This window comes from Methanosarcina subterranea, assembly GCF_055385895.1.
On the sequence record NZ_AP042426.1, the window covers coordinates 2,422,010 to 3,344,755 of the forward strand.

Genomic DNA, 922,746 nt, shown 5'->3' on the forward strand with positions numbered 1-922,746 from the left:
GCAAAGTTAAGATATCTTAAAAAAATACCGGAAAATGGGCTAGTTTATTTTACAGGAGTTGTCGATACCGGAGCTAACAGGACAAGTATGGTAAATGAAGTCCTTATTCCTACGGAACATGTTATAGATTACATATATCACTGTGATTCCGTTTTTTATCTTGAGCCTCTTGAGGAAATGCTAAGGGAGTGCAGTACTTATGGGCTTATACTTCTTGATTTAAGAGAAGCTACTATCGGAATGCTTGTAGGTAGGCAAATTGAAGTTACTAAACATCTCCATTCTACTGTCCTTGGCAAACAAAGAAAAGGTGGGCAAAGTGCACATCGTTTTGAACAACTCAGACGCATTGCTATTCATGACTTCTACAAAAGAATAGGGGATGCTGCAAGTAAGTCATTCCTTGAAGTAGAGCCAGCTGAACTTAAAGGCATTCTTATAGGAGGGCATTCTCCAACTAAAGAAGAGTTCAGTGAAGGTGGATTTCTACATTATGAGCTTCAGAAAAAGGTTCTTGGATTGTTCGATACAGGGTATACGGATGAATCGGGTTTTTCTGAGTTAATAAATGCGGCAGAGGATACTCTCCAGGATATTGACTTAATTAAGCAAAAGAAAGATATGGAAATATTTTTTAAAGAAATAGCTACTGAGTCTGGTAAAGTATCCTATGGAGAAGACAATGTTCGGGCGAATCTTGAAATAAAGGCAGTTGATGCGCTTTTACTTTCTGAAGACCTGCGATCTGAAAGAGTAACTATCAAATGCAGTGTTTGTGAATATGAGAACAAATGGATAAGAAAATGGAAGTCAAATGAAGCTGTTCCTGTGGCAGGAGATTGTCCTGAATGTGGTTCTGCACTTGAAGTCACGGATGTTACTGATATCGTTGACGAATTTTCAGAACTCGCTGATAAAGGAAATGCAAGGATTGCTTTTATATCAACAGATTTCGACGAAGGTTCTCAACTTCTGATAGCTTTTGGCGGAATTGCTGCAATCCTCAGATATAGCACAGGGGTGTAATTCAGCTCATAAGTTCTGGATTACATGATTTCCAGTTGTCAATAAGTATCATCTACTGTTACAAAGTTAAATCCCCTTTGCTGTAATTCCGGGTCCGTGTTGTCTAAAGCTGGTACAACCCCAAAAATGGTCGAGGAAAATTCCTGCGAAGAAAAAATGATAGGTGAATCGAAATCCTCTTTTACTTTTTCATTTCTACATTTTCCAGATAACCTTCTCCTAGCAGGGTTGGGAAATAGAGTATTTTTCCTTCCTCTTCCTTTTTTCGATATAGAAAGCACCTTCCAACATATTGAGGTGAAAATTTTCCATGTGGTCATTGAGGTTGAATTTCTCTTTTATTTCTTCAAAGGATTTTCTCTTACTCCCAATGTAAACCAGGATTTCTCTTCTCAAGGTATTCTGAAGGACCTTTAGCCCGAATTTATGACTTTCTGTCGGGTTTTTTGTCAGCTTACCTTCACGTTCCAATTTCTCAAGCCATTCTTTTTTCTTCTTGTAATTTCATCTGAGTTCATGTCCTGTCATCTTTCTAGTAGTAGCACTCATATTCCCAGCATTTGCCTGGTCAGTCTCTCTTTTCACCATATCAATTTATTCAATCATTGACTCAATTAATAAAGAGGTTAAGAATCAAATAATACAACATAGATCTCGTCCCCAATCTTTCTATCATTCTTTACAAGTTTCATCGAGAACTAAATGTTTGAACTATGATCCAAAATAGATCCCTACTTTTTTGCCTTAACCACTACTGCTCCTTCATAGCTTTGAGTTTCCACATAAAAGCCTGCTTTTTGAAAAAGCTCTTTCCATTCGATTTCAGAGAGGTGAGGTCCGTGGTGATATTGATGTTCCAGAGGTTCTACTACGGTTAATATCCCACCTTTTTTCAATACTCTCTTGATTTCCATTAGAGCTAGTTTTAAATCTTCAAGGTGATGAAGCATGTAAAAACAGGTCGTGGCATCCATAGAGTTATTTTCAAATGGCAAAGTATATGCACTTCCGGTCCTGAACTTAGCGTTAGTCACACCGAAAACTTCTGCATTCATTTGTGCCTGACCAGTATGAGAATCATGAATATCGATACCATAGATCTTTGAATCAGGGTTGTTTTTTGCAATTTCAAGAGTGAGCGTTCCAAACCCACTGCCTATATCCAGAATAGTTTCCCCTTTTATTTCTCGAAGCACAGAAGGAAGCACTCTTGATCTCACGAGGGATATCTGATCTTCAGGGAAGCTTGCTTTTTCCACTTTTTCCGCATCTACTGATGTAAAGGGAAGGATTCCATAGATTTTTGATCCATTAACTGCCATCAAACCTTTTACGTAAGCAATACCAGCTTTTACCGTAAAAAGTTCTACAATCGAAACTCCGAAATCTCTGCAAAACCGCCGGTTCCACTCTTTTCTATTTTCAGGATCTTTAAAGCTTAGAGGAGTATGTACCACCAGGTAATGGGAATATTCGGGTTTGAAGTATGCAGGAATTGACTCAGACTCATTAAGGAATATCTCGCTGATACTATCTCTGAAAAGTGCAAGGATTTGGGAGGTCTCATCAACTTTATTTCTAACGCCTCCAATTTCTCTGAACATATCTTAAATCATCTCCATGTAACGTGAGGAAAATTCCTCCGGGGAATTAATTGAGGCGTGTACTGAGGATATCCAAAGAGCATAGGAAATACCAGTATCCGTCCCTTCGGTAGATTCAGATATTCAAGGATAGACGGCTGCTCCTGAGAAGCTAATAAGACAGCTCCAACCCAACAAGTTCCTACACCAAAGGCTTGTGCTGCAATTTCAAAGTAAGTCAATGCAATAATCGCATCAATTATGGTCCTCGGTTTGTCCTCAGCAATATGGGCGATAATCATATGCGGGGCTCCTCGACAGATCATATCATTTCCTTTGTCCCACGCATCAACCATCATTGAGGCATAGGAAGAAAACATGGAATTACCGCTATTAGCCAATTCCCTATGCCAATCAATGGTACGTTCAGCAATCTCTCGCACCACATGGGGATCATGAATAACAAGCCATTCAACCAATTGACTATTTCCACCAGAGGGGGCATACCGGACAATGTCTAAGATCGACTCAATAGTTGTACGAGGTACTTCTGTCTGTTTATATGTCCGGATCGAACGCCGGCTTTTGAGAAAATGGCCAAAATTTTCGGGAGAGATCACTCCTTTTGGGATTACACTTTCATGAGCTTTATTACTCTCATCAGCAAGCATAAGCGCTCCGGATGGGCAAAATGCTTCACACTGCCCGCAGGAAACACAAATTGCATCCTTCCCCTCATGTACTCGGGGAAGCTGCATTTCATTTGCGGGATCGATAATACCATATGGGCAAACCTTAGAGCACACCCCGCATTGTGAACAGAGATTAGAATCAACGTTTATCGTCATAAATTACCTTCTAGAACTCATTTTATTCAAATGTTAATATTTTACCTATAAGGTAATATTTGACCTAAACATTTATATATTCATAAGGATTACTTTTGTAACTATATATCCAAAAAGTATGTATTGGTGAATTTTACATGAAACATGAAAATGAATCAAAATGTAACATAGACGAGTATGTTGAAGTGTTTGGAAGTAAGTGGAATCTACTTATAATCTCACATTTGCGGGAAAATACTCTTCGGTATACAGAACTGCAAAAAAGAATGTATGGAATCAACGCTAAAACGATAACAACTCATCTTAGAAAACTTGAGGAATATGCGATCATTGAACGAAAAATTTACGCGGAAGTTCCACCGAGGGTAGAGTATTCATTGACTGAACGTGGGAAAGCACTCCTTCCTGTTCTTAAGGCGATGTCGGAATGGAGTAAAAAGAATCCCTTATTAAAAACGGCTGATAATGAATCGAATGGTAAAAGAGAAATCTGATTCTCTTTTTAACTGGATTCTGAGAACTTTTCGGAACCAGTCGCCAAAAACTCATCTATCGTTACAAAATTAAATCCTGTTTGCTGTAATTCCGGTATTGCTCTGTCTAAAGCCAATACAATTCCGAAATTTGCATCATAGGTCCCACTGTGTCCATCGTGACATGAAATAATTGATCCACTCTCAGTATTTCTCATTATGTTATTGCAAATATCTACTGGCCCATGTTTGTATTTGAGAGATCCGTCAAGGGTAACAGCAGGTTCGGTGGAACTATCTGCTGAGCGACAACTCCATAAAACGGTTTTGAGGTCAAGCGCTTTTGCTATGTTATTTACTCTGTCATTAATCCTGCCATAAGGAGGACGAAAGTAGACAGGGGTTTTCCGATCAAATTAGTGATTATATTTTTGGTTCTGACCAATTCATTATTAAGAATTTCTTTATCAGTAAGTCCGGGAAGAGCTAGGTGATCATAAGAATGAATGGCTATGAGATGGCCTTCGTCATTTGCACGTTTGACAATTTCGCTGCCCGTTAGGTATTTGCCTGTATAATCCTGAAAAGCAATGTTTTTGTCAATACAGCAGCCAAGGCAAAAAAATGTAGCTTTAGCTCCGTACTTTCGAAGCACGTCAAGAATGTACGGGGTTACTCTGCCCGGACCATCATCAAAGGTCAGAGCAATGTTAGGGATGTCAGGATTACCTTTTACAATTATCTCGTTTGACATCATAAATACCTGTATAAGTTTTTGCTTGACTTTTCTTTTTTGCCAGTGCGCCCGATATCTGCCCACTTCGTGAGCACTCGGGCGTGGAGGAAGGTTTTTAGATGAATTTTTAAAAAGAAATTTGAAAACTAAGAGCCTGTCAGGTCGATAACGATATTGGCAAACACCCCCATTAACATCAGGTGTTTACTCCAATTGTACATATTGTCTATTTTGTGTACATCGCCTATTATTAGATATTTAGAGAACAACACCTTTTTGAGGGATTTTAAATTAAATTGACTGAGGTTAACTATAGACATATAGACCTATTAATGTTGGTTTCCGTCTTTTAAACAAATAAATAAACCGTATTGCACCGAATGATATTGGCTGTGAAGCCTTCAGTGAGCTACGCCTATTAATCTTGAGATTCTTCTACTAACTGATACTGTGTTTCAATATATTTTTAAATCAGTCATTACGAAACTCATTTAACTCTTTTTTATTCTCGGATAGCATTTCCCGGGTTCGGGTACACTTCTTGGAAAATCTCGATGTTACAGGAGGTCATATATTTTTCGATAGTTTTTTAATCAGTTTCAATAGGCTGAAAAATATAGAAATAAATATATAATGTCATCCAATACAAATATTGGAACTTCTTTATTATGAAGTTTCTACAGAGCCCAAATAAGTCCTTCAGTATAGCATCCAGCCCAAAGTAAGTGACCGGGTTCTGCAAAAGAAGAGCCTGCTATCAGCAAATCAGGCATAGTGAGGTATATAATATGATGTGGAAAGACCATGGAGAACTGTTCCAGAGGAGTAAGAAAAACCCTATACTTACCGTTGATGATTGGCCGTATCGAGCTCACTCGGTATTTAACCCTGCAGCAGCTATAGTTAACGGAACTACTTTATTACTGGTGCGTGTTGAAGATCACCGAGGCTTTTCTCACCTTACAGTAGCTAGAAGTGAGAATGGAGTTGACGGCTGGGAAATTGATACAGAGCCAACCTTTGCCCCAGACCCTGTAAACTATCCTGAAGAGATATACGGTATTGAAGATCCACGTATTACTTACATAGACGAGCTGGGAAAATGGGCTGTAGCGTATACGGCTTTTTCTGATTCAGGTCCATTAACAGCTCTTGCTTTTACTGAGGACTTCCGTAATTTTGATCGAGTAGGAGCTACCCTGCCTCCTGAAAACAAAGATGCTGCTATTTTCCCTGTCAGAATTAACGGAAAATGGGCAATGTTACACAGGCCTGTATCTGGTATGGCGGATGCAAAAGCAAATATCTGGATTTCTTTTTCCCCGGATATGAAATACTGGGGAGAACACGAAGTTCTGCTGTATGCCCGGGAAGGAGGATGGTGGGACGCTCGAAAAATCGGATTATCCCCGCAGCCACTGCGTACACCTGACGGATGGCTAATTATGTACCACGGAGTGCGCCAGACAACTTCTAAAGCAAGTTATAGGCTCGGGCTTGCCCTCCTCGATCTCAATAACCCGAGAAAAGTGCTCCACAGGTCAGAAGGCTGGGTTTTTGGGCCTCACGAGCTTTATGAACGCAGCGGGGACGTTAATGATGTTGTTTTCCCCTGCGGATGGGTCTTAGTAGATGATGAAATCCGTATTTATTACGGAAGCGCGGATACTTCCGTATCATTAGCTACTGCAAAAATGAATGATGTCCTGGCGTATATACATGGATGCCCAGAAACTCAATGCCCCGAGGAATACTGTAGATGGTTTGAAGAAAACAGTGGGCTTTCAATTGATGCAAAAAAAGGTGATGTTAAAATAAAAGAAGATTAAAACAAAATTAGTTAACAAAAATTATAAAACCTAACTGATAAACATATTATAAAATCAAATTGAGGGCGGCCACCTCAACTTAAATAATACACTTCGGGCCGCCCTTTATGACAGCTGCCGATTCTACTTTTCTTCTTTCTTGTCAGTGACTGCCAAGTATACTCACTTCGTTAGCACTCGGGCGTGGAGGAAGGTTTTCAAATGAATTTTGTGTAATTTTGTGTACATTGTCTGTTATTAGATACAGAGGGGACAACACTTTTCGGAGAGATCCTTAGTTGATTTTCTCAAAAAATTACATTGAAATTTGGATTTATATTATAATTAAGGTCTCAAAAAGCTTTAAATTCTATTGAAAGAGGTATAAAATCCTCTTCTGATGATTTTTGCCTAAAATTACTGTTTTTTAGTGTATTTTTAGTGAGAAAAAAATATAATTTACGTCATCAGGAACAGAAATCAGTTACAGGCTTCTCTAAGTAAAGAAATAAAGAGGATAATAGCAATTGTTAAATAATAATAAATATCATTTAGTAATAGATATCATGTATATCTGAATAAACCTGCTTTCACAGGTAATTTAGGTGGACGACAATGAAGCCCACAGAGAAAGCTGACATGAAATATACAAACCAGAGAGTCGAAATACTTGATTTCCTGCGCGAACACGACGGTCATCCCACTGTAGACGAAGTTTATGATGGGGTTAGAAAAAAACTGACGCGTATAAGCAAGGCTACCGTATATAAGAATCTTAAATTCCTTACGGAGAAAGGGTTACTGGAGGAGGTGAATGTAAAAGGGGTCTCAAGATTTGAAGCGAATTTCATTCCGCATCACCATCTCATCTGCCGGGAGTGTGGAATGATGGAGGATTTTAATTCGGAAAAATTGCTGGATTACTCGCTGAAGATAGCTGAGGAAATAGAAGGATTTACTATTGTTTCAACGAGCACCAACTTCTATGGCATATGTAAAAAATGTAAGGAGTGTAAGAAGGAAACATAACTTAAGCAGAATATCAAGGGAGAACAGTGTGCTATCCGGGTGTATAATGGTATTATCCTTCAGATGGTCAATGATAAAATCCGGTGACGTACAGCATTGTACTTCAGATTCTCGTTGATGAGACTAAGCATGAAGGTGATCTGCAAAGCAGTGACGAAAGGCGTCGACTTACTTCAGCGCAAATATTGATCGTGTGCAATGGTTTATGGACATATTATAGCCATTAACCTTATCTTTCCATTATAGTTGTGCATGTCTGCAAATCAACTGTATAAAATATAATTATAAGTGGAAATATAGTATTAATAATCCTTACAATTCGGAGCCTTTTCCGGGTCGTAATGATTACCTAATGTAAGTAAAAAAACGAGGGATAACGAATGGTTGAATTACTTTTATTGAGCCGGCTTCAGTTTGCCATAACAGTCGCGTTCCATTTCCTGTTCGTTCCACTAACACTGGGACTCGCATTGTTAGTGGCGTGCATGGAAACTGCGTACTACAAGAACAAGGATGAAACCTGGAGAAGGATGGCTGATTTCTGGGGTAGGGTTTTCAAGATAAACTTTGCAATAGGTCTGGTAACAGGTCTTTCAATGACTTTCCAGTTCGGTACGAACTGGGGTGCCTATGCGGAATTTATGGGAGATGTCTTCGGACCGCCTTTAGCGGTGGAAGCACTACTGGCTTTTTTCCTTGAAGGTACTTTCTTTGGCGCATGGATATTCCTGGACCGCTCCCGTCAGAAACTAAAGGCATTTTCCATGTGGATGGTCGCTCTGGGTACCAATATATCTTCATTATGGATTATCACTGCTAACGGTTTTATGCAGAATCCAGTTGGCTATGAGATGGCTGCTGATGGGAGCAGGGTGATTATGACAGATTTCTTTGCTCTACTTACAAACAGCTATATGTGGTACATGCTGGTACATACTCTGCTTTCAGCTTACCTGCTGACCGCATTCCTGGTCATGGGGATCTGTGCATATCATTTCCTTAAAAGGAACAACAATGAAGTGTTCAGGAAGTCTTTCAGAATAGCAGTTGCCATAGCACTCGCTACAGCGGTCATGCTTCCGGTTCTTGGTCACGGTTATGCACAATATGTTGCTGAGCTTCAGCCTGCTAAAGGAGCGGCAATGGATGCAATATGGGAAACGGGTTCCTCAGTACCCATGTATCTGATGCAGGTACCTGATTCAGGCACTGGTTCCAATAGTGTTCAGTTGCTGGGAATTCCAGGTCTTGCAAGTTTCCTGTATACCGGAAGTTTCAGCGGAACGATAACAGGACTCAACCAGCTACCTCAGGATGAACTACCGCCTGTAGGAATGGTATTCTGGAGCTTCAGGCTGATGACAATTCTGGGGTCCCTGTTCATCATAGAGGCTCTTGCAGGCTTATATCTTCAAAAGTCAGGCAAGCTGTACACGTCGGATAAGTATCTGAAGCTACTGATGTGGTCCATTCCTCTCCCATATATTGCCATCACTGCCGGCTGGATTGTAGCCGAGGTAGGAAGGCAGCCGTGGCTGGTATATGGTTTGCTGAAAACAGCTAATGGTATATCATCGGTTCCCGTATCGGATGTATTGTTAAGTGTTATCCTTATCAGCGCATTCTATCTGAGCCTGATGGTCTTTGAGATGTACCTCATAAAGAAAACCGTGGTCAATGCGACAGGAGCTGAATGAAGATGTTCGATTTCCTTACTCATGATATGCTTGCTGTTATCTGGTTCTTCCTGTGGTGTGTAATATGGGGAGTTTACTTCATTGTAGACTCATTTTCCCTTGGAGCAGGTCTTCTGGCACCCTTTATTGCCACAGATAAGGTGCAGAGGATACAAATCCAGAGATCCGTGGGTCCTTTCTGGGGCGGCAATGAGGTATGGCTCATCCTGGCTGCAGGCGGAACATTTGCTGCATTCCCTCTGGTGTTCTCGAAGATGTTTACTTTCCTGTATCTTCCTATGATGTTGCTGCTCATCGGCCTGATCGCAAGGGGCATTTCCGTGGAATATCTCCACAAGGACGATAATCCCCGTATACAGAAAGTCCTTACGTGGGGATGGTTCGTTGGAAGCCTGCTGATATCTCTTGTCCTGGGAGTTGCATTTGCGAACTTCTTCAAGGGGCTTGAAATCGCTTCAGGAGGAGTTTATAAAGGTACCCTTCCTGGACTTTTCGGCCCGTATGCATTGATAGGCGGTGTCTTATTCGTGCTTATGAGCGTTACTTCAGGTGCGCTCTGGATCAATATCAAGACCGAAGGTGCCATGGCTGCAAAAGCAGGTGATCTGGCAAAGAAGAGCACTCTTATTGTGCTTGTACTTGCTCTGGTCTATCTGGCATACTCCTTTGTGGGTATAGAAGGTTTTACAACAAACTATTCAACCACGCCGGCTCTGTACTTATTGCCGGTTCTTGCGGTAGTGGCAGCTGTCTTTGCCGTGTTATTTGCAAAAAAGGACAGGGGGTTTCCGGCCTTTTGCAGCAATCTCCTGGCGCTTCTTTTCGTTGTTCAAAGCGGGCTTGCAAGTATCTATCCTTATATGCTTAAGTCCTCTGTTTCTCTTGAGTATGGAATAGATATCTTTGAGGCAGCATCAAGCCACATGACCCTGAGCATCATGCTGGGAGGAGCACTGGTATTCGTGCCCATAGTCATCATCTACCAGCTGTGGGTATATACTCTGTTCAGGGAAAAGATAAAAGAAACAGGACAGGTCGATTACTGACCTGTTTTTTCTTATTTTTCACTTCTTCTGTCACTTTATCTACGAAGCATTAGATAACCGCAGACAGATATCATAATTAAAACAGCACACATAGCAAGTGTTTCTGGTTTTTTCCAACTCACACAGAGCCTCTACACTTTGTTAAAAGCAGCTTCCTTACCTCTTTTATTATGAAATAGTGCAAGTATACCCTCGACAGCAATAGAAAACCTATGTTTTACTTGTGTTTTATTAATTCTCTTTTTCTTCTGCGCCGAAACTAATTACAAATTCAGTCCCATTATCTCTTTTAAGCTCTACCTGACCGTCTAACTGTTCTACCAGGATATTTACAAGCTGCAGACCAAGAGTCTCCGTATTCTCTAAGTTTATTTGTTTGGGAATACCAATCCCATTATCTGAAATAATTAAGGTATATCTTTTACCTTTCTCGAAAAGCTCCCCTCTGGTATCCGGTTCACTGGTAGCTTCTTCACTAAAGAGTTTAATCTGGATTTCTCCTGTTCTTCTGTCTGGAAATGCATATTTTAGGGAATTGGAAACAAGCTCATTAACAATCATTCCTAACGGAACTGCAATATCCGTATCAAAGAAGATGTTTTCTTCAATATCCATATTTAAGCTGATATCGAGATTGCCAAGTTTATAAGTCTGGAAAAGGTTTTCAACAAGTCTTTTCAGGTATGGTGAAAAGTTTAGTTTATCGGTTCCTCTACCTTCGTGCAGCTCTTTGTGGATAAACGCAATTGACATTACTCTGTCCTGACTCTCCCTGAAAGCGTTAAGAACTTCCAGATCCTCAGCAGATCCTCTGCTTCTGAACTTTTCAGCCTGTAGATCAAGAAGGGAAGATATCACTTGCAGATTGTTTTTAATTCTGTGATGAATTTCTTTTTTTCTGGCTTCTTCGGCTTTTGCCAGTAGTCTTTCCGCATTTATTTGCTCAGTAATATCTCTTGCAATAGCTGAGATAGCCATCAGCTTTCCAGGAGCGTCAAAAACCGGAGAATAAGTTATTGAAACATTTATTATTGTGCCATCCTTTTTTTGCCGTAAAGTTTTGTAATGCTGGATTTTTTCTCCCTGTTTAACCTTTTCAATTATCTTTTTTATTTCTCCTTTAACACTTTCTGGTTCAAGGATTGAGACATTTTTCCCCAGAGTTTCTTCAGCTGAATAACCGTAAACATCCTCTGCCGTTTTATTCCAGCTGGTAATATTACCATCGAGAGACTCTGTTACAATAGCATCATTTGACGATTCCACAGCATCCGCTAATATCCTAATTTTCTCTTCTGCTTTCTTACGCTCAGTTATATCCTGCGTTGTTCCTTTTATTCTAATAGGAGTATTTTTTTCATCAATGACAACCTCTGCCTGTACGTGGATTACGCGGTTTTCCCCATTGTCTGAAACAATCCTATTATCAATGCTGTAAGATTTCCCGTTTAAAGCTTGTTTAACCGACTCATCCACATAGCATCGATCTTCAGGATGTATGTAATTTAAAAATTCGCTATAAGCTGGAGGTAACTCTTGAGGATTTAGTCCAAAAATTCTATAAAGCTCATTAGACCACCATATTTTACCGGTTACAAGATTCCAATCCCAATTTCCAAGATGAGCGATTTTTTGAGCTTCAGAAAGACTTTTTTCACTTTCCTTCAATGAGTTGTATGATTTCTCAAGTTCTGCTGTACGCTCTTCGACTAGTTTTTCTAAACTATCATGTGCTTTTTTTAGAGCTTCTTCTGCCTGTCTGCGCTCGGTGATGTCCCGCGCCGCTCCTATCAATCCTATGATGTTGCCCTGTCCATCATAGTACGGTGCTTTTACGGTCTGGAGGATGCGCCATCCATGTGATGTAAATATTCTCTCCTCTAAGGTTGTCCCTTTTCCGGCCTCCATGACTCGTTTGTCATCCTCCGCTAGCTTCCTGGCTATCTCAGGAGGGTGAAAATCAGCAGCGGTCTTATTGAGGACCTCTTCAGGGGATTTGCCAATAAGCCTATAGTAAGCCGGGTTTGCCAGGATCATCCGGGCTTCTCTATCCTTGACGAAGATGGCGTCCGAGACGTTCTCCATGATGTCTCGGAGGAAAGCCTCGCTCTCCCGGAACTCGTTCTCGATGCGACGCAGCTTCATAATCTTGTGAAGCTCATTAGCCACCAGTTGAAGCTGCATGACATCGCGGTCGTCGTACTCATCCACTTTGTTGCCCACACCGAAGATGATCCTCACCTTGCCGTTCTCGGTGACCGGCACGCTCATGAATCGCTTCAATGTAGCGTGTCCTGCAGGCAGCCCTTTTTGGTTCGGTGAGGAAGGAAAGTCGTTGTAGACCACCGGCCGCTTGAGCCGGACGCAATCAACCCAGTTACCTGCTTTTTCAATACGGTAGTGCCCTTCGTTCCCTGCCGTGCATGACCTCAATGCTTCCCGGTTCCAGGTGGTAAGGATGATCTCTTTCTCGTCCTCTGAGATGAGGTGGAAGAAGCCGATTGTGCTATCGGTTATCTTGACGGCTTGATTGAGTGCGAAATTGTAGAGTTCACGGTCTGATAGGTTCGATGATCGGGTATAGAGCTCGTATAAGCCGGTCGTTCGTGCCAGTTCGTTGCTGAGCTGGTGCTCCGCCTGCCTACGCTCGGTTATATCCTGGGTTATACCAAAACCGCTTACGACAGCTCCATCTTTGTCAAACTCAAGATATGCTTTTTCACGTACCCACTTGATCTTACCGTCCACGATAATGCGGTGCTCTATGTCGTATGGTTTCCCCTCCAGCCCTGCCTTCGACTCATTATCAACATATTCCCTATCATCCGGATGAACTGTTGAAAGAAAAGTCTCATAGGTCAAAGGAGTACCCTTTGGAATGCCGAATATACGATGATTTTCATCGGACCAGGTTAATTCGTTTTTATGCGCATTCAGACGCCAACTTCCTACATTTCCCACAGCCTGGGCACGGTCTAAATCATCAACCAGAGTATTGCGTTCCTCTAGCGACTGGGCTAACTTGATGTTACTGTGACTTAGCTGTGAGAGCATATTGGCAAGTTTCATGAAGAAGGACATGCTATTTTCAACAGTTTCTCTGCTCAGCCGTGGAACTTTTTCTAGAGCTGCTATGTATTCCTCTTCATTAAATCCATATTTTCTAGCCTGGGTTCGGAAGAGTTCGTAGTCCACAGACTCGTCGTCAAAAAAGAACTGACCTGAGAAGATGTTGCCAACATGCTGGCCGGCAACAATGATAGGAGTTACTATGTCCCACATGTTATTTTTGCACCTGTACAGCTTAAACTCTCCAGGAGGGACGCCTGCGGACAGCTTTGTATCACTTTCCGCACAGTGCTTGCAGGTTTCGGGGTGAACCCTATGGAACCTGGTGCAGATATCCTGCCATCCAACACCTATCAGAACATTGCCTTTGAGATCAAGTAAGGCCATGGTAATGTGAGCAAATTTATAAAAGTCATCCATGATGGACTGGACTGCCTGAATATCAATTATCTCTGCCAGCTCAAGGTTTTCTGCCTTTCTGGAAGTTGAGAGGTTATTCTCCAGCTTCAGCCCAAAATGTTGCTCATTCTGGCCCGATTCTTCCTCAGCCTTTTTGTGCTTGGTGATATCCCGGTTCAGTGCCATATTCTCGGCACGCAAGTCTTGATTAGCCTTTTCCAATTCAGTAATCCGTTTTTGCATTTGGATCTCTAGTTCATCCTTCTCTGGAAGGTTAGAAGCCCCCATAATTCCCCGATCCCTCTTTTAAAGCAGGAAGTTAGCGTTTATTAGACCTTCTTTCGTCTGGTCCTTTTGTTTAATAGAATTTGACATAAATGTAGTCTCAAGCAGATCTCTAATAATATCTTACAACAAGTGAATTCTTTACCTATTATTTATAAAATTGCTCTATAATTTTGTTTTACATACTAAGAAGCCATCTGGATACTATTTTTAACTCACACGAAATCTATGCACTCAATAAAAAACAGCTTCCTTACCTCTTTTATTACGAAAAGTTCAAGGCTTCACAGAGTCTTCGACATCGTCGGTATTGAATGCAGGCATCTCTACAGGCAATCTAACGTCCAAATTAACGCTAACTCGCCTATATAAATGTCCGCAAATATCCTGAAGAAATCAAATTAAGGGCGGCCACCCCACCCAAAAGGATGGGTATTCTTCAGGCCTCCCGCCCGATTATTCGGGAATAGTTCATAATATCCTTTCACAAGGTTTCCAAAAAGAGGCAAGGGTTCACTTCATCCCCTACTTTAAGGGCTGGGTATTCGTACCTTTCTGCGCTCCCTTAGTAATAAAATAGCTTAACAGTTTAAAGTATAGCTTTTTTTATTGTTTTAAGCTTTCTGTCAACATCTCAGGCTTACCAGGGTTTGTGCCTCCATTCCCGCAATTCTATGGCCAGGCCATCAGGATCGGTAATCTCGGCACGGATGGATATGCCCAGATCTATCGGCCCCCAGGTAACGTAGACACCATGGTCACGCAAGTAGTTGATAGCGTCTTCCATCGATTCGATTTCCAGGGCCATCGCACGATAGCCCACGGTCATCGAGGAGGGCATCGGGGCGGAATTTTCCATATGCAGTAATTCGATGACGGTATCGCCCAGCTGCAGGTAGGCGATCTCTTTCAGCTGTCCGGCCTGCACTGGCGTCCGCGACACCAGCCGAAACTCCAGTACATCCTTGTAGAACGCCATCGATCTATCGAAATCACCTGGTAGAATCTCCACATGGTCAATACGTTTAAACATTGCTTATTCCTCCCTTTATTCTCCTAAAACTGGCGAATTGCCCCGGCAATGGGTATAGTCTAGCATCTTGGCCGGAAAGAATTGTTGATGAGTGTATTATAAAGTTACCTTACCAGTGTTTAGTGAAATCCAGTGTAATAATAGTTTCATTAAAATGAATCTCATAAACATTTACATATGTCCTGCAGAAGGTAAGGGAGTTAGCCCGTTACCTTTACTGGCAAAAAGGAAAACTGGACTTTGTTAAGCCTGAGTAGAGATTGAGAGAATTGATTACGATATAAGGCAAAAATTTTCAATATTTCTTATGTTGATTGGAAGGAATTAGAGTTCTCTAAAGGCACTTTGCATTATATGAAGTAGAATGCCAAGTCAGATAAGCCGTTTACTCTTATTCATTTTATGGAAAGGGTAAAAAAGGAGGCATTGGTTTAAAGAGTTAAATAAAAAATTCTCTTGAAAAAGAGAATTTCTTAAAATTAACTTTTCGAATTTTGTATTTAATCTAGAGTTCCCTTATTCTTTTCTTTCCTTTTGCTTCAAATTATGGACCGAGATTTCTGCTGAGCCAGGTCCTCCCCGGAAATCATATTTCGTATTACCTTTAACGAAACCGCAGATGAATCCCGTCTCTGGAGAATACTCGATAAATGACCTGTCTCCCTGGATAGCGCCGATAATTGTTGTTTCGTCGGAAACGGAGGTCAGAGTATACCGGCCTGCATTTTCATCTAAGACAGTTAGCAGCCGGACGTGTTCCGATGTATCTTCGGTAATCCCGTCACTATTCAAAAAGGTGGCGTATTCCCGGGTCACCGTTCTGTTAGTTTTCGCCCATTCAGCCCCGTCCTCTGTCAGGGGTGAGGATGAGACTTTGCCAGTAGTGTAGAGAACATAAGAAATGGTTATGTTATGCGTGTTCTGGCTTATATTGCCCGAAATGAAGTTGCCTTTTTCACAGAGCATAACAAGCTCGGCTGTACCGTCTTCAGAAGCCTTTTCAATGTATCCGGCAAAAGGTGTGGATGTTGTTTTCCCATGTGCGGTGATTCGGCCGGAAAACACGTTTCCTTCCTGGCTCTCTATAAGGTAAACGCTGTTCTGGGCAGTTGACCACGTCCCGATGAGATCGGGGACCGGCTTTCTGTCATCGGGAACTGTTGGTCCGTCACGAACTGCGAGAGCCGTCTGGACCGTGACAACCCCACCTGAACTGACGATCATTCTCGTTGAGAAAACATCATCTGACTCGATGATACCGCTTCGGAATAATCTAGTATTCCCGTCACTTCCATAGCTGAAGAAATGCTTACCGTGTTTATCGTCAATGGCGAAGAACAGAGGAGAACCGGAGAAGTCTTCCTCGACTGTAAACAGCCGGTCATGCTGAGTGACGGTGTAAACTTCTCCTGAGTTCTCTGCGGAAAATTCGCCGGACGCAGAATCGTAGGTGATACCTGACACTGTTGTAAAAACACCGTTGATATCATATGGTACCTGCTTTAACCCGGTATCTGTTGCCGGGGGTCCGGGACTGACATAACCCGCGGTGGCTGTTCCTGCAATTAGAAAAAGAATTGCCAGGGAAAGACTCAATGCAATTGATGTTCTGTAAAATGCTTTCATTTCTCATTCCTCCTTATTTTTTCAATACATTTTACAGGAATTTCATCATTTTAAATGTTAATATGTTCGAATACGGGGCTAAATTCGAAGTTTGCCATTCGATAGTATAACAAGCTTATTTTCTTCCTTAGTATCCTCTTTCTTATTGTAGGGTTCCAGACAATTAAAGAAAATAGTGTAGTCTGGATGCTCATGCAGGCTTTTTGCATGAAATGACACCAAGAAAAAACAGTTTAGCCTATGATTTTCAGGAGCCTTTCAGGTTCCTTGTTGATTTGATAGTTATCAGTTTGATTGAAAGCGGATCTATGGAAACTAAGGATTTCATAAGGACTGAGAATTAACCTCAGACTTAAACCTACAGGAGCCAATAAGATTGTTAATGAGTTCTCCAACATGCTGAATAAAAAAGTAAGTTACCAAGGAAAAGAAAGCTCCTAGGGTCAGTTATCTCTTGAAGTTTTGTTAGGGCAACTTTTGAAAAATACGGTTGTGCAAATTCCTTACACATGCGTCGCGTTTTTTAGAGATACCTATATCTCATTATTTTGATGCGGGAGAAGGGATTCGAAACCCTGAACGTCTGCACGAACAGATCTTGAGTCTGCCACCGTTGACCGCTTGGTTACTCTCTTATATTGCCAAATTATCTGGTTGGTCTAAATATTATCTAGTATTCCTGGTTATATCTTAAGTATATAGAGCCTTTGTCCAATATGTGTAGCCGTTGCACATTGATTTTAGAATTCGAGTGTATAGTTTTTAGGTTAATATATTAATCTCTTAATATATAATTAATGTCCAGTCAAATTGTTCTAGAATATATCAATTATTCTTGATACTCGTCCTCCAGATTTTTAAAACTTGGATCCCTATTTTAATTATAGTCTTTAAACATTCAATGGAACAGGGTGATTGAAAATGAAAAAAGAGAGTAACGCAGTACCGGAAGAAGAAGGTTCTGAAAATAATCCTGAAAATGAAGAGGAAGACTTACTGTATACACATAAGCCCGAAAACCCAGGAAGCAGTATGCAATGGAACTCTGCTTTTTGCAGGAAACCAGGACGTTAAATATAGCATGATACATGAAAAACCTTGTCGTTCAGACTAAAAGATTAAAAAATGATTAAAGTCTTCTTATTAAACTATAAACGTTATATATCCGTTTCAATTGAAACAATTTTTAACTATAATTATAAATTATACTTACTCTAAATTAGGGGATAGTGAGATGTCATTTTTGAACGAGATGTTACCTGAGACTGCGGAAGCTTTCGGACAGATGAGAAATTCCATTTTCAAAGATGGTTTTTTAGATCTCAAAACCAAAGAATTAATCTCTGTCGCTTCTTCGGTTCTGATGCGCTGTCAGTTCTGTGTTGATACACATTCTCAAAGAGCAGTTGCTGCCGGAGCTGCAAAAGAAGAGATAGCAGAAGCCATTGCGGTTGCAATGTTTATTGCTGCGGGTTCACAGATAGGGTGGACGAATATATATGGGGAAAACGTATACGACAAAATTTTTGAAACGGACAAAGACAAGAAAGAAGAGGACTGTTGCTGCTGCTGCGAGGACTGAGAGCCATAGGGTTATTTTTTACATTTTTACCTTCTTAACAGCAGATTAAATATATTTTACTTCGATTTTTGTTTTATATTTGCGATATAATATTCAAAACACCTGCAAACTCAGGGTTCAACCTGTAAAACCGCCATTTTGAGCTGCTGTAAGCTTCGACGATTCCAGAATTTTTCATGATAGTGAGATGGTGGGAAACCAGATTCTGTCTCTCGTTTAACTTGAATACCAGTTCACAGACACAGTGATCTCTTTGAGATAAAAAGTAAGCAATTTTCAATCTTATCGGATGCCCGAGAGCACTGAATATTTCACTGGCTTTTTTAATATCGTTGTCCAGAAAATCTATTTCCTGGAGCATTTTCTCTTCCCATTCTTTTTTTTTCTCGGAGTCCGCAGGGCAGCAATAGCTCATGAGTAAAAGAAGTCAAGCTTTCTAAATAAGAGTTTTCATATCAATTTTGCTTGATATCCGAAGTATTGTTATTTATATCGGATTCTTTTCCGACTTTTGAAGCCCTCATAATCCGATATCAAGATTTCTTGATATCCACCTTACAGCTTTTTATAAATGCAAGTCCTGAACTCCATGAAAAATAATGGATTGTCTATTGAATGGAACAGCACCTGAATACCTCTAATAATTGCACAATTTTTCAGCCATAATCGTATCTTATTGATGCTGATAAACTTTTTACAAATTTCCTGCATCTATCTGATACGGGCAAGATTTTTATATCATTTGAAATACTTGAGTATATCAACATATCTTGATTCCTACAATCCTTCTCTTATATTGTATAAAAACCAGAACCCGATGATTTTAGGAGAATTATCATGAAACGATTGCATAGAATACAAGGTAAAAAACGAGTTTCTTTTTCCATTTTAGCTATTTTTTGCTTTATTCTCTTCAGCTCAGGCTGTACGGATATTAATAATTCCGGCAATAACGCAGAGCCTGCTGAAGTTATAACAGATGTTAATAATTCAGGCGTTGAAGCAGGGCTTGTCGAGGTTACAGACCTGAGCCAGATTGATGAAGCCCTTGTAAAAGGGCCTGTTGTGCTGAAACTTGGATCTAAGGGCTGCATTCCCTGTCAAAAGCAGGAAGAGATTCTTTCTGAACTTTTTCCAACGTATCAGGATAAGGCTTCAATTATGCTTATTGATCTCAACGAGTACCCTCAGTTTGCAACAACATTCGGAGTAAGGTCTATCCCGGATACCTGTATAATTACAGGCATCGAGGACGGTAAATACATGTACATGCGGCCGGACGGAAGCAAAAGTGCGGAAAGGGCCAGTGCAAGGTTCCTGGGCGTTGTCGATAAAGAAACCCTTTCAGTGACTCTTGACAAAGCTCTCGAATCCAGAAATATAAAGGAGTAAGTTATGTTTTCAGATTTTCTTCCGGTTGCTGCTTTCTTTGCAGGGGTGGTCAGTGTACTCTCCCCCTGCATTATCCCCGTAATTCCTGCAGTTTTTGCTTATTCAACTGAAAGAGGAAAGTTCAGGCCTCTTGCAATAGTACTGGGGCTATCTATTTCCTTTACCAGCATGGGGATTATCACTTCTCTTTTCGGAGCAACACTTACCGCTTATCTTGATTTACTTTATATCTTTGCCGAAGTTCTTCTTATCACAATGGGCATTTCACTGCTCTTTGACCTCAATATTTTCAATGTCTTTGGAAATTTTTCTTCACTTGCAAATTCCAAAAAGGAGGGGCTTTTCGGGGGCTTTTTGCTTGGTCTTTCTCTGGGGATTGTCTGGCTTCCGTGTGTGGGTTCAGTACTTGGGTCTATCCTGACAATGGTCGCAGTTTCAGGTAAAGTTACGTATGGAGCGCTGATGCTCTTTATCTATTCCATTGGCTTTTCCATTCCAATGCTTTTTGTTGCTTACTCTGCAAACTTTTCTTCTACCAGGCTTCAGAGCGTTTCAAAATATGGTTTCCCATTGAAAAAAGCAGCTGGACTTATTGTTCTGGGAGTTGGCTTTTATATGGTTTACCAGAACCACTTCACAGGTTTCTGAGTCTTCCAGACTTTCCAGACACTTATTTTTTGAATCGTGGAGTGTAGTGAAGATAGTACTCCCAGTAAACTGATAATTTCTACATTAGACATGAAGTTGTTTTTAGCCTCATAAATAAACGACTTCATGATCTTCAATGCTTTTTTGATTACACCTTACTTGTAAAACAGGTTTCGAAAATAAGGAGATTCGGAACTATTGACCATTAACTATATATTGATATATGCGCATATAATCATAGAATTATGCTTGATAATAAGGTAAAGTTTTTTAAAGCCCTTGGAGATGAAACAAGACTTACTATCCTCTCTTATCTGCTGGAGCACAGTTACTGTGCCTGTGATTTTTCTTCCCTTACAAAAAAGGATCAGACTACAGTTTCAAAGCATTTGAAAGTTCTCGTTGAAGCTGGAATTTTAAAGTACGAAAAGCAGGGAAGAAACATCATTTACAGCATTAAAAACGAAGAGATCAACTGTTTGCTTTTATCTCTTGGGATCCGGGATATAAAACCCTGTTGCGATGGGCAGCAGGCTTCAGGAGTATGTTCTGTTTCAGAATTATGTCCTGTGTGTAAAACTGAAAACAGAATCAACAACACTATTAATGAGAGTACTGAAAACCAGGTTGGAAACAAAGTTAAAAATAACTGACAGTAAGCTCAAGATCTATAGAAAAATATCAACGATAAGGAATGGGATATAAAAATGGATGCGAATGAAAAAAAAGAAGTTATCAAAAAAAAGTATCAGGAAATTGCAATTTTAGGTGGCTCCTGCTGTTCTGGTAGCAGTTGCTGTGGAGGAGACTCGAGTCCGGTAGATCTTTCTAAGTCTCTTGGTTACTCTGAATCTGACGTTCAGTCCGTTCCGGATGCTAATATGGGGCTTGGCTGCGGCAATCCTACCGCTTTTGCAGAACTGAAACCCGGAGATATTGTTCTGGATCTGGGATCAGGCGGAGGTTTTGATTGCTTCCTTGCTGCAAAGAGAGTCGGAAGTTCAGGAAAAGTTATAGGAGTCGATATGACTCCTGAAATGGTTGAAAAAGCGCAGGCTAATGCCCAAAAATATGGTTATTTAAATGTTGAGTTCCGCCATGGAGACATCGAAGCTCTTCCCGTTGAAGACAGTTCTGTGGACGTCATTATCAGCAACTGTGTGATTAACCTGGCTCCGAATAAAGAAAAAGTTTTCAGAGAGGCATTCCGTGTCCTGAAACCAGAAGGCAGAATGTATATTTCGGATATGGTTCTCCTTGAGGATTTACCTGAAGAACTTAAAGATGACAGTGGCCTGCTTGCAGGTTGTATTGCGGGCGCCGTGTTAAAAGAGGAATATCTGAGACTTTTGAAAAAGGCAGGGTTTTCGGTTGAAATCCTGGCTGAAGATTTGGACATAAGTGGAAGGCAGTATGGAGGTCTTCCAGTCGAAAGCCTGAAATTAAAGGCATGGGTATAAAAAGAGTTCGTGAATAACTGTGAGAAAAGAAAGTAGGAGAAGTGATATTTTTAGTTCCTTACTTTCTTTTTCGAATTACAGGCGTTCATTGTATTAAATCCAATAGCTTTCCACCTTTTAGTTCACCTGCTCTCCATTCTATAACTGCAAAATTTCCATTAGAATGTTTGGCAACCCTGTTTATCCATTCAATCTCGTTACTGGCCTTCGCTCTGAGCAGTTTATTTGTTGTTTCGGTTGCATATAAACTGGCATTGATCACCCACCATTTGCTGTTGATCCCGGCACGTTTCAGGTCAGATTCAAGCCTCATTGCTTCGTACACAGGTGTAGTTTCTGCCAATGTAATGATCAGAACCTCGGTTTCGTCAGCATTTCTTAACCTGGGTAACAGGTTTTTAACTGGCTCTGGGATATCACTTTGCAAACGGCTGATTTCCCTATGATAACTCTGGGTTGAATCAAGAAGCAAAAGTGTGTGTCCTGTGGGTGCTGTATCAATAACAACAACCTCATTTTTAGCTTTCTCTACAATTCGGGCAAACGCTCTGAAAACAGCAATTTCCTGCGTACAGGGTGACCTTAAATCTTCTTCGACATAGGCAATGTCATCCTCACTCATCGTTTCCCTTGCTTTGGTGAGTACTTCTTCTTCGTATTTAGCAAGTTCCTTCTCTTCGTCAATCCTGCTTGTTGTTATATTGCTATTTTTTTCCATAACAAATTCAGTTTGCGCTGCAGGATCTGTTGTTGTAAGGTGAACTTTAGTACCTTTTCGTGCCATACCCAGCGCAATTGCTGTTGCGATAGTCGTTTTGCCAACGCCGCCTTTGCCCATGGTGAATATTACCTTTTTTCCAGAAGCACACAGGTCATCTATCACATCTTTAAGTTTAGGGACCTGTTTAAAATTGACCTCTTCGATGCTAATATTAACGTTATCCCTGTGTAAGAATGCCCTGATGTTATCTATGCCGATAATATTATAGGACCTGAGAGGAATCTCATATGTTACAAATTTTTTTAAAGACGAGGGTATATCCCGTAAAGCTTCCTGTTGTTTTTCAAAAAGGCTTTGAGACACGGTATCATCATAGCTTTGCAGCACACCGTTGATTATAAGTATCTGATTATTAACACCTAAATCCTGAAGCTCCTGTGAAGCCCTTTCAGCCTCTTTAAGAGGCTCTTCTTCCGGGCGGGAAACAAGAACAAGAGTGGTCATATCTCTATTAGACAGTATCTCTACGGCTTGCTTATAAATCTCTTTTCGACTTTCAAGCCCGGAAAGCTGTCCTAAGCAGGACGCTCCATGTGTACTTTCGCTTATGAAATTACTCCAGGCTGAGGGCAACTGCATCAACCGAAGAGTGTGACCAGTAGGGGCTGTATCAAAAATGATGTAGTCATATTCTTTCCCTGTCTTTTCATCAGTTATAAACGCTGAAAACTCATTAAAAGCAGCTATTTCAACAGAACACGACCCGGAAAGCTGCTCCTCCATATTTTGAATCACTACATCAGGCAGCTTTCCTCTATATGGTGCGACAATGTTTTCTTTATATTCCCGGGCAGCTTCTTCAGGGTCAATGTTGACTACAATTAAATTGGGTACGCCTTCTATAGAAACTCCTTTGCTGTTCAATTCGGTATTAAATACGTCTTGAAGATTTGAGGCAGGATCAGTACTGATCAGCAAAACCTTTTTCCCTTCATCCGCCAGAATCACAGCAGTAGCACAGGCAGTTGATGTTTTCCCAACGCCGCCTTTTCCTGTGAAAAACAAATATTTAGTAAGTTCTATATTTTCAGGATTAAATGTTTCAGACAATATACTCACCTCGCTGGCTTAAGGTTAACAACGGCCATCGCTACATCAGGAGTCCTGTGCCGCAGGCTTTTCTTTTGCTTTTAAATAATTTTCTGGTACGTCCAGAAATTTAATCAACTCATCATTTGTAGGATATTTCCTAGTCTTGACTACTTTACCGTCAACAATAGTAACGGGTAATGCATCAACCCCATCCCGGTTCAGTATTTCGTTTATAGTTTTGTTATCTACAAAAGCTTGAGGATTGTTAGAAAGGCTATATCTTTCAATCTTCACACCATTTTTCTCTAAATTATTGATCACTGTAGATATCCTTAAAAGATCCGGATCAATTACAGGGCCACACAAGCCCGTGGGACAACACATTGCAGGATCAAAAATAATCATTTTTACCATAGAAACATCTCCCCCTGTTCTGGTAGTCTCCCCTTTGTGGTATTATTTTCACTGATGTTCTTTTGGCTTGACTTTTCAGGTATTGGAATCGGTTACTGAAACCGCAAGCTAAAGAGCCCACGAAAGGTTTTTTTAAAAGTACAGATACGTCCGTTTTTTCTGATCTGGTCGATAACTTATCCCCACGACCACTTTTTATTCAGCTTATAAATCTCTTTTTTATACGGTTTTATATTTTATAATATTTTTGCTATAAATTTACATTAGGCAGATATTCTGTATTCTAAAACCGTTGTGCTGGCTCTATAGAAATCTTCTGAAACAATAGATCTTCTTTAATTTAAACTGAGTCAGTCGAATCTGTTTTATATGCCTATTTTTTGGCTTTTACATATTGTTTAGACGTTTATTTTTTCATAATTGAGTGTTCAAGATAGTCCTTCTAATTCTGATTGTGCAGCAACTTTTATATAGATTATTTCAAATATCTTTGAAACAACTATTGGAGTTAGGCACCTGATTACCATAATAGTCAATCAAATTCGCTGCCTGCAAACTATTTTCTAAAGAAACAATTAAAGGTAGCAGTTCAAGATTGATTTTTGGTTAGAAAAACATAAATAATTATGTACAAATGAGTGAAATTAACTCCCTTTACTCTCATATCAAGAAATTCATAAGCTCAGAAAATAGAAAATTTTGCCCAAATTAAAGTTCTGATTGTATGGAAAAATGTGATAAAAATAAGGCACAGAGGTACAAAAATATGTCGAAACCAAAATCGGTCTGGGAAGAATTTTTCGCAGATAAGAGAAGTGGCGGGCACAGGTTTTCATCTCATGAATTTCTCTCCAAAGAAGCCAGGGAAAAGCTATACCATCTTGATGGAGGCAAAACACTTCTTGACTTTGGTTGCGGAGCCGGAGAGCTCCTTGTTTATTATGCACCGGAATACGAAAAGCTTGTAGGGGTTGATTTTTCCGCATCAATGCTTGATGAAGCAGGTAAAAGGATCAGGAAAAGAAGACATGAAAATATTGATTTAATCCTTGCTGACGATAAAACCATCTGGGGGAAGCTTGATTCTTCCTTTGACCGGATAACTGCGGCTGGAGTGATCCAGTATCTAACATATGAAGAAGTTGACAGTTTTATTTACAACTCCTCAAAATACCTTAGTAAAGGAGGTAAAATAGTACTTTTTGATTTGCTGGACCCTCGTTTATATCCGTTATGGAAAATAGGTTTATTTTCACGGGATACTGGATGCTGGAAAATCTTGCGCAAAATAAGCTTCGAAACTTTTGCTATTTTAGTAGCAATTTTAAGAAATCGTCCAAAAGATATTCTTGGATATGCTCATAAACCCTTTATGATGGAAAGTATCGCAAATAAGCATGGTTTTAAGATGGAATATGTGCAGTCCATGTACTATGAATACAAATATCACGCAATAATATCGTGATCACAGCTTATATGGTTATGTGCGAATCTAAAAGCTGGAGAAGATACACGAGCCTGCGATAAGATCTCTGGAAAATTTTCGGTAATAGGGTCGAGCAGGATAAATCGATAACATTCCGGGTTGAAAACAACTGTACTTACAGTGTATATTTTAACAATTTAAACCCATTTGATCACTTTTTCATAAAAACTATGACCTGTGGATAACTGGCTCGTAAATTATTATATGAGATTTCCATATTATGCGAGATTTCCTTACATTTCTCTATATCCGTTAAATTTATGACCTTTATTTCAAGTAAAATTTAAACAGATAGTTTTATATATCATTTCAATTTTATTTGAAATAATAACAGTATCTATGCGTTGAAGAGCAAAATCAGGGTTGTTCCCAACAATCGGAATTGGAGAAAAGTAATGATTAGTAATAATTTTGTCTTTGGATTTTTGAATGGGAAAAGTATATTTCTATTTTTTATTTCGGAGATGTATAGAGTACTGCCTGGTTTAAAGAAAATCCAAAAATTACTTTTTAAAACTCTTTTTTATTTCTTCAAAATTTCAATCCTCACAAAAATAGCGCTTTACTTTATCCCTGAGTCCTTAATTGTACATTATCTTGGAGCCAATCCTTGCTGGTATAATTTTGGAACCTCTTCACTTGCCGGGTCAATAGTTCAAATACCCGGTTTATTATTACATCCCCTGGCCTGTACTTTAGTTAAGCAAGGCATAGCACATGCTGTTATTGAAGTTATTATAGCTGCTATGATAATGGTAGGAATTATCGCACTTTATTTTCAAAATAAATATTCTGGTCAAGAACTGGCAATAGAAGGGAATGCCTTAAGTTTGAGAGGAATCAGAGGCATGATCAGGACTCACCTTGCAATTAAACGAAATCAGAACGATACGAGATATTTTGTTAATATAGAGAACGGAATGCTTCCTGAATTCCTGAGAATGTCGGAGAGTTCAAGGTTCTGCTGGATAGATATGTACGGTGGAAACATGTACGGGTCTATTTCTTGGGATGAAATATCTGATGAATCGAAAAAGATGCCTTGAAAAAAGAGGAAGACGCTGCTATGGAAACTAGAGGAAACTGAGGCTATCAATTTGGACTCATCAATTAAGTTAGAGTTTTTTACTCTTCTCCTTCTTTTTTCACCTTCTACTTTCTCTTCCCTATTTTTTTCTTTATAACCTTTTTATATTCTTTTTTCCCGTCAGAACTTGAATTTTTCCCTGTTCCTTTCCATGATTTTCACAAGGGAAAGCATCACAGGCACTTCTACAAGCACTCCCACAACGGTTGCGAGAGCAGCCCCTGATTCCATCCCGAACAGGATAAGAGCTACTGCCACTGCCAGCTCAAAGAAATTACTGGCGCCGATAAAGGTTGAGGGCGCAGCCTCACTATAGGGAATTTTCAGGTATTTTGCTCCTGCATACCCGATCCCGAAGATCAGGTAAGTCTGCAGCACCAGAGGGATCGCGATCAGGAAGATATGCAGGGGATAATTTATGATGTTGCTTCCCTGGAATATAAAAATCAGGACCAGAGTTATCAGAAGTCCGGCAGGGGTAATCCACTGCGTTTTTCGGATCAGTACATTTTCAAACCAGGTAATGCCTTTTTTCCTTATTACCACCTGTCTTGTCAGCATAGCAAGGCCGAGAGGAATTGCTACATAGAAAAGGACAGAGACGAAGATTGTCATAAGAGGAACTGGAAAGTCAGTTGTGACCCCGAGAAGAAATTTTCCTAGCGGAGCAAAAAGGACCAGGATAATAAGGTCATTCACTGAGACCTGAATCAAAGCATAATTAATATTCGCTCTTGCAAGGTAGGTCCAGACAAGTACCATAGCCGTACAGGGGGCGAGCCCCAGCAGGATCATGCCTGCAATGTACTGCTCCTGGAGGTCAGCAGGGATCAAGGATTCAAAGAGCACGCTTACAAAAAACCATGCAACAAAAGCCATTGTAAAAGGCTTAATTGCCCAGTTTACGATAAGAGTTAGAAGAAGGGGATTTAAGTTTGCCTTAACTTTCAGGATTTCTTCAAAATTAATTTTAAGCATTATGGGATACATCATAATCAAAAGTACGACAGCTACAGGTATTGAGACGTTTGCAATCTCAATACCTCCAAGGGAGTCCGCAAAGCCGGGAAAAACATAACCTATTACAGTTCCAAAAACAATGCAGATTGCAACCCAGATGGAGAGGTATTTACTAAAGAAATCGAGCTCCCTTTCTTCATTCTCTTCAGGCATATTCTTCCCCTTCATTCCACTCTTTTCCCTCGAACTCTTTGCTTGCAGGGATGATCAGCATGGGCTTTGTGGTTTTCCGTAGTACGCTTTCTGCCGTGCTTCCGAGCAGTAGGTCGCTCAAAACCCCTTTCCCGCGGGCAGTCAACATAATTAGGGTGACATCTTCTATGCTGGCAAACTTCACAATCTCATTGGATGGGATGCCTTCAACGACGAGGCACTGGCTCTTTATGCCTGCAAGCCGCTCCTTTATTCTCCTGAGCTTTTCTTTTGCCTCTGCTCTCTGTTCATCCAGCAGGTCCATATCTTTTATGTCATCTATTACATGCAGGAGCAGGGCATCTTTTACTATCCCTTCAAACGCTTGAAGCTGTTCTACCGCTCTCATTGACTCTTTTGAAAAGTCAAGAGGTACAAGAACCCGCGAGAAAGTTGCCCGGCATACCTTCTCATAAACCTCTTTTCCTTCTTTCAGAGCATCATATTTTTCAACCAGCAGTATTTTCTTTGAACTGCGTGCTATGTATTCCGTGGTCCTTCCGAGGAGCTTTCCCTTTATGAATCCTTTAGTGGTAGCTCCCATTATTATTGCGTCAACGTCTTTCCTGTCTGCAATCTCCGAGATTGTCCTTTTTATATCTCCAACCACTACCAGGCTTTCGGTCTCAAGCTCAAGTTCCCTGGCAAAACTTGCATAATCCTCAATCCTTTCCTTTGCATTCCGTTCAAACATAGGGGCAAGCCCCTGGCTTTTATGAATATCCACCACATGCAGCAAAATAACTTTCTTCAAGCCGGCGTTTTTAAGTTCCCCTACGCAGCTTAGCAAATCCTCCATTTCTATAGTAAAATCCGTAGGAATAAGTACCGTATTTATCATTCGATATCCCCCATTTTTAAATTCCCTCCTCGAATTGAGATACGCGGCCTTAAGCGTTTCATTGATCTAATCCATTTTCCACAGTGTATACAATTATAGAGTTTTTATTTATATTTCTCCAATTATTTTCTTAAACAATGATAATTTTTAATTCATCACTCTATAAGAAAGATTGTTATTTTTTGCATGCCTGTAGAAGGTGGAAATTTGTTAGCTTAAGTTTATTGAGTGAATTTTCACTTTTAAGAGAAAATTCAGATATCTTCAGCCTATAATCATTTTAAAATCTGGTTATTTAGGAATAACAAATATATAATTTAAAGTATTTTTATTGTCATATAATATTGATTAAAATCTGTTAGAAATGACAAGGAATTTACTTTAATGCTGCACACAAAATATTCTGAAAAAATTGAAAAACAGATGAAAGCGTTTTATAACACTTTAAATGAGAAAGATCGAAGAAGATATGCAGCCATAGAAGCAATGAAATTAGGACATGGGGGACAAAACTACATAAGTAGTGTTCTAGGCTGTCATTTTCAAACTGTTATGGCTGGAATTAATGAAATCACTAATGGTATAGAAAAACCAGGTAACAGGATTCGAAAGTCTGGCGGAGGAAAAAAGAAAATCATCGATACATTTGAGAATATTGATGAAGTTTTCTTTGACATTCTAAAACATCATACGGCTGGAAGCCCTACGGATAAAGAAATAAAATGGACGAATCTGAGTCTCAAGGGCATTTCAAAGGCTTTTGAAGCAAAAGGCATGAACATAAGTCCACATGTAGTAAAGCAGCTCTTAAAGAAACATGGTTTTGTAAAGAGAAAAATGCAAAAATCTGTCACTATGAAAGACTGTAAAGGCAGAAATGAGCAGTTTGAGAAGATTAACAAGCTCAAAGAAGAGTACGTAAAAAGCGAGAATCCGATAATCAGTATAGACGTAAAAAAAAGAAGTCATCGGTAATTTCTACCGTGACGGTAAAATCTACTGTACCCAGACAGTAAAGGTATATGACCACGATTTCAATACATTTTCAGATGGTTTTGTAATTCCACATGGTATTTATGACCTGAAACGTAACGAAGGATACATCACTTTAGGAACCAGTAAAGATACAAGTGAGTTTTGTTGTGACTGCATTAAATACTGGTGGGAAAAATACGGTAAGGAAAACTATCCTAAGGCAAATAGCATTTTAACCTTAGCAGATGGTGGTGGAAGCAACTCAAGCAGGCATTATATTTTCAAGGAAGATCTGCAAAAGCTGGTAAATGAAATTGGGATTGAAATCAGAATGGCTCACTATCCACCATATACTTCGAAATACAATCCAATAGAACACAGGTTATTCTGTCATGTTACAAGTGCCTGCAAAGGTACTGTTTTCAGCACTATTGATGTTGTTAAAAGCCTTGTTGATAGGACGTATACATGCACAGGATTGAATGTGTTTTCAACCATCAAAAATAAAGTTTATGCTACGGGAAGAAAAGTAAGTGAAAACTTTAAGGAAAAAATGAAAATTGTCTTTGATGATTATTTGGGAAAATGGAATTATACAGCTATTCCAGAAGTTAAAACTTGAAGTTATTTTTCAATCATTCCTTAAATATATACTTTCGATTTCAAGAATATTTGATTTGTGACTACTCCCATCACTGAAGTGACGGGCATCTATCGGGTATCCGAAGAGATTGTAATCCCAATCTCAAAATGTTAATAGCGGCATTATGATCTCGATCCAGAACAAGACCACAGAAAGGACAGTTATGCGTTCTTTCTGATAGTTCTTTTTTGACTATTTCACCGCATCCAGAACACATTTGGGATGTATTACATGGATTGACAAGCTCTACACGTTTACCAGCCCACTCTGCCTTGTAAGACGTGATGGTTACAAGCTTATTCCATGCAACATCAGCTATGTGTTTTGCTAGTTTGTGGTTTTTAATCATTCCTTTGATGTTCAGATCTTCAAAAGTAATCAAATCGTAAGTTCTGACAAGATCAAGACTTACTTTTTGCACAAAATCCTCTCTTTTGTTTGCGATTCTCTCATGCGCAAGTTGAACAAATTTCAAAGCTTTTGCTCTTCCAGGCGTTCCTTTTTCAAGTTTTGAAAGTTTTCGCTGGACTTTTGCAAGAAACTTTTCTTCTGCAACAAAGAATCGAGGATTTGGTATATAATTACCATCAGAAAGCGTTAAGAAACTCTTGATACCTACGTCTACACCTACTGATAACCCTGTCTTCTGCAATTCCAAAGGAGTATCAGTTTCAACAAGTAAGGAAACAAACCATTTTCCGGTAGGCATCTTACGAACATTGAGTCTTTTAATTTCCCCTTCCACTGGTCTGTGTAACTTGATCTTAATGTCCCCTATTTTTGAAAGAGATAATTTGTCAGAATCCAGAGAAAAACCTGATTGCGTATAAGTGAAGCTGTCATACCTTCCATATCCCCTGAATCGTGGATAACCTGCCTTTTCCCCGGTTTTAACTCTTCTGAAAAAGGCTTGGAAAGCAAGGTCTACTCTCTTGACTACTTCTTGTAATACCTGTGAGTGAATACTTTTCAATGTAGGTCTTTCTTTCTTCCATTCTGGAATCATTTTCTTAGAATCATAATAGCTTATGTTTTTTTGTTCTGATTCCCATGCATTTTTCCTGAGTGCAAGTGTTTCGTTATATGTCCACCTGCAAAGCTCAAGAGTGTTACTCATAGTTGTTTTTTGAGCCTTTGTCGGGTAGATTCTATATCGAAGCACTTTCAACATTCATTTCACCGCTAGAGTTTCAATATACATTTTTACAGTTTCTTTTGTAGTATCACCGCAAGTTCCAACATAATATGAAGGATTCCAGAGATGACCATTCCATAATCTGTTCCTTATTTCAGGATGTATTTCAAAGAGTTTCTTTGCGGTAATACCCTTAAATATTTTCACAATATCAGCAGGTGCAAACTTTGGATGCATGATGATGAAAAGATGCACATGATCCGGCATTACTTCTTGAGTGACAAGAGTTACACCTTTTTCTTTTGCTATCTTTTCGTGAAGCTCTTTCAAATCATCAGCTATTTTTCCTGTAAGAACTTTTCTTCTGTATTTTGTAGACCATACGAAATGGTAATTTGTGTTATATACACAGCCTCTTGCATTTATCCAATATTCTTTTCCTGCCATATTAGTAGATACATATGGTAACCATGTGTATATTAATTTAACGCTATTATGTTGGGAAGTTGACGGGCTGTATCCCACTATTGAAATGGCGGGGATTAGCCCTCACTTGCTCCTAAATCCTCTTTCATTCCTTTCCCGTAAGTAGAACTCATTTCAAAACTGCTCCTGTAGTTTTTCCCGGTAAACAAAGAATGGTTTTCATCATTTTTTACACATCAATTTTTCATATCAATTATCTTTGATATCAGGCTCATTGTTTTAAGATGTATTTTCCCAAACATTCTTACGGTTTTTTCGAGAAATCCGATGGTTGAAAGAAATTCAACTTTATCAGGTTAAATAGAAATTATATCTCAGTTGATAGCTCATTAAAAAAATTGAAAATTATCAAAAATGAACTAAAAACCATTTAACATGAGAAATTACTCAGAACAGGAGCTTTTACATGGTATGGCCTATAACTTCCGGTGATTATATAGTAGGAGATCCAGAATCTCCCGTGGCAGTAGTAACCCTTGCTTCTGACTATCAAAGCCTGAACCTGAAAAACTACGCCATCTGCGGGACCTGTTTTACGGAAAATTTCGGGATTGAGAAGGTGATAGTTAACGTGCTTTCGAACCCCCGCATCAGCTGCCTGATTGTCTGCGGGAAAGAAAGTGACCATTTTGCCGGGCAGTCCCTTCTGGCACTTGTCGAAAACGGCGTCTCGGCTTTCGGAGGGTCAAGAAAAATTGTCGGGTCCGAAGGAGTGATCCCTTACCTTGACGAAATCCCGGCAACCACAATCTCCCGCTTCCTCCGGGAAATTGAAGTCATCGACCTTGTAGGGACAACCGATCCCGCAGTCATCCAGCAGGCGATCGATTCCTGCAATGGAAAAGAAAGAAGTGAAGCCCCGGAACTTTCCATGCCCGAAATTGATGAACACAGCTGGAAGAAATATGAATCTGAAGTAAAGAAGAATGTAATGTCCAAAATAAAAAAAGGATAAGAATTCAAAGTTCAGAAGGAAGTTTTCCTAAATAAGGTTTTTCGCTTAATCGCAAAGGAAATTCCTCCTCCCCTTTAAGGAAATTTGCCTCCTGAAATACATATTGAAGAATGAAAAAGGAGGCAAATTTTTCTTTTTTAAACTTCACCAAACTCTATACTGATACTGCTTGCCTTTTTTACCAGGGATTTTGCAAGGAAGCCGCTTTCCATTCTGCAGAGGTTGAGTACTGCACAGGGTACAAGGCAATTTGATGAGCATTGCGCTTCCTGTGCTCTATCGATAACATAGTTGTTTTTGATATCGAGAATTTCCATCATGGGAACTTCCATGTGGGAAAATTTCTTTATCTTTTCACATGGGGTTTCTATGTCAACAATTATTTTGTTTCCTTTTTTGCTTCCACGTATTTTGTGAACGAAACCACATATAGTAGAATTTACAGTAAATTCGGTCAAGATGTCACCTTCATTTTTTATTCTCACTGTTTTTTCAGTTATTTTTCAGTCTGAATCATTTTGTAATTCTTTTTTATACTTCTTATTTTTCTATTTATATATTATACTACAGATCGATTTATGCCTTTTTTATAAGAATAAGCCTTGTTAAAATGATATTTTATGTGAAGAGTTATATCAAGCCTCTGAAGGGTATCAAATTTCATTGATATTTGACTTCGTGTATTTTATAAATCCAAACCATTGAACTAATCGGAGGAATAAAATGCCATTTATGAACGAAATACTTCCTGATACTGCGGAAGCATTTGGAAAATTGAGAGATTCTATCTTTGAGGGCGGAGAACTTGACCGCAAGACCAAGGAACTTATAGCCATTGCCTCTTCGGTCCTTATGCGCTGCCAGTTCTGTGTTGATGTACACTCCCAGAGAGCCGTTGCTCAGGGGGCAAGCAAAAAGGAAATTGCAGAAGCAATTGCTGTCGCCATGTTCATAGCTGGAGGTTCTCAGCTCGGCTGGACAAACGTGTATGGTGAAAACGTTTATGACATTGTCTTTGGTGAGAAAAAGCCAGAGGAGCCGGAAAAAGAAAAAGGGTGCTGCTGCGGAAACTGAAGAGAGGCTGAAAATCTGGCTCCAACGTGATGAGAGTATCTAAGGATTTTTCTTTGTTACTTTCCTTCTGTTCCTTTTTTAGCCATATCTCAGTTGAAGTTTTGTCACTAAATCTGTGTTCCAGACATCGTTACTGTAGAATGTAATATAATTGTTGCGAATGTAATATAATTGTTGCTTTCACTACGGCTTTGATCAGGAGACCCTTATTTTCGTATTTTCCGCTGACATACTCTTTTATGAGGTTAGTTACATCCAGCTCATAGTATATGTTGTCAGGAAGAGCATTGCCTTTAATGATGATTGTAGCACAGGGAGTGCTGCCCTGGAAGAACGTCATTTTTATCATACCAGTCCTCTCCTTATCAGGTATTGTCTCAGAGGTTATCCTGAAAGGGACGCATGGATAGTGTTTCCATACCTCCCTATGTTTATCCGGTTCCCGTTATCTTCCGGCTCATTCGAGTAATCAGAGGAAACAGATCCTGCATCAATGCATGGAGAACTCGTATTATCCTTTACCCATGAAGTCCCATTCCAGCGACCAACTGTTGATTTAAGATGGTAATCATGTGAACCTAAGTCTGCAAAGAGGGGAGCTACATAGATGTCAGTTGTTGAGTTTGCATTTTTATAATTTCCACCCACATTATTGTACAGACAGTTATTTTCCAGCACAAAGCTATGTGTTTTAGGAAGATAATTGATCACTGCGAATCCTGTCCCTTCCGGGTTTTCTGTGCGTTTCTGGGTGTTTACAATTATGTTGTTGCGGATAGTGGTTGTATATCCTGTACTCTGAGGTGAAAGATCTACAGGATCACTTGTGTCTGTAGAAACTGAAGGGTACATACTAAGAATAGCTGCATGATATATGCCATCAAATACGTTATTCTCAATGAGAGTATCATAAAACCCGCTGGTTACAATGCCTCCTACCCAGTCAATATTCGGGTTCATACCTGTGCTATAAAATATATTATGGTGAATATGGACGTTCTGCGCCTCTTTTCCTGGATAAGATTCTCCATAACCTATCAGCCAGATCCCAGGGCCATATGTGTTATGGATAGTATTATTGTATACCTCCACATCGTTCACGATACCTGTTGATTTCTCGATAAGTATCCCCGGGCCGCCTGCACTCCAGTGAGAAAAGGAGTCGATTACATTGTCATGGAATTTTACATAGTTCGAGTTCCATACCCTAAGACCGCTATTTGTCCTGCAGGTTATTGTGTTGTTCCAAGCTTCTATCTTCTGCGAGTTAATTGCGTAAAGACCGTCATGCCCTAATTTGTACACTTTGTTATTGTAAAGTTGAATATTGGATCCTTTTTCTACTTTCAGCCCGTCCCCATGCCCATCATGCAGATACATGTCATGAATCTGTATGTTCTTGGCATGAAGAAAAGAGATCATATTGTAGTATCCATCCCCTTTCTTTTTGTCCTGGTTATGGTCATGGTTTCCATTAATTTCAAATTCTTTTATAGTAACTCCATGGATTCCGGTGCTATCAACCTGAGTTATCAGTGGCTTCCCACTTTGCCAACCTGCTTTATCTTTGAGTTTAATTACGGCTGTAGAATCACCCTGAAATACTGTATTGCTTCCGATCAAAATACTGTCAGAGATAACGTATGTGTTTGGGCCCTTTAAATAAACGGTTGAATAGTGCCGGTTTTTTGCAACATACGCAAGAGCCTGATTTATCTCTACCTGATCGTCACGCCCATCACAGGTGAAGTTTCCACTCCCATCGCCAGCTACATATACAGTCTTATTTAACGGTATAAGGGAATAGTCGGACTGTACAGCATAAAGAATGAATACTCCCAGTGCGATCAGGAAAACAAGAACTACAATGGAAACTCCTATTTTTTTCCTATTTTGCCGTAAGTACCTAAGATGTTTTTCATTCATTTTACCTCTTACCTTTTAATTACAAACTTCAGTTTTGAGAGTCTCTTGAGAGTGACTTTTCTCTTATTCATCTTTCACGCGTGTAATTCTCTCATTCCAACTCCCATAACCAGCAGGTTTGTTTCCATAGGAGGATGGTTCCAGCCGTCAGGAGAAATGGTTTTTTTCTCAATAGAGATCTCAACCTGCTTTCCGCTAAGGCCGCAATCTCTCATATAATCAGTAACGAGCTCTTTTCCGAGTTCTATTGCTGCGTTAAGGGCTTCTGCATATGTATCAAACCTCAGCCTGCTGCCAGGTACAAAGACCAGAAAATCCTTGTCCGGCGATATGAGGCTTGCGGGTCTTATCAAAATTTCCACTCTTTTGATGCCTTTTCCAACAAGGGCCCCTACTGCATTTCCAACTTCGGCGTGTTCGGGAACGATAATATCAGCATCTATAAACTCTTCGAGTTCTTTCCTGTGTGCTCTCACAGGGCCTCCAAGCAGGACAACAGGTACTTCCAGCTTGAATTTTGCAGGATAATTTCCATCCAGGATTTTCTCAACGGCTGTGTACGGCACTCCTTGAAGGATATATGAGAGGAGATGAAGTGTCATATTCCTTGCAACCCTCCTTTTTACGGCGGTGCAGAACTCATGTGATGTCATGCGCATAAGTCTTGCAAGCCTTTCGGCTCCTATTCGGGATGCTTCTTCATTCCAGGCTGTGTATTCCCCGAGCACATGCAGGGCATCGGTTGGCGTAAAGCCAATTGCCTGAACAAGACGTTTTTTAATAAGGGAATCCAGGGTTTGAGGGTGAAGGTCCTTTCTGATAAGGGCTTTAATCTCATATACTGAAACTGGCTCCTCTCCTATTGCATCCAGCACTTCGGATTCAGCTTTGCTCAGTTCGCCTGCAGTGTATCCTGACCTGACGAAAAACTTTGTGGGCTGAATATTCTCACCCAGGTCTTCTCTGGCAGGCATGGGCGTCCTTTTGAGGTTATTCAGGAAATCCGGATATTTTACTGCAGCAACTGACAGGGGTATAACTCTTCGTGGTCCCAGAAATAACTCCCTGCCTACACTCCAGATATGACTATCCCCACCTGTGGCCGTAGTTTCCATCCTGATCACCCGGACTCTTGTCTGCCAGCCGCCCACTACTGCTCCTTCATTGCTCAGATCAGGGACACCCTTGCAAATAGAGGAGATATCCGTACTCGTCCCACCTACGTCAATTACGGCACAGGTTTCAAGTCCCGAGAGATAGGAAGCACCTACAAGGCTTGCTGCAGGTCCCGAAAAGATAGTTTCTATGGGCTTTTTCAGGGCATCTCTTATTCCAACCACAGAGCCATCACATTTGAGCATCAGCAACTGTGAGTTAATCCCACGCTCTTTGATCTCCTTGATTATGGCCTGTATAAATTGTCCTGTTATGGGGATCAGCTGGGCATTAAGAAAAGCTGTAACTGCCCTTTCATAAGCCCCCAGCTCCTGGGAAAGCTCGTGTCCGCAAACAGCAGGAAGACCTGTTAGTTCAAGGATTCGGTCCTTTACTTTCAGTTCATGTTCAGGATTCCTTGTGCTGAAATAAGAAGATATGGCAAAAGCTGAGACTTTATCCTTTATACGAAGGGCAAAGTTTTCAACAACCTCCAGGTCAAGAGGGGACACCTCTTCTCCATTGTGGTCATGCCCACCCCTGACAATGATCATATGAGAAGTGGGAAGTTCCTTTTCAAGAGGGTGATCCCCTATGAGGATCAGAGCTACGGGAAACCCTGTCCCTTCGAGTATGGTGTTTGTGGAAAGGGTTGTTGAAACCGAAACTAGCTTTATGTTTTTTAAATATTCCGGGTTCAGGCTGTCTATTACTTTTTTTATACCGGGGAGGAGGTCAGGGTAGGTGGTAAGCGCTTTGTTTGAGTCGACAATAACTCCATCCGTATCCCTTATAAGCACTGCATCGGTGTATGTGCCTCCCGCATCAATTCCAAGGCTGTATTGCATGCTGAGAACTCTCCTTTTTTTGCATAATAGGCAATAAAAAATAAGTAAATAAAAGATAAAGCCCTTAAAACCTTAATTTTTTAATCAAATACTATGCTGAGGCTGCCTGCCCTTTTTGCCAGAGATTTTGCAAGGAAACCACTTTCCAGCCTGCAGAGGTTGAGCACTGCGCAGGGAACAAGGCAGTTTGAGCAGCATTTAGCTTCCTGTGCCCTATCCATAACATAGTTGTCTTTGATGTCCATTATTTCCTTAATGGGGACTTCCATGTGAGAAAACTTCTCTATCTTCTCACAGGGAGTTTCTATATCAACGATGATTTTGTTTCCCTGTTTGCTTCCGCGAATTTTGTGGACAAAATCGCAGATCGTGGAGTTAACTGTAACTTCAGACATTTAGCTATCTTCTGGCTCATTGAGTTCTTCTCATTATATCGGTTTAAGGGCTTTTATTTTTTTACCAACAATTCGTATATTCACGTACGATTACAATTTTTTAATTTCGCATTACTCTGAACTTGGTTAACTCAATACTATTTTCCCTTTCCTAATTTTCAACGCCAGCCTGCATATTTCATGTCCATGCAAATTTATTTTTATTTTTCTGCATGATCTTAACTAACGATAGCATCACTGGTACTTCCACAAGTACTCCCACTACAGTAGCAAGAGCTGCTCCTGAATCCATCCCGAAAAGAACAAGGGCTACTGCCACAGATAGTTCAAAGAAATTACTTGCTCCGATGAACGTCGAAGGTGCTGCTTCCTGATAGGGAATCTTTAGTTTTCTGGCTCCCACATAACCTATAGCAAAGATCAGGTAGGTCTGGATTATAAGAGGAATAGCTATCAAAAGGATGTGTAATGGATAGTTGATAATTTTGTCTCCCTGGAAGACGAAAAGAAGAATCAGAGTAACTAGGAGTCCTGCCGGTGTTATCCATTCGATCTTTTTTATCAGCGTGTTTTCGAACCAGGTAATACCCTTATTCTTTATAACAAAGTATCTTGTCAGCATTGCGAGTCCGAGGGGTATTGCTACATAGAATAGTACAGAGACGAAGATTGTCATTAAAGGTACCGGAAAGTCAGTTGTAACTCCCAGAAGAAATTTTCCAAGCGGGGCAAAGAGGACAAGGATAATAAGGTCATTTACCGAGACCTGGATGAGTGCATAGTTGATGTTTCCCCTAGCAAGATAGGTCCAGACCAGTACCATTGCTGTACAGGGGGCAAGACCCAGCAGGATCATGCCTGCTATATATTCTGTTTGCAGGTCCACTGGGATGAGGGATGAGAAAACAACGCGCATAAAGAACCAGGCAATAAGGGCCATTGTGAAAGGCTTGATCGCCCAGTTTACAATGACTGTAAGTGTGAGAGGCTTTGAATTGCTTTTTACTCTCAGAATTTCTTCAAAATTAATCTTGAGCATGATAGGATACATCATGATAAGGAGAACGACAGCTACAGGGATCGAAACGTTTGCAATTTCGAGCCTGCCCAGGGAATCTGCAAAAGCTGGAAAGATATAGCCTGCCGCTGTTCCAAGAATTATGCAGACTGCAACCCAGATTGAAAGGTATTTACTGAAAAAATCAAGATCTCTTTTTTCTTCGGTCATTGAAACCATTCCCTTTTTTAAGTTTTATGAGATTCTCGATCTAAAAAATAAATATCCTGATCCTTGAAGGATCAGGATATCCATTTTCTTACTTCATTTTCCTCCGGAATCTTACCCACAAGTTTCACGTCCCCGTTGATAACAACAGCTGGGGTGACCATGACACCGTAACTTACGATCCTGTCAATATCTTCAACTTTTTCTATTTCGGCATTTACGCTGAGATCGTCTACAACCTTCTCAATGACTTTCATTGTTTTGCTGCAACATTTACAGCCGTTTTACAGTCGGCTGCCAGAACTTCATTTTCATGCTTTCAAACCTCTTTGCCAGAACTTCATTCTCATGCTTTCAAATCTCTTAAATCCTATTTTCGTCTAATTTACAGGAAATTTACTGTAATTTTTTAATATATCAAACAGGTTTTTCGAGACGTTGATTAAGTTTCTGGAGCCGGAATAAAATTTTGATAGGCGTTTTTCTTCTCTTTTTAGCCATTTTTTTGCATTTTACAACTTGGATTTTATATCATATCATTAACATCATATCATTAAATTGATATATGTGCATATGCTGATATAAATATTTCGAAAATTTGGTGGGGACCATAAAGATTAATAATTTTTATAAATGAGTTAAAGGTCCGATAAAAAAGTTAAATGAGATCAGTGGTGCCTAACATATATTGATCTGAATTCAAAAGGAAACTTTCCTTTATATAGTTGGAAAGCAGAACATCCTTAAATAGAGAAATCAGATATTTTGCACAGACTCTTTATTCATGTTTCCGATACTTTTGAAATTCTAAGTATTATGTTTTTTTCTCTTCAACTTCATCATCATAACCGCTCATGCTATGTTTATTCATGAGAATAACATAATCTGCAGAGTTCTTGAGTGCCGTGGAAAATCCGGGCTCAACTCCGAAGATAATGGTTTCTTTCCCATGTTCGTTTGCTTTGTTCAGGAGCGGTTTGAAATCCGCATCGCGGGTCACGATTGCAAGGGTGTCTATGTTGGGGTTGTAAACCAGTTCCATGCCTTCTACTGCGAGCCGCACGTCCACATCACTGGAACAGATGACGGGCTCAAGTCCATGATTTTCAATAGCCTCAACAAGCTTGTCAGAGGCATATTGGTTAAGGAAAACGCGTCCGATTTTGATATTTCCGTAGTCTTTCAGAACGTCCCTTATTTCCTCAAGATTTACATCAAATTCTTTTCTGAGGATATTCGGTCCGTCTACCAGAAGTCCTATTTTCCTCCTGCCTACTTCTTTATTAGTACGGAGATATCTGGAAATGGAATCAAGTCCGCTTTTTACAGGCTTCATTATCAATGTCCTCTTTGATCCTTATAGTTTTACTCAATCTGCATCTTAATACATATTCAGAAGAGTAGCCTTTTTAATAATTATCCGATATTCCATAGATGTATACAGATGTAGAATTTATTTGCCGATTTGCTCAATATTACCTATTAAAGGCAGGATAAACATTTGAAACTACTGTCGTATTGAGCAAATAAGTGGCATTTTTGTGGACGTGTCGGATAAGTCAGGGAGATTGCTCCCCCTTCTCCTTAGAACCGTACTTGAAAGTTTCCCTTCATACGACTCTTTGAGGAAAACAATAATTATACATATCTTTTGTGTAACATTAAATATTTTTAAGTTAAAAATTATGCGGTTAAGCGTAAAACCATGTAGCTCTCTCGAAATACCTAAAATTCAGTTGAGTCCGAGATTACTCGGACTGTAGAATCTCAAGGGTTTTTTCTAGAGCTCCTGAGATTTCGTTGTCCTTAAGCTCTTTATCTTTATTCTTTTTTATTCCCAATTCCGAAATTACGATATGTCGATCCACTTTGAAACCTGCAAGTTCGAGAGTTTTGCTTGCACAGTTCACCGGGCAGCCATTAATCGCAATGATCCTATCTGAAGCCTCGGCAGACTTCATGAGTCCGGGAGCTCGAGCTCCAATACCTGCAGTACACATCAGGTTTCCAATATTTTGTTTTTCGAGTTCAACTGCGATTTTATTTGAAAGCTGTCCTACATTTGAGGCCCCAACACATGGGAAGATTGCAACATTTGCAGCGCTACATCCGCATTTTACACTTTCTGCCATATTTATTTTCTCCTTATGAATCTATTTTTCTTATTTTTTAGTCCTGTGGATAGTAAATTATTCCCTGTTCTTTTATTGAGTAATCCATTTCCGGACTTCTTTTTCATCTGGAATCTTGCCTGCAAGCTTAACTTCCCCATCGATAACAGCTGCAGGTGTGACCATTACACCGTAATTGAGAATTGTCTCGATATCCTCAACTTTGGCAATTTCAGCTTTTTTACCCGATTCAGTAAGGACTTTCTCGATGATTTCTTTTGTTTTCTTACATTTTGCACATCCGGTTCCAAGAATCTCAATTTTCATTTTATCTCCTCTATTCTCTTTTATATTGATTTTATTATTGCTTCGCACGCGATTTAAAGCAGCAAATTAAACAGGTATCCTGTAAAGATAATCGACACAGCGACGATCGAAACAAAGATCGCAATCAGTTCTTTTTTCAGTACCTTCTTGAGGATGATCATTTCAGGCAGGGAAACAGCTGTAACCGACATCAGAAATGCCAGAGCAGTCCCTATGGGGAGCCCTTTCCCGATCAGGCTTTCTACTATCGGAATCATGCCCATAACATTGGAGTAAAGAGGCACGCCAATGAGGACAGCAATAGGCACTGCAAGAAGGTTGTCTTCACCTGCGTATTTTTCGAGAATGCCTTCAGGGGCATATCCGTGGAAAATGCCTCCTATACTCACTCCTATTATTACGTAGATCCATACTTTTCCCACTATCTCCTTTACGCCTTCAAAGGCGATACCTACTCTTTCTCTGACATTGAGTTTCTCAGGCTCCGAAGCCTTCTGACCCACCTTTATTTTATAGACGAATTCTTCTACATACTTTTCAAGCTTCAGGATACCTATCAGATAGCCTCCAAGGACTCCCAGTGCAATTCCTGACACAACATAGATCCATTGTTGCTTTAATACCGAGAGTTGCCCAGAGAACTGCTACTGCTGCTTCATTTACCAGGGGAGAGGTGATCAGGAAAGAAAAAGTGACTCCCAGAGGCACTCCTGCTTCCACAAATCCTATGAAAAGCGGCACGGACGAGCACGAGCAAAAAGGAGTGACTGTCCCGGTCAGAGATGCAAAAAGGTGATATCTGAGCCCTTTCTTGCCTCCCAGGATTTTCCTTGTTTTCTCAGGGGTTATGTACGTCCTGATGTATGAGATAGCAAAAATCATTACACCCAGCAGGACGAAAATTTTCATCACATCGTAAATGATAAAGTTGACGCTGGCTGCAAGGTGAGTATCAGGAGCAATCCCAAAAACTCCATAGGTCAGTTTGTCAGCAATCCATTGAAGGGGATAGAATATGTCAACCAATTTGGAATCCTTCTTTAATATGTTTCATTTTCTTTTTGGAGTATACTTATCAGTTCTTAATCATATCAGTATACATTGATATATTAGTTATAGGATATATCTTTGTCGGTAAAAGATTGAAAACTGTTTTCTGTTTAACATCGGGAGTATTTGTATATAGGGTGCTCCAAAGGCCAGTTAGCAAAATTTTCTGAAACCACCAGAGGTTTTAGATTACTTCAGGGTAAAAGAATAGAATCAAAGCCTTCGAGCCCTTAAGAGGGCACGGTTGATAAGGTTAATTGCCTGTAATATTTTTTATTTATATACCTTACTTTTTATGCCAGATAGTATCCTGAACTCCAACAGGGCAGCGGCAAAAAAAATCATTCCTCAAGGACTTCTAAAACTTTCCGGACTTTGTCGTTGTTTATGGAATATAGCCTCATCTTTCCTTCTTTCCTTACTTTAACGATGCCCCAGTCCTGTAACTTTGCAAGATGCATTGAAGTATTGGACTGAGTCTTACCAATAAGTTCCGGAATTTCACAGGCACAGAGTTCACCTTTATGGCATCCACATCTGTTTTCTTTGCATTTGCTTTCGGCTTCGAGGAGCGTCTTGATAATTTTGTATCTTGTATCTTCACTCAGGGCTTTGAAAAGCTGCATATTTTCTTCATCAGTCATATCAGCAATCATTGAATTTAAAATGTATATATACTTTCCTAAACCCAAAAGTTGAACTTACGGCTTATTATCTGGAGAAGAGGAGATACTTCGGATTTGGTGATCAATCTCGAAACATGCATTCCATGGTTTTGGTTGTGCATTTATTGGGCAATCTTTAACGGTTATTTTGAGGCTCTATTTTTATTGTCGCCATCTTTTTATATCATATCGACAAACATAAATATCAATGTTCTTTGATATGGGGTATACCTCGAAAGGAGACATGCTTAGATGAGTAAACTTGGAAAAAATTTGCTTGGAAAACTGGTTGGGGGCGGCAAAAGTTGCTGTTGCTGCGGCCCTTCTATTGTAAGTGTCAAAAAAATAAAAATTGACAACAAAGATATGGAGATTGCAGGATTAGACGAGGAATTTGAAAAATATCATGCTGCAGGCAAGACTCAAGAGAATATAGACCTCGAAGAACTTATTCGAAACCTTACAAAAATAAATGAAATTCCTGAAGGAGAACTGGAGAAATTCAAAATAGCAGTGCTGAAAGAATACGAGATATACTGGCAGGAAAATAGAGCATAATCATATCCATATAAATAGATACGGGTACTGCCAGCTCTTATGAGAATTATGTCACGAGGTCTCGGAAATGACCTTAAAATGCTCAATCTGCGGAAAAGAAGAAACCCCGTTACTCCGGGCAAATCACAGGGACCTGGGAGCCATAAAGCTTTGCGTGGGTTGCTGGTCAAAAGAACAGAGTAAGGACAGGCTGCTTCCATTAGAAAATGGGGGCAGTTGCTGCGGGTAAATCTATGGAAACTGAAAGTAAATCAGGTGTGGATAAAAGAAAGAGTGAAGTGGAAACTGAAAGATTGAAACGGTTTATTTTTGATAGGGACCAGTTAGAGGTAAGGACGCAGAAGCTCAGTTCTCTGGTAAATGGGCTGGACGAAGAAGCATTACATTCGGAAGCCAGGATTTTTAAAGCCCTTGCGGATGTCAATCGCCTTAAGATTGTAAAATTATTGAAAGAAGGGGAACTCTGTGCCTGTGAGTTAACGATTGCTCTTTCCAGCTCTCAATCGACTGTTTCTCACCATCTCTCAGTGTTGAAAAATACGGGCATGATCAAAGAACGAAAAGAAGGAAAATGGTCTTACTTTCGCCTATCGGATGGAGCAGTTATCGAAATACTTAACCAGGCAAAGCTGCTGACTGATAAGTGAACTTCCAGTAAAGTCCCCCTATTAAATGAAGAATTGAGGGGCGAAATCTAAGACTTCAAAAACGGTTTATTCTTTGAAATAATCAGGCTTTAAAGATAACAATTATGGTAGTTCTGGTTTCCAATAGCTGTGGCTTTCGGTGATTTAAAGAAATAGCAAATTTTGAAGGAAGATCAGATGTTCTGGAATAATTTAATTGTAGCGGCTAATTTCTTCGTTGAAATCGCCGTAGAGCTTGTTGTTCTATTCATAGGGATCACCTTTCTCGTGGGGTTGATTCAGGAGTATGTGCCAGAAGCAACTATAAAAAAAGCTATGGGGGGCCGGCACAAAGTTGTAGGCAGTATCCTTGGAGCAGGATTTGGTGCACTTACTCCTTTCTGCTCCTGTTCAACTATACCGCTTCTCCTGGGAATGCTCAGAGCAGGTGTACCCTTCGCTGCAGCAATGGCATTTCTTTTTTCATCGCCCTTGTTAAACCCGGTGATAATATCCCTGTTTATCATTTTACTGGGCTGGAAGATAGCAGCTATCTATTTTGCCATCACCTTTGTGGCTACTATTATTATTGGGCTCCTGCTTGATGGGCTCGGCTTCTCAAGTCAGGTTAAGTCAGTGGCCGTTATACGAAACAGTTGTGACTGTCAGCAGGCAACAGACGCGAAATCCAGGATACACAGGTCTGCAGTATTCGCATTCAGCCTGTTCCGTCAGCTAGTGCCTTATCTTCTTCTTGGAGCAGGTATCGGCGCATTCATTCACGGATTCGTACCCACTGAGATTATTACCCGCCTTGCCGGACCAGACAATCCTCTGGCGATTCCTCTGGCTGCAATTATCGGTATTCCCATCTATATACGGGCAGAAACCATGATCCCTATTGGACTGGCACTCATTGAGAAGGGAATGAGTGTGGGAGCCGTTCTGGCATTGATAATCGGCGGTGCAGGAGCCAGCATACCTGAGTTAACTCTCCTTTCAGCCATCTTCAAAAAGAGATTGCTAGCAGCTTTCGTGGCGACAGTCTTCTCTATAGCTGTGGTTACAGGATATTTGGCCAATATATTGACATTGTAAAAGCAGTCAGAAAAAACATGAATGATGCCATACTGACAGAGTAGAGACCTGGCATCATTCCCCAAATGTCCGGGAGATCCAGTCTTTTATCTCGTCTCTGACCTGGCGGAAGACATTGAGCCGCTCTTCCTCTGACCCCACAGCTGCAGCAGGGTCCTCAAAACTTCTGTGAATTACTTCCCTTGCTCTGGGAGATCTGGTTGGAAGCTCCAGATTTGTGCTGCAGATAGGACAGGCCTGTTTAGCCCGATCGCAGACAGTAACCGCCAGGTCAAAAACGGTATCCTGTAATTCTTGAGAAGTCTTGGAGTGCTGGCCGGATATATCGATACCAATTTCCTTCATGACCAGAACAGCGTAAGGATTAACAGTTGTGGCCTCTACACCGGCGCTGTAAGCCCCGTATCGATTTTCATAAATAGCTCTCAAGAAACCTTCAGCCATCTGGGACCTGGCTGAATTGTGGGTGCATAGAAAGAGAACCTTCTTCTTTTTTTGTGACCTGGTATTTGATTCTATCTAACTATTATTGCACATAATGATTGATTATCATTGCGCCTGTTCCTGTATCCGAATCTCGAGAGTATTCGGAATTCAAGGAGATCTCCTTATCAAATGCAGGATCTAAAAACCTTTTTGCGTTACCATCAGCAGCATCTGTTAAAATCTGTATGTGAGGTATCAGCGGTGGTTAAGAATTCCTTATCTTAGGCAGTTTTAAACTCTAAATCCCCTTGAGGAAAGTTTGAAAATTATGAATAATTCTGAATAGAGGAATCGTGTTATTGATATGAGAGTTTTATCTCATAAGGCGGGAAGCCCCCTTCCTCAGCACATCGGGCTTTCGCCCGAATGGGACAGGGAGGGGATGAGAGCCGTCAACTTCCCAGCATCATACCGGTAGTTATCCTGTTAATATTGATATAGTTTCCAAACGTATATAATGCCGATGAAAAGAGGAATCCGATACAGAATTTACCCTAATAAGGAACAAAAAGCCCTTATGGAAAAACACTTCGGTAGTACTCGATTTGTCTATAATAAACTTCTTGAAATAAAATCATTGATGTATAAAAAATTCAGAATAAGTATATCTGAATTTGAACTTAATAACCATATTCAAGTTCTTAAAGAAGCTTATCCCTTCTTGAAAGAAGTAAATTCTCAACCTCTGCAACAAACTAGCAAAAATCTTAATTCTGCATTCAACCATTTCTTTAAGGATAGGTTTAAATATCCACAAAAGAAAAGAAAAATACTTCAAATCTTCGAGCCTGACCAGAACATCGGATAGTTTTTCACTAAATTCCCTGCATTTTTCGTGGTCGCAGACTGCCTATTCATGCAGCCGGCTCACACGCTCCAATTCCTTAATAAATTCAGGTGGGAGCTTTTCGACCAAAGACTGTCCTATCAGGCGATTGTTAACTTATTGTCTGCTACTTCGTTTAAAATGTGTATGCACGTTTACAGTTCTCCATCATCATATCCTCTATAAAAACAGCATAAAAGTTGCCTGGAATTATAACCTTTTCTCGGCCGCTTATAGCTCTAGCCTCAAGATCTTCCTGACAGGCATAAACTGTGCACCCCGGAAGTTTCTGTATACCGGAAAGCAGGTGATAGATTCCATCTCCTGCAAGGTAAAGCCTGGCATTCCTGGAACGAACCGCCAGTTTAAGACACAGTTCCGACCGAGGGTTTAATGGAGGCTTTGTCAGCAGGAACACATCATATTCTTCTTGCACACTATTACCTCTTTTTTAAAATAAGATTACGGAATCTGAGTTTTCCATCTCTTTAAAAAAGTCCTCTTCATCGACAAGTTCTATGGTCTCTATAAGAGTTTCACCAAAAAGCCCCCTCTCGATCAGCGAGGGTTCATGCACAAGTACCCTTAACTCTCCATAAGAGTAGAGAATATCTGAAAGGTTTGGTACTCTAAGATTTGTGCTGTCCTGGTCAGCAGCTGCAAGATAAACCCCATCTCCGTAAAGGCCGAGAGTTACACTCATTCCATTAAGGCTTACTGCAGCTGCATTCAATGCTCCGAAGGCTTTTTCACTGCCGTATGGAGCAGTTTCCAGCAGATAGAAAACTGATTTCATCGTTTAAACCTCATTCAGGAAGCTTATCTTGACAGTGAGATTACTCTATCACTCTTTTTCAACATCTCCGCGAGTTCATAAAGACTGGAAATTTTTATTCCAGGGAGGTAGTCTTCGCAGTTACTTCCTTTGAGAGTGCCTTCTTCCGCCAGGTAGCCTCTTGCGGCAGCACAACGGGCACAAGCCCTGATCACAGCTCCTTTCTCTGCGAGTCCAGTAAAAAGTTCGCCTGCGCTGGTAAAAAAAGATGGGTTCTGACCTTTTTTGGGAATATGCACTGCGTCCAGGTACAGGAATATGTTCACCTGATATCGTTTAATTGCTTCCTCGGCGAGTTTGCAGGCAATTTCAGCATATTCGGAAATATAAGGGCCGTCGCTGAGCACTATGGTAAGGCTCTTCAAAGTTTCCTCCAAACAAGTTACGTTTTATTAATCGGGTTTAAATATTATCGGCCAAAACCTCTAGAAGCTCCTGATTAATTGCATACTCCGGTTCTTTAAGAAGCGTACACCTCTCCAGAGAAGCCTGTCTGGCCATAAGCTTGATTGCAAAACTGTAGCACCCTTGTTCGCCGCATTTGCCACAGTTGGTCTGGGGCAGATGTTTGTAGATCTCCATGAGATCAACCTTTACCTTTTCTCTGGGAGCTGGAGCTTCACCTTTTGCAATAGCCTCATTGATAATACTCTTCAGTCTTTCAAGCTCTTCTTGAGCTTTGTCCTCGTTTTCGACCATTCTGACGGAGACTTTTCCACTACCGTAAATAGTTGTAATGATTTCTCCTTTTTGAATTATCAAACTATCTTTTCTATCTGAATAACTACTTCTTGGGAAAAGGGGCTCAAGGAGTTTCAGGATTCCACCTAGAGGTGGAGTCATATTTGCACTCACCCTGAGTCTTGAGGAATCAGCTATACAGGGCAAAACCTGTCTGATCCTTGCAATATCTATTGGTCTTGCTTGAGAAAATTCTACAGTTTTTTCCTCACTCTTTTCGGTTTTATTCTTAAGGAAATTCTTGCCATATTCGCTTAGCTTTACAATTCCTTCTTCTAATTTAATCAGACCTGCCTGCTGCAAGATTCTGAGATGAAAGTCAAGCGTTGCCTTCCCAACTATCTCTCCTATTTCTCCGGTACTTTTAGATCCGTTCGCCAGGAAGTTAATAATTTTCCGTCGGGTGCCATTGGCCATAGCAAAGTTTACGAGTTTTGTTTCATTCGGGTTTCCCGACATCTTTAACACCGTCGAAACTATTCCTGCAAGGTAATCTCTTACAGTAACACTAATATATTCGGAAATATGGCATGGAAATGCCAGTGAACACTACGTTAGCGTCTTAAAAATCTCGGTTTAATGAATTTTTCATAAAAACCGGTTCAGATGTACGCAGACAGGACCTGCAGTTGCTCGAAATTGGTTGCATATTCAGGTTCTTTGAGAGGTGTGCATTTGTCCAGGGTGACCTCTCCTCCCATGAGTTTTATAGCGAAGGTATAGCAGCTCTGCTCACCGCACTTGCCACAGTTGGTCTGAGGCAGGTATTTGTAAATTTCCATAGGTTCGACCCTGACTTTTTCCCGCGGGGCTGGGACAACTCCTTTTGCTATGGCTTCATTGATAGTATTCTTCAAGTTCTGGAGAGATTCATTGGCTTCACCTTCACTTTTTATCATTGTCATGGTTACCTTTCCACTACCATAAATGGTTGTAATAACCTCTCCTTTTTGAATTATCAGGGCGTTTATTTTGTCCGAATATTTGCCTCTGGGAAAGAGTGGCTCAAGAACCTTGAGGGTTCCGCCCAGGGGAGGAGCTATGTTTGCAATTACCCGGAATTTTGAGGAATCAGCTATACAGGGCAATAGTTGTCTTACTTCAGTAATTTCTATTGGTTTTGCCTGAGAGAGATCTGTGGCTTTATCTGTACCTTTCTCTTCTTTCTCTTTAAGGAAATTCTTACCATATTCGCTTAGTTTCACAGTCCCTTCTTCGATCTCAATCAGACTTGCCTGTTGAAGAAGCTTGAGATGGAAATCAAGCATGGTCTTCCCTACTTCTCCTCCAATTTCTTCGGTATTTCTGTCTCCTGTCGATAAAAAGTTCATTATCTTTCTTCGAGTAGCGTTGGACATAGCGTTGTTTACAAGCTTTATCTCATTAGGATTGCCAGGCATCTTTACACCTACAAGAGTTATGAAAGTTTAACTCATTTTCTGATACAATTTCAGTTAGTATTTCCCTTAAAAATGAGGTTTAATTCTTCTAATCAATTATGGAATCTACTTCATAAAAACCCGCATGATGGGTATCAAGAAAGATTGATACGAATTTTAGAGTCTGGCTTATTCATCTGTCATTCATTTATCTATCAAGGTATCATTTTTTAACAAGCATCTTTTCCGTCAGCTATGCCAGAATCATCAAGATAATGTAAAATGAGTAAATGCAATATTTAGTTAAATGCAATATTTAGTTAGCTGATTCCAAAACTCAGATTATGTTCTTGAACCTAGAATTCGGAACAATCCATCCATATTCTGATTGAAAAATAGTTCTGAAACTTTATTAATGTGGAATTAGTCTCGCCTATTATGAAAAAGTCTGGATTTTTGTTAAAAATTCGATATATTGCCAAAAAGCTCTAAATACCAGTAGATCAGATCCCAATCGGTAAATTCTCCTTTATGGCCCCGCCTTTTCAATGCCGCAACTCATCTAGAAAACAAATAGTACTTAGAAACTATAACAGAAATCTTGATTGAACGAAAAAAGAATTAAGAATGAGTTTAGTGCGGGAGAAGGGATTCGAACCCCTGAACGTCTGCACGAACAGATCTTGAGTCTGCCACCGTTGACCGCTTGGTTACTCCCGCGCTTTTTGATCCAATTAGGTAAAGTTATAACTAGCATATAAAGCTAATCCTGTGAACAAGCTTATCCTGCTAATTTATGGGCAAGAGGCTGGTTTCAGATACTTCAATCTCGTTTTTCGGCTTCAAACTTTCCGTTTTTCCAGGCTTCAAATTTAGTCAGGTCTGGAATCCTTCAGACTTCCCTCATGAACTGTTTACATGTACCCAGTCGAGATACTCCTGTTCCCCTTTAACTTCCCAGAATTCAATGGCAGGCAGCTCGTAGGTGTGAAGGAATCTTACGGTTTCGATAATTTCGTCAAGGCGGGAAGAGTCGGTTTTAGCAAGCAGGGCTATTTCGTTCTGCTCCTCGACCTGTTCGTTCCACCTGTAGGTTGAAAATATCGGAAACATATTTACGCAGGCCGCAAGTCTTCTTGAAACCAGCTCCCTTGCAATTTCCGATGCATTTTCCATACTTCCGGCTGTAATGTATACGATCCCGATCATGAAACAGGCACCTCATAAGCTCATATAAAGCTATTATAACCACAAATGTATTGGGTATTTACCGAATATTATTATTCGTGTAATTATTATCTATTGCCTTTGGGCATAAAAAATAACTTTTAAAATGATCCGCAAAATGATCTTTAAAATGACCTTGAAGATAACCTTTCCGGCGAACCGAAAGCTGTAATTTCCATATATATTTTTATATAATTATGATGTATTATTTTGTGCCTTTTTAGAGAAAGGCATTTTCAAAAAAGATATTATTAAGAAACTGGACCTCATGCCATGTAAAGACGGACTAAAACATTTTTATAATAAGATATACAACCGAATTTAACAGCATTAATTAATTGAATGTATGCTGTCTCTCCCTGACTACTGCTTAAAATGGTGGCTTGAGATTTGCAAACCGCTCTCAATGGTTGCTAGCGCTAACTTCTTTATTAAAGGCATGTTCTATATACAGTTATAATCGATCAACAGAATAGATCAACAGTTAATCGACCGATATTTGATCTATCGACAGTTAGTTTATCAACAGCCAATTGTCAATAGACAATGAAATGTCAACAGACAACTAATCTTCAAGATTAAGATTAATATTCACAATCCAAAACCTATAATTGGTTCAGCTTAATTATTTCGGAGAATTTCCTTGAGTGGCACAAGCATTGCACTTGGTATTTTTTTAATGTACTGGTTCCTCATCTCCTTTCTTGATAGAAAGGGTATTCTGGAGAAGTATAACATAAGCACTTTCGGGCCTCTTCCTATCCTCATGATCAGGACAACAAAGGGTCTCAAACTACTGGACATTCTTGCCCGCCCGAAACGTTACTGGAAGATTTTTGCAAACATTGGGATCCTTATGATGTTTGCGGGCATGATTGCCATGTTCCTGGTTATTGCTATTTCGGACCTTGCACTTTATACCTCTTTCCTGAATAACAATGTGCCAGAGCCTGGGAAATATAATTCTGCCAGGAATATCCTGCTGATCCCGGGTGTAAACGAGTTTATTCCCTTTACCTGGGGAGTGATCGCCCTCGTAGTTACTCTTGTAGTGCATGAGTTTTCCCATGCAATCCTGTGCAGAGTTGAAGGCATCAGGGTCAAATCCATGGGAATCCTGTTTGCCCTTGTCCCTATAGGGGGTTTTGCGGAACCTGATGACGAACAGCTATTCGGCAAAAAAGAGGAAGTAAAAAAGGAGCTGCCGCTAACTGCGTCGATTGATGAAATCGAAGAATGGGAGCAAAGGGAAAGAAAAGAAAAAAAGCTAAGAGAGATACAGAACGGGGAAGCAGCCGTCCTTAAACCTGAAGAAACGAAAGCTGCACCGGAAGTAATCGCCACAAGGACCCAGAGAGCCCGTATCCTTGCTGCCGGGGTTATGGCTAACTTCTGTGTTGCATTTATCGCTCTTTTGCTCTTTTTCGGGCCTGTGCTCGGTGCAATTGCTCCTCTCAGTGATGCCATGATAGTGGGCATAAACGAAAGCTCTCCAGCTCAGCTTGCAGGGCTTCAGGAAGACATGGTAATTACGCAGGTTGATGGTACAAGCGTCACTACAGGAATGGATCTTCTCAACTATCTAGAGACAGTCGAACCCGGAGACTCTGTACGCATCCATGCCTCAAAAGATAGTGTCGTTTCAGTCTATGATTTAACAGTTCCTTCTTCTCCGGAGGAATGTTTCAATGGAGTGCCTGTAGGAGGAGTTGTGGAAGGGAGTCCTGCAGAAGCAGCAGGAATAGAGACAGGAATGACAATGCTCCGGATTAACGATACAAGGATAAGAAGCATTGCGACTTTCGTTGACTTTATGGAGGGGACCGAGGCAAACCAGACCATAGAGGTAGAGATGCTGCCTTCTGCAAATTATACTGGTGACCTTACCGAAAACGGCACTGCTGTCTTTAACGTCCAGCTGGCTCCTCACCCCTCGGAAGGTGAAAGTGGCTTCCTTGGAGTTATGTACGGGAATGACGGAATTCTCGAGTGTCCGATTCTCGGAGTTTCCATCTGGATGCCCCAGGCAAAGTTTTATCTTGAAGCGCTCAAACAGATCCCTTCCCTGCTTTCCGAGCCAGTAGGATGGATCATTCTTTTCGGGCTTCCGATATACGGATTTGCAGGTGAGGGGTTCCGCGGCTTTTCAGGCACAATAGCTCAGTTCTACCAGCCGGTTGGCTGGGCAGAACCTCTCGGAGTCGGGATTTTCTGGATTGCAAACTCTCTGCTCTGGATTGGCTGGCTGAACTTTTATGTAGGCCTGTTTAACTGCCTGCCTGCGGTGCCTCTTGATGGTGGGCATGTGTTCAGGGACTATACCTATTCCTTCATATACAGGTTTACGCGGAATGAAGGAGTTTCGGAAAGGATCTCGAACTCTATCACAGCAAGTTTCTCCATGCTGATCCTGTTCTCATTCCTCTTCATGATATTCGGGCCTTTCATAGGACAGTGGATCTGAACAGGTCGAATTGAGAATAGATCAAATTGAGAATAGATCAAATTGAGATAGATCAAATTGAAAATAGATTAAATTGAAAATAGATCGAAATGAGAACAACGTCATTAACTTAATTAAGTCGGAAATCTGCCGGAAAGCTGGAATTAAGACTTCTTTCTCCGGCCTTTCTGATTTTTTTGATTCAGGACTCCTTTTTTCTATTGCTCCTGTTTACTTTTCCTATCTCTCTTCGAGATTTCCTGTTCCTTTGTAGTAATATTCCGGGCTGTGAGAAGAAATTTTCAAGTAACCTTCAAGCTAAATTCTATGAACACATAGAGATATTAATAAAGATTATAAGGTATTTTCACTTAGTTCGGCAGCAAAAATAAGGCAGGGCACTGAAAATGTTTTCTTCAGAAAGAAAAAAGACGAAGCGCAAATCGATGTTCAGGAAAATAATGCGCAAAAGGCTCAATCTGGCATATAAAATTACAGCTCTTCTCTTACTTACTATCTATGTCCTGCTTTTCAAATATATTATGGTTCTTGAGAATCAATTAGAAAATGCAAACGCTATCACAGCTATTTATTGGGCTACAACTACCGTTGCGACGGTAGGATACGGCGATGTGGTCTTCACTTCGCTTCCGGGAAGGGTTTTTTCCATAGTGGTACAGGTCATGGGAATTATTCTTATCTCAGGCTTTCTTGCAACTTATGTTATCACTCCCTGGATGGACAAGGTGATCAAGTTCAGGATGCCCAGGAAAGTTCCTCCTGGCACGAAAGACCACATTATTATCTGTGGATACAACCAGCTGGTAGAAACCCTGATTGATGAACTGGCAGAGCAGGAGATAACGTTCATAATAATCGAAGACGAAGAAGACCTGATCAAAGAACTTGTTTACAGAGACATCCCCTGCATTTTCGGGACTCCAAGTGACAAACAGACCCTTATTAATGCAGGTATTGAAAAAGCCCGGGTTCTTATTGCCAATAAGTCCGACGAGAGAAACGCAAACATTGTACTGACTGCAAGAGAGTTTGAGCACCTCAATATTATTGCCATAGTTGAAGACCTGTCTAACTCTAAATACCTTAAATATGCTGGTGCAGACATGGTCGTTTCTCCTAAATCAATGTTCGGGCAGTTTATCGGGAGAAAGGCTATGGATAGGCTTGTAAGCAGGGTAACAGGGGCAACTGAAATCTTTAAAGGAGTGCATGTTACTGAATTTCCTGTCTATCTCAAGAGCCCTCTTATAGGCAAAACCCTTAAGGAAGTTTCCAGCCAGAAGCTGACAGACGCAAGGATAGTGGGAATCTGGAAAAGTGGAAACCTCTCTTTTAATCCTGAAGAACATGATGTCATTCGGGGAAACTCCGTCCTGCTGGCTGTAGGGACTCCTGAGGAGCTTTCGAAGCTAAAAAAACTCACACATTGATCCTCAGCCTGAAACTATGGATTGTGCTACAGCATAATACAGATCCAGCATAATATATGTCCAGTATAATATATATCCAGCGCAATATATGTATCCAACACAATACATGTATCCAGCATAATATAATCAATTTCATCAGTTTAAAATCATAAATTCCAAATAAAACTAACTATCGGATAAATAGTCAGATAACGCTAAACACCTAGCAAGTTAATCGCCGGATAATGTTTACTGTGAGTGATTTAACATTTACTGTAAGTGATATTATATAAATACTTATTCAAAATTTGTTTAAAGACGGGGAGATTCAAGATGGAGTCAAAAGGGCATCTTGTCGTACTTGGATATGGAGACGTTGGAAAGAGCATTGTGAGTGAACTCTCTGGAGGACTGTTCCGTTTTGTAGTTGTTGACTCTAATGAAAAAGTTTTTGAGAATATAGAGTTTGAACATCTTGTAGGCAACGGAGCAGATGAGGAGGTTCAGATCGCAGCAGGAGTAAAGACCGCATCCTTTGTGTTTGTAGCCCTTAATGATGATACTAATGTTATTTTCGCAACCCTTATTTCCAGAGGACTGAATCCTGAAACTACCATTGTGGCAAGGGCAAACTCTGTAAAATCAATAGATAAGATATATAAAGCAGGAGCTGACTATGTCGGGTCTCTTTCCATAGTTGCAGGACAGATGCTTGCTAAAATGAGTGCAAATTGCATCGGGAAAATCTGCAGGATTGATGAAGATATAATGCTTTACGAGGGCATAGAAATTGAAAAGCACCATATTGAGAAGGGATCTTTCTTTGACAGAAGATCAATAGAAGACCTGGACCTCGAAAATAAAATCGGATGCACAGTAATAGGTATTGAGCGTGGAGGTCTAGTCTCTACTACTATTAGCAAAGAAATTGTACTCCATGCAGGGGACATAATTGCAGTTGCAGGAAGCAGCAAGCAGATTTCGGAGTTTAAAGAGAAATATCTAGATTAATGCACCTGCATGCACTCAATTAGAGTCCGGTTTTAAGAAGTTCTGTTTTTAATATTTTCCTCTACTATCGATTTCCATATCCTGTATTATCAATTTCCACGTCCTGTACTATCAATTTCTAGTCCTGTACTATAAATTTCTGTCAGTTCCTATCCCACCAGCCCCCTTTACTTCAGTTTCTGTAATTTTTAAAGGTATTTTACTTTCTGTCAACTTATTTTAGTTTTTCAGGAAATAATATATTGGTTGAAACATAACATAATAAAAAGAAACTTACTTTTTATCTCATAAGGCGGGAAGCCCCCTTCCTCAGCACATCGGGCTTTCGCCCGAATGGGACAGGGAGGGGATAAGAGCCGTCAACTTCCCAACATCATATCGGTAGTTATCCTGTTAATATTGATATAGTTTCCAAACGTATATAATGCCGATGAAAAGAGGAATCCGATACAGAATTTGCCCTAATAAGGAACAAAAAGCCCTTATGGAAAAACACTTCGGTAGTACTCGATTTGTCTACAATAAACTTCTTGAAATAAAATCATTAATGTATAAAAAATTCAGAATAAGTATATCTAAATTTGAACTTAATAACCATATTCAAGTTCTTAAAGAAGCCTATCCCTTCTTGAAAGAAGTAAATTCTCAATCTCTGCAACAAACTAGCAAAAATCTTAATTCTGCATTCAACCATTTCTTTAAGGATGGGTTTAAATATCCACAGAAGAAAAGAAAAAGGGATAATCATTTCTCTTTCCAAATTCCACAACATTATATTATTAATTTTGCTACCTCTAAAATTAATTTACCAAAAATCGGTTGGATAAAAGTTAAGATACATAAGCAACTTTTTAAGGAAATGGAATTAGAAGGAAATATTATTAAAAGTGATTTTAATTCTGAATTTCTAAAAACAATAGCGGTATCGAGAACCCCTGCAGGAAAATACTATATCAGTATCTTAACTGATGATGGAGAGAAATGTCCTGAACCTGAATCATTTTCCCGTGCTACAATGATTGGAGTTGATGTTGGACTTTTGACTTTTGCTACTCTTTCTACAGGAGAAAAAATAGATAATCCTAAATTCCTGAAAATTTCTCTTGAAAGATTGAAATTCTTGCAAAGAAGAGTTTCCAGGAAAGTAATAGGTTCAAAAAACCGTAGAAAGGCAGCATACAAACTTGCTAAGTTGCATGAGAAAATTGCTAATCAGAGACATGACTTTCAACATAAAGTTTCAAAAAAGCTAATCAGCGAAAACCAAGCAGTAGCAGTTGAAACTTTAAATATTAAAGGAATGAAAAAGAACCACAAATTAGCACAGGCTATTAGTGATTCAGCATGGTATTCTTTCGTGCAAAAATTAACATACAAAGCTGAATGGTCTGGTAAAACAGTTTTGAAGATAGGTCAATGGGAATCATCTTCAAAAACTTGTAACGTTTGTGGTTATAAGCATCCAAATTTGACAGAAGATATTAGAGAGTGGCTTTGTCCTTCCTGTAATGTTTTGCATGATAGGGACATTAATGCAGCTATCAATATAAAGAAATTCGCCGTAGGGACTACGGTTTGAGCCTGTGGACCAGGAAAAAACGGCAACCGCCTAGTATGAAGCAGGAAGCACCTTCCTCAAAAATCTGAGTTTACGAAGATTTTAGGTAGGTGTAGTTCACTGGCTTTCAAATATCCAGAAGCATAGTTGAGGAAAAAATACAGCAACGGAAATAGTAATAGCCTGATCATTTCCGGGTGCAGGAGCACTAGTCTCTGCGTTTTCTCAGGACTTCAAGCAGTTCCTCTGCATTGATGAGCATTATCCCTGTTGCAGCATTTGAAAGTTCTGCGGAGCAGTAGGCTTTTGCAAAAATCTGTGGTTCTGAAAGCTCCTTCCAGAGAGGAGGCAGGAGATCTATTGAACCTGTCATTCCTCCTATAGGGTCAGAAGAAACGTAATATACTCTGTTAATACCTGCAGAAATTAGCCTTGTCAGGCACATCGGACAGGACTCGAGGGATGTATAAAGTGTATAACCTTTCAGGGTTGTTATTTGAGGATTCTTTTCTTCAAAATAATTTAATGCTACCATTTCTGCGTGCAGGTCACTTCGAAAAGATGGAGAATACACAAGGTTGTGTCCGAGAACAACAATTTTTCCTTCAGCATCGACAATTATACTTCCAACCCCATAATTTCCCGAATTTACGGATTTCAGTGCAAGCACATTTGTAAGCCATGCATAAGGGTCATCCGTATGCTCAGGACGGAAATCATACAATTGCAGCCAGTTTTTCCAGTTAATAACATTTTCGTTTTTGAAGCTATTTTTAGAAACGATTTTTCCCAGTATCTCTTCACCCAGACTTCTAATGTCTTTTATCATGAATTTTACCCCTGTTTTAGCTCAAATAATATTTAGTAAAGCTTTTTTAGCTCTAAAAGGTTATTAAAGTACACAAAGAACTCCCTTTGTACAGAATTCTAACGCTTAAATATATAAATTTATACTGCAAATCATCCTGATGGTGAAATATTATGGTAAAGTTAAATGAAGAAATGAAAACTGCTTTTTCAAAGGTAAAAATTTTCCCCGTTGCAACGGCTTCAAAAGAGGGAGTTCCTAATGTAGTGCCTATAGGCTTCTGCCAGCTCGTAGATGACGAGACTATCTGGATCGCAGACAACTTCATGGTTAAATCTCTGGCAAACTTGGAAGAAAATCCAAATGTCGCAATCTATGTCTGGGGTCCGGAAACCGGCGGATGTTTCCAGATAAAAGGAAAAGCTACAGTTATTGGTTCCGGTGAAAAATTCGACAAGATGAAAGCAATTGTGAATGCTGCAAAGCCAGGTCTTCCTGCAAAAACTCTCATAGAAGTCAACATAAGTGATGTCTTCCAGTGTGCTCCCGGTCCTGCAGCTGGAAAGAAACTCCTGTGACAGGAAATATACCTGAAATACAATAGTTCTATTAAAACATTCTTCATACCTGCACCCGGCAAATAAGTATATCAACGAAAATTACAGGTGTAGCATCTGGAGAATGTGAGTAGTCTGGAGTGAGGAAATGGTTGAAAATAAGGGAAAGCCCCCTGTTTTTTGTGAAAAACTCTGTATTATCTGCAAGGGTGCAAGATCAGGCAATAGCGTCTGCAAATCTATCCAGAACCTTGAACTGAAGATATTCGGGAAAAAAGGCTGTATCTGGGGAGCGGCAAGGACAAAATATTACGGAGTTACTCCTGACAAAAAGATTCCTGAGAAATTAAAAAATAAGTAAATACAGAAATTTATAATAGAAGGAAGTTTGTAGAAAGATAAGTTGAGGAAGGCTGTAAATTTATATTATTATCCTTATCTCTTTTTAAGGATCCCTCTGCTATCTTCTCTTACTTAGCTGTTGCTTTTGCTAACTCTATATAATTTAACCTGCTTTAGCCTTGAAAACTTAAACGACAAATGTAAGCCTGAAGTATCTGTAATTTTAAATATGCCTGTATTAGGTATTATTGCCTTCAGAATGCTCTAGTTGCCTTCAGAATGCTTAAATTGCCTTCAGAATGCTCAAATCGCCTTCAGAATACTCGAAGGAGTTTGTGCATGTGCTCTAAAGAGACTGTAAAATCAAGCGGCTATATTTGTGGAGAACAGGAATACTTTCTGGTTCCTTCACAAGCAGGTCTGAAAACTATATTCTGCGTATAGCCTCTCTTGATAAAGTTCAGATGCTTATCTAAGACGGATTTAGCCCTGATTTCAAAACTCTGACAAAGATTCTTGACCCTTTCTCAATTCTCGGAAAAATATGTAAGAAAATCGAATAGGAGGCAGGAAAAAGAGTGAAAAAAAGTAAGTGTGATAGTAACCTACGTTCCGCATTTTTAGGCGCATAAAGGTCCCCTGATGTTGAACTATGCGCTTAAAATATAAGCACATAATTTTTTGAACTGAATTTCAAAATCAGTATCAATTGAGATTATATATTTGTAAGAATGCTTCTTTTGTCATCGGTTAACGAATTTTATGCACAACTTCGAATACCGCATATAGCGATTTTCCAACAGAATTAGTTGATATGTTGCATAAAAAATAGCATTTTTTGGCGTTTTGCACCTTAACCGAATCCAAATGTAATCTACCTATCCTTAATATGTTTTTTCCATCCCATTCAGCCTTATACTGTAACTTTGTTACAAAGCTATTCCATGATGCATCACTAATTGATTGTGCTATATGATGATTCTTAATCATACCATCAACGTTTAATGTTTCCATAGCTATTGCTTGGTTTTCGCAGATTAGTCTAAAAGAGAGTTTATTCTGGAAATCATCACGCTGATCAGTGATTTTTGCTGCAAGAAAAATGATTGATGGAATCTGTGAAAAAAATGGTGTTTAAAATTGATACATCCTGTCCAAAAATGGTAAGGAAATGGACTTTAAATTTTTGATACCGATTATTTAAGTTCATTCTCACTTTTTTTCTGAAATTGTTGAATTTTATAGAATAAGTCAGTTTTATTTATATATAAATTTATTTAAGGTGTTTACTAACTTTTATATAGTTTCTCCTCTTTTAATATTAAATATATATAACCTTCAAGCTCCTCTTTATTTCTAAGCAGTTGGGGGTATCGTAATAGATATTAGCGAAAAAGTCCTTATAATCACCCTCTTAATTTTTGCAGTGCTTACAGCCTCATTTACATTTACACATAACATGCAGCTATCCAACTTTTTAGAGCTTGAACAGGTTGATACAACAGAGAATGTAGAACGAGTTCAAAACGCGGTTTCTGCCCGTCAGGGTTATATTGATTATGTTGTCCAGGACTGGGCTTGTTGGGATGATACCTATCAGTTTATCGAAGATGGGAACCAGCAGTACATTGATGTGGACCTTCAGAATGAGACACTTGCAGGGATTAGGATTAATGTAATGCTTTTTGTTAATGATTCCGGAGATCTGGTCTATGCAAAATCTGTGGATGTTAATTCTGCGGAAGAAAAGCCGGTTCCTCAAGGGCTTCTGAAAATGATAGAAGACGGAATTCTTCTTACAAAAGGAGAGGATGACTTAATAAGCGGTATTGTTTTGCTCGATGAAGGACCTATGCTTATTGCCTGCCATCCGATTCTTACAACAAAATACGAAGGACCTTCGAAGGGTACTCTCATTTTCGGGAGATTTTTTGATAACTACCTGCTTGAATCCTTCAAAGACGTTACGCGTTCTTCCCTTTCTATGTATAGGACCGATCAGGAAATGCCTCCCGATTTTCAGAAAGAGTTTCAAAAATTTTCGGAAACTCCTGATAAGATTCTTGTGGAACCTCTCAGTAAAGATAGAGTAGCAGGTTATTTTGAATTGAGGGATATTTCGGGCCAGCCTGCCCTAATTGTTAGAGCAGATTTTCCCAGAGAACTCTATTTGCATGGTGAGAGGACCCTCAACTATATGTATTTGTTTTTGCTTTTTACCGGGCTATTGACAGGTATTGGAGTCAAGTTTGCTTTTGACAGGTTGTTTATCTCAAGGTTAGTAGAAATCGATGATTTCGTTACAAAAGTTCGGTCGGAAAAAGACCTTTCCAAACGTTTGTCCCTGAAAGACAATGATGAGCTCTATCGCCTGTCAAGGGAAATAAACGGGATGCTAAATGAAATCTATCTGGCAGAGCAGGAGTTAAAGGCCCAGGAACGCGAAAAGAAAGTCCTGCTTGATTCACTCAATGAACTTGTTGTTTTTGTGAACCCTGAAATGAGAATAATATGGGCAAACAAAGCTGCCCTTAAACACATGCAAGTGAGTCTTAAAAAAGCGGTCGGGATTTTTCTAAAAGCTACTCCAGACACCAGCAGCCCGTTAGTTGAGTACCCCCAGCTTGAGCAGGTCTTCATAACAGGTGAGAAAAAGTCAGGAGAGTTCACTTCAAAAGACGGGAGAGTCTGGTTTTTCCAGGCAATTCCTGTGGCTGATGAAAATGGAAAGATTATAGGGGTCATGGAAACTTGCAGAGACATTACGGAAAGCAAGAAAGCCGAGCAGCTTCTCCATGAGAAACAGATTGCAGAGGTCGCAAATCGTACCAAGAGTGAGTTCCTTGCAAATATGAGCCATGAACTCAGGACTCCGCTTAACTCAATAATAGGCTTCTCAGACCTTTTGTATGAGAAGGTTTACGGGGAAATTAACGAAAAACAAATCAAGGCTGTAGGGAATATTTCAAGGAGCGGAAAGCACCTCCTAAATCTGATTAACGATATTCTCGACCTTTCTAAAGTAGAAGCCGGAAAACTGGAGCTCGATTATAAAGAATTTGAGCTTGCCGGTAAACTCAGTACAATAAAAAATCTGCTGTCTCCTATTGCAGACAGGAAAAGGATTGAGATTAAAATCGATGTAGATAAAAACCTTACCACAATCCGTGCTGACGAAGCTCGTTTTGTTCAGATCCTGTACAACTTGTTAGATAATGCTATAAAGTTCTCTCAGGAAAGTGGACTTGTGAAGGTAGAGGTAAAAAAGGAAGGAGACCTGGTAGAAATAATGGTTAAAGACAATGGAATCGGGATAAAAGCTGAAGACCAGCATAAACTCTTCAAGCCGTTCAGCCAGGTTGACCCGTTTTCTTCAAAAAAATTCCAGGGAACGGGGTTGGGACTTGCACTGGTTAAGCAAATTGTTAACCTTCACGGCGGCTCTGTCTGGTTCAGCAGCAAGATAGGGGAAGGAAGTACCTTTGCCTTTACAATTCCGATAAATGGAGATGAAAGAGACAGTGACAACAGCGAAGTAAAGTCACTTAACGGCACGGAAACGGTTGAAGATCCTGATTTGTAAAGGAAATTTAAAAAAGAATAGGGTAAGGAATCAACTGACTAAAAGTCGTTTGAATATATCGGCTTACCTAAGCCATAAGTTTTTCAGTCTCTTATTAAAATGTGGGCTCCTCAATTTCCTGACAGAAATCAACACAGTAACCTGCCACTTTTATCCTATGTATTCCTACCTTACTTGCTTCTTTCTTATATGCTTCTATATCATGCGTTTCTACTTTATACGCTTCCATATGGCCTTTCTGAAGGCTTAAAAGCTCTTCCAGAGTAAAAACAGCGTACTGACTTTTTCCTTTTCTGCATTTTCTTAACTGGTCATAATCAAAATAAAGGTCATCGTAGCTTACCACATGACTAAACCATTCAATCGGGATAGGAAGGCGGGACAAAAGGGGGATAGCGGATTTGAAATAGTTTCTACAAACTTTCTTTCTTGATAACTGGCACCAATTGTCTATTGTAAAGTTTACCTTTCTATCTTCAACCGTAAAAACGACAGGGTAAATTTTACAGATTATAGGTTTAAAATCCCGACATTCACATACCTCAGTTTCTTTACTCAAGAAAGGACATAACTCTCCAAGCTTTAATACATGAATAAGAGTTCCGTCTTCCATTTTCAAAATATCCAGATACCTTAGTTTGAATTCGGAAACGCTTATACCCATTTTTTTTGCCATATATTCTTTTTCTCCAGGTAGCAGAGTTCCTATTTTATTGTGCTCGCAAGCTCCTCCGCATTCCCTGCAGACATTGAAAGTATTCTGGTTGCTTCCACTAAACATTTTATGGAAGTTCTCGTACATATTCATGGATATTTTTTTAAATCTCAATCTAAAAACCTCGGCTATGTAAAACTGGGTATATTGCTTATATTTTTTTTAAGTCATATTTACATTTATGCATCTCGAAGCTTTTTTTGTCAGACTTAAATAATTATATAATAAGTTTGACTTACAAAGAAAAATATTAAAAGATTTATAGTTTTCAAAAGAGTAAATGGGTATAAAAAATTTACCAGCCTAACCTGAATTTTTTATGATTTAATCTGAAAGTAGCAAAAAATGTTATGCACAGGAGACATGTGGCTGTACCCGGAGGGCACTCAAAAAATTATTCTGGACAGCTCTACAGTAATTTACTACTTTTCTTCTCTCTGATTTTGCGTGCGTAGGTGTGCAATTTATAGATTTGGCACGGGCTCGAAAAACTATGTTCTTACGGGTTCTGCCCTGTATCCCGATTTTTCATATAATATTATAATTCAATATTGGCTTTTGTCTATTTTCGAAAAACTCTGCAGTCAGGGCGGAAAGTTTTACTTAATTCATAATTTTGTTTAAATTTATGGGTCTATCAATCAGATCTGCAGGAATCTAATATGTATTTCTTCTTCTTGAAGTGTAAAAATGATTTTATGAATTTTTTTCCAAAACAACTTTACTCTCAAATCAGTACAGTTTCAGAATCAGTTTTCGTTATCAAAGGTTCCATTGACCTCTCAAAATACAAGATTTAGAGACGCGGTTTGAGTTCTGGGATCAGTTCAAAAAGTGTACTGATAATTCAACAAGAGTACCAATCTTGAGTACCTGCCTTAATTGCACAGGAATTTCTGCTCTACTTAGCAACCTTTATATATTTTTTCACTTCATTTTTATAACAGATATCTGCACTTTAGCTTTTGAATGGATTATGTTTTATGCTGCACGGTTGCAAGTATGTGATTTCACTTCCGGCAGTTTGTTGGTGATGTGTATGGATGTTAGTAAAAAATTATTGGTAGTTACTTTCACAATGTTTGCTTTATTAACTGTTCTTTTAATAGTCGCATCCCATACCATCCTGTTATCCAGTTTTTCCAAGCTTGAGACCCGGGATACCCTCAAAAATACGGAGAAAATCGAACAGGCAATTGCCTGGGAGGCGCTGTCTATTGACAGAACTGCAAGAGACTGGGCTTACTGGGATGATACATACGAATTCATGAATACCCTGAATCCTGAATATATAGAGTCCAACCTGGAAGACAACACTCTATATGACCTGGATCTCAATGTTATGCTTTTTGTAAACAAATCTGGAGTCATGGTCTATCCCATGTCTGTAGACCTGATAAACAGGACAAATGTTCCGGTTCCTGCAGGGCTTCTGGAGAGGATTAACAGTGGGCTTCTCACGACTCGTGGAAATGCGGATTATATGCAGGGAGTCATACTGCTTGAAGAAGGGCCGATGCTTATCGTTTGCCGTCCTATCCTTGTAAATCTCGAAGAAGGTCCTTCTGCAGGGACTTTAATTCTTGGAAAGTATATTGACAGCTCTTACATCGCCTCTCTTGAAGAGCGTACACAGTCTTCCCTATCTCTCTATGCTTTAAACGAGGAAATGCCCCCGGACTTTCAGGATGCATTCAATAAAGCTTTCAGGGGAGAAGGGAATACTGTTAATATTCTTGGAGATGATAGGGTGGCCGGGTATTTCATACTGAAAGATACTACCGGGGAGCCCGTAGCCCTTATGAGAGCTGATTACCCCCGTGACCTCTACGCACAGGGCAAAAAGACTCTGACTTATATTTACGGTTTCCTGCTGCTCAGCGGGATAGTTATAGGAACCGCGACCAAGTTCAGCCTGGATCGTCTCCTTGTCTCAAGGCTAATTGCTATTGACAGTTTTCTTGAAAAAGTAAAAAGAGAGAAAGATATCTCAAAGCAGCTGGACGTCGATGGAGAAGACGAGATCCACAGGCTTTCAAAAGGTATCAATGAAATGCTTTCCAGTATCAAACTTGCTGAGCAGGAACTTAAGTCCAGGGAATATGAAAAAAAGTTTATTCTCGATTCCCTTGAAGAAATAGTGGTGCTCAGGGATCCTAACTTTAATATTCGCTGGGCGAACCGGGCTGCCCTCAAAAACAGGGATTTGTTAACGGTTAAGGTTAAAGAGATGACTTCTGATTGCCACAAGGCTGCGGACAAAGAGATTATCCAGAAACCACGGTATCCACAGGCTTCCGGCTGGACTGATCAGGAGTTCACCTCTTCCGATGGAAAGACCTGGCTTCTCAGGTCAAAGCCTGTGTGTGACGAAACCGGAGATATCATTGCAATTCTGGAAACAGGTGTGGAAATTACGGAACGGAAGAACTATGAAATCGAGCTCTTCAGAGCAAAGCATGACGCAGAAGTCGCAAACCATACCAAGAGTGAATTCCTTGCAAACATGAGTCACGAACTCAGAACTCCACTAAACTCAATAATAGGCTTTTCCGACCTTCTGTATGAGAAAGTCTATGGAGAACTTAATGCAAGACAGCTCAAAGCTGTCGGGAATATTTCAAGCAGTGGGAAACACCTGCTGAACCTGATCAATGAGATCCTTGACCTCTCTAAGGTAGAAGCAGGGAGCTTTGAACTGCATTACAGCACTTTCTGGCTGGCTGAAGCATTTGCTGAAGTTCGGGATATGCTGTTTCCATTTGCCGCCAGCAAAGGAATAAATATAAAATTTGAGATTGAAACTAGCCTGCCCAGAGTATCTGCAGACAGGGAGAGAATCATGCAGGTTCTCAGCAACCTGATGACAAATGCAATTAAATTTTCAAATGAAAATGGGTGTATAAGAGTTAAAGCAGCACAGAGAAATGACTATATAATGATAGCTGTCTCTGATGAAGGAATTGGCATTGCAGCAGCAGACCACGACAAACTTTTCAAGCCTTTCAGCCAGATAGACTCTTCCTCGTCTAAAAAATATCAGGGAACCGGGCTTGGTCTTGCTCTTGTAAAAGAAATCGTGCATCTCCACGGCGGAAGCGTCTGGTTTGAAAGTGAAGCCGGAAAAGGGAGTACCTTCGGTTTTTCGATCCCCTTTTCCGGCAGGAGTGAATGACTCTGAGCTCCTATTCTTCTTCATCCGAAGTATCCAGTTTGCTCAGATTCAATCCCAGTATTGAATTTTAAAATGAAATAAGGATTGAAAATGTCACTTTCGACCCGATCATATTTTTTGATAGCTTTCCGCTTTTTTGATAGCTTTCCGGTTTTTTGTTCCAAGACACTGGAGCATTTCCAATCTTCGTTCCTGAATCTATAAAATACTCGTTATTATAGTAATACCAGATTTCCACTGCCGGATATATGTTACTACTATATTTCTCATAGTCAATCTCCGATGCATTCGCAGACATCAATTCTGAACTTTCGTCATCATAGTAAGGTCCGTCAGTAGGGTCAAGGGGGAACCATTCTCCATCCTCGTAAACCTCTACCCAGGCGTGTCCGCCGCTAACATCCCCGAAATCGACTTTTCCTATTGCAACCCGGACTGTGCTCTCATTGTATTCTTCTGAAGCTATCAAAAGGGAAGCCAGGCAATTTGCCTGTTCCTCACAGTCACTCGCAGGTTCGCCATATACCGGGTTGCTGGAATAATCAGGAGTTTCTTCCAGGAATTCGGTCGGAGTAAGCCACTTTTCTTCTGCATTATTCAGAGTCTCGTCTGATACCCAGGTCCAGGAGAGAGCTGCTTTATAAATCCCGTACTTATCATCAAGACCGTTTTCTTCGATGTAAGAGTTTACAGCCTCAGAGTCCGGGGTGACATACGTCTGGTAATTTGATGTTATGTTTTTTCGTTGTAGCGGCTGTTCTTCCATGAAATTATTCAATTCATCTCTGTCAGGAATTCCCCTCCTTACAGGCTCTTCTCTGGTAGGAGCAGGAAGCAACCGTTCCGGTCTTTCCCTCCTGAAAACGGGCTGGTTATTTTGCACTATAAGTTGTCTATTTTGCATCATATCTACATCCCTGGCAGGCAGGCTGAACTCCAAATTCCAGTTTCCAACAGCATAACTTTTATTTTCAAAAATATCTATCAAATTTAGATACCGGCTTTCCGAAATCCGGCTCTCGATGGATGAACAGTAAGAAGTAATACTGTCTGCAATGAGCTCACTGGAAGTGAAACTCCCGGAAATGGTCTCATAAATACTGGTTATGCAGCAGGTTTCCCGGGAAGTTCCGGAATTTCCTGCCTCCAGGCTTTCGCAGGCACAGACAGATACTGCCAGTATAAAAACAGCCAGCAAAATTATAGCAATTTTTTTCATTCTGTTACCTACCATCCTGCTTTTCTTTCTATTCAATTTTCTTATGTTGAATTTTTTCCGCTTTATTCATGTAAGTTCATTTTTCATACTTCCGCAGGCTTCAGATTCCCACAGTCTTTCAGGTCTCTGCTTCGTAAAGACTCCGAAAACTCCTCATAATATCTGTACAATTCTTTTCCCCAATGCAAAGCCCCATCTTCAAAACAGATTATCAACTGACTGCTCAGTTTCCCGCTATTATGAAAAAACAATATTGCCATAAACCGATCTGTCACCATAAAGACAGGCAGGTTTACTTTCCTGCTGCAAACAAACAGTTTAGTGTTTTCAGTTTCCAGAAGTATTTTTGTTTCAATAGGGAAGTCATTGAATAATCTTTCAGCTATCGGTTCTGTCACACATAAAGAGAGCTTTAAGCCTGTTTTCGCAAATCCTGAATAAAGGAGTGGGATTTCCGGATGCAGGCAGGAGAAAAAAGCAAAAATCTCCCCTGATGCCCTTAAATGTCCTATAATTACCTGTGGGATTTGAACATATGTGATGCATCAGATTCAATTAGTTCAAACCTTCCCAGGTCTTCGAGCTTTCTCAATAAAAAGTCGGGAACCGGAGTCAGGTCATGTTTCTTCCAGTAACCCATATTTTCCTCAAAGAAAGCCAGTGAGTCCAGCAGTCCTTTCAGATTCTCAATTATCGGTATCGCCATGCACGATAACTTGTATTCTCCTCTTTTTTCCTCAAGAAGCCCGGAATCTAACAGTTTTTTTATATGGAGCCTTAATGAAGCAGAAGTTATGTCAAGTAAACTTTTAATTTCCTCAAAACTTCCGGGTTTCCTTTCTATAAGTAAGAGTATGTCTCTTCTTTTTTCAGGGAGAACTGCCAGGTCAATAAGATTCATTTTATCCCGTTCTCTGCTTTTTCCTTGGCAAAAAAATTAAGAAAGGTTTTATCCTTTCTTTTAATTCACTTATTTCCGGTTTCTTCCGGTTATTCGTATCTCAACGCATCTACAGGTTTCAGTTTTGATGCTCTGTAGGCCGGTACTACTCCTGAAGCCACACCTATTCCTACTGCCAGGATAAGCCCGAAAGCCATAAGGTCAGGGGCAAGAGATATGCCTGAAGAGCCTCCCCCTCCCATCATAGTCATGCCCAGAAGTGGGAATAGAGTTGAAACACAGGCTCCCAGCATAACTCCAAGGATGCCACCAACAAGGCCTACCATTGAGGAGTTAAAAAGGAAAATCATAAGGATATCCCTGTTTTTCGCTCCAATGGCTTTCATAGTTCCTATCTCCTTGGTCTTTTCAAGGACTGAGGTAAACATAGTGTTTGCAATACCCACAGCTCCTACAAGGAGGGATACAGCTGCAATTGCTCCGAGGAAGAGGGTCATCGAACTTGTCATTTCGGTGACGGACTCAGCCATTGACTTAGAGGCTGTCACGGAAAAGTCCCTGTCATCATCCCGGATAATATGCCTTGAAACCATGAGCTTATCCTCGATGTCTTCCATCAGTTCGTCAACCAGACCCTCACTCTTGGCTTTTACAGTGATGGTGTCATAAACATCTTCTTCTGCATCATCAAGCAGGTTTACTGCCCCATCGATTGGCATGTAAATGCTTCTGTCTCCCCCTCCTTCTTCTGCAAGAATGCCGACAACGCGCACTGCTTTACCGTTAATTGTTATTACTTGGTTCACACCTATATTCTGGTCATAAATTCCACTGGCAACGCCACTTCCAATGACTGCAGCATACTTGTCAGATGGCTCGAGCAATCTTCCTGATTGCGTCTCCAGAGTAGTCATATACTTCCAGACCTGAGGGTCCACGCCTGTGATTGAGAGAGTTGCATTTTGCGCTGCATAAATCACCGGTTCACTGCCGGAAATTTGGCCAGCTATATATTGTATACCGTCCAGGCCCTGAAGTGCATCGATATCATCATCTGTCAATTCGACATCCGTTGTCATGCCCCCTCCTCCCCCGGGCCCTCCGGGACCCGGCATATTGGATGATGCTTTAGTATACCCTGGAGATATGGTTATTTTTGTCAGGTCCATCTCGGCAAGCCTGCTCTGTACCTGCTCCTGCATGGCATCCCCGAGAGAGAGGATGCCAACAACAGACCCGATCCCTATAACTATCCCGATAATGGTCAGCCAGCTTCTCAATTTGCTGTGCAGAAGCATGTTCAGGCCCATTTTCAGGTAGGTTGAATTTCTCATCTTGCATCCTTCCGTTATCTGTGGATGTTGATTTTTCAGTCTCTGGGTGTCTTACAGCCGTATTTCTGTTCTTCAGGCTTTTTATCTCCTGATTTTTTCTCTCTCTTTACCAGCATTTTTTCCTGTATTTTCTTCCTGTATACGAATACTCCACCTGCAAGCACTATTACAGCAATATAGGGCAGGTATGAACTGATGCCACTTCGTTTACCTTGTCCGCCTGCCTGTGCAGTTATACTTCCGCCGGTAATTTCGAGTTCTACTTCCTTATCCACCGTGATTCTTTCTCCTTTCGCATCAGTATATTCAATCTGGACTTTTAGTGGATTGCCTTCCACAGAAGCAGCAGTTAAATTTCCCCCTTCAGCACTTGCTTTTGCAGTACCCGGTGCTCCTGAACCACCTTCAACCACTGCGGCATCCTGTACGCTCGTCACATCAAAGGAAGCGATTGTGTAGTCTCCTTTCTCAAGGTTTCCTACAATCGTTGAGGAACTTCCTGACACTTTGTAATTGTCCTGTTTCGGAACCGATACTTTTACTGAATATGCGATGTTGTTGCCTACGTTTGCAACTGAAAGAGAAATCTCTCCCGCATCACTTTCCGAGAAGGCTACATCAAAGTCAGTTTCTCCACCTACGAAAACTCCTGCTGTAGTCTGAATGATTTTTTCATTTGATTCGTAATCTTCCAGAGTGAGATTTATATCCAGAGTGTAAAGTCCCGGATCTGCATTTACATCTGCCATTACCGAGTAAGCAACGGTCACGGATTCCCCTGCATCCAGATACTTGATATATTTGGTATTGTCAGAGTATACCGGGAGGATCACGCCTTTAGGGTCTTTCCAGGAAACGACCATGTTCTTCAGAGAGGAAGTTCCGGTATTCGTTATGATGAACTCAAGAGTCTCTTGCTTTGCTATGTCAATATTCGCCTTATCTATGGTTACAATCTGAGCGTATTCTTTACCTCTCACATCGAGCTGGATTGTTTTTGTAGTGGTCATCGTGCTTGAGGAGGAACCTGATCCGCTTTTGTAAGTAGTAACGATGTCAATATCATACGTACCTGCAGATGCGTTGGAATCTGTCATAAGCTTGAATTTAAGGACGCCTCCCTCGTTGTCATCCTGCCGTGCATTCAGATAGGAGACCTTTTTTACAATAGATTGTCCTGAAATTTCTGTGAAGGGGTATTCCGGATTGACGGTGACAGTAATATCCTTTATATCCTTTGTACCAACGTTCTGTACGCTGACAGTGAGTTCAACGGGTTCTCCGGGGCGAGCAGAGTCCGGGTTCTGGTTAGTCAGGTTCACCTGCATGGATGAAGAGTTTATGTTTCCGTTTGATGCGCCAAGTGCTGTTCCAGCTCCAAGGCATATGAATGCAGAAAATAACAGTATTAATGTTAGTAAAGAGAATTTCTTCATTTCAATTCCTCAATTCATCTGGTTCATTTTTCTTGCGTTCCTCGATTTTTTCGATCTCACCGTCTCTTATGTACACAACTCTTGTTGCATATTTTACAAGCTCAAGGTCGTGGGTAACGATGATAATCGTCTTTCCTTCCTTTTCATGCAGTCCGTCCAGAAATTCCAGGATATAGTCTCCGGTCTTGGTGTCCAGGTTTCCTGTTGGCTCATCTGCCAGGATTATAGGCGGGTTCACAGCCAGGGAGCGTGCTATGGCAACCCTTTGCCTTTGTCCGCCTGACAGCTGAGAAGGCAGGTTTTTTCTCTTTTCCGAAAGCCCGACTATATCAAGCAGGTATGCTGCTTTTTTTCGGGCCGTCTGTATATCTTCTTCCTGGAATTCCAGAGGCAGTAGTACGTTTTCTTCCGTGCTCAAAGTGGGTATGAGGTTGAAACTCTGGAAAATAAAACCGATCATCTGACCCCGGATGCGGGCAAGCTCGGATTCAGCAAGTTCTGAGATATCTTCTGAGTTCAGGTAAACAGTGCCTTCCGAGGGTATGTCCAGGCAGCCCAGCAGGTTCATAAGTGTACTTTTACCACTTCCACTGGGGCCAAGTACTACCAGGAACTCACCTTCATAGATCTCCAGGTCTATTCCTTTGAGAGCTGCAAACTCGACTTCTCCCATCTGGTAAATCTTCCAGACATCAGTCAGTTTGATCAGTGGGTCTTTCTCACTCCGGGTGATTCGGGTAATTCCAGAACTTTTAACAGAACCGGTAGCTGAAATGCTGTACGGGTTATTTTTTAGATCCTTCCCGGAATCATTTCCCCCTGAACTATTATCAGATTCATCAGATCCATTAGATTCATCAGATTCATCAGATTCATCGTAGAAACTTGCCGTTTTTTCGAACGAATTCATAATTTTTGAGGGATTCAGATTATTTTTAAATGCTTCAATTATTTCAGTAAGTGTCATAGATTACCTCTAAAAAGCTAGTCATATCCGAGTTCAATTTTTCAGGTTGAACTGAATCTTTTCAGGGTAGCTTGAGTTTGAGCTCTTTTGGTTCGTCTGATTTCTATCTTTCTCACTACCAGTTTCGTGATCATATCTTGTGATCAAATCTTATGTCCTTGGACAGAGCATCCGATTGACAGTAAATTATAACTGGGAACATTTTTTTATATTTATTTATGGTGATAAATTTATTGTAATATTATTTATTGTGGTCTAAATTGAACCATATTATAAGGTCCAATTAGACCCGATGTGGTTTAATGGGTCTTGATAGGTAATGAGGCACTTGCAAGATGCATAGTGCCTCATCTTCTGGGGTGTAGGGTTTCTGTTTGACTGCTCCTTTCCTCTAGTTCTTAAACAGGTAACACCTGGAGATGTTGTGAAGAGTTTCCAGTTTTCTGGTGGCGAGGTATCCTTTCCAGGTGTTAGTCCCCGTTTACTCCCATCTGACTGAAGCACCTTTCAGACAGGTGCTCTGCCAGCTGACTGCTCAGGAGGGACTTGAGGCAGTCAACCTCATCATGGGCATTTAATAATAAAAGCATACTTAGCTCAAAAAAGGGAATTTAAGGAATGAATTTATCAATGAAGCTTTTCTAATGGGTTTCTGACTAATTTATTCTTTAATCAGCCTTTAATCAGCAATTATGATCCCTATAAAGTATTATTATCTGTCATTATTATTCGTAAGCATGCGCCCGCTTTCCCTTAGAGCTGTTTTCAATGGGAATAAACCGGGGGTTCAGGTATCGTACTAGTCCCTCTGTTCCTTCCCTGAAGCTCTTATATCAATAGACCTCCGAAATTTGAATACTGAATATACATCGCAGAAAGCAGCCGCTAAAGCTAATCAGACACAGGAGTTATCTGATACGGACCCAGCGTGTTTTTCCTTTATTACTCACCCTGGTTTTTATTTTCATTATGTATTCAACACGGATTTCAAAAAGCAGTGAATGACAATATAAATAGGATCTGGCTCTTACATCTACATTGTTGATGTTTTTGAGTAAAAAAATACACAGGCTGGTTTGCCCTATTTTCACTTCCCGAGTTTCGCTTCCCGAGTTTCGCTTCCCGAGTTTCGCTTCGGGAGCACGAGGTCCTTTTCGCTTCGCTCAAGAGGACTACCTGATGGGTTTAGCATGAGTTGAGCTCAAGAGAACTAATTTAGGGGTTATAGCAGTGATCTTTGCTCAAGAGTCCCAAAAAGGATTAGATTACAAATATTGCTGACCCGTGCAACCTTATTAACTATAATGAGTCGTTCCTGTCACGCTCGACGCGGGAGAGTGGTCTTACAAAATGAAGAGGGAGATTTCCCTCTTTCTACTCCTTCTATTTCTTTTTTGATTGGTACCAGACGGCTGGCGAAGGAATCTGGTGTCGTGTGGGTTAAATAGCATTTCTCGGGGTTAAGGAGATATTTCTCAGGCCAGGAAGAGTGTTTTTCTAGAATTTCTGTATAATTTAATTTTACCTGGTATATATAGGCTCGACAGCTATTTTCTCATGGTTAACAGGCTGAACGCAGTCGCATGAAAAACGGGAAAATAGGATTTGGAAGTACTGTTTTAGATATTCGGGAATTACATTAACCTGTTATAAGGATTACCTGATTTTGCAACCAATTTTTGTAAATAGTCAGAGAGTAGAGCTTAAAACAACTGTATCAAGGTTTAAGATCCAATATAAATAGTTAAATTAATTTGCCGCTTTCATATAGCTTAAAATCTAAAATTAATTTCTTTTTTAACTCTTTTTCTGCAAGTATCTTTATTTCTTTGTCTGGCAATTAGAAGATTGTACAGCGGTAGGCTGGAAAACAGCATGACTGTAATAGTAAAAGGCTTACGAATCAAAAAGTAACCAAAGGAATTGGTAATGGTACAAAGTCACAAAAATACAACAGAGACGTAGAAGTTACAATGGAGTAAAAAAATGAAAAGGATAAACTTAATTATATCGTGAATGTCGCCCTCTTCGCTCAATTTGTCCTGGTTGGCTATTCAGGACTTTTATTGTTTATCAACGACCATGGGACGTCCCATCTCTGGAAGTTAATCCATGAACAGCTTGGGATTCTAATGCTGATCTTCTTTATTGCCCATATTGCACTCCACTGGAACTGGATGGTGTTCACCACAAAGAAATTTTTCACAAGAGAAAACGAAACGAAGGCCGGTGAAATTATCGAGGCGAATTATATTTCTATGGATTAAGGTTAGTAGAAAAACTGGAAAAATTAAATTTATTTGGCAAATTATGGTCATCTGGATATGCCAAAAAGTCATCCAAATATATGAGCAGGTTGTCCGGGTATGCAGATAAGTTATCTGGATATACGAATAACTTGCCGTATTTGCAGCATTATGCCGGGTTAGCATGCCCGGCTATCACGGTTATATAGATATAAAAAAATTAAAGAGTATTGAGTCCAGGGGAGTTTATCTTTCCTCATCCCGCAGAATTACAACATTCCCACGTCCCCGTTTGAACTTCTCTATCAGCTCTCTTCTTTCCAGGTCTGCAAGCATGAGGCTGACTTTTCCTTCGGAATACCTCAACTTGCTGCGGAGATCTTTCTGTGTAATCCTACCTCCCTGGCCCCGGATTATATCCATGATCTCCTGGAGGTCTGCAGGGAGAGGGAGGTTCTTTTTGATAGCAGGGATTTCTGGCTCGAGAATCTTTTTGGGTTCAGGCACCTGTGCTGGTTCTTCAGGAGACTTTTCTTCAGGAGACTTTTCTTCAGGAGACTTTTCTTCAGGAGACTTTTCTTCAGGAGACTTTTCTTCAGGAGACTTTTCTTTATCCCCTTTTGCTTCCTGCTTGAGGTCTGCAGGTTTTATTTCAGGCATGTCATGTATGAGATACTCTCCTGTGATTTCGGCATGTTTTTCTTCTTCCCGAACTTCATAACCTGACTCTCCGAAGTCCGATTCTCCTGAAAGTCGGGTTTCTACAGGCTCGACAGGAAGTTCGTGTTCGGTCTTCGATTCAATTCGTTCATCAGGCACTTTTGCCGAAAAATCGGGTACACTTACAGGCACAGACAGTTTTTCTGAGAGTTTATCTGGAACAGTTTCATTTTTTATTTTTTCTTCCAGAAGTCTGCTTTTCTCCAGTTTATTTGTTTCCGGCTGGCTTTTTTCCGGTTTATCGGTTTCTGGCTTATTTTTCTCTATACCTCTATGTTTCTGGAATCTATAGCCACCAGCTAGAAGGAGAGACAGCATAAGAGCTGCAAGGAAGTAATATCCGGTTGAAGAGGAGGGTCCGTTTATTTCACGGGTTTCAGTGATACTTACATTATCAGCGCTTGAGTCATCGGAATCTGAGTTGTTAACAGCATCTGATTTATTATTCACTGTTTGTATGATAGTACTGGAATTTTCCATATCTTCCAGGTTTTTGGAAATATCTCCCACTTCATAACTGTCCATCAGTTCTTCGGAATATATAGGGAGGAGCAGGAGGTCAAACACATAGCTTCCTTCTCCTTTAATTTTTATCGACTTTTCGGCTGAATAGATAAGAGTGCTGTTCTGATAATAGCTGGCTGTGATAAGGTAATCTCCAGGCTCCAGTTCAAAAGAGTACACGCAGTATTTCGCCACCATTGACTGGGAGGGAGTGGAGTTTACCTCAATCACAGCATTTTCCAGAGGTTCGAAGGTATCCCAGCCGTATACCTCTCCGTGAATTGTGGCTGTGCTGTCTGCCGAGACAGGTACCGCAAGAAGCACTGCGGCAGCAACGCAGATAATGTAAACGTTCAGATTCATTTTTATCAGGAAACCCGGGTTACGGTTTGGATTCTCTTATCTTTTCAGACTTTATTCTTACATATTTTTCGTGACTTTATAGATTCTCTTTAATAAAGCTGATTCTATTCAATAAGCTAATTCGTTTCAATAAAGCTAATTCGTTTCAATAAAGTTTCTCTTATCCCGGTTCCCGGACCATGTGGGCCCATAGCAGTAACCTTACTCTCCATCTTTCCTGGTTCTTCCGGACCCATTTTTTCTTCAAAGAAAGAGTTTACAGCCCATCGTTCTTCTTTCTTTATTCCGCCCCTATCTTCAATGCTGTATGTCCCGTTTCCAAAGAAAGTCGCGTATCCTTCTCCATCCGCCGCCTCAACAGTTATATTTTCGCCATTAAGCAAGAGCATTTTGTGGGAACCGGAAATCTCCACATCCGCAGACTGTATATGGTAGACAAGTACATTTTCCTGCCGCCCTTCTTTAATTTCAAGCGTATAATTTCCTTTAACATAAACCGTAGAATCGGGGGAAATCTCCATAATTACTATTTCACCTTCTTGCAGATGTAGACTGAGATCAAAACCGCCTATTAAGGTAACTCTGCCTTCTCCTTTTGCACTGAGCCGGGCTGTTTCATTCAGTTCTCCACTTCCGGGCATCAGGCGCTTGAATTCTTCAAATATATCTTTAAGGACCAGATTGGCTCGAATCATGCTCTTCTGTGACTGGATCAGATATTCCTTTTCTGCGCTTTCAGCAGATAAACCGTCTTCTGAATTTTTGTACCCTGCAGAGCTGCTGTTTTTTTCGCCTGCTGAAGAAGCTGCAAGAGCTAGGTAATTTGCCTCTTCTACAAGGCTATTATACTCTTCAAGCAGGGCTTCAAGCCTGCTCACATCCTTTCCCTGCTCCCTTAGATACTGGACCCCAGACTCTAGCCTTGCAGATATAGCTTCTGCTTTTTCGATGTTATTGTCGAGCATGAGTGCTGCATCTCGCAGGGAACGGGCTGATCCCTGACTCTCATCAGGCATGCCTGGGGGCGGACCATGAGGACCTATATCCACGCCTGGCACCTCATTTCCTTTATTCAGGAGTCCGGCGTAGGGGGAAAAAATGCTCCTGTAGAGGTCTCCCGGAGCTTTATAAGTAGAAGGCTGTGCCTGTGAATCAACACAACCTGAAATTACGATAACTCCCATAAGTATAAGAATCAAGGACAAGAGTTTGATTTTCATGCTGGTCTACGCCTTCTGGTAAATATCACTGGACTCTACTTTTTATTTACATTTTTATATTTTAATATTTGCTTTAGATCCGGAAATCTTTCTTGAAAGCATGCCTGCGGCAATTTCATATCCCGGGTTCGCAATAAACCCCCGAAAACTCCTAAACATCCGATCCGTCCGGGTTTTTCAGGCTGTGCTGCCGGAGCATCGTTAATATAAGGGACATATCCGGACTTTTTTTCCCGGGCAGAAGGATAATTACTTTCTCGACTGCCTCATACACTTTTATTTCTCTTCCTTTCCTGCTCCACTTTACCTGCCTCACCCTTATTAACCCGACTTCAAGAAGAGAATCCAGGTTGTATTTGAGGGTATTCAGGCGTACTTCAAGTTCATCTGCAATATCAGCCGCAGACATCGATCTCCTGTCAAGCAGCTTGAGGATCCTGATCGAAGTCTTATTAGAGAGAAGCCGGGCAATTTTCCTGGAATCTTCGGAAAGCTGCAGGATCAACAATTTTTCCTCCGGGTTTTCAGGCATTTTTTGTCTCCGGTATGATCTCCGAATAATACGATAATTTATAATAACTTCTATGATAGCCTCTTTGAATCGTTTATGAGCTATTAGGAATACCCGAAGCCGTTATTTTGCAGGTATATGATACAACAACATATGGTCTCGATTATTTGTTTCAGCCGAACCTTTCATAATTGTACAGTACGAAATGGCACGGTGTGAAAGCATATATGAGGGTTTATTGGGTGAGGATTATAGTGGGTTGGACGGTGGATTATTCGGTATATTTCTGACTGCAGATGCTGTATCTGGATTTAAAGATAAAAGCATACTTACTCTCCCAGTTCTATTTAATTATTGAGTTTAATAATTATCCTTTAAGAGCGCTTATTTTTACATTTAATGCTTTATAACCCCTATATCTCAAGTTTTGAGAGTCAGGATTTCCTGAAATCTTTTAAGCAATCTTATTATCTATTTATATGTCATCTTTAGATTTGATAGATATCTCCAGTACATCTAATACATCTTTATCTCTGTCATTTAATGATGAACCCCAAAATAACCTCAGATAAACAATATTGTACAAATAGATAAAGAACAAAAAAATCTAAATTGATTCTGCTAATCGGATGGACTCTGTCTTTTTGCAGATTAAAAGTTCATTATTTCTCTAATTTCCTTCTGGTCTCTCTTCTTTTAATCTTAATTTTTATAACTCCCCTCTTAATTTCTATCTGGAAAATGAAACCTGGTATCATTAACAGGTATCTCCTTCTGTTTTTTCGATTATTTTCGATTACACAGAGCTGAGGCAGGTGCAGATTTATGGATAAGGAGCAATGCGGTTCTTAAGGTGCTGCAGTTCCGTGCCTTGAAGTTCTGCTCTATATCCCGGGCAAATTTCATACCTGAATCAGTATGAAGATTGCCTTTCTGCTGCACCTTAAAATCACTGAACCCTTATCAGGCAGGTCGTCTCTGACTATTCAAATAGCTAATCTATTACATACATTTCTTCAGTTACATGATATCGTTTTTTAGTGGTTTAATAAGTGTTAAGCTCAAAATTTAAGCTTAATTTAATAAACTAAGCTTAAAGAAAGCTTATTTGCTAAATAGAATTCCGATTTCTTTCTTATTTCTGAAAGTAAGCTTATATTTAAGCCAGCTTATTTCAGGAATGTCAAGCGGCGAAAAGTTGCTTGAATTAAACAGAATAAAGTAAACTAAATGAATAATTTACGGAGATATACTATGAAAAAACAAGTAGTAAGATCAGTTGCCAGTTTTGCGGTAGTGCTGATGTTCTTAAGCATCATCCCTTCTGGCGCTTTTGCTTTAGAAAATGGGACCAGTGTATATCAAGCAAATGAAAAAGAATCTGGAAAGATGATGCCAGGAGGTATGAGGCATGGGGGGGCAGGGCCCGATGGAATGCGTGATATGGGTTTCGGTCCTGCTGAAAATATAACCGAAGAAAATTTCACTGAAATCCAGACTGAGATGCTTGATTCAATTACTGAAAAAATTGCTGAGCTCCAGAGCGTGTACAGCAACGTAAGCGAGGCTTCGACTGCAGAGGAACTTCAAGCGGTTTTGCTCGCAGAAAGGCAGGCAAATGCTGAAGGTGCGGCCTCTGGTGAAAAGAATGGATTCCGTGGTGAAATATGTAGGCTGCGCCTCTTTGAAGCCGGGGATGTAACCGAGGAGAAATTTACTGATGTCCAGACTGAAATGCTTAATTCCCTTCAAAATATGACCGAAAGCCTCGAAAAAACACAGATCAAACTTACAGAAGCAGGTGAAGAAGACAGGGCTGAAGAACTCGATGAGAAAATCGCTGAGCTTCAAAATTTATATACTGAAGTGAGTGAGGCTTCAACCGCAGCAGAACTGAAGGAAATCATATTCTCTTACCTGCAAACACAGGCCGTTACATCTCTTGAAAAGGATATCGAATTCCTTAACGCCAGGATTACGGAGGGTGAAAACGCAACAGATGAACAATTCGAGGAAAGGATTACCAAACTCACTGCCCTGATTGCAGATCTCGAAGATGCTGAATCCCTTGATGAGCTCAAAGAAATTATGTCCACTGAAATGAAGGATGCAAAAGGCCCAATGCAGCAAGGCGGTCGAAGAAATATGCCCGGACGTCCTGACAGCATGCAGGTGAACAGTACCGAGGAAAACAGCACCGAGGTCTAATCTTCTGAAATAGTCATTTAAATTCTCTTGTTTGAGACCCAGTATAAGAAACCCACACTGAAAAAGAAACCTACACTGAAAAATTATATCAGGAGATCAGTCCACTAAAATCCATACCAGAAATCAATCCAGAAAAAATCGAAAAGGCTCCCTGAAGGAAGCCCCTCAAAACTACACCATATATGATGCCAGAACCCGATATAAAGAGGGTGGATGGGGAGATAGAGGAGCATACTCTACTCCTTTTCCTTTTCTGGCATCAGTTGCCTTCAGGATACAGGGATGGATTTTTTGTTTTTAGCTTATTCCGACTACATATTTCCAATTAGCTTGTTCAGATTACTTATTCCCAGATATTATCCGAATAGATTCATTAGAGGCTGTATACATGAAGCTTTTTGATTTGATTAAAATCTTTAACCTTAAGAAAATTTCCATTTTTTCTGTCTTATTGATTATCTTCAGCATTGTCCCCAGTTGTGCACTTGCTGAGGAGGAAACTGCACAACCTTCATTTCCGGAGGAAGATTTTGATACTATGCAGAGCCGGATGATCGAATCAGTCGATAGAATGATAGTAGCTCTTGAGAATTCCATAGAAGGTCTTGATACTGATATCCTTCAATCGGCTGAAGAAATGATAAACGGGCTTACCTCGATTAAGGAAGAAGTTTCCGAAGCCGAAACGGAATCCGATCTCCAGACAATAAGAGAAGAACTCGATACCCTGCTTGAAGAGGCTCCTGATGAATTGAAGAGCGTTTCCGGGTTTGGAATGGGTTTTGCCGGACAAGCTCAGAACGGAAGTAAGGCTCCTCCACGGGGCTATGGTAACATGTCCGAAGGGAGTCCCGAGATGCCACAGGGGGCTAATGTAATGGGTGACAATGCAAGTATGGAAAAACAGGGAATGCCTGGCAAAGCTCCCGGTGAGCAGGAAGAAGCAGACATTGCAGAAGATAGTAATACAGAGGCATCCACTGATGCCGGTTTCTTTGGAAAGCTTATTAACAGCCTTAAGTCTCTTTTCAGTTGATCCGGAAAACGGCATGAAGTTGAGATTATTTTAAAGCTTCAGGAGCAAAAATGGAAGGGTCTGTCCTTTCCTTTTTACAGTTCTTTTTTGCAGTTCTTTTTTGCAGTTTTTTCTGCTGTCGATTTTGAACTGCAAAATGATTGTTCTTGCAACTATGCGAACAGCACGCAGCCGGCTAATAGCCCTTGAAATGGATTTAAATAGTACCTGAGACATGACCGGGACTTCCTATCTGACAAATCTGATTAATGAGGATTTCACTCTGGCTAATGTTAAAGACAAAGGCTACACTGTCTACTATGACGCAGATAATAGCATAAATAGCTGGCTTGATAGCGAGATATATACTCTGATTGATGGGGGTAAACTAACCCTCAATCTCAGGTTCGGAGTAACCTCAGGGCAGAGTAACTCGTATAGAGTAATGGGCACCTTATTCCGAAATCTCGAAGCTTGACGACCCGAGGTTTTTCACCTTTTCCAGTGCAGTGCCGGATTTATTAATTTTTTCGAGAGCTTTTGATGCGGCTTTTCTTACGGAAGCGTCAGGATTCTCAAGTGCTCTTGCAAGACCTGAAACCGCTTCGGGAGTACCTATATTTTCGAGTGCGGAAATTACAGCTTTATGTATCAAAGCGTCAGGGTCTTCAAGGACTTTCAGCAGTTCAGGAACGGCTTCTTTTGCCTTTATCTCTCCAAGTGATGCAGCAGCAGCCTCCTGTACAGTACTTTTCGTATCGTGAAGAGCCTTCAAAAGCCCTGGAATAGCTTCTGTTTTTCCTGTCCTTCCAAGCCCCAGAGCTGCAGCCTCCCGGATCGAACTGTCAGCGTCATCAAGAGCTTTAACCAGACCTTCAACGGCTTCAGTTGTCCCTATCTTCCCAAGTGAGATTACTATCGTTTTCCTTACAGGACTATCATGTGTATCAAGGGCTTTAATAAGGCCAAGGGCAGCTTCAGGGGAAGCGATATCCGCAAGTGCATCCGCAGCCCGACTTCTCAAATACCAATCTGTATCATCAATTTCCTTCAAAAGAAAAGAAACGGCTTCAGGTGTGCCTACTTTCCAGAGGGCTTCTATTGAAGCCTTTCTTACATTTCTGTCAGAAGCATTCAGTGCTTTTACAAGAACTGGCACCGATTCTGAAGCACCGATTATTTTGCGGAGGGCTTCTGATGCCGCTTCCTGTACTGGTTGTCTTGAATCCGTGAGCACTTTCATAAGATCTGCAAGGATATCGGTTTTTGCTCTTTTTCCAAGAGTTTCTACAGCTTGCTGTCTTATCGTGTTATCCGGGTCTTCAAGTGCTTTTATAATCCCGCAGGCTGCTTCATAAGTATTTATTTTTCCAAGGGCAGTTATTGAAATCTTTTTCAGGGGACTATCCGAACAACCAAAAACTTTAGTAAGCCCTGAAACAGCCTCTGGAGACCCGATTTTCATCAGCGCTTTTACTGATTCTTTCTGTACGAACTTGTCCGAATCGCTGAACCCCTTAACAATTCCGGAAACTGCCTCTGGTGTGCCTATTTTTCCGAGAGCAATTATTGCAGTTTTTTTGACAGAACTTTCAGGTTCGTCAAGCATTTTTATCAAACCTGGCACAGCATCCGGGTCATTAATTTCCCCCAGGGCTTCCGAAGCAGCAGCTTTTACCTTCGAGCTGGAGTCTTCAAGTGCTTTAAGCAGAATAGGAACGGTATCAGGATCCCCGAGTTTTCCAAGCTCTTCTGCAGCAGCTGCCCTGTTCCCAGCGAAAACAGAACGTTCTACTTTCTTTATCAAACTCTTTGTGTTCTCATCCATCTCTTTCCATCCCCAATAAATATGAAAACTAATCCGGATATTCTTAAGCAGTTTCAGGGAGTCTTCAAAATTTTACAGTGTAAGCCTTAAAAAAACGATTTTTATGCAGTAATACTATATGGAGTCGTGTCTCATCGAGTTGAAGTCGTGTATTCATAACATCTGGCCTAATCCATAACATCTGGCCGGAATCATTAAAATTTGCAACTCCCCCTAATTTTTATATAATTTATCCCCTAACATGCTCTATTTTTTTATATATTACATTCGAAGATATATGAACTTTTAGATTGTCAGTCGGATAATTTAAAAAAATGCAGACTTTCAGTTCAGGCTCTCAGCTCAGGCTTTTAATTAAGGTTTTCAAGAACAAAAAGACAATTCTGGAATATTCTATCAGTAAAGAATAATGGAAAAATCAATAAAGTGCACTGGTAAACGAAGGAAAATAATAGTAAGCTCCGAGCAGGATAGATAAGCTAACAGCAGGCACTGTGATATTGTCGTCCACATTTTCTATTCTTTCTACAAATGAGCATACTATTCCTGCAAGAATTCCTGCAATTCCCATTTTTGCGCCGATAACTATACACAGCACAAGCATACCTGCAGTCCCTTCCCAGGCTTTTGTCCTTTTATTGTATTTCAGGTTCCTTATTATTCCAGTAATCCCATCCCCATACGCCATAAAAAGCACCGGAACCACTCCAAGCCAGAAAGTTCTGTCAATATACCATGTAAAAAATACTATCAGTCCCCAGCTCAATGTGAAATCCACATCATAAATGTTTTCCGGGTCCTGGAACCAGTACATTCGCCTATTGAGCTTATGCGGGATATACGTAGCAAAAGCAAGCCCGAAGGCCATCAATGCCGGCAGTATTGGTTCGTGAGCAACAAAAGGAAGAAGCATTGCTGTCAACCCGCCTGCTAAAAAATGAATTGCTTTTCTGGAGAAGTACATTGAAGAATTGATCGACCTTCCTTTTCTTAGAGCAAATTCATATACCTTTTTTGAGAGAACAAAAAGGACAAATAAATTCCAGACTGCAAGCCCTGCAAATACAGGCATGTCAGCATATATTGACTCCATGGGAACCTGAAGCACAACCTGCATGACATTCTCTACATCTTTAAAATATATGGCTTTTTGGATTTTTGGTGTTTTTGGTAAATCAGGCATACAGATTAACTATATGGGGAAAGTTTGCATTTCGAGTTTCCATATCAAAATATATTTACTTTTATTTTTTTATCTTTTTTTAAATAAAAATAGAAATGTCTATATAATTTATAATCTTCACACTGTTATGGAGGATTTCTATGAAATTTGACAGGATCTTTATGGTCCTTCTTCTATCCCTGGCACTCACCCTTGCGGGAAGCGGGTGTGTCTCGCAGGGCGAAGGAGCAGAAGAAGACGAAAATGTAGATTCAGGGGCTGAGAGAGAGGTATCGAATATCCGGGCAAACCCTGTAACTCCCTGGAATCCCGAACCAACCGAACCGGATATTGATCCCACTGCTTACATTCACCCTCAGGCATCGGTAATAGGGAATGTGAGAATAGGTGCAAGTGTAATGGTTTCTCCTATGGCTTCGGTCAGGAGCGATGAAGGTATGCCGATCTTTGTAGGAGACGAGACTAATGTCCAGGATGGTGTTGTACTCCATGCCCTTGAGACCATTGACGAGGAAGGCGAGCCTGTAGAGAAAAATCTGGTTGAGGTTGACGGCGAAAAATATGCGGTTTATATTGGAGAAAGGGTTTCTCTTGCCCACCAGTCTCAGATCCACGGCCCGGCTTATGTTGGAAACGAAACATTCATTGGCATGCAGGCCCTCGTTTTCAAGGCTAAGGTAGGAAATAACTGCGTACTTGAGCCGAAATCAGCAGCAATAGGTGTAACGATCCCTGACGGGAGATACGTCTCTGCAGGCACTGTAGTAACCTCTCAGGCTGAAGCGGACAAGCTGCCAAAAGTTACGGATGATTATGGATACAGGCATACAAATGAAGGTGTAGTATACGTAAATACTAACCTGGCTGAGGGATACAACGCGTAACAACACTACTGTGAAGGTAGAATAAAACAGAGAAGTAGAAAAATAAATAGAGTACATGGGACAGGAAATATCCAGGAGATAAAATTCCAAAAGATGAACCGTCTTTTAACCGAAAAAACCTTTAGAGAATCTTTTTTCTCTGCCCGGAATTGCCTGCCTTATTCTGCTTTCGGGCAAATTCTATATTTAACCTTCTTTCTCGCGCACGAGTTCTGGATTTATCCTTTCAAAAAAAATTTCATCTGTCTCGCCCGAATTGCGCCTCGCCCGAATTGCGCCTCGGGAGTACGCGTCCTTTTCGCTCCGCTCAAGAGGACTAAATTCTGGGTTATCGGAGTTATTTCCGCCCAATAGGGCTAAATTACAAATATCTCTGATCCATGCAGCGTTATTCGCTATATCAAGTAATTCTTGCCACGTTCGACGCAGGATAGAGACCTTTCTCAAAAAAGATGAGATAAAACAAAGACAAAACTTTGTCGTAATAACCTAAACTTACTGTAATAGTATAAATAGAGAATGTTTGTATTAACCTATCAATTAAAAAGCGGTTTCCTGGGTTAAGAGAGTATTCTTTTCGATCTGGGCATGTTTCTGGCAATGTTTCTCCTATAATGTTTATCTGGCAGGTTGATCTTATTAAACAAAGAATAAGTTCTGATCTTTACCGTGTCGTTCACCATATGGATTTTTCTTACTACTTTCAATGCAGAGAACGGTTTTTCAATAATGTGGTGCGGGTTAAACAGTGACTACCAGATTAGACAAGTACCTTTCAGGACGGAAAAATTATTTTTAACATATACCTAAAATCTGATTCTTTTATTTGACTGCTATAAGTTTAGACAATTTTTTCCGGATCATAAATAGTTAGCAACGCTTCTGGAGCATGAGAAGGAAGTCAGGAAATTTATCTCTGGTATTACGAAATAGTGCCGACTAATTAGCCCATGATTTTCAGAGTTTTCAATTTATGGTTATCTATTTCCTGAATTCAGTTAAAGAGGTATAATATGGACTAAGGTTTCGATACAATATATAATTAATCATTTATAATGATAAACTTAATTTATTTAAGTTAACGGTGAGGACTAATGGGAAAAATACTCAAAGATTTATTTTTGTTAATGTTCATTGTAACTTTTCTTCTGCCCGTAGAGGCAGTGCCCAATGAACTGTCCGAGTATGGTAACTTTACAGATGTACCGGGATCAAACGTAACAGAAAATGCTTCTAGAAATTACTTTGACTCCGATTCCGGCTTAATCTGTGTTGCCGCAGGAAAGACTGCAAATTATGGCGAAATTATTTCTGCAGAGGATCTTGTAGAAGAAATCACTTTTTTAACTGAGAGTCCCGAATCGGAACTCTATCCGGTCTGGACCCCGGATAGCGATTATATTCTGTACACTGTTAAAAGAAATGAATCGGATAATGAGTCTGATAATTTCGAATCATATAGAATGAAAGCAAATGGGAGCGAGATAGAACGAATCGGTATTGGGGAAGGAAATCTTACTGGCTTCAGCGATTTAAGCCTAGATGGAAGAGATCTGGTTCTTATGAAATCAATTGATTCTCAGCTTGATCTTTATCTGGCAAGCCTGGAAAACGGAACGGTAACCCCTGTTGCCAATGATCCGCAGGTCTCCGAAGGCTGGGGTGCATGGTGCCGCCTTGGAAAATTGATTACCTACACGCAGGAATCTGCAGGTATGCCATCTCAGTTGTGGATAGTCAACCGGGACGGAAGCAATAACACAAGGCTCGGGACTTCTGAAAATGTGGGGATTGGAAAGGACTGGTGTCCTCTTGGGCTGAGAATTATATACAGTGCGAAAGAGTTAAAAGAGACATATGATCTGTGGGTGGTAGACTTTTACGGTACAAACCAGGTCCAGTTAACGAATACATCATACAACGAATGGAACCCTTCTTTCAGTCCTGACGGAAAGTGGATAGTATATGTCTCAGATGAAGGGGGGAGCCCTGATATCTGGATCAGGGATATTGAAGGAAATTATAGAGCTAGACTTACAAACAACACTGGAAGCCCTGATTCTGTCCCCAAATGGAGCCCAGATGGGTCAAAAATCGTTTTCGCAGGATACAACCGGGGAAATAATTCTACTATTGATATAACAAATACTGATGCAATAAATGATTCGAACATTACCGGTTCGGATGTTGATTTGATAAACGACTCAGATGTTGATTTGATAAACGGCTCAGGTATTGATGTAATGAATGGCTCGAATGTGAGTGCAATAAACGATTCGAGCGTTGATCAGACAAATGGTTCGGATACAGCTACAGTTAATAGTTCCGACATTGTTGTCATCAAACTCTTATTTGAACCTTATATTCCACCTTCTCCAAAAATTACCAGTTTCAAAATCGATCCTCTAGAAGGAGTTTCTCAGGAAGGAAATGTCACAATTTCCTTAACGGTAATGAATGAGGGAGGAAATGCGAGTGAGGGGAATATCTCGATTTCCTTCCCTGGTAAGGAGAAGATCCAAGGAATAGAATGGACAGGCAGTATCATTAATATTTCTTCAGAAGGTAGTCCTGTTCAGGGAAAAGATGGGGAAATAACTGCGCAATACCCACTTGTTGAACTTGTGGAATATGAATGGAATGCAGGGCAGGAAGAAACTCTCAACGTGACAGTAATACCGAATAATGAAACAGAGGAGATTGTATTTTTCGTACGGACCGGGCTGAAAGACGACCGCACGGAAACTTACAGGAGAGATCCTTTATCCTCTGCAGACAAAGACCAGCAGGGATTTGACGCCTACAGGTATTTGTTGAATGTGTCCTGAGAAGCGGAATATTTCTTCTTAAAGTAGGATATTCGGTTATCAAATCAGGACATTTAATAAAATTTAATTATTGAAGCAGGGTATTTTGGCTTTTACACATTCAAGCCTGTACTCTTTATTTTTTATTTTTTATTTTTTGCCCTGAGTTAATTTTTGATATTTTTTTTCTCTTACGTAATAGTTTTTTCTCCCTTTTTTTCCTTTTTTCCTTCTCCTTTAACTCATTCGTCCAGTCCTTTTCTTCCGACGATATAATTTGCTACTCTAAGAGCATCCTTTTCTCCGGTCTCTTTTTCGGGAGAATCACTCAATTTCACCACCGGGATGCCGTTAATGCTGTGAAGTTTTATTACCATATTCAGAGGGGGACTTTCTCGGAAAAATTCGGAATTGTTAGTAAGGCTTGTGCCTATCCCGAAGCTGCAGTTAATTTTACCTTCACAGTATTTTTTGAGCCGGATTGCGGCTTCTGCATCGAGGGCATCGCTAAAAACGATTACCTTTTTCATGGGGTCAATGCCCATTTCCCTGTAATGCTCTATAACCCTATCCACAAAGATGAAAGGGTCTCCGCTGTCGTGCCTGACACCATCGTAGATTTTTGACAGCTTAAGATCCATATCCTTAAAGAAAGCCTCAGAGCCAAATGTATCCGTAAGAGCAATTCCAAGGTCTCCGTTATATACCTCTACCCAGTTTTCAAAAGCGAAGCGGTTAGCGTACCTGAGCCCTACAAGAGCAGAAGTGCCCATAATCCATTCGTGCCCTACCGTGCCTATAGGTTTTAAGCCGTACTTTTTTGCAAAATAAACATTGCTTGTCCCTGTCAGGGTTTTTATCTGCACGAGGCTTTTCATTACATGGTCCTGGAGTTCAAAACTTCTCCGTCGGCGGGTCCCGAATTCAGCAAAAAGGCAGTAATTTTCCTCAAGAGCCTTTCCGATTTCCAGGATTTTTTCTCCATAGGCTGAAAGTATGGACTCGGATGTGGCAGGACTTTTCGTGTTTCCGTTCCACTCCTTTTCTATATTTGTAAAATAGAGCTCGGAAACCGCAGCCATAAGGACAATCTCCCAAAGAATCGTGCTGTGCCATGGTCCTTTTATCCGCATATCCAGTTCTTTTTCCCCGGCAAGACAAACCTGTACCTCTTCTGGCTTGAAGCGGAAATTTTTGAGGTATTCCAGGTACATGGGTTTCAGAAAAGGACAGTGTTCACCAAGCCAGTTATATTCGTCTTCTGTCAGCATTAGTCCGGATATTTCTTCGTCTATGACCCGCCTGAGCTCTTCTACAAACTCTTCGGAAAAGCGCTGGGATCCCCGGTTAGTAAAACGATATTCTGCTTCTGATTTAGGAAATAATTCCAGTACAGCCATTTGCATGGTGAATTTATAAAGGTCATTGTCAAGTATGGATTTTATCACGGAAGGCCTTCCTTTAACGTTTTAGGTTGCTTCTGGCGCAACATCCGTAACTTCGTGGTAATATTGCGACTTTTTACTTCACATATAGTTTCACGTATATAGCCTGTTATATTTTTAAAATTTCTTTTTAAAATTTCTTACATCTTTGCATAAAGCAAGTTTTCTTTATTAAGTTCGGAAAGACCTTAAATCTTTTTCCTGCACGTCCCGCCAAACAAATAATTACCGGAAAGACAGATATCTATTTCGGACATCAATTTTAACAGGGGTTTTTGGGATATGGAAAGAGAACTTAAGTTCGCAACTAAATGCGTGCATGCAGGAGAAAAACCGGATCCGGTATTCGGAGCGCACACAACTCCTATATTTCAGACTTCGACTTTCATTTTTGAGAGCGTTGAGCAGGGGGCTTCCAGGTTTGCAGGAGAGGAAGACGGGTATATATACACACGTATCCCTCCGAACACACCCACACACGCGGTCCTGGCAGAAAAATTTGCTGCGCTTGAGGGAGGAGATATAGGGCAGACCTTTGCTTCAGGTATGGCTGCAATAACTGCAGTTGTGTTTTCTGCCCTGAAACAGAGAGATCATCTGATCTCAACGGATGTGGTATATGGCTGTACATACAGCCTGTTTTCGGAGGTTCTTCCCAGGCTAGGGATAAATGTCAGTTTCGTAGATACAACCGATATAGAAAATGTAAAAAGGGCCATCAAGCCAGAGACTAAAATGATCTTTCTGGAAACACCTGCCAACCCTACACTGAATGTGTGTGATATAAGGGAGATTGCCGGGCTTGCTAAGGCACAGGGAGCCATCTGCGTCGCAGACAATACCTTTGCCACGCCTTATTTTCAGAAGCCGCTTCTCCTCGGGGTGGATGTCTCCCTTAGCAGCTGTACAAAATATATAGGCGGGCATGCAGACCTGCTTGGCGGAGTTGTTGTAGGAAACAGGGACTTTATGAAGAGTCTGGCAAAAGTTGTCGGATATACAGGCGGAGTCATGGGTTTGCACGAAGCCTGGCTCTGCATAAGGGGGCTTAAGACCCTGCACATCAGGATGGAAAGGCATGCCGAAAATGCCATGAAGGTTGCTAGCTTCCTTGAATCCCATCCCGGAGTAGAATGGGTACGATATCCAGGACTCCCAGGCCACCCACAGCACGAGGTCGCAAAAAAACAGATGAGCGGGTATGGCGGCATGCTCTCTTTCGGAATAAAGGGCGGGGTTGAAGCCGGAAGCAGGCTAATGAATAGCGTCAAGCTCTGTTCTCTTGCAGTTAGCCTTGGGGCAACCGATACCCTCATCCAGCACCCTGCTTCTATGACACACGCCTGCGTTCCAAAAGAAGTAAGAGGGAAGGTGGGCATTACTGACGGACTTGTGAGACTGTCTATCGGAATTGAGGATCCTGAGGACATAATTGCAGACCTCGAACAGGCTCTTTCAAAAGTTTAATGCCGGACATGAAGAGAATTTCACCTCCTGGTGAATTTCACCTCCTAGAAGGTTTCACCTGCTTTATTTTCAGAATCAGACAAGATATATTTGCCTCCGGAATAATCTGTTGTCTGCATTTAAGTTCAGGATTAAAACCAAACACTAAAACTCGGGGGAATTTCATTATGAAAGCACTTGTATTCGGAGCCGATGGTTTTGAAGATACGGAACTTTTCTATCCTTACCACCGTTTGAAAGAGGAAGGAATAACCACACACGTAGCCTCTATGAAAAAGGGACCGATAACAGGAAAACATGGGTACCAGATAGATGCTGATGTTGCCTTTAAGGATGTGAATCCTGCAGATTATGATATCCTTGTAATATCCGGAGGAAAAGGGCCCGAAAAAATGAGGCTTGACAAAGACGCACTTGAGATTACAAAACACTTCTTTAAAGAAAACAAACCCGTTGCTGCAATCTGCCATGGTCCACAGGTCCTTATTTCGGCAGGCGTAATAAAAGGCAGGAAAGCTACCTGCTGGATAGGAATAAGGGACGACATTATAGCCGCAGGAGCACAATACGAAGATAGTGAAGTTGTCATTGATGGGAACTTTGTATCATCAAGGAGCCCTGCTGATCTTTACGCTTTCGGAAGGGAAATGATTAGAATTACTAAACATTTGTAACTAAACTAATTTAAGGAGTATGGGGTTTGGGGGTGGTAGGCAAAATCACTATTACAATAAAATTTAGTTTATAAAGTTGGTCATGAAATATTTCAAGACGTTTTTAAGTAAGCTAGCTTCAATATATTAGATCGTTTAGGAACCAGGTGACGTGGTGCCAGTCGTGGCACTTGTCGAAGAGATTGTCCCTCGGGATATGTGTAAAAATAGCTATTCTTTGGCTTAACCTGGCCTCTTATATACCAGTTTAAACAAAAAAGTCTTCTGCGTCATATTAAACTAGCTGGAATGGATCATTAGTCTCAGTTGACTATATTGGGGCTTACGCGGTTGAATTAAAAAAATCAATAAGTTTTAACCTAAAACTATCTGGGGCATGACTTTAATTTCAATGTCCCTTACGCTTGATTTAGTTTCTCAAGTGCGTAAGTCCTAATATTTTGCCAGATTTAATCACTAGCTCATCATATAATATTATAAATCATCTCTTATTTTATAAATTCCATCACTTATGTTCTATTTCTTGGTATTAAAAATTTCATGGAATCGGCAAACTTAGAAATATTCATAATATCTGAAGGAGAAACAGAACTATTTGTTGAATTCCATATAGTTATATTCTCAGAAGTTGTATTTTGCACCGTTGAATTCTCTGTAGTTGCGTTCCAATTGGTGATATCTGGCATATTCCATGCCGCAAACGTATTCCCTGTTAATGCCATACAAAGCAACACCCCAACAAATAGGGATATTGCCCTCATTCCTTTATATCTACTCATATTTTTGACTCCGCATAAGAATTTAGTTAATAGAACTTAAATCACAATTTCAGACAATTTTAGTTAAATTGATCAGCCTGAAACAAAGTGGGAGCGATGATGCAATACTGCAATTTGCCTATGAAATAACAAATAGAACTTTAAAACCCCCAGATACATGCATAAGAGTTCAAACAATATAATATATAAAGAAGTATAGATTAGAAAAGAAATATTTGATTAAAATATTAATATATTATCAATAATTAAACGAAAAAATAAATTCATAAAGACTTACGCATTTGAGGTACAAAATCAAGCACATGGACATATAAGATAATTTAATGAGCGTGTGACGTGGTGCCTGTCCTGGCACTTATCGAAGAGATTGTCCCGGGATATGTTGAAGATGGTATTGGGGTGTGGTGTTACCTTCTTTTATAGCTATTTATATACACTCATATAGCAGCAAAAATCAAGCCAAATATACAGGTACACACCTACAAAACTAATCAAAAACCGGGCTCGGCAATATAATTTAATAAGAAAAAGGAAAAGTTTGAGCAAGTACATAATATATACCATAAAATGTTTCAAAAATAGGTGTGTTATTTCGGAGTTGTCTTTGCGAAATAACAGGTTTATACCATAAAATGTTATTATGCATTAGAAATAGCGTACAGGTATATACCATAAAATATTGTTGTTAAGCCGACTTAGATTCACTACTCAGTTGCCTTATACGGTTTTCCATGCGTGATATATGTGTTTCCTTATCGAGCCCATGCTCTTCATCAAACGCTTTACCCATTTGCGTCATTGAATAATACGGCAGTAGCTGTTCAGGGAGTAAATTATAATCACTTCTCGTTTTTAGCTTACTACGAGGTGGATATCTACAGTAGGTCTCCATATGTTGAATTTCATCACTCACCCGATTTAGACTAACTCCCCGCCTGATTCTTTGCAGGTATGCTACATATGCCTCTATTCCCTTCTTTGTTATCTTGTAGCGGTAGGCTCCGTCAGGTCCTTTAGCCTCCAATCGTTGAATATAAGGTAACGTAATTATCTTACCACTTCTTTTGTGAATCTTCTGGTACCTCGACATTGCAGCGGAAATTGTAGCACGCTGAACGCCTAGTATTTCTTCAAGGTCGCGTGTAGTCAGTGGTTCATCTGTCCACATCAGAGCTTCTAATATTCTGAACTTCAAAAAATTATTCCCATGAGCAATTCCTAATGCAACTATGTTATCACCTATATGTTTTATGTGTAAACCAATATCTAGAGCCTTGATAATAAAGGTTTGTTCCATAGCATAAAATGTTTCAGAAAAAGAATAACAGAAAATGTTGCTTTCAGGATATGTTTGGTACTGTGCCGAATTCAATATATCCTGAACCCGTTTTATTGGCTTCCAATAGTTTGGGAGATATAAGTGTCCTAGAAAAGTGTTTACGATTGGCTACGAGGCTTAGCGTGGATTGTCACTATATGTACGTGCTTGGTTCCATCCAGTTCTTGCTTCCTTAGAACCATAAGAAAATTACGGGTATAATGAGAGCAGTGCCATGAACATACCCCATGCTTGCAGCGGGGTGCACCAGTGCAACTTTGATTCCTCTTTTTGCCATCATTTCCTTTAAATTTCTATAGCTCAATGGATATTTTAAGTACCATCTTACTGTTTGCAAAATGATTTCTCCTACAAAGTGTTTCCATTTAAAGGCATTTACTGGCATATTATATACTCTTAAATTCCTATTTATTTCATAATATTGATCTCATATTTTTTTGCAACGGAACCCAAGAAAGGAAATGTCGTCATAACTGTGGAGGAACACTCATGAAAGCGGTTGTATGCACAAAATACGGACCACCGGAAGTTCTTCAGCTCAAAGAGATAGAAAAGCCTGCTCCCAAAGACAATGAAGTGCTGATAAGGGTTCACGCGGCAACCATAACTCCGGCAGATGTCGCTTTTCGAAAGGGTGACCCCTTTATTTCAAGATTATTCACCGGCCTCCTTAAGCCGAAGTTCACACCGGGGGACGAGATAGCTGGGGAAATTGAGGCTGCAGGCAAAAACGTCAGGGGATTCAAGAAGGGAGACAAGGTTTTCGGATCAGGCGGTACTGCTTTTGGTGCTCATGCAGAGTACAAATGCCTGCCCGAGGAAGCGGCGCTGGCAATAAAACCGGCCAATGTGGACTATGGGGAAGCCGTTGCAGTCTGCTATGCCGGACTGACTGCACTGCCTTTCCTTCGAGACAAGGCAAATATTAAGAGCAGGCAGAAAGTCCTCATCAATGGTGCTTCCGGATCCATAGGCACTCTTGCGGTGCAGCTTGCCAGGTACTATGGGGCGGAAGTGACCGGCGTATGCAGTACAGCGAATCTGGAGCTGGTCAGATCGCTTGGTGCTGATAAGGTGATAGATTACACCAGAGAGGATTTCACCAGAAGCAGCCAGACCTACGATATCATTTTTGACGTCGTGGCTAGGAGCTCATTTTCACGATGTAAAAATGCACTAAAGCCAGGCGGGGTCTATCTTACCACTTTCCCTTCGCCGGGAATAATGCTGCAGGCGATATGGACCTCAAAGTTTAGCAGCAAAAAGGCAATGTTTGCGGCCACGGGTCTGAGACCGGCAAGCGAAAAGGTGAAAGATCTGCTCTTCCTCAAAGATCTAACCGAGGCCGGAAAGATAAAACAGGTTATTGACAGGCGCTATCCGCCGGAACAGATCGCCGAGGCTCACAGGTATGTTGAGAAAGGACACAAGAAGGGAAATGTAATTATAACTTTTGAACACAATGACAAAACCTGACAAACTTCCGGATTGTGCTTGGCCTGACCATATTCATCGGGGAAGTGTCATTTGTCACGTGGCTTTTGTTTAAGGGTTGAGCAATACCGGAAATGGGATGATGAAGTTGATTCGTTAAGTGTTTGAGAAGCAGGAGACAAAAAAATAAGGTATTGTCCTAATTTAAACAGCTGAATGTGGAACCTTCCAGAATATATTTGGTCCATCTGGCTACGAGCGATGGCCCTGGCCTTTGTACGTGGCTTCTAGGTATATGTGCGTGGGTAGGTATGTGAAGTCCATTACATGAAGCAAAACGCCAAAAGTGATAAGCCTTTTACCCTAAACAGCCACGCCATGGAGAGGGTTAAAACTTGGGAGATTAAGTTTATGGCATATTTATTAACATTAGTGCTTCCTCACAAGTATTAATAAGTATAGGGTCCTCCGTCTCTTTTCCAATTTCAATTGCTTCCTCAATACACTCAATTGCTTTTTTTAATTTATCAATATCCGAATAAGTTAGACCAAGGGTTAGAAGATTACGTGCTTCTTCGTGCTTATCCCCTGTTTCCCTTGCAATAACTAAAGCCTTCTTACTATATTCGATTACTTTTTCAAAATTCCCGTCACAAGAGTGCGCGACAGCAAGGTGTCCAAGTGCATCTCCTTCATCACTCTTGTTACCTTTTTCCCTTGCGATAAGTAAGGAGCGTTCGCAGTAGTGGATTCCTTTTTTTACTTCCCCAGTTGAGGTATAGGCAAAACCGATGCTTCTAAGAATTTTTCCTTCTTCATGTTTGTTACCTACTTTTCTCACAATAGTTAAAGCCTGATTATAATGTTCAAGCGCCTTTTTTGTCTCACCAAGCTGTAAACAGGTATCCCCAATATTGCACAAGTTCTTTTCTTCCATAAGCAAGTCTCCAGTTTTTTTTGCAATAACCGAAACTTGCTCGAAATATTCAATTGCTTTTTTCGCGTTCCCAAGACGCAGGTATGAATTCCCGATATTTATAAGGTTGTGACCTTCTCCTTGTTTGTCCCCAATTTTTTTTGTAATAACCAAAGCCTGCTCATTATATTCGATTGCTTTTTCAGTGTAACCAAGGTGTTGATATGCAGTTCCAATATTTCCAAGATAAAATCTTTCTGCATATACATCCTCTATTTCTTTTGCGATAGCTAAAGCCTGATAACAATATTCAAGCGTCTTTTTCGCATCACTACGCTGTAAATAGGCAGCTCCAATATTTCCAAGATCTGCAGCTTCCCCTTTTTTGTCTCCGATCTCTCTCGAAATGGCTAAGGCTTTTTCATGATATTCAATTGCTTTATCACAATTACCAAGTCGTAAATGGACACTTCCAAGGTCTCCAAGGTATGTTTCTTCCCCTTTCTTATATCCCAGTTCTTGTGTAATATCCAAAGCCTGCTCTAAATATTCAAGCGCCTTTACTGCATCACCAAGCTGTAAATAGACCATTCCAATATTACCAAGATTCCTTCCTTCGGACTTCCGGTCTCTGATAACTTTTGAAACAGCTAAAGCATTTTCGTGATATTCCAGTGCTTTTTTTGCATTTCCAATATTGCAATATGCTAGACCCAGCTGGTCAAGACGTCTCCCAACTCCATTTATATGCCCATATTTTCTTGCGATAGATAGAGACTGTTCGAGATATTTAATTGCTTTTTCAATTTCTCCAAGTTCCTTATAGGCAAGGCCGAGATTTCCAATAACCCAGCCATGAAGTGCTTTATCACTTAACAATTTTTCAGTTCCAAAGTGATTATTGGGCAAAATTTTCTCATAAATTTCAATTAGCGTTCTGTAACTTTTCGAATCTTCGAGGTAGTTGTGAAGTTTTAGGTCAAAAACGACATATGCAGCCAAATCATATTCTTTTGCCATGCATGCATGATAATGTGCTTCAATTAAAGTCTGAACATCTTCTTTTTTTGTAATATAGGATGGGAGGGGAATAGAGACATAGTATTCATAAGCGATTCTATTACGCTCGACCCTATCAGATAACCTATTCCCAGCATATTTACTAATCAATGATTCTTCCCAGTAATTGTTCCCAGTTTTTTGTAAAAGGGATTTACGAATTAATTTTAATGCAATTTTATTTACCCTTGGTTCGTTCCAATTTGGATCATTAGCTATTTCAAAAACTGCTTTTGCTGGCACTGGCTGACGGAAAAGAGACACATATTGCAGGAGCTTACGTTCTTCCTCGGAAAGTCTCTCATTATATACTTTATTTAAAATATGCTCTGCTACTTCTCCTTCTTCACCAATCCAGATTGAATCATCGTTTAGGAGAGTTGAAAGAGTATCTTCTCCAGACCTTACAAGTTGAGCTAGAAGGAGGAGGGCAAGAGGATGACCACCTGATAACTCTATGGCCTTTGTTAACTCTTCATCAGGTTCTTCTAGACCTTCTCGTCTTAGTAGATTGATTCCAGCTAATACATCAAGTCCCCTTACTTGATAAGAGTGTAATCTAATCCCGCGTTCGCTTGAGACAGATTCCCAGCTGGTAAACAGAATTTTGCTTTTAATACTATTTTCATTTGCTTTTTCTATTAAATCAGAAAAACTAGCTTCTAAAGGTTTGTTATTCACAGGATCAAGGAGAATTTCAAAATTATCGAACACTAAAAAATATGGTGCTTCATTTAGGAATAACAAATATATAATTTAAAGTATTTTTATTGTCATATAATATTGATTAAAATCTGTTAGAAATGACAAGGAATTTACTTTAATGCTGCACACAAAATATTCTGAAAAAATTGAAAAACAGATGAAAGCGTTTTATAACACTTTAAATGAGAAAGATCGAAGAAGATATGCAGCCATAGAAGCAATGAAATTAGGACATGGGGGACAAAACTACATAAGTAGTGTTCTAGGCTGTCATTTTCAAACTGTTATGGCTGGAATTAATGAAATCACTAATGGTATAGAAAAACCAGGTAACAGGATTCGAAAGTCTGGCGGAGGAAAAAAGAAAATCATCGATACATTTGAAAATATTGATGAAGTTTTCTTTGACATTCTAAAACATCATACGGCTGGAAGCCCTACGGATAAAGAAATAAAATGGACGAATCTGAGTCTCAAGGGCATTTCAAAGGCTTTTGAAGCAAAAGGCATGAACATAAGTCCACATGTAGTAAAGCAGCTCTTAAAGAAACATGGTTTTGTAAAGAGAAAAATGCAAAAATCTGTCACTATGAAAGACTGTAAAGGCAGAAATGAGCAGTTTGAGAAGATTAACAAGCTCAAAGAAGAGTACGTAAAAAGCGAGAATCCGATAATCAGTATAGACGTAAAAAAAGAAGTCATCGGTAATTTCTACCGTGACGGTAAAATCTACTGTACCCAGACAGTAAAGGTATATGACCACGATTTCAATACATTTTCAGATGGTTTTGTAATTCCACATGGTATTTATGACCTGAAACGTAACGAAGGATACATCACTTTAGGAACCAGTAAAGATACAAGTGAGTTTTGTTGTGACTGCATTAAATACTGGTGGGAAAAATACGGTAAGGAAAACTATCCTAAGGCAAATAGCATTTTAACCTTAGCAGATGGTGGTGGAAGCAACTCAAGCAGGCATTATATTTTCAAGGAAGATCTGCAAAAGCTGGTAAATGAAATTGGGATTGAAATCAGAATGGCTCACTATCCACCATATACTTCGAAATACAATCCAATAGAACACAGGTTATTCTGTCATGTTACAAGTGCCTGCAAAGGTACTGTTTTCAGCACTATTGATGTTGTTAAAAGCCTTGTTGATAGGACGTATACATGCACAGGATTGAATGTGTTTTCAACCATCAAAAATAAAGTTTATGCTACGGGAAGAAAAGTAAGTGAAAACTTTAAGGAAAAAATGAAAATTGTCTTTGATGATTATTTGGGAAAATGGAATTATACAGCTATTCCAGAAGTTAAAACTTGAAGTTATTTTTCAATCATTCCTTAGTAAATTACTTTGGGCATTCACAGTTTCTATAATTTCTGTGACGTTGAAGTGCATAACAGTAAAATAACGTTAGTCAATTAATACTTTTTTATTTTTAAACGTTTTGGTAGTGTCCGTGAGTCACTGAAAACAGTAAGTACAAGAAGCTCTCTGCATTTTACTTTAATGCAGGGATAGTACTCGTTTTTTCAGAATTTATCAATAACTTACGGACACGGCCAACGTTTTATCCATTGATTTAATACTCGATTTTTTGCAGTGATAGAAATAAAGGTAAAAGACTAAAGAATCTTTTTCTTTTGACTTTAATTTGGCGTGCTGTTCTTTAAATCTTCATGCGTTATTCTCCCTACTCCGCACACGCCGGATAGTCTCACCGGCAACTTTAAGCTAGTTAGAGCCAGATAGCGCCCTTCGGGCGCATGGCAGATTAACAAGCATAAAGAGCCGGTTCGACATGGAGCTGGCAGGATGCGGAGTGAGCTCCGAGAAGGGAAAATGACACCCATAAAAGAAGTTAAACAAGGACGGTAGGCGGTGAAGTTCCCAGGGAAGCTGGATTAAGAAGAGATTTAGCCAGGGAAACATATTCCTTTATACCGATATAGCGAATATTAGCAATTCGTCTGTATGAGCATTAATAAGGGGTTACTTACGTCCAAAGTTCATTCAATGATTCAAGTAAATCCAAAAATTCATTTACACATCTTCTTTGGGTACTTGGTTTAATGGTCTTTGATGGATATTTATTAGAAAATGCGTTTGCAAATACAGCATATAAAGATGTTCTAAGATCATCTTTTTCATTTTCTGAACTATAGTTAAGTACATGACTCAATTCTTTGAAGGAATATACCTCTTTTGACTCTAAATATATTTTAATCTCTTTTTTCAGTTCATCACTTTGCAAAAATCTACGTTCTTGTTGAGTAAGACTCTTTTGCATATCTGTTGACAAGTACTCAAAAATTTTTAGTTGATCAATAACATCTAAAATATTTATTGTGCTATCAAGAGTGGAAACTGCAAGTTTTTGTTCATCTTCAAGATAACCAGAACCAGAAGCTAAAGACGCAATGCAAGATGCAATGTCCAGATTTATTAACTGAAGCTTACAAGTCTTTTCAATTTCCTTATCTAAAATTCCAAAACTGTATTCTGAAGGACTAATTCTCAATACTATAAAACCTATATCTTTCCATTTAGTTTCATCAGTTAGATCTTTAGTCTCTTTCTCTAATAACTTTTCAATATCAGTAGTAATATCGTTAGCGAAAGTTGAAAACTCAATATCTTTATGCAAAATACCAATTCTAGTAGAGTTAGAATATTTAGTAAAATCATACTTTGGAATATGTGAACCGTCTTTTAAATCATAATACAGTGAAATGTGGTTTTCTTCTTCAAAATTATTAATATCTTCCTTGTTTTTAAAACTGCTAATTAGCAGATTTTCCACTACTTTGTCTATGAACTTCCCTTGTGATGAATTTGTAAGAATGAAATATACCGTAAAAAGACCTGCATCTACAGCTCTATCTAAAGTATTTATATTTACCTTCATAAAAATGTTCGTAAATGCTCTCTTAAATGCCTCAAATTTTTCTTTATTTTTTATTCTTTTAGATAAATCTTCGATCATTTTTTGCGTTATTATTTGACTCGATTCATGCCATTCACCTCGAGACAATGAGAGTTCCATATATCTAAAAATCTCTTTTTCTGCGTTATCATTTTCAATTTTCTCTTTAATCTCAGATGGTTTCTCTGCTTTAAATATATCTGACAGAGTGAAAGATTCATTTGTAGCTGCTTTCTGTTCACGCAGCTTATGATAAGCCATCAAAATGTATATGGAATTATGATTTTCAGCTGCTTTCTTGCATACTGTATCCCTAAATTTGATGTCAGGATTTAGAACAATTGCCATTAATGCAACTACATAAGCTTCTTTAATAATTTCATCTGAATCTAAATTTAACGATCTAAGGAGTTCTTTTGAAAAAATGCCAACAAAATTAGTTTCAAAATCTTTTTCAAAATCTGTCTTATTGATAATATTCTCGCAGTTTAATTGATTTCTCAAAGGAACCTTTTCTTCAACTAGTTTTTTGAAATAATTCTGGAGGGAACTGCATAAACGTAGATATAAAGATACATTGTCTTTTATCAAAATCAAGTCAAAATTTTGAGTTATTAGTAGAATATTTTCTAGGGTTTCTTCGCTAAATTTGGATTCATTTGAATCTAATTTTTTTGCAAAATCTAGTTTATCTAAGTTAAATAATTTGTTTGCAAGATAATGTACTTTATTAGGATCCTGCCGGACAGATTTCCATAATTTTTCAGTTTTCTTATCTTCATTATAGCAGTACACAAATAGATTCATTAATTGGATGTCTAAGCAGGTTTTTTCACACACATACTCGATAATTGAGTCGCTCAGAATTTCATCATTTGAACGCTTTTTTTCAATCATTGGTTTTTTCGCTAAAATGGTTAGTTCATTGCTTTGTGCTTTCAGCCCAAAATAAGTAGTTACTATTTTTAGTTTGTGGCATTCCAGATACCACTTCTCTTGGAATTTATGTAGATCATCAATTTCTTTACAAGTTCAGTACTTCGCTAATTTTGATTTCCTCATTACGGAAGCTTCTCGATACCTTTATATGTAATGAAAAATGCCTCTCTATGTCTTTTTTCACAAATAAGTTCAGAAATAGGTTTAAAATCGAATTAAAGTCAAAGTACTGTATTGATTCTGTATTACAACCTCTCACATCTCATGTAATCCTCAAGATCAATGGTTCACTTACAAGTGAAGACATTATTCGTACTGTTGTGAGTTTGGCAGTCGATAAGAGTTCAGTCCATTCTGTCTCAAAACAGTATTCTGCTGTTGCTTGTGAAACATCTTTACGTTACCATCTTAAGAAACTAAACATGGACGAATTGATCCTATCCAATGAAAAGATTCTTCTTCAAAATCCCCTAAAAACTCTCAAAACAGGTAAGAGCTATGAGTTTGCCATTGATTTAACCAACGATCCTTATTACGGGAAAACAGATTCGTCTAACGAGAAATATGTAATTCGTAGCCAAGCTAAAAAGTCAACAAACTCTTTTTACTCATATATCTCCCTCTACATCACTAACAAGAACGAAAGGTTTACTGTATCTGTTCTTCCTGTAGAAAAGAAAAAACCAATGGTTGAATACCTCTCCTATTTTCTCTATCTCATCAAAAGACTGAATTTTAAAATCAAGGTTCTCTGCCTTGATAGAGAGTTTTATTCTATAGATGTGTTTGAATTTTTGCAAAGTAATGGTGTTCCTCACATAGTTCCTGTTGTCAAGAAAGGAGAGAAGATGAAGCAACTTATGAATGGGAATAAGGCTCGAAGTACACAATATGTCATGAAGAATTCTAAGAAAAAGATTCTTTTAGACATTATCATTGATGTTAAGTATCTGAAAGGAAAGAGAGGTAAAAAGGGATGTGAGAACCTTGGTTTTGTTGTTTTTGGAGTTAAATGGTCTCCAAGAAAGGTCAGTACAGTTTACAGAAGAAGATTTGCTATTGAATCGTCATACAGGATGAGGAATGTGGTTAGACCAAAGACATCATCTAAAAACGCAACTATAAGGTACTTTTATGCATTGGTATCCTTTCTACTAAAAAATATATGGCTATACATTCAGAATAAACATTTTACTATTGTCAAAAGAGGACCTCAGGTCATAGATGAGGATAAGTTCAGATTTGAAGTATTTATACTTATTATTAAGGAATGGATAAGAAGAAAGTTAAGAGTGAGGACAACAGTGTGGTGTTTGAGATAAATGAAGGTAGAGTAAAAGTGGAGGAAAGATTTTAGCGAACTACTGAAGTTGGAATTAGATTGCGAACTATTTCATTTGTGTCTGCAAGTGAACTTTTGAATCCAGTAAAAATTTTGCTTATTTCCCCAATATCAGAGTCAATGGAACATTTCGTGTCATCTAGTTCTTTTATACCAGTATCAGTTTTATCATAATTGTTTTCATGGAATTTTTCAAATCCAGTATTAAAATTAGCTTTAGAATTCCAGACAGCAAAATGAATTGATACAATTTGAAGAATAAAAACAACGAACATTATGCCTGTTTTATAATATAAGGAAGATTGCTGATCCGCAAATCCCCAATCATATCCTAAAACAGCTATAGCTACGAAGAATCCAATGGTTATTACTCCAATAATCAATGTAAACAGTCTGCGGGTAAAAGAGTTTATATGATTATCAAACCAGTTTTTATATCCATCAACATGTACTTTACTCAAATTGAGATATCGATTCAAATAACTGTTTATTTTTGATGGGATGGATTTGTCTAACTTGGTAAGTTTAGCTTGATTTTCACTCCAATTGGTTTCAAACTTTTTGTCATTATCTTCAAGTACGAGAATAACTTTTTGATTAAACTCTTCACTTAAACTCGTATCATTTTCCATTGGACATCAGACTTCAATTTTAATAAAGAAGTCCTAAAGTTAATTAACATTTTGATTTATGTAAATATCAAAAGTAATAAATAATATCAAGCTCGGTTGTCAAATTCCTTTCTAATCTTTTCTGCTTCCTATTCAGCATATTGTTTTCGAAGGAAGTGACATTGAGAATTGGCACTTTTCCTCTTCTGGTTTGCGCTTATTATGTGTATCTGAAACACGCTCTTTTAACTTCTGTGTAGACCATCAATATTTGCATCTGAGCTTTTGAGTTTTTCAAGTAGATCAACAGGACTCTTACGATAATCCAAACCAGCGGAAACAGACACAACAAGCCCTCAGATATCGTTTCAACGTTATTCGATGTATGCCGAGCTCAATGTGACTTCTCAGGGTGAAACCCTTGAAGAAGCCGAGAAAAAAATATTAAAGAAGCTATAGAACTGTACACTGAGAGCTTCGGGACTGAAGACCTACCGCAACAGGTTTCCAAACCTTATCTGACCCTTGTGGAAATCGCCCATATCTAAATTACCAGTTGTATTCGGAAAAATCAAATTTCTTTTTAAAATTCATCTGAAAACTTCCCTCCACGCCCGCATGCTCGCGAAGTGAGCAAATATCGGGCGGTCACTGAAAACAGAAGAAAAGGATTAAAGAAGGTAAAATAACGCTTGCATTTTGTGCTTATAAGAAAAGCCCAAAGAACCAAATCTGACTGGATACCCGGACATATAGATTTATAGTACTGTTACAGCATGTCACTTTTGACTTTTTGGGAAGGTTCTTAGAGCCTATCCGGCTTGCAAGCATTTTTTAAGCTCCCGCACATTCTTCTTTTTTGCTTCTATTTCAGACTTTAAAAAAATAGTAATGGTAATCTACGGGATCTGAGATAAATTTCGGTAAGCTCCAAAGTTGTTAAGGAGGGTAAATTCGTCAACTAGACAGAGCCATTTTTAAGTTTTAATTTCTTGATTTTTTTCTTGTACTTCTTCGGGAAGCCTATAGACCCCATCCGGACATTTCACTATGCTAATTTCCCAGTCCTCTATGCTTCCACCATTTTCTTCAACTTTTTCCTTTACCGCCCGCGAAATTTTAATTATTGTAAAATCATTGTATTGTGGTTTGATCCGAACTATAATATTCTCTAAATTATTCTCATATTCTCTCTCAACCCACTTTTTAGCATCTGTTATAACCTCAGCCTCATCTTTTCCCGGTCTATAGATTGCATATCCTGTTGCAACTGCTATGTATATTTCTTCTGCTTCTGGTTTCGCTTCATTATGCATATTTATTTTTTGATTATTTCTTAGCGTGGATTTTATCGGAAATGTTGGCGGTACCTCAGCTACACTGCCCAGGTCAGATAATCAACAATTTTGAGATGATGTACTGAACTTTAAAATATTTTAAATTTAACATCACTTATTTTATGTTATAATCGGTTCTATTTTGTTACATATTATGCAATATGTAGGGAAATTAATTTTAAAAAAATTTAAACTAATATTAGGAATTTGTTTCCCGAAAAATAAGATCTTCCGCTAACTTATGGTAGATTTTCGTATAAAATTCTTTCTAAAAAAAATAATTATCTAGGAATTATATACTAGCTACGAATATGCTGGATTGTCATATCTAGAACGTATCCTATCAGCGGCAAAAAATCAGATATAATAAGGCTGTAAATCCGGAAGGAAAAAGGAGGAAACAGTGATGAAATTAACGACCGCACATTATCTGAACCATTCAGGTACAAATTACGAAATAGGCCAGCATCTAGGGAAATGGATTTTAGCGACGCCAGAAGCCGCAAGGAGACTGCAAGCGCCGCCAGGTATGTTTCCCGTTAGAACACAGGAAAAAACCGCCGCAATATTTGAAATGTTTGATCAGTATTGTCCCGGTATCAATGAAGAGATAAAGGGTTTTGCCGATACGGTCGGCGTTGACCCGGCGCAGGTGTTGTTCTATTCCATAAGCTTCTTTGCGCACGGATGTAATGTGATGGCGCTGAGGCCAGAGAAGAACCTGGAAGGACATACTATTTTGGCTTACACCTACGATTTTACCGACATATTGGAGGAGATGTGCCTGGCGACTACTTCCGTTACCGGTAAATATAGCCATACAGGTTCTCAATGCAATATATTCGGGCGGGCCAATGGCATAAATGAACATGGATTAGCTCTCTGTCAATCGTCCAATGGTATACCCGTGACGCCTATTGAAGGTTTAGGGATGGACCCTCAACTTACTGGCCTGAATTTCTGGTGCGTTATCCGTGCTTTGCTGGAAAACTGTAAAAATATCTCAGAAGCTTTGGAATATCTGGAAAAGATGCCTATTTCCTATAATATGAATTTGATGGTGGGAGATGCATCCGGTGATATTGCGCTATTTGAGAATCTCCACGGATTTAAGGCATATAAGATTATAACCGCCTCAGATCCCGAGGGATTCCTCTGCGCCAGTAATCATGTCGTTTTACCCGAAATGTTAGCACAGGAAAATGGCCGCTGGAAGGGTTCGGTAAAACGTTTTGGGGTAATCCGGAACACTTTTACTGCCAAACAGAAAATCTCCAAGGAAGATATCAGGCAACTGATTTCAACCAGCTATCCCCAGGGCCTTTGCACCCATTTTTATGATCCGCAGAATATGTTTGGAATGTTATATGGAGGCATCTTTGACATTGAGGAAAAGGCCATAGACATTACTTTTGGCACGCCACAGCATAATCCGTGGAGAAAATTTAACGAGGGGGTAATGGATACAGATCAGGTTTTCAAGGTTTCCTTGCCTTATGAGCAGCCGCCAAAGGACTTTTTTGAAATGATGGAGGAGATAATCTGAATAGTTAAACCGGAATGGAGTATTTCTGCAGAGATATTATTATAAAAACCCAAAACTACGGACTTTTTCCAATATCGGAAGACATCAAGCAAAGTACCTATGTGTTTCTTATCGTTTTTTGCATTTACCCCGTGTTTATCGAAGGAAATAAGTATATTCCTATATGCTTTAGAATGATCGAGAAAACAAGCGCACAGGCATTTCTGGAATATTTGTCCGGAATGGACAATTTTATTTGTAAAAAGATAAAAACTTTTATAATGTTGGCCCCGGCAGACTTCTTGGATCCTTTTTGACTTTTTTGACTGTTTTAATACTACTGAGATGTGTCAACCTGCAACATGTTTTAGTGTTTTTTTTGCTGGTCCTTCTTTTTTGTTAGCGACCGCACGATATCTGCCCACTATATGGGCATTCGGGCGTTGAGGAAGATATCTATTTGATCGCAGAGTCACACAAATTATAAATGATTTAATTCAAGACAGCCTCTTAGAGCATCATTACTTCTATTTCAAACTTTAAAAAAACGGTATTATGTAATCTACGGGATCTGGGATAAATTTTCGGTAAGCTCCAAAGTTGTTCAGGAGGGCAAAACCCATCAACTGCACAGAGCTCCTTCAGGCATGTTTTCACACAATCTCTATCTTTATGCTAACATTTTAGTAATCTCTTTTTCATAATTCTTTTTTAATAAGACCCGTTCGCGTCACCCGAAAGAGTATGCGAACGGGAACCACGCGAAGAGCTATTGCAAAAATGACAAATCCGGTTTACAGAATCAATCGGGGTTTACAGAAATTCCAGAACACAACACAAAAATCTCTTCAAAGTTTAAGAAACCGGATGGACTTACTGTTGTAAGACCTGAAGATTTTCAGGGTTTTGTTTTCCGTCTGCAGTCGCTGCAGATGCCAAATATGTTAAAATTCCATTCTCCAGCAGAAAAATTTGCTTCATTTGACATCCGATCCACAATTTCAGAAATCATGGGGTCTGTGCAGTCATTGATGATTTTGCACTGGAGGCAAACCAGATGCGCATGTAGCTCCATATTGGGATCAAATCTAGCCTGATCTTTCTCTAAATTCAATTCCTGGATCAAACCTGCCTCTTTCAAGATTTGAACTGTTTTATAAATTGTTGCAAGACTGACTGTTGGATAGACCTTCTTGACTTCGCTATAAATTCTCTGAGCCGTTGGATGTGTATGATTGTGGAGAACAAATTGACCGATCGCTATTCTCTGGGGCGTAGCCTTGTATCCTTTTCCGCGGAGAGCTTTGATTATGGATGAGTTTGAGTCCTGAAGGCTATTCATAACTCATTATTATGTAATAATCAATCTTAAATAGATATCTGTTTTATATAATTAAATATTGAACTGGAATAAGTTCTTCAAGGATTGTAAACTATCAGTAATGATTAAAGGGGGAAAATATAGCCAGAATCGAAGTTTTAATACCTTAAGCAACGAACTTACAGGATTGGAAAGGTAAATTCAACAAGAGGATGACGGTTTGGGAGAATAGCGGATGGACTTTACATGAGTTGTATTATGATGAAGCCTATTAAGAGGCTTATGTCGTTCATACCTTAAAAGATGACAAATTGGACATGGCAAAACAGCATGTAAGAATTTCAAGCTCATGGAAAGCGGACCGAAACTAAGCCCCTGGCAGTCGTCACTCAATTCTCCCAAAAGGAGACAAGATTGAAGAGATTGCATACTGGAGATTTGGTCTTGAATTTTTAGTCAATGGTAGGTAAAGTTATGACTGACGACAGAAAGAACCCTGTAACGGACAGAGCAAACAAACAAGAAACCGGTAGAGGCATGTCGAACCGCGACTGGTGGCCGAACCAGTTGAGGATCGAGATCCTGCACCAGCATTCCTCCAGATCCAACCCGATGGGTGAGGACTTCAACTACGCAAAAGAGTTCAAGAGCCTCGACATGGCGGCTGTGAAGAGAGATCTCGCGGCGCTGATGACCGATTCGCAGCACTGGTGGCCGGCGGACTTCGGTCACTATGGCCCTCTGTTCATTCGCATGGCGTGGCACAGCGCCGGCACCTACCGCGCCAGTGACGGCCGCGGCGGCGGCGGGAGGGGCCAGCAGCGCTTTGCGCCGCTCAACAGTTGGCCGGACAACTGCAACCTGGACAAGGCGCGTCGCTTGCTCTGGCCGATCAAGCAGAAATATGGTCAGAAGATTTCATGGGCTGACCTCATGATTCTTGCAGGCAACGTCGCCCTGGAAACGATGGGATTCAAAACGTTTGGTTTCGGAGGCGGTCGCGAGGACGTCTGGGAGCCGGATCAGGACGTCTATTGGGGCTCTGAGGACACGTGGCTGGGTGATAAACGCTACTCCGGCGACCAAGACCTCGAAAATCCGCTCGCTGCCGTGCAGATGGGGCTGATCTATGTCAATCCGGAAGGCCCGAACGGCAACCCGGATCCGATCGCGGCGGCCAAGGATATCCGCGAGGTTTTCGCTCGCATGTCCATGAACGACGAGGAGACCGTTGCGCTCATCGCTGGCGGTCACGCCTTTGGCAAAACCCACGGTGCCGGCCCTGCGTCCCATGTCGGGCCTGAGCCAGAAGCGGCCAATATCGAGGAGCAAGGCCTCGGTTGGAAGTGCAGCTTCGGCACCGGCAAAGGCTGTGACACGATCACCAGCGGCCTGGAGGTCACCTGGACCAACACGTCAACGAAGTGGAGCAACAACTTCTTCAGGATCCTGTTTGGCTACGAGTGGGAATTGACGAAGAGTCCGGCCGGTGCACATCAGTGGCAACCGAAAGATGGCGCAGGTGCCGGCACGATTCCAGATGCACACGACCCGTCCAAGCGTCACGCGCCAAGCATGCTGACCACTGACCTTTCCTTGAGGTTCGACCCCGCCTACGAAAAGATTTCAAGGCGCTTCTACGAAAACCCGGATCAATTAGCGGACGCATTTGCTCGCGCGTGGTTCAAGCTGACGCACCGCGACATGGGTCCGCGCGCAAGCTATCTCGGCCCGGAAGTTCCTGCCGAAGAGCTCATCTGGCAAGACCCCATCCCCTCGGTCAATCACGAGTTGATCGATGAGAAGGACATTGCCTCCCTCAAGGACAGGATCCTTACCTCAGGGCTGTCGATCTCGCAACTGGTTTCGATCGCCTGGGCGTCGGCGTCCACCTTCCGTGGCTCCGACAAGCGTGGCGGTGCGAACGGTGCACGAATTCGCCTCGCGCCGCAGAAGGATTGGGAAGTCAACCAGCCGGCCGAACTGGCGAAAGTGCTGAACATTCTCGAAGGTATCCAGAACGAGTTCAACAGCGCATCCTCTGGCGGCAAGACAGTCTCGCTTGCTGACCTGATCGTTTTGGCTGGTTGTGCAGGCGTCGAGCAGGCTGCGAAGAATGCTGGTCACGATGTAACGGTTCCCTTCTCGCCGGGGCGCATGGATGCATTGCAGGAGCAGACCGATGTTGTCTCCTTCGCCTTCCTCGAACCGATCGCGGACGGCTTCCGCAATTACCTCAAGGCACAGTACGCCGTACCGGCCGAGGAGTTGCTTGTTGACAAAGCGCAATTGCTGACGCTGACCGCACCAGAGATGACGGTGCTCGTTGGCGGCATGCGCGTGCTGAAAACCAACTTCGGACAGACCCAGCACGGCGTTTTTACCCAGAAGCCGGAAGCGCTAACCAACGACTTCTTCGTGAACCTGCTCGACATGGGCACGGAGTGGAAGGCGGTATCGGACGCCAAGGACATATTTGAAGGGTGTGATCGCAAGACTGGCGAAGTCAAGTGGACCGGCACGCGTGTCGATCTCATCTTCGGTTCGAACTCCCAGCTCCGGGCTCTGGCCGAGGTCTACGGAAGCGCGGATGCGCAGAAGAAGTTTGTCCAGGACTTCGTGGCGGCCTGGACCAAAGTAATGAACCTTGATCGCTTCGACCTCGCCTGACCGTATCATAAATGTCTTCAACAAAAGTAGTTCGAGGATACATTGAAATAAAGAAGGATACCCTCGAATTCTCTATTTTTTATCGCGGAATCGCCAATTGATTACTCATTCCAGGCCCCATTTCTTCCTGAACTCGAGCTTCTGCTGGCTGTTCATCCAGTGGCTTCCGTCACAGTAGGGCTTGTTCTCTGACTTCCCGCAGCGGCAGAGGGTTACTCTGTTCCGGGACTCGTACGTGCTGCCATCTGCAGATTCAATGGGGATACCGCCTCGAACCCAGAGGGGACCTTCACAACTTTTTTGTTTGTCATGAACCAGTACAATAGATGGTTCAAATTCTTTTTCAAAGGGTTTGCCTGTCTTCTTGTCCCACAGGACCAGCCGTCCCGACGGGCAGATCATGGCTTCTTCTATGGCGGTTTGTCGGGCTTCCGGGTCGTCTGATTTTTGTATGAGATCCCTTATTCCTCCAGCCCGCTGGCAGAAACGGGAATGATCGCAGAGCTCGTAGACATCAGTGAGTTTTAGATCAGGACCTTCAAACGTTTCCGCTTTTTCCAGGTAAGGTTTTCTGCTGGCTGTTTCGCTACCGTCAAAACCGGTCTTGCGGTGGGCCCCATCACAGAAGGGCTTGTTTTCGGATGAGCCACAGCGGCATAAAATATAGGCATCCTTCCGAGGGTATTCCTTTATATCAATCAATTCTCTGGCGTGGCCGGAGTCATCGGTGACAATTACTTGTTCGAAAAGCGGCACCCCACCTGTAATCCTATACGGTCCATCTTTGATTATCTTAATCCTCATTTCTTTCTCATTGACTGCCATAATCATAATCCCCCATTATCTCTTATAATGCAGTACTGGATGTTTAGCCTGACTATTCGCCTCTTTGATAATTTCCATAGTTTTCCGATTCATACTGTCTCCAATAAGAAAGCGTGTAATAGGATTGATCAAATCCTCAACCAGGCAATAAGATGGTTACTGCTGCGGACATATCCAATAGATATCAGCTCCCCTGACGGTTTCAAGACTGAGGGAGAGGGATCAGAGACAGACGATGATTACGGATTTCTAAGTCTCACTTCTCCACTGGAGATAAAATAAGGTTTATCAAGTCTAAGGGTGCTGGGTGAAACAAAAAATCTTTTAACTTTTTAAAACATATAAAGAAGCGTGAACAATGAAAGTGCAATCATTGGTTCTGGTACAGGAGAAATAGAAGTTACGAGTCATGCTGTAACAACGAGTCATACTGTAACATTATATGGGATACCGGTTGTTTACATTGTTATTGTAGCATTATTTGTATTATTTATTTTATATTTATACTGTAGGGTGACAAGAAAAGAAAGACACTGTATGAGTAAATCGAGTTACTTAAAATTGTTTTTTGCTTTATTTATCCCGCTATTTTTTTATAATCTGTATAATATGTATAACAGTTCATGGTTTTACAATGTCTATGCCAAATCGTGGTGTAATACTTTCTGGTTTACCCATACTATTTTTATTATTATGAATGCAAGTACTGTATCTATATTGGAATCTATCTTTCCGTATTTATTCATAACTCTTAGTATATTAATAATAAACTGTTATCGTAAACCAGCTTAGAGAGGGTCTTGAAATTAAACTTTTATTGCAAAAACGTTTGCTTAGTCTGTCATACACGGATATATAAAAGCTCTCCCTAAAGTTGTAAAATAAGAGTTCGTTATAATGATTTCTCTACGTATACGCGCTCAAAGACTATCCCGGTCTGGACTTCCGATATCTTCGTAATTAAGAGGACAGCCATGCAGCTACTTTCGGAGTTTATCGGAAGTCAAAAAATAAGGCTTGTGGGTGTAGGGGTTTCAAGACTGAAGGAGAAGGATCAGAGACAGACAATGATTACGGATTTTAGCAGCAGTAATGGAGCCGATCCCAAAACTTAGAACTACTTCTCTAAATTACGAATTTAGAATAATCAATCGAGTTTTTGAGTGCGAAAAACAGTTCTGAGATTCTTATTGATTTAGAGTAAACCTGTTTTGGGATGAGCTCATAATAAACGCGGTACAGACTGGCATATATCAGCAGCACCCAGAAGCTCGATAAGAATTCAGTATTAATCCATTGGTCATGATTACAGAGGAATCGTTATCAATTCCGTCGAGGATGAGAATTTTAAAGTTTATTTGTTAACTTGATGCAATATATTACCCAAAAGCCTTAAATACCGCCCGATATCTGCTCATTTCGTGAGCATTCGGGTGTTGAGGAACTATTTATTTGATTGTACACTCACGACTACTTATGTTTTGTATTAAATTTTAAGATCGTCTCTTAGAACCTATCCGAAAAGTAAAATAATCGGAATACAAGCTAATGTGCTGTAAAAACAAAACGAAAAATCGGACACAACTACTAAAATATGATAAGAAAAAATAGGATTATGCTTCTGTGCTCATTTCCGCATAACAATGTTTAGAGCAGTAGGGCTTTTCGGATAGGCTTTAAGCCAGCTTTTTAATTTCAAAACACCCTATTTATGTTAAGTGAAGCAGGATTAATAGAAGCGCAACGAGTTACACAACGGCGAATTTGTGAAATAAATGAAAGCAATGACAGAGTAAAATCCGAGCGCCTAAATACTGCTTTATTCAAAACGAAAAAGATAATATGAATAATTACATTTAGCGACAAAGGGGGAAATAAGTATGAGAAAAATCGTTGTTCTAACTTTCATAACACTCGATGGTATTATGCAGGCTCCCGGCGGACCCGAGGAAGATACTTCGGGAGGTTTCAGATATGGGGGTTGGACTGTTCCTTATTTTGATGAGTTTTTAGGTAAGATCATGGACGAGCAGATGAACAAGCCGTTTGACTTGCTACTAGGCAGAAAAACATATGAGATATTCGCTTCCTATTGGCCGCATCATAAAGACGAGTGGCCTGGGATTAACAAAGCAACAAAATATGTCGCTTCACATGGGGATATGCGATTTACATGGGATAAATCGATTTTGTTGCAAGGTGATATGGTTGAGGCAATAAAAAAACTTAAGGCACAGGATGGACCTGACTTACAGGTTTACGGCAGCGGCAATCTCGTCCAAACGCTTTTAAAACATGATCTTGTCGATGAATTATGGCTTAAAATATTTCCCATAACACTCGGCTCGGGAAAGCGCTTATTTGCTGAAGGCACGATCCCGGCGGCTTTCAAGTTAATCGATGGTAAGGTGTCGACAAGCGGAGTCATTATCGCCAGTTATGAGCGTGCAGGCGAGGTTAAGACAGGATCTTTTTGAGGAATATATCTCAGGGGAAAAACAGAAATACATAATGAATATCAGTAGAATGTCGGTTGGAAGACAGCATGGAGAAAACTAGTTGCTCAGTTGTAGAACCGATTTAAATTTAAGACACGCTCAAGACAATTATATAAAGACGTAAAAATAATGTAGCATTAAGCTTTTGCTAATTAGCTTTGAAAATTAGCTGGCGCCGTGGCAAACTTTAGTGTTTTTGCTAGTATTAAGAAAAAACTAGCATTCCGCCTGATGGCGAGGGATAGAAAGAGTAAATGATCCCGCCTTACAAACGGGTGATATTCTAACTATCCATGGATATTGTTTTTAAGTATATTATTAAAAGAGCATTTGTCAATCCTAAAATTATTTCGCTTTAAGATTCATTATCCTGAGATGAACTCTACTCCACCCCATATTCGGTGTTAGGTAACGCTAATAATTTCAACGGTGAAAAACAGGAGAGTTTTAGGTGTAAAAATCCCGCAGCGCCTTGTTGACTCTGAAGGAGTTACCAAATTTCTTTTTTAAATTCACTATAAAACTTCCCTCCACGCCCGCATGCTCATTTGTGAGCAGATATCGGGCGGCCACTTACAGAATAGAAGAAAAATAGAATCGATAACTTTATTCATAAGCCACCTGCTTCATCCAGAATCCATTTTCCCGAACTTTTCCGAGAGTATCTGTATATGTTTTTTTATCATTTGAAAAATTAGCAATTGATTCAGTTTGCGTATCAAAAAAGCAAAAATTTTGTTGTAGAACAATATTAAATTGAAGAAAAACAATATCAAATTGATATAGAAAAACAACAATGAATTGATAAAAAACAACAAAAATCGACCTCAGTAACCAGATCTTATTGTTAGAAAGTTCACAACTGATTCAATTTATGTGTCAAAAAAGCATTGGAGAGATCTATGAACTGGAGAGAACATATCGTTATTGACCCAGAAGTCCTTACAGGCAAACACATCATCAAAGGTACACCCTTGCAGTAGAGTTTATTATTGACCTGTTGGCTCATGACTGGACCGATTTGGAGATCCTTCGGAACTGCCCCGACCTGACCCATGAAGATATTCAAGCGTGTTTGGGGTACGCAAGCGATTTGCTCCGGACAGAATGGGTTTATCCTATCGAGATTTCTCAGGAAGTAGTCTGATGCGCCTGCTGGCAAATGAAAACATTCCTCTGAGTGCGGTGGGGCTCTCCGAACCTGTGGACACGACGTCCTGTGGATAAGAGAAAAATCGCCGGGTATCACTGATATAGAAGTTATGGAACTGGGCCAGAGGGAAAAACTTATTCTTGTTACTTTCGACAAAGACTTCGGAGAGCTGGCTTTTTCCACAAAGAAACCCCCAGCGCGTGGAATAATTCTTTTTCGCATACCCATGATCTCTTCAGCCTACATAGCGAAAGCCCTTGTAAAAGTTATAGATTCACATGATAATTGGGAAGGACATTTTGCAGTTGTTGAAGAGGATAGAATCAGAATAAGGTCATTGAAAAGAGATTAAAAACGTTTTTTGTGAAGTTCTGACCTTATCCCAAAACTAATTTTGTTCTCACATCAACAAGGATTTTAATACAATTTTCAGGATCAATAGCTCTGTCGATTCTATATTATTTAGGCTCAGAGAGATAAATTTTGAGTTTTAGGATGAGCTCAATAACTTCAGGGTTTGAAGCACATAAAGCAAGAATCTCTTCACGTTTCACAAGTGAAAAAAGGAATCATTTTATATACAATTTTTCCTCATTTCGAGGAAAAATTGTAGCCTTCACAAAAGCTACCTGAATAGTTACGAATTAAGAACATTATTAGAAAAAAGGATTACTGGACTAGAAAAGAAGTTCTGGAGCTAATAAAGGAAAAATATGATATAAAGTATTCACAGAAGCAAATAGGAGTTATACTGTATAGTTTTAACACGTACCACTCAAAACCATATACGTTTGAGTACGGAATGCCTGAAAACGCCGAAAAAGTTTTAAATAAGTCCGCAGAAACAATTCCAGCATATATTGGTCCAGATGAGCAATATATCATAGTTTTCTGGATGAATCTTCAACACAAATAAAAGGAAATACGCAACGATTATGGTCATTTAAGAAACCTTTAATGATAAAAAATACGGAGTATATAAAAGCAAATTATAAAAGCAAGTTATAAAAGCAAGTTATAAAAAGCAAGTTCATTTACATTTTATTCAATTAGCGGTCACTATCTCATCGATTTTATGGAAAGTTCGAAAGTAGAAAACGTACGTGAATTCGTGCTTAAAAGACAACGTATGATTATTTTCCATTCCAAACTTTAAGACTCGGCTTCAAAATCTGTTTTTAAGTAATAAAGTTCGAAAAGGCATAGCTATCCAATCGTTATCACCCCGAATACGGACATCTAATTACTCTTTTAATGACAGCAGGCGAATATTTTCACCTTTGTTGTTATCGGAATTGCGAAAGCAAAGGTGCTCCCTTTCCCCTGATCGCTCCTGAACCAGACATAACCCCCGTGAAGGTTAACAATCTGCTTAACCAGTGAGAGACCAAGCCCGGTGCCCTGGAATTTTTTTGAGGAGAATGAGTTAACCTGGCTGAAGGGCTTGAAAAGTTTGTGCTGGTCTTCAGCTTTTATTCCTATTCCGGTATCCTTAACCGTTATTTCAACCAGATCTCCCTTTTTTCTTGCTCCTATTTTTACAAGGCTATTTTCATAAGAGAACTTTATAGCGTTGTCTACAAGGTTATACATTATCCGGGTAAATTTATCCTCATCTGCACGGATTCTCGTAAGCTTGCTATCCATATCGATTTTAATTTCTATATTCTTTTTATCTGCTATGGGATATAGGACGTTTTGTATCAGATTAAGCTTAGTAGCAAGCTCAAATTCTCTATAATTAAGCTCCATTTTATTTGCTTCTATTTTAGAAAGATCCAGGATGCCATTGATCAGGTTCAGAAGATGCTTCCCGCTGTTAGAAATATTTCCTACGGCTCTCAATTGTCTTTTATTCAATTCTCCATATGCCTGTTCATAAAGCATGTCAGAGAACCCTATTATTGAGTTGAGTGGGGTCCTGAGTTCATGGCTCATATTTGCAAGAAAATCGTTCTTGGTAAGGTTTGCGACTTCAACCATTTGTTTTTCATAAAGCAGATTTTCTGTGATTTTCTTTTCCGTAATATCTCCTGCAATATTACTGATAGCAACAAGCTTTCCAGATACATCAAAAACCGGAGAAAGAGTTACTGAAATATTTAATATTGTACCATCTTTCTTCAACCTTAAAGTTTCATGATGCTTGACTTTTTTTCCCTGTTTAATTCTGTCAGATAATTGCTTTATTTCCCCTTTAAGATTGTCTGGTTCAAGTAGAGACATGTTTTTTCCCAGAACTTCTTCAGCTAAATAACCATAAACCTGCTCTGCCCCTTTATTCCAGCTGGTAATAGTACCATCAAGAGATTCGGTTATAATAGCATCGTTCGATGATTCAACAACGTTCGCAAGTGTCTGAATCTTCTCTTCTGCTTTTTTAAGTGCAGTAATATCACGGGCTGCAGCAAAGATCCCAATAACCTCACCGTCTTCATCCCGATAGACGGATGCGTTATATAAAACAGGTATAGTATGTCCATCCTGATGCTGTATTTCCAGAGCGTAATCCCTTACCAGTCCTTCCCTGAATACCTGTTTATATCCTTCCTTAGCTTTTTCAGATTCGGTAAAATAGTCCGAAAAGTCAGTGCCAATAAGTTCTTTCCGAGAATATCCGGTGACAGACTCCGTAGCTTTATTTACATCGGTAATTTTTCCATCAGGACCAATGGTAACCAGAGGGTCCAGGCTGGCTTCAATCAGGCTGCGGTTGTACTTGCTGGCAAGTTGAAGTTCCTTTTCTGCTTTTTTAAGTTCGGTGACATCGCGGGCTGCAGCAAAAATACCGATAACTTCTTCATTTTCACCCCGATAAACAGAAGCATTATACAGAACAGCGATCGTTTTTCTACTCCTGTGCTGGATTTCAAGAGCATAATCAAGAATTGATCCTTCCTGAAATACATGCTTATATCCTTCCCTGGCTTTTTCAGGCTCCGTAAAGTAATCCGAAAAATCAGTTCCAATCAATTCGCTTCTGTTGTAACCTGTAACCAGCTCGGTAGCTTTATTTACATCGGTTATCTTCCCGTCAGGACCTATAGTAACCAGCGGATCCAGACTGGCTTCAATCAGACTGCGATTATATGTATTAGCGAACTCCAGTGCTTTTTCAGTTTTTTTCCTCCCGGTAATGTCCTGAACTATTCCCATCATCCGGACAGGGATATTCCCGTCAAAAATAACTTCACCCTGTTCATGGACTACCCGTTCTTCTCCACTTGCCAGAATAATCCTGTGATCAATGCTGTAAGGTTTTCCATCGAAAGCTCCGTTTACGGCATTGTTCACATAATCTCTATCTTTCGGATGCACATAACTCAAAAATGCATCGTAAGTTGCCCCAAATTCCTGAGGACTGCGCCCGAAAATACGATAAATTTCATCAGACCAGTATAATTCATTGGTTACAATGTTCCAGTTCCAGTTTCCAAGATGTGCTATTTTTTGAGCTTCGGCAAGGCCTTTTTCACTTTCTTTTAATGATCCGTAAGCCTTTTCAAGCTGAGAAGTCCGGTCTTCAACCAGTTCTTCTAAGTTTTCGAGTGTTTCTTTCAGCTTAATTTCTGCTTCTTTTATGTCTGTAATGTCACGGGAAATAGCAAAAACAGAGGCAACTTTGCCGTCAACAAATTCAGGTACTATTCGTGTATTAAAGTAGTATTCTTTTCCCTGAGGCGATACGTACAGGTACTCCATTGTTTCGGGTTTGCCTGTAGTGAAAAGTTTTTTATTGTTTTCTTCCCAGAACTCTGCCTCCTCAGGGTCCATGCCCATCTCAGCGTGAGTTTTCCCGATAATTTCTTCTTGAGAACAATCACAAGTATCCGCAGCTGCATGATTGGCATATAAATGGCGGTATTGCCTATCAAAATGAGCAATCACATCAGGAGAATTTTCAGCCAATGTACGGAATTCATTCTCACTTCTCATCAATGATTTTTCGGCTTTCTTGCTCTCGGTAATGTCTTTGAAAAGGACAGCGACTTTTTGGCTGTACTCACCCTCAATGCGCGAGGCATAAATATCAAACAATCTGTCTATACCTTCCGCCAGATATTCGAACCGGACTGATTCGCCAGTTAAAGCGACCTGGCCGAAACTCTTGATCCAATTATTCTCTGTATCAGAAACAGGCTCATGAGCATGCTTGTTTACCACATTACGGAGTCCTATTATCATTTCGTGCGACTGGTCAGCCTCAAGAATCCGGTAGTCTACCGACTTTCCGTTGTCGTCGAAGATTATCTCTATAAGGAAGAAGCCCTCGTCAATAGAATTGAACAGAGTGCGGTATTTTTCTTCCGATTTGCGTACGGCTTCTTCGGAGCATGCGCTTTCGAGGATCTCGGCGCGTAAAGCTTGATTGGCTTGTTTCAGTTCAGTTATCCGTTTCTGCACTCGAACTTCCAGTTCTTCGGCACTCAGTCGTTCATAATCAATCATAAGTCCCCAACCCTGCCTTAAAAGAAGGCATTAATACCTCAATTAAATCCTCTTTTGTCTGATCTTTTTGCCTGATCGAATTCACGTAAGACAGAATTCACGTAAATATGATCCAGGCAAATCCCCAATAATATCATGCCAGAATTCTCTCCAAGCAAATTTTGTCTTTTTGACAATCGTTAATTTGCTTTTAGGCATATTTTATGAAACTTATCATATATTAATTTTTAAGCTAGTGTCTCGTCAATCCTCAATTGTCGGATAAAGACGTGCTAATTTTACCCTTGCATCTTCTGTTGTGAATTGCCAATTAACCTTTGCATTTTTGTTGTTTCTGAACTTTTGCCAGGCCAATGCCTCCTTCTTAACAGTGTCAATGTTATTCATTCTCCTTTTTAATCACTGACCTGTGAGTACATTCAATTCAATCTCTGCCATATTCAACCAGCTTCCATGTTTTGGTGTGTACACAAACTCAAACCTATCCCATATTGCCTTCGCCTTTGCTGGTGGAAATACTTCATAGAGAGATCCCGGAACATGTGTGTTTAGATTGTCCATTACCAGCGTAATTTTATCTGCATTTTCCTGTTGAAGTGCAATTTCTTCCAGAAAACAAGCCCAGTCCTTCTTGGTTTTTCTTTCAGTAATTTTCACCATTCTTTTTCCTGTCAATGGTTCACAGACAAGGAATATATTGCACATCCCACAACGTTTGTATTCGTAATCATACCTGGCTGGTTTTCCGGGTAAGCAGGGGACTGGAATCCTGGTTTCTCCAATAAGTTGTTTTGGGGATTCATCCATACATATAACAGGATTTCGTAGATCAAATGGACGCTTATAAATATCCAGAACCATTTCCATATTTGCAACAAAGCTACTGTTTTGTTCCGGAGGAATTACCCATTCTTTCCTTTGCCAGGGTTTGATTTCGTTTTTTTAAAGTACGACGTATTGTTTCATGAGAAATATTTTCGATATAGCCAAGATCTACAACCTTATCAGCTAACAATCTCAAAGACCATCTTGCAAAACCTTCAGGAGGTTCACTGCAACTCAATGCAACTAAATGGGCTTCTAAATCACCATCAACTTTTTTAGCATAAATCCGATCTCTTGTTTCTCCATTGAGGGCAACTTCAAGACCTTCTTCAACAAATCGCTTTTTAACACGATCAATTTTTTTCATACTGATATTCAGGACACGTGAGATTTCTTCGTTGATTGAATGGTTGACATTCCATTCACCTTTATCACAATTAAGTAAGATCAGAGCATTGAGAATTTTTTGGGAGTTGTGTTTACCCTTTGAGGTAAGTTCACAAAGAGTTTCACGTTCCTCTTTGGTAAGTGTCACAGTGTATCTATTCATAAGGAATCCCTGAGATTCTTTATGAATATTATACAATATAATTCTTACGACATTTTAATGCTGACGAGACACTAGTAATCTGAAAATCATTTGCAATAAGTAATCTATGTTTTATCTATCATACAAAAATTAAAAACATTCAATCGAGATTATATATCCCGGCAAAATAAATGTTGAAAATTCCTTAAAAATAAATCCTTGATGATCTGATATAATTTTCTTTTACCCGGATTTATCGTAAATTCAGAGGTTTAAAAATAATTCAGGCTCAAGGTTAATTAGAGTAATAATTTGTACGGAGGGAAATATTAAAAGTAAGGGATTTTTATTAATTTCTTTTTTCTTCTACATCAAAACTCTATGAGCTCATCCCAAAACCAGGTTTACTCTAAAATCAATAAGAATCTCAGAACTGTTTTCCGTGATCAAAAACACGCTTGAGTATTCAAAATTCGCAATTTAGAGGAGTAGTTCTGAGTTTTGGAATCGGCTCTATAATAAATTCAGTTCCATTCCTTTTTAGCTCGATCTTACCGTCTAATTGATCAACAAGAATGCTTACAAGCTGCAGACCGAGCGTATCTGAATTTTTCAGATCAATTTTTCGTGAATACCAGCTCCATTATCTGAAGCTATAAGAGTGTACCTGGTACCGTTCTCGCCATTACACACTGGATCCTGGAGCTACCGTAATGGTACATACTAAAAAGTGCACAAACTCAGCTACTATGCTTTATTAGAGATCGGACAGCTCCTCCGGAATAATGACGGAGACGCAGCATATTTCTATAATGAGAGTGGAAAGCTGGTCTCTACACTGGCGAGATGAAAGGGAGAAGCTTCTAAATTACTCTTGACCGAATTGAAGAAGGTATTGCAGTGTCGCTTGTAAGGGATAAAGAGTCAGTAAAAAAGGATCAGACAACTCTGGTTTTAAAGTAACTTTTTGTTCCAGGGCTGTGGGATAAAACCAGGAGGTAGCCATGAGGGGTGAATCGGATTTTGAATATAATAAATTATGTTCACTCTTGAACATCCGACTGGTTGAATCAATGCATAATTAGTGAGACCGTCCTGAAATAATAGGATAAGCGGTATGAATGATACGGTCATAGTCTATTTAATTTTTAAAAAACCAGTATTCATAATTAAATTTGATCAACCGACGACTTTACAGTCCGCTACTCCACGGCCCGCTACTTCACAGGTTTGCTCCACATTTTATACTTATTTCAAATTCGGTACCTCTATCCCTTTTTAAATGAATCTCACTATCCAACTGATCTACCAGAATATCTACAAGCTGCAGGCCAAGTGTATCCGAATTTTCCGGGTCGACTCTTTCGGGAATACCAATTCCATCATCTGATACGATCAGTGTGTATCCGGTACATGTTTCGGTAAATTCTTCTTCATTATTTCTCGGCCCATTTCTGGTTTTTTCTTCTCTAAGTAGCTTAATCTGGATTTCTCCTTTTTCCCTGTTTGGAAATGCATACTTGAAGGAATTGGAAACAAGTTCGTTAACAATCATTCCTAACGGAACTGCAATATCCATATCAAAGAAAACGTTTTCCTCAAGATCCAGATTTAAGCTGACATCAGCATTTCCAAGACTGTATGTTTGAAGAAGGTTCTCAACAAGTTTCTCAAGATATGCCGAGAATTTCAGTTTATCGACTTCTCCGCCTTCATGCAGTTCCTCGTGGATAAGGGCAATAGACATTACTCTATCCTGGCTTTCCTTGAAAGCTTCAAGAACTTCCCACTTCTCAATAGATTCCCTGTTGCTTAACTTTTCAGCCTCAAGATCCAGAAGGGAGGATATTACTTGCAGGTTATTTTTGATTCTGTGGTGAATTTCCTTTTTACGTGCAAGTTCGGCTTTTGCGAGGATCTCTTCATTCTTCTTCTGTTCCGTCAGGTCTGTGACCACTATGCACCAGGCGTTCGGAAGTCCCTCGGTCTGTAATGAGCTACTGGAAAGGTACACGGGCAAAGATATACCACCGCCAGTCAGGAGATTGATCTCTCCTTTGCCTTTCTCGTGCTCAAGAAATGATTTAAAGATTACAGCGTTCTCAGGCGCTATGTATCGATAGATAGATGTGCCTACAATGGTCGGTAAAGGCATTCTCAGAAGTTCTGCAAAATGACGGTTACAGTAAAGGATGATGCCGTCACAGGCGAGGGTAGCAGTGCCTTCATTCATAGTTTCCACCAGAACACGGTATGCGTGGTCGGCACTATCCACGGTAAAGATCATTTGCCCTTTGGATCCAGGTATCACCAGGGCATCCAGATCCCCTTCACTGATGGCTCTCTTGAGTTCTTCAGCCTCTCCCAGACGTGCCCTCAGACTTTCGATATCGTCCCGTAAGGCACGATTTTCATCTAACAGTGCTTGATACGATCTGGACTCCTGGTTTTCTGCCAATTTCGAACTCATGTTTACAACGCCCTTCCCCAAAAATCGACTCCTAAACGTTGATTATTTTTTATATTCATTATATTCTTTATTAGTTTTGGATTTCAGATCCATCCCAACCAGGACCCTTTCGGTGTCCGCCATGCTGCCTATTAATTTCCTTAAGGGTGGAGGAAGCTCTTTTACGAGAGTTGGAGCTGCCACTATCTGGCCGTCTATAGCGAAAACCGGATTTTGATATATGTCGATAACCTTTAACTGATGCTTGCCGGGCAGATACTCTTCACATATGCGCTTGATATTATCTATTGCCTGCACCGATTTGGGTCCCATCCCCACAACATAGAGGCGTAAGACATATTTGACATCTCCGGTTCTGGACAGGGCTTCCTCGAAGGCTGCTGTGGAATCCTTGATATCCAATATCGCGATCTCTTCGTTATTGGACATGAGATCTCTCCGCAGGGCGCAGATCCAGGCCTACAAGGACGCGCTCAGTATTCGAGAGATCCCCTACAATTCTCTTTATAGGTTGAGGGAGCTTTCTAACTAGCGTTGGAATAGCTAAGATCTGATCCCCTTTGGCTAACTGCGGGTTCTCCAGGAGATCTATGACCTCTATTCTATACTTGCCGCACAGATGCTCCTCACAAATCTTCTTTAAATTGGCGAAGGCTGTCAAACTCTTCTTGGTCTGGCCAGCCACATACAACCTCAAGACATACGCTTCCTCTTCAGGAGCAGTATCGGACTCAATAGAATCAGGTCCATCATAATTTTGTACTATATTTTTCATCAAATATCCGTCACTTTAATTTAAAAAGCTGTCTTTGCCTGGGCTGGAACTTCACTTATAGCCTTGGGGTCATCAATTATAGTAATGTTGACTGTACTTCACTTATAGACTTGGAAACCATCAGTTATAGTAATGTTGGCTATGGTACAAATAATGCTCATTTGTTCAGCTTCTTGGATATCCACGTGCATAAATACTGCCGTGTAAGAATAGTATTGTTTTTCGATCTTATTGTTTTTCGATCTTATTGTTTTTCGATCTCATGCTTTCAAGATACGGATTTTTAACTTTTCTGCGAAGATTCTTCTTTATAGAGCGTTCTCGTTAAAAATATTCATCAAATTAGATGTGTTAAAGCCCGGAACCTCAAGAAGCTTTCCGAATTTGATAGGTCCCTATGACATTTCCGGGGTAACTCTTTTCATGGGTGGAAACGACTGCAAATTGACCTATTATGGCAAGTCTTCTTTTGTTTTAGTAGAAATGGCAAAAATATATTCCCAGTACGCATCTCCAATAACATTGAATTAACCTTTCAGTTTTTCATTCAGTTAATATTTTTTGCCTGGCTATTAAATAATTTTAGAGTAAGAATGTTACAGGTAAGATTTAAAAAGACATTTTATAGTCTGTTAGTATATTTAATTTCCTACTATAAATAAAATTTATTGTATATTAATATTCTTACTCCGATACTGCTATAAATTCAACCAAAAAAACTATTTTGTAAAAAGCCAGCAACCAAAACTCACTGCATAAATAAGGCGAGAAGATATTATATAATTTATAAATAGAGAAATTTTTAACTAGTTTTCAATATAGAAATTTTTAAGTAGTCTTCAATAGAGAACTTTTTAAGTAGTTTTAATAACAGATCTGGACGTTTTTCAGTAAAGTAAGTGGTCATCTTAATTGAAAACCAGTAAAAACTCAATCCAAGAAACTTCAGGATTCCGTTTCTAGAATTGTATCTATTTTTTCCTCAATTTTCCTCGATTACGGAATAGCTTCTAAATAAAATTATGAAATTACGGAGACTGTTAATCCATTCTGTTAATGTATTTATATTACTTTTCAGGACTTGCAAGAATATATTAATCTAGCCTCATAATATCGTTTCATGCCTGTAGAAACAAGAGAAATTTCAGTCACTGGAAAAGAGGATTGCGGAATTGTTGATATCACTGAAACAATCTCAGAGGAAGTCAAAAATTCAAAAATAAGAGATGGAACAGTTACGGTTTTTTGCATCGGGTCAACAGGAGCAATAACCACAATGGAATTTGAGCCAAACCTCTCAAAAGATGTTTCAGAAACGCTTGATAAGCTGATTCCTCTGAATATGGACTATCATCACCATAAGACATGGGGTGATTTCAACGGGGGTTCCCATTTAAGGGCACTGCTTGTTGGCCCGAGCCTTACAATCCCTTTTGTTGAAAAAAGCCTGACACTCGGAACATGGCAACAGATTGTATGCATAAACTTTGATAGGATTGAGAAGGTGAGGAGAATTGTGCTACAGATTATCGGGGAATTTTAAAAGAGATTTTATTTTCTTTAAAGAACTTTGTTCTTTTAAAGGAATTTCATTTCTTTAAAAAAGCCTTGACACAATGCCAAAATCTAGTGATGAACTCAAAATTAAAAATCACTAGATTTTGAAAATGGTCACAATCCTTTGAACATGCCCTATTGATTGATGCCTGAAAATCCCGAATATTGAGTTTAGTCGAAGTCTGAATTCTTCCGGCAAATTCAGTGTTTCAATCAAAAAATGCAAAAATCACTGGATTTTGGACCAGAGTCAAAGCCTTATTTGTTATCTTTTATTTCATTGTCGTTATCCTTCAGGCTGCGGATAATGTCAGATGAAATTGCAATTCCCATGCAGGTATCCAGCGTCACCGAGGACATAAGTCCTATTATTTTCCCTGCCTGCGTGATAGGAGAACCGCTATCTCCGGGCTCCGGTATATTATAGCACTGGAAACCGAGAAAAAGTAGTGAAGCCCCGGCATTAACCACCCTGCATCTGATAGTATGAATATAATTGACAAGCACAGCTTGTTCCAGTTCAGCTGCCTTATCATCAAGTCCGGTAATTTCAAACATGCAGGCAGGGGTAAGCTCTAGCAGGGCTAAATCAAAATCTTTCAAAATGCTCGAAACAGCGAGTTCCATTCCGTCAACTGTTAAATGATCTCCTTTTCCACTACGAAATATATGAGAAACTGTGACCATGTAAGGCAATCCTTTGAGTAAGATAACAGCGCCGATTGTACAGCGTTTTCCCTTATAGAAAAAAGAACCGCCTGATTTTATCATGATCTTTCATCAACCTGCTGATTTGTTACCTGCTGATTCACTTAGTCATGGTTTATGGTATTTCAGGTGCTTATATTAAATTATTTCTTGATTATATTTAGTATTATATATAGGCTGAAAATTAGCTTGCAGTTTTACCAGGAAAGCAAAAAAGTTGATTTCGTTAGTCCTGAGTTTGGGGTTTTGAAGGTTAATTCTTAAAAAATCAGGCAAAAAGGTATGGTTGATTGAATTACTGGCAGGGCACCGGGGTCTTTAGCCTGTCCCAAAAGAAAAAGGACATTGTCGATGGAATCTCCGCTAAACTTCTTCAGTTCAACCTGAGTTTGACAGTTAGATAAAAATAAGTGCTCTTTGTTTTGTTTTATTCGGTCCAATGAACATCACAAAACAGAGAGCATTCCCTACAATTCCTAACAAGAATATATGTGTTCCTATCGGATCTATCCTTGCCGTCCAACTCTTTTATGAAAAACTTAATTTCTGTGATATTTTTAGTAAACATAAAAGCAAGGGTCTTGATCTCAATAGTTTACTGATAGGATTATTAAGCTACAAATTAACTGAGAATTTTAGCATCAAAGAAGCTGGCAAATGGTTAAATCAGGAAGAAATTCTTGAGATATTGAATCTTGAAAGGTTTCATGAAAGAGTTCTTTACAGAACTCTTGAACTGTTAGGACGTAACAGAGAGGAGATCCTCTCTGATATTCTGGAGTCTCTATTCTCTGTTTATGATTTTGAACAAACGAATCTAAACCTTGACTGGACAAGTATAGTCCTTTACGGAACTAAATCCAAACTTGGTAAATACGGATATAGCAGAGATCACAGACCTGATAAGCTGCAGATAACCGTTGGAATTAGTGAATTAGCTAACCCTATTAACATACCTATTGGAGTTACGGTGAATAGAGGAAATGTCCTTGATCTGGAGCATTTTTCAGACACTTATAATCAGGTAAAAAGTAGACTTAAAGAAGGCTCTCTTATTGTTTTTGATAAAGGAGCTAATACCATAGATAATATCAATATTATACAGGAAGATGAGATGGAATATCTCACTGCCATGAAACTGAATACAAGTGACGACAAAATAATTGAGAAATTTGATATGGAAAGAGCAGAACTGATAGATTCAAAAAAAGGTATATATGGAATAAAAATCGTTAAGCCTAGCAGCATTAAATATTTCTATTTCTCTGAAGCTCTACAGAAAAGGCAGTTATAATCAAAGGCAAGAGCTGTTATGAGAAAGTTAAAGGAAGCAAAAGAGATTCAGAAGGCCATCATAAACAACAAAAAGCTTCCTAAGAAATTCAGAGTAAATAATGAGTTGATTGAGATTGATTACTCTTTTAGAACTAAGCTCGAAGAGCTTAGTGACGAGGAAGCTATAGAACTCCTGAAAGCTTCACTGATTAACGGAAGAGAAGGATTTTTTTGTCTGAAATCAAACAGGGATTTGACACTTGAAGATGCATTGAAGATATACCGAAAAAAGGATTCTATTGAGAAAATATTCCATTCATTGAAAAACGAAATCCAGATTAAACCGTTGAGAGTGTGGTCGGATGATAGCATTTATGGAGCTATTATCCTTGGGTTTATCGCTCAATTATTCATATCGCTGATGCGATATGAATTTGAGGAGATTAAACACACGTCTACAAAATTCATTAAAAAAAGCTTGAGGAATTTGACACTTACAATCAAGTTTATGATAAATGGAGTCAAAAACTATATTTTTGCGAATTTTGATCGGATCAATAGTTTGATAGTAGCAAAAAGGAATGGAATTACATAGAATATATAATAAATTTTTATAAATTTAACCGAATTGTCAAGTCCAGTTGGGACAAAAAAGAACGGAAATGTCCAGTATCAATTAGTGGATGCTGTCAAACTTAGGTTCAAGCTCAAATCGATATGAAAAATCGATATGAAGATAGGTCGATACCCGTGAACTGGCAGTCCGGTCCTATAGTCCTCGAGACATCCATCTACTGTCGCTCTGTCCAGCATCCTGCATCAATAACAGAAGCGCCTTTCTATTTCCATTATCCTTATCAGTGCCTGGTCTTTCTGGAACTGGTGATCGCAATTCCGGTCTAACCTTTCGACAACAGTGATTATACATTATCAAATGACTGAAGTACGACTGCTTACACTCCGAGATTATGCCATTCTTTTATTGATTAATCATTCATGAATACTTTTCAAACATAGCGGACTTAGGTATAAATATTATAATGTTGTAGTATCGTCTGTATAACAATCTTAGTATTGTTTTCCAATTAAATTTCCACTCAAAAGAAGGCTGCGTGTATGTTATTTGGTTTAATCTCTAATTAAATGAGTATTTTTGAACATATCACAGTCCAAACACGAAGTTATACCGGGTACCTATTCTGGGGGTATAATGAAGTTGCAGCATACTAAAAAGGAAAATTCTCACTTTATTTATCAAAAAAGAAGCCTTTGCATTAGAATTGGAAAAGGGAGGCTTTTGAATCGCTGCATAAGAGAAAAACGTTTAATATTGTCTTTTAAAGGGGTCTGATCACGATGAAATTTCACAATTTAAAACCATATGTAAAATATGGATTATTTCTCATGGTTACAATTAGTCTGGTTGGCACTGCATATGCAGATACGGATCAACTTGTGTATTATAACTGGTGTGAAGACAATGGAAATACTATAGTTGATAATTCGGGACATGGAAATGACGGTATAAATGATGGCAGTACAACTTTTATTTTGCCAACCGGACAAATTGCGAGGCATTTTAATGGACAAAACAGAGTAACAATACCTGACAATGAACAACTGGCATTCACTGATCCATATATAACATTTGGGGTGTTTTTCCGTTATAATTATGACAATACAACTAATCCGACTAATTGTACATATTTAGTTTCTAAAGGCAATAACACATGCAGTATCAGTATTGATCATACGAATTCAATACTGGTTTATGAAATTTATGTAGATAGTCATGCTATTTCCGGCTATAGTGAGAGTCAGATAGAGCCTGATGAAGATTATGAGGCTATTGTGACATATGATGGTTCTCATGCTCAATTGTACATCAATGGAATTGCCAACGGAAAAGGTGTAGATTATACGGCAACTACTTTAAGTTCCAGCTATAACACGGATAGCTGGACAATAGGGTCATCTCCTGATATCACGTCCGGGCTAAATGGGGAAATTTATGCTTTTTATGTGTATGACAGAACGTTAGGTTCATCTGAAATATTAGATTTATATGTAAATGATATCCACAGAATAAGGGATTCAAATAAACCAGGAGGCATTGCTCTATCATGGGACGATGCCGGAAATATCCATACATGTTATCAATATCTGTCAATATTCCAGAAGTATAATGCTACGTGCACTATGAATATAAATAAAGTAAGCCACAGACCACAGGCTGTAATAAATGAATTAAATGAGCTGCATTCGGCTGGATGGGAAATAGCCGGGCATGGGTACAATCACGTAAATTCGGTTCAATTCTTAAGCAATAATACTTCTGCATCGTGGCTGGATCAGGAAATATTCCCGAACATTGTAGAAATCACCCGTTATGGTTATCCATCTTATACCTTAGCATATCCCTATTCGGCCAGAAATCCAACAACTGATGCAATATTATCTCCATATTTCAGGACTCTTAGAACAGGAGTCCCCTCGATCATCAATAATAATGTAAATGAGACAACGCTGGCTTATTACGATTGGGACAATGCTCGGCTCCTGTATGGTGTTGAAATAGACGACCAGAGGAATATTAGCTTACAATCTATAGAATATGGAATTGATTATGCAATAAGAACAGGTAACGTCCTGGTATTATACGGGCATACAATTACTCCAGTTGTTAATGGACCATATCAAACTTCAACATCCAGACTGGATTCAATTCTAAACTATACCAGCCAGAATGGTGGAGTATTTTATCACATGGGAGATCTGGGTAATTCGTCCTGGGTGCGACCCTCCAGGTTTTCTAATGTGACTGCAAATTATACAGTTTCTACAACTAATTTATTGGTCGGGGGAAGTGTGACATTTATAGATTACAGCGCCAACCAGACCACGGAACTGCTTGATTTCGGTGATGGTTCGCCTGCCAGCAGTACTGCAAATGTTATTCATACATATACAACACCAGGAACTTATACGGCTAATCTAACTGTAGCAAATGACGTTTCCAGTCAATCAATGACCAAAACAATTACGGTTATTCTGCCGGCAGCTCCAGTCGCTAATTTCACCAGTGATTTCACAGCTGGATTTCCACCACTGAATGTAGCGTTCACAGATACATCAACTGGACTTCCAACATCATGGTCATGGGATTTTGGGGACGGACAAATATCAATAAACCAGAATCCAACGCACACTTATTCTGCAGCAGGAAACTATTCTGTTAAGTTGAATGTGACTAATGACAGAGGATCAAATAATATTCAAAAAGTAAATTATATAACAGTACTGCCGCGGCCACCATCGGCTAATTTCTATTCAAATATAACATCCGGAAATATCCCATTAACTGTCCAGTTTAGTGACGCCAGTACCGGGTCTCCAACTTCATGGAACTGGGACTTTGGAGATGGACATACATCAATAAATCCGAATCCAGCACATACTTATTTCTCAGCAGGAAACTATACCGTTAACCTGACAGTAAGCAATGCAAACGGCACGAATTCAAAAACTGCTGTTATAACTGTACTGCAAGAGCAGGGAAATGAAAGCCCTGTGATGCCTGTAGCAGACTTCAGTATGAGTGCAACAGGTGGCTATGCTCCCCTTTCGGTGCTCTTTACTGACCTTTCGAAAAACGCAACATCGAGGAGCTGGGACGTTAACAATGACGGAACAGAGGATTCAAACGAATCAAGTTTTGTTTATGAATATGCTTCTGCAGGAATTTATACCGTTAAACTGACTGCAACCAACTCAAACGGCATGAATACAAAAACTGCTCAGATAATTGTGGATGGGAAGAACAACGGCGGAAGCAGCGGTGGCGGTGGCGGTGGCGGATCTCCTGAGCCTGCAAAAAATGTTGAAGTAAAGGAACTTTCCCAGGTCTTCATCACAAACGGAAAAGAGGTAAAATTTGACTTTACGAAGAATGCAACCTGCGTTGTGTATGTGGGCTTTGATGCAAAGAAGACTGCAGGCAAGACCACAACGATTGTCGAGCAATTAAAGAATAAGTCCGCACTTGTCTCCGAATTGCCCGAAGGAGAGGTATATAAATCCTTTAATGTGTGGGTCGGAAATAGCGGCTATGCAACCTCAAAGAACATCGAAAACCCGGTAATATGTTTCAGGGTTGTAAAATCCTGGATACAGGATAAAAAGATAGACCAGTCTTCCATTGGCCTGAACAGGTACAGCGAGAAAAAATGGACTAAGCTTCCAACCACCTTGCTAGCGGAAGATGATAAATACCTGTATTTCACTTCCAGCGTCTCAGGTTACTCATCCTTTGCAATAACAGGTGAAACGACAGCAAACGAAACAGAAAATGAAGTAAACCCAGCAGAAGATGTGATAACGCCTAAACCTGAAAAACAGGAAGATAAACAGAACAAAACCGCATCAGAAATTGAACAGAAGAAAAGAACAAGTATGCCTGGTTTTGAAATGATTTATTGTATTATCGGGCTGCTTGGAGTGTTCCTGCATAGAAGAAGATAAAATTGAATAAATTGCAGTTAGATGGTAGGGATAACTGGTCCCACCATCTAATTCCTTACCTCTTTTTAAGTTTGTTTAGGATTTTCAAAGTTTGTTTTTCAAAGGCAGTTTTAAAAAATATTATTAGCCCTGAATTTTGGGGTCAGAGGATTAATTCTCATGAAATAAGGCAAAAGATCCTGAGTATTCCTTATTGTGATTAGATAAAATTGGGTTTTTTAAGGGGACTTTACATTACGTGAAGCAAAACGCCAAAAGTGATAAGCTGTTCACCCTTAACAGCTATGTTTTTGAGATGATTAAGGCCTGGGAAATTTGGTTTTGGGAGGTCAGGTTAAAGCTTAAAGGGGTTAAGTTTTAAGGCTAGCAAGTATTAACGAGAAAAGGAAACAATAAAGACCTCTGTTTATTATTCACACTTTAGGCTAATTTCTGTAAACATAACGTATACAAGCGCATAAACTGGATAATTTACGTTCATAATTTCAATCCCTATGGCGTGTTAAAAACCTTTTTCTTTTTCTTTTTTTCTTTATCTTTATACTCAGACAAGTACTTGTTTTTTTGTGCATGATTGATATTTGAACTGAATAAATATTTATAGTAAGTGCAAAGTAGTTATAGTAAAGTAAAAATCTAACAAAATTTTCCAGTAAAGGAAAAACATAAAAATTAGAGTGATTAGCTCAAGAGATAAAATCTTTACACTTAACTCAAATCTTTACACCTAACCTGATGGTGTATTGTTCACCTGGCTTTCAGGCCTTCTACAAGGATATCTATGGATTGGTTGAAACTTGTCCGAAATTGTGGTTTAATCTCCAGTTAGATTTGAGACTTTTTTAGGATTTGCGCAGTTGAATTGAGGAACCAGTAAAATATGAATTCAAGGTGAAGATGATCTACGGGTGATAGAGTTGTTGAATCGAATGGTAAAAATATTTTTTTTTACAGGCTTCCTTATACTTACATGTGTTCCTGATGTCCTGTGTATGACACCTGCACCAGTAGTTTACGTTGCGGGAGACGGCAGTGGTGATTTCAACTGTTCTGGAGATAACGACCAAGTACAAATTAACGAGGCTCTTACATATGTTGCCGGAAACTTAGAATATACAACGGTCTACCTCAAGGGGCCTTTCACATACGATATAGATGATACTCTTCAGATTGGTAGTAACACAATCCTTGAAGGAGATTTCAATGCAACAATAAAGCTAGCAAGGAATGCTCGTTGGTCATCCACTAAACCATTGATTAAGGAAAAAAGTTCCAACAGTATGAACATTACTATACGCGGTTTTACTATTGATGGAAATCGAGGAGAAAATACCAATGTAATAAGCGGAGGAGGCTATTACAACCTTATCCACTTGAGCGATTGCCAAAATGTAAGTGTATATAAAATGCATCTGACCAATAACCACGGAGATGGCTTAAAGACTAACAATTGTTCTAATGTGAAATCCTATAATAATAAAGTATATTCGTTAGGGCATGATGCTCTATATGCCATTGACTGTTCAAACGTGGAAGCCTATAATAACACAATAACCTGTAGAACGAATAGTGGCCTGAGATTGTATAATACAAACCACGCAAGTTTCTATAATAACACTATTACCTCCGAAAATTCAGGAGGTGCAGGAATTGAAATCCAGAAGGAGGGATCGGATTCCGCAATGGATGATATTGAGGTATATAATAACGTAATATACAACACTGCGCTTTCGGGAATCTTTATTTTCGGATCAGGATCTTATCCCACGTCATCTGCAAATGTCCATGTCCACCATAACCAGATCTATGATACAGGAACTGATTCAAGCAGCAAAGTGATAGGCGGAATCTTATCCAATGGATTCAATGCTCTAATTGAAAACAACGTGATTGATGGTGCATATGGGGCTGGTATTGTGCAGAATAATGCATATTTCTTGGCTCCGACTGGCTCAGGGTATGTAATTACAGTAAGAAATAACATAATAACGAATACTCGCACATCAGCAGCCGGAGGAAAAGGGTATGGAATATATAACCTGCTTACAGACACACACTCCTTTGTCCTGCAAAATAACTCTTTCTATAACAATACAGGTAGCAATTATGCAGGTGTTCAGGCATCACTTTCGGATATAACAGCAGATCCTCAATATGCAGACAGGGATGGACACGATTACCACCTGAAGTCAAAAACAGGTCGCTGGAATGGGAGCAGTTGGGAGAATGACAGTATAAGTTCCCCATGCATCGATGCCGGATATTCTTTATCGGATTATTCTAACGAACCGGAACCAAACGGAAACAGGATCAACATCGGTCATGATGGGAATACGAGATATGCCTCAAAATCAGAATTGAGTATGTCAAACAATAGTAGTGAAAACAACAGTGATAGCAGTGATGATAGTGACAACAGCGACAATAGTGACAACAGTGACAGTAGTGACAGTAGTGACGGTAGTGACAACAATGGAGGTAGTAGCCACAGCAGCAGTGGTGGAAGCGGCGGCGGTGGTTCCCCTGAACATTCCAGAAACATTGAAGTAAAGGAACTTTCCCAGGTCTTCATTACAAACGGGAAAGCTGTAAAGTTTGATTTTACAAATAATGCAACCTGCGTAGTGTCTGTGGGCTTTGATGCAAAAAAGACAGTTGGTAAGACAACAGCCATTGTAGAGGTGCTAAAAAATAAATCTACTCTGGTTTCAGATCTACCTTCAGATGATGTATATAAATTCTTTAATCTCTGGGTTGGAAACGGTGGATATGGAACCTCAAATACTATAGAAAATCCGGTCGTCTGTGTTAAGGTTGAAAAGGCCTGGATACAGGATAAAAAGATCGACCAGTCTTCTATCACCCTTAATAGATACAATGATACAAAATGGAACCTACTTTCAACCGACCTATCAGGGGAAGATGACATGTACCTGTATTTCACAGCCAAAACCCCGGGATTCTCTCCCTTTGCAATAACAGGTAAGATTACAGTAAAAGAAGCTGTGATTGAAATACCACCTGAACCTGACACTCAGGATCTTGAACAAAACAATGGAAATACTGGGTCCGAAATTGAAACGAAGCCTGAGCAGACAGGAAACGCAAGTATGTCTGGAAAAGAAAACGTAGGTATGCCTGGATTTGAAATGATTTACTGTATTATAGGACTATTTGGAGCGTTCCTGTATAATAGAGAATAAAAATAGAATAAATTGCAGTTAGATAGTTGGGATAATTGACCTCACTATCTAATTTCTTACTTTTTTTAAGTTCGTTTTGGGTTCTTAAAGTTTCTTTTTTAAGAGCTCTTCCAGAAAAATATGATTTTTACTCAAATTTTCAAGCTTTTGTTCTTGTGAACTACCCCCACCTGCAAATCTGATGATTTGCGAGGAAGGGGCTTCTTGCTTCATTCCTCGAACTACTGTTCACAAGTCCACAAGCCCATCCCCTACGTTCCGTAGGTGTCAGATAACTATTAGATTTTGATCTTGAAGAGAGAATTTTTTGATATTGATAGCGGCGTTTATATCTCTGTCATGTTTTGTTTTACAATCAGGACATTCCCATTCTCTCACTTCTAAAATTAATTCTTTATTATAATAACCGCAAACATTACATATCTTACTAGATGGTTCAAACGTCCCTATCCTCAAAACTATTTTTCCGTACCATTCAGCTTTATACATTAGTTTTGTAATAAAGCTTGACCATCCAGCATCAGATATTGATTGAGCTAGACAGTGGTTCTTTTGCATTCCTTTTACATTCAGAGTTTCCAACGCTATAGCTTGGTTCTCGCTTATTAATCTAAAAGAGAGTTGATGTTGGAAATTAGTTCTCTGGCTAGTAATAATCTCATGAATTTTGGCAAGATGATGTCTTGCTTTATTTCTATTTTTAGAGCCTTTCTGTTTTCTTGACACTCTTTTTTGAAGAACTTTAAGCCTTTGAAATGAGTTTTTCAGGTATTTCGGATTCTCTATTTTTTCTCCATTGGAAAGAACTGCAAAATCCTTAATACCTACATCAATTCCTATGGTACTTGATTCTGATATTTCTTGTTTTTCAGGGGGTTCTTCTCCGTCATCTACAAGAATAGATATGAAGAACTTTCCAGTATTTGATCTTGAAATAGTTGCAGTTTTCATTTCCCCTTCAAATCTTCTATGAAAAACTGCTTCAACTTCACCCAATTTAGGGAGCTTAATTACATTTCTATCAAAATCTACTGTATAATGTTGTGGTATTTGATAAAACTGTACTGGATTTTTCTTAGATTTGAAATTGGGAAATCCAGATTTTTCTCTAAAGAATTTTGTAAATGCTGATTCTACATTTACCAAAGAGACAAGTAGAGCCTGAGAATTAGCTTTTTTCAACCATTCATTAGAAGGTTTGACTTCATGAACTAAAATCCTTTGTAAGTCAAACCTTGATATTGATTTATTATTTTGTTGATAAGTTTTAATTTTCTGTTCTAAAGCCCAATTATAGACAAATCTACATGCACCAAAATGAAGAGTTATTAGTTCTTCTTGATTTTTATTTGGGTAGATTCGGTATTTATAGGCTTTTAACATACTATATTATATGGTTTAAAGAGATATATAAATTCCGTTAAACCTATTATAATGAAGTTGACGGCTTTCATCCCCCACCTGTCGGGCTACGCCCTCCGAGGAAGGGGACTTCCCGCCTTAGAGTTAAAAATTTTTAATTTATGTTCAAATAGGCAAACTGCAGAAATGCAGATTTGAGCAGGAAACTTTTCGATGAGATCCCGATTTTTAGTTTGTTAAACTGTCCGCCGGAATTTTCCCGCAGAGCAGGAAGAATTATTTATTATATTCTTGCTATTAATTTAAGGGAGCGAAAAAATAAGACGGTACAAATGGATAAGCAATGGATTCTGGTTACATTCCTGATTCTTGTATTCATAGTCAGCACCGGAGCGGGGCTACCGGGAAAAAGCCCTGAAGTTGAGAGCTCCGAAACCGGTCAGGTTTGCATTAAGGATAGCTGCTTCTCAGTCGAGATTGCAGCAACCCAATTTCAGAGACAGTATGGACTCATGGATCGGGAACATCTCGATCCTGACAGAGGGATGTTATTTGTTTTTGAAAAAGAAGGATACCATCATTTCTGGATGAAAAACACCCTAATACCTTTGGACATTATCTGGATTAATTCAAGCCAGGATATTGTCTATATAGAGAGAAACGCTCAGCCATGTACTCCGGATTTTTGTCCATCTATCGATCCCGGGAAAAATGCCAGTTATGTCCTGGAAATAAATGGGGGCCTATCCGACAAATATGGTATAAATGTAGGGAATAAAGTAAACATAAGTTACGCAACCTCGTCAAATGTAACCTCGTCAAATGTAACCTTGTCAAATGTAACCTTGTCAAATGTAACCTTGTCAAATGTAACCTTGTCAAATGTAACCTTGTCAAATTCGAGAGATAATTTTCTAACTAGAAAACGTGCAGTAATTTATTACTCATTCTGGAAGTTTAAATGGGCCTTTTGAGTGTGTTCAATATGCTTGGATAAAGTACAGGTGGCTCACTTTGGAGATATTCTCGGAGGATGGCATCCCACCAATTATCTTCATCATCTACAATAATCATATTACAACTTGATTGAGAGGCAATTTCATTGATTTCCCTCTCACTCAATTACTACAATAATTTAGTTTATTTCTTGTTTCGGTGTGAGTTATTGTACCTTCGTTTCTTATCGTAAATTCTATAAGACACTGGAGACCGTTATCTGAGCGGTACTCTGCGAAGGACCTGGAACCTACTGGTGAGAAATCCAGATGCTTCAAAGGTCTCAGCGTGACATTTCGAGAAAGATTTCAACAGAGACGCTTTCGTCCCCTTTTCACTCACCAGTTTCATTGACCTGAAAGCCTGCCATACTGATGGCTGCCAGAGCATCGAAGAGTTTTACTGTTGTAGCTGCGGTCCACCACGGTTGTATGCCGTTGAATCCAGGCTAGCCAACCAGTCGAAGTCGGTGAAGCTTTGAGGAGTCAGTGGGAAGTAAGTCGGGTTCCTTATGCTGCCTGAGCGAGTAGGAAGATCTGCGATTTCCGAGGCTGAAAGCCCCTGACCTCTCTGAGTTGGAATGAATCGCACCGGCCCCGGCACTGCAGTCAGCCGCTCCTCAAGAGTGCCGGCTTCGGGATGGCCGATGCCATTAGCTTCAGAAACGCCCACTGCAGAGCCGATGACGGCATATCGCGAGCCGAATATCTCATTGAGGTGAGATCCTACCGGCCACCATATTAACAAATCATTGCCAAGTTGCCATTCTGCCTTTCCACGCTTCAGGTGGCTGTTGTGAGCAAAGACAAATACTTTCCCCCTGCCACTTTCACGGGAAACGATGTACTCCAGGTTATCCGCCATCATCACTTCACGGATGCCGAGGCCTTCAACAATCCGTTTCCCTGGCTCCGACTTTCGCGCCAATGTGGCGTGATAGTTTAGCAACTGCCGTGCAACCATTGCATAATGCACGGCTTCCAAATAGCGGCTTTCATCGCTCTTAGCCACCAGTTCGGGGCGGCGTACGTGCAGCTCTGTAATGAGATCCTCAGTCTCAATTCTCAAAGCAGTCGCTGCTGGTGAAAGGCCTATAGACTTTGTCGGATCCATCATTGCAGCAGGATTTTCCCAATTGGAGTCAAGGCCAAGAAGCGGGTCGATGCGTTCGCGATGCTCTTTTCCGCTGACACTATCAATCGAGACGAGGTAATCGAGAACAAAATGCAGGACCTGGCGCGGACTATCGGTGCAGGTCATTTCGGTCGGGCTGTCGAAGCCGTAAAACCGGAGTTTAACGCGATGGGAAGGATTGGCGTTATACCCCCGCATCCACTCCACGAGTTCTCTATTTGCATCGAGTCGGCCGAAACCGTGGCTAAATCCGATTTCCTGTACAGCCTCATACGATTCCGGCCCGCGACCGGCTACGTACTCGTTCACGATATGCGCCCGGGGGAAACTGCTCTCGATGGCAATGGCGCTGTAGCCATGCTTCTCAACCATGCGCTGGAAGAGCCGGTTGCGGAGTAGAAGAATGTCCTCGCCGCCGTGGAGTGCTTCTCCAAAGCCAAGCAGCTCCACAGAGTCGTCAAGTGAGGCGATGACCCTGTCGACGGAGGCGTTGAAGGTTTCGTACGAATCGACGGAGAATGGAATCGCTTCGTGCAGAATCCAATCGTCGAGTGTGGTATACACCGGGTCGAAACTTCTCTGAAGCGATGGATTTTCTTTCATTTTCCCAAGACCTCCTGGTAATTAGACCATTCATACATTTTTTACATTAATCCTTTTCCGTTTAAGCCAACGACTTTTAATTCTTCCGGTGCCGGGTCTTTGGGGTGTAACTCTGGGTTTTGTGACCAGCTCATCAAATACTATTGGGAAATAAAGAATCTTATGGAGAATGGCAAAATCTCAGGTAATAAAAAGATAAGTGATGGTGTGAATGCACCACCATTTATTAAATAACTATTAATTTTTCACCCCGCATAATAACCCTTTTATCCTCTTCCTACTGGTAACTTCCATTTTCTTCAGCGACTGTCCAGATGTCATGATCCCAGTATTCTCTATCTCCATTCTTATTGAGTATTGTCCATCCGCTAATCTCATGGTATGTCTCTGTATTGGCATTAATCGCTACTCTTAGACTTTCATCGTTATCTGAAATGGCTTCCAGATTAACAAATGTAGCTATCCAGAGAGCATCATATGCGGTCAATGCTTAAGATTCAGGTAGCCTTTCCAAGTCGTTCTTCTATTTTGAGTTCAATCGCCTGACATCTGTCACTCTCACCCACGTATCCGTATATGGGTGCACTTACATTGGTTGTTGCAGCAAAACTGGCTGCACTATTATCGTTGATCAGTTCTTCGTTCAGCGTTATTCCGTCAGTGCCATACCATTTTACCTCTGTAAGGATAGTTCCGGGCTAAAGCAAAGACCTTTGCTACTTCTCCATAGGAACAGAGAAATACAGCTACGGATCCCTCACTATTTTCCGAAGTGGCTGCTATTACTTTTTCATTGAGTGCCTCTATTTCTGCTGAATGGTTTTTGTTTTCGGGCTCATATGTAACTCCCTCGAGTACAGTGCCGTTAAGAGCCTCGAAATTCTTCTCGACCTCAGTAACGAGTCCGTGCGTTCCTGCTCATTCTCAGCCTCCAGGAGCCTGATAAAAGAGATCTCAAGACTTCAACTTGAGATCAAACACGTTTTTTTCGACATATGTTCAAGTTTCTCCTTCAAATGAGAAGAGTTTCTCCTTCAAATGAGAAGAGTTTCTCCTTCAGGTGAGGAGAAATAGTTACTAAAAACCTAATTTTTTGTTCATGTAAATAAGATCAGGACCTGGCAAAATACAGGATTGAAAAAGAAGACAAAAGTGCCAGAGCCCTCTGGGAGCCATGGCGAGCAGGAACTACATCCCAGGCAAAAAGAGGATAAGAAAATAAGAAAAGAGACAATAGCAAAAAGTTAATAAAGAAATACCGCATTAACAGTGCAAAGACCTTTCATAACTTCCAGAGGAATTTAAAAATGAATTTGCCAGCATCTTACAGGATTAAAACAGCTCTGGCTACTTATTTCTCTTTTTTAGTCGATGCGACAGTTAGTCTGGACTATTCCAGTATTCGATATCTTGTAATTCGGACAAGAAGTTAAAGAATAAAGTGTAAAATAATTCTAAATTATGGAGATCCCCCACATGAAACGAAAATTCCAATCAGGAAATGACTATCTCGTTTTGTATGACTGCGGTACTGCCTTTCTATGCTATGGAAATTCTTCTCCTGTCAAATGCGATTATTACGAAAGTGGAAACATCATAACAATTAGATTAGAAGGGGATACAATGCAGATGAAGATAGATGAAGGAGGTGTCATTTCGGTTATCGGTGATAGATGGGAGGAAGTTTATCCTTTTGAAATTGCAGCATGATATCTTCATCTTTTCGTGCATCTTAGATGTAAACCCATCTTTATTCACGGGAAAAGAGCCTGTGTGTAGGTTTCGTACAACTGCCCGGTATAGATCAGCGTCATCCCGACACGCCATGATCCTGGTGGTGCAACGTTGATGCAATAATTGAATGGTTCACTTAAGACATTGGCAAACTTATCCTGACCTTGCCATACATGATTCAGGCCTGCCAGATCAGTGGCATAAATAAAGAAAGTGGTGCTTGTAGTTGAAAATGCAAAGACCTCTTCGCCGGGATTTATGTTTAACCACCCCATTACGTGCCAGTCACCATTTCCTCTGCATAAACCCGGATCGAAGTACGCAACAACAACTGCCACTTTTGCAATATAGTTATTATGAATATTAATATTCATTGTCTCTCTCCCCTAATAGATACTTGTCGAGCATCGGTCATTTTTTTTCTTTTGGGTTATAGTTTACCCTTTTATAATCAAATTTTATTTAAATACGTTTTATATATCAATTATTATAAAAACCGTTGATTTTAATATAAAAATAGCAGAAAAATAAATTCTGAGTAAAGGTAGTAACCAAAGTAGTGATGCCTGGCAGCTTAGATACCCTCAAAGCTGACCGGGGCTGACGGAAAAGGCATCAGGGATCTTATAGGAATAGAGGGGAATTAGCCTGTAAGTACTGGAACGAGTTTTCAAAGCTATTCCAAAGGAATATGTTTTTTGTTCCAGGATAGATCAGTACAGAAGATCTGCAGGACCTGGGTATATGGTGAACACCATGCTGAATTATTGCTATTCTCTGCTTGAATCCGAATGCCTGAGAGCCGTTAATTCTGTGGGTCTGGAGCTCATGTAGGGTTCTTGTATGAAATGACCCAACAGTGCTGTGGATATTTTTCAGTAGAGTACACTTTTTGTTCTTGTATACATGGAATATTAATAGTTTAAATTAATAATTAATATGAAAGGCTTTTATATTTTTGTTATAATATGCTTAAGTGTGGGGAAGGATAATATGGGACTGCTAAGTGATTTTTTTCAACTTTCTTGAGCTTCTGTCAAGTCTATGGAAGCTAAGGAATTTTTTCAGCTACAGTTGAACCTATAAAATGACCAGCCCTCGTAGACTTGAAAGTACAGTAAATTGTATGAAGAGGTGAAATTTTAATGAGTCACCAATTTACTTCAAAAAGGAAAGGTCAGAAACCAAAATTCGATCATAAAAAAATCGAAGAACTCCTCAAAGCAGGTGAGAAACCCTTTAAGATTATGCTTCTGTTGGGCTGTTCTTATGGGGTTTTACGGTATGTACGAAAGAAAATGGGAAGAAAGAAAGTATAGTTTTGAAAAGATATTTATTTTGTATTCGGTTAAGATACGATCTGTAAGAAATGTGTTGATTTAATGCATTTTCCTGTTAACCTATTATTATAAGTTTATTGAGTCGTTGGGGTGAAAAATATGACTAAAAGACTATTAGCAATCGCTTGTACCTTCTTATTCATAATAGGTCATATGTTCAAGCGAAGGAAACATATGCAAAAATCTTTTGTCTGGAGAGGATTTCTAAGCGAATCTATGTGGGTAGACGACTATAGAAATCTATCGCTTTTCAAGAAATTGGTTTTTTGGGTGTATTATCCTTTCTCTTATGCTAAATTTTTATGGGTTGTTGTATGGGATCGTATTGACAGATTATGCTTTAGAGATTCAAGAGCAAGATATACTAAAACAAGGATGAAATACCAAAAATCCTGTAAAATACAATAATATGAAAAGTTATTAGTTATGCTGAAAAAAATTACTATTTTCTGGTTTTATTTATTCATCAGAAAGAATGAGACTTTTTATAAAAAATTATTTGTAATTATAAATGTTTTTTTTGTTATTCTTGTTAGGGCAACTTTATAAAAAATAGGGGTTGTGCATGACCCTAAAACATGCTTTGCGTTTTTTAGAGATACCTATATCCCATAAATTTAGTGCGAAGAGTGGGATTCGGACTACTAAATCCGTCTTATCACTATCTATCCCGGCATAATATTATCGCTTTGGCTGTGTCAGTTGTATTTATTTTTTATCTTTATAAATTTGTTATATATAAGTGGAATAAAAAGAACGAGGAGAATAGATTATTAGTAGAGTTTACCCTAAACTAAAATTTGCTTCTTAATTAATCCCTTTTCTAATTAAATCATTAAATCAAATTGCGTGCGGCCACCCCACCCTAAACAGGCTGTCCGACAATTACCTTGGGTAATTAGTGTCCACAATATAGAATATGATTCCATTGGTCATCGGTTAAGGAAAAATCGTTATCACTTGCATTGATTTTCATAAAATTTGTTAAATTATTCATCAAATGCAAAACTGGAATCTGATATCGATTTCAATTTAAACACTAAACATTTGGGTTTGAGTTTTTCCGTCGAAATCGAGATCCGCAGCTCAAAATCCTTAACCGAATACAAATGAATATGATTCTAATTCATTGGTCATCGGTTAAGAACTTATTTCCGTCTCCCAATAGTGTTTTCTATTTCACCTTTTTCATTAAAACCATTTTTCTCTGAACCTTTCTCTATTTACATGTGGATCCAATGCTTGACTTTCATATACACTCATTATCGTTTCAAAAGTTCTTTGAATTCCACATCTATTCAGAATTACTGTCAACAAATCTGATGCATTCTCTGCAAATATTGTGCTCCAACGTAACTGTGTATATTGAGCCATTTTTTCAGGATGAGCAGTATTGTTCTTTACAAGAGAATAAATCCTTCTGCTAACGATTAATGTTAACATTGCTGTCCAGATTAGAGCTTCAATTACCTGTTCATTCTTTGTTTCAAGAACGTCAAGAGCGTATTTGCTTTTTAACTCCTTGAAAAGTAGTTCTATGTCCCACCTTGCTCCATATAATTTTGCAATGTCTTTTGCATTCAAAACATCTTTCTGAATATTTGTGATATATATGTGATGCTTTTCGTCCTCATCATTATATACCGCAACAAGACGTACTTTCATCTCATCCTGTTTTTGTTTGCATTTATATGCTCTTCTTTTGAATGCTATTTTTACAACTGCATCAAGATCTTTTCCAGAAAGTTGTTTAATACACTCACTAACAGGTTTTCCAGCGAACTCTTTGCTTTTTGTCTTAGAAAGTCCTTCTTCAACAGAAACAAGAACAGGATCCATATTCTTCCTTATTCTTGAAACAAAATATCCTCCGTTTTCCTCAACTCTTGCAAACATTTGAGTTTTGTAAAAACCAAGATCAACAAGAAGAATACGGTCTTTAATCCAGGGACCTATTTTCAATGTTTTTATTTCAGCTGTTTTTTCAGAGTACAGAGCAACGGTTTTAGGTCCGTTAGCAACTGCACTTACCATAACTCCTACTTTTACTCCAGCAGCTACATTTCTTGCTCTTGCTGCTGGAAACTTGTCTGCTAAAGAGGAGTGAAGACGAATAATTGTGCTGTCCTGAATAAGAACATCCTGGAAGTCTTCGAGTTTTTTGCTAAGTTTTCTTCCAGGATCTTTTGCAAGTTCTTCTATACCGTGAATTACACACTGATGGAGGAACTCAACAAGTTCTGGAGTGAATCGATAGTACCAACTGCTGTCGCTAAGGGTTTTATTTGATTCTTTTTCATAGTCTCTTTTCAAACTGGCAAGTGTACGCTGTAAGCGTACACCAAAACCAAGAGTTAAAACCCAAAAAATGATGACAGGGTCAATTTTACGCTCACGTACTATTAGATCAGTTTCTTTAGCAGTCTGCCTTAACCATTCTTCGGGAAACATTTCCCGAAGAGAGTCTTCAAGAGTAGGTGGGGGACGAGGAGACATAGATGCACTAATATTTAGATTATTAATATAAAAACACATACAAGAGTAACTATCTAACGCTTAACCGATGACGCATGGATTCTAATTATATAATTCTCAAAAGAATATTTTGATTTATGGCGTTTATCAAATCATCAAAGAATCAAATTTGGATTTTACCTCCAGATATTCGAGATCTTATTCCTTCAGATCATATCTGCTACTTGATTGAGTCTTTTATAGATGAAATAGATTTCAGTGAATTTGAAACAAGGTATGATGGTTCTGGACACCCAGCTTATCATCCATGCATAATGTGTAAAATTTTGATTCAATCGATGCTTGATAGAGTTCGATCATCGCGAGCGATAGCTCGCAATGTTCGAGAAAATGTAGTTTACATGTATTTGGCTGAAAATCTACAACCTGATTTCAGAACAATCAGTGACTTCAGAAAAGAAAATGAGAAACTGATTACTAAATTGTTCAAAAACACAGTTAAGGCAGCTAAAGATCTAGGAGTAATAGGTCTCGAGCAGTTAAGCACCGACGGATCCATGGTAAAAGCTTCTGCGTCAAAAAATAATGTGGTTTTGGAAGAGGTCTTGAGAGTTGTTGGAGAATATGTCAACAATGAATTAAAAAAAGGTATTGAAGTAGACAAACTTGAGGATGAACATTTTGGTAACTGCCGTGGGTATGATCAATTAAATGAAAGTGGAAGATACAAGGTAAAAGCTGTAGTTGCGAAGTACATAAAGCAAGTAAATAAGGATAATTCTAACGACCGAAAAAAAGAGATTAAAGATATCGTTAAGGAAGCACTTAATGAGTTTGAAAAGGACAGTATTGAGAAAGTAAGCTTGACTGATAAAGAATCTCGTTTTATGAAAAACAAAAAGGGAGTATTTGAACTGGCATATAATGCTCAAATAACAGTGGACCATAGACTGGGGTTTATTGTTGCAAATAATATCTGTCAAGATAGAACTGATACTTATCAATTGAAACCACAGATCGAACTTGTTGAAGAAAATTGTGGTTTCTTAAAAGAAGGTACTAAGATATGTGCAGACAGTGGATACTATAGCGGAAATAACATTCATTATTTGAACGATAAAAAATTGGATGTATATATTCCAGAGCAAAAAGAAGTAGATAAACAAAGAACAGAAAACGTTGAAGACAACAGATTCGATATTGGTAATTTTGAGTATAATGAAGAAAATGATGAGTTTATATGCCCTGAAAATCAAAGATTGAAGTTTTTGTATGAGGGTTATGAGAAAAAAAGGAAGAGAAAATACAGACTTTATAAAGGAACTGAATGCAAAAAATGTGAATTTAGCAAAAATTGTACAAAAAGGATGGATGGAATCAGGCACTTAAAAGTAGCTGAATTTTCAAAAGAAAGAAAGCAATTAGCCGACAAAATGGAAACAGAAGAATTCAGAAAAATATATGGGCAAAGAAAGCAGGTAGTAGAACCTGTAATTGGAAATTATAAAGAGAATTTAGGGTTTAGAGAATTTCTAACCAGAGGATTGAAATCAGTCAGGAACGAATTTAATTTAGTTTGTACCTCAGTTAATTTAAGGAAAATCTGGATTTACTCTAATAAAAACAAGATCATTGGAAGGGAAAATAGAAATAAATGGAACTTTCACTCTAATATTTTAGCAAGATGAATAGAAAACAAATCTCATAAAAAGTTCCAATCTACTAGCAGACGATTTTATTTCATTACTAACAGTAATTGTCGGACAGCCTGTAAAGGATGGGGTATGCTGATGGGCCGCACGCCCGGTTATTCTGGTACTTAGAACTCGTTAATTCTCCGTTGTCTAGACTTTAATATATGTGATTGAACCTCTGTTTTCGGTTTTCCCTGTGACTCCTTAATATAATGCTTGATTGTGTCAGCAGTTACATTCCCAACGGATCGATAGAATTTGCCACTTGACCATAGACTTCCACCCCAATATCGCGTTCTCAGTTCAGGATGAAGCTTGAACAGTCTGTAAGAACTGCCTCCTTTCAAGTATTGAACCACCTCTGATAGAGAGGTGCTTGGGTGGAATTCCAAGAACAGGTGAACATGATTATCTACAACTTCCAGAGCATGGATTTTGTAGCCTTTCTCTGTGCAAATATTGTGGAATATAGACTCGCAATCCTTTTTAACTCGCTTATTGTAGAATATCTTGTATCGATACTTAGGCACCAACACGATGTGGTAGGTAATCTGACCATAGCCATGGCTAAAACTGCGTAGTTCCAACGCTTATCACATCCTAGCCATAGGTGGCTGGAACCACCTGTGGCTATGGTGTCAAAAAACCTCATTTTACAAAGAAGCGATGATTGATACAGTTTAAGCGAATACAAAAAAGCCAGCGAGGGTTCACTTCATCCCCGACCTAAAGGTCAGGGTATTCGTGACCCTCTGCACTCCCATAGTAATAAACATAATTAACCAACCTCTTTATTGCATTGATATAGCTGTCTGTAAATCTATCAGACAAGACCTACCATGATCTAAAACCAGTAAACTAGAAAAAAGAAAAAATTTAATAAAAAATTAAAAAAGCAAATGGGAAGCAATTTAAAGCTTGATTTTCGTAGCCAGTTCCTGGAAAATCTTTCCTTTATCTGTAGTGATGAAAAGCCCGTTTTCATGCCTGATAAGCTCTTTTTCTTTTAACATTTCCAGATATTTCCGAGCGATGTTGAAGTTAAGATTTACCTCATAAACAATATGGGTTTTCTTTGCTCCATTATTTGCAATTTTTAAAATATCTACTGCAATATCAGTCCTGCTTCTTCTCTGAATATTGACTCCTCCCCCACAATAGATTCAAAAAATCTTTGCTAGAATCCCACACTCTAAAATATCTCAAATAATGTCTTTTAATCGGTAACAAAGATTTTAGATATTAGATGCTTTCCTTTCTATATAATATTTTCTATGATATATAGATAATAAAAATATAATTTAATCTTGGTATATGTTGAATTCAAGAATCATGAGGATTTCAGAGAGATTTTGGAATAAGTGAGCTTATGCCATTTTAGTTAATAGCCCTTATTTTGGAATAATGGATGTTAAAAAGATCTATTTTTTTAAAAAATTAGACTAAAACACTTTAATTTCAATTTAAAGGTAAATAGAAAGGATTATACCTAATTAAACCAATATTATGTCGCCAAACAAATAATTGGGCTTTAAAAAGGTATAATCCATGATAAAGATTATTACAAAAGGATATAAGTACTTATTGACTCAAATCGACGATTTTTTAGGGTCTGCACGTACCATTGTTATAAGTCTTAAGAGTATTAAAGGCAGAAAAGAATACGAACAGCTTTTTGGTCGAAAATTGGACGATCAAAAGACAAATATTAAAATCCGTATCATATCTCTAAAACAGTCAAGACTCACAGATTTTATAAGCAATCTTTTTGAAAAATCGATGTCTATATACTCTATTTTCGATCCGATGTTGAGTGAATATTCTAACTTAAAGATCCTTTTCATTGAGAAAATTACTAAAAACAAAAGACATTGTAAAGTACGTAATGTGCTCCCTATTTTTCAAAAAGTGCTTTCAGACTTTTTTGGTGAAGGATTTACTTTTCTCAAAAGGAAAATTTGCATTCCTTATAAAATTAATCTTCTAGTTGTACATAGCAAAGATTATATGGAAAGTGTATTGCCCTGGAATCAAGTACTTGCCTTTCAACACTTCAAAACGTTTCATGGGTATATAGGAGACATGTTTGCATTAAATCCTTCGCTGGATAACTTTTTCATTGAATTACAGGCTTCAATGGAGTACCATCCTCAGCATGAATCGTTAAATTTCAACAACATTCTCAAGTTAGAAATTGCAAGATGTAAGATGGGGTATTCAAATTTTGAATCATTCATTAGAGAATTTAACCAGAATAAAGCTCTAAGAAAGGAATTAAATATTGAAAATCGTGATCGAATCACTCTTTCATCATATCGTAGAAATCTGAAATGTATTTATCCATATTTCGTGGAATATGCTCAATTACTGATACAAGAATGTAGAAATCTAAATCTTATAGGAGATAAAATCTGGATATGGGATAGAAGGTTCTTTGAGTGCAACTGCAGTGGATTAAAAAATAAAGAAACTGGTATGCTCTCAGATCCTGATGCAGGACATTATGTTAAAAAAACCGGAAAGTATAGTGTCCTATCTGGAACGGGGTATACTGATACATGTGTTGTTGATAGTTGGTGGGGTTTACCAGTTTATTGGGATGCAGTAAACGCAAGTAAAAATGACAACACTATATTTCAAGAAACTATCATTCAGTGCATGAAATCGGAAACTCATAAACCACTTTTTATGATTGCAGATGCTGGACCTGATAGTCATCCTTCTAACCAGGTGGTTATTGATCATGGAGTTATTCCAATTATAGCAGCCAGAGCTAACAGTGCAGGAACTATTCTTAAAACAGAAACAGGAACCCACTTCAGAGGAATATATATACCAAGGAAATTTCATAGACTCCTTGGTAAAATATACAATCTTAGAACCACTGTTGAAAGAAAGAACTCAAATGAAGTAGTGGGATACAATCGCTCGAAAACACCTACAAGAAGAATTGAATGGGCTAAAATGTTTGTCTCTATAGGCAACATTGCCGCTTTACTTACGGCATTAACGGCTTTTAAAGTTGGAAGAAAAGATTTGATAAGGGCACCAACTGCTTTTAGAAGGTTGCATTTTTAAGCTATTTAAGGAAATTTTTCCGGAAAATATAGAATTGAGTGCTTTTATTTGGGATTTAAAGCATTTTAAATGATTTTGGCATAAGCTCAAGTAATTAAAAAAGGAGGGTATTGTTGGAAGTGCTGGCAAAATACAGACATCATGCGCTTGTCCAAGGCTTCATGATCTTTATATCCATGCGAAGTCCTGTCAAACAAAACCTACCATAACCCCTACTACAAGCTCCTTATAGAACGAGACTCGAAAAACCTGATTACAAAGACTTCAAGCTTAAAGAAAACCCGTATCTGGGCTTCTTATTACATCACATATTCAGAAGATTCGTTATCCAGTTTAAACCGGAGTTTATACTTTATAGTATAAAGCCACATCAAGCGACATGATCTACATAGGGTCTAACAAAAAATTAATTATGTTGGGTAACAATTCCAAGCATTTTAATATAAAACCGACAAATATAGAACCAATTAAATAAATCGGTGTGGCACAAAAATAGTTAATTTCCCACTATATGGGGTCTAACACAGGATCTCTGTAACAAGACGCCCTATTATGGTTTCTTTAGTATAATATGGTGAAAATCATATAAGTATCAATCGGTGGGCTAGTTCAATATGTGGCGACGCCAAAATTGAACGAAACAAGTTTGGAACTTAATTAATTTCTTGTTAGACCTACATAATATCCATAGCTGCACCACGATTTTTATGAGATCTTATAAACTCCGGTTAAAAAATAGAATCATTAAATGTCTAAAATGTATACTTAAACCACGTATCTATTATGCTTGATTTTGGCTCTCAAGTAAATAAGTAAGTAAGTTCAAACGGTTATAGGAATTTTAACAACGAGAAGTATAGTATTAGTTTTATTTTTTAATTAGTTTTATTTTTTGTCTTCTCTATTCCATTCCATTAAAGCCTTTTCAATAGATATTAAAGTGAACATAGTAGTATTGAATATCTCGTCCGGGTGTTGTGGCATCCAGCTGATTTCATCGAGAACGTCTTTTGGAAGCCTGACAATGTCGTTCAGATCTTCTCCTATTGTCATGAAATTTTCAGTATATCGTAAACCATACCTGCTATTATTACACGCAGTGATAGAAATATACTGAGTAAATGACCCGTCAGTCATTATATCTCTTGAATATCTGTACTGAATTTCTTCAGCACAATCCGAGTAATCATTATTCAGCCTTCTGACGGTATCTGGAATCGATTCACCAGCTTTCTGCAAAGCTTTCAGGTCTGAGAATACACTTTTAGAAAGTCTGATAGTTTTGTATTGCTTCATACTACTATTCATGTAGTTAAAATGTATAAATAGACTACTACATAAGTAGTTAAAATTACATGTTCCTAAAGAAGGTTTCATGGATTTTTTAAGTAATAATTAACGAGCTGGTCCCAAAACTCAAAATTGCCCATCCGGATCTCATATTCTGAATGATCAATTGAGGTTATAATCATGAAAAATCGTTCTCAAACTTTACTGATTTGAGAATAAAATCGGTTTTGGAATGAGATCATAAACATAAACGAGCCCGTCTTTAAAATAAATTGCAGGTTTTGATTTAGTGAACTCTGCTTCTGTTACTTGTTTTACACAACCACTATCACTTTCGAGGGCAGCAACTTAGAATGCAAGTATCTTACAGCTAGCAAAATATATAAAAAGTAAAGAAAGTTATTGTCAGGCTAATTTTACAGAATCTCTTTTTAAAGTGAACATATTTCTGCTGTTATTTTTTCTTCGCTTTTTAAGACATACATGCGAGGGACAAGGACATTTATTTTAAAAATGTGTGCCATTATACACGTTTGTCAATTCCATTTTAACTGGCCATGGTTCAATAACTCAAAGTTGCCTCCGGAGGATTTCCCTTTGCTAGATATGCCCTCCGCGTTTCGAGTTCTCCACCTTTCCCAACATCCACGGTTTCATATCTTTTTAAGCATAAGGGACATGATTCCCGACCTGGAAGGCTTCATAGATTGAGGCTGGAACATATCCATCATGCCAGAGGACCCGAACATTTCCTCGTTGACCCGGCTGGTTATTTCATCGAATATCATCTTATAGGCGACGCAGTGCGGGTCGACAGCTTTTACTTCCCCCTCAGTGGGTACTAAAGCATTGTAAGGGCATCCGCCTCTGCAGTACTTGATATGGGCGCATTTGCCGCATGCAGTGTCTACAAACTCCTTAAATTTGTGCATGAGCTTCCAGGCATCGGATTGAGCGAGGTCTGCCATTGTCGGGCGGTCATAGACGTTCCCCATGACATATTCAGGCATGCCTACGAAGCGGTAGCAGGGATATATGCCTCCGTCAGGGCCAACTGCAAAGGTATCTCCCATGCAGTCCACGAAGGTACAGACAGTGCCCCTGCCTGTGAACACACATTTGCACAGGTGGTCAATATTCATGACCTCAATCCTGCCCATGTTTTCCAGATATTTGTCAAGAAGGTAAATTAAGAGTTCTCCGTACTCTTCAGGATCAAGTGCCCATTCCTCGGGGTTGTCACCCTTCAAAGACGGCAGGCAGGGATGCAGTTTAAGTGTCAGGCCTTTTTCCAGATAAAAATTAAAAATATCCTCTTTGAACTTCACAGAGTGGGAGGTAAAAGTAGTAATGAACCTCACATTCAGCCCATGGGCTTTTGCAATCTCGTAGCCTCTCATTGTCTTTTCATAGTATCCCTTTCCCCTCTGCAGGTCATTAAGCTCCTGCGGACCGTCCAGGCTGGAGCCGATCGGAATATTGTATCTGGCAAAAATCTCGGCTATTTCCGGAGTAAGTTTCCAGAGGTTTGTCTGTATAGCAAAAGCAATTTTTCTGGAACTCAAACCCTCAACCAGCAGGGGTAAGGCTTCTCTGTAAAATTCTTCCCCTGCAAGGAGAGGTTCTCCACCATGGAAAGTAAAAGTAACCGAGTCCTGCCTGAAGATTTTCAGCCATTCAACCACTTCTTTTATGGTTTCAATGCTCATTATAGGGGATTTTTCCTCAGAACTCCAGCAATAATTGCAGTTAGCAGGACAGCCCAGGGTAGGGATTAGCATCACATGAAAAGGCATATTTAAAGCTCCTTTTTTTTAAGCTTCTTTAAATTATTAGTAGTTTTCTAAAAGTTATCCTTTCCATTAACCAGGAGTTTAAATCTCTTTAATAATTTTTTAGACTTCTTTTTTGATAATTTCTTTTTCTTCTGAACCTTGCAGGGCTGAAGCCATTTGCCAGTCACACAAGAAAATAATTACAGGTAAATTTGCGTTACTCAGAGAATCTGAATACAGAAATACATTTCTTGCCTGGGAAATACTTTCCTTGCCTGAGAAATACTTTCCTTGACTCTGAAAGTCGGATTTCAATTCACAAGTAAACATAAGCACCCCAGCCAGGCAAGCTGGCGGTTCTTTCAAAAAAAACAAATGCAGGAAAAAGATAAAAGAAGGAAAGATAAAATGTTTGAAGCAGGTGGTCCATAGTTAATCGGTTGATTATTATAGAGCAGCCTTAATGGAATCTTTCAACCTTTCTTTACGATATCGTGCACGGCGTGGTTATTGATTTTAATCAAATTAAGGTCAATCTTCAACTGCGCTGGGAAAAGTATAGGTCAAAATATCAACTTCTTGACCGTGGATGATCAAAAAGTAATAAAAATCAATAAAACAAATGTAAAAAGAGTATTTTTCAAGTACAACTTAACATTCTGTTTTGACCGCATTCTCAAAAACTCTTTACTTTACTTTACTTTATTTTCAGGTTTTTTCCTGGTTCCTCAGTCGTTTCTATTTATTGCTTTTTTTATCTTCCTTTTCTCTTTTGACTTTTGGGAAAAACCGCTCTCCTGCGTCGAACGTGACACAAACGACCCGGTATAACGAAAAAGGTTGTACCGGTTATGAATATTTTAATTCTGCCCTCTTAAATGAATCTCACTACTAAAATTTATAAATTAGTCCTCTTGAGCGAAACGAAGTGGAGCGAAAAGGACCGCGTGCTGTTGCACTTGCAGTGCAACTCCTAGAAAATCTCCGATTTCCTGTGATCCCGAAGCGCAACTCGGGTTTCATTTCAGTTTTGCCCTTGCGGACTCCACTGAACTTTCACTAACAACTTTTCCGGCAAAAACATCAGCAAGAAGCTCAAGTTCGTCCTCAGAATGGTTTTTTGTGAAAGTCATGAGCGACAGCTGCCTCAATACAGGAGTTTTGTTATTATGGCGAATGTGCCATACTTCATGAGCAATTACAGCTTTTAATTCCGATTCGTCCATCAGTTCAAGCATTCCCATTGATAAGAAAATGCTTTTTCCCGAAGCAAATGCCCCGGGTACTGCTGAATCATAATAATACACCTTTGCTCTGTCAGTTAAACTATTCACAAATGCCTGAGGCCAGTCCATAATATCAGTAATCGGCTGGGCGCCGTATCTTCGGATCAGGATTTTGTAATAAACTCTTGGCAGGAGTATAATAATTACAGTTGAAAGAATGACGTAGGCGGTATAGATTTCAATTGTCAGCATTTGACTGCACTGCATGGCGGAAACAATCGTGCCTATAACAGAGACCATGAATAGCTGTGCAGCAATGAACGAAGAAATCCTGAGAACCGGTTTTCTGGCTCTAAGATAAAACGTGAAAAGCAGAAAAGCCAGAAATGCCTGTATCCCTATTAATGGCAAAAGGTCGGAGCCGGTGATGCATGTAATATAACAGTCAATTTCCTGCGTTATGGAGAACATGTCTACTACTCAAAATCGACCGGAATATACTTGTTTCAAGGATTTACTTATTATTTTTATAAGTATGAAAGTTTTCAATAGCTACCTTGCCGAAGGTATCTACAAGACTGTCCAGTACTTTCTTTGTGATGGTATTTGCTGTATTGTCCATAGACTCGGTTGCAGAGTACAGATACCTGACTCTTTGGCCGCTTTTATCTATAGTTCTTTTTGCATAACCGGCTTTTACAAGCCTGTCAAGTGTCCCTGCTACGCTGGATAAAGGGATACCTGTTTTTTCGGTAATTTCCGGCGTTGCTGACTCCTGGTTTGTCCACAAAACCTGCATAATCTGGGCTTCAATGGGACTGAAAAATTTGGTTAAACCCTCATTGGAAAGATTTATTCGATCTAACTTAACCATGGCTTTACAACTGCTGTAAACAAATATAAGCCTTGTGATGAGTCCTAAGATCACTGTTTTCAGTCCTGACATGTTTAACCCTGGCTAGTTTATCCTTTTTGTCTCAGGCAGTTTACATCTGGCGTAAAGTTAAAGTACGTTTACACTCAACGTAAAGTCAAGCATTTACACCAGATGTATAGTAAATTCTATTCAATGTAATATTCGATTCAGTTTTCTATCCGATTTTATTTGACATTTGATCCAATGTAAAAATTGAAAGGTAAGCCATTGAAAGGTGAATCGGCAACATATATTGAGGATTAAAAATGCGTTTACATTCGTTAGTCTTAAAAGACATATCCCGCAGGAAAACAAAACTCGGGCTGGCAGTGTTGAGTGTGGTAATAGCTGCTGCAGCAATAGTAGCTGTAGTCACCACATTTTCCGCAGCAACTGACGGTCTCTATGAAGAATCAAATAAATTCGGAGCAAACATTATCGTCAGACCCGAAGTAACAACCATTCCGCTCGTTGCGGGTTCAACCTCTATTGGTTCTTTGTCTACGGGAGAGAACTACATTGAGGAATCGGAAATTCCCAGAATTCATACTATCCAGAATAATAGTAACCTGGCAGTTGTAGCTCCCAGATTGTACGGGGTTGCAGAACTTGATGATTCTTCTGTTGTTATAATGGGTGTGGACCCTGAAAAGGAAAAAACCCTCAAGCCCTGGTGGAAAATCCAGGGACACTGGATGACTGCAAATACCTCTGAGAACTCTGAGAAAACTGAAGTAATGGTCGGCTCGGATATAGCCGGTCCCCTTGGGCTCAAAGAAGGATCTCCAATAACCCTCAGCCAGGGGGATATTTCAATTGATGCTCAGGTTGCCGGCGTAATAGAGAGCACAGGCGGCAATGAAGACGGGTATGTGATTCTTCCTCTTGAGACATCCCAGTACCTGCTTTCCAAAGAAGGGAAAGTCAGCAATTTAGAAGTCAGGGCACTGTGTAATGACTGTCCTGTCGAAGAAATAAGCAGGCAAATAGAAGAAGTGTTCCCAGGACTTGAAGCCAGATCCATGAGCCAGATTGTAGAAACCGAAATGGCAGTTGTGGAACATACCGAGTCTTCGGCAATGGCAGTATCAATAATTACCCTCCTCGTAAGCACATTAACAGTTGCATCCACAATGCTCGCATCCGTAAATGAAAAGCTAAAAGAAATAGGAATTATGCGCGCAGTCGGAGCAAGTAACAGGCAGGTCGTTTCCATGCTGTTCTTTGAAGGAGCAATTATCGGAATAATCGGTGGAGGTATCGGCTTTGCCATCGGAACAGCAGCCTCGTCGATTGCTGCGCCTATGCTGGTCTCGGTGTCGCCTTCGCCAATGTGGGAGATCCTGCCCGCTGTTGTCGGAATTTGCATAGTTACCGGAATGGTAGCTTCTATTATCCCTGCAAAAAGAGCTCTCGGAGTTGACCCTGCGGAGGTGCTAAGAAGTGTCTGATTATCTTGAAACTCTTGAAACATCCAATAATCCTGAGAACCTTTCAGAAAACTTGCTTGCAAACCTGATTCAGGTCAAAGGCGTGACAAAAAAGTACAGGCTTGGTAATAACGAGGTAGAAGTCCTGCATGGTATTGATCTGGAAGTCAAAGCCGGAGAATTCGTGTCCATAATGGGTCAATCGGGTTCCGGAAAAACCACTTTAATGAACATTATCGGGATGCTGGACAGACCGACTGACGGAAGCATCCTTATCAAAGATATCGATATCACGAAAAAATCCCAGAAAGAACTTGTCGATTTCAGGCGAAGGACTGTTGGGTTTGTGTTCCAGCAGTTCCATCTCATCCCCTCACTAACAGCCTATGAAAACGTCGCTCTGCCCCTTGTATTTTCCGGGGACAAGGATAATGGTGCAGTTGAAAGTGCTCTTGAAAGAGTCGGGCTGGCTCACAGGATGCACCATAAGCCGGTAGAACTGAGTGGGGGAGAACAGCAGAGGGTTGCAATTGCCAGGGCTGTTGTTATGAAACCGAAAATTTTACTCGCAGACGAGCCCACAGGGGCTCTTGATGCAACTACAGGTTCCATGATAATCTCTTTACTAAAATCACTGGCAGGAGATATGACTGTTATAATGGTCACTCACAACAGGGAACTTGCAGAATATTCGGACCGCATTGTATACTTAAAAGATGGAAATGTAGCGGAGTGAAAAAAATGAACATAAAATTAATCGGTATGGTTTTGTTAGCAATTGCAGTATCCCTTGTGGTAGCGGGGTGTACGGATATCGGGTCTTCGGGTAAAGCTAATGCAAGCCCTGTAAAAGCTACCTGGATTAATGCTGAAGTCAGTGAAGATCAGGTATCCATTCCACTCAGTTCCGTAGAAGAGAACACAAATGTTCACTTTAAAGTAAACTCCGACAGCGGGGAAATTGCGGTCATGGCATACAGGTTTAATGATGAGATTTTTGTCAGGTCCAATGTATGCCCTCCATGCAATTCAATAGGGTTTACCCTTGAGAAAGATACTCTTGTGTGTGATTCCTGCGGCACTGTCTTTGATACTGCAACAGGAGCAGGCATTGGAGGAGGATGTGTGTCATTCCCTAAGGAAAGTATCCCTTACACGGTTTCGGACGGGAATATTGTCATGAAACTCGATGATGTGGTAATTGCCCACGAAAAAACCGTGGAGATTAATTAAGAGCCGTTAAGGGAAACGAAATTTCCACATTAAGCCTTAGGCAGTTGAATCATAATCACGTGAAACGGATTAATCAAACGCAATAGACTTACTGCCCAAAGACAAAACAGGGTAGTCGAAAGTTTATTGCTATTGATTTTCAGCTCAACTGCGTAAGTCCTGACTCATTGCATATACGAACAACCATTTATTTATGCTGGGCTTAAAATGAATGAAATTGAAGTTAGAGAATTAATGCCATCCGAGTTTGAAGAATGGGATCAGCTTGTAGAAAAAACCCAACCCGGTACACCATTTCACACAAGCGATTGGCTGGAAATCTACAGGGATGTCCTATTAAGAGACATCAGGATTTATGGCTGTTTTAGAAACGGTGATCTCGTTGGAGGATGCCCCCTTTTTGTTAAAAACATCAAAGGAATCCTCAAAGTGGCATCTTCGATATGCAGTATGACTGATTACTGCGGACCCCTTATAAGTGAGAGCTCAAGCTCCAAAGCAAGTAAAAAAGTACAGGAAAGCCACGCAATTCTTAACTCCCTCAGGGAGTTCCTCTGCATGCAGGGCTTTGACAGTATTCACCTTAAGTTCTCCCCGGGATTTGAGGATATCAGACCATTCACCTGGAACGGATGGGACTCAAAGGTTCACTATACCCATCACCTTGACCTGAAAGAAAATGTGGATAATAATATTTCAAGGACGATCCGGAAAGACCTTAAATCCGCATCTGAGGCAGGACTCGAGACAAGGAGATGGAGCGATCCTGAAACATATTATGGCCTGCTTTCCAAAGTATACGAGAAACAGAACCTGAAAATACCATTACCCAGGGATTTTTTCGAAAAGGTCTTTGACCTGATCAGGAAAAAAGACATTGGTTACATGCTCGTTTCCGAAACTCCAGAAGGAGAAGCAGTCGCAGCACATTTAACCCTTTACGGAAAGAAAAGTACGATTTCCTGGTCTTCTGCCCGGGACCCGTCTTTTAACCTGAGGGGAATGAATGCTCTTCTTTATTATAATGAGTTTCTTGACCTGCAGTCCAGAGATTTTGAATACATGAACGTTATGGCAGGAAATGTTCCCAGATTTGCAGACTTTATCATGGCTTTTTCCCCTAAACTGGTACCTTACTACAGTGTAACTTTAGAGAATAAAAAGTATTCAGCCCTGAAGACTTTACACAAAATCGTGACTTAATCCTATTTTTCTTTTTTTCTTTTTTTCTTTTTTATACTTATTTTTCAGTAATTGATCTATTTTCAGGTATTTTTTGCCTTAAAATATAGGTTTAAATATTAACAATGGGTATGATCTGTTGCCAGTTCACAATTGTGAACACTGCGAGTGCTGAGATGGCGGAATGGCTACGCGATGGACTGCAAATCCATTATACCCCGGTTCGATTCCGGGTCTCAGCTTAGGGGTAATTTGTTGACATAATGCAGAGAAAACATATGGGGGCAGCTATTCAACCTCTGATACCTGCCACAAACCTTTCAGACTGATAAAATAGACAGTCTACTTATTGCCCCGTTTCATGAACAACTTCTCAACTTCGTTAACATGGGTATTGCTCGTGCAGTGCCCGGTGCGGTACAAGGTGCGATATTCAGGCAACGGTGTCTACTCCTATGAATAAAGGAGATTTCGCAATAGTTTCATTTCTAGCTCGTAATACATAGTTCCTGGCTGTAGAAAGGCAGGCGAGACAGTAAAAAACGTCGATAAAAATGAATCCCAGGTAAAAAATCATCAGGAAAAAGGAGAATCATATTGATGGCGGCAAATAATTACAAATTAGGAACACTTGCCCTTCATGCTGGACAGATCCCTGATCCGGCTACAGGATCACGTACAGTACCGATATACCAGACAACATCATACGTTTTCCGCGACACGGAGCATGCAGCCAACCTTTTTGGCCTCAAAGAGCTTGGCAATATCTATACCCGTCTGATGAACCCTACCACTGATGTGTTTGAGCAGCGCATAGCTGCCATTGAGGGAGGGACCGGAGCCCTTGGAGTTGCATCCGGTTCGGCAGCAATAACTTATGCCCTGTTAGCGATTACCCGCGTAGGGGATCAAATCGTATCCGGCAATAACCTGTATGGCGGGACCTATGAACTTTTTAACTATACTTTCCCCAAACTGGGAAGGAAAGTTACATTCGTAGATTCAGCCGATCTCGAAGCATATCGCCAGGCTATCACGGAAAAGACCCGGGCTGTTTATATTGAATCGGTAGGCAACCCGAAGCTTGATGTTCCGGATTTTGATGCGATTGCAAATATTGCCCATGAAGCCGGAATTCCGCTTGTTGTAGACAATACAAGTGCTGTAGGGCTTGTCCGCCCCATTGATTATGGGGCAGACATTGTAGTACATTCCGCAACCAAATTCATAGGCGGGCATGGAAATTCAATTGGTGGTTCAATAGTCGATTCCGGGAAGTTCGCATGGAACAACGGCAAGTTCCCGGAATTAACAGATCCTGACCCCAGCTACCACGGCCTGAAATACTGGGATACTTTTTCAAATTTCCCGGGGCTTGGGAATGTCGCACTCGTCTTTAAAATAAGGCTGCAGCTCCTCAGGGATACTGGTGCCGCTCTCTCACCCTTCAATTCTTTCCTGCTGCTTCAGGGGCTTGAGACCCTGCACCTGAGGATAGAAAGGCACTCCCAAAATGCCCTGAAGGTGGCAAAATACCTTTCAGAGCATCCTAAAGTCTCATGGGTCAATTATCCCGGCTTACCTGACCATCCGAGCCATGAACTTGCATCCAGATATCTCAAAGGCGGTTATGGTGCACTGCTGGGTTTTGGCGTAAAAGGTGGTGCAGAAGCAGGAAGACAGTTTATTAATTCTCTAAAACTGTTTTCACATGTTGCGAATATAGGCGATTCCAAGAGCCTTGTCATCCATCCCGCAACCACCACTCACCAGCAGCTAACCCCTGCCGAGCAGGAAGCTACAGGCGTCACGCCGGATTACATCCGTCTATCCGTGGGCATTGAAGATATAGAGGATATAATCTCAGACCTCGAGCAGGCTCTTGAAAAAGTATAACTACACACATCTGTACAGAATCTGTACAAATCCAGACAGCACAACATAAGAAACGCAAGCCTTTTTTATTTTTTTGATGAGCAATAGCTCATCCCGGCTCTTTTTGATTTTTAAGCGAAGAGGATAACATAAGCCAGAATAGATTCTTTATCAATTTTTGAAAATAAGGTTGCTTGCCAGGTAAATAATTGTAGAAATCCAAACATAGTTCCTTACATTATAGTCCCACAAAGATATAGTCTCACAAAAGAGAATGTAATATAACTATGAAGAAAGGAACTGAAAAAAAATCAAAAATTCCGGAAAACTCTATGAAGATCACTGTGAGCAGGAATGGCCCGTATATCGTGACCGGTAAAGTTCCACTTATTGTCTCGGAGATTTGCAATGACGAAGAAGGCTACTGCAGAGACTGGCGGGAAGTCAAAAGATACCCTTTGAAGGAACGGTATGCTCTATGCCGTTGCGGTCATTCAGAGAACAAACCTTTCTGTGACGGGACACATACAAAGGTTCACTTTGACGGAACCGAGACCGGAGACTATAAGCCCTATACTGAAGGCGTGAACATTATTTCCGGCCCTGTGCTAACTCTAACCGACAATAAACATCTATGTGTCCATGCTGAATTCTGCTTACGAGCAGGTGGAATATGGAAGCTTGTGAGACAGTCCGATGATCCTGAGGCCAGGGATACAGCCATTGAAGAAGCATGCAACTGCCCTTCCGGCAGGCTGGTAATCCTGGACAATGCCACCGAAAAGGCGATTGAGCCTGAACTCGAGAAGTCCATAGTTGTTGTTGAATATCCCCCTCGCGACGAACACGGTCCGCTCTGGGTACGCGGTGGCATCCCCATAGAATCCGCAGATGGTAAAAAGTACGAAATCAGGAATCGGGTCACTCTTTGCAGGTGCGGAAAATCGAAGAACAAGCCTTTCTGTGACGGTAGCCATATTGAGAGATAAGGATGAAAAAATGGAGAGTATGAGAATCGAAAGATAAAGATGAGAATATCTAGAGACGAGGATAAGAAAATGGGATATGGAAGCGAGTTCAAAACCCTTGCCATTAAGTTATTGGGTGATTTAATTGAATGATGAAATTTTTGAACAAATCCACAAAAGTTTGACCGTGGAACAAATAATGACCCCAAAAGAAGAGTTTTATTTTCATCCTCACGATTCAAAATTTCATAAAGAAATAACTGTCTTTCCTATTAAAAATGAAGACGGGTCAATCATTAAGTATTTTGATAGTAAGGGTTCCAGAGAACACTATATATTGCCGGATAAGATGGTTTCAAAAAGCCTGGATATAATGTCTTTAATCAAAATGCTGGATAAAAACTCCTTTTTCTTTGTGATCCATGCTGAGATTGTAGGAATAGTTACTGTTGCAGATTTAAGAAAAGGGGCTGTGAGGATGTTCTTCTATTTACTACTTTACAGGCTGGAGAATCAGATGAAAATGTATTTCAAGGAAAGAATGTCCGAAACTAAATTTATAGAACTTGCAAAACCAAAATGCAGGTTACAAGAAAAGATGTATGAACTCTCTGTTTTTGAAGAGTGTAGCTTTTACGATTACCTTGTAGCCCTGAAAAATTATGATGTTTTTAAGCAAAAACACGGTTTGTCAATAAGAGATGTTGAACAATTTGGAGGCCTTGATAAATTCAGGAACTGGATCATGCACCCTTCAAGGGAAGAAGTCAAAGTAAAGATAGACTCAGACATGGATTATAATCGTTACCTGTTCAAGCAACTTGACAGAATTCAAAAGCTCGAAATATTATTGCAAGACTCCTAACATTATTTTATCCACCCTGTATAGAGCTGCAAAGAAAAAGCATCATTACTGGAGTGAACAGGCTATTTGTTCAACAATTCTTAATTAAGAATCATATTGATTTCCATACTTTAGCCAGTGATTCTCCCTTCACATGAATTTTTAATTCGAATAAATATCCAAAAGGCGTCATCGAAGTTTCAAATCCCTTTGCAGTTAGTTTGTCCCTGATTGTTTTTATCGCATCTTCTGCAAATTCGATACTCGACTTACTCTCTGATAAGTGTCCGAACGAATGCAGGACTACCTTATTTCTACCTGTTTTTTTAGCGAGCCAGCTAATGTTATTAACAGCTTTCTTAACAACCTTATCCTTCTGATCCTCATCTTCTTTCTCAACGTTAATAAAAATAGCCAGGGAATCCGTTGTGGATTCTTCCATATCACAGGTCTCAGCAGAGTCTACGGTCTTGCTGAATGTTTTATACCAGAAATCGTCAGTGTCAAACATTAACAACTTCATTTTTATCACATCGAAGTACTCAGTTCATTCCCTTCAGTTCATTCCTTTTCAGGCTTTGAAAAGACAAGCCCATAATGGTAAGGTTTCAAATCATGCCTGTTCTCTAGTTAAACCCCGCCTCAGCAGCCCATTTGATGCACTGTTCGGGTCTGGGACGTATAGCCATTGGCGGGCCCCGGGTAGTTTCCAGATCATAGTTCCAGTGTATAACACCTAATTTACCTTCTGGCGTTAAGATATGGTAAGCTCCTTTAAGAAGTTCCTCCGGTTTTTCTGCATGCAGGATATTGAAAAAGCACTGCATAATCCACACTCTGATCTTCCAGCCCGGAACCTTCAAGAATAAAGTCATAGAGCATTGCTTTTATATTTTTTAGTTTCTCACTACTTGTTCTTTCGGTGACTCTTTTTACCATTTCGTTTTCGATATCAATCGCATATATTTTTTCCTTTTATAGTCTTTGATGCAGGTATGGTAAAAGTTCCGTAACCACATCCGAAATCAACTACATTTACTATGCTATGATCAAATTTTATGGTCACCAGGATTTTTTCCGGCTTTTCTGAAATTTTATTTTCTGGCTTGTTCAGTATTTCCATAAAAGTATTCTCTCTTACATACAAAACCTACTTTATTCGAATGCCTCCTCAGCTTGTTGCGAGGATAGAAACTTTCTTATGAACCATAGAAAATTACGTAACGTCTGATCATAAAATTTTTCTTAAGGAGCGCCGCCCGCAAATAGAGAAAAATTAATCTTCCCTTTTCGGGGCACAATTTACGATGATTTTTTTCTGCTATCGCTCCATTGTCATGTTCAATTTTATCTGACAATGGAGCTTTACACAATTTTTCTGCCTACCACTCAGATAGTCCAAAAACCGATCGGGCTGTATACATACAGAGCATCTTATACTTTTAAAACTCCTGTAACCCAGTTTGCAACACGTTGTAAATCATTCTCATCAGGTCGTCCTGTAATATTTCCCATTCGCCCTTCTGTATTAAAGCGTCTATAGAATTCATTTTTACTGTTAAATTGGCCTTCAATTAGCCATTCTGCTACTACCTCAAAACCAAGGTGATCAAGTAATTGCCCTAAGAATTTGGGTGCAAATATAGCTTCATTTACACCTGTATGGGGACCGCCAAAGGTACTATAGGTTACGGCTCTTTTTTTATCAATTCTTGGAGCGCAACTCTTAACATCACCTCTGTCAACATGTTTTTTCAGCATAGCCCTACAAAAGTCAATCATTACTTGTGGAGGTAGCCACGTGTACACACCCGATCCCATAAAAATAAAATCAAAATCAAGTAAATCAAATGCATTTGGATCACTATCTTTGGTTACCTCTATAGTAGTGACCTCCATCATACCCAATGAATTAACCGTTTTTTCGATCTGCAATGCAACTTTTTTAGTATTACCGGTAATTGAACAATACAGGTTTAAAATTTTCATCATTTTACACTCCTTTCAAAATATATGGCTCTCCAAGAAATTTTGTGCCATCACATTTTCTCCCCGCTTCATACTCTTTTATTCCGGTGATCTTTTGAAATGTTCATCTGCTCGATTCCTATCAAACATCCAATTGCAACGATGTGCTCTACTGCGGCTTCGATGTGCTCTACTGCGGTTTATTAGAAACTGACATATTCTCAATAACCTGCACTGTTATTTCATGCATCTTCGGTTAAGCGGGGAATCATGACAAATTGCACTGATTTCAACAAAAGTTCTCCAAGATGCTCATTTATTTGAAGCTGGGACTAAATATCAATTTCAGAGTTGGTATTCGAAGTTTTGGACTTTTTTGGTCCGAAATCGATTGTATACAAACAAGAAAATTCCTTAACTGATGACCAATAGTAAGTTTGTATCCTCTTCAAATTCAATGGTGATCTTTCAGTTAAAAACATATGCAAGAAACATATGCAGAAATTGTATGGCGCAGTTATAAAGTTTAATGTGTTTTTTTGGATATGTTTTTCAAGCTTGGTTAAATTTTTAAATATCATCATTCATGAGAAATTTACTTTTTACCATGCAAGTTGAAGAGAAGATATAATTTTTTATATTTTAGGACTTACGCACTTGAGAGATAAAATCAAGTACAACAGACGTTGAAGCTAAATCCATATTTTGCACAGTTGAAGGTTTAATGCTATTGATTTCCAGTTCAACCGCGTAAGTTCTATATTTATTTAGCTTTGAAAACTAATGTGGTACCAACATTGTTTGGTATAAATGCTTTAGGCATTGCTTGGGCAATTTGATGGATAGCAGACCAACCAGTGCAGTGACCAGGCATCAAATAGGTTGGATTAATTTTTTGCAATTCAGCAATTGTAGCAGGAATTATCTTTTCAAATATCCCACCTGTTAGGTGGAAACCGCCTAATACGGCACAAACTTGTTGGTTATTAGTCAGAGCTTGAGCATAGCGGATGGTATTGACAATTCCAGAGTGACAACAACCTGTAATTACAACTAATCCTTGTTCCCGAACATTTACAATAACGCACTGATCATCTTTTATTACTGGATCATTTTCCCATTGGTCATTACGTTTTGTATAGTGGATAGGGAATCCTGTTTCAAAATCAGTAGTTCGAGCAATTTCACCGGAAACGAGAACCATGTTATCAACTAGAAGGGTTGGATCGCTTTTTTCAATAAAAGCAATTTTTTCCTGTTGACAAGCAGTCAACTTTGGTGGCGAGATGTTCAATTCATATCCGTTTGGCATTATAATCTTTCTGTCTAAAAGAGCATCCGGATGATAAATAAGGGGTATTTGATGCGATCCTAATTTCTCAATTATACCAGGCAACCCCATAGTATGATCAGCGTGACCATGGCTGAATATAATTGCTTGCATATCATTTACGTTAATTCCTAAGGCAGCCATATTATGTAAAATGCCACCCGGGCTCATACCTGTATCCAATAATACAGTTCCTTATTTATTTCCGCATTTAGCCTGGATCATTGCTGAAAAACCGTGCTCTGCTACAATTGGTGAAAAACCATCATCTGCTATAAGTGGGCGATTAGAACTTGAATTAAACCTGTGTACAATTTCATTACCTGTCATAAATACATCGACTGTATTGTCCATGATTATTGTTATTTTTACTTCATCAACTTCTAATAACGAATCTTTTATCAAAGTATGTTCACCTCTCCTTGGTTTTTGTAAATAGTCACAAAGCGGTATCCTTTCAAATATTGCCCTTGATGATAGTATGAATAGTAGCAATTGTGAATTAGTTCATGCAAGTACACCTCCATTTTCTATAAGAATATAAGCAAAAACTTATAATAGACGCTATATCCGCTTACCGATACTTGAACACTTATAATAGACGCTATATCCGCTTACTGATACTTGTTATTATAAGGACATTTGTCACAAGAGAAATTATATTGGCATCTCTCAAAGGCTTTTTTAAACAATTCATCTATGTCTTTTTTATACTCAGCCAACACATCAGAATTAATTGTGTAGAAAACTCTAAAACCTCTCCGATTTTCTTCAAGAATCCCAACATTTTTTAATACTTTTATATGTTGAGATGTGGCAGGTTGAGAGATGCCAAGTTGTTGAGCTATATCAGAAACGCAAAAAGCTTCATCAATATTCGAAGCAAGTATTTTTATTATTTTCAGTCTTTTCTCATCACCAAGGGATTTGAGAACTTCAGCCATGTTTTTTATATGATCTTTCATTAACCTGCCTCATGTTATAAGTGTATAAGTATTATCTTATACAGATTTGTCAAGTATTATTAATAACTTTCTCTTTTTTCCTATTTTGTCAAATACTAGAATTATACCCCAGCAAAACACAGAGCCAATCCTTGTTTACCAGAGCTGTCCATGCTTAATCTTTACCATATGGCCTGTAGAATATGGCTGAAACAATGCGATTTTTTCCCTATGATCATTTCTTTTATTAGTCCCATTTTGTTATTTTATCTATCTCTTGCCAATAAAAAGTCATTGAAAAATCGTAACTATTCAGGTATTTATTGAACACTGCAATTTTCTCTCGCTCCGAGAAAAAATTGGATCCAATATGAGTTATTTCTATCTTTGATGAAAGGTGAAGAGATTCATGCATTTTATGCCTCAAACCTGAAGCTGTTGTATCTTTCATTGAGAATCTAGAATCTCAAATTAGCGAGGAAATAAAATGGCTAAGATAACAGATGAATTAGTAATTCGTGGGAATCATATTAAAAATCGAATTGTAATGGGTCCTATGGTTACCTTTTCCTTTCATAGAGATCATGGACCTTATTATAGTAAGCAGCACATTGAACATTATACGAAGCGTGCAAAAGGTGGCGCCGGTCTTATTATTGTGCAGGCCACCAGCGTATTTGGTGCTGTAGATTCCACAGCATGTGGTCGCCAGATGATATTACAGCTTTAAAGCAAATTGCAAGCAGCAGCCATGAATATAATGCGATGATAATGCTGCAGCTTCATTGCGGCAATATGAATATTAACGAGTTGTCAGCTGCAGAAATTTGTTCGATGCAGATGAACATGAAGCAGGCAGTCCTCCATGCCGGTGAAATAGGTTTTGACGGCGTTGAATATCATTTCGCCCGCCCATGGGTTCACCTTATGCAAGTTTCTTGATACTTCTTACAATCGTCGAACAGACCAATACGGTGGCGATGCTATAAACAGGACAGGAATTCTAATAGAAATTCTACCAGAGGTTCGGAACAGTACTCATAAAAATTTTATTGTCAGCGTGCGCATGGGTGAATATCTACCGGAAAGCAAGGATGGCATTGAAGTAGCTAAAACCTTTGAAAAAGCCGGTATTGATTTATTGCACATTTCATCTGGCATGCAAGCTCCAGTACACCCGGTTCCGGAAGGTTTCATATGCAGCCCTATTACCTATAGCGGATGTAAGATTAAAAAAGAAGTAAACATTCCCTTTATTGCGGTCAATGAAATCCGCACGGAAGAATAGGTTCGATTTTTAATTGAAAACGATTATGCGGATTTTGTTGCCATTGGCAGGGGCATGTTAGCTGACCCTGAGTTTGCTAATCATGTGATAAACGACAAACCTGTGAATACTTGCTCCGAGTGTGAGAGGTGTTTCTGGTTACTGATGATACATTATGCACTGCAAGGAATAAGAAGTAAATTAAGGTTTTCAGGGTTGACTCCCATGAAGTAAGGCGAAAGATTCTGAATATTTCTTATTCTGATTGGAAAAAGTAAGGGTTTTCTAAGTGGACTCTGCGTTACATGAAGCAAAACGCCAAAAGTGATAAGCTGTTCATCCCTAACAGCCATATTTTGGAAAGAGTTAAAGAATGAGAAAACTTGATTTCAGGGGGTTTAAGATAACATCTAAAGAAGTTTATATTTATAAGCATTTTATGAATAGGTGCCTGGAAGAGATAAGCAGATAAGCCAGGTGACTGCTCCCCTCATTAAAATGAGGGGCATCTATCGGTTTTACGAACAGACTGCAATCCCAGTCTGAGAATGTTAATAGAAGCATTAAGATCACGGTTGATAGATAGACCGCAGAAAGGACAATTATGAGTTCTTTCTGACAGGTCTTTTTCTACCAGCATACCACAACTTGAACACATCTTAGAGGTATTCTTAGGATTTACAAGAACTATTTCTCTACCAGCGTTTTCAGCTTTGTAGGAAGTATAAGTTACAAGTTTACTCCAGGCAGCATCAAGAATGTGTTTAGCCAGATTGTTATTTTTTGACATATTCTTAATGTTAAGATCTTCAAAACAGATTACACCATAATTATCAACAAGACTTTTACTGAGTTTTTGAGTAAAGTCTTCTCTTTTGTTAGAAATTCGTTCGTAGACTCTACATAATGTTTTAAGGCATTTCTTTCTTTCAGGAGTTCCTTTTTCCGCTTTAGATAACTTCCTGTTAGCTCTTGCCAGTGCCTTTTCTTCTTGTATGTAAAATCTAGGATTGGGAACATACGCTCCATTTGATAATGTAGCAAAGGAAAGAATTCCAACATCAATACCTACTGACTTATCAGATTTTTTAAGTGGTTGATAAGTTTCAACATCAGTAAGTATTGATACAAACCATTTTCCGGTTGAAGTTCTCCGTATAATTAAGCGTTTAATGTTTCCTTCAAATGGTCTATGCAGTTTGATTTTTATATCTCCGATTTTTGAGAGGCTTAATGTATTTCCATTTAAGGAAAAACCTGATTGCAGGTAAGTAATGCTGTCGTACCAACCTTTTCCTTTGAATCTGGGATATCCCGACTTCTCTCCTGCTTTAACTCTACGGAAAAAAGCCTGAAAGGCTAGATCAACACGCATAGTTACATCTTGAAGGGTATGAGAATGAACATTTTTGAGTTCTGGTTTATCTTTCTTCCAGATAGGAATCATTTTCTTAGAATCATAATAACTGATTCGCTTTTGCTCTGATTCCCAGGCGTTTTTTCTTAATGCCAGAGTTTCATTATAAACCCATCTACAAAGTTCCAGAGTAGAATTAAGTTCTGTAATCTGTGATTTTGTTGGATAGATTCTATAACGATTAACTTTAGGCATATTACAGTATAATGTAATTTTACTTAAATAAAAGTTGTTATATAGAAGTTGACGGCTGTATCCCGCCATTAAAATGACGGCGATTAGCCTTAGATGCTCCTAAACGGGTAACACAAAAGCAAGCTGTACATATAGAGTTTAATTCAGGAAAACAGCAAATTGAATAGAAAGATATTACCAAAAATCACTGAGAGTAAAAATAAATTGTTTAATTATGTTTTTTAGGTTGTGTTTTTAATATATTTCCCGCAAAAACATTATTTTTAAATACAAATTTAGAAAATGTTGGGAAATTGTTTTCGATGGTTGTTAAGATAATTACGCTAAGCAATATTTTTTTGTAGGCTAGTTTGAAATCATTTCTGGTTAGAAGGTTGAAAGCTAGATTTTTATCACCAGCTTGTATGTTATGTTTTGCTGTGTACATTTCAATATGTTGTATATATTCCTCTAAATCTATTATAACTCCATCTGGCACTGAACCAAGCTTTAGAGCCTCTCTTCCAGTTTTTACAAAAGGATGAATCTTCACAGGCCTTCTTCTTTTTGAAGAACTATTGACAACGTTTTGATAATAAATAGCACATACCTGGTTATTATACGCAATCGGATATTCTAGGGCAATTCTACCCCACATATCAACATCTTCGCCCCACCAGAAGCTAGATTGAAATCCTCCAATTTCTGAAAATATCTTTTTAGGAATTGTTGCTGAACATGTATTAAATAAAGCACGTTTTATTACATCTTTGGTCATGCATACTTTAAAGTAATTTAATATTAATCCGTCATTTGGAACAGGCTCTCCTGATTCTTCATCTAATTCAGTTTTCATTGAAGTTGCATACAGGCCTGCATATGGATATTTTACCCTTAACTTCAGGATTGTTTCAAGATAATTTGGCATCCATGTGTCATCCGCGTCTAAAAAAGCTATAAGATCTGCTTTAGCTTCATTGATACCTCTATTACGTGCTACTGAGACACCTGCATTTTTTTGGTTGATCAATCGAATTCTAGCATCATTGAAACTCTTTACTATATCTGCACTTTTATCTGTTGACCCGTCATTTACTACAATTATTTCAAAATCCTGAATTGTCTGGCTTATAACAGAATCTAATGCTCTCTTAATATGTGGCTCTTTATTGTAAAGAGGGATCACAACTGAAAATATAACCAGAACATCGCCTCCTTATAATGTCCAATTATACTATAACCTCTTAAGAAAATTGCATTTATTTCATTTTTCAATTAAAGCAGCCGAAAAATCGATTGTTTCTGGAAAGTAAAGGATATGCGCAGGCTTTTAATTATTATATTCCCCTTATATTACCCCTAAGGATAAATTTATATTTTTACTAGAAAAGCTTTATGCAATTCTCAGGCTTATTGTTAGTATTTCTAATGTTTTGAACAGGCTCAAGAAACTGAATCAGGGGAAAAAAATGGAAAGAACAGATTGAACCTTTTAACTTCTTCCTTGTAGGATTCCAGACAATTAAAGAAAATGATAAGGCTGTTAAGATTCTGGTTCCATTTACAAAAGATTATCAGAAGATGGTTTATGAGATATTTATTGATTAGACTGGAGAAATCAAAAAAAATCTCAATATTTCAAACCTTTGAGCAGGACCATCTTGCAGTATGTCGAATATCTTGAAAACAAGTTTGATGGAAATACAGGAGTTTTAGAAAGAAAACATATTAAGGCTGATGGATTGGTTTACATAGGGAAAGAAGCCAACAATATCGAAGATCAACCTTTAGACATTACTAGGATTCAAGTTTTTGGTCGTGGGGGTGAATCATTGAAAATAGCAATCATAAGACTCTCCCCACGTTTTTACCCACATATAGGTAGTGTGCTTGGTTTTTTCAGATTTTATCAATAACTCACGAACAATCCAAGTTTTTATTGATGAGGAAAAGACTAAACAGAAAATTTTAAACTTAAGCCCAAAAGAAGCTAGAGAATTAGGAATAAAATACAGGAGCACTTTAAAGAAGATAAGGGACAGGATCATAAAAGAGGAAAAAATCAATATAAATTACCACCATAGCACTGCAAGAGGTACTGAAAAGAAGTGGATGGAGCGGCGCGCATCAGGCAGGATATGTCAGAAGAGAGGATCTGCAAAAAAGCCAATCTGAAAAAGGTACGATAAATCAGATAAAATAAACACTTTGTATTAAAAATGAGGTTCTGAGCTACAGTCGTTTTTCGGTCATATCAGCAAGAGTTATTGGTGGTTGCTCTCAGAAGCTTCAAATAGGAAAACCTGGACCGGACATAATGTTCTAGACCATATTTCCATTCCTTGCATTCGGGTCGACCCTTATTAATAAACATGGCCTGATGGGCGCAACCTCCCATACAGATGGGTAGCATCTTGCATTCTATGCAGTCTGAATACTCGAAAGGTTCCCAGGTCAGCCATTGAATCTCGTGATTTCCCTTCTCCTTATTTTGTTGTGTCAGGTCACCGATTTTACCAATGCTTGCAGTCTTATTACCTATTTCAGTCCAGCACTTGTACATATCTCCATCAGGATCAAGCACAAAAGCATTGGTCCGATTGGCATCGCAAGCCCGGGCAAATCTTGGATAAAAGGATGTTATACCTGTCTCGAATCCCATTAGACTTAAATTATTCTTGAAAGCCTGGTTTACTGTAGAGAATTCTTCTGTCAATATACAGGAACTCTCATACGACTTACATCCGGCTGTATAAGGTATAACATGGCCCAGGTAAATGAATATGTCACTCAGATTGTTATCTTTTAACACGTTCAGGAGTCTGTTTATATTGTCAATATTGGATCGGTCAATGTTTACGCGAACATATACTTCAATGTCGTTTGCTTTCAGAAGTTTAATCCCTTCAAGAATCTGGTCAAATGTTGGGCCGTTGTTCCCTTTAAGCATTCTGCGACTGTCATGCACTTCGCGGGGTCCGTCTAAGGTAATATGGACAAACTGAATTCTGCTCTTATTAAAATTCTCTGCGATGCCAGAATCTTTCGAAATTAGGTATCCGTTCGTGATCATGCCAGCAGAGTATCCAACTTTATTCTTTTCTGTAATGGCAACTATTTTCTGAGATAAATCAAAAATAATTTCTTTTGCCAGGAGTGGCTCTCCGCCATACCAGGTTACGAATATATCTTTTCCAGTCTTAACTACTTTTTCAATATATTTCAATAAGTCGTCCTTTACCTCGTCTGACATGAAAACATTTTGGCTATCCTTGCTATTTTGACTTTTATCTATTTGTTCAAAACAATAGCTACAGGCAAAATTACAAGTTAAAGTTGGAGCAATAACCAATCTGACCAGCGCGCTGTCATACTTATCACTGCTGTAGGCAAATTTGACCATTCTCAGCTCATCAGCAGTGTCGTCAACGATAAATCCTCCCTTTCGCAGCTCATCAACAAACTGCTTTTTGTTTTCTGGCAAGAGAGCATAATCAAACTGAGGAACATTCAATAAATCTATGCGGCTCTTTCTAACTTCAGCTAGTGCTGTAGTAAGACTGTTAAAAATCATTGCCTTTTCTGGATCATCGGTTGACCAGACGAAATTATAGATGGATGGTTTCATAGTTCTAACGTATGTCTAATTTATTACCTATACTGCTTTTACACTCACAGAATCCGCAGCCTCCTACACCATCGCATCCGATACACCCACCATTCATTCCAGTCAGTTTTTGGGGCAATACCAGGTAGATAACATCAGCAGATTCCTCAACGACTTTAAGATTCACACCTGCATTAATTTTCAGGCCCAGTTGTTCGACTGCTTGATTCGGATTATCTATTAATGCTTGCTTGAACTCAGGGCTTGACCCTGCTTTAGAGATAACATGTTGCTGGAACTCCTCACGTGAGAGGGTGTCTGCCATTTTGATTCCTTTTTTAACTGTTCTCATTTTGTATCTCCCGTCAATTATTTACTAGATTATTTTATTTTTCCAATTAATTCTTAATAAGCTTAGGAATGGCTAAAGAAATAACTTCAAGTTTTCACTCTGAGAACGGATCTATTATTCAATTTTTAAATAATTACCAAGAGCAATATCAGTGACTGTATACTTGAAATTATATTTTTTAATATTCCTAAGTAAAAATTCTAAGTTTTACTAATAATTAATACGGTTTCGTACTATAAACATTTAACGACGTATATAAATATTAATTATAGTTGATTGAATATAATAAGCCGATATTGATATTTATATACTATTAATGATATAAATAAATAAGTTAGATAATAATTACTAATACTGCTTTTTTAAAATCAAATATTAAAAATCAACAAAAGAAAGTTGAAAATATTATAGCCTACTGCAACTATATATTAGATAATAACTAAGAATACTGAAAGAAAAGTTCGACTAGATGTTGAGACCTTCCCACTCAAGAAAATGAAATGATACTTTTATCCATACAAAATAAGGTAGTACATCCCTCTAAAATTGGATATAACTTTTTTAGCCATGAATTACTTCCGAGCTGATCCCAAAACTCAGGATTAAGTCCCTAAATCTTAAATCTTGAATAATCAATCGATCTTCTGATTAGGAAAATGATCCTGAAATTCTTGTTGATATGAAAATAAAATCGGTTTTGGGATGAGCTCTCCAACAACCTCCTCTTAAAAGTCCCCATGTATACCCCATCTCCCCTTTTTTGAAAGTATTATGTGAAATATTCAATCTTTGCATCCGGAAATTTCTCCTCGATCAGGGAGATAAGATACACTTTGATTTCTGCCGCATCCTCCTTTGGGTAGACATACTTGTACCTGCCGAATTTTCCCCATTTCAGGATGCGTTTGCTCTCGTCCATGTCTAGGCTGGTGTTGGGTAAACACTCCAGTATGAACTCTTTTGCGACGGGGGTAAAACTGTGCTGGATGAGCTCGAAGGTGACGGGTTCAGCCGATTTGCCCATATTAATCCTTTTCCGGAGCTTTCCAAGCAGTTCAAGATATTCCTCTTCCAGCGGTCATAAATCATGATCTGAGCCACTATAAAACCAATAGTGTACCCTGCTGCAGCGAGCTTTGAAGCCGCTTCGATACTTTCGTCGAAGCCGGCGGGACTCTGTTCAAAATTTTGTATAACCTGCATGAAGCTAATGCTTACGTGGAAGCGTGTCCGACCGTTATGCTTCAAATTTACACCAAAATAAGCGTGGATTATAACTTCCCTGATCACTATCATTTTTCTCCAGAGAACAAATGGATGTTCCTTTCTTACCGCTTCAGGAATATGTTTTGTTGCTTCCCCGATAATTTCAAGCATGCGGCTTACGGCAAAAATTTTTTTGATCAGGACATTACTCGAAGAAACCTGAGTCGAGGTTTTTGCCCTCTTTTTTATTTTGTTCTGATATCCGGTGCAATTAATTAAGGTCCGAAGATTTATTTCCTTCTATACTAATATAATTGTAAGATAAGTATAAACAATAATGACCAAGGGGGCAGAATATGACAGTGAGGATGACAATTACAATGCCGGATGATTTGAAAAGCTTAATAAATGACTATAATACCAGGAATACATTCAATAAATTAGTCGTAAGTCAAATTGCGCGGAGAGCGATCATTGAATTCATCAGAACGAATGATCCGGATTTAATTAGCGAGGAAGCCCAGGTTAACCAGTGCAAGCAGGAAAAGCAGGAGATACCGCAAGTAACAGAAGATCAGGATTCTGGAGAATCTTTGGATACCTCTGCAGGAGATCAAGAATATAAAGAATCTCCAGATACTTCTGTAGATGCTTCAGAATTTATACAGGAAGTAGTGCGGGATTTTCAGGACACGGAGGTGCTATTAACGGAAGGAAAAGAATTCACCTGCGAAAGATGCGGTGCTCTTTTTGTATCGAAAAGCCCAAATGCACGTTTTTGCTCTCCTGAGTGCATGCAGGCTAATCAAGGAGAAAAATAATGGTAACTGATAGTGTTGAAGCCTTTACGAATGTATAAAGTACTGAAAAATAAGTCCACTTATTGGTGTTCCTGTCTGTAACTAAGAACCTCCAACATTTAGCGGTTTTTATAAATCGAAGTAAATTTAAGTAAATTTAAGTAAAAATCTTAAACCAAGAAATAATTCCCTTATTTCATCCATGTTTAGGACGACCTCAATTGTATAATAAACCTCAACTGTATAATAATATACATATACACTGAACAGTTAGAAAGTAAAAATTAAATTATCTACACCGAGTATTTCTGAAAGCTCCTGCTTGAGCCCAATGAATTCCAGGAGGTCAGGTTTTTTAGAGAATTCTACAAGAATATCGAGGTCGTTATCCTCTTTTTGTTTCCCGCGAATGTAAGAACCAAAAATCTCCAGATAATTGATATTATACTCCTGTGTAAGTTTTGGAAGATGCTGATTAATAATTTTTGAGAAATACACTGCATCCTTTACTTTTTGGTCGCTTGATTTAATGGCAGTATTGACTGTCATGCGTCCTCGAGCCTTGAGTTTAAGTTATTACTCGCGAAATTAGTCCTATAATATATTTTTTGCGTTCAGTATTTAAAATTAAGTTTTGATTAACCTCTGAACTTCAGATATATAACTTACTAAATTTGTGAGAGTCCCATGTCTGTCTGACTTTTCGGATAAGCTCTTATCCGTATCCCTTATGAATAGATTTTCTAGTAAAACCTATGAATATTCTAACCTCATGGAGAATAATTTTTACATTTAAATTAAAACAGGCTTGAGAGGTCACATCATAACAACAACGTACTCTATAACTAACTACCATAGATAATTCTTTAAGTGTAGAGTTTTCTAATCAATTACTTCATGAAATTTGTGACTATGTAGACAAATTAGATACACTGACTTTTCTCCATATATTAAATGGGATCGAGGATTGAAGACTATTCTTTTTCGGAAAGACATTGTTTTCATCTGAATTTTGGTGATTTCTTTTAGGTCCAGATCCTTAATATTTTTAAACCCTGCCTTCCTGAAGTATTCAAATGTTTTTTCCGGTGGAACTCCATTGGGGTTTGGAAGTTCATTTTTTATTTCATTGGAGTAATATCTTCTTCTAGGATACCTTCTCTCAAAAAGCAAAGTTAAGAAATCACCTATAAATTGCCTTGTCTTTCTCTCGATCAAACCATCATTCCAGAGCCCATCTATGACGATAAGCACTCCTCCGTCCTTGAGCACTTTCTTCCAGTTCTTGACTGCAATATCAGGGTGTGGAAGGGTCCACAGTAAGTGACGGTTGACAACAACATCAAAAGTTCCTGCTTCAAAAGGCGGATCTTCAGCATCTCCTTTTTTGAAAGCACTGTCAAACATTTTCTGGGATTTTTTTTCTCTTGCTTTTGCAAGCATTTTCTCCGATAGGTCAAGCCCAGTAACATGATGACCCAGTTCTGCAAATAAAAGCCCGATTTCACCTGTCCCGCAGCCTACATCGAGCACTTCCAGCCTACCTAAGGGAAGCAGACTTTTAAACAGGGTTTTCCATGCTTCCCTTTCAATTTCACTATGGATTCCATGCCCTTCCTTGTCGTCGTAGGTCTCGGATGAGATATCCCAGACATGGGCAATATTCAGTTTCATCTGGTCATCCTTAATAGCCATATCCTAATTCCTCTGTTAGTGTTTTTAATTGATGTAATAGTCATTTTTGCCCTTTACCCGTACATGCATAAAACAATATCTGCTGAAACTTTAGTATTAATTTACCGCATGTTTACGTTTTCATGATTTCAGGATTGAAAGTCTGTCTTGAATTGATTTTTGATGTTCCTCTTCACTCCAGGAAGGGTCCTTTAAAGAAATCCAGAGTTCGCAGGGGATTTGTGAACAATCGCCGCAATTTCGATAACCTTTTTCCTTAACGCATTTGTAAACAGGGCAAATATCAGCGCCAATATACTGGGCCCAATAAACCTTGCCTTCAATTGCATTACAACCGGCACATTCGTCATTCAAATGAATACATCCATCACAATTTGCTCCACATACACAAATCATCTTATACCTTCCGTAAACAATTTCAGTAATTATAAGTAAATTTTGATATTTAAGGTGGGTAACTGTTTAAGTTATTCAAAGTATTGAGCACATTTAATAAGCCCTTTGAATCTCATCACTGTTATATTCACCTTTGTTTCTAAAAGCGATCTCAAATTCATTATTCTTTGCCAAGTAAGTTGAAAGTATTCCTTTATTTCAAGAATTGCTTTTTTCAGGTTAATATCTTTAAAATATTATCAAAAAAGGCAGCGAATCAAATTTTCTGTACTAAATTTGCTCTATATTTTATTCAGAAGTTTTAACAGTAAATTTATGCATTTATCGGTGTTTTAACAGTAGATCTTTACGTTTTTCGTTTTTGCTTTAAATGACTGTGTTGAGAAACAAAAAACACTGAAAAGTACTAACTCGTTTTGTAAATAATATCAACCGAATATTAGGGAACAGCCGACTTTTCCAACATGCAGCTGTTAACTTTTCGGATAGTCTCCACGTCACCGAAAATTACGCTGAGCACACCGTAAAGTAACTGTAATAATTACAGCAAAAAATCAATTTGTAATATTAATATGGCTATTTGAATAAATATATTCTGAATATGATTATATATTGACAAATTATTGGTTAATCTAACAATTATGAATATATTTTTATAACAATTAAATAACGCGTACTGCAAAGCTAAATCAAAAATATACTTAGACCCTTTCAATGGCACATTTGAGGGCTGAATATGAAAAATAAAGCTCGAACAATGCTTCTAACATTTATAATTTTTATTGCATCAGCAACAGTTGCATCGGCTGGGACAGAAACTCAGATCACGCAGAATGAGCGGTTAACATCGGGAACATCATTTTATGGCGACTACGTTTATTGGACAGAGAGTACTGGAAATGACATACATGCTTATGATCTAATTACTGGAAAACGAACAGATATTTCTGGTCATTTTGCATACAACCAGATTGCTTCATATGGAAATAAGGTCGTATGGGCTGGTGACGGTGGTGAAGCTGTTTATGTGTACGACATTTCTACAGGTAATGAAACTAAGATAACACCGTCTGGGAACTTCCCTGATATTTACGGAAACTACATAGTATATACTAACTATTACGATCAAGATCACAAAAATGATAGTATTTATCTGTACGATATCAATACTGGCAATGAAACTAAGATCGTCACTGTTTACGGTTATCCTGCCATATATGATGAAACAGTTGTATGGTCTCAAGCTAACAGTAGCGATGGTTATGATGTCTGCAAATATGATATATCTACTAACCAAACAAGCATAATAACAACTACAGATAGTCCAATAACCGAGTCCGAACTCGATATCTACGGAGATACCGTAGTATGGACAGAATCGCACAACCTATATATGTATGATACGGCTTCCAACAAAAAAACTCAGATCACTAATAGCGGAAATGCATATGAACCTGCAATCTACGGTAACTGGATAGCATGTGAATGTGGTTCAGGGGATAATAGAGGCATCTACATTTATGAGATCTCTACTGCCAGGACAACCCGCATAGCTACCAGTAGTGCACATGGTCCGTCTATTTATGGCGATAATATCATATACATAGATTCTCGCAATCCGGAAACAGATCCGGATGTAAGAGATATTTATCTGTATAATCTCTCAGATACATCAACATCAGATAACATCGTTGCAAATTTTACCAGCAATGTTACCTCAGGAATTGCACCTTTAACCGTCTCCTTCACTGACGTCAGTACAGGAGCACCGAATTCATGGCAGTGGAACTTTGGAGACGGAGCTACTTCAAACGAACAGGATCCAGTTCACACTTATTTATCACCAGGAAACTATACAGCTCGTCTGACAGTAAGCAACTCAAACGGTTCGGATTCGAAGTCAGCTACAATAACTGTTTCTGAAGAAGCTGGATCAGCACTTCCTGTAGTGAACTGTAGCAATGTAACCAGTGGGAATGCTCCCTTGACTGTCCAGTTTACTGATCCATTACAAAATTCAACCGAATGTAACTGGGACTTTGGAGACGGAGCTACTTCAACCCTTCAAAATCCGATACACACTTATGAATTACCAGGAAACTATGTTGTTAACCTGACTTCAAGCAATAAAAATGTGACTGCGTCTAAAACTGCTACAATAACTGTGCTGGAAAGCAGTTCCAGCGATGATAGCGAATCAAGTGAAGGAAGCAGCCACAGTAGTAGTGGCGGAAGTGAGGGCGCAGGCGGTTCTCCTGAACCTGCAAAAAACGTTGAGGTCAAGGAACTTTCCCAGATCTTCATCACAAACGGAAAAACTGTGAAGTTTAATTTTACAAAGAATGCCACTGCTGTTGTTTATATAAGCTTTGACTCAAAAAAGACCGCTGGCAAGACAACAACTATTGTTGAGATGCTGAAAAATCAATCCACTCTTACCCCTGATGCACCCCAGGGAGAGGTCTACAGTTACCTGAATATCTGGGCTGGAAACGGCGGGTACGGAAGTGATGAAAATAATCTTGAAAACGCGGTTATTTACTTCAAGGTTGAAAAATCCTGGGCACAAGACAAAAATATCGACCAGTCTTCAATAACCCTAAACAGGTACAGCAACAAAACATGGGAACAACTGCCAGTCAGTCTGTTAAAAGAAGACGACAAATATCTGTATTTCACAGCAAGAACCCCTGGATTCTCTCCATTTGCAATAACAGGTAAGACAAAAATAACTGAGAATGAAATACAGTTAGCTGTGGATGATACGCAAAATGAATCTACCAGTGAAAATACGGCAATAAATGTTGAACAAATATCTGAGCAAAATCAAAACCTAAATGCTTCTGGAAAAGAAAGCACAAAAATGCCAGGTTTTGAAATAGCTTCTGGTATTGTCTGCCTGATTAGCGTATTCTTGTTCAAAAGAAAATAAAACCATATATTATTGATGGTCCAGAGGTTTAGTCTTATAATAAATCACTATCACGGCACTGCACTGCATGAGGTGTTGAAAAGAAAGATACAGGATAACGCGCATTAGGTAGAGATATGTCAGAGGAACCGTTCTCTTGACATACCCCCGTCCCCTCTTTTTTAAAAGTATCATGTGAAATATACTATTCTGGCATACGGAAATCTCTCCTCGATCAGGGAAGTGAGATACTCCTTGATTTCTGCCGCGTCCTCCCTGGGGTAGACATACTTGTACCTGCCGAATTTTCCCAATTTCAGGGTGCGTTTGCTCTCGTCCATGTCCAGGCTGGTATTGGGGAAATGCTCCAGTATGAACTTCTTCGCGACGGGAGTGAACCTGTGCTGGATGAGTTCGAAGGTGACGGGTTCGGCGGATTTGCCCGTATCAATCCTGCTCCTGAGCTTTTCAAGCAGTTCAAGATATTCCTCCTTCCAGCGGTCATATATCATGATGGGAGCCACTATAAAACCGATAGGATACCCTGCTTCAGCGAGCTTTGAAGCCGCTTCGATCCTTTCATCAAAGCTGGCGGTATTGTGTTCAAAATTCTTTATAACATACCTGGAGTTGATGCTTACGCGGAAGCGTGTCCGACCGTTATGCTTCAAACCGAGTAGAGGCTCCACATTGTTGAATTTTGTTACTACACGCAACCTGGCGTTGTCCAGTGTTCCAAAAAACTCTATCGTCCTTGCAAGGCTTCCGGTGATGTGCTCGATGGCGAGGGGATCTCCCGCACTTGCCACCTCAAAGGTAGTCAGCCGGTTGCCGTTTCGGACGATATGCTTCTTGATGGAATCGAATATTTCCTCCAGGTTTACATAGGTTCTGAGATAAGGCTTGCTGCTCTGCGTGGTATACAGGTAGCAGTATTCGCAGCTTGCCGGGCAGCCGGTAACCAGAGAAAATTCAAAGTCGGCTGACGGCTTGCATACATCAAATTTCAGGCTTTTCTTAACTGTGACAACAAGGGTTTTCTTGCCACTTGCATACCTCTGTCCTTCAGTAGTTCCCGGAATAATAGAGGATATCTTTTGAATGGGTGCCTTTATGATTTCAGTTGAGGTGCCCTCAAAATAGTCGTATATTTTCCGTCCAAGGGGATAGTCCAGGGATCTGGGCTCAAAAATCACCCTGTCGGGTGAAAACAATTTTATCGTTAATACCTCCCTCCTTATCATATCCTGTACAGCATCTCTTGAAAATCTGTTCTTATGTGCCGCATTGTTTCCGCAGTACGAATTTTACAGATGCAGCAAAAAAACGCCATTACAAAGTAGAATTTTATCACCATTATAATATAATTATCGATATTACGGTACAATATACCCGTTTATATATTCTGCAATTTTTACATAGTTTATACATTAAAATAAAATAGAATTGCGACAAATACTTAATGAAACACAGATGAAAACTAGGCTTGGAACCAACCATGAGACAATTTCTCGTAGCTATAACAAAAGAAGATGACTTCTTTATTGCAAGATGTCCTGAACTCAACGTAACTTCTCAAGGCGAAACCCTTGAAGAAGCAGAAAAAAATATTAAAGAATCTATAGAACTGTATATTGAGAGCTTCGGAACTGAAGACCTTCCTCAAAAAGTTTCCAAACCTTACCTGACTTTTGTGGAAGTTGCCCATGTCTAAATTACCAGTAATATCTGGAAAAGAACTTGTAAATGTATTAGAGAGGGCTGGATTTGTCATTGTAAGGCAAAAAGGAAGTCATGTATCACTGCAAAAAATTACTATTGATGGGACTTACAGAACAGTTGTTCCTTTACATAAAAGACTTGCCAGGGGGACACTTATCGATATTCTTCATCAAACTGGTTTAAGCAAAGAAGAATTAATAGATTTACTTTAAATTTGGTTTTCTCAAATTTTGGATGTTACTCTCAAACTTCCCTTTAAATCAAGCTCTCTCATCTTTATTATACAGAAATAAAAACTATCTTAAAATTATATATTACTGTTTACTGTTAATATCATTCTCTCTATTAACTACAAGATTATTTTTCTTACAATCTTCTTTAAATCTAATGACTTAAAAATAATGTACAATTCTTAAAAAATCATATAAAAAGTGCTCTTTTTCCCATAATTATCAGAGATCTCATATTTGTGTCTGATTTTTCGTTTTGTCATTACTATATATCACCTTGCATCGCAATTATTCCACTTTTCAGATAAGCTCTTAATCGATGTAGCATGCGCCTGTAATTATAAATAATATCTAATTTTATAATAATCACTGAATAACTCACATACACGACCAAATAGAAGATAGAATGGGGGATGGAAATAAATGAGAAATAAGGATAATTTACACTTAATATTTTTGACTTCAGCAGTCCTGATTTGTTTTTTACTTATCAGCTCATCTGCTGCACAGACATATGGAGAGCAAAATGCTTCGGATAATGACTCATCTACCAATAATGAGTCTCCGTATCCGCGTGGTACAGCCCCGGCATATGGAATGATGGGGTGGGAGACCGGTACCCAATTTTTAACAGATAACGCTACGCTTGTTCACCTTGGATGGAGCACTTCTATAACTCCACAACAGTTTGTTGATAACGTTAATAGAGGCAAAGAACTGGGAATTTCGAAATATTTGGTAGCTACTGGCGGCCCACAAATGGAGTCTGAAAGCTTCTGGGAAGAGGTCAGGGATATGGGTGTTACTGATGATGATTTCTATGGTGTGTATTTGCCTGACGAGGAAGGAAGTCCTTCAACGCTTATCAGCATGTATACAGGTATGAAGAAATACTTCCCCAATGCTGTTGCTGGCGATTATTTAGGTGATATGCAGACAGGACCTGATGATGAGGAATTTATTCCAGGACTGGATGTCTGTTACTTTACTACCTACACGAAATTTCATCCTGAACGCCCGCACGCCTGGGTATATGGTAATCTTATTGCCAATGCCCCAGATTGGAAAAATGCAGGAAAAACCGTATATGTAGCAACAGAAGCATTTGGTCAGGCTATAGAGGTGAATGATTTAGACCCGGACCTGAATACTACGCAAAAAGTGGCTGATCGTCACGAAAGTCAGATTGTGATGGGAATTTTAGGTGGAGCACAGGGTGTTTTCTCATATGCTTATAAATATGCAGAAGATACTCCAGGCTATACCGGATGGACAAGCTTTAAGCCTAAATATGAACAGGTCTGGCCCTGGATTATGAACGACAACCGGACACTTCTGACAACAAACGTAACCAGCGGCAGGACAAATATAATTTCGGATCCTGGTGGCACAATCGATGCGGTTACAGCCTACATATTTACTGATGCAGACGATAGAAAATTAGTTGTGTCGTCAAGTATGCTTGATTTTACTGAAGCAAATGGTAGGGCAAATAATGCAACAATTACAGGCGTGCCAGACGGAATGTACGATGTCTTATGGGAGAACAGAACGGTGAATGTTACTGATGGAACCATCAATGATACATGGCAACCATATGAGTACCATTTTTACCAATTAGAGACGAATGATACCGGTACTATGTAAGCTCTATAAGCTCTTACTGTCACCGACGATCGGGTTTTGTTTCTTTCATCGGGAGTTAGCAGGTTACTATTCCTGCTAACTCTTAACTCTCCTGCTTCTGCTGCCGATTCAACAGGTTGAGAGTTCATTCAACAGATTCAGAGTTCGTTATCGATCAAAAAATATTCAAAATAAGAACAAGCGATTTTCTTATATATTAACTGACAAAGTTTCTTTTTCCTTGTTTTGTTGATGCAAATGTTTAGTAAAACCTCCGTACTTTTCCAGTTTTAGTTTTTATTACCAATGCACCAGATGTTTGCTTTTTCATGCCTGAAGCAAATCTACTCCAGTGAACTTACAGAGTTGAGAAACGAAAAAGCTAAAAATTGAGCTCATCCCAAAACCAGCTTTACTCTAAAATCAATAATAATCTCAGAGCTGTTTTCCGTCGTCAAAAACTCTATTGATTATTCAAATTCGCAATTAAGAGAAGTAGTTATGAGTTTTGGGATCAACTCATTAATAAACTCATTTTGAAATGATTTCTCATTTTGAAATGATTTAACCGAATGTTAGGGAACAACCTACTTTTGCAACATGTCATTGTTAACTTTTCGGGCAGGTCCCAGTTACCGAAGATTACGCTGAGCTTACTGTACAATAATTAAAATAATTATACAAAAATCAATTAAAGTTATTACTAAAAGTCTTCGGAAAAATTTGTTCTCATCAGGCTTATAAATTAACAGATCACCTGATCATCACGAGTACAAATATATTTATAATTATTAAATAAAATAACATATACTACCAGGATAAGTCAAAAACATATTTAGACTCTTTTCAATGGTATATGGGGATGGAATATGGAAAATAAAGCTCGACAAATACTTGTAATTTTTTTAATTATTATCGCATCAGCGACAGTTGTCTCGGCTGGAACAGAAACTCAACTCACGCAGGATGAGCGATTAACACTGAGGACAGCAATCTCTGCTAACCATGTTTTCTGGACAGAAATTGCCGGGAATGATGTACATGCTTATGATCTGACTACAGGAAAACGAACAGATATTGTTGGTAATTCGGTAGTAGGCAAAATTAATGCATATGGGGATAAGGTCGTATGGACCGGGGATGATGGCGACTCTGTTTATATGTGCGACGTTTCTACAAATAATGAAACTATGATAGCATCTGAACGGCGTAGCCCTGATATTTACGGCAATTACATAGTTTATACTAATAACTATTACTATGGACAGGATCACGAAAATGATGGTATTTATCTTTACGATCTTAATACCCATAATGAAACTAAGATCGCTGCAGTTTACAGCTCTCCTGCCATCTACGGAGAAAAAGTGGTGTGGTCGCAGGAGAATGGCGACAATGGTTATGATATCTACTTACATGACATATCTACCCAACAAACAGACACAATAACAACTACAAATAGCTCAATACCCGAATCCGAGCTCGATATTTGCGGAAATGTCGTAGTATGGACGGAATCAGGCAACGTATATATTTATGATATTGCTTCCTACAAAACAACTCAGGTTACTAATAATGGAGACGCGTATCAGCCGGCAATCTATGGTGACTGGATAGTATATACAATCGGCGACCCTTATAGCGGCGGTAGTAAGGATATTTACATATATGAGATATCTGCTGCCAGGACAACTCGCATAACTACCAGTGACCTTGCTTTTGCTCCATCTGTCTATGGCGATAAAATCGTATATGCAGATTGTCGCAATGATCCGGATTTTGAAGAAGTAAGAGATATTTATCTCTATGATCTCTCAAATACATCAAATAATATTGTTGCAAATTTCACCAGCAATGTTACCTCAGGAACTGCACCTCTGAACGTCTCTTTTTCTGACACCAGTGAAGGAACACCGAATACATGGTACTGGGATTTTGGAGACGGAGCTATTTCAAACGAGCAATACCCGGTTCATACTTATTTATCAGCAGGAAACTATACAGCCTGTCTGACGGTAAGTAATGCAAATGGTACGGATTCAAAGTTAGCTACAATAAATGTACGCAACAAATGTTGAACAGATATCTGAGCAAAAGAAAAGTCTAAACATTTTCGGAAAAGAAAGCACAAAAATGCATGGTTTTGAAATAGGTTCCTGTATCGTTTGCCTACTTAGTGTGTTCCTGTTTAAAAGAAGATATAAAGTGAATTATGCAAATAGAGCAGAACTTGATCAGGTCTGGCAGATAGGCAGATTCACTCCATTAATTCATTTTTAAATTCATTTTTAATATCTGTCCTTTTATCTGTCCCTTTATCTATTCTTTTATCTATCTTTTTATATATATTTTTATCTATCCTTTTATCTGTCCTTCTGCCAGTATTTTGGAAAAATGAACAGAGGAATAGCAGAGATTTTTGCCGCAAAATTAAGAAAAACAGAATTTCCATGTCAATTATTGCTGAAGTGTAAGCATACAAATCGGATTTGTCTGTTTCTCCGTATGGTGATGACATGACAAAAGCACGAAACATCGCAATCTATGGAAAAGGCGGAATCGGAAAATCAACTACTTCCTCTAATCTTTCAGCGGCTCTTTCGGACCTGGGCCTTACAGTAATGCAGATTGGGTGTGACCCAAAGAGCGACTCCACAAATAACCTGAGGGGAGGAAAATCAATTCCTTCAGTTCTTGATGCTTTAAGAAAAGGAAACAGAATTGAAGTCAGTGATATCGTTTATGAAGGCTTCAATGGGATCCTCTGTGTGGAAGCAGGAGGTCCGGAGCCCGGGATCGGATGTGCCGGCAGAGGCATTATTACTGCAATTGAGCTCTTAAGGCAGAAAAATGTCTTTGAGGAATTCAAACCTGATGTTGTAATCTACGACGTGCTTGGAGACGTTGTCTGTGGAGGATTTTCAATTCCTATCCGTGAGGGTGTTGCAGAGCAGGTCTACACAGTCGCATCCTCGGATTTCATGGCGATATATGCAGCCAATAATCTCTTCAAAGGAATAAGGAAATATGCAAATAATGGTGGTGCACTGTTTAGCGGCATAATTGCAAATTCAATGAACCAGCAGATTCAAAGAGACATAATAGATGACTTTGCAGTTCAGACAAAGACGACAATAGCAGGGTACGTACCTCGTTCGCTTGATGTTACAAGAAGCGAACTCAGAGGACAGACTGTAGTCGAGCATGCACCGGAATCGGAACAAACTGAGCTGTACAGAGAACTTGCAAGAGGCATTTTAAATAACGATAATAAATATGTGCCTGCACCCCTCGAATCTGATGAACTCAAAATATGGGCTGAAAGCTGGTCAGACATACTCCTCAGGGAGCGTGAAGAAGAGATAAAAAGCAGCATTGGAGGAATAACACCAGTAAGCTCGGAAGCATGAAACATATTTACAGCTCACCTGTCAAACTTCTGTTGTAGCTTCCCATACTCTCTATACAGCAGGGGTTTCGAGCTTCTTAACTTTTCTCAAAACACCTTGCTTCTGAAATTATTTTTTAGTAGCGGCAGGTTATTTCAGCCCTTGAACCATATACAGATATTGTAATTTTAAATCTCAATTTTTTTTCTGCGTAGATACACAGCTAGATCCTTGACATTGGGTAATTTTATAGTTTATTGATAATTTTAAGTTAAGTGATATTCTTTCGGGCATAAGAATGAGACTTAATGTAAGGTTCAATGTGGAGACGCAATGTTTTTATAACTTAAGTAATAAGGGTAGTTCACAATTGTGAATTGAATATATTAATGCCCTAAATGAAGATCATACATTGCTGGTAAGGATAATGGGATTAAGTAATGGAGATGTTAAAGAGAACAAAAGTTACCGAATTATGATTGATTCGAAGGGAACAGGCCACATCAGGATAATCAGGCGTATTAATTTAAAAACGCTAATAGAAATTTTTAAGGATCTTTACCTGGAACTTAAACCCGATCCTGATAAAAAGCCACATAATCATTTATGTCTCTCGTTCAGTCTATGAAGAGATGTCAGATAATATGAAGGATTTCCACGATTTTGCAATTTTATGTGTAGATGGAAAATTTGATCTGATTATTATGAGCTAATTTCTCAGTTTTTTGAAAAAAATTCCTTATTTGAGAAAAAATCCTTGAAAACCTTATCAGGGCATTTCTCTATTCCGGATACTGGAAGATACATTTGTGTTAATAACTAGTATTAACAATACTATTTTTGTATTATTGGGACGAAAACTATTCCTTTTGTGTCCACTCACTGGATGCGAGCCAAAAGATTTAAAAATAAAGAACTCTTCTATGACGATGGTGATCTACTATGAGGGATCGTTTTTGTTGAAAATGGATCTGTGAATAACAATCTAAATGACATTAGGTACGAAAATCTCGAAAAACTGCCCCCGTCTGCAAAGCTGGTATTTAAAACCCTTGAGGCAAAAGGGCAGATGACACAGAAAGATATAATTCGTGAAACAATTCTTCCTTCACGCACAGTCAGATATGCACTAAACAGGCTAAAGGAAGAACAGATTCTGCTGGAACGTTTTTATTTCCTTGACTCACGCCAGAGCCTTTACGAAGTAAAGAGGCAGGTGAGTAGTGCTCTTGCAGTCTGATGCAATAAAGTAATAAATTGCTCTTTCGGGCAAGCGTGTTTTACAATATACCTTTGTAAAACCACTCAAACTGCAATAAATCTGAATCTTGAGGTTTTTACCTCACTATTTTTCTAAACTCTGATTTCCTTTACCATACGGGTAAGTTTAAAAGATGCGGGTATCGGTGAGCAAGAAATATTCAAAGGCTGAGGTGTCAATCGCCTAATGGACATATGCATTGATGTTATACATTGATATTACACATTGACATCCAATCCTGATTATTGAATTACGAAAAAGTTCCTGAAACCATTTTCGTAAGAGTTTGTAGTTTATTTTCGGTTTATTTTTGTTTATTTTGTAGCTTCTTGAATTCAGGATACGCTCGGTAATTATATATTTATCCAAATACAAATTCTCAGTTGTCGGTTTCCTGTAAATTGCTTTACATGCCAGTGTCTGACTGATGGCAGTTCAGCTCGTGGGCGGGTTAACAGCAGAAGAATCCCTGGATAAACTGCTATAGAGGGGGTAATTATGGATCTCAACGAGAAAATAGACATGGTAGGGCGTTTATATCTTGCTCTTGAACAGATTGAAAACTGCACGGAATTCTCAGCTTTGATTCCTGAAGTCAGGACGAATTTTGTTTACGCATCAAAAGAATCAACCAGTCCTGCAGACGTTCTTGCAGTTGACGGAAAGATTACCGTAGTTGATAAACTTCCAAAAGCTGCCGGAAAAATAAAATTCGGGGTTTCAGGCTATATGGCGCACCTTATTCTGGAAATCCGAAAACATGACCCTGAGATAAGGTCTGCAATAGATTTTGCAAATTCTCCGCAAATTGCCGACTTTCTGAAAAATTACTGTAAAGAAAAGGGATGGGTATTTTCAGGTATAGACAGGCGCTCTGAGCCTGAAAATATAAAAGATCCGGATGAAGCGTCTGCATCCTGGGAAGTCGAGGAAGCTATTCGAGCTGCCGGAGGAAAGGTTCCCAGGGTATTCTGCGAGACTGGGGCGGTCGGAAAAGAGCCAGTAAGTATTCTTGTGGGTAAAGACCCGCTCGAGATAGCAGAACAGATCTGTGAGCTTGCAAAGAGATTTAATAAATCAAGACAGAGCTCCAAATAAAAGGAATATGAACTTTCAGAATGATGTCCAGAAAAGAGATGAAAAATAGGATTCATGTCGCGAAAATAGACCTCGACAAGTCCATTTCGTGATTTTAAAAAAGCCTGGAGCAAGGCACGGCTCAATACCAGTTCCTCTAAGGAAAGGTATGGATAGCGGAGTTTCCCCTACAATAAACCAGATTTAGCTATTCTTCCTCTGGTCTTCTCTTGTCTTTCTCTTGTCTTTTTTTATCTTCCTATGATCTTCTTTTATCTTCTTACCTTGCTCTTATTACACCTCCCATTCACGTTTTCTACTCCATAACTTATTTGATTGCAAATATAGTTTAATTTTCATACATATGATATATCAAAGTTACTAATCTATATTTCAAACAAAAAAATGATATCATGAGACTTTATCTGTAATTGAAAATGGAAGCTTTTCACTAAAATAGTAGTCATTTTTTGTTTAAAAAAAATGTTTCATTATTATCATAAATCGTAAACTGATAAGATATTTAGGCTGGCAAGTATATTATTTTAAGAGAATTACTATACAGTATAAAATTACTGTACAATGTGAGAACTGTTTGAGGTGGTGGATTTGGGGGTTATAATAAACGGGATATATTGGCTTATATGGGTAGTTATCACTGTGGCAACTGCAATCTCTGGTGGAAACGCCGATCCTAATGTGGTTTATCCTGAAACCAGCGAATTCTATTATGTAGGTGCAACCGGAGAGCCTATTGAACTTATAAACAATCCAAACTCAACTGATCCGACTTATCAGGAAATGATTACATTCCTGAGGGCTGATAAGACTGATGAAATCGAATATGATCCGGATAATTTTATGTGTGGGGATTTCGCGGAAGCAGTCCACAATAACGCTGAAGCGATCGGTATGAAAGCAGCGTGGATAAGTATAAACTTTGTAGGCTATACGGACGGGCATGCCTGTAATGCCTTTAATACCACAGATAGAGGCCTGGTCTTTGTGGACTGCACAGGGATTTACCCTTATGAACCTGGTAACCGGGACTGTACTGTAAAGATAGAAATTGGGGAAATATATCAACCGAGAGAACTGTTTACTTCCGGAGAAATATATGACCAGCTGGGCGTAGTTAAAAATTTTGAAATTTACTGGTAATTCACTCCCATACAGCCCATAGACTCAAACTTTACATAACCCAAATCTTATATACAGACCAAACTTTACAGACATCTCCTTGGATTTGCTGCCTCTTTCCTGAGAACCTGAATCCAGTCAGGAGACTTTACACCAGGGTACTCGTATCCTAAAAGAAATATCTCACTGAATTCTTCACCTTTAACCGGTACGGATCCGGTTACCTCATACGTTGGGAAAGGAACCTGAAGAACTCCTTTTACTGTTTCGCCTTCTTCCAGTTTCGTAAGTCTGGTGAGATTATCTGCAAAAAGAGCTTCTTCGGCATTACTTGCAGTCACGATGGGTATTGTACGGATCGAGTGATATATACATGATTCAATTACGGCGAACCCCAATACAAGCTCTTTCCAGATCATAGGTTTGTCTTTATCGGTTATTTCTTCCAATATTTACCCCCCAGAAGTTAAACGTTTGAATTACAATATGTTTTGAGTTGTTTATACAAGGAATAGGATCGTAATTGATAAGTCCTTTTCTTTCTATGATATCAGCATCAGTAATACCTTTCTTGGTAACAGAATTCATTTAATTCAAAACAAAATAAGATGAACAAATAAAGCTATCCAGATTTAAGCTAGCTATCCAGATTTAAGCTAGAAAATAAATCCAGCTATCTGGGCCTTTTTAAATTAGATTAAATTTTTTTTGAGAAAACCGGGAGCAAAGAGACCGTGAGAGCCACGGGTTAAGAAAAACTGGAAGAGAGACAAAAAATAAGGTACGGAAATTACGGAAACTTACTCCTTATTGTGGATGATCTCGTAGCTTACCTTTCCCCTGCTAATGCACTCCTTCACAAGCTTTTCTCTCTGGGAAAGGGCGCCGGTTTTTACGGACTTGACCTCTTCAAAGACAACCCTATTCATTTCTCCTTCGGAAAGCCCGTCAAAGATAATAAAATCCACAGGAGTTCCGAGGAATCTAGCGTCTTTGGGGTTATATTCGAAGTCAGGGAAATAAGGGATAAGGTGTTCTGTGACCTTGACGCTGATTACGGCTTCTCTTTTCTTCCTGCATCTTGGCGGATTTTCTTCTCCTTGTCGAGTTTCCATGCCCTGAAGAGGGTATCAGCTTTGTCGGAAACTTGGCGATCCATTTCTCTCATTTGCCAGGCTTCATGCAGGTCTCTGGCACGGGATTCGACCCTGCCTTTTAATTTGACGTATTTAAGGAGCAGGTAAACTATAAGGAGGGTAAGAAAAAGTGTAGAGTTGAAATCATTCAGTCATCCACGGTTATTTCTCAGGAAAGGGTTGGGGTTTTCAATGTAGTAGAATAAAGGATAAATCTCGAAGAACAAATCCCGAGAATAAATCTCAATAAATAAATCTCAGACTCTATAAATGGCTATAAATATTTAAAAGTTGTAACGGGATTTTTCTTTTCTGCTAAATTAACACTTTAAAAGTTCCTGCTCTGGAAAATAAGTTAATTCTGATGGAAAATTATCGGCATAATTATGGAATCTATTAGGCATCTATTAAGTATAATACACAAAATATAATACGGGAATATGGTGGGGATTCATAGTAACGACTCCGAGGAAAAGGTCCTGGGTGAGGTTCTCGGACTTCGGGACAGCATAGGAGAAATCCAGGCAGCAATTGCTGACTTTGAAGTTGGGAAAAGACTGAATATAGCCATTATAGCCGAACCCCTTGGAGGAAAGACTACCCTGCTTAATGAAATAGAGAAACTGAATATAAGCAGGGTGACAAAAATCACCTTTTCCGGGATTGTCCGGGATAAAAAGGAAATTTTTCTTCCCGAAGATACAAAAAGAGTAGTGCTTTTAGATAACTGTCAATTTCTGTATATGAGAAAACCTGGCGGTTTTGACGTATTTTATGAGTTCCTGTATATGATTAGCTCTCAAAACAGGATATTTATCACCACCTGGAACACTTATGCCTGGAAATACTTAAACGAAGTCTTCAGGCTTGATAAGTACTTCCCGGTGCAGATCTCCATCCCTGCTCTCGAAAAAGAGAATTTTAAAGACCTAATTCTGGAAAGGTACCAAGAGGGAGAGATCATATTTGATAGCGGTAATGAGGTAAAAGAAAAAGCTCTCATTTATATAGAAGATTATCCGCTTGAACTGGCTTCATTGGGCAGGAAAGTTTACATCCCGGTTCTGAAAATAAATATATCTTATCTTAAGAAACGCCTTCTAAATGAGAAGGAAAAAGAAAAAGAGGAAGAACAAGAGACTGCCGAAGATCGGGTATTTGGAGAAATCTATAGGGAATCAAAAGGTAACCCTGGTATCGCACTCAGGATATGGGAACTTGAGATTGATTATCCTCATATAGAACCTGAAGGTGTACGCCATTTTTCATATGACATAGAACTTGAACAGGAAGAGGCTTTTGTTCTTGAACTGATCCTTTCATACCAAGGCTTGAGAAAAAGCGAAATAGTTGACATTGTCGGCTCTATGTTGAGGACGGATGAAATTCTTTTCCAGCTCCTGAACCAGGAACTAATTTTTGAGCATGAGAACGGATCCATTCGCGTCAGACCCGAAGCCCTGCGCAGCGTCATTGCATATCTGGAAAAATTAAGGTTGGTGTGGTAAATGGTAAATGGAGAGGGCGCTGTAGAGACGGGTAGAGAGCAACTTCTTGAAAGCATAAGATCAATAGAGATGCAAACGCTCATAGATATGGTTTTGATTTTATTCGCCGCATACATACTTGGCAGAATAGTCACTATCGCACTTTCCAAATTATCAGAGAAGATGAGCCGAAGCGGCAGCGTAAAAGTCAAAATGATTATCCCTGCTATAAAATTTGGAATTTATATCATCGCTTTTTTTTATATCGTCAGGGAAATACTCACAATATTCGGACCTGAACTATTTCTTCTGACAGGGCTCGTGGGTGCAGCCATTGGATTTGGAGTAAAAGACCTTTTCGCAGATTTTGTCGGAGGAGTTGTAATTACGTTTGAAAGACCATATCAGGTGGGGGACAAAATCACCATCGGAAACTATTATGGGGAGGTCACTGATATCGGACTGAGAGCAACAAAACTTGTCACACCGGATGATGATACTGTTACCGTCCCTAACAACCTGATATTTAGCGAAACCGTTGCCAGTGGAAATTACGGGGAATCGGAGATGATGGTTGTAATAGATCTGTACATTGCCTCCGAGTCAGATGTTGAGACTGCAATGAAGATTTTTAGGGAAGTAATTGTGAGCTCCAGATACGTTTACATCTCCAGAAGTAGCCCTATTACCCTGTTACATAAGGCTCTCCCATTTTATACTAGGTTAAGAGCCAGAGCATATGTAAATGACCTGAGAGATGAATTCGAGTTTGAATCCGATGTACACATAAGAGCCTGGATCGAATTTCAGAAGAACGGTATAAGGGCTCCACAGCTTCATATCCTGAGTATTCCTCCGATAGAGGAAGAACACGAATCAAGTGATACAAACCGGAGAAATGTTCGGTTAAACAGGAGAAACAGAGGAGATTCCGAATTCGACACCGGGTCTCAGAGAAATTCCGAACTCTAAGCCTGTTTTATCCAGTTGTTTAAATATCTTATTCAGCCGTCTAAGTATTTGATTTAGTCTCTCAAGTTTTTTATTTAGTTCCTTAAGTGTCTTATTCGGTTCCTAAATTTTTTATTTCGATCCTTAAGCTTTTAACCCGGTAATATCAAGTTCTTTCCCTTCTTTCTCTGACTGGCTTATGATCGAGAAGCTGCCATCAGTCTCAAGGATAACAGCCCCTACATGTTCCAGATTGGCGTATCCTTGATTCCGTACAGATTGCTCAATTTCATCTTCGACAACTCTGGAGCGTTTCATAGAGTTTTTAATATACTCGCCATTGTAATACACGAGGGATGGCTCATTCCTTATTACTCTTTTTAAAGTACTCGATCTTATGGTCAGCCCGGTAATTATATACTGCATACCTATCAGGACTGTAAAAGCCATTATCCCATCTGCGAGTGCAACATTTTTATTCAGAATAAGTGCTCCGAAAGAAGACCCAAGAGCAATTGTAATTACAAAATCAAATGCATTAAGCTTGGAAAGTGTACGATTTCCGGAAACCCTTAGTAAAAGTACAAGTGCAATATATCCCATTACTCCGAGAACCAAAACCCTTCCAAGATCGTTCCAGCTATTAAAAAACACGCCCACTGCTGCAATCTCCTTTTAACTGAGTAAGTTTACAGATGTTGGTCAGGTAATATGTTTCTTTATTGACAGATATTTTTATTTATGTAAATAAATTGTATTGTATCATCGTCTATTCTGGATTTCTGGGAGGTAAGAGGATTTGAAAATCTGAGAGAAGTCTTATGTTTGGGAAAAAATTGAGAAAAGTTGCAGAGACGGGCTGCATACATTACCCCTTATCCTGAGCTTTTATAAGATCAATACCTACTGCGGTTCCCACCATAATATCTTCTTCTTTCTCGAGAGCTTCGAGAATACTTGAGATTAAAAGGTGGCTGACTGCTCGCCTTTTTCTGGGTTCTACTACATATCTTAACCGCATTTCGATCCAGTTTTCTTCCAATCTCATAAAGAGTTTTGTTTGCACCTCATAGGTTGTAGTGAAGTATTTTTCTCCCATGAGAAGAAGCTCAGTTCGCGCCAGGCTTTCAAACTCTCCCACAATCGGGCCTGCAGCTTCGAGGGCAATCTTTTCGGCTTTTTTCCAGTTGCTGCCGTAGATTAATAAAATCCTGACTTCATCCCAGATAAAGGAATAATCCCTGGTATAGTTTTTTATTGTCTGGTTCAGGACAAAGCTGTTCGGGATGTGAAGAATCCTGCCAGTGTACTGGTCTGCATCCACCCATTCCCTGATCTCCATAATTGAGGTACTGAAACTCCCTATGTCCAGTACATCGCCAGTACTGTCCCCGACCTGAATCCTATCTCCGGCTTTAAAGGGGCGGGTCATAATTATCAGAACCCCTCCGGCTATGCTGCGGAGAAGGTCCTGAAGAGCAATTGCAACTCCAGCACTCAAAATCCCATAGGCGATTAGCAGGGTAGTTGTTCTCTCAATCCAGATTGCAAAAAGAGCGGCAAAAACAAGGACTGTAACGAGAACGGATACCGTTTTCCTCAGGGTATATCTATCTTTGGTAGTCGAAACTCTTCTAAGAATAAGGCTTCCGGCGAGGAAATTTATTACATAAGCTAGAAAAATTACAATTAAAGAGACAAGAAGAGCATCCAGTAGGGACCGATCCTCAAAGATATAAAAGCCAGTAAGATACCGAATATATGCAATAAACAGTATCAGAAGCAACAGGATAATAACATTCAGCCGCTGGAGAACCCTCATGTAATTAAATATGATGTATTTTATATATCAATATAGTCAGACTTATTAGCTAAGTATATTCAAAACCTTCTCAGTAGCCCTGGAACATATCAACCGCAGATTAACAATAGACCAAGTTTTCAATCTTTATCTTATCACATTTTTTGAATATCTTTTTAAATAGTAGATAAATAATAAATTTTTAACATAATGTTGTAAGCATTACTATATTTATTCTAATTACTACATTTATTCATTACCTTTAAATATAATAAATACAATTCCTGTTTTTCATTCTTCAAGAAAAATTACGGCAAAAAGGTAACAGAAGAGATAGTATGACTGCTATGGAGGTAAAAAAGCACGAAACAGGGGAAAGGAATACGGACCTTTTCGTGAATGCCCTCAAGACAACAATTCCTGTATTTCTCGGATACATACCTCTCGGAATGGCTTTTGGGTTCCTGCTTGACGGCGCCGGGTACCACTGGATTTATGCTTTCCTTATGAGCCTGCTCGTTTATGCGGGTTCGGGTCAGTTTCTGGCAGTGGCTTTACTTGCTGCAGGAGCGGGGCTTACGGAGTTTCTTGTAGCTACTCTACTCCTCAACCTCAGGCACGCATTTTATGGATTATCCTTGCTGGAAAAGTTCTCCGGTGTCGGGAAGGTCAAGCCTTACCTTATCTTTGCATTAACTGACGAGACCTATGCCCTTCTGACTACAACCGAAGTCCCAGCAGGCGGGTCAAAGTCAAGGTTTTACTTTTACATTGAAGCTCTCGATCACCTCTACTGGATCACGGGGTCAGTACTCGGGGCAGTGCTTGGCTCCATGCTGGATCTCAACCTTGAGGGTATGACTTTTGTGTTGACTGCTCTCTTTGTGGTGCTGACCATAGAGCAATACTTCAATTCCAGCGTGCGATTCCCCTTTGTAGCTGCGGTGGGGGCAGGAGCCGCCTCCCTTATACTTTTCAGCCCTGACAATATGCTGCTGGCTTCAATCATTCTGGGGACTCTCATTCTGATGTGTAGGGAAAAACTGATGCAGGGAAATATACATGTAAATAAAAGAACCAGGAAGCTCCATTCAGTGACAGTACAGCCAGTTATACAGCCAGTTACACAGCCTGTTAAGGACAGTTCACAGGAGGAAAGCTGATGACCGATACCCTGCAAATGCTCGTAACCATTGCGGTAATAGCCCTTGCGACCTTCACTACAAGGGTTCTCCCGTTCCTGTGTTTTGGCTCAAGAGAGCCGCCAGCAATCCTTTCAACTATTGAAAAGAACCTGCCTCCAATGATTCTCCTGCTGCTGGTCATCTATTGCCTGAAAGATGTGCAGTGGCTTGTAACTCCTTACGGGGCTCCGGAACTGTTTACAATAGGGGTTGTTGCAGGGCTGCACTTCTGGAAACGAAACGCTATGCTCAGCATCTTTACAGGCACAGGCCTTTACATGGCACTTGTACAGTTCAATGTCTTTTCTTTTCTTTGATTTCCGGATCAGGCAGAAATCCAGGACCGGTCAGAGTCCCAATCATCACAATTCTTATATGCATCAATTATAATGCCTCTTAAAACGAAGTGACTTTATATGGCTGAGAAAAAAATTGACCTGTCTTCAATAAAAAGTAAAGGTTTTCTGCCCCAGAGGCAGGAAAATATGTTTTCAATGCGGCTAAAAGTCGTGAGTGGGAATCTGGACGCCGAAAAACTGCGGGCAATTGCAGACGCAGCCGAGAAATATGGCTCTGGCTATGTTCACATAACTTCAAGGCAGCAGATTGAGGTTCCTTTTGTCAAACTTGAAGACGTGGAAGCAGCAATCAATGAACTTGAAAAACAGGGCATTTCAGGAGGCTCTGCCGGAAAAAAGGTTAGAGCCGTAGTAGCCTGTCAGGGGAATAGGGTCTGCAGACACGGGTTGATCGACTGCCAGAACCTGGCACACATGATCGATGAAAAATATTTCGGGGAGACCGTCCCGAAGAAACTCAAGATTGCAGTAACAGGTTGCCCTTCGGCATGTATGAGGCCTCAGGACAACGATTTCGGGATCATGGGCACGGCAAGACCTGAAATCCGCGAAGAGAACTGCTTCGGCTGCAAGCTGTGTGAAAAGGCGTGTAAGATGGGGGCAATAACAGTCCTTGAAGATAAAGCCCATATAGATACTGGAAAATGTATCCTGTGCGGAGCATGTATTGCAGCCTGCCGGAAAGATGCCCTGAAGGCGGAAAAGACCGGATGCACAATCTTTGTTGGAGGCAGAGCGGGACGCCAGCCCAGGCAAGGTATAAAACTTTTTGAACTTGCGGACGAGAAGCAGCTTTTTTCAATTCTTGAAAAAACCTTTGAATATTACAGGAAAGAAGGACTTGACGGAGAGAGGCTAGGAGAACTCATTGACAGACTGGGAATTGAAAAATACTTAGATTCAATCGGCTGCGTGTTACACACTGACTATTCATCTTGAGATTCGAATCATCTTGAAATTCGAATGTTATCAACGTTTTCAGCGCTTCTGTGCAGTCTTCGCATACTTGTTGAGTAGATATGCACAGACAGAGAACCAGATATGCAATGCCAAAAAAGACAGTCAAACCATAAGAAAAAAGCTTATCTCTCTAATATTTAAACAGTATACGACAATTAAATAATAAAAATTATATTTTTACAAGAATGATTCATGAGAAAAGTAAGTTATGCTCTTGAGAGCATTCCACTTGATTCCTTTCTATCCTGGAGCACTTCTTCAACAGCCCTTCGGAAATCTTCATGATCCTCAAATGTAAGATATGCTTCATTTTCCATGTTTAAACCTCGTCAGTATTTCAAAGCTTTTCGTTTCATTCAATTACTTATTTGAACAGTTTTTGGAATATTAGCTCAGAAGTAGATAGTAGGGTTTTGAGTCCCTATTCTCAAGTCCCTACCTGCGATCCAACCCATAGATTAAGAGGAAACCCTTTTACCCTTAATCTGTATATCTAAGACAGCATCAATATATATATCATAATTGATGCGAAAGATTGTTTCTAATTTGAAGTTTCGATACAATTGAATAATTGTATTATACCAGAAGTTTTAACGACATTAAAATAAGCCATGTTAAACTATTTTTTGCTCGAAAACAATTTTTGATATAATTTATTTAATATAATTTATGTTACTTGTATATGCTGGAGTTGGGAAGTAATAAGTTGGGAAATAAAATGGGGTATCTACCAACATAATCTACCACATAAAGAATCTCCTGGGGTCGCTGATCCTTTCTTCGGATCAATTTGCTTGGGGAAGCATAATATTCGAAGAGACTGTATTGGGGGATACAGTAGATACAGCGCCTCTGGACTTCTTATATCGCTTCTTTTTCTGCTTTTTCACTATTTTTTACAGGCTCGTTGAGCCTCTCTACGTACCGCTCAATAAACTCCTAGTGTGCAGTCTAATCTGGAAATATTCAGACTATGGATCGATGATGAATGCTGCTTAAAAAGGTGCTTCTCCGTAGAACTCAATCCCCTGGAATTTGACAGGTACTACGCAGGCAGGCATCCTTTTCAGGGCTGCGAGAAAGCCAAAGACATAACACTGCATCTTTGTTATAAAGCTGTGCGGCAAAGTCGCCTGAAAAAGAACCTGGTATTTGGGCTCAAATCTATTCTATGTTTTCATTTTTTACAGGAAAATGTTGTCAAACTTTTTTGTGCTGTTTTCACAGTACATCGTCTTTTTTTGTAAAATAATTGGAAAATTCAGGGAAGAAATTCTTCCCTAAAGCCCTTAAGCTCGCGTAATAACTGCCCTCCGAAATTAGGCTGGAAATTAAAATAATGCTTAAATACAACCGGCTATGTGTTGCATATTAAAAATTAATAGTGAAACTAGATCAAATAAAAAAAGGCTGCAGTATATTGGACAACGAAAAAGGACTAAGCCTTGAAAGATTAGAAATAGCATGTAATTATCACCTGAGTAATCTCACACACCCGCTCACGTGCGGTAAATATCAGAAAAACAGAGTAGAGAGATTGAAATCAGAATAACTCTAAAATAAGAAGGTTACCTACTGGTCTCATGTGGGTGTTTACCTCCTTTGTACTTTAACCATCAATGAAGTTTCTCCACATGTTTTTTGCCTCTTACTTGTCAAAAACAAATCTTTTAATCTTCTGCCAGAAAGTTTTTTTCCTCTGTGTTATTCTTCGCATATCTTGCATTTCACTCATTCTTTTAATTCTTCTTTGCTCAAATGCCAATATAACATTACATTGTTCACATGGTGCACCTAACTTCCAGCAAGGCTTCTGGGTTAAATCCCACTCTTTTATCATTCCATTGTAGTAATACTTCTAACTCGGATGTTTGTCTTCATAATGCCTACTCGCCAAGAATATTGAGTTTGACTCATATCTAAGTCTGTAAAATATTATTTGTTCTGAAGCAAAAAACAACCACTTCAGAACCTCGTAATCTCGTAACTTCGACAAAAAAGATCCGATTTGGGCAAAGCTGCGAAAACTCGTAACATGGCAAAAATCTTAAGCACTCTAATGTGAAGTAAATCTTAATATTATCGATATTAACCTTAAGATGATCTTTGGCATAGACAAAACTTCTTAAAGCCAGTATAATTATGCAAAAAATAAATGTGCCGAATTCGGCACAACCTGAGATACAAGTTTTACTCCAAAAACTCAACAATAAGCATTAGATTTAGTTTACTGACAATAAAAATTATACTGGCATGTAGCAAGCTGGTGGGGTATCGACTGATAAAAGTCGTGCATTGTGAGCGGCTCAGCATATCCTCTGGTCGTTGGTATTTTACTGTAAAAATAAGAAGGTCTTTGAATAATTTCTTTCCAGATTTTGATGTAATCCATAGCCATTCCTATAAAAAATACACGTGAGTTTTATTTAAAAATGTGTCAAAAAAGAAAATCTGTTTTCAGGTTTAATAGGATAATTCGAAAACTACAGAGAATGGGAAGCACTGAGATTATTTGGGTTCTCGGTATGATGGTAAATACAACCTGAAAACATCACATATTAGAGACTCGATTTGATTATGAACCTATGTGCCAAATTTGGCACATAGGTAAATGATACCAGTTAAATTCTCAAAACCGCACAGGCAGTATTAGATTTGGTTTACTGCTAATAATAGAATATACAGTTATAATGGATTCACAGTTCATTAAAGTGCTTCTTCTTACCAATCTTCTTCAATAGTGACTCCCATGTATCGCCAACAGTGACGTATTTCTCATGGCAATGAATAAAGGTGTGGTAGAGCTTTCTGTCACTACCGGATCATGCTCGGAGCAGACGGTTATTTTTTGACCCTGAGTTCATCATCTAAAAAAGCGAGTTCTTGATAATACCTCCTACTGGTTAAGGAATCGTGCTCTTTGTGGAATAATTGATTCTAGTAATCCTGCTTCAATTGCCCATCTCTGTAGGTTCTTATTCCATGTTGGCTCATTTGGCGGTCTTCTGCCTTCAATGTCTGTCTAGGGCGAGGTTATTTTTGGGGAGAGCTAAAAACAATTTTGGTTTTTAGGATAAGTTCATAACCTGGGCTTCTAAATGTATAATCTATGGAAGAAAATAACAAGCTAAAATTAGTCTATAAAGAAGCTTATAGCTACCTGAAAAACAAAGTTGGAGATGAAATTTTAAGGCAAAATATTGACTATTATACAGAGTGTAAACCGGAATCATTGAACGATATTTTTGAACAAATGCTTGAGTCACTGAAAAACAGGCAAGGCTTCAGTAATTTTATTTCTCCTATTTCAGAAATGAAAGGCATATTATTCAATTTTGATCCCAAAGAAGTATTCAAGGCATATGGAGATAATTATAAAGAATTGTTTCAATGCTTTGAAAAAAGGTTTGGAAACATCTATAATATGGACATAAACGGCAGTGTACCGAAAGTTCTGTAAAATATGATTGACTCTGTATCCTTTTCCTTTCACCACAAAAAAAAGAGGATGCAGAGTCAATGGTTAATTTATTCCCACTCATAAAAGATTATCTTGTCGATCAGGAAGATGGAATTCGCCAGCTAATTACCTGGTTTTTAAACCTTGTAATGGAGGAGGAAGCCCTCCTCCAAGCTGGTGCACAACGTTATGAGAGGACAGATTCACGTAAAGCTAGTAGAAATGGCTACAAACCCCGAACTCTCCTGACCAAGCATGGGAAACTCGAATTATTAAAGCCTCAATTCCGTGAGTTTCCCTTTGAAACTCAGGTTTTTGAGAAATATTCAAGAGTTGAAAAGGCCATCTTAACCGCTGTAGCTGAATCTTACCTTCAAGGAGTTTCCACCCGAAGGGTGAAAAAGGTCATGACTGCATTAGGAGTAGGAGAAATTTCAGCCTCTTCTGTTTCCAGGATTACAAAAGAACTGGATGAGAAGGTTGAAGAATTTCTCTCAAAGCCAATAGAACATGAAATCCCTTACTTGCTTATCGATGCGACTTATTTCAAGGTAAGAGATGGGCTTCATTACGAAAACAAAGCTCTCTTTGTAGTTGCTGGGATCAGGGATGACGGTTACCGTGAAATTCTTGGAACAAGATTAGCAGACAGTGAAGCCTCTATGTTCTGGGAAGATCTATTCGATGATCTGAAAAAAAGAGGGTTAAGAGGTGTCAAGTTAATTATTTCTGATGGCCATAAAGGAATACAGAAAGCAGTAAGAGAATCCTTTATTGGATCAAGTTGGCAGATGTGCCATGTACATCTGGCAAGACAAGTTCTCAAGAAAGTGCCAAAAAAGAAGCAGAAAGAAGTGGCTGAGAAGATAAAAGAAGCATTAGTAGACCGTCAGAAGTTGAATGACCTGATTATGGAACTGGATAGTATGGGGTATGAAGGCGCAGCTGATACCCTTGAAAGTTTTCAGTATGATGTAATGAACTATATGCAGTTTCCAGAAAAACACTGGAAAAAAATAAGGACAACAAATATGATGGAGAGGACCAACAAGGAACTCAAAAGAAGAAGCAAGGTAGTTGGAGCATTTCCTAACCAAGACTCAGTATTGAGACTGGTAGTCTCAATACTAATTGATATAAATGAAGACTGGATCACAGGAAACAAGTATATAGTAATGGAACAGTAATCAAAAAAGAAGAGTAAGGGGTAGAGAGTAAATTTTACAGAAAATTAAGCACACTGCCACATAAACAATAAGAAGAACTCATGGGTAATTTATAGTAAAGGCGTTTTAGATTGCGCCAAATTCTTGGCAAATTTTGATTCAGAAAAAGATTTCGATATGTTTGTAAAATCTTTTTCTCATTACGAGTTCACTATTGCAGCATTGCCAATGCTATTAGAAGCAGAAATTTTTGGTTATGGTTTCCCTCTTGCATGTGATTTCCTTAAGGAGATAGGGTATGTGGAATACGGTAAGCCAGATGTCCATTTAAAAGATATTTTTTATGAACTAAAACTGGTAGATGAAAAAAATGATTATAAGATTTTCAAAACCATTGTAAAGATTGGGAAGGCAGTTAATGAGAAACCGATTATTGTTGACAAAGTCTTCTGGTTAATTGGATCGGGAAATTTTCATGTAAGTGGTATCAAGATTGGAAGCCAAAAAGCAGAATTCATCGCCTATGTAAAAAATAAGTTAGAGATTACGGCTCTGTAGAAATCCTTAATTTGATGCAAATTATTTCTACAACTTTTTTGTTTATTTTTCTCTCTTAAAGGTATAATTGAGTCTGCTTTGATTTATTCTCTAACCAGAGCATGAATTTTTTCAGAACCATATCCTTTATCCATCACATAACATTCTGATTTTCTTGTCTTATTTGATTGTCTTATCGGAGCATTTGCATGTTTGACGTCATGATCTGTTTTTTGACTGATTTTCCATCCTAATATCATTTTTTTATCCGTGTTTACTGCTATTGAAGTTTTCAGGAAGCTCCTTTGGAGCTTTCCTGTTCTTCGAGAGTAATAATAACTTGTATAAGAACTCGTAAACCCAATTGCATCAATCGCAGTGATAGAAACACTTTCTCCGTATGAGTAAAATAGCTTTAGAACTTTTGACAAAATGAGATTAAACAGTAAAGAAGGAATTCTGGTTACGAACTTTTGAAGTGTAGTGAAATGAGGAATCTTATCAAGGTCAAGTTTTTCTTTTATATCGTTCATTAGCTCGATAAGTTCTACAAAATCATGATAGTCTGTACTTATATACTCCTTTAACAAAACCAGAACCAGAAGCTGATGTTGAGTATAAACATGTTTGGAATATTTGCAGGAATAAAGGTTTAGTCTGGAAGACTGAACCGTCTTAAGACTGAGATCAATAAATTTAATATACTTATTTGATGACAATAGGGATTGCTCCTTCGTTTTTTGTCCCCACAAAAAACGAAGGAGCAATTTTACAATTTAATTTTTATAAATTTTTGGGTAAAAACAGAATTTAGAGGATTTCTACAGAGTCCTTATTATAATGCCCTCGTTGCGGCCTTTATCCTCGGTCTGGTATAATCTCCTTGCCGTAAAATGGTAAAAGCGTTAGATTTTATTGAGGGTAGTTCCGTGAAGGATTATGCTTGTGAAACAGTTAACTATTTTAATTTTGTATCCGTAAGACATTCTATGCCATTTGATGAAGACTCAAATGAAAATCTATCAATTATCATTTCAACCTGTTTGAAAATCCTCTCATTAATTCCCAAAAAATTGTTTAGCAAACTTCTAATTATATCAACTATTTTGGGACTAATATCGAGTATATTCGAATACAATAAATTGGATATATCCACCCCTCTTAGTTGGTTCAGTATTACTAATGTAATAATAGTTTTGCTTTTATCTCTTGTAATTTCATTAACCAAGGGATTTTATGATTATATTCATGAGAATCAAAAAGAAATTTTTCATATTAAAGAATCTCATTTAAAAACCGAAAACGAACTGAAAGACAAAATCGAATTAATAAAAACACAATATAATGAAAAACCTACTTTCCTAGATAAAAATCTAATTAAAAATCTGATTAAGGAAACTGAAAACTATATTTATATAAAAAACCATCCACAAATAATTGAAGAATATTTGCCTATCATCAAAATAAAACGTATTAATGAAAGAATTGAAATTAGTGCACTAAATAAACATAAACATAATCTTGATATAAGAATGATATTTAGATTATATCGTCGAAAAATGATTTTAGGGTATCCCTTTCATGATGAGTATGGTCTTGTATCGGTTATGACAAGACTAGATGAATTTTTTAATGTGATTTTAATTGATGTTCAACCCGAAGAAAAATTCTGGGCGAGTGTGTTTTCAAACTTAAAAGAAGGTAGTCTTCCAAACGACAATGACTTTTATTTAAAAATATATATTCCAGAGAACATACTTCAGACTGATGTAAACACCTTAAATAATATGATAGAGGGGTTGAAGAATTATGGTTAACCAAACACTAATAACTGGAAAAATTGCAAAAGTCCAAGATAAATATAGAGTCGTGATAAACAGAGGGAGATTAGATGGCGTAAAACCAGGAATGAGGTTCTATGTATATGAGGAAGGGGAGGAAATTACTGATCCCGATACAGGAGAATTTATAGAAAAACAGGAAATCAGAAAGGGATATCTCAAGACTACTCATGTACAAGATAAAATCTCTATCTTACAAAGCGACGAAAAAGAGACTGTTATCGTTACACCACCTACATTTGTTTTACCAAATGTGTCAGCTTTAAATCACATATTCGGTGAAACACGAGAAGTAATGAAGCCTCTTTCTGTCAACTCAGATGAAAATAGCGATAGTGACTCAGACGATATAGAGAAAAAAAGGGAATTTAATAAAAAAATAAGCCGAGGAGACCTCGTTAAACAAGTTCCAACAGACTTTTAGTCTTGTATCCGCGAAGTATAAAACCACCTTTTTCAAACTCTCACTTTTATTGTACTCTTCTAGTTGAAGTCTCAATCAGGCATTCTTGTAATATTTATTGACTAGACATAAAAACCACCGAAGCTCGCTTTTATATCAAGATTCCCTTGAGACATATATAGCTACAGGGGCTTTTTCAAGTTTAATGCACTCAAATTCGAGATCATGAAATACCTTTATGGTGCACTCTACGGAATAAACGTGTCCAAGCCAGCGCTCTTGATATATAATATGAATTTCCTGTTTTTCTTGGGAAGTTCCCGCCCCGTAGCTTGCAGGTATTCGACTGAACTATCTAATAATTCTCTTTTTTCTGGATATCCTGCGAAGCCTTTCAGAGCCTCATATCCATTCAGGAGATTCAATTTACCAGACTCATTTTAAACAGGAAACTTAATATTCTATGCAAGGGAGCAGATACAGGCAAAAAGACAGACGCTCACACTTGCAAAGGTATTAAAATATCTTTGGCACAAAAATCTCGCAATGACTATGTTTACATATAAATATTAACTGCAGATATACAAAAAGAGCTGAGTGAAGTAGGCAGTTTTATACTTAATACAATAAAGAGTGTCACATGATATTGTTTATAATATCGCTTTATATCCTTAAGATGATTGTGTGTTATTGGATTGCGAAGAGAATACATAGGTGGAGAAAAAAGAGACGATAGTCGCTCGGCTTTTGAAGCTAACTTGATGTCAGTTGTGAGGCGCAAAGCTACTTATCAAGCTAACTTTATACATTTCTTATGATACATTGCCTTTTTTCAAGGGAATTAAAAAATACAGGGAAGAAGTCCTTCCCTTAACTCTATTAAACTCGCGGAATAACCGCACTTAAAAATCAAGTAATTGACAGATTACTCTATTACCTTTTTGATTATAACTATTCCAATGCAATTGTAGGCGTGCTTACAATCGTGCTCTGGCTTGTGGCAGGATTGCAGCTTTTTTTCAGTGTGACCTTCGAGGCTGTGACCTACAAATCAGGCTCACTATTTTGGATCTTTGTCATCGTCGGGATCATTCAAGGGCTTATCAGCTTCGTGATGGTACTGGATATCGTAAAAGAGCGCAGGAGCAATCATACGTACATGGGGTTGGAAAGGTGGTAAAACCTTCCGTTTTTTTCATCCGAGATATCAGTATCCTGAGTTTCTTTCCTGCAATATCCTTGTTATGTATGTGCACACATTTGCACCAATAATAATCTCTGTTTCGCTATCTACTTAGATTAGAACGTTTAGAAATATCTGCGCTTATTGAGAAATTGAAATAGATATTCTGAAACATTATTTATTTGAAAGTTTCAAGTTTGTTCGAACTGGTAAAATAGAAAAGGTATGTGAAATAAGTATATGTGTTCTATAATGGAGAAAAAAACTTATTATTCATAGACATCGGATTTTAATTTTTTAGAATATATGAACGTTCCTATATCTCCAATTTTTTTACGTTCTAAGGAATTCTTTTCCCACCCATTTGTCATGTAATAAAAATTGATAGAACATCTTGGCAAATAGTATTCCTTTATAATTCCGTATATATTTTCAATGTCCTCGATAATCATATCCCGCCCAAAAATAATACTTTTTAACGACTCCTTCGCAAATTTTTTTACCGGGTTAATAATATCAAAATTTTCCATTGGAAGTATTACTCGATACTCCTGCTCAAATGTATGTTCTATTTCTTTGAAAAGTAGAGATTCAGTTGCAAGGCGTCCGGCTGTGCAATTAACGTCAAAATCACTTAAAATGTTTATTTTTTCTGAAGAGTTAGGGAAATAATTTACTTTATATAACGGAAATGAATTTAATCCAGGTAATATTTCGGATTCTGATAATAATAACTCACGAGATTCATTTAATTTCTGCGTTTCAAACTCTATACAAAATCCTTTGTGTCTGTTAGCATGTAGATCCCATATTCTACCATCATTGTAAGATTTACTTAAACAAAACACTCTTACATAAGGCGTCTGTCTACTGGTTGGATAATAACTATATTTACCATTTTTAGTTTTCCGTATATGTCGTCTAATTCCAGCATAACCAACTGTGCCAAAATGTTTTTTTATTTGTCCTAAAGTGCCTTCATAATAAACATGTATTTTACAATCATTTTCATCCCCAAATTGCTTTGGCTCACAAAAATAGAACTCATTGTTTTTGAGTAGATCTTCCGCATGTTTATCCATATCCTCGTATTTGAATATACTAGTCAATGTTTTGTCTCCATCATATTTGTAGATCTTTTGTAAGACGTACTGATTCTCTTTTTAGTCTCTTTTTCTTTGAAGTTGTTCAATGCTTTTATCTATTGAAATAAAGCAGATTCCTATTAAACCAGTCACTACTGAGGTAACTACACCAAAGAAAGTAATAGCTACTGACGTAGTATTAACCATTTTGATATGTTCTTTAACAATTTGATCATTTGACGATCCACACATGCCAATATCTGTACCAAACTGCATTAATCGTTGTGTTCTTTTACCTGACTCATACTAATCATAAGAAGCCAATAAACTCATTAAAGCCAAAACTATGAGAATTAAACCAACTGCGCGAACTATACTCAAAAAATCACCATTGATCTCAAATTCATGGAAAATATAAAAAATCATGATATGTTAATATGTTTTCTAAAAAATAATTACTTAAGCTCGCACAGATAAAAAAAGGATTCTTTTTTGAATTGAACGACTATCATTAAGATCAAATTAGTTAAGCTACTTACGACATGTTTTTACCTGAAAATCGAACTCTTTGAAGTTACCTGATAACATTAGAACGGTACAGACTGGTCATTGGTCAATTCATTAAGTCTGTGCTGGTAGAACAAAATATCCACATCTATTCTATCCAGTATTATGGAATGTAATTCCCCGGCTCTTTTAACTTCTGTTTCTTTAAGTTTTATCCAAAGGTCAACCGGTGATTTTGTTAGATAAAGTTGAAACATTTTATATGTTTCGATCTCTGAATAAGTTGCTTGTTTTTTAAGTTTTTCAAGTTCATCGTTGTATTTCTTTACAGCAGACATTCCATTTTTGTAAAAAATAGATATAAATTCGGTTAAAGGAGTGTTTAACTAGCCGGATGATAGATATAAGTAAGGCATTATTTCGCGCATATCATTTTTTATTTTTGAAATATAAGTTTGAGACATGAGATTTTCTTTACTCATCTCGTAACTATTTAATGTAATTTTCAAAGGATAATATAATTTTTCAAGTTTTCTTTGAATATACTCCGTTTCTTGTGAATTCTTACTTATTTTAACCATCTTATTCGTGATTATAGCATAACAACCTGTGATTATCATAAGAATTAATGTAGATACTGCTGTAACACAACTTGAAAAGGTTTCATTTGTCGACATTGTTGTAAACAATGTTTCATTTACCGGCATGGCTATAAAAATTAAAGAAAACCTAGTTAACTATTTCGTTTTTGTTGCATAAATGTAGATCTAATATTACCTGAGCCTTTTTCCAAGAAATCTACTTAGAATGATTCAAATATAATACCAAGGATTTTTGTTGCCAAGAATGATTATTGGGGAAATGGGACTATAGAGCAATTATCGAACTGAAAAATTTGAAGTTATATTTTTATCATTCTTTAATGTTATTCTGGTTTGAGTGATAAGCGAGTAGATGAAGAAACTAAATGAAAGTATGCAGACACAGAAATTACTAAGACATTGTGGAAATTCTAGTAAACTAATGAATATATTTCTGGTAGTGTCCGTGAGTTATTGAGCTGATCCCAAAACTCAAAAACTACTTCTTTGAATCTTGACTTTTGAAGCAATCAATTGCTGCTAACCAGAAAAAGGCTGTGAAGCTCTTATGTATATGTGAATAAAATGGGTTTTGGGATAGGCTCTTGGACTTAAGTAGTTGAAACGAGAAAACATGGCTTAAAAACTACCTAATATTTTCTAGTTTTGTAATTAACATATATGTAACTGTAAAATCCAGAAATGACCCTTATAGATAGCACTCCAGCAATGGTTAATTAATATGTTGGTTTTAAGGATTAAAAAAATTAGAGCCAAGCGCCCGTTATCGAATTCTCACACCAAGGCTTTCGAGCATTCTGCGCTCCTGCGAAGCATCTAATCTAGCATACGTAGAGAGTGTTACCGCTGCTAAACTGTGAGCGAGATGGTCGGCAATAAGTTCAATTGGTACTCCTGTCCTACCAATTCCTGTTATGCTGCATCACAACAATATTTTTTCGGCAGATTACTTACTCCTACCTTTTGAGATCCACTCTTCAAATGCTTGTTTCGCTTTAGCTGGAGATCCATACTGCTGCAGAAATCTATAATATTGAGTTTTATCTGCAGCTTTTTGCTGGAGTATTTTCTTTTCCTGCTCGTCTATTTTTGGAGAACAAGGTACTTGAAGATCTTTTATCGAGAATGTATATCTCTTTGACATATTTGCAATGTTCTTTTTTCTATTCTGTTTTACTAAACCCAAGCAGTCCTTGAACGATTTCCCTTTGCCGTATTCTGTTCGATTATACCCTGTATAATTAGAGGAGCAATCAATGCTATAATCGCCTGTTTCTGGAGTTCCTTTTGATGATTTTATTATTGTCTTTGTTTTACAATGACAAAATGGACAATAAAAATCACCAGCTAAATATGTACTTCCGTATCTCCAGCAAATCACAGTTTTAACATCATAATCCGGTTTTTCATTACCACAAACCCCACATATTAACAATCGATCTGACATCCCTCAACACCATCAACATATACCAGCCAACCATAAAAGTAGAATTTATTTCCGATTCACCTACTAAGGAATGATCCAAATATAATATCAAGGGTTTTTGTTGACAAGAATGATTATTTGGGGAAATGGAACTATAGATCAATTCCCAAATTGAAATTTATAAGTTATATTTTTATCATCCCTAAACTCGTTAAGATCGAGATCGTTTTAACCCATAAGACGTGCAAAAATTCCATCGGTTTTGTAGGAATACTTCTCAGGCACTACGAAAACAGCTTCAACTGAGTTGTTTACTAATGCAAATACATTTATTCCAGCATTTTCAAGTTCAGTTATAGCAGAACCAACGGATTCGCAACTAACAGTGTAGCTTATGTTTTCGTTACCAAGTGTTTTTCCTATAATGTTCTGTTTATTGTCAAATTCGTTCATTACAAACACCCATGTAAAAAACTGAAGTCTTAACACATTACAATGATAATCTCAATGTATATTATCTTGTATATTTGTGCTAAATATAAGTAACTTTATCCAAGTAAAATAAAAATTTATAACAAAAATCGTGAAAAGAGTCTGGAGAATGGAAAAGCCTTCTGCAAATGGTAAATTAATATATTGCTTTTCCAATTCTCGCGCTAACCGCCTCAAGAAACGGCAGTGAATACATTTGAGTTCTTTACTAAGGTTGGCTTAGTTCCCACCTACTGTATTTTCACTGCCGTTTCAATTTCCTTTTCGTCCAATATTAAACTAAAATTTAACTTTCAGGTTTGGCCTTCCCCGCAAACCAGATCCCTATCGCTCCCAGCCCTATCAGCAGTGCAACAAACTGTATGAGCCAGCCAAGGAAAGGAATCTGATACACTATTGCAAATATGACCGCTCCGATAAGATAATATACCATTTTCCCTGCTTCTTTTTTGAATATCTTATTGTAAATCACTGCGCCCGCAAGCAGTTTGACAGGAACAGTAGCGATGAGTAATGCGAGCGAAAAAAGCAGGATCAGCAAGACAGACAGACTCCATCCGAAAACTGTAATTAGCAGGATTATAGAGAGCACCGGGACAAAAATGAGGAGCAGAAAGCCAACAAGTCCGGCTTTTAACGTTGAAAACCTCACAACTTTCGCAAGTTCTGTTACAAAAACCGGGAAAGTATAGATAAGGATAAAGCCCAGGGCAAGAGCTGCCAGTAGTCCCAGAATGAAAGAAAATATGCTGAAACCTTCAGATGCGCCTGCATACTGATTCTGTGCTCTGGTAGTTGTAATATTCAGATTTCCCCCTACATCATCCTCAAGGTCAGAAGGATAGTTTTCGGCTTCAAGTCCGAGATCTCCTCTAAGCTCAAAGTTCTCTCCTGTCCGGAGGGTTCCGGCAGAAACCGATCCATCTCCGTTGACGACCCCGTTAAGGGTTATTTCTCCTCCAGCCAGCAAAATATCTCCTTCAACCGTGCTGTCCTGTGAAAGAATAATCTGCCCTCCGGCCGCTACCAGGTCTCCACCGACATCCCCATTTACCCGGATAATACCTCCGGCTGCTAGAATGTTTCCTGAAATGTCTCCGTTGACAATCAGTTCTCCGCCGGCGCCGATGAAGTCATCCATAACATTTCCGTTTATCTCAAGCCTTGAACCTCCAAGCACAAGGTCCCCCTGGATATCCTGATCAATCCGAAGATTGTCTCCGCCACCGAAAGTGTTCCCTGAACTCGTGTGGATGAGGGAATTTTCTTCATCAATAGCTCCTGCCGAAAAAGGCAGTACAGCAAAAAGTATTATAAATAAAACAAGTAGTGATGATAGCTTCTTTTCCATAAACTCACCTTCTATAGTGTATAATAGAATATTTCCAGTAAACTGCCCGGATAGATATCAGGGTATTCTGGTTAACCTGGATAGATATCAGGGTATTCTGGCTAGTATATCCTGGTTTAATGTGTAAAGAGATAGGGATAAAGGGATATGAAAATTCGCTGGAAAAACTAAAAGGTGCTTAAAGGGAAAAAATATAGAAAAAACCTCCAATCCGCTCCCTGATCCTTATTGACAGAAGCTTTACCAGGAATTATCATGAACTCTTGAGACTTCGTATCTGGATCTTCCTGTTTTTTCTTCTGCCGGATAGCCAATTGCAATTGCCGAAAAAGGGATCATATGCTCAGGAATCTTAAGCAGCTCCCTAATTCCGGTGACAAGTTTTTCAGCCGGATAAATTCCTATCCAGACAGCTCCGAGACCCTGGTCGTGGGCAGCGAGTAACATGTTTTCGCTTGCAGCCGAGCAGTCCTGGACCCAGAAATCTTTAAATTTCGGAGCGTTCGGGTCTGCACAGATCAGTAATGCAGCTGGAGCGCCCTTCAACATCCTTGCATAAGGGTGCATTTCCGAGACCCTTTCAAGCAGATCACGCCTGTCCATTATGATAAAATGCCAGGGCTGTTCATCCCCTGCTGACGGTGCACTCATACCCGCTTTTAGAATATTCTCAATCATATCCCTGCTGACCGGATCCGGCAAATATTTCCGGATGCTCCTTCGGGTGAAAATCGCTTCCATTGTTTCCATAAATATTGCCCCCATTCGTTAATGTTGCATTATAATGGATAAAACTATTGATAACTAATTTATACCAAATTAATATATAAATTTGATAATATATATTATGATGCAGCAACCGAAATCAGGGATAAAGCTTTGATTTTACTCTTTACGGGTCTGGTGCTAGGGTTGGCGAGATTGAAAGATGCAGGCTAAAAAGCATTAAATCAACTTAATAGATTCACAATAACCTCTGACCTGCAAAAAGATTGTAGATTAAGGAGATCTCGAGCTAAAAAAGCGGCAGATGCTTTAAACCATTATACTGCAGGTAATTACTCTTACATTACGAGGCTAAAGAAGAAATCTAGCAGCGGAAAGTACAGGTAAAAAACCGATAGCAGGCCCCAGCCAATTGGGTCTTCAACATATTATCGAGCCCCTGACTATTTAAATTTTATCATTGAGAAGAGGACGAGTTGTTACAGTCTTTAGTTTAAAATATTTCTAGAGTTAAGTTAGAGAACGTTGCTAAGGATACTCTCTTAAACCCGCTAGGAGCGATATATGATAAAAGCCACCTGAATAGTTACACAACTCTGTTTGTTTGCGTATCTTCATAAACTATAAGGTGCAATAATATCTTGGGGTGAATAACTATGAATAAACTTATGGAAATAGTAGTTTATATCTTAGCAGTAATAGGACTTACTTGTGTTGTAAAGCATATACACATAATGCCTTGCGGAGAAGGTTGCTGTATGTGCGGCTGGCATAAAACAAAAGTAGAGGGGTCTAAAACAAAAGTAGAAGGACTTAAAACAAAAGTAGAAGGACTTAAAACAAAAGTAGAAGAGTTTAAAACAAAAATACACGGCGAAAAAAGAACTGGTTCAAGGTATGGTTCTGATCCGGTACGTTATTGAACCCGACAGCCATATTTGAAGGATTATTCCAGGCTTCTGGATATGATAATATTTTTGTGATGGGCTCTGCGGAGCCCTTTATAATTTTGCAAAAGAGCAAAAATGGCAGCGTGCCAATTTTTCTGTAAAATTACTTGTTTTAAGAAGTTATCAAATAGAAAACTCAACATTGGTAGACCGGTTTCGTGTACTGCGCACAAAAACTTGACCTCGAATTTACAGCAAATGTGGGACACTGCCGCAAAAATTACAACAATTATTGAGTCAGTATACCAATATTGTAGCCAAAAATATAAAAATTAAATTTTAATGTGAGCAATAGAGCCTTTAGACCTTTAATTTTCAAAATCTGCTCTTTAACAAAACCTTAAATCCCAAATTTCCTGCCGAATGATTCGGTAAAATCTAGCAGCGGGAAGTGCAGTACAAAACAAATAGCAGACCCCAGTCAATTAGGTCTTCAACATATTATCGGGCTCCTGACTATTTAAATTTTATCATTGGGATAAGGATGAGTTGTTATAGTCTTTAGTTTAAAATTCTTCTATATTTAAGCCAGGACATTGTTAAAAATACTCTTTTTAACCTGCTAAGAGCGCTATACGATGACAGCTCTATTTGTTTGCGTATCTTCATAAATGATAAGGTACAATAATATCTCGGGGTGAATAATTGTGCATCAATTTATGAAAGCAGCAGGTTATACCGTAGCAGCATTAGGTGTCGCTTATGTTGTAAAACACATGAAGCATCGCAAAGAAGGTTCGCGTGGGTGGCATAAAATAAAAGTAGAAGATGAGAAAAAGACTGGTTCAAGATATGGTTCTGATCCGGTCCGTTATTAAGCCCAGCAGCCATATTTAGAAGGATTATTCCAGGCTTCCAGGATATGATGGATATTTTTGTAGTGGGCTCTACGGAGCCCTTCAATATTTTGCAAAAGAGCAAAAATTACAACGACAATTGTTGGGTCAGTATACTAATATCGTAGCCAAATAATTTAAGAAAATAAAAATTAAGGAATTTTCTAAGCAGGTCTTAATAAAGGTGACTACGAAAAATTTATAGAGGCTGTTTTTCTAAGTCTGGATAACTACCACTTAACCTGCTCAATTACAGTGGTGCGATCTATAGTTTCCTGTGCAGCAGGGATTGAGATCATTTTCGTAGCTGAAAATACCATTCCATCTGATCCTTTATTGCTTATTTTTTTAGCAGGAACCCCTGCAATTGAAATCCCTTTTTCATAGAATGATTTGTTTACTACAGAATTTGCCCCAATTGCAATATTATCAGCAATTTCTATGTTTCCAAAGATTTTGGCACCCGGGCCAACATATACGTCGTTTCCTATTTTTGGCGCCAAAATAATGCTATCTCTACCAGATCCTATATTAGTACAGGCATGTATTCTGCAGTTCTCTCCAACTCTGGCAGCCTTATTTACAACGATAGTTCCTCTATGGACTATGCATAATCCAGGACCAAAAACATTTATCGGGATACTGAACCCGAGGTGGATGCTTATTCTGTGCAACCTGAAAAATAAATATTTTGAATACAGTTTATGAATTAAGGACTTTTGGCAGTTATTGTAATATTCAGCCTTTCTTAATAATCTCTGAAACTTCCATATATCATCACCGATTAGTTTAGGCCTTTTATAATTCTTGCCTAAAGATAATCTGTCTGCTTCAATGTATAAATCGTAATCCCTTTTTGATTTAATAATAGATATCCCCTCACCACATTATTATTTCTACAGTTTGAAGTCTCATACCTGGTTTCTCAGTTTAAGCGTACAAGTTCAAAAGTAAAAACCCAAAAATACTGAAGCCCGCTTTAATCTCACCCATTGAGAATTTCAAAATCGCTTTCGCGATCAGAAACTCATTGATCAATTAATACAAAATTCAATGTTTTACCTCTTTGAATTTTAAATACTTTTTATGATATTAACGTTTAACATTATTTAGAGTTGCTCAGTTTATAGAAACTTACGAATTAGATACTGATTTAAACACAAATTAATCTCGTAAATTAAGCTCGTAAATTGAGATTGTAAACTAAGCTCGTAAATTCAGTTTGGAGGCGTTAAATATTATTGTGAAATTTTTCCTTCTTTGTCCGGATATGAGAATCATCTCTTTGAAAACTATCCAAATTTGTAGCTTCTCGTAGCTGACCCCAAAGACTATATATTATAATATTTGAATATCTTTTGCAGTTACTTGTAAAATATGGTGACAGATATTATTAAATATTTACCCTTCACACTATTTATTATAAAACTTTATTTTAAATAATAGATTGATTAATAATAGTGTTAATAAATAGATATATTTCATCCTGATGCCTTAATTAAAGCCAGATAAATATTAAAGATAGATGATAAGAAGGCGAAAAACATCAGAAAACTCTAATTATCAGTATGCTACCTGAGGCAAGCATCCCATGGACTTAGTTTGCGTATTAATTTTTGAGCCCCTAAAACAGAACAACAATCTTTTTTCTCTGTCATCGCAGAGAATTTAATAAATTTCGTATTAAATCTCCTGTAACACTAACCAAAACTCCAGAGCCTGCTTCACAGGCACCTATCAATTATAACTCAGGAGAAACCAGTTATTGCATTATATTAAAAAATAAAAACGGATTTCATGCAGTATATTACATGAACCGTTCGAATCTTTCCTTCCTTGCCTTACAAATAGGACAGACTCCCGGAGCCTCGTCCATAGCACAGAGATATCCGCAAACCTTACATCTCCATACCGGTTTTGAAAGTTCCCCTGAAAATTCCATAGTATCCATCATCTCCGCTCTTGCAGCTTCCTCGGCTCTTATAGCTTCTCTTTCTTCACGAGGAGGGCGCCTCTCAGGAATTGATTCAACCCTTCTTTCTCCTCGGATGACATCGTCAGACACATAAAGTGCACAGTAACAGGCTCCGTAATCGTTCAGATCCGGATCCCGGTAATAACAGGGACAGATAATATCCAGATCCTCTTCTTTGTTGTTAGCAGACAGCCTGCATGGGCAGGACCAGTAACCGTAACGCGCCTCGTTGCCGAGCAGTCCCCGTACGAGGTCTTTTGTGAACTCTACGTCAGGGTTCAGGTGATAGCCTGACTTTTCAACCTCATTTCTCAGCCGCTTATAGACGATATCTACCTTTTCTTCAGATATGTCTTCTTCAGAAGCTTCCTCTTCTTTCAACTCAACTCCCCCTTAAAAGCCAAGGCTTTCCCGGATCTCTTTTTCTTTAAAACCCACAATTGCCTTTTCATCATTTATAATAGTCGTTGGGAAAGAAACTGAGGGGTTAAAACGCCTTAATTTCTCAACGGCGTCGTCTTCTTCATCTCCTTCGAGCCTGTCCACGTAAACGTACTCAAAATCCACACCCAGATCGGTGAGCAGTTTCTTTGTTTTTTTACACCATACGCAGGTGCTCAGCCCGTACATTACGACTTTACCCCTGTCAACTCCGGAAATATGGTTTCCTTTCTCTTTATTCTGGTTAAACAGATCCACTTAATAAACCCCCTGGCAATAATTAAATTAGCCGGCGTTTGATAGCGTTTTATTTAAGACAAAGTATTGCTCTGAAGTCCGGCAGTAAATAAAAAAACCTGCCAGATATTAGAATCTATAAACTCCTTATCAGAAAATGTAGGATAAAGTATATAAAATTGAGATATACTAAGGCCCTACTCACCGTACAGACTTCTTACCCTTTTCAGGGCCGGAATGTACTTGACTTGTTTTTCCTCTCACCAGAGATGCGAATACTCCGATAATGCAGAATATCGTAAACAGGATAAATGCATAATGCAGGCTCGAAATAAATTGGGGATAATACTCAGGTGTGATTTCTACCGGGCCGATGACAACCGCAAAGATCATCATTGCAATACCCATCGAGAGCATCTGGCCAACTAGCCTCATAGTCCCGTTCATTCCTGATGCAACGCCGTAGAACTTTCTATCAACCGAGCTCATGATAGCATTCGTATTAGGGGATGAAAAGAGCCCGAAGCCTGCGCCGAGTATAAGGAGGATGATAACCAGGTACCATATGGGAGTCTCATCTGTGAGGAAAATAAGGAGAAAAAGCCCAAAAGAAGTGATTGCCATCCCTGCAGATGCAACAATGCGCGGCTCAATCCTGTCAGAGAGCCTCCCGGCAATTGGCGAAATCATAGCCTGGACAACCGGCTGCGCTACAAGGATCATTCCAGCATGTCCCGGCGTGAATCCTTTTGTGTACTGGAGATCGAGGCTCAAGAGAAAGGTCACTGCAAAAGTTGCACTGTAGTTAATAAGCGCAGATAAGTTCGAAAGGGCAAAAACCCGGTTTTTTGTGAGGAGCCTGATGTCAAGAACAGGAAAAGGTACCCGCATTTCATAAAGAGCAAAGACGATCATCCCGACAATTCCGGCTGCTATGAGAACAGCCCCTTTAACATCAGGAAGAATTGAAAACCCATACATAAGAGCAACAATTGCCACGCTGTAGACGATGGATCCTGTCAGGTCGAATTTCTCTCCTTTGCACTCAAGCCAGTCACCTTTCAGCTTCCAGAGAATAAGAAGAACAGCTATGATGCCGATAGGAACATTTACAAAGAAAATGCTCCTCCAGCCGAGATAATGCGTCATCATGCCGCCAAGGAAAGGACCAAGAGAAAGCCCCAGGTAGACTGCAGTAATATAAATCCCGAGAACTTTTCCGCGCTCTCCGGGCGGGAAAACAGAAGTAAGGATAGCAACCCCGGTCCCGAAGATCATGGCACTCCCCAAGCCCTGGAAAATCCGGATTCCGATAAGCATTTCAGTTGAAGTTACCATGGTCATTAACAGGGACGCAAGACTGAAAATAGCAATGCCGTAGAGAAATACCTTTTTCCTTCCGTAAATATCTGCAATTTTTCCGAACGGGACAAGAAAAACTGCTGAAGATAGGAGGTACGCGGTTGCAACCCAGGAAAGGTCGATCGCGTTCATGTGAAATTCCGCGCCGATTGTAGGCAGGGCAATATTTACTGCCGACCCGTCAAAGGGTGTGATAAATCCGGAAAGTATCGCGATCAGGAGTACGACTCGTTTTTCTGCAGTAACGTCAGGACTATCAGCAGTACGACAGATTTCCGGAATTTCAGCAGATGATCCGGTTTTTCTCATTTCTTTTACCATATATATCACTGATCAGAAGAGCATAATTTCCTATCTGGAGAGTCTGGAAAGATTGCAGCAGGTTTATCATGGGATATGACTTTAAGCAGTAATACTTTTCCTCAGGATATTTTCATCAATGTTGGCTAATCAAGAAACTTAGTATAACCTGCTTGTTATTAAATATTGTACCATTCAACCGGATTTTGAACAAAACCTCAGATTACTGAATGCCGATTGTATAAGTTATGAATGAAAAAACAGGACTCTTTGACCCGGAAAATAAACCTGAGTTTTTTAAAATCTGATAATTTATATCAATCCCTATCAATCTGTTGATATCATTCCAAGGTCCCCGAAAATAGCATCCTTAGATTTTACCCCTACTCTAAAATAATCTAAATTCAATGTGCCAGCCAGATAAACATTTTTACATTTTCCCTTAATTTAGAAAGCCCGTTTTTAGATTTTTTACTTTTGGCTTTTCAGCAGTTTTTCATGTTGTTTTCTCTTCCTTTTTTTCGCGGGAAAGTTTCCTCTCCTGCGTCGAGCATGACAGGAACGACTCATTATAGTGAATAAGGTTGCACGGGTCAGAAAATTTGTAATCTAATCCTTTTTAGGACTCTTGAGCAAAGATCACTGCTATAACCCATAAATTAGTCCTCTTGAGCGAAGCGCAGCGGAGCGAAAAGGACCGCGTACTCCCGAGGCGCAATTCGGGCGAGGCGCAATTCGGGCGAGGCGCAATTCGGGCGAGGCGCAATTCGGGCGAAGCGCAATTCGGGCGGGATAGAATAATCGATCAAAATGAGAAAAGCAAATTAAGTTATATAAGTAAAATAAACTTATCCTAAGGGCAGATTAAAAGCTTTTTCCGGTTGGTAAAAGTAAATCTTAAAAACTTGGAAAAGCAGCAGGATAGCGAGATAAGTAGTAATAAGAAAAAATAAATGGACTATTTCACAAGTTAAGACAACAAGATTAAGCCCGGGGCAATGAGATTAAGTTTATAAGATATTAATGATTAAGGGATTCGACTAGGTTTACACAGATATTATAGAGGTCATAGACTTACAATGAATGAAATCATTACCTGGATACTGATTGTACTTTGCCTGACACAGTCTGCTATTTTTTCAGGGCTGACGATCGGTATTTTCGGCCTTGGAAGACTGAGGCTTGAGATTGAAGCCGAAGCAAATAATAAAGATGCAATTAAAATCCTGCAGGTCCGGCGTGATTCCAATTTCCTGCTTACGACTATGCTCTGGGGGAACGTAGGCGTAAATGTACTTATTGCTCTGCTTACAGATTCCGTAATGGCAGGAACCTCAGCTTTTCTCTTCTCTACCTTTGGTATTACCTGTTTCGGAGAGATTGCGCCTCAGGCTTATTTTTCCAGAAACGCGCTTGCGCTTGGGGCAAAGCTGACTCCTCTTGTCCGCTTTTACCAGATGCTGCTCTATCCGGTTGCAAAACCGACAGCTCTTATTCTTGACTGGTGGCTTGGCAGAGAAAAACTTGAGCTTTTCAGGGAGCAAGCTATGAGGATCATGCTCGAAAAGCATATAGAATCAGGAAAGTCCGATATCGGCACTTTTGAAGGGATAGGAGCCCTGAACTTTCTTTCCATTGATGATGTCAACATTTCTGACGAAGGCTCCATAATAGACCCAAGAAGCATCATCTCTCTTCCTGTAGAAAATAACCGTCCAGTTTTCCCTTCATTCAAAAGGGAACCTTCCGATCCTTTCCTGCAGAAAATAGAAGCATCAGGAAAAAAATGGGTAATCGTCACCAACCCGGCAGATGAGCCTGTAATGGTGCTCGATGCGGACGGCTTCCTGAGGGATGTAGTCTATAAGAAAGGCCCCTTCATTCCGTTTTCTTACTGCCATTTCCCTGTAGTGGTAAAATCTCCCAAAACCAGGCTTGAAAAAGTAATCCGGCAGTTCAAGGTATATCCGCAGTACCCGGAAGATGATGTAATTGACCAGGACCTCATTCTGTACTGGGGCGAAGAAAAACGTATAGTAACAGGGTCGGATATCCTGGGCCGTCTGCTCCGCGGAATTGTGGTAGAATGTGAACTGGGATCGGGGTGTGAGATACCTGTTCCTCCTTCACAGTCCGGAATCGTCAGAAGGACAGTTTTGAGGAAAGGAAAGAGAGGAGAAACCAGAGAGTCGAAGAAGAAGTAACAAAAAGGTCACTAAAGAGGAAATCTTTAGTGAGTTTGAGGCAGCTTTTGCTATTTGTTTTTCTTTAAAAATTCCGATGGCAAGTGGCAGGTAAGATCAATATGAATATGCTGAAAACACGGAGGCTTCTTTTCGTTTTACCTCCTTTTTCTCAGGAATTTTTTCCTTTGTTTCTCTTTTCAAAAGAATAGGAAATTCAAAGGTATTACAATGCAGTTTTGCCTGAGTTTAACAGCAGCGAATCTTCTTTGCCCATGCCCCTGATCCTTCTCATCCCCTTACCTTTCTCATCAACAGTTAATTTTCCTTTCCTGCTTTGAAAAAGATTCTTCCGTGAGGTTTAAAGGGCTCATAGCTTGTTTCAGGAGACCTGTGCTGTAAATAGTTTTAAATTATAATCCATCCAATACCTGAAAAATGTCTTATTTCTTTGAAATAACCGTTGTCCTTGTTCTTATCGCACTCAATGGCATCTTTGCCATGTCAGAATTTGCCCTTGTCTCAGCCAGGAAAACCCGCCTCAGGCAACGGGCGGAAGAAGGAGACATACGGGCAGCTGCTGCACTTAAACTCGCCAGTGAACCCACTCCGTTCCTCTCGACAATCCAGATAGGAATCACCCTGGTGGGTATCTTTGCCGGTGCATTTGGTGGAGCCACAATAGCAAAAGGACTGGCGAGCTATCTTCGAGAATTCCCTGCTCTCGCTCCGTACAGCAGTGCGCTCAGCATCACTCTTGTAGTACTCTTAATCACCTATCTGACCTTAGTCTTTGGAGAACTTGTTCCAAAGCAGCTTGCACTTAATAACGCGGAAGCAATTGCCTCTCGCGTTGCAAAACCTATGTTCTTTTTTTCTCTCATAGCAAAACCACTGGTACTTATTCTAAGTAACTCAACCGAGATCGTGCTCCGGCTAATGAGGGTCCGGAAGGTAACCGGGCCGCCGGTAACAGAAGAAGAAATCAAGATTATGATTGAGGAAGGAACCGAAGCTGGAGTATTTGAAAGAGCCGAACTGAGTATGATAAAAGGTGTTTTTGATATTGGTGACCGCCGCGTTGAGTCCCTGATGACGCATCGCACTGATATTATCGCGCTCGATTTGAGCGATCCTGCCGATGAGAACCTGCGGAAGATGATTGGAAGTGGTCGATCCAATTTTCCGGCATACGAACGAGATCTGGACAATATTGTCGGTATGGTATCCGTAAAGGATGTCCTGGCAAGACTTGTTGAAGGCAGTCCCGCCGATATTAGAGACTCGGTCACGAAACCGCTCTTTGCACCAGAAGCTATTACGGTCCTGAAACTCCTTGAATCGTTCAAGGAAACCGGCGTACATGTTGCCCTGATAACTGATGAATATGGAAGTGTCCAGGGCATTATTACCCTGCATGATATTCTTGAAGCTATAGTGGGTGATGTCCATACCCTTGGCGAGCCGGTAGAAACCCAGGTGGTGGCTCGAGAGGATGGTTCCTGGCTTATCGACGGGGACACACCCATTGAAAATTTAAAGAAATTCTTATCCGTGGATTCCTTTCCAAGAGAGAAAGAGGGGTATTACCGGACTATTGCCGGGCTGATCCTGTTCATCTTGCAGCGGATCCCTAAAACAGGAGATCATATCGAATTCAGGGGGCTGCGCTACGAGGTAGTTGATATGGATGGCAATCGAATAGACAAAGTGCTGGTCATGCAAATTCCCACTTCAGGAAAGATAGAAGAAAACACAGAGCAAAAAAGAAGCAAAGAGTAAAAGTCAAAGAACAAAAAAGAGTGATTATAAAAAAGAAATAAAGGTAAAATGAAGTAGAGGTCACTCTTTAGTTACTCTTTCTCTTTAGTTACTCTTTATATGCAGGGAAGGTCACAACACCAATTTCCTGAAGAGGCGAGCCCACTGCAAAGTGGTAGAGGTCCTGGTACTCAAGCCCTTTAAGCCCAAGAGTTTCGTGCAAAGGGTCGTCGAAAAAACATCCTATCCCGCAGCCCCTGAAACCGCAAGCTTCTGCTTCAAGATAAAGTAGCTGTCCCAGGATTCCGCATTCCCAGAAAAGATAAGGGTACATCCATGAGCCGGACGTTTTCAGAGGCTCTTCGAACTCAGAAAGCATACAGGCAGTAAAACAGGCATCTGCCGCCTTTCTCTGCGCACATGAAAGCTGGGCTGCAAAATTATGCAGTTCCTCTTCCACAAGCATGTAAAGTTCAAGATCATAAGGGCAGCTTTCAGGCTTTTCCCACAAAAAATCCGACCTGAAAGCGGTTTTAAACTCCTCCTTTTCTTCGGGCTTCCGCAGGAAGATATAAAGACCGGGAAGAAGCCCCTTTACCCTGTTTACAAAAAGGAGGAGGTGTGCAAAGGGCCCGAAAGCAAGCGTCTCGAAAAACGGGTTTTTATCTGGAAGGGTTTTCCGTAATATGCCGTAGAAACTCTCTTCGTCCATGTAAGCACTGTTATTCATTTCCAGGGCACTTCTCCGCCTGTGAATCACACTACGGAGAGGGACTGTATCCAGACCTGAATGAATTTTGTAGCCGGAAATTGTCCCGGATAAACCTGTAGCTCGTCTTTCAGGCTTTAGTTCCGGTTTTCTTTCATTGATATGGGAAGTTTCTTCCTTTCTGGTTATTGAAGCAGCCTTTTCAATGGCAGCCCATTCTACATGTGCAGGGCTCAAACGGTTCGGAACCCCGTTCCAGGAAAACTTTTCAAAATCAGGAAGTGCAGATGAAGAAATCTTGCCTGACGGACATTCCTTTCCTGCAGGATAAACTGCAAGCAGACAGGCAGGATCCTCTTTTTCAGGGCCCTGTCTTCCGGAAACGCCCAGAAGTTTTGCTATGTCCTCTGAACCCATATCCACAAGAAGGCGTGTTCTCCAGCCAAGTCCTGCTGCAGCAAAGGTAAGGGCAGCAATGGCATGTCCGAGGTCATGGTTTGCATACCTGAAAGCCCGGATGCCATATTTCCACGCAACCCGCCAGTAAATTGAAGTAAGCCCTATGAAAAATGTGCCTTCCGGAAATCCCGAACTCATCTTTTCCCAGGTTTCCCTGGAAAATTCTGCTCTTAATTCGAGGGCATGCGGCAAAGGAGAATAATGGCATACCGAAGGTTTTTCCAGAAGTTCCGGGACCGGACCGGAAATAAGGTAAACCTCTGTTGGGTGAAGGTTTCCGCTTGAAGGATTGATGCGAAGAGTCCATCTTGCCCCCCCTGATTTTTTCCATACTGAAAGAGCAAAGCTATCAAAAAAAAGTTGAGAAATGTTATTCCTGTTCAGCCCCGAAGGCTCCAATTTCTCCGGAGAAAATACTTGTTCATAGGCAGGAAAAAGTTCGGACCTTATATCTTCTTCACTCCAGGTATCGAGCTTTAGAACTGGAACTCCCTTGTAGTTCAGAAAAGGGTCTGGCTTTATCTCCATTTCAAGAAGTCTAGGACCGGGAGCATAGGCTTTAAAGCCATGCTTGCTAGCCTGATGATAAGACAATATAGATTCAATTTCTTCGTTCATAAAAGGGCACCAGCTTTTTACTATCTCATAAGTTACTATCCCATAAGTTACAATCTGGAGATTATGGCTTTTACTGATAGCCGTTAGATTGCATTTTCAGATCCATTGTTTGAACTTATAACTCGCAGTTTACATTCGGGCTCAAAATCTATGGCTCGCTGTTTGTAGAAATTATACATTTCGAAGATTATACGTTTCGAGGATTACACATTTCGAAGACTATACGTTTCGAAAATTATGTCTTCGAGGTATCATACTTTCAAGATATCATGCCTTCAAGGTACCATGCTTCACATTTAGAGGAATCATGTTTTTTTCAGGGCTTTAAGGACGGCTTTTCCAAAGGCTTCCGCACTTTTAGGGTCTCTTCCTGTCACCACCTTGCCCGAAACTACAACATCACTGTCTTTATAGACAGCCCCATGCTCCTTAAGTTCGTTTACGGTATCCGGGCTATTAAAAACAGTGCTTTCTTTACCTTTCAGAATGCCTGCTCTTGCCAGAACAACAGGAGAAACACAGATTGCAGAAATCACTATTTTCAAAGAGTCTGCTTTTTTTACGAGTTCGCGTAGATACTGGTTGTCCCAGAGAAACTTTCTTGAGCCCGGTCCTCCGGAAATGACAATTGCATCATAATCTGCAATCCTGGCTTCGGATATCCTGAGATCAGGTTTGATCGTCCCTCCCAGCGTCCCTTTTGCAGTTTCCGTAAACTCGGCTGCGACCGTAACCTTTGCCCCTGCAGCTTCAAATATCTGCTTTGGAACAAAGCATTCTTCGTCCCTGAACTGCTCCTGAGCAATAACAAGCAAAATCCTTTTACCTTTATATTCGGGTTCTGTCATCTGGCTACCTTCCTTTAAATGTAAAATATAAAAAGCAAGATTTCTGGTTATCCACACTGAAAATCAATACGGGCTGAAGAAAGATAGATTACTGAGAGACAGGATTTCATGTCTCGTATCGAATCTTTCAATATATCTGAAAAGACCGGACCCAAACACTGATATTGGTTCCTTCAACTGCACAATACTGGTTTCCTTACCTGAGAATTGAAGTAGAAATGCAGTCTTACTCAGATATTCATTAACTCAGATACTAATTAAAGAACACTGCAGTAACCCTACCCATGTAAGAATATATTCTTGAAGATATAAAGGGATGTCTTTTAGAAATAAAAGATTTTTATGGGAGAATTAAAGGTTCAAAAATTCCAGGTTAAAACAAGATTTAGTGGAATTGCCAGATCCAGCGAAATTGCCAGATTCAGCGGAGTTTATATATTTAATAATCATCTGCTATTAAATATCTGAATATATTAAACATTCTTCATTGGTCATCGGTTAAGGAAAAATCGTTATCACTTGCATTGATTTTCATAAAATTTGTTAAATTATTCATCAAATGCAAAACTGGAATCTGATATCGATTTCAATTTAAACACTAAACATTTGGGTTTGAGTTTTTCCGTCGAAATCGAGATCCGCGGCTCAAAATCCTTAACCGAATACAAATGAAACATTCTTTAATTAAATTCCTGATACCAGAAGATATATTCCTGCTGAAATGCCTGCCCCAGCAAAGGTTGCAACAAAGTTTACTCCACTGTTTGAGAGCAGCCCTCTCTTTTGGAGAGTAGCCCCGAGAAGGCTGTCTACGTTTGTTCCAAAAAAGCCTCCTGCAGTTGTAACAAGGACTGAAAGCAGAAGGTCGTCAGATATCCCAAGAACATAGCCTAACACGCCTATGATTGCAGAACCGAAAATTGCAGCAAGTTCGCCAAGTGGGGAAACAGCCCCATCGGCTCCGGGTTCCGAAAGCTTGAGAGTTGTGATCATTCTGGGCCTTCCTTTTGCCGTGGTTCCGATCTCACTTGCTAGAGTATCGCCCGTAGCGGTTGCAACAGTACCCATATAGGCATAAATAATCGGAAGGCCCTGTTCCGGAAAGATGCCGTATGCTACTGCCAGAACAAGGGCTGCGGTACTGTTCGAGAATACGTTTTCATAACTCCTGATTCCGTCTTTTGCCTGAGCAATGCCGATTGATTCCTTGTATGCATACTTGTACCTGGTAAACCCGCCTCCCAGGATGAAAAAAGTAAGCAGAAGCAAAAACCACTGAAACTCGCTAAAAACAATTATCAGGACTCCGAGAAGGGCAGCACTGAGAAGGGCAGAAACGTCGGCAATTTTAGCTCTGTAAGCCAGCGCGCCCAGGAAAAGGGAAAAGGCAAGAGCTACAAGCATTTTCTCAGGAGGCACCCAGTACCTGAACTCCTCAAAAATCCACATAGTCATCCCCGCCCCTACAGGCACCGGGATATTTCGGTCTATCTTTGAAGGAATGGACTCAAAAAGTGAGCCTGTAACTGCTCCAATAACAGCTATGAAAAAGATAAAGTTATATGAGACTGGAAGCTCCTGCCAGTAGACGATCCAGCTTGCTGCAAGAAACGCCGCAATAATCCTGAGCGCAAGAAAAATCGAACTCCACATTAATGAAAAACTTTTCTTTTTCATCCTGCTTCTTTTGGATTCTAAATCAGCTGTGAAACCCCTTTCCGAAAAAAAAGAGCTGTGATTTCCTACAGCTGCAACTGCAAAGGCGGCAAGGACTATATAAAATGGGAATGTGTACGATAGGTCTTTAGTAACTGCAGAAACAAGCAGCATCAGTGTAAGGGAAAAAGAAAGGCTGACTGCATCCCTGCTGCAGGAAAGAAACTTTCCGGAAAACCTCAGTCCCAGGAAAAGGATAAGAGAAAGAAGGAGGAGGAGATCTACCCCTGCAAAAGGAGCTATCAGAATAAGCAGGAGATACAGTATATGCATCACGGGAATTCCGTGAAAGGAACACCCATTTTCGAGAAGGGGGGTAGCTCTGTTCATTATAGGACATCTTTTGTTTTTTATTCTTCCTGAGAAGCTACATAGAATAGGCTTTTCTTTATAAATAGATAGTTGTTTTTCCTTCAGACAAGTGTTTAAAAATGAAACAAGACTTAAAAATATTTATATATTATTAACTTAGGCTCGGAAAACTTTTCGCGTCAACTCTGGCGGTTATTCAAAGGGCGGAGTAACTTTTTGCCATCAATTTTACTCCACGTACACTTGCTGCTAATTTTTTATCTCAGAGAGTATTTTTCACCTGCGATCAAGAGAAAGCTTTTCGCGAATCTTTTTTAAGTAGTTTTCGGTCTTCTTTTGCTATAAGAATCATATGGTTAAGGATAAGTGTATTAGCAAGCAGACAGATAATTATTGCAGTTAACAAATCCAGAATGGTTGAGATCTAACTTGAATGGTTGAGATCTAACTTGAATGGTTGGGATCTAACTTTACTCTTGTTGTGAGGGGAAAATAATGAAAAACTATGACCTGATTGTGATAGGTACGGGTTCCGGAATGAACTATGTGAACTCTATTATCGATTCGAACCCAAAGATAAAAGTAGCTGTTATAGATAAGGACGATCCCGGGGGGATCTGTCTGACACGAGGGTGCATCCCTTCAAAACTTCTGCTTTACCCTGCAGAGCTTATCAGGGAACTTGAGACAGCTCCGCTTTTCGGGATCAAACTCGAGATAAAAGATATTGACTTTCGCATGATTATGGAGCGGATGCGCAGGAATATAGGGGAAGACATCGAGATGGTAAGGCAAGGGTTAACCGAAGGTACTTACCTTGACTATTATCCCGAACCTGCCGAATTCGTTTCTCCGTATACTCTGAAAGTTGGAGAAGAAACTCTTCACTCCGAGATGATCTTCCTGTGCACTGGCTCAAAGCCTGCAGTCCCACCTGTTAGAGGGCTTGAAGAAACCGGCTATATTACAAGCGATACTGTGCTTGAACTCAACGAATGCCCGAAAAGCCTTGCCATTCTCGGAGGAAGTTACATAGGAGCCGAGTACGGACACTTTTTCTCAGCCATGGGAACTGAAGTCACGGTTATAGGGAGAAATTCGCATTTCCTTCCCCAGGAAGAACCTGAAATCTCCGAACTTGCCAGGATAAAGATGTCGGAATATATGCGTATCCTTACAAATCACGAAGCTATAGAAGTCAGAAAAGAAAATAACGGGCAAAAAACGGTTATTGCAAAGGAGAGGGATTCGGGAGAAGAGACCAAAGTTACTGTAGACGAGATCCTCGTAGCAACAGGCAGAGTCCCGAATACTGACATTCTCCACCCCGAAAGGGCAGGAATTAAGACAGATATCCAGGGCTGGATTTTAGTTGACGAGTATCTTGAAACATCCCAGCCGAATATCTGGGCTTTCGGAGACGCAAACGGAAAATACCTGCTCAAGCATGTAGGAAACTATGAGTCCGGAATAGTTTACCTCAATGCGATCATGAAAGAAAAAGTGAAGGCAGACTATCATGCCGTACCGCATGCAGTGTTCTCCTATCCGGAAATTGCAGGCGTAGGGATGTCAGAAAAGGAAGCCCTTGAGGAATACGGTGAAAATAGGGTAGTCATCGGCTTTAAGCTCTTTGAAGATACGGCAAAAGGAGCTGCTATGGAAGCCAGAGATTATTTCGTGAAAGTTATCCTGGACAGCCTGGAAGAGAAAATCCTGGGCGCCCATATTATAGGTCCTCATGCCTCGGTTCTGATTCACCAGATAATTCCTCTCATGTATACGCCATCGAGAAGTGCAAAGCCAATTATACGCAGCATGGACATCCACCCATCTCTCAGCGAAGTCGTCACCAGAGCCTTTTATTCCAGGCTGTCCCCTGAACACTACCATCATGTTATGAAGCACATTGGGCTTGAGGACTGAAAAGCTTGGTTTTAAGGTTAAAATCTCAGTTTTAAGGCTAAAAACCGCTGAGAGGACGAATCAAGTACTGAAAGACGGACCACCAGACAAACCGGTGGGGCGTTCTATAGTCTTTAGATTGAAAATTGACTTCCGGAGCTAAAGAAAGTGTTTTCAGGGCTTTAAGCCCTGTATGTTAAAGCCCACTCCGGCTTTTCCGGCGGGTTTTTCTCCAGCATTTCTCTCCATTTTTCATCGGTCAGTCGGTCGGACATGGGCTGTTTGAATTCGTAATAACTCATAACCGGCCCTGCAGCCAGGAAAATCCTGCCGTCAGGAAGCTTATAAGCCACAATCACCATATCCACGTACCCTGTCCCTTCCTCAAGCACGAGTTCGTCATTTGGTTCCGTGTGGACATCTGCAACAAGAGTAGTTTTCCTGGCTTCTTCGTCGGCATCCACGCTCATTTTGATAATTTCTCCAAACTCGAAGATGTAATATTTGTCCTCTTCCGTAAGTTCCTCATTTTTAAGTTCCTTTTCGGAAATCTCGATAAGTTTTTCCAGGACGCTCTCGAGGCTTTCAAATCTTCTTCCTGTATCTTCATCAAGAGCATCCATTTCTTCAAGCCCGTCTGCAGTCATCCGGGTAAGAGCAAGCAGCCGGTTATAGCATTCGGGTACAGGTTCCACATATCCCACGGGTTTATCGCCAAATACAGGAAGTTCCTCCTCAATTCCATAACTTTGCTTGGCATAGAGAATCGTATCGTGCCTGAGCTCAGTCCACGAGGCTAGAGAGGTGCATAATTCCTTATCCTGCCAGGCATCGGTTTGCATAAAGGTCGGGTAGCCTGAATCGTAGTCCTTCAGGAGGGGCTGGAGAGAATAGAGCCAGGACCAGTAGAGGTTCCTGTTCCAGTCGGCTGCGCTGAAATTCGAAAACTCCGAATCAAGTTCATTGTATCGGAGACTGTAATTTTTGTAGCTGGAATCATTCAATTCGTCAAGCCAATAAACGGCCCTCTCCGAACCCAGAAGCGCCATAGCATCAAGCCCGCGAGGGAAACCCCTGTTGTTTCCGTATTCGGAATATCTATAGGTAAAAGGCACATGTTCCTGATTTCCTATGTATTCATTAGTATAAGGACCGGTAAGCCTGAAGAATATGTAAGAGTCCGGGATAAAACGCTGGCCCATAAACCTGAAACCTTTCGTATCCTCAAGGAGTTCATCGGCCTGCTCAGCTGTTAGAATAATCTCATGGGTTCCACTTCCTGTGCCTCCGTAGATCTCCGGGCTCCGGTACCCGGCAAGTTCTACTTTCAGTTCTCCCATCGTTGTTGTGTTAAAATTCCTTGACCCGTTTCCAAATACTGTCTCCATCGCCTCCATATATTCGTAAGGTCCAAGATCGTCAGAGGCACCAACATAAAATGCAGTAATGGCATAGAGCCGGTCCCATTTCTGAAGAAGATCCTGGTTTTCTTCAAGCCGGGATGTGATCAGGCTCGCCTGTATGGTCTGTATGCGAGCTTCCTTTTCCGGGTCTTCGGCCTGGATCAATTTTCCCTTAAGCAACATGCTCATCCTGCCGTGCCACATAAAGGCCTTAAAGTAATTCTTCAGGATTTCGGAGCGGGTATAGTGGCCTCTTGGCACGTACTGAGAATAATCTTCTTTATAAAGGAAAGTCGGAGAGGGAGCAAAGCCTTCGTGAGTTTCGATAAGGCTTAGTTCAGCTTCGACATCATCTTTTATAAACGCAGGGATCTCAAACTGATACTTTTCCTTTGCTGCTGGATCAAAGTATGTTCCAGCCTCCGGGTCGTAAGGATCTTTTATATCCTTTATCTGTTCTTCTTCTGGCTGGAGCAGGTTTAAAGCAACTGTGAAGTAGGCTGCATTTCTTCTTGCAGCTTCCTTTTCTTCCCCTGTTGCGCTGTTATAGTCCTCTAAGGATGCGTTAAGCAGTGAATTATCAAGCTCCCATAAAAGGTCGTACAATTCATTTTGCTCGACCTGGCTCATGCTATCGTCAAACTGGACGTGATAGAGATGAAGAAGAGTATCCGAAGTTATGAAAATCAGCTGTCCTTCGTTTCCAAGTCTGTTATACATAGCAGTGATATCTTCTTCCTCCGGATTATAAGGGTTGGATATCACCACAAATCCATTTTCCTTCAGCTTCTCCAGGGCTGCCTCATCTGTCAAAAATCTCTGCGAAAACTCTTCGTAATTCATAATATCCGATTCTTTCAGGGGCAGGTCATACTGGGGAACTTTTAGCTCTATATTCAGGGCTTCAAGCCTGTAGTTTCCCACAAGAGAGGAATTTACTGCTTCAAAACCAGAAAGATTTACTGCTTCGGTTTTCAAATAACCTGTCGAAGAGCTTCTATCATTGTCCACTTCTTCTTTCTGTTCTGTCCCGTTCTCCCCGCTTAACATGGAACTTTGCTCCAGGCATCCTCCTGTAAAAAGGGAGACTAAAAAAATAAGAAATATCAAAAGAGTTACAACTGTCTGAGTTCGATTCTTCATTATTTCATCTCGGTCGCTTTGGATCAGTGTGTGATTAGAGCTTTGCTCGCTCAGAAAGGTGGGGTTTTACCTTCTAAGTCCAGGGTTCAGATTATTCCTGTTTTGCAACCGAAGACCTGTATATGGGGTCAAACATTTTAAAAAATTATCTTTTCCATATGTTATTCTCATTACAATATTTCAATCTATTCAAAATCCGGTTAAGTGTGGTCCAGCTAAAAAATTTGATAAATAAAAAGCTGAAAGAAATAAAAGTTGCCTAAAACATACTTTCCCAAGAACATCTCATTCAAGGCTTATCTTACACCTATTGTACAGGTTTTTAATCTTCTTTCAGGATTTTGCTTCTTTTTTGACTGGCCGTCAGACAGACTGGCGTGAGCGACCTATAATGTTGAATTAAAAACGGTTTTGGGGGTCAAGGTAAACATTTTTCGGGCCAGGTAAAGCGTTTCTCTATAGAATCGGTTTCTTCATTAACCTTATCGGTTCACCGCTTTATTTCCCTTACCCTGGCGGCAGGCTCTCTATAGCTTTATGCAGTTATTTCTTTATCAGGTCAAAAACCCACCTGCTAACGCCTGGAGCAACATTTCCGGTGCGCCTGTAAAATTCAACCTCGAGCCCCATTTTATCGTACTCTTCAACCAATTCCGGGATCTGATTCTCGGTTTTGAAAGTGTAAAAGTGGATATAGCCTCCCTTTTTTATAAGCCCTGAAACCTCACCAAGAAAATGGTCCATGCCGTAAGGAGTTGGCACAATTGCTCTGTCAAACCCATTTTCCGGAACCTGGAAACCTGCAGTTTCTTCTGGCCCGGAGCAGGCAGGTACATGAGAAAAAATTGTACCCTCGGTCTCAACTGCGTTTCCGATCTTATTATCAGGCTTTAAAGGATCCTGACGGCGGTTTAAATAACCCGGATGGTGAAGAACGCATTCAGCATCTCCCTGAATAACGATCACCTGTCCCTCAAGCCTGTTCAGCCGAACATTTTCTCTCAGGCAGGCACAGGCGTCAGGGTTTATTTCAATTGCATAGACCATTGACCCTTTTCCTGCAGATGGGAGAACAAAGGGCCCCACTCCTGCAAAAGGGACAAGAACATATTCACCGGGAAGAACTTTTGAGGCTATACGTGCTCTTTCCCAGTAAAGCCTGGGATTGAAAAAAACTTTCCTTACATCCATTCTGTAAACGTAGCCGTTTTCCCTGTGAAAGGTTTCTGCAGATTCCCCTGAAAGAAGCTCAAAGTGAGCCACCCTGCGCTCCCCCTCAAGCTTGCTGATTTTATTAAGCACAGCTCGTGTATTGCCTCTCATTGAAAGAATTTTCGAGACAATAGCCTCTCTATAAGCTTCAAGCTCCGAGGGAATTGAAATTACTGCAACGTCCCCTACATAGTTAAAGCGTTTTGGAACCAGGTTGAGCAGGGGTTCTTCAACTATTCCTCTCATCGCATCTCGCAGGGTCATTCTATCTCGAAAACTCATTCCATCATGCCTCTCTCGGAAAGATCAGGTACCTTTCATTCGTTCAGGTTCTTTCTCAGGATAATTAATTATTCAGGCATCTCATCTTTCCAAACATTTATTATATTTCGCTTTCAATCTCTAACTTTCAGTCTATTAAGTGCGTTATAAGTTGCGTTATTAGTTGTGTTTTTTTCTGTTGAAAGACAGTGCAAGATGTACAGAGTGATCAAGAGAATTGAAGTATCAAGTTAATTGAAGTATCAAGAGAATTGAAGTATCAAGTTAATTGAAGTAAAAAATAGAAATTACGAAAAAAGAGAATTCAGATTGCAAAAAAATAAAAGAGTCAAAATTATATAAATAAAAGGGTTGAAATTACAAAAGCTACAAAATGAAACAGAACCTGAAAAAAAAAGAAGTGAAAAAGAGATACAAGTTGGTCCTGAGTACACACAGGAAAATTAGATGAAAATAGTTATAGAAACTCCCAAATACAGTTTTTCGAAATACCGAAAAACAGAAAACGGATATGAAAGAGTTTTCTTTTCTCCCCTGCCCACCATCTTTAATTATGGTTTCATAGAAGGCACAAAAGGACCTGACGGCATGGAAGAAGATGTTGTCGTGCTAGGACCCCGCCTGCCCAGGGGAAGCACCTTTGAAAGAGAAGGTTTTGACGGGATTGTAAGGTTCCTTGACGATTCCATTCGGGATGACAAGAGACTGATACATATCAGCGGCTTTTGCTCTCCATCCTTGCTGGCTTTCTATTTCAGGCTTTATGCCCTTTTCAAAATCTTTCTATATGCTTTTCGTGAGGGAAAAATTACAAAATGTCGGTTTGAAGGCATTCTACTAGAAAAATGAAACTGATTTAGATAAATTAAGCTGCTGCTTTAGTTTCTCTTTTTGTTTCGAATATTGCTTGCGAATCTGAAAACTAAACCATAAAATGTTTTCAGCTTAGATCTTCTATAGTTCTCTATATTGTGAGACTTTTAATATTTTTTAATGTCATCAAAAATTTATCATTCTTCTCCGGATGCAGTCAATCAAAAAAAGCCATAAAAGAGTAAAAAAGTCTTAAGATTTAAGTTGGAGATTAGATTATAAAAGCTACAACCCATTTCTTTACGTTCTAATCTCCGGTAAAACACCTACTAATATGCCTTGTCATGCTCGAATTCAGGCAGGGATTTCTTTTGCCAGGATATAAGCGACCATTCCAGAGTTTAACTTGCTTTCCCTTGAAACCTTTTTCTCAATCTCTTCAGTGGCTTTACCTTCGATTTTCATATTCTTAATCTTTTCAATTATTGAAGAGGGAATTGAGTAATATTCGGTTATATCTTTCCTGTGCCCCCAGACATCTCCTTCGATAAGCTGGACTCTCTGCATCTGAAGGAACATTTCTATGGATTTTGAGACCGTACGCATGTATGATTTAGGTAACTGGATTACCTCAATCTTCGGGCATGTTTCAACTAGTCCAAAGATGTCTTTGTTTGAAGGTCTGAAAGCCAGGTGAACAAGACGCTCATTTGGATTTAATGTAAAGATTTCTTCTCTCGAACTAACCACTCTTATTCTCATATTTTTTCTCCCCACTCTTAAGTTCTTTTTTGATTGTACTTTGATATAATGCACACATACTTACTATAAATAGTTATTTCATTAAACTAATATTATTTTGATAGTATTCCGAAGATCCTAATCATATTAGATTTACCAAATTGATCTAAAAAAGCCAAAAATGGAATAAAAATGGTTTTTTCAAATTATTCTTTCCATTTTTACTTTAATTTCCACTCTCTTTCATATTACAGTTTCTTATAATTATTGGCACAACTATTTTTAATTGTGATTTATTTCAGCTTCAGGTTTTAATGAGACTTTCTTCTTTTCTATTTTTAAGTTCATTTGAAATTCTCAAAAATCTTACTTTTACTTATTAGTTTTTTGTGTCTAAATGTAGTGTCTGTGCAAAGGTCCGCTTGATCCTTTTCACTTACACAAGTTTTCTCAAATTATAGAATTTCTACGGCTGCAAGATTCAGAAGATAAGATATAAAAGGTATCATTAAGTGCAGTATAAATTAATTATAAAATATTGAGTAAAAAGAAGACGGAAAACGAATAGGAAGTAAGGAAAAGTTATATTCAACAGCTATAGCTTCAACAGCGTGGATTTTACTTTTAGTTCTCGTTTTTCTACGGCATCGGCAGCTCCTGTACGAAGTAATCAGCTCACGGTAAATGAAACTCAGATCACAACTAATGCATCAGATCAGTACAATCCTGCGATCTACGGTGACAGGATTTCGTTGCGCCAATCTAGTATGGATCAATTGGCGCAACGAAAAATTGGATCTCTACATGTACAACCTTTCTACTTCCAAGGAAACTCCAATTCCCATAAATGGAATCATGCCCCATAATCCTGTAATCTATGGAGATAGGATAGTTTGGGGAGATGTGATTATCCCAATGAATATCCGCGTCCTGTTATCTGTTTGTACGACTTCCCCACTCCCAAACAAACTCAGATCTCCGCAAGCGAGTATTTTTCAGACAAGGTGGAGGTTTTCTCGTAGAATATATTTTATGTCCTTGCCCGCGGTATAGTTAATAATTCGGGATCAGGATTCCAGATGCATCTGATATTTGTTTTTTCTATTAGTTGTGGTGGAAGAATGGCTCAAGGCGCTGCAAAGAATAAATAAGAAAAACCATTCCGATTGCCCCTCCCGTGGTAATAACAACTCGTTTTTCATCAGCTACCTGATCGTTCAGGAATTTCGAGTATGGTTATTTTTTCATGTCAGGCGAGAAGTATCGCAACCTTTTTAAGTTCACAATTGTTACTATGCTCAAGTTCACAATTGTTAATTCGCCCAGGTTTCACGATTGTAAGCAGTGCTGCTTACCGAAATTTGCCGGGGTCATATAGCGTTACTTCAATTTTATCGAGTGCATAAATATGAATACCGAACTGAGTGCAACTGTCAAGGCAGACCTGTTGAGTATAGGGAGTATTAGGGTAGATCCTGAGCTTCTGCCCGTGCAGCTCACAAGTCTGGCTACAGCCGGGCCCGGAGCAGGTGGTTCTTCCGTCTTTTTCAGGTCAGGAGAACGACGGGTATGCCTTACGATTAATGAGATTTCTCCTTTGCGTGCGGTGGCAAAGGATGGAAAAGTGGTCCTGATTAAAGGAGACAATGTGATTGCCAGAGGCATGCTTGAGCACCCACTCTGCCATTGCCCTGAACAGGCATACATCACACTGTCCGAGAAGTGTGTATACGATTGCCAGTTTTGTCCGGTGCCAAAAATGCAGGGCGGGATAAAAGACAGTAAAAAGGTACACCGGATGGTCGCAGAAGCTTATGCAACAGGTGAACTGAAGGCAATTTCCCTTACCAGCGGGGTAGCGGTCTCGCCAGAAAAAGAAGTCCAGAGAATGGTGGACGTCGTAAAGCAGCTTAAGCGTGAATACGATCTGCCAGTAGGGGTTTCTGTCTATCCCACAAAACATTCTTCGGAAAGACTCTACGCTGCAGGGGCATGTGAGATAAAATACAATGTTGAGACTATGAACCCTGAAATTTTCCGCCGCGTCTGTCCGGATCTTTCCCTCCAGACAGTGCTTGATTCGCTCGAAAATGCAGTGGATTATTTTGGCAGAAACAGGGTCTCTTCGAACTTTATAATAGGACTTGGAGAAAGCGACGAAACTGTCCGAAAAGGGCTCAAGCAGCTTACGGACCGGTGTGTGATCCCTATCCTCAGGCCCATATCGCCCCATCCTCTAAGAAAAGATGCAATAAGCATCCATCGACCGAGTGCTGATAGGCTTCTGAAACTTGGAGGTATGCTGAAGGAGATGCTTGACTGCCAGTCCCTCTGTGCAGAAAAATCGCAAACAATGTGCCTCCTCTGTACTGGTTGTGATCTTACGCCTCATAGAGATCTTTGAAAGCTATGATTAACTTGAAAGCTATGATTAACTTGAAAGCCTTGATTAACTCAGATTTGAATATTAATTATTCCGGTTCATGATCTAGAGGTCTCAGCCCTCTTTTTTGTCCTTATTCATAATAACAGCTCTTAACAGCTCTTAACAGCTCTTCAGACAATTCTTGAAAAAAGATGTAGTTTCAAATTAGTCTAGTAGTTTAAAATTAGTCTATTCTTTCCTTTTTATTTAGTTTTTTAGCCTATTATGGACATATTTTGTTAATGTTTGGGCTTATACGGACAAAATAGCTCTATTTACGGAAATATTTATAAAACTCGGATCTGAATAGTTGAGTACATGACACAGCAATTTACTCTTACCATAGAATCTGGAAAGAACAGACTTGGAGAACAGGAAGGGTTTGACAGGATAGAGATCAGGCCCGGAGACACTCTGTCAATAGTGGGCCCGACAGGTTCAGGAAAATCGGCTTTAATCAATGACATTGAAACTCTTGCACAGGGAGATACCATAACAGGCCGAAGGATTCTCATCAATGGGGAAGAACCTCCCGAGTCGTTTGTACGGGAGCCCGCCTTCAAACCTATTTCCATGATAACCCAGAATACACGCTGTCTGGCTGACCTTTCGGTCGAAGAATTCCTGCTTATGCATATAAGGGCACGGAAACCTGGCAGGGAAAATCTGCTCGACGAAACAATAAATCTTGCAAATACATTTACCGGAGAAGAGATCAGCCCTGAAAGCCGGATGAGCGGTTTATCCGGAGGTCAGACCCGGTCTCTTATGATTGCAGATGCCCTTGTAATCGGGGACACTCCGATACTTCTCCTTGACGAGATTGAAAATGCAGGGATCTTCAAAGACCGTGTTATCCAGTCTCTCCATGGAGGAAATAAGGCTGTTATCCTTGTAACACACGACCCTTACCTGGCTCTTACAGCAGGCAAGCGCATAGTAATGAGACATGGAGGAGTCGCCTCTGTGATCGAACCGACAGGCAAGGAGCAGGACCTTATTGAAGACCTTGCCTTAATTGAAGACAGAATGCATCAGATCAGAGAAAAGCTCAGGCTTGGAGCTTCTTTTTCCTCTGGTTCTCCTTCCGGTTCTTCAGTCAGTTCTTCAGTCAGTTCTTCAGCCAGCCCTTCAGAGGTTTTGACTGATGTGGTTGAACAGGGGATGGTCTATAAATGAAACTCCTAATAATTGCAGGCCCTCCCAGCGGAGGAAAAACTGCTGTAGTCCGCCAGATCATAAAGAATCTGCCTGAAGGCTCACTTCCTGCCTTCCTGAAAATCGATGTTGTGCATGCAACTGAAGATGAAGAGCTTGCAGAAGAGTTTGACATTCCTGTCAAAAAGGTATATTCCGGAGATGTATGTCCTGACCATATGGGAATCCTGGTCCTTGACGATGCATTGCACTGGGCTGAGAGCCTTTCAAGAAATATTCTGATAGTCGAAAGTGCAGGGCTCTGTCTCAGGTGTACTCCATACACAACTTACTCGCTTGGAATTGCAGTTGTAAGCGCGATCTCAGGAACAAATTCACCTTTCAAAATGACACCTCTTCTCGCTCTTGCAGATGTGGCAGTTGTTACAAAAACCGATCTTGTATCACAGGCAGAAAGAGAGGTTTTCAGGGAAAGCATCAGAAAAGTTGTCCCAGGTATTGATATTGTAGAGACAAATGCAATTCAGGGAACCGGGCTCAGATATTTGATGAGGAGAATTGTCAATCAACCCGAAATAGGATCGGACCCTATCATGCTCAGAGGCTCCCCTCCTCTAGGAGTATGTACGGTATGTATCGGCAAAAAAGAGATTGGGTGGAAAAACCACTTTGGAGTCATCCGGCCGCTTGATATGCCAGAGCCCCTGTACAGAGGTGACTGATTGTGATTGAATGGAATCCCCCGGGTAAAGACTGTGGAGCCTGCGGTTCTCAGACCTGTTCTGGTTTTGTTAACCGGCTTGGAGCCGGGCTGGCAGAGCCGGAATTATGCCCTTTTTACAGTAAAAACAATATGTATAGTCAGGACAACATCCTGATTCAGGATAACATTCTAAGCCAGAATAATGTTCTAAGCCAGGATAATGTTCTAAGCCAGGATAATGCTTTGAGCCGCGAGAACCTTTTGAGCCGGGAAAATCTTGCAATCCAGGCCAGAAACATCACTTACTCAGGTGTAGATGTTGTCGGAAAAGAATATGACTTTGTTCTTCTTCCGTTTTCTGGTGAGCCTTCAGCACGTAAATTCATAGTACCGTTCAGGGCAGACCTTGTAGAAAAATGGGATATTAAAAAAGGAGATCTTGTAACCGGTCGTCCGGCAGGTCCCGGATGCCCTGTCTATCATGCTTTACGAGTCCTCAGCGCAAATCCGGTAACGGGTGTAATTGAATGCCATACTGTTGGACCCATGGCTGCAAGAACAGAAGACGTGCATGACGTTCAGGCGTATCATGTCCACGCTTTCGAAGGAATTGCAAGTACTGTAAGAAAACCCCCTGTCTTCGGAACCCGCCAGTATTTCCTGCCTGGCAACTGTATGATAGGGCTTGCCCATACTGCTCTTGTAAACATGAGTTTTCAAAAACCTTCAGGACTCCACGTCCGGCTTGAGGACATAAGGATATTGTGAAGGTCTTGAAGAGATAGGGAAATACGAGAGCGGGATACTATGAAGACCATTGAAGAGATAAACCGGAAAATCGCCAATAATGAGGCGATAATCCTGACTGCTGCAGAACTCAAGTCCATGGTGCGTGACGGGCAAAAGGTTACCGTCGATGATGTGGATGTGGTCACTACCGGAACCTTTGGCGTGATGTCCGGTACAATGGCAGTTATAATGGTACCTGTAGCCGAAAAATGCAGTTTTGAGAGAGCAGATGCAATCTGGCTAAACGGTGTGCCTGCCCAGCCCGGACCCTGCCCGAACGAACGGCTTGGGGTTGTTGACCTTGTGGTAAACGGGACAGCCCGTGCAGATGATCGGTACGGCGGAGGGCACCTTTTCCGGGACTTTGTGAAAGGAAAAGAGATTGAAGTCCTCGTAGAAGCACACGGCAGAAGATATGAAAATCAGGTTATGCTTGATGACATCGACTTTGCCAGGATAATCACTACAAGGCTCGCATTTAAAAATTACCACGCACTGATAAACCCTACTTCCTCCACGATCAACACCATCTTCTCTGTGACAGGCCTGACAGGTCCTTTTACGGAAACAACGGTATCAGGATGCGGTGAAATAAACCCTCTGCAAAACGATCCTTCCCACAGGATAATAGGTGTGGGTACAAGAGTTCTTTTAAACGGCGCATCCGGTTATATTATGGGGAAAGGGACCAGAGCCAGCCCTGATAAACCGAATGTCTCAGCCTATGCAGACATGAAAGACATGGACCCGACGATGATGGGTGGGATGAAAACCGCACACGGACCTGAATGCCTGACTTCTCTTGCAGTTCCTATCCCTGTTCTTGACGAAGAGATACTCTCAGGATTAAAAATCCTGGACCAGAATGTCCTATTACCCGTATCAGACATAAACGGGCGTACTTCACATTCAAAAGTAAATTACGGGCATATCTGGGGAGATACCGACAAAGTGATCCGTGTCGAAAAAGATAGATGCCTGCAACACCCGGATTGTGCTGCAATGCGCACCTGTCCCACGGACGCAATCTCGAATAATTTCGTCATCAATCGAGACCTTTGCATCAACTGCGGAACCTGTACACTCCAGTGTTCTGAAGGAGTATTCCGTGGAAGACTTGGGTCAATAGAACTGGCTGAAGGAACTATCCCTATATCATTGAGGCAGTCTGACAGGGCAAGGGCAGAAAGGCTCTGTACAATGCTTAAGAATCGTATTCTGAAGCACAAGTTTACACCAACACAGATGATGGAACCTCTTTAATAGAGAGGTTTTTATTCCCTTTTTGATGCAGTCTTTCAGCCAGATATCTCTTTTCAGGCTTAGTGGACATATATTTTAAGATCTAATGACTGTACAACATTACTAGTGTCGAGTCCACAGTAAAGTGTCGTATAAGATCGATTACAACTATTCAGAATCGTTCAATCCTTGAGGATTGACGCGACACTAACTTGCTATGTGGTTCTTGTCACGCTCGACGCAGGAGAGCGGTCTTTCCCTCAATAAAATGGAGAAAAAAGAAGAGAATAGGTGAATAAGAATAGGTGAATAAGAATAGGTGAATAAGAATAGGTGAATAAGAATAGGTAAATAAGAATCGGCAAATAAAAAATAGGTAAATAAGAATAGGCAAGTATAGTCTACGTCTGCTTTTATTACTCTTGTTACTTTTTCAAGTTTATTTTTATTTTTTCTTCTTTCCACTTCTTTTTGTCTTCAACTTTTTAGACTTTTTTAGGAATAGGCGCCAGACAAACTGGTGCAGGCACTGATAGATACTTGTGGATTAAAACAGGTTCCCGGATTACATGGAAGTATTTTTGGGAATGAGGAGGATATTTCCCCAGAATTTCACTGTAGATTCAGTATCATTCTTATTAGAGCGGGTTCGTTTTCGGGACAAAAAGTATTTTACCGATAAGTGCTCTTTCCAGTGCATTCACAATTGTGAAGTCAAATTCAAGATTTAAGTTTCTGGAGCTGGCAAGGCAGAGTTACCCAAATCAGGCGGTCGGTATATATCCATGCAAAGGGAACGTTTATACGATGCGTTGATCGAAGAACTTTCCAGAATTAAATGCCTGCTTATTTCATATTCGAAATATTTTATTTCGGAGGAGGCAGCATCTTACTTATATTTGTAAAATTTGTAAACTACTTGCGCCAAAAAGCTCCGCGAATCCTCGAAACCTTAAAAGATACAGAAGCGGTAGCATGGATGAAGTATTATGAATATTGAAGATTGTTTAGCTGACTTCCGGATACCTCAGTACCTCCATTACATGGATAGTGCTGCGACCAGCCTTATCCCTGAGCCTGTTATAGCTTCCATGAACGAATACGACAGGCAGTATCGCGCAAATGTAGGCAGAGGGATGCACCGGCTCACAAGGGTTGCGACACAGAGGTACCAGGACGCACATGATACTGTCAGCAGTTTTATTGGCGGGGATGAAGGCACAACAGTCTTTACAAAAAACACTACAGAAGCTATCAACACGGTTGCAGCCGGACTGGACTGGCAGCCCGGAGACCGGATAGTTACAACAGTTATGGAGCACCACTCCAACCTGCTTCCCTGGCTTCGATTGCGCCAAAAAGGCATTGAGGTAGTTATTCTTCAGCCGGGTCCTGAAGGCGTTTTTGATACAGAGGCTTTTAATGAAGCAGTTACTGTTGACACAAAACTGGTTGCAATAAGCCATGTTTCAAATGTGCTTGGTACCGTGCAGCCTGTTCATGAAATTGCTGGTATCTGCAAAGAGCGTGGAGCATATTTTCTGGTTGACGGGGCGCAGTCTGTCCCTCATTTTCCTGTGAATATTCAGGATATGGGATGCGACTTCCTGTGTTTTTCAGGGCACAAGATGCTTGGCCCAACCGGTACTGGTGTACTGTGGATGCGAGATGCGGTTCTTTCTCCACTCATGGTAGGGGGAGGCACAGTTGATGACGTGGTTATTGAAGGTGTAATTACTGGAAATGCAGACACTGAAGATGTTATCACCGAAGGATATACCCTGACTGAAGGTTATAAGCGATACGAAGCCGGCACACCGCATATCTCTGGAGCAATTGGGCTGGCGCAGGCAGTGAAATATCTTGAAAATCTGGGGATGGATGCTGTCTTCAGGCACGAACAGAAGCTAGCATCACGTCTTCTTGCAGGGCTTGTCGGAATAGATAATGTCACTGTTTATGGGCCGCAGGACATAAAAAACAGGATAGGAGTTGTCTCTTTTACCATAGACAGGATTCACCCTCATGAAATAGCCTATTTGCTTGACGAAAGAGCGGCGGTTCTTGTCCGTTCCGGAGATCACTGCTGTATCCCATTAATGAAGCATTTCGGGCTTGAAAACGGCACTGTGAGGGCTAGCCTTTATCTGTACAATACTTTAGAAGAGATAGACCTGCTTATTGAAACAATCGAAGAAATAGCTCGTATAGTGTAAGGAATACAGTGCAAGAAGTATTGCCAAGGAGTATTGTGCAAGGAGTATGATGTGATGTACAGAACTGTCCCCTGTATAAAGTATGATAACGGGTCAATGGTCCCGTCGTCACATGAAGTTGTAATGGAAGTGCCTCTTGCAGTCTTCGTCAACGGCCGCCACGCTCTGACTGCAATGATAAGCCCGACAATGCTTGAAGAGTTTGTAACAGGATTTTTATACACAGAAAAGATCATCCGTAAACTTGAGGACATCGAATCGTTGCGTATAGAAGAAAACAGAGAAAAAGACAAAGAAAAAAACAAAGAAGAAAATAGAGAAAAAAACAAAGAAGAAAATAGAGAAAAAAACAAAGAAGAAAATAGAGAAAAAAGTAAAGAAAAGAGTAGAGATATAAATAGTGTCGGTACTCTGAGTGCCAGTGTCCTGACAAAAAATCCCTCTTCGATCATGCTTTCAGGTAAAACAGTTCTTTCAGGATGTGGCAGCGACACTTCATTCCTTGATGCTGACAGGCTTCCAAAAATTAAGTCGGATCTGGTCACTGATGTTTCGATAATAAAGAATATAATGAAAGAAACACTGGTTTCAGACATTCATGCCAGAACAGGCGGCATACACATTGTAGGTCTTTTTGGGCCTGATGGAAAGATCTGTATAATAGAAGATATCGGCAGACACAACGCTCTTGACAAGGTAATAGGTTACGGATTGAAGCATGATGTGGACTTATCAAGGACAATTGTAGCCTGTTCGGGAAGGCTTTCTTCTGAAATGGTAAGGAAATGCCTTATGGCAAATATTCCTGTTATCGCATCCAGAGGTGCAACCACGACGCTTGCTATAAGCATGGCAGAGCAAGCCGGTCTTACTATTATCGGTTTTGTCCGGAGCCAGAAAATGAATATTTATACAGGCGTGGAAAGAGTCAGGAATCAGGAATAAGCTTGATTAAAATTCCTTAATGCTTATTATAATCCCTTAATGCTTTACTGTGAGTCTTTAACTATGAGTTTTTAACTATGAGTATTTAATGCTTAACAAATAAGAGTCCTAAGAGTCCGACCATTTTCCAGATGAAGATTTACTAAGCAATATATAACACATATTTTTATCACTCATAACTTTAAACCACGCAGAATTTAAAACGCCTATCGAGGAATACTGATGAAAAACCCGCTAAAAACAATAAGGGAAACAAAACCCCTGATCCACCATATCACTAACTGGGTAACTATTTACGACTGCGCAAATATAACAAGAGTTTTTGGTGCGCTCCCTGTAATGGCGCATGCTCCTGAAGAATGCGCTGATATGACAGGAATATCATCCGCACTCGTGCTGAATATAGGAACCCTTACATCTGAAATAATTGATTCCATGCTTATCTCCGCTGCCGCTGCAAACGAAAAGAAAATTCCTGTAGTACTTGATGCAGTCGGAGTTGGAGCTACGAAATTCAGGGATGAGATGGCTGCAAAAATCCTTGGCTCTGTCCATATTGACATAATCAAAGGCAACTATTCCGAGATTGCAAAACTGGCAGGCGAAAATGCTGAAACAAAAGGTGTTGAAGCAACTTCTATTAGTGCCGACCCCGAGAAAGTTGCAAAAGAGTTTGCAAAATCAAGCTCCTCTGTCGTGGTAATGACCGGAAAAGAAGATATAATAAGTGACGGGAGCAGGACCTTTATTGTAAAGAACGGGCATGGGCTAATGGGGTCAATTGTCGGGACCGGATGCATGGCTGCATCGATAATTGGTTCATTTGCCTCGGTAAATCCGGACTATTGTGATGCGGCTAAAGACGCTTTATGCTATTTTGGGGTTGCAGGAGAACTTGCAGCTGAAAACTCAAAAGGACCTGGAAGTTTTAAGGTTAACCTGTACGATGAAGTGTTCGATATGTCCGATGAAAAAGTAAAGGATATGATGAAAGTCGAAGAAAGGCGAACCTGAAAAAAGGGCATTCTGGCGGTTTGTTTGATTGGTCTGGATACTATTTCAGGGCACTGTGAATAGCATCTACCTATCGCTTCTGTTCCGCGCCCCAGCGACTGGAGGCGGCCGCCTTTGAATAAATGAAATTATAAACATCTGGAACTGAAAAGACAATTGGTACTGAAAAGACGATAATCACAATACCAACAATTTAGCGGTTGGTTTACTAATTTTTAAATATAATTATTTTTAAACACACGTGTTAATGGGTTGAAGTGTAATGGATCAGAAAAACTGCAATCAGAAAAATTCCGATAAAATGAATTCTAATCAGAAAGATATATCCCGGAGAGATCTCTCCCAGAACTATTCTCTTTTAAAAGAGATCGATTTTTATCTTGTGACAGACTCCGGGCTTTCAAAGAAAGGGACTTTATCCGATGTAAAGGAGGCAGTTGAAGCAGGCTGCAAGATTATTCAATACCGCGAGAAAAACAAGAGTACAAAAGAGATGATCGATGAAGCATCCGAAATCAAGAGAATCTGCAGGGATAGAGCAATTTTTCTCGTAAATGACAGAATTGACGTTGCTTTAGCAGTTGATGCGGATGGAGTTCACATAGGCCAGGATGATATGCCGATTGAAACTGCAAAAAAACTTCTGGGCCAGGACAAGGTAATCGGTCTTACTGTCCACAACGTTGATGAAGCAATCGAAGCAGAAAAAAGTGGAGCTGATTATGTAGGTCTCGGCTCAATATTTGATACTGCTACTAAAAAAGACGCAGGAAAAGGGATTGGACCTGTCAGAATAAAAGACGTCAAAAATGCGATAAGGATCCCTGTAGTTGCTATTGGTGGAATTAATAAAGAGAACTGCAGGACCGTTATTGAAAACGGTGCTGACAGTCTTGTTGCAATCTCTGCAATTGTATGCAGCGGCGATGTAAAAAAGGAAATCAGAGAGTTCATTAATATTATTCAGGAAGTAAAAAGCTCAAGTAGTCCATAATCACTCAGTTTATAAATAGATTCTATAGTTAGATTCCAGAACACTCGAAAATCTAATCTTGTGTTTTTCTCTTCTGCCCCGTACAGGGCTAGAGCCGGCCTGCCAGCAATGAAAAAGAGTGACAAAAATAATTGATACTGCTACTAAACGAGATCAAATATTTTGGAAAATATTTCCCGGTCTAAGAATATTTCCCTTGGCCCAGGAAACCGCCTTTTATTCCACAATTTATAGGACGCCTTCGCCAGCTTGCCTGGCAGCCCTTTCCAAAAAAGAAAGAACTGAGCTTATGCCAAAATCATTTAAAATGCTTTAAATCCCAAATAAAAGCACTCAATTCTATATTTTCCGGAAAAATTTCCTTAAATAGCTTAAAAATGCAACCTTCTAAAAGCAGTTGGTGCCCTTATCAAATCTTTTCTTCCAACTTTAAAAGCCGTTAATGCCGTAAGTAAAGCGGCAATGTTGCCTATAGAGACAAACATTTTAGCCCATTCAATTCTTCTTGTAGGTGTTTTCGAGCGATTGTATCCCACTACTTCATTTGAGTTCTTTCTTTCAACAGTGGTTCTAAGATTGTATATTTTACCAAGGAGTCTATGAAATTTCCTTGGTATATATATTCCTCTGAAGTGGGTTCCTGTTTCTGTTTTAAGAATAGTTCCTGCACTGTTAGCTCTGGCTGCTATAATTGGAATAACTCCATGATCAATAACCACCTGGTTAGAAGGATGACTATCAGGTCCAGCATCTGCAATCATAAAAAGTGGTTTATGAGTTTCCGATTTCATGCACTGAATGATAGTTTCTTGAAATATAGTGTTGTCATTTTTACTTGCGTTTACTGCATCCCAATAAACTGGTAAACCCCACCAACTATCAACAACACATGTATCAGTATACCCCGTTCCAGATAGGACACTATACTTTCCGGTTTTTTTAACATAATGTCCTGCATCAGGATCTGAGAGCATACCAGTTTCTTTATTTTTTAATCCACTGCAGTTGCACTCAAAGAACCTTCTATCCCATATCCAGATTTTATCTCCTATAAGATTTAGATTTCTACATTCTTGTATCAGTAATTGAGCATATTCCACGAAATATGGATAAATACATTTCAGATTTCTACGATATGATGAAAGAGTGATTCGATCACGATTTTCAATATTTAATTCCTTTCTTAGAGCTTTATTCTGGTTAAATTCTCTAATGAATGATTCAAAATTTGAATACCCCATCTTACATCTTGCAATTTCTAACTTGAGAATGTTGTTGAAATTTAACGATTCATGCTGAGGATGGTACTCCATTGAAGCCTGTAATTCAATGAAAAAGTTATCCAGCGAAGGATTTAATGCAAACATGTCTCCTATATACCCATGAAACGTTTTGAAGTGTTGAAAGGCAAGTACTTGATTCCAGGGCAATACACTTTCCATATATTCTTTGCTATGTACAACTAGAAGATTAATTTTATAAGGAATGCAAATTTTCCTTTTGAGAAAAGTAAATCCTTCACCAAAAAAGTCTGAAAGCACTTTTTGAAAAATAGGGAGCACATTACGTACTTTACAATGTCTTTTGTTTTTAGTAATTTTCTCAATGAAAAGGATCTTTAAGTTAGAATATTCACTCAACATCGGATCGAAAATAGAGTATATAGACATCGATTTTTCAAAAAGATTGCTTATAAAATCTGTGAGTCTTGACTGTTTTAGAGATATGATACGGATTTTAATATTTGTCTTTTGATCGTCCAATTTTCGACCAAAAAGCTGTTCGTATTCTTTTCTGCCTTTAATACTCTTAAGACTTATAACAATGGTACGTGCAGACCCTAAAAAATCGTCGATTTGAGTCAATAAGTACTTATATCCTTTTGTAATAATCTTTATCATGGATTATACCTTTTTAAAGCCCAATTATTTGTTTGGCGACATAATATTGGTTTAATTAGGTATAATCCTTTCTATTTACCTTTAAATTGAAATTAAAGTGTTTTAGTCTAATTTTTTAAAAAAATAGATCTTTTTAACATCCATTATTCCAAAATAAGGGCTATTAACTAAAATGGCATAAGCTCACCTCAAAGGGTAAACACAACTCCCAAAAAATTCTCAATGCTCTGATCTTACTTAATTGTGATAAAGGTGAATGGAATGTCAACCATTCAATCAACGAAGAAATCTCACGTGTCCTGAATATCAGTATGAAAAAAATTGATCGTGTTAAAAAGCGATTTGTTGAAGAAGGTCTTGAAGTTGCCCTCAATGGAGAAACAAGAGATCGGATTTATGCTAAAAAAGTTGATGGTGATTTAGAAGCCCATTTAGTTGCATTGAGTTGCAGTGAACCTCCTGAAGGTTTTGCAAGATGGTCTTTGAGATTGTTAGCTGATAAGGTTGTAGATCTTGGCTATATCGAAAATATTTCTCATGAAACAATACGTCGTACTTTAAAAAAACGAAATCAAACCCTGGCAAAGGAAAGAATGGGTAATTCCTCCGGAACAAAACAGTAGCTTTGTTGCAAATATGGAAATGGTTCTGGATATTTATAAGCGTCCATTTGATCTACGAAATCCTGTTATATGTATGGATGAATCCCCAAAACAACTTATTGGAGAAACCAGGATTCCAGTCCCCTGCTTACCCGGAAAACCAGCCAGGTATGATTACGAATACAAACGTTGTGGGATGTGCAATATATTCCTTGCCTGTGAACCATTGACAGGAAAAAGAATGGTGAAAATTACTGAAAGAAAAACCAAGAAGGACTGGGCTTGTTTTCTGGAAGAAATTGCACTTCAACAGGAAAATGCAGATAAAATTACGCTGGTAATGGACAATCTAAACACACATGTTCCGGGATCTCTCTATGAAGTATTTCCACCAGCAAAGGCGAAGGCAATATGGGATAGGTTTGAGTTTGTGTACACACCAAAACATGGAAGCTGGTTGAATATGGCAGAGATTGAATTGAATGTACTCACAGGTCAGTGCTTAAAAAGGAGAATGAATAACATTGACACTGTTAAGAAGGAGGCATTGGCCTGGCAAAAGTTCAGAAACAACAAAAATGCAAAGGTTAATTGGCAATTCACAACAGAAGATGCAAGGGTAAAATTAGCACGTCTTTATCCGACAATTGAGGATTGACGAGACACTAGTTAAGAAAGAATGATCTCAAAAATACCTGAATTAAAACGCCAATCTGCCGAATTCAAGATAGAATACATCCTTATACGCAAAACGAGTTACTTTGACAGCCAAATTATAAATACCTTTAATCTAATAATTAATTTATTAATTAAATGAACATTAGGGGAGTAAAATATGCCAGATCTGATTGGTTTAGCAGTGGTATTTTTAATCTTAGCATTGATTGCATATATATTGGGTGCAAGGGGGATTGCCGGATTCTCTATGACTATCGCAAAGTGGCTTGTTATAATCTTCGTTATACTTGCAATACTTTCGCTATTATTATGACGGTATCCCATACTAAAGCAGTGTTATAAAGGTGGTAATGGGCATAAACCAGTTTGTGTCCATGTTCTTTTTTCACCTTGACGTAAGAAAACTGAAGGAGATTACAGCAATTTTTTATTTTCATTGCTGACCTGATATAGCAATATTACATTATGTTATTTTTTTAAATCTGTTATTATTTTTAAACGTATTATTTATTTTTGAATAAATGTACAGTTTGATCACGAATAGCTGGGCCTGGAGTATTTCTATGTCGTAAGCAAACACTTTTTCGATATTTATAAATGAGAACTGAAGATTAACCTCCTTGGAAGGGATTAAACTTCTTAAATGTTTGAATTATCTGATTTCCATTTAAAAAAAAGTAAAAGGAAATAAACTGTTATTAACATAAAATATTGTCTAAATAAATCTACTATGTTTTTAACAAAAAAAGCAAATCTGATAGCCTTGAATAAAAAGTAACTACATGATTAATCCTGAACGAAAATTGTTCTATTTTTCAGTTAAATTCAGAGTAGAATAACCGGTAGATATTATAGACGTTGTATTGTTTTTAATATATCTTTCTTCTAATATTTATTTATACCAATATATTTATATTGTTTATTATGAATCTCCATTAAATTAACAGAAGTATTAATCCATACTTTCCTGAATGTACGGAGGAATCTGAATAAACAGATTAATAATGTTACTGGCAGTTTTTCTTATCTTAATATCAGGCTCTGATATTGTAACTGCAGCTGAGATTTCAGTCCAGCCGGGTGGTTCGATACAGATAGCAGTAAACAACGCAACCTCAGGCGATGAAATTATCGTAAAACCTGGAACCTATACCGAGAATGTTGTAATTAACACGGACAGTCTGGTAGTCAGGTCAGAATCCGGAGATCCTGAAAACACAATCATCAAAGCTAAGAGTTCAGGCGCCCATGCTCTCTCTGTGCAGGCAGATAACGTAAGGATTAGCGGATTTAAGATTACTGGAACAAAAACCAGCTATGCAGGGATCCAGCTATCCGGATGCAATAACTGCATCATTGAGAACAACAAACTTTCGAACAACGGGTACGGGATTTACCTTCTGAGTTCCAGAAGGAGCACCGTTTCAAACAATATTGTAACAAATAATGGAGATTATGGGATTGTGCTCGCAAGTTCTACCGGCAGCACACTCGCAGGAAATACGGCTTCTAACAATAATGGTCGTGGCGTTCATCTGGGTACTTCTGATGGCAACACACTCTCAGGCAACACTATTGCCTCAAACGGCATCAGTGGGCTTTATGTCTGCCCAAGAAGTGATAACAACCTCGTTTTTAATAACTATCTGGTTAACACTGTTAACGCAGAAATAAAGAACGGAACAGGAAATTCATACAGCATAGAAAAAACTGCAGGCGAAAACATTATAAGTGGACCCTATCTGGGAGGCAATTTCTGGGGAAAACCTGATGGATCAGGCTTTTCAGAAACCGCGCCTGATGCAAATGGAGACGGCATTGCCGATATCGCATATAGTTTCGAAAACAGTATCTATGCAGATTCTCTCCCTCTAGTATCTGTTACTGGAAAAACCATAGAAGAACCCTCACCTGTATTACCGGTTGCAAACTTAGAAGCCAGTCTTACAAACGGTTCTGCTCCTCTTTCAGTCCGGTTTACCGACCTTTCTGAGAACGCTGTAGAAAGGGAATGGGACTTTGATAATGATGAAAAGACTGACTCTATTGATAAAAGCACAGTTTACATATATGCAACCCCAGGAACCTACACTGCCAAGCTCACAGTAAGCAATGACAACGGCACGGATTTAAAAACTGCTATGATCACTGTTACGGAAAAGAATGAAAACAATTCCGGAGATAGTGGAACCGGGAGCAATGAAATCGTAGGCAACGAAACTGTGGGCACTGGAATCGGAAGTGATGGAACTGGAGAAAGTGAAGTTGTAGACACTGAGCCCGAAGACGGTGAAGTCATAGATGATGGATCAGGGAATAATGAAGCAAGTGACAGCGTATCTGAAGAAGGTGCCGGCTCCGATGATAGTGAAAGTATCAGCGGAGGGAGCAGTAGTAGCAGCAACGGCGGTGCTAGTGGTTCCCCGGAACCTGCAAAAAATGTTGAGACTAAAGAAATCTCCCAGGTCTTCATTAAAAAAGGAAAGGAAGTAAAATTCGATTTTATAAATAATGCAACCTGCGTAGTGTCTGTGGGCTTTGATGCAAAAAAGACCGCTGGCAAAACAATAACAATTGTTGAAGTGCTTAAAGGAAAATCCGCACTTGTCTCCGAACTGCCTTCGGATGAAGTCTATGAGTCTTTTAATGTGTGGGTAGGAAACAGCGGGTTTGCAAGCTCTGAGAACATAGAAAATTCTGTTATCTGCTTCAAGGTTGAAAAGTCATGGATGCAGGAAAATAGAATAGAGAGCTCTGCCATCGCCCTGAACAGATATGACGGTGAAAAGTGGGAACAACTGCCGGTCACCATATTGAAAGAAGATGACGAATTTACATATTTTACAGCCAAATCAACAGGTTTCTCTTCCTTTGCAATAACCGGTAAAGTAAATACCTCTTCAGAAAATGTAACTGAATCAGGTTCTGAACCGGAGACTCGCTCGGTTGACCTGAAGGATGCGGAAAGTACAGGGCTGACAGCTGAGATGTCCGAGCAGGAAAAAAGTATGAGTCAGGGATTTGAAATATTCTCTGAAATAAATGGCTTGCTTTCAGAATGGATTGAGCATATAAGAGCCTGGGCGAAAGTTTGATCTTTTCTCCCTGTTTTTATTCTTTTTCCTTTATTTTTCTTTTAAGTCTATCCTCTTTTTTAGCGTCCCTTAAGTCTGACAAATAAGTATTAATATAAGAATACAATTATAATAGCCTCCCAGGGGAGCACTGTTTGGGAAATTTTCGTTTAAGATCAGAAGAATAATCATAATGATAAATCATGACATTCTTGTGGTTTCATTGCGTCAATTTGCTTTCCAGAAGAGGTGTCTTTTATTATCTTTTCCATTTAAAAACAGGATAATAAAAGACTTCTCTTGAGCCTGAAATCCCCTGACATGATGAATTAATTTAGGAATATCCGGAAAAGGCAAATCAGGCTTTTTGGTTTCGATGTCGCATTTCTAGGACCTGTTTCCAGAAATCGAGCCGGAATATGCCTCCAAAATCTATCCCTGAGCCCCGGATTAAACCCTGAGAACCAGCTTTCAACCGGACCTTCAGAAAAGGACATTGTAAATGACTTTTCTCTCCGGTACCAGTATGACCCGATAATGATAATCGGACATTAGTTCCGAAACGTTTATATGTTTAGTCGAGCAGGTACTCCTAATAAAATTTGGGGGAACTTTCAATAAAATTGAATAAGTTTGGCGCTTCCCCGGTTTTAAGTAAAACAGATCAAGCTTACAAAAACGTACTCGCTGCCTTTCATCAGCTATCAGGTATTTAAACCGATTGCTGATGCATTGAGTTAATGGCTCTACGAATTCCCTTGAGCAGCCATTGTGCAAAAAAAGGCAGCAATTTTCAGAAAACGGGTTTACTGAATCCATCAAAAATTGAAGGATAAATCGCCTGTTTAAAATGCCGGTGAGTCACACCCTGGGCTACCGAAAAAAACCTAAATCCAACCCTAAACCCAATTCAAGATCCTGCAGAAACCTGATAGGGTCCTGCCAGGATCCGGCTTCGAATCCAGTCCGATTCGAACCCAATCCCGGTTTACTCCAATCAATCGGGACCCTACCGCGATCCAACCCACGGGGCAATACCTGAGAATATCCACCAACCCAAAATTCGTCGGGTACTGCCAGGAAGTCCAGCTACTATTGGGTGTTCAGACACTCAATCTATAGAATCCAGCGGGAAACCCAGCCCGGGATTCTATTATATCCTGCATGGACTCCAGCCCTGGATACAATCGAAGACCTACCTTCAACCCAACCCTAAAGGTCGTAATCGAACCATGTCGATTGTTAAAGAGAAACCCCAGTTAGACCTTGTCTTAACTCACCCTGGAACATCCGGACAAAAAATCGAGCAAAAAGACAGACACAACGACGCACTTAAGAATTACAGCTGTTTTAAGGAGTTTAAAACAGTAAACTTTGAAACCCTGAACCCTAAAATGAATTTCCCTATCCAACCAGGTACTTGTTTCATTTCATCAAATGCCAGCACCCTATCTGGCAAGATATGCAATGTTAAAGAATCAGGCTTGAATCTCCTGCAGACTGCAGAAACAGGCTACCTGAACTTTAACCAGCTAACCGAGAGTTATTCAGTCGTAACTGGCAGGGCAACAGAACTCCGTTCTTGCCCGGAAGCCCCGGAAAACAGTAACTAAGGCGGGGAGTCTCATGTCAGTTAATGAATCCGTTAACCGGATAGTGGGAGGTTCCGGTGTAATACTTGCAGGAACCTTCCTTGGGATGCTTCTCGACATCCTTATTAAAAAAGTAATGACATCACACCTCTCGCCAGCCGACTTCGGCACATATTCCCTCGCACTTACGGTAATATCAATTTCAGGCGCTGTCGCAACTCTCGGACTCAACGAAGGAGTGCCAAGATATATTGCGTTCTTCAGGGGCAGGCAGGAGGAACAAAAGGTACATGAATTAATAATATCAGCCATACTTATGGGCCTGCTTGCAGGCTTGTTTGCTATCCTGGTTTCACCTTCGCTGTTCGAAAGTCTGGCCGGAGAAGGATTTGATGCACAGGGCAAAATCCTGTCCGTAATCAAGATCCTTGTCTTTGCCATTCCGTTCACCATACTCCTGAACCTGACAGTAGCGATCTACAGAGGATTCGACCGTACAAGTGTTAACATGTACTTCTATAACATCATAAGGCCGTTATCTCTGCTTGGATTTGCTTCAGCCGCCGTATTCTTCGGCGCTTCCCTGAAAGGAGTAGTATTTGCGGACCTGATTTCAATGGTCTTCACTTTCGGTATAATGTCGGTGTACTTTATAAAGAAGCCACCGGTTAAACCGGAATTAAAGCTTAAATTCAGCGAACCCACCAAGCAGCTGATAAGGTACTCATTCCCGCTCCTGATAACTGCGACTCTGCTGAACCTCATGAGCTGGATAGATACCATAATGCTCGGTTATTTCAAGCCAGCCGAAGTTGTGGGAGTTTACAATGCAGTGTATCCTATAGTAGGGTTCCTGTCCCTGGTAATAGCTTCCATGGGCTATGTGTATGTCCCTGTAGCATCAAAGCTGTGGGGTCTGAACGACACTCAACCGGTTGGTTCGATATATGCGGTAATGACCAAATGGTCCTTCCTGCTTACATTCCCTATCTTTGCACTGATATTCGTGTATCCTGAGTTTCTTATTACGAAACTCTACGGAGCGGAATATGTAGGCGGTACAACGGCCCTGCGCATCCTTGCCATGGGATTCATAGCAAACTCATATTTCGGATTCAACTACCACACTTTACTGGCATCCGGAGATTCTGACTTCCTGATGAAGTGTTCGGTTGCAAGTGCGGGAATTAACGCCGTTATTAACTTCACGCTTATACCTGAGTACGGTATGATAGGTGCAGCTATAGGAACTGCCGTATCTTATGCATCGATAGAAGTCTCAATGACCTTAAGAGCATGGAGAAAGCAGAAAATGCATCCATTCACTTCGATGTATAGAAAGCTGACCCTGGTTTGTGCCGTCATGACTGCAGCCATGCTCGCTGCCAAGGAAGTAATTCCGCTTTCCGGAGCAGCCTGGGAATATGCAATCTTCATCATTGCGTACTTTGTAATCGTTCATTATGCAAAGATACTGGACAAAACTGAAGTAAGCATGATAAGCGAGATACGGAAAACCATCAGGCACAATGTAAGTACTCATATTCCTGAGAAGCTTAAGACACTTACATCATAACCTGTCTGCACTTGCATCATAGCTTGTTTGTATCTGCAACATACACCTAGCTGGTACAAAATATGCCCGGCAATATCTCTCAAAGAGATATGCCGAACTCTATTTTTTAATTAGTTCTTAAATCAAAAGGCTGATTTGTTCAGTGCAATCCAGATATTCAAGCTTTACCAGCCGCTAGTTACCAGCCGATACTTTATTAAAACTCATCAACTTTTCTTATCACGAAAGCTTAATCTGTGTTATTTGTTAACATACTACATATTATCATGGATTACAAGTTGATTCGTTGATTCGACTGGAGATAAAAAAATGCTAGGAATTAATGATCCCCAGATCTGGATTGCATATATCCTGTGTTTTGTTAGCGCTTTCGGATGCATTGCTTATGGCATTTTGAAATGGAATATCGGTGCCGAAGAGGAGGTCTGAGATAATGGTTGTAAGTACTCCGGTTCTCGGATTGGCGGTTCTAGTCTATTTAATGGTAATTTTCTACCTGGGATGGATGGGATACAAAAAAACGAAAGACATAGATGACTACATGGTTGCAGGAAGGAAAATAAACTCATACGTACTTGCCCTGTCATACGGGGCAACCTTCATCAGTACATCTGCGATAGTTGGGTTCGGTGGTTCAGCCGGGGTTCTTGGAATGGGGCTTTTATGGCTTACATTCATGAACGTTTTTGTAGGAATTTTTATCGCATTTGTTTTATTCGGGTCAAAAACCAGGCGTATAGGTTTGAACCTTAAGGCTGTAACCTTCCCTGAGTTAATGGGAAAACGCTTTGAATCAAGGTTTATACAGGGTTTTTCAGGGATTCTTGTAGGTTTATTCATGCCGCTTTATTCGGGAATAGTCCTGATAGGTGCGGCAAGGTTCCTTGAGACTACGCTTGGAATAAACTATGATGTAGCTGTTTTGATATTTACAATCATAATTGCAGCTTATGTGATAACAGGCGGCTTGATCGCAGTCATGTATACAGACGCGCTTCAGGGAGCTCTCATGTTTCTGGGCATGGGAGTTTTAATGGTCCTGACCTACTCAAAACTTGGCGGCATTACGGAAGCGCACAGAATGCTCACCGACATGGCTCCACTCGTTCCGGAGACCCTTGTACAGGGAGGGCATCTCGGGTGGACTGCAATGCCTGCATTCGGCTCAACAATATGGTGGACCTTAATCTCGACTCTTGTCCTGGGAGTTGGAATAGGGGTTCTTGCGCAGCCACAGCTTGCAGTAAGGTTCATGACGGTTAAGGATGACAGAGCCCTTAACAGGGCAGTCCTGGTAGGCGGGCCTTTCATTTTTATGATGACAGGAGTTGCGTTTACCGTGGGTGCGCTATCAAATGCGTACTTTTATAAGACGCAGAACATGATATCAATCGCCGTCGCTAAAGGAAACACAGATCTCATAATTCCTGAATACATTAACAGCTCCATGCCTGATCTCTTTGTGATCCTTTTTATGCTTACCCTGCTTGCTGCCGCAATGTCTACATTGAGCTCGCAGTTCCACACAATGGGTACGGCAATAGGGCACGACTTTTACCGCGAGTACCTTATGAAAGGGAAGTCCGGCAAAACCGTTACCGTAACAAAACTGGGTATTGCAGTAACAATCCTTGCAAGTGTAATTCTTGCATATTTCCTTCCGATAAGTATTATTGCGAGCGCCACAGCAATTTTCTTTGGGCTGTGTGCAGCAGCCTTCCTTCCAATGTATACAGGCGCCCTTTTCTGGAAGCGCATGACAAAAGAAGGAGCTATTGCAAGCCTTATAGTAGGGACATTTAGCAGCCTTTTCTGGCTTATTTTCGTGCACGCAAAAGAAGCTGCTCCCCTCGGCGTTAGCCAGGCTCTTTTCGGAAAAGCTACCCTTCTGACAGGGACATGGACTGTTATCGACCCCATACTTGTTGCAACCCCGCTTGCAATTCTTGCAGCTGTTGTTGTAAGCTTTGTAACCAGCCCTCCATCAAAAGAACATCTTGAGGCCTGTTATAGGAGGTAAGGATATTAGAACTTCATGGACTTCGTACTCCATGAAGTTAGCTTTTATTTTTAAGAAGTCTCAGCAAATCGTTTACTCTGTTTAATTTTTAAATTTATTTTTATTTCAGCAAATATATCACGTAAAAAGCGATATAATGATACATGACTGTACATAATGGTATATAACGGTACATTTTTAGATTATTCAGATTTCAATATGTTGGGAAAAGCCTGGAAAAACCAGCTTACACTTCTTTGAGGGCTATTTTGAGAAGTTAGCGTTTAAAGTTTTGAGCATGCTGTTGAATATTAAACCCCTCTCTTAAGAAACTAGAAATAGGTTAAAACTTAATTTTTATATTAATCTGACTTTGCTGCAAATAGTTTTCACTTTATGGTCTTTTTTTTATCTATTTGTAGCCAGTGATGTTTATAGAGAGATAGAAATGGCTTTTGGAGAGATAGAAATGGCTTTTGGAGAGATAAAAAATGGCTTTTGGAGAGATAAAAAATGGCTTTGAAAGATGAAATTAAAACTAAGGCTCTTACCGGAGGATTCCAGCTTTTTGGAGTTTCTGATATTACTAAGCTGGAAGAAGTTGAGTTTCCTCAAGGCAGGGGGCTTTCCCTTCCGTCTGAGATAATGCCTGAAGCTAAATCACTGATAATCATGGGCATGGTAATCTGGGATGAAGGTATGAATGCTGCTATAAGTACGCCCGGAACAGGAGATTTTAGCGGGGGCGAGGCTGAGTATTACAATCTCTATTATGAGACTGTTGAGACAAGAGCCTGGAGACTTGCCCAGTGGCTCTGGGAAGACAAAGGAATAAAAGCTATTCCCACACACTCCCTGCATGTAAAAGTGGCCGCATATTTTGCAGGACTCGGCTTTATAGGTCACAACACTCAGGTTATAACCCCTGAATATGGCCCGAGAGTGCGCTGGGTCGCGATGCTCAGTACAGCCGAGATCGAGCCTGACAAACCTTTCACAAGGAACCTTTGTGCAGAGCAGCCTCTCTGCCAGAAAGAATCTGTGTGTGTAAAGGCATGTCCCTACAATGCTATCATACCTGGCCCTTCCCAGGGTGTGCCTCCGGGTGAAAAAGTAAATTATGATAAGTGTGTGGTCTCCCACGAACTTGAGAAGAATATAGATCCGAAATGGGAGAAAAAAATCAGGAGAATTACGGAAAGAGGTTTTATGGAATGCACAATATGCAACCTTGCCTGCCCCTACGGAAAAACCGTTGATGAAAAGGTGATTCCTGCAAAAAGAGGCATAGTCTAGGAATAAAAAACTCTATATGCGCAGGATATAAACTACATTATGTTGAATATATTTTGTTAAACGGATTTTCTTTATCCATTTTTTAATTCCTATGTTTTACTCTTTTATTTTACGTCTCTGTTTTATCTCTCTTCACCATTTTTATCAGCTAAAGTTAACTCTCAATAGTTTATTGAATTTTCATTCTTCTCGTTCATTTCATATTTACAGAGTTCGGAATTACAAATATCGAATATTATTTCAAAATGCGGCAAAAAGTTGTACCATAAGGAATTATTCAGAAGATGCAAAATACCTGTCAAGTACAGTGTAAAAAACAGGGAATAAAATAATTAAACAGTGTTTTCTGTAGACGAATCTGTCCATAAATCAAAAATTTTATATGTAGCGAAGGAGTATACATCGATAGCAAATATTTTACGCAATGTTTGGGGACAAAAATAAAAGAGTAAGTAAAGAGTGGGGACTCATGACAAGAATTAACCTTTCTGGAACCAGAATAATAAACATTAAACGCGATGTTTTTAGCAGGTCAATGCCTGTGTCAAGAATATGCTCTTTTTCAAAACTGATCCATAGCAAACCAGCTTCAAAAGGTAAAGAATCTATCTTCACTGAAAAAAAGACATTTGAAGCGGAAACTCATTGCAAAGAAAATTATGATACTGTAGTGCATAAAACTATAGCATTTTATTTGCCATCTCTAATAAGGGTAAGGGCTACTGACAGGGAGGGAAACTCCATCGAAATCACGTACTAACTAATTGAAAGCCCGAATAAGTGCTTTGAAGGCTAAAAAGGTAAAAAGAACCTTCACGGTGTTTATTCATTTCTCTGTTTTTAAAAAATCCAGCTAGTTAAGTTACCTACCTTTATATGTTGATTCTTTTGGATAAGTAAATAAGTGACTGGCTCTAAATGACTTGATCTACCTGAGCTGGCTTTTAGTGAGTTTACCTCTGTTCATCTTTGCCACTTTTGTTTCACGGCAGAAGAAATAGATTTTATAGAATTTTGATAAGAGATATTTAATAAAAGAGGATATATTATGAATTAGGGGAAAACATGAGTTTGGGATATATAAAAAGTCTGATCACCGGAACTATAAAAGAGTGGACAAAAGACGATGCACAGACTTATAGTGCTGCACTGGCATTTTATTTTGTGTTAAGTCTTCCTGCTCTTCTGTTATTTTCGGTATCCATAGGAAGTATTTTTTTAAAGTCAAGACAGCTTCAGGACACTATAATCAATTACCTGCAGGGGTCCGTTGACCAGAGCGTAATAGATATGGTAAGCGCGCTTTTCGAACGTATTCCGGAAGTTAATTCCCTCTCAACAGGCGCATTAATCGGCTTTTTGCTTCTCCTCTGGAGTGCAAGCAATGTTTTCAGGCAATTGAAGAATTTCCTAGAGAAAGCCTGGAATATCGAACCCGTTGAGCCCAATACTATAAAGGATTTTATAACGGATGCAATCGTCTCCTTTTTTATAGTCATAGGTTTTGGAGGGCTCCTTGTGCTCAGCATAATTGTTGAAGGAGTCCTTTATGCAGCTTCAAATCTGTTCCGGGGATTTTTCCCTTTTTCATCTTCCATTGCCCAGTATACAGGCTCTATGGTTAGTTTCCTGATCCTTGTGCTATTTTTCATGCTCGTATACAGGATATTGCCCGATTCAAAGCTTGGTCTGAAGCCGGTTTTTGTAGGGTCGCTGGTAACAGTAATTCTCATAAACATAGGCAAGTATGCCATCGGTCTTTTTTTCGCATACAGCAACCCTGCAAGCGTTTATGGGGCAATCGGATCGATTATAGGTTTATTTCTCCTGATTTATTATTCTTCAATTATGATCACAATTGGTGCGGAGTTCACAAAAGTCTATTCTGAATCATAACGTGCCTGCTCCTGTAAAATTGGTTGATTTATTCCGGAATCCAGAGAGGAAATCTATCAGTTTTCTCTTACCTTGCCACACGGGGCTGAAGCCGGCCTGCCAGTCAGGTAAAAACGCAAAAAGATATTGATTGTGATTATAAGAGATCAAATAATATGGAAAAAATCCCCCGGCTGAGACAACACTCTCTTAACCGAAGAGACCCTTTTTTAATTTAAACTGTACAGGGCGCCCCCGTCAGCCTGGCTGGCGGCCCTGCAAAAAAGTGAAAAAGATACTTGAAAAAGAATGAATTTAATTTGTATTTTTATTCCGTTCTGTTGTACTCGTACCGGTTTTTTCTGTCAGTTTTAATTTTGCACTGGTTATATTACTTTCATTTTCTGGCTCTCATTTCTGGCCTTTTCTTATTTCTTTGTAAGACCACTCTCCTTCATCGAGTGTGGCAAAAATTTAAGTTTCAAAATAATTTGAAATTAATGCATAGCGTAGCTACAATAATGCTAATTACTGTAAAAAAATGATGTATATTTCATATTTTACTTAATTAATAGTTATAATTAATAATAAATTATTCGGTTCTATTTCAAATCAGAATACATATATTCTTATATAGAAAGTAACTGTGAAAAACTTTTTTTCTGCAATTTTATTTCGGTACTCGAATGTAGAAATAACTGGATTCTGGAATAAATCAAATCAGGGTTAAAAAATTCATTTTAAATTAGGGGTAAAATAAGATGAAAATAAACAAAAGAACGGCAATTTTTTTTGGGATATTTTTTGTTTTATTTCTGACGACCGCAGGGAACGCAGCTGCAGGTTCGGAACGAAACTCTGCTATCTACGAAGACAGGATAGTGTGGCAGGATGGTAGCAATGGAAGCTGGGATATTCAAATGTACAATGTTTCCACTTCCACTGAAACTCAGATCACCAGCGATGAAGCAAACCAGCAGAACCCTGATATCTATGGGGACAGGATAGTTTGGCAGGACAGTCGCAATGGAGGAAGCGGGGATTATTGGGATCTCACTGGAAACTGGGATATCTACATGTATGATATTTCCACTTATAAGGAAACTCAAATCACCAGGAATGGATCACGTCAGACTAATCCTGCTATCTACGGTGATAAGATCGTGTGGCAGGATGACCGGAATGGAAACTGGGATATCTACATGTACGACATCTCCACTTCCACGGAAACCCAGATAACGAGCAATGTATCAGATCAGTCGTTACCTGATATCTACGAAGATAGGATAGTATGGATTGAAGAATGGACTATCTATATGTACAACATCTCCACTTCCAAAGAAACCCGAGTCACACCTTACTTCTGGGGTTTGGGTAAAGAATACGATGGGACAGGTGATTTGAACCATGCTCCTTTCATCTACGGAGACAGGATTGTTTCTTCGGCTGAAACCAGTACAGGAAACTACATAATCAAGATGTACGACCTCTCCACTTCTGCTGAAAGAATGATCGGTGAAGTAGATGTAGATTCTAATAATCCTGCAATCTATGGAGATATAATAGTATGGGAAGATGGTCGTAATAGTGGCCCTGGCGACGGAAACCGTGATGTCTACATGTACAATCTTTCGACTTCTACTGAAACTCAGATTACCACCAATTTATCACGTCAGGCAGATCCTGCCATTTACGGGGACAGGATAGTCTGGACAGATGAGCGTAATGGTAATGAGGATATTTACATGTACGGCCTCTCTACTTCCGAAGAAATCCGGATTACCACTTCTGAGGAAGAACAGCTGGCACAGGGTACGGAAACTCAGATCACTACCAATAACTCAAGACAATCAAATCCCGATATCTACGAAGATAGGATAGTTTGGATCGATTGGCGCAATGGAAACGCAGATATCTACATGTATGACCTCTTCATTTCCACTGAAACTCAGATCACCAACGATGAAGCAGACCAGCTTAACCCCGATATCTATGGGGACAGAATAGTCTGGCAGGACAGTCGAAATGGAAAATCGGATCTCTACATGTTCAATGTTTCCACTTCCAAAGAAACCCGGATAACCACAAGCGGATCCGTGTATTACGGGTCTGAAATCTACGGAGATCGGATAGTCTGGATGGATAAGCGCAATTCCGGGAGTGCTCCTGATGATGGTTTCGGAGGATTTGACGTCTACATGTACGATTTGTCCACTAAGAAGGAAACTCGAATAACCAAAAGCACAATACCAGATAATCCCGATTTGAATGTTTTTGTAGATATTTACGACAATAAGATAGTGTGGGGCCCTGACATGGATGGCTCTAACATTTCTGTATATGATCTCTCGACTAGCAGGCAAGAAAATGTAAGTTCAGCCTTACAATTATACAATATTGCTTTCTCGGGTAACAGAATAGTAGGAACAAATAATCGGGAAGGGCGGGAAGGAATTGTCAACATGTACGATCTCTCCACTGCCACGGAAACTAAAATAACTTCCGACTTTTCAGCTTACGGAGGTCCCGATATCTCCGGAAACAGGATAGTGTGGCCAGATCATCGCAATAGTGACTATCCTCCTGATTCTGGATCTGAATTAGACCTCTATATGTACGATCTCTCTACTTCCACGGAAACTCAGATTACCACCAGTAAATCAGTAGCATGGTCCACTCCCAGTATCTACGGAGACAGGGTAGTGTGGTGTGATGAGCGCAACGGAAATATGGATATCTACATGTTTACCCTTGCTTCGGATGAGGTGCCGCCTCTGGATGATAATGATACGGATGAAGGCAATGAGACGGATGATGATACTCAGGTTCCTGACAATTGTTCTGAATTAACGCCTCTTGATAATATACAGGCTCTCAAGGAATATGTAGAAAGTACATACAAGTGCCATGCAAAGACAAAAATCGGGCTGGCTTCTCTCCTTGATAAGTCGATGTGTTTCTACGAAAATGGTGAGGACGAAAAAGCCATTTCCATGCTTAAATCCTTTATTCACCTCGTTGAAAGAATGAAAGAATGCAAGCAAATTTCAGTTGATGAAGCGGATTACATGGTAAAGGAAGCAAAGAAAATTATCGATCAGATGGATGAAGGAGATAGAACAGACAATGGCAATAAGGTTCCAAACAATGGCTCCGATAATGTATCAGGCTGTGTAACTGACGAAGTATGCCAAGAAACTAAACCAGTCTGCGAAGAAACTATACCAGTTTGTGAACCCGTCTGTGAAGTAACCAAACCCGTTTGTAAGCCAATCTGCGAAGAAACCAAACCAGTCTGTAATTATATTGGAGAAGTGAGCTCGAATACTGAAAAAGCAGTTTCTGAACCTGTAAAGAAAGAAGAAGTAAGCCTGAATACTGAAAAAGTAAGTGAAGAGAAAGAAGTAAGTGAAGAGAAAGAAGTAAAGGCCCCAGAAAAAAGCTGTGAAGTTGAAGAAGCTACAGCAGTAAAAGCACCAGAGAAAAGCTGTGAGGTTGAAGAAACTCCAGCAAAAAGCCCTGAAGAAGTAAAAGCACCAGAAGAAGTAAAGGCACCGGAAAAAAGCTCTGAAGATAAAGAAGTAAATGAAGATGAAGAAGTAAATGAAGATAAAGAAGTAAATGAAGATAAAGAAGTAAATGAAGAGAAAGAAGTAATTGAAGAGAAAGAAGTAAAGGCACCAGAAAAAAGCTGTGAAGTTGAAGAAGCTACAGCAAAAAACCCTGAAGAAGTAAAAGTACCAGAAAAAAGCCTTGAAGAAGTAAAGGCACCAGAAAAAAGCTGCGAAGTTGAAGAAACTTCAGCGAAAATCCCTGAAGATAAAGAAATAAGTGAAGATAAAGAAATAAGCTTGAATACTGAAAAAGTAGTTTCTGAACCTGTAAAGAAAGAAGAAGTAAGCCTGAATACTGAAAAATTAAGTGAAGATAATATCGACCAGATAGAGGCAAATTAAGGATAAGGATTGAAGTTGTGAACTTCAGGAGGTGATAAGCAAAAACCGGTGACACTCTTTATACGTTCATTTTTCTCTTTTTTGATCTTATTAGAATATTTAGCAATTTCCTTCTTTTCAGGATTCCAGAGTTGAATTGTAGCTGTAGCATTTTTCATTTCTTAGTTATTTCAGCTATTCTTTTGAAAACAGTTAAGGAATGCAGGTACACTAATCTCTTCCTGATCTAAATTTAAAAATCAAATAAATGATATAAATTCATATTTTTGATAATTGTTTATTATTCTAAGTAATAAACTATTCTATTTTGTTCAAAATCGGAACATATATATTCTTATTTACTGGGTAACTGTGACAGAATTTCTTTCTGCAATTTTATTTCGGTACGCGAATGCAGGAATAACTGGGTTTTGGAAAAATTCAAACCAGGGATAAATTCTATTCTGAGTTAAGGAGTAAATATATGAAAATTAACAAAAATATAGCAGTTTGGGTTGGAGTATTTTTTGTTTTTTTGATAATGACTGCAGGGAACGCAGCTGCAGGTTCAGAAAAAAACTCTGCTATCTACGAAGACAGGATAGTGTGGCAGGACGATAGCAATGGAAACTGGGATATCCAGATGTACAATATCTCCACTTCCACTAAAACTCAGATCACCACCAATGGATCAGACCAGCAGAACCCCGATATCTATGGGGACAGAATAGTATGGCAGGACGGTCGTAATAGAGAAAGCGGTCATTCTTGGGATCCCTCTGGAAACTGGGACATTTACATGTATGATATTTTCACTCATAAGGAAATTCAAATCACTACAAATGAATTAAGTCAGATCAATCCTGCTATCTACAGCGATAAGATTGTGTGGCAGGACGACCGCAATGGGAACTGGGATATCTATATGTACGACATTTCCACTTCCACGGAGACTCAGATAACACACAATTCATCGGATCAGTCGTCACCTGATATCTACGAAGACAGGATAGTCTGGGTCGAAGAAGGAACCATCTACATGTATAACATCTCCACTTCCACGGAAACCCGGGTCACAAGTTATTTCTGGGGCTCGGATAAAGGATCTGGTGAAATGGGTGATTTGAACCATGCTCCTTTCATCTACGGAGACAGGATCGTGTGTGAGGCTGAAACCGGAACAGGAAACTACCTGATTAAGATGTACGACCTCTCTAATTCCACCACACAAACCATCGGTTTGACAGATGAAGCATATCAACCTGCAATTTATGGTGATAAGATAGTATGGAAGAACATACCTGGTGGCACTCCTTTCACTGGCGAAGAAAACCATGATATCCACATGTACGATATTTCTACGTCCACGGAAACCCGGATCACCACCAATAAATCAACTCAGGAGAGTCCTGATATCTACGGAAACAGGATAGTATGGACAGACGAACGGAATGCAGTAACTTACAATGACATGTCAGACATTTACATGTACGACCTCTCCACTTCCACAGAAACCCGGATTACTACAGTTGTAGAAGAACAGCTGGCACAGGGTACGGAAACCCGGATTACTACAAATGAAGGAGAGCAGGAGCATCCTGCTATCTATGGTGATAGGATAGTTTGGACGGACTGGCGCAATGGAAACCAGCATGACTTTAAAAATGGGGATATCTACATGTATAATATCTCCACTTCCACGGAAACCCAAATAACTGCCAATAGATCATGTCAGGTGAATCCAGATATCTATGAGGACAGAATATTATGGGCAGATGATCGCAACGGAAACTGGGATATCTACATGTACAACCTCTCCACATCCAAGGAAACTCAAATTACCACAAATGAATCAGATCAGTGGGATCCTGCTATCTACGAAGATAGGATAGTATGGTTAGATCAGCGCAACGGCTATCCAAACAACGATATTTACATGCATGATCTCTCAACTCATAAGGAAACTCAAATTACTACCAATGAATCAAATCAGCAGTCACCTAAAGTCTACGGGGACAGAATAATATGGGAGGATTGGCGCAATGGTGACGATTACAACCTAAACTCCGATATTTACATGTACGATCTCTCCACTTCCAAAGAAATTCATATTACTACCGATAAATCAGAACAAAGAGAGCCTGCTATCTACGGGGACAGGATAGTTTGGACAGATAATCGCAATGGAAGGCGGGATGTTTATACGTACAACCTCTCTACCTCCACTGAAACTCGAATAACCACCAGAGGAGGAGAGAAAGAAGCTTCTGCTATCTATAGGAACAGGATAGTCTGGCATGAGAATCGAAAGCTCGATGCAGGAGGGTGGGGGTGGGGGGATATCTACATGTACAATCTCTCTACTGCCACTGAAAGTCAAATCAGTACCAGCGGATCAGCGATTTATCCTGCAGTCCACAGGAACAGGATAGTGTGGGAAGATAGACGTAATGGAAATCCCGACATCTACATGTTTACCCTCGCTTCGGCTGAGGTTCCGAACAACGGTTCTTCTGAATTAACGCCTTTGAATAGTACACAGGCTCTCAAGGAATATGTAGAAAGTACATACAAGTGCCACGCGAAGACAAAAACTGGCCTGACCAATCTCCTTGATGCTTCGATGCATCATTATGAAAAGGGTGAGGGTGCAAAAGCCATTTCCATGCTTAAGTCCTTCATTCATCTCGCTGAAAAAATGAAGGTATGCAAGCAGATTTCGGCTGATGAAGCGGATTACATGGTCAGGGAAGCAAAGAAAATTATCGACCAGATAGAGGCGAATTAAGGGTAAGAATTGGAGTTATAGACTTCAGGAGGTAATAGCCGAAAAAAGTAACACTTTTATACATCTATTATTTTTTTTCCTTTTTTGATTTTTTTTCCTTTTTGATCTATTAAGACCTCTTTTCCATTAGGACTTGTTTCTCGAAATTTTCCTCAATAATTGGAGAAGCTTCAAGGGACAATCTTCAGTTCCTCCAGTGTGCAGACTTCCCCCAGCTTATTACTATCGGCCCCAGCTCGACTGTTGCAGTCCTCCGGACCCCGCCGGGAACAAAAGGCGTAATCATCGGCGTGACATTGTTGTCCACAAGTGGTTTTATAAGAGCCATGGATGCGATATCCATGATAAAGTAATTGCCAGCTGGATTACCTTCGTTTCTCTGTACTCAATTAGCTGTATACTCAGCTCTACGAGTAAGAGGGTCCAGTTCTCAAAAACTATAGTCTCAAGTGCAAATACCCTCATTTAGCCCGGTTAAGTTTCTTTTTTTTCACTTCTCGGGATGCCAGCGCTCCATATGCTTTGCATGAGTTTCAAGATAGGCTCCTTTTTCATAGAAGTGGTCATAGAACTCGAGGTCCAGGTGATGAGCCTGAAGATAGGGCATAACAAAGATGCTCGGGACTGTGCCCGGGAACTTTCCGAAACTATCGTAGATATACTGTGCCTGCAGGGCAACACATTCTCTGAACTCTTTATTATGAGGTACAGCGCTGCTCCGGACTGCCACTGCATCCCTGTAGTATCCCGGGGTATCAGGATTGAAAGGCCCGCCTTTTCCGAACTTCCTTTCGGTAAGTGCATCAACTGCCTGACGCATATCTCTGTAATGGGGAGGAGTATAGCCTTCAAAAACTCCCGGAAGCCCTGTCGGATTTGGAAGAGTCCAGCGTTCATCTGTATCATACCTGAAACCAAGTCCTGGAACGTCAGGATTTCCACTTGCCCCCAGAATTGAAAACGGGTCCATGCCATTGAACATCCAGCCCCCAAGGCCCATAGCCTGCAGCATGAGCATACCTGCATAACATGCAATCGAAAGCTCTGCGGTTGCTTCAGAAAAAGACCACAACTCAAGAAAACTTAAAGGCAAAGGATTTTCTATGTCAACAAGCCCATTGAACTTCTCAAGTCCTTCTATCTTTTTCCCATGGATATCGTCAAAAAAGCAGGCACCGTTCTGCGTATAATAGCAGATTCCGGCAAGCACATGCTGGGCAAGGTCTGCAACTGGAATGATCAGGGTTGTTCCTGGATGGTTGACTACCCAGGTATTATGGGCCTCAATATATGGTGTCTCTGGGGGGATTTTCAGCCTGCCCTCCGAAATTTTGCGGACTCTTGCCCTGTGGACTTTAATCAGTTCCTCTGCATCAAAAGTCCCGTTCTCCGAGCGTGCTGTCAGTTCAGGAGCGTCACGGGTCTCAAAAAAGTATACTCCTGTATCATCGGTAAAAAAGAGCTCACTGGTATGAAAGCCTGCTGCGGAGGGAAAAGTTCGCCCTCCAGCACTGCATGCATAATTTGAAAGGGCAGGTGCATACCTTTCCCCACGCATTATCAGGTTATGCCAGCCTGTGTTACCTGCTGCTGCAGACAGGACTGCCATCTGCTCCCATTCAGTAAGAGGCAGTGGATCGTGTTTTGATGTGTACTTAAAATAACCGTCCGGAATCGAAGCCCCCATAAAAAAACGGCGTGCCCTTCTTCCAAAAAGTGCGTCCATGAATTTGAAATCAAGAGCGTCTGTAAAACCCGGTGGAATGTTCTCCTTACTCATCTTTATACTCCCCACAAAATAAATTATAAAAAATCACATAAAAAACTATTCTTATGTAATTATGAGCACATGTATGGATCCCGAGTTTCGCTGCCCGAGTTTCACTTCCCGAGTTTCGCTGCCCGAGTTTCGCTTCCCGAGTTTCGCTTCGGGATCACAGGAAATCGAAGATTTTCTGGGAGTTGCACTGCAAGTGCAACAGCACGAGGTCTGTTTCACTCGCTTCGCTCGCTCAAGCAGACTCGTATAAAGGATAATTGCAGCTTTTTATAGCTGCATTTTCATAAAAACGATACGTAGGCTGGGAGGGTAGTTTTGCAGACTTACGGCTTTGTCCGGCTATCTTAGACTACCACCCTCACTCCTACGGCTCTCCGGCAATTTAACATGTTACAGCTCTGTGTTCACAGAGTCTGGCGATTTTCCACGAGCTTACGGTCTGTAGAGAGCAGAGGGATATTTGGTTCCCAGTCTATAAAATAGTGTCGTGGGGGCTCTTATAAGTGTATTTGAATGTTGGTATTGATGTTGCTAAGAATATACATGAAGCCTGTATTCTGAACGATAAGGGAGAACAGATTGGAAAATACATCAAAATTAAGAATTTAAAAAGCAGTATTGAGAAGTTCAGAGAACGTGTAAAATCAACCGCAGGTGAATTAGATCTAATTCCAAGGATTGGAATGGAAGCCACTGGAATATACTGGTATACCATATATTGTGAACTTTCGAAACACTATGAAATCCATCTTTACAATCCTTCTCAGGTAAGGGGGTTTGCAGCAGTCAACGTTAGGGGAGCAAAAACAGATCAAATCGATGCAAAAACAATTGCTGGAATGCTTCGATTCGGGCAAGCCCCAAAAATCTGTTATGGCGATAAAATGAGAATGGAACTGAAGGAATACTGTAGATTCCATTTCAAACTGAAATCAGAGGTGGCTAACCTGAAGAAGCGGGTAATACGCAACATGCATCTTATTTTTCCTGGATATGACCAGATGTTTTCAAGCATATTCACAAAAACATCAATAGCTATTCTAAATGAAGCACCAAGACCCTTTGATATGCTTGAAATGGGAGAAGAAAGGCTCTTTGAATTGATGAGAAAAACGAGCAGGAATCATTACAGTCCTGAGAAAGCAAGAGAACTTTTAGAAATGGCGAAAGATTCAGTTTCTCCTGACTTTATTGAGGAGGCTTTACTATTTGAAGTTGAGTCTCTGCTGAAACTGATTGAATATATAGAAAACCAGATAAAAGAAGTGGAAACCAGGATTTCGGCTGCATGGAAAACGGTGAAGGATAAGCATTATCTTCAGACAATTCCGGGAATCAGCGATTTAATGGCAGCTATGATCTGGGCTGAACTTGGAGATGTGGAAAACTTTCAGCATCCTGACCAGATCGTTGCTTTTGCAGGATATGATCCAAAAGTAAAACAATCTGGGAACAAGGAAGTTATTTCAGGACCTAACAAAAAGGGATCAAAACTGCTAAGATGGGTTTTGGGGAGAGCTGTTGTGCAAGCAAAGCTGTTTAATCCGGTAATAGAGCAGTATTTTATGAAGAAAATGAGTGAGGGGAAGCACTACAATACTGCACTCTGTGCATCAGCTAAAAAGATGATAAGGATTATCTGGTCTGTAGAAAAGAACAAAAGACCGTTCCAGATACCGGGATAAAGTAAATTGAGAGGGGGAACTGAGAAAAATGATTGAAAAAAGGTAGCTGTGGCTATGGATTTTTATCGGTCTATGCGAAAAGGGAAGGAAGAGTTTTTGGGTTGAGGAGCAAAAAAACCTTTTAGGCATATTCATGGAAATTTACCGCGCTATCAGCGCGGCTTTTTCATAATAATTCCCCTTGATGAAAAAATCGAATATAAAAAATCATTTATAACATGTCTAAATTATAAAATCACAGATTTTACTTCCCGAGTTTCGCGTCGGGATCACAGGAAATCTTCGATTTTCTGGGAGTTGCACTGCAAGTGCAACAGCACGAGGTCCTTTTCGCTACGCTTTGCTTCGCTCAGGAGGACTGATTTATGAGGTATAGGAGTGAACTTTGCTCAGAAGGACTGAATTACAAATATTTCTAATCAGTGCAGCCTTATTCGCTATGTTAAGCCGGTTTTGTCATGTTTGACAAAGGAGAGCGGCTTTTCTCAAAAAAAGGAAAAGAAGAAAAAAGCCACAAAAGTAAAAAACACAAAATTTTCAGGTTTACTAAATAAAGCAAAATTAGAGACAATCTAAAAATATTCATAAGTATTCTTTTTTAAGTCTCCTTTTAGTGTTTTTTTCTTTTTTTGACGGGCACCAGGGAGGGTGTTCTCCATGGCATCTGGCAGGCTGGTTAGAGCTCTGCAAAGCATGGATAGAAAGCGGAATTATCCCTCTTTAGAGTTTCTATATAAATAAATCAGTTGACTAAGGAAACCCTTTTTAAAAATTTGTTTTTATTATAAATATTCATCCCTTTTCGGAGAAAAAACCTCAATAGCTACGGAATCCTCCATAGCTTCGGCACTGTGAATTACACCGCCGGGGATATTCCATGAATCACCCGGGCTCACTTCAAATGTTTCTCCATCAAAAGTCAGGAGAATTTTTCCTGATACCAGATAGCCGGTTTGTTCGTGAATGTGGCCATGAGAAGGAAGGTTACTTCCACTTTTTAAAAGGAACTCGGTCATCAGAGTCTTTTCTCCATAAACTACTGTTTTCATCCGGATTCCGGGAAGAAGGTCTTTATATTCTTTTGAATTACTCTTACAAAACATAAGAAGTCCTCTATTCCTTTCTAAAAATTAGATCGATATGCCAGCTCTGGCAGAATTTTTTAAATGAGATTATCTTTTATATTATTTTATGTTTCCTGGTAAATTTAAGCATCGAATTTAATCTTTTCCAGATAAGCCTGGAACTACGTCTTTTCAAACTGCATTCTTTTCAGATAGATAATACTTCTATCTTGATCTAACACGGTTTTCGGATGAATTTGATCAAAAGTCTGATCAAAATATATTATATCCATAATTTTATATAATATCAGCCATTATTATAACTCTGGGCATCTGAAACACTCTTTTCAAACCCCCAACAACTTTTACACCCCCACTCCCAAACCACTCCAAACTCTCAGATGCCCATTCCCCACATTTTGATCTCATTTCCAGACCTTAGAGGTAACTTACCAAAAAGATTATCTCTAAAAAGACACAAATCCATTGCATGCCCCTGATTCTTTTCCCTATTAACACCGAAAGGATGTCTCTGGTTCCTGCAACTGTGAAGCTATATCTTCTGGAACTGCATGACCGCACGTCATTTGCTTCTACGCTCAATGCACATGTTCCGCAGGAATGGCCGCCTGATCAGATCACTCCTGAAGTGATTGAAGAGTTCATAGGGAGGATGCAGGCAAGAGACCGAAAAATCTGGACCTTTTACTGGCTCCTGAATCAGAAGGAGCTGAAACTGCCTGTCCTGATAGGAAACGGAGGATTCCTTGTTCACGAAGACGGAACTCTTGAGCTAGGATACTCCATGCTTGCCGACTACCAGAACAAAGGATATGCAACAGAAGCTGTCCGGTCAATGCTGGAGTGGGCTTTTTCCAGCCTCAAAAAAGATTGCATCATAGCCCATACGTATCCGCGTCTGAAAGCTTCGATTCGCGTACTGGAAAAGAATGGTTTTCTTTTTGTAGGAAATGGCCCAGAAGAAGGAACAATAACTTATGAGCTTCAAAGAGAAAATAAAAGTTTCTGATCCAGCTTTATAATCCTTTTATAAGGCTGCTTCAATACCACTTATTCTCCTGAACATCCTGAGACTAGAGATACAGTCCTTCAGGACAATTAAGTTATTGAAATAATTAGAGTACTTCCAGAAAAGGCTGAAATATAGCAGTATAAACTATATTTTATATATTTGTAAGTATTATATACATACTGGGCATCTGAAAACTCTTTTAAAACCCCACATTCCTATCCCCCAATTCCTACCTCACCGAAAAACAGATGCCCCTACCCCCTTCATAAAGTATATCTTTTTACGTTATTTTTTTACGTTATTTTTTTACGTTATTTTTTTACGTTATTTTTTTACGTTATTTTTTTACGCTATTCCGCACTTTTTTACACTTCCTAATATACTACTCACTTTCAGTACCTTTTTTTACCCTGCTGCATGGCAGACTTTAGCTGTCTTTTCCTGCACTCCGGCACGAATGAAGCCGATCACCGTCAATTAAATTAAAGTATAGTTTTAAATTAGAGTACAGTTTTAAATTAAAGCACTATTTAAATTAAAGCACAGTTTTCACTAGGGCTGAAAGATGGGACAATTAACCATTAAGCAGCAAGTGACGGCTAATTGATAAACATATCTGGTATAGTCAACCTGGTTTAGGAGAGTGAAAACAGCCCTGAAAATTCTTAATGGTTGGAAATAAAAAACGGCTTTTGGGATGAGCTCGATAAGTAAACAGAGTGATAGGTAAACAGAGTGATAGGTAAACAGAGTGATAAGTAAACAGAGTGATAAGTAAATAGAATAATACTAATAGAAACGAAAGGAAATATACCAATAGATGTAACCGAAATTTCGAAAGAAATATTGATATGGAGGCGATAAATTGTCAGAAAACCCTCTGCAGGTTATAATGGATAAAGATCCCGAATTTTTCAAGCTTCTCGAAAGTACGCGCGGACTTGCATTTTCAGAAGGCGGAATGCCAATGAAATACAAATTCCTTATTGCAATGGCACTTGATGCAGCTAACGGTGCAGTCGACGGGGTAAAAGTCCTTGCAATTCAGGCAATGGAAGCCGGAGCTACAAAAGAAGAGATTATGGAAGCAATAAGGATAGCTCAGTATATTTTTGGAGTTGGAAGTGTTTACACGGCTGCGAGAGCCCTGAATGATGTCCTATAAAAAGTAAAAAAGATAATTTCACTATTTTTATATGTGATGGAGGACTAAATAACATTGGGAATAGGGCACCTGAGAAAACTATTTTTCTCAATAAATATCCCAAACTCATATCCACCTAAACTCAATCCCAAAAATCAGGTACCCTATCTTCCCACAAAGACTCACTTCTGCTGTTTAATCCGTTGTCCTGTTATCAGTACTTTCTAGTTATCTTCCTTTTTTACTCAACTGTCGCCTTTTAATACTTAATCTGTTTTTTACTCAATGTGGTTTTGCCTCGCCTTAATATAAGTAGTCGGAATTTTAAAACCAGCTCATTAGTATAATAACTGATATTTTATTGGTCATGATGCTAGGCGGTGCTTCCATGCATACCATACGATTAGTGCCGAAGCCACGACTGCTGAAAGTGTCATTAGTGCTCCACCCCAGTATCCAGACTGTGTAGCTTCAATTACGCTAATAAACCATAGGAGAGCAAAGACCCCGCCCACGATGATATTTAACCAGCGATTCAGCGAATCTTTCAGGGTCAGGGATAGGAAAGCCATCATCATTGGAACCAGCATTAAGATTGCAGAGAATAGTATCATACCAGGGCTTATCTTCTGGCCTTCTGCTTCTCCTGCCATTAATTGTGCTATAATACCTGGTTCCATAAGCAATATTATCTGATGAGCCAAAAAGGCAATTGATGCAAAGAGCCAAAGCACTGAAATCTTTATCTTCCAATCTTCCAAAACTTCTGCCTCCTTAGAGATTCCTTAAAGTAACTTTATCTGTTTACCATTTTCCTTATTATAACTTTTCTACATACCGCATATAATTTTATAATAAAAATCTATGTATAAAATAAAAACGATAAATCTACTTTTTATGATCAAAATAAAGGTCTTAGAGACTTTACTGCTTTACTCTCTTCAATGGTCTGAAAGCCTAATGCTGCAGGTTTCTGGCTTCACTTTGCTGCAAGCTTTTCTTTGTAACAGCACACAGACACCTAACACAAAAAAAGTAATAGAATTTTCCTTTACTGTGGTGAGTAGGACAAAATAAGAGTTTACGATTTGTAGAGAAAAAATATGCGTTTTTTATTAGCTAGAAACCTCAAAATTTCCATATCTAACTATTTATTGTAATAGTCATAATAATAGTCAGGTTTTAAATAAGTTTTAACATTTGCAATTATACTTTCTCAACAAATGCATTGAAAAAGCCTAAGCTTTCACGTTAATAGAGTTTCAATCCCTCTAAAGCCTTATTTTAACCGTCTATAGTCTTCATTTATACTCTCTCTATTATTTGTTTTACCAATAAATTGTGCATTTTTCTATAGTTCCCATATCTTTCCAGTTAGTATTTTCCTTTATAAGACCTTTGAATTTTAAAGTTCCACCTTCTTCACAAGTGGCAATTAAGTCCCAAGTCTCACTGCTGGTATATATCATACCATAATCTGTAGCCTCAAAGCAATTTAGTACATAATAATAATTGCCCTTAAGATCAACACGCACTACACCACATCTAATTCCCTTATCATTTGCATTCTTTTGTACTCGTTCGGCATATTCCCAACAGTCGGTAAGTTTTTCTTTATCTGTTGTATCACTGTGAACGAAAGATATTACCTCTCGTTTTGTTACATCTTTTACCCGAACAGCATTTTCATAAGCTTCTTCAATGGTTTGGTTTGTACTTTGGTTTACACTTTCATTTAAAGTTGCGTTGTTTAATGAAATAGGTTCATTTATTTGTGTGGTGTTATTTGTTTTGCTTATGTTTGTGGTAATGATCTCATTTGTGACATTTATCTTCATTTCATCATTGCCTAAGTTACCCGCACAACCTGAGCAAAGCAGTACTAAGCTCACCAATATTGTATATTTTAATGTTTTACTCACTTATACCCTCTCTATTCCGTTGTGTTTCAATCCCTCAAAGGTCTGATTTTAACCTGTACACCTCTGTAGGAGCATGTCAGCTTCAATTTACATTACCTCATGAATAGTATTCGCTAATTTCTTCAGTCATTACATTATAGGCTCGTCTAGGGGCACCAGAAATACGTTCAAAACTTATACAATACCCATCGAATCCAATTGCTCTGCTATCTCTGAACTATTATACGCCATGAAATTTCCCTAACATCTAAAAGAATTTAAGAACATATCAAATTATCTATTAATAGGACTTTTATCATGAGAGTTGGACAAAAATTTAAAAGGTTGCTCTTTCTCCAGATTTATTTTATTATATCATGAAGAATGCCTTGGAATTGTCACAACGAAATATCAAATAAATTAAAAAGTTGTTAGTCGATGTGTAAGTGTAGTGATCTTTCCAATTCTTTTTAAACATATTATTAAAGAGCCTGAACAAAAATATTACTATTTAAAAGTATTTTTATAGAGAAATCACTATTTGACCGTTAGTAATAACGTGAAAATATTATCAGTTGATCTGGAAGTTTAAGTAAAAAGAATGCTATTGAATTAAAAGAATGGATTCCAAATGTGCTTCAATTTACTGAGCCGAACCTTATGTCTCATCGGAAGATATTGATAAGGGAAGTCGCTGGAGCAAAGTAGGGAATACGATACTTTTGGCTCTGTATAAATCGTCATTTGAACAATGATAAAAATGTTTTTTACCAAAAGAAATTGTATCTATACAGTAATCCAGAGGTCATACTGTGATAGATGAACTAAAAAAACTGGATCAAAGAGATAACAAGCAAAGCACAACTATCATTGAGAAAAAAGGAATACTTTCACAGGAAGACTGGCTTATTGTTGGTTCTGCACTGGTCTTGTTCATTGTGAACAATGTCTTCTTGAGTATTTTCCTCTCAAAGATGCCAGGTGGGTCAGCCGCAGGCATTACCACAATCTATGTTATTTCATTAGTAAGCTTAGTCATCAGGAAATTCAAATCCGTCACCATGATTTTCATAATATATGGGAGTATTGGAATTCTAAGCCACATAATGGTTGGAGACTGGATATACATTCCAAAGGTTGCAATAGTAATAATGATTGCAGCGCTATTCGACTTTCTCCTGCATGAAAGTAGTTACAGAGCGACTTCATTTATTTTTGGGTTTGCAATATTTGTTTTTTTACTAAATGTAACTGACTATGGTTTTTCATATCTGTTTGAGAATTTTGCAAAGCCTGTAAACATAAAGGACATAATCCTCTCTCTTGCCTATGGATACGCAGGGATAATATTTGCATTCGCCACATATAACCGCCTACAAAGAGCATGACTGCCGGAGAATTACAGATCGAAAATCTCAAGCCATTTTAAGCCCTTTAGAGTCTTTCAAAACATTTGATCAAAGTGTTCGTCTAGATGGGTTTGAAAAATAAGCCTGGAAGTTTTTACACAGTGCCTGCTGGAAGCTGTGGGTATCTGTAGAACAGATTTCCTGCAAAACAAGAAACCATAGCAAAAATACCAAATTTAAGATCTGTTATATGAGTAGTTCTTGAGTTCGAATCCCACCCTTCGCACTAAAATATGGGATATATAACGAGCTTATCCCAAAACCTCATTTAATCTAATTATGAGCCTATCCCAAAACCCATTTTCATTCACATATTATAAGAGCTTCACAGCTTTTTTCTGGTTAGTAGCTCGATTGATTACTTCAAAAATTAAGGTTCAAAGAAGTAGTTTTTGAGTTTTAGGATCAGCTCATAGTTACCTTTTATAAATTTATTGCAAATTTCCTTAAGCTGTTTTTACCTTTTACTAGTGCATCGATTCCTAATTAACGCCATTTTAGACTGTGATTCCACCAGGCATTTCATCCATTTCTTCCATTTTATATCTCCACGTAAATATAACTTGTTTTTCGTTAATCTGGTTTATATATTGACTAATTCTTTCTTTTAATTCATTCATTGAGTCTACTCTTATTCCTCTCAACACGCTCCTTACCATTTTACTGAAAAAACTTTCGATGATATTCAGCCACGAGGCATGTTTGGGTGTGAAAACAAATTCAAATTTATCAGGAACCGTTGCCAGGTATTCCCGAGTTTCTTCTGATGTATGAACTTTTAGATTATCCAGTATAATTATGATTTTTTCTTCTAAGTATGTTGACTCAAGTCCTTTGAGATATTCAACGAATTCGCAGCTTCTATGCTGCTCAAATACTTTATAATAAATTATCCCAGATATCAAGTCAATTCCAGCTAATATTGAAAGAGTCCCATGTCTTTTATACTCATAATCTCTTGCTATTGTAGAATAATGCCCTTCTACTGGCATAAGATCTGGATAAACATTTCCAATTGCCTGAATACCTGGTTTTTCATCGTAAGAAATAATCACTGTTTTAATTTCTTCGTTTTTCTTTTTTTTCACTTAGTCTTTTAGACTCTCTATATGTATCCAGGACATTGGCTGCTTTTTGATCAAAATCGGGATCAACTTTAGCAATGTAATAGCTAATCTTATGTGGTTTTATTTTGCTTGCATTGAGAATCTTTGAAATTGTTCCCTGATTTATCGAAGATAAATCAGGATGTTTCTCTTTGATACAATTCTCCCTGATATATTCAACAAGGAGCCTCTGAGTCCATATTTCATGAGGATAACCAAGATCTTTTGGTTTCATACAAGCAAGTGAGACCACCCAAGCTCGTGATTCAGCATTAATATCTTGAGGTCTTCCACTTCTTGATTTGTCTACCAAGCCTTCTTTAACTCCAAGATCCAAAACTCTTTTTATCCATAGTCTTACAGTTTTGTAATCTACTTTTAACTCTCTGGAGATCTCAGTATCGTTTTTTCCCTGATAGCTTAAAAGTACAATCCTGGATCTTTCAACAATGCTTGCAGTTTGATTTCTGGAACGACTTAACTTGGTCAGATAGTCTAACTCTTGTTGAGTAAATGATAATTTGGGACGAAGACTTATGCGAGGCATAAGTACATTTATAGTCTTACTAATATAATGATTTATGCATATAATTCAGAATCGAAGCACTAGTAAATTTTACATTTTTACTTTTACAGTAAAAACATACACATTTTTATCTTTATCTGAAACCAATGCTCTCACTTACTCACCTTTTCCAGAGCATGAGCATTAAGAGTAAATGGTTTATTTGACTTGGTATTCTGCTTTAGGTAATGTAAAGTGCCTTTAGAATACCCTAATTTCTTCCAATCAACATTAGAGATATTAACAATTTTTTGCTTTATGTCATAAGAATCAATTCTCTCAATTTCAAACTCAGAAACCGAAACATCAGGTTAAAAAATGAACTGAGTTCAAACTTATTACATTTCGGAAGAATGATATAAAACTATTTCTTTTTACTGTTATGAATCGTGAAGAAATTCTTGAACTTTGTGCTTCAAATCCTGAAGCTATTATAGATTACATTAAAAGTTTGAAACCTACTCTTGATTTTAATCCATCAGAAAGGCCGGAATGCTCTTTAGATTTGTATAAACAGGCTAAAGATAACGAAATTTGTGGATACATATATAATGATGGAAGAATAGCTGATCCGTGGGAAGCGTATGCAGATGGATATTTAGCAGCAGTAAAAAAACTAATTGAAGTTGCAAAAAGAAATGAGTTTATGGTAGATACTTTTGGTTACCCTATATTTTACTTATTTTACCATTGAGCCTGTTTCAAAATTATATATTATTTGATTTTATATTATATAGGGGATTAGTATACATTTCGAAGAACTTACTGATGCTCAATGGGCTCATATTCACTTACACCTTCCTCCCCAACCGAAGGTTGGGAGGAAGAGAGTAAATGATCGTCAGATCATTAACGGAATTCTTTATGTTCTTGTTACAGGTTGTCAATGGCGAGATATGCCCAAACAATACGGATCTTACGTAACTGCTTGGAGACGACTAAGGAATGATTGAAAAATAACTTCAAGTTTTAACTTCTGGAATAGCTGTATAATTCCATTTTCCCAAATAATCATCAAAGACAATTTTCATTTTTTCCTTAAAGTTTTCACTTACTTTTCTTCCCGTAGCATAAACTTTATTTTTGATGGTTGAAAACACATTCAATCCTGTGCATGTATACGTCCTATCAACAAGGCTTTTAACAACATCAATAGTGCTGAAAACAGTACCTTTGCAGGCACTTGTAACATGACAGAATAACCTGTGTTCTATTGGATTGTATTTCGAAGTATATGGTGGATAGTGAGCCATTCTGATTTCAATCCCAATTTCATTTACCAGCTTTTGCAGATCTTCCTTGAAAATATAATGCCTGCTTGAGTTGCTTCCACCACCATCTGCTAAGGTTAAAATGCTATTTGCCTTAGGATAGTTTTCCTTACCGTATTTTTCCCACCAGTATTTAATGCAGTCACAACAAAACTCACTTGTATCTTTACTGGTTCCTAAAGTGATGTATCCTTCGTTACGTTTCAGGTCATAAATACCATGTGGAATTACAAAACCATCTGAAAATGTATTGAAATCGTGGTCATATACCTTTACTGTCTGGGTACAGTAGATTTTACCGTCACGGTAGAAATTACCGATGACTTCTTTTTTTTACGTCTATACTGATTATCGGATTCTCGCTTTTTACGTACTCTTCTTTGAGCTTGTTAATCTTCTCAAACTGCTCATTTCTGCCTTTACAGTCTTTCATAGTGACAGATTTTTGCATTTTTCTCTTTACAAAACCATGTTTCTTTAAGAGCTGCTTTACTACATGTGGACTTATGTTCATGCCTTTTGCTTCAAAAGCCTTTGAAATGCCCTTGAGACTCAGATTCGTCCATTTTATTTCTTTATCCGTAGGGCTTCCAGCCGTATGATGTTTTAGAATGTCAAAGAAAACTTCATCAATATTCTCAAATGTATCGATGATTTTCTTTTTTCCTCCGCCAGACTTTCGAATCCTGTTACCTGGTTTTTCTATACCATTAGTGATTTCATTAATTCCAGCCATAACAGTTTGAAAATGACAGCCTAGAACACTACTTATGTAGTTTTGTCCCCCATGTCCTAATTTCATTGCTTCTATGGCTGCATATCTTCTTCGATCTTTCTCATTTAAAGTGTTATAAAACGCTTTCATCTGTTTTTCAATTTTTTCAGAATATTTTGTGTGCAGCATTAAAGTAAATTCCTTGTCATTTCTAACAGATTTTAATCAATATTATATGACAATAAAAATACTTTAAATTATATATTTGTTATTCCTAAAAAGATGGTCTGAAGAAAGTGTTTGGGATAAAATCTTTGATTCTCTCATAGATGATTCTTATCAGAATGGACAACTCTCCCTTGAAATTGTTGCAATAGATAGCAGTTTTGTAGAAGCAAAAAAAGGGGGGAAAGTGTCGAGTATAATGGATTCAAAAAGAGAAAAGGAATAAAGATTCATGCAGCTGTAACCTCAGAAGATCTTCCATTAAGCATTGTTATTGGTTCAGGAGCGGAATATGATCCTTACAGATTTGAGGAGACTATTGGAGCAATAAAGGTAAGGACTGGATACAGACCAATAACAAGACCAGAAGAAATAGTAGCAGATTCAATTTACGATGATACGCAGGTACGAGAGTACCTGCACAGGAGAAGAATCAAAGCTTCTATTCCTGAAAACAAAAGAAACAGAAAGAAAAGAAAAAGAGGAAGACCTAGAAGATTTAGTAAAAAATCGTATGCGAAAAGGTCAGCAGTAGAAAGGTTTTTCTCAAGGATAAAAACAGGATTCAGAAGAATTATCCTAAGGTATGAAAGATTGGACAGAATATTCAGGGCATTAGTGATATTAGCAACATTCTTTATTTATTGGGAAAAGCTACAGGAGAAGTTTTGAAACGAGCTCATTATCTTGAATTGCGTTTAAAACAAATAATACGTCGTGTGGAGTTCTTTATATATCAAACACATCAGAAACAAGATTTATCCACAAGCCATAATATAGTTTCTTTGTGGGAAAAATGCAAAATAATCTTAAAAGAAATAGAAGAGTGGGAAGAGTACACAGATTTAAGTGAAGATATTAGAATGGACTATGAAACAATAGATCATTTTATTAAAGAAGTTGCACGGGATACAACATCACAAGCATTCCGTTACCCTGATAATTTTAAGAAACAAAAGCCATTTCTGGTAGATGATAAAGAACAACAGTTTCTTAATATTACAAATCTGTCATATGTTGTAGATTGGTTATCTTACAGACTTGATGGAATCAGCATGGCAATTGCTGTGCAGTTAGATTTTTGTGGAGATTACTATTGAACTTATTTTTGGAATATCGTATTTTCATAAGCACACAAATTTTGTTGTACAACCTATGGCTTTTGTTAATATATTCACAGACATGTGAATAAAATGCATAAGTTATACTAAAATACCCAAATTAAATTCAATCTCTTACAGCACTTGCTAGCATTAGCCTGTATTGTAACGCTCTTTCGAAGATGCATCATATAAAATTTGATAAATTACTGTATTCATAACCTGTTTAACTGCTTCTTCATCATCGATGTCTTTAATTTCCGAAAGAAGCATATTACACATAATCTGATAAATCCTGTTATCGTTTACTCCTTTAGCGTTCCCCCATTTTCTTAGAACTATATCTAATTCCTTATCCATCTCTTCGAAATAAGCACTTAGTTGGCTGAGTTCTGTTATCATTTCTTTCTGACCACGTGTATGACCGAACTTCATAGCTCGTGCCCAGAAATAATGATGTGCTATAAAATTTCTCTTTTCCAGAGCATCTGAAAGTTTCTTTTCAAAATCGTCTGATAAATCAACGGATTTTTTAACATTGTATATTAATTGACCAAGTGTCTTCTTAAAGTTTCCTTCAAGAATAGAGTCAAATTGCGATTTAGTAATATGGTCGGCATTAGGATTATAAACAGTGGCAGCAAGCATAGCTAAAGTTCTTTCTAAACATTGAATGTGATACATCGTAAGCCCGTAAAATGCATATACTTCTCTGGTACGATATGATTCAGGGTCAAGCGTATCATCGTAGTTGTAGTCAGCTATATTGTCTGTCATGCATTTCAATATAAGTAATAAGCTGATAAACGTAACGAAAATTATTAGATATATCGTCGAGATTTCCCGCAAATCCCACCACAAGCAAAAAACGTTTCAAAATGTATGTTTTTACATAAAGTGTGACTTTTTTAACGATTTTTTAAATTTAACGATTTTTTAAATTTTCTCTGGTTCTTAAAGCATTTTCAAAGTAAAAGTAATATAAAACGTAATCTAATGATAGGTTAACAAAAAATACATTCATTTTTACATATAAAATATATACAAAAATTTGTTTTTGAAAATTGGTAGGTGGAGCAATGACGGTAGAATTTGGATTAGATACTATACTTCATCAAAGGATTATCGATAAATGCATGTCTGTTTACAGAGATGGCCATTTTCACCTTGCTGCATTTGAATCGATGAAACAAGTAGAACTTGCACTTAAGGAGAAATCTGGAACTAACGAAAAATTATTTGGCATACGATTAGTCGATACGCTTTTAGGGTCTGGAAAAAGTATAAAGTTAACAGTTCCTTTAGGAGATGAACTCCAAGAACAAGCAAAATCATTATTTAAAGGTGCGTTTTCTTATTACAGAAATTACACTGCTCATGATGGTAGTAAAATCGATGAAATGATTTGTATTAGGATCATGGTGTTAGCTAGTGAGCTATTAGATCTTATAGCAGCCTCATCTATTAGCTTTGAGGAGATTGGTGGAGCAAAGGGATTGATAGAACGAGGTATTTTTGATAAAGAATCACAAATATCAGATCTACTTTCTTTTCTTTCGTTCCAAGTTTGCCCATATGGATGTTTTGATGGTTTGTTTGAGGACTTATGTGAAAGAGGTTACACTGATCATCAATGTCAATTCGTTTTTGATTTAGGTCTTATTGAGTATAGACAGGAAATAAGGGATCACAGTCTTCCGAGTGAACCTGCAGATTTGGATACTTTTGGGTGGTTCGAATTGACTCCGATAGGGCAGATGATTATTAATAAAAATCAGGATATTTGAAATACTGAGAGTCTTTCGTCTTATGTCCGTTGTCTATGTCGTATGTGTCCTTTTGTTTGTCGTTTGTACTTGTCCCCTGAATTTCATAGAAAATACAAAAAAGACGCCTAAACGACACCAAAAATTAGTCACTTGTGATAAGTTTCTCCCGCTTATCCAAGCGTTCTCTCACATGAGCGTTCAGAGTAAAAGGTTTATCTGCCTTGGCATTTTGCTTCATATAATGCAATATACCTTTAGAAAATCCTAGTTTCTTCCAATCAACATAGAAATATTGAGAATTTTTTGCCTTATGCCATAAGAGTCAATTCTCTCAATTTCATACTCAAGCTTAACAAAATCAATTTATTCCTTTTTACTTGTGAGGTAATGGGCTAACCCCCTTACCTTCAGAAAAAGAACGTAACTCCAGGTACTTTCTTTTCCCTGATAACTTACTTTTTTATTCAGCATATTGGAAAAATCATTAACAATCTCCCTGAATCCTGCAGGCTTTAGCCTCAGATTGTAATTTTCTGTCCTTATGAAGTCTTTACTTTCCATAGCCCCACTTTCAATCAGGCTAATAACTGCCAGATCTACAAGTAACCTGAAAGGTTCCTGAAAGTCATAGGCTAAGCTGTTTTTGCCTGAGGTCATTTCATGCAAGAACCCTACATGAGCTCCAGACCCACAGAATGAACGGCTCTCAGGCATTCGGATTCAAGTAGAGAATGCCATAATTTAGCATTGTGTTCACCATATCCCCAGATCCTGCAGATCTTCTGTACTGGTCTATCCTGGAACAGAAATCATATTCCTTTGGAACAGCCTTCGAAAACTCATTCCAGTGTTTCCAGGCTAAGCCTGCTTCTATCCCATAAGTGATAGGTCACAACACTTTTCGGATAGGCGCTTACTCGCTTTTTTGGAATTGATCACTAACTCAAGGACACGACCAAATTTTGAAGATTCCAGAAAGTAATAAAAAACATCATTAATATTAATTTGTTGTTCGATTTTATAATTTTTTATGTGGTAGTAACTTTTGTTAAGAAATTATTTTTTGTAGAATTAATTTAAAATAACAAAATGGATAATTGTGTAGTGTAAGGTAAGGAAGTTAATAGGTCAAAAGAGTGAGGAATAACTCATAGAAATAATCGGTAAGGTATGTGAATAAGGATTGCCTGGAAGATGTTAATTCCTATGTACCGGGGATACGGGAAATGAACATAACTCTTTCGGGCTTTACTCAGTCTTTTTGATGTGTTTTTTAGATTTTAAAGCATTTTTGTAGTTCTTGGTAAAACCTCAAATAATAAAAAATGAACAAACGAATTAAAATCCATAGTGTTTCAAAAAACTTAAATAGTTAGAAGTGATTTGATGATAAATAAAAATTTGGAAAGAATGAACAAGTAAAGACGGAAAGATAAATTAGAGTCTTTTTATTATTTTCTGGGTTTTAGATTCATTGTAGTTAACAGCTAACGGAATTAATGGTAAATTCTGATAATCCCGGAAGATATTAAACAGTTTCCTAAATTTGCTCAGATTAAAATTGCCACATACAGGGCAAATTTGAAGTGAGGAGTTAATAGATATGTATATGTTAGAAGCTATGGAAGACGAAATACTTAAGCATCTATATGAAATTGGGATGCTTGGTATAAACGAAGGTTGGGAAAAGCAATCAAAGCTAGATAAAAATGCAGTCAATGAATTGTATCGCGCTAAACTTATAGATAAAAGCATTTCAAAGAGATTTGCGTACATACGTCTGTCAGAACGTGGCGTGGGCGCGGTACTATTAGGGCTTCGGAATGCAGACAAAATTTCTGAGTTGTTGTAAATCCCGAGCTATGGCTGCGGTTATGTGTGGTTTCTATGTAGCCATAAGTGTGTATAAAATTTGTTAGTTTGTTATGTATTACTCGTTTACTCGCTTTCCGCATAGTCTAATTTCCGCATAGTCTAATAACGCTATTTTTACTTTTATATGGAGAGCTCATTCCAAAACCAATTTGATTCTCCAATCAGAAATCTTTAGAAGCATTTAGAAGCATTTTTCACGATCAGAAACTCGATTAATTATTTGGAATAAAGGATTTAGAAAAGCAATTTGTTTTGGGATCAGCTCTTTAATAATCCTAACTTTTGAATTACTCTTATTCTTGCATATTTTTTCATATTTTTGTCGTCTGCAGGAAGCTTAATGTGTGTCATCCTGTTGTAGACCCTGGAACGAAAAAGACGAAAGATAGTACCAGATTTTCGTTAATATATCACGCTATTTTTATGTACAGATTAAAAATAATAGCTGAGAGCATTGATTCTGAACTAAAAACCGTTATCCTAAATATATCTCAAAATTAGATTATTGAGATAGGAATCTAATTTTAAGATATTATTTTGAGAAATGATGACTGCGGAAGTGGGCAAAGCCGCATTCATTTTTCAGTCAAAAAGAATCTGGAATTAGGTGCTGAATCTGAAGTTAGGTGCTTTTACTGCCTGAGAACTAAAATCGGTCATTACTTATGAACTCTGGGGGACGAAAAGATAGCGGGGAGATATTACACAGGAGAAATAACGCTATGCAATGGAATTTGTTTTCCTTCTCTCCAGGAATTGTTTGTAAAGAGGCAAGAATGCGTACGGAATAAGGGGTTAAGTCAACACTTTACTTCTCAGGGCTAAAGATCCTGGGATTTTACACTTCATTTGGGACTCATTTTTAAAGATTAAGAAAAAATAGAGATCGGGAAAATAAGGGGGGAGACGAATACTTTATAGAAAGATGTCGGGAACTGGAGATGAGCTTTCAATACTGGGCCTGGGGTGCATGAGACTTCCTGTCAAAGACGGAAAGATTGACGAGGAGAGAGCAAAGAGCCAGGTACGTCATTTAATCGATCACGGAGTAAATTATATTGATACAGCCTGGACATACCATCTGGGAGAAAATGAGCCTTTCCTGGGAAGTGTCTTTGCTAACGGATACCGTGAAAAGGTCAAACTCGCAACAAAACTGCCTTCCTGGATTGTGAAAAATAGAGAGGATATGGACAGGATTCTTAATGCCCAGCTTGAGAGGCTCAGGACTGACCATATAGACTACTATTTGTTACACAATCTGGCGGGGGCTTTATGGGATAAAATGAAAGAGCTTGATGTCCTTGGTTTTCTTGATAAGGCAAAGGCTGACGGGCGAATTATAAATGCCGGTTTTTCCTTCCACGGGTCAATCGAGGATTTTAAGCTTATTGTGGATGCGTATCCCTGGACTTTCTGCCAGATCCAGTATAATTTCCTGGATGAAAAAAATCAGGCAGGAACGGAAGGACTTGAATATGCCGCCTCAAAGGGGTTAGGTGTAATCGTTATGGAGCCTCTACGCGGAGGCAAGCTTTCCAGCCTAGCACCTCCTGAAATAAAAGAAATCTGGGACGAGACAGAGGTAAAACATACACCTGCAGAATGGGCACTCCGCTGGGTATGGAACCATCCTGAGGTTACGGTTGTACTTTCAGGCATGAACGAAGAATCTCATATCGAAGAGAACCTGAAAATAGCAGATGAAGCCTATCCGAACTCCCTGAATGAAGGCGAACTGCAGCTTGTGAGTAGAGTGGAGCAGAAATACCGCACGCTTATGTATACCGGATGTACAGGCTGCAGGTACTGTATGCCCTGCCCTTCGGGAGTGGATATCCCTACCTGTTTTGAAGTATATGACAACCTGTATCTTTCAGGGAACGAAAATGAAGGAAAGATGATGTACGCAGCAAAAGCAGGTGGAATAATAAAAGGAGATGTCCCTGGATATGCTTCGCGGTGCATGCAGTGCAAGGAGTGCCTTGAAAAATGCCCGCAGCATCTGGATATACCTTCTCTGCTTAAAATCATTGCAGAGAAATTCGAGGGGACTGATCTGGAAACATGGAAAGCCGCTGCAAGACAGACGTTCAGGGTAGACTGAAGGCTAAAAAGAATTAAAGGTTAATTGAAGGCTAAAGTTAAGGAAGGGCTAAAGGTTAAGGAAGGGCTAAAGTGGGAGGGTTATAGGGTAAGGGAGGACTAAAGGGTAAGGGAGGGCTAAAGGGTAAGGAAAGACCAAATATCAAAAGTCATTTAAAATGTAGAAACCCTTAAAAATCACGGAAGCAACTTAAAACGGTAAGGTGATGGAAATGCTGTACAGAAAAATGCCAGAAAATAGAGACGAGCTTTCGATACTCGGCTTCGGATGCATGCGCCTTCCTCTCAAAGAAGGAAAAATAGATGAAGAGAGAGCCAGACACCAGGTGCGCTATGCAATAGATCATGGGGTAAACTACGTAGACACAGCATGGCCGTATCACATGGGGGAAAGTGAGCCTTTCGTTGGGAGAGTTCTTGCTGACGGATATCGAGAAAAGGTTAAACTTGCTACAAAATTGCCTTCCTGGATAGTGAGAAACAGGGAAGATATGGACAGGATCCTTAATGCCCAGCTTGAGAGGCTCAGGACAGATCACATAGATTATTATCTTGTGCATGGTCTCGTAGGGACACTATGGGATAAAATGGAAGCCCTCAGTGTGGCCGATTTTCTTGATAAAGCGAAGGCTGACGGGCGAATTATAAATGCAGGTTTTTCCTTCCACGGGTCAATTGAGGATTTTAAGCGCATTGTGGATGCATATCCCTGGACTTTCTGCCAGATCCAGTACAATTTCCTGGATGAAAAAAACCAGGCTGGAACTGAAGGACTGGAATATGCTGTTTCAAAGGGACTGGGTGTCATTATTATGGAGCCTTTGCGCGGAGGTAAGCTGACAAACCCCGTACCTCCTGCAATACAGGATATATGGAACGAAGCTGAGGTAAAACGCACTCCAGCAGAATGGGCTCTTCGCTGGATCTGGAACCATCCTGAAGCTACAGTAGTACTTTCAGGCATGAACGAAGAATCTCATATCGAAGAGAACCTGAAAATAGCCGGTGTGGCTTATCCCGATTCCCTCACAGAAAATGAACTTCAACTCGTAAAAAGAGTAGAGGAGAAGTACCGGAAACTCATGAAAACCGGCTGCACAGGCTGCAGGTACTGTACACCCTGCCCTTCGGGAGTGGATATCCCTACCTGTTTTGAAATATACGATAACTTTTACATCTCAGGAAATGAAAAAGAAGCAAAACTTATGTATGCGGCAAAACCCGGAGGAATAATTAGAGGCGACGTTTCAGGCTATGCTTCGCAATGCGGACAGTGCGGACAGTGTGTTGAAAGATGTCCCCAGCATCTGGATATACCGTCCCTGCTTGCAGCCGTTGAAGGCGAGTTTGAGGGAAAAGACTTCAAGGGATGGAGAGTTGTGGCGAAAAAGGCTTTTGGGAAAGAGTAAAGGTCGGGTGCTGCGACCCTGATCTTTCTAACCTTAAGACCCTGACCTGAATTAATCGAATAGGTTTTTTACAACTGACTATGGAACTAATATAAAGTCAAAGCTACTCAGTTCAGTCTACATCTCTTCCAGATTCAAAAGAGCTTATTTTTGTCCAGCCTGCCTGACTGCCGGGTTATTGTAAGTTTTATCGAGATAGATTCAGTTTTACGTCAACAGCTTCAGATATAATTATATGTTACAGTTTTATCGAATAATAAGTAAAAGAGCCAGAAGTTTATAATATAGATAAAATTTTATCCTCTTGATTTCCTATAAATACATCTAATTTCTTATATGTATATCTGAAAAGTGGAGAAGTTCGCAAAATAAATTTGTATTAAGAAGATTTGGAAAGAATATATGCAGAGGTTTTTGTCTTTTTTTAAAAAGGAGATAAGCCGTACTTTTAAGTACAGGATGCAAAAAACATCCGCTGGACCAAAAAGGGAATTCTAATACTGCCTGAAGGGATGGAATTACAATGAGCTATTCCGATGCGGTCTTCAATAATACTGACAGAATAAAGTCAAAAGAATCAATCAAATCAACGGAATCAATCAAATCAACGGAATTAATCAGGCGTAAACTGGAGATAGAAGAAGTATTACTTGAAATCTCCAACATGTTCACCGCTCCTGCAAATCTTGAAAGGGATATCAATTTTGCACTCGAGAAAATTGGGACTCTCTGTGGGGCTAGCAGGAGCTATATCTTTCTGATCCGTGAAAACGGAAGTGCTATAGACAATACCCATGAGTGGTGTGCTGAAGGGGTGGAGCCTCAGAAAAACAACCTGCAAAACGCTTCTCCCGATACGTGTCCATGGTGGATGAAGAAACTTCGTAAAGATGAAATAGTCCATATAGCCGATATTTCGGCTCTGCCACCAGAAGCAGCAGCAGAAAAAGAGGTGCTTGAAAAACAGGGAATAAAATCCCTTATTGTTTTACCCCTGTATGTAGATGGGAAGCTTGCAGGTTTCATGGGAATGGACAATGTGAGAAAGAGTGGGAACTGGAAAAATGACTATATATCAGTACTCAGAATAGCTGTAAACCTGATAGGTATGGGGATACAGCGCAGGAATGCTGAAAAAGCAATACATGCAGGGGAAGAAATCTACAGATCCATGTTTAAGAATGCTGCCAACCTGATTATTCTGGCGGACAAAAAAGGGATTATTGTTGACTGCAATTCCCGTGTAGAAGAGCTCCTTGGATACGGGCAGGAAGAGCTCATAGAGCAGCCCATAAACAACCTCATATATCCAGATTACTTGAAAAAGTTTCATGAATCCTCAGAAGAGATAGAGAACAGGAGTTTTTCCTTCAATAAAGAATACAGGATGGTCCGAAAAGGTGGGAAGCCTGTAGATGTCAATGTTAATTCCTCGGGCTTAAAGGATGAAAATGGAAACCACGTTCAGACCATATACATTATAGAAGACATTACTGAGCGCAAAAAAGCAGAGAAACTGATCAAGGAAAGTGAAAGCAGATATCGCTCTGTATTTCAGAATAACGGCGCCGTAATAATGCTGATCGACCCGGATACGGGAAATATTCTTGATGTAAATTCAGCTGCCTGTTCTTACTACGGATATATCAGAGAGAAAATGCTGAGCCTGAATATTGCTGACATCAATATACTTCCAAAAGAGCAAATATTACAAGAACTGGAGCAGGCGAGGTCAAGGGATCTCAATCACTTCTATTTCACTCACCGCTTGTCCAGCGGAGAATTACGTGATGTTGAAAATTACAGCTATCCTATTTTGATGAACGGGAAAATATTCCTGTACGTGATAATTTCGGATATAACCGATACTAAGAATATGCAAAATGAGCTTGTTAGAGCAAAAATGGAGGCTGAAGTTGCCAATAAGGCAAAAAGTGAGTTCCTGGCCAGCATGAGCCATGAACTGCGGACACCTCTGAATTCGATCATAGGTTTTTCTGACATGCTGCTTACTCAAAACTTCGGCCCGCTTAACGAAAGACAGCTCAGATATGTAAGTAATATTTCAGTGAGCGGAGGTCATCTCCTGAAGCTGATCAACGATGTACTGGACCTCTCAAAAGTTGAAGCCGGGAAGATGGAACTTAACGTAGAGAAGTTTTCCGTATCCGGTTCGGTCTCTGAAGTTAAGACGTTATTGACACCTCTGGCATCAAAGAAAAGCATACAGATCCTGAGCACGGTTGACCAGGAGCTAACAGCCATAAAGGCTGACAGAATGAAGTTCAAGCAGATATTGTACAATCTGATGGATAATGCTATCAAGTTCACTCCCGAAGGAGGAAATGTTACTGTTGATGCCAGGGTTGGGGAAGATGGAGCAAAAATTACCATTAAAGATACAGGCGTTGGAATATCTGAAGAAGAGGCCAAAAAGGTATTTCAGCCATTTACACAGCTTGAGAACTCTGAATTAGGAAATCAGGAAGGAACAGGGCTTGGACTTTCTCTTGTCAAGAAATTTGTAGAAATGCATGCAGGCAGAATATGGGTTGAAAGCGAGTTTGGGAAAGGAAGTAAATTCATTTTTACAATACCCCTCAACTCTAATAATTAATCAAAGGACAGAAAATCCATCCTATTAAGTTTTTATGACTGTTTTTATTCTGTCCTATTCTGCTGTATCCTTCTTTATCCTGCTCCAGCTCACCCTATTCCGCTCTAGCTCACCCTATTCCGCTCTAGCTGACCCCATTCTACCCTAACTCACCCTATTCCGCTCTATTCTGTCCTATTCTACTTTATTTGTCATTACAGTTTCAGACTTTTTTCCCTATCGAAAACGCTTTTCCAAGGTTACATCCGATACTATAATAACTTCTATTTCCTGTTCCATATATCAGAGGCCTTATTTTCTCTATATCCAGGCTTTTATTTTCATCAAGCACGGATTCTTCTGCCTTGATGTCTATTATCTCTCCTACGAACAGGGTATGGAGCCCTATCTCAAGGCTGTGAAGAAGTTTGCACTCCATGACAACCGGAAATTCTCCTATATAAGGGGCGGGTACAAGCTCACTCCTCACCGGAGTAAGACAGGCTGCCTCAAACTTATCTTCATCCTTTCCGCTCGCAATGCCGAAATAGTCGGTTTCCTTTACATAAGCTTCAGAAGGGATGTTTATAGTAAACGCCTTATTTTCCATGATACCTGCATAGCTGTAAGTCGCTTTTCTTAAGGATACGCTGATACATGGAGGGTTCGAACAGCAGATCCCTGCCCAGGCCACAGTCATTGCATTTGGCTTCCCGTTCATGTCATAGGTGCCGACAACCCATGCAGGGGTCGGAAATGCAAGTGGTTTTGCTCCGATTGATTGCTTCATGGTTAAAACCTTCTTTTCGATAATACTGTAGAATAGTTTATATTATGTCAAGTCATTCTGTTATTTTGGGAGTGAATATTATATGCAGAATATATCAGTTTACGCATCACGATTAGAAAAGCTTTATGATTCTGAAGAAAAGCCGAAAGAGAATCATGATATAATGAAAAAATATATGAGGCAAAATAAACATCAAAAGCAAAAAAATAACAACCCTTGCAAATGACTACCAAATATTAATTATTTTTTCAAAATGGTGCGATAAAAAAATAACTGATCTCACAGAAGATGATATGTATGATTTTCTTGAACATCTTGAAAATCACACATACCTCGTGGTGGAAAAATCTGTCATTATTCAAATTAAACAATTTTAACTTATAAACGAATTATGAATAGATTTTTCAAAAATTCTGATTTTCCTGAATTAGCTAAAGTTTTCAAACAACATTCAGAACCTATTGAAGAAATTAATAGAAAACAACTTCTAACAAAAGACGAGATTGAAAAACTAATAGATACGGCACAACACCCAAGAGATAAAGCAATGATAGCAACTCTATATGAGTCAGGTGCTAGAAAAGGCGAATTATTGGCTTGCAATATTGAACATGTTGTATTTGATTCAATGGGTTGTAAAATGACATTTCCAGAATCATAAACTAAAAAACGTACTGTCAGACTTGTGTATGCTTCCTCATATCTCCATAATTGGATTGAAAACCATCCCATAAAATTAGGAAATGGAATGCCTGATCAAAATTCTCCACTTTGGACTACATCATATGCAATCAAAGGAAAATACAATAGACTTACTGATATGGCTTTACATTTCCAATTGAAAATATTGGCAAAGAAAGCAGGAATCACGAAACGTATATATCCCCATCTTTTCCGGCACACAAGAGCAACTCATCTTGCTGAACACCTTACAGATTCGCAATTAAAGAGATTTTTGGATGGTCGCAATCATCAGCAATGACATCAAGATATATTCATGATCCATATACAGAAAACGCTATCCTAAAAATGAATGGGATAGAAATAGAAGATACATTTGTAGACAGTTTAAGGGTTGGTAAATGTCCGAAATGTAAAGAATTGAATCCTGAAAAAGCACACTATTGTCTTAAATGTGGAATGCCTTTACAAAAAGATCAGGATGGGGATTTAAGTCTGTATTTTTAAATCCGGAAAGGCAAAAAAGCATGTTTTCCTTTCACTATTTTTCTATTTTTCATCCACCTTCCAAGAGGAATGCTATAAACACAATATACGCATCAATTAAAAAGATAAATCTAAAATGATTCAACGAATTATCAAACACTGGAAACTTTTTCGCATCTACTCTACGGTAATCGACCAAATACTCCACATTTCCTATATGACTTGGAATATTTGAGTTAAGAAAAGCGTATGTAAAATAAAGTAAAAAATGATTGAGTAACCTGTGTTAATTTATTAAGTTATTCTATAAATAAATGCATCCTCAATCATTACTCCATTTATAACGTTTTGTGTAAATCGAATTTCATTTAAATCATTCGGCCCTGTCTTTATTAAAACTTTTAATAAATTTACCATATCATCGTCAACTTTAACTGCATTGATACTGCTTAAAGGAGTTAATATAGACGGAGCGACCTTTAGGAGTTCATCTTGAATAAACTCATATGCCTTTTTTTGACCATATTTATTAACATAATCTGAAGCTAAAAATAGACTCCATTCTCCCAATTCAGACACATATAACCAAAAAGCAGATCTAACTTTAAAGTCACTCTGATCCAAAATGTTAATTAGTTTCTTCCCGTCAGAAATATCTCTGTCTACCAATGTTTCTTTAACCATAAAAATACCCCTCCGTTTGTGTTAGAAATAGCATTAAACATTCGTTCTGCTTTCTCTTTACTATGTTTTTCATATCGGCTTTCTTCATTCCATTTAACAACTTCTGTCCAATTAACGTTAAGCTGTGGTGTAATCTTGATCTCTTCATTAAATGCTGGAGTCAATGAAGCGATTCCTAATAAGCCTGATAAGTTATGAACAAAGAGATGTTTTGTAACAGTAGTTTTGTCGGGGAAATCATATTGTCTTACATTCTTCGCAAAACAGGCTTTCAATGCAAGTTCGATTACATAACCAGACAAATAATAGGCGCCATCATATTTTCCATTATCAAGTAATAATTTTACCTCATTGAACCTTATATTCGCTAAATCCTGTAATGTAGCTCTATTAAGTGTCATATTGAATACTACCTATATTTATGTATATAAGATAATCGTATTGTATAATATATTTAATGATACACTCTGAGAATAAAGCAAAATAATAAAAAAGATATAATTATATTTACCAAAAGTCTTATTTTTTCTTCTAAATAAAAGCAGACCTGCACTTATCACTACACGTTTCTTATCTGGGATTCGAAGTCTCGAAAGACTGATTACAGTTTTTACATAACTTCTTAATCAGGCTTCCTCTTCCTTCCATGTATTATTTGAAGGCTATAAGGATTTAGAATGCTTGAGATTTTAAAGTCTGTGCCCTCCTACAAACATGCCCTTTGTGAGTGCGTTTAAAGACAAAAACAGAGGATCGAGAAGAAAATGCAAATTATTATTAATTTTCAATGAATGTTTTTCCTTAAATAGAATAAATCCTGACTCAGTATTTAGAAACTACTAAATATAGAAAATACATTTTACTTTATCTATATGAGTCTGAACTTAGAACTTTTGAAGCGTGTGGACATATCAAACACAAGTTACTTTCAAGGCGATTTCAAGTTTTTTAGAGCAGATAATAAGTTTGACTATGAAACATTCATATTCTTGGCATTACCTTTCAATCGAACAGATTTCAAAGAAGGTAATTTTACTTTAAACCGGAGTTTATAAGATCTCATAAAAATCGTGGTACAGCTATGGATATTATGTAGGTCTAACAAGAAATTAATTAAGTTCCAAACTCGTTTCGTTCAATTTTGGCGTCACCACATATTGAACTAGCTCACCGATTGATACTTATATGATTTTCACCATATTATACTAAAGAAACCATAATAGGGCGTCTTGTTACAGAGATCCTGTGTTAGACCCCATATAGTGGGAAATTAACTATTTTTGTGCCACACCAATTTATTTAATTGGTTCTATATTTGTCGGTTTTATATTAAAATGCTTGGAATTGTTACCCAACATAATTAATTTTTTGTTAGACCCTAAGTAGATCATGTCGCTTGATGTGGCTTTATACTATAAAGTATAAACTCCGGTTAAATTATAAAGGAAATAAAATAGAAGTTAATATATCTAAAATTACTGATAAAGACCAAGATCCTATTTTTAGCTCTATAAATAAAGTTCCATCAGCAGTAATCTTCGGACCTGAAAAAACGGGTTTACCCCCTGAGATGTATACAGATAATAAAGGTGAGTACCCTTACTATTGTGCCATTATACATTTTCCTTTTTGTCTAGCATACTGGTTTGATCCAAGTACCCTTAGTGGCACTAAAAATATTGATTTTGATAGAGCACAAATTACAGGTGGGTATAAGCATGAAGATAAAATTGAGGCTCTTTCTGTACTCAATAAGTTATTTTCAAGCGAGGGTTCTCATTTTAAATCACTTGTATATGAGGATGTAACGCTATTCATTGAAATGTATTTTTCGAAAACATATTCTCGACCCATATTCCAAAAAATAAATATTTTTACATCAAGTAATGCTTATAAAAATTCAATTGAACACTTCTTCGGCTCAACTGGGGAAGAGCATATCTGTGAATTAATCAAAAAAAGAGATATTCCCAATATAAAAACTGGAAACGACTTATCTGATTATGTATTGTATGTTATAAAAGATTTGATTATACATGAAGTAGAGGATCGAAATTGGACTGATTCATTTTGGAATAGTAAACGTAAAGCGGAAACAGGTGATCATGAATCTATTCCTATACCAGCCGAGCCTAAAAATGAAACTGAAATACAGTCTACTCTACATGTTCTTTTCCGTTTATTGCTAAATAGTCTGGGGATTCAAGTCGATAGAGAAACAGACGTTGGAAAAGGAAAAATTGACTTTAAATTTACGTATGCAACAAACAGTGAGAGTATAGTAAATACACTTCTTGAACTCAAGTTGGCTCATCATCAGAGAATAAAACATGGATTAACTAAACAGCTACCGGCTTACTTGAAAGCTGAGAAGTCTACATGTGGAATTTTTGCTGTCATGTGGTTTAAAGATGAGAAGGGAAAATTCTTTAAAGAACCTGCTAGTAGAACAAAAGATCAAATGCTCGAATTTATTGAAACAACATCTAAGGATGTTTCTGAAAGAGAAGGGCTTAGTATAAAAACTGTCCTTATCGATGCCTCGATAAAACAAACTGCCTCTAATTTGTAGTGAAGATTTATTTCTCTAATACACCTTATTATACAAACTCGTTATATTCTCTACAATCTGGGCATCTTACAATTATTTTTTTAACTTGCCCTTCAAAAACATTCTGTGCGAGTTTTCTATCACAATTTCCACAGATATAATCAGTATCTCCACCTTCTCCTACGATTGGTACGAAAACTCTATCTGTGTTACTAGGATCTATCACTGTTCTGTTCTTTGTTTCAGACTTATCTATAATTTTCAGTTTTATTATTTTCATAAACATCACCCATTTTGTTATAAAAAACGTTATTAAATTATGCGCTTTTCTATTTATATATAACCGTGTGTATATTACTTAGAATTTTGCACTATTTCGTCTTATATTAACCTGAATTATGAACAAGAATATAGCAACCTTGTAAAAAGGAATGTTGCTGTTTTTATGTCAGAATGCAACACATCAAAAGGCATCTTTTGTTTCATTATATCAACTTCTACTTTAACTGATATATAGATTTTAATTAAAAATCTATGAATAAAAAATCTAATAAAATTAATTTAAAAAATTGAAATTTAGTTAATACTTAAACTTATTATAGTGTGATTATATCCCTGTTTTCATCTATCAATCTCATATATTTTTTGTCATGTGTTACTTCATGATCACAAAATGGACACGGTTCAGTGTTATTGTAAAAAGTACCAGACTTAAACGTTACCGCATCGACTTGAAGAAGTCGAGACTTAAACCATTTTGTATAGATTGGACAGTATATTTCTAGCATGTGAACTACTCCAATATATAATTGCTAATCAATGTAAATTGGAATGATTAATTTAATATATAAGTTATTTGATTTTGAGATAAGTACTCTTACTATAAAGATCGTATATTTTTATTTAAATAGATCTTTTTATGCTTTGTCCTACTCCTAATATAAAGAACATAATTAAAAATTGATTATATTTTCTTTTCATAGATTAGTTTTACGATAAAACCTATTAAATTGATATATTTATACGGGAATACTTTTTTTCGTAAAACTTATAAATTACCGTCTGTAAGGAATAACTGGAAAATTGAATAGAAATCTCTTATAGTGATTAATTTACTGGACTTGTGTAGGAGGATAGTATATCTGTGGAGTTATATGATAGGGTTATTCACGAGTTCCCCCTTGAAAATCTTAAACACCATGAAAGCTTTTTATTATTAGGTAAAATGGAAGATTATGTTAATGGGGCAATTATCCAATTTAATAGAATCCAATCTACAATGATGGAAATCTCAGAAAATATAGAAGAAGAAGTGGAGCAATGTACAAAGATATTAGAAGATATATGGAAAATTGAAGACTCCAACCTACGTTCTCAAAAATTAAAGGAATTCAATGAAGAAAGAGAAAACAAATCTGAACTACGTAAAGTAAACACTAGCACGTTGTTTTTGGATATACATTTTTATCTTATATGTTGCGATAAAGTACAAAATCTCATTGAAAAATTAGCCTATAAAGAAAACAATGAAAACTTATCTATTTTATGTGCTAGTTTGCTTCCACAATTCAAGCCTTATAATGATATGCGTAACAATTTAGAACATATAGAAGATAGAACTAAACCAAAATACGCCAGAGATTTTGGTAATTTGAACAACGATAACTTTACATTTGGCGGGAAAGAACTTGATATAAGTCGAGGTTCTCTTAGTTTTATTTGTAATTCTTACGAACAAGTATTGGAATGTATCTTATGATTCAAACTCTTTTCTTTCTATTACTTTTCTTCTGGGAATAAGTTTTTTTCATACTCTTCTTACTATACACAGGTTTTACCGAAAATTTATGTATTCACATTTTTCTTGATAGAAACCTTGTATCATATTTAGATGTTTTTTGTGGCAATTCCCCAGGCATACTGTATGGCAACAAAGAAATCCGAGAGAAAGAGCAAACTTTTAGATTTTTGTTGATATACTTGTTTTGTCCGCTTTCCCGTAGTAAAAGACATAATTTTTAAGACATATTTGCAAATCTTAAGTTTATGTTATCTCGACTTATCAACTGGTTTTATTAGCTCCTCAATAAGTAATACCTTTTCATCGTTGCAATACTGACACTTATAGTATCTTGTTGTTTTTTTTATTATTCCTTCACTGCAATAGGTTTCTTCGATAAATGGTCTTTTTATTTCTTTATAAGCAAAGCCACGACCACATGTTTTACACTTTGTGCTGTCATTAGTAACTATAGAAAGGAACATTATACATCCTATAGAGGCTAAAAAGAGACTAAAAAACAATTTTAAAAACTGTAAATGATAGTGACTATCATTTATAATTGAGAAGTTACCAATAAGAAACCCTATAATAGCAATGGAGAATCCCAATAACATAGACTTTGATTTACCAAAATGACTGATTAATAAAGGAGCTAATTTTTCTAGTATGAGATTCGAAAAAATTTTATTTTCTTTCCAACCTTCGTATGTGCAATAATTTTCTGAGACATGCGTGTGCTTTGAATTATCAGTATAATTGGAATTATTTCCAAAAACATTACCTTCAAATTTACAATTTTTGAACTTCTGTTTAGAAGAATTATCAAAATTGATTAATGTGTTATGGTCTCCTACTGCAAACTGATTAAGATTCTCCACATCAAAGTTTATAGTAAGTTCAATCTCTTTTGCTAGACCTGGATTTGCAATTAACAATTTCAGAATTTCCTGTTGCAGCTCATTTTTAGCGTTTAGATCTTCTGGGTTTTGGGATAATTCTTTAAATGATTTTTCTATAGATTCACTCTCTTTTGATCTTATTTTATCAAGCAGAACTTTAGCTCTGTCTATAGATTTGGCTCCTAATTTTTCGATACCTTTCTCAAGAAGCATATCTTTAACTTTATCTGTTACAACATCTTTGCCTACATAGATGAAGGGTAAAGCAGGTAGGAGAATGTTTGTTGCTTGTTGAGTAAGAGCTATTAAGTCCATGAAACTCCTCTAATCATTCTTTGATACTGAAAGCCTATAAAATAAATTTTACTATTTAGAGTGATCAGAAAAGAGAATTTTTAGTTTTATTTCTACAAGATGTTTAATCTTTTCTTGAAAATTACTAATCTCTGACTTAATTATATTAGCCTTAATAGAATAGATTTCATCTACAACTAATTTTGGAATTAAAACTTTGATGTTTCTATAACCAGCAAAAACTTCATTAAAGCTATTTCTTAAATTTAATATGTCTTCCATTAACTTTGTTTTGAAAATACTATAAGTTACTTTTGGACTATAAAATAAATTTGTATCAAAAAATAAGTAAAAGGACTCTATTTTGCCTGTACTTATTTCTTCTGCTGAATGAATTGTCTTTAGAAAGTTCTAACTATGAGAATGTAAAACAACTTCCCTTTTCCATTAAATGTTGTATATTCCGAAATACAGTTTTCATGGAAATTATAAAAAATGATAAACAGGCTACTACCTTAAAAACGGTGATAGGTACTGCTAAAAGAGTACTTTCACCCAGCTTCAATTAAATTTTTATACACTAAAGAAGTATTCTATGTCGATCATCTCCAAGAAGGAGTAAACGACTATATTAAAGAGGATTCAAAGTAATGTCAGATGAAGAAGGATTTATTGTATTTCTCGGAGCTGCATTCCTTATAGGAAATTGGTTAGAAAAACACCCAGGCGTCTTAGATGCAATATACTTTATGAGCCTATCCCAAAACTAGGTTTCTTCTTATATTAATAAAAGTTTCAGAACTATTTTTTATGATCATAAACTCGATTGATTGTTCAGAATTGGAGATTCAGAGGATCAATTTTCAGTTTTGGGATCAGCTCAATGGAATTTTGTATATTGTTACAACAGGTTGTACCTGGCAAGATGTTCCTCGTCAGTATGGCTCCAAGTCAACCGTTCATAGATTTCATCTCTATCTGTGTGAACATGGAATTTATCAGGAGATCTTTAATGAACTTTTGAACAAAGGTTATGACTTGGAGAAAGTAGATCTCTCTCACTGCTTTACTGATACAAAGGATATTCCTGCCAAAAAAGGGGAAATATCGGTTACGAGGGCTACAAGAAAGTAAAAGGAGTAAAATTAAGCGTTTTAGTAAATTTACAGGAGCTACCTTTATCTATTGTTGTCGCTCCTGCAAATCAAAACGATTCAACGCTTTATATACCTACAATTAAAAACTTTATGATAAGAAGACCTAGAGGAAGGCCTGTAAACAGGCCTTCTAAAGTGACAGCAGATGCAATTTATGATACGAGTGAGATAAGAGAATATAACAGAAGAAGAGGAATAAAGTCCAATATACCCGTAAACACAAGAAATAGAAAGAAAAGAGTCTTTTTAATTTTTTATGGTTCTTCTCCAATTTTAAAAAAACAATTGAATTTCACCCAAATCCCTTAACATTTTTCCTCATTTTGGAAAAGTCGCTCCACTAATATCTAGATTTTGTACATCAATTTCTTATTTTTGCCATAATTATTCGATAGCTACCGCTGTAAAGCTGCAGATTAAAACTGAAAGTTTCCATTTACTCTTTACTTTTATCCATACTGGAATCTTGCCCTCATTAAGGGTGAGAATCCTTTCCATTTACCAGTACTGAAACACCGTTTGTTGAAATAAGTAAATAAATTGTAACAAAAATTAGTTAGGCCACTATCGGTTTTAAATGATCTTGCTTTGTCTACGATATCACCTATCAAAGAAAATATCTGTTCCATTGTATTATCTGTCTCAGGTGTAAACCCTTTTTTCAAGAAGCTTACATTTTTCTTGAAAATCTCTTCTGCATAAGAAATCGCTTTCTGAGACGCTTTTGAAAGTTCCAGATTAGAGTAGAATTCTCGTATCTTTTGAATACATACAACAGCACTGATGACCGTATCAGAACGTATCAACTGATATATTTCATTGGACACAACCTTATCATTATCTGGAATATCTTCAACAGAGTTGAATTCTTCATAGTATCTCTTGCTAACGTTTTTTAATTGATGAAACACACAAAAGGAGTGAGCTACTTCAGGGAAGACACTCTTTACAGCTCCAATGATTGCTTTATCTTCATCAGAAACAATTTTTTGTATTTTGCCTTCAGGAAATCGGTTTTTTATTCGTCTGAAAAGAGGAATCAGAGCTTCAATCGTTGGTAATCTGTCAGTTACCTCAAAATCCAAAACTACCTTTTCTTTAGTAGCAATAACGTAAACAGATTGATATCGCATTTTTTTCCATTCTTTTTCTGTAAGCTTTCTTCCAATCAACTCTTCAAGTCTCTTTTTCCAGCCTTTTTTGATCCAATCCCCATCAACATACAATGTTTCATCAAAGCCAATCTCTTGATCTAAAAGTTCTTGCTTTGAAAGTTCTGCATGTTTCTGTTCATATAACCATAATGAAGTTGCACAAGGAGCTCTACCACAGAAGGCTGTCAAGCCTTCTGTATATGTTTCTCCAATTTGCCGAGAATTGTGTAGACTGCATCGTCCATCATATCTAACATTCATTTGTTTATCATAATATTCAGAACTGTAATTTGCAGAACCAGGAACACCAATAATCTGATCATGAAAAGGTTTCTTACAAACAGGACAAAACCAGTATGTAACATTGAGAGCTATAGTGCCGTGACTTGATAAAATAAAACGAGTGTAGTGAGAGTTCACATGTAACTTATTGCCACAATCAGCACAATGAGTAGGAGATAATACGGAAAACATAGGATAGTATCGATTTCCAACCAAAACTTTTGGCAAAGGAATCATTATTTTACCGTCAACTACCGTTTTTATCATTGACTTATCTATTGCGACATTTCCTTTTCCCATAAATAGAAAATTTATCTCAATATAATTAAAATTTTATTGTTTTGCATGATTTATGGAGAAAATATGAAGACCAGAAAATAATAAAAAGTCTCAAAGAAAAAGAAGAAAGGAAGACCGATAAAGGTAGATTGGGAAGAATTCAAAAAGAAAAGTGCAATAGAAAGATTCTTTAGCTGGATAGAATCGTACAAGAAAGTTTTTCCAAGATATGAAATCAAAGAAATATCATATCTGGGAGTTGTAATGTTCGCAGTAATAATGAGGTTAAATTAAGTTTTGGGATGAGCTCAATATTTAATACTTATACCTGCGGATAAATCAATCAGGAATCGGTCTTTATTTGGCTTTTTCAAGTGTTCGTTCTCTGTAGAGTTTTCCAGTTATTTTTTAATAAGGATTTTTGTGCCGTTTTCACTTAATCTCAGGATTATTTACTGGACACCCGATATCTCTTAAAGGCGGTTATCAGTTTTAAATCATTATATAACTCAGATAGTTGTCGTTATATATTATGTGAGATATAGGATAAATACAGGAGTATTAATTTAATTGTTCTCCTTTCCGGATGATATTAAAAAGGGGATTTTCCGGTTAGGAAACGTCTGGGGGTATAAAATTGTTAAGCAAATATGGTAAGCTGTTGCTGGGCGCGTATATCCTGAGGAGGCTTCATTCAAGTAATTCCCATGAAGTTTCAGAGCATAGAAGAAGTGGAATGCTGGGCAAATACGGCAAATTGATATTGGGCGCATATTTGGTGAAGAGGTTCAGGGCCGGGAAGCGCCACGGGACCGCAGAACACGAAGAGAGCACAGAAGGATTATTGCATAGATACGGGAAGTTAATGCTCACGACCTATGCTATGAAAAGGTTGCGATCAAGAAAATCTCATAAAGAGATGGAACAACCTCAAGAATATGTGGAACCGCCTACTAAGCATGGTTCATTCTTACCTCACATGGCGATGAAATACGGAAAATGGTTACTGGGCGCATACCTAATGAAAAGGTTTCACCACAGAAGACCGGAAGCTGAGATAACAGAAGCAGTTGAGACCGAGACATACGAGGAAGATAAAGGATCATCCATGTTTAAGTTCAATACAATAATAATAGGTGCACTTGCCGGAGTTACTGCTGTATACGCAATTAAAAAATATAGAGCTAAACACTGTGGGTACAAAATAGAAGTCGAATAAGCCCAGAGAAGGTTCAAAAATGCACAGAAATAGAAACTGGTCTAAATTATTACTGGGTGCTTTTGCAGGAATTGCACTTCTATACATCATCAAAAAATACATGCACAACAGGTCTCTTCCTGTGGCGTTAAAATCTCTTTCAGTACCTTTCAAACACGGTCCCACTCCTCCCAGAGTAAAAGCCATTTACCCTGACAGGCAGACTTTTGCCTACAGGTGTGACTCTCCTATCTGGATTGAGTTCGACATGCCTATGAATAATGCAACAATAACGAAAGATACCGTAATAGTCAAAAGTTCTGCATCAGCAGAACCTGTAGACGGACTTCTGGACGTCGGGTCCAGAATGCTTATGTTCCGTCCCTATAACGAATATCCGATGGATGAGTCCGGTGCCGAGATAACAATAACTCTTCTTGGAAGCGAAACCGGATCCGGATTTATAATGGATGAGAGGGGAATCGCTCTGGACGGCAATAAAAATGGAAAGCCGGGTGGAGACTTTGTATACACTTACAGAGTTGTAAGGTGAAGCAGAACACCAGGCAAATTATTCTGGCAAATATTTCTCTGCTTTCTGAAAAACGGCGCCGTTTTCTCAATCTATTCTTTTTTCATTCAGTTTCTTTTCTTCATCCTTTTTCGTTCATTTTTTCTCTTTACCGGTTTTCTTTCACCCTCTTTTTCATCTTTTTCTTTTTTCATCTTTTCTCTTCATCTTCTCCATACCCACCGCCTCCAGGCGTTTCAATTACGAGTAAATCTCCTTTCTGTACCCTGACTTCAGCCTTTCCTCCGAGATCAATAACCCCGCCATCCCTGCGGACAAGCATATTTTTTCCGCATTTTCCGGGTGTGCCGCCTTTAAGCCCGAATGGCGGGAATTTCCTGTGGCTTGAAAGGAGAGCTGCATCCACCTCTGTCAGGAACCTGACTTTCCTGACAGTCCCATTTCCACCCCTGAATCTGCCTTCTCCGCCGCTCCCACGCCGGATGGAAAACTCTTCAACGATTACCGGGAACCTTGTCTCAAGGACTTCAGGGTCTGTAATTCTGGAATTGGTCATATGGGTATGCACAGCATCAGTGCCTGAAAAACCCGGACCTGCACCGGCACCTCCGCAGATAGTCTCATAGTACTGATAATCAGCATTCCCGAACGTGAAATTGTTCATCGTGCCCTGGGAGGCTGCAAGGCTTCCGAGAGCTCCGAAAAGGGCGTCAACTATATATTGCGAGGTCTCAACATTGCCTGCAACAACAGCTGCAGGAGGCTCGGGCCTTAGCATGGAGCCCTCAGGAATTATGATCTCAAGAGGCCTTAAACAGCCTGCATTCAGCGGGATGTCACTTTTTACAAGGGCCCTGAACGTATAGAGGACAGCAGCCAGGCAAACCGAAGCCGGAGCATTGAAATTGCTTGAAAGCTGCGGAGAGGTGCCTGTAAAATCAATCCTTGCATTCCGGTTCTTGCGGTCGATTGTAACTTTAACTTCAATTGCGCTCCCATCATCAAGGGTGTATGCAAACTTCCCATCATCAAGCCTGTCAATAACCCTTCTGACGGCTTCCTCCGCGTTATCCTGCACATGGCCCATATAGGCTTCGACAGTTTCAAGAGAAAACTCCTCAACCATCCTGTGCAGTTCCTGAAGCCCTTTTTCATTTGCTGCAACCTGTGCCCTTATATCAGCCACGTTCTGGTCAGGGTTCCTTGCAGGATATTTACCTGAACCGAGCCATGCCTTCAGTCTTTCTTCCAAAAACCTGCCCTGTTCAACTATTTTCATACCCTCACTAAGTACACCCTCTTCTTCGATATTTCGGCTTTCCGGAGGCATAGAACCTGGAGTAATCCCTCCTACATCAGCATGGTGACCTCTGGAAGCAAGGTAAAAAAGAATCTCTCCCGAACTGCCTGACATGGGAGTGACAACAGTGATGTCAGGAAGGTGGGTACCTCCGTGATAGGGGGAGTTAATCAGGTATACATCTCCTGCGTGCATATCCCCTAACTGTGCCTGGATAAGGGATTTCACGCACTCCCCCATAGAACCCAGATGCACAGGGATATGAGGGGCATTTGCTATCAGGTTTCCGTATCGGTCAAAGATCGCACAGGAAAAGTCAAGCCTCTCCTTTATGTTTACAGAGTGGGCGGTGTTCTGTAAGGTGTAGCCCATCTGCTCGGCAACGGACATGAATCTGTTATTGAAAATTTCAAGCATTACAGGGTCGGCCTCTGTCCCTATAGCCGTTCTGGCAGGAAGGGGAGCTCTGCGGGTAAGGAGAAGGTGATTGCGTACAGTAATTTCTCCCTGCCAGCCAGGTTCGATTATAATGGTAGTGTTCTTTTCAATAAGGATTGCAGGCCCACTTATGCAGGCTCCAGGCATCAGCTCTTCTGTATTGAAGACAGAGGTTTCGCGGAATTCCCCATAACTGTACATCTGGACCCTGGAAATCGGAGAGAAATCAGGGTTCTCTTCAAGCTCAAGAAGGGGATCAGAAACTCTCTCGGTAACCCCCACGACCTCTACAGAGATGGCTTCCGCAAAAATGGATTTCCCTTCCATTACAAATCCGAAGCGTTTTTTATGGGCTTTCTCAAAGCCAGCCCTGAGGAACACATCATTATCCACGAAGTCCACAGCCAGCTGCGTATCCGAACCTGCATAGCGCATATGTGTCCTGTAAATCACATTGATGCAGGCTTCTCGGGCTCCCTGCTCAAGCATGGAAAGTCGCCCTTCCGTTTCAAGCCCTGCAAAAACAGATTTTAACTCCTTTATCAGCCCTTCGGAGAGTTCAGCTCCGATGTACTGCTCTTTTATCAGCCTCTGGTCTGCAAGTCCCATGCCGTATGCAGAAAGGACTCCGGCATACGGGTGAATGAAAATGCTTTTGATCCCGAGAGCATCGGCTACTCTGCACGCATGTTGGGCTCCTGCTCCTCCGAAGCAGCAGAGTGTGTATTCTTTTATGTTATACCCACGCTGGACAGAGATTTTCTTGATCGCGTTTGCCATATTCTCAACTGCTACGGAAAGAAAACCTTCTGCTGCCTGCTCGGGTGTAAGTATATTACTACTTGCAGAAGCCTTTTTAGCAAGTTCTGCAAATTTCCTGTGTACAATTTCGAAATCCAGCGGCTGGTCTGCTCCAGATCCGAAGATCTTCGGAAAGAATTCGGGATGTAGTTTTCCGAGCATAAGGTTGCAGTCCGTAACCGTAAGAGGCCCACCTTTCCGGTAACATGCGGGTCCGGGATTCGAGCCTGCGGAATCAGGTCCCACCCTGAACCTGCCCCCTTCATAATGGAGAATCGAACCTCCACCTGCTGCAACAGTATGGATGCGCATCATGGAAGAACGCAGTCGCACACCTGCAATCTCTGTTTCGAGGCTGCGTTCATATTCTCCGCTGTACTGGGCTACATCTGTGGATGTCCCTCCCATGTCAAAAGTGATTATTTTTTTTGCCCCTGCCATCTCTGAAGTTGCAACTGCCCCAACGATTCCTCCGGCAGGCCCGGAAAGGATGCAATCCTTGCCCTGAAAAGCCTTCGAATCTATAAGCCCGCCGCTGGACTGCATGAACATGAGCCTTGGACTATGCCTGGAACTATTTTTCCCCTCATTTTCTTCCCCCGGGATTTCTTCTTTTTCCTCTTCTCTGTCTCCTTCCAGGTTTTCTTCTCTGTTTCCTTCACTTTCTTGCAGGCTCTTTTCAACCATATCAACATACCTGCGCAGCACCGGAGAGAGGTAGGCATCCACAACCGCAGTTTCCCCTCTACTCACGAATTTTATTAGCGGGCTTGCCTGATGGGACAGGGAAACCTGAGTAAAACCCATTTCTTGCGCCAGCCTGCCGAGCTTCAGTTCATGCTCTGAATACCTGTACGCATGCATAAGCACAATTGCAGCCGAGCGGATGCCAGCTTTGAAAGCCTCTTCAAGTTCTTTTTTAGCATTTTCAAGGTCCAGAGGCATAAGCTCTTCCCCATCTGCCCCGTACCTGCCGGAAACTTCGATAACCCTCTCATAAAGCTGGTCAGGAAGTTCTATTTTCTGTGCAAAAATGTCCGGACGGTTCTGATACCCTATCCTGAGAGCATCTCCAAACCCCCGGGTTATAACAAGAACAGTGCGCTCCCCTTTCCTTTCAAGGAGGGCATTCGTACCCACAGTCGTGCCCATTTTTATGGCTTCCACATCTTCCGCAGGAAAAGGGGCATTCTCAGGCAGCCCGAGGATCTGGCGTATCCCGTGCATGGCTGCGTCTTCATAATGAGATGGGTCTTCGGAAAGAAGCTTATGTGTGATCAGTTTTCCATCAGGGCTGCGCGCTACGATATCAGTAAACGTGCCTCCGCGGTCTATCCAGAACTGCCAGCGGGTTTTGGGGGACATGAAAGGAATAATTGTATAAGTTGTATTAATTATTAATCGGGAATTTGAGGTTTCAGTTCACTTTGCAGGAAACAACAAATTTATTTTACAAATCACTGCGAGAGATTTGTATCCTGATGGGAAGGTTCGAATAAAAAGAAAAAGCTTTTGGAGTTTAAGTTTGACAGTATAGAAAAAGGAATAGGAAGCTTTCTAGAATAAGTTCAGTATGTAAATGAGGCAGACTAATGACAAATGGAAAGGTAATGCAGCTTATTAGAGAAGCTTATGAAGAAAATCTCACAATACTTAACTTATCTAATAATCAGTTGACTCAACTACCACTAGAAATAAAGAAGCTTAAAAACCTCACAACTCTTGACTTATCCTATAACCAATTAACTGAGCTTATGCCATTTTAGTTAATAGCCCTTATTTTGGAATAATGGATGTTAAAAAGATCTATTTTTTTAAAAAATTAGACTAAAACACTTTAATTTCAATTTAAAGGTAAATAGAAAGGATTATACCTAATTAAACCAATATTATGTCGCCAAACAAATAATTGGGCTTTAAAAAGGTATAATCCATGATAAAGATTATTACAAAAGGATATAAGTACTTATTGACTCAAATCGACGATTTTTTAGGGTCTGCACGTACCATTGTTATAAGTCTTAAGAGTATTAAAGGCAGAAAAGAATACGAACAGCTTTTTGGTCGAAAATTGGACGATCAAAAGACAAATATTAAAATCCGTATCATATCTCTAAAACAGTCAAGACTCACAGATTTTATAAGCAATCTTTTTGAAAAATCGATGTCTATATACTCTATTTTCGATCCGATGTTGAGTGAATATTCTAACTTAAAGATCCTTTTCATTGAGAAAATTACTAAAAACAAAAGACATTGTAAAGTACGTAATGTGCTCCCTATTTTTCAAAAAGTGCTTTCAGACTTTTTTGGTGAAGGATTTACTTTTCTCAAAAGGAAAATTTGCATTCCTTATAAAATTAATCTTCTAGTTGTACATAGCAAAGATTATATGGAAAGTGTATTGCCCTGGAATCAAGTACTTGCCTTTCAACACTTCAAAACGTTTCATGGGTATATAGGAGACATGTTTGCATTAAATCCTTCGCTGGATAACTTTTTCATTGAATTACAGGCTTCAATGGAGTACCATCCTCAGCATGAATCGTTAAATTTCAACAACATTCTCAAGTTAGAAATTGCAAGATGTAAGATGGGGTATTCAAATTTTGAATCATTCATTAGAGAATTTAACCAGAATAAAGCTCTAAGAAAGGAATTAAATATTGAAAATCGTGATCGAATCACTCTTTCATCATATCGTAGAAATCTGAAATGTATTTATCCATATTTCGTGGAATATGCTCAATTACTGATACAAGAATGTAGAAATCTAAATCTTATAGGAGATAAAATCTGGATATGGGATAGAAGGTTCTTTGAGTGCAACTGCAGTGGATTAAAAAATAAAGAAACTGGTATGCTCTCAGATCCTGATGCAGGACATTATGTTAAAAAAACCGGAAAGTATAGTGTCCTATCTGGAACGGGGTATACTGATACATGTGTTGTTGATAGTTGGTGGGGTTTACCAGTTTATTGGGATGCAGTAAACGCAAGTAAAAATGACAACACTATATTTCAAGAAACTATCATTCAGTGCATGAAATCGGAAACTCATAAACCACTTTTTATGATTGCAGATGCTGGACCTGATAGTCATCCTTCTAACCAGGTGGTTATTGATCATGGAGTTATTCCAATTATAGCAGCCAGAGCTAACAGTGCAGGAACTATTCTTAAAACAGAAACAGGAACCCACTTCAGAGGAATATATATACCAAGGAAATTTCATAGACTCCTTGGTAAAATATACAATCTTAGAACCACTGTTGAAAGAAAGAACTCAAATGAAGTAGTGGGATACAATCGCTCGAAAACACCTACAAGAAGAATTGAATGGGCTAAAATGTTTGTCTCTATAGGCAACATTGCCGCTTTACTTACGGCATTAACGGCTTTTAAAGTTGGAAGAAAAGATTTGATAAGGGCACCAACTGCTTTTAGAAGGTTGCATTTTTAAGCTATTTAAGGAAATTTTTCCGGAAAATATAGAATTGAGTGCTTTTATTTGGGATTTAAAGCATTTTAAATGATTTTGGCATAAGCTCAACTCAGTTGCCATCTGAAATAAGAGAACTTACAAAACTCAAAACACTTTACTTACACAATAATCAGCTGACTCAACTGCCATCTGAAATTAAAGGACTTACAGAGCTTATAGCACTTTACTTATCTTATAACCAGCTGACTCGACTGCCACCAGAAATAAAGGAGCTTAAAAACCTTACAACACTTCACCTATCTAATAATCAGCTGACTCAACTGCCATCTGAAATTAGAGGGCTTACAAAACTTAGAACATTTTACTTACACAATAATCAGCTTACTCAACTGCCGCCAGAAATTACTGAACTCGAAAATCTTACAACGTTTAAATTATCTAATAACCCCTTAACTTCACCCCCTCCAGAAATTGTTTCAATAGGGTTGAGAGCGATTTTTACTTATCTGAAACAATCAGAAACTACCGAACATAATGAAGCCAAGTTAATATTGGTTGGTAACGGAAAAGTTGGAAAGACATGTCTTTCTAAAAGATTAATTACTGATAAATTTGTAGAAGATGATATCACTGAGGGAATTAATATAACTGAATGGGTCACTTCCTCGCCAGATTTAGGAAAATGCAAAATCAAGCTAAATGTTTGGGATTTTGGAGGACAGGAAATCTATCATGCGACTCACCAGTTTTTCCTGACAAAACGTTCAGTCTATCTGCTTGTATGGAATGCACGCAAAACAAAGGACTATGACAGCATACACTACTGGTTGCACACGATTGAAGCTTTTGGAGAAGACAGCCCGATTGTACTTGTAATGAGCAAGATGAATGAAAGTGATGATGATCTAAACTTAAAAGATCTAAAAAACAAATTCCATATTGTTGATTATGTAAAGATAGACAGCAAAAATGGCAAAGGAATTGACAGGTTAAAAGAAAGCATTAGTGAAGCTGCTTGGAATCTTCCTCTAATGAAGGTTAAGTGGGTGAACTCATGGTATCAGGTGAGAAAGAGACTGGAAGAAGCCAGAGAAAAGATGATATCATACGACAAATTTTGCGAAATATGTAGGTTTGAAGGATTAGATGATGAAAATATCAGTATGTTAGATGGATATTTTAATGACTTGGGAGTAACTCTTCATTTTAAAGATAGAATAGCGCTAAGAAATATAGTGATATTAAAACCTGAATGGGCTACAGAAGCATTTTATAAAATTTTGTCCACAAAATCAGTTCTTCATCGCGAAGGTATACTGTTACACAGCGAATTAGATCATGTATGGGACAAAGAAACATATCCATCACACATTTACCCCCAGCTTATGGAGTTAATGAATAAATTTGAACTTGCATATGAACTTCCTGATAAAAACAGCTATCTCGTTGCCGAACTATTACCCAAAAGTTCTCCCGACTTTTATTGGGACAATGAAGATAATTTGTATTTTTATTATTGTTACGACTCCTTTTTGCCTCCCGGCATAATTACCCGCTTTATAGTGCGCATGCATCAGGACATCGAGAAAAAAGAAAATGGAATGCCTCTCTGCTGGAGAGAAGGAGCACTATTGAAACTCCAAAATTCACATGCTTTTGTAGAGATGAAGCCTGATAAGAAACAAATCGAAATTAGAATTAAAGGAGACAATAAAAGAGGGGCGCTGGGGGTGATCTGTCACCACCTTGATCAAATAAATGTTTCTATAAAAAAGATAAATGCCAGTAAACAAATACCTTGTAACTGTTCAGAAAATTGTCCCCAAAGATACTTCTATGAAGATTTGTTAGAAGCTGAAAAGGCAGGCATAAAAAACGTTCAATGTCACAAGAGTTACAAAGACAGGTCAATTTTATTATTATTAGACGGTTATAAGATAAGAGAAGAAAGGTTTAAAGGATACGATGAATCTCCAAGCAAAGCACCTATTGTCATAATTCACCAAACAGCACAAGCTTACTCCGAAGCAAAAACAAGTACTCAAGTAGAGCAAAAAACAGATGTACGAACGAGCATCAATATTAATTTAGAAATAGATTTGCCGCAGATTCGAACTGAGTTTGACGATTTAAAAGATGAACTTGAAAACTTAAATCCCAAAATTGATAGTGATTTGAATAAAATTCAGGATAGCTTAGATGAGTTAAGCCCTAATCCTGACCGAGAAAAGTTAGTTAAATCTCTTAATAAATTGAATAGATGTCTCATAAAATTGAGTGATCCTAATTCTGACTACAACAAAATCATTACAGGAACTCAAAAAGGCATAGAACTTGCACAAAAGCTTGGCAGAACCTACAATAAATTTGCTCAATGGCTTGCAATGCCTCAGGTTCCGGATTTATTTGTTGGAAAATGATTTTGTTTGAGTTTTCATTTTTACTTTTTTGTTACTTTCATCTATTACATAGTTTCAACGTTCAGGGCTGCAAGAAATATCCTGAAAAAATCCTATGATTAATATTGATTTCTTTTCCAAAGTGGCGACTATTTTGCTTGATTTTCAGAAGTTAACAGACTCTTATTTTCAATATTATTTTGAGAAAATTGCATCCTATACAGGGATTCGAATAAAAAGAAAAAGCTTTTGGAGTTAAAGTGTGATGAAAAAGTAAGAGAATTGAAAATTTATCTGATAAATCAGATGTTCAAAAAGGATTTTGAAGGGATATTTAAAATCTGTCCGCGTTGAGACAAATTTTGGGATAAAACATCCTTTTGCTATCAGCAAAAAAGATATTAACGATCTTTTGCGACCCTTTCTTTGCTGATAACAAAAAGGATTTTATTATTTAACCAAATTGTAAGCCCATTCGATCCATTCACAAAGGCATTCTAAATCCTCTTTCTCGATGGTAGCACCGCACCAGATGCGCAAGCCTGACGGGGCATCACGGTAAGAACCGATGTCATAAGCAACTTTTTCTTTCTCAAGCGTTTTAATCAGTTCTTTAAGCTTTTCGTCGGATAAATCAACTTTAAAGCAGACACTGGTGCTGGACCTTATCTCTTTTGTTTCCGCTAAAAAATGGATCCAGTTGTTTTTAGCAACAAATGCCTCAAAGACCGCCAGATTATCATTTGTCCGCTGAATAAGTTGCTTAAGCCCTCCTATAGACTCTGCCCATTTTAATGTTGCCAGCCAATCTTCATTAGCCAGCATGGATGGTGTGTTAATAGTAGAGCCTTCAAAAATCTCCTTATTCAGTTTACTACCTTTGGTCAGCCGGAAAATTTTGGGCAATGGCCAGGCAGGAGTATAGCTTTCTAAGCGCTGAACAGCCCGCGGAGATAAAATCAGCATCCCATGTGCACCTTCCCCACCCAAAACTTTCTGCCATGAGAAGGTAATGACATCCAGTTTATGGTAGGGTATATCCATAGCAAATAAAGCAGAGGTGGCATCGCAAAGCGTGAGCCCTTCGCGGTTATCAGGAATCCAGTCGCCGTTGGGCACTTTGACTCCGCTAGTAGTCCCATTCCAGACAAAGACTACATCATTCTTGAAATCGACCTTCTTTAAATCTGGTAATTTCCCGTATTCTGCCTCAAAAACTCGGGTATCTTTTAATTTTAACTGTTTAGTGATGTCGGTTGCCCATTCTTTACTGAAAGATTCCCAAACCAGAACATCAACCCCGCGGCACCCCAGCATAGACCACATGCACATTTCAAAAGCGCCTGTATCGGAAGCCGGTACAATACCTACGAGATAATCATCAGGAAGTCCAAGCATATCTCTTGTTCTTTTAATTGCTTCAGCTAATTTTTCCTTGCCAGGTTTGCTCCGGTGTGACCGGCCAAAAGGTGTATCCTTCAGCTCTTCAACAGAATACCCCGGATGTTTGGCACAAGGTCCAGAAGAAAAACAAGGATTATTAGGAACTCGTGTTGGTTTCATTTTATCTTTTCCTTTTTTGGTACTGTTATGTCTTAGGGGGATAAGAAATTTTCCAGTTACAGGCGAACATGTAATTATAGCCATCCCCGAAGACTTAACAGTGTACCTTTTATTTATCTTTTCGTGCTACTTTTACATGTTCAAAACCGATGTTCGTAGCCAACAAAAAAAGTGCCTATATATTTCTATAGTTTTTTGCATTTGATGAAAGGTAATCGACCAATTAACCTGTATCTTCCTTTTTTTATTCTTTTTCTCCAAGTTTCTAATACTGGTTTTTTGGAAAAATTTATACATTGTTGGGGCGAAATAAACCCTCATGAAAAAGTACATGGGGATTATTGTTGACGCTATTTCCAGGCGGCAGTTCAAAGGCGAGATTACTGTTGAAGACGGGAAGATCCTGCGTGTTGAAAAAAAGGAACACGATCATGAGCAGTACATCCTGCCCGGGCTTGTGGACGCCCACGTGCATATTGAAAGTTCCATGACCGTGCCTTCGGTTTTTGCCCGGACGGCTGTTGTAAAAGGTACGGTTGCAGTGGTCAGTGATCCTCACGAGATTGCAAACGTTATGGGGGAAGAGGGCATTGATTATATGCTTGAGGATTCAAAAAAAGCCCCACTGAAGGTCTTTTTTGGAGTGCCTTCATGTGTACCGGCTACACCTTTCGAATCAGCAGGGGCAGTCCTGGATGCGAAGGCTGTAGATCGGTTGCTGGCAAGGGAAGACCTGTGCTACCTTTCCGAGATGATGAATTTCCCGGGCGTGATCTCAGAATTTCCTGAGGTAACGGCAAAACTGGAATCGGCTAAAAAGCACGGCAAGATTGTGGACGGGCACGCGCCTGGCCTGGGAGGAGCCAACCTGCAAAAATATATTGAGGCAGGAATTTCCACAGATCACGAATGTTTTACTTATGAAGAAGCAGTTGAGAAAATAAGGCTCGGAATGAAGATTCTGATCAGGGAAGGGAGTTCAGCCAGAAATTTCGAAGCCCTGCACAGCCTGATAGATGAATATCCCGAATCAGTAATGCTCTGCACAGATGACTCCCATCCGGATACCCTGATATACGAAGGGCATATCGATAAGCTAATCCGGCGCGGACAGGAAAAAGGGCTTGATATCTATAACCTTATCAGGGCAGCTGTGATCAATCCTGTGGAGCATTACGGACTTAATGTCGGGCTGCTGCGCGAGGGAGATGCTGCTGATTTCATCATTGTAGACGACCTGAAATCCTTCAATGTGCTGAGCACTTTTATTGATGGAAACTGTGTTTATAAGAATGGAAAGGTTCTTTTCCCTGTGGAAAAAGTTTCTGCTAAAAATGTTTTTAATAGGAACAAAATTTCAATTGACGATGTAAAACTGGCTGTGCCTCCTGCGGGAGAAACAAAGGAACAAATAATCAGGGAGCAGATGAAAAAAATCAGAGTGATCGTTGCCAGCGACGGAGAACTGATTACAGGCCAGGAACTGGCTATGCCAGAGGTAGAAAACGGTAATATAGTCTCGGACCCCTCAAGGGATATTTTGAAAATGGTTGTCCTGAGCAGGTATGCAGATGATCCTGTCCAGATCGGTTTCATAAAAAATATAGGCCTGAAAAAAGGCGCTATTGCAAGCAGCATTGCCCACGACAGTCACAATATCATTGCAGTCGGGGCTACCGATAAGGATATAGTTGAAGCTGTCAACAGGCTTGTGGAAAATAGAGGAGGAATCGTCGTTGGGACTGCAGACCATTTGCTTGATCTTCCGCTCGAGGTTGCAGGCCTTATGAGCACACGAAATGGAGAAGAGGTAGCTTCCCGGTACCATCTGCTGAATGCAGAAGCCAGGAGACTGGGAACTTCGCTTGAGTCGCCTTTTATGACTCTTGCATTTATGTCGCTCCTGGTAATTCCTGAACTTAAACTTGGGGATAAAGGGCTGTTTGATGTGACGAAGTTTGAATTTGTCAAGCTTTTCGTAAGTGAGTAAAGTGAGTAAGCATAAAAAAACAAGTGTGTGTAAATAAGTATGCGTAAACGAGTATGTGTAAACGAGTATGCATAACAGATCGGGGCAGGAAACAGAATAAGATAGGGAATCATGGCGAAGGCAGCACAGGGCGGAAAATAAACTCGAGCAGAGAACTTTTCTGTTTTTTCAGCCTCTTCTGTCCTTTTCCACAACTTTCAAAACATCAGCATTCGATGCAGTCTGCACGATAACAAACTGCTTGCTCACGGAAGCCGTTTTCTTTGCTGCGGTCTCCATACAGAGCATAAGAATCTTCACCGCATCCTGAAGGTTACTTTTTTTCGTCCATTTATCCTGGAAGCATTTGTTGGCTACCTGCTTTGTAAACTCGTTTCCGAAAGCTATGAAATTGCTTCCTTTTCCCTGGGAAGTCAGCGTCAGTTCGGAATCCTTTAGTTCGGCAATTGCATAGTTTCCTGCTGAAGCATATAGCCTTCTTTTTTTGATGACTCCACCCTCAACCGAAGATACTTCCCCTACCAGGACGCTGTTTCTCTCTGAGATTTTCTCCTTACAGTCCGTAACTATTATTTTGACCCCAAACTCCTCCGCCTTTTTTGCCAGTTCCTCATCCGTAACTATTGTGCCGCTGTAAAGCTCTTTTTCGAGCTTTTCCATGTCGGTTTTCTCTCCTTCAAAAGTGATCTCACGCATATCTCCTGCCATGACTGCGCCGTTCTTTCCAATAAAAGCTATAACAAGGGTCATATTAATTGCTCCAGAACCTGCCTTAAAGATCTTTTTGTTTTAAGGTATTTATATTTCTTAATAATTCTCCTAAAAGAAATATTTCGCATGGACCAGGAAATAATTTTCCTGACCCCTAAGACCGTATTTTACCTGCAGTTTATAGAATACTCCCGCAGCTTGCCTGGCGGCCCTTCCCAAAAGAAAAAAAATATTGAGACCTGAAAAAAGTGTATTTTGGTACTATTTAGTTCAGTTCTGTTGTATTTCCACCATTACACATTTTTTCGATATATTTTAATTTTTGTATTTTTTCACTCTTTATTTCTAGCTTTTTCTCTTTTTTTTCGCGGAAAAGCTGCTTTCCTGCATCAAACGTCATAAGGCTGGTCGGAGAAGACCTGCCTCCAAAAAAACTCTTTTATCGGGATCGCTTTTTGATTGATATGTAAGATATAAAAGCCCCCGCCAGCTTGTCTGGCGGCCCTTCCCAAAAAGAAAAAGTAAAGAGAAATAGACGGAAGAAAACGAAACTGGAAAAAGCAATAAAGATAAATGCAGAAAAGAATTTTATTCAGGAAAATTCATTCGGTTTCGTTTACATCTGCATAGACTTTTTATATCTTTGTTCACTTTTGGCTTTTTTCTTCTTTTTCTCTCTTATTGGGAAAGGACGTTCTCCCGCGTCGAACGTGACAAGAATAACACGGTATGGCGAATAAAGTTGTCCTGGTCAGAAATATCTAATTTAGTCCTTCTGAGCAAAGCTCACTGCGATAAACTATAAATTAGACATGTTATAAATGATTTTTTATATTTCATTTTTTCATTAAGATTAATTATTATGAAAAAGCCGCGCTGATAGCGCGGTAAATTTCCGTGAATATGCCTAATAAGGTTGTTTTGTCCCCCCTAAAGCCCAAAACTCTTCCTTCCCTTTTCGCATAGACCGATAAAAATCCATAGCCACAGCTACCTTTTTTCAATCCTTTTTCTATTTTATAGGCTGGGAACCAAATATCCCTCTGCTCTCTACAGACCGTAAGCTCGTGGAAAATCGCCAGACTCTGTGAACACAGAGCTGTAACATGTTAAATTGCCGGAGAGCCGTAGGAGTGAGGGTGGTAGTCTAAGATAGCCGGACAAAGCCGTAAGTCTGCAAAACTACCCTCCCAGCCTACGTGTCGTTTTTATGAAAATGCAGCTATAAAAAAAGCTGCAATTATCCTTTATACGAGTCTGCTTGAGCGAGCGAAGCGAGTGAAACAGACCGCGTACTCCCGAGGCGCAATTCGGGCGAGGCGCAATTCGGGCGAGGCGCAATTCGGGCGAGGCGCAATTCGGGTGAAGTATTCCGGGTAGAGTAATTTAGATAGAGTAATCCGGATGGAGCAACTCTATCGGTTCAGGATTCAGAATTTAAGCCAGTTTTGTTTTACTTAAAGGACTCTTTGCTGTATCCCTGAGATTAGGAATGTACGCATAAAGAGGCATTACAAATGAGCTGGACTCTCCGGTTTCTTTTTGCTTGAGATGTTCCTGGTATTTTTCGATTACTTCCTTCTGTATCTCTTCCGGGATATTGCTACTGCTTGCCATTGAAATAAATACATCGGGATCGGGCTCTTCTGCAGTTCTAATTAACCAGCATAAAATATTGTGCCTTGTAGTTTCATCAGGATGGCTTAGCAGTTCAAACATGGCGGAGGTATCTCTGGAGGAGAGAAAGTCACGGATGCTAACCGAAGCTCTTGCTGAAATAACCCCTTCAGAGGTTTTAAGAATTAAGATCAAACTCTCTCTTATCGCTTTTCTCTCCTCTTGTGAGAATCCTGTAGAATCAATGCCCTGAAGACCGACTGCAGAAGCCAGGATATAATACTGGTTTTCAGTCTCTCTCAGTCCCTTAAGAAGGCAGCTTATCCTGATATCCTCAGGTATGAGAAAGGGGTGAAAAAGCAGGTTGGCCACTGCCTGAGGTTTATTCCATTTTTTGAGTGTGAAGCGGATCTTCTTAATATCTTTCTCATCTAACTGCCTTAGTTTCGATCTGGCTTCCAGTAAATCATCCAGATCCTCTGCCTCAAAAAAAGTTTTAAGATCGGGACTTGTCCCAGTTGAAAAAATACCCATGTACCATATCCCCAAAGTTTTATACTCTAATTCTGCAAAAAGCTAATTAGAGCCCCCGGCATGCCGGCATTGTTATAATACATAGTTACATATTTAGAACATATATGGGCTTAGAAGTTAATCTATTGTGATCTTATATCTAATTATACTTAAACTTATTTTTTATGTTCTTAGTTGAATATATAATTTATTAGCTTATTAATCTCTTATGAGTCTTATTAATCTATCACAGTCCAATAGTAAAAATATAAATTATCAGTTATATAGATTCGCATTAATTATCATACAGTGACATTAAGTATCATACAGTGAAAACCATATTTTCCCAACAAAACCAAATACCTCAACTACATTATTTATTACATAGGGGATCAATGGGCGTGATCACAATAATCGAGAATTCTGATGAGTTTGCGAATTATTGAAGATCAGAGAATTGGAACATTGAAGATCAGAAAATTGGAACGAGGAAGAGTTGTGATGTGATAGCAGTGACCTACATCTAGCAGTGACCTACATCTGTTTCGCTGCACTCAACCGGATCCATTCTTTTTATATTTATGAGAAATATGGTAGATTATTTTTCGAGAGGTGGTAACTATAATGGCTAATCTCAGAAGAATAAGAAAAGTAAGGAAAAGTATGCCAACCGTCGAGGGCGCAGGGGTACACCTTAAGAGAGCTTTCGGGTTCCAGCATGTGCCTGAGTTCGACCCGTTTTTACTGTTTGATGAATTTCATTCGGAAAAACCTGAGGAGTACAGTATGGGATTTCCATTTCACCCTCACAGGGGGATTGAGACTATTACTTATGTCCTGCAGGGGGAGGTAAGGCATGAGGACAGCCTGGGAAACAGGGGTATAATTCGGCCCGGCGAAGTACAGTGGATGACTGCTGGGAGCGGGATTATCCATCAGGAAATGCCACAGGGGGATGAAAACGGGGCTTTATGGGGTTTTCAACTCTGGGCTAACCTTCCGGCTTCGCAAAAGATGATGGAGCCGCGCTACCAGGAGATCAAAAGCAACCGGGTGCCTGAACTTTTAATGGAGAAAGGGCTGAAAGTAAGAATTATTTGCGGGGAAGTTAACGGGGTTGAAGGACCCGTGCGGGAAATAATAACCGATCCTGAGTATCTGGACGTGACAGTACCGGCAGATGAGAAATTTTCCCATATAACAGTCCCGGGCTATACTGTCTTTGCATACGTGATAGAGGGCAGCGGGCGTTTTGATAAGGAAAAAGACCCATGTGCCTTTGAAGTTGAAGGGGGAAGGTATCTTGACCCTGCAGAGGGTTGTGTGATAGGTCCGGAAACCCTTGTCCTCTATGGAGATGGGGATTCGATCGAGGTGACTGCAGGGGATAAAGGGGTAAGGTTCCTTCTTATATCGGGAAAACCTATCGCTGAGCCTGTTGCCTGGTACGGACCGGTTGTTATGAACACGAAAGAAGAACTGAAAGTGGCTTTTGAAGAATACAGGCAAGGGTCATTTACAAGATAAATGGAAACAAAAAATTAAATTTATTATTCTTTTTATGAATGCATTATCGTTACTGAGAACGAATGCCTTATTCTGCCTAAACTGTAGCCGTCTGAAATCAGCTTTAAAGTGAGTAAACTTTTTTATCTCTATACGATGTTTTGTCGATTTTACTTGCAAGGTTATTGAGTTCTAATTAAGTTTTTACAAAAGCCTTAAATGTTAAAACATGTTATCTAGATCTAACATATGTTAGCTAAATCTAACTAAATGTTATTGATTTCGAATAATATGTTGTAAATAAAGAACATAATTATTGATTTCCAATAAGAGATGTTCAATAAAGTCACATTCAATAGAACAAGATTATTGAAGAGGATGTAAAATGAAAAATATAAAAAAAGAATATACGTACAGGCTTGCTTTAGGAATAGCCATTATGCTTGCGGGGATGTTCTCGGTAGTTTTTCATATATTTGAGACTTCTATCTCTATTTTTCTTATCAACCTCGGCCTGATCCTCTTTGTTATAACAGCTTTCAAACATTTCAGGCTGGGAGATCTCCCTGACAGAGACGAGAGAACAAAAAAACTGGCGGCTTACGGGATAACTTATTCCTGGCTTCTGACATTGGTGCTAATTGCAGTGCTCTACTGGATAGAATACTTCGAACTGATCGAATTTACTGCAGGAGATGTGCTTGGCATACTTCTTATTTTTATGACTATCTCAGCGAATGTCTTCAGGTGGTATTTCATGCAGAAAGGCGATGTTGAGTAAAGACTTCGGAGGATAAAGAGTGAAAACAAGGATCAAAGAGCTTCGGGCAAGGCATGACCTTACTCAGGAGGCTCTTGCAAATCTGGTAGGAGTAAGGAGAGAAACCATCGTCTTCCTGGAAAAAGGGAAGTATAATCCCTCTCTGAAACTTGCCTACAGGATAGCCAGAACACTTGACGCCACAATTGACGAACTGTTTATTTTTGAAGACTCGGACCTAGAATAAATATCAAGGTTCTCGGATCTCGAATAAATACCAGGTTTGTTTCTAAAACTGTTCCGAAAAAACCGACAACAGCCAATATTATATTTATAATTTCTCTCCAGAGTATCAAACAATTAAAGTCCAGGGAATCGGGAAGACTGAAAAAGAGTCTGGAAACATCCAGTTTGAGAGTCCGGTTAGAAAGACTCATAAAAGGTTAATTAAAAGTAGTTTATTGTGTTTTAATTTATTCTGAGAAGTCTATATGAAGCCCATCTACCTGAAACTAAAAATGTATCAGATCCTAAAGAGTTGCTTTTGCCTTCCAATTAACTGACAAAGGAGCAATTGAATGAGATTATATCTAAAATATAGAAGCGTGAAGGAATTAAGTCGAGGCTGTAATTGCAGTAATGCTCACTTTGCTTTTTTGAATTTCATATTATATGGAGAACTTAGCTTTCTAAAGGAGAAGAAAAATTAAATAAGTTTTTTAAATAACATACTATATTTACTAAGCGAGTCATTCAGGAGAAAACATGGAAAATACACTGATTGCCTTTCAGAATGTCTGGAAAACCTATCAGATGGGAGAAGTTCAGGTCAATGCTTTGAAAAATGTAAGTGTGAAACTTGGAAGAAGGGAATTTGCCGCGATAATCGGGCCTTCAGGGAGCGGGAAATCCACTATGATGAACCTGGTGGGCTGTCTGGATATCCCTTCACAGGGCAAAATTTTCTTGAAAGGCAAGGATATAGCACGTCTTCAGGAATCGGATCTGGCTGCCCTCAGAGGCAGGACAATAGGGTTCGTTTTCCAGCAGTACAACCTGATTCCAGGAATGACGGCTCTTGAAAATGTGCTTTTACCTCTGGAAATTCAGGAAATTGATGATAATACTGCGGAAAAAAGGGCAAAGGAATTGCTTGACCTTGTAGGGCTTTCCGATAAGATGCAGAACAAACCCTCCCAGCTATCTGGAGGCCAGCAACAGAGAGTTTCGATTGCAAGAGCCCTTGCCTGCGACCCCGAAATTATACTTGCGGACGAGCCGACAGGGGCGCTTGACAGCATCACCGGAAAAGAGGTGATTTCAATCCTTTACAGGCTCTGGAAAGAAAAAGGTAAAACAGTAGTTATGGTCACCCATGACATGCACCTTGCAGGATATGCCAGCCGGCACATTCAGCTCAAGGATGGAGAGATGGTCAGAGACGGGCCGAATAAAGAACAGATCAGTCCTGAAACATGACCCGGAATGTCTGGGTGAACTTCAAAGGAAAATTGGTTACAAGAGAAAGAAACTGGTTACAAGGGGAAATTGGGTTCGGTAGAAAAATTGGACTCAGTAGAAAACTAAACGGATTTCATGTTAATTTTCAAAATGGGTTTCTGATAAATCTTCTGGAAAAAAGTGGCAAAATTAAGAAATTAGTAAACTGAGGTATCCAAAAATGAATTTTAAACAATTTATCCTTTTTATTTGCATGATTATGCTGAGTTTGTCTTTATGCAGCGGAACTGCCCTGGCTGCAAGTACTTTTGACACAAACAGGAGTCTTGATAAAGGCATAAGTGTTAACCTGCTCAACCAGGATCCTGACCCTGTAAATCCCGGGGATATACTTGAAGTCAGGATTTCTATTGAGAACACCGGTTATACAGATATAGAGAACTGTTATCTGGAAATCAAGCCAGAGTATCCTTTCAGGGCTCTTTCGGGAGAGAAACTTGTAGAGAGTATAGGCACTCTAGGAAAACGCTCTGAGGATGACCGTAGAAAAGTTGTTAAGTTCAAAGTCGGAATTGAAAATGACGTTAATGAAGGCAAATATCCACTCAAGGTATACCTTTACTCAACAGGCAGCAAAAATAAAATCTCCCTTACCAGGGAGCTAACAATAGATATTGATAGTGAATCAAACGCTGAAATAGAGTATATTAACGTAGAGAAGCTGGTGCCCGGGGAGAAAACCAGGCTTATTTTCGGCATAAAAAATGTAGGAAATTCTCCTCTCAAAAACTCAATGTTCTCCTGGGAATGCGCAAACGATGTGATCCTGCCTGTAGGTTCCAGCAATGTCAAGCACATTAACCTTATTGATGTTGGAGAAACTGCCAATGTCAGCTTTGAGGTTCTAACCAATGTGAATACAAAGCCTGGGCTGTACAAGCTGGATATGATACTCACCTATGATGATATCGAGGCACTCCAGACAATTACAGAAGCAGGAACCGTAGAGAACCAGAAGAGAAAGACAATCGAAAGCAAAGCAGGAATCTATATCGGAGGTACCACGGATTTCGATATTGCTTTTATGGAAAGGAGCCCTACCGGAGCTTATACGTTTTCAGTTTCTAATATAGGGAACAACGGCGCAAATTCGGTCAAAGTTTCTGTCCCCCTTCAGGCAAACTGGACAGTAACGGACGGCAGCAATTCCGTAATTCTTGGCAACCTCCAGAAAGGGGACTACACGATTGCGGATTTCAACCTGGAACCCGGAACTGTTGGCAAGGAGCTTCCTATAAAATTTGAGATCAGTTATACCTCCAGTGACGGGATGAGGCAGGTTGAGGAAAATGTACTCTCCCTTTACGCTTCCCCTTCTGCCCTTCCTGCAGGTTCCAAACTGCCAGAAGAAAGCAGCGGGTCGAGTTTCTCCTATAAACTTGTATTACTTATCCTTCTCGGGGCTACAGGTCTTTTTATTTATAAAAAGTATCAGAAAAAAATGAAGGAAAATAATGCTGAAGGACTGACCGGCGAGAACCAGATAGAAGAAAAGAAGACGGACGAGTAAATTTGAAGCCCGGGCCTGTGGTTCCATGAAACTGGCAAAGATTTTGAAAATCGCCCTGAATATGGTCAAAGCCAATAAATTGAGGAGCTGGCTGACCATCATAGGGGTTATTATAGGCATTGCCTCGGTAATGGCAATCGTTACGACCGGGGAGTATTTCCAGGAGCAGGTGACTGAAACTCTGGAGGGACTGGGAGGTGATACCATTACAATCGTGGCATCAACTCCTTTCCAGATATCTTATGAAGAAGATGTGGGGTATGAAGAAAGCTCAGAAGAAAGTACGGTGACAACTGCAGAAAACAAAGAGGGATCTGAAAATGGCAGTTCTGAACCTATGGAAGTTGAACCCGTAACAGAGGCAGAACTCACAAGGATGGACGTATTTGTCCTTCGGAGCATTCCGGCTATCGAATATCTGAACGTCAACGTTGAAGACGGGGCGGAATTGAAATTCGGAAGCGAGTCAACTTACGTATGGGTTAAAGGTGTTGATCCTAATGTGTGGCCTGAACTCACAAAAAAGAAGGTGGGAGAGGGCAGGATGCTGGCACCCGGAGACAGGTCAGTTGTGGTTATTTCTAATGAACTCGCAACGAATACCTTTGAGCGGGAAATCAGGCTCAACCAGATGATACTCCTCAATGGCAGGTCTTACCGGGTAATCGGGATCCTGGCAAAGGACGGAGGACTTCTCGGGGGACTGGGAGGGCTTTTTGGGAGTAGCGTTTACATGCCTTACCAGGAGGTATATTCTCTTCCGTACAGCGATGAGGAAATGCCTGAAAGGGAACGGGATGTCTACGACAATATAGAAATAAAGCTCTATAAAGGAGCAGATTACGATTTAGCCCTCCAGGAAATCGAGCGGAAATTAAGGCTATCGAGGAGAGTTACTGAAGATACGCAGGACTTTTATGTAAACTCTCAGAAAGAAGCAATTGAGAGTACTCAAAAACTGATTAACGGCCTTACAGCGTTCCTTGCGTTTATTGCAGGTATTTCCCTTCTTGTAGGTTCCACAGGGATTGCAAATACTATGTTTACCTCTGTTCTTGAGAAAACAAAAGAAATAGGAATTATGAAAGCCATAGGAGCGAAAAATAGCGATATCATGCTGATATTTCTCTTCAACGCCGCAATGATCAGCCTTGTAGGTGGAATAATAGGTATTCTTCTGGGCACAGCTGCAGTACAGGTAATTCTGCTCCTGATTTCAATTAAAATGAACATTCCCTTCGAATTTGCCCTCAGCCTGAAAGGCACTGTTGTTGCAACCCTCGTTTCCATAGTTGTGGGGCTTATTGCAGGCCTTGTGCCGGCAAAGAATGCATCCGAACTGAAGCCTGTGGATGCACTGAGGTATGAGTGAAGAGTTCAGGAGTAAGGAATTCTAGCAAACAGAATATCTAAAAACAGAGTAGAAAAAGAATGAAGAAAGAAGAAGAGATCGAAAAAAGTAGAAAAATTAAAGTATATATTTTTATTCAAACTATAGATAATAGTGCCAATAACTCTATATAATTAAAAAAGTGTGTATGTTATGTATTTATATGGAGGGAAAAATGGATAGTATAAAATTATTTAAGCAGGTTACGGATGCAATCACCACAATCATCCTTTACATATTGCTGCTCGCGTTAATTGTGGGCATGGCAAAGACCTTACTTGATATTCGCTTTATTATTTTTGAGTCTCTTGAGAGCGGATTCACTCATATGGTAACAAGTGTACTGACAGTTTTTATTGTTATTGACCTTTTCAAAGCTTTTGTTGATTACCACGAACACGACCGGATTAAGCTTACGGATATAACGGATGCCACAATTTTAATAGTACTCCGTGAGATCGCTGTGGGCCTTTATTCCCAGAAGTTCGGGTATGAATTTATTTTGAGCCTTGCTGTACTGCTTCTTGTGCTGGGCATAATGAGAGTTCTTGCTGTCACATATTCCCCGACAAAAGTCCAGGTGCCTTCTGCCCCTTTAAAAGCTCAAGAGCAGCCTTCAAAAACAGGCATAAGCGCCTTGCTTGAACGGTGCAGTCCTGAGCCCGACGGTAATTAACCTCATACCTGCAGACAGCTCAACAGTTTCTCATTTGCCCCAAAAAGCAGGATGAGAAACATTATCTTTTTTATTCAGATAGGGGAAATGTGAAGTAATATTACATGAAAAATGCTCAGAAAAAGAGCGTTTTTAAGGAATTTCCTGGATACAGATATATTGAAATCAGAAGTATTGAAATTAGAAGTATTAAATTAAATATTAAATTAAATATTAAATTAAATATTAAATTAAATATTAAATTAGAAGTATTGAAATTAGAAATATTGAAATAAAAAACTTGGGCTATAGTGCACGAAAATGGAAAAATATATTCACAACCGTACTTCCAGAACAAGTACCGAATCCATCATCCTGGATATCTATAGATTCCTTCTTGATTCATATGGCCCTCAGGGCTGGTGGCCTCTGACAGAACTGCATGGAAAAGGAGGAACAAACCCTACAAAAACAGGATCTGTCCGGGGGTATCATCCCGGAGACTACACCTATCCACATACAGATAGTCAGCAGTTTGAAATCATCTGCGGAGCCCTGCTTACGCAGAACACGAGCTGGCAGCAGGTTGAAAGAGCTCTCATCAACCTCCGGCAAACAAACTCCCTTTCTCTGGAGTCAATCCTCTCCATTGACCCGGAAGCCTTAAAAGAATCCATAAAGCCTGCAGGCTATTATAACCAGAAAGCAGCACGCCTCAAAACCCTTGCAGAATGGTTTCTGGAATTGAAAAGCAGAATACCTCAGAGAGAAGAACTGCTCTCGCTAAAAGGTATAGGTCCCGAGACTGCAGACTCGATTCTGCTTTATGCCTTTAAGCAGCCTTCATTTGTGGTTGACACATACACAAGACGAGTCGTAAGCAATCTCGGTCTGGCTGATGAAAAAGCAAAATATTCTGAAATCAAGGAATTGTTTGAAGAGAATCTGCCGAAAGATCTGGTCATCTATCAGGAATATCATGCTCTTCTTGTAGAACATGCAAAGAGGTATTATCAAAAGAAGATTAACTATTCTAAGTGTCCGCTTCTAAGAAGCTTTCTGGACTGAAATTGCCGGTTTGAACCGTACAGGGTGAAAATTGTGGCCGTACGAACTGAAAACTCGTAGATTAAAAGGTTTTTAAGGGGAAGAAGTAGCTACTTGCGAAACTTCGGATGAAGTTCTCGCTGTATTATGTTTCTTAACCCGACTTAAATACTGGTTTACGTGATCAAATTCCGGGCATTCAAATGCCCTTCCGTAATTGAATACTTGATCTAATCCAGAATTTCGTTACGCATTGTTTGTACATTGTTTGTACATTGTTTGTACATTGGTTGTGCTTTGGTTGTGCTTTGGTTGTATTTTCCTGTTTTTTCCCGAGAGGGGCAGCATCCTTATAAGAGCTTTATTCCGTACCAGTCGGAAAGTTCTGCATCAAGGACCCCTTCATGGACCATCTTCTCGATCTCGTTTTCGACCTGCCCGTAAGTGAACTTATAGTCATATGAGATCGCTGAGATTACATCCGGGCTATGACAGAACCTGTCTGGAAATGCCTTATTGAATATTGTCACGTTCTCGATAATTAAGTTTCTAAGTTTTTCCATTTTATATCACCTTTTTTATTTTTAATTTATGGTTTATTTTCAATCGAATACCCCGCTAGCTTGCTACGGGGATGGAAAACTTCCCCGGTAAGCGTTAATGATAATATGATTTATCAGTTCCATTTTTGGGCTGTTAATTTCTGCTCAAACTAAATTGTTTAGGGTTATTATCTACTCTAACGGAATTTGGAGCGGTGGCGCGAACATACCCCGTTGCTTGCGGCGGGGTGCGCCAGCGCAACTTTGATTCTTATTTTCATTTGTTTTCGGTTTCTCTTAGACATAATATAGTTTGTATGGCTCATATAAATAGATTATCCAAGTAGTCACTATATATCATAGTAATCTATATATTTCTAAAACTCACATCATTGAGAATATTTTTGACTAATATAAAATTACTCACTCCGAATAATTACCCAGTTTACTTATATAAATTTTGTGTTCAGTCTGAGAAAAAGTGTAAGGATCGAACACCAGAGGAAGCAATTTATTAGAGTAAAAGTATATTATAATGCAACAGGAGCAAGAAAACAAACAATAGCTACAAGAAAACAAACAATAGCTACAAGAACTTTTGTTCTAAACCTCTACCAGAGAAGAAATCTTAGGTCGTAGAGACGATTATTCAAAAATTTATAAATGCTGGTGGATTTCTGGTCTGCGAATATTAATTTCTGACTGAGGGCTTTTAGAGGGGTAGACTCCTGGGGGAAGGAGCATAGTGAATCAACTGGTGTTTCAAAATCCAAATCCTGTTCTTCGGGCCGGGGCTGATGGGAGGGTCATCTATTCAAACACAGCAGGTGAGGCCCTGTTGCGCAGGTGGGATATTAAAGTAGGGGAGAAACTTCCTCATTCAGTAGAGACTCTTGTTAAAAGAGTTGTTTCCAGGACCGATCCGGAAAGAACAGAAGTTAAAGTGGGAAAAAAAGTGTATTTCATAGCTTTTTATCCCGTGCCCGGAAAGGAGTATGTAAACATCTACGGGTCTGACATAAGCGGGCAAAAAAAGCTGGGAGAAAAACTCCGTATCAAAGAAAAACAGTATAACGCTCTTTATACACTCGGGAGAATGGCCCTCAAATGTGAAAGTCTTCAGGCTTTTATGGATGAAAGTGTAAGGTTGATCGCTAAAACCCTGGACCTTGAGTTTTGCAAAATCCTTGAATTCACACCTGACGGAAATTTCCTGCTCAGAGCAGGTACCGGCTGGAAACCCGGTCTTGTAGGAAAAGCAGTGGTAGAAGGAGGTAAATGGTCTCAGGCAGGATATACGGTGTTTTCAAAGGTGCCTGTAATAGTAAGAAATTTTGCAGAAGAAAGCCGTTTTGAAGCCCCGGAAATCCTGAGAGAGCACGATATTGCAAGCGGGATTAGCGTCACTATAGTGGATGTGGAAAAACCATTCGGAGTGCTTGGCGCTCATTCTACAAAGAAAAGGAAATTTACCGCGGATGAAACCTACTTTTTAAATTCTGTTGCTTTTGTGATTGCGGAAGTTATTGAGCGCAGGCAGGCTGAAGAAGAGTTACGTCAGTACAAGGAACACCTGGAAGAGCTTGTTGATGAAAGGACTTCTGAGCTTACAAAAATAAATGAACAATTGTTCAGTGAAGTTTCGATCCGCAAACAGGTGGAAAAAGACCTTCAAAATAGCGTATACTTCCTTGAGACATTTCTTGATGCTATACCCTCTCCTGTGTTTTACAGAAACCTTGAAGGTATCTATCAGGGATGCAATGAGATGTTTGCCAGACAGATCCTTGGCCTTCCGAAAGAAAAAATAATAAGGCACTCCATGTACGAATTCAGGGGACAGTACTCTGAAGAGACGCTCAATAAATCCGTATATTATGACAATATACTTCTGAAAGAAGGCAAAAGCCTGCCTCACGAATTGAAAATAAAATGTGCAATAGATGGAGAGTTAAGGGATTTCCTTGCCCACAAAGCTATTTACAGTGATGTATCCGGGGAAATAATCGGGATTGTAGGCGTAATGCTTGATATTACGGAACGCAAAAAGGCAGAGCAGGCCCTTTTAAAAACTGAGGAAATCAGGAAAAAAGAGATCCACCACAGGATTAAAAACAACCTTCAGGTAATCTCATCCCTGCTCAGCCTTCAGGCCGAGCATTTCAGTGATAAAAAAGTAAAGGAATCCTTCCATGATAGCCAGAACAGGGTTATATCGATGTCCCTCATTCATGAAGAGCTTTATAAGACCGGACAGAACGGAGATGTAGAGACCTTTGATTTTAAAGCCTACATCCAGAAACTGGCTAATGAGCTCTTCCGGTCATATATGATAGGAAATGAAGGTATCCACTTAAAGCTTGATATGGAAAGCGCATTCCTTGGGATGGATACCGGAATTCCTCTGGGGATCATTATCAATGAACTTGTGTCTAATTCTTTAAAGCATGCTTTTCCTGCTGGAAGAGGCGGGGAAATACAGATTAAACTCCACCGTACAGGTATTATCAGTCAAAATCAGGACAATAACCGGTACCCTGAAAGTTGTGAGGTCTCTGAGTTCTTACTGACAGTTTCGGATAATGGAATCGGTCTTCCTGAAGATATTGATTTCAGACGTACCTCCTCTCTCGGCTTTCAACTTGTAAATATTCTTGTAGACCAGATCGATGGTAGTATCGAACTTAAAGGAGGAAAAGGGGCCGAATTCAGGATAAATTTCATGGAAGAAACCTGTCTTGAAGAGAAAAGTGGATGATGTTGGATTATTTATAAACCAATGAAATAAACCGATAAAATTAATCGGTACAGGCTAATAAAAACCGGGGTTAGAAAATGGGGTCTCAGAAGGCTTTGAGCTTCAGTTTGCTTTGTGGCCTGTCAGTTTTTCTGGCTGTGCTGCTGTCGGGCTGTGGGTGCATTGAGGTAGGAGAGCTTCAGGTTGAGTCCAGATCGGTTGAGCCGGAGGGAGCCGAATCTGCAGACCTGGAGTTTGATATGGCCAGTGGAAATATGGAAATCAGTGGAGGCACGGACAACCTGCTTGATGCCGAATTCCGGTACAATGTTGAAGACTGGAGACCGGAAATGGGATATGAAGTAAGGGAAAACACAGGCAGACTTACAATCAGGCAGCCTGAAGTACAGGGAGTTGCAGGAGGAAATCGAATCCGGAACGAATGGGACCTGCGTCTCAATCAGGAAATGCCGATAAACCTGAGTGCTGATCTTGAAAATGGAAACTCCGAGCTTTCCCTTGGCAGCTCTTTGCTTAATACACTTGCTCTCAACACTAATAACGGAAATATGCAGGCAGAACTTACAGGTAACCAGTCCCTGCTCAAACAGGTGAATGTGATGCATTCCAATGGCAATGTCCTGCTAACTCTCTCAGGAGACTACCCCTCTCTATCAGGCATAACAATAGAGTCAGCCAATGGGAATATTCAGTCAGAGCTTTCAGGCAATTACTCTTCCCTGGACAATGTAAAAATCGAACTGAACAACGGGAACATTCTTGCAGACCTCACAGGTAACTGGACCCAGGACTGCAATATAGAAATACTGGTAAACACCGGGGAAATAACCCTGCAGCTTCCCGAAAATACAGGGGTTCATGTTGAAGCTGTTACTCCTGTGGCTGTAGAAGCTGCAGGTTTCAGACAGGAAGGAGATGCTTACTTCAACGACGCATATGAAGAATCAGAAGTAACCTTAATCATAAGGGCCTCATCAAGCATAGGAAGTATTAAACTGCAGCTGGCAGATTAAAAGCCTCCAAAACCATAAGCAAAAATTATCCTGAAATTATAAAACCGGCATTTTGCAGGAGATTGACCTGGCGCCAATAAAGTTATTGCAGATTATAAGCAGAACCACGCAGCAAAACCAGATAAAATCAGCAGGAAAATAGATAAATTAGCCTGTGAACGGATAAATCAGCCCGCGAAAGTCGAGGGCGGCAGGAGGACATAAAACATGGTATTTGTTACCAAATCTGTTGAGCTTCCCAACAGGGTCGTGCTTCCATATGTTGAGCAGGGAGACATATCGGGCGTTCCCGTATTGTTTTTGCATGCCGTTGCAGACTCATGGCGTTCCTTCGAACGCTTGCTGCCTAACCTGCCCGAGTCTATACATGCCATAGCTCTGACGCAAAGGGGCCATGGTGATGCAAGCCGCCCTGAAGCGGGCTATCAACCACATGATTTTGCGGCTGACCTTCTGGCTTTTATAGACGTACTTCAGCTTGAAGCAGCCGTGGTTGTGGGGGGTTCCAGCGGAGGCATTATCGCCCGGCGCTTTGCAATCGACCATCCCGAACGCACCCTCGGGCTTGTGCTTCTAGGCTCTCCTTTCACCCTGAAAGACAAAACGGTCCTGCAGGAGCTGTGGGACTCTACAATATCGAAAATGACAGACCCTGTTGACCCGCGGATTGCACGTGAATTTGTAGAGGATACACTTGCTCAGCCAGTGCCGCAGGCATTTTTAGAAACGCTGGTGCAGGAAAGCCAGAAGGTCCCTGCACGTGTATGGAAAGCGACATTCGTAGGTCTCCTGGAAGATGATTCTTCTGGAGAGCTCGATAAGATAAAGGTTCCCACCCTGGTTATCTGGGGCGATCATGATGCATTCTTACCCCTGAGCGACCAGGAAATCCTAAAAGAAGCGATCCCAGGCTCACAATTCGTTGTATATCCCGGTGCCGGACACGCATTCTACTGGGAAGATCCCGCTCGCGTTGCGTCCGACCTTGTGGCATTCATCGAAGAGATCACTGATTGATTGTAAATGTATGGAAGGCAGTTACTGTCCCTTTATATTTTATATTTCTTAAAATCCCTCTGAATCCCTGAGCAATAAAACTCCCTTATTTCTTTTTAAACTCTCTATTAATCTTATTTAACTCTCAATCTTATTTAACTCTCTATTAAGTTTTATTGACCCTCTATTTACTCTCTATTAAGAAGATTCTTAAATGTCCCGCTTGCCTCCAGTATCTTAACTGCTTCAGCAAGATCTTCAGCTATCATCACTCTTTTTGATTTCTCAATCAGGTAATTCTGTCCAGTCTGCAAATATGAAGGAAAAACCCGCTTTCCCTCATAATAAAACTGATCCTTTCTTATTTTGTATGTAGAATCAGCAGGAATCGTATTTTTGCCGTTCCGCCTCTTGCTGATGTAGTTGAAAGCCTTTATTGCAACATCCCCCATTAACAAATAAACCTCAATATTCGGAAAGAGAGAAAGCTCATTCTCCAGTACAAAAGAGCAATTTTTAATCGTTGCAGCTGAAATCCCATACTGAGTTTTTGGGCATTTTACCGCAGTCGTCAGGTAGAATCCGAGATCAAGGATCTCCTGTATGCTGCTTACAGAAATTCCGGCGTCACTAAACGCCTGCAAGGTTGTTTTCAAGAAAAACGGCTCTCCTGAAGTATAAAAATAGTCATGAGAGTTTTCAGGAGGAGCTTCAGAAATCATAATTACTTTGACTTTTCCAGGATTGATTTCCACAGCAGGCGCGAGACACTCGCTTTTATTGATATCGGAACAGGTAAAATCTTTACATTCAATATTTTCAGCAGGTTTCATTTTTGGGTTCACCTCGAGTTGACTCACTGGTCACAGTGTAAGCTTTGCTTTCCTGCGGAATATCAAGCTGCTTTTAATCAGGTTTTCTTTGTGGGGCAGATTTGATGAATAGAAAGCTGTAGCCTACGACAACATAAGGCATAAGAACCCCATGAAGCTCTGAGTTTGATATATTCCTTCAAGTGCAGGATATGCTCATGTAAACTAAAATAATCTTTTAAGGTTACTTAATTTATTCGTGTATTTAAAGCTTCATTTAAAAAGCAACTAACAGGTAGCCGGTCAGAGCCTGGGGCTTTGGAGGCTGAAAATAGCCTGTCATTCCGGTTGATTAAAACAAACAGGACCAAAGAAACAAACAGGACCAAAGAAACAAACAGGACCAAAGAAACAAACAGGACCAAAGAAACAAACAGGACCAAAGAAACAAACAGGAGCGAAGAAACAAACAAAACAGAAGAACTGAGGCTGGTATAATTAATCCAGAACCAAAACAAAGGTAAAATAGAGAAATATAGAAAACAGAAATCAAAGTAACAGAGATTAAAGTATTAGAAAAGAGGGTATAAGTGACCCATAAGGTCCGATCCACAATTCAATGTAGTTCTTTACTCAGTTAAGTTCTACTTATTTAAGTCACTACTCAGTTAAGTTACTACTTAGTCAAGTCATTACCTATTTAAGTTACATACCTTCTTCGTACGTCTTCTTCATAGATCTGGGACTGACCTTATGGATCAATTTATAATATGTTGTCAAGGTATAAAAAAATAGCGATAGAATACTTCTTTCTTTAGTAAGTAATAATTCCTGATATATAATCTGTATTTAAAAAACGATTGGCTAACCAGGAGTGGCTAGCCAGGCTTATTAAGTGCGTGTTAACACATTCCCAGGGCTCTGAGGAGCTTCTGTAAATCTGCCTTGGAGCTTTCAACAAAGACTCCCCTTGTTCCTGAGATCATAACGGTCCAATCACCGCCGCTGTACATCCAGTTATTCTGGGGCACCCAGTTCATCCCGTAAAGCTTTGTGTAAGCACTCGCCAGAGCATCGAACATCATATTCACAGCTCCGCAGAACTTGGCGGTCGTCTCTGCCATCTCCTTGGGCATCCCGTCCTTGGCTTTATAATCCACAAGCTTTCCTTCGGGACTGAAAATCCCGGCTGCCATTACCCCTTCAAACTTCAGAAGTTCATCTAACGATAGATTACATTCTTTTCCGTTCATACACTTCCCCCACTAAATTTCAGTATATAATTGGTGAGCATAGTAATTTCAGTTCACGAGTTTCCTGCTTCTTTCCCCAAATTACTATTCACATGTCCGCAGGCTCTTCTACATATCCACGTGTGCATCAAATTAGTTCAGTAAGATAAATAGCTCCTTTGTACCTGTTTTTTCTCATAAAGGAGTAGAAAAAGATTGACACAATATTATATAAATATATCAAATTAAAAAAAGAAAGTTAAAAACTTAAAAATCAGGCATTTCCATTTAATGAAAACCTGCTTAACACTGTTCTCAAAGTTAATTATAGACACTTTCAGGACTTTGTTTTGGAGAATATTGCATAATTAAAATCCAGTAAGGGCATTTTGGTAGTCTAAAAAACATACAGACTACTAAACACAAGCATTTGAATGACTGAAAAGAAGACTCAGATAGCTGAGATAAGCCTTCAAAAAATGCAGGAATATGACTTGAAATCGGTTTACTGGAATTCAAAGATGGAAAAGAAATCCAACTTATCCCAGTGTTCTAACTCAAAACTCTCATAAGGGATTTCATCGAGTTCAGGCATGTGAAAGGAGAAAAAGCAAACTGTCTTAAAAATGAAAAAATTACCCGAAAAAACTGAGAATCAACAGGAGATTTGAGGGCAACAGGTAAAATTTCTTTGCTGTTTTGATAAATATATTCATACAGTACGAGTATTTATTTTTGGGGCTTTTTAGATTTAAGAGTGGGCGCACAGTTTGAAAGAATAATATCAGATATAAATATAGGCAGATATTAAAGATATCTCCAATTAATTAGTTGTAATTATAAATAATTGATTGACTGTACCAGCAGCATATGGGCGTATCATGACATAGACGCCATAAATAATTTGTATATTAAAAATAATCAATTTAGAATATATGTTAAACTCCTCCTTTGTAACGAAAAAGAATTTCCATGCTGGGCAGTCTTACCTATGTTTTACACAAAAGATTCTTTATAAAAGAAGGTCAGATTTTTCCTTATGCAGGAAAGAGAGGAAAAGGAACTCACAGCCTATTGCGGGCTTTACTGTGCTGATTGTATCCATTTCTGTAATAAACATAGTAAACTTGCGGGACAGTTAAAAGAGGCACTTGAGGATGCAGGCTTTCAGAGTTATGCCAGTGTAAAAAGTCCTTTTGGTTCGGAGTTCCAGCAGTATGATGCGTTTCTTACCGTGCTTGAAGCTCTTATAAATCACACCTGCTCTGAAGGCTGCAGAACCGCAGGAGGGTGCAGTGCAGTGCCCTGCCAGATAATTCAGTGCTGCAAGGAAAAAGGCTACGAGGGATGCTGGGAATGCGGGGCTTTTGAAGCATGTGAGAAGTTTGAGTCCTTAAAACCCCGCTGTGAAGCTTCGGTAATGCATAACCTTAAGGAAATCAGGGAAAATGGTTTTGAAGGCTGGAGTAAGCGGCGCAGGCCTATTTATAACTGGCAGGAGGAGTGAACGTAGAAAGAGCCAAACTGAGAAAGGCCTGTTTGAGAAGGAACCATAACTCAAACAAGCCCAAAAAAGTAATCATATTTAATGACCAACTGGCGTGACTTACAAATGAACTTGAATCCAACCCGAATCGGAGAAATATTTCGGAGGCACTTCTATGGCAAATCCAGGCGATAAAATATCACCAATCGATGTAAAAACCGAAGAACTTAAGAACCTGCCAGTAATCAAAGATTATTACCTTGTTCTGGGTGGTGGAAAAATTGGCACAGATTTTCTTCAGTACGCCCGCAAGAATAAGTTCCCCTTTATGCTTGTTATCGACAGGGATGAAAACGCGCCTGCTTCAAGAGAAGTTCAGGTTCTTAAAACCGAAAGCGAGATTGTAGATCTCCTCAAGAAAAGAGCTAAAGCCCCGGTTCAGGAAGGGATGAAAGAACAACTTCTCCGGACAGAAGGGAAAAGGAAAGAAGAAAATAAGGAATCTGATAAGGAATCAAGTAAGGAATCAGGTAAAAAATCAGATGCTTATTTTTACAGAATGGACATGCAGAGAATCCCTTTTCTCCTCAGCTCTGGCATCCCTGAATATATTATCCCTGCCGTGCCATGCCATGCAATTGCATATATGCTTGCAGATATCCTTAAGTTCCCAACGCAGGAGGCAAAGAAAGAAGAAAGCCTCAAAGAAAACCGCAAAGCAGGCCTTCCTGAAATAAATAGTCCTGAAATAGATAGTCTTGAAAAAAACTGTTCCAGGGAAAGCAGCCCTGTAAATGAACTCTTTATCAGGCCTGAAGATTCGGAGCTCATGTCTTTTTTCAAAACAATTGCATCGGTGTTTCCTGAAGATGTAATCGCAGGCAGTTACCCTGAACACGGCATGCTGTTTTTCTCGTATGCAAGGGAAGGAGAAATTTGTCCCGATGGCTGCCCCGGACCGAGAGATAAATGTCCTACCTTCGGACGGAAAAAACCGAAAACCATTACCGAATATACAAGAGAACTTATCCACACCATCCCGGGATGGGTCTTTGAAAGCCATCAAATGAAGCCTGGAATAGGTGGATTGAAGGGCGTGGAGTTTAAACGGAATATGCTGGAGATCCGGGAATTCGTAAGTAAGCTTCAGGAAAACGGGAGCGCGAAAAAGTCTGAAAAACTCGAGGACAGGGCTTTTTTCATAGCAACTACCTGCACATGCCATGGAGTTTTAAACATTTTCTACGTTACCTGAATTGATTATTGAACATCCGCCGACTCTATCCTGACTATCGAGCTCTTAACCGAAATATCAAGTCTCTATATACAAACTATCAAATAACCTTTCATAGAACCTTTCATAGAACCCTTCATAGAACCTTTCATAGAACCCTTCATAGAACCTTTCATAGAACCTTTCATAGAACCTTTCATAGAACCTTTCATAGACCAGCCGTTCAAATGATCAAGCAGCTTTTCATAGACCAGATCTTCCATAAACCAAAGGTACATCTGCTAGCAGACCCGATAATGATGGGGATTACATGGATGCATTTGTGGGCACAAGCGGCTGGTACTATGAGTGGAACAAAAAGAAAAATCTGGAGTGGTTTGTGGAGAACTCCGGTCTGAATTCCGTAGAGCTCAACGCAAGTTTCTACAGGTTTCCATTTCCAAACAATATAACAGGCTGGAGCACAAAAGGTGCGGAGCTCAGGTGGAGTGTAAAAGTCCACAGGTCTATAACCCACTGGCGCCAGTTCAGTGAAAGCGCTCTTGATATATGGGAAAACTTTCGGCAACTGTTTGAGCCCCTGGACCACCTTATTGATTTTTATCTTTTTCAGGCACCGCCAAAATTCGATGATCTTGAAAAAGCCCTGTGGTTTGCAGGAGAAACGGGACTTGGCGAAAGATTTGCTCTGGAAATAAGGAATAAAGAGCTGCTTGGAAACGATGAGCTGTGTACAGAGCTTACGGAGAATGTGACCCTGGTATCGGTAGACTCACCGGATCACAGGGACCGAATATTTCCCGGAAAAATCGTTTATATGAGAATGCACGGAAGAGAAGGCTGGTACAGTTACAATTACTCACAAGAAGAAATTAAAGAAACTGTCCGGAGAATAAATGAATCCGGGCGTGAGAAAGTCTACATTTATTTTAATAACAATCATAACATGCTCGAAAACGCAAGGACGGCATTAAAAGTCTTTTCAGATATGTAAACCCGGGAGTTTTACCCCTGTTTTCAAAAATCTCTATTTTTATGGACTGAAAATATCTGGATTAACGGCTTCAGACTTCTATTCTAACAAGAAAAAAAATTTGCTCCAATTGTTAACCAATGATATGAATAAATTATTATATAAAGAGCTATATTTAAAGTTTGATCCGGATAACCCACATGGTCAAAAGTTATATGTCTCAAAATAAGAGTTTAATTCTATGGCATGTAACTGGTGACAAAAATGTATTTGCCCGGAACTCCCTATATATAAAAAAGAAGTGAAATATATGTTCTGGAGTAAAGATGATATTGTCGAAAGGCTGAGCAAAATACCTAGAACGCTGGAAGATATCTCAATAGAGGTCTTTGAAGGCGTACCCCCAGCCAATGATCTGGTATACAAAACAGACCTTTCGAGAGAACATTGTGCAGATGCATCCAACGGCTGCAGAAACCCACAAACAAATATAAGTATAGAACAGGTGAGCATAGAGAAGGAACTTATGTATCCTTATATGGATGGCTCTCTTTCGAATGAATTTGCCATTCACTCAGATCAGTATCGGTTTATGCTGCCTTATGAGATCCTGGGCTACAATATAAAGAAAGAATACAGAATCTTTCAGCCGGAGGAGTTGAAGACCAGGTTCCCAGTAGCTTATAAGCAGCTGATGGAAACAAAACAGGAGTCTGGAACCGAGAAACAGGAACTGGATTCTGCCGAGTGCTATCGCCTGGAAAACGAAAGCTTCCTGCAGTATATAAAAACACCTAAAATAATCATTACCAACCATTACCGACTTCATGCTTCATATGATGCGAATGGAAAACACGTGTTTACAGACGGAATAGGAGTTGTTCTTGGAGATCCCACACTCTACCATTATGTCACAGCTGTGCTTAACTCTTCGATAGCAAGGGCTCTTCCTGATATATGGAACCGTGAAAAAATGCAGAATAACCAGCATTTGAACTCAAAAATGCTGAAAAGGTTTCCAATTGAGTTTCCTAAAAAAGAAGTTACTGAGACCCTTATAAGCACAATCTGCAGATACCTGATTTATCTCAACAGGCAAAAGCAGACAGCAAAAACGTACTCCATACCAGGTTACCAGAACCTGATTGATTTTTACAAAAGAATTGCAGATCTTCTGATCCTGGACACCTATATCACAAATGATCTTGATCCGAAGCTCCTTGAAATCCTTGCAGAAAATATCACAGCATCCGGGGAAGAATTCGAGTACAGTAACGACATAAGCCTTTTGATAGGGCTGCAGGCAATAAAGAAAAATATCCTGGACTCTGCTGATTTCCGGAAATGCAGATTCAACAATGAATTCACCAATATTCTGGCTACCCTGAAAAACAACGGTGTCTGGTAAAAAAGAACAGGGACTCTGGCTTTTAAGGATTTTTTAGTTTTTTTATTCCTTTTCTTTTTCAGCCAGTCTTTTTTCCAGCAGACATTTTTCTAATATATTCTCTCAGTAGATATTTTTCCAGTAGGTATTTTGTCGGTCAGTCTTTTTCGGTTAATTCTCTTTTCAGGTCATTTATCAGGTCATTTATCAGGTCGTTTTATCAGTTTGGTTCTCTCAATTAATTCCTTCAGTCTTGAATGAACTGTGATGGACAGTCTCCGTGAGTAGCTGAAAAGGCACATGCCCCACAACTATCTCCCTTTGATTCAAGGCTATTTATTAACTGCAGAAGCGTCTGTTTATTTAAGTCCTCTTTTTGCATGACAAACGAAACATTGTTGTTTAATATTTTCATTTCCTGCGCGCTCAGGTCTTTTGTAGTGCATACAATTATAGGGATATCCACGGTCTCAGGGTTTTTCTTAAGGGCCCTTACAACCTCAAAACCTGATACATCAGGCATCATCAGATTCAGGATTATAGCATCCGGAAGTTCTGTAGATGCCCTTTCAATTGCTTCCTTTCCGCCATATGCCCGGCTGATAACATAACCTTCCTCTTTAACCAGAGAAGCTATAAGTTCAACCATAGATTCCCGGTCATCCGCAATCAGAATCTTTGGCGATTCCTTTTTCATTTTCTCTTTTAATCGATCCAAAGTTGAAAGCAGGATTGACTTCTCGACTGGCTTTACAAGATGGTCAAAGGCACCCCAGAGCATTTTGCAATCACTTCTGTCATCTATTGAGAGAACAAGTACTGGAATTCCTGCAGTCCCGCTGTCTTTTTTCAGGTTTTGAAGCACATCCCATCCATTCATTTCGGGCAGCATAAGTTCCAGAGTAATTACAAAAGGCTTTAATTTCCGGGCAAGAAAGAGAGCTTGCTTCCCTGTGACAGCCTGGGCTACTCTGTAGCCTGCTTCCTTTAATGTGAACATGAGAAGTTCTCTGGACAGTTTATCATCCTCAACAACCATAACAAGTGGTTCGGATCCGTCTGATCCTTCGGGCTCAAAAATATCAGAGAAACCTTTTTCTTCGTTATTTCCTGCCTGATCTTCGGTTTCAGGTTCATCTGTTTCGCTTTTTTTGTCAGAGGGTTCGAGAGTTTTCCCTATTTCATCAGGAGTTTTGAGAGGTTTCTCTATTTTATCAGGAGCTTCAAGAACCTTTTCTCCATTTTTCTCACAGGTTTCAGGTATCCTTATTTTTTCACTGGCACACAGGATCTTTACAGGCACCTCAAAAGTGAAGGTTGAACCTTTACCGGGTTCACTCTCAACCGATATCCTGCCTCCGTGCAACTCTACAAATTTTTTAGCAAGAACAAGACCAAGGCCAGTACCCTCGTATTTGCGGCTGAGGGCAGAGTCAATCTGCTTGAAGGGTTTGAAAAGATGTTTTATGCCATCTTTCGAAATCCCTATACCTGTATCGGATATGGCAACCCTGATCCCGTTTTCGGATTTTGACCCCAGGACTTCGACAGAGCCGCCAGCAGGAGTGAACTTTATCGCATTGCTTACAAGATTATACATAATCTGTTTGAAACGGGTCCTGTCCGCATAGATAAAGAAACCTGATTCAACATTGAAATTCATTGAAATGTTTTTCTTCAGGGCAAGAGGGGAAATTATATTTTTAGTATCAGTAAAGGTATCGTAAAGTGTAAAATAGTCAAGTTCAAGGTCCATTTTCCCGGCTTCTATCTTGGAGAGGTCCAGAATACTATTTATGAGCGAAAGAAGATGTTTTCCACTATTTGAGATATTTCCAAGAAACTTTTTGTTCAGTTCGTCGAACTCACCAGTGGTCCCTCCAAGCATGAGCTCCGAAAAACCGATTATGGCAGTAAGGGGGGTACGCAGTTCGTGGCTCATGGTCGCAAGGAATTCGCTCATTGCGCGGTTCGCCCCTTCGGCTGCAAGCTTTGCCTGCAGGAGGTCTTCTTCAGCTTTTTTATACTCCGAGAGATCTATAAAGCTTTCAACAAAATAACCGTTTCCTCCTATTGAGACAGGCACGACATTTCTAAGAATTGGTATGGGGTCTCCTCTGGCTTTGAAAAGCAAACTTTCAGAAAGATCTTCAGCCTGGTCCAGAAAAAGGGCAGTGCATCTTTCTTCCCCGGCCTGGCAGATTAACTGGCTGCAGACCATTCCTATAAGTTCCTTTTCGGAATAACCAGTCGTTTTCAGGGCAACAGGATTTGCATCCACAATTTTCCTGGAGGAGGCCTCGATCAGCAGGATACTGCACAGCGTATTATCAAGGATGGTTTTGAGCCTTTCCCGATTCTCCTGTTCCCACCTTTCTGCATTTTTCCTATCGGTAATATCCTGGGCTACAATCTGAACAATATTATCTTTCCTGTCGATAAGGGACAGATTAACTTCTATGTCAACAATTTCCCCGTCAGGCTTCTGATACCTCATTTCAAAGTAAGAAGAATCCTGTTTGAAAGTTTCCTTAAGTGCCTGTTGAAGCTCAGGAAGGTACTCGCCTGGAATAAAGGACATTAGAGAAGCATTAAGTGGGCGCTTCTGTCCGAAACCGAAAATTTCGCAGCCTTTTTTATTAATATCCATGACCTTTTTTCCGTCTGAAATGATAACAGCATCATTGGACTGTTCAAAAAGAGCTATGTACATCTTATCTTTTTCCCTAAGGTCGTCTTCTGTTTCCTTGTAAAGTACGAGAGCATTTTCGAGCTCCATCCATCTCCTGAGAGCAAATATTCCCATTCCAAAAGAGACATATATTGAAAGAACGAGCAGAAGACCCAAACCATCACGGTCGTAATTTTCAACAAACAACACAACAGATTCAAAAAGATTGTAGTTAGAAGCTGCCAGTGTAAATATAAAGCCCAGGACAAGAATAAGTACGAGTTCGTTAGACCTTTTTGTGAATGGCGACTTTGAAATATTTACCATCCCTTCATCCCCCTTAAAGGACCATAAACTGCGTAAACTCCTTACACTGCTTTGCATTCACCTGTGCACATCTCTAATATTGATTTGAATCTGCCGATGTCGATGGGTTTAGAAACATACCCACTGCAACCTGCTTTTAAAAACCTGTCCTCATCCCCCTGCATGGCATGAACTGTAAGGGCAACTACAGGTGTCCTCTGGATTTCGGGGATTTTTTTGATTTCTTTAAGGACTTCAAGCCCGTCAAATCCTGGCAGCTGTATGTCAAGAAGTATGAGATCGAACCTGTTTTCTTTAGCAATTCTGAGAGCTTCAAACCCATCACTCGCTTCTTTACTCTCATAGCCAAAAGTAGTAAGAAGGAATTTGATAAGTTCCATAATTACAGGACTATCCTCAACTACAAGTATACTTTTCATTTCCATGACCCCTCAATCTGCATATATTAAGAGACCTGGCAAAATACAGATGCTTCCCTAGCAAAGTGATTATTTTTCCAAGCTCTGGATTGGTACGAACTCTGGACCGATATTTTAAGTAGATGCCTCTACCAGTCCATCTAAACAATTACAAGTCCATATAAAGGTTATATATCCTTTAAGACATCAGAGCTAAAAGCAAAGAGTATTTTTGGCAGACTCGATAAGACAATTGCATCTAGACCCTGTCGTTTTCCCCTATTTGAAAAACTTACCAGACAGTAAGTTAAATATATTATTCGTTTTCCCCGAATATAATAGAATTTACTAAAGTTTAAAAGTTAAAAAGTAATTGTATTCCATACATATAAAAATTTTGTTTTTTGCCAAGAAAAAGTCTGATCAGCAGGTAAATAGAACCAGCTTTCTTAAAAAACGCACATGATATTCTTCGAATAACATGCCCAAAAAGATGAAAGTCCTTTTATACCTAACTTTTTTGTTTATTAACTCCATCATTACCTTAGGACAGTAAGGTTGTCTTTTCTTTGGTTCTGTGAAACCGTCAAAAAACTAATCAGCGAATTGCCATCGAAGGCCCAGATGTGACTTTGATCACGGATGCCAAATTGCCTTTGAGGCAATTCCACTGTCCTTGAAATGATGGAGTAATGTAAATTGGAAGGAGAAATAAACAAATCTTGTGGTTTAGACATTCACAAACATTTTGTCATTGCTACTATTCTCAGCAGATCCGGTGAAAAACAGCTACAACGTTTTGATAGAGATGATGATGGAATTTTAAACCTTAAAAATTGGGTGACATCAGAAGAATGTGATGTTGTTGCCTGTGAATCAACAAGTGACTTCTGGGTTCCGATTTATGAGTCATTGATAGATCATTTGCCTGTTATAGTTGGAAATGCGCGAGATATGAAAGCATTTACACATAAAAAGACCGATAAGATAGATTCGGAAGTCATTGCACAACTTGCATTGAATAAAATGATTCAACCGTCAAGAGTTTTTCCTAAAAAGCACAGGGAATTCAGGTCGTATGTCAGGCTCAGGTTAACTCTTGTAAGAAAAAGGACAGATATAAAAAATGAAGCTCATGCTATTCTTTCTTCTGAAATGTTACATCTAGGTGATGTGCTAACAGACATTTTCGGAAAAAATGGAAGAGCAATTCTATCAGGAATTTCTTCAGGAAAAAATATTGATCAGATTATAGAATCACTTTCTCCAAATGTTCGGAAGAAAGCTGGTCAGATAAGAGAGATTCTGAACAGAGAAATATCTCAGAGTGCTGCAATAAGGCTTCAGATGTGCCTGAACATTATAAAACATCTGGATGAAGAAATCGAAATTCTGGAAAGAGAAATTTTCAATTACGCTTATAGAAATCATAAACATGAAATGGAAATTTTAATGTCAGTTCCTGGGATTGGAGAACTGAGTGCGGCAACTTTAATTGCTGAGATAGGAAACTTCAAAGACTTTTCTTCAGGGGATAAACTTGCTTCATGGCTTGGGATAGTTCCGAATGTGTATCAATCTGCAGATAAATACCATAATGGAAGAATCACAAAGAGAGGATCAAAAGTAGCAAGGTGGATTCTGACACAGATTGCTCAAGCAGCAGCAAGAAAGAAGAATAGCAGGTTAAAAGAGTTTTTTAACAGAAAAAAGAAGTCAATTGGATATGCAAAGGCGATTATTGCCCTGGCAAGGAAAATTGCAACGATAATATGGCATCTTATCACAAGTGATGAGATGTATGAAGATGAGACAGGGTATGAAAAGGGAGAAGTTCAAAAGAGAAAGATTGTTGAAACTGAAATATTTTCGGCTGATGAACGGATCAAAATAATTAGTGGAATATTCGCAATTATGGGAAAAGAAGACAGAGAGAGTACGTGAGGAAGATATCCTCATGTACTTTCATGCCAAAAGAAATTACGTTTCCCAAAAAACAGGATAATAATGGGAGAATAGCTGAAGAATGGCTGGGGAATAGCTGAAGAGTAGCTGGAGACTAACCCGAGATTAACCATGCAAAAAGTATCCAGCTAAATCTGAAAAACAAAGATGGGAAACGCTCTGGAGATTTAAGCTGTTTAATATATGAAAATGATGTTAAGAATAACGAATAAAATTTGAAGGTTGAGGGTTAAAAATCAACTTTTAACTTACAGATCCTTTTCTTCCCATATTCTTCCATAATACACGTAATCTCTGTCGATTAAATAACTTGAATTTAACACATGGGTTTGGTAGTCTTTGATGAATCAGTTTACTTATTAAGGATCAGGAGAAAGAGTGTTTAGTTCTTTTCTTGAGCCTATCCCAAAACTAGGTTTCTTCTTAAATTAATAAAAGTTTCAGAACTATTTTCTATGATCATAAACTCGATTGATTGTTCAAAATTGGAGATTCAGAGGATCAATTTTCAGTTTTGGGATCAGCTCATAAAACAATTCTCTTTTTCTATGTGAATCAGTAGATCTTAATCTCGAAGTACAAATCTGAGATTACGTCTTTGTGAACTACCCCTCCCTGCCTGATGGCAAGGAAGGGGCTTCTTGCTTCATCCCTCGAACTAACCGTTCGCAAGTCCACAAGCCCATCCCCTACGTTCCGTAGGTGTCAGATAACTATAAGATTTTGATCTTGAAGAGAGAATTTTTTGATATTGATTGCAGCATTTATGTCTCTGTCGTGCGTGGTTCTACAACCCGGACATACCCATTCTCTGTCTTTCAAGGTCAGATTGCCATTATAATATCCACAAATATTACATATCTTTGAAGACGGCTCAAATCTTCCGATCCTTAGTATAGTCTTTCCTAACCATTCAGCTTTATACTCTAACTTTGTTACGAAACTACTCCATCCAGCATCAGATATTGATTGAGCCAGACAATGATTCTTTACCATGCCTTTAACATTCAGAGTTTCCAACGATATAGCTTGGTTCTCGCTGATCAGTCTAAAAGAGAGTTGGTGTTAGAAATTATTTCTCTGATTGCTAACAGTTTCATTAATTTTTGAAAGATTATGTCTTGCTTTGTTACGGTTATTAGAACCTTTAACCTTCCTACTCACTCTTTTCTGCAAGCATTTCATTCTTTTTAGAGAGTTTTTCAGGTATTTAGGATTCTCAATCTTATCTCCATTTGATTGAACTGCAAAATCTTTGATGCCTACATCAATGCCTATTGTAGTTGATTCTGAAAAGTTCTGCTTATCAGGTATATCTTTTTCATTATCTACAAGGATACTAATATAATATTTTCCTGTACTTGATCTTGAAATTGTTGCAGTTTTCATAGCACCTTCAAACTTTCTATGAAGTACTGCTTTGACTTCACCTATTTTTGGAAGCTTGATTACCTGCTTTTCGAAATCTACAGAGTAATGTTGAGGCATCTGATAAGACTGTACTGGATTTTTCTTAGATTTGAAATTGGGGAATCCAGATTTTTCTCTAAAGAATTTAGTAAATGCGGATTCTACATTTACTAAAGATGCAAGCAGCGCCTGCGAATTAGCTTCTTTCAACCATTCATTAGAAGGTTTTACTTCGTGAACTAAAATGTACTGTAAATCAAACCTTGATATTGATTTGCTATTTTGCTGATAAGTTTTAATTTTCTGTTCTAAAGCCCAATTATATACAAATCTACATGCACCAAAATTTACTTTTATGAATTCTTCTTGGTCTTTATCTGGGTAGATTCTGTACTTATAGGCTTTTAACATACTATAGATTCTAAGTTTTAAAGAGATATATAAGTTTTGTTAAACTTACTATAATATGAAGTTGACGGCTTTCATCCCCCACCTGTCGGCTGATGCCTCCGAGGAAGGGGACTTCCCGCCTTAAAGTTAAAACTTGTTTTCTATTTTACGTACTTTATAAATTAGTAAAAATATTTATGTGTCTCTGAGCATTCTATCTATCGTAGTTTTTTCTCTATGGGAGGATCCAATATGATTTGGATTTTTGACACTTCAATTGTCTTTTTATTTATCCATAGATGGGAAAAAGGTAAAAAAACTGACTATAAAAGATCTTCAAATAAAAATTATAAAAAATAATATGGGAATAAGGAGAGTTTTTATGACTAGAAGATTTCCAAGTCCTAGTTTGGTACTTTTCATAGCTGTCCTATTGGGGGTTTTGCTGGTTGTACCAGCCACAGCACACACTATTGATTATATTGCGACTGATATACAGCCTGAGGCCGAATTTTCCGGTCAGTCCGGCCACTTCAAGGTAATCGATCCTATTTCTCCCGGGGGCAATGTTACATTTATGCTTACTTTTGAATTGATAGAAAGCTCTGGAGGGCCTACAACAGCGCTTCCTTTGACTTCCACTTTCTCCGTCAAGAACAAAGGTGGTCCCGCGGACTTTGACGTAACATTTGGTCCTGTACCTGGCACGGCGACGGCCTCCTATATGTATGAAAAGAACGCTGGGAAGATTATGCCGTTCACTACACAGGTGAAAGCTGTAGCTCCCAGTACCCCCGGAAGCTACCACTTCAAAATTCAAGCTGAACAAGGCACTCTGAGCAAGGGATTGCAGCCAGGTGAAGGTATAGTCATTCACTTCAAGGTTGCTGAGCCTGATCAGCCATGTGATCCAGTTGAAACGGTGCTTATTGTCGACGAACCAACCTGTACACTTTTTAAACAGCCCTCGATCGATTATACAGCGACGCTGACCTACAACAATGGTAGTACCTATGTGCCACTGTCTGACAAACAGATTGATTTCTCTGTAGATGGCAAATCCATCGGCTCTGCGACCACTTCTACCGATGGTAAGGCAACGATCACTTACAACCCCAGCGCTCTGTCGGTCGGTGACCATACTGTCGTAGCCAAATACCAAGGTGAAGAGTGCGCATATATGTCTGACAGCCACTCTGCCACTTTTGGAGTAATATACAGGTTCCTAGGCTTCCAGCCCCCAGTCCAGATTGACGGAGTAGGATCAGGTTTCTTCTCAGGCAAAGTCATACCTGTCAAGATCAAGATCGCCGACTATTATGGTAATCCGGTAACGGATGCGACAGCTCGCGTCTACTTTACTCAAACGACTCAGGCTCTGGAGATTCAGGCAACAGCTATCCAGTCAGTGATTGTAGATACAGGCAATCTGATGCGTTATAACGCCACCCTGGATCAGTACATTCTGAACTGGGACATCAGCAACATGCAGAATGGTGCCTATAACATCCGTGTAGCGATGGGCGAAGGAGAAAAGTGCGCTGTAGGTCACTGGGCCCCAGTAATGATCCAAAAGAGTGGAAAGAAATCTACTACAACGTTGGCACTCAGCTTCCCAGCTTTGTTTCAGATAAAAATTTAAGACAATCGCATTTAGATGATGATCAAGAATGCAGGCAATCTGATGCGTTATGGCGCCTTCTAAGGCTAGTACATTCTGAGCTGTGACGCCATAAAACGCAGAGCAGCACCTTTAAAATCCGTGATGTGGTGGGTGAAGGACAGAAAAACTCCTTCGCCCATGAGCATCTTCCAGGATCTAAGACAGATTGATATTCATTGGTCATCGGTTAAGGAAAAATCGTTATCACTTGCATTGATTTTCATAAAATTTGTTAAATTATTCATCAAATGCAAAACTGGAATCTGATATCGATTTCAATTTAAACACTAAACATTTGGGTTTGAGTTTTTCCGTCGAAATCGAGATCCGCAGCTCAAAATCCTTAACCGAATACAAATGGATTGATATTACGTATCCTCTAGATCGAAACATTTTTTGATGAGCTCAATTATTAGGGGAGCTTTAAACCTCATCATTCTTAAGATAGAGAAGTGGTTATAGTTATATTGGTCTCTTCGAAACCTCTATAAAGATACGCTCTTGATCATTAAATATAGGTATTTTTATGACAGAAAGCTTTGATGAAATAGACGCACATCTTGACAAAAAAGCCAAGCCCACCGAAGGTGAAGCTACCAAAATGAACATATGATGTTGGAAAAGGTCTCAATGAATCCTTCAAGAAGAAAGCTTCTCAGGGTTGTTGGGGTCTTCGGAAAAGACGAGAAACAATTAAGGGAAGAATCGGGATTAAACGATTTCTTTTTTAAATACAGTATGGATTTCCTTCTCAAAGAGAATTTACTTAAGTTAGAAGATGGAGTGTACCACCTTACAGACCCCGGAATTGCTCTACATGACTCTGTATGTTAAATAAAGGGTATCAACCTTTGCCTCAAAAATTTTTAGCTCCTTAAAGCTTAACAGTTTTAATATATTTAATGTTATATAATATTGCTTTTAGGATAGGCTCGAAGATAAATAAATGGTTTCTTATTAACTTGACATTGTCAAATTAACTCATTATTGCAGGTATCGAAACCTATTTCTACTCAAATTTATTCCGTCTAGAATCTTTTACCTTCCTATTTTTGTTTTTTCTATTTTCTTCTTGATCAATAGTTCCATTGTTTCCACTGTCCTAAATTTTCCCTACCAAAATTGCATACTTACCAGTAACCAGAACAAGAATTCAAATTCTTTCATCCTAAAAATTATGAACTTTTTAACCTGCTAACCCTTGCCTTCCTTCTCAGTTCATTATCTTGATTTAATATTCTTGCAATTTCCCAGGCATCGATTCTTTTCAATGGATTATGGTATTTCAGTATCCATATGACCCCAGAAATTGAAATCTTATCATTTGTATTCGGTTAAGGATTTTGAGCCGCGGATCTCGATTTCGACGGAAAAACTCAAACCCAAATGTTTAGTGTTTAAATTGAAATCGATATCAGATTCCAGTTTTGCATTTGATGAATAATTTAACAAATTTTATGAAAATCAATGCAAGTGATAACGATTTTTCCTTAACCGATGACCAATGGAAATCTTATACATTTTGTTGAATTTTTTCTGATAAGAGAGTAAAATAAGCATTGCAAGCATTACTAATGCCATATGATGGTGCCATGCATTCCAATTTCTCACCATATATTCTGCCATTCCGCAGTTTCCCTTTGCATCCTGAAATGCTCTTTCAATCCAATACCTTGAACTCTGCATTCTTGCAAGTTCATCTAATGGAGTATCCTCAGAAGCGTTGCATAGGGAATATTTAATTTCATTTGATTCTACATCCTTACTTATGAGAAGCCATAATGGCTTCTCACAAGGCAAGTTATTCTGGCGTCTCCAGACCTTTATAGCCTTAAAATTGACTTTTTTATATCCTCTTTCCGTTTTTCTAACTTTGATAAGTTTCCATCCTTTAATTGAACTGGAAAGAGAATCAACTCTTGCTGATAATGTATTCAAAACCTTAAGGATAGTGGGTTTTCTTCCTCTTATTCCCTTTTTCCCAGGTACCTCAGCTACTGGTTTCTCTACATAAACAAGAGTATCGATGGCTATGTCTGCAACAAAAGTTAAACCTCTACTTTCAAGTTCTGTCAATAGCTCAGGATTTTCACCATAGAATCCATCCATTGTGACATAGGAGAAAGGAATACCTTCTTCTATTGCATTATCAATCATTTCAAGACCAAGTTCATACTTGGTTCGGAACTTTATTTCCTCACGAGGAATTTTAGCCTTTAAACAACGAGCATTGTCATCAATCCATTTTTGTGGGAGATATAATCTCTCATCAATCAACATTCTCCTCTTATTCTTAAAATAAGCAAGGAATACGCCAACCTGGCAATTATCTTTTTTTCCAAGGTTGCCGCAATACTGATGAGAAACTCCGACAGAACTATTTCCAGATTTTTTTATGCTTGATTCGTCAAGTATAAGAACACCATTTTTACCTATAGTTTGAATGGCTTTTGTTCGAACAGATTTGAGGAGATCTGCAGAACGCCAAGGAGAAGTTGAGAGGAAATGGCTTAGTGATTGGTTGTTAGAGCATTTACAACAGTAAATTGCCATTTTTCTCATATTTTTCCTATAGGGGAGGAGAAGCAAACCATTAAGGTAATCAATACAGGTTAAAACCATACAACGAGTTTTAGTTTGAAAATAGAAGTCAAGATGCTTTTCAGAAAGGTATTTTTCTACAGAAATATTATTTGACTTGATGAAGTCATCTGTTATTTGTTTCACTAAACCAAATTTATAGGAGAAAAATTATACTTCACGGTAGACATGAAAAGAAAATGTGACAAAGTCAAGTTAATATATGATTTAAAATGCAGATATATAACTGACCTATAATATTCTAGTAACGTATACAATACTCTAATATATCCTGCAGTATCCTAATATAGCATCGATCCGGAATGTTTACAATTAGAAATCTCACTGAAGATCTTAATTATTTTGCTTTTCATTCAGGAGGGGTGATTTACGGCTAATTTTACAAAAAATTTAGAAAATGAGAAAGTTTCTGCCGAAAGAGACTCTATTGAAAACCACGAAATTCTGCTTGAAAGATACGGAGAGCGGTTAAGGAACCTGGACCCTGAACTGGTCACATCTGAGGATGAAATTATCTTAAAAGAAGGTTACAGGCATGCAAAAGAGGTTTTAGAGCCCGAGGGACTGGTAAACTGGTTCAGAAATGCTGCCGAGCCGTTCTACAGGTCAGCAACCTGGGAAGTGCTTTTACCTATATACGAAGAACTGCTTGATACCGCGGAAAAAGAACTCGGGCCGGAAGCCCCCGGAACTGCAGCAGTGCTGAACGGGCTTGCAGGGATTTATCGTTATATAGGAAAGTACGAAGAAGCCCTGAGGTTATTTACAAGAGCACTCAGCATCCGTGAAAAAGTTTCAGGTCCAGAGCAGCCTGAAACCGGAGACACACTCGGTGAACTTGGAATTCTCTACTATGTTATGGACAGGCAGGAAGAAGCCCTTTCATACTACAGCAAGGCTCTCGGAGTTCAGGAAAAATTTCTGAATCCGGAGAATCTGGGAGCTATAAGGACACTTAACAGGATGGCTTTTTATTACAAGGGAATGGAAAGGACTGAAAAAGCGGAAGAACTTTTCATCCGTACCCTCGGGATGCTTGAAAAACTTGCGGAAAAAGACCCAGAGAATAAAAAAGTCCTGGCTTATACTGCCGGCACCCTGAATAATCTTGGGGTTCTACTCGCAGAAATGGGCAAACTTGAGGAAGCCGAGGAAAGATACGGACAGGCTTTAAAACTTCAGGAAAATATATACGGAAAGGAACACCCGCAGATAGCTCAGACATTAAACAACCTTGCCCTTCTCTATTTTCAGACAACAAGATATGAAAAAGCCCTTATTCTCTATACTCGCTCCCTTGAGATCATGGAAAACCTGGGAAAAACCGAGCACGCCGGCTTTGCAACAACCCTGAATAACCTTGCAGGGGTCTATGTCCAGAAAGGCCGCCATGAAAAAGCCCTTGAACTCTATACGCGAGCCCTCGATATCCGGGAACGCGTCCTTGGTCCAGACAGTCCAGAGGTTGCCAAGACGTTAAACAACCTTGGCGAACTATACAGAATCCTGGGCCAGCACAAAAAAGCTCTCCCTCTCTACTCCCGCGCCCTCAAGATCTATGAAGCCACACTCGGCCCCGCCCACCCCGATGTAGGAACCACTCTGAACAACCTCGCAGGCCTGCACGAAAGTATGGAGGAGTACGAGACTGCAATTGAGCTTTATGAAAAAGCCCTCGATATAATCGAAAAAGAATACGGTCCCGACCACCCCTACTTCAAGATCACACGAAACAATTTACTCGGCCTGTACGAGAAAATGGAAAGAAGCTGGCGGAGCTAAACTTTAAATGGGTTAATAGGTTAAAATTAATTGTCTTTATTTCTATTCTTCTTAAGCCTGCCAATTATTGAATAAAGATTAGATGCGGTTGAAATTAGATGTAGTTGGAGAGCAGATGCAGACTCGCGGAAGAAAAATGATAGTCCTGTATCAGCTCTCCAAACTTAAAAGCATGAAAGCAACGAGTGCTTCACATGACTAAAAATTAATGTACAGCGAGTTAAAATAACAGACGGCAGGATACTGTTAATAAGGAAGCCACTAAGGGGGAATTTTCTGGCTATAATTGGCAGCACAACGTGCAGTATCTGGAATTTAATATTTCTTTTGTTCGTTTTCCTTTTTCTTTATGCCATAATTTACCCGCGGTCTCAGCTCAAAAAAATCCGTATGCAGCGTATAGCAAAACTGAAATCTATGGAAAGGCGTCACGGCTGTAAAGTGCTGACAATGATCCACAGGCGGGAAGCGATTTCTTTTTTCGGGCTGCCTGCTTACCAGTTCATAGACGAGGAGGATGCCGAACAGATCCTGCGCTGGATAAGGAAATACAGGGATTACCCCCTTGAACTGATTCTGCATACTCCGGGAGGGCAGCTCCATGCAAGCATACAGATTGCCCGTGCCCTGAAGAACCATCCAAAAAAGACCCGTGTGCTCGTCCCCCATTACTCAATGTCAGGGGGCACAATTATTGCTCTTGCAGCAGACGAGATAGTAATGGATAAAGATGCTGTCATAGGACCTATCGACCCTCAGGTAGGAGATCTCATGCGAGGTCTCTTTCCTGCGCCTTCCTGGATCTATGCTGCAGAAATGAAAAAAGAAAACGCTGAAGATGCCACCCTCGTTATGAGTGATATCTCCAGAAAAGCCCTTAAACTTACCAGAAACGTCGCAACCGAACTCCTTGAAGGCAAAATCACACCTGTTCCCGGCAGGGAAAACAGCCTGGATAAAGTGGTCGAAAAGCTGGTCAGCGGAGAAATGATCCATAGCACTCCCCTTTCAGCCGCAGAAGCTAAAGAAATAGGGCTTTCAGTAAGCACGGATTTTCCCGAAGACGTGCACGAGTTCATGAAACTCTTCCGACCTGTAAAAAGGAATGTGGAGTATGTGGAATAAATCCCCTGCACGTTAAAACTTTCAGAATCTGGTTCCGTATAACTGTTTTAAAGTGAGTATCTCCTGCAATACACTCCTACAAAAGTACATCTACAGAGTACATTCATATAAAAGTACATCTACAGAGTACATTCCTATAAAAGTACATCCACCAGAGTACATTCCTACAAAAGTACATCCACCAGAGTACATTCCTACAAAAGTACATCCCCACGAGTACGTCCCTACCAGAGTACACTCCAGCCAGAATACATCTTTCCAGGCTACCTCAAAATTAACTTTATCTCCCATCTGGTCGATGAGCAGTATTGACTAAACTCGATGAGCAATGTTATGAACATTAAATTCTGATTAACTGCAGTATGAAATATTTTGTTCTAAATGTAAATATTTGTCAGGTTTTGTAACAGCCATTTTTGGTTTTTTATTGACATTTTTTTAAAATAGTAGGACTGCCAACTAAATCATATTTTTTATGACAGTTTAAATTCCAAAACAATTATGTTATTTAAATCTTTCCCAGATTTTCTAATTAAATAGTGGCTTTTGATGGCTTTTTTATACAGAATAAGTATTTATACGAATATAACGATTATACTATTGATAGAATGTAATACTATCAGACAAACAAAAATCATGGTTGTTGGGGGTAATATGATTTTTCGGTTTATAATAAAATTTCAGTTGCTAATACAGCTTTTGCAGCAAGTACTGGATACGCCGGGATGGGGAAGAGGATACAGGTTACGAAATCCATACATGTTCATGATTGAGAGAAATATTTGCATCTCCGAATGAATTCATGAAAAATAAAGCATAAACTAAGGCAACAGTAGCTATGAAACAGTGCTGAAATTAAGAAAATGTTAAAATCAGTATAAAAGAAACTAAATCTTCGGGGAGTGGCGTTAGATGGTTCTTTCTAACCTGACTGAAGCTGAAAAAACAATATTGATGGATGAAACCGTTACTGACTTAAAGCATTCTTTAGAAACTGTCATTAAAAACTTACTTGCAGAATACGAGACAGATCTTGAATCTAACCTTAATATTTCGAGAGTTGAGGTAAACTTCATTGTAAAACTGGATGGTATTGAAGTATGAAGTTTATGACTCCGGGAATGTGGAGGTTCACGGATACCCTGCCTTGGGAGCTGGGATAAAGTGGATTCCCGCAGGCTTTTCTTCCTGTTCTTTTAACTTGACAAACAGCGCTTCTTGCTAAATATAAATACCTGATATTCTACAGTAAGCGAGTTAAAAAAGATAAAGAATTGATTGAGGGTGTCTGTTGTTGTTTTACACCTTTCCCGTTATCTTCCTGGCAGGTCTCTGGATTCACTCCCTTTTTGGAAAATACAGGTTCTGTGGTTCAGATATAGAAGTTGCCCTAAAAGCTCTTGGCAAAAAGAAAGATATCAAAGTAATAGCTATAGGGGGCGACGGCGCTGCTATGGATATAGTCTTCGGGGCCATCTCAGGTTCATTTGAGCGCGGCTATGGCTTTACTATATCTGTATGGACAATGAAGCCTACATGAACACTGGAGTCCAGCGCAGCAACGGAACTCCTTTTGACGCCAGCACCACAACGACTTCCCTGGAAAATTCTCTTTCGTAAACCCATTTCCAAAAAAGAACATGGTTGCGATTATGGAAGCCTATGGTTCTCCATACGTAGCTACAACCTAAATCGGCTTCCTGAGAGACATGATGGTAAAGTCAAGAAAGCCACGGAATCGTGGGCCTGACCTTATATCCACGCCCATGCCCCCTATATCACAGGCTGGGGTTTTGATACTTCCAAAGACTCTGGAAGTTACCAAACTTGCAGTAGAGACATGCCTCTGGTCAATGTACGAAATGAACGGAGAAATCACGCAGGTCACAGAAAGGTAAAGGACCTGAGACCGGTCGAGGATTACCTGAGAGTTCAGAAGCGCTTTAAACACCTTTTCATCATGGAGGATGGTGAAGAAGAAATAAAGAAAATCCAGACAATGGCGAATTGGAACATAAAACACTATTGGACTTCAGTAAAAACTATGTTCTATTTTTGTTTTGATTTTGTACTTTAAATACTTGATCAACCTCAAATAATTAGCTCAAATATTTAGCCATATACATTTTTGTCTATTAAATAACCTCTAGAAACTCACTATTTGCATGGCTCAGTCACTTTTTCGCTTTTTTAACCTTTGCATTCTCTTCACTCAGCCCTGTCCAGATTACTTTATACCCAAGGTATTCGAGCACAGGATAATAGAGGCTGCTGTCAAGCCCGAAACCCTCAAAGACTTTTACCGCATCGGCGTATGTTTCTGCAGCGCCTGGCTTTTCAAGCTCAAGATTTATTCTCTCAAGCAGCTGCCTGTGAATTACGTAGTTTTCAAGAAGTACATAATCTGCATATTTTCCGGACTCTTCGGGATCTTTAGGCTCTTTGAATTCATTTTGCGCCCTGAATTTTTTAGATTCGCGGGCTTCTGCAAGCCTTTCGGCAAGCACTCCTTTTAAAGCTCCGAACATGACTCCTTTCTCGGCTGCAATTTCTGCAAGGCTGATCATTTCCCCGGAAAGAGGGATCTCCATTTTCTGCAGTTTTGACAGATCTTCTTCAAACTTTCTTCCTTCATATTTTCTGAGCACCTGCATGACTTCATTTGCCGGAATCTTCCTGTCAAAGAAAATCACATCCTGGGCAGGAAAGTCTTTTTCCGAGCACTTGAGTTTCCTGTTAATCAGGAGAATAACTGGTTCCTTTACTTCCTTCAGTTTCTCGGTCTTCTTTTTAAGATATTCCGGTGTCCAGAAACCGACAACCTCGACGTACACTTTCATCCCGTCCCTTTGCAGGGAAAAGTCCGGAATAAATGCGTACCTGCCTGCTTTCAGGATCGTTGGTTCTCTTTTTGCTTTCCAGCCTCCCAAACTTAAGCTGGCAAACTGTTGTTCATAAGTACTGTCATAGGCTGCAATTTCAGCATCTATTTCAGCATCTGCTTCTACTACCTGAGTTCCAGCTTCCTTTCGCTCAACCCCGCTCCTATTCTTAATTCCTGTTCTGTATCCTTCCTGTCTTTCCGCAAGCTGCAAGCCGGTAGAAACTCTTTCAGGATATCTGGCTGCTTCCCGTATGGGTCTGAAAGCTTCTTCCGAGCTGTCAAGGGCAAAATCAAGGATGCGCTTCCCCTGGTAACCTTTATGGAGAATTCCTGCCTTCAGGCTCCAGCCCTTTGATTTCAGGAGGGTAGGGAAGAGTTTTGCAAAAGAATTTCCATACCGCTCCGACATCCTGAAAAGTGATGCTGGTCCGTCAAGGTGGAGATAAACGCTTTTCAATCTTTCAATTTCTTCTTTTTCCCCGCCCTTTTTTTCCTGAGTATCCTCAAGGGAGTACATAAGCCCGGACCTGAGGATTTTCCATAGAACTCTCTGAAAATCGCCTGTTATCCAGATGTCCAGGTCAACCGCGCGGAAAAGAAGTGTCTGAGTTATCGAGATGTTATACTGCCTGAGGAGCTCTGCAGGGGCAGGTGAGGTGAATTCTTTAAGGATCTGGTTTTCCTCAAGGTCTGCCCACAAGGATTTTTCAAGATCCTGAACTGAAATTGAGAGGCTTTTTGCGGCTTTTTTCAACGCCTCTTTTCTTTCAGCCGGGGAAAGCGCCATCCCGGCACAGGCTTCAAAAACCGCTTCCCTGGCTACGGAAGGGTCGACAGCTGAAGATGTTTCAACTACAGCCCGCCTCCCAAGGAGCTGGGAAAGCCCCCGGATGAAGCGGTAATTCATCTCTTCATAACCTTCAAGCTCTGCCAGGAGGTCGCCGTAGGCTTTTCCTGTATGCTGTTCAAAGGCTTCTATAAGGAGCCCTGCAAGCTCAAGATTTTCGGAATTAAAGGATGCATATGCCGGTTTGATTTTTCCTCCTGAAATACGGGTTACAAGAAGGTCAGAAGTTAGCATGAGAACCACCTTTCTGTCTTTCAGAGCTTTCAGGGCTTTCTTTTCCGGCCACCTGATTTTCTTTTCCTCCCTTTTCCCCGGGTATTTCCGATGAACCTTTTCCGGAAGATAAAGCCCCTTTTCTCCTTTGTGCGGTTCCAGTCTCCGAGGTTTCGTCGGCTATTATCTCATAGAGCACGGCTTCCTTTCCTTCTTTTTTCCTGAGGATCCTTCCAAGGCGCTGGATGTATGCCCGTTTGCTGCCTGTCCCGCTTGCTATAATTCCGATATTTGCTTCCGGGACATCAATTCCTTCATCAAGCACCTTTGAGGTAACGACAGCTCTGTAGCTGCCTGTCCTGAACTTCTCAAGAATGGAGTTCCTTTCTTTTGAAGGAGTCCGATATGTAATTGCAGGGATAAAGAATATATTGGAAATCCGGTGTACAAGCCGGTTGTGTTCCGTGAAGATAAACACCCTGTCTTCTCTGTGCTGCTCCAGGATTTCTCTCAGTTTCTCAATTTTGGAATCGCTGTTGAAAGCAAGGTCTCTTGCTGCATTTCTTGCAAGGAGGGCTTTTCGGGCTTCAGGGTCTCTTCCGCTTTTCATGACAAGTTTTTGGAAATCCTGCGGGCCTCTCATGATCATCCCGGTTTTTCTGAGGTAATCAAGGAATACGGAATAGTTCTGATCGTACTCTCTCTGTTCTTCATCCTTGAGAGCCACAGCAACCCGCTTTATCGTATAAGGGGCAAGGTGCCCGCCTGCAAGTTCCGAGACCTTTTTCTCGTAAACCTTTCCCCCTACAAGCCGGTTGAGTTCAGTATGCAACCCATCTTCCCTTTCGTATGTGGCTGTAAGCCCGAGCCTGCAGGGGGCTGCTGAAAACTCGGCAATGCTCCTGTACCCGGCTGCAGGCAGGTGATGAACTTCATCAAAAACAAGAAGGCCGAATCTGTTCCCGAGGATTTCGGCATGAATATAAGCAGAATCGTAAGTGGAAACCGTTATCGGAAGAATTTTCTTTTCCCCGCCCCCAAGTTTTCCTATTTCTATGGAAAAGGCTTCTTCAAGCTGCTTTTTCCATTGTTCAAGCAGGTCAAGGGTCGGGACAACTATAAGGGCAGGTGTATTGCACGCTGCAATTGCCCTGATTCCAGCAAGGGTCTTTCCGCTTCCTGTTGGCAGGACAAGCACTCCCCTTTTCTCATTTTCCCCCCAGGCGATGAGAGCTTCTGCTTGGTAGTCTCTCAACTTCAGCTTCTTTCCCGAAGCCTCATAAGCTGCTGCAAGGTCAGGATAGGGAAGAAGGTCAAGGACAGTATCTTCAAAATCGATCCCGGACTCTTTCAGATAGTTAATAATATCTTTATAGTACATCGCAGGAGCCCTGAAACTTCCACTCCTTTCGTCCCATACGGAGTTCGGGACCCTGACATTGCCCTTTATGAGAATAGTTCCCTGCTTGAAGCTGATTTTGATCATTGTTTACTAAAAGTCTGGACATTATATATAATAATTCAGCCATCAGCGGGCTCAGGCAGGTTTTTTGGAAAGTACAGCATTCGTGCGGTATGACTGCGCCAGCCAAATTTCGCGTCGCCCGAATTTTCGTTAACTTCGCATACATCCAGGGCAGCCAGCTCACACCGTCTCCTGACCGCTTCCAGTAGGCGGTGTATTGCTCGGCACGAGTTCATGATTACGTAGTCAGGCTGTCACAGTACCCTGGATATTGATCAGCTGGACATCTTATCTCAATCTTCCTTCGGCATGGGTGCGTCGAGAAAATCCGTAATCATCGAAAGCAGCCAATCAGAGCGGTCCACAAGTGTAACGTGAGTGGTACCGGGAAGCACTGCAAGCCGGGAACGTGGGAGGCCGGTGAGGTCCCCAGCCACTCCGCCGCCTAGCAGCCGGAATATTTCAATTACGTGCTCGGGGCGGACGATGTCGGAATCCCCTATTATGACCAGCGTGGGCGCTTTGATCGCCTGAATATCATCAGGTGTCCAGCCCTTAAACTCCCGCGTAAGTTTCTGCTCTTTGGCGATCAACACATGCCAATGTTCCGGATTCGGTGCGATCCTCGCGTAAGCTTTTTGCCATTCTGACCCGTCAAGATCCTCAGGCTTCATTTTTTCTTCTCCTTCAAGCACTTCGGGATAAAGCCCATCATTGCTGTATGAGGGAGAAACAACCACAAGTTTGCGTACTATGTTCGGATGCTTAATAGCAATTTGCAGAGCAATGGCGGCTCCCATGCTGTATCCAAAGAAATCGGCTTTTTCTATCTTGAGCTGTCTCAGAAGCTCAATGGTATCCTCAGCCATTTGCTCATAGGTCAACGGGCGGTCGATATCGGCTGTACGGCCGTGTCCCTGCTGTTCCATTGCGATTACCTGCCCTCTCTCTGAGAGGGATGGCAGAAACTTTCCAAAAAAGGTATCGATTGTTGTCAGGGAGCCGCGAAGTAGAACCAGTGGTCTGCCTGTGCCGTGGATTTCATAGTACATCCTGAGCCCGTTCACGGAAGCATAGCCGCTCCTGTAACTTTTATTTCTTTCACTGTGCACTCTTTCCGCCCTGATACCCCCTTTGCTATTCAGGCTCCGTAAAAGTATTTGCTTTGATTTTTACTCTATATTTTTTATACTCATCCTGTTATAAAACAGCTTCTTATTTTTCCCCGCAGATGTTAGTATAATGATCTCAGGCCGATGGTCGGGTATATCTGAATCGGGCTATGTATCTGGTCCCCACAAGAACGCCACAATTACAGCCACAATTGCAAAAACCGAATAGTGAACGTCCGGGTAACCGAATAGTGAATGTCCGGGTAATCGACCAGTGGGTTATGAGTTTTATCGGCTGGAAACGTAGCCCTGCAGACATTGTGTATAGCATGGAAGAGGATGACTGCAAACACGCTCTTTCCTGTACTGTTGTAGAGCCAGACCATCACGACCCGCAAAGTAGTGATGCCGAAAGTAGACCATATTCCATTTCAGGCCCCTGCCCTGCACAATCATTGACTGATAATGCCCTATCATTGTCACCAATCCAAGAACAGCGGCGGCTTTTAGCGAGCTCCATCGCTTCTGCATAGGATCGATAGCATATCCCGTCCAGCCTATCTCTTCACCCACGGCAAGGGCAAAAAACAAAACGAATAGAAATGGTATCTTCTGGAATTGAATTTGAGTTTTGGCCGGGAGTGGTCGCCCCAGTATGAGCATTGCACCACAGATTAGCGAAAATAGAAGAAAACTCAACAAAACAGTGGGTACGTACCAGATCTTATTTTTTGGTCTCTTATAATCGAAAACTCTTTTTAGTAACCGCTTTGCGCCGCTCAGACCCTCTTCCCTGTAAACCAGGATCGCGGCTGCTGTCAATGGCATGAACGCGAGCATCTAGAACGGAGTAGCAAGAGCGAAGGCCAATATAAAGAATTTCAAAGACGACCTTTTAGATGATGTACAGGCTTTCATAGCTTGTTGTCTCCCTGACGGCTAAACTTAATCTTAATTAAATGCGAATTTTCCTTTTGTGCTGCATTCGTCCTCTGTTTTCTTGTCATTCAACCGTTGAGCATAATAGCCTCACGCTCCTGAACGGGCATACCTGAATCTAGCTAACGTTTTTGGACCCCACAGTAAGGTCACGATCGTAGCGACAATTGCGGTAATTGTTCCGGTAATAACAGGGTCGTAATGTGAACCGTAATCTGGAAAAAGAAACTCGCTGACGTTCATCATGTCGTGGAAGAGGACTGCCGCAAGCACACTTCTTCCAGTATTATTATAGAGCCAGAAAATAATGATTCGAAGTGCTACTGTAGAAATAAATTGCCCTGTGGTCCATGTTAGAGTATGGTGAGTTTGATAATACCATCCCACAAGATGTGCCATAGCCCCCATACCGACCCCATAATAATTCCAGCTCCTAATGCACCCCAGCGGTGCTGCACCGGATCAGCGGCATATCCCATCCAGCCTGCCTCTTCGAATACAGCAGGTATTAAGAACAGGATAAAAAATAACGGTATCGCCAGAATTGAAATCTGCGGATCGGGAAGCGGCCGCCCTATCAGGCGCATTACCCAGTAAGAGAGCAGCATAATGACAGGCATCAAAAAAAGGATGGGCAGGTACCAGATCTTTGGCTTTATTCTCCTGTAATCGAGAGCTCTTTTCAATAGCTGTTTTATTCCATCAATTTTGTTTTCTTTATATACCAGGATTGAAGCCGCTATGAGCGGGCAAACAAACATGAACGCACTCACGGGGAGATTTATCGGAAGTGGAAGCTCCTGCTTAGCAATAGCCCCAATTAGCCAGAATGGAATAGAAAGAACGAAAATCAATAAAAAGAATTTTGAAGGCGACTTTTCTGATAATGTATTTGCATTCACGATTTAGTCTCCTGGAAAGCTTAATTTTTCCTTTCTGTGACTCTCAGATACGTTTGAACATTTTCGGAAAATCTGTCACCAGTCCTTCGTCGTCTACCGTAATATCGGAAACGAAATCAGGCAGTATAATGTCCTCATATCGATATGTTTGCTCATCTATCTTGCTATAGATTTGCTGCAGCCGGGATAGCGAAAATCTGTTTTCGTCAAAGTAAATAATGTCCACTTTTTGCGGTTTCTTTCCCTCAAACTGCAAGCGCTTGATTGGCAATGTATTCGTAAACGGCGAGATGGAGATATCCACCAGTTCCACGCCCTCAAACTTGGCCAGATGCTTACTTTCGCAGTCGTACCACTGGTCACCTTTATGAACAATCTTAATAATACGCTCATCCAGTAGCGATTTTATTGATACCTCTTTAACATCCCAGTCTTTAGTTAATACGACATCGTACTCCATAGCAAAAGGAACACCTCTGTCGGTTTTGCCAACCGCTATGCCGTGGTCAAAAATACCCTCGTTGACAGTGTGAGTATGAACAACTGTGCTCGGCCATGACAATGCCTGCCAGACAATCGTTCGTGTTTTATCCATTGCCATTACTCTATGTTTCGAGGATCAGGTAATGAGTCTTTTCTGCTATATTTTTTCTTTTTAGTCTGTAACCAGTGCACTATAAAACCTGTGCAGAGCCTGATCTATTGAATATCCTGCGGTGATACCCATCCAACTATACCAGGTGTAAATTAGTATGCAAAGATACTTTAGTGCAGGGAACGGTTGAATGTATAGTGGTTATTCTTGAGGGGGCAATAATGAATATGGACAAAGTGAGGTCTAAAGACGGAACACTTATTGCCTACGAACGAAGTGGGTCAGGGCCTGCTCTGGTTCTGATACATGGCACAAGCGTGGATCACACACGATGGGCATCTGTCCTTCCCATGCTGGAGCAAAAATTTACCGTTTATGCCCTTGACCGGCGTGGCCGCGGTCAGAGTGGAGATTCGGCAGTCTACTCCCTAGAGCGTGAATATGAAGATATTGCCGCGGTAGTAAGTTCTATCCATGAGCCGGTGAATCTGCTGGGTCACTCGTATGGAGCATTGATTTGTCTGGAGGCAGCTCTCCGTGTCACTAATCTCAACAAACTGATACTCTATGAACCAGCCTTTCGTTCAGATGTGCCTTTATATTCGCCCGATATTCGGGCACGAATCCAGTCATTACTTGATTCCGGAAGTCGGGAGGAAGTCCTGATAGTATTCTTCCGTGAGGTTGTCGGTGTGTCGGAAGATCAACTTGAAGTATTACAAAACGAGCCAGTCTGGACAGGCAGGTTAGCGGCAGCTCATACCATCCTCAGGGAGTTCTCTGATGAGGACTATACACTCGACCCCCAGCGCTTTGAGAACTTAACTGTCCCTGCTATGCTCTTGCAGGGTAGTGAAAGTCCTGATTTCCTCAAGAGAGCTACGGAGGCGTTACACGCATCATTACCCAATAGCAGGATTGTCGTCATGCCAGGGCAGCAGCACATTGTTATGAGAACAGCACCGGAAATGTTTGTACGCCTGGTCACCGAGTTCTTGATAGACTAAATCTAAATGGCCAAGAACGATTAGCAGCACGCCTCTTTATTATTCGCGGCGCCCTCATTATGGACCCCTTCTGACCATTATTGACTGAGCCAGTTCTGGGCTACCACTACAGGCTCATTATCTACTACTGCCGGCAAATTATCCAACCGTTTCTCTCTGTTCTTGGTAGCGATAAAAATGCTCTCTGGTCCCGTTTTGAGAAAACGCACCAGTTGTTTTTAGAGAAGTTACCGCTTCTCCACGGTTTTATCCTTCCAGGCGCAGTTCACGGGCTGCAGACGCAGGACTCACATGAGATAGCTAAAGCTATCATGAACTTCTTTACGCATTATCCCATCTGGGCCCCCCTACCAGATCTGGCCTTTAATACTTAAAAAGCCTGCCTTTGAGCATGGACTTCGATCAGTTAGACGGGTTGCCTCGATATCGTTCTTTACAACCCGGCAATAATGATGTAATGATACGGCCCAGCCTCAGTTACCGACATTACATGGAACCCGGCAGACTCGATTAGTTGCTGAGCTTTTCCGATGGAGAACCTTTTTTCCAGTGGCGGGCCAAATGACATCGGCTCGGGTTTCCAATCGAGGTCGACTAACAGCCCTGATGGCCGGAGCATCCGCCTGGCATTCCTGATCACCTGTGCCGGGTCGGCAAAATCATGAAGATCTATCCCGAAGAAGACGAAGTCGGCACATCCCTCGCAGGCAACAGTTTCCTCCGCAGCCCGCACTTCAGCTGATAGATGACTGAGTCCTTCTTCTTCTGCCTTCTGCCGGAGTCGCATTATGGAACCTTCGTCGAGATCTACCGCAATTACTTTTCCTTCCTGCCCTACTATCCTCGATGCAGGTATGGCGAAGTACCCATCGCCGCATCCCACATCCACGAATGTCATATCCGGCTCCAGGCCAATGTCAGTCAAAATCTTTTCCGGGTCCTGCCATTTCCGGCGCTCTGGATCATTTATCGGGAATTGTCTATGTACCATATAATGAACCTCATGCAACTACTGGTCAGGTAAAAAAACGTTTCATGCAAATTTATTTTTTATGCATCTCTACTGGCTACCTGCTGGCTACTGTTCAATCAGAACTATCATTGAGCCAAAATTTGATATCCACTACCCTGGGCCTTCATGGACTTTGCCACTGCCCTGTATCCGACTTAAAGTGATGACGAGATTAATCGCAATTGCACTCCCTCTGGGATAGATGCGTCAAGAAACTCTTTGATCATCGAAAGTAGCCAATCGGCGCGTTCTACGAGCGTAATGTGGGTGGTGCCTTGGAGCACTGTAAACTGGGAATGTGGGAAGCCAGTAAGACCACCGGGCACATTATCGCAGATCTTTGCTCAACGACTCTTTTAGTGCCAGAGCGTCTTCAATAACCGGCCAGCCTGGGCAGTTGACTGCAACTACTTGTTGAGTAAGGGCACAGGTGAGGAATGTAACACTCCCTGCCAACTTACGAAAGGCCCGCAATAATGCTCTGCGTAAATTTGCTAGCAATCGAACCATCTGGATCAAGCGTGGGATTGAAAATAGTAATTGTTATACCCACAGCCTGACCTGATGTCATTAGAGCTCTCAACAGAGCACTCAATTCATCCCATTGTAAACCACCACCAGGTAAGGGGTAATCTACCGCCGGCATAATCTCATTGTCCAGCACATCAGCATCAAGATGAATCCAGAACCCGTTGAGTTGATTTTTTCGTAGCTTCTCGAGAGCTTTTCGAGCAGCTGCAGCACTTCCCAGGGCGCGCATCTGCTTCAGGTTAAAAGCATTTATCGAAGTCTCTTGAATATCCTGGCTGGCGTATTCCTTCTGTTCTTCAGTATCGCGGTAACCGAATGCAATGGTATCTTCCTCCTGCACGAGCGGCTTAAGCCCATCAATGTCAGTTAGAATATCTGGGCCTCTACCGGAAACGATGGCCAGTTCCATTGAGGCAACCTCACCATCTGGCTCAGCCGCAGGTTGATAAAAATCGGCGTGACCATCAATAAAAAACAGCCCGTATTTACCTGAACGTCTTAAAGCTAACATGCAGCCAATTAGAATGCTGCAATCGCCTCCGAGCACAATGGGAAACTGCCCCTTTTTTCGCACGTCTGCGACCTTCTCAGCTAAGCGCAAAGAAAATTCTTTGATTGAATATGGATTCAGAAGGAGCGTGGATTTGTCTCTTTCCGGTTTGTAGGGCGGGGCATCAACTTGGCCCGCATATTCAGCATGTAAACCCTGGATCAACCCGGCTTTCTTCAATGCTTTCGGTAAAGTTTCAACTCCTGTGGGTTTAAGTCCCAAAATGGAGGGAGCATCTATTATTGAGAACTGCAACATAGTTTCTACCTTTCCTTTGTTTAGTAGAAGCTTTCCAAATTCTTCAAAACGTATCTTTTGCAGTAACTACAAAATAAATAAATAAATAAATAAATCTCATAGGTACGAATTTCATGCCTGAATACTGCTGAAGAATGCGAACATATCTTTCACCAGCAGTTCAGGTTCTTCCATTGCTCCAAAGTGGCCGCCGCGTGGAATTTCACTCCAATGCTGCACGTTCATGGTTCGCTCGGCGTATTCGCGCGGAACTTTGATATGTCTGGTAAATATGCCGGCACCAACCGGGATCTCAATACGTTCGCCGGGTGCAAGCACCGGAGTTTCGAAGGTGTTTTCATAGTATGTCCGTGCTGCTGAGTTGGCGGTCTCGGTGAGCCAGTAGATCATCACACTGGTGATCAGCTCGTCTTTACTGAAGCGTTTCTCAAGATCACCATCGCAATCGCAAAGGTCACGGAACTTGTCAAGTAGCCAGGCAGCCAGCCCAACCGGCGAGTCATTGAGGCCATATGCCAGCGTTTGAGGGCGGTTGCTCTGTACAATTGCGTATGCAGCTCCGGGTGTCCATAGCCACTCTGGCGCTCCTTCCAGATAGGCCCTTTCGGCTTCAGTAGGGTTGGGCAGAGCATACGGGTCGGGCGTAAAATCAGGATAACTGAAGTTAAAAAGGTACATGCCCATGACTTCTTTCGGATATTTGAGCCCCAACAGCCTCGCAACACCACTACCCCAATCAGTGCCGCTGGCAGCGTATTGCTTGTAGCCAAGAACTTCAGTCATGAGCTCGTGCCAGAGATTGACTGTCTTGCCAATATCCCATCCGGGTTCGGCAGGCCGGGTAGAAAAACCAAACCCTGGCATGGACGGTACGATCACATCGAACGATTGCTTGGGGTTTCCACCGTGGCTTGCGGGGTTTGTTAACAGCGGAATGATTTTATAGAATTCATAGAAAGAGCCCGGCCAGCCATGCGTGAGAATAATGGGAATCGGGTTCGGGCTTTTACCGTGCTCATGCACGAAATGAACATCCATACCATCGATACGTGCAGTAAACTGATCGAACCTGTTGAGTTTCTTTTCTTCAACCCTCCAGTCGTATTTGTGCTGCCAGTAATCTACCAATTCCTTCATATATCCCAGGTTAGCGCCGTAGTCCCATCCAGCACCCCTCACCTCGTCAGGCCAACGCGTGATTTTAAGCCGGTATTTCAGGTCGGCCAGCTGCCTGCGGGGAATATCGATCGTGAATGGTTTTTTTACCATATTTTATCTCCTTACAAATTCTTTATTTTATTTACCATAAGTTCTCCTTCATCGGGTATTTGTCAACTTCACATCCATCCCATGGTAGCCGCTAACCATCGCTCAGCATTTCCGTCATAAAGAAGGTAGCCAGCTTTCGGAAAGAGAATATTATAGTGCGTCACGCCTGTCAAAATAACAAACTGAGCCATCGGTCTCCCGGAACCGTCAAGGCCTGCATCCCGCTAGCCATTGCCGAGCAACTTGTTAAATTCGATGATTTGTTCTGTACGGACAGCGTCCGTATCCGCTAAGATGATCATCATAGGCGACCGAATCGAAGCTACATCCTTTGACCATTCATAGTCCTGTCTGACCAGGTTACTGAGTTTGTTGAAGAGCGCTTCCCAGTCGGTGTCGGGATAAAGCTGGTAGAGCGGGATCTGCTTCATGGCTTTCGAAGTCTCGGTACCCATCTGCGCCATACTCTCCAGAAATTTGGAATACCAGCTATCTCGCTTGACAGAAACCGAGATGATCACGAGCTTACCAACCACTTTCTGGTGCCGGAGGAGATATGCAGGGCAACGCCGGCGCCAGGCGAGTAGCTCCTGATGATATCGGCTCTCTCGATACCGAGATGCTCCATTAGCATCTATATGTCGTCGACCACCAGTCTAAGCTGAGCGGTCGGTTAATGTCAGTCTTCCGCCCGTGGGCATGCAAATAGACGGCTACAATTTGCCTATCTTTGGCAAGCGTAGGCAGAACAGGGCCGAACATCCTGTCGGATCGCTACCCCATGTAGTAAGATGAGGGTCTGCCGGTGCCATGGATCTCATAGTACATCTTGAGACCATTTACCGACGTGTAGTTGCCCTTTGAGTTCTTGTTTATTTCATTTGGGTGTTCGATCGTGCTCTTTCCCATAAGGATTTCTCCTTTTCCAGATTTTCAGCGAGCTTGTCGGATAATTATTTTCCAGCCAGCTTCGGTCAAAAGGTATTTTCGTCCTTCGGGGCACAAATATGGCGCGGGGTAAGCTGACCCAGTACAAATGAATAAAACCCACAACGATAAAAGAAATACACACGCAATCACATATAACTCATCATGGTGAGTACGGTGAATGGGAAAAGATTACGTAAGGCGGGTGGCGGGTAATGAAGTTCACCCAGTATTCCGATATCTACGTCGCTGTGCAGGATGCCGGCGTCAATCGGATCCTTAACCACATTATGGCACAGCGACCCTCACTCTTCAACTACGGGTCAATTCTTCCTGCAACCAATCCCCGGCCTATCTGCAGGGAAATCCATACTGTGCCGCAGGTGGTGCAGGCAAACAATCTTCTTATAAGCAGGACGGATCCATTGCCGATCATCCGGACGCCCATCACGCTAGACTACATCATTCAATTGACCAGAGGGACGATAGACTTTTTCCCAGGAAGCGCTTTCAGTCTCCCGCCGGAACTGGACCCTCCTCTCAAAGAGCAGCAGTTTGCTGTTAACTTTAAGGTATGTACCAGCCTGATCTGCCAGCCCTGGAATAGCATTTTGCCTTTTGCCAGTAGCGGTAAGAAAGAGGAAGGAGATATCGACTGCTTTTGCTTAAACCTTTTTGCGACCGGTGGCTTTGGGATAGCGGGAATTCCAGGAAAGCAGAATATTTCGATGAATATATCCGGCATAGAGATTCCTGAGCTCAATCCGGAAAGTTTGGAGAAGATAATAGGGTGCTATGCTCTCCTTACCCTGAACCAGGGAATTTTCCCTCAGATAATGGCTGCGATCTCTGCGCTCGCTTTCAATGCCATTAATCTCCCCAAGAGCATGGGTAGCCTTACCATTTCCGCATCGGCGACAGCCCCCCATAACCCGGCTGTAGAGGATAGCCAGTTAAAGGTTTTTGCCAATCTTGACAGCATTACGTTCAACCTGCTGCCTTCAGAGCCGACCCCCTCCGAGAAAATATCTGCCGGAGCCGTGACGCGGACCAGTCGGCCAAGGAATAGAAAGGGAACCTTTGACTTTAATGCTGCCGTTTCCGCCGCCGCTTTCGAAAAGATCTTTACCGCTATTGTGAAGGGTTTTCGTTTCTCAAAGTCGGGTGCAGATAGCTATGGCCCATTCTCCGTTAACTATGATGTGGTGGCGCACTTCGAAGGCGGTTCCCTCGAGATGCGAGACGACGGCACGATCGTTATCAAAGAACTCGACGTCAAATGGGATAAATTCAAACTCAGTATTGGGATCAATATCCCCAAGCTCTGTGTTGGAGGTGGTGAGGTCTGTTTAATGCCGCCGTATCCTTCCTGCAATGTCCCGGTAGTGGGATGCAGGGATTGCGTGGCGCTCCCATCATACTGCTTTTTCAGCGACAGCCCGGATATTACCGTCCCGATAGACTTAAGCGAATCCATCACATCGGAGGTAACCTTCAAAGCACGGGTAGAAGCATTTTACGGGGTATATTCAGGGACACCAAATCGATGGCAGATTGTTGCCATTCCGACCTTACCCTCAGATCTCCACGTCACCGGCATTGCAGACACCGTTGGAGATCTCTTCAAAAACCGCGTGGAGGGTTCGATCGACAACCTTCTTAGCTCTTCAAAGGCGCCCGACTGGGCAATTAACCTTATCCAAGAGATCTTAGGCGGGATAGACAACATCATCAGGAACATCCTCAATATCCCGGAAGATATCGGGAAATGGTTCATAGATATGATTCACAAGATCGGGATAACTAAATCACTCCTCAATGATCTCCATGACTACCTTACCTTCAAGATACCGACAGCTCTCGAGATCGAGGACCCCTTTCAGGTCCTGAGACCCGACGACCTCATGATTCCGGTGAAGATTCCTATTGAGTTCATCGAGGTCAGTGTGAATTCCCATGAGATAGTGATAAAAGGAGATGTGGGAGATTGATGAAACTCACACGACTGCCTTCTGGTTATTACTAACCACCAGTAGTAGAGTTTCAGTCCTTACTGAACATCCCAACGGTTCAAGGAACAGCTTCAGCCAGGCGATTTCTGGATGATTCTGGAGATTCTATCTTTTGCTCTTCGCAGTATTGCCCCTTGCGGTAGATTACTTAAAGAAGATTATTTAACGATAACTGCAGGAAGTCCGACAAACTTCCCATATCGAGCAATCTCTGATTCTAACGCCCCCTGCTCTTCTTTATTCAATTGCCGAAACGGATTTAGTCTGATTTCAACCCTACTTTTTTTCAAAGTTCTATTCCAGGTGCCTGCTACTTTTCCATTCAGAATGGTAACTGCAGTCAAAGCATTACCCATTGAGATCATTCTCTCAATATCCCTCGACTCACTAATATCTCCTCTATCCTTGTAGGCTATTGTATACTCATCATAAATTGATAGTAAAAATGCTGATGGTAACTCCAGCGTTATAGCACTTTTATCAGTAGAAAACCAGTAGGTTTTACCGTCAAACGTTGCCTTTTCTAACTCTGATTCAATTAAACCGAGGGCATCTCTTGAGTCTTTAACGGTAAGTCCCGACCACCATGAAAAATCCTTTAGCTGGGCTGGCCCGTGACTTGTAAAATACTTGAGTGCTAGTTTTGCAAGAGCCTGTTCTCTGCTCAGTTTTTTTGCTTTCGCCACTCGCTCTTCCAGAAGTGCATACGTAAATTGTTTCCCACGCCTTGGTCCGCTGCAAATTAATCCATCCAGCTCAGCCTGCATGATAATGTGAGCCAGACGCTGAACATCGGTCTTGATGCCTGTATTTGCCAGCAGTGTTTTCAACTCCTGCCGGGTGAGATACGTATTATTTTGCAGTGCTCTGGCAATTGCGGAGTTGCTCCTGGCAAACAGCGCGTCATCGAGCTCGAGTTTCCGATTGTAATGTGCAAGAACCGTTTTGACTCGAGGTGCAGTCAACTCAAGCATCCAGCGTATATCTTCCGGCACAACAAAGTGCCAGGTTGGGCGCATTACATGGGTGCGCAGGATCTTGCCTTCATTAAAAGCTTTTTCGATACTTTCATCAGTTGAATTTTTGATACGAAGCCCAAGAGCCCATTTAGCGGCAGCAAAATCCTGTGCCTGAACTGCCCCTAAATGCGAAACCGCATTAGCCGGACTTTTAAACGGAGAATGACTTAAGCCACTGTTATGAAGACGTAATTTGGGAATTTCTGAAGCTTTCATAAGAATCTATCAGTCTTCCTCTGGAATGAGAATCTATTAGTCTTCATCTGGACCATTGCCATCAGTACTCGCATACAGTATAACGTTTTAGCTATAGAGTCACTGCTGAGGCACAACAGCAATGGCATCCATCTCTACCAGGAAATCAGGGTTTGCCAGCCCTGATACGAAGGCAACGGTGATCGCAGGTGGATCAGGTCTTCTGCCCCAGAATTGCTGGAATGCTTCAAAAGCCGGCTGAATAGGCTGTCCCTGTACTGCGTATATATTCCATTTGACAATATGCTCCAGTTCAGCACCGCCAGCTTTCAGTGCAGTTTGCACATTAGCCAAAACCTGCTCGGTCTGCTTTTTGATGTCACCTTTTCCTACGATTGTTCCGGAAGCATCTACCGCATCCTGCCCCCCAATATAAATCGTCTTTACCTTACCGGTTACGACGATTACGTTGGTGAATGCCGGATTTTTTGGTAAGCCATCGGGATTTATATACGAAACCTGCCCTTTAATTGAGTCTGCCATTATTGAAAATCCCCCAATTACATATATTCTACCTTACAGAGTAAATTACAAACGATTTTTCTCTTTTGTAGCAAAGTCCTTTAAGAAAGCTGCTGGACAATATCCACAAATGTGCCAGCAGGGTCTTCAAGCATAAAGTGTTTCTGTCCCCATTCTTCCTCTGTATATGGGAATATAATTTTTAAGCCTTCTATTTTTTTGGCTTTCTCCCACTCTTTTTCTGCATCTTTTACTTCGAAGGTAAAAATAATGCCTTTTCCGTTATACCCGGCATGAAGAAACTCGGGCTGGTTAGAGAGATCAGGTTTCATAAATCCCAACTCAATGCCGTTCTCGTGCTTCAGTTGTATATACCAGTCGGACTCAAAAACTATATCAAAATCGAAGTTCTGGACATAAAAATCTTTACATTCGTTAAATTTTGGTGTGACTACAACAGTGTATTGAGTGTTTATGTCTATTGTCTGCATAACAAATCTCCTCCGTCAAATTATGTTCAGTTTATTGTCCTTCATATGCCCGCTTCAGAGCTTCGATGTCGTATTTTTTCATTCCATAAATTGCAATAATAACCCTTTTTGATTTTTCAGGGTCAGGATCATCAAGCATTTCGTCTACAATAGCAGGTGCAATCTGCCACGAAACGCCATATTTGTCTTTAAGCCAGCCGCATTGGCTTTTCTCTCCGCCTTCCGACAGCTTTTCCCAGAGCCAGTCTATTTCCTCCTGGCTCTCGCATCTAACGTACAGCGACATACCCTCACAGAAATTGAAAAAGTCCCCCCCATTAACCGCTTCAATTTCATGTCCATTGAGCAGGAATCTAACGGTTCTTACGCCGCCTGCAGGTCCGGGTCGAATGTCTTCGGGTAAGTATGAAAGAGCCGCAAGTTCTTCTTTGCTATAGCGAGCAATACTCAGAATTTTTGAATTTTCAAATATAGCAGAGAAAATCGAAACGTAGAAATTCACCGCCTCTTCGGCCTGACGGTTGAAGGTCAAACACGGTGTTATTTTCTGAGTACTTGCTTTCATAGGGTCTTCTCCCCATCAGACTGCTTCTTGAAATTTTGCATATTTTAACTACCCCCTAAAATTACACAACTTTGTTCTATAATCATTCGCTTCTCTGATCTATAGAATAATTACCCTTTTTCAGTTTCATAGTGAAGCAAAACGTTTCCGGATTTGAACTTTTTTGTTTCTAAAAGCTTAAGATTTAATTTTTTGACATCCTTAAACAGCGGTTTTCCTGTTCCCAAAACAACCGGAGTTACCGCCAACAAATATTCATCAATTAATCCTTCATCTGCAAGCTGCTGTACAATTGTGCCACTGCCAAATATCAGGATATCAGAACCTTTTTCTTGTTTTAACCTGCTTACCTCTCCTATGACATTACCTTTAACCAGTCTGGTATTCTGCCAGGAAACTTCTTTTAAGGTCTTTGAAAAAACCACTTTGGTCATTTGATTTAATTCGTTGGCAATAACCCGTGCTTCTTCGGGAGATTCTGGATCAGCAGCTACCTTTGGCCAAAAACTTTCAAACAGCTGATATGTCACTTTGCCAAGCAAAACCGTGTCGGGTGGATCCATGTCGGATTCCCCCATTTCATGTAACGCTTTGTCAAGTTCATGGTCTGCTATGAACCAATCGATTTCTCCGTTAGGCCCAGCAAAAAAGCCGTCAACAGAAATTCGATTAAACATAATAATTTTTCTCATAGTGCCTGTCCCCATTCTCCCAAAACTGTTCTCATCCGGATTTCAATCAACGAGCAATTTATTTTATCCGGGTTCCGACAAAATCGTAAGCTACGTTTCCGGGATTTTCTTTGCCCGGGTTCGGTCTCCAGCCGCCAGAGAAGGTATTGCAGTCTTCGCTTATTTTTCCCGTCATTTTTGCCCCTCCTGCAAGATCCGTTGTAATCGTGACGTTCTTGCCCCGGACATCATATCTGTACGGGATGGGAATCCCTGCCAGATTGGAATAGACAAGTGAGGGGAAGGCATCGCTCTCCGGATCGTAGTAAATGAGTTCCAGGCTCTGGATTTTCATGTCCATGAAGTCAGCCTCGAAGTTCTGTTTTAGAAAGAACCCTCCAGGTAGCCACTCAAAAGTAGTCAGTGCAGATACGTTGTCGACTTTAGAGTCAAGCGTGTGACCTTTTATACTCCACGTACCGACCAATTCATCCAGGCGCTTGAGTGCGGAATCAGGTTCAGGTTGCTGTTCTAACTGCGTGTTGTTGTTTGAAATGATAATTTCTCCTTCTTTTTTATTTACTACTATACTTCGAAAATTATGAATTCGTGATCTGCAGACTCGCTAATAAATTTAGTAATTGTGCAGTCGATAAGTTGTATTCACCCAACCTCAGGCATGCGTGAGTCAAGGAACGCCGTAACAAAGGCAGCCAGCGAGGGGAAGGAGAGAATATTGTAATGCGTTACGCCCGGCAGAATAGCGAGCTGCGCTGCTGGCCTTTTGGAACCATCAAGGCCGGCATCCCTTTGACCACCGCCAAATAATGCGAAGAACTCAGTTATATGATCAATACGGACGGCGTCCGCATCCCCAAAAACGATCATCATAGGCGACCGAATCGAAGCCACGTCCTTCGACCAGTCATAGTCCTGCCTGATCAGGTCACCTAGTTTAGTAAAGAGCACTTCCCAGTCGTTGTCGGGATAGAACTGGTAAAGCAGGGTCTGATTCATTGCTTTTGCAGTCTCGGGACCCATCTGCGCCATAAGCTCCTGAACCTCGGGGTACCATCCATTCTGCTTAACGGGAGCTGAGATGATCACAAGTTTACGAACTAGGTCAGGGTGGCGGATGGCTGTCTGCAGAGTTACGCCTGCGCCAAGCGAGTAGCCCATGATATCGGCTCTTTCGATGTCGAGGTGCTTCGTCAACGCCGCGATATCGTCAGCCATCGACTCGAAGCTGAGCGGCCGGTCGATGTCAGACGTCCTCCCGTGAGCCTGCAAATGGACTGCAACAACCTGCCTGTTTTCTGCGAGTATTGGCAGGACCGGACCAAACATTTCGCTCGCACCAACACCGCCATGAAGCAGGATCAGTGGTTTGCCAGTTCCATGTATCTCATAATAAATGTTGAGGCCGTTAACGAAAGCATAGTTGCCTGTGGCTTCTCTATCCGGGTATTCAGGCTTTTTTTCCCTGTTTTTTGAGGTGGAACCGGTATCAAACGGGTGTTCCATGAGATCTTTCACTCTGGTTAACTTCACCTCCATCCAGGGTGACCAGTTCGAGCCGTCACTTAACCGCTCCCAGCTGGCCGTTATAATATTATTGTTATCGCTGAACGTAACCGTGGAGCGCTCCGATTCTCCAATGAATATCCAGTCACCGTTGCGTACAATCGCCTGAGATGTACCGGAATTGCCCTTGTTGTCAAAATAGCGCATTGGATAGATATTGCTCGAAGCATCATAGCCGATGATTTCAACGGACTTGACCTCCTCGTCTCCCATAAGCACATCCACGCGGTGAATAAGGAAAAACCCGCCGGGCAGCCACTCATAGATATCCGTTCCAATTATCTTAACGGCAGGGTTAGACGGTGTTGCTCTAAGCTGGCCTTCCGTGTTCCACTTGCCGACAAAGACATTCAAGCGCTTGAGTGCTGGATCTGGCTCGGGTGGCTTCTGTGTATTGTTCTTATTCATATTCTATTATCCTTTCAGATTATTGTCCCTCATATGCCTGCTTTAATTTTTTTATGTTAATTTTATCCATCTGAAGCATGACTTTCATAACTCTTTGAGATTTTTCAGAGTCGGGATCATTTAACAGCTCGCCCAAAACGGTTGGTACAATTTGCCATGAAACGCCGTATTTATCTTTAAGCCAGCCGATCCTTTGTTTTTCTCCGCCCTCGGAGAGCTTCTCCCATAGATCATCTACTTCCTCCTGGGCCTCGCAGCTCACAAACAAAGATATGGCTTCAGCGAAGGTGAACTGTGGACCGCCGTTTAACGCAATGAATTCCTGTCCGTCGAGCTGGAATGTCGCGAACATTGCCGTTCCTTTCTGTCCGGGCCCTGCTTCTCCATAGTGCGTAATGCTAACAGCCTTTGAATTTTCAAAAACTGAGGTATAAAAATTCATTGCCTCCTCAGCTTTACCATCGAACAACAAGCATGAGGTGATTTTTTGCATATGTGTCTCGCGGTTGCCTTTAGTTACGCGAGTCGTGGTATACTCGTAGCCACCCGTCTTACCAGCGGCCTTTAATGGTATTTCCATCCTTGCTGAACGTCCCCTGGCTAAAATTGTCCGAGCCTTTGTCTCCGAACCAGTAATACAGAGTGTCGCCTTCGAGGTCGTAGGTATATGTAAAATTACCACCGTTAATTTCCATTAAATACGAACGCAGTGTCCGGGTATCTTCGTCAAAGCCGGTATATTCGATGCCCTTATGCCTTTTGCCATCATAAATCAAATCTTAACTTTTATTTTTTCATCTTTTCCAATAGCTCATCGAGACGGTCATACGAATCATTAACCCCTTCTTCCATGCCTGACTGGAGCATCCCATCACGATCCTCAATCGTCTGGAAGACAGATTGAGATGTTAATTTTGTCCTGCCACCCGGCAATGCTTCAAATCTCGCTGTTTCGAGGATGACATGCCCTTTTTCCGGAAGCCCTTCAAATTCAAATGTGCCAATAATTCGTTCAGGTGCTAAGACTTCATGATTCACACCATGAAATGCATACTCATTGCCATCCGGGTCTGTCTGGATGTAGCGCCATGAACCTCCGTTTCTTGGCTCAAATGTCTCAAGCGTCATTACAAGTTCACGAGGCCCAAGCCATTGTGCATAAAGCTTCGGGTCGGTAAATGCTTTAAACACAATCTCGCGCGGTGAATCAAATTCCCTTTCAATGATAATCTCCTGTTTCCCAGGTTCAGCTGTAATCTTAGTAAGCTTATTTGTCATGCTTTAATCGCCTCCTTTGAGTCAGACTGATAGTGAAGCAGAACGACGCCGTTGCTGAACGCCTTTGTTCTTATAAGCTTCATCTTATGCCTGTCATTCAGGTCTTTGAACAGGGACTTTCCTCTGCCCAAGACGACAGGATTAACAAAAAGGTAATATTCGTCAATTAAACCAAGATTCATAAAAGCTGACACAATGCTACCACTACCGTATATCACCATGTTTTTTCCGGGCTGCTTTTTCATTTTAAGAATTTCTTCCGGTGTAATTTCTTTAACTAGCCTCACATTGTTCCATTTTCCCCACTCAACTTTCTTAAGCGCCCTTGAAAAAACAATTTTGGGTAAATTATTCATCTTGTCAATGATTATTGGGTCTTCCGTAGGCGGAGAAGCGGATGGCCAGTAACTTGCCATTAGTTCATAGGTTACCCGTCCGAATAGAAGCGTGTCCGCGGTACTTATCAGATCGATGGCAGATTGCGCCATTTCTTCATTCCAGAAAAACCAGTCTATCTCCCCATCCTGTCCCGCAAAGTAGCCATCGAGCGTTATCATTTCCGAGGCAATTATTCTTTTCACTTTTCTCCCCTCAAAAACTTTGACTTTTGACAATCGTATTAGAATTTGTGACTGCGCATTAACAGTTATGCAAGTAATTCTGGCTCAAGAAGTAACCCGGTTCCGCCTGATTCTCTGAGCGAGACAACTGTTAACCGTTTGAATCCCCTCTGTCATGCCCCTTTTTTAACGAAATCTGAATTGTCCGTACAAACGTGAAGAACTTTCTCCGGTAGCCTACAAATATGTTATTCAGTTATGTTATTCAGTTATGTTATTCAGTTATGTTATTCAATTATGTTATTCAGTTTTTCCGCCATTATCCCCAAAATAATTCCCTTATCAAGATATATGGTTCTCAAATTTATATGTAATTCTTAAATTTAATTACAATGATGTTTACAGTTAAGAGAATGTTTACTTTACATCCCGACTGAAAAAAACAAGTTTAAGTTGATCTAACACCATACAGATAAAGAAAAATAACAAAAAAGGGTTTTAATGTGAATTCAGATGATAAACCTTCAGGGAACAAACGGTCGGATGCAGATCCAGGTGGCAAAATTTCAGGCGAGGAGAAGTCCAGAGAAACTTTCGTTCCCGATCCTTTGCCCCTCGAAGCCCTTTACCACAGGTATGGGATTGAACGAAGCCACGCCGACAATGTGGCACGAAATGTGCTCGAGCTTTTTGATATCCTTGCTCCTGTCCACCGGCTTGGCCTTGAATTCCGGAAGCTCTTGGAAATAGCAGCTCTTGTTCATGATGTAGGGGTCGCTACGGACCTTAAAAACCACCATCGGGCAGGAAGAGATATCCTGCTCCTGCACCCGCCTTCGGAGCTGCCTGAACGGCTCTGGCCTGTTGTTGCCTGGACGGCTTTCCTGCACAAAAAGAATATTGGAGAAAAAAAGCTCAGTAGACTTAATGAGAAAAGCTTCGGAAACATGCCTGAAGACCTGCAGGGACTTACCCTGAAAGTTGCTGCCCTTGTCAGGCTTGCCGATGCCCTGGACTACAGCAGGATGGAGAGCAGGCTCGGAAAAGTCACATCCGGGAAAAAAAGTTTCAGGTTTGAAATAGAAGGTGAGGGAGCTGCAATTGATGCGGAAAGAATGGACAAGAAAGGGGATCTCTGGCATCTGCTCTACGATACGGAACTTGAGTTCAGGCCCCAACCGCATAAATCATGAGTATTTAAATCAAAAAATCACGCCTTAAAGTTATACTTTAAAACCATAACTCAAAGCCACTTTTTAAAAAATAAGCATTAATTCCTGGGATTGGAAGATCTGGATGAGTTACCTGATACTTGTACGACATGGGGAATCCGGCTGGAACGTTGACGGTAGATTTGGAGGCTGGGTTGATGTCCCACTAACAGGGAAAGGGATAGAAGAATCCCTGCTCTGTGCTGCCGAAATTGAAAAGATCGGGCTGGACCTTGCTTTTACTTCAAAGCTGGTCCGGGCGCAGGAAACCCTCTTTCTTATCCTCTCTAAGCAGAAGAAGATCGGAGTCTTTGTCCATGAAGCAGCCGGCTCAGAGGAGGGCAGGGCAGAAAGCGGAGCCGAAGCCGGGATGGACAAAAAAGAAAACCGGTATTCATATCCCCCGAAAACCGAAAAAAACCTGATCCCGATCTATTCCAGTGAAGCCTTAAATGAGCGTTATTACGGGATATTGCAGGGAAGGAAAAAGGACAAAATGAAAGAGAAATACGGGGAAGAACAGATCCTTCACTGGTGCCGGAGCTACGACGAAGGGCCTCCTGAAGGAGAGAGCCTCAAAGACATCTATAGACGTGCAGTCCCGTATTTCGAAAGGGAGATATCCCCTCCCCTTCGGGAAGGAAAAAATGTAATAGTCTGCGCCCATCAGAACAGCTTGAGAGCGCTGATTAAGCATATCGAAGGAATTTCCAATGAAGACATCCGCAAAGTAAGACTGGCAAATGCAAGGCCCGTAATCTACACACTTTTCGGAGGCGGGCTGGTCAGGGAAAATGCTGAAATGGATCCGTCGGTGAAAAGGGACTTCTGAACTCTCTTTGAGCTCTTGCTGAGTTCTTTTTTAGAGCCCCCTGATTCTTGCCGGAAAAGCATTTACAGGCATCTATTTTCAGGCATTTATATGTAGCCAAGCGGCAGAATATAAAGAGGCTCTTCATTTGCAGGTAGTTTAAGGACTTTTTTTACCTCTTCATCGTCAAAAGCCCCTACGGCACAGGTGCCTATCCCGAGTTCCACGCCCAGCAGGTAAACGTTCTGGGCTGCGTGTCCGGCTTCCATATCTGCGTAACGGATGCCTCTTTTTCCGTATTTGCTCGTTATACGCGGGTAGACTGCGGAGATTATAAGTGAGACGGGAGCCTGTCTGACCATAGGCTGGGAAAGGGCTGCTCTTGAGAGCCTTTCTCTCATATCGCCAGGGATTTCCTGCGTAAGGGTATGTTCTTCTGCAATGTACCTGTAAATTCCGGGCTCAAACCCATTTCCCTCTCCGATAACAGCGTGGATCTCAAGGGGATAAAGCGCACCTGCAGAAGGAGATGTCCTTAACCCTTCCTTTGAACTTATCCCCTGGGCTGCCCAGAGAAAACGGGAAATTACCGTTTCGGACAGGTCTCTTTCAGCATATCTACGTACTGATCTTCGCTTTGCAAGCAGTTCTTCGATCCGATTTCCTGAAGTTCCCGGTTCAGGCAGCTTAACCTTCATAGGCAGGTCTGCAGGATTCCTGTTTACCATGATTATTCCCCCACAACAATTCTTTTTCAGATGTGATGTACTTTGTTTTAAGCTAATTCGGTACTTTAAGCTAAACTCAATACTTAGATAGTATCAGATGGCGGGTTATCAGACAAGTCGTTTTATGCTTCCTATTTAATAAAAAACCGCCTGCAATTAAATATGTTTTCCGGAAGGCGTTATAAGCCATCTTGAAGTCTATTTTCAGGCTGGAAAGTGAACTATTTTTAGGCTGGAAAGTGAACTATTTTTAGGCTGGAAAATGAACTCAAAAATACAGCTCCAGTGCCGGTAAAGGCGAAAATTGCTTAAAAACATGCTGCTCAAAGGAGCGTTTATTAAAAAGAGAATTCAAAGCTTTTCGGCTGCACACCAGGGCCGGGTTTGTGGTGTGGTAGATATGTTAGATGTGGTAGATATTTTGATGTGGTAGATGCGGTGGTAGATAAATGGTTCTTTTGGGCATTTACGCGCCCGGCCCTGTGGAATGCAGTTTATGGTTCCAGACATGTTGGTGCGTTTTAGTCTGTTTGAATCTATTCGCGTAAGTACAATATGTGTTCCCTATCAGGGTTCACACAATTAGGAACCAACGTACTGGTGTAAGCTGTTCTGGATTTACAACTCACCAGCTTATAATATATTTCTCGTGGTTTTAACTCTCTCCAAACAGGATAATTTCGGAAGACCTATATAGGTGAAAAAAATTGAAAATTTCAAATCCGTTCATATGAAATAACTTTTAATTTAAACCTTTTTTTGAATTTATCTTAACTATCTTTATCAATCGACGTTATACCCTGAGATACTGTTAGATCGTTGCATGAGATACCTTTATATACATGTTTTTTGAAAATGAAACTTATTGTATATGTCGTTTCTCTGCTTGAAAAAGGAATAGGCTATTTTTAGATCTATCATCCACTTAGCGAGAGAAAAAAATAAAAAAATTGATATATAATTTTATTGGTTAAAACCTGAAGAAATCCATCAGATTAGATTTATTTTGTTCTGTTCCTTTTTCTGTTCCTTTTGTCCCTTATTCTGTAAGCCTGGGGCGTGCGAGAGCGATAAGGACTTCCTGTCCCTTCCATGAACCTCTACTGAATCTGGTCTCTGCAAAAATCTCAACCCCTTCCTTGCTAACAAAGGGCACGCTGTACAGGGAAGTTTTTCCTTCGAGGATTTCAGAAAAATTTTTTGCGGCTTCGAGTACCCGGTTCTGAGGGTGGAAAGAAAGTATATTCTTTCCAAGGAGTTCTTTTTCAGTATAAGCAAGGTGCTTGCGGAAAGCAGGATTGGAATGGAGAATGCAGCCTTCGTAATTCACAATAAAAAGAAAATCCTTTATGCTCTTAAAGAGCCCCTGAAAATCGCTGCTGGTTTGATGGAGCTCTGCTTTTTCCCTTATTCTGCCGATCTCGTTTCCGAGTTCAAGGGCAATGGTTTCAAGCTGTTTTCGGGAAGTTTCGGAGATCTCATCTGCTTTATGGGAACTGAGCTGAATGACTGCAGCAAAGCGACCACCTGAGAATACAGGGATAAAAGCAGCTGCTCGAAGCTTTTCTTCAGGTGGAGTCTCAAGAGAAGCCATATTTTTAATCTCAAAATAGTGCCTGTAAACAGGTTTCCCTATCCTGAGCAGGTTTGCCAGCCCCTGAGCTTTTCCAAAACCGGATGCCGCTTTCACAAAAGCAGGAGATAACCCCTTGCAGGTCTTTAACCTCAGTTCGTTACTGCCTTCATCCATAAGATAAATGCATCCAGAATCCAGAGGCTCGACCTCAAGAGCGAGATCAAGGAGCTGCCTTAAAATTTCCTGAATTTCATCTGTAGAAGCAAGGGCATTTCCGGCATCGCGGCGGAGACGCAGGAAGTCAGAGCTTTGCCTCTTTTCAGTAACATCAATAACTGTTCCGTACAGGTAATCGATATCTCCTTTTTCATCGGAATGGATAAAAGTCTGCTCATTCACCCAGCGGACCTCTCCGGAAGCCGTGAGGATCCTGTATTCCTGGAAAAAGTCGTTTCTACCTTCTTTATAATGCCTGAACAGGTTATCTCTTACCTTTTCAATATCAAGGGGATGGATGATGTTTTCATATGTGAGTTCTCCTGAGGTAAAGGCTCCTGCAGGATATCCGAAAATGATCACGTTTTCAGTTATAAATTCCACAGGCCGCTTTTCCCTGGGGGTGCTCAGAAAAACGACTAAAGGGCTGCTGCTTATAATTAATTCCAGGACTTTGTTCACTTTTAGTAAATGCGACATATCTCTTTTTATTTTCTTTTCCGCGCTGATATCTCTTGCAACTATAAGAACAGTATTTTTGCCCTCGTAATCCATTACGTGGGCTTCCACTTCTACCGGGATAGAGATGCCGTCTTTTTTCAGATAGGTAGTCTCAAAAGTAATTTTCCCTTCCTGGTATATTTTCTTAACCTGCCTGGAAAACTGGTTCCCATACCTGGTGTCGATGTTTTCCGGAGCAAGCTTAAGGAGTTCTTCTCTGCTGTATCCCAGGCCCGTGCACGCTCCTTCATTTACTTCCAGGAATTTTCCGTTTCTATCCAGGATAATTATGATACTGTTGTTTGAGTTGAGCAGAGAGTTGAACTTCTGCTCCTCCTGCTCCAGTTTTTCTGCAAGCTCTCTACGAGTGGTAATGTCCGAAACAATCCCGAAGTAGCGGCTTATCCTGCCGTTTTTTCCATACTGGATGAGAGTCCTATCCTCAACACGGCGCACGTTTGCGTTCTTTGTGAGGACCCTATATTCCAGAGTGTAATCCTTAATTCCTCTTTCAGAATTACTTATGACCCCGAAATTAAAAGCTTCAAGGTCTTCAGGGTGGACTATGTCAACATATAGAATTTTTCCCGCCTTAAACTCAGCAGGCTCATACCCAAGAAATGAAACATTTGCAGAAGCAAACTCTACCGGAAAGCCGGCTTCGGCTTTTCTTATGAAAATGACCTGTGGAATACTTTCGAGGAATATTTTCAATTCTTCTTTAGATTCAAAAAAGTCGGGCAGCTCCTTTTCAGGATGCCCTTTACCCGTGAACTTGCTCTGAAGGCTCTTTTCCGTAATATTGATCCCCTGTTAAAATTAATATAGGCTGATATTTATATCTTTGGTTTATTTATAAAACTGTTTATTATAATAAATGTGTCTATTAATAAAACTTTCTTTTCATTGCAGGAAAAATATATCCAAAGACGGTGTTATTTAAAGGCAATTTAGCTGAATATAAAGAATATGATTGAACCTTAAGGCTTGAAAGAGTATTTTGAATGTTAAGTTATATATAAAAATCCCCTTAATTACTCTTATTGTGGGATAAACACAATAGGGGAGAGTGAAATATGGCTGATAAGACAGATAAAGTTGCTGAAAATGTTCCCGGACCTTATTATTGTGACTACGAATGTATTGCATGCCACCTATGTGTGGATACGTCACCAGAGAATTTCAAAATGACTGACGATGATTCCAATGCTTATGTATATAAGCAACCAGAGAATGACGAGGAAAAGCAAGCCTGTGAGGAATCACTGGAAGCCTGTCCGGTTGATGCAATCGGCAACGATGGCTAAACGGGCCTATTCCATTTAAGCCAACTCATTTAATTTTTTTCTACCAACAGTTCATATTCTGCCAATCTTTCCTGGATAGAGCAGTCAACTTATCTGTTTTCAGGTTTTCTACAGTTTTTATGCACAGGTTTGTATGAACACATTCTATTCTTTATTCCTTAGCTTCATATTCTTTATTCAATCAGCCCGATTTCCGAATAGATTCTTGAGAGTCCCTGAAGGGTTGAGTATCCTTTTCTTGTGATGATATAATCTCCTCGCTCGCTACGCTGTAAAACCATGCCTGTTTCAAGCAGTTTCTGCAGATGAAAGAGAAGGTTTCCGCCGCGGAGTCCGGTGAGTTTGGAGAGTTCGGAGAAGGTCTTGCTTTCTCCTGAGAGAGCTTTTAGCATAATGAGACGCTGTTTGTTAGCAATAGGTTCACATACCTCAGAAACTATCCTCTCAGGCTCGATTGCACTTATATCGCCTTTTTCGTCCTTTTCTTCCCTGTCTTCATAGATCTGCAGGGAGCGCATAAGTTTTACCTGTTTTTCAAAAAGATTGCTGGCTTCTGAAAAGCAGCTACTGCATTGAGGTTTTTTTGCCTCCTTCTTTAACTCCTCAAACCTGTCCCTGTGCATTCTGACAGTCCCGGCATCGACTTTCGATCTGCCAACAAGCCCTGCGGTTTCCTGAAGCATCTCTTTGAATGCAGTTTCACAGAACTCCCTCATCCCGCAGTCCCTGGTCATCTGGCTGTGCATCCTTTCGTTTGCATCCTCGCACAGATAGTCAACCATGGGTTTCATGAAGTCCTTCCTCATCTCCGCAAGAATTCCATCAATATGTTGCTGGTTTGCCTTCTGCAAAAACCGTGAAAACTCATTCCTGAGGGACGTTACCTCTTCCTTAATGGAATGCAGTTCTTCCCTGTAGTAAATATCAGTATCTGCCTGCGCCGTCTCCATTCCTATCAACCTCTAAACCTATCAAAAGACCTGCCTGTGTTTAATCTGAGATATTTCAATCAGCCCGATTTCTTTAATTAAAGGTTACTCTAATTGACTATCATTTTGTATTAAGGGTCATTTTTCTACACTACCAGAAAGTTGTACACAATTATGACGCTTAAGTATATAAATATATACAGCTTTTTAGAGTTCGGTGATAATAAATGGAATTACAGGATATCAATAATTTTGTGCAGACTGCAAATGAAGAACAGCTCAAAGCCTTAGGCTTCCTTGGACAGTGGATGATGGAAAACGTCCCTAAATACTGCACCTGTGCCTCAAAGTGCAACCAGAACTGTGAACTTGCAAAGGCATTGGGCGGAGCACTCCAGACTGCCGGGCAGAGACTTCAGGGACAGTAAGCGTTCAGGGATAGTAAGCGTTCAGTGAAAGTAAGCGTTCAGTGAAAGTAAGCGGATTCTGTTGGAATCCTGCTGCAATTCATTTTTTATTTTTCAGTTTTGAAGCATCTGTAATTTCACTGGTGCATTTTACTCAGTTTTGTATCATTTTACGCTACCTTCCACCATTTTACACTATCTTCAAATCAAATCTGTCACACAGGCCGGGCGTACAGACCCGGGATTACAACACATTTATAACTTGTAAGATATATTTTAATATGAGAATATAATTATTAAACAAAGGGGAATTTAAAATGGAACCAACAGCTTCAGATTGGGAGAACTTCTGGAACGCAAACACTTTTGCAGTAATTACTGACAATACAAAGCCAGCCATGAAATGGGCTGCTTCAGAACTCAAAAAGAGGGGCAGGAAAGTATACGTTGTTGACTTATCCGATAAACCTGAGACCGGCTCCCTGAAAAACGTTTCCGAACTTCCGGGCAGCCTTGACCGCGCCATCGTCGGGATAACGAAATCCGAGCCTGGCGACCTGATCCCTGCCCTGAAAGAAAAAGGCGCAAAAAAAGTCTGGATCCACTGGAAAACCGAAACCGAAAAAGCTCTCAGTGCCTGCGAAGAAGAGAATCTTGAATACCTGGCAGGGCGCTGCCCGATGATGTATCTGGGAAGCGGGTTAAGTATACATGGGGTGCACAGGACGATTGCGAAGATGACGGGGAAGTATTGAATAAAGGATGGTTTTGATTCGCTATTCGGAACCTCTGTGTATTCATTGTTTCAAAACCCGGTCCCTATCCCCGTTCGCTATGCGAACGGCTTTCTCATAACGCAACTCTGAGAAGAAATATTTGCATAACAGACCACATGAATGCAAGCGATTCAATCCTGTGAAGCAAATTTCATTTTTCTTTCATTTTCTCCTTAAGAGCTTGAATATTTTGTTCATTCATCTTAAAATATGGATGAGCAGGACCAAGTTTACTTTTAAATATCCTAAGGGAGTGTTCAAGCAGGGGCAAAGCCTCATCATATTTCTCAATGTGATAATAGAGTCCTGCGAGATTGTTTAGCGTGGTGGCAACATCAGGGTGTTCAGGTCCCAGCACCTTTTCAGTTATTTCAAGTGCCCGCTTATAAAGTGGGAGTGCTTTTTCGTATTCTCCCATGCTCTTATAGAGTCCTGCGAGATTGTTTAGCGTGGTGGCAACATCAGGGTGTTCAGGTCCCAGATTAGCTTCAAGTATTTGTTGCATTTCTTCATACATCGGAGAAATAAATTGCCAGCAGGCGGCTCTATAAAACGGATCAGAAGCAGAATCAAACCAATTGAATAATTCTTCGATTTCAAGTGACTCTTTTGCGTGGTAGAAGGCTTCGGTAAGGGCGGTTTCATGTTCGGAGGTTACGGATTTGATGTCGAGGTCTTTTATTTTGTCGTTATAATAGTCACACATGAAAATGTGACCCTCTTTTTTTAGTTCCTGGTCCTGATGTTCCTGCAAGCTTTTTCTCATTAGTGGATGCAATTGCAGTTTTCCTTCCGTTTCCTGGACAAAAGAAAATCTTCTTAATTCCGAATAAGCTGTGAGTGGATAACCTGTCTTGAAATTATTAATTAAAGCTCTGAAGATATCTTTATTCCAGAAACGCGGAGTTGAAAGAACTTTTAGAGTTTCCTGTTCGGGGCCGCTCAGGTATTTCATAAATCTGTTAAAGATTTCACTACGGGTTCTGGAAAAATCTTCAGGTTTTGGAGAACTGGTCTTTACGATTTCATTGTATGTGTCCACCGCAAGATCAAGGTAATAAGGAACACCTTCACTGCCTTCGAGAATCACTTTTTGAATATCCTTTTCTTGAATTCCGCAATGATTCAAGAAGTTAAAAGCATCTTTATCAGGAAGTATTCCAAGATTGTGTTGTTCAAGATAATTATTCCAGTCTTTATCTGCTTCTTCCCAGCGGAGTCCCTCCCTTCCGCAGATTACCCACAGTGATGATTCTGGCAGGTTTGCTATAAGTTGCCTGATCCATTCATCTCTCGAATTAAAACTTCCCTGCCCTCTTTCTTTTTCCCAGAGAGCTTCATAGCTGTCTATGAAGAAAACTGCTGATTTTGAGGTTTTTTGCAGGTGATCAGCCAGGTCGTGTGCAAAGAAAACAGGAAACTTTTTTTCAATATCCGGAGCTTCCATTTCGGGCAGTTTTGCGAGTTCCTCTTTTCTCTTTAAAGACCAGTCTCTAAAACGACCGGGGGTTCTTTCCACAACTCTTTTGATGCTGCTGTAATTTATCGAGACAAAACCGCCAAATGTATCAAAGAGGTCCGTTACAATGCTGTCTTCGGAGTATCCGTCTTTTGAAAGAGGGATCTGGGGATTGACTTTTCGCCAGTATGCGGCATTTGCGATATCGAATAAATGGAATTTTACGCCGTTTTTTTCCTGCAGCTGGTTCTTCAGGATTCCAAGAAACTTATCTGACTGCCTGTGGGATTCTATGCTGAAATCGACTGAAGCCCATATAACACCTGTATTTCGATAGGATTCATTATATTCTTCAAGCAATTTAGGGAGTTCTTTTCGCAAGCTTGTCTTGCCGATTCCGCCAACTCCATAGTAAACCAGAACGCTGTAGTCTTTTTCCCCAAGATTTTGAAAGGCGGTTTCAAATGCTTCGATGAATTCTTTCCTGTCAACAAATGGTCTCTCTTTTTCCCCAATTAAAGGTGTAGGACAAACTGGCACTCAATCCCTCCGAAACCCAGTTCCTGATAAGTTTAAATTTCAAATCCGTTAATACTTTTTGAATTTGTCCTATATTATACTACCTAAATTCTTTCAATTCCAAAAATCGAAATCCCCTTTCCGCAGGCTGGAAAAATCCCGGACTTTTGCTCGGTGAAAAAGAGATTGTTGAAACCTTACTGGCTATTATATAATTTACCAATAGAGTTTTCCTAACTCAAAAACGGGCAAGAATGTCTATGTCGTGGACCTCTCCAAAAAACCAGCCCCTGAATCCTTAACTCCCACTGCCCTGCTACCCTCCGGATCGACAGGGTCGTAATAGGCATAACGAAATTCGAGCCTGGCGCCCTGATCCCTGCCCTGAAAGAAAAAGGCGCAAAAAAGTCTGGATCCACTGGAAAACCGAAACCGAAAAAGCTCTCAGTGCCTGCGAAGAAGAAAATCTTGGATACCTGGCAGGGCGCTGCCCGATGATGTATCTGGGAAGCGGGTTAAGTATACATGGAATGCACAGGACGATTGCGAAGATGACAGGGAATTATTGAAAAAAGGTGGGAAAAAACAGGAAAATACTCTACCCTAAGAATCTTAATGCAGATTCTACTAGCAGAAGGTAATATTTATTTTTATCCCATTTTAGCCCGTTTATTTTCTATTTTACTCACTTATTTTCTATTCTACTCACTTATTTTCTATTCTACTCACTTATTTTCCACTTAAACTTTAAGTTCCTGAATAATTTGTTCTATTTTCTTAAAATGTGATTAAGCGGGACCGGATTTCCTGTTAGGTTCCGGTTTTCGTCAGGTAGTTATTCGCTTATAAAGTAAAGGAAGCCTCTCCGGGAGCATCTGTGCATCATCAATTATCGTGTACCCGGTATCAGAGAATATGTTATCAAGATAGTCTCCGGGATTGTTATCAACAGTAATGCAAAAGAAATGAATTCCGCGGGCATTTCCTTCCCGGATGGCAGTCTTTGTATCTTCTTCAGCAAGTTTTCCCTGATATGCTCCCTCCCCATAGCAGGTATCATAGGGTTCACCGTCTGATAGCAAAATAAGAATCTTTGTTCTGGCATTGACCTGCTCCAGTTTTTCTATGGAATGGCGGATTGCAGGCCCAAGTCTTGTATTAGCTACCGGTTCTAGCAGGCTTATCCTTTGCTCCACACTCGCTGACAGATCTTCACCGAACTCTTTTATGATGTAATATTCCACATCTTCTTTTGTATGGCCGGAAAATGCATAAATTGCGTATTTGTCTCCTATGTTTTCAAGGGCCTGGACCATTATTACCAGCGCATCCTTTTCAATGTTTATTATACTCCTTTCCCCAATACTCCTTCTTTCCTCAATACTCCTTCTTTCCTCAACACTCCTTCCTTCTCCACAAAGCCTTTTTCGGGTCGAGGCGCTCACATCTACGAGGAAAAGGGTAGCAACATCCCTTTTGCGTTTATCCCATCTCACATAAAGTTTCTCATCAGGGTTAATTCCACACCTTCTTTCTATCAAAGCATCTGAGAAAGCATCGATATCGATCTCCGTACCGTCTGTCTGCCCTTTCAATTTTTGAAACGACTCCGGTTTCATTCTGCTGAAAACACTTTTTATGAGAGTAATCTCGTTGCGATAACGCTCGGAAGCATCCCTGTAATATTCACCTGACCCTCCGGCAGGTTCTATTTCGTGTACAGCGCACCAGTCTGACTTATAATCGTTCATAGCATAATCCCATTCGTCATACCTGTAACTGCCAAGGACCTTCCAGTTTTTATCCGTCGCATACGCAGGCTTTGGTTTTGCTTTTTCCCCATGTGCTTTCTCGTTTACGGGCCGTTCTTCTTCAGCTGCAGGTTTGTCCTCACTTTCAGGGATAAATTTCTTAATTATATTTTCGTGAGATTTTGTGCTCAGAGTATCCTTTACACCGAAAGAACCAAAACCCACGCCCCGGTATTCGATATTTTGTATTGTCTCGTATTTCCGGTACCCCAGTGAGCCCAGAAAGTCTTCAAGCATAATGTATATGTCAAAAGTAGCTTCCAGAGAGGTCAAAGTTGACGAATCAGGCTGTAAAACCTGGTTCCGCAAAATATCATGAATTTTATCGAGAAGGAACCCGGTCTCTTCCGTAAGCTCAAAAAGCGGTTTGTGAAGGGCTGAAAGCCACAGTAGGGCTTCCATGAGATTTTCAAGGTCCCCTTCCGGGACAGGTCTTGTCAGGAGCATCCGGGACCTTACAGATTCAAGGTCCGAACGCACGCCCCTATAAAGGTCCATTATCAGGTACTCAACCCTTGCGTCTTCCAGAATGCCAAGTATGCTTGCTGCCAGGACCCTGTTTGGGAACATCGCTATTATGGTTGAGATATCCATTATGTCCTTCGACAGCCGAATAATGTCTGAGAGCCGAATATCTTCTGAGAGCAGGTCGCTTCTTTCAGCTCCGTATTTTTCAGTTATTGCTGTTAGCAATTCGCACACGGCTTTCGAAGAAATCTTTGAAGAACTGAACAGAGCATGGCCTACCTCATGCATGACACTTAACTTGTAGATCTTGAAATTATTCTCAAAATTGCCATACCTGTTGATTCTCGGTTCAAGATAGATTGTCCTGCCTGATATAACAGGGTTTAAAGAACCGGTTTTATTGGTCTCATTATAACCCGGAAGCTCTTTTTTTGACCGTATCTTAAAACCGGTACCTGAAAGTCCCATTGCATAATACCTGAGGATATTTGCAACTTTCTTAAGGGCAACACTTCCTGTAAGTTCATCAATAAAATCTTTTGAACTTCTGGACTTTAAGGAGAAGTAGGGCCTGCCAGGAAAAGTGTTATCTTCAGAAATCTCAAGCCCTTTCAGTGCCCACTCTTCCAGTTCGAGAACATCAAGGTCAGTCAGGAGCCGAGGCGAGTAAGTAAAGTAATCCACAGCGAGATTTCTATCCGAATCATAAACTTTTATCCCGGTATCTGCCCATTTCCTGATATCTCTGTGCCCTATTTTTTCAACAACTTCCGGGAGGCTCTCGAAAAATTTTCCTGCAAGAAGCCAGTCTTTTTCGAGCAGTGACTGCGCTATTTCGAATATTTCTCCATGATATGAAGAGGGTATTTTCCTGAAGGAAACAACCGAGTTTTTGAAATATCCCGAACCAAGGCTGGAACTCTCTTTTGATATCCCGGATCCTGTATCCACCCAATCTTTAAATTTGCTGCCTGAAAATAACCTGAGAGCAGCAGGAGAGTATTCAAAGTAACTGCCAGTGCAGTCTGGATTTATGAGCGCAAGTTCGACTCCAACATCAAGTAAATATTCCCTTTCCTCCCTATTAATAGTTTTAAGGTGTTTTTCCAGGCTCCCAAAACTGCTCTCATAAAACCTCTCAAAAGCCTGTTTTTCGGATGAGAGGGAAAGTATCCCCTTTTCAGCCCACTGTTGAAGCTCGCTTATATTAAGGGATGAAAGGACACCCGGACTCCTGTCCAGGAAACTAACAGCTGCATCAACATTTATTTTTGCTATTTCTTTAGCTGTTGATACCCAGGTTCCAAAACCCATATCATCCAGTTTTGCCATTGCCGCAGGCGTATGCTTGAATAGCGCCAGTGCAACGGCAGTTTCGTCCGCATGATCTACACAGCCTGCGCAGCCTGCAAATTCATTTAATGCTGTTAGAAGCTCTTTTCGTCTTCGGGGCGGAATAGCTGAAAATACATCTTTTGATGCAGCCAGGATATCGATAGCTACTATCCACTGCACATTGAGCAGGCAGTCAATTATGCTGTAAAAAATCCTGAAATCCTCAGGGGAAAAGAGAGCCAGCATATCCGGAAGGCGTTCAAAATATGCCTCTGCAACCTTTGCATTTGAGCCGGCAAATTTCTCTCCGAGCCTTATAAATTCTTTAAAGTTTTCCAGGTCCCTGGTGTCAATGGAAGTATTAGTTGAAGTATCAGCAGAAACGTCGGTGGAAGTACCGGTGGGAATATTAGCGAGGATATCCGTGGAAGTGGGAATATTAGTGGGAATATTAGTGGGAATAGGAATAGCTGTGAAAGTGGAGATATCAGTGTTAAGGAAAGTTGAGGTCACTATACTGGCAGTGTGACTAAAGTAAGCTATTGCAAGCCGGTTGTTTTTTTCAGCGAGCGATGCCCCGATTTCCGTCCATTTTTCTAAAAGAGGAAGCCCTTTTTGACCTTTTTTCTTTAGGATCACAATCGAGGAGTCAAAGAACCCTTCAAAGCAGGAAAAGCTTAATTCTGAGGCTTTGCTGGCAGTTGAAAGCCATTTACGGAAGTCGTGGTTTTCACGGCTTGTCCGGCCTTTTTGAGCTGTCTGGTCTTTTTGAGCTGTCTGATCGATCTGATCTGCCAGTTCTGTCTGTTCTGTTGTTAGTTTTGTGAGTTTATAGACCACGGGTGCCGTTCTGATGTAAGCTGCCTGGATCCTTTTTCCTTTTTTTGTAATGAATTTTCCGGGATGAAGTACTGTTTCCAGTTCAGCCCTGTCAAATTCTACTAATTGTTCCGCAGCCGCGGAAATATCTCTCACATCAAGTTTCGGAAAATTTGACTTTATCAGTGCAGAGAGTTCTTTGTGGGACAATTCGTCCTGAAGGTGTTCTTGAAAGCCTTTTTGAAAGTCTTCATGAAATCCTTCCTGAAATCCTTCCTGAAAGCCTTCCTGCGATAGTTTATCGTGTTTTTTGATATCCAGGGGCAGTGGTTATCACTCCATAATGGCAGAGATTATCTCATCAAGGCTGACCTGCAGGTCCGGATTGTCCGTAATTGGCCTGACCATTGCTATCTGGCATGCTTTTTTAGGTTCTATACCTTCACGGATTAATTTTCCGGCATAGATCAACAGCCGTGTGCTAACCCCTTCTTCAAGCCCATGATGCTTAAAATTCCTTATACGCGAGCCGATTTCTACAAGATACTTAGCCATTTCCTGTCCGACCCCGCTTTCATGTGCAACTATCTGCATCTCAAGTTCTGCAGGCGGGTAATCGAAATCAATGGAAATAAACCTCTGGCGCGTACTCTGTTTCATATCTTTTACAACACTCTGATAGCCCGGGTTATAAGAAACTACAAGCATAAACTCGGCAGGCGCCTTCATTACTACACCCAGCTTATCAACCGGGATTATGCGCCTGTCATCGGTAAGCGGATGAATAACCACAATTGTGTCTTTTCGGGCTTCAACAACCTCATCAAGGTAACATATAGCACCACTCTTAACCGCTTTTGTAAGAGGTCCATCACTCCATTCAATGGATTCTCCCTTTATCAAAAACCTCCCCACGAGGTCGGTGGCAGTAAGGTCCTCATGGCATGCAACAGTTATCAGAGGCCGCTTCAACCTGTAAGCCATATACTCCATGAAACGTGTCTTACCACACCCGGTAGGTCCTTTCAGGTTGACTGGCAGCAAATTCTTATAGGCTGCTATAAAAATCTCCACTTCGTTTCCAACCGGAATGTAATATGGCTCTTTTTCAACAAAATATTCTTCCAGAGGTATCTCTTTGAACAACTGACACTTATTGTCCATATATTTCTCCAATCTGAATACAGTTATTTTATATTTTCTTGAATATATTTGCTTTGATGGATTTTCTTTTATGGGTTGCTTTGACAGATTTCAATAGCCATGGCAAAAATATCCATTTATTGACCTTTCTGACTAACCGATACCTGACTCGTTAAGAAATATTTTTTAACTTCACGCTAGCCCCGACCACACTGTCCTCGACGTTACAAAAACCGAATTTTGGGACCTGATCCCCGTTCTGAAAGAAAAAAGCATAAACAAAATCTGGCTGCACTTGAATGAATAAATCGAAAAAAACTCCTGGTGTCTGCAGGGAAAGAGGTATTAAAAATATGATCGGGTAATGCCCTAGAACATACCTCGGAAACGAGCTAAGTATAAGGGATGCACAGGACGATTGCAAAGATGACCGGGGAGTATTGAAAAAAGTATGAGTTTTATTCGCTATTCAGAATCTCTGTGTTCACTATTTCAAACCCGTTCCCTATTCCCGTTCGCACAGTGAACGGCTTTCTCTTAAATCAAATTAAATAAGTAATATATACACGGGTCATATGAACGCCAGCGATTTAATACTTAAAGCAAATTTCACCCTTTTTTCATTTTAGCCTTAAGAGCCTGAATATTTTGTTTAACTATCTTAAAGTATGAATGAGAAGTATCAAGTTTACTTTTAAATGTTCTGAGGGAGCCAGAGAGTTCTTTTAGGATTAAGAAAAGACATTCGGGGAATTTGTTTACTCTCAGAAAGAAAAACACTCTCTAAAAATCAACCAAAATATTTTTAACCTTTCCCGGTTGCATAGTTATTATACATTAAAAAAATTATAGAAATGGGGGAATGGTTTAATACGAAAACGGTTAGTATTACCGGTGAGAGCTGTAGGTATTTTGAATGTGTGAATGAAGAAAAAATGATTGAAGAAGCTCGTCTGGGAGACATCTGGAAAAGATGTGCAGCTTATATTTTTGATATACTCTTAGTAAATTTGTTTGTATTTGTTATCCTGATTGCATTTACGGTAACTAACAGTCCTCTGGATGAGATATACGGTATTGCCTTTGCAAACCTTGCGATCTTTGCTTATTTTGTTTACTTTGAAAGTTCTCAGGCACAGGCAACGCCCGGAAAGAAGTGGATGAACCTGAAAGTGGTCGACTTTGAGGAGAAGAGGATCTCTTTCCTGAGGGCATTTTTCAGATATTTTGCAAGAGGGATGCCGGGTCTTGTTCTGGTAGTCGCGGATGTAGCTGTTAGCGGAACGGGCATAATTAATCAACACCTGGGATGGTATTTCCTCATACCGGTCGTAACATATGCTCCTGTTCTCTTTATGGATATGAGGCAGGGAGTTCACGATGTAATGGCAGGAACTGTTGTCGTTAAAGGTTCTACGGAAGATAAGGAGTGATTTATTGCCTATGATCCCTTATCGCCTGGTTTTCGGCAAACCGCATGTTTTTCAATAAATCTGTATCTTTGACAGGTTTCTTTTTCTTTTTTTATTCTTTTTTTAAAGAATCACCAGACAAGCTGGCGGAGGCATTTATTTGTATTTATCTGCGGATTTGAAATCGGTCTTAGGTTAAGTAAATAATTACCTCAAACCAGAATATGTTTTTTTCAATATCTAAAGGTTACACTTATTGTATCTTTGTATCTTAATTGCGGTTTGATTGCGGTATCGGTTTGATGATTGTTTTTTCCTTACCTGGCAGGTCGGTCTCAACCTCGTGTAGTAATCAGGGATCATCAAAATTCAGTTCTGCGGATGTGGGGGGAAGTTCTTTCTACGGTATGCTCTGATATACGGTAAACTTTTTCGCAGGATTCTACTGGCGGTTTCGTTGCGGTCTGGTAAATTGTTACCATTAAACATTTACCATAAACCTTTAACCCATGCAAACAGATATTCTAATATGGCAGCCCCGAAGTACCTGAAACGTTATCTTAAGGTTCAGGGTGATGAAATGCCTGCCCTCTCCAGGATAACAGAGAGAATTTCAGTCGAATTTGACCAGGAAATGGGCCTTGAAGAGCTCCGGAACGTCCATAAAGCAAGCATCAAAGAATACCGAAAATTGCTGGAAAGCCTTGAAATCGAAGCCGCGGAAGCCCTAGCTTATTCAGATAGTTCGGACATGCTGAGGCTGTACACTAAAAGTTTTCTTGAGCTCCCTAAAGTCAGCCCTTCTCTCCTTGACCTCAAGATTGCAATCGTGGAGAGGATGATCGAGAATTGCGCCTGCTGCGGGTGGAACTGCGGAGTCAACAGGAAGGCAAGCGAAAAAGGATTCTGTAAACTGACCGACGTTTCTTATTATGCATCCGAATTCCTGCATATGGGAGAAGAGCCTGAACTTGTACCCTCACACACGATTTTTTTTGCGGGCTGCGTCTTTGCCTGCGTCTACTGCCAGAACTGGGACATCTCTACCTGCCCGGATTGCGGGACCCGGATTGAGCCGCGAAAGCTTGCAAAACTCATCGATCTCAGGAGGCAGCACGGGGCAAAAAACGTAAACTTCGTAACTCCAACTCCTCACACATATACCATTCTCAAAATCATCAGGGAAACTTCGCAGAACAACCCGGTTATCTGGAATTCAAACATGTTCCACTCCCCTGAAATTGCAGAAATTCTGGAGGGAGTAGTGGACGTCTACCTCGGCGACTTCAAATACGGAAACAACGAATGCGCCCGGAGATACTCAAAAATAAATAACTACCTGGAAATAGTACAGCCAAACTTCAAATTCGCCTACGAAACAGCCGAAGTCCTCCTCCGCCACCTCGTCCTCCCTGGCCATCTCGAGTGCTGCACAAAGCCGATTGCCGAATGGGTGGCAAAAAACATCCCGCAAATCAGGTTCAACCTCATGTTCCAGTACATGCCCTGCTACCGGGCACTGGAATACCAGGAAATCGGACGCCAGCTTACCCCGGAAGAAGAGGAAAAAGCGATTGAAATTGTGAGAGAAGCTGGGGTTGAGGATCTGCTGGTTTGAATGGGAAGGAAAACGGGAACTATCTCATTTTTAAGTCAATATTTACCGATCTCCTTTTTAATTTCATTTACTGATTTTTCAGCACCTCTTTTGTTTTCCATTTTAAAGAAACCGGGGCTCTCACCGAGTGCGAAGCAGCCTGCTTTTCCGTAAAAATGCATAAGCAGAAGCATAAAGACCGAGCCGTTAAGTTTTAAGTCCCAGAATATAATCGCCGAGATGTAATTTTAATTTTAAGGAGCTGTTATTACCATTTTCGATATTTTACATCAGAAAGGAAACTGGAGAGAAAAAGAATAATTTAAGATAGAAGAGACTATCCTTAAATTTGAAAAGATTGTGAAAAAGAGCAAGAGTTAAAAAGATTAGTGGGTATACCTGAATAGAAAATCTTTACAGAATAATATAGAAGGTAATCGAAACCCTCATTAGGATACTAATTGTGAACAGGTGTCAGGCTGAAAAATGAATGAAAATAACTTAAACTGGATCACTAATTTCGTCTGGGGAATTGCAGATGATGTGCTACGAGACCTCTATGTCCGTGGCAAATACCGTGACGTAATTCTGCCGATGATTGTTCTGAGGCGCCTGGATGCGGTGCTTGAACCTACAAAACAGGCTGTTCTCGACATGAAGGCAGCTCTTGACAGGGCAGACATTACAAACCAAGACCAGGCTTTACGCCAGGCTGCAGAGCAGGCTTTCTATAATACCTCCAGATTTACTCTGCGAGACCTGCGTTCCCGTGCAAGCCAGCAGCAGCTCAAAGCTGATTTTGAAGCTTATCTTGACGGCTTTTCCCCTAATGTTCAGGATATTCTTGACAACTTCGAGTTCCGAAACCAGATCCCACGCCTTTCCAAAGCCGATGCACTCGGCAAGCTAATCGAAAAGTTCCTTGACCCTTCAATCAACCTGAGCCCTAATCCTGTGATGAATGGAAATGACTCAATGAAGCATTCTGGCGTGGATAACCATGCCATGGGTACGATTTTTGAGGAACTTATAAGGCGCTTCAATGAAGAAAATAATGAGGAAGCCGGTGAGCACTGGACTCCTCGTGATGCTGTAAAGCTGATGGCACGGCTTATCTTCCTTCCAATATCCGACAAGATTGAGTCGGGAACCTATCTGCTTTACGATGGAGCATGCGGAACCGGCGGTATGCTCACCGTGGCTGAAGAAGAACTGAAGCAGCTTGCAGGGGAACACGACAAGCAGGTTGCAACACACCTGTACGGCCAGGAAATTAATGCCGAAACCTATGCCATAGCGAAAGCCGACCTTTTACTCAAGGGTGAAGGCGACGCAGCAGACAACCTCATGGGCGGGCCTGAATATTCGACCCTTTCTAACGATGCCTTTCCGGCACGTGAGTTTGACTTCATGCTTTCAAATCCGCCTTATGGAAAAAGCTGGAAGAGCGATCTCGAAAGAATGGGCGGAAAAGACGGCATCAAAGACCCCCGTTTCACCATAGAACATGCAGGAGACCCGGAATACTCGTTACTTACACGTTCAAGCGACGGACAGATGCTGTTTTTGGTCAATATGCTTTCAAAAATGAAGCACGACACCAGACTCGGAAGCCGGATCGCCGAAGTCCACAACGGCTCATCACTGTTTACTGGGGACGCAGGCCAGGGAGAGAGCAATATCCGCCGCTGGATCATTGAAAACGACTGGCTGGAAGCCATAGTTGCCCTTCCCCTGAATATGTTTTATAACACGGGCATTGCGACCTACATCTGGGTACTCGGCAACCGTAAGCCTGAACACCGGAAGGGCAAAGTTCAGCTTATCGATGCGACACAGTGGTACAGGCCGCTTCGCAAAAACCTGGGCAAGAAGAACTGCGAACTGTCCGAGGAGGATGTCCAGAAGATCTGCGACACTTTCCTCACCTTTGAGGAATCCGAGCAGTCAAAGATCTTCCCGAACGCTGCTTTTGGCTACTGGAAAGTTGTGGTCGAAAGGCCGCTCCGCCTAGCTGTGGACCTCACACCGGATGCAATCGCCACCTTCAGAAAGGTCTGCACCGAAGCCGGAGAAGAGCAGCTTGCAGCCCTTATCGACAGAGCGGCGGTTCAGCTTGGGCCAGGCCCGCACAGCGATTTCAATGCTTTCCTTCCTTCTTTTGAGGCTCTGGCAAGCAAAGCCGGAGTCAAACTAACCGCCAAACGGCTTAAACTGCTCCAGAACAGCCTCGCCCGGAAAGATGAGTCAGCCTTACCTGTTATCAAAAAGGTGCATAAGCCCGGCAAGGCTGAAGCCGATCCCCTGCACGGCCGCTTTGAAGCCACTGTGAACGACAAACTCTGTGTGGTGGAATATGAGCCGGATAGCGAGCTGCGAGATACTGAGCAGGTTCCTTTACTCGAGCAGGGTGGCATCGAGGCCTTTATCCAGCGTGAGGTACTGCCCCATGCCACAGATGCCTGGATAGATGAAAACAGCATCAAGACAGGCTACGAAGTGAGTTTCACCCGCTATTTCTACAAGCCGCAGCCTTTGAGATCGCTTGAGGAAATTCGAGCAGATATTCTTGCGCTGGAGAAAGAGACTGAAGGGCTGCTGGAAGAAATCATCGGGAGAAGTGAACGATGAAGCTTGCAGGTTGTGTAAAAGAGATTTATGCATCACTGTTAAAACTATTTAAGGAAGGAATTGTCGTATCAGTGATACGACAATTTGAACAGTTATATTTCAGTTTACCTAAAGGGGTAATTGTGCAAGAGTCTCTTGCACAAATTCACCGATACCACAATCTGTTAACCGTCGAAGAGCCCGGGAAAAAAGAAAGTAAATTACTGGGAGAAATTGTCTGGAGAAATGTATTATGAGCCGCAAGGACATCCAGAAACCCGGACCGGTTTCAAATAACTATTTGCTGCTAGAAGATATTCGCCACATGATCGAAACGACACGCTCGGCAGTAGCTAATGCCTTTAACGCCGGGCTGACGATGCTCTACTGGAATATCGGCAAACGCGTCCATGAAGAAATTCTTAAAGGGGAAAGGGCAGAGTACGGTCAGGAGATTATCGACTCACTGGGGCGAGAATTGGCAGCTGAGTACGGCAATGGATTCTCTGTGAAAAACCTGCGTAGGATGATACAATTTGCTGAGTTATTCCCGGAAGAGGAAATTGTCCTATCACTGATACGACAATTGAGCTGGACCCATATCCAGGCTTTAATCCCATTAAAAGACCCTCTCCAGCGCGAATTCTATGCTGAGATGTGTCGTATGGAGCGCTGGAGTGTGCGCACTCTGAGAAAACAGATTGATTCCATGCTGTATGAGCGCACTGCCATTTCACGCAAGCCTGAAAAAGTGATCCGTCATGAACTTGTCAACCTGAGAGAGCAGGACCAATTGACGCCTGAACTTGTTTTCCGCGACCCTTATGTTCTTGATTTCCTTGGCCTGAAAGACCGTTATCTGGAAAAGGACCTGGAAGATGCCATCCTGCGCGAACTTGAGACTTTTTTGCTGGAGCTTGGTGCCGGATTCGCTTTTGTAGCCAGGCAGCGGCGCATTCAGATTGACGATGAAGATTTTTACATCGACCTTCTTTTCTATCACCGCTCCCTGCACAGGCTGATTGCTATCGACCTGAAACTTGGAAATTTCAAAGCCGAATACAAAGGCCAGATGGAGCTTTATCTGCGCTGGCTGGACAAACATGAAAGGCAGCCAGGAGAAGAATCTCCTCTCGGGATCATCCTCTGCGCCGGAAAGAAAGAGGAGCAAATAGAACTACTGGAGCTGAACCGCTCAGGCATCCATGTGGCTGAATATTTGACTGAACTGCCGCCCCGCGAACTGCTGGCTGCAAGGTTGCAACGTGCCATCAAGACTGCACAGGCAAGATTGGAGGCACACGATGACCAATAACAGAGAAAAACCAAGAGCTTTTTCGGTGCGCCTGTTTCTTCCAGGCGGCGATCCGGAAGGCGTCAAGACTGTGGAGAAGTCGAACTGGACTGGTAGAGGGCTTGTGATTCCAAGATCACTGTTTGCTGAGACCCGTTCACGTGTTGAATTGGGGAGTACGGGTGTGTACATTCTGGTCGGACCAGATGAAAAATCTCAGCTTCCCCGCGTCTATGTAGGTGAAGGCGATCCAATTGGCCCGAGGCTTGACCAGCATGCGAAAAATAAAGATTTCTGGACACAGGCGGTTGGTTTCACCAGCAAGGATCAGAACCTGAATAAGGCACACATCCAGTTTCTTGAATATCGGCTTATTGACCTTGCAAAGGCCGCAAAAAGATGCTTACTCGACAATGTCAATAACCCACAACCTCCTTCCCTCTCGGAAGCTGACACAGCCGAAGCTGAAGGTTTTCTTTCGGATGTCCTGCTCTGCCTGCCAGTGTTGGGATACGGGTTTTTTGAAGCAGCCCCTGCACCCACACAGACCACTCTCGAATTCACGTTAAACGCCAAGGGCATAAAGAGCAAAGGGTACGAGGCAACCACAGGTTTTGTCGTGCGAGCAGGTTCTCAAGCTGTTAAGAGCAAGACAAAGTCAATTCATGCCTACCTGAGTGACATGCGCCGTTCACTGGTTGAACAGGGGGTCTTTAGTTCAGCATTTCGGCTAGATATTCTGGCAGAACAACTTCAGGGTCGGCGATCAACTGGAGATATGACTTTAATCGTTCCGGGAGATCACCTTGCCTCATCTTGGTTTCTGTAGTTGCCATCTCAGGCAGATAAATCGCATCAAGATGCTCTTTACAACGCTCAAAATCGGTTCCACGACGCTTAGGCGCATTAATTTTAATTACAGCCTTATTGAATGGGATTGGATCAAGCCCCTTACTTAGAGCAAGTTTTTTAGCTCTTTCTGTTGCTTCAAGGGCTTGTAGCCCAAGGAATTGATCATCGGTGACAATCCATCCCTGACTTGGTGTAGGTCCCTTCTTACGCTTCCACAAGCGAGTGATTAGCTCATTCTGTCCTCTAGCTTCTTCAGGAACCTCAGCTACGAATAAGTTGCCATGATCTATCCTCTCGATGATAGCGAGGTAAAGTACCAGATTGGTTTCACGGAATGTTCCTGGGCGAAACTTTAGCAGCGCTGATAGATACAATCCAAATTTTTCAAGGTTGAATCGAATAGAATTGTTTTTTTTGTCCCACGCAAATTTCGGGGAAACTAGGAAAGCGAGTATTCCGTCCTGATCCAAAAGATCCGCAACTTCTGCAATTAATAGGGACGAAGGTTCATCGTTGAGTTCAATCTTGTCACCGTCTATAGTCTGAAATGTTTGGTACTGTGACTTAATCCCAATGCATGGGATGGATACTATCGCATCGTACTTAGCAGCTAGCTTTTCCCTTTCATCAGCTATATTTCCAATATGCAGTGTAAGTGATGGAAGATCAAGTGGGCTAATCAGTTCCTTAGCGTCAGCATCCCTGCTTACAACATCCATTTGTTGGACATGTTCATTTGAAGAAAGCCAAGCTCCAAGTAGTCCACATCCTCCAGTAGGGTCAAGAACACGGGATGCTTTTCGTGAATACAGTAATTGGTTATAAAACTGAACCACAGAAAAAGGTAAGACTAAAGGACCCTGATTAAGCCCAAATTGTTGTTGGATATATAGCATCTCAGAGACCTCAAGCTGTTCACCTTGCTCACGTAGCCAGCGTATAGCTGGAAGAAAGAGCATTCTGTGAGTGCCTCGGTATTGATCTAGCAAACTCCACAATTCCTTTTCTCGATCCTCACTAATCAGAAAGTGATCCTTTTCAGTGGTATCTGTTGCTCTTGACATTGTACTACTGATCCTGCACCTTTATCCGTTAATTTTCAACTGTTTGAGAAAAGGACTCAGTGCCTTCTCCAGCTTAACCATTGACTGAATTATCGAGTCCTGAATCTCAGGCCATTGATCTTCAGGAGAGCGATAACCTCCTCCTCTCCGAACATAATTGATACGGCAGGCCCTTTTACCTTCCAATCGCTGCCAGTCTAGAGAACCTCCAAAAGCTTGTTCTATAGCTTCACGGTGCTCGTACAACCGATCAAAAATAAGCACATTTTCTTGTTCAGAATCTTTTCCTCGGTCGATGTATAGTTCAACTGAGCATTCTTCTTGTGTGACAGTGTAGTCAAAGTATAACCCGCGTATTCCAGCACTTACTCCAATTGCCGAAGACTCTTTTGGATTAATATGTGCGTGCAGTTTGGTGGCTTTGGCAGCTCTCTCCAACAAAGTTGTCCACCATCGCTTGCGAAGAATCTCTCTTTCAGCAATCTGGCGCTTCACCTGTCCAGCGCCTTTAGCTTCTTCCGACGGTCCCACAATGAGTGTAAACAATGGAGCTGCAGGCGAATCTCCAATCCTGACCGCTTCCACTTTGACCATGTAGAAATTTGCACTACTGGACTCGTTAAGCCAGGCAATCGCAGCCACATGTTCAGGCCGTGGATCAGAAACAATCCATATTGCTGTGCGAGCGCTCATCGCGGTGAGGTAGGTGATAATCTTGCCTAAGTGGTCGTGATTGCTTTTCTCCAGCTGATTTTCGATAATTACCGTCTGTCCTCCTTCGTCCTTTGCCACAAGGTCGATACTGAACGGACCAGCTGCTGTTTCCCTATCTACATTTACAAGGTTCAAATCGAGTGCCGTATTTAACACGTCAATATTCTCTTGTAGCCACTGCGTGAAGTCATAAGCTTCGTGTCTCCATACTTCACGTAACGGCAAACGTTCTAGCTTTCCAATTAAATTTGGAATCATGCTAGAACCTCCTCTTCAAGTTCTCCGGCCTGCTCATCCTCTATTTCACCGTTCTCCAGTTCATCGTCCTCAGCCAGAGCGTCATCAAAAGTTCCCATTATTTCAATTTCTTCGGGCAGGTTTGCAGCCGCCTCTCTCACGTCCAGTTTTCCAGTTACAACGTCGGCTATCAGGCGGGTGTGGTATTCACGGAGGAGGGAGATTTCATACCTCACCTGCTCTATTGAATGATTAATTGCATGTGTTTTTTCTTCGATTGCATCAGCAATCTGAGTTTGTTCTTCTAGAGGTGGATATGGAGAATAAATCTGCTTGAAATCTTCCCAATATAGTCGATTACGGTCCTTGACGATGCCTCGTGAGCAACTATTCACTTCATTCATGTAAGCGGACGTTCGGAAAAGGTTGCTGAAATAAAGAGGATCAATGTCATCTAGCGGTCGAGCGACAACATAAGCCGGGCTAACTAACCCATCTACAGGAGCAACACCGACAGCACCTTGCCACATTCGCATCATATTGTAAGCGATGTCACCCTTCACTGCTAACTTATACTTTTCACGGTCTGACATCACCTGTTTTCGAGTTGTGTTCTCAAAATCTCTGACGCGGACACCAGTATTGAGTGATACTTCCAAGATTGGAAGTTCAGAGAATCCAGTTTGATTGCGCTGGGCAAAGAGCCGACCGTTTCTCCTAACTTCCCAATGCTCCGGCACATCTCCCAACCATTCCACCCCTGACGGCTTGAGCCTTACATTGGGATCGAGCCCACGGGTGACGGCTTGATGAATAATCGCCTGCTTCTGCTCCTCCAGCAGCTTGATAAGTTTCTGCTTGGTGCGGATGTAGCGTCGGATGCGACTTTCAATGTAATCGAGATAGTGGACGATGGTAGATTGTTCGGAGAGAGGGGGAAGTGGAAGCGGAACAGTTCCAAGCTTGCTAGTAGATATCTCAGTAAAGGTAGTTCCGGAAGCCAAACTTTGAAGTTCTGCTTGTAGAATACGAAAAGTTGCGAATCCATAGGCTGATTGAATAACTTTTTCGTCCTGTATGAGGGCCTTACATCCTTGATTGGTACAGAGATCTACCATCGCAATAGCAGTATTACCAACTGGTGCGCGTGAAGTAACCACGATGCTTCCAGCGGGTACTAATTCTGAAGAACAAGATGCTAAACCTTCTTGAGTGATCTTTCTCAGAGAAGTTGAGAGTCGCGTTGACCTGCTAATATCGACAGGTGTGATCCAGATTATATTACCTTCCCAGTAGCTGGCCTCGGAACTTGAAGGCGTTGAACCTCCAACGATGCGTTGATAAATATGTTTTAACCGCTTCACTTCCCAATGCTCCGGCACTTTTCCCAGCCACGGAACGCCGGAATCTTTGTATGCTGGGTAGGGTTTGAGGTTGTGGATCATCGATCCACCTTAGCATCCTGAATGGACTTTAGTGTATGTCCATCCGCGGTTTTCCACTCGGTACGACCGTTTGCCGCCCTTCCGAGAACCACGCCCGCTGCCGTCGAAGGGGAATTAAAGGTATAGTCCTGTGTCATTTCATAGTATTGACCACGGTCAAACACCGCTAGGTCATTCTATTCGAGAGGCTGCGATGAAGGGAGCAGCCATCCCACGGATAAGCAAAACTATCATTTCCGAAAGCACTCTATACTTGCCACCTGTGGTTGAGCAACGAAGAGCTATGGAAGCACTGTCATCGATACAGAGGCTGCGAAGTGAATTGGCAGAGATCGAATCTCAAGTTTGGGAAAAGCCTCGACGAGTCTCAAAAGTGATCGAGGCTCTAAGTAAGGTAAATCGTGAAGAAAGATTTGGAGAATGGCTGGACTCGTTACCATTCCCACTTGCTTCGATTCTTCAGTCGTATCACGCAATAGACCTAAATGATAAGGAAAAATATGTGCGTCTCCTTCGCTTCTTCGAAGCCTTTGCCGAGTTTTGCGCAACAGTACATCTGAGTGCATTCAGGAAAAGCCAAGCTCATTGGGAGCGTTTTAAAAGTGAGCACCAAGATTTCTCTTTTAAAACGCCAAGTTTTGGATTGTGGATAGCAGTCGTAGAACCTTTGGCAAAGCAACTACGGTCAATGCTTAATGGAAAGCCCGAGGATAAAGCTCTCGCTAATACACTCTATGCAACGGCAGATTCCAGACCACTGGAGATACTGTCTTCCAAGAAGCTTGTTACCCTTATGAAGCGAGTGAATGAGTATCGTAATCTTTGGAAAGGCCACGATGGTGATGTTACTCCAACAGAGGCGTTGAATTTACATAATCTCCTAGCACAAGATCTGGCTGATTTTCGCGAGATTGTTGGGACCAAATTCCTTCAATACCAGCTTATAGAGCCACACGAAAACCGGATTATTCAAGGGCCAATCTACCAGTTCAGGGTTCGGCGTATGATGGGATCAAACCCTCAACTTGAAAGCCAGATCGTGGAAATGCGCACTGCTGCAATCTCTGAACGTCTATATCTGCACAACCCAGGTCATGATGAGAGTCTAGAACTCATTCCCTTGATCATAGTGCGTAATGAGCCATATCCAGCAAGCTACTTCTATAACCGATTTGATCAGACTGGACTTCGTTTTATCGCTCATCACTTTAATAACCAGTCAACTATCACTATTGAAAACTGTGAAGCAGTGCAATTACTGATAGACGACTTCAATCAAAGTCGGGAGGAAACATGACAACCGATACCACCGAAAAGGGCCTCGAAACCCTCATTGTCGAAGCGATGACAGGAATGAAACCCGACCCTGCGCAAACAGACATGGGCAGAGAACCGAGTGCACTTTACGGAGGTACCGGCTGGATACTCGGGCGCTGGCAGGACTATAACCGCGAATACGCAGCAGACCTCGTGCAGATGGCTGCTTTCCTGAACGCAACGCAGCCCGACCTTGCAGAAGCCCTTGACCTTGAAAACGCCAGCCCCACGCGGCAGAAGTTTCTCGCCCGTCTACAGGGAGAGGTCACAAAACGCGGAATAATCGACGTGCTGAGAAACGGCGTAAAACATGGGCCCCACCACCTCGACCTTTTCTACGGAACTCCAACACCCGGAAACACAAAAGCCGAAGAGCGTTATGCTCTGAACCGCTTCAGCGTCACCAGGCAGCTCAGATACAGCCGGGATGAAACAAAGCTTGCCCTTGACCTTGCTCTTTTCATCAACGGGCTGCCTGTAGCTACCTTTGAGCTCAAAAACAGCCTCACAAAACAGACAGTAGAAGATGCGGTAGAGCAGTACAAACGCGACCGTGACTCAAAAGAGCTCCTTTTCCAGTTTGGGCGGTGCATAGTCCACTTTGCTGTGGACGACCATGAAGTGAAATTCTGCACGCACCTGAGCGGCAAAAGCTCCTGGTTCCTTCCCTTCAACCAGGGCTACAACGACGGCGCAGGCAACCCCCCAAACCCGCACGGCATCAAGACCGATTACCTCTGGAAACGTATCCTCACGCCGAAAGGGCTCACTGATATCCTCGAAAACTACGCACAGGTGGTTGAGGATAAAAACGAGAAGAACGATAAGACCGGAAAAAAGAAGAAAGCTGTACAGATCTTCCCGCGATACCACCAGCTCGACGTGGTTAGAAAACTTCTCGCCCATGCCGGGCAACACGGTGCAGGCAACTGCTATCTTATCCAGCACTCGGCTGGAAGCGGGAAAAGCAATTCCATCGCCTGGCTCGCACACCAGCTTATCAGTCTCAAGAAAGATGACAAAGAGGTTTTCGATTCCATAATCGTCATCACTGACCGTCGCATCCTTGACAAGCAGATCCGCGACACCATAAAACAATTTGCTCAGGTGAACTCAACAGTCGGGCATGCCGAAAACTCAGGCGATCTGCGAAGGTTCATTGAAAGCGGAAAGAAGATCATCATCTCAACTGTACAGAAATTCCCATTCATCCTCTCCGAGATCGAGAAAGAGCACCGCGGGAGTAAATTCGCAATTATCATAGACGAGGCACATTCCAGTCAGGGAGGGAAGACAATGGCAGCAATGAACGTGTCACTTGCCGATCCCGAAGACACCATCAACGACGCACTGGAAAAATATATGAAAGCCCGCAAAATGCTGTCCACTGCCAGCTACTTTGCATTTACTGCAACTCCCAAGAACAAGACCCTGGAACTCTTCGGGGAGCCTTACCAGGAAGGTGGACAGGTTAAGCACAGGCCTTTCCACAGCTACACCATGAAACAGGCTATTCAGGAGAATTTCATCCTGGATGCTCAGCTACTACACGCCTGTGAACAGTTACTACAAATTGATCAAAACAGTGGAAGGAGACCCTGAGTTCGACACCAAACGGGCGAAGAAGAAGCTGCGCAAATACGTCGAAAGCCACAATTACGCTATCCAGCTCAAGGCTGAAATCATGGTAGACCACTTCCAAGAACAGGTGATTGCACTCAACAAGGTTGGCGGGCAGGCACGTGCAATGGTGGTTACAAACGGGATCGGACGCGCCATTCAGTACTATCATGCCATTCGCAATTACCTCATCGAGAGGAAGAGCCCCTATCAGACGATTGTCGCTTTTTCCGGGGAACACGAATATGGCGGAGTAAAAGTTACCGAAGCCTCGCTCAATGGCTTCCCATCAAGTAAGATCGAAGACAAAATCAAAGAAGATCCCTACAGGTTCCTCATCTGTGCCGACAAATTCCAGACAGGCTATGACGAGCCTCTCCTGCACACAATGTACGTGGATAAGGTACTGGCTGGCATCAAAGCAGTGCAGACACTCTCAAGGCTGAACCGGGCTCACCCGCAGAAGCATGATGTTTTTGTGCTTGACTTCATGAACGATACCGATACTATCCAGGCTGCTTTCTCAGATTATTATCGTACCACAATCCTGAGTGATGAAACCGACCCCAATAAGCTCCATGACCTGAAATCCGACCTTGACAGTTATCAGGTCTATGCACCTGAAGATGTAGAACAGCTGGTTGAAATTTACCTCGGTGGAGCTGACAGGGATAAACTCGACCCGATCCTCGATGTCTGCGTAGCCATATACAAAGACCAGCTTGATGAAGATGGGCAGGTTGACTTCAAAGGCAAAGCGAAAGCTTTCAACCGTACATACGGCTTCCTCGCTTCTGTTCTTCCATACACAGATGCCGGGTGGGAGAAGCTCTCTATTTTTCTCAATTTCCTGGTGCCCAAATTGCCAGCTCCTGTAGAAGAAGACCTCTCAAAGGGCATTCTCGAAGCCATTGACATGGACAGTTACCGGGTTGAAAAGCAGGCTGTGGTAAAGATCCAGCTTCCGGATTCGGATGCTGAAATTGAACCTGTACCTCCAAGTGGTGGTGGATTCAAGCCTGAACCAGAGCTGGAAAGGCTCAGCACCATCCTCAGGGGTTTCAACGACCAATTTGGAACACTATTTACAGATGCCGATCGGGTTGTCCGCCTGATAACGGAAGAATTACCCGCAGCGGTGCTGGCAGACGTCGCCTACCGGAACGCTCGAAAAAATTCAGACAGGCAGAACGCCCGCATTGAGCACGACAAAGCTGCTCAACGTGCAGCAATCGCACGAATGAGCGGTGAGACTGAGTTTTTCAAGCAGTTTAGCGACAACGAATCTTTCCGCCGTGCCGTGCTCGATACCTTGTTTTCTCTGACTTATTCGCAATGACCGGGTTCTTTCCCGAGATCGGCTTGGCAATAGAAACTGCCGACATGCCAGGATGACGATGCTCTACTGGAAGGGTCAGGTAAAAAAGCAAACTCTCAGAAACCTGCAGCGTATGACCCATTTTGCAGCGGTAGTTTCAGTTGAGAAGATTGTCTACGCATTGCGTAGACAATTGAACTGAACATACTTCCAGATTGCTCAGTTGCTAGAACAGAACTCTCAAAATTGTGCAGCAGGCTGCTGCACAATCAACCTCCCCCATCACCGGGCTGTCCTATGGAAAAGTCTCACCGCTGGCGAGACAATTACCCTGGATACAAAACTTCCTGCTTATAAGTAGCTGGCAAAAATTGACAAGAAAACCTCGAAGGAAAAAGGGCGGAATACAGGCAGGGAATTGTCTCCGCAGTGCAGAGACAATTGGAAACCTATTTGGTAAGCTTCTCGTTGAGAAAAACCTGTCAAATAATCCAATTTACAAATGAATTCCCGGAAGAAAAGATTGTCATGTCACTGATACGACAATTAAGTTTGTCTATTTTTTGACTTGTTTATTCAAAACCATTGTTTACAAACTGATTTTTAATTGGAAGAATAGAATAAACTATCGTCCAGCTATATTTTCCACTATAATACGAAATCTTATATTCTATTCGCATATTATTGGAATTAATGCATTTTTCCAGAACCGAACTTCAAATAATCGCAGAACTTACAAAGGGCAATACATCAATAATCACCGTAGCTAAAGCTCTCAATAAAAGTGAAAAGCACATCTATCGAATTGTGCAAAAGCTTGAAGAAAAAGATCTTACAGCCCTTTCATCGGGAGAAATTGTCCCGAAAAAAAGTACGTTGATGGTCAGGTTGACCTTAATTCTTGATTCTTACCCCAATTTGATCTCTATTTTAGCAGATTCCGGAATTTCAATACTCATGTCCTTGCTTGAAGCAAAAAAAGTAGATGAAATAACCGAAGACACGAATGCGAAAAAGAGTACTATCTATGCTTTGCTGAAAAAATCCCTGAAAATAAGCCTGGTAAAAAAAGATAGTGAGCGATATATACTCAATGAAAAGATCTGGGGTGAGGTAGCAGACCTTCTGAGAGAAATAAGAGATATCGAAAGGCTGCTTGACCCGCGGGTTCCCTATAATTCGGTAATATATTACCGGAATAGGGATGAGGTCATCTATTCGAATAAGCACGGAGGAGAATCCGGAGAAAAAACAGGGTTCTCTGTTTTTGAAAAGGAGGGGATCAGACTCCTTCTGCCAACTACCTATTACTATTATTCGGACAAAGAACCGGAAAAAGAGTTCACAAAAGAAGATATTTTCCGGCATGCTCTTTATGTTGCAGAAAAAGAGGCTTCTGCCAGGCATCTCATATTCCTTGCACTGTTCTACTGCAAGTTTGAGGAAGAATTGAAGGATGTGAAACACGATATAGTTGAGAATCTGAAGCTTGTTCTGAAGGGGGATAAGATCAGGGGGTATCCTGCTCTTGGGGAAATAAAAGAAAAGGCGGATATGTATGGGATTGAGATCCTTCGTTGCCGCTCTCTCCGCTGAAAAAGTCTCAACACTATTTAGGGAATCTTAACCGGCAAGCTGTTTTAACATATATCTGTCAGGAAGGAGCTCTCAAAATTATGCAACAGGTTGCTGCATAATCTACTTGCTTTTTGTCTGAAATGTGATAGAAATTACTGTCAAAAACATAGAGCCTTTAGCTGATCTGTTAAATGAAAAAACCTCTGAAGGTAGCCATATTTACACCAGGCTTTCAAGCAGCTCCTGATATTCATTCCAGAGAAGAACAAACTCGCTGCTTTTTTCTTTTTTATCAAGATATTCAAGAAGGGTCCTGACATGGGCTTCAATATCGTAATAACCGGCATACTTCAAGAAATTTTTTGACCTAAGTCGGGGTGCAAGAGCAAGAGCATATGAATTGTAAATCGGGCTGTAGGGGTCGATCAAAATTGTATGGATTAAGAACTCTTCTTCACATGGTGTTCTTTTGCTGAAGAAGTAATAGTTCATATCGGTTATTACATCCAGGCCGTATTTCGGAAAAATGCTGATAGCCGTCAGGTGGACTTTCTTTTCCAGATCCGATTCGAGACCAGGGTTCAGTTTTTCTGCCTTGAACAGAAATTCCGGGCCTCTTCGCCAGATCAATACTCCGTTTTGAGAAACAGCCCTCAGGTTCATGTTTGTCTTATACTTAAAATAATTGTCAACAAAGTCTTCAAAAAGTGCATGACGGCTGCTCAGGAGAAACCTGCCGTTTTCTTTGATCACAATTCCATACCTTGCCAGCCTTGATATTGCCGCAGAAACTGTATACCTGTCGAGACCCGTTATTTCAGAGGCTTCAGTGATACTGCGCGGCGATTTCAATACGGAAAAAACATGTAGAGATGAAGGAGTAAAGAGTTTACTCAACGGGAGTCTAGGAAATTCTCTCAAAATAGCTACAAGAGATTGTGCATGCAGGGAATCAGAGCGTCGTAAATATACTTTGTTTCCTTTTTTTTCTTTATGCACGAGGCCTTCGAATTCTAGCGAACTTACAGCTTTAGATATGGTAGAGTGATGCAGTCTTAAAAAATCTGCAAGGCCCGATATATTCTTGGGCTCTTTAAGGTATTTAAATATGGAAATCTCCGTAGAACTCAGCATTATGTGGGAAAATGTTCACATAATATATATAGAATATGGCGAAAATTCCACATTAAACAACTACACAGATTGACAATAACTGCTAATTTCCAGTAATTCTTTGTTTGATCTTACTCTGAACGTCTGTGTTTTTTGAGGCTGTAAACCTCGAGTGGTTTGAATGTAAGTATTATATTCGAAACCATCATTGGTTTTTAGAAGTGTGATTAATTGGTGGTTTATACTAGATCAGGGATTTTAAGATCTAATTTGAGACCCTTGAATATGTTACAGTTTTATAATAGCGTTTTTATATTATCTGGGCTTTTATTTGTCCAGGCGTATGTTTACGCAACATTCTTCGAATGGCTGACCACCGGCATACAAACGGCATATTATCAAGGCTGCAAGTATTGTGCCGATGTCTGGAACGAGGAGAGGGGACATACTAAGCGACCTGTTACAGGATAGGAGGTCATTATTTACATTATCCGTGATTTAGCAGGTCTATTTCTTTCACGCCAAAATTACCGTTTTTAAGGGGGAATAAGCTGATGAAAACTGGACTGGTATTACTGACGATCATAGCAGCAGTGCTGATGTTTTCAACTGCGGGCTATGCCCAGGAAAACACAACAGACAATGCCACAGACAGTGCGGTAGCTGTCTTAAAGGACGCACAAAACAATACTGTAGGGTTTGCTACCTTTAACGAGGACGACTCTGGCCTGGTTCGCATACAGGTTCTAGCTACCAACCTGACACCGGGCCTGCATGGTATCCATATCCACGAGAATGCAAACTGTACAGCACCGTCGTTCACTTCTGCCGGCGGGCATTACAACCCTCTGGGTAAAGAACACGGTCTCGCAAATCCCAATGGCCCGCATGCCGGTGATATGCCCAACCTTGTAGTGGGATATGACGGCACGGGATATATGGACGTTGTCACCAACCTTGTGACGCTGTCACCCGGGCCGACCACGCTCTTCACTGACAACGGTACTTCACTTGTAATCCACGCTGGTCCTGATGACCAGATAACAGACCCTGCCGGAACAAGCGGAGACAGGGTTGCCTGTGGGGTTATTGAGAAAAGATAAGTTTTTCCTTAATCCTTCTATTTTTTCAATCTTCGTGGGAATGTGAACCTGGCAAACAACAGAGAAAAGATAACTCCCAGGACTAACCCCATGCCGTTAATCTGCACGAAATTGCCGGGATTGCTTGCCATGTGCTTGAAACAAAACTACTAACCCCTATAATCACCCGGAAAAAGCCGTCAGCTTCGCTGTTTGGGTACCGACTTTTTATACTGAACCTTGCACATATGACATCTCAAATTTCGAACATCGGCTGGACGTGAATAATAATATTTATAATCTCATTAAGTGTATCCACCAAATTGATGTTAGACAAACTGGCTGCAGATAAAAACAATGTGCCTGTTGAGCGTATTTTCCAGATCCACGAATCGCCCTGCAGGACAGTTCTGGCAATAACCGGTGGTGGGGCAGAAATTATTGGGGAACTGCTCCGCCACGGCAGCGGCTCTGCAACTGTACTGGATGCAGTTATACCTTACAGTACAGATGCAATGGACCGGTTTCTCGGAAGAAAACCTGAGAAATACTGTTCGGAAAAAACTGCGAGATTAATGGCAATGGTCGCTTACCAGCGAGCCCTGAACCTATCGAAAGGCAACGGGTTTGCAGACCAGGAAGTAATAGGAATCGGAGCGACCTGCAAGCTTAAGGCAGCAAACGAGCGGGAAGGCAGGAAACATGAGATCCATGTTGCTATCCAGGCAGCCTGTCAAACCGGAGTTAGAACACTTGAACTGACAGCGGACAGGACAAGGGAAGAGGAAGAAAAGATTGCTGCGCTCCTGATCTTCAATGTGCTTGCCCGCCACTGCGGCGTTTCTGAAATCGATTTACTGGATGGGATTGTGACAGGTGAAGGGAAAAGGGAAGAAGTTGTTGAAAAATATGCGTTAGCTTCCGGGCCTGTCGGGAATCTTCTGAAACAGCAGAGGTGCAGCCAGAACAGTCCTTATGAAACCCTGGATATGGCAAGAATCAATTTAAACAGGGCAAAAGCTTCCGGAGAGCCCGGAGAGTCCAGAGAGTCCGAAGAGCTCGAAAAGATCAGGCTTGTTTTCCCTGGTTCTTTTGACCCCTGCCACAGGAATCATATTTTTATGGCAAAGCAGGCATCGAAAAAACTTGGTAAGCCTGTCTACTTTGAAATTTCTTTGACGAATGTCGACAAGCCGCCTATAGATTTCATCTCATTGAATCAGAGGCTTGATTCTTTAAGGGGATACAAAGACGAAGACTTCATGGGCAGTATTTGTCTGACAAATGCGCCGCTCTTCCTGCAAAAAGCTGCCCTTTTCCCAAACAGCACCTTTATAGTTGGTGCAGATACCATTAACAGAATTTTTGACGCAAAATATTATAATGGTGAAGCAGACACATCCGCCATTTTAAGGCATTTTAAGGAAAAGAATGTACGCTTCATGGTATTTCACAGGAAATCCATTAAAATTTACATCAACCCTGATGCCCTTGAGTTCTGCGAAATTATCCCTGTAGATGAATACGAAGATGATGGGATATCTTCTACAGAAATCAGAAGAAAGAATGAAAATTATAAAGAAAATCTGGATAACAAATGAAATTTAAGCTTTTAAAGAAATAACAGGCTTCAATAAATAATCTAGTTAAAATACTTATTACTATTTTTTTGTTTTAATTTATTCTCCTCTTTTTGAAGAGAGCCGCTCTCCTTAGCAGATCTTACAAAATGAGACCTGCAGCCAATAAAGTTGTATAGACTGGCTTGATTCAAAACTACCTCCAATAACTCTGAACCAATATTTTGGAGTAGAGAACCAAAATCAAGAGTAATAAATAGAACAATTGTTTTGGGTCAAAAGCATGAATAGTCGGGATTTTGAAACCAGCTCATTATTATAAACAGGCACTTTTCATTCCTCTTTGATTTCATCCCACATTAAACCACGTTCTCCACACCTAGGAGCACGTAAACTATTTTCAGTTATCATCCATTTTATGTGACTAACCAAATGTTTGTAAGAAAAATTATGGAGCTTCTTATAATGAATCTCATCTATTACAGCTTTCAATAAACTGATAGTAAACCGTGTCTGTTCTTTCCTTATACTGTCGCTCAGGAAGCTAGGGGTATCTTTTTCATAGTGCCATAGTATCCACTCATCGGTCACAGGATACCATTTAGTAGACAGCGCCTTCATCTCAAGTACTAAATCTAAACTCGGTTTTTTTTCAAATTCTTCAATTACAGCCTTTAACCTGTTCAGGTTAGCCAGTTTAGTTTCTTCGCTTACTGCCATTTTTATTCTCCAGCTCCCTAACAAATACTCTTATTTCATAGCCTCTATTTAATTGAATGGTGCTATATATTTAAAACTAGATTTATATGGTGGCCACCATCGAGAGTCATAAGGTAAGTTTTAGTCTCAAATTGAGATTCTAAGGTTTCGAGCTGCTTTTCTAATTCTTTTAAGAGCCTCATTATATGCCACCAGGACCATAATTTAGGTATCGGATGTCAAGCCAGCATTCATTTTTCTTTTTACTCAGATAATAACTGTAGAAAATTATAGAATTACGAATAAATATACTTAATTCTCTTTTTACTTACATATTTATATTTTTAAAATTTTATTATATACTTTTAGAAAATTATAAATATTATTAATCGGAAACAACTTACCGTTTTCCTATATGAGAAAGATTCCAGGTTATATTGAGATAAAAAGGACAGGAAAAAATGGCAGGTACTGAAGGTTTGCTCCACGAGGTTACCGATTCTGTAATCTCATGTAAAAAAGAAAAAGTGCTCAAAGCGGTTGAAAAAGCAAAGGCTGAGATCCCGCCGGAAGAAATAATTGAAAAAGGACTTTCTGCTGGCATGAACCAGGTAGGAGTTTTGTTTGAGAGAGGGAAACTTTTCCTGCCGCATGTAATGATGGCAGCCGATGCAATGACTGCAGGTGTGAAATTGCTTGAAGAGGGAATGCCTGCAGGCACTCAGGAAAAGAAGCTCGGGACCATTGTTAACGGGACAGTCGAAGGCGATGTCCACGATATTGGCAAATCGATTGTGTCAACCATGCTCCAATCTGCTGGTTTTGAGGTCCACGATATAGGCAGAGATGTTCCTATAAAGAACTTTGTTGAGAAGGCAAAAGAAGTCAATGCGAATATGATAGGGCTTTCTGCTCTTATGACTACAACGCTTCCCGGACAGAGACAGGTTATTGAGCTCCTGAAAGAAGAAGGGCTGCGCAGCCGAATCAAAGTAATGGTAGGCGGTGCTCCTGCAACCCAGGCCTGGGCTGACAAAATCGGAGCGGACTGCTACGCCGAAAACGCAAGTGAAGCCGTTGCAAAGGCAAAAGAATTGCTCCTCTGAACCCTAAATTTCAGTAAAACCATCTCAGTCTAACTTTAGTTACTCTCATTTATTAATGGAGGATTAAAAATGGCAACTGAATATGCTTTGAGAATGGGAGACGGGAAACGTATCTTCCTTACGAAAGAAAAAATCCTCAGTGAGATAGAAGCCGGCTCTGGAAACGCTGCAGACCTTGGCGAAATCCCTGACATCAGTGCTGATGAAATTGACAAGCTTGCAGAAATCCTTATGATGCCCGGAAAAGCCATAAGCGTGGAACAGGGCATGGAAGTGCCAGTAACTCACGATATCGGGACTCTGAGGCTTGATGGGGACCAGGGCAACAGCGGAGTTGGCATCCCTTCAAGCCGGCTTGTCGGCTGCATGATGCACGAAAGGGCTTTTGGTGCAGACACAATGGAACTCGGACATATTGACTACAGTTTCAAGCCAGTAAAACCGGTTGTAGCAAACGAGTGCCAGGCAATGGAAGTCTGCCAGCAGAACATGGTTATCCCGCTCTTTTACGGTGCAATGCCTAACATGGGGCTTTACTATACCCCGGATGGACCTTTTGAAAACCCCGGAGACCTCATGAAGATGTTCAAGATCGATAAGGCGAGAGAGTCCATGGAATACGCAGCCGAACACCTTACAAGGGATACAGTCTGGTTCATGCAGAAGCTCTTTGCCTCGGGAGCTGACGGGGTTAATTTTGACACAACTGCTGCAGCAGGAGATGCTGATATGCACGGCACTCTCTGTGCGGTCGAAATCCTCAGGACTCAGTTTCCGGACATGTACATTGAAATGGGAATGGCAGGCGAAATGGTGCTCGGGATGCACGGGGAACTGGAGTACGACGGAGTGCGTCTTGCAGGGCTCTGGCCGCATGAACAGGCGCCTCTTGCAGCACAGGCAGGGGCAAATGTCTTCGGGCCGGTTGTCAACACAAACACCAGCAAGACCTCTCCGTGGAACCTGGCACGGGCTGTCACATTCATAAAGGCGGCAGTTGAAGCGTCATCAATTCCCTGCCACGTGAATATGGGTATGGGTGTTGGCGGAATTCCAATGCTTGAAACCCCTCCGGTAGATGCGGTTACAAGGGCAAGCAAGGCGATGGTCGAGATTGCAGGTGTAGACGGCATATAGATAGGGGTCGGCGACCCGCTGGGTATGCCGATTTCCCACATAATGGCTTCAGGTATGACCGGGATAAGAGCAGCCGGTGACCTTGTTGCAAGGATGCAGTTCTCAAAAAACATGCGCATCGGCGAGGCAAAAGAGTACGTGGCAAAGAAGCTTAATGTCGATACAATGGACCTCTCAGACGAACATGTCATGAGAGAACTGCGTGAAGAGCTAGATATTGGTATCATTACTTCAGTGCCAGGTGCTGCAAAGGGTATTGCTGCAAAAATGAACATCGAAAAACTGCTCGGTATTAAAATCAACTCCTGCGAAGCCTTCAGGAAGCAGATTGCCTGACACTGGTGCTTAAAGAGATTTTTGAAAAAAGGTGATTCTTATGGACAACAATACCCATCCTTCTCATACCCAAATCGACTGGCAGCATTCAGAAGAGTGCAGCAGGGCGAGCTGCGACCTGAGCGGACTTGAAAGGACAATTGACTGGAAACAGGGGCTTGCAATTGCCCTTGGCGTCCCTTTATTGATCCTGCCTTCCATAGGCTATTTTACAGGCTATGTCTGGGCTTTTTCAATAGCTGTCTGGGGCCTGACCATTTTCCTTGGCTTTTTCCAGAACCTGGCTTTCGGAGAGCTTGCAACTGTCTTTCCGAAGGCATCGGGCCTTCCGGGCTATACGCAGACCGTTTTTGGCTCGGATTCCGACAAAAACAACAAAGGGAAATTTAAATTTGGAAAATTCATCGGAGGTTTCAGTGCCTGGAGTTACTGGTTCGGCTGGAGCCCTGTGCTTGCAATCTATGCAATCCTTATCGGAAGTTACCTTAAGGGCCTTGTCCCTGCTTTTTCCGGCCTTCCGGATACCCTGCTCTCCTTACTGGTTGGAGCTGTGGTATTCGGGTCTCTTGCTATTATAAACTCAAAAGGGCTCAAAAACGGAGCAAGGGCCGGATACATTCTTGCTGTTGTTTCCCTGATACCTCTCATCGTTATTACCATCGCCCCGTTTATTACAGGAGACTTCCACTTCAGTAACATCACAGGCTCCTGGTTCCCTACGGACTGGACCTGGGACCTGAAACACATCCTGATTCTCTTCGGGATTTTCGCAATGGCTGAATGGAGTGCATGCGCCTGGGAAACAGCAGCTATCTACGGGCCTGAATATAAGAGCCCGAATACCGATACTCCAAAAGCCCTGCTGGTCTGCGGAGGGATCTGCCTTGTGCTTTATGTGCTTGTCCAGACTTCGGTAATTGGCACCCTGGGAGTTGAAGGTGTACTTTCCGAACCCATATCTCCGATGCTTCCTATTGCCAACCTTACGCTGGGTACACTTGGAGCTTCGATTGCAATTATCATGCTTGTAGGGGCAATGCTCCTTATCATCCAGACCGCCTTCCTCTCCTCGGCGCGGTCAATATACTCTATGTCAGTTGAAGGCAACCTGCCTGTATTCCTGAGCAAATTGAACTCTCACGGGCACCCTATGAACGCAATGATTGCAGATGCCCTCTTTAATATGGGCCTTATCCTGCTTGGGACTCCTACAGCAATCCTGGCAGCCTCTGCAATAGGATATATCTGTGCAAACGGGATAAGCCTCTATACCTACGTAAAGGTTAGAAATGACCCGGAACTCTCAAAACTTGACAGACCCTTTAAAGCCCCAAACGGCTGGAAAAACATAGCAATGGCAACTGCGGTTTTGAATATCCCCTTCTTTCTTGTGGGCATCATATACCTCAACAGCCTCGAACTCGGCTGGGCTACAACCGGAGTCGGCTTTTTCGTGCTCTGTCTTTTTGTCCCACTCTGGTTCTACTCCCAGAGAGAAACAAAGAAAGCAACCGAATCAAAAGAAAAAAGAGCTGCAGAAAGGGAAACGGTTTTAGCCGAAATTTCTGCATGAATAACTGAATTCTGCAATAAAAAACTGAGTTTGCATAAAAACGGAAGCTTCAGAATGAGAAATACGAAACTGCTTCCTCGAGGTTCACGACCCTGAGAACAGTTTGGGACCAAATGTTCAGCTGGAACAGGAATATCACGGCTTCTCTTTATCCTGTTCCGGATTTTCTCATTGGTTCTCTTATTTTTAGATCCTGCTTTATTTTTACCAGATTAGAATAATTATTCCAGCATCCATTTCCATACCGAGTTAATGATTATTTTTTTCTTTTCTCCATCCCTGCCTTCTATCTCCATGACTCCTTCATCATCCAGAGTAAGGATAAGCCCCTCATTAAGCCCATATTCTTCCATTGCCTCCATAAGCCCGAGAACCTCCCGTTCCCTTACTGCCGGGCTTCCGAAGTAGACAGAGACCTGAACCGCAGCTGTAACAGCCTGGTTATCTTTTTCAGTCATAAGGAAATCACATTTTCTTCTGCCGCGGAAATAGGAGACCTGTTTGCCCTGCCTGAGCAGTTCAAGAAATACAAGGTTTTCAAATCTTAACCCCAGGCTGTCGGGATAATTGAGATATACTGTCTTGAAGTAACCCGTGTCTCCGGCGTATATTTTACACGGGACTTCTGTTCCTTCTCCGTCTTCCGATATTTCAGATACATGGTTAAACATGGGGACGCGGTATAGCAAAAAAACCTCTTCCAGATAGTCGAGATATCTGCGGATAGTATTCTTACCAACGATCCCACTCGCTTTTTTCAGGGTATCGAGTGAATACTCTGATGCCATATTCGAGATAAGAAAAACTGCAAGTCTTTTTAGCTCTTCAGGGTCCTGAATATTATGCCTGTCAATAATCCCCTTTTGCAAAGTTTCCTCAAAATACTGCCTGGAAAGATTGGAATCTCCATTTTTGATTACATCTGGAAAGCCGCCGTTTTCAAAATAGTGCAGGAACAGGCATAACATTTCATCGCATCTGGAAGGTGTAAGACGGTCAGGCTTTGGGACCCTGAGCCCTCTTAAAATAAGGTATTCTTTAAAGGAAAAGGGCAAAAGCTTGAGAACTTTTATCCTGTCTGCAAAGCTTGAAGAGACCTCCTGACTCATGGGATTTGCGGAAGAAGAGGTTATAAAAACTCGCGCCCCATCTCTCTGAAGCCTGTCAACCCAGCCCTCCCAGCCAGGGACATTATAGATCTCATCCAGGAAATAATAGACTTGTTCTTCTTTATCAGATTTTTCTTCAGGTATTCCTTCAGGTTTTCCTTCAGATTTATCTTCAGATTTATCTTCGGATTCTTCTTCAGGTTCCTCTTTATTTTCAGATCCTCTTCTGCAAACTTCAACTGCAATTTCCTCAATTTCCTGAAAACCTTCAGGTTTCAGCTCTTTAAATCTGCTGTCTTCAAAATCAATATAAATCTTTACACCCTGAAAAAGGCCTGCGATCTGCTTCAGGAAAGATGTCTTGCCTGCATGGAGCGGACCATAGATTAAACTGATCTCACCCCCATCCAGAAAAGTGGAAGCTGGAATGTTGCGCGGGATTATATCAGAGGGGCTCTGAAAAAAGGTCTGGTGGTCAAGAACGAGGGGAAGAGTTTCAAGTCTTTGCATATAATCACAATAATTTGTGAGGTAAGACTATATAGTTATTCTGGCGTTAATAAATACTTTTAAAATAAATTTACGCGTCTGGAAGAGGATGGAAGACTCTTTTATAAGTTCTCGCCAAAAGCAGGCGTAAACAGGCTACGGATAAGAGAGAAAAATGGAAGTATAAACGAAAATATATAGCCTGCAATCTTTTATATGTAAAAAAAAGTAAATTCATATTGGGTTTTGTGGGAAATTTTTTTTATCCGGCAAAGAAGGGACTATTGAATTCTGGAAACTGAGAAGCCTGCAGAAGGGACATCAGATTCTTTGGAAAGTAACCGGAAAGGGAATTTAAAATTTTTCAGAGTAAGTTGACTGAAAGTACAATAACTGGCAGAGAATTAACCAGGTTATGAGATATTAAACTTATTTTTAAAGTTATATCGTGGAGTATTCATATGAATAAGCAAAGACTTAACTTTATAAATGAAGCTTTAATGTTTCTGGTATTAATGGGATTAGTCGGGATAGGGATATCTCTCAGGCTCCAAATGCATCTTTATGGAGGTGTTCATTATTATCTGGGGTTAACTCTTGTCGTTCTGATTTTAATCCACATATATCTTCACTGGATTTCGATTGTGAAAATGTACCAGAAGTTAATACCTGACCCGGGGAAGAGAAAAATAATTTCCATTATATATGTATCAATAAGCATCCTTCTTTTAGTCGGGTTTATAACTTCAATTTTTATTCTCGAAACATAAATTTTGGAACGTGAGGGCGATGAAAACAGGGGTCAACAAAAAAGCGCTGGGAGCAATTATAATTACATTATTCTTTTTATCCCTTCCTGTAGTTGCAGAAACTTATGTAATGGGAGAACAAAGAACACCGGTAACGATGCCGGCTGAGGGAGCCAGCTATGTGGGAGCTGGGGAGTGCAGAGTTTGTCACGTGGAGATACATAACAATTGGACAATTTCGGGACATAAGTATATGCTCATGACTCCGGATGAAGCTCTGGAAATAAGGCCTGACCTTCCTATGCCGGAAGGATATACCGAAGAAGACATACTCTATGTTATTGGCGGATGGGGCTGGAAAACCCGGTATGTGAATGAACAGGGGTATATCATAACCGAAACCGGAGAAAATCTCAGTGTCAACGGATCAAACCAGTATAATATTGAAACTGGAGAGTGGGTCGACTATCACCCTGGAGAAATAGTGGAATATGACTGCCAGAGATGCCATACTACAGGCGCATCTTATGACTCTGTAACTGAAGGCAAACCGGGAATAAATGGCTCATGGGAATTTCCGGGAATACAATGTGAAGCATGCCATGGGGCAGGCAGTGTGCATGTGGCAGAAAAGGGAGTAAGGGGTGAGGCTATTACCGTTGACAGGGATGCTTCACTGTGCGGTCAGTGCCATCAGCGTGGAGATAGAGAAGACCAGATCCCTGCAAGTGGAGGATTTATCAGGCATCAGGAACAGTATCAAGAATTTCTGGCGTCCGGGAAAATGAGTAAGCTGGACTGCGTGGTCTGCCATGATCCGCATAGTCCGGTCCATGCAGGTGCAACCAATCCCGTAGAAGGAGAAGGTATAAAAAGAAATTGTTCCGACTGCCATGTCGAGGCTGCAGAAATATATAACCAATCTTCAATGGGTACAGCTGGAGTGGAATGCGTTGCCTGCCATATGCCAAAAGTTGTTAAAACAGCTGTCAATACGTCTCAGTATGAAGCAGATTTGAGAACGCATCTTTTCAGAATCAATACCAGTGCAGATGCTGAGTTTACTTACATAGATCCTGAGGACGGAAACGAATATGCAAATCCTCACATCACTCTGGAATACGCATGTCTGCAGTGCCACGAAAGCAGGGATAAAGCCTGGGCTGCTGAGGTGACCCCTCTTGTTATAAACCACAGTGTAGAAGAAGAAATTGAAATTCCCGGGACCCCTGATGCGGAAGGAATACCTGGACCCGGGATTTTAGTTCCCCTTGAGGTGTTGATAATTGCATATCTACTCAGGAGAAAATGAATGAGGCCACAGAATTAGAAATCTCAGGAACAACCTCAGGAATTAAAAACTCCATAAATTAAAAACTCTAGAAATTGAAAACTTCAGAAATTGAAAACTCCAGAAATAAAAACCCTGAGAATAAAAGGAGCCTTATGGAATAGACATGATGGCCAGAAATTATACACAGGCACTTGAGTTTCATGAATGCACTATAAAAGTTTTAAGGTTCTCATGAACTGGAAAGGTTTTGAATTACATAGAGCAGGTTAATCTGAAAACCTATCCGGAAGTTTCAATCTTTTTTAGGTTCATATACTGTTTTATTTTTCCCGCATCTTGTGCATACAAAATATTTTTCCCTTACATTTGAAGCATAGATATTCAAACCCCCACTTCTCTTCCATTTGTGAAGGCCTATGAAGCACAAAATGCTTTTCTGCGGAGTTTTTCCCGAAATTCTGGATGGCGCCCTGTAAGCCAAGTAATCACACCTGCTTTATCAGTGAACCTCTACAACTTGAAAGTTCAAGTAAGTTCCCCACCCAATCTGCAGGTCACGTTTTACCCTGCAGGAAGATCTTAACAGGTATTTGATAGCTGGCTGTATATTAATTGCTGCAATCAAAGCTGAGGAGAAGGCTGAGGAAAAAGGTTGCGTCACACAGGATTGGCTGCACAGTCAATTACTTGTTCCATCCGTCACCTGACTGTTTGCAGAAGCGTTGAGACCGGAAACTCCCTGAAATGGGTTTAAGCTCTCTTTAACCTGCTTTTATTAGTTGATACATTTTTCCGGACTTCAACATATTCCTCTCCTGTCTTCGTACCCTGATTCGATTTTAAAGCCTGATTACCACGGGAATAAATATTTCACTTTTTTTAACTCTACGAACTTATATATATTAGAAATAGGAATGGTACTGTAGTATCCCAATAAATAAAGGGATATGATGAAACTCTCTTCACCTCAGTGTTGAAATATCCATATCCACCCCTGGGTATTGGTCAGTCGTTCTGGTGACGGGCAAAGGAAAGGGCAGAAAGGCCGGATATCAGGCATAACAAATGTGCTAGAAATAAAGTGGTAAATAAAATGGTAGAATCAGTGGGCGGCAGATAATCGGATATGCCTCAAAAGTTCTGCATGCCTGCTAATTTCGGCGGGAGGGCAAAAACAAAAAGGATGAAGCAAACAGGAATGTTTTTACATACCTCAAGCTGTATATATCTTTAAACGCCTCAGCTATATATAGCAGTTTAAAAAAAAGCTGTTTGCCTTTCTCTTAGATTTATATTTCAGCCTTAGAATTATATTTCAGCCTTTGCTCTTTCCTTTTCATTTTTCAAACTGATAAGAATTATGGGACATATAGAAATTGTTTGATTTGAAAATTGTAAAGCATCCTGGTTTCGTTTATAAGGACGATCCAGAGGACTAGTGAACTACTCCTCCCTGTCCAATCCGGCAAACCGGATCGTCTGAGGGAGGGGCTTCCTTGAGACTACTCAGCCTAAAAACAATATCTGAGCGATCCTCTTCCTTCATCCCCCTCTCTAATGAGAGCGAGTCCAGAGGCTCTACCCTGCGTTCCGCAGGTGAAGAAAAATCAAAGTGGAAGATATGAGTGTGATGATGCTTGAGATGCACGACGGCTTGCGGCTTTCCCCGCCTTGTTCCCGATCCCTTCGGGAGTTGTCACATCCTGTTTGCCCACTTCCTAGCTTGGTTCTCGCTTCAGATTGGGGTGACAATGCAACAAGAACTATATGGTTTCAAGGAAAAAGAAATTTGTCAGATTCAATAAAAACAGAAGGTGTGGAAGTTGACGGCTTTCATCCACCACCTGCCACTTCCGGTAAACCGGAATTGTCGAGGAAGGGGACTTCCCGCCTTATAGTTAAAACAAGAAAAATTTACATAATAACCCTTCGTTTTTGCTTTACTCGTTTCTCCAGATTAAAAATGGTTGAGTTTCTATAGCAGTTATCCGGAAAATTATTTATAATAATAAAAACCAATCATTATTCGTATTTCTGTGGTGCAGAAATACATGAATAAGTTCTTCGCTACCATTACGATCATCACTCCACCCTGGCGGCAAATGAGTGAGTCGTTTCATAGATGGGCGAAGGACTGCAAGAAAATTGGGCAATAGATGATTAGAAAGTGGTAGAGTAAGGCTAAAAGCCTTATATTAGATGCGGTGGAAAGGCAAGACAGGTTTGGTAAAACATATCTTCCGGGCTGATGTTTCATCAAGTATCGCGTGACACGCCTCAACCTTATGCGATATCCGGATACATATATATGCCTGACAGCTATTTTTAGCCTTTCCACCATTTCTGCTGAATCCTGCACTGTTATCCCTCATAAACATCCTTTTTTCAATAGTTATCTATCAGGAACGCATTTTCTCTCGATCTTTGAACTACCTTGTTCTTATAACCGAATCCCAGCATGCTACTGGCCAGGATGCTGAGAAGTTCCGTGCGTATATCAATGATCTCTTCAGGCTCATTTCTCTATTTTTATTCGTTTTGCTTTTTTAAAAATAATTAAAAGCCCCACTATATGTGCAAATTTATCCGCAGTTAAAACAACCCATAAATAAGATCAAAAACAGAAAAGCAAGGTAGTAAAACGAGAATTAGATAATCCTGAACAGGGGGATAAGAATTCGATGAAACAAATATATTTCCCTTCTATACTATTTACACTGATCTTCTTTTTGATTTGTGTCCCCGGCCCTGCAGCAGCCTTTCTAATACCGGAAGCTGCCGAAATACCTTACCAGATTAACACCTCAGATAGAATAATAATAGGAACAGTAAGCGGGATTAATATACACTACGACCATACAATCTTCACAATTAAGGTTGAGGAATGGCTCTATAACCCACTACCTGCCGAAAAGATAAAGGTAAGAACCGAAACCGGCAAGTATGTCTGGACCGAAGACCAGGCAGAGTTCACACTGAACGAATCCGTGGTCCTTATGCTGAGAGATAAAGACCTGGATAAACAGCTTTTCAGCGTGTCTGTAGGATTTCCCGGGAAACACCCTGTATCAGACAGGGATGAGGTAGTTGAAGAGCTGAAAACTCAGGGAAAATGGAGGGAAGAGAATCAGACCGAAAACGAGACGAATAATGTCGGAACAGCAAATGAACAGCCCGCAAATTCAAATTCGTCCTCAAATGTCGAAAACATCCCTTTCACAGGCATTTTATGGTCGATTGTGGCAGTTCTCGGAGCAGTTGTATGTGCAGGGAAGACGAAGTAAATATTATCCACGTTCGTTCAGATTATCCATATTTTATTGAACCAGCAAACCTTTTTTCAATTCACAGGTTACAATAAGGCAACCAGGCCATTTTGTCTGTCTGCCTGTCGAAAGAAACAAAAAACGCACATGACATTCTTCGAATAACATGCCCAAAGAATGAAAGTCCTTTTCAAATCACAGTACTTTCATGCCAAAGAGAAGCGAAAAAGAGATTAAAGATACCTGGGATGTCTGCTGGGTGAGGAGAAGAGCCTGGAGACCTGTTCTCAAAAGAGAAAGGGATAATACAGGAAGTGCATCCTTCAAAAACCCGAGCCGTAAAGCAAAGGGTTAGGGAAGAGTAGTTCATTATCAACTTCTCAATCCGAGTTATTCCGTAAGAATTTCGTAATAATTTCGTAATAATTTCCTTAATCCATAATAAATTATTTAATAAGTACTGTGAGTAAGTACATTGGATAGAATAATAGACTGACTTTTCTGCTGTTACAATAAAGCTTAAATTAAGTACAGTAATACTGAATAAACTGATTGGCGTGCAGCAGGTCCTTTTATCCGCCTGAAAAGCGCAGATTTGCTTTCCCGGATAAGGATATTTTGTACGTCAGATATTTGTCTGAAGTGCCAGTATATAAGCGCTTGGTAAAGGACATTAAATATACTTTACTGTAGATTCGGTACCTTACCGGTCAGAGGTTTGTGTCAGAGGTTTGTGTCAGAGGTTTGTGTCAGAGGTTTGTGTCAGAGGTTTGTGTCAGAGGTTTGTGTCAGAGGTTTGTGTCAGAGGTTTGTTATAGTATGGTGACCAGTAATTTACCCTGAAACCAGCGCTTACCTGTCATCAGTGTCAGCCGTAGTTTATCAGCATTAAAATTATCAGTATTGGTATACTATCAATATTAGTATTATCAGTATTGGTATTGTAACTGCTTACCGGTTAATAGTTTACTTACTGGTTAGCAGTATCAATAGTCGTCTGTCAACCGCAGGAAAGGGTTTTTATCGACGACATTTGCCTCAGTCTATTTACTTTAGTTTATCTTTCATCAGGGAGACCCCCATATGATAAAGGAAATCACTGCCAAATACAATGCAGAACAAATAGAAAAAAAAGTAACGCAGTTCTGGGAAGACAGCGACGCTTATCGGAAAACCCGGGAGCACCGCAAGACCGGAAAAAGGCTTTTTTTCGTTGACGGCCCACCGTACACTACAGGACACATCCACCTGGGGACTGCCTGGAATAAGATTATTAAAGATTCCATTCTCCGCTATTACTCCATGAATAACCGCAATATCCTTGAGCGCCCGGGCTGGGATATGCATGGCCTGCCTATTGAGGTCAGGGTCGAAGGTTTGCTCGGCTTCAAGTCCAAGAAGGATATCGAGAGCTTCGGAGTAGAGAACTTTATTGAGAAATGTAAGGAATTTGCCATCACGCAGAAACAGGCAATGACCGAGCAGTTCCAGAGGCTTGGGGTCTGGATGCAGTGGGAAGAACCCTACATGACCTTAAAAGACGACTACATCGAGGCTGCCTGGTGGACCCTCAAACAGGCCCATGAAAAGGACCTCCTTGATATGGGCAAGCGTTCGGTAAACTGGTGCCCACGCTGTGAGACTGCAATTGCAGACTCCGAAGTCGAATATTCCGAGCGGACTGATCCTTCTATCTATGTGAAATTCAAGGTTAAAGGCGAGGAAAACACTTTCATTGTCATCTGGACAACAACCCCATGGACAATTCCAGCCAACGTGGCTGTGGCTGTTCACCCGGCTTACGAATACTCGAAATTCAAAGCGGTCAGACAGGACGGCTCGGAAGAAGTCCTTATCGCAGCCACAGACCTGATCAGAAATGTCCTCAAGCAGGGCAGGTATGCAGACTTTGAAATCCTTGAGACAATGCTCGGGGAAGAGCTCACAAATCTCGAGTACGAAAGCCCTGTTGGGGATCTCGTGCCTGTGCAGAATAAGATAAAGCACGGCGTTTACCTTGCGGATTTCGTAACCGTAGAAAATACAGGCTGTGTGCATATAGCACCAGGGCACGGTATGGACGACTTTAACGTTGGTGTGAAGCACAAACTCCCTATCCTCTGTCCTGTAGGCCCGAACGGCTCTTATACCGAAGAAGCCGGGGAATACGAAGGCAAGAACGTAAGGGAAGCAAACCCAATTGTTATCGAAGACCTCAAAGCCCGCAACAGGCTCCTTGCCGAAGGGACAGTCACGCACAGGTACGGGCACTGCTGGCGCTGCAAGACTCCTATCATCTATCTTGCAACCGAACAATGGTTCCTCAAGGTTACCGAGATCAAGGACAAAATGCTCGAAGAGATCGATGCCGTTGACTGGTACCCTGACTGGGCAGGTTCAGCCCGTTTCAGGACCTGGGTCGAAGGCGCAAGGGACTGGTGCATCTCCAGGCAGCGCTACTGGGGAGTTCCTATCCCTGTCTGGAAGTGCAGGAAATGCGGAAAGCTTGAGGTAATAGGGACAAAAGCCGAACTGCTTGAAAAAGCAGGATTAAGCGGCACTGATATCGAATTGCACCGCCCCTATGTGGACAAAGTCACCGTACCCTGTGAGTGCGGAGGGGAGAAAATACGTGTTGAGGACGTCTTTGACGTCTGGTTTGACTCGGCTGTCGCCTCCTGGGCAACCCTGAAATTCCCGCAGACACAAGACCAGTTTGATGAATGGTGGCCTGCAGACTTCATTACCGAAGGACACGACCAGACACGCGGCTGGTTCTATTCCCAGCTGGGAGCAAGCATGGTTGGCTTTGGGCGGGCTCCTTATAAGAGTGTGCTCATGCACGGTTTTACTCTTGATGCCGGCGGAAAGAAGATGTCAAAGAGCCTTGGAAATGTGATTTCTCCGCTGGACATTATCGACAGGTTCGGGGCAGATACCTTGCGCGCCTATGTGCTTTCTTCAAGCGCTCCCTGGGACGACCTGAAGTTCAACCTGGAAGAAGTAGAGACCATCCACCGTTCGATTAACATCCTCTGGAACGTCTTCAGGTTCCCGCTGCCGTATATGGCTCTTGACAACTTTGATCCCATGAAGGTCAGCCTTGATTCCGTAAAAGATGCCCTGCGTGAGGAAGACAGGTGGATTCTCTCAAGAGCACAGTCCGTTGTAAAAGCCGTAGATGAAGCCATGAGCGGTTACCTGCTTCATAAAGCAGTCCGCGAGATCCTGGAGTTTGCTCTCGAAGACCTTTCACGCTGGTATATCCAGCTTATCCGCCCGAGGACCTGGACCGAAGCTGACGACCCGGACAAACTTGCAGCTTACTGTGTGCTTTACGAGGTATACGTAACCATCACAAAACTGATCTCGCCTTTCATGCCCTACCTGGCTGAGGAGATGTACCAGAACCTGATCAGGAATGTGGACCCGAACGCTTCCGAGTCGGTCCATATGTGCGATTGGCCGAAAGTTAACGAAACCTATCTCGACCCTGAGCTTGAAGCAGCTATGAGCACTGCCCGTTCTATCGTGGAAGCTGCCTCAAACGCCCGCCAGAAAGCAGGAAGAAAACTCAGATGGCCCATATCCAGAATTGTTGTGTCCCCTGAAAATGAAGATACAGCAAAAGCTGTCGAGAGGCTGCGCTCAGTCCTTATGGACCAGACCAATTCCAAAGCAATCGTTCTAACGGGCATGGGCGAAAGCTGGGACGAACTCGGGCTTGAGGTCATCCCTGACCCGGGCAAGATCGGGCCTGTCTTCAAGAAAGATGCCGGAATAGTTATCCCTGCCCTGCAAAAAGTCGATGGTTTTGCTTTAAGGAAAGCCTTTGCCGAAACAGGGGAATTTGAACTCTCCCTGGCTGACGGCACCACTGTCACAGTCACCCCGGGCATGGCAAACTTTAAAGAAACCCTGCCTGAAGGTACAGCCAGTGCCGAATCCGATGCAGGTCTTGTTTACGTGGACGCAAACCTCACCTCTGAACTCGAAGCTGAAGGATATGCGAGGGAAGTTATCCGCAGGCTCCAGGACATGCGTAAGGAACTCGATCTTATTGTGGACGAAAACATCCGCACCTCTGTACGGATCGAAGATGAAAGGGTCTTCAAACTCGTTGAAACCCTTAAAGAAATGATTGCAGAAGAGGTTAGAGCCGATGTCTTTGACCTCGGCAGCGGGATCGAAGTTTTCGGAGCCCTTGTAAAGGACTGGGACGTCGAAGGCATTGCCATGAAGATGGGAATTGCAAAGAAATAATCCAGAGGAATAAACTCTGAAATTAAGTTTAGAAAAACAACTCAGTAAGAAAATCTAAGTTCAGAAACGAAAAACAGGAAAGGAGTTATTAATATGGATTTTGCTGCCTGGGAGCCAATTTACGAAAGAATCCTTGAAGACTTCGGGTTCGACCGCTCAGGTGATGAAGAGGCAGCCCGATTCCTTTCCCTCCTACTGACTAGGGAAAATACTGCAAGCCTTTCCGAACTCAAAGACACAATTTCAGGAAAGCCTGTTCTGGTCTGCGGAAACGCTCCCGGACTCAGAAATGAGCTTTCGAAAATCAATTTACCTGCTTTTGTAATAATCGCAGCCGACGGAGCCGCTGCTGTTCTTATGGATATGGGTCGCGTACCTGAAGTCATCTGTACCGACCTTGACGGCAATTCCGAAGCTGATATAGAAAAAGAGATCCTTGCCTGCACGCAGGGCTCGATTGTCCTCATCCATGCCCACGGAGACAACATGGATAAGCTGGAAAAATACGTGCCCGGATTCAAGCGCTTTATTGCAACTACTCAGGCAAGGCCTTTCGATAAAGTATACAATTTTGGCGGGTTCAGTGATGGTGACCGCTGCGTTTTTGTAGCCAGGGATTTCGGGGCTAAAAGTGTTATGCTGGCTGGATTTGATTTTGAAGACCCAGATGTAAATCCGATTAAGAAAAAGAAATTGAAGTGGGCAAAGGAATTAATCGGGATATCAGGGATTTGAGGATTAATTACCATTTTGAGGATTGTAGTAAACGAACTAACAAACTCAAAATTATTTACTTTTTAGAAGAAAAATACACATTTAAAAAAGAACGCTAAATTTGAATAGTTCATAATTATTGAGGGTTATTCATTTTTTTGGTCAAATTAGAAGCATTTGAAGCTTTAGATTCTACTAGGCTGTTTTTAATATACCATTAATTTTCTTTGAGCCTCTTATTTTTCCTTTATTTCCAGAAAACGAAGCTAAAAGTTATATTCTCTTGACAAAATGACAAATTTATAAACTTTAAATTAAATTAATAAGTGTATCGTATTATTTCCACCTAATTCATCCTAATTTTGAAGAACTATTAATGGTAAGTAGAGTTTATTCTGTCGAATTTATATAATTTACGGTTATATATTTATTTATACTTACTGGCAATTAAAATTAATTCTGTTTGTCTCCAAACAAAAATTAACGACCGAGTTAATTCCTAAAAATAATTGCCATGAGTGTAACCTTAATGTTGGGGGTTGATCGAGGGTTTGATTGCAGGAGTAACTACATTATTAGAAGGCTAATTTAAGCTTAAAAACTCCATTCTTTTCAAATAATGTATAGGAACATATAAGACAAATGCGAAAAAATACGCTAAAATCTGGAGGGAAATATAATGGGATATCTGAGCATTTTTTACTATAATGTAAAGATCACTTATGAGTCCACCATACTCTTCATTAACGCCCGCTGGTGGTAAACAATTCTGATATAAATTAATAATAGCCGCTTAAAATGAAGAGAAATTATTTCCTCAGCCATCTTTTCGAAATACAAGGTAGTTCCCTGAATTGACTTTATCTTTGAATTGATGGCTGTTATTTTTGTTTTTTATTAATTAGCAGTTACATTTCTTTTTTCAGGACGCCATATGCAGTTGTCTAGGTAGTTACTGCGGCTTAAACATATATTTTCCGTTGTTTCATTATTTTTTTCTTTTTCCCTTATTTTATCTCTTCACTTGAGACCAATCAAGGAGTTATATAATAAACCATAGTATTCTCCATTTTTTCCATTTATTAAATTTAATTTCGAATACTATAGAATATGACAAGCAATAAAAAATTAGGTATGAGAAAGAAATCGAACTTAATATCCTATTTGTTAAACCAAAATGTCTCTTTTTGGAACTGCTTCTTTTGTCAGGTTGGCAAATCCTTAAATACTTACTTACAGGATGAATTGGAACCTGCCTATTAAATACTCCTTTTCGAGAAGAGTTTTTTGTTTCTAAAAAAATTACTAAATTTATATAGTCTATAACTGAAAAGTGTTATACATTTTTTCAAAAAAATTAACCTATTTTGAGATTTTTTAATTCGATTTAATTGGAAAATGGGACTTATTTATGCTTAAAAACCCTTATTTTTATCTAAATGACGAATTGAAGACTAAATGTTTGATATTACTGAGATTTTTTAAGAATTGTAACTTCTAAATAAAAAAATAGAGTAGATCTGTAATTTCAGCCGAGTGTTTATCTAGATTTTCCAAGTCTATTAGTAGTAAGGAGATTTTATTCTAGTATTTTTATATAATTTACTATTACTATTTTAGTTGTACTCTATGGCAATTGAAACTAAATCTGCTCCTCTCCGAATGGAATGGTATCATAATTCCAAAAATTGCCGTGAGTATAATACTTATCTGGGGGTTGATAGGGTTTAACTTGAAAGGTACATACCATATAAGAGTATACACCAATCTTAAAAATCATCCTTTCCAGTATGTAAACGAGTATTGAAATAATGTAGAAAAAATAGAGATTATATAGTAAAACTAAAGATAATATAGTAAAACCACGGAGGTAAATATAATGTACGGAGGATATGGTTTCGATAGATGTAAATTTGATAGTTTCAAGAGCTTTGGATGTGGCTGTGGCGGCTATGGCGGCGGCTATGGCGGCGGCTACGGTGGTAGCTGTGGCTATGGTGGATTCTTCAATCGCTTCAAGCACTACGGCCGTCGTTGTGGCCGGTGCTGATGAAAAGAATATAAAGAATACATAATAAGCTAAATAAAATATGGCAAAACCACGGAGGTAAATATAATGTACGGAGGATATGGTTTCGATAGATGTAAATTTGATAGTTTCAAGAGCTTTGGATGTGGCTATGGTGGCTATGGCGGCGGCTATGGATGCGGCGGCTTTGATCCCTGGCGTAAATTCTGCGGTCGGTTCAAACACTTCAGCAGTTGCCGTTCCTGGTGCTGAGATGACTAATTAGAACTACTGAACCTGAAAGGATTACTGAATGCGAAAGAAACAGAATCCATAGTCATCTCTTCAAGGTATGAAGGATAATTTTTGAGAATTTGTCTTTTCTTGAATTGATGACTATTCATATTTATTCTTTTATGAGTTTTCACTTTGAAAGTGCGCCATACTTTAAACTCAAACGTAGTTTCTACGGGGATTTTTATTGATATGGGATGTATAATTTCGACTGCATGTAATTGACGCATAACAGAAAGATAAACAAAGAAAGACTAAAAGACAGAGGGAATTCATTTGTATTCGGTTAAGGATTTTGAGCTGCGGATCTCGATTTCGACGGAAAAACTCAAACCCAAATGTTTAGTGTTTAAATTGAAATCGATATCAGATTCCAGTTTTGCATTTGATGAATAATTTAACAAATTTTATGAAAATCAATGCAAGTGATAACGATTTTTCCTTAACCGATGACCAATGAGAGGGAATTATAATATTTCCTTTCTTCTCGTTTAAGTTCTTCTCGTTTAAATCTCCCCGCCTAGATTCATGGATTCTGCAGGTTCGAGTGCTGCTAAATTATGGGTCTACTAATTACTCAGATAAAGTTTATCTCTTTCAAAGGTGTCCTAATGATTAATGGCCCATTATGAAAATCTTTTTAAATAGTCATAAAGGCTACATTTTAAGTGATCATTGTAAAGATTATTTCTACTCAACCGGAACAGAAACTACTAATTATTTTTCTAAAAGAACTCTTTTTCTAAAGAAAAAGGCTGAAGTTTTGATGTTTAGTATTATAAAATGTTAGTCTTTTTTTTCAACAAAAATAACCATTATTAAGGGTTTTAAATGGATTTAATTGTAAAATAGAGCTTATTTATCATGTAAAATTTTCTTTCTTACCTGAATAATAAATTAAAGACCAAGTATCCTGATATTATTGAGAGTTTTTGAGAATTATAACTTCCAAATTAAGAAAAAGAGTAAACCTACAATTTCAGCCGGATATTTACCCGAATTTTCTAAGTCTATTAATGGTAAGGAGACTTCATTCTAGTAATTTTATATAATTTGGTATTATTATTTACTTTTATACTCTCTGGCAATTAAAATTAAATCTGCTCCTCTCCAATGAAACTCAGTCTCAAGAATAATTTCAAAAATAATTGCCGTGAGTATATACTTATGTGGGGGTTGATAAAAGGTTTAACCCGGGTACACACCAAGAAGAATATTTCAGCTTAAACATGGTCTCTGTGGGGCTTTTTCCTAATATGGAATGTATAATTTCGGCTGCAGAAGACTGAAGCATAACGGAAAGACGAACAAGGACAGACTAAAAGACGGAGGGAATTATAATGTTTTTCTTCCCATTTAAGTTCTTCTCGTTTAAATTCTTCCCGTTTAGATTCAGGCATGGATTCCGCGGGTTCGGGTGCTGCTAAATTCTGGGTCTACTACTGACTCAGATAAAGTATATCTCTTTGGAGCTATAATCAACCCTTATGGCCTTATGATCATGCGAAATGGTCATAATGGCTACTTTTTAAACGGTCATTGTAGAGAGCTATCTCCACTCAGCCGGAATAGAACTTCAATTGTCTTTTTTGCGATATAACGGCAGGCAGTTGTGCAATTTTGTATGGTTGATATTTTTGGATCCTACGGTCAAGCAGTTGATATTTTGATATTATATTTTATCCGGTGCAGTTGAAGATTGATCCTTAATTTGATCGAAGCCGATAGGTCATGCCGCGCACGACGTCTATAAAGAAAGGTTGAAAAAGGTTGAAAGATGCCATTCAGGCTGCCCTGTAGTTATATCAACCGACTATCTGTGGATCACCTATTTTTGAGTGAAAAGAAAAATAATGTCTGGCTCCCCCGAGTTTAAATTCCCGAGTTTCGCTTCGGGATCACAGGAAATCAGAGATTTCCTGGGAGTTGCACTGCAAGTGCAACAGCACGATATAGATTAATAGCAGTAAGCTTCGCTCAGGAGGATTAATTAAATTCAGGTGAAATGTAGAAATAGAACTTAGCAGTAGAGCAACTGAAAAGACTTCAGCCATCTCCACTGCTGGGTTAAATCGTATATTATAAAGGAAAAATTTTGGAGTATATTATTTTTTCAGGGTTCTCCACATTACAGCAATTCTCTCTATATCAATATGGGTGTAGCCCTCTTCTTTTATAGTCCATTTAAGGCTCAGGACTCCGTCATTGCATTCTGCAGCTATTCCTCTGTATGTTGTATTTCCTCCAATGTCAATTTCTACTTCTTTGCCCAGATAATACTTTTCAATGAACTCCTGTTTCACAATTATCAACTCCTGGATTTTATCCTTCCGGATACGGATAGACCCGTGTGGTGTTTACCAAGATATAGTTAATATCAGGAAGGTATATTATAACTTGAAAAACAGGGATTCTGAACATAGATTAGGGTAACAGGGTAAAAAAGATAGCTGCCGGGGTTTACTTAGCGCTTCTCATTAAAGTAACCGGGAGCATTAAGAAAAAATTAAATCTTCAATAAGCTCCCTAAAATTAGAAGTCCTGCTCAAGCAGTCGGTTCTGATCCGCCTGATCCAGATCCATCTGATTCGGATGCACTCTGTTCAGATTCGTATTCTTTCGACCCACTTAATCCTGTCTCGAATCCTGTTTCCGGCTGTATGGGAAGCTTGTCAAAAAACGGGATGTCTGCCCCGACAAACCAGGTTTCAAGGAAGCTCAAGAGATGATACTTCAGGAAAACTGCGATTGGTACGCTCAGAAACATCAAAATCCCGAAGGTTAGAATCATTTCTACAACGACAAAGGGAATCAGGAGTATCCAGTTAAAGGGCTCTGATATAAAGGTCGAGAAGAGGAAATAAAGGACCCCGTCAACAATAAGAAAAATAATAACTAACGCTATTATTAACAGCCCGAACAGGATTATTGCAAGGACGGTTACCCCAATTCCCAGAAGGAACCTGATAAACCAGTAAACTAGCACTTCCTGCCAGCTTTTTCTGAAATTTTTATAGATCATCCGGAAAGCCGAAAGAATTCCGGTTTCTTTGTAAATGGAAAGGGGAATTGCGAGGCTTAAGAAGGAGTTTATTACTGCGCCGATCAGGGCAAGCAAAATAATTACGCCAAAAAACCAGAGCACTCCGCCTACAATAGCAGGCAGGGCAAAATCAGGGGACTCATCAAGAAGTACGGGGATAAAAGGCAGCAGGGCAAACATAAAGAGCACAAGAAAAACAAATGCCAGGGCTAAACGTATTAACAGCAGGTTGAACCCCTTTCCCATGAATTTTTTTGAATATGCCCAGATGCGCACCTCATTCTTAACCAGGGCTTCTACAAAAACAAACTCCATGACACTGGAAATATAAGAAAAAATCAAAACTAACAGAAGAATGAAAAATATTGCTGCAGCTATAATTGCCAGGGACGATACAGATTGGATGTAATTAAGACCAGGCCATGATATTTCGGAAGGGAGGCCAGGTATCTCACCAGGTTCGATATTAGGAAAATCGTTTCCGTAATTATCGAAACCCGTTTGGTAGTTGGTGCCCGAGCCTCCATAATTGGACCCAATGCCACCAAGCAAAAAAATAATTATTGCAAGTTTTACCCATTTCCAGAAGTCAAAAGGTTCGAAAAGGGCTATTCTTGTTCTTGAAATAGCTTTATCTACCGCATTTATTCCGCACCAGCTCATGACATATAATTTTATTCAGTAGATAAGTAATTATCTGTATAATAAAAATGTAATAGAACATATTCTCGATAGGTTTGTAGACAACCCAACTAATGAACCAGAACTGATTAACTTGATCTAACTGACCTGGTTAACCAGAATTATAGTTTATTCAGTATGGATACGTATTTGATACTCCCTCGAGAAAGGGATCTCCATAAGCAACAAAGCCAGATTTCCTGTAAAAGCCTGTTGTATGTGTCTGCACGTGCGCATGAACTTCTTCTGCCCCCAGTTCGGCAGCTCTTTCCAGAAGTTTCTCCACAACGAGTTTGTCGACCTGTTTTCTCCGGCATTCTTTCAGGATGGCAATCCTTCCGATAAACCACAGGTTTTTCCATCGTTAAAAAGCCTGCACGTGGTTACTGGCATGGTGCTTGCATACACAATAACATGATAGGACCTTAAGTCTGCCCTGTCAAATTCCTCTTCTTCCGGCACATTTTGTTCTTTTATGAAGACTTTCTGTTCTTTTATGAAGACTTTCTGTTCTTTTATGAAGACTTTCTGTTCTTTTATGAAGACCGTCCTGCGGACATGGAAGGCGTCCTCCAGTTCTTCAGGACTTTCTATATCAATCCATTTTATCCTCTTTAACTGTTCATGCTTATTTTTCTATCCAGAAGCTTCTTTTTTTCAGTTCCTGAAGTCTCTTTTTCTACAAAAATCCGGAGAATAAATACTTTTTTCACACAATGATAGGATAACCCCAAAATATATGATAAAATTTCCAAAAATGATGAAATGATAATATTTTCAAAATCAAGTTTCAGCTGAAGAAAACCTGTATCGAAGAAATTTACGCTGAAATTGGGTGAACAGATCAAAAATAAATTACAGATCAAAATATATTAACGGGCCCGCCGCGATTCGAACACGAGTCAATGGGTATCTTCGTAATAATTTTACTTCGAAGCCCATTAGGATATCCTGGCTACCCTACGAGCCCATGGTGCAGAAGTAGTGATAGTAACTATCTATATTAAAGGTTTCTCTCAGAATTAAGAAAGGGGATAAAAAAAGAATAAGTTCAAAAGCTCCCCTGTAATGAAAATATTTATCAAGTCATACAGACTAAATAAATGACCGCAGATTACGTAAAAAAACAGGAAATTTATGGTTCAAAGTCAGGTCAAAGTTAGTAGAAGCATTAATGAAAAAAAGAAATATACCACAAACATAACTTTTATATTACAAAAGTTCTTTTAATATATAGAAATGATTTCCGATATCATATCATTATACATTATTGGAATGCAGAAGTCAGAACGGTCTTTATCTTAATCAACAAAATTAAGTAGAATGTTATTTGTTTCAAGCTGTGAAAGAATATTGGATATATGTATTAAGTTAGAAAACTCTTTAGAAGATCTGAAGATTATTTGAATATTTTCTATAACTTACAATATATTGTATAACAAATGAAATTCCGTCTGATGTCGGGGGTAGAAATGGGGCAAAGTACGCAGAAGAATGAGGGTTTACAAAAATGGAGAGGGTTTCAACAGGTATAGAGGAGCTGGACAGGAAATTGAGTGGAGGCTATCCTGTGAATAAAGCAACCCTGATAACAGGTGTGGCAGGGAGCGGAAAGACTATTTTCGGAATCCATTTCATTCACAGGAGCTGTGTTGAAGGCAGAAAATGCCTGATAATCGCAACAGAAGAAACTCCTGAAGACATTCTCTACCAGGCAGAAATGCTGGGGCATGACATTAAACCTTACTACGAGAGCGGGCAGCTTAGTATAGAAAATATATTTGAGAGCCGTTCCGAAAGTATAGGGCAGACAAGATACGGTTTTAAGCCTGAAAGCCTTGATATTGAACTTCCTAATCTTATAGAATTCATACATGAAGGAATAGCATGCCTGGTCATAGATAACCTGGGAACTTTTGCCCTGAGAGTTTCCAAAAAAAGGTTAAGAGATCAGTTTGACGGACTGAGCTATCTTGTGAGAAAAAAAGGCTGCACTACTCTTCTAATCATGGACGAGTCAGCACACAATCTGACTCACCAGCTTGCTGAGTACTCGGTCTACGGTTCTATTCGTCTCCTGGTAAAAGAAAATGCTTATCTCGGAAAAATGGAACGATATCTGTGCATACCTAAGATGCGCAGCACTCCTATTTCTCCCGATATGTCTGTCTTTGAAATCACATCTGAAGGGATCAATATTCATGAACCCGAGGGAGGAAGCCTTGTTGAATAACAAAAACAAGCCCAAAGTCCTGATCGTAGATGACATGAAGGAAAATGTAGAACTTATGGAAGCCTACCTTGCAGTTGAACCTTATGAAGTAATCTCTGCCTACGGTGGAAAAGAAGCACTCCAGATAGTTCTGGAAGAAAAACCGGACATTGTCCTTCTGGATGTTATGATGCCCGAGCTCAATGGCTACGAAGTCTGCAAAATTCTCAAGGAAAATCCGGAAACTCAGTTCATTCCCGTCCTGATGCTTACAGCCCTCTCGGAACTTGAAGACAGGATAAGGGGAATTGAAGTTGGAGCTGATGATTTCCTCACAAAACCCATAAACAGGCTTGAACTCAAGACAAGGGTAAAATCTCTGCTCAGAGTCAAGTGCCTTCACGACAGGCTCGTTGCTGATCGTGACAGTCTAGAAGTAAAAAACAGAGTACAGAGCATCCTTACAGCCGTAATTCCGACCCTCCTCCAGTCTGTCTCCAATGAAGAAAAGAAAGTTATAATAAATCAGATGACAGGGATGGTTGAGAAAACCCTTCTTGATATGTACCACTTTGAGGACAGGGAAATGGACCTTGCCTACGCAGGAAATGTCTGCGCCGATATCATGAACCAGCTGGGAGGAAACTTTTCCTCAACTATGGGTGAAAGTGGAAAGCTCTGGGTAGTCAAAGGAACAAAATGCCCCTGGAAAGGAGAAGAAGCCCGTAAAAACCCTATCCTTTGCACACTAACCAGGAAGATTTTTTCAAACATAACATTGAAAGTAGACTCAGGTTGCAGCCTTGAAGCCCTAAAAACCATAGGAAACAGGAATGACTGCTGTGAATTTATCATAAAAGCATAATATCTTTCATTCACCTTCGCCTGATACCTTAATTCAGGTCATATACGAATTCCCTTCTCATATGAACTTTTTTTAGTATTAACTCTTTTTTGGATGAACCCTTTTTCTTCTCAAATCCTTTTATTGGCTAAAAACAACAGTTTTCACGGATGTATCAAGGACATCCAGCTCAATTAACTTATTAATTAATGTTAGAGTCGAATTTCCATAAAATTTCAACCCAATTTAATCAGTCCTCCTGAGCAAGGATCACTGCTATAACCAATAAATTAGTCCTCTTGAGCGAAACGCAGTGGAGCGAAAAGGACCTCGTGCTGTTGCACTTGCAGTGCAACTCCCAGGAAATCTCTGATTTCCTGTGATCCCGAAGCGAAACTCGGGATGGCAAGCTATGCAGAGGTTACTGTCTATCTGTTATCCTGTGTACCCTCAGTTACTATCTCCTTTTTACTCTGGTTTCCTTAATCTCAGAGGTTAGTTTTTCTGTTTGAAGGGACATTCAGGAAATTAAATCGGGTCATTTTACAGGTGATTTCATGCCTGCGATAACTCTGATCCCCCGCGGGGTTATATCAAACAGAGAATACTTGACCGGAACTGGAGTATTTCTCATTTTCTCAATGTAGAGATATTGCTTCGTTTTTCCCGAAATGTAATTTTCCTGTGTTGTGAGCCTCATCAGCCCGAAAACCATGTAACCTGTAAGTTTGTGAGTCAGCTCGTAAGAGTCCTCGTCCATTATAAAGAGGCTTGTGCATCCGTTTTTCAGGAGGATGATGCTTATCGAGCTGAACTCATCTGCAAACTCCCTGATGTCATGGTGTATGGCCATTACTCCGATATTGTCAATGACCACAACATCGACCTCCGAAGACATGGAGCTCAGATATTCGATTATATCCGTATCAACGGCGCATAGGCCTTTTCCGAATTTAGAAGTGCTTTTGATCTTGTTCATTTTGTCTTCGAACACATTCCTTATACTGAGCTGCTTGTTCTCAAGGAAAGGTTCCAGGTTAAGCTTGAGGCTCCGTGCCTGAGTAAGTACGTCTTCAGTGAGTTCTCTGGTAAGAACAAGTATGCATTTTCGGCCTTCCTGACAGCTCCTGTGAAGGAAATGAAGCCCAAGGATGGTTTTTCCTGAGCCAGGGGGGCCAGTAATTAGAATACTTTTTCCCTTAGGATACCCTCCCTCTATCAACAAATCCAACCCTTCTACTCCGGTAGACAAACTCTCCATACTATCACATCTTTAAACGCGATAAGTTTTTTAAACGCGATAAGCTTCTCATCAAGATAAGTTAATCTCTTACTCACTGTGAACTACACCTACCTAAAATCTTCGTAAACTCAGATTTTTGAGGAAGGTGCTTCCTGCTTCATACTAGGCGGTTGCCGTTTTTTCCTGGTCCACAGGCTCAAACCGTAGTCCCTACGGCGAATTTCTTTATATTGATAGCTGCATTAATGTCCCTATCATGCAAAACATTACAGGAAGGACAAAGCCACTCTCTAATATCTTCTGTCAAATTTGGATGCTTATAACCACAAACGTTACAAGTTTTTGAAGATGATTCCCATTGACCTATCTTCAAAACTGTTTTACCAGACCATTCAGCTTTGTATGTTAATTTTTGCACGAAAGAATACCATGCTGAATCACTAATAGCCTGTGCTAATTTGTGGTTCTTTTTCATTCCTTTAATATTTAAAGTTTCAACTGCTACTGCTTGGTTTTCGCTGATTAGCTTTTTTGAAACTTTATGTTGAAAGTCATGTCTCTGATTAGCAATTTTCTCATGCAACTTAGCAAGTTTGTATGCTGCCTTTCTACGGTTTTTTGAACCTATTACTTTCCTGGAAACTCTTCTTTGCAAGAATTTCAATCTTTCAAGAGAAATTTTCAGGAATTTAGGATTATCTATTTTTTCTCCTGTAGAAAGAGTAGCAAAAGTCAAAAGTCCAACATCAACTCCAATCATTGTAGCACGGGAAAATGATTCAGGTTCAGGACATTTCTCTCCATCATCAGTTAAGATACTGATATAGTATTTTCCTGCAGGGGTTCTCGATACCGCTATTGTTTTTAGAAATTCAGAATTAAAATCACTTTTAATAATATTTCCTTCTAATTCCATTTCCTTAAAAAGTTGCTTATGTATCTTAACTTTTATCCAACCGATTTTTGGTAAATTAATTTTAGAGGTAGCAAAATTAATAATATAATGTTGTGGAATTTGGAAAGAGAAATGATTATCCCTTTTTCTTTTCTTCTGTGGATATTTAAACCCATCCTTAAAGAAATGGTTGAATGCAGAATTAAGATTTTTGCTAGTTTGTTGCAGAGATTGAGAATTTACTTCTTTCAAGAAGGGATAGGCTTCTTTAAGAACTTGAATATGGTTATTAAGTTCAAATTCAGATATACTTATTCTGAATTTTTTATACATTAATGATTTTATTTCAAGAAGTTTATTGTAGACAAATCGAGTACTACCGAAGTGTTTTTCCATAAGGGCTTTTTGTTCCTTATTAGGGCAAATTCTGTATCGTATTCCTCTTTTCATCGGCATTATATACGTTTGGAAACTATATCAATATTAACAGGATCACTACCGGTATGATGTTGGGAAGTTGACGGCTCTCATCCCTTCCCTGTCCCATTCGGGCGAAAGCCCGATGTGCTGAGGAAGGGGGTCTTCCAGCCTTATGAGATAAAAATCTGAAGTCAACGGAAACAGCGAACTTTCTGCCGGATAGGTCTCTCCAGTTGATACTCCAGTTGATTTTCGGGTAAAAAGTTTCTGGTGAAGCAAGGAAAGCTGTTCATATAAAAAGAAAAGTCCTTCGTGTGACTTAATCAGTAACTTGATAAGAACTGTCAAAGATGCTCTGGCAGATAAGCCAGCCCAGATGAGTGATCTGCAGACATTATCTGCAGATGAGCAGAGCATAAACTATCTGAAAGAGTCCCCGAAGAGCCTTCAGTCAGATAAAAAACGCAACCATCTGGCACTTATCATTTAGCAATATCCGGCAGATTTTTTAATATAAACTATTTTTTAACAGATGTTTTTTTAAAAAGACTATTATTTCCAAAAACAGATAAGGTTAAATAAAAAGAGCATATAATGTGATATGAAAAATACATCATAAAGTATATCTTTTAATTGTATAATGGGGGAAGAAGTATTAAGAAACTTGGAATTCTTATAGTGTTACTTTTAGCAGGAATGCTTTTCGTTTCCGGCTGTGCAGAAGATACTCAGGAAGAGGTTGACACCGAGGAAAGGGTAACTCCGGTAGAAGAAGTCGCTCTAACAGAAGGGACAGAAGAACCTTCAGGTGAAGATGCGGATGAAGGACTGGTACCCGGTCAGGAAGAAGAATCTTCGATTGGGGGAGAAGAGGGAATAATTCCAGGTGAGGAAGAGCCAGGCATTGGCGACAATGAAAGTGGTGCAGAGGACAACCAGACAATTGTTGATGCTGCAGAAGCTGCAGGCTACACTATGTTTGCCTCAGTTGTCAGGGATGCAGGACTTGAGGATACCCTGAATGAAGGGACATACACAGTATTTGCCCCTACCAATGAAGCCTTTGACGCCCTTCCGGAAGGTACGCTTGATGACCTCCGTGCGGACGAACAGGCCCTGAACGATGTGCTGACTTACCATGTAGTAGAAGGAGAATACATGGCATCGGACCTTGAAGACGGGCAGATGCTTGCTACTGTGCAAACCGACGAGCTCCCTGTAGATATTACAGATGATGAAGTAACAATCGGAAACGCAACTGTTGTCGAACCTGACATTATTGCAAGCAACGGTGTAATTCACGGAATCAATGAAGTACTGATTCCTTCCGGGTTGTAAAAGCAGAATTAAAAGCTTTTTTATCTTTTTCATCTTTTTTAATTTATTTTTATCTTTTTAATTTTTCTTAATTTCTTTTCGCTTCTTTATTTCTATTTTGTGTCTGTCCAGCACAGGCATTTTAAGTTTTAATATTATAGAGTAAAAACGCAATTAAAGGCTAAAGAACGGAAAAATAAAATAAAATAAAATAAAATAACATAAAATAAAAATAAAGGTGCTCCATTTATATTTAGTTGATATTATATACAGGGAAAAATATAATATTATTATAATGGGAAAAAGAGGAGCAAAGCCAAAGTTCACAAATGCTTCCTGTCCTAATAAGGATTGTAAACTCTATGGTGTTACTGGAAAAGAAAACATCATAGGCAATGGTACCTATCAAATCAAGAATAAACTAGTTAGAAAATATATCTGCCGCGAATGCGGCAGAGTATTCAATGACCGAACAGGTACTTTTTTTGATAATGTCCGTAAAGATGAATCTGACATTAAACTAGCCCTTAAAATGGCTATCAAAGGAATGTCAATACAAGCAATTGCTGACGTATTGGAAGTTCAACCTACTACAGTTAGTAACTGGTTGTTTCGTGCAGCGAAACAATGTGATATTGTAAATAAAGACTTAATGAAAGATCTCAATATTTCCAAGGTTGAGATGGACGAATTATGGGTAATAATTGAAAAAAAGTTGCTCCAAGAACAGAAATTGAAGACGACGGAGCATGGATGTGGGTGAGCTTTGCACCTGAATCCAGGCTAATAATTGATTTTGTACTGGGACCAAGAAAACAGCATGTAGCAGACAAGTTAGTAGAGATTACGGATAAACATCTTTCAGATTTAAAGCCTCTTTTCGTTACAGATGGATTAAAATTCTATGCTGAAGCTCTTTTACAAAAATATGGTAGATTGGTAAAATTTCCTAAAACAGGAAAGAGAGGAAGACCCAGAAAACCAGTAACAGTACCTGATAAAGACCTGAGATATACCCAGGTGATTAAAAACAAACAGGTGAGGAAGCTTCAGAAAATTGAAAAAAGAGTTATATTTGGTCAAAATATAGATCAAAGTGAAATATCAACGAGTTTACTCGAAAGACAAAATCTAACGTTTAGACAGGATAATAATAGAATTTCGAGGAAAACAATAGGATTCTCAAAGAAAATTAAGTGTCTGTACAGTCAAATGAGGCTTTATTCCACATATTTTAACTTTTGCAGAGATCATAGGGGATTAACTAAAGAAAAACAAAATGGAGTTTCAGGAAGAAAAACACCAGCAGAAGAAGCTGGAATTACTAAAAGTAAATGGACATTAACGGATTTGTTAAATTACAGGAAGATAAAAATATCAACTAATTAATGAGGCAGCACCAAAATAAAAGTAAAAATAAAAATAAAAATAAAATTTAAAAATTGGCTTCTGAATAGAAGAAAAGCTGTGAAGCTTTTCCTTGAGTCTAATTATCTACCGGATTCGATAGTCTGTTCAGAAGTTTACGTTTACTCTGTGCCCGAACTCAACACTGTAATCCAGATAATAGACAATCTCGGGTTCTATTTTTATCATGATAGTATCCGGATCAGGCGGCATATCTGCAGTAATAGGGAATTTGGCTGCCATGATCTCCCCTACTTCCCGCAACTCTTTCTCATCGGCAACTATCGATGCCCTGCCTTCTACCTGAAGTGCTTGCATATCAAACCAGTCAGGATCATCTTCATCAACAGTAAATGCTACCTTCGGGTTTTGCATGATATTCTGAACCTTTCGGGTGTTTTTATTAGTTGCCAGGTATATGATTTCGTTTTCGGAAACATACGCCATTGTATGTGCCATTGGCCTTCCCTGAGGGCTTACGGTTGCCAGGTTCAGGTAATAGTGATTTGCAAGGTATTCACGAATCTTATTTTTAAGCTCTTCTGTCATATTCCCCCACCAGATGTTATAACTTTCAGTCAGACCTCATAAGGAGATCCGGACATTTTACATCGAGCCTTTCCAGATACTATTTCAAGGTATTCTTCAATCAATGCTATGAAGGGAAAAAATCCATTATGATCTACTGATATTTGCAGTCCTTTCCCCATACGATTTATAGTGACAAAATTTATAAATCTTACTTATAAATTACGGAACCTGCAAATAAAATACGTTTGTATGCAAATTTCCTGCAGGATTCATCACGAGGTAGGCTTTTGATCTTATCCCATAGGAAATCAGAGGTAATGAACCTTGATTACGCATAATCCTGGAAAATCCTGGAAAGCAATAATATCCAGACTTAAGAAAAAGGCCCTGAAAAGATAGGCAGATGAAAAAACCGGCATTCTCGTTTTTTCCAGGTAATTGTCAGGAAAAGGAAGAATTGATCTTTCCAGAGCTGGGCGATGAAATCAAAATAAATGAAGCATTAAGTCGAAATAGAAGAAGCATTAAGTCGAAATAGAAGAAGCATTAAGCCTTTCGCTTCTTCACACATTCTTTGAGTTTTTCTTCAAGCCGGATCCGGGAGATGAAAACCCCGAATTGAGTCGCAATAGTTTCAATAACAGTACGCACACTATCCGAAAGCTCATACTCCACCCGCGAGGCAAGATAAAAGGCAGCAATAACCTTCTTTCCGGATCGTACAGGGATTATTGCTGTAGCTCTAAGGTTTTCCTGCCTGAGTATATCATCTCTAGAAGTAAGAAGAAGGTCTATGTGCTGCTTATAGACAGGCTGCCCTATCATAACGAGCTTGGCATTTGGAGAATTTACACTATAATAGGAGGCATTCTCGACAAAGGTAGGAGAGAGACCACGATAGATAGCAAGAGTCATGTCACCGGTCTCGTCGTCAACCAGATAAATTCCGCCAGCATTGATTTCATCTATCTGAAGGCAAGAATCAAGCAGTTTATCAAGGGTTTCATCAAGGTAATTCGAAGTGCTTAGAGCAATTCCAAGGTCTCTCTGGATATAGAGCAGCTTTTCTTTTCTTTTTCTTTCGGTAATATCCAGAATTATGCCTTTAAGGTATTTTACGACTCCATTCTCATCGGCTTCGATAAAGGTTCTTTCCTCAACCCAGCGGGCTTCCCCGGATTTTGTAAGTATCCGGTATTCCTGGGAGAAATCAACATAATCTTCTTCAATCCTTCTTGAGAGTTCTCTTTCGACCCTCTCCAGGTCGTCAGGATGCACAATGTTCCCATAGAGAAGTTTTCCTGACGTGAATTCTTCTACTGTATATCCGAACTGCTTTATGTTCTCAGAGACAAACTCTGCAGGCCAGTACTTTTCTGGACGCCACAGGAAAACAGTGACAGGAACTTTATTTATTACTGAGATAAGCTCTTTTGCCATCTCAAGTGCACTGCATAATGCTATCTCATTGAGATATTTACAGGATTTTTGCCTGTTGTTACTTCCGTTTTTAGCCGAATTCGAAGCCGCTTTAGCCATCTTATTCTCCGTACAGAAACCTTTTACAGGAACCTATGAGAAATTTTCGCATATTTAGTCTTTTTGCTATAACTACATAGAAACACACAATGAATTAAAAAGATTGTGATTTGAACCTTCAGAGATATCACGATGGGAAGGCGTAATAGTGATTAAAAGACGAAATGTCTAAACGTATTAATTAGCAGAAAAAAGGAAAAACCGAGGGAAAAATATATAAATCAAACTCAACTCAGATTTCCTTTCAGAAGTTAGAGGATTCAGGTGAGAGATATTAAGCGAGTTTCTAAGCTGGCTTCTAAGCTGGCTTCTAAGCGAGTTTTTTTACGAATTCTGTTATAGCTTCGCCTTGCCAGCCGTCTATTATTTCCCGGACAGCCGCATCTTTTACAAACTCATCTTTTTCTTTAAGAGCTATCTCCTTAATCAGAGGAAGAGTGCCAGGGTCTGCATGCCAGATTTTTGCAAGTTCCTGAACTGCAGTAATCCTTACAAAATTATCTTCATCATTTAGCAATCTGTCCCTTACAAGTGCAAGTGTCTCAGGATTTTCATGCCAGACTTTTGCGAGCTCTTCCATTGAATTTTTCCTGACTGAATAATGTTCATCGGAAACAGCTTTTTCCATTATCAATTCAAAAGTTCCAGGCTCTTCAGGCCATAAGGAAGTAAGCAGAGTGACTGCGGTTCCCCGGACCATATTATCTTCATCGTGAATGCACCTGTCCCGGATAAATTCCAGGGTTTCAGGGTCGCTCCGCCAGCCGTTTGCAAGTTCCTGAATAGCAGCCCCTCTTACGGAATAATGACCATCCTTTATTGCCCTTTCTTTTATTAAAGGGAGGATATCACCTTTGCAGGGCCATTTCTCTGCCAGTGCCTGTAAAGCCTCACTCCTTACAGAGTAATGCTCGTCAGTCAGGGCTTTATCTCTTACCAACTGAAGGACCTCCGATTCCTTACTCCAGTATTTTGCAACGCTCTGGATTGCAACAGCCCTGACAAAACCATCTTTCTCCTCAACAACCCTACGTGTTATAAAATCCAGACTACAGCAATTTTTACCCCAGCACCTGGAAAGTTCCTGAAGAGCTGTACTTCGGACAAACCTATCTTTTGCGTTCTCAGCCCAATCTCTTAGAAGCTCGAGGATTTCAGGCATATGCTTCCAGTTCTCTGCAAGTTCCTTTACAGCAGCTCTCCGAACCTCATAATTAATATCTTCAATAGCCCTTTCCCTGACCAGGTGTAATATTTCGGGCCTTTCCTTCCATGATCTCGCCAGTTCCTGAAGGACAGTCTTTCGGACTGAGTAATGGCTATCTCTGACAGCTCTTTCTTTTATAAATTCAAAAATATCTTCACTATCACCAAAATTTTTCGCAAGTATGAGAAGAGCTTCACGTCTAACCGTATAATCCTTATCTTTTACTGCCCGATCTTTAAGCAACTCTAGAGATCTAAAAGAAATTGCCTCTTTTTCTTCAGAATCCCCAGGGAGACGAGATATAATATTTTCAGGCATTTCTTTCCACCTACTTATTGTCCACCACTAATTAAATATCTACCAGAATAAAATTAACCTAAATAATATATTCACATTTGTTATTTAAATCATACTTAAAAACATTTATAAATTAAATAGTTTACATGCGAAATTTAAATTGACATTAAAGCGTATTCATTAGTCTGGTTTGCAGTTGTTTTCAGGTTTAAAAGCAGCAGAGAATACATTTTGTAATCTTAGATGCCAGGAAACTAAAAACCTCAGTTAGCAAGAAACTATTTTTGGTTTATTTAAAGCCTTGTTTGAATTAACAAGTCAATCTTAAAGGTCGAGTTAATATATCACCGGAGACATCTTTACAAATATTATTAGCAAAACGCATTTTAAGTATCTCTGTTAAAAGATAAAGGCAAGGGGATTTACAAATATGGAAGATGGTCTTCAAGGAGTATTGAAAGGGCAAAAAATAGCTTATTTTTCCATGGAAATAGGGCTTCGCAATGAACTCCCGACATATGCAGGAGGGCTTGGAGTGCTCGCAGGCGATACAATCCGCTCGGCTGCAGATCTCAATGTTCCGCTTGTGGCAGTAACTCTTGTCAGTAATAAAGGATATTTCAGGCAGAGCCTTGACATCTTCGGGAACCAGACAGAACAAACTGAAGAGTGGGACCCTTCACACCTGATGACCAGACTCCAGCAGGAAGTCAGCGTAAAAATTCAGGACAGAGAGGTTAAAGTCCAGGCATGGCATTATAATTGCGAAAGCCTGACCGGGGGCTGCGTACCTATCATTTTTCTCGATACGAATGTAGAGGGGAACTCATGGGAAGATCGCGGGATCACAGACTTCCTTTATGGGGGTGACCATACCTACAGGCTCAAGCAGGAAATAGTGCTCGGGATAGGGGGAGTACGCATGCTTAATGCACTTGGCTTTAAGGTCCGAAAATACCATATGAATGAAGGACACTCAAGCCTCCTTGCTCTGGAGCTTTTAAAATGTAATGGCAAAGAATGTCTGAGAGTAAAGGACCTTTGCATTTTTACCACCCATACTCCGGTAGAAGCAGGGCATGATAAGTTCGATTATGGACTTGTTGAAGATCTGATCCGTGATAAGAATGATATCGAAATCCTGAGAAAATATGGAGGATCAGACCGTTTTAATACGAGTCTTTTTGCTCTCAACCTGTCAGACTATGTTAATGGCGTTACAAAACGGCACAGCCGGATCTCAAACGAACTTTTTCCAGGGTATTCGATCCAGGCAATAACAAATGGCGTACACTCCTATACCTGGACCTCCCCGTTTTTCAAGCAGCTTTTTGACCGTTATCTGCCTGGATGGGCAAATGAACCCGAGCTCCTGGTAAGGATAGGGGGAATTCCTGATGATGAAATATGGGAGGCTCGCAGGAAAGCAAAAAAAGCCCTTATAGATGAGGTCAACAGAAGAACAGGGGCAGGTATGGACTATGAGACCCTGACCATAGGTTTTGCACGGCGTATGACAGCGTATAAACGAGCAACTTTAATCCTCTCCGATCTTGAAAGGCTCAGAAAGGTAAACAGGAGGGGAAAGATTCAGCTTATCTTTGCAGGCAAAGCCCATCCGCATGACGAAGCCGGAAAACAGCTCATAAGGGATATTTTCAAAACTATAGAAACACTCCGGAACGAAATCAAGATCGTTTTTCTGGAGAATTACGATATGGACCTGGCTGCAAAGATGGTTTCCGGAGTCGACCTCTGGCTGAACACCCCGGTTCGCCCTTATGAAGCCTCTGGCACAAGCGGCATGAAAGCTGCCCATAACGGGGTTGTAAACTTCAGTGTGCTTGACGGCTGGTGGATTGAAGGATGGATCGAAGGAGTGACTGGCTGGTCCATAGGACCTCAGCCCGAAGAACACCTTACCGTGGAAGAGGCAAGGCTCTCTGAGCTTGACGATCTTTACAACAAACTCTACTACGTTATAGTCCCCATGTATTACGACCGCAGGGACGAATGGTTTAAACTGATAAACAACTCTATAGGTATGGTTGCATATTATTTCAATAGCCACAGAATGATGAGGCGTTATGTTACTCATGCTTATCTGTGAACTTCGGGAACCAGGCTGTCCTGAACCAGGTTAATTTCACTCCAAAAGCAAAACAGAACCGCAGCCAGGTCATCAGCCTGAAAAATACTTACATCGGCCTGGAAATCACATTTCAATTAATAAATGAGAAAATGCTTACGCCAGCTTGTCTGGCGGCCCTTTCCAACAAGAAAAAGGAGATAGAGGAAAATATCTCTTTGTAGAATTTAATTATTCTTTTAATTGTATCCCTGAAAATCTTTTAGATTATTTTTATTTGCTGGCTTTACTTTATCCTTTTTCGCGGGAAAGCCACTCTCCTTCGTCGAGCGTGATACTAGAGAAAACTTACGCTTTTCCGGATTCTAGCTTTTTAACTTTTTCACGGGCACTTTCCGCTTTTGTTTTGAAACCTTTACTATCCCAGAGATCGGCTGCAATTTTAAAAGCATTTTCTGCCCCTCTCAGGTTTCCGAGTTTCAGAAAAACCTTTCCCTTTTCGTACCAGGCTTCGGAATAATCAGGCTTAAGGCGAGTTGCCTTCTCAAAAGCATGCAGAGCCTCTTTTTCCGAACCGGCTCTAAAGAGGACTTTTCCCCGGAGCTGCCAGGCCTCAGCATTTTCAGGCTTTATCTCAAGGGCTTTTTTAAAAGCCTGCATAGCCTTTTCCGGCTCGCCAAGCCTGAGATGGAGTTTCCCTTTCTCAAACAGAGTCTCCGGATCGTCAGGATTTATTTCCAGAGTTTTTTCAGATTCGCTGAGTTTCTCTTCACACATGCGTATCCTGGCAAGCACTGCGTCCTTGCCTTCCCAGGCGTTTTTTTGAACAGGGTTCAGGAAAATCGATTTCTCGAAAGCCTCAAGCGCATCCCGGAAGCGCTCAAGCTTTGTTAGAGCAAAACCCAGGTTAGTCCAGAGCCCTGCATTATCAGGGCTAATTTTCGAGGCTCTTTCGAATATCTCGAGAGCTTCTTCATAGCGTTTGAGTTTCAGCAGGGAATTTCCTTTATGAAACAGGGCTGCGAAATCAAGAGGATTTTCTTCAAGCACGCGGTCAAAAGCTTGAAGTGCAAGCTTTAGCCTTCCCTGTCTGTAGAGAATCACTCCTTCTTCATAAAAGCCTCTCATCCCTGTACTTTCCGGACTTCCTTCTTCCCCCTCACTTTCGGCACTGTCCTTTTCAAGCCCGGTTTCAGAGAGGTACCTGAACCCTGCCGAATCTTTCTGCTCAGGCCTGGCATCAAGGTATATGAACTCCTCTTTTGGCACGAAGGACTTACAGATCCAGCCTGGTTCAGATTTTCTGTTTGTAATGACGCAGTATCCATTCACGTACTTCGAACAGACTCCGCAGCAGTAGACGTGCCTATCGAGCCGGTACCTGATCTGGTCGAGATCGGTAGTAACCAGTCCCTGGTTCAGCCTGGTTTTGAAGGTCTCGTAAGGGATATTCTTAATTTTGATATAGACTGTTGAAGGAGCCGGAGGGTCCCATTCATAGGATTTTTCGGTTTGCTTTTTGCGGATCATAACTTGTGGAATCTACATTTTTTGGAATCTACATTTCTTGGAATCTACATTTTTTTCTGGAATCTGCATTTATGGAAATCCAGTTTTTATAGAAATTTATCTGAGCTTACCAGTATTTCCGAATCCTGATAATATAAACCTTTTCAAAGCTTGTAGCTGCTTTTTTTCCCAGCCAATTCGTGTTTTTTTTAAACTGATGCCTGTACGAAAAAAAGATATTAAAAAAGAAACTGACCGGAGAGTATCCGGTTATTAACTCAAACAGCCTTACTGCAACCTGTAATAAGAAATTACATGGAGGACAAATTTCCGGTTTCTGTACTGATGTTAAGCGGATGACTGAAGTTCCACCAGCCACTTTTGTCGCTTTCCCTGCCTTCCGAACTCACAGCCCAGATCCTCCAGCGGTACTGACCTGTGCCCTCCAGAAATTCAAAAGAGTAGCTTGTTCCGGAAATCCCGGAAACTACTCTGGATCCGGAAGTTTCCGAAAGCCACATACCCGTACTTGAATCGTATGAATCTATTTCTACCGTGTAGTTTGCCGCACCCGAAACAGCTTTCCATTTGAGTACAGCCTGTGCAGTAGAAGTGTCGAATACTTCTCCGCTGGCTGGTGAGACCTGCTCCGGAGTAGAGATAGGAACAGAGGGTGTAAGCATAGAAGGTTCTTCCACGAATATGACTTTGGTAGCGCTAACACTTCCTGCTTTGTTTGTAGCTGTCAGGGTATAAGTGGTGGTTTCTTCCGGGAATATACGCTGGCTGCCGGTCAGGCCTGCAGTCCCTATCCCAGGTTCTATGGCAATTTCCGTAGCTTCGGAAACATTCCATGTTAAATTGGAACTCTCTCCTTTAGCAATGACATCAGAATCTGCGTTAAAAGAAACAATTGAAGGTAAATCCTCTGAAGGTAGATCCTCTGAAGGCAGATACTCTTTCGGACCTGATAGATTCTCATTAGAGGGTAAAATGTTCTCTTCTGCAGATGTTAAGTTATCTTTCGGAGGCAGAGGACTTCCTTCAACCGTAACCGTGCAGTAAGCCGTATCTTCTTTATCGCCATTTGAGGCTGTAAGCTCATATGAAATAGTGTCTGTGGGTGATACATTCAATGTCCCTGCGGGCTCTACAATTCCGATACCGGGCTGTATAGTGACGTTTGAAACTCCGGCAACGTGCCAGCTCAAGACAGCATTTTCTCCTGGCTGAATAGAGTCTGGACTTGCATCAAAAGAACTGATAAGCAGATCCTCCTCTTCAACCGTAACCGTACATGTAGCTACTTTTTCTTTCCCTTCATCTGAAGCTATCAGTTTGTAAATTGTTGTTTCAGAAGGAGATACGGGAAGTGATCCACTCGAGTTTACGGCTCCGAGATCAGGCTCTATAGTTACATTCGTTGCCCCTGAGACTTCCCAGCTTAGAACGGAAAGCTCTCCGGGTTCAATAACTTCAGGACCTGCATCAAAAGAATTAATTCCCATAGCTGCTGCAGGAAACAGGGCTTTAAGAGCGAGGGCTATACCCAGGATGGTACCAACTAATTTTATAATTTCTGGCAATGAACCCCATAAAGACCTGAAGTGATCCAATGCCGATTTTTTATTGTCCTGTTTATCCATATAAAGACTCCGAGCAGCCTGCAAATCACCATAAAGCAGTCAGTTATTACGAAAAAAAATCAATACCGAAAAAAATCAATTTCATCGTTAAAGGAGAATTTGCTTTAGAGTTTTATTCAAGAATAAAATTCAATTAGAATTTTACGAATAAAATTCAATCAAGATTTTAGGGTTAGTTTGGTTTTCCGTTAACATTTGGGTTTAGATATTCGATATCCCTTTCGACATCATAACTGATACTTCACAACATGCAGGTTTTCAAACATTATACATTTTTTACTCCAAAGTAAAGATTATATGCTGTGGTTTAATATTATCATATATATTAATTATGGCATATAATTTGAAGAAATAACAAAAGTGTTTATGAACGAGCTGGGTATTTACACATATACCATTTGGGTTACAAAAATACCGATAACTTCAGGACGAATTTCAAATGAATAGTAGAAATTCTGGACCTGTTTGAGAGCTGAAAATACGAATTCACAATACATTTAAATGGGACTTCCTGGACAGGCAACTACTAAAAGAGTCAGGGCTTTCACTAAAGGGATTATTACACTAATATTTAATACTTATAAAATTAATTAAAGCAATGAATATTTTTAGTAATTACATTTGGTCGGTATATTTTCTAAAATAAGGGAGGGTAAATTTATGAGTTATAAAAAAACACACGGCGTTCCAGCACTATTCTCTTTTTTCATCCCCGGCCTGGGCCAGCTTGTAAAGGGGCAAGTGTCCAAGGCACTGGGCGTCTGGGCAGCCCTGCTAATCAGTGCATTCATGAGCGTAATCGGAATTGGGTTTTTAATGGGAATGGTTGTCTGGGTCGCGCAGATCTATGATGCTTATAATGCCTGAAAAACCCAATGAGAAACCCATAATGCATAAAAAGCAGGTTAAAAAGAACTTACCATCGGTGTTTATCAAATTAGTAGAAAATAATAGTCAGAGCCTATCATCCCGGAAAGACCCTGAGTGATATTAAGGGTTCATATAAAGGTTTATACGGCAGAATCAGATTTATTTCCATTTATCTCTTTTTCTAGCTTATTCAATCCCTGAATCCTCAACTTCACGATATCCACGGCGTCCTCAAAGAGCTGCCTGTTGATCTCGATCCCGAAGTATTTTTTGAGTTTTTCTTCAGGAGGCATTGTCGAACCTGCAGAGAGGTAGGCAATGTAATTTTTGTTGAAGGCCTCCGGCTTTTCTTTATATTGTTTGAAGAGGGCGAGAGTTATTGCCTTTGAAATAGCGTAGTTGAAAGTATAGTAGTTATTTGTCAGATAAATGTGGTTAATATAGGTCCATTCGGCAGAGTTTTCTTTGTAATATTCAATGGATTCGCTCCTGTATTCTTTAGAGATGTCTGTCCAGAGGGCATTGAGCTCAGCTCCGCTGACATTCCCGTTTTCAGCGCAGAGCTGGTGAGCCTTATATTCGAACTCCGCAATCATGGGCTGGCGGGTAAAGTAGTTCTGGTATTCCCCTATATGCTGGGCAAGCACTGCAACAGCAGTATCACGATCGGAGTTTTCGACCACATAATCAACAAAGAGTTCTTCGTTGAAAGTGGAAGGAATCTCCATCTCGTAAATCTGACCTGAGCAGTAGAGATAATCCACGGAGTTACCCATTAAATAGAAATTAATTCCATGTCCAAGTTCATGAGTGAGAGTCTTCTGGTCACTGATAATGCCATTATAGTTCATAAAGATCAGGGCTGGAGACTTCAGGGCATAAAGTCCGTAACAGTAGCCTCCTGGCTGTTTTCCGTGTTCGGGGTCAGGATATACATCTATGAAATTTCCTGTTGCCATTTTCAAAAAAATCTCGTTAAAACGGGAATCCATTCCGGAATAGGATTTCTGGACCTCCTGCAAAGCATCTGTGTAGGTGTAATCTTTACCGGATTGATCCGTCAACTGCAGCAGAAGGTCGTATGGACTGAGAGTTTCAAGCCCGAGTTTTTTCCTTCTGAACTCGTTATAATCCTCAAATACACCCTTTCTCTCCTTAAAAACCGTATTCATGTCATCAACCTGGTTTTTAGTGAGATAAAGGCCATACAGGCTGGATTCGTAAGAATCCGTGTAGTTCAGCTCACTTGCAGCAAGGTCGTCAAGCCGGGCTTTTTTAGAATAGAGAGAAGCCATTGAACCGGATTCGTTTATCAGGTGGTAAAATCTCTGGTCATAACATCTTTTTCTGTTTTCCCGGCTCTGGTCTGTTGAGAGCAGAGTATTGTAGGACTGAGAATTTACCTGGAACTCTTCCCCGCTCTCAAGAGTTATGTTTCCTGCCATTGTGACTTTATTGGTGATTTCGGAAAGAGCCTCAGTTTCCAGTTTCATGCGTTGATTTTCGAGATCTGCAAGATATACAGCCTGGGCTTCATTCATTGGCCTGTGCTCTACAAACCTCATATAGGTTGCTTCAAGGTAAGCCCGATATACCTCAAGTCCGGGCTCTTCGGAAAAGAGCCTATCCCACTCCTCTTTACTGAGCGAGGTCAATTTTACGGTTGCAAATGCACTGACCTTTCTATGTTCTGTAACCAGGTCCTGAGATTCTGCAAGAAGAGAGTTAAAAAACTGGTCATTCACATTTTTACTGAGCTGAGTATACGCGTAAATATAGAGGACGTCAACAGACCTTGAAAACTCCTTTTCAGCTTCCAGATAATCCAGTAAAACCGAGCCGGGAAGGTTCTCAAATTCCGGACGGAAAGTCTGGTTTATTTCCTCTGATCTCTTTTTCAATGCCCCAAGCTTTTCCAGGGCATCTCCTCTGCTGCTGAAAAGATAAGAATCATCCCATTCCGTGGTAACCTTATCGAGATCAATCTCTTTAAACATGTTATTCTCACCTGTGTTTCCAGAAGATTTCTTTACTTTGTCGGAAGCATCACGCCCTGAAAAGATTGCAAAAAGCAATAATAGTTCGAGAGAACTGAGCCGTTTAACTAACTTTTGTCCCATAAACCTACCCCTTGATCACTATTAACCTGTGGTTGAGAACGTAACACATGACTGAGAACGTAATACGTGACTGAGAACGTAACACATATAACTGAGAATATATTAGGACTGATTCATATTAACCTAATGTCCGAAAAGTGTTCAAAAATGCAATCAAAAATCTCAACTTCATAATTCATGTCTACCGAGTACAGGTTAAGATGTCAATATAAAAGAAAAAGACTCATCAGGATCGAATTGTTTATATTCGTCCTCTTATTAAGTGTTTAAAAAGATACGTTATTAGAAAGACAAGTTCTTAAAAAAAGTAAGTTCTTAAAAAAAGGTAAGTTTTATGGACTGTAGAAGAACACACGGAGTTCCAGCCCTATTTTCTTTTTTCATCCCAGGTCTGGGCCAGCTTGTAAAGGGACATATTTTCAAGGCACTGGGCATCTGGATAGCTCTTATGATCACCGGGACCATGCACATTATCGGGACTGGAATTTCAATATGGCTGATTATATGGATCTGGCAGATATATGATGCCTATAATGCCTGAATAAAAAGCAGTAAGAAAAAACTGGACAGAATAAGATAAGTGTACAGTAAAGTAACTTACTTAGGAATGATTGAAAAATAACTTCAAGTTTTAACTTCTGGAATAGCTGTATAATTCCATTTTCCCAAATAATCATCAAAGACAATTTTCATTTTTTCCTTAAAGTTTTCACTTACTTTTCTTCCCGTAGCATAAACTTTATTTTTGATGGTTGAAAACACATTCAATCCTGTGCATGTATACGTCCTATCAACAAGGCTTTTAACAACATCAATAGTGCTGAAAACAGTACCTTTGCAGGCACTTGTAACATGACAGAATAACCTGTGTTCTATTGGATTGTATTTCGAAGTATATGGTGGATAGTGAGCCATTCTGATTTCAATCCCAATTTCATTTACCAGCTTTTGCAGATCTTCCTTGAAAATATAATGCCTGCTTGAGTTGCTTCCACCACCATCTGCTAAGGTTAAAATGCTATTTGCCTTAGGATAGTTTTCCTTACCGTATTTTTCCCACCAGTATTTAATGCAGTCACAACAAAACTCACTTGTATCTTTACTGGTTCCTAAAGTGATGTATCCTTCGTTACGTTTCAGGTCATAAATACCATGTGGAATTACAAAACCATCTGAAAATGTATTGAAATCGTGGTCATATACCTTTACTGTCTGGGTACAGTAGATTTTACCGTCACGGTAGAAATTACCGATGACTTCTTTTTTTACGTCTATACTGATTATCGGATTCTCGCTTTTTACGTACTCTTCTTTGAGCTTGTTAATCTTCTCAAACTGCTCATTTCTGCCTTTACAGTCTTTCATAGTGACAGATTTTTGCATTTTTCTCTTTACAAAACCATGTTTCTTTAAGAGCTGCTTTACTACATGTGGACTTATGTTCATGCCTTTTGCTTCAAAAGCCTTTGAAATGCCCTTGAGACTCAGATTCGTCCATTTTATTTCTTTATCCGTAGGGCTTCCAGCCGTATGATGTTTTAGAATGTCAAAGAAAACTTCATCAATATTTTCAAATGTATCGATGATTTTCTTTTTTCCTCCGCCAGACTTTCGAATCCTGTTACCTGGTTTTTCTATACCATTAGTGATTTCATTAATTCCAGCCATAACAGTTTGAAAATGACAGCCTAGAACACTACTTATGTAGTTTTGTCCCCCATGTCCTAATTTCATTGCTTCTATGGCTGCATATCTTCTTCGATCTTTCTCATTTAAAGTGTTATAAAACGCTTTCATCTGTTTTTCAATTTTTTCAGAATATTTTGTGTGCAGCATTAAAGTAAATTCCTTGTCATTTCTAACAGATTTTAATCAATATTATATGACAATAAAAATACTTTAAATTATATATTTGTTATTCCTAAGTATTATCATAGGTTCCGGATTAATTGGTTCTATATCTTCACTCATTTTTCGATATTTTGATATAAATAATAAGAAGAAGGCTACTTTATATTATCCTCTTTTTTTATCTTGTATTGCTATTATTGAAGCTGTTAATGAGAGTGAAAAAATAGGGATTGATAATAGTAAAAAACAATTAATTTCTTCTTCAAAGATTTTAGACCAAATTGTTTACAATCATGGTAGTCTCATATACCTTGAAGGGATTGATTTACAAAGGCTATTAAAAATGAAATCAGACCTTGATAAAAATATTCAGTCTTTCGCAGATATTACTCCAAGAGCTTTAAAGGATTTGTTAAAAAGTGCAGAATTTATTGAAATTAAAAATAATGCAATTTATCTGCAAAGTATTTCTAAAAATAATGTGAAAACTTTAAGGGAAATTCTGGTGTAAAAAGCAATGGGAACATATTATATAATATTGTCCTGTAGGAATCTTTTGCTCGAGAACACAAATATTCAAGAATATATAAATGACAGGATACCTACTTCATCAAATACTTTAGTAAAATGTATATCTAAGCATAATGATTTATTATCTTCCAAATCTACAATTGATAAACGTGAAGGTAGTAGTATCTATGTAGTTAATACTAATGAAATAACGGATTATGTTAGCTCCTGGGAACTCGGATATGTAATGGGTAAAGGATTACCTGTTATAGGCTATCCAGAATGTGAAGGCGCGATAAATATTCCGGAAGATATGAAAAATCTTATCATACCTATACCCAAAGATATCGATCAGTTTATGGAAGAAATTAACCTTGCGCTTAATGACTTAACTCCAAAAGAAGAAGTTATTAAAGAAGAATGGAATAAACAGCCTAAATCTGCTAAAAAGGAACATGAGAGGGAAATTTAATGGTATTTCGAAGAGTGAACTCTAGGAGATTACAACAAGCAAAAAATTTTCAAGAGAATGCCATTAAATTGCATAATATAGGAGAATGGGATAGGGCTCTCGAACTTTATGAAAAAAGTATGAAGATACAAGATGAACTCGGAGATAAGAAAGGAATTTCACTTTCTTATGTTAACCTCGGAAATTTGTATAGTGACAAAGGTGAGTGGGATAAAGCGCTGGAATTATACGAAAAAAGTTTGAAAATAAAAGAAGAACTTAAAGATAAGAAAGGAATTGCAATTGTTTACAATAACTTCGGAAGTACATATGGAAAAAAAGGTGAACTAGATAAGAGTCTGAACTTTTTTGAAAGAAGTCTAAAAATAAGGGAAGAAATTAGAGATAAGAAAGGAATTGCAAGTTCTTATAAAAATCTTGGCGTTTGGCACCATGATAAAGGCGAATGGGATAAAGCACTGGAACTGTATGAAAAAAGCTTGAAAATTAGAGAAGACCTCAGAGATAAGAAAGTAATTGCAAATTCTTATGTTAGCTTAGGGGTTTTATATAGTGATAAAGGTGAATGGGATAAAGCACTGGAATTATTCAAAAAAAGTTTGAAAATACAAGAAGAAATTAGAGATAAGAAAGGAATTGCAAGTTCTTATAAAAGCCTCGGAAACTTATATGAAAATAAAGGTGAGTGGGATAAAGCGTTCGAGTTATATGAAAAATGTTTGAGAATAGAAGAAGAACTTGGAGATAAACAAGGAATTTCAGGTTCTTACAATAATCTTGGTGTCATATACTATAATAAAGGCGAATGGGATAAAGCACTGGAACTGTATGAAAAAAGCATAAAAATAAAAGAAGGACTTGGGGATAAGCAAGGAATTGCAAATTCTTATAATAGCTTTGCTGAGTGGTATAAAAATAAAGGCAAATGGGATAAAGCACTGGAAATATATGAAAAAAGTTTGAAAATAAGAGAAGAACTTGGAGACAAACAAGGAATTTTAAATTCTTACAATAGTCTTGGCGAACTAAACATCAAAAGTGGTAATTGGGACAATGCAAAAAAGTATCTTGAAGATTCTCTCAAAATAGCAGAAAAACTTGCCCCTATATTGACAACTCCAATGCTTAAAAATTTGGGGGAATTATCAATACTTGAGGATAGGTATATTGATGCCTTAAATTTTCTTAACGAATCAATGAATATTATTAAAGATGTTGGAGCAAGACCTCAAGAGATTAGCATCTTCGAAAAATTTGGGGACATGTATTTAAGTAAATATATAGCTGAAGAGAAAGCAGAAATAAATAGCCTTGAATTAGCAGAAAAAAACTATCTTAATGCTTTTGAGCTTTCAAAGAGTATGGGAGCCCTTTTTCAGGAATCAACTATTGGTAGATGTCTTGGAATAATTGCCTCCAAAAAAGGAAACATGGAGGAGTCAGAGAGACACTTCCTAAAGTCAATAGAAATTCTTATGAAGCTGGGTGCTTCCTTTGAATTGCAAAAAACAATATTCGAATATGCAAGAACTCTTTATGAGAATAATAATTTATTTGAAGCTGAAATTAGAGCAAAATCAGTCGCATTCGATGCCCAAAAAGATCAGAATTATGAATTGCTTAGGAAAGTATATTTATTACTTGGAGACATTGCAGCGAAACAGGATAATAAATACGAATATTACCTCAAATCTCTAGAAACTGCGAAGTTTAATCCTAAAATTTAGAGACTTTTTATTATTTTCTGGTCTTCATATTTTCTCCATAAATCATGCAAAACAATAAAATTTTAATTATATTGAGATAAATTTTCTATTTATGGGAAAAGGAAATGTCGCAATAGATAAGTCAATGATAAAAACGGTAGTTGACGGTAAAATAATGATTCCTTTGCCAAAAGTTTTGGTTGGAAATCGATACTATCCTATGTTTTCCGTATTATCTCCTACTCATTGTGCTGATTGTGGCAATAAGTTACATGTGAACTCTCACTACACTCGTTTTATTTTATCAAGTCACGGCACTATAGCTCTCAATGTTACATACTGGTTTTGTCCTGTTTGTAAGAAACCTTTTCATGATCAGATTATTGGTGTTCCTGGTTCTGCAAATTACAGTTCTGAATATTATGATAAACAAATGAATGTTAGATATGATGGACGATGCAGTCTACACAATTCTCGGCAAATTGGAGAAACATATACAGAAGGCTTGACAGCCTTCTGTGGTAGAGCTCCTTGTGCAACTTCATTATGGTTATATGAACAGAAACATGCAGAACTTTCAAAGCAAGAACTTTTAGATCAAGAGATTGGCTTTGATGAAACATTGTATGTTGATGGGGATTGGATCAAAAAAGGCTGGAAAAAGAGACTTGAAGAGTTGATTGGAAGAAAGCTTACAGAAAAAGAATGGAAAAAAATGCGATATCAATCTGTTTACGTTATTGCTACTAAAGAAAAGGTAGTTTTGGATTTTGAGGTAACTGACAGATTACCAACGATTGAAGCTCTGATTCCTCTTTTCAGACGAATAAAAAACCGATTTCCTGAAGGCAAAATACAAAAAATTGTTTCTGATGAAGATAAAGCAATCATTGGAGCTGTAAAGAGTGTCTTCCCTGAAGTAGCTCACTCCTTTTGTGTGTTTCATCAATTAAAAAACGTTAGCAAGAGATACTATGAAGAATTCAACTCTGTTGAAGATATTCCAGATAATGATAAGGTTGTGTCCAATGAAATATATCAGTTGATACGTTCTGATACGGTCATCAGTGCTGTTGTATGTATTCAAAAGATACGAGAATTCTACTCTAATCTGGAACTTTCAAAAGCGTCTCAGAAAGCGATTTCTTATGCAGAAGAGATTTTCAAGAAAAATGTAAGCTTCTTGAAAAAAGGGTTTACACCTGAGACAGATAATACAATGGAACAGATATTTTCTTTGATAGGTGATATCGTAGACAAAGCAAGATCATTTAAAACCGATAGTGGCCTAACTAATTTTTGTTACAATTTATTTACTTATTTCAACAAACGGTGTTTCAGTACTGGTAAATGGAAAGGATTCTCACCCTTAATGAGGGCAAGATTCCAGTATGGATAAAAGTAAAGAGTAAATGGAAACTTTCAGTTTTAATCTGCAGCTTTACAGCGGTAGCTATCGAATAATTATGGCAAAAATAAGAAATTGATGTACAAAATCTAGATATTAGTGGAGCGACTTTTCCAAAATGAGGAAAAATGTTAAGGGATTTGGGTGAAATTCAATTGTTTTTTTAAAATTGGAGAAGAACCATAAAAAATTAAAAAGACTCTTATTTACGCTGGGCTCCCTTACTTTGGAACGGTAAATTATTTTGAAGCTCCTGATCTTACAGGGGTATTTGAGTCTTCTGCCCTGATATTTTTTGCGTTTCTCGGTTTTGAGGATATTGTAAGGCTTTCCCAAGAAACAAAAGATGCAGAGAAAACAACTCCCAAAGCCCTGCTTATTGCCATATCAGTCACTGTTTTCCTATATATTTGCGTGGCTGTAGCTGCTGTGAGCGTGCTTGATTTCAAGGCCCTTGGAGTCTCGGAAGTCCCACTCGCAGACGTCGCAGCTGTTGCCTTTGGAAATGACGCTTTTGTCCTCCTGTCCTGGATTGCTCTTTTTTCCACAATGAATACCGTACTTGTGGTTATGCTTGGAGGGTCGAGAATCGTCTACGGTATGGCAGATGCAGGTTCGCTTCCTAAAGCACTTTCAAGCGTACACCCCCGTTTCCAGACTCCCTGGACTGCAATTTTTGGAATTGCATGCGTTTCAAGCCTTTTTGCCCTTCTGGGAGACATAACAATCGTAGCAAATATTGCGAATTTTATGATCTTTATTGTCTTTTTTATGGTCAATATCTCCCTTATAAAACTCCGTTATACTGACCCCGGAAGAGAACGACCTTTCAGGGTTCCCTTTAGCATCGGCCGTTTGCCCCTTTTTCCATCTCTTGGCGCCTTATCCGCTGTTTTTCTTTTTTCTCAGATCAGCATGGAAATCATGGTTTACGGTTTTTCCCTTGTAGCAATAGGCATACTTATAGTGCTGCTCAGAACAAGAAAAAAGCCTGCTGAAGCCTCAGGTATCTGATCTATTTGAGCTCTAAATAACTTTCCGAATAACTGATAATTCTCAGTTACTTGATGGTTTATTCAGACATACAAGATACCATTTTCCGGCTTTATTTTCCCTTTACAAGAACCTGCAACCGGTTCTGCCCGGATAAAAAAATATGGAAAAGGGTCTTCAATACCCGCTTATCCGAAACAGTTCAATATTTCTCATAATCCGAGTCTTATTTCAATTCATAGATTATAGAGTCCTACGCCAGCCTGTCTGGTAGCACATCAAAAGAGAAAAGAAAAAAGACTTGATAAAAGTAGCGGAGGACTTGAAAAGTACCTTCATTCAGTCATTACGATCTACGCTCAAATTTAGTCCTCCTGAGCAAAGCTCACTGCTGTTAATCTATAAATTAGTCTATAAATTAGTTCTCTTGAGGAAACAAAGTGGAGCGAAAAGGACCGCGTACTCCCCAAGCGTAATTCGAGGCGAAGAGGACCTCGTGCTGTTGCACTTGCAGTGCAACTCCCAGGAAATCTCTGATTTCCTGTGATCCCGAAGAGAAACTAGGGAAGCGAAACTAGGGTGGCGCAACTAGGGCGAATCTTAATCTAGGGTTTAGTAAGTTACTTTTCATTGCAGCTTTCTTACAATTAATTCTGCACTAGCATAAAGATTATTTAGAGAGTAAGTTCAAAAAACAGCATGTAAGCTAATTAAAGATCTGGCTTTTTACGACCTTACAAATGTTATAGATATCTAAAAACCCCCTGATTTGCATTTATTCACTAAAAAACGGCTCTTTAGCTTTATTCTATACTAAAGCCCTTTTTTCAGGTTTAAACGGCATCTGTATTTTTTAGGGGCAGATTAACGTTTCTGGAACTTTCTATGGCAATATATTAGCTTTTAGTGCTTTTAATGAGAAAAAAGAGCTAATATAAATCCTTAATAGCTTAAAAAAGCCTAATTAAACTTTTTTTTAAAATCAGACGATTTATATTGAATATTTTTGGATTTTAGTTGTTTTTGGATCTTGATATTCAACAAGAATTAATTTTATATACATAAAACCCTATTTGATTCGTTTTATTTCAGGGATTATCTATATTATTAATTATAAATTCCCCCATTAAAATAAATCCGTGATGTACTAAAAATTTATAAACAGAACTACCTAAATATAAATCAAAACTATCATTCGTTTTGGTTACCAATTAATCAGGTTAAAAAAGGGAGTAGATATGAGAAAAGAGCCTTATGAGTTCCCGCTGGAAGATTACATTTCAAGAGAAGAGTTTAATAAAATTAAAAAATTCTCGCGGGATAAAGAAACACCGTTTTTGATCGTTGATCTTCAAAAGATAGAGCGAAGTTACGACGAACTGGTAGAGCACATGCCTTTTGCAAAAATTCATTATGCTGTTAAGGCTAATCCTATGGATAAAGTAGTGCTTGCCCTGAAGAAAAAAGGTTCCAGTTTTGATGTGGCAACGGTCTACGAACTTGATCAACTGCTAAGGCTCGGGGTAGAGCCTGAGAGGATAAGTTACGGCAATACGATCAAAAAAGAAATGGACATAGCTTATGCCTATGAGAACGGGGTAAGGCTCTTTGTTACGGATTCTGAGAGTGATTTAAAGAAGCTGTCAAGAAGAGCTCCGGGTTCCAGGGTTTTTTTCAGGATCCTTACAGAAAGTGACGGCGCTGACTGGCCACTTTCCAGAAAATTCGGCTCCCACCCTGACCTGATATACAAATTGATTCTAAAAGCCGAAAAGCTTGGGCTTGAGCCTTATGGACTTTCTTTTCACGTAGGTTCCCAGCAAAGGGATATCGGGCAATGGGACAATGCAATTTCCAAGTGCAAATATCTTTTTGAAGCAGTGGCTGAAAAAGGAATCCGGCTGAAAATGATCAACCTTGGTGGGGGTTTTCCTGCAAAATACCAGGCTCAGGCCCATGACCTTGAGACATATGCCCGGGAAATCCGCCGCTTTCTACATGATGACTTCGGAGAAGAACTTCCTGAAATCCTTATCGAGCCAGGTCGGTCTCTGGTCGCCGATGCCGGCATAATCGTAAGCGAAGTTGTTATGATCTCTAAAAAAGCCAGGTTTAACCAGTACAAATGGGTCTATCTAGATATTGGAAAGTTCGGCGGGCTTATAGAAACCCTTGACGAGTGCATAAAATACCCGATTTTCTGTGATAAAAAAGGCTGTGCAGAAGAGGTCATCCTTGCAGGTCCCACGTGCGACAGCATGGACATCCTTTATGAGCACCATAAGTATTCCTTTCCCCATACAATGAGAGAAGGCAATCGTGTATATATCTTCACAACCGGAGCTTACACCCAGAGTTATAGTTCCGTGAATTTTAACGGTTTTCCTCCTCTCAAATCCTACATTATCTGAAGGGCATCTGCCCTTTCTGTTTTTTAACTTTTCAGAGCAAGTCGGGAACCGTTTATGTGAAAACAGGCTGCTAGATTAAAGTAATTAAATAAACTAAGTAATTAAATAAACTGCAATGTGGCTATAAAAGAATGCAAACTCTTTAAATTATGTTTGCAAAATTATTTGCAAAAATACTTTTTTATTATATTTACATTAAAATTATTAACGGGATTGAAAATTTGATCATAACAAAAAAGTATGGTCAATTTGAAAATTTGAATTAAAATAGGTTTTTTGGGTCGATTATGATATATATTACCGGATCGTTATAAAACAAATGTAGATTGAGAGTAATAGGGTTTCCTCTCAATCCAGGGTTGGATCGCAGGTAGGGGCCTCGAGAATAGGGACTCGAACCCTACCATCTACTTCTAAATTAATAATTGATTTTTAACTTAATTCTCAAAACGTAATTACTTTCAAATTAATTTTAAGTAAGACCTACTTTTTTGTATAATGTCTTTATTTTAAATAAACCTTATAACCGTTTCTAAATTACTAAATTCCTACATTTATTGTATGTTATGTCCATGAAATCCATGTGATGTATATATGAATTCTTTTTTGCCAGGATATTAAAATTACCTGTCTCGATATCTGCTCTGTCAATTTTATATTTCCTGATTAAAAAATAAAAAAGAATATTCCTCATGTCTGATAATGGCAGTATAAATTTCCATATTTAATTGTATTAATCACAGTGAAGATAAAATACAATATCAGCTGGATACAATATGGCATTCAGTTAAACATATTAAATTATAGCTAAAACAAAGAGTTTTCGAGAAAAATAAATATCATTCTACTTAAGTAAAAGATATTTGCCCTGTTTAAGCAAGAGATATTTACCCATTTTTTACGCTGTTGAAAATTTGTTCGTGATAGAAATTTTTAACAGATTCAAAAAAACATTTCATAACGGATTTTTTTAATCGGTTATGATATATATGTCCACCTGATTATAAAACAAATGTAGATTGAGAGTAATAGGGTTTCCTCTCAGTCCAGGGTTGGATCGCAGGTAGGGACTTCGAGAATAGGGACTCGAACCCTACCAATTACTTCTGGATCAAATAATCATCTTTTAACATTAATTATCCTTTAACTATTATTTCCTATTTTATTAAAAAATGTCTTTTATCGAACATTTACTTTTCAATTATTTTTATATATTGTCAATTCTTTTTTATAATGCTCCGAAGTTAGATAAAGGTTATGATTGCTATCATATTATAAAATTCAGGTGCATTAGACGTACTTGACAACAGAGGTGCTGGATAATCCAATAGTTAGCATATTCAATTTGAATTTAGTCAATAATCCTGGAGTTTGTTTCTTTCAGATGCCTTAATGCTTTAATATAACTTTACACAGATAAGGGACAGGTAAAATACAAAAAATTATGTTCAGGCTCGACAAAACCGTTCTGATCTGGGATAGAAAATTGGCTAAATTATGAAAATTCCTCGAGCCTGCTTGTTTCCTTCAGGAATTACTTCCTTCAGGAATTATTTCCTTTAAAGTAAATTATATAGGAATATTTTCTTTTATTTTTGCAGGACATATGTAAGGAAGGCTATGTAACTCACTTTTTAGCAAAGGCAAGAACTAATAATGCAAATTATGCCGTTCCAGCCGTTCTACATATACTTTTTCTGATTACTCATCATCTAGCGTCATCAAGAAGGCAACAATTGCTTTTTCTTCGGCATCACTAAGTTCGAGGTTGCCCAGTTCTTCAGTATTAACGTTTGCAGCAACTTCAGGAGATGGCCATTCCTCTGACTCCACATCTCTCGTATTATAGAAGTGTACAAGTTCTTCGAGATTATCGAAATATCCATTATGCGTATAAGGGGCCGTTTTTCCAATGTTTCGCAGAGTAGGGACTTTCATTTTTCCCTCTTCATTCTCTGGAGTAACTATCTCAGTACGGCGGTTTCCACCCAGCCCAAGGTCTATATATGCACTCTTTTGAGGGTTGAATGCTTTTGGCAAACTATAAAACAGGTTATCTGGATTTCTAGGCACACCCAGGTTGTCATACGTGAAGTCCGTAAATACAGGTTCATTCCCACTGCTTGAATGGCACTCTGAACATAGGGCCTTTTCATTAAATAGATCAAGTCCCAATTTTTCTTCTTCTGATAGGGTATACTCTCCTGCAAGATATTTATCGTATCTGGAACTGAACTTATTTACTTCTGCAGAACTTTCGTAAGCTGCAATCGCTTCAGCTGTATAATCATAAGCTGTATCTACATTATCCAGGGCACCCGGTCCGTAGACTTCTTCAAAGAGACCTGCATAGTTTGAAATCCGGATGTTCTGGATTACAGTTATTTTATTTGGGTTATGCATTTCCAGAGGGTTCAGGAATGGGCCTTTCGCCTGCTCGATCAGATTGTCTGCCCTGCCGTCCCAGAACTGGCCTCCAGAATAGAGTATCTGGCCCTCGTCATCATATGTACAACTGAAATCAGGGCTATACGACGCATATGCGGCACTTGGTGAGTTTCGGTTCCCGAACATGTTTGGCAGTACCCCCTGTGAAACGGGAAGATTTTGATGAGGCTCAGCAAAACCAAATTCAGGATCATGGCAACTTGCACAGGACTGCCCCCTGGGCGTTGATAGCTCTGTATCAAAGTATAGAAGTTTCCCTAGTTCCTCTTCCGGACTCAGTTGAACTTCTTCTGCTGAAGCAGTTGCAGCTAATGCTGTTAAAAACAACATTAAAATTAATGTTGTTATCCCAACCCATGTTATCTTAATCAATATAAATCCCTCTTTTGTTATTTCCGTAGAAATTTCTCGGAGAAAACACTGAGAATGAGGATTTACTCTCTATTATTATATCATGAGTTTCATGGAGTTATTGCCCGGGTTTGCTCTTGCACTGATTATATCGACCGGTTCCAGAGCATGTGCTAACTTTACACTATAACTGCAATTAAAAAAATATCGGTAATCCTCAAGCTCCTTCATTCCCCAGATAGATCTGACACAGCGATCTGACACAGCGATCAGACCATATAAAATCTATATTAAATAGTATATTTTTCCTATTTAATAATATCGGAAATTCTAATATAAGTTAGGCTCGAAGACTTGGTATAAAAACTTAATAATTATAAAGATAGTATAATAAAGATAATATAATAATCCTGTTTATATAATTATATCAAAATTATTAACGAGATTAAAAATTTAATCATAACAAAAAATTATGGTCAATTTGAAAATTTGAATTAAAAAAGGTTTTTTGGGTTGATTATGATATATATTACCGGATCGTTATAAAACAAATGTAGATTGAGAGTAATAGGGTTTCCTCTCAATCCAGGGTTGGATCGCAGGTAGGGACCTCGAGAATAGGGACTCGAACCTTACCATCTACTTCTAAACTAATTTTGAGACTAGATCTCACTTTTTTATAATGTCTTTATTTTTAATAAACCTTATCATTCCACATTAGTTTATACTAACCTGATTATTGTATCTAGCTGAACGGATATTCATGGCGAATATGTCAAAAAAAGCTACTTCAAAGATTACAGATTCTCTGAGTTTGCCTCTCACCCAAACGTCTAAGAATAAAAGTTCTCACACTTGAGGTCCTGTTTCTGGGTTTGTTACTTTCCAGGAGAAATTGTAAATCAATTTAAGGAGATCTTTGTAGATATAAATTAAATTAATACATTGAAATTAATAATTATTAATGGAAAAACTTTTAATGCCATTAAAAGTTTTAGTGACGATAAAAATATGTAATTCAGATAAATTTAAGATTACAAAAACTTTTTTGAATCGGTTATGATATATATTTCCATGCCATTATGAGTTTGTAGATTGAGAGTAATAGGGTTTCCTCTCAATCCAGGGTTGGATCGCAGGTAGGGACCTCGAGAATAGGGACTCGAACCCTACCATCTACTTCTAAATTAATAATTGATTTTTAACTTAATTCTCAAAACACAATTACTTTCAAATTAATTTTCAGTAAGCCTAACTCTTTTTTATAATGTCTTTATTTTAAATAAACCTTATGACCGTTCCTAAATCTCTGATTTTCTTTAATTAGTGCATCTGCAGCTGTAAGCAATCCTTTATTTCAGCTATGGGGCTTTCCAGCTGCAACTTTCCAGCTGCAACTTTCCAGCTGCAACTTTCCAGCTGCAACTTTCCAGCTGCAACTTTCCAGCTATGGCTGCTATTAAGACTCTGCCCTGTGTAAAGAGAAGATAAAAAAGCATGCAACACAAGTTGATTAAAGAACGGCAAAGTCAAGCTGGAGAGGTGATGAATTGAGTTTTGCCGTTCTACATAAATTACGACTTTTCACAACTATTTTAATGTTTCCTTCGGCTTTATTGTTGGCAGGAAGATTAAGTATTAAGTTAAAAAAGTCAAATGAAAAGAGTCAGATTAAAATACAAATAGTCTCCAATAAATTCAATATATTTATATAAGGAAAAGCCTGCTCTTTAAAAATCCAGATCGATAAGTCTGAAAAAAGTATTTACAGGCGAGTTAGAACCTCTCCCTTCGCCTGTTGTGGTTTATACTGAAATCCAGTTAATTTCATACCTTAAAGTTCTCTCTTGCCCATTTTGCACCGGCTTCAAGCACCTGTTGATTGAACTCAATGACTTTGGGTTTGCCTGCGAAATTTTCGGCAAGAGCTTCTTTGAAGGCTTCTTCTTCAAGTCCGGTTGCATTTAGCCCCAGCAAAGCACCGAGCATAAAGGAATTTGCAGCTCTCTCATCGCCTGCTTCTTTGGCTTTTTCGGTTGCCGGAACCGCAACGGCTTTTACACTTGCTGGAGTCTCGACTTCGCCTATGGTCGAGTCATAGAGGATAAAACCTCCTTTTCTTACCGCTCCTTCAAACCTCTCAAGGGAAGGACGATTCATGGCTACAAGGATGTCAGGGGTATAGACCGTAGGAGAGCCTATGGACTGACCTGAAATCACGACCGAACAGTTCGAGGTTCCTCCACGCTGTTCCGGGCCGTATGAAGGGAACCATGAAGCATTGAGGTTTGCTTTTACTCCTGCCTGTGCAAGGATAATGCCCATGCTCAGGACTCCCTGCCCTCCGAAACCTGCAATCTTGGTCTGGATCGGGGCAAAGTCGGTCCTGGAAGGTTTTTCCTCAGCTCCGGATTCAATCCCGTAAAGTTTTTCCAGGGCTTCCGTTGTAAAGTCGCTTACGCCCCTGTGAAGGATTTCTGCTTCTGCAGAGTTATCCCTGAAGTTCTTAAGCGGGAATTCCGATTCCATTTCTTCGTTAATGAACTTTACAGCCTGTTCGGCATCCATCCTCAAATTTGTCGGGCAGGCGGCAAGGACTTCCACAAAGGCATAGCCTTTGCCATCGCGCTGGATCTCCATCGCTTTCCTGATAGCTTTTCTGGCTTTCCTTATATGAGAGATATCCGAAACCGAAACCCTTTCGATGAATACAGGAGCTTTCAGGTTGGATATGAGTTCACACATGTGCAGCGGGTAGCCTGCAAAACGGGGGTCACGGCCTTCAGGAGTCGTAGTTGTCTTTTCCCCTATAAGGGTCGTAGGAGCCATCTGTCCGCCTGTCATACCGTACACGGTATTATTTACGAAAAAGACTGCCAGTTTTTCTCCTCTATTTGCTGCCTGCAGAGTCTCGTTCAGGCCGATTGAAGCAAGGTCTCCGTCACCCTGGTAGGAGATAACCACAGCATTTTCTTCAGCCCTTGAGACGCCTGTCCCAACTGCAGGGGCACGGCCGTGAGCTACCTGGATATTGCCTGCGTCAAAGTAATAATAAGCAAAGACTGCACAGCCCACAGGGCTGATCATAACTGTCCTGTCCTGGATTCCGAGGTCATCAATTGCTTCAGCGATAAGCTTGTGCAAAACCCCGTGTCCGCAGCCTGGGCAGTAGTGAGTGGCAGTTGAGGCTGCTCCTCCTTTGCGCGGATAGTCCGCATACAGGGCTTTTGGCTTTCTGATAACCTTCTCTCCGTTGGTGATTTCTGCTGCCATTTTTATGCCTCCCCTGCAACTTTTCTGATTTTGTCCATAATCTGGTCGAGGGTGATCAGGTTTCCTCCCATGCGGTTTACCAGTTCCACAGGCCGTGAACAGCTGATAGCAAGTCTAATGTCGTCTATCATCTGCCCGTTGCTCATCTCAACAGAGATAAAAGAGCATCCCCTATCTGCAAGGGTTTTCAACTGCACTTCAGGGAATGGGAAAAGTGTCTTTGGCCTGAAAAGCCCTACTTTGATTCCTGCCTGTCTGGCAAGATCCACTGCTGACCTGCAGATCCTGCTGCTTATGCCGTAAGAAACAAGCACGATTGAGGCATCTCCGGTCATGTATTCTTCGTAATCTACCTCGTTCTGCTTTATCATGTCATATTTTGCCTGCAGTTTCTCGTTGAACTTTCCGAGTTCATTAAAGTCCAGAAAGATTGAAGTTATAAGATTGGCTCTGGTTTCTGCTGTCCCATTGACCGCCCAGCTGGTGTCGGTTTCCGGGGCAAGGGCTTTATCAGGGAACTCCAGGGACTCGATCATTTGCCCGAGCACTCCGTCAGCAAGCACGACTGCAGGGTTCCTATATTTGAAAGCCAGATCAAAAGCTTTCATGGTAAAGTCACACATTTCCTGCACTGAATTGGGAGCAAGTACAATGGCCCTGTAATTTCCGTGCCCTCCACCTTTTACGACCTGGTTGTAGTCTGCCTGCTCGGGCCCGATGTTTCCAAGACCTGGACCTGCCCTCATGATATCTATAAGCACACAGGGAAGTTCTGCACCTGCAAGGTAAGAAACTCCCTCCTGCATCAGGCTAATTCCGGGACCTGAAGAGGATGTCATGACCCTATGCCCGGCCGATGCCCCTCCATAGACCATGTTGATTGCAGCTTCCTCAGACTCGGCCTGAACAAATTTCCTGCCAATTTTCGGGAAGTAACTGGAAGCATCGTGCAGGATCTCACTTGCCGGAGTAATGGGGTATCCAAAGAAACAGTCACAGCCGGCATAGAGTGCGCCGACGATTACTGCGGAGTTACCTTTTACGAGTTGTGTTGCCATCTTTTTTCCTCCTTATCCTGCCTTATTCGGCTTCCTCCTCTTTCAGGGGAATATGGATTTCCAGTGCCAGGGGCTCAGGGCAGGTATAATAGCAGCTTGCACAGCCTGAGCAGCCTTCTCCTTTATACTCTATGTAATGGTAACCCCGCGCGTTCAGGCTCTCACTCATGAAAAGCACTTCCTTCGGGCAGGCAAGAAGACAGCGTCCACATGCCTTGCATTCCAGAATATTAATAACAGGGTACGGTTCTTTTTTATCATTTTTTACCATATAGAATCCTCACGCTATTCTTCCAGTCCCTGTTTTTCTCCGGCCGGTATTATATGGCAGACAGGAGCCTATCATTTTTAAGGGGCTTTCTGAATCCTTATATGCTCTTGAATTCTCTTCTCTTCTTGAACTATAGTATTTCTTGAATTGTAGTATCTCTTGAATTACAGTATCCTTTTGAGAGTAAATCCGAATTATCTATACCTTAGGCAAACTTTTCAGAAAAAGTTTAAGGTACTTATCTCTTTCCTTTCTTTTTCCTTTTTCGGATTTGATCGGATATATTTGATTGGGTACAGTACTCTAAAAATCCTGTTACTGAGTCTGATCTTTATCCCGGATCTCCACCCTGCGGATTTTTCCGCTGATGGTCTTCGGGAGTTCGGGAACGAATTCCACAATTCTGGGATACTTATAAGGAGCCGTGACATTTTTTACATGTTCCTGCAGCTCTTTCTTAATGGCATCGCTTGCAGTATAGTCTTTTGTAAGCACAACGGTGGCTTTGATGACCTGGCCTCTGACTGGGTCGGGAACTCCAGTGATTGCACACTCGAGCACAGCCGGGTGCTGGATGAGGGCACTTTCCACTTCAAAGGGCCCAACTTTGTATCCTGAGGTCTTGATGATATCGTCAGCCCTTCCCACAAACCATAAGTACCCGTCTTCATCCATCCAGGCCATATCTCCGGTATGGTAGTAGCCGTCATGCCAGGTTTCTTCTGTCCTTTCAGGGTCTTTTCCATAGTGGACAAAGAGGCCTATTGGTTTTTCGTCCTTTGTGTTGATGACGATTTCCCCTTCCTCTCCTACCTCACAGAGCCTGCCGTCCCTGTCCATGAGTTCAATCTTATATCCAGGGGTGGGTCTTCCGATTGACCCGGGTTTGGGTTCCATCCAGGGAAAAGTCGCAATGGTAACAACGGTTTCAGTCTGCCCGAACCCTTCCATAAGTTTAATCCCTGTAAACTCAAGGAAGCGATTAAAGACCTCAGGGTTCAGGGGTTCGCCTGCAACAACTGCATACTGCAGGGTACTGAAGTTATAGTGAGTAAGGTCCTCTTTTATCAGGAAGCGATAGATAGTGGGCGGGGCGCAGAAGGTCGTAACCCCATATCTGGAGGCTTTTTCAAGCATGTTTTTGGCTTCAAACCGGTCATAATCGTAGACAAAAACCGCGCAGCCGGCAATCCACTGCCCGTAAAGCTTACCCCATACGCATTTACCCCAGCCGCTGTCTGCAACAGTGTAGTGCAGCCCGTCATCCTCCACATTCTGCCAGTATTTTGCAGTGAGAATATGTCCGAGGGGGTAGGTGTTGTCATGCTCTACCATTTTTGGGAAACCAGCGGTTCCGGAGGAGAAATAGACAAGGCAGATGTCTTCATTCTTTGTCGCAGCATCGCCTGTGGGGCGTTCGAAAATCGAGGGAACTTCCTCAAGTTCCTTTCTGAAATCAATCCAGCCTTCCCGGGCTTCTCCTCCTACCACGGCTTTTTTGAGAGGGATATCCCCACATTCGGCATGGGCTTCATCTACCTGTTCCGGAACGTCATCTTCGGAAATGCAGACAATCATCTTCAACCCGGCTTTTTCAATTCTATATACAATATCCCGGGTTTTCAGCATGTGAGTTGCAGGCACTGCTATTGCTCCGAGCTTGTGTAGTCCCAGGATGCAGTACCAGAATTCGTAACGGCTCTTTAAGGTAAGCATTACATAGTCGCCTTTTCCGATGCCGTGTTTTGCAAAGAAATTTGCAGCCTTATCGCTGTAGTACTTCATGTCTTTGAAAGTAAAACTCCTCTCTTCCCCGTTATCATCACACCAGACCATGGCAAGTTTTTCAGGAGAATCTCTTGCATAGGCATCGACCACGTCATAGGCAAAGTTGAAATTTTCAGGGACCAGGATTTTGAAGTTTTCCTGGAAATCCTCATAGGATTCAAAATCGGTTTTGGAAACAAATTGGCTCAGCAAGGAAGTCATTCTGGACACCCGTTTTATTTGAATTTTTCTATATTCCTATACTTATTCAGGCTTCAAGAGGCTGAATTTAAATTTTAAAAAACTCTGAGAGTTTTTTACCTTTATTTCGAATTTTTCCTGTATTCGAGTTTTTTATGCGAGTTTGCGTGAGTTATTAAGAATGGGTTACTCAGGGTTGCATTTAATCCGGGTTACAAAATAACTGCCAGGAACTTAGCGGGTTCTCCATCCAGGGCTTCCATGGCATGTTCATAATTGGAATCAAAATAAATGGAGTCTCCTTCATTAAGGGTGATTTCATTATTATGGATGTAGACCTTCAGGCTTCCCTCAAGCACATAATTGAATTCCTGACCCGGATGGGAGTTTGTGTCAGGTTTTGTTCCTTGAGGTTTGGGTTCGACTGTAACAATGAAGAACTCCGCTTTTTTATGAATAAACTTTTCAGCCAGATTCTGATACCTGTACTGTATTCTCCTCTCAACACTTACTCCTTTTCCGCCCCTTGTAACTGTAAAAATGTTCATGCGAGGCTCTTCTCCTGTCAGAAGAGTAGCCATATCTACCTGCAGCCGGTGTGCAATTTCAAAAAGTATACTTGCCGGAATATCCTCTGTTCCGCTTTCGTATTTCTTGTAGATTTCGGATGAGACCTGAAGATACTCTGCCATTTTTTCAACAGAAATATCTGATAGCTCCCGCAGTTCACGTACGCGGGATGCAATTTCCTTTATTTTTTCCTGCATAATCAAACCTTCTCCAGCTGTATTCATTTAAGAAACCTAACTTGAATATTTACTTAAAAACCTTTGCGCTCCATCCAGGCTTACCTGAACCTGTTAGAAAAAAATTCTTCCAGAACCATTGAGAATTATAATTAATATACATTACCATTCAGAGACTTTGAAACGCACTTGTATTAAAGAAAAATAGAATGCGTAAAAAGAAAGGGAAAAAACGGAAAGAAATACGAAAAGACAGGAAAGGTGGGAAAGATGGGAAAGATGGAAAAAAGAGAATGATGATTTCCGATTTGCGTGTGAATGAATATGAGAGCATTAATCATGCTGGAAACTTTGATCCCGAAGTAAGCAACTATGTACACTTTCATACATTAGTGTAATCAAAAAACAGGTTATTCTTTATATATTACTATTTGCCATCTTCTATCCGATTAGATTTTGTATTCACTTTAATTTTTTATTGATTTTAATTTTAATCTCTTTTTTCTAATATTTCTTTAAACCAACAATTTTATATCCTTTCCTTATAAAAACTTATTAAGTAAATTCCTGGATCTATATAGGGGTTAAGATGGCACAAACGCAAACTTTCAGGCGAACCTGCTTTTTACTGGCAATATTAATTTTGATTTCAGTTTCTGAGACTGGAATGGCGTCGGAATTTCGTGTTTGGCCGGGGGAATCCATCCAGGATGCAGTAGACGAATCGTTTCCTGGAGATATTATCCTTGTAGAACCTGGGAAATTTAATGAAAGTATCCACGTTAACAAAGAAAATATAACTATAAAGTCGGTATCCGGGAATCCTGATGATACCTTTGTTTCGGGGGAGACCCAGGGAAGTTATATTTTTGAAATAGTTGCCAGTAATGTAAAGGTCAGCGGGTTTTCGATAGTTGAAGGTAGATGTGGAATTTTCCTTAATAATGCTGAAAACTGCACCATAAGCGGAAACAAAATTTCAAACCAGGAAGCAGGAATTTACCTGTTCAACTCCAGAAATAACCTGTTGAGTAACAATATGATATATTCAAACCTGGACTGTGGTATCAAATTGCTGGCTTCTTCTAATAACGTAATCCACGACAATTACTTCGACAATGAAGAGAATGCCAGGGACTATAAGTTCAACGTCTGGAATGGGAGTACAGGCAATTATTGGAATGATTATGAAGGAACGGATGAAAATGAAGACGGTATAGGGGATTCTGCATATGCCGTTAACTCTGAAACCGGAAGTATGGATTGCATGCCTTTAATGAAATACGCTCCAGCTCCTCCGATACTGCCCAGAGCGCGTTTCACTTCAGATGTGACAGAAGGCTATGCCCCTTTCTCTGTCAGGTTTAAGGACTTTTCCAAAAATGCCACGTCTCGGTTATGGGACTTCGGGGACGGAAAAGTTTCAAGCTATCCAAATCCTGTGCATACTTATTCCAGTGCGGGAGAGTATGTAGTTTCTCTTACTGCCAGCAACAAGAACGGTAGTGATTCAGCATCTATAACCATATATGTTCTAAACACCTCCGAAATGACCGGTCCTATACTTCCTAAAGCTCAATTTATTTATAACGCCACAGGCGGACACGTTCCCCTTGTCATAAAATTTGTTGATATTTCCGAGAATGCAGATTGCGTTACGTGGAACTTCGGTGACGGCAAGACATCCTACTGTTCAGAACCTGAGCATGTTTTCTGTTGTCCCGGAAATTATACTATCTCCCTTAAAGCTACAAATGAAAACGGAACTTCTTCGACATCTGTAGTCATAACCGTCCTGAAAGCTGGCAAGGGAGAGGTTGAGGCTGCCGACAATACAGGGAGTTCGGGTGGAACGGAAAACTCTGCAAATGTGGATAGTATCTCAAATAAAAACGACATATCCAGTGCAGAAGAGAATAGAACAGATGCAACAGAAAGTATTGGTGACCCGGAAGTTATTGCCAATACACAAAATACAGGTGGTCTGAAAAAATCCATTACAAAAAACTCCATTACAATGTATACCAGCAATACTGGTGAATCCACAGATGTCGATAGTATTATTGATGCAAAAGCAACTGGAAACTCAGAATCAAACTCTAAAATCGAAGGCGAGAAGACAGGTAGTGCCAGGATTATCAACAGAGAGGAACTTGAATCTATAAAAGATTCCGTTGTTTCCACTGCCAGCTCAAAGATTCTTATGGAAACTAGACTTTCCCTGGAAAACGAAACTCTCAAGGTTCAGAAAGATATCGAAAATTTTGTAGATGATCCCTTACCCGGGTCTGCAGGGAATTCCTTGTCCGGATCTGTAAAGGGTTCCTTGCCTGGAATGGAGAAAAGAATCACCCCATGGATTCCATCGTTTATTGGACTTGCCGGGATAGTTTTCATGATTTCCATGCTGAAAAGAAGCGGAAGGAAACGAAAATGACGTCCCGTGAAGAAAAAAACCTGAGAAAGGGAGCTGACATTATCAACAGCAACCCACGATCAGGGCAACACAGTTATCTTCATGGTTTTTGATTTCTTCGTGCGTGGCGTTTTTTAACCATTTTTTCCCACCGTGGACAGCATGGTCTCCGCATATAAAGAAAATTGTACCTTCTTCTGCATTTTGAAAGATCTCTTCAAGATTTTTATCGATGGCTTTTGCGGCTTTTTTCATTTCTTTCCAGGTTTCTGCCCTGTGGGAGTAGCGGTCAAGGGCTCTAAGATGTACGGACAGGATATCGGGCTTTTCCCTGAGAGCATGTAAAGCATACTCTGTTATCTGGCAGTCATAATCAAGTATATCTTCGGAGTTAGGAACCCCATAGAAATCTTTTATTCTACCCCTAAAACTCTCGGCTCCTTCGGACTCTATCACGGCCGAAGCTTTCATTCCTGCCCTGTAAGCCCATTCCATGATGCTTTTCAGCCTTGGATTTTCAGAATCTTTCGCTGTTTGGGCATAGATGTCTGCTGTTGAGTAAATATTATGCTCTTCAGGGAGATAACCCGTAAAGATTGAAGCGATTGCAGGAGACGTGATAGTTGCCGGAGATCTGCACTTAAACAAAAGACCTTTTTCGACAATTTCATGCAAATTTTTCATTACCGGAGAAAGGTGCCAATAAAGAGAGTAGCCAAGGCTGTCAACTACTATAATTACTGCTCTTTTGCAGCCTCTTTCCTTTGCATAATTTTCGACTTCACGGATTGGCCTTCCTGACGGCGGAACCATAGGAACTTTCAATAATCTCGAGATTGTAGGCGCAATATCAATAGTGCTGCATTCTAAAACTTTCATATCTCTCCCTTGTATTATCTGGTATGACAGTTTATATTCGTTTCCCGAATTGTGCCTCGCCCGAATTGCGCCTCGCCCGAATTGCGCCCCGGGAGTACGCGGTCCTTTTCACTCCACTCCGTTTCGCTCAAGAGGACTAATTTATGAATTTTAGAGTGAGCTTTGCTTAAGAGTCCTGAAAAAGGACTAAATTACAAATATTTCGGACTCGTACAACCTTATTTCGGACTTGTACAACCTTATTTCTGACTGGTAAAACCTTATTCGCCAAACTTAGTCGTTCCTGTCACGTTCGATGAAGGAGAGTGGCTTTTCCCATAAAAAAGAAGAAAAGGAAGAAAGCAAGGAGCTTGTTTTTTTCTGCAAGCTTTTTTCATGTCTATTTTATTTCCTTTTTTTTGGCAGGCTGCCAGATAGGCTGGCAAAGGCACTTTATAAAGTTGGATTCAATAACGGCTTTCGGGACCAGAAGGATTGTTTCTGGACAATACCGCATTCGGGAGCTGTTTTTTCCCGGTTAACAGAGAGATTACAGTCTAATGAGACGCAAAACAAATGACTATCAAGGCACCATTTTAGATATCAAGGAATAATAGCAATCGGTTAACAAGAGAATATCAAAATACTCTGGATTGGAGAAAATAAGTTTGAGGATAGAATAAAATGGGCGTAAAAAATGAAGAGTTTTCTGAAGAATCTCCTGAAAAATTCCCGGAGGGAGAGTTTCCTGGAGAAGGCGAAGAGTTCTCCGAACTTATAAAGTATACAATTCCAGGATATGTTTTAGGGCTTCTTGCAGGGATTTTTCTGGACTTTCAGGGCTACCAGCGGAGCCCTGTGGGGCAGTGGCTTGTCAGGACTCTTGCAGGGGAAGGGGAGAGCATTTTTGAAGGGGTCTTTTCTATCCGCCAGCGCCTCAGGAAGGCTGAAGGGAGCATGGCAGAAGCCTACGGCTGGGGTAAGTTCTTCGGGATTGCCTTCCCCTGGATAATCGACCTCGGAAGCCGGCTGGCTGGGGTCGATGTTTATGGAGTTGAAGGCTTCTACATTCCATATTTCTATGCTCTCAGTGATCAGATAGGAGCCAATATTTCAGGCATGCTCTTCCTCAAACGTGCCGAAGGGTCATGGAGAGCCGGCTTTTTAAGATATGTCCATCACCCGGTTATGCTGGCAAGTCTTTTTGTAATCACAATTGTTCCGCTCGGATTGCTTGGGGCAAGAATTATGGGTTTCAGCCCTACAACACAGACCTTCACAGCGCTTGAGACTATTGCTGCAAATCTCTGCTGGATTCCGCCACTCATTGGATGGTTAAATGAGAAGTACCGCTAAATTTCAAGAAAAAATAGCAGTAGTGATCGTAAATTATATATCCAGATAAAGACTACATATGTAGTGATTATACTACATATGGTGCGAGTACGGTCTATTCAGGTAGATCGGGAAAAGAAAGTAAAAAATTGAGGGTGAAAAAATGAAGAAAAGTATAATATCAATTCTCCTGGGCCTACTGCTGATAGGCACATTCGGGGCATTTGTTGTCAGTGCAGTTGCTTCGGATGATGCAAGGAACTACGGCTCTGGACCCATGCACAGGTGGGCTGCCAGATATACAGACTCAGGGTATAGTGCAGGCAATTTCTCTTATTGCCCTTACAACAACGCAGATGAAACCGTAGAACTTGAAGTTGAAACCATAGATGACGCTTTTGAAATAGCCAGGGCAGAAATTGATAATGACGTTTCCAAAGATGACATATATCATATGAGCCGCTGGTGGATTGTTTACTATGAGGATGAAGACGGAGTTTACACACAGGCAAGAATTGATGCAGTGACCGGTGAGGTATTTACCGGATACAGCGTTCCTGCAGGACCTCAGACAGGCGGCAGGTTTGCCCGTGGTTCCGGATATGCTCGAGGCCCCGGATACTGTATGGGATATGGCAACTAAACTCCGACCATAAACCATTCTTTTTTATTTGTTTTAACCTCTCAGGTTTAACCCCTCAGGTTGCTTCTTAAGTTTTTCGTCCTTTTATATTGATCTTTATATATTAGACTCCTTCTAGCGGACATTTTTTATAATTATGGTTGAAATCAGTATCTAAGGAGAATCGATAGAATAAGGAAAAAAGTATGAAAAATGGATCAAGAAAACGGATAAGAAAACAGATAACAAAACGGATAAGAAACGGATAAAATAAAAATCTGGTTTTCGCGAGGTGAATGGTTTGAATGGTATGGGGTACGGCATGGGGTATGGCTCTTTCTGGGGCTTTCTCCTGAACCTTCTTGTTATCCTTCTCATTGTAGGCGTAGTTATGATAATGCTTAATAGGGCAGGCTACACGGCTCCTAAAGATAACGAGCGGCTTGTTAAGATTGAAAAAGATATTGAAGAAATCAAAAAAACAGTTGAAGATATAAAATCCAAACTGGAAGAAATCTGAAACTTAATATCCTTGAAATGACTTCCAGGATTATTCCAGATCAGGAAATTATATAATAATGAGGGTGCACCAGGTGGAAAAATCACTTCAGCAAATAGTGGAAATTGGCGAAGCCCTCTCCCATCCCGTAAGGCTAAAACTACTTTACCTGCTGGCTGAGAGAGAGAGGTATGTATACGAGCTCGCCAAGGATCTGGACCTCTCGAGACAGGTAGTAAACCTGCATTTAAAACGCCTGGAAAAAGCCGGATTTGTTGAAAGCGACCTCAGGCTCGAAGACGATGATATGCGGGCAAAGAAGTTTTTCAAGCTGAAAGAATTTGATGTTTCTCTCTCAATGGATGATATAAAGAAGCTTTTCGAATGAATTTTCAAAACATCTGCATTAAACTTAGCTGAAAGCAGTTACACTGGCCCCCTCTTGATATTGACTTACTTTATTCTGTACGCTCATTTTACACTTCTTGAGTTTTTTATACCGTGTGCCTCCGGGTTAATTGGCTTGCATTCTTTTAAACATCGTAAGTATTTTCCTCTATAACTGCTTCTGTCGTTGCGGGCTGCTTGATTTCCTTCTATGATAGATAAAAGAAAAAAATAACAAACTGCGGCGAGAGCTTTTTCCTAATGCTTCTTCTCCTGAGTTTCGCTTCGGGATCATAGAAAATCAGGGATTTTTCAGGTTGCACTGCCAGTACAATAGCACGAGGTCTGTTTCAGCAGAGTTGCGGCTCTGCAGTGCGCTGCCCTTTTCGCTGCGCTCAAGAGGACCAATTTATGGGTTGGCAGCATCAAGCCTCGGTCAGATGACTAACTTATAAGGTCTTTAACCCGTACAACATTACTCGCCATATCGGGCCGTTCTTGTCACGCTCGACGAAGGAGAGCGGCCTTTCCCGTAAGAAAAGAAAAGCCAGCATGAAAGCCAGAAAGTAAAAGAGGCCGGAGAATCAAATCGGAAAACAGCAAATCGAAACTTATAAACCGTGGTTTTTCAGGTTTCAAGCCCCAGAAATCCTCAACAGGAATATATTCAAAGGCATCGTACTATTCTTTGGGGATTAGGTATGGTTGGAGAGGTTAGCGAAAGTGTTAAACTTTCATCCGGGTTCATTCTCGGGGAAATTCTCAAGCTGTATGAGGAAATAAAGGATCTACCTGAAAAAGAAGTTCTTTACGGTTCTTCCGATCTATATGAGTCACTTTTTCAGAGGTTAAATTCCCTTATTACGCTGGATCTCAAAGATAATACAGTCCAGGACCTTTTGGACAACCGGGAACTTGAACCGATTTTTATCTCCATTTACAGGTTTAGAAACCTCTATACTATAAGGCTTGAAACCGGGTATGCAGACAATATCCTTGCGAGTAAATCGCCCTGGAAAGTCCTTGAAGAGTTTCCCTTCTACGGGAATTATCTCAAACTGGTCAGAACGGAATACGAGGGTCTCGGGCTCAAACAGGGAGATAGAGTCCTTTTTCTCGGGAGCGGACCCCTTCCCCTAACCCTGATCGTTTTTCTAAAGCAGCATGGGGTAAAGAGCACAGGGATAGAACAGGATCCTGTGAGAGCAAATCTCTCTAAAGAGGTACTTAAAAAGCTTGAAGTTTACGGAGATATCGGTATACTCAATGGAAACCATTTTTCATTGAGTAAAGAAGATCTCATAAACCCTGACTCAGGAACCGGAGCCATTATGATAGCTGCCCAGGCCGAACCGAAAAAAGAAATTCTTAATCACCTGTTGAAAGTGATACCTGTTGGGTGCAGGATTTCGTATAGAATTTATGAGAAAGGATTAATGAAACTGCTGAATAGAGATTTTCTACCTGATTTTCCTGAAGGCTTTAAGGAACAGAGAATCCAGCCTGAACCTCCTGCTTATAACACGGTTGTGTTTCTGGAAAAAAAGAAATAATTGCTCCAGGTTTCTGGAGCATTACAAATGTATTTTTTCGAATTTGATTTCGATTATGATATATTCTCCGAAATTCGGTGATTGATAGTACTCGATATGTTACCTGTTTTTGTTTCATTATCTGGCATTTGGTATTCTTTTATCTTGTGGTGGTAGTGTTGCTACAGACGTTGACTACATTACTTTTCATAACTGTACAGTTATTGTTGCTTATGGTCAGGTTAACTCTGTAATTTCCGGGTTTATTATATACGTGTATAGGGTTCTGCTCAGTTGAGTTTGTCCCGTCTCCAAAGGTCCAGTACCATTTATTCGCATCTTTTGATAGGTCCGTAAACTTTACCACCAGAACGAGACTGCTAGTGAAGTTTGCAGCAGGACATTTTGGTACTGTAGGACATGTAGGACATGGACAGGTCGGACATGGTGGCTTTTGTACTGGAATAACACACACACAATGTCCAGATGGAGGAACAAGAATGCTCCTTGTAGGCGCCGTTGATATGATGTTGTTGTTTATCGTGTTAATTACAGTGATTGTGTTGCTGTTAAGATTAGTCACATGTGCTTCATTTCCTATTACTGAAATTGCAGCAGGATATTCTCCAACATTAATTGTGCCTATAATGTTGTTGTTTATCGTGTTAATTACAGTGACAGTGTTGCTGTTTGCGTTACAAACAAATGCCTTTTCTCCTGCGACTGCAATTCCAGTAGGATAGCTTCCAACATTAATCGTGCCTATAATGTTGTTATTTATTGTGTTAATTACAGTGACAGTATTGCTATTAGCATTAGTCACAAATGCCTTTTCTCCTGCGACTGCAATTCCGGCAGGGCGCTCCCCAACATTAATTGTGCTTATAATGTTGTTATTTATTGTATTAATTACAGAGACAGTATTGCTGTTAACGTTAGTCACATATGCCTTATCTCCTGCGACTGCAATAGCACCAGGACTCTTTCCAACATTAATCGTGCCTATAACGTTGTTATTTATCGTGTTAATTACAGTGACCGTGTTACTATTAACATTGGTCACATATGCCTTTTCTCCTGCAAATGCAATTCCAGAAGGATAATTTCCAACGTTGATTGTGGCTTCAACACTGTTGTTTATTGTGTTAATCACAGAGACAGTATTGTTGTTAATGTTAGTCACATATGCATATGTTCCATTTGGACTGACCGCAACTCCTCCAATATCGGAGCCTAATTCCAATGTGGATGTAGTATTATCTTCGTTAACTATAGTGAAAGTACCATTCGTTTCCACTGCTGGTGATATGATTTCTGGTACTGTTACATCCTCCTCTGGTACTGTTACAACATCCTCTGGTACTGTTATACTATCCCCTGATACTATTATATCCTCCTGTGGTATTGTTTCAATAGGCTCTGTTACTTCTCCGGTAGGCTCTGTTACTTCTCCGGTAGGCTCTGTTACCTCTTCAGTAGGTTCCGTTACCTCTTCAGTAGGTTCTGTTACCTCTTCAGTAGGCTCTGTTACTTCTTCAGTGGGTTCCGTTACCTCTTCAGTAGGTTCTGTTACTTCTTCAGTAGGTTCCGTTACCTCTTCAGTAGGTTCTGTTACCTCTTCAGTAGGCTCTGTTACTTCTTCAGTAGGTTCCGTTACCTCTTCAGTAGGTTCTGTTACTTCTTCAGTAGGTTCCGTTACTTCTTCAGTAGGTTCCGTTACCTCTTCAGTAGGTTCCGTTACTTCTTCAGTAGGTTCTGTTACTTCTTCAGTAGGCTCTGTTACTTCTTCTGTTTCATTAGTCCCTGGATCTATTGGTAATAACGTTTCCCCATTCTGTGCGCTTACTGACGCAGCAGTTATTGATATTAAAAAAAAAATCACCGTGAAAATACTTAATATCTTTTGTGTTCGGTCAGATTTTTGTTTCCCCATTTGTTATACACTCCAGATTTTGTTAAGTTTGATACAATTTTGACCTGGTTTTTTACCCCACTCCCGTTCGACAGATCTACTGGAAAATATTTATTACAATCCGTCGCCCATACTAATTTTTAAAAATTATCATCAAAGTTTTATACAATTAGCATAGCCATTGAAGTGCCTTCAAATTGTATCAGGGAAAGATTATATTGATCTGATATAATAATTAGAGAAATATAAATAAGTATATTATAATAATAAAAGCTTTGAAGTAGATCGTCTAGTCCCTATAAATATATGTCAAGAAGCTATTTTTTTAACGCATTTCCTGACCTCAAAAAAGGGTCAACAAAACATAATCCGTTAACCGAATGTGAAAAGAGACCGGAAGTTCATATTGTCTTGAATAAAATATATTGGGCGAACATACAGATTAGTTTCATATCTTCATACATCTTATGGAAACTAGTCTTTTTCTTATCAAGAATGGTATCTATTCCTTAGCTTTGATACTTATAATACATTTTTTAAATTCGGAAAAAGTTAAAGCAGCCTTTTATGATTTTGATCAATAATTTTTGACTACTATCTAACTTTTACTTTAACAATTGTATTTTAGATTGAACATTGAAAAGTAGCACAAATTGGAAAAAATATACCGCAGTCAAGCTTCTGGTAAAAAAGAGAACTACTCCAGACTTCTGGAGCTATACATGTAGAGTTCTGTACGAAAATGCTACAAATCAATTATTCTTGCCTTACCGGAACCTGAACCTGAATCTCAAGTATGGATATTCTTCCGAAATCCAGTGGCTTATGGCTTGATTGTGCTGCCTGGCACGGTTCAATTAATCCGGTGCTGTTCAGTTACCTGGCGCAGTTAATATAGTTACAAACATTGATTATGCCAAATTTTGAATCTGTACCCTTTGCATTGTATACGGTCAGCTTAACTTTGTATTTGCCTGGTTTTTCGTATACGTGTAGAGGGTTCCTATCAGTCGACTTCGTTCCGTCTCCAAAGTCCCATCTCCACTTGGTTGCATTTTTCGATTGATCTTTGAACTGCACTGCCAGGACAAGGTCGCCACTGAAGTCCGCAACAGGAGGTGCCGGTTTTATTACCGGGAGAGGACAGGCACATTTCCCGGAAGTGACGGGAACGCTTTTTGCAGGTTTAGTAGATATCACGGAATTTGTGTCCATATCAATTATAGAGACAGTTTTACCGTAGATATCTGTCACATGTACATTTTTTCCATCTACTGCAACTCCTGCAGGATACTTCCCTACATTAACTGTAGTTATAACATTGTTTGTAACCGTGTTAATTACAGAAACAGTATTACTGTAAAGGTTCGTCACATATACCTTAGTCCCGTCCGGGGAGGCCGCAATTCCAGCAGGATAGTCTCCAACATTAACTGTCGCTATAACAGTATTTGTAGCCGCATTAATCACGGAAATCGTGTCGCTGAAAACATTCGCAACATATATGTTTGGTCCCGCAGTTACAATTCCAGCAGGATAATCTCCAACATTAACTGTGGTTATAACGTTGTTTGTAACCGTATTAACTATAGTAACATAGTTGTTGTAAACATTGGTCACATATACTTTTGTCCCGTCCGGGGAGACTGTAACTCCAGTCGGATAATCTCCAACATTAACTGTAGCTATAACGTTGTTTGTAATCGTATCAATTATAGACAAAGTATTGCTGTAAACGTTTGCCACATATACCTGTGTTCCATTTGGATTGACTGCAATTCCAGCAGGATAATTTCCAACATCCACGGTAGTTATAACATTGTTTGTAACCGTATTAATTACAGAAACGGTATTGTTGACAACATTTGTTACATATATGTTTGTTCCATTAGGGCTGACTGCAACTGCTCCAGGATTGTCTCCTAAATCCACAGTAGCTGTAATGTTTGCGGCGTCGTCAATTACAGAGATATTGTCGCTTGCTCCGGCTGTTGGTGGTATTAAGAGAATAGGTATTTCTTCATTCTCTGTTATGTTAATTCCTGCTTCTGCAGGCACTGTTATATTAGGCTCTATTCCCAGAGACTCTATTTCGATAAGTTCTGTTACTGCAGGCTCTGTTATATCGGGCTCTATCTCAACTGGCTCTGTTACAGCAGGTTCTGTTATATTAAGCTCTGTTTCAAGAGGATCTGTCTCTGCAGGTTCCGTTTCTACTGGTTCTATTTCGGTAGGTTCTGTCTCAGCGGGTTCTGTTTCGGCAAGTTCAGTTTCCGTGGGCTCTGTTACTGCTGGTTGTATTTCTTCAGGTTCTGTTACGTTGCCTGATGGTGATGCTTCGCCTGACATTTCCTCATTCGTTGCGTTTACCGAAGCAGCTGTTATTGATACTACAAAAAAGATTATCGTGAAAATACACAGTATTTTTTGTGTCCCCTCAAATGCTCGTTTCCCCATTTATGTCCACTCCAGATTTTTGCTCAATTTGATACAACTCGGTCTGGTTCTTCGATCCACTTCCCTTCAATAGATTCGCCGGATAGATGTTATTTTACCAGTTAATTCCACACTGTTTATGAGAGAATAGTATTATTGGTAAAATTCTATCATTAATTGGCAAAATTCTATTATTATTTATATGTCAGTGAAAGTGATTTCAAATTGTATCGACAATGTATTAATTTTCAGAGAATATAACTATGAAAGAACTATAATTCAGAAGTTTATAAAAATAAAAGTTCGAAATTTTCTAGGCTAGTTACTGAAAAATATCTTCCGATAATAAGATATGTAAAAGTTCCTTTTACTTTAAATAAAAATATACAAAAATATAATCTTACTTTTTAATATAAAAATAAAATAAAAATGCATATAGTTTTGAATAACATATATCGGGCGGGCTAGATATAAATTTCAAAACTTTGTAAATTCTATAGAAGGTAGCATTTTTCTTACCAGACATAGAACCTATTCCTTAACTTATTGGTAAACTGGTTCCCGGATAAATCTTATTTTTTAATCATTGTAACTTCTCAGAACTGATTTTATGATTGCTGATTCTGTAATCCAGAGTCTTATGGAACATCCTGAATATGAGGTTAAAGAAACTAATCTTGAATTCCCGAACTGGCCAGGTAACAGATAGAATTCTATTCATAACTCTGGTTTTACTATCCTTGATAGCTGCATCACTGTATTGTTTTTAGTTAGTAATGGATAAGATCCTACTTATTACGCAGCCATAATCTCTCTTGAAAAAATCTCTCTTGAAAAAATCTCTCTTGAAAAAAGAACTGCTCCAGATTTCTGGAGCAATATCTGGAGCAACGACCAAATTACCTCTTCCTGACCTGAATTTGAACTTCAGTCATGAGTTCTTCTTCCGGGACTTCAGCAGGGTCATTAAAGTACAGCTCCCTGCTCGGGATAAATGTCTCCATATTGTTTTCTTCCGCATAGGAGAAGATTCTGTTATAGCCTGCTTCAACTCCGTGGAATGGGCCTCGATAGATAACGGAAACAGCCCTTATCGCAGGGAGTGTTTTTATCTCCATCCTGGGATCTTCTACCGACAGCCTTCCTGAAATAGGAAGTGCGATCTCTATATCCGCACCTGTTTCTTTGTATTCCTCGTCGTGGCAGAGGAACATAATCGGGCCTGTAGTTTTCACACGGTTCCGCTGGTTTTCAGGGCTGCTGACGCATGCACATATTTCACCAATTAGCTTTCCAATAGTTAATGCGAAGGTCCCTTTTTCACGCTTGCTCAATACTCGCAGCTCTGGAATCTCTTTGATAACGGGTTCTGTAACTGACATTTTGAATATCTCCATAACTTTTCCACTATGTTTGCAGGCACCCTGTAAAATGCCCTCGATCCTTTGCAGCTGCCCGACCTCCAGCCGGACTTCCTCAAGCCTCCTCCTGAAACAGGCCTCAATGATCTCATAATTTCCTGCGCTTTCTGCGTCCAGAAGCATGGAAACCTCCTCCAGAGAAAATCCCAGGAAAGTAAAAGTTTTGATCTTCATTCCCTGCTCAATCTGGGGAACCGTATAGTAACGGTAGCCTGTAAAGTTATCCTTTACCTCAGGAACAATCAATCCTTTTCTGTCATAGAGCCTTAGAGCTTTATGGGAGAGACGGGTCATAAGGGAGAATTTACCGATTGGGATCTGATCGACTGACATCTTGCTCAACCCGTTAATTGTCCTGAAATTAGATAAACTGCCTTACTTTTCCCCAGGTAAAGGTTTGGTTTTTAGGAGTAAAATGAATTTAATCATATCACAAAATGAATTATATGTCATAAAAATTCGAGGAATATTATCTCTATTCTTACGGGAAAAAATGTAAGTATCGGGTTATTGAGGATAGAAGTTATAAGACATACAAAAAATTCGAAGTTTGTCGGATTTCTGGTGTTTTAATGTTTCTGCTCGCAACTGCCGGGAACAGCAAAAGAGATAGCAGGTAAAACGTATATTCTCGACCCCAATCCCGCGGGAATCCAGTATTTCCTTTAACATTTGAAGAAGAGAATAGAGAGGCTCTACTTATCCTGGGCCTGCCTGAAAATCAGGAGTAAGAGTACCTCCTGGATCTGGATAATATATCCCTGATCTCTTCCGGAAGTTTTAGCCTTGCAGCAGCGACAGGATCATGGGAGTCGGACAATATTTTTGTTATTTATCTGGACGAAGTGGGAAACATAAACCATTGGAGAATAAGCCTTACCTTCGAAGCCGACCGGGTTGACGTCCGGACGCAGAAGATGACAGAGCTTGGTAAAGCGGAGCTTGGAGGCAGACTTGAGAATAACAGTCAGCAGATAGCAATTGAGAGTAATAATCGACAGATGTAAACTACGCGAAGTAACTCCTTATCAGGAACTTTCTCCTCACCTGACCGGAGACCTGTAAAAGATCAGTAAAAATCTCATTGTCTGCAAAATCTCATTGTCTACAAAATCTCATTTCGCCTATGCAAAAAAAGAAATTAAAAAGATTTCGACATCTTCTCGATCGATTGTTAATACCCATTTATTTGTAAATAACTGGATTATAACTGGATTTAGAAGCATTCGAAATTCTTATTTTTATTATTTAGCTGATGAAGCCTGTAAGGACTTTCATTTGCAGGCAGATGAAGTCTGAATAGGGCAGACTCCTTCAACGCTCTCCATCTGTGAGCAATTGAAGCCGCAGTTACCCTGGGTCACAGGCAGGGTATATGCTCCATTTTTAAGGTATTCCATATCACAGCTACCATCAAAAGCAATCTGTTCACAGGTGATATTGCACCCGGTTCCATTGCAGCTGACCTGTTCACAGTCGCTTTCACAGCCGGATTGGGCACAGGGCTCTTCACAGCAGGTCCCATTACCACAGGCTCCGTCATAGCAAGCATCACAGGTTGCCTGGTCACATTCACCGTCACAATTTGCTTCACTGCAGGGTCCGACACAGCAAGTCTCCCCGCATATACCATCACAGCAGTCTTCGCCACAGGAAATTCCATCACAGGAAGTTTCATCACAGCAGGTCTTATTACAGTCGCTGTTACAGTTTTCCTGGTTACATCCTTCGTCACATGCAATTCCATCACAGCATGTTCCGTTGCAGCAGGTTTCTTCACACGAAGTCCCGTCGCACGAGGTTCCATTACAGGAGACCTCATCACATGAAGTTCCGTCACAGGAGGTTTCGTTACAGTCTGTCTGGCCGCAGTCTCCATCACATGTCGCCTGCTCACCGGTTGTTTGGTCACACGTTGCCTGGCTACTGTCTGTCTGGTTACATGTTGAAGCTGCAGATACTCCTGCAGGAAGTAAAGCCAGCAGCATCAGCACAACAGAGACAGATGCCATAACTTTAGAAATAGACTTTGCATTAAAATTCATTTTTTTCCTCCTATTTTATTTTTGATCTAAGAATACACGTTCAACACCCACTGGGAAAATGAACATATAAAAATACTTATTTCTTTAAGTTAAAATAAAAACGGAAAAATAAATTTAAAGCTTTATAAACCTTTATCTTATTTTTTAAAAGGTTATGAAGTCATAAATGCGTTTATCTATACCTTTCACCAGTTAAAATTCAAATACAGGTCTTTTCGAGAGTGCGTGCCACTTAACCTCTTCAGAGACTCTTTTAGATTAGAGAGTGCCTTCTCTAAATGGTCCTTTTTGCAGACCAGAACTCTTAAAGCCTTTTAATTTTCAAGCAGTGCAGACCTGCCGGCTTCAGGAGAAAATAACATTCGCAGCCTGTATTTCAGAATGCCGCATTCTGCTGTCCGAGTTTTTTCGAGTCCTATACTTCTCATATCTACACCACCTTCCATAATCGTGTACTATCTACTACCTTTAAAATTTGCTTTCAGCTCATCATTGAGACTGACAAATATTTAAACAGATCAGGGTGTGTGTCCCTTGTCAGGTCTAGAAAATTCTTATTTTTTTCAGTCAGGGATACTGCCTGCGTGTTTATTTTGTTTTTACAGGCAGGCAGTTTCTGATCAACCGGTGGATATAATCGGTGGATATTATTCAGAATCGAAATGGAAAAACAGAAATAAAAGAGAAATAAAAAATAAAAAAGACTTGAAAAAGAGTATTTTTAGGATAGTGTTTACTTCTGTTTTGGTTGCACCCTTGCCGGTTTTTCTACTATAATTAACAAATCTTGCTTCTTCTCTTCTTGGCATGAAAGTACATGAGGATATCTTCCTCACGTACTCTCTCTGTCTTCTTTTCCCATAATTGCGAATATTCCACTAATTATTTTGATCCGTTCATCAGCCGAAAATATTTCAGTTTCAACAATCTTTCTCTTTTGAACTTCTCCCTTTTCATACCCTGTCTCATCTTCATACATCTCATCACTTGTGATAAGATGCCATATTATCGTTGCAATTTTCCTTGCCAGGGCAATAATCGCCTTTGCATATCCAATTGACTTCTTTTTTCTGTTAAAAAACTCTTTTAACCTGCTATTCTTCTTTCTTGCTGCTGCTTGAGCAATCTGTGTCAGAATCCACCTTGCTACTTTTGATCCTCTCTTTGTGATTCTTCCATTATGGTATTTATCTGCAGATTGATACACATTCGGAACTATCCCAAGCCATGAAGCAAGTTTATCCCCTGAAGAAAAGTCTTTGAAGTTTCCTATCTCAGCAATTAAAGTTGCCGCACTCAGTTCTCCAATCCCAGGGACTGACATTAAAATTTCCATTTCATGTTTATGATTTCTATAAGCGTAATTGAAAATTTCTCTTTCCAGAATTTCGATTTCTTCATCCAGATGTTTTATAATGTTCAGGCACATCTGAAGCCTTATTGCAGCACTCTGAGATATTTCTCTGTTCAGAATCTCTCTTATCTGACCAGCTTTCTTCCGAACATTTGGAGAAAGTGATTCTATAATCTGATCAATATTTTTTCCTGAAGAAATTCCTGATAGAATTGCTCTTCCATTTTTTCCGAAAATGTCTGTTAGCACATCACCTAGATGTAACATTTCAGAAGAAAGAATAGCATGAGCTTCATTTTTTATATCTGTCCTTTTTCTTACAAGAGTTAACCTGAGCCTGACATACGACCTGAATTCCCTGTGCTTTTTAGGAAAAACTCTTGACGGTTGAATCATTTTATTCAATGCAAGTTGTGCAATGACTTCCGAATCTATCTTATCGGTCTTTTTATGTGTAAATGCTTTCATATCTCGCGCATTTCCAACTATAACAGGCAAATGATCTATCAATGACTCATAAATCGGAACCCAGAAGTCACTTGTTGATTCACAGGCAACAACATCACATTCTTCTGATGTCACCCAATTTTTAAGGTTTAAAATTCCATCATCATCTCTATCAAAACGTTGTAGCTGTTTTTCACCGGATCTGCTGAGAATAGTAGCAATGACAAAATGTTTGTGAATGTCTAAACCACAAGATTTGTTTATTTCTCCTTCCAATTTACATTACTCCATCATTTCAAGGACAGTGGAATTGCCTCAAAGGCAATTTGGCATCCGTGATCAAAGTCACATCTGGGCCTTCGATGGCAATTCGCTGATTAGTTTTTTGACGGTTTCACAGAACCAAAGAAAAGACAACCTTACTGTCCTAAGGTAATGATGGAGTTAATAAACAAAAAAGTTAGGTATAAAAGGACTTTCATCTTTTTGGGCATGTTATTCGAAGAATATCATGTGCGTTTTTTTTGTAAGACCGCTCTCCTTCGTCGAGCGTGCAGGAACGACTTAAAATAGCGAACATGGTTGTAAGGGTTAGAATCATTTGCAATTAGTCCTCTTGAGCGAAGCGAAACTCGGGGCGAAAAAGACCTCGTGCTGTTGCACTTGCAGTGCAACTCCCAGAAAATCTTCGATTTCCTGTGATCCCGAAGCGAAGCTCGGGCAGCATAGCCTTCTTTCCCTCCTGGATACTTAATATTTCACTGCTTAATCTTCCATTTCGTGTGTCCGCTCCAAAATCCAGCCCCCTATCAGTTCCAAAGCGGCAGGAGAAATAGTCTCTTCAATCTTTGCATACTCAGATGGGGATCCGGTTTGAGCGGTCTGGAATAAATGATTGAGCCCTGACAGCTCTTTTACAGTATAGTCCTCGTTACCTCCTGCTTTAAGTGCTTCCTCGATTGCCTGCAGGTTTTCTTCAGGAGGCACCTGAAGGTCTTTTTCGCCATTTATTGCCAGTACAGGGCATTTAACCTCCATCAATGTCGGTCCGGGATCGTATGTCAGGAAATGACGCATCCACGGCGACAAAAGTGCCTGGACCTGAGCGTCAAGGGAAGCTTCAGAGTAGCCGGAATTCTGTCTTTCTTCTTCGCTCATGTTTGCCAGCTCGTCTGTTAGAAGCTTGCGAAGTTTTTCCGCGGCAATTGTGTTGTTTTGTTCCTCTTTTACCACAGAATACATGCTTTTCATAAGAGCATCATTCCGGGCGATAGTCTCATTATCTGCCCCTTCTGCCCTGGCAATCAGGTCACTCTGGAGGTATAGAATTTCTTCCCCTGTAAGGCCAGGGCCTGCCATCATCACAATGAATGCGACATCAAGTGACTCCACTGCTACAAGCGGGGCAATCAAACCACCTTCACTATGCCCTATCAGCCCGACCCGGGTCGGATCTATCTCTTCGCGGCTTTTCAGATATTCTATTCCGGCAAGCACGTCTCCTGCGAAATCCTCGGTAGTGGCCTGCGAGAAGTTTCCGGTTGACCCCCCGATGCCCCGGTCATCGACCCGCAGAACAGCAATCCCCCTGCGTGTCAAATAATCCGAAAGTACAAGGAACGGACGGTGACCCAGAATTTCCTCATCACGGTTTTGCTGGCCTGAGCCGGTTATGAGAATTACTGCCGGGAAAGGTCCTTCTGAACGCGGAATGGTTAATGTGCCTGCAAGCTTTACTCCTGACTCTTCATTCTCATAAACAATCTCTTCTTCATCGTAAGGATAGGGTTTTACAGGGTCCTGTTCTCTACGAATTTCAGGAGTCTCATCAATGATATTGAGCACAAGCGGGAGAGTTAATCCGGATTGTTTCCACTCACCTTCGATTGTTTTGCCGTCCTCTTTAAGCGTCCCGTCAAAAGTACCCGGTACGGATTTCACTCCCAGATGCAGCTTACTCTCCTTATACGTGACAACTTCTACCGGTATTCCTTTTGCTCGCTGATCAAGGCTGTCCATTGTCACATTAACGGAGCCGTCAGGTCTGGTGGAAATGTTGAATAAAATTCTTAATTCCGCTCCGCCCTGAACCTGAAGGGTTCCGAGCCAGAGGCCTTCTATCTCTTCGATATCTGCACTGTTTTCAATGTCTCCATCAGATGCAGCCGGCTGGGAGATACATCCGGAACCAGCTGCAATAATAGCCAATAAAAACAAACAAATTACAATTTTTTTATCCATAAAAAGACCTGACCTATCCGTTCTCTAAGTAGATTCATAATTAAGGAATAAATTTTTGTGTGAGGGTGACAGGTACATTCTGTTTTTTACAGTACTCATTTTCACAATATTCATTTTTACAGTACTCATGTTCACAGATTCATTTTTACAGTACTAATCTTCATAGTACTAATTTTCACAGCACTAATTCTTTACAGTACCTGTTTTTCTTTCTAGTAATCTTTTTCTTTCTTATATCTTTAAATCTTCCTCATTTAATTTATTACCTATTAGATATCGTTCTCTCCAGCTGATTGAGAAAAAAGAACGAAAATTTCCGTGGGAATAGGAGGAGTTCTGACGACCATTGGATTTGCAAACCTTCAATCTCAGACAGGGAGCCTGCTTGCTTTGATCGAGCCGGTTGCAGGCGTCTTTTTTGATCTCGTCTTTCTTGGAGTTGCTCTTTCAACAGGCACACTTACCGGATGCCTGCTTGTTCTTGCTGCAGCCGTAATTATCAGCCGCCCGAATTGCGACTCGCCCGAATTGCGACTCGGGAGTACGCGGTCCTTTTCGCTGCGCTCAAGAGGACTAATTTATAGACTAATTTATAGATTAACAGCAGTTATCTTTGCTCAGGAGGACTGAATCGCAAGTATTTCTAACCAGTACAGCTTCACTTGCGGTTTTAAATCATTCCTGTCACACTCGACGAAGGAGAGCAGCCTTTCCCAAAAAAAGTTATAAGAAGAGAGAAAGAAGAGAAAAAAGGTATAAGAAAAGAGATACAAGAAATAAATGCGGTAGAAAAATAGACAATAATCAGAAGCAGCATAAAAACTGGCAAAGTACAAACAAAATAAAACTTAATTTTACCTGAAAAATATTCATTTACAAGCCTACCTTTGTTGCTTTTTTGCTCTTCAAAGCTTCTTCATTGTCCTTCCTGAAAAACGATTTCCGAAGCTAAGAAAAATATTACCTCAAGCCAGATGGTGTTTTTATTGTTTTTCTTTCTCTTAATAGAGGTACTGGTTTGCAGGTTCTATTTTCGGCCTTCATGACAGTCAGATCCTGCCCAGCGTGGTACAGGAATAGAAAACTGAAAAATTTATTCTCTGAACCCTGGAATAAAGCGGCAAACTGATCAAAAAGGATCTTCATAGCTCGAAAGAAATATGAAGTAAAAAAGAAAGATGAAATAAAAAAGCGATTACCTTCTGACGATCATAGATCTCAGGCGGTCAGCCGCACTCGCAGACTTATCGGCGATGCCTCCTATCCTTTCGACAAGCCCCATAAGGTGGCAGACTCCTGCTCCTCCAATAGCCTCTTCATGTTCGAAGATCTTTTTCAAGAGGGCTGTTTCAAGTACATCCACATCATGTTCCAGCCTTTCGACCTCAGGGATGATCTGCATTGTTTCTTTGATTTCTTCCTTGCTGAAAGACGTTGTAAGCAGCTTGTAAAGTTCACCCACGAGCTGGTCATACATCCGGGCTGTTTTAAGGGAGGTTGCCATGAGTTCCAGAAAACCTTCTTTGATTTCATCAGGAAGGTCTTTGCAGGGACGCAAAGTCATCCAGTAGGCTGAAGCCTGAGCAAAGTCGGCGATAGAGTCCTGCTGTTTGAGGAAAGAAAGGAGGTCCTTTTTGTTCACGGGCAGCCTGATGGAGGAGGGTATACTTGCCCTGATTTTCTGTTTGATTTTGTCGGCATCGTGTTCCAGTGTATCGATTTCATCAGTTAGCTCATTAAGAAGTGCCTGATTACCTGTACAGTAAGCTTCCATTGCTTCAGCAAGTTTTTCGACTGCAAGCACACCTTTTTTGGCATGCATTTCGAGGGGGACGAAGGGAGATTCTGCGACCACGTCGAGTACGGAACGGATGTAGTCTTTCATAAAAAGATCACCTCGAGCCCCACAAAGATTATTGCCGATGTAAGGGCAGCTATGGGGACTGTTGCTATCCAGGAAGAAATAATCCTCCAGATTACGCTCAGGTCAACGGCTGCAAGCCCTCCTGCAAGCCCTACACCAATAACCGAACCTACCAGGGTATGAGTAGTCGAAATCGGAAGGGAGCTATAACTGTGGAGCAGAACAACCGAGGCGGTTGCAAACTGCGCGGAAAAGCCTCGAGTTGGGGTAAGTTCCGTGATCTTTGACCCTATGGTTTCGACCACTTTATAGCCCCAGGTTGCCATGCCTATTACCATGCCGAGGCCTCCCATTATAAGCACCCAGATAGGGATTTCGGCCCCTGTTACCCCCAGCACGTTAAGTGCGGCAGAGAGAGGACCTATAGCGTTTGCTACATCGTTTGACCCGTGCGCAAATGCGATATAACAGGCAGTAATGAGCTGTAAGAATATGAATTTTTTCTCAACGGCAGGCATATCTGAAGCTCTGTGAAGGTAAAGACTCCTTATCAGAGAAAAAATCAGATATGCAAAAATAGCTCCAAGAGCCGGAGATATGAACCAGCTGGCAACGATTTTCAAAAGGACAGCCCAGTGAATGTCAGAAAAAGAGATAGTCCCGTTATAAGCAGCGATCAGCCCGAAGCCGAGCACAGAACCAACAATGGAATGGCTGGTTGATACGGGAAGGTTGTAAAAGGTTGCGAGTGTTATCCAGAAACTTGCGGCAAGAATTGCAGCCAGCATCCCCAACACCACGATATCCGGGTGAATGCTGCTGATCATATCAATAGGGACGATCCCCTTTGCAATTGTTGAGGTAACCCGTTTTCCGAAGAACACGGCACCCAGGAATTCAAACACAGCGGCAATGACAATGACCTGCTTGATTGTTAGGGCACCCGTTCCTACTGAAGTCCCCATAGCATTTGCGAGGTCGTTTGCCCCTATGTTCCAGGCCATGTATAAGCCTGCAAGGATAATTGCTATGACAAGTAAATCCATTTTTTTCCTTACTCCAGAGATTCTAAACTCCAAAACTGCTATAATTATGATAATGCTGTAGATTTCTTCCACTTATGTTTGATTTATGGAGCCTCCACCTGTTCTCCTTAAATCCATGTCTCTTATGGTATTCCAGACCATTTCATTATATTTTATGTTTTCCATATATTTTAGGCCGCTCTATATAATCTATAGATCTATATACATCTATTTTTAATATATTTTAATTCCTCTTTTCGAGTGCAGAGATTCCTCTGGAAGGTGTTTGACCTTCATTAAATTTATTTAGGATAACAGCGCGTGAGTCCGATTTAATCAAATTAATCGTTCTTAAGCAAATTGATCTTTCGGGCTGAGGCATCATTTTTACAAAGAGTGTAACGATCACCCGGGTTTAAAGCCTAAGTGGTTTCTGACCCTGCCAGATAATTGTGAATTTTCCGGGGATTTACTGTCGAGTGATGAGTGTAAATTCTCCAGACAGGAATACTTTCCGGTATTCAGAAATAACACAAAGCTTTTAATTTAGCTGGCTATTCCCTGAATTTCAGATAAGATCCATAATGATATAATGCCCGGAACATGGAGATCTGCCCGGGAGCGAGTTAAGGGCACAGATTGGCAATAGCATTCCCGAATATTGACCAAATTGTCGGGCATTCGAAGAACAGTGAAAAAGAGTTAGTATGACCAGTCCATGACCAATCTATGACCAGTCCTGTTACCAGAACAGAACCAGTCTTTAAGATCAGCCCTGTGATCACTCGGCAGGTCATATACTTATCCCGAGTTAGATAAATAAAAACATACGAATAACGAAATTGGTAACGGAACTCCAAGAATTTCCTGATATATTATACATTTCTAATCTGGCTTCCTAGTGTTTTAATTTTGCCTCTTTACTTCAATCTCTTCACTTCAATCTCTTTACTTCAATCTCTTTACTTCAATCTCTTTAATTCGATCTCTTTAATTCGATCCTTTAATTCAATATCTTCATAATTCCGGATTTCTTTCAGGTCCCTGGTCCAGACTGATCAAACTCATGTTCTTTCAGCTCTTTTTCCCTGATCCTTTCCCTGAGCAGGTCAAGCACCTCTTCATCCGAGACATCATACCAGTTTTCATAAACCTGAGCAACAGCCCTGAAGTGGACAGGAATCTCGAGCACAACGAGTTCATCGGCTTCTTTTGCTATCGAGTCTGCTACATCTCTTCCTGCTACAGGTACGGCAACCACAACTTTTCCTGCTTTTCTTTTTCTGCAGAGTTCGATACATGCCCTCATAGTAGAGCCCATAGCAATCCCGTCATCAATAAGGATCACTGTTCTTCCTGCAATGTCAGGAAGGGGGTTTCCCCCTCTCAGGGCATTTACGCGCCGTTCTATTTCGACAATCTGTTCCTGTTTGATCTGATCGATGGTCTCTCCGGCAAGCCAGTAACCGGCATTTTCAAAAATAAAGGTGCTCCCATTCTCAGCAATTGCCCCGAATCCGGCTTCCGGATTATCAGGAAAAGGCAGTTTCCTTGCAATTATGAGGGAACAGTCAGCTCCCAGACTCCTTGAAACCTGCAGTCCCACTTCCACTCCTCCACGCGGAATAGCAAGGACAAGAGGGTTTTCAACCCTGTACCTTTCAAGAGCTTGAGCCAGTTTTTCTCCTGCATCTTTACGGTTTTTGAACATGATTCCACCTTAATTTCAATATTGTCCTTCTTTTCATCCCTTTTCACAGAACAAAAACAGAATTTTCAACAAAATAAAATAAAATAAAATAAAATAAATAAGGCACGAATTTTCAGCAAAGTAAGATCTGAATTAGACAACCTTAAGAGGAGATCTGTAAACCTCAATTGAAGAGCCTGAAGAGAGAGTCGTTTCTGGCAAACAAAGTTCAAGTACCTTCCTTGCAACATCTTCTGGTTTCAGGACAGGCTCATCCGAGTGCAGCGAGCGATACATATCCGTATCCACACTGGCAGGGCAGACTGCATATACCTGAACGCCTCCTCCTATTTCGTAAGCAATAGACTCGGTAAAACCGATTACAGCAAATTTCGAAGCGCAGTATATAGAGAGTTTGGGTATCCCATGCTTTCCAGCGCCTGAAGATATGTTTATTATCCTGCCTTCTCCCCTCTTAAGGAGATAGGGAAGAGCATATTTTGTGCAAAAAAACATGCCTTTTACATTGGTGTCCATAATATTTTCATATTCTTCTCTTGATGTATCTACCATATACTTCCGGTATGCTACTCCTGCATTGTTTACGAGAATATCAACCCTTCCAAAGGCACTTACCGCATCTGAAACCATGTTTTTGACATCCTCTTCTATTCGGATGTCCGTACTTACTGCAAGAGCTCTTCTACCCTCTCTTTCAACCATTCGGGCGGTTTCCCGAATATCTTTTTCTGTCCTTGAAGCAATTACAATGTCGGCCCCTTCTCTTGCGAGTGCCAAGCATATCGCCCTTCCAATTCCTTTCCCCCCGCCGGTCACGACGGCTGTCTGACCTCTCAATCTCATAAAAATCACTTCATTTAATTATTTATCAAAATAAAGGATACATTTTTGGAAATAATATTTCTAAAACTAATTCTTATAAGGCTAAAAACAGAGAGTTGAAGATCAACTTGAAAAAACTCTCCTTAAAACCCTTAAAAAAGAAACGGGCGTTCCTCAGATAACATTTATTCAGAGTTCGATAAGTTAAGATTTCGAATTCGAATTCCGAATTCAAAGTCCGGTACGTTTAATCAAATTCTATACTTTGCTTTTACATTTTAAACTCTTATAGTTGAGGGGCAGGCGGAGCACTTAACTCAATAATCTTCCCGGATGCAACTCTTGAATCAGGCGAGGCGAGCTCCAGAACTTTTTGCGCAATATGCTCAGGTTTGAGTTCAGGTGTATTTGCATAGATTGACCGATACATATCCGTATCCACAGCGCCAGGGCAGATTGAGTAAACCTTTATTTCCCCTTCCAGTTCGGAGGCAATTGCTTCGGTTATGCCGTTTACAGCAAATTTCGAGCCGCAGTATACGGAAAATTCAGGTATACCGTGCAGCCCTCCTACTGAGGAGATATTAATGATCTTTCCGTTCTTACTTCTTCTGATATAGGGAATTGCATATTTTGTGCAGAGGAAGACACCTCTCAAGTTTGTATCCATGGTTTTATCGTACTCTTCCAGGGTGGTTTCTTCCAGCCGCCTTTTATATGCCACTCCTGCATTATTAACAAGAATATCAAGCCTGCCGCATTTATCAATAGTCCTCGAGATCAGGCGCCTTACATCTTCTTCGCTGCGCACGTCAACCGGAATGGAAAATGCTTTGCTCCCCATGCCTTTTAACCTATCCAGAGTTTCTCTGGATTCACTCTCATCCCTTGCAGCAATTATGATATTTGCTCCTTCTTTTGCCAGAGCGAAACAGATAGCTCTTCCTATCCCTTTGTTCCCTCCTGTTACAATGGCTGTTTGACCTGCTAAACTCATTTGTATCCCTTTTATTCAGCTATTTTTATCTAATCTTTTTTTATTAAATCAAGGGATAAGAGGAGGGATATATTTTTGGAAATTAAGTTTCTGAAAAAAGGTTTTTTTAATTAGAATTAAGCCTCCCGTCATTTTTATCATTTTGAGTTCTCAAGTTCTTACTACAGGTGCCCTTTATTTTGACTCTTTTATTGCAGGTACTCATTGTCTATATAACAATACTTCCAGTCCTCTCCGGGCTGGTAAGATTGAATAACCGGGTGCCCCGTCTCTTCAAAATGCTTTGTCGCATGCCTGTTTTTTGACTGGTTACAGCAGCCTACGTGCCCGCAGGTCAGGCATATCCTCAGGTGCACCCATCTATCCCCGCTTTTCAGGCATTCTTCACAACCCTTTGACCCCGGTTCAAAATCCTCAAATTTTATCGTATCCCTATGCGTGCATACCATGGAATTCCCCCTTTCTCTATTCTGAATATGCGGATCATGTAACACTTACTTGTGGATCACATAATAGTTATGTGACGGTAACCTTGGTAAATCTCCACCTAGCGATAAAAAACATTATTCCTGCAAAAGCCAGCAAGGCAAGATAGGAAACAAGAATCTCTTCCTGCGTGTAAGTATAGCGGATTCCAATTGCAGAAAAGTCGCTTCCTATTGCAAAGTACCGGATGCCGCTGACAAGATGCGTGAGCGGGTTGATCGTGGACAGAGCCCGGAGCACAGGCGGGAAAGAGTCTACAGGATAAAGGGCGTTACTCGTGAAAAAGAAGGGCATGGTAAGCAGGGTTATTACTGCCTGCATCCCTTCCGGGCTTTCCATAGTTATCGCTATTGCAGCCGAAAGGAAAAGAAACCCGAGGGAGAATGTGCCTACAAAAACCATGATTCCGACCAGGGAGTAAACAACCTGTATCGGCGTATAGCCCTCAAAAAACTCAACTCCGAGCAGAAGCCCGAACCCCATGATCACAGCTGCCTGGATAAAGGATTTGGTCATGCCGGACAGCCCTATCCCTATAATAACATGGATTCTCGGAAGCGGGCTTGAGAGAGTCTCCCGCATAAGCCCCCAGTTTTTGTCAAAGAGCAGCACTGTCCCCCCGAACAGGCTCGTAAAAAGTGTGGTCATTGCAATAACGCCTGCACCTATAAAGGTCAGGTAACCAACAGTCCTGACATCGGGAGCGACTGGCATGGTTGCAGTCAACCTTTCAAAGTTATTTGACATAGCAATTCCGAAAAATGCAAGCCAGAGTGCGGGCTGGACAAGTGAGGAAAACAGCAAAGCCCGAAACCGGACAAACCTGAGCATATCGCGCCAGTAGATGGTAAGAAACCCGGTGTTCACCTCTTAACGCCTCCTGACCCTAGGGATTACAACAGGACCTTTTTCTGCCCCATTATCCCTTAACTCCCTGCCGGTATAATGGACAAAAACATCATCCATTGACGGTTTTTTGAGATTTACTGCCCTGATTGTGACCCCTCCGCTTCGAAGCCTGTCCATGATCTCAGGCAGCAGATAGGTTCCGTCCACATTTACCATGACAATTATTCCTTTTGATTTTTCCTTAATCCCTTTTACGCTATCGAGATCCTTTAATAGCTCTGCAGCTGTCCAGTTGTCGCCTGTTTCCAGGTAGATAAGGTCCTGACCAAGCGTATTTTTTAACTCCCAGGACCTGCCTGAAACAACTATTTTTCCGTGGTCTACGATGCTGATCCTGTCACTTAGCTGGTCGGCTTCGTCCATGTAATGCGTGGTCAGGAAAATGGTTGTTCCCTGACGGTTAATGTCCCTTACATATTCCCAGATCCTGATCCTGGTCTGAGGGTCAAGCCCGATTGTCGGCTCGTCCATAAAAAGCACCTTCGGCCGCGTCATAAGCCCTCTTGCAATCTCAAGCCTGCGCTTCATCCCCCCGCTCAGGTGCTTGGTAAGAGTATCCCTCTTTCCTTCAAGCTCGACCAGGCTGATCAGTTCGTCAATCCGTTCCTGTCTCTTAGCCTTTGGCATGGAATAGAGCCTGCCGTGGTATTCAAGAATCTCCCGCACGGTCATATCCCTGTCAAGGGTCAGCTCCTGAAAAACAATCCCTATGGATTCCCTGACCTTTTCAGGCTCTTTTTTCAAATCATGTCCTGCAATCTTTGCATTCCCTTTCTGAATAGGCAGGAGGGTAGTAAGGACATTGATCACAGTACTTTTCCCGGCCCCGTTGGGTCCAAGGAAAGAGAAGATCTCTCCCTTCTTTACTGTGAAACTGATATTATCGACTGCCTTTACTTCACCGAAAAAATACTCCAGGTTATTTACCTCTATGACGTCTTCTTCCAGAACAAGTACCCCATTTCCCCTTTACCTTAAAAGGATTAGACCTTCATTGATAAATAGATTTTTTGCTGCAGGGGCACTGTTTTCATATTTACTAAAAACAGGATTTAAACACAACGAACAGGTTTTTCACTGTTTATATGTCTATTGAAGAGTTAGACTCATCCGGAAGAAGATAAAGCACTCCAGGTTCAATCAGAGTTTGACAGGTAGGAATTTGACATTTCGGCACCAGAATTTGAGTGCGTCATTAACTTCACACCGTTTATGAGTCAAAATTTAAATTCATTTGGGGCAATAAATTCGATTGGTTTTATAGCGTTATTAAACGAAGTAAAACAGAAAAGGGGGAGTAAAATGATAGAGATTATACAGGGTTTGCCGGAAAACGTCATAGCAGTCACTGTAACTGGGGTGTTAACGGGAGAAGACTATGACAGGGTATTAGTCCCTGCTATTGAGGATAAAGTGCAAAAATATGGGAAGATTCGTATGCTTTATCAATTGGGCAAGGAATTCGAGGGGTTTACCGATAGCGCCATGATGGGGGATACAAAGGTTGGCATACGGAATTTCACAGATTTTGAAAAAATCGCAGTTGTCTCAAATGTAGACTGGATAATTAATGCCGTAAAATTATTCAAACTTATTGTTCCATTCCCGATAAAAACCTACAGGAATGAAGAGCTTCCTGAAGCAAAGGTCTGGATAAGTGAATAAAACCTATAATAATTATAATTAAAAAAATTAGAAGAGAAGCACGGATAGAGCGAATTTTTAGCACTAACTCCATAAATTAACCCTCTTGAGCGCAGCTCACTGCTCTAATCTATAAATTAGTCCTCTTGAGCGCAGCGAAAAGGACCGCGTACTCCCGAGGCGCAATTCGGGCGAGGCGCAATTCGGGCGAGGCGCAATTCGGGCGAAGCGAAACTCGGGAAGCGAAAATTGGGATGGAAAGATTGTACGTGTGTCTCTTTTCTCCTGTGTTTTCCGTGATTCATGTGATCCTTAATCTCTGGATACCGTGATAATGGGCATTATCTCTTTGAAAGTGATATACTCTTTCAAATCCGATTTCAGAATTCTTTCGATTTCACTCCAGCTGCTGTCCCTTGTTTCCGTAAACACGTACCCGAAGAGTCCGTACTTTTCATGGTCGGCTTTCCTTAGTTCCAGGGGCTTTTCAAAGTCTGAAAGCAATTTTTCATAATCGAAAGCCTTTACATTTTTCGAAATCACTTCCGCAGGCTTGTTCAATATGACAAGGCAGAAACTATTTCCTTCCTTACCTGCAAGAATTTTATCCCATTCTGGCTCAAGCTGTTCCAGGAAATACCTGTAAGTATTAATCCCATAGGCAAAATGTGCAATATCGGTTGTACACCAGCCGGCAAAACGCATAGGGTTCAGTTCTATTAGCTGGACTCTCTTATCACTCCCGATCCGCAGTTCCATGTGCAGAGGGAAATTTCTAAGTCCGGCAAGCTTTCCGATTTCCTTTAGAAGATCTTCAACGGTTTCCCTGTAGGTTTCTATAACTGCTTTTGAGGTAAAGTATACCCGGTCGCCAACATCGTTTTCCGAAGAAAAGGTATGTTTTAAGATATTGAGGACTACAGGCTTTCCTACGCTGTTGAAGTAAGCATCAACTGCTAATTCTTCTCCTTCGATATTTTCTTCAATAATGAACTCTCCTATGTCAAGCACCTGCACAGGATAACGTCCCTTAATTTCCTCGACTTCGGCTTTTATATGCTGGAGGACTGAACTCCATTCCTCATTGGTGGATACTTTACGTACCCCAAGGCTGAAAAAACCTACAGCAGGCTTTATGATAAAGGGCTTCTTTATTTCCTCAACACGGATCTCATCCAGCTTTTCAAACTCAACTCCCTGGAAATAGAAATCAGGGTATATCCTTTCCAGCAGTTGCCGGAATTTGATTTTGTTTTTGAAAAGCTCAATTTTCTCAGGCAGCCCGGTAAAGCCAAGGTTTTCAGAAATCCAGCCAATGGAATTTTCGGAATTGGAATAAAGAGAACATTCACCTTTTTCTTTTATGAATTCAATAAACTCGGCTTTGTCAAGAAGCTTCAGCCTTTTTTTCGTACTTATTCCGGTTGCCATTTCATTTTTTAAAACGGGAACCTGCAGCTCTGCAGCAGTATCTTTTAAAAATTCAGAGACGTAGGGATGATCAAGGATTAACATTCTTTAACCTTTTTTGTTTTTCGGCCTGGATTTATAAAACTGGATATCTAAATCCAGATAATAAGAGAGGTTAGCAATTAAGAGAGGTTAGTAATTAAGAGAGGTTAGCAATTAAGAGAGGTTAGCAATTAAGAGAGGTTAGTAATTAAGAGAGGTTAGTAATATTTATTGTGGAATTTATCGTGGAACGTACCAAAATCTCTCTGTATCAAACTGTGTTGCGGGAAATAAGTTTTAAAAGAATGCTTTTGTCATCAGAGTCTATCCAGCCGGTAATGTAAAGGACTGCAGCGAAAATCGGGACTGAGGCAACGCTGAGAAACAGGATATCAGCATATGACCTGAAAAGGATAATGAATAGAGATACCACACATGCCCCTATGAGGGGAGAAATGGCTCCCTTGAGTGGATTTTCGTGTAAAAGGTTCTTATGAATCCAGAACAGGCCAAAGGTCATAGACCCGAGTACCGAAAATACAGTAGCAATAGCAGCACCCACATAACCAGTCGAAGGGATCAGTATCAAGTTTAAAATTACGTTTAAAAGTGCGGCTAATATGGCTGTTTTTGAGATTATTTGCTGGTTTCCGCTGGAAACGCATGTGGAGCTGATAAGGACACTTATGAATGTAATTGCTGTTGCCCAGATAAGGATTTGCAGCGCAATTATTGAGTTCTGATATTCAGGGCCGTAGACTGTTAATATAATTTTTTCCGAAGTAAAGGTTACCAGGACTGCAATCAACAGACCTGCAGCGAAAAGATATTTAAAAGTCCTGGCGTATGCGAAACTAAATGAATCAAAAGAGTCTTTAAAATATTTTGACATCAAAGGAAATGTGGAGGTTGTAAACGCTGCCGGAAGAAAAACAAGCGCATCTGTAAGGCGATAGGCAGCAGAATAAAACCCAACTTCAGCATCTCCCCGTAAAAAGGAGAGCATAAGGACATCAATCCTGAAATATACAACCGTAAAGACCGAGGCAACGGCAATCGGAATAGCTTCTTTTATTAATTGTTTCATTAAAGGAAGGTCAACATCAAAAGATACTTTGACTAACTTTTTTGAGAATAAGACCATCAATAAATTATGTAGAAAAGTAGCTGAAACCGAAGCAAGGATAAAAACATTAAGCGTCGAATGGTTAGCAATAGCCAGGAAAACAAATACAAGAAGAAAGACCCTGCTAGCAAGGTTGAATAATAAAGAATATTCCATTCTCAGTTTTGCTTCATATATGGTTCCGTAGGCTCCGGTCCCGCTTATAAGCAGTCCGAGAGCCGCTATATACAATGCATTTTTTGTGAAGGGGGGGAAATTTATGACATTTATTAAAACAAGAGCCAGCAGTAGAGCAATAAACGCAAGGAAGAATTTTATTATAGTCCCGTTGCCGATCAGTTTCCCTGCTTTTTCAGGTTCTTTTGCAGTTTCCCTTACAAGTATCTGGTGAACTCCCAGGTCCGGGATGAAACTGAAGAAATAGATAAAAGCAAAAGCAAAAGAAAATATTCCGTAGTCCTCAGGGCCCAGGTAACGGGCGATATATAACATAGCTACGAAACTGAGTATATTCGTTGCAATGCCGTTAAGAAACAAAAATCCGCTATTTCTTGCAAGATATTTGACTGTCTGCATAAAAATATCTATACTGAGAACGCGATGAAAGAATATAACTTTATTGCTGAGTTTACCCTGAAGCCCTTATAGAAATATACGCAAAAATAATTAACACTCCCGGCAAAAATAATTTAAAGTCAGATAAAATTACTTAGCGCGGCAACTATATATCCCCCTGAATTTCTTTATTCACTGAGGGGGAATGAATACTTGTGTACGTGTTGATAACGCCTGTAAAAGATGAAGAAAAGCTTCTTCGTGATGTCATTGAATCCGTAATTAACCAGACTGTAAAACCTGTTCTCTGGTTAATTATTGATGACGGAAGTACTGATGGCTCTCCAAAAATAATACACAGATTCGTATCCAGATATTCCTGGATAAAAACCATACATTTGCCTCCCCAACCGAGAGACATAATTTTTCACGTATCCTATGTTTATAAAAGCGGATTTGACTTCGCATTAAATTACTGTGAGAGAAATAAAATAAATTATAATTTTATTGCTTCAATGGACGCAGATACAATACTGGAAAAAGAATACTTTGAAAAAATAATGCATAAATTTGAAACCAATAAAAAATTAGGGATTGCAAGCGGCGGACTATACCATGAAATAGATGGCAAATTAAAGCTGTCCGGACAGGCTGAAAACTTCCCTTCAGGCACAGGAAGAGTCTGGTCAAAAGAATGTTTTTTTGATACAGACTGTTTTTCACTGGAACCCTCTGCAGATTCTATTTCAAATGTAAAAGCCATACTGCGGGGCTGGCATATCCAGAGATTTAACGAAATCCAGATGGTAGAAAAAAGGTTAACGAGCAGTGCTCAGGGTTTATGGAACGGGTATAAATTTAATGGGTATATGGCTTATTATTTAAACAAAAATCCAATATTAATATTGTTAAATGTGTTTAACTATACTTTAAAGAGACCACACTATACCGGAATAGCATTTTTACTGGGATATATAAAGCCCGTTATTAAAAATGAAGAAAGGATAAGTGACAGAGAAATCCGGGAATATTACTGGAACTACAGATTAGTTGAATACAAGAAAATAGTAATTAGTAGACTGAAATCCCTGGTTTCCGCAACTTAATTGTGTATTTGTGTCCGGAGGGTTTCCGGTAAAAACGAAAATTTAAACATTCTTTTTTAGATCCCGATAATATAGCATTCGGAATTCAGATCTATTTAATTCAAAAGGTTTCTGAGGCCTTTTTCAGTACGCGTTTAAGCTACTGTTTCATTTATGCATATGAAATCAAATATAAAATCAAATTAGAGAGTCAAATGTACAATAGAGAAGTTAAATATTAAAATCCTCTTTAAGTATAAGTGCTTTCATCTCAGGTGACATAATGAAAGTCCTGAAAACTCTCTCCCGCCTCTACATTTCCGACCTTAACTCAGTCCTTGACTTCTACGAAGACCTCCTCGGCACCTCCGCAGCCATGCGTTTTGAACTCCCACAAATTGGCCTGGAACTGGCTCAGGTAGGAGATATTTTACTGATAGCCGGATCGGATGAAGCTCTGAAACCATTCAGAAGCACGCAGGCTACATTTCTTGTTGATTCTCTCGATGACTTCAGGGCTTATCTGGAAGAAAAAGGAGCAAAAATTATCCGCGGGCCTGCAAAAGTTCCGACCGGGAAGAATATGACGATAAAGCATCCTGACGGGTCAGTGATAGAATATGTGGAACACTCAAACACTGCCTGAAAAATAAGTTTAAACGATAAATCTGGGAGACTGTATTTGGTTTTGTTTGATTCTGTTTTATTCTGTTCAGTTCTGTTTTAATGTTAATATTTTAATTTTTTTATCCGGGTGGGAAATGTTTTAAACTTATAAATTAACCGGTTTGTATAAAATAAATCTTATAACTCTAGTCGAGTTACCAATAAATTCTATTGTCATTAAGTTGGGAAATTTTCCTGGGGGATATTATGGTAAATACCAGTTTTACAAGAGACGTTCAGTTTCCGGCTTTGCCGCTTGAAGAGTGGGAAGATACAAAGAATACTCTGCACCTGTTTCTGCAAATTGTGGGAAAGGTCAGGCTTGCTTTGCATCCGAAAATGAACCACTGGTGGCATGTGCCTTTTTATGTGTCTGTGCGCGGGCTTACTACGGGGCCTATTCCTTATGAGGACATGATTTTTGAGATGGAATTTGATTTCAGAGATAAAGAGCATTTTTTGAGGATCGAAACAAGTGAAGGTGATTCGAAAACCGTGCCTTTGAAAAGGCTGTCTGTTGCCGGGTTTTATGAAAAGGTTTTTTCAAGCCTTAATGAACTCGGGATAGTGGCAGGCATCAAGCCTGTGCCTTACGACATACCCGGAGTGACAGAGCCGTTTACATCGGAATATCAGTATGCGTCCTATGATGAAGAATACGTGAACAGGTTCTGGAGGATCCTTGTACAGGTAGATTCGATCTTTAAGGTTTTCAGGGGCTGGTTCACAGGTAAAAGTTCACCTGTGCACTTTTTCTGGCACCATGCTGACCTGGCTTTTACTCTATTCTCAGGCAGGCCTGTTCCTGTCAGGGAGGAAGCAGATCCTGTAGAACGTGAGGCTTCTTCGCATGAGATGATCAGTTTCGGGTTCTGGGCAGGGGACCAGAACGTAAGAGAGCCTGCTTTTTACGCTTATATGCATCCGCAGCCGGCCGGTTTCATGGACGAACCTCTGAGCCCGAAAGAAGCCTTCTGGAGCCCTGAGGCAGGGGAGGCATTTCTCATGTATGAAGATGTCCGAAAAGCAGATTCGCCAGAGAAAGCGGTGCTTGATTTTCTTGAGAGCGTGTATCAGGCGGGGTCAAAAAGAGCGAACTGGAATATTGAATCTCTCAGGCTCCCTTCATCTAAAAAACAGCTTGAAGAACAGACTGAAAAGCAATCTAAAGCGCAGCCGGAAATACTGGAAAAACTGGAAAGGCCTGACGCCTGAATTAATAATTAAAAAGTTAAAAAACTGAAGGGTTTTGAGCTCGTCCCAAAACCAATTTTATTCTCAAATCAGTAGGGTTTCAGAACTTTTTTCCATGCTCAGAAACTCGATTGATATTCAGAATACGAGATTCAAAAAAATCAATTTTGAGTTCTGGGACGAGCTCATATAAGATTAGCCAATATTGTAGAAGTACTAATGTATCAAAGTTGGAATTTAAGAAATCGTAATCTTTTTATGCGGGAGTAAAATGAAAGCTCATTATAAAATATTCATGGTAGATCAGGATAAAATATTTAAAACGATAATTGATTTAGTCACTATTATCGTCCTTTATATACTGATACTGGCGCTACTTGCCGGAGTGTTAAATATCCTCCAGGATATCAAATCAATTTTATTTGGAACTCTCGGTGGCGGTTTTGGTCAGATAGTATCTAGTGTCCTTACAATTTTTGTTCTTATTGACCTTTTCAAGACTTTTGTGGATTATCGTGAACATGAAGAAATCAGACTTACATATGTAACCGACGCTACGATTTTAATAGTCATGCGTGAAATCGCAGTGGGGGTATATGACCAGAGATTTGATTATCAATTTATTTTAGGCTTATCGACATTGCTGTTGATATTAGGTATAACAAGGGCTCTAGCTGTCAAATATCCACCTAAATCATAATTTCTTACCCATCATTTGTAATGGTAAATGATGTATCGGCTCTGTAGGAATTCTATTACCAACTTCCTTTTAATATACGTAATTTAGAAAATGTTGTATATTGTCGTACAAAATCACTCATTCGGAATGAGTGAGGAAAAACGGACCTTCGTAGTAAAGCATACAACTCTGTGTACTTTATAATAACAGCCTGAATAAAGTTACCCTCGTGGCAGTCCCTGCTCTCCGGAGAGGTAAAAACGAAATTTGGCAGTGCCGCAAATTTGCTGTAAATTCTAAGTCAAGTTTTTGTGTACAGTTCGTAATTTAGTTCTTTGATGTGGAATTTTCTATCCGATAACTTATTGAGATTTGTGATTCTACAGAAGAATTAGCACACTGCTTAAGTTTTATTCTATAACTCATATTTACTTCTTTGAATCTTGTCTTTAGAGTAACCAATTGAGTTCCGAATCATGAAAACAATCCTGAAAGCTGGTAATTGTTAAGGACAAAAGTAGTTTTAGGATAAGCTCATTATAGTAATAGCTAATGCAGTTTTTGTTTTTTGGAAAAATTTATTTTTTAAGCTGGGGCTGTACATTAAAGGGAGGAACCTTTTATGAAAACTTTTGAAGGACTTGTTTATGTAAAGCATGGACGAATAGGAAGCAAAAGTGAAGGTCCGGATTACTATCTTCAGACCTGGGACAGGGAGTATCTGCTGAAGTATGCGGATATAGGTCCATGGGAACTGGACTATTACCTTGAATTTTTCTGCCGTAAATTTGTTGAAATTACTGGCGAGCTTGATAAAGAGGGAAATACAATGAAAGTAACAACAATCAAGGAAATCTGCGTAGGATATATCCCTCAAAAAGATGGGACACAGTTGGCCGCGAAAAAAGAGTGAATTATACAAGACTTACGTACTTGAAATCCAAATTCAAATCAATGGACATTATGGCCAAAGTTAAGTGTTAGACAGTTAAGGGTTTAATGCTATTGATTTCTCTGCTCAACCGCAGTCCTATTATAGGAAACATTAGAAGTTTTGGTAGTATTCGATCATTCATTGTAATCAGGTAGGTCATTCATCATAATCAGGTATTTCAAAAAGTGCAGGGTATTTCTCTTTCAATGGTATGAGGAGTTTTTCATCTAGTTTGGCTTCATAAAGTGTTTTCACCTTAGAAAGCTGGTCAAGTGATAAACCGTGAGCCCCTTCAAGATTGGCCCCTTTAAGGTTAGCCCTCTCAAGGTTAGCCTCTTTAAGTTTAGCACCCTCAAATTTGGCTCCTTCAAGATTAGCCCCTTCGAGATTAGCCTCTATAAGATAAGTCCATTTAAGGTTAGCCCCTTCAAGGTTAGCCCCTTCAAGGTTAGCCTCTATAAGGTTAGCCCCTTCAAGATTGGCCTCTATAAGGTAAGCTCTTTCAAGTTTAGCTTTTTCAAGTTTAGCCCCTTTGAGGTTAGCCTTTATAAGGTAAGCCCTTTCAAGTTTAGCCCCTTCAAGGTTAGCCTTTATAAGGTAAGCCCTTTCTAGTTTAGCCCTTTCAAGTTTAGCTCCTCCCAGTTTAGCCCCTTCGAGGTTAGCTCCTTCAAGGTTAGCCTCTATAAGATAAGCCCTCTCAAGTTTAGCTCCTCCCAGTTTAGCTCCTCCCAGTTTAGTCCCTTCAAGGTGAGCCTCTTGAAGGTCAGCTCCATAAAGGTTAGCCCCTTGAAGGTTAGCCCTCTGAAGGTCAGCTCCGTAAAGGTCAGACCCCTGAAGGTTAGCCCCTTGAAGATTAGCCTCTCTAAAGTTAGCCAGATGAAGTTTAGCCAATTGAAGGGTAGCTTTTTCAATGTTAGCATCTATAAGGTTAGCCCCTTGAAGGTTAGCTTCTGTAAGATCAGCATAAAAAAGATTAACTCCTTGAAGGTTAGCCTCTTGAAGATTAGCTCCTCGAAGGTTAGCCTTTTCAAGTTTAGCTCCTTGAAGGTAAGCTCCTTGAAGGTTAGTCCCTATAAGGTTAGCCTCTTGAAGGTTAGCCCCTTCAAGGTGAGCCTCTTCTAGGTTAGCTCCTTGAAGATTAGTTCCTTGAAGGTTAGCCTCTATAAGGTCAGCTCCTTGAAGGTTAACCCCTTGAAGGTTAGCTCCTCGAAGGTATTTTCTCTCAGGAATATCCATTTAAATTAATCGGTTTTGAACTAAAATAAACATTGCTATGCTAACAAGATATCTTCTGATGTTAGGGGTTTAGTTTTTAAAATTATATTGATTTAGTTTTTAAAATTGTATTGATTTACAGTCTGGACCTGTAAGGACCGCAAGAACCGACAGCAACATTTGTATCAAAGTTGCTGTGGCGCATCCCGTTGCAAGCAACAGGGTATGTTCATGCCCCCGCTCTTATTATAATGGAGTTATTCAAAGTCAAGTATTTTCATTTGCTTATATGTTTCTTTTTCTTCCCGGTTTACCTGATTTTCAACATAGTTTTTATAACATCGGAAACTGTTCCATCCTCCACGGTTCCAATGTAACAGCCATCACTCCAGAGTTCACCACCCGAAGGCTGTTTTAATCTCAGGATGTTCTTTAAAGATTTGTCTTGCTGTAATGCTTTTTATAATTTGCATGACTTTTGAGGGAGAGTATTTTGGCTCAGCACCAACAAAAAGATGGAAATGATCACCATCAGCACCGATTGCATCGAACTCAAAACAGTACCTTTCGCCAATTTCAAAGCATATGTTTTTCAAAAAGTTGATGATTTCTACATCTATACGTCCAGATTTGTTATCTGGAATTGAGTCGAGTGTACTGCTTCTATTTTGGAACAAAAAGCTCCAAATTCTAAAGCTGATTGAGTGTAAAAAGAAGTTTTTTACGGTACTTCATGTAAATTCCACATCAAGTGACCAAAATTACAAACTGTACGCAAAAACTTGACTTAGAATTTATAGCAAATTTGCAATACTGCTCTCTTTTACGCTACTATAAACCTTATAGTGAATTCCGTCCCATTGTCTCTATTTAGTTCAATTTCTCCATCTAACTGGTCTACAAGAGTGATTATCAGTTGTATTCCAAGACTGTCGGGATTTTCCAGATCAAAACTTTCAGGCACACCTATTCCATTATCTGATACTATCAGAATAAAACTGGTGCCCTTTAAGCCCTCATTATTGTTCCCTGCTCTATTGTCCTTACTTTCTGGAGATTTTTCCCTACAAAATTTGATTTGAATTCTCCCGTCATCTTTGTCGGCAAATGCATGTTTGAGGGAGTTGGAAACGAGTTCATTAACAATTATACCCAGCGGGACTGCAATATCCATGTCAAAGAAAATGTTTTCTTCCAGATTCATGTCTAAGCTGGGACTGGCATTTCCAAGCCTGTATGTATGGAAAAGATTCTTAGCGAGTTCCTCAACATACGACGAAAAGTTTAGTGTATCGAGCCCTCCACCTTTGTACAGTTCCTCATGGATAAGAGCCATGGATATTACCCTGTTCTGGCTTTCCCTGAAGGATTCAAGAACTTCTGAGTCCTGAATACACTCTCTGTTATTGAACTGTTCAGCCTGAAGATCCAGGAGAGAAGATATTACCTGCAGGTTATTCTTGATCCGATGGTGGATTTCTTTTTTACGGGCAGTTTCGATATTCGCAAGGAACTTTTCTGTCTCTTTTCTTTCGGTCACATCATAAATCGTACCCTGGTAAAATTCCGGCTTTCCATCCTCTCTCTGAATTTTCTGGTAAATTTCATTAACCCATCTGATTCTTCCATCCCTGCGCTTTATACGAAATTCGATTTCTTCGTAACCTGAGGATAGAGAACTCCGAATCTTTTCCTCTTCTTTGAGAACGAGAGACAGGTCATCCGGATGGATTATGTCTTTCCACTTAATCCAGGACATAAACTCATCTTCACTATACCCGGTGATCTCTTCAACAGCACCATTCAGAAATACAGGAACAAAGTTTTCATCCAGCTGGAAAGCAATCCCATGGAAATTCTGTATAAAAGAGCGGTATTTTCTCTCACTTTCTGCAACGTTTTCTATTGCAAGTTTCCGTTCCGTAATATTTTTAATTACTCCGATGGCTCTGTATACCTTCCCTTTGTCATCATTTAGCCAGACTCCATAGTTTTCGGCATAGATGTAGTTCCTATCTTTTTTTCTGAGCCTGAATTCTACCTGAAACTTTTTCTCTTTCTCAAAAAACGTCATCAGGTTCTCAAGCAGTTCGAGCCTATCTTCAGGATGCACATGTTCTATACAGACCGATTTATCAAAATTCTCTAACTCTTCTGGATCGTACCCTGTTACTTCCCGTATGGCTCCTGCCCACCTGACTTCACGTGTTTCGAGATTGAAATCGAATATAATCTGTCCTGTCTGTTCGGTTGCTGTGCGGTATCTTTCCTCATTTTCTTGAAGCTGATTTTCTGCAATCTTGGCACCTGTAATATCTTTCAGCACTCCTATAGCCCCATAAGGCAGACCCTCATGATCCGTAAGGCAGATCCCGGAATTTTCTATATAAATGCAGGTTCCGTCTTTTCTTCTCAACCTTAATTCTTCTCTAAATCTGCCTCCGACATTTCTCACATTCTGGAACTTTTTGTCCACATGATTCATATCTGCTAGATGGATATTCTTAATCCAGACGTCCTTGCCAAAATTCTGAAATTCTTTGAAACTGTATCCTGTAACTTCTTCTATGGCACCTGCCCAGGTGCTTTTATCTGTTCTTAAGTCGTAGTCATATACCACCTGTCCTGTCTGCTCTGTGACAATCCTGTACCTTTCCTCGCTTTTCTTGAGTTTTTCTTCAGCTTTTTTACTATTGGTTATATCTCTGGCAATAACTGAAATAGAGGTCAGCTTTTCAGAAGCATCAAAAATCGGAGAAAGAGTTAGTGAGACATTTATTATCTTACCGTCCTTTCTTAACCGTAAAGTCTCATAATGGTGGATTTTATCTCCCTGTATAATCAGCTCAGCTAATTCTTTTGTTTCCCCAACTAATATGGGTGGATCCAGGATGGATATGGGCTTTCCCAGGACTTCTTTAGCCGAATAACCATAAATTTGCTCCGCGCCTTTATTCCAGCTAAGAATAATGCCGTCAAGGGACTTGGTTATAATGGCATCGTATGAATATTCCACGATACTTGCTAAGTTCAGTCTTTCTTCCTCTGCTATTTTACGCTTGGAACTTTCTATCTGCTCCCATTCTCCTTTCCTTTTGATCAAAGCAAATCGATGATTTGCGATTACGTCAATGATTCCGACTGCGTCGCAGTTGTTAAGAGAATAGGTGCAGAGATCTATTATCTGATAGTTTTCGATTATCCTGTCTATTTCTTCCTCATAATGAGTGAAAACATTCCAATCTTTATCTTTCAGCCATAAAGTGCACTCAGTTAACCTCAAACCATCATAGCCATTTGCCAGAGCCTTATTGAGTTTTTCAACCAGGCAATTTAAAGCTCTTTCAGAATCGAAACTGCCCTCTATAAAGTACCAGTGCGTGTAGGGAATTAATTCCATTTGCCCATTCTCAAGATAAGCATCAAAATTAGGAATAGCTCGTCTCAGGGCTTCTTTTATCTCTTCTAATTCAGAAGGTTTTGATGTAATCCATATGCAAAATTCGTTATTTTCAAGTCCGGCCTTGAAATAGGGGACCAGTGCGTCCATTAAATCTTCTTTTGTCTGATAAAACTGGCAGAAGTGCGTTCCCCAGGGCACATCTCCAATAATATCAATACCAGATTCTCTCAGGATTTCTCTCATTCCATCCTTCTCCATGGTTTGCTGCTCCAACCTCCATTTTTTCGAAATTTCAGCTCTTCAATATTTTGGATCCCTAGAGTAAGTTCCCGAAAATCGTAAGAATAGAAATCCTTCCACTTTTCTCCAGATACCGGTTGGTACCAGTGTCGCGTCAGCAGTAAAATGTCTTATAATATCGATTACAACTATTCGGAATATTTCAATCCTTGAGGAATGACGCGACACTAGTGTTTTCTGATTTGATTAACTACTCACCCCAAGCTCCTGCTTTGCATGTTATAGTTTTCACAGCAAAAATCTACTTCATAAACTGAACGAGATACATCTGGTTTGTGTTCACATGCGCTTACTTGGTCTGTTAGTTTATACTATTCAATAATATAACAGTTTATTCATAAGATATAAATAAGTCGACCGCAAAGCTCAAAATTTGCGTCTTTAAATCTCGTTTTTTAATGAACCATCGAGCTTCTCACCAGAGAAGATGTTCCCGAAAAATATGAAATTTAAGAATAAAAATAGAGGGGCAGTAATTCTGGTTTTCAGAAGTCTGAGCCGTTTCTGGATATCCCCACGCTTGTACCGGGGTCAGCCACAGGTCCCAACAGGTCTTTTTTTATTCATGAATTTCCTTCCCGCTGCTTTCTGGTTTGATCTCCCGCTCAATAGTCGAAATGGCATACACTTCACCGGCTTTCACCAATGCTGTGGCTGTTAGCCATACACCCAGAATTCGACCGTCCTTAGTGAGTCTTCGGGTGCGGTAAGGTTCAAGAACATCAGCCTGGCTAAGCTTCTTCAGCATGTCTAACTCATTCTCTTTCCGGCTCTCGGGAACCAGTCTGTTAATGTTCATCGTCAGCGCTTCAGCTTTGCTCCAGCCATACATCCTCTCTGCTATCGGATTCCAGGCAAGTATATTTCCCTCCATATCCTGCAAAGTTATCGCATCATTTGCGTCGCGAATTACTACTGCCAGGCGGCGCATGGACTCGGATTCCTTCATAATCTCCTTTGCCTGCTTCATCTCGGTAGTATCAGTAAAGGTAATCACAGCTCCTTTTATAACGTTGTCAAGGGTGCGATAGGGCCGGATGCGCATCAGATACCATGCGCCTTCCTTGATCTGGACTTCAATATCTTTGGGTATCAGGCTGTCCAGCACCTCCATTATATCCTCTACCAGACGGTCATAGCCCAACAGGTTTGAGACAATGTGCCCAACCGGCCTCCCAACGTCGGTAGGGATCAGATTGATTATCTGTGTAACAGTAGGAGTAAAACGCAGGATGCGTAGTTGATGGTTCACAAAGATGGTGCCTATACCTGTACCTGCCATCAGGTTATTCATATCGTCAACGGCCTGCGACAGATCAGCCACCTTATTTTCCAGTTCGGTATTGACCGTAGCCAGCTCCTCGTTGACGGACTGCAGTTCCTCCTTTGAGGTCTCCAGTTCTTCGTTGGTGGATTGAAGCTCCTCGTTGATTGACTGCATCTCCTCGTTTGAGGATTTGAGCTCTTCATTGGAGGTCTCCAGTTCTTCATTGGAAGCTTTGAGATGTTCTTCCTTAATCTGCAATTCCCGCGTCAGCTCCAGGATGCGCACATCAACTTCCGTTGGGCTATCACCGACATCTACCGAAGGGATCTTTCCGATTCCGCCCTTCTCCCACTCAGTCGGTTCCTCAAAAGTGATCAGGAACATGTTTGGTTCGGTGGCTGCAGCAGAGCCTGCTGTCATAGGTCGTACAGCCAGATTAACTGTTGTGAAGTCTCCGTTGGTTTTGACCCGCAACCCGGAGTGGAATACCGGCTCTTTACGCGTCACTGCTTTATGCAGGGCTGTGGACAGCTCCTGCCGCAATCCTTCGCGGGCCATCTTCAGGATACTCAAACCAGCTTCACCGGGAGCCGGTTCCAGGTACATACCGGTACGACCATGAAGATAGAGGATGTCGCCTCTCCGATTGATGAGCACGCTGACCGGGGCATAATATTGCAGCATCGCCTGTTCGGTCAGCTCGCGCAATTGAAGTTTGCTTTCGACAGGAGTCTTACCTGGAAGTCTTTTGGTCTCCCTGTTTTCCAGTCCCGGGGGGATAAATGTCCCTATGGGAAGGCGTCCACCGCTAACACCTTTTTTGCGATACAGCTTCGACTTGCGGTCCAGCGTATCAAAAAGGCCCTCGAATTCACCTACTGTCTCGGAGGGACCAAGGAAGAGAAATCCTCCCGGGTTCAATGCGTAGTTAAAAAGGGGAATGAGCTTCTTCTGCAGTTCCCTATCCATATAGATCAGCAAGTTGCGACAACTGAGCAGGTCAAGTTTGGAGAACGGCGGGTCTTTGATAATATCCTGCTCTGAAAAAACTATCATATCACGAATATTTTTCTGGATGCGGTAGTTGCCGCCTGAATCCATAATAAAGAAGCGCCCCAGCCTTTCCGTTGAGATATCGATGGAGATGGTGGCGGGGTAGACGCCGCTGCGGGCTTTTTCGATGGCCCTCCTGTCAATATCGGTTGCAAAGATCTGTATCTTGAAAATTTGCTTCAACATTTCCATCTGCTCCTGGAGCAGGATGCCAATGGAATAGGCCTCCTCACCTGTAGAGCAGCCGGGCACCCAGATACGTATCGTTGAGTTTGAGTGCTTGCCACTAAAAAGTTGGGGGATGATTTTTTCCTGGAGCGCATCGAACGCCGCAGGATTACGGAAGAAACTGGTGACGCCGATTAAAAAGTCTTGAAAGAGCGCCTCAACTTCGGCAGGTTTTTGCTCTAAATGACGCACATACTCGTCCACACTCTTGATATTCTGGATAGCCATACGCCGCTCAATGCGGCGGCTGATGGTGCTCTGCTTGTAAAGGGAAAAGTCGTGACCGGTCCGCGTGCGCAGCAGATTGAATATCTTTTTCATCGCATCTTCAGCCTGGACAACCACGTGGGGTCTTTTTCCAAAGGCCTGGTTGACATAGGCAATGAGCTGGGCAGGCATCTCGGCTGGCGCCAGGATATAGTCTACAAGACCTGTGGCAATGGCGCTTTGTGGCATGCCATCGTACTCACTGGATTCAAGAGTCTGTGCCATCACCATACCTCCCTCGGTCTTGATAGCCTGCACTCCCAGTGTGCCGTCGCTGCCTGTACCCGAGAGTACGATGCCAATGGCCATCTCTTGCTTGCTCTGAGCGAGGGATCTGAAAAATAAATCAATCGGCAGGCGATGGCCGCGCGGCTCGGCAGGTTTCATCAATTGCAGCGTACCATACTCAAGGACCATGTCATGATTAGGAGGAATGACGTAGATGCAGTCAGGCTGGACAAACATCCCATCCTTGACTTCATAAACCGGCATCTGTGTGTAGCGCCCGATCAGGTCGGTGAGGATGCTTTTGTGGTTCGGGTCCAAGTGCTGCACCAGGATAAAGGCCATGCCGGACCTGGTGTCGGAGGGCATGGCTGAAAAGAAAGCTTCAAACGCAGCCAGCCCCCCAGCCGATGCGCCGATACCTACAATGGGAAAGCTCTCTTTTGGGGATTCGTTCGAGTCTGCACCCGGGGCAGGCTGTCCATCATTAATAGAGGTTTCTTCTGCAGAATGCAGTTTTTCCTCTTCTGATATTTGTATTTCCTCTTTGCCTGTAGCTTCCTTTTTTTTAGCCATATTACCGCCTCCTTTATACCTCAACCTGGATTCTTATAATATCTTTCAAATGCGCACTTGACGATGGATCGCCGCCAGGTTTACGTGCACGATCCGGGACAGGTTTGAACTCATAACAATTGGTGAAGTCCAGAGAGTTTTCCGCCAGCTGGATGTATTTTTTAAGCTCTTAACCTTAATATAAAGATATTTTCCAGATGAATATAGTATTAATTTCTTAATTGTGAAAAATAAACATGTGTAATAACAGTATAAAACACTGATATATAATATCTTTAATCGAATTCCAACCGGGGAGTTATTTTCAACCCACGAAAAGATCTCAAATTAGAATTTTGACTTAAAAACTTATTCTTTTTTTAGCTAGTTCTGATAAGCACTTATCTTTATTGGATAACGGCAACTTTAAACAATGCCATATATGCCGTTCTCATGTCGAAAAACAGTATGTTATACAAAGGAGTCCTCTTCGAGGACTCCTTCGATAACTATCTTAGCAGAGAAAGCACTTCAATTTGCCAATTCCTGTACTTCCTCTGCATTGACGATATTGCAAAGCACGTCGAGCGTACTTATTATACCAACAAAAGTTGGCACTTTAAATACAGTGTTTCTTCTATGATAAAACTCTTTGTTGTGAAATGTTTCAGGAAGCTTTCGTATGATAAAACCATTTCTTCCATAACAGAGGAAGAAGGTAGCTTGCTCTCTTTTTTTGATGAAAACGGTCAGATTAAACTTCCTTCAGGTGGAACCCTTCATCATTTTGTGAAGTATAGGCTTGGAGAGGAAGGAATCAATGAGATAATGATGCTTTTAGGTGAAAAAATTCTCAAACTTTCTGCGGAAAAGGAAGCTAAGATCGATTCCACTCCACTTGAAGCTTCAAGATACGATAAACACGCTGATTACAATCCTCATTATGAATGCAAAATGGATAAAGCGCATATTACAATGGTTGGAACTTACCCTGTTTTCATGACTCATACAAAAGGAGTTGCTGGTGATTCTCCAGAACTTATCAACCATATTGAAGCTCTAAATAAGATGAACGCTAATCTCGAATTGTATTCTGCAGATGGAGGTTATGATTCATTCCTTAATCATTCTGACATTTGGTATCGCCTTGAAGCAAAACCGATCATCTCCTACGCTTCAAATGCCGTAGTCAATCAAGAAGGTGAAGAGGAAAGAATCAATCACTGGGTAAATAAAAAGTGGAGAGTCGGTGGAGATGTTCATGCACCAATGGAAAACAAACTCAAGTTTCTATATGAGATTGGAAGGAAAGAACAGGTAGGAATGTACCTGAGAAACCAGAACATCAGAGATGAGTTTTTTGATGACCAATATAAAAAGAGAGCTGAATGTGAAAAGATACATGGACATATTAAGGGTACAGTAAAATTTGATATCAGAAGAGTGAGAAATGAGAGTAGAAGACTCTACTCTCTATTGAGTTTCATAGCATACCAACTGCTGGTGCTGACAGAAATGCAAAATAAAGTTGGAAATAAGAATTCATTTGGGAGATACTTTTAAAGAAATGGATGTCAAATTAGATTAGCGATTTTAAAAGCTAATTTGAGATCCTCCACGAAGACCAGTGAAAACCAGTATTACGTTTAAGTACTAAGACCGGAGTTTATAAGATCTCATAAAAATCGTGGTGCAGCTATGGATATTATGTAGGTCTAACAAGAAATTAATTAAGTTCCAAACTTGTTTCGTTCAATTTTGGCGTCGCCACATATTGAACTAGCCCACCGATTGATACTTATATGATTTTCACCATATTATACTAAAGAAACCATAATAGGGCGTCTTGTTACAGAGATCCTGTGTTAGACCCCATATAGTGGGAAATTAACTATTTTTGTGCCACACCGATTTATTTAATTGGTTCTATATTTGTCGGTTTTATATTAAAATGCTTGGAATTGTTACCCAACATAATTAATTTTTTGTTAGACCCTATGTAGATCATGTCGCTTGATGTGGCTTTATACTATAAAGTATAAACTCCGGTAAGAAATAAGATGCCTTAAGAGTCCGATAAACATTCAATACATTATTTATGGCTTTATTTTAAATTAAAAGTTTAGAAATACTTATTTTCTTATTTAAACTGTTTTAAGCTATTTTTAATTATAAGTATATTTATATTTGAGCCTGTCAATATAAGTATTATCAATTAATGGACAAGCCTGAAAGACAGCTAAAACGAATTTTTCCAGGGACGAAAGGTCTAGTCGAAGAATGGTCTAGTAGAAATTGCAGGCACAAGAAAATATTAAGTGAGTTAGTTTCAAAGGTTAAATTTTTGACTATAAATCCAAAAATCACAGAATTATATAATAATTATAGAATTATATAATTATCATAGAATTATATAATAATCATAGAATTATATAATAATCATAGAATTATATAATAGAATCTTTGCATCGATCTATAAATTATTTTCATTCAATTGAACAGAATTAGGAGTGTAATGTATGAGAAACAAAAAAATTGATCGAATAAAAAAGACTCTTGCTGTTTTGCTGGTGCTTTGTTTTGCATTGTCAGTGACAGTTACATCAGCAAACGCAGCTGATAACAGTAAAAATGGCTACAATGATGGCTATAACAAAGGCTACAAAGACGGCAAAAACCAAAGCCAAAAAGACTGCGAGAAATATGGCAGCAGAGAAAACATCTCAAAAATCCCTGATCCTTCCAACAAAGACAGCTGGACCAAGCACTATAAAGACAGTTACAACACGGGCTACAAAAAAGGATACATCGACGGATACAACGGAAATAGATACTCATGCTTAAAGTGAACTCTTCCTTAAAACCCTGTCTGAAAGATCAGATTTTTGAGGGGTGAGCCTCCTGGTTAATAGCTCTCTTTTGAGACAAGGTTTCCGGGCTCTTCCTCTCATCCCATAGGTCTAATTTTCCAAAGATCAATATCCCAGATATCCTAAAAGGTTTTAATCCTGTAAAGTAAATTAGGGGTTTTGATCTGTAAAGTAAATTCGTTAATATTAAGAGCGGCATTTATACTCTGTCGTGCTTTGCTTGCAAGCAGGGTAAACTCATTTTCTATCCTTTAACATTAGATCAGCTTTATGGAATTCGCAAACATTACATAGTCTAGAAAAGAGTTCGAGTTGACGATATTCAGAATTGTTTTTTCAAACCATTTTGCTTTGTACTCTAACTTTGCTGCAAAGTCCTCAACGCAGAACCCCTATAACCGAGCAAAATAATGATTCTATTGTATATCTATTATCCAAAGTTTCTATATTAAAAGTTTCAACAGCTAAAACCCGGTTCCCGCGAAAAGGTTAAAAGAGCTCATACTGGAAATTATTTAAAGACCTAATACTGGAAAGTATTTCCGTGATGTTTATATTTTCATGGAGTTTTGCGAGCCCCCGTTTAGCATTTTTCCTATTGGATAAGCCTTCTTGCTTACTTGAGACTTTTTTATGCAGAACTTGAAGAAAAAGTCCTAATGTGTTATAGAAAAGGTGAGACGGTCGGCATGAGTAAAATTTGCCGCGTTATTGCAATAAAATTGTAATAACAGATTAAACTATATGGCTGTCTGCATCTATTTCATAGATTTCTTTAAAAGGAAATAAATAAAAAATGAAATATTTATCTACCATATATACTTACTTAAATATGATTAGTAACCACGTCGATTTGGTATTATTTAAGCTAAAAACATTAGTTAATGTATACGATTGATGAAATCGACCCGTAAATTGATACTAGATATTTGGATCGCATTTTTCATAATATGGGGGTTTGTATTTTATAAAAAATGTCGTATAATTATTAATAATCAAGACTAAAATGGATTTTGATAGACTCAATAAACAGTACACATCAAACGGGGACAGGAAAAGGCTACAAAAAAAGAGTTTACAGGCATGAAGAAAGTTCTCATTAAGCCTGCTTCAAAATTCATTATTTACCTTTCCAGGATCAGTTTTGAAACGTGCTCGTAGATAACAAATCCAACCGGACCCTGGTGACGAGCCTTGATCAAACCTGAAAGAACATCCCTCCTGTGTTCAGAAAAAATGTAGATTTTATGATCGCGATTTTTATCAGCTGATCCCCACAACCTCAACTTACAATACTGGATTTCTGGTACAAATGAATCTGAGGCTCTACATTATCTGCACTGCTGCTTTACTCGCTTCAGGGGCGCCTGTTTTACTCGCTTCAGGTATACCTTTCTTAGCAGACAGCAATATCACTGCAACAGTTCATGGAGGAACGTATGTATGGGATACCTTTGAACCCATAAACGATACTGTAATTGACATAAATTCCACTCCCCCTCAATCCATAGTAGCAAAAGACGGCACATATTCCTTTGAACTGGTACCCGGAGACTATGCTATTACAGCCAGTTATTACAAGAACAACACCCTAATCTATTCAAAAGAAACAACTCTCAAGATTGAAGGTGAAGGAGATTATGTGTTAGATCTCCTGCTTTATCCCGTCTCCGAAAATACAGTAACGGAAGCAACCGCAGCTAGAATAAACAATCCCGATAATGTAAATCCGACCGGGACAGGGAATGACTCTTCAACTGTAAGTTACCTACCAGTAGTTCTTACACTTTTTCTTCTATTCGGCGGAAGCTATAGATTTTCCAGAAGGCATAAAAAGATGGAAAAAAACAGGTTTCAGAAAGAGAAAAGTAATACATCTGGACTTCTGGAAAAAATCCTCGGGACAAGCATCGGTTATGGAGTAAAACCGGAACTTGGAAGCATTAGAGAAACAACCTGCGTTACAGAGCCGATGATGGAACCCGCAGGTAATTCCGAAACTGAAACCGCTGCTCTAAAAAAACCCCCAATTTCTACAGATCTGCGTGAAGTCCTGGACGTAATTCGAGGACGTAAGGGAAGGATTACCCAGAAAGACCTGCGTAGCAGGTTGGAGTATTCCGAAGTAAAAGTCAGCCTCCTACTTTCGGAGTTGGAAAAGAGAGGACTGGTTAAAAAGTTCAAGAACGGGCGCGAAAATATTGTGGTTCTAATAGACGAGGACGAGAAAAATTAAAATTCATGTGACTTAGCAACATGACTTAAAACTCATTTTATCATTATCATTAACTTTCTTTAAATCAAAGTTGCACTGTCACACCGCTCTGCAAACAATAACGCATGTTTATGCACCGCTTTTCGTCAATGGAACTACTCAAAATAAAATATTCTTATATGCATGGATTTCCTGAATCTTGGATTTTCTGAATTTACGCGATCGAAACTGTTTTTCGGTGTCCTCTGCTGTTCCTCAATAAGTGCTTAATTGTTTAAGCGATCAGATGGCAACCGGTCACATTTCCAATAGCTCGACAGAACTTAGGAAAGAAATAAAAAGAAAAGCTCGACAGGAATAAGAAGCAAAAAGAAAAGTCAGTGAGGGTTCACTTTACCCACCTATCCGAAGGGCGGGATACTCGTGACCCTCCACACTCCCTCAATGGTAAAGAGCCTTACTTTTTCTGGACCTTGCTGCTTCTTTACCATGAGAGTGTGCGACAAGACATTCATAGATTTATTTTTACATTCTGGTTTCACTATTTGGCTCACGGTTTATTTCATTAACATCCGTAACTGCCGCAAAAACTCTTATAGCTGAACATCCACTTCATATACATTTTGAACCATTTCATGTAAAGTATGAACCATTTATGGTAGTCATTGCCACGTTTCTTATTGTCCCACTTTTTCCTGTCGTTGTCCCATTTCTTTTTATCGTTGTTCCACTTTTTCCTGTCGTTGTCAAATTTTTTCTTTTTGCTGTCAAATTTGTTCCTGTCGTCAAATTTGTTCCTGTCGTCAAATTTGTTCCTGTCGTCAAATTTGTTCCTGTCGTCAAACCTGTTCTTGCCGTCGTCCCGTTTATTCTTGTCACCGTACCCAGGTGCTGCGCTTGCTGATGCGGCTGTCACTGACAGTAAGAAACATACTGCCATGAAAATACCCAGTATCTTTTTCATTTTCAAACTTAACCCACTCCCAGAATTTATTTAATATTTTATTTTATATATTTCTTTAATACTAGTAAATCAGTACCGATAGACAGACCTTTCAGATTTGTTTCTGGACCCATCGGTTTTGTTCATTAAGCTAGCTTCCGGCCGTCTGCTGATAGCTGAAACCAGCTTATGTTCTAATTGTCTTGCCGACTACCTGCGGCTTGACAACTCTAAAATTGACTAGATTAAATATAAATATACTTATAGTAATAATGGCTTAAAAAGGTTTAATTAATAAAATAAGAGTTAAAAAAGATTAAATTCTTAAAATAAGGGTTTTTAAACTTTTAAAGTAATTTATACTCATAAATAGCATATTTAATACTTAAAAAGCAACTTAAACTTAAACTTTTGAGGAAAAGTTACTGAAAATCTCAGGCATAAAGATCTCTCTTCATTTTTCTAGAATAGAGGGAAAAGGTTCGTTTTTTCAAATTTGATCAATAATTCACATCCATATCATATCTTCCAGATATTCCTTATTGACCATCGGTTAAGGAATTTTCTTATCTAAAACATAAGTTCATTTTAAAGCAAAAAGAGTTTTAGGGAGGTTTATCTATAAAATGAGTCTTTTTAAACCTTTAATTTAATATATATACAGAGATAACACATTAAACCTTTATAAAACCCTTTGAAAATCGCAGATTTATAAAAATAAGTAATATATTCGCATATAACAAGTTTCAAGATACAAGCATAAAGAAACCGCTACCGCAACTGTTGAAAGTACAGGACTTACTCAGTCTAACTGAAATACCAGCAGAATGAGACTTGAAAATATATAAATCATATTTGTGATTTGCCGGGTGCGATAAGGTTCCAGGAACCAACCTGGTTGCTGCTTCAGTGTAGCCGGTTTTCCTTCTCTTCAACTCCTTTCCTTCCCTTCCCTCAGGCTCCTTTTTTTCTCCAGCTACTTTTTTCCTTTTCAGCTCTTTTTCTTCTCTTCAATTCCTCCGGGATCAAGCTACTATGTTCATTGCCAGTGTTCTGTCTTCGCTCCAGCCGTAAATCTTCCCAATCTTCAGTTCTATGACAATAGGTCCCCATATCTCGCAATGTTATACATCATCCGAATCTTTCCCCGAATTATGCTCCGGGATCACATGAAATAGGAGATTTCCTGGGAGTTGCACTGCAAGTGCAACAGTATGCGGTTCTTTTCGCCCCGAATTGCGACTCGCCCGAATTGCGACTCGCCCGAATACGCCTCGGGAGTACGCGTCCTTTTCGCTCCGCTGCGCTTCGCTCAAGAGGACTAATTTAAAGGAATATTGTACAAAAATGCAGTTTTTCCGTGCCTTCTGTATTTTTCTTTGATTCCGGATTATCGAGTGAATTAAGTACAAATATGTATGTCTGGAACTATAGTCAAGTTAAGAGATATCCTCATTCATATGCAACTATGGACGACACTACTGAGCAAAAATACGATTTAAAAGCTTAGTAGCTGTTGGCGAAAAATATATCGAGTGGGTGTTTATTACGGGTGGAGTGGAAATTTATTATTTTTCAGGAACAGGCAATTCGTTACATGTAGCAAGAGAATTGCAAAAAAGGATTCCAGATACAGATCTGATACCAGTTGTAAGCCTTTTGAGTAAGGATATTATGGAAACAAATTCAGAAACGGTAGGATTCGTCTTCCCTATACATGGAATGACAATTCCAATTCCTGTAAAAAAGTTTCTTAAGAAACTTGATTTGAAATCAGCCAGCTACATATTCGCAATAGCGACGCGAGCTGGTACCCAGCATATAGCATTTATTGAAATAGAAAAAATACTGAAAAAAAAAGGTAAAAGCCTGGATTCATATTTCACTCTAAATATGGCCTGTAACGATCCGAAATTTAAAGACTGGTGTCCCGCAACAAACGAAGAAATTGCAAAACTGGAGTCTGAGGTCCAGAATAGACTTGATTCGATTCAAAAAATTATCGTAAATCAAGAAAATAGCCGGGAAAAAGATTCTGGTTTCATTCCCGCTAGTTATGTATTGGAACGCCTGATTAGTTTAGGAATGGCTTATGCCGAATATGAAGGGACAAAAGATTATTTTTATTCGAATTCAAAATGCACGGGATGCGGGATATGCGAAAATGTTTGTTTATCCGGAAAGATAAAAATGGTTGATAAAAAGCCCTTATGGCAGAGAGATGTTAAATGTTACCTCTGCTATGCCTGTCTTAATTATTGTCCTGTGCATTCCGTTCAGATCAAATCCAAAATCTACATGAAATCATATACAGAAGGAAATGAAAGATATTGTCACCCATATGCAACAGCAAATGATATTGCAGAACAAAAAGATAGTTCGCAGTCAAAGGGCTGAAAGAGTCGGCGAAAGATATCCCGCCAGGAATTAAAAACGCCAGAAATTAAAACAATAAGCTTTGGCAGTGCAGGTTGTTATCTTATGAGGTCAACTGATACCTTTCAAGGCAGATTGCTATCTTACAAATAGAAGTTAAGTAAGATGTGGATTATAAAAAACATCTTACTTTTCTAATTAATTACAGGATGGCGCGTATCTTTAACTTCTGTCTTTGACTTTAAAAATTACTTTTAACCCAGCAGGATTTTCATGTCCTCTTCGACGGTTACACTAGGTCTTATATTGAAGTTTTCAACCAGCACCTTGAGGACATTCGGAGAGATAAAAGCCGGAAGTGTAGGTCCCAGAGTGATGTTCTTTACTCCCAGGCTCAGGAGGGCAAGCAGGACGAGTACGGCTTTTTGTTCATACCAGGCAATGTTGTAAGAGATAGGGAGGTCGTTTATGTCCTCAAGACCGAAGGCTTCTGCAAGCTTCTGGGCTATTACCACGAGCGAATAAGAATCATTGCACTGTCCGGCATCGATGACTCTCGGAATTCCTCCGATATCGCCAAGATCCAGTTTGTTGTAGCGGTATTTGGCACAGCCTGCAGTCAGGATTACGGTGTCTTTCGGGAGGGCTTTGGCAAACTCGCTGTAGTAAGCCCTTTCTTTGTGCCTGCCATCGCATCCTGCCATAACCATAAACCTGCTGATCTTTCCGGTTTTTACGGCATCTATGATTTTATCCGCAACCGAGATGGCTGCTTCGTGAGCAAAACCTCCTATGATTGTCCCACTTTCCAGCTGTTCAGGGGACTTGCTTGTTTTTGCCTGTTCGATAAGTGGAGTAAAGTCTTTTGTGCCATCCTCTTCTTCGTAGATGTGAGTGAGCCCTTCGAAGCCAACAACACCTGTTGTGTAAATCCTGTTTCTGTACGATTCTTTTGGAGGGATTATACAGTTTGTGGTCATCAGGATCGGGCCGTTAAACTTTTCGAACTCCTCATTCTGTTTCCACCAGGCATTACCGTAGTTACCTGCGAAATTGTCGTACTTCTTGAAGGCAGGGTATGAGTTTGCAGGCAGCATCTCCCCGTGAGTGTAAACATCGATTCCCGTCCCTTTTGTCTGCTCAAGAAGCTGTTCGAGATCCCGCAGGTCGTGCCCGCTGATAAGGATACCTTGCCTGCTTTTCACGCCGATATTGACGGCTGTCGGCTCGGGATTCCCGTAAGTTTCGGTGTTTGCTTTGTCAAGCAGGGCAAGAACGGACACACCTTTTTGCCCGCATTCCAGAACCAGGTTGATAAGGGCTTCCATACCCACGCTGTCATCTGTGGTAGAAACCAGCCCTTTTTCTATGAAATCGAAGATTGCTTCGTCTTTATATCCCAGAATATGAGCATGGTGCGCATATGCAGCCAGCCCTTTCATTCCATATGTTAGCAGTTCTCGAAGAGACCGGATGTCTTCATCCTGCGTGGAGTGAACAGCAACATCCGGAGTTTCTATGTTTTCAGGGGTGACCGTAGCCACAGCAGGCAGGTCTTTTTCGGCAGTTAGCGTTCCCGCAGGCAGTTTTGCCTTAATAGAGTCACGGATCCCAAACCCTTTTTTTAGGAGAGACTCAATTGCCTGTCTGTCAAAATTTGTATTTGTAAGGGTGGCAAAGAAACTGTCAAGTACAAACCTGTCGGTTGCTTCTTCATTAAGACCTGCAGTCCTCGCCTTCTGGTTATAATACGAAATGCTTTTGAGAACATAGAGCAGCCTGTCCTGAAGATCTGCAACTTCCCCTTTTTTGCCGCATACCCCATTCTTGGTACAACCTTTTACATTAAGTGCTTCCTGGCATTGGTTACAAAACATACTACTACACCTCTAAACCCTTTATTCGGAAAACTCCCAGTTTTTCTTTCTCTAGGATTTTTTATGCTCTTTTTACTCTATTAAATGTTCTAAGACAAGTATCAAATTCTCTGCTCCGGGACGCGGTGTCTTTTTAATACTGGTATATTTAGAATACTATTCTTTATACGATACCAGCTCATATATAGGAGACAGTTTCGATGTAGGTACCGGGAAAAAACTGCTGCCAGTAGTAGTAAAGGAAAGTGATGTCAGTTTGAAGGCCTTTCCGTTTCTTACGTGCATTTTATTCTTTTTCAAATCAGCTATTTACGACAGCCCGAAAGCCGCATCAATTTATTTAATTATTAATGAGCTCATCCCAAAAACGCTTTTAATTCCATATCAATAAGAGTTTTTAGAACTATTTTCTTAATTAGCAAATCGATTGATTCCTTCAAATTCGAGATCTAAGGGCATAAGTTTGAGTTTTGGGATTGGCTCAATTTCAAAACTCGTCAGCCAGGTTTCAACGTGCTTGCTCAGAGTTTTAAAACAGGTTTATACATTAAGTTTAAAAAGTAATTAAAAAGAAACTAATTTTTGTCGGTTATTCATGTTTTAACGCTTTTTTGAAAATACACATCATTCCTTTTAACCAGGTAAGTCTCAATATTCTTTCACTTCTTCTGTTTTTCAGGCTCATACGGCTGGATTCCTGCTTCTTGCAAGGTCCGTTTTTTGTACAGCCTTTTCCACTCAGGACTTCGGGACACTGATCACAGTACATTTTGCTGCCTCAAACTTTTTGCTGAATCATCTGGCTCTTTTGTCGTTTTCTCTTTCTTCTGGATTAATTTCGATAGAAATTCGAGTATATATTTAATACCGGTATATTTAAGATACTATGATTATGCTATATTTTAATGCATATATAGCAAGCAGTTTCAAAGCCGATATCTTGATGTACCTATTGTCAACGAAAACATTTATCACTAAGTAAACGTTCTTTTCCGCTACCAGTTTGAGATTATTTTAAGGTTAACAATAAGGCAAATTTTTAGCAATAAGGAAAGTTTAACAATACAGCCAGTAAGACGATTGACCTGGCAGCCGACAAAAAAAGCAAAAATCCGAAAAAATCTGAAAAAAATCTGAAAATTTGCCCTGTAAGCAGTGAGGGTCCAGTTTCATGAGCAGGAAAACAACTTATCCGAAAGTAATGTGCACGCAGCATCCGGACTCTGCATCAAGGTATATTTCCACGCAGGAAGAGCCCGGAGAAGCCATTGAAGCTGCGGTGGTGTTCGGCTGTGACGAATACATGCCGGATTATGAAGGGAAAGCAACCCCCTACCATCAGAATGTTCAGATCGTATCAAAATTCATAGATGAAACAGACCTTGTGCCCGGAAAAGATATTTTTATCACACCGCGGGCTCCGAGTGCAGTTCAGGAAAACCGGTTCAGGCAGCTCATGGTCATGATGTCCATTGCCGAAGCCAACCATAGCGCCCTTGAATACTCGGATGTACAGGCAATCAATGAATTTGTGCACCCCATGACAGGCACTGTAAGGGAAATACTTGATGCTCAGCAGCATATGGTGGACGTAAGCGAGCTTGCAAAAAAGGAATTCGGGTTCTCAATGGAGGTCCCGCGAATAATTCCTCTTATAGAGGATGCTCCTGCGCTGCTGCATGCAAAGGAACTTACAGAAAGTACGATCCTTGCTTGGAAAGATCGCTTCGGAACAACTCCTGAGAAATTCAGGGTTTTCCTCGGCAAATCCGACTCTGCTCTTTCTTTCGGACATGTGGCAAGCACGCTCTCATGCAAATACGCAATAAACGGGATTTCCGAGCTGGATTCGGAACTCGATACCGAAACAGGCATTATATTCGGAGCAGGGACTCTGCCCTTCCGAGGCCATCTGGACCTGAAAAATGCGGAAAACTTTTTCAGGGAATACAGGGGCATAGGGACTATCACCCTGCAGTCAGCTGTCAGGTACAGCCACGGAAAAGGAGATGCTGAAGCCCTGGTCCGCCTTGCAGAGACAAGACTTCCGGAATCTCCGAACATTTATTCCAGTGAAGAAAAAGAGGAGATTGTAAACCTTATAGGAATTTTCGGGACAAGATATAGCCGTATTACCCGAGAACTGTATTCTACCATAAACCAGCTCTCAGGCCTTCTACCCCAGCAGCGGGACCGCCTGATGCATAAAGGAAGCGGCGGTTACTCAAGAAGTACTCCCGATATCTCAGGCCTGGTAAGCCTCTGCCGCAGCGATATCGGAAAAGAACTCAAAGCCAGTATGCCTGCAGAAAACCTGCACCTTCCAAGAGCTATCAAGTTTACGGGTGCCCTTTACTCCATAGGCCTGCCTCCAGAATTCATAGGTACCGGCACTGCTCTCGAAGAAGCACGGGAAAAACTTGGAGACGATGCCTGTGAAAAGCTGCTTAAGAAATATTTCCCTTCCCTTGCCAGTGACCTGAGTTTTGCATCCGGATATCTTGACCTCAATGTAGCCTCCCGCTTCCTCTCCGGAGCATGTCTGAAGGAAGTCAGTAGAGACATTGAGGTTTTACGTGATACTTTCAGCCTTAAAATTCGGCCCGAACCTTCATACCGCATCCTGCTCGAAATGATGCAACCTGACCTCCTGCAGGCAGGAACGGCAGGAGACTGTACGGATGAGGAAGTCTCGCAGCTCGTCTGCTCGACCCTTACCAAAATGGGGAAAATCAGAAAAGCTCTGGGTTAAGAATTAAACTTCTCTTAACCCCTGGAACCTTTTTTGAATCGAGATAGTATGGAAAGCCTCCGCCAGCCTATTTGGCGACCCTGCACAAAAAGAAGACAGAAGCGGACAATAATAGAATGAAGAAAAAAGGCTTGAAAAGCAGTAAAAAATGAATAAAACATGGAAAAAGTATATCTGGCAATATTTGTTTCGGTTTTTGGCTTTATTTTTACACTATCACTTTATTTTTGGCTTTTTCATGTTTTTATTTAGCTTTTTGAGAAATAATATTTCTGCAGTTTGATACAATAATTATTATCTCCATGTACCTTTTATCAATAACAGATAATAAGGAGTTAAGAGACCATGACATACGAGATCGCACTCAATAAAGCATGGGATGAGATTGTAGCGCTAGCTCCTTCTCAAAAATACACCGTCAAATTTTTAACTGATATTTATGAAGTAAAAATAATTGATAGGATCGTGCTAATGAGGTCATCTGATGCTCCTGCAAGCGAGGAAATGTCCGTACTTATCCTTCGTTACCTCATAGGCATCCTAAAGCATGGGTATAATCAGAAAGGAGAATGGATCTCATTCAAAGAACTTAGGGGTGGACCAAGCTATTATCCAGCTTTTCAGAAAAATACAATCAAACCGATACTGGAAAGACTTAGAGAAGATCCAGATAGTTTGATCAAGAATCTGACAGGTCGCTTTGGAGGCAGGCTTGTTGAAGGTGGTGATGTCTCGATAGAGCTGGTTACCTTTCCAGATGTTCGTGTCAAGTTTATTTTTTGGTTTGGGGATGAAGAACTTCCGCCTGAAGTAATTATATTATTCGATAGGAAATTGGCAGAGATTTTTACCACAGAGGAAATTGCGGTTTTAATGTTTTTCCTGGCTATAGAATTGTTGGTTAGTAAATTAGATCCTGCTTTAAAACTCAATTTGACCTCCACAGTTGAGATAGGATTGTAAATTTGGGTTCTGTGCACTAATCACCCAAAATATAGAAGGTTCATTTTTTTAGCAAGAAACCACTTATTTTTATTACTATTTTCAGAATATTCCTCACAGAATACGAACTTTTTAATATAATATTCATGAGTTCTGTCAAGTCTATGGGAATAAGAGTTTTTCCCAGCAACTGTTAAAATGATACCTGTATTAATTTTGCCTATTTGCTTCTAATACTTTTTTTGCATTTACTCTTTTGGGGTTATCAATAGGAAAAAAACTTCTACCAAAAATGAAATGAGCTTCATGATACTTAATTTTCACATATGTATGGGTTTTTATATCCCATAGTATCTGGAATGAATCTAAGCTCAAACACATAGCCAGGTTTAACCCATTACGATTTAAAAAACGAGTAAACGAAAGATTTCCTGATATGAAGCAAAATATCTGATTTCAAAGACGACTTTATAAAGTAAACTATTGAGAATGATCAAATTCAAGCAGTTTTGAGAAAATAGTCAATCCTGTTACAAACACATATAAATTTATAGTAATTTGTAAGATTTATCTGCTATTTAGTAATTAATTTGTTTTTTATGAACAAGATTATAGCTAAAATTTAGAGTAAACACTGCAGCAGCATGGTATATGAAGCTTGTAGATCTCATAGAATCCATAGAGTGCATGGGACTTATTGTATTTTTTTACTATTTTCTAAATATACTTACATAATTGGTGCAAAGAAAAAATAATTCTCTGCACCTCAATACTTTCTCATAAACATTCACTTCTTATGCAAATCAGGTTCTTTTATTAGGGGCTGCCTTTTGTAAAACTGGTACAAAGTGGAAGCATTCGCCTGGAGCTGTGCTGGGATCTACATGAATAGTAGTGCCTGAAATATGTGGCAAATTCTTCATAAGCTTTTCTCTTATTGCATTGGCAATTTCGTGTCCCTCTTCAACTGAAAGTGAAGATGAAACAGCAACGTTGATCTCTGCATGAAGCCTATGACCTATCCAACGAACTCTAAGATCCGTGACTTCGCAAACCCCATCGACACTTTCAGCAATACTTTTTACTTTATCGATGATATCAGGCTCAACCCCATCAAGAAGACGAGTAAATACAGGCTTACTTGTATCAATAACTATTTTCAGAATAGTTATTGTAATCAGCAGACCAATAAGTGGATCAATTATTGGATACCCTAACCATACTCCTATTGCTCCTATAAGTACTGCAAGACTGGTCAAACCATCAACTCTGGCATGATAACCATCAGCAACTAGGGCCGCACTGCCAATTTCATTTCCAACTTTTATCCTCACCTGTGCCACTATTTCATTTCCAATGCAACCAATAATTCCGGCAGCAGCTACAGCATATAAATGCTTTATTGGCTGGGGATTAAAAAGCCTGTTAATAGATTCATATCCTGCTACAATTGCACTGAACAAGATCAGGAGAACGATAATCACACCTGCAATATCTTCCATTCTGCCATATCCATAGGAAAAGCTTTTGCTTGGCTTCCTTCTTGCCAAAATAAAAGCTATTGCAAGGGGGATTGCAGTTGCAGCGTCCCCGAAATTATGAATTGTGTCCGCAAGAAGGGCAACACTTCCAGACATAAAAACAATGATAAATTGCAGAATCGCTGTTATCATCATTCCTATAAATGACCATTTAAGAACCCGGAGTCCTTTGCTTGTAGCAAGTGTAGAGGGGTCTACGTTTCCATGAGTATGGCTGTGCCCGTGAAAAAGAGAGAAAAACCTACGTTTATGATTTTGCTCATGGAGATCCTCAGAAGTATTATTAGTCTCATTTAATTGATTGTTGGTATTCTCACTGCTCATTTTTTCACCAAATTTAATTTAGTTTTTAAGTCTAAGCTTAGTGAATGTTTTTATAAATAATTATTTATAAATATGAACTCATTTCTTATGTTTTTCATCATAAGTTTTTTTAAAGAATTAATACTGATAGAAAGTTTCTCATAATGCCATTTATTCCAAATTTAAGGCAAATGTAGTAAGTATAGAAGAATCCATTGGTCATCGGTTAAGGAAAAATCGTTATCACTTGCATTGATTTTCATAAAATTTGTTAAATTATTCATCAAATGCAAAACTGGAATCTGATATCGATTTCAATTTAAACACTAAACATTTGGGTTTGAGTTTTTCCGTCGAAATCGAGATCCGCAGCTCAAAATCCTTAACCGAATACAAATGTAGAAGAATCTACTTTTCTGTAAGTCACGTTGTGAAAAACACCACCACAGGAATCGTCACTATACTTACAGCCAGCGTTGCAGCCGTTATCCCAGCGGCGTAGGCACCTTCGTGTCCGTATAGCTTTGCAATCATTGGCACGACTGTCATCGTCGGCAGGGACATCAGGATGATCATGGACCAGATCATGTTATTCGGCAGACCCGTCATCAACAGGAGCTTGCCCAAAAGGATCGGCAAAATGATCATTTTAACAACAATGCCGAAATACAGATCTTTTGTTTTGAATGCGGTCTTCCAGTCGGAGTAGAAGATCAAGGCGCCCAGATAGATCATGGCCATAGCACCGACCGCGTTTTTGATCGTCTGAAGTGTATCATCAACGACCGTGGGCAGCTTGACACCGATCATAATGAAAATGAGTGCCAAAGCAATCGCAACGATGTTGGGGTTCACAAAGCTCTTTAATGTTATTTTCGCTTTTTTATCGGATGCAGTTGCAAGATACACCCCATAAGTCCAGAACAGGAGTTGATCGACAATACTGAACAACGCTAGATACAAAATGCCGTCCTTCGGAAATAGAGCTATAAGCAGCGGTACACCGACAAATCCGGTGTTTCCGAAAATGAACGCAAACTGAAAAACCTTTGCTTTGTCGCCGGTCGGGCGAAGCCCTTTTGCTATAATCCAGGTAACGGCTGAAATGATCACATAAAACAGAGCCGTGAGACCGATCATTGCGGCATTCTCCCAGACCATCTGCCTTGTCGTTCCGGCATAGGTCATATAAAAGATCAGCACAGGCAGAAAGATCTTTGAAACCAGTTTGGCAAAATCCGGTAGATAATTTTCCTGGATAACACCCTGCTTAGCCGCCACATTTCCGACTAGAAGAATACTGAAGAAAAGGATCATCTGATGAATGACGATTGAAAACAACATCTTGTAAATCACCTTTTTGTTTATCTTAAAAACGCGATAGGAATGCTGAGCCACACACGCGCCTGCGATATTTGCGAATCAGTTCATGTAAATAATATTCCCATTATCTATAAGACTATAGGCAAATACTTATAGTCAAAACGTTATATATTCACTAACACTCGAATACTTATAATTAAGACACAATATCCGCTTACTGATGCTTATTATTATTATTATTATTATTATTATTATTATTATTATTATTATTATTATTATTATTATTATTATTATTATTATTATTATTATTATTATTATAAGGACATTTATCACATGAGAAATTATATTGGCATCTCTCAAAGGCTGTCTTAAATAGTTCATCTATGTCATTTCTATATCCAGCCAACACATCGGAATTAATTTTATAGAAGATTCTAAAACCTCTTCGGTTTTCTTCAAGTATTCCAATATTCTTTAAAATCTTTATATGCTGGGATGTGGCAGGTTGAGAAATGCCAAGTTGTTTAGCTACATCAGAAACGCAAAAGGTTTCATTATTATTAGAAGCAAATATTTTTACTATTTTTAGCCTTTTCTCATCACCAAAGGCTTTGAGAACTTCAGCCATGTTTTTTATATGACCTTGCATTAATTTACCTCTTAATTATAAGTATATAAGCATTCTCTTATACATATTTGTCAGGTATTATAAATAATTTTCTTATTTTTCCTTGAGATCGTTGTCCTGCAACTAGCAAAACAGGTTTCTTTTTTCGGGTTCTTAGTAAAGGAGGTTTTTCCGCAATTCTTATAGGCTTTTTCTATTAGGGATTTCTCTCCTTTTCCTGTTCTTGAGCGAGCAAAGCGAGTGAAACAGACTTCGTGCTGTTGCACTTGCAGTGCAACTCCAGGAAATCTCCGATTTCCTGTGACCCCGAAGCGAAACTCGGGAAGTGAAATTCGGGTACTCAAACTCCTTTAAAATAATGCCCCGTAGTATACTCAACCCCTTTTGCAGGCTTCAATTTTACTTCTTTTCCTGCAATAGCCTGTTTATACACTTCTGTAATCTCTTTTACCTCGGCAGGAGTATTGAAAGAAAGGTCAAGCCTGATCACGTCCACGCCATACCCTTTAATATTCTTAATATACTTCAGCATATCAAGGATCTTAGAATTATAGATAAGGGTCCGGGTGCCCAGGCGCTGGACTGGAAACTCAGAGCCGCTCTGATCAACAAGGAGCACTTCGCTTTCTTTTCGTACGATTTTTCGGTCAACTAGGGGCTTTAAGAGGTCATTCTCCGTAATAAGCATCAGTTCCCTGCCGTAAACTAAAATTTCGGTCTGGCCTGAAATCCCACATGTATGGAGCGTTTCACAAACATGTTTTATTTCGCTCAGGTTCAGTTCACTTGAAAGGGTTGCCCTGTAAGCGCCTGCCTGATACAAGGTGCTGGCAGTAAAAGCATTGAAGATATTGAAGTCCTTCTGGGCGACAAAGGGTATGAAAAGCTCTTTTGCAAGCTGAGCGGCTCCGAGGCTGGAACATGCCACACTGAAACCGGCATCCCTTATTTTTTCCAGCAGGGGTTTTAATTCAATCATTTCACTGTCGTGTGTAATTCTGGGGATCCTGAAAACGAGTTCGGTTCTTTCTGCTTTCAAATCCTCAAGTTTCTCCGCATTTTTGAGAGACATCAATTCTTCAAACAGTGATGCCGGAATATAAGCAATATCTGCTCCAGCTATTGCTGCCCGTAAGAGAGAGGAGATCTCCTGTACTTCAACGCTCAGGAGGAGTTTCTTTGAAGCTGTGCCTTTTACCCTGGCCCTGTTTATGCTGATTTCATTCTTACCGGCTTCATTTTTACCGATTTCATTTTTACCGATTTCATTCTTACCGACTTCATTCTTACTTTCTTCGTCTTGATTTTCTGTACCATCTTCTACAGTGCATAGTCGGTTGAAATCTGTCATGTCAGGGTGTTTTTGCTCTTTTTTCTTTGCTGTAAGGGTTTTTTCCAGAAGGAGTTCTGCGGCTTTTCTCCTCGTATTCTTAAGCACGCCGACCGGGATAAAGATATTTTTGTCAGCTTCTATCTCAATAGAGGCGGCTTCAAAAGGAGTGTCCCCAAGGCTTTCCATTGCCTTTCTTATCTGCTCTTCAGTTGTTGGGACTTTCTCGGCTTCCTGGACGATATAGTCATCCGCAAACTCTGCATACGCGGATTCTTCTTTTCTGCTGTCCCTTCCGTTTTCTTCCCTTCCGCTGTATTCCTTTCTGACGTTTTCTTCTCTTATCTCAACCTTAAACCGCTCCCCTTTCCTGGCTGTTGCCCTCAGGCTTACGGGGAGAGCTTTCAGTTTTGTTTTCTGGAGGGTATCGAGGAGCTGAGTATCTGTTGTAAGGTAAATTTCATCTCCCCTCTGGACGGCTCTACCTGTTTTCGAGCTGATTTCAAGTCCTACCTTTTCGCCTTTCTTTGCGTTTTTTACGCGCTCGCCAGTAATTGTTATAATGCCTGTTACTCCTGAGCCGAGCATCCTTTCCCGCGTAAAGATACTTATGCCGTCTTTTACCTGGATGTCTCCTTCCAGCCGGACTGTAAGTTTTGTGTTCCCTTTTGAACGGAAGATATCCAGGACTTTTCCGAGGAATGCACCGTAGTTTGAGCTGTACCTGGGGTGGGACACACCTTTTTCCCCGAGTATGAAACCCCTGGTGAAGCCTCTGTAAAAGAGTTTTGCAAGCTCGGCTTCTCTTGTTTCTAGTTCCTCTCGGGTCGGATTTTCTCCGGGACTGCATATGCTTTCAACTGCAGCTTTATAGGCAGCTGCACTTGCAGTCACGTATTCGGGCTTTTTCATCCTGCCTTCGATTTTAAGGCTTACTACCCCTGTTTTTACTATATCCTCAAGCCCTGTGAGCGTTGAGAGCTCGGCACAGCTTATGGGATAACTGCCTCCAATATGCCTTTCGTCAACTTCCCTGCCGTTTACCAGGAACCTGTATCTGCGCCGGCAGGGCTGGGCACAGGCTCCCCTATTTGCGCTCCGGTCGTGCAGGAAACTGCTGAAGAGGCATTTGCCTGAGTAGGAATAGCATAGGGCTCCATGAACGAAGACTTCAATGCCCACTTTCGAGTGGTCCACAATATCCTTTACCTCACCGGTTGTAAGTTCCCTGGAAACTATTACCCTGTTTGCTCCCAGCCCTGCTGCAAAATCCACTCCTTCTTTATTGTGGACAGTCATCTGCGTGCTTGCGTGAAGGTCCAGGTCCGGATAAATCTCCTTTAAAAGCCTGAGAAGCCCAAGGTCCTGCAGAATAATTGCATCGATTCCGGCTGCGTATGCGCGGTCCACTATATCAAGGGCTTGCTGCAGTTCTTTTTGTTTGATAGGAATGTTCAGGGCAAGGTAAACAAGGACTCCGTATGAGTGAGCCAGGTCAACGGCAGCTTCCAGGTCATCAGCTGTGAAGTTTTTGGCTCCCTGGCGGGCATTGAATTCGCCGACCCCGAGGTAGACAGCATCGGCTCCTCCCTTGATTGCGCCGAGCAGGGCTTCGTTATCGCCGACCGGGGAAAGGATTTCAGGGGAATTACAGGAAAAATTTTTGTCAGACATATCAGATCAGGGGATATTTTATTCAGATAACTGTAACTTCTGGTGAATGGAAAATTTCGGTAGCTGAAAAGCTGTGGTAACTGTAAAGAAAAAGGGCTTATGCAAATCATTTCAGAGCCGGTTTAAAACGTAAAGGTGCTTCTCGCATAAAAAATGGATGGTAAGGTCCGGAATGTCGACAAAGCAAACCCGCATTTCTTACCCGCTTTTATTCCCTTTAAATTGTTTTAAATTATTTTTGGTCTTTTAACCTTCCTTCTTGCTCTTTAACCTTTTTTATTGTCTTTTTTGTCTCTTAACCGCTCTTATTGCTTCTTAACCTGTTATATTGATGTATCTTTGATTTGATGGTTTTGAGGTTCATCTGAACTTTATTAATTTATTAATTTAGATATATACTGAAACTTATTTAAATAAATAAGTCTAATATCCTAACAAACATTAGTATTAGTGGAAACATTCTCTATTTCCGGAGAATACTTATCACATTCAAATGAAGCTATGAATTTAAAGTTAAAAAAGAAATAGAATAAAATAATTTCATGGTTGTTGCCTATGAAAAGTATACTTGTCGTGGAAGACAATCCTTTAATTATGGAACTTGTCAGGACTCTACTGGTTTCATTTGGATACGAGCCAATAGAGGCTGTGGATGGATCTATAGCTATAGAACTATGTAAAAAAAGTAAACTAAACCTTATATTATTAGACATACAGTTGCCCGGGATTGACGGGACTGAAGTATTAAAAATATTGAAAGAAGATCCTGCCACACGGGAGATCCCGGTTATTGCCCTTACAGCCCATGCTATGCGCGGCGATGAGGAAAAGTTTCTGAAAGCAGGATGTAGCGGTTATGTTTCCAAGCCTATCGATATCCATAGATTCAAATCGATTATAGAAGAATTCATCGCATGAAGTGAAAACAGAGAGCAGGGGTATTATTTTTGTTTTATGGGAACTATATAATGCCAGGTTTTTTCAGAAATATATTTGGGAAAAAATCGGATGAGTTATTGAGTATTTTAGTTGCAGGACTTTTTTTTACATTCTTTGCCTCCTACTTTGGCCTTTTTGAATCCATTATTTTATTCGTTGAAGAATACAATTCCCGGAAGCTCGGAGGGCTGCTTACTCTTTCTGTCTATCTCACCTTTGCTCTAGGAATTTTCTCTCTGAGGCGCTGGATGGAACTTGAAAATGTCCTGGTACTCCAGGAGCAGGCAGAAGAGAGCCTCAGGGAGAAAGATAAAAGATACAGGGCTCTGTTTGAACAGTCAAATGATGCAATCGTGATTCTGAACGAGGAAAAAGTCCTGGACCTTAATAAAAAAGGCCGGATAGCCCTCGGGCTGGGCGATGGGGAGCTTGAGAACGTCTCATTGGAATCACTGGTGCCCGGAGAATATCTGCCGACAGTAAGGGAAGCCCTGAAATCTACCCTTGAAAACGGGGATGCACGTTTTGAAATGAAAATTCAGAAACATGACGGGGCTCTTATTGATGTGGAGGTTAGCTCTTCTTTCTTGAGTCTTGAAAACAGAGAAGTCCAGTTTGTTGTCAGAGACATAACGTCACGTAAAAAAGCTGAAAAGCTCGAGCGGGAAAGCCAAGAGAGGTTGAAAAAGCTAATTGACAATGCCCTCTGTGGTATTTTGCTGGTAGATGCCACTACACACGAAATAGTGGAAGTAAATCAGGCAGCTGAAGAAGCAATAGGGCTTTCGAGGGAAAATCTAATCGGACATGTTTGCCATAAATTCATCTGTCCTGCTGAGAGAAACAAGTGTCCGATAACTGACCTGGGGAGGACTGTCGACAGGTCTGAAAGAATACTACTCAGAAATGGAAAAGACGAACATTTACCTGTCCTGAAAAGTGTGGTGCCTGTAAAAATAGGAGATAGAGAGTACCTGATAGAGAGCTTCATCGACCTCTCAGAACGCAAAAAAGCCGAAGAAGAGCTGTTGCAGGCAAAGCTTGCTGCTGAAAGTGCCAATCGGGCCAAGAGCGAGTTCCTGACAAACATGAGCCATGAACTTCGGACCCCTCTTACCGCAATCATCGGATTTTCGGACGTGATGCTTGGCGGAATGAGCGGAGAATTCAATGAGCAGAATAGAAAGTTTCTCAACAATATAGCCAACAGCGGAAAACATCTTCTCACTCTAATAAATAATATTCTTGACCTTTCCAAAATTGAAGCAGGCAAGATGGAACTGGAGCCGGAAACGTGTTCAGTATCCGAGATATTTAACGATACCAGAGCTATAACCTCAGCTCTTGCTCTGAAAAAAGATATCTCAATGAAATATAGTGTGGAGCCCGAGCTTTCGGTCTATGCTGACAGGGTGCGTTTTAAGCAGATTATTTACAACCTTATAAGTAATGCCATAAAATTCACATCAAAAGGCGGGTCAGTAGCAGTTTCAGCCACAAAAGCAGGAGACTCTGTAAGGGTCAGTGTTTCGGATACAGGGATAGGAATCTCAGAGGAAAACCAGAAATTCCTTTTCCAGCCATTCAGGCAGATAGATGCCAGTATTAATCGCCAGTATGAAGGTACAGGTCTCGGGCTGGCTCTTGTCAGGAAGTTTGTAGTCCTCCACGGAGGCAGGGTTTGGGTCGAAAGCGAAACTGGAAAAGGTTCGATTTTTACATTCGAATTGCCTTTGAAATACAGGAAACCTTCCGAAACATGCGTAAGCGGTCCGGGTATTTCCGAAAAAGCTGTCCCGCTGATAGCCAAAAAGGAAGAAAAGGAAGAAAAAGAAGAAACTTCAGAAACCTTAGAGCCAGAAACACATGATGAAACCGGGACTCAGTTAATGACCCCCGTAATTATAGAGCCTTACGGAACCACAGGGGATGAGAACCTTGTACTTGTTGTTGAAGACGATGAAATGGCAAGGGAGCTTCTAATTATCACACTTTCTGAGGCAGGATACAGGGTTGCTTCAGTTTCCAGCGGGAAGGAAGCTCTTTTGCTGGCGCGTAAATTGAAGCCTTCTGTGATTACTCTTGATATTATGCTGCTAGGGGTTAGCGGCTGGGATATTCTGAGAAACCTTAAAAAGGATTCTGCTACAGCCGGTATCCCTATCCTGGTTATTTCCATGGATGATGACAAAAACTGCAGCATTCTATGGGGTGCGTTTGACCATTTGATTAAGCCTGTAGAAAAAGAACATCTCCTTTCCAGTCTGCAGAAAATAAAAGGAAGAACAGCTGCAAACTTATCTCCTCAGATTCTAATCGTAGACGATGAACCGGCTATAATCGAACTCCTCAGTTCCATTATAGAGCAGGAAGGATACGAACCGGTCTGCGCATACAGCGGCAGGGAAGCAATCGAGAAAACCAAAACATGTCACCCTGATGCGATCCTCCTTGACCTCATGATGCCGAAATTTACGGGTTTTGATGTCATCAAGGCTCTTAAAGAAAATCCAGAGACTATAGACATCCCTATCATCGTATGTACTGCCAAGGATCTTAGCTTTGAAGAAAAGGAGCTGCTCAACAGAAATGTTTCGTGTGTTATGCAGAAAGGAAACATAAACAGGGAAATCCTTCTGAACGTCCTGCATGGGGTTGAGGATGGAAAATTTAAAAGCAGACTACTAAACCCCTTAAAAAACCCTCAGCAAGCCCTTAAAAAATCCTTAACAAGCCCTTAACAAAACCTTAATTCTATTAGAAGCAGGAGCGATTTCAATAAAGAAGTAGGTTTCAATAAAGAAACAAATTTCAATAAAGAAGCAAATTTAATTATCTGCAGGCTCTTCTTTATTAAGGAAGTCAAGAATTGCCTCTGAATATTTATCAGGGAAATAGCGTTCTCCGGAGTGCTTTGTGTTCTCAAAGATAATAACCTGTACCTCCGGAAGCTTCTCTGCCATTGCAAGAGTAATTCCGGGGGGCGTGTACTCGTCTTCCGTACCAACAATAAGCAGGGTTTCGCTCCTTATTTCAGGCAGGCGTTCGTAGGTGCCGTTCCATTCCAGGTTTGCATCTGCCTGTTTCCGGATTGTCGGGCTTATTTCAGAATTGTCTGCAAAGGATTGAAACATACTTTTGAGAAGTCCGGCTTCAGGGGCATTAACACTGTAAACCGCAGACGAGAAAATTAACTTATCAACTTTTTCAGGATAATTAAGAGCCAGTTCCTGGGCAATTGATGCACCCATTGATGTCCCGAATATACTGGTTTCCGGAATTTCAAGCGCTTCAAGCAGACCTGCAGTATCACTGGCAAACAGTTCAAGGGAGTAATTTTCCCCGTTATCCGAAGAGTAACCTACTCCCCTGTTATCGAATGTGATAACCTTGTAGTCCTGAGCCAGCTCCCATACAAAAGTTTCGTTCCATGTATCCATGGTTCCCCCAAATCCCATTATCAATAAAAGTGGCTCTCCTGACCCAAATTCACGGTATCCGAGTTCGACTCCGTTAACAGAAACATAATTTACAGGGGAAGAGTCGAGGGAAAAGTTTGAAGCCATTAATTGCTTAGCTGAGTCTTTTTGTTGGGCACCTGTACACCCTGAGCCTGCAATAAATATAAGAAATAATACCAGGAAGAGAAGGCTCGTCAGGATAAACGGGTTCTTCCGGATAAGCGGACTCTTCAGAGTATTCAGAGCAAACAAGTTCTTCAGAGTAAATGGATTCTTCAGAATGATCGAATTCTTCAGAATAAATGGGTTTTTCAGAATAAATGGGTTTTTCAGAATAAGTGGGTTCTTCAGAATAAATGGGTTCTTCAGACTAAACGAGTTTTCCAAAGATAACAGGCTTTTAAGACTCATTGCCTTTGGTTAAACGCAGCCTCTAAGCATAAATGTTCCTGCTCCGATTTCCATATCTGGAGATAGTTTGGAAACAACGAGGAAGTATCTTACATCAGAATTATCTTTGTGTTTCCTGAACAATCATCAGGCCAGTCCCTCATTCTACCTTGATCCTGAAAAGAAAGCTCCTGTCCAGAATCCGGACCTGTAATAAATTTTCAACTCTCATTGAATTTTTCCTTATCAGAGAATCACTGCCAATTTCTAAACTGGAGTTCATAATACAGTGTTTTTTGAGTTTTATGAATTTATCTCCAGACTTTCAAAGAATATTCAATACTTATAACAGAGAATTTATATATATTTGAGACAATTAAATTAACCTGAACTAATAAATTCATATCAGGTTTAGAAACAGCTCCTGCAAAGATTCCTTAAGGAGGGATGGTAGCAGGTACGTAAAATTCATAAAATACAAAACTAATGATGCCCGGGCAGGACATTACAATCAAGAGGCAAAAGCTGACCCTCTTTACCCCTTGCCTGAAAATCGTTTCGTATGGCTTTTTGATAGCAAACTTAAAGCTCAGCTTAATGGGAGATGCCTCCGCATCATGAAGGATGTCTCCAGATCGAGGCCAAGGCGTGCGTTTTTGGTCTTAGGAAAGTAACCTGGTAAAACAGGAGAGACTGTGAATGTATAAATATGGCATAGCTATTTATTAGTAATTAAATATCAGCTGATTAGACGAACAATCTGAGTATTGGCTAATCCGCTTTATTTATAATATCATAGAAACTCTATTTAGAATTCTTATCAGGAATTTTTATTCAGGATTTCCTATCCGGAATTTCTATTTAGAAATCTTTCTTCAGAATTCACTATTATGATTTAATCTGCTTTTACCGGTTAAAATATGATGAAGCTTTGTAAAAAATTGAAGAGCATTGCAGGGATGTAATGCAAAACGATCCGGAAAATAACCAGCCCAGGAATAATATCCTGAGAATATATGCAATTATTGGTTCAGTACATGCAGAAAAATTAATTCTGCGATAAAGCAACCACACCTTTGATTAGCATATTTTCCGAAGCTTCATCCGGAACGAAAAATGTCTTTATAGCAACAATTCAAAAAAGTTGATCGACGTTGTCTCAATTTTTTAAAAGTATACAAAACCCCGAAAAAGTCTAATGTCACTGACCTCTCTTTGAACAGGTCCTTCGTGAGAAAAGCCCTGGCCTTTCCCTATCTGAGAGGGCTGGAAATCAGGCTACAAACTCCAGAAAACATAGCTTTGAAACTCCAGGAGACCAGGGTATGATAAGCGATGAAGAAATGAGATCCGGGAATATTTTGAATTTGTTCTGGAAATTTGCCTTCCCGGCAGTTGTGGGAGTCGTCATTGCCGGAATCCAGGGAATAATCGACGGTTTCTTTATAGGGAACGCAGTTGGAAGCCAGGGACTTGCAGGTATTACCCTTGCTTATCCCCCTTATCTGGCTATAATCGGAGCAGGTATAATTATCGGAATCGGCTCTTCCAGTCTTACAGCCCTGAAACTAGGAGAGGGGAATACCAGGGAAGCCCTGGAGATTGTGAACAATGCTTTTCCCTTAAGTCTCCTTGCAGGAGCCATTCTTACTGCAGGCGGGCTGATCTTTTGCGAAACCTCTATTAACTTACTCGGGACCAGCGGGCCTGCCCTCTCCTTTGCCCGTGAATACCTCCAGGTAATTTTTGCGGGTTCGGTTTTTATGATTCTTACTATTGCCCTCGAGCCCCTGGTAAGGAATGACGGGAAGCCGAAACTCTGCATGAGCATCATGGTTGCAGGCGTGGTCGCAAACGTCGTACTTGACTACCTTTTTGTCATGCGCATGGGAATGGGAATGTCAGGTGCAGCCACTGCGACGATAATTTCCTTTGCCCTGCCTGCAGTACTGCTTACGAGCTACCTTTTCGGCAGCGAGGCTAAGTTAAAACTCAGGCTTAAAGCCATGAGAATTAAAACCACTACTTCGATGCAGATCCTTAACGCAGGTGTCCCATCTTTTGTGATGCAGATGTCGTTTGCTCTCGTACTCTTTGTGCAGAATTACATGCTGCTCAATTACGGTTCCGAGCTTGCAGTCTCAGCCTACGGTATTATCGGGTATGTATTTTCAGTTTTCTACATGCTCTTTGAAGGGATAGCCCTTGGTGTGCAGCCGATTATAGGTTTTAATTACGGGGCTGGCAACTATGGAAGGGTTTTAAAGACCCTGAAACTGACAATGCTCTCATGTACCCTCGTTGGAATTCTGGGATTTGCACTGGTCTACCTCTTCCCGGAAAGCCTGGTACAGATCTTCAGCCAGAATGACTTCGAGCTTCTGGAAGTTACACTTAGAGGAATGAACATTTTCATGTTCTCCCTGCTCGTTGAAGGCATCGTGCTGCTTACTGCCATTTATTATCAGTCGATTAACAGAGTGAGGGCAGCACTTTTCATCCATCTTGGAAAGATCTTTATTTTCCTCTTTCCTTTGCTGTTCATTCTGCCTCAATTTTTCGGCCTGGACGGAGTCTGGTCTGCACCGCCGACTACGGAATATATCATGATGGCAGTGGTGACAGTTATGCTTGCAAAGGAATTCAGGTTCCTCAAGAACAACGGAAATCCAGAGATCAAGCAGCAGCCAGCAGAGACGAAACATGTAACATCGGTTTCCAGAAACAGTGTAAAAGCAGGGAATGAGGAGAGTACAGGTTTTATCACTCTCAGACACGCTGAAAATAGAGAAACCTCGTAAACTCCCTAAATTACCTTTTTCTGGACCCGTCATTTTTCTATAAGATAAATCCGTTTCTCTAATTTGACTGGTGGAGGATCAGTGACTGAAAATCGTAAGCAGGATAATGGTTTTTAAACACTGCCAAATCAATGGTGTGCCCGTTTTGTCATATTTGATCAATAACTCGTCCACTACCCAATTTGCCTGAAATCGAAAGCATCAATTAACTTATTTCAGCCAGATATTTTTTCTATCCGATCTTCTCTTCTTTCTTAATGAATAGGTTTTTGGCTCTTTGCTGTTTAGAGTGGGTAACTTCCATTCATCTCCTAAGGACCCATCACAGAATAACCTCTGCAGATCTCCGATTGGACATATTAATTTTCACGATCGGGATCGCCAATTAAAGTTACAATAAATAATAAGTTGCATAGGTTATTTCGTTGCGGGCACTACGTGTTAAAATAGCATATATAAAATTTAAAAACAATTAGTGTTAAAAATCACATTCAAGACTGATGTTTCTCTTTTTGGCTTGGCTACTTTCCCACTACGAAATAATTTTCAACCCCTACAAAACAACGAAGAGCCCAGTTTTTCAATTCATCCCAGGTCGCCTGATCATTGACGTGATTCTTTCTTTATTTATTTCTGAATAAGAACTGCTTAAGAACTGATGAAACACAATCCTGCCGCCATAAATAAACCCTTTATGGCTTTACCAATTTATGTCTAAAGAGTAAATTATTCTCAAACAGAACTAACTGCTTTTTTTACGAGAGAGCGCACCATTATATGGCTGGAGGATGATCAGTTCTGAAGCAAGATCCCGTGTCTACATCAAAGGACTTATACAGTTGCCCACTTTACAGACAGTTATACTTTATTGTACTGAAATAATATTTTTATATATCGTTCAGACAGAAGAATTAACTTTATAACTCACAAAATAGGGTCGAAGATACTGTTTTTTGTAAATAGTTATAAAAATAATATAAGCAAATATATTTGCGCTTTGTTTAAAAAATAAGAATAAAATCAGAAGAATATGAATCAGACCAAAAAATAATATATATCACCGACTTTTTTTAGCATGTATACTCTTCCAGCATTAGTACCTGTTTTTTTTAAAAAACTAGGCATGTATCTGCCTAATATTTTCTTCTATTTATAAAACTAAATGAGTATACATGCATTAAATGTAAACTTTGAATTTTTTTGTATATTTTGGATGAAAGTTTTTACAAAGTTAAAAAGGAGATGCACATGGAAAAAAATATCGATATAAAGCACAATAAGAATATAATAAAAAGAGCTGCAATCTTTAGCGGACTCTTTGTCCTATTTCTGATACTCGGCTCATCGGTAGCGGTGGCGGAAAATGATCCTCAAAGTTTTGAAATCGCTCTAAATCCTGAGCTCGCGCCAGAAAACCCTGACTTTATCGAATATCAGGAGAGTAATATTTCCCCTCAACCGGAACCTTCCCTGGATGGACATGAATCTGGCCTTATACCTGCACCCCTTGACCTTTCTTATATTAGCGATATTTCTGTCGCAGACTCATCTGTCCCAGCTTACTATGACCTGAGAACCCTGGATAAAGTAACAACTGTAAAAGACCAGGGTAATGCAGGGACCTGCTGGGCGTTTGCAAGCTACGCCTCTCTGGAATCATATTTAAAGCCTGGAGAAAACTGGGACTTTTCAGAAAACAACATGAAAAATCTGCTTTCTTCTGCATATTCGGAAGGATTTGACCGCGATCCCAATGGCGGAGGAAACAGACTTCAGGCAGCTGCCTACCTGAGCCGCTGGAGCGGACCCGTGAAGGAAAGTGATGACCCCTATTCAACTTCGTCAGGAGTTTCTCCAGAAGGCCTGCCCATAAAGAAGCATATACAGGACATTCTTTTTATTCCTAACAGGGCAGGTTCTCTGGATAATGAGGGGATAAAATGGGCAGTCCAGAAATATGGGGCAGTATATACCTCGATGTACTATTATAATAACTCCACTTTTTATTCTCCTGCTAATTACAGCTATTACTATGATGAAGCCTTGATACCTAACCACGCTGTAGCCATTGTGGGCTGGAACGACTCTTTTGACAGAAATCGATTTTCTCAGGTTCCTCCAGGAGACGGGGCATTTATTATGAAAAATAGCTGGGGTTCAGACTGGGGTGACAGTGGATATTTCTATGTATCCTACTATGATTCAAATGCAGGCAATGGGAGTTCTGTTTTCACTGCTGAAAATCCAGATAATTATGAGTACATCTATCAGTATGATCCCTTTGGGTGGGTCTCCAGCCTGGGATACACTAACCCCACTGCATGGTGTGCAAATGTCTTTACTGCAAATTCCGAGGAGGCACTTAAAGCTGTAAGTTTCTATACAACAGATTCAAATTGCAACTATGAAATTTATATTTATACCAATCCGGGTTCCGGTCCCATAAGTCAGGCAGGCCCTGTTCTTTCCAAAAACGGGACATGCTTAACTGCAGGCTACCATACAATACCCCTTGATTCCGAAGTTCGGCTTATGACCGGCCAAAAATTCTCAGTCGTTCTGAAACTTACAAATCCTACATACAGGTTCCTGATCGCCCTGGAAAAGCCTAAAGAAGACTGGAGCAGTAAAGCAAAAGCAAATTCAGGAGAGAGCTTTATAAGTAGTAGTGGGATAACCTGGACAAATATCAATGCATCTTATCCAAATACAAATGTATGCATCAAGGCTTTTACAAACCCTGTTTTGCTTCCTGTTGCAAATTTCAATACCAATGTTACTGAGGGTTATGTCCCCCTGTCTGTACAGTTTACTGACCTATCTGAAAATACAACAGAAAGAAGCTGGGACTTTGAAAACGACGGAAACATAGACTCTACAGAAGCAAATCCGGTTTATATGTACTCAGCTCCAGGATATTATACCGTTAATCTGACTGTAACCAATGAGAATGGTACGGACTCAAAACTGGGTATAATAACTGTTTTAGAACAGCCCTTACCTCCTGTAGCTAAGTTCTACAGCGATGTTACACAGGGTTATGCCCCCCTTTCTGTACGGTTTACGGACATATCGGAAAATGCAACAGAAAGAATCTGGAACTTTGGCGATGGCACATATTCAACAGCTGTTACCCCGGTTCACAAATACAATAAAGCTGGGAAATACACCGTCAGCTTAACAGTAAACAATATAAATGGAACGGACACGGAAACAAAGTCCAAATATATTCTGGTCTCCAAAAAATGAAAGACTAAATTAAAAAATAATAAAAAAGGCTAAAAAGATATGAGATAATTTGGGCAGCTTTCCGAATTCCAGCTGCCGGGAAATATGCCTGAAGTTCTATTTGGGTTCAGGCAGTTTCCTTTTTATTGACAAATCGTGAAATCACAGAACTTTTATCCATATGAACATCATTTCAAAAACACTTAATCTCTTTTTATTCCTCTAATTTAAAGTTTTAGAAATTCCGTTAGCTCTAACCTCATAAGACTTACTCAAATTAAAAAGAAAGATATAGAAAACCTGAGAAAAGAAATCCGAAAATATAAGCCAGGTAACAGACGATTTCCTTTTTTACTGGCAAAAAATATATTTACTTTAACATAGTAAGTGCAACATTATAAATTTTTAATTGTGAGCTTCGATTCTTAATTATAATCCAATTCTTAACTGTAGCCAGATCCTTGACTCAAATCAGATTTTAACTCTCATACTAAATTCTGAGCCTATAATTCAAAAAGGATACTCGACCCTGATGAAACAAAACGATAGTACACAGGAAAAAGCCCTTAAAGTAAAAAGGTTTGTCAGTTATCTCTTACCGGCTATCATATTTGCCCTGGCTTTATGGACTCTGGATAAACAGATGCACCACCTGCGTCTGAGCTATGTTCTGGAAAGTATTGCCGGTATTCCTCTAAGCCATATAGGGATCGCTATAGGTTTAACTTTTTTAAGTTATGCCGTGTTGACAGGTTACGATTACCTTGCAGCCCGCCATATCAACCAGGTCCTGCCTTATAAACAGGCCGCAAGAACCTCTTTTATCAGCAAGTCTATCAGTCACACTGCGGGCTTTAATTTTCTGACAGGAAGCTCTCTCCGCTACAGGCTATACTCAGGATATGGGTTGAGCTTGAGTCAGGTATGGGAAATCATAGTTTTTAGCGTCTCTACCTTCTGGGTAGGATTTTGTTTTATTGCAGGCTTGCTTTTCACATTTTATCCTGTAAAACTGTCGAATTATACACCTGCGATCCCTATTCCTTTAAATGTCGTAGGAATCCTGTTACTGCTGCTTGTTGCTGCTTATTTCTATCTCTCGTTCCGAAAACGGGACCTTGAGGTAAGGGGGTATAAGATAAGGATCCCTGAGCCAAAAATTGCTCTCCTGCAGCTCGCCTTATCCTCCGGGGACTACCTGATTCCAGGTAGTATCATATATCTCCTCCTGCCCTCAAACCCGCAGCTTACTCTGCTACATGTGCTCGTATTCTTCATGCTGGCGCAGCTGATAGGGTTGATAAGCACTGTCCCTGGTGGGCTCGTTGTTTTTGAGACTGCCATGCTGTTTATGCTGGAACCTTATTTCGGCACGGTCGATATCCTGAAGCCTCTTGTGTTCTTCAGGCTTATCTATTATTTTGTCCCATTCCTGCTCGGTTTTCTGGCTCTTATATTTCACGAATTTGAAGAGAAAAAAGAGTTTCTGAAAAAAGCCGGAAAGCTCACCTATTCCAGCCTGTCGGAAATAACGCCCCAGGTCTTTTCGATCCTGATCTTTTTTGGGGGCATTTCCCTTCTCTTCTCCGGAGCCCTGCCTTCAAACCCCAGGTATCTGCATGAAATCACATACATGGTCCCTCTTCCTTTGATTGAAGCTTCCAGGCTCTTTGGAAGTATAATAGGTGTATTACTCCTACTTCTGGCAAACGGGCTATGGAAGAGGATCGACGGGGCTTATGTGCTCTCCCTTATAGTCCTTTTACTGGGAGGTGGCTTTGCCCTTCTGAAGGACTTTGATTATCATGAAGCTGCAGTGCTTTTTACTATGTCTGTCCTCCTGTTTCCCTCGAGGAAGCATTTTTACAGGAAGTCTTCACTTTTGCACCAGTCTTTTAGCAGGGAAAATATAATTGCAATAACTCTGGTGCTTGTAAGCTTTATCTGGCTCGGATTTTTCTCATACAGGAATGTGGAATACTCAAACGAACTCTGGTGGCAGTTCGGGGTAAATTCCCAGGCATCGAGCTTTTTGAGAGCCGTAGTAGGAGTCTTCTTCCTCCTACTGATCCTCGGGGTCATGAAAATGCTGAGCCCCTTTTCAAAGGATATCCACCTCCCGGGAGCTGAAGAGCTGCAGCTCGCAAAAACGATTGTAAGGGACAGTAAGGAACCCCTGGGAAACCTGGCGTTTACAGGTGACAAATACCTTCTTTTTGATGACAAAAAAAAGGCTTTTTTGATGTACGGAGTCTCAGGAAAGAGCTGGATTGCTATGGGAGACCCTGTCGGGCAGAGTGACAGGATAAAAGAGCTGATCTGGGACTTCTATGAAATGAGCAAGCTGCATCAGGGGAGAGCCGTCTTTTACGAAATAAGTGAAAAACATATCCCTATTTACCTTGACCTTGGACTGACCCTGATCAAAATAGGGGAAGAAGCAAAAGTTCCCTTAGAGTTCTTTACACTGGAAGGAAGTGCAGGCAAAGATTTCCGTTATGCAGTGAAAAATGCAGAAAAAAAAGGTTACTGGTTTGAAATTATCCGGCCAGAAGACGCAATTGCCCTCATCCCTGAACTTAAACAGGTCTCAGATGCCTGGCTGGAAATGAAAACCGGAAAAGAAAAGGGATTCTCAGTAGGATTTTTTGACGAAAAATATCTAAGTAATTTTCCTCTTGCGATTGTCAGAAACGAAGAAGAAATCGTTGCCTTTACAAATATCTGGACAGGAGCAGGCGCAGAAGAATTCAGTATCGACCTGATGCGTTACAAATCCAGTGCTCCGGCAATGGATTACCTTTTTGTCAAACTCATACTCTGGGGAAAAGAGAACGGATACAAACACTTCTCCCTAGGAATGGCTCCGCTTTCAGGCCTTGAAAAAAGGCAGTTTGCCCCCCTCTGGCATAAAGTCGGGTCTTTAATCTTTGCCAACGGCGACTATATTTATAACTATAAAGGTCTGAGGGCATATAAAGAAAAATTCAATCCAATCTGGAGCCCGAAGTACATTGCTCTCCCGACAGGGTTTAAGAAGAGCCTTGCTCTGAAAGATATCGCAGCCCTGATCTCAGGGATGAAAGATCTCTTTTAAGAATGCGTAATTTTTTCGAACTTATCCAGCACCATAAACATAAATTCTTTCGTTCCAGCCAGATGTTTCTCCTTCCCCACCATCTCTTCTTTTTTCTGAATAAACGGCCCGTTCCCCATCTCATTTCCGAACCGCCCTATCATGGACTTGACCCTCTCTTCATGCACTTCAGGATGGAACTGCAGAGCCAAAACTTGGTTGTCATATATGAATGCCTGGTTCCTGCATCCCTCACTTTCATAAAGGTGCACAGCTCCCTCGGGCAGATCAAAAGTCCGGGAATGCCAGTGAAAAACTACGATCTCTTCCGGTAGCCCTTTGACAAAATCAGGTTTATTTTCTACTGCTACCGCCTTTATAGGGAACCAGCCCATTTCCCTATGCCTGTTTTCATAGACGCGGGCGCCGAGCACATCGGCAAGCAACTGAGCGCCGAGGCAGATCCCAAGAACTGGTTTTCCTGCTTCGATTGCCTGTTTGATAAAGGCTTTTTCGTCTCTCAACCAGGGATTTTCGTCATAATCGTAAATTCCCATAGGGCCGCCCATAATAATTAGAAGGTCAAAAGAGTCAAACGAAGGTGGATTTGTAATTTTGTAAAAACGGGTTGACTCAAGGAGGTGGTTTTTAGTTCTGGCATATTCTTCAATTGTACCAAGGGTGTTAAGGGCGGAGTGCTGGAGAACGTGGATTTTCATAGATAATCAGTTTAACTTTGAGACGTGAACATTTAGAGTTTTCCATTCATCTGTAACATGGAAAAATGGGTGATTCTTGATTAGTCGGTTGATGCTGTTTACGAGAATGCTATAGAGAATCCTATAGAAAAACTGTAAAGAAATTCACTACCTAGTCCGGGAAATATATCTCTCGAGCCCGGAAACAGCATTTTAATTTACAGCTACATATAAACACCTCCGCCAGCTCGTCTGGCGACCCTTAAAAAAAAGAAAATTGAAACTGAAAAATAAATGTTGGAAAGAGTGATTTTTCAGATAGTTTTAGCTTTTTATTTGCTCCTTGATGGGATTTTGGTTTTTTTCATTTTTGACTTTTTCAGTAATCTTTTATGTTGATTTTATCAGCTTTCTCTTTTTTTTGGGTAGGCTGCTCTACTGCGTCGAGCGTGACAGGAAGGGTTTCATATAGCTAATAACGGCACATAGTTCAAAGTTCAGGATTCTGCATATAGAGCCAATCAGTTTTCCTTTATGCTCAAAAATCAATTATAAAGGCGTCCAATCTTTACACCTTTATTTCCCATGAGATGTGCCGACCCACTCACAAACACGAGACGAGAAATATCGTATGATCGTGCTGCGGTTCACGGGTGTTTTCATCTATCGAGGAAAATTTACGAACACCCAATCGAAATAAACTTATTTATATTCCAGAATGTTCTAAAAGATGATAGACAATGAAACTTGACACTATAATACGCAGTTTTCTGATAGCTGGTTTGATATCTCTTTTAGCATTGATTCTGGAATCGGCTTACTACGGGCTGCGCAACGCGGCTTATTCTATTACCAGCCCTTTTGTCAGTACAGGTATAAGCAGCCCCATAAATATGATATTGATAACTATAATATTCGTATCCAGTTTCTTAATCATGTTAAATAAGCTATCTAAAAAAGAAAGAGTGTGAAAAGATACAGATTTTCTTCACTTCAAATCCCGTATAAGTTTAATTCTTATCAGTTGACCCTTATCAGTTGAACCTTTATCTATTGGACCTACCAATAAGATCAATAAGATCAATAAGACAAATTAGTGCGCTTTTAGAGATGTGAAGCTACATTGATAGAAAGCTAAGTGCTTGCTGTCAAAAACTTGAAATATCTTAAGATAGCCTCATTTCGTCCTTTGATATCCAGAATAACTCCTTCCCACTTGTATGAGGCAGTAAAAAGAGAGGAGTGTTAATTCTAAAAACATGTGGATAGAAAAGTTAAGAAAAAGGTTACCAGGGACCTGATTAAGGTCTGCACTGCTATTTATAATCTGCAAGATTCGTTTTGATAACTCTGAATACTGAGTTTTTGGATCACTCGTTTTCAGAATGAAAGGATTTGCACCATTTTCTATTGCCTGGTGCATAAGTTCTTCTCCTACTTCCGTAAATAGAATGAAAGGAATGTTGATTCTCTTACCGCGGATAGTTCTCAGGAACGTGATACCATCATGTTAGAACAAAAAATCAAATTGCGTGCGGCCACCCCACCCTAAACAGGCTGTCCGACAATTACCTTGGGTAATTAGTGTCCACAATATAGAATATGATTCTAATTATATAATTCTCAAAAGAATATTTTGATTTATGGCGTTTATCAAATCATCAAAGAATCAAATTTGGATTTTACCTCCAGATATTCGAGATCTTATTCCTTCAGATCATATCTGCTACTTGATTGAGTCTTTTATAGATGAAATAGATTTCAGTGAATTTGAAACAAGGTATGATGGTTCTGGACACCCAGCTTATCATCCATGCATAATGTGTAAAATTTTGATTCAATCGATGCTTGATAGAGTTCGATCATCGCGAGCGATAGCTCGCAATGTTCGAGAAAATGTAGTTTACATGTATTTGGCTGAAAATCTACAACCTGATTTCAGAACAATCAGTGACTTCAGAAAAGAAAATGAGAAACTGATTACTAAATTGTTCAAAAACACAGTTAAGGCAGCTAAAGATCTAGGAGTAATAGGTCTCGAGCAGTTAAGCACCGACGGATCCATGGTAAAAGCTTCTGCGTCAAAAAATAATGTGGTTTTGGAAGAGGTCTTGAGAGTTGTTGGAGAATATGTCAACAATGAATTAAAAAAAGGTATTGAAGTAGACAAACTTGAGGATGAACATTTTGGTAACTGCCGTGGGTATGATCAATTAAATGAAAGTGGAAGATACAAGGTAAAAGCTGTAGTTGCGAAGTACATAAAGCAAGTAAATAAGGATAATTCTAACGACCGAAAAAAAGAGATTAAAGATATCGTTAAGGAAGCACTTAATGAGTTTGAAAAGGACAGTATTGAGAAAGTAAGCTTGACTGATAAAGAATCTCGTTTTATGAAAAACAAAAAGGGAGTATTTGAACTGGCATATAATGCTCAAATAACAGTGGACCATAGACTGGGGTTTATTGTTGCAAATAATATCTGTCAAGATAGAACTGATACTTATCAATTGAAACCACAGATCGAACTTGTTGAAGAAAATTGTGGTTTCTTAAAAGAAGGTACTAAGATATGTGCAGACAGTGGATACTATAGCGGAAATAACATTCATTATTTGAACGATAAAAAATTGGATGTATATATTCCAGAGCAAAAAGAAGTAGATAAACAAAGAACAGAAAACGTTGAAGACAACAGATTCGATATTGGTAATTTTGAGTATAATGAAGAAAATGATGAGTTTATATGCCCTGAAAATCAAAGATTGAAGTTTTTGTATGAGGGTTATGAGAAAAAAAGGAAGAGAAAATACAGACTTTATAAAGGAACTGAATGCAAAAAATGTGAATTTAGCAAAAATTGTACAAAAAGGATGGATGGAATCAGGCACTTAAAAGTAGCTGAATTTTCAAAAGAAAGAAAGCAATTAGCCGACAAAATGGAAACAGAAGAATTCAGAAAAATATATGGGCAAAGAAAGCAGGTAGTAGAACCTGTAATTGGAAATTATAAAGAGAATTTAGGGTTTAGAGAATTTCTAACCAGAGGATTGAAATCAGTCAGGAACGAATTTAATTTAGTTTGTACCTCAGTTAATTTAAGGAAAATCTGGATTTACTCTAATAAAAACAAGATCATTGGAAGGGAAAATAGAAATAAATGGAACTTTCACTCTAATATTTTAGCAAGATGAATAGAAAACAAATCTCATAAAAAGTTCCAATCTACTAGCAGACGATTTTATTTCATTACTAACAGTAATTGTCGGACAGCCTGTAAAGGTCAGGGTATTCGTGACCCTCTGCACTCCCATAGTAATAAACATAATTTAACTCCTTCTACTATCGGCAATAATGACAGATATCAAGAATTACGTTCATCTTTTATTGAGCGAAAATTTAATGAATGGTAAATTTGTTGGCAAGACTGTTGGCCACATTAAGACAATTACATTGACGCCAATTCTCAGCACATTAATCCTAGTCTAGTTCCTCCTATGAATGGCACTTGAGGCTAAATTGAAAATATTTAAAAATAATGCAATATTCCATAAATTCAGAATATAATCATGAAATGAAATGGAAATGAATCAGTTTATGATTCCTTATTGGTATCAAAAGAGAAGTTAATTTTGTCTATGGCATTTACAAAAAATAACGGCTGTACAAAAATTTTGCATTACTACACAAAAAATTCGAGTTACAAGTATCATATCCCTTTTAAAAAATAAGATGATGGAATTTGAACCTGCGAATTCCTTTAATAAAACCTTAATCCAATCATGTTCGGCCTGGCAAATAACCCTTGCATAATCTGTTCATAAGTGCTTTTTAAGTAATTGAAATAAGATACAACCTTTTGAATAATTTCCCAAAATTTGTGCTGTACTCTTGAAAGTTAAACGAAGTTTACCTGTTACCCCTAATTCATTCTCATCTCGGGTTGCTGTAATGAATGTACTCGTGAAAGTTAAGCGGAGTTTATCTGTTATCCAGAAAAAATAGAAAAATATTGAGAGAGCTTTTGATAGTATGAGAGCCCATCCCAAAACCATTTTCATTCCTATATCTAGAACTATTTTGATGATCCGAACCTCGATTGACTATTCCAAATTCGAAGTTCGTAAGAGTAATTTTGAGTTTTGGGATCAGCTCTGATAGTATATTTAAATTTTCCAAACAGGATATATATGCCAGAATTGATTTGGGTACTTTGAGTAATTATGGGACTGTATGAACCTGAGATACAAAATCAAGCACGATTGAACATGGGCAAAGATAGAAAATGAATTATTTGGATAGGAGCACGTAATTAAGGAGTTGAGCTTATTAACAATGTAAACGAGCAAGAACTTGATGTTAGATTAATTCAGAAAAACGAAAAAAATATAGAGGCAATATTTAAAATTGATTCTGATGCATTCAATGAGAATTTACTTAGTAACTGGTCATTGGTACCTTTTATCCGATTTGGACACGTTTTCGGTCTCTTTACCTGTAATTCCTTGAAAGGTTTTGCCATATTTATGAGAGCATGGGATAATCCAGAAATTGCTTATCTGGTGGAGATAGCAATAGAAGGAGAAAGTCAAGGAAAAGGACACGGATACCATCTCATGTTACAATCCCTATTACATCTGAAAAATGACGGAATCTCTACCGTTGTTTTAACTGTTGATCCGGACAATTCGAGGGCCCGGCATATTTATTGTGATAAATTTGGATTTGAATTTGTAGAATACCGCAAGAATGAATATGGACAGGGGCGCGACAGATTGTTCCTGAGATTAGACCTGGAGAAATGGACTCAGTAATCCTCTAATTTTTCCTCCATGAAAACAGGATAGTTATCAAAATCATTAACCAAAATCATTAACCAAAGCCACTAACGATCGGTCAATTGAGACTTCACAGAACCGAAACAGTCAAGATTTAAATACAAATGTGTAAGAATAAAAGGATTTTCGAAGGGAAGGAGGAAAAAGATTTTTAATTTAAAAATAGACCTCCTAGAGAAGCAGGAATTACTGAACTAATTTTTACTTTAAAAAAACTGCTTACCTTCAGTTGTCCAAAATATCAACTGTGTAGATATATATTCCCAGAATAGAGTTAACAAAAACAGATGCGAGGGGTGGGATTCGAACCCACGAAATCCTTCGATATCGGATCTTAAGTCCGACGCCTTTGGCCTGGCTGGGCAACCCTCGCGCCTGGAGAAAAGCTGGCTTACTTTGAGCCGCAGAATTTCATCATCCGGACATGCTCTAAATAAAGTTAAATTATTTAAAGTTTATTCTCTACCTTATGGAGATTATATTTCTTGGCACTGGAGTTGCGATCCCTCAGAAGGGTCGGGTACAGTCCGGAGTACTTGTCAGGCTTGAGGAAAAACCTCTGCTTGTCGATTGTGGAAGCGGCGTCTTAAGCAGGTTTCCCGATGCCGGAATCTCACATACCGAAGTGGATACCGTACTTCTTTCACATCTTCACCTTGACCATGTAGCTGACCTGGTTCCCCTCCTGAAGGCAAACTGGCTTAGAGGAAAGACCAATATGCAGATCTATGGACCTGACGGAACCGAAGACTGGCTATCAAAGATGCTCGGGGCTTACGAGTATATTCAGGACGAAGTGGACGTGGATGTTATAGAGCTCACTCCCGGAAAGGAGTTTACGCCTGAGGGTTTTGACTGCGAGATAACCTGTGCATCTGCTGCCCACAGCGTCACGACTCTGGCATACCGCGTGACTGCAGAAGATGGAGAATTTGTTTACTCAGGGGATACCGAGCCCTGCAGGAATATAATGGACCTTGCAGTTGAAGCCGACCTTCTGATCCATGAATGCTCCTTCCCTCCCGGTACAAAAGTAACAAACCACACAACTCCGAGCACACTGGCTGAAATGCTTGAAGACTATAACAAAGAGATCGGAAGTATTTGCCTTACACATTTCTATCCCGAAATGAAAGGGCATGAAAGAGAAGCAATACACCGCCTCAAAGACTATGTTGAAGGAGAGGTGATTCTTGCAGAAGACCTTATGAGGCTTGAGCTGTAACGCCCGAGTTTCGCTTCCCGAGTTTCGCGTCGGGAGCACGAGGTCCTTTTCGCTACGCTTCTCTGCGCTCAAGAGGACTAATTTATGGCTCATAGCAGTGAACTTCACTCAGGAGGACTTAATTACAAATATCTCAAACTACAAATATTTCTGACCCATATAACATTATTTGCTTTATCAAGTCGTTCTTATCACGCTAAGAGAAGGAGAGCGGTCTTTTCCGCGAAAAAGAAGAAAAAATAGGAGAGAAGAAAAGCTACAAAGTAAAAACGGCATAAAAAAGGTAAATGTTAAAGAGTATAACTTTACTTTTTTCCGTGCCTTCTGTTTTAGTTTCTAATATATGAAAAATACTTTTTTTCGGCTTCTTTTTGCTTCTTTACCTTTCTTTTCTTTTGATTGGCTTCCGGACAGGTTGGCAGAGGAGTATATTGCCTGTGAATTTGAAAGCAATTTAATTTAAAAACGGTTTTAAGGAGTGAGGAAAGTATTTTCGGACCGGGTGGAGTATATTACTGCTGCGTCGGGAAATAAAGAAACTATCAAAAGGCATGCAGCCCCATCCCTTAAATAGCATAAAAATAGACATCTTTTGTTGAGGAATAACTCTAATCCAGACTTAACCAAATTAATCAGACTTAACCAAATTAACCAGAATTAGCCAAATTAACCAGAATTAGCCAAATTAACCAGACTTATGCTTCTATTGTGGTGATCATATGGCAAGAATACTTTCGGAAACAGATATTGGAATATTGAAAACAGTTGCCCCGGAGTGTGAAGGATATCTCTGTTCAGGGTCAGGAGTGAATTACCGTTCTATCCTTCCGCCTCTGGCAAACCATTACTCAAAAGATGCAGCCGATTTCCTGAGAAGGATTAAGCTGCTATCCAGATACGACCTTGAATACCTTGTCAGACTCATTCTATCAGGAGAAGAAAGCCTGGGATGCGTGCCTTTTAATTACATTACCCTCTTTGTGGAAAATGTATCAGAAAGGCTGGGTGAAGAGATTGCAGCTCAGGTCAGGAAGTCGTACGAAGATTCCGAATGTCCTGCCTGAAAGACCTGAAAAAGCCATAGAAAATGGATTAAAATTAAGTAAGGATTGAATTAAGTAAGGATTAGAACTAAGTAAATTAGAATTGGCTAAAAAAGGCTCTGGTACTGTGCTGAGAGTTCAGACAGGTACCATTTACTTACTCTATGCAGTATAATGCAGCTTCTAAATCAGTGAATGCAGCTCTTAAATTAGTGACTACAGTTTATCAGGGACTGATCAATAAGGTCCGGAGAAATCAATACAAACCCGGATAAGCCTTCTATGCTCTCCCGTATTTGTCTTCAAACCTTTCGATATCGTCTTCTCCCAGGTAATCTCCCTGCGCAATTTCAATGAATACCAGGTTCTGGCCGCCTATGTTTCTAACGCGATGTATTTCGTTTACCGGCAGGTCGACAGAATTTCCTACAAGTACCCTTATCTGGTCACCATTTTTAGTTACGAGTCCTTCTCCGCTGACTATGTACCAGTGCTCGTTCCTGTGAGCATGGCGCTGAAGTGATATTTCTTGCTGAGGCAGGACAGTAATGCTTTTGACCTTGTACCCCGGCCTCTCGGTAAGCACCTCATAGAAACCCCAGGGCCTTTTTGACTCACGTTTACACTTTTCCAGGATTGTCTCATATACCCTGATATAACCTTCTACCATCCTGTCAACGGAGAAGCGTTTTTCCACGCTCTCTCTGCACTTTTTGCGGGATATGGTGTCCAGCCTCTGGACAGCCTCTGCAGCTTCATCCACGCCGTTTACAAGGAATCCGGTCTCTCCGTCACTGATCAGTTCAGGCATGGCACCTCTGTTTATTGCAATTACAGGTGTCCCGCAAGTAAGGGATTCAACCACGCCTAGACCGAAAGGCTCATCGTAATTGATCATATGCAGGAGAGCACGGGCATTTGATAGAAGCTCTTTTTTGCGCTCCTGGGATACGTGCCCTTCGTAAATTATCTGCTCGTTGTCTATATGGGGCTCGACTTCATTCTTGAAATATTCAGAATCTGCAATGAAGCCAGCCATTCTTAATTTCATTCCTGTCTTTTTTGCAACTTCTATTGCCTCTTTTGCGCCTTTATCTCTGTGAATGCGTGATATAAAAAGAAGATAGTCTTCAGGATTATCATTAAAAGGAAAACTCTCCACATCTATCCCGTGTCGAACCGTTGCTGTATAATCCAGTTCGTTGCACCGATAGGCATCACTTATGGATACGTAAAAAGTACTGTTATTGTATTTTTTATAAACTGGCAGGATTTTCCGTGAAGAAAAGCCGTGTATAGTTGTTACAACAGGCGTATCTACAAGCTTACTGTAAGTAAGAGGCAGATAATCAAAATGGTTATGGATTATGTCAAATTCATTTGCCCTTTCAAAGACCTCTGATATATGCAGGCCTTCGTACACCTTTGCAATCATATCTTTATCTTCTTCGTACGGCCTCGGGCATACTGCATGAAGCTTACCTGCAGTATGCGAATCAGCTGTTGCAAACAGCGTAACGTCAATACCCCGTTTTACCAGTCCTTCGGTTAATAAGGATACCATTGCCTCCCACGGACCGTACTTTTTAGGCGGCGTGCTCCAGGCAATCGGAGATAACATAGCAATTCTAATAAAGATCCCCCCAGAACTCTATACTTATAAGCTCACTTTTCCTCTGTTTTAAACTACTTTCCCAATTCTTATTCGGAATCAAGATGTCTGTGCCCTTCAAATGTTCTGCAGAACTCTTCAGGACATTGTTCCTCAGGGCACCCATGGATATATTTCAGGACATCGCAAACTTTTGCGGTTGCCAGGGATACAGAAGTATCTGCACTTCCATAATAAATACGAATTTCGTCATTAGTCAAGACCCAGCCACAGGGGAAAACAACATCATTAACGTCTCCACTGCGCTCATACAGTTCACGGGGTCCGAAAACCCATCCTTCTGACCTGTGGAGGACTTTTTTGGGATCTTCAAGGTCAAGAAGAGCCAGCCCAAGCCGGTAACTTGTTTTTGATGTTGTTGGGCGCACTCCATGATACATTATTAGCCATCCGTCAGATGTACGGATTGGTTGAGGGGACAAACCTATCTTATTGGCATCCCACCACCCTCCTTCCCGGGCATACAGAAGAACCTGATGATCACCCCAATATCTCATATCCGGGGAAAAAGATATCCAGATATTTGCCTTTGCATTTCCCATTAAAGAGACCGGCCTGTGTAACATTGCCCACCTGCCGTTAAACTTTACAGGAAACAGGGCCGAATCTTTGTTTTCAGGTGGCATAGTAGGTCCTACCCGCTCAAAATTGCGGAAATCCTCTGTAAAGGCAAGAGCTGTTAAGGGACCAGAATCTGAAAAAGCAGTATATGCTACAGCCCATTTTCCCATCTCATCAACATAAGTCAGACGAGGGTCTTCAATTCCATATATCTCTTCAGGATAGTTTACAGGATCGGGAGTAAAGGTCGGTTCAGTGTCAATTTCCCATCCATCGATTCCGTTTTTACTCCTGGCCACCGTAAAGTGAGAAAAGCCCCTGTGGTCTTCAACCCGCACCAGTAACAGAGTTTTACCATCAACTATCGCAGCTGCAGGATTAAAAACTGAATTGGCCTGATACGGCCAGTCTTCAACGGTAAGTATAGGGTTCTTCTTATGCCTTACAAACAGTTCTCCATGGTCTTTCCAGATTACCATATCACCACTCACTCTGCCTGATTTGTTGATAGTAGGCTTTTTCTCTTTGGCAGGACTTCTTCACTTACTACCTGCTGGAATAAGGCACCATAAGCTCTATCTGCATATTTATTTAAGGAACTTAAAGCCATAAGGTAGCAGATTACGGACTCTGCACCCTGGTTGCAGTTCATTCCATCACAGTTGAGCCCATCGCAGACCGCACCTGTTGAGATATCATACATCGGAACTAGCAGGCGGTTTCTGCCCAGGAAATACTCAAAAGAGTATCTTGCAAGGTCCAGATATTTTTTCTCGCGGACAGTTTCATAAGCCGAAATGTAAGCCTGAGTCAGGTAACCTGCCTCTATGGGCTGCTGGTCAAAAATCGGTTTTTCCCCATCACAGGAATACCAGCCCTGGTTTCCAATGATATCAAAAAAGTCGCCTTTCCATTGGGCCTCAGTAAGGAAGTCCAGAGTGGCAAGACCAACTCTTCTGTAAGTCCGGTTTTTAGTGTACTTATATGCCAGTATAAGAGATTCACTCAGTTTTGCATTGCTGTAGGTGACCGTAGGTTCAAACCAGTCCCAACCTTCTTTACTGTTAGCTTTGTAAAGGTCAACCAGAGAATCTGCATGGCTGATAAATATGGATTCAAAGGTGTCCCTGTCTACGAGAGAGTCTATGGGTCTGACAGCGTCCCTCCGGGAGTTAAATACAGATTCAAAAGAGTCCGCATCTACGCCTGCCTTGAGCATCTCATACAGCCCGCACATGGTGTAGGCTTTTGCCCTCGGATAACTCAGTTTTTCCATCTGTGTTTTTGACTTGCTGATAAGCGTATGTGCAAGCGTACGTATATTTTTTGAGAGGTGAGGACAGCTGACCACATGCCCAAGCCCGTAAATCGCACGCCCGAGAGTATCTTCGCTTCCTTCCTCGTCCAGAAATTCCCTTCTATAACTCATAAAGTTATGAAAGTGCCCTGAATCTGTCTGGGCATGTTCAAGGAAGCTCATATAGGTTGTAATTAACTTCCAGAATTCTTCGGCTTTTTCATGGCTATCGATAAGCTGCGTTAATACAACAAGTCCCCTGCCTACATCATCGGTACTGTATCCGTGATGCCGGGCAGGCACACCCAGATTAGTGTGCTGTATAATCCCTACATCATCGGTCAGCAGTTTAAGGTAGTCAAGTCTAACTTCGGGAAGCTGGTTTGGAAGGAAATTAAATCTGTTCTGTATTCTTGGATAGGTACTGTATTTCTTCAAAGCCTTGCTAAAAACGGCATTATATTCTTTACCTACGTTTTTCCAGGTCATTTTTCTACCAAAATCGTATGCATTTTTACGCATATTATTACACTCGTCCGGATTTTCAATCAGGTATAAAAGGGAATTTTTAAAACCTTCCTTATCTCCGAAATCTACCAGCATCCCGCGATTATCGGAAAGCATTTCCTGTGCGTACCAGTAAGGAGTGGATACTATTGCTTTTCCCATGCCAATAGCATAGGTCAGGGCGCCGCTTACTATCTGTTCTCTGGAAAGATAGGGAGACGCGTAAATATCGCTGGCAAGGATATAATTGCAGAGCTCTTCTTTTTCGACAAACTTGTCGTGAAATATTACGTTATTCTCAAGCCCGAGTTCGGAAACTCTGGTCATAAGATACTGCCTGTATGCTTCTCCATTGTGTTTTTTGACCACAGGGTGGGTAGCACCCAGTACAAGGTAGACAAGGTCGGGATACTGGCTTACAACATCAGGGAGAGCCTCGAGCATGCTTTCGATACCTTTGTTCTGGCTCAGCAGACCAAAAGTAAGAACAAGTGGAGATCCTTTAAGACCCAGTATTTTTTTATATTTTTCACAGTTGTTAAACGGATAGTCCGGCACTCCATGAAAGATAATCTCTATTTTGTCTTCAGGAGCGTTATAAACATCTTTTAGCATGTCGACTGCAGTCTGGCTCATTACAACCAGCTTTTCAGAGTACTTTATGAGTTTTTCTGTAGATGTACGGTATTCCGGCTCCGGCTCCCGAATCACAGTATGCATTGTAGTAATCACAGGTTTGTTTATTCCGGAAAGGAGAGTGAAAATATAATCGCCTGCGTTTCCCCAAAAAAGACCGAATTCGTGTTGAAGACATACTATGTCTGCATCTGACTGGTTTATAAAGTCTGCAGCCCTGTAGTAATCTTCTATTTTGTCCCTTTCTATTTGAAAAACGACCTCTTCCGGATAATCGTATGTTTCAGAAGGGTCATTAAGGGCGATGACCTCACAATGTATATCATCATGCACCCCGGATACTGAATTCAAAAGATCAAAAGTAAATGTAGCAATCCCACATTCTTTCGGAACATAAGTTCCTATAAACAAAACTTTCAGTTGCTTATTCAACTATTTCCCCCCAAACTTAAGGTAATCAGAGCCGTACTTCTCGCTAATAGAGCTTTTAAAGCACTTAATTAAGTCTACTCCCCACCTAACAATACTTAATTAAGCAGTACTCCCCGATTTTTTAATTATGCTTCATAATTCTTCATTCATCTTGTGTTCTCAGCTCAATACATATCAACCTCCGTATTGATGCAAAGACTATATATCCACAAAGTTTATTACCGTATCATATTTAACCTATTTATATTTACCGCAAAACACGCGACTGTTTAAAAAATATATAGTTTAAAGTCGAAAATACATATCCATTTTCTTAAGAATACCGACCGTCAACCGCTCAACTTACTAATTTTTGAAAAGAGCGATATATTTATAATCCCCACCCGATCACTCACTTTACTAAAATTTAGCTAACTGAGTAACAAAATATTGATTCGATACAATAATTGTATCCTATGATATTTAATATTATTTACAAATATAATTACACCAGTTAGCAGAAAAAAACAATATATCTTCTATTAAATATTTTTATTGAAAAAAAAACATTTTAGAGATTTTTTGAATAGATAATTCGGAGAAAAATATAGCACCATAGCAATGCTTATTTATATTTATATCTTTTTTTGTTTACTATAAACAACAAAACTATTTTTTCCATGTTTTTGGCTTAAGATCTTTAATATGAATCACTTTTATTCATCTCGACTTTTACCTGAATCTATCTGGCTGTCATACCTTTAAGAGAAAATAAAGCAAAACCTATAGTAGCCTTAAGATCTTTAATAGGAAGCTTATCCTGGCCTGCAGAAGTGACCTGAAATAGATTCCAGAAAGGACCTACTTGTAAGATCAAGCGCATTGAGCTCCGAAGGTGTGCCTTTTATTTTCCTGAGACATGCATTGAAATAGCTATCAGCAAGTAATTTATACTCAGGCCCGGATTTTTTACTATTTTCTAGATGAGTGGGTAAAAGACTGAAACCATTGAAGGTACTGAAGATACCTGGCGATGCTGAAGATAAAAGAAGGCGCTGACACTGCGGAAGATAAGTGAAGGTATAAAGTAACTGAAGATGCTTGATCTGAAGGTAAAGAATTCAATGATTTTGAAACAACCATTCTGAAAGTTATACGAATGATTTCAAAATCGTTGAGGTATAATCTACAAAAACCCTATTTTATTAAAATTTTTCCAGATATTTGCATTACGAAATAAACACTTATTTTTTGCGGTTCTGAACTTTTAGATGCTAACGATAATGATTTTTTTGCATTCCTGCTTCTACACGATCTCCTTTTCTGAACTCATAAAATGTATTTATCTGGTTGCACAAATATTTTTATAATATAATGAACAAAGTACCATACAACTTACTTAATAATTTAAGTGATTTAATAAAATTTATTTATTCAGTTTACAACTTGATGAGCCAGTTAAAACAATAGACTAAGTCTTGCAAAAGAAACAGTTCTGAGCTATTTATCCTATCCAATACAAAGATAATAGCTTCTTACGGATTCATTTTAAGGATTTCTTTTGTGAATTAAACGTTTATAACTGGATATTATCTGCCAGATCCGACATTATAGCCTCCCAAAAACGAAATTCATTTGAGTGAGTAATCGAGACCAGATTACTCAAGATATTTTAATATGGCAATTTTGAAAAGATTGTATATTTTTTCAAAGTATATTTAAATTTTATTTAACAGAAATTATTTAACAATAATTAAAGGTGATAGCTCTGTTGAATCGAAAGTTAGTAATATTTTTCATAGTAAACTGTCTTGTCCTGTCAGGCGTTCCTGCAGCTTTATGCATGAGTTCAGCACCGGTTGTTTATGTTACCGGAGACGGCAGTGGGGACTTCAACTGTGATGGAAAAGACGATCATATACAGATAAACGAGGCTCTCAAATTCGTAGCAGAAAACTCCGCATATACGACTGTTCATCTCAAGGGACCTTTTACATATAGCATTGATGAGACCCTTCTGATAGGCAGCAACACTATCTTTGAGGGCGACTCAAGTGCAAAAATAAAGCTTGTAAGCAATGCTAACTGGGAAGCCTGGAAACCGATGATCAAAGAAAGAAGTTCTGGCAGCCACGACATCATCATCCACGGTTTTACAATTGACGGAAACCGGGAAGGTAATACAAATGTGGTTAGTGGAAAAGGGTATTATAACCTTATCCACCTGAGCAACTGTCAGAATTTAAATGTATATGATATGTATCTGACCAATAATCACGGAGACGGCCTGAAAGTTGATAAATGCACCAGCATAAAGCTTTATAACAACAAAATTTACCTGCTCGGGCATGATGGGCTTTATGCCAGTGGCTGTTCAGGCGTGGAAGCCTACAACAACACAATAACCTGCAGGACAAACAGTGCCCTCAGGTTATATAATACAAACGAAGCCTCTTTCCACGATAATGTTATAACGTCGGAGGGTTCCGGAGGCTCAGGGATTGAAATCCAGAAGTATAACACTCCCTTAATGGACGATATTGAGGTCTACAACAACGTAATATACAAAACTGCTCTTGCCGGAATCTGGATTTTCGGATCAGGGTCTTATTCCGCTTCTTCGGCAAACGTCCATATCCATCATAACCAGATATATGATACCGGAACCAAATCCAGCAACAGTATAATAGGAGGAATCGTATCCAACGGATTCGGTGGACTCATTGAGAACAATGTGATCGATGGCGCCTATGGAGCTGGCATTGTCCAGAAGACCGTATATTCTCCAGCACCGTCAGGCTCGGGCTTTGTTCTTACAGCAAGAAATAACATAATTACAAACTCCAGATCTTCTTCAGCCGGAGGAAGCGGGTATGGTATTAACAATGAACTTACAGACACCCACTCTTTTGTCCTGCAGAACAATTGCTTCTACGGGAATACAGGAGGAGAATACAAAAATGTTCAGGCATCGTCCTCCGATATAAAAGTAGATCCGCAGTATGCTGATAGAACTAACCATGACTATCACCTGAAATCAAAAGCAGGACGATGGAATGGAGTCAGCTGGGTAACTGACAGCACAAGTTCTCCCTGCATCGACGCAGGGTACAGCTCTTCAGACTATTCAGCAGAACCTCAGGACAACGGAAACAGGATTAACATAGGGGCTTTTGGGAACACAAAGTATGCTTCTAAATCCGGAACATCGACATCAATTAACAACCAGGCTCCTGTGCTGAATCCCATCCAGGAAGTCACTGTTGAAACTGAAAAAAGCCTGACCATTACAGTAAGCGCATCGGATGCAAATGGAGACAGCCTCACTTATTCCGCCTCAAATCTTCCCAAAGGAGCAATTTTTGACAGTAATTCAGGCCTTTTCAGCTGGACGCCGACTGCAGAACAGGAAGGAAAGTACAGCGTAACTTTTGAAGTAAGCGATGGAAAGCTTAAGGACTCGGCTACAGCAAGTATAAGTGTCATCAAACAGAAAAGTCCCTCACCCGTAACAGGGAAAGTCTACGATAACCGTCTGCGTGAAACTTCCCCTGAAACTGTTTTTGAGAACACTTCCTTTATTGACATTGGGGGAATGAGTACTGGCAGGTACAGGGACGCCATGTGGTTTGACCTGAGCGAATATACAGACTCTGCAGAAATCAGCAATGCAATCCTTTCTCTTTACTGGTATTACCCTGCAGGAAGCTCAAGATCAGAAGATACTGTGATCGAAGTTTACAGGCCTGCTTCTACCTGGAACTCAAACTATGTTAGCTGGAACAAAAAAGATAAAGGCGTTGCATGGAAAAATCCCGGAGGGGACTGGTACGATAAAAATGGCGTTTCTCAGGGCAGCACTCCCTATGCTTCAATAACCCTGAAAGGCAGTACTCTTCCTGATAACAGGTACTATAAGCTGGATATAACTGACCTGGTAAATGAATACCTTAGCGGCAAATACGAAAATACGGGATTCATTATTAAGGCAAAGACTGAAAATAACAATTACATAGCTTTTTACAGTTCCGAAGCCAGAAATGAGAACCAGAAACCCGAGCTTACTATAATTGAGAAGCCATCTGTAAATCCTGTTATGGATATAACCGTTACCGGTGCGAAGGATAACCGCCTGCGTGAAGCTTCCTCTGAGGTAATCTATCAGGACAGCTCCTTTATTGATGTTGGTGGAATGAGCACTGGCAAGTACAGAGATGTCATGTGGTTTGACCTGAGCGAGTACACCGGTTCTGCTGAAATTAGTAGTGCAAATCTTTCTCTCTACTGGTATTATCCTGCAGGAAGTTCAAGGCCTCAGGACACTGTAATTGAGGTTTACAGGCCTGCTTCTGCCTGGAACTCAAATTATGTTAGCTGGAACAAAAAAGATAAAGGCGTTGCATGGAAAAATCCCGGAGGGGACTGGTACGATAAAAATGGCGTTTCTCAGGGCAGTACTCCCTATGCTTCAATAACCCTGACAGGCAGTACTCTTCCTGATAACAGGTACTATAAGCTGGATGTAACTGACCTGGTAAATGAGTACCTTAGCGGTAAATACGAAAATACAGGTTTCCTTATAAAAGCCCGCACGGAAAACAATAACTATATTGCTTTCTACAGCACTGAAGCAGGAAGTGAAAACCAGCGCCCGAAGTTGAATCTGAAATCTGGATTATAATTTATCAGCAATTTTAGTTTCAGGAAGGTGCTTTACAGGGTCGGGAATAAAAACGGCAATTGCTTAACCTCCACCCTGTATATTTTTTGGATAACTCTTTTGGATAACTCTTTTGGATAACTCTTTTGGATAACTCTTTTGGATAACTCTTTTGGATAACTTTTTTGGATAACTCTTTCGGATAACAGGCTTTACCATTTTCTCAGAGCCTGACTTTTTCTGGTTTTAATGTCAAAATTAATTTAAAACTGAATAAAGAATTTATATATCTTGGCTTCATACCCTCTGCATGGTTCCTGCCCTATTGAGCCCTCTTGAAATGCCTGTAATAGATGGCATCAGAATCCCGCTAAATTTGTATGTCGTGCTTAAGGAGCCAGCGCTTCTTGCTGGCATGTCTTATCCGGGGATGCGCACGCCCTGGGAAAACATTGGGGGCGCTGGTTTCTCAGGAGTTGTCTGTCTTTGTGATTCAAAGGTTTCATATAATCCCTATCCTCTCGAAATACTGTTTTCTGAAGAGTTAGAAGATCTGCATCACGGTCTTCCCCCAATTAACCCTCAAATGCAGGGGGAACTTGTAAGAGAAGCAACCGAAGTAATAAAACGAGAAATAGATGCCGGTAAGGGAATTGTTGTCCATTGTATGGGTGGAATAGGCAGGACTGGTACTGTGCTGGGTTGCGTACTCAGGGAACTTGGTTTTCGTGCTGAGGAGATAGTAATTTATCTGGACAGAATAAATAGACTTCGGGGTGTAAAAGGATGGCCTGAGGTGAAATGGCAAGAAGAGATGGTACGTAAGTACTGATATATTCTGAAAAATTAACGTTCAGATGAAGAATTCTTTAATTCGTTGACATCCACTTTCTTATTCACTTTCATATCATTTTCATACCCACTTTCATACCCATTTTCATATTTATTTCATATTCACTTTCCTGGCAGAGATTTTACAACAATATCATTAATTTCTCAGGCACTTTTATTTTTCTTTTATTTTTTCTTTTCGTAGTCAGATTCGCTTTTTGGCTAACTAACAAAAGCCCAACTAATGGAAAAATTTAATAACATGATGTTAACATACTAACAGTTTAATTTAAGTTAAAATGTGGTGATAGCTATGGTAACAAGTCAAGAAAGACAGAGGGCAAATCTGGCCAGAATGAAAGAAATAATGGAAGAAATTGAAAGCACAACAAACGACTCTGATCTGATAGCCGAATTAAATGAACTTCTAAGAAAACCATATTCGCTGTCACTAAAGTGGCATATAATTATGTTTAAAAGTGAAGTCGAAAGAAGCTTGAGGTATTTGGAAGATATAAGAAAAGAAGAACTCAAGATAACAAGCGGAAAGAGCAGGCAAAGAAAGGAACCAAAAGGAGGATTAAAACAGGTTTACTATAAATCCTCAGAGATTCCAAGCGCATTTAAACTTGATTACTGCATTGTGTATGACGCTGAAAAAAACCAGTATAAATGGTTAAAATGCAGCACTCCCAGAAATACAAGAGCAAAAGTATTTACAATTCCAATATCTATGATTGGGGAGGATAAACTCCAGTGGAGTGAGGAAATGAAACAGAAATGGGGAGAAGACAGCATCGGACAGAGAGAATTAGGGGAAAGGGCTATTAATAACTAAAAAACACACCAGCAGGTATATCAAAGATCCCGGAACCAGTCACTTTTATTTACGAAGTATCGGGAGATTAAAGGATATTAACATCGGAAGTTCTTAAAGCTGCGGTTAATGCAGAGTCCCATAACGTAAACGGCACTTAACATTTCTATACTGTATATCATCCGTTGCAGCAGTTACGTACAAAAGTCCTTTGATTTAGTGGATGCTTCAAATCCCGGAATCCAATTTTCTTATTCTTTTCAAAAGAAGATTTAAACTGGAGATTAGATAATAAATGTGGAATCGATGCTCTGTACAGTCTAATCTCCAGCAAAGTCTTAAGGGTCACACCTTATTATGTACGGATTCAGGCAGGGATTTCCTTATTCAGGATATAAGAGATCATTTCGGGGTTCAACTTGCTCTCCCTTGAAACTCTTTTTTCGATTTCCTCGGAGGATTTGCCCTCGATTTTCATCTCTTTAATCCTTTCAATTACCGAGGATGAAATGCTGTAATATTCGTTGATGTCCTTCCTGTGCCCCCAGACATCTCCTTCAAGAAGCTGGACTCTCTGCATCTGGAGGAACATCTCTATGGACTTTGAGACCGTGCGCCTGTATGATTTGGGTAACTGGATTACCTCAATCTTGGGGCAGGTTTCGACCAGTCCAAAGATGTCCTTGTTCGAAGGCCTGAAGGCCAGGTGGACGATACGCTCATTCGGATTAAGTGTAAAGATTTCTTCTCTGGAACTAACTACTCTTATTCTCATGTTTTTCCCCCACTGTAAAGTTTTTTTATGTTTTAAGTTGTTTTATGCTCAGATATTTTATGTTTAGGCAGTTTTATCTTCAGGTAGTTTTATGTTTTTACTACAGTATTAACTACTTATACTTATTATAAATAGTTATCTCATTCGACTAACATTATTTAGATAGTATACTGGGTATTCTACTTTTATCAGGTTCCTTAAAACAGCTTTTAAAAGCTCAAAACCGAATAAAATCACTCTATACAGACGATTCCTTCATCTTTTTTTTGGTTTTTGCTATCTTTCTTACTATAATTTTTTTTACAAACATTTCAATTTATCCTGACCTTTAACTCGTAGAGTTCCTATATTTTCAGCTTAAGATTTTGATAATTTTACAAAAGACATGGAAACCATCCATGTAGACAGGGTTTATGCTTCGTACCAATAAATATGACATATTTAATAAATAAATAAATAAATAAATAATGAATCTGAAGCTAAATAATGGATTTAAAACTAAATAATGGATTTAAAACTAAATAATAGATTAATAAATGCTGGATTTAAGAATAAAATGAGAGATTTAAGAATAAAATGAGAGACTTAAATAGAAAATATTTGAGAGGTGGGTCTAGACCACTGGAAATTTTTAGGGAGATCCATATTCAAAAACCCTCTGCAGTAAACATTAAATGGAACTCTATACCCATTTTCGACTTATGCGGGTTTAATCTTCAAATTTCAGTTCATATTCTTCCTGCAGTTCCCTATCAAAAAGTTCTTCTTCAATCTTCAACGTACTGGCTCCAGTTCCGGTTTTTCTTTCAGGCATGCCAAGTTCAACAAGAGTAAACTGCTTCATTCTTTCAATCCGGGTATCTTCGGGGTTCAATTCTGCAGACCTGTTTAAAGCTGAAAGTGCTTTATCGTATTCTCCTGTGTTGTAATAGAGGACACCCTTATAATACCAGGTTCTTGAGTTATGCAAGTTAATTTTAAGCGCGTCTTCAATAGCCATAAATGCTTCATCGTGTCTACCTAACCTTGAAAGCATAAAAGCCCTTTTTGCAAGAGCTTTCTGGTCATATGGGTTGAGTTCCAGGACGCTGTTAAAATGTCTCAATGCTTCCTCATACATCCCGTTTTTAGAGTAAATGTATCCTCTTGTAAAAAGAGAATCCGAATTTTCAGGGACAATTTCCAGAGCTCGGCCAACAGATTTTAAGGCTTCATCTGACCTGTGCATTCTGGTGAGGATTGCTCCTTTCTTTGACCAGAGGACCGGGTTGAAAGGATTTAGCTGGATCAGCCCGTTATACATGCTGAGTGCATCGTCGTATTTTCCGGTCATTATAAGGATGAAACCTTTGTTCGACAGCGCTTTTGCATTATCCGGCTGAAGGTTTATTATCTTATCATAGGCTTTTAAAGCCTCTTCAAACCTGTTTAGCTTGGAGAGGGCATATCCTTTTCTCAGCATTATCTCAGGGTTTTCCGGTGTAAGCTGATATGCTTTTTCAAGGTACTCGAGCCCTTCTTCATATTTATGGAACTTTAGAAGGGTCTTTCCTTTCAAAAAAAGGAATTCACTATTCTCCGGGTTCATATTGAGTGCGGTGTCCGCAAGCTCAAGGGCTTCCTGAGGTCTCTGGAGTTCCAGGAGACTTGAAATTTTAAGAGGGAGAGCATCCACACTGTCCGGCTCAATTTCAAGTACTTTATTTGCAAACTCTAATGTCTCTTTATACCTTCCTAGTTGATAGAGCACAAAACTCTTTTTACACAGGGCTTTTACATATTCCGGGTTGAAATTACATAGCTCGCTAAAAGAAGATAACTGTCTTTTTGACGAAAGAGTGTTTATAAAGTCCGGAGTAAGGCGGATTACTTCATCAAGCGAATAAAATGCTTCTTCATATCTTTTATGTTTGATAAGAAATTCCGCTTTTAAACGCCAGCCATCTGCGTTGCCAGGTTCTGTTTCAATCAACTCATTAAGGGACTTTTCCTCTTCAAGAATTTTATTTTGTTTGTTTTTCCAGGTTTCAAGAAGGGATCTTGAGTCAGGATGTTCCGAATCAATTGAGAGAACATACTCTATCTGTTCTATTGCTTTCCCGAAATCTCCCGAATCCGCATATCGCAGAGCCAGCTTTTGCATCTCATTCACTGCATGATATGCAGAGATCTGGACAGCTATATCCCCCTGCGGTCCTCTTGTAGGCTGAAACACAACCTGAATTTGAGCTCCCCAGTATACATTCTTTAAATCAACGTTAGATATTGAACTGTCGATTATTGAACTGACATGAAAAAAATATGTTTTTCCATCCTGACCTGTTATAAACCCGTAACCCTGTGGTACAATATACTTGAAAATCTGGCCCTGCCTGCGGGAAATTTTACTGCAGAAATCCTTCTCTAACTGCCTGGTTTCATCGTCGTGATCATCTTCGGAACGGAGATCCATCTCATCCTGGGAAGGTTTTAACTTTTCAGGGATAAGAGAAGAGTTAGAGGAGCTTATAAAGGGAGAAGAGGAGTTAATAGATGAGGAGTTAGTGGAAGGGGAGTTATTAGATGAAGAAGAGTTAGTGAAAGGAGAGTTAATAGACGAAGAAGAGTTAGTGGAGGGGGAGTTAATAAAAGAGCCGATAGATAAGGACTCAATAGAAGAATTGACAGATTTTTCTATCCTGGAGCCTTTATATTCCTTCAACACGCCCATGAGTTTTCCATAGCCTATAAGCTTTTCATATTCTGCACATATTTGTCCGGAATAGTCTTTAAAAGCAGAATCAAACAGAGATATCACGTTTTCCAGGCGAGTACTTTCGTGCTCACTGTTTTTTTCTTGCAGGGCTGTTATAAGGGATTCAGCTGCTCTGTATTTTTTGTCCCTTTGCAGAATATAAATAGAGGATTTTAACAAAAGAGGGAGAGCATCATCAGTATACTTTTCATTCCCTTTCCCGGCAGTTTCCTCCACTCTGGCATTTTTGCTAAGTAGTGAAAGAAGTACGTCCTTGAATATTGAGTACCTTCTCCCGTCTTCAGTCAGGACGCAGAATATGTACCAGGTATCAGGATCTTCTATCGGCAGTATCAGGTTAAAATATACTGACAGGTTGATATGGGCTTTTTCACAGTTATTTATTTTAAGGGCAGCATATGCCGCATTATGGATATATTCAGGCAGGGGTTCTCTATAGAATGCTTCTTCAAAATAGCCCAGAGCCTGTTCAAAAGCCTCAAGATGTGCCAGACAGCAGCCTGCATTATAATGGAAAACACCAATATCCGGGTATTTTTCAGCAAATTTCGATAATTCCGAAATCAGGGAAGATAGGGGGGAGTAATTTTTATTTTTTATGCAGTTCTGGTACTGGCTGTTTATTTTGTCCCACTTCTTTTTATCTTCTTGCAGATGGGTTGAATCAAGGCTGTTTAAGGGAAATGATAAATCCGGCCCATTAAGTGTCAGCTTTGCAGAGGCTACATTTACTTTAAAATCTCCGAGAACTTCTTCGATCTGACTCTCAATCAGATTATGATCTTCGTCTTCGTTTTCTGACGTTTCTTTTCCAGTTTCAGGATTTTGAGGCTGCCCTATTTTCTCTGCAGATCCGGGATAAGCAGATTCCAGTGCAGGTTCTACGCTCAGTTCTACAGGTTTAGAGCTCGGGTCCATATCACTTAAAGGTCCTTCCAAGCCCTGGTCTGAAATGGAGTCTGATAAGATTTCCCATGCCCCTATCATTTTATAATATACGCCGGCAGTCCCTCTTTTTGTCTTAATTATGGTGAAATCCTCACCCATACCTTCTATTTCTCCCTCAAACATACTTCCATTGATCAAAGTCAGATTGACTCTATTCCCGATTGATGCCTTTCTGGAAAATAAGCCCATCACTGTAAAACCCCTTTAAACCACTCTTTCTCTCTAATTATTTTATTTGACTTATATGTTATATACTTTGTTAATTTGTGGTCAAACATGTTTTTAAAAAACAGACCTAAAAAAAATGGTTGTAAAAAGGTTCAGAAATCTATCCAGTTGAAATTCGAAGGTTCGGAACCTGGCCGTTATCACCTTAAAAGGTCTTTCAGATCAAGCTGTAGACCTGTAAATCTCAGCAATCTGCCCTCATAAAAAATCTGAAACTTACTGAACAGGTCATTGTACAGCCGCATTTTTTGATAATACGAGGGGTGATATCGTGGAATGGTGTCGTTTTTGCTCCTGCAGTATGCAGGTCTATAGGAGCAGGTCTCAAATTATCAAATTACAGAAAAGGTTAAATATTAAAGATCAAAAACAAAAATAATATTGAAGATCAAAAACAAAAATAATATTAAAGATCAAAAACAAGAATAAAACTTTCGCCTTTCAGTCAAAAGACTATAACTTTCAAAACATAGAGTAGCCCGGCACGGATTCGAACCGAGGTTGCAGGATCCAGAGTCCCGCATGATTGACCGCTACACTACCGGGCTTCGATGATTTTTCGCTGTGGGGCGTGATTCTTGCGCCCTGAAGCGTATCTTCTAAAGGAAGATTATATATATATAACTTTCGGCTGAGCGCTTTGAATTCTTTAAAGGTTCAGGAAGAAGCTCAATCTATAAAATATTATAATTTTAAATAGTCTAATTTGAGAAAAAAAAGTTATTCTGGCCAAGAGTTTCTATTTTTGGTATCCAGTCACAGGCTTTCTTCAGGCTGATTGAGGACAGCTGTCCACCACCAGCGGGCCATGTCTATAAGGTCTTTCGTAAACTGACCGGAAAGTCTGTATTCTCTGTTTTTAATAGAGATAAGCCCGGCTCCGAGAAGTTTATTGCGCATAGAATAAAAAGAGGCACGGCCTATCTGGAGCTCTTCCAGAATGGTCTTCCATTCATCGGTTCGGATAGCATTACCTGCTGCCTGCCGCTCTTCAACCATTGACAGAAATTTTTGGCCTCTAACGGCAGTGGCATCTTCCTGGAAAATACGCCGCATAAGATTATAGTATGGGTCTCTTGAGTGACTTATACGGGTATTGGCATCCGATCGTACAACGATAGTAGTTGCTGTTCTGGGTGCGTTTTTCACAAGTGACATTGTCTATCAGGCAATTGGGCTTGAAGTTTTAAACTTTTCAGACTGAGGAGTCAGTAGATGTTTTTGTGGGCGAAGAAACTATCTTCATAAGCAGGTCTATATACTCTTCTCTTAAAAGATAAACCATCGGGGTTTTGTAGGACTCCTTATGTGCCCTCAGAATTCCAAGTTTCGAATGAATATACCCTACCATGGATGCTACTGTGTTCCTTGATACATTATATCTACTTGAAAGCATTTCATGCAGCTCATCAATAGTTGCTTTTTTTACCTTGATGAAGATACACAGTATTGCCCTTCGATATCCATTGGAATCAACTTCAAGAAATTTCTCTAGTCTGGATTTAATCTTAGCTCGGATGGATACCATAAATTACCACCTCTACTGATGTAGTAAACTATGTCAGTTATAGCTCTATATATAGGTTTGTAAATTTATTCGTCCTGATGGGAATGGATATTAAAGCTCCTGCTCTTCAGGCAATTTTACTTTGCTTCAAATTCAGCTTCGTGTATTGATATATGCTTTCTCCGATATATCGCTTTTTATTATCCATTTCCATTCTCTATACTTCTGTCATTATCCCGGAGTTGTCCTGAACAGGTAATGATTTTTATATTTTTGTCTTTAACTATTTTTTTCTGATAATCCTTTGTACTCCTTGGGGGGCTGAAAAAACCTTAAAATTTCCTGCGAGAAATTGAACACTTAGATAATATATTTACTTGACAACATTATTATTTTCTTACTAACAGATATATTAAGTTTGTGTTCAATACTCAAAAACACGTTGAGTTTATTTGATTGGTATAACGAGACTCTGAATTTTCTGTTAGTTTATAATATTTTACGTATTATTTCAGGACCCTGTAAAATCCAGAGAAACCTTCGGATGCTATTGTTTTAAAAATTGATTCACTCTTAATGAATCAAATCATTTGATTCATTAAAGTAAATTGATTACATACACAAAACAGGTTTAAAAGTCTATCGTTGAAAAATATGTGACAATGTGTTAGTAGTCAAGGAAATGGAATAAGTAAAACAAGGAAATAGAATAAGTAAAATAGGGAAATGGTAAGTAAAAGTAAGAAAAACCTGAACGGTCCTGAACTCGCAACTTCTTCATCAAAAAAGGAATTAATATTAATCGGGTATAGGTACTCTTTGTTTTGTATACCTGAACTGTTAGATTTCCACAGTATTTTATATTTTTAGTTCAATTCGTAACATTAGACTAATTTTAACACAAATTTTCTGAAGAGTAACACTAGAAACAATAACAAGGATCCGAAGGGACGTAATCAAAATAAGTTACTTAAAGTCTCAAGATTAGAAAACATCTTCTTCGGTTATTTTGGTGAAGGTATTAGAACCAATATTTCTTCACTGTTGTAAAGAAAGAAAAAGTATTGAAAATGCCGGAAAAAGAAGGAAAAAGAAGGAAAAAGAAGGAAAAAGAAGGAAAAAAAGGAATTCCTGAAAAGACTTTGCAGAACATAAAAGCAAAAATCAGAGAAGGATAAGCCCTTAAGGGTAATCTGAAAAACACAAAGAAAATTATTGAATATGTAAACGAACAAAAAGAAGGGATAAAAACAGGATAAGCACAAATGAAATGCCTGAACTGGAAGTAAGGAAATTAATGTTTACTTGAAGAATTGCCAGAATAAATGATAAAACAGTATTTAATTTTTTAAAGATTTGCAAAATGATCTTAGAAAAATGAGAATTCTTAAAAAATAAATCTCTTTTTCCTTTTATTTTTCCTGATATCTTTTTATTATATACTTCCTATTATTATGTCTGGGGAATGTGCTTATCTTAAATGGATATGGTATTAAAACTACTGTCGACAATGGAAGAAAACCTATGAAAAAAAAAATTTCCAATAAAATCCTCATTATCGGTTATGGCTCAGTTTCACAATGCACCCTACCCCTTTTAATGGACAAACTCGATGTTCCGCTAGAAAACATTACCTTAATTGATTTTGAAGACAAATCAAAAGCTCTGAAAAAATATACTGATCAAGGGTTAAGATATGTCTGTGAAAAAATTACCCCGGAAAATTTAGATCAAGTTTTGTCACAAAATCTGGAAAATGAGGGCTTGCTCATTGATCTGGCGTGGAATATCGCTGCTAATGATATCATTAAGTGGTGCCATGATCACAAAGTATTGTACCTTAATACTTCAGTTGAAGTATGGGATCCTACGAAGGGATTTCTGACTCAAAGTCTATTAGAAAAATCGCTTTATTTACGGCAAATGGAATTGGTTGAACTTTCCCGTGATTGGAAAGATGCGCCAACTGCTGTTATTGACCATGGCGCAAATCCTGGCTTGATATCTCACTTCGTAAAGCAAGCCTTGCTGGATATTGCCACGCGCACCTGTGCTGATAAGAAGATCTCTCCCGAGGATGAACAGGAAATTTGCCTCTTTGCGAAAAACAGGGATTTTGCCCGCCTGGCTAAGAAACTGGGAATTAAAGTGATCCATTGTAGCGAGCGAGATACTCAAATTTCTAATCGACCAAAGGAGGTTAATGAATTTGTAGGGACATGGAGCATTGAAGGATTGAGGGAAGAAGGAATAGCTCCGGTTGAAATAGGTTGGGGAACGCATGAGAAAAAATTGCCTCCCCTGGCGCATATACCTCAATGCGGACCGAAAAATATGATTTTCTTGCCCCAGATGGGCATTAATAAATGGGTCAGATCGTGGATACCAGATGAAGAAATTGTAGGTATGGCAATCCGTCATGGCGAAGCATATGGCCTTTCACAACTGTTAACTATCTGGGAAGATGGCAAGGCGATCTATCGGCCTACCGTACATTATGCTTATATGCCCTGTAATGATACACTTTCCTCTCTTTGCGAATTGCGAGGCCGGAATTACGAGCTTCAACCCAGACTCAGGATTATGACAGATGAAATCACATCTGGCGAGGATATAATGGGAGCACTCTTGATGGGCCATTCTTATAATTCCTGGTGGACCGGGAGCTCATTGAGCATTGAAGAAGCCAGGTCCCTCGCTCCCGGTCAAAATGCTACCACCCTTCAGGTAGCTGCAGGCATTGTTGCTGCTGTACTCTGGATGCTTGAAAATCCGCGAGAAGGTATTAAAACGCCTGAGGACCTGCCTCATGATTTTATCATGGATATTGCCAGACCGTATCTTGGAAAATTTATTTCCACACCATCGGACTGGACACCACTTAAAAATCGCAAAATATTTTTCAAAGAAAATCCAGCCGTGGAACATAATTCCGATCCGTGGCAATTCGAAAATTTTCTTTTCGTAGATTAATCCTGAGAGGCTGTCTTAAAATTCAAACCATTTCTATATCTGGATAATGGGCAACGTTAACTTTAAATTCAGACTGTAAATCTACTACATAGGACTCACTCAATTGAGACATAAAATCAAACACATTAAACATCATGGTTTGAATTTGCACTTTAGAGATTTACGGTTTAATGCTACTGTCTTTCAGTTCAAGCGTGTAAGCCCTATCCAGATTATAGAAACAAATTTAATTTTAAGACGCTCTCTATCGGAACCTTGTATTTATATGAAGCAAAACGCCAAAAGTGATAAGCATTTTAGCCTTTTACCTTAACAGTCATGTTTTAGAAAGGGTTAAAGCCTGGGAGAATTTGTTTTGAAGGGTCAGGTTAAGGTTTAAGAAAAGAACTTGAAGAGAACTTCTAAGGTTACTGGTTATTATAATAAACTTAATTCCCGAACTGATTTTTACTTACTCAAAAACTAGCTTATAGTAGAGAGAAAGAGCTTGACTTATATGTTTTCCTGGCTCTGTAGAAATCATCTGTGATAAAAAGTCTTTATTAATTTGAACTTAACTGCTTGATCCGTTTTAATGAACAATTTTTCAACCTCTAAAAGCTTATTCAGGCAGATTTTCTATAAAGCCGAAAATCGAATTAGAAAGCTTACGTACAGGAGAGTCAAAGAGAATATCATTTGGATGTTTTGGAATATCTCTTCATTATTACGGCTATTAGAACGGATACAATTAATCCACTGATAATCTCACGAATATATGGGATAATAAGATTATTGATAAAATACCATGTAAGGCTAATATATTTATAGAGTAATCTCCAGGTGGAACTATTCTGTGGGGGCTCTGGAAGAGGACCTATGAACTGACCTAAGCCAGCAGGACCATATCCTTTTACATCTATATTATTATTTATTACTTCGTTTGTTTTGGTATCAATTACACAGATATTGTTACTGCCTGAGTTCGTCACATATACCTTTTTTCCATCAGGTGTGACTGCAACTCCACAAGGATAGTTTCCTACATTCTCAACGGTATCTGTAACAGTATTTGTTATGGCATTTATCACAGAGACGCTGCCGCCAGGATTCTCGTGGTTTGCTACAAATGCTTTCGTCCCATCAGGCGTAAAGGCGACTCCGCGAGGATACTTTCCTACTACCATTGGTGAGCCTATAATAGTATCTGTTATCGTGTCAATTACATAAACAGTACTGGTACTTAGACCTGTCACATATACCTGTGTTCCATCAGGTGTGACTGCAACTCCGTAAGGATCAGTTACTACGTCTATCTTCTTTATAGGAGCGTTTGTTGCTGTGTTAATTACAGAAACAGTTGCCTCGCCGGAGTTTGCCACATATACCTTTGACCCATCAGGTGTGATTGCAACTTCAATCGGATGGGCCCCTACAGATACATTGTTAACACTGTAATTTGAGGCATCAATTACGGAGACACTTTTGCTGTAGTAGTTTGCTACATATACCTTTTTTCCGTCAGGTGTAATTGCAACCCCTAAAGGATACATTTGTACAGACACGCTTGTAATATTACTATAGTTTGATGTATCAATTATAGAGATATTGTTACTTTCCTCATTCGTTACATATACTTTTTTTCCATCAGGACTGACTGCAACTCCAGCAGGATTAGCTCCTACAGATATATTTGTTATAAAGGTGTCAGTTGTTATATTAATTACAGAGACATCGTTACTTTTTTCATTTGGCACATATGCATACGCAGCAGATAAATTACTTTGTACAGTGGGTGTTGACTCCGTAGATGAAAAAATAATTAAAAGTAAGAGAAAAGCTGTTGAAGCTAAAACGATTGAATATGCTTTGCCCCGCTTTTTCATTTGTGTCCCTATTAAACGCTATATTTTAAATTTAAAATGTTGATATAAAATCAAACAGATTTATTTTTTTATCAGAATTTTTGAACATTTTAAAATTTATAATAATATCTACTATGTTAAATCAATAATATAATTGCCTATTATATAAAAACAAAAGAAAAAATTATTAGAAATTAGGCTACTAAATGACAGCTAATCTGAATTATACCTTGAAGGTGGTTTAGCATGGAAATACAGAATACGTTTTCCAAACTAATTCCTGAAAGGTATGAGTTCTGTTCAAGGATAGAGCAGTATAGAATGCCTATGGTTTAGGAGATATGGTACCATGCTGAATTATGGTTATACCTTATTGGAAGCTGAATGTTTAAGAGTGATTAATATAGTAGGGTTAGATTCCTGCAGAGGTTTTGCATGAGATGAAAACGAAAAACGAAGCCTGGCATATGACTTACAGGAGATTTTTAGAGGAGAAATAGACGTAATAGTTTAAGGTTACTTTCAAAGGTACAGAGTACCTAAAAGCGATTTATTGAGAGTGAATAATTATTCTCTCAGGTTGAGAGAAGGTGGAACTGATAAGCTAAGTAAAGCTTACGAGACCCGAATGAGTGAAAGAATAGAGTACGAAGGGAAGCTTATCCCAAGAAGAAATGTAATAGAAAGAAAAGGGTTTGAATTAGCGGAATACGTAGAGGGAAGAAGAGAATATATTAATTTCCTGTATTAAGAATGTGCAAAATGTGTATGTTTTTTACACGTAAAATGTAAATTTTGCAGTAAAAATAGAAAAGTTACAATAAATGTGGTAAAAGTTTCAGAATGTCTGCCGAGCATTATATAAACTGTTTACTTCTGCTCCACTTCATTTTTGCTTATTTATTTGTCTCGTAGGCAGATGTCCAATTTAAATATTCATTTGTCACAAAACTTTCTTTTCCTTTCACACAAGAATGAATCTTTATTTCAGGCCACCAACCACATAAAAAGTAAATTTCCTCCATAGATGTATGTTTTGGATCTATACCGTTATCTATAAGCTGTTGAAATTCGTCAGCGGTTAGATCTCTAAACTCATCAGTCACCGGATCCTGTCTATAGACATATGTTACGTTTAGGATTTCGATTTTTTTCTCTTTAGGTTTCTGTTCTGTATTTTTAATAAGAGTTTGGTATTTCTCTGGATCTTTCTTGTCTAGTGATCTATGGAGTTCTTCATCTAATTCTGTTTTATAAAGCGTTTTCACTTTGGAAAGTTGTTCTACTGTAAGGTTTATAGCATTTCTAAGGTAAGCTCCTTCTAGACAGGCTTCATCAAGGTAAGTTCCTTTAAGATGAGTATTTATATGGATAGTTCTTTCTAGATGAGCCTTCCTAAGATAAGCCCCTTCAAGGTGAGTGTCAATAAGCTGAGTCCTTTCAAAATAAGCTCCTTCAAGACGTGCTCCTTCAAGATGAACATTGAAAAGTTTACTTCCTTCAAAATGAGCCTCCCTTAGATAAGCTCCTTCAAAATGAGTCCCACTAAGATTTGTCCCTTCAAGATGAGCTTTCCCAAGGACAGCCTCTTCAAAATGAGCCATTCCAAGATTAGCTTCTTCAAGATGGGCTTTCATAAGGTTAGATCCTTCAAGATGGGCCCCCATAAGTTTTGCCCCTTCTAGAAAAGACTCGACTAGATTAGATTTGTTAAGACGAGCCTCTATGAGGTCAGCTCCTTCTAGATGAGCCCTTCTGAATTTTGCTCCTTCAAGACGAGCCTTTTTAAATATTGCCCCTTTAAGATGAGCTCCTTCAAAATTAGCTCCTTCAAGGTGAGCTCCTTCAAAGTTAGCCCCTTCAAAATGAGCCCCTATAAGGTCAGCGTTTTGTAAATAAGTTCCCTGCAATTCTAAACGTTTGTCTTCCCCCTTACGAAAGGAATACTTACGTCTTCCAATAACTGTAAGAATTGCTTGAATATCTGATGATATCTTTCTTACGTCTGGAGATTCGCTTGCTGTGTATTCTTTAGATTGAATTTCCATGGGTAGTTGCGTAATTTTTTTATTTCTGCTGACTTCAACACTTGAATTCTCTCTAATGTAAGCATTTAATATTTCCACAATTGGCCAGTAATCTTTATCGGATTCGGTTGAAATCCTTTCAAGGGAGTATATCCCGCCCAACCTAATCTCCATTTTTTTATTTCCTAACTGATCAATAGCTCGAGTAAAACGTTCAGTGATCTGACCTTCTTGAGAAACTTTCAGATTGTCCTCAGCAATAGTAATTCTTTGCCAGCTCTGATAAACTCCATATAGAACAGCAATACCGATAAATGCTTGAGTAACAGTCACGCGGTATTGATTTACCAAATTAGCTCTCTGTGACTCGACTGTGTTATCTATACTTCTGTAATTATTCGTGCTCATGTCAATTACATAAAGTAAATGCGGACCAAGTATCCATATCAACAATCCAATAATAATGAGGATGGTTATCTTGTGTTCTTTTTTCATTAATCTCAACGCGGTTAATGCAGATTCAATCTAATTGAAAATAGTTGCAGTACTTTATAAATCTCCCGAAAATATTCTTATCAAAATTTAAGGCTATAATACAGTTACTATATATTTAAAAAAATGTATATAAAAAAGTTTAAAATTTCATGGAAGTTTAATTTAATAAGGTAAGTATGACCAATAAACAAATAGAAAGAGCTAATGAACAGAAAGAAATTGCGGAGAGACTACTAGAAAAATATGATAAAGACTTAGATACTACTAGAAAAATATGATAAAGACTTAGATAGATTTGAGAAACGAAAAGCGGAGCTTAGCATTGATTTACGAGAGATTTTTAGAGGAAAAATAGATGTAATAGTCTACAAATTACTTTCAAAGGGTTACAGAGTCCCTAAAAGTGATTTTTTGAGAATGAATAATTATTCTCTCAAATTAAAATAAGGCGGCACTAATAAGCTAAGTAAGGCTTATGAAATCCGAAATGTAAGTTTTACAGGTAAAGTGGTAAAATGTTGTCAAGATTAATTGTAAAAGAATAAATAATAGTCTACATTTCACATCTCTTTATATTACCTGTATTTGGAAAGAGTTAATGCTTATGAGAACTTGGTTTTGGAATATTAGGTTAAGGCTTAAGAGGTTATTTTAAGTTCTGATGTTGGATGTTTAGGGAAGGAAAAAAGTAAGTATTTCTTCCCACTAAACTCTTTTTATATTCATTCAGCTTTAATATTTTAGACTCTATAATTTAATGCACAGATTCACTCATTTGAAGTGAACTCAAATTCACAGTTTTGAAAGTAATAATTTATGATCCCTGAAGTAATAAATGCCTTCAAATCATTATACTCTAAATGTATGTTAATTGCTTTTCTCTTGTAAGTATCCATATTGATCGGAACTGCTTCACTACTAACTAAGCTTGTCTTTCCAAAATGTGCAAAGGAACTTCTGTAATATCCATAAAGAAAACCCGCAAACACTTCCATAACTTCATCTATATCGTTTTCTAATTTGCACTTTTTGGAATGTTTGCATTTTTCATAGCATAAGCATTCTTTGTAGCCGTTAAATTCAAAAGGGACATCTTCTGGCAAATGACATTTTTTGGGTTCAAAGCATTTATATACATATTTACCACTAATTTTGTCCTTGAAAGTAATTGAAGTTATTAAGTCTTTTTTTTGATCAGAGCTTAAATATTTTTTGAAGAAGCCTCTAACTCTATTGGTAGTACCATACTTTTCCTTATGTAAACTAGATAAATCATTTATTAATTTTTTGAACCGTTTAATATCGGTTATGCTTGTATTTTCTAATAGCTCATCTTTTTTCTCTTCCCCGATAATCCCCTCTTTTGAAGATATTAGCCAATCTTTAAATTTCTCATGATCTGCTATACCTTCTTCCATGTATTTTCCATGTAATTCTTTAATAAGTTCATTGAATTTTTCGATATCGACGACGCTTGTATCCTTTAACAGATTGTCCCTTTCACATTTCCCTAATATCTCTTTTTTTGAAGATACTACCCACTCCTCAAACAGATAGTTATTAGATTTATCCTCCTCTTCACTCATTAAAATCTCAATAGAAATGAAAAGTAATAACATAGGTAATTCTTGAGAAACAAAAGGATCAGAATATTCATTCATTTGTTCACACTTTGAAACATATCTTAAGGAATGAATAAAATTGGCGCCATTATTTTTAAATTTAGAAACTGACGCTAGAAATTCGTCATAAGAGATATCACTGGATTTAAAGAATTTTTGATAAATTTCATTAATAAGCTCTGTATCTCCAATAAGAGCGTCTATATTTAGATATTGAACATCTTCAGTAGAAACTTTTGCCTGATAATCCGTTTCTTTTTCCATTATTCTCATGTCCATTAGATTTTTTGAAGTTATTAAGAGATTACTGGTCGGCCTTAATATTTTCGTTTCATTTCATAATAATCTCTTTGCGAGTATATTTTTAAAACACTGCACTTATATATACGTTGTTTACACTCGACAAATTGCCTTATACTATTATATTTTCTATTTAGGCTTGAATATTAGATTTGCAGCTAAAAGAAAGAAACTCTTTTGATTTCGTGAATCGAACAGGATTAAGAAAATATCGAAAACGCAATGAAATCAAAAAGAATATTTACACTGCTTTCTTAATTAGCTGGGTGATAAAATTGGAAATAATCACCGAAGAACCATCAAAGATTCTATCACAGCTTGTTATTTCTATAATCCCTCTTATTATAACAGGTCTCATACAAGTAATTTTAAAAGTTTATTTGAGTCTACGAGAAAAGAATAGGTATATTAAACTTTTAAAAGCTAATTTTCCTTCTGTAGAAAAATATCTAGATAGGGTAAAACTTTACAAAATTATTACTGTACATTGCTCATCATATGTGTACTTTATTGTTGGTATTTTAGCAGGCTTTTTGATTGAGCTAATTTTAATACAGGTAATTGCAAAAACCTTTGACTATACTCTTGATATAAACTATATTGGAAATTTGTTAAATTTAAGTTCAGACGTAGTCATGTTAAATGCTGTTGCGTTTTTTTACTCATGTTCTAACAGTGGAATACTTATCGTTTTATTAATTTTTATCTCTTGGTGTAAATATCTTAGATCAAAGAAACTTTTTATTCCTGAAATTGGCGAATATGGCGAAGTAAAATCGTCTTTTGTTTATCTATCATTTTGGGTTTTTATTGGCACTGTTTTTGGATTGTATATAGCTATGTTTTTTTATTTTACTGCGACTCTAAATCATCTCTCAATAATCGACAATAATCTTTCATTTAATAGAGCTCGATTTGATCTTATATATACACACTTACTTTATCCAGGAGTTCACGTAATTGCATATATATTAGGATTTTCTGTAAGCCTTGCATTCATAGTTGTATCATATTTTTTTGCTAAATGGTTCAATGAGAGCGTCATTAGATCAATAACAAATTTTTATAAGTATGATTTTCCTTATGTTAAAATAAAAACCGAAACTGGAGAAATTAAAGGTCAATTTAGAGGCATTTTAGATAAATATTTAGTCACTTTAAGTGAAAATAATATATTAAAAATAGTACAATGGGATAAAATAGAAACGATGGAAATCAGCCCTAAAAATAAAAAAGAACATTATGTTTTTAATGAGGATTTTTCAAAGTAATAAATAAAAATCTATTATTATTTAAGAAAGCATTATAATTGTATAAATCTAAATTCAGAAAAATAGCAGTATTGAAGATATTGCTCGAAAATATCTTCACCGAAACAATCTAATGAAAAGACAGAACTTAGATTGATTAAAAAGCTTGTTACCTTGAAAAACCCTGTGTAACTTATTTTGATTACGTTTCTTTTTATTATGATTTTCTTATTCGGGGTGTTACTTTTAAGCAAATTTGTTTAAGATTAACTAAGTGTTACGATTTTGTAAGAAAGTATGTTTTTTATTGTAAATTTAGAAATTACCCACCAAAAACGAAGAGTATCTATACCCGATTATTATTAATAGGGTTATTACCTTAAACAGAAATCAAAGAGGAAATTAAATACCAGTCCGGAAAAAGAAAAATTCACTTTCAGGGACTTCAGGCCTCATTCAGGAGCGGATAATATGGAATATAGGTACGACCTTAATGAAAAAACTCTTTATATCGAAGAAAACCGAATACCTGCGTATAGCCTGGAAAAAAACGAGATTGGGAACTGCACTGTTTGCGACTCCATGATAATGAGCCTCAGTTACCATTCTTCAGGGGAGAATATAGCAGTCATAACAAAATGTATTACATGCGGTGCCTTCTACGCAAACATTTATGATTCCGACTGGAACTGGGTAGATGAGGCTCAGGTAACTCTCCTTCCCATCCCCATACCTATAAGCAATCCCGTAATTGAAAGCTGGGAAGAGCTTGAAGCCGTACCCATAAAAAAGCTTGAGGCAGTTTTCTCAAAAGGGGAAATTGAAGCTCTTTTTGCCCGGGCAAAAGACAGGACTCCGGTTCGCCAGTACCTCTACAGGGCACGCAAAAAATATGAGCTTTTTGAAGAAATTTTTGATTTAAAGCTAGAATTATAATTTTGTTACATGAGAACATCTATTTTTTTAGTAGGATCTGGATAGAGATATTCTTAAAATTAATTTAAATGTGATAAATAATATAAAGTTACGTGAAATTAAGATGTCCAGATCGCTAAAAAAGAACAATAACGTAAAAATCCATTTCAGGATAAATATGTAACTATTTTTTGAATCAGAACATTGGGATAAAAACTAAGAAACAAGACTCCGGATAAAAAAATACAGGTTTGAATGAGAATACAAATATAATAATGTTAAATATAACAATGTACTAAATGTGATGTATTAATAGAGGATCAGTTTGATGAGAAATAAAGTGGGAATATTATCCAAAAATCCTTATGATAAGTAATCATTTAATGATTAGCCAGATAGCAGCATAGTAAAAAGTTCTCTAGGATAAAAAATTATATTGAGTCGAATATTCTAAACAAAAGTCACTTATTCTAAACAAAAGTATTTTACCAGAGTATTTCGTATTGTTTCCTTATTTTTTACCTATGTGTCTTTACCTATTTTTAAATTGAATAGTGTAGAGGCTAGGACCGAAATAGTAATATATAAAAATAGGTTAATAAAATATCGTTATTGTAGCAAATATATACTTATTCAGTTATAAAATATAATATTTTGAAAAAATTAATAGAAAAATCAAATTGCGGGCGGCCACCCCACCCTAAAGGATGGGGTATGCTTCGGGCCGCCCGCCCGGTTACTCGGGAAATAAGTTACAGTGTCCTTTAAAATGGCTTCATTGATATAAGTGATTGAAACTCTGCTATCGATACTCTGTCCGATTTTCAATCATTTTCCAAAGGAGCTACGATTAAGATATTTAAAGCGAAACCAAAAAGAGGCGAGGGTTCACTTCATCCCCAACCTGAAGGATGGGGTATTCGTGACCCTCCGCGCTCCCATTGTAATAAAATAGTTAAGTAGAAAAAGACTTATTTAAGAAAATGTTTTATTTAATTCCAGAGCTATGAATTATAGAGTTACTCAGTAAACAAAAAGCTGTAATTATTTCTCAAAACATCTAAGTGCTGCTTTTGCTGAATAATAACGCTACTTTCTAATATATCTTCTCATTAATTATTATCCATTTGCATGTGGAGTATTTTTGATTTCAGGTATCCCTCTTTAAGCCGTATCTCTGATCCGGTGAAATGCTTCTGACGAATTATTCCTATAGCATATAGGAATCAATTTTGCTTTGGGTGAATTTTCCTGATCAACCCCTTATTTTGTTAAGTCAATTATTTCATAGACTATAGGAATAGAGTACTTTCTGCCGATCACCGCAATATTAAATACGATACAATATTGAGGAAAAATAATTCTGAGAATCTTTATAACCATACATATAGTATCTATGTACAGAACATTCTATTAATTCCATTCTTCTAAACAATTATTCTTAAAAAATATACATAGCTTTCCATTAATAAAGACTCCGCTGGATAAATCGATTTCTATGCCTGTTTTTTACCTATGTGTTTCTAATGAAATTTGAACTGAATAGTCTACCCTATTCAGTTAAAAAACCATATTATAAATACAGGTTAATAAAATGCAGCTACATGAATAATTTCCATAAATATTGAGAGATCTTAGAAATCCATTGACTGCAAATAGATTATAACTTCAAAAATAATCTATGCACTCTAAGACATAGATTTATTTGTTGAGTATCTTTTTTAATGAAGTGAAGAATTATCTATAATTAGAATTCATTGGTCATCGGTTAAGGAAAAATCGTTATCACTTGCATTGATTTTCATAAAATTTGTTAAATTATTCATCAAATGCAAAACTGGAATCTGATATCGATTTCAATTTAAACACTAAACATTTGGGTTTGAGTTTTTCCGTCGAAATCGAGATCCGCAGCTCAAAATCCTTAACCGAATACAAATGAATTAGAATTATATTAAAAATTCATCAAAAAATAATCAACTTAAAATTAAATGATTATTTGAGATTACAATCGAATATATTCATTAAAATGGATAATGAATTTATAAGTAATTATTTGAATGAACTCCCTGGGATAGTATTTTACCAGTAATTTACCAGTAATATATCATTAAATGCACGCATTATGTTAGAATCCACTCAATGATTATGCTACATTTGTGAACATATCCCGATGAATAGTTTATAAAAGAATATATGTAGGTAGCCAGACAATAACATTCTATCAAATACATATATTTTGATATTACAATTACTGTAATGTATTAAATTTTGAAATGTATTCAACATTATATATGCATTAAAGTTAATCACATCATTTGAACTATACATAAGCATACACATAATCAAATATTTTATGATAATTGTCTTATAATATATTCATATATTTTTAGCTTGAGCCATTGTCATATTTTGGTTAATACGTGGTAAAAAATATATTAATATGTACATATGAAATAATGTATCTACTTTATGATTTACATAGTCTGAAAATTGCATGTGAAGGATTCATTTGATATACCCTAAGTCACATATGATATTTAATATATAATATTTGATAAAGAACCAATTTATACCTCATTGTATTGAATTATGTATATATTTTCATGAATAACTTCCTGAAAAAACAACAGTTAGCCTAAAAAAGATAGCGATTAGCCTCAAACCTATTCAGCTATTATTAGACTATATTTATAAAACTACTTTTGCCTCCCTCCCTGTAGACTATTCAAATTGAATTATGCATAAAAAACATATTTATAAGATTATAGCAAATTTCGAATATATTTAATCAATTTTTAAAATACATATTCAAAATTAATCTATAAAAGGCAGGTTATACACGACAGTTAATAACTTAAAATAATGCATGTAAAATAGAAAAATACTATTATTTTTTACTTACCTTTACTTCTTACTTGCCTTTACTTCTTACTTGCCTTTACTTCTTACTTGCCTTTACTTCTTACTTGCCTTTACTTCTTACTTGTCTTTTACTTATTACTTCTTTATATCCACATACTTTCGATTTATCTCAAAAATTTAAATAGTGAATTAGCCTATAATAACCTATAATATTGTTAGACATACTTACTAACGCCATTAGAAATATCTGAAATAGATGTTTATAAACCTCACAGGCATATCTGGAATCCTTATAATATGAGCCGATCCCAAACTCAAAATTGCTTCTCTGAATCCGGTATCTCAAATAATAGATCGAGTTTATGATCAGGGAAAATAGTTCTGAAATATTTATGATTTGAGAATAAAATTGTTTTTGGATGAGCTCTATGTCTTAAATTAAGGCAAAAATTATTACCTGCATATTAATATTACTCCAACATACCATAAGAAATCAGGTTTCAAAGATAATAAAGGGCTCAAATATGCTTGAAAACGTTGATCTTTCCCAGGCGATAACAAACGAAGAATATAAAAAGGTAATGAAGGCACTTGAGGTTAAACTCGGTGAACTTCAACGGCGAGCATGGGAGCTGAAAATACCCATTATACTTGTTTTTGAAGGCTGGCACGCATCAGGAATGGGGGAGGATATTAACCGTTTTATCCTTCCTCTGGACCCGAGGGGATTTGATTTCCATACAATGACCAGGCCATGTTATGAAGACCGTCTTAAGCCTTTCCTGCTGCGTTTCTGGGCGCGGACTCCTGTAAAAGGAAGGATTGGAATCTTTGATCGGAGCTGGTATAGCAGAGCGATAATCGAGCTCTTCGGAAAAGAAAAAGACGAAAAGGCCCTGGAAAAAATCCTGGAGGAAGTAACTTATTTTGAACGCCAGCTTGCGGACGATGGGTACCTGATGCTCAAATTTTTCCTTCACATCAGTGAAAAAGAGCAAAAAGAGCGGTTCAAGGAGATAAAAAAAAGAGATATTCCCCTTATTATCGATGAATATGAAGGGAAAAACGGAAAAGAGCTGGATTTTATCGATCAATATGATGAATACCTGCCTGTCATAGAAAAAATACTTGAGAGAACAGATGTTCCCTATGCCCCCTGGACAATAGTCGAGGCAAACGACAGGAATTATGCAGTCCTGAAAATCATGGTAACAGTAACTCATGCAATCGAGACATATATTGAAAAGGTAACAGGGATTCCGGGGCAACAGACAATAAAATACCTTGACATGGCAACTATTAACCTTCCTGTGCTTAACGGTTCAGCCCTGGAAAAGACTGACCTCTCAAAAAACCTTTCCGTGGAAGAATACAGGGAGTCCAAAAAGCTTTACCAGCACAGGCTCGAAGCCCTCCAGTATGAACTTTTTAGACAAAAACGATCAGTTGTAATAATTTTTGAAGGCTGGGATGCTGCAGGAAAAGGAGGGAACATTCGCCGCCTTGTGGAAGAACTGAACCCCAGGCTTTACAGGGTTGTGCCTGTAGGTTCCCCAAATGATACTGAAAAAGCCCACCAGTACCTCTGGCGCTTCTGTGATTCAGTCCCTATGGCTGGACATATAACTGTTTTTGACAGGAGCTGGTACGGGCGTGTTCTCGTAGAAAGAGTAGAAGGTTTCTGTACGGAAGAAGAATGGAGAAGAGCCTACAGGGAGATCAATGAGTTTGAGAAAATCCTTGCTGATGCCGGAACAATCATCCTCAAATTCTGGCTTCATATAGATAGAGAAACCCAGCTAGAGCGTTTCGAAAGCCGGCTGAATGAACCGGAAAAACGATGGAAAATCACAGAAGATGACTGGCGAAACCGGAAAAGATGGGACGACTATAAAGTTGCAGCCGATGAGATGCTCCAGAAAACGAGCACTACAGGTGCCCCATGGATTGTTATTGAATCCAGGGACAAGCGCTTTTCAAGAGTAAAGGTTCTGAAAACTGTAGTTGAAACCATCGAAAAAGAATTAAGTGTATAACCAAATATTAGGCGGCCCGTAGTTAGTCGGTTGATATTACTAAAGGAGCTGATCCCAAAACTCAAAATTGAGTCTCTGAATCTCAAATTTTGAACTATCAATCGAGTTTATGAGCATGGAAAATAGTTCTGAAACTTTTTATTAATTTAAGAAGAAACCTAGTTTTGGGATAGGCTCAAGGGCAGCCTTAATGGCATCTTTCAACCTTTCTTTCAACCTTTCTTTTAACCTTTCTTTCAACCTTTCTTTCAACCTTTCTTTCAACCTTTCTTTCAACCTTTCTTTATAAACGTCGCGCGCGGCCTGACGATTGGCTTCGATCAAATTAAGGATCAATCTTCAACCGCGCTGGAAAAATGAAGTGTCAAAATATCAACTGCTTGACAGTGGACGATCAAAAAGTAATAAAAAGCAAAATTGAATATAATCAAAATTGAATATAATCAAGGTTGAGAATGATCAAAGTCGAATATGTAATCAAAATCCCGATAAATATTAGTTCGGGAGATTATTTTTAATTCTAAAGACTTTCAGTGCACTCAACAGATCCAGGAAGTTTTCGAGGATCTTTTTCGCATTTTTCAATGGATTTCTCAGATTTTTCGAAATATTTTTCAGCATAATTAAAGCCGTTTTCAAGCTCATGTTTTTCTACCCTGTGCCTGCACAGAGCTACGTCAATACCTTTTTGCAGGTCCTTCTCATCAAAAGGTTTTACAATATACCCCAGAGGTTCTGTCTTCCAGGCACGCTCCACTATTTTGCTTTCTGAACAGGCGGTCAGGTAAACCACAGGTACATCAAAGCGGGTTTTTATCTCTTTTGCAGCTTCTATCCCGTTCATATCCCCTTTTAGCATTATGTCCATAAGCACGAGGTCGGGAAAGGTACTTTCCGTTTTGTTTATGGCGTCCTCTCCGGATGAAGCGACGCCTGCCAGTGTATATCCCAAACTCTTTAACATCCGTTTTATTCCCATCGCAACAATATGTTCGTCTTCGACAATAAGAATTCGCCCTTCTGGCATTCATTACACCTTCGTTTTGCACTTCAGAACCTGAACTGTTTTTATTCCCCTGTTTACCCTGCTGAAGTTGTTGGTTTGACTACTGATATCTTTATCAATCTTTCTATCAACTGGATTCAAATCTTATCTTCCTCCCTTAAGAAAAGGCATTTTGAAGTCATTTGAAACTGGCACTTTAATAATGACATAAAGGGGATCTGCGGCATCCACTCCGAAAAATACTATCAACACAAGTTTCAAATTTACATTCCTTCTATCCCCTAAAGATAAGAGACAATCAATAGTGTTCTTGAATAACTACTCTTAATGATTTGCAAATTTGCAAATCCTCAGTGTGACCTCCGGCTTACCATCATTTTATCTGTCCAGCGGATTTATAACTGTAGAAAAATATATGGTCAAAGAGAGCCTCAAACCGGGAGTTTTTCTTATATGGAGTTTATATTTAAATGATGCTATATAGCCTCCACTATACGGTATTGACAAAAGAGAATAGATAATTTCAAGTCTTTGTCCTGTGCAGAAACGAAAGGTTATTGCAAGGGATACACGATATTTTGATGCCGTCTAAAATTTTAACTACAAGAATTGCCCTTTCCAAGGAATTTTTTATCTTTTTTCCCTGTTACAAGATCTTATAACGGTATAACCTGGAAAACCAGAAAAGATGCACTCAAATTCAGAAGGAATCAGTCAAATATAGGAAGGTGCCGGCAGGGAAAAAATCTCGCAAAAAAACTCTACAAACAAATCCAACAAACAATCCCATAAAAACAAATCCAACAAACAATCCCATAAAAACAAATCTAACAAACAAATCCAACAAATAAACCCCATAAAAACAAACTCCATAAAAACAAATCTTGTAAAACAGGTAATAAAAGTCGACATATAATGGAGCTGAATCAGAGTTGAAGATCTGAGCTTAAGAATGAGCACGCTGAAAAGTTTATAATGACTTAACAGATTATAATGACTTATCTTTCTAAAGACCGATCTTCCAATGACTATTTTTCAGCCTGTTTTTCACCTTCATTTCCTTCTTCGGGATTTTCTTTTTCTTTCCTGTACCTGTGCAGGGCTATTTCTATGTTACTGTGCAGGTCTTTTTCATCAAAAGGTTTTACAATATAGCCAAACGGACCGGTAATTTTAACCCGTTCAAGAATACTGCTGTCGGAATAAGCAGTTAGATAGACCACAGGCACATCAAAGCGTTCTTTGATTTCTTTTGCAGCTTCCACACCGTCAAGTTCCCCTTTTAGCATTATGTCCATAAGCACAAGGTCGGGAAAGGTACTTTCCGTTTTGTTTATGGCGTCTTCTCCGGATGAAGCGACACCCGTAACCGTATATCCCAGGCCCTTCAACATACGCTTTATTCCCATCGCAACGATATGTTCGTCTTCTACTATCAGAATTCGTCCTTCTGCCATTACTTACACCCCTGGTTTGTACTTCAGCTCCTGAAAAATAATTTTAAACTCGGTTCCCCTGCTGGTATCAAGTTCTATACTCCCGTTAATCTGATCAACAAGTGCGGTCACCAGCTGGAGCCCGAGAGAGTCCGTATTTCTGAAATCAAGGCATTTTGGGAACCCTTTGCCGTCGTCCCTGACAATCAGGGTCAGCCTGTCCTCTAACGTATTTTTTCCCTGTGTGCTGCTGTTAATTCCATTACAATCGATTTTCTCGCACTTAGCAACTTGACCCTCTGCATTTTTATAATTTTCTCTTTTTGAGTGAGAACCTTTTCTGTTCCTGTGCAGCTGGATGCAGATTTCTCCGTCATCTCCTCTGGAAAAGGCATGTTTAAGGGCATTTGAAACAAGTTCATTGATTATAATACCCAGAGGGACAGCAGTATCCATCCCAAGGAAAATTATATCAACATCGAGCCTCAGGCTGACTTTTCCATTTCCTACTGAATAGGATTGGAAAAGATAGCTGGAAAGGTCCTGAATGTAGTCTGCGAAATCTACGCTTACCATATCTTCAGACTGGTAGAGTTTTTCGTGAACGAGAGCCATGGACTTGACCCTGTGCTGGCTCTCTTTGAAAGCCTCGATTACTTTTGTGTCTGAGAAGCTCCCGGACTCGAGGTATAGCAAAGTTGAGATTACCTGAAGGTTATTTTTGATCCTGTGATGAATTTCTTTTTTGCGGATTTCTTCGATCTGCAACAGAACTTCTTCAGCTTTCTTGTTTTCAGTTATATCAAGGATAATGCCCTGCAAATGGATCTCGTTTTTCTCGTCTCTCTGTATAAAAGTCCTTTCATCCATCCAGCGGACTTCCCCGGACCTGGTGAAGATCCGGTATTCTGAGGTATAGACCTCACAGCCTGATTCCACATTTCTTGCAAGTTCTTCGTGCATTTTTTCGATATCTTCCGGGTGGACGATATCCTCGTAGAAAACCTTCTTTGAGGTAAAATCCTTTACTTCATACCCCAGCCGTGTAATATTTTCCGAAACAAATTCTGCAGGCCAGCCGGGTTCGTATTTCCATAAAAAAACGATCACAGGGCTGTTATTAATCACTAGTTCCATTTCTTCTTTAAGCTTGTTGGAACGTTCCAGCTCCATTGCGTAGTCCAGCAGAGCTTTTTCTGCCTCTCTGCGCTGGGTTGTGACAAGATCAAGAGCCCTGCGCGTCTCTTCAATCCCGTCCGTAAGAAGTTTAAAATCCCCATGCCCGTGAACAAGAATCTCTCGCTTGAAATCATTGTTCTGGAAAGCAGTCAAAACAGCATTAGAGTCATCAATAATCCTGTTGAGGGTTTCGGAAAATTTGTCCAGAGTATCCCCAAGCTCCCTGAATTCTCCCTGCACATCCACATTTACTCTTTCCTTCAATTCACCTTTTGCAAGGGCGTTAGTTACTCTTATGGTTTCCCGGATAGGCACGATCACGGCTCTAAGGATTTCGTTCAGGCCTTTTGGAATTTCCCTGAAATCGATTTCCACGTCGGTATTTGCCCTTACATCCAGTTTGCCTTTGACAGCCTCCTGTGCAATGTTCTTGAAGTCATCAACAATATCATCTATCGGTTTTGTAATGGATCTGGCGATCATATAGGCCAGAGCGGCCATGAACAAGATCGAGATTGTAGAAATTATAAGAAGCCGGTCTCTAAGATCAGTTACCCCGGCAAGCATTTCTTCCTTAGGGACAACCAGCACGAAAGCAAAGTCTCCGGTCTCAACAGGTTCGTAAAACATAATGACGGTTTTACCTGTAGTCGGGTCCTTAACTTCAATGTGCCCTCCAACCCCCTGCCTGATATCAGCTGCAGCATTTTTGATTTCTTCAACATTGAAATCCGAGAGACTTTTCTTTCCGATCCAGCCTTTCTGCGTAGGATGAGAGAGAAAAACACCGGTATTGCTTACCATAAAAGCATATCCCGTATCAAAAGTCCGAATGCTGCTTGCTACCTCGTCTACATACTCAAGTGGGACATCTACACCGGCAATTCCTGCAAATTTCCCATCTTTAAAAATCGGAGAGTCATAGCTCACCATGAATATCCCTTCATAAAAGTAGGGTTCGGTCAGGATATCCCTCCCAGTAGTTTTTGGCAACTGGTAATAGTCAGAAGAATCATAATGGACAAGAGGCTCAACTGCTACAGGACCTTCAATCTTGTTGCAGTAAGGGACAAACCTGCCTGTTGAATCATGCCCTGAGGCATTAACATAGTCCCTATCCCTGCCGTCAAAGGCATTCGGTTCATAACCTAGATAAACCCCGATTAAAGTGGGATTATTTTTAAGGATGTTTTCAAGAATACCTATTGCCTCTTCCCTGTCTGCAACCCTGTATTCAGCCATGGTAAACGCAAGTGTTCTTGCAACGGCCTGGTTGGCCTTCATCTGAGCATCAAACTGGTTTGCATAGTTACCTGCCATCTCAATGGATTTTTCATATGCAAGCTTCTCTTCCTGAGAGGTCACAGTCCCGATTATAACTGCTGTAGATACGGCAAGAATGAGAAAAACTCCGACAACAATAAAAATAACCAGCTTTGGTTTCAGGGGGACGTTTTTTAACCTCATAGTACTGGACTCCCGCAAATCAGGTTTTTTGGGGAAAGACTGAGCATGGGTCGGCGGCTATCGTGTTGAAAAACCGATGATATTAAACAGGAAATATTAAACAGGACTATTAAACAGGAAATATTAAGCAGGAAATATTAAACAGAACATTAAATCTCCGTTACTTTCCTGGCAGATTTTCTATAATGCATAAAAAGCTCCCTGCCCCAGCGAAGTGCACTTGCATCGAAGCTCATCACCTTTCTGTGGTCATATCTTCCCTGCCTGTCAAAAAGGCAGAGGTACATGAAACGGTCCGTGACAGCAATTGTAGGAATATTAAGGCTTTCTTCGCAGACCACTACAATCGTATTTTCAGAATCCAGAAGGGACCTGAGATCGTCAGGGGAGTCATTTTTCAGCCTCTCAAATACAGGTTCCGTCAGTACAAGTTCTACTTCAGCTTCACTCTTTGCAAGCTTCGAATAAAGAGAAGGGTAAAGAGGGTGATAATAGGAAAGGGAACTCAGGATGCACCTGGATTTTGTAAGGTTTTCCGTAAACTCTCTGGGAAGATCAAAGAGATGGTTCAGGTCAGGCTCAATCACCATGCATTCTCCAAGTTCACCGAGGCGCATGAACAGATCATGGGGTATGACACTGGTATCCCGGCTTGCCCAGTATTCTTTGTTTTCCTCGATGACCTCAAGTGTATTCAAAAGAGGGAGCATGTTCCCTACAACCAGTTTCCCGATTTCCGAAAGCTCGTAGGTCTCACCTTTCTGGAGAACCAGTTCCTGCTTTTTCAGGATCTTAACCTGAGGCATCATCGCTTTAGAATTCACATTGAGTGAGGTCTTTATTTGCTCGATGTCCCTTGGTCCTTCCATAAGCAAAAGGAGGAGATTTTTTCTTTTTTCAGAAAGCCAGATAGTATCGCATAAAGAGGAGCTCATTGCTACTCCCTTATATAAATAAACTTTTATTAATATGTTATGTTTTTGTGGCCTCTGGTTAATCGGTTGATGCCTTCCACACTATATGGAAAAATACTTACGGTTTTCGGTCTATCAGACAGGCTATATGATCCGCTATCAAGGAAAAGCAATTAAAGGACCGTCCACTTAACTTGAAAAATATACTTTTTGAGCCAGGATCATTTTAAGCCTTTTAAAAAATTTAACGGCGCCAAAAAAGCTAGTGCCAGATGAATCTACCTCTCACTCTTTCTTTTACCTGAAAGTTTTGATAAAGCATTGAGGGTTGGGCTAAATATTATTGAAACTATAAAGTAATCAGGCACAGGGAAAGTAAAACCTGTTCAGTGCAGTCAAATTGTCTGGAGAATATACCCGGCACATTTCAAAGAGGAATAAACGGTATAAACCAGTTAGCAGTTTGAAAACGGCACTAAAACAGTAAAATAATAATCTAAACAAAAAATAGCAAAACCAGAAATATTGTTGCATCCTCAAAAAAAGAAAAACCTCCCCGGATAGATATAAATCCAGTCTATAAATCCAATCCGGAAAATTCTAAGTGCCTGAGAACAAAAAAGGAGCATAACGATAGCTGAATATCAAATGGCGATCAGCCTTTTCGTCTACTGCTCCTTATCCTGCAATTGCATTACGAGACATCCAGAGGGGAATAGCAAGTGGGAATGTTATGCTCCTCAAGGCTCTCGAACAGATATCCTTTTTTCAAGATATTTTTCAAGATATTTTTCAAGATATTTTTCAAGATTTGCATCTGGAGTTTCATAATTTACGTCTATTTACGTTTATTATTTCGAATTTACATCTGTTTTTTCTGAATTTAGATTTTCTATTTCAGAATTTATTTCAGGATCTATATCTACAATCTCAATCCTGAGAAAATTTTAAAGCCGTTGAAAAAACTCATGAAAAAGGTAATATCCAGAGTCTCCTTCTCCAACCATAGCTAGCAGAAGAAACTTCATAGGTTGGGCTATATATTATCAGATATATAAAAGAGAGGTGTCAGGAAAAGGAGATTCAACCTGACATGATTTGAGGCTAAAAAGAAGGGAAGACTTTATTCCTGCACATAAAGCCGATGCTTCAAAGAAAGAAGACATGTAAACTTGTAACATGTCAAAAAGGATCTCAAAATATACAATGAGTGTGCTGGATATGAGTTTGGGAACTCACGAAATAAACGGTGCACAAATTTGTGAATTCATTAAATCTGTTTGGAAGCATATTAAAAATGTTTTCGATAAAAAAACATGTGGGTTTGGGATTCATCAAGACAATTCGTCAGGAAACGGATTAAGAGAGAAAGTCAGTTGAAAGCGGAAAAAGCCAGTTGTATTCCTCCAAATATCTCCGTTTGGAGAGAAATTAATTGGGCAAACTGCCGGTCAGACAGAGGTCAGGGTCTCAAGTAAAGATCATGATAAACAATGGTTCTAATGGCGACTTGAGATATGGCAAACCTGAACTCATGTCGTGACCGAGAGGATCTAAATAATCAGGTTCAGAGATTTACCTTAACCTGATTCAATGCAGCTAGCCTTTCCTTTCTCCCATCTGGATAAAGCAAATAGAAAAAGAAATGCTGGTTCAAATACTGAAATATCTTCTTTTCCTTATTTTCCTGACGGATTCTACTTTCATAAAAGTTTTTTTCCAGCCGGCTTTTTCTCATTCTTTTGTATTTGGTCATCCCTAATTATTGGCTGATCTATGCCTGAACTATAAAGAAATATCTCAGTTTTCTCTGAATCACATGAGCCTAGTGTCATGAAAATTTAATTATTGATCACCTAATAAGCTATGATCCCTTTATACCGATAACAAACTATCAAAATATTATGTTCAATAATTAAATTGTCGCGACACTAGCCATTATCCCTGGCCTATTTTTTAATCTGGATAATTGTGTTTCAGCTATTTTCTTCGTTTAATGCCTATAATATTGATAATTATCTCAAATATTGTACCATCAGGCTTTTTTCTCAAAAACATTATGATGAAGGTTTTAAGAGGAATTAGCTCATTATTATAATAGTATCATTATAAAGTAGTTGGAGTGGGGGTATCACGGCTAGTAATGCCGATAATTTTAAGAGTTTTTCGGATTACGCTCATTGAGAAAGAGCAATAGCTGTGATCATTCTCCAAAGTTGAAAAGAGACTTTAGAAAGGAGGAATATCATGAGCGCTCAGGCTCAAGAAGAAGGAGAAACTAGTAAACCTGAAGATCAGGCCAAGGAAGCTGCAAAGCAGGCACAGCAGGCTGCAGAGCAGGCACAGCAGGCCAGACAGCAGGCACAGCAGGCTGCAGAGCAAGCACAGCAGGCCAGACAGCAGGCACAGCAGGCTGCAGAACAAGCCAGACAGCAGGCACAACAGATTGGAGAACAGGCCAAGGAAACTGCAGGAAAAGCTGGAGAACAGATACAGGAAACAGCAGGGCAAGCTGGAGAGCAGGCAAAGGAGACTGCAGGGAAAGCTGGAGAGCAGGTACAGGAGACTGCAGGGAAAGCTGGAGAGCAGGTACAGGAGACTGCCGGGAAGGCTGGAGAGCAGGCAAAGGAGACTGCAGGACAGGTCACAGATACGGCAGGACAGGCTGTACCGCAGGGACAGCAACAGCCACAGCAGGGACAACAGCCACAGCAGGGACAACAGCCACAGCAGGGACAACAGCCACAGCAGGGAGGAGGGCCTTTAGGAGGTCTCGGACAGGCTGTGGGTAGTCTCACAGGAGGTCTCGGACAGGCTGGAGAGCAGCCAAAGGAGGAAGAGCCCGAGGAGGAAGAGCCTAAAGAAACCGCAAAGCAGCCACAACCGGTACAGCAACCACAGGAGACTGGCGGAGGAGGCCTGGGTAATCTAGGTGGCCTCACTGATACTGTAAGCGATACTCTCAAACAGGTCACGGAATCTACAAAGGACATCGGAGGTGGTCTGCTCCCTGGTATATCTGTGCTTTCACCCTCCGCTGAAGCTGGTGCTGAAGCTAAATCTGATCAGGAGGGTGAAACGAAAAAAGCCGAGGGAGGACAAGGGCAGAAAAAGACACAGCAGCCACAGCAGTGAAGTCTATGATGATCTGGGTAAAGATAAAAGAGCCGCATATTGTGCGGCTTTACCCAGCATCTAATACCATAGATATCTCAAACCCGGGTTGTCAATTCGATAGATCATCTTGAGGGTTTAATAGTTGATCAATTAGTCATACTGATCCAGCGTAATTGATACTTTGGAGCATGACTGCTTGCTCTCAATCTTGAGCTATATATTTTTTTAACTATACCTCTGAATTAAACTTTTAATTACATGGATTATTTTTTATCTTATGTTTAAAGAATCAAAAAATAAGGAGCAATTTTCCAATTTACTTTTATAAGGTCCTTTGGTAGAATGGAGTTAAGAGTATTTTTACAGGGCTAAAAAGAATTTATCCAAATAATCTGCCTTTTCACTCGAGAGATACATTCCGAATCTTAAAGGGTAAATGAGCTTTCCTTTCTTGCTCCGTATTATTGGAATCTTTATTTACGAGACTTTTTATTATTTTCTGGTCTTCATATTTTCTCCATAAATCATGCAAAACAATAAAATTTTAATTATATTGAGATAAATTTTCTATTTATGGGAAAAGGAAATGTCGCAATAGATAAGTCAATGATAAAAACGGTAGTTGACGGTAAAATAATGATTCCTTTGCCAAAAGTTTTGGTTGGAAATCGATACTATCCTATGTTTTCCGTATTATCTCCTACTCATTGTGCTGATTGTGGCAATAAGTTACATGTGAACTCTCACTACACTCGTTTTATTTTATCAAGTCACGGCACTATAGCTCTCAATGTTACATACTGGTTTTGTCCTGTTTGTAAGAAACCTTTTCATGATCAGATTATTGGTGTTCCTGGTTCTGCAAATTACAGTTCTGAATATTATGATAAACAAATGAATGTTAGATATGATGGACGATGCAGTCTACACAATTCTCGGCAAATTGGAGAAACATATACAGAAGGCTTGACAGCCTTCTGTGGTAGAGCTCCTTGTGCAACTTCATTATGGTTATATGAACAGAAACATGCAGAACTTTCAAAGCAAGAACTTTTAGATCAAGAGATTGGCTTTGATGAAACATTGTATGTTGATGGGGATTGGATCAAAAAAGGCTGGAAAAAGAGACTTGAAGAGTTGATTGGAAGAAAGCTTACAGAAAAAGAATGGAAAAAAATGCGATATCAATCTGTTTACGTTATTGCTACTAAAGAAAAGGTAGTTTTGGATTTTGAGGTAACTGACAGATTACCAACGATTGAAGCTCTGATTCCTCTTTTCAGACGAATAAAAAACCGATTTCCTGAAGGCAAAATACAAAAAATTGTTTCTGATGAAGATAAAGCAATCATTGGAGCTGTAAAGAGTGTCTTCCCTGAAGTAGCTCACTCCTTTTGTGTGTTTCATCAATTAAAAAACGTTAGCAAGAGATACTATGAAGAATTCAACTCTGTTGAAGATATTCCAGATAATGATAAGGTTGTGTCCAATGAAATATATCAGTTGATACGTTCTGATACGGTCATCAGTGCTGTTGTATGTATTCAAAAGATACGAGAATTCTACTCTAATCTGGAACTTTCAAAAGCGTCTCAGAAAGCGATTTCTTATGCAGAAGAGATTTTCAAGAAAAATGTAAGCTTCTTGAAAAAAGGGTTTACACCTGAGACAGATAATACAATGGAACAGATATTTTCTTTGATAGGTGATATCGTAGACAAAGCAAGATCATTTAAAACCGATAGTGGCCTAACTAATTTTTGTTACAATTTATTTACTTATTTCAACAAACGGTGTTTCAGTACTGGTAAATGGAAAGGATTCTCACCCTTAATGAGGGCAAGATTCCAGTATGGATAAAAGTAAAGAGTAAATGGAAACTTTCAGTTTTAATCTGCAGCTTTACAGCGGTAGCTATCGAATAATTATGGCAAAAATAAGAAATTGATGTACAAAATCTAGATATTAGTGGAGCGACTTTTCCAAAATGAGGAAAAATGTTAAGGGATTTGGGTGAAATTCAATTGTTTTTTTAAAATTGGAGAAGAACCATAAAAAATTAAAAAGACTCTTATTTACAGATAGGAACAGTGACGTTAGATTTTACATAATTTTTAGCCACTGTCGTTTAACCCAACAAAAAATGGAAGTGACTTATCGTTATATTGCCTCATGTGTTGTTCAGCTCGTCGGCCTTTGCCTGCGCCGTTTCCTCTGTTTCGAAGATCTCAATGAAGGGATAGACATACAGATACACTCCATCAGTAACCTGCACAGTTCTGTATATGAGGGTGTACACAGGTTTGTCTACGACATCGGCTTTCAGGTAGCTGATTTCATGCTCACCGAAATTTACCAATGCATATTCTAAGCCATCTATTTCTATTGTCTCAGGAAATTCTACACCACCGAATAACTGTTTCCCGACTGAAAAATTTAAGTCCTTATATAGTAATATCGGTCGAACAACCACTATCGAAAGCTTCGATTCCTTGTCTTTATCAGAAATAGATGACACGTCTATTTTCTCATCTGCATAATCAGAAAAGCTCGCATTTTGAGACGCATATTCATATATTGATTCATATACGTGTACAATAATTCCATCGATCTCGATATGAGTTGACATAGATTTCAACCCCGTTGGTTATATAGACCAGTCTATATATTATCAGGTAAAAATATATGAAAATTTAAGTTATTTATTACAATGGGAGCGCGGAGGGTCACGAATACCCCATCCTTCACAGGCTGTCCGACAATTACTGTGAGTAATGAAATCGTCTGCTGGTAGATTGAAACTTTTTTATGAAATTTGTTTTCGATTCTTATTGCCCAAATATTAAAATGAAAAGTTCCATTTATTTCTATTTTCCCTTTCAATGATCTCGTTTTTACTTGAGTAAATCCATATTTTCCTTAAGTTAGCTGCAGTACACACTAAATTAAATTCGTTTCTGACTGATTTCAATCCTCTGGTTAAAAATTCTCTAAACCCTAAATTCTCTTTATAATTTCCAATTGCAGGTTCTACTACCTGCTTCCTTTGCCCATATATTTTTCTAGCGTCTTCTGTTTCCATTTTATCTGCTGATTGCTTTCTTTCTTTTGAAAACTGAGCTACTTTTAAATGCCTAATTCCATCCATCCTTTTTGTACAATTTTTGCTGAATTCACACTTTTTACATTCAATTCCCTTGTAAAGTCTGTATTTTCTCTTCCTTTCTTTCTCATAACCCTCATACAAAAACTTCAATCTTTGATTTTCAGGGCAAATAAATTCATCATTTTCTTCATCATACTCAAAATTACCAATATCGAATCTGTTGTCTTCAATGTTTTCTGTTATTGTTTTAGTTACTTCTTTTTGCTCGGGAATATATGGGTCCAATTTCTTATGATTTAAATAATGTATGTTATTTCCACAGTAATATCCACTATCTGCACATATTTTAGTGCCTTCTTTTAGCAAACCACAATTTTCTTCCACAAGTTCAATCTGTGGTTTCAATTGATAAGTATCAGTTCTATCTTGACAGATATCATTTGCAACAATAATCCCCAGTTTATGATCTACTGTTATTTGAGCATTGTATGCCAGTTCAAATACTCCCTTTTTGTTTCTCATAAAACGAGATTCTTTATCAGTCAAGCTTACTTTTTCAATACTGTCTTTTTCAAATTCATCAAGTGCTTCTTCAACTGTGTCTTCGATCTCTTTTTTCGGTCACTAGAATTACCCTTATTTACTTGCTTTGTGTACTTCGCAACTACAGCTTTTACCTTGTACTTTCCACTTTCATTCAACTGATCGTAACCACGGCAGTTACCAAAATGTTCATCCTCAAATTTGTCTACTTCAATACCTTTTTTTAATTCATTGTTGACATATTCCCCAATAACTCTCAAGACCTCTTTCAAAACCACATTATTTTTTGACGCAGAAGCTTTTACCATGGATCCGTCAGTGCTTAACTGCTCAAGACCTATTACTCCTAGATCTTTAGCTGCCATAACTGTGTTTTTGAACAGTTTAGTAATTAATTTCTCATTTTCTTTCCTGAAGTCACTGATTGTTCTAAAATCCGGTTGCAGGTTTTCAGCCAAATACATGTAAACTACATTCTCTCGAACATTGCGAGCTATCGCTCGCGATGATCGAGCTCTATCAAGCATCGATTGAATCAAAATTTTACACATTATGCATGCATGATAAGCAGGATGTCCAGAACCATCATACCTTATTTCAAATTCACCGAAATCCATTTTATCTACAAAAGATTCAACCAAGTAGCAGATATGATCTGAAGGAATAAGATCTCGAATATCTGGAGGTAAAATCCAAATTTGATTCTTTGATGATTTGATAAACACCATAAATCAAAATATTTATGATAAAATTATATAATAATCAATATATTCAAAACAGAAACTATAATATCACAGGTAATTGTCGGACAACCTCTTTAGGGTGGGGTAGCTGCCCACAATTTGATTTTCGTTTATGGCTTTTTACTTTTTTTTATACAGAAATGCTGCAAGCAAGCCGGCCACGCCGAAAATCACTTCAAAACCAGGCGTTCTCAGGCTTTCATTCTGTTCATTTTCCTGTCCGGCTTCCGATCCCTCCCCTGCGACTCCGGCTTCCGATCCCTCTCCTGAAATAGTGCACATGTATATATCGGGGTTTTGTTCACCTTTGCGATAATCTGTCCACACAATCCTGTCCCCGTAGATAACAGGCGTTTCCTGCTGTGCATTGGTGGTGATCTGGGTTTCCCTGGAAGTGGAGAGGTCGTACATGTAGATATCGGCTTTGATCGGGATATAAAAGGTACTGTTGCCTTCGGAAGGATTGCGGAAGTCCTCCCACACGATCCTGTCTCCATAGATAGCAGGCCTGCTCTGTACTGCTCCATCGTTTGTGATCTTAGTTTCCGTAAAAGTGGAAAGATCGTACATGTAAATATCCGTGTCTCCATTTTCCGGGAATATATTTCGCCACACTATCCTGTCCCCGTAAATAGCAGGATCTTCCTGATATGATTCATTGGTGGTAATCTTAGTTTCAGTGGAAGTGGAAATATTGTACATGTAGATATCGAACCCATAGCGACTATCCATCCACACGATTTTGTCCCCGTAGATAGCAGGGTCTGTCTGATCTGATTTATTGGTAGTTATCTGGATTTCCTTGGAAGTGGATAGATCGTACATGTAGATATCCCATTTTTCATCTCCATTGCGACGATCCTGCCACACGATTTTGTCCTCGTAGATAGCAGGGTAAGCCTGGTCGGATTTATTGGTAGTTATCTGGATTTCCTTTGAGGTGGATAGGTTGTACATGTAAATATCGAAGTTTCCATTGCGGTCATCATGCCACACTATCTTATCATTATAGATATCAGGATCGCTATTATACGATTCATTGGTGGTGATCTGAGTTTCCTTGGAAGTGGAAAGGTTGTACATGTAGATATCGAAGTTTCCATTGCGATTATCCTGCCACACTATCCTGTCACCATAGATGGAAGGGTTTATCTGATATGATTCATTTGTGACAATTGGAGTTTCCGTGAGGGTAAGTTGACCATCTACGCGCTGTGTAGAAGCTGCCGACTCTGCAGATGTAAAGGAAATTAAGAACACAAAAGCAAAGGCTATTGTAAACAGTTTTTCTTTATTTATCATTTATTTCTCCGTCTTTGTTTTTTTCATTTATAGTCACGCCAGGAAATATTTACACATATAAATAAGAACAATAACCTTAAATAATTTTCGAAAGTGCAGTTAATTGTAGGAAAGTGCAGTTAATTGTAGAGATGACTATAATAGCAACACTCATATTTTCTGCCTGTATTTCAATTCCCTGAATCTTATCCTGAATTCGGTTCCCTCACCCGTATTAAGTTCAATGCTTCCTTCAATTTGATCCACAAGAGTGATCACAAGCTGCAAGCCCAGGGAATCAGTTTCTCTGAAATCGATTTCTTCAGGGAAGCCTCTGCCATTATCCCTGACAATGAGAGAAAAACAATTTCCTTTCTCTTCTTTTTTGAGGCAGACACAAATCTCACCGCTCTCCCCCTCTGAGAAAGCATGCTTAAGGGCGTTTGAGACAAGTTCATTGATAATGATGCCCAGGGGAACAGCCGTATCCATGCCAAGGAAAACATTATCAACATCAAGTCTCAGGCTGATATTTCTATCACCTACGGAATATGCCCCGAAAAGATAATTTGCAAGGTTCTGGATGTAGTCTGCAAAGTCCACGCTTATCATATCTTCGGACTGGTAGAGTTTTTCGTGAACAAGAGCCATGGACTTGACCCTGTGCTGGCTGTCCTTGAAAGCCTCGATTACTTTTTCATCGTTGAAATTTCCGGACTCGAGGTATAGCAGGGTTGAGATTACCTGAAGGTTATTCTTTATCCTGTGGTGAATCTCTTTTTTGCGGATTTCTTCCATCTTCAAAAGAGCCTCTTCAGCCTTTTTGTGCTCGGTTATGTCAAGGATAATACCCTGCAGGTGGACCTCGCCTTTTTCGTCCCTCTGTATGAAAGTCCTTTCATCCACCCAGCGGAATTCTCCTGACCTGGTAAGGATACGATACTCGGAACTATAATCTTCACAGCCTGATCCCACATTTCTTGCAAGTTCGACCTCAACTTTTTCCATGTCTTCCGGATGGACTATGTCCCCGTAAAGGATTTTCCTTGAGGTAAAGTCCTCTACTTCATACCCGAGCCTTGTAACGTTTTCCGAGACAAACTCTATTGGCCAGCCTTCCTCGTATTTCCACAAAAAAACGATAACAGGGCTGTTATTAATTATGAGCTCCATCTCTTCTTTTAACCTGTTTGAGTGCTCAAGCTTCCTCGCATACTCAATTAAGGCTTTTTCTGCTTCTCTGCGCTGGGTTGTGACCCTGTCAAGAACAAGGCGGGTCTCTTCAATCCCATCCGTGAGAAGTTTAAAATCTCCCTGTCCCTGCACCCGGATAGGCCTCTTGAAGTTATTATGCTGAAAAGCCGTAAGGACAGCATTTGAGTCATCAATAATCATATTGAGGGTCTCGGAAAACTTATCGAGGGTATCTTCAAGTTCCCTGAATTCTCCATATACATCCACATTGACCCTTTCCTTCAATTCCCCTTTTGCAAGGGCATTGGTCACCCTCATGGTTTCCCGGATAGGGATCACCACAGCATTCAGGATTTCATTTAAGCCCTTAGGGATTTCCCGGAAATCGACTTCCACATCCGTATCAGCCCTTACTCCGAGTTCTCCTTTAACCGCGTCTTCGGCAATGCTCTTGAAGTCATCAACAATTCTGTTAATTGGCTTTGTTACGGATCTTGCGATCATATAAGCAAGGGCAGCCATGAACAGGATTGAAATTGCAGAAATTATAAGAAGCCGGTCTCTAAGGTCAGTTACCCCGGCAAGCATTTCTTCCTTAGGGACAACCAGCACGAAAGCAAAGTCTCCGGTCTCAACAGGTTCGTAAAACATAATGACGGTTTTACCTGTGGCTGGATCCCTGGTTTCAAGGCGCCCGCTAATTCCGTTTTTTACATCAAGGGCGGCTTTTTTGATTTCTTGCCCTTCAAAATCATAAAGGTGCTTTTTCCCTATCCAGTCCTTATGGGTCGGATGGGAAAGAAGAATTCCAGTATTGCTTACCATAAAAGCGTATCCGGTATCAAAAGTCCGAATGCTGCTTGCTACCTCGTCCACATAGTCAAGGGAAACATCAACCCCTCCAATCCCTGCAAAATTTCCGTCCTTAATGATTGGAGAAACATAGCTCACTATAAATATTCCTTCATAAAAATAGGGTTCAGTGAGCACATCCCCTTTCGTAGCCTTTGGGAGCTGGTAGTAATCCGAAGTATTATAATGAAGAAGAGGGGAAACTGAAGCAGTCCCGTTTATTTTATTCCAGTAAGGAACAAACCTGCCAGTTTTATCATGAGCAGGCGCATTTATGTATTCTGAGTCTTTTCCGTCAAAAGAATCGGGTTCAAAATCCACATAGGTCCCGAGGAGGTGAGGGTTGTCACGGAGCAGATTTTCCAGAATAAGGAGGGCTTCATCCCGGTCTGCAGTCTCATAACTTTCCATCGTAGTGGAGATTGTCCTTGCAATGACAAGGTTGGCTTTCATGTCCGTATCGAACTGATTTGCATAGTTGGAAGCCATCTCAACTGACTGCTGGTAAGCCAGCTTTTCTTCCTGCGTTGTAACCGTGGAAATGATCACAGCTGTGGAAGCCGTAAGGATTAGAAAAACCCCGAGCACGGTATAAACGATCATTTTTGTTCTTAGCGGGGTGTTGCTAAACATTTATTAATCCTCATTTTTTATTTATCTCGTTTTAGCTACCAGCAGGGAAAAAGAGAGTAATTTTTCCACGCCATGGATTATGAGAAAAACCAGTTATTAACTATATAATTATACAGGATATCTCTATAATTATGCAGAAGAATCTGTGCAGGGAAACTTTTAATTTCCGCATGTTTATCCTCTGCATGCTTATTCTGGAACGCTCTTTTTAATCAGAAGAATTTACTAATCTGAGAAAAAAGTCAGGAGCTATCAGGTTTTTAAGAATTAAATTTTATGGGCACTTAAAATATTTAAATACTCCTAAAAAACGCCCACAAGAAACCTCAAAAATGGAACTCAAAATTCCAGTAGAGAAGTCTTGTTTTACATTTATTTAACACGTTGCCTGTTTTCAGATTAACTGTTTTGAGGTAGTTTTGTTTAAGATAGTATCAATTAAAGCAAGTCCGGTAAAAAGTCGGATACGATAAAAATAACTGGATACGGTAAATAGGAAGAGTGCAGGGCATATCTCTGCACCCCATTAAAACTTATGTTACAGTTTCGCCTGTTACAGAGTTTTCTTTTCCAACCCTGGTCGGGTTCTCATTCTGGGAATAGAACCAGAGCGGGATGTAAAGGGAAAGCATTACGAAACCGACTATTGTGGAAGTCCAGCCCACCTCAAGGCTATTGAGATAAATAATCCCTATTAGACACAGAGGCAGGTTAAAGATCCCGAAGAGAGCGGCAACATACTGCCAGCCTCCCGGAGCCTTGAAGGGCCTTTCAAGTGTCGAGAAACGGGGGTCGAACTTTGCTTTTACGTATGCGAAAAGACTGATCCCATTGGCACAGACATATCCGATTGCAGATGCTGCCAGGATAGCAGCAGGCGTCCCCAGAAAGATGAAACCCATATTAAAGAGGGCAATAACAATCATTGCATTAACCGGGGTTCCGTGCAGGTTCATCTTTCCAAAGAACTTTGGCAGATTTCCTTCTTCAGCCATGGAGTACATAGCCCTTGAAGCTCCCAGGAAAGCAGTCTGGATAATAAGAACCATTGCCGCAATCAGCATGAGGATGGTAAGGGACGCACCTATGGGACCCAGAGTCATCTGAGCCAGCGGAAGCATTGGCGAGAAGGGCTCATCCAGGATTCCTTCGATACCCAGGGTTCCGGTACAGGCTGCCTGGACAAGGATAAAGGTCACAAGGCAGATTGCCCCGCAGATAAAGAGGGCTTTGGGCACGTCAGACTTCGGCTTCTTATACTCAGGTCCGTAGATAGCTGCGGTTTCCCATGCACAGGCGCTCCACTGGGCCATTGCCATAAGCCCGAACAGGATAAGGATGTGCTCCATATCCCAGGTCCAGTCCGTCGGAAGCCAGGCGCCAGTGATATTGCTCAGCTCAAAGTGCCCTGTTGCGAAGGGTGCAAGAGAGATAATTATAAGCGGGGCAAGCGAAAGCACTGCAAGGATATACCCGAGCGTTGCTCCGCCTGAAAGACCGCGGTAATTTACAAGGATCAGGAACAAAAATACAACCGCGCCGGACGCAAGGTATAGAGCCAGGTCAGGCACTCCGGCAAATGCAGGGACAAGCCCTTTGAGGTAGCTTCCTATAAGGATTGAAAAGATAGCAAGCACAGGGTTCCAGGCAAACCAGTAGCTCCAGGCGCTGAAACCTCCAAGCAATTTACTCTTTTCATAACGTTTATTTCCGCCTCCTGCCCTGAAAACGCTCTGGGCATATCCGGGCAGTCCGGAAGCTTTCGGGAACATTGTTGCAAGCTCACCATAAGCAAAGTTCTGCATGAAGCCCTGGAAGACAGAAAGTGCCCATATAATGATTGCAAAAGCCCAGACATAGCTTGCAAAGTAACCGATAGATGGAAGGATCAGCACAGGAACACCAAGAGCGATTGCAAGCCCCTGTTTCCAGTCAATTGTCCGCTGAAGCCCCCCGGATTCACTTTTTTCATCACTCATTTCAACACACACTCCATTACTGTTTGTTGACATAGCCTGACGATTCGCACAGCTCTTGCAGCATAAATAAGCCTGCAAGACCTGCAAGCCGAAGAAACGGAAAGATATTCAGGAGCCAGAAAGGAAAGATGCTCAGGGTTTTGTCAGCCTGCTACAGCTTCCCGAGAAAGTTTCGCCCTTTTTCCTGAAGGACTCTAGAGGAGATAAGGTCCCTTATATGGTTCCTGATACCTGTTCTTAGCTATTATGGCAATTTCTTTGTGCAAATCCGATTGTTATTCAGTTTGTTTATCTGGTCTGTCTTCTGAATAGATTGCAGGAGTTTATCTTGACATCGAGAACCTTCTCGATATTCATTTTTGCAGCAATGCCCTTTGCGGCACCCGGGACTGAGGTGATCACGCCAATATCGAGCTCTTCACGCAGTTCTCTCATGACATGTTCGTCTGAGAGGTCCATTGTATCGACATTAAGCTTCTTTGCCACGTACTCTTTTGCCTCGCCGATGCGCATGTTTTTTGAGAATTGCATCCTTGCAACAAGGTCACCGGCTGCTCTTATCCCGGTCATACCTGAAGCCATTATGTGGGAGATCGGCATACCCAGAGGGTCGCCGACCCCGACCTATATGCCGTCTACGCCGGCAATCTCGACCATTGCCTTGCTTGCCCTTGTAACGGCATCGATTGGGGGAGTCTCAAGCATCGGAATTCCGCCTACACCCATACCCATATCAACGTGACAGGGGATAGTGGAGGCTTCAACCGCTGCCTTCATGAAAGTTACTGCCCGTGCCAGGTTCCATGGAGAAGTCTTGCTGGTGTTTGTGTTGCATACAGGCCCAAAGACATTTGCGCCTGCTTTTGCAACAAGTGGAGCCTGCTGGTGTGGCCAGAGCCCTGCAAGGGTCACGCCGTCATACTGCAGGTTCCCGTGCATCCCAAGCACCATTTCTCCAGCCATACCGGCTTCGATGTACATGTCAGGGAATTCCTTCCTGAGAGCTTCGATTGCGTGCAGGGTCCCGTACATGTCAGCGTCGCCTGCTGCAGCTGTTGTGTCAAAGTTAATACCATCCGCACCCGAGGCAAAGAGCTTCTGCATAACCCAGACAGTGTCCCTTGTAAGGTGCTCGGCTGCATGTTCCATGGAGTCCCAGGCTTCCTGAATTTTGAAAGCCTTCATCAAGTCACCGGGGTTTTCGAAAGGCCCGTCAGGAGTATAATAAAGCCCCATGTTAGGCATTGCACCGTAGAAGAGAGGGATAACCATGTTCTGCTGGCAGACTTCCATTGCCTGGCATTCGTTTGAGACCACGGGTTTTACAGGTTTGTAGCTGTAGTCAATATGCCCGAGTTCCATGGTGTCGGCACCAAAAGCCCTCTCGTGCATCATGCAGCCGACAAGCCGGCTTGAGGGAATACCTACACCACTGTTACCCTGGTCGCCGTCAAGCCTCAGAGTCCCGATATCGTGAGTTACAGGCACTTCCATGCCGTGTTCCACACTGACTGCCTTTCCGGGCATCATAAGGATTTCTGCAAGCTTGTCGACTTCATCGGCACTCAGACCGGAGATCTCACCAAGGTCGGCGGCATTTGCCACACCTGCCTCAAGTTCCTCAATGATCTTTTCTTTCGTAAGGAAGATACGTTTCCCGTCTCCCATTCTCAAAGCATATTCAGTTGCCATTTTTAATCCTCCATTAATAAATGAGAGTAACTAAAGTTAGACTGAGATGGTTTTACTGAAATTTAGGGTTCAGAGGAGCAGTTCTTTTGCCTTTGCAACGGCTTCGCTTGCGTTTTCGGCGTAGCAGTCCGCTCCGATTTTGTCAGCCCAGGCCTGGGTTGCAGGAGCACCGCCTACCATTACTTTGATTCGGCTGCGCAGCCCTTCTTCTTTCAGGAGCTCAATAACCTGTCTCTGTCCGGGAAGCGTTGTAGTCATAAGAGCAGAAAGCCCTATCATGTTAGCATTGACTTCTTTTGCCTTCTCAACAAAGTTCTTTATAGGAACATCCCTGCCTATGTCGTGGACTTCAAAACCAGCGGACTGAAGCATGGTTGAAACGATAGACTTACCAATATCATGTACGTCCCCTTCGACGGTCCCATTTACAATTACTCCGAGCTTTTTGCTCTCGGTACCCGCAGGTAGATCAGCTTCAAGGACTTTTACTCCTGCTGTCATTGCATCAGCTGCCATCATTACATGGGGCAGGAAAAGTTTCCCTCTCTCAAATAATACTCCTACCTGGTTCATGCCGGCAGCAAGCCCTTTATCAATAATCTCTGCGGGCTCCATAACCTGTTTTGCTTTTTCAACCGCAGCAAGTACTGCATCTTTTTTACAGGAGATTACCGCGCCCGAAAGCTCCTGGATAAGTTCTTCTTTAGTTGCCATTTTTTAACCTCCAATTTTCGTCAGAGCCTTTCCTCAGTGTCTGAAATATCGCTACTGAAGCTTAATTTCTGATTGTACGTATTATATATGTAGAATTATATAGCCCAGCCTGTGCTGTTTTTTCTTAACGGTATAGATCTGGAACTTTCCAAAAGCACTACGAAGACCGAAGGGTAAAGGACAGGTAATCTGGTCAGGGAATAAAGGATGAGCTTTTTTAATAGCATTAAAATTTTCAATCTTGATTAAAACAGGGACAAAAAACCAGGGATAAGACAGGGATAAGACAGGGATAAGACAGGGATAAGACAGGGATAAGACAGGGATAAGACAGGGATAAGACAGGGATAAGACAGGGATAAGACAGGGATAAGACAGGGATAAGACAGGGATGAGGCAAGGATGAGGCAAGGATGAGGCAAGGATGAGACGGTGATGAGATAGGATAACTTCAGAAATTGGAAAAGGGCTCGATTCTTTAAGATCATTTCTTTAAGAATTTGTCCTTTAAGGACTTGTCTTTAATGGACCTGTCCTTTAAAACCTGTTTTTAATTGACCTTTACTTATTCGTTTATTTAATATTCATTCTGGTTATTTCTGGCTATCCAATACGCAGACCCTGATTGTTCCGGCACTCGTCCGGAAGTCCGTGCAGATATTCGGAGGAGTTCGGTTTCTTTCAAAAACTTCCATTTTTTCTTTAGGCCGGCAGAAGTAATCACCCTCAAGGCGGAACTTTTTATAAAGCTCACATGCCTCACATAGGCAATCTTTTCCTTTTCTATCTCCATCATCCGTGCCTCCCCTGGCGCAGAACATCCCTTTACCCCCTGGATAGGATGGGCAGGTCTTGCAGATACAGGCTTTAAGGTGATGGTATGAGCTGCAGATTCCAAAATACCTTCCATATGTTTCCCTGCCTCTCAGGATAATGTCGCTCATCTCCGAGAACTCCTCTGCTTCTGCCACCTCGGTACTTTCTCTGTCTTCTGTTAAGATCTCAGAATCCTTGTCCAGAATATTCCCCCTGTACAAAAAAAGACACTAATTTATAAGATGTCAAAATATATTGTATATTGCTTGAGGGTTTTATAAATACATTTTCACCTGTAGCCAGAGGGCTCCGGGATCTAAAAAAGGCTTTGGAGGACAAGGGATATTATGGGATTTAATCAGGCAACTGAAAGCGACGAACTGATTCTTGATGAAGCACTTGAAAGGCAACGAATTCTGGAAACCGTGATCAATAACAGCCCAGTAATGGCTTTTCTCTGGACCCCGGAAGAGGACTGGCCTGCAAAGTATGTCTCGGAAAACGTGACACAGCTTGGGTACACTGCAGAGGATTTCCTTACAGGCAGAATAATGTATGCAAATATAGTTCATTCCGAAGATATAGACAGGGTAAGAAAAGAACTTACAAGATGCTGTGAAATCGGAAAAGACGATTTTGTCAATAGATACAGGGTTCTTACGGGCGGGGGAGAGGTACGCTGGGTGGAAGAAAAAACCTTTATCCAGCGTGATGAGAGAGGAAACGTCGTGAATTTTCAAGGTATAGTCAGGGACGTTACTTCCGAGATAAAAAATGAAAGAGCATTGCGTGATGCCCTTGAGAGCCAGAAAGCACTTATGGAAAAACAAAAAGCCCTCCTTGAGCGTCAGAGAGCCCTCGAGATAGTGATCAACAACAGTTCTGTGGTAGTTTTTCTCTGGAAAGCAGAAAAATACTGGCCCACACTTTATGCATCGGACAATGTCCGTCAGTTCGGGTATGCTCCTGAAGACTTTATCTCAGGAAGGATCCTTTATGGAAAAATCATCCATCCTGAAGACCTTCTCCTTGTGGAGCTCGAACTTGAGGAGAACTGTGAAGAAGGCGGAAAAGAGTTCAACCGGCAGTACCGCATACTGACGAAGACCGGAGAGGTACGCTGGGTGGAAGAAAAAACCTTTATTCAACGCAATCAGGAAGGGCAGGTAACCAATTTCCAGGGTATCATCGAAGACGTAACCGGAAGGATCAAAAAAGCTGAAAAATAATCAATATCCAGGAGATCACCTCAAAGTCTATTATCTCAAGGTCTATTATCTCAAGGTCTATTATCTCAAAGTTTATTTATCTCTGTGAACTCGCAGTCAGTTAGTTTTACTGGCATGCATTTTCTAGCCAGAACCGGAAACTGACTCGACCGGGAGGACCGAGATTCCCTCCTTAAAAAACTACGTCCCTTTTTGAGTTTTTGTCCCTTTGAAATTTAAGAGCTTTTTAAGTTTAAGAACTTTTTAAGTTAAGAGCTTTTTAAGTTTAAGGGCTTTTTTAAGATTAGGGCCTTTTTAGATTTTATAAGAAGAACCTTTCTTCCTGTGACTTAAGAACAAATCAGCTTTTATTTTATAGTCCCATTCTCTTTACTATTGTTACTATTAAAATTGGAAACTGTCCTGAAAAACAATAGTAAAGAGTTCTCTGTCTAATTTCGAAAAATTTACCTGAAGAAAAACCAATTATAAGAAAAAAGGTGCTTATACGAACGATATGTATAAGATGAAAGAAAATATATTTATAATTAATAAAAAAGATGATATAAAATATACGAATGTATACTATATGCCTATAAAAATGCGTACTGTTTGCTTATAGTAGAATAGATTTGGGTATAATACTATAGACTTTGTGATTGGCTATTGTGATCGGCTATTGTGATCGGCTAGAGACCTGACGATCATAATTTAAGTCGTCATATTTTAAGTTGAAATACACTGCAAAAGTACAGGCCAAAAACTGTTGCGTCCAGTTCAGGTGCATAACATGGAAGACTCTCTACTCGACCTGATTTTCTTATCCGAAAAAAGAAAGAATGTACTTCTCCTTTTGCTTGAGGGACCAAAAGACATCAATACAATTAAGAAAACCCTTAAAGCAAGTGCAACATCAGTCCAGCCCCAGATAAAAATGCTGAAGGAAAAACACCTTGTAGTCCAGGATAAAGATGCCTACAGGCTTAGCGAGATAGGAAAAATTATAGCCGAGAAAATGAAACCCCTGCTGGATACTCTTGCTGTGCTGGAAGAGAATACAGACTACTGGGCTGACAGGGATATAAGTAAAATTCCGCCTTTTCTCCTCCGCCGCATAGGTGAACTTGGGCACTGTATCATAGTCGAGCCCCAGATAGAACATATGTTCGAAATGATTCCCGAATATGTTAAAAATGCTGAGAAAGCGAAAAGGTTTGAGGCATTAATTTCTTATTTCCACCCTCTCTTTCCTTCCTTTTATCTCGGGCTTGCACAAAAAAGTACATCGGTGTCACTCATTCTTCCCGAATCAATCCTTAAAAGATGGGTTGAGGATGATTACAGGGAACAAACCAGGCAGTTTCTTAAAATGGAAAACACCAGGCTTCTGATCTGCAAAGACTGTGAAAAGACCCCCAATATTGTGGCGGCAGACAATTTTATGGGAATATCTCTTTTCCCAAAGGATGCTGCTTTTGACAGAAAATACTTGATAAGCTTTGAGCCTGGCGCTCTTGCCTGGGGCAAAGAACTCTATGACTATTACGAGCAGAATTCGGAGCAGATTAAAGATATTGACAGTTTATAAGTACAGCGCAAAAATAACTTATACAGCTTAAATATTTTTCATAAATCCACAGAATATTCTTACTGAGTCTATAAAAAATATTCTTCAAGGCCTGTCTCACCTCTTGCATAGCTTTCATGCCATTCCCGGGGCACGGGCAATTTTTCATAGAGGATTTTCCTCCTCGCCTCAAGCAGTTCTGGCTCTTTTCCCATGAACTCTGCAGCGCACAGGACTGTATTTTCAACCTTTTCTGCCACCTCTTTTAACCACCTGTAGCCTTCAAAAGACCTGAGTAAGTGGTGGTCCAGGATAAGAGTGTCAACATTCCTGGCAAGAAGAAGAGCATTTTCAAAAGCCCCTTTTGAAGCTTCAGGGACATGGTGGGAGAGATAAAGCGGAGGACCTGAGGCAAAAACAATTGCAGGCTTCCAGGAAATTATCTCCAGTACTGTTTCTCTGTCCAGTAGCTGGATATCCGAACTATGGACAAACACATCATCTCCTTCGGAGATCCGGGTCATCATTACCGTGCCAAAACCCTTATCTTTTGTCCCATGCGGAACAGGAGACGAAAAGGTTATGCCGTCGGAACCACTGCCTTCGGAAGCGGGCAGAGGGAAGCCAAGAAAATGGGAGAGCTCTTTTCTCCTGCGTGCAGACAACCCTGAAATTTTTTCAGGACCTTTGCACCAGAACCTGACCCCTTCCACAGAAGGGAGGGCCTCTACTTGCAATTGATAAGGATCTTCGGCTTTCATGGGCATGTGATCCCCATGATAGTGACTGATTACTACGTCTGTTGTACCCTCAAATTCAGCAAGAATTCTCTTCCTGATCCTGAGGGCAGCTGCAACCTCCACAGGATGAGGAAGCAGCCCGTAACGCAGGCGAGCCAGAGCAACTCCAGGGTCGATAAGAATTTTTCTCTCCCCGGTTTTTACAGCACAGGCAAGAGACCTTGCTCCGAAAGACTCGCACCCCAGTATGTCAATCTTCATATGTTTTTATCTGTTTACAGGGATAAAAGCTCTTTTCAAAGAAGAATTTTTGGAGAACTGCCCCACACTAATTGAAAGATATATCTCTTGACCCCGGAAATCGTATCTTAATCACAGGTAAATGTAAGCGCCTCCGCCAGCCTATCTGGTGTCTCTTCAAAAAAAGAAGAACGACTTGATAAGAGAATGACATTTTACGGGTCAGAGATATTACAATTCAGTCCCCCTGATTAAAGCTCACTGCCATAAGCCATAAATTAGTCCTCTTGAGCGAAGCGAAAAGGACCGCGTACTCCCGAGGCGCAATTCGGGCGAGGCGCAATTCGGGCGAGGCGCAATTCAGGGCGAAAAGGACCTCGTGCTGTTGCACTTGCAGTGCAACTCCTAGAAAATCTCCGATTTCCTGTGATCCCGAGGCGAAATTAGGGAAGTAAAAGCTGTTATTTTTATAAATTAGACATGTTATAAATGATTTTTTATATTTCATTTTTTCATTAAGATTAATTATTATGAAAAAGCCGCGCTGATAGCGCGGTAAATTTCCGTGAATATGCCTAATAAGGTTGTTTTGTCCCCCCTAAAGCCCAAAACTCTTCCTTCCCTTTTCGCATAGACTGATAAAAATCCATAGCCACAGCTACCTTTTTTCAATCCTTTTTCTATTTTATAGGCTGGGAACCAAATATCCCTCTGCTCTCTACAGACCGTAAGCTCGTGGAAAATCGCCAGACTCTGTGAACACAGAGCTGTAACATGTTAAATTGCCGGAGAGCCGTAGGAGTGAGGGTGGTAGTCTAAGATAGCCGGACAAAGCCGTAAGTCTGCAAAACTACCCTCCCAGCCTACGTATCGTTTTTATGAAAATGCAGCTATAAAAAAAGCTGCAATTATCCTTTATACGAGTCTGCTTGAACGAGAGAAGCGAGTGAAACAGACCTCGTGCTCCCGAAGCGAAACTCGGGAAGCGAAACTCGGGAGGCGAAACGCGGGCGAGCCAGCCATTATTTTCTTTTAACTTAGAAACGTCACTATGCAGTGGGGTAGCTGACCTTCCAACAGATTTGATTTAGAAGTCAAAAGTATCTTTTACTCCTTATCCGAAAGATATTCTTCTGAAAACATTTTTACAGTGAGGTAAAAGTAAGCCAGCAGAAGGGGACCGATAATAATTCCTACAAGTCCGAAGAGTGAGACTCCTATAACGATCCCGAGCAAAGATTGGAAAGGATGAATTTTTCCTACTTTTTTCTGGATAACAGGCCTGAGAAAACTGTTATCTGCTATATTCAGGAGAACTCCTGTCACAAGGATGCCTATTGCTGCAGTATAATCCTGCTGGAGCAACTGAATAATTATTACAGGGATCCAGATCAAAGGCGCTCCGACTACGGGCAGGAAAGACAGGACTGCTGCGATAGACCCCCAGAGGAAAGCTCCCTGGATTCCAAAAATAATAAAGGAAGCAATAAGAATTCCGCCTTCGATGATGGCAATAGCACCGCTGGCAATTAGGGTCGTACGGACAGTATTCCTGAACTCATCGAGGAGGATAATTGTGTTCTTTGTATTGAAAGGAATTGCCATAAAGACGTTTTGCATAAAATCCGAGTCCTCTCCTGTTAAAAGATAATAGAGCAGGAAATACATCAGGAGAAAACCAATAATTCGCTGGCTTATGTTTTGAATCGAGCCCAGAACAAGCAAACTGAGGTAATTGACGGCTTGAGTAGCCAGGTCCATCACCCTCTCTTCAAGGCTTGCCTGTAAGGTACCGTTAATACCAAGTCTTGAGAATAATCTGCTAAAAAGCTGGCTTCCGGACTGAACAGATGCCATTATAGATTCCTGGTTCAGTAAAATCTGCTGAATCTCGCTGATAACCATGCTCAGGAGAAAATAAAGGGGAATCAGTATAAGAAACATAGAAATTATTATTACCAGAGCTGCCGAAATTTGCCTGTTAAGACGGGCTCTTTTGAGGAGAAAGTAGTACAGAGGTTTGAAGATTACAGAAAGAATAAAGGCTCCAAAAAAATAGTCTATGTATGGAAGAACTGCATAGACAATAATTGCACTCAGAACAATGATAAGAAGAAGAGCCAGTGCTGTTCTAACATACTTTTCCATCAGATATAATCTGATTTTGTATTATAAAATTATATAAGCATAAGAGTTCCTTCCTGTCAAGCCTGGACCCGGAGCCCGAATCGGATATTGCAAAAGCCGTGTCTGCAGTGTGATCTGCTACCTGGGGTTAAAGGTAAAGTTCAATTAAGGAAAATCCGTAATCATAGTCTGCCTCTCATCTCTTTCTCTCAATCTCGTAACCCCTACACCTACAAGCCTGAACTTCCGCCTACCCATGAATTCCGATAAAAGCTGAATGGCTGTCCTTTTGATCACGAAGATGTCGGAAGTCCAGATCGGAAGAGTTCTCGATCGCGTATAGGTGGAAAAGTCCTCAAAGCGCACTATGAGAGTTACGGTTTTGAAAAGGAAACGGTGTTTCAGGAGAGATCCGTGCACACTCTCTATAAGAAGGTCCAGGGACCCGGATATTTTCACAGGGTCATTCGTATCCTCTGCAAAAGTTCCGTGCCTGCTTATTGATTTTACGCCTTCCCTTTCCACGACCTCTTCAAAATCGAGCCCGTTTGCCATCTGCTTCATCCTGAGTCCGAGTTTTCCAAACCTTTCCGAAAGTAGCTGGATATCGCAGTTTGCAAGCTCTTCTACCCTGCTTATTCCTATCCTTTTAAGGGTTTCCACTGTCTTTTCGCCCACTCCGGGAATTTTAGAAACCGGCAGCGGGAAGAGAAACTCCCTGACATCTTCAGGCCTGACAACAGTAAGCCCGTCAGGTTTCTGAAAACCCGAAGCAATTTTTGAAATAAGCTTATTTGGCCCAACTCCCACAGAACAGGTAATCCCCTGCTGCTTCTGTACTTCGTCCTTGATCCTGAGAGCATAGATTGCAGCCTCTTCAAAACTCCTGACCTCAGGCCCGGGTATAAGGTAGGCTTCGTCCACACTGACCTGCTGGAACTTTTCTGCAAACCCACGCAAAAGTTCCATTACCCCTGCCGAAACCCCTGCATATAGCTTCATGTTCACAGGCAAAAATACGGCACCCGGACAGAGCCTGTAAGCCTGAGAAATCGGCATTGCCGAATGGATACCATACTTTCTTGCCTCATAAGAACAGGTACTTGCAACTCCCCTTCCTGATCCTCCTTTTGGGTCTGAACCCACAACTACGGGCAGCCCTTCTAGTTCTGGCTTTTCCCTGACCTCTACAGACGCAAAGAAACTGTCCATATCTACATGGAAGGTAATTCTCCTTTCGGAGATGTTCTTTTCAGGGTTGGGGGCAGGCATCATGTAAGATAGAATAAAACATGTAAAAAAGGATTGAGGAAGTCGGGTGAAAGTATTAATTCGCCTGGTCTAAAAATAACAGTATAACCTTAAAATGAGACATTAGGTAATTTGAATGGCGTGACGGATCATTTCATGATTCCTGCAGGTCATCATTCCCTCTGAACATTACCGCTTTTGATACAAAGCATACCCCTATAGCCGGCATGCAAATAGTCCAGTAAAAAGCCAGAAGCAACAACACCGTCTCAATACTCGACCATTTTGAAATTTCCCTGAATGCAAGAAGAAGGAAAAATATAGAAAAGATACTTGCTGCAGATGAAATCACAACGTATACATTTTTCGAACTATCGTGTCCATATGAGGATGAGAAAAATAATACCGAGCATGGGGATAGCAATGCCAGCACAGCTATCCAGAGTACTTCTACTGTGCTTATGGGGTCGCTAAGAAATGGTTTTCCACTGGAATAGGCCAGAAAATTCGTTATAACGAATACAGACAGGGAAATACACAGAGGAATTGCCAGATACCATCGAGATAACATTTTTCTGGCTTCCAGTACGAAAAGTACGGAGCCAAAAAGGGAGATTACGCTCAGTACTTTGATGATGGCGACGAAAAGTAAATCAGATGCTAGCAAATCGGACGCGAGAAAGTTAGGGCTTATAACAGACATCGAGCGGAATATAACGGATACGAAGCTTGTAACCCAGGTCATCATAAAGATAACCGATGTCAACGCCAGCGCAATGTTTATCCTCATTAAATCATCACCGTAAAATGGAAGTCATGTGAGTATGAAACGGGCTGTCATAATATAATAATGAAACACTGACAGCCGATTTTTGCTGGCTCCAATGTGACAGACCCTTCATACAGGGTGCTGTAGCTCCCTTTCAATCGTATGAAATGAACACCCTAACCTTAGATCGAATATTAAATATAGCTTACTATCTAACATCTGTCCTGTAGACATCCATATGCCCCGGATTCACATAATATAGGCAAAAACAGCTCTTTGTGATGCGCAAAGGATTCCTGGGAGCTCTTACAACTAATTTCCAAATTAAAGTCAGCCTGATAACTGATTATAATAATTTTAAAATATTAATGAATCTTAAAGTATTTTCAGCACATGAAAAATGCCCAGCTGGCAGCTGCCCGAACAGTTAAGCCAGCTCAGATCCGTCCATATTTTTCTTTTTGTTGAATAGTTTAGCGTTCCGTAATTGCTCGTTTGATATGTTCCGGGACATCTGAAAATCGAATCTTCCATTTTCTCTTCTGCGCTGCATAAGACTTGATCCGGCTACCAGCCCGCGAGAAAAAATAGCAGTGAACTCATGCCGGTATTAGGAGAAACTAATACAGAAATGCCTTTCTGGCCCGATAAATAAATCTCGGTTTTCGAATTCTGCGGCTTGACCGCAGCTTGACCGCAGAAAAAACATTTCTATAAAGCCGAGAAATATAATCTTAATATTTTCGATATTTATTAGTTTAAAACAGGGGGGATTTCATTAAAGTAGAGCAGGAAGGTTCAAAAATTGAAAAGAAAATAATCGGACAACCTTTTCCTGAAATTACATCAAAATCACTTACAGGTAGGGTTGTGACCCTTCCGAAAGCTGTGAAAGGAAAGGTGGCACTCATCTGTATTGCTTTTGTGCGAAGTGCACAGGGTATGATCGATTCCTGGGCTCTCCCTTTTGAGCAGGAATTCGGAAAAAACAGCAGGTTTGTGGTCTACGAAGTCCCGATGATAAACGCAGGCTGGAAGGTTCTCTCCTGGATGATTGATTCCGGTATGAGAAGTGGGATATCGGTGGAGAAACATGATAAAGTGGTTACCTTTTATGGGGATTACTCCGGCTACCAGAAAGCTCTTGGGATGGGAAACACGAACTTTGCCTATGTTTTCTTACTGGATCCGGCAGGCATTGTCCGCTGGAAAGGACAGGGATACGCCAGCCCTGAAACCGAAAAAGAACTTTTCAATAATGCAATAGCTCTTAAATGACTCTCAAATGGCTTCAAGTGAATCTTAAATGATAGTAAATTTCAAGTAAAAATTTCAAGTAAAGTAGAGGGGAAATGGAGGGGAAAATGAAAGGAACAAAGATAATACTTGGTTTTTTCGCTCTTGCTGTCCTTATTTTTTCGGCTTATGTTGTCCTGAGAACAGTGCCCGTTAATAACTGCGGGGAAAAAGGGACAGGGCTTGCCTGTATCGAGCTTCCGCCCGGCTTTTCGATTGACTATTACATTGAGGATGTTGAAGGTGCAAGGTCTATGGCTCTCAGTCCGAATGGGACGCTTTTTGTCGGAAGTCGGAGTGAAGGAAAGGTCTATGCCATTCTTGACCGGAATGCGGATAATAAAGCTGATGATGTAATCGTACTTGCCGAAGGCCTTGATATGCCAAATGGGGTGGCATTCATGAACGAATCCCTGTATGTAGCCGAGATTTCAAGAGTGATTCGCTACGATGATATCGAAGCAAGGCTTGAAAACCCGCCTGAGCCGGTTGTGGTCAACGCAGACTTCCCTTCCGACAGCTCACACGGCTGGAAATACATAAAGTTCGGTCCCGATGGAAAGCTGTATGTGCCTGTGGGGATGCCCTGTAATGTCTGCAACCTCGAAGAGGAAGATGAACGCTATGGAACGATCATGCGGATGGAGCCTGACGGGAGCCAGCTCGAGATCTTTGCAAGAGGAATAAGGAATACGGTAGGTTTTGCCTGGCATCCCGAAACCGAAGAGTTATGGTTTACGGATAATGGCAGGGATTGGCTTGGAGACGATTTGCCTCCGGATGAACTTAACAGGGCACCTGAGCCCGGTATGCACTTTGGGTTTCCTTATTGTCACGCAGGCGATATCCCTGACCCGGAATTTGGAGAACTTCGGAACTGCTCCGAATTCACAGCGCCTGAGATTAAACTGGGTCCGCATGTTGCTGCCCTTGGGATGGTCTTTTACACAGGCACAATGTTCCCTGAAGAATACAGGAATCAGGTCTTTATTGCCGAGCACGGTTCATGGAACAGGAAAACTCCCATAGGCTACCGGGTAACTCTGGTCAGGTTGGAGAACGGAACCCCTGTAAGCTATGAACCTTTTGCTGACGGCTGGCTCCAGGGGTTTGCAGACTGGGGAAGGCCTGTGGATGTCCTTGTAATGCCTGACGGAGCTTTGCTTGTATCGGATGATAAGAATAATGCGGTCTACAGGATCAGTTACAGCTGACCATGATACTTTACAAACCAAAATCTAAAAGCTGACATCTTAAAACTGATACCTTACAAGCATGTTAAAGGAGCCAAAATAATTAAAAACTTCTCGGATTCGGTAAATCTCGGATTCGGTAAAAATACTTATGATTATATCTTCATATACGATAAGCAGGGGGTGAATAATTGTTATCTAAAATTCCTATAGACCTTAAGAAAGTATCTGAAGAGGATATTGATAAGGAAATTCTCAGAGCCGGAATTGTTGCCGAGATCGATGCTGTAAACCTTTACGAGCAGATGGCTGCCCTTACTAAAAATGAGAATATAAGAGCAGTCCTCATGGACGTGGCAAAAGAAGAAAAAACACACATAGGGGAGTTCCAGGCGCTTTTACTTCGGTTCGATGCCCAGCAAAAACAAGAACTTGAAGCCGGAGCCAGGGAGGCTGAGGAGGAACTGTCAAAATAAACAGATCGGATAAGCCTTCTGACTTCCAGGTTTCGAATTTCTCCGGATGGTTTCAGATTCCAGGGAAAAATCCTTGCTTAAATTTTTTAACTTTTATTTTATAGATCATTTTGTTTTTTATTTCTTTATTTGTGTATCACATTCATCTCTATTTATTTTTTACATTTATATTTACTTTTTATATTTATATTTATTTTTATATCGTATTTATTTTTATATCGTACTTATTTTTATATCGTACTTATTTTTATATCGTATTTATTTTTGAATTTATTTCTAGATTGTATTTACATCTGTATTAATTTTCTTAGATACAGATTTCTTAAAAATATTTCTTAAAAGTAATCTTTAAAATATTTCTTAATATTGATTTCCTGCAATAAATTCTTCAAGCATACGATACGCCTCATCATCTGAATACTGTCTGGGAGGGTGCTTCATAAAATATGCAGAAGGCTGATAAAGGATTCCTCCTCTCCCCCTGTCAAGTGCCAGTTTGCAGCACCTGATGGCATCGATTACAACGCCTGCAGAGTTAGGGGAGTCTTCTACCGACAGCCGGAGTTCAAGATTCATTGGCACATCCCCGAAGAGTTTTCCTTCCATCCTCAGGAAGCAGACTTTGTTATCTTTTTGCCAGGGAACATAGTCACTCGGACCAACATGAATATTTCCGTTATCAAGCCTTTCCGCAAGCACGGACTGGACAGCTTCTGTCTTAGAGGTTTTTTTGGATGCAAGCCGGTTCCGGTTTAGCATGTTAAGGAAATCCGTATTCCCACCTGTATTTAGCTGATAGGTCTTTTCCACTTTTACACCGCGCTTCTTAAAAAGGTCGGCAAGAGTCCTGTGAACGATAGTCGCTCCTAGCTGGGATTTGATGTCATCACCTATGATAGGAAGCTTCTTTTCTTCAAAGCGCTTCGCCCATCCAGGATCGCTCGCAATGAAAACAGGCATGCTGTTGATAAAAGCACAGCCGGCTTCAAGAGCACATTCGGCATAAAAACGGGCAGCCTCTTCGGAACCTACAGGCATGTAATTTACAAGAATCTCGGCTCCTGAATTCTGCAGGACATTTACAATATCCTCTTTTACCGCACCCTCTCCTTCCACAGGCAGAAACCTGCAGTCCTCAGGATAATTGATAAGGTGTTCGGAGCAGCCGTCCAGAATCCTTCCCATTTTCACCTCAACGCCTGTTTTCGGCACATCAGGACAGAAAGCAGCTGTGCAATTCGGAAGGGAAAATATTGCTTCTGATACGTCCTTTCCAATTTTCCTTCTATCAATATCAAAGGCTGCTGCCACTTCAATATCGGATGGTAAATATCCCCCAAGGTCCCGATGCATCAGACCAATTGTATCTGCGTTTTCTTTTTTTCTGTAATACTCAATCCCCTGCAGAAGTGAACTCGCACAGTTCCCAACTCCTGCAATGGCAATTTTTATACTGTCTTTACCTGCCATTGGAGTCCCCCAAATAAGCTCAAAATAATATGAGATATATTTAATTTCCCGGTTCTCATTTATCTGCAGTTCCCAAAGCCAATCTCCAGAGATACCCCCATCCAGGATAAGGAATGAAAACTGTAATGCTTCTTATCTTATGAAGAAAATACTATAAAAAACGTTTTACAAAAAAAAGAGTTAATGTGACACTGTAGATCCAGCTTTTCTGTGTGGTTTAGGCTATTTTATGCTGTTATCCGGCTCTTATACCTTTTACAATCAATTTACTCTCTTAACGGGAAACTTTAACAGAATCCAGATTAAGGGGTATTTAAGATTGATATAACCTTACATGTTTATCCAGAGTACCAGAAGAAGGTGAACTCCAACAAAAACCGGCACAAGGTACTTGAACATGGGTTTATGAGTCTTGTGCCTGAACTGCATCATTCCTAGCCATGCGCCAATCGGGCCGAAAAGGGAAAGGATTAGCAGGGTTTTTTCCGATATTCGCCACATTTCCTTTCTTGCTTTATACTTGTCCAGCCCGTAAAGGGCAAAAGAAGCTGCGTTGAGGGCGGCATAAATGAGAGGGAAAAGAAAGTAAATAACTTCTGTCATGGGAAAGGATTCTCCTTAATAATAATTAAAGCATTCTAAATTATATTGAATCCATTATTTAGGTTAATTAATTTGGTTTGATTAATTTGCTTGAAAAGATAGCTCAAAAAATATGCAACCAACATAAGTAGTTGATGAAGTTATCGATTGGTTTCAAAAAAATGTTTGGACTTGAGGTTGCCTGTAGAGATGCCCATGGTCCTCCTAGATTTCAATATCAGAGTTGATGGCGCCTTCGAGTACTCTGTAGCCTGCGCTATTTCCAGGATAAAAGAGTTAAGGAAGCTGTTTTGTATTAAGTGTAGAGGCTTCGTGTGAGTTAAAAATAGTATCCAGATGGCTTCTTAGTATGTAAAACAAAATTATAGAGCAATTTTATAAATAATAGGTAAAGAATTCACTTGTTGTAAGATATTATTAGAGATCTGCTTGAGACTACATTTATGTCAAATTCTATTAAACAAAAGGACCAGACGAAAGAAGGTCTAATAAACGCTAACTTCCTGCTTTAAAAGAGGGATCGGGGAATTATGGGGGCTTCTAACCTTCCAGAGAAGGATGAACTAGAGATCCAAATGCAAAAACGGATTACTGAATTGGAAAAGGCTAATCAAGACTTGCGTGCCGAGAATATGGCACTGAACCGGGATATCACCAAGCACAAAAAGGCTGAGGAAGAATCGGGCCAGAATGAGCAACATTTTGGGCTGAAGCTGGAGAATAACCTCTCAACTTCCAGAAAGGCAGAAAACCTTGAGCTGGCAGAGATAATTGATATTCAGGCAGTCCAGTCCATCATGGATGACTTTTATAAATTTGCTCACATTACCATGGCCTTACTTGATCTCAAAGGCAATGTTCTGATAGGTGTTGGATGGCAGGATATCTGCACCAGGTTCCATAGGGTTCACCCCGAAACCTGCAAGCACTGTGCGGAAAGTGATACAAAGCTGTCCGCAGGCGTCCCTCCTGGAGAGTTTAAGCTGTACAGGTGCAAAAATAACATGTGGGACATAGTAACTCCTATCATTGTTGCCGGCCAGCATGTTGGCAACATCTTCTCAGGTCAGTTCTTTTTTGACGACGAGTCTGTGGACTACGAACTCTTCCGAACCCAGGCTAGAAAATATGGATTTAATGAAGAGGAATACATAGCAGCTCTAGAAAAAGTTCCACGGCTGAGCAGAGAAACTGTTGAAAATAGCATGTCCTTCTTCATGAAACTTGCCAATATGCTCTCACAGCTAAGTCACAGTAACATCAAGTTAGCCCAGTCGCTAGAGGAACGCAATACTCTGGTTGATGATTTAGACCGTGCCCAGGCTGTGGGAAATGTAGGAAGTTGGCGTCTGAATGCGCATAAAAACGAATTAACCTGGTCCGATGAAAATCATCGTATATTCGGCATTCCAAAGGGTACTCCTTTGACCTATGAGACTTTTCTTTCAACAGTTCATCCGGATGATAGGGAATATGTTGATAATGAGTCGAAGGCAGGGCTGGAGGGGAAACCATACGACATAGAGCACCGCATTATCGTGGACGGTAAGATCAAGTGGGTACGTGAAAAAGCATATCTTGAGTTTGACAAAGATGGAGCTGTCGTAAGCGGTTTTGGTATAACCCAGGATATAACCGAGCGTAGGCAGGCGGAGCACCAGCTCAGCAACGAACTGGCACGAACGACCGGCTTATACGAGCTCTATACCCGATCATCGAACCTATCAGACCGTGAACTCTACAATTTCGCACTCAATCAAGCCGTCAAGATAACCGATAGCACGATCGGCTTCTTCCACCTCGTCTCCGAGGACGAGGAAGAGATCATCCTCACCATCTGGAACCAGGAAGCATTGAGGTCGTGCACAGCAGGGGACGAAGGGCATTACCCTATTAAAAAGGCAGGTAACTGGATCGATTGCGTCCGGCTAAAGCGGCCGGTGGTCTACAACGACTTTCCTTCCTCACCGAACCAAAAAGGGCTGCCGGCCGGACACGCTACAGTGAATCGATTCATGAGCGTGCCGGTCACCGAGAACGGCAAGGTGAGGATCATCTTCGGTGTGGGCAACAAGCTGGATGAGTACGACGACCGCGATGTCATGCAGCTCCAATTGGTGGCTAATGAGCTTAACAAGATTATGAAGCTGCGTCGCATCGAGAACGAGGTCCGGGAGAGCGAGACCTTCCTCCGAGATATCATGGAGAATGTCTCGGACGCCATCTTCGTCAAGGACAGAGAAGCCCGGATGATCCTGGCAAATCCGGCTTACTATAGGCTTATGGGCGAATCCCCTGAAGAGATCCTTAATAAGACCGTTGCCGATTTTCACCTTCCTGAGATAGCCAGGAAGCTAGCGGAGGATGACAAACGAGTCATGGAGACCGGAAAAGGGACAACCTTAGAGGAGAGAATATTTACATCACATGGATGGCGCATCCTCCAGACCGTAAAAGCACCGTACTATGATGGACAGGGCAACATCATAGGATTGATAGGAGTGGCGCGGGACATCACCGAGCACAGACAGGCAGAAGAAGCTCTAAAAAAAGCACATGACAATTTAGAAAAACTAGTCGAAGAGCGTACAGCAGAACTTGAGAAATCATACAACTCATTGAAGGAAAGTGAAAGAAGTCTTGCTGAAGCTCAAAAGATAGCTCATCTTGGAAGTTGGGATTGGAATCTTGTAACTGGTGAATCATACTGGTCTGATGAAATGTATCTTATTTACGGGCGCAATCCTCAAGAACCAAGTTCAACTTACAAGGAACTTTTACAATATATCCATCCCGAAGATAGAGACTACGTGAGTAATGCTATCAAAAAAGCTTTACAAGGGCGGCCCCATAGAATTGATTATAGGATTATCCTGCCTGATGGGGAAGAACGCACAGTCCATTCACAATCAGAAATTATTTTTGATGAAAAAAATATCCCTATCAGAATGAAGGGAACAACTCAGGACATTACGGAGCGTAAGAAGGCTGAAGAAGCTCTTAGAAACCTTGAAATAATTCGTAAAAAGGAAATTCATCACAGGATTAAAAATAACCTGCAGGTTATCTCTTCTCTCTTAGATCTTCAGGCTGAAAAGTTCAATAACAGAGAATATGTAAAGGATTCGGAAATTATTGAAGCTTTCAGGGAAAGTCAGGATAGAGTAATATCAATCGCCTTGATTCACGAGGAACTACACGAAGAGGAAGGAACAACCGATACCCTGAATTTTTCTCTATACCTGCAGAGACTCGTTGAGAGTCTATTTCAGACATACAAATTTGGAAATACTGATATCAGCCTAAATCTAGATCTTGAAGAGAATATTTTCTTTGACATGGATACTTCAGTTCCATTAGGGATGATTGTTAATGAGCTTGTTTCCAATTCCCTAAAATATGCATTTCCAGACAAAAGAAAAGGAGAAATCCAGATTAAACTATTTAGTGAAGAAGCCACCAGTGAAATGAATGCCAGAGGGGAGCTTTTCGAGAAAGGTAAAAGATATACCTTAATTATTTCAGATGATGGGATTGGTATTCCCAAACAAATAAACTTAGAGAATACGGAGACTCTTGGTCTGCAGCTTGTAAGTATTCTGGTAGAACAGTTAGACGGTCAGGTCGAGCTTAAAAGAGATAATGGGACTGAATTTGTAATTAGCTTCGGCGCAGAAGAAAAAGAAAATTAAAACATAGTTCTCTATTGCTTTCGTAGGGTATACTTGCACTACTTCATAATAAAAGAGGTAAGGAAGCTACTTTTAACCAGGTGTAGAAGCTCTTTGTGGGTTGAAAATTGTGTCCGAAGGGGCTGAGATCCTTCTTCAATCGGATACCCCAAAGCCTCCAGGGATTGAACCTAGCAGAACATTTCATTTCACCTGTGGTACGCGGGGTAGAGCCTGTATGACTTGTCTTCAGTAGAGGGAAGGATGACTCAGGAAGCCGGTAAATCTTTAGTTTAGCGGTAGTTCACCGTCTAAACCTCTGATCCTGAAAGCCGGACGTCACCTTCTAATCCTTGTTTTCCTGGGACTCACGGTTCATCTGATTTTTCCCCAGATTACTTATTTTGAAGAGTCCCTTCAGGTAATCAGGACAATGGCTTTATGGGCTGTACTGCTCGCTGGACTTGCACAGATTATAGGTTATATCGGATACGGTTATCTTATTAATTCGGTTCTGGCAATAGCAAACCAGCATATTTCAATATTAAAACCGGAGTTTATACTTTATAGTATAAAGCCACATCAAGCGACATGATCTACATAGGGTCTAACAAAAAATTAATTATGTTGGGTAACAATTCCAAGCATTTTAATATAAAACCGACAAATATAGAACCAATTAAATAAATCGGTGTGGCACAAAAATAGTTAATTTCCCACTATATGGGGTCTAACACAGGATCTCTGTAACAAGACGCCCTATTATGGTTTCTTTAGTATAATATGGTGAAAATCATATAAGTATCAATCGGTGGGCTAGTTCAATATGTGGCGACGCCAAAATTGAACGAAACAAGTTTGGAACTTAATTAATTTCTTGTTAGACCTACATAATATCCATAGCTGCACCACGATTTTTATGAGATCTTATAAACTCCGGTAAAAGGAGTTGCCATCACTCTTGCTGCATCGAGTATGGGAATGCTGGCAGGCGACACTTTAGGGAATACTGCAGCTACCTACTGATGGGTAAGGAAAGCTGGCGTAAACGCAGAGGGCTCAGGACTTGCAGGTACACTGCCCACAATACTCAATAATACAATTCTAACGGTACCCACAACAATTGGAATAGTCCACATGCTTCTAGTTCACAAATTTTCTTTCGTGCAATTCTATGCTTTCCTCCTGATCCTTATTCTGCTGAGCCTGGATGTTTTGGCGGTAAGCTGGGGAAAAACGCACAGGACTAGTCCCTCGCCGGAGCCGGGAAAATATCAGCTTTCTTTGCCAGAATCCTGAACAGACCCTAAATTCAGTTCCAAAAGAGAACTCTTTAGTCGGCTCTTTGAAGCACTTGACATGCTAAATAACGGAGACTGGCAACGTCCAGCTCTTAGAGCTTCTTTTAAATAAATATTGATATGTTGGACTCTTTACTTTTTCTTTACATCTGTAGGACATTCAGTAAGCCCTTCAGTCCTGCTTGTGGGATACGGGCTCCTCCTCTTAAGGAGAATAGCCTTCCTCCTTCCCGAAGGAGTAGGTATTGTAGAGAGCACAATGGTTGCCCTTACACAGGCATGGGGGTACCTGGCTCAATTGCAGTTATTGTCGTACTTAGCTACAGGATGTTTTCTTTCCGGATTCCAACACTGATGGGATTCCCGATAGTGTTTTATCTGCAGAGTACATGAAGTTTATGAAAATTTCTGTGAAAATTTCTGCTATTTGATCCGAATTGTAGATAATTGTAAATCTGGCTGTTATCAACCTGTTAAAAATGAGTTTTTCGTTATATTTCCAGACTGCGGAGAACATTGGACGAAACGGCCATTCCCATGCAGGTGTCTAGTGTTGTCGAGGACATTATCCCTATTACCTTCCCTCCCTGCACGATAGGAGAGCCGCTGTCCTCCGGCTCTGGCATATCATGGCACTGGAAGCCCAGAAAAAGCAATGAAGCTCCGGAATTAACCACCCTACAATAATGGATAGTGCGGATGTTATTGATGAGCACAGCCAGCTCCAGTTCTGCCGGGCTGCCAAACTCCGTGATTTCAACCTCGCTGCCAGCAGGAAGTTCTATCAGGGCTAAACCATGGTCTTTCAAAATTCTCGTGACAGCGAGTCTCTTTCCATCAACTGTCAGGCGGTCTCCTTCCCCCTGGAATATATGGGAAACCGTGACCATGTAAAGCACTCCTTTGAGCGAGATTACAGCGCCAATAGTACCGCGTTTTCCATTGTGAAAAAAAGAATTACCTGATTTTATCATAAGCTTTCGCCAACCTGCCGGTTTCGCCCGGACATGGTTTATGGTATTTCCGAGGTTTACGTTAAATTGGGTTTTAATTATATTTAACGTTATATATTAACTGGGGATTAATCAGATTCTTTAATGCTTCCCCTTAATCCGGGTATTATTCTGTGAACCCGTTTCCGGTACTCCAGATATTCGTCACCGAACTGCGCCACCAGCCTTGTCTCCCAGTGCAGGGACCCCAGATAAAAGTATATGGTAGTCAAAAGGTATACGATAAGCAGATTTACGGTCATAACAGGAGTGAGCCAGACCATGGCCACCCCCGAGAGCAGGAAGGGGTCCCTTACCCACCGGTAAACGCCCCGGATCTTCAGGGAATCTGTTTCGGAAGCCTGCGGGCCTGATAGCTGCGAGCGTATTTTGAACCGGTGCTGGGCATCCCGAAAAGCTATGGGGGCAAGCATTCCGGCAATCAACTGTCCCCCTACCATGAGCCAGCGCCAGGGCGAAGGTATTTTGTAAAGAACCCGTCCCGGATTTTTGTAGAGCTGATAGACAAGCGGCAAGATAGTCAGCACTGCAGTAAGGCTGTATGCCGGCAGATAGAGCTTTTCTGCTCCGGGACCAGCGACTCTCATGACAAGGCGTTTGAAGGGCAGGCTCGCAGTCAGGCTGTGAATAACTGCAAATGCAACCAGAGAAAAAACAGCAGTAATTTTGGAAGAAACCAATTCCAGCAGTCCCCCTTATTTTATTTATAGTATATATCGCCACACCAGTATGAAAAGTTTACTTATAATGCCTTAAAAATATTAGAAGTACAGAAAATTGCAGGAAATTGCAGGAAATTGATATGGACAAGAATTGATATGGACATAATATTTGATAAATTAGAGTTTGTCAAACCTCCAGAGACAAATTAAAGATAAAATTTTCAATTCAAATTTTTCTCCCACAATCATAACAACAACCTTTATGAACACAGATTGTACCACCACATTCGGTGCATGTCCATCTTATTTGTTCATTTCTTAGAAATTCCCCTATCCCACATTTTCTAATATTTTCAAGATTTTCAATCATACTCATACTGTATCTGGTACGATACCTTTTGTCCAGATTTTTTAAATTCTTGCAGGGAAAATTTTCACATTCAAAACAAAATGTTAATTTGTTTTCTGTTAAAGTTTCACATGTTTTTGTTTTGCATACGACTCGAGTAACAGGTTTGTTAGCGTCAATTCTACAGCCTGGGCATTTATTTTTCTTCCTTAAGTAAGCCATACAAATACAACAATTCATTCCACAGGGAGCAATGAGCAGAGCTTCATTCATAATATCATACTCCTTTATACCGCGTGTATCTTTAGATAGTAATTTTAGATAGAATTTTAGGTAGTAATTTTAGATAATAATTTTAGATAGTAATGTCCATAAAGTTTAAACATATGCTGACTGTAACATAAGTCCCATTTTTACTGTAAAGTAAGCCAAAAGTAAAAATGTGTATAGTTTTACTGTAAAATGTGAAACATTAATTCTGCAGGTCTGGATGTTCATGCAGATTTTTTACATAAGATGAGCCAGAGTAAAAACAGTTTAGCTTATGACCTTCTAGAGCCTTTCAGGTTCTTTATAGATCTAAAGTGGGGCTAAAATGGAGGAATTTTTTTAGGATATTTGTTTGGAATAATTATTACAGAAGCTGTATAAAAATAAAGGTTCTAAAAATTAAAAGTATTAAGTCAACTTCTAACTAAGTCAACTTTTAACTTTTTCAAATCATTTAATAACAATAGTCTTATGAACCCACAACTTTCCATTATAACCACTGCACTTGATAGTCATACAACTAATATAATAACCAGTCTTTGCATACTTGTGTACCGGATTTTTTAGTTGTGGAGTAATTTTAGTTCCTTCGAGTGAAGTTCCATCTCCAAAGTCCCATCTGATATATGTCTCTGTACCTTTTGACAGGTCCTTGAATTGTACTATTCGTGGATCAGTTGTCGAAGCGGCTATCGCCGTATAATCGATAGAATTACCCCCGCCAGTTAGACGCTCTGTTGCTGGAGGAGTTCCTGCACCAAGGGGAGTTTTGTATACAGTAATTGATGCAGAAGCTGCTGTAGACAATAAAGCCAACATCATTAATGTAGTGAAAGCAGATAAAGTTATTTTCCACATAAACTTTCTATTATTTTTCATTTTATTTCCTCCTGTTTTTTTCCTTAGTTTTATCAGGAAACACCTGTAAACAAAAATAACAGGGTAAATTAACATATAAACATACTTATTTTCAGGGAATTAAATAAAAATCGAAACGCGAGTTTAAAGCTTTATAATGCTTTATTTTTTTGCATAAAACATTATAACATTATAAATTCATTCAATATTGTTCTCAATTGTTACAATCTAAAAAACAAGGATTATGAGTAAGTTATATCATAATAAATCTTAAGAAAGTCCTTTATTATTACGAGAGTGTGGAGGGTATGAATGCCCCACCCTTTACAGACTGTCCAACAATTCAATTTCAGGACGAAGATATGTATAAAATAAGGCACTTAAAGCCTTTAAATCGAAAAAGAAGGAATTAAATTATTATTATCATTATTATCATTATTATCATTATTATTATTATTATTATTATTATTATTATTATTAGTATTATTATTATTAGTATTATTATCAGCGACTGTCGGACAGCCTGTTTAGGGTGGGTTACTGCCCGCAATATGATTTCCGGCAAGAATCGGCTAAATATCCACAATTTACCAGAACTCCATCAATTTCGGGCATGTGGGTATGGCCATTACACAGTACCGATAGCCGTGCTTCTCAACATACCTCCTGGCCCCTCATCAATAATCCTAATCTGCTCTGTATACACTTCTCATCTCCCAACACTCAAACGGAGTCCTATCTTGAAACCAGGCTGAGAAAAATAGGGGATACGGAAACCGCAAATATTCTTTCTAAATTAGGGACTAAGCTGAAATTAATGCTGAAAAGCCGATAGAGTCAGATGAAGAACCTCGGAAATACGTTTTCTTCCAAAAAAGGATAGATACTGACAGCATTATCATCTATGGAGAAGAGGGAACATAACCTTAGAGGCTATCAGATGGTTGATTAACCACAATGTTCAGATTTCTATTCTTAATTGGGATAGCAAACTCTTAACAACAATACTTCCTCCTGAAAGTACCAATGTAAAAAAACGTTATCAAGGTAAATTGTAAAAGAGTGTAAAATAACAGTCTATACTTTACACCTTTTTACAAGATCCATTTTGGAATTGGTTTGCATTAACTTGTACTAATTTGAGATTGAATGGTTGCTATCAAAAAGAAAAAACACAAATAAGAATGAGGGACAGCCGTTTAGGATGCAGCTATGCCACATATTTTCCTAATATGAGATAAATTAAACAAAAGATTTGGTATTAACTTGAAGAGGCCAGTAAAAATAGGAATCAAACATAGTAATACGCTTAAAAGGATAAAGAATAAGGCTACGAAAAAGGAGAGAATCAATCAAGTTACTGCACGTTTTCAGAAGAGCCTACATATCCTCGCGATGGTAGGCTCAGTTCTTAATATCGTATTCATTACGTACTTATATAGAATTTCAGGAGATTGGACTCAACTGGGAGCGGCTTGTGGGTGGATAGTGGCGTTGATGTACGAATATATAGTTATAAAAAAGTGTCCACACTCAACAGATACAGAAAATTCTTGAATTTTTAAATCATTTTTGAGTCATTTCTAAGTCAATTCATATCCATTGCTTCCCCTTGACAAGCAAAATATTAAGATTTCTCAACATTCCCAACCAAACACCTCACCTCAACAATGTTTATATTTGGAAAGGATTACTGTACAGGTTGAGTTTTCCGAACATTTTATATTACTCATAGGATTATTTAATATAGCATGGCATGTAGAGACATGGCATCCATGCATTAAAATTTATGACCTGAGAACGGTTTTACAAATTAAAAGAAGGTCCTTTTAATGAAATACTGGCAGCCGAAATATGAAACAATGAATCCCGAAGAACTGAAGAGACTTCAACTAAAACGCCTGCAACACAGCACAAAGCTGGTTTATGACAATGTTCCTTTCTACAGGCAGAAGTTCACGGAGGCAGGAGTCACTCCTGATGACATCAAAACCCTTGAAGATGTCCATAAACTGCCTTTCACACGCAAAACAGACCTTCGGGACAACTATCCTTTCGGCCTTTTTGCTGCAAAAAAAGAAGATATAGTGCGAATCCATGCCTCCTCAGGAACCAGCGGGAAACCTACGGTTGTCGGATATACTGCAAAAGATATAGAGACCTGGTCTGATCTGATCGCCCGAAGCCTTACAATGATAGAGCTTTCAAAAGGTGACATTATCCAGAACTCCATGAATTACGGGCTGTTTACAGGAGGGCTCGGCTTCCATTACGGCGTTGAAAGAATGGGAGCCATGATAGTGCCAGCAGCAACAGGAAACACTGCCAGGCAGCTTGAGATGATGATCGACTTCGGGGTAACCGCAGTCCACTGCACCCCTTCCTACGCCTTCTATCTCGCCGAAACCGCAGAAGAACTTGACCTTATAGACAAGCTCTCCTTAAAAGCAGCCATCTTCGGAGGCGAGCCCTGGTCGGAAAATACGCGGAAGCAGCTTGAAAAGCGCCTTAACCTTAAAGCCTATGACTGCTACGGTCTCTCAGAAATGTTCGGGCCCGGAGTAGGTTTCGAATGCCAGGAACAGGATGGCCTTCACATCTGGAGTGATAACTTCCTCGTAGAAGTCCTTGACGAAAACGGAGAACAGGTATCGGAAGGCGAAAAAGGCGAACTCGTCTTAACCTCCCTCAGCAAGGAAGGCTTCTGCAACATAAGATACCGCACAGGCGACATGACAAAACTCCTCGAATGCGAGTGCGACTGCGGCAGGACAACCACAAAGATCTCCCGCCTCCTCGGCAGAGCCGATGACATGATGATCGTCAGAGGCATCAACGTCTTCCCCTCCCAGATCCAGGACGTCATCTCCAGAATCCCGGAGGTAGGCGAACACTTCCAGCTAATCCTTGACCGCAATAAACACATGCTCGACGAACTCACAATCGAGGTCGAACTTGAAGAAAACGCCTTTACCGGTGACCTAAAAGACCTCAAAGCCATCCAGAACCATGTCCAGCACGAACTCAAAGCTGTCCTGAATATCCGCACAAACGTCGAACTCCTTGAAAAAGGCAGCATCGAGCGGACCGCAGGAAAGGCAAAGAGGGTTATCGATAGGCGGCAGCAGATCTGAGCCCCGCATAGCCTTTAGAAAAATTACTGTTTAGTACTGAAGTGATCAGGGAATTTTTATTCTCTGATTTTCTTTAACTTTTTTGTGTCCATTAAACCAGTTTCAATTCCTTTTTTCAAACAGCAGCCGATTTGAAGTGTTATTTTTTAGGGCCCAAGGCAACTCCACGCTCGACGAAGGAGAGTGGCCTTTCCGTAAAAGCTGCAAAAAAGATGAATTTCCTGAATTATTAGAAGAGCCCTAAAAAACAGCTGAAGCCTGAAAATTATTCTTTTTGACAGTTCTAAATACCAAAAATGTATAATAAATATGGCTCTGGTGTTATAGCCAAAAAGATAAAGAATGTGTTTGTAAATAACACATCCAGCCAGAGCTTTAACTTCTTAATCCGAGCTTTAATTTGCTTAATATCCGGAGCTCATGTTACCAGAATTCTCTGGATCAAACTTTATAGCCCGATCGTATACGATCTCTGAGTAGGCTGGCCCGGTTTTTGTAGTGTTTTCCATATAGAGTCTCCAGGCAATGAAAAGAGGCTTATCCAGTTCTATACCATAAGCTCCTTGACCATAAGGAACTTCGTAGCAGTATTGATCATCCTCACTGCAGTTCCTGGCGAGCTTGTAAACATACAGGTATTTCGCATTGGGATTGTCAGGGAGATACTCCTCAGCAGACCCGCTGAAATCCTCATCAGTGATTGCTCTGACACCGTTCCACCCATCAGCTCCGTATATTACGAAGTTCGAGTACGTCGCCTTTCCTGTAGCTGCATGATTAACCCCATAGACAATTATGAACTCATCTGTATCGTTTCCCAGAGTAATTCCAGGGTCTCTCAGGAAAGGATAGTACTGCGATGTGTCAAAGAAAGGAGGTGTAGGCGAAGAGATACTCTGGTTTGCTGTCCAGAGATAGCACGCGTCGTTAGCTGGACCCAAGACATTTATACCTCTCTGGATAGCATCAGTCCCTATAGGAACTGTCTGACTGGTTGGAAGCTCTGTGGCATTTGATTCGTTATACTTGTCAAGAATCGCAATCCTTAGCTCTTCGAGATCATCCATGAGGTCAAACTCTGTTTGCCCGGTTCCACGAACCCTTAGCTCCGGATAATCATACGAGTCAAGCTGAGTAGTGTTATTGGGAGTAATTCTGAAAACAGTACCAGTTGAATTATTGATGTAATTCTCACCAGCCTGGGTGTCATTGAACAGGGCCGGGCGGATAAATGAGGCAAATGTATCTGAATCATTCTCCACGCCCATGTTCAGTATGACAGAGGGAAGAACCTGGGTATTAATTATATCTTCCGAATATCCTGCAGACTGGGCAGCATCCCGGATGCGCTGGTCAATGCCTCTGTCAGCAGTAATGATTATTATTGTAGTTTGATTGAAAGGATTTCCAGACGACCCATTTGGAGTTCCTTCGGTTTTGATAACAAGGTTATTAATCGTATCTGCTAAGGTAGCAAAGATCCATCTTCTCTCGTTCCCAATTGTCCTGTGTATCACAAAATTTTCGTAGCTGAAGTACCTGCACTCCGGAGGGGTCCTTCCCACGAAAACAACGGCTTCATCAGGACCAAGGTTCCAGAAAGGAGTTGTATTCTCTTTTACTCCAAGCGTGCTGGTTATTTCAGAAATCTGTTCGTCTACTTCATAACCAGGCGCCGGTGGAACATAATATATCAGATATTTTGTAGTGGGATTGTTTCCGTATGCAGAAGGCAATACTCCTTCCTCAAATAGCCTGAGAAAATCAAAAAACCCCAAGTCACCTTCTTGTACGGTGAACCCATCCTGTTCTAAAGCCTGTTGAAAAGCCTCTGTGTCATTTGTTTCCACATTCTGTGCAAGGGCAGTTCCTATTGTCATTATGAACAAAAAGCCAAGTAGTATAGACAATATACAATTTTTCATGTACCATTCCCCCGTTTAGTCATAGTTATTTTCGCAAAGAGTTACGTTTAAAAAAGAAGAATCACACTTAAAAAAGAGAAGATCTCTTCAACATCTTCCAAGACATTATATTTTTAATTCTTCCTAAAAATTAAGTGTAAATCTTTGCAATCGATACTATAATAATCATTAAATATATTAGAAACCTTGCTGGAACGTTAACTAAACTTGAACAGTTGATCTGCTGATTGTCCAAATGATTCCTTATTCCCGTCCTGTTTTGACTTTTTCGTATTCGTTAAAATAATATCATAGAGGCACCCCAAACATCTAACAAAACTTTAAGTCCTATTTTTCATGTTATACTCCAACAGCCGGTTGTGAATGCTGCTTTTCAGACCTCCCGATAACTTCACATTCGACGAAGGAGAGCGGCCTTTCCCGCAAAGTCTGCAAAAAAGCAATTTATCCAACAACTTAATACATTTATTTAAAATATGATTATTTGCAAAACAAAAACATAGAATCACCACTAAGATCATTACACTCAAAAGGTTATATATCGTTCATAACATACACTTCATGCTGAAATCACCTAAATTTCTGAAAAGGAAGTACAATAATGGCCGGAGACTTAAAGGAAATCTACCACTTATTTAATCCAAATAAAGCTCTTCAAAATGATGATTTGGAAAACTACTATGTAGAAATAGACCAGAACGAAACAAATATTGAAGAGCTAAAAACCCGTCTTGAGCTCAGCCTTGAAACTTACGAACCAATAAAACTTCTTTTCACCGGCCATCGAGGGTCAGGCAAAACAACCGCGTTAAACCGCCTTGTTTCATACTTGAATAGAGAAATGGAAGATAAATTTTTTATTATACATTTTAGTGCTCTCGATCTTCTGGACAACAACGACATAAACTACACGGATGTCTTATTTTCAATACTTACAAAAATAATAGAAAAATGTCAAGACGAAGAATGTGATTTGAGTCTCTCATTAATTGAAAGAACAAAAAAATGGGGGACATCAATAACAAAAACTGAGGTCCATGAGAATAAGCTTGAGGGTGGTGCAGGCTTTAGCTTACCTGTCTACTTTGTTGAACTACTGGCAAGGATGAAGAGTGAAACAACCACCAGGCAAGAAATAAGAGAGGAAATCCAGCCGCGTGTATCTGAGCTAATTAACCTGATAAACGATATAATTGCTGAAATCGAAAGAAGTAGAAAACAGGTACTTGTCATAATAGACAACCTTGAGAAATGCGATTCTGAAAAAGCATTAAACTTATTCTATTGCCACAGCACTCAGCTAACCCAGCCAATGTGCAAGATAATCTATACATTCCCCATATCACTTCGAAGTTCGGACAAGTTCACCCAGATAAAAATGAACTTTAGCGACGATATAATGTATCCGAACATCAAAGTTCGTGAAAAATATGAAAGTATAACCCAAGAACCAGCCGGGAGAGCTTTCATGAAGCAAATTGTGACAAAAAGAGTTTCTCTTGACCTATTTACTCCCGAAGCCCTTGAGTACATAATTGATATGAGCGGAGGCGTTATCAGGGAGTACATAAGGATTATCAGAGATTCGGCAGTACGTGCCATAACCAGAAAAAAGACCTTGATAGACAAAGATATTGTTGTTGAAGTGATCAATGGGCTCAAAAACTCATATCAGGCACAGTTGAGTGATGAAGACTATGAAGTGCTTCTGAAGATTTACGAGACTAAAGAAATAAAAAGAGATGAAAAGCTTGTTGGTCTGCTTCATAACCTCAGTGTGCTTGAATACAAAAATGGAAGAAGCTGGTGTGACCTCAATCCTATAGTCAGGTCGATTCTAGAAGAAAAAAATCTTCTTCCAAAAAAGTAAAACAAACAGAAAACAGGATATACCTCAAAACTATTTTCAATATTTGGAACCACAACAGGTAGAACTATGGAACTGGATCCCTCTCATTTAATGAAAATTGAAGAGATAGTTACACTTCTTGATCTCTCCGAGGACTGCACAATTGCATTTGTGCGTTGTAACGAGCCAGTCTTATGTGATGCAATCTGCAAGGAAATTTTTGAGAGGGTACACAGTAGAATTCACATTTACAACCTTGAAATGAATGAAGAATCCACCAATCTTTTCCAGCTTTTAGAGGAAAACACCAAATCAGATTCATACAATTCAAAACTTGAGGAAAATAAAAAAGTTGCATTTTTTGTTTTTGGGCTTGACAGCGCAATAAAAAAGAAAAATATTAGTGGAAAATCCGAGGCTCTCCTCTTACTAAATATGATGCGGGAGAATTTTCTGGAAATCAGACACCCAATACTTATCTGGATTAACAGTGCATCACTTAATTTAATTCTTGATGAGGCACAGGATTTTTTCTCCTGGAGAACCACTATTTTTGAGTTTGATATAAAACGAGAAATAACTTCAAGTCCAATGTTTGAATTTGGGGATTTTGATGGGCTGAACAAAAAGGGACTTGAAGACCTAATTGAGTATTATTCTAACTTAATTAAAGAGTTTAATAATAGTGGGATAAAAGACCCCTATAAATTTGCTTACTGGAATTACAACCTCGGAACTATTGAACTATTTTTTGGTTATTCAAACGAAGCTGTAAAATACCTTGAAACTGCTGCATCGATATCATCCAAACTCGACAACAAGAATCTAAATGAATCTATATATAGCAAACTCGGGATAACATACTACCAGCTTGGAGATTTGAAAAAGGCTCTCGAATATTACGAACAGGCACTGAAAATTTCAAGAGAAATAGGCGACAGGCGAGGAGAAGGAAATAACCTTGGAAATCTGGGGAGTGCATACAGTCATCTGGGAAAGCAAAGAAAAGCAATCGAATATTACGAACAGGCACTGAAAATTTCAAGAGAAATAGGCGACAGGCGAGGAGAAGGAAATGCCCTTGGAAATCTGGGGAGTGCATATAGTAGTCTGGGAGAGCAGAAAAAAGCAATTGAATATTACGAACAGGCACTGAAAATTGCTAAAGAAATAGGAGACAGACGTGGAGAAGAAAATCGACTTGGAAATCTAGGGTTAGCATATAGCGATTTAGGAGAGCAGAAAAAAGCAATTGAGTATTATGAACAGGCGCTGGAGATTGCAAAAGAAATAGGAGATAGGCGTGGAGAAGGAAATGCCCTTGGAAATTTGGGATCAGCATACAGTGATATGGAAGAGCAGAGAAAAGCAATTGAATATCATGAAAAGGCAGTTGAAATATTTAGAGAAATAGTAGATAGACAAGGAGAAGGTGCAAGCCTTGGAAACCTGGGAAATGCATACAGTCGTCTGGCAGAACCCAGAAAAGCAATTAAGTTTTTGAAGCAATCCCTGGAGATAGGAAAGGCGATTGAAGACCCGAGGATAATTGGTTTTTGCGAGCAGAAATTGAAGGAACTTGAAGGATCTGAGGAGTGATTTTATTTTCTTTTTTAATTTCATGGGAAAAGCCGTTTGCTTCGCAAACGGGGGTTGCCGGGGAAAGATTCGAGCTGGAAACCCAGTCATGAATTGAAAAGTAAAAAAGAAATGAATTTTCGGCTCAGGCTACAGTAATCAACAAATTTTCACTTCAAAACCAACAACTGAGAAAGTGATTTACAAAATCACAAGCCAATAATCAGGGAATTTTTATTCTCTGATTTTCTTTAACTCTTTTTTGTTTACTGTTTAATTAAATTCAAACTTTTTTCATCAAAGCAGCAACATTGGAAGTATTGCTTCTTAGAACGTCTGGAGCTTCTACTACAGCTCTGCGAGCGGTTTCTTTATAATTTTCCATAGATTGTGAAACTGAGTGGAAATTAAGAGTTTATATTGAAACTTCCGCTGTCTTATCTATATCTTTGAAACGAAAAAACTTATCTTGTTTTAAAACATTTTTAAAAAATAAATAGTGTATTTTAGATAATTCTTAAAAGTAGCGGTCAGGGAGACTACAGGGAAAAAGGAAAGATAAGTGAACGAGATGTACAGAAAATGTAATTACTGTAGAGGGGGAACAAGTATGCGAAAAGAAAAAAACAGTTCCATAAACTTTGGGTTAACACACAATGACGTAGAAGAAAGCAAAAAAGTAATTAAAATTTGTGAGCTGGATCTTAAAAATTCCAGGGTAAGTGGAAATAAAAGGGAAGAGGGAAATAATCTCGGAAAATTGGGTTTAGCTTACAGCCATCTTGGAGAAATAAGAAAAGCTATTGAGTATTACCGGCAGGCAGTAGAGATTTTTAAAGAAATAGACGATAAGCAAGGAGAAGAACTGGCTCTCGAAAATATGGGATTAGCCCATACCCGCTTAGGAGAGATAGAGAAAGCTATTGAATATTACGAAAAGGCCCTGGAAATCTCCTGTGAAACAGGAGACATAGAAAGTGAAGGAACTGTTATAGGGAATTTAGGAATGACCTACAGTTTTTTGGGAGAAACAGGAAAAGCAATTGAATTCTACGAATGTGCACTTAAAATCGCCAGAGAAACCGGTAATTTGACGGGAGAAAGAAATTCCCTGGGAAACCTGGGTAACTTATGCTATCAGCTGGGGGAAGTAAGAAAGGCAATTGGATACTATGGTCAAACTCTCAAAATTTCCAGGGAAATAGGCGATAAGCGGGGAGAAGGAGACATTCTTAAGAATCTGGTGATAGCACATAATTGCCTTGGAGAAATGAAAAAGGTGGCAGAATATAGTGAACAGGAACTTGAAATCTTGAGGGAGATCGGTGAAAAATATAAAGAAGGACAAACTCTTGAAAGGTTGGGTTTGACATATAGCTTTATGGGAGAAAAAGAAAAAGCAATTGAAAGTTTTGAGCAGGCACTCGTGATTTCCAGAGAAATCGGTGACAGGAGACAAGAGGAAATTATAATAGAAAAATTAAGGGACCTACAAGAAATAAAGAGAGCAGATCCTATTACAAACAGAAAACCGGAGTTTCAACAGAGCTGAAAGAAAAAAAGGGCTCTACACTGTTTTGTATAGGTCGAAAATAACTGGTTAGTTAGAAAGTTGTCCGGCCAAAAGGAGAAATATCGAGCTTGAATTTGATTCTCGACAAAAAGAATTTCCATCGTTCATGGTTAAGGAATTTTTTACCTGAAGGCTATCGATTCTGTACCATAAATCTGCCTCTAATCTCACTTTATGTGCCTGAAATCGATAACTGTTCAAGCTCAAATTATGTTAAATTTTTTATACAACTGTTGTGCAAATTATCGTGTAGAGGCTGGATCACGAGGTCTAAAAGGAATTAAAAATACGGCTCTGGCGTCGTAGATATAAAAAATGAAGATATGTGTTTATAGATAACACATATCAGCCAGAGCTTGAATTGACCTTAATATCCTTTCTTTTTACCTTAATTCTTTGGGTCAAACTTTATAGCTCGATCGTATACAATCTCTGAGTAGGATGGTCCGGTTTTTGTTGTATTCTCCAGGTAGGCTCTCCAGGCAATAATAAGCGGTTGATCCAGTTCTATACCATGAGCTCCCTGACCATAAGGAACCTCGTAGCAGTATTGATCATCCTCACTACAATTCCTGGCGAGTTTGTAGACATAGAGGTATCTAGCATTTGGATTGTCAGGGAGGTATTCCTCCGCAGAGCCACTGAAATCCTCATCAGTGATTGCTCTAACACCGTTCCATACATCTGCCCCGTATAATGCGAAGTTTGAGTACATTGCCTTTCCTGTCGCTACATGGTTGACTCCATAGACAATTATGAATTCATTTGTATCGTTGCCCAGAGTAATTTCTGGATCTCGCAGGAATGGATAGTACTCCGAAGTGTCAAAGAAAGGAGGTGTCGGCGAAGAAATAGTCTGGTTTGCTGCCCATAGATAGGCTGCATCGTTGGTAGGACCTACGCCGTTGATTCCTCTCTGAATAGCATCACTCCCCACAGGAACTGCCTGACTGGTCGGAAGCTCTGTTGCATTTGATTCGTTATATCTGTCAAGAATCGCAATCCTTAGCTCTTCGAGGTCATCCATAAGGTCAAACTCTGTTTGCCCGGTTCCACGGACCCTCAGTTCCGGATAATCATACGGGTCAAGCTCAGTAGTGTTGTTTGGAGTAATCCTGAAAATAGTTGCAGGTGTATTATTGATGTAATTCTCTTCAGCCTGTGTGTCATTGAATAGAGCTGGGCGGACAAATGAGGCAAATGTATCGGAATCATTCTCCAGGCCCATATTCAGCATGACTGAGGGAAGCACCTGGGTGTTAATTATATTGTCCGAATACCCTGCAGATTGGGCAGCAGCCCGAATACTTTGATCAATGCCTCTGTCGGCAGTAATGATTATTACCGTAGTCTGGTTGAAAGGATTTCCAGACGACCCATTTGGAGTTCCTTCTGTTTTGATAACGAGGTTGTTCACTGTGTCTGCTATGTTAGCAAAGAGCCATCTCCTCTCGTCCCCAATTGTCCTGTGCATAATGAAGTTATCGTAGCTGAAGTACCTGCATTCCGGCGGTGTTCTTCCTACAAAAACAACAGCTTCATCAGGACGAAGGTTCCAGAAGGGAGTTAGGTTCCCGCTCACTCCAAGCGTGCTGGTTATTTGAGAAATTCGTTCTTCTACTTCATAACCAGGTGCTGGTGGAACAAAATATATCAGATATTTTGTGGTGGGATTGTTTCCATATGCAGAAGGCAATACTCCTTCTTCCAATAACCTGAGTAAATCAAAGTAAGCCAGTTCACCTTCCTGTACGGTGAACCCATCCTGCTCTAAAGCCTGTTGAAAAGCCTCCGAGTCATTTGTTTCATTCTGTACAGTTTCATTCTGTGCAAGGGCAGTTCCCGTTATCATTATTAACGAAATGCCGAGCAGTATAAGTAGCATATAATTTTTCATATATAACCCCCGAGTTTATATATCATTTAATATATTAGAAATCTTGGTAGAACGTTAACTAAACTTGGATAGTTGATCTGTTAACATCTCACGTGATTCCTTACTATAATCTTGTTTTGGCCTGTTCCTACTTCATTAAAATAGTGCAAGGAATACCCAAAAAATCTCGAAAAATTTAAAACCCCATTTTAAATGTTATAGTCCAACAGCCGGTTGTAAATATTGCTCTCTAATCCCCAGGAAAACCTCACGCTCGACGAAGGAGAGCGGCCTTTTCCACGAAGTTTGCAAAAAAGCAGAAATTCTTGTATATTATCAAATGATGCTGAAAAAAAGTTGAATTCAGAAAATTGTTCTTTTTAACCGTTTGAAATAAAAAGATTTATTTTCTAACGCCTTCAATACCAAAAAGATATTGGAGGAGTTTATGGATCTGGTAGCCCTTGCCCAGCAAGCGACAGATATTCTCGTTCCCGCCTTATCTGCCCTGTGTATTGCAGGAAAACCTGCATCAGATAAAGGCAAGGAAGTCCTTGTAGATATGATCTATGAAAAAGCATTTGAAAAACTCGGTTCAGAGGGTGGGAAAAGAGCGAAGGCTCTGCTGGAGAAAATAAGTCCAAGAATGAATGAATCCCTTAAAAAAGCACTTAAGAAAGTTTCCAAAAACCCTGAAGACCCAAAAGCAAAGGAAGAGCTTCAGCAGGAAATTTTGAAGTTATTAATGGAAAATCCAGATCTAGCAAGGGAAATCGAATTTACTATAAATCTCAATGTGGAAAATGTTGATCAATTCGCAGTAGGAAATTACAATAATTTCTTCAACTTTAAAACACCTTACGATGACGAATTCATCAAGATAATTGAATACCTTGACCAAAAAAGAAAAGAAGCGGTAAATCAGGAAATCCTGACTCGTTATAATCCTTCAACGCTACCGAAGTATCCAAACCGATTAAAAGAGTTCGTTACCGAAAACCGTTCAGAAGAATTAATAAAAGCCCTTACATACCTCGAAAATCACCAAATTTTACTAATCAGTGGAGTTGGTGGTGGTGGCAAGTCTACTTTAGCAAGAGCTCTTGTAGATCTCAGACCCGTAAACGTTCCTGAACCTTTCTGGTTCAGCTTCTATGATAATCAGGATGCAAAACTGGATGATATTCTTGAAAAAATCGCCGCTTACATGAATGCTCCTGAAATTGTATCATTTAAAGCCGAAAGAAGAGAACCAGGAAAAACTGATGTTGACAAACTTACTGGCGAACTTCATAGAAGGAGCGAAATCTGGCTCATTTTCGATGACCTTAACACCATTCTTGAAGATCAACATTTTGCAGACAAAGGAATTGAACTTCTCTTTTCATCCCTGCGATACAACACCCATAACGCAAAAATCATTGTAACAAGCCGGATTCTGCCAATACTTGAAAATGTAGAAAGTCTTATTGATAGAATAGAGGACGAGGCAAAACAACACCTCAACGGTTTAAGAAAGGACTTTGCAGTTGACTACTTTGCCAGCAATGGACTTGACAAAGTGGAACCCGAAAAACTGGAAGAACTGGCAACAGGTGTTGATGGTCATCCCCTTGCTTTAAAGTTACTCGTGGAGCTGGTAAAGGAATTCGGTGTGAAGGATACGCTCGAAGACCTGAGCATGTATCAGGAAAGTAAAGATGATACTATCAAAAAGGCAAGAAAATTATTCGATAAACTGGTAGGTGAAGAAAAAGAGCTTCTTGAGCGTGTCTCGGTTTATCGTGGATCTGTGGGTCTTGAAGGGCTCAAGGAAATGTTTACGGAAAACACTCCAAAAAACGCTATTAAAAAGTTAATTGACAAATCCCTTCTCGAAACCGACCACAATGGAAACTATTGGCTCCATCCCTTGGTGCAGGAATTCTCTTATGAGGATCTGAAAAACAAAAAAGAGACTCATATTCTTGCAGTAAAATATTATCTTTTATTCTCACTACCAAAAAATCCAACCAAGAAAGAATACCTTCAGTCAGCTATCGAAGCTCATTACCACGCTTGCAAAGCAGAAGAGTACGATCTGGCAGCAAATATCATATGGATGTATAATCTCCCCGATCTCCTGGATCTATGGGGAAATTCAAGAACCCTGATCGAAATTTACGAAAAATTATTACCAAAAGACCACTTCAAAGATGAAACGCTTCTCAAGAATAGATCGATTCACGGATTTATTCTTGGAAACCTGGGGAGCGCACATAGTAATCTGGGAGAGCCGAGAAAAGCAATTAAATATTATGAACAGGCACTGAAGTTTGTAAGAGAAACTGGAAAAAAACGCGAAGAAGGCGCAGCCCTTGTAAATATCGGGAACGAATACTGTCATCTGGGCAAGCCAAAAAAAGCCATTGAATACTATGAACAAGCTTTAAAAATTTTAAGAGGGGTAGAAGACCGGCGAGCAGAAGGAAATTTGCTTGGAAATTTGGGAAACGCACACAGTGATTTAAGAGAATCAAGAAAAGCAATTGAGTATTACGAACAAGCCCTTAGAATTGCTAAAGAAACAGAGGACAGACGCGCAGAAGGATATTTGCTTGGAAATTTAGGGAACGCATATAACGATCTAGGAGAAACTAGAACAGCAGTTGAATATTTTGAACAAGCAATTGGTATTTTGAGAGAAATAGGGGCTAGGCGCGGAGAGGAAAACCACCTTGGAAATCTGGGGAACGCCTGCCGTCGTCTGGGTAAGCCCAGAAAAGCAATTGAATATTACGAGAAAGCACTGAATATTTCAAGAGAAATTGGAGATCAGCGTGGAGAAGGGAACCACCTTGGAAGATTGGGAGTAGTATACAGCGATTTGAGAGAGCAAAGAAAAGCAATTGATTTCTTGAAGCAATCCCTAGCTATAGGAAAAACGATTGAAGATCCAAGAATAATTAGGCTTTGCGAGAAGAAATTGAAGGAACTTGAAGGGGCTGAAGGTTGATTTTTATTTTCTGTTCTAATTTTATGGGAAAAGCCGTTTGCTTCGCAAACAGGGACGTTGCCCGGGGAATATACAAATTGGAAACCCGACCATGAAGTGAAAAGCAAGAAGCAATAACTTTTCGCTAAGGCTACAGTAGTCAATAAGTACTTTACTTCAAACCCAATAGCTAAGAAATTGATTTATAAAACTACAATCCAAATCAATAAAAATTTCTGTGAAAAGCCAGAAGTAGAATCAAAAACTCAAAACCAATAAACTATTAAGTAAGCAATCACAAACTTTACCTGCAATTTTCACCGGATTTGAATTTCTTAACAATCATATTTTTGCTCAATTTTGAAAGGTGTAACTATGCCCCATATAATGGAATTACTTGGAAAAACAAGAGTAGTCGTAAAAGATGGAAAAGTAATCGAAGTCGGTGAGCCTGAAGTCAAATGGTGCCCCCTGTTTGCCAAAATACGCGGGATCCAGAAGATCACTCCTGAAGAAGTCAAGAAGAATATGGAATTCAGGATCAGCGATTTCGGGATGTTTACTGACAAGCGTCGTCTGGAACTCGAGGACTTTGTAGGGTTTGGAGCATCTGAAGTTATGATGACAGGCCTGAGCAGAGGTTTACTTGACACAACCGTAACCGCCTGCGAAGGCGCAGGAACTGTTATTTCCAATAACCCAACCCTTGTTCAGGGCATGGGCGGCAGGATGTCCGGTCTGGTCGAAACCGAGCCCATTGAAGGCATTATAAACGGGATTGCCGAACGTGGCGGAATTGTGCTTGATCCCTCAACTGCCGTAATGGACCCGGTTGCAGGAGTGAAAAAGGCAGCAGAACTCGGGTACAAAAAGATTGCAGTAACCGCGGCTTTCGGTGAAATCGCAAAAGAGTTACGGAAGCTTGAAGCCGAACTCGGGCTTGATTTGATAGTAATTGGAGTACATGTTACAGGTTTAGACAGGGAAGAAGCCCTGGTACTTGTTGAAAACTCGGACATCGTGACCAGCTGCGCTTCAAAGCCCATTAGGGATCTTGTAAAACCCCTTGCTCAGGTTGGAACTGCTGTACCGCTTTTCGCCCTTACCCAGAAAGGAAAGGAACTTGTGATCGAAAGAGCAAAGGATATCAAGAGCCCGCTCCTGATCAATACCATGAAGCTGCCTGTGCTTCCTGAAGAAAAACAGCCCAGAGATCTGAAATAAAAACGGCGCCAAAACCGTTATTACTTTTTTTCTTTTCTTTACCCTTCTTTCATTTTTTAGTTTTTTTCTTTAGCCTTCTTTCATTTTTTAGTTTTTTTCTTTTTCCTTTCTTCTATTCTTTAGTTTTTTCCTTCTTCCTCTCTTTATGTTAACAAAAAATTCATATGCAGCATTTTCTACGATAAGGTTATATTTTTTAGAATTTATGAATGTTCTGTTTCTGAAAAAGTATTGCTTAAAGTTCCAGGGAAGATGAAATGACTGCCGTATCAAATGACAGAGAGCCTAAAAACATAACTCTTGAAGAGAGAATTATTGCTGAAAAAAACAAGCTTTTACTCTTCATAAAAGAAAGAAACAATTACATCAGAAATATGCCTGAGATAGAAAAGAAAGCATTTATCGAGTCAATACAGAAAATAAAGGAAAGTAAAGGTAAAATCGAAAGGCTACTGGTAAAGAAAGAACTCAAAAGAGGCATTGATGACCTTCTTTTTTCTTTTGAGGATCTTCCTCTTTTCGGGAAAGAATACTGGTTCATGAAATTCACAGCCGATGACGGGTCCAGGCGCCAGTTTTTTCTCACTTTCGGCAGGAGCGCGGGTGATACCGAGGTCAATGGCAGATATGTAGAGAACAGCAGGATAATAGACGACAAAACGGACGGATATTTTGTTTCCTGGGCATATGATGAGATAAAGATAAAACTCACTGATGATCTTGGAGTCATCGAAGTAAAAGATGACAGGGCTACCTGCTCTAACAAAGATCTGAAAGCGGATTTCTATGGATCGTTTCCGAAATATATGCTTGATATTTCAAGTAATGATAAGAAGGTCTGCTGTTTAGACATAAGAGAGCCGGAGAATAGTAATTACAATTCAGAGGTGGCTGAAAACTTCAGAGGCTTATTCGGTTACAGGCTAGCGAGCCTGTATTTCGATTTTGAGGGCGTGCTGTTTGATAAGAATTTCTCCGGCAAGTGTTATGCACAGAAAGTAATTGTCGTCGGGCCTTTTATCCCCTGGAAATGGTCAAGAATTATTTTCATGAATGGGTCGATTCTAACCTACTATATCCCGAATATCGAGATTGGAGGATTAGAATACGAGATACGCAATTTCATGGAATTCTATGATGCAGAAAACAAAAAAATGCACAACTTCAAAAAGGCAAAAGTGTACGAGTACCCGTCAGAAAGAGGGGATAAAAGATGGGTCATTACCGCTGAAGAAGGCAAAGTGTTCATGGTCATGAAGAGCTATTGCAAGGAATCTTTCAGCTTTATGAATAACTTTAATTTCAGTTATATAGAGAACCTTGTCGATGTCGTTGATTTTCAGATCGAGACCGATGATAAGATTATAACATTAAAGGAAACCGGCAGTGGATTGGGCATGGTTGAAGATACATCAGGGTTCGGAATATGAATTCAGAGAAATTGTTGTCGGTGTTCTGTGCTGACAGGAGATAAGCTCTCTACAAAGGATCTGAGCCTGGAGAAAAATTACAACCCGCGGATATGGCCATTTTCTTCGGCTCGACCATCCGACAGTCTTTGATCACGATATATTTTTTGATATATGAAAAAACGGGATATTTTCCAAAACAGACATCATAAGGTGCGTCATAAGATACTAAATACTTGCTGTGCTCTTAAGAAGTTTGTACATCCTGATGACTTTAATAGTCATAACAAAAACTATAAAAATAAAGCAGGAAGATGTAAAAACATGAAAGATGGAAGTAAGAAGGAAAGCTGTCCGGAGATCCCTATAGTGTCTGAAGCCCGGGAGATTATGGAAGTAAAAGCTATCAGGGAAAAACTCTCCGAAATACACAGTGATATCAAAAAAGTCATGGAATTTACCAGCAGGCTACGTTTTGAAGCTGCTCTTGAAAGCTCAAGGCAGGAATACTCGAACGCTCTTCTCAGTTATCTCTTTGAAGATATTAATACCGGGCTTGAACGAAACATGGTGAAAAAATGTCCTGAAAAACAAAACTGCACTTCTGCATTTACAGCTCTCCTGCAACAGAATGCAGGGCTTATAAAGAAAAACAAAGTAGATGATACATCAATTTCGAATAACAGAGAAAAACTGGATGAACTGAGATGTAGAGCCCCCTACAGTAAATGTGAAAAGTGCTTTTCCGAAGTTTCGAGCCTCCTGGTAAAGCAGGTCAACCTCATGCGCTCTATGAGGATTTATGCAGATAACCAGGAACAGAAGCCCGATATCTCAGCCCTTAAAACCGGTGTGGTTATAAGCGATATCCTTGAGCCAGTCTCAAATTACCAGCGCCTGGAAATTCTTAGGGCAGTAGCGTTCGAAACTAAAAGTTTCTCTGCTTTTTCCGAACTTACAGGCCTTAGAGGAGGAAACCTGCTTTTCCATCTCCAGAAACTCACGGATAGCGGGCTACTCCTGCAACAGCATGAAAGAGGCGACTATATGATTACCGAGAAAGGGTTTAAGATACTGCAGGGCTTGAACGAAATATATTCCTCAATTCAAGATTCTCTACTGCAGAATTCCGCAGAAAATAGTTTCCAGAAGAACAAAAAAGAGTCAGATTTGACTTTTTGACCTTGGTATATAAATAAGAGAATTTGAATAAGCAGGCAGTGCCCGGATTATCGGCTAATATATTCGGTATGTCCGAAAAAGGCCTTAGTGATTCTGCTTTTATCCTTTTGCCGCGAAGGGATACAGCCGGCCTGTCAGCTAGATAATACTTTCCTTTCCCCCGGAAACCGTTTTTTCAATCCACAGTTAATATAAACGCCTCCGCCAGCTTGTCTGGCGGCCCCTCACAAAAAAACAAAAAGAAAAAAAGCGTAAAAATAGTATTTTTCAAGCAAATATTTAAAAAGCAGGCTGGAAAAAAATTTAGTTTGTGTTTTCTGTTTTTTTGCTCTAATTTTTATACTACTACAGATTTTTCCGAGCCTTTTCTTTGCAGCTCTTATGCTATTCAGTAGGGAGGAGAATATATAATTCGAGTCCTGATCCTGAAGAAAAAATTGATAAAATTTAGACTTGGAATTGATACCTGGGAATCTGATACCTGGAAATATAGGCTGTTCTGGATTTAAAGAGTGATTTTGATCCTTAATTTTGCTGCGCTCAATCTTGCAGTTTGGAATAATATGTGGAAAGTCTCACACTCTATAGAAAACCCGATAACCATAGAAAACCTGATAATCTGTAGAAAGTCCGATAATTTTAAAGTTGCTGTAATATAGTGGAATGCATTAACTACATTCCAATGCCGATTAAGTATATATCAATAACCTACCAATAAGACATTGTAGGATGAATTCTCCGGAGGAAATCAAACTGCAAAGAAATAAAATGTCCAGATGAAGAAAAAACCAGAGAAAGGAAAAAAGATAAAATTCAAGGAAAAAGACAAAACCTGAGGATGAGAAATGACTGTAAGAGATGATATTCACGGACAGATCGTTGCAGGCCTTAAAGACGCAAAGTTTCCCATAAACACGCCCGGAGAATTGCTCGCTGCATTTCCTGCCGGCGCAGCCACCACATGCACATCAGGCGACCTTGCAGTTACTGCAGGGGAAGCGGGCAAATTGCTCACCCCAGCGGATTTCCCGTTCAAAGACGCAAAGCAGGTTGCAGACACAATAGTTGAAAGAGCAGGGCTTTAAGTCCTGCTTCCCTTTCTTCTTCGCTCTTTATTATTTCTTTTTCCTCTCTGTTTTCACTTTAATAGTTCTTTTCCTGGAAAAATTTGACACTCCAGCCTGGGACAAGAAATCAACATTATTTGCAAGAAATCAAATCACTAATGAGATAGGAATAATCAAGATTAAATTAGATCATCAGGTTAAAGCGGGAATTATTAAGCCAAGAATCACAATATTAAGTAATACAATTTCTTCAAGTCTTGGAAGGTGTGTTTCAATATGCCTCATATAATGGAATTAATGGGGAAAGCCAGGGTAGTCGTAAAAGACGGAAAGGTCGTGGAAGTTGGGGCTCCGGAAGTAGAATGGTGTCCTCTATTTGTCAAGCTGCGGGGAGTCCAGAAGATGACCCCGGAAGAAATCAGGAAAAACATGGAGACCCGGATCAGCGAGTTAGGGATGTTTACGGAGAAACGAAAGCTCGAGTTTGAAACGACTGTTGTTGCCTTCGGCGCATCAGAAATAATGATGAGCGGCCTCAACAGCGGTTTCCTTGATACAACCGTAACCGCCTGCGACGGCGCAGGAACAGTGATCTCCAGCAACCCGGCTCTCGTCCAGGGAATCGGAGGCAGGATGTCAGGCCTGGTCGAAACTGAGCCGATAGATGCGATCGTCAAAGGTATCGAAGAGCGCGGAGGAACCGTACTCGACCCATCAACCGCATCCATCGACCCTGCAGGCGGGGTAAAAAAGGCCGCAGAACTTGGCTACAGGAAAATCGCAGTTACAGTTGCAGATACCGGAACCGCCAAAAAAGTCAGGGAAATCGAATCCGAACTCGGGCTCGACCTGCTCATCATTGCAGTACACGTAACAGGTGTCAGCCGGGAAGAAGCTCAGGGGCTGCTGGATAACTCGGATATTGTTATCAGCTGCGCTTCCAAATATATCAGGGAACTTGCAAAGCCTCTTGTACAGGTGGCAGCTGCGATCCCTCTCTTTGCTCTCACGCAGAAAGGAAAGGAACTTGTGATTGAAAGGGCAAAGGATATCGAAAGCCCGATTTTGATAAATACCATGAAACTTCCGGTTTTGCCTGAACATAAGCAGCCGAAAGAATTGATTTAAGGGCAGTAACCTGCTCTTTTTACTTATTCGTTGTAAGAAACATCTTAAACGTAAAGAATATTTAGAGCGTATTCAGGGTGTAAAATCAACCTTCATTCCATTTATTTCAACCTTCACCCTTGGCAGAGGAAAGGAAGAGATATTGATTAAAAGGTTAACTACCAGGATTCTGGTTTCTTATCTACTCTTAATGAAAAAAAGAGACGAATTTTGATTTAAATGGACAAAACAGATAAAAATCCATTTCTGATTAATTTACCGGGTTTTCCGAACTGCTTATTTCTGGCAGCCCGGATCCCGGAGGTTTGATTTGAGAGCAGCAACTTATCATTTATTATTTCTTATTCCGTTTTTTAGTCATTATTCCGTTTTTTAGTCATTATTCCGTTTTTTAGTCACGATTGAGCTCTTAATGTTACAAATTTGCTGTATTTTCCAATTTTAGAAAGTCTTGAATCTTGATAAGCTGGTGCTGAGAGGGTTGGCTTTCAGGTGGTGATTGGTCCGTTTTTACTGCCTTGCACCTTTGGACGGTTTGCGTTCATATTTTTCGTCCTTCTTTGCATACATTGCTGGTGATGGAGCTTTTGCCTGGGGTTTCCCATGTGCTGCTCCTGCCTTCTGGGTATCACCGATTGTCTTTGTCATAAATAAACACCTCTATATTTTATATTTTAGATAAGTGCTTAATTATCAAGAAACTTTTATAGAGTCAACTTATTAAACTATAATTGAACTTACCATTTATAATTGATCTATAATAAATTTAAGAGCAGCAGCTTATCTTTTATTTATTATTCCGTTTTTCAGTCACGATTGAGCTCTTAATTTTACGAATTCACTGAATTCCCAGTTTTTGGAAGTCTTGAATCTTGATAAGTTGCTGCTGAGAGAGTTGGCTTTCAGGTAGTGATTGATCTGCATTTACTTCTTTGCACACTTGGATGATTTGCTGTCAGCTTTTGCGTCCTTTTTTGCAGATTTTTCCGGTGCTGGAGCTTTTGCCTGGTTTTTTCCACCAGTGGCTCCTGATTTTTGAGTATCACTTATTGTCTTTGCCATAAATAAACACTTCTTTACTTATATTTTTATATAAGTGTTTCATCTTATAGAATTGTTTATCAAATATAAATAAACTTGCCAATCTATAGTTTATTTACGATGGATTTAAGAGCAGCAACTTATCATTTATTATTTTCTTATTCCGTTTTTCAGTCACGATTGAGCTCTTAATTTTACGAATTCACTGAATTCCCAGTTTTTGGAAGTCTTGAATCTTGATAAGTTGCTGCTGAGAGGGTTGGCTTTCAGGTAGTGATTGGTCTGTATTTACTTCTTTGCACCCTTGGACGATTTGCTATCAGCTTTTGCGTCCTTTTTTGCAGATTTTTCCGGTGCTAAAGCTTTTGCCGGTGTTTTTCCACAAGCAGCTCCTGACTTTTGAGTATCACTGATTGTTTTTGCCATAAGACACCTCTGAGTTAATATATTATATAAGTAGCAATTATACTCTTTTAAATATATATATTAGTTTCTATCCCAAATGTTCACTTATTCAAAAAACTTGTATATGATCAACCTATCAAACTATAATTGAACTTACTAACCTCTAATCAATTTACGATGGTGACACTATACACTCAAATAATCTTATCCCGAAATGTTGGTTCTTCAGTCACTTTTACTTCGGCTCTGTCCATTATATCTTCTTCAGGTGCATTTGAGAACAAACAGAAGCAAACTATGTTACTGTAATAAGCACTGCCTTTACAAAACAAAGTATTTTAATGAATCATTGAATTAATCTGATGTAAGAAGCCTGGTGAAGAGTAAACTTTATCTTTTTCCTTCCAACTTTCCAATTACTCCAGAGAAATCAAGTTCAGTTTCAGATTTTTCTTTTTCCTGCGTTTTTTTCTCAACTTTTTCTACCCTTTTATCGATTAAATACTCTCCAATTGGTGTGACAAAACCAACAAGAATTCCGAGCCCTAGAAAAATATATACTACAGTAAAAAGCTTGCCGACATCGGTTTTAGGTGTAAAGTCTCCATATCCCACAGTTGCCAGCGTAATAACTGAAAAATAGAAAGAATCAAGCCAGCCCCAGCCCTCAACAGAATGATAGAAAAGAGTGCCCGTAGAAAGGGTTAGTACAACAAGATACAGTAGGGATCGGAACTTAGGGTCCTTAAGTAGTGTCCTTAACGCCCTTAAAAGCATTACTATCGTAAAAAGAAATGGTATCATAGCCTTTCCCCCTGACTGCTTAAACTACCTAAATCTCTTTCCCCTTATTCTAAATAAAAGAGGTTGTAGAACCCTTTCTCCTTCATATGTTTCCTTTAAGGCTTAAAAAGACATCTATGAAGGAGATAAAACCGTGTTAATAGGAAAGAATCAAGCTTGAAGGTAATAAACACATGGTTTGAAGTAATAGACTCATGGTTTGAAGGAAATCAAAGTTGCGCTGGCGCACCCCACTGCAAGCAACGGGGTATGTTCGTGCCACCGCTCCGAATTCCGTTAAAGGAGACAATAACCCTAAACAATTAGTTTGAGCAGAAGTTAACAACCAAAAAATGGAATTGATAAATCATATTATCATTAACGGTTACCGGGGAAGTTTTCCATCCCCGCAGCAAGCTAGCGGGGTATTCGACTGAAATGAGTTATTCTACAATGGAATAACTCATGGGTATCCGAAACTGCTGGCCCTTAAAAACACAGGCAATCATTGCGATCCCACTTCCTGAAACCTTTCCCGAGAAGATACATGGCAACAGGAATCAGCAACAGGTCTACAAGCGCATAGTATGTTCCAAACATGGACAGGATTATGTTAAGCATAAGGAGCGGCATAACTGAGAGCGTATAAAGAGCAAAGTTCTTTCCGTTGTAGAGGTTAATTGAAGGGGAAAGCCCGGTAAGGTAAACAAGTACCGAAACCATGTAAAGTGAGATCGTGAGGAAAAGCAACAGGGACGGGATCAGGGACAGAGGGTCTTTTTGAAGGGCGAGCAGTGAAAGAATTACCAGTGGGACCAGGTTAAGGATAAGATAGCTGTTCAATTTACTCTTTATCATATCAGAGACCTTCAGGGGGAGAAAGGCATAGGAAGCAAAAATATCATACTCGGTGAGCCAGTTATACATTGAAGACGAAAGCACTCCCAGCACCAGGGCAAAAAGTGTAAGTGTGTTCAAAGCCGGTATAACCCTCCCGAGAGCGGACAGCAGTATCCAGACTAGCAAAAGAGGCAGCACGAAAGAGAAAATAACTTTCCCGATCCCTCCTTCACTTCTTTTAAGGTCAAGGGAATCTTTCGCAACAAAGGGTGCGTACCTGTACGGACCCAGATACCTGCAAAGCTTTGAAAAGGAGTTGGAAAAGCTCTTCTGTGCCTGAGGGAAGTCAATTTTCAGGAAAATAAGCGACATAGCGGAAGGAGCAAGGATCAGAGCACCGGAAAGCAGGAGCTGATTTTCGGAAGGGACAAGGAAAAAGGAGAGGCTTGGCAGGGCATAAAGAGTGTCCTGGCTCAGGTTTCCGGAAGTATGGAGCAGGAGAAGAGAAGCAGCAAACAGACAGAAAAGAGAAATCTTTCCTGAGTGGGCGTAAATGGTAGACAGGAAGAATACTGCAGAAATTCCTATCATAAAAGAAATAGAAAGAGTAAGAAGAAGAGTTAGAATGGTTGAGGGAACATCGAAATTACCTGCAGGAACAAAAGCTGCAGCAAGGGCAAAGCCTGCAACAAAGGGCAGGATGTAAAGGACAAAATAGTACACAATATCCTTTCCAAGGAAGTTAGCAAAGATAAACCTTTCAGAAACAGGGAGCACTCTTGAAGAATATGCAATCAGGCTTGCTTGCCCGAAGCGGCGGTTCATTAATTCACGGCCCATAAGCCCGAAAGCACCCACCATGCCCCCCACAAGCAGGAAAAGGTAATGCATCCCGAGAGCTATCTGTGCATCAGTAATGATCTCCCTGAACACAGGCAGGACCAGGCTTACAAAAAATGTAAACAGGAAAATGAAGACCGGAAATAAGGCAAAACCACTGTGCCCGAAGAGACTTGAATGCATCCGCCACTCTTCTTTAATCATACTTTTGAAAATGTCAAACATAAAATCCCTTCAGTCAATTGTTTTTATACTCACCGTTTTTCTTACTTGCTATTTTTTACGCTTACTTTTATGCTTGCTTTTTCCACAACTGTTTTTGCTCACACAAGGTGACTGTCTTCTAATAAATTCTGTTCTTACATCCCCCTGAGCAGTATTACAGGTAGTAACAGATAGGTATTAGAGAACAGACAATATGTTACAGGATATTATAAAATTTATTTAAGTTGTTATTTATATATTGATACTATAATTGTTCATGTAATAGGAATAATAATTACAATTTACATACCGAGTTATATAATAATAACAATAATAACGATAATAGTAATAATAACTTATATGCTAGGTTATATAAGTATTAATATAATTATTCATATAATTATTTACCTAAATATATAAATGATTATTTTATGGGGCCTCCCAATAAAATAATTATATAAAGTATTATCAGGCTATTGCCGAGACTCTTTTTAAAGTTCCCTCCAGCATATCTTTTGAAATTCCTTTTCGTTTACTGACAAGCTCCAGGAAAAACTCTTCAAAATTTTTGCCCTGAAGCACGGGATCGTCAAGGCGGCCTTTATAAACCAGCTTTCCTCTGTAAATGATTCCTATACTTGTACAGATTTCTTTTGCAATTTCAAGGATATGCGTGGAAATGAAAACAGTCCCCCCATTCCTCACATAATCCTGCAAGAAGTCCTTAACCTTTCTTTGCATTACAGGATCAAGATTGATAAGTGGCTCGTCGATAATGGCAAGTTCAGGCTCGTGTAAAAAAGCCTGGGCAAACATGAGTTTCTGCCTTGTACCCCTTGAAAGGTCTTTGCATAGTGAATTTTTCTGGTCCCCAAAATCGAAGAATTCGAACCATTTCTCGCAGACTTTTTCATAATGTTCCATTTTTCGAATCTTTGCAACAAAATGTAGATACTCTTCTGCAGTCAGAAAACTTGGGGGGGTTTCCTGTTCCGGAATAACGCCTACAAGCTCCCTGACCCTCAGAGGATCTTCGAGTACATTTATGCCGTGCACTTTAAGGGTACCGGAGGTTGGCTTTATTTGCCCTGTAAGCATTTTGATCATAGTTGTTTTTCCGGAGCCATTTGGGCCCAGGAGACCAAAAAGCTCACCTTTCCCGATAGAAAGGTCTACGCCGTCTACTGCTTTCGTTTGTCCGTAAGATTTAGAAAGACCCTTTACCTCAATCATATTTTCAGGCTCCTTCAAAGTGGTAATTCAGGTTCTTCAAAGTCGTAATGCTTCAACAGTCAAATAACTCTTATCAAATACTCTTAATATATTTTTAAACCTTTCTATGTTCCGGAGTACTATGAGAAATCTCCCGGCATTTTCAGTCCTGTACTCAAACGTCCTTATTATAGTCCTTATTTTATAAGAGTGTTTGAACTATACAGGCATAAAGGAATATTAATCTTTATAATATATATTTACTAGTTCCCTATAAAACTCTTTAATAATTATTTTGTGTACAATGTATATAGGGATTGCGAGTACCATGCCGAGGGGGCCCAGGAGCTTGGAGGCGGCAAGTGTTAAAACCACACTTAAAAGCGGGTTAATATTCACTTTTTCCGAGATCATGAATGGAATGAGGTAAAGGTTGTCAATTAGCTGGGCAATAATAACCGTTATCACTGCAAGGAGAGCTGTCATCGGACTGGCGATGTAACCCACGATAACAGGAGGGAGTGCCCACAGAAGAGGGCCAATATAAGGAATAATATTTAGAAAACCTGCCAGGATGCCCAGGAAAAGCCACCCGTCAATACCTGCCAGATAAAACCCTATACAGCAAATCAGACTGATAATAGCAGACTCAAGCATTTTAGCACTGAAGAAATCCTCAAGCTCACGGCCTATACTTTTTAAGGCCCTGAAAATTCCATCCGCATGTTCAGGAGGAGCGTAGTGCTGAATGTAGTTCCCTATTTTATTATGGTGCTTGAAGTATGCACCAAACATGAGAGGAATTATCAATATGCCGGTAAAAAAATAATAAGATACCTTCGAAACAAGATCGGCAATCCCTGAAAAAATAGTATTTCCTATTTTTTGCAGATCCTGAGGTTTAATAACTCCGGAATCCACAAGTTTTGAAAGCTCGGACTCGTGTTCTGAAAAAAGGGCTGAAGCTCCGCTTGCGTAGTCCTGCTGTATACTGCTGAAATCCCCTATAAGGACTCCAAGGCTCTGGACCTGACTGCCCAGAAGAAACAGGAAAGCAAGCTCTGCACCTGTAAGCAGGATTAGACTCACTAACTTCGATTGCAGTTCGGAAACCTGTTCATGCACCTGTTGAATACTTTTATAACTTTTTCCGTAATCACGATAAGTATTGAACCTGCTATGAGGACTATGAAAATGTCCTCAAAATAGAAAAGTATTGCAAAAAAAACATGAAAAGTATAGTTGTTAATACCAGAAACTGCCATATGTTCCTGTTGGTACTGAGAGGCATGTAATCCTACCTTTAAAATCTTACCTGGTTATTGTCAATAAGAAGTTTTTAGTGTCCAGATAGTTCCTTAAAAATATAAATAGTAGCTCCTTTCAGTCCGTTAAAATTGAAAAAATAAGAGATTATGAACTACTTCTGCATCGACAGGGAAAAAAGAATCTTAAGAGTATGATATCTTCCGTTCCTCTATTTTCAGGCCCTTTCCCTTTCCTCTATTTTCAGGCTCTTACCCTTTCCCCATAGAAACGTTCTGAAGCAAAGTTATTACTTCCAGGAGTCAGGGAATTCAGTTCGCTGGCGGTTTCACTTAAAGAAAGCATAAAGTCTGCCCTTATCCTTAAAATTAGCTTTTCTGGCTGGATGCAGCAAAAAAGGGTTGGTTCGCCTTCGATTATCCTGATGTAGCCTTTTTTCTCCATTCCTCTAAGGGTTCCATAGATCTTGGGTCTCGGAACTCCAGCATTTTCAGCAATTTCACTGGCTTTTGCCTGCCTGAGGCAGATAAGTGATGCATAAATTTTGGCTTCGTTGCCTGTAAAACCCAGTTTCTGAAGGTTCTCAACAAGCTTAAGAGTCATTAGGGTTTCCTCCGTCTTTCACGCACTAAAACGTGATCTATCTGGTATTCTTCATAATTTAACGGCTTAATTGACCAATAATTTCACATAGCCAGTAATTTTCCAGAATCAGATCGCAGCCGCTTTATTCAGGCAGTCCGGCTGAAATCAATTTTCCGCAGGATTTTTACCATGGTCTCGAGGCTATGCATATAATCCTCAACGTCCTTATTATCCACAAACTGAAGGATTTCATCAGCCATTTCAGTGGTAATCCGGTTTAAACAATTATAATAATCAAGCCCTTTTTCGGTAAGGGAAACGAGCACCTTTCTCCTGTCACCAGGATCGGTCTTCCTGAACACAACCCCTTTCTTTTCAAGGTCGTCAACCATCCTCGTTAAACTGCTCTTTTCCATTCCTGTGTATTTTCCAAGAGTAGAAGGCATAATTTCTCCTTCTGTCCCTATGATTTTAATTACCATTGGCTGGTTCTTGCTCAGTTCCCTGAACCTGCCTGCAATTTTTTTCTGAAAGGTCTGCTCAAAAATCAGGTTATCGAGAGCATCTCTTTCCATTGACAGAAGGATTATTTTACTCAATGTTGCCTCATCCATTTCTTTAATCATCCCTTTTTGCGGATCTTTCGGATCCTTCTGAGCCCTTTCAGAAAAAAACTGGCCCATAATTTTTAGAATTATAATGAACTATCATGAGATAAGTTGAATTTTCAATTACATTAAATTGAATAATTGACATTTATATGGTTGATAACTCAACTAATATCTGATGGCATATAAATATTCCGATACTTTCTCAAACTAAGCTTAAAAATAATATTTTATTCTTGTTCTTTCTTCCTCTTTCTGGAAAAGATCTTGCGCCTGCATCGAGTATGACAAGAGCAAGGGAGTAAGCCTGGGCTTAATTAAGAAATTCTGTCTGATTAATACCGGATGCAATTATATCTCATTTGGAGATACGAATCTGTATCTGCCCAGCTCCCAAACATGCCATTCAGGGAAAAGAGAAATAGGGGAGAGAGAGCCTGAGTCGTATCTTTTTCCAGGGACCTGTGTGCTCTTCGTAAAGTCCCATAGATCAAGTAACCTTGAGTTCATGCTATTTTTCTCTCTCCAGACCGTACAATTTTATCCAGATCCTGCTTACTCAGGTATTGATAGGTCCGGTAAGATGCTTTTTCCTTAAATCCTGTAATCTCTCAAAAATTCCCAGCTTCTTTCCCCGATAACTGTCCATCAGGACGATAAGAGGCGGGAAGATCACAAAGGTTACAACCATTGCGAGGAGGACATCTATTACCGTAATCAGTCCGAAACTACTCATCATCGGGAATGGCGAAGCGATCAGGGCTGAAAACCCAAATACAGTTGTAGCTCCCGAAGCAATAAGAGCTGTGCCTGTAGTAGACGAGGCCTGATATATGGCATTCACAGGACTCATTCCGGCATCCCTTTCCTCAAAATAACGCTCCATCATCAGAATTGAATATTCGGACCCGACTCCAAGAATCAAAGAGCCCATAACTGCAGTCATAGGGTTGTATGCAATATTCAGGGCCGACATTACAAGACCTGACCAGCCGATTACAACCAGCATGGGGATAATGGGAGAAAGAGCCTTTACGATATCCCTGTAAACAACCAGGAGGCCCACAAATACAAGGAGAACCCCGAGCAGAGTCATCTGACTTCGGCCTGTTGTAAGCCCGGAAACCATATCAATGGTAACTACCGAGCTGCCCGTAACCGTAACAGAAACTCCGGGAGGCGGCTGCATCCACTGGACATCTGTCAGGACAATATCTCGAAGCTCCTCAATTCCCGTAATTTCAAGATCTGCCATAGCAGTCCCGATGTCCAGGTTAATATGAAGCAACTGGTTTCCTTCGATGTATTCCTGCTTTTGACTTTCCGGAATTTCATCGTATATTGCCTGTATTTCTCCAGAGGTCGCGGGGATTGTCCCGCCGTTTCGTTCCTTTACTAGGTCCACTATGCTTGAAGCACTGTAAATATGCCCTCTGTTTTCAACTTCATGCTGGGAAAACTCATCCATCCACTCCAGCAGTTCTGGATTACTTGCATCATCGACTTTCAGGATAATATTAAGGTGGTCTCCGGATCCCGACAGGAGACTCTGCATGTTTTTGTAGTTGATAAGGGAAGGCATGTCCTGTGGAATCATAGAGTTAGTATCAGTCTGGATGGGAATTGACTGATCAGCATAAAGCCCGGCACAGCAGGTCAAGAAGGAAATTACAAGAATCAAGGTAGAATATTTGAGGGTAAGACCTGTGAGTTTTTTCAGAATATTTTCAATTGCTCCGGGTCCATTTTTGCCGTTTTTACCTGCTTTACCCTTTTCTTCCCCTTTCTTCTTAAACAGCCCATAAGGATTTTTTCTGGAGATCCAGTCAAAACTGTAAAGAGTAACCAGCCCGAAAAAGAGCGAAGAAAGGTAACACATGATTACACCGATGAGCAGGAGTTTTCCGAAGTCCTGGATCATAGGGACAACTGAAGTAAAAAGCGCGACAAAACCAAGCGCTGTCATTATAAGGGCAACCAGTACTGCAGGTGCGGTGTTCTTGATCGTAGAGACAAGGGCCTGCGAAGAAGTATTGCCTCTCTGGATTTCCTCTTCCATCCGGTTGTGGAACTGGATGGAATAATCAATTCCGAGACCGATCAGTATCGGAAAAGCTGCCATGGAAACCATTGTCATTGGTACTTCGAGGTATCCCATGACCCCAAAAGTAAAAAGGACTCCAAGCAACACAACAGGAAGCGGAAGCAGTCCCCATCTGACATGCTTGAAAACAAGGAGAAGGACGACTACCATAAGGATTCCGGCGATCCCGAGCAGCATGCCCATACTTGTTCCCATTTCACTTTCAATGTCAAGCACCAGTGAAGGCCTGCCTGTGAGAGTCAATTTGTAGCCAGGGGGAAATTCAGCTTCTTTTAACGAGATTTCTATATTATTGATAATATCTTTCTGCTGCTGGCTCGTACTGCTTCCTTCGATCCGGATAACTGTGAGCATGTGGGTCTCATCAATCACCAGGCTCTCGAAATATTCCGGGTAACTCTCCATCATCTCCCGGACCTCCCGGTCAGAATCCGGAACATTTGACCTTCCGGACTCAGCATAGTTAATTTGCTTCAGGATGGATGCAGCGCTTGAAACCTTGGTGACTCCGGGAACCAGCATAGCTTGCTGCTCCAGCCTGTCGGAGGCTTTTGCGAGGGCTTCGGTTTTCACATCATTTCCCTCGACCATCAAAACGATGCTCTCTGTACTGAAGGTGTTCAGGAAAAGGTGGTTATAGTCCTTATACAGCTGCGAATCCTTCGACACCTGAGTCTCGGTTCCGGATGCCATTTCGATGTATTGGGCTCCCTGTAAGGATAGCAGGACCAGCATAAGTACGACAGCCAGTATGACTGCACGGTTGTTCAGAACAAAAAGTCCTAGTTTTTCAAAGATGTTTTTTATAAGGAATCCCCCTTAGGAGACTTGTTTTTAGGTGATTCTGTTTTTCAATCAAGTTTGTTTTTCATCCACTTCATTTTATATTACTCAGGACAGCCACGGGACAAACATTACCAAAGTAGCAGCTAACAGGCATTGGTTTTGCTGCAAAATATCCTGAGCAGAACCTGAAAAAATGCGCTGAATTCTTTTTAACACTTCATCCCCAGTCCTGCAGATTCTCCTGAAGACAGGGCTTCATCTTAAGGCTTAAAGCATGGAGTCCACAGAAGGTTTCATCCAGAGAAAGCAAAAAATTAGCTCTGATTCTTGAGATCAGTTCCTCCGGATGTATGCAACTGAAATGAATCGGTTCCCCTTCAGTTATCTGTACGTATCCTTTCTCTTCCATCCCTCTCAAAACTTTGTAGACCTTGGGTCTGGGAACCCCGCTTGTTTCATAGATTTCCCTTGCAGTTGCCGTTTTCATACAAACAAGGGTGGCATAGATCTTGGCCTCATTTTCCTTAAAGCCAAGTTTCTGAAGGTTATTGATCAATTTCAGGGTCATGCTTTTTCCTCAGGAAAAAAAGCTAAAAATGAAAGTCCTATATTGATTCAACGTTAATTCCGGTTATTATTGACTCCGGAGCTTCGAGGCTTCCGGCTCCCTGCTTATTTTTTACTTTCCATTACAGAATCGATTTTTCTCAGGACTTGCAGCATTGTTTCAAGACCTTTTTCGAAATCCCTCAAATCCTGTTCTTCAACCAACCCAAGGATTTCGGTAGCCATCTCCTCAGATTTTCTATTAAGGAAATCATAGCACCGTTCTCCTTTTTCGGTCAGGGAAATAAGGACTTTTCTCCGGTCTTCAGGATCGTTTTTTCTCCTGACAAATCCTTTCTCTTCCAGGGAATCCACCATTCGTGAAAGGCTACTCCGGTCCATTCCCACATACGTTCCGATAGTAGAAGGCATGATTTCCTTTACCAATCCAATTATCATGATAACGAGAGGCTGGTTTTTGTTAAGTTCCTTGAGCTCGGAGTTTTGAGAGGCGGCTACTTTTTGAAAAAACCGATCTTCAAATAATTTATTATGAAGCGTTCGAAATTCAAGATCCATTAGCCTCACTTTTTTAGCGCATTCAGGGTCCATGTTTCCTCCAGGGATTTACGAGCAAGAACTGGTGATAATTTAGTATAAATGAAATTTCAATTGTAAAGATACAGACGGTTAGAATTCTGACTGATGCAAAATCAACAAACGTGTGGTATTCGAGATGATGCAATACTATTTAAAAATATCCGTCAACAAAATTTGCCTGCTTATTCCGGAATTTATCCTGAAATTGAAAAGTTTTCTGAAAATTCTACCGCAGTTCGTTTCACTCGCTTCGCTCGCTCGAGCAGACTCGTATAAAGGATAATTGCAGCTTTTTTTATAGCTGCATTTTCATAAAAACGATACGTAGGCTGGGAGGGTAGTTTTGCAGACTTACGGCTTTGTCCGGCTATCTTAGACTACCACCCTCACTCCTACGGCTCTCCGGCAATTTAACATGTTACAGCTCTGTGTTCACAGAGTCTGGCGATTTTCCACGAGCTTACGGTCTGTAGAGAGCAGAGGGATATTTGGTTCCCAGCCTATAAAATAGAAAAAGGATTGAAAAAAGGTAGCTGTGGCTATGGATTTTTATCAGTCTATGCGAAAAGGGAAGGAAGAGTTTTGGGCTTTAGGGGGGACAAAACAACCTTATTAGGCATATTCACGGAAATTTACCGCGCTATCAGCGCGGCTTTTTCATAATAATTAATCTTAATGAAAAAATGAAATATAAAAAATCATTTATAACATGTCTAACTATGGACAATTAACGTTACTTTTCTCTTCGCTTAAGTGGATCAAATTATAGATTTTTGTTACCGTACAACGTTACACTGTACCAGGTCGTTTTTGTTACGCTTGACGCAGGAAAGCTGTCTTTTCCAAGAGGAGAAAAAAAGAAGAGAAAAGCCCTGAAAGTAAAAACGATGAGAACGCTTTTGAGTTAGAAAGAACGCAAAACAGATCAAGAAGACATAAATTTCGGTCTTATCTCTCTTTCAAATCTGTTTTTCTTTCTTTTTTTTGCAGGACTGCCAGACAAACTGGCGGAGGCGTTGATACATACCTGAAATTAAGAATGCCTGAAATTAAGAGCTGGTTTTCGGTGTTAAGAAAAGCATCCTCGGATCTTAGAGGCATTTGTTCAGCATATTGTTTCTCTTAACTGCGGTATTGGTTTGCAGATTGTTTTTTACCAGACTGGCAGGCCGGCCCAGAGCAGGTACGGTGCAGGGAGAGAAAAAAGATAGATTTTCTTCTGGATTCAGGAAGAGATCAAATAACTAATCAGGGATCATCAATGTGAAGAAAGCTTGAAGAATAATTTTTTTCCTTTCATACAGCCTTTGAATTTTTTGAAACTATATTGAGTAAGCTTTTTGAAATATCGGACAAAACATAATTGCAAGCCTTAAAATAGAATCAGGCTAAAGACTTAGAAAATAGGCCGAAAACAGCCTTCGAAAAACTCTTTTACCCCGGAACTACTTCATAACTTAAACCATCTTGTAACTTAAATTATCTCACAACTGGAAAGATCTCATGTCTATTAAAAAACCGGGAGGCTCAAACCTGAAAGAAACCCTTCTTGAGATCAAATCAGAATTTACCGACTACTTCAAAGAACGCGAAGGTGAGGTCAACGGCTCGCTTCTCGCTGTCCTTTCAGGTGAAAACTTGCTCTTTCTGGGACCCCCCGGCACAGCCAAGACCCAGCTTGCCAGAAGCATCTGCCAGACGATTGAAGGGGGGAACTTTTTTAATTACCTCCTGACAAGCTTTTCTACCCCTGAAGAGATTTTTGGGCCGCTTTCCCTAAAAGCCCTTGAAGAAGATGAGTTCAGGAGAAATATCGAAGGCTGTCTCCCGACAGCCCACATTGCTTTGCTGGACGAAATTTTTAAGGCAAGCAGCGCTATCCTCAACAGCCTCCTTACTATTCTGAACGAAAGAAAATACCATAATGGAAGGGAAATTGTGGATGTGCCGCTCCTCTCGGTCTTCGGGGCTTCAAATGAACTTCCCGAAGAAGACGAAAGCCTGGAAGCCCTTTATGACCGTTTTCTGTTCAGGTACAGGCTCTCCTATATCCAGGACGATGAGAACTTTAAAAACCTCCTTTTCAGAGAACCTGAGGACTTCAGACCCACTACAAGCCTTTCGGTCTCACAAATCGAGAGCCTACGCAAAAGCGCAAATTCCCTGCCCGTTGACCCTGATGTCGAAATAATAATCACGGAACTCAGAAAGAACCTTCAGATCCAGGAAATCGAAATCTCGGACAGGCGCTGGAAAAGGATTGTCCAGGTCCTGAAGGTTGCAGCCTGCAGTAGCGGATGTCTGACTGTTGACAGGACAATGGCTCTTTTGCTCCAGCACATGCTCTGGAACCTGCCCGAAGAGCGAGAAACCATCAGGAAAACTGTTTTTAAGCTCGTTGTTTCCGGCGGCACAAATACAGAAAAACTTCGCCTGGATGCTGAGGACCTGAAAACAGCCCTTGATATTGCCCTGAAAAACGAACTCCCCGTTAGAATCGTCTGCGACAGCTGCGGGGAAGAATTTCAGTTGAGGGAAAATCTGGAGGTCCACCATACGGCCTGCCCGAACCATAGCTATACTCTCAGGCAGGAAGGAAATTCGAGGATTTATCCTTATGATAACCTAATAAGGGAAATTGATTCTCTCCATGAGAGTTTGGGAAAGAAGAATACCCTGTCTCAAATCCAGAGAGAGGTTTTTGAAAAGGAATTTGAAGCCCTGGCTGATAGAGTAAACAGAGTAAAACAGCGGCTTGAGGAAGAAAAAGAGCTGCTCAGAAACCTTATGGATGCAAATATCTGGCTTTCAACTGCTGACAGAAATGAAGCCCTGCTCCTGCATGATGCGGGAAGAACACAGCTGTCAGGAACTGAAGAACTTATAACCGTAATTCGGGACCTCCTTGGCTTGCAGAACAGAGAAGACAGGTCTATAGAACCCAGATCTGTAAAACCATCATCTTTCAGTCCTCATGCCGCAAAACTGGAAGCAAAGGTCCAGGCGCCTGATTCTGGCAACAACACCAGTGGTTTCATGAAAGGACTCGGGTCCAGGTTTAAGCTCAGATGAATAAAACACAGTGGATGCAAATGAGTAAACACAGGCCTGGAAATGTGAGATTCGGGTATTGATAAGAATAGGATTGATAAGAATAGGGTATTGATAATAACAGGATATTTGTAGGAATCAGGTGCTGATACAGGTAAGGTGTTGATACGAAAGATTCAGCCAGGTTTTTGAACAGTCTGGATAGCGCCCCCGCGTCTTACTCTTTTTTCTCCAGAAACAGGCTCTGGCATGATTCTCTTTCTGTCCAGAGACAGGCAGCTTTCCTGCTTGAGGGAGAGCTTAGAAGCACTATTGCTTATCCCCGGACGATTCCTCGTCATCTGCGTCAGAAAATAGCTGAAGTGATTGCCCTTGAAATTCTCTTTGGCCAGCCATACGAAATAAAAGATACTGAGAGGTTCATAGGATTTTTCGGAGCATTTTACCCGATCTTACTTACCCTGAGAAATTCGAGACCGTGGCCCGGACTTCAGAAGATTGCAAAAAGAAGCAAAGGAGCAGGAATTGCGTGCCTGAAGCTTCTTCTTCCTCTAGTCTATGACCTTATGGAACGTTTTTCAGCAGCCCGGGAGAGGGGTTTGGAAACAGGTTTACTGAAAGGACTTGATGCCGAAACAGAAGCCATCCTCAGGGAATTCGAAAAAATCCTCAAACAAACTTTCCTTCTCCGGGAAAACAGTTCCGACGATTTTTCTGCACAGAGTTTTCAGGGCTCTAACACTGTTTCCGGACAGACTGACCTTTATGAAACTATACTCAGTTTCATGGAGAAGGATGGATGCCAGTGTTTTCTTGACGGGGTAATGGAAGGGCTGTACTGCAGGATGCAGGAGTTTATCTCTGAAATGGAAGAAAACCTGGACCTTTTTGATACCCTTGCACTTCTTTTCCCTGGCAGGAGCTGGAGTTATTCCATAAAAGAGCTTAAAAAAGAGCCTTTTTATGTCCAGCTCAAGATGCTGAAAAATTATTCGGCTTTTTTTGAAAAAAATCCTGACCTCAGGAAAATAGTAAATTTTATAGGCAGGCGGGAATTTGACCCCCCGGCTGCCCGCATACGCTACTCTCCTTTTGGAAAAAACAGGATCCAGAATGTGCGTTTTTCAGACTCAATAAATAACCTGCTGCCTATGGAAGCCGCAAAGCTCCTTAACCCGGCTCTGAAGCGTAAGTTCTATGCTGACATGCTTGAAGGAAAACTCCTGAGCTACCAGCTACTTGGCAAACACTACACAGGCCCCCCCCGTATAAAGCCCAGGGGACCTATGATTGCGCTCGTCGACACTTCTGGCTCCATGCACGGGACCCCCCAGACTCTTGCCAAGGCTGCAGTGCTTGCCATGGCAAAGCTGATGCTCTCCCAGCAGCGGGACATGAAGGTCATCCTCTTTGCTTCTACAAGCCAGCATCTGGAAATAGAACTCAGCAGCAAAAGGAGGATGTCAGAAAAGTTCCTGAACTTCTTGCTGTATACTTTTGGCGGCGGGACGGATTTCAATACTGCGCTTGCTTCAGGCCTTAAATCCCTTAAGGAAAAGGACTTTCAGGGTGCGGACCTGCTTTTTATCACTGACGGAAAGTCAGAAATCTCTGATGAACTTGTTCTGGCTCGCTGGGAAGAGGCAAAAAAGAAGTATAACGCACAGGTCTACTCGCTTATCATTGGAGGCAGCGGAGCAGGCGGGCTTTCACAGATTTCGGATTATACATATATAGTGGAGATGGAGCAGGATTCTGAAGGCACGGGCGGAAGAGTGAAACTGGTAAATTGTGAGACTGGAAAACAGTAAAACTAACGAATTTTGAGGATAGCTAAAGCAGCTTACATGAAGGGGTTAGGCAAATACATGAATATGCCTATTGCGATCAATAAAACAATAACGATGGACAGAATTGCACTTATAAGTTGTTTTGGGCTCATTCTACTGCTCCAGTTTAGCTTTAATAGCTGTTAACTATAAAAACCGTTTCATTTAATCTCGAACATTTTGTATATGGTTATTAAAATAAATTAAAAGCTATCAATAGGTTAACGTCCTTTATCAATTTATAATTATCATTGCCATTTTTATAGTATTCTTCGTCAGTCAGTCGGTGAATCAATTAATCAATCTTCTCAAAGTGAAAATAATGGTAAGCAGAAACTCATCCAGGACCAGCAACAAATCGAAGACATCCTTTAAAAAGCAAAGTTCCTTCGCCTTGCCCTTTCCGATGCCAATACTCCGTACGTTCCTCCCCATAGCTTTTGGATACAGAGACAATGCTATTCCTTCACAGCTCCCTGGAAGGCAAAAAAATGAGAACCTCAAAAGAACCCCGGGGTCTGTTTCGAAGCCACCATCGAAACTGAAATTATCACCGCCGACGGTCCCGCAAGCTAAGATAAATATGCTCAATGTTCCATAACATAGTTCTTGAGATAGTCAGGTTGATTTAATGTACGGTCCCAGGATCATATCTTTATAAGATCCCCCTGCCGGAACCTTCGGATACAGGATCTCTTCCCTGTCCGTGCAAGCTTCCAGGAAGCAAGGTCCGTCTGCATCCATAAATGCTTCCATTTTTTCTTTCAAATCATTTCTGCTGCTCACCCTCTCTGCATAACTGAAGCCAAACGACCTTGCAATCTCTGCAAAATTCACATCTTTTGGCCTTTGTGTTCCTATGCGTGTTCCTTCATAAACTGTATCCTGCAGGTTCTGGACCATACCATCGCTTCTGTTGTTCAGCATGAGTATCTTGATTGGAAGGTTCAGCGATGCGATGGTATGCAGTTCTCCCAGATTCATCCTCAGACTGCCGTCACCATCGATTGCTAGAACTCCTGAATGCGGGTTCGCATAATGGACACCGATTGCTGTGGGCATGGAAAAGCCCATTGTGCCGAAGGAGCCGGAAGTCATGAAAGATTTTGGGCATTGCATTGGCAGGTACTGTGCTGCGAGCATCTGGTGGTTGCCTACACCAGTGGTTATCTTTGTGCTTCCGTCAACGTAGTTTGCAAGCATTGAAATGACCTCGGCAGCCTGGATGTATTCGGATGTCCTGTTGTAATTCAGAGGCCACGACCTTTTCAGGTCTCTTGCACGCATCTGCCATTCCCGAATATCCAGACAAATGTCATGCTTCCTGGCATAGTTCAGCAGGTTGCGGAGCGCTGTGGCGGCATCCCCTATAAATGTGAATTTCGGGCTGCGCTCGATTTTTATCTGATGCATTTTCTCGGGATTGATATCAATGTAAGCTATGTCAGTACCTATTGCAAACCCGACCTTTTCCGCAACCCTGTCATCCCACCTTACCCCAATAGCGAAGAAGAAGTCGTTCTCCTGTATGAGCATGTTCGCATACGGTGTACCGAACATTCCCAGCATTCCCAGATTCAGGTCATCCCTTTCGTCAACGACACCCTTTGCCATGAGTGTATTGACAGAAGGTATTCCGAAAAGCTCATTGAATTCCCTGATAGTCTGGCTTCCGGGCTCCGAATTCAGGCCGCCTCCAAGATATAGCAGGGGTTTTCTGGAGTTGAGCAACAGCTTAAAAAAATATTTGCATTGTTCTTCAGATAGATGTCTGTCATCGTGATAACTTCCCTCGAATCTTTTGACGTCCATACCATGATACCCATGGTTTTTCATCTGTTTGTCAAGAGGGAAATCTATGACTACAGGCCCGGGTTTTCCTGACTTTGCGAAGTAATAGGCATCCTTGATTATGGTTTCTATGTCATCACCATTGGATAGCTGTATGACCTTTTTGGCTGCATCCCTGAAGATACTTTTAACGTTAATATGCTGGAAGGAATCGGTGCCTATCTTATGCTCAGGGACCTGCCCCGCAAATACAAGCAGGGGAATGCTGTCCCCATAAGCATCGGCAACGCTGGTGAGCGTATTAGTTATAGCAGGCCCGGATGTGACTATGGCTACACCCACCCGGTTGCTTGACCGTGAATAACCTGCTGCGCTGAATGCTGCCGATTGCTCGTTGGAATTAACTATAATCTCAATATCACTATGCCTGAGGGCATGGAATACCGGAAGTATTGCTGCTCCCGTATAGCCAAAGATATGTTTGACACCAAGGTCCTCAAGACATTTAATCAGGACTTCTGCTCCATTCATTTCTTTCATCTAAAAACTCCCGGAAAGAAACAAAACTGGCACAGGACGCACTATTCAGTATAATAACCAAAAACAGCACACTTGAGCCAGAATAGTTTCTTTTTCTTGCTCAAGCGAATAGTACTACCACTACTACAGCTACTACGGATAAAGGTAAATTGGATTCCGTGTAGTTTGTGGTAGGACTTAACATTAAAAAAGTAAAGGGAGAATATTATACTTAAGGGTTGCCATGGGTTTTTCTGTCTATTTAGTATCGGATCGTGGAGGAAAAGTAATCAAAAACGATTGCAGAAGAACTATTAATAAACATACCTATACAAGCTGAATGTGTCTTTTTCAAGTTTGATCTTTTTTCAAGTATCATCTTATCTGACATTGTTTTACATGTAATGTTTAAATATAAATGAAAAGTTATCAGTTTAGTAAATGTTACAGAATTTTAGTAAATGTTATAGAGTATTCACAAACTACTCTTTCAGGTGAATAGCATGGGAAGCAAGAAACTGATCCAGGACCCCCGGCAAATCGAAGCCATCCTCGCAAAGGCAAAGTTCATCCGCCTCGCCCTCTCAGACCCTGAAACCAGCAGCCTTTACCTTGTCCCCCTGTCTTTTGGCTATAAGGACAACACAATCTACCTCCACTGCTCGTCCACCGGCAAGAAAATCGACATCATCAGGAAGAACCCCAAGGTCTGCTTCGAAGCCGACATCGAAACCGAAGTAATCACCGCCGATGACCCCTGCAAATACAATGTCCGCTACAGGAGTGTTATTGGACACGGGCAGGCACATTTTGTTGAGGATTATGATCAGAAAGTTGAAGGGCTTACCGTACTTTCCTAGCATTACGGGAAGGAGGGGCCTTTTGAGTTTGAAGCATGGAAGGTTAACAGGCTGTGTGTGATCAGGATTAAGATTGAGAAGATGACCGGGAAAGAAAGTGGATTTTAATCTTTTTACTCTCAATTGTTAAAGCTTTCAATGAGGAGTTCACTGTAAAGTACTGTAAACGTGAAAATTTAACAGTAAACCTTTTGTTGCCTTATCTGGTTATTGGCATACCCCTTCGGGGCTAGATCGAGAATATCTCAGTTTTCTCTCCCTGCACCGCGCTGGGCCTGAACCGGCTTTCCAGCCAGATAAAAAACAACCGACAAAACGACAACGCAACAAAGAGAGACAATAAGCTGAAGAAATGTCTACGGGCTGAAAAAATACTTTCCTTAAGCTTGGAAGCCGCTATTTAATTCCCAGGTAAATACAAGCGCCTCCGCCAGCTTGCCTGGCGGCTCTTCAAAAAAAGAAAGAAAATTGAGACTAAAGAAGAAGCTCGAAAAGAAATGTTTTTTAGGAAGTTTTAATCCTATTTGCATCCTGATAGGGTATTTGGCTTTTTCACTTTTTGGCCTTGATTCTTTCTTTTCTTTTTACTTTGAAAGCCGCTCTCCTGCGTCGAGCGTGGCAAGAACGACCCAAGATGATGAATATGGTTATACGGGTAAGAATATTTTTAATTAGTCCACTTGAACAAACCACTTACAACCTCACGACCGCAAGCCCCTCTTTACAAGCCCTACAAGCTCAAAATAGAATAATCAGATCAGAAACTTCAAATTAAACATTCGGCGTTATTAATACTAAAATTGCAAATATTATTACTAAAACTGAGAGTATTAGATCACAACCTATTAGATCTTTAAAAACTAAATTATTAAGATTAGAGATATGTTAAAGAAGCAGAAGCCTTTTTTGCCAGAAATGTCGGTAATTCACGATACAAGAATAATTCGTGATAAACCCTGAGTTTGACAGTTAGATAAAAATAAGTGCTCTTTGTTTTGTTTTATTCGGTCCAATGAACATCACAAAACAGAGAGCATTCCCTACAATTCCTAACAAGAATATATGTGTTCCTATCGGATCGATTCCTGCTGTCCAATCCTTTTATGAAAAACTTAATTTTTGTGCTATTTTTAGCAAGCATAAAAGTAAGGATTTTGATATCAATAGTTTACTGATAGGATTGGTGAGCTATAAGCTCACCGATAATTTTAGCATCAAAGAGGCTGGCAAATGGTTAAATCAGGAAGAAATTCTCGAGCTCTTAAACCTTGAAAGATTCCATGAAAGAGTCCTTTACAGAACCCTTGAAATCCTGGGACGTAACAGAGAGGAAATCCTCTCGGATATTCTGGACAGTCTGTTTTCTGTTTATGATTTTGAAAAAACTGATATAAACCTGGACTGGACGAGTATAGTTCTTCACGGCACAAAATCCAAACTTGGTAATTTTGTTTTTTATCGCTCAAGTTCAGCATCAATTTGTTTTTCGCTCGCTTGTTGTACTCCTGCAAGGTTTCTATACCCTTCTTGATAATCCGGTATCTATAGGCTTTTGTCCCTTCGGCTTTCTGTCGCATCCTCTGAGTGTATCCATATTCGTTTGTATGCCAGTGGCAGAGAGCATCAGCTATCCTTTTCCGATCAAGTTTGAGGGAATTCGTTATTTGTTGAGCGGTTAGAGGCTCGTCAGCTTTCGCAAGAGTCCACAGGATCTTGTGTTTCAATACATCCTAAGTTTGACAGCATCCACTAATTGATGCTGAACATTTCCGTTCTTTTTTGTCCCAACTGGACTTGACAATTCGGTTAAATTTATAAAAATTTATTATATATTCTGTGTAATTCCATTCCTTTTTGCTACTATCAAGCTATTGATCCGATCAAAATTCGCAAAAATATAGTTTTTGACTCCATTTATCATAAACTTGATTGTAAGTGTCAAATTCCTCAAGCTTTTTTTAATGAATTTTGTAGACGTGTGTTTAATCTCCTCAAATTCATATCGCATCAGCGATATGAATAATTGAGCGATAAACCCAAGGATAATAGCTCCATAAATGCTATCATCCGACCACACTCTCAACGGTTTAATCTGGATTTCGTTTTTCAATGAATGGAATATTTTCTCAATAGAATCCTTTTTTCGGTATATCTTCAATGCATCTTCAAGTGTCAAATCCCTGTTTGATTTCAGACAAAAAAATCCTTCTCTTCCGTTAATCAGTGAAGCTTTCAGGAGTTCTATAGCTTCCTCGTCACTAAGCTCTTCGAGCTTAGTTCTAAAAGAGTAATCAATCTCAATCAACTCATTATTTACTCTGAATTTCTTAGGAAGCTTTTTGTTGTTTATGATGGCCTTCTGAATCTCTTTTGCTTCCTTTAACTTTCTCATAACAGCTCTTGCCTTTGATTCTAACTGCCTTTTCTGTAGAGCTTCAGAGAAATAGAAATATTTAATGCTGCTAGGCTTAACGATTTTTACTCCATATATACCTTTTTTTGAATCTATCAGTTCTGCTCTTTCCATATCAAATTTCTCAATTATTTTGTCGTCACTTGTATTCAGTTTCATGGCAGTGAGATATTCCATCTCATCTTCCTGTATAATATTGATATTATCTATGGTATTAGCTCCTTTATCAAAAACAATAAGAGAGCCTTCTTTAAGTCTACTTTTTACCTGATTATAAGTGTCTGAAAAATGCTCCAGATCAAGGACATTTCCTCTATTCACCGTAACTCCAATAGGTATGTTAATAGGGTTAGCTAATTCACTAATTCCAACGGTTATCTGCAGCTTATCAGGTCTGTGATCTCTGCTATATCCGTATTTACCAAGTTTGGATTTAGTTCCGTAAAGGACTATACTTGTCCAGTCCAGGTTTAGATTCGTTTGTTCAAAATCATAAACAGAGAAACTCCAGAAAAGATTCAATATCTCAAGAATTTCTTCCTGATTTAACCATTTGCCAGCTTCTTTGATGCTAAAATTATCGGTGAGCTTATAGCTCACCAATCCTATCAGTAAACTATTGAGATCAAGACCCTTGCTTTTATGTTTACTAAAAATATCACAGAAATTAAGTTTTTCATAAAAGAGTTGGACGGCAAGGATAGATCCGATAGGAACACATATATTCTTGTTAGGAATTGTAGGGAATGCTCTCTGTTTTGTGATGTTCATTGGACCGAATAAAACAAAACAAAGAGCACTTATTTTTATCTAACTGTCAAACTCAGGATACATTATACTTGTGATAATAACCACTAGTCATTAGCGGCTCACCTCTCCACGTGTGTATTTGATTCCATTCGGTTCATCCACTATTATGAACTCGTCTCCCTTGCGCCAGCCTTTACTTCGAATTATCGCTGCCGGAATCACGAACCAACAGCTTCCGTTTGTAAGATTTTGTTGGAGTTTTGCCATATTTGATCCTGTATTCCTCCACCTATATAGTTGACTGACTAGTCAATCAATAGAGCCAAGAGATTAAAAAGGATCTATATACGTGCGCCTGCTCATTATGTGCCTGCATATATGGATACATTGGGCTGCTTTGTATACTCAAGGCTTGAAAAATAGACCGGAATTCAGGGGTTAGTATCCTCTACCAGCACTTGTACAAATAATCCCAAAGCATTACGAGAGTTAGAAACAAGTCTAACAGATTCAATTAAATATTCCAGTTTTTCGATAATAACTAACCAATTTATATAAATATCCACAAATAAATGCAATCCAAATAGAGAAATAGGTTATATAATCATACTTTGGGTAATGTATAGTAAGTCTAACTACTGCTACTAAAGCAATAACCTGAATTAATAATGCTATCATGTTCTTTTTTTCCATAATATCCCTCTAAATTAAATTTGGCTGATTATAATATCAGCCAAATGGTTAATTAAATTGGTTAGATTGTATACCAATGTGAACCAATTTGCATACTAACATGACCTGTTAATGGATATTGGAGCGCATTTGCATAGGGTATACGAACATCTATACTATTATCAGAATTTGATTCCGCCCAGTAAAATGTTGCTATTCCAAAAGCCACCAAAACGCCGATCGCATCACCAAAAGGCAACGGTCCATCGAGTATTATTCCAAGAAGGGCAGCAGCAGTTGCAGCACCACCAGCAATCCAGAGCCCATCTTTTGCAGAGAAGTGAATATGCACTCCACCTGTTGTTGCAGATCCATATGTTTCAAGATAACTTCCGTTCCAAAAACTTACCTTAGAGGCAGAAATTACTGCTGCAACTGCTGAACTATCGTTGAGATCTGCAGTAGATATGAGTTTTTTGGACACCAATTCGCTCTGATCAACAAAAGCAAAATTTGTTCTGTTAGGATTCTTTTCATCTGCCCATGAAATCACGTATGCAATTGATCCATCATCTTTTTTGAAAGATACTATCTTTTCTTTATCAGTTTCTTTCAATACTTTCATGCTTTCTGATGCTTCATTCGCTTTTTCCATTGCTTTTTTGATGTCTTCTCCAGAAACTGATACTTTGTTCGGATTTTCTGTTGCATCAGCATACTCTTTATTTTGCGATTCCGCCTGTGCAGTCACAGCCGGTACAAAAGCAATACTCACAAGAAGTACTGCCATAAACATTGCACTTATCTTAATTTTCTTAATCATTTGTTTCACTCTTGTTTAGCACCCAGGAGGCAGAATCAGGCAAGCTTAAATACACGCAAAGCTAACATAATCACTGCCTCATAGGGCACACTTTATGGAGTTTGGGGTTGTATCGGGAAAACTACTTCCAAACTCTATAAACTCCTTTTACCTAATTCTTTATAAGTTTTCTGTGCAAATTCTCAAACAATTCGATTTTCGAACTAATTTTGAATCTGAAACTAGTCCTTGACCATTATCAGTTGGATGATTTGGCTAGATACTTTATATATGGGTACTCGATTGATGCCATATTCTGTATTTTTATAAAAGTAAAAGTAACACGAGGTAATACAAAATAAAATCCACTAAGCCAATACTTGTATTGATTTATAGTATTCTTGAGTTGCTCACAGCCTCATGGCTGGACGATCACACCAAGGCTGGTACAATTCCCACTTTTCCCTACGGGGCGGTAAAACATTCCAATTTACAGAGTTCCCCAAAACCCGTCCAACATCATCACATCAAGACTTTTTCTCTTTGTCACTTCGAACAAAAAACTCCGAACTTCCTGAATTCAGGCGTTTTCTGCCTTCACCTCGTTACATTTTCAAGTTTTGGGAAAATATAGGGTTGAGAGTCAGCCAGCACTATTCTTCGTAGTACCGGCTTAATTACTGCCTTTGACAAAAACAGGTCTATTTATCTATAATTTTCTTTTCACTGTTGGCGCCAAAATAGGAAAAGTACCTTGATGACCATCCGGAAAACGCTGTTGCAAGGAAAGTCCTTGACAACACTGAGGGCTGATCATGTGCTCGGTGGTTACTGCGGTAATAACGAGTGAATGATAAGGACGTTGCTATATGCAACTTTGCAAGTGATAAATCGCAAGAATCGAACCTAGACTGGAGTAAAAGCAACAATCGGTACAATCGAGAAAAATATCAGCAAAAGTCCTTAAATCCAATTTGAAAGATTAAACTTCTCACCAGTAACCCTACATAAATTTGCATATCCTATCGCAATGCCAACACTCGTTAGAGACATACAAGATTCTGGTTTTTTCATGTTCATCTCTGTTGCTTCGTTAAAATACGGCTCTCTAATACATAAAAGTGGCTCTATACTAGAATATTCACTTACTAAATATCCAAATATATTTTTAAATCCTTCGGGAATTATGCCCGCAGATTTATTGTGGATAACCATATCTATGTCCATCACTTGAAAAGCCTGTATAAATCCACATCCGGCGTATACTAGATGAGTATACCAAGATTTTTCCTTTTCGAGAGAACCCAAAAATGGTAGTATGTAGACATCAATGTAATTTCTTAAATCGGATATATTATGAAATTCCCATTGTTTGATGCAGTGTTGCGAGATGAACCATAGAGTTAAAATATCAAACTCTTCCCTTGTTAATTTTGAGGCAACAGCTATTGATTCGTTTAATACAATTTGTGTTCGTGATCTTTGTGTTTCTTTTGTTCTCTCGATTAAAAGACTGATTAATATATCAGCTAATACTGGATCACCAGATCTAGCGTATTCCCTTTGTGCAATGAAAATGTCATATTGGAAATCAGGGTCGATAGCTTGGGCAAGACCTTCAGGATTTTGACATTTGAGTTCATCTAAAAATTTATCTATAAGCTTTTGAACTCTTTTCTCTGCTATCGCATTTGCTTGATTGGAGAGCTTATAATAATTAACTTTAAAAAGGTCGTAAAATATTTCTTTTACATCTTTGTAAGATAGACCATGATTAACACTGATGTTTCCATTGAAATTGATGTCTCCAGCTGCTTGCATAGGAATGCAATCGTTTCCAGTCGACTGAGTTTGATCTTTATTTAACATTTTCTTTGCCACCAAAATGAGAGTCATTAATTGTTAAACTGTCTCCAACTTGGAAGTTAACACACTTATCACCTGTAATCTGTGTTTGTTTTGGCTCAATCTTATTTTTGTGACGAATCCGATGAGAAATAAAATAGTAGACCGCACTAAGTATTGCGACACCGACTCCGCTAAATAACCATTCTTTGTTGTTATTTAACCAACTAATCATATCGGACATTCTGAACCCTTTGCGAGATATTCATAATTTACTGTTTACATTATAGGTCTTTCAGTTTATTACTCAATAAACAATGTCTGTGTGATATAATCATGTTATCTGTACATTTCTAGAGAATCTACAGACTGCCGGAAAGGGCAAGCGTGTGAGATAAAAGGAGGCTTCCATGCGTGGATCAGGTAGACCTGTCCCGTTTAGGCACTACGTGGAGCGCTATTTGGCTGATCATCCTGATAGCGCTGCTGCAAAAAAAGTGCTGAACAGCCTGTGATAAAAGTATGGGATTCAAAGGAATCCCATTTTTCCCGGATGGTTTGTGAGCGTGTTCGTCTCAATAGCATTAACGATAGTTATGTATGTAGTATCAATCCACATTATATAACTTTTATCGCCTAAGCTTAGCTCTTCAAGTTCATACAACGTATAGTCTTTGGGTTTGTATACAAAGGCTTTAATTATAGTATTTTGACTATCAGCCGCAGGCGCTTGAATTACAAGACCATACACATCCCTGTCTGGTTTGTAGTCAATATAATTCTTCAAAAATGATGCTGCATCACTTGGGCTTAGTCCAGCCAATGGCTGCCCTGTGTAAACATACAACCTCTCACCGTAATTGTTATCCGCCTGCCATTCGAAGTATGCACCATTCCACTCACTGGTCAGCGTGTTAAGATTTTCTTCGAATTGTTCTTCAGTTATCTTGCTTGGGGATAAGGATTCGTCGGGTTCTTCTGTCCACTCAGACTCGGTTAGTAACCCCTGTTGAACCGCGCCTGTACCTGTCATCCAGAATTCGAATTGCGTTCCATCTGAGAATGTAAACAGGTGCAGCTCTTCCTGATTGCTGGTACGATGTTCCAGAGCATATTCCTGCATCCAACCGTTCATATCCTGAGAGTAAGGAACCGAAACACGGTACTTCACCAGCGGTTTTTCATCTGGAGTTTCACTAATAGTCATTTCAGCGATATCGGTTCATCTGTTTCAGCATCATCTACTGTTGTTGAGGTATTGATACAACCTAACCCCAAAACTACAAAAATAGTCAGCAAGACAACAGTTATTTGTTTCATTTATTTCAAACACCTCGCTTTAATAAGCACGTGTTCTAAGTGTCTTAAATATTTCTTTTTGATCCTGTAAGTAAATCCAGAAAAATTATCAGTGAAGATAAATGGAAAATAAAAGAGCATATGAAAAAATTATGAGTTTAAGTAAAAAATCTTCTCAAAATATTCGACCAAACGAAATAAATTAACAAACCAAGATAAAACAATAGGGCTGAACCTGATGGAAGATTTGCACTATCTGCTGCAATGCTCACAATAAGTGAAAAGTCAGATAGAGAATTTGATTCATCGGTGTGGTCTTCTTCAATGGGCTTTTCCTGTTTTAACCTGACTTTGACAGTTAGATAAAAATAAATGCTCTTTGTTTTGTGTTATTCGGTCAAATGAACATCACAAAACAGAGAGCATTCCCTACAATTCCGAACAAGAATATATGTGTTCCTATCGGATCGATTCCTGCTGTCCAATCCTTTTATGAAAAACTTAATTTTTGTGCTATTTTTAGCAAGCATAAAAGTAAGGATTTTGATATCAATAGTTTATTGATAGGATTGGTGAGCTATAAGCTCACCGATAATTTTAGCATCAAAGAAGCTGGGAAATGGTTAAATCAGGAAGAAATTCTTGAGCTCTTAAACCTTGAAAGATTCCATGAAAGAGTCCTTTACAGAACCCTTGAAATCCTGGGACGTAACAGAGAGGAAATCCTCTCGGATATTCTGGACAGTCTGTTTTCTGTTTATGATTTTGAAAAAACTGATATAAACCTGGACTGGACAAGTATAGTTCTTCACGGCACAAAATCCAAACTTGGTAAATATGGATACAGTAGAGATCATAGACCTGATAAATTGCAGATAACAGTTGGAGTTAGCGAACTCAAAAAACCCATAAACATACCTATCGGAATTACAGTGAATAGAGGAAACGTTCTTGACTTGCAGCATTTTTCTGACACTTATAACCAGGTAAAAAATAGGCTAGAAAAAGGCTCTCTTATTGTTTTTGATAAAGGAGCTAATACCGTAGACAATATTAAGCTTATACAAGAAGATAAGATGCAGTATCTCACTTCAAAATACAAGTGACGACAAAATTATTGAGAATTTTGATCCAGGAATAGCTGAACTAGTAGATTCCAAAAAATGTATATGAGATTAAAATCACTAGGCCAAGTAGCATCAAGCCTGCGTTCGGCAGGTAAACATATAGATTAATATTATTAATTTTATATCACTCTCATGGTCTTTCCATGGCAGAGAAAAACAGCAGTCGAAGAGTTGAATCCTCTTTAAAACGTACAAGTTTCCTAGGTCACCTTGGTCTCATAGCTGGAGTTTTCAGAGAACTTGAAGTTGACAAACTGATCGATGAGAAACTTCCAAAAGAAAGAGATCATAATATCCCTCACTCAGTCTGCATCCTTGCCATGGTACTTAATGCTCTTGGTTTCATAGGGCAACGTCTGTACCTGTTTCCTGATTTTTTCAAAAACATTTCTACGGAAAGGCTTCTCGAGAACAACGTAACAAGAGAAGACCTGAATCAATATGTTATCGGAGAGACTCTTGACAGAATAGTCAAATACGGCTCTACAAAACTGTTTACGGAAATTACTCTTCACATTATGAACCGTCTACCTATCCCTGTTCATTGTTTACACGCTGACACTACAAGTGTCAGCGTTTATGGGGATTATGATGACGAAGAAACTGAGTCTATTGATATTACTTTTGGGATTCCTAAAAACGGAAGATGGGACCTTAAACAGTTTGTACTGAGCTTAATTGTTAATCAGCATGGTATACCTTTTTTCATGAATACACATTCAGGAAATGCTTCAGACAAAAACACAATTCTGGAAGCAATCAAGTCTCTCAAATCAGCTTTAAGACCTGAAAGCAAAGTGTACTATGTCGCTGATAGTTCCTTTTACACAGACAATAATATCAAGAACATAGGAAAGTCATTCTGGATCAGTCGTGTTCCTGCAACAATTACCGAGGCAAAAGAACTGTTAACCGCAAATCTGAACCTGCAACCGTTAAAAAGTGATGAGAGGTACTCATTTTATCAAACCTTTGTGGAATATGGCGGAGTCAAACAAAAGTGGGTTTTGCTGCTTTCTCACAAGATGAAAGAGAAGAAAGAGCAAACTCTCAGGACGAAACTTGACAAAGAGGTTGAAAAAGCAGAGAAGGCTTTTAAAAAGCTGAAAGGAGAGGACTTTTTCTGCGAGAGGATGCATTAAAAGCCGCAGAGAAATGGATTCAAGATTTTCCTTCGGTTGTGTTTGAAAAAGTGGATTTGAAATCCATTAAGAAACATGAATCGGGTAAAAGAGGCAGAATTTCAAAAGATGAGGTATTAAAGACTTATTACAGGATTGAAGGCATCATAAAGGTTAATGATGCTTTTGTTTTGAAAGAGATGGAGAAAATGGGACTTTTCATTCTTGCAAGTAATGATATCAGTATTTCTCCTGAGGATATGCTGAAGTATTACAAAGGGCAGGATAACGTGGAAAAAGGATTCAGATTCTTGAAAAGTGATACTTTTAGCATATCGAAAGTTTACCTCAAGAACAAAAAAAGAATTGAAGCGCTGGCTATGATAATGGTTCTCTGCTTAATGATTTATTCAGTTGCAGAATGGAAATTGAGGACAAAATTAGAAGAAGAAAATGAAACGGTTCCAGATCAAAAAGGGAAACAAACAAAAAGACCTACAATGAGATGGATATTTTTCAATTTCCAGGGAATTACAGAGCTTAGGACTCAGAAAGAAGGAGAAATAGAGTCAGAAATATTGAATATGGAGGATCTTCACTGGAAGATATTGAGTCTCATGGGAGAGAAATATGAAAATATATATCTCTAATTACGTTAACCTGCCGAATACAGGATCAAGCATTTTTATTACTCTGAATTTTTACAGAAGAAACAGTTGGAATCGAAAGCAAGAATAATTCTTAGGAAGTTACAGGAAGCAAAAGAGATCCAGGAAGTAATCGTAAAGAATAAAAAACTTCCCAAGAAATTCAGAGTCAACAATGAGTTGATTGAGATTGATTACTCATTCAGGACTAAGCTCGAAGAGCTTAGTGATCAAGAAGCAATAGAACTCCTAAAAAGCTCCATAATTAATGGAAGAGAAGGATTTTTTTGCCTAAGATCAAGTAAGGATTTGACACTTGAAAAGGCATTGGAGATATATCGAGAAAAGGATTCTATTGAGAAAATATTCAACTCGTTAAAAAACGAAATTCAGATTAAGCCATTAAGGGTTTGGTCGGATGATAGCATTTATGGAGCTATTCTCCTGGGCTTTATTGCTCAATTATTCATATCGCTAATGCGAGATGAATTCAAGGAGATTAAACACACGTCTACAAAATTCATCAAAAAAAGTTTGAGGAATTTGACACTTACAATCAAGTTCATGAAAAATAGAATCAAAGAATATATTTTTGCTAATTTTGACGGGATAAATAGCTTGATTGTAACAAAAAAGAATGGAGTTACATAGAAGATATAACAAATTTTTATAAATTTAGGTAACTTGTCAAGTTCAGTTAGACCAAAAATGAAGAGAAATATTCAGTACCAATTAGTGGATTCTGTCAAACTAAGGATAAAAAGTAATTTGCGAAGAATTTTATAATATCATAGAGTGCTATGATATAATACTCTAAATAACTGTTACAGATGATTCAAGTTTTGTTTTGCTCAAACATAGGAGTTTTGTGTTGGTGGAGGAGTCTCTGGAAATTAGCGGAGTTATTCGAAACACAAGATAATAAATTCATTCGATTTGAAGTATATTGTGACTGATAGTATGTAATTTTGTCTGGAGTCTAAACTAAAAAACACTGAATATTTCATAGAGAGCTTATTAACAAATATTGTTACGACCTGCCCCTGGTGATCGTTATGTTCAGACGAGAATTAGTAACTTCTTTTCTTGTATTTTCTTTTATCTTTGTATGCGTTCCTTCTGCTTCATGTATGAGTTCTCCGCAAACAATTTATGTTGCAGGGGACGGCAGCGGAGATTATAACTGCGCTGGAAAAAGCGATCAGGTACAGATAAACCAGGCGCTGCAATTTGTAGCAAATAACAGTGAATACACAACTGTCCATCTTAAAGGACCTTTTACTTACGTTATTGATGATAGTATCCTGATTGGCGACAATACAATTCTTGAGGGAGACTCCACTGCTGTGATCAAACTTGCTAACCACGCAGGCTGGCCTTCGATGAAACCTCTTATCCAGCAGATGGGCAGCAAAGGAAATAACATTACAGTAAGGGGCTTTGAGGTCGATGGAAACTATGAGGGCAATCGTGAAATTCTGTTGGGTAGAGGATACTACAATGTAATGTACTTTACTTACTGTAATAATGTAAAAGTATACGGCATGTATATGCACGATGGGAATGGGGACGGATTGAGGATAAACAAGGGTAAAAACATTCAGTTTTACAACAACACTATATACAAGCTGGGACACGACGGTCTGTTTGTACTCAGGAGTGAAAATGTAGAGGCATGGAACAACCGAATAACCTGCAGGACCAATAGCGCTCTCAGAGTATGGAACTCAAACCACGTAAAATTCCACGATAACGTCATCGACTCTTTCCACCATTGGAGTGCAGGAGGTCCGGGAATACAGATTGAAAAAGGACCTGATTCCTCAAATCAGACAGCGATCGTCAACGATGTAGAGGTGTATAACAATACTATCTGTAACAGTTTTGGGCCTGGGATCTGGATGCCAGATTATGATGAATCTACTAGCGTCGGTGATCAGGGAAAAAGTGTCCATATTCATCACAATATCTTCTACAGCACTGGCACTAATCCCAGTATTACCTCAATCGGGGGCATTGTAGCGAATGGATTCAATGGGACCCTTATCGAAAATAACTTATTTGACAGATGCTATGGTGCTGCTATCTACCTCACGTCCCCTCCGGAGTATATTCCGGCAGGTGGATTATTCAAGATTACTGTGCGCAACAACACAATCGTAAACACTCAAGAGGGTACAATAGATCCGAACGGGACAGGATATGCAGCAATAAATAATTTCCCCCAAATATACGATTTAGTGCTGCAAAATAACAGCCTTTACAATAATGTGCGTGGAGATTATAAAAACTGCACATCGACAACAGATATATATGTTAATCCTCTTGCAGACCAGAAAAATCATGATTATCAGCTGCTGTCGGTTTCAGGCCTCTGGGATGGAAAAAAATGGATTGATGCTGGAAAGGATATTGCGATAAAACTCAATAACATTGTCGCTTGCATTGCTCCTGCTCAAAGCGTTTCACCTATCGTAAATGAAACTCAAATCACCACCAACGTATCATACAAGGAATTTCCTTCTATCTACGGTGATAGGATAGTGTGGCAGGATTATCGAAATGGAGACCTGGGAAATGCAAGCTGGGATATTTATATGTACGATATAGCCACTTCGAAGGAAACTCGGATCACTACTAATGAATCATGGCAGGAAAATCCTGAGATTTTTGGCGACAGAATAGTATGGGAAGACGGGCGCAGTGGAAACAAGGATATCTACATGTACAATATTTCCACCAGCACAGAAACCCGGATTACAAACGATGAGTCAGATAACACTCACCCTGCTATCTATGGTGACAAAATCGTATGGGAAGAAAGGCTCGATGCAGGAAACCACGATATCTACATGTACAGTATTTCCGCCCGCAAAGAAATCCGGATTACAAAAGGCGAATCAGATAATACTCACCCTGCTATCTACGGTGACCGGATAGTATGGGAAAGGCATGATGGAGGAAACCATGATATCTGTATGTACACTATTTCCACCTGTAAGGTAACTCAAATCACTAAAAACGGAAAAGCCTGTAATCCTGCTATCTATGATGATAGGATCGTGTGGGAGGATTATCGCCTTGCAGATGAGTATGATCTCTCAAGTTCGGATATTTTTAAATATGATCTCTCCACTCACAGGGTAACTCAGATCTCAACCAGCGGAAGAGCACATAATTCTGCTATCTATGGTGACAGGATTGTGTGGTATGATTTCCGGAACGGCAACGATGATATATATATGTATAATATCACCACTTCCAGCGAAATTCAGATTACCACAAATATATCAGAGCAGGAATTTCCCGCAATCTTTGGTGACAGAATAGTGTGGCAGGATTACCGAAATGTACAGTATAACCCTGATATATATATGGGTAGTATTAGCTACCCATCTGCCGCTGCTTTCTAAGTATCCGCCGTATCCGGAAAAGCACCTCTTACAGTGAGATTATCAGATAAAAATGATCCTGAATTTCAGCATCTATCAAGCAGAGCTCAGGCTATCAAGATCCTTGTAAATGCTCTTAGTTATGGGATGTTCATTGAACTTAATCCAGAAGATAAGAAAAATTTCATAAGTCTAAGGCTGTCCTTGATTTCCTGAGCCAAAGGTATCCTGAAATTAAATATGATATTTCGGACGAACTCGCAAAACTAAGAGCTGTAAAGAGTATCAGGGAAATTATGGGAACAGAGGGAACCTTAGCCGGTAAATACTGGACTGAGTTTTCAAAGGCTGTTCCAAAGGAACATGATTTTTGTTCCAGGATAGACCAGTACAGAAAAGCTATGGGTTCAGGAGATATGGTAAACACTATGCTCAATTATGGTTATTCTCTGCTTGAATCTGAATGCCTGAGAGCCATTAATTCTGCAGGTCTGGGCTCATACTTTTTGCATGAAGACCCCAAGCAAGAACAGCTTAGCTTATGACTTTCAGGAGCCCTTCAGGTTCCTTGTTGACCTGGCAGTTATCAGCCTGGTTGAAAATGGAGCTATGGAAAGTAAGGATTTCATAAGAACAGAAAATTACAATCTCAGGTTAAAACCTGCAGGAGCCAAGAAGATTGTTAATGAGTTTTCTAATATGCTGAATAAAAAGGTAAGTTACCAGGGTAAAGAAAGTACCTGGAGTTATGTTATTTTTCTGAAGGTAAGAGAATTAGCCCATTACCTTACTAGCAAAAAGGAGAAACTGGATTTTGTTAAGCCTGAGTATGAGATTGAGAGAATTGATTCTTGTGACATAAGGCAAAAGATGTATGTGAATTTTTAGAAAGAATAAAAGAAGAAAATGAGTATGATCCTATAGTTGTACTGGATAACTCAAAAACACATAATGCAGATATTACAGTCAGAAATACAGAGCAATTGGATATAATATTTGTATTCCTGCCACCATATCACCTGACTTAAACCCAATTGAATTTATATGGAAAAGTGTCAGGAAGAAAATTTTAAAAGAATTCATTGAATCAGTTACACGACTCCGAAAATTGATTAAAAAAGAATATACCAAGTTAGCTAAATCAAAATCTTTTGCTAACAATTGGATTAAATTATTTGATGAACAAATTAAAAGTGCAATTAATTCATGAGTTGACTATAATCTGACTTTATAGAAAAGAACTAATTTTGTTGGGACAACTTCCTAAAAAACAGTGCTGTGGATATTTTTCAATAGCGTACACTTTTTAAGCGTTGTATATCCCCAATAAGAGTGCGGGGTAATAGGTATCTCGAATTTTTTGTACGCTAGTGCGAAGATTATGCACAACCGTAGTTTTAGAAAGTTGCCATCCCCAAAAAAACACTGTTTCTCTTTTCAAAGGTCGCCTTATGAAAATGAATAAATCTCTTTTTTTAGAAGCTGGCTTTTTCAAGCCAACCAAATTTCTGATTTATGTATTATATTTGGTTTAGCGACTATTTGAGATTTACAATTTTACAGAACTTTTTAACATTTAAAATATTTGGGAATATTAGACAATGTTGTGAAGGAGTTCATTATAGAATATCTATGTGGTAACTAAATTTACAACATCGAGTTTTAATTATAATGTTGATTGATATATATCTGATTTATATAATTTCTAATTAATATTTCTTTATATTATATATTTAGTAATAATAATAATCTAGTGATCCAACTGGAAATCGCTTAATAACTATATCTATTTGGATATAACTTTGGGATGTGGACAAATGGGAACACAATTTAGCAGAATAAAAAAGACGCTGAGTATTTTGCTGGCAGTTTGTTTTTTACTGTCAGTGGCAGCAGTGGCTGTAAGTGCTAAAGAGCTATGCAATGTAACTGAAAAGACGGCAGAAAATAAAATGAAAGGATTTTCTATTGATATCGAAAAAGCCACTTTGGAAAATGACAATTACCGCAAGGTGCTCTATACTGGAAAGCATAGCCAGCTGGTACTTATGAGCCTCAAGCCCGGAGAAGAAATTGGAATAGAAATGCATAACGAAACCGACCAGTTTTTCCGTTTTGAAGAAGGGCAGGGGAAGTGCATAATTAACGGTAACGAATATGAAGTACGTGATGGATCCGCGATAATAGTACCGGCAGGTGCTGAGCACAATATCATCAATACTTCGAAAAAGGGGTCTCTGAAACTGTATACGATCTATTCCCCGGCGCACCACAAGGATGGCATCGTGCGCGCCACAAAAGAAGAAGCCGAAGCAAATGAAGCCGACTTCGACGGCGTGACCACGGAATAAGCTCATAAGAGAAAGGAATAACGCTTTATTTTCATAAAGCGTTATTCTTTTTTATTATTTTGAAGTTAAAGTTTTTAATATTATTGATTTCTCATTTCAACTGCGTAAGTCTATATTTTAAAATTTTTCTCATAACCAGTATTAAAGTTTAACTTTCCCTCTCTCGCTTTTTCCTTCAGATACTTTAGTTCACTCCTATGTTTAATCCCTATTTTTCGGGTTTTTTCAGGAGTTAAAGCCAAAATAAAATTTATTACCTCTTCTTCATTAATGAAAACTTGCGGCTTTTCTACATCCAAAGGCTGACCCTCAATATTATTAGCTTCCTTTCAGATGTAAATCAGTCCGTCAGCTCGAATGTGTTTTCTCTCTAAAACTCCAATGTCATCCTCGAACTTGTTTTCAAGATAATCAACATACTGCAAAATTGTTCTACTCAAATGTTTAAAATATTGAGATCCTTCCTTAATTTCTCCGGTTTCGTAAAATAAACGGCTCGTAAAACTATTTTCTGGTAATCCTTAGTAAACAGAGCCAGAGGCTTAACAGCCTTATCGTTTTCAATAATTGCCTGGAATCCTACAAGGAAAAAGTTAAAAGGTTTTATCTGTTCTTTCCAGTCTTTCCCTTTATTCAGTTTCTTAAATCTGTTCAATACACTGAAAGTAGTAACTATAAGCTGAGAAATTGCATAAAAATTAGAATACTTCTATGGTGCTTTTTTTTCTTAACTCTCAGCCAAGCGTTGTAATCCCTTTTTATCGCTAATAAAGAAAGCTGTAACTGCCCCTGTCAAAAATACAGCCAAAGAACAGTACTTTTTTACAGAACGCATCGTATATCTGTGTAAATTCTCCATATTGCATGCTTTTTTGGCTAATTTAAATACGTCCTCAATGAGAGATCTAATAGACTTAAGTGCTCCCCAATTTTCCATCAAAGATTTAAATTTTGCTACAAGTCTTTTATATATTTTCTTTTCCTCTTCCGTATTTCTTTTTGAATCAAATATGTTCAAAGGATAGCTTAGCATGTCGAAAAGTTTATTGTAATTGCAATTTATCCTTGGAAAAATAATCGGAACTATTTTGTATTTTGCTATTCCTATTACATAATTTTCATATGAAAAATAACCTTTATCGAAATAAAGTACATCTCCTGGTCTTATTTTCTTTCTTCTCTTTAGCTCTTCTAGAATCTGGGGATAAACCGTGTATTCACTAACATTTGCTTCATTAACGACGAAAGCTAACGGTTTTAAGCTTGGATATTCCATGGCAAGACTCAGTTTCATCCCTATGAAATAACCTCGATGTTTAGAGTGTCCCCATTTAAATTCTCGATCTTCTAACATCTTTTTGCTAATTTTTCTCTTAAACCAATTAAGATCAAGATTGATGTCTGTGCTATCGATTATGATATGATTTAAACCTCTTTTACGCCGAGAACAAACGCTGTTAAGTAATACGATAATGAAGTTGATAAACTGCTCCGGATCAAAGCTGCTCATAATACTGTATACTTCATTTTCAGAAGGTACTGACTTTATTCTCATAAATTTTCGTAATTTTTTCTTTTCTTCCAGTTCTCTGACTACATAGGAAATTTCAAGGCAAAAATACATGCTTAGAATGACGATTTTCAGAACAGGTATTGATTTCTCAAGAGGTAAGATTCCATATTGTGAAAGGATTTGCCTGGTAGATCGTAAATCAAAAACGTTTAATATCTCTGAAAGCAATTTCCATTTGTAATCTTCGTTTATTGGGATAAGCGGAGGTTTCACAAACAAACACCAGAGGAGGATTATACGCCCTCCTCAATAAATTTTACGATTTTTAACGAGGTAAAATTGAATTTTAGACAAAAATATGCTGTATTTTTTAAAGGGGAACTAAATTTAATGTCATTTGATTGAATAAAACACTTATATCACTTATTTTTTTCATAAAATTTTTCAGGTCCCTAAATACTTCTCTTCAATATCTCTTTCAGTAATTAACATAATGCAACTTCAAAATATCCTGCCAGATTTCAGCCTGTAGAAAGTGGGTCTATGGAAAGTAAAAACTTTATCAGGACAGAAATTCACAATCTCAGATTAAAACCTACAGGAGCCAGGAAGATTGTTAATGAGTTTTTCTAATATGCTGAATAAAAAGGTAAGTTACCAGGGTAAAGAAAGTACCTGGAGTTATGTTATTTTTCTGAAGGTAAGAGAATTAGCCCATTACCTCGAAAGCAAAAAGAAAAAACTGGATTTCGTTACGCCTGAATATGAAATTGAGAGAATTGATTCTTATGATATAAGGCAAAAGATTCTCAATATTTCTTACGTTGACTGGAAGAAATTAGGGTTTTCTAAAGGTACTTTGCATTACATGAAGCAGAATGCCAAGTCAGATAAACCGTTTACTCTTAATGCTCATGAAAAGGAGAGGTTGGAGACGTGGGAAGGGTGAGGAATATATTGCATTGATACCTGTGGAATGAGACAATATTTGAGGGGTAGAATCCACCCTATTCTCCCCCTGCTCTTGTCACCATCAGGCTATAATTGGCTCGTACCTATGTGCTCCCAGGTTGGCTTTATCTGTGATCTTTGTGTAAACTCAACGACCTGAACACCATAATAAAGGAAGATAATTAAAATATACAAAAGTGTACATGCCAGCAAGAAACCTAAACCTATTTCATGAAGAAAAACTAAAAGCACATTTGGTTTAAGTGTGTCTCAAATAGATGTTTAAGATGGAGATTTTATTGTTTTTACTGGTGGTATCATTGTAGGAATTAGTTCAGGTCTTTTAACAAATGTATGGGTCACAAGTAAAGGAAATCAAGGCACAGCTCAGTGGTACTTTATTGACAAATTATGAAATATAGGAGTGAGTAAAATGAGTGATTACGAATTAACCGATATTGAAAAAAAAGCCCTGGATAATTGGATAATGTTAAATATACTCCCACAAAAAACACCAAATAAAAATTACACTAGTTATGCACTTAAAATTCTTTTTGAGCAAGCACCAGATGGTTTCTTTATCACAAATAAGCAGTTTAAAGAAGCGATGGTCAGATGTAATTTCTTACCTGTAAATAAAAATAAATTAAATTGGGAATTTCGAATTTCCCTAAAATCTCCAGGGTTGAAATAATCTAAATGAGGTTATAAACCTAACATATATTGAAAAAACTTATACAATTTTCCCAAGTAAAGGAAATGTTTCCAACAGCGTTTTAAAAAACGCATTTCTATTAATAAACAAAATCTGTTTATCAGATATCACCCTGTTTCCTTGGAAGAAACGTTCCTTTTGAATTGCATAATCGGAAAGATTTCAATTCCTCTTTTCGAGCAGTAGTGGACAGCCCTTAGCGTGCAGGGTACGCATACAAACTTACGTTGATTCCTGCTTTCGGCAGGTAAACCTATAAATTAATATCATTAATTTTATATCTCTTTCTTGGTTATCCCATGGCAGAGAAAAACAGTAGTAGAAGAGTTGAATCCTCCTTAAAACGTACACGGTTCTTAGGTCACCTAGGTCTTATGGCTGGAGTTTTCCGAGAACTTGAAGTTGACAAACTGATCGATGAGAAACTTCCCAAAGAACGGAATCATAATGTTCCTCACTCAGTCTGCATCCTTGCCATGGTACTCAATGGTCTAGGTTTCATAGGGCAACGTCTGTACCTGTTTCCTGATTTTTTCAAAAACATTTCTACTGAAAGGCTTTTTGGAGACGGTATAACAAAAGAAGACCTGAATCAATATGCTATCGGAGAGACTCTTGACAAAATCGTAAAATATGGCCCTACAAAACTGTTTACGGAAATTACCCTTCACATTATGGCTCGTCTACCTATTCCTGTTCACTGTTTACACTCTGACACTACAAGTGTCAGCGTTTATGGTGATTATGAAGACGAAGAAACTGAGTCTATTGATATTACTTTTGGAATTCCCAAAAACGGAAGATGGGACCTCAAACAATTTGTACTGAGCTTGATTGTTAATCAGCATGGAATACCACTTTTCATGAACACACATTCAGGAAATGCTTCCGACAAAAACACAATTCTGGATGCAATAACGTCTCTCAAATCAGTTTTAAGACCTGAAAGCAAAGTGTACTATGTCGCTGATAGTTCCTTTTACACAGACAATAATATCCAGAATATCGGAAAATCATTCTGGATCAGTCGTGTTCCTGCAACAATTTCCGAGGCAAAGGAACTGCTAACTGCAAATCTGAACCTGAAAACGCTAAAAAGTGATGAGAGGTACTCTTTTTATCAAACCTTTGTGGAATATGGCGGAGTCAAACAAAAGTGGGTTTTGCTGCTTTCTCACAAGATGAAGGAGAAGAAAGAGAAAACTCTCAGGACGAAACTTGACAAAGAGGTTGAAAAAGCAGAGAAGGCTTTTAAAAAGCTGAAAGGAGAGGACTTCTTCTGCGAAGAGGATGCATCAAAAGCTGCAGAGAAATGGATTAAAGAATTCCCTTCTATTGTTTTTGAAAAAGTTGATTTGAAATCCATTAAAAAACGTGAATCAGGTAAAAGAGGCAGACCTTCTAAAGATGAGGAATTAAAGACTTATTTCAGGATTGATGGAAGCATAAAGGTTAATGATGCTTTTGTTTTGAATGAAATGGAGAAAATGGGACTTTTCATTCTTGCGAGTAATGATATCACTCTTTCTCCGGGAGAGATGCTGAAGTATTACAAAGGACAGGACAATGTAGAAAAAGGATTCCGATTCTTGAAAAGTGATACATTTAGCATATCGAAAGTCTACCTAAAGAATAAAAGCAGAATTGAAGCACTGGCTATGACAATGGTTCTCTGCTTAATGATTTATTCAATTGCAGAATGGAAATTAAGGACAAAATTAGAGGAAGAAAATGAAACGGTTCCAGATCAAAAAGGAAAGCCAACAAAAAGACCTACGATGAGATGGATATTTGTCAATTTCCAGGGAATTACAGAACTTATTTCTCAGAAAGAAGGTGAAGTAAATTCAGAAATACTGAATATGGAGGATCTTCACTGGAAGATATTGGGTCTCATGGGAGAGAAATATGAAAATATCTATCTCTAATTACGTTAACCTGCCGAATGTAGGTACAAAGGAAAGAGTATCAAGTTTGCTTGAGAAACTTAAAAATAAGAATCAGGGCTGATTAATGGCAGAAATCGAGAATGTGGGCCTTTTCATGGCTTATTTTCTTGAGTAACAACCCCATTATTTTCTCCATTTTTCCCCATCCCACCTTTTCCAATAAATGAGCTTCATGGTGTATTCCATCATCAACTCCTCACAAGAGCTTATTTCTTCGTATTCTCCATCCTCCCCAATGTTACACCCGTTATCGTAGCTCTCTTTCAGGCAGATTGCATACCATCCTAAAAAGTGAACAAAAGCTTCATTTCTGGACATTCTTCCATTCTGTATAAAGAACTCGATGCATATTGCCTGTAGTTGGTCCTGACGAGGCAACCAAGTTATCTCACTGTATTCTCCGGATGGATATCCAAACCATACTTTAAATCCTTCATAAGCAGGATCAAAAACATATAGGAGTTACGCAGTTGGCTCTTCGCACATCGTTTTTGGCAACTCCACAAATCTACGAATTAATTTAATGTGTATAAGGGATTATTTAAATATTCTGTCACTGCCACTCTTCTAATTTTCATAGCACTTTCAAACCAGGATATTCCACTTTTGATTCTTTGTAATTCCAGTCTGAGAAAAGCCCTTAATGAGAACATTATATGTGCTCTTTGTGCCTCATTCTTTCTTGCCTGACATTTTTCGACGCCACAGAACTGCTTTATCCCTCTATGGTATTCCTCAATTTTCCATGACTTCTTTGCTAAATCTTCACGTTTTGATTCATCCATATCCTGCACATCTGTAACCCAGTGTTGCGTGTCTCCATCTTTTGAAACTATCCGAAACACCTTTACAAATCCATATGCTTTTAGGTGAACCACAATTCCTTTTGGAGGAATTTCTATTGTTTCAAGTGGCACATTCCCCTTGTTGTCAGGATTTACCAAACGATTATTTTTTAGCCTTGTAAGGAAATGCCATTCTTTTTTCCTTATGGCTTTAACCGGAGTTTATACTTTGTAGTATAAAACAGCATCAGACGGCACATAAAATGTAGGGTATAACAAAAAATTAATTATGTTTGGCACCAGTTCAAAGCATTTTAGTATAAAATCGACAAATATATGATTACTATTATAAACGAGTGTGTAACAAAAATAGCTAAATTCCCATTATGTAGGGTATAACACATAATCCATATAACAAGACGCCCTATATTGTTTTCTTCCTTACAGGGAAAGGGAAAACACATAAGTACCAATCTTTGGGCGAATTCAAGATATGGTGACGCCAAAATTGAATTAAATGGGTTTGGAATTTAATTAATTTTTTGTTATACCTACACAATATCAATAGCTATAGCCCGATTTTCATGATATCTTATAAACTCCGGTTTAAGGTTTTTCACACTTGCATACCATGTATCAAACAAAACAAATTCTGGATTAAAACTACGTTCTTCGGCTTTGTCAAGCATATCGAGGAAATGATCATTCTTTGTTTTGTCGTCTTCATCGATGTTATAAATTCGAAAATCAACAGGTATAACGGTTGTACCGTCTGTCCAAACTAAGGTAACCAGGCCTATCCCCTTTACAGTATGATGATGTTTTCCACTCCACATACGACGAACAAAAGCCATTTATTTTGCGTATGGTTTATCTAATGTTGAATCGTCAACAATTAGGTAGCCTTCCTCAAGCTTGACATAATTTTTTACTTCCTCCCACAATGCTTCTGTGTCTGGAGGTTGCCTTTGAAGGCAACGAGTGAAAGCATCATGAGAAGGAGCATTAGCTACGTTTGGATAACATCTAGCAGCTTCAGTGCAACTAAAAACGTTAGAAGCAGCAATGAGAAAATCAATGTATTCAATGTCGGTACACTTGGGCGGATTTATGTCCATAACTCCGTACGTTTTTGGGGAATCTATGAAATATAATTATATTTTAAATGACATTAAGTTATCGGCATTTCAAGTGCGTAAGTCCTATAATGATTATGACGATAACATGTCAGAATGGGACGAGATTTCAGCATTTGCAGAGAGGTATCAATCAACAGTTAAAGTCCTGGAGCATGGGGAGCATTACTTCCATAAGGAAGAGCAATTGAAGGTATTTGATAAATGGGCAGATGAAAATCTATTGTAAAACTTGATGGTATACTGCAAACAGAGGGGTATCCAGCATATTATTCTTTGCCCATGCAGTGATTGAATAAACGAAACTTTACAGATAGAGAAAAAAAAGGAAAGTAATAAATGCCGGTCTGTTGATATACCTGCCCTTAACAGGATTTGATACAATGGCTCACATTATTGTTGATAAGGATCTTTGCACAAGGTGCAGTATTTGTGCAAAGGTATGCCCTTCAGGTGTTATCGATCCAGCTGATGAGGCTCATCTCCCGCAAGTGCAGGAACCAAACGTTTCACGCTGTCTCTACTGCGGGCACTGCGAGGTTTTCTGCCCGTCTCAAGCTCTCGTTTTGGACCTCCGTCCTGATGAGAAAATTCTCCTGCCTGCCGACGCAGTTACTATCTCTCCAGAGGATATAGCTTTCTATCTCAAGAAACGCAGGTCTATTAGGCATTTTACCAGGGAGCCTGTGCCAAGGGAGAAAATTCTTGAAGTCCTTGATATTGCGCGCTACGCTGCATCCGGAACCAATGGTCAGCCGGTGCAGTGGCTGGTTATTCATGATCCGGAAAAAGTCAGGAAGATTGCCGGGCTCACCATTGAATGGATGAGAACCCTGCTGAACACCCCACATCCCATGAGCGGCTATGTGCCGATGCTTATTTCGGCTTGGGATCAGGGATACGATATCATTTGCCGGGGAGCCCCTCATCTGCTCTTTGCCCATATTCCTGAGGAAAACCCGATTGCATCCATTGATGCCACTATCGCCCTCACCCATTTTGATATCGCTGCACCGGCGTTCGGCATCGGTACCTGCTGGGCGGGCTTTGTTGCAGCGGCTGCCATTTTCTATGAACCTCTCCAGAAGGAACTCAATCTGCCCGCAGGGAGGAAATGTGCCTATGCGATGATGTTTGGCAACCCAAAATACAAGATCTATGGAATCCCTCGCAGGAAACCACTTGAGGTTACGTGGCAGTAAGTCTTGAAAGATTTTGAAAAGCTTTAGGGTGAGGGACGTTCAGTCCCTTTTCCTCAAATACTCAGGAGCCTGCGGAATTTTATGCATCATTCCGTATGACCTGCTTGACGGATAGTATTCGGCACCTAGCTGAATTTTGCCCGCCATTTTTTTATCTGCCATGTATTCGATAAATGCAAGCGCCAGATCAATGCTAGCAGAAATGCCAGCCGAGGTCCAGATATTTCCATCCCTTACAATCCGATCCTCCACTACCTTCACGTCACCTAGTTCTCGCAGCTTCTGGAGTGAAGCCCAGTGCGTAGTAACTCGCCTGTTTGAGAGTAGACCAGCACGATGAAGGATGAATGTGCCGGTACACACAGAAAGCACAGCTCTACAATTCTCAGCCTGCCTGGCAACATTGAATTAAAGATGAATTCTCCACCTCTTTGCATGTGCCTTCGCCACCCGGTATCGAAAATCAAGCGGAGGGCAATCTGCAAAGGTGACGTGAGGATTTATTGACATTCCCTTGTTACAGATCACGGGGGCGGGATTTTCAGCAATCATCAGGCACTTTTCAGGCCCCTGAGCAAATTTGCTCCAGAGTGATATTATCTCCCAGGGCCCGACAAGACTAAGCTCTTCGAGCTCCGGGAAAATTAAAAATCCGAAATTCATGTTACAAAGTTTGTGGATGTTTAGTAAACATTTTTCCCATAACTAATCAGGAAACAGTTGTATATTCTAAGTTTTATTTAATCCCTTGAAATATCTCAATGTAGAGTAGGAAGCTAGCTTATAAATAGAATTCTGGTTATATTTTTTAGTGCCATCTGGACGCAACTTCTCATAGCGTTTAAAATAGTGTAGTTTGCCTGTATCTTTTTTCTTTATCTGAGTGCTCTTCCTTCTGAGAGTAATTAATAATGTCCATAAGCCTATCAATAAAACCAATTTGTCCTTCTCGTATTTTTTTCTTAGCTAACTCAATATCGAACCAGCCTGCTTTATCGACCTCAGGATACTCCCGTATTTTCCCGGAGTTTTTTGGCCATTCTAAAGGAAATGTATTACTTACAACATCTGTTACATCCAGGTCTTTTTCAAGAGCCCATACATGCACTATCTTGTTGCTGGATTGATTTAACTCTCCCAGATCAATAAACTCGCCGTCAACCTCAAAACCTGTTTCTTCTTTAAACTCTCTTTTTGCCGTATCCAGCGGGTTTTCATGCTCTTCGGGTAGCCCTTTAGGTATTGACCACACTCCATAATCTTTTTTTGCCCAAATTGGCCCACCTGGACGAACTAGCATTACTTCGAGTCTCTTATTCCTGAACCTGAATAAAAGAATACCATTACTATAAGTGCTCACTTTTCTACTTCCTCTCCAAACTGCTTTGATCTCCCGGTTTCATAATATAAATCACAGGCACTACCTTTTAAATGAAGCAGAATAGCCATTTAATTAGATCATAAGTCATTGGTCATCGGTTAAGGAAAAATCGTTATCACTTGCATTGATTTTCATAAAATTTGTTAAATTATTCATCAAATGCAAAACTGGAATCTGATATCGATTTCAATTTAAACACTAAACATTTGGGTTTGAGTTTTTCCGTCGAAATCGAGATCCGCAGCTCAAAATCCTTAACCGAATACAAATGGATCATAAGTAGCTTATTGATACCTGTGTCTTGCAATCAGAACTGCTCCAAGCACTGATCCAAGCATCCAGAAGAAGCTTATGAAAGGAATTCTTTTTGATTGAATAGTAGAACCGACTCCTTCTTGCTTACCTGCTGTTTCTTTATTTGCTGTTTCTTTATTATCTGATGCTTCGGTATCATTTGTGTTATTATTGGTTTGATTAATTGTATTCAACAATTCTTCCAGAGTAACAGTTTCCAGAGTAACAGTTTCATCAGTGATTATAGCTTTTCCATCCTCGGTTAATGTATATTTGCCACGGTAAAAATCTGTAACTAAGAAGTGCTCAGGACCAATATCCCTGGTACTGGATCTTTCATCTTTACTCAGATAGAGCAAAACTTTTTCACCAGCATTGAAGCTTGGATCAGCATCTGTAGTCATGCTAAAATCCCCAACCGTCCCTCCGGTGACTCTTACAATAAGCTCATTGGATGATAACGGGTTTTTCAGGTATTCATCAACACTTATAACGATGTCAGTGTAAATGATGTCGTCAGGATATTCAAGTTTATTAAGTAATTTCTTCGGTTGTTTTCCGTCTGCTGTATTCCATCTGGGTGGAAGCATTTCTTTAACCGTACCTATTACAATCGTATCTGAGTAGTTACTTAACTCTTCATGGGTGTATGGTATGAAATCTATACATATATCAATACCAATGGGTTCATTGTTATTGTTTTCGAGTTCAGTATTATCGTTTGAAGGATTGGACAGCGCTAAAGCATTTAATGTCAGCAAAGAAAGAGCCAAAACCAGAAAAATCCCATATTTCATAATATTTCTTATTTTACCGCCTCCATGCATGGAGTAAAAATTAGATTTGACTAATACATTTGAACTCTTTAACTAAGTTTTTAATAAACGTTTGTAAATTTTACTAACTAAATCCTCAAATTGACCATTTTCATCTCTTTTTTTCATCTAATATTATTTCCTGACCCTTGATTGTTTGATACTCTGGCCAGAAAACTTATAAAGAGTTAACATAAAGTAGTTTATGAAATTCGAATACACGAATAGAATGAATTCTCTTGCGATATTGGACAAATATAATATTCAAATGAAAAGGTCAATTTACTGTTATATTCTCTTTGAAGATGAATCCAGGAATTGGATTCCGGAAGAAGATGCAATCTGAATAAAGTATGAGCTTAAAAAGAATTAAAATACCTTTGCTGTATCCCTTGATTATCGTTGCTAGTTTATTCATATTTCCCCGTCAATTTTTCGAAAAACTTTCGGTTGACGTTTAGAATGATTAAGGGTCAATTGTTCTATATGATAAAAAAGTTAAAACCGTACTATTTTTTCATTCATCAGAGATGCCTGACTGAAGGAAATCGTAGGGCACAATCTGGATTTCTATTTCTATTTCTATTACTACTGTCAATAAGTATGGACTTCTGAGCCCTGAAAAAGCAACTGAGATCAATAAATATAGAACCTACTCACTTTAGGTATAAAAATAAGTTACAATAAAAATACCATGATTGAAAATAACGCTCAGGTAATCAAAGTCTTAATTCTATTGATTTTTCAGTTCAACCGCGTAATTACTAAAGAAAAAAATCATAGATTAGAGGAAGGGAAAAAATGGAGAAAAAATCTAAGGATGTATGCCCCTATCAGAGAGCTTGGACCCTTGACAACTGGATTCGCAAGCTTTTACAAAACCCCTACAAAATTGTTGGCGAATATATCAAAGAAGGTCAGGTTGTTATGGATCTGGGCTGCGGGCCGGGTTTCTTTTCTCTGGCAATGGCGAAGCTGGTAGGCGAAAAAGGAAAGGTTATCTCGGTGGATATTCAGGATGAGATGCTTCAGATAGTGAAGAATAAAAGCGAGCAAGAGAGGCTTAGTTCTCGTATCATCCTTCATAAAGCCCAACATGAAAAGTTAGGCATCTCCGAGATGGTGGATTTTGCCCTAGCATTCTATATGGTCCATGAGGTCCCGGATAAGAAGAGTTTTTTGAGCGAAGTTGCTTCCCATCTCAAGCCTGATGGCAGGTTTTTGATTGTGGAACCTAAATTCCATGTCTCAAAGTCCGACTTTGATAGCACGTTGGAGGTTGCTCGATCCGTTGGTTTGGAACAGGTCTCTGGACCCAAATTTTCTTTCGACAGAGCAGTGCTTTTGAAGCCTGCTTCCTGAATAAAAACTTCATAGAGCAATGTGAGTGGCTTTTCCGAGGTGTTTTTTAGGGATAATTTGCCTGGTTTATTCCTAAAAGCGGCACGATCCAAATTTTCTTGTAGAACATGAATTTTGTGAAATTTAGTCATCTGGATCTTAAATTGACCAGTTTTACCACCAATATAAAAGTTGTAGACTCATGTAGCTTTTTTTATTTATCTTATGGAAACATTGCGGTAAGTATAATCTTATAAGTTTTCTCTCCAGATCATCAAACTGACTGTTTTTCATACCCATTTCTAATCCGTAATTATTTCCTAATCTTTGGTTGTTTGAGACTATGGAGAGAAAATTTATAAGGAATTAACAAAAAGGAATTTATGGAGTTCAAATGCACTTCCCAAGCTCATAAGAACTCAAGGTATCCTGAGATTTGTAATTCCTTAGGATCTAATTAGAAAGCTAGATTCTGTTTGAGTGGAAGTATAAAAGTATCTGTGGTTAAGAGTTTTGCATCTTTGAAAAATAGGAGCAAGAACTTGAAGGATAGGATGTATATGGGAAATATTTACTACGTAAAAGTAGATGAACCGACTTTCCGCAGATGTCTTCAAAAAAATAACATTTTTTCTGTTATCGTTTTTGGAGGTTTATTCGAAAATTTACAGTTATTATCTCAACTGAAGCTCAGGGAAATGGCTGCTAGAAGTTTTCAATGAAGGCAAAAAACCGAAAATTTTGGAAAATGTCAAAAACACACGTTTGAGTAAACATGGAGTTTTTCAGAAAAAACGATAGCAAGAAAAATTGTGAAAATTGAAAGGACATCTGCGGAAAGTCACATGAAAATAAAAGAGACGAATTAAGTAAAAAGGAGAATTGGAATGAACCAAATAATTGGATTCCAGAGAGAGATGCAGTCAGGATGAAAAATGATATTGAAATGAATGAAAAAGTTTTGATCATAAGCCTTGACTATATTGACGAGTAAAAAATATGCTGCAATGAATTATCATTGGATAGTATTATGATATTATTGTAAAGTTACAAAGAAAATATCTTAGTATTTAGTGTTTCTGTTTCATTGAGTACTGAACGGGCACCATGTATTTTGGGGTGATAGAATGATTAAGAATTTAGAGTATAGAATTTTCCAGATTTTTCTTGTTTTAATTCTGTTTTCGCAGTTATTGAATGTAACATCTGCAGAAGCACCTGCAGAACAATGGAACAGGTCTTTTGGTGGAGATCTTGAAGATAGTTTCTGGTGTGTTCAACAGACTTCAGATGGCGGGTATGTAGTTGCAGGTATAACAGCTTCGTATGGCAAAGGCACGGAAGGCTATCCGGATGCCTGGCTTATCAAGGTTGACGAGAAGGGGAATTTGCAATGGAATAAAACTTTCGGGGGGACATACTTTGATGAGGGATACTTTACCCGACAAACCTCAGATGGCGGTTATGTGTTATCGGGTTATACATTTCCTTCCGGCTCTGCTGAGCCCTGGCTGATCAGGACTGACAGTAACGGAAATGAGATGTGGAACAAGACATCTGATGAAATTACTCATGAGGACTACATTCAATATAGGGCTGAACGTACCTCTGATGGGGGATACATAATTGGGGATACGGTTGAGTATGAGATTGGAGATTATTTTGCCTCTCTTCTAGTAGATTATGATCTCAGGATAACTAAATATGGTATAAACGGCACTCACCAATGGGATAGTACCTTTGGCAAAAACCATAGTCTTGAAACACTAAATCCTATGTTAGATTCTGTTAAGCAGACTTCTGATAGTGGATATGTAATTGCCAGTTCAACTAGGTCAAAAAAATCTAACAGTGATGATATCTGGCTTATCAAGACCGATGAATATGGTCAGGAGCAGTGGAATAAGACCTTCGGTGGCCCGATGGATGATATTGGAATCTCTATTTCTATGACTTCAGACAGTGGGTATGTGTTGACAGGAAGGTATAACGATTCTTCATCTTTCGTGATAGATGGTTCTGCTTTCATACTTAAAACGGACGGTGAAGGTAATCAGGAATGGATAAAAGAATTCACAAATTGTACACTCTATTCTGTTCAACAGACTTCAGATGGTGGGTACATAGCTGCAGGCGTTAAAAATGGGAATGCATGGTTAGTTAAGCTGGCGGGAGTCGGGGAAGGTGCTGATTATGAGGATGGAAAAGGTATTGAGCATGAGGATACATCAGAAGGTAGTTTCAGCCTAATAAAAGATTATATTTATGACGCTTTTCTATGGGTTTTTCCAGTGAGGCCACTTAAGTAAACGAATCGTTCCAAAACTCACTCCTTTTTTTCTGATTTTTAATTTTACCTGGGACTCCTTGATACGTTATTACAATCCTCAAATCATTTACAGTCTCTGGGGCATTCTGCCTGCTCTCCTTTTTACTTCATTCTACATAAATTTCTGAGTAATTCGATCCATCGAGAACGGACTTCATTCCAATCAACGCTAAGAAGAATAAGGACCTGTATTTCGTTGAATAGCGACAGGATAGCGACTGCAAGGGTACGCGGATTGTTCTCGGCCGGATTAAGGTCTCTCTGTTATTGTTCTGTGATTTCATGGACTGGATCAATGCCACTTTTCATGTCTTCGATCAATAGGATTTTTTATTAATTGCAGATTCACTTTGCGCAGCAATGTCCATTTAGGGTCAGATCGTCCCCTTAAGGATCTAACTATTTATACTCTCAATTACAGTAATATCTCAACAATATATAAAAATTTAGCAGATATTTCATCTGGAATAAAATTGAATCTAACGCACTACTGACTTAATTTAAAAACATGGGGACCTGAAAAAATGGCACTACTATGGAAAAAACATAAGTCGCAATTCCTAACAATTGCGTTTTTTATCATTCTTGTTTTGAATGGAACCGCAGCCGCTACGTCTATACCTTCCACGCTGTACGTGGACGCCCAGGGTAACGGAAATTATACAACTATCCAGGCTGCAGTAGGCAACGCAACCTTTGGAGACACAATCATCGTTTATCCCGGAACCTATACTGAGAATGTGAATGTAAGTGTGGAAAACATAAGCATCCGTTCCTTTTCTGGAAATCCTGAAGATACAATTGTAAAACGCTTGAATGTACTGAGTCACAATTTTAAAATAAGTGCCAATAATGTAACTATCAGCGGATTCACTATCACCGGGGCAGGCTCTACGGGAATTTATATGAGTGGGATCTCAGGGGTTAATATTACAAATAATAAGCTCTCCGGAGTCGGTTGCGGTGTTCAGATGGAGAGTTCCAGCAGATGCAATCTGCTCAACAATACGGTTACTGATTCTGCTGAAAAAGGCTTCTATCTTGATTCTTCCATTAACTGTACCATAGCCGACAACACAGTCTCGGATACCGGAGAAGAAGGTATATTACTCGAGTACTCCGATTACTGTACTCTGGCCAATAACGGAATCTCAAATACTGATTCTTATGGTATCTATCTCTACCATTCCGTCAACTGCACCCTGACCGGCAATATAGTCTCAAACACTTCTGATGATGGAATCTATCTCTCTTCCTCTAACTACTGTACCCTGGCCAACAACACAGTCTCAAACAGTTACGATTTTGGTATCTATCTTTATTATTCCGGCAACTGTAATCTGACCAGCAACGCAGTTTCAAACACTTATGCCGATAGCATCTACCTTTATTATTCCAGCAACTGTAACCTGACCGGCAACACAGTCTCAGATGGTTATGATACTGGAATCTGTTTGAAAGAGTCCGAAAATTGCACTCTGACCAGCAGCACGGTTTCAAATTTTGATTATGAAGGCATTTATCTGTGGGACTCCGAAAACTGCACTCTGACCAGCAATGCAGTTACAAACTCTTATGGTATCTATCTGGATGATTCCGATGAATGTGTCTTGAGAAACAACACCGCAAGTTCAGGAATATATGGAATCGGCCTTTATGATAGCAAAAACTGCACTCTTAAAGGCAATATCATGTCTGAAAACTTGTACAATTTTGAGCTTGATATCTACGAGCTTGATAACACAACCGGGAATATAATCGATACCAGCAATCTTGTCGACGGAAAACCGATTTATTACCTAGAAAGGGAGCCCAATCCTTCAATAGGAAGTGATGCCGGGGCTATCTACTGCATAAACTGTGGAAAAGCCGAAATTAAGGACTTTGTACTGCAGAACAACACATGCGCAGTTTTTCTGTATAATACAAGTTCGGAAATGCAAAATAACACCATAAATAACACCATATACGGAGTTATGGTTTTATCTTCTCAGGATGTCAAGCTCTCGGGCAGCAGGATTGAAAACTCCATGGCCGGAGTAATTCTCGAGGAGGCTATGGACACGACTCTCGTTGACAATACCGTTCGGGACTCAATGTTTGGAATTGAAGCCCACGGTTCCGAGAACTGTATACTTACGAACAATTCAATTCAAGACTCCCTGGTTGGGATCGCTACAATGGGTTCCAAGAATTTCACGCTTACGGACAATTCTGTTCGAAATTCCATATTTGGGATTGCCACACTTGATTCCGAAAATTGCACACTTACAGGCAATTTTATTCAGGAATCAATGGAAGACTATGACCTTTTTGCGTCCGGAAACTCAAAGCTTGTCAGAGATGGGGAAAATACTCTCATAAGGGAAAGTGCCCTCTTAAACTCTAACCTCGTACGGGACGTGGGACACTACGGCTCTGGGATCTATTCTATAAGTTCCCAGAACCTCAAACTTGATAACAATATTATTGACAAGATAGGTGATACAGGAATTTATCTTAAAGGTTGCCAGAACACCAGGCTTGTCAGTAACTCAATACTGAACATCGGATTTGTGGGAATTTATCTGGATGAGTCTTCCAGTGTAGAACTTATCGACAACACGGTTCAGAATGTAACAGGTACATCCATACTGTTTAATACTAAAATAAGGGAAAGTACTCTAACAGACTCGAATCTCGTGCAGGTCTCGAGCCCCTATGGCTTTGGGATCTTTGCTGAATACTCACAGGATCTCAGGCTTGAGAATAATACTATTGACAGGACAGGCCTGGCAGGAATTCTTCTTGGCAGGTGCCAGAATGCCGAGCTTGTAAGCAACTCGGTACGAGATGCCGAATATATAGGGATTTATGCGGCTGAGTCTTCCAGTGTAGAACTTCTGGACAATGCGGTTCAGAATATAACAGGTGAGTATATGCTGCCTACTGCTGGGAATTTATCCCTTGTCAGCTCACCTCTTGTCAGCAGAAGTATGGGACCCTCAGGATATGGAATCTATTTTGAGTACTCAGAGGATATCAGACTGAAGGGCAACACCGTTAAGGACTCTTACCAGGTCTGGGGAATTTATCTTTCCGAACCTGTGAATGCAACCCTTGAAAGCAACACTCTTACAAACTGCCAGGGTGGACTTGTTGCAGTCCTGGGTGAGAACTTCAGCGTGAGTGACTGCTCCGTAACCAACTGTACTTCTGGAGGAATTCTCGTTATTAATCCCGAAGAAGGCATAGGTACCGGATATACAGTCTCAGGCTGTACTGTAGAAGGAAGTGACATCGGACTGCTGGTTACAGGAGAAGGTATCCTTTCAGGGAATACTTTGTCCAGGAATTCTTACGGATTGATGCTTTATGATGTAAATAACAGCCAGATCTATGGTAATACAATGATCCAGAACAGTCTGGCAGGAATTGTCATTGATCCGTCAGATGCCGAAATTATGGCACACAGAGGGCTGGTAAGGAGCATGGAATATCCAGAAAGCGGAAATAACACTATTTATAACAACTACTTCAATAATGTAAATAATACCCTGATCAACAGCGATGCAAACAACACCTGGAACACGAGCAAAATAGCAGGCGAAAGTATAGTTTGCGGTCCGTACCTGGGAGGCAACTACTGGGCAAATCCCAATGGGACAGGCTTTTCCGAAAACTGCACGGATGCTGACAAAGACGGAATTGCAGACTCCTCTTATGAAATTATAAACGGAACTTTTGACTATCTGCCCCTTACAATTATCCCTACTTCCACAACAACCAGGCACAAAAGTTCTGCCAATTACATTCCCTCGAGTGGAAGAAGCAGTGGCGTTACAGATATCGACAGTGCACAGAAGAGAGTTGCTGCAGGATCAAAAACAAGCTTTAGTTTCAACAATCCTGTTTCCGGTATACTGGGACTGAGTTTTACCTCACAACAGTACTCCGGAAATGTCATAGTAAGGATTGAGGTGCTTGACGGAAGTTCCGGAGAAAAACCCGACGGAGAAGTCTACCAGCTGATGAACATCCTGGTCGGAAACGAACGGTTTGAAAGTGGAAGCAATATCAATGGAGCATCCATTAACTTCAGGGTGTCAAAGAGCTGGGTCGAAGAAAACAATATTGATGTCTCAACCATAACGATAAACAGATTCCATGACGAAAAATGGAACGCGCTTGTCACAGAAATGACCTATGAAGACAAAGAATACTACTATTTCACGGCAGAAACACCGGGATTCTCCCGCTATGCAATTACAGGAGACAAGCTTGGTAATGCAGTAATCATTCCGGCTGAAGAAGAAACAGGAACAGTTACCGGAGAAGAACAAACAAATGACGTAAAAAAGAATACCCCTGGATTCGAAAGTACCTTTGCAGTGCTTGGAATCTTTGCTTCAGTGCTCTTTGTAAAGAAAATAATCCTGAAATAAGTAATTTAGAAAATAGACAATCTGGAAAATAGACAATCTGGAAAATAAACATTTGGAGAATAAACAATCTGGAAAATAAGCAATTTGAAAAATTAAGGGTATTATCTTAACCCTGATTTTCGATTCTTTTTTCGATCTTTCTTGTTTTACCTCCACACTTTTTCCATACTTTTCGTTTTCTTTTTTTTCTTGATCTTTTATTTTACATTTAGAATACATTTATTTCTTTTATATTTTATTTCTTTTTTATCTAGTTTGGTGAAATTAAGTCCTTCGTTTTTGTGTTGTGATTTCGTGGGCGGTTGATCAATACTTAATTTCATACAGTTATCTATCTGATTTTTATTGTTCATAGACACATTTTGCACAACGACGTCCATTTATGATCGAGTTGTCCCCTGAAGGATGAAACTTTTTATACTATCAGTTACACTAATATTTAACAATATATAAAAATTTAGTAGATATTTCATCTGAAATAAAATTACATTCAATGCATCGTTGATGTAATTCATATGCGAGGAGACCTGAGTAAAATGGCATTACTATGTAAAAAAACGAAGTTAAAATTTTTAGCTTTTGCATGTTTTATTTTTCTTGTTTTGAATGGAACCGCAGCCGCTACGTCTATACCTTCCACCCTGCACGTGGACACCCAGGGTAACGGAAATTATACAACCATCCAGGCTGCGATAAACAATGCAAGTCCCGGAGATACAATTGTTGTCTATCCAGGAACGTATACGGAGAATGTGAATGTTACTGTGGCAAACGTACGCATCCTCTCCTATTCCGGAAATCCTGAGAATACAATTGTAAAACGCTTGAATATACTGAGTCACAATTTCAAAATAAGTGCCAATAATGTAACTATCAGCGGATTCACTATCACCGGGGCAGGCTCTACGGGAATTTATATGAGTGGGATCTCAGGGGCCAACATCACCAATAATAAGCTATCGGGGATCGGCTGTGGTGTTCAGATGGAGAGTTCCAGCGGGTGCAATCTGATCAACAATACAGTTACGAATTCTGCTGATAAGGGGTTCTATCTTCAGTCCTCCAGTAACTGCTCCCTGGTCAACAATACAGTTTTAAATACGTCTTCTAATGGTATCTATCTCTCCTCCTCTAATTACTGTACTCTGGCTAACAATATTATCTTAGATATTTCCGATAAAGGTATCCTTCTCGAGACCTCCAGTTACTGTACCCTGACCAACAATACAGTCTCAGATACTGATTCTGAGGGTGTTCGTCTCTACTCCTCTAATTACTGTACCGTGGCTAACAATGCAATCTCTAACATTTCCGAGAATGGAATCGATCTGGAGAGTTCCAGTAACTGTAATTTTACCGGTAACACAGTGTCAAATACAGTAGCAAGGATTTATGGTACTGGCCATGGTATCTATCTGTATAATTCCGGCAGCTGTAATTTTACATCTAATACGGTTTCAAACGCTGATTATTGTGGTATCTTTCTGGGTGCTTCCAGCAACTGTAATCTTACCGACAATGCCGTCTCAAATACTGATTATGAAGGCATTTATTTGTTTCAATTAAACGGCTGTACCCTGACCAACAATACAATTTCAAACGCTGAAGACGGTATCTATCTCTATTACTCCAGCAACTGTGATCTTACTAACAACAACATCTCAGATACTTACGACGACGGCATTTACATGTATAATTCCAGCAGCTGTAATCTTTCCGGCAACATAATCTCAGATAGTGATTATGGACTCTATATTTATCTCTCTGATTACTGTACTCTGACCAACAACACAGTTTCAAACACTGATTACGGTCTTACTTTGGGTAATTCCATTGGAACTGTCCTGAGGAATAACACGGCAAGTTCAGGAATATCTGGATTCCGCCTCCGGGAGATTGAAAATTGCACGCTTACAGACAACATTATGTCTGGAAACTGGTACAACTTTGAACTCGATTACTACGACGAAGATGTCGAGTTTGATAATGAAACAGGGAATCTAATCGATACCAGCAATCTTGTCGACGGAAAACCAATTTATTATTTTGAAAGGGAAGCAAATCCCTCAATTGGAAGAGATGCTGGAGTTATCTACTGCATAAACTGTGAAAATGCCGAAATTAAGGATTTTGTGCTGCAGAACAATACATATGCGATTTTTTTGTATAACACAAGTTCAAATATGCAAAACAACTCTATAAGCAACACGATATATGGAGTTGGGGTTTTATCTTCTCATGATGTCAAAGTCTCAGGAAGCAGGTTTGATAACTCAGCGGCTGGAGTTGTGTTTCAGGAAGCTGTGAATGTAACCGTTACCAACAATAATATTCAAAACTTCACGTACGGAATTGCCACCATTGGTTCCGAGAATTGCACGCTCACGGGCAATTATATTCTGAACTCAACTGAGACATATTCACTATATAACTCTGTAAATTCAGATCTTGTTAAAGGAGAGAAAAATGCTCTCATAGAAGAAAATAGTCTCGCAAGTTCGAACCTCGTGCAGTCTAAGAGATCCGATGGCACTGGCATCTATTCTATCTATTCCCAGAATCTCAGTATTGAGAACAATATCGTTGACCAGGCAAGCTACAGGGGAATTTATCTTGAGGACTGTCAGAATGGCACGCTTTTGAGGAACTCAGTCAGAAATATCGGGGACACGGGAATTTATACGGAAGGCTCTTCAAATGTGGAGCTTCTGGACAATACCGTTCAGAATGTAACAGGTGAGACTCTACTCTATGACGCTGGAAATTTCCCTCCTGTCAGTTCCTCTCTTGTAAGTGGAAGTAGGGCCTATGGATGTGGAATCTATCTTGATGATTCACAGAATGTCAGGCTTGTGAGGAACTCGGTACGGGATATCGGGTGTGTAGGAATTTATACGGGAGACTCTTCCAGCGTGGAGCTTCTGGGAAATACCGTTCAGAATGTAACAGGTATTTATAGGCTGCCTGCAGCTGGAAATTTCTCTCTTGTCAGTTCCCCCCTTGTCAATATAAATCGGGTCTCAGGATATGGAATCTATTTTGATTATTCACAGGACCTCAGACTTAAAGGCAACACCGTTAAGGATTCTTATCAGGTATGGGGCATTTATCTCTATGAACCTGTGAACGCAACCCTTGAAAGCAATACTCTTGAAAACTGCCAGGGTGGACTTGTTGCAGTCCTGGGTGAGAACTTCAGCGTGAGTGACTGCTCCGTAACCAACTGTACTTCTGGAGGAATTCTCGTTATTAATCCCGAAGAAGGCATAGGTACCGGATATACAGTCTCAGGCTGTACTGTAGAAGGAAGTGACATCGGACTGCTGGTTACAGGAGAAGGTACCCTTGTCGGGAATACCCTGTCCGGAAATTCTTACGGATTGATGCTCTATGACGTGAATAACAGCCAGATCTATGATAACACAATGATCCAGAACAGTCTGGCAGGAATTATCATTGATCCCTCAGATGCCGAAATTATGGCACACAGAGGGCTGGTAAGGAGCATGGAATATCCAGAAAGCGGAAATAACACTATTTATAACAATTATTTTAACAACGTAAACAATACCCTCATTAACAGCGAGGCAAACAATACCTGGAACATTAGCAAAACAGCAGGTGAAAGTATAGTTTGCGGTCCGTACCTGGGAGGCAACTACTGGGCAAATCCCAATGGGACAGGCTTTTCCGAAAACTGCACGGATGCTGACAAAGACGGAATTGCAGACTCCTCTTATGAAATTATAAACGGAACTTTTGACTATCTGCCCCTTACAATTATCCCTACTTCCACAACAACCAGGCACAAAAGTTCTGCCAATTACATTCCCTCGAGTGGAAGAAGCAGTGGCGTTACAGATATCGACAGTGCACAGAAGAGAGTTGCTGCAGGATCAAAAACAAGCTTTAGTTTCAACAATCCTGTTTCCGGTATACTGGGACTGAGTTTTACCTCACAACAGTACTCCGGAAATGTCATAGTAAGGATTGAGGTGCTTGACGGAAGTTCCGGAGAAAAACCCGACGGAGAAGTCTACCAGCTGATGAACATCCTGGTCGGAAACGAACGGTTTGAAAGTGGAAGCAATATCAATGGAGCATCCATTAACTTCAGGGTGTCAAAGAGCTGGGTCGAAGAAAACAATATTGATGTCTCAACCATAACGATAAACAGATTCCATGACGAAAAATGGAACGCGCTTGTCACAGAAATGACCTATGAAGACAAAGAATACTACTATTTCACGGCAGAAACACCGGGATTCTCCCGCTATGCAATTACAGGAGACAAGCTTGGTAATGCAGTAATCATTCCGGCTGAAGAAGAAACAGGAACAGTTACCGGAGAAGAACAAACAAATGGTGTACAAAAGAGTACACCTGGATTCGAAAGTACCTTTGCGGTTCTCGGAATCCTTGCTTCAGTATTCTTTGCAAAGAAAAGGATCTTAAAATAATTTAGAAACTAAACAATTTAGAAAATAAGGGAATATTACTTCATGTTCCCTTATCTTCTACTTTTTCTTTTGTCTTTAAGATTTTCTTCTCGAGCTTTTTTTACTTTATTTTTCCTAACTTCTCATTATCTTAAACATTAGATGCCCATAAATGGCTACCTTAAATATTACATACTTATTAGTATAGAAGAGAAGACTATTTGCGGTATGGAAAGTCCACAAATTAAAAAATCAGACTATTATACGTATCATAATAACAGCTTAAAAAGTTTCTTTCTTTTATTTTTCTACATGATCTATTTTTCTTCAAAGCTTTTTTCATTTTTTGGAACTTAATGAATTATTATGTATTTTTCTAAGCTTTTATATAATTTAATGTAAAAGTAATTACCTGAATAACTAAATTTCTAAAAGAAGAAACAGACTCTTGAGACCCCAGCGATTTTTTATTGTGATCCCCCATGAAAGACAAGGAAAACCATTATATCCCGAACCCAAGAGAATTTGCTCAGGAAATTGCAGAGGAGACCAGGCTGCTGCGCCAGGAAATCACTGACGGAATCACGCGTATTTATTACCCTCTGGATTTCAGGCGAAACAATTCCCTTAAAAACCTTAGCAATCAGCTTCGTGATTTACTTGAAAAGAAACTCTGGTTAAAGATTCTTATAGCAATGGGGCTCGGAGTATTTATGGGGCTTTTCCTAGGCCCATTCGGAGGGTACGTTGATCCCGTTTCCGCAGAAATTATGGGAGAATGGATTGCCCTGCCGGGTTATATTTTCCTCGGGCTCCTGAAGATGATTGTAATCCCGCTTGTTTTTGCCTCCATTATTCTTGGGGTGGCTTCAAGCCAGAGCATGACCGCCCTCAAAAAGACCGGGGTTTCAACAGCTATTTATTTTGTAATAACAACTGCAATTGCAACTGCTATTGGTCTGGGAATGGCGCTTTATATCCAACCCGGGCAGTATATAAGTGGAGACCTTATTGAGAGTGCACTGGGGAGCGAGGTCCAGGTAGAATCGGCCGGCTTAAGTTTCAATCCTTCATTTCTTACTCTGCCCTCATTGCTTATCGGAGGTCTCCTGCCTTCTAATCCTCTCGGGGCTATGGTTAATGGAGAAATGCTGCAGGTTGTAATCATTGCAATAATAATAGGTATTGCCCTTGTGTCTCTGAATAAGGACCAATCAACTCCAATGGTCAGCTTTCTGACCTCCGTACAGGCCGTCTGTATGACAGTGGTCAAATGGAGTATGTTTCTTGCTCCGATTGCAGTTTTCGGACTTCTTACCAAGTTTACCATCAAAATGGGAATCGAAGCCCTTCTCGGAATGGCGGTATATGTGGGCACAGTACTTGCAAGCCTGCTGCTCCTTATGAGCCTGAACCTCCTTATCGTCACTTTTGTTGCAAGGTATAACCCTTTTGAATTCCTTAGAGCCATAAGAGACGTTATGCTCCTTGCTTTCTCCACGTCCAGCTCGGCTGCAGTTATGCCTTTATCTATTAAAACCGCAGAAGAAAAGTTAGGTGTCAGGCCTTCGATTTCACAGTTCGTAGTCCCTCTAGGAGCCACAGTAAATATGAATGGGACTGCCCTTTATCAGGGAGTAGCTACAGTCTTTCTGGCTGAAGTCTTCGGGATAGAACTCGGGCCTTTCCAGCTACTTTTCGTAATGGTTATGGCTGTTGCAGCTTCCATAGGGACACCTTCGATTCCGGGGGTGGGAATTGTTGTCCTTGCCATGATTCTCAGCAGCGTAGGGATTCCTACAAGCGGGATAGCTCTCATAATGGGAGTGGACAGGATTCTTGATATGAGCAGGACTGCAGTGAATGTAGCAGGAGACCTTGTGACCTGCAAGGTTATGGACCGCTGGATTGGAGGGGACGTTAAAGAAAGGGTCGATGAAATAGTCGAAATAAAAGTTGAGAAAGTCCCTGAAGAAAAAATTGAGGATAAAATTAAGGCAAATAAGGATATTACAGCATCTGAAAGCTCAAGTGTTTAACTCCTCAACTAAAACCCTTTTTCCTGGCGCATGAGGGCTTCTACCAGTTAATGAGGTATGGAAAATACGCTCTCGAAAACAGGATATAGGGTGATAAACATAACTTCGGGGTTTCTTAAATTGATCCATAATCTCTTATTACTGGATCTTGATCTGTCTTTGAGACCTCTCAGGCTCAGCAGATTTGAGATGCCTTAAACTCCCCTTTTTTCTCTATACATTTCAATTGCTTTCCTTACCCTTTCTTCTTCGAGCATCCCGGTAGTCGAGGCAGTTTCAAAAAATCTTTTTGGGAGAGTGAGATTTTCGAACCTGAAACCGAATTTCTTTTTTAGTTCGTGTTTTTTCCTGAAAATATCCTTGCTCAGCTCTTTCAATTCTTCTTCGGTTCTTTCTATCCCTATAGACTTAAGGGCCAGGATTATATTTTCGTATGTGTAGACATTTCTGGCAAAGAGACAGGCAACCATGCAATTCAGAACACTGCGGCGGTCTTCTTCTTCTATTATGTATTCAACAATTTTCTCGTCCGGAATCGGGCGGTTAAACGCAGCCTGGTCTGCTGCATAGCCTGCGTTGTCAAGATGGGAGTGCCGGGAGCCTACACTGAGCCCGAGTGTATTTCCAAGTCCGGTATGGTAGCCTGGAATTTCCAGCCCTCCCAGCTGGACTGCAAATTCTTCTCCCCCGTACTTTTTTGAGGCATAATCCACACCTTTTCCAAGGGCTGTATAGAATTCGTTAGGAGCCTGGACTACAAGCTCTATTGCCCGGAGGTAAGCGGCTTTATCTCCCCAGGACAGTTTGAGCCCAATGGTCTCTCGAGTGGAGATTTTTCCTCGCTGCTGCATCTCCGTAGCCCAGGCAAGCACCACTCCCATACTTATTATATCGACCCCGGCTTTTTCGCAGGCATCAATAAGTTCGAGCACGGCTTCAGGGTCCGCCACTCCAAGATTTGAACCAAGAGCATAAATCAGTTCAAAATCATAGGAAATATTCAGGGTCTCGTACTCATGAGCTTTTGAGAATTGACGTTTTAGCATAGCTATATGGACGCAGCCTATGGGGCAGCCTGCACAGGAAACCCGCCGGATAAGGTATTTATCCGCAAAGACCTCTCCTGATATCGTTTCGGCTCCTTCGAAAGAAGCTTCCTGCAGGTTTCGGGTAGGAAGGCCTTTGAGTTCATTTAAGACCAGGATATTTTCGCTCGTGCCCAGGTTGTGATACTTCTCGGTGAGTCCTGTTTTCACAATTGTATCGTAAAGCATGCTGACAGTTTTTCTGTAGGCCTTGTGCTCAGGGCTTTTTAGCTCCCTGTTTCCGGAAATCAGAAGGGCTTTAAGTTTTTTTGCCCCGAAAACGGTTCCTAACCCGAGGCGCCCGAAATGGCGATAGGTGTCAACATTAACACTTGCATATGTGATTCCTTTTTCTCCTGCAGGTCCTATCCGGATAATACTGCGCCTGCCTGCTCCGGGCTCTACTTCGCGGAGGATTTTCCCCACGTCAATTGCTGAAGATAAATGCCATATGGAAGACGCGTCCCTGAAAGTAACCTTATCATCGTGAACTGCCACATAAACAGGGTATTGGGAAGCCCCTTTTATAACAATTGTTTCGTATCCTGAATAACGCATGGACATAGCAAGGTGGCCACCTGCATAGGATTCTCCGAGCTCTCCGTTAAGAGGAGAACGGAATAATGCAACGGTTTTGGTGCAGGTTGGATATACACCTGAGAGAGGTCCTGTGCTTAAGATTAGTGGCATTTCAGGATCTAGAGGGCCTGTCCCCTCTTTATACTCTTCAAGCATGAGGTTTGTGGCAATTCCTATGCCTCCAAGATACTTTTCATAAAGATCCGGCCTTTCCTCAATATGATAACTCTGGCTGGTCAGGTCAATATAAAGTACATTTGTAAGACCTGGAATAGCATATTGCTCTGTTGTCATTTTTCCTCCCCGGATTCCTTTTCCCCGTAAAGTTCTTTATGGGATGCAGTAGGGCTAACCGGGTTTGTATCCTCAACCGGGCCTGTGTCAGTAACCTTTATTTCTCCGCTATCTTCTACTTCAATCATTTCCAGAACATCATGAGGGCAAAATTTCGGGCAGACCCCGCAGTGCTTGCAAATAACCGCTTTTTTTTCCGCGTCCAGATGGATGGCCCCCATTATGCAGGCTTCTATACAGTTTCCGCAACCATCGCAGATCTCTTCATTGAGGTTAACCCCTCCCCCTTTCCGTTTGGTCAGCGCGCCAAGAGGGCACGCTCTCATACATGGAGGGTCGATGCAGGCATGGCAGACAATTTGAGCGTAAGGAGTTTCGATTCCGCCTTTTGTCTGGATGTCAATCCTGCTGTTTTTCAGAGATATGGTATCGTACCAGGTCCTGGCACAGGCCATCATGCAAGAATAGCAGCCTATACAACGGGCCGGGTTTGCAACTTTTAACCTTTTTGCCATTGCGTTCCCACTCTGGATTCCCTTTTACAAAAAATAGGTTCCCTCAGTTTATATAATGTAGTATTGAAATGCAGCATCAATCGAGCCCCGGATTTATAGATAATTTGAAAAATGGAAAAGGCTTCCTGTATAATATTTCCTGTATAAATTTCCTGTGTAATATATTAAGATTGCATTGAAAGAAATCCTTCCTTGAATGTAAATAGAAAGGTCTTTATCATCGGATCACATAACTAGGATAGCGGATTCCGGTTCGTTGAATCACCAAAAAATAGTTATCGGAGATATTTGGTCTGGAAGATTCGTATGCAACAGGATGAAATGATACAGCAAAACAAAATGATGCAGCAAAATAAAGTGATAATTGGTACCTTTAGTTTAGTGTTTATTTTGTTAGCGCTAATCAGTTTGTACTGGATCTGACCTCAAGCCCCAGTGGGGTAAGGGATGGTATCAGGAGGAAGCGTTAATTCGACTTTCAGAAGGATAAAAGCTGTCTTCCGGGCATGCTTGATACTGTTTCCCATGAAGCTCAGATGCAAAAAAATCATTTTAGATATGGAACCGAGCATTTTCTTTGTGGTTCCAATCAATTACCTGAAGTTCACCCTGGACCTCAGGAAATCCAGGGCTCCCCTAGCTTTTCCAAGCAGGTTGTACAGGTTGACAATAGTTCCAGTTTATTGGCCGGCCCGGCAGAGGACGTTGTAGAAAAAATGGCCATGGCTCAAAACAGCGGAACATGACTCATCACACACTTTATACCAGGTCCAGAAAAAGAAGCCTCGAGAAGAAGATGTTGTTGTAAGAGGGACTTTGAAAGACCTGGAAAAGGTGCAAAGACAGGAAGTAAAGCAGGGAGTGTAAACCTGCAAAAGAGTAATCGTGTAGAGGCCCTGAAAAAAAAAGGAAGGTGGAAGGAAGTTTCAGTTTTCCTCGATTTCAGGGTTACTTTTTTAGGATAGAATTTTTCAGAGTTACTCTTTTCAAATGGCGTATTTCAGGGTCAGTTTTTTGGACATAATATTTCGAGGCAAAGATAGTTCAGGCTCTCAAATCTGAAAAAATCGCTCTTTTAATCCTGTAAGTAAGTAAGTAAGTAAGTAAGTAAGTAAGTAAGTAAGTAGGCTGTGTAAAAAAGTTTCTCCCTGAGCGTAAATAGAAAGCTTTTTATCCTTATTCTACATAAATAATACTGTAGATTTCGGTTTTTTTATAATTACAAATCAACTATCGGAGATATTTTACACACCTTTACGGAAGGTTCCCCATGCAGCAGAACAATGTGATAATTGGTACATACGGTTTATTATTTACTTTAGTTTTGATTATCGCCCTTTTGTTGTTATAAAACTAATACTCCTCATGGTGTTTTCGCAACGATTTCCGGTCTGCCCTGAAATCGACAAAGAGATACTAGCTGGCCTGATATTTTTTGGGGCCTAATTCTAAAAATACGTATTAATTTTCCTGCGATCGAGTTCTTAAAAAGATTCTACTGAAGAAGTGGTTGAAAAGAAGGAGCTTTTAGACTCGGATCGGCTTCTTTTATCAATTGAATATGCCAAGAAGCGTAGCTTATGGAAAATTTAGATTGGAGTATAAAATCGGAAAAGCTCTCTAGCTTGATAATTAGCAAAAAAAGGTTTTCAGGGTAAAATATCATACCCTGGATCTAGATTCTAAGGTGCTAATAATTATCTGCGTTACTCAAGTAATACCGACGAGTCGCCGAAGTTAACATACATTAACCGGCTTTATGCCTGTATCCCTGTCAGTAATGTGACACATAAATGCTGCCGGAATCTGACCATACAATGACATTACCGGATAAAACAGATGTTTGTGCAGTGTTACCGGAAGTCAATTGAGTGCTTTGTCCGGTATCGATATTATATACATATACATCACCTGAATCCATATTCGCAAGGTCAGTGCGTTTCAAATACACAATTTTGTTATCATTTATGTCAGTTGAACCGCCAGTATCGTACCAGTTATATCGTCACCGGTTGTGTTTACCTGAGTGAAAAGTGGTTAAAACTACCTGCCGGGTAAAAATAAGACTCAGGTCTAAATCCATATGTCTGGAAATATTAGTCAAGAAACTTTCGAGCACGGAATTTCACAGGGGGCCAGACGGGATATTTCCTTACAGTTTCAATCCCTGTCAATGTAACTGTCAATGTAACTTTCAATGTAATGTGAAGGTTCCGTGCAGGGATATAATCGGGTCCCAGCAGGAAATATCCTGTACTTCAATTTTTCATGCCGTCAACGAGGGCATTTTGTTTTCTGGAATGATGTTGAAAAGAAATAGGGATGCCCATGTCCCGGTTCTTGCGCAGCATCCTGCAGGGAGTAATTCAAAGTTCTGTTGTTTATGGATAGCTGGGGGAAAAAATAAGAAATAAAACTAACCTAAATGAAAAATCAATATCAAACAGAGAGTTAAAGGCTAAAAAAGGAAATGATTAACAAAAAGGAAATTTGTTGTCCAATTTCAATTTCTCCGTACATACTGATAAATATCCTTCTGATTTAATGATATCTTTCTGAACCTTAATAGGCTCTCTCAGAAATTAACTTATAATAATATTTCCTTAAATAGTCTATCCTGGAGGCCGAATTGTCTCAACAATTAATTGCCCTTTTATTCTGTTCCTGGATTGATTTCATTCGGGTTTCAACGAATTATCTTGATTCGACTAACTTTACGTATTTAATTATAACTTATCTCTTAATCATGGAACTGATCAAAGGAATTCTTTTGAAAAGTTTTTCTCCATACACCTAAAAAATATTTAATTTATTTAAGCCAGAAGAATGGATCGATAAAAGTACCAGTCTGATATCCGGGCCTTTTGCCTTTTTGAGCGTCACGTCTACAAAATGTGTTTTTAGGTTTTAATTAATGCAATAATTCCTCCAAAATTCTACTTTTTCATCTACTTGAAAACTTGCAATTCCCTGAAATGACGGGAAACTGTATATATTATTTTAATAAAATACCAAAAATACTTTATAATAGGACCGCATAGGGTTTGATTGTCAGCTCAGTAATTCAATAACATGTGAATGGAAACATTTTCAAAAGAAGAGTTGAACTGACTAAATGCCGTGATAATTAAAACAGGAGATATTGGCCAGAGAAGTAATATCCCGTGGTCAGTAGCAAATTTTGATCGGTAGAAGTCGAAACTTCTAATATCCGGCCATTTCCAATGACTAATCCCTATATGTGATTGGATAATGGAGACTCTGTGTGCAAAGTGTTCGCCCCACAAAAATCGCAGAGAACCTAATTGGATAGGTTCAAAATATTACGCAGACGTAATACAGATTTTGAATAACAGCATAGACCCGACATGATTAGAGAATTCGGTACCTGATTGATCCCGGTACAGAATCAATCTGATCAAACAGTTCGGAAAAACTATTACGAGTACGTAATATGGAATTTTGAGAGATATTTGGGACAAGTATAGTTTACCTATGAAATTTTGAGTTTACTTAGTCCCTACAGATCCAACCCAAAGGTGATACGATGCTAAAAAGACAGATAGGAACCCTATTCCTAGCAGCATGCCTTATTTTAACAACCGTACCGGCTTTGGGAAAAAATATAAAACTACCCTAAGTTTTTGAGTTTACTCAAATTCTAAAATCCAACCCAAAGGTGATACGATGCTAAATAGACAGCTAGGAACCCTATTCCTTGCAATATGCCTTACTTTAACAACCGTACCTACAGTATTAGGCGGAGAGAACACACAGATAATAACAGTTGCCGGAGATGGAAGTGGAGACTACAATTGTGATGGAATAGACGATCACATTCAGATTAACCAGGCACTTGAATATGCAGCAGGAAATCCGGGCACAACTGTCCAGCTTAAAGGCCCATTCACATATGACATCGGCGATTCTCTTCTGATCGGCAGCGACACAACCCTTTCCGGAGATTCCGGTGTAACAATTAAGCTTGCCAAAGGACTACCAGTCTGGGGCGGGCGTGAGAGCAGCATTGCAGAAAAGAAAGCTATGCTTATGATCAGAGGCGGTTCTGCAAGCAATGTTGTAATAGAAAATTTAACTGTTGATGGTAGTCAGAGTGACTATTATCCTGGCGTCAAGCTCGGAACTTCAATCTATAACATGGCAACTATAATAAACTGTAATGGATTAACAGTTCAGAATGTTACATTCCAGAACGGATGTAATGATGCCCTGCTTATTTCAAACTCCAGCAATATAATGATAGATACGATAACTGTAAACAAATGTGGACATGACGGCGTATATGCCTATCATGTAAACGGTATTACAGTTAAGAACTCTAACTTTATTAACAGGACCAATTCGTCCGTTAGATTCGATTCCGTTACTGATGGAACCATGATAAACAATGAATGTACCACATCCGGCGGTGGATACGCAGGTTTAGAATTACAGGGAACTCTTAAAAACATAGAAGCCTCTGGAAACTATTTCCATGACCTGGATGCACCTGCAGTAGTACATTTAAACACAAAAGAAACCAATGTAAACATCCACGATAACAGAATTGAAAATTGTGGATAAAGAACTTTATTAATTGGGAAACTCTCAGGTGATGAACTGAGAGCCAGCTCAATTTACTGAATATACTAAAATTAGAACTTAAAAGTTGACTCTTGAAGTCAACTTTCAAGTTTCTACGATTTCCACGTTAGATTAATCTGGTTTTAATCTGGTTTTAATCTGGTTTTAATCTGGTTTTTCGAGGATTAATTCACAGCTTTTCCTGTAATGCTTCATTTCGTTTAGAAATGTAATATCTGTTCTTATTCCTTGTATTTGTTCTTATTCTTTGTATTTGTTCTTATTCTCTGTATTTGTTCTTATTTTTCGTATTCTACACCTTCTTGCACATATTACTGTGGAGGGAGCTTATATTCTATGGACCTTCATAGAATTTGATTGAATTCAGGAATTCCATTATTATAAATCCATAATTAAAACATAAGATTTTCAGGATAGGCCGGAAGACAATTGTTTTTCAAGGTTGTCCAGCAACCTGAACATTAATTCTCTGGATTCTTTAAGGAGATCATCTTTATCCAGCATTTTATCTTCTTTCTGAATGTATTTTCCCTCAACGAGTTCATCACTGCAGTTTTTAATTATATTTCTGATTGTCTGGTTGTTCATTTCCAGATGAAATTGAAGCCCGATTACCTTTTTTTCATAAATGAACCCCTGGTTTTTGCAGGCTTCGCTTTCAAAGAGCCTTTTTGCTCCTTCCGGCAGGCTGAAGGTGTCTCCATGTCAATGAAGCGCAGCGAATTCTTCAGGGTACCTTTGAGCAGAGGAATCAGGGAGCTCGAGAATATCTCTTCTTTTCCCGCAGATACTGGAAACCACCCTATCTCCCTATAATTGTTTTTAAATATCTCAGCCTTAGGACGTCAGTAAGAAGCTGAGCTCTAAGGCAGATCCAAATCACTGCTCCCCTGTGCAATGGCTTTTTCGAGAAAACCTTTTTCTTCCCTCAACCAGGAGTTTTTCATACTCATAAATATTCATGGGCCCACCCATAACTATCAGGAGATCAAATGACTCGGTTTCCGGAAGGTTTTCATTTTCGTATAAACGGTGACTGACAGGAAATGATTTACTCCTTCTATCGGATAAGTATTTTCTATGACCCTAATCCGGCTGATTATTCAAGATTCATTATTCAGAAAAGTAATCGAGTTTTGGGATAGTCTCATTGATTAAAAAGTTCCGATAAATTCTTTAAAATCCTTATGCACGGATATTGTGAAAACTCTTTTTCGTTTGTTGTTCCTGTGGTTACTGCCGCAAAGTCCACATGTGCTGCTAAAGCCGTTTTAGCGTCTACCAGACTATCTCCAATATACAGCACATCATTTAACTGTGCGTTAAGGCTGTCAATTGCAAGTAATAACCCTTCAGGAGACGGTTTTGGTACTTTAACATCTTCTCTCCCAACAATAATATCTATTAAATCCAGAACGCTGTGCAAATCTAATGTTTCGATTATTCTGTAATGATATTTTGTAGTTACAATTCCCGTATTAAAGCCATCTTGCTTTAACCGTCGCAATGTGTTTACCGTATCGTCAAAAAGTACGGTGTTTTTTGACATGACCTCATCAGCCTTTTCTCTGAATAAATTCTTAAAGCGATTTATCAGGATTTCATCTTTATAGCCAGTCAGTTGTATGAACGCTTCGTCCAGCGATAACCCGACAGTTCTTTTTATGCTTTCACTATCGTATCCGGGAATTTCCAGCCCGCTGAAAGCGTGGTTAAAACTTGATACAATACCATCTGTTGCATCTGCCAGTGTGTAGTCAAAATCAAAAATAATGGTACTATATTTCAACTTTCCACCTCTTTTACCACCTCTACTTCTTTTTCTACCTCTATTACTTCAGCGGCTCTTAAAGGTTCTTCGTATTATTTTATATTTTTTTATCAGACTAAGCTCCCACTTCCTGTTTCCTGATACCCTGTTTCCCCTGACCTCTGTCTCCTGATACATTTTGTACTGCTGGCTTCCGGGATACTGCTGTGCTGATAATAGAGTGGGCTATGGGGAGATAAACATGGTATCTGGGGGGATAATTAGGGTATCTGAGGCCCTGCCTTTCTCCTGATATTTTGTAGAAAAGCATAGAACTCCTCATTTGCCCAGGTTTAAAAAGCGCAAAAATTTACCGACTTAACTAAAAAAGACCGACTATAAAAAGACCAGACTATACAAATTTTGAGAATCAATTTTTAATTCATTATTGAAGAAGCTCGGTGTCCTTTTGTACGATTAAGCTTATAAAAAGCAGACCCTTCATTAATCTGTGCTTTAACTGAGTCTGAGTTTTGTTTTGCCACTTCATCAAATGTCTTTAATAATCTATTCTACTGATCCTGTTTTTTGATTCTGCTTTAAGAGGATAGGCCCCGTAAGACTTAAAGCATAGTTATCTTTAGAACTGTTTCTTAATTGTATTCGATAAATTTGGTTATTCTCCGTTTAGTTCCAGTATATGAATGATAGAGTTTTTTAAATTTAAAGCATCTACGTCTTTAGGATTAATTCTTAAGACATTCTCCATTGCAGATAATGATTGATTATATCTTCCAAGTTCAAAGAGAATAGCCCCTTTATTTAACCAGGCTTCAAGTATATTCGGATTCTTTTGTAGTGCTTTGTCAAATACTTTCAGGGCTTCTTCAGGTCTGTTAAGCTTATAAAGAGTAGAACCTTTAAAGCTCCAGGCATTTGCGTTCTTAGGATTAATTTCCAGGGACTTATTAAATGCCTCCAGAGCTTCCTCGTACCTGCCAAGCATGTAAAAAGCGGAACCTTTGTTTCCCCAAATATCTGCGTCTTTAGGATTACTCTCAAGACCCTTATCAAATTCTTTTAATGCTTCTTCGTATTTACCCAGCTCATAAGAATCTCTACCCCTACGCTCCCAGGTGTTAGAATTTTTTGGGTAGCTCTCTAGAATATCACTTGTTCCTCTAATCAGTTTCTCTTTTTTAAGGGCATGAATCATAGTTTTATGTTTTTGTATTTCAGAATCTGCGGGATAGATGGCTGAGATTTCATCAAGTGCATCCAGTGCCTCTTTATATCTTCCAAGCTTGCATAAGGAAAAAGCCTTAAATTTCAATGCATATCTATAGTTTACGCTGTTACTTTTTTTCCATATATCAATATTTTCTTTAGAAATCTCTTTTGGCATAGTTTCCAGAGCGCTATCAAAGGCATCTATTGCACTATTATACTTTCCTGTTTTATAAAGAACTGTGCCTTTGATCAGCCAGGCTTCAGTGAAATTTTGATCCGTATATATTTCTTTATTAAGGAAGGAGAGTATTTTATTAATGGTTAGAACACTCTCATTTTTCAATGGAAAACTTTTATCTTGCATTAAAGTCTCGATAATGTTAATTATGTCCAGGTAATCTTTCTTTTCTTTATCTATTCCTGAACCTGTAAGTTCCTCTTTATCTAATGAGCTTCTCTTTAATTGTTCAAGTTCATACTTTTCATCTTTCTCAGTCATAACGCCAGAACCCCACTAAGACCGCAATCAGAAATTATTTAACTTAATTATTTTAATTGAATTAATTCGGCTTTGTAAAAACCTATATTAATTACTTCAAGAAGCTGAAAGTAGATGAACAAATATATCAAGGTCATTCGGCTCAAATTAACAAAGATTTGTTATTTCAGAGAATTTATACAGAACTCTGAGATCATTGACTTTAAACTCAATGGTTCTCTTCCAATCACCAATTGTCCCTATATAATATATTTACAACAAAATACTAAAACATACTTTTAAAAACAGATCTTGAAGGAAGTGCGTATTCTTAAAACGCCAGAATTTGATTAACACTTTTTAATAAAAGATTGTAAAAGAGAATGCTATCTTTTGTCAGGACAATTTTAAAATGAAACGGTTGTGGGCAGTCTTACAATAGCGTTGCATTCTTTTGCGTTACGCGTTCCCGATGATTTCGTACAAAGCCGAGATTCGAATCCGCTGAGCTCTTCTCTCAAGCTACCGTAACTTTCGGTTAAAATTATATACTGCTTCTGATACCTGCATCCAGACATGAGTATGAAAATACATGCCGGATTAAAGGTTTACTTAAATACAAAATAGTATCTGTAAAAAAATAAGCAATAAAAAAATTAGCAGTAAATAACTAAGCCGGATTTTGATAATCTCTGGCACGAGGACTATTAATTATAAATACTATTTTTTTCTCTATATTACTCTACAAAAAGAAGGAAAGTTTTAAGATAACTTTGCAAGATCACAAATTACATATAAAATAATTCCACACATACTCCATGTTTAAAGTACTCCGTTAAGTTTTAGAACATAACTTTTGTTAAAGTATGTTCAATATATATGGAATCCTTTTATGAATTCAGATTATACGGTGTATGAACTGCATCAACTGAAAATTTGATTTGCTGGAATAAATAGAGGTAGTTTAAGGAATGAAAAAATATGATGTAATTGTTGTTGGGGCCGGCGTAAGCGGGCTTCTGGCTGCGCTGACACTTTCCAAGCATGGAAAGAATGTCCTTATTCTTGAGAAAGGACGGTATCTCGGGGGAAACTGCAACAGCTATATGGTAGACGGGTATCAGGTGGATACAGGAGCACATGCAATAACCCATCTGATCGAAGGCCCTCTCCCGAGGTTGATAGATAATTACTTTGATTTTCTGCCTGTATTTGAGGAATACGGGCACTACTATGTCAGAACTGAAAGTGCTTTTACCAAAATTCCTTCAAACCTGAAAGATTTCGTGACTTTTGATGTGCTTCCGAGAAAGGATAGGCTTATTCTCTCACAGGCTCTTACGAAAGCTCTTACACTCTCATCTTTCGGAATAGACCTCTCGGACCAGTCGGTTTATGACTTTTTACCTAAAAATCTTTGCAAAGATACCTATGACTTTGTGGACACGATCTCGGGTTTTCTTTCGGGAAAGTCAATGAGAGAAACCTCTGCCCAGCGTATCCTCTCTGGCAGCAGTTTTGTCAGGGACAGCATTACACAGGAACAATTTGACGCCATGATCGGAAAGCTCGAGCCGAAAAAGCGTCAGTCTGCTGAGTCCATCCTTTCTTCAATACTTCCATACCATCTTCATGCTTCTTTGCAGGCCCGTGTGGACAAAGTAGCCCAGCCTTTCACATCCCTTGAAAGGCTTGCTACAAACAAGGTCAATTATTCCCAGGGATACCCGAGAAAAGGGTTAAAAGCCCTTCTGAATGCCATCCTTTATTCCCTCCCTGAAACTGTGGAAATAAAAAAAGAGTGCGAGGTAAAAAGCATCCTGGTGCAGGGTGAAAAAGTTTCCGGTGTGGAGGCTGATGAAATATATTCAGCTGATCTCGTGATCTATACAGGTTTTGCAACCGAGCTCCCGAGGCTTATTAAGGACCTACCACCGGCTTATAAAGAAGAACTTAAAGGAATCGTCCATAGCAAAAGCCTGACTATATGGCTTGGTTTGAAGGAGGAGCTTCCTGAGTTCAACTATACAGGCTCTGAGATCTGGTTCAAAGACTTTGCCTACTGGGCAATGCCCATCAGCAACTATGACCCCTCCCTTGCCCCAAAGGACAGGCAGCTTGTAGGCTTTTCCTTCGTAATAGACAAGGATCAGACCGAAGGGCATGAGCTCAAAAAAGCCTATGACACAATTTTCCGTGCCCTTCCGAATATCGAAAAATACATCGATATGCAGCATGAACAGATTATGGTTCCCGAAAAAGCTGCAGTCACAATTGACGGAAAATTTGCGGATATCAGGACTCCGGTCAAAAACCTCTATATTGCAGGCACTGATACTGACAAACGCAGCATGGGAATTACCAGGGCGTCGTACTCGATAATCGAGCTTTTAAAAATCCTGAATGAAGATGGGAATCTACATTAAATTGAAATCCTGATTAAGAACTGAACTTCATTTTTCTCTTTTTTACTTCTTATTTCCCTTTCTCTTTTCAATTTTTTGTTTCCCTCTTTCTCTTTTTTTATTTTTTATTTTCCTTTTCTCTGTATTTTTTCTATTCTCTTTTCCCGTGATTTTCTCCCTCTATTTTCTTTTCCTACTTTTTTGTCCGCCTTTTTCCTTTTCAGCAAAACTTATACAGGCATCAAGCGTATTGTACAAATAAAAATTAAAAAGAATTTTCGAATTAAGTAAACGTCAGGATCAAAAGTACAGCAGATCGATAGATTCCGATTTTGGGGCTGATAACATGCCAGATGAAAATATGCCTGAAACAGGACCGAGTTCCGGGTTTGAGCCTCCCTGGTATTATGTGGCTGAGGAAAGCAGTCTGGAAGAAGGAAAGCTTCTGCACGTCGAACCTTTGGGAAGAAATGTGCTCTTACTTAAAGCGGAAGGTCAGGTCCATGCTTTTTCAAATCTTTGTCCTCACGCAAGGTGTCCTATGGATAAAGGCAGGCTTGAAGACTTTATACTAACATGTCCTTGTCACGGCAGGAGATTCGACGTCAGGACAGAAGAGTGCCTTAATGACTCCCTGAAACTGAGGCGGTATGAATCAAAATCTGAGGGCGGCCGAATTAGAGTGAAGCTCGAATAAAGGCAGAAAACGAGCAACAGTTATTAAAAGTTAGTAAAAGTAGTTAGTAAAAGTTATTGAGGTTAATACAGGTTAGTAAAAGACAGTAAAAGTGAAAATCGAATCTATTCTCAGCAGAAATCTCTGCCTCTAAAATTTGAATTGAGGGTTCATTTATTTATTTATTTATTTATTTATTTATTTGAGTCTATGTTGTTATCAGGAGGAGACAAAAAATTAACGGGAATTCTGACATCAAAGGAATATTAAGCCTTTTTTTCGGACTGATAAGTGTCCTTTTTTCTCTTTCATTCTGGTTCGGAATAGGTAGCCTGTTCTTTACATCCTTTGCAATACCCTTCTCCCTTGCAGATATTACCCTTGCCAGGTCCCGCCTCAAAAAGAGCAAGGACGCAACTGCAAAAGCAGGGCTTACAGCAAGTGTATTTGGCTTTCTGCTAAACATTATGTCGTTCGTTATGTTTCTTGTCTTTTTCAAATGAGCCCTGTTCTTACAGAGCTCTGTTCCAGCATTTTGCACTTTCTACTGAAATCCTTTTAGTTTTTATTAATTATTATTTTTATAGGAGTTATAAATCTCCGACTATGCTTTAGCCAAACATTATTTATAATTGAATCCATAGTCTTGCTTTTTTAAGGGAAAATTATATATATGGATCAAATCTAGAAGAAAGTTATATATATGTTTAATAGGTAAAGAGATTCCGTTGCCCGGTAAACAGGGCAGTTTTCCTGTACCGGACGAAAATCATAAAACAGAAAGAAGTGATGATGGGATGACAAATACCGAGATTTTTGACAAGCTAACGAACGCGATCGTAACACAAAACATCGTAGGCTGTGCACAATTAACCCAGGAAGCTCTTGATGCAGGAATTACGCCTATTGACATTATCACAAAGGGTCTTTCTCCAGGAATGAAGATTATCGGTGACAAGTTCGAAGCTGCCGAGGTTTTTCTGCCCCAGATTATGATGTCCGGAAAAGCCATGAGTAGTGCAATGGAAATCCTGACTCCCGAACTTGAGAAAACCAAAGTAGCAGGAGATGAAGGAACCGGGCTTGCAATCACTTTTGTTGCAGAAGGGGATATTCACGACATCGGACACCGTCTTGTCTCAACCATGCTCGGGGCAAACGGATTTGAGATCCTTGATCTCGGAACTGATGTCCTCAACGAGACCGTTGTAGATGAAGCTGCAAAACGCAAAGGGCAAAAGATCATCCTTGTTGGCTCAGCCCTTATGACAACCTCCATGCTCGGCCAGAAAGACCTCATGGACAGGCTCAGGGAAGAAAACCTCAGAGACAGCGTAAAGTGCATGTTCGGAGGAGCCCCGGTATCCAAAAAGTGGATCGATGAGATCGGTGCGGATGCAACCGCAGAAAACGCTGCAGAAGCTGCAAAAGTTGCACTTAATGTAATGAAATAATCCTGGGAGGCAAAAGGACATGACATTTAGAAAATCATTTGACTGCTACGACTTCTACGACAGGGCAAAAGTAGGAGAAAAGTGCACCCAGGATGACTGGGACCTTATGAGGATCCCAATGAAGGCAATGGAGCTCAAGCAGAAGTACGGGCTTGACTTCAAAGGAGAGTTTGTCCCTACAGACAAAGATATGATGGAAAAGCTCTTCCAGGCAGGATTTGAGATGCTGCTTGAGTCCGGTATCTACTGTACTGACACCCACAGGGTCGTAAAGTATACCGAAGACGAGATCTGGGACGCAATTAACAATGTCCAGAAAGAGTTTACCCTCGGTACCGGCAGGGATGCAGTAAATGTAAAGAAGAGAAGTGTCGGCGACAAGAAAAAACCCATTATCCAGGGAGGTCCTACTGGTTCTCCTATTTCAGAAGAAGTATTCATGCCTGTCCATATGAGCTATGCCCTTGAAAGGGAAGTAGACACAATTGTAGACGGTGTGATGACTTCAGTCCGAGGCAAACCACCAATTCCAAAAAGCCCTTACGAAGTCCTTGCAGCAAAGACAGAAACCCGCCTTATAAAGCAGGCATGCGCAATGGCAGGTCGCCCTGGAATGGGCATATAGGGCCCGGAGACTTCCCTGTCCGCTCAGGGAAATATAGCATCTGACTGCGTTGGCGGCCAGATAAGCTCGGACAGCCACGAAGTCTCTCAACTAAACGAACTCAAAATCGACCTCGATGCAATTGCAGTGATTGCCCACTACAAAGGAAACAGCAATATCATCATGGATGAGCAGATGCCCATCTTCGGAGGATACGCAGGCGGCATTGAGGAAACCACAATTGTTGACATTGCAACCCACATCAACGCCTTTATCATGAGCAGCGCAAGCTGGCACCTGGACGGTCCTGTCCACATCCGCTGGGGCTCAACCAACACAAGGGAAACCCTTACTATCGCAGGCTGGGCATGTGCAACCATTTCCGAGTTTACAGACATGCTCTCAGGAAACCAGTACTACCCATGTGCAGGACCATGTACTGAGATGTGCCTCCTCGAAGCTTCAGCCCAGTCTATTACTGACACGGCATCAGGAAGAGAAATTCTCTCAGGTGTTGCAGCAGCAAAGGGTGTTGTAACAGACAAGACAACAGGTATGGAAGCCAGAATGATGGGAGAAGTAGCAAGGGCAACTGCAGGTATGGAAATCTCAGAGGTCAACAGGATACTCGGCGCTCTTGTGCCACTTTATGAGAAGAACTATGCAAGCGCACCAGCTGGAAAGACTTTCCAGGAATGCTACGATGTAAAGACAATAACCCCAACTGACGAATACATGCAGGTATATGACGGAGCAAGAAAGAAGCTCGAAGACCTGGGACTTGTATTCTAAGCCGAAAGTTTAGATTTGGTGTTGAGTCAATTAAGTCCGGGAATTCCATTCCCGGATTAGTTTTTACTGACCAGTTATTTACTGAACCAGTTATTTACCGAACCAGTCATTTATATAGAGTCAACCGTTTCAAACAAATGTACTGTTTCTTTTGCGGACTGGCTATATCTAGTTCCGGAGCGGCAGTTCTTAGTATGTCTTTTTCAGAACCTCTGGTACAGTAGTACATATGTTCTAATCTCCCTCATGTTTGCTACAGGACAGCCGGGCATATACATCTCTTTTCTTCGCTGCCCGAATTGCGATTCGGAATCACAGGAAATCAGAGATTCCCTGGGAGTTGCAATGTAATCGCAACAGTACGCGATCCTTTTCGCTCCAATTCGTTTCGTTCAAGAGGACTAATTTACGGGTTAGAGCAGTGAGATTCACTTAGGAAACTAATTATGGACACTGTTCTCTAATTATGTTCAAAAAGGTCAATTTATAAGTTATAGTAGTGAATTTCGCTCAAGTAGACAAAAATTACAAAAACCTGAAAAATATTTCCTTTCACGCTCTTTTTATTTCAGTCAAATACCCCGCGCTTGCTGCGGGGATGAAAAACTTCCCAGGTAACCGTTAGTAATAATATGATTCATCAATTCCATTTCTTGGTGTTAACTTCTGCTCAGACTAAATGTTTAAGGCTATTGTTCCCTTTAACGGAATTTGGAGGGGGGCGCGAACATACTCCGTTGCTTTTAACGGGGTGCGCCAGCACAAATTTGTTTTTCTAAGAGAGTTGTCAGACGGGTTGGAGGGTTCATAGAATTCGCGTTGGAAAGCTGTTTTCAGGTTCCTGTCACATTCAATTCATCCAGGGCGGTTAGAGCAAATATACATTAATGTAACCATTTGATCCTGTCTGCAGTAATGGAAGATTTGTAAAGAGAAGGCAGAATCGAAAATTAGCGCAGTTGAAACTTCATATTGAAAGACAAGTATGAAAGGGATAGTTGCTCACGAGCCAACGTTAGGAACGGACAGGAAGAAGGGATGAAACCTATCCTTCTAGAGTAATCGTTTCGATTCTCGTGTGTGTGTGAAATGAGGCTTTGATTCACTCGTAAGCAACCGGTATCTTACTACCGTATTATTCTATTTATAAATTTCGGTAGTGACTTATTTGTCCATTTTTGATATACCTTATGATATATAAGAAGGTCAAACATTTTTTTCCTTCAATAGGATAAATGAGTTAATAGAATAAGTGAGAGAATTCTTCAGATTACTTTTCCTATCGTTTTCATAACAAAGCTAATATCCTCACATATCCATACTTACTTAAGAGACAATCTGGGGGCATGAAGGATTCTACCGCTTGATGAAAATGAGGCGTTAGAGATAGGGTTATCTCTGGTAGATGAAAAGGATGAAGCCGGTATAATTGAGATCCTTAACTATCTATCAGAACTTGCAGTAAAATATGCAAGGGAAGGGCTGGAAAGTGATACTAAAAGATTAATTGAATATATAAAAGAGGTAGGAATAGCGTCAGCTCTTGCTGGATGCGAAATGGTTGTTACAAATACCATTCTTCTTTTTGCCCCTATTGCAAAAGAGGCTTGCAGGCGTGGTATGGAAAGCATTGTTGTAAATATAGCGCTTGTTCTTGGCGAAATTGGAAAGGCGGCAGCAGGGCAGAAAATGGAGGTTCCAGCAAAGATTGCGGCATCCTGTCTGGGAGAGATGGGAAATACTGCAGCCTTTACGAGAACCCGAAAAGAGATAATAACAGTCATTTACGCTCTTGGGGAGATTGGAAAAAGCGTAACAAAACAAAGTCTGGGGGATGCCGCAAATAGTACGGCAGCTTTACTCGGGGAAACAGGAAAAGTTGCAGCAGGCCAGAACTTTGAAGATGCGGCATTAAATGCCGAACTTCTATTACAGGAAATAGGTTCCGGGGCAATTGAGAAGAACCTGAAAGAAACTGCTGATACCAGTGTCCGTTTACTCGGGGATATAGGGAAAGCCGCCGACAGGCAGGGACTTGAAAGGGCGCTACTTCAGGCAGTTTATTCCCTTGAAACCATTAAGTTTGATGCAGAGGATCGCTATCTCGTGAGTGCATCCATTATAGCCGAAGTGGCTCTCATGCGTTTTGAGAGCCTGGATATCGAGAATCTGGAATCAAAACTAAACAAAAATTTTAGAGGAAAGAGAAAGTTTCCTGATATTGATTGAGGGGTTTTCGAGTCCTGGAGAAGAACAGTCCGGGCAAGAATTCATGTGAGTGTCTGAACTGCACAGCACCGCTTCTATAAAAGAAGAGGTCTGAATACCGGCAAGGTTATTTCATATCGAGATTCCCTTCCCGGATCTAAGAAATTTTACTGGGGTGTTTCGAATGTCTATTTTAAATGAAGCCAGGGCAACAGACCTTGGCTTAAGCTCTGTCAAGGATAATGATGAACTGGGTGTATTGAGGTCCATAGATTTTTTAACAGAGCAGGGAACGAAATATATAAATCAAGGGCTTGAGCCCGACGCAAAAAGGGCTATAACCAGCATAAGAGACATTGGAAATGCCGCTGCCCTTCAAAAAATGGAACTCGGAGTTTTAATTTCCCTGATCTCTCTGGGAAGGATGGCCGAGGCTGCCAGAGAACAGAAAATGTCTAACACCGGTTTAAGTATTATTTACTCTCTCTGCGCAGTTGGAAAGTCTGCAGTTGGACAGGAAATGGAGGCAGCGGTGAGGATCGCAGTTGCATACCTCGGGGAGATCGCAAACTCTGCATCCCTTCATAACATGAAAAGAGAATCTCTCGTATCTTCTCTTGCGATAGGAGCTATAGGAAAAGAAACATCCAGGCAGCAGATCGTCAGGGTCCCGGAGAACGGAGGACTTTTTTCTCCCGGATCAAGCATTCTTCTATCTGTCTCTCAGGACATGGACGAGCCACTCTTTTCTGAAGAGTTCCAGAGTACGTTGACCCACCTTATGGAACACAGGGGAGAGATCCATTCTCACCAGCAAGTGCCTGTTTCTTCAGAACATCCGTTTCAAGAAACTGACTTCAGAAACTTTGAAAATATCATTATAAAGGCTGCTGATGCGCTTGGAACAATAATGCTTGAACCTAAAGAAAAATTTCTGGTAAGTTATATGCTTCTGACAAAACTTTCTCTTGAAACATTTAGTAGTTCCGAGTACATTCATGAAGCCGAATCTTTTGAATGAGTAAACCTGAGTTGAGTAAGTAAATCTGACTTAAATAAGTAAATTTACTTGAATGGGTCTTACTTAAAAGGCAAGTTTCCAACCCTTAATTTCAATTTACCCACTCTTTTAGCCATAAGCCTTTTTTCCTGGAACTTTGAAAGAAGTTTTTATTCTCTATGAAGGTTGCTTTTCAGGTTTACCGACAGCCTCAAACCTAAGAAGTTTCATAATGGAGTACCTCTATTACAAAATAGCAACACTAATATCCCTTAATTTCATAGAGTAAGCCAAGCAGTATTACTCTGTATAATAGTTATATCCCGTTCAGTAGTTTTATGCTGTGAAACAGTTTTAAACTGACATAATCGCATAAAAATTACGCGCAATTATTGTGCAAATATGCAGGAAAACAGGCTTGAAACTTGAATTATTATATACTGGTAAAGGGGCAAAAAGAATGATCACATTAAATGAGGCAGAGGCAGTCGACATAGGTTTGTCCTCAGTTGAGGAAAGAAATGAGAGCAAAGTTTTCCAGGCGCTGGATTCCCTTACAGGGATCGCAGAAGGTTTCCTCTCTGAAAATGAAGAGGCAGATGCAGCAAGAGTTGTCCTTTCTATTTCGGATATTGCACAGGCAGCTGCGCAGGAAGGAATGGAACTTGTTACGATCAACTCAGCTCTTGCCTTCGGGAAACTGGCAAAATTAGCAGCAAAAAAAGGGTACGGATCCGTTCTGAACAGGACAATGATAGCAATTGGGAAGCTCGGAAGAACAGCAGCTTCCAGTTCGCTTGAAGCAGGCTCAAAAGTAGCTGCTACTACCATGATGGAAATCTGGAACCTTCCCTATCCTGAGAAAAAAGATCAGGAAGAAATTGTTGCCTTTTCCCTGCTCTTAAGAGATATCGGGTCTGCTGCCGCGATGCAGGGTATGGAAGAAGCTTTGCTTAACGCAATAACCTGCCTTGGAGAGGTCGGAAAAAAGGTAGCCTCAGAAAGCCTTGAGGCTGAAACTATCAGCACTCTTCTGCTGCTTGAAGAAATAGGCAAGCTTGCTGCAGAAAAATACTTCGACGAGGCGTTGAGTTCAGTAGCCCTTTCTATTGAAGATGCAGGAAAGCTTTCTTTGAAGAACAAACTTCGTGAAGCTGTACTCCAGAGCCAGTGGGCGCTTGAGACTCTAAAAATACAGGCTGAAGAAAAAGCCCTGACCAATTCTCCTATTGTTACGGAAATGGCTCTTGACAGCTTTAAATTCCCGGGAGTCACGGAAATCGGTGAAAAAACCGAGAAACTTCAGGAGATAAAGGAGCTGCAGAAAAAGGTTTATTCAAGCCTGTGATCAGCAAGAGCCCCTTAAATGTCACTTTCTAATTTCTTTTAATTTCTTTTAATTTCTTTTAATTTCTTTTAATTTCTTTTAATTTATTAGATTTTACTAGATTTATTCTGTTTTATTCTGTTTTATTCTGTTTTATTCTGTTTTATTCTATTTTATTTTTGATCTATTTTATCTCTTTATGGTATATATTAAAAATCAAATCTTCCCTGGATCTTATTTATTATAAATAGATCATTATCTTTTAAGCAGATTAAATAGATTCTTTTTTATTTTAACGAATATTCTTCCAATTCCAACTTTTCCAGTCCGGCTTTTGAGATTAATAAAGAGATATCAGTAAAATACGAAAAAGTGATAACCTGAGGATTCATAAATTGCAATAACGGCTGTGAAACTGGAGGCTAAATTTGCTTTTAAAAGAAGAAATCCTTCTGCTTGAGCCCGGGCTTAAGGCAATTAAGGCTCGAGAAGAGGCTCGGCTTCTCAGGATAATAGATGAACTGGGTGAGCTTGGAATAAAGTTTTTTTCCGGTCAGCTCCCGCGGGATGTAACAGGCGGGGCAATTGAGTGTATAAAATCCCTGGGGCTGGCTGCAGCTGACGAATGCATGAAATCCGGTGTCCTTAACGCGGCAGCTTCCCTCGGGTTGGTCGGGCAAGAAGCGGCAAGAAATGGAGCTACCGAAGCGGTAATAGAGACCGCTCTTGCTCTTAAGGCTCTGGGGGAAAAAACAGCTGATATGGAAACTCTTTTTTCTCTCAGGCTGATAGCTGTCTCCCTGAAAGAAGTCGGGAAAGAGGCTATAAGACAGGGAATGGAAAAAGAAGCTATTATAAGCCAATTATGCTTAAAGGAACTCCATATCTTTTGCAGGGGCTCGGAAGATGAATTTGAAGCCTTCAATGAAGACTTCTTTTCTTTAATCAGGGATATCGGAAGGTGCGCTGCAGATGCGGGCCTTAAGAAAGCCGCAATAAACGCAGCAGCCCTTATGGAAGATTTTTAATTACTAAAAAGATACTGCCAAACACTGTAAAGCAGCCCTTTATCTATTTTTGGATTACAACTAAACCCGGAGAATTCTCATTTTTTAATTCGTGCACAATTCATTCTTCTTTATATTCCGGTATTAAAAATAGTTTATTCTGGCAGGCGAAAGGTAAGGAGTTGAACCCTTTCGCCTGCCATGAAGGTTGTGTTGTTGGTATTCACACGGGTAAACATGCCAGAAATCCGCATGAATTTATGTTCATATAATATATATTATAAAGGAAATATATTAACTCTTTTCCTTTAATGCTAATTTTAGGCTTTTTATAATTATTCCAGTACCTTCTCAGCCAAACGAGCATATAATGTACATAACAAATCCGTGACCACATAAAATCATTAATATAAAACATTAAGCAATTCTCTCACTTTTAAATTAATTGATAATCTGTTATTAACCGGTGAATATTGATCCAGATATTTAAAGACAAAACGCGAAAAAGAGTATTTTTAAGTTAACATCTGGTTCTGTTTTTATAGCATCTCCACAGATTTTTATATCACTTTTACTTACTGACTTTTATCTTTTGTCACCTTTGTTTTTCTTTTCTATCTTTAAAGCTGCTCTTCCTAGTCGAACGTGAAAAAACAGTTATGAAGAGCGAATAAGGAATACTGATAAATTATATTGTAATTTAGTCCTCCTGAATAAAGTTTACTACCATAACCCATAAATTAGTCCTCTTGAGCGAAACGGAGTTGAGCGAAAAGGACCGCGGACTCCCGAGGCGCAATTCGGGCGAGGCGCAATTCGGGCGAGGCGCAATTCGGGCGAGGCGCAATTCGGGCGAGGCGCAATTCGGGTGAGGCAAAATTTAAAAAGAAAAATATGAGAAACAGGGGTTAAAACCCTGCGAGATGGCTTCTCTTAACCATTATATTTTAGTTTTTAGTTTCATCTTTTTCCACGCAGATGAGCTCTTCAGCATATGGTAGATTTTCTTCCATCCATGTGCAAAAATCCTTCCACTCATCGAGCTTGTGGTGGCGGCGCTGGAAATAAATATTTCTGAGCTCGGCGTAGTTCGTTATGACTGTCCTTTTCTGCATGTAAGCGCTTGGGAGGTCCTGGACAAGTTCCCTGAAGACTGTTTTTCGGTATGCATTGTCCTCTTCACTGTCCCCCTCACGGGATTTGTAGGCTTTGATAAGGTCGTTGAGGTGCCGGATCTGGGCGTTCCTGTATTCCGAAATAGTATCAAAGGAAAAGTCGTGCGGAGCCAGATCCCTGCTGGTCAGCTTATGCATTGTTGAGGTTGAATTCTTTTCCGTAAATTTGTAAGTATCAAATTCTTTCCACCAGTATAGGGGAGCCGTGAGGTCAAAGCAGACTGTAATGAATCTGAGAAACTTGCCATGCTCGTTTCCTGCAAGGGTCAGGCGCTTTGCCAGGTTAAGGTCCTTTTCTCCAAGGATGCAGTTCCCTGCCTGATCAGGCTCGCTGCTGTCCATAAGGTGCCATGAATTCATGGGATTCCTCATGCCTTTAATTGCGTAGTAGATATTGTATGTGCCGTGTAACTCGATTTTGATCATGAAAGCGCCTCTTTAGCCCGGTTATGTAAATAAATTATAAACCCGGTTTGGTAAATACTTTCTAGTGATAAATACTGTAAACATGCTCTGGCTAATACTTATAACTCATTTTAAATATTTGTTGCGCAGGAAAAAGAGTTGGAAGATAAGGCAGAGACCTCATCCTTAAAAATACGTAGCACACTGGATATTCTGGATAATTCAGATAAAGAGAGAAATATGCAGATACTTTTGAGAAGAGAGATAGACTTTTCAGGGGTAAATTATTTAAGAAAACCGATCACCCTTTTGATCCATGATTTATCCTTTCAAGTACAACCTTTCTGCAAGTTCCGGATTTTTCCGTATTACCATCAGTGGCAGCCCTGCATATTTTCAGTACGATACTGTTAACTTAAATAAACTCGCAGTTTCATGCAGAGAACAATTAGAAACATGTTTTTAAACAGGAAAAATCCGGAAACAAAAACAAAATACTGAAATGGAAATGACTCCTACAGACCCCTTATACATTGGAATCCTCTTTCTCACAGGCGCTTTTACAGGTGTGATCTCAGGCCTTCTGGGTGTGGGAGGGGGTTTTATTATGTTCCCTATCCAGTACTGGCTTTTGCAGGAAACGGGACTGCATCCTGACCTGGCTATAAGAATAGCTCTCGGGACAAGCCTTTCTGTAATCTTGCTCAATGCTATCAGTGTAACTTTAAAGTACCAGCGAAAGCAGGCAGTGCTCTGGAAGCAGGCAACTCTTATGGGAATTTTTGGGTCAGCTGCCAGTTTCGGGGGGGCAGCAGTTGCCTCTTACCTGTCGGCAGCCGTACTGAGCACAACTTTCGGGATCGTGGTCATACTGGGAGCGCTCAAAACGTACACAACTCCGGCTGTAAAGGAAAATGAAGAAATAAGCTCCAATAAACTCTCTTATGCCTTTGCAGGTATTCTGATAGGCTTTTTTTCTGGGCTTCTCGGGATAGGGGGAGGAGTAATCGGAATTCCAATAATGTTGATTTTTCTGCGTTTTGATATGCTGAAAGCCGTTGGAACCTCGGCTGCTGTAATTATTTTTACTTCTTTTGGAGGGTCACTCGGATATATTGTCAATGGCTGGGGACAGCCCGAGCTTCCTCCTTATTCCCTGGGATATATTAATTTGTTTAACTGGGTTTTGCTGGCAGTGCCAGGGTCTCTCGCGGCAAGAAGAGGAGCTAATATTGCCCATATAATAAATCCCGAATATCTGAAACACCTTTTTGTGCTCCTTATGGTCTATGTGGGGCTGGAAATGATAGGAATTATCTGAAACACATGCTTGATATGAATTATCTGATATACCTGCTGACAGGGCGTTTCAAAAGTTATTGCGATACTCATCCAATCCTGTTCAGGCGCTTTCAATAGCTGTTACAGGGTCAAGTTTTGCAGCTTTCCTTGCAGGGTAGATGCCCGAGATGATATTAATTATGAAAGCAAAAAAAGCAGCATATACAAAATTAAGCGGCTCTACCTCAAGGGGGAGAGTCTGAAGCCCGAAATACATCTCCTGAGGGACTTCAATTTCATAGCTCTGCAGGGCAACAGTCGCAACATAACCAAGAATTGTACCGAGGATCAGGCCTATGGCTCCGAGGACCATGGACTGGAAAATAAAGACAATCATTATGCTTTTTTGAGAAGCCCCCATAGCTTTCAGGATGCCTATTTCCCTTGTTCTCTGGGCAACAATGGTAATAAGAGTATTTGCGATCCCGAAACCTGCAATCCCGTAGATCAAAAGGTAGAAAATATTTACAAAGATCATCTGGGTTTCCAGAAGACCGAGAATTTCAGCATTTGCTTCGCTCCAGCTTACGGCATCAAGCCCGGTATCTCTCTCAATCGAAGTTGCAATGGTATCTGCCTGGTAGGGGTCTGCAACCCTGACTCCTATAGTGCTCACAACTCCGGGTTCATTAAAAAAATTCTGCACAGAATCCAACCTTGCATAGGCTGTTACTTCATCTGCAGCAGTGCCGGTATGGATCAGGCCCACGACCTTAAAAGAAGTTGTTTGCGAGCCCGGAAAAACAGCGTCCACCCTGTCTCCTATATGAACTTCAAGGTTTTCTGCAAGTTGATCCCCGAGCAGGATCCCGTACCTTGTATGGACAAGGCTCATGAGGTCCCCTTCTATAACGTCCTCACTCACCCTCATAACATTCTCTTCAGCTAGAGGGTCGACTCCCTGAATAGAAACCCCTTCGGCACTGTCCCGATATTCCAGCGCAGCCTGGCCCAGATATTTAGGGGATACAGCTAGAACTCCTTCTCTTTCAGCGATTCGGGCAGATGTATACCTGTAAAGGTGAATGAATTCTTCTTCCTCGTCTTGAGGACTGATAACAATATGAGGGTTATTTTCTATGCTTGCTGTCACAAGCTCGTCCTGAAACCCGGAAAGCATTGCCATCATCACCGTAATTACAGCAACCGCAAGGGCAACAGCAAGGATGGCAAAAAGGGTCTGCTTTTTTCGGGATAATACCTGCCTCAAAGCGATTTTCAGTTCATACATCTGAATAAACTCCTGGACCCGACCAGACTGTCAGAATTTTCAGGCAGCCTTAAACCTTCAAAGTGTCAGGGAATTCAACTTACTAAGCGTTTCAAATTTTGGAGAGATTCGGACTTAAAGGGATTCTGAGTTATTAGATTTTCAGATTTTCAAACTTTCAGATTTTTAGACTTATTTAACTTTCAAGGGATAAAACATACATGGATTTTTGAGCAATCCTGATACTTTAGACTTCTGTATTCATTTTTGGGAAGCTGATTATAAATCTGTTTCTAATACAGGGAAGAAAAAAGCAAAGCAAATGTAAAAGTGGAAGAAAGACCAAAAAATATAAAAAAGTAGAAACAAACAATAAAAGGTGTTAAGATAGAAGAAAGCAAAAGATGAGAGAAAATTAGATATGAATTGTATTGAAAGAGCAGATTGCCCACATTCATGCGTGGTATTTTGAATAAACACCAATCAAATGGGGGAGCAGCAGGTGGAGTAAGAAAGAATTGCCCACATTCATGCGTGGTATTTTGAATAAACACAGCTCGTTCGAAATTTATAAGCCCGGAATCTAACCCTTAAAACCATATTCGCTATTTCATGTAGTTTTTATCACTCCCGAGTTTCGCTTCCCGAGTTTCGCTTCGGGATCACAGGAAATCGGAGATTTTCTGGGAGTTGCACTGCAAGTGCAACAGCACGAGGTCCTTTTCGCTTCGCTCAAGAGGACTAAATTAAAGTGTCTCTGTCATTACAACCGTATTCGCTGTATCGAAATTTTTTTGCCACGTTCGACGCGGGAGAACGTCCTTTCCCAAAAAGAGAGAAACAAAAGAGAAAAGGCAAAAGCAAAAAATGAGGCAGCTAAAACCCTATCACGGGGAATATAAAATAAATTAATCTGCTTGAATAACGCTTCTTTTCAAAGCAGATGTATTTGATTGTTCGTTTAAGTGAACTACTCCCACCTAAAATCTTCTCCTTTCGGCTCAATTTTAAGAAAGGGGCTTCCTTCGAGTATTTTTATCATTGGCTCTGGTTCTAAGAACCTCAGTTCCTCAAAAAACCTGTATTGCGAAGATTTCCAACAAATTGTTGATAGCCCGTCCACAGGGCATTTTGCAATAGGTTTCACAACCTCCCATTGCATAATCTCCTGTCAAGCTCGCGGTTCACCGTTCAAACTTTTACCTATAAAACTTCTCTATAGAACCTTATAGTTTAAGTTTAGAAAGATGTACCTGACTGCGTGTTATCCAGCTATCCCACCTTTGTTATCTCTAGGATGTGGATAAGCTAATGAATAACAATATAGAACAGACTTAACAGACTTACAAGTTTAAGAAATTATTCTAAATCACTGACAGGGGAAAGTTTAGAAGTTGACGGTTCTCATCCCCAACCTGTTCAATCAGGTAAACCGGATCTTCTGAGGAAGGAGACTTCCAGCCTTAAAGTTAAAGAGACGGGCTCCAGCCTGGTTTCGGTTCGAGGCTAAAAAGAGAGGTAATCTATTCAGACTTTCCCGAAGCAGTATCAACCGGTTTCCTGTCAACTGGCACAAGTCAGATAATATAGGAAACTCAAAAGTCAGGAGTAACTCAAAAGTCAGGAGTAACTCAAAAGTCAGGAGTAACTCAAAAGTCAGGAGTTAGTAAAAAATAGAGCTAAAAGACTACTAAGAACTAGGGAGTGAAAAACTAAGGAATAAAAGTTAGAAAAGTTAATTAAAAAAGTTAATTAAAAAGTTAATTAAAAAAGATTAGAGCTGCACGTAATGTGCAACTTCACCGAGATCTTCTTCTATTCTGAGAAGCTGGTTGTATTTTGCAGTCCTTTCGCCGCGTGCAGGAGCTCCGGTTTTTATCATTTCTGCTCCTATGCCAACTGCTAGATCTGCGATGGTGGTGTCTTCGGTTTCGGCAGAACGGTGGCTTACGACTACGGTATAGCCGTTTCTGGAAGCCATACTTGCGGCATCAAAGGCTTCTGAGATTGAGCCGATCTGGTTGACTTTAAGGAGAAGGGCATTTGCTGATCCCATGTCCACACCTTTTGAGAGCCTCTCGATGTTTGTGACAAAGAGATCGTCACCTACAATGATCGTGTCCCAGAGTTCATTGGTAAGGGCTTCAAAGTCATCGAAGGCTTCCTCATAGAAGGGATCTTCAATAGAAAGGATAGGATAGGAGTTCACAAGCTCCACATAGTAGTCAAGCAGTTCTGGGGCAGCCAGTTTCTTTCCGTCAATTGAATAGAATTCCTCTTCATAGAACTCTGTCGCTGCAGCATCAAGCCCGATTGTAACCTCGGTCTCGGTATAGCCTGCTTCTTCAATTGCATGTACGAGGGCGTCAAGGGCTTCTGTGGACTCGCTCATTTTGGGGGCATATCCACCTTCATAGCCCACATTGGTGGAAGAGCGCCCATATTTTTTCTCCAGTAACTTCCCCAGGGTCTGGTAGATTTCAGTCCCGATCTGAAGAGCTTCGTAGAAGGTTTCTGCGCCTTTGGGCTGGATCATAAATTCCTGAATTGCAAGCTCATTTCCTGCGTGTTTGCCTCCGTTCAGGACATTCATTGTGGGTACCGGAAGGGTAAAAGCATTAGAGCCGCCGAAATAGCGGTAAAGGGGCATATTAAGGGAATCAGCTGCAGCTTTTGCAACCGCCATGGATACACCAAGAATAGAGTTGGCTCCGAGGTTCGATTTGTTTTCGGTTTCATCGAGTTCGATCATAAGCTCATCGATTTCCCGCTGGTTTCGCACATCAAGTCCAAGCAATTCCTTCTGGATAATGGTATTTACGTTCTTGACTGCGGTCAGGACTCCCTTTCCACCGTACCTGTTGGGGTCTGCATCGCGCAGTTCAAGGGCTTCGTTCGTACCCGTGGAAGCTCCTGAAGGGACGCTTGCTCTGCCAAATCCCTTAGGTGTGAACACATCAACTTCAATAGTGGGATTTCCCCTTGAGTCCAGGATCTCCCGAGCATGTATCTTTTGGATCTTATATTCTCCAGAATCCTGCTGTAAACCGATATACGACATCATTTCACCCTTTCTAATCTCTGATCTATTTATAGATATATTCTGTTATTTGAACTTGACTTTTACTTTAACCTAACCGTTACATGTCCGAATCGTATTTAATTCTTTATCCGGTTAGAACGAATAAATTTACCTTAGTTTTGTCCGTGTTTCTCACAGAAGAGACTTCTATTTTTACGCTTCCGGCATCCTATCTGCCTCGAGATAGCAGTACTTAAGGAGTCTCATTTTTGAGGATTGACTCTTTCTTCTTTGACTCTTTCCTCTTTTAGAATGGATCTTCCTCACTTGAAGAATTGAAGATATACATGCGTTCAAAACTTGTTATTCCATTTATCAGAAATGTCTATTTCCAACCTTCAGGAACTTCCATGCTTTATATGGCAAAACCTATCTTCATGTTTCTGAATAATCTATTTTCTGCTTAAAGGATGTTTAATTCCTGCAAACACTTGCTTTAAAGGTTTTGGTTCGAACTACAAAGCCTATTTTTTTCTGGAGATTTGTTCCAGCGGTCTTTTATACAAAAACTCCTAAAAAAAAGCCTTACTTGGGTTAGATGCCTTTTTTACTTATTGACAATACTCAATTTATTAAGAAAAATAATTTTATCTACATAAAATATATAAACCTGAAAGTATTATTCACTCTCGATGACCGACGATTCTCCAGTTAATTTAACCGAAAAAGAGTATTCAGTTATTGATATGCTCCAGAGCCTGGGACTCCCGAGGACAGAGGCCACCGCAATCGTGTGTTTAAAGGACTGCAGGGAACTCAGATCCCTTCATATCGAACTTGTTTCCGGGCTCAGACAGCCGGAAGTGAGCGTAGCCATGCGCCCTCTTAGAGATAGAGGCTGGGTGGATGAAAGGTCCGAAAAGAAGAATAAGGGAAAAGGGAGACCCGTAAAGTATTATCAGTTAACAGTGCCGTTCCCGCAGATAGTACACATTCTCGAAGAGGAATTTTTGGAAGATAATAATGAGAAAATGATCGCACTCAAAAGACTAAGGGAACTGGAGATTATACTGCAAAATTAAGTTTACTGCAAATTAAATCTACTGCAAATTAAATTCACCGCAGTTAAGTTTAAAATAAGCCTACTAAAACAAGTATACTGGAATCAAGCCTGCTAAAAGCAATTATTACTAAAAAAGCAATTATTACTAAAAAAGCAATTATTACTAAAAAAGCAATTATTACTAAAAAAGCAATTATTACTAAAAAAACAATTATTACTAAAAAAACAATTATTACTAAAAAAACAATTATTACTAAAAAAGCAATTACTATTAAAAACAGGTTAATAAAAAATAAGTCCATTAAAATAAGTTACTAAGATAAATTTATTAAAAAATAATTATAAGGAAATCTGCCAGATCTGATTTTCCATAACTCGCTTCAGGCTTCAATTACCCCCAATTCCCGGTATAACTTTTACTCTATTAGAAATAGAAATATCACTTATCAGATGCCTGCATAAAGTTCACGGGAGCAAAGCCCTGCTCCATATCCATTACCCTTCTGGCAGAAATTCCTTCCAGCTCGAAAATGAATACCTCGACAACCATAAAAACTTCGCTCTCACCTCTCAGGCATCCAAGTTTAATGCTGTCTTCCCTGGCTGTTCCTGCGTGAAGGTGAATTTTAGGCTTTCCGTCCTCCTGAAAAATGTCTCCTATCCCAAGAATCTCGTGGGCATCATTAAAGGCAGACCAGACAGGTTCCGGAGGTCTTCTATTTTCTTTCGGACCTGTAACAAGTTTTCCTTCTTTCAGCGCGCCAAGCAGCATAAACACAGCCGACTCAATCTTCTCCAGTTCTGCAAGTTTGATAAGTTCCAGGATGAGGTCATCCCCGTGGTCAACCCTCACGGTAAAGACCCTGCCTATCCTTCCTTTTGCGTATTCCATACTTCCCCCTCACTGATCCGTTATCTTTCCGTCTACAATTCTGATAACCCTATCGGCTTTTCCAGCCAGTTCTTCATTATGGGTTACCACAATAAAAGTCTGATTATATTCTTTGTTCAGCTTGCGGAGCAATTCATAGATCAAGTCTCCCGCTTTAGTATCCAGGTTGCCTGTAGGTTCATCTCCAAGTACGATTGCCGGAGAACAGCTAAGAGCCCGGGCTACCGCAACCCTCTGGTTCTGACCTCCGGAGAGTTCCCCTGGCCTGTGATCCATTCTCTCTTCAAGCCCGACTTCTTTCAGAAGTTTTTCGGCAACACTCTTTGCTTCTTCCCTGCTCTTTCCCGCAATCAGGAGCGGCATCATTACGTTTTCCAGAGCAGTAAAATCCGGAAGAAGGTGGTGGTACTGAAAAACAAAGCCCAGCATCCTGTTTCTCATTCCGGAACGCTCCTTGTCCGACATTTTTGTCACATCTTTGCCGTCTATAAGAAGGGTCCCTGAACTGGGCGTGTCGAGCAGACCTATAAGATGCATGAGTGTGCTTTTGCCTGAACCCGAAGGCCCTACAATTGCAACAAATTCCCCTTTTGTAATAATCAGGTTTGCATTGTCGAGCGCGCGAAACTCCACTCCGTTTTTGTAAACTTTGGTCAGGTTCTTAAGTTCTATAATTGGGCTTCCATCTGTCATTCGGCTTCCGTCTGTCATGCTTTTCCTGCATTTCCAAAACTTTAATATTAAAAATAGAGGGGTTCTTAAGTAAAGAGCTTTTGGGCAGAAGGGCAGGGGACTCCATGAAAATTCTCCGATTATACTCCAGCAGCCACTATTTTCAGACCTGAAACCTTTGCCGTATCACTGATAATAGTACGTGTTACAAAATAAGACAGTCCACAATTATGGTTAAAGTACTGACTGGAGATCTGTCGACAGATTGCAGGCTTCGGTTTCTTTCCTGCTCACAAGATAGGCTGCTGTAAGGATGAGCACACAACCCAGAAAAGTCGAGATATAGAGAGGGCTTTTCAGGATTACAGTGTCAAAGAAAATTCCTGAAACCGGTTCGAGCAAAGCAAGAATGCTGCCTGTCTGCGCCCTGATACCTGAAATTCCTTTTAGATACAGAATAGCAGCGAATGTAATTGTCAAACCAAATAGAAACAGAGTATTGAAGTTTCTTAAGAAAACTGAGGTAGGGGTCAAAAACGCAGACGGCAACATAAACAGAAGACTTATTCCTGTCAGCCAGAAAGTCTGGGATATCCCCGTATAATCGTGCCTTAGATAACGAATTGTTACTATGGTGGTGCCGAAGGAGAACCCTGAAAGTAAGCCGAAGAAGAGGCCTTTCATAAAATCGGATCCTGTGCTAAGACTCACCAGAACCTCTCCAGGGCGGGTAATGAGTATTACCCCTGCAACAGAAAGCAAAAGAGGTAGAAGGCTTTTGCTGCTACTTTTTTCTCCAAGAATTGAAGGAGCAAGCAGATTAACATATACGGGAGCCGTATAAAGAAGCAGTACAGCAATGGAAATTCCACTGTACCTTATAGCCGAAAAATAGCATATTCCTGTTACCGCATTCAGAAAACCCAGAAGCAGGAGATATTTTTTGTTCCTGCCTGGCATGAGCTGTTTAAGGCTTCCGCTCAATAGCAGGTAAAAGAAAATCATACATAAGCCGAAAAAAAGCCTGCAGAATAAAACGGACCCTACGGACATATCCTGGACCCTGTCCAGAAAAACTCCTATAGTGCCGTAAATAATGCTACCTGTTATAACCTCGGAGTACGGCTTGAAAGAGTTTCCCTGTACTGGCATATTTGGGAATTAAAAGACCGTAGATATATATTTTTTGTAGTTTACTGTGAAGTGGCTGATTTTCGGAGTAAAAATTAATGCTGTTCGATATCCAGAATATATCCTTAATCGCCCTAGTTTCGCTTCGGGATTACAGGAAATTGAAGATTTTCGGGGGGTTGCATGCACTGTAAGTGCAACAGTACGCGGTCCTTTTCGCTACGCTTTGCTCCGCTCAAGAGGACTAAATTTGGGGATAAATCATAAATCCTGTCATGCTCTGCTGCGTCGAACGGTCTTTCCCAAAAAGAGAAGAAATATAAAAGCCAGCAAGTGAAAATTATTGGGCGAATATAGAAAAAAACTAGCAGAAGAATAGAGAAATCCAGGAGGTAAAAGTAACAGAAAAACGGTAGAAATGCGACCAAAAAAGTAAATTTTACTTGAAAAATACTCTCTCAGTCTCTTTGAAATCCTGTTTCTATTCCTTTCTTCCTTCTACTTCTTTTTGAAAGACCACCAGCCAGGTTGGATGGGCACCTATGTTTACCTGCATTGAAAGATAGTTTCCGGGGGAAAGGAAAGAGTTATTTCAGGCCAGCGGACAATTCTTCAGGATATAATTCTCCTGATTGCGGTACCGTTTGCCACTTATCTTTTTCTTACCTGACAGTCCGGTCTCGCCCAGCACAGGGAGAGAAAACTGAAAGATTCCCTGTCGAGACTCCGGGAATATATAAAACAATTAATCAGGGACTACTATTCTTTATGGAAGCGGAAAAATCTGGTAAAACATGTAAAAAATCTATTTTTGTAGAAAACCGATTCCATAAACTATTTTAAATGCTTATTTCTGATACACAGTTTATCTGGAAGCTTAATTAAGAATCGGATCTATCAAGAATTGGATTTATCGGGAACTGGATTTTTACTGAAAATAAAATAAAAAAGAGAAAAGAGGGTGATTATTTACCCTGTGGCCTTAAAAGTTCTTTTTTCCAGAAAGGTACCTTTTTGCTCAATACCGTCTTTTCCCCGAAAACTAGCTTTCTCAGGAAAACTGAATTGTCCAGGCTTACTACGACTGCTGCTGCAAGGATAAAGAAGGAACCTATAAGCATCCCGCTATGGACCGGGTTTCCCAGAACCGTGTAATCAAAAAAGATACAGGAAACAGGCTCAAGAAGGGTGAGGATGCTGCCTGTAATGGCGGTTACACCTGCAACACCTCTTATATAGAACACTGCACCTACACCGGTGATAAGGACTCCGAAAAGTACCAGGGTGTAAAGGTTTTCAACGAGCACATGCCCTGGCAGGGAGATTGCGAAAGGAGAAAGGAATGCCAGACTGATTACGCTCTGCCAGACAAGCTGAGTAAGGCCGTTGTACTCGTCTCTGAGGTAGCGGACAGATATTATGACACCACTGCTGAAAAGGCCTCCTACGAGCCCGAAGATTACACCTTTCAGATAGCTGCTTCCAAATGCAAGCTGTTCAAAGCCGCCTTCAGGCCTTGTTACGTAGAAAACGCCTGCCAGACCAAGGAAAAGGGCAAGAATCGTTTTTTCGGTATTTTTTTCTCCGAGGAGAACGGGTGCAAGGAAAGTCAGGTATATAGGATCAGTATACAGGAGAAGGACCGCAGAAGAAGCTCCCAGGTAGCGAATTGCAGAATAGTAGGAAAACATTTGCGAAACGTATAGAATTCCCAGAAGAAGCAGGTACTTTTTCTTCTTTTTCAAGGAGAGTTGACCGAGGTTTCCGGTAATTGCAAGGTAACACAATATGGCTGAAAGCCCGAAAAGGACTCTATAGAAAATAATAGAGCCTACAGACATATCCTTAAGCCATTCCATGAAAATTCCGACGGTACCATAAATAACACATGCCATGAGCAGTTCAAGGTGGGGTTTAGAGGCAGCAGTCATATATATTCAGGGGGTATGAATGTATATATATTTTTAGTAAGATAATGGCAATTCCAGTGATATAATACTTCATAAAAAAATTTACAAACTTAACAAAAAGTTATTTTTATTCTGTATTGGCAAGCCAGTACTCCAGAATTGCCGTGTCAGGCAAAAGTTCAGTTTCCTGACTTTTTCAAGCTGAGAACTACATGCTGTCTGCTTCCGGTCCTGTAGATTGTAAGGCCTTTTAATCCCTGCTTCCAGGCATAAATAAGAGTTTCCTCAATATCTTCTTTTATGGCATCTGCAGGCATATTGATAGTCTTTGAGATTCCTGCATGGCAGTGGCGTTGAAAGGCTGCCTGGATATCAATATGAGTCTTCCAGCCAATATCAAGGGCTGACCTGAAGAGCCTTTTTTCTTCTTCGTTCACTATTTCATGGTCTTTCATATCCTGCAGGGTTCCATGGGTGTAAACATGCTCAAGGAGCTCATAGTAATCAGATCCCGAAAGCTCTGGCTTAAAATATGCCTCAAAAAGGGGGTGGACAAGCATGAACTCTTTTCCTACTGTCTGTGTCCGCCTGTAGACCCAGCTGAAAACAGGCTCAATCCCTGCAGAGGAACCGGCAAGAATGCTGATGGTGCCGGTAGGGGCGATTGCGGTCAATGCAGCGTTTCTCATTGGAAGTTCCCAGGTGGAGCTTTCATGTTCCGGAAAAGGCCCTTTTTCTGCTGCAAGTTTCCTTGATTCCCGGATCGCGGCCCAGTTAATCTGCTCCATGAGCTTTTCTGCAAGCTCGAGAGCTTCTGTTGAGTCATAGGGCAGCCCCAGTTTCAAAAGCATATCATGAAATCCCATAACTCCAAGCCCAAGTTTCCTTGTCTTTCTGGTAGCCTTCTCAATTTCCTGGACAGGGTAGACATTTACATCGATTTCATTATCCAGTAAGCGGACAGCTTTTCCGGCTGTTTCTCTGAGTAAATCCCAGTTGATTTTTCCGTCTACAACAAAAAGAGAAAGGTTAATGCTGCCCAGATTGCAGGATTCGAAACGCAGGAGTGGCTCTTCACCACATGGGTTTGTGGCAGTGATATCACCAAGGGCAGGAGTGAAATTATCCCGGTTTATTCGGTCATAGAAAAGGACTCCCGGCTCCCCATTTCTCCAGATCCCATCAACGATTTCGGAAAAAATATCACCAACCTTTATGTCTGTTTCTGCATTCCAGATCTCATCTGTTCCGCCTTCGGCAGCCAGGTTCATAAAAGCATCAGGAACCATAACAGAGATGTTGAAATTGCTCAGTGTGCCTTCCGTACTTTTTGCCTTTATGAAAGGAATAATATCATTATGAGAAACATCGAGGATACCCATATTGGCGCCCCTTCTTCTCCCGAACTGTTTTACAACTTCAGTCGCCTCATTAAAGAGCCTCATTAGAGCTACAGGGCCGCTCGCATTACCGTCGCCTGAGGCCACAGGGGAACAACTACCTGGCCGTATCTTTGAGAAATCAAACCCTGTACCTCCCCCGGTCTTCTGTATAAGGGCAGCAGTTTTGACAGAGTCGAATATTTCTTCTATGCTGTCCTCCACAGGTATGACAAAACAGGCTGAAAGCTGCCCTGAGGCTGTTCCTGCATTCATAAGAGTAGGAGAACTTGGAAGGAAGGTTTTGCTGACCATAAGGTTAAAGAATTCAATATACTCCTCATGGGTTGTTGCAACTGCTTTTGCTACTCTCTCACAGATATCTTCCCAATCCTCCTCCCCCTCCCGAAGATATCTGGTTTTAAGAGTTTCAGCTGCCAGAACATCCCATCCCTCTCCGGTTTCTAACACAGAAATCACTTCACCCGAATATTCTGACTTTTTTACAGCAGGCCCTATTATAGATCCTTTTACGGTCCCATTATATGTCCCGCCATATGTTCTGCTATATGTCCTGCTATTTTACTAAAGACAACTTATGTTCTCTATTAGGTGGGATTTTTTATCATCCTATCCGAAAATCCTTTTAGAAAATATGGTCAGAAATAATAATCAGAAATAATAATCAGAAATGATAAGTTAGAAATGTTGATTAAGGTTCAAAACTCGAAATGTAATTGTTGGAGTAAAAATAATTACTGGCATAATTGAACGAAAAGTAGTCAGAGAATTATCTCAAAACTTACAGAAAAATAGGGAAAATAGAGAAAACAGGGAAAACAAAAAAATGATTGATTGAAAAAATGAGAAGTTGATCCGGTTATGAAAAACTTTAGACCAGCTCAGCCTTCACAATTTTTACTTCGGTCTTCGGGCGGTCCTGACGGTCGGTTTTTACCTTAGCCATGGCATCAACAACATCCATGCCTTCTACGACCTTTCCGAAAACAGGGTGGTTTTTATCAAGGTGAGTGTTATTTACAAGGTTGATGAAGAACTGGCTACCGCCTGTGTTAGGGCCTGCATTTGCCATTGAAATCGTGCCCCTCTCGTTTTTGTTGCGCTTTGTGAACTCGTCCGGGATCTCATAGCCGGGCCCACCCATACCCGTTCCTGTCGGGTCTCCGCCCTGGATCATAAATTTGTCGATGATCCTGTGGAAAATTACGCCGTCGTAGAAACCTTTGTCCACAAGTTTAGCAAAGTTTCCTGCCGTAATTGGCATGTCCTCAAACAGTTCAAGAGTGATGTCACCCATAGTGGTATGCAGAACCACTTTCTTTCCCTTCCATACGGCCATTTCTGTTCCTCTTTCGATCTTTTGATCTGATTTTTATGTGTGCCTGTCTTTTTGTCGGCTTTTTGTGCACTGTATGTTCGCCTTACATGTAAATGCTTCGCCAGCAGAGTTGCGGCTCTGCAGTGAGCTGTCCTTTTCGCTTCACTTCGTTTCGCTCAAGAGGACTAATTTATAAAATTTCATCTTTTCTTCCCTGATTGCGCTTCGGGATCAAAAAACTATGAATTTCCTTGTCGTTACACTATGCATTCAGTAGCTTTCAGTTCTTTTTACTTCACTCAGGCAGGAGAGAGTTCGGGACTTCGGGCATTTTCGGAGGCAAAATTCAGTGGCGTAGAGTGTCTTAATTCCTGATTATTGTTCATGGTTTAAGATGCCCGAGTTCTCTATTGAGAGTGTATTTGAGGAAGGTGATTGAAAAGGAGATATGAAAACATGATAAAGATATCCAGGCTTCATTAAAATAGTCCTAAAATTATAATTCAGTTGTTTGCAAATATATAAAGTTTTTGAGTGAGATATGAGGTTTTTCTTCTCTTATAGTGTAACTTGATACTTTATTTTCTAAACTTTCAGTATAACAGTTGGTTAGATTTTATCTAATATGAAAAAATCTGTACAAATTCCATGATATATTGTCCTCTTCTATGTATTATACTTACTCGATTATTTTATGCAAATCCTTACGTTTTTATAGGCAGCTTAGTTTATTTTTTAATAGGGAAGAAATAGGTTAACTCCCGTTAAGTTCCTTCAGATTGTTAAGGTTCAATAGAAGTTTCGATAGACAGTTTCTGGAAGTTCCGATAAAATATAGTGGGGGAAATTGCAATGAACAGATTACAGGTTTTTTGCCTGTGGATAGCCGCAGGACTCTTCATCATTCTGGCCGTCCTTCCGGCTTCAGCCGAAGCGGCTACAGGAGATGGAACAATTCTCGAAAATGAAACCGGAGAACTAAATCTAACAGAGTATTCAACGGCTTCATATAATGAAACTGAAGTCATTGAGAATGAACTGGGGCTGGGCTTCCGATTTCTTGAATCAATGCTTCGCCTGCTTCACCTCAATCTGAACCTTATAAACGAAATCCTTAATGAACACTCTGAAGAATATCCGTTTCTGCAGTCCACAATAGAGGGAACAGCTACAGGCATAGACACTGTGGATTCAGCGATTGTTGTTGTGGAAGATCCAACGAACATAAGTAACGCAAAATCAGCTATGAATACCTTCGACGGCGCTATTTCAGACCTGAATGCAAGCCTCGTGTACCCTCAGGATATGCTCGATGCTGCAAATGCGACCCTCGGGCAGCCTGAAGACACAACACCGATACTTGAAGATATGTACAAAATAACAAAGGCGATGGTCACGATTTATGACCACATTGAGAACTAACCGGGAAGGGAGGACCTGTGAGGTTTTACGGATTTTTGTTATCAGGTTCCAGTTTATTTTTTACTTTTAAGCTTCCGGGAGGCCCGTTTAATTAGGAGGCACTATTCAGGGGATCGGAATGGCATCCTCCTGCTTTCCTTTTCAGCGATCCGGCGCGGCTTGAACCCGGCGGTTTTTAGCTAAAAAAATGAAAAACTTCAACCGGCACTTCCTCGCAAGCTTTTTACTGGATTATCAATAAGAGATTGCCATGTTATTCGATTCTAACCTCTTCACTTCACATGCAGAATTTTAACATACAGTTTGCACTCTTACCGAAGCATAAACCATTTTGAGGTTCAACTGGCGGGTTGTTATGGCTAAAATGTCCATTATCGATTATGTAGTCGTCCACGAACTCTGCCATACAAAATATAAAGACCATTCAAAGGCTTTCTGGAATGAAGTACAGAAAATTCTGCCTGATTATGAAGAAAGGAAAGAATGGTTGAGAGTGCATGGGGATTTGTTGAAAATTTAAATATCGAGTCGATCTCCGTTCTAAATCTGGATTTTTCCCCATACAGCCGTAATTTGTCATATCGGGTCGTTTAGTCTCTTTAAAGTTTTGTACTTCCTTCAACTTCTGTCTTCTTTTTTGAAGGGCCGCCAGACAAGCTGGCGGGAGTGCTCATATTTATCTGCTGATTAAAAACGGTCCTCGAGATCAATAAAGTATTTCTCAGACTTGCTTGAACCCTCGAGCATAGTAATAATTTGCTTTTCTTAAACTGCAGGGCAGGGCCAGCCGCTCTGCGCGGAAATGAATTGTCAGCAATTTATTTATTCAGCCCGGAGTCCTACAAAGTTGACAGACTGATTCGCAGCTCACCAGGATATCAGACTTAGAAGCTTTACTCAACACTTCAAATTGGTCCACTTTTTGAACTCTCAGCCTCATCCAAAACCTTTTTATATCAAGTATGGTATTAGACATTGTTGTACATAACTATACACCAGTGATAATTAATGCACGATTCAATCCTCCACATCCTCAACACAACAAAGACCCGGATTCAGGCTTTTGGGGCCGATATCCATACAGAAGAACCGCAGCCGCAGTTCCAGAAAAGGAACTTCATCGCCGCTGTGGCAGCCGTAAGGGCAGATGGGCGGGTGCCTGTAATTGCTGAGGTCAAACCTGCATCTCCTGGAAAGAGTTTCAGGGAGATCCCGCCTGCAGTGGCTGCTGAACTTGCATGGGAGATGGAGGAAGCCGGAGCTGTTGCAATTTCTGTCCTTACCGAGCCTGGGGTGTTTCGGGGTTCACTCGAAAACCTGAATGCAGTCAGGAAAAAAGTATGTCTGCCTGTCCTCAGAAAGGATTTTATTATTGACAGGCTGCAGTTCGAGGAAACAGGAAGCGATCTCGTGCTCCTGATTGCAGGCATCCTGGGGAAAGAACTTGGAGCGTTTGTTGATCTTGCTCTTGAAAAAGGGTTTGAGCCTCTGGTCGAAGTTCACAATAGAGAAGAGCTTGAACTTGCCCTGGAAACCGACACAAAAATCATCGGGATCAACAACCGGGACTTTGAGACACTAAAAATCGATCTGGCCACAACGGAAGAGCTTGCACCACTAATTCGGGAATACGACCTTGACCACGGGACCAGCCATATCATTATAAGTGAGAGCGGAATGAACAGTCCCGGGGATATCAGGCGTGTAATGAATGCAGGGGCAGACGCTGTGCTTATAGGGTCTGCACTTATGGAAAGTGACTCCGTTTTTGAAAAAACTAAAGAATTCGTCCAGAGTCTTTGCTGGCGTTAATAACTGCTTTTCCTTGATTTTTCGGAGCTTTCAGCCTGTGGAAATGAGGTTGAAAAATCCGCTTCATTCCAAAACGAAATTCTGACTAAATTCTGTTTCACAATATCACAAAGAAAGGAATCAGGAATTAAAAAACTAAGGATCACGAATCAGAATCACGAATCGGAATCACGAGATAAGTAATCACGAGATAAGTAATCACGAGATAAGTAATCACGAAATCAGCGATTAAGACATCCGAACTCAAGAGACAAGGGAGTAATCGAATTGACAGGAACTACAATTTCAGAATTACAGGTGAAAGGAAAGTACGGAGAATTCGGAGGGCAGTACGTACCTGAAGTACTCATGCCGGCCTTAGAAGAGCTCGAAGAGGGGTACGAGCGGTACAAAAACGACCCCGAGTTCCTTGCAGAGCTTGAGCACTACCTCAGGGACTTCGGGGGCAGGGAAACTCCTCTTTACTTTGCCCGGAACCTGAGCAAAAAATACGGGACTAAAATATATCTCAAGCGGGAAGACCTTGTGCACGGAGGAGCACACAAGCTCAACAACGCCATAGGGCAGGCACTGCTTGCAAAGTTTATGGGAAAGACCAGGCTGATTGCAGAAACAGGTGCAGGGCAGCATGGGACTGCAACTGCTATGGTGGGAGCCACCCTCGGGTTTGAAACGATTGTCTACATGGGGGCAAAAGACATCAAACGCCAGCAGATGAATGCATACAGAATGGAACTCATGGGGACAGAGGTAAAAGCCGTAGAGACCGGCTCAAAAACCCTCAAGGACGCAATCAACGAGGCTTTCAGAGACTGGGTCACAAATATCGGAAACACACACTACCTGATCGGGTCGGTGGTCGGTCCCCATCCTTACCCGATGATTGTAAGGGACTTCCAGAGCGTGATAGGGCGTGAGGTAAAGGAGCAGGCAATAGAAAAAGAAGGCAGACTGCCTGATTCTATCATCGCCTGTGCAGGCGGAGGGAGCAATGCCATGGGGATTTTCCATCCTTTTGTCGAAGACAGGGATGTCAGGTTGATTGCCGTAGAAGCCGGGGGAAAAGCCCTGAAGTGTACGGAAAAAGCAGCCCTTCATTCAGCATGCCTCTGCGCCGGAGAAGAAGGAATCCTGCACGGAGCAAGGACAAAGGTGCTGCAGGACAAAAACGGGCAAATCCTTGAGTCCGAATCCGTATCTGCAGGGCTTGACTACTCAGGGGTAGGACCTGAGCTGGCATGCCTTGCTGAGAGTGGCAGGGTTACGGCCCGTTATGTCACGGATGACGAAGCGATTGAAGCTTTTAATGAACTGAGCCGGCTTGAAGGAATCATTCCTGCCCTTGAATCCTCTCATGCCCTTGCCTATCTGAAAAAAGCCGCTGAATCAGGGGAACTCGGAGAATTTGTGGTAGTAAACCTCTCAGGAAGGGGAGATAAAGACCTGGAAACCGTCCTGAGCCTGAAGAGAGGGATCTGAAATGAGAACCGAAATGAAAACCGAAACAAGAGCCGAATTAAGAGCCGAAATTAGAAGGCAAAAAATCTCGGAAAAATTCAGCGAACTCAGGGAGAAGAAAGAAGGAGCCCTTATCAGCTACGTAATGGCAGGAGACCCTTCAGCAGAGGCAACCTGCGGGATTGTAAGAGCCCTGGCAAACGGGGGAGCAGATATAATCGAACTTGGTTTCCCGTTCTCTGACCCTGTGGCTGACGGGCCAACTATCCAGGCAGCAGGACAGAGAGCGCTTGCAGCAGGCATGGATACTGAACGTTACTTCGAACTTGTCAGGGATCTTGAGGTTGAAGTCCCTCTTGTTTGCATGACTTATTACAACCCTGTATTCAGGTACGGAGTGGAAAAATTCGTAGAACATGCCGCAGAAGCCGGAATCAGCGGACTGATCATACCCGATATCCCGGTAGAAGAAGCAGCTGACCTTAAACACAGTTGTGAGAAACACGGGCTTGACCTGATCTTTCTGGTCGCACCCACAACAACCGATGCAAGGATCAGGAAGATCCTTCAGAGGGGATCGGGCTTCATCTACCTGGTATCAAGGCTCGGGGTTACGGGGGCTAGAGATAATGTTGCAGGTTCCACAAAAGAACTGCTTTCCAGGGTAGAAACTGAAATTCCGAAAGCTGTAGGCTTTGGAATTTCAACAGGAAGACAGGCTGCAGAGGTTAGGAAGGCTGGTGCAGACGCTGTGATTGTCGGCTCGGCTTTTGTAAAGATTATTGAAGAAGGAAAAGACGTAAACGAAAGGCTGGAAGCCCTTTCAAGGGAACTCAAATCCGGCATACTTGAAGCAAATTGAACCAGGGAATTGCAAAGGAGGCAGGAAAAGATGCAGGAAATGAAGGCATATATCAAAAAACTGGAAAAAGGTCATGACCTGAGTTCAGAAGAAGCCGAAACCGCAGTAGGAAAGCTCCTGAGCACGGCCAGAGATGAGGAAATAGGGGCTTTTTTACTTGCCCTGAAGGCAAAAGGGGAAAAGCCCGAAGAAATTGCAGGTTTCGTACGCGGTATGAAGAAAGTTGCCAATATTATCAGGCCAGGGACGCCTTTCAGGCTTGTAGATACCTGTGGGACAGGAGGAGACGGGCTTAACACCATCAATGTCTCAACAGCAGCTGCAATTGTGACTGCAGCAGCCGGGGTCCCGGTAGCCAAACACGGAAACAGGGCAGCTACCTCAATGTCAGGAAGTTCTGACGTGCTTGAAGCTCTCGGGATTAAAGTGGACCTCCCCCCGGAACAGGTTAGAAAGACAATAGAAAAGATAGGTATAGGTTTCATGTTTGCCCCGGTCTTCCACCCTGCAATGAAGCGGGTTGCCGGGGTAAGGAAAAAGCTCGGGGTAAGGACAGTCTTTAATATCCTTGGACCCCTGACAAACCCTGCAGGAGCAAAAGGGCAGGTTGTTGGAGTTTTTGATAAAAGTCTCTGTAAGCCTATAGCTTATGCCCTTGCCGAACTGGGGACAGAGCATGCCCTGGTAGTGCATGGGGACGGGATGGATGAGATCACAAATACGGGTGAAACCTATGTTGCGGAATTAAAGAATGGGAAAGTTTCGACTTACACGTTGACCCCCGAGTCCCTTGGCATGCTACGGGCAAATCCGGAAGACATCAAAGGAGGTACTCCGAAAGAAAATGCGCGAGACCTTCTGTGCATCTTCAAGGGCCAGAAAGGACCTAAAAGGGACCTCATAATCCTGAATGCAGCTGCAGCTCTTTACGTAAGCGGGATAGTGAGCTCAATCCGACAGGCTATCCCCATTGCCGAAGACGCTATTGACAGCGGAAAAGTCATGGTCAAGTTTAACCAGTTCCGGACTTTTACCAGAGAACTTTACGAAAAGGATAAACAAAAGGGCTCTTCTCCTGGAAAAACAACTTTATCTCCGTCCCGAATTTCCATGTTAAGCCCAGCTTCCGGGGAGAGGGCATGAAAACAGGATCAAAAACCAGGATCAAAATCTGCGGGATCCGCAGCCCTGAAGATATTGAACTTGCAGCTCTCTATGGAGCCGACGCGCTAGGATTTATAACCGAAGTCCCTGTGGAAAGCCCGAGAAAGCTTGATTCGGACGTCGCATCCGCCCTTGTTTTAAAAGTCCCGAAATACCTTGATTCAGTAATGGTCATAATGCCTGAAAACTCCACCTGTGCCCTGGAACTTATCGATAAAGTAAGACCGGACATAGTGCAAATCCACTCCGACCTGCCCCTTCTAGAACTTGAAATCATAAGGGAAAAAGCAGACATACCTGTAATAAAAACCCTTTCTGTGCCTGCCGGGCGAGGAGCTTTCAGACTCCAGAACCTTGTAAAAAGGCTTCTTGAGGAGGTCCGCGAGATGGAAGAAAGCGGAGCTGTTGACAGCGTGCTCCTGGACTCAGGGGTTGCCGGAAAAATAGGCGGTACAGGCTGTGTACACGACTGGGACCTGAGCCGGAAAATTGCAGAAGAGACCAGCCTTCCCCTTATCCTTGCCGGCGGGCTCAAACCCGAAAACGTGCAGGAAGCTATCAGGGTTGTTTCTCCCTATGCTGTGGATACGGCTTCAGGGGTAGAGACCTGCGGAAAAAAAGACGCTGTGAAAATCAAGAATTTTATTGAAGAAGTGAGGTGTGCCAATGCTTTCCTTTGACCTTGGAAAAGAAGAGTTTAAGGAGCTTGTCTCAGGGCTCAAAAAACCCGGGCTCGTCCAGCTCCTTGCAAAGGTTGATTTTGGATGCTATACCGTCTGCTCTCCTCTCGAGCTTTATCGGGCTTTAAGAGGTTCAGGAACTGCAGGTTACTCCTACCTGCTTGAATCCGTGGAAAAACAGGCAAATAAGGCAAGGTATTCTTTTGTTGGAAACGACCCTGATGCCCTGCTGACGATAAGTAACAGAAAACTCTCCCTTGAGCTCCTGAACCCGAAAGCCTGTGCTTTCTTCAAAGAAATTGTCGCAAAAGCAGAGGAAGTCTGCGGAGCTGAAACTGAAGAGAAAACCGGAGAAAAAAACGTAGAGAAGAATGGAGATGAAACCGGAAAGATAGAACGCAGAGGAAAGCAAAAAGAAACGCAGCCTCCTGGAAAGTTCACGATTGCAATTCCACGCGGAAAAGATTCTTTTGACGCCCTTCGCCTGGCTTTTCCTCCGACAAACGGGATTGAATTCCTCAATACAAAGCGCTTTGAAAGGCAGACCTTCCTGGGAGGGGCTATTGGTTACACAGCTTATGATGCGATCTACGACAGCTGGCTCGGGGCTGAAAAGGGCTTTGAGTCCGGGATTCCCGAACTCCAGTACATCCTTGTCTCGAAAAGTTTTATTTTCGATCACCTGACTGAAGAAGTGTATATAGTGATCACTCCTTTCGTAAGCCCGTGCTCGGATGCAGAAAGAGTATATGAAGAGACTCTTTCAGAGGCAGATAAGCTTTATTCCACAATTAAGGAAGTTTCCCTGCCTGAAGACGCAGCAAAGGGAGTTGAAGTAAAAGGAGTTGAAGCAAAAGGAGTGATAAGGGAAACAGTCGTAAGGGAAACAGCCGCTTCAAATGCAGTAGTTTCGAGCCCGTTAATAGCGCCATCTTCACCTGTACAGGTCTGCAGCGCTGACAGGTCGGAATTTGAAGCTTCCGTGCTCCAGGCGAAAGAACATATTTTCGCAGGGGATATTTTCCAGGCTGTCCTTTCCAGGAAATGCGAATTCAATCTGGAACAGTCCCCTTTCGAGCTTTATATGCAGCTCCGGGAAATAAACCCGAGCCCTTACATGTATATCTTCGAGTTTGGAGACCTTGCAATTGTAGGGGCGAGCCCTGAAACACTTCTAACAGTACATAAACGCACTGTCATAATAAATCCCATCGCAGGCACCTGTCCGAGAGGGAAGTCCGAAGCTGAAGACGAAGCCCTGGCTTCACACATGCTTAATGACGAAAAGGAAAGGGCAGAACATGTAATGCTTGTTGACCTTGGGCGAAACGATGTCCGCATGGTTTCCGAAAGCGGCTCGGTAAAGGTCTCCGGGTTTATGAAAGTCCTGAAATATTCTCATGTCCAGCACATAGAAAGCACGGTTTCGGGAAACCTCAGGCCCGAGTGCGACCAGTTCGATGCCTTCAGGGCAGTTTTTCCTGCTGGAACCCTATCAGGGGCTCCTAAAATCCGGGCAATGGAAATTATTTCCGAACTTGAAACAGCTCCAAGAGGGATCTACGGCGGCGGGGTAGGGTATTACAGCTGGAACGGGGATGCTGATTTTGCAATTGTGATAAGGACTCTGCTTATACAGGGAAAAAAGGCTTCGGTACAGGCAGGAGCAGGGATTGTTGCGGACTCCGATCCTGCGTATGAGTTCAGGGAAACGGAAAGGAAAATGGCAGCAATGCTTGCGGCTATTGGCGGAGAACTCTGAGTTGAAACTCCGGTTAAGACCGGGTTAAACCGGGTTAGACAGGGTTAGACAGGGTTAAGAAATACAGTTGAGGAGTCGAGAAATGGGGATCAGGCGCAGGAATGGAAGGAAAGAATTGAAAAAGTTACCAGGATGAGACTTATGGAAAGAGATTTAAATACAAATAATTCAGGAAAAATGGCTCTGGAGAAGAGTATTCTATTCGAAAAAATGAGTAAAGGGGAAAATCCAGAAGAAAAGGCTTTTGGAGGGTTTTTCAGGTGAAAATCGTTTTCATAAACAATAAGGATTCTTTCGTATGGAACCTCGTGGATTATATCTCATATTTTGAAAAAGATACCCTGGTCCTTCCCAACACGGTTACCCTGGAAGAGTTAAGGGAAATAAAGCCTGATGCGCTGGTAATCTCCCCGGGACCCGGAAATCCCTCTGACCCGAAGGATATAGGAAACTGTCTGGAGATCATCAGGGAAATGGGCAGGGAAATTCCTCTTCTGGGAGTCTGCCTCGGGCACCAGGCAATCAACGTAGCTTTCGGCGGGCCTGTAAGGAGAAGTAAAGTGGGACCCGTACATGGGAAAAGTTCAAGGATCTTGCACACGGAATCAGTACTCTTTACAACACTTAGAGAACAGTTTGAGGCAGGCCGCTACCACTCACTTGAGATTGGAGAGCCGGCTCCCGGAATAAAGGTTACTGCACGGGCAGAAGATGGAACCATTATGGCAGTCGAACACGCAGAGTATCCTATCTATGGCTTGCAATTCCACCCTGAGTCCGTGCTTACTCCCGAAGGGCTAAAAATAATAGAACAATTCCTGGAAATTTCGAGGAATTTTAAAAAAAGACAGCCGGCTGTTTAAAACAGCCGTGAACTTTTTTCTGCCTAACCTGTATTCATTTACCTTTATTTATCTGCTTTTATTTATAATTGATAACTATAAATAAAGCCTGCTAACTTACTGGCGATTATTATTTTTCTTTTCCAGAAGCTCCGGCTTCAGGTTTTCTTTCCTCGCCTTCACTTTCTTCTTCCTCGGCTTCTTCTTCGAAGAATTCGTCTTCCGTAAACTCCTCATTGGGTCTGCCTGCGTAACCTGCGGGTTGAAGGTTCTGAAGTTCTGCGAACTCACCTACGGTCTGGGCAATAAGCTGAGGATACTTTTCGATCTGTTCCCTTGTAACGAATTCCCCTTCTTCCGAGACTTTTATTATTCTTTCTCTTGCAGTTTTTGCCATATTGCTGAGTTCTTCGAGTTGCTGCCTGTCTGCCAGGTAGCTCATCTCTTCAAGTGCCATTGTAGTCCAGAGAGTTACAACTTCCATTCTCTTTGCAACGGCTCCTGACCCTATAGTCTCAAGTGCGCCCACTGCATCTTTGGCAGGCTCGAGCATCTTAAACTGCACTGCCCCTTTCCCTAACTCCTGCACAGCTTTTGAAAAAGACCACATGGCGTTTGGGAAATTTTTCTCAAGTGCAGGCTCTACAAGGCTTTTAATAACCTGTAATGAGTTAGCTGCAATGGTATCATTTCTTTTCTGGACGGCTTTATTGCCTATATTTCGGAGTGAAATTATAGCCCTTTTCAAATCGGTCTCAAGGTTTGCCTCGATAAGCTCTTCGCTGAATTCTCGAAGATACTCAATATACTGGAGCGCATCATATTCGTTTTGTTCCCTTACCGCTTTTTCTCCAGATTCTCCAAGTTCAATAGCTTTTTGTTCATTCAATGAGAACATATTTAAACCCCTTTCCAGTCAAATTCTGTAATAAATACCAGTTTTAAGAATTAAACTATTTATATAGGAATACTCCGATATTAGTCTTCCTATATTTTTGTAAATTCATAGAGAGTTTCAAGCTTCTGTTTAAGAATTTCAAGCTTTTATTTTTAAAAGAGATATATACACTCATAAAGTTAAGTAAAAGGCTTTTTAAGTAATTGAGGTTTTACCATTTTCCATAAAATTCCTTATTTTTCAATAATATTTGATTATAACATCTATTTTGTAAAAAAATTTGTTTAAGGCGGTTTAAAATCAATTTAATGTAATATTATGTCAGTAATTTTAATTAGAGAGATTTCTAATCATATAATAGAGAAAAAAGCCCGATTTGAATTTTCAACACATAATTAATATTTATAATTTTATGCGATTTGTAGAAAAAGATTATATTAAATGCTAATTTTTTAAGCATATATAACATTAATTAGGTTCTCATTACTGGATTCCGTATTCAGCAGCATTTAACGGTGCTATTTTAAAGGCACTAAACGTAATTTTTTGATCAAATAAGCAACTTTAGGCCATTTTTGTGCATTTAAAGCATTATTGTCAATTTTGGCAAAACCTCAATTAATCAATTAGTCGCCTGCAATCACCTGGCTGATGTTTTTGAGTAAAACGAAAACAGTTCCCGACTATAAACTCTAAAATCCTGAATCTCCCGAATTGTGCCTCGCCCGAATTGTGCCTCGCCCGAATTGTGCCTCGCCCGAATTGTGCCTCGTCCGAATTGCGCCTCGCCCGAATTGCGCCTCGCCCGAATTGCGCCTCGCCCGAATTGCGCCTCGGGAGTACGCGTCCTTTTCGCTCCACTTCGTTTCGCTCAAGAGGACTACTTTATGGGTTATGGTAGTGAGATTTACTTAAAGTGACATAATTAAATTATTTCTGACCCTTGCAACGTTATTCTTTGTATTATGCCGTTTTTTCATGTTAGAAGAAGGAGAGTGGTCTTCTCGCGAAAAAGGGAAAAAAAGAAATGCTAGAAAGTAAAAATGGCTAAGGAGAATGAATAAAAACCAGAAAGTAAAGGCAAAATGAAAAAGTAAGAATTAGGACAAAAAATCATCTACTTGGAGATCGCTTTTCCAATCTTTTTCAAGTCTTTTTATTTCTACTACTTCGTTTTTTACGGGAAGAGCCGCCAGAAGAGCTGGTGGAGGCGCTCCTAGAATTATTAATTGAAATTCATTTTGAAGTTGAAATCTTCAGGTCTATTCGACATATCTTCTTTTTTCAGGCTTCGAATAGAATACTTGCAGTATAAAAAACGCAAAGGTTATAGGGCTAAAAGTTTTTTTCTACCTTTTTACCTTTACTCTTATCTATTGATGGCTCTTGACCTGTTGAAATTAAATGGGTGAACTACCCCTCCCTAAAGCTCTGGCCTAATGGCTCAAGCTTTTGAGGGAGTTGCTTCCTGCTTCATTCTCCAGAGCAACCTCTGCGAGTCCACAGGCTCTACCTCTTGTCCCAGGAGTGCAAATTTTTTGATGTTAATAGCGGCATTAATGTCTCTATCGTGGTTAGTTCCGCAATCGGGACACTGCCACTCTCTTATTTCTTCAGTTAGATCTTGATATTTGTATCCACAAACGTTACAGGTCTTTGATGAAGGTTCCCATTGTCCTATCTTCAATATAGTTTTTCCTAACCATTCTGCTTTATACTGTAATTTCAGGACAAAACTATACCAACCTGCATCTCCGGTTGATTGAGCACGATTGTGGTTTTTCATCATTCCCTTGATATTCAATGTCTCAACAGCTATTGCTTGGTTGTTGCTTATAAGCTTTTTTGAAACATTGTGTTGGAAGTCATGTCTTTGAGTTGAGATTAGTTCGTGCAGTTTTGCAAGCTTATGTACTGCCTTTCTTCTGTTTTTAGAGCCGATTACTTTTCCCGAAACTCTCCTCTGCAAACAATTCAGCCTTTCAAGAGAATTCTTCAGGAATTTAGGATTATCAATTTTCTCTCCTGTTGATAGTGCAGCAAATGTTTTGAGTCCTACGTCTACTCCGATGAGAGTAGCATGAGAAAAAGGTTCGGGTTCTGGTAGTTCTATTCCATCATCCGTTAAGACGCTTATATAGTATTTTCCAGTAGGAGTTCTCGATACTGTTAATGTTTTCATCTTTCCTTGAAAAATGTCTCTGTGCATCTTAACTTTTATCCAGCCGAATTTAGGCAACTTAATTTCTAACTTTTCTACATTAAGATCATAGTGTTGTGGAAGCTGGAAGGAAAAATGGTGATCCTTTTTGCTTTTTCTTTGAGGATAACCGAATCCGAAATTGAAAAAGTTTGTGAAAACTTTATTTAGATTTCGGTTTGCTTGCTGAAGTGCCCCGGCGTTAATCTCTTTTAGCCAGGGATATATTTCTTTTAGAACTAACAAGTGATTATTAAGATCAAATTCAGAAATACTTATTCTACACTTTCTATATAATGTAGATTTAATATTTAGAAGTTTGTTATAGACGAACCGAGCACTACCGAAGTGTTTTTCCATAAGAACTTTTTGTTCTTTGTTAGGGTAAATCCTGTATCGGTTTCCTCGTTTCATTAGCATTATATATGTTTTGAAACTATGTTAAGATTAACAGATTTACTATCAGTAGAATGTCGGGAAGTCGATGGCTTCCATCCCCCACCTGTTCGATCCGGTAAACCGGATCTCCTGAGGAGGGGGTCTTCTCGCCGTACGAGATAAAAACTATGACCGAGCTTGAAAAACAGTTACTCTCGGGCGTGGAATTTTTCTGGCTATCCTGATGGTTATAGGCTCAGGACTGATGGGCTTGCCAGGGTTGGTAGCGGATGCAGGAAAGGCGCAGGAAATGGTTTTCGGCTGACTTCTGATTAGTCTGGCTGCAATACCACTTATTCAGATCTATAAACCCGAACCTTTAAATCATAATCTGTAAATTTAGACTTGCTTAAGACTTTTAGCCTTATCCTTTAGTCCTTAGCCTATACCTTATTCTTTAGACTTATCCTTTACTGGCAAATTTATAAATAGTGCAAAATATATTTACGGATGAATTTAGTGGAGCTATCTATAGAGGAAAAATGAGAAAATTAGAAAAAACAATTACTCTGCGGACAGGTTTGGGACTTGCAATCTGTATGCTTGTAGGGACAGGGATTCTGGCGCTGCCGGGCCTGGCACTTGATGCCGGAAGCGTTCATGAGGCAGTTCTTGGCTGGTTCCTCATCGCTCTTATCGCAATTCCTCTTATCCAGATCTGCGCCCGCCTTGGCCTGAAATTTCCTTCAACTGCAGGGCTTGCAGGTTATGCTGAAGAGGCCGTAGGTCCCTGGGGAGGGTATGCAGTTTCATATCTTGTAGGCGGTTCTTTCTTTTTCGGGCTTCCTGCCGTTGCTCTTATTGGAAGCGAATACATGAGGCAGCTTTTCAGTCTGTCCGAATTAGGTGCAGCTCTTTTTGCAGCCCTTCTTGTAACCTTAATGCTTATCTCAAACCTTGCAGGAATGAGAGCTATTTCCATGATTAACTATGCAGCTCTGGCTGTGCTCTTTCTGCTTACAGGACTGCTTATCGCCTTCAACCTTTATTTCTTCGGGTCAGGGCTAGAGGTTGCCGGTGAAGCTCTTAGAGGCAGTGGAAACGTAGACCTGAACAATGTCTGGAAAGTCGCAGCCCTTCTTTTCTGGGCGTTTCTGGGCTGGGAGAACCTGTCTTTTTCCCTCGGAGAAATTAAAGAACCTGAGAAAAACGTGCCTTTGCTTTACTGGCTGAGTTTTGCCCTGGTAACATCTATCTATATCCTCCTTGCCCTTATTACCACAGGAGCGAGTGCAGCAGGTGTCCCTCTTCAAGGAGCTGCCGGACTTTCCGGCCTTGTCCTTTTTACGCCCGGGGGAAGTCTCCTCATATGGCTCACGATAATAGTTATTGCGGCAAACGCCTGTTCGTGGAACTTTACTGCAAGCCGCCTGCTTTTTGCCGGAGGCAGGACAGGTGCTTTCCCTGGTGTTTTTGGAAAGCTTTCAAAGAGGAATATCCCTGTCTCCAGCCTGGTAGGGCTATACATCCTGTCAATTTTCCTTATTCTCGGAAGCTACTTTTTCGAAATCCCGGTATCATCCATGATCCTGCTCGTAAACCAGAACTTTGTTTTCCTCTATGCCTTCATCATTCTCGCCTACTGGAAAACAGAAACCGGCTGGCAGAAATGGGTTTTCTCAGCTCTTGCGCTCCTGTCTCTGAGCTTTCTGGTCTCAGGCTTTACCTGGAAAATCGTTTATCCTGTCTTTCTCATAGGGTTTGGGTATTACAGATTTCTCGGGAGAAAGAGTGCAGATAAAAGTATCGCGTCCAGAAAGAAGGAACTTAAGGTTCGTGAAGACGCACAGTAGCTTTCCTGCCTTACCAGAAATCGAGGAACAGCATTCAGAGTCTCTTTTCAGGCTTCGGGGCAAAATTTTCCTGGACACCTGAAAAATCTGTGAAATTTGTGGAATCCACGTAAAAATTTCATATATTCCTCGTAAAAATTCCATAGATTTCCCAATAAAAGTTTTTGGACAGAAACTTTTAAATTACTTGCCTTCTCAAAATAATGCAATAGTTAACAGGCAATTTATAAAAATACAGGAGCCTGATCAAATGTCATTGGTAAGTGTTAAAGACGCACCTGGCAAAGGTAGAGGCGTATTTGCACAGAGAAATCTTAAAAAAGATGAAGTAATAGAAACCTGCCCCGTTATCGTTCTTCCTCCTGAAGAAGTAAATACTCTTGAGCTTACCCAGCTTTATAATTACTATTTCGCATGGGGAACTGATTCAAGAGAAGCCGCGATTGCTCTGGGCTATGGGTCTCTTTATAACCACTCGTATGCCCCAAATGCAAAATACCAGAAAGACTTCAACAACAACCTTTTGAAATATATTTGTATAAAAGATATCCGGAAAAATGAGGAAATCACCATAAACTATAACTGTGACCCTGAAGACAAAACCCCTGTCTGGTTTGATGTTACAAGCCAGAACTGATTTTTTGGTTTAAATAAAGTATATAAGTTTTCACTTTGTTCGTTAAGTTTAATTTTTTCTTTTTAATTTTCTTTTTTAACTGCATCAAAAGAGGATATTTAACTACTCTCCCTTATTGTTCTCCCGCATTTCAATGAAAATCAATGGGTAAAAGATGATTAAAGTTATACATGAGCTGATCCCAAAACTCCGGATTAAGTCCCTAAATCTCGAATCTGGAATAATCAATCGATCTTCTGATTAGGAAAATAATCCTGAAATTCTTGTTGATATGAAAATAAAATCGGTTTTGGGATGAGCTCCATCATAAATTATCTAATGATTTCTTCTTTAACCAATGCACTTTACTAAATTATATGAATTTTTAGATTGTTGTCCTGCTAAACCCAATCTTTCACATTTTCCACTTACCTTGATTACCAAATCTAGGGAGAAATCCATGAAATAACCTTGTAAGTAAAGCTTATAATTGTAGAGACTGTTCAGATATGAAAGGCTAAAAAGACTGTGAATTCTAAATTTTTTGTTTTAGGGGTTAAAAAATGGAAGATATACTTCTCAATATTTTTCGATTAAGCCTGTTCGAAACCCTCTGCGTCACAGGCTCTCTTATCCTTATAGGCATGATCCTGGGCATTATTGAAAAAAGATCCAATTTTTACATCCAGAGTGCTTTCGGCAGGAAAGGAATTATGCTTACAGCCTGGATAGGCACCCCAATCCATGAACTTGGCCACCTGCTGATGTGCTATCTTTTCAGGCATAAAATAAATGAGTTTAAGCTCTTTGACCTGAGAGCCCGGGACGGAGTCCTTGGGTATGTCAACCACAGCTGGAATCCAAAAAGCCTCTATCAGAATATAGGGAACTTTTTCATAGGTATGGGTCCCATATTCAGTGGAACGGCAGCCCTGATCACGGGGATGTATATTTTCCTGCCAGATTCCTTTTCTACTTTTTCAAATTATCTGACCCTTGGCTCCGGTCAGCCTGAACCCTATATGTTAATGAAAATCTTCTCACTCACAGTCCAGCTTTTTGAAAGCATTTTTTCGGCAGAAAACCTGGCTTCCCCCATTTTTTGGATCTATTTTGCTTTTGCAATCGCTATCTCTTCCCACATAGCCCTGAGTAAAGAAGATCTTAAAGGAGCAGGAAGAGGCCTGGTGACAATATTCACTTTTATTTTGCTGGTAAATGTGATTGCCCTTATTCTCAATGCCGATTTTTCCAGCTTTTTTTCCGGAATCCTTACCTTAAATGTTTACCTTCTGGCATTTTCAATGGTTTCGGTTGTGTTCTCTTCAATCAGGCTGGTTTTAAGTGCTTTTGTTTATACTCTTGTGTCCAGAGTTATCTGACTGCAGCAATTTCCTTCTCGCAGTCAGGCGTAAAATTCGGGCTAAATGTGAAAATATAGTCTGAATGTACCGAAAAAAACGTCAATATTTTCATTTTGCCATGTTATTACAAATCAGCCAAGTTTATTCAGTTTTTATATATTAGATAAAATTTGAATAAAAAGAAAAAGCTTTTAGAGTAACAGTATGGAACTGTATAACGGAATTGGAAACCTCTTAAGAATTAATTGTAGTTGAGAAGATAATGACAAGAGAAAAGATGAAAATTATTGAATTCGATTTTGAAGATCATCTTGCTATTTGCCTAGAGGGTAATCATCTGGCTGAATTGCCATCTGAAATCATAGAATTTGAAAATCTTACATCACTAGACTTGGATAGAAATGAGCTGACTGAATTTCCATCTGAAATATTGAAACTTAAAAACCTTACATCACTAGATTTATCCCGGAACAAGCTGACTCAACTACCACCAGAGATTGGAGATCTTAAGAGCGTTAAAATACTTAATTTATCCAGAAATCAATTGACACAGTTACCACCAGAAATAGGGAATCTTAAAAATCTTGAAACACTTATCTTATTTAATAATTCGCTGACTCGCCTTCCCACAGAAATCGGAAATCTAAAAAATCTTAAAAATCTTTACTTACAAGAAAATGATTTAACTCAGCTACCCGTAGAAATTGGAAACCTTGAAAATCTTACCGCATTTCATTTATATAAGAATGAACTGACTGAAATTCCAACTGAAATCGGGAAACTTAACAAACTTACAACACTTGACGTATCTTATAACAAGCTGACTCACCTGCCTGCAGAAATTGGAAAACTTGAAAATCTTACCGCACTTCTTTTATTCGAGAATGAGCTGACTGAAATTCCATCAGAAATTGGGAAACTTAACAAACTTACAACATTATCCCTAGACGAAAATCCCTTAATTATACCTCCTCCAGAAATTGTTTCAAGGGGTTTAGAAGCCATTTTCACTTTTCTTGATCAATCAAAAACTACCGAAAATAATGAAGCTAAGTTAATATTGGTTGGAGAAGGAGAAGTTGGTAAAACATGTCTTGCATACAGATTAATTAATGATGAATTTTTGAAAGACACTAAGATCACAGAAGGAATAAACATATCAAAATGGACAATTCCTTCTCAAGATTTCGAAAATAGTGAAATCAAGCTGAATATCTGGGATTTCGGAGGACAGGAAATTTATCATGCAACTCATCAGTTTTTCCTGACAGAACGTTCAGTTTATCTACTCGTATGGAATGCACGAAGAACAAAGGACTCTGATAATATCTACAAATGGTTGCATACTATTGAAACTTTTGGAGGTGATAGTCCAATAATCCTTGTAATGAGTAAAATGAATGAAAGCGATGACGATCTAAATTATGAAGATTTAAAAAGTAAGTTCACTAAAATAGCATATCACCTTAAAATTGATAGTGAAGATGGTGAGGGAATATCTGGACTAATTGGAAAAATTCGTAAAGTTTCTTGGGACATTCCTTTAATGAGAACGCCGTGGGTAGATTCATGGTATAAAGTGCGGGAAAAGCTTGAAGGATTTAGAGAAAATTGGATCAAGTATGAGGATTTTTATAATTTATGTGTTTCAGAAGGATTAGATGACAAAAATATTAGGACATTAGATGGGTATTTGCATGATCTTGGTGTAACGCTTCACTTTCAAGATAGCGATAATCTTGCTCTAAAAAACATAGTGATACTAAAACCTGAGTGGGCAACAGGAGCATTTTATAAAATCTTGTCTACAAAATCTGTTCTACGTCGTGAGGGCAGATTATTACACTGCGAATTAGAACAAATATGGGATAAAGAAGCGTATCCATCTGAAATTCATCCTCAACTCATGGAGTTAATGAATAAGTTTGAGCTCGCATACGAACTTCCAAATAGGAGCGGCTATCTAGTTGCTGAGCTTTTACCTGTTAGTGCACCCAATTTTATTTGGAATGAGACAAATAACCTTCGCATCTATTACTTTTATGATTATTTTTTGCCTGCTGGTATAATTACCCGATTTATAGTGCGCATGCATCAGAATATAGAATATAAAGAAAATGGATTACCCCTTTGCTGGAGAGAGGGAGTCGTATTGAATCTCCAAAACTCACGTGCTCTTGTTAGGATGAAGCCTGATGAGAGAGAAATAGAGGTAAAAGTAAAAGGTGACAACCAAAGAGGAGCTCTTGGAGCAATCTGTAACGAAATTGATATAATAAATGCTTCTATGAAAAAGATAAAGGTCAGTAAACAAATTCCTTGTAACTGTTTAAAAGATTGTCCTAAAAAATACTCCTACGATGAATTACTAAACGCTGAAATTAATGGCTTGGGAACTATACCATGCCTTTGGAGTTGCAAACAGGTATCTGTCTCGTCATTATTAGATGGTTATAATAAAGTACAAAATAGAGTTAAAGAGTATAACGAAAGCTCAAGAAATCCAAGTTTATCAGTTATATTGAGCCCTACTTTTAGTCCGACTGTTTTAGCAACAGCATATACTAAACAGACAACGGAAGTAGAACAACTTACGGACGTTAAAACAGATGTTAAAGTAGATGTTGATATCAGTTTAGAGATAAATTTGTCGCAGATTCAAACAGAGTTTGATAATTTAAGAAGGGAAATAAAGAATTTAAATCCTGAACTTAAAAGTGAAATGGATGAAATTCAGGATAGCTTAGATGAATTAAGTGCAGATGGTCAGAAAGAGAAACTAAAGAAACCTTTTAATAAGTTACGTAGATTCCTCGTTAAATTAGGTGATTCTGATTCTGACTATAATAAAATAATTGCAGGAACTCAAAAAGCTACAGAGCTTACTCAAAAGATTGTTGAAACTTTTAACAAAGTTGCCCCTCTACTAGGAATACTTTCGTTACATGGAATACACTAAGTAAAGGACTGTAAATGAAAGTAAAAAAGAGTTGGAATTTTTGTCTTTTTTCCAAAAAGCGTGATTTTTTCATGAAAAGATTGACTAAATGCAGCATCACTAATATGTAATCTCTGGGGTGTGTTGTTCCTTATTCGCAGGATATCTACTCTGTATGAGGTCAATGTCTTTACCTGCCCTCAATGCTTTACAAATTGATATCAATTCTGAACTATTTCACTGAATTTTACTAAGAAATGTAAAATGAGTTGCATTTTACAACCACTTTACAGTATCTCTTGATGCCGTTTTACAATTTTACAGTAAATTTATACACATTTTTGACCTGAAACCAATGATTCCCACTTATTAACTCTTTCCAGAATATGAGCATTAAGAGTAAACGGTTTATCTGACTTGGCATTCTGCTTCATATAATGCAATGTCCCTTTAGAAAACCCTGATTTCTTCCAATCAACCTACATTCGGCAGGTTAACGTAATTAGAGATAGATATTTTCATATTTCTCTCCCATGAGACCCAATATCTTCCAGTGAAGATCCTCCATATTCAGTATTTCTGAATTTACTTCACCTTCTTTCTGAGAAATAAGTTCTGTAATTCCCTGGAAATTGACAAATATCCATCTCATCGTAGGTCTTTTTGTTGGCTTTCCTTTTTGATCTGGAACCGTTTCATTTTCTTCCTCTAATTTTGTCCTTAATTTCCATTCTGCAATTGAATAAATCATTAAGCAGAGAACCATTGTCATAGCCAGTGCTTCAATTCTGCTTTTATTCTTTAGGTAGACTTTCGATATGCTAAATGTATCACTTTTCAAGAATCGGAATCCTTTTTCTACATTGTCCTGTCCTTTGTAATACTTCAGCATCTCTCCCGGAGAAAGAGTGATATCATTACTCGCAAGAATGAAAAGTCCCATTTTCTCCATTTCATTCAAAACAAAAGCATCATTAACCTTTATGCTTCCATCAATCCTGAAATAAGTCTTTAATTCCTCATCTTTAGAAGGTCTGCCTCTTTTACCTGATTCACGTTTTTTAATGGATTTCAAATCAACTTTTTCAAAAACAATAGAAGGGAATTCTTTAATCCATTTCTCTGCAGCTTTTGATGCATCCTCTTCGCAGAAGAAGTCCTCTCCTTTCAGCTTTTTAAAAGCCTTCTCTGCTTTTTCAACCTCTTTGTCAAGTTTCGTCCTGAGAGTTTTCTCTTTCTTCTCCTTCATCTTGTGAGAAAGCAGCAAAACCCACTTTTGTTTGACTCCGCCATATTCCACAAAGGTTTGATAAAAAGAGTACCTCTCATCACTTTTTAGCGTTTTCAGGTTCAGATTTGCAGTTAGCAGTTCCTTTGCCTCGGAAATTGTTGCAGGAACACGACTGATCCAGAATGATTTTCCGATATTCTGGATATTATTGTCTGTGTAAAAGGAACTATCAGCGACATAGTACACTTTGCTTTCAGGTCTTAAAACTGATTTGAGAGACGTTATTGCATCCAGAATTGTGTTTTTGTCGGAAGCATTTCCTGAATGTGTGTTCATGAAAAGAGGTATTCCATGCTGATTAACAATCAAGCTCAGTACAAATTGTTTGAGGTCCCATCTTCCGTTTTTGGGAATTCCAAAAGTAATATCAATAGACTCAGTTTCTTCGTCTTCATAATCACCATAAACGCTGACACTTGTAGTGTCAGAGTGTAAACAGTGAACAGGAATAGGTAGACGAGCCATAATGTGAAGGGTAATTTCCGTAAACAGTTTTGTAGGGCCATATTTTACGATTTTGTCAAGAGTCTCTCCGATAGCATATTGATTCAGGTCTTCTTTTGTTATACCGTCTCCAAAAAGCCTTTCAGTAGAAATGTTTTTGAAAAAATCAGGAAACAGGTACAGACGTTGCCCTATGAAACCTAGACCATTGAGTACCATGGCAAGGATGCAGACTGAGTGAGGAACATTATGATTCCGTTCTTTGGGAAGTTTCTCATCGATCAGTTTGTCAACTTCAAGTTCTCGGAAAACTCCAGCCATAAGACCTAGGTGACCTAAGAACCGTGTACGTTTTAAGGAGGATTCAACTCTTCTACTACTGTTTTTCTCTGCCATGGGATAACCAAGAAAGAGATATAAAATTAATGATATTAATTTATAGGTTTACCTGCCGAAAGCAGGGTTTATGATTTGGCGTCGTGAATATTTTTCAGTTTCTTTTTTATTTTTGTGGATTTTCTTTTTGCTTTAGTGTATATCATATCTGAAATTATGTGTGCTTCAATAGAAATAACTATTCCAGCCAGTAATGAAATAATGTATCTTATCGGAATATTAGTTATGTCTAAGTTAAACAGGGTAACAACTGGTGCTATGATGAATAAACCAACAGTTGAAATAATTATAATGGGGCCTGATAATGGATGATGCAGTTTTCCACGGTGCTTAAAAATTTTTTGATAGGGCCACCAGATATACTTAAGAATTCCCCATCTATTGAAGGGCTCGCTTTGAATATCCAGGTCAGGACTTAGATAGTATGTCCCGAATATAAGTGCAAATGAAAATATTGCCGTAGTATCAAATTCAAGATATTCCGGGGGAATACGTGATTGTACATAATTTGTATGTAAACTCAGCAATATACCAAAGAGCAACACAATATTTATTTTTGTATGAGCTTTTCCACTGGGCATTCTAAACACCGTTTTTTAACTGGAGAGTATATACTACACTCATCAAATCTCTTCCAACCTATTCACAACTTCCTCAAGTTTTATAAAACATCTTATATATTTTGTATTATTTAGGTGGTAATGGTTAATATTTTATTTGGGTCATTACCGATGGATTTTGCAAAAAATGAATAAAAAAGCTGAAATTGGTAGAGGCTTAGAAAAAAGAGGGGGAAATTAGAAAAAAAGAGGAAAATTAGAAAAAGAAAGGAAAATTAGAAAAAGAAAGGAAAATTAGAAAAAGAGGGGAAAAAAGCAGTCATGAACTGTTAGCATTAAATTACGTTTTTAATAAGGAGCTCATCCCAAAACCGATTTTATTTTCATATCAACAAGAATTTCAGGATCATTTTCCTAATCAGAAGATCCATTGATTATTCAAGATTCAAGATTTAGGGACTTAATCTTGAGTTTTGGGATCAGCTCCAGAATAAACCCCTTCCGACTTGCCTTCTTCAAGCTGATAAATCACTTCATCTGTAACAAGTTTTTTACCAATTACATAATTTTTTAGAAAATCAATTATTTTTTCTCTATCAGTATTGCAATTCTGGCAAAACGACCCTTTTGGTTGTATTGTATTCATACTTATTCGCCTAATTTTCTTTTATTATATTACTAGTTTTATAAAACAGATTAAAAATTACATTACAAACCAACTGTATTATACATTATAATCAGGCTTATAGACAGGGCTATGCAAAAATTGAGTGCTCCTTTAACTGAAACACGTCTTGATTTTATTGATTCCATTATTGTTCCATACTTTAATGAAAGAACACCAACGAACATGATTAGAAAAGATACGAACATTGTTATCAAGAATAAAGGCTGCTCACGTGGATTTGCCATTCCTGAAACGAACTTAACATCTGTTCATTTGTATTCGGTTAAGGATTTTGAGCTGCGGATCTCGATTTCGACGGAAAAACTCAAACCCAAATGTTTAGTGTTTAAATTGAAATCGATATCAGATTCCAGTTTTGCATTTGATGAATAATTTAACAAATTTTATGAAAATCAATGCAAGTGATTACGATTTTTCCTTAACCGATGACCAATGAACATCTGTTTGAAAATCGGCATTGCTTATTTTTATGTGATGAATTCCTGATACTTCTGGAGTAAATGAAAAGAAGTCTCGGGTTCTTGTTACGGACTTAGAGGATGCATAAAATTTTTCTTCCCAGAAATATTCTTTGTTTTGCGGATCGACCACAACGATATTTAATAATTCGGAAGTGGGATATCTTTCTCTTGTTCTAAAGACAATGGTCACCACTTCGTTTTCAGTGAGCATAACATCGCTATCAAGATCTTTTGATGGTCCAATGGAATCACTTAAAATCTTTTCACCTGAAATATATTCTCCCACAAAAAGAAAAAGTCCTGAAAGCAATAAATTGAAAACAGAAATCATCCAGATGATTTTAAAAACGGGATTAGTTAATTTTTTCTGCTCTTTAATTTTACCACCATCTGTTCAATTAAAATGCTTGTTCCTATACTGTATGAGCCATCCTATAGGAATTCCGCTTGTGATAAAAGATGTAAAAGCTTCATATTTAATAACATTTTGATTTTTTACCTGTGAACAGCTTCACTGTATAGTCTAAAAGCATCAAAAAGAGCTTTTCAATCCTTGTTTTAGTGGGTCTTGCTCGCGAATTTTACCTGTACTACTCTATATAACACATGTTCTATTGTTTCAAGATTTGAGTTCACCTGGGAAGGAAATGACGAGTGCGACCCTGTCTTTGGCAGTGGTTAGGTCAGGATAAAAGATAAAGATGCACTCGAAGGCGAGTTTAGAATTCATCGGGGAGAAAGTTCTACTTTTTTAGCAAAGAAAGTAGAGTAATAAAATCAAGGTCTTGATAGATAACTTCGCATTTTAAACCACAAATACGTATCTCCCCGTCAATATAACCGCAGAAATTGTTCGGAAACACTTAATTTATCCCTGGGATAGTTTTTTTGCTGTTTCCGTATCCCCAAGCTCAGTATATGATTCGGCTTCTGCTCTGAGCATATTTTTTATTATTGACTCATCTGAATGAGGGAAAATCCGGCAGAAATCCTGACAATATTTTATCCTCTTCATATGAAAAGAGGCATCTCCTCTCCCTGCGTTGGCTAATTCCATTTGAAAATCCTGACACCAATTAAAAATACTTTGTGTTAGGCCGGAAATGAATTTATCAGCATCCGTAACAGATTTTACATGAGGAGGAACAATACTTATTATCATGTTCCAGGTCTTTTTCCACTTTTCTAGTCCTTCGCCGTAATTTTGTTTTTCAATGTCTTCGTAGCCTTCCTGCATCAAATCATCGATCATTTCTACATTGTATTTCTCCGGGATTATCCGGTTCCATAACTCTATCATTGCCAACCAGATGAAATCTTCATCCGGACCTGGGGCATGGAAATCCTGTGTATAATAATGATCTTCTGCTAATTGAATTGCAGAGATATAATTTTGAGCCTGTTTTTTAAAACGTTCTATTTCGAAATCAATATTCATTGATTGCAACTTTTCAATTATTTCTGAGGTACTCATCTTTTTTACTTTATCAATACTCCAGCTCCTTAGAATAAATTCTTTGAAGTCCATATCCCTATCACCGGAATATTTTTCAAGTTCTTTGCCAATTTCTTCCAATTGCTCGGGATTATCCTGCAATTTCTGTTCAAACCTCATAATGGCTAACCGGTTAATGACTGGAGCTTCAGATTTTGAAGTAGTTTCAGATTTTGAAGTAGTTAGATTCACATCGGCTGCTTTGCTACCTATACAACAATGTTTATATTTTTTACCTGAACCACATGGGCACGGATCATTTCTACCAATTTTCTTTGACATTCTGGTCAGTTCCCTTGTTTTATGAGGATTAATTCGGAATCGACATTTTGTTCTTTTTCAGAGTTATATGTTTTTATTGGAGGCTTCCAAGTTCTCAGCTTCAGAAAGAAACGTCTTTCGGATCAAAGTATTCGGGGTCAAAATCCTCTCCCAGCCATGTTACGGTATCTTCATATTCCTCATGCCCAGGGTCTTTTAGGATTTCAAGCATCTCTTCATAGCCCCATATCCCGCCGATGTCTTCGGGAACAGCTACCCTTTTTCCTGCCGTACAGATGGGATACTCTACCCCTTCTTTTCTTTCGAGGATTTTTTCAAGTCGGACTTTTACCTGCCAGTTGTCCCCAAAATCGTAGGTGTACAGAGCTTCCTTATTTTCAGGCGTGAAATAGTCAGAGAGTTTTGCTTTCTTTTCCGGTACGAGATGCCCTCCAAAAGCTTCAAAATCGTCCCCTTCAGTCCCGATTCTATCAAGCATCCCGGTCTTCGGGTTTAGCATTTCGAATTCGTGCAGGTGGTAATCTTCCCAGTCCATTACCGCCTGGATGGCATCATGAAGTTTCAGGAAAGTATAATTTTCCGGCACCTGGATCCGCCTCCAGATCTGGGGGGTAATGCCCTTCATGGAAAGCTTTAGCTGGTAAACCTTCTCGAAAGTCTTTTTCATGGAATATTCACCCAAATGAGTATATTTGGATCACCTATTTCAGGTTTTGGGGTTTATTGTCCCGAATCAGTTAAATTTTGTAACACATAATAAGAAAATTCCTTGACCTGTGACCGATGAATGGTCTTTTCTTCATGGCTGGAAGTGGGGAAAATCCCTGATCGTCTCCAAACATTCATCAACGGACAGGTCTTGAAAAATTTCAAACCACTTCCCTGTGTGCCTCATGTATGAAAGATTGAATAGACCGTCCCCAACATATTCCATGCGGGCAAACTTAACTTCAAAAAATGGGGAGACGGAACGCGGATCCGGGGAAGCGTACTTCGCACAGAAGTAAAAGTAGCTTTGGTACCATTTCGTATAAATGTCTACTATGTAATTGAAACGCATATCTTCAGGCGGGGTTTTGATGTATTCCGGCATTAGAAACGATTCGACAAGTTCATTTGCTTTCGTTTCTACCTCCAGCTTTACATTTTCCGGCACCTTAGGTTTTGGGATTTTTTGTGGACAAAAGGTCCACGCTTTTTGTCTTTTTGTCATGGGATTATCTATGTGTGTAGCGTTTAAAACGAATTTCATACTGAAAAATTTTTAGATTTAGAGGAAATTAATACAGGAGCTGACGACTCAAGTGTTGATCTTTTTACGGCTTGCATATACCTCAATCTTTATTTTAGTGGATCTTGCTCACGAATCCTTCAAGGTCACCGCTTCACTGAACCAACAACGTTTCAATCCTTGTTTTAGTGGATCTTGCTCACGAATATTGATAACCTGACTATCACAGTCACAACTCCGTAGTTTCAATCCTTGTTTTAGTGGATCTTGCTCGCGAATTTATTGTAGTTTCAAGTGCTCCGGTTATCAAATTTTGTTTCAATCCTTGTTTTAGTGGATCTTGCTCGCGAATTTACATTTAATTACTCATGGAGAAACATTCCTGAGAAGGTTTCAATCCTTGTTTTAGTGGATCTTGCTCACGAATACTACTCCAGACATACTTATTGCATTCCAAACCTGGAGTTTCAATCCTTGTTTTAGTGGATCTTGCTCACGAATAATAAGTACACTGACAAAGAAGCGCTTAATAAGATGGTGTTTCAATCCTTGTTTTAGTGGATCTTGCTCACGAATTTTATCTGGAAATATGCCCAAATCCCAACGAGGAGTTTCAATCCTTGTTTTAGTGGATCTTGCTCACGAATCGTCGAAATGGAAGGTATACGGAAGGTGTACAATTGGGTTTCAATCCTTGTTTTAGTGGATCTTGCTCACGAATCAAGCTATTGAAGGTTTAAGAAATGCTTTAAAATGTGGTTTCAATCCTTGTTTTAGTGGATCTTGCTCACGAATACCGGATATATTGTCTTGGAATTCCTGGCGTATTAAGTTTCAATCCTTGTTTTAGTGGATTTTGCTCTCGAATTTGTACCCGACATACCAGTCAGACCCATTGAAAGTTTCAATCCTTGTTTTAGTGGATTTTGCTCTCGAATGAAGCTATAGTGAATGTTTCACCATTAGTATAAGGTTTCAATCCTTGTTTTAGTGGATTTTGCTCTCGAATCGTTTTGAGATTTTGTGTATACGGCCCCTACTGGTTTCAATCCTTGTTTTAGTGGATTTTGCTCTCGAATTTCATTTTCCTTTCTGTAATTTCAATCTGGTCAATGTTTCAATCCTTGTTTTAGTGGATTTTGCTCTCGAATCAAAATTGATGTCCTGTCCAGCAGGCACAGCCCATGTGTTTCAATCCTTGTTTTAGTGGATTTTGCTCTCGAATCAGACGGGGATTTGCCCTGAGACTACCAGGCGGGTGTTTCAATCCTTGTTTTAGTGGATTTTGCTCTCGAATATGCAGCAGGTTCCCCTATTCCCAATTTAGTTTCTACGTTTCAATCCTTGTTTTAGTGGATTTTGCTCTCGAATAGGATTTGATAACGGATAATATAGGAAATATGTATCAGCGTTTCAATCCTTGTTTTAGTGGATTTTGCTCTCGAATGCTCTCGTAATTTCTCAAAAATCATGAAAAGAGATAAAAAAGAGTTTCAATCCTTGTTTTAGTGGATTTTGCTCTCGAATCCCCTGTGCAGATTGAAGAGGCTGCAGCAAAAAGTTTCAATCCTTGTTTTAGTGGATTTTGCTCTCGAATATATAGGGGCAGTCTTTTTTGAAAAGTGTAAAACATAGTTTCAATCCTTGTTTTAGTGGATTTTGCTCTCGAATCAATCGTTTTTGTTGCATTTACAATACCAATCTGGATGTTTCAATCCTTGTTTTAGTGGATTTTGCTCTCGAATAGAGCAGCAGCAGCAGGGAAAATGAGCGAACAAACATTGTTTCAATCCTTGTTTTAGTGGATTTTGCTCTCGAATGAGGGGGGTATTGTGCCAAAAAAACATTATTCTCTGTTTCAATCCTTGTTTTAGTGGATTTTGCTCTCGAATCAGAAACATGCCCACATTACGCCAAAACCGAATGGTTTCAATCCTTGTTTTAGTGGATTTTGCTCTCGAATCCACCCCCGGCAGGTAAGCAGTTTTTCCCGTACAAGTTTCAATCCTTGTTTTAGTGGATTTTGCTCTCGAATATATTTGTGATTTCTTACTAAAAAGGTCTAAGTTGTAGTTTCAATCCTTGTTTTAGTGGATTTTGCTCTCGAATTTGCGAGTAAGTCTCTCCAGATCTCTTACTTGTCTATGTTTCAATCCTTGTTTTAGTGGATTTTGCTCTCGAATTACCCTAGATACAAACATTCGGATAAACACACGATGTTTCAATCCTTGTTTTAGTGGATTTTGCTCTCGAATCCAGTACCTGAAGTACAGGGTTCGGATGATAGATACAGTTTCAATCCTTGTTTTAGTGGATTTTGCTCTCGAATTATAGCAGGTTCCTTTTGCCATCCGGGACTTGAAAGTTTCAATCCTTGTTTTAGTGGATTTTGCTCTCGAATCAGCTGTCTCCAGGTATTCAGATAATTCAGATATCGGAGGTTTCAATCCTTGTTTTAGTGGATTTTGCTCTCGAATCCTGCAGTAATCCTAGTGGCTGCAGGTATGAACCTCATGTTTCAATCCTTGTTTTAGTGGATTTTGCTCTCGAATTTGAGGACGTGATTTTGTGAAAACTCGCCTACTTAGTTTCAATCCTTGTTTTAGTGGATTTTGCTCTCGAATAATACTTTTTTGGATCCGAGTGCCTTATCGGTGATGTTTCAATCCTTGTTTTAGTGGATTTTGCTCTCGAATAGGAAATTCTCTTGAAGCACTCCATATCTGAGTTTTAAGTTTCAATCCTTGTTTTAGTGGATTTTGCTCTCGAATCCAATAGCCTCAGCTTTGTATTCCAAAAACTGTGCGTTTCAATCCTTGTTTTAGTGGATTTTGCTCTCGAATAGGGCAAAGATTTCCGTTATTTGGCTAGAAAATGCCTTAGACGAGCCCTTTTTCAGGGCTAAAATTCTTGCTGGAAAATTATCAAGCCCTTTATAAATACAAGAAAATCAGGGTTTTTGACGGTTTTAAATTGTTTGGTATATTATCTTCTTTCTATTAAATCCTTGTTTTTAAGAGCTGTTTTTTCTGGGGATTCAAACTCAAACAGACTAACAATCTAATTAAAAAGTTATTTATTTTAAAAGTTCCTTCCTCCTCAGTCCTGAAAGCCAAAATGGAAAAGAGGACAAAACATGCAAAAATACAAGCCAATCATAACCAGGCACTTACACAAGTTGTGCAGCGAAATCGGGAGCAGACCTATTGGAACTTTAAACAACCACAGGGCTGAATCATATATATCAGGCGTATTTGAAGAACTCGGGCTTCAGGTAGAGAAGCAGGAATATGCCTGTAAAAGCTGGAAGTGTGAAAAAGTCGAACTATTCTGCGGGGAAGAAAAGGTTCCAGCTGTTGTCAATACATACTCAACTTCCTGCGAGGTTGAAGCAGAGTTTACGGTAGCAGGCAATGTTTTCGAACTGGAAAACGGGGATTTCAGGGACAGGATTGCAGTAATTTATGGAGAACTTACACAGGCGCCTTTAGCTGCCAAAAACAATAACGTGTACAACCCTGATGAGCATAAGAGAATAATAGGGCTTCTGGAAGCAAAAGAGCCACTTGCTATCGTTGCTGTAAGCCATAGGGCAATAAATCCTGTCCCGATTATAGAGGATTGGGACTTTGAAATACCTTCGGTTACACTCTCAAGCCTTGACGGCATGAGGTTATTGAAAAATTCAGGAGAAACACTCAGATTAACCGTAAAAAGCGAATTTGAAGCCGGCAGTGCTGCAAACGTTGTGGGAAAATACGGTAAAAACGGAAAAGAAAAACTTGTCCTCTGCGCACACCTTGACACCAAATACGGGACCGATGGTGCTGCTGATAACGGGGCCGGAGTTGCAGCGCTCCTGACAGTTGCAGAATTGATTATTACAGAATTAGCCGGTGAAGAGATTTTTAAGGATGAAATATTGAAAGAAGAGTTATTGAAAGACGAAATATTGAAAGATGAGTTATTGAAGAATGAGTTATTGAAAGATGAGTTATTGAAAGATGAGTTATTGAAAAATGAGTTATTGAAGGATGAAAACCTTCCTTTCGATATTGAATTTGTGGCTTTTAACGGGGAAGAATATTATGCTCTTGGGGAAATGCTGTATCTGGAAAAAAACCTGCCGAACTTCGGAGACACAGCCACTGCGATAAATATCGATGGGATCGGACATTATTCCTCGACTAATAATATTGCGTTTTTTGGGTGCCCGGAAGAATTTGTTAATTCTGCACTGGATTTAAAAAATAAATATCCCGGGGTTATTCGGGTAGAACCCTGGCCTGCAGGTGACCATACCTTTTTCTGGATGAGGGGGGTCCCGAGTATGGCAATAAGTTCTACAGGCACTTATGAACTATTTCATACGGCAGATGACAGGGTTGACTTCATTTCTGTAGACAAAATCGAAGAGGTTGTGAAACTTACTCTGGACCTGGTAAGAGCTATTTGCTGTTCCATCTGCTGTCCCGGGAGAATTTAAGTGGTCTGCTGCGCTTCTATGAACCCTACCCTGACCCGGACTTCTCTGCCTGTGAATTCTGTCAGGTGGTCGTCTATCCTCTGGGCTATGCCCTGGGGAAGTTCCTGCTCCGCACTGCGGTACAGGATAACAGTTACTCTTGCAGGCTCATCCAGGATTAGGTCTGCAGGTCTGTACTCAACATCTACGCTTTCAGTGACCAGTCTCATTTCCGAATATTCGGATTCGTTGAGCATCACCGACACCTCTGCTTTTGCCTGCTGTTCCATAAGCGCAGTTTGTGAGGAGACATAGGTCACAAGTCCGAGGACGCTTGAAAGTATAGCGATTGCAATTAATAGGATCATTGTGTGCGATATCACAGCGTTTCGGGCATGGTTTACAGCCGAAGACCTTGAGGGCCTGAAGCCTGCAAGCCAGAACAGGACAAGCGCAGAAATATTGATAGCAAGCACGTTCACCAGCATCAGGACAGCTGAAATGATTGCCACTGCGGGGAGCCCAAACGCAAATCCCAGCCCCGAAGTCGCTGCAGGAGGGACAAGGGCAGCTGCAATGGCAACTCCTACGAGGGCAGATCCTGCATTTCTTATTATACTGATGGCTCCTGCAATACCTGACCCGAGAGCAAGAAATAGAGACAGGAAGTTCGGGTTTGTGCGTTCGGATACCTGTGGGATCCCACGGATATCAAATCCTGGTGGCATCAGGTTCAACTCCCTGACCATAAGGCCGATCAGGGCAGCTACTCCTATTGCTAGCAAAAGGCCTGTCACCTGCAACATTAATCCGCGGGCAGCAAGTTTCCGGTCGTAAACAACTGTCCCTACGCTTGCGGAGATCGCAGGTCCCATTAAGGGAGCTATGACCATAGCCCCTATTATTGTAGCAGCCGAATCAAGCAAAAGTCCGGCAGTCGCAATAGCCGTACTCAGCACTAAAAAAGCAATATACGTAGAGGCAGGAGGTGCCAGGTCCTGTGCACGTGTGATAAGCTCTTCTCTGGAAATGCGCTGGTCAGGGTAGCGCTTTTTAAGGGCATCGATCCGCTTTGAAATTACTATCTCAGGTGACAGGACAATTGTATAAGTATCCTCACCTACTCCTGCTTTGCGCAGCTTGTCAAGCACAGGTTCGACTCCAACCGGAGGGATTGGGAACTCAACAAGAGCTTCAAAGTCTCCTCTTCCGGTCTCGTTCCAAACTGCATAATCAATCTCTTCGGCATCGAGAGTTTTCAGCACTGAGTCTCTTTTTCCATTGGGTATGAGTACCTGAACCAGACGCATAATAAAAATACGTTTCTCGGATATTTATTATTATTATTAACCTGAATGAAATAAAACAGGCAGTAGCCGGAAGTTTTAGTTCTCAGGTAAAGCCTCAAATTTATAGAAATTACGGGAAACTGGAGTTTATACTTGGGGATGGTGTTTATAATATAGTTATGGGAAGGCTTATGGGAAGCTCTGCGCCTCTACGAAACCGACTCTGAACATAATATCTTTTCCCGTAGCTTCTGTCAGGCGGGTACCGGCTTTGCTAGCTATGTCAGGAGGGACTTCCTGGTCTACCCTGCGGCCTACGAGCACGGATACCTCTGCAGGTTCTTCTAAGAGAAGGTCAGCAGGACTGTAGTCGACTGTAACTCCTTCAAGTGTCAAGCCAATCTCCGCATATTCGGGCTCCTGGAACATGGATACCATTTCTCCGTTTATTTCCTGTTCAACGATAGTAGTCTCGAAGGTAGTATAGGTAACAAGCCCGAGGACTATGGAGAGTAAGGCAATTGCCAGGGCAATGAAGGCGATATGTGATACCACGGAAGAGCGGGCACGTCCGACTGCTTCTTCCTCTGCAGGACGAAAGCCGGAAATCCAGAGCATGATAAGGGCTGATATGTTGATTGCAAGCAGGTTGACAAGTACAAGCACGCCAGCTGCAATTGCCACACCGGGAAGCCCCCATGCGATTCCCAGCCCGGAAGTTGCAGCCGGGGGAACAAGCGCAATTGCAATTGCAACCCCCACAAGAGCAGACCCTGCCCCCCGGATTATGCTGATAGCGCCTGCGATGCCTGATCCCAGGGCAAGGAAAAGGGACAGGAAGTTAGGGCTTGTCCTTTCGGCGATCTGGGGAATATCACGAATATCGAGGCCGGGAGGCAAAAGTATGGACTCCCTCATAAGGATTCCAAGTAGGGCACCTACCGCAATTGCAAGCAGGAGGCCTCCTACCTGCAGCTTTACGCCTCTGGAAGCAAGTGCCCTGTTGTCTAGAACAGTTCCCACGCTCGCAGAAATTGCAGGCCCCATAAGCGGAGCGACGACCATTGCCCCTATAATTGTTGCAGCCGAATTAAGCAGGAGCCCTCCGGTTGCAATAACCGTACTCAGGATCAGAAACGCAAGATAGGTCGAAGTTTCGGGTGCAAGGTTCTCTGCGCGTGCAGTTAATTCTTCTCTCGAGATACGGGTTCCTGAATAACGCTTCTTCAGGGCTTCGATGCGGGTTGAGACAACAGTCTCGGGTGCCAGGACAATTGTGTAAGTGTTTTCGCTAACCCCGGCTTTTCGCAACCTCTCAAGTACAGGTTCCACACCAATCGGGGGGACCGGAAACTGGACAAGGGCTTCAAAGTCTCCTCTTCCTGTTTCATCCCATACGGCATAATCTATTCCCTCATCATCCAGCACTGCCAGCACGGGCTGTCGCTTACCAACCGGAATAAGTACCTGAACCAGACGCATAATAAATATACGTTATTCAGATAATTATTATTAACCGGAATAAAATAAAACCAGCAGTAATAACCAGAATAAAATAAAACCTGAAATCGACGATAATTTTCATTTTCAGGTAAAAATTAAAATTAATCGAAACACTGGAAAATAAAAACGCTTTATGACCACTTTAATATTTTCTAAAACCTAACTGACATTACAATAGCTCTACTTTTCCGAAAAGTTAAGTTCCGATACAGATTGGTTTCGAAATGTGATATAGGCAGGTTAGTTTCGAACAATGTTTATGACTGCGAATGCCCCATCAGATACCCGCCAAAGCCTGTGACCCAGAGGAGGATTGGATACGCAATCCACCTCTCAAGCCCACCAATGCCAAGAACCGCAAAAGGGCTTGCATCCAGCATAATGTAATAGAGAATAAGGTCTAAAAGCGAGATTCCTCCGAGTGCAACTGAAAAGTAGCTCAGCGGTGCCCTCTGTATTCTGGAGCTTGCAACTGCAGACAGCCCGCCTGCAAGAAAAGCGAGCAGGGCAAAAATTGCATGTATATCTCCATAACTCCCATCAAAGATTCCCACACCAAGAACACCGGTTCCAAAGAGGCCGAGAAGCACAGTAATCGCCTGCCTCCTGAACGCGCGGTGAATGCAATAAGCAGATGCAACAATCAAAAGTCCTGACACAAGCATCGTGGTATTGAAAATGGTTGCAGACGGTTCAACGATAATGCTATCCGGAGGCAGAGTTGCACCAAGATCACTTATCGCGTTCTGCGCTGTACTGTACCCGGGATAGAGGGTCTCAGCCGTTATTATTCCCATGAACGCCAGCACTCCTGCAGTGAACAAAAGTGCTCCGGCAATATTTTCATACCGCATGCGAGAATGTGATCTATCAGCCATGTCAACCTGATAGAATAATAGTTCGTGAATATTTAGTCATTATGCTGAACAACAAATATTAAAGGATTATATGAAAGTGGAGGATTAAGAAATTCAGGGGAGCAGAAACATTCAGGAGAGCAAGAGAGTGATATAAGCCTTCAATGCAGCAGCTTGTGTTTTGATGGAATCTTTTCTTTCCTTCGATTTCCTGTGATCCCGAAGCGAAACTCGGGAAGTAAAAGCTGTTATTTTTATAAATTAGTCTGCTTGAACGAGCAAAGCGAGTGAAACAGACCTCGTGCTCCCGAAGCGAAACTCGGGAAGCGAAACTCGGGTGGTGCAACTCGGGAGAGCCATTTATTTTTGATCAAGATATTTTTGGTTGTTTTTGGTTAAAAAATCAACCATGTAAAGGTGGACGGTCAGTTTTTCCTTTTTATCCGAAAGAAGAGTCTCTGCTATTACTGCGAGAAATTTTTAAGGACTAACAGTAGAAGACTCTGAAAATATTTTGGTTCAGCCGAAACTGTTTTCTGGATATATTTATGTGGTATTGTACTCATTATTCTTAGAGGGGTCTTGTGGTTCAGGAGTATAAATTACTGATAGATGGGGAGTCGAGAGACTCATCAACCGGGGAAACTTTTGATGATATCAATCCGGCTACTCTCGAAAACCTTGCTACGATACAGGTAGCCGGAAGCGAGGATGTGAACAGAGCAGTTGAGGCTGCAGAGAAGGGGTTTAGAGTATGGAGTGAAATTCCGGCTCCGAGAAGAGCTGAGGTGCTCTTCAGGGCAGCTCGCATCCTTCAGGAAAGAAAGGAAGACCTTGCCGTACTCATGACAGAAGAAATGGGGAAAGTGCTGCCCGAAACAAGAGGAGATGTACAGGAAGCAATAGACATTACCGTTTATGCCGCAGGGGAAGGCAGGAGGATGTTTGGGGAGACAACTACTTCCGAACTCAAGGAAAAGTTCTGCATGACCGTGCTCAGGCCGATAGGAGTTGTGGGCATGATAACGCCCTGGAACTTTCCTATTGCGATTCCCAGCTGGAAGATCATGCCAGCCCTTATTGCAGGGAATGCAGTCGTGTTCAAGCCTTCAAGTGATACGCCCCTGCTTGCAATAAAACTTGTAGAAATCCTGATGGAAGCAGGCCTACCTCCGGGAGTTGTAAACATTGTGCCCGGGCCCGGAGGAAGCGTTGGAAAAGCCATAGTTCAGCACCCCCGCATAAAAGCAATTTCCTTTACAGGAAGCCTTGATACCGGGAAATGGATCATGGAAGAATGTGCAAAAACTATGAAGCGGGTTTCTCTGGAACTGGGAGGCAAAAACCCGGTAATTGTCATGCCTGATGCCGACCTTGAACTTGCCCTTGAAGGCGTGCTCTGGGGAGCTTTCGGGACAACAGGCCAGCGCTGCACAGCTACAAGCAGGCTGATCCTTCATGAAAAAATAAAAGATGAATTCATAGCAAGGCTGCTTGCAAAAATAAAATCTCTCAGAGTAGGAAACGGGCTTCTGCCTGAAACCGATGTAGGGCCTGTAATCAATAAAGCTCAACTTGAGAAAATAGAAAAGTACGTCAGGATAGGAAAAGAAGAAGGTGCAACTCTCCTGTTCGGAGGAAACAGAATGGATCCCGGTCTGCCTGGCTATTTCTTTGAACCGACTGTCTTTACGGATGTCAGGCCGGATATGCGAATTGCTCAGGAAGAGATCTTCGGGCCCGTGCTCAGCATTATTATGGTTTCGAGTCTTGATGAAGCAATAGAGATTGTCAATAATACAAAGTACGGACTTTCATCGTCAATTTACACTGAAAATATTGGAAACGCTTTCAGGGCAATTGAAAAAATAGAAGCAGGAATCACATACGTCAATGCTCCCACAATAGGTGCTGAAGTCCATCTTCCTTTCGGGGGCGTAAAAGGGACCGGAAACGGGTTCAGAGAAGCCGGAACAGAGGCAATCAAAGAATTCACTGAGGTAAAAGCCGTGTACATAGACTACAGTGGCAGGCTGCAAAAAGCCCAGATAGATACTGTATGAAACGTGGGAAGAGGGGGAAGCATTCTGGATCACGAAACACCGGAAAAGCTTGAAATATGGAAGAACTTTGACAAAACGGGAAGAAAAGAGGACGCAATGAGAGAACTGGAAAGAGAATTTGACTTTTTCGAACAGGAAGTAGGGCTGCTCGATACGGTTGGCCCAAAAGCCAGAGAGATAATAGGGCAGGACTGCAATATGGTATCCGCATGTGTATCCCGTCCTTATCCTCTGGTTGTTGACAGGGCAAAAGGCTCCATAATTAAGGACATAGACGGAAAAGAGTACATTGATTTCGTTGCAGGAATTGCTGTTATGAATGCAGGCTATTCAAACCCTGAGGTTAAAGCCGCTATCTCTGCCCAGCTGGAAAAAATGGTCCACTGCGGGTACGGGGACTTTTTTGCCGAACCCCCCCTGAAACTTGCAAAAAAGCTCAGGGAGCTTTCAAGTTACTCAAAAGTTTTTTACTGTAACAGCGGAGCCGAATCTGTGGAAGCTGCAATGAAACTTGCTCTATGGAAAACAAAGCGCCAGAACTTTATCGCTTTTTATAACGCTTTTCACGGCAGAACTTTAGGTGCTCTCTCCCTGACCTGTTCTAAAGTCCGGCAAAAAGAGCATTTCCCTACCATCCGTACAGTGCACACTGAATATGCCTACTGCTACCGCTGTCCCATGAAACTCGAATATCCTTCCTGCGGGATCGAATGTGCAAAGCAGATCGAAAACCTCATTTTTAGAAGAGAATTAAGTCCAGAAGACACTGCTGCAGTCTTTATTGAACCGATCCAGGGAGAAGGAGGGTATATAGTTCCGCCTCCGGAGTTCCATAAAGAAGTAAGGAAAATCTGCACGGATAATGATGTCCTCCTTGCAGCCGATGAAGTCCAGACAGGCTGTTTCCGGACAGGTCCCTTCCTTGCCATGGAAAATTTTGAGGTAAGGGCTGATATTACCTGTCTTGCAAAAGCCCTTGGTGCAGGTCTCCCTATAGGTGCAATGCTTGCAGACAGTGACCTTATGGACTGGCCTCCTGGCGTCCACTCAAATACCTTTGGCGGAAACCTCCTTTCCTCAGCTTCAGCCCTTGCTTCCCTCGAATTTCTGGAAAAGGAAAACACAGAAAACCACGTCCGTGAAATGGGGTCTCATGTCCGACAACGCCTCAGGGAGCTTCAGGAAAATTTCCCCTGCATAGGAGACGTCCGCGGGCTCGGCCTTATGATAGGTGCGGAAATCGTAAAATCCGATAAATCCATAGACCCCGTTCGAAGGGACAGGATCATCAGGGAGGCTTTTAAAGATGGAGTCCTGCTCCTCCCCTGCGGAGACTCTGTAATTCGCTTTTCCCCTCCCCTGGTAATGACTGATGAAGAAGCCGACCTCGGGCTCGATAAATTCGAAAAGTCTCTGAGAAGAGCAGCGAGGTAAAGGCTTTTAATATTTTTCGAAAAATTCCCGCAACTTGAGATAAGTCCCTGAGAAAAGTCCATTAGAGGGAAAAGCCCGTGCAACCGGAATAATCATCTTAAACCGTTTTTTTCACCGTACGTGACACGGGCTTTTCCAAAATGAAGTAGATAAATAGAAGAAGATAAAAAGTTAGAGTTTTAAGCAGAAAACACGCCTGTACCCATTTATCATAGTAGCCCTTGAAACATCCGGTTTTAACTATAAGGCGGGAAGTCCCCTTCCTCGACAATTCCGGTTTACCGGAAGTGGCAGGTGGGGGATGAAAGCCGTCAACTTCCACACCTTCTGTTTTTATTGAATCTGACAAATTTCTTCTTCCTTGAAACCATATAGTTCTTGTTGCATTGTCACCCCAATCTGAAGCGAGAACCAAGCTAGGAAGTGGGCAAACAGGATGTGACAACTCCCGAAGGGATCGGGAACAAGGCGGGGAAAGCCGCAAGCCGTTGTGCATCTCAAGCATCATCACACTAATATCTTCCACTTTGATTTTTCTTCACCTGCGGAACGCAGGGTAGAGCCTCTGGACTCGCTCTCATTAGAGAGGGGGATGAAGGAAGAGGATCGCTCAGATATTGTTTTTAGGCTGAGTAGTCTCAAGGAAGCCCCTCCCTCAGACGATCCGGTTTGCCGGATTGGACAGGGAGTAGTAGTTCACGTTTCAGGTTTCCTTTTAATCCATCCTTTTTTATTTTTCTATAATGATGCATATTACAGGGTCCTCTGAAAAAAATTAAGTTAAAAGGAAGGTATGTACTTGAAAAATATAATAAGTAAATAAATAAATTTTACGGTATGTACGGATGCAACAAGGGCTTATGAAAGATATTTTTAAATTATCAGTTGTATATAACTTGCAAAGGTTTTTAAGTAACATCTGCATATTTAATATTATGGATTATAAGAACAATGATAAGTTTAAGAACGATGGTTCCGCTTTGATTGTTTTTATAAATATTATTGCGATTGCAGTAAGCCTTTTAGGGATAATGGTGTGTATGAAGTAACTCATTTCCGCAAATCAATAAAAAACGCCTACTTTTATTAAAAATAACTATTTTTATTCAGGCAGTAACTCAGGGTTGAGCAATAGAATTCCCTGGTAAGTCTCAACAGAAGAAAAAAAGAGCAGTTTCACTGCCCCTGTAAAAATTATAAGCTATTTGAAAATTACAAACTATTTTTTACTTCCTTTCCTTTTCAGCATTCTTTAGCTTCTCTTCGGTGCTGTTGAGAGCGATAAACCTGCTCCTGACTGCTCCCAGCGGAAGGTCTGCACCAGGCATGAATGAGCCAATCTGATCTCCTGAAAGGGTCCTTCCTGGCAGGTTAGGTATAACCTCAAGCCCTTTTCCAACAGGCATTTCGGGGTTCTCGGTTTTTAGCCCGGAAAGAGGGCTAGAAAGAGGGCTGGAAAGAGCGCCGGATACAAGTCCAAGGGCAGAGTCGGAAACCAGCCTTGGGTGGGGCTCGGAACTAAGACGGGAATGCCCTGGAGGAGAAAGCCTGAGATCTCGCACAGGAGAGAGCCTGTTATTGAAGTCAGGTAAAAGTCCCCTGAACTGGTCAAGGGCAGGGATTGAAAAAGTAGCTGATTCGTAAACAGGAGTGAGCTGCCCGGCAGGTGACATTTCACGGTTTTCACGGACTGCACGGTCAGAAAGGTGCGAAGGTAAAACGGAATCTTCGGATTTGCTGCTATTCATAGCTTCAAAGATTGTCACGATGGTATATCAATTATACGAGGGATACTTCTTAGGCTGCTCAGCTATACTTTTCAGTTCTCTTCTGGTTATCCGCTTTGTGTGGTTGAGGTTTGAGTAAAAAAGTTAACCCGTACAACCTCATTCGCCCCGAGTTTCGCGTCGGGAGCACGAGGTCCTTTTCGCTACGCTCCGCTCAAGAGGACTAACTTATGGACAATGTCACTTTTTCTCTTCGCTCAAGAGGACTAATTTAGGAGATTATAGCAGTGAACTGAGCTCAAGAGGACTAAATTAAAATATCTCCATTAGTCTTCGGTTAAGGATTCATTTTCTTCTCCTCTTCCTCTTTGGCATGAAAGTGCTTGAAAGTACTTCCATTTTCCGTACCTGTTGTGCAAAGAGTTTCATGTTAGTTTTTTGTATTAAGTTCCTTCATTGTTTACCGAAACTATTCGTTTCTGAACCTTTCTGGAGTGAAAAGATAGTGCCAGCTGCTATCTCCTCGAATCTTACGTGCTTGGCTTCGTATTCTCGTTTCAAACTGATACGTATAAGCTGCAAGCAGACACCTCTGAGAGTTAAAACCTAAAACATGATTGCAGGGTCATCAATTTTACGTTTACGTACTATAAGACCAGTTTCTTTAGCAGTTTGTCTCAACTACTCTTAGGGAAACTTTTCAAAAGAGAATCTTCAAGAGTAGACAGGGAACGAGGAGAAACAGATACAGAGAGATTTAGGAATTCTCATAAAAAATGTGTAATTGGTAGAATTTAACACTTAATCAATAACTAATGAAGTTTGTTTATAATGCATGAGCAAAAAATATTTTCAAATCCGATAAGGATATATTCGGTTTTATCAGATTTGAAAAAGTCCTAACTGTATGATTATGTTCTCTCTAATTTATCTTCTCTTAACTCTGTACAAGAACATGCAAAATAGACAGACAACTCCGCTGACCACACTAAATCCAGGTGATTTTTCCTTTTCTTCAGTAGCTTTAGCTGCAATAGTACTTGCATTGTCTTCTACGTCACTACCTGTAGATCTTACAGCAGGTTCCGATGCTACTGTACTTTGTTCTTCTTTCTCTCCTTCGTCCCCTGTAATAACGAAAGAAGAATAGCCAGGTACATTTGCCGTGAAATAAAGGAATTGATCGTCTTCACTTGATAAAGTTACTGTTGTCGTCTCCCATTCTTTCTTCCTGTCATCATATTTGTACAGCACAATAGAAGATTTGTCTATACCATTTTCCTTAATCCATGGCTTTTCAACCTTGAAGATTATAACTGCATTCTGAATATTATCGGAGACTCCATAACCTCCGTTTCCTACCCACACGTTAAAGGACTTATAGACTTCACCTTCAGGCAGGCTTGAAACCAGAGCAGATTTGTCCTTGAGATTCTCGACAATAGCTGTAGTTTTACCTACAGTCTTCTCAGAAGTAAAGCTAATAGACTCAACAACAGTTACATTATTTGTAAAGTTGAAATAAACAGGTTTATCACCAGGAATGAAAACTTTTGCTGTATCTTTAGTTTCGACGTTCTTTTGAGGTTCAGGGGATCCACCAGTTCCACCGCCGGAGCTACCGGAACTGTGATGGCTGCCACCTGAGCTGGGAGACCCACCGGATGAATCGGAAGAATCACCGGAACTACTAGGGTCGGAAGAACCGGAAGAGTTGTTGGAACTGTCGGAATCAGATGAATTGTCAGAGTCCGAAGAACCGGGTGAACCAGAAGAATCACTGGAGTTGGTGTCACCACTACTTTCATCACTGATATTTTTCGTTTCTATGGTTATAGTAACTGTTTTTGTAGCAGTTCCATTTTCATTGATTGCAGTCAGGTTAACGTTGTACATCCCTGGATTTGAAAATGTATAAACTGGATTTGCTTCACCGCTATCACCTTTCCAGTCATTGTTGAAGTCCCAGGTTCTTCCGGTTGAATTCTCCGATAAGTCTGTAAACTGTACGGTAAGAGGAGCATAGCCGCTCGTGACATTCGTTTTGAAGTTTGCTGTGGGAATAACTTTAACTTCCTCCACGATTATATCTAATGTCTTTGAGGTGCTTCCGAGTGCATTGCTTACTGTTAAATTGACGGTATAATTCCCGGCTTTGTCGTATGTGTGCACAGGATTCTTTTCTGCGGAAGATGTCTCGTCCCCAAAATTCCAGTTCCATGAATTTGGTGATTCTGTACTTTTATCGGTAAATGTCACTGTTAGCGGTGCATTTCCTGAAGTCGCGGAGGCAGAAAAATCAGCATTTGGAACTTCTGAATCAAGGGTAATCATGTAAATATCAGAATTACCGTCAGGATTATCAATAAATACTATTTTGTTGCTGTAGATCGCAGGGTCTCTAACGAACATAAATGGTAGTTCAATCGACTTTTTAGCAGAAAAATCATACAGGGTAGTAACTAATCCTGTATACATATCATTGAAAATTATCTGATTCCCATACATTGAAAAGTCAAGTATCATACCATAGGTAATTTCAGTTGTCTGTTTCGTGGAAATATCATATAACATAATTTTATCTAAGGATTGATCCTCAAAAGTCTGCCAGGCTATCTTGTTACCATAGATAGTAGGATTACCTGCAAGAATACCTGATGTAATCCTAGTTTGCTCTTTAGTAGACAGATTTTCTAGGTAAATATCATATCCGCCATTACGATTATCGCCCCAAACAATGTAATTGCCATACACTCCTGGTACTGTTTGATCTGACGTGTTCGTAGTTATTCTGGTAGTCTTCTTGCTGGAAATCTCATACATGTAGATATCCCAATTTCCATTCCTCTTATCCTGCCATACGATCTTATCTCCAGATACGCAAGGATATTCTGCATCGACATTTGAAGTAACCCTTGTTTGCACTTTCGTTGAAAGGTCCTGCAGGTAAATATCGGACCCACCATTGCGAGTATCCTGCCATACGATATAATTACTCCAAATTGAAGGGTTTGTTTGTTCAGCTGTATTAGTAGTTATCCTGGTTTCTGTATATGCAGAACCTATTCCACAACTTGCAGTCAATATAAAAACTGCAAGCAAAATCATCATACTTTTTTTCATTTTCCACACTGGAATAAACCCCTAAACTTATTTATTAAGCAGGTTGTAATGTTGGGTCGTCCATTGTTACATGGTTGATATTACCCCGATTTGACATCCAGTATTGCAAGTGTTTGCGTTTTTGTACAAAGAACGCAAGTCAGCTCCAATTACACTGAGGTTCGGAACGAAAAGGACCTAAACTACTTTATGAACATTTGGGGAACTGATCCCAAAACTCAAAAACTACTTCTTTGAATCTTGATTTTTGAAGCAATCAATTGAGCTACTAACCAAAAAAGGCTGTGAAGCTCTTATGCATATGTGAATAAAATGGGTTTTGGGATAGGCTTGGGAATAATATTAACCAGACAATAGAGGACAACCTATGTTTATTGAATGTCAAAAATACTTTGAGTTTTTGAAAATCATACAGCCTTCATATTCAAAACTTTATATTATTATTTAAATTTATCTAAGTTTCTCTAGATATCGCCATATATTCTCAAAAAAGGTTAGTGAAAAAATCACCTCCCCCGAGATTTCAGGAATATACACAATAAAGAAACGAGTCCAAATATTAATTCAAACCCTGGAGCCTTTTCATTAAAACAATTCTTCTCTGAACCTTTCTCTGTTTACATGCGGATCCAATGCTTGACTTTCATATACATTCATTATCGTTTCAAAAGTTCTTTGAATTCCACATCTATTCAGAATTACTTTCAATAAATCTGATGCATTCTCTGCAAATATTGTGCTCCAACGTAACTGCGTATATTGAGCCATTTTTTCAGGATGAGCTGTTGAGTTTCTTACAAGAGAATAAATTCTTCTGCTAACGATTAATGTCAACATTACTGTCCAGATTAGAGTCTCAATTACCTGTACATTCTTTGTTTCAAGAACGTCAAGAGCGTATTTGCTTTTTAACTCCTTAAACAGCAGTTCTATGTCCCATCTTGCTCCATATAATTTCGCAATGTCTTTTGCATTCAAAACATTTTTCTGAATATTTATAATATGTATATGATGTTTTTCATCCTCATCATTATATGCTGCAACAAGACGTACAAGCAAATCATCTTGCTTTTGTTTGCCGTTATATGCTATTCTTTTGAATTCTATTTTTACAACTGTATAAATATTTTTCCCCGAAAGTTGTCTAATACATTCACTAACAGGTTTTCCCGCAAATTCTTTGCTTTTTGTCTTAGAAAGTCCCTCTTCAACAGAAACAAGAACAGGATTCACATTCTTCCTTATTCTTGAAACAAAATATCCTCCGTTTTCCTCAACTCTTGCAAACATTTGAGTTTTGTAAAAACCAAGATCAACAAGAAGAATACGGTCTTTAATCCAGGGACCTATTTTCAATGTTTTTATTTCAGCTGTTTTTTCAGAGTACAGAGCAACGGTTTTAGGTCCGTTAGCAACTACACTTACCATAACTCCTACTTTTACTCCAGCAGCTACATTTCTTGCTCTTGCTGCCGGAAACTTGTCTGATAAAGAGGAGTGAAGACGAATAATTGTGCTGTCCTGAATAAGAACATCCTGGAAGTCTTCGAGTTTTTTGCTAAGTTTTCTTCCAGGATCTTTTGCAAGTTCTTCTATACCGTGAATTACACACTGATGGAGGAACTCAACAAGTTCTGGAGTGAATCGATAGTACCAACTGCTGTCGCTAAGGGTTTTATTTGATTCTTTTTCATAGTCTCTTTTCAAACTGGCAAGTGTACGCTGTAAGCGTACACCAAAACCAAGAGTTAAAACCCAAAAAATGATGACAGGGTCAATTTTACGCTCACGTACTATTAGATCAGTTTCTTTAGCAGTCTGCCTTAACCATTCTTCGGGAAACATTTCCCAAAGAGTCTTCAGGAGTAGGTGGGGGACGAGGAGGCATAGATGCACTAATATTTAGGGTATTAATATAAACACATGTACAAGAGTAGTTATCTAAAGCTTAACCGATGAAGCATGAAAATATCTCTTACCTTGCAACCGTATTAGCCTTACCTAACCGTTCCTGTCACTTTCGACGAAGGAGAGCTGCCTTTCCCAGAAAAGAGGGAACAGAACAGCTACAGAATAGAAGATAACAGGCAAAAAAAGAAGCTACCTAAAAAGCCAAAAATGAAATCAGCAAAAGGCCTGTACGAATGAAATAAACAGAATTAAAGCTACCTCAGAATACTCATTTTCAACTTTTTTTCGATTCCTTTCAGTGATACTGTTTTGTGCTCTTCTCAATTTTTTGGGAAGGGCCACCAGGCAGGCTGGCGGAGGCGTTTTATTACTTTTGGATTGGAGAGCTTCGGGGGTCAAAGGAAATATTTCTTAGCCTGGGTGCTGTTGTTGATAGTATTTGGTCTCACCTGATGAGAGTAACGGTTCATGCATGCGTTGCTTTGTTTTGTTACTTGAGGCCAATTATAGCCTGTGCGGCGCAGGGATAAAAGACTGGAAAATTTCATTTCGGATGCCCAGGAATATATCAACCTGGTAATCACGGTCCACTCTTTTTTGCACCTTCTTATACTTTTTACTATATTTTTACTATATTTTTACTATATTTTTACTATATTTTTACCACATTTTTTACTATACCTTTTTGCGTCCGTATATTTTACTCATTAATCTTTGCCTCGCAGAGCTCTTTTCCCTGTTTTGCAGCTTCGTTTCCGGGGCTGAGTTTAAGGGCTCTTACGTAGCACTTGAAAGCTTCTCTATGTTCTGAAAATTCACAGAGCAGGTCGCCCCCGCAAAGGAGAGAGTTCAGGTGGTCAGGGTCGCTTTCAAGAGCGTTTTTGTAGGCTTCAAGGGCTTTTTCTTTTTCTCCCAGCTCCAGGAAGACATTGGCTTTCCAGTACCAGGTTTCAGCGTTGTCAGGCCTCATTGTAGGGGCTTTGTTTCGGGAAAAGAAGCTAAACCTGGGAAGTTTGCATGCCCAGTCAGAAGCCTGTTTAGGTTCGGCTGCCAGGGCCCTGTCGAAGACCTCCAGGGCTTTTTCCGGAAGCCCCATCCTGAAGTAAACAATTCCATTGCTGGTCAGGATTTTGGGGGATTCGGGGTCAAGAGAGAGTGCTTTTTCAAAGGCTTCAAGAGCTTCTTTATTCCTGTCGAGGGCAGAGAGCACAAAACCTCTGTTGGACCATTCAATCGGGCTGTCAGGCTTAGCTTCCAGAGAAGCATCAACAATCTCGAGGGCTTCTTTATATTTTCCGAGCTTGAAAAGAGACATCCCGGCACAAGATCGGGCTTCCTGAGCCTTTTCAAGGAATTCCTGTCCGCTGTCCTCCTTTCCTTTTTCAAAAAGCATTTCTGCGATTTTTTTCCAGGCTCCATCCGCTTCTCCATATGCAGCAAGAGCTTCTTCATATCTGCCCATCTGGAAGAAAATCCTGGCTTTTTTGTGGCTTTCCTCGGCCAGTCTATCGAGGTCTCTGAGTGCGTTTGTCATTTTTGCCATTTTTATTGCCTCATATCTACAGCTGTAAGAAAAATCAAAATTCGCGTTTTCAGAATGAGAACTGCCATAATTCGCATTCTGAATCGGTTTAGTTTAAATCAAATTTATATCTGAAAAATTATTCTGATAAATAACTGGTATTTTGTGATATATAATGTTTTAAATTTGCCCGGAGACACTTCCTCTATAGTAACAAAAATATTAGTAATAGTAATAAGATTCACTATATTAACTCGAGTTTTTAATGACTTAAAAGGGCGTTGAAGGGGCTGAACTCATCGTTTTATCCCGCAAAACTCGTTTCTTGCTTCGACCATGGCTTTCAGATTTCGAAGAGGGGTTTCAGGTGCAAGCCCGCAGCCCGGAGCAAGGATATCCACTCCGTTCCGGAGGCACCTGAAAGCTTCCTTTTTAACGTCTTCAGGGCTGCCCCTCAAAAGGGTCCTGGAGGTTGAAACGCTGCCAATTACCGCAACACCTGATTCATGAGCAGTCTCGGTGGCGGTTTTAAGATCTTTTATGCCTTCTTCCAGGCTGAGCCCGTCAAACCCACACTCGATCATGTCATATATAATACTGTCTGCAGCCCCGCAGATATGGAGCACCGTTTTTCCGCTTCCGAGGGCTTTCGGGATTCTTCCCATCCGAGGTTTTATAAGAGTCCTGAAGGCGTCCGGAGAAATCATATCAGGTGAGGAGATGGCATCTGTTATAACCACAACATCGGCTCCTCTTTTCAGGCACTCCCGGGCGTACACTATGCAAGCGTCAGTACACAGGTCGATAAGCCTGGTTACTATATGGGGCCTTTTGATTGTCCATTTAAGAAAACGGGTGGTTCCGCAGAGGTAAGTTGCAAGGTCAGCAGGACCTTCCATCCCCACAATAAGGGGGAGGGTCGAGCCAGCTTTCTCCCTGAGGATTTCAGTAGCTCTCAGGACAGCAGGGATCCTACCCCTTTCCAGAAGATCTTCAGGCAGTTCCGGAACTGCAGGAGAGATTTCCATGGGGCCCTTAAGCACAGTAGGGAGCTTCGCTTTAGTGCCCGGATCGACAATACAGCCCATGGCTTCTGCAAGCACCACCACATCGAAGGGATATCTGAGGGTTTCAAAAGAGGCATTTACATACTGCGAAAAAGCAAGTATTGCCATCTTTTCGGACTGGTTGTCAGCCTCAGGTCTGGCTGCTCCGCACAGGTCCATGAGTTCGAGTACTGGCGCGGCTGTGAAGGTACCGACCGGTATCTGAGCAGGAGTTTTGCCTTCGAGGGTTCTGAGTATCTCTGTCCTGAAGTTCGGTTTTTCCATAAAAGTGACCCCGGATTATTTTCTTTTGCTTTGCTGAAGCGATTAGCTGTACTACTATTACTGTACTACTGCGTCATATTATGTGGTTATACCTATTTACAGATACATCCGGTAATCAGGTTATAACCCCTGTACCTGATACTGAACCAGAGTAACCTGTGAAAACTCCTGTAAACAATACAACACCTGAGCAGCCTGTAGAGACACCTGCTGAACCCACCGTACCCTCCTTCACGATGCAAACAGAAGTCCAGAATTATACGTATCAACCTGATACATATTATGCTGATTTCATTCTTCTTTTCTATTGCTTCGATTTCAACACCTCTCATTTTAGCCAGAACCATCATAACCCCACTGTTATGCTTTCCTTTGAAAAACCTTCATATTTCTACGTGGCTCGTTTCAATTCAACCTTTATTCCCGAAAATAATTAATCAAAAATAACTATTGAAAGTAAAATATGTTAAATGTCGTTAATGGGGTTTATATTAATATTCATAAGGGATTATATTATAATTAAAGGGGGGAAAGAAATGAGAAATAGAACAATTTTTTCAATAATTTTAGTTTTTATTTTTATAATATCTGTTTCAGCTACCTCATCAGCAAGGGAAATTACAGTAGATGATGGTTCTGGAGCTGATTTCAGATCAATTCAGGAAGCTGTGAATAATTCTGTAACAGGGGACATAATAGTCGTGATGCCCGGAATTTATACTGAAAACGTTCGTGTTGACGTAAAAGGTCTAACTATCAGGTCAGAATCAAACAATGGTGATGCGCAGGTAAAACCGCTAAATGAAAGTGTAAGTACCTTTCTGATAACAGCTAATAGCACAACGATCAGTGGTTTAAATATAACAGGAGCCGGTAAGATGCATCATAAAAATGCAATCTTTGCTTATGGTAAGATGAATAATGTAACAGGTAATAACATTGAAAACGGTTCTATTTTTCTGGGATCCTACATGCCAAGAAATTTAAAAACCATCTTTCATGGCGATATGAATAATGTGACAGGTAATACCATTGAAAACGGTTCTATTATTCTGGGATCCGAGATATCAGGCAATTTAATAGCCGAAAATAAAATTTCTAACGGCGAAGAGGGTGTATATATTTCCTGCTGTGGAGGAAATAATACAGTATCAGGTAATACGATCTCAAATTGTTCCACTGGCATCTCCGAATGGGATCAGGGAGCAGATATTCGTAATAACAGGATTACTGACTGCGATTGTGGGATTTGGCTTTCGATGTCAAGTTCAGGAATTGAAAATAATACAATATTAAACTGTGATGTAGGGATTATTTTAAGTGACGCTTGTACTGTCGACATAATCAACAATACCATAACATCCTGTACAGAATGCGGGATTTTTAATAAGGGAAATGATGACCGTAGAAGAATCTACAATAATTATTTTAACAATAGTCTAAACGTAAAGTTTGGACCCGGCGAAGGGGGAAATATCTGGAACAGTTCACTTGCTTCAGGCAGTAACATTGCCGGTGGCCCTTACATTGGAGGCAACTTCTGGGCAAAGCCAGATGGGACCGGATTCTCCCAGATCTGCGTGGATCTGGATAAGAATGGGATTGCAGACCTGCCTTATAAAATCTATGAGAATGAATTTGACTATTTACCTCTTGTATCTCAGTCCAGCCCTCAAAATTCAATTATCCCAACTGCAAACTTTACAGCCGGCGTCACTAACGGTCCTGCACCTCTCGTTGTTAAGTTTACAGATCTTTCGAAAAACGCAATTGTGTGGAACTGGGACTTTGATAATGATGGTATATCAGATTCCACAGAACAAAACCCTGTATATGTGTATAGAACTCAAGGAAACTATACAGTCAATTTGACAGCCAGCAACGGACTCAATACTAATTCCAAACTTGCTAACATAAGCGTTGAAAAAAGGATTTCATCTACGTGGCCATTCGTATACATCACAGGTTCAAGAGGCACTGTTTATGGAATTGACACAGCCACAGGAACAGTCATAACCAAAGTGAAAGTAGGAGGAGCTCCTAAAGGAATTGCAGTCGCACCTAATGGAAAAACAGCATATGTGGCTGACCGTTGGGGTGTTAATGTCTCCGTAATTGATACTTCAACAAACACAGTTACAGACACTGTGAAAGTGGGATATGATCCCGATGGAGTTGCAATCAGTCCTGATGGAAAAAAGGTATATGTGGCGAACTCTGGCAGCAATAATGTTTCTGTAATTGATACTAACACAAATACCGTTACAGCTACTGTACCTGTTGGAAACTGGCCAGAAGAGATTGTAATCAGTCCTGATGGAAAAAAGGTATATGTAGCAAACCATGGCAACATTACTGCCCGTGAAGATACTGTCTCTGTAATTGATACAGCGACTAACATGGTTACAGCTACCGTACATGTAGGAAGTTATCCTTCTGGAGTTGCAATAACCCCGGATGGAAAAAAGGTATATGTAGCAAACGAGGGTCGTTATATCTCTGTAATTGATACAGCTACAAATATTGTTACAGCTACGGTGGATGTAGATAATTCCCCTTATGAAATTGTAGTCAATCCGACAGGAACAAAGGTATATGTGGCAGGAACAAAGAAGGGATACGCGGCTGGCACAGACGATGGTTTTGTCTCCGCAATTGATACCTCAAATAATACTATTATAGCTACAATGGATATTGTAGGAGGCAGTCCTACAGGACTTGCAGTAACCCCAGATGGAAAAAAGGTGTATGTGGCAAACAGCAACACTTCTGGTAACAATATTCTTTCTGTAATTGACACCTCTAACGATACTGTTTCAGCAACAGTGAATATCGAGATTTCTCCTGGGGGACTTGCAATCATCCCGGGTCCGGAATCAGTATTTCCAGTAGCTAATTTCAGCAGCAATGTCAGTGAAGGTTTTGCACCTCTCTCAGTCCAGTTTACCGACAGTTCAGAAAACGCAACAGAGTGGAACTGGGACTTTGGAGATGGAGCTACTTCAAACGAACAGAATCCGGCTCATACTTATTTATCACCGGGAAACTATACAGCTTGCCTGATAGTAAACAATCCAGATGATACAGATTCAAGGTTTACTACGATAACTGTGCTGGAAAGTAGTTCTGGCGATTATAGCGATTCCAGTGGAGGAAGCAGCCACAGTAGCGGTGGTTGAGGTGGATATCGACAGCACTAACCGGCATTGCAAAAAAACGGCGAAATAAAAAATCAGGTAAAAAAGAAATGGAAGGAAGAGAAATTTACTTTTTTACTCTTCGACCTCTTCTCCTATCCATTCGTTAACTTTTTCCGGGTTGTTTTCAATCCACTTAGCTGCGGCTTCTTCAGAGGCCATTCCGTTTTCAATTTCCATCATGACAGCCTGGATATCGTCATGAGTCCACTGGAAGCGGGTAAGGATGCCGTAGAGCTCTGGCTTTTCTTCTTCGAGCCCAAGCCTTGCAAGGGTTTCAACGTGGTCGGCAGACCCGTAAGCGCCTTTCGGATCATCCAGATACTTGAGGTCCCAGCGGTCAAAAGCCCAGTGGGGAGACCAGAGGGTCACAGCTACCCATTCTTCGGAGCCGATGGCTTTTTTCAGGGAAGTGGTCATTGCAGCGCTGCTGCCTGAAACAAGCTCCATGTCCAGATCATACTCGTCAATTGCAGTTTCTGAAGCCTGCATGATGCCTGCTCCGGGGTCAATGCCGATTATCCTGCCGTCAAATTTTTCTTTTTCGGAGTTGAGCTCTTCAATGGAGTCTATAGTTACATACGAAGGTACAACAAGCCCTATCTTGCAGTCTTCAAGGTTTGTCTGGACAGAGTCCATGCGGTCTCCATAAGTTTCCCAATAATTCTGGTGAGTATAGGGGAGCCAGGCAGATGTTGTGAAATCAAACTGTCCGTCAGCGAGTCCCTGGTAAAGCGGGCCTGCATCAACTGCAATGATTTCCACATCTTCATACCCTGCCTGTTCGAGCACCTGCTGCATCACGTTGGTGCTTGCAATTTCACCGTCCCATAAGACATATCCTATTTTCACAGGTTCGCTAAACTCAGCTGCCTCTGTTCCGGGGGGAGCGGTCTCTTCTCCTTCTACAGTTTCATCTCCCTGTTCTGCACAGCCTGCCACAAAGAGGGTAAGCCCTATCGCCAGAACGATTACCATAATCGATCCGAGCTTTTTTACGTTAACATTAAATTTTGCATTGGTCAAAATATCTACAACCTTTTTTTGAGTTTCTTTTTGGTTTTTGAGTAATTCAGAGTTTTAAATGAGTGATGCACCTTCTTTCTGGGGTGTTGAAGGCGCCCCTGTTAAAGTGAAGAGCCTTATCCTGAGCGCCCTTTTAAGGACGAAATAGGAATGGAGCGTTAGGAATGGGTTATTAGGAATGGAGTTTTTTGTCAGGAATGGAGTATTTTTACCTGGGGCTGAGGTTCTGGGTGATCCGGTCCAGGACAACCGCAATTATAACAATTGCGAGTCCGGCTTCGAAGCCCATGCCGATGTCCACTCTCTGTATCCCGAAAAGCACCTGGTATCCGAGCCCCCGTGCTCCAATCATGGCTGCAATGACGACCATGGAGAGGGAGAGCATTATGCACTGGTTAATCCCGGCCATTATGGTAGGGAGAGCTACAGGCAGTTCCACCTTTGCAAGTTTCTGCCAGCCCGTAGACCCGAAGGCATCAGCAACCTCGATAAGCTCTTTCGGGACCTGCCTGATCCCCAGGTTTGTTAGCCTTATTGCAGGCGGCATTGCAAAAACGACAGTTGCGATCATACCGGGCACGTTTCCAAGCCCGAAGAAGATAAGGGCAGGGATCAGGTATACAAAAGACGGCATAGTCTGCATTAAATCAAGTGCAGGCTTTACAATATGGAGAAGCGTCGTATTTTTCGCAGAAAGGATCCCCAGGGGAATCCCTATAATGAGCGCTAGCAGAGTAGATGAAAGCACAAGAGCAAGTGTCTCTATCGAGAGCTCCCAGAGCCCCATGTTTTCGATCAGGAAAAAACCGAATGCAGTTCCGGCTGCAAGCTTGATATTTTGCCTCCCTGCAAAATAAGCAAGCAGGGAAATTACCAGGATAAAAAGTTCCGGAGGCAGGAAAAGAAGTGCATCTTTTAAACCTGATATCAGGAAATCAAGTTGTTCGCTTGCGAGGTCAAGAAGCTGGCCGAAATTGCCTTCAACCCAGTCCACAGCAAATTCAACCGTGTCCCCGATTGGGAGTCTGGGAATCAGCATGTTTTCATCTCCAGGCTCGACCTGGTATCAGATCTGACAGGCGCTTTGGCAGGTGCTTTGGCAGGTGCTTTGGCAGGCGCTTCGGCCGGCACCCCCTTCTTTGCTTCTGCTTCGATAGGCGCAGGTCCGTTGTCAATTCCTTTGTTGATTATACCGCTAGAGCCGCCTGAGCTTTCGGGGGGAGGTCCAGCTTCCCCTTCGTTTTTGCCACTGAATATCGTTTTTTCTGGAATCTTCTCTTCAGGGATCTTTTCTCCTGAATCTCTCCCTTGTAGATCTCTCCTTTCTGGATCTCTTCCTTCTGGATCTCCCCTTTCTGGATCTCCTTCTTCTGAAGTCTCTTCTTGCCCGTTTTCTCCGGAAATTGCAAGTGCTCCAAGAACACTGCCCCGGACTATAATCCCGAGCAGTTTTCCTGAATCATTGACCACTGCAAGCGGGTACTGGCTTTCCGCAATCAGAGGGATTACTTCGTTAAGAGGCATATCCGGAGCCACTCGAGGAATCTCAGGAATCATCACTGCTTCAAGGCTCTTTCCTGCTTTAAGGGCTGAAAGGGCATCCCCTATCATAAGTATGCCTTTAAGGCGCCTGTTCTTTCCCTCAACCACATAAATCGAGGAAATCCCATGGTCTTTCATCAACTGGATGGCAACCCTGGGACCGGAATTGATGGATACGAGCGGTTCAGGCCGCTTCATAACCGATTCAGCAGTAAGGATTTTGGACCTGTCGACTCCTGCAACGAACTTCGAAACATAGGAATCTGCAGGTTCGGTAAGGATCTCTTCAGGGGTCCCTATCTGGACAACTTCTCCGTCTTTCATGAGCGCGATGCGGTCCCCGATTTTCAGGGCTTCGTCCAGGTCGTGGGAGACAAAGATAATTGTTTTTTGCATCCTGTCCTCCAGGGCAAGCAGCTCGTCCTGCATATCGCTCCTGATAAGGGGATCAAGGGCACTGAAAGCCTCGTCCATCAGCAGGATATCAGGGTCATTTGCAAGCGCCCTTGCAAGCCCTACCCTTTGCTTCATGCCTCCGCTGAGCTCTGTAGTCCGGCTGTGTTCATAACCTTTGAGCCCTACGGTTTCTATGGCTTCAAGAGCCTTTGAATTGCGTTCTTCTCTAGGAATCCCCTGGATTTCAAGCCCGTAAGCCACGTTATCCAGGACAGACCTGTGAGGCAGCAGGGCAAAATTCTGAAAAACCATTCCAAGCTTGCTCCTGCGGGTACTTCTCAGTTCCTCAGGGCTCATGTCAGTAATATTCTGCCCGTCTATCAGGATTTCTCCTTCCGTTGGTTCGATAAGGCGGTTCAAGCAGCGCAGCAGGGTAGATTTTCCGGAACCAGAAAGCCCCATTATTACGAAAATCTCTCCATCGAAGACTTCAAAGTTGACGTTGTTAAGCCCCACGGTCTGTTTTGTCTTTTCAAAAATATCACTTTTGGATAAACCTTCATTTAGAAGGGAAATTACTTTCCGGGGGTTTTTTCCAAAAATTTTGATAATGTTTCGTACTTCAAGTTTTACATTCTTTTCCATATAAATACCCCGGTTTGCCCGAAGTTACTTTTAAAAATTATCAGCAATCATTACAAAAGGTGGAAATTTCCACAAAAACTCAGTCAATAAAAAACTAAATTTTATTAGAATGAATTTGTTCTCTGACTATTAACTTCAGATCACTGAAAATATAGATTTAAGAAAACTTTCTATTTTTACAGCTTTAACAGCTTATTTTCCTGATTGTTACTTGTAACCCAATCATATATACTATTTTTGCGGAATACTTATATACTACAAATATTTAGGGGAATAAAACTGGCATAAATCAGATATGAATTCAGGATCTAAAAGTATGAAATTTGCTTTTACTTTAACATATCGGGTTTTCAGATTGTAACTTTGTTTTATAAAAAAGTATTTTTTTCTATGATAAAACAATATAAATTCTCGGATACTATTTGGCATTTCGTTAATGCCTTGAGATTGTATTGAGATTATGTTGAGATTGTATTGAGATAATATTGAGATTGTATTGAGATAGTATTGAGATTATATCGAGATTGTATTGAGATTATGTTATTACTGAATACCGAGTTTTCCGGGAGGAAAGTTTTTTTGTAGTTTGAAGGACAGATGCTCAAAATAAACGATTTAATTGAAAGATTTATATATTAAACTACTGATAAAATGACTAAAAATCAGGGAATCGGAAAAGTCATCGCAACACTTATACATGTCTTATGACATTTACTCGCAGGTTCAGATGATGAAAGCAGTACTAGGATTAGAAGACGGAACAGTTATTAAGGGCACCGGTTTTGGTGCCGAAGGCACAGCTTGCGGCGAACTCGTTTTTACTACTCAATTCACGGGATATGAGGAGGCTCTGACTGACCCTTCCTATAAGGGCCAGATTTTAATGTTCACTTACCCTTTGATAGGGAATTACGGTGTCAGCGGAGAGCGGTTTCAGTCTGACAATATCCATGCTGAAGGGCTTGTTGTCAGGGAAGCCTGCAAAAAACCCTATCACTACAAATCCGCCCGTTCTATCCACAAATTTTTAGAGGATGAAGGAAAACCAGGAATCGAAGGTGTGGACACCCGTATGCTCACCATAGGGGCAAGAGAGCACGGGACCATGCGTGCAGCCCTGATCACTGGCAGTGACGATGGGGAAGAGGCCGTAGATGTGGCAAGGAATTTTCCACAGATAACGGATGAAGAGCTTATCGCACTTGTTACATGTAAAGAACCCCGCTTCATTCCGGGAGCAGAAGGCGCCTGGAAGGGCAGCGGTAAACCCAAACATGCGGTTGTAGTTGACCTTGGCATAAAACGCAATATCATAAACAACCTGCATAAAAGGGGAATTGACCTTACATTGGTCCCTGCAACCACAAAACCAAAGGAAATTGCAGGCTACGAGCCTGACCTCCTTTTTGTTTCAAACGGGCCAGGAGATCCTGAAAAAGCAACGGATGCAATTAATGCCGTAAAGGCTTTTGCAGGCACGATTCCGGTCGCAGGGATCTGTTTCGGGCACCAGATTATCTCCCTTGCAATGGGAGCCAGAACTTACAAGCTTAAGTTCGGGCACAGGGGAGGAAACCAGCCGGTAAAGGATCTTGTTGAAAACAGGATTTTCATAAGTTCCCAGAACCACGGGTACGCCGTGGATGCGGATTCCCTTGAAGGGACAGGGCTATATGTGAAGTACCTGAACGCAAACGACAAAACCGTTGAAGGAGTCTCCCATAAAGACCTGGATATCTTCAGTGTGCAGTTCCACCCTGAAGCACAGGCAGGGCCCATGGATACCGAGGAGACATTCTTCGGCAAGGTAGTAAAGATCCTCGGAGGGGATCTCTGATGCCAAAACGCGAAGACATAAAGAAAGTTTTGCTTATAGGTTCAGGGCCAATCACAATCGGACAGGCTGCAGAGTTTGACTTCTCAGGAAGCCAGGCCTGCAGGTCTTTAAAAGAAGAAGGCGTGCAGGTTGTGCTTGTAAATTCAAACCCTGCAACCATTATGACCGATCCCGAAATGGCTGATTCGGTCTATATCGAGCCCCTTGATGCCAGAATTATAGAAAAAATCATTGAAAAAGAACGCCCTGATGGGATAATTGCAGGCATTGGAGGGCAGACCGGCCTTAATATTACCAGTGAACTTGCAGAAATGGGCGTTTTTGAAAAATATGGCGTTCAGATACTGGGAACCCCTGTTGAAGCTATTAAAAACACGGAAGACAGGGAACTTTTCAAAGAGACCATGCTCAGGATAGGGGAAAAGGTCCCCTTGAGTAAGGCAGTCCATTCCTTAAAGGAAGCCGAAGAGGTTGTTGAGGAACTCGGCCTGCCCCTTATTATCCGTCCGGCTTATACCCTTGGCGGCGCTGGCGGCGGAATTGCCCGCACAAAAGAAGAGCTCCTTGAGATTACGGAACGCGGGCTCAGGCGCAGCCGCATCAACCAGGTGCTAATCGAAGAAAGCGTGCTCGGGTGGGCTGAAGTCGAGTATGAGGTCATGAGGGACGCAAACGATACCTGTATCGTTATCTGTAACATGGAAAACATCGACCCCATGGGTGTTCATACCGGAGAATCTGCAGTCGTTGCCCCGTCCCAGACCCTGACCGACGAAGAGCACCAGATGCTCAGGAGTGCCTCTATTAAGATCATTCGTGCCCTCAAGATCGAAGGAGGGTGCAATATCCAGTACGCCTTAAAGGAAGGCGACTACCGCATTGTCGAGGTAAACCCGAGGGTATCCAGGTCATCAGCCCTTGCGTCCAAAGCAACCGGCTACCCGATTGCACGTGTAACCGCAAAGATTGCAATCGGCATGACGCTCGACGAGATAATAAATAACGTTACCATGAGCACTCCCGCCTCTTTTGAACCTGCTCTGGACTATGTGATTACAAAGATCCCGAGGTGGCCTTTTGACAAGTTTACCACCGCAGACAAGACCCTGACTACAGCCATGAAGAGTACGGGAGAAATAATGGCAATAGGCAGGACAATTGAAGAGTCCCTCCTGAAGGCTTTCAAATCTCTTGATATCGACTCCCAGCTCGGGATAAAACGCTGGGAAGAACCCGAAATCAAAACTCTTCTCAAGACCCCTACAAGTGAACGCCTTTTTGTTATCTTCCATGCCCTTGAGAGGGGAATGTCGGTAAAGGAAATTGCCGAACTTTCAAACATCAACCCCTTCTTCATCACAAAGATCAAAAGGATAGTTGACATGGAAAAGCGCATCAGGACAGAAGAACTGACTCCTGATTTCCTGCGCGAAGTAAAGAAGATGGGCTTCCCTGACAGCCGCCTTGCCGAGTTGACTGGCAAGAAAAGGGAGGAAATAAGCGACCTCAGGCACGCAGCAGGAATTCTTGCCACCTTCAAGATGGTGGATACCTGTGCAGCCGAATTCCAGGCAGCAACTCCCTATTACTATTCCACTTACGAAGATACCTGTGAGACAAATCCCACAGACAGGAAGAAGATCCTTATCCTGGGCGCAGGCCCGATCAGGATAGGGCAGGGAATAGAGTTCGACTACTGTACCGTCCATGCAGTAACCGCTCTCAGGGAAGAGGGTATAGAGACCCACATCATTAACAATAACCCTGAAACCGTGTCAACCGACTTTGACACCTCAGACAAGCTCTTTTTTGAACCCCTCACAATGGAATACGTAATGAACGTAATCGAACGTGAGAGGCCAGACGGTGTCCTTGTGCAGTTCGGGGGACAGACCTCGGTTAACCTTGCACTCCCCCTTAAAAAGGAGTTAAAGCGCAGGACAGACCTCGATACCGTGATCATGGGCACGGACCCTGAAGACATGGACCTTGCCGAAGACAGGGAAAAGTTCTACCTCCTTATGCAGAAGCTTGGCATCCCGCAGCCTGAAGGAGGATATGCAACTTCGCAGCAGGAAGCAATCGAGGCTGCACAGAGGATCGGTTTCCCGGTACTTGTGCGCCCCTCCTATGTGCTCGGCGGCAGGGCAATGGAAATTGTCTATGACGAAATCGACCTCGAACGCTACATGAAAGAAGCAGTCAGGGTCTCTCCGGAACACCCCATCCTTATAGATGACTTCCTGGAAGCAGCCTGCGAAATCGATGTGGATGCCGTCTGCGACCGGAAAGATGTGCTTATCGGCGCAATTATGGAGCACATCGAAGAAGCAGGTGTCCACTCAGGAGATTCAGCCTGTGTAATCCCTCCCCAGTCTCTCTCTCCGGAAGTTCTCGACCAGGTAAGGGACTACACCCGCAAGATTGCTCTCGGCCTTAGGGTCAAAGGGTTGATAAATATTCAGATGGCAGAAAAAGGCGGAAAGGTCTTTGTGCTCGAAGCAAACCCGCGTTCAAGCAGGACAATTCCTTTCGTCTCAAAAGCTGTCGGCCTCCCGCTTGCAAAGATTGCAGCCAAGGTAATTGCAGGACACAGCCTGAAGGACCTGGGTTACACTGACGAGCCAAAGCCGAAACATGTCTCCATTAAAGAAGTCCTCCTGCCCTTTGACAAACTGCCAGGAGCAGACCCTGTCCTCGGACCCGAAATGAAGAGCACGGGAGAAGTCATGGGTATTGACTACGACTTCGGAAGGGCATACTATAAGGCAGAACTTGCAGCTGACAACCTTCTTCCTCTTACAGGAAAGGTCTTCCTCTCTATCAGGGAAGCAGACAAACCCGAACTTGTGGAAGCCGCCCGAAAACTGCAGGCAGCAGGCCTTGAACTCATGGGCACACGCGGTACTGTGAACTACCTTGCACAGCACGGAATCTTCATGGATACCGTAAAGAAAGTGCACGACGGAAGCCCGAACGTTATCGATATGATGCGCAGGGACGAAGTCGACCTGATTATTAACACCCCCACAAGCAAGCAGTCCCGCAAGGACGGCTACAGGATCAGGCGTGCAGCCGTTGACTTCAAAGTCCCGTACATCACAACAATCCAGGCAGCAGTTGCAGCGGCTGATGCCATCGAGACCATGAAGAAAGGGCAGGACCTTACGATTAAATCCATCAATGAGTATCATAAAGAGATGGAGCAGTAAGGTAAAGTAAAGAAAAAGCCTGTCAGCAAAGCAATTGCTAAAAATACTGCTTAAATAAACCGTTGTGCCAGCGGAAAATTTAAGTATAAATCACTGCCGGTAGGGTGGTTTTCCATCCTCCGGCAAAAGATAATCAGTTTTTAAATTTGCCAGCCCGTTAGCTGTCAAACTTATCAGGATTCAGCATATTGTTACCAAAATTATTAAACTTATTAGATTTATTAAACTTATTATTCAGCAGCATGTTAATTGTTTACACGTAGTCTGCTAACAGATTAACCTTTAACAGGCTAATCCATTAACACATTAATATTGACTGTTAAACCCATTAACACGCCAATTATTATCGTTCTTATCACAATCCGCTAAATAAGGGGTAGTAAAAGCATGGTAAAGAAAGTTGCACTTGCATATTCCGGTGGGCTTGACACCTCTGTGTGTATCCCCATCCTCAAGGAAAAGTACGGGTACGATGAAGTAATTACGATCTCGGTAGACGTCGGCCAGCCCGAAGAAGAGATCAGGAAAGCTGATGCAAAAGCCCATAAGATCAGCAACAAGCACTATACGATCGATGCAAAAGAAGAGTTCGTAAAAGACTATATCTTCCCCCTGATCAAAGCCAACGGAAACTACGAAGGCTACGTTATGGGCACATCGGTAGCCCGCCCGCTGATCGCCAAAAAAGTGGTCGAAGCAGCCATAAAAGAAGGCGCAGTTGCCCTTGCCCACGGCTGTACCGGGAAAGGCAATGACCAGCTCCGCTTCGAAGCCGTTTTCCGCCAGACCGATATGGACGTTATCGCCCCTATGCGTGAGATGAACCTGACCCGCGAATGGGAAATCAATTACGCAAAAGAACACGGCATCCCGGTCGAAGCCACGAAATCCAAGCCCTGGAGCGTTGACGAAAACATCTGGAGCCGCAGCATAGAAGGCGGCAGGCTTGAAGACCCCTCTTTTGTCCCGCCGGAAGAGATCTACGAGTGGACAAAATCCCCGGAAAATGTCCCTGACCAGCCCACGATCCTTGACATTGCCTTTGAAGCAGGAGTCCCGGTTTCCCTTGACGGCGAAAAGCTCGGCGGCTACGCCCTTATCAAGAAGCTGAACGGAATCGCAGGCACCCACGGCGTCGGCAGGACAGACATGATCGAAGACCGTGTGCTTGGCTTAAAAGCCCGCGAGAACTACGAGCACCCGGCTGCAACCGTCCTCCTCGCAGCCCATGCAGACCTCGAAAAACTCGTCCTGACCCGCGGGGAACTGAAGTTCAAGAAGATTGTTGAAGAGCAGTGGTCCGAAATGGCATACGGCGGCCTTGTGGACGACCCCCTCTTTGCCGACCTTAACGCCTTTATCGACAAGTCCCAGGAAAGGGTCACAGGCACAGTGAAAGTGAAGCTCTACAAAGGCGCACTTATTATCCTTGCCCGCAGCTCGCCAAATGCCCTGTATTCCGAAGACCTGGTCTCGTTTGACAGCCAGACCATTGACCAGAAGGATGCAGAAGGGTTTGCGAAGTATCACGGGTTCCAGGCGAGGATGTACAGGAAAGTAATGGATAAGAAATAAGGGTATTGTGTAGATAAACTAGCACTGAGATTCCCAAATAAGTCCATTATTTAGTACGAAATTCGTGTATCGAAGCATAGATTCAAACCTCAAGATTTGTGAATGAAATTTGGAATCGATGCACTAGATAAAGGGTGCCTCTTGCACTCTTTATATTTTACCCAGATTTTTTCCTGTTGAAGAAGAGTCTATTTCTTTTTTTGTTTAACCTTTTAATTATGGGTAACTTTTGGCAAAAATAAAGAATATAAACCATGAAAATGTATCCGAAAGCTTTGGATTTTTTCCAGTATGGTATAACTTTATTAAACCTCGTGATTTTCTGAAGTGAAGAATTGAATTTGAAAATAAAAAATAGTTCCAAAGAACTCCGTTAATGGCGGAAAGAATAACTAACCAAATGCGGAGTTTAAAAGAATTACTAACGTGCATAGTTCTTACTCAATAACTCAAGGACACGACCCAAGATTAGATAAATCGTTATTTTTCTCCAATAAAACAGTGACTGAGTGCGTTTATTTTTAATGACTATCTTAATTCTAAAAATAATATTTATTAACCATAGACTTTATAGAATTGAATATACAAATATTTTTATAGACTTCACTTCTTTAACATAAAAATAAAAATAACTTTTTCATGGCATCTTCATGTTCGAAGAATTTCTCAAAACCCTAACTCTCAGGCAAAAAGAAGCAGTTGAACACGCTTCAGGTCCTTTATTAATTCTTGCAGGGGCAGGCACAGGCAAGACCACAACCATTACTGGCAAAATTGCCTGCATGATCAAAAAACAGGGGATTAAGCCGAAAAAGATTCTTGCCCTTACTTTTTCAAGGGAAACTGTCAGAAATATGGAAAAGAAAATCTATGAACTCTTGGGGCAGGAAGCGTATGTGAAGGTGAGTACCTTTCATGCTTTCTGCGCCGAATTGATAAGAGATAATTCTGAAAAGTGTGGGGTCTCGGAAAAATTCACTATCTTTGAAGATATTGATGCAGCTATTCTGTTTTATAAGGGATTGGGCACAACTTTGAGAAATGCAGCTTTATATTCCGGCACAATCGCAAAGGCAAAGGATTTCAACATTTCGATTAGTAATTTTAAAGATTATCTTGAAGCGAAGAAGGAGTTCCTGCTTTATTTTACTGAAGAAAGTATGTTGGAGCAGTTTTATACCGAATGCAAGGTAAACTTGAACACATTTCATTTAAAAGGCAAAGATCAGCAAAAAGCCCTGAAAGATGTGAAGAAAAACTGGCAGGAATTTATCGGACTTTATGATGGATACCAGAGATATGCTGATTTCATCTATGCCTGGGAAAACTATGAAGAGAGGAAGAAAACCCTAAATTGCCTTGATTACGGGGATCTTAACAGGATTACCCTTGATTTCCTTAATACATATGGCACAGCAGAGTTGAATGATACCTATACCCATATCATTGTAGATGAGTTTCAGGACACCAATTACATGCAGTTCGAACTTATCAAACACCTTACTGCAAGGGAGCAAAATATCACAGTGGTTGCAGATGCAAACCAGAGCATTTATGCCTTTCGGGGGGCATATTCAAACAATATTGAAGAGTTTAAAAAACAGTTTGGGATATCAGAAAAAGATATTGTATTCCTTGATACGAGTTTCAGGTCGACAAATAAGATCTTAAAGGTCGTTCACAGGCTGATTTCACATAACTATCCCGAGGATAGAAAAAGTGAGTGTCTGCTTTTCAAAAACTGCAATGATCACGAGGGCAAAAATGTAGTCATCCAAGAAACAAAAAATGATGTGGAGGAAGCACGAAAAATAGTCGAACAGATCGGATCTTATATCGAAAAAGGTATCCCCCTAAGAGAAATTACAGTGCTTTACCGCACCCATAATCAGGGAAGGCTGATAAAGCAGGCTCTCCAAAAGCATGAAATCCCTATAATTGTGAAAAACGAAGCCGATTATTTGAGGCAGCCTGAAATAAAGATTGTACTTTCCTATTTTTATATACTAAATAACCTTATGGATCTTACTCCCAGATGGACGGAGGCGTGGTGGCGGATCTTTCGCTACAATAATAGCCTCGATAAAAGCGATTCTGGCATGATAAGGGAATACATTAAGAAAAATAAAATTTCTTTTCAGGAAGCCATCTACAACCATCTCGATGAGATAGAATTAAGTGAAAAAGGATGCGCTACTGTTGAAAAAGTGAAGGAAATAATCAGGATTCTTAACGAGAAAAAATTACTGGACGCTTCCGACCTTTTACTTGAAATTTACGACCTCAGTGAACTTGTTAGATACCTTAACAGGCTGGATACTCTGAGAGCTAAGGAGGCTCTCCTAAACCTCCGAAATCTGCATGAAATTGCGAAGAATTTTGAGCAATTTCATAACAAAGAGTTTTTTGGCTTCATCGATTACCTTGAGATTCTAGACGAAATGGGTGGCAACCCCGCATCTGCAAAGATCAGGGAAGATGATGCTGTAAGCCTGATGAACATCCATGCAGCAAGAGGGCTTGAATTCAGGGTCGTTTTTGTGACTAGCATGGCAAAAGACAAATTCCCTCTATTAAGGGGTGGGCCAGATTTTCTGATTCCGTTGGAAATGATGGAACAGTACCGTGACCTTTTCTCAGCGCAGTTAAGTGAAACAGAGCTTGAGAAGGCGATTAAGGAACGGAAAAAAGAAATAAGATTTGAAGAAGAGCGCAGGCTCTGTTACGTGGCATTTACAAGAGCAAAAGAAGACCTGATAATTTCGCTTTCTCTTGAATACGGCGGCAAGGAGCGGGAGCCTTCCGAGTTTTTGATGGAAATTGGATATGACCACTGGCGGGATCTTGAAACTCCTCTGGACAGGGAAGCAGGCACTAACATAGAAATGGAGACACCTTTTGATGCTCTCGACCTGTCCTACCGGAGAGACCTTGAGATCAAAACTACAGGACTTGTAAGAGACAACGAACTTGAAAGGGAGAAAAATAGGTGTATCCAACTGCTTATTGGAGCCCTTGATAAGGATCTTAAGGAATCTGTACACTACCTGATGTTATACAGAGCTCTAAAAGATGGCGGATGTAAGAACTATCTTGAAGAAATCCAGCAAAATTGGAGCCTGATAGATCCGGCTGAAAAAGCGGAAAAGATTTTCACAAAAATAAAGACCGGAAGCAACATCTTGAAGTTCAATCCGGAAGAACTCAGTTTCAGCTTTTCTGCTTTGAAGGCATATGAAAATTGTCCTAAGCAGTATGAATTGCAGGAAATCTTGCGAATGCCAAGCCGGAAGAACGAAGATTTAACAGGAGTCATGGCAAAGGGAAGTTTCGTGCATGAGGTGCTTGAGATTGCAGTTAAAGAAAAAGTTTCGGAAAAGCAGGCACTTTACGAGATAGCTGAAACTCTTCATAATAAGACTGATTGGATGTATGTAGATCTGGAATCAACTTTCCCTCTTTTTGAAGTTTTCTGGCTCCGCAATAAAGACCGGATTTCAAATAATCTTATGGTTGAAAAATGGTTTACGGTTCCTATAGAAGATTTCGTTTTCAAAGGAAAAATTGACAGAGTTGATTTACTTGACTCTTCCAGGAAAGAGGTTGAAATAATCGATTATAAAACTGGTAAATACGATGTGAGCCCCGAAGACCGTTCAAGGCAGCTTTTGCTATATACTAAAGGTTTTAAGCACATGCATCCGGAATACCAGGTGAAGAGGCTCACACTTGACATGCTGGCCATGGAAAAACCCAGGAGTTTTGAGTTGCAGGAAGACGGGGAGTACAGGAGTACTGAAGGCAGGGTAAGTCCCCTTGACAGTGGAGCAATCAGTGCAATGGTCCAAACTGCACGAAATATTGCCCATGATTATGAGCATGGGTTTAAGGAAACAGATGACCCTGAACTCTGTATGGAATGTGGGTTCAGGCTGTACTGTAACGGTGCTAATTTTAAAGATCTTCTCGAAGAAATTCAAGAAAAAGCAAAGACAGCGTGCCGAGAATCTCAAGGTACTGATACAGAAGAAATTGCATGTGCTGTCAGTCGGGAAGTTCAGAAATGGGAAGTAAGTAATCCTACAGACATGGCAGAATACATAGAAGATATTTCTTATTCTCTTAGAGGAAAAGTTCAAAGTCATCCTGAAAATGAATATCTTCTCCATAAAATTGGGTTAATGAGGAATGAAACAGATCTTACTAAGAAATTCCAACTTTTAAGTTTCATTATTGGAGAAATTCCAACAATAAAAGTGGTTTCAGAGGGAGTTGTAGAGAGAGGAATTGATGGAATTAGGCAAGATATTGCTTCAGTAGGTAAAAAAATTGACGAAAATTCAACTACAATTCTAAATAAGTTAGATAAAATTCAAGAAGAACTAAATATAGGCTTTGAAAAGCTGGACGAGCTTTCTACTGAGATTGGAGGAAGAGAAGGGGAACAAATAAGGAGCTTTTCAGAAAAACTTCTTGAACTGACTAAAAAAGGAGATTCTAAAGCTATAGAACGTTTCCTTGAAGAATTACTCAAAGATGAAACTGCATTAATCAAAGAAACAGACAGCTCTTCTGCACCTGAAAATGAAAAGGAAGAGTCGAAAAGAAGTATATCTAAACTCAGATCACTACTAGAGAAAGTAAAAAATCCCACAAAGGCATTTGGGAAAGATGTAACTAAAGAGATAGTTGTTGGTTATGCCGCTAAAGGAATTATAGATTTTGTTATACCAATGATGTTTTTGGCTGTTTTTGGGGTTCCGATGCCGTCTCATATTACAGAAATTTTAGCAATAGTCGCAAAGGAATTGAAGGAATAATCAAAAATATCTGTTATCCTAAAAATCGATGGTCTTTCATAAGATTAATCGTTAAAAATAACTTACTTGGGTTTTATTTGGGCTGGATAAAAGCATATTTAACTGAAAAATAGTAAAAGACATAAATGAATTTGAACATACAGAAACCATAAATCAGTATGAGAGATATCAAAACTATAATCTGAATTAATTAAAGGGCTTCTTTCTATCTAGATCATATATAATTGTGTACTAAAATTGAATGCATTAAAGGGGATAGGACCATTGCAACTATATTTACACTTGAAGAATTCAAAAAATTAGTTCAGGATGGGTTTGATAAAAATGTAGAATCAATGGAGGAAGAAGGACAATCTGCTTTCAAGCAGCTGAAAGCATATTTAATAGAAAGTAATTTTGAAATAGGAGAGATTGAAGCTCCTGATGGACGTTGGAAAAGTCTAGATGTTTCTAATTGGTACGTAAATACAGCAGGTAAATATCCGAACAAATTATTTTTGAATTCAGGTTTGGAAAGGGTTTGGATAATTTACAGTCTATTGGATGCCAAAACTTCAGACCACATCATAACTAAGTGGATTGAAAGCAAAAAAGGCCTTGATAATTGCTGGTTATCTCGAAAGCATCTTCTTTATTGGGAAAAAAAGGAATCTTGGATGCCCAGAGGTTATGGATTTAAATTCTCAGATAGTCTTCATCCGAAAGAAGAGGCAGGTAATTTTAGTTTAAAAGCATGGTATAGGCCAAATAGATCTATCCTAGGCTTAGACAATATAATCAAAAGCGCTAAACAAAATTTTGCGATCCATAGTTCAAGATGGGATAAAAGAACAGAAGGACACCTAACAATGTCAGCTGAATGGTATAGTAATGGAAAAGTTACTATAAACAGAGCAAATGATATTGATGAGACATTGTTGACAATTTCTGAAATGGCGAATAAATATTTTGATTCTTTAGTAGCCGCCACAAAACTTCGTGATGCATCAATGGGTGCTTTTGAAATTAATTTTAGTCAAGAAATTAATTTGAATGCTTTTTCACAGAAGGTTTTGAAAGGAACAGGTGAGATGAAATTATGGTTAGTTGAAATTGAAAGTGGAGATGATTTTAAGCGATTTAAAGGTCTAGATCTGCATACATGGGATCGTGTTTTACTTGACGTAGGACTGGATTTCGCTTATCTCACCGTTCCTGGAAAAGGTTGCGTGAATGCCGCACCCCGGATTGCTACCATCCAGGGAGAAAACAGTGCTGGTAGGACTTCAATATATCATGATGGGGTAGAGATTTTTGTCTAAATCAGATGATAGGATTGTATTGTGGAGGAATGGGATTCAGTTATTCCACAAATATAAGAATTTTGCAGGGCCATTCAAGTCTGCAGGTTTTGATAAATACGTTGTCGAACAACCATTCTTAACAAACGCTGGTGAAGATATTTCTCCAGATATTATATCTAGTGGAAATGATGGATGGGTAATTTTAGAGTTAACAACAAGTCCGAATTCTAAAGAACACAATTTCGAAAAATATAGGAGAGCAGATCCACGATACCTAAATCAACATGGTCTCATCGTTCATGATACTGAACCAGATATCTTATCAGGCAGGTTAGAATCTGTGCCAGATGGCCATGTATGTAAGCTGATAATCAAAGATGTATTACAAATAGAAAATTCACATTGTTTAAAAAATACAACCCTCGCTAATTATCTTAACAAAGCAGAAGGGACTGATTTATCAAAACTTCCTCAAATACCAATAACTTTAGTTCCTGAGATGGCTTCAAAGAGTGGTGAAATTAGAAGAGGATTAATTGATATTGTAATGAAATTATTTGATCCGTCATGTGAAGGAATGACTCTTATTCAAATAGTGGACGAAGGATTAGAAAGATTGGCAAACGTAACCAGCGTTACGCAAAAAAAGTCATTGATGAATAAAGTAGAAAATCAAATGAATCTTTTAATTGATAAACATCTAAAAGACTATCTTGAATATAATGATGGAAAATATAGAAAGACCGAAAAATTCAAAAAACATCATGCTACAATGGAATCCATCTCCTTAGAATTGAAAAAATGGTCAGAAAGTTCTCAGAGTACACTTGATGCGTATAGATCAGAAAAAGGTGAATGAATTATTTTATCCCACTTTCCGCAGATGTTTGTCCAATTTTCACAATTTTTTCCTGCTATCGTTTTTTCTGAAAATTGCCCTGGTTATTCAAACATGTGTTTTTGAAATATCCCACAATTTTCGACCTTTTGCCTTCATTGAAATACTTTCAGTTCACATCCCCGAAGCTTCAGTTGAGATAATAACTGCAGATTTTCAAATAATTCTCCAAAAACGATAGCAAGAAAAATGTTATTTTTTTGAAGAAATCTGCGGAAAGTCCGTTTTATAATTAGGATACCCGTTCTTAAGCAAGAAAAAATTGGCGACTCTAAAACTGCCCTACGTAAAACTATATCGATAAAGTAAAACTTATCAATCTTGCAAAGTTCTCCTTCTAAATCTGCAAAAATCACGGGTTTTCAAGTTCTCTTTTCTTAACTTTATCTTACAAACGTGTTTGGGTGAGATTTAAGCAGACCGCCGGCAGGAAAAATATATTTTTATTGAATTGAATAGTTGTAATGAATCCTGAGAATTAAAAAGTTCTGATAACTTTAATTTAGTCCCCAAGTTCATAAAAAGTAACCTTGTTTTCAATTTCGTGTATAAATTTGCTTACCGAATCTTTTCGAGTATAAATTATCAGGTCATTCATAGCCCTCGTCACAGCAACGTAAAAGAGTCTCCTTTCCTCCTCGTATCTATCTCTTTTACGTGAAAGAATTGCTGGTTCGAAAATATCGGGATTTTCTATTTCGCAGGGAAAACCGTATAAGTCTTCCACCACATCCAGCAGGAAAACAACTTTTGCCTGTAAACCTTTGCTTTTATGCACTGTCATAAAAGGTATTTTATTGGGGTTTTTACTTCCATCAAAAGAAAGAGGGACATCTTGAGTTTTAGCATATTCCATTAACATATTCTTCATCTTAAGATTTTTTCCAATTCTTGATAGAAGTAAAATATCTTTTGCCTCATAACCATCATCAAGATAATGCTTTATTGAATAAACGCAATGACTAGCAATTTGAGAATAGTACAGATTTGTTGATCTTCGACTATATTTTGAGACATATATTCTTATGGGATTATCAGCAGTATTCTTAGCAAAAGTATCTTTCTCGATCTGTGAGCCTCTATTATATTTTATAATTTCAGCACCTGTATCCACTATGGACTTACAGCTTCTGTAATTTATGGAAAGATCGGTTCTGGCTGGATGATCGAAGTATTCATGGAAGTTGACAAAAAAATCAAGGTCAGAACCTGAAAAACCCATAATGCTCTGCCAATCATCGCCCACGCAGAACAATTTACACCCATTATTTTTGTTCATAAGTTCGCGTATAAGCTCATATCTCTGAGCGCTTATGTCCTGATATTCGTCAATTAAAATTTGGGCAAAAGAATTTCTATATAATTCCTGATTCTCTTTCAGTTCTTTTACAGCAAGATTGATCATATCAGCAAAGTCAATCTTGTTTTCATCTCTCAATTCGTTTTCATAAAGCTCATAGACATCTAACGCAATCCTAGCAAAAGACTCTTGTTTTGCAGACCATCTTTCACTTCGTAACCTTTGCTTGATATTCTCTGGAGGCAGATTGTACGTTTTAGCAATTGTTATGAATCGGCTGACGTTGAAAGAAAGACCTCTTAAAGACTCTTTACATCCGTAATTCACTCTACTGATAAGTTGATCATAAGGAACAGGGGTGAATTCAAAATCTTTATTAGGATACTTTATTTTTAATGCCGTTGTCATTCTTTCAATTAAAATTTCCTCAAATTTCTCCCCTTTTAATTCATAACTTGCGATTTCGACAAGAGAATATTTATCCTGCTGTGCAAACTTCTCTTTTTTTCTCTTCATTCCGAGTTTGTATTCTTCTGATGCATTTTTACCTTCAAACCAGTCTGGCACTTTTCCGTTTTTGTCTATTGCCCAAAGCTCAAGGTAAATATCATAATCTGGAAAGAAAAAATCGGGCTTTGGAGTCTTCTTTTTACCGTTAGAATCGTTATATGCCATCCATTTAGCGGGATCTTCATAAAGTATTTTTATTCTTTCTCCATTCAGGTTGTGACTTATAAAAAAGTTCAATATAGCTCTTTCAGCCTCACTTCTGACCTCAGTTCCGTCAAGAGCTGTATATGTTAAATTCGCCATGTATTTGTAAAACTCTTCCTTTTTTTCAAAGTCCTCATGGCTCTTTATTATCTCATTGTCATTGTATAATCTCATATAGTCTACAATTTTCCTCTGGAAATCTTCATTTGTCTTTCTAAGGTTGAATAAATGATCAGTGTAATTTGAAAATTCTTTGTCAAAATTAAAACCTGAAAACTTTAATTTGGGAATTTCTTTTCCAGAAAGTTTTTTCCCTTCTTCCAAGACTTTCTTTCCCAATGAATGAAAAGTTCTGACTTCTGTCTCTTCAATACCAAACCTTTCTTTAAGTCTTTTTTTAACCTCTTCAGCAGCTTTATTCTGATAGGCAAGAATGAGTATCTTTTTCGCATCAACCTTATCTGGTGTTCTTTCCGTCAGATAAGCAGTTCTTGTGATTAAGACTTCAGTTTTTCCAGAACCAGCACCTGCTACAACCAGATTATGTGTATCATCAGTCACGATCGCTCTTTTTTGTGAGTTATCTAGAGGAAAAGAAGATTTCTGGAATAAGTAATCATACATCTTGATTCTTTGTTGTATTAACTCTTCATTATTATATCCCTCAAACTCGCTCGACAAATAGGATAATTCTTTTATTGATTTTTTAACAAAATAATTTGATGTCTCATCGAAAAGTTTACTTCGATTTTTAAAAGAATAACAGGTAGTTAGGCATTTTTCGCAAGTATAAATTAAGTCCTTCCGTTCATGATAAGTCAGATAAGTCTCCTTTCTTGTATTGTATTGTTCATGCTTTAAATACAATTCAGATATATCTTTTTCAATATTTCCTATTACTTCTTCACTTATGGTTCCTTTTTCAATTTTTAAAATTTTATTTCGGACTTCCATAATTTCAGTTGTGCATATTTCATAAATTCTTTTAAATGAACGTGTAATTGAAGAGATAATTGATAAAATAAATGACCTTAGCTTACCTTTTTTAAAATCTGGAAAGTTTTCATTTCTATTGCCTAAAACCATCCTAATGCCTTCTAGTACCTTAAAAGATAAATCACCGAATAAATACGACCTGAATATTTATACTTACATTCTATAAAAATGTAGGCAATAAGGACATTGAAATATCTAAAATCTTTTATCGATTCGTAGATATGATTGAAATCAAGAACTGTCTATCACGTAAATTTTTCATATAGTATATAAAAATCATGGGTCTCTCCCTTGACATATAAAAGTGCTCGGGAAAGATTTTTCATTTCTTGTTCAGCTGTCCTGTTTCTGACAGCTTTCCTTAATCCATAATTCCTCTGAAAAACGTCGCTTGAATGAGAAATACCTCCCCCAGGAAAACGAATCGATTAATCTAAAGAAGCCCTGAAAAGTGCCCCTTCTAAAGCTGCGAAAATCACGGTTTTTTTGTTCTCTTTTCTTAACATTATCTTACAAACGTATTCGGGGGAGATTTAAGCAGACCGCCGGCAGGAAAAATATATTTCCCAAGAATTGGAATTATAAGAAGAGTTTTCATTCCATATTCAGCGGTCCATTTTCGGATACTTCTGAATACTTAAAATTGAAGAAATGTTTAAAAAATATTAGAAGGAAGACACTAAATTTTAGTTTCTAATGAGTTCATGCTTATTTATCTGAATTTTAAATTGCCATGTATCTGTCTCAGAATTAGGAGTTTATAACAGGTAATACCCATTTTACCAAAATTGTGAGAATAGCAAATATAATAATAAGCCAAATTACCCAACCGGGTAAATTTTCGGGCGTGTCAACCATAATAACAGATATTTCAGAATCATATAAAAGACATGTAGATGGATGACTCCAACTTACCTTTTTCGAATCAATTTTGAGTTACCTGGAAAGGATAAGGAGAAATTTTCACCTCTTATTAAGCGATCCATTTTCTGGCTACTTTCTTTAGTCTATAATCAACTTGAAAAAGTCCCTTAAATCAAAAAATCTCCCCGAGAGGTAAAGAATCGCTTAATCTAAAGAAGCCCTGCAAAGTGCCCCTTCTAAAGCTGTAAAAATCACGGGTTTTTGGTTCTCTTTTTTAACTTTACCTTAACAAACGTTTTCGGGGAAGATTTAAGCAGACCGCCGGCAGGAAAAATATATTTCAACTGATTGGGGATGGGGGAAGATTTTCATTTCGTATTTGGCGGTCCAGTTTTCTGACGGCTTTCCTTGATCCATAATTCACTTGAAAAACATCACTTGAATCAAAAAACTCTCCTCAGAGGAAAAGAATCGCTTAATCTAAAGAAGCCCTGCAGAGTGCCCTTCTAAAATTACAAAAATCACGAGTTTTTGGTTTTCTTTTCTTAACCTTTTTCTTATAAATGTATTCGAGGTAGGGGATTTGAGACAATATATGAAAAAATTATCATGAGAAACCCAAATGATGTTATAAAAGTGAAGGATCGATTCAGGACACTTCTCGCCGAAAAACAGTAAACAAAAATGTAAATTTCAAATCTGGCAAGTGGATATATTCGATTTATTTAGCCAGATTTGACCAGTTACCTGCCTTCTTGTTTTAATCGTTTTTATCATTCGGGCTGGATACCGAGATATATTTAGATCTTTCTTCCGTATCTGTTCCGTTTTCATTTTTGACTACTAAACTGACGGTATAGCCTCCGGCTTTATTGTATGTATGTACAGGATTGCTGTCTGCTGAGTATGTATTGTCTCCAAAATCCCATTTCCATTCTGTTGCATTTTCTGATAAATCTGTAAATTGTACAGAAAGAGGATAACAGCCACTTGTAACATTGGCGCTGAAATTTGCATCAGGTATTCTCGGTTCTTTTAATGAAATGGTACACATGTAAACATCGGTATCATATTTGCCATAATTCCGCCACACTATTCTGTTCCCGTATATTGCAGGATAATTCTGATCTGATTTATTAGTGGTAATCTGAATTTCTTTCTGAGTGGAAAGGTTATACATGAAAATATCAGAATTTCCATTACGCCAATCTGCATACACTATCCTATCTTCATAGATGTCAGGTTCAGCCGTTGATCCTCTAATCGGGAAGCTTATCTGGATTTCTGTAGAATTGGAAGTATCGTATACGTGAGTAGGGCGGTCCTCCTCGCGATAATCTTGCCAAATTATCCTATCACCGTAGATTTTAGGATTGTACACTGATCTGCCGGTAGTAATTTGAGTTTCTTTGGAAGTAGAGAAATTATACATGTAGATATCGCTACTTTCATAGTTTGTTCCATTGCGGAAATCCTGCCAAATTATCTTGTCGTCGTAGATATCAAAACCTCCCGGGACTGATTCATTAGTAGTAATCCAGGTTTCTTTGGAATTGGAGACATTATAAACGTATATATGACGTTTTCCATTACGAGCATCTGCCCATACAATTTTGTCGTCATAAATTGAAGGAATACTTGCTGATTCATCGACGGAGATTTGAGATCTATTAGAAGTGGAGATATTGTAAATGTATATATTCCTTCCATTGCGCCAATCTAACCACACTATCCTGTCACCATAAATATCAGGTATACCTGTTAATCCGTCAGTCGGAGTGGTTACTCGGGTCTCTTTTTTACTGGAGAGATTGTACATATAGATATCATCCGTATCTTGATTGTCAAAATGATTGCGAGAATCCTGCCAAACTATTTTGTCCCCGTAAATTGCAGGAGAAAAACCATACGTAGCCTCCCCACCTGTGCTAATTTGGGTCTCTGTTAGGACGAGTTGGTTATCTAAGAGATGCTCAGGAAATACTAAGACTGTAGATAATTTTGAGTCAGTAGTATTTGCATCGCTTACTGTCAGATTAACGGTATAGTTTCCAGGATCGGTGTATGTATGAACAGGGTTTTTTTCTGTAGATTCGGGTATCCCATCATTATTAAAGTCCCATGATCTTGATATCGCATTTTTTGAAAGGTCTGTAAACTGTACAGAGAGCGGAGAAAACCCTGCGTCTGGAGTTGCAGAAAATTTTGCGACAGGAGACTTTATTATTGTCGGAACAATGCAAATGTAGATGTCACTTCTATTATCTCCATTGCGATAATCCTGCCATATAATCCTATCATCATAAATAGCAGGCCACATTTGACCTGATTCATTGGTTGTAATCTGAATTTCTTCTTGCATAGAAATATTGTACATGTAAATATTCGACGAAACTCCTTTATTATTGCGACCATCCTTCCAAACTATGTTATCCTTGTATATTTTAGGCCAAGATGCTGATTCACTATCTGTAATTTGAGTTATTTTGGAAGTAGAGATATTGTACATGTAAATATCTGGATGTAGACTGTAACGCTGTCCACCTCGATCACCTGCCCATACAATATTGTCACCGTATATCGAGGGATCTAACTGCGGAAGTTCACTGTCGGTAATCTGGATCTCTTTTGAAGTAGATAAGTTATACATGTAAATATTGGAGTTTCCATTTTGATATTCTGTCCATACTATTCTATCAGCGTAAATAGCGGGATAAAGAGCTACTTTATTGTATGTGATCTGATATTCGATAGATGTGGACAGATTATACATGTAGATATCAGAGACTCCATTTCGAGAATTATGCCATACAATCTTATCTTCGTAAATAGCAGGAACAGTATGTTCAGATACATTTTTGGTAATCTGAAATTTCTCAGCTGTTGAAATATCGTAAACAGAAAGGTTGTAATTCTCATTATTTCCACAACTTTGATGATCTACCCACACAACTTTGTTGCCATAAATAGCGGGCCAACTCCCATGGAATGAATTAATCTGGACATCTTCTGAAGTTGTTAAGTTGTACAGGTGGATTATTCCTGAATCATTAACGTAGTCTGACCATACAACATTATCACCATAAATAGAAGGAGTGGATGCTTGTGAGCCATTTTGAGTGAGCCGAGTTTCCTGCACATCAGATGCTGCAGCTGATATTGAAGTTAAGAAAAAGAAAACCAAAATTGTTGAAGTTAAAACCATTGAACATAACTTTTCTTTATTCGTCATTTATTCCCCCAATATGATTTATCTAATCTTTAACACTTAAGTCTTGATAGTGTCATTATTTCTCATTAGTCCCCAGAGATTAAAACGAAAAGAATAAAATGACCATAAATATATTTATTAAAAAATTGTCCTCTGATAGTTCTTTTGTCATTTTTAAAAAAATGCTTTCCAAAACAAAATTAATGCTGAGTTCGTAAAGCGTCAACAGACAAAGGCGAACAGGCGAATTGAAGAAGTTCCATACACTTTCATAATTGAAACCTTTAAAGCCTCTATATATGGAAAAAGAAAAAAATCGTTATTTCTCGAGATTCTTATAGTTGAACTGGAATCAGGAAAGCAAATGAAATATTTCTAAACCTGAGAAAACAAGACAAATGAATTTTCTTGCCAAATTTGATAAATAACTCTCTACTTTAACTAAGATTCATAATGATTTACTGGTACTGACAGATAAAGAAAGTACTCTCTTTTGAAGTTGCAAAGCTCACGAGTCTTTTAATTTCACTTTTCTTAACAAACATATTCGGGGTAGATTTTAGCAGACCGTCGGCAGGAAAAATATTAAGGAATGATGAAAATTTAATTTCAAGCATTTATGCCCTATATTGTCATTAATGATATTGTTAAGTGCAATTATAGAGCCATTACCAAAGTGAAAACTTGAAGTCATATTTCAGCCATTCCTAAATGAATTGGTAAGGAGGAAGATTTTCAGCCCTGCAAAGTGCCCCTTATAAAGCTGAAAATCACGGGTCTTTCAATTTCACTTTTTTAAACCTTATCTTAACAAACGTATTCGGGGGAGATTTCAGCAGACCGCCGGCAGGAAAAATATATTTTAATTGAATTTAATTTTAAAAAATTCGAAATATCGGATAACTCTAAAATTTGCCGATACCGATATATATCAGGGGGCACATATCGGATATGTTAAATTATGGCCAATACCGATACTTCTCTGATTCAAGAAGAACTTCTTGCACGAATAAATGAAAAAATGAAGCAGCTAAACTCCATGCGGCCCATTCCGGCAGATGCTTTAGGCAGGCTCCATGAAGAGATAAGGTTAGTGCACACCTACCACTCGAACGCGATAGAAGGGAATACGCTAACACTTCAGGAAACAAAACTTGTCCTGGAAGAAGGGCTGACGATTGGCGGAAAATCTCTCCGAGAGCACCTTGAAGCGAGCAATAACGCAAAAGCTTTTGACCGGATGGAAGAGTTAGCAACGAAAAAACGTGCAATAGACCACATTACAATTCAGGAAATCCATGAAATTGTAACCAGAAGTATACTTGATGATGCCGGAAGATACCGTACCAGAAACGTGAGGATAACCGGCGCAGTAAAATCTCCACCTGATTGGTCGAAGATAGTAAAACTGATGGATGAACTTATCGGAAAAATAGCTGAGAGTAAAGCACATCCCATTGAAACAGCTTCCTTCCTGCATCACAGGTTCGTAGAAATTCATCCGTTCAGCGATGGAAACGGACGGGTAGCCCGGCTCCTCACAAACCTGTATTTGATCTCAAGGGATTATCCTCCTGTCGTGCTCAAAAAAGAGGACAGAGGAAAATACTACAAATCCCTTAGAGCTGCAGATGCTGGAAACCTTAGACTATTTGCCAATTTCATTGCAAAAGCCGTAGATGAAAACTTAACCCTCTATCTCTCCATCTCAGGAGGAAATGATGAACTGCTGCCTCTAAAAGAACTTGCCGTGGGAACTCCTTATTCTCAGGAATATCTCAGCCTGCGGGCCAGGCAGGGGCGCCTGGATGCGGTAAAAATAGGGAAAACATGGCACAGCTCAAGACGTGCTGTTGAGAATTACATATCCGAGCATGGGAAAAAGGATGTTTGATTTCTTTATTCTTTATACATCTATCAGGAAAAGATTTGGGCATAATGTAGACAGAATAAATACATTTTAACTGATTTGGGAGAATAGGGAGATTTTCATTTTGAATTCGGCAGTCCAATTCCTTATAGTTCCCTTGATCCATAACTCATCTGAAAATGTCCTTGAATTAGAAAACCTCCTTCAGAAGAAAAGAATCGCTTAATCTAAAAAAGTCCTGCAAAGTGCCCCTTCTAAAGCTGCAAAAATCACGGATTTTTTAATTTCATTTTTCTTAACTTTATCTTCACAAATGTATTCGGGGGAGATTTGAGCAGACCGCCGACAGGAAAAATATATTTAAAATGAATTGCGTTGAAGGAAGATTTTCATTTCGTATTCGGCGGTCCAGTTTTGGGAAGATCCACTGAAAAAGTGATTCTGTTGACAGGTTTCAGTAAAATCAGAATCCCCCAGAGGAAAAGGAATTGCTTAATCTAAAAAAGTCCTGCAAAATGCCCCTTCTAAAGCTGCAAAAATCAAGGGTTTTTGGTTCTCTTTTCTTAACTTTATCTTAACAAACGTATTCGGGGTAGATTTAAGCAGACCGCCGGCAGGAAAAAGATATTTAAACTGAATTGGTTATGAGGGAGGATATTCATTTCGTGTTCAGCGATTCATTTCTGATAGTTACTTCTTATTTTTAACAAATGTATTCGGAGGAGAGCCCTCTATTCCGAAGACTTGGCCTCCTTTGTCAAGTACACGACAAGAGTCATATATTGATTTAACAATATTTAAGAAGTAAGTTTTTAATTTATCTACATTTAAAGAAAACAAATTATTATATCTGCCGAGGATTAAGAGGTATCCAAGTTTGAAAATATTCAAATAACTCTCTATCTGTTGGTTTTATATATTTATCGAGGCATCGCTCATAGATAAAAGCTGTCGTGTTTCTTGGTTTCCATATTTGCACATGCATATTTAATTCAGCGTCTTTTACTAATTGCAAATATCTATTAATGTTGTCTATCTGGACAATTCTAATTTTATATGTACCTTTGTATTTACCGACTATGCGTTCAGTTCTATAGAAATCTACGTGTATTCCCTTCGATAAGTAATTCTCTTTTATTATTTTGTAAACTTCACAGACATCCTTGTAGGCGCCTTTATAAGTCCGATTTAACCCGAAAATAATACCTTCAAGTTCTTCTTTTCTGAAATTACTTTTGTTTGGTGTCCATTCTTCTGGTAATATTATTCGGTATTCTTTTTCATACTCCCAATTTAGTGATTTGGTTAGAATGAACTCATGTACTCGTTTAGGATAAGATTTATCTAAGAAATTTAACTTTTTAGGTGCTACATTTTGGTATCTTATTTTATATAACGGCGTATCTTCTAAATTTATAGTTAGTACATATTCGTATTCGGGTTTTTGTTTCGGTGGAGATGGTTTATACTTTGACTTAAAACATAGACAAACACCCTTGTGATCATTTGCATAGTGACTCCACATGAGAATGTTATCTTTTTTTTCCGAAAAGCTACAAGTTAAGGGTATATATGAAATTACGAAGTGTTCACCAATTTTTGGGATGTCATATCGAATATTTTCACCATTTCTTTTTAGAAAACTAATTTTAATACCCACTTCAATTTCGCTAATGTCATCAACATTAGGAGATTTGATCCACTCGTAATTAGTTCCTTCGTAATAACCATCAATTACACTATCAAGTGGATCATTAAAATCCCGAGGGTCTCTAAAATATAGTTGGTTGTTCTCTAAATTTTCAAGCAAATGCTCATTTATTGGCTGATATTTATAGAAAAGTTTACCTTCTTTCGTTTTAGAGTTCATATAACCACAAAGTGAAGAACTTGATATCAATTTTCGTATGTTTGGTAAAGGAAATAATATAATCGAAACATCGTTAATTCAAATAGATTAGATACTCATAGTGATAATATTGTCGAAATAAAACTCAAAAAATTTGGCGAATTTTAATGCCTCTATTACACAAAAGTAATATACATCGTGATATTTTCCTAAATTTCATGGGGTCTTTTTAAAGACAATTTTTCATTTCTAAAAAATTGATCAACCCTGCAAAGGACTCTCTCTAAATATGCAAAAATCACGGTTTTTTCAATTTCGCTTTTCTAACTTTTTCTTTACAAACGTATTCGGGGCAGATTTAAGCAGACCGTCGGCAGGAAAAATATATTTTAAATGAATTATCGACAAGTCCCAGGAAAGGGTCACAGGCACAGTGAAAGTGAAGCTCTACAAAGGCGCACTTACTATCCTTGCCCGCAGCTCGCCAAATGCCCTGTATTCCGAAGACCTGGTCTCGTTTGACAGCCAGACCATTGACCAGAAGGATGCGGAAGGGTTTGCGAAATATCATGGGTTCCAGGCGAGGATGTACAGGAAAGTAATGGATAAATAAAATTGTTTGAGTTTTTAATTTTACCTGCCCTTTTGGTTTAATGGAGGGCAGGATGACTTTTTTCATTTAATGAATATTTTCACTGTTTTTATTGTTTTTTTGTTTCAAGGTTCCCAACTAAGAGCCTATCCGAAAAGTCAGTAATGCATGTTGAAAAGTCACAACGGGTCTATACTATCAGAGTATCCGTTCCGGTATAGCATATTGTATATTGTAAAAGTTATAGCAGGTAACTACTTTTCGGATAGGTTCTAAGTGAGTGCTGGATATTTACCGGAGCTATCGGAATATTTGTCTTAAATTTTTTCCCCAGTTGTGGCTATTATTGAGGCTACTGAAAAAATAAAATGAATATCTATTAATAATATACAGTTATTGGAAATTAGAAATACTACTCAAAGAGGAAGCGGAAGGTCAATATTTTGAGTGAAACTAATGAAGAGACAGTTTCTCGAGGAACTAACAATTCAAATTGGATTTCAACGGTTATTTTAAAGCTAGATAGAGGACATTGTTATTCTGAAGAGATTTCAAAAGAGATTAATTTTCAAATATTATCTAATGTTGTATGCCATATTCTAAGTAAAGTTGAAGGCGATGGAATAATACTGTTTCCAGCGGGTTTGATAAATGCAGGTAAGGATAGAGGAAAAGCATACAAGGAAATTGTGAGACATATAACTCCTCTACTTAAAAAGGAAAAAAGAAATGTTTTTGTCTGTATTGGTATAGATGGAAACCAGAAGGATGGATTTTATGGAGATCAGATTGCTCTGGCAATAGATGAAAATGGTATTCAAGCCAGAGGTAGAAAATTTTATCCAACAGAAAAAGAAAAAGGGCACGTTACTTTAGCAGAGAGTTATTTAGTTGGTGAAGATGGTTATTCACGTGTCTTTGAACTAAACGGCGTAAGATATTATTTAAGTGTTTGTTATGACATTTTTGGGTTAAATGAAAATGGAAACGAAAACAAAGACGTGGATGTCATTTTAAACCTTATACACTGTTTTTGTCCAAACAGAAAAGATATGAAGTATGAAGAAGGAAAAAGCGGAGTTTCTTCAGGAGATAGTTATTACGCCAGATATGGTTTTGGAGGTGCATCAAAAAAATGGGCTTGTCCTGTATTTGGTGCAGCTGTTTTCTTTGGACGTGAAGTACCCAAGAGATGGCCCTCTGGCGTAATGTGGAACGCAGGAGATAAAAGTACTACAGATTGTAACTACGAAGAAATTTCTTTACAACCAACTATTTCTTTACAACCAACTGATAGATTTAATAAAAACATAAATGAATGTACAGCTCACATCAGAATTTATTGCAGCTGATTTTTTGTGATAATAATTCCATCGTTATTAATGCCCAGTCCTATTTTCTATTTCCTTCTTTTTTGATCTATATTTAGGTTTTTTAGATAAATTCCGAAGATGTTAGTGAATGCGTTATTCTAGTAGCCGGGGCACTCACCGGTCGACGAAGGAGACCGGCCTTTCCATAATGACTGCATAAAAACATATGCTTACTCAGCCTTAGAATTTGGAACCTGTTTCCCAAAAAATTATGATTAGTAGCAGTATGTGGCTGTTGTTGCTGCGGCTTTTACGAGGGCTTTGATTGTTTCACAATTAGTATAGAGTCGTAGATATCTCCTAAAATAATAAACTATTTAAATTCACATCTCTTTCAAAATTAACAACAAATTCAATTCTGAAACTTGAGTTCAATCACATTGGTGGGAAAGAATCATGCGTATTTTCATAAGTTGGTCTGGTGAAAGAAGTAAATTTGTAGCAGAAGCACTCAGAGAATGGATACCTTATGTAATTCAGTCAGCTAGACCTTGGATTTCTACAACAGATATTTTTGCAGGAGAAGATTGGGATAAAGAAATCAATGAAAAATTAGGGGAATTAAACTTTGGAATCATTTGCTTAACTCCCGAAAATTTACAGGCTCCATGGATAAACTTTGAAGCTGGAGCATTGTCTTGTAAGATCAAAGATAAAACTTTAGTTTGTCCTTATCTAATTGACCTCGAACCAAAAGACGTCGCTCCTCCTCTTAGGAATGATTGAAAAATAACTTCAAGTTTTAACTTCTGGAATAGCTGTATAATTCCATTTTCCCAAATAATCATCAAAGACAATTTTCATTTTTTCCTTAAAGTTTTCACTTACTTTTCTTCCCGTAGCATAAACTTTATTTTTGATGGTTGAAAACACATTCAATCCTGTGCATGTATACGTCCTATCAACAAGGCTTTTAACAACATCAATAGTGCTGAAAACAGTACCTTTGCAGGCACTTGTAACATGACAGAATAACCTGTGTTCTATTGGATTGTATTTCGAAGTATATGGTGGATAGTGAGCCATTCTGATTTCAATCCCAATTTCATTTACCAGCTTTTGCAGATCTTCCTTGAAAATATAATGCCTGCTTGAGTTGCTTCCACCACCATCTGCTAAGGTTAAAATGCTATTTGCCTTAGGATAGTTTTCCTTACCGTATTTTTCCCACCAGTATTTAATGCAGTCACAACAAAACTCACTTGTATCTTTACTGGTTCCTAAAGTGATGTATCCTTCGTTACGTTTCAGGTCATAAATACCATGTGGAATTACAAAACCATCTGAAAATGTATTGAAATCGTGGTCATATACCTTTACTGTCTGGGTACAGTAGATTTTACCGTCACGGTAGAAATTACCGATGACTTCTTTTTTTACGTCTATACTGATTATCGGATTCTCGCTTTTTACGTACTCTTCTTTGAGCTTGTTAATCTTCTCAAACTGCTCATTTCTGCCTTTACAGTCTTTCATAGTGACAGATTTTTGCATTTTTCTCTTTACAAAACCATGTTTCTTTAAGAGCTGCTTTACTACATGTGGACTTATGTTCATGCCTTTTGCTTCAAAAGCCTTTGAAATGCCCTTGAGACTCAGATTCGTCCATTTTATTTCTTTATCCGTAGGGCTTCCAGCCGTATGATGTTTTAGAATGTCAAAGAAAACTTCATCAATATTCTCAAATGTATCGATGATTTTCTTTTTTCCTCCGCCAGACTTTCGAATCCTGTTACCTGGTTTTTCTATACCATTAGTGATTTCATTAATTCCAGCCATAACAGTTTGAAAATGACAGCCTAGAACACTACTTATGTAGTTTTGTCCCCCATGTCCTAATTTCATTGCTTCTATGGCTGCATATCTTCTTCGATCTTTCTCATTTAAAGTGTTATAAAACGCTTTCATCTGTTTTTCAATTTTTTCAGAATATTTTGTGTGCAGCATTAAAGTAAATTCCTTGTCATTTCTAACAGATTTTAATCAATATTATATGACAATAAAAATACTTTAAATTATATATTTGTTATTCCTTAGCAGATTTCAACTGGTGAAAGCAAATAAAGAAGGAACACTGAAAATTGTTGAATCTATTAATAGAGCTGTTAAAGAAACTCCTTTGGACAAACATTTTTTAGATGAAACATTTAATCTTTGGTGGCCTAAACTAGAAGAAAAATTAAGCAATCTACCTTCTGTCGACGATGAACATATATCAAAATCCGAAAGAAATGAAAAAGATCTTTTAATCGAAATATTAGAAATCGTAAGAAATTTTACGATGCTAAATTCTAAAAATCAATATATTATACTTGATTCTAAAAATCTTTTTGAAACTGAAGTAGATGCTAGTGGTAATACTATCCTTAAGCCTTTAGATGTCATAAAATTATATCAAGCGTATTCTAAGATGCAAACAAAACTAAATGATACTGGTGATAAACTTTCCTTGTGTCAGAAACTTTTTGATTTTGATAATGAGAAGTCTTCAAAAAGATCTGATATTTAAGACATAAAAAGTTAAACAGTTAATCTTGCTCCTGCATATCACAAACTTATTCTTTATGTCAATACCTTAAAAGTCTTAACAAAACTTAGATGAGGTTTTACTATTTTCCATAAAATTCCTTATTTTTCAATAATATTTGATTATAATGTCTATTTTGTAAAAAAATTTATTTAAAGCGGTTTAAAATCAATTTAATGTAATATTATATCAGTAATTTTAATTAGAGAGATTTTTAATCATATAATAGAGAAAAAAAGCCCTATTTGAATTTTCAATACATAATTAATATTTATAATTGTATGCGATTTGTAGAAAAAGATTATATTAAATGCTAATTTTTTAAGCATATATAACATTAATTAGGTTCTCATTACTGGATTCTGTATTCAGCAGCATTTAACTGTGCTATTTTAAAGGCACTAAACGTAATTTTTTGACCAAATAAGCAATTGAAGGCCATTTTTTTGCATTTAAAGCATTATTATCAATTTTGGTAAAACCTCAGATCTTTAAAAATAAGTTTTCAAACCTTAGATGAATATTCACATGAGTTTAGTTTCAACTGATCAGGCAATACAAATAATTTTAATATTGACATCCGGTGTATTTATAGGGTGGCAGATTAGGAGCGCAAAATATACAAAATCAAGTTCGTTGGTGTATTACGATGTCAGATAGAATATTGATATGTGATATTTGCGGAAAAGAAAAGCCAGATTTTGATGTTAAAACAATAATGTGTTGGTGGAATTATGGAAGTACGTATTTGGCTGGAGATTTTTATTGTCCTTTCTGTCATTGTAAAACACCTACAATAATAAAATCATCAAAAGGCACTCCAGAAACAGGAAATTGTTCATTCGTTGATCTCCGGAAATATAACGAATATTATTTTGCTAACATTCATTCATCAGTTATTGGAATTGATCGTACAGAATGTGGTGAAAACAAAGGTTATTTGGATCATATAGCAAAGGCGAGGCAAATTAGGCAACAAGAAAAATTTACGAATCGATCAATGGGGTCTCAACCTAAATCACTATCTATAATCGATGAACTGAAGCAACAGAGAGAACAGGAAGAATTAAACAAATTTAAAAAACAAGCGACAGATAAAACGCAGTATTATAGATTTCTACAAAAATACGGCTCTAAAGCAAGGGCAAGAGAAGAACTAGAGAAATGGAAAAGCAATGGTAGAAAGTAAGTAGTACAATAAAACCATAAAACCAAAAATTATACGCAAGATTTTTCATTTCTTATTCGGCGGTCCAGTTTTCTGATGATTTCTTAAATCATATTCCTCTGAAAAATGTCGCTTGAATAAGAAAAATCCCCCGCGAGGAAAAATAATCGCTTAATCTAAAGAAGCCCTGCAAAGTGCCCCTTCTAAAGCTGCAAAAATCAAGGGTTTTTGGTTCTCTTTTCTTAACTTTATCTTAACAAACCTACTCGGGGTGGATTTAAGCAGACCGCCGGCAGGAAAAAATATATTTCAAATGAATTAAAACATAATTGATATCCATTTTATGCAATTTACACAACTTCAGAACTGGTAGAGGGTTTTTCAGCAATCGCCACATACTCGGCAAAGGATTCTGATTCCGGAATAGGTAAATTGTCCTCCAGCAACCCCTGAACGTGCATTTCAATGGCTTCATAGATATTTTTCTCTGCCTCCTCTCGGGTGGAACCGGTAGCCACACAGCCTGGAAGGTCAGGCGAATATGCCGAATAGTTATTATTTGCTTTTTCGATTACAACGAGGAAACGGTGCATGATTTAGTCCTCTCTTTTTAATTGAGCTTGTTTTAATATGCTGTTCAATGTTCCTAGAGCAAGATCATCTCCACTATGACCTGCAATTGTCACCCTACCTTCATGGATATTTAAATTTAATTCAAAAACTTGCGAAATCCAGGGAGGTGAAATCCATTTCTTAACCTGAAAGCGATCCATTCATCGATAACTTCTTCCAGTTTTCTGCGACATTCTTCAAGATTCTTTCCCGTAGCCCATACACCCTCAAGTTCGGGGACTTCTCCATAATAAGGTTCTTCGTCATCGATTATTTCATATTTTGCCCTTTCAAGAGCCGCGTGGATGTACTGGATAAGCATGATTACACCTTTCCGAATGTGGTATATTTAGTTTTATGCTGTTTAAATCTTATATATATTCTGTGGATCGAATGATTAAGTTTTGGTTTACTGTTGTTGACTGAAGAAGAAAAAGTCTCTTTCTAAAAATGCAAAAATCACTGGTTTTTAATTTCGTTTTTCTTAATATTATCTTAACAAACGTGTTCGGGGGTGATTTTAGCAGACCGCCTACAGGAAAAATATATTTCAAATGAATCAAACAACAGGACAGGAAATTTCGCCCTTCCTTTTTAGTAATTATAAATACTACAACCGCAGAATACTATAACATATCAAAAGGATCAGATAGAGCCTGAAAAAATGCTGGAAAACCGAAAAGAAGCTGAAATCTATATCCGGAAACTCCATGAAATGTTCCCGCAGCTTAAAGAAAAATACCACGTTAGTTACCTGGGAGTTTTTGGGTCCTACGTAAGGGGAGAACAGAAACCCGAAAGTGACCTGGACGTACTTGTTGAGTTTTCCAGAACCCCTACTATTTTTAAATTTGTCAACCTTGAAAACTACCTTTCGGAGGCTCTGGGCGTTAAGGTAGATCTGGTTATGAAAGATGCGTTGAAGCCGAATATAGGCAAACATATCCTGAACGAAGTTGAAGCTGTCTGAAGAGGGATTGAAATTCGCGAAGCAAAAGACTATGTCCAGGATATCTGTGATGCAATGGAAGCAGCAGAAGAATTTGTTAGTGGCTGGACATACGAAGATTTTGCTGCCGACCGTAAAACCCAGTTTGCAGTAATAAGGGCTCTGGAAATTATTGGAGAAGCTACAAAGAATATCTCTTATGAAGTGCGCGAAAAATATCCATCCGTACCCTGGAAAGACCTTGCAGGCATACGGGACAAGTTGGTTCACGCTTATTTTGGAGTAAATCTGAAGGTAGTCTGGTTATCCGTTAAAGAAGGTATTCCAGAAGCAAAACCTGATATCAAACGCATACTGGATGAAATGTGAATCCGAAAAATCCCTCCCAGAGGAAAGCAGCGCTTAATCTAAAGAAGCCCTGTAAAGTGCCCCCTATAAAGCTGCAAAAATCACGGGTTTTTGTTCTCTTTTCCCAATTTTTTCTTAACAAACGTATTCGGAGAACATTTAGGCAGACTGCCGGTAGGAAAAATATATTTCGAATGAATTAAAAAGTGATTAGTACCGAATTTTGTACAATTTACACAATTTCAGAACCGGTAGAGGGTTTTTCAGCAATAGCCACATACTCGGCAAAGGATTCTGATTCTGGAATAGGTAAATTGTCCTCAAGCAGTCCCTGTACGTGCATTTCAATGGCTTCATAGATATTTTTCTCTACTTCCTCTCGCGTGGAACCTGTAGCCACACAGCCCGGAAGATCAGGTGAATATGCTGAATAGTTCTTGTTTGTTTTTTCGATTACAACGAGGAAACGGTGCATGATTAGCTCTCAATTTTTAATTTTGGTTTACTTGGAAAGATGAAAATCAGTTGCTTCACATGCCTGAACTCAGCAATTTTTCCACTTCACGAAGGATGTCTTCTATAAAGATTTCGGAAGACTCTTTTGGCTCCATATCATTTCCCTGATGGACATGGTAAGGAAACGTTTTAAGATCTTTCCAGTGAGGAGAATTATCCCAGCGTTTTACCATTTCATCCCTTTTTTGAAGGTGGTAGGAGTATCGTCTAAAGTCTGGTCCCGAGCTTTCATTAATCTGCAATGTATAACCACCTTTGAGAGTCACTGTAGCTTTCAGGGCCTGGACAGGCGGTTCAAAGATTGCTTTGATAACTTTTAATTCCAGAACAATCTCGCTGGAAGAAAGAGCAGAAACAGTTTTGCTTATTGTCATAAAAACTGTTCCCAGTACCTTGACGCTGTGACATAGCTTTCCCAGAGAATGAAATCATCCCATTCCTCAAAATCTTCTTCCCCTTCTCTCAAATGAATTCTTTTTTCAAAAGCAGAAAAGTCCATTCCATACTTCTGTTCCATTTCAGCTATTTTTTTGCCGTAGTAATCTATCTTTTGTTCAGCCTGGTCGTGAACAAGCCTCTTCAAGGCCTCATGTTCGTCTTTATACAGGCCTGCTTTTACCATGTCACTGATAGGCTCAAAGACTTTTCTGGGGACTTTTACATACTCAATAGCATCTCCCAAGAGTACCACCTGGTTATCATTTTGTTTGTCCTATCTTAAATATATCTGTTAATTCGATACTTCTTTATTTCCCTCTGTTCTCTATTTTCCTCTCAAAACAGGAAAGAGATTACGGAGAAATTAACGAAAACAGTCTTTAGGGTTGCTTTACTAATGTCAGAAAAGATTGATTTGATTCCGCAAAGCTGAATTTACAGAAAATTTGCTTCAAAGGAATTATGCAGTTCATCTCCTTCGAGGGATTCCAGGCAGGCCTGAATTGCTTCCTTAATGTTTTCAATAGTTTCTTCTACAGTATCTCCCTGTGAAAAACAACCTGACAAACCGGGGCAGCTGGCAATAAATCCCCCAACTTCTTCGTCTTCCTCAAGGATAATTTTGAACCGCATAGACCGATTATAAGGCTTTTTGCTTAATATTTGTATGGGTGAAAGGATCTGATATTCGGATATTTCATGAAATTATAACATTTGAAAAATATCGCTTGAATCAGAAAACCTTCTCCAGAAGAAAAGAATCGCTTAATCTAAAAAAGCCCTGCAAAGTGCCCCTTCTAAAGCTGAAAAAATCACGAGTTTTCAATTTCACTTTTTGAGCCTTTTCTTAACAAACGTATTCGGGAGAGATTTAAGCAGACCGCCGACAGGAAAAATATATAAACTTAACTGAATAGAGAAGACGAACTTTCATTCAATTTCAAGTAATTTACTTTCATTTTCAGGAAAAAGAGGCGAAGACTAATAGAAAAATTAAAATTTACTGATATCTTTGCAAGTCAAGTTAGAGAAACAATTCACCCTTTGCCCAAAGTTCATCAAATTTTGTCTTGAATCGCTTTGCATATGATTCATCATATATTCCTGTCATACCGAAGTTTCTACTCATATTGAACTGGTCTTCAATATCGATCAGAGTTATCTTAGAATCAATGATTGTAAAATTGTATTCGGTTTCTAAAATTCTTACTTCCATCAGATCCTTAATATAGCGTTTAAATGACATATCTTCTATTGAATCAATAAGCTCTTTTAATGATGGAAGTAATTGTGATCCAGGATCTAAAATTTTAACTTTTATGCCACGCTGTACTAAACTCAAATAAGCTTTGCTAAAGGTGGATACCGAGGCATCATATAGCTCCGATCCTCCAGGCTTGTACTTAGTATGAATTACAACACATATTTCATGCTCGATCTTCTCAAAAAATGAATCCACCATTTCATTTAGTTCATTATTACGAAACCTGTCAGGCCAGAAGACAGTTTCAACATTTTGTGGTGAATTGTCGTTGCAAAGTTCCCTTTCGATTTCATCAAATGCTTCCTTGAGCATTTTGAGCTCATTGAGTGTTTCTTCCTCTTTTCTTTTGTACATGAGTTTAAATGCGCTTTTAGGATCAACCGCCCGGTATCTCTGTGGGCGTGACGGCTGGATTTCGACAAGCTCATAGTTTTTGAGGGCTTTGAGAATCTCGTAGATCTTTCCTATAGGGACTTTCGATGCATGTGATAATTTGCTTGCTTCCATAGAATCCTGTTTTAGAAGTGTCAGGTAAACTGAACTCTCATACCTGTTCAATCCAATTTTTGCAAGTAATTTTTCATTCATCTTCATAAGCAGGAGACCCCTTCCTCGGAGGGCGAAGCCCGACAGGTGGGAGAGGAATGCGTCAACTCTACTGGAACTACTTTCTGTTCAATTAGAGTAGTTGTCCTAGCCCTCAATCGTTCACAATTTCGTTTTACATTAACACTATCATGTATTTTGTTTCCCATAACATCAGTTATAGCAAAATAACCAGTAGATCTTTTACCCTTTACAATACCAGCTCCATGTTCAGTTTTAATAAGATCGAGTTTTCTCAACCCAAACAATTTACCAGTAGGAATTATTTTTTCTGATCTTTTCCCTGTTCTCTGCTGATAATCTCCTTTACTAACATGTTTTTTAAGATAGAAAATATCTTCAAGTTCCACTTTTTGATCGTTACAGCATATTGAAACAGCATCAAAATAATGTGTTTTTGGAAGCTCTAAGATTTGTTCTCTTTTGAATTTCGTTTCGTATCCAAAAGTTTCTATGAAATTCCAATCTGATTTCTTAATTTGAGATTTGATAATTCCAACTTCAGTAGGATGTTTTGTTTTTGATCTTCGGTTAGAAAGTTTAAATTTTCCTCGATGCAAAGCATCGTGACAGGTATTGCAGAGACAAATAAGATTATCAGGAGAATCTGTACCTTTTTCTGATCGGAATACAATATGGTGACAGTGTAATTTAGGGTCTTTTGACTTACCCTTACAATGCTGGCAAGTATATCCATCTCTGAATAATACATATGCTTTAACATTGTAGAACCCTTTTTGATTTCCATTTTGATAACCAGTACCAAAAACACATGGATCAGTTATTTTATGAATATCAAAAGAAGCAAGTTCTACTTTCCATTCAGAAATAGGAAGAATAGATTCTACAAACCTTTTCTCTCTGAAATGTGATTCTAACTTACTCCGTAAGGATGGAGCTAATCTTCCTTCCTTTCTAGAATTGCTTCTGTTATCAAATCTTGCAGGTCGGTATCTTGTCTTTCTACTCCTTCTTGTTCTCCTATACATTGCTCTTTGTTGCATCTTTTTTGATATATCTTCTCTAAGATAAACTTCAGATTGATACAACACTTTTCCATTAGCTATGGCAGAGCAACCTACTACTTTAGAACCTGTATCCATTCCTGCAATTATAGGTTGAGTGTAGCCACTGCTACCAAAAAGTAGCTTAATCGTGAATGGTATTGTTCTAATTACCTTTGCTTTCCCTTCTTTCAACAATTTTCTTGCTTTTGAAGGTTTACAAGGCATTAGTGGTCGATTTTCTTTATTGATTACGAAAACTAACATATAGTTTTCCTCCGAAGAGTTATGTGTGTCTGATTTTGTGGAGTCAAAACCAGAATCCAACTTCCTCTCGATCTGATGTTGGAAAGTTTTGAAATGCAAGCACCGTCCATAACCCTTTAGGACTTTTAGCCGGCATCCTTAGAGCTTCAAACTGAGGCGACATTTGAAGGTAACTATATATTTTTCCACATCGGTTACCGATTTTCTTAATCTCCAATCAGCGATCTGGTCAACAAGGGCTCTTTTTCAAGCCCCTTCCTTGACCGCATAAGCGGGCAGGAAGGGGTAGTTGACCTTTTCACTACTTTTCAGTTTATTGTAGAGTAAAACGGTTATCTTTCTGAACGATATTAAGACTACTGTTCAAGCATATGAAAGTGAAGTTGTTAAGTTAAAGGCTATACTGACCGAATATATTAGTTCAAATAAAAGGACGATATGTGACAAAGTTGCCTCGCGATCTATAGAAGAATAATAAGTAACAAACTTCATGAAATAATATGGAATAAATTAACTAAGCATGGAATATATTAATGAAAAGTGGTCAAGATGATGTTTACAAAAAGTAACAAGTATGATTTTGATTTTGTTAAAGAAAATATGATGGGACCAAGCTCAATGAAGATTCTTGAGGAAGTGTCCGAATCTTTGAAGCTTGAGAAAGGCATGAGAATACTTGATCTTGGCTGTGGGAGAGGGCTGACCTCAATCTTCCTGGCAAAAGAATATGATGCCACAGTTTTTGCAACTGATCTCTGGATAAGTGCAACAGATAACTATGAGAGAATTAAGTCAATGGGACTGGAAGATAAAATAATACCAATACACGCAGAAGCCCACGATTTGCCGTTTGCAAATGAATTTTTTGATGTTGCTATCTGTATAGACGCCTATAACTTTTTCGGGGCTGAAAAAGATTATCTGACAAACCACTTTGCTCCGCTTGTAAAAAAAGGAGGACAAATTGCAGTTGCAGTTCCCGGATTGAAAAAGGATTTTACGAATGGAGTTCCGGCAGAATTGCAGCCGTACTGGGTCGATGATATAAATCTTTACTCCTGCGACTGGTGGTATAATTTATGGAAAACTTCCGATCTGGTAACTATTCAGGAGTGTAAAGAGTTAAATTGTTTTGAAGAAGCATGGAAAGACTGGCTTATGTGTGATAATGACTTTGCTCGTAGAGATATAGGAATGATGGAAGCTGAGGGTGGAAATTACTTTAATCTGGTTTCAATCATAGCTACAAAGATATGAATTCAAAATCTTTTGAGGAACTCTCGACCTGGCCTACAAAATTCTGTTCATTAACTTCCTTAGATCGGCATGAGGTCTTCAGGTATGTGGTTTTTGGGGGGAACAAGGGGTTCTATTGATTCTCATAGAATATCGTCGATTTCATGGAATGACATAAGTCTATACTATAATTTCAACACAATATTAGTTTCTGGATAGATTCACCATACTAAAATCTCAAGTAAAATATAAGAATATAGTGATATTTTAAAACACAAACATGAAATTATTAAAATTAAAGGCGAAAAGAAATGAAGGTACTTTTCAAGTCACTCTACTTTCATTCTAAACAGATAAAGGAAAAAATGAGCGGCTGGAAACTGCTACTTCTTCAACTGTACGTTGCCGTGTTTTCGATTTCTTAATTATCCAGGTGTGTTTGGGAGAGGTTTAAGCAAACCGCCGGCAGGAAAAATATATTTAAAGTGAATTCGATGAAGGAGAAAAAACTTTCCTTTCACATTCATCGATGTTAGAAAAGCTCCCTCATATTCGGGTTCATAAAACGTTTTTTTATTCAATTTGCTCAAGTAAACCGAAGAGAATATTTTGCTGGCTTAAGAAGTGCTTTCTGAATCTAAAAAACATTTCTGCAATGTCATCTGACGGTAACCTTTCGTTCATTTCTATCCATTTTCGGATGATTTCAGACTTTTCATCAAAAGCAGTCAGTTTTTCAGGCAAAAATCTCTCAATAAAGTTTCTGACAGATAACTCCCATTTTATATATCTTCTAAATATTTCTTCCTGTTCAAGAAACTGATCGTGAGTCAATTTAAACCATCTATAATGGAGAGGGGCTGGCTCTCCCTCATAGGGGTTGGTATAGATATCAAGGTCGTAATCCCACATTTTAGGCAGGTCGGATACGCTAAAAGGCCCAATGTCAAGGAAAGGGTCGTATTGAATTGGTACGGAATAGAAGAACTTACGTAAAGATTCCATAAGTTCATCGGACTCAGAAATCAAGGTTTCAATTTGCTTTTTAATTTCCTCAGACACTACCTTACATCTCCGGAAAAAGCAGTAACTCTTATTCTTTTGTGTGGATTTGCCTATCTTTTTGCATCAGGTTATTTTGATTGTAAGAGCGGTTTGTAGAATGTATTTATTATGTAAAAATGTGTTGTCAACCCTGATGAAAGCTTTGTTATTAGACGGCTCTCAGATTCCAGGATATTTTTTCACATGGTAAGCTTGAGGCAGGTCGCCAGCAAGGAAAATATATTTAGAGTTTTTCCCAAAACCTGTTTTAATCTTCAGATCAATAAAATTTCAGAACCATGTTCATAATAGGAAACTTGATTGATTATTCAGGATTTGAAAGTTAAGAGGTACTGTTCGAGTTTAGGATAAACTATATGAGTGTAGCTAAAAACGTAAAGCGATGAGTTAACAAAAGTTATCGGATAGTTATTCATCCCCGCAGCAAGCTGCGGGGTGTTGATTGAAACTTGTTCAAAATGTTACTCTGCATCGCATATGTTACATTCTTCGCAATTGTCACAGGTGCCAGAGTCAGCATTTTGTATTATGAAATTTTTACCTTTTTTGTCAGCCACGAAATCAATGCTACCATCAGAAAAGCCAGCCGCCACGTCTGGTGACATGACAATTTTAATACCATTATTCTCCGTGATTACATCATACTCATTTGTATCATCAGCAACTGCTAATCCATATTGAACATCCGCACTTGATCCAGTTATATATATCCGTATCGCTGGTTGCGAGATCCCTTCTGTATCTAACAAAGATTTAAGCTCCGCAGCAGCTCTGCTTGTTATTTCTATCATATCTATACCCCCAATTTCCAGATATAAATTGCCAATTTATGTACGACTATAAATTGGCAATTTGTATATAGTATTTATTTACTTTATTATATAAATGCCCTCTTTTGTAATCGAGTTTACCCAAGATCAATTTTACCACTACACCGGAATGAGTTTTCAGACTCACTTCATGATCCGAAGCTCGATTGATTGTCTATAATTTGATATTTGATAAATAATTTTTATTTTTGGGGTCAGCTCTTAAATCGAATTGGTGATGAGAGAAGATTTTCATATCGTATTCGGCTGTTTAGTTTCTGGCGGCTTTTTGATGCATAACTCACTTGAAAAATGTCGTTTGAATCAGAACAACCCCTTCCCAGAGAAAAAGAATCACTCAATCTAAAGGGGCCCTGTAAAGTACCCCTTATAAAGCTGCAAAATTACGGGTTTTTCAATTTCGCTTTTCTTAACTTTATCTTAACAAACGTATTCGGGGTAGATTTAAGCAAACCGTCGGCAGGAAAAAATATATTTCAAATGAACTGAAAAAGATAGGTATAGTGTCAATTTTTAAGCTCTGCAAAAATCCTCTAAAATCAAATTGCGTGCGGCCACCCCACCCTAAACAGGCTGTCCGACAATTACCTTGGGTAATTAGTGTCCACAATATAGAATATGATTCTAATTATATAATTCTCAAAAGAATATTTTGATTTATGGCGTTTATCAAATCATCAAAGAATCAAATTTGGATTTTACCTCCAGATATTCGAGATCTTATTCCTTCAGATCATATCTGCTACTTGATTGAGTCTTTTATAGATGAAATAGATTTCAGTGAATTTGAAACAAGGTATGATGGTTCTGGACACCCAGCTTATCATCCATGCATAATGTGTAAAATTTTGATTCAATCGATGCTTGATAGAGTTCGATCATCGCGAGCGATAGCTCGCAATGTTCGAGAAAATGTAGTTTACATGTATTTGGCTGAAAATCTACAACCTGATTTCAGAACAATCAGTGACTTCAGAAAAGAAAATGAGAAACTGATTACTAAATTGTTCAAAAACACAGTTAAGGCAGCTAAAGATCTAGGAGTAATAGGTCTCGAGCAGTTAAGCACCGACGGATCCATGGTAAAAGCTTCTGCGTCAAAAAATAATGTGGTTTTGGAAGAGGTCTTGAGAGTTGTTGGAGAATATGTCAACAATGAATTAAAAAAAGGTATTGAAGTAGACAAACTTGAGGATGAACATTTTGGTAACTGCCGTGGGTATGATCAATTAAATGAAAGTGGAAGATACAAGGTAAAAGCTGTAGTTGCGAAGTACATAAAGCAAGTAAATAAGGATAATTCTAACGACCGAAAAAAAGAGATTAAAGATATCGTTAAGGAAGCACTTAATGAGTTTGAAAAGGACAGTATTGAGAAAGTAAGCTTGACTGATAAAGAATCTCGTTTTATGAAAAACAAAAAGGGAGTATTTGAACTGGCATATAATGCTCAAATAACAGTGGACCATAGACTGGGGTTTATTGTTGCAAATAATATCTGTCAAGATAGAACTGATACTTATCAATTGAAACCACAGATCGAACTTGTTGAAGAAAATTGTGGTTTCTTAAAAGAAGGTACTAAGATATGTGCAGACAGTGGATACTATAGCGGAAATAACATTCATTATTTGAACGATAAAAAATTGGATGTATATATTCCAGAGCAAAAAGAAGTAGATAAACAAAGAACAGAAAACGTTGAAGACAACAGATTCGATATTGGTAATTTTGAGTATAATGAAGAAAATGATGAGTTTATATGCCCTGAAAATCAAAGATTGAAGTTTTTGTATGAGGGTTATGAGAAAAAAAGGAAGAGAAAATACAGACTTTATAAAGGAACTGAATGCAAAAAATGTGAATTTAGCAAAAATTGTACAAAAAGGATGGATGGAATCAGGCACTTAAAAGTAGCTGAATTTTCAAAAGAAAGAAAGCAATTAGCCGACAAAATGGAAACAGAAGAATTCAGAAAAATATATGGGCAAAGAAAGCAGGTAGTAGAACCTGTAATTGGAAATTATAAAGAGAATTTAGGGTTTAGAGAATTTCTAACCAGAGGATTGAAATCAGTCAGGAACGAATTTAATTTAGTTTGTACCTCAGTTAATTTAAGGAAAATCTGGATTTACTCTAATAAAAACAAGATCATTGGAAGGGAAAATAGAAATAAATGGAACTTTCACTCTAATATTTTAGCAAGATGAATAGAAAACAAATCTCATAAAAAGTTCCAATCTACTAGCAGACGATTTTATTTCATTACTAACAGTAATTGTCGGACAGCCTGTAAAAGATGGGGTATGCTGATGGGCCGCACGCCCGGTTATTCTGGTACTTAGAACTCGTTAATTCTCCGTTGTCTAGACTTTAATATATGTGATTGAACCTCTGTTTTCGGTTTTCCCTGTGACTCCTTAATATAATGCTTGATTGTGTCAGCAGTTACATTCCCAACGGATCGATAGAATTTGCCACTTGACCATAGACTTCCACCCCAATATCGCGTTCTCAGTTCAGGATGAAGCTTGAACAGTCTGTAAGAACTGCCTCCTTTCAAGTATTGAACCACCTCTGATAGAGAGGTGCTTGGGTGGAATTCCAAGAACAGGTGAACATGATTATCTACAACTTCCAGAGCATGGATTTTGTAGCCTTTCTCTGTGCAAATATTGTGGAATATAGACTCGCAATCCTTTTTAACTCGCTTATTGTAGAATATCTTGTATCGATACTTAGGCACCAACACGATGTGGTAGGTAATCTGACCATAGCCATGGCTAAAACTGCGTAGTTCCAACGCTTATCACATCCTAGCCATAGGTGGCTGGAACCACCTGTGGCTATGGTGTCAAAAAACCTCATTTTACAAAGAAGCGATGATTGATACAGTTTAAGCGAATACAAAAAAGCCAGCGAGGGTTCACTTCATCCCCGACCTAAAGGTCAGGGTATTCGTGACCCTCTGCACTCCCATAGTAATAAAAGATCCCATTAATTTGAACTGAATAACTAATAATTATTTTATTTATTTGTTTTCAGCCTCTTGATTCTGATTTAAAGTAATTTTTTCTATAAAAGACAAAACATTAAATAAAATGAATAAAAATAACTTGAGATGGGGAGAAATTATAATGGATGAAGGAATAGTTTACTCAGTTGGATTGTGGACTGTCAAAACCGGTAAAGAGGAAGCTTTTCTAAAAACCTGGACGGATTTTGCTAATTGGACTCTTAATAATCAAAAGGGCAGTCTTAGTGTTGTAATGTTACAGGATTTGGAGCAAAAGAATCAGTTCATTTCTTTTGGTCCATGGAAGAATTTGGAAAGTTTACAAGCATGGCGTCAGCGACCAGAATTTAAAGTCGCCTTTCTGAAACTCAAAGAGCTTTGCGATGAAATAAAACCAAATACCATGAAAAGTGTGATTAATATTCCCTCTGAATTTATACAAAAATAATCTTGAAGAAAATATATTAATGAAAAGTAAAACTGATTGGTTTTGCAAAGCATTTCTTCTAAAGATACGAAAATCACGAATTCTCAATTTCTCTTTTCTTAACAAACGTATTCGGGGAGATTTAAGCAGACCGCCAGAAGGAAAAATATATTTCTAATGAATTGAACGAATAAAAGAAAACCTGTGATATAGGCTTGCATAAAATACTGCCGATACCGATACTTTTCTGACTAATAACAATTTCATGCATTTACATCTATTATCTGACAAGAGGTTTCTTTCATAGTCGGGATAAATCACGAAGGAACCGAACAGAGCCTGAAAAAATGCCGGAAAACCGAAAAGAAGCTGAAATCTATGTCCTGAAACTCCATGAAATGCTCCCTGAGCTTAAAGAAAAATATCATGTCAGTTATCTGGGATTTTTGGGTCTACGTAAGGGGAGAGCAGGAGCCGGGAAGCGATCTGGACATACTCGTTGAATTCAGCAAGACCCCTACTATTTTTGAATTTGTAAACTTTGTACACTCTCTTTCGGATGCTCTGGGTGTCAAAGTAGATCTGGTTATGAAATATGCGCTGAAGCCAAACAGGCAAACATATCCTGAATGAAGCTGAAGCTACCTGAAATACGTAAAAAAGTATTCCCTTTTGATTTGTGTGGAAAGATCTGGCATGGATACGGGACAAGTTGGTTCACACCTACTTTGGAGTGAACCTGAAATTCCCGCGAAGAGAAAAATCGGAGGTAGATAGAAACCCTCTAATAATAAAATTTCTATATGTTAAAATGTAGTTGCTGTAAAATGCGGGCTACTGTAAAAGTATTGGAAAATAATTATTTTGAAAAGGCTGGTGTGATAATATGAAAGGATTTGCAATGCTTGAAATTGGAAAAGTGGGCTGGATTGATGCTGAAAGGCCTTCGGCAGGACCATATGATGCAATCGTGAGACCTATTGCGGTCGCGCCATGTACATCAGATATTCATACTGTCTGGGAAGGTGCGCTTGGAGACCGTAAAAACTTGATTCTAGGACATGAAGCTGTAGGTATTATAGAAGAAATCGGATCAGAAGTCAAAGATTTCAAGCCAGGCGATAAAGTAATTGTCCCTGCAATTACACCCGACTGGCGGTCCATAGAGGTGCAGGATGGAATGCCTATGCACTCAAATGGAATGCTTTCCGGATGGAAGTTTTCAAACTTCAAAAGTGGAGTCTTTGCAGAATATTTCCATGTAAATGATGCAGACATGAATTTAGCTTTACTTCCAAAAGGAATGCCCCTGGAACAGGCTGTCATGCTATCAGATATGGCAACTACTGGAATACAGGGTGCAGAAATGGCAAATATTAAAACGGGCTCTACAGTTGCAGTCATAGGAATTGGTCCTGTTGGTCTGATGGCAGTAGCAGGTGCATCTATTCTTGGTGCAGGTAGGCTCATTGCAGTAGGAAGCCGGAAAGTCAGTGTTGATCTTGCTCTGGAATACGGAGCATCTGAAATTATTGATTACAGAGGCGGCGGACTTGTTGAACAGATTCTTGAAAAGACGAATGGAAAAGGTGTGGACTCTGTAATCATAGCAGGAGGAAATGAAAACACAATTTCAGACGCAGTCAAAATTGTAAAACCTGGAGGAACGGTATCAAACGTCAACTACTACGGAACCGGAGACACGCTTCCTATTCCACGTATTGAATGGGGATCGGGTATGGCTCACAAAGACATACGTGGCGGCCTGACAACCGGAGGTCGTCTAAGAATGGAAAGAATGGCAGACCTGTGTACCTATGGAAGAATAAAACCAGAAAAAATGGTCACCCACGTATTCGAAGGATTCGACAAAATGGAAGAGGCTCTCATGCTTATGAAAGAAAAACCAAGAGATCTGATCAAACCTGTTGTTCTTTTGGATGAATAAGCGAGTCAACTACCCCTCCCTAAACTTTTCGCAAAGATCAGAGTTTGAGGAAGGGGTATTCCCGTCTTATGGGATAAACGATTGATCAGATAGGATACTTTCGTGAAATTAAGGAAATGGGCTTTGATGGTGGGGAGATAATCGTTAAAGATTTTATTTCAAAAACATCCTCAAAAAGAAAAAAATCAATTTTAAAAGATCGGTGAAAGCCAATCATGGCATGTTGTAAAAGTTACAAGATTTATAATCCATACTATCAAGTGTACGTTCCGGTTGTAAATCTTAGCTATTGTAAAAGTTACAGCAGACTGCAACACTTTTCGTATAGGCTCTAAGTCTCTAGAGCAGGAATGGCTGTGTTTTCATGTATAAAAAGGTCTACTATAACTGTAAAAGTAAATAATAAAAAAATGTAGTATTTAGGAGGGGTGTTTTGAGATAGCACTAATCAAATAATATAGGACTACCTATTTTTACCCGCCTAATGTGATATCCTGCTCTTGATAGAATTCTAGTGCATTGAATAGGTGTTCTGGCTTAAAGTCCGGCCACATTTCATCGACTACATACATGTCTGAATATACCGTTTGAACTGGAAGCATTCCACTGAGTCTATGTCTTCCTCCCCAGCGAATAAGTAAATCTATTCTTGGAATCTCTGCTGATGCAATGTTTTCTACTATTTTTTTACTATCTGAAGAGTTATCAAATGCATACGTTAAATCCCAATACCAGCCATAATTTACCAAAAAATTTATCCTTATTATACCTTTCCCAAATTTAGTTCTCTTTGTATATGCAAGTAACTCTTTAGGAAACATATCCGAATTAGTATTGCCTACTACAAGTAGTTCAGCATCACGTTTAGAAATTTCTCGAACTGATTTTATACAAGCATCTACAAATGCTTTTCTTTGAACTTGAGGCCTTTTTGTGTTATCCTGAGTAAATCCAAAAAAAGTAACTTCTTTTATTCCAACTTTTACGCATGTATCATATAATTCCAAGCCTGGAATTATTCCATTGCCATATCCTTCATGTTTTTCTAAGCCTTTAGATAGAGCCCATCTTCTGTTACCATCCGGTATTATAGCAATATGTCCTGGCAATCTTTTAAATTTTGATATCTCCAGAGAATTACCCCCCTATATCTTTGCTTAGAATGCTATAAATAATCTTCATTGGACTCAGTTAACGAATTTTATGCACATCTTTGAATCCGTATATAATGATTTTCCAACATTATCTCAGATGTATAACATAAAAAATAACACTTTTGAAGTTTTGTACCTTAACCAAATCCAAATGGATTTGCCCTGTACTGTAAGAAGAGATTTTTTGATCCTGAAAAGCTAAGCCCACAAAATTTTAACTTCAAAAAGGGTTCTCCGACTCATCTTCTTCAAGGAATTCCAGACAGGCTTGAATCGCTTCTTTAATGTTTTCAATAGTTTCTTTAACGGTATCTCCTGTAAAGTGTCCCTTCCAAAGCTGCAAAAAATCGGGTTTTTAATTTCTGTTTTTCTTCTGTTTTTCTTCTGTTTTCTTTAACACACCTATTCAGGGAAGATTTCAGCAGACCGCCGGCAGGAAAAACATATTTTTCCTGAAGTTGGTAGGGGTAGATTTTCTTTATTATTCATCGGTCCAGTTTTGACATTTCACCATAATTCTAAAATTTTCTTCAACAGAAAAGAATCACTCTGGTCTAAAAGATAAGCCCTGCGAAGTGCTCCTTCTAAATCTACAAAGAATCGCAGACTGGGGAAAAACAGCTTATTTAACATGCATTAACCCGGTTTTTGTTTAAAAAACAGACGGTGTTTCACAGTTGTTGTCAAAACTACCTGGACCTCCAGAATAAAGGTCGCCCAGAAAAGTTATTAAGATTAGGGTTTATCATTAACCGCATATCAAATTGTAATTTAATATTTTTAGCTTCGAGGAGGAGAAATTTGTTCTGGGATGAAGTATATAAAGGCACGCCGCCGTGGGACGTAGGTCACCCCCAGCCCGCTTTTCAGGCTGTTATACAAAATGGAGAAATCAAGCCAGGACGAGCTCTGGACATAGGGTGTGGTCGGGGTGAGAATGCGATAATGCTGGCGATGAATGGCTGTGACGCCGTGGGTATGGATCTTGCTGAAAATGCCATCTCCGATGCAAAGGCAAAAGCCATAGAGCGTCATGTTAAGGTAAATTTTGCCGTAGGAAATGTACTGCAGATGGATCGACTTTTCGAGGAAGGCGAGTTCGATGTCGTTATTGATTCCGGCCTGTTTCACGTAATGACGGATGAAGAGAGACCGGTTTTTGCACGGCAGGTACACAGGGTGCTCAAGGAAGGAGGCAAATATTTCATGCTGTGTTTCTCTGATAAAGAGCCGGGAGAATACGAGCTGCCCAGAAGAGTCTCAAAGGCTGAAATGGAGAGTACTTTTTCGCCTCTATTCAATATAATCTATATAAAAGACTCAGTTTTCGATTCGCTGCTCAATCCGAGTAGCAGAAAAGCCTACCTTTTATCGGCTACAAGAGGTTAATTAGATCAAGAAAGTATTTTCTAAAAAATAGATAGATTGTGAAATTGACCGGCTCTTCGAAGTACTCTCCTGAAGTTGCAAAATTTACAAATTTTCGGCTTTTAAGACAGACCGCCGCCAGGAAAAATATATTAAAATAGAAATAGAGAGGATGAAAGAAATTTCAGCATTTTTCTATAGCAATTATAAATGCTAAAATGTGAGATATATCAAATTTGTCGTCTATAGAACCTTGCTCGTAGCAACATAAACGCGCTCCTGCAGAAAAGTAAAATATGGATTTCAGGCGTCTTTTTCAGACACCTTTATTTTAGATACCTTTACAGGCATCTTTATTCTGATATCTTAAAATTAGTACTTAATGTAGCCTTTGCGCTCAAGCCATTCGACCTGTGGTCTTGTGTATTTCCAGGCTACTTCGGCTTTGCAGTCCTGGACTTCCCATGGATTGGCTATTACAACGTCGCCTTCGCGTATCCACATTCTCTTCTTTTTAGAGCCCGGGATCCTGCCCATACGGACAATTCCATCCATACACTGAAGCGTTACCCTTTTCGAACCAAGTAAGCTCGAAACAGTTGCCAGGACTTCATTTCTGTCCTTGCGAGGGATTCGTACCCTGGATACTTCAGGGTTATCTCCTGAGTTTACCGGTGTTGTAGATCCTAATCTTCTTTTTCTAATAGTGCTTCTGTAATTAGCCAGATTAATTCCTCCTTACTAAGCTTTCAATTATTTTTTATGAGTTAAATATTGATTTTTATGAGTTCATGTCGAACTCATGCCGGCTCTTACTCTTTATGCCGTTTTGTTCTTACTTTTTCCTGCTGAATGAAATGGAATAAGTAAAGAAACAAAAAGAATGAACCAAAAACAAAAAGAAAAGATAGACCAGGTGTTAATGTAAATTCAATTACAAAATTAACACCTGATGCAGATTATTTTTAGAACTTCCTGTGGTTAGGAAGACATTCTCTGCAGTATACTGGCCTGCCTTCGGTGGGTTTGAACGGTACTTCAGTCTCAACACCACAGTCAGAACAGGTCACTTTTGTCATTTCCCTAGGTCCGCTGTTACCGCGGAAACCTCCGGAATTTCCCCTGAAATTTCTGTCATTAAAAGCCATTTTCGTTTCACCTCCGCTTTAGCGGATAGTCAATAATTAAAAACAAGATTGTATACACCCTTAGATTAAAAACAAAAATTGGTTTTTAATAACAGATTATACGTCTCTTTATCTTCAACACACATACATGGCAGTTAAAATATATAAATGTTTCTATAAAAATGAATGCAAAACTCTTAAAGAAGAGAACACTTTCCAGTTTCTCTGAAATATATCATTTCATTTGGCAATTTTACAAGGTAATCTTCTCTGATTAAGGACCCGATTATGTTTTCGATTCTATTTTTAGCGTTCTGGCGTACAACTTTTATTCCAAGAACACGCGAAGTCTGAACTATGAGGTCCTCCTGTGCAGTAGAATACTGATTTGTAAGGACAAAACAAATAGCTTGAATGATTTCCTCATCACAAATCCATTCGATTTTTACTGATTTGTCCCCACAGCGTCTTCTCAATATACTTTTGTGTTCGGAATTTGGCCCGAGAAAATCATTTTTAACCAGGATCTGTTTCGATTCTTCTGCATATTTGATTACACTGCAAATTCTACTCTTCATATTGCCCCCAATACGTGCAATTCCAAAATGCAACTTAATACGTTGAATTAGTTCATCTGAGTGTATGGGTCCCTCATATTCCACGATGTCTATGATTAATTGTTTTAACTGAGATATGGAGATGTCAGAAAAATCACTCGTAGATACACCTGCTAATGGGTAAATTTTATATTCTTGAACTTTCTCTTCAAGATTATCCAATGATTCAACCTGTGAAGTAAATTGATTGTTTAGAACTACTTTTTCATCATACTCGATTTCAAAAGTAGAGCTTTCATAAATGCTTCTTTCCTCTTTTTCATTAATTATCAGGCATTTTTTCGCATTTTCGATTGTCTCTAATAACTTATATCCACTTTCCATCGGATGTCGGTACCAATCTGTTGACCATATACGATAAAGACTCCAACCCAATCCTTCAAGAATCTGCTGACGTAATCTATCACGGTCTCTTGCAACCGGAGATGAGTGGTAAGTAGCACCATCACATTCGATACCAATAAAATAGTGCCCCGGGTTACTAGAGTCAATAATTGCAAGATCTATTCTATAACCTGCACAACCAACCTGTTTGTGAACTTCATATCCATTGTCCCTAAGGAATTCATACACAGAATCTTCAAAAGGAGACTCAGTATCTTCTTTTACTCCTTCAATTGCGACAAGATTTTTTGTTTCAGCATATTCCAGGAAAATCTTCAAAGCCCGCAAACCGAAAGGGTCCTTCTCATCAATCCTCAAATCCCTGGAAGTGAAATTAGAGTATACAATACATTTTTCGCGTGCACGGGTGATCAGGACGTTTAATCTCCTTTCGCCCCCTTCCTTGTTAAGAGGACCAAAATTTTTGTTTAACTTGTGATTTATGTCAAAACCAAATCCAATACTTATAAATATAATATCCCTTTCATCTCCCTGAATCGTTTCAATATTTTTGACAAAAAAATTCTCCCCTTTTTCATTTGTGAAGCATTTTTCCATTCCAGGATCATGGCGTAAAAGTTCCTCTATTTCTTCTTGTATTGCTTCCTGTTGTTTTGCATTGAAAGTCCCCACACCAATACTTTTAGAGGGAAAATGTTTATAGTGTTCCAGTACTGCTTTTGCAACTGTGCGTGCTTCTCCCCGGTTACCACTACTTCCCCCTCTGTCATATATGGTATCCGGAAGGTACACGAATTTCAATCCCAATTTATCATCATCGTGCATTGGTGACGGATAGACATAAAGCCGGTTATCATAAAATTCCTGGTTAGATACTGCAATTAACGTCTCATGCCTGCTCCGGTAATGCCAGCGAAGTGTTTTTGAAGGGAAGCTCCTTTTGCAAACATTGAGAATACTTTCCATATCACTATAAATTGCGTCGTCATCAAGGTCAGTGTCTGAGGTATCAGCAACGTGGTCAAAGAAGCTTGTTGGGGGAAGCTGGCGAGAGTCACCCATCACAACAACCTGATTCCCACGCAATAGAGCTCCAATTGCGTCTTCAGGCTTCACCTGACTGGCTTCATCAAAAACTATTACATCAAATTTTGTTGTTCTTGGGTCGAGGTATTGAGCAATTGAAAGAGGACTCATCATAAAACAAGGTTTGATTTTTTGGATTAATCCCCCGGAGAGAGTCATGAGTTTCCTAATTGGCATATGCCCACGTTTTCGATTAAATTCGTTTAAGAGAAAACCGGCCTCAGACCCACGGGAAGCTCCGGAACATACATTAGGTTTATTGCTATACGCTTCATGTGCGATACTTTGGCGATTTAGCAAAATAATTTTGCTGTCAAGTTCCTTGAATTTTTTGATCTTATTGTCCTGAAGTTCTTTAACAAATGCTGGCAGGATCTTTTTTTCTCTAAATGTAATTTTCAATAAATTGTCTGCATAGTTACCTTTAAAACCAGGCACAAGGTCATCAGCAAGGATTTCATCGTTATCTATAATATGAATAAAAGGTGCTGCAACTGTATTCAAACATTGTTTTCTATAATTTACAAATTGACTCCAGGATATAAGTGACGACAATTCCGATTTCCATAACTCTAATTTATTTTTTAACTCGTCAAAGGGAACTCCCTCGATATTTTTTCCAAAAATTGTTACAACTTCTGTATTGAGCAGCTTAAACAACGAATTATTCTGAGTTTTTAGGTTATCTATTTTCTTTATTGTGCTACTGATGATTGAATTTAAATCATCTTTCTTAACACCTTTACTTACAATCTCAATACTTTTTTCTGAGAGTATGCCTTGGACCACATATTTTCTAAAGTAAGTGATCCATTTACTAAAATCTTCCAGGATTTGAGGATCCGCTTTTTCATTTTCCCAGTAAGTCCCAAAGAGAATCCACCCCCTATTCTGCATATTAGTTAGTTCTTTTCTATTTGTTTCAAATTCAAAGACAAGTTTTAGATCTGAGATAATGCCTTCATCATTTGATACTAACCCGGTTTTATAGAAACCTGAAACTTCCTGTTTCTTTTCATATAACATTTTTATTTGACGAATTAACCCATTAGTATCTTGTTCGAAAATGGAATCATTAAACGTGTTTTCTAAATATGAATTTAGATAATGATATCTCCTCAGTCTTGAAATAATTGCTTCAACTTCATTGTTTGGAGAATCCCATTCATAATTATTTAATACATTCTGGTCTATGCCTGCTCTCAGAAGCTCAACCATATTTTGTGAGAGTACACCCTGTGAAAACTGTTTCTTAAATAAAGAAATCAATTTGACAAATTCACCTAAAATGTCAGCATCAGTTAGCTCATTTTGCCAAGAAGTCCCAAAAAGGTCTTGCCCTCTTGATTGTATGTTTCTAAAATCCTCCAGTACCAGCTTCAATTCAAATACATATTGGAGATCCTGTAGAATTTTAGCATCGTTAGATGGAGGTTGTGACTTATAACAACCTAATATTTCACTCTTTAACTTTCGGTACCCTGGTTTCAAAAATTTTAGTAATCCTGCAGACGATGACTTAAATGAAACAATGTCTTTATCAATAATAGAATTCTCAAATTTTTTCTGTACTAAAGAGTTAAGCTCTTTGTATTTTTTTAGTTTTGATCTAAAAGCCTCAGTTTCATTACTGACTTCTTCCCATTTTGAATTTTGTAACAGATCCTTGCTAATTCCGTTATTTAGAATTATAGATGCTTTTACAGAAAGCTTTTCCACCACCAATTGTTTTTTGAAAGAATCCATCCATTTACTAAATTCTTCCAATTTCCGTATATCTGTTTTTTCACCATTCCACAGATTTCCAAATATCTGTAGCCCGCTTACCTGCTTACTCTCAATATAATTCTTAATTTGCTTCCATTCACGGATACATTCAAGATCAGAGACAATATCACTTTCTTCATGAGAAACCTGTGAAATATAAAAGTCTGAAGTTTCGCTTTTCTTTTCAACCAGGTACTTAAACTCATTTAATAAAGAATAAACATCAATTTCGAGTACTGAAGCGTTAAAAGACTCCTTTACAAAAGAATCTAAATCATGATCTCTTTTTAATTTAGATATAAGTCCTTCTGCTTCTTTATTTTGTGAGTCCCATTTCGGATTTCTCAGAACTTCTTCATCTACTTGATAGGAAGAAGCAACAACTTTCGCAGCATCAACAAAAGGAATGAGTTTATCTTCTGATAAAGGAATGTAGCCGCCAGTAAGATCTGCCAGATTTTTGATTAAATGTTCAAGATCCGTGATTGAGGTATAATAATCATCAATGCAACTGTCAATTTCTTCGAGGTCAGATGGTAAAATGTCCTCAGGTTCACAGCTCTTCCAGGGATTGTTTAATACTGTTTTTATGATAGGTAGGAGTTCGGTTAGTTTTTCAAGTGTTGAAATTGCCTCGGTCCATTGCTCGTAATCCCATTTATCTGGATCGGAAAATTCTACCCTTAGCATTGGCCTGTTGTTTTTCATAAAATAACGGCGAACTTTTTCTTTTAAGCCGTACATTTCATATAAAGAAAAGTTAAGTTTTCCCACTGATTGATTAAGTACCGTTACATATTCATTGAGTTCTGATTTCATCTGATCCAGATTATTGATTTCGTGATCAAAATTTATTGATTTTGGAGCCGGTCTGTTTAAAGTGCGCTCGAGTTCCGCAAGTACTTCTTTTTTCTTTGCTTTACGGCTATGGAGCTCCAGGCATAAATCTCCCAGCCCTGTGTTATCCAGACGGCTTTTTACGACCTCCAATGCTGCCATCTTTTCACTAACAAATAATACACTTTTTCCCTGTTTCAATAACTCTGCAATTATATTAGTGATCGTCTGAGATTTTCCAGTGCCTGGGGGTCCTTCCACAACAAGGTTTATTCCAGTTTTTACATCTTCGATAGCTGCAATTTGTGAAGAATCTGCATCCAGAATATGATATGTATTTTTTGCAGAAAGCTTCAAGTCAACATCTTTTTCAGAAAAACTCTGTTGATTTACGGAATCTTCTGAAGGATTGAATATTTTTTGAATAAGGGAGTGGTTAGTAGGAGATAAATTTTCAGGCCAGGTTTCAAGATCCAGGTCTCTGTACATAACGAATTTTTTAAAATTGAAAAAATCGAGATAAATTTCACTTAGAACGCTCCAATCTTTCTTATCGGATATAGCATTCAAAACAGACTGAAAATATAAGTCAATACCAGATTTTTCATCAGGCATCTCAAATTCCGGAAGTTCAACACCCTGTTCAGCAAGCTTTGCCTGTAAGGTGATCGATGTAAAAATATCGTCTCCGGTCCACTTTAAAATAAATTTACGGCTCACTCCTGAACGTTCAAGCTCAACAGGAACAAGAATAAGTGGGGCTTTACATACCTTTAGAGAATTTTTATCCTCAGTCCACTTTAGAAAGCCAAGAGCAAGGTATAGAACTGGATAACCCTGTTCTTCAAATACAGATTTTGCCTGATTATATACGTAGAATAGCTTTTTCCCAAGGTCTTCAGGTCCATAAGGAGTGTTAAGATAATCATCAAAATAATGATCAGGTTCTTCGGCCTCATTGATGATGGGAGCCCATTTAAGATCTGAGTTATTAACCTTTTCAGAATCAGACTTCAAATTTTCAGGACTATCAATATCTTTCGGTAAAAATTTCATAGACTTTTCTTGAAGGACAAATATATTGTATATTTCGCGGGGATACTCATCTATTATTGGTATAGTTCGCCCTTTTGAAGGTTTATAATTGATTAAATTATTTCTGTAAGAAAGGTCCAATAGATTTTGACGCAGCAGTTCTAATTCTTTTTCTATTTCTACCATAAGAACCCTAGCCTAAAGTCTAAATTAAAAAGTCGATACTACATAAAATGGGTCGAACTTAATAAGCTTTTTGATCATGTTCTGCAATTTTAAGGGGATTAATTATTTTAAAAATTATGGTCAAAAAGGTATATCTTTAAAAAGATATATCTTTAAAAAAGTATATCTTGACTATGTTACATTACAACTTACATTTCGAATTCTGACATATTTGTACAAATTCACGATACAGAGACGCCATTTTGATTACCTCATATTAGTAAAATTGCCAATATCTGGAGATTATTATCCTATATTGACAGGAGATCGAAATATGAATTACGCAAACCGTTAGCATTTAATGCCAGTATCAAATATGTTTCTCTTCATAAAATCGACAGGATTGACTGAAGTATTATACCGATAAGGTAAAACCAATTGACTCTGTAAGGTGCTCCTTTTAAATCTATAAAAATCATGGGTTTGCCTAAAAGATTTACTTCATAGACAATGGGTTCCGAAATTTAACGGCATTCCCCTTTCCTGCTTATGAAGGGAAGCTTGCAGCCTACATTCCGCATTTTTAGGCGCATAAAGGTTCCCTGATGTTGAATTATGCGCTTAAAATATGGGAACTAAGGTTGCAGAGAACCTGACCTTTGTAGAGTTGAAGCGAAGAAAAGTAGAATTCTCTTACTGGAAAGAAAAAAAAGAAATGGATTTGTCATCAAAGTAGGATGGAACGCTTAAAGGTATAAACTGTACCTGTACGGACCGCGTAAAGGAAGAAGAAATTAATGCTCTTCTGGGATTCAAAGAGCATTTAGGAGAGAAGGTTTCCAGGTTAATAATGCTTCGAAGAATCTCGAAAAAGAAGAAGAGGAGATCAGCTATGTCCCTCTATGGAAATGGGTTCTGGAAATCAAATAATTGAAAGTTCAAGTTCCTGACGCAGACCACCGAGCGGAAACAATATTTTAATTAATTTGAAAATTATAAGAGAAACTTTCATTTCCAATTCAGTACTCATTTTTTGATGATTTTCTTTAATGATTTTCTTTAATGATTTTCTTTAATGATTTTCTTTAATGATTTTCTTTAATAACTTTATATAATAACTTTATATAATAACTTTCTATAATAACTTTCTATAATAACTTTATATAATAACTTTCTATAATAACTTTCTATAATAACTTTATATAATAACTTTCTATAATAACTTTCTTTAGTGACTTTCTTTAACCCATAATTCACTGGAAAAATTCACTTAAAATGTTATTTTAATTCGAAAACAATCATCCTGATTAAAAAAGATATTGATAACTCTTGAAAAGCCCTGAGGAAATCTATCAACAAAAATAAAACTGATTAACCTGTAAAAGGTCAATTCTCAATCTGTAAAAGCTCTGGATTAAGAAAAAAAGTATCTTTCGGGTTTAGGTATATTTAAAAAGTGTAAAAGAAATAAGTGTTGATGTAACTCAGTTACACAGATAACACTTAATATCTGTTTTCTCTGGGTGTCCTGTGGTTAGGAAGACAGTCCCTGCAGTAAACCGGTCTTTCAGGGTCAGGTTTGAAAGGTACTTCTGTCTCAACTTTACAGTCTGAACAGGTTGTCTTGTGCATTTCTCTGGGAGCGCCGAAGTTAGAATTGGAATTTCCTCTGAAGTTTCTGTCATTAAAAGCCATATTTGTTTCACCTTTGGTTTTAGTTTTTGTTAGTAGTTTGAAAATAAGATTGTATAGAACTCTTTGATTAAAAACAAAAATTGGTTTTTAATAACAGATATTATACGTATCTTTATTTATCAACACACATACATGGCACTTAAAATATATAAGCGTTTCTATAAAAACGGAAAAATCATACTCTTAAAGGAGAGAATAATTTTCGTATATAGTTTGCAGAAGGTATAATAACCTACTTTTCTTATAGCTTCTGAAAACGGAGTTCGATTAACAGGTTTTCAATTTAAAACAGCTCTCCAAAGGAAAAGATCACTTCGATCAAAAAGGCTCCGCAAAGTGATCCTTCTAAATCTGAAAAAAGTCGCAAACTAAGAACAAATATATTCCGAGTTAGATTTATTTTAAAAAGTGAAAAAAGAAATAAGTGTTGGTAAACTCAGTTAAACAAATAACATTTAGTATCTGTCTTCTCTGGGTTTCCTATGTTTAGGAAGACACTCTCTGCAGTAGACCGGTCTTTCCGGATCAGGTTTGAAAGGTACTTCGGTTTCAACACCACAATCAGAACACTTTGTCTTGTGCATTTCCTTTGGAGCTCCGAAGCCTCCGCGGTTGCTGTCTCTTCCCCTACTTCCTCTGTCATTAAAGGCCATTTTGTTTCACCCTGGTTTTAGTTGTTGATTATTGCTGAAAAATAAGATTGTATACGACTCTTTGGTTAAAAACAAAAATTGGTTTTTAACAACAGATTGTTATACATCTCTTTATTTTCAATATACATACATTGCATTTGAAATATATAACGGTTTCCATAATAGTAAAAATAATTCTTTTAAATGAAAGAAAATTTTGTGATCAGGGTTTATGGAGCAGATAAAATGCCTGAAATTCCAATTCCGGCTGATTATCCGATAAAAAAATTATAGACTCTGCAAAGTTCCCCTTTTAAATCGGCAAAATCACATGACTTATTTCACTTTTCTTAACAAACCTATTCGGGAAAAACATTCGGGAAAATATTCAGGCAGATCGTCGCCATGAAACATATATTTCAACTGAATTGAAGGTTAATGGATTCAGCCTTCAAGATGCACCTATTTATATGCCGTTTAACGCTTGGCGAAAGATTATCTTCACCATGTCTTATGGTTGTTACCCTCCCTGGATTACGCAAGAAAGACAGAACAGCCGTTCAAGTCCGAGTTCTGTCCGAGTTCTGTCCGAGTTCTAAAAATCAATTAACCTTGCTTTTAAACCTGGTCTTAAATCTTTAACCCATCATCGGTTAATACGATATTGCAGGATCCAACAAAAATAGTGTCATGCACATCCACGCCGTTTATAGTTTGTCGGGGCATGTCGTTTATTCCCACTTTACGATCAGTTATCTGAATTTTCTTGCCCCCTACATAAAAAATTCCGCTCACTGCCACATATCGATCTTCTGTAACTCTAGCATTGAAAATAGCGCCACCATCTCCTCTTCTTGTCAGCGTAAGACCGTTTCCTTTATCTATTTCCCCCTGCACATCAAATTTTTCGTTAATTTGAGTAAGCTTACTTCTGTCGATTTTTGCTATGAGTTTTGAATCCTCATCTCGGATCTCTGTTGTCAGAATCAGATCGCCATCGCAGTTTTCCAGAGTAAACAGGTGCGTCCTGTCTCCGGTATTTTTATCCTCGTATGACACTGTGTATACCGGGTCCACGTACACGTTTAATCCCATAATTAGCATATAATCATCGCGAGTCATGTGGTTTTCACCTGTGAATTTTCACCACATATTTATTGATTTAAATACATAAAATGCTTCTTAACCAACGTTTATTGCAAAAAATTGATAACATTTGTTAATAAAAGAGATACTCTTTCCTTAATGTTTTACAAAATAGTTCGGAGAAAGTTCAGGCAGACCGCTGGCAGGAAAAATATATTTCAATTCAATTGAACAGAAGGAAAAAATCTTTTTTTGTATTCAGCGGTCCAGTTTCGAATAGCTCCCATGAAAATGGGATTCAGCTAACAGGTGTTCACTTTATTTGAAACCGGCTATCAATCAAAAGAGATAGTAATACTCTAAAAATGTTCTCAGAGTGATTCATCTCAAACGCAAAAGATCACAGGATTACAGGTTAAGAAAAAATATCTTTCGGGTTTAGGTATATTTAAAAAAGTGTAAAAGAAATAAGTGTTGATGTAACTCAGTTACACAAATGACACTTAATATCTGCGGTTTTCTCTGGGTGTCCTGTGGTTAGGAAGACAGTCCCTGCAGTAAACCGGTCTTTCAGGGTCAGGTTTGAAAGGTACTTCTGTCTCAGCTTTACAGTCTGAACAGGTTGTCTTGTGCATTTCTCTGGGAGCGCCGAAGTTAGAATTGGAATTTCCTCTGAAGTTTCTGTCATTAAAAGCCATATTGTTTCACCTTGGTTTTAGTTGTTAGATAATTGTTTTAAAATAAGATTGTATAGGACTCTTTGATTAAAAACAAAAATTGGTTTTTAATAACAGATCATTATACGTATCTTTATTTATCAACACACACACATGGCACTTGGGATATATAAATGTATCTATAGTTATGATATATACTCTTGTCTTAAGGCCTGGAGCTTTATCAAATTTTTTAAAATTTCCGATTTCAGTTATTTTTGCTTAAGGATAGTCAACATAACTTTTGAACCTTCGTTTCTCAGGACAATGTTACTTCACACCTCATGTTGCTTCAAACCTGCTGGTGCAGGAGCCAGCCAGCCTTAGAACAGTTTTTAATTGCCTGCTTCCCAGAAATCGCCAACAGCCAGGACGTTTAAGCAAACATGTCAACAACTTTACAGGAGGAAGCACCCATAAAGTAAGATTTAAAGTAAGATTTAAAGCAAGATTTAAAGTAAGATTTTTAGATACTGGTGCGGAAACATTGAGATAATTGATTGATACCAAAAGATTTGACAACCCCATCAAAATATTATGTACAAGTTATTCAGATAAAATATGGGGATTCTGAATATTCGAGGCATTTACCGGTGGATAAGGGACCCCTTTCTGCTCTCGGGGATGGTCATAATCTGGCTGACTCCCTTTATGACCGCCAACCTGCTTGTCATATACCTTTTGACCACAATATACCTGTATCTCGGGTCCCTGCACTGGAAAAACAGGCTGGTGGTACAGTTTGGTAATGAGTACAGGGAGTACCGGAAACGGGTTCATAGGATAACCCCCAATCAGGGGGGGCGTCATTAAATAATTCTAATTTCCTCTGACTTTTATACTTTTATATACCACTAACCTTTCTCTTCAGTTCGGGCAATACTACGTCTAACCGTTTCAAAAATTTTCCAGAACGCCCCTTGAGCTTTTTATGAAACCGGAATTCCTTTAAGATGCTTCTTTTTAATTCAAAAATAGCCCTCCAGCAGGAAAGAACCACTTGATCTAAAGATCAACCCGCAAAGTGCTCCTTTTAAATCTACATAAGAATACAGAGTTCAATTACTTTAAATTAACAAAAGAGCCACCGCATTATTTGCGGTTGGCTGTAGCAAGATGTCAGGTTAAAGATTTACTAATGTTTTGAATCCACCGTAAGCCATGCGTCTGTAATCAAACAGATCCGAGTCGCCTGACTCCATCATTTCTTTCATCCGCGGATCATTCATAACTGCTTCATTTACTCTGTCTCTATGCTCTTTTGACTCATAAACAATCCATGAAAAAATTACGGTCTCTTCTTCAGATGTACTGGCTGCCTTTTTGAAAGAAACCATTTCTTCAATATCCAGGTCATCCCCAACACATTCGTAATACTCTAAAGCACCAAGCTCTTTCCATATCTCACCTGATTTTTGAGCAATTTCTCTGTATTTGCTTACTTTGTCTTTAGCGATAGGAATTAAAAACCCGTCCACATATCTTTCTACACTTTCCATGTTCTCTCCCTCTCTTTTCCTTCTTTCAGCTATATCCTGATACAGATAACTGGCGTTTTGTCCCCTGTCAAAAGCATAATGTACAGCCGCTTATATGTACGACCGCTTATCGAATTTTGCTCTTCGTCTTTTCGATAGCTATGGTCTCTTTTATTGTCATAGGTATTATTTTAATTCCTCCGTAACTATTCAACGTATCTGAAATCAGTCTACAGATATTGATTTAGAATTATCAAAATTGACGAGATTGTTTGCAGGAAAAACATATTAAAATAGAAAGAGAAAGAAGAGAAAGAAGAGAAACAAGAGAAATAATAGAAATAATAGAAATAATAGAAATAATAGAAATAAGAGAAGTAATAAAAATAAGAGAAGTAATAGAAAATAAGATATTTATTCTTCAAGAATTATAAAAACCATCGCATCAAATATGTGGGTAAGTTGTCGTCTATAGAACCTTGCTCGTAGCAACATAGACGCGCTCCTGCACAAAAGTAAAATATGTATTTCAGGCGTCTTTTTTAGACACCTTTATTTTAGATACCTTTATCAGGCCTTTATTCTGATACCTTAATTAGTACTTAATGTAGCCTTTACGTTCAAGCCATTCGACCTGGGGTCTTGTGTATTTCCAGGTTACTTCGGCTTTGCAGTCCTGGACTTCCCATGGATTGGCTATTACAACGTCGCCTTCGCGTATCCACATTCTCTTCTTTTTAGAGCCCGGGATCCTGCCCATACGGACAATTCCATCCATACACTGAAGCGTTACCCTTTTCGAACCAAGTAAGCTCGAAACAGTTGCCAGGACTTCATTTCTGTCCTTGCGAGGGATTCGTACCCTGGATACTTCAGGGTTATCTCCTGAGTTTACCGGTGTTGTAGATCCTAATCTTCTTTTTCTAATAGTGCTTCTGTAATTAGCCAGATTAATTCCTCCTTACTAAGCTTTCAATTATTTTTTATGAGTTAAATATTGATTTTTATGAGTTCATGTCGAATTCATGCCGGCTCTTACTCTTTATGCCGTTTTGTTCTTACTTTTTCCTGCTGAATGAAATGTAAATAAGTAAAGAACCAAAAGAATAAACCAAAAAAGAAACAATGAATCCAGCGTTAATGTAAACTCAATTACAAAATTACGCTAGATGTAAATTATCTTTAGAACTTCCTGTGGTTAGGAAGACATTCTCTGCAGTATACTGGTCTGCCTTCGGTGGGTTTGAACGGTACTTCAGTCTCAACACCACAGTCAGAACAGGTCACTTTTGTCATTTCCTTAGGTCCACTGTTACCGCGGAAACCTCCGGAATTTCCCCTGAAATTTCTGTCATTAAAAGCCATTTTCGTTTCACCTCCGCTTTAGCGGATAGTCAATAATTAAAAAACAAGATTGTATACACCTTTAGATTAAAAACAAAATTGGTTTTTAATAACAGATTATACGTCTCTTCATTATCAATACCTACACTATAGGGTCAAATTATATAACTCTATCTATACAAATGTAATTTTACTCTTTTAGTGAAGGAGTCTTTTTAGAATGGTTTATGGGAAAAGTAATACCCTTTTATTGATAGTTTCTGAAAGTAATATTGCTTGAAAAATTTCCACTCTGGTTAAAAACAGCCCGGAGAGGAAACGTGATAAAGCAAAACTGATCGGCCCTGAGAAGAGTTCCCTTTTAATCTGCCAAAAGTCACAGGTAAAGAGAAAAGTATATTCCGGATCTATCGTGTATTTAAAAAATCAAAGGTAAATTTCTACCGAGCGAAGCGAAACGAACCTAGAGCTGCTGGGTTCAAGTAATAAAATTAAACTGGAAGAAACATAAAAAGCTTTATGTAACCAAAAAAAGGGAAGTGAATAATTGTTAGTAAAGTGTTGATGTAACTCAGTTACACAGATAACACTTAATATCTGTTTTCTCTGGGTGCCCTGTGGTTAGGAAGACAGTCCCTGCAGTAGACCGGTCTTTCCGGGTCAGGTTTGAAAGGCACTTCTGTCTCAGTTTTGCAGTCTGAACAGGTTGTCTTGTGCATTTCTCTGGGAGCGCCGAAGTTAGAATTGGAATTTCCTCTAAACATGTTTCTGTCATTAAAAGCCATATTGTTTCACCTTGTTTTAGTTTTTAGATAATTGTTTAAAAATAGGATTGTATAGAGCTCTTTGATAAAAACAGAAATTGGTTTTTAACAACAGATATTATACTTCTCTTTATTTTCAACACACATACATCTCACTTAATATATATAAATGTATCTATACAAGTGGGGTACTTCCTCAAATGAGATAATCTCCAATATCAATAGAGGATTTAGAAAAGGTTGAGGCAGGCAGCTAGCGGAAATTATTAAAATTGAATTAAATAAAGAATAAAAAACTTTCTTTCATTCTGATACTAAAAAGCTCTTTCATATTCTGGTTCAAAAAATATTTATTACTCGATTAGCTTCAGTAAAGTGGAAACAATGTTTTGCTGGCATATGAAATGTTTTTTGAATTGCAAAAACATTTCTGCATTATCATCTGACGGGATACTTTCGCTTATTTCGATCCAGTTCCTGACGGTCTTTGACTCTTCATCAAAATCATCCAGTTTTTCAGGAAGAAGTTTCTCGATGAAGTCCCTAACAGATGAAGCCCGCTTTATATGTCTTCTAAATAGTTCATCCTGCACAAGAAACTGGTCTTGAGTAAGTTTAAACCACCTGTAATGAAGAGCCGGATCTTCCAGAGGATCGATTTTCATATCCGGATCGTACTCCCACATTTTAGGCAGGTCAGCTACGCCACAGACCCCAATACCACGATAAGGATCGCACTGGATAGGAACCGAATGAAAGAATTCACGTAAAGATAGCATGACATCGGATTCGGAGATCAAACCATCGATTTGCTCTCTAATTTCCTGAGACACTGCCATCCACCTCTCAAAAAAGCACAGATTTTTATTCCTTTGCAGATTTGCCTTCTGTTTTGTTTAAACAGGGTATTTTTGATTGCAAGAACACTGGTAGATGATACCCTTTTATAAAATACGCTGTCGGCCCTTATGATATATCTATAATGGACAGCACAGCGCCTTGAAAAATTGTTTCTTCTACAGTCTTTACTCGCGATTACTTAGAATTGTAATATTGATGCTCTAAAAGATATTCCCAAGTTAAAACTACTGCTAAATTGCCATTCCTGAAAGCGATCATGGACAGTGCTTGAAGCTCCATAAAATCTTGGCAGTGATTTCCATTGGCAGCCAGTAAGAAAAAGATAAAAATGCCACTCATTATTCTCTTATCGTCTTTCCTAGGTCTTCCAGGCTTCTTTTTTGGCTTCGGTAGTGGTAGCAATGGTTTTAGTTTTAGCCAGAAGTTATCAGAGATCTCATAGTTATGCACGATTTCCGTTTTGCCATTACCACATATTACCTAAATAGCAAGTAATCTATTTTTCGGATAGGCTCTAAGAACCACAAAACAGCGAAACATTCCGGATGCAGCCTGGGATAAACCTGTAACCTATGCAACTACAAAGCTGAAATGATGGTAGATGTGTAGTACTTGTATTTAGGGTAATATGTGGTAATGGCAAATCCTAAGAATACTTCTAAGATGTGTTCGAATTGTAGCATTTAAAAACAGTTAATAAAAACGGTTATTTAAAAACAGTTAATTAAAAAAATGGTTAAATAAAAGTGATTAATCAAATGTGGAGGCTACACGTATATCCGATAAAGTCTAAAGCTGCTTCCTGAGAGATTCAAATTTTTCATTATTAATCTTCAGTAACCTGATTTACTTCTAACAATCTGCCAGATCCGCTGTGAAAGTTCGGAATACTGGGCTTTAGGATCTCCTCTTTTTTGAATAAAGGAATCCGCTCCGTTTTCGATTGCCAAGCTCATAACTTCTTCTTTGCCCACTCCCGTAAACAGGATGAAAGGTATATCAATACTCTTATCACGGATAGTTTTCAGAAACGAAATGCCGTCCATATAAGGCATATCATAATCCGAGACCACAACATCATAGGAAAGTTCATCCAACTTCTCAAGAGCCTTTCCTGCAGATTCCACTGTATCGGAGTTTATGTCGTGGAACACTTCTAAGAATGTCTTTGATAGCTCCAGGAATACTGGGTCGTCGTCTACAAGCAGTACTTTCATGGGGGGTTTTCTCCGTAAAGTTATTATTCTACAGTATTAATTAAGGAACTTTTCGTTCTGTATGCTTTGACAAGAAATTTTATTATTTAATTATATTTTTGGTAGTTTCTATGTGAAGCTGAGCTATGCTAATCTAATGTATAATGTCATACTCATATCCCCCTTTTAAGAACTTAACTCCGGCAGACAGGAATTAAGTCTTCTGATATTGTATGGCTTTTAGAATAACATTAGAGCATACTTATCAGCTAAACTTTTATGTTCTAAGTAAGAAGATCTTTCAGTTAATATAAAAAGTTAACTTACGTAAATAATCTCTCCCATAAGCTTCTGAAATTTTATTGCATTCCCGTCTATTTTATACAAAGAATATTTTTTTGGTTTTGAAAAAGTTAAGAAAGATGCGAAAAAAATAAGATGTAATAAGTCGGAACAAAAAAACAGGAAAAATTCAACTGGGAAAGCAGAACAAAAAGGTATGCTGAAAAGTAGTGGAGAAAGCGAAAAGTGTAAAAGAAGCGAAAAATAATGGAAAGAGTAGGACCAGAATATGGGTAAAAGGAAATAATTTCGGTGAAATACCTAAAGGTAAAAATAGCTGGGAAAGAAATCAGAGGAATAAGAATAACTGGAGAAAAATAACTGGAGAAAAGTAACTGGAGAAAAGTAACTGGAGAAGAAATTTAAGGAAAAAAGACAACAGAAAATTGAATAACAGAAAAGCAGATACATAAAAAGATGTCAGGGTTTTACCCCTGATTGATAAAATTATCTATCTCTTTTTTCAGCATATGGCTAAGGATCTTTCCGTCAACGGTGCCTCTATACTCTTTCATGACAATGCCCATGAGAGGACCGAGAGCAGCAGGACCTTTATCTTTGATGAAGTCTCCTTTTTCCCTGACCATCTTTTTAATGAAGTTTTCAATTTCTTCAGGATCGAAGGTGCTCAGGCCGAGCTTTGAAATCGCCTGCTGAGTTGTCAGTTCGGGCTCTTTTGCAAGTTCGGTCAAAAGGTCCTGAATAGCTTCTTTTGCGATTTCCTGGTTTGATATAGCTGCAAAAAGCCCTGTGAAATGTTCGTCTGTAAGATTGTCTGTCTCAACGGCGTTTCTCCTGATCTCAGGGACAATTCCTACCAGGGTTCTCGCAATCAGGGTTGAGTTAACGTTTGAATCCTTCCTGTAAATCTCCAGCAGAGTCTCGAAAAGAGGAAGATACTTCGAATAAGCCACCTTTTCGGCAAGCTCTCTATTCAGGCCACTTTCGGAAGCGAACCTCTTTGCTCTTTCTGTAAGGAGTTCCGGGAGCTCTATGGAATCAAAATATTCCTGTGAAATTTCTATCTGGGGAACATCGGTTTCAGGGTACATTCTTGCCGCACCTGGAAGAGGGCGCATATAAGAAGTATTCCCGTCCGGAAGGGCTTTTCGTGTCTCTTCAGGAATTCCCTCAATAGCTTCTTTTGCTCTATTAATTACTGCCTCAATTGCAAGCCTGGATTTTTCGGGCTCATCTGCAACCAGGATAACGGCATCTCCGGGGTTTGCACCAATAGCGTCCCTGACAGCCTGGACTTCCTTTTCAGTTATCCCATAGTTAGGAAGTTCATCAGTGTGGAAAATTCCTCCAACACCTGCAGTCTTTGCCCTGTCCGAAAACTCTGTCCCGAGCCTTCGGCCTGGCTGGACTTCCCTGCCAACAAGCCCGTTGAATTTTCTAAGGAGGGCAGCAAGGATTGCGCCTTTCTTTACTCCTTTTTGAAGAACTTTGGACTTCGTGTCCATGAAAAGCCCTGTTACGTCGTAGATTTCTTCGCAAACAAAGGCTTTTCTTTCAAGCAGTTCCTGCCTGATAAAAAGCAGGTTCAACTGCCGTTCAACTTCCCTGCGAACGATGTCTTCAATGAGGTCAAGGGCCTGTACTCCTTTGATTTCGACTCTCGCACCTCTGGCAATTGAGATATTGACGTCCTGCCTGATCGTGCCAAGCCCTCTCTTTACCTTCCCTGTAGACCTGAGGAGCATCCCTATGTACTCCGCAACCTCACGGGCTTGTTTCGGGGATTTGATATCAGGTGCGGTTGCAATTTCAACAAGCGGGATCCCAAGCCTGTCCAGGGAATAGACGATTGAATCCCCTATTTCTTCGATTTTCTGGGCAGCTTCCTCTTCAACACAGAGGCTGTCAATCCCGCAGTATCCTTCAGAAGTTTCAATGTACCCGTCACTTGCAAGGAACGCAGTCCTCTGAAAACCGCTAGTGTTTGACCCGTCAACGACTATTTTTCTCATTACATGCATCTGGTCTACAGGCTTCATGCGGAAAAGTTTTGCAACCCCGAGAGAAATGTCCAGGGCTTCCTTATTGAGTTCTCTTGGAGGCTCCTCGTCATTTTCTATAAGACAGGTCGTATCATAAGCTTTGTAGATGTACTTTCTTCTGATTTTGGTCTGCTCCACCGCAGCTCTATCCTTTTCTCCCATCTCGCTTTCCGTAGCCCTGAGATACCTGAAGAACTCACAGTTCGAATCTCCAATATCCCTGATCAGGGTCGGACACCTGCAGAAAAGCTTCTCCTTCGAATCCAGCTGCTGGTGAATTTCAAGCCCGGCTTTCAGCCCAAGTTCACTGTAATCGTATTTTTCCATATTTTCACCCGAATCTAAGCAGGAAGCGCCTTAATCCTTCTTAATTCTCCGAATTTTTCCTCTAGTTTTCCCTTAGTTTTCTTTTAGTTTTCTTTTAGTTTTCTTTTAGTTTTCTTTTAGTTTTCTTTTAGCTTTCTTTTATCTTTCCTTTAATTTTTCCTTCAAATCTAGCTCTTTTTGCTCTCCCTTTACTTTTAAGTCCATCGGCTCGTTATTCTTTCCTCTTCTTTTTTAAACCCTCTTCTGCGCTTCATTCCTGTCTTAGTTCTTTTAGGCGCCGCGCTGGCAGTATCGGTTATTGTCAATAAGAAACTGAATGTAAAAGGTGCGGTAGAATGTATAAAGGTATCTCTGTATAATAAGAGTAAATAATTAGTGGCTCTTTTTACATTATAAAATAAATTAGAAAAACGGTATTGCTTTTAGTAAAGATTGCCTGAAATAGGAGTCATCTCAAAGTTCCTTTTTCCCAGACAAGAGCCTCTGTCGGATTGTGATGATATTTGCAGAGTTTACTTATGTGAATTTGTGGGTCTTTAGCTTCCTCAAGGGGTACGCAAAATACATCTGATGGAGAATCTGGACTACCTCCAAAGCCCAATACTACATGAAAGGGAATTTTTCTTTCATGAGCATAAGAAAAGTATCTGTTCATCTGTTCGGGGTATGACCAGTTAAAATATCCGTTTATCAGATGAGATCGATATTTGCACTCAATACAAAAAATCTCATTTGTCTTTCGATCTCTAATCACCAGATCCGGGTTGCAGTCTGATTCCACAAAACGATTGTGCTTTCTACTCATATCCGTAGTCCATTCTACAATGGAAAAAAATCTATCATCAAATCTATCAACAACATATTTTTCGAATTTGTCTCCCTTTTCAACATATTCGGATTGTAAATTTGACTCAAAATAGCTCTTGTGATGTTCTTTAGGGTTTAACCCATAAGTTTTGAGATTTTCTAGTTGTCTTAAAGATTCACCCTCATAATCTCCCGTTGATAAATGTTCTTTGGAAGGATTGTGCGTTTCATGGAATGATATTTTTGGATCATTATATTCTATGTTTATAGTGCCCGCATTTCCAGAAGGGTACTTAAATCGAGAAGATTTTGATTTTTTGTTATTATAATATGCAAAATAGACGACAAAACTTATTAAAGCAAATATTATGAGAATATAATAGTAAGTAATAATAATCTGCACAATAACTCCTAAAATCCATACAATGCCACCCAAAATCAAGAATAAACCTGCTAACGCAGCCATAGCTTCATTCGATTTTTGTTTTTTGTAAGATCTGTAGTGGCTCCTTTTCCTGGATCTGTAATTTGATCTACGTGACACTATGGCTTACTCCATTAAATTTTAGAAATTGCTCATATCTTTTAAATAAATAAAATATAAAAAGTTAATTACATTCTGGAGATGAGTGCCTTCTGGTAAAACACAGCATACATGTCTATGCCTGTTTTTATATAGAGCTCATCCCAAAACTTATTTTTGTTCTTGTTCACTAGGATTTTTCAAGATTATTTTCACGATCAAAAACTCGCTTAGTACTCAAAAGGCAAAATTCAAAGAGGCAATTTTAAGTTTTGGGATAGGCTCATACGCAAAAGATCCAACTTTTTAAAAGCCATTTATAAAACATATGCTATAAATCGAGGAAGGGTAATCCTTAAATCCTTCTACTGTTATTCTGCATTGTCTAATTATTTTGAGGAAGATCTAATGAAAGTAGATAGTGTAACCGAAAAAGCAGTTAAGGCTGCTCTGGATAAATTCGCAGAGAGTTATGCCAGACGCGACCTAAAAAGCGCAATGTCTCTTATTGCTCCGGACGATGATGTCGTTATCTATGGCACTGGTGCAGATGAGAAGCGTGTAGGCCAGGAAGCAATTAAAACTCAGTTTGAGCGCGATTGGGCTCAAATCGAAGATCCGGGTCTCGAGTACAACTGGATTTCAATTTCAGCAGCCGGTAACGTAGCCTGGGTAGCTATGGATGCAGTTCTCAAGGCAAAGGTAGATGGGCAAAACCTTAAATTTCAGTCAAGGATTACAATGGTTCTTGAGAAGCGCGGGGATAGATGGCTGATAGTGCAGGGGCATTTTTCTTTCCCCGATCAAAGTCAATTTTTTGATTAAATGTTCTCTTCAGGGAGTAAAAAATATTTATTTCTTCCTTTTATTTTTCAGTTTTATTTTCTTGAGTTATCTGCCCAACCTTTCCAGAACCGACTTTTGTGATTCTAACAAGATATGCCTGGCAACTTATCAAGGTCATTATTAAACTTTTGAGAGCCTATAAGGTTCAGGTTCTCATCTACACGGACGTACATTTTTCATCCGTATGGACATAATTCCGCAAATTCACTATTTTACGCACTAATTCTACATAAAAGAACAGGCAAATTAATCTAAAAATCTACGATTTGGAACAAATATTTACTTTTATTTAAATAATTTATTGAATTCTTATATATATTTCGTATTCTTTAATATATTCATCTAATTATTATATTAATTGGAATGTGGCTTCCAGATATGTTTTTACTTCATTATGAGGGATGTTATGGGGATAAAGCAAATCATTATTTGTTGTATATTATTTTTATTTCTGCTATGTACAGAACTGCGGCTGCAGAGATAGCACAGGGAACAGAAATTCAAATAACCGTAAATGAATCGAGTCAGAGCAGTCCTGCCATCTACAGTGACAGGATAGTATGGCAGGACGAACGCAATGGGAACTGGGATATTTATATGTATGACCTTTTCAATTCCACAGAAATCCAAATTACAACCAATGAATCAGCTCAATGGGACCCTGCTATTTACGGAGATATCATTGCATGGGAAGACCGGCGAAGAGATGATGGAAATGTTTACATGTATAACCTGTCCAGCTCCACGGAGAGCCAGGTAACAACCGACGAATCTTATCAGGGTTACCCGGCTATATATGAAGAGAGAATGACCTGGCTGGATGGCAGAGATGGCATTTATATGTACAATCTCTCCACTTTAACGGAAATCCGTCTTCTCATAAATGAACGGGGCGGCCTTTGTGATATTTATGGTGATAGAATAGTATGGGAGGAATGGGATAATGGAAGTTCCGATATCTATATGTACGACCTTTCCATTTCCACAAAAACTCCGATTGTGACCGATGAATCGGACCAACGGTGGCCTGCCATTTATGAAGATAAAGTCATTTGGGAAGATTGGCGCAATGGAAACCCGGATATATACATGTACGACATCTCAACTTCCACAGAAACCCGGATAACCACAGACGAATCTGACCAGCAGAGACCTGATATCTACGGAGATAGGATCGTGTGGGATGATTTCCGCAATAGAAACTACGATATTTATATGTATAATCTTTCTACTTCCAGAGAAATTCAGGTAACCACAGATGAATCTAATCAGGAAAATCCCGCTATTTACGGTAACAGAATAGTTTTCACTGATTATCGCAATGGGAATCCGGATATCTATGTATTTGCTTTCGTTACTCTCGGAAATGATCCAGTTGAGGGAATAAAAGAGCTTAAAAAGTACTTGTTTTCTCTCAATCTGTATCCGTCTGTGGAGAATACCTTTGATGCAAAACTCAAGAATGCAATCTGTTATCTCGAAAGAGGAGATGAAGATAACGCGCTGAAAGAACTTGAGAGTTTTATTCGGTGTGTTTATTTCATACAGGAAAAGGGCAGGGTTGAAGATAAAGAAGCTGAATATATAGTCGGTGAGGTGCAGAGAATTATTAGTCTCATAAGGAATTCCTGAAGAGTTCATAAGATAACAGGCAGCGTCGATTTAAATGGAAAGTGGTGGTATTCCCAGGTTTCACCACTTTCTATCTCTTTTCAATCCGGGCATGTACTACCTGAAAGATGTCTTTCGTTATAAAGCGATTTTTGAAAATAACGTAAAATATACAGGATATGCACTAAATGGAGATGCCCATCAAGCAAGGAACAATAAGTAGGGAATAGTAAACAGGTAAACAGGATATCCTCAAATCCTTTTTGGAAGTATTATTTCATGACCTGTCTTGCGCTTCTTGCCCTTCAGTCCAACAAAATCAACGTATATGGCACAGGTGCCAAATCATCCATCGGAAACTTCTGAAGCTGGCTGCCTATTTTTTCCAGTGTTTTGTCCATCCTTACGCCAAGCCCCATAAGGCATGGCCTGCGAAGGGTAGGGTGATGGCAGGGTCCGCTTGCGCCCGCACAGTTTACGCCGGAATAGTCCTTTGTTGCACACCAGGTACACATTCCGGGAAAAGTGGCAAGGGCGGTGTTATAGCCGAGGGTCCAGGCAAGTTTTTCGAGTTCAAGGACTCCGGGCTGGATTGTTTCCTTGCGGTCTTTCATTATTGTTTTTAGATTATCATAGAACTGTTGTTTTACAGTTTCGTCTTCAGGAGGGGAGGTGCTGAATTTTACGAAATTTTCGCTAACTTCCTTTGTAAATACATTTTCAGACTTCCATTCTACGAGCAGGGCCCAATCGTAATCAGCAAGCATTTTCCGGAATTCGTCTACTGTGGGGACAAAAGGAGGACAGACCCGGCTACCGTAGCCGTTACAGCCGAATATGCACTTTAATATTGTCCGGTCTTCGACCACGATATTTTCTGCGGGAAAGAGCCTGATACTTTTTGCACCAAGTTCTTTTGCCTTCTCCTCAAGGCGTCTGTAATTTTCGTCGTTTATTTTCATATATCATCATATAAGCCGGGGTAAGATAATAATATGCTGCATTGGGATGACCTTTGTCCATTTCTCTGACCTTTCACTCCAAAAAACGAAGCTGTTCCTGATCTTTCTTCCAAAAGAAATCGAAATCATCCTTGAAATTTTCACTTCCAGAACCGATATTTCCTGACTTTTCATTACTCTGGATCCGATTACATTATATTTCTTGCAGGTGCATAAAGTAATTGAGGATTCTGTGTGGGAACTGTCAGCTTTAAGAAAATAATGGTTGCAACAGACGGCTCAATCTGCTCGAGACTTGCTGCAAATAACGGGATAGAACTTGCCCGTTTAAGTGGAGGGACGGTTTACGCAATCTATGTGGTATCTACGGACTACTTTTCTTCAATGGCAGTAGATATGGACTGGGAAAGGATGCGCGAAGCTTTGAGAAAAGAAGGGAATCAGGCTGTAAATTACATAAAAGGGGTGGGTGAGCTGGAAGGAGTAGTTGTAGAGCCTGTCCTGCTTGAAGGGCATCCTGCGAATGAGCTTGTCCGGTACGCCGAAGAGGAAAAGATGGATATCATTGTCATGGGAACTCTTGGAAAGACAGGACTTGATAGACTGCTTTTAGGCAGTGTTGCGGAAAATGTGGTCAGGAACTCAAAGGTACCTGTTATGGTTATAGAAGGAAAATGCAGATCCTGAGCTGGAACCTGAATATCTATAAATGAATACCGGGTGACTGCTCTCTTCATTAAAATGAGGGGCATCTATCGGTTTTACGAACAGACTGCAATCCCAGTCTGAGAATGTTAATAGAAGCATTAAGATCACGGTTGATAGATAGACCGCAGACAGGTCCTTTTCGCTCCGCTCAAGAGGACTAATTTATGGATTCTAAATTACAATATCTCCGACCCTTATAACATTATTAGCTATATCGGTTCGTCCTCGTAGTTCTTTTTTGAGATGCCCGCCAGACAAGCTGACGGGGTCGCTTATATAATATGTGGATTTAAAAGCGGGGTCCGGTTAAGAAAGTATTTTCTCAGCCGGTAGAATTGTTTTGAACCTGACCTGTTCCTGATTCCATTCAATTTTCAGCTTTCAATTTTCTTTTTCACGGCTGCGGCAGCGTTTTCCGGCGAGTCGGTTTCCCAGAGCTTCCTGATCTTTGCACTTTTAAGAGCAGGCATGAGAGAATCGATTTTTGCCTGCACGGCTGCAAGTATCTCTTCATCGGCACATGGGGGCTCTATACCCATGAATTTCTGGGCTTTGAGGGTTTCCGTCTCTCTGAAGACAGCGCGGTCAACTCCTTTTCGGACACCGGTTTTCAGGGACTCGATTGCGTCCTTCCACTGGGTAGCCCAGGGGGTATCCGGAATTTCTGTATGGTGGACATCAGTTCTTTCTACTTTTATAGCTCCAAGGTGGCAGGCTTTCACACAGGCACCGCAGTACATGCAGAAGTCTTCGACAAAAGCGATCTTTCGCGGGTCTTCGGAGTCTGTCGGCACGTACCAGAGTTCCGAAGGGCAGACATTGAAGCAGCCGCGGCAGCCCTGGGGGTCGCATTCTTTCAGGTTGACATCAATAAGGCTCAGTTTCCCTTCCATGGGCTTTTGCAGGTCAACAGCTTCGTAGGGACAAACAGCCTGGCAGCGGGCACACTGCGTGCATTTGAGCTCATCGACCCTTACTTTGCCTTCCACTTTCGGAGCTTCGCACGGGCGCTCTCCTTTAACCTTTATTGCTTCTTCAGGGCAGATGTCCTGGCAGAGTACACAGTAGTCACATTTGTCCGTATCAACAAGGATTTGCTCAAAAGGCACAGGGTTCTCAGGGGTAGGTTCGCGTTCAAGCAGGATAAACGCGTCACAAAACCGGGCGCAGATCCCACAGAAGTTGCATTTTTCAGTATCGATTTCGATTTCACCTTCCACGCCTTCCTTAAAGGGAGCAATCTCCTCTTTTTTCGGGAAGGTGAACTCAACTTCTATTGCGTCCTGCGGGCAAGCTCCCTCACAGAGGGCACAGGGAAGGCATTTTTCGTTTATATTTACATACGTATCATATTTTGGGTACTGCTTTTCGTCAGGAACCTCGCCCACGGCCTCAAAAGAGATGGCGTGCACAGGGCAGAGGTTTGAGCACATCCTGCAGAAGGTACACTTCTCAAGATCCATCATCACAGGAGGGGCATCAAGCCCGGTTGCAATCTCATGCATGGGTCCTAGTTCTAGGGCTTTTGTGGGGCAAATTTCCACGCAGATCCCGCAGCCGTTGCAGCGCTTGTAATCGTAATCCAGGGTCTTCAGAGACTTTTCGGTTGCCTGTGTATAGAGAAAATGGGTTCCCTGCAGGTCCATGCTGGTTGTAACCGTGATTTTTTCCTGGTTTTCACCCTCTCCACTTTCAGACTCTGCTTCTGCCGGTTCCTCAAACTCGAACTCTTCATATTCAAGTTCTCCTGCTTTGTTTTCTCCTTTTTCGGGCTCTTCATTTTCTCTGGCTCCGCAGCAGCACTCGCCACATACGTGAGTTTCCTGTTCTGAACACTCTTCGGGATATTTCTCGCTCACTGTGCCACCTCCTCGAGTCCGGTTCCGGCACATCCCTGCTTGAACTCGGTTCCTATAGGCCCTATTTCTTCGAGTTCCTTTACAAACTCGGTAATAGTGTTCGAGAAACGTTCTCCTTCGGCAGCCGAGATCCAGAGAGTCCTGAGCCTTTTCGGGTTAAGCCCTATATCCTTTATGATTTCTTTTAAGACATCCATGCGCTTATTCGCATCAAAGTTTCCGTGAATATAGTGGCATTCATCCATCCTGCAGCCTGCAACAAGCACACCGTCAGCTCCGCCTTTTAAGGCTTCAAGCACGAATTCCGGGTTTACCCTTGCAGAGCACATGGTACGGATGACCCTGATGTTTGTCGGGTAATGTATCCTTGACATCCCTGTCAGGTCTGCACAGGCATAACTGCACCAGTTGCAGAGGAAAGCCACAATAAAGGGGCTCTGGGACTTATGGGCTGTCGCAGCTCTGACCTGCGCAAGGACCTGCTCGTTTTCAAAGTTCCGCATCTGGATTGCACCAACAGGGCATGCTGCACTGCAATCCCCGCAGCCGTAACAGGAAACCTCGTCTACAACCGCTTTTTTGTCAACAATGCTTATCTTTCCGAACTTGCAGACTTCCACACATGTCTTGCAGCCTATGCATTTTTCTGTATCAACATGGGCGCCCATGGGGTCGGCTTCAAGTTCTCCCGTCCCGAGGAGCTGCATAACTTTGGCTGCACAGGCACTGCCCTGGGCTATAGAGACCTGGATTTCTTTGGGACCCGAGGCGCAGCCTGCAAGGAAAACCCCGCTTACCGGCGCATCGACAGGGCGCATTTTCGGGTGGGCACTTGCAAAGAAGCGGTCCGGACGCCGAGAAAGGTTAAGCATCCTGCCTATCCCCTCTGCAGCCTTGCTGGGCTCGTAGCCTGTGGAAAGCACAACAAGGTCATGAGCTTCTTCTTCAACACTGGACTCAAGAGTATTTTCGTAACGGACAACAGGCCTTCCGTCTTCGCCGGCATAGACCTCGGCAACTTTTCCGCGGATGAAGTCAACGCCCATCCCCTGCGTCCTTGCGTAATATTCTTCGTACATCTCCCCTGCAGCCCGGATATCTATATAGTGAATTGTAATATCGGTATCAGGATAGCGTTCCTTGACCATCTGGGAATTTTTAAGGGCTGCCATGCAGCAGACCCTTGAACAGTGTTCGTTGCCTACGGTTTTGTCCCGTGACCCGACACACTGGATAAATGCAACACTCTTTGGGGGCTCGCCTGTGGAAGGTACAAGGACTCTTCCACCTGTGGGTCCTGCTGAGTTCAGCATCCGTTCAAGCTGCATATTCGTTATGACATCAGGGTATTTTCCAAACCCGTACTCCTTTTTCCTGGAAGCGTCAAAGAGCTGGTAGCCGGTTGAAACGATCACGGCTCCTGCTTCTAATTCAATTTCTTCAGGCTTCTGTTCGTAGTCTACAGCTTCTGCAGGACATGCCTGCTGGCAGAGCCCGCAGCCCACGCAGTGATCAGGGTCAATGAGTACTACCTGCGGGACGGACTGGGGAATTGGCATATAGATAGCCCGGCTCTTTCCAATCCCATAATTCATGGGGTTATCGATTTCTACGGGGCAGACCCCGGCACAGAGATCAACACAGCCTTTACATTTGTCTTCAATAATGAATCTTGGTTTGCGTTTGACTTTAACATGGAATTTTCCGACCGATCCGGAGATATCGGTAACCTCGGAATATGTATAAAGAGTAATGTTCGGGTGGTTCTGGACTTCCGTCATTTTAGGGGCAAGCACACAGATAGAGCAGTCATTTGTTGGAAATACCTCATTCATGAGGGCCATTTTGCCCCCGATTGTAGACTCCCTTTCCACCATTGTCACGGGAAAACCGGATTCTGCAAGGTTTAAGGCTGCTTCGATTCCTGCAACCCCTCCACCTATGATAAGGACGTTTCTGCTGGCTTTTGAGCTTGTTGCACTCAGTTCCTTGAGGAATCTGGCTTTTGCAACCCCCATCCGGATCAGGTCAAAAGCTTTCTGGGTCGCCATCTGCGGATCATCCGCATGCACCCAGGAGCACTGCTCCCTTATGTTTACCATTTCCATAAGGTAAGGGTTGAGGTCGGCTTTTTCCATGACGTGCCTGAAGGTTTTTTCGTGAAGCCTCGGGGAACAGGCAGCTACTACGACCCTATCGATTTTGTTGTCCTTTATATCCTTGATGATGCCTTCCTGTCCGGAATCGGAACATAGAAACTGTACTTCCCGGGCAAGCACCACATCTTCCAGTTCACTCGCCATTTCCTCAAGAGCTGAAACGTCAATTACTCCCGCAATATTCAGCCCGCAATGGCAAATGTAGACTCCGATTCGCATGCTTGTTGACTCCTTATATCTATGAATATCTTTAGAGGTTGAATTCTAATATGTCTGTTGATATATTAAAATATATAATTTATAAGTTAAAATCTCAGGATCATGATGCTGGAATACTTTTCTGCACAATATTCAGGCCCATGCAGAAAAAGTAAGGTTCTGTATATCCCTGGTTCAGTAAATTTTTGCACGGATCCGGGAAGGCTTTTCTTTAACCTTTCTGGGCACCTGTGGACTTTGTGTTTTATAAATCTCAATATAAATTTTCCCTCAAACAGGATAAAAATGTAGTCGTTTTGTACAAAACCAAAACCTTTATTTTGTAAAAGTTTTCTTAGCCTTTACCTGCAACTTTATAATAAATAATTCATAAGCAGTAGCCATTTTAGTATTTTTCTTCCATAGATTTCTGAGTTACCTTCCTTCAACATTATTGCAGGCAAGAGCAGAAATATTCAAAGTAGTTGCAATCTCTTATCATACGGTAATTCTGGTCCTGCTTCCGGATAAGCAGAATCGTTTTACACTATATCATTTAATACTGTATGATGAGCTATTTAACCTGTGTACAATCTGTTTGATTCTTTATTTTGAATATATATTTATAAGAGTATTTGTATATTATGTTTAATATTTATATTACTATATAATATTTATATATATATATCAACTTTCGGATTCCTGTTAGAGCCTATGTTTAAGCTCCCGGGAAAGAATCTGATTAATTTAATCAGGTAAGCTCAGACTGGCTGACCGAGGATTATGATGCTCACCAATTGATTTATAGTTTGAGAACTTAATTCGTAATCGATCAGTCAATGCCGAATTGTTATTCAATAATTCATTATGTATGCGGGAATTTCCTGTGAGCAGGAGCCTAAATTAGTTCTTAAGGAAGCTTAAAAAGTTACATACTATGGAATTGTTCACGCACAGGAATGTTCCAGACTTCCTAATAATATTTCGCATATAGCATTCTCACGAATAATAAGTATCACTCTTTACAAAACAGGAGGGAGCTCTACATGAGTGGACATGATGAAGTAAAAGATAAGATGTATGAATGGACAGAAAAATACGCAAGCAAAGCAGGCTACAGACTTAATCCGGATAAAGAAGCTCTTGATTATGTTCTTGATGGGCTTGCTTCAAGAGTTGAAAGATTCGGGAGGCGTTATTGTCCTTGCAGGATAGTAACCGGGGACGAGAATGAGGACAAAAAGATAGTTTGTCCCTGTATTTATCATAAGGATGAAATTGAAAAAGACGGAAACTGTCACTGTGAGCTTTTCTTTAAGCCTTCCTGATCTGACTTTGTCCTGCCAGATCTGCCCCGACAAGGGGTTACGAATATTATTGACGAAGGCGGGAGGGGACAATCTATATAAATACTTTTTGTCCGCTTCCATCCACTCCAATCTTTTCACTCAAATTAAAATGTTTATCTCTCAGCCTGTAGAGGCAAAGATCTTAAGACGAAACCTTATTTAGAGCTGAAATCTCTGGGAGCTGCCTTATTTGAGAACTTAAAACCTCTAAAGGCTGTTCACACTGTAATTTAAAATTAACATTGAGAATTAAAAAGCAATAGTTTAAGGTAGATTACATTCATCTCTTTAAATGAATCTATTTACATTATATTTCATACCCTTAGACACACGATATTTCAATGCTCTTAGACACTCAATATTCTCTGACAGCGTTTCCTTCAAACTGGATATTCTTCAATAAGATATTTTCGGTTTAAAAGATCTGGTCTGTACAGACACTACTGACCTGATATGGTATTAACCTGCCATCTCTTTAACTAACTCTAGGATAAATTTGACTCAAGGGTGACCTAGTATGACAAATGCAATGGAACTCTATCAGATGCTTCCAAAGACTAACTGCAAAAAATGTGGAAAAACCTCCTGTATGGCGTTTGCAGTTGCCCTTATGGCTCGCGAGCTGACAGCTGAAGACTGCCCGCCCCTGAAAGAGGAATCTAAATACAAAGAAAGCTACGAAAAGATCAGCGGTCTCTTCAAACAGTCGGAAGGGGCGACCGAAACCGGACTTATAGTACATGAAGACCTCTGTTTTGGCTGCGGAAACTGTGTGGTTGCCTGCCCTCCTAATGTAGCAAACGATCCCTATGGAGTAGGCTCGGGAAATGCCCCCACGAATGTTAATAAGCTGGTCCTGGTCATAGAAGACGGAATTGTCAAAGCCCAGAACCTGGGGGAGTGCCGCAGATTCGGGAAGAACAAGATCCTCTGCAATGGCTGTATAGTAACCTGCCCTGTAGAGGCAATCGAGTTTGTGTGAGGCGAGAGGATGGAGAAAAATTATTACGTATGCACAGGCTGTGGGATGCTCTGCGACGATATCGAGGTCGAGTTTGAAAAGAACATCGTAAACAAGGTCTATACCGCCTGCAGGGTGGGGGTAGCCCACATGAAAGAAGGCAAGGAAAGTGCGGCTTTCAGGATCGACAATAAGCCTGTAGATGAAGCAACTGCAATCAGTGAGGCTGCAGCTATCCTGAAGAATGCAAAAAACCCCTTGATTTTCGGGCTTGGGACTTCTACCAATGAAACCCAGAAACTGGCAATCGAGCTTGCAAAAAAAGCCAGTGCAACTCTAGATGACACTTCTTCATTTTGCCTGGGGCGTGTGGTTGAAGCTCTCCTTCATAATAGGTTTAAGGTTTGCACTCTTGACGATGTAAGGAATAAAGCCGATGTTACTATTTTCTGGGGGGCAGACCCCTCGGACTCTCACCCGCGCCATCTTTCGAAACACTCCTACTTCCCCAGGGGAACTGAAAAACAACGGGGCTGGGAAGAAGAGAGGACTGCAATTGCGATAGATGTCCGGAAGTCCCACACCGCAAAGATCTGTGGGAATCATTTCTTCCAGATCCCGCCAGGGGGAGATGCCGAGTTTATCGATGCCCTGATCGCAGCGCTTGCCGGAAAGCTCCCGAAAACATCCTACAACTTTCCCCCTAAAAGAATTCTTGAACTGGCAAATATCCTTAAAGGGGCAAAATTCGGCGTAGTTTTTGTAGGGCTTGGCCTGATCTACTCCCTGGAAAACATTGAACCTCTTGTCCGGCTCATGGACGCCCTGAACGGAAAAGCAAATTTCCACATGATACCAATGGTAGGGCATTACAACATGCGGGGCTTTAATGAAACCCTTTTTGAGGAAACAGGGTATGTGAACAGTGTAAAGTTTAAGGATGGTACTGTGAAGCACGGGCCCGAATATTCAATTGTCGAATCTCTTAAAGCAAAAACTGTAGATGCAGCCCTTATCATAGGTTCTGATCCGCTTTCAAGCCTCCCCAGGTCTGTTTCAAAGAACCTGCTTGAAATTCCCGTCATCTCGATGGACCCCTGCGAAACCCTGACTTCCAGAAACGCAAAAGTCTATATTAACACTGCAATCAGTGGGGTAGAGTCAGGAGGGAGTGCCACGCGTATGGACGGGGTAAAGGTAAACTTTAAGCCTGTTGTTAAGACAACCCGCCTTTCGGATGAAGCAGTTCTCAAAAAGATAATGGAGGCTCTCTGATGGACTTCGGATCTTTTCTTAAAGCCCCTGAAATAAAGATAAAAGTTGTAACATACAGGGATATCTTTCAGGACAAGGCAATGATTGAAAACCGTTTTGGGGAAGAATACAGGGACCGCTCTGCAGTCATAAAACTGGACACTGCCGACTTCAAGCAGTTGAGCGTGAAAAAAGGCGACACAGTAACCCTGAAAAACTCTTTCGGAACCGTTGTGGTCAAAGCTGAAGAATCCGGATACGAGACCCCTCATAGGGGCATTGCGTATATGCCTAACAGTGCATGGTCCAACATGCTGGTCTCGGATGAAACCGGCGGTACAGGAGTCCCGAAATTCAAAGATATCTCCGTGACCGTTATCAGCGCTAAAGGACAAAAAGTAACTGAACTCGATCTTTAACTATCCAAGTTTTAATTGCCTTTTGACAGGCTCATAATAAATTTTAAAGACAGTTTAAAAAAAGCCTGAAAAAAAGCCTGAAAAACAAAAAATTTCTTTTTTTCTATGATTATTTTTCTATGATTATTTTTTCTTCTTTCTAATATTTTCTTTAACAAAAAACCGGATGAGAATGTGGCTGATTCACTCCTGAAATTTACCCGAATCTTGGAAAAAGATTTCGCTTTTTACCGTTTTGACGGCTTTGAAAACGTAAAATCTAGATGGGAACTGCCCTGCGAATACCTGTCAGGTTCTCATTTTGCAGCCTGGAACGGAATTTTGCTGTACTCTAACGGGAATGCTATAAAATATCTGTCTCCAGGCAGTGTTATCCCGGAAAATGAGTACGTGGAACTGATAAACATTATTGAGCTCGGGAAGAAAAGGCTAAGCGAAATACAGGCTAAAATGGATATTTGACATATTTCGCCAAAATTCAGACCCATAAAACGTCATTCACTGTAATAAACAGTTTTTTCACGCTCTATGAAGGAGAGCAGTCTTTCCCAAAAAACGCACATGATATTCTTCGAATAACATGCCCAAAAAGATGAAAGTCCTTTATACCTACCTTTTTTGTTTATTAACTCCATCATTACCTTAGGACAGTAAGGTTGTCTTTTCTTTGGTTGTGCGAAACCGTCAAAAAACTAATCAGCGAATTGCCATCGAAGGCCCAGATGTGACTTTGATCACGGATGCCAAATTGCCTTTGAGGCAATTCCACTGTCCTAGAAATGATGGAGTAATGTAAATTGGAAGGAGAAATAAACAAATCTTGTGGTTTAGACATTCACAAACGTTTTGTCATTGCTACTATTCTCAGCAGATCCGGTGAAAAACAGCTACAACATTTTGATAGAGATGATGATGGAATTTTAAACCTTAAAAATTGGGTAACATCAGAAAAATGTGATGTTGTTGCCCGTGAATCAACAAGTGATTTCTGGGTTCCGATTTACGAGGCATTGATAGATCATTTGCCTATTATAGTTGGAAATGCGCGAGATATGAAAGCATTTACACATAAAAAGACAGATAAGATAGATTCGGGAGTCATTGCACAACTTGCATTGAATAAAATGATTCAACCATCAAGAGTTTTTCCTAAAAGGCACAGGGAATTCAGGTCGTATGTCAGGCTCAGGTTAACTCTTGTAAGAAAAAGGACAGATATAAAAAATGAAGCTCATGCTATTCTTTCTTCTGAAATGTTACATCTAGGTGATGTGCTAACAGACATTTTCGGAAAAAAAATGGAAGAGCAATTCTATCAGGAATTTCTTCAGGAAAAATATTGATCAGATTATAGAATCACTTTCTCCAAATGTTCAGAAGAAAGCTGGTCAGATAAGAGAGATTCTGGACAGAAAAATCTCTCAGAGTGCTGCAATAAGGCTTCAGATGTGCCTGAACATTATAAAACATCTGGATGAAGAAATCGAAATTCTGGAGGGAGAAATTTTCAATTACGTTTATAGAAATCATAAACATGAAATGGAAATTTAAATGTCAGTTCCTGGGATTGGAGAACTGAGTGCGGCAACTCTAACTGCTGAAATAGGAAACTTCAAAGACTTTTCTTCAGGGGATAAACTTGCTTCCTGGCTTGGGATAGTTCCGAATGTGTATCAATCTGCAGATAAGTACCATAATGGAAGAATTACAAAGAGAGGATCAAAAGTAGCAAGGTGGATTCTGACACAGATTGCTCAGGCAGCAGCAAGAAAGAAAATAACAAGTTAAAAGAGTTTTTTAACAGAATAAAGAAGTCGATTGGATATGCAAAGGCGATTATTGCCCTTGCAAGAAAAATTGCAACTATAATATGGCATCTTATCATAAATGATGAAATGTACGAAAATGAAACAGGGTATGAAAAGGGAGAAGTTCAAAAGAGAAAGATTGTTGAGGCTGAATATTTTCGGTTGATGAGCGGATAACAATAATTAGTGGAATATTCGCAATTATGGGAAAAGAAGACAGAGAGAGTACGTGAGGAAGATATCCTCATGTACTTTCATGCCAAAGAAAAAAAATAAATGCCATAAAGTAAAAACGACTGAGGATACCTGCAATAAACTAACAGATATAAGTGACCGGGGAACCGAATAAGAAATCAACAAAAATCAAGAAGAAGCTGACAAGTAAATTTATTGATTTTTACTGCTTTTTCCAGCTTCACTTTCTTCTTTTTAATCCTTTCTTTTCTTTGACGGACCACCAGACAAGATTGCGGGTGCATCCTGTAATAGATGAATTAAAACAAGCTCCGAGTTTAAGTGAAGATTTTCTCGGGCCAGGCAGAGTAGTCGTTAAATTATTTAACTGGGTCGGTTATTCAACTGGTTTTCTGGCTGAGATCACAGCAAAACTTCCTGTTCCTGACCCCTTTTGTGGAAGTTCTGTATGCTCTATTTTCTCAGGCTGCATATACAGTGTCTGACAGACTTTAATTTCTTCGAATCCGAGATCTATAAGCCAGCCTGATACTTCAGCAGTTGAAAGAAATCGTGCCTCATAAGAAAACTTGCCTTCTTTTTTCCCTGACTCATAAAAATCTCCGTGAAGACTATTTCTGTCAAGTATCCCTGTGATAATTTTCCCACCCGGCTTAAGGACTACTGAAACTTCACGGAGAGCCTGTGCCGGGTCCGTGAAAAGAGAAAGTGCAGCTACAATCAAAATAAGATCAAAACTCTGTTTTTTGAAGGGCAGATACTCGGCAACTCCAAGCACCGTTTGAATTCCTCGTTTTTCTGCAATCCCTGCCATTGCCCTTGCAGGTTCAAGTCCGTACCTGAAACCGAGAGGAGCTGCAAATCTGCCTGTTCCAGCTCCTATTTCAAGGGTTTTAAGGTTTCCCGGATTATTCGGGAGGAATGTTCTCAGGGCAAGAAGTTCGGATTCGTATGCAGGTTTATATTTCTCATACCAGGCATCGTATTCTTCTGCATACTTTTCAAAGGCCTCCCAGGGTTTTATCAAGGTCCCTCCATATGAAGAATCAACTTTTGGATGCTTGCTTCCTTCATGATGTTTGCTTCCTTCGTGATGTTTGTTTCCTTCGTGATGTTTGCTTCTTCTTATGAGGAGGTTATTTCCCTATGAAACTTCGTTTTTCACTTCCTGTTATTTTCTGGTTCCTTTAAATATGTACATGGCAAGCAGACAGAAGACTCCGTAAATCATTTCAAAGCCAGGCATGCTGCTGAGTCCTTCCTGCCCTGAAATTTGCTCAGCCTGTGAGCCGGTAGTGCCCATGTTCTCCTCGCCAGGCACGTCAGACTCTGATCCGGGCTGTATCTCCATTAAGTTCTCTTCCCCGACATTTATTGAGATAAGTTTTGAATCCGTGCCGTTTTCGTTGGCTGCGGTCAGATTAACGGTATAGGTTCCGGGAACTATGTATGTATAAACAGGGATCTCATCTGAGGAATCAATGGTCCCGTCATTTTCAAAGTCCCAGTTCCTTGACGTTGCGTTTTCCGAAAGATCAGTAAACTGCACGGAGAGAGGGGCATAATCCTCCAGAGTATTGACGCTCAGGTTTGCTACGGGAAGGACCGGTTCTGGAGGTTTGTAAGCCACAAGAGGCAGATGATCAATGTAATAGCTGGTTTCAAACCTGTATCTTTCATCAGCAATTCCATCTCCGTTTGCATCAGTTGCGGTTTCCGAAAAGCCTGTTCCGTTAGGCATTGCCCAGTAATTTCCTCCGATGTAAGGCCCGCCTGCAATATTCGTGCCTTCGGTCTTTGGCTTATTATAAGCATTTGATGTCCCGTTATTTGCCTCTACATTGAGAGTGTTATTGAAGTAGTTATTGAAAACAAGATTTTTATCGCTTCTCGGGCAGACAAAAAGCCCGTTGGCTTCGTTTGAGAAAATAGAGTTTTCTGAGAGCGTGTTGCCGTCAGAGTTCCCAATATGGATGCCCCTGCTGTTGTCAGAAGCTGTGTTTCCGGAAAAGGTATTGTCATTGGAACCCGAAAGTACAATGCCGTATTCTCTGTTTTCCAGAACCGTATTTTTAAAAATCCTGTTTCCTTTGGAGCTCAGGAGATAAATCCCGTACCTGCATTTAGAAACTTTATTACGTGCGACTGAATTATAGTCGGATTTCTCAATGATAATTCCTTTACCGCCTTTAGAGATTACGTTATTAAAAACCCTGTTCTTCGCGGAGGATTCGAGGTGTATTCCCTGAGGGTTATTGAAAAGTTTGTTGTTCTCGATAAGGCAGTTATTGGAATTATACAGGTAGACGCCTGAACAATTGGCTCCTGCCCCGGTAATCATGAAACCTTTAACTGTTATGTTATCTGCCTGTATTGTGAGTACATCCGTATCCGGATCGTAAGGCTCAATTACAGTGTCCCCGGGATTCCCGGATTCTGACCTGATTACCAGATTATTCCTTCTTACAACAATATTTTCGGCATAAGTCCCAGGTTTTACAATTATTATATCCCCCGGACGTGCACTGTTCACTGCTTCCTGTATTGAATCATCTGACTGGACGAAGGTCTCAGCCGCAGTTCCGATACCCGTGATTGATGCAAATAAAAGAAAAGCTGCAAGCAAAACGATTAGTCTATTTATTCTAACTCCTCCATCAGAGATAATTATGGATGATACTTCTTCAGTTAGGCGGAAATCCGCACAAGCAACCTAAATATGCAGGGTTATAAATATTTAACCAAGTATAATAACTATCTTTAGTAAGTCTGATGTCCACGCAGTTTCGGATGGCATCTGATTGGGTAGGGATAAAAATAAGGTGAAGATTTATTCCTCCACCAGTTTTCTTCAATATCCAGATTTTTCGGTTTTACTTTTGCTTCGGTTAGCTGTTTACTTCCTTATATACATGAATACTGCAAGCAGGCAAGCTACTCCAAAAGACATTCCAAACCCTGGAACCTTTATTTTCTCGCCCTGCTCAGTTCCTTTTTCAACATCAGCTCCTGTACTTTTTCCGCCTTTTTCAATGGAACTAGTTTCCTGCTCAGGTTCGATTTCGGTAACTCCTTCTTCAAGAAGGGTTTCTATCTTTCCTGTTATTGCAAAAGAAGAGAAGCCAGGGACTTCGGCTGTAAAGTACAGATACTTATCATCTTCACCTGAAAGGCTGACTGGCAGCTGCTCCCATTCTTTGTTGCTGTACACGTTGAGGGCAATGGAAGACTGGTCAATCTTTCTATCCTGTATCCAGTCTTTTTCAACCTTGAAGCAGATAACAGAATTTTCTATGTTCTCTGAGCTTGCAAACCCGCTGTTTCCGACCCACACATTAAAGGACTTATAGACCTCATCCGAAGGAAGTTCGAAAACCAGAGCGGATTTTCCTTTTAACTGCTCGACTATGGTTGTGGTCTTACCGATGGTCTTCTTTGCATCAAAACTCACATATGCAATGCAGGTTGCGTTCTTTTTGAAATCAAATTTAACAGCATTTCCGTTTGTGATAAAGACCTGTGAGAGTTCTTTAGCATCGACGTTTTTTGCAGGTTCCGGAGATCCACCGCCACCGCTGCTGCTTCCTCCACTGCTTCCTCCACTGCTTCCTCCACTGCTTCCTCCACTGCTTCCTCCAGAACTGCTTTCTTTCAGCACAGTTATTGTAGCGGCTTTTGAAGAAGCGCCGTTTTCGTTAGTAGCGGTCAGGATAACTGTATACTCTCCTGGAGTTGTATACACGTAGACCACGGCCCCAGAGTCCACTTCAACCTTCCCGTCATTGTTAAAGTCCCAGCTTATTCCGGTTGCGTTCTGTGAAAGATCAATGAACAGGACAGAAAGGGGAGAAAAGCCTTCTGAGACATTCATGCTGAAGTCTGCAGCAGGAAGCCTTTTATTTACATTTTCGTTTTCGTTTCCATTTTTATTTTCTTCGTTTCCTTCTCCCTCTGTTTCCAGCACAGCTATTGCGGCAGTTTTTGAACTTATCCCATTCTGATTGCTTGCGGTCAGGTTAATTGTATAGTTTCCTGGGATTTCGTACACATGAACAGGGTTTTGAATATCTGAGTCAGAACTTCCGTCACTGTCAAAGTCCCAGCTCCATGAAACTGTATTTTGTGAAATATCTGTAAACTGGACTGCGAGAGGAGCATAGCCACTGGTAGTATTAGTAGTGAAATCTGCAATTGGAGGCACTGGCTGTACTGGATCGTAAACGGTTATCGTCATAGCTTTCGAATTCGTACCGTTTGCATTAATCGCAGTCAGGTTAACCACATAGGCCCCAGGGGCTGTGTACATATAGACCACGGTTCCAGAGCTCACGTCAGTAAGTCCATCATTGTCGAAGTCCCAGCCTATTGCGGTTGCGTATTGAGAAGTGTCTGTAAAATGGATGGCAAGAGGAGTATATCCTTGCGTGATATTGGCTGTGAAGTTTGCTACAGGAATTACCTTTTTAGGCTGCTCTGAAACTGTTATTGTAGCAGTTTTTGAAGCTGTGCCGTTTGAATTGGTTGCAGTCAGATTAACGGTATAGGTTCCCGCAGCCGCATATGTATGGACCGGGTTCTGAATGCTGGAATCTACTGTACCGTCATTTTCAAAATCCCACTTCCATCCGGTTGCGTATTGAGAGGTGTCTGTAAACTGGACGGCAAGAGGTGCATTCCCGCTGGTAGTGTTGGTAATAAAGTTTGCGACAGGAAGTACTGGCTGCTGCATTCCAGGCCTGGATACGAGAGACAAATAGTCGGTAAAGTTCCTTCCGATATACACAGAATCTGCAATGCCGTCTTCGTTTGCGTCCTGAGCTATCTGGGAAAAACCCGTGCCCGAAGGATTTGCCCAGAAGTTGCCTCCGATATAGGACCCTCCGACAATGTTTGTACCTGTGGTTTTAGTTGTATTCCAGGTACTTGCTGTGTTGCGAATATCTGCATTATAGGTATTGTTTAGATAATTGTTGAAAACACGGTTACTTCTACTTCCGGGACACATAAATAAGCCGGAAACGCTGTTTGAAGCAACAGTATTACCTGAGACTGTGTTTCCGACGGCTGAATCCAGGAAAATGCCCCCTGTGGTTTTATTAGCCGTATTCCCGGAGATCGTATTATAGTTTGAATAAGAGAGCAAAATTCCATATTTAGTATTTTCCAGGACCGTATTATCCGAAATTGTGGTTGAGTTTGACCTTATCAGGTAAATACCTCTCTCGTTGCCGCTTGCGGTGTTGCCGGTAAGCCCACAGTTACTGGAGTTTGTCAGATATAAGCCATATCCACTGTTCGAATTTACAGTGTTTCCGGTCAGGTTGTTGTAATTTGCGTTCTCCAGCACAATACCGTAATTGTTTGAATTTGCAATATTGTTTGAAAGTGTATTCCTCTGAGAACGCGAAAGATGAATTCCATACGGGGTACTCGAATTCGCCCTGTTACCGGATAAGGTGTTGTAGTTTGAGTCCTGTAAATAAATCCCCTTGCTCTTTCCGAGGACAGCATTATTGAGGATCCTGTTGTAGTCCGAGTATCTCAAATATACCCCAAGAGAATTGTCCGAAAGGTCGTTATTGGTTATTGTGCAGTTACTGCATCTAACCAGGTAGGTTCCAGCTGCACTGGAAGATTCCACACCCGTAATTTTAAACCCGCTAATTGTTGTATTATTTACTTCAGAGTAAAATACACTTGTAACCGAACTCTTAGCCGTAATTATTGTGTCTTCAGGCCTCCCTGATTCTGACCTGATTACCAGATTCGGTGTTGTGGTGATTCTGATATTTTCAGTATAGGTTCCGGACTTTACGATAATTACATCTCCCGAGCTTGCGCTGCTTACCGCAGACTGAATAGAGCCTCCTGGCTGGACAATAATCTCAGCAGCTGTCACGATACTCGAACATGCCATCAATATTAGCGTACCCACCAGTAAGGTGGCTAATTTGTGCATTTAATTTCTCCCCACACTTATATAAATTTTATATCAATACTTCCAATAATAAGATAGGAATTAAGAGACCAACAATATAAATATATTGAATTATACTAATATTAGTAAAAAGTTATATTTATACTCTAAAATAGTAAAACAACAAAGTTAATAGTCTATTAATTAAAACCAGTTCAGATAATTTTCCTGAAGAACTTCGGGCTCATTTTTGCAGCTAAGCTACGCATCAACCTGTATTGTTAATGTTCTGTATTCTCTTACCTCTTTAAGGTCGCACATTTTCCAGTTGCTCAAAAATCAATTTTACCCTGAATACAAGAGGGTTTTGTCAGTCCTCAAAACAGGTGTACTTGTTATTTACTAATCAATTTTAGTGACTAAGAAGATACTTAATATATTTAATAAGTGGACTTGAATTATGTGGTAATGAAAATAAATTTTTTTATTCAATTTTGTATAAGCTTATTAATCTTATAATACATATTCATGCGTCATCGGTTAAGCGTTAGATAGTTACTCTTGTATGTGTTTTTATATTAATAATCTAAATATTAGTGCATCTATGTCTCCTCGTCCCCCACCTACTCTTGAAGACTCTCTTCGGGAAATGTTTCCCGAAGAATGGTTAAGGCAGACTGCTAAAGAAACTGATCTAATAGTACGTGAGCGTAAAATTGACCCTGTCATCATTTTTTGGGTTTTAACTCTTGGTTTTGGTGTACGCTTACAGCGTACACTTGCCAGTTTGAAAAGAGACTATGAAAAAGAATCAAATAAAACCCTTAGCGACAGCAGTTGGTACTATCGATTCACTCCAGAACTTGTTGAGTTCCTCCATCAGTGTGTAATTCACGGTATAGAAGAACTTGCAAAAGATCCTGGAAGAAAACTTAGCAAAAAACTCGAAGACTTCCAGGATGTTCTTATTCAGGACAGCACAATTATTCGTCTTCACTCCTCTTTATCAGACAAGTTTCCAGCAGCAAGAGCAAGAAATGTAGCTGCTGGAGTAAAAGTAGGAGTTATGGTAAGTGTAGTTGCTAACGGACCTAAAACCGTTGCTCTGTACTCTGAAAAAACAGCTGAAATAAAAACATTGAAAATAGGTCCCTGGATTAAAGACCGTATTCTTCTTGTTGATCTTGGTTTTTACAAAACTCAAATGTTTGCAAGAGTTGAGGAAAACGGAGGATATTTTGTTTCAAGAATAAGGAAGAATATGGATCCTGTTCTTGTTTCTGTTGAAGAAGGACTTTCTAAGACAAAAAGCAAAGAGTTCGCTGGAAAACCTGTTAGTGAGTGTATTAAACAACTTTCTGGAAAAGATCTTGATGCAGTTGTAAAAATAGCATTCAAAAGAAGAGCATATAAATGCAAACAAAAACAGGATGAGATGAAAGTACGTCTTGTTGCGGTATATAATGATGAGGACGAAAAGCATCACATATATATCACAAATATTCAGAAAGATGTTTTGAATGCAAAAGACATTGCAAAATTATATGGAGCAAGGTGGGACATAGAACTACTTTTCAAGGAGTTAAAAAGCAAATACGCTCTTGACGTTCTTGAAACAAAGAATGAACAGGTAATTGAAGCTCTAATCTGGACAGCAATGTTAACATTAATCGTTAGCAGAAGGATTTATTCTCTTGTAAAGAACAATACTGCTCATCCTGAAAAAATGGCTCAATATACACAGTTACGTTGGAGCACAATATTTGCAGAGAATGCATCAGATTTGTTGACAGTAATTCTGAATAGATGTGGAATTCAAAGAACTTTTGAAACGATAATGAGTGTATATGAAAGTCAAGCATTGGATCCACATGTAAATAGAGAAAGGTTCAGAGAAAAATGGTTTTAATGAAAAAGGTGAAATAGAAAACACTATTGGGAGACGGAAATAAGTTCTTAACCGATGACCAATGAATACATATTATATCATGATGCAACTTAATATAGCAAATTTCATATGTGTTCTGCATGTGCTGGATGACTGGTAGCACCCTGATTTCATGAAAAGACTTTAAAAATACAGGACTGAAGGATAAATCTCAGCTAAGACAATTTCTGCAAGGTCGTTTTTTGGCATTTAATTTATACACCTAAGTTCTCCGAACTCCCGTTTCGGATGACCATGACAGGGACTTTTGAACCTCTTATTACTTTTTCTGCAACACTTCCCATCAGAAACTTTTCGAATCCGGTTTTTCCGAGTGTACCCATTACTATCAGATCCATGTTATTATTTTCTGCAAAATTGATAATTTCATCACCAGGGTGACCATCTAAAAGAACCTCTCTTACCGCCACTCCTGAGTCCTCTACGATTTTTTTAACTTTAGACAATATTTTCTTTCCATCGTTCATTATTACTTCGTGGATCGTTTCTTTGCAGGCAGTCCAATTTTCAGAAATTACAGAAGGTGTATCCACTACGTAAAGGACGTGGACAGTGGCTCCGCTAAGCTTTGCAATCTCAATACCGCAAGAAACAGCTCTCCGGGAGTTCGCAGATCCGTCTGTTGCAATCACAATATTCCGGTATAAATTACTCGACATATATTGCCCTCCATCACACATTTTGATTTGCATTAAACTTCCATGAAAAATTACAGTGTAATATAAGTGTAAAGAACTAAACATCCACCATGGTCTACAACTTCTTTCCCGGTTCTAAAAAAATGTAGGCTCAAATGTATGAACTCTAAACACTTTATAATAATGCACTCATCTCATTTTAAATATAAGTGTATGAGACAGTAAGAAAGTGGCAATTCTGGAAAAAGTTACTCACAGCTTCCAGTGATTCTATTCTAAAATAAACGTAACTATTCAGCCACTGATAAAAAAAGTATATTTTTTCAGCAAAATGCTGTAATTCTCAGGATAATAGCGGCGCTCTGTTGAGCGCCGCAAGAATAGCATCTATAACATTGAAACCATTCTTTTTAATTGTAGAAATGTAAGCTCTAATTCTGCAGAAAGCTTGCGCTCCTTGTATGGTTCTGAAAGTTCCTGATATTTTCTGCTGTAATTTCATCATTCTGATGTCTCTTTCTGCCTGGTTATTCTCAAATGGAACTCCCAAATCAGTGAGGAATCTCAGGATCTGTTCTTTGTTTCCTATAAACCTGTCAAGTAAGTTCCTTGCTTTGGTTTTTGGGTTTTTACCACGTTTTCCCTGTTTCTCAGGATTTTGAGAAGGTGGATTTTCTTCAATCCCTTTAATGATGATAGCATTGAACCTTTCTTCCAATGCTTTAATTTGCTCAAAATCCAGATATTTGACTTGCTCTCTACACTCATCAGTATATTTTTTCATTTCTGTTAACAGTTCATTCATCTCTTTAGCCCAATGCTGTTTATAGTTATCCTCAATTCCAGTAAGTTCTCTCTGGAGATGAGCGTTGCAAAGAGCATGATCACATTCATAACCGTTATAGGGTTTCCATCCATCATGAACTGCTATTCCTTTAAATTCTGGAAGAATTCCCATATCATTTATTGCTTCTGATCCCCTTTTTGAGTGAGCAAAATAACAGGTGTATTTGTCATTAGAAGCTACATGAAGCCAATGTCTTTTTCCTTCAATTTTCATCCCAGTTTCATCACAATGGATAACAGGAGAAGCTAGTAACTTCTCTCTAATAACGTTCTCAAATTCCTCTAAATTCTGGAAACATTCTCTTTCTGCTTTAATTATAGTAGCAGGACAGATTTTTATCCCCATAACGTCATTAAAAAACTCACAAATCCTTTCATAAGGTATAAACTGGTAGTTTTTATAGTAAACAGCTGAAGCTAAGATATTAGGACCATACTGGACTGGATACTTTACTGATTCTGGAAAAACAGCTTTATTCAATTTTCTGCAGTGGGGGCAGCTCTTTATTTGACTTCGATGTTCTGTAACAATTAGATTTACAGGAGGAATGTCAAAAATCTGTCTTCTCTCATAAGTTTCAACTTTAACATTCTCGAGAGTATGTCCACAATCTTCGCAGCAGGTCAAAAAATGTTCAATTACCTAATCAGGATCATTAACCATATCAAGAGTTGTGCCTGGATGACCTTCTTGACCTCCGGGTTTCCTGTCACTCTTTTCACGGCGACTCCTGGGATTAGGTTTCTCTTTAACAAAATCAGTAGAAGGAGGTTTACTGCTGTTTCTGCTGTTTTGATTTAACCGAGCTTCTAAGACTATCAATCTTTCAGTAAGTTCTTTAATCTGAGATTCAAGACTCAAAATGTAAGCAATAACTTCAGGATTTGAAGCACACAGAGCAAGGATCTCTTCACGTTTCATCAAGGAGAAAAATGATTCATTTTATATCCAATTTTTCCTCGTTTCGAGGAAAAATTGTGTAACCTTAACAAGATACCTGAATAGTTACATAATAATAATAATAATAATAATAATAACAGATAGGCGAGTGTGGAAAAGGATTTGCGGGGGCGTGTTTGGGTTAACTTCTAACTATTATCACATCAACCCCAAGCATGCCTATCCCCTTCAATCCGTATATATCCGGTCAGCACAGCAATTCAGTGATGTTTATTCTTTTCTGGCCTGCTTCTTTCCTGTTTCCAATTATCTTTGTCTTTTCTTTCCGTATGCTTAACTTCTTCCCGAAGCCCTGGGTATGGGAGAGGAATCAGGCTGAGATGTCTTATTCTTTACTCCAAGCACTCTCACGACAACCATGCTGATCTCAAAAAAGATGATCATTGGCACTGCAACCATAACCTGGCTGAGGACATCCGGAGGGGTGATGATAGCTCCTACTACTAGAAAGACGATATAAATGTGCTTGCGGTAGGTTACAAGCGTGATGTACTGTATAAAACCGTTCCGGGTCAGGAAGGTGAGTACTATGGGAAGTTCAAAGATCAGCCCGAAAAGAGCTGTGCCTGCAGCTGCAAACGAAATGAACTTGAAGACCGAATAGGTGGCAGTTACCCCTGAGCCTGCTGCGTTCAGGTAGAGGTAGTCCAGAAAGAGAGGCAGCATGAAGAAGTAAGCATACGACGCCCCGAGGGCAAACATTACGAGAGCTCCCGCACTAAGGAGTATAAACTGGCTCTTTCCGACCTGTACCGGACTTCTTAACGAAAAACGCCTCGATACAGCCCGGTAAGCATAGAATGCAATAAAAGGCAGGGCAAAGAGCAGCCCTATTATAACTGAGAGCTTGAGCTTCAACATCATTACTTCAAGAGGGGATACGTACACCAGCTTTGCACCCTCAGGCAGTAGGTCATCTTTCATCCTCTCAATCAGCGGACCCGTAAACTGAAAAGAAAGAGCAACGCCTGCAAAAAGGACTGCAGCAACTACAAGCAATTTCTTTCGCAGGGTCAGCAGGATTACACTTAAGTTTTCAATTGCTTCAGACATATGGAGTACCTATCCGGCAAATAGAAGGAACCGATTATCCTTCAGGAAATGGTTATTCCGTTTGATTATTTCTTTTAATTATCCGTATTCCTTTTGACTACTTCGTTTGATTACTTCGTTTGATTACTTCTCTTGATTATTCCGTTATATGTTTATTATACTGGGATAGCAAATTTAAGGTTCCAGATCAAAGCATTGTATTTCAAGCTTTTTGTTTTCGGCACTGTAATATCTAACTATATGGCTGCCGTAACTGTAATATCTAATTATATGGCTGCCGTAACTGTAATATCTAATTATATGGCTGCCGTAACTGTAACTGTAACTGTAATTCTCTTAATATTGTAAGTATTAAGGACGGTAAATATATATTATGGATATATGGTTTTAGAGTATTCCTGATTCAGAATCTCCTGAGCATTCTGCACATCCTGAGTGCGTGCATCAGCACGGCATGGGATGTAGTGTAATAGATGTTCCGATATTAATATATTTATTTAAATGCAGTGTAAGACAGAGAAACCAGGTGGAAAACCCTGATAGAAAATGAGATCGCAGACCGGACAGAGAATTAGATAAATATCAGATTAAAAACAAAAAGATAAAAACTATGCATTCCCACAATACCGGAAATCAGATCCCTGACGCCGGAAACAAAGTTAATGGAAACACTTATTCTTCCGGGGTTCCAGGGGATGTCGAAGAACCCCTTATGGCTCACCTGTATGAGCTCAGGAACCGACTTGCTGTAGTTTTTGTCTGGCTCTTTCTGGCTATGCTGGCTGCATATCCCTTCTCTGAAAAAGGGATGCTGCTTGTCTGGAAATCATTCATAAGCCCGGAGCTGGATATGGCAGTATATTCGCCTCTTGAATGGATCTTTGCCCGTCTCAAGCTCTGCCTGGTCTTTGCACTTGCAGTATCAATACCGCAATTCTTCTACCAGCTCTACAGGTTTGCGGGCAAGGGGCTTTATCCGCATGAGAAGCGATTTTTCCTGAAGGTCATTCCTGCCTCTTTCCTGCTATTTGTCCTGGGAGCCGCTCTGGGCTATTTCATTGTCCTGCCTGTGATGTTCAGGTATGTTATCTTCTACTCAGGGGACGTGGCATCAGCTCAGCTTTCCGTTCAAAACACCTTCTCAGCCGTGACCACAATACTTGCAGGCTTCGGGATCGTATTCCAGGCTCCTCTCCTTGTGATATTTGCCGTGAAAATGGGGCTTGTAAAGTATCAGACTCTCAAGAGGCAGAGAATACTGGTCTACAGCGCAATTGTAACTCTATCACTGTTCCTTTCGCCTGACCCGACTTTCATCGCCCAGATACTGGTCGCGCTTCTCCTTGTAGTGCTTTTTGAGTTCAGCCTGCTTCTGGTCAGGCTTTTTTGAGGCAAATCCGGAGATTTAAAGGCACCTGCGATATCAAAAAAATCATCATCCAGATAATCCCCAGGCAGTAGTCTCCACTTAAAACCTGCCTGCCCTGCTTTTTGCAAGAATTTTTATATTTGATCGTCGATAATAGCCGACAATGATAGGTTCCACGGAATTGATTGCAATCCTTATAGCTGCACTGTTCCTCTTCGGGCCCAGGAAGCTCCCTGAACTTGCACGGTCTCTTGGAAGTGCAGTAGGAGAATTCAAGAAAGCACAGAGAGCCGCTGAACTGGAGCTTACGACCTTCGATTCATATACCCGCAAAACCGGATATGGGACCACTGCCGGGGTAAAAGAGGACGAAAAGGAAAAAGAAACCGAAGAACTGAACACTAAAACCAGGGCGAACCTGAGCCTTAAAAATTCACTGGAAGCTCGACCTTCCATTTCAGAGGATGAAAATCCCGAAGTTTTCGATAACAATGGAAAAATTCAGGAAAATTAAGTTAACAGGAAATTAAATTCACTGTACACAGGTCTTCAAAAAAGCTCAGAACAAAGCTTCTGTTACCGGTCCGAAATCTCTGTTACCGGATTCAAAGCTTCAGTTACTGAACCAGCTTCTGTAGCTGACTATAAATGTAAGGTGGTATCATTTTCTTAGAAGCTATAAAAACTGCATATAAATGAATATATAAAAATAAAACAAATAATAAGTAAATAATAAAAGGCTTATATAGTAGAAGTAAATCCTCATTCTCTACTAAATGGCAGTTGTTCAGAATAATTTTTGTTCTGCTAAAACTATTATTATCCACTAATAAATAATCTACTCAAAACTACTCAAAACTTAAAAACACCAAAAAAGGTAAAGAAGTCGAGGTATAGATATGTTTGGCGGGGTAGGTCCCACAGAACTGATTTTCATATTAGCAATAGTTATGCTCCTGTTTGGGGCAAGCAAACTCCCTGAACTTGCCCGCTCCATGGGAAGTTCCGTGGGAGAATTCAAAAAAGCCCAGAAAGAATCCGAACAAAACCTGAAGGACTTTGAGAAATCCTTAAAGGAACCCATAGCTCCAAAGACCAAGGTACAGGAAACTGCTGTAAAGCTCGGGCTTGACATAAGAGGTAAAACTGACGACCAGCTGCTTGAAGAAATCCAGAAGTCCGCAGAAAAGCCAAAAGAGGTTTCTGAACCCTGAAAAAGCTTTAACAGCAGGTATTCTCTTTTATACTATTTTAGTAAATTTATTCCCCTTTAAATTTTTTATTGTGGTTCTAATTCTGCAGTACACATATAGAGATAATCAAAAGCTATCAGGAGGTTCCCTGTGACAGAGTTGATCAGTGAAGTTGACAGAGATGACAATCTTCTTGGCCTGCGCCCCAGAGAGGAATTTTACTCGGGAAATCATATCCACAGGGCTTCTCAGCTCATCCTTCTGGACCCGGAAAACAGAATGCTCCTGCAGAAGAGGTCGCCTGGAAAATACTGGTTTCCTGACCGTTATACATATTCCGTAAGCGGCACCGTTGCAGACGAGTCCTACGAAACCTGCATTGCGCGGGAAATGCTCGAGGAAATCGGAATCTCAGTCCCTTTCAGGAAATTATTCAAAATCCCCTGTATCCTTGAAAATAAAGGAGCTTACCACACCGTATTTTCAGGCAGATGTTCGGAAGAAACTGCAAGCCTTATCCGGTATGACCCAGAAGAAGCCGTTTCCATTGAGTGGATAGAACTTGAAGAACTGCACAGGGCTGTTAAGACCGAACCTCATAACTACACTCCTTCCCTGAGGGCAGGCATAATAAAAATTTTCGAGGAAGGGTGCGGAAAGTATCTTTTCTAAATCCCAAAGATATAGCTTTTTCCGTCCTGTCATACTTCCCGCCGCTGTTTACAGTCTCGTATAAGTCTACAGTTTCATATATGTCTACAGTTTCGTATACACATAATTCAAAAATCATCTTACCTGAGCTTATGCCAAAATCATTTAAAATGCTTTAAATCCCAAATAAAAGCACTCAATTCTATATTTTCCGGAAAAATTTCCTTAAATAGCTTAAAAATGCAACCTTCTAAAAGCAGTTGGTGCCCTTATCAAATCTTTTCTTCCAACTTTAAAAGCCGTTAATGCCGTAAGTAAAGCGGCAATGTTGCCTATAGAGACAAACATTTTAGCCCATTCAATTCTTCTTGTAGGTGTTTTCGAGCGATTGTATCCCACTACTTCATTTGAGTTCTTTCTTTCAACAGTGGTTCTAAGATTGTATATTTTACCAAGGAGTCTATGAAATTTCCTTGGTATATATATTCCTCTGAAGTGGGTTCCTGTTTCTGTTTTAAGAATAGTTCCTGCACTGTTAGCTCTGGCTGCTATAATTGGAATAACTCCATGATCAATAACCACCTGGTTAGAAGGATGACTATCAGGTCCAGCATCTGCAATCATAAAAAGTGGTTTATGAGTTTCCGATTTCATGCACTGAATGATAGTTTCTTGAAATATAGTGTTGTCATTTTTACTTGCGTTTACTGCATCCCAATAAACTGGTAAACCCCACCAACTATCAACAACACATGTATCAGTATACCCCGTTCCAGATAGGACACTATACTTTCCGGTTTTTTTAACATAATGTCCTGCATCAGGATCTGAGAGCATACCAGTTTCTTTATTTTTTAATCCACTGCAGTTGCACTCAAAGAACCTTCTATCCCATATCCAGATTTTATCTCCTATAAGATTTAGATTTCTACATTCTTGTATCAGTAATTGAGCATATTCCACGAAATATGGATAAATACATTTCAGATTTCTACGATATGATGAAAGAGTGATTCGATCACGATTTTCAATATTTAATTCCTTTCTTAGAGCTTTATTCTGGTTAAATTCTCTAATGAATGATTCAAAATTTGAATACCCCATCTTACATCTTGCAATTTCTAACTTGAGAATGTTGTTGAAATTTAACGATTCATGCTGAGGATGGTACTCCATTGAAGCCTGTAATTCAATGAAAAAGTTATCCAGCGAAGGATTTAATGCAAACATGTCTCCTATATACCCATGAAACGTTTTGAAGTGTTGAAAGGCAAGTACTTGATTCCAGGGCAATACACTTTCCATATAATCTTTGCTATGTACAACTAGAAGATTAATTTTATAAGGAATGCAAATTTTCCTTTTGAGAAAAGTAAATCCTTCACCAAAAAAGTCTGAAAGCACTTTTTGAAAAATAGGGAGCACATTACGTACTTTACAATGTCTTTTGTTTTTAGTAATTTTCTCAATGAAAAGGATCTTTAAGTTAGAATATTCACTCAACATCGGATCGAAAATAGAGTATATAGACATCGATTTTTCAAAAAGATTGCTTATAAAATCTGTGAGTCTTGACTGTTTTAGAGATATGATACGGATTTTAATATTTGTCTTTTGATCGTCCAATTTTCGACCAAAAAGCTGTTCGTATTCTTTTCTGCCTTTAATACTCTTAAGACTTATAACAATGGTACGTGCAGACCCTAAAAAATCGTCGATTTGAGTCAATAAGTACTTATATCCTTTTGTAATAATCTTTATCATGGATTATACCTTTTTAAAGCCCAATTATTTGTTTGGCGACATAATATTGGTTTAATTAGGTATAATCCTTTCTATTTACCTTTAAATTGAAATTAAAGTGTTTTAGTCTAATTTTTTAAAAAAATAGATCTTTTTAACATCCATTATTCCAAAATAAGGGCTATTAACTAAAATGGCATAAGCTCAACTACGAAAAAAAGACCTAAAGAATATTTGGGAATGACTTTCAGATATAATTTAATTCTACTTAGTTTAGCAAATTAGGGTTTTTAGTGTGTTTTAACTTACTAATTTTTCTCTTCTTTTTGGGAAAGGCCGCTCTCCTCCGTCGAGCGTGACAAAAAAGCTATGATAGCGAATAATGTTGTATGGGCCAGGAGTATTTGTGACTTAAAACCATAAATTAGTCCTCTTGAGCGAAGCAAAGCGTAGCGAAAAGGACCTCATGCTGTTGCACTTGCAGTGCAACTCCCAGGAAATCTCTGATTTCCTGTGATCCCGAAGCGAAACTCGGGAGGCGAAACTCGGGCTACTGAGTATGCAATTTGGGATTAGCACTTATCTCTGGAATGCCTGTCTGCTGACACTATCCCATTTCCAGGGCTCGTCAAGGATATTGACAGTAACATTTTCTACACCGTTAATACTCAGGACCTTTCTCTTTACCTGAGTTTTAAAATATTCGATCATGGGACAGGCACTTGTTGTCAATACAAGGTTTACGTCTACATTTGCCCCGTCCACGATGATTTCTTTGACAAACCCCAGGTTGACGATATCTACTCCAACTGCAGGATCGATCACGTCTTTTAGCAGGGAATAAATTTGCTCATTTCCTTTGAGCACGTTTTTTTGCGAGGTTATTACGGATATAGGGGTTGACATGGGCGCGGATATAGGTGAGGATTCTTCATGAGCCTGAAGCCGATCTTCTAACCTGCTCAACCGATCAAGCATCTGGCTTATTACAGTAAGCGCGGGATCCGGTAACCTATCGTGATCCAGTTGCCCAGATGAAGCTGGCTGCGGGCCTGCAATCCTGGCAGGGACTCCGACTACGGTAGCTTCGGGTGGGACTGACCGGATCACAACCGAGCCAGCACCTATTTTAGCACCTCTTCCTAGCGTAATTGGGCCGAGCACGATTGCGCCTGAGCCGAGAACCACGTCATTTTCAACAGTCGGATGGCGCTTTTTCCTCTCAAGGGCTGTGCCTCCCAGTACAACTCCCATGTATATGAGGACGTCATCGCCTACCTCGGCAGTTTCTCCGATCACCACTCCGGACCCATGGTCAATAAATACCCGTTTTCCTAGCTTTGCTCCTGGATGGATTTCAATGCCTGTGAACGCCCTTGAGATATGGGATATCAAACGGGCAAGGAAAAAGAAATGTTTATTCCAGAGAGAATGCGCTACCCGGTGCATCCAGATAGCGTGCAGACCCGGATAGCAGCAGAGTACTTCAAGTCTGGACCTTGCTGCCGGATCTTTTTCAAAAACTGTCCTGATATCTTCCCTGATTCCCATTTGAATCTTCCGGTACCAGTTGTCAAGTTGATCAGTCAAATAGACGAGTCAAATAGACGAGTCAAACAGATCAGTCAAATAAATCTGTGCTCAAATAACGCTCTCCCGTATCCGGTAAGATAACGACAATCATCTTTCCGCTCATCTCTTCTCTGGAAGCCACCTGAAGTGCAGCATATGCAGCCGCACCTGAGGATATTCCCGCCAGGATACCTTCTTCCTTTGCCAGCCTTCTGGCTGTGGCAATGGCATCATCTGCATTTACTTTGATTATTTCATCAACAAGGTCGAGCTCGAGCACATCAGGAACGAAGCCTGCACCTATTCCCTGGATCCTGTGCGGGCCTGGCTTTCCACCGCTAAGGACAGGAGACTCTGAAGGTTCAACTGCAATCGCTTTGAAATCAGGCTTCCTCTTTTTGAAAATGCTGGCGACACCTGTAATTGTGCCTCCTGTTCCCACACCTGCTACGATCGCATCTGCTTTGCCATCCGTATCTTTCCACAGTTCTTCAGCAGTTGTCCTGCGGTGGACTTCAGGGTTTGCAGGGTTCTGAAATTGCTGGGGTATATAGTAAAGAGAAGGATCTTCTGCAGCCATTTGTTCTGCTTTATTGACTGCCCCTTTCATCCCTCCAGGGCCGGGGGTAAGGACGAGGTCTGCTCCCAGAGCTTTCAGCAGTTTTCTTCGTTCTACAGTCATTGTCTCAGGCATTACAAGGATGAGCTTATAGCCGCGGGCAGCGCATACGCCTGCAAGTGCAATGCCTGTGTTGCCGCTTGTAGCTTCAATAATTGTGGTACCCTCTTTGATTCTCCCCTCACGTTCGGCTTCTTCGATCATTGCCAGTCCGATCCTGTCCTTTACACTCCCCATCGGGTTAAAGGACTCCACTTTAACCAGCACATCCGCATGCAGACCTTTTGTTATGTGGTTCAGCCGGACAAGCGGCGTATTGCCAATTGTCCGGGTTATATCGGAATATATTCGCCCCATACCATTCACCTTCTTCTTGCAGTTTGCTTCTTTCCGGATTTCCTATATTTCAATTCGTTCGAGCCCATATTTAAACGGTCAATAGTGTATGTTTTTTCATGCAGACTCATTATCAGGGATTCGATCATCAGGGATTTGATCACCCTGGATTCCGTGATAATTTGCCTTAAGTGCTTCAATCTGTAGAAAGTTTGAAAGCCTGCTCCACCAACCTTGTAACATACAATAATTTACACGAAAATTCACAATTGTGAATTTAGTTTATCTTATGTTAGCCTGGATATATAGTTATCGAGAAGTTTCCATAATTAAAGACTTGAAAATAGGTCTGAAAACGATACCTGAGCCATTAAAAAGAGACTTTCACAGGCATTTGTACCAGGTTCCTTCTGGTTCTTTCTGGTTCTATTCCGATCTATTTTGTTGCTATTTATTCTTTAGGACCACAGGTGCTTTTGCAGTTACTCTCAATTCCTCTTGCACTTACGCAAATCTTACAGATCCTTACTACAAAGTCGTCGACCGTATTGTCAATCAGGTCCTGAGCAAGTTTTTCGATCAATTCTTTTGTCTCGCCCTGGAACTCAATCCTGTATCCTCTTTTTCCCGAAATATACTGGGAAACTGCCGACGGGGCAATCCCCAGCAGCTTTGCGGAAGCCGCCTGTGACTGTCCTTTATTTACAAGTTCGATTGCAAGACTGGACCTTATTGCTGGGACCAGATCCCACACAATTTTCTGACACGGAGTTTCCATAATCACCATCATTTTTTTAGATTTTACAATTGAGAACGAATATATCTTATATACATATATATTTATTATCATTGTGAAAAATAATAATAAGATTGAGGCGCGAAGTAATAATTCGAGTAAACTTTCCAATTTCTGAGATTTCACCGTTTTTATCTGACCTTTTTTATCAGGATATTTTCCAGGATAAAATTTAAATAGTCACAATTGTTATAAGCATTCACAATTGTGAAGGTGTCAGTGTGACAGTTGAAAACAGGACCATTTACATGGATAATTCAGCTACAACTCCTGTAAGAAAAGAAGTTGTTGAAGAGATGCTTCCCTACCTGACAGAAAACTTCGGAAACCCTTCTTCTATTTATGATCCGGGAAAAGTCTCAAAACATGCAATAGAAAAAGCAAGAAAGAAGGTCGCAGATGTTATCGGGGCTGAAGAGAACGAGATTTATTTTACATCCGGGGGCACGGAATCCGATAACTGGGCAGTAAAGGGGATAGCCTTTGCAAACAGGCACAAAGGAAAGCACATAGTCACAAGCTCTATAGAACATCATGCTATCTTGCACGCCTGTTCATGGCTCGAAGGACAGGGATTTGAAGTTACTTACCTTCCGGTCGACAGATATGGAATGGTATCGCCTGAGGAGCTGGAAAACGCCATCAGAGACGACACCATACTAATTACCGTAATGCTTGCAAACAATGAGATCGGGACGATTCAGCCTGTCGAGGAAATCGGAAAAATCGCAAGGGAGAAAAAGATATATTTCCACACGGACGCGGTGCAGGCAATAGGTCACGTTCCTATAGATGTCAAAAAAATGAATCTCGACCTCCTGTCCCTTTCAGGGCATAAGTTCGGAGGGCCTAAGGGGTGCGGGGCGCTTTACATAAGAAAAGGGACAAAGATTGAAGCCCTCCTCCACGGCGGAGCTCAGGAAAGAAAGCGCAGGGCAGGCACGGAGAACGTCCCTTCCATT

731 protein-coding genes, 6 tRNA genes, 39 pseudogenes and 1 CRISPR repeat array (2 of these 777 only partly in view) are annotated in these 922,746 nt (G+C 40.0%); of the genes and pseudogenes, 375 read left to right on the top strand and 401 right to left on the bottom strand.

Translation table 11 applies throughout. The features are described 5' to 3' along the window. Positions 1-1,026, top strand: the 3' portion of a protein-coding gene (gene prf1 / locus ACZ5A8_RS10645) for a peptide chain release factor aRF-1 (RefSeq protein ID WP_464533849.1). It extends 222 nt beyond the left edge of the window; the window shows 1,026 of its 1,248 coding nt (coding positions 223-1,248); the start codon falls outside the window, past its left edge; it ends in the stop codon at positions 1,024-1,026. A 219-nt stretch (positions 1,027-1,245) separates the two neighbouring features. On the opposite strand, the gene ACZ5A8_RS10650 is transcribed toward prf1, so the two are convergent. The 4 genes and pseudogenes from ACZ5A8_RS10650 to ACZ5A8_RS10665 all read right to left on the bottom strand — a co-directional run. Next, the gene (locus tag ACZ5A8_RS10650) at positions 1,246-1,422 is read right to left on the bottom strand and encodes a hypothetical protein (protein ID WP_464533850.1); all 177 of its coding nucleotides are present in this window, start codon (positions 1,420-1,422) and stop codon (positions 1,246-1,248) included. Between the two features lie 335 nt (positions 1,423-1,757). Then, positions 1,758-2,630: a class I SAM-dependent methyltransferase gene (locus ACZ5A8_RS10655; RefSeq protein WP_464533851.1), complete on the bottom strand. Its 873-nt coding sequence runs from the start codon at positions 2,628-2,630 to the stop codon at positions 1,758-1,760. A gap of 8 nt (positions 2,631-2,638) precedes the next feature. Continuing rightward, the gene (locus ACZ5A8_RS10660; protein ID WP_464534097.1) at positions 2,639-3,280 is read right to left on the bottom strand and encodes a nitroreductase family protein; all 642 of its coding nucleotides are present in this window, start codon (positions 3,278-3,280) and stop codon (positions 2,639-2,641) included. Between the two features lie 6 nt (positions 3,281-3,286). Beyond that, positions 3,287-3,457 (bottom strand): annotated as a pseudogene (locus ACZ5A8_RS10665) (4Fe-4S dicluster domain-containing protein); the annotation flags it as partial. A 137-nt stretch (positions 3,458-3,594) separates the two neighbouring features. On the opposite strand from ACZ5A8_RS10665, the gene ACZ5A8_RS10670 reads away from it, so the two are divergent. Continuing rightward, on the top strand, positions 3,595-3,951 hold the full coding sequence (locus tag ACZ5A8_RS10670) for a winged helix-turn-helix transcriptional regulator (protein ID WP_464533853.1): 357 nt from the start codon (positions 3,595-3,597) through the stop codon (positions 3,949-3,951). A gap of 334 nt (positions 3,952-4,285) precedes the next feature. On the opposite strand, the gene ACZ5A8_RS10675 is transcribed toward ACZ5A8_RS10670, so the two are convergent. After that, positions 4,286-4,687: a polysaccharide deacetylase family protein gene (locus ACZ5A8_RS10675; RefSeq protein ID WP_464533854.1), complete on the bottom strand. Its 402-nt coding sequence runs from the start codon at positions 4,685-4,687 to the stop codon at positions 4,286-4,288. Between the two features lie 767 nt (positions 4,688-5,454). Here ACZ5A8_RS10675 and ACZ5A8_RS10680 point away from each other — a divergent pair. The 4 genes from ACZ5A8_RS10680 (at position 5,455) to cydB (ending at position 10,246) form a co-directional block, all read left to right on the top strand. After that, complete coding sequence (locus ACZ5A8_RS10680; protein ID WP_464533855.1) at positions 5,455-6,495, top strand: glycoside hydrolase family 130 protein; 1,041 nt, start codon at positions 5,455-5,457, stop codon at positions 6,493-6,495. A gap of 594 nt (positions 6,496-7,089) precedes the next feature. After that, the gene (locus tag ACZ5A8_RS10685) at positions 7,090-7,503 is read left to right on the top strand and encodes a Fur family transcriptional regulator (RefSeq protein WP_464533857.1); all 414 of its coding nucleotides are present in this window, start codon (positions 7,090-7,092) and stop codon (positions 7,501-7,503) included. 380 nt (positions 7,504-7,883) lie between these two features. Beyond that, positions 7,884-9,200: a cytochrome ubiquinol oxidase subunit I gene (locus ACZ5A8_RS10690; protein ID WP_464533858.1), complete on the top strand. Its 1,317-nt coding sequence runs from the start codon at positions 7,884-7,886 to the stop codon at positions 9,198-9,200. Continuing rightward, entirely contained in the window at positions 9,197-10,246 is a 1,050-nt protein-coding gene (gene cydB / locus ACZ5A8_RS10695; RefSeq protein ID WP_464533859.1) for a cytochrome d ubiquinol oxidase subunit II, read from the top strand. Before ACZ5A8_RS10690 ends, cydB begins: the two co-directional genes overlap by 4 nt. A gap of 231 nt (positions 10,247-10,477) precedes the next feature. Here the strand turns inward: cydB and ACZ5A8_RS10700 are convergent, their stop codons facing one another. The 3 genes from ACZ5A8_RS10700 to ACZ5A8_RS10710 form a co-directional block, all read right to left on the bottom strand. After that, a complete protein-coding gene (locus ACZ5A8_RS10700) occupies positions 10,478-13,900 on the bottom strand; it encodes a PAS domain S-box protein (RefSeq protein ID WP_464534098.1) in 3,423 nt (1,140 codons plus the stop codon). A 739-nt stretch (positions 13,901-14,639) separates the two neighbouring features. Further along, positions 14,640-15,032 (bottom strand): VOC family protein, encoded by a 393-nt coding sequence (locus ACZ5A8_RS10705; RefSeq protein ID WP_464533861.1) that lies wholly within the window; start codon positions 15,030-15,032, stop codon positions 14,640-14,642. 516 nt (positions 15,033-15,548) lie between these two features. Further along, a complete protein-coding gene (locus ACZ5A8_RS10710) occupies positions 15,549-16,658 on the bottom strand; it encodes a hypothetical protein (protein WP_464533862.1) in 1,110 nt (369 codons plus the stop codon). A gap of 212 nt (positions 16,659-16,870) precedes the next feature. Between ACZ5A8_RS10710 and ACZ5A8_RS10715 the strand changes: the two genes are divergently transcribed. Next, positions 16,871-17,002: a CRISPR-associated endonuclease Cas1 gene (locus ACZ5A8_RS10715; RefSeq protein WP_464533863.1), complete on the top strand. Its 132-nt coding sequence runs from the start codon at positions 16,871-16,873 to the stop codon at positions 17,000-17,002. Positions 17,003-17,210: 208 nt separating this feature from the next. Here ACZ5A8_RS10715 and ACZ5A8_RS10720 read toward each other — a convergent pair. Further along, positions 17,211-17,289, bottom strand: a tRNA-Leu gene (locus ACZ5A8_RS10720). A 290-nt stretch (positions 17,290-17,579) separates the two neighbouring features. Here ACZ5A8_RS10720 and ACZ5A8_RS10725 point away from each other — a divergent pair. Together ACZ5A8_RS10725 and ACZ5A8_RS10730 are read left to right on the top strand one after the other, a co-directional pair. Beyond that, positions 17,580-17,732, top strand: coding sequence for a hypothetical protein (locus ACZ5A8_RS10725; protein WP_464533864.1), 153 nt, complete (start codon positions 17,580-17,582; stop codon positions 17,730-17,732). A 160-nt stretch (positions 17,733-17,892) separates the two neighbouring features. After that, a complete protein-coding gene (locus ACZ5A8_RS10730) occupies positions 17,893-18,240 on the top strand; it encodes a carboxymuconolactone decarboxylase family protein (RefSeq protein ID WP_322225700.1) in 348 nt (115 codons plus the stop codon). A gap of 73 nt (positions 18,241-18,313) precedes the next feature. Here the strand turns inward: ACZ5A8_RS10730 and ACZ5A8_RS10735 are convergent, their stop codons facing one another. Beyond that, positions 18,314-18,655, bottom strand: coding sequence for an ArsR/SmtB family transcription factor (locus ACZ5A8_RS10735; RefSeq protein ID WP_464533866.1), 342 nt, complete (start codon positions 18,653-18,655; stop codon positions 18,314-18,316). A gap of 422 nt (positions 18,656-19,077) precedes the next feature. Here ACZ5A8_RS10735 and ACZ5A8_RS10740 point away from each other — a divergent pair, with 422 nt between their 5' ends. The 4 genes from ACZ5A8_RS10740 to ACZ5A8_RS10755 all read left to right on the top strand — a co-directional run bounded on the left by ACZ5A8_RS10740 (position 19,078) and on the right by ACZ5A8_RS10755 (position 21,740). Continuing rightward, positions 19,078-19,632: a thioredoxin family protein gene (locus ACZ5A8_RS10740; RefSeq protein WP_464533868.1), complete on the top strand. Its 555-nt coding sequence runs from the start codon at positions 19,078-19,080 to the stop codon at positions 19,630-19,632. A 3-nt stretch (positions 19,633-19,635) separates the two neighbouring features. Beyond that, entirely contained in the window at positions 19,636-20,280 is a 645-nt protein-coding gene (locus ACZ5A8_RS10745; protein WP_464533869.1) for a cytochrome c biogenesis CcdA family protein, read from the top strand. Between the two features lie 245 nt (positions 20,281-20,525). Further along, positions 20,526-20,933: an ArsR/SmtB family transcription factor gene (locus ACZ5A8_RS10750; protein WP_464533871.1), complete on the top strand. Its 408-nt coding sequence runs from the start codon at positions 20,526-20,528 to the stop codon at positions 20,931-20,933. A 54-nt stretch (positions 20,934-20,987) separates the two neighbouring features. Continuing rightward, entirely contained in the window at positions 20,988-21,740 is a 753-nt protein-coding gene (locus tag ACZ5A8_RS10755; protein WP_464533872.1) for an arsenite methyltransferase, read from the top strand. An 85-nt stretch (positions 21,741-21,825) separates the two neighbouring features. Here the strand turns inward: ACZ5A8_RS10755 and arsA are convergent, their stop codons facing one another. Together arsA and arsD are read right to left on the bottom strand one after the other, a co-directional pair. Further along, a complete protein-coding gene (arsA, locus tag ACZ5A8_RS10760) occupies positions 21,826-23,580 on the bottom strand; it encodes an arsenical pump-driving ATPase (RefSeq protein WP_464533873.1) in 1,755 nt (584 codons plus the stop codon). Positions 23,581-23,616: 36 nt separating this feature from the next. Further along, entirely contained in the window at positions 23,617-23,967 is a 351-nt protein-coding gene (gene arsD, locus ACZ5A8_RS10765; protein ID WP_464533875.1) for an arsenite efflux transporter metallochaperone ArsD, read from the bottom strand. A 766-nt stretch (positions 23,968-24,733) separates the two neighbouring features. On the opposite strand from arsD, the gene ACZ5A8_RS10770 reads away from it, so the two are divergent. Both ACZ5A8_RS10770 and ACZ5A8_RS10775 read left to right on the top strand, forming a co-directional pair. Further along, positions 24,734-25,432: a class I SAM-dependent methyltransferase gene (locus ACZ5A8_RS10770; protein WP_464533876.1), complete on the top strand. Its 699-nt coding sequence runs from the start codon at positions 24,734-24,736 to the stop codon at positions 25,430-25,432. A gap of 416 nt (positions 25,433-25,848) precedes the next feature. After that, positions 25,849-26,499, top strand: coding sequence for a hypothetical protein (locus ACZ5A8_RS10775; protein WP_464533877.1), 651 nt, complete (start codon positions 25,849-25,851; stop codon positions 26,497-26,499). A 161-nt stretch (positions 26,500-26,660) separates the two neighbouring features. Here the strand turns inward: ACZ5A8_RS10775 and arsB (ACZ5A8_RS10780) are convergent, their stop codons facing one another. Both arsB (ACZ5A8_RS10780) and ACZ5A8_RS10785 read right to left on the bottom strand, forming a co-directional pair. Further along, positions 26,661-27,713 (bottom strand): ACR3 family arsenite efflux transporter, encoded by a 1,053-nt coding sequence (gene arsB, locus ACZ5A8_RS10780; RefSeq protein ID WP_464533879.1) that lies wholly within the window; start codon positions 27,711-27,713, stop codon positions 26,661-26,663. Beyond that, the gene (locus ACZ5A8_RS10785; protein ID WP_464533880.1) at positions 27,706-28,593 is read right to left on the bottom strand and encodes a universal stress protein; all 888 of its coding nucleotides are present in this window, start codon (positions 28,591-28,593) and stop codon (positions 27,706-27,708) included. Before ACZ5A8_RS10785 ends, arsB (ACZ5A8_RS10780) begins: the two co-directional genes overlap by 8 nt. 552 nt (positions 28,594-29,145) lie before the next feature. Here ACZ5A8_RS10785 and ACZ5A8_RS10790 point away from each other — a divergent pair. After that, positions 29,146-30,190, top strand: a pseudogene (locus ACZ5A8_RS10790) (ISAzo13 family transposase). A 70-nt stretch (positions 30,191-30,260) separates the two neighbouring features. On the opposite strand, the gene ACZ5A8_RS10795 reads toward ACZ5A8_RS10790, so the two are convergent. Together ACZ5A8_RS10795 and tnpA (ACZ5A8_RS10800) are read right to left on the bottom strand one after the other, a co-directional pair. After that, positions 30,261-31,382, bottom strand: coding sequence for an RNA-guided endonuclease InsQ/TnpB family protein (locus ACZ5A8_RS10795; protein ID WP_464533881.1), 1,122 nt, complete (start codon positions 31,380-31,382; stop codon positions 30,261-30,263). After that, positions 31,383-31,793 (bottom strand): IS200/IS605 family transposase, encoded by a 411-nt coding sequence (gene tnpA, locus ACZ5A8_RS10800; RefSeq protein WP_464533883.1) that lies wholly within the window; start codon positions 31,791-31,793, stop codon positions 31,383-31,385. Positions 31,794-32,238: 445 nt separating this feature from the next. On the opposite strand from tnpA (ACZ5A8_RS10800), the gene ACZ5A8_RS10805 reads away from it, so the two are divergent. Next, a complete protein-coding gene (locus ACZ5A8_RS10805; RefSeq protein WP_464533884.1) occupies positions 32,239-32,787 on the top strand; it encodes a tetrahydromethanopterin S-methyltransferase subunit A in 549 nt (182 codons plus the stop codon). 137 nt (positions 32,788-32,924) lie between these two features. Here the strand turns inward: ACZ5A8_RS10805 and ACZ5A8_RS10810 are convergent, their stop codons facing one another. After that, positions 32,925-33,245, bottom strand: a complete 321-nt coding sequence (locus ACZ5A8_RS10810) for a DUF6951 family protein (protein ID WP_464533885.1) — start codon at positions 33,243-33,245, stop codon at positions 32,925-32,927. A gap of 265 nt (positions 33,246-33,510) precedes the next feature. Between ACZ5A8_RS10810 and ACZ5A8_RS10815 the strand changes: the two genes are divergently transcribed. Next, positions 33,511-33,861, top strand: coding sequence for a carboxymuconolactone decarboxylase family protein (locus ACZ5A8_RS10815; RefSeq protein WP_322225687.1), 351 nt, complete (start codon positions 33,511-33,513; stop codon positions 33,859-33,861). 130 nt (positions 33,862-33,991) lie between these two features. On the opposite strand, the gene ACZ5A8_RS10820 is transcribed toward ACZ5A8_RS10815, so the two are convergent. The 12 genes and pseudogenes from ACZ5A8_RS10820 to ACZ5A8_RS10875 all read right to left on the bottom strand — a co-directional run bounded on the left by ACZ5A8_RS10820 (position 33,992) and on the right by ACZ5A8_RS10875 (position 43,542). Beyond that, positions 33,992-34,210: a disaggregatase related repeat-containing protein gene (locus tag ACZ5A8_RS10820; RefSeq protein WP_464533887.1), complete on the bottom strand. Its 219-nt coding sequence runs from the start codon at positions 34,208-34,210 to the stop codon at positions 33,992-33,994. 35 nt (positions 34,211-34,245) lie between these two features. Then, positions 34,246-35,787, bottom strand: a complete 1,542-nt coding sequence (locus ACZ5A8_RS10825) for a right-handed parallel beta-helix repeat-containing protein (RefSeq protein ID WP_464533889.1) — start codon at positions 35,785-35,787, stop codon at positions 34,246-34,248. A 74-nt stretch (positions 35,788-35,861) separates the two neighbouring features. After that, entirely contained in the window at positions 35,862-37,790 is a 1,929-nt protein-coding gene (locus tag ACZ5A8_RS10830; protein WP_464533891.1) for a hydantoinase/oxoprolinase N-terminal domain-containing protein, read from the bottom strand. Between the two features lie 80 nt (positions 37,791-37,870). Continuing rightward, positions 37,871-38,185, bottom strand: a complete 315-nt coding sequence (locus ACZ5A8_RS10835; RefSeq protein ID WP_464533892.1) for a DUF6951 family protein — start codon at positions 38,183-38,185, stop codon at positions 37,871-37,873. A gap of 178 nt (positions 38,186-38,363) precedes the next feature. Continuing rightward, positions 38,364-39,413: an ACR3 family arsenite efflux transporter gene (gene arsB / locus ACZ5A8_RS10840; RefSeq protein ID WP_464533894.1), complete on the bottom strand. Its 1,050-nt coding sequence runs from the start codon at positions 39,411-39,413 to the stop codon at positions 38,364-38,366. Positions 39,414-39,484: 71 nt separating this feature from the next. Beyond that, positions 39,485-39,679: pseudogene (locus ACZ5A8_RS10845) on the bottom strand (thioredoxin family protein); the annotation flags it as partial. A 545-nt stretch (positions 39,680-40,224) separates the two neighbouring features. Then, positions 40,225-40,746: a TIGR00288 family NYN domain-containing protein gene (locus ACZ5A8_RS10850; protein ID WP_322225683.1), complete on the bottom strand. Its 522-nt coding sequence runs from the start codon at positions 40,744-40,746 to the stop codon at positions 40,225-40,227. A gap of 412 nt (positions 40,747-41,158) precedes the next feature. Then, on the bottom strand, positions 41,159-41,542 hold the full coding sequence (locus ACZ5A8_RS10855; RefSeq protein WP_322225682.1) for a putative zinc-binding protein: 384 nt from the start codon (positions 41,540-41,542) through the stop codon (positions 41,159-41,161). Positions 41,543-41,614: 72 nt separating this feature from the next. Next, complete coding sequence (locus ACZ5A8_RS10860; RefSeq protein WP_464533896.1) at positions 41,615-41,848, bottom strand: thioredoxin family protein; 234 nt, start codon at positions 41,846-41,848, stop codon at positions 41,615-41,617. Between the two features lie 53 nt (positions 41,849-41,901). Beyond that, positions 41,902-42,444 (bottom strand): permease, encoded by a 543-nt coding sequence (locus tag ACZ5A8_RS10865; RefSeq protein WP_464533897.1) that lies wholly within the window; start codon positions 42,442-42,444, stop codon positions 41,902-41,904. Then, a complete protein-coding gene (locus tag ACZ5A8_RS10870) occupies positions 42,386-42,874 on the bottom strand; it encodes a permease (RefSeq protein ID WP_464533898.1) in 489 nt (162 codons plus the stop codon). The genes ACZ5A8_RS10865 and ACZ5A8_RS10870 overlap by 59 nt, the downstream gene beginning before the upstream one ends. Positions 42,875-43,239: 365 nt before the next feature. After that, complete coding sequence (locus tag ACZ5A8_RS10875; protein WP_322225680.1) at positions 43,240-43,542, bottom strand: ArsR/SmtB family transcription factor; 303 nt, start codon at positions 43,540-43,542, stop codon at positions 43,240-43,242. A gap of 273 nt (positions 43,543-43,815) precedes the next feature. Between ACZ5A8_RS10875 and ACZ5A8_RS10880 the strand changes: the two genes are divergently transcribed. The 4 genes from ACZ5A8_RS10880 to ACZ5A8_RS10895 all read left to right on the top strand — a co-directional run bounded on the left by ACZ5A8_RS10880 (position 43,816) and on the right by ACZ5A8_RS10895 (position 45,845). After that, a complete protein-coding gene (locus tag ACZ5A8_RS10880; RefSeq protein ID WP_464533900.1) occupies positions 43,816-44,121 on the top strand; it encodes a hypothetical protein in 306 nt (101 codons plus the stop codon). 67 nt (positions 44,122-44,188) lie between these two features. Next, positions 44,189-44,350 (top strand): hypothetical protein, encoded by a 162-nt coding sequence (locus ACZ5A8_RS10885; protein ID WP_464533902.1) that lies wholly within the window; start codon positions 44,189-44,191, stop codon positions 44,348-44,350. Between the two features lie 4 nt (positions 44,351-44,354). Next, positions 44,355-44,768, top strand: a complete 414-nt coding sequence (locus ACZ5A8_RS10890) for an ArsR/SmtB family transcription factor (RefSeq protein WP_464533903.1) — start codon at positions 44,355-44,357, stop codon at positions 44,766-44,768. 177 nt (positions 44,769-44,945) lie between these two features. Then, positions 44,946-45,845, top strand: a complete 900-nt coding sequence (locus ACZ5A8_RS10895) for a permease (RefSeq protein ID WP_464533904.1) — start codon at positions 44,946-44,948, stop codon at positions 45,843-45,845. A gap of 54 nt (positions 45,846-45,899) precedes the next feature. On the opposite strand, the gene ACZ5A8_RS10900 is transcribed toward ACZ5A8_RS10895, so the two are convergent. Next, positions 45,900-46,364, bottom strand: a complete 465-nt coding sequence (locus tag ACZ5A8_RS10900) for an arsenate reductase ArsC (RefSeq protein WP_464534100.1) — start codon at positions 46,362-46,364, stop codon at positions 45,900-45,902. A gap of 430 nt (positions 46,365-46,794) precedes the next feature. Here ACZ5A8_RS10900 and ACZ5A8_RS10905 point away from each other — a divergent pair, with 430 nt between their 5' ends. Further along, positions 46,795-47,139: a helix-turn-helix domain-containing protein gene (locus ACZ5A8_RS10905; protein WP_464533906.1), complete on the top strand. Its 345-nt coding sequence runs from the start codon at positions 46,795-46,797 to the stop codon at positions 47,137-47,139. 154 nt (positions 47,140-47,293) lie between these two features. Here the strand turns inward: ACZ5A8_RS10905 and ACZ5A8_RS10910 are convergent, their stop codons facing one another. The 7 genes from ACZ5A8_RS10910 to cutA all read right to left on the bottom strand — a co-directional run bounded on the left by ACZ5A8_RS10910 (position 47,294) and on the right by cutA (position 51,321). Beyond that, positions 47,294-47,593, bottom strand: a complete 300-nt coding sequence (locus tag ACZ5A8_RS10910; protein ID WP_464533907.1) for a hypothetical protein — start codon at positions 47,591-47,593, stop codon at positions 47,294-47,296. 15 nt (positions 47,594-47,608) lie between these two features. Beyond that, positions 47,609-47,953, bottom strand: a complete 345-nt coding sequence (locus tag ACZ5A8_RS10915; RefSeq protein ID WP_464533909.1) for a DsrE family protein — start codon at positions 47,951-47,953, stop codon at positions 47,609-47,611. A gap of 23 nt (positions 47,954-47,976) precedes the next feature. Continuing rightward, entirely contained in the window at positions 47,977-48,357 is a 381-nt protein-coding gene (locus ACZ5A8_RS10920) for a DsrE/DsrF/TusD sulfur relay family protein (protein ID WP_464533910.1), read from the bottom strand. A 37-nt stretch (positions 48,358-48,394) separates the two neighbouring features. Further along, complete coding sequence (locus ACZ5A8_RS10925; protein WP_464534101.1) at positions 48,395-49,192, bottom strand: (Fe-S)-binding protein; 798 nt, start codon at positions 49,190-49,192, stop codon at positions 48,395-48,397. Between the two features lie 143 nt (positions 49,193-49,335). Then, positions 49,336-50,133, bottom strand: a complete 798-nt coding sequence (locus tag ACZ5A8_RS10930) for a (Fe-S)-binding protein (RefSeq protein WP_464533911.1) — start codon at positions 50,131-50,133, stop codon at positions 49,336-49,338. 616 nt (positions 50,134-50,749) lie between these two features. Next, positions 50,750-50,832, bottom strand: a tRNA-Leu gene (locus ACZ5A8_RS10935). A 183-nt stretch (positions 50,833-51,015) separates the two neighbouring features. Continuing rightward, positions 51,016-51,321: a divalent-cation tolerance protein CutA gene (gene cutA / locus ACZ5A8_RS10940; RefSeq protein WP_322223204.1), complete on the bottom strand. Its 306-nt coding sequence runs from the start codon at positions 51,319-51,321 to the stop codon at positions 51,016-51,018. A gap of 661 nt (positions 51,322-51,982) precedes the next feature. Between cutA and ACZ5A8_RS10945 the strand changes: the two genes are divergently transcribed. The 4 genes from ACZ5A8_RS10945 to ACZ5A8_RS10960 all read left to right on the top strand — a co-directional run bounded on the left by ACZ5A8_RS10945 (position 51,983) and on the right by ACZ5A8_RS10960 (position 57,802). Next, entirely contained in the window at positions 51,983-53,803 is a 1,821-nt protein-coding gene (locus ACZ5A8_RS10945) for a site-2 protease family protein (RefSeq protein WP_464533913.1), read from the top strand. A gap of 386 nt (positions 53,804-54,189) precedes the next feature. Beyond that, a complete protein-coding gene (locus ACZ5A8_RS10950) occupies positions 54,190-55,233 on the top strand; it encodes a potassium channel family protein (RefSeq protein WP_464533914.1) in 1,044 nt (347 codons plus the stop codon). Between the two features lie 312 nt (positions 55,234-55,545). Next, positions 55,546-56,223 (top strand): potassium channel family protein, encoded by a 678-nt coding sequence (locus tag ACZ5A8_RS10955; protein WP_229389229.1) that lies wholly within the window; start codon positions 55,546-55,548, stop codon positions 56,221-56,223. Positions 56,224-56,653: 430 nt separating this feature from the next. Next, positions 56,654-57,802 carry an RNA-guided endonuclease TnpB family protein gene (locus ACZ5A8_RS10960; protein WP_464533916.1) on the top strand — a complete coding sequence of 383 codons (1,149 nt, stop codon included), beginning with the start codon at positions 56,654-56,656 and terminating at the stop codon, positions 57,800-57,802. A gap of 187 nt (positions 57,803-57,989) precedes the next feature. On the opposite strand, the gene ACZ5A8_RS10965 is transcribed toward ACZ5A8_RS10960, so the two are convergent. After that, positions 57,990-58,610 carry a nucleoside deaminase gene (locus ACZ5A8_RS10965; protein ID WP_464533917.1) on the bottom strand — a complete coding sequence of 207 codons (621 nt, stop codon included), beginning with the start codon at positions 58,608-58,610 and terminating at the stop codon, positions 57,990-57,992. A gap of 152 nt (positions 58,611-58,762) precedes the next feature. On the opposite strand from ACZ5A8_RS10965, the gene ACZ5A8_RS10970 reads away from it, so the two are divergent. Both ACZ5A8_RS10970 and ACZ5A8_RS10975 read left to right on the top strand, forming a co-directional pair. Then, on the top strand, positions 58,763-59,167 hold the full coding sequence (locus tag ACZ5A8_RS10970) for a pyridoxamine 5'-phosphate oxidase family protein (protein WP_229392341.1): 405 nt from the start codon (positions 58,763-58,765) through the stop codon (positions 59,165-59,167). A 127-nt stretch (positions 59,168-59,294) separates the two neighbouring features. Beyond that, positions 59,295-59,507, top strand: coding sequence for a hypothetical protein (locus tag ACZ5A8_RS10975; protein ID WP_229392340.1), 213 nt, complete (start codon positions 59,295-59,297; stop codon positions 59,505-59,507). A gap of 839 nt (positions 59,508-60,346) precedes the next feature. On the opposite strand, the pseudogene ACZ5A8_RS10980 reads toward ACZ5A8_RS10975, so the two are convergent. After that, positions 60,347-60,586, bottom strand: a pseudogene (locus tag ACZ5A8_RS10980) (IS200/IS605 family accessory protein TnpB-related protein); the annotation flags it as partial. A 274-nt stretch (positions 60,587-60,860) separates the two neighbouring features. Between ACZ5A8_RS10980 and ACZ5A8_RS10985 the strand changes: the two are divergent. Beyond that, positions 60,861-63,071 (top strand): sensor histidine kinase, encoded by a 2,211-nt coding sequence (locus tag ACZ5A8_RS10985; RefSeq protein ID WP_464534102.1) that lies wholly within the window; start codon positions 60,861-60,863, stop codon positions 63,069-63,071. 94 nt (positions 63,072-63,165) lie between these two features. Here the strand turns inward: ACZ5A8_RS10985 and ACZ5A8_RS10990 are convergent, their stop codons facing one another. Next, positions 63,166-63,900 (bottom strand): YkgJ family cysteine cluster protein, encoded by a 735-nt coding sequence (locus tag ACZ5A8_RS10990; protein WP_464533918.1) that lies wholly within the window; start codon positions 63,898-63,900, stop codon positions 63,166-63,168. 925 nt (positions 63,901-64,825) lie between these two features. Here ACZ5A8_RS10990 and ACZ5A8_RS10995 point away from each other — a divergent pair. After that, a complete protein-coding gene (locus ACZ5A8_RS10995; RefSeq protein WP_464533920.1) occupies positions 64,826-66,961 on the top strand; it encodes a sensor histidine kinase in 2,136 nt (711 codons plus the stop codon). Positions 66,962-67,028: 67 nt separating this feature from the next. Here the strand turns inward: ACZ5A8_RS10995 and ACZ5A8_RS11000 are convergent, their stop codons facing one another. From ACZ5A8_RS11000 to ACZ5A8_RS11025, 6 genes are all read right to left on the bottom strand, one after another. Then, positions 67,029-68,180: a transglutaminase-like domain-containing protein gene (locus tag ACZ5A8_RS11000; RefSeq protein ID WP_464533921.1), complete on the bottom strand. Its 1,152-nt coding sequence runs from the start codon at positions 68,178-68,180 to the stop codon at positions 67,029-67,031. A gap of 83 nt (positions 68,181-68,263) precedes the next feature. Then, positions 68,264-68,722 (bottom strand): helix-turn-helix transcriptional regulator, encoded by a 459-nt coding sequence (locus ACZ5A8_RS11005; RefSeq protein WP_464534103.1) that lies wholly within the window; start codon positions 68,720-68,722, stop codon positions 68,264-68,266. Further along, complete coding sequence (locus tag ACZ5A8_RS11010; protein ID WP_464533923.1) at positions 68,695-69,081, bottom strand: helix-turn-helix domain-containing protein; 387 nt, start codon at positions 69,079-69,081, stop codon at positions 68,695-68,697. Before ACZ5A8_RS11010 ends, ACZ5A8_RS11005 begins: the two co-directional genes overlap by 28 nt. An 89-nt stretch (positions 69,082-69,170) precedes the next feature. Further along, on the bottom strand, positions 69,171-70,415 hold the full coding sequence (locus ACZ5A8_RS11015; protein ID WP_464533924.1) for an ABC transporter permease: 1,245 nt from the start codon (positions 70,413-70,415) through the stop codon (positions 69,171-69,173). Between the two features lie 35 nt (positions 70,416-70,450). Further along, positions 70,451-71,851 carry a COG1361 S-layer family protein gene (locus ACZ5A8_RS11020; RefSeq protein WP_464533925.1) on the bottom strand — a complete coding sequence of 467 codons (1,401 nt, stop codon included), beginning with the start codon at positions 71,849-71,851 and terminating at the stop codon, positions 70,451-70,453. Between the two features lies 1 nt (position 71,852). Further along, positions 71,853-72,818 carry an ABC transporter ATP-binding protein gene (locus ACZ5A8_RS11025; protein WP_464533927.1) on the bottom strand — a complete coding sequence of 322 codons (966 nt, stop codon included), beginning with the start codon at positions 72,816-72,818 and terminating at the stop codon, positions 71,853-71,855. A gap of 2,012 nt (positions 72,819-74,830) precedes the next feature. On the opposite strand from ACZ5A8_RS11025, the gene ACZ5A8_RS11030 reads away from it, so the two are divergent. Continuing rightward, positions 74,831-75,085 (top strand): DUF4405 domain-containing protein, encoded by a 255-nt coding sequence (locus ACZ5A8_RS11030; RefSeq protein ID WP_464533928.1) that lies wholly within the window; start codon positions 74,831-74,833, stop codon positions 75,083-75,085. Between the two features lie 225 nt (positions 75,086-75,310). On the opposite strand, the gene ACZ5A8_RS11035 is transcribed toward ACZ5A8_RS11030, so the two are convergent. From ACZ5A8_RS11035 to ACZ5A8_RS11045, 3 genes are all read right to left on the bottom strand, one after another. Further along, positions 75,311-76,651 carry a DUF7343 domain-containing protein gene (locus tag ACZ5A8_RS11035; RefSeq protein ID WP_464533929.1) on the bottom strand — a complete coding sequence of 447 codons (1,341 nt, stop codon included), beginning with the start codon at positions 76,649-76,651 and terminating at the stop codon, positions 75,311-75,313. Between the two features lie 116 nt (positions 76,652-76,767). Further along, entirely contained in the window at positions 76,768-77,850 is a 1,083-nt protein-coding gene (locus ACZ5A8_RS11040; protein ID WP_464533931.1) for a hypothetical protein, read from the bottom strand. A 172-nt stretch (positions 77,851-78,022) separates the two neighbouring features. Next, entirely contained in the window at positions 78,023-78,403 is a 381-nt protein-coding gene (locus ACZ5A8_RS11045; protein WP_464533932.1) for an ArsR/SmtB family transcription factor, read from the bottom strand. 1,233 nt (positions 78,404-79,636) lie between these two features. Between ACZ5A8_RS11045 and ACZ5A8_RS11050 the strand changes: the two genes are divergently transcribed. Together ACZ5A8_RS11050 and ACZ5A8_RS11055 are read left to right on the top strand one after the other, a co-directional pair. Next, positions 79,637-80,590, top strand: a complete 954-nt coding sequence (locus ACZ5A8_RS11050; protein ID WP_464533933.1) for a hypothetical protein — start codon at positions 79,637-79,639, stop codon at positions 80,588-80,590. Between the two features lie 388 nt (positions 80,591-80,978). Then, complete coding sequence (locus ACZ5A8_RS11055; protein WP_464533935.1) at positions 80,979-81,626, top strand: hypothetical protein; 648 nt, start codon at positions 80,979-80,981, stop codon at positions 81,624-81,626. A 30-nt stretch (positions 81,627-81,656) separates the two neighbouring features. On the opposite strand, the gene ACZ5A8_RS11060 is transcribed toward ACZ5A8_RS11055, so the two are convergent. Then, positions 81,657-81,842, bottom strand: a complete 186-nt coding sequence (locus ACZ5A8_RS11060) for a hypothetical protein (protein ID WP_464533936.1) — start codon at positions 81,840-81,842, stop codon at positions 81,657-81,659. Here ACZ5A8_RS11060 and ACZ5A8_RS11065 point away from each other — a divergent pair. Then, positions 81,841-82,083, top strand: coding sequence for a hypothetical protein (locus tag ACZ5A8_RS11065; RefSeq protein ID WP_464533937.1), 243 nt, complete (start codon positions 81,841-81,843; stop codon positions 82,081-82,083). The genes ACZ5A8_RS11060 and ACZ5A8_RS11065 overlap by 2 nt on opposite strands. Here the strand turns inward: ACZ5A8_RS11065 and ACZ5A8_RS11070 are convergent. Both ACZ5A8_RS11070 and ACZ5A8_RS11075 read right to left on the bottom strand, forming a co-directional pair. Further along, positions 82,060-83,433 (bottom strand): HEAT repeat domain-containing protein, encoded by a 1,374-nt coding sequence (locus ACZ5A8_RS11070; RefSeq protein ID WP_464533939.1) that lies wholly within the window; start codon positions 83,431-83,433, stop codon positions 82,060-82,062. The genes ACZ5A8_RS11065 and ACZ5A8_RS11070 overlap by 24 nt on opposite strands. A 418-nt stretch (positions 83,434-83,851) precedes the next feature. Continuing rightward, a complete protein-coding gene (locus ACZ5A8_RS11075) occupies positions 83,852-84,616 on the bottom strand; it encodes a dolichol kinase (RefSeq protein WP_464533940.1) in 765 nt (254 codons plus the stop codon). A gap of 140 nt (positions 84,617-84,756) precedes the next feature. Between ACZ5A8_RS11075 and ACZ5A8_RS11080 the strand changes: the two genes are divergently transcribed. Next, on the top strand, positions 84,757-85,500 hold the full coding sequence (locus tag ACZ5A8_RS11080) for a carbonic anhydrase (protein WP_464533942.1): 744 nt from the start codon (positions 84,757-84,759) through the stop codon (positions 85,498-85,500). Between the two features lie 1,094 nt (positions 85,501-86,594). Beyond that, complete coding sequence (locus ACZ5A8_RS11085; protein ID WP_464533943.1) at positions 86,595-88,328, top strand: TolB family protein; 1,734 nt, start codon at positions 86,595-86,597, stop codon at positions 88,326-88,328. 221 nt (positions 88,329-88,549) lie between these two features. Here ACZ5A8_RS11085 and pncB read toward each other — a convergent pair whose 3' ends face one another. Further along, positions 88,550-89,755, bottom strand: a complete 1,206-nt coding sequence (pncB, locus tag ACZ5A8_RS11090; protein WP_464533944.1) for a nicotinate phosphoribosyltransferase — start codon at positions 89,753-89,755, stop codon at positions 88,550-88,552. Positions 89,756-90,034: 279 nt separating this feature from the next. On the opposite strand from pncB, the gene ACZ5A8_RS11095 reads away from it, so the two are divergent. Both ACZ5A8_RS11095 and ACZ5A8_RS11100 read left to right on the top strand, forming a co-directional pair. Then, positions 90,035-91,219 carry a trans-sulfuration enzyme family protein gene (locus ACZ5A8_RS11095; protein WP_464533946.1) on the top strand — a complete coding sequence of 395 codons (1,185 nt, stop codon included), beginning with the start codon at positions 90,035-90,037 and terminating at the stop codon, positions 91,217-91,219. A gap of 167 nt (positions 91,220-91,386) precedes the next feature. Continuing rightward, positions 91,387-91,893, top strand: a complete 507-nt coding sequence (locus tag ACZ5A8_RS11100) for a type 1 glutamine amidotransferase domain-containing protein (protein WP_464533948.1) — start codon at positions 91,387-91,389, stop codon at positions 91,891-91,893. Positions 91,894-92,402: 509 nt separating this feature from the next. Here the strand turns inward: ACZ5A8_RS11100 and ACZ5A8_RS11105 are convergent. The 3 genes and pseudogenes from ACZ5A8_RS11105 to ACZ5A8_RS11115 all read right to left on the bottom strand — a co-directional run. After that, positions 92,403-92,672: a hypothetical protein gene (locus ACZ5A8_RS11105; protein WP_464533949.1), complete on the bottom strand. Its 270-nt coding sequence runs from the start codon at positions 92,670-92,672 to the stop codon at positions 92,403-92,405. Between the two features lie 685 nt (positions 92,673-93,357). Then, complete coding sequence (locus tag ACZ5A8_RS11110; RefSeq protein ID WP_464533950.1) at positions 93,358-93,969, bottom strand: hypothetical protein; 612 nt, start codon at positions 93,967-93,969, stop codon at positions 93,358-93,360. A gap of 292 nt (positions 93,970-94,261) precedes the next feature. Further along, a pseudogene (locus ACZ5A8_RS11115) lies at positions 94,262-94,396 on the bottom strand (IS6 family transposase); the annotation flags it as partial. Positions 94,397-94,500: 104 nt separating this feature from the next. Between ACZ5A8_RS11115 and ACZ5A8_RS11120 the strand changes: the two are divergent. Then, entirely contained in the window at positions 94,501-95,487 is a 987-nt protein-coding gene (locus ACZ5A8_RS11120) for an NAD(P)-dependent alcohol dehydrogenase (RefSeq protein ID WP_229392404.1), read from the top strand. A 367-nt stretch (positions 95,488-95,854) separates the two neighbouring features. On the opposite strand, the gene ACZ5A8_RS11125 is transcribed toward ACZ5A8_RS11120, so the two are convergent. Continuing rightward, positions 95,855-98,134, bottom strand: a complete 2,280-nt coding sequence (locus ACZ5A8_RS11125) for a tetratricopeptide repeat protein (RefSeq protein ID WP_464533952.1) — start codon at positions 98,132-98,134, stop codon at positions 95,855-95,857. A 109-nt stretch (positions 98,135-98,243) separates the two neighbouring features. Between ACZ5A8_RS11125 and ACZ5A8_RS11130 the strand changes: the two genes are divergently transcribed. After that, positions 98,244-99,455 carry an ISAzo13 family transposase gene (locus ACZ5A8_RS11130; protein WP_464529477.1) on the top strand — a complete coding sequence of 404 codons (1,212 nt, stop codon included), beginning with the start codon at positions 98,244-98,246 and terminating at the stop codon, positions 99,453-99,455. Positions 99,456-100,131: 676 nt separating this feature from the next. On the opposite strand, the gene ACZ5A8_RS11135 is transcribed toward ACZ5A8_RS11130, so the two are convergent. Further along, the gene (locus tag ACZ5A8_RS11135; protein ID WP_464533953.1) at positions 100,132-101,958 is read right to left on the bottom strand and encodes a hypothetical protein; all 1,827 of its coding nucleotides are present in this window, start codon (positions 101,956-101,958) and stop codon (positions 100,132-100,134) included. Between the two features lie 212 nt (positions 101,959-102,170). Here ACZ5A8_RS11135 and ACZ5A8_RS11140 point away from each other — a divergent pair, with 212 nt between their 5' ends. Further along, positions 102,171-103,322 carry an ISH3 family transposase gene (locus ACZ5A8_RS11140; protein WP_464530343.1) on the top strand — a complete coding sequence of 384 codons (1,152 nt, stop codon included), beginning with the start codon at positions 102,171-102,173 and terminating at the stop codon, positions 103,320-103,322. Between the two features lie 31 nt (positions 103,323-103,353). Here the strand turns inward: ACZ5A8_RS11140 and ACZ5A8_RS11145 are convergent, their stop codons facing one another. Both ACZ5A8_RS11145 and ACZ5A8_RS11150 read right to left on the bottom strand, forming a co-directional pair. Next, on the bottom strand, positions 103,354-103,974 hold the full coding sequence (locus ACZ5A8_RS11145; RefSeq protein WP_464533954.1) for a hypothetical protein: 621 nt from the start codon (positions 103,972-103,974) through the stop codon (positions 103,354-103,356). A 956-nt stretch (positions 103,975-104,930) separates the two neighbouring features. Next, positions 104,931-105,269, bottom strand: a complete 339-nt coding sequence (locus ACZ5A8_RS11150) for a hypothetical protein (protein ID WP_464533956.1) — start codon at positions 105,267-105,269, stop codon at positions 104,931-104,933. 427 nt (positions 105,270-105,696) lie between these two features. On the opposite strand from ACZ5A8_RS11150, the gene ACZ5A8_RS11155 reads away from it, so the two are divergent. Further along, positions 105,697-106,836 (top strand): C45 family autoproteolytic acyltransferase/hydolase, encoded by a 1,140-nt coding sequence (locus tag ACZ5A8_RS11155; protein ID WP_464533957.1) that lies wholly within the window; start codon positions 105,697-105,699, stop codon positions 106,834-106,836. A gap of 877 nt (positions 106,837-107,713) precedes the next feature. Here the strand turns inward: ACZ5A8_RS11155 and ACZ5A8_RS11160 are convergent. Further along, positions 107,714-108,157 carry a Fur family transcriptional regulator gene (locus ACZ5A8_RS11160; protein WP_464533958.1) on the bottom strand — a complete coding sequence of 148 codons (444 nt, stop codon included), beginning with the start codon at positions 108,155-108,157 and terminating at the stop codon, positions 107,714-107,716. A gap of 453 nt (positions 108,158-108,610) precedes the next feature. Between ACZ5A8_RS11160 and katG the strand changes: the two genes are divergently transcribed. Next, positions 108,611-110,806, top strand: coding sequence for a catalase/peroxidase HPI (gene katG / locus ACZ5A8_RS11165; protein WP_464533960.1), 2,196 nt, complete (start codon positions 108,611-108,613; stop codon positions 110,804-110,806). Positions 110,807-110,911: 105 nt separating this feature from the next. Here katG and ACZ5A8_RS11170 read toward each other — a convergent pair whose 3' ends face one another. After that, positions 110,912-111,631: a CDGSH iron-sulfur domain-containing protein gene (locus ACZ5A8_RS11170; RefSeq protein WP_464529039.1), complete on the bottom strand. Its 720-nt coding sequence runs from the start codon at positions 111,629-111,631 to the stop codon at positions 110,912-110,914. An 881-nt stretch (positions 111,632-112,512) separates the two neighbouring features. Between ACZ5A8_RS11170 and ACZ5A8_RS11175 the strand changes: the two genes are divergently transcribed. The 5 genes and pseudogenes from ACZ5A8_RS11175 to ACZ5A8_RS11195 all read left to right on the top strand — a co-directional run. Continuing rightward, the gene (locus ACZ5A8_RS11175; protein WP_464534105.1) at positions 112,513-112,746 is read left to right on the top strand and encodes a DinB/UmuC family translesion DNA polymerase; all 234 of its coding nucleotides are present in this window, start codon (positions 112,513-112,515) and stop codon (positions 112,744-112,746) included. A 765-nt stretch (positions 112,747-113,511) separates the two neighbouring features. Continuing rightward, entirely contained in the window at positions 113,512-114,108 is a 597-nt protein-coding gene (locus ACZ5A8_RS11180; RefSeq protein WP_464529041.1) for a dihydrofolate reductase family protein, read from the top strand. A gap of 1,092 nt (positions 114,109-115,200) precedes the next feature. Then, complete coding sequence (locus tag ACZ5A8_RS11185) at positions 115,201-115,356, top strand: hypothetical protein (RefSeq protein ID WP_464534264.1); 156 nt, start codon at positions 115,201-115,203, stop codon at positions 115,354-115,356. A gap of 17 nt (positions 115,357-115,373) precedes the next feature. Continuing rightward, positions 115,374-115,634, top strand: coding sequence for a DUF5615 family PIN-like protein (locus tag ACZ5A8_RS11190; protein WP_464534106.1), 261 nt, complete (start codon positions 115,374-115,376; stop codon positions 115,632-115,634). Between the two features lie 285 nt (positions 115,635-115,919). Further along, positions 115,920-116,402, top strand: a pseudogene (locus ACZ5A8_RS11195) (hypothetical protein); the annotation flags it as partial. 131 nt (positions 116,403-116,533) lie between these two features. Here ACZ5A8_RS11195 and ACZ5A8_RS11200 read toward each other — a convergent pair. From ACZ5A8_RS11200 to ACZ5A8_RS11220, 5 genes and pseudogenes are all read right to left on the bottom strand, one after another. Further along, entirely contained in the window at positions 116,534-119,731 is a 3,198-nt protein-coding gene (locus ACZ5A8_RS11200; protein ID WP_464529043.1) for a PAS domain S-box protein, read from the bottom strand. A gap of 243 nt (positions 119,732-119,974) precedes the next feature. Then, positions 119,975-121,106 (bottom strand): annotated as a pseudogene (locus ACZ5A8_RS11205) (IS630 family transposase). A gap of 1,201 nt (positions 121,107-122,307) precedes the next feature. Further along, the gene (locus tag ACZ5A8_RS11210) at positions 122,308-123,555 is read right to left on the bottom strand and encodes a PAS domain-containing sensor histidine kinase (protein ID WP_464529045.1); all 1,248 of its coding nucleotides are present in this window, start codon (positions 123,553-123,555) and stop codon (positions 122,308-122,310) included. Between the two features lie 42 nt (positions 123,556-123,597). Beyond that, on the bottom strand, positions 123,598-123,984 hold the full coding sequence (locus ACZ5A8_RS11215; RefSeq protein ID WP_464529047.1) for a circadian clock KaiB family protein: 387 nt from the start codon (positions 123,982-123,984) through the stop codon (positions 123,598-123,600). Further along, positions 123,974-124,330 carry a circadian clock KaiB family protein gene (locus ACZ5A8_RS11220; protein WP_464529048.1) on the bottom strand — a complete coding sequence of 119 codons (357 nt, stop codon included), beginning with the start codon at positions 124,328-124,330 and terminating at the stop codon, positions 123,974-123,976. Before ACZ5A8_RS11220 ends, ACZ5A8_RS11215 begins: the two co-directional genes overlap by 11 nt. 348 nt (positions 124,331-124,678) lie before the next feature. Here ACZ5A8_RS11220 and ACZ5A8_RS11225 point away from each other — a divergent pair, with 348 nt between their 5' ends. Beyond that, complete coding sequence (locus ACZ5A8_RS11225) at positions 124,679-124,861, top strand: hypothetical protein (protein WP_464529050.1); 183 nt, start codon at positions 124,679-124,681, stop codon at positions 124,859-124,861. Between the two features lie 589 nt (positions 124,862-125,450). Next, positions 125,451-125,873: a secondary thiamine-phosphate synthase enzyme YjbQ gene (locus tag ACZ5A8_RS11230; RefSeq protein ID WP_464529052.1), complete on the top strand. Its 423-nt coding sequence runs from the start codon at positions 125,451-125,453 to the stop codon at positions 125,871-125,873. A 272-nt stretch (positions 125,874-126,145) separates the two neighbouring features. On the opposite strand, the gene ACZ5A8_RS11235 is transcribed toward ACZ5A8_RS11230, so the two are convergent. Further along, positions 126,146-126,658, bottom strand: coding sequence for a serine protease (locus tag ACZ5A8_RS11235; RefSeq protein ID WP_464529054.1), 513 nt, complete (start codon positions 126,656-126,658; stop codon positions 126,146-126,148). 376 nt (positions 126,659-127,034) lie between these two features. On the opposite strand from ACZ5A8_RS11235, the pseudogene ACZ5A8_RS11240 reads away from it, so the two are divergent. The 4 genes and pseudogenes from ACZ5A8_RS11240 (at position 127,035) to ACZ5A8_RS11255 (ending at position 135,594) form a co-directional block, all read left to right on the top strand. Continuing rightward, positions 127,035-128,465: pseudogene (locus tag ACZ5A8_RS11240) on the top strand (IS1634 family transposase). Positions 128,466-128,587: 122 nt separating this feature from the next. Beyond that, positions 128,588-128,773, top strand: coding sequence for a hypothetical protein (locus tag ACZ5A8_RS11245; protein ID WP_464529055.1), 186 nt, complete (start codon positions 128,588-128,590; stop codon positions 128,771-128,773). 501 nt (positions 128,774-129,274) lie between these two features. Continuing rightward, positions 129,275-132,391, top strand: coding sequence for a PGF-pre-PGF domain-containing protein (locus ACZ5A8_RS11250; RefSeq protein WP_464529057.1), 3,117 nt, complete (start codon positions 129,275-129,277; stop codon positions 132,389-132,391). Between the two features lie 929 nt (positions 132,392-133,320). After that, a complete protein-coding gene (locus tag ACZ5A8_RS11255; protein WP_464529059.1) occupies positions 133,321-135,594 on the top strand; it encodes a PGF-pre-PGF domain-containing protein in 2,274 nt (757 codons plus the stop codon). A gap of 267 nt (positions 135,595-135,861) precedes the next feature. Here the strand turns inward: ACZ5A8_RS11255 and tnpB (ACZ5A8_RS11260) are convergent, their stop codons facing one another. Further along, on the bottom strand, positions 135,862-136,977 hold the full coding sequence (gene tnpB, locus ACZ5A8_RS11260; RefSeq protein ID WP_464529061.1) for an IS200/IS605 family element RNA-guided endonuclease TnpB: 1,116 nt from the start codon (positions 136,975-136,977) through the stop codon (positions 135,862-135,864). A 173-nt stretch (positions 136,978-137,150) separates the two neighbouring features. On the opposite strand from tnpB (ACZ5A8_RS11260), the gene ACZ5A8_RS11265 reads away from it, so the two are divergent. Continuing rightward, complete coding sequence (locus ACZ5A8_RS11265; protein ID WP_464529063.1) at positions 137,151-137,930, top strand: DUF192 domain-containing protein; 780 nt, start codon at positions 137,151-137,153, stop codon at positions 137,928-137,930. A gap of 421 nt (positions 137,931-138,351) precedes the next feature. Here the strand turns inward: ACZ5A8_RS11265 and ACZ5A8_RS11270 are convergent, their stop codons facing one another. Then, positions 138,352-139,689, bottom strand: a complete 1,338-nt coding sequence (locus ACZ5A8_RS11270) for an erythromycin esterase family protein (protein ID WP_464529065.1) — start codon at positions 139,687-139,689, stop codon at positions 138,352-138,354. Between the two features lie 277 nt (positions 139,690-139,966). Further along, a complete protein-coding gene (locus ACZ5A8_RS11275; protein ID WP_464529067.1) occupies positions 139,967-140,176 on the bottom strand; it encodes a hypothetical protein in 210 nt (69 codons plus the stop codon). Positions 140,177-141,165: 989 nt separating this feature from the next. Between ACZ5A8_RS11275 and ACZ5A8_RS11280 the strand changes: the two genes are divergently transcribed. After that, positions 141,166-141,399, top strand: a complete 234-nt coding sequence (locus ACZ5A8_RS11280) for a hypothetical protein (protein ID WP_464529069.1) — start codon at positions 141,166-141,168, stop codon at positions 141,397-141,399. 44 nt (positions 141,400-141,443) lie between these two features. On the opposite strand, the gene ACZ5A8_RS11285 is transcribed toward ACZ5A8_RS11280, so the two are convergent. Next, on the bottom strand, positions 141,444-141,797 hold the full coding sequence (locus tag ACZ5A8_RS11285) for a hypothetical protein (RefSeq protein WP_464529071.1): 354 nt from the start codon (positions 141,795-141,797) through the stop codon (positions 141,444-141,446). A gap of 334 nt (positions 141,798-142,131) precedes the next feature. Between ACZ5A8_RS11285 and ACZ5A8_RS11290 the strand changes: the two genes are divergently transcribed. After that, positions 142,132-142,257, top strand: a complete 126-nt coding sequence (locus ACZ5A8_RS11290; RefSeq protein WP_464534107.1) for a CRISPR-associated endonuclease Cas1 — start codon at positions 142,132-142,134, stop codon at positions 142,255-142,257. A gap of 1,697 nt (positions 142,258-143,954) precedes the next feature. On the opposite strand, the gene ACZ5A8_RS11295 is transcribed toward ACZ5A8_RS11290, so the two are convergent. Then, a complete protein-coding gene (locus tag ACZ5A8_RS11295) occupies positions 143,955-145,259 on the bottom strand; it encodes an IS4 family transposase (RefSeq protein WP_464529073.1) in 1,305 nt (434 codons plus the stop codon). Between the two features lie 116 nt (positions 145,260-145,375). Here ACZ5A8_RS11295 and ACZ5A8_RS11300 point away from each other — a divergent pair, with 116 nt between their 5' ends. After that, complete coding sequence (locus tag ACZ5A8_RS11300) at positions 145,376-146,926, top strand: IS1182 family transposase (protein WP_464529075.1); 1,551 nt, start codon at positions 145,376-145,378, stop codon at positions 146,924-146,926. Positions 146,927-147,057: 131 nt separating this feature from the next. Here ACZ5A8_RS11300 and tnpA (ACZ5A8_RS11305) read toward each other — a convergent pair whose 3' ends face one another. Together tnpA (ACZ5A8_RS11305) and ACZ5A8_RS11310 are read right to left on the bottom strand one after the other, a co-directional pair. Further along, positions 147,058-147,519: an IS200/IS605 family transposase gene (tnpA, locus tag ACZ5A8_RS11305; protein WP_464529077.1), complete on the bottom strand. Its 462-nt coding sequence runs from the start codon at positions 147,517-147,519 to the stop codon at positions 147,058-147,060. Between the two features lie 324 nt (positions 147,520-147,843). Beyond that, the gene (locus ACZ5A8_RS11310; protein WP_345945520.1) at positions 147,844-148,095 is read right to left on the bottom strand and encodes a winged helix-turn-helix domain-containing protein; all 252 of its coding nucleotides are present in this window, start codon (positions 148,093-148,095) and stop codon (positions 147,844-147,846) included. 919 nt (positions 148,096-149,014) lie between these two features. Between ACZ5A8_RS11310 and ACZ5A8_RS11315 the strand changes: the two genes are divergently transcribed. After that, positions 149,015-150,010 carry a hypothetical protein gene (locus tag ACZ5A8_RS11315; protein ID WP_464529078.1) on the top strand — a complete coding sequence of 332 codons (996 nt, stop codon included), beginning with the start codon at positions 149,015-149,017 and terminating at the stop codon, positions 150,008-150,010. An 885-nt stretch (positions 150,011-150,895) separates the two neighbouring features. Here ACZ5A8_RS11315 and ACZ5A8_RS11320 read toward each other — a convergent pair. The 4 genes from ACZ5A8_RS11320 to ACZ5A8_RS11335 form a co-directional block, all read right to left on the bottom strand. After that, the gene (locus tag ACZ5A8_RS11320; protein WP_464529080.1) at positions 150,896-151,306 is read right to left on the bottom strand and encodes a hypothetical protein; all 411 of its coding nucleotides are present in this window, start codon (positions 151,304-151,306) and stop codon (positions 150,896-150,898) included. A 647-nt stretch (positions 151,307-151,953) separates the two neighbouring features. Next, a complete protein-coding gene (locus ACZ5A8_RS11325) occupies positions 151,954-153,096 on the bottom strand; it encodes a TIGR04083 family peptide-modifying radical SAM enzyme (RefSeq protein WP_464529082.1) in 1,143 nt (380 codons plus the stop codon). Positions 153,097-154,094: 998 nt separating this feature from the next. Further along, a complete protein-coding gene (locus ACZ5A8_RS11330) occupies positions 154,095-154,772 on the bottom strand; it encodes a M48 family metalloprotease (protein ID WP_464529084.1) in 678 nt (225 codons plus the stop codon). Positions 154,773-154,815: 43 nt separating this feature from the next. After that, positions 154,816-155,247, bottom strand: a complete 432-nt coding sequence (locus tag ACZ5A8_RS11335; RefSeq protein WP_464529086.1) for a BlaI/MecI/CopY family transcriptional regulator — start codon at positions 155,245-155,247, stop codon at positions 154,816-154,818. Positions 155,248-155,483: 236 nt separating this feature from the next. On the opposite strand from ACZ5A8_RS11335, the gene ACZ5A8_RS11340 reads away from it, so the two are divergent. The 8 genes from ACZ5A8_RS11340 to ACZ5A8_RS11375 all read left to right on the top strand — a co-directional run bounded on the left by ACZ5A8_RS11340 (position 155,484) and on the right by ACZ5A8_RS11375 (position 162,770). Continuing rightward, positions 155,484-156,668: an ABC transporter permease gene (locus ACZ5A8_RS11340; RefSeq protein ID WP_322221701.1), complete on the top strand. Its 1,185-nt coding sequence runs from the start codon at positions 155,484-155,486 to the stop codon at positions 156,666-156,668. Next, positions 156,661-157,383, top strand: a complete 723-nt coding sequence (locus ACZ5A8_RS11345; protein WP_464529088.1) for an ABC transporter ATP-binding protein — start codon at positions 156,661-156,663, stop codon at positions 157,381-157,383. The genes ACZ5A8_RS11340 and ACZ5A8_RS11345 overlap by 8 nt, the downstream gene beginning before the upstream one ends. A gap of 5 nt (positions 157,384-157,388) precedes the next feature. Then, positions 157,389-157,880 carry a Fe-S-containing protein gene (locus ACZ5A8_RS11350; protein ID WP_464529090.1) on the top strand — a complete coding sequence of 164 codons (492 nt, stop codon included), beginning with the start codon at positions 157,389-157,391 and terminating at the stop codon, positions 157,878-157,880. A gap of 207 nt (positions 157,881-158,087) precedes the next feature. After that, a complete protein-coding gene (locus ACZ5A8_RS11355; protein ID WP_464529092.1) occupies positions 158,088-159,083 on the top strand; it encodes a GNAT family N-acetyltransferase in 996 nt (331 codons plus the stop codon). Positions 159,084-159,232: 149 nt separating this feature from the next. Then, positions 159,233-159,304, top strand: a tRNA-Cys gene (locus ACZ5A8_RS11360). A 358-nt stretch (positions 159,305-159,662) separates the two neighbouring features. Beyond that, a complete protein-coding gene (locus ACZ5A8_RS11365; protein WP_464529094.1) occupies positions 159,663-160,958 on the top strand; it encodes an O-acetylhomoserine aminocarboxypropyltransferase/cysteine synthase family protein in 1,296 nt (431 codons plus the stop codon). 266 nt (positions 160,959-161,224) lie between these two features. Then, complete coding sequence (locus ACZ5A8_RS11370; protein WP_464529096.1) at positions 161,225-161,926, top strand: CDGSH iron-sulfur domain-containing protein; 702 nt, start codon at positions 161,225-161,227, stop codon at positions 161,924-161,926. 124 nt (positions 161,927-162,050) lie between these two features. Further along, positions 162,051-162,770 carry a hypothetical protein gene (locus ACZ5A8_RS11375; protein ID WP_464529098.1) on the top strand — a complete coding sequence of 240 codons (720 nt, stop codon included), beginning with the start codon at positions 162,051-162,053 and terminating at the stop codon, positions 162,768-162,770. 91 nt (positions 162,771-162,861) lie between these two features. Here the strand turns inward: ACZ5A8_RS11375 and ACZ5A8_RS11380 are convergent, their stop codons facing one another. The 8 genes from ACZ5A8_RS11380 to ACZ5A8_RS11415 all read right to left on the bottom strand — a co-directional run bounded on the left by ACZ5A8_RS11380 (position 162,862) and on the right by ACZ5A8_RS11415 (position 167,012). After that, positions 162,862-163,272: a threonyl-tRNA synthetase editing domain-containing protein gene (locus tag ACZ5A8_RS11380; RefSeq protein WP_464534109.1), complete on the bottom strand. Its 411-nt coding sequence runs from the start codon at positions 163,270-163,272 to the stop codon at positions 162,862-162,864. A gap of 103 nt (positions 163,273-163,375) precedes the next feature. After that, positions 163,376-163,576, bottom strand: a complete 201-nt coding sequence (locus ACZ5A8_RS11385) for a hypothetical protein (RefSeq protein ID WP_464529100.1) — start codon at positions 163,574-163,576, stop codon at positions 163,376-163,378. After that, positions 163,524-163,688, bottom strand: a complete 165-nt coding sequence (locus ACZ5A8_RS11390; protein ID WP_464529102.1) for a hypothetical protein — start codon at positions 163,686-163,688, stop codon at positions 163,524-163,526. The genes ACZ5A8_RS11385 and ACZ5A8_RS11390 overlap by 53 nt, the downstream gene beginning before the upstream one ends. Positions 163,689-163,701: 13 nt before the next feature. After that, complete coding sequence (locus ACZ5A8_RS11395) at positions 163,702-163,872, bottom strand: hypothetical protein (protein WP_464529104.1); 171 nt, start codon at positions 163,870-163,872, stop codon at positions 163,702-163,704. A gap of 311 nt (positions 163,873-164,183) precedes the next feature. Then, positions 164,184-164,741 (bottom strand): flavodoxin family protein, encoded by a 558-nt coding sequence (locus ACZ5A8_RS11400; RefSeq protein WP_464529106.1) that lies wholly within the window; start codon positions 164,739-164,741, stop codon positions 164,184-164,186. A 739-nt stretch (positions 164,742-165,480) separates the two neighbouring features. Continuing rightward, positions 165,481-166,230, bottom strand: coding sequence for an MBL fold metallo-hydrolase (locus ACZ5A8_RS11405; RefSeq protein WP_464529107.1), 750 nt, complete (start codon positions 166,228-166,230; stop codon positions 165,481-165,483). A 12-nt stretch (positions 166,231-166,242) separates the two neighbouring features. Then, positions 166,243-166,542 carry a hypothetical protein gene (locus tag ACZ5A8_RS11410; protein WP_464529108.1) on the bottom strand — a complete coding sequence of 100 codons (300 nt, stop codon included), beginning with the start codon at positions 166,540-166,542 and terminating at the stop codon, positions 166,243-166,245. Positions 166,543-166,661: 119 nt separating this feature from the next. Then, entirely contained in the window at positions 166,662-167,012 is a 351-nt protein-coding gene (locus ACZ5A8_RS11415) for an ArsR/SmtB family transcription factor (protein WP_464529110.1), read from the bottom strand. Positions 167,013-167,478: 466 nt separating this feature from the next. Here ACZ5A8_RS11415 and ACZ5A8_RS11420 point away from each other — a divergent pair, with 466 nt between their 5' ends. The 3 genes from ACZ5A8_RS11420 to ACZ5A8_RS11430 all read left to right on the top strand — a co-directional run bounded on the left by ACZ5A8_RS11420 (position 167,479) and on the right by ACZ5A8_RS11430 (position 168,279). Further along, the gene (locus ACZ5A8_RS11420) at positions 167,479-167,721 is read left to right on the top strand and encodes an oxidoreductase (RefSeq protein WP_464529111.1); all 243 of its coding nucleotides are present in this window, start codon (positions 167,479-167,481) and stop codon (positions 167,719-167,721) included. A 65-nt stretch (positions 167,722-167,786) separates the two neighbouring features. Further along, on the top strand, positions 167,787-167,933 hold the full coding sequence (locus ACZ5A8_RS11425) for a hypothetical protein (RefSeq protein WP_464534266.1): 147 nt from the start codon (positions 167,787-167,789) through the stop codon (positions 167,931-167,933). Next, complete coding sequence (locus ACZ5A8_RS11430) at positions 167,884-168,279, top strand: oxidoreductase (RefSeq protein WP_464534110.1); 396 nt, start codon at positions 167,884-167,886, stop codon at positions 168,277-168,279. The genes ACZ5A8_RS11425 and ACZ5A8_RS11430 overlap by 50 nt, the downstream gene beginning before the upstream one ends. A gap of 472 nt (positions 168,280-168,751) precedes the next feature. On the opposite strand, the gene ACZ5A8_RS11435 is transcribed toward ACZ5A8_RS11430, so the two are convergent. Beyond that, complete coding sequence (locus ACZ5A8_RS11435; protein WP_464529112.1) at positions 168,752-169,870, bottom strand: RNA-guided endonuclease InsQ/TnpB family protein; 1,119 nt, start codon at positions 169,868-169,870, stop codon at positions 168,752-168,754. 208 nt (positions 169,871-170,078) lie between these two features. Beyond that, positions 170,079-171,035: a glycosyltransferase family 2 protein gene (locus ACZ5A8_RS11440; RefSeq protein WP_464529114.1), complete on the bottom strand. Its 957-nt coding sequence runs from the start codon at positions 171,033-171,035 to the stop codon at positions 170,079-170,081. A 475-nt stretch (positions 171,036-171,510) separates the two neighbouring features. Between ACZ5A8_RS11440 and ACZ5A8_RS11445 the strand changes: the two genes are divergently transcribed. Together ACZ5A8_RS11445 and ACZ5A8_RS11450 are read left to right on the top strand one after the other, a co-directional pair. Next, positions 171,511-171,765: a hypothetical protein gene (locus ACZ5A8_RS11445; RefSeq protein ID WP_464529115.1), complete on the top strand. Its 255-nt coding sequence runs from the start codon at positions 171,511-171,513 to the stop codon at positions 171,763-171,765. After that, complete coding sequence (locus ACZ5A8_RS11450) at positions 171,740-172,024, top strand: hypothetical protein (RefSeq protein WP_322225740.1); 285 nt, start codon at positions 171,740-171,742, stop codon at positions 172,022-172,024. The genes ACZ5A8_RS11445 and ACZ5A8_RS11450 overlap by 26 nt, the downstream gene beginning before the upstream one ends. Before the next feature lie 79 nt (positions 172,025-172,103). Here the strand turns inward: ACZ5A8_RS11450 and ACZ5A8_RS11455 are convergent, their stop codons facing one another. From ACZ5A8_RS11455 to ACZ5A8_RS11465, 3 genes and pseudogenes are all read right to left on the bottom strand, one after another. Further along, positions 172,104-173,477: a radical SAM protein gene (locus tag ACZ5A8_RS11455; protein WP_464529117.1), complete on the bottom strand. Its 1,374-nt coding sequence runs from the start codon at positions 173,475-173,477 to the stop codon at positions 172,104-172,106. Positions 173,478-173,481: 4 nt separating this feature from the next. Further along, positions 173,482-173,808 carry an NHLP leader peptide family RiPP precursor gene (locus tag ACZ5A8_RS11460; protein ID WP_464529119.1) on the bottom strand — a complete coding sequence of 109 codons (327 nt, stop codon included), beginning with the start codon at positions 173,806-173,808 and terminating at the stop codon, positions 173,482-173,484. A gap of 769 nt (positions 173,809-174,577) precedes the next feature. Further along, positions 174,578-175,308: pseudogene (locus ACZ5A8_RS11465) on the bottom strand (HepT-like ribonuclease domain-containing protein). Positions 175,309-175,370: 62 nt separating this feature from the next. Between ACZ5A8_RS11465 and ACZ5A8_RS11470 the strand changes: the two are divergent. Continuing rightward, positions 175,371-175,835 carry a hypothetical protein gene (locus tag ACZ5A8_RS11470; RefSeq protein WP_464529121.1) on the top strand — a complete coding sequence of 155 codons (465 nt, stop codon included), beginning with the start codon at positions 175,371-175,373 and terminating at the stop codon, positions 175,833-175,835. A 249-nt stretch (positions 175,836-176,084) separates the two neighbouring features. Here ACZ5A8_RS11470 and ACZ5A8_RS11475 read toward each other — a convergent pair whose 3' ends face one another. The 3 genes from ACZ5A8_RS11475 to ACZ5A8_RS11485 form a co-directional block, all read right to left on the bottom strand. Continuing rightward, positions 176,085-176,363, bottom strand: a complete 279-nt coding sequence (locus tag ACZ5A8_RS11475) for a nucleotidyltransferase family protein (RefSeq protein ID WP_464529122.1) — start codon at positions 176,361-176,363, stop codon at positions 176,085-176,087. A gap of 333 nt (positions 176,364-176,696) precedes the next feature. Next, the gene (locus tag ACZ5A8_RS11480; protein WP_464529124.1) at positions 176,697-177,509 is read right to left on the bottom strand and encodes a class I SAM-dependent methyltransferase; all 813 of its coding nucleotides are present in this window, start codon (positions 177,507-177,509) and stop codon (positions 176,697-176,699) included. 120 nt (positions 177,510-177,629) lie between these two features. Beyond that, the gene (locus ACZ5A8_RS11485; RefSeq protein WP_464529126.1) at positions 177,630-177,905 is read right to left on the bottom strand and encodes a DUF3795 domain-containing protein; all 276 of its coding nucleotides are present in this window, start codon (positions 177,903-177,905) and stop codon (positions 177,630-177,632) included. Positions 177,906-178,641: 736 nt separating this feature from the next. On the opposite strand from ACZ5A8_RS11485, the gene ACZ5A8_RS11490 reads away from it, so the two are divergent. Then, a complete protein-coding gene (locus ACZ5A8_RS11490) occupies positions 178,642-180,837 on the top strand; it encodes a PGF-pre-PGF domain-containing protein (protein ID WP_464529128.1) in 2,196 nt (731 codons plus the stop codon). A 170-nt stretch (positions 180,838-181,007) separates the two neighbouring features. Here the strand turns inward: ACZ5A8_RS11490 and splB are convergent, their stop codons facing one another. Further along, positions 181,008-182,030: a spore photoproduct lyase gene (gene splB / locus ACZ5A8_RS11495; RefSeq protein ID WP_464529130.1), complete on the bottom strand. Its 1,023-nt coding sequence runs from the start codon at positions 182,028-182,030 to the stop codon at positions 181,008-181,010. Between the two features lie 272 nt (positions 182,031-182,302). Between splB and ACZ5A8_RS11500 the strand changes: the two genes are divergently transcribed. The 4 genes from ACZ5A8_RS11500 to ACZ5A8_RS11515 all read left to right on the top strand — a co-directional run bounded on the left by ACZ5A8_RS11500 (position 182,303) and on the right by ACZ5A8_RS11515 (position 186,472). Then, complete coding sequence (locus ACZ5A8_RS11500; RefSeq protein ID WP_464529132.1) at positions 182,303-182,530, top strand: type II toxin-antitoxin system HicB family antitoxin; 228 nt, start codon at positions 182,303-182,305, stop codon at positions 182,528-182,530. Next, complete coding sequence (locus ACZ5A8_RS11505) at positions 182,523-182,750, top strand: type II toxin-antitoxin system HicA family toxin (RefSeq protein WP_464529134.1); 228 nt, start codon at positions 182,523-182,525, stop codon at positions 182,748-182,750. The genes ACZ5A8_RS11500 and ACZ5A8_RS11505 overlap by 8 nt, the downstream gene beginning before the upstream one ends. Positions 182,751-183,191: 441 nt before the next feature. Then, positions 183,192-184,415, top strand: coding sequence for a hypothetical protein (locus ACZ5A8_RS11510; RefSeq protein ID WP_464529136.1), 1,224 nt, complete (start codon positions 183,192-183,194; stop codon positions 184,413-184,415). A gap of 848 nt (positions 184,416-185,263) precedes the next feature. Beyond that, on the top strand, positions 185,264-186,472 hold the full coding sequence (locus tag ACZ5A8_RS11515) for a PKD domain-containing protein (protein ID WP_464529138.1): 1,209 nt from the start codon (positions 185,264-185,266) through the stop codon (positions 186,470-186,472). 179 nt (positions 186,473-186,651) lie between these two features. Here ACZ5A8_RS11515 and ACZ5A8_RS11520 read toward each other — a convergent pair whose 3' ends face one another. Beyond that, the gene (locus ACZ5A8_RS11520) at positions 186,652-186,912 is read right to left on the bottom strand and encodes a hypothetical protein (RefSeq protein WP_464529140.1); all 261 of its coding nucleotides are present in this window, start codon (positions 186,910-186,912) and stop codon (positions 186,652-186,654) included. Between ACZ5A8_RS11520 and ACZ5A8_RS11525 the strand changes: the two genes are divergently transcribed. The 4 genes from ACZ5A8_RS11525 to ACZ5A8_RS11540 all read left to right on the top strand — a co-directional run bounded on the left by ACZ5A8_RS11525 (position 186,911) and on the right by ACZ5A8_RS11540 (position 191,282). Further along, entirely contained in the window at positions 186,911-187,804 is an 894-nt protein-coding gene (locus tag ACZ5A8_RS11525) for a nucleotide-binding protein (RefSeq protein WP_464529142.1), read from the top strand. The two genes, ACZ5A8_RS11520 and ACZ5A8_RS11525, sit on opposite strands and share 2 nt — an antisense overlap. A gap of 952 nt (positions 187,805-188,756) precedes the next feature. Then, positions 188,757-189,023, top strand: coding sequence for a winged helix-turn-helix transcriptional regulator (locus ACZ5A8_RS11530; protein WP_464529144.1), 267 nt, complete (start codon positions 188,757-188,759; stop codon positions 189,021-189,023). A gap of 519 nt (positions 189,024-189,542) precedes the next feature. Next, positions 189,543-190,142, top strand: a complete 600-nt coding sequence (locus ACZ5A8_RS11535; protein WP_464529146.1) for a thiamine-phosphate synthase family protein — start codon at positions 189,543-189,545, stop codon at positions 190,140-190,142. 588 nt (positions 190,143-190,730) lie between these two features. Beyond that, complete coding sequence (locus tag ACZ5A8_RS11540; RefSeq protein WP_464529148.1) at positions 190,731-191,282, top strand: hypothetical protein; 552 nt, start codon at positions 190,731-190,733, stop codon at positions 191,280-191,282. A 65-nt stretch (positions 191,283-191,347) separates the two neighbouring features. Here ACZ5A8_RS11540 and ACZ5A8_RS11545 read toward each other — a convergent pair whose 3' ends face one another. Continuing rightward, positions 191,348-191,710 carry a hypothetical protein gene (locus ACZ5A8_RS11545; protein ID WP_322225724.1) on the bottom strand — a complete coding sequence of 121 codons (363 nt, stop codon included), beginning with the start codon at positions 191,708-191,710 and terminating at the stop codon, positions 191,348-191,350. A gap of 351 nt (positions 191,711-192,061) precedes the next feature. After that, positions 192,062-192,549 (bottom strand): annotated as a pseudogene (locus tag ACZ5A8_RS11550) (Holliday junction resolvase-like protein). 288 nt (positions 192,550-192,837) lie between these two features. On the opposite strand from ACZ5A8_RS11550, the gene ACZ5A8_RS11555 reads away from it, so the two are divergent. Continuing rightward, entirely contained in the window at positions 192,838-193,905 is a 1,068-nt protein-coding gene (locus ACZ5A8_RS11555) for a hypothetical protein (protein WP_464529150.1), read from the top strand. After that, positions 193,906-194,856 carry a mechanosensitive ion channel family protein gene (locus tag ACZ5A8_RS11560; RefSeq protein ID WP_464529151.1) on the top strand — a complete coding sequence of 317 codons (951 nt, stop codon included), beginning with the start codon at positions 193,906-193,908 and terminating at the stop codon, positions 194,854-194,856. 123 nt (positions 194,857-194,979) lie between these two features. On the opposite strand, the gene ACZ5A8_RS11565 is transcribed toward ACZ5A8_RS11560, so the two are convergent. Further along, positions 194,980-195,495, bottom strand: coding sequence for a DUF421 domain-containing protein (locus tag ACZ5A8_RS11565; RefSeq protein ID WP_464529153.1), 516 nt, complete (start codon positions 195,493-195,495; stop codon positions 194,980-194,982). A 208-nt stretch (positions 195,496-195,703) separates the two neighbouring features. Continuing rightward, the gene (locus ACZ5A8_RS11570; RefSeq protein WP_464529154.1) at positions 195,704-196,657 is read right to left on the bottom strand and encodes a mechanosensitive ion channel family protein; all 954 of its coding nucleotides are present in this window, start codon (positions 196,655-196,657) and stop codon (positions 195,704-195,706) included. Positions 196,658-196,974: 317 nt separating this feature from the next. On the opposite strand from ACZ5A8_RS11570, the gene ACZ5A8_RS11575 reads away from it, so the two are divergent. From ACZ5A8_RS11575 to ACZ5A8_RS11585, 3 genes are all read left to right on the top strand, one after another. Next, on the top strand, positions 196,975-197,799 hold the full coding sequence (locus ACZ5A8_RS11575; protein WP_464529156.1) for an AzlC family ABC transporter permease: 825 nt from the start codon (positions 196,975-196,977) through the stop codon (positions 197,797-197,799). Then, complete coding sequence (locus tag ACZ5A8_RS11580) at positions 197,799-198,137, top strand: branched-chain amino acid transporter permease (RefSeq protein ID WP_464529158.1); 339 nt, start codon at positions 197,799-197,801, stop codon at positions 198,135-198,137. The genes ACZ5A8_RS11575 and ACZ5A8_RS11580 overlap by 1 nt, the downstream gene beginning before the upstream one ends. 99 nt (positions 198,138-198,236) lie before the next feature. Beyond that, positions 198,237-199,118 (top strand): 4Fe-4S binding protein, encoded by an 882-nt coding sequence (locus ACZ5A8_RS11585; RefSeq protein WP_464529159.1) that lies wholly within the window; start codon positions 198,237-198,239, stop codon positions 199,116-199,118. A gap of 1,669 nt (positions 199,119-200,787) precedes the next feature. Here ACZ5A8_RS11585 and ACZ5A8_RS11590 read toward each other — a convergent pair. Beyond that, positions 200,788-200,979, bottom strand: a complete 192-nt coding sequence (locus ACZ5A8_RS11590; protein ID WP_464529161.1) for a hypothetical protein — start codon at positions 200,977-200,979, stop codon at positions 200,788-200,790. A 1,269-nt stretch (positions 200,980-202,248) separates the two neighbouring features. Between ACZ5A8_RS11590 and ACZ5A8_RS11595 the strand changes: the two genes are divergently transcribed. The 3 genes and pseudogenes from ACZ5A8_RS11595 to ACZ5A8_RS11605 all read left to right on the top strand — a co-directional run bounded on the left by ACZ5A8_RS11595 (position 202,249) and on the right by ACZ5A8_RS11605 (position 204,323). Next, positions 202,249-202,599, top strand: a complete 351-nt coding sequence (locus tag ACZ5A8_RS11595; RefSeq protein WP_464529163.1) for a hypothetical protein — start codon at positions 202,249-202,251, stop codon at positions 202,597-202,599. A 7-nt stretch (positions 202,600-202,606) separates the two neighbouring features. Then, positions 202,607-203,786 (top strand): annotated as a pseudogene (locus tag ACZ5A8_RS11600) (IS256 family transposase). Positions 203,787-203,909: 123 nt separating this feature from the next. Then, positions 203,910-204,323: a hypothetical protein gene (locus tag ACZ5A8_RS11605; RefSeq protein WP_464529165.1), complete on the top strand. Its 414-nt coding sequence runs from the start codon at positions 203,910-203,912 to the stop codon at positions 204,321-204,323. An 83-nt stretch (positions 204,324-204,406) separates the two neighbouring features. Here ACZ5A8_RS11605 and ACZ5A8_RS11610 read toward each other — a convergent pair whose 3' ends face one another. Next, a complete protein-coding gene (locus ACZ5A8_RS11610; RefSeq protein ID WP_464529167.1) occupies positions 204,407-204,892 on the bottom strand; it encodes a transposase in 486 nt (161 codons plus the stop codon). Between the two features lie 339 nt (positions 204,893-205,231). On the opposite strand from ACZ5A8_RS11610, the gene ACZ5A8_RS11615 reads away from it, so the two are divergent. The 3 genes from ACZ5A8_RS11615 (at position 205,232) to ACZ5A8_RS11625 (ending at position 207,726) form a co-directional block, all read left to right on the top strand. Then, complete coding sequence (locus ACZ5A8_RS11615; RefSeq protein WP_464529169.1) at positions 205,232-206,119, top strand: hypothetical protein; 888 nt, start codon at positions 205,232-205,234, stop codon at positions 206,117-206,119. Beyond that, positions 206,112-206,567 carry a hypothetical protein gene (locus ACZ5A8_RS11620; protein ID WP_464529171.1) on the top strand — a complete coding sequence of 152 codons (456 nt, stop codon included), beginning with the start codon at positions 206,112-206,114 and terminating at the stop codon, positions 206,565-206,567. The genes ACZ5A8_RS11615 and ACZ5A8_RS11620 overlap by 8 nt, the downstream gene beginning before the upstream one ends. A gap of 952 nt (positions 206,568-207,519) precedes the next feature. Next, entirely contained in the window at positions 207,520-207,726 is a 207-nt protein-coding gene (locus ACZ5A8_RS11625) for a hypothetical protein (RefSeq protein ID WP_464529173.1), read from the top strand. A 272-nt stretch (positions 207,727-207,998) separates the two neighbouring features. Here the strand turns inward: ACZ5A8_RS11625 and ACZ5A8_RS11630 are convergent, their stop codons facing one another. From ACZ5A8_RS11630 to ACZ5A8_RS11660, 7 genes are all read right to left on the bottom strand, one after another. Beyond that, positions 207,999-208,811: a hypothetical protein gene (locus ACZ5A8_RS11630; RefSeq protein WP_464529175.1), complete on the bottom strand. Its 813-nt coding sequence runs from the start codon at positions 208,809-208,811 to the stop codon at positions 207,999-208,001. 590 nt (positions 208,812-209,401) lie between these two features. Further along, positions 209,402-209,659 (bottom strand): hypothetical protein, encoded by a 258-nt coding sequence (locus tag ACZ5A8_RS11635; RefSeq protein ID WP_464529177.1) that lies wholly within the window; start codon positions 209,657-209,659, stop codon positions 209,402-209,404. Positions 209,660-209,707: 48 nt separating this feature from the next. After that, positions 209,708-210,028: a hypothetical protein gene (locus ACZ5A8_RS11640; protein WP_464529179.1), complete on the bottom strand. Its 321-nt coding sequence runs from the start codon at positions 210,026-210,028 to the stop codon at positions 209,708-209,710. Between the two features lie 841 nt (positions 210,029-210,869). Further along, positions 210,870-211,370, bottom strand: a complete 501-nt coding sequence (locus tag ACZ5A8_RS11645) for a hypothetical protein (RefSeq protein ID WP_464529181.1) — start codon at positions 211,368-211,370, stop codon at positions 210,870-210,872. 207 nt (positions 211,371-211,577) lie between these two features. Then, positions 211,578-211,802 carry a hypothetical protein gene (locus ACZ5A8_RS11650; RefSeq protein WP_464529183.1) on the bottom strand — a complete coding sequence of 75 codons (225 nt, stop codon included), beginning with the start codon at positions 211,800-211,802 and terminating at the stop codon, positions 211,578-211,580. A gap of 325 nt (positions 211,803-212,127) precedes the next feature. Beyond that, positions 212,128-213,192, bottom strand: coding sequence for a DUF8173 domain-containing protein (locus ACZ5A8_RS11655; RefSeq protein ID WP_464529185.1), 1,065 nt, complete (start codon positions 213,190-213,192; stop codon positions 212,128-212,130). A gap of 240 nt (positions 213,193-213,432) precedes the next feature. Next, a complete protein-coding gene (locus ACZ5A8_RS11660; protein WP_464529187.1) occupies positions 213,433-213,942 on the bottom strand; it encodes a nitroreductase family protein in 510 nt (169 codons plus the stop codon). A 632-nt stretch (positions 213,943-214,574) separates the two neighbouring features. Here ACZ5A8_RS11660 and ACZ5A8_RS11665 point away from each other — a divergent pair. Continuing rightward, positions 214,575-214,841 (top strand): hypothetical protein, encoded by a 267-nt coding sequence (locus ACZ5A8_RS11665; protein WP_322221558.1) that lies wholly within the window; start codon positions 214,575-214,577, stop codon positions 214,839-214,841. Positions 214,842-215,515: 674 nt separating this feature from the next. Further along, the gene (locus ACZ5A8_RS11670) at positions 215,516-215,686 is read left to right on the top strand and encodes a hypothetical protein (RefSeq protein ID WP_229390244.1); all 171 of its coding nucleotides are present in this window, start codon (positions 215,516-215,518) and stop codon (positions 215,684-215,686) included. A 248-nt stretch (positions 215,687-215,934) separates the two neighbouring features. On the opposite strand, the gene ACZ5A8_RS11675 is transcribed toward ACZ5A8_RS11670, so the two are convergent. The 4 genes from ACZ5A8_RS11675 to ACZ5A8_RS11690 all read right to left on the bottom strand — a co-directional run bounded on the left by ACZ5A8_RS11675 (position 215,935) and on the right by ACZ5A8_RS11690 (position 220,040). Next, a complete protein-coding gene (locus ACZ5A8_RS11675) occupies positions 215,935-216,378 on the bottom strand; it encodes a serine O-acetyltransferase (RefSeq protein WP_464529189.1) in 444 nt (147 codons plus the stop codon). Between the two features lie 1,133 nt (positions 216,379-217,511). Continuing rightward, positions 217,512-218,060 (bottom strand): ferredoxin-thioredoxin reductase catalytic domain-containing protein, encoded by a 549-nt coding sequence (locus tag ACZ5A8_RS11680; RefSeq protein WP_322221223.1) that lies wholly within the window; start codon positions 218,058-218,060, stop codon positions 217,512-217,514. 12 nt (positions 218,061-218,072) lie between these two features. Next, a complete protein-coding gene (locus tag ACZ5A8_RS11685) occupies positions 218,073-218,378 on the bottom strand; it encodes a glutaredoxin family protein (RefSeq protein WP_464529191.1) in 306 nt (101 codons plus the stop codon). A 180-nt stretch (positions 218,379-218,558) separates the two neighbouring features. After that, positions 218,559-220,040: an MFS transporter gene (locus ACZ5A8_RS11690; protein WP_464529193.1), complete on the bottom strand. Its 1,482-nt coding sequence runs from the start codon at positions 220,038-220,040 to the stop codon at positions 218,559-218,561. A gap of 1,058 nt (positions 220,041-221,098) precedes the next feature. Between ACZ5A8_RS11690 and ACZ5A8_RS11695 the strand changes: the two genes are divergently transcribed. Continuing rightward, on the top strand, positions 221,099-222,223 hold the full coding sequence (locus ACZ5A8_RS11695; protein ID WP_464529195.1) for a DUF21 domain-containing protein: 1,125 nt from the start codon (positions 221,099-221,101) through the stop codon (positions 222,221-222,223). Between the two features lie 417 nt (positions 222,224-222,640). Next, positions 222,641-223,984 carry a hemolysin family protein gene (locus tag ACZ5A8_RS11700; protein WP_464529197.1) on the top strand — a complete coding sequence of 448 codons (1,344 nt, stop codon included), beginning with the start codon at positions 222,641-222,643 and terminating at the stop codon, positions 223,982-223,984. Positions 223,985-224,072: 88 nt separating this feature from the next. Here the strand turns inward: ACZ5A8_RS11700 and ACZ5A8_RS11705 are convergent, their stop codons facing one another. From ACZ5A8_RS11705 to ACZ5A8_RS11715, 3 genes are all read right to left on the bottom strand, one after another. After that, the gene (locus ACZ5A8_RS11705; RefSeq protein ID WP_464529199.1) at positions 224,073-225,749 is read right to left on the bottom strand and encodes a nitroreductase family protein; all 1,677 of its coding nucleotides are present in this window, start codon (positions 225,747-225,749) and stop codon (positions 224,073-224,075) included. Between the two features lie 305 nt (positions 225,750-226,054). Beyond that, positions 226,055-226,597 (bottom strand): DJ-1/PfpI family protein, encoded by a 543-nt coding sequence (locus tag ACZ5A8_RS11710; RefSeq protein WP_464529201.1) that lies wholly within the window; start codon positions 226,595-226,597, stop codon positions 226,055-226,057. A gap of 684 nt (positions 226,598-227,281) precedes the next feature. Beyond that, a complete protein-coding gene (locus tag ACZ5A8_RS11715; RefSeq protein WP_464529203.1) occupies positions 227,282-228,643 on the bottom strand; it encodes a TIGR00297 family protein in 1,362 nt (453 codons plus the stop codon). Positions 228,644-229,120: 477 nt separating this feature from the next. Here ACZ5A8_RS11715 and ACZ5A8_RS11720 point away from each other — a divergent pair, with 477 nt between their 5' ends. Continuing rightward, positions 229,121-230,551: a dihydrolipoyl dehydrogenase gene (locus ACZ5A8_RS11720; protein ID WP_464529205.1), complete on the top strand. Its 1,431-nt coding sequence runs from the start codon at positions 229,121-229,123 to the stop codon at positions 230,549-230,551. A 161-nt stretch (positions 230,552-230,712) separates the two neighbouring features. Here ACZ5A8_RS11720 and ACZ5A8_RS11725 read toward each other — a convergent pair whose 3' ends face one another. Next, positions 230,713-233,076 (bottom strand): DUF3160 domain-containing protein, encoded by a 2,364-nt coding sequence (locus ACZ5A8_RS11725; RefSeq protein ID WP_464529207.1) that lies wholly within the window; start codon positions 233,074-233,076, stop codon positions 230,713-230,715. Between the two features lie 543 nt (positions 233,077-233,619). Continuing rightward, a complete protein-coding gene (locus tag ACZ5A8_RS11730; protein WP_464529209.1) occupies positions 233,620-234,570 on the bottom strand; it encodes a class I SAM-dependent methyltransferase in 951 nt (316 codons plus the stop codon). Between the two features lie 447 nt (positions 234,571-235,017). Between ACZ5A8_RS11730 and ACZ5A8_RS11735 the strand changes: the two genes are divergently transcribed. Then, complete coding sequence (locus tag ACZ5A8_RS11735; RefSeq protein WP_464529210.1) at positions 235,018-235,419, top strand: inorganic diphosphatase; 402 nt, start codon at positions 235,018-235,020, stop codon at positions 235,417-235,419. 318 nt (positions 235,420-235,737) lie between these two features. Here ACZ5A8_RS11735 and ACZ5A8_RS11740 read toward each other — a convergent pair whose 3' ends face one another. After that, positions 235,738-236,145: a DUF1699 family protein gene (locus tag ACZ5A8_RS11740; RefSeq protein WP_464529212.1), complete on the bottom strand. Its 408-nt coding sequence runs from the start codon at positions 236,143-236,145 to the stop codon at positions 235,738-235,740. A 1,387-nt stretch (positions 236,146-237,532) separates the two neighbouring features. Between ACZ5A8_RS11740 and ACZ5A8_RS11745 the strand changes: the two genes are divergently transcribed. From ACZ5A8_RS11745 to thiE, 9 genes are all read left to right on the top strand, one after another. Beyond that, on the top strand, positions 237,533-238,528 hold the full coding sequence (locus ACZ5A8_RS11745; protein ID WP_464529214.1) for a radical SAM protein: 996 nt from the start codon (positions 237,533-237,535) through the stop codon (positions 238,526-238,528). Positions 238,529-238,867: 339 nt separating this feature from the next. Beyond that, entirely contained in the window at positions 238,868-239,728 is an 861-nt protein-coding gene (locus ACZ5A8_RS11750) for an ATP-binding cassette domain-containing protein (RefSeq protein WP_464529216.1), read from the top strand. Then, a complete protein-coding gene (locus tag ACZ5A8_RS11755) occupies positions 239,725-240,429 on the top strand; it encodes a GTP-binding protein (protein ID WP_464529218.1) in 705 nt (234 codons plus the stop codon). Before ACZ5A8_RS11750 ends, ACZ5A8_RS11755 begins: the two co-directional genes overlap by 4 nt. A gap of 2 nt (positions 240,430-240,431) precedes the next feature. After that, complete coding sequence (locus ACZ5A8_RS11760) at positions 240,432-241,178, top strand: (Fe-S)-binding protein (RefSeq protein WP_464529220.1); 747 nt, start codon at positions 240,432-240,434, stop codon at positions 241,176-241,178. Between the two features lie 39 nt (positions 241,179-241,217). Beyond that, a complete protein-coding gene (locus ACZ5A8_RS11765) occupies positions 241,218-242,462 on the top strand; it encodes a methanogenesis marker 16 metalloprotein (protein ID WP_464529222.1) in 1,245 nt (414 codons plus the stop codon). Positions 242,463-243,430: 968 nt separating this feature from the next. After that, positions 243,431-244,657 carry a cysteine desulfurase gene (locus ACZ5A8_RS11770; protein ID WP_464529224.1) on the top strand — a complete coding sequence of 409 codons (1,227 nt, stop codon included), beginning with the start codon at positions 243,431-243,433 and terminating at the stop codon, positions 244,655-244,657. 54 nt (positions 244,658-244,711) lie between these two features. Next, the gene (gene fdhD / locus ACZ5A8_RS11775; protein ID WP_464529226.1) at positions 244,712-245,602 is read left to right on the top strand and encodes a formate dehydrogenase accessory sulfurtransferase FdhD; all 891 of its coding nucleotides are present in this window, start codon (positions 244,712-244,714) and stop codon (positions 245,600-245,602) included. 222 nt (positions 245,603-245,824) lie between these two features. Continuing rightward, positions 245,825-246,616 carry a hydroxyethylthiazole kinase gene (gene thiM, locus ACZ5A8_RS11780; protein ID WP_322221184.1) on the top strand — a complete coding sequence of 264 codons (792 nt, stop codon included), beginning with the start codon at positions 245,825-245,827 and terminating at the stop codon, positions 246,614-246,616. A gap of 301 nt (positions 246,617-246,917) precedes the next feature. After that, positions 246,918-247,610, top strand: coding sequence for a thiamine phosphate synthase (gene thiE, locus ACZ5A8_RS11785; RefSeq protein WP_464529227.1), 693 nt, complete (start codon positions 246,918-246,920; stop codon positions 247,608-247,610). Positions 247,611-247,981: 371 nt separating this feature from the next. Here the strand turns inward: thiE and ACZ5A8_RS11790 are convergent, their stop codons facing one another. After that, entirely contained in the window at positions 247,982-248,977 is a 996-nt protein-coding gene (locus ACZ5A8_RS11790; protein ID WP_464529078.1) for a hypothetical protein, read from the bottom strand. A 716-nt stretch (positions 248,978-249,693) separates the two neighbouring features. On the opposite strand from ACZ5A8_RS11790, the pseudogene ACZ5A8_RS11795 reads away from it, so the two are divergent. The 12 genes and pseudogenes from ACZ5A8_RS11795 to ACZ5A8_RS11850 form a co-directional block, all read left to right on the top strand. Beyond that, positions 249,694-250,771: pseudogene (locus tag ACZ5A8_RS11795) on the top strand (IS630 family transposase); the annotation flags it as partial. A 177-nt stretch (positions 250,772-250,948) separates the two neighbouring features. Next, a complete protein-coding gene (locus ACZ5A8_RS11800) occupies positions 250,949-251,104 on the top strand; it encodes a DUF1328 domain-containing protein (protein ID WP_229390009.1) in 156 nt (51 codons plus the stop codon). A gap of 691 nt (positions 251,105-251,795) precedes the next feature. Then, entirely contained in the window at positions 251,796-253,886 is a 2,091-nt protein-coding gene (locus ACZ5A8_RS11805; RefSeq protein ID WP_464529229.1) for a PGF-pre-PGF domain-containing protein, read from the top strand. A gap of 1,211 nt (positions 253,887-255,097) precedes the next feature. After that, positions 255,098-255,478 (top strand): hypothetical protein, encoded by a 381-nt coding sequence (locus tag ACZ5A8_RS11810; RefSeq protein WP_464529230.1) that lies wholly within the window; start codon positions 255,098-255,100, stop codon positions 255,476-255,478. Between the two features lie 13 nt (positions 255,479-255,491). Beyond that, positions 255,492-257,033: a flippase gene (locus ACZ5A8_RS11815; protein ID WP_464529232.1), complete on the top strand. Its 1,542-nt coding sequence runs from the start codon at positions 255,492-255,494 to the stop codon at positions 257,031-257,033. Between the two features lie 309 nt (positions 257,034-257,342). Then, positions 257,343-257,462, top strand: a complete 120-nt coding sequence (locus tag ACZ5A8_RS11820) for a symporter small accessory protein (protein ID WP_345945482.1) — start codon at positions 257,343-257,345, stop codon at positions 257,460-257,462. Between the two features lie 4 nt (positions 257,463-257,466). Continuing rightward, positions 257,467-259,053 (top strand): sodium:solute symporter family protein, encoded by a 1,587-nt coding sequence (locus ACZ5A8_RS11825; RefSeq protein ID WP_229390006.1) that lies wholly within the window; start codon positions 257,467-257,469, stop codon positions 259,051-259,053. A gap of 352 nt (positions 259,054-259,405) precedes the next feature. Further along, complete coding sequence (locus ACZ5A8_RS11830; RefSeq protein ID WP_464529234.1) at positions 259,406-259,555, top strand: hypothetical protein; 150 nt, start codon at positions 259,406-259,408, stop codon at positions 259,553-259,555. After that, on the top strand, positions 259,546-260,328 hold the full coding sequence (locus ACZ5A8_RS11835) for a 4Fe-4S binding protein (RefSeq protein ID WP_464529236.1): 783 nt from the start codon (positions 259,546-259,548) through the stop codon (positions 260,326-260,328). The genes ACZ5A8_RS11830 and ACZ5A8_RS11835 overlap by 10 nt, the downstream gene beginning before the upstream one ends. A 424-nt stretch (positions 260,329-260,752) precedes the next feature. After that, positions 260,753-261,088 carry a hypothetical protein gene (locus ACZ5A8_RS11840; RefSeq protein WP_464529237.1) on the top strand — a complete coding sequence of 112 codons (336 nt, stop codon included), beginning with the start codon at positions 260,753-260,755 and terminating at the stop codon, positions 261,086-261,088. Positions 261,089-261,393: 305 nt separating this feature from the next. After that, entirely contained in the window at positions 261,394-262,224 is an 831-nt protein-coding gene (locus ACZ5A8_RS11845) for a YihY/virulence factor BrkB family protein (protein ID WP_464529238.1), read from the top strand. Between the two features lie 740 nt (positions 262,225-262,964). Continuing rightward, on the top strand, positions 262,965-266,159 hold the full coding sequence (locus tag ACZ5A8_RS11850) for a hypothetical protein (RefSeq protein WP_464529240.1): 3,195 nt from the start codon (positions 262,965-262,967) through the stop codon (positions 266,157-266,159). Here the strand turns inward: ACZ5A8_RS11850 and ACZ5A8_RS11855 are convergent. Next, a complete protein-coding gene (locus ACZ5A8_RS11855; RefSeq protein WP_464529241.1) occupies positions 266,156-266,317 on the bottom strand; it encodes a hypothetical protein in 162 nt (53 codons plus the stop codon). The two genes, ACZ5A8_RS11850 and ACZ5A8_RS11855, sit on opposite strands and share 4 nt — an antisense overlap. A 305-nt stretch (positions 266,318-266,622) precedes the next feature. Here ACZ5A8_RS11855 and ACZ5A8_RS11860 point away from each other — a divergent pair, with 305 nt between their 5' ends. Then, positions 266,623-268,926: an FIMAH domain-containing protein gene (locus ACZ5A8_RS11860; RefSeq protein ID WP_464529242.1), complete on the top strand. Its 2,304-nt coding sequence runs from the start codon at positions 266,623-266,625 to the stop codon at positions 268,924-268,926. Positions 268,927-269,416: 490 nt separating this feature from the next. Here ACZ5A8_RS11860 and ACZ5A8_RS11865 read toward each other — a convergent pair whose 3' ends face one another. After that, on the bottom strand, positions 269,417-270,706 hold the full coding sequence (locus ACZ5A8_RS11865; protein ID WP_464529244.1) for a hypothetical protein: 1,290 nt from the start codon (positions 270,704-270,706) through the stop codon (positions 269,417-269,419). A 503-nt stretch (positions 270,707-271,209) separates the two neighbouring features. On the opposite strand from ACZ5A8_RS11865, the gene ACZ5A8_RS11870 reads away from it, so the two are divergent. Further along, a complete protein-coding gene (locus ACZ5A8_RS11870) occupies positions 271,210-272,391 on the top strand; it encodes an IS110 family RNA-guided transposase (protein ID WP_464529245.1) in 1,182 nt (393 codons plus the stop codon). 782 nt (positions 272,392-273,173) lie between these two features. On the opposite strand, the gene ACZ5A8_RS11875 is transcribed toward ACZ5A8_RS11870, so the two are convergent. Further along, positions 273,174-273,494: a cupin domain-containing protein gene (locus ACZ5A8_RS11875; protein WP_322221151.1), complete on the bottom strand. Its 321-nt coding sequence runs from the start codon at positions 273,492-273,494 to the stop codon at positions 273,174-273,176. A gap of 451 nt (positions 273,495-273,945) precedes the next feature. Here ACZ5A8_RS11875 and ACZ5A8_RS11880 point away from each other — a divergent pair, with 451 nt between their 5' ends. Next, positions 273,946-274,485 (top strand): GNAT family N-acetyltransferase, encoded by a 540-nt coding sequence (locus tag ACZ5A8_RS11880; protein WP_464529247.1) that lies wholly within the window; start codon positions 273,946-273,948, stop codon positions 274,483-274,485. An 868-nt stretch (positions 274,486-275,353) separates the two neighbouring features. Continuing rightward, complete coding sequence (locus ACZ5A8_RS11885; RefSeq protein WP_464529249.1) at positions 275,354-275,653, top strand: carboxymuconolactone decarboxylase family protein; 300 nt, start codon at positions 275,354-275,356, stop codon at positions 275,651-275,653. 344 nt (positions 275,654-275,997) lie between these two features. On the opposite strand, the gene ACZ5A8_RS11890 is transcribed toward ACZ5A8_RS11885, so the two are convergent. Both ACZ5A8_RS11890 and ACZ5A8_RS11895 read right to left on the bottom strand, forming a co-directional pair. After that, complete coding sequence (locus tag ACZ5A8_RS11890; protein ID WP_464529250.1) at positions 275,998-276,393, bottom strand: DUF6326 family protein; 396 nt, start codon at positions 276,391-276,393, stop codon at positions 275,998-276,000. Between the two features lie 567 nt (positions 276,394-276,960). Continuing rightward, positions 276,961-277,554 (bottom strand): hypothetical protein, encoded by a 594-nt coding sequence (locus ACZ5A8_RS11895; protein ID WP_464529252.1) that lies wholly within the window; start codon positions 277,552-277,554, stop codon positions 276,961-276,963. A gap of 791 nt (positions 277,555-278,345) precedes the next feature. Between ACZ5A8_RS11895 and ACZ5A8_RS11900 the strand changes: the two genes are divergently transcribed. Further along, positions 278,346-278,921 (top strand): hypothetical protein, encoded by a 576-nt coding sequence (locus tag ACZ5A8_RS11900; RefSeq protein WP_464529253.1) that lies wholly within the window; start codon positions 278,346-278,348, stop codon positions 278,919-278,921. Positions 278,922-279,439: 518 nt separating this feature from the next. Here the strand turns inward: ACZ5A8_RS11900 and ACZ5A8_RS11905 are convergent. Beyond that, a pseudogene (locus ACZ5A8_RS11905) lies at positions 279,440-280,595 on the bottom strand (IS630 family transposase). Between the two features lie 400 nt (positions 280,596-280,995). Here ACZ5A8_RS11905 and ACZ5A8_RS11910 point away from each other — a divergent pair. Further along, a complete protein-coding gene (locus ACZ5A8_RS11910) occupies positions 280,996-281,307 on the top strand; it encodes a hypothetical protein (RefSeq protein WP_464529255.1) in 312 nt (103 codons plus the stop codon). A gap of 52 nt (positions 281,308-281,359) precedes the next feature. Then, positions 281,360-281,566 (top strand): transposase, encoded by a 207-nt coding sequence (locus ACZ5A8_RS11915; RefSeq protein WP_464534111.1) that lies wholly within the window; start codon positions 281,360-281,362, stop codon positions 281,564-281,566. Positions 281,567-281,575: 9 nt separating this feature from the next. Here the strand turns inward: ACZ5A8_RS11915 and ACZ5A8_RS11920 are convergent. Beyond that, a pseudogene (locus ACZ5A8_RS11920) lies at positions 281,576-282,788 on the bottom strand (ISAzo13 family transposase). Positions 282,789-282,864: 76 nt separating this feature from the next. On the opposite strand from ACZ5A8_RS11920, the gene ACZ5A8_RS11925 reads away from it, so the two are divergent. From ACZ5A8_RS11925 to ACZ5A8_RS11935, 3 genes are read left to right on the top strand one after another with little or no spacing between them, the layout of a single operon-like run. Continuing rightward, positions 282,865-283,050: a hypothetical protein gene (locus ACZ5A8_RS11925; protein WP_464529257.1), complete on the top strand. Its 186-nt coding sequence runs from the start codon at positions 282,865-282,867 to the stop codon at positions 283,048-283,050. Between the two features lie 2 nt (positions 283,051-283,052). Continuing rightward, positions 283,053-283,496, top strand: a complete 444-nt coding sequence (locus tag ACZ5A8_RS11930; protein WP_464534113.1) for a transposase — start codon at positions 283,053-283,055, stop codon at positions 283,494-283,496. Beyond that, positions 283,469-283,924 (top strand): hypothetical protein, encoded by a 456-nt coding sequence (locus tag ACZ5A8_RS11935; RefSeq protein WP_464529259.1) that lies wholly within the window; start codon positions 283,469-283,471, stop codon positions 283,922-283,924. The genes ACZ5A8_RS11930 and ACZ5A8_RS11935 overlap by 28 nt, the downstream gene beginning before the upstream one ends. A 153-nt stretch (positions 283,925-284,077) precedes the next feature. Here ACZ5A8_RS11935 and ACZ5A8_RS11940 read toward each other — a convergent pair whose 3' ends face one another. Next, complete coding sequence (locus ACZ5A8_RS11940; protein WP_464529261.1) at positions 284,078-284,701, bottom strand: hypothetical protein; 624 nt, start codon at positions 284,699-284,701, stop codon at positions 284,078-284,080. A gap of 302 nt (positions 284,702-285,003) precedes the next feature. Here ACZ5A8_RS11940 and ACZ5A8_RS11945 point away from each other — a divergent pair, with 302 nt between their 5' ends. Beyond that, positions 285,004-285,711, top strand: coding sequence for a TIGR02391 family protein (locus ACZ5A8_RS11945; RefSeq protein WP_464529263.1), 708 nt, complete (start codon positions 285,004-285,006; stop codon positions 285,709-285,711). A 345-nt stretch (positions 285,712-286,056) separates the two neighbouring features. On the opposite strand, the gene ACZ5A8_RS11950 is transcribed toward ACZ5A8_RS11945, so the two are convergent. Next, the gene (locus ACZ5A8_RS11950) at positions 286,057-286,407 is read right to left on the bottom strand and encodes a CRISPR-associated endonuclease Cas1 (RefSeq protein WP_464529265.1); all 351 of its coding nucleotides are present in this window, start codon (positions 286,405-286,407) and stop codon (positions 286,057-286,059) included. Positions 286,408-287,302: 895 nt separating this feature from the next. On the opposite strand from ACZ5A8_RS11950, the gene ACZ5A8_RS11955 reads away from it, so the two are divergent. From ACZ5A8_RS11955 to ACZ5A8_RS11970, 4 genes are all read left to right on the top strand, one after another. Further along, positions 287,303-287,545: a hypothetical protein gene (locus tag ACZ5A8_RS11955; protein WP_464529267.1), complete on the top strand. Its 243-nt coding sequence runs from the start codon at positions 287,303-287,305 to the stop codon at positions 287,543-287,545. Between the two features lie 933 nt (positions 287,546-288,478). Further along, positions 288,479-289,675 (top strand): aldo/keto reductase, encoded by a 1,197-nt coding sequence (locus ACZ5A8_RS11960; RefSeq protein ID WP_464534114.1) that lies wholly within the window; start codon positions 288,479-288,481, stop codon positions 289,673-289,675. A gap of 211 nt (positions 289,676-289,886) precedes the next feature. After that, positions 289,887-291,083 carry an aldo/keto reductase gene (locus tag ACZ5A8_RS11965; RefSeq protein ID WP_464529268.1) on the top strand — a complete coding sequence of 399 codons (1,197 nt, stop codon included), beginning with the start codon at positions 289,887-289,889 and terminating at the stop codon, positions 291,081-291,083. Positions 291,084-291,606: 523 nt separating this feature from the next. Beyond that, on the top strand, positions 291,607-293,700 hold the full coding sequence (locus ACZ5A8_RS11970) for a sensor histidine kinase (RefSeq protein ID WP_464529270.1): 2,094 nt from the start codon (positions 291,607-291,609) through the stop codon (positions 293,698-293,700). A gap of 202 nt (positions 293,701-293,902) precedes the next feature. Here ACZ5A8_RS11970 and ACZ5A8_RS11975 read toward each other — a convergent pair whose 3' ends face one another. Then, the gene (locus ACZ5A8_RS11975; protein WP_322221169.1) at positions 293,903-294,469 is read right to left on the bottom strand and encodes a flavin reductase family protein; all 567 of its coding nucleotides are present in this window, start codon (positions 294,467-294,469) and stop codon (positions 293,903-293,905) included. A 191-nt stretch (positions 294,470-294,660) separates the two neighbouring features. On the opposite strand from ACZ5A8_RS11975, the gene ACZ5A8_RS11980 reads away from it, so the two are divergent. Genes ACZ5A8_RS11980 through ACZ5A8_RS11995 form a run of 4 tightly spaced genes read left to right on the top strand, consistent with a single transcriptional unit; the run spans position 294,661 to position 295,657 of the window. Further along, entirely contained in the window at positions 294,661-294,846 is a 186-nt protein-coding gene (locus ACZ5A8_RS11980; RefSeq protein WP_464534116.1) for a hypothetical protein, read from the top strand. Positions 294,847-294,860: 14 nt separating this feature from the next. Further along, positions 294,861-295,130, top strand: coding sequence for a hypothetical protein (locus tag ACZ5A8_RS11985; RefSeq protein ID WP_464529272.1), 270 nt, complete (start codon positions 294,861-294,863; stop codon positions 295,128-295,130). 24 nt (positions 295,131-295,154) lie between these two features. Next, positions 295,155-295,451 (top strand): tyrosine-type recombinase/integrase, encoded by a 297-nt coding sequence (locus ACZ5A8_RS11990; protein WP_464529274.1) that lies wholly within the window; start codon positions 295,155-295,157, stop codon positions 295,449-295,451. After that, complete coding sequence (locus tag ACZ5A8_RS11995; protein ID WP_464529276.1) at positions 295,448-295,657, top strand: hypothetical protein; 210 nt, start codon at positions 295,448-295,450, stop codon at positions 295,655-295,657. Before ACZ5A8_RS11990 ends, ACZ5A8_RS11995 begins: the two co-directional genes overlap by 4 nt. A gap of 273 nt (positions 295,658-295,930) precedes the next feature. Here ACZ5A8_RS11995 and ACZ5A8_RS12000 read toward each other — a convergent pair whose 3' ends face one another. Continuing rightward, on the bottom strand, positions 295,931-296,320 hold the full coding sequence (locus ACZ5A8_RS12000; protein WP_464529278.1) for a hypothetical protein: 390 nt from the start codon (positions 296,318-296,320) through the stop codon (positions 295,931-295,933). Then, positions 296,299-296,721, bottom strand: a complete 423-nt coding sequence (locus ACZ5A8_RS12005) for a HEPN domain-containing protein (protein WP_464529280.1) — start codon at positions 296,719-296,721, stop codon at positions 296,299-296,301. Before ACZ5A8_RS12005 ends, ACZ5A8_RS12000 begins: the two co-directional genes overlap by 22 nt. Positions 296,722-297,719: 998 nt before the next feature. Here ACZ5A8_RS12005 and ACZ5A8_RS12010 point away from each other — a divergent pair. Next, a complete protein-coding gene (locus tag ACZ5A8_RS12010) occupies positions 297,720-298,892 on the top strand; it encodes a hypothetical protein (protein ID WP_464529282.1) in 1,173 nt (390 codons plus the stop codon). A gap of 28 nt (positions 298,893-298,920) precedes the next feature. Here the strand turns inward: ACZ5A8_RS12010 and ACZ5A8_RS12015 are convergent, their stop codons facing one another. Continuing rightward, entirely contained in the window at positions 298,921-299,151 is a 231-nt protein-coding gene (locus tag ACZ5A8_RS12015) for a hypothetical protein (protein ID WP_464529283.1), read from the bottom strand. A gap of 864 nt (positions 299,152-300,015) precedes the next feature. Between ACZ5A8_RS12015 and ACZ5A8_RS12020 the strand changes: the two genes are divergently transcribed. Beyond that, the gene (locus tag ACZ5A8_RS12020) at positions 300,016-300,630 is read left to right on the top strand and encodes a hypothetical protein (protein WP_464529285.1); all 615 of its coding nucleotides are present in this window, start codon (positions 300,016-300,018) and stop codon (positions 300,628-300,630) included. A gap of 290 nt (positions 300,631-300,920) precedes the next feature. On the opposite strand, the gene ACZ5A8_RS12025 is transcribed toward ACZ5A8_RS12020, so the two are convergent. Both ACZ5A8_RS12025 and ACZ5A8_RS12030 read right to left on the bottom strand, forming a co-directional pair. Further along, on the bottom strand, positions 300,921-301,868 hold the full coding sequence (locus tag ACZ5A8_RS12025) for a hypothetical protein (RefSeq protein WP_464529287.1): 948 nt from the start codon (positions 301,866-301,868) through the stop codon (positions 300,921-300,923). A 51-nt stretch (positions 301,869-301,919) separates the two neighbouring features. Beyond that, a complete protein-coding gene (locus ACZ5A8_RS12030; RefSeq protein ID WP_464529288.1) occupies positions 301,920-302,129 on the bottom strand; it encodes a hypothetical protein in 210 nt (69 codons plus the stop codon). Between the two features lie 528 nt (positions 302,130-302,657). Here ACZ5A8_RS12030 and ACZ5A8_RS12035 point away from each other — a divergent pair. Both ACZ5A8_RS12035 and ACZ5A8_RS12040 read left to right on the top strand, forming a co-directional pair. Next, positions 302,658-302,981, top strand: coding sequence for a transposase (locus tag ACZ5A8_RS12035; protein ID WP_464529290.1), 324 nt, complete (start codon positions 302,658-302,660; stop codon positions 302,979-302,981). Further along, a complete protein-coding gene (locus ACZ5A8_RS12040; RefSeq protein WP_464534117.1) occupies positions 302,954-303,313 on the top strand; it encodes a transposase in 360 nt (119 codons plus the stop codon). The genes ACZ5A8_RS12035 and ACZ5A8_RS12040 overlap by 28 nt, the downstream gene beginning before the upstream one ends. 140 nt (positions 303,314-303,453) lie before the next feature. Here ACZ5A8_RS12040 and ACZ5A8_RS12045 read toward each other — a convergent pair whose 3' ends face one another. Continuing rightward, positions 303,454-304,740, bottom strand: a complete 1,287-nt coding sequence (locus tag ACZ5A8_RS12045; RefSeq protein ID WP_464529292.1) for a transposase — start codon at positions 304,738-304,740, stop codon at positions 303,454-303,456. Positions 304,741-305,356: 616 nt separating this feature from the next. Here ACZ5A8_RS12045 and ACZ5A8_RS12050 point away from each other — a divergent pair. Beyond that, positions 305,357-305,938 carry a hypothetical protein gene (locus tag ACZ5A8_RS12050; RefSeq protein ID WP_322221171.1) on the top strand — a complete coding sequence of 194 codons (582 nt, stop codon included), beginning with the start codon at positions 305,357-305,359 and terminating at the stop codon, positions 305,936-305,938. A gap of 19 nt (positions 305,939-305,957) precedes the next feature. Next, complete coding sequence (locus ACZ5A8_RS12055) at positions 305,958-306,470, top strand: Ig-like domain-containing domain (protein ID WP_464529294.1); 513 nt, start codon at positions 305,958-305,960, stop codon at positions 306,468-306,470. Positions 306,471-306,639: 169 nt separating this feature from the next. Here the strand turns inward: ACZ5A8_RS12055 and ACZ5A8_RS12060 are convergent, their stop codons facing one another. Beyond that, positions 306,640-310,353: a hydantoinase B/oxoprolinase family protein gene (locus tag ACZ5A8_RS12060; RefSeq protein ID WP_464529296.1), complete on the bottom strand. Its 3,714-nt coding sequence runs from the start codon at positions 310,351-310,353 to the stop codon at positions 306,640-306,642. A 227-nt stretch (positions 310,354-310,580) separates the two neighbouring features. Between ACZ5A8_RS12060 and ACZ5A8_RS12065 the strand changes: the two genes are divergently transcribed. The 3 genes from ACZ5A8_RS12065 to ACZ5A8_RS12075 all read left to right on the top strand — a co-directional run bounded on the left by ACZ5A8_RS12065 (position 310,581) and on the right by ACZ5A8_RS12075 (position 314,853). Beyond that, a complete protein-coding gene (locus ACZ5A8_RS12065; protein ID WP_464529297.1) occupies positions 310,581-310,754 on the top strand; it encodes a leucine-rich repeat domain-containing protein in 174 nt (57 codons plus the stop codon). A 701-nt stretch (positions 310,755-311,455) separates the two neighbouring features. Continuing rightward, positions 311,456-312,451: a hypothetical protein gene (locus ACZ5A8_RS12070; protein WP_464529078.1), complete on the top strand. Its 996-nt coding sequence runs from the start codon at positions 311,456-311,458 to the stop codon at positions 312,449-312,451. Positions 312,452-312,546: 95 nt separating this feature from the next. Then, positions 312,547-314,853 (top strand): COR domain-containing protein, encoded by a 2,307-nt coding sequence (locus tag ACZ5A8_RS12075; protein ID WP_464529299.1) that lies wholly within the window; start codon positions 312,547-312,549, stop codon positions 314,851-314,853. A gap of 429 nt (positions 314,854-315,282) precedes the next feature. On the opposite strand, the gene ACZ5A8_RS12080 is transcribed toward ACZ5A8_RS12075, so the two are convergent. After that, positions 315,283-316,395 (bottom strand): phosphoserine transaminase, encoded by a 1,113-nt coding sequence (locus ACZ5A8_RS12080; RefSeq protein ID WP_464529301.1) that lies wholly within the window; start codon positions 316,393-316,395, stop codon positions 315,283-315,285. A 319-nt stretch (positions 316,396-316,714) separates the two neighbouring features. Between ACZ5A8_RS12080 and ade the strand changes: the two genes are divergently transcribed. Further along, positions 316,715-318,385 (top strand): adenine deaminase, encoded by a 1,671-nt coding sequence (gene ade, locus ACZ5A8_RS12085; RefSeq protein ID WP_464529303.1) that lies wholly within the window; start codon positions 316,715-316,717, stop codon positions 318,383-318,385. Positions 318,386-318,553: 168 nt separating this feature from the next. Here the strand turns inward: ade and ACZ5A8_RS12090 are convergent, their stop codons facing one another. The 3 genes from ACZ5A8_RS12090 to ACZ5A8_RS12100 all read right to left on the bottom strand — a co-directional run bounded on the left by ACZ5A8_RS12090 (position 318,554) and on the right by ACZ5A8_RS12100 (position 321,247). Beyond that, positions 318,554-319,135, bottom strand: a complete 582-nt coding sequence (locus tag ACZ5A8_RS12090) for a DUF2121 domain-containing protein (protein WP_464529305.1) — start codon at positions 319,133-319,135, stop codon at positions 318,554-318,556. Between the two features lie 226 nt (positions 319,136-319,361). Then, positions 319,362-319,496 carry a hypothetical protein gene (locus ACZ5A8_RS12095; protein WP_464529307.1) on the bottom strand — a complete coding sequence of 45 codons (135 nt, stop codon included), beginning with the start codon at positions 319,494-319,496 and terminating at the stop codon, positions 319,362-319,364. A 1,037-nt stretch (positions 319,497-320,533) separates the two neighbouring features. Then, a complete protein-coding gene (locus tag ACZ5A8_RS12100; protein ID WP_464529309.1) occupies positions 320,534-321,247 on the bottom strand; it encodes a hypothetical protein in 714 nt (237 codons plus the stop codon). A 603-nt stretch (positions 321,248-321,850) separates the two neighbouring features. On the opposite strand from ACZ5A8_RS12100, the gene ACZ5A8_RS12105 reads away from it, so the two are divergent. The 9 genes from ACZ5A8_RS12105 (at position 321,851) to ACZ5A8_RS12145 (ending at position 329,636) form a co-directional block, all read left to right on the top strand. Beyond that, positions 321,851-322,753, top strand: coding sequence for a pirin family protein (locus tag ACZ5A8_RS12105; protein ID WP_464529311.1), 903 nt, complete (start codon positions 321,851-321,853; stop codon positions 322,751-322,753). 364 nt (positions 322,754-323,117) lie between these two features. Beyond that, complete coding sequence (locus tag ACZ5A8_RS12110; protein WP_464529313.1) at positions 323,118-323,513, top strand: hypothetical protein; 396 nt, start codon at positions 323,118-323,120, stop codon at positions 323,511-323,513. A 19-nt stretch (positions 323,514-323,532) separates the two neighbouring features. Continuing rightward, a complete protein-coding gene (locus ACZ5A8_RS12115; RefSeq protein ID WP_464529315.1) occupies positions 323,533-323,739 on the top strand; it encodes a helix-turn-helix transcriptional regulator in 207 nt (68 codons plus the stop codon). A 518-nt stretch (positions 323,740-324,257) separates the two neighbouring features. Continuing rightward, positions 324,258-324,971, top strand: coding sequence for an ABC transporter ATP-binding protein (locus tag ACZ5A8_RS12120; protein WP_229391538.1), 714 nt, complete (start codon positions 324,258-324,260; stop codon positions 324,969-324,971). 235 nt (positions 324,972-325,206) lie between these two features. Then, positions 325,207-326,523 (top strand): COG1361 S-layer family protein, encoded by a 1,317-nt coding sequence (locus tag ACZ5A8_RS12125; RefSeq protein ID WP_464529317.1) that lies wholly within the window; start codon positions 325,207-325,209, stop codon positions 326,521-326,523. A gap of 25 nt (positions 326,524-326,548) precedes the next feature. Beyond that, a complete protein-coding gene (locus ACZ5A8_RS12130; RefSeq protein WP_464529318.1) occupies positions 326,549-327,895 on the top strand; it encodes an ABC transporter permease in 1,347 nt (448 codons plus the stop codon). Positions 327,896-328,088: 193 nt separating this feature from the next. Continuing rightward, complete coding sequence (locus ACZ5A8_RS12135; RefSeq protein WP_464529319.1) at positions 328,089-328,589, top strand: phosphate-starvation-inducible PsiE family protein; 501 nt, start codon at positions 328,089-328,091, stop codon at positions 328,587-328,589. 104 nt (positions 328,590-328,693) lie between these two features. Further along, positions 328,694-328,864 (top strand): hypothetical protein, encoded by a 171-nt coding sequence (locus ACZ5A8_RS12140; RefSeq protein WP_464529321.1) that lies wholly within the window; start codon positions 328,694-328,696, stop codon positions 328,862-328,864. A 25-nt stretch (positions 328,865-328,889) separates the two neighbouring features. Then, positions 328,890-329,636, top strand: coding sequence for an endonuclease III domain-containing protein (locus ACZ5A8_RS12145; RefSeq protein WP_464529322.1), 747 nt, complete (start codon positions 328,890-328,892; stop codon positions 329,634-329,636). Between the two features lie 329 nt (positions 329,637-329,965). Here the strand turns inward: ACZ5A8_RS12145 and ACZ5A8_RS12150 are convergent, their stop codons facing one another. Continuing rightward, positions 329,966-330,178, bottom strand: a complete 213-nt coding sequence (locus tag ACZ5A8_RS12150) for a hypothetical protein (RefSeq protein ID WP_229391549.1) — start codon at positions 330,176-330,178, stop codon at positions 329,966-329,968. A 724-nt stretch (positions 330,179-330,902) separates the two neighbouring features. Here ACZ5A8_RS12150 and ACZ5A8_RS12155 point away from each other — a divergent pair. From ACZ5A8_RS12155 to ACZ5A8_RS12165, 3 genes are all read left to right on the top strand, one after another. Further along, complete coding sequence (locus tag ACZ5A8_RS12155) at positions 330,903-332,915, top strand: histidine kinase dimerization/phosphoacceptor domain -containing protein (RefSeq protein ID WP_464529324.1); 2,013 nt, start codon at positions 330,903-330,905, stop codon at positions 332,913-332,915. A 77-nt stretch (positions 332,916-332,992) separates the two neighbouring features. Beyond that, positions 332,993-333,928 (top strand): toast rack family protein, encoded by a 936-nt coding sequence (locus tag ACZ5A8_RS12160; protein WP_464529326.1) that lies wholly within the window; start codon positions 332,993-332,995, stop codon positions 333,926-333,928. 207 nt (positions 333,929-334,135) lie between these two features. Beyond that, positions 334,136-334,945 (top strand): alpha/beta fold hydrolase, encoded by an 810-nt coding sequence (locus ACZ5A8_RS12165; protein ID WP_464529327.1) that lies wholly within the window; start codon positions 334,136-334,138, stop codon positions 334,943-334,945. A gap of 167 nt (positions 334,946-335,112) precedes the next feature. On the opposite strand, the gene ACZ5A8_RS12170 is transcribed toward ACZ5A8_RS12165, so the two are convergent. Beyond that, positions 335,113-335,757 (bottom strand): uracil-DNA glycosylase family protein, encoded by a 645-nt coding sequence (locus ACZ5A8_RS12170; RefSeq protein ID WP_464529329.1) that lies wholly within the window; start codon positions 335,755-335,757, stop codon positions 335,113-335,115. Positions 335,758-336,054: 297 nt separating this feature from the next. Between ACZ5A8_RS12170 and ACZ5A8_RS12175 the strand changes: the two genes are divergently transcribed. Beyond that, complete coding sequence (locus tag ACZ5A8_RS12175; protein WP_464529330.1) at positions 336,055-336,234, top strand: hypothetical protein; 180 nt, start codon at positions 336,055-336,057, stop codon at positions 336,232-336,234. Positions 336,235-336,638: 404 nt separating this feature from the next. Here the strand turns inward: ACZ5A8_RS12175 and ACZ5A8_RS12180 are convergent, their stop codons facing one another. Next, entirely contained in the window at positions 336,639-336,989 is a 351-nt protein-coding gene (locus ACZ5A8_RS12180; protein WP_464529331.1) for a DUF2173 family protein, read from the bottom strand. A 1,018-nt stretch (positions 336,990-338,007) separates the two neighbouring features. Here ACZ5A8_RS12180 and ACZ5A8_RS12185 point away from each other — a divergent pair. The 4 genes from ACZ5A8_RS12185 to ACZ5A8_RS12200 all read left to right on the top strand — a co-directional run bounded on the left by ACZ5A8_RS12185 (position 338,008) and on the right by ACZ5A8_RS12200 (position 342,069). Next, a complete protein-coding gene (locus ACZ5A8_RS12185) occupies positions 338,008-338,475 on the top strand; it encodes a DUF3795 domain-containing protein (RefSeq protein ID WP_464529333.1) in 468 nt (155 codons plus the stop codon). A gap of 154 nt (positions 338,476-338,629) precedes the next feature. Then, entirely contained in the window at positions 338,630-339,709 is a 1,080-nt protein-coding gene (locus ACZ5A8_RS12190) for a hypothetical protein (RefSeq protein ID WP_464529334.1), read from the top strand. Between the two features lie 289 nt (positions 339,710-339,998). After that, on the top strand, positions 339,999-340,682 hold the full coding sequence (locus tag ACZ5A8_RS12195) for a DUF72 domain-containing protein (RefSeq protein ID WP_464529335.1): 684 nt from the start codon (positions 339,999-340,001) through the stop codon (positions 340,680-340,682). A gap of 289 nt (positions 340,683-340,971) precedes the next feature. Then, a complete protein-coding gene (locus ACZ5A8_RS12200) occupies positions 340,972-342,069 on the top strand; it encodes a hypothetical protein (protein ID WP_464529337.1) in 1,098 nt (365 codons plus the stop codon). 226 nt (positions 342,070-342,295) lie between these two features. Here the strand turns inward: ACZ5A8_RS12200 and ACZ5A8_RS12205 are convergent, their stop codons facing one another. Both ACZ5A8_RS12205 and ACZ5A8_RS12210 read right to left on the bottom strand, forming a co-directional pair. Further along, a complete protein-coding gene (locus ACZ5A8_RS12205) occupies positions 342,296-345,046 on the bottom strand; it encodes a hybrid sensor histidine kinase/response regulator (protein ID WP_464529339.1) in 2,751 nt (916 codons plus the stop codon). A gap of 41 nt (positions 345,047-345,087) precedes the next feature. Next, positions 345,088-345,465 (bottom strand): response regulator, encoded by a 378-nt coding sequence (locus tag ACZ5A8_RS12210; RefSeq protein WP_464529340.1) that lies wholly within the window; start codon positions 345,463-345,465, stop codon positions 345,088-345,090. A gap of 678 nt (positions 345,466-346,143) precedes the next feature. Between ACZ5A8_RS12210 and ACZ5A8_RS12215 the strand changes: the two genes are divergently transcribed. Beyond that, positions 346,144-347,388 (top strand): IS110 family RNA-guided transposase, encoded by a 1,245-nt coding sequence (locus ACZ5A8_RS12215; protein WP_464529342.1) that lies wholly within the window; start codon positions 346,144-346,146, stop codon positions 347,386-347,388. 576 nt (positions 347,389-347,964) lie between these two features. On the opposite strand, the gene ACZ5A8_RS12220 is transcribed toward ACZ5A8_RS12215, so the two are convergent. Beyond that, a complete protein-coding gene (locus ACZ5A8_RS12220; RefSeq protein WP_464529344.1) occupies positions 347,965-348,087 on the bottom strand; it encodes a hypothetical protein in 123 nt (40 codons plus the stop codon). 27 nt (positions 348,088-348,114) lie between these two features. After that, positions 348,115-349,230, bottom strand: a pseudogene (gene tnpB, locus ACZ5A8_RS12225) (IS200/IS605 family element RNA-guided endonuclease TnpB). Positions 349,231-349,474: 244 nt separating this feature from the next. Between tnpB (ACZ5A8_RS12225) and ACZ5A8_RS12230 the strand changes: the two are divergent. Both ACZ5A8_RS12230 and ACZ5A8_RS12235 read left to right on the top strand, forming a co-directional pair. Further along, positions 349,475-350,851, top strand: a complete 1,377-nt coding sequence (locus ACZ5A8_RS12230; RefSeq protein ID WP_464529345.1) for a PxKF domain-containing protein — start codon at positions 349,475-349,477, stop codon at positions 350,849-350,851. A 630-nt stretch (positions 350,852-351,481) separates the two neighbouring features. Further along, on the top strand, positions 351,482-351,706 hold the full coding sequence (locus tag ACZ5A8_RS12235) for a hypothetical protein (RefSeq protein WP_464529347.1): 225 nt from the start codon (positions 351,482-351,484) through the stop codon (positions 351,704-351,706). A gap of 639 nt (positions 351,707-352,345) precedes the next feature. Here ACZ5A8_RS12235 and ACZ5A8_RS12240 read toward each other — a convergent pair. Then, positions 352,346-353,599 (bottom strand): annotated as a pseudogene (locus ACZ5A8_RS12240) (IS701 family transposase); the annotation flags it as partial. A 495-nt stretch (positions 353,600-354,094) separates the two neighbouring features. Here ACZ5A8_RS12240 and ACZ5A8_RS12245 point away from each other — a divergent pair. Together ACZ5A8_RS12245 and ACZ5A8_RS12250 are read left to right on the top strand one after the other, a co-directional pair. Next, positions 354,095-355,255 (top strand): tetratricopeptide repeat protein, encoded by a 1,161-nt coding sequence (locus ACZ5A8_RS12245; RefSeq protein ID WP_464529349.1) that lies wholly within the window; start codon positions 354,095-354,097, stop codon positions 355,253-355,255. Positions 355,256-355,582: 327 nt separating this feature from the next. Continuing rightward, entirely contained in the window at positions 355,583-356,380 is a 798-nt protein-coding gene (locus tag ACZ5A8_RS12250) for an SDH family Clp fold serine proteinase (RefSeq protein WP_464529350.1), read from the top strand. A gap of 90 nt (positions 356,381-356,470) precedes the next feature. Here the strand turns inward: ACZ5A8_RS12250 and ACZ5A8_RS12255 are convergent, their stop codons facing one another. Continuing rightward, entirely contained in the window at positions 356,471-356,671 is a 201-nt protein-coding gene (locus tag ACZ5A8_RS12255) for a hypothetical protein (RefSeq protein ID WP_464529352.1), read from the bottom strand. Positions 356,672-357,292: 621 nt separating this feature from the next. On the opposite strand from ACZ5A8_RS12255, the gene ACZ5A8_RS12260 reads away from it, so the two are divergent. Both ACZ5A8_RS12260 and ACZ5A8_RS12265 read left to right on the top strand, forming a co-directional pair. Next, the gene (locus ACZ5A8_RS12260; RefSeq protein WP_464529354.1) at positions 357,293-357,484 is read left to right on the top strand and encodes a hypothetical protein; all 192 of its coding nucleotides are present in this window, start codon (positions 357,293-357,295) and stop codon (positions 357,482-357,484) included. A gap of 187 nt (positions 357,485-357,671) precedes the next feature. Beyond that, entirely contained in the window at positions 357,672-357,920 is a 249-nt protein-coding gene (locus ACZ5A8_RS12265; protein WP_464529356.1) for a hypothetical protein, read from the top strand. 147 nt (positions 357,921-358,067) lie between these two features. Here ACZ5A8_RS12265 and ACZ5A8_RS12270 read toward each other — a convergent pair whose 3' ends face one another. The 9 genes from ACZ5A8_RS12270 to ACZ5A8_RS12310 all read right to left on the bottom strand — a co-directional run bounded on the left by ACZ5A8_RS12270 (position 358,068) and on the right by ACZ5A8_RS12310 (position 365,337). Next, the gene (locus ACZ5A8_RS12270; protein ID WP_464529357.1) at positions 358,068-358,403 is read right to left on the bottom strand and encodes a hypothetical protein; all 336 of its coding nucleotides are present in this window, start codon (positions 358,401-358,403) and stop codon (positions 358,068-358,070) included. Positions 358,404-358,554: 151 nt separating this feature from the next. After that, positions 358,555-360,345, bottom strand: a complete 1,791-nt coding sequence (locus tag ACZ5A8_RS12275; protein ID WP_464529359.1) for a DUF790 family protein — start codon at positions 360,343-360,345, stop codon at positions 358,555-358,557. Beyond that, entirely contained in the window at positions 360,332-361,810 is a 1,479-nt protein-coding gene (locus ACZ5A8_RS12280; RefSeq protein WP_464529360.1) for a DEAD/DEAH box helicase, read from the bottom strand. The genes ACZ5A8_RS12275 and ACZ5A8_RS12280 overlap by 14 nt, the downstream gene beginning before the upstream one ends. Positions 361,811-361,845: 35 nt before the next feature. Beyond that, positions 361,846-362,025: a hypothetical protein gene (locus ACZ5A8_RS12285; RefSeq protein ID WP_464529362.1), complete on the bottom strand. Its 180-nt coding sequence runs from the start codon at positions 362,023-362,025 to the stop codon at positions 361,846-361,848. Positions 362,026-362,082: 57 nt separating this feature from the next. Further along, positions 362,083-362,901: an alpha/beta fold hydrolase gene (locus ACZ5A8_RS12290; protein WP_464529364.1), complete on the bottom strand. Its 819-nt coding sequence runs from the start codon at positions 362,899-362,901 to the stop codon at positions 362,083-362,085. 288 nt (positions 362,902-363,189) lie between these two features. Beyond that, positions 363,190-363,729 carry a CPBP family glutamic-type intramembrane protease gene (locus ACZ5A8_RS12295; protein ID WP_464529365.1) on the bottom strand — a complete coding sequence of 180 codons (540 nt, stop codon included), beginning with the start codon at positions 363,727-363,729 and terminating at the stop codon, positions 363,190-363,192. Positions 363,730-363,930: 201 nt separating this feature from the next. Then, on the bottom strand, positions 363,931-364,248 hold the full coding sequence (locus ACZ5A8_RS12300; protein ID WP_464529366.1) for a hypothetical protein: 318 nt from the start codon (positions 364,246-364,248) through the stop codon (positions 363,931-363,933). Next, positions 364,194-364,742 carry a CPBP family glutamic-type intramembrane protease gene (locus ACZ5A8_RS12305; RefSeq protein WP_464529368.1) on the bottom strand — a complete coding sequence of 183 codons (549 nt, stop codon included), beginning with the start codon at positions 364,740-364,742 and terminating at the stop codon, positions 364,194-364,196. Before ACZ5A8_RS12305 ends, ACZ5A8_RS12300 begins: the two co-directional genes overlap by 55 nt. Positions 364,743-364,785: 43 nt before the next feature. Then, a complete protein-coding gene (locus ACZ5A8_RS12310; protein ID WP_464529370.1) occupies positions 364,786-365,337 on the bottom strand; it encodes a putative glycolipid-binding domain-containing protein in 552 nt (183 codons plus the stop codon). A 227-nt stretch (positions 365,338-365,564) separates the two neighbouring features. Here ACZ5A8_RS12310 and ACZ5A8_RS12315 point away from each other — a divergent pair, with 227 nt between their 5' ends. Continuing rightward, positions 365,565-366,344: an alpha/beta fold hydrolase gene (locus tag ACZ5A8_RS12315; protein WP_464529372.1), complete on the top strand. Its 780-nt coding sequence runs from the start codon at positions 365,565-365,567 to the stop codon at positions 366,342-366,344. 433 nt (positions 366,345-366,777) lie between these two features. On the opposite strand, the gene ACZ5A8_RS12320 is transcribed toward ACZ5A8_RS12315, so the two are convergent. The 5 genes from ACZ5A8_RS12320 to ACZ5A8_RS12340 form a co-directional block, all read right to left on the bottom strand. Next, positions 366,778-367,335 (bottom strand): class I SAM-dependent methyltransferase, encoded by a 558-nt coding sequence (locus ACZ5A8_RS12320; RefSeq protein WP_464529373.1) that lies wholly within the window; start codon positions 367,333-367,335, stop codon positions 366,778-366,780. A 478-nt stretch (positions 367,336-367,813) separates the two neighbouring features. Then, the gene (locus ACZ5A8_RS12325) at positions 367,814-368,695 is read right to left on the bottom strand and encodes an arginase family protein (RefSeq protein WP_464529375.1); all 882 of its coding nucleotides are present in this window, start codon (positions 368,693-368,695) and stop codon (positions 367,814-367,816) included. A 111-nt stretch (positions 368,696-368,806) separates the two neighbouring features. Beyond that, positions 368,807-369,964 carry an epoxide hydrolase family protein gene (locus tag ACZ5A8_RS12330; protein WP_464529376.1) on the bottom strand — a complete coding sequence of 386 codons (1,158 nt, stop codon included), beginning with the start codon at positions 369,962-369,964 and terminating at the stop codon, positions 368,807-368,809. A gap of 224 nt (positions 369,965-370,188) precedes the next feature. Further along, complete coding sequence (locus ACZ5A8_RS12335; RefSeq protein ID WP_464529378.1) at positions 370,189-370,428, bottom strand: hypothetical protein; 240 nt, start codon at positions 370,426-370,428, stop codon at positions 370,189-370,191. Between the two features lie 310 nt (positions 370,429-370,738). Then, positions 370,739-370,873: a hypothetical protein gene (locus tag ACZ5A8_RS12340; RefSeq protein ID WP_464529380.1), complete on the bottom strand. Its 135-nt coding sequence runs from the start codon at positions 370,871-370,873 to the stop codon at positions 370,739-370,741. A 233-nt stretch (positions 370,874-371,106) separates the two neighbouring features. Here ACZ5A8_RS12340 and ACZ5A8_RS12345 point away from each other — a divergent pair, with 233 nt between their 5' ends. Continuing rightward, positions 371,107-372,882: a hypothetical protein gene (locus ACZ5A8_RS12345; protein WP_464529382.1), complete on the top strand. Its 1,776-nt coding sequence runs from the start codon at positions 371,107-371,109 to the stop codon at positions 372,880-372,882. A gap of 179 nt (positions 372,883-373,061) precedes the next feature. Here ACZ5A8_RS12345 and ACZ5A8_RS12350 read toward each other — a convergent pair whose 3' ends face one another. The 11 genes from ACZ5A8_RS12350 to ACZ5A8_RS12400 form a co-directional block, all read right to left on the bottom strand. Beyond that, positions 373,062-374,138, bottom strand: a complete 1,077-nt coding sequence (locus tag ACZ5A8_RS12350; protein WP_464529383.1) for a winged helix DNA-binding domain-containing protein — start codon at positions 374,136-374,138, stop codon at positions 373,062-373,064. Positions 374,139-374,237: 99 nt separating this feature from the next. Continuing rightward, the gene (locus ACZ5A8_RS12355) at positions 374,238-374,660 is read right to left on the bottom strand and encodes a RidA family protein (RefSeq protein ID WP_464529384.1); all 423 of its coding nucleotides are present in this window, start codon (positions 374,658-374,660) and stop codon (positions 374,238-374,240) included. Between the two features lie 80 nt (positions 374,661-374,740). Continuing rightward, positions 374,741-375,130 (bottom strand): VOC family protein, encoded by a 390-nt coding sequence (locus ACZ5A8_RS12360; RefSeq protein WP_464529386.1) that lies wholly within the window; start codon positions 375,128-375,130, stop codon positions 374,741-374,743. A 31-nt stretch (positions 375,131-375,161) separates the two neighbouring features. Then, positions 375,162-375,695, bottom strand: a complete 534-nt coding sequence (locus tag ACZ5A8_RS12365) for a VOC family protein (RefSeq protein ID WP_464529388.1) — start codon at positions 375,693-375,695, stop codon at positions 375,162-375,164. A 110-nt stretch (positions 375,696-375,805) separates the two neighbouring features. After that, positions 375,806-376,387 (bottom strand): dihydrofolate reductase family protein, encoded by a 582-nt coding sequence (locus ACZ5A8_RS12370; protein ID WP_464529389.1) that lies wholly within the window; start codon positions 376,385-376,387, stop codon positions 375,806-375,808. A gap of 58 nt (positions 376,388-376,445) precedes the next feature. Next, positions 376,446-376,973 (bottom strand): DUF1579 family protein, encoded by a 528-nt coding sequence (locus ACZ5A8_RS12375; protein WP_464534119.1) that lies wholly within the window; start codon positions 376,971-376,973, stop codon positions 376,446-376,448. Positions 376,974-377,029: 56 nt separating this feature from the next. After that, positions 377,030-378,358 (bottom strand): alpha/beta fold hydrolase, encoded by a 1,329-nt coding sequence (locus ACZ5A8_RS12380; RefSeq protein WP_464529390.1) that lies wholly within the window; start codon positions 378,356-378,358, stop codon positions 377,030-377,032. A 19-nt stretch (positions 378,359-378,377) separates the two neighbouring features. Continuing rightward, positions 378,378-378,851 carry a VOC family protein gene (locus ACZ5A8_RS12385; RefSeq protein WP_464534120.1) on the bottom strand — a complete coding sequence of 158 codons (474 nt, stop codon included), beginning with the start codon at positions 378,849-378,851 and terminating at the stop codon, positions 378,378-378,380. Between the two features lie 58 nt (positions 378,852-378,909). Beyond that, positions 378,910-379,134 carry a hypothetical protein gene (locus ACZ5A8_RS12390; protein ID WP_464529392.1) on the bottom strand — a complete coding sequence of 75 codons (225 nt, stop codon included), beginning with the start codon at positions 379,132-379,134 and terminating at the stop codon, positions 378,910-378,912. Positions 379,135-379,144: 10 nt separating this feature from the next. Then, positions 379,145-379,636, bottom strand: a complete 492-nt coding sequence (locus tag ACZ5A8_RS12395; protein ID WP_464529393.1) for an SRPBCC family protein — start codon at positions 379,634-379,636, stop codon at positions 379,145-379,147. After that, the gene (locus ACZ5A8_RS12400) at positions 379,633-380,250 is read right to left on the bottom strand and encodes a dihydrofolate reductase family protein (RefSeq protein WP_464529395.1); all 618 of its coding nucleotides are present in this window, start codon (positions 380,248-380,250) and stop codon (positions 379,633-379,635) included. The genes ACZ5A8_RS12395 and ACZ5A8_RS12400 overlap by 4 nt, the downstream gene beginning before the upstream one ends. 449 nt (positions 380,251-380,699) lie before the next feature. Here ACZ5A8_RS12400 and ACZ5A8_RS12405 point away from each other — a divergent pair, with 449 nt between their 5' ends. After that, a complete protein-coding gene (locus ACZ5A8_RS12405; protein ID WP_464529397.1) occupies positions 380,700-381,389 on the top strand; it encodes an HD domain-containing protein in 690 nt (229 codons plus the stop codon). A 103-nt stretch (positions 381,390-381,492) separates the two neighbouring features. Further along, positions 381,493-382,239: a histidine phosphatase family protein gene (locus ACZ5A8_RS12410; protein WP_464529399.1), complete on the top strand. Its 747-nt coding sequence runs from the start codon at positions 381,493-381,495 to the stop codon at positions 382,237-382,239. 86 nt (positions 382,240-382,325) lie between these two features. Here the strand turns inward: ACZ5A8_RS12410 and ACZ5A8_RS12415 are convergent, their stop codons facing one another. Together ACZ5A8_RS12415 and ACZ5A8_RS12420 are read right to left on the bottom strand one after the other, a co-directional pair. After that, positions 382,326-382,946, bottom strand: a complete 621-nt coding sequence (locus ACZ5A8_RS12415; protein ID WP_464529401.1) for a SagB/ThcOx family dehydrogenase — start codon at positions 382,944-382,946, stop codon at positions 382,326-382,328. Positions 382,947-383,985: 1,039 nt separating this feature from the next. After that, entirely contained in the window at positions 383,986-386,046 is a 2,061-nt protein-coding gene (locus tag ACZ5A8_RS12420) for a PAS domain S-box protein (RefSeq protein ID WP_464534121.1), read from the bottom strand. Between the two features lie 269 nt (positions 386,047-386,315). On the opposite strand from ACZ5A8_RS12420, the gene ACZ5A8_RS12425 reads away from it, so the two are divergent. Further along, complete coding sequence (locus ACZ5A8_RS12425) at positions 386,316-386,546, top strand: ferredoxin (protein WP_464529402.1); 231 nt, start codon at positions 386,316-386,318, stop codon at positions 386,544-386,546. 173 nt (positions 386,547-386,719) lie between these two features. On the opposite strand, the gene ACZ5A8_RS12430 is transcribed toward ACZ5A8_RS12425, so the two are convergent. Next, positions 386,720-387,496 carry a winged helix-turn-helix domain-containing protein gene (locus tag ACZ5A8_RS12430; RefSeq protein WP_464529403.1) on the bottom strand — a complete coding sequence of 259 codons (777 nt, stop codon included), beginning with the start codon at positions 387,494-387,496 and terminating at the stop codon, positions 386,720-386,722. Between the two features lie 206 nt (positions 387,497-387,702). On the opposite strand from ACZ5A8_RS12430, the gene ACZ5A8_RS12435 reads away from it, so the two are divergent. Beyond that, positions 387,703-387,903: a hypothetical protein gene (locus ACZ5A8_RS12435; RefSeq protein ID WP_464529404.1), complete on the top strand. Its 201-nt coding sequence runs from the start codon at positions 387,703-387,705 to the stop codon at positions 387,901-387,903. A 296-nt stretch (positions 387,904-388,199) separates the two neighbouring features. Next, positions 388,200-388,637 carry a CoA-binding protein gene (locus ACZ5A8_RS12440; protein WP_464529406.1) on the top strand — a complete coding sequence of 146 codons (438 nt, stop codon included), beginning with the start codon at positions 388,200-388,202 and terminating at the stop codon, positions 388,635-388,637. Between the two features lie 172 nt (positions 388,638-388,809). Here the strand turns inward: ACZ5A8_RS12440 and ACZ5A8_RS12445 are convergent, their stop codons facing one another. Beyond that, on the bottom strand, positions 388,810-390,657 hold the full coding sequence (locus tag ACZ5A8_RS12445) for a tetratricopeptide repeat protein (RefSeq protein WP_464529407.1): 1,848 nt from the start codon (positions 390,655-390,657) through the stop codon (positions 388,810-388,812). Positions 390,658-391,463: 806 nt separating this feature from the next. Next, a complete protein-coding gene (locus ACZ5A8_RS12450) occupies positions 391,464-395,225 on the bottom strand; it encodes a nitric oxide reductase activation protein NorD (RefSeq protein WP_464529409.1) in 3,762 nt (1,253 codons plus the stop codon). 29 nt (positions 395,226-395,254) lie between these two features. Between ACZ5A8_RS12450 and ACZ5A8_RS12455 the strand changes: the two genes are divergently transcribed. Next, complete coding sequence (locus tag ACZ5A8_RS12455) at positions 395,255-395,383, top strand: hypothetical protein (protein ID WP_464529410.1); 129 nt, start codon at positions 395,255-395,257, stop codon at positions 395,381-395,383. Between the two features lie 19 nt (positions 395,384-395,402). On the opposite strand, the gene ACZ5A8_RS12460 is transcribed toward ACZ5A8_RS12455, so the two are convergent. Further along, positions 395,403-396,233: a CbbQ/NirQ/NorQ/GpvN family protein gene (locus tag ACZ5A8_RS12460; protein ID WP_229389166.1), complete on the bottom strand. Its 831-nt coding sequence runs from the start codon at positions 396,231-396,233 to the stop codon at positions 395,403-395,405. Between the two features lie 899 nt (positions 396,234-397,132). Here ACZ5A8_RS12460 and ACZ5A8_RS12465 point away from each other — a divergent pair. Further along, on the top strand, positions 397,133-397,645 hold the full coding sequence (locus tag ACZ5A8_RS12465; RefSeq protein WP_464529411.1) for an RDD family protein: 513 nt from the start codon (positions 397,133-397,135) through the stop codon (positions 397,643-397,645). A 508-nt stretch (positions 397,646-398,153) separates the two neighbouring features. Beyond that, a complete protein-coding gene (locus tag ACZ5A8_RS12470) occupies positions 398,154-399,242 on the top strand; it encodes a radical SAM protein (RefSeq protein WP_464529413.1) in 1,089 nt (362 codons plus the stop codon). Between the two features lie 35 nt (positions 399,243-399,277). On the opposite strand, the gene ACZ5A8_RS12475 is transcribed toward ACZ5A8_RS12470, so the two are convergent. Next, positions 399,278-399,403, bottom strand: a complete 126-nt coding sequence (locus ACZ5A8_RS12475; protein ID WP_464529414.1) for a hypothetical protein — start codon at positions 399,401-399,403, stop codon at positions 399,278-399,280. Between the two features lie 304 nt (positions 399,404-399,707). Here ACZ5A8_RS12475 and ACZ5A8_RS12480 point away from each other — a divergent pair, with 304 nt between their 5' ends. The 4 genes from ACZ5A8_RS12480 to ACZ5A8_RS12495 are packed head-to-tail and all read left to right on the top strand — an operon-like array spanning position 399,708 to position 403,954. Next, entirely contained in the window at positions 399,708-401,852 is a 2,145-nt protein-coding gene (locus ACZ5A8_RS12480) for a type I restriction-modification system subunit M (protein ID WP_464529415.1), read from the top strand. Further along, the gene (locus ACZ5A8_RS12485; RefSeq protein WP_464529416.1) at positions 401,849-402,088 is read left to right on the top strand and encodes a hypothetical protein; all 240 of its coding nucleotides are present in this window, start codon (positions 401,849-401,851) and stop codon (positions 402,086-402,088) included. The genes ACZ5A8_RS12480 and ACZ5A8_RS12485 overlap by 4 nt, the downstream gene beginning before the upstream one ends. Further along, positions 402,085-403,146, top strand: coding sequence for a PDDEXK nuclease domain-containing protein (locus tag ACZ5A8_RS12490; RefSeq protein WP_464529418.1), 1,062 nt, complete (start codon positions 402,085-402,087; stop codon positions 403,144-403,146). The genes ACZ5A8_RS12485 and ACZ5A8_RS12490 overlap by 4 nt, the downstream gene beginning before the upstream one ends. Next, positions 403,136-403,954, top strand: a complete 819-nt coding sequence (locus tag ACZ5A8_RS12495) for a GIY-YIG nuclease family protein (protein WP_464529419.1) — start codon at positions 403,136-403,138, stop codon at positions 403,952-403,954. Before ACZ5A8_RS12490 ends, ACZ5A8_RS12495 begins: the two co-directional genes overlap by 11 nt. Here ACZ5A8_RS12495 and ACZ5A8_RS12500 read toward each other — a convergent pair. From ACZ5A8_RS12500 to ACZ5A8_RS12515, 4 genes are read right to left on the bottom strand one after another with little or no spacing between them, the layout of a single operon-like run. Beyond that, a complete protein-coding gene (locus tag ACZ5A8_RS12500; RefSeq protein ID WP_464529420.1) occupies positions 403,839-405,041 on the bottom strand; it encodes a hypothetical protein in 1,203 nt (400 codons plus the stop codon). The two genes, ACZ5A8_RS12495 and ACZ5A8_RS12500, sit on opposite strands and share 116 nt — an antisense overlap. A 21-nt stretch (positions 405,042-405,062) precedes the next feature. Continuing rightward, positions 405,063-406,013, bottom strand: a complete 951-nt coding sequence (locus tag ACZ5A8_RS12505) for a DUF4268 domain-containing protein (RefSeq protein ID WP_464529421.1) — start codon at positions 406,011-406,013, stop codon at positions 405,063-405,065. Continuing rightward, positions 406,010-407,437 (bottom strand): restriction endonuclease subunit S, encoded by a 1,428-nt coding sequence (locus tag ACZ5A8_RS12510; RefSeq protein WP_464529423.1) that lies wholly within the window; start codon positions 407,435-407,437, stop codon positions 406,010-406,012. Before ACZ5A8_RS12510 ends, ACZ5A8_RS12505 begins: the two co-directional genes overlap by 4 nt. Then, positions 407,434-407,601 carry a DUF4357 domain-containing protein gene (locus tag ACZ5A8_RS12515; RefSeq protein ID WP_464529424.1) on the bottom strand — a complete coding sequence of 56 codons (168 nt, stop codon included), beginning with the start codon at positions 407,599-407,601 and terminating at the stop codon, positions 407,434-407,436. Before ACZ5A8_RS12515 ends, ACZ5A8_RS12510 begins: the two co-directional genes overlap by 4 nt. A 158-nt stretch (positions 407,602-407,759) precedes the next feature. Here ACZ5A8_RS12515 and ACZ5A8_RS12520 point away from each other — a divergent pair, with 158 nt between their 5' ends. The 4 genes from ACZ5A8_RS12520 (at position 407,760) to ACZ5A8_RS12535 (ending at position 413,288) form a co-directional block, all read left to right on the top strand. After that, positions 407,760-408,734, top strand: coding sequence for a hypothetical protein (locus ACZ5A8_RS12520; RefSeq protein ID WP_464529426.1), 975 nt, complete (start codon positions 407,760-407,762; stop codon positions 408,732-408,734). Continuing rightward, complete coding sequence (locus ACZ5A8_RS12525; protein ID WP_464529428.1) at positions 408,731-410,356, top strand: type I restriction endonuclease; 1,626 nt, start codon at positions 408,731-408,733, stop codon at positions 410,354-410,356. The genes ACZ5A8_RS12520 and ACZ5A8_RS12525 overlap by 4 nt, the downstream gene beginning before the upstream one ends. After that, positions 410,289-411,713: a type I restriction enzyme subunit R domain-containing protein gene (locus ACZ5A8_RS12530; protein WP_464529429.1), complete on the top strand. Its 1,425-nt coding sequence runs from the start codon at positions 410,289-410,291 to the stop codon at positions 411,711-411,713. The genes ACZ5A8_RS12525 and ACZ5A8_RS12530 overlap by 68 nt, the downstream gene beginning before the upstream one ends. Before the next feature lie 672 nt (positions 411,714-412,385). Continuing rightward, positions 412,386-413,288: a hypothetical protein gene (locus ACZ5A8_RS12535; RefSeq protein WP_464529430.1), complete on the top strand. Its 903-nt coding sequence runs from the start codon at positions 412,386-412,388 to the stop codon at positions 413,286-413,288. Between the two features lie 201 nt (positions 413,289-413,489). Here the strand turns inward: ACZ5A8_RS12535 and ACZ5A8_RS12540 are convergent, their stop codons facing one another. Then, positions 413,490-414,269 carry an ArsR family transcriptional regulator gene (locus ACZ5A8_RS12540; protein WP_464529432.1) on the bottom strand — a complete coding sequence of 260 codons (780 nt, stop codon included), beginning with the start codon at positions 414,267-414,269 and terminating at the stop codon, positions 413,490-413,492. Between the two features lie 668 nt (positions 414,270-414,937). On the opposite strand from ACZ5A8_RS12540, the gene ACZ5A8_RS12545 reads away from it, so the two are divergent. After that, entirely contained in the window at positions 414,938-415,486 is a 549-nt protein-coding gene (locus ACZ5A8_RS12545) for a superoxide dismutase family protein (protein WP_464529433.1), read from the top strand. Positions 415,487-415,791: 305 nt separating this feature from the next. Next, complete coding sequence (locus ACZ5A8_RS12550) at positions 415,792-417,066, top strand: nucleotidyl transferase family protein (RefSeq protein WP_464529435.1); 1,275 nt, start codon at positions 415,792-415,794, stop codon at positions 417,064-417,066. A gap of 312 nt (positions 417,067-417,378) precedes the next feature. On the opposite strand, the gene ACZ5A8_RS12555 is transcribed toward ACZ5A8_RS12550, so the two are convergent. Beyond that, on the bottom strand, positions 417,379-417,765 hold the full coding sequence (locus ACZ5A8_RS12555) for a hypothetical protein (protein WP_464529436.1): 387 nt from the start codon (positions 417,763-417,765) through the stop codon (positions 417,379-417,381). Positions 417,766-418,205: 440 nt separating this feature from the next. On the opposite strand from ACZ5A8_RS12555, the gene mtbC (ACZ5A8_RS12560) reads away from it, so the two are divergent. The 3 genes and pseudogenes from mtbC (ACZ5A8_RS12560) (at position 418,206) to ACZ5A8_RS12570 (ending at position 421,896) form a co-directional block, all read left to right on the top strand. Further along, entirely contained in the window at positions 418,206-418,850 is a 645-nt protein-coding gene (gene mtbC, locus ACZ5A8_RS12560) for a dimethylamine corrinoid protein MtbC (RefSeq protein WP_464529437.1), read from the top strand. 69 nt (positions 418,851-418,919) lie between these two features. Further along, positions 418,920-420,323, top strand: a pseudogene (gene mtbB / locus ACZ5A8_RS12565) ([dimethylamine--corrinoid protein] Co-methyltransferase). Positions 420,324-420,363: 40 nt separating this feature from the next. After that, positions 420,364-421,896: an APC family permease gene (locus tag ACZ5A8_RS12570; RefSeq protein ID WP_464529438.1), complete on the top strand. Its 1,533-nt coding sequence runs from the start codon at positions 420,364-420,366 to the stop codon at positions 421,894-421,896. Positions 421,897-422,117: 221 nt separating this feature from the next. Here ACZ5A8_RS12570 and ACZ5A8_RS12575 read toward each other — a convergent pair whose 3' ends face one another. Beyond that, the gene (locus tag ACZ5A8_RS12575; RefSeq protein WP_464529440.1) at positions 422,118-423,515 is read right to left on the bottom strand and encodes an ATP-binding protein; all 1,398 of its coding nucleotides are present in this window, start codon (positions 423,513-423,515) and stop codon (positions 422,118-422,120) included. 440 nt (positions 423,516-423,955) lie between these two features. Between ACZ5A8_RS12575 and ACZ5A8_RS12580 the strand changes: the two genes are divergently transcribed. Continuing rightward, a complete protein-coding gene (locus ACZ5A8_RS12580) occupies positions 423,956-424,264 on the top strand; it encodes a hypothetical protein (protein WP_229389196.1) in 309 nt (102 codons plus the stop codon). Between the two features lie 19 nt (positions 424,265-424,283). Then, positions 424,284-425,555: a multiheme c-type cytochrome gene (locus tag ACZ5A8_RS12585; RefSeq protein ID WP_464534123.1), complete on the top strand. Its 1,272-nt coding sequence runs from the start codon at positions 424,284-424,286 to the stop codon at positions 425,553-425,555. A gap of 274 nt (positions 425,556-425,829) precedes the next feature. On the opposite strand, the gene ACZ5A8_RS12590 is transcribed toward ACZ5A8_RS12585, so the two are convergent. Beyond that, positions 425,830-426,018, bottom strand: a complete 189-nt coding sequence (locus ACZ5A8_RS12590; protein WP_464529442.1) for a hypothetical protein — start codon at positions 426,016-426,018, stop codon at positions 425,830-425,832. A 1,015-nt stretch (positions 426,019-427,033) separates the two neighbouring features. Between ACZ5A8_RS12590 and ACZ5A8_RS12595 the strand changes: the two genes are divergently transcribed. The 7 genes from ACZ5A8_RS12595 (at position 427,034) to ACZ5A8_RS12625 (ending at position 436,061) form a co-directional block, all read left to right on the top strand. Continuing rightward, on the top strand, positions 427,034-427,162 hold the full coding sequence (locus ACZ5A8_RS12595; RefSeq protein WP_255679860.1) for a hypothetical protein: 129 nt from the start codon (positions 427,034-427,036) through the stop codon (positions 427,160-427,162). Between the two features lie 1,056 nt (positions 427,163-428,218). Continuing rightward, positions 428,219-428,821 (top strand): hypothetical protein, encoded by a 603-nt coding sequence (locus ACZ5A8_RS12600; protein ID WP_464529443.1) that lies wholly within the window; start codon positions 428,219-428,221, stop codon positions 428,819-428,821. A gap of 190 nt (positions 428,822-429,011) precedes the next feature. After that, entirely contained in the window at positions 429,012-429,158 is a 147-nt protein-coding gene (locus tag ACZ5A8_RS12605; protein ID WP_464529444.1) for a hypothetical protein, read from the top strand. Positions 429,159-429,886: 728 nt separating this feature from the next. After that, the gene (gene ileS / locus ACZ5A8_RS12610; RefSeq protein WP_464529446.1) at positions 429,887-433,066 is read left to right on the top strand and encodes an isoleucine--tRNA ligase; all 3,180 of its coding nucleotides are present in this window, start codon (positions 429,887-429,889) and stop codon (positions 433,064-433,066) included. A 93-nt stretch (positions 433,067-433,159) separates the two neighbouring features. Next, positions 433,160-433,801 carry a 6-hydroxymethylpterin diphosphokinase MptE-like protein gene (locus ACZ5A8_RS12615; protein ID WP_464529447.1) on the top strand — a complete coding sequence of 214 codons (642 nt, stop codon included), beginning with the start codon at positions 433,160-433,162 and terminating at the stop codon, positions 433,799-433,801. Between the two features lie 1,871 nt (positions 433,802-435,672). Continuing rightward, entirely contained in the window at positions 435,673-435,855 is a 183-nt protein-coding gene (locus ACZ5A8_RS12620) for a hypothetical protein (RefSeq protein ID WP_464529448.1), read from the top strand. Between the two features lie 41 nt (positions 435,856-435,896). Beyond that, positions 435,897-436,061: a hypothetical protein gene (locus tag ACZ5A8_RS12625; RefSeq protein WP_464529450.1), complete on the top strand. Its 165-nt coding sequence runs from the start codon at positions 435,897-435,899 to the stop codon at positions 436,059-436,061. 2,126 nt (positions 436,062-438,187) lie between these two features. Here ACZ5A8_RS12625 and ACZ5A8_RS12630 read toward each other — a convergent pair. The 5 genes from ACZ5A8_RS12630 to ACZ5A8_RS12650 all read right to left on the bottom strand — a co-directional run bounded on the left by ACZ5A8_RS12630 (position 438,188) and on the right by ACZ5A8_RS12650 (position 440,776). Further along, positions 438,188-438,385, bottom strand: a complete 198-nt coding sequence (locus ACZ5A8_RS12630) for an MM0924 family protein (protein WP_229389216.1) — start codon at positions 438,383-438,385, stop codon at positions 438,188-438,190. 242 nt (positions 438,386-438,627) lie between these two features. After that, positions 438,628-439,788, bottom strand: coding sequence for a DUF7544 domain-containing protein (locus tag ACZ5A8_RS12635; RefSeq protein WP_464529451.1), 1,161 nt, complete (start codon positions 439,786-439,788; stop codon positions 438,628-438,630). Between the two features lie 151 nt (positions 439,789-439,939). Further along, the gene (locus ACZ5A8_RS12640; protein ID WP_464534124.1) at positions 439,940-440,158 is read right to left on the bottom strand and encodes a GNAT family N-acetyltransferase; all 219 of its coding nucleotides are present in this window, start codon (positions 440,156-440,158) and stop codon (positions 439,940-439,942) included. Further along, on the bottom strand, positions 440,128-440,268 hold the full coding sequence (locus ACZ5A8_RS12645; protein WP_464529453.1) for a hypothetical protein: 141 nt from the start codon (positions 440,266-440,268) through the stop codon (positions 440,128-440,130). The genes ACZ5A8_RS12640 and ACZ5A8_RS12645 overlap by 31 nt, the downstream gene beginning before the upstream one ends. Before the next feature lie 414 nt (positions 440,269-440,682). Beyond that, positions 440,683-440,776 (bottom strand) — tRNA-Arg (locus tag ACZ5A8_RS12650). A gap of 540 nt (positions 440,777-441,316) precedes the next feature. Between ACZ5A8_RS12650 and ACZ5A8_RS12655 the strand changes: the two genes are divergently transcribed. Then, complete coding sequence (locus ACZ5A8_RS12655) at positions 441,317-442,039, top strand: ATPase domain-containing protein (RefSeq protein ID WP_464529454.1); 723 nt, start codon at positions 441,317-441,319, stop codon at positions 442,037-442,039. Continuing rightward, positions 442,032-442,883 carry a response regulator gene (locus ACZ5A8_RS12660; protein WP_464529456.1) on the top strand — a complete coding sequence of 284 codons (852 nt, stop codon included), beginning with the start codon at positions 442,032-442,034 and terminating at the stop codon, positions 442,881-442,883. Before ACZ5A8_RS12655 ends, ACZ5A8_RS12660 begins: the two co-directional genes overlap by 8 nt. Positions 442,884-443,400: 517 nt before the next feature. Here ACZ5A8_RS12660 and ACZ5A8_RS12665 read toward each other — a convergent pair. The 3 genes from ACZ5A8_RS12665 to ACZ5A8_RS12675 form a co-directional block, all read right to left on the bottom strand. Beyond that, positions 443,401-444,123 carry an RAD55 family ATPase gene (locus tag ACZ5A8_RS12665; RefSeq protein ID WP_464529457.1) on the bottom strand — a complete coding sequence of 241 codons (723 nt, stop codon included), beginning with the start codon at positions 444,121-444,123 and terminating at the stop codon, positions 443,401-443,403. A gap of 178 nt (positions 444,124-444,301) precedes the next feature. Beyond that, on the bottom strand, positions 444,302-445,450 hold the full coding sequence (locus tag ACZ5A8_RS12670; RefSeq protein WP_464529458.1) for an RNA-guided endonuclease TnpB family protein: 1,149 nt from the start codon (positions 445,448-445,450) through the stop codon (positions 444,302-444,304). 45 nt (positions 445,451-445,495) lie between these two features. Beyond that, positions 445,496-445,699 carry a hypothetical protein gene (locus ACZ5A8_RS12675; RefSeq protein ID WP_464529460.1) on the bottom strand — a complete coding sequence of 68 codons (204 nt, stop codon included), beginning with the start codon at positions 445,697-445,699 and terminating at the stop codon, positions 445,496-445,498. Positions 445,700-445,751: 52 nt separating this feature from the next. On the opposite strand from ACZ5A8_RS12675, the gene ACZ5A8_RS12680 reads away from it, so the two are divergent. The 3 genes and pseudogenes from ACZ5A8_RS12680 to ACZ5A8_RS12690 all read left to right on the top strand — a co-directional run bounded on the left by ACZ5A8_RS12680 (position 445,752) and on the right by ACZ5A8_RS12690 (position 448,126). Beyond that, positions 445,752-445,910: a hypothetical protein gene (locus ACZ5A8_RS12680; protein WP_464529461.1), complete on the top strand. Its 159-nt coding sequence runs from the start codon at positions 445,752-445,754 to the stop codon at positions 445,908-445,910. 188 nt (positions 445,911-446,098) lie between these two features. Next, complete coding sequence (locus ACZ5A8_RS12685) at positions 446,099-446,758, top strand: fasciclin domain-containing protein (RefSeq protein WP_464529462.1); 660 nt, start codon at positions 446,099-446,101, stop codon at positions 446,756-446,758. 274 nt (positions 446,759-447,032) lie between these two features. After that, positions 447,033-448,126: pseudogene (locus ACZ5A8_RS12690) on the top strand (IS1 family transposase). 126 nt (positions 448,127-448,252) lie between these two features. Here the strand turns inward: ACZ5A8_RS12690 and ACZ5A8_RS12695 are convergent. From ACZ5A8_RS12695 to ACZ5A8_RS12705, 3 genes are all read right to left on the bottom strand, one after another. Further along, a complete protein-coding gene (locus tag ACZ5A8_RS12695) occupies positions 448,253-448,693 on the bottom strand; it encodes a pyridoxamine 5'-phosphate oxidase family protein (protein ID WP_464529464.1) in 441 nt (146 codons plus the stop codon). 528 nt (positions 448,694-449,221) lie between these two features. Further along, positions 449,222-450,214 carry an archaeal metabolite-sensing zipper-like regulator AmzR gene (gene amzR / locus ACZ5A8_RS12700; protein WP_464529465.1) on the bottom strand — a complete coding sequence of 331 codons (993 nt, stop codon included), beginning with the start codon at positions 450,212-450,214 and terminating at the stop codon, positions 449,222-449,224. A 310-nt stretch (positions 450,215-450,524) separates the two neighbouring features. Continuing rightward, entirely contained in the window at positions 450,525-451,739 is a 1,215-nt protein-coding gene (locus ACZ5A8_RS12705) for a HEAT repeat domain-containing protein (protein WP_464529467.1), read from the bottom strand. 409 nt (positions 451,740-452,148) lie between these two features. Here ACZ5A8_RS12705 and glgP point away from each other — a divergent pair, with 409 nt between their 5' ends. Both glgP and ACZ5A8_RS12715 read left to right on the top strand, forming a co-directional pair. Then, positions 452,149-453,828 (top strand): alpha-glucan family phosphorylase, encoded by a 1,680-nt coding sequence (glgP, locus tag ACZ5A8_RS12710; RefSeq protein WP_464529469.1) that lies wholly within the window; start codon positions 452,149-452,151, stop codon positions 453,826-453,828. Then, the gene (locus ACZ5A8_RS12715) at positions 453,825-454,031 is read left to right on the top strand and encodes a hypothetical protein (protein WP_464529471.1); all 207 of its coding nucleotides are present in this window, start codon (positions 453,825-453,827) and stop codon (positions 454,029-454,031) included. The genes glgP and ACZ5A8_RS12715 overlap by 4 nt, the downstream gene beginning before the upstream one ends. Before the next feature lie 124 nt (positions 454,032-454,155). On the opposite strand, the gene ACZ5A8_RS12720 is transcribed toward ACZ5A8_RS12715, so the two are convergent. Further along, positions 454,156-455,337, bottom strand: a complete 1,182-nt coding sequence (locus ACZ5A8_RS12720; protein WP_464529473.1) for a tetratricopeptide repeat protein — start codon at positions 455,335-455,337, stop codon at positions 454,156-454,158. A 290-nt stretch (positions 455,338-455,627) separates the two neighbouring features. Next, complete coding sequence (locus ACZ5A8_RS12725) at positions 455,628-456,962, bottom strand: hypothetical protein (protein WP_464529474.1); 1,335 nt, start codon at positions 456,960-456,962, stop codon at positions 455,628-455,630. Positions 456,963-457,622: 660 nt separating this feature from the next. Here ACZ5A8_RS12725 and ACZ5A8_RS12730 point away from each other — a divergent pair. After that, positions 457,623-457,829: a hypothetical protein gene (locus tag ACZ5A8_RS12730; RefSeq protein ID WP_322223244.1), complete on the top strand. Its 207-nt coding sequence runs from the start codon at positions 457,623-457,625 to the stop codon at positions 457,827-457,829. A gap of 143 nt (positions 457,830-457,972) precedes the next feature. On the opposite strand, the gene ACZ5A8_RS12735 is transcribed toward ACZ5A8_RS12730, so the two are convergent. Further along, on the bottom strand, positions 457,973-459,952 hold the full coding sequence (locus ACZ5A8_RS12735) for a M3 family oligoendopeptidase (protein WP_464529475.1): 1,980 nt from the start codon (positions 459,950-459,952) through the stop codon (positions 457,973-457,975). Positions 459,953-460,286: 334 nt separating this feature from the next. On the opposite strand from ACZ5A8_RS12735, the gene ACZ5A8_RS12740 reads away from it, so the two are divergent. Then, a complete protein-coding gene (locus tag ACZ5A8_RS12740; protein WP_229392353.1) occupies positions 460,287-460,493 on the top strand; it encodes a hypothetical protein in 207 nt (68 codons plus the stop codon). 83 nt (positions 460,494-460,576) lie between these two features. On the opposite strand, the gene ACZ5A8_RS12745 is transcribed toward ACZ5A8_RS12740, so the two are convergent. After that, positions 460,577-461,788, bottom strand: a complete 1,212-nt coding sequence (locus ACZ5A8_RS12745; RefSeq protein WP_464529477.1) for an ISAzo13 family transposase — start codon at positions 461,786-461,788, stop codon at positions 460,577-460,579. Between the two features lie 76 nt (positions 461,789-461,864). On the opposite strand from ACZ5A8_RS12745, the gene ACZ5A8_RS12750 reads away from it, so the two are divergent. From ACZ5A8_RS12750 to ACZ5A8_RS12775, 6 genes are all read left to right on the top strand, one after another. Next, positions 461,865-462,314, top strand: a complete 450-nt coding sequence (locus ACZ5A8_RS12750; RefSeq protein ID WP_464529478.1) for a hypothetical protein — start codon at positions 461,865-461,867, stop codon at positions 462,312-462,314. A 45-nt stretch (positions 462,315-462,359) separates the two neighbouring features. After that, positions 462,360-462,785, top strand: a complete 426-nt coding sequence (locus ACZ5A8_RS12755) for a hypothetical protein (RefSeq protein WP_464529479.1) — start codon at positions 462,360-462,362, stop codon at positions 462,783-462,785. Beyond that, on the top strand, positions 462,785-464,512 hold the full coding sequence (locus tag ACZ5A8_RS12760; protein WP_464529480.1) for a tetratricopeptide repeat protein: 1,728 nt from the start codon (positions 462,785-462,787) through the stop codon (positions 464,510-464,512). Before ACZ5A8_RS12755 ends, ACZ5A8_RS12760 begins: the two co-directional genes overlap by 1 nt. A gap of 91 nt (positions 464,513-464,603) precedes the next feature. After that, positions 464,604-465,890 (top strand): transposase, encoded by a 1,287-nt coding sequence (locus ACZ5A8_RS12765; RefSeq protein WP_464529292.1) that lies wholly within the window; start codon positions 464,604-464,606, stop codon positions 465,888-465,890. A gap of 297 nt (positions 465,891-466,187) precedes the next feature. Then, positions 466,188-466,913 (top strand): APC family permease, encoded by a 726-nt coding sequence (locus tag ACZ5A8_RS12770; RefSeq protein WP_464534125.1) that lies wholly within the window; start codon positions 466,188-466,190, stop codon positions 466,911-466,913. A 1,217-nt stretch (positions 466,914-468,130) separates the two neighbouring features. Further along, positions 468,131-469,303: a type III PLP-dependent enzyme gene (locus ACZ5A8_RS12775; RefSeq protein WP_229390366.1), complete on the top strand. Its 1,173-nt coding sequence runs from the start codon at positions 468,131-468,133 to the stop codon at positions 469,301-469,303. 1,701 nt (positions 469,304-471,004) lie between these two features. Here ACZ5A8_RS12775 and ACZ5A8_RS12780 read toward each other — a convergent pair. The 6 genes from ACZ5A8_RS12780 to ACZ5A8_RS12805 all read right to left on the bottom strand — a co-directional run bounded on the left by ACZ5A8_RS12780 (position 471,005) and on the right by ACZ5A8_RS12805 (position 479,439). Then, entirely contained in the window at positions 471,005-472,123 is a 1,119-nt protein-coding gene (locus tag ACZ5A8_RS12780; protein ID WP_464529482.1) for a cytochrome-c peroxidase, read from the bottom strand. Positions 472,124-473,929: 1,806 nt separating this feature from the next. Beyond that, positions 473,930-475,375: a 2-oxoacid:acceptor oxidoreductase family protein gene (locus ACZ5A8_RS12785; RefSeq protein WP_464529483.1), complete on the bottom strand. Its 1,446-nt coding sequence runs from the start codon at positions 475,373-475,375 to the stop codon at positions 473,930-473,932. Positions 475,376-475,377: 2 nt separating this feature from the next. Beyond that, positions 475,378-476,433 (bottom strand): 3-methyl-2-oxobutanoate dehydrogenase subunit VorB, encoded by a 1,056-nt coding sequence (locus tag ACZ5A8_RS12790; RefSeq protein ID WP_464529485.1) that lies wholly within the window; start codon positions 476,431-476,433, stop codon positions 475,378-475,380. 22 nt (positions 476,434-476,455) lie between these two features. Beyond that, positions 476,456-476,704: a 4Fe-4S dicluster domain-containing protein gene (locus ACZ5A8_RS12795; RefSeq protein ID WP_229390362.1), complete on the bottom strand. Its 249-nt coding sequence runs from the start codon at positions 476,702-476,704 to the stop codon at positions 476,456-476,458. A gap of 315 nt (positions 476,705-477,019) precedes the next feature. Then, on the bottom strand, positions 477,020-478,693 hold the full coding sequence (locus tag ACZ5A8_RS12800; protein WP_464529487.1) for an AMP-binding protein: 1,674 nt from the start codon (positions 478,691-478,693) through the stop codon (positions 477,020-477,022). A 191-nt stretch (positions 478,694-478,884) separates the two neighbouring features. Further along, on the bottom strand, positions 478,885-479,439 hold the full coding sequence (locus ACZ5A8_RS12805; protein ID WP_464529488.1) for a helix-turn-helix domain-containing protein: 555 nt from the start codon (positions 479,437-479,439) through the stop codon (positions 478,885-478,887). A gap of 188 nt (positions 479,440-479,627) precedes the next feature. Here ACZ5A8_RS12805 and ACZ5A8_RS12810 point away from each other — a divergent pair, with 188 nt between their 5' ends. Together ACZ5A8_RS12810 and ACZ5A8_RS12815 are read left to right on the top strand one after the other, a co-directional pair. Next, positions 479,628-479,816, top strand: a complete 189-nt coding sequence (locus tag ACZ5A8_RS12810; protein WP_464529490.1) for a hypothetical protein — start codon at positions 479,628-479,630, stop codon at positions 479,814-479,816. 269 nt (positions 479,817-480,085) lie between these two features. After that, positions 480,086-481,855 carry a PKD domain-containing protein gene (locus tag ACZ5A8_RS12815; protein WP_464529491.1) on the top strand — a complete coding sequence of 590 codons (1,770 nt, stop codon included), beginning with the start codon at positions 480,086-480,088 and terminating at the stop codon, positions 481,853-481,855. 42 nt (positions 481,856-481,897) lie between these two features. On the opposite strand, the gene ACZ5A8_RS12820 is transcribed toward ACZ5A8_RS12815, so the two are convergent. Next, positions 481,898-482,713: an alkaline phosphatase family protein gene (locus tag ACZ5A8_RS12820; RefSeq protein WP_322223087.1), complete on the bottom strand. Its 816-nt coding sequence runs from the start codon at positions 482,711-482,713 to the stop codon at positions 481,898-481,900. 663 nt (positions 482,714-483,376) lie between these two features. Here ACZ5A8_RS12820 and ACZ5A8_RS12825 point away from each other — a divergent pair. The 5 genes from ACZ5A8_RS12825 (at position 483,377) to ACZ5A8_RS12845 (ending at position 487,088) form a co-directional block, all read left to right on the top strand. Beyond that, positions 483,377-484,048 (top strand): hypothetical protein, encoded by a 672-nt coding sequence (locus ACZ5A8_RS12825; RefSeq protein WP_464529493.1) that lies wholly within the window; start codon positions 483,377-483,379, stop codon positions 484,046-484,048. Between the two features lie 142 nt (positions 484,049-484,190). After that, positions 484,191-484,670, top strand: a complete 480-nt coding sequence (locus ACZ5A8_RS12830; protein WP_464529494.1) for a PepSY domain-containing protein — start codon at positions 484,191-484,193, stop codon at positions 484,668-484,670. Positions 484,671-484,941: 271 nt separating this feature from the next. Beyond that, complete coding sequence (locus ACZ5A8_RS12835; RefSeq protein WP_416182797.1) at positions 484,942-485,169, top strand: hypothetical protein; 228 nt, start codon at positions 484,942-484,944, stop codon at positions 485,167-485,169. A 73-nt stretch (positions 485,170-485,242) separates the two neighbouring features. Further along, positions 485,243-485,536, top strand: coding sequence for an ArsR/SmtB family transcription factor (locus tag ACZ5A8_RS12840; RefSeq protein ID WP_229390354.1), 294 nt, complete (start codon positions 485,243-485,245; stop codon positions 485,534-485,536). Between the two features lie 700 nt (positions 485,537-486,236). Then, complete coding sequence (locus tag ACZ5A8_RS12845; RefSeq protein WP_464529496.1) at positions 486,237-487,088, top strand: nicotianamine synthase family protein; 852 nt, start codon at positions 486,237-486,239, stop codon at positions 487,086-487,088. Between the two features lie 139 nt (positions 487,089-487,227). Here ACZ5A8_RS12845 and ACZ5A8_RS12850 read toward each other — a convergent pair whose 3' ends face one another. Next, positions 487,228-489,000: a PKD domain-containing protein gene (locus tag ACZ5A8_RS12850; RefSeq protein WP_464529497.1), complete on the bottom strand. Its 1,773-nt coding sequence runs from the start codon at positions 488,998-489,000 to the stop codon at positions 487,228-487,230. Between the two features lie 615 nt (positions 489,001-489,615). Between ACZ5A8_RS12850 and ACZ5A8_RS12855 the strand changes: the two genes are divergently transcribed. Next, the gene (locus ACZ5A8_RS12855) at positions 489,616-489,813 is read left to right on the top strand and encodes a hypothetical protein (protein ID WP_464529498.1); all 198 of its coding nucleotides are present in this window, start codon (positions 489,616-489,618) and stop codon (positions 489,811-489,813) included. 42 nt (positions 489,814-489,855) lie between these two features. Here the strand turns inward: ACZ5A8_RS12855 and ACZ5A8_RS12860 are convergent, their stop codons facing one another. Next, entirely contained in the window at positions 489,856-491,436 is a 1,581-nt protein-coding gene (locus tag ACZ5A8_RS12860) for a PKD domain-containing protein (protein WP_464529500.1), read from the bottom strand. 878 nt (positions 491,437-492,314) lie between these two features. After that, positions 492,315-493,169, bottom strand: a complete 855-nt coding sequence (locus tag ACZ5A8_RS12865) for a MerR family transcriptional regulator (RefSeq protein ID WP_464529501.1) — start codon at positions 493,167-493,169, stop codon at positions 492,315-492,317. Between the two features lie 512 nt (positions 493,170-493,681). Between ACZ5A8_RS12865 and ACZ5A8_RS12870 the strand changes: the two genes are divergently transcribed. Beyond that, positions 493,682-493,843, top strand: a complete 162-nt coding sequence (locus ACZ5A8_RS12870) for a hypothetical protein (protein WP_464529502.1) — start codon at positions 493,682-493,684, stop codon at positions 493,841-493,843. 267 nt (positions 493,844-494,110) lie between these two features. Here ACZ5A8_RS12870 and ACZ5A8_RS12875 read toward each other — a convergent pair whose 3' ends face one another. From ACZ5A8_RS12875 to ACZ5A8_RS12885, 3 genes are all read right to left on the bottom strand, one after another. Continuing rightward, positions 494,111-494,881 (bottom strand): hypothetical protein, encoded by a 771-nt coding sequence (locus tag ACZ5A8_RS12875; protein WP_464529503.1) that lies wholly within the window; start codon positions 494,879-494,881, stop codon positions 494,111-494,113. Positions 494,882-495,713: 832 nt separating this feature from the next. Continuing rightward, a complete protein-coding gene (locus tag ACZ5A8_RS12880; protein ID WP_464529342.1) occupies positions 495,714-496,958 on the bottom strand; it encodes an IS110 family RNA-guided transposase in 1,245 nt (414 codons plus the stop codon). A gap of 489 nt (positions 496,959-497,447) precedes the next feature. Beyond that, a complete protein-coding gene (locus tag ACZ5A8_RS12885; RefSeq protein ID WP_464529505.1) occupies positions 497,448-498,890 on the bottom strand; it encodes an alpha/beta hydrolase family protein in 1,443 nt (480 codons plus the stop codon). 351 nt (positions 498,891-499,241) lie between these two features. Between ACZ5A8_RS12885 and ACZ5A8_RS12890 the strand changes: the two genes are divergently transcribed. Further along, a complete protein-coding gene (locus ACZ5A8_RS12890; RefSeq protein WP_464529506.1) occupies positions 499,242-499,553 on the top strand; it encodes a hypothetical protein in 312 nt (103 codons plus the stop codon). Between the two features lie 565 nt (positions 499,554-500,118). Here the strand turns inward: ACZ5A8_RS12890 and ACZ5A8_RS12895 are convergent. From ACZ5A8_RS12895 to ACZ5A8_RS12930, 8 genes are all read right to left on the bottom strand, one after another. After that, on the bottom strand, positions 500,119-500,808 hold the full coding sequence (locus tag ACZ5A8_RS12895) for a TIGR00153 family protein (protein ID WP_464529507.1): 690 nt from the start codon (positions 500,806-500,808) through the stop codon (positions 500,119-500,121). Further along, positions 500,805-501,833 (bottom strand): inorganic phosphate transporter, encoded by a 1,029-nt coding sequence (locus tag ACZ5A8_RS12900; protein WP_464529509.1) that lies wholly within the window; start codon positions 501,831-501,833, stop codon positions 500,805-500,807. Before ACZ5A8_RS12900 ends, ACZ5A8_RS12895 begins: the two co-directional genes overlap by 4 nt. A gap of 1,015 nt (positions 501,834-502,848) precedes the next feature. Next, complete coding sequence (locus ACZ5A8_RS12905) at positions 502,849-503,523, bottom strand: phosphoribosyltransferase (protein ID WP_464529510.1); 675 nt, start codon at positions 503,521-503,523, stop codon at positions 502,849-502,851. Between the two features lie 132 nt (positions 503,524-503,655). Continuing rightward, complete coding sequence (locus ACZ5A8_RS12910) at positions 503,656-504,366, bottom strand: SDR family NAD(P)-dependent oxidoreductase (RefSeq protein ID WP_464529512.1); 711 nt, start codon at positions 504,364-504,366, stop codon at positions 503,656-503,658. A 265-nt stretch (positions 504,367-504,631) separates the two neighbouring features. Then, positions 504,632-505,342 (bottom strand): SDR family NAD(P)-dependent oxidoreductase, encoded by a 711-nt coding sequence (locus ACZ5A8_RS12915; RefSeq protein WP_464529514.1) that lies wholly within the window; start codon positions 505,340-505,342, stop codon positions 504,632-504,634. Between the two features lie 188 nt (positions 505,343-505,530). Continuing rightward, positions 505,531-505,791 (bottom strand): ubiquitin carboxyl-terminal hydrolase 14, encoded by a 261-nt coding sequence (locus tag ACZ5A8_RS12920; RefSeq protein ID WP_464529516.1) that lies wholly within the window; start codon positions 505,789-505,791, stop codon positions 505,531-505,533. Between the two features lie 67 nt (positions 505,792-505,858). Further along, positions 505,859-506,695 (bottom strand): ABC transporter permease, encoded by an 837-nt coding sequence (locus tag ACZ5A8_RS12925; protein ID WP_322222482.1) that lies wholly within the window; start codon positions 506,693-506,695, stop codon positions 505,859-505,861. Positions 506,696-506,698: 3 nt separating this feature from the next. After that, positions 506,699-507,685, bottom strand: a complete 987-nt coding sequence (locus tag ACZ5A8_RS12930) for an ATP-binding cassette domain-containing protein (protein ID WP_464534127.1) — start codon at positions 507,683-507,685, stop codon at positions 506,699-506,701. A 354-nt stretch (positions 507,686-508,039) separates the two neighbouring features. On the opposite strand from ACZ5A8_RS12930, the gene ACZ5A8_RS12935 reads away from it, so the two are divergent. Then, positions 508,040-508,402 (top strand): SpoIIAA family protein, encoded by a 363-nt coding sequence (locus ACZ5A8_RS12935; RefSeq protein ID WP_464529518.1) that lies wholly within the window; start codon positions 508,040-508,042, stop codon positions 508,400-508,402. A 291-nt stretch (positions 508,403-508,693) separates the two neighbouring features. Here ACZ5A8_RS12935 and ACZ5A8_RS12940 read toward each other — a convergent pair whose 3' ends face one another. Both ACZ5A8_RS12940 and ACZ5A8_RS12945 read right to left on the bottom strand, forming a co-directional pair. After that, positions 508,694-509,896 (bottom strand): ATP-grasp domain-containing protein, encoded by a 1,203-nt coding sequence (locus ACZ5A8_RS12940; RefSeq protein WP_464529519.1) that lies wholly within the window; start codon positions 509,894-509,896, stop codon positions 508,694-508,696. 208 nt (positions 509,897-510,104) lie between these two features. After that, complete coding sequence (locus ACZ5A8_RS12945) at positions 510,105-511,535, bottom strand: flippase (protein WP_464529521.1); 1,431 nt, start codon at positions 511,533-511,535, stop codon at positions 510,105-510,107. A gap of 194 nt (positions 511,536-511,729) precedes the next feature. Here ACZ5A8_RS12945 and ACZ5A8_RS12950 point away from each other — a divergent pair, with 194 nt between their 5' ends. The 5 genes from ACZ5A8_RS12950 to ACZ5A8_RS12970 all read left to right on the top strand — a co-directional run bounded on the left by ACZ5A8_RS12950 (position 511,730) and on the right by ACZ5A8_RS12970 (position 516,051). Next, complete coding sequence (locus ACZ5A8_RS12950) at positions 511,730-512,620, top strand: glycosyltransferase family 2 protein (protein ID WP_464529523.1); 891 nt, start codon at positions 511,730-511,732, stop codon at positions 512,618-512,620. Positions 512,621-512,882: 262 nt separating this feature from the next. After that, positions 512,883-513,245, top strand: a complete 363-nt coding sequence (locus tag ACZ5A8_RS12955; protein WP_464529524.1) for a VOC family protein — start codon at positions 512,883-512,885, stop codon at positions 513,243-513,245. Positions 513,246-513,472: 227 nt separating this feature from the next. Next, positions 513,473-514,480: a DUF5996 family protein gene (locus ACZ5A8_RS12960; protein ID WP_464529526.1), complete on the top strand. Its 1,008-nt coding sequence runs from the start codon at positions 513,473-513,475 to the stop codon at positions 514,478-514,480. Positions 514,481-514,730: 250 nt separating this feature from the next. Next, a complete protein-coding gene (locus ACZ5A8_RS12965; RefSeq protein ID WP_464529527.1) occupies positions 514,731-515,159 on the top strand; it encodes a phosphate-starvation-inducible PsiE family protein in 429 nt (142 codons plus the stop codon). Positions 515,160-515,760: 601 nt separating this feature from the next. Then, a complete protein-coding gene (locus ACZ5A8_RS12970) occupies positions 515,761-516,051 on the top strand; it encodes a hypothetical protein (protein WP_464529528.1) in 291 nt (96 codons plus the stop codon). Between the two features lie 177 nt (positions 516,052-516,228). Here ACZ5A8_RS12970 and ACZ5A8_RS12975 read toward each other — a convergent pair whose 3' ends face one another. The 4 genes and pseudogenes from ACZ5A8_RS12975 to ACZ5A8_RS12990 form a co-directional block, all read right to left on the bottom strand. After that, positions 516,229-517,308, bottom strand: a complete 1,080-nt coding sequence (locus ACZ5A8_RS12975) for a pentapeptide repeat-containing protein (RefSeq protein ID WP_464529530.1) — start codon at positions 517,306-517,308, stop codon at positions 516,229-516,231. 236 nt (positions 517,309-517,544) lie between these two features. Beyond that, positions 517,545-517,964 (bottom strand): annotated as a pseudogene (gene tnpA, locus ACZ5A8_RS12980) (IS200/IS605 family transposase). A 146-nt stretch (positions 517,965-518,110) separates the two neighbouring features. Beyond that, positions 518,111-520,948, bottom strand: coding sequence for a PAS domain S-box protein (locus tag ACZ5A8_RS12985; RefSeq protein ID WP_464529531.1), 2,838 nt, complete (start codon positions 520,946-520,948; stop codon positions 518,111-518,113). A gap of 601 nt (positions 520,949-521,549) precedes the next feature. Further along, positions 521,550-524,606, bottom strand: coding sequence for a chemotaxis protein CheB (locus ACZ5A8_RS12990; protein WP_464529533.1), 3,057 nt, complete (start codon positions 524,604-524,606; stop codon positions 521,550-521,552). A 432-nt stretch (positions 524,607-525,038) separates the two neighbouring features. On the opposite strand from ACZ5A8_RS12990, the gene ACZ5A8_RS12995 reads away from it, so the two are divergent. The 3 genes from ACZ5A8_RS12995 to ACZ5A8_RS13005 all read left to right on the top strand — a co-directional run bounded on the left by ACZ5A8_RS12995 (position 525,039) and on the right by ACZ5A8_RS13005 (position 529,691). Further along, positions 525,039-526,148: a transposase gene (locus ACZ5A8_RS12995; RefSeq protein ID WP_464529534.1), complete on the top strand. Its 1,110-nt coding sequence runs from the start codon at positions 525,039-525,041 to the stop codon at positions 526,146-526,148. Positions 526,149-527,104: 956 nt separating this feature from the next. Then, on the top strand, positions 527,105-527,434 hold the full coding sequence (locus ACZ5A8_RS13000; protein WP_464529536.1) for a hypothetical protein: 330 nt from the start codon (positions 527,105-527,107) through the stop codon (positions 527,432-527,434). Between the two features lie 1,333 nt (positions 527,435-528,767). Next, positions 528,768-529,691 (top strand): helix-turn-helix transcriptional regulator, encoded by a 924-nt coding sequence (locus ACZ5A8_RS13005; RefSeq protein ID WP_464529537.1) that lies wholly within the window; start codon positions 528,768-528,770, stop codon positions 529,689-529,691. A 544-nt stretch (positions 529,692-530,235) separates the two neighbouring features. Here ACZ5A8_RS13005 and ACZ5A8_RS13010 read toward each other — a convergent pair. Next, positions 530,236-530,634, bottom strand: a complete 399-nt coding sequence (locus ACZ5A8_RS13010; protein ID WP_464529539.1) for a hypothetical protein — start codon at positions 530,632-530,634, stop codon at positions 530,236-530,238. 1,536 nt (positions 530,635-532,170) lie between these two features. Here ACZ5A8_RS13010 and ACZ5A8_RS13015 point away from each other — a divergent pair. After that, entirely contained in the window at positions 532,171-533,010 is an 840-nt protein-coding gene (locus ACZ5A8_RS13015) for an EFR1 family ferrodoxin (RefSeq protein ID WP_464529540.1), read from the top strand. A gap of 233 nt (positions 533,011-533,243) precedes the next feature. Here ACZ5A8_RS13015 and hcp read toward each other — a convergent pair whose 3' ends face one another. Both hcp and ACZ5A8_RS13025 read right to left on the bottom strand, forming a co-directional pair. After that, positions 533,244-534,866 (bottom strand): hydroxylamine reductase, encoded by a 1,623-nt coding sequence (gene hcp, locus ACZ5A8_RS13020; RefSeq protein WP_464529541.1) that lies wholly within the window; start codon positions 534,864-534,866, stop codon positions 533,244-533,246. 589 nt (positions 534,867-535,455) lie between these two features. Beyond that, a complete protein-coding gene (locus ACZ5A8_RS13025) occupies positions 535,456-535,635 on the bottom strand; it encodes a hypothetical protein (protein WP_464529543.1) in 180 nt (59 codons plus the stop codon). Between the two features lie 402 nt (positions 535,636-536,037). Between ACZ5A8_RS13025 and ppcA the strand changes: the two genes are divergently transcribed. Together ppcA and ACZ5A8_RS13035 are read left to right on the top strand one after the other, a co-directional pair. Then, positions 536,038-537,618, top strand: coding sequence for a phosphoenolpyruvate carboxylase (ppcA, locus tag ACZ5A8_RS13030; RefSeq protein ID WP_464529544.1), 1,581 nt, complete (start codon positions 536,038-536,040; stop codon positions 537,616-537,618). A gap of 345 nt (positions 537,619-537,963) precedes the next feature. Next, positions 537,964-538,581 (top strand): DUF3786 domain-containing protein, encoded by a 618-nt coding sequence (locus ACZ5A8_RS13035; RefSeq protein WP_464529546.1) that lies wholly within the window; start codon positions 537,964-537,966, stop codon positions 538,579-538,581. A 782-nt stretch (positions 538,582-539,363) separates the two neighbouring features. On the opposite strand, the gene ACZ5A8_RS13040 is transcribed toward ACZ5A8_RS13035, so the two are convergent. From ACZ5A8_RS13040 to ACZ5A8_RS13060, 5 genes are all read right to left on the bottom strand, one after another. Then, the gene (locus tag ACZ5A8_RS13040; protein WP_464529548.1) at positions 539,364-540,425 is read right to left on the bottom strand and encodes a cation diffusion facilitator family transporter; all 1,062 of its coding nucleotides are present in this window, start codon (positions 540,423-540,425) and stop codon (positions 539,364-539,366) included. A 402-nt stretch (positions 540,426-540,827) separates the two neighbouring features. After that, on the bottom strand, positions 540,828-541,802 hold the full coding sequence (locus ACZ5A8_RS13045; protein WP_464529549.1) for an AEC family transporter: 975 nt from the start codon (positions 541,800-541,802) through the stop codon (positions 540,828-540,830). 139 nt (positions 541,803-541,941) lie between these two features. Then, the gene (locus ACZ5A8_RS13050) at positions 541,942-542,376 is read right to left on the bottom strand and encodes an ArsR/SmtB family transcription factor (RefSeq protein WP_464529550.1); all 435 of its coding nucleotides are present in this window, start codon (positions 542,374-542,376) and stop codon (positions 541,942-541,944) included. Positions 542,377-542,426: 50 nt separating this feature from the next. Further along, positions 542,427-542,621, bottom strand: coding sequence for a hypothetical protein (locus ACZ5A8_RS13055; RefSeq protein WP_464529552.1), 195 nt, complete (start codon positions 542,619-542,621; stop codon positions 542,427-542,429). Positions 542,622-542,695: 74 nt separating this feature from the next. Beyond that, a complete protein-coding gene (locus ACZ5A8_RS13060; RefSeq protein WP_464529553.1) occupies positions 542,696-545,359 on the bottom strand; it encodes a U32 family peptidase in 2,664 nt (887 codons plus the stop codon). A 555-nt stretch (positions 545,360-545,914) separates the two neighbouring features. On the opposite strand from ACZ5A8_RS13060, the gene ACZ5A8_RS13065 reads away from it, so the two are divergent. Together ACZ5A8_RS13065 and ACZ5A8_RS13070 are read left to right on the top strand one after the other, a co-directional pair. After that, positions 545,915-546,277, top strand: a complete 363-nt coding sequence (locus ACZ5A8_RS13065) for a response regulator (protein WP_464529554.1) — start codon at positions 545,915-545,917, stop codon at positions 546,275-546,277. Positions 546,278-546,375: 98 nt separating this feature from the next. Next, entirely contained in the window at positions 546,376-549,039 is a 2,664-nt protein-coding gene (locus ACZ5A8_RS13070) for a hybrid sensor histidine kinase/response regulator (RefSeq protein WP_464529556.1), read from the top strand. An 87-nt stretch (positions 549,040-549,126) separates the two neighbouring features. On the opposite strand, the gene ACZ5A8_RS13075 is transcribed toward ACZ5A8_RS13070, so the two are convergent. Beyond that, complete coding sequence (locus ACZ5A8_RS13075) at positions 549,127-550,011, bottom strand: alpha/beta fold hydrolase (RefSeq protein ID WP_464529558.1); 885 nt, start codon at positions 550,009-550,011, stop codon at positions 549,127-549,129. A 1,463-nt stretch (positions 550,012-551,474) separates the two neighbouring features. Between ACZ5A8_RS13075 and ACZ5A8_RS13080 the strand changes: the two genes are divergently transcribed. The 3 genes from ACZ5A8_RS13080 (at position 551,475) to mprF (ending at position 559,275) form a co-directional block, all read left to right on the top strand. After that, entirely contained in the window at positions 551,475-552,950 is a 1,476-nt protein-coding gene (locus ACZ5A8_RS13080) for an MATE family efflux transporter (protein ID WP_464529559.1), read from the top strand. Between the two features lie 1,248 nt (positions 552,951-554,198). Continuing rightward, positions 554,199-556,199: a lectin like domain-containing protein gene (locus tag ACZ5A8_RS13085; RefSeq protein ID WP_464529560.1), complete on the top strand. Its 2,001-nt coding sequence runs from the start codon at positions 554,199-554,201 to the stop codon at positions 556,197-556,199. 511 nt (positions 556,200-556,710) lie between these two features. Beyond that, on the top strand, positions 556,711-559,275 hold the full coding sequence (gene mprF, locus ACZ5A8_RS13090) for a bifunctional lysylphosphatidylglycerol flippase/synthetase MprF (RefSeq protein WP_464529562.1): 2,565 nt from the start codon (positions 556,711-556,713) through the stop codon (positions 559,273-559,275). Here mprF and ACZ5A8_RS13095 read toward each other — a convergent pair. Next, the gene (locus ACZ5A8_RS13095; RefSeq protein ID WP_464529563.1) at positions 559,272-559,973 is read right to left on the bottom strand and encodes a type 1 glutamine amidotransferase; all 702 of its coding nucleotides are present in this window, start codon (positions 559,971-559,973) and stop codon (positions 559,272-559,274) included. The two genes, mprF and ACZ5A8_RS13095, sit on opposite strands and share 4 nt — an antisense overlap. Before the next feature lie 1,622 nt (positions 559,974-561,595). On the opposite strand from ACZ5A8_RS13095, the gene ACZ5A8_RS13100 reads away from it, so the two are divergent. Both ACZ5A8_RS13100 and ACZ5A8_RS13105 read left to right on the top strand, forming a co-directional pair. Beyond that, positions 561,596-563,146, top strand: a complete 1,551-nt coding sequence (locus ACZ5A8_RS13100; RefSeq protein ID WP_464529075.1) for an IS1182 family transposase — start codon at positions 561,596-561,598, stop codon at positions 563,144-563,146. Positions 563,147-564,403: 1,257 nt separating this feature from the next. After that, positions 564,404-564,766: a GNAT family N-acetyltransferase gene (locus ACZ5A8_RS13105; protein WP_464529565.1), complete on the top strand. Its 363-nt coding sequence runs from the start codon at positions 564,404-564,406 to the stop codon at positions 564,764-564,766. Positions 564,767-565,078: 312 nt separating this feature from the next. Here ACZ5A8_RS13105 and ACZ5A8_RS13110 read toward each other — a convergent pair. Continuing rightward, a tRNA-Leu gene (locus ACZ5A8_RS13110) sits at positions 565,079-565,163 on the bottom strand. 96 nt (positions 565,164-565,259) lie between these two features. On the opposite strand from ACZ5A8_RS13110, the gene ACZ5A8_RS13115 reads away from it, so the two are divergent. Both ACZ5A8_RS13115 and ACZ5A8_RS13120 read left to right on the top strand, forming a co-directional pair. Continuing rightward, on the top strand, positions 565,260-566,015 hold the full coding sequence (locus ACZ5A8_RS13115) for an MBL fold metallo-hydrolase (RefSeq protein ID WP_464529567.1): 756 nt from the start codon (positions 565,260-565,262) through the stop codon (positions 566,013-566,015). A 719-nt stretch (positions 566,016-566,734) separates the two neighbouring features. Further along, positions 566,735-567,079: a hypothetical protein gene (locus ACZ5A8_RS13120; protein ID WP_229388301.1), complete on the top strand. Its 345-nt coding sequence runs from the start codon at positions 566,735-566,737 to the stop codon at positions 567,077-567,079. A gap of 259 nt (positions 567,080-567,338) precedes the next feature. Here the strand turns inward: ACZ5A8_RS13120 and ACZ5A8_RS13125 are convergent, their stop codons facing one another. From ACZ5A8_RS13125 to ACZ5A8_RS13135, 3 genes are all read right to left on the bottom strand, one after another. Then, positions 567,339-568,679 (bottom strand): glycosyltransferase, encoded by a 1,341-nt coding sequence (locus ACZ5A8_RS13125; protein WP_464529569.1) that lies wholly within the window; start codon positions 568,677-568,679, stop codon positions 567,339-567,341. Positions 568,680-568,759: 80 nt separating this feature from the next. Next, positions 568,760-569,770: a glycoside hydrolase family 130 protein gene (locus ACZ5A8_RS13130; RefSeq protein ID WP_464529571.1), complete on the bottom strand. Its 1,011-nt coding sequence runs from the start codon at positions 569,768-569,770 to the stop codon at positions 568,760-568,762. Positions 569,771-569,778: 8 nt separating this feature from the next. Continuing rightward, entirely contained in the window at positions 569,779-572,163 is a 2,385-nt protein-coding gene (locus ACZ5A8_RS13135; protein WP_464529572.1) for a glycosyltransferase family 4 protein, read from the bottom strand. A gap of 1,822 nt (positions 572,164-573,985) precedes the next feature. Here ACZ5A8_RS13135 and ACZ5A8_RS13140 point away from each other — a divergent pair. The 3 genes from ACZ5A8_RS13140 to ACZ5A8_RS13150 all read left to right on the top strand — a co-directional run bounded on the left by ACZ5A8_RS13140 (position 573,986) and on the right by ACZ5A8_RS13150 (position 578,471). Then, positions 573,986-576,823, top strand: a complete 2,838-nt coding sequence (locus ACZ5A8_RS13140) for a disaggregatase related repeat-containing protein (protein WP_464529574.1) — start codon at positions 573,986-573,988, stop codon at positions 576,821-576,823. A gap of 289 nt (positions 576,824-577,112) precedes the next feature. After that, on the top strand, positions 577,113-577,634 hold the full coding sequence (locus ACZ5A8_RS13145; RefSeq protein ID WP_464529575.1) for a protein-tyrosine phosphatase family protein: 522 nt from the start codon (positions 577,113-577,115) through the stop codon (positions 577,632-577,634). A gap of 312 nt (positions 577,635-577,946) precedes the next feature. Then, complete coding sequence (locus tag ACZ5A8_RS13150) at positions 577,947-578,471, top strand: hypothetical protein (protein ID WP_464529576.1); 525 nt, start codon at positions 577,947-577,949, stop codon at positions 578,469-578,471. A 346-nt stretch (positions 578,472-578,817) separates the two neighbouring features. Here the strand turns inward: ACZ5A8_RS13150 and ACZ5A8_RS13155 are convergent, their stop codons facing one another. The 5 genes from ACZ5A8_RS13155 to ACZ5A8_RS13175 all read right to left on the bottom strand — a co-directional run bounded on the left by ACZ5A8_RS13155 (position 578,818) and on the right by ACZ5A8_RS13175 (position 584,684). After that, a complete protein-coding gene (locus ACZ5A8_RS13155) occupies positions 578,818-579,225 on the bottom strand; it encodes a DUF1699 family protein (RefSeq protein WP_229388291.1) in 408 nt (135 codons plus the stop codon). Positions 579,226-579,934: 709 nt separating this feature from the next. Further along, on the bottom strand, positions 579,935-583,117 hold the full coding sequence (locus tag ACZ5A8_RS13160; protein WP_464534128.1) for a tetratricopeptide repeat protein: 3,183 nt from the start codon (positions 583,115-583,117) through the stop codon (positions 579,935-579,937). 514 nt (positions 583,118-583,631) lie between these two features. Further along, positions 583,632-583,704: transfer RNA gene (locus tag ACZ5A8_RS13165), tRNA-Gln, on the bottom strand. 208 nt (positions 583,705-583,912) lie between these two features. Beyond that, a complete protein-coding gene (locus ACZ5A8_RS13170) occupies positions 583,913-584,314 on the bottom strand; it encodes a hypothetical protein (RefSeq protein ID WP_229388289.1) in 402 nt (133 codons plus the stop codon). A 37-nt stretch (positions 584,315-584,351) separates the two neighbouring features. Next, positions 584,352-584,684: a DUF2551 domain-containing protein gene (locus tag ACZ5A8_RS13175; protein WP_229388287.1), complete on the bottom strand. Its 333-nt coding sequence runs from the start codon at positions 584,682-584,684 to the stop codon at positions 584,352-584,354. A 1,503-nt stretch (positions 584,685-586,187) separates the two neighbouring features. Between ACZ5A8_RS13175 and ACZ5A8_RS13180 the strand changes: the two genes are divergently transcribed. Beyond that, positions 586,188-587,636: a saccharopine dehydrogenase NADP-binding domain-containing protein gene (locus ACZ5A8_RS13180; RefSeq protein ID WP_464529578.1), complete on the top strand. Its 1,449-nt coding sequence runs from the start codon at positions 586,188-586,190 to the stop codon at positions 587,634-587,636. 674 nt (positions 587,637-588,310) lie between these two features. Here ACZ5A8_RS13180 and ACZ5A8_RS13185 read toward each other — a convergent pair. Next, a complete protein-coding gene (locus ACZ5A8_RS13185) occupies positions 588,311-589,501 on the bottom strand; it encodes a beta-propeller fold lactonase family protein (RefSeq protein ID WP_464529579.1) in 1,191 nt (396 codons plus the stop codon). A gap of 328 nt (positions 589,502-589,829) precedes the next feature. Here ACZ5A8_RS13185 and ACZ5A8_RS13190 point away from each other — a divergent pair, with 328 nt between their 5' ends. After that, positions 589,830-589,919 (top strand): CRISPR-associated endonuclease Cas1, encoded by a 90-nt coding sequence (locus ACZ5A8_RS13190; protein ID WP_464529581.1) that lies wholly within the window; start codon positions 589,830-589,832, stop codon positions 589,917-589,919. A gap of 141 nt (positions 589,920-590,060) precedes the next feature. Continuing rightward, positions 590,061-590,231 carry a hypothetical protein gene (locus ACZ5A8_RS13195; protein ID WP_464529583.1) on the top strand — a complete coding sequence of 57 codons (171 nt, stop codon included), beginning with the start codon at positions 590,061-590,063 and terminating at the stop codon, positions 590,229-590,231. Positions 590,232-590,376: 145 nt separating this feature from the next. On the opposite strand, the gene ACZ5A8_RS13200 is transcribed toward ACZ5A8_RS13195, so the two are convergent. Further along, positions 590,377-592,002, bottom strand: coding sequence for a pentapeptide repeat-containing protein (locus tag ACZ5A8_RS13200; protein ID WP_464529584.1), 1,626 nt, complete (start codon positions 592,000-592,002; stop codon positions 590,377-590,379). 767 nt (positions 592,003-592,769) lie between these two features. Further along, the gene (locus tag ACZ5A8_RS13205; RefSeq protein ID WP_464529586.1) at positions 592,770-593,888 is read right to left on the bottom strand and encodes a hypothetical protein; all 1,119 of its coding nucleotides are present in this window, start codon (positions 593,886-593,888) and stop codon (positions 592,770-592,772) included. A gap of 221 nt (positions 593,889-594,109) precedes the next feature. Between ACZ5A8_RS13205 and ACZ5A8_RS13210 the strand changes: the two genes are divergently transcribed. The 3 genes from ACZ5A8_RS13210 to pap all read left to right on the top strand — a co-directional run bounded on the left by ACZ5A8_RS13210 (position 594,110) and on the right by pap (position 600,990). Beyond that, the gene (locus tag ACZ5A8_RS13210; RefSeq protein ID WP_464529588.1) at positions 594,110-595,195 is read left to right on the top strand and encodes a hypothetical protein; all 1,086 of its coding nucleotides are present in this window, start codon (positions 594,110-594,112) and stop codon (positions 595,193-595,195) included. Between the two features lie 450 nt (positions 595,196-595,645). Then, positions 595,646-596,110 (top strand): hypothetical protein, encoded by a 465-nt coding sequence (locus ACZ5A8_RS13215; RefSeq protein WP_464529590.1) that lies wholly within the window; start codon positions 595,646-595,648, stop codon positions 596,108-596,110. 3,368 nt (positions 596,111-599,478) lie between these two features. Further along, complete coding sequence (pap, locus tag ACZ5A8_RS13220; protein WP_322222680.1) at positions 599,479-600,990, top strand: polyphosphate:AMP phosphotransferase; 1,512 nt, start codon at positions 599,479-599,481, stop codon at positions 600,988-600,990. Between the two features lie 141 nt (positions 600,991-601,131). Here the strand turns inward: pap and ACZ5A8_RS13225 are convergent, their stop codons facing one another. From ACZ5A8_RS13225 to ACZ5A8_RS13245, 5 genes are all read right to left on the bottom strand, one after another. Then, entirely contained in the window at positions 601,132-601,266 is a 135-nt protein-coding gene (locus ACZ5A8_RS13225; RefSeq protein WP_464529592.1) for a hypothetical protein, read from the bottom strand. A gap of 244 nt (positions 601,267-601,510) precedes the next feature. Beyond that, complete coding sequence (locus ACZ5A8_RS13230) at positions 601,511-602,017, bottom strand: response regulator (protein WP_464529594.1); 507 nt, start codon at positions 602,015-602,017, stop codon at positions 601,511-601,513. A 1,007-nt stretch (positions 602,018-603,024) separates the two neighbouring features. Beyond that, positions 603,025-603,453 (bottom strand): response regulator, encoded by a 429-nt coding sequence (locus tag ACZ5A8_RS13235; protein WP_464529596.1) that lies wholly within the window; start codon positions 603,451-603,453, stop codon positions 603,025-603,027. Between the two features lie 3 nt (positions 603,454-603,456). After that, a complete protein-coding gene (locus tag ACZ5A8_RS13240) occupies positions 603,457-606,078 on the bottom strand; it encodes a histidine kinase dimerization/phosphoacceptor domain -containing protein (protein WP_464529598.1) in 2,622 nt (873 codons plus the stop codon). A gap of 149 nt (positions 606,079-606,227) precedes the next feature. Next, positions 606,228-607,013 (bottom strand): helix-turn-helix transcriptional regulator, encoded by a 786-nt coding sequence (locus ACZ5A8_RS13245; protein ID WP_229388267.1) that lies wholly within the window; start codon positions 607,011-607,013, stop codon positions 606,228-606,230. Positions 607,014-608,171: 1,158 nt separating this feature from the next. On the opposite strand from ACZ5A8_RS13245, the gene ACZ5A8_RS13250 reads away from it, so the two are divergent. The 3 genes from ACZ5A8_RS13250 to ACZ5A8_RS13260 all read left to right on the top strand — a co-directional run bounded on the left by ACZ5A8_RS13250 (position 608,172) and on the right by ACZ5A8_RS13260 (position 611,969). Beyond that, a complete protein-coding gene (locus ACZ5A8_RS13250; RefSeq protein ID WP_464529600.1) occupies positions 608,172-608,372 on the top strand; it encodes a hypothetical protein in 201 nt (66 codons plus the stop codon). A gap of 867 nt (positions 608,373-609,239) precedes the next feature. Next, the gene (locus tag ACZ5A8_RS13255) at positions 609,240-610,127 is read left to right on the top strand and encodes a hypothetical protein (protein ID WP_464529602.1); all 888 of its coding nucleotides are present in this window, start codon (positions 609,240-609,242) and stop codon (positions 610,125-610,127) included. A gap of 555 nt (positions 610,128-610,682) precedes the next feature. After that, a complete protein-coding gene (locus tag ACZ5A8_RS13260; RefSeq protein ID WP_464529292.1) occupies positions 610,683-611,969 on the top strand; it encodes a transposase in 1,287 nt (428 codons plus the stop codon). A gap of 310 nt (positions 611,970-612,279) precedes the next feature. Here ACZ5A8_RS13260 and ACZ5A8_RS13265 read toward each other — a convergent pair whose 3' ends face one another. The 8 genes and pseudogenes from ACZ5A8_RS13265 to ACZ5A8_RS13300 form a co-directional block, all read right to left on the bottom strand. Then, entirely contained in the window at positions 612,280-612,738 is a 459-nt protein-coding gene (locus ACZ5A8_RS13265; RefSeq protein ID WP_464529604.1) for a hypothetical protein, read from the bottom strand. A 133-nt stretch (positions 612,739-612,871) separates the two neighbouring features. Beyond that, positions 612,872-614,486 (bottom strand): annotated as a pseudogene (locus tag ACZ5A8_RS13270) (IS1182 family transposase). A gap of 135 nt (positions 614,487-614,621) precedes the next feature. After that, positions 614,622-615,803: a PGF-CTERM sorting domain-containing protein gene (locus ACZ5A8_RS13275; protein WP_464529606.1), complete on the bottom strand. Its 1,182-nt coding sequence runs from the start codon at positions 615,801-615,803 to the stop codon at positions 614,622-614,624. Between the two features lie 150 nt (positions 615,804-615,953). Further along, a complete protein-coding gene (locus ACZ5A8_RS13280; protein WP_464529608.1) occupies positions 615,954-618,461 on the bottom strand; it encodes a histidine kinase dimerization/phosphoacceptor domain -containing protein in 2,508 nt (835 codons plus the stop codon). Positions 618,462-618,994: 533 nt separating this feature from the next. Further along, on the bottom strand, positions 618,995-620,440 hold the full coding sequence (locus tag ACZ5A8_RS13285; protein ID WP_464529610.1) for an APC family permease: 1,446 nt from the start codon (positions 620,438-620,440) through the stop codon (positions 618,995-618,997). 288 nt (positions 620,441-620,728) lie between these two features. Then, positions 620,729-622,132: pseudogene (mtbB, locus tag ACZ5A8_RS13290) on the bottom strand ([dimethylamine--corrinoid protein] Co-methyltransferase). 69 nt (positions 622,133-622,201) lie between these two features. Beyond that, positions 622,202-622,846: a dimethylamine corrinoid protein MtbC gene (gene mtbC, locus ACZ5A8_RS13295; RefSeq protein WP_464529612.1), complete on the bottom strand. Its 645-nt coding sequence runs from the start codon at positions 622,844-622,846 to the stop codon at positions 622,202-622,204. Positions 622,847-623,439: 593 nt separating this feature from the next. After that, positions 623,440-623,817, bottom strand: a complete 378-nt coding sequence (locus ACZ5A8_RS13300) for a DUF2769 domain-containing protein (protein ID WP_464529614.1) — start codon at positions 623,815-623,817, stop codon at positions 623,440-623,442. 192 nt (positions 623,818-624,009) lie between these two features. On the opposite strand from ACZ5A8_RS13300, the gene ACZ5A8_RS13305 reads away from it, so the two are divergent. Both ACZ5A8_RS13305 and ACZ5A8_RS13310 read left to right on the top strand, forming a co-directional pair. Then, the gene (locus ACZ5A8_RS13305; protein ID WP_464529615.1) at positions 624,010-624,891 is read left to right on the top strand and encodes a PAS domain-containing protein; all 882 of its coding nucleotides are present in this window, start codon (positions 624,010-624,012) and stop codon (positions 624,889-624,891) included. Between the two features lie 769 nt (positions 624,892-625,660). Beyond that, positions 625,661-626,458, top strand: coding sequence for a helix-turn-helix transcriptional regulator (locus ACZ5A8_RS13310; RefSeq protein WP_464529617.1), 798 nt, complete (start codon positions 625,661-625,663; stop codon positions 626,456-626,458). Positions 626,459-626,526: 68 nt separating this feature from the next. Here ACZ5A8_RS13310 and ACZ5A8_RS13315 read toward each other — a convergent pair whose 3' ends face one another. The 4 genes from ACZ5A8_RS13315 to ACZ5A8_RS13330 all read right to left on the bottom strand — a co-directional run bounded on the left by ACZ5A8_RS13315 (position 626,527) and on the right by ACZ5A8_RS13330 (position 631,585). Beyond that, entirely contained in the window at positions 626,527-627,438 is a 912-nt protein-coding gene (locus ACZ5A8_RS13315; RefSeq protein WP_464529619.1) for an MBL fold metallo-hydrolase, read from the bottom strand. 1,086 nt (positions 627,439-628,524) lie between these two features. Next, entirely contained in the window at positions 628,525-629,565 is a 1,041-nt protein-coding gene (locus ACZ5A8_RS13320; RefSeq protein ID WP_229388247.1) for an AI-2E family transporter, read from the bottom strand. 144 nt (positions 629,566-629,709) lie between these two features. Then, the gene (gene dinB, locus ACZ5A8_RS13325; RefSeq protein ID WP_464529620.1) at positions 629,710-630,819 is read right to left on the bottom strand and encodes a DNA polymerase IV; all 1,110 of its coding nucleotides are present in this window, start codon (positions 630,817-630,819) and stop codon (positions 629,710-629,712) included. Between the two features lie 130 nt (positions 630,820-630,949). Then, entirely contained in the window at positions 630,950-631,585 is a 636-nt protein-coding gene (locus ACZ5A8_RS13330) for a hypothetical protein (RefSeq protein ID WP_464529622.1), read from the bottom strand. Positions 631,586-632,404: 819 nt separating this feature from the next. Between ACZ5A8_RS13330 and ACZ5A8_RS13335 the strand changes: the two genes are divergently transcribed. The 3 genes from ACZ5A8_RS13335 to ACZ5A8_RS13345 all read left to right on the top strand — a co-directional run bounded on the left by ACZ5A8_RS13335 (position 632,405) and on the right by ACZ5A8_RS13345 (position 634,529). Further along, on the top strand, positions 632,405-632,842 hold the full coding sequence (locus ACZ5A8_RS13335) for a hypothetical protein (RefSeq protein ID WP_464534130.1): 438 nt from the start codon (positions 632,405-632,407) through the stop codon (positions 632,840-632,842). Between the two features lie 86 nt (positions 632,843-632,928). After that, the gene (locus ACZ5A8_RS13340) at positions 632,929-634,074 is read left to right on the top strand and encodes a PQQ-dependent sugar dehydrogenase (RefSeq protein WP_464529624.1); all 1,146 of its coding nucleotides are present in this window, start codon (positions 632,929-632,931) and stop codon (positions 634,072-634,074) included. A 170-nt stretch (positions 634,075-634,244) separates the two neighbouring features. Continuing rightward, on the top strand, positions 634,245-634,529 hold the full coding sequence (locus ACZ5A8_RS13345; RefSeq protein ID WP_464529626.1) for a ferritin family protein: 285 nt from the start codon (positions 634,245-634,247) through the stop codon (positions 634,527-634,529). A 360-nt stretch (positions 634,530-634,889) separates the two neighbouring features. Here the strand turns inward: ACZ5A8_RS13345 and ACZ5A8_RS13350 are convergent, their stop codons facing one another. Both ACZ5A8_RS13350 and ACZ5A8_RS13355 read right to left on the bottom strand, forming a co-directional pair. Continuing rightward, positions 634,890-635,999 (bottom strand): inositol-3-phosphate synthase, encoded by a 1,110-nt coding sequence (locus ACZ5A8_RS13350; protein WP_464529628.1) that lies wholly within the window; start codon positions 635,997-635,999, stop codon positions 634,890-634,892. A gap of 330 nt (positions 636,000-636,329) precedes the next feature. Continuing rightward, positions 636,330-636,602 (bottom strand): DUF1294 domain-containing protein, encoded by a 273-nt coding sequence (locus ACZ5A8_RS13355; protein ID WP_229388234.1) that lies wholly within the window; start codon positions 636,600-636,602, stop codon positions 636,330-636,332. Between the two features lie 632 nt (positions 636,603-637,234). Here ACZ5A8_RS13355 and ACZ5A8_RS13360 point away from each other — a divergent pair. Together ACZ5A8_RS13360 and ACZ5A8_RS13365 are read left to right on the top strand one after the other, a co-directional pair. Continuing rightward, positions 637,235-640,294, top strand: coding sequence for a PocR ligand-binding domain-containing protein (locus tag ACZ5A8_RS13360; protein WP_464534131.1), 3,060 nt, complete (start codon positions 637,235-637,237; stop codon positions 640,292-640,294). A gap of 1,395 nt (positions 640,295-641,689) precedes the next feature. Then, positions 641,690-641,929 carry a hypothetical protein gene (locus ACZ5A8_RS13365; RefSeq protein ID WP_464529630.1) on the top strand — a complete coding sequence of 80 codons (240 nt, stop codon included), beginning with the start codon at positions 641,690-641,692 and terminating at the stop codon, positions 641,927-641,929. A 136-nt stretch (positions 641,930-642,065) separates the two neighbouring features. On the opposite strand, the gene ACZ5A8_RS13370 is transcribed toward ACZ5A8_RS13365, so the two are convergent. The 3 genes from ACZ5A8_RS13370 to ACZ5A8_RS13380 form a co-directional block, all read right to left on the bottom strand. Further along, positions 642,066-642,548, bottom strand: a complete 483-nt coding sequence (locus ACZ5A8_RS13370; RefSeq protein ID WP_322221841.1) for a serine protease — start codon at positions 642,546-642,548, stop codon at positions 642,066-642,068. Positions 642,549-642,655: 107 nt separating this feature from the next. Further along, positions 642,656-643,267 carry a methyltransferase family protein gene (locus ACZ5A8_RS13375; RefSeq protein WP_322221839.1) on the bottom strand — a complete coding sequence of 204 codons (612 nt, stop codon included), beginning with the start codon at positions 643,265-643,267 and terminating at the stop codon, positions 642,656-642,658. Between the two features lie 208 nt (positions 643,268-643,475). Beyond that, on the bottom strand, positions 643,476-643,871 hold the full coding sequence (locus ACZ5A8_RS13380) for a DUF3795 domain-containing protein (protein ID WP_464529633.1): 396 nt from the start codon (positions 643,869-643,871) through the stop codon (positions 643,476-643,478). A 198-nt stretch (positions 643,872-644,069) separates the two neighbouring features. Between ACZ5A8_RS13380 and ACZ5A8_RS13385 the strand changes: the two genes are divergently transcribed. Beyond that, positions 644,070-644,192, top strand: coding sequence for a CRISPR-associated endonuclease Cas1 (locus ACZ5A8_RS13385; RefSeq protein ID WP_464534132.1), 123 nt, complete (start codon positions 644,070-644,072; stop codon positions 644,190-644,192). Positions 644,193-644,318: 126 nt separating this feature from the next. On the opposite strand, the gene ACZ5A8_RS13390 is transcribed toward ACZ5A8_RS13385, so the two are convergent. Beyond that, positions 644,319-644,822: a PKD domain-containing protein gene (locus ACZ5A8_RS13390; protein WP_464529635.1), complete on the bottom strand. Its 504-nt coding sequence runs from the start codon at positions 644,820-644,822 to the stop codon at positions 644,319-644,321. Between the two features lie 1,736 nt (positions 644,823-646,558). Between ACZ5A8_RS13390 and ACZ5A8_RS13395 the strand changes: the two genes are divergently transcribed. Further along, positions 646,559-647,860 carry a phenylacetate--CoA ligase family protein gene (locus ACZ5A8_RS13395; RefSeq protein WP_464529637.1) on the top strand — a complete coding sequence of 434 codons (1,302 nt, stop codon included), beginning with the start codon at positions 646,559-646,561 and terminating at the stop codon, positions 647,858-647,860. A 404-nt stretch (positions 647,861-648,264) separates the two neighbouring features. Here the strand turns inward: ACZ5A8_RS13395 and ACZ5A8_RS13400 are convergent, their stop codons facing one another. Further along, positions 648,265-649,740: a hypothetical protein gene (locus ACZ5A8_RS13400; protein ID WP_464534133.1), complete on the bottom strand. Its 1,476-nt coding sequence runs from the start codon at positions 649,738-649,740 to the stop codon at positions 648,265-648,267. Positions 649,741-650,386: 646 nt separating this feature from the next. Here ACZ5A8_RS13400 and ACZ5A8_RS13405 point away from each other — a divergent pair. The 3 genes from ACZ5A8_RS13405 (at position 650,387) to ACZ5A8_RS13415 (ending at position 654,764) form a co-directional block, all read left to right on the top strand. Next, positions 650,387-651,655, top strand: a complete 1,269-nt coding sequence (locus ACZ5A8_RS13405; protein WP_464529638.1) for a P-loop NTPase fold protein — start codon at positions 650,387-650,389, stop codon at positions 651,653-651,655. Positions 651,656-651,721: 66 nt separating this feature from the next. Next, positions 651,722-653,233 carry a tetratricopeptide repeat protein gene (locus ACZ5A8_RS13410; protein ID WP_464529639.1) on the top strand — a complete coding sequence of 504 codons (1,512 nt, stop codon included), beginning with the start codon at positions 651,722-651,724 and terminating at the stop codon, positions 653,231-653,233. A gap of 589 nt (positions 653,234-653,822) precedes the next feature. After that, the gene (locus ACZ5A8_RS13415; RefSeq protein ID WP_464529641.1) at positions 653,823-654,764 is read left to right on the top strand and encodes a tetratricopeptide repeat protein; all 942 of its coding nucleotides are present in this window, start codon (positions 653,823-653,825) and stop codon (positions 654,762-654,764) included. Positions 654,765-655,173: 409 nt separating this feature from the next. On the opposite strand, the gene ACZ5A8_RS13420 is transcribed toward ACZ5A8_RS13415, so the two are convergent. Beyond that, complete coding sequence (locus ACZ5A8_RS13420; protein WP_464529642.1) at positions 655,174-656,682, bottom strand: hypothetical protein; 1,509 nt, start codon at positions 656,680-656,682, stop codon at positions 655,174-655,176. 541 nt (positions 656,683-657,223) lie between these two features. Here ACZ5A8_RS13420 and ACZ5A8_RS13425 point away from each other — a divergent pair. The 7 genes from ACZ5A8_RS13425 (at position 657,224) to ACZ5A8_RS13455 (ending at position 665,645) form a co-directional block, all read left to right on the top strand. Continuing rightward, on the top strand, positions 657,224-659,656 hold the full coding sequence (locus ACZ5A8_RS13425) for a tetratricopeptide repeat protein (protein WP_464529644.1): 2,433 nt from the start codon (positions 657,224-657,226) through the stop codon (positions 659,654-659,656). Positions 659,657-660,010: 354 nt separating this feature from the next. Beyond that, positions 660,011-660,859: a methanogenesis marker 8 protein gene (locus tag ACZ5A8_RS13430; protein ID WP_464529646.1), complete on the top strand. Its 849-nt coding sequence runs from the start codon at positions 660,011-660,013 to the stop codon at positions 660,857-660,859. A gap of 257 nt (positions 660,860-661,116) precedes the next feature. After that, the gene (locus tag ACZ5A8_RS13435) at positions 661,117-662,289 is read left to right on the top strand and encodes a hypothetical protein (protein WP_464529647.1); all 1,173 of its coding nucleotides are present in this window, start codon (positions 661,117-661,119) and stop codon (positions 662,287-662,289) included. A gap of 303 nt (positions 662,290-662,592) precedes the next feature. Beyond that, positions 662,593-663,450 carry a winged helix-turn-helix domain-containing protein gene (locus ACZ5A8_RS13440; protein ID WP_464529648.1) on the top strand — a complete coding sequence of 286 codons (858 nt, stop codon included), beginning with the start codon at positions 662,593-662,595 and terminating at the stop codon, positions 663,448-663,450. 845 nt (positions 663,451-664,295) lie between these two features. Beyond that, positions 664,296-664,535 carry an MTH865 family protein gene (locus tag ACZ5A8_RS13445; protein ID WP_322221818.1) on the top strand — a complete coding sequence of 80 codons (240 nt, stop codon included), beginning with the start codon at positions 664,296-664,298 and terminating at the stop codon, positions 664,533-664,535. Further along, entirely contained in the window at positions 664,516-664,806 is a 291-nt protein-coding gene (locus tag ACZ5A8_RS13450; protein WP_322221817.1) for a hypothetical protein, read from the top strand. The genes ACZ5A8_RS13445 and ACZ5A8_RS13450 overlap by 20 nt, the downstream gene beginning before the upstream one ends. Next, positions 664,794-665,645 carry a methanogenesis marker 8 protein gene (locus ACZ5A8_RS13455; protein ID WP_464529650.1) on the top strand — a complete coding sequence of 284 codons (852 nt, stop codon included), beginning with the start codon at positions 664,794-664,796 and terminating at the stop codon, positions 665,643-665,645. The genes ACZ5A8_RS13450 and ACZ5A8_RS13455 overlap by 13 nt, the downstream gene beginning before the upstream one ends. Positions 665,646-666,155: 510 nt before the next feature. Here the strand turns inward: ACZ5A8_RS13455 and ACZ5A8_RS13460 are convergent. The 13 genes from ACZ5A8_RS13460 to ACZ5A8_RS13520 all read right to left on the bottom strand — a co-directional run bounded on the left by ACZ5A8_RS13460 (position 666,156) and on the right by ACZ5A8_RS13520 (position 677,477). Continuing rightward, on the bottom strand, positions 666,156-666,293 hold the full coding sequence (locus tag ACZ5A8_RS13460) for a hypothetical protein (RefSeq protein WP_464529652.1): 138 nt from the start codon (positions 666,291-666,293) through the stop codon (positions 666,156-666,158). 276 nt (positions 666,294-666,569) lie between these two features. After that, a complete protein-coding gene (locus tag ACZ5A8_RS13465) occupies positions 666,570-666,707 on the bottom strand; it encodes a hypothetical protein (protein WP_464529654.1) in 138 nt (45 codons plus the stop codon). A 267-nt stretch (positions 666,708-666,974) separates the two neighbouring features. Further along, complete coding sequence (locus tag ACZ5A8_RS13470; protein WP_464529656.1) at positions 666,975-667,112, bottom strand: hypothetical protein; 138 nt, start codon at positions 667,110-667,112, stop codon at positions 666,975-666,977. A 369-nt stretch (positions 667,113-667,481) separates the two neighbouring features. After that, positions 667,482-667,895, bottom strand: coding sequence for a potassium channel family protein (locus tag ACZ5A8_RS13475; protein WP_464529658.1), 414 nt, complete (start codon positions 667,893-667,895; stop codon positions 667,482-667,484). A 468-nt stretch (positions 667,896-668,363) separates the two neighbouring features. Continuing rightward, positions 668,364-669,779 carry a hypothetical protein gene (locus tag ACZ5A8_RS13480; protein WP_464529659.1) on the bottom strand — a complete coding sequence of 472 codons (1,416 nt, stop codon included), beginning with the start codon at positions 669,777-669,779 and terminating at the stop codon, positions 668,364-668,366. A 447-nt stretch (positions 669,780-670,226) separates the two neighbouring features. Beyond that, positions 670,227-670,991: an ABC transporter ATP-binding protein gene (locus ACZ5A8_RS13485; protein ID WP_229388197.1), complete on the bottom strand. Its 765-nt coding sequence runs from the start codon at positions 670,989-670,991 to the stop codon at positions 670,227-670,229. Positions 670,992-671,210: 219 nt separating this feature from the next. Then, a complete protein-coding gene (locus ACZ5A8_RS13490) occupies positions 671,211-672,095 on the bottom strand; it encodes an AI-2E family transporter (protein WP_464529661.1) in 885 nt (294 codons plus the stop codon). A 384-nt stretch (positions 672,096-672,479) separates the two neighbouring features. Further along, on the bottom strand, positions 672,480-672,839 hold the full coding sequence (locus ACZ5A8_RS13495) for a TrmB family transcriptional regulator (RefSeq protein ID WP_229388193.1): 360 nt from the start codon (positions 672,837-672,839) through the stop codon (positions 672,480-672,482). A gap of 128 nt (positions 672,840-672,967) precedes the next feature. Next, positions 672,968-673,435, bottom strand: coding sequence for a MarR family winged helix-turn-helix transcriptional regulator (locus ACZ5A8_RS13500; protein WP_464529663.1), 468 nt, complete (start codon positions 673,433-673,435; stop codon positions 672,968-672,970). Positions 673,436-673,780: 345 nt separating this feature from the next. After that, positions 673,781-673,939 carry a hypothetical protein gene (locus ACZ5A8_RS13505; RefSeq protein WP_464529665.1) on the bottom strand — a complete coding sequence of 53 codons (159 nt, stop codon included), beginning with the start codon at positions 673,937-673,939 and terminating at the stop codon, positions 673,781-673,783. Between the two features lie 49 nt (positions 673,940-673,988). Beyond that, the gene (locus ACZ5A8_RS13510; protein ID WP_464529666.1) at positions 673,989-676,268 is read right to left on the bottom strand and encodes a hydrophobe/amphiphile efflux-3 (HAE3) family transporter; all 2,280 of its coding nucleotides are present in this window, start codon (positions 676,266-676,268) and stop codon (positions 673,989-673,991) included. A gap of 268 nt (positions 676,269-676,536) precedes the next feature. Beyond that, positions 676,537-676,887 (bottom strand): TrmB family transcriptional regulator, encoded by a 351-nt coding sequence (locus ACZ5A8_RS13515; protein WP_464529667.1) that lies wholly within the window; start codon positions 676,885-676,887, stop codon positions 676,537-676,539. Positions 676,888-676,991: 104 nt separating this feature from the next. Further along, entirely contained in the window at positions 676,992-677,477 is a 486-nt protein-coding gene (locus tag ACZ5A8_RS13520) for a MarR family winged helix-turn-helix transcriptional regulator (RefSeq protein ID WP_464529669.1), read from the bottom strand. Between the two features lie 1,491 nt (positions 677,478-678,968). On the opposite strand from ACZ5A8_RS13520, the gene ACZ5A8_RS13525 reads away from it, so the two are divergent. Then, positions 678,969-680,537: an AAA family ATPase gene (locus ACZ5A8_RS13525; protein ID WP_464529670.1), complete on the top strand. Its 1,569-nt coding sequence runs from the start codon at positions 678,969-678,971 to the stop codon at positions 680,535-680,537. 167 nt (positions 680,538-680,704) lie between these two features. Beyond that, positions 680,705-682,327: a vWA domain-containing protein gene (locus ACZ5A8_RS13530; protein WP_464529671.1), complete on the top strand. Its 1,623-nt coding sequence runs from the start codon at positions 680,705-680,707 to the stop codon at positions 682,325-682,327. Between the two features lie 309 nt (positions 682,328-682,636). Here ACZ5A8_RS13530 and ACZ5A8_RS13535 read toward each other — a convergent pair whose 3' ends face one another. Both ACZ5A8_RS13535 and ACZ5A8_RS13540 read right to left on the bottom strand, forming a co-directional pair. Further along, positions 682,637-682,801, bottom strand: a complete 165-nt coding sequence (locus ACZ5A8_RS13535) for a hypothetical protein (RefSeq protein WP_464529673.1) — start codon at positions 682,799-682,801, stop codon at positions 682,637-682,639. 162 nt (positions 682,802-682,963) lie between these two features. Then, complete coding sequence (locus tag ACZ5A8_RS13540; protein WP_464529674.1) at positions 682,964-684,676, bottom strand: thiamine pyrophosphate-binding protein; 1,713 nt, start codon at positions 684,674-684,676, stop codon at positions 682,964-682,966. A gap of 482 nt (positions 684,677-685,158) precedes the next feature. On the opposite strand from ACZ5A8_RS13540, the gene ACZ5A8_RS13545 reads away from it, so the two are divergent. Further along, positions 685,159-685,515: a pyridoxamine 5'-phosphate oxidase family protein gene (locus ACZ5A8_RS13545; protein WP_464529675.1), complete on the top strand. Its 357-nt coding sequence runs from the start codon at positions 685,159-685,161 to the stop codon at positions 685,513-685,515. 1,012 nt (positions 685,516-686,527) lie between these two features. Then, positions 686,528-686,977 (top strand): annotated as a pseudogene (locus tag ACZ5A8_RS13550) (IS1634 family transposase); the annotation flags it as partial. A gap of 363 nt (positions 686,978-687,340) precedes the next feature. On the opposite strand, the gene ACZ5A8_RS13555 reads toward ACZ5A8_RS13550, so the two are convergent. The 6 genes from ACZ5A8_RS13555 to ACZ5A8_RS13580 form a co-directional block, all read right to left on the bottom strand. After that, positions 687,341-688,699, bottom strand: a complete 1,359-nt coding sequence (locus ACZ5A8_RS13555) for an IS1634 family transposase (RefSeq protein WP_464529677.1) — start codon at positions 688,697-688,699, stop codon at positions 687,341-687,343. A gap of 489 nt (positions 688,700-689,188) precedes the next feature. After that, positions 689,189-689,371, bottom strand: a complete 183-nt coding sequence (locus ACZ5A8_RS13560) for a hypothetical protein (RefSeq protein ID WP_464529678.1) — start codon at positions 689,369-689,371, stop codon at positions 689,189-689,191. Between the two features lie 61 nt (positions 689,372-689,432). Continuing rightward, on the bottom strand, positions 689,433-690,173 hold the full coding sequence (locus ACZ5A8_RS13565; protein ID WP_464529680.1) for a hypothetical protein: 741 nt from the start codon (positions 690,171-690,173) through the stop codon (positions 689,433-689,435). A gap of 942 nt (positions 690,174-691,115) precedes the next feature. After that, on the bottom strand, positions 691,116-692,021 hold the full coding sequence (locus ACZ5A8_RS13570) for an LPO_1073/Vpar_1526 family protein (RefSeq protein WP_464529681.1): 906 nt from the start codon (positions 692,019-692,021) through the stop codon (positions 691,116-691,118). Further along, positions 692,011-692,241 (bottom strand): hypothetical protein, encoded by a 231-nt coding sequence (locus ACZ5A8_RS13575; RefSeq protein ID WP_464529683.1) that lies wholly within the window; start codon positions 692,239-692,241, stop codon positions 692,011-692,013. Before ACZ5A8_RS13575 ends, ACZ5A8_RS13570 begins: the two co-directional genes overlap by 11 nt. 285 nt (positions 692,242-692,526) lie before the next feature. Beyond that, a complete protein-coding gene (locus tag ACZ5A8_RS13580) occupies positions 692,527-693,204 on the bottom strand; it encodes a hypothetical protein (RefSeq protein ID WP_464529684.1) in 678 nt (225 codons plus the stop codon). 493 nt (positions 693,205-693,697) lie between these two features. Here ACZ5A8_RS13580 and ACZ5A8_RS13585 point away from each other — a divergent pair. The 7 genes and pseudogenes from ACZ5A8_RS13585 to ACZ5A8_RS13615 form a co-directional block, all read left to right on the top strand. Next, positions 693,698-694,500, top strand: a pseudogene (locus ACZ5A8_RS13585) (transposase); the annotation flags it as partial. Positions 694,501-694,566: 66 nt separating this feature from the next. Next, positions 694,567-696,194, top strand: a pseudogene (locus ACZ5A8_RS13590) (IS1634 family transposase). Between the two features lie 24 nt (positions 696,195-696,218). Then, positions 696,219-696,842, top strand: a pseudogene (locus ACZ5A8_RS13595) (transposase); the annotation flags it as partial. Positions 696,843-697,321: 479 nt separating this feature from the next. After that, entirely contained in the window at positions 697,322-699,604 is a 2,283-nt protein-coding gene (locus ACZ5A8_RS13600) for a right-handed parallel beta-helix repeat-containing protein (RefSeq protein WP_464529686.1), read from the top strand. 212 nt (positions 699,605-699,816) lie between these two features. Beyond that, positions 699,817-700,471, top strand: a pseudogene (gene cas1, locus ACZ5A8_RS13605) (CRISPR-associated endonuclease Cas1). Between the two features lie 32 nt (positions 700,472-700,503). After that, positions 700,504-700,611, top strand: coding sequence for a hypothetical protein (locus ACZ5A8_RS13610; protein ID WP_461652481.1), 108 nt, complete (start codon positions 700,504-700,506; stop codon positions 700,609-700,611). Between the two features lie 789 nt (positions 700,612-701,400). Continuing rightward, entirely contained in the window at positions 701,401-701,934 is a 534-nt protein-coding gene (locus ACZ5A8_RS13615) for a cupin domain-containing protein (protein WP_464529688.1), read from the top strand. 110 nt (positions 701,935-702,044) lie between these two features. On the opposite strand, the gene ACZ5A8_RS13620 is transcribed toward ACZ5A8_RS13615, so the two are convergent. Further along, a complete protein-coding gene (locus ACZ5A8_RS13620) occupies positions 702,045-702,233 on the bottom strand; it encodes a hypothetical protein (RefSeq protein ID WP_461650085.1) in 189 nt (62 codons plus the stop codon). Between the two features lie 428 nt (positions 702,234-702,661). After that, positions 702,662-703,720 (bottom strand): transposase, encoded by a 1,059-nt coding sequence (locus ACZ5A8_RS13625; RefSeq protein WP_464529690.1) that lies wholly within the window; start codon positions 703,718-703,720, stop codon positions 702,662-702,664. A 346-nt stretch (positions 703,721-704,066) separates the two neighbouring features. On the opposite strand from ACZ5A8_RS13625, the gene ACZ5A8_RS13630 reads away from it, so the two are divergent. The 3 genes from ACZ5A8_RS13630 to ACZ5A8_RS13640 all read left to right on the top strand — a co-directional run bounded on the left by ACZ5A8_RS13630 (position 704,067) and on the right by ACZ5A8_RS13640 (position 707,041). Further along, positions 704,067-704,396, top strand: a complete 330-nt coding sequence (locus tag ACZ5A8_RS13630; protein WP_464529692.1) for a CRISPR-associated protein Cas1 — start codon at positions 704,067-704,069, stop codon at positions 704,394-704,396. Positions 704,397-704,831: 435 nt separating this feature from the next. Beyond that, entirely contained in the window at positions 704,832-705,092 is a 261-nt protein-coding gene (locus ACZ5A8_RS13635; protein ID WP_464529693.1) for a hypothetical protein, read from the top strand. Positions 705,093-705,412: 320 nt separating this feature from the next. Next, positions 705,413-707,041 (top strand): IS1634 family transposase, encoded by a 1,629-nt coding sequence (locus ACZ5A8_RS13640; protein ID WP_464529695.1) that lies wholly within the window; start codon positions 705,413-705,415, stop codon positions 707,039-707,041. A 144-nt stretch (positions 707,042-707,185) separates the two neighbouring features. On the opposite strand, the gene ACZ5A8_RS13645 is transcribed toward ACZ5A8_RS13640, so the two are convergent. From ACZ5A8_RS13645 to ACZ5A8_RS13655, 3 genes and pseudogenes are all read right to left on the bottom strand, one after another. Beyond that, positions 707,186-707,380 (bottom strand): hypothetical protein, encoded by a 195-nt coding sequence (locus ACZ5A8_RS13645; protein ID WP_464529697.1) that lies wholly within the window; start codon positions 707,378-707,380, stop codon positions 707,186-707,188. Positions 707,381-707,577: 197 nt separating this feature from the next. Then, positions 707,578-708,063, bottom strand: a pseudogene (locus ACZ5A8_RS13650) (transposase); the annotation flags it as partial. 389 nt (positions 708,064-708,452) lie between these two features. Then, positions 708,453-708,965, bottom strand: a pseudogene (locus ACZ5A8_RS13655) (transposase); the annotation flags it as partial. A 25-nt stretch (positions 708,966-708,990) separates the two neighbouring features. Here ACZ5A8_RS13655 and ACZ5A8_RS13660 point away from each other — a divergent pair. Both ACZ5A8_RS13660 and ACZ5A8_RS13665 read left to right on the top strand, forming a co-directional pair. Then, the gene (locus ACZ5A8_RS13660) at positions 708,991-709,212 is read left to right on the top strand and encodes an OTU domain-containing protein (protein ID WP_464529698.1); all 222 of its coding nucleotides are present in this window, start codon (positions 708,991-708,993) and stop codon (positions 709,210-709,212) included. A 154-nt stretch (positions 709,213-709,366) separates the two neighbouring features. After that, positions 709,367-710,185, top strand: a complete 819-nt coding sequence (locus ACZ5A8_RS13665; protein ID WP_464529700.1) for a nitroreductase family protein — start codon at positions 709,367-709,369, stop codon at positions 710,183-710,185. A 39-nt stretch (positions 710,186-710,224) separates the two neighbouring features. On the opposite strand, the pseudogene ACZ5A8_RS13670 reads toward ACZ5A8_RS13665, so the two are convergent. The 4 genes and pseudogenes from ACZ5A8_RS13670 to ACZ5A8_RS13685 all read right to left on the bottom strand — a co-directional run. Beyond that, positions 710,225-710,572 (bottom strand): annotated as a pseudogene (locus ACZ5A8_RS13670) (DJ-1/PfpI family protein); the annotation flags it as partial. 21 nt (positions 710,573-710,593) lie between these two features. Continuing rightward, complete coding sequence (locus ACZ5A8_RS13675) at positions 710,594-710,848, bottom strand: hypothetical protein (RefSeq protein ID WP_464529702.1); 255 nt, start codon at positions 710,846-710,848, stop codon at positions 710,594-710,596. Positions 710,849-711,026: 178 nt separating this feature from the next. After that, positions 711,027-711,545 (bottom strand): NUDIX hydrolase, encoded by a 519-nt coding sequence (locus ACZ5A8_RS13680; RefSeq protein ID WP_464529704.1) that lies wholly within the window; start codon positions 711,543-711,545, stop codon positions 711,027-711,029. A gap of 305 nt (positions 711,546-711,850) precedes the next feature. Beyond that, the gene (locus tag ACZ5A8_RS13685; RefSeq protein WP_464529705.1) at positions 711,851-712,687 is read right to left on the bottom strand and encodes a hypothetical protein; all 837 of its coding nucleotides are present in this window, start codon (positions 712,685-712,687) and stop codon (positions 711,851-711,853) included. Positions 712,688-712,904: 217 nt separating this feature from the next. Between ACZ5A8_RS13685 and ACZ5A8_RS13690 the strand changes: the two genes are divergently transcribed. The 7 genes from ACZ5A8_RS13690 to ACZ5A8_RS13720 all read left to right on the top strand — a co-directional run bounded on the left by ACZ5A8_RS13690 (position 712,905) and on the right by ACZ5A8_RS13720 (position 727,247). After that, entirely contained in the window at positions 712,905-713,021 is a 117-nt protein-coding gene (locus tag ACZ5A8_RS13690; RefSeq protein WP_464534135.1) for a UPF0228 family protein, read from the top strand. Positions 713,022-713,476: 455 nt separating this feature from the next. Then, a complete protein-coding gene (locus ACZ5A8_RS13695; RefSeq protein WP_464529707.1) occupies positions 713,477-714,037 on the top strand; it encodes a class I SAM-dependent methyltransferase in 561 nt (186 codons plus the stop codon). 808 nt (positions 714,038-714,845) lie between these two features. Further along, entirely contained in the window at positions 714,846-715,010 is a 165-nt protein-coding gene (locus tag ACZ5A8_RS13700; protein WP_464534136.1) for a UPF0228 family protein, read from the top strand. A 133-nt stretch (positions 715,011-715,143) separates the two neighbouring features. After that, positions 715,144-716,325, top strand: a complete 1,182-nt coding sequence (locus ACZ5A8_RS13705; RefSeq protein ID WP_464529708.1) for a hypothetical protein — start codon at positions 715,144-715,146, stop codon at positions 716,323-716,325. Positions 716,326-716,869: 544 nt separating this feature from the next. Next, positions 716,870-720,769 carry a NosD domain-containing protein gene (locus ACZ5A8_RS13710; protein WP_464529709.1) on the top strand — a complete coding sequence of 1,300 codons (3,900 nt, stop codon included), beginning with the start codon at positions 716,870-716,872 and terminating at the stop codon, positions 720,767-720,769. Between the two features lie 602 nt (positions 720,770-721,371). Beyond that, complete coding sequence (locus ACZ5A8_RS13715; protein ID WP_464529711.1) at positions 721,372-725,229, top strand: right-handed parallel beta-helix repeat-containing protein; 3,858 nt, start codon at positions 721,372-721,374, stop codon at positions 725,227-725,229. 461 nt (positions 725,230-725,690) lie between these two features. Continuing rightward, complete coding sequence (locus tag ACZ5A8_RS13720; protein ID WP_464529712.1) at positions 725,691-727,247, top strand: dicarboxylate/amino acid:cation symporter; 1,557 nt, start codon at positions 725,691-725,693, stop codon at positions 727,245-727,247. A gap of 194 nt (positions 727,248-727,441) precedes the next feature. Here ACZ5A8_RS13720 and ACZ5A8_RS13725 read toward each other — a convergent pair whose 3' ends face one another. Together ACZ5A8_RS13725 and ACZ5A8_RS13730 are read right to left on the bottom strand one after the other, a co-directional pair. After that, a complete protein-coding gene (locus ACZ5A8_RS13725; protein ID WP_464529714.1) occupies positions 727,442-729,205 on the bottom strand; it encodes an aldehyde ferredoxin oxidoreductase family protein in 1,764 nt (587 codons plus the stop codon). Then, positions 729,202-729,720, bottom strand: coding sequence for a 4Fe-4S binding protein (locus tag ACZ5A8_RS13730; protein WP_229390684.1), 519 nt, complete (start codon positions 729,718-729,720; stop codon positions 729,202-729,204). The genes ACZ5A8_RS13725 and ACZ5A8_RS13730 overlap by 4 nt, the downstream gene beginning before the upstream one ends. A gap of 506 nt (positions 729,721-730,226) precedes the next feature. Here ACZ5A8_RS13730 and ACZ5A8_RS13735 point away from each other — a divergent pair. Together ACZ5A8_RS13735 and ACZ5A8_RS13740 are read left to right on the top strand one after the other, a co-directional pair. Further along, positions 730,227-730,466: a hypothetical protein gene (locus tag ACZ5A8_RS13735; protein WP_464529716.1), complete on the top strand. Its 240-nt coding sequence runs from the start codon at positions 730,227-730,229 to the stop codon at positions 730,464-730,466. A 2,941-nt stretch (positions 730,467-733,407) separates the two neighbouring features. Then, positions 733,408-734,304: a right-handed parallel beta-helix repeat-containing protein gene (locus ACZ5A8_RS13740; RefSeq protein WP_229390687.1), complete on the top strand. Its 897-nt coding sequence runs from the start codon at positions 733,408-733,410 to the stop codon at positions 734,302-734,304. Between the two features lie 429 nt (positions 734,305-734,733). On the opposite strand, the gene ACZ5A8_RS13745 is transcribed toward ACZ5A8_RS13740, so the two are convergent. Then, entirely contained in the window at positions 734,734-734,913 is a 180-nt protein-coding gene (locus ACZ5A8_RS13745; protein WP_464529717.1) for a hypothetical protein, read from the bottom strand. Positions 734,914-734,919: 6 nt separating this feature from the next. On the opposite strand from ACZ5A8_RS13745, the gene ACZ5A8_RS13750 reads away from it, so the two are divergent. Further along, positions 734,920-735,141, top strand: a complete 222-nt coding sequence (locus ACZ5A8_RS13750; protein WP_464529719.1) for a hypothetical protein — start codon at positions 734,920-734,922, stop codon at positions 735,139-735,141. Positions 735,142-735,472: 331 nt separating this feature from the next. Here the strand turns inward: ACZ5A8_RS13750 and ACZ5A8_RS13755 are convergent, their stop codons facing one another. From ACZ5A8_RS13755 to ACZ5A8_RS13765, 3 genes are all read right to left on the bottom strand, one after another. Further along, positions 735,473-736,114, bottom strand: a complete 642-nt coding sequence (locus ACZ5A8_RS13755) for an HAD family hydrolase (protein ID WP_464529720.1) — start codon at positions 736,112-736,114, stop codon at positions 735,473-735,475. Between the two features lie 97 nt (positions 736,115-736,211). Further along, positions 736,212-736,406, bottom strand: a complete 195-nt coding sequence (locus ACZ5A8_RS13760; protein ID WP_464529722.1) for a hypothetical protein — start codon at positions 736,404-736,406, stop codon at positions 736,212-736,214. Between the two features lie 345 nt (positions 736,407-736,751). Then, on the bottom strand, positions 736,752-737,804 hold the full coding sequence (locus ACZ5A8_RS13765) for a tetratricopeptide repeat protein (RefSeq protein WP_464529724.1): 1,053 nt from the start codon (positions 737,802-737,804) through the stop codon (positions 736,752-736,754). 950 nt (positions 737,805-738,754) lie between these two features. Here ACZ5A8_RS13765 and ACZ5A8_RS13770 point away from each other — a divergent pair. Together ACZ5A8_RS13770 and ACZ5A8_RS13775 are read left to right on the top strand one after the other, a co-directional pair. Then, complete coding sequence (locus ACZ5A8_RS13770) at positions 738,755-740,209, top strand: phytoene desaturase family protein (RefSeq protein WP_464529725.1); 1,455 nt, start codon at positions 738,755-738,757, stop codon at positions 740,207-740,209. Positions 740,210-740,534: 325 nt separating this feature from the next. Continuing rightward, positions 740,535-740,885: a Rieske (2Fe-2S) protein gene (locus ACZ5A8_RS13775; protein WP_464529727.1), complete on the top strand. Its 351-nt coding sequence runs from the start codon at positions 740,535-740,537 to the stop codon at positions 740,883-740,885. Between the two features lie 187 nt (positions 740,886-741,072). Here the strand turns inward: ACZ5A8_RS13775 and ACZ5A8_RS13780 are convergent, their stop codons facing one another. Then, a complete protein-coding gene (locus ACZ5A8_RS13780; protein ID WP_464529728.1) occupies positions 741,073-741,363 on the bottom strand; it encodes a hypothetical protein in 291 nt (96 codons plus the stop codon). Positions 741,364-741,661: 298 nt separating this feature from the next. On the opposite strand from ACZ5A8_RS13780, the gene ACZ5A8_RS13785 reads away from it, so the two are divergent. The 6 genes and pseudogenes from ACZ5A8_RS13785 (at position 741,662) to ACZ5A8_RS13810 (ending at position 749,277) form a co-directional block, all read left to right on the top strand. Next, positions 741,662-742,318 carry a methyltransferase cognate corrinoid protein gene (locus ACZ5A8_RS13785; protein ID WP_464534137.1) on the top strand — a complete coding sequence of 219 codons (657 nt, stop codon included), beginning with the start codon at positions 741,662-741,664 and terminating at the stop codon, positions 742,316-742,318. A gap of 19 nt (positions 742,319-742,337) precedes the next feature. Beyond that, positions 742,338-743,714 (top strand): annotated as a pseudogene (locus ACZ5A8_RS13790) (monomethylamine:corrinoid methyltransferase). 1,557 nt (positions 743,715-745,271) lie between these two features. Beyond that, entirely contained in the window at positions 745,272-745,943 is a 672-nt protein-coding gene (locus ACZ5A8_RS13795; RefSeq protein ID WP_464529729.1) for a hypothetical protein, read from the top strand. A gap of 163 nt (positions 745,944-746,106) precedes the next feature. Then, a complete protein-coding gene (locus tag ACZ5A8_RS13800) occupies positions 746,107-746,943 on the top strand; it encodes a hypothetical protein (RefSeq protein WP_464529731.1) in 837 nt (278 codons plus the stop codon). 439 nt (positions 746,944-747,382) lie between these two features. Then, positions 747,383-748,270 (top strand): hypothetical protein, encoded by an 888-nt coding sequence (locus ACZ5A8_RS13805; protein WP_464529732.1) that lies wholly within the window; start codon positions 747,383-747,385, stop codon positions 748,268-748,270. A 407-nt stretch (positions 748,271-748,677) separates the two neighbouring features. Next, positions 748,678-749,277: a hypothetical protein gene (locus tag ACZ5A8_RS13810; RefSeq protein ID WP_464529734.1), complete on the top strand. Its 600-nt coding sequence runs from the start codon at positions 748,678-748,680 to the stop codon at positions 749,275-749,277. 926 nt (positions 749,278-750,203) lie between these two features. On the opposite strand, the gene ACZ5A8_RS13815 is transcribed toward ACZ5A8_RS13810, so the two are convergent. Further along, the gene (locus ACZ5A8_RS13815) at positions 750,204-750,857 is read right to left on the bottom strand and encodes a hypothetical protein (protein ID WP_464529735.1); all 654 of its coding nucleotides are present in this window, start codon (positions 750,855-750,857) and stop codon (positions 750,204-750,206) included. 487 nt (positions 750,858-751,344) lie between these two features. On the opposite strand from ACZ5A8_RS13815, the gene ACZ5A8_RS13820 reads away from it, so the two are divergent. After that, positions 751,345-752,157, top strand: a complete 813-nt coding sequence (locus ACZ5A8_RS13820; protein WP_464529736.1) for a sulfite exporter TauE/SafE family protein — start codon at positions 751,345-751,347, stop codon at positions 752,155-752,157. Positions 752,158-752,238: 81 nt separating this feature from the next. Here ACZ5A8_RS13820 and ACZ5A8_RS13825 read toward each other — a convergent pair whose 3' ends face one another. From ACZ5A8_RS13825 to eno, 3 genes are all read right to left on the bottom strand, one after another. Next, complete coding sequence (locus ACZ5A8_RS13825) at positions 752,239-753,408, bottom strand: ABC transporter permease (RefSeq protein WP_464529738.1); 1,170 nt, start codon at positions 753,406-753,408, stop codon at positions 752,239-752,241. Between the two features lie 949 nt (positions 753,409-754,357). Next, complete coding sequence (locus ACZ5A8_RS13830; protein ID WP_464529740.1) at positions 754,358-754,534, bottom strand: hypothetical protein; 177 nt, start codon at positions 754,532-754,534, stop codon at positions 754,358-754,360. A gap of 627 nt (positions 754,535-755,161) precedes the next feature. Continuing rightward, positions 755,162-756,448 carry a phosphopyruvate hydratase gene (gene eno / locus ACZ5A8_RS13835; RefSeq protein WP_464534139.1) on the bottom strand — a complete coding sequence of 429 codons (1,287 nt, stop codon included), beginning with the start codon at positions 756,446-756,448 and terminating at the stop codon, positions 755,162-755,164. Positions 756,449-757,101: 653 nt separating this feature from the next. Between eno and ACZ5A8_RS13840 the strand changes: the two genes are divergently transcribed. Further along, entirely contained in the window at positions 757,102-757,491 is a 390-nt protein-coding gene (locus tag ACZ5A8_RS13840) for a transcriptional regulator (RefSeq protein ID WP_229390481.1), read from the top strand. 420 nt (positions 757,492-757,911) lie between these two features. On the opposite strand, the gene ACZ5A8_RS13845 is transcribed toward ACZ5A8_RS13840, so the two are convergent. From ACZ5A8_RS13845 to ACZ5A8_RS13870, 6 genes are all read right to left on the bottom strand, one after another. Further along, the gene (locus ACZ5A8_RS13845) at positions 757,912-758,364 is read right to left on the bottom strand and encodes a PPC domain-containing DNA-binding protein (protein ID WP_229390480.1); all 453 of its coding nucleotides are present in this window, start codon (positions 758,362-758,364) and stop codon (positions 757,912-757,914) included. Positions 758,365-758,373: 9 nt separating this feature from the next. Then, positions 758,374-759,057, bottom strand: coding sequence for an ABC transporter ATP-binding protein (locus ACZ5A8_RS13850; protein ID WP_464534140.1), 684 nt, complete (start codon positions 759,055-759,057; stop codon positions 758,374-758,376). 213 nt (positions 759,058-759,270) lie between these two features. Beyond that, positions 759,271-760,188, bottom strand: a complete 918-nt coding sequence (locus tag ACZ5A8_RS13855) for a DMT family transporter (protein WP_464529742.1) — start codon at positions 760,186-760,188, stop codon at positions 759,271-759,273. A 944-nt stretch (positions 760,189-761,132) separates the two neighbouring features. Further along, complete coding sequence (locus ACZ5A8_RS13860) at positions 761,133-762,098, bottom strand: DMT family transporter (protein WP_464529744.1); 966 nt, start codon at positions 762,096-762,098, stop codon at positions 761,133-761,135. Positions 762,099-762,256: 158 nt separating this feature from the next. Next, positions 762,257-763,927, bottom strand: coding sequence for an adenosylcobalamin-dependent ribonucleoside-diphosphate reductase (locus tag ACZ5A8_RS13865; protein WP_464529746.1), 1,671 nt, complete (start codon positions 763,925-763,927; stop codon positions 762,257-762,259). Between the two features lie 421 nt (positions 763,928-764,348). Next, positions 764,349-764,816 carry a peptidylprolyl isomerase gene (locus tag ACZ5A8_RS13870; RefSeq protein ID WP_229390476.1) on the bottom strand — a complete coding sequence of 156 codons (468 nt, stop codon included), beginning with the start codon at positions 764,814-764,816 and terminating at the stop codon, positions 764,349-764,351. An 831-nt stretch (positions 764,817-765,647) separates the two neighbouring features. Here ACZ5A8_RS13870 and ACZ5A8_RS13875 point away from each other — a divergent pair. From ACZ5A8_RS13875 to ACZ5A8_RS13920, 10 genes are all read left to right on the top strand, one after another. After that, complete coding sequence (locus ACZ5A8_RS13875) at positions 765,648-766,217, top strand: hypothetical protein (protein ID WP_464529748.1); 570 nt, start codon at positions 765,648-765,650, stop codon at positions 766,215-766,217. A 331-nt stretch (positions 766,218-766,548) separates the two neighbouring features. Further along, the gene (locus tag ACZ5A8_RS13880; protein WP_464529750.1) at positions 766,549-766,737 is read left to right on the top strand and encodes a M48 metallopeptidase family protein; all 189 of its coding nucleotides are present in this window, start codon (positions 766,549-766,551) and stop codon (positions 766,735-766,737) included. A gap of 488 nt (positions 766,738-767,225) precedes the next feature. Further along, on the top strand, positions 767,226-768,029 hold the full coding sequence (locus ACZ5A8_RS13885) for an indole-3-glycerol-phosphate synthase (protein ID WP_464529751.1): 804 nt from the start codon (positions 767,226-767,228) through the stop codon (positions 768,027-768,029). A gap of 267 nt (positions 768,030-768,296) precedes the next feature. After that, positions 768,297-769,508: a tryptophan synthase subunit beta gene (gene trpB / locus ACZ5A8_RS13890; RefSeq protein ID WP_464529753.1), complete on the top strand. Its 1,212-nt coding sequence runs from the start codon at positions 768,297-768,299 to the stop codon at positions 769,506-769,508. A 13-nt stretch (positions 769,509-769,521) separates the two neighbouring features. Then, positions 769,522-770,349 carry a tryptophan synthase subunit alpha gene (trpA, locus tag ACZ5A8_RS13895; protein WP_464534141.1) on the top strand — a complete coding sequence of 276 codons (828 nt, stop codon included), beginning with the start codon at positions 769,522-769,524 and terminating at the stop codon, positions 770,347-770,349. 30 nt (positions 770,350-770,379) lie between these two features. Further along, positions 770,380-771,492: an anthranilate phosphoribosyltransferase gene (trpD, locus tag ACZ5A8_RS13900; RefSeq protein ID WP_464529754.1), complete on the top strand. Its 1,113-nt coding sequence runs from the start codon at positions 770,380-770,382 to the stop codon at positions 771,490-771,492. Continuing rightward, the gene (locus ACZ5A8_RS13905) at positions 771,489-772,193 is read left to right on the top strand and encodes a phosphoribosylanthranilate isomerase (protein WP_464529756.1); all 705 of its coding nucleotides are present in this window, start codon (positions 771,489-771,491) and stop codon (positions 772,191-772,193) included. The genes trpD and ACZ5A8_RS13905 overlap by 4 nt, the downstream gene beginning before the upstream one ends. Beyond that, complete coding sequence (gene trpE, locus ACZ5A8_RS13910; protein ID WP_464529757.1) at positions 772,180-773,955, top strand: anthranilate synthase component I; 1,776 nt, start codon at positions 772,180-772,182, stop codon at positions 773,953-773,955. The genes ACZ5A8_RS13905 and trpE overlap by 14 nt, the downstream gene beginning before the upstream one ends. A gap of 141 nt (positions 773,956-774,096) precedes the next feature. Then, entirely contained in the window at positions 774,097-774,219 is a 123-nt protein-coding gene (locus ACZ5A8_RS13915) for a hypothetical protein (RefSeq protein WP_464529758.1), read from the top strand. Then, on the top strand, positions 774,216-774,818 hold the full coding sequence (locus ACZ5A8_RS13920; RefSeq protein ID WP_464529760.1) for an aminodeoxychorismate/anthranilate synthase component II: 603 nt from the start codon (positions 774,216-774,218) through the stop codon (positions 774,816-774,818). Before ACZ5A8_RS13915 ends, ACZ5A8_RS13920 begins: the two co-directional genes overlap by 4 nt. Positions 774,819-774,927: 109 nt before the next feature. On the opposite strand, the gene ACZ5A8_RS13925 is transcribed toward ACZ5A8_RS13920, so the two are convergent. The 3 genes from ACZ5A8_RS13925 to ACZ5A8_RS13935 form a co-directional block, all read right to left on the bottom strand. Continuing rightward, positions 774,928-775,695: a hypothetical protein gene (locus tag ACZ5A8_RS13925; RefSeq protein WP_464529761.1), complete on the bottom strand. Its 768-nt coding sequence runs from the start codon at positions 775,693-775,695 to the stop codon at positions 774,928-774,930. A 618-nt stretch (positions 775,696-776,313) separates the two neighbouring features. After that, positions 776,314-776,556, bottom strand: coding sequence for a hypothetical protein (locus ACZ5A8_RS13930; protein ID WP_464529763.1), 243 nt, complete (start codon positions 776,554-776,556; stop codon positions 776,314-776,316). A 583-nt stretch (positions 776,557-777,139) separates the two neighbouring features. Continuing rightward, the gene (locus tag ACZ5A8_RS13935) at positions 777,140-778,255 is read right to left on the bottom strand and encodes an RNA-guided endonuclease TnpB family protein (RefSeq protein WP_464529764.1); all 1,116 of its coding nucleotides are present in this window, start codon (positions 778,253-778,255) and stop codon (positions 777,140-777,142) included. A 560-nt stretch (positions 778,256-778,815) separates the two neighbouring features. Here ACZ5A8_RS13935 and ACZ5A8_RS13940 point away from each other — a divergent pair. The 4 genes from ACZ5A8_RS13940 to ACZ5A8_RS13955 all read left to right on the top strand — a co-directional run bounded on the left by ACZ5A8_RS13940 (position 778,816) and on the right by ACZ5A8_RS13955 (position 785,065). Beyond that, positions 778,816-780,126 carry an APC family permease gene (locus ACZ5A8_RS13940; RefSeq protein ID WP_464529765.1) on the top strand — a complete coding sequence of 437 codons (1,311 nt, stop codon included), beginning with the start codon at positions 778,816-778,818 and terminating at the stop codon, positions 780,124-780,126. Positions 780,127-780,376: 250 nt separating this feature from the next. After that, entirely contained in the window at positions 780,377-780,763 is a 387-nt protein-coding gene (locus ACZ5A8_RS13945; protein ID WP_464529767.1) for an SET domain-containing protein, read from the top strand. Positions 780,764-781,305: 542 nt separating this feature from the next. Further along, positions 781,306-782,124 carry a hypothetical protein gene (locus tag ACZ5A8_RS13950; protein ID WP_464529768.1) on the top strand — a complete coding sequence of 273 codons (819 nt, stop codon included), beginning with the start codon at positions 781,306-781,308 and terminating at the stop codon, positions 782,122-782,124. A 244-nt stretch (positions 782,125-782,368) separates the two neighbouring features. Then, positions 782,369-785,065 (top strand): COR domain-containing protein, encoded by a 2,697-nt coding sequence (locus ACZ5A8_RS13955; protein WP_464529769.1) that lies wholly within the window; start codon positions 782,369-782,371, stop codon positions 785,063-785,065. 308 nt (positions 785,066-785,373) lie between these two features. On the opposite strand, the pseudogene ACZ5A8_RS13960 reads toward ACZ5A8_RS13955, so the two are convergent. The 8 genes and pseudogenes from ACZ5A8_RS13960 to ACZ5A8_RS13995 all read right to left on the bottom strand — a co-directional run. After that, a pseudogene (locus ACZ5A8_RS13960) lies at positions 785,374-785,520 on the bottom strand (CRISPR-associated endonuclease Cas1); the annotation flags it as partial. Between the two features lie 26 nt (positions 785,521-785,546). After that, positions 785,547-787,175 carry an IS1634 family transposase gene (locus tag ACZ5A8_RS13965; RefSeq protein WP_464529695.1) on the bottom strand — a complete coding sequence of 543 codons (1,629 nt, stop codon included), beginning with the start codon at positions 787,173-787,175 and terminating at the stop codon, positions 785,547-785,549. Between the two features lie 68 nt (positions 787,176-787,243). Next, a complete protein-coding gene (locus tag ACZ5A8_RS13970) occupies positions 787,244-787,756 on the bottom strand; it encodes a metal-binding protein (protein ID WP_464529771.1) in 513 nt (170 codons plus the stop codon). Positions 787,757-788,195: 439 nt separating this feature from the next. Beyond that, positions 788,196-788,381: a hypothetical protein gene (locus tag ACZ5A8_RS13975; protein WP_464529773.1), complete on the bottom strand. Its 186-nt coding sequence runs from the start codon at positions 788,379-788,381 to the stop codon at positions 788,196-788,198. Positions 788,382-788,828: 447 nt separating this feature from the next. After that, positions 788,829-789,215 carry a hypothetical protein gene (locus ACZ5A8_RS13980; RefSeq protein WP_464529774.1) on the bottom strand — a complete coding sequence of 129 codons (387 nt, stop codon included), beginning with the start codon at positions 789,213-789,215 and terminating at the stop codon, positions 788,829-788,831. A 537-nt stretch (positions 789,216-789,752) separates the two neighbouring features. Further along, entirely contained in the window at positions 789,753-790,661 is a 909-nt protein-coding gene (locus ACZ5A8_RS13985) for a YecA family protein (RefSeq protein WP_464529776.1), read from the bottom strand. Between the two features lie 100 nt (positions 790,662-790,761). Continuing rightward, positions 790,762-791,328 (bottom strand): plasmid pRiA4b ORF-3 family protein, encoded by a 567-nt coding sequence (locus tag ACZ5A8_RS13990; protein ID WP_464529777.1) that lies wholly within the window; start codon positions 791,326-791,328, stop codon positions 790,762-790,764. A 132-nt stretch (positions 791,329-791,460) separates the two neighbouring features. Beyond that, positions 791,461-791,874, bottom strand: coding sequence for a DUF3024 domain-containing protein (locus tag ACZ5A8_RS13995; protein WP_464529779.1), 414 nt, complete (start codon positions 791,872-791,874; stop codon positions 791,461-791,463). A gap of 118 nt (positions 791,875-791,992) precedes the next feature. After that, positions 791,993-794,735: a CRISPR direct-repeat array (repeat unit 37 nt; unit sequence GTTTCAATCCTTGTTTTAGTGGATTTTGCTCTCGAAT). 293 nt (positions 794,736-795,028) lie between these two features. Here ACZ5A8_RS13995 and ACZ5A8_RS14000 point away from each other — a divergent pair. Next, on the top strand, positions 795,029-796,378 hold the full coding sequence (locus ACZ5A8_RS14000; protein ID WP_464529780.1) for a M28 family peptidase: 1,350 nt from the start codon (positions 795,029-795,031) through the stop codon (positions 796,376-796,378). Here ACZ5A8_RS14000 and ACZ5A8_RS14005 read toward each other — a convergent pair. From ACZ5A8_RS14005 to ACZ5A8_RS14015, 3 genes are all read right to left on the bottom strand, one after another. After that, a complete protein-coding gene (locus ACZ5A8_RS14005) occupies positions 796,375-797,667 on the bottom strand; it encodes a TIGR00341 family protein (protein WP_464529782.1) in 1,293 nt (430 codons plus the stop codon). The genes ACZ5A8_RS14000 and ACZ5A8_RS14005 overlap by 4 nt on opposite strands. Before the next feature lie 168 nt (positions 797,668-797,835). Beyond that, entirely contained in the window at positions 797,836-799,128 is a 1,293-nt protein-coding gene (locus ACZ5A8_RS14010) for a TIGR00341 family protein (RefSeq protein ID WP_464529784.1), read from the bottom strand. 278 nt (positions 799,129-799,406) lie between these two features. Further along, entirely contained in the window at positions 799,407-800,027 is a 621-nt protein-coding gene (locus ACZ5A8_RS14015) for a DUF998 domain-containing protein (protein ID WP_464529785.1), read from the bottom strand. Between the two features lie 563 nt (positions 800,028-800,590). On the opposite strand from ACZ5A8_RS14015, the gene ACZ5A8_RS14020 reads away from it, so the two are divergent. After that, the gene (locus ACZ5A8_RS14020; protein WP_464529786.1) at positions 800,591-802,069 is read left to right on the top strand and encodes an aldehyde dehydrogenase family protein; all 1,479 of its coding nucleotides are present in this window, start codon (positions 800,591-800,593) and stop codon (positions 802,067-802,069) included. Positions 802,070-802,072: 3 nt separating this feature from the next. After that, the gene (locus tag ACZ5A8_RS14025) at positions 802,073-803,503 is read left to right on the top strand and encodes an aminotransferase class III-fold pyridoxal phosphate-dependent enzyme (protein WP_464529788.1); all 1,431 of its coding nucleotides are present in this window, start codon (positions 802,073-802,075) and stop codon (positions 803,501-803,503) included. Between the two features lie 97 nt (positions 803,504-803,600). Here ACZ5A8_RS14025 and ACZ5A8_RS14030 read toward each other — a convergent pair whose 3' ends face one another. The 10 genes and pseudogenes from ACZ5A8_RS14030 to ACZ5A8_RS14075 all read right to left on the bottom strand — a co-directional run bounded on the left by ACZ5A8_RS14030 (position 803,601) and on the right by ACZ5A8_RS14075 (position 813,449). Beyond that, positions 803,601-803,852 carry a hypothetical protein gene (locus ACZ5A8_RS14030; protein ID WP_464529789.1) on the bottom strand — a complete coding sequence of 84 codons (252 nt, stop codon included), beginning with the start codon at positions 803,850-803,852 and terminating at the stop codon, positions 803,601-803,603. Positions 803,853-804,010: 158 nt separating this feature from the next. Further along, positions 804,011-804,145: a hypothetical protein gene (locus tag ACZ5A8_RS14035; protein ID WP_464529790.1), complete on the bottom strand. Its 135-nt coding sequence runs from the start codon at positions 804,143-804,145 to the stop codon at positions 804,011-804,013. Positions 804,146-804,729: 584 nt separating this feature from the next. Beyond that, positions 804,730-805,269, bottom strand: a complete 540-nt coding sequence (locus ACZ5A8_RS14040; RefSeq protein WP_464529792.1) for a hypothetical protein — start codon at positions 805,267-805,269, stop codon at positions 804,730-804,732. Positions 805,270-805,717: 448 nt separating this feature from the next. Next, positions 805,718-805,958, bottom strand: a pseudogene (locus ACZ5A8_RS14045) (IS4 family transposase); the annotation flags it as partial. Between the two features lie 199 nt (positions 805,959-806,157). Further along, complete coding sequence (locus tag ACZ5A8_RS14050; RefSeq protein ID WP_464534143.1) at positions 806,158-808,353, bottom strand: PGF-pre-PGF domain-containing protein; 2,196 nt, start codon at positions 808,351-808,353, stop codon at positions 806,158-806,160. A gap of 506 nt (positions 808,354-808,859) precedes the next feature. After that, positions 808,860-808,928, bottom strand: a pseudogene (locus tag ACZ5A8_RS14055) (PGF-CTERM sorting domain-containing protein); the annotation flags it as partial. Positions 808,929-808,938: 10 nt separating this feature from the next. Further along, a pseudogene (locus ACZ5A8_RS14060) lies at positions 808,939-810,241 on the bottom strand (IS4 family transposase). 723 nt (positions 810,242-810,964) lie between these two features. Next, on the bottom strand, positions 810,965-811,807 hold the full coding sequence (locus ACZ5A8_RS14065) for a tetratricopeptide repeat protein (RefSeq protein ID WP_464529793.1): 843 nt from the start codon (positions 811,805-811,807) through the stop codon (positions 810,965-810,967). 275 nt (positions 811,808-812,082) lie between these two features. Next, a complete protein-coding gene (gene mtaA / locus ACZ5A8_RS14070) occupies positions 812,083-813,117 on the bottom strand; it encodes a methylcobamide:CoM methyltransferase MtaA (protein ID WP_464529794.1) in 1,035 nt (344 codons plus the stop codon). Positions 813,118-813,209: 92 nt separating this feature from the next. Continuing rightward, positions 813,210-813,449: a hypothetical protein gene (locus ACZ5A8_RS14075; RefSeq protein ID WP_464529796.1), complete on the bottom strand. Its 240-nt coding sequence runs from the start codon at positions 813,447-813,449 to the stop codon at positions 813,210-813,212. 204 nt (positions 813,450-813,653) lie between these two features. On the opposite strand from ACZ5A8_RS14075, the gene ACZ5A8_RS14080 reads away from it, so the two are divergent. Then, positions 813,654-816,296 (top strand): NosD domain-containing protein, encoded by a 2,643-nt coding sequence (locus tag ACZ5A8_RS14080; RefSeq protein ID WP_464529798.1) that lies wholly within the window; start codon positions 813,654-813,656, stop codon positions 816,294-816,296. Positions 816,297-816,389: 93 nt separating this feature from the next. Here ACZ5A8_RS14080 and ACZ5A8_RS14085 read toward each other — a convergent pair whose 3' ends face one another. The 3 genes from ACZ5A8_RS14085 to ACZ5A8_RS14095 form a co-directional block, all read right to left on the bottom strand. Further along, positions 816,390-817,340 carry a glycine betaine ABC transporter substrate-binding protein gene (locus tag ACZ5A8_RS14085; protein WP_464529799.1) on the bottom strand — a complete coding sequence of 317 codons (951 nt, stop codon included), beginning with the start codon at positions 817,338-817,340 and terminating at the stop codon, positions 816,390-816,392. 208 nt (positions 817,341-817,548) lie between these two features. After that, positions 817,549-818,379: an ABC transporter permease gene (locus ACZ5A8_RS14090; RefSeq protein WP_322224671.1), complete on the bottom strand. Its 831-nt coding sequence runs from the start codon at positions 818,377-818,379 to the stop codon at positions 817,549-817,551. Beyond that, complete coding sequence (locus ACZ5A8_RS14095) at positions 818,373-819,923, bottom strand: quaternary amine ABC transporter ATP-binding protein (protein ID WP_464529801.1); 1,551 nt, start codon at positions 819,921-819,923, stop codon at positions 818,373-818,375. Before ACZ5A8_RS14095 ends, ACZ5A8_RS14090 begins: the two co-directional genes overlap by 7 nt. 730 nt (positions 819,924-820,653) lie before the next feature. On the opposite strand from ACZ5A8_RS14095, the gene carA reads away from it, so the two are divergent. The 6 genes from carA (at position 820,654) to ACZ5A8_RS14125 (ending at position 833,509) form a co-directional block, all read left to right on the top strand. Then, complete coding sequence (gene carA, locus ACZ5A8_RS14100) at positions 820,654-821,760, top strand: glutamine-hydrolyzing carbamoyl-phosphate synthase small subunit (protein ID WP_464534144.1); 1,107 nt, start codon at positions 820,654-820,656, stop codon at positions 821,758-821,760. Continuing rightward, a complete protein-coding gene (gene carB / locus ACZ5A8_RS14105) occupies positions 821,760-824,972 on the top strand; it encodes a carbamoyl-phosphate synthase large subunit (RefSeq protein WP_464529802.1) in 3,213 nt (1,070 codons plus the stop codon). Before carA ends, carB begins: the two co-directional genes overlap by 1 nt. Before the next feature lie 387 nt (positions 824,973-825,359). After that, positions 825,360-826,547, top strand: a complete 1,188-nt coding sequence (locus ACZ5A8_RS14110; RefSeq protein WP_464529804.1) for an argininosuccinate synthase — start codon at positions 825,360-825,362, stop codon at positions 826,545-826,547. A gap of 650 nt (positions 826,548-827,197) precedes the next feature. Continuing rightward, the gene (locus tag ACZ5A8_RS14115; protein WP_464529805.1) at positions 827,198-831,367 is read left to right on the top strand and encodes an ATP-dependent helicase; all 4,170 of its coding nucleotides are present in this window, start codon (positions 827,198-827,200) and stop codon (positions 831,365-831,367) included. Positions 831,368-831,591: 224 nt separating this feature from the next. Continuing rightward, entirely contained in the window at positions 831,592-832,668 is a 1,077-nt protein-coding gene (locus ACZ5A8_RS14120) for a hypothetical protein (RefSeq protein ID WP_464529807.1), read from the top strand. After that, on the top strand, positions 832,661-833,509 hold the full coding sequence (locus ACZ5A8_RS14125; RefSeq protein ID WP_464529808.1) for a hypothetical protein: 849 nt from the start codon (positions 832,661-832,663) through the stop codon (positions 833,507-833,509). Before ACZ5A8_RS14120 ends, ACZ5A8_RS14125 begins: the two co-directional genes overlap by 8 nt. Positions 833,510-834,050: 541 nt before the next feature. On the opposite strand, the gene ACZ5A8_RS14130 is transcribed toward ACZ5A8_RS14125, so the two are convergent. Continuing rightward, complete coding sequence (locus ACZ5A8_RS14130; protein ID WP_464529810.1) at positions 834,051-836,648, bottom strand: UvrD-helicase domain-containing protein; 2,598 nt, start codon at positions 836,646-836,648, stop codon at positions 834,051-834,053. A gap of 1,534 nt (positions 836,649-838,182) precedes the next feature. Further along, entirely contained in the window at positions 838,183-840,654 is a 2,472-nt protein-coding gene (locus ACZ5A8_RS14135; RefSeq protein ID WP_464529811.1) for a PKD domain-containing protein, read from the bottom strand. A gap of 940 nt (positions 840,655-841,594) precedes the next feature. Between ACZ5A8_RS14135 and ACZ5A8_RS14140 the strand changes: the two genes are divergently transcribed. Then, positions 841,595-842,527, top strand: a complete 933-nt coding sequence (locus tag ACZ5A8_RS14140; RefSeq protein WP_464529813.1) for a Fic family protein — start codon at positions 841,595-841,597, stop codon at positions 842,525-842,527. Between the two features lie 820 nt (positions 842,528-843,347). On the opposite strand, the gene ACZ5A8_RS14145 is transcribed toward ACZ5A8_RS14140, so the two are convergent. Then, on the bottom strand, positions 843,348-844,373 hold the full coding sequence (locus ACZ5A8_RS14145) for a DUF2971 domain-containing protein (RefSeq protein ID WP_464529814.1): 1,026 nt from the start codon (positions 844,371-844,373) through the stop codon (positions 843,348-843,350). Positions 844,374-844,752: 379 nt separating this feature from the next. On the opposite strand from ACZ5A8_RS14145, the pseudogene ACZ5A8_RS14150 reads away from it, so the two are divergent. The 3 genes and pseudogenes from ACZ5A8_RS14150 to ACZ5A8_RS14160 form a co-directional block, all read left to right on the top strand. Then, positions 844,753-844,965: pseudogene (locus tag ACZ5A8_RS14150) on the top strand (argininosuccinate synthase); the annotation flags it as partial. Positions 844,966-845,387: 422 nt separating this feature from the next. After that, positions 845,388-846,296 carry a carbon-nitrogen hydrolase family protein gene (locus ACZ5A8_RS14155; protein ID WP_464529815.1) on the top strand — a complete coding sequence of 303 codons (909 nt, stop codon included), beginning with the start codon at positions 845,388-845,390 and terminating at the stop codon, positions 846,294-846,296. A 417-nt stretch (positions 846,297-846,713) separates the two neighbouring features. Continuing rightward, positions 846,714-847,043, top strand: a complete 330-nt coding sequence (locus ACZ5A8_RS14160; RefSeq protein WP_464529817.1) for a toll/interleukin-1 receptor domain-containing protein — start codon at positions 846,714-846,716, stop codon at positions 847,041-847,043. A gap of 9 nt (positions 847,044-847,052) precedes the next feature. Here ACZ5A8_RS14160 and ACZ5A8_RS14165 read toward each other — a convergent pair whose 3' ends face one another. After that, positions 847,053-848,264: an ISAzo13 family transposase gene (locus ACZ5A8_RS14165; protein ID WP_464529477.1), complete on the bottom strand. Its 1,212-nt coding sequence runs from the start codon at positions 848,262-848,264 to the stop codon at positions 847,053-847,055. Positions 848,265-848,367: 103 nt separating this feature from the next. Between ACZ5A8_RS14165 and ACZ5A8_RS14170 the strand changes: the two genes are divergently transcribed. After that, on the top strand, positions 848,368-848,826 hold the full coding sequence (locus ACZ5A8_RS14170) for a hypothetical protein (protein WP_464529819.1): 459 nt from the start codon (positions 848,368-848,370) through the stop codon (positions 848,824-848,826). Positions 848,827-849,493: 667 nt separating this feature from the next. Beyond that, positions 849,494-850,033: a hypothetical protein gene (locus ACZ5A8_RS14175; RefSeq protein WP_464529822.1), complete on the top strand. Its 540-nt coding sequence runs from the start codon at positions 849,494-849,496 to the stop codon at positions 850,031-850,033. A gap of 329 nt (positions 850,034-850,362) precedes the next feature. On the opposite strand, the gene ACZ5A8_RS14180 is transcribed toward ACZ5A8_RS14175, so the two are convergent. The 3 genes from ACZ5A8_RS14180 to ACZ5A8_RS14190 are packed head-to-tail and all read right to left on the bottom strand — an operon-like array spanning position 850,363 to position 850,946. Then, a complete protein-coding gene (locus tag ACZ5A8_RS14180; RefSeq protein WP_464529824.1) occupies positions 850,363-850,605 on the bottom strand; it encodes a type II toxin-antitoxin system HicB family antitoxin in 243 nt (80 codons plus the stop codon). A gap of 3 nt (positions 850,606-850,608) precedes the next feature. Next, on the bottom strand, positions 850,609-850,785 hold the full coding sequence (locus ACZ5A8_RS14185) for a type II toxin-antitoxin system HicA family toxin (protein WP_464529826.1): 177 nt from the start codon (positions 850,783-850,785) through the stop codon (positions 850,609-850,611). Continuing rightward, entirely contained in the window at positions 850,722-850,946 is a 225-nt protein-coding gene (locus tag ACZ5A8_RS14190; RefSeq protein ID WP_464529828.1) for a type II toxin-antitoxin system HicB family antitoxin, read from the bottom strand. The genes ACZ5A8_RS14185 and ACZ5A8_RS14190 overlap by 64 nt, the downstream gene beginning before the upstream one ends. A gap of 342 nt (positions 850,947-851,288) precedes the next feature. Between ACZ5A8_RS14190 and ACZ5A8_RS14195 the strand changes: the two genes are divergently transcribed. Further along, positions 851,289-851,594, top strand: coding sequence for a nucleotidyltransferase family protein (locus ACZ5A8_RS14195; RefSeq protein ID WP_464529830.1), 306 nt, complete (start codon positions 851,289-851,291; stop codon positions 851,592-851,594). A gap of 54 nt (positions 851,595-851,648) precedes the next feature. Then, a complete protein-coding gene (locus tag ACZ5A8_RS14200) occupies positions 851,649-851,942 on the top strand; it encodes a HepT-like ribonuclease domain-containing protein (RefSeq protein WP_464529832.1) in 294 nt (97 codons plus the stop codon). A gap of 211 nt (positions 851,943-852,153) precedes the next feature. Here the strand turns inward: ACZ5A8_RS14200 and ACZ5A8_RS14205 are convergent, their stop codons facing one another. The 6 genes from ACZ5A8_RS14205 to iscB form a co-directional block, all read right to left on the bottom strand. Beyond that, entirely contained in the window at positions 852,154-852,396 is a 243-nt protein-coding gene (locus ACZ5A8_RS14205) for a type II toxin-antitoxin system HicB family antitoxin (protein ID WP_464529833.1), read from the bottom strand. Positions 852,397-852,451: 55 nt separating this feature from the next. Then, the gene (locus ACZ5A8_RS14210; protein WP_464529835.1) at positions 852,452-852,811 is read right to left on the bottom strand and encodes a toxin-antitoxin system TumE family protein; all 360 of its coding nucleotides are present in this window, start codon (positions 852,809-852,811) and stop codon (positions 852,452-852,454) included. Further along, the gene (locus ACZ5A8_RS14215; protein WP_464529837.1) at positions 852,808-853,128 is read right to left on the bottom strand and encodes a hypothetical protein; all 321 of its coding nucleotides are present in this window, start codon (positions 853,126-853,128) and stop codon (positions 852,808-852,810) included. The genes ACZ5A8_RS14210 and ACZ5A8_RS14215 overlap by 4 nt, the downstream gene beginning before the upstream one ends. Before the next feature lie 182 nt (positions 853,129-853,310). After that, the gene (locus ACZ5A8_RS14220) at positions 853,311-853,508 is read right to left on the bottom strand and encodes a type II toxin-antitoxin system HicB family antitoxin (protein WP_464529839.1); all 198 of its coding nucleotides are present in this window, start codon (positions 853,506-853,508) and stop codon (positions 853,311-853,313) included. 391 nt (positions 853,509-853,899) lie between these two features. Then, positions 853,900-854,733, bottom strand: coding sequence for a TrmB family transcriptional regulator (locus ACZ5A8_RS14225; protein WP_464529841.1), 834 nt, complete (start codon positions 854,731-854,733; stop codon positions 853,900-853,902). Then, on the bottom strand, positions 854,730-856,016 hold the full coding sequence (gene iscB, locus ACZ5A8_RS14230) for an RNA-guided endonuclease IscB (RefSeq protein ID WP_322225669.1): 1,287 nt from the start codon (positions 856,014-856,016) through the stop codon (positions 854,730-854,732). Before iscB ends, ACZ5A8_RS14225 begins: the two co-directional genes overlap by 4 nt. Positions 856,017-856,565: 549 nt before the next feature. Here iscB and ACZ5A8_RS14235 point away from each other — a divergent pair. Further along, positions 856,566-857,273: an SAM-dependent methyltransferase gene (locus tag ACZ5A8_RS14235; RefSeq protein ID WP_464534146.1), complete on the top strand. Its 708-nt coding sequence runs from the start codon at positions 856,566-856,568 to the stop codon at positions 857,271-857,273. Positions 857,274-857,825: 552 nt separating this feature from the next. Here ACZ5A8_RS14235 and ACZ5A8_RS14240 read toward each other — a convergent pair. Together ACZ5A8_RS14240 and ACZ5A8_RS14245 are read right to left on the bottom strand one after the other, a co-directional pair. Continuing rightward, the gene (locus ACZ5A8_RS14240; RefSeq protein WP_464529843.1) at positions 857,826-858,314 is read right to left on the bottom strand and encodes a hypothetical protein; all 489 of its coding nucleotides are present in this window, start codon (positions 858,312-858,314) and stop codon (positions 857,826-857,828) included. A 464-nt stretch (positions 858,315-858,778) separates the two neighbouring features. Next, positions 858,779-859,108 (bottom strand): HesB/IscA family protein, encoded by a 330-nt coding sequence (locus ACZ5A8_RS14245; RefSeq protein ID WP_464529844.1) that lies wholly within the window; start codon positions 859,106-859,108, stop codon positions 858,779-858,781. Between the two features lie 698 nt (positions 859,109-859,806). Here ACZ5A8_RS14245 and ACZ5A8_RS14250 point away from each other — a divergent pair. Continuing rightward, positions 859,807-861,357 (top strand): IS1182 family transposase, encoded by a 1,551-nt coding sequence (locus tag ACZ5A8_RS14250; protein WP_464529075.1) that lies wholly within the window; start codon positions 859,807-859,809, stop codon positions 861,355-861,357. 131 nt (positions 861,358-861,488) lie between these two features. Here ACZ5A8_RS14250 and tnpA (ACZ5A8_RS14255) read toward each other — a convergent pair whose 3' ends face one another. Further along, positions 861,489-861,950, bottom strand: coding sequence for an IS200/IS605 family transposase (gene tnpA, locus ACZ5A8_RS14255; RefSeq protein WP_464529077.1), 462 nt, complete (start codon positions 861,948-861,950; stop codon positions 861,489-861,491). Positions 861,951-862,284: 334 nt separating this feature from the next. Here tnpA (ACZ5A8_RS14255) and ACZ5A8_RS14260 point away from each other — a divergent pair, with 334 nt between their 5' ends. The 3 genes from ACZ5A8_RS14260 (at position 862,285) to ACZ5A8_RS14270 (ending at position 864,538) form a co-directional block, all read left to right on the top strand. Continuing rightward, a complete protein-coding gene (locus tag ACZ5A8_RS14260) occupies positions 862,285-862,611 on the top strand; it encodes an antibiotic biosynthesis monooxygenase family protein (RefSeq protein ID WP_464529845.1) in 327 nt (108 codons plus the stop codon). Positions 862,612-862,983: 372 nt separating this feature from the next. Then, entirely contained in the window at positions 862,984-863,223 is a 240-nt protein-coding gene (locus tag ACZ5A8_RS14265; protein ID WP_464529847.1) for a nucleotidyltransferase family protein, read from the top strand. 253 nt (positions 863,224-863,476) lie between these two features. After that, complete coding sequence (locus ACZ5A8_RS14270; RefSeq protein ID WP_464529848.1) at positions 863,477-864,538, top strand: NAD(P)-dependent alcohol dehydrogenase; 1,062 nt, start codon at positions 863,477-863,479, stop codon at positions 864,536-864,538. 473 nt (positions 864,539-865,011) lie between these two features. Here the strand turns inward: ACZ5A8_RS14270 and ACZ5A8_RS14275 are convergent, their stop codons facing one another. Both ACZ5A8_RS14275 and ACZ5A8_RS14280 read right to left on the bottom strand, forming a co-directional pair. Then, positions 865,012-865,647: an undecaprenyl diphosphate synthase family protein gene (locus ACZ5A8_RS14275; protein ID WP_464529850.1), complete on the bottom strand. Its 636-nt coding sequence runs from the start codon at positions 865,645-865,647 to the stop codon at positions 865,012-865,014. 265 nt (positions 865,648-865,912) lie between these two features. Continuing rightward, positions 865,913-866,035: a type II toxin-antitoxin system HicB family antitoxin gene (locus ACZ5A8_RS14280; protein ID WP_464529852.1), complete on the bottom strand. Its 123-nt coding sequence runs from the start codon at positions 866,033-866,035 to the stop codon at positions 865,913-865,915. A 458-nt stretch (positions 866,036-866,493) separates the two neighbouring features. Here ACZ5A8_RS14280 and ACZ5A8_RS14285 point away from each other — a divergent pair, with 458 nt between their 5' ends. Beyond that, positions 866,494-867,081, top strand: coding sequence for a class I SAM-dependent methyltransferase (locus ACZ5A8_RS14285; protein ID WP_464529854.1), 588 nt, complete (start codon positions 866,494-866,496; stop codon positions 867,079-867,081). A gap of 351 nt (positions 867,082-867,432) precedes the next feature. Here the strand turns inward: ACZ5A8_RS14285 and eif1A (ACZ5A8_RS14290) are convergent, their stop codons facing one another. The 7 genes from eif1A (ACZ5A8_RS14290) to ACZ5A8_RS14320 form a co-directional block, all read right to left on the bottom strand. Continuing rightward, a complete protein-coding gene (gene eif1A, locus ACZ5A8_RS14290) occupies positions 867,433-867,765 on the bottom strand; it encodes a translation initiation factor eIF-1A (RefSeq protein ID WP_464534147.1) in 333 nt (110 codons plus the stop codon). Positions 867,766-868,025: 260 nt separating this feature from the next. After that, positions 868,026-868,208 carry a CxxC-x17-CxxC domain-containing protein gene (locus ACZ5A8_RS14295; protein ID WP_048134822.1) on the bottom strand — a complete coding sequence of 61 codons (183 nt, stop codon included), beginning with the start codon at positions 868,206-868,208 and terminating at the stop codon, positions 868,026-868,028. Positions 868,209-868,384: 176 nt separating this feature from the next. Further along, complete coding sequence (locus ACZ5A8_RS14300) at positions 868,385-874,060, bottom strand: DUF3320 domain-containing protein (protein WP_464529855.1); 5,676 nt, start codon at positions 874,058-874,060, stop codon at positions 868,385-868,387. A 1,482-nt stretch (positions 874,061-875,542) separates the two neighbouring features. Then, a complete protein-coding gene (locus ACZ5A8_RS14305) occupies positions 875,543-875,734 on the bottom strand; it encodes a CxxC-x17-CxxC domain-containing protein (RefSeq protein WP_229390697.1) in 192 nt (63 codons plus the stop codon). Between the two features lie 455 nt (positions 875,735-876,189). Beyond that, positions 876,190-876,387, bottom strand: a complete 198-nt coding sequence (locus ACZ5A8_RS14310; RefSeq protein WP_229390623.1) for a CxxC-x17-CxxC domain-containing protein — start codon at positions 876,385-876,387, stop codon at positions 876,190-876,192. A gap of 609 nt (positions 876,388-876,996) precedes the next feature. Further along, a complete protein-coding gene (locus ACZ5A8_RS14315; protein WP_464529857.1) occupies positions 876,997-877,488 on the bottom strand; it encodes a hypothetical protein in 492 nt (163 codons plus the stop codon). A gap of 467 nt (positions 877,489-877,955) precedes the next feature. Continuing rightward, on the bottom strand, positions 877,956-878,150 hold the full coding sequence (locus ACZ5A8_RS14320) for a CxxC-x17-CxxC domain-containing protein (RefSeq protein ID WP_322225651.1): 195 nt from the start codon (positions 878,148-878,150) through the stop codon (positions 877,956-877,958). Between the two features lie 582 nt (positions 878,151-878,732). Between ACZ5A8_RS14320 and ACZ5A8_RS14325 the strand changes: the two are divergent. Next, positions 878,733-878,981, top strand: a pseudogene (locus tag ACZ5A8_RS14325) (methyltransferase family protein); the annotation flags it as partial. Between the two features lie 311 nt (positions 878,982-879,292). Here the strand turns inward: ACZ5A8_RS14325 and ACZ5A8_RS14330 are convergent. Then, a complete protein-coding gene (locus ACZ5A8_RS14330; protein WP_229390627.1) occupies positions 879,293-879,667 on the bottom strand; it encodes a DUF1428 domain-containing protein in 375 nt (124 codons plus the stop codon). 251 nt (positions 879,668-879,918) lie between these two features. Here ACZ5A8_RS14330 and ACZ5A8_RS14335 point away from each other — a divergent pair, with 251 nt between their 5' ends. Then, the gene (locus ACZ5A8_RS14335; RefSeq protein ID WP_464529859.1) at positions 879,919-880,080 is read left to right on the top strand and encodes a hypothetical protein; all 162 of its coding nucleotides are present in this window, start codon (positions 879,919-879,921) and stop codon (positions 880,078-880,080) included. A gap of 161 nt (positions 880,081-880,241) precedes the next feature. Here ACZ5A8_RS14335 and eif1A (ACZ5A8_RS14340) read toward each other — a convergent pair whose 3' ends face one another. The 6 genes and pseudogenes from eif1A (ACZ5A8_RS14340) to ACZ5A8_RS14365 all read right to left on the bottom strand — a co-directional run bounded on the left by eif1A (ACZ5A8_RS14340) (position 880,242) and on the right by ACZ5A8_RS14365 (position 883,832). After that, positions 880,242-880,574 carry a translation initiation factor eIF-1A gene (gene eif1A, locus ACZ5A8_RS14340; RefSeq protein ID WP_322222177.1) on the bottom strand — a complete coding sequence of 111 codons (333 nt, stop codon included), beginning with the start codon at positions 880,572-880,574 and terminating at the stop codon, positions 880,242-880,244. 254 nt (positions 880,575-880,828) lie between these two features. After that, a complete protein-coding gene (locus tag ACZ5A8_RS14345; RefSeq protein ID WP_464529860.1) occupies positions 880,829-881,011 on the bottom strand; it encodes a CxxC-x17-CxxC domain-containing protein in 183 nt (60 codons plus the stop codon). Between the two features lie 569 nt (positions 881,012-881,580). Beyond that, the gene (locus ACZ5A8_RS14350) at positions 881,581-881,775 is read right to left on the bottom strand and encodes a CxxC-x17-CxxC domain-containing protein (protein WP_229390629.1); all 195 of its coding nucleotides are present in this window, start codon (positions 881,773-881,775) and stop codon (positions 881,581-881,583) included. A 332-nt stretch (positions 881,776-882,107) separates the two neighbouring features. After that, positions 882,108-882,587 (bottom strand): hypothetical protein, encoded by a 480-nt coding sequence (locus ACZ5A8_RS14355; RefSeq protein WP_464529861.1) that lies wholly within the window; start codon positions 882,585-882,587, stop codon positions 882,108-882,110. Between the two features lie 248 nt (positions 882,588-882,835). Further along, positions 882,836-883,082, bottom strand: a pseudogene (locus tag ACZ5A8_RS14360) (transposase); the annotation flags it as partial. A 366-nt stretch (positions 883,083-883,448) separates the two neighbouring features. Continuing rightward, positions 883,449-883,832, bottom strand: a complete 384-nt coding sequence (locus ACZ5A8_RS14365) for a response regulator (RefSeq protein ID WP_229390631.1) — start codon at positions 883,830-883,832, stop codon at positions 883,449-883,451. 491 nt (positions 883,833-884,323) lie between these two features. Between ACZ5A8_RS14365 and ACZ5A8_RS14370 the strand changes: the two genes are divergently transcribed. Further along, positions 884,324-884,488: a hypothetical protein gene (locus tag ACZ5A8_RS14370; protein WP_464529863.1), complete on the top strand. Its 165-nt coding sequence runs from the start codon at positions 884,324-884,326 to the stop codon at positions 884,486-884,488. A 93-nt stretch (positions 884,489-884,581) separates the two neighbouring features. Here ACZ5A8_RS14370 and gatE read toward each other — a convergent pair whose 3' ends face one another. Further along, positions 884,582-886,483, bottom strand: a complete 1,902-nt coding sequence (gene gatE / locus ACZ5A8_RS14375) for a Glu-tRNA(Gln) amidotransferase subunit GatE (RefSeq protein ID WP_464529864.1) — start codon at positions 886,481-886,483, stop codon at positions 884,582-884,584. A 448-nt stretch (positions 886,484-886,931) separates the two neighbouring features. Next, positions 886,932-887,756: a hypothetical protein gene (locus ACZ5A8_RS14380; protein WP_464529866.1), complete on the bottom strand. Its 825-nt coding sequence runs from the start codon at positions 887,754-887,756 to the stop codon at positions 886,932-886,934. 465 nt (positions 887,757-888,221) lie between these two features. On the opposite strand from ACZ5A8_RS14380, the gene ACZ5A8_RS14385 reads away from it, so the two are divergent. After that, positions 888,222-888,638, top strand: a complete 417-nt coding sequence (locus ACZ5A8_RS14385) for a nuclear transport factor 2 family protein (RefSeq protein ID WP_464529867.1) — start codon at positions 888,222-888,224, stop codon at positions 888,636-888,638. 477 nt (positions 888,639-889,115) lie between these two features. Next, positions 889,116-890,291, top strand: coding sequence for a hypothetical protein (locus ACZ5A8_RS14390; protein WP_464529868.1), 1,176 nt, complete (start codon positions 889,116-889,118; stop codon positions 890,289-890,291). A gap of 284 nt (positions 890,292-890,575) precedes the next feature. On the opposite strand, the gene ACZ5A8_RS14395 is transcribed toward ACZ5A8_RS14390, so the two are convergent. After that, positions 890,576-891,232, bottom strand: a complete 657-nt coding sequence (locus tag ACZ5A8_RS14395; protein WP_464529870.1) for a DUF2284 domain-containing protein — start codon at positions 891,230-891,232, stop codon at positions 890,576-890,578. Positions 891,233-891,466: 234 nt separating this feature from the next. On the opposite strand from ACZ5A8_RS14395, the gene ACZ5A8_RS14400 reads away from it, so the two are divergent. Then, positions 891,467-891,919 (top strand): universal stress protein, encoded by a 453-nt coding sequence (locus ACZ5A8_RS14400; protein WP_464529871.1) that lies wholly within the window; start codon positions 891,467-891,469, stop codon positions 891,917-891,919. 395 nt (positions 891,920-892,314) lie between these two features. Here the strand turns inward: ACZ5A8_RS14400 and ACZ5A8_RS14405 are convergent, their stop codons facing one another. Further along, positions 892,315-893,799, bottom strand: a complete 1,485-nt coding sequence (locus tag ACZ5A8_RS14405; protein ID WP_464529873.1) for a 4Fe-4S binding protein — start codon at positions 893,797-893,799, stop codon at positions 892,315-892,317. Beyond that, positions 893,796-896,177 (bottom strand): CoB-CoM heterodisulfide reductase HdrA2, encoded by a 2,382-nt coding sequence (hdrA2, locus tag ACZ5A8_RS14410; protein WP_464529875.1) that lies wholly within the window; start codon positions 896,175-896,177, stop codon positions 893,796-893,798. The genes ACZ5A8_RS14405 and hdrA2 overlap by 4 nt, the downstream gene beginning before the upstream one ends. Positions 896,178-897,202: 1,025 nt before the next feature. Here hdrA2 and ACZ5A8_RS14415 point away from each other — a divergent pair. The 6 genes and pseudogenes from ACZ5A8_RS14415 to ACZ5A8_RS14440 all read left to right on the top strand — a co-directional run bounded on the left by ACZ5A8_RS14415 (position 897,203) and on the right by ACZ5A8_RS14440 (position 902,180). Further along, the gene (locus ACZ5A8_RS14415) at positions 897,203-897,484 is read left to right on the top strand and encodes a ferredoxin-thioredoxin reductase catalytic domain-containing protein (RefSeq protein ID WP_464529876.1); all 282 of its coding nucleotides are present in this window, start codon (positions 897,203-897,205) and stop codon (positions 897,482-897,484) included. Positions 897,485-898,022: 538 nt separating this feature from the next. After that, on the top strand, positions 898,023-898,487 hold the full coding sequence (locus ACZ5A8_RS14420; protein ID WP_229390642.1) for a (Fe-S)-binding protein: 465 nt from the start codon (positions 898,023-898,025) through the stop codon (positions 898,485-898,487). Positions 898,488-898,496: 9 nt separating this feature from the next. After that, positions 898,497-899,741, top strand: coding sequence for a formylmethanofuran dehydrogenase subunit B (locus ACZ5A8_RS14425; RefSeq protein ID WP_464529878.1), 1,245 nt, complete (start codon positions 898,497-898,499; stop codon positions 899,739-899,741). Continuing rightward, complete coding sequence (locus ACZ5A8_RS14430) at positions 899,741-900,139, top strand: molybdopterin dinucleotide binding domain-containing protein (protein WP_464529879.1); 399 nt, start codon at positions 899,741-899,743, stop codon at positions 900,137-900,139. The genes ACZ5A8_RS14425 and ACZ5A8_RS14430 overlap by 1 nt, the downstream gene beginning before the upstream one ends. Before the next feature lie 207 nt (positions 900,140-900,346). Next, positions 900,347-900,601, top strand: a complete 255-nt coding sequence (locus ACZ5A8_RS14435; RefSeq protein ID WP_464529881.1) for a hypothetical protein — start codon at positions 900,347-900,349, stop codon at positions 900,599-900,601. A gap of 335 nt (positions 900,602-900,936) precedes the next feature. Next, a pseudogene (locus ACZ5A8_RS14440) lies at positions 900,937-902,180 on the top strand (IS110 family RNA-guided transposase). A gap of 338 nt (positions 902,181-902,518) precedes the next feature. Here ACZ5A8_RS14440 and ACZ5A8_RS14445 read toward each other — a convergent pair. From ACZ5A8_RS14445 to ACZ5A8_RS14455, 3 genes are all read right to left on the bottom strand, one after another. Next, positions 902,519-903,169, bottom strand: coding sequence for a class I SAM-dependent methyltransferase (locus ACZ5A8_RS14445; protein WP_464529882.1), 651 nt, complete (start codon positions 903,167-903,169; stop codon positions 902,519-902,521). 144 nt (positions 903,170-903,313) lie between these two features. Further along, the gene (locus ACZ5A8_RS14450) at positions 903,314-904,768 is read right to left on the bottom strand and encodes a NosD domain-containing protein (RefSeq protein WP_464529883.1); all 1,455 of its coding nucleotides are present in this window, start codon (positions 904,766-904,768) and stop codon (positions 903,314-903,316) included. A gap of 270 nt (positions 904,769-905,038) precedes the next feature. Continuing rightward, positions 905,039-908,101, bottom strand: coding sequence for a PGF-pre-PGF domain-containing protein (locus ACZ5A8_RS14455; RefSeq protein ID WP_464529885.1), 3,063 nt, complete (start codon positions 908,099-908,101; stop codon positions 905,039-905,041). 562 nt (positions 908,102-908,663) lie between these two features. Here ACZ5A8_RS14455 and ACZ5A8_RS14460 point away from each other — a divergent pair. Further along, positions 908,664-909,968: an IS4 family transposase gene (locus tag ACZ5A8_RS14460; protein WP_464529887.1), complete on the top strand. Its 1,305-nt coding sequence runs from the start codon at positions 908,664-908,666 to the stop codon at positions 909,966-909,968. 233 nt (positions 909,969-910,201) lie between these two features. Here ACZ5A8_RS14460 and ACZ5A8_RS14465 read toward each other — a convergent pair whose 3' ends face one another. The 3 genes and pseudogenes from ACZ5A8_RS14465 to tatC (ACZ5A8_RS14475) all read right to left on the bottom strand — a co-directional run bounded on the left by ACZ5A8_RS14465 (position 910,202) and on the right by tatC (ACZ5A8_RS14475) (position 913,505). Beyond that, positions 910,202-910,666 carry a universal stress protein gene (locus ACZ5A8_RS14465; RefSeq protein WP_229392238.1) on the bottom strand — a complete coding sequence of 155 codons (465 nt, stop codon included), beginning with the start codon at positions 910,664-910,666 and terminating at the stop codon, positions 910,202-910,204. Positions 910,667-910,988: 322 nt separating this feature from the next. Beyond that, positions 910,989-912,416: pseudogene (gene tnpC, locus ACZ5A8_RS14470) on the bottom strand (IS66 family transposase). A gap of 309 nt (positions 912,417-912,725) precedes the next feature. Beyond that, the gene (gene tatC / locus ACZ5A8_RS14475; RefSeq protein WP_464529889.1) at positions 912,726-913,505 is read right to left on the bottom strand and encodes a Sec-independent protein translocase TatC; all 780 of its coding nucleotides are present in this window, start codon (positions 913,503-913,505) and stop codon (positions 912,726-912,728) included. Between the two features lie 610 nt (positions 913,506-914,115). On the opposite strand from tatC (ACZ5A8_RS14475), the gene tatC (ACZ5A8_RS14480) reads away from it, so the two are divergent. From tatC (ACZ5A8_RS14480) to ACZ5A8_RS14495, 4 genes are all read left to right on the top strand, one after another. Then, positions 914,116-914,895 carry a twin-arginine translocase subunit TatC gene (gene tatC / locus ACZ5A8_RS14480; protein WP_464529891.1) on the top strand — a complete coding sequence of 260 codons (780 nt, stop codon included), beginning with the start codon at positions 914,116-914,118 and terminating at the stop codon, positions 914,893-914,895. 142 nt (positions 914,896-915,037) lie between these two features. Beyond that, positions 915,038-915,388 (top strand): Sec-independent protein translocase subunit TatA/TatB, encoded by a 351-nt coding sequence (locus ACZ5A8_RS14485; RefSeq protein ID WP_464529893.1) that lies wholly within the window; start codon positions 915,038-915,040, stop codon positions 915,386-915,388. A gap of 385 nt (positions 915,389-915,773) precedes the next feature. Beyond that, positions 915,774-916,088, top strand: a complete 315-nt coding sequence (locus tag ACZ5A8_RS14490) for a twin-arginine translocase TatA/TatE family subunit (RefSeq protein ID WP_229391765.1) — start codon at positions 915,774-915,776, stop codon at positions 916,086-916,088. Positions 916,089-916,217: 129 nt separating this feature from the next. Continuing rightward, positions 916,218-916,739: a Nudix hydrolase gene (locus ACZ5A8_RS14495; protein WP_464529894.1), complete on the top strand. Its 522-nt coding sequence runs from the start codon at positions 916,218-916,220 to the stop codon at positions 916,737-916,739. 213 nt (positions 916,740-916,952) lie between these two features. On the opposite strand, the gene ACZ5A8_RS14500 is transcribed toward ACZ5A8_RS14495, so the two are convergent. From ACZ5A8_RS14500 to ACZ5A8_RS14515, 4 genes are all read right to left on the bottom strand, one after another. Then, positions 916,953-917,948: a hypothetical protein gene (locus tag ACZ5A8_RS14500; protein WP_464529078.1), complete on the bottom strand. Its 996-nt coding sequence runs from the start codon at positions 917,946-917,948 to the stop codon at positions 916,953-916,955. A gap of 1,092 nt (positions 917,949-919,040) precedes the next feature. Beyond that, entirely contained in the window at positions 919,041-920,051 is a 1,011-nt protein-coding gene (cysE, locus tag ACZ5A8_RS14505) for a serine O-acetyltransferase (RefSeq protein WP_464529896.1), read from the bottom strand. Between the two features lie 31 nt (positions 920,052-920,082). Next, positions 920,083-921,009 (bottom strand): cysteine synthase A, encoded by a 927-nt coding sequence (gene cysK, locus ACZ5A8_RS14510; protein ID WP_464529897.1) that lies wholly within the window; start codon positions 921,007-921,009, stop codon positions 920,083-920,085. Positions 921,010-921,439: 430 nt separating this feature from the next. Next, complete coding sequence (locus ACZ5A8_RS14515; RefSeq protein ID WP_229390271.1) at positions 921,440-921,766, bottom strand: transcriptional regulator; 327 nt, start codon at positions 921,764-921,766, stop codon at positions 921,440-921,442. 266 nt (positions 921,767-922,032) lie between these two features. On the opposite strand from ACZ5A8_RS14515, the gene nifS reads away from it, so the two are divergent. Continuing rightward, positions 922,033-922,746 carry the 5' portion of a cysteine desulfurase NifS gene (nifS, locus tag ACZ5A8_RS14520; protein WP_464534148.1) on the top strand. Its footprint extends 444 nt past the window's final position, so the window shows 714 of its 1,158 coding nt (coding positions 1-714); it begins with the start codon at positions 922,033-922,035; its stop codon lies beyond the right edge, outside the window.

Excerpts from the sequence above, each read along its gene's own strand:
- ACZ5A8_RS13130 (WP_464529571.1), bottom strand. The coding sequence starts at position 569,770 with ATGGTAATCTGGAAAGACCATGGAGAACTGTTTGTAAGGCATAAGAAG.
- ACZ5A8_RS13405 (WP_464529638.1), top strand. The coding sequence starts at position 650,387 with ATGGCCGGAGACTTAAAGGAAATCTACCACTTATTTAATCCAAATAAA.
- ACZ5A8_RS13710 (WP_464529709.1), top strand. The coding sequence starts at position 716,870 with ATGGCACTACTATGGAAAAAACATAAGTCGCAATTCCTAACAATTGCG.
- ACZ5A8_RS13575 (WP_464529683.1), bottom strand. The coding sequence starts at position 692,241 with ATGTCCGATATGATTAGTTGGTTAAATAACAACAAAGAATGGTTATTT.
- ACZ5A8_RS12490 (WP_464529418.1), top strand. The coding sequence starts at position 402,085 with ATGAGCCGCAAGGACATCCAGAAACCCGGACCGGTTTCAAATAACTAT.
- ACZ5A8_RS13905 (WP_464529756.1), top strand. The coding sequence starts at position 771,489 with ATGAAAACAGGATCAAAAACCAGGATCAAAATCTGCGGGATCCGCAGC.
- ACZ5A8_RS12110 (WP_464529313.1), top strand. The coding sequence starts at position 323,118 with ATGAAAAATATAAAAAAAGAATATACGTACAGGCTTGCTTTAGGAATA.
- ACZ5A8_RS10785 (WP_464533880.1), bottom strand. The coding sequence starts at position 28,593 with ATGATAAATACGGTACTTATTCCTACGGATTTTACTATAGAAATGGAG.
- ACZ5A8_RS11590 (WP_464529161.1), bottom strand. The coding sequence starts at position 200,979 with ATGATAAAAGAGTGGGATTTAACCCAGAAGCCTTGCTGGAAGTTAGGT.
- ACZ5A8_RS13985 (WP_464529776.1), bottom strand. The coding sequence starts at position 790,661 with ATGTCAAAGAAAATTGGTAGAAATGATCCGTGCCCATGTGGTTCAGGT.
- glgP (WP_464529469.1), top strand. The coding sequence starts at position 452,149 with ATGGAAGATGGTCTTCAAGGAGTATTGAAAGGGCAAAAAATAGCTTAT.
- ACZ5A8_RS14140 (WP_464529813.1), top strand. The coding sequence starts at position 841,595 with ATGGCCAATACCGATACTTCTCTGATTCAAGAAGAACTTCTTGCACGA.
- ACZ5A8_RS13265 (WP_464529604.1), bottom strand. The coding sequence starts at position 612,738 with ATGTCAACTCATATCGAGATCGATGGAATTATTGTACACGTATATGAA.
- ACZ5A8_RS12920 (WP_464529516.1), bottom strand. The coding sequence starts at position 505,791 with ATGGTATGCACGCATAGGGATACGATAAAATTTGAGGATTTTGAACCG.
- ACZ5A8_RS12900 (WP_464529509.1), bottom strand. The coding sequence starts at position 501,833 with ATGGATTTACTTGTCATAGCAATTATCCTTGCAGGCTTATACATGGCC.
- ACZ5A8_RS12730 (WP_322223244.1), top strand. The coding sequence starts at position 457,623 with ATGAGTTATAAAAAAACACACGGCGTTCCAGCACTATTCTCTTTTTTC.
- ACZ5A8_RS11155 (WP_464533957.1), top strand. The coding sequence starts at position 105,697 with ATGAAATTAACGACCGCACATTATCTGAACCATTCAGGTACAAATTAC.
- ACZ5A8_RS13875 (WP_464529748.1), top strand. The coding sequence starts at position 765,648 with ATGAACAGATTACAGGTTTTTTGCCTGTGGATAGCCGCAGGACTCTTC.
- ACZ5A8_RS14090 (WP_322224671.1), bottom strand. The coding sequence starts at position 818,379 with ATGCTGATTCCCAGACTCCCAATCGGGGACACGGTTGAATTTGCTGTG.
- ACZ5A8_RS11910 (WP_464529255.1), top strand. The coding sequence starts at position 280,996 with ATGAATCGTGAAGAAATTCTTGAACTTTGTGCTTCAAATCCTGAAGCT.
- ACZ5A8_RS13580 (WP_464529684.1), bottom strand. The coding sequence starts at position 693,204 with ATGACTATTAGTGAAACTCCAGATGAAAAACCGCTGGTGAAGTACCGT.
- ACZ5A8_RS11965 (WP_464529268.1), top strand. The coding sequence starts at position 289,887 with ATGCTGTACAGAAAAATGCCAGAAAATAGAGACGAGCTTTCGATACTC.
- ACZ5A8_RS11455 (WP_464529117.1), bottom strand. The coding sequence starts at position 173,477 with ATGAAACCATCCATCTATAATTTCGTCTGGTCAACCGATGATCCAGAA.
- ACZ5A8_RS12495 (WP_464529419.1), top strand. The coding sequence starts at position 403,136 with ATGACCAATAACAGAGAAAAACCAAGAGCTTTTTCGGTGCGCCTGTTT.
- ACZ5A8_RS13645 (WP_464529697.1), bottom strand. The coding sequence starts at position 707,380 with ATGTCCAGAAATGAAGCTTTTGTTCACTTTTTAGGATGGTATGCAATC.
- ACZ5A8_RS11880 (WP_464529247.1), top strand. The coding sequence starts at position 273,946 with ATGCCCCTGATTCTTTTCCCTATTAACACCGAAAGGATGTCTCTGGTT.
- ACZ5A8_RS13725 (WP_464529714.1), bottom strand. The coding sequence starts at position 729,205 with ATGACAACAGAGCAATATGCTATTCCAGGTCTTACAAATGTACTTTAT.
- ACZ5A8_RS12410 (WP_464529399.1), top strand. The coding sequence starts at position 381,493 with ATGAGTTACCTGATACTTGTACGACATGGGGAATCCGGCTGGAACGTT.
- ACZ5A8_RS10775 (WP_464533877.1), top strand. The coding sequence starts at position 25,849 with ATGATTAGTAATAATTTTGTCTTTGGATTTTTGAATGGGAAAAGTATA.
- ACZ5A8_RS11120 (WP_229392404.1), top strand. The coding sequence starts at position 94,501 with ATGAAAGCGGTTGTATGCACAAAATACGGACCACCGGAAGTTCTTCAG.
- ACZ5A8_RS11135 (WP_464533953.1), bottom strand. The coding sequence starts at position 101,958 with ATGATTGAAAAAAAGCGTTCAAATGATGAAATTCTGAGCGACTCAATT.
- ACZ5A8_RS13500 (WP_464529663.1), bottom strand. The coding sequence starts at position 673,435 with ATGGATGAGGCAACATTGAGTAAAATAATCCTTCTGTCAATGGAAAGA.
- ACZ5A8_RS12905 (WP_464529510.1), bottom strand. The coding sequence starts at position 503,523 with ATGTTCAAAAACCGTAAAGATGCAGGAGAAAAACTGGCTCAAGCTCTT.
- ACZ5A8_RS11620 (WP_464529171.1), top strand. The coding sequence starts at position 206,112 with ATGGTTAACCAAACACTAATAACTGGAAAAATTGCAAAAGTCCAAGAT.
- ACZ5A8_RS12670 (WP_464529458.1), bottom strand. The coding sequence starts at position 445,450 with ATGAAAAGAGGAATACGATACAGAATTTGCCCTAATAAGGAACAAAAA.
- ACZ5A8_RS13750 (WP_464529719.1), top strand. The coding sequence starts at position 734,920 with ATGAAATTGAAGCCCGATTACCTTTTTTTCATAAATGAACCCCTGGTT.
- ACZ5A8_RS14190 (WP_464529828.1), bottom strand. The coding sequence starts at position 850,946 with ATGCTTATCCAGTACATCCACGCGGCTCTTGAAAGGGCAAAATATGAA.
- ACZ5A8_RS11515 (WP_464529138.1), top strand. The coding sequence starts at position 185,264 with ATGGAAAATAAAGCTCGACAAATACTTGTAATTTTTTTAATTATTATC.
- ACZ5A8_RS12800 (WP_464529487.1), bottom strand. The coding sequence starts at position 478,693 with ATGACTTCCTTGCTGAGCCAATTTGTTTCCAAAACCGATTTTGAATCC.
- ACZ5A8_RS12195 (WP_464529335.1), top strand. The coding sequence starts at position 339,999 with ATGGATGCATTTGTGGGCACAAGCGGCTGGTACTATGAGTGGAACAAA.
- ACZ5A8_RS12580 (WP_229389196.1), top strand. The coding sequence starts at position 423,956 with ATGAATAAGCAAAGACTTAACTTTATAAATGAAGCTTTAATGTTTCTG.
- ACZ5A8_RS14195 (WP_464529830.1), top strand. The coding sequence starts at position 851,289 with ATGCTGGAAAACCGAAAAGAAGCTGAAATCTATATCCGGAAACTCCAT.
- ACZ5A8_RS13970 (WP_464529771.1), bottom strand. The coding sequence starts at position 787,756 with ATGCCCAGTGGAAAAGCTCATACAAAAATAAATATTGTGTTGCTCTTT.
- ACZ5A8_RS12380 (WP_464529390.1), bottom strand. The coding sequence starts at position 378,358 with ATGAATAAGAACAATACACAGAAGCCACCCGAGCCAGATCCAGCACTC.
- ACZ5A8_RS13355 (WP_229388234.1), bottom strand. The coding sequence starts at position 636,602 with ATGACAGAAGTTATTTACTTTCTTTTCCCTCTCATTTATGCCGCCCTC.
- ACZ5A8_RS10905 (WP_464533906.1), top strand. The coding sequence starts at position 46,795 with ATGAAAAGAGGAATCCGATACAGAATTTACCCTAATAAGGAACAAAAA.
- ACZ5A8_RS12500 (WP_464529420.1), bottom strand. The coding sequence starts at position 405,041 with ATGTCAAGAGCAACAGATACCACTGAAAAGGATCACTTTCTGATTAGT.
- ACZ5A8_RS12860 (WP_464529500.1), bottom strand. The coding sequence starts at position 491,436 with ATGGGGAAACGAGCATTTGAGGGGACACAAAAAATACTGTGTATTTTC.
- ACZ5A8_RS11660 (WP_464529187.1), bottom strand. The coding sequence starts at position 213,942 with ATGGAAACAATGGAAGCGATTTTCACCCGAAGGAGCATCCGGAAATAT.
- ACZ5A8_RS13395 (WP_464529637.1), top strand. The coding sequence starts at position 646,559 with ATGAAATACTGGCAGCCGAAATATGAAACAATGAATCCCGAAGAACTG.
- ACZ5A8_RS13260 (WP_464529292.1), top strand. The coding sequence starts at position 610,683 with ATGGGAAAAGGAAATGTCGCAATAGATAAGTCAATGATAAAAACGGTA.
- ACZ5A8_RS12965 (WP_464529527.1), top strand. The coding sequence starts at position 514,731 with ATGAAAGCTCATTATAAAATATTCATGGTAGATCAGGATAAAATATTT.
- ACZ5A8_RS13480 (WP_464529659.1), bottom strand. The coding sequence starts at position 669,779 with ATGTTTGACATTTTCAAAAGTATGATTAAAGAAGAGTGGCGGATGCAT.
- pap (WP_322222680.1), top strand. The coding sequence starts at position 599,479 with ATGCTTGAAAACGTTGATCTTTCCCAGGCGATAACAAACGAAGAATAT.
- ACZ5A8_RS11840 (WP_464529237.1), top strand. The coding sequence starts at position 260,753 with ATGTTTGGGGACAAAAATAAAAGAGTAAGTAAAGAGTGGGGACTCATG.
- ACZ5A8_RS12415 (WP_464529401.1), bottom strand. The coding sequence starts at position 382,946 with ATGGTAAACAGGAATCCTGCAGACCTGCCTATGAAGGTTAAGCTGCCT.
- ACZ5A8_RS12035 (WP_464529290.1), top strand. The coding sequence starts at position 302,658 with ATGATCATAAACTCGATTGATTGTTCAGAATTGGAGATTCAGAGGATC.
- ACZ5A8_RS11630 (WP_464529175.1), bottom strand. The coding sequence starts at position 208,811 with ATGGATAAACATGCGGAAGATCTACTCAAAAACAATGAGTTCTATTTT.
- ACZ5A8_RS12525 (WP_464529428.1), top strand. The coding sequence starts at position 408,731 with ATGACAACCGATACCACCGAAAAGGGCCTCGAAACCCTCATTGTCGAA.
- ACZ5A8_RS13155 (WP_229388291.1), bottom strand. The coding sequence starts at position 579,225 with ATGAGAATAAGAGTAGTTAGTTCCAGAGAAGAAATCTTTACACTTAAT.
- ACZ5A8_RS14455 (WP_464529885.1), bottom strand. The coding sequence starts at position 908,101 with ATGCACAAATTAGCCACCTTACTGGTGGGTACGCTAATATTGATGGCA.
- ACZ5A8_RS12315 (WP_464529372.1), top strand. The coding sequence starts at position 365,565 with ATGGACAAAGTGAGGTCTAAAGACGGAACACTTATTGCCTACGAACGA.
- ACZ5A8_RS12150 (WP_229391549.1), bottom strand. The coding sequence starts at position 330,178 with ATGGAAAAACTTAGAAACTTAATTATCGAGAACGTGACAATATTCAAT.
- ACZ5A8_RS14000 (WP_464529780.1), top strand. The coding sequence starts at position 795,029 with ATGCAAAAATACAAGCCAATCATAACCAGGCACTTACACAAGTTGTGC.
- carB (WP_464529802.1), top strand. The coding sequence starts at position 821,760 with ATGCCAAAACGCGAAGACATAAAGAAAGTTTTGCTTATAGGTTCAGGG.
- ACZ5A8_RS10655 (WP_464533851.1), bottom strand. The coding sequence starts at position 2,630 with ATGTTCAGAGAAATTGGAGGCGTTAGAAATAAAGTTGATGAGACCTCC.
- ACZ5A8_RS10885 (WP_464533902.1), top strand. The coding sequence starts at position 44,189 with ATGACCTTAAAATGCTCAATCTGCGGAAAAGAAGAAACCCCGTTACTC.
- ACZ5A8_RS11110 (WP_464533950.1), bottom strand. The coding sequence starts at position 93,969 with ATGGAACAAACCTTTATTATCAAGGCTCTAGATATTGGTTTACACATA.
- ACZ5A8_RS10875 (WP_322225680.1), bottom strand. The coding sequence starts at position 43,542 with ATGACTGATGAAGAAAATATGCAGCTTTTCAAAGCCCTGAGTGAAGAT.
- ACZ5A8_RS12960 (WP_464529526.1), top strand. The coding sequence starts at position 513,473 with ATGGTAAATACCAGTTTTACAAGAGACGTTCAGTTTCCGGCTTTGCCG.
- ACZ5A8_RS11955 (WP_464529267.1), top strand. The coding sequence starts at position 287,303 with ATGTTAGAAGCTATGGAAGACGAAATACTTAAGCATCTATATGAAATT.
- ACZ5A8_RS12790 (WP_464529485.1), bottom strand. The coding sequence starts at position 476,433 with ATGGCAACACAACTCGTAAAAGGTAACTCCGCAGTAATCGTCGGCGCA.
- ACZ5A8_RS14415 (WP_464529876.1), top strand. The coding sequence starts at position 897,203 with ATGAGTGGACATGATGAAGTAAAAGATAAGATGTATGAATGGACAGAA.
- ACZ5A8_RS13815 (WP_464529735.1), bottom strand. The coding sequence starts at position 750,857 with ATGATCAAAATCGAGTTACACGGCACATACAATATCTACTACGCAATT.
- ACZ5A8_RS12725 (WP_464529474.1), bottom strand. The coding sequence starts at position 456,962 with ATGGATAAACAGGACAATAAAAAATCGGCATTGGATCACTTCAGGTCT.
- ACZ5A8_RS13825 (WP_464529738.1), bottom strand. The coding sequence starts at position 753,408 with ATGTATGAACTGAAAATCGCTTTGAGGCAGGTATTATCCCGAAAAAAG.
- ACZ5A8_RS10955 (WP_229389229.1), top strand. The coding sequence starts at position 55,546 with ATGGAGTCAAAAGGGCATCTTGTCGTACTTGGATATGGAGACGTTGGA.
- ACZ5A8_RS13475 (WP_464529658.1), bottom strand. The coding sequence starts at position 667,895 with ATGATACCATTTCTTTTTACGATAGTAATGCTTTTAAGGGCGTTAAGG.
- carA (WP_464534144.1), top strand. The coding sequence starts at position 820,654 with ATGAAAGCAGTACTAGGATTAGAAGACGGAACAGTTATTAAGGGCACC.
- ACZ5A8_RS14005 (WP_464529782.1), bottom strand. The coding sequence starts at position 797,667 with ATGCGTCTGGTTCAGGTACTCATACCCAATGGAAAAAGAGACTCAGTG.
- ACZ5A8_RS11975 (WP_322221169.1), bottom strand. The coding sequence starts at position 294,469 with ATGAAGCAATCAATCGGAGCAAAACCACTTGCATTTCCGACCCCTGCA.
- ACZ5A8_RS11060 (WP_464533936.1), bottom strand. The coding sequence starts at position 81,842 with ATGTCTCAGGTACTATTTAAATCCATTTCAAGGGCTATTAGCCGGCTG.
- ACZ5A8_RS10745 (WP_464533869.1), top strand. The coding sequence starts at position 19,636 with ATGTTTTCAGATTTTCTTCCGGTTGCTGCTTTCTTTGCAGGGGTGGTC.
- ACZ5A8_RS12015 (WP_464529283.1), bottom strand. The coding sequence starts at position 299,151 with ATGAAAATAATAAAACTGAAAATTATAGATAAGTCTGAAACAAAGAAC.
- ACZ5A8_RS13975 (WP_464529773.1), bottom strand. The coding sequence starts at position 788,381 with ATGAATACAATACAACCAAAAGGGTCGTTTTGCCAGAATTGCAATACT.
- ACZ5A8_RS12165 (WP_464529327.1), top strand. The coding sequence starts at position 334,136 with ATGGTATTTGTTACCAAATCTGTTGAGCTTCCCAACAGGGTCGTGCTT.
- ACZ5A8_RS13555 (WP_464529677.1), bottom strand. The coding sequence starts at position 688,699 with ATGAACATCACAAAACAGAGAGCATTCCCTACAATTCCTAACAAGAAT.
- ACZ5A8_RS10770 (WP_464533876.1), top strand. The coding sequence starts at position 24,734 with ATGTCGAAACCAAAATCGGTCTGGGAAGAATTTTTCGCAGATAAGAGA.
- ACZ5A8_RS12985 (WP_464529531.1), bottom strand. The coding sequence starts at position 520,948 with ATGGAGAAGGATGGAATGAGAGAAATCCTGAGAGAATCTGGTATTGAT.
- ACZ5A8_RS11000 (WP_464533921.1), bottom strand. The coding sequence starts at position 68,180 with ATGAAAAAAATTGCTATAATTTTGCTGGCTGTTTTTATACTGGCAGTA.
- ACZ5A8_RS12235 (WP_464529347.1), top strand. The coding sequence starts at position 351,482 with ATGATGTTGGAAAAGGTCTCAATGAATCCTTCAAGAAGAAAGCTTCTC.
- gatE (WP_464529864.1), bottom strand. The coding sequence starts at position 886,483 with ATGGAAAAATACGATTACAGTGAACTTGGGCTGAAAGCCGGGCTTGAA.
- eno (WP_464534139.1), bottom strand. The coding sequence starts at position 756,448 with ATGTCGTATATCGGTTTACAGCAGGATTCTGGAGAATATAAGATCCAA.
- ACZ5A8_RS13340 (WP_464529624.1), top strand. The coding sequence starts at position 632,929 with ATGAAAGGAACAAAGATAATACTTGGTTTTTTCGCTCTTGCTGTCCTT.
- ACZ5A8_RS12720 (WP_464529473.1), bottom strand. The coding sequence starts at position 455,337 with ATGATCCGCAAAAAGCAAACCGAAAAATCCTATGAATGGGACCCTCCG.
- ACZ5A8_RS13390 (WP_464529635.1), bottom strand. The coding sequence starts at position 644,822 with ATGTTAATTTACCCTGTTATTTTTGTTTACAGGTGTTTCCTGATAAAA.
- ACZ5A8_RS11710 (WP_464529201.1), bottom strand. The coding sequence starts at position 226,597 with ATGACAGAACCCGAATATAAAGGTAAAAGGATTTTGCTTGTTATTGCT.
- ACZ5A8_RS12275 (WP_464529359.1), bottom strand. The coding sequence starts at position 360,345 with ATGCTAACTTCTGACCTTCTTGTAACCCGTATTTCAGGAGGAAAAATC.
- ACZ5A8_RS13805 (WP_464529732.1), top strand. The coding sequence starts at position 747,383 with ATGATCACATTAAATGAGGCAGAGGCAGTCGACATAGGTTTGTCCTCA.
- ACZ5A8_RS11875 (WP_322221151.1), bottom strand. The coding sequence starts at position 273,494 with ATGTTTTGTAAGAGTAATTCAAAAGAATATAAAGACCTTCTTCCCGGA.
- cydB (WP_464533859.1), top strand. The coding sequence starts at position 9,197 with ATGAAGATGTTCGATTTCCTTACTCATGATATGCTTGCTGTTATCTGG.
- ACZ5A8_RS13360 (WP_464534131.1), top strand. The coding sequence starts at position 637,235 with ATGGCACTGAACCGGGATATCACCAAGCACAAAAAGGCTGAGGAAGAA.
- ACZ5A8_RS13190 (WP_464529581.1), top strand. The coding sequence starts at position 589,830 with ATGCTGAATTATGGTTATACCTTATTGGAAGCTGAATGTTTAAGAGTG.
- ACZ5A8_RS11080 (WP_464533942.1), top strand. The coding sequence starts at position 84,757 with ATGAAATTTGACAGGATCTTTATGGTCCTTCTTCTATCCCTGGCACTC.
- ACZ5A8_RS13085 (WP_464529560.1), top strand. The coding sequence starts at position 554,199 with ATGGAAAAAAATATCGATATAAAGCACAATAAGAATATAATAAAAAGA.
- mtbC (WP_464529437.1), top strand. The coding sequence starts at position 418,206 with ATGGCAGGTACTGAAGGTTTGCTCCACGAGGTTACCGATTCTGTAATC.
- ACZ5A8_RS13315 (WP_464529619.1), bottom strand. The coding sequence starts at position 627,438 with ATGAAGATTGACATACTGGGGTGCGAGTCTTTCGGAGCAAGGTCTCTT.
- ACZ5A8_RS13040 (WP_464529548.1), bottom strand. The coding sequence starts at position 540,425 with ATGAGCAGTGAGAATACCAACAATCAATTAAATGAGACTAATAATACT.
- ACZ5A8_RS14205 (WP_464529833.1), bottom strand. The coding sequence starts at position 852,396 with ATGCACCGTTTCCTCGTTGTAATCGAAAAAACAAACAAGAACTATTCA.
- ACZ5A8_RS14350 (WP_229390629.1), bottom strand. The coding sequence starts at position 881,775 with ATGGCTTTTAATGACAGAAACATGTTTAGAGGAAATTCCAATTCTAAC.
- ACZ5A8_RS11200 (WP_464529043.1), bottom strand. The coding sequence starts at position 119,731 with ATGATTGATTATGAACGACTGAGTGCCGAAGAACTGGAAGTTCGAGTG.
- thiE (WP_464529227.1), top strand. The coding sequence starts at position 246,918 with ATGAATTCTAATCAGAAAGATATATCCCGGAGAGATCTCTCCCAGAAC.
- ACZ5A8_RS13560 (WP_464529678.1), bottom strand. The coding sequence starts at position 689,371 with ATGGAAAAAAAGAACATGATAGCATTATTAATTCAGGTTATTGCTTTA.
- ACZ5A8_RS12340 (WP_464529380.1), bottom strand. The coding sequence starts at position 370,873 with ATGGGAAAGAGCACGATCGAACACCCAAATGAAATAAACAAGAACTCA.
- ACZ5A8_RS10995 (WP_464533920.1), top strand. The coding sequence starts at position 64,826 with ATGGATGTTAGTAAAAAATTATTGGTAGTTACTTTCACAATGTTTGCT.
- ACZ5A8_RS12570 (WP_464529438.1), top strand. The coding sequence starts at position 420,364 with ATGGACAACAATACCCATCCTTCTCATACCCAAATCGACTGGCAGCAT.
- ACZ5A8_RS12665 (WP_464529457.1), bottom strand. The coding sequence starts at position 444,123 with ATGGAGAGTTTGTCTACCGGAGTAGAAGGGTTGGATTTGTTGATAGAG.
- ACZ5A8_RS10850 (WP_322225683.1), bottom strand. The coding sequence starts at position 40,746 with ATGAAGCCTGTAAAAAGCGGACTTGATTCCATTTCCAGATATCTCCGT.
- ACZ5A8_RS13010 (WP_464529539.1), bottom strand. The coding sequence starts at position 530,634 with ATGAAAAAGATACTGGGTATTTTCATGGCAGTATGTTTCTTACTGTCA.
- ACZ5A8_RS10925 (WP_464534101.1), bottom strand. The coding sequence starts at position 49,192 with ATGTCGGGAAACCCGAATGAAACAAAACTCGTAAACTTTGCTATGGCC.
- ACZ5A8_RS13870 (WP_229390476.1), bottom strand. The coding sequence starts at position 764,816 with ATGGCCGTATGGAAGGGAAAGAAAGTGGTTCTGCATACCACTATGGGT.
- ACZ5A8_RS11130 (WP_464529477.1), top strand. The coding sequence starts at position 98,244 with ATGCTGCACACAAAATATTCTGAAAAAATTGAAAAACAGATGAAAGCG.
- ACZ5A8_RS14160 (WP_464529817.1), top strand. The coding sequence starts at position 846,714 with ATGCGTATTTTCATAAGTTGGTCTGGTGAAAGAAGTAAATTTGTAGCA.
- ACZ5A8_RS11015 (WP_464533924.1), bottom strand. The coding sequence starts at position 70,415 with ATGAGAAATTCAACCTACCTGAAAATGGGCCTGAACATGCTTCTGCAC.
- ACZ5A8_RS13545 (WP_464529675.1), top strand. The coding sequence starts at position 685,159 with ATGGGAAGCAAGAAACTGATCCAGGACCCCCGGCAAATCGAAGCCATC.
- ACZ5A8_RS13630 (WP_464529692.1), top strand. The coding sequence starts at position 704,067 with ATGAGTTTTTCTAATATGCTGAATAAAAAGGTAAGTTACCAGGGTAAA.
- ACZ5A8_RS10730 (WP_322225700.1), top strand. The coding sequence starts at position 17,893 with ATGTCATTTTTGAACGAGATGTTACCTGAGACTGCGGAAGCTTTCGGA.
- ACZ5A8_RS10975 (WP_229392340.1), top strand. The coding sequence starts at position 59,295 with ATGGTTGAAAATAAGGGAAAGCCCCCTGTTTTTTGTGAAAAACTCTGT.
- ACZ5A8_RS13305 (WP_464529615.1), top strand. The coding sequence starts at position 624,010 with ATGGGATTTAATCAGGCAACTGAAAGCGACGAACTGATTCTTGATGAA.
- ACZ5A8_RS13990 (WP_464529777.1), bottom strand. The coding sequence starts at position 791,328 with ATGAAAAAGACTTTCGAGAAGGTTTACCAGCTAAAGCTTTCCATGAAG.
- ade (WP_464529303.1), top strand. The coding sequence starts at position 316,715 with ATGAAAAAGTACATGGGGATTATTGTTGACGCTATTTCCAGGCGGCAG.
- ACZ5A8_RS12140 (WP_464529321.1), top strand. The coding sequence starts at position 328,694 with ATGAAAAATGCTCAGAAAAAGAGCGTTTTTAAGGAATTTCCTGGATAC.
- ACZ5A8_RS11985 (WP_464529272.1), top strand. The coding sequence starts at position 294,861 with ATGAATAGATTTTTCAAAAATTCTGATTTTCCTGAATTAGCTAAAGTT.
- ACZ5A8_RS14220 (WP_464529839.1), bottom strand. The coding sequence starts at position 853,508 with ATGCGGTTCAAAATTATCCTTGAGGAAGACGAAGAAGTTGGGGGATTT.
- ACZ5A8_RS12440 (WP_464529406.1), top strand. The coding sequence starts at position 388,200 with ATGGAACCAACAGCTTCAGATTGGGAGAACTTCTGGAACGCAAACACT.
- ACZ5A8_RS11825 (WP_229390006.1), top strand. The coding sequence starts at position 257,467 with ATGGTTGTAAGTACTCCGGTTCTCGGATTGGCGGTTCTAGTCTATTTA.
- ACZ5A8_RS10820 (WP_464533887.1), bottom strand. The coding sequence starts at position 34,210 with ATGATAAAAATGACGTTCTTCCAGGGCAGCACTCCCTGTGCTACAATC.
- ACZ5A8_RS11770 (WP_464529224.1), top strand. The coding sequence starts at position 243,431 with ATGAATATTGAAGATTGTTTAGCTGACTTCCGGATACCTCAGTACCTC.
- ACZ5A8_RS13705 (WP_464529708.1), top strand. The coding sequence starts at position 715,144 with ATGATTAAGAATTTAGAGTATAGAATTTTCCAGATTTTTCTTGTTTTA.
- ACZ5A8_RS12330 (WP_464529376.1), bottom strand. The coding sequence starts at position 369,964 with ATGGTAAAAAAACCATTCACGATCGATATTCCCCGCAGGCAGCTGGCC.
- ACZ5A8_RS13965 (WP_464529695.1), bottom strand. The coding sequence starts at position 787,175 with ATGGCAGAGAAAAACAGTAGTAGAAGAGTTGAATCCTCCTTAAAACGT.
- ACZ5A8_RS10680 (WP_464533855.1), top strand. The coding sequence starts at position 5,455 with ATGATGTGGAAAGACCATGGAGAACTGTTCCAGAGGAGTAAGAAAAAC.
- ACZ5A8_RS11950 (WP_464529265.1), bottom strand. The coding sequence starts at position 286,407 with ATGCCTGAGAGCCGTTCATTCTGTGGGTCTGGAGCTCATGTAGGGTTC.
- ACZ5A8_RS14320 (WP_322225651.1), bottom strand. The coding sequence starts at position 878,150 with ATGGCTTTTAATGACAGAAACTTCAGAGGAAATTCCAATTCTAACTTC.
- ACZ5A8_RS10880 (WP_464533900.1), top strand. The coding sequence starts at position 43,816 with ATGAGTAAACTTGGAAAAAATTTGCTTGGAAAACTGGTTGGGGGCGGC.
- ACZ5A8_RS12830 (WP_464529494.1), top strand. The coding sequence starts at position 484,191 with ATGAAGAAAAGTATAATATCAATTCTCCTGGGCCTACTGCTGATAGGC.
- ACZ5A8_RS12385 (WP_464534120.1), bottom strand. The coding sequence starts at position 378,851 with ATGCAAAAAATCACCTCATGCTTGTTGTTCGATGGTAAAGCTGAGGAG.
- ACZ5A8_RS13280 (WP_464529608.1), bottom strand. The coding sequence starts at position 618,461 with ATGTTTAGCAACACCCCGCTAAGAACAAAAATGATCGTTTATACCGTG.
- ACZ5A8_RS12875 (WP_464529503.1), bottom strand. The coding sequence starts at position 494,881 with ATGAATTTTAATGCAAAGTCTATTTCTAAAGTTATGGCATCTGTCTCT.
- ACZ5A8_RS13935 (WP_464529764.1), bottom strand. The coding sequence starts at position 778,255 with ATGGAAAAACACTTCGGTAGTGCTCGGTTCGTCTATAACAAACTTCTA.
- ACZ5A8_RS11180 (WP_464529041.1), top strand. The coding sequence starts at position 113,512 with ATGAGAAAAATCGTTGTTCTAACTTTCATAACACTCGATGGTATTATG.
- ACZ5A8_RS13215 (WP_464529590.1), top strand. The coding sequence starts at position 595,646 with ATGGAATATAGGTACGACCTTAATGAAAAAACTCTTTATATCGAAGAA.
- ACZ5A8_RS12535 (WP_464529430.1), top strand. The coding sequence starts at position 412,386 with ATGCATTTTTCCAGAACCGAACTTCAAATAATCGCAGAACTTACAAAG.
- ACZ5A8_RS12820 (WP_322223087.1), bottom strand. The coding sequence starts at position 482,713 with ATGAAAGTTTTAGAATGCAGCACTATTGATATTGCGCCTACAATCTCG.
- ACZ5A8_RS14315 (WP_464529857.1), bottom strand. The coding sequence starts at position 877,488 with ATGACTCGCGATGATTATATGCTAATTATGGGATTAAACGTGTACGTG.
- ACZ5A8_RS10685 (WP_464533857.1), top strand. The coding sequence starts at position 7,090 with ATGAAGCCCACAGAGAAAGCTGACATGAAATATACAAACCAGAGAGTC.
- ACZ5A8_RS13495 (WP_229388193.1), bottom strand. The coding sequence starts at position 672,839 with ATGACTCTTAAGCTTGTTGAGAACCTTCAGAAACTGGGTTTTACAGGC.
- ACZ5A8_RS10725 (WP_464533864.1), top strand. The coding sequence starts at position 17,580 with ATGAAAAAAGAGAGTAACGCAGTACCGGAAGAAGAAGGTTCTGAAAAT.
- ACZ5A8_RS11420 (WP_464529111.1), top strand. The coding sequence starts at position 167,479 with ATGGCTAAGATAACAGATGAATTAGTAATTCGTGGGAATCATATTAAA.
- ACZ5A8_RS14180 (WP_464529824.1), bottom strand. The coding sequence starts at position 850,605 with ATGCACCGTTTCCTCGTTGTAATCGAAAAAGCAAATAATAACTATTCG.
- hcp (WP_464529541.1), bottom strand. The coding sequence starts at position 534,866 with ATGTTTTGTAACCAATGCCAGGAAGCACTTAATGTAAAAGGTTGTACC.
- ACZ5A8_RS12255 (WP_464529352.1), bottom strand. The coding sequence starts at position 356,671 with ATGGGAGATAAAGTTAATTTTGAGGTAGCCTGGAAAGATGTATTCTGG.
- ACZ5A8_RS11735 (WP_464529210.1), top strand. The coding sequence starts at position 235,018 with ATGAAAATAGTTATAGAAACTCCCAAATACAGTTTTTCGAAATACCGA.
- ACZ5A8_RS11800 (WP_229390009.1), top strand. The coding sequence starts at position 250,949 with ATGCCAGATCTGATTGGTTTAGCAGTGGTATTTTTAATCTTAGCATTG.
- ACZ5A8_RS11690 (WP_464529193.1), bottom strand. The coding sequence starts at position 220,040 with ATGGTAAAAGAAATGAGAAAAACCGGATCATCTGCTGAAATTCCGGAA.
- ACZ5A8_RS14175 (WP_464529822.1), top strand. The coding sequence starts at position 849,494 with ATGTCAGATAGAATATTGATATGTGATATTTGCGGAAAAGAAAAGCCA.
- ACZ5A8_RS13350 (WP_464529628.1), bottom strand. The coding sequence starts at position 635,999 with ATGGCAGGTAAAGACAGTATAAAAATTGCCATTGCAGGAGTTGGGAAC.
- ACZ5A8_RS12480 (WP_464529415.1), top strand. The coding sequence starts at position 399,708 with ATGAATGAAAATAACTTAAACTGGATCACTAATTTCGTCTGGGGAATT.
- ACZ5A8_RS11720 (WP_464529205.1), top strand. The coding sequence starts at position 229,121 with ATGAAAAACTATGACCTGATTGTGATAGGTACGGGTTCCGGAATGAAC.
- ACZ5A8_RS14425 (WP_464529878.1), top strand. The coding sequence starts at position 898,497 with ATGGAGAAAAATTATTACGTATGCACAGGCTGTGGGATGCTCTGCGAC.
- ACZ5A8_RS12705 (WP_464529467.1), bottom strand. The coding sequence starts at position 451,739 with ATGCCTGAAAATATTATATCTCGTCTCCCTGGGGATTCTGAAGAAAAA.
- ACZ5A8_RS11730 (WP_464529209.1), bottom strand. The coding sequence starts at position 234,570 with ATGAGTTTTCGAGATAGAATGACCCTGCGAGATGCGATGAGAGGAATA.
- ACZ5A8_RS10960 (WP_464533916.1), top strand. The coding sequence starts at position 56,654 with ATGAAAAGAGGAATCCGATACAGAATTTGCCCTAATAAGGAACAAAAA.
- ACZ5A8_RS14345 (WP_464529860.1), bottom strand. The coding sequence starts at position 881,011 with ATGGCTTTTAATGACAGAAATTTCAGGGGAAATTCCGGAGGTTTCCGC.
- ACZ5A8_RS14115 (WP_464529805.1), top strand. The coding sequence starts at position 827,198 with ATGTTCGAAGAATTTCTCAAAACCCTAACTCTCAGGCAAAAAGAAGCA.
- ACZ5A8_RS11140 (WP_464530343.1), top strand. The coding sequence starts at position 102,171 with ATGTCTTTTTTCACAAATAAGTTCAGAAATAGGTTTAAAATCGAATTA.
- ACZ5A8_RS12430 (WP_464529403.1), bottom strand. The coding sequence starts at position 387,496 with ATGGAGACGGCGCAGGCAGATACTGATATTTACTACAGGGAAGAACTG.
- ACZ5A8_RS11235 (WP_464529054.1), bottom strand. The coding sequence starts at position 126,658 with ATGATAAAATCAGGCGGTTCTTTTTTCTATAAGGGAAAACGCTGTACA.
- ACZ5A8_RS13250 (WP_464529600.1), top strand. The coding sequence starts at position 608,172 with ATGTCAAAAAGGATCTCAAAATATACAATGAGTGTGCTGGATATGAGT.
- ACZ5A8_RS11395 (WP_464529104.1), bottom strand. The coding sequence starts at position 163,872 with ATGGAAATACTGAACAAGCCAGAAAATAAAATTTCAGAAAAGCCGGAA.
- ACZ5A8_RS11560 (WP_464529151.1), top strand. The coding sequence starts at position 193,906 with ATGGTAAATGGAGAGGGCGCTGTAGAGACGGGTAGAGAGCAACTTCTT.
- ACZ5A8_RS13600 (WP_464529686.1), top strand. The coding sequence starts at position 697,322 with ATGAGTTCTCCGCAAACAATTTATGTTGCAGGGGACGGCAGCGGAGAT.
- ACZ5A8_RS10860 (WP_464533896.1), bottom strand. The coding sequence starts at position 41,848 with ATGAAAATTGAGATTCTTGGAACCGGATGTGCAAAATGTAAGAAAACA.
- ACZ5A8_RS14210 (WP_464529835.1), bottom strand. The coding sequence starts at position 852,811 with ATGACAATAAGCAAAACTGTTTCTGCTCTTTCTTCCAGCGAGATTGTT.
- ACZ5A8_RS11640 (WP_464529179.1), bottom strand. The coding sequence starts at position 210,028 with ATGCCGGTAAATGAAACATTGTTTACAACAATGTCGACAAATGAAACC.
- ACZ5A8_RS10690 (WP_464533858.1), top strand. The coding sequence starts at position 7,884 with ATGGTTGAATTACTTTTATTGAGCCGGCTTCAGTTTGCCATAACAGTC.
- ACZ5A8_RS11725 (WP_464529207.1), bottom strand. The coding sequence starts at position 233,076 with ATGAAGAATCGAACTCAGACAGTTGTAACTCTTTTGATATTTCTTATT.
- ACZ5A8_RS12825 (WP_464529493.1), top strand. The coding sequence starts at position 483,377 with ATGGGCGTAAAAAATGAAGAGTTTTCTGAAGAATCTCCTGAAAAATTC.
- ACZ5A8_RS12935 (WP_464529518.1), top strand. The coding sequence starts at position 508,040 with ATGATAGAGATTATACAGGGTTTGCCGGAAAACGTCATAGCAGTCACT.
- ACZ5A8_RS13735 (WP_464529716.1), top strand. The coding sequence starts at position 730,227 with ATGCTTGATACTGTTTCCCATGAAGCTCAGATGCAAAAAAATCATTTT.
- ACZ5A8_RS12260 (WP_464529354.1), top strand. The coding sequence starts at position 357,293 with ATGGTTCTTTCTAACCTGACTGAAGCTGAAAAAACAATATTGATGGAT.
- ACZ5A8_RS12000 (WP_464529278.1), bottom strand. The coding sequence starts at position 296,320 with ATGGTTAAAGAAACATTGGTAGACAGAGATATTTCTGACGGGAAGAAA.
- ACZ5A8_RS12190 (WP_464529334.1), top strand. The coding sequence starts at position 338,630 with ATGGCAAATCCAGGCGATAAAATATCACCAATCGATGTAAAAACCGAA.
- ACZ5A8_RS12550 (WP_464529435.1), top strand. The coding sequence starts at position 415,792 with ATGTTAGACAAACTGGCTGCAGATAAAAACAATGTGCCTGTTGAGCGT.
- ACZ5A8_RS11765 (WP_464529222.1), top strand. The coding sequence starts at position 241,218 with ATGAAGACCATTGAAGAGATAAACCGGAAAATCGCCAATAATGAGGCG.
- ACZ5A8_RS12120 (WP_229391538.1), top strand. The coding sequence starts at position 324,258 with ATGGAAAATACACTGATTGCCTTTCAGAATGTCTGGAAAACCTATCAG.
- ACZ5A8_RS13200 (WP_464529584.1), bottom strand. The coding sequence starts at position 592,002 with ATGAAAAAAGAACACAAGATAACCATCCTCATTATTATTGGATTGTTG.
- cysK (WP_464529897.1), bottom strand. The coding sequence starts at position 921,009 with ATGGGGCGAATATATTCCGATATAACCCGGACAATTGGCAATACGCCG.
- ACZ5A8_RS11475 (WP_464529122.1), bottom strand. The coding sequence starts at position 176,363 with ATGACAGTCAATACTGCCATTAAATCAAGCGACCAAAAAGTAAAGGAT.
- ACZ5A8_RS12025 (WP_464529287.1), bottom strand. The coding sequence starts at position 301,868 with ATGGACTTAATAGCTCTTACTCAACAAGCAACAAACATTCTCCTACCT.
- ACZ5A8_RS13180 (WP_464529578.1), top strand. The coding sequence starts at position 586,188 with ATGAAAAAAAAAATTTCCAATAAAATCCTCATTATCGGTTATGGCTCA.
- ACZ5A8_RS11435 (WP_464529112.1), bottom strand. The coding sequence starts at position 169,870 with ATGCCTAAAGTTAATCGTTATAGAATCTATCCAACAAAATCACAGATT.
- ACZ5A8_RS10890 (WP_464533903.1), top strand. The coding sequence starts at position 44,355 with ATGGAAACTGAAAGTAAATCAGGTGTGGATAAAAGAAAGAGTGAAGTG.
- ACZ5A8_RS11085 (WP_464533943.1), top strand. The coding sequence starts at position 86,595 with ATGGGAAAAATACTCAAAGATTTATTTTTGTTAATGTTCATTGTAACT.
- ACZ5A8_RS13065 (WP_464529554.1), top strand. The coding sequence starts at position 545,915 with ATGAAAAGTATACTTGTCGTGGAAGACAATCCTTTAATTATGGAACTT.
- ACZ5A8_RS13170 (WP_229388289.1), bottom strand. The coding sequence starts at position 584,314 with ATGTCACTTGTGAAAAACGCACCCAGAACAGCAACTACTATCGTTGTA.
- ACZ5A8_RS14365 (WP_229390631.1), bottom strand. The coding sequence starts at position 883,832 with ATGAAAGTACTGCTTGTAGACGACGACCCAGTATTCCTGGAGCTATCA.
- ACZ5A8_RS12210 (WP_464529340.1), bottom strand. The coding sequence starts at position 345,465 with ATGAAAAGTATACTTGTAGTTGAGGATAGTCCTGTAATTATGGAACTT.
- ACZ5A8_RS11415 (WP_464529110.1), bottom strand. The coding sequence starts at position 167,012 with ATGAAAGATCATATAAAAAACATGGCTGAAGTTCTCAAATCCCTTGGT.
- ACZ5A8_RS11075 (WP_464533940.1), bottom strand. The coding sequence starts at position 84,616 with ATGCCTGATTTACCAAAAACACCAAAAATCCAAAAAGCCATATATTTT.
- ACZ5A8_RS10965 (WP_464533917.1), bottom strand. The coding sequence starts at position 58,610 with ATGATAAAAGACATTAGAAGTCTGGGTGAAGAGATACTGGGAAAAATC.
- ACZ5A8_RS12795 (WP_229390362.1), bottom strand. The coding sequence starts at position 476,704 with ATGGTAAAAAATGATAAAAAAGAACCGTACCCTGTTATTAATATTCTG.
- ACZ5A8_RS11150 (WP_464533956.1), bottom strand. The coding sequence starts at position 105,269 with ATGCATAATGAAGCGAAACCAGAAGCAGAAGAAATATACATAGCAGTT.
- ACZ5A8_RS12170 (WP_464529329.1), bottom strand. The coding sequence starts at position 335,757 with ATGAAACCTGCTGAAAATATTGAATGTAAAGATTTTACCTGTTCCGAT.
- ACZ5A8_RS14260 (WP_464529845.1), top strand. The coding sequence starts at position 862,285 with ATGGATGAAGGAATAGTTTACTCAGTTGGATTGTGGACTGTCAAAACC.
- ACZ5A8_RS11385 (WP_464529100.1), bottom strand. The coding sequence starts at position 163,576 with ATGCAGTGCTTTTTCAATATCCTGCATGCAGAAAAACCGGAGGAACTT.
- ACZ5A8_RS11715 (WP_464529203.1), bottom strand. The coding sequence starts at position 228,643 with ATGAACAGAGCTACCCCCCTTCTCGAAAATGGGTGTTCCTTTCACGGA.
- ACZ5A8_RS12365 (WP_464529388.1), bottom strand. The coding sequence starts at position 375,695 with ATGAAAGCAAGTACTCAGAAAATAACACCGTGTTTGACCTTCAACCGT.
- ACZ5A8_RS11335 (WP_464529086.1), bottom strand. The coding sequence starts at position 155,247 with ATGTCAGGACTGAAAACAGTGATCTTAGGACTCATCACAAGGCTTATA.
- ACZ5A8_RS12545 (WP_464529433.1), top strand. The coding sequence starts at position 414,938 with ATGAAAACTGGACTGGTATTACTGACGATCATAGCAGCAGTGCTGATG.
- ACZ5A8_RS11700 (WP_464529197.1), top strand. The coding sequence starts at position 222,641 with ATGTCTTATTTCTTTGAAATAACCGTTGTCCTTGTTCTTATCGCACTC.
- ACZ5A8_RS13850 (WP_464534140.1), bottom strand. The coding sequence starts at position 759,057 with ATGACAGATGGAAGCCCAATTATAGAACTTAAGAACCTGACCAAAGTT.
- ACZ5A8_RS11485 (WP_464529126.1), bottom strand. The coding sequence starts at position 177,905 with ATGATTTGTGTATGTGGAGCAAATTGTGATGGATGTATTCATTTGAAT.
- ACZ5A8_RS12655 (WP_464529454.1), top strand. The coding sequence starts at position 441,317 with ATGGAGAGGGTTTCAACAGGTATAGAGGAGCTGGACAGGAAATTGAGT.
- ACZ5A8_RS13115 (WP_464529567.1), top strand. The coding sequence starts at position 565,260 with ATGGAGATTATATTTCTTGGCACTGGAGTTGCGATCCCTCAGAAGGGT.
- ACZ5A8_RS12895 (WP_464529507.1), bottom strand. The coding sequence starts at position 500,808 with ATGAAAGACTACATCCGTTCCGTACTCGACGTGGTCGCAGAATCTCCC.
- ACZ5A8_RS12095 (WP_464529307.1), bottom strand. The coding sequence starts at position 319,496 with ATGACGTTTGATGCAGGAAAGCAGCTTTTCCGCGAAAAAAAAGAGAAA.
- ACZ5A8_RS14295 (WP_048134822.1), bottom strand. The coding sequence starts at position 868,208 with ATGGCTTTTAATGACAGAAATTTCAGGGGAAATTCCGGAGGTTTCCGC.
- ACZ5A8_RS11325 (WP_464529082.1), bottom strand. The coding sequence starts at position 153,096 with ATGCCTTTTCATGTGATGCTAATCCCTACCCTGGGCTGTCCTGCTAAC.
- ACZ5A8_RS13570 (WP_464529681.1), bottom strand. The coding sequence starts at position 692,021 with ATGTTAAATAAAGATCAAACTCAGTCGACTGGAAACGATTGCATTCCT.
- ACZ5A8_RS12345 (WP_464529382.1), top strand. The coding sequence starts at position 371,107 with ATGAAGTTCACCCAGTATTCCGATATCTACGTCGCTGTGCAGGATGCC.
- ACZ5A8_RS10855 (WP_322225682.1), bottom strand. The coding sequence starts at position 41,542 with ATGGCAGAAAGTGTAAAATGCGGATGTAGCGCTGCAAATGTTGCAATC.
- ACZ5A8_RS14250 (WP_464529075.1), top strand. The coding sequence starts at position 859,807 with ATGGCGTTTATCAAATCATCAAAGAATCAAATTTGGATTTTACCTCCA.
- ACZ5A8_RS13925 (WP_464529761.1), bottom strand. The coding sequence starts at position 775,695 with ATGTTCTCATTGAATGAACAAAAAGCTATTGAACTTGGAGAATCTGGA.
- ACZ5A8_RS11650 (WP_464529183.1), bottom strand. The coding sequence starts at position 211,802 with ATGAACGAATTTGACAATAAACAGAACATTATAGGAAAAACACTTGGT.
- ACZ5A8_RS13505 (WP_464529665.1), bottom strand. The coding sequence starts at position 673,939 with ATGAACTCAAGGTTACTTGATCTATGGGACTTTACGAAGAGCACACAG.
- arsD (WP_464533875.1), bottom strand. The coding sequence starts at position 23,967 with ATGGTAAAAATGATTATTTTTGATCCTGCAATGTGTTGTCCCACGGGC.
- ACZ5A8_RS14500 (WP_464529078.1), bottom strand. The coding sequence starts at position 917,948 with ATGTTTGCATTAAATCCTTCGCTGGATAACTTTTTCATTGAATTACAG.
- ACZ5A8_RS11220 (WP_464529048.1), bottom strand. The coding sequence starts at position 124,330 with ATGAAAAATATAGTACAAAATTATGATGGACCTGATTCTATTGAGTCC.
- ACZ5A8_RS12805 (WP_464529488.1), bottom strand. The coding sequence starts at position 479,439 with ATGCAGGAAAAAATAAAGGAAATTGCATCCCGCGTACGTGAACTGCGG.
- ACZ5A8_RS11295 (WP_464529073.1), bottom strand. The coding sequence starts at position 145,259 with ATGTCTCCTCGTCCCCCACCTACTCTTGAAGACTCTCTTCGGGAAATG.
- ACZ5A8_RS11425 (WP_464534266.1), top strand. The coding sequence starts at position 167,787 with ATGAATATTAACGAGTTGTCAGCTGCAGAAATTTGTTCGATGCAGATG.
- ACZ5A8_RS13370 (WP_322221841.1), bottom strand. The coding sequence starts at position 642,548 with ATGATAAAATCAGGTAATTCTTTTTTTCACAATGGAAAACGCGGTACT.
- ACZ5A8_RS10930 (WP_464533911.1), bottom strand. The coding sequence starts at position 50,133 with ATGCCTGGCAATCCTAATGAGATAAAGCTTGTAAACAACGCTATGTCC.
- ACZ5A8_RS10950 (WP_464533914.1), top strand. The coding sequence starts at position 54,190 with ATGTTTTCTTCAGAAAGAAAAAAGACGAAGCGCAAATCGATGTTCAGG.
- ACZ5A8_RS14075 (WP_464529796.1), bottom strand. The coding sequence starts at position 813,449 with ATGAGAGGTGTTGAAATCGAAGCAATAGAAAAGAAGAATGAAATCAGC.
- ACZ5A8_RS11860 (WP_464529242.1), top strand. The coding sequence starts at position 266,623 with ATGAAAATTAACAAAAATATAGCAGTTTGGGTTGGAGTATTTTTTGTT.
- mtbC (WP_464529612.1), bottom strand. The coding sequence starts at position 622,846 with ATGGCAACTAAAGAAGAACTTATCCAGGAGCTTTCGGGCGCGGTAATC.
- ACZ5A8_RS12200 (WP_464529337.1), top strand. The coding sequence starts at position 340,972 with ATGTTCTGGAGTAAAGATGATATTGTCGAAAGGCTGAGCAAAATACCT.
- ACZ5A8_RS13435 (WP_464529647.1), top strand. The coding sequence starts at position 661,117 with ATGACTGCCGTATCAAATGACAGAGAGCCTAAAAACATAACTCTTGAA.
- ACZ5A8_RS13795 (WP_464529729.1), top strand. The coding sequence starts at position 745,272 with ATGGTTGTTACAAATACCATTCTTCTTTTTGCCCCTATTGCAAAAGAG.
- ACZ5A8_RS12785 (WP_464529483.1), bottom strand. The coding sequence starts at position 475,375 with ATGGCAGCAGAAATCACCAACGGAGAGAAGGTTATCAGAAAGCCAAAA.
- ACZ5A8_RS12605 (WP_464529444.1), top strand. The coding sequence starts at position 429,012 with ATGCCAAAGAGAAGCGAAAAAGAGATTAAAGATACCTGGGATGTCTGC.
- ACZ5A8_RS12320 (WP_464529373.1), bottom strand. The coding sequence starts at position 367,335 with ATGGTACATAGACAATTCCCGATAAATGATCCAGAGCGCCGGAAATGG.
- ACZ5A8_RS13775 (WP_464529727.1), top strand. The coding sequence starts at position 740,535 with ATGCCAGATGAAAATATGCCTGAAACAGGACCGAGTTCCGGGTTTGAG.
- dinB (WP_464529620.1), bottom strand. The coding sequence starts at position 630,819 with ATGATGCCTGCCCCCAACCCTGAAAAGAACATCTCCGAAAGGAGAATT.
- ACZ5A8_RS11535 (WP_464529146.1), top strand. The coding sequence starts at position 189,543 with ATGGATCTCAACGAGAAAATAGACATGGTAGGGCGTTTATATCTTGCT.
- ACZ5A8_RS11855 (WP_464529241.1), bottom strand. The coding sequence starts at position 266,317 with ATGAAAAATGCTACAGCTACAATTCAACTCTGGAATCCTGAAAAGAAG.
- ACZ5A8_RS13175 (WP_229388287.1), bottom strand. The coding sequence starts at position 584,684 with ATGGTATCCATCCGAGCTAAGATTAAATCCAGACTAGAGAAATTTCTT.
- ACZ5A8_RS12505 (WP_464529421.1), bottom strand. The coding sequence starts at position 406,013 with ATGATTCCAAATTTAATTGGAAAGCTAGAACGTTTGCCGTTACGTGAA.
- ACZ5A8_RS10735 (WP_464533866.1), bottom strand. The coding sequence starts at position 18,655 with ATGAGCTATTGCTGCCCTGCGGACTCCGAGAAAAAAAAAGAATGGGAA.
- ACZ5A8_RS12745 (WP_464529477.1), bottom strand. The coding sequence starts at position 461,788 with ATGCTGCACACAAAATATTCTGAAAAAATTGAAAAACAGATGAAAGCG.
- ACZ5A8_RS12740 (WP_229392353.1), top strand. The coding sequence starts at position 460,287 with ATGGACTGTAGAAGAACACACGGAGTTCCAGCCCTATTTTCTTTTTTC.
- ACZ5A8_RS14130 (WP_464529810.1), bottom strand. The coding sequence starts at position 836,648 with ATGGTTTTAGGCAATAGAAATGAAAACTTTCCAGATTTTAAAAAAGGT.
- ACZ5A8_RS13035 (WP_464529546.1), top strand. The coding sequence starts at position 537,964 with ATGACATACGAGATCGCACTCAATAAAGCATGGGATGAGATTGTAGCG.
- ACZ5A8_RS10835 (WP_464533892.1), bottom strand. The coding sequence starts at position 38,185 with ATGTCTGAAGTTACAGTTAACTCCACGATCTGCGATTTTGTCCACAAA.
- ACZ5A8_RS12765 (WP_464529292.1), top strand. The coding sequence starts at position 464,604 with ATGGGAAAAGGAAATGTCGCAATAGATAAGTCAATGATAAAAACGGTA.
- ACZ5A8_RS13540 (WP_464529674.1), bottom strand. The coding sequence starts at position 684,676 with ATGAAAGAAATGAATGGAGCAGAAGTCCTGATTAAATGTCTTGAGGAC.
- ACZ5A8_RS14420 (WP_229390642.1), top strand. The coding sequence starts at position 898,023 with ATGACAAATGCAATGGAACTCTATCAGATGCTTCCAAAGACTAACTGC.
- ACZ5A8_RS12080 (WP_464529301.1), bottom strand. The coding sequence starts at position 316,395 with ATGAAACCAACACGAGTTCCTAATAATCCTTGTTTTTCTTCTGGACCT.
- ACZ5A8_RS11105 (WP_464533949.1), bottom strand. The coding sequence starts at position 92,672 with ATGAGTAGATATAAAGGAATGAGGGCAATATCCCTATTTGTTGGGGTG.
- ACZ5A8_RS11145 (WP_464533954.1), bottom strand. The coding sequence starts at position 103,974 with ATGGAAAATGATACGAGTTTAAGTGAAGAGTTTAATCAAAAAGTTATT.
- ACZ5A8_RS13765 (WP_464529724.1), bottom strand. The coding sequence starts at position 737,804 with ATGACTGAGAAAGATGAAAAGTATGAACTTGAACAATTAAAGAGAAGC.
- ACZ5A8_RS12695 (WP_464529464.1), bottom strand. The coding sequence starts at position 448,693 with ATGACAGAAGAGCTTAAAAATAAGATTCGTGAATACCTTGCAAATCAC.
- ACZ5A8_RS11945 (WP_464529263.1), top strand. The coding sequence starts at position 285,004 with ATGACGGTAGAATTTGGATTAGATACTATACTTCATCAAAGGATTATC.
- ACZ5A8_RS11845 (WP_464529238.1), top strand. The coding sequence starts at position 261,394 with ATGAGTTTGGGATATATAAAAAGTCTGATCACCGGAACTATAAAAGAG.
- ACZ5A8_RS12425 (WP_464529402.1), top strand. The coding sequence starts at position 386,316 with ATGGCTGATAAGACAGATAAAGTTGCTGAAAATGTTCCCGGACCTTAT.
- ACZ5A8_RS13275 (WP_464529606.1), bottom strand. The coding sequence starts at position 615,803 with ATGATAAATAAAGAAAAACTGTTTACAATAGCCTTTGCTTTTGTGTTC.
- ACZ5A8_RS13855 (WP_464529742.1), bottom strand. The coding sequence starts at position 760,188 with ATGCCAGTACAGGGAAACTCTTTCAAGCCGTACTCCGAGGTTATAACA.
- ACZ5A8_RS12990 (WP_464529533.1), bottom strand. The coding sequence starts at position 524,606 with ATGGCTAAAAAAAAGGAAGCTACAGGCAAAGAGGAAATACAAATATCA.
- ACZ5A8_RS13140 (WP_464529574.1), top strand. The coding sequence starts at position 573,986 with ATGAGTTCAGCACCGGTTGTTTATGTTACCGGAGACGGCAGTGGGGAC.
- ACZ5A8_RS11300 (WP_464529075.1), top strand. The coding sequence starts at position 145,376 with ATGGCGTTTATCAAATCATCAAAGAATCAAATTTGGATTTTACCTCCA.
- ACZ5A8_RS14135 (WP_464529811.1), bottom strand. The coding sequence starts at position 840,654 with ATGACGAATAAAGAAAAGTTATGTTCAATGGTTTTAACTTCAACAATT.
- ACZ5A8_RS13685 (WP_464529705.1), bottom strand. The coding sequence starts at position 712,687 with ATGCATGGAGGCGGTAAAATAAGAAATATTATGAAATATGGGATTTTT.
- ACZ5A8_RS10660 (WP_464534097.1), bottom strand. The coding sequence starts at position 3,280 with ATGCTTGCTGATGAGAGTAATAAAGCTCATGAAAGTGTAATCCCAAAA.
- ACZ5A8_RS11815 (WP_464529232.1), top strand. The coding sequence starts at position 255,492 with ATGTCAGTTAATGAATCCGTTAACCGGATAGTGGGAGGTTCCGGTGTA.
- ACZ5A8_RS13955 (WP_464529769.1), top strand. The coding sequence starts at position 782,369 with ATGACAAGAGAAAAGATGAAAATTATTGAATTCGATTTTGAAGATCAT.
- ACZ5A8_RS13125 (WP_464529569.1), bottom strand. The coding sequence starts at position 568,679 with ATGTTATCTCCGATTGCCTGGAGCACGCCGCCTAAAAAGTACGGTCCG.
- ACZ5A8_RS14065 (WP_464529793.1), bottom strand. The coding sequence starts at position 811,807 with ATGGCAAAAATGACAAACGCACTCAGAGACCTCGATAGACTGGCCGAG.
- cutA (WP_322223204.1), bottom strand. The coding sequence starts at position 51,321 with ATGATCGGGATCGTATACATTACAGCCGGAAGTATGGAAAATGCATCG.
- ACZ5A8_RS12845 (WP_464529496.1), top strand. The coding sequence starts at position 486,237 with ATGGTTGGAGAGGTTAGCGAAAGTGTTAAACTTTCATCCGGGTTCATT.
- ACZ5A8_RS12300 (WP_464529366.1), bottom strand. The coding sequence starts at position 364,248 with ATGGGGGCTATGGCACATCTTGTGGGATGGTATTATCAAACTCACCAT.
- ACZ5A8_RS11750 (WP_464529216.1), top strand. The coding sequence starts at position 238,868 with ATGACACAGCAATTTACTCTTACCATAGAATCTGGAAAGAACAGACTT.
- ACZ5A8_RS12635 (WP_464529451.1), bottom strand. The coding sequence starts at position 439,788 with ATGAGCTGGTGCGGAATAAATGCGGTAGATAAAGCTATTTCAAGAACA.
- ACZ5A8_RS13330 (WP_464529622.1), bottom strand. The coding sequence starts at position 631,585 with ATGAGGATAAACATTGCGCTGGCGTTGACATCGGTTATCTTTATGATG.
- ACZ5A8_RS12180 (WP_464529331.1), bottom strand. The coding sequence starts at position 336,989 with ATGAACGGAAAAGAATGTAATCTATCGTTAGATGAACTTCTGAAGTTT.
- ACZ5A8_RS12060 (WP_464529296.1), bottom strand. The coding sequence starts at position 310,353 with ATGTCCCCCAAAACCCGCTGGCAGTTCTGGATAGACCGCGGAGGCACG.
- ACZ5A8_RS13695 (WP_464529707.1), top strand. The coding sequence starts at position 713,477 with ATGGAGAAAAAATCTAAGGATGTATGCCCCTATCAGAGAGCTTGGACC.
- ACZ5A8_RS13745 (WP_464529717.1), bottom strand. The coding sequence starts at position 734,913 with ATGAACAACCAGACAATCAGAAATATAATTAAAAACTGCAGTGATGAA.
- ACZ5A8_RS11400 (WP_464529106.1), bottom strand. The coding sequence starts at position 164,741 with ATGATGAAAATTTTAAACCTGTATTGTTCAATTACCGGTAATACTAAA.
- ACZ5A8_RS13380 (WP_464529633.1), bottom strand. The coding sequence starts at position 643,871 with ATGAATGAAGCTCTGCTCATTGCTCCCTGTGGAATGAATTGTTGTATT.
- ACZ5A8_RS11350 (WP_464529090.1), top strand. The coding sequence starts at position 157,389 with ATGAACATAAAATTAATCGGTATGGTTTTGTTAGCAATTGCAGTATCC.
- ACZ5A8_RS12160 (WP_464529326.1), top strand. The coding sequence starts at position 332,993 with ATGGGGTCTCAGAAGGCTTTGAGCTTCAGTTTGCTTTGTGGCCTGTCA.
- ACZ5A8_RS12810 (WP_464529490.1), top strand. The coding sequence starts at position 479,628 with ATGCGTAAAAAGAAAGGGAAAAAACGGAAAGAAATACGAAAAGACAGG.
- ACZ5A8_RS12045 (WP_464529292.1), bottom strand. The coding sequence starts at position 304,740 with ATGGGAAAAGGAAATGTCGCAATAGATAAGTCAATGATAAAAACGGTA.
- ACZ5A8_RS12850 (WP_464529497.1), bottom strand. The coding sequence starts at position 489,000 with ATGGGGAAACAAAAATCTGACCGAACACAAAAGATATTAAGTATTTTC.
- ACZ5A8_RS13285 (WP_464529610.1), bottom strand. The coding sequence starts at position 620,440 with ATGAGTGATGAAAAAAGTGAATCCGGGGGGCTTCAGCGGACAATTGAC.
- ACZ5A8_RS11755 (WP_464529218.1), top strand. The coding sequence starts at position 239,725 with ATGAAACTCCTAATAATTGCAGGCCCTCCCAGCGGAGGAAAAACTGCT.
- ACZ5A8_RS14010 (WP_464529784.1), bottom strand. The coding sequence starts at position 799,128 with ATGCGTCTGGTTCAGGTACTTATTCCGGTTGGTAAGCGACAGCCCGTG.
- ACZ5A8_RS12910 (WP_464529512.1), bottom strand. The coding sequence starts at position 504,366 with ATGAGATTGAGAGGTCAGACAGCCGTCGTGACCGGCGGGGGGAAAGGA.
- ACZ5A8_RS13310 (WP_464529617.1), top strand. The coding sequence starts at position 625,661 with ATGGAAGACTCTCTACTCGACCTGATTTTCTTATCCGAAAAAAGAAAG.
- ACZ5A8_RS14270 (WP_464529848.1), top strand. The coding sequence starts at position 863,477 with ATGAAAGGATTTGCAATGCTTGAAATTGGAAAAGTGGGCTGGATTGAT.
- ACZ5A8_RS12090 (WP_464529305.1), bottom strand. The coding sequence starts at position 319,135 with ATGACCCTTGTTATAGCTTTTATTGGAAAGAACGGCGCAGTCATGGCA.
- ACZ5A8_RS12100 (WP_464529309.1), bottom strand. The coding sequence starts at position 321,247 with ATGGGTATTTTTTCAACTGGGACAAGTCCCGATCTTAAAACTTTTTTT.
- trpE (WP_464529757.1), top strand. The coding sequence starts at position 772,180 with ATGCTTTCCTTTGACCTTGGAAAAGAAGAGTTTAAGGAGCTTGTCTCA.
- ACZ5A8_RS12815 (WP_464529491.1), top strand. The coding sequence starts at position 480,086 with ATGGCGTCGGAATTTCGTGTTTGGCCGGGGGAATCCATCCAGGATGCA.
- trpD (WP_464529754.1), top strand. The coding sequence starts at position 770,380 with ATGCAGGAAATGAAGGCATATATCAAAAAACTGGAAAAAGGTCATGAC.
- ACZ5A8_RS13915 (WP_464529758.1), top strand. The coding sequence starts at position 774,097 with ATGGAAAGAGATTTAAATACAAATAATTCAGGAAAAATGGCTCTGGAG.
- ACZ5A8_RS14185 (WP_464529826.1), bottom strand. The coding sequence starts at position 850,785 with ATGGATCGCTTTCAGGTTAAGAAATGGATTTCACCTCCCTGGATTTCG.
- ACZ5A8_RS10700 (WP_464534098.1), bottom strand. The coding sequence starts at position 13,900 with ATGGCACTGAACCGGGATATCACCAAGCACAAAAAGGCTGAGGAAGAA.
- ACZ5A8_RS14515 (WP_229390271.1), bottom strand. The coding sequence starts at position 921,766 with ATGGAAACTCCGTGTCAGAAAATTGTGTGGGATCTGGTCCCAGCAATA.
- ACZ5A8_RS13945 (WP_464529767.1), top strand. The coding sequence starts at position 780,377 with ATGTCATTGGTAAGTGTTAAAGACGCACCTGGCAAAGGTAGAGGCGTA.
- ACZ5A8_RS13820 (WP_464529736.1), top strand. The coding sequence starts at position 751,345 with ATGACTCCTACAGACCCCTTATACATTGGAATCCTCTTTCTCACAGGC.
- ACZ5A8_RS13000 (WP_464529536.1), top strand. The coding sequence starts at position 527,105 with ATGAGAAACAAAAAAATTGATCGAATAAAAAAGACTCTTGCTGTTTTG.
- ACZ5A8_RS13950 (WP_464529768.1), top strand. The coding sequence starts at position 781,306 with ATGGAAGATATACTTCTCAATATTTTTCGATTAAGCCTGTTCGAAACC.
- ACZ5A8_RS14225 (WP_464529841.1), bottom strand. The coding sequence starts at position 854,733 with ATGAAGATGAATGAAAAATTACTTGCAAAAATTGGATTGAACAGGTAT.
- ACZ5A8_RS13410 (WP_464529639.1), top strand. The coding sequence starts at position 651,722 with ATGGAACTGGATCCCTCTCATTTAATGAAAATTGAAGAGATAGTTACA.
- tnpB (WP_464529061.1), bottom strand. The coding sequence starts at position 136,977 with ATGTTAAAAGCCTATAAATACCGAATCTACCCAAATAAAAATCAAGAA.
- ACZ5A8_RS11270 (WP_464529065.1), bottom strand. The coding sequence starts at position 139,689 with ATGAAAGAAAATCCATCGCTTCAGAGAAGTTTCGACCCGGTGTATACC.
- iscB (WP_322225669.1), bottom strand. The coding sequence starts at position 856,016 with ATGTTAGTTTTCGTAATCAATAAAGAAAATCGACCACTAATGCCTTGT.
- ACZ5A8_RS13675 (WP_464529702.1), bottom strand. The coding sequence starts at position 710,848 with ATGAATTTCGGATTTTTAATTTTCCCGGAGCTCGAAGAGCTTAGTCTT.
- ACZ5A8_RS13415 (WP_464529641.1), top strand. The coding sequence starts at position 653,823 with ATGCGAAAAGAAAAAAACAGTTCCATAAACTTTGGGTTAACACACAAT.
- ACZ5A8_RS14465 (WP_229392238.1), bottom strand. The coding sequence starts at position 910,666 with ATGTCGAGTAATTTATACCGGAATATTGTGATTGCAACAGACGGATCT.
- ACZ5A8_RS13100 (WP_464529075.1), top strand. The coding sequence starts at position 561,596 with ATGGCGTTTATCAAATCATCAAAGAATCAAATTTGGATTTTACCTCCA.
- ACZ5A8_RS14380 (WP_464529866.1), bottom strand. The coding sequence starts at position 887,756 with ATGGCTGCGTTAGCAGGTTTATTCTTGATTTTGGGTGGCATTGTATGG.
- ACZ5A8_RS11810 (WP_464529230.1), top strand. The coding sequence starts at position 255,098 with ATGTCGATTGTTAAAGAGAAACCCCAGTTAGACCTTGTCTTAACTCAC.
- ACZ5A8_RS11995 (WP_464529276.1), top strand. The coding sequence starts at position 295,448 with ATGACATCAAGATATATTCATGATCCATATACAGAAAACGCTATCCTA.
- ACZ5A8_RS12280 (WP_464529360.1), bottom strand. The coding sequence starts at position 361,810 with ATGATCAAAATCAGCTTCAAGCAGGGAACTATTCTCATAAAGGGCAAT.
- ACZ5A8_RS13980 (WP_464529774.1), bottom strand. The coding sequence starts at position 789,215 with ATGATTTCTGTTTTCAATTTATTGCTTTCAGGACTTTTTCTTTTTGTG.
- ACZ5A8_RS12435 (WP_464529404.1), top strand. The coding sequence starts at position 387,703 with ATGGAATTACAGGATATCAATAATTTTGTGCAGACTGCAAATGAAGAA.
- ACZ5A8_RS13025 (WP_464529543.1), bottom strand. The coding sequence starts at position 535,635 with ATGTACTGTGATCAGTGTCCCGAAGTCCTGAGTGGAAAAGGCTGTACA.
- ACZ5A8_RS10915 (WP_464533909.1), bottom strand. The coding sequence starts at position 47,953 with ATGAAATCAGTTTTCTATCTGCTGGAAACTGCTCCATACGGCAGTGAA.
- ACZ5A8_RS11580 (WP_464529158.1), top strand. The coding sequence starts at position 197,799 with ATGACCGATACCCTGCAAATGCTCGTAACCATTGCGGTAATAGCCCTT.
- ACZ5A8_RS14095 (WP_464529801.1), bottom strand. The coding sequence starts at position 819,923 with ATGGAAAAGAATGTAAAACTTGAAGTACGAAACATTATCAAAATTTTT.
- arsB (WP_464533879.1), bottom strand. The coding sequence starts at position 27,713 with ATGCCTGAAGAGAATGAAGAAAGGGAGCTCGATTTCTTTAGTAAATAC.
- ACZ5A8_RS10970 (WP_229392341.1), top strand. The coding sequence starts at position 58,763 with ATGGTAAAGTTAAATGAAGAAATGAAAACTGCTTTTTCAAAGGTAAAA.
- ACZ5A8_RS13785 (WP_464534137.1), top strand. The coding sequence starts at position 741,662 with ATGACAAATACCGAGATTTTTGACAAGCTAACGAACGCGATCGTAACA.
- ACZ5A8_RS12615 (WP_464529447.1), top strand. The coding sequence starts at position 433,160 with ATGGATTTTGCTGCCTGGGAGCCAATTTACGAAAGAATCCTTGAAGAC.
- ACZ5A8_RS11250 (WP_464529057.1), top strand. The coding sequence starts at position 129,275 with ATGGTTACAATTAGTCTGGTTGGCACTGCATATGCAGATACGGATCAA.
- ACZ5A8_RS10895 (WP_464533904.1), top strand. The coding sequence starts at position 44,946 with ATGTTCTGGAATAATTTAATTGTAGCGGCTAATTTCTTCGTTGAAATC.
- ACZ5A8_RS12955 (WP_464529524.1), top strand. The coding sequence starts at position 512,883 with ATGAAAGTCCTGAAAACTCTCTCCCGCCTCTACATTTCCGACCTTAAC.
- ACZ5A8_RS14235 (WP_464534146.1), top strand. The coding sequence starts at position 856,566 with ATGATGTTTACAAAAAGTAACAAGTATGATTTTGATTTTGTTAAAGAA.
- ACZ5A8_RS12355 (WP_464529384.1), bottom strand. The coding sequence starts at position 374,660 with ATGGCAGACTCAATTAAAGGGCAGGTTTCGTATATAAATCCCGATGGC.
- trpA (WP_464534141.1), top strand. The coding sequence starts at position 769,522 with ATGAAAACCGAAACAAGAGCCGAATTAAGAGCCGAAATTAGAAGGCAA.
- ACZ5A8_RS10755 (WP_464533872.1), top strand. The coding sequence starts at position 20,988 with ATGGATGCGAATGAAAAAAAAGAAGTTATCAAAAAAAAGTATCAGGAA.
- ACZ5A8_RS11525 (WP_464529142.1), top strand. The coding sequence starts at position 186,911 with ATGACAAAAGCACGAAACATCGCAATCTATGGAAAAGGCGGAATCGGA.
- hdrA2 (WP_464529875.1), bottom strand. The coding sequence starts at position 896,177 with ATGCGAATCGGAGTCTACATTTGCCATTGCGGGCTGAATATTGCGGGA.
- ACZ5A8_RS13120 (WP_229388301.1), top strand. The coding sequence starts at position 566,735 with ATGGCAAGAATACTTTCGGAAACAGATATTGGAATATTGAAAACAGTT.
- ACZ5A8_RS14460 (WP_464529887.1), top strand. The coding sequence starts at position 908,664 with ATGTCTCCTCGTCCCCCACCTACTCTTGAAGACTCTCTTCGGGAAATG.
- ACZ5A8_RS13565 (WP_464529680.1), bottom strand. The coding sequence starts at position 690,173 with ATGATTAAGAAAATTAAGATAAGTGCAATGTTTATGGCAGTACTTCTT.
- ACZ5A8_RS10750 (WP_464533871.1), top strand. The coding sequence starts at position 20,526 with ATGCTTGATAATAAGGTAAAGTTTTTTAAAGCCCTTGGAGATGAAACA.
- ACZ5A8_RS12475 (WP_464529414.1), bottom strand. The coding sequence starts at position 399,403 with ATGCATTTTTACGGAAAAGCAGGCTGCTTCGCACTCGGTGAGAGCCCC.
- ACZ5A8_RS13095 (WP_464529563.1), bottom strand. The coding sequence starts at position 559,973 with ATGAAAATCCACGTTCTCCAGCACTCCGCCCTTAACACCCTTGGTACA.
- ACZ5A8_RS10675 (WP_464533854.1), bottom strand. The coding sequence starts at position 4,687 with ATGATGTCAAACGAGATAATTGTAAAAGGTAATCCTGACATCCCTAAC.
- ACZ5A8_RS13205 (WP_464529586.1), bottom strand. The coding sequence starts at position 593,888 with ATGGAAAAAGAAACGGATTATCAGGCAAAAGTTTCTACTGAAGATGTT.
- ACZ5A8_RS12970 (WP_464529528.1), top strand. The coding sequence starts at position 515,761 with ATGAAAACTTTTGAAGGACTTGTTTATGTAAAGCATGGACGAATAGGA.
- ACZ5A8_RS11820 (WP_345945482.1), top strand. The coding sequence starts at position 257,343 with ATGCTAGGAATTAATGATCCCCAGATCTGGATTGCATATATCCTGTGT.
- ACZ5A8_RS12370 (WP_464529389.1), bottom strand. The coding sequence starts at position 376,387 with ATGAGAAAAATTATTATGTTTAATCGAATTTCTGTTGACGGCTTTTTT.
- ACZ5A8_RS13185 (WP_464529579.1), bottom strand. The coding sequence starts at position 589,501 with ATGAAAAAGCGGGGCAAAGCATATTCAATCGTTTTAGCTTCAACAGCT.
- ACZ5A8_RS11970 (WP_464529270.1), top strand. The coding sequence starts at position 291,607 with ATGAGCTATTCCGATGCGGTCTTCAATAATACTGACAGAATAAAGTCA.
- ACZ5A8_RS14490 (WP_229391765.1), top strand. The coding sequence starts at position 915,774 with ATGTTTGGCGGGGTAGGTCCCACAGAACTGATTTTCATATTAGCAATA.
- ACZ5A8_RS12735 (WP_464529475.1), bottom strand. The coding sequence starts at position 459,952 with ATGGGACAAAAGTTAGTTAAACGGCTCAGTTCTCTCGAACTATTATTG.
- ACZ5A8_RS12940 (WP_464529519.1), bottom strand. The coding sequence starts at position 509,896 with ATGTTAATCCTTGATCATCCCTACGTCTCTGAATTTTTAAAAGATACT.
- ACZ5A8_RS12585 (WP_464534123.1), top strand. The coding sequence starts at position 424,284 with ATGAAAACAGGGGTCAACAAAAAAGCGCTGGGAGCAATTATAATTACA.
- ACZ5A8_RS13510 (WP_464529666.1), bottom strand. The coding sequence starts at position 676,268 with ATGCTGGTCCTGCTATCCTTACAGGGAGCCCAATACATCGAAATGGCA.
- ACZ5A8_RS11380 (WP_464534109.1), bottom strand. The coding sequence starts at position 163,272 with ATGAAGTTGTTAATGTTTGACACTGACGATTTCTGGTATAAAACATTC.
- ACZ5A8_RS11940 (WP_464529261.1), bottom strand. The coding sequence starts at position 284,701 with ATGACAGACAATATAGCTGACTACAACTACGATGATACGCTTGACCCT.
- ACZ5A8_RS11745 (WP_464529214.1), top strand. The coding sequence starts at position 237,533 with ATGAATACCGAACTGAGTGCAACTGTCAAGGCAGACCTGTTGAGTATA.
- ACZ5A8_RS12285 (WP_464529362.1), bottom strand. The coding sequence starts at position 362,025 with ATGAACTCGTGCCGAGCAATACACCGCCTACTGGAAGCGGTCAGGAGA.
- ACZ5A8_RS10825 (WP_464533889.1), bottom strand. The coding sequence starts at position 35,787 with ATGAATGAAAAACATCTTAGGTACTTACGGCAAAATAGGAAAAAAATA.
- ACZ5A8_RS14310 (WP_229390623.1), bottom strand. The coding sequence starts at position 876,387 with ATGGCCTTTAATGACAGAGGAAGTAGGGGAAGAGACAGCAACCGCGGA.
- mprF (WP_464529562.1), top strand. The coding sequence starts at position 556,711 with ATGAAACAAAACGATAGTACACAGGAAAAAGCCCTTAAAGTAAAAAGG.
- ACZ5A8_RS11790 (WP_464529078.1), bottom strand. The coding sequence starts at position 248,977 with ATGTTTGCATTAAATCCTTCGCTGGATAACTTTTTCATTGAATTACAG.
- ACZ5A8_RS11010 (WP_464533923.1), bottom strand. The coding sequence starts at position 69,081 with ATGAATCTTATTGACCTGGCAGTTCTCCCTGAAAAAAGAAGAGACATA.
- ACZ5A8_RS12945 (WP_464529521.1), bottom strand. The coding sequence starts at position 511,535 with ATGCAGACAGTCAAATATCTTGCAAGAAATAGCGGATTTTTGTTTCTT.
- ACZ5A8_RS11210 (WP_464529045.1), bottom strand. The coding sequence starts at position 123,555 with ATGAGTTCGAAATTGGCAGAAAACCAGGAGTCCAGATCGTATCAAGCA.
- fdhD (WP_464529226.1), top strand. The coding sequence starts at position 244,712 with ATGTACAGAACTGTCCCCTGTATAAAGTATGATAACGGGTCAATGGTC.
- ACZ5A8_RS10740 (WP_464533868.1), top strand. The coding sequence starts at position 19,078 with ATGAAACGATTGCATAGAATACAAGGTAAAAAACGAGTTTCTTTTTCC.
- ACZ5A8_RS14050 (WP_464534143.1), bottom strand. The coding sequence starts at position 808,353 with ATGAAAAAAAGTATGATGATTTTGCTTGCAGTTTTTATATTGACTGCA.
- ACZ5A8_RS11070 (WP_464533939.1), bottom strand. The coding sequence starts at position 83,433 with ATGGATGAGAACACAAAGAGTTTGATAAAGAAAGTAGAACGTTCTGTT.
- ACZ5A8_RS13235 (WP_464529596.1), bottom strand. The coding sequence starts at position 603,453 with ATGGCAGAAGGACGAATTCTGATAGTAGAAGACGAACATATCGTTGCG.
- ACZ5A8_RS10705 (WP_464533861.1), bottom strand. The coding sequence starts at position 15,032 with ATGTTTAAACGTATTGACCATGTGGAGATTCTACCAGGTGATTTCGAT.
- ACZ5A8_RS11695 (WP_464529195.1), top strand. The coding sequence starts at position 221,099 with ATGAATGAAATCATTACCTGGATACTGATTGTACTTTGCCTGACACAG.
- ACZ5A8_RS14165 (WP_464529477.1), bottom strand. The coding sequence starts at position 848,264 with ATGCTGCACACAAAATATTCTGAAAAAATTGAAAAACAGATGAAAGCG.
- ACZ5A8_RS11740 (WP_464529212.1), bottom strand. The coding sequence starts at position 236,145 with ATGAGAATAAGAGTGGTTAGTTCGAGAGAAGAAATCTTTACATTAAAT.
- ACZ5A8_RS14485 (WP_464529893.1), top strand. The coding sequence starts at position 915,038 with ATGATAGGTTCCACGGAATTGATTGCAATCCTTATAGCTGCACTGTTC.
- ACZ5A8_RS12775 (WP_229390366.1), top strand. The coding sequence starts at position 468,131 with ATGAGAAAAGAGCCTTATGAGTTCCCGCTGGAAGATTACATTTCAAGA.
- ACZ5A8_RS13800 (WP_464529731.1), top strand. The coding sequence starts at position 746,107 with ATGTCTATTTTAAATGAAGCCAGGGCAACAGACCTTGGCTTAAGCTCT.
- ACZ5A8_RS12185 (WP_464529333.1), top strand. The coding sequence starts at position 338,008 with ATGCAGGAAAGAGAGGAAAAGGAACTCACAGCCTATTGCGGGCTTTAC.
- ACZ5A8_RS14300 (WP_464529855.1), bottom strand. The coding sequence starts at position 874,060 with ATGGTAGAAATAGAAAAAGAATTAGAACTGCTGCGTCAAAATCTATTG.
- ACZ5A8_RS11320 (WP_464529080.1), bottom strand. The coding sequence starts at position 151,306 with ATGAAGCAATACAAAACTATCAGACTTTCTAAAAGTGTATTCTCAGAC.
- ACZ5A8_RS11575 (WP_464529156.1), top strand. The coding sequence starts at position 196,975 with ATGACTGCTATGGAGGTAAAAAAGCACGAAACAGGGGAAAGGAATACG.
- ACZ5A8_RS13320 (WP_229388247.1), bottom strand. The coding sequence starts at position 629,565 with ATGGAAAAGTATGTTAGAACAGCACTGGCTCTTCTTCTTATCATTGTT.
- ACZ5A8_RS11215 (WP_464529047.1), bottom strand. The coding sequence starts at position 123,984 with ATGTCCAATAACGAAGAGATCGCGATATTGGATATCAAGGATTCCACA.
- ACZ5A8_RS12530 (WP_464529429.1), top strand. The coding sequence starts at position 410,289 with ATGCTCAGCTACTACACGCCTGTGAACAGTTACTACAAATTGATCAAA.
- ACZ5A8_RS11645 (WP_464529181.1), bottom strand. The coding sequence starts at position 211,370 with ATGTCAGATCGATTGTTAATATGTGGGGTTTGTGGTAATGAAAAACCG.
- ACZ5A8_RS13740 (WP_229390687.1), top strand. The coding sequence starts at position 733,408 with ATGCTAAATAGACAGCTAGGAACCCTATTCCTTGCAATATGCCTTACT.
- ACZ5A8_RS12460 (WP_229389166.1), bottom strand. The coding sequence starts at position 396,233 with ATGGACAATAAGTGTCAGTTGTTCAAAGAGATACCTCTGGAAGAATAT.
- ACZ5A8_RS14145 (WP_464529814.1), bottom strand. The coding sequence starts at position 844,373 with ATGAACTCTAAAACGAAAGAAGGTAAACTTTTCTATAAATATCAGCCA.
- ACZ5A8_RS13660 (WP_464529698.1), top strand. The coding sequence starts at position 708,991 with ATGAAATATAATTATATTTTAAATGACATTAAGTTATCGGCATTTCAA.
- ACZ5A8_RS12125 (WP_464529317.1), top strand. The coding sequence starts at position 325,207 with ATGATTATGCTGAGTTTGTCTTTATGCAGCGGAACTGCCCTGGCTGCA.
- ACZ5A8_RS13525 (WP_464529670.1), top strand. The coding sequence starts at position 678,969 with ATGTCTATTAAAAAACCGGGAGGCTCAAACCTGAAAGAAACCCTTCTT.
- ACZ5A8_RS11065 (WP_464533937.1), top strand. The coding sequence starts at position 81,841 with ATGACCGGGACTTCCTATCTGACAAATCTGATTAATGAGGATTTCACT.
- tatC (WP_464529891.1), top strand. The coding sequence starts at position 914,116 with ATGCATTCCCACAATACCGGAAATCAGATCCCTGACGCCGGAAACAAA.
- ACZ5A8_RS11160 (WP_464533958.1), bottom strand. The coding sequence starts at position 108,157 with ATGAATAGCCTTCAGGACTCAAACTCATCCATAATCAAAGCTCTCCGC.
- ACZ5A8_RS13720 (WP_464529712.1), top strand. The coding sequence starts at position 725,691 with ATGAAAGACAAGGAAAACCATTATATCCCGAACCCAAGAGAATTTGCT.
- ACZ5A8_RS10795 (WP_464533881.1), bottom strand. The coding sequence starts at position 31,382 with ATGTTGAAAGTGCTTCGATATAGAATCTACCCGACAAAGGCTCAAAAA.
- ACZ5A8_RS12135 (WP_464529319.1), top strand. The coding sequence starts at position 328,089 with ATGGATAGTATAAAATTATTTAAGCAGGTTACGGATGCAATCACCACA.
- ACZ5A8_RS11570 (WP_464529154.1), bottom strand. The coding sequence starts at position 196,657 with ATGAGGGTTCTCCAGCGGCTGAATGTTATTATCCTGTTGCTTCTGATA.
- ACZ5A8_RS12510 (WP_464529423.1), bottom strand. The coding sequence starts at position 407,437 with ATGATCCACAACCTCAAACCCTACCCAGCATACAAAGATTCCGGCGTT.
- ACZ5A8_RS11045 (WP_464533932.1), bottom strand. The coding sequence starts at position 78,403 with ATGCCTGAAAACCCGGAGGAAAAATTGTTGATCCTGCAGCTTTCCGAA.
- ACZ5A8_RS12975 (WP_464529530.1), bottom strand. The coding sequence starts at position 517,308 with ATGGATATTCCTGAGAGAAAATACCTTCGAGGAGCTAACCTTCAAGGG.
- ACZ5A8_RS12625 (WP_464529450.1), top strand. The coding sequence starts at position 435,897 with ATGTACGGAGGATATGGTTTCGATAGATGTAAATTTGATAGTTTCAAG.
- ACZ5A8_RS11355 (WP_464529092.1), top strand. The coding sequence starts at position 158,088 with ATGAATGAAATTGAAGTTAGAGAATTAATGCCATCCGAGTTTGAAGAA.
- ACZ5A8_RS13005 (WP_464529537.1), top strand. The coding sequence starts at position 528,768 with ATGAATCTGAGGCTCTACATTATCTGCACTGCTGCTTTACTCGCTTCA.
- ACZ5A8_RS13245 (WP_229388267.1), bottom strand. The coding sequence starts at position 607,013 with ATGAGCTCCTCTTTATGCGATACTATCTGGCTTTCTGAAAAAAGAAAA.
- ACZ5A8_RS13255 (WP_464529602.1), top strand. The coding sequence starts at position 609,240 with ATGAGCGCTCAGGCTCAAGAAGAAGGAGAAACTAGTAAACCTGAAGAT.
- ACZ5A8_RS11370 (WP_464529096.1), top strand. The coding sequence starts at position 161,225 with ATGAAGAAAGGAACTGAAAAAAAATCAAAAATTCCGGAAAACTCTATG.
- ppcA (WP_464529544.1), top strand. The coding sequence starts at position 536,038 with ATGAGCAGGAAAACAACTTATCCGAAAGTAATGTGCACGCAGCATCCG.
- mtaA (WP_464529794.1), bottom strand. The coding sequence starts at position 813,117 with ATGGAAAAACCGAACTTCAGGACAGAGATACTCAGAACCCTCGAAGGC.
- ACZ5A8_RS10715 (WP_464533863.1), top strand. The coding sequence starts at position 16,871 with ATGACACCAAGAAAAAACAGTTTAGCCTATGATTTTCAGGAGCCTTTC.
- ACZ5A8_RS12295 (WP_464529365.1), bottom strand. The coding sequence starts at position 363,729 with ATGCCATTGACAGCAGCCGCGATCCTGGTTTACAGGGAAGAGGGTCTG.
- arsB (WP_464533894.1), bottom strand. The coding sequence starts at position 39,413 with ATGACCGAAGAAAAAAGAGATCTTGATTTTTTCAGTAAATACCTTTCA.
- ACZ5A8_RS12470 (WP_464529413.1), top strand. The coding sequence starts at position 398,154 with ATGGCAGCCCCGAAGTACCTGAAACGTTATCTTAAGGTTCAGGGTGAT.
- ACZ5A8_RS14430 (WP_464529879.1), top strand. The coding sequence starts at position 899,741 with ATGGACTTCGGATCTTTTCTTAAAGCCCCTGAAATAAAGATAAAAGTT.
- ACZ5A8_RS12310 (WP_464529370.1), bottom strand. The coding sequence starts at position 365,337 with ATGGATAAAACACGAACGATTGTCTGGCAGGCATTGTCATGGCCGAGC.
- ACZ5A8_RS10830 (WP_464533891.1), bottom strand. The coding sequence starts at position 37,790 with ATGCAATACAGCCTTGGAATTGATGCGGGAGGCACATACACCGATGCA.
- ACZ5A8_RS11050 (WP_464533933.1), top strand. The coding sequence starts at position 79,637 with ATGAAAAAACAAGTAGTAAGATCAGTTGCCAGTTTTGCGGTAGTGCTG.
- ACZ5A8_RS13690 (WP_464534135.1), top strand. The coding sequence starts at position 712,905 with ATGAATTCTCTTGCGATATTGGACAAATATAATATTCAAATGAAAAGG.
- ACZ5A8_RS13470 (WP_464529656.1), bottom strand. The coding sequence starts at position 667,112 with ATGGCAAAAACAATCAGTGATACTCAAAAGTCAGGAGCTGCTTGTGGA.
- ACZ5A8_RS13520 (WP_464529669.1), bottom strand. The coding sequence starts at position 677,477 with ATGGACCCTGAATGCGCTAAAAAAGTGAGGCTAATGGATCTTGAATTT.
- ACZ5A8_RS11245 (WP_464529055.1), top strand. The coding sequence starts at position 128,588 with ATGAAAAATCGATATGAAGATAGGTCGATACCCGTGAACTGGCAGTCC.
- ACZ5A8_RS13760 (WP_464529722.1), bottom strand. The coding sequence starts at position 736,406 with ATGCTTTTCTACAAAATATCAGGAGAAAGGCAGGGCCTCAGATACCCT.
- ACZ5A8_RS13080 (WP_464529559.1), top strand. The coding sequence starts at position 551,475 with ATGATAAGCGATGAAGAAATGAGATCCGGGAATATTTTGAATTTGTTC.
- ACZ5A8_RS12005 (WP_464529280.1), bottom strand. The coding sequence starts at position 296,721 with ATGACACTTAATAGAGCTACATTACAGGATTTAGCGAATATAAGGTTC.
- ACZ5A8_RS13240 (WP_464529598.1), bottom strand. The coding sequence starts at position 606,078 with ATGAGGTTAAAAAACGTCCCCCTGAAACCAAAGCTGGTTATTTTTATT.
- ACZ5A8_RS14015 (WP_464529785.1), bottom strand. The coding sequence starts at position 800,027 with ATGGCTGATAGATCACATTCTCGCATGCGGTATGAAAATATTGCCGGA.
- ACZ5A8_RS13770 (WP_464529725.1), top strand. The coding sequence starts at position 738,755 with ATGAAAAAATATGATGTAATTGTTGTTGGGGCCGGCGTAAGCGGGCTT.
- ACZ5A8_RS11510 (WP_464529136.1), top strand. The coding sequence starts at position 183,192 with ATGAGAAATAAGGATAATTTACACTTAATATTTTTGACTTCAGCAGTC.
- ACZ5A8_RS12105 (WP_464529311.1), top strand. The coding sequence starts at position 321,851 with ATGGCTAATCTCAGAAGAATAAGAAAAGTAAGGAAAAGTATGCCAACC.
- ACZ5A8_RS12395 (WP_464529393.1), bottom strand. The coding sequence starts at position 379,636 with ATGACAAATAAGCTTACTAAGATTACAGCTGAACCTGGGAAACAGGAG.
- ACZ5A8_RS11595 (WP_464529163.1), top strand. The coding sequence starts at position 202,249 with ATGGAAGAAAATAACAAGCTAAAATTAGTCTATAAAGAAGCTTATAGC.
- ACZ5A8_RS11505 (WP_464529134.1), top strand. The coding sequence starts at position 182,523 with ATGTCTAAATTACCAGTAATATCTGGAAAAGAACTTGTAAATGTATTA.
- ACZ5A8_RS11805 (WP_464529229.1), top strand. The coding sequence starts at position 251,796 with ATGTTACTGGCAGTTTTTCTTATCTTAATATCAGGCTCTGATATTGTA.
- ACZ5A8_RS12555 (WP_464529436.1), bottom strand. The coding sequence starts at position 417,765 with ATGGCAGTAAGCGAAGAAACTAAACTGGCTAACCTGAACAGGTTAAAG.
- ACZ5A8_RS13425 (WP_464529644.1), top strand. The coding sequence starts at position 657,224 with ATGATCTATGAAAAAGCATTTGAAAAACTCGGTTCAGAGGGTGGGAAA.
- ACZ5A8_RS12995 (WP_464529534.1), top strand. The coding sequence starts at position 525,039 with ATGTCGAAAAACAGTATGTTATACAAAGGAGTCCTCTTCGAGGACTCC.
- ACZ5A8_RS12070 (WP_464529078.1), top strand. The coding sequence starts at position 311,456 with ATGTTTGCATTAAATCCTTCGCTGGATAACTTTTTCATTGAATTACAG.
- ACZ5A8_RS13460 (WP_464529652.1), bottom strand. The coding sequence starts at position 666,293 with ATGACAAAGACAATCGGTGATACCCAGAAGGCAGGAGCAGCACATGGG.
- ACZ5A8_RS12485 (WP_464529416.1), top strand. The coding sequence starts at position 401,849 with ATGAAGCTTGCAGGTTGTGTAAAAGAGATTTATGCATCACTGTTAAAA.
- ACZ5A8_RS11280 (WP_464529069.1), top strand. The coding sequence starts at position 141,166 with ATGAAACGAAAATTCCAATCAGGAAATGACTATCTCGTTTTGTATGAC.
- ACZ5A8_RS11365 (WP_464529094.1), top strand. The coding sequence starts at position 159,663 with ATGGCGGCAAATAATTACAAATTAGGAACACTTGCCCTTCATGCTGGA.
- ACZ5A8_RS11020 (WP_464533925.1), bottom strand. The coding sequence starts at position 71,851 with ATGAAGAAATTCTCTTTACTAACATTAATACTGTTATTTTCTGCATTC.
- ACZ5A8_RS11585 (WP_464529159.1), top strand. The coding sequence starts at position 198,237 with ATGGCTGAGAAAAAAATTGACCTGTCTTCAATAAAAAGTAAAGGTTTT.
- ACZ5A8_RS14385 (WP_464529867.1), top strand. The coding sequence starts at position 888,222 with ATGAAAGTAGATAGTGTAACCGAAAAAGCAGTTAAGGCTGCTCTGGAT.
- ACZ5A8_RS11635 (WP_464529177.1), bottom strand. The coding sequence starts at position 209,659 with ATGTCTGCTGTAAAGAAATACAACGATGAACTTGAAAAACTTAAAAAA.
- ACZ5A8_RS13445 (WP_322221818.1), top strand. The coding sequence starts at position 664,296 with ATGACTGTAAGAGATGATATTCACGGACAGATCGTTGCAGGCCTTAAA.
- ACZ5A8_RS12865 (WP_464529501.1), bottom strand. The coding sequence starts at position 493,169 with ATGTCAGTCGATCAGATCCCAATCGGTAAATTCTCCCTTATGACCCGT.
- ACZ5A8_RS13160 (WP_464534128.1), bottom strand. The coding sequence starts at position 583,117 with ATGGGCTTATTTTCCAGAAAGGCATCAATCGGGAATAGAGTCAATCTG.
- ACZ5A8_RS14200 (WP_464529832.1), top strand. The coding sequence starts at position 851,649 with ATGGAAGCAGCAGAAGAATTTGTTAGTGGCTGGACATACGAAGATTTT.
- ACZ5A8_RS14395 (WP_464529870.1), bottom strand. The coding sequence starts at position 891,232 with ATGAAAATAAACGACGAAAATTACAGACGCCTTGAGGAGAAGGCAAAA.
- ACZ5A8_RS13420 (WP_464529642.1), bottom strand. The coding sequence starts at position 656,682 with ATGAAAAATTATATGCTACTTATACTGCTCGGCATTTCGTTAATAATG.
- ACZ5A8_RS12325 (WP_464529375.1), bottom strand. The coding sequence starts at position 368,695 with ATGTTGCAGTTCTCAATAATAGATGCTCCCTCCATTTTGGGACTTAAA.
- tnpA (WP_464533883.1), bottom strand. The coding sequence starts at position 31,793 with ATGGCAGGAAAAGAATATTGGATAAATGCAAGAGGCTGTGTATATAAC.
- ACZ5A8_RS11705 (WP_464529199.1), bottom strand. The coding sequence starts at position 225,749 with ATGAACGAAGAAATTGAATCTATATTGTCTTATCATCAGGCTAGCAAG.
- ACZ5A8_RS12915 (WP_464529514.1), bottom strand. The coding sequence starts at position 505,342 with ATGAGTTTAGCAGGTCAAACAGCCATTGTAACAGGAGGGAACAAAGGG.
- ACZ5A8_RS12350 (WP_464529383.1), bottom strand. The coding sequence starts at position 374,138 with ATGAAAGCTTCAGAAATTCCCAAATTACGTCTTCATAACAGTGGCTTA.
- ACZ5A8_RS11285 (WP_464529071.1), bottom strand. The coding sequence starts at position 141,797 with ATGAATATTAATATTCATAATAACTATATTGCAAAAGTGGCAGTTGTT.
- ACZ5A8_RS11055 (WP_464533935.1), top strand. The coding sequence starts at position 80,979 with ATGAAGCTTTTTGATTTGATTAAAATCTTTAACCTTAAGAAAATTTCC.
- ACZ5A8_RS13665 (WP_464529700.1), top strand. The coding sequence starts at position 709,367 with ATGGCTCACATTATTGTTGATAAGGATCTTTGCACAAGGTGCAGTATT.
- ACZ5A8_RS11095 (WP_464533946.1), top strand. The coding sequence starts at position 90,035 with ATGGAAAGAGAACTTAAGTTCGCAACTAAATGCGTGCATGCAGGAGAA.
- ACZ5A8_RS12010 (WP_464529282.1), top strand. The coding sequence starts at position 297,720 with ATGTGGCTTTATACTATAAAGTATAAACTCCGGTTAAATTATAAAGGA.
- ACZ5A8_RS12030 (WP_464529288.1), bottom strand. The coding sequence starts at position 302,129 with ATGGAAGACATATTAAATTTAAGAAATAGCTTTAATGAAGTTTTTGCT.
- amzR (WP_464529465.1), bottom strand. The coding sequence starts at position 450,214 with ATGGCTAAAGCGGCTTCGAATTCGGCTAAAAACGGAAGTAACAACAGG.
- ACZ5A8_RS14110 (WP_464529804.1), top strand. The coding sequence starts at position 825,360 with ATGGTAAAGAAAGTTGCACTTGCATATTCCGGTGGGCTTGACACCTCT.
- ACZ5A8_RS11170 (WP_464529039.1), bottom strand. The coding sequence starts at position 111,631 with ATGGCAGTCAATGAGAAAGAAATGAGGATTAAGATAATCAAAGATGGA.
- ACZ5A8_RS11655 (WP_464529185.1), bottom strand. The coding sequence starts at position 213,192 with ATGGAAAAGAAGCTATCATCACTACTTGTTTTATTTATAATACTTTTT.
- ACZ5A8_RS13840 (WP_229390481.1), top strand. The coding sequence starts at position 757,102 with ATGACCGACGATTCTCCAGTTAATTTAACCGAAAAAGAGTATTCAGTT.
- ACZ5A8_RS11330 (WP_464529084.1), bottom strand. The coding sequence starts at position 154,772 with ATGTTCTCCATAACGCAGGAAATTGACTGTTATATTACATGCATCACC.
- ACZ5A8_RS11025 (WP_464533927.1), bottom strand. The coding sequence starts at position 72,818 with ATGACACTTACTGAAATAATTGAAGCATTTAAAAATAATCTGAATCCC.
- ACZ5A8_RS11490 (WP_464529128.1), top strand. The coding sequence starts at position 178,642 with ATGAAAAATAAAGCTCGAACAATGCTTCTAACATTTATAATTTTTATT.
- ACZ5A8_RS13230 (WP_464529594.1), bottom strand. The coding sequence starts at position 602,017 with ATGCCAGAAGGGCGAATTCTTATTGTCGAAGACGAACATATTGTTGCG.
- ACZ5A8_RS14390 (WP_464529868.1), top strand. The coding sequence starts at position 889,116 with ATGTACAGAACTGCGGCTGCAGAGATAGCACAGGGAACAGAAATTCAA.
- ACZ5A8_RS12145 (WP_464529322.1), top strand. The coding sequence starts at position 328,890 with ATGGAAAAATATATTCACAACCGTACTTCCAGAACAAGTACCGAATCC.
- ACZ5A8_RS12360 (WP_464529386.1), bottom strand. The coding sequence starts at position 375,130 with ATGCAGACAATAGACATAAACACTCAATACACTGTTGTAGTCACACCA.
- ACZ5A8_RS14265 (WP_464529847.1), top strand. The coding sequence starts at position 862,984 with ATGAAATGCTCCCTGAGCTTAAAGAAAAATATCATGTCAGTTATCTGG.
- ACZ5A8_RS13995 (WP_464529779.1), bottom strand. The coding sequence starts at position 791,874 with ATGACAAAAAGACAAAAAGCGTGGACCTTTTGTCCACAAAAAATCCCA.
- ACZ5A8_RS13860 (WP_464529744.1), bottom strand. The coding sequence starts at position 762,098 with ATGACTGCTGCCTCTAAACCCCACCTTGAACTGCTCATGGCATGTGTT.
- ACZ5A8_RS11865 (WP_464529244.1), bottom strand. The coding sequence starts at position 270,706 with ATGAGTAAGGAGAACATTCCACCGGGTTTTACAGACGCTCTTGATTTC.
- ACZ5A8_RS11255 (WP_464529059.1), top strand. The coding sequence starts at position 133,321 with ATGGTAAAAATATTTTTTTTTACAGGCTTCCTTATACTTACATGTGTT.
- ACZ5A8_RS13730 (WP_229390684.1), bottom strand. The coding sequence starts at position 729,720 with ATGGCAAAAAGGTTAAAAGTTGCAAACCCGGCCCGTTGTATAGGCTGC.
- ACZ5A8_RS13150 (WP_464529576.1), top strand. The coding sequence starts at position 577,947 with ATGGTAACAAGTCAAGAAAGACAGAGGGCAAATCTGGCCAGAATGAAA.
- ACZ5A8_RS12055 (WP_464529294.1), top strand. The coding sequence starts at position 305,958 with ATGCACAGAAATAGAAACTGGTCTAAATTATTACTGGGTGCTTTTGCA.
- ACZ5A8_RS10710 (WP_464533862.1), bottom strand. The coding sequence starts at position 16,658 with ATGAAAGCATTTTACAGAACATCAATTGCATTGAGTCTTTCCCTGGCA.
- ACZ5A8_RS12335 (WP_464529378.1), bottom strand. The coding sequence starts at position 370,428 with ATGGCGCAGATGGGTACCGAGACTTCGAAAGCCATGAAGCAGATCCCG.
- thiM (WP_322221184.1), top strand. The coding sequence starts at position 245,825 with ATGAAAAACCCGCTAAAAACAATAAGGGAAACAAAACCCCTGATCCAC.
- ACZ5A8_RS11665 (WP_322221558.1), top strand. The coding sequence starts at position 214,575 with ATGAATAAACTTATGGAAATAGTAGTTTATATCTTAGCAGTAATAGGA.
- ACZ5A8_RS11555 (WP_464529150.1), top strand. The coding sequence starts at position 192,838 with ATGGTGGGGATTCATAGTAACGACTCCGAGGAAAAGGTCCTGGGTGAG.
- ACZ5A8_RS11035 (WP_464533929.1), bottom strand. The coding sequence starts at position 76,651 with ATGAATCTGAACGTTTACATTATCTGCGTTGCTGCCGCAGTGCTTCTT.
- ACZ5A8_RS13430 (WP_464529646.1), top strand. The coding sequence starts at position 660,011 with ATGCCCCATATAATGGAATTACTTGGAAAAACAAGAGTAGTCGTAAAA.
- ACZ5A8_RS13400 (WP_464534133.1), bottom strand. The coding sequence starts at position 649,740 with ATGACAATAGGAACTGCCCTTGCACAGAATGTGGAAACAAATGACACA.
- katG (WP_464533960.1), top strand. The coding sequence starts at position 108,611 with ATGACTGACGACAGAAAGAACCCTGTAACGGACAGAGCAAACAAACAA.
- ACZ5A8_RS11230 (WP_464529052.1), top strand. The coding sequence starts at position 125,451 with ATGCCTGTAGAAACAAGAGAAATTTCAGTCACTGGAAAAGAGGATTGC.
- ACZ5A8_RS13440 (WP_464529648.1), top strand. The coding sequence starts at position 662,593 with ATGAAAGATGGAAGTAAGAAGGAAAGCTGTCCGGAGATCCCTATAGTG.
- ACZ5A8_RS12205 (WP_464529339.1), bottom strand. The coding sequence starts at position 345,046 with ATGGTAAATATTTCAAAGTCGCCATTCACAAAAAGGTCTAACGAACTC.
- ACZ5A8_RS10805 (WP_464533884.1), top strand. The coding sequence starts at position 32,239 with ATGGTATGGCCTATAACTTCCGGTGATTATATAGTAGGAGATCCAGAA.
- ACZ5A8_RS11460 (WP_464529119.1), bottom strand. The coding sequence starts at position 173,808 with ATGAGAACAGTTAAAAAAGGAATCAAAATGGCAGACACCCTCTCACGT.
- ACZ5A8_RS13455 (WP_464529650.1), top strand. The coding sequence starts at position 664,794 with ATGCCTCATATAATGGAATTAATGGGGAAAGCCAGGGTAGTCGTAAAA.
- ACZ5A8_RS12065 (WP_464529297.1), top strand. The coding sequence starts at position 310,581 with ATGACAAATGGAAAGGTAATGCAGCTTATTAGAGAAGCTTATGAAGAA.
- ACZ5A8_RS11470 (WP_464529121.1), top strand. The coding sequence starts at position 175,371 with ATGACAGTGAGGATGACAATTACAATGCCGGATGATTTGAAAAGCTTA.
- ACZ5A8_RS12600 (WP_464529443.1), top strand. The coding sequence starts at position 428,219 with ATGAAACAAATATATTTCCCTTCTATACTATTTACACTGATCTTCTTT.
- ACZ5A8_RS13940 (WP_464529765.1), top strand. The coding sequence starts at position 778,816 with ATGAGAAAATTAGAAAAAACAATTACTCTGCGGACAGGTTTGGGACTT.
- tatC (WP_464529889.1), bottom strand. The coding sequence starts at position 913,505 with ATGTCTGAAGCAATTGAAAACTTAAGTGTAATCCTGCTGACCCTGCGA.
- ACZ5A8_RS11835 (WP_464529236.1), top strand. The coding sequence starts at position 259,546 with ATGGCTTTGAAAGATGAAATTAAAACTAAGGCTCTTACCGGAGGATTC.
- ACZ5A8_RS11390 (WP_464529102.1), bottom strand. The coding sequence starts at position 163,688 with ATGGTAAAAAGAGTCACCGAAAGAACAAGTAGTGAGAAACTAAAAAAT.
- ACZ5A8_RS13465 (WP_464529654.1), bottom strand. The coding sequence starts at position 666,707 with ATGGCAAAGACAATAAGTGATACTCAAAAATCAGGAGCCACTGGTGGA.
- ACZ5A8_RS14305 (WP_229390697.1), bottom strand. The coding sequence starts at position 875,734 with ATGGCTTTTAATGACAGAAACTTCAGAGGAAATTCCAATTCTAACTTC.
- ACZ5A8_RS13145 (WP_464529575.1), top strand. The coding sequence starts at position 577,113 with ATGGTTCCTGCCCTATTGAGCCCTCTTGAAATGCCTGTAATAGATGGC.
- ACZ5A8_RS10670 (WP_464533853.1), top strand. The coding sequence starts at position 3,595 with ATGAAACATGAAAATGAATCAAAATGTAACATAGACGAGTATGTTGAA.
- ACZ5A8_RS12620 (WP_464529448.1), top strand. The coding sequence starts at position 435,673 with ATGGTTTCGATAGATGTAAATTTGATAGTTTCAAGAGCTTTGGATGTG.
- ACZ5A8_RS14245 (WP_464529844.1), bottom strand. The coding sequence starts at position 859,108 with ATGATAGAAATAACAAGCAGAGCTGCTGCGGAGCTTAAATCTTTGTTA.
- ACZ5A8_RS13640 (WP_464529695.1), top strand. The coding sequence starts at position 705,413 with ATGGCAGAGAAAAACAGTAGTAGAAGAGTTGAATCCTCCTTAAAACGT.
- ACZ5A8_RS14080 (WP_464529798.1), top strand. The coding sequence starts at position 813,654 with ATGAGAAATAGAACAATTTTTTCAATAATTTTAGTTTTTATTTTTATA.
- ACZ5A8_RS11850 (WP_464529240.1), top strand. The coding sequence starts at position 262,965 with ATGAAAATAAACAAAAGAACGGCAATTTTTTTTGGGATATTTTTTGTT.
- ACZ5A8_RS11100 (WP_464533948.1), top strand. The coding sequence starts at position 91,387 with ATGAAAGCACTTGTATTCGGAGCCGATGGTTTTGAAGATACGGAACTT.
- ACZ5A8_RS11315 (WP_464529078.1), top strand. The coding sequence starts at position 149,015 with ATGTTTGCATTAAATCCTTCGCTGGATAACTTTTTCATTGAATTACAG.
- ACZ5A8_RS13615 (WP_464529688.1), top strand. The coding sequence starts at position 701,401 with ATGGGAACACAATTTAGCAGAATAAAAAAGACGCTGAGTATTTTGCTG.
- ACZ5A8_RS11520 (WP_464529140.1), bottom strand. The coding sequence starts at position 186,912 with ATGTCATCACCATACGGAGAAACAGACAAATCCGATTTGTATGCTTAC.
- ACZ5A8_RS13485 (WP_229388197.1), bottom strand. The coding sequence starts at position 670,991 with ATGATTGAGGTAAAGGGTCTTTCTAAATCTTACGGACAAACGAAAGCA.
- ACZ5A8_RS12575 (WP_464529440.1), bottom strand. The coding sequence starts at position 423,515 with ATGCAAAGACTTGAAACTCTTCCCCTCGTTCTTGACCACCAGACCTTT.
- ACZ5A8_RS12760 (WP_464529480.1), top strand. The coding sequence starts at position 462,785 with ATGGTATTTCGAAGAGTGAACTCTAGGAGATTACAACAAGCAAAAAAT.
- ACZ5A8_RS13845 (WP_229390480.1), bottom strand. The coding sequence starts at position 758,364 with ATGGAATACGCAAAAGGAAGGATAGGCAGGGTCTTTACCGTGAGGGTT.
- ACZ5A8_RS13060 (WP_464529553.1), bottom strand. The coding sequence starts at position 545,359 with ATGTCTGACAAAAATTTTTCCTGTAATTCCCCTGAAATCCTTTCCCCG.
- ileS (WP_464529446.1), top strand. The coding sequence starts at position 429,887 with ATGATAAAGGAAATCACTGCCAAATACAATGCAGAACAAATAGAAAAA.
- ACZ5A8_RS11340 (WP_322221701.1), top strand. The coding sequence starts at position 155,484 with ATGCGTTTACATTCGTTAGTCTTAAAAGACATATCCCGCAGGAAAACA.
- ACZ5A8_RS13050 (WP_464529550.1), bottom strand. The coding sequence starts at position 542,376 with ATGCAAGGTCATATAAAAAACATGGCTGAAGTTCTCAAAGCCTTTGGT.
- ACZ5A8_RS13885 (WP_464529751.1), top strand. The coding sequence starts at position 767,226 with ATGCACGATTCAATCCTCCACATCCTCAACACAACAAAGACCCGGATT.
- ACZ5A8_RS13515 (WP_464529667.1), bottom strand. The coding sequence starts at position 676,887 with ATGACCCTGAAATTGATCAATAACCTTCAGAAACTTGGCTTTAAGGAA.
- ACZ5A8_RS10815 (WP_322225687.1), top strand. The coding sequence starts at position 33,511 with ATGCCATTTATGAACGAAATACTTCCTGATACTGCGGAAGCATTTGGA.
- ACZ5A8_RS11480 (WP_464529124.1), bottom strand. The coding sequence starts at position 177,509 with ATGGCTATTAAGGATGACCAGATGAAACTGAATATTGCCCATGTCTGG.
- ACZ5A8_RS12130 (WP_464529318.1), top strand. The coding sequence starts at position 326,549 with ATGAAACTGGCAAAGATTTTGAAAATCGCCCTGAATATGGTCAAAGCC.
- ACZ5A8_RS13635 (WP_464529693.1), top strand. The coding sequence starts at position 704,832 with ATGAGTGATTACGAATTAACCGATATTGAAAAAAAAGCCCTGGATAAT.
- ACZ5A8_RS14330 (WP_229390627.1), bottom strand. The coding sequence starts at position 879,667 with ATGGAAAGTGTAGAAAGATATGTGGACGGGTTTTTAATTCCTATCGCT.